The sequence below is a fragment of the Candidatus Pantoea bituminis genome (assembly GCF_018842675.1).
GTDB lineage: Bacteria > Pseudomonadota > Gammaproteobacteria > Enterobacterales > Enterobacteriaceae > Pantoea > Pantoea phytostimulans.
Genome location: NZ_JAGTWO010000004.1, coordinates 688,677 through 1,611,422, shown reverse-complemented (window position 1 = coordinate 1,611,422; position 922,746 = coordinate 688,677). Strand labels below are relative to the sequence as shown.

General features: G+C 51.6%; 702 protein-coding genes, 19 tRNA genes, 3 rRNA genes, 2 other RNA genes, 145 pseudogenes, 1 riboswitch and 2 other annotated features (2 of these 874 running past the window's edge). Of the genes and pseudogenes, 314 read left to right on the top strand and 557 right to left on the bottom strand.

Annotation, left to right across the window (positions count from 1 at the left end):
- Positions 1–331, bottom strand: a pseudogene (gene zwf, locus KQP84_RS11285) (glucose-6-phosphate dehydrogenase) (it extends 1,144 nt beyond the left edge of the window).
- A gap of 369 nt (positions 332–700) precedes the next feature.
- Between zwf and KQP84_RS11280 the strand changes: the two are divergent.
- The 3 genes from KQP84_RS11280 (at position 701) to KQP84_RS11270 (ending at position 4,448) form a co-directional block, all read left to right on the top strand.
- On the top strand, positions 701–1,570 hold the full coding sequence (locus KQP84_RS11280) for a MurR/RpiR family transcriptional regulator (protein ID WP_215846608.1): 870 nt from the start codon (positions 701–703) through the stop codon (positions 1,568–1,570).
- 116 nt (positions 1,571–1,686) lie between these two features.
- Complete coding sequence (gene pyk / locus KQP84_RS11275) at positions 1,687–3,129, top strand: pyruvate kinase (protein WP_215846607.1); 1,443 nt, start codon at positions 1,687–1,689, stop codon at positions 3,127–3,129.
- Between the two features lie 86 nt (positions 3,130–3,215).
- Positions 3,216–4,448 carry an MFS transporter gene (locus KQP84_RS11270; RefSeq protein WP_215846606.1) on the top strand — a complete coding sequence of 411 codons (1,233 nt, stop codon included), beginning with the start codon at positions 3,216–3,218 and terminating at the stop codon, positions 4,446–4,448.
- A 37-nt stretch (positions 4,449–4,485) separates the two neighbouring features.
- Here the strand turns inward: KQP84_RS11270 and lpxM are convergent, their stop codons facing one another.
- From lpxM to znuA, 3 genes and pseudogenes are all read right to left on the bottom strand, one after another.
- On the bottom strand, positions 4,486–5,445 hold the full coding sequence (gene lpxM / locus KQP84_RS11265; RefSeq protein WP_215848262.1) for a lauroyl-Kdo(2)-lipid IV(A) myristoyltransferase: 960 nt from the start codon (positions 5,443–5,445) through the stop codon (positions 4,486–4,488).
- Positions 5,446–5,594: 149 nt separating this feature from the next.
- Positions 5,595–6,926: a murein DD-endopeptidase MepM gene (gene mepM / locus KQP84_RS11260; RefSeq protein ID WP_215846605.1), complete on the bottom strand. Its 1,332-nt coding sequence runs from the start codon at positions 6,924–6,926 to the stop codon at positions 5,595–5,597.
- Between the two features lie 15 nt (positions 6,927–6,941).
- Positions 6,942–7,828 (bottom strand): annotated as a pseudogene (gene znuA / locus KQP84_RS11255) (zinc ABC transporter substrate-binding protein ZnuA).
- A 136-nt stretch (positions 7,829–7,964) separates the two neighbouring features.
- Here znuA and znuC point away from each other — a divergent pair.
- The gene (gene znuC, locus KQP84_RS11250; protein ID WP_215846604.1) at positions 7,965–8,720 is read left to right on the top strand and encodes a zinc ABC transporter ATP-binding protein ZnuC; all 756 of its coding nucleotides are present in this window, start codon (positions 7,965–7,967) and stop codon (positions 8,718–8,720) included.
- Positions 8,717–9,502, top strand: coding sequence for a zinc ABC transporter permease subunit ZnuB (znuB, locus tag KQP84_RS11245; RefSeq protein WP_215846603.1), 786 nt, complete (start codon positions 8,717–8,719; stop codon positions 9,500–9,502). The genes znuC and znuB overlap by 4 nt, the downstream gene beginning before the upstream one ends.
- Here the strand turns inward: znuB and KQP84_RS26185 are convergent, their stop codons facing one another.
- From KQP84_RS26185 to aspS, 7 genes and pseudogenes are all read right to left on the bottom strand, one after another.
- On the bottom strand, positions 9,503–10,009 hold the full coding sequence (locus tag KQP84_RS26185; protein WP_370661497.1) for a Holliday junction DNA helicase RuvB C-terminal domain-containing protein: 507 nt from the start codon (positions 10,007–10,009) through the stop codon (positions 9,503–9,505). It abuts the gene before it with no gap.
- 15 nt (positions 10,010–10,024) lie between these two features.
- Positions 10,025–10,386, bottom strand: a pseudogene (locus tag KQP84_RS26180) (AAA family ATPase); the annotation flags it as partial.
- A gap of 128 nt (positions 10,387–10,514) precedes the next feature.
- On the bottom strand, positions 10,515–11,129 hold the full coding sequence (ruvA, locus tag KQP84_RS11235; RefSeq protein ID WP_215846602.1) for a Holliday junction branch migration protein RuvA: 615 nt from the start codon (positions 11,127–11,129) through the stop codon (positions 10,515–10,517).
- A 97-nt stretch (positions 11,130–11,226) separates the two neighbouring features.
- The gene (ruvC, locus tag KQP84_RS11230; protein WP_215846601.1) at positions 11,227–11,754 is read right to left on the bottom strand and encodes a crossover junction endodeoxyribonuclease RuvC; all 528 of its coding nucleotides are present in this window, start codon (positions 11,752–11,754) and stop codon (positions 11,227–11,229) included.
- 37 nt (positions 11,755–11,791) lie between these two features.
- Positions 11,792–12,535 (bottom strand): YebC/PmpR family DNA-binding transcriptional regulator, encoded by a 744-nt coding sequence (locus KQP84_RS11225; protein WP_215846600.1) that lies wholly within the window; start codon positions 12,533–12,535, stop codon positions 11,792–11,794.
- A gap of 241 nt (positions 12,536–12,776) precedes the next feature.
- Positions 12,777–13,208, bottom strand: coding sequence for a dihydroneopterin triphosphate diphosphatase (nudB, locus tag KQP84_RS11220; RefSeq protein ID WP_215846599.1), 432 nt, complete (start codon positions 13,206–13,208; stop codon positions 12,777–12,779).
- Positions 13,208–14,986: an aspartate--tRNA ligase gene (gene aspS, locus KQP84_RS11215; RefSeq protein ID WP_215846598.1), complete on the bottom strand. Its 1,779-nt coding sequence runs from the start codon at positions 14,984–14,986 to the stop codon at positions 13,208–13,210. The genes nudB and aspS overlap by 1 nt, the downstream gene beginning before the upstream one ends.
- Before the next feature lie 220 nt (positions 14,987–15,206).
- Here aspS and KQP84_RS11210 point away from each other — a divergent pair, with 220 nt between their 5' ends.
- The 4 genes from KQP84_RS11210 to cmoB all read left to right on the top strand — a co-directional run bounded on the left by KQP84_RS11210 (position 15,207) and on the right by cmoB (position 18,268).
- On the top strand, positions 15,207–16,028 hold the full coding sequence (locus KQP84_RS11210) for a DUF72 domain-containing protein (RefSeq protein WP_215846597.1): 822 nt from the start codon (positions 15,207–15,209) through the stop codon (positions 16,026–16,028).
- A 68-nt stretch (positions 16,029–16,096) separates the two neighbouring features.
- Positions 16,097–16,492 (top strand): MAPEG family protein, encoded by a 396-nt coding sequence (locus KQP84_RS11205; protein ID WP_215846596.1) that lies wholly within the window; start codon positions 16,097–16,099, stop codon positions 16,490–16,492.
- Between the two features lie 82 nt (positions 16,493–16,574).
- A complete protein-coding gene (cmoA, locus tag KQP84_RS11200) occupies positions 16,575–17,303 on the top strand; it encodes a carboxy-S-adenosyl-L-methionine synthase CmoA (RefSeq protein WP_215846595.1) in 729 nt (242 codons plus the stop codon).
- Complete coding sequence (gene cmoB / locus KQP84_RS11195) at positions 17,300–18,268, top strand: tRNA 5-methoxyuridine(34)/uridine 5-oxyacetic acid(34) synthase CmoB (RefSeq protein WP_215846594.1); 969 nt, start codon at positions 17,300–17,302, stop codon at positions 18,266–18,268. The genes cmoA and cmoB overlap by 4 nt, the downstream gene beginning before the upstream one ends.
- Positions 18,269–18,286: 18 nt before the next feature.
- Here the strand turns inward: cmoB and KQP84_RS11190 are convergent, their stop codons facing one another.
- Complete coding sequence (locus KQP84_RS11190; RefSeq protein WP_215846593.1) at positions 18,287–18,910, bottom strand: LysE family translocator; 624 nt, start codon at positions 18,908–18,910, stop codon at positions 18,287–18,289.
- Between the two features lie 169 nt (positions 18,911–19,079).
- On the opposite strand from KQP84_RS11190, the gene KQP84_RS11185 reads away from it, so the two are divergent.
- The gene (locus KQP84_RS11185) at positions 19,080–20,177 is read left to right on the top strand and encodes a glycerol dehydrogenase (RefSeq protein ID WP_215846592.1); all 1,098 of its coding nucleotides are present in this window, start codon (positions 19,080–19,082) and stop codon (positions 20,175–20,177) included.
- Positions 20,178–20,204: 27 nt separating this feature from the next.
- Here the strand turns inward: KQP84_RS11185 and KQP84_RS11180 are convergent, their stop codons facing one another.
- Complete coding sequence (locus KQP84_RS11180) at positions 20,205–21,056, bottom strand: hypothetical protein (RefSeq protein WP_215846591.1); 852 nt, start codon at positions 21,054–21,056, stop codon at positions 20,205–20,207.
- A gap of 167 nt (positions 21,057–21,223) precedes the next feature.
- Positions 21,224–21,976, bottom strand: a complete 753-nt coding sequence (cutC, locus tag KQP84_RS11175) for a copper homeostasis protein CutC (RefSeq protein ID WP_215846590.1) — start codon at positions 21,974–21,976, stop codon at positions 21,224–21,226.
- Positions 21,977–22,062: 86 nt separating this feature from the next.
- Between cutC and KQP84_RS11170 the strand changes: the two genes are divergently transcribed.
- Complete coding sequence (locus tag KQP84_RS11170) at positions 22,063–23,208, top strand: MalY/PatB family protein (RefSeq protein WP_215846589.1); 1,146 nt, start codon at positions 22,063–22,065, stop codon at positions 23,206–23,208.
- Here the strand turns inward: KQP84_RS11170 and KQP84_RS11165 are convergent.
- Positions 23,205–23,765: a VOC family protein gene (locus KQP84_RS11165; protein WP_215846588.1), complete on the bottom strand. Its 561-nt coding sequence runs from the start codon at positions 23,763–23,765 to the stop codon at positions 23,205–23,207. The genes KQP84_RS11170 and KQP84_RS11165 overlap by 4 nt on opposite strands.
- 314 nt (positions 23,766–24,079) lie before the next feature.
- Here KQP84_RS11165 and KQP84_RS25775 point away from each other — a divergent pair, with 314 nt between their 5' ends.
- Both KQP84_RS25775 and argS read left to right on the top strand, forming a co-directional pair.
- Complete coding sequence (locus KQP84_RS25775; RefSeq protein ID WP_256449270.1) at positions 24,080–24,202, top strand: hypothetical protein; 123 nt, start codon at positions 24,080–24,082, stop codon at positions 24,200–24,202.
- A 186-nt stretch (positions 24,203–24,388) separates the two neighbouring features.
- Positions 24,389–26,119: an arginine--tRNA ligase gene (argS, locus tag KQP84_RS11160; RefSeq protein WP_215848261.1), complete on the top strand. Its 1,731-nt coding sequence runs from the start codon at positions 24,389–24,391 to the stop codon at positions 26,117–26,119.
- Between the two features lie 50 nt (positions 26,120–26,169).
- On the opposite strand, the gene flhE is transcribed toward argS, so the two are convergent.
- The 18 genes and pseudogenes from flhE to otsB all read right to left on the bottom strand — a co-directional run bounded on the left by flhE (position 26,170) and on the right by otsB (position 47,388).
- Positions 26,170–26,562 (bottom strand): flagellar protein FlhE, encoded by a 393-nt coding sequence (gene flhE / locus KQP84_RS11155; RefSeq protein WP_215846587.1) that lies wholly within the window; start codon positions 26,560–26,562, stop codon positions 26,170–26,172.
- A complete protein-coding gene (gene flhA, locus KQP84_RS11150) occupies positions 26,562–28,661 on the bottom strand; it encodes a flagellar biosynthesis protein FlhA (protein WP_215846586.1) in 2,100 nt (699 codons plus the stop codon). The genes flhE and flhA overlap by 1 nt, the downstream gene beginning before the upstream one ends.
- Positions 28,654–29,800 (bottom strand): annotated as a pseudogene (gene flhB, locus KQP84_RS11145) (flagellar biosynthesis protein FlhB). Before flhB ends, flhA begins: the two are co-directional and overlap by 8 nt.
- 212 nt (positions 29,801–30,012) lie before the next feature.
- Positions 30,013–30,654: a protein phosphatase CheZ gene (gene cheZ / locus KQP84_RS11140; RefSeq protein ID WP_215846585.1), complete on the bottom strand. Its 642-nt coding sequence runs from the start codon at positions 30,652–30,654 to the stop codon at positions 30,013–30,015.
- Between the two features lie 9 nt (positions 30,655–30,663).
- The gene (gene cheY, locus KQP84_RS11135; protein WP_215846584.1) at positions 30,664–31,053 is read right to left on the bottom strand and encodes a chemotaxis response regulator CheY; all 390 of its coding nucleotides are present in this window, start codon (positions 31,051–31,053) and stop codon (positions 30,664–30,666) included.
- Between the two features lie 39 nt (positions 31,054–31,092).
- The gene (locus tag KQP84_RS11130) at positions 31,093–32,142 is read right to left on the bottom strand and encodes a protein-glutamate methylesterase/protein-glutamine glutaminase (RefSeq protein WP_215848260.1); all 1,050 of its coding nucleotides are present in this window, start codon (positions 32,140–32,142) and stop codon (positions 31,093–31,095) included.
- Complete coding sequence (cheR, locus tag KQP84_RS11125; protein WP_215846583.1) at positions 32,142–33,014, bottom strand: protein-glutamate O-methyltransferase CheR; 873 nt, start codon at positions 33,012–33,014, stop codon at positions 32,142–32,144. Before cheR ends, KQP84_RS11130 begins: the two co-directional genes overlap by 1 nt.
- A gap of 82 nt (positions 33,015–33,096) precedes the next feature.
- Positions 33,097–34,773 carry a methyl-accepting chemotaxis protein gene (locus tag KQP84_RS11120; RefSeq protein WP_215846582.1) on the bottom strand — a complete coding sequence of 559 codons (1,677 nt, stop codon included), beginning with the start codon at positions 34,771–34,773 and terminating at the stop codon, positions 33,097–33,099.
- 108 nt (positions 34,774–34,881) lie between these two features.
- Complete coding sequence (locus KQP84_RS11115; RefSeq protein ID WP_215846581.1) at positions 34,882–36,444, bottom strand: methyl-accepting chemotaxis protein; 1,563 nt, start codon at positions 36,442–36,444, stop codon at positions 34,882–34,884.
- 366 nt (positions 36,445–36,810) lie between these two features.
- Positions 36,811–38,478 (bottom strand): methyl-accepting chemotaxis protein, encoded by a 1,668-nt coding sequence (locus KQP84_RS11110; protein ID WP_215846580.1) that lies wholly within the window; start codon positions 38,476–38,478, stop codon positions 36,811–36,813.
- Positions 38,479–38,762: 284 nt separating this feature from the next.
- A complete protein-coding gene (gene cheW, locus KQP84_RS11105; protein WP_215846579.1) occupies positions 38,763–39,257 on the bottom strand; it encodes a chemotaxis protein CheW in 495 nt (164 codons plus the stop codon).
- Positions 39,258–39,280: 23 nt separating this feature from the next.
- Positions 39,281–41,263: a chemotaxis protein CheA gene (cheA, locus tag KQP84_RS11100; RefSeq protein ID WP_215848259.1), complete on the bottom strand. Its 1,983-nt coding sequence runs from the start codon at positions 41,261–41,263 to the stop codon at positions 39,281–39,283.
- Positions 41,264–41,273: 10 nt separating this feature from the next.
- Complete coding sequence (gene motB, locus KQP84_RS11095; RefSeq protein WP_215846578.1) at positions 41,274–42,218, bottom strand: flagellar motor protein MotB; 945 nt, start codon at positions 42,216–42,218, stop codon at positions 41,274–41,276.
- Complete coding sequence (motA, locus tag KQP84_RS11090) at positions 42,215–43,102, bottom strand: flagellar motor stator protein MotA (RefSeq protein WP_215846577.1); 888 nt, start codon at positions 43,100–43,102, stop codon at positions 42,215–42,217. The genes motB and motA overlap by 4 nt, the downstream gene beginning before the upstream one ends.
- Positions 43,103–43,231: 129 nt before the next feature.
- Positions 43,232–43,810, bottom strand: a complete 579-nt coding sequence (flhC, locus tag KQP84_RS11085) for a flagellar transcriptional regulator FlhC (RefSeq protein ID WP_215846576.1) — start codon at positions 43,808–43,810, stop codon at positions 43,232–43,234.
- Positions 43,810–44,160, bottom strand: a complete 351-nt coding sequence (flhD, locus tag KQP84_RS11080) for a flagellar transcriptional regulator FlhD (RefSeq protein WP_215846575.1) — start codon at positions 44,158–44,160, stop codon at positions 43,810–43,812. Before flhD ends, flhC begins: the two co-directional genes overlap by 1 nt.
- Positions 44,161–45,167: 1,007 nt before the next feature.
- Positions 45,168–46,604, bottom strand: coding sequence for an alpha,alpha-trehalose-phosphate synthase (gene otsA, locus KQP84_RS11075; RefSeq protein ID WP_215846574.1), 1,437 nt, complete (start codon positions 46,602–46,604; stop codon positions 45,168–45,170).
- Positions 46,601–47,388: pseudogene (otsB, locus tag KQP84_RS11070) on the bottom strand (trehalose-phosphatase). Before otsB ends, otsA begins: the two are co-directional and overlap by 4 nt.
- Before the next feature lie 520 nt (positions 47,389–47,908).
- Between otsB and eptA the strand changes: the two are divergent.
- The 5 genes and pseudogenes from eptA to msrA all read left to right on the top strand — a co-directional run bounded on the left by eptA (position 47,909) and on the right by msrA (position 52,808).
- Positions 47,909–49,549 carry a phosphoethanolamine transferase EptA gene (gene eptA / locus KQP84_RS11065; protein ID WP_215846573.1) on the top strand — a complete coding sequence of 547 codons (1,641 nt, stop codon included), beginning with the start codon at positions 47,909–47,911 and terminating at the stop codon, positions 49,547–49,549.
- Positions 49,546–50,224 (top strand): annotated as a pseudogene (gene pmrA, locus KQP84_RS11060) (two-component system response regulator PmrA). The gene eptA and the pseudogene pmrA overlap by 4 nt, the downstream one beginning before the upstream one ends.
- Positions 50,221–51,312 carry a two-component system sensor histidine kinase PmrB gene (pmrB, locus tag KQP84_RS11055; protein WP_215846572.1) on the top strand — a complete coding sequence of 364 codons (1,092 nt, stop codon included), beginning with the start codon at positions 50,221–50,223 and terminating at the stop codon, positions 51,310–51,312. The pseudogene pmrA and the gene pmrB overlap by 4 nt, the downstream one beginning before the upstream one ends.
- A gap of 335 nt (positions 51,313–51,647) precedes the next feature.
- Positions 51,648–52,214: a flavin reductase family protein gene (locus tag KQP84_RS11050; RefSeq protein WP_215846571.1), complete on the top strand. Its 567-nt coding sequence runs from the start codon at positions 51,648–51,650 to the stop codon at positions 52,212–52,214.
- A gap of 60 nt (positions 52,215–52,274) precedes the next feature.
- Complete coding sequence (gene msrA / locus KQP84_RS11045; RefSeq protein ID WP_215846570.1) at positions 52,275–52,808, top strand: peptide-methionine (S)-S-oxide reductase MsrA; 534 nt, start codon at positions 52,275–52,277, stop codon at positions 52,806–52,808.
- Positions 52,809–52,954: 146 nt separating this feature from the next.
- Here msrA and phoA read toward each other — a convergent pair.
- Positions 52,955–54,360 (bottom strand): annotated as a pseudogene (gene phoA / locus KQP84_RS11040) (alkaline phosphatase).
- Between phoA and KQP84_RS11035 the strand changes: the two are divergent.
- Entirely contained in the window at positions 54,359–54,592 is a 234-nt protein-coding gene (locus KQP84_RS11035; protein WP_215846569.1) for a hypothetical protein, read from the top strand. The pseudogene phoA and the gene KQP84_RS11035 overlap by 2 nt on opposite strands.
- A gap of 11 nt (positions 54,593–54,603) precedes the next feature.
- Positions 54,604–54,691: transfer RNA gene (locus KQP84_RS11030), tRNA-Ser, on the top strand.
- A 137-nt stretch (positions 54,692–54,828) separates the two neighbouring features.
- On the opposite strand, the gene phoH is transcribed toward KQP84_RS11030, so the two are convergent.
- The 5 genes from phoH to putP form a co-directional block, all read right to left on the bottom strand.
- Positions 54,829–55,617: a phosphate starvation-inducible protein PhoH gene (gene phoH / locus KQP84_RS11025; protein ID WP_215846568.1), complete on the bottom strand. Its 789-nt coding sequence runs from the start codon at positions 55,615–55,617 to the stop codon at positions 54,829–54,831.
- Positions 55,618–56,193: 576 nt separating this feature from the next.
- Positions 56,194–57,468 carry an iron uptake transporter deferrochelatase/peroxidase subunit gene (gene efeB / locus KQP84_RS11020; RefSeq protein ID WP_215846567.1) on the bottom strand — a complete coding sequence of 425 codons (1,275 nt, stop codon included), beginning with the start codon at positions 57,466–57,468 and terminating at the stop codon, positions 56,194–56,196.
- Between the two features lie 2 nt (positions 57,469–57,470).
- Positions 57,471–58,589: an iron uptake system protein EfeO gene (gene efeO / locus KQP84_RS11015; protein ID WP_215846566.1), complete on the bottom strand. Its 1,119-nt coding sequence runs from the start codon at positions 58,587–58,589 to the stop codon at positions 57,471–57,473.
- Complete coding sequence (gene efeU / locus KQP84_RS11010) at positions 58,586–59,470, bottom strand: iron uptake transporter permease EfeU (RefSeq protein WP_215846565.1); 885 nt, start codon at positions 59,468–59,470, stop codon at positions 58,586–58,588. The genes efeO and efeU overlap by 4 nt, the downstream gene beginning before the upstream one ends.
- A 194-nt stretch (positions 59,471–59,664) precedes the next feature.
- A complete protein-coding gene (putP, locus tag KQP84_RS11005; protein WP_215846564.1) occupies positions 59,665–61,149 on the bottom strand; it encodes a sodium/proline symporter PutP in 1,485 nt (494 codons plus the stop codon).
- A gap of 449 nt (positions 61,150–61,598) precedes the next feature.
- Between putP and putA the strand changes: the two are divergent.
- A pseudogene (gene putA, locus KQP84_RS11000) lies at positions 61,599–65,544 on the top strand (trifunctional transcriptional regulator/proline dehydrogenase/L-glutamate gamma-semialdehyde dehydrogenase).
- Between the two features lie 1,017 nt (positions 65,545–66,561).
- Here putA and KQP84_RS10995 read toward each other — a convergent pair.
- The 12 genes and pseudogenes from KQP84_RS10995 to KQP84_RS26170 all read right to left on the bottom strand — a co-directional run.
- Positions 66,562–67,647 carry an acyltransferase family protein gene (locus KQP84_RS10995; RefSeq protein ID WP_215846563.1) on the bottom strand — a complete coding sequence of 362 codons (1,086 nt, stop codon included), beginning with the start codon at positions 67,645–67,647 and terminating at the stop codon, positions 66,562–66,564.
- A 441-nt stretch (positions 67,648–68,088) separates the two neighbouring features.
- Positions 68,089–69,178, bottom strand: a pseudogene (locus KQP84_RS10990) (acyltransferase family protein).
- Positions 69,179–69,406: 228 nt separating this feature from the next.
- Positions 69,407–70,159, bottom strand: a complete 753-nt coding sequence (tcyN, locus tag KQP84_RS10985) for an L-cystine ABC transporter ATP-binding protein TcyN (RefSeq protein WP_215846562.1) — start codon at positions 70,157–70,159, stop codon at positions 69,407–69,409.
- Positions 70,156–70,824 (bottom strand): cystine ABC transporter permease, encoded by a 669-nt coding sequence (gene tcyL / locus KQP84_RS10980; RefSeq protein WP_215846561.1) that lies wholly within the window; start codon positions 70,822–70,824, stop codon positions 70,156–70,158. Before tcyL ends, tcyN begins: the two co-directional genes overlap by 4 nt.
- Complete coding sequence (gene tcyJ / locus KQP84_RS10975; RefSeq protein WP_215846560.1) at positions 70,824–71,624, bottom strand: cystine ABC transporter substrate-binding protein; 801 nt, start codon at positions 71,622–71,624, stop codon at positions 70,824–70,826. Before tcyJ ends, tcyL begins: the two co-directional genes overlap by 1 nt.
- A gap of 104 nt (positions 71,625–71,728) precedes the next feature.
- Positions 71,729–72,715: a D-cysteine desulfhydrase gene (locus KQP84_RS10970; protein ID WP_215846559.1), complete on the bottom strand. Its 987-nt coding sequence runs from the start codon at positions 72,713–72,715 to the stop codon at positions 71,729–71,731.
- A 139-nt stretch (positions 72,716–72,854) separates the two neighbouring features.
- Positions 72,855–73,358 carry a flagella biosynthesis regulatory protein FliZ gene (fliZ, locus tag KQP84_RS10965; protein WP_215846558.1) on the bottom strand — a complete coding sequence of 168 codons (504 nt, stop codon included), beginning with the start codon at positions 73,356–73,358 and terminating at the stop codon, positions 72,855–72,857.
- Between the two features lie 50 nt (positions 73,359–73,408).
- Positions 73,409–74,131 (bottom strand): RNA polymerase sigma factor FliA, encoded by a 723-nt coding sequence (locus KQP84_RS10960; protein WP_215846557.1) that lies wholly within the window; start codon positions 74,129–74,131, stop codon positions 73,409–73,411.
- Between the two features lie 143 nt (positions 74,132–74,274).
- Entirely contained in the window at positions 74,275–75,243 is a 969-nt protein-coding gene (locus KQP84_RS10955; RefSeq protein WP_215846556.1) for an HNH endonuclease signature motif containing protein, read from the bottom strand.
- 197 nt (positions 75,244–75,440) lie between these two features.
- The gene (locus tag KQP84_RS10950) at positions 75,441–78,977 is read right to left on the bottom strand and encodes a glycosyltransferase (protein ID WP_309140148.1); all 3,537 of its coding nucleotides are present in this window, start codon (positions 78,975–78,977) and stop codon (positions 75,441–75,443) included.
- Between the two features lie 251 nt (positions 78,978–79,228).
- A pseudogene (locus KQP84_RS26175) lies at positions 79,229–79,507 on the bottom strand (flagellin); the annotation flags it as partial.
- Positions 79,508–79,927: 420 nt separating this feature from the next.
- Positions 79,928–80,514: pseudogene (locus KQP84_RS26170) on the bottom strand (flagellin N-terminal helical domain-containing protein); the annotation flags it as partial.
- Between the two features lie 337 nt (positions 80,515–80,851).
- Between KQP84_RS26170 and fliD the strand changes: the two are divergent.
- The 4 genes and pseudogenes from fliD to amyA all read left to right on the top strand — a co-directional run bounded on the left by fliD (position 80,852) and on the right by amyA (position 84,648).
- The gene (fliD, locus tag KQP84_RS10940) at positions 80,852–82,273 is read left to right on the top strand and encodes a flagellar filament capping protein FliD (RefSeq protein WP_215846555.1); all 1,422 of its coding nucleotides are present in this window, start codon (positions 80,852–80,854) and stop codon (positions 82,271–82,273) included.
- Positions 82,274–82,285: 12 nt separating this feature from the next.
- Positions 82,286–82,695, top strand: a pseudogene (fliS, locus tag KQP84_RS10935) (flagellar export chaperone FliS).
- Positions 82,695–83,060, top strand: a complete 366-nt coding sequence (gene fliT, locus KQP84_RS10930) for a flagella biosynthesis regulatory protein FliT (protein ID WP_215846554.1) — start codon at positions 82,695–82,697, stop codon at positions 83,058–83,060. The pseudogene fliS and the gene fliT overlap by 1 nt, the downstream one beginning before the upstream one ends.
- 104 nt (positions 83,061–83,164) lie before the next feature.
- Positions 83,165–84,648: pseudogene (amyA, locus tag KQP84_RS10925) on the top strand (alpha-amylase).
- A 628-nt stretch (positions 84,649–85,276) separates the two neighbouring features.
- Here the strand turns inward: amyA and yedD are convergent.
- The gene (yedD, locus tag KQP84_RS10920; RefSeq protein ID WP_215846553.1) at positions 85,277–85,747 is read right to left on the bottom strand and encodes a lipoprotein YedD; all 471 of its coding nucleotides are present in this window, start codon (positions 85,745–85,747) and stop codon (positions 85,277–85,279) included.
- A gap of 322 nt (positions 85,748–86,069) precedes the next feature.
- On the opposite strand from yedD, the pseudogene KQP84_RS10915 reads away from it, so the two are divergent.
- Positions 86,070–86,392 (top strand): annotated as a pseudogene (locus KQP84_RS10915) (DUF6388 family protein).
- A gap of 189 nt (positions 86,393–86,581) precedes the next feature.
- Here KQP84_RS10915 and iraP read toward each other — a convergent pair.
- Positions 86,582–86,881 carry an anti-adapter protein IraP gene (gene iraP / locus KQP84_RS10910; RefSeq protein ID WP_215846552.1) on the bottom strand — a complete coding sequence of 100 codons (300 nt, stop codon included), beginning with the start codon at positions 86,879–86,881 and terminating at the stop codon, positions 86,582–86,584.
- A 179-nt stretch (positions 86,882–87,060) separates the two neighbouring features.
- On the opposite strand from iraP, the gene KQP84_RS10905 reads away from it, so the two are divergent.
- On the top strand, positions 87,061–87,300 hold the full coding sequence (locus KQP84_RS10905) for a DinI-like family protein (protein ID WP_215846551.1): 240 nt from the start codon (positions 87,061–87,063) through the stop codon (positions 87,298–87,300).
- 36 nt (positions 87,301–87,336) lie between these two features.
- Here the strand turns inward: KQP84_RS10905 and KQP84_RS10900 are convergent, their stop codons facing one another.
- The 3 genes from KQP84_RS10900 to KQP84_RS10890 all read right to left on the bottom strand — a co-directional run bounded on the left by KQP84_RS10900 (position 87,337) and on the right by KQP84_RS10890 (position 88,425).
- Positions 87,337–87,603: a hypothetical protein gene (locus tag KQP84_RS10900; protein WP_215846550.1), complete on the bottom strand. Its 267-nt coding sequence runs from the start codon at positions 87,601–87,603 to the stop codon at positions 87,337–87,339.
- A gap of 113 nt (positions 87,604–87,716) precedes the next feature.
- Positions 87,717–88,058, bottom strand: coding sequence for a hypothetical protein (locus KQP84_RS10895; RefSeq protein ID WP_309140147.1), 342 nt, complete (start codon positions 88,056–88,058; stop codon positions 87,717–87,719).
- Positions 88,039–88,425, bottom strand: coding sequence for a hypothetical protein (locus tag KQP84_RS10890; RefSeq protein ID WP_215846549.1), 387 nt, complete (start codon positions 88,423–88,425; stop codon positions 88,039–88,041). The genes KQP84_RS10895 and KQP84_RS10890 overlap by 20 nt, the downstream gene beginning before the upstream one ends.
- Positions 88,426–88,561: 136 nt before the next feature.
- Between KQP84_RS10890 and KQP84_RS10885 the strand changes: the two genes are divergently transcribed.
- Positions 88,562–89,194 carry a helix-turn-helix domain-containing protein gene (locus KQP84_RS10885; protein WP_215846548.1) on the top strand — a complete coding sequence of 211 codons (633 nt, stop codon included), beginning with the start codon at positions 88,562–88,564 and terminating at the stop codon, positions 89,192–89,194.
- A gap of 64 nt (positions 89,195–89,258) precedes the next feature.
- Here KQP84_RS10885 and KQP84_RS10880 read toward each other — a convergent pair whose 3' ends face one another.
- The gene (locus KQP84_RS10880; protein WP_215846547.1) at positions 89,259–89,507 is read right to left on the bottom strand and encodes a hypothetical protein; all 249 of its coding nucleotides are present in this window, start codon (positions 89,505–89,507) and stop codon (positions 89,259–89,261) included.
- A 318-nt stretch (positions 89,508–89,825) separates the two neighbouring features.
- On the opposite strand from KQP84_RS10880, the gene KQP84_RS10875 reads away from it, so the two are divergent.
- Complete coding sequence (locus KQP84_RS10875) at positions 89,826–90,026, top strand: hypothetical protein (RefSeq protein WP_215846546.1); 201 nt, start codon at positions 89,826–89,828, stop codon at positions 90,024–90,026.
- Positions 90,027–90,058: 32 nt separating this feature from the next.
- On the opposite strand, the gene KQP84_RS10870 is transcribed toward KQP84_RS10875, so the two are convergent.
- The 3 genes from KQP84_RS10870 to fliE all read right to left on the bottom strand — a co-directional run bounded on the left by KQP84_RS10870 (position 90,059) and on the right by fliE (position 92,656).
- Entirely contained in the window at positions 90,059–90,277 is a 219-nt protein-coding gene (locus KQP84_RS10870; RefSeq protein WP_215846545.1) for a hypothetical protein, read from the bottom strand.
- 1,339 nt (positions 90,278–91,616) lie between these two features.
- Positions 91,617–91,778: a YnfU family zinc-binding protein gene (locus KQP84_RS10865; RefSeq protein ID WP_215846544.1), complete on the bottom strand. Its 162-nt coding sequence runs from the start codon at positions 91,776–91,778 to the stop codon at positions 91,617–91,619.
- Between the two features lie 566 nt (positions 91,779–92,344).
- Positions 92,345–92,656 carry a flagellar hook-basal body complex protein FliE gene (gene fliE, locus KQP84_RS10860; RefSeq protein ID WP_215846543.1) on the bottom strand — a complete coding sequence of 104 codons (312 nt, stop codon included), beginning with the start codon at positions 92,654–92,656 and terminating at the stop codon, positions 92,345–92,347.
- 232 nt (positions 92,657–92,888) lie between these two features.
- Between fliE and fliF the strand changes: the two are divergent.
- The 15 genes and pseudogenes from fliF (at position 92,889) to KQP84_RS10785 (ending at position 106,748) form a co-directional block, all read left to right on the top strand.
- Positions 92,889–94,618: pseudogene (fliF, locus tag KQP84_RS10855) on the top strand (flagellar basal-body MS-ring/collar protein FliF).
- Positions 94,615–95,607, top strand: coding sequence for a flagellar motor switch protein FliG (fliG, locus tag KQP84_RS10850; RefSeq protein WP_215846542.1), 993 nt, complete (start codon positions 94,615–94,617; stop codon positions 95,605–95,607). Before fliF ends, fliG begins: the two are co-directional and overlap by 4 nt.
- Entirely contained in the window at positions 95,600–96,292 is a 693-nt protein-coding gene (fliH, locus tag KQP84_RS10845) for a flagellar assembly protein FliH (RefSeq protein WP_215846541.1), read from the top strand. The genes fliG and fliH overlap by 8 nt, the downstream gene beginning before the upstream one ends.
- The gene (gene fliI, locus KQP84_RS10840; RefSeq protein ID WP_215846540.1) at positions 96,292–97,653 is read left to right on the top strand and encodes a flagellar protein export ATPase FliI; all 1,362 of its coding nucleotides are present in this window, start codon (positions 96,292–96,294) and stop codon (positions 97,651–97,653) included. The genes fliH and fliI overlap by 1 nt, the downstream gene beginning before the upstream one ends.
- 32 nt (positions 97,654–97,685) lie before the next feature.
- A complete protein-coding gene (fliJ, locus tag KQP84_RS10835) occupies positions 97,686–98,129 on the top strand; it encodes a flagellar export protein FliJ (RefSeq protein ID WP_215846539.1) in 444 nt (147 codons plus the stop codon).
- On the top strand, positions 98,126–99,385 hold the full coding sequence (locus KQP84_RS10830; protein ID WP_215846538.1) for a flagellar hook-length control protein FliK: 1,260 nt from the start codon (positions 98,126–98,128) through the stop codon (positions 99,383–99,385). The genes fliJ and KQP84_RS10830 overlap by 4 nt, the downstream gene beginning before the upstream one ends.
- Before the next feature lie 129 nt (positions 99,386–99,514).
- Positions 99,515–100,000 carry a flagellar basal body-associated protein FliL gene (gene fliL / locus KQP84_RS10825; RefSeq protein ID WP_215846537.1) on the top strand — a complete coding sequence of 162 codons (486 nt, stop codon included), beginning with the start codon at positions 99,515–99,517 and terminating at the stop codon, positions 99,998–100,000.
- Between the two features lie 4 nt (positions 100,001–100,004).
- On the top strand, positions 100,005–101,012 hold the full coding sequence (fliM, locus tag KQP84_RS10820; protein WP_215846536.1) for a flagellar motor switch protein FliM: 1,008 nt from the start codon (positions 100,005–100,007) through the stop codon (positions 101,010–101,012).
- A complete protein-coding gene (gene fliN, locus KQP84_RS10815) occupies positions 101,005–101,412 on the top strand; it encodes a flagellar motor switch protein FliN (protein ID WP_215846535.1) in 408 nt (135 codons plus the stop codon). The genes fliM and fliN overlap by 8 nt, the downstream gene beginning before the upstream one ends.
- Positions 101,413–101,414: 2 nt before the next feature.
- Entirely contained in the window at positions 101,415–101,813 is a 399-nt protein-coding gene (fliO, locus tag KQP84_RS10810; protein WP_215846534.1) for a flagellar biosynthetic protein FliO, read from the top strand.
- Positions 101,813–102,543 (top strand): annotated as a pseudogene (fliP, locus tag KQP84_RS10805) (flagellar type III secretion system pore protein FliP). The gene fliO and the pseudogene fliP overlap by 1 nt, the downstream one beginning before the upstream one ends.
- 26 nt (positions 102,544–102,569) lie before the next feature.
- Positions 102,570–102,839, top strand: coding sequence for a flagellar biosynthesis protein FliQ (fliQ, locus tag KQP84_RS10800; RefSeq protein ID WP_215846533.1), 270 nt, complete (start codon positions 102,570–102,572; stop codon positions 102,837–102,839).
- Positions 102,839–103,623 (top strand): annotated as a pseudogene (gene fliR, locus KQP84_RS10795) (flagellar biosynthetic protein FliR). Before fliQ ends, fliR begins: the two are co-directional and overlap by 1 nt.
- A 631-nt stretch (positions 103,624–104,254) precedes the next feature.
- A complete protein-coding gene (rcsA, locus tag KQP84_RS10790) occupies positions 104,255–104,890 on the top strand; it encodes a transcriptional regulator RcsA (protein ID WP_215846532.1) in 636 nt (211 codons plus the stop codon).
- A gap of 151 nt (positions 104,891–105,041) precedes the next feature.
- Complete coding sequence (locus tag KQP84_RS10785) at positions 105,042–106,748, top strand: methyl-accepting chemotaxis protein (RefSeq protein ID WP_215846531.1); 1,707 nt, start codon at positions 105,042–105,044, stop codon at positions 106,746–106,748.
- A gap of 77 nt (positions 106,749–106,825) precedes the next feature.
- On the opposite strand, the gene dsrB is transcribed toward KQP84_RS10785, so the two are convergent.
- Together dsrB and KQP84_RS10775 are read right to left on the bottom strand one after the other, a co-directional pair.
- Complete coding sequence (gene dsrB, locus KQP84_RS10780; RefSeq protein WP_215846530.1) at positions 106,826–107,020, bottom strand: protein DsrB; 195 nt, start codon at positions 107,018–107,020, stop codon at positions 106,826–106,828.
- A 63-nt stretch (positions 107,021–107,083) separates the two neighbouring features.
- Positions 107,084–107,242 (bottom strand): YqaE/Pmp3 family membrane protein, encoded by a 159-nt coding sequence (locus tag KQP84_RS10775; RefSeq protein WP_215846529.1) that lies wholly within the window; start codon positions 107,240–107,242, stop codon positions 107,084–107,086.
- Between the two features lie 315 nt (positions 107,243–107,557).
- On the opposite strand from KQP84_RS10775, the gene KQP84_RS10770 reads away from it, so the two are divergent.
- From KQP84_RS10770 to KQP84_RS10760, 3 genes are all read left to right on the top strand, one after another.
- Positions 107,558–107,794, top strand: coding sequence for a DUF2525 domain-containing protein (locus KQP84_RS10770; RefSeq protein WP_215846528.1), 237 nt, complete (start codon positions 107,558–107,560; stop codon positions 107,792–107,794).
- A 490-nt stretch (positions 107,795–108,284) separates the two neighbouring features.
- Positions 108,285–109,067, top strand: coding sequence for a mannosyl-3-phosphoglycerate phosphatase-related protein (locus KQP84_RS10765; protein WP_215846527.1), 783 nt, complete (start codon positions 108,285–108,287; stop codon positions 109,065–109,067).
- 42 nt (positions 109,068–109,109) lie between these two features.
- Entirely contained in the window at positions 109,110–110,330 is a 1,221-nt protein-coding gene (locus KQP84_RS10760) for a glycosyltransferase family protein (protein WP_215846526.1), read from the top strand.
- An 85-nt stretch (positions 110,331–110,415) separates the two neighbouring features.
- Here KQP84_RS10760 and KQP84_RS10755 read toward each other — a convergent pair whose 3' ends face one another.
- The 5 genes and pseudogenes from KQP84_RS10755 to KQP84_RS10740 form a co-directional block, all read right to left on the bottom strand.
- Positions 110,416–110,595: a YodC family protein gene (locus KQP84_RS10755; RefSeq protein WP_215846525.1), complete on the bottom strand. Its 180-nt coding sequence runs from the start codon at positions 110,593–110,595 to the stop codon at positions 110,416–110,418.
- Positions 110,596–110,774: 179 nt separating this feature from the next.
- Positions 110,775–110,906, bottom strand: a complete 132-nt coding sequence (locus KQP84_RS25770; RefSeq protein ID WP_256449269.1) for a hypothetical protein — start codon at positions 110,904–110,906, stop codon at positions 110,775–110,777.
- Between the two features lie 33 nt (positions 110,907–110,939).
- A pseudogene (locus tag KQP84_RS10750) lies at positions 110,940–111,850 on the bottom strand (DUF808 domain-containing protein).
- A 21-nt stretch (positions 111,851–111,871) separates the two neighbouring features.
- Positions 111,872–112,147, bottom strand: coding sequence for a hypothetical protein (locus tag KQP84_RS10745; RefSeq protein WP_215846524.1), 276 nt, complete (start codon positions 112,145–112,147; stop codon positions 111,872–111,874).
- 30 nt (positions 112,148–112,177) lie between these two features.
- The gene (locus tag KQP84_RS10740) at positions 112,178–112,690 is read right to left on the bottom strand and encodes a very short patch repair endonuclease (RefSeq protein ID WP_215846523.1); all 513 of its coding nucleotides are present in this window, start codon (positions 112,688–112,690) and stop codon (positions 112,178–112,180) included.
- Positions 112,691–113,074: 384 nt separating this feature from the next.
- Here KQP84_RS10740 and KQP84_RS10735 point away from each other — a divergent pair, with 384 nt between their 5' ends.
- Together KQP84_RS10735 and dcm are read left to right on the top strand one after the other, a co-directional pair.
- Entirely contained in the window at positions 113,075–114,952 is a 1,878-nt protein-coding gene (locus KQP84_RS10735; protein ID WP_215846522.1) for a putative phage tail protein, read from the top strand.
- Between the two features lie 82 nt (positions 114,953–115,034).
- A pseudogene (gene dcm / locus KQP84_RS10730) lies at positions 115,035–116,412 on the top strand (DNA (cytosine-5-)-methyltransferase).
- Between the two features lie 88 nt (positions 116,413–116,500).
- Here dcm and KQP84_RS10725 read toward each other — a convergent pair.
- Positions 116,501–116,752, bottom strand: coding sequence for a hypothetical protein (locus KQP84_RS10725; protein WP_215846521.1), 252 nt, complete (start codon positions 116,750–116,752; stop codon positions 116,501–116,503).
- 78 nt (positions 116,753–116,830) lie between these two features.
- Complete coding sequence (locus tag KQP84_RS10720; RefSeq protein WP_215846520.1) at positions 116,831–117,529, bottom strand: phosphohydrolase; 699 nt, start codon at positions 117,527–117,529, stop codon at positions 116,831–116,833.
- 606 nt (positions 117,530–118,135) lie between these two features.
- On the opposite strand from KQP84_RS10720, the gene KQP84_RS10715 reads away from it, so the two are divergent.
- The 3 genes from KQP84_RS10715 (at position 118,136) to KQP84_RS10705 (ending at position 119,939) form a co-directional block, all read left to right on the top strand.
- Positions 118,136–118,813, top strand: coding sequence for an ASCH domain-containing protein (locus KQP84_RS10715; RefSeq protein ID WP_215846519.1), 678 nt, complete (start codon positions 118,136–118,138; stop codon positions 118,811–118,813).
- Between the two features lie 170 nt (positions 118,814–118,983).
- Positions 118,984–119,760 (top strand): DgsA anti-repressor MtfA, encoded by a 777-nt coding sequence (gene mtfA, locus KQP84_RS10710; protein ID WP_215846518.1) that lies wholly within the window; start codon positions 118,984–118,986, stop codon positions 119,758–119,760.
- 103 nt (positions 119,761–119,863) lie between these two features.
- Positions 119,864–119,939: transfer RNA gene (locus tag KQP84_RS10705), tRNA-Asn, on the top strand.
- A gap of 290 nt (positions 119,940–120,229) precedes the next feature.
- On the opposite strand, the gene KQP84_RS10700 is transcribed toward KQP84_RS10705, so the two are convergent.
- From KQP84_RS10700 to KQP84_RS10635, 15 genes and pseudogenes are all read right to left on the bottom strand, one after another.
- Positions 120,230–120,391, bottom strand: coding sequence for a hypothetical protein (locus KQP84_RS10700; protein ID WP_215846517.1), 162 nt, complete (start codon positions 120,389–120,391; stop codon positions 120,230–120,232).
- A gap of 106 nt (positions 120,392–120,497) precedes the next feature.
- Positions 120,498–121,382 (bottom strand): ABC transporter permease, encoded by an 885-nt coding sequence (locus tag KQP84_RS10695; protein ID WP_215846516.1) that lies wholly within the window; start codon positions 121,380–121,382, stop codon positions 120,498–120,500.
- A 9-nt stretch (positions 121,383–121,391) separates the two neighbouring features.
- Complete coding sequence (locus tag KQP84_RS10690) at positions 121,392–122,342, bottom strand: ABC transporter permease (protein WP_215846514.1); 951 nt, start codon at positions 122,340–122,342, stop codon at positions 121,392–121,394.
- Positions 122,343–122,440: 98 nt separating this feature from the next.
- Entirely contained in the window at positions 122,441–124,114 is a 1,674-nt protein-coding gene (locus tag KQP84_RS10685) for a peptide ABC transporter substrate-binding protein (protein ID WP_215846513.1), read from the bottom strand.
- A gap of 50 nt (positions 124,115–124,164) precedes the next feature.
- Positions 124,165–125,496 carry an NAD(P)/FAD-dependent oxidoreductase gene (locus KQP84_RS10680; RefSeq protein ID WP_215846511.1) on the bottom strand — a complete coding sequence of 444 codons (1,332 nt, stop codon included), beginning with the start codon at positions 125,494–125,496 and terminating at the stop codon, positions 124,165–124,167.
- Positions 125,497–125,656: 160 nt separating this feature from the next.
- Positions 125,657–126,103 (bottom strand): MarR family winged helix-turn-helix transcriptional regulator, encoded by a 447-nt coding sequence (locus tag KQP84_RS10675; RefSeq protein ID WP_215846510.1) that lies wholly within the window; start codon positions 126,101–126,103, stop codon positions 125,657–125,659.
- Positions 126,104–126,240: 137 nt separating this feature from the next.
- The gene (locus KQP84_RS10670; protein ID WP_215846508.1) at positions 126,241–127,875 is read right to left on the bottom strand and encodes an ABC transporter ATP-binding protein; all 1,635 of its coding nucleotides are present in this window, start codon (positions 127,873–127,875) and stop codon (positions 126,241–126,243) included.
- A 270-nt stretch (positions 127,876–128,145) separates the two neighbouring features.
- On the bottom strand, positions 128,146–129,081 hold the full coding sequence (locus KQP84_RS10665) for a lactonase family protein (protein WP_252515262.1): 936 nt from the start codon (positions 129,079–129,081) through the stop codon (positions 128,146–128,148).
- A complete protein-coding gene (locus KQP84_RS26165) occupies positions 129,072–129,257 on the bottom strand; it encodes a lactonase family protein (RefSeq protein ID WP_252515261.1) in 186 nt (61 codons plus the stop codon). Before KQP84_RS26165 ends, KQP84_RS10665 begins: the two co-directional genes overlap by 10 nt.
- 191 nt (positions 129,258–129,448) lie before the next feature.
- Positions 129,449–130,858: an EmmdR/YeeO family multidrug/toxin efflux MATE transporter gene (locus KQP84_RS10660; RefSeq protein ID WP_215848256.1), complete on the bottom strand. Its 1,410-nt coding sequence runs from the start codon at positions 130,856–130,858 to the stop codon at positions 129,449–129,451.
- A 119-nt stretch (positions 130,859–130,977) separates the two neighbouring features.
- Positions 130,978–131,723: pseudogene (locus tag KQP84_RS10655) on the bottom strand (ABC transporter ATP-binding protein).
- A complete protein-coding gene (locus KQP84_RS10650) occupies positions 131,716–132,594 on the bottom strand; it encodes an ABC transporter ATP-binding protein (RefSeq protein WP_215846506.1) in 879 nt (292 codons plus the stop codon). The pseudogene KQP84_RS10655 and the gene KQP84_RS10650 overlap by 8 nt, the downstream one beginning before the upstream one ends.
- Positions 132,587–133,870 (bottom strand): high-affinity branched-chain amino acid ABC transporter permease LivM, encoded by a 1,284-nt coding sequence (gene livM / locus KQP84_RS10645; protein WP_215846504.1) that lies wholly within the window; start codon positions 133,868–133,870, stop codon positions 132,587–132,589. Before livM ends, KQP84_RS10650 begins: the two co-directional genes overlap by 8 nt.
- A 10-nt stretch (positions 133,871–133,880) precedes the next feature.
- Entirely contained in the window at positions 133,881–134,795 is a 915-nt protein-coding gene (locus tag KQP84_RS10640; RefSeq protein WP_215846502.1) for an ABC transporter permease subunit, read from the bottom strand.
- Between the two features lie 712 nt (positions 134,796–135,507).
- Positions 135,508–136,623, bottom strand: a complete 1,116-nt coding sequence (locus KQP84_RS10635) for a branched-chain amino acid ABC transporter substrate-binding protein (protein WP_215846500.1) — start codon at positions 136,621–136,623, stop codon at positions 135,508–135,510.
- Positions 136,624–136,976: 353 nt separating this feature from the next.
- Here KQP84_RS10635 and KQP84_RS10630 point away from each other — a divergent pair, with 353 nt between their 5' ends.
- Complete coding sequence (locus tag KQP84_RS10630; protein ID WP_215846499.1) at positions 136,977–138,431, top strand: AMP nucleosidase; 1,455 nt, start codon at positions 136,977–136,979, stop codon at positions 138,429–138,431.
- Positions 138,432–138,517: 86 nt separating this feature from the next.
- On the opposite strand, the gene KQP84_RS10625 is transcribed toward KQP84_RS10630, so the two are convergent.
- Together KQP84_RS10625 and KQP84_RS10620 are read right to left on the bottom strand one after the other, a co-directional pair.
- Complete coding sequence (locus tag KQP84_RS10625; protein ID WP_252515260.1) at positions 138,518–138,922, bottom strand: hypothetical protein; 405 nt, start codon at positions 138,920–138,922, stop codon at positions 138,518–138,520.
- A gap of 317 nt (positions 138,923–139,239) precedes the next feature.
- Positions 139,240–140,538 (bottom strand): NCS2 family permease, encoded by a 1,299-nt coding sequence (locus KQP84_RS10620; protein WP_215848254.1) that lies wholly within the window; start codon positions 140,536–140,538, stop codon positions 139,240–139,242.
- A 428-nt stretch (positions 140,539–140,966) separates the two neighbouring features.
- Between KQP84_RS10620 and KQP84_RS10615 the strand changes: the two genes are divergently transcribed.
- Positions 140,967–141,710: a response regulator gene (locus KQP84_RS10615; protein WP_215846498.1), complete on the top strand. Its 744-nt coding sequence runs from the start codon at positions 140,967–140,969 to the stop codon at positions 141,708–141,710.
- Here KQP84_RS10615 and KQP84_RS10610 read toward each other — a convergent pair.
- The 6 genes from KQP84_RS10610 to KQP84_RS10585 all read right to left on the bottom strand — a co-directional run bounded on the left by KQP84_RS10610 (position 141,647) and on the right by KQP84_RS10585 (position 148,501).
- The gene (locus KQP84_RS10610) at positions 141,647–142,699 is read right to left on the bottom strand and encodes a carbohydrate kinase family protein (protein WP_215846496.1); all 1,053 of its coding nucleotides are present in this window, start codon (positions 142,697–142,699) and stop codon (positions 141,647–141,649) included. The genes KQP84_RS10615 and KQP84_RS10610 overlap by 64 nt on opposite strands.
- A gap of 1 nt (position 142,700) precedes the next feature.
- Positions 142,701–143,561: a ketose 1,6-bisphosphate aldolase gene (locus tag KQP84_RS10605; RefSeq protein ID WP_215846494.1), complete on the bottom strand. Its 861-nt coding sequence runs from the start codon at positions 143,559–143,561 to the stop codon at positions 142,701–142,703.
- An 11-nt stretch (positions 143,562–143,572) separates the two neighbouring features.
- Positions 143,573–144,256 carry a D-lyxose/D-mannose isomerase gene (locus tag KQP84_RS10600; RefSeq protein WP_215846493.1) on the bottom strand — a complete coding sequence of 228 codons (684 nt, stop codon included), beginning with the start codon at positions 144,254–144,256 and terminating at the stop codon, positions 143,573–143,575.
- Positions 144,257–144,302: 46 nt separating this feature from the next.
- Positions 144,303–145,241, bottom strand: coding sequence for an ABC transporter substrate-binding protein (locus KQP84_RS10595; RefSeq protein WP_215846491.1), 939 nt, complete (start codon positions 145,239–145,241; stop codon positions 144,303–144,305).
- 751 nt (positions 145,242–145,992) lie between these two features.
- The gene (locus KQP84_RS10590) at positions 145,993–146,976 is read right to left on the bottom strand and encodes an ABC transporter permease subunit (protein WP_215846489.1); all 984 of its coding nucleotides are present in this window, start codon (positions 146,974–146,976) and stop codon (positions 145,993–145,995) included.
- 10 nt (positions 146,977–146,986) lie between these two features.
- A complete protein-coding gene (locus tag KQP84_RS10585; RefSeq protein ID WP_215846488.1) occupies positions 146,987–148,501 on the bottom strand; it encodes a sugar ABC transporter ATP-binding protein in 1,515 nt (504 codons plus the stop codon).
- A gap of 143 nt (positions 148,502–148,644) precedes the next feature.
- Here KQP84_RS10585 and KQP84_RS10580 point away from each other — a divergent pair, with 143 nt between their 5' ends.
- The gene (locus KQP84_RS10580; RefSeq protein ID WP_215846486.1) at positions 148,645–151,242 is read left to right on the top strand and encodes an ATP-binding protein; all 2,598 of its coding nucleotides are present in this window, start codon (positions 148,645–148,647) and stop codon (positions 151,240–151,242) included.
- Here KQP84_RS10580 and phnE (KQP84_RS10575) read toward each other — a convergent pair.
- The 14 genes and pseudogenes from phnE (KQP84_RS10575) to phnF form a co-directional block, all read right to left on the bottom strand.
- Positions 151,196–152,080 (bottom strand): phosphonate ABC transporter, permease protein PhnE, encoded by an 885-nt coding sequence (gene phnE, locus KQP84_RS10575; RefSeq protein ID WP_215846484.1) that lies wholly within the window; start codon positions 152,078–152,080, stop codon positions 151,196–151,198. The two genes, KQP84_RS10580 and phnE (KQP84_RS10575), sit on opposite strands and share 47 nt — an antisense overlap.
- A pseudogene (gene phnE, locus KQP84_RS10570) lies at positions 152,077–152,936 on the bottom strand (phosphonate ABC transporter, permease protein PhnE). The gene phnE (KQP84_RS10575) and the pseudogene phnE (KQP84_RS10570) overlap by 4 nt, the downstream one beginning before the upstream one ends.
- A 392-nt stretch (positions 152,937–153,328) precedes the next feature.
- Complete coding sequence (phnD, locus tag KQP84_RS10565; protein ID WP_215846483.1) at positions 153,329–154,258, bottom strand: phosphonate ABC transporter substrate-binding protein; 930 nt, start codon at positions 154,256–154,258, stop codon at positions 153,329–153,331.
- A 26-nt stretch (positions 154,259–154,284) separates the two neighbouring features.
- The gene (gene phnC / locus KQP84_RS10560) at positions 154,285–155,115 is read right to left on the bottom strand and encodes a phosphonate ABC transporter ATP-binding protein (protein WP_215846481.1); all 831 of its coding nucleotides are present in this window, start codon (positions 155,113–155,115) and stop codon (positions 154,285–154,287) included.
- Between the two features lie 80 nt (positions 155,116–155,195).
- A complete protein-coding gene (gene phnP, locus KQP84_RS10555; RefSeq protein WP_215846479.1) occupies positions 155,196–155,966 on the bottom strand; it encodes a phosphonate metabolism protein PhnP in 771 nt (256 codons plus the stop codon).
- Positions 155,963–156,514, bottom strand: a complete 552-nt coding sequence (gene phnN, locus KQP84_RS10550) for a ribose 1,5-bisphosphokinase (protein WP_215846477.1) — start codon at positions 156,512–156,514, stop codon at positions 155,963–155,965. Before phnN ends, phnP begins: the two co-directional genes overlap by 4 nt.
- 11 nt (positions 156,515–156,525) lie before the next feature.
- Positions 156,526–157,662, bottom strand: coding sequence for an alpha-D-ribose 1-methylphosphonate 5-triphosphate diphosphatase (gene phnM / locus KQP84_RS10545; RefSeq protein ID WP_215846476.1), 1,137 nt, complete (start codon positions 157,660–157,662; stop codon positions 156,526–156,528).
- Positions 157,659–158,362: pseudogene (phnL, locus tag KQP84_RS10540) on the bottom strand (phosphonate C-P lyase system protein PhnL). The gene phnM and the pseudogene phnL overlap by 4 nt, the downstream one beginning before the upstream one ends.
- Positions 158,363–158,372: 10 nt before the next feature.
- A pseudogene (phnK, locus tag KQP84_RS10535) lies at positions 158,373–159,133 on the bottom strand (phosphonate C-P lyase system protein PhnK).
- Positions 159,123–159,970: pseudogene (locus KQP84_RS10530) on the bottom strand (alpha-D-ribose 1-methylphosphonate 5-phosphate C-P-lyase PhnJ). Before KQP84_RS10530 ends, phnK begins: the two co-directional pseudogenes overlap by 11 nt.
- Positions 159,963–161,039, bottom strand: a complete 1,077-nt coding sequence (locus tag KQP84_RS10525) for a carbon-phosphorus lyase complex subunit (protein WP_215846475.1) — start codon at positions 161,037–161,039, stop codon at positions 159,963–159,965. Before KQP84_RS10525 ends, KQP84_RS10530 begins: the two are co-directional and overlap by 8 nt.
- Positions 161,039–161,614 (bottom strand): phosphonate C-P lyase system protein PhnH, encoded by a 576-nt coding sequence (phnH, locus tag KQP84_RS10520; RefSeq protein WP_215846474.1) that lies wholly within the window; start codon positions 161,612–161,614, stop codon positions 161,039–161,041. The genes KQP84_RS10525 and phnH overlap by 1 nt, the downstream gene beginning before the upstream one ends.
- Complete coding sequence (gene phnG / locus KQP84_RS10515) at positions 161,611–162,060, bottom strand: phosphonate C-P lyase system protein PhnG (RefSeq protein WP_215846473.1); 450 nt, start codon at positions 162,058–162,060, stop codon at positions 161,611–161,613. The genes phnH and phnG overlap by 4 nt, the downstream gene beginning before the upstream one ends.
- Positions 162,060–162,773, bottom strand: a complete 714-nt coding sequence (gene phnF, locus KQP84_RS10510; protein ID WP_215848253.1) for a phosphonate metabolism transcriptional regulator PhnF — start codon at positions 162,771–162,773, stop codon at positions 162,060–162,062. The genes phnG and phnF overlap by 1 nt, the downstream gene beginning before the upstream one ends.
- 299 nt (positions 162,774–163,072) lie before the next feature.
- Here phnF and KQP84_RS10505 point away from each other — a divergent pair.
- Positions 163,073–165,252, top strand: a pseudogene (locus tag KQP84_RS10505) (putative bifunctional diguanylate cyclase/phosphodiesterase).
- 462 nt (positions 165,253–165,714) lie between these two features.
- On the opposite strand, the gene biuH reads toward KQP84_RS10505, so the two are convergent.
- The 27 genes and pseudogenes from biuH to KQP84_RS10370 all read right to left on the bottom strand — a co-directional run bounded on the left by biuH (position 165,715) and on the right by KQP84_RS10370 (position 202,325).
- Complete coding sequence (gene biuH, locus KQP84_RS10500) at positions 165,715–166,404, bottom strand: biuret amidohydrolase (RefSeq protein WP_215846472.1); 690 nt, start codon at positions 166,402–166,404, stop codon at positions 165,715–165,717.
- The gene (locus KQP84_RS10495; RefSeq protein WP_215846471.1) at positions 166,397–167,707 is read right to left on the bottom strand and encodes a purine-cytosine permease family protein; all 1,311 of its coding nucleotides are present in this window, start codon (positions 167,705–167,707) and stop codon (positions 166,397–166,399) included. The genes biuH and KQP84_RS10495 overlap by 8 nt, the downstream gene beginning before the upstream one ends.
- Positions 167,707–169,149: an amidase gene (locus tag KQP84_RS10490; protein WP_215846470.1), complete on the bottom strand. Its 1,443-nt coding sequence runs from the start codon at positions 169,147–169,149 to the stop codon at positions 167,707–167,709. Before KQP84_RS10490 ends, KQP84_RS10495 begins: the two co-directional genes overlap by 1 nt.
- Positions 169,150–169,493: 344 nt before the next feature.
- Positions 169,494–170,336: an oxidoreductase gene (locus tag KQP84_RS10485; RefSeq protein WP_215846469.1), complete on the bottom strand. Its 843-nt coding sequence runs from the start codon at positions 170,334–170,336 to the stop codon at positions 169,494–169,496.
- Positions 170,337–170,453: 117 nt separating this feature from the next.
- A pseudogene (locus tag KQP84_RS10480) lies at positions 170,454–172,234 on the bottom strand (thiamine pyrophosphate-requiring protein).
- A 64-nt stretch (positions 172,235–172,298) separates the two neighbouring features.
- Complete coding sequence (locus KQP84_RS10475) at positions 172,299–174,260, bottom strand: hydantoinase B/oxoprolinase family protein (RefSeq protein WP_215846467.1); 1,962 nt, start codon at positions 174,258–174,260, stop codon at positions 172,299–172,301.
- Between the two features lies 1 nt (position 174,261).
- Positions 174,262–176,307, bottom strand: coding sequence for a hydantoinase/oxoprolinase family protein (locus KQP84_RS10470; RefSeq protein WP_215846465.1), 2,046 nt, complete (start codon positions 176,305–176,307; stop codon positions 174,262–174,264).
- A gap of 18 nt (positions 176,308–176,325) precedes the next feature.
- Positions 176,326–176,784, bottom strand: coding sequence for a GNAT family N-acetyltransferase (locus KQP84_RS10465; RefSeq protein ID WP_215846463.1), 459 nt, complete (start codon positions 176,782–176,784; stop codon positions 176,326–176,328).
- A gap of 203 nt (positions 176,785–176,987) precedes the next feature.
- A pseudogene (locus tag KQP84_RS10460) lies at positions 176,988–177,499 on the bottom strand (Lrp/AsnC family transcriptional regulator).
- A gap of 139 nt (positions 177,500–177,638) precedes the next feature.
- Positions 177,639–178,952: a 4-aminobutyrate--2-oxoglutarate transaminase gene (gene gabT / locus KQP84_RS10455; protein WP_215846462.1), complete on the bottom strand. Its 1,314-nt coding sequence runs from the start codon at positions 178,950–178,952 to the stop codon at positions 177,639–177,641.
- A 113-nt stretch (positions 178,953–179,065) separates the two neighbouring features.
- Positions 179,066–180,198, bottom strand: a pseudogene (locus KQP84_RS10450) (M20 aminoacylase family protein).
- A 19-nt stretch (positions 180,199–180,217) separates the two neighbouring features.
- Positions 180,218–181,143, bottom strand: a pseudogene (locus KQP84_RS10445) (2-hydroxyacid dehydrogenase).
- The gene (locus tag KQP84_RS10440) at positions 181,143–181,985 is read right to left on the bottom strand and encodes a GNAT family N-acetyltransferase (RefSeq protein ID WP_215846459.1); all 843 of its coding nucleotides are present in this window, start codon (positions 181,983–181,985) and stop codon (positions 181,143–181,145) included. The pseudogene KQP84_RS10445 and the gene KQP84_RS10440 overlap by 1 nt, the downstream one beginning before the upstream one ends.
- A gap of 10 nt (positions 181,986–181,995) precedes the next feature.
- Positions 181,996–183,327 (bottom strand): NAD(P)/FAD-dependent oxidoreductase, encoded by a 1,332-nt coding sequence (locus KQP84_RS10435; RefSeq protein WP_215846458.1) that lies wholly within the window; start codon positions 183,325–183,327, stop codon positions 181,996–181,998.
- Positions 183,328–183,618: 291 nt separating this feature from the next.
- Positions 183,619–185,283 carry an ABC transporter ATP-binding protein gene (locus KQP84_RS10430; protein ID WP_215846456.1) on the bottom strand — a complete coding sequence of 555 codons (1,665 nt, stop codon included), beginning with the start codon at positions 185,281–185,283 and terminating at the stop codon, positions 183,619–183,621.
- Complete coding sequence (locus KQP84_RS10425) at positions 185,280–186,131, bottom strand: ABC transporter permease (RefSeq protein ID WP_215846454.1); 852 nt, start codon at positions 186,129–186,131, stop codon at positions 185,280–185,282. The genes KQP84_RS10430 and KQP84_RS10425 overlap by 4 nt, the downstream gene beginning before the upstream one ends.
- A pseudogene (locus KQP84_RS10420) lies at positions 186,131–187,083 on the bottom strand (ABC transporter permease). Before KQP84_RS10420 ends, KQP84_RS10425 begins: the two are co-directional and overlap by 1 nt.
- 34 nt (positions 187,084–187,117) lie before the next feature.
- On the bottom strand, positions 187,118–188,722 hold the full coding sequence (locus KQP84_RS10415) for an ABC transporter substrate-binding protein (RefSeq protein ID WP_215846453.1): 1,605 nt from the start codon (positions 188,720–188,722) through the stop codon (positions 187,118–187,120).
- Between the two features lie 167 nt (positions 188,723–188,889).
- Positions 188,890–190,165: pseudogene (locus KQP84_RS10410) on the bottom strand (NAD(P)/FAD-dependent oxidoreductase).
- A gap of 10 nt (positions 190,166–190,175) precedes the next feature.
- Positions 190,176–190,844 carry a haloacid dehalogenase type II gene (locus KQP84_RS10405; RefSeq protein ID WP_215846451.1) on the bottom strand — a complete coding sequence of 223 codons (669 nt, stop codon included), beginning with the start codon at positions 190,842–190,844 and terminating at the stop codon, positions 190,176–190,178.
- Positions 190,845–190,875: 31 nt separating this feature from the next.
- Positions 190,876–192,345 carry an aldehyde dehydrogenase family protein gene (locus KQP84_RS10400; protein WP_215846449.1) on the bottom strand — a complete coding sequence of 490 codons (1,470 nt, stop codon included), beginning with the start codon at positions 192,343–192,345 and terminating at the stop codon, positions 190,876–190,878.
- Positions 192,346–193,240: 895 nt separating this feature from the next.
- Positions 193,241–194,697: pseudogene (locus tag KQP84_RS10395) on the bottom strand (NAD-dependent succinate-semialdehyde dehydrogenase).
- A 152-nt stretch (positions 194,698–194,849) separates the two neighbouring features.
- A complete protein-coding gene (gene cbl, locus KQP84_RS10390) occupies positions 194,850–195,809 on the bottom strand; it encodes an HTH-type transcriptional regulator Cbl (RefSeq protein ID WP_215846447.1) in 960 nt (319 codons plus the stop codon).
- Between the two features lie 1,322 nt (positions 195,810–197,131).
- The gene (gene nac, locus KQP84_RS10385) at positions 197,132–198,049 is read right to left on the bottom strand and encodes a nitrogen assimilation transcriptional regulator NAC (protein WP_215848252.1); all 918 of its coding nucleotides are present in this window, start codon (positions 198,047–198,049) and stop codon (positions 197,132–197,134) included.
- Positions 198,050–198,837: 788 nt separating this feature from the next.
- Positions 198,838–199,862: pseudogene (locus KQP84_RS10380) on the bottom strand (ABC transporter permease).
- 23 nt (positions 199,863–199,885) lie between these two features.
- Positions 199,886–201,369: pseudogene (locus tag KQP84_RS10375) on the bottom strand (sugar ABC transporter ATP-binding protein).
- A gap of 32 nt (positions 201,370–201,401) precedes the next feature.
- Complete coding sequence (locus KQP84_RS10370) at positions 201,402–202,325, bottom strand: sugar ABC transporter substrate-binding protein (RefSeq protein WP_215846445.1); 924 nt, start codon at positions 202,323–202,325, stop codon at positions 201,402–201,404.
- A gap of 506 nt (positions 202,326–202,831) precedes the next feature.
- On the opposite strand from KQP84_RS10370, the gene KQP84_RS10365 reads away from it, so the two are divergent.
- The 4 genes and pseudogenes from KQP84_RS10365 (at position 202,832) to KQP84_RS10350 (ending at position 206,042) form a co-directional block, all read left to right on the top strand.
- Positions 202,832–202,907: transfer RNA gene (locus KQP84_RS10365), tRNA-Asn, on the top strand.
- A gap of 191 nt (positions 202,908–203,098) precedes the next feature.
- Positions 203,099–203,736: pseudogene (locus KQP84_RS10360) on the top strand (TetR/AcrR family transcriptional regulator).
- A gap of 75 nt (positions 203,737–203,811) precedes the next feature.
- Positions 203,812–205,194: a D-arabinono-1,4-lactone oxidase gene (locus tag KQP84_RS10355; protein ID WP_215846443.1), complete on the top strand. Its 1,383-nt coding sequence runs from the start codon at positions 203,812–203,814 to the stop codon at positions 205,192–205,194.
- A 17-nt stretch (positions 205,195–205,211) separates the two neighbouring features.
- Positions 205,212–206,042: a glycosyltransferase family 8 protein gene (locus tag KQP84_RS10350; protein ID WP_215846441.1), complete on the top strand. Its 831-nt coding sequence runs from the start codon at positions 205,212–205,214 to the stop codon at positions 206,040–206,042.
- A gap of 53 nt (positions 206,043–206,095) precedes the next feature.
- On the opposite strand, the gene KQP84_RS10345 is transcribed toward KQP84_RS10350, so the two are convergent.
- Positions 206,096–207,217 carry a Gfo/Idh/MocA family protein gene (locus KQP84_RS10345; RefSeq protein ID WP_215846440.1) on the bottom strand — a complete coding sequence of 374 codons (1,122 nt, stop codon included), beginning with the start codon at positions 207,215–207,217 and terminating at the stop codon, positions 206,096–206,098.
- Positions 207,218–207,583: 366 nt separating this feature from the next.
- Here KQP84_RS10345 and KQP84_RS10340 point away from each other — a divergent pair.
- Positions 207,584–207,659, top strand: a tRNA-Asn gene (locus KQP84_RS10340).
- Positions 207,660–207,770: 111 nt separating this feature from the next.
- Here the strand turns inward: KQP84_RS10340 and KQP84_RS10335 are convergent.
- A complete protein-coding gene (locus tag KQP84_RS10335; RefSeq protein WP_215848250.1) occupies positions 207,771–208,784 on the bottom strand; it encodes an LLM class flavin-dependent oxidoreductase in 1,014 nt (337 codons plus the stop codon).
- Between the two features lie 222 nt (positions 208,785–209,006).
- On the opposite strand from KQP84_RS10335, the gene KQP84_RS10330 reads away from it, so the two are divergent.
- Positions 209,007–209,975: a fatty acid desaturase gene (locus KQP84_RS10330; RefSeq protein WP_215846438.1), complete on the top strand. Its 969-nt coding sequence runs from the start codon at positions 209,007–209,009 to the stop codon at positions 209,973–209,975.
- A complete protein-coding gene (locus tag KQP84_RS10325) occupies positions 209,968–210,747 on the top strand; it encodes a phosphate/phosphite/phosphonate ABC transporter substrate-binding protein (protein ID WP_215846436.1) in 780 nt (259 codons plus the stop codon). The genes KQP84_RS10330 and KQP84_RS10325 overlap by 8 nt, the downstream gene beginning before the upstream one ends.
- Positions 210,748–210,771: 24 nt before the next feature.
- Here KQP84_RS10325 and fusA read toward each other — a convergent pair.
- Positions 210,772–212,867 (bottom strand): annotated as a pseudogene (fusA, locus tag KQP84_RS10320) (elongation factor G).
- A 141-nt stretch (positions 212,868–213,008) separates the two neighbouring features.
- On the opposite strand from fusA, the gene KQP84_RS10315 reads away from it, so the two are divergent.
- The gene (locus KQP84_RS10315; protein ID WP_215846435.1) at positions 213,009–213,314 is read left to right on the top strand and encodes an ArsR/SmtB family transcription factor; all 306 of its coding nucleotides are present in this window, start codon (positions 213,009–213,011) and stop codon (positions 213,312–213,314) included.
- A gap of 68 nt (positions 213,315–213,382) precedes the next feature.
- Positions 213,383–214,309 carry a ketopantoate reductase family protein gene (locus KQP84_RS10310; protein ID WP_215846433.1) on the top strand — a complete coding sequence of 309 codons (927 nt, stop codon included), beginning with the start codon at positions 213,383–213,385 and terminating at the stop codon, positions 214,307–214,309.
- 18 nt (positions 214,310–214,327) lie between these two features.
- On the opposite strand, the gene KQP84_RS25340 is transcribed toward KQP84_RS10310, so the two are convergent.
- From KQP84_RS25340 to KQP84_RS25330, 3 genes are read right to left on the bottom strand one after another with little or no spacing between them, the layout of a single operon-like run.
- Positions 214,328–214,681 carry a hypothetical protein gene (locus tag KQP84_RS25340; RefSeq protein WP_252515257.1) on the bottom strand — a complete coding sequence of 118 codons (354 nt, stop codon included), beginning with the start codon at positions 214,679–214,681 and terminating at the stop codon, positions 214,328–214,330.
- Positions 214,672–214,923 carry an ElyC/SanA/YdcF family protein gene (locus KQP84_RS25335; RefSeq protein WP_252515256.1) on the bottom strand — a complete coding sequence of 84 codons (252 nt, stop codon included), beginning with the start codon at positions 214,921–214,923 and terminating at the stop codon, positions 214,672–214,674. Before KQP84_RS25335 ends, KQP84_RS25340 begins: the two co-directional genes overlap by 10 nt.
- 10 nt (positions 214,924–214,933) lie before the next feature.
- The gene (locus KQP84_RS25330; RefSeq protein WP_252515255.1) at positions 214,934–215,098 is read right to left on the bottom strand and encodes a hypothetical protein; all 165 of its coding nucleotides are present in this window, start codon (positions 215,096–215,098) and stop codon (positions 214,934–214,936) included.
- Positions 215,099–215,192: 94 nt separating this feature from the next.
- On the opposite strand from KQP84_RS25330, the gene KQP84_RS10300 reads away from it, so the two are divergent.
- On the top strand, positions 215,193–216,260 hold the full coding sequence (locus KQP84_RS10300; RefSeq protein WP_215846432.1) for a LacI family DNA-binding transcriptional regulator: 1,068 nt from the start codon (positions 215,193–215,195) through the stop codon (positions 216,258–216,260).
- Positions 216,261–216,313: 53 nt separating this feature from the next.
- Here KQP84_RS10300 and tmaR read toward each other — a convergent pair whose 3' ends face one another.
- Together tmaR and KQP84_RS10290 are read right to left on the bottom strand one after the other, a co-directional pair.
- Entirely contained in the window at positions 216,314–216,634 is a 321-nt protein-coding gene (tmaR, locus tag KQP84_RS10295; protein WP_215846430.1) for a PTS system regulator TmaR, read from the bottom strand.
- Between the two features lie 159 nt (positions 216,635–216,793).
- Positions 216,794–217,852, bottom strand: a complete 1,059-nt coding sequence (locus tag KQP84_RS10290) for an FUSC family protein (protein WP_215846428.1) — start codon at positions 217,850–217,852, stop codon at positions 216,794–216,796.
- A 252-nt stretch (positions 217,853–218,104) separates the two neighbouring features.
- Here KQP84_RS10290 and KQP84_RS10285 point away from each other — a divergent pair, with 252 nt between their 5' ends.
- From KQP84_RS10285 to KQP84_RS10275, 3 genes are read left to right on the top strand one after another with little or no spacing between them, the layout of a single operon-like run.
- Positions 218,105–218,806 (top strand): gluconate 2-dehydrogenase subunit 3 family protein, encoded by a 702-nt coding sequence (locus KQP84_RS10285; RefSeq protein WP_309140146.1) that lies wholly within the window; start codon positions 218,105–218,107, stop codon positions 218,804–218,806.
- Positions 218,807–220,561: a GMC family oxidoreductase gene (locus tag KQP84_RS10280; protein WP_215848248.1), complete on the top strand. Its 1,755-nt coding sequence runs from the start codon at positions 218,807–218,809 to the stop codon at positions 220,559–220,561.
- A 7-nt stretch (positions 220,562–220,568) separates the two neighbouring features.
- On the top strand, positions 220,569–221,783 hold the full coding sequence (locus KQP84_RS10275) for a cytochrome c (protein WP_215846427.1): 1,215 nt from the start codon (positions 220,569–220,571) through the stop codon (positions 221,781–221,783).
- A gap of 75 nt (positions 221,784–221,858) precedes the next feature.
- Here the strand turns inward: KQP84_RS10275 and KQP84_RS25325 are convergent, their stop codons facing one another.
- The 11 genes and pseudogenes from KQP84_RS25325 to KQP84_RS10225 form a co-directional block, all read right to left on the bottom strand.
- On the bottom strand, positions 221,859–222,029 hold the full coding sequence (locus KQP84_RS25325; protein WP_309140145.1) for a GyrI-like domain-containing protein: 171 nt from the start codon (positions 222,027–222,029) through the stop codon (positions 221,859–221,861).
- The gene (locus KQP84_RS25320; protein WP_252515253.1) at positions 222,026–222,319 is read right to left on the bottom strand and encodes a GyrI-like domain-containing protein; all 294 of its coding nucleotides are present in this window, start codon (positions 222,317–222,319) and stop codon (positions 222,026–222,028) included. The genes KQP84_RS25325 and KQP84_RS25320 overlap by 4 nt, the downstream gene beginning before the upstream one ends.
- Positions 222,320–222,404: 85 nt before the next feature.
- Positions 222,405–223,568 carry a serine-type D-Ala-D-Ala carboxypeptidase DacD gene (dacD, locus tag KQP84_RS10265; protein ID WP_215846425.1) on the bottom strand — a complete coding sequence of 388 codons (1,164 nt, stop codon included), beginning with the start codon at positions 223,566–223,568 and terminating at the stop codon, positions 222,405–222,407.
- Positions 223,569–224,064: 496 nt separating this feature from the next.
- The gene (locus tag KQP84_RS10260) at positions 224,065–224,823 is read right to left on the bottom strand and encodes a BRO-N domain-containing protein (protein ID WP_215846423.1); all 759 of its coding nucleotides are present in this window, start codon (positions 224,821–224,823) and stop codon (positions 224,065–224,067) included.
- A gap of 185 nt (positions 224,824–225,008) precedes the next feature.
- A complete protein-coding gene (locus tag KQP84_RS10255; RefSeq protein WP_215846422.1) occupies positions 225,009–225,218 on the bottom strand; it encodes a hypothetical protein in 210 nt (69 codons plus the stop codon).
- A gap of 80 nt (positions 225,219–225,298) precedes the next feature.
- A pseudogene (locus tag KQP84_RS10250) lies at positions 225,299–226,560 on the bottom strand (Y-family DNA polymerase).
- A gap of 2 nt (positions 226,561–226,562) precedes the next feature.
- Positions 226,563–226,985 carry a translesion error-prone DNA polymerase V autoproteolytic subunit gene (gene umuD / locus KQP84_RS10245; protein ID WP_215846420.1) on the bottom strand — a complete coding sequence of 141 codons (423 nt, stop codon included), beginning with the start codon at positions 226,983–226,985 and terminating at the stop codon, positions 226,563–226,565.
- Between the two features lie 354 nt (positions 226,986–227,339).
- Positions 227,340–227,546: a DUF2767 family protein gene (locus tag KQP84_RS10240; RefSeq protein WP_215846418.1), complete on the bottom strand. Its 207-nt coding sequence runs from the start codon at positions 227,544–227,546 to the stop codon at positions 227,340–227,342.
- 464 nt (positions 227,547–228,010) lie between these two features.
- The gene (locus KQP84_RS10235) at positions 228,011–228,196 is read right to left on the bottom strand and encodes a con-10 family general stress protein (RefSeq protein WP_215846416.1); all 186 of its coding nucleotides are present in this window, start codon (positions 228,194–228,196) and stop codon (positions 228,011–228,013) included.
- A gap of 146 nt (positions 228,197–228,342) precedes the next feature.
- On the bottom strand, positions 228,343–228,807 hold the full coding sequence (locus KQP84_RS10230; protein WP_215846415.1) for a tail fiber assembly protein: 465 nt from the start codon (positions 228,805–228,807) through the stop codon (positions 228,343–228,345).
- 11 nt (positions 228,808–228,818) lie between these two features.
- Complete coding sequence (locus KQP84_RS10225) at positions 228,819–230,027, bottom strand: pyocin knob domain-containing protein (RefSeq protein ID WP_215846412.1); 1,209 nt, start codon at positions 230,025–230,027, stop codon at positions 228,819–228,821.
- Positions 230,028–230,191: 164 nt separating this feature from the next.
- Here KQP84_RS10225 and cor point away from each other — a divergent pair, with 164 nt between their 5' ends.
- Positions 230,192–230,416: a phage exclusion lipoprotein Cor gene (gene cor / locus KQP84_RS10220; protein ID WP_215846410.1), complete on the top strand. Its 225-nt coding sequence runs from the start codon at positions 230,192–230,194 to the stop codon at positions 230,414–230,416.
- Here cor and KQP84_RS10215 read toward each other — a convergent pair.
- The 41 genes and pseudogenes from KQP84_RS10215 to KQP84_RS10015 all read right to left on the bottom strand — a co-directional run bounded on the left by KQP84_RS10215 (position 230,405) and on the right by KQP84_RS10015 (position 259,293).
- The gene (locus tag KQP84_RS10215) at positions 230,405–231,382 is read right to left on the bottom strand and encodes a hypothetical protein (protein WP_215846408.1); all 978 of its coding nucleotides are present in this window, start codon (positions 231,380–231,382) and stop codon (positions 230,405–230,407) included. The two genes, cor and KQP84_RS10215, sit on opposite strands and share 12 nt — an antisense overlap.
- On the bottom strand, positions 231,379–234,585 hold the full coding sequence (locus KQP84_RS10210; protein WP_215846407.1) for a TipJ family phage tail tip protein: 3,207 nt from the start codon (positions 234,583–234,585) through the stop codon (positions 231,379–231,381). Before KQP84_RS10210 ends, KQP84_RS10215 begins: the two co-directional genes overlap by 4 nt.
- A 59-nt stretch (positions 234,586–234,644) precedes the next feature.
- Complete coding sequence (locus KQP84_RS10205; RefSeq protein ID WP_215846405.1) at positions 234,645–235,250, bottom strand: tail assembly protein; 606 nt, start codon at positions 235,248–235,250, stop codon at positions 234,645–234,647.
- A gap of 37 nt (positions 235,251–235,287) precedes the next feature.
- Positions 235,288–235,716: a hypothetical protein gene (locus KQP84_RS10200; RefSeq protein ID WP_215846404.1), complete on the bottom strand. Its 429-nt coding sequence runs from the start codon at positions 235,714–235,716 to the stop codon at positions 235,288–235,290.
- Between the two features lie 392 nt (positions 235,717–236,108).
- The gene (locus KQP84_RS10195) at positions 236,109–236,819 is read right to left on the bottom strand and encodes a C40 family peptidase (RefSeq protein ID WP_215846402.1); all 711 of its coding nucleotides are present in this window, start codon (positions 236,817–236,819) and stop codon (positions 236,109–236,111) included.
- 2 nt (positions 236,820–236,821) lie between these two features.
- The gene (locus KQP84_RS10190; RefSeq protein ID WP_215846400.1) at positions 236,822–237,577 is read right to left on the bottom strand and encodes a phage minor tail protein L; all 756 of its coding nucleotides are present in this window, start codon (positions 237,575–237,577) and stop codon (positions 236,822–236,824) included.
- On the bottom strand, positions 237,574–237,912 hold the full coding sequence (locus KQP84_RS10185; protein WP_215846398.1) for a phage tail protein: 339 nt from the start codon (positions 237,910–237,912) through the stop codon (positions 237,574–237,576). The genes KQP84_RS10190 and KQP84_RS10185 overlap by 4 nt, the downstream gene beginning before the upstream one ends.
- 3 nt (positions 237,913–237,915) lie before the next feature.
- Positions 237,916–240,416, bottom strand: a pseudogene (locus KQP84_RS10180) (phage tail tape measure protein).
- An 18-nt stretch (positions 240,417–240,434) separates the two neighbouring features.
- Positions 240,435–240,605: a hypothetical protein gene (locus KQP84_RS10175; protein ID WP_215846397.1), complete on the bottom strand. Its 171-nt coding sequence runs from the start codon at positions 240,603–240,605 to the stop codon at positions 240,435–240,437.
- 5 nt (positions 240,606–240,610) lie between these two features.
- Positions 240,611–241,096, bottom strand: a complete 486-nt coding sequence (locus KQP84_RS10170; RefSeq protein ID WP_215846395.1) for a phage tail assembly chaperone family protein, TAC — start codon at positions 241,094–241,096, stop codon at positions 240,611–240,613.
- A gap of 42 nt (positions 241,097–241,138) precedes the next feature.
- Positions 241,139–241,642 (bottom strand): phage tail tube protein, encoded by a 504-nt coding sequence (locus tag KQP84_RS10165; protein ID WP_215846393.1) that lies wholly within the window; start codon positions 241,640–241,642, stop codon positions 241,139–241,141.
- 54 nt (positions 241,643–241,696) lie between these two features.
- Entirely contained in the window at positions 241,697–242,062 is a 366-nt protein-coding gene (gene gp17, locus KQP84_RS10160) for a tail completion protein gp17 (RefSeq protein WP_215846392.1), read from the bottom strand.
- Positions 242,059–242,543 (bottom strand): annotated as a pseudogene (locus tag KQP84_RS10155) (HK97-gp10 family putative phage morphogenesis protein). The gene gp17 and the pseudogene KQP84_RS10155 overlap by 4 nt, the downstream one beginning before the upstream one ends.
- Positions 242,536–242,868, bottom strand: coding sequence for a phage head closure protein (locus tag KQP84_RS10150; protein ID WP_215846390.1), 333 nt, complete (start codon positions 242,866–242,868; stop codon positions 242,536–242,538). The pseudogene KQP84_RS10155 and the gene KQP84_RS10150 overlap by 8 nt, the downstream one beginning before the upstream one ends.
- Positions 242,869–242,873: 5 nt before the next feature.
- Positions 242,874–243,095: a hypothetical protein gene (locus tag KQP84_RS10145; RefSeq protein ID WP_215848373.1), complete on the bottom strand. Its 222-nt coding sequence runs from the start codon at positions 243,093–243,095 to the stop codon at positions 242,874–242,876.
- Between the two features lie 60 nt (positions 243,096–243,155).
- Positions 243,156–243,269 carry a head-tail connector protein gene (locus tag KQP84_RS10140; protein ID WP_215846387.1) on the bottom strand — a complete coding sequence of 38 codons (114 nt, stop codon included), beginning with the start codon at positions 243,267–243,269 and terminating at the stop codon, positions 243,156–243,158.
- Positions 243,257–243,460 (bottom strand): head-tail connector protein, encoded by a 204-nt coding sequence (locus KQP84_RS10135; protein WP_252515391.1) that lies wholly within the window; start codon positions 243,458–243,460, stop codon positions 243,257–243,259. Before KQP84_RS10135 ends, KQP84_RS10140 begins: the two co-directional genes overlap by 13 nt.
- Positions 243,429–243,680, bottom strand: coding sequence for a hypothetical protein (locus KQP84_RS10130; protein WP_215848372.1), 252 nt, complete (start codon positions 243,678–243,680; stop codon positions 243,429–243,431). The genes KQP84_RS10135 and KQP84_RS10130 overlap by 32 nt, the downstream gene beginning before the upstream one ends.
- 19 nt (positions 243,681–243,699) lie before the next feature.
- Positions 243,700–244,866, bottom strand: a complete 1,167-nt coding sequence (locus tag KQP84_RS10125; protein WP_215846384.1) for a phage major capsid protein — start codon at positions 244,864–244,866, stop codon at positions 243,700–243,702.
- 11 nt (positions 244,867–244,877) lie between these two features.
- Positions 244,878–245,546 (bottom strand): HK97 family phage prohead protease, encoded by a 669-nt coding sequence (locus KQP84_RS10120; RefSeq protein ID WP_215846383.1) that lies wholly within the window; start codon positions 245,544–245,546, stop codon positions 244,878–244,880.
- 17 nt (positions 245,547–245,563) lie between these two features.
- Positions 245,564–246,840: pseudogene (locus KQP84_RS10115) on the bottom strand (phage portal protein).
- Between the two features lies 1 nt (position 246,841).
- On the bottom strand, positions 246,842–248,374 hold the full coding sequence (locus tag KQP84_RS10110) for a terminase large subunit (protein WP_215846381.1): 1,533 nt from the start codon (positions 248,372–248,374) through the stop codon (positions 246,842–246,844).
- A 12-nt stretch (positions 248,375–248,386) separates the two neighbouring features.
- Entirely contained in the window at positions 248,387–248,821 is a 435-nt protein-coding gene (locus KQP84_RS10105) for a hypothetical protein (RefSeq protein ID WP_215846379.1), read from the bottom strand.
- Between the two features lie 180 nt (positions 248,822–249,001).
- The gene (locus KQP84_RS10100) at positions 249,002–249,211 is read right to left on the bottom strand and encodes a serine acetyltransferase (RefSeq protein WP_215846378.1); all 210 of its coding nucleotides are present in this window, start codon (positions 249,209–249,211) and stop codon (positions 249,002–249,004) included.
- Positions 249,212–249,223: 12 nt separating this feature from the next.
- Complete coding sequence (locus tag KQP84_RS10095) at positions 249,224–249,514, bottom strand: HNH endonuclease (protein ID WP_215846376.1); 291 nt, start codon at positions 249,512–249,514, stop codon at positions 249,224–249,226.
- A gap of 145 nt (positions 249,515–249,659) precedes the next feature.
- Complete coding sequence (locus KQP84_RS10090) at positions 249,660–249,890, bottom strand: hypothetical protein (RefSeq protein WP_215846374.1); 231 nt, start codon at positions 249,888–249,890, stop codon at positions 249,660–249,662.
- A 63-nt stretch (positions 249,891–249,953) separates the two neighbouring features.
- On the bottom strand, positions 249,954–250,187 hold the full coding sequence (locus KQP84_RS10085) for a hypothetical protein (protein WP_215846372.1): 234 nt from the start codon (positions 250,185–250,187) through the stop codon (positions 249,954–249,956).
- Positions 250,188–250,439: 252 nt separating this feature from the next.
- Positions 250,440–250,676: an Acb2/Tad1 domain-containing protein gene (locus KQP84_RS10080; RefSeq protein ID WP_215846370.1), complete on the bottom strand. Its 237-nt coding sequence runs from the start codon at positions 250,674–250,676 to the stop codon at positions 250,440–250,442.
- A 12-nt stretch (positions 250,677–250,688) separates the two neighbouring features.
- Positions 250,689–251,159 (bottom strand): lysis protein, encoded by a 471-nt coding sequence (locus KQP84_RS10075; protein ID WP_215846369.1) that lies wholly within the window; start codon positions 251,157–251,159, stop codon positions 250,689–250,691.
- The gene (locus tag KQP84_RS10070) at positions 251,143–251,652 is read right to left on the bottom strand and encodes a lysozyme (protein WP_279233913.1); all 510 of its coding nucleotides are present in this window, start codon (positions 251,650–251,652) and stop codon (positions 251,143–251,145) included. Before KQP84_RS10070 ends, KQP84_RS10075 begins: the two co-directional genes overlap by 17 nt.
- 3 nt (positions 251,653–251,655) lie before the next feature.
- A complete protein-coding gene (locus tag KQP84_RS10065; protein ID WP_215846368.1) occupies positions 251,656–251,898 on the bottom strand; it encodes a phage holin in 243 nt (80 codons plus the stop codon).
- A gap of 573 nt (positions 251,899–252,471) precedes the next feature.
- Positions 252,472–252,888 (bottom strand): antiterminator Q family protein, encoded by a 417-nt coding sequence (locus tag KQP84_RS10060; protein WP_215846366.1) that lies wholly within the window; start codon positions 252,886–252,888, stop codon positions 252,472–252,474.
- A 21-nt stretch (positions 252,889–252,909) separates the two neighbouring features.
- Positions 252,910–253,926 (bottom strand): DUF968 domain-containing protein, encoded by a 1,017-nt coding sequence (locus KQP84_RS10055; protein ID WP_215846364.1) that lies wholly within the window; start codon positions 253,924–253,926, stop codon positions 252,910–252,912.
- The gene (locus KQP84_RS10050; protein ID WP_252515252.1) at positions 253,923–254,807 is read right to left on the bottom strand and encodes an ORF6N domain-containing protein; all 885 of its coding nucleotides are present in this window, start codon (positions 254,805–254,807) and stop codon (positions 253,923–253,925) included. The genes KQP84_RS10055 and KQP84_RS10050 overlap by 4 nt, the downstream gene beginning before the upstream one ends.
- 147 nt (positions 254,808–254,954) lie before the next feature.
- Positions 254,955–255,320: a RusA family crossover junction endodeoxyribonuclease gene (locus KQP84_RS10045; protein WP_215846363.1), complete on the bottom strand. Its 366-nt coding sequence runs from the start codon at positions 255,318–255,320 to the stop codon at positions 254,955–254,957.
- A complete protein-coding gene (locus KQP84_RS10040) occupies positions 255,317–256,630 on the bottom strand; it encodes a ParB/RepB/Spo0J family partition protein (protein WP_215846362.1) in 1,314 nt (437 codons plus the stop codon). The genes KQP84_RS10045 and KQP84_RS10040 overlap by 4 nt, the downstream gene beginning before the upstream one ends.
- 115 nt (positions 256,631–256,745) lie before the next feature.
- On the bottom strand, positions 256,746–257,177 hold the full coding sequence (locus KQP84_RS10035) for a PerC family transcriptional regulator (RefSeq protein WP_215846361.1): 432 nt from the start codon (positions 257,175–257,177) through the stop codon (positions 256,746–256,748).
- A gap of 11 nt (positions 257,178–257,188) precedes the next feature.
- Positions 257,189–258,070 (bottom strand): conserved phage C-terminal domain-containing protein, encoded by an 882-nt coding sequence (locus KQP84_RS10030; protein ID WP_215846360.1) that lies wholly within the window; start codon positions 258,068–258,070, stop codon positions 257,189–257,191.
- The gene (locus KQP84_RS10025) at positions 258,067–258,249 is read right to left on the bottom strand and encodes a DUF4222 domain-containing protein (protein ID WP_215846359.1); all 183 of its coding nucleotides are present in this window, start codon (positions 258,247–258,249) and stop codon (positions 258,067–258,069) included. The genes KQP84_RS10030 and KQP84_RS10025 overlap by 4 nt, the downstream gene beginning before the upstream one ends.
- A gap of 285 nt (positions 258,250–258,534) precedes the next feature.
- Entirely contained in the window at positions 258,535–259,071 is a 537-nt protein-coding gene (locus KQP84_RS10020; protein ID WP_215846358.1) for a YmfL family putative regulatory protein, read from the bottom strand.
- 24 nt (positions 259,072–259,095) lie between these two features.
- Positions 259,096–259,293, bottom strand: coding sequence for a Cro/CI family transcriptional regulator (locus KQP84_RS10015; RefSeq protein ID WP_215846356.1), 198 nt, complete (start codon positions 259,291–259,293; stop codon positions 259,096–259,098).
- 54 nt (positions 259,294–259,347) lie between these two features.
- Between KQP84_RS10015 and KQP84_RS10010 the strand changes: the two genes are divergently transcribed.
- The 9 genes from KQP84_RS10010 to KQP84_RS09970 all read left to right on the top strand — a co-directional run bounded on the left by KQP84_RS10010 (position 259,348) and on the right by KQP84_RS09970 (position 263,650).
- Positions 259,348–260,046 carry a LexA family protein gene (locus tag KQP84_RS10010; protein ID WP_252515251.1) on the top strand — a complete coding sequence of 233 codons (699 nt, stop codon included), beginning with the start codon at positions 259,348–259,350 and terminating at the stop codon, positions 260,044–260,046.
- Positions 260,047–260,764: 718 nt separating this feature from the next.
- Positions 260,765–260,929 carry a DUF1317 family protein gene (locus KQP84_RS10005; protein WP_215846353.1) on the top strand — a complete coding sequence of 55 codons (165 nt, stop codon included), beginning with the start codon at positions 260,765–260,767 and terminating at the stop codon, positions 260,927–260,929.
- A gap of 11 nt (positions 260,930–260,940) precedes the next feature.
- Entirely contained in the window at positions 260,941–261,747 is an 807-nt protein-coding gene (locus KQP84_RS10000) for a flagellin family protein (protein WP_252515250.1), read from the top strand.
- Entirely contained in the window at positions 261,747–262,049 is a 303-nt protein-coding gene (locus tag KQP84_RS09995) for a hypothetical protein (protein ID WP_252515249.1), read from the top strand. The genes KQP84_RS10000 and KQP84_RS09995 overlap by 1 nt, the downstream gene beginning before the upstream one ends.
- A 5-nt stretch (positions 262,050–262,054) precedes the next feature.
- Positions 262,055–262,258: a hypothetical protein gene (locus tag KQP84_RS09990; protein ID WP_215846351.1), complete on the top strand. Its 204-nt coding sequence runs from the start codon at positions 262,055–262,057 to the stop codon at positions 262,256–262,258.
- Positions 262,258–262,797 carry a hypothetical protein gene (locus KQP84_RS09985; RefSeq protein WP_215846349.1) on the top strand — a complete coding sequence of 180 codons (540 nt, stop codon included), beginning with the start codon at positions 262,258–262,260 and terminating at the stop codon, positions 262,795–262,797. Before KQP84_RS09990 ends, KQP84_RS09985 begins: the two co-directional genes overlap by 1 nt.
- Complete coding sequence (locus KQP84_RS09980; protein WP_215846347.1) at positions 262,794–263,066, top strand: phage protein NinX family protein; 273 nt, start codon at positions 262,794–262,796, stop codon at positions 263,064–263,066. Before KQP84_RS09985 ends, KQP84_RS09980 begins: the two co-directional genes overlap by 4 nt.
- On the top strand, positions 263,059–263,406 hold the full coding sequence (locus tag KQP84_RS09975) for a hypothetical protein (protein ID WP_215846345.1): 348 nt from the start codon (positions 263,059–263,061) through the stop codon (positions 263,404–263,406). Before KQP84_RS09980 ends, KQP84_RS09975 begins: the two co-directional genes overlap by 8 nt.
- A gap of 52 nt (positions 263,407–263,458) precedes the next feature.
- Complete coding sequence (locus KQP84_RS09970; RefSeq protein WP_215846343.1) at positions 263,459–263,650, top strand: helix-turn-helix transcriptional regulator; 192 nt, start codon at positions 263,459–263,461, stop codon at positions 263,648–263,650.
- Here KQP84_RS09970 and KQP84_RS09965 read toward each other — a convergent pair.
- Positions 263,631–264,811: pseudogene (locus KQP84_RS09965) on the bottom strand (tyrosine-type recombinase/integrase). The gene KQP84_RS09970 and the pseudogene KQP84_RS09965 overlap by 20 nt on opposite strands.
- Positions 264,812–264,991: 180 nt before the next feature.
- Between KQP84_RS09965 and sbcB the strand changes: the two are divergent.
- Positions 264,992–266,419, top strand: a complete 1,428-nt coding sequence (sbcB, locus tag KQP84_RS09960; RefSeq protein ID WP_215846342.1) for an exodeoxyribonuclease I — start codon at positions 264,992–264,994, stop codon at positions 266,417–266,419.
- Positions 266,420–266,532: 113 nt separating this feature from the next.
- On the opposite strand, the gene KQP84_RS09955 is transcribed toward sbcB, so the two are convergent.
- The 5 genes and pseudogenes from KQP84_RS09955 to ltnD form a co-directional block, all read right to left on the bottom strand.
- Positions 266,533–267,891 carry a GntP family transporter gene (locus KQP84_RS09955; protein WP_215846340.1) on the bottom strand — a complete coding sequence of 453 codons (1,359 nt, stop codon included), beginning with the start codon at positions 267,889–267,891 and terminating at the stop codon, positions 266,533–266,535.
- A 128-nt stretch (positions 267,892–268,019) separates the two neighbouring features.
- The gene (locus tag KQP84_RS09950) at positions 268,020–268,805 is read right to left on the bottom strand and encodes an HPr family phosphocarrier protein (protein WP_215846338.1); all 786 of its coding nucleotides are present in this window, start codon (positions 268,803–268,805) and stop codon (positions 268,020–268,022) included.
- A pseudogene (otnC, locus tag KQP84_RS09945) lies at positions 268,805–269,448 on the bottom strand (3-oxo-tetronate 4-phosphate decarboxylase). The gene KQP84_RS09950 and the pseudogene otnC overlap by 1 nt, the downstream one beginning before the upstream one ends.
- Entirely contained in the window at positions 269,441–270,706 is a 1,266-nt protein-coding gene (gene otnK / locus KQP84_RS09940; RefSeq protein WP_305798598.1) for a 3-oxo-tetronate kinase, read from the bottom strand. The pseudogene otnC and the gene otnK overlap by 8 nt, the downstream one beginning before the upstream one ends.
- Positions 270,706–271,611, bottom strand: coding sequence for an L-threonate dehydrogenase (gene ltnD, locus KQP84_RS09935; RefSeq protein WP_215846335.1), 906 nt, complete (start codon positions 271,609–271,611; stop codon positions 270,706–270,708). The genes otnK and ltnD overlap by 1 nt, the downstream gene beginning before the upstream one ends.
- A gap of 269 nt (positions 271,612–271,880) precedes the next feature.
- On the opposite strand from ltnD, the gene ygbI reads away from it, so the two are divergent.
- The gene (gene ygbI / locus KQP84_RS09930; RefSeq protein WP_215846333.1) at positions 271,881–272,642 is read left to right on the top strand and encodes a DNA-binding transcriptional repressor YgbI; all 762 of its coding nucleotides are present in this window, start codon (positions 271,881–271,883) and stop codon (positions 272,640–272,642) included.
- 261 nt (positions 272,643–272,903) lie between these two features.
- Here ygbI and KQP84_RS09925 read toward each other — a convergent pair whose 3' ends face one another.
- Positions 272,904–274,262, bottom strand: coding sequence for an APC family permease (locus KQP84_RS09925; protein WP_215846332.1), 1,359 nt, complete (start codon positions 274,260–274,262; stop codon positions 272,904–272,906).
- Positions 274,263–274,639: 377 nt separating this feature from the next.
- Positions 274,640–276,055, bottom strand: coding sequence for a glutamine synthetase family protein (locus KQP84_RS09920; RefSeq protein ID WP_252515248.1), 1,416 nt, complete (start codon positions 276,053–276,055; stop codon positions 274,640–274,642).
- A gap of 203 nt (positions 276,056–276,258) precedes the next feature.
- Between KQP84_RS09920 and puuD the strand changes: the two genes are divergently transcribed.
- The 3 genes from puuD to KQP84_RS09905 are packed head-to-tail and all read left to right on the top strand — an operon-like array spanning position 276,259 to position 278,879.
- The gene (gene puuD, locus KQP84_RS09915) at positions 276,259–277,020 is read left to right on the top strand and encodes a gamma-glutamyl-gamma-aminobutyrate hydrolase (protein WP_215846330.1); all 762 of its coding nucleotides are present in this window, start codon (positions 276,259–276,261) and stop codon (positions 277,018–277,020) included.
- Positions 277,017–277,574, top strand: coding sequence for an HTH-type transcriptional regulator PuuR (gene puuR, locus KQP84_RS09910; RefSeq protein WP_215846329.1), 558 nt, complete (start codon positions 277,017–277,019; stop codon positions 277,572–277,574). Before puuD ends, puuR begins: the two co-directional genes overlap by 4 nt.
- A gap of 27 nt (positions 277,575–277,601) precedes the next feature.
- Positions 277,602–278,879, top strand: a complete 1,278-nt coding sequence (locus KQP84_RS09905; RefSeq protein WP_215846327.1) for an NAD(P)/FAD-dependent oxidoreductase — start codon at positions 277,602–277,604, stop codon at positions 278,877–278,879.
- Here KQP84_RS09905 and KQP84_RS09900 read toward each other — a convergent pair.
- Complete coding sequence (locus KQP84_RS09900; RefSeq protein ID WP_215846325.1) at positions 278,868–279,083, bottom strand: hypothetical protein; 216 nt, start codon at positions 279,081–279,083, stop codon at positions 278,868–278,870. The two genes, KQP84_RS09905 and KQP84_RS09900, sit on opposite strands and share 12 nt — an antisense overlap.
- Positions 279,084–279,297: 214 nt before the next feature.
- On the opposite strand from KQP84_RS09900, the gene KQP84_RS09895 reads away from it, so the two are divergent.
- The 4 genes from KQP84_RS09895 to KQP84_RS09880 all read left to right on the top strand — a co-directional run bounded on the left by KQP84_RS09895 (position 279,298) and on the right by KQP84_RS09880 (position 282,541).
- Positions 279,298–279,657 (top strand): GtrA family protein, encoded by a 360-nt coding sequence (locus tag KQP84_RS09895; RefSeq protein WP_215846324.1) that lies wholly within the window; start codon positions 279,298–279,300, stop codon positions 279,655–279,657.
- Positions 279,654–280,589 carry a glycosyltransferase family 2 protein gene (locus KQP84_RS09890; protein WP_215846322.1) on the top strand — a complete coding sequence of 312 codons (936 nt, stop codon included), beginning with the start codon at positions 279,654–279,656 and terminating at the stop codon, positions 280,587–280,589. The genes KQP84_RS09895 and KQP84_RS09890 overlap by 4 nt, the downstream gene beginning before the upstream one ends.
- A gap of 57 nt (positions 280,590–280,646) precedes the next feature.
- Positions 280,647–280,940, top strand: coding sequence for a hypothetical protein (locus tag KQP84_RS09885; protein WP_215846321.1), 294 nt, complete (start codon positions 280,647–280,649; stop codon positions 280,938–280,940).
- A gap of 341 nt (positions 280,941–281,281) precedes the next feature.
- A complete protein-coding gene (locus KQP84_RS09880; RefSeq protein WP_215846319.1) occupies positions 281,282–282,541 on the top strand; it encodes a glucosyl transferase in 1,260 nt (419 codons plus the stop codon).
- 461 nt (positions 282,542–283,002) lie between these two features.
- On the opposite strand, the gene KQP84_RS09875 is transcribed toward KQP84_RS09880, so the two are convergent.
- Positions 283,003–283,338 carry a hypothetical protein gene (locus tag KQP84_RS09875; protein ID WP_215846317.1) on the bottom strand — a complete coding sequence of 112 codons (336 nt, stop codon included), beginning with the start codon at positions 283,336–283,338 and terminating at the stop codon, positions 283,003–283,005.
- Positions 283,339–283,346: 8 nt separating this feature from the next.
- Between KQP84_RS09875 and KQP84_RS09870 the strand changes: the two genes are divergently transcribed.
- Positions 283,347–283,628 (top strand): hypothetical protein, encoded by a 282-nt coding sequence (locus KQP84_RS09870; RefSeq protein ID WP_215846315.1) that lies wholly within the window; start codon positions 283,347–283,349, stop codon positions 283,626–283,628.
- A 42-nt stretch (positions 283,629–283,670) separates the two neighbouring features.
- A complete protein-coding gene (locus tag KQP84_RS09865) occupies positions 283,671–283,979 on the top strand; it encodes a hypothetical protein (RefSeq protein ID WP_215846314.1) in 309 nt (102 codons plus the stop codon).
- A 590-nt stretch (positions 283,980–284,569) separates the two neighbouring features.
- On the opposite strand, the gene KQP84_RS09860 is transcribed toward KQP84_RS09865, so the two are convergent.
- Positions 284,570–284,761 carry a hypothetical protein gene (locus KQP84_RS09860; RefSeq protein WP_215846312.1) on the bottom strand — a complete coding sequence of 64 codons (192 nt, stop codon included), beginning with the start codon at positions 284,759–284,761 and terminating at the stop codon, positions 284,570–284,572.
- Positions 284,762–284,899: 138 nt separating this feature from the next.
- Here KQP84_RS09860 and KQP84_RS25955 point away from each other — a divergent pair, with 138 nt between their 5' ends.
- From KQP84_RS25955 to KQP84_RS09825, 7 genes are all read left to right on the top strand, one after another.
- Positions 284,900–285,385, top strand: coding sequence for a GtrA family protein (locus KQP84_RS25955; RefSeq protein WP_309140175.1), 486 nt, complete (start codon positions 284,900–284,902; stop codon positions 285,383–285,385).
- Positions 285,386–285,469: 84 nt separating this feature from the next.
- Complete coding sequence (locus KQP84_RS09850) at positions 285,470–286,393, top strand: glycosyltransferase family 2 protein (protein WP_215848243.1); 924 nt, start codon at positions 285,470–285,472, stop codon at positions 286,391–286,393.
- A 430-nt stretch (positions 286,394–286,823) separates the two neighbouring features.
- The gene (locus KQP84_RS09845) at positions 286,824–287,477 is read left to right on the top strand and encodes a hypothetical protein (RefSeq protein ID WP_215846310.1); all 654 of its coding nucleotides are present in this window, start codon (positions 286,824–286,826) and stop codon (positions 287,475–287,477) included.
- A gap of 44 nt (positions 287,478–287,521) precedes the next feature.
- The gene (locus KQP84_RS09840) at positions 287,522–288,055 is read left to right on the top strand and encodes a hypothetical protein (protein WP_215846309.1); all 534 of its coding nucleotides are present in this window, start codon (positions 287,522–287,524) and stop codon (positions 288,053–288,055) included.
- A gap of 127 nt (positions 288,056–288,182) precedes the next feature.
- Positions 288,183–289,463, top strand: coding sequence for a polysaccharide pyruvyl transferase family protein (locus KQP84_RS09835; protein ID WP_215846307.1), 1,281 nt, complete (start codon positions 288,183–288,185; stop codon positions 289,461–289,463).
- Positions 289,464–289,479: 16 nt separating this feature from the next.
- Positions 289,480–290,712 carry a hypothetical protein gene (locus KQP84_RS09830; protein ID WP_215846306.1) on the top strand — a complete coding sequence of 411 codons (1,233 nt, stop codon included), beginning with the start codon at positions 289,480–289,482 and terminating at the stop codon, positions 290,710–290,712.
- Positions 290,713–290,811: 99 nt separating this feature from the next.
- The gene (locus KQP84_RS09825; protein WP_215846304.1) at positions 290,812–291,447 is read left to right on the top strand and encodes a glycosyltransferase family 2 protein; all 636 of its coding nucleotides are present in this window, start codon (positions 290,812–290,814) and stop codon (positions 291,445–291,447) included.
- Positions 291,448–291,678: 231 nt separating this feature from the next.
- Here KQP84_RS09825 and KQP84_RS09820 read toward each other — a convergent pair whose 3' ends face one another.
- A complete protein-coding gene (locus KQP84_RS09820; RefSeq protein ID WP_215846302.1) occupies positions 291,679–292,506 on the bottom strand; it encodes an SDR family oxidoreductase in 828 nt (275 codons plus the stop codon).
- Between the two features lie 193 nt (positions 292,507–292,699).
- On the opposite strand from KQP84_RS09820, the gene hisL reads away from it, so the two are divergent.
- The 13 genes from hisL (at position 292,700) to KQP84_RS09755 (ending at position 303,364) form a co-directional block, all read left to right on the top strand.
- Positions 292,700–292,747, top strand: coding sequence for a his operon leader peptide (gene hisL / locus KQP84_RS09815; RefSeq protein WP_100396937.1), 48 nt, complete (start codon positions 292,700–292,702; stop codon positions 292,745–292,747).
- Positions 292,723–292,842 (top strand) — a sequence feature (His leader region). Its footprint overlaps the gene before it by 25 nt.
- Positions 292,843–292,890: 48 nt before the next feature.
- Complete coding sequence (gene hisG, locus KQP84_RS09810; protein WP_215846300.1) at positions 292,891–293,790, top strand: ATP phosphoribosyltransferase; 900 nt, start codon at positions 292,891–292,893, stop codon at positions 293,788–293,790.
- 3 nt (positions 293,791–293,793) lie between these two features.
- Entirely contained in the window at positions 293,794–295,098 is a 1,305-nt protein-coding gene (gene hisD, locus KQP84_RS09805; RefSeq protein WP_215846298.1) for a histidinol dehydrogenase, read from the top strand.
- Complete coding sequence (hisC, locus tag KQP84_RS09800) at positions 295,095–296,171, top strand: histidinol-phosphate transaminase (protein ID WP_215846297.1); 1,077 nt, start codon at positions 295,095–295,097, stop codon at positions 296,169–296,171. The genes hisD and hisC overlap by 4 nt, the downstream gene beginning before the upstream one ends.
- Positions 296,168–297,235: a bifunctional histidinol-phosphatase/imidazoleglycerol-phosphate dehydratase HisB gene (hisB, locus tag KQP84_RS09795; RefSeq protein ID WP_215846295.1), complete on the top strand. Its 1,068-nt coding sequence runs from the start codon at positions 296,168–296,170 to the stop codon at positions 297,233–297,235. Before hisC ends, hisB begins: the two co-directional genes overlap by 4 nt.
- Positions 297,235–297,825 carry an imidazole glycerol phosphate synthase subunit HisH gene (hisH, locus tag KQP84_RS09790; RefSeq protein ID WP_215846293.1) on the top strand — a complete coding sequence of 197 codons (591 nt, stop codon included), beginning with the start codon at positions 297,235–297,237 and terminating at the stop codon, positions 297,823–297,825. Before hisB ends, hisH begins: the two co-directional genes overlap by 1 nt.
- Positions 297,825–298,562, top strand: coding sequence for a 1-(5-phosphoribosyl)-5-[(5-phosphoribosylamino)methylideneamino]imidazole-4-carboxamide isomerase (hisA, locus tag KQP84_RS09785; RefSeq protein ID WP_215846292.1), 738 nt, complete (start codon positions 297,825–297,827; stop codon positions 298,560–298,562). Before hisH ends, hisA begins: the two co-directional genes overlap by 1 nt.
- Positions 298,544–299,320: an imidazole glycerol phosphate synthase subunit HisF gene (gene hisF, locus KQP84_RS09780; RefSeq protein WP_215846291.1), complete on the top strand. Its 777-nt coding sequence runs from the start codon at positions 298,544–298,546 to the stop codon at positions 299,318–299,320. Before hisA ends, hisF begins: the two co-directional genes overlap by 19 nt.
- Positions 299,314–299,925, top strand: a complete 612-nt coding sequence (gene hisIE, locus KQP84_RS09775) for a bifunctional phosphoribosyl-AMP cyclohydrolase/phosphoribosyl-ATP diphosphatase HisIE (RefSeq protein ID WP_215846290.1) — start codon at positions 299,314–299,316, stop codon at positions 299,923–299,925. Before hisF ends, hisIE begins: the two co-directional genes overlap by 7 nt.
- A 368-nt stretch (positions 299,926–300,293) precedes the next feature.
- Positions 300,294–300,629, top strand: coding sequence for a helix-turn-helix domain-containing protein (locus KQP84_RS09770; RefSeq protein WP_215846289.1), 336 nt, complete (start codon positions 300,294–300,296; stop codon positions 300,627–300,629).
- A complete protein-coding gene (locus KQP84_RS09765) occupies positions 300,616–301,092 on the top strand; it encodes a YbaK/prolyl-tRNA synthetase associated domain-containing protein (protein WP_215846288.1) in 477 nt (158 codons plus the stop codon). The genes KQP84_RS09770 and KQP84_RS09765 overlap by 14 nt, the downstream gene beginning before the upstream one ends.
- A gap of 65 nt (positions 301,093–301,157) precedes the next feature.
- Complete coding sequence (locus KQP84_RS09760; RefSeq protein WP_215846287.1) at positions 301,158–301,955, top strand: ABC transporter substrate-binding protein; 798 nt, start codon at positions 301,158–301,160, stop codon at positions 301,953–301,955.
- A gap of 110 nt (positions 301,956–302,065) precedes the next feature.
- A complete protein-coding gene (locus KQP84_RS09755; protein ID WP_215846286.1) occupies positions 302,066–303,364 on the top strand; it encodes a succinylglutamate desuccinylase/aspartoacylase family protein in 1,299 nt (432 codons plus the stop codon).
- 30 nt (positions 303,365–303,394) lie between these two features.
- On the opposite strand, the gene gnd is transcribed toward KQP84_RS09755, so the two are convergent.
- The 27 genes and pseudogenes from gnd to wbaP form a co-directional block, all read right to left on the bottom strand.
- On the bottom strand, positions 303,395–304,801 hold the full coding sequence (gene gnd / locus KQP84_RS09750) for an NADP-dependent phosphogluconate dehydrogenase (RefSeq protein ID WP_215846285.1): 1,407 nt from the start codon (positions 304,799–304,801) through the stop codon (positions 303,395–303,397).
- Between the two features lie 141 nt (positions 304,802–304,942).
- Positions 304,943–305,725 carry an ABC transporter ATP-binding protein gene (locus KQP84_RS09745; RefSeq protein ID WP_215848242.1) on the bottom strand — a complete coding sequence of 261 codons (783 nt, stop codon included), beginning with the start codon at positions 305,723–305,725 and terminating at the stop codon, positions 304,943–304,945.
- Between the two features lie 8 nt (positions 305,726–305,733).
- The gene (locus KQP84_RS09740) at positions 305,734–306,576 is read right to left on the bottom strand and encodes an ABC transporter permease (protein ID WP_252515247.1); all 843 of its coding nucleotides are present in this window, start codon (positions 306,574–306,576) and stop codon (positions 305,734–305,736) included.
- Entirely contained in the window at positions 306,533–307,828 is a 1,296-nt protein-coding gene (locus tag KQP84_RS09735; protein ID WP_215846283.1) for a rhamnan synthesis F family protein, read from the bottom strand. The genes KQP84_RS09740 and KQP84_RS09735 overlap by 44 nt, the downstream gene beginning before the upstream one ends.
- A 191-nt stretch (positions 307,829–308,019) precedes the next feature.
- Complete coding sequence (locus KQP84_RS09730; protein WP_215846281.1) at positions 308,020–308,283, bottom strand: glycosyltransferase family protein; 264 nt, start codon at positions 308,281–308,283, stop codon at positions 308,020–308,022.
- 44 nt (positions 308,284–308,327) lie between these two features.
- Positions 308,328–308,744 (bottom strand): glycosyltransferase, encoded by a 417-nt coding sequence (locus tag KQP84_RS09725; protein ID WP_215846279.1) that lies wholly within the window; start codon positions 308,742–308,744, stop codon positions 308,328–308,330.
- Positions 308,745–308,853: 109 nt separating this feature from the next.
- Positions 308,854–309,402 (bottom strand): dTDP-4-dehydrorhamnose 3,5-epimerase, encoded by a 549-nt coding sequence (rfbC, locus tag KQP84_RS09720; protein WP_215846277.1) that lies wholly within the window; start codon positions 309,400–309,402, stop codon positions 308,854–308,856.
- Positions 309,402–310,283 carry a glucose-1-phosphate thymidylyltransferase RfbA gene (gene rfbA, locus KQP84_RS09715; RefSeq protein WP_215846275.1) on the bottom strand — a complete coding sequence of 294 codons (882 nt, stop codon included), beginning with the start codon at positions 310,281–310,283 and terminating at the stop codon, positions 309,402–309,404. Before rfbA ends, rfbC begins: the two co-directional genes overlap by 1 nt.
- A 52-nt stretch (positions 310,284–310,335) precedes the next feature.
- Positions 310,336–311,223 (bottom strand): dTDP-4-dehydrorhamnose reductase, encoded by an 888-nt coding sequence (gene rfbD / locus KQP84_RS09710; protein ID WP_215846274.1) that lies wholly within the window; start codon positions 311,221–311,223, stop codon positions 310,336–310,338.
- Complete coding sequence (gene rfbB, locus KQP84_RS09705; RefSeq protein WP_215846272.1) at positions 311,223–312,302, bottom strand: dTDP-glucose 4,6-dehydratase; 1,080 nt, start codon at positions 312,300–312,302, stop codon at positions 311,223–311,225. The genes rfbD and rfbB overlap by 1 nt, the downstream gene beginning before the upstream one ends.
- A gap of 437 nt (positions 312,303–312,739) precedes the next feature.
- Positions 312,740–313,753 (bottom strand): UDP-glucose 4-epimerase GalE, encoded by a 1,014-nt coding sequence (galE, locus tag KQP84_RS09700; RefSeq protein ID WP_215846271.1) that lies wholly within the window; start codon positions 313,751–313,753, stop codon positions 312,740–312,742.
- A 52-nt stretch (positions 313,754–313,805) separates the two neighbouring features.
- A complete protein-coding gene (gene galF, locus KQP84_RS09695) occupies positions 313,806–314,702 on the bottom strand; it encodes a UTP--glucose-1-phosphate uridylyltransferase GalF (protein WP_215846269.1) in 897 nt (298 codons plus the stop codon).
- 402 nt (positions 314,703–315,104) lie between these two features.
- A complete protein-coding gene (locus KQP84_RS09690) occupies positions 315,105–316,445 on the bottom strand; it encodes a lipopolysaccharide biosynthesis protein (RefSeq protein WP_215846267.1) in 1,341 nt (446 codons plus the stop codon).
- Entirely contained in the window at positions 316,442–317,665 is a 1,224-nt protein-coding gene (locus tag KQP84_RS09685) for a glycosyltransferase (protein WP_215846265.1), read from the bottom strand. Before KQP84_RS09685 ends, KQP84_RS09690 begins: the two co-directional genes overlap by 4 nt.
- Positions 317,666–317,669: 4 nt before the next feature.
- Positions 317,670–318,932 carry a colanic acid biosynthesis pyruvyl transferase WcaK gene (gene wcaK, locus KQP84_RS09680; protein ID WP_215846263.1) on the bottom strand — a complete coding sequence of 421 codons (1,263 nt, stop codon included), beginning with the start codon at positions 318,930–318,932 and terminating at the stop codon, positions 317,670–317,672.
- Positions 318,933–319,084: 152 nt separating this feature from the next.
- Positions 319,085–321,302: pseudogene (locus KQP84_RS09675) on the bottom strand (phage tailspike protein).
- 88 nt (positions 321,303–321,390) lie between these two features.
- Positions 321,391–322,433: pseudogene (locus KQP84_RS09670) on the bottom strand (glycosyltransferase family 4 protein).
- A 39-nt stretch (positions 322,434–322,472) separates the two neighbouring features.
- The gene (locus tag KQP84_RS09665; RefSeq protein WP_215846261.1) at positions 322,473–323,225 is read right to left on the bottom strand and encodes a glycosyltransferase family 2 protein; all 753 of its coding nucleotides are present in this window, start codon (positions 323,223–323,225) and stop codon (positions 322,473–322,475) included.
- A 77-nt stretch (positions 323,226–323,302) separates the two neighbouring features.
- The gene (locus KQP84_RS09660) at positions 323,303–324,220 is read right to left on the bottom strand and encodes a glycosyltransferase family 2 protein (protein WP_215846260.1); all 918 of its coding nucleotides are present in this window, start codon (positions 324,218–324,220) and stop codon (positions 323,303–323,305) included.
- A 75-nt stretch (positions 324,221–324,295) separates the two neighbouring features.
- Positions 324,296–325,474, bottom strand: a complete 1,179-nt coding sequence (locus KQP84_RS09655) for an acyltransferase family protein (RefSeq protein ID WP_215846258.1) — start codon at positions 325,472–325,474, stop codon at positions 324,296–324,298.
- Between the two features lie 33 nt (positions 325,475–325,507).
- Positions 325,508–325,819, bottom strand: a complete 312-nt coding sequence (locus KQP84_RS25315) for an SGNH/GDSL hydrolase family protein (RefSeq protein ID WP_252515246.1) — start codon at positions 325,817–325,819, stop codon at positions 325,508–325,510.
- Complete coding sequence (locus KQP84_RS25310; RefSeq protein ID WP_252515245.1) at positions 325,816–326,232, bottom strand: SGNH/GDSL hydrolase family protein; 417 nt, start codon at positions 326,230–326,232, stop codon at positions 325,816–325,818. The genes KQP84_RS25315 and KQP84_RS25310 overlap by 4 nt, the downstream gene beginning before the upstream one ends.
- A 15-nt stretch (positions 326,233–326,247) precedes the next feature.
- Positions 326,248–327,383: pseudogene (locus tag KQP84_RS09645) on the bottom strand (EpsG family protein).
- A 282-nt stretch (positions 327,384–327,665) separates the two neighbouring features.
- Positions 327,666–329,843, bottom strand: a complete 2,178-nt coding sequence (gene wzc, locus KQP84_RS09640) for a tyrosine-protein kinase Wzc (RefSeq protein WP_215846256.1) — start codon at positions 329,841–329,843, stop codon at positions 327,666–327,668.
- 12 nt (positions 329,844–329,855) lie between these two features.
- Positions 329,856–330,290 (bottom strand): arsenate reductase/protein-tyrosine-phosphatase family protein, encoded by a 435-nt coding sequence (locus KQP84_RS09635; RefSeq protein ID WP_215846254.1) that lies wholly within the window; start codon positions 330,288–330,290, stop codon positions 329,856–329,858.
- A gap of 8 nt (positions 330,291–330,298) precedes the next feature.
- Positions 330,299–331,438 (bottom strand): polysaccharide export protein, encoded by a 1,140-nt coding sequence (locus KQP84_RS09630; protein WP_215846252.1) that lies wholly within the window; start codon positions 331,436–331,438, stop codon positions 330,299–330,301.
- 285 nt (positions 331,439–331,723) lie between these two features.
- Positions 331,724–333,157, bottom strand: a complete 1,434-nt coding sequence (wbaP, locus tag KQP84_RS09625; RefSeq protein ID WP_215846251.1) for an undecaprenyl-phosphate galactose phosphotransferase WbaP — start codon at positions 333,155–333,157, stop codon at positions 331,724–331,726.
- Positions 333,158–333,946: 789 nt separating this feature from the next.
- Between wbaP and KQP84_RS09620 the strand changes: the two genes are divergently transcribed.
- Positions 333,947–335,521 (top strand): TerC family protein, encoded by a 1,575-nt coding sequence (locus tag KQP84_RS09620; protein ID WP_215846249.1) that lies wholly within the window; start codon positions 333,947–333,949, stop codon positions 335,519–335,521.
- 12 nt (positions 335,522–335,533) lie between these two features.
- Here the strand turns inward: KQP84_RS09620 and asmA are convergent, their stop codons facing one another.
- From asmA to udk, 3 genes and pseudogenes are all read right to left on the bottom strand, one after another.
- Positions 335,534–337,357 (bottom strand): outer membrane assembly protein AsmA, encoded by a 1,824-nt coding sequence (gene asmA / locus KQP84_RS09615; RefSeq protein ID WP_215846248.1) that lies wholly within the window; start codon positions 337,355–337,357, stop codon positions 335,534–335,536.
- A 16-nt stretch (positions 337,358–337,373) separates the two neighbouring features.
- Positions 337,374–337,954, bottom strand: a pseudogene (dcd, locus tag KQP84_RS09610) (dCTP deaminase).
- A gap of 77 nt (positions 337,955–338,031) precedes the next feature.
- A pseudogene (gene udk / locus KQP84_RS09605) lies at positions 338,032–338,672 on the bottom strand (uridine kinase).
- A 284-nt stretch (positions 338,673–338,956) separates the two neighbouring features.
- On the opposite strand from udk, the gene KQP84_RS09600 reads away from it, so the two are divergent.
- From KQP84_RS09600 to yegD, 3 genes and pseudogenes are all read left to right on the top strand, one after another.
- Positions 338,957–339,571, top strand: a complete 615-nt coding sequence (locus KQP84_RS09600; RefSeq protein ID WP_215846246.1) for a phosphatase PAP2 family protein — start codon at positions 338,957–338,959, stop codon at positions 339,569–339,571.
- Between the two features lie 165 nt (positions 339,572–339,736).
- Positions 339,737–343,074 (top strand): annotated as a pseudogene (locus KQP84_RS09595) (diguanylate cyclase).
- Between the two features lie 70 nt (positions 343,075–343,144).
- Entirely contained in the window at positions 343,145–344,497 is a 1,353-nt protein-coding gene (gene yegD / locus KQP84_RS09590; protein WP_215846244.1) for a molecular chaperone, read from the top strand.
- Between the two features lie 196 nt (positions 344,498–344,693).
- Here yegD and KQP84_RS09585 read toward each other — a convergent pair whose 3' ends face one another.
- Positions 344,694–346,037, bottom strand: a complete 1,344-nt coding sequence (locus tag KQP84_RS09585; RefSeq protein ID WP_215846242.1) for a carbohydrate porin — start codon at positions 346,035–346,037, stop codon at positions 344,694–344,696.
- 238 nt (positions 346,038–346,275) lie between these two features.
- Positions 346,276–347,238: an aldo/keto reductase gene (locus KQP84_RS09580; protein WP_215846240.1), complete on the bottom strand. Its 963-nt coding sequence runs from the start codon at positions 347,236–347,238 to the stop codon at positions 346,276–346,278.
- A 396-nt stretch (positions 347,239–347,634) separates the two neighbouring features.
- Between KQP84_RS09580 and KQP84_RS09575 the strand changes: the two are divergent.
- From KQP84_RS09575 to KQP84_RS09515, 13 genes and pseudogenes are all read left to right on the top strand, one after another.
- Positions 347,635–348,832, top strand: a pseudogene (locus tag KQP84_RS09575) (MdtA/MuxA family multidrug efflux RND transporter periplasmic adaptor subunit).
- Positions 348,832–351,953 (top strand): annotated as a pseudogene (locus tag KQP84_RS09570) (MdtB/MuxB family multidrug efflux RND transporter permease subunit). The pseudogenes KQP84_RS09575 and KQP84_RS09570 overlap by 1 nt, the downstream one beginning before the upstream one ends.
- Positions 351,950–355,027, top strand: a complete 3,078-nt coding sequence (gene mdtC, locus KQP84_RS09565) for a multidrug efflux RND transporter permease subunit MdtC (RefSeq protein WP_215846231.1) — start codon at positions 351,950–351,952, stop codon at positions 355,025–355,027. Before KQP84_RS09570 ends, mdtC begins: the two are co-directional and overlap by 4 nt.
- Positions 355,028–355,038: 11 nt before the next feature.
- Entirely contained in the window at positions 355,039–356,445 is a 1,407-nt protein-coding gene (locus KQP84_RS09560) for an MFS transporter (RefSeq protein WP_215846229.1), read from the top strand.
- Positions 356,442–357,830 (top strand): envelope stress sensor histidine kinase BaeS, encoded by a 1,389-nt coding sequence (baeS, locus tag KQP84_RS09555; protein ID WP_215846227.1) that lies wholly within the window; start codon positions 356,442–356,444, stop codon positions 357,828–357,830. The genes KQP84_RS09560 and baeS overlap by 4 nt, the downstream gene beginning before the upstream one ends.
- 6 nt (positions 357,831–357,836) lie before the next feature.
- Positions 357,837–358,543 (top strand): annotated as a pseudogene (gene baeR, locus KQP84_RS09550) (envelope stress response regulator BaeR).
- Positions 358,544–358,717: 174 nt separating this feature from the next.
- Positions 358,718–360,057: pseudogene (trhP, locus tag KQP84_RS09545) on the top strand (prephenate-dependent tRNA uridine(34) hydroxylase TrhP).
- A 216-nt stretch (positions 360,058–360,273) separates the two neighbouring features.
- Entirely contained in the window at positions 360,274–361,173 is a 900-nt protein-coding gene (gene yegS, locus KQP84_RS09540) for a lipid kinase YegS (protein ID WP_215846225.1), read from the top strand.
- Positions 361,174–361,334: 161 nt separating this feature from the next.
- Positions 361,335–362,549 carry a D-mannonate dehydratase ManD gene (manD, locus tag KQP84_RS09535; RefSeq protein WP_215846223.1) on the top strand — a complete coding sequence of 405 codons (1,215 nt, stop codon included), beginning with the start codon at positions 361,335–361,337 and terminating at the stop codon, positions 362,547–362,549.
- Between the two features lie 10 nt (positions 362,550–362,559).
- A complete protein-coding gene (locus KQP84_RS09530; protein ID WP_215846222.1) occupies positions 362,560–363,570 on the top strand; it encodes a Zn-dependent oxidoreductase in 1,011 nt (336 codons plus the stop codon).
- A gap of 80 nt (positions 363,571–363,650) precedes the next feature.
- Entirely contained in the window at positions 363,651–364,934 is a 1,284-nt protein-coding gene (locus KQP84_RS09525) for an MFS transporter (protein ID WP_215846220.1), read from the top strand.
- Positions 364,935–365,001: 67 nt separating this feature from the next.
- Positions 365,002–366,462 (top strand): mannitol dehydrogenase family protein, encoded by a 1,461-nt coding sequence (locus KQP84_RS09520; RefSeq protein WP_215846218.1) that lies wholly within the window; start codon positions 365,002–365,004, stop codon positions 366,460–366,462.
- A gap of 101 nt (positions 366,463–366,563) precedes the next feature.
- A pseudogene (locus KQP84_RS09515) lies at positions 366,564–367,249 on the top strand (GntR family transcriptional regulator).
- A gap of 600 nt (positions 367,250–367,849) precedes the next feature.
- Here KQP84_RS09515 and fbaB read toward each other — a convergent pair.
- The 4 genes and pseudogenes from fbaB to KQP84_RS09495 all read right to left on the bottom strand — a co-directional run bounded on the left by fbaB (position 367,850) and on the right by KQP84_RS09495 (position 371,135).
- On the bottom strand, positions 367,850–368,902 hold the full coding sequence (fbaB, locus tag KQP84_RS09510) for a class I fructose-bisphosphate aldolase (protein ID WP_215846217.1): 1,053 nt from the start codon (positions 368,900–368,902) through the stop codon (positions 367,850–367,852).
- A gap of 145 nt (positions 368,903–369,047) precedes the next feature.
- Positions 369,048–369,848 (bottom strand): bifunctional hydroxymethylpyrimidine kinase/phosphomethylpyrimidine kinase, encoded by an 801-nt coding sequence (gene thiD / locus KQP84_RS09505; protein WP_215846215.1) that lies wholly within the window; start codon positions 369,846–369,848, stop codon positions 369,048–369,050.
- Positions 369,845–370,632: pseudogene (gene thiM, locus KQP84_RS09500) on the bottom strand (hydroxyethylthiazole kinase). Before thiM ends, thiD begins: the two are co-directional and overlap by 4 nt.
- Before the next feature lie 34 nt (positions 370,633–370,666).
- Positions 370,667–370,757: riboswitch (TPP riboswitch) on the bottom strand.
- A 135-nt stretch (positions 370,758–370,892) separates the two neighbouring features.
- Positions 370,893–371,135, bottom strand: a complete 243-nt coding sequence (locus tag KQP84_RS09495) for a hypothetical protein (RefSeq protein ID WP_215846213.1) — start codon at positions 371,133–371,135, stop codon at positions 370,893–370,895.
- 602 nt (positions 371,136–371,737) lie between these two features.
- On the opposite strand from KQP84_RS09495, the gene KQP84_RS09490 reads away from it, so the two are divergent.
- Entirely contained in the window at positions 371,738–372,265 is a 528-nt protein-coding gene (locus tag KQP84_RS09490; RefSeq protein ID WP_215846211.1) for a DUF2778 domain-containing protein, read from the top strand.
- Between the two features lie 264 nt (positions 372,266–372,529).
- On the opposite strand, the gene KQP84_RS09485 is transcribed toward KQP84_RS09490, so the two are convergent.
- Positions 372,530–373,009 carry an Hcp family type VI secretion system effector gene (locus tag KQP84_RS09485; protein WP_215846209.1) on the bottom strand — a complete coding sequence of 160 codons (480 nt, stop codon included), beginning with the start codon at positions 373,007–373,009 and terminating at the stop codon, positions 372,530–372,532.
- A 362-nt stretch (positions 373,010–373,371) separates the two neighbouring features.
- Here KQP84_RS09485 and KQP84_RS09480 point away from each other — a divergent pair, with 362 nt between their 5' ends.
- Both KQP84_RS09480 and KQP84_RS09475 read left to right on the top strand, forming a co-directional pair.
- The gene (locus KQP84_RS09480) at positions 373,372–373,569 is read left to right on the top strand and encodes a hypothetical protein (protein WP_215848240.1); all 198 of its coding nucleotides are present in this window, start codon (positions 373,372–373,374) and stop codon (positions 373,567–373,569) included.
- A 182-nt stretch (positions 373,570–373,751) separates the two neighbouring features.
- Positions 373,752–374,647: pseudogene (locus tag KQP84_RS09475) on the top strand (AEC family transporter).
- 50 nt (positions 374,648–374,697) lie between these two features.
- Here the strand turns inward: KQP84_RS09475 and ahpF are convergent.
- Positions 374,698–376,266: an alkyl hydroperoxide reductase subunit F gene (ahpF, locus tag KQP84_RS09470; RefSeq protein ID WP_215846208.1), complete on the bottom strand. Its 1,569-nt coding sequence runs from the start codon at positions 376,264–376,266 to the stop codon at positions 374,698–374,700.
- 71 nt (positions 376,267–376,337) lie between these two features.
- Complete coding sequence (ahpC, locus tag KQP84_RS09465) at positions 376,338–376,901, bottom strand: alkyl hydroperoxide reductase subunit C (RefSeq protein WP_215846206.1); 564 nt, start codon at positions 376,899–376,901, stop codon at positions 376,338–376,340.
- Positions 376,902–377,238: 337 nt separating this feature from the next.
- On the opposite strand from ahpC, the pseudogene KQP84_RS09460 reads away from it, so the two are divergent.
- Positions 377,239–377,693: pseudogene (locus KQP84_RS09460) on the top strand (GNAT family N-acetyltransferase).
- On the opposite strand, the gene apbC reads toward KQP84_RS09460, so the two are convergent.
- Positions 377,690–378,802 carry an iron-sulfur cluster carrier protein ApbC gene (gene apbC, locus KQP84_RS09455; RefSeq protein ID WP_215846205.1) on the bottom strand — a complete coding sequence of 371 codons (1,113 nt, stop codon included), beginning with the start codon at positions 378,800–378,802 and terminating at the stop codon, positions 377,690–377,692. The pseudogene KQP84_RS09460 and the gene apbC sit on opposite strands and share 4 nt — an antisense overlap.
- 163 nt (positions 378,803–378,965) lie before the next feature.
- Here apbC and metG point away from each other — a divergent pair.
- The 6 genes and pseudogenes from metG to sanA all read left to right on the top strand — a co-directional run bounded on the left by metG (position 378,966) and on the right by sanA (position 386,089).
- A pseudogene (gene metG / locus KQP84_RS09450) lies at positions 378,966–380,997 on the top strand (methionine--tRNA ligase).
- A 160-nt stretch (positions 380,998–381,157) separates the two neighbouring features.
- Positions 381,158–381,547, top strand: coding sequence for a CidA/LrgA family protein (locus tag KQP84_RS09445; protein ID WP_215846204.1), 390 nt, complete (start codon positions 381,158–381,160; stop codon positions 381,545–381,547).
- Positions 381,540–382,232, top strand: a complete 693-nt coding sequence (locus KQP84_RS09440; RefSeq protein WP_215846203.1) for a CidB/LrgB family autolysis modulator — start codon at positions 381,540–381,542, stop codon at positions 382,230–382,232. Before KQP84_RS09445 ends, KQP84_RS09440 begins: the two co-directional genes overlap by 8 nt.
- A gap of 117 nt (positions 382,233–382,349) precedes the next feature.
- Complete coding sequence (gene cdd / locus KQP84_RS09435) at positions 382,350–383,240, top strand: cytidine deaminase (protein ID WP_215846202.1); 891 nt, start codon at positions 382,350–382,352, stop codon at positions 383,238–383,240.
- 290 nt (positions 383,241–383,530) lie between these two features.
- The gene (locus KQP84_RS09430; RefSeq protein ID WP_215846201.1) at positions 383,531–385,228 is read left to right on the top strand and encodes an NAD-dependent malic enzyme; all 1,698 of its coding nucleotides are present in this window, start codon (positions 383,531–383,533) and stop codon (positions 385,226–385,228) included.
- 135 nt (positions 385,229–385,363) lie between these two features.
- Positions 385,364–386,089 (top strand): outer membrane permeability protein SanA, encoded by a 726-nt coding sequence (gene sanA, locus KQP84_RS09425; RefSeq protein WP_215846200.1) that lies wholly within the window; start codon positions 385,364–385,366, stop codon positions 386,087–386,089.
- A gap of 39 nt (positions 386,090–386,128) precedes the next feature.
- On the opposite strand, the gene mglC is transcribed toward sanA, so the two are convergent.
- From mglC to KQP84_RS09390, 7 genes and pseudogenes are all read right to left on the bottom strand, one after another.
- Positions 386,129–387,139, bottom strand: coding sequence for a galactose/methyl galactoside ABC transporter permease MglC (gene mglC / locus KQP84_RS09420; protein ID WP_215846199.1), 1,011 nt, complete (start codon positions 387,137–387,139; stop codon positions 386,129–386,131).
- 19 nt (positions 387,140–387,158) lie between these two features.
- Positions 387,159–388,678 (bottom strand): annotated as a pseudogene (mglA, locus tag KQP84_RS09415) (galactose/methyl galactoside ABC transporter ATP-binding protein MglA).
- Positions 388,679–388,747: 69 nt separating this feature from the next.
- Positions 388,748–389,743 (bottom strand): galactose/glucose ABC transporter substrate-binding protein MglB, encoded by a 996-nt coding sequence (gene mglB, locus KQP84_RS09410; RefSeq protein WP_215846198.1) that lies wholly within the window; start codon positions 389,741–389,743, stop codon positions 388,748–388,750.
- A 313-nt stretch (positions 389,744–390,056) separates the two neighbouring features.
- On the bottom strand, positions 390,057–391,097 hold the full coding sequence (gene galS, locus KQP84_RS09405; protein ID WP_215846196.1) for an HTH-type transcriptional regulator GalS: 1,041 nt from the start codon (positions 391,095–391,097) through the stop codon (positions 390,057–390,059).
- Between the two features lie 147 nt (positions 391,098–391,244).
- Positions 391,245–392,405 carry a DUF418 domain-containing protein YeiB gene (gene yeiB, locus KQP84_RS09400; protein WP_215846195.1) on the bottom strand — a complete coding sequence of 387 codons (1,161 nt, stop codon included), beginning with the start codon at positions 392,403–392,405 and terminating at the stop codon, positions 391,245–391,247.
- A gap of 49 nt (positions 392,406–392,454) precedes the next feature.
- Complete coding sequence (gene folE / locus KQP84_RS09395; protein ID WP_215846194.1) at positions 392,455–393,120, bottom strand: GTP cyclohydrolase I FolE; 666 nt, start codon at positions 393,118–393,120, stop codon at positions 392,455–392,457.
- 125 nt (positions 393,121–393,245) lie between these two features.
- Positions 393,246–394,372 (bottom strand): annotated as a pseudogene (locus KQP84_RS09390) (YbfB/YjiJ family MFS transporter).
- A 105-nt stretch (positions 394,373–394,477) separates the two neighbouring features.
- Here KQP84_RS09390 and ptrR point away from each other — a divergent pair.
- The 3 genes and pseudogenes from ptrR to fghA all read left to right on the top strand — a co-directional run bounded on the left by ptrR (position 394,478) and on the right by fghA (position 397,452).
- Complete coding sequence (gene ptrR / locus KQP84_RS09385) at positions 394,478–395,389, top strand: putrescine utilization regulator PtrR (protein ID WP_215846193.1); 912 nt, start codon at positions 394,478–394,480, stop codon at positions 395,387–395,389.
- Between the two features lie 84 nt (positions 395,390–395,473).
- Positions 395,474–396,598: an S-(hydroxymethyl)glutathione dehydrogenase/class III alcohol dehydrogenase gene (locus tag KQP84_RS09380; protein WP_215846191.1), complete on the top strand. Its 1,125-nt coding sequence runs from the start codon at positions 395,474–395,476 to the stop codon at positions 396,596–396,598.
- Positions 396,599–396,610: 12 nt separating this feature from the next.
- Positions 396,611–397,452 (top strand): annotated as a pseudogene (fghA, locus tag KQP84_RS09375) (S-formylglutathione hydrolase).
- Positions 397,453–397,731: 279 nt separating this feature from the next.
- On the opposite strand, the gene KQP84_RS09370 reads toward fghA, so the two are convergent.
- From KQP84_RS09370 to KQP84_RS09350, 5 genes and pseudogenes are all read right to left on the bottom strand, one after another.
- Complete coding sequence (locus KQP84_RS09370) at positions 397,732–398,520, bottom strand: ABC transporter ATP-binding protein (protein ID WP_215846190.1); 789 nt, start codon at positions 398,518–398,520, stop codon at positions 397,732–397,734.
- Complete coding sequence (locus KQP84_RS09365; protein WP_215846189.1) at positions 398,517–399,590, bottom strand: FecCD family ABC transporter permease; 1,074 nt, start codon at positions 399,588–399,590, stop codon at positions 398,517–398,519. Before KQP84_RS09365 ends, KQP84_RS09370 begins: the two co-directional genes overlap by 4 nt.
- Before the next feature lie 188 nt (positions 399,591–399,778).
- Positions 399,779–401,245, bottom strand: a complete 1,467-nt coding sequence (locus KQP84_RS09360) for an amino acid permease (protein WP_215846188.1) — start codon at positions 401,243–401,245, stop codon at positions 399,779–399,781.
- Positions 401,246–401,454: 209 nt separating this feature from the next.
- Positions 401,455–402,320: pseudogene (gene yieE / locus KQP84_RS09355) on the bottom strand (DNA-binding transcriptional regulator YeiE).
- 9 nt (positions 402,321–402,329) lie between these two features.
- Positions 402,330–402,710 (bottom strand): YkvA family protein, encoded by a 381-nt coding sequence (locus KQP84_RS09350; protein WP_215846187.1) that lies wholly within the window; start codon positions 402,708–402,710, stop codon positions 402,330–402,332.
- 103 nt (positions 402,711–402,813) lie between these two features.
- Here KQP84_RS09350 and KQP84_RS09345 point away from each other — a divergent pair, with 103 nt between their 5' ends.
- Positions 402,814–403,869 carry a YeiH family putative sulfate export transporter gene (locus KQP84_RS09345; protein ID WP_215848239.1) on the top strand — a complete coding sequence of 352 codons (1,056 nt, stop codon included), beginning with the start codon at positions 402,814–402,816 and terminating at the stop codon, positions 403,867–403,869.
- 54 nt (positions 403,870–403,923) lie between these two features.
- Positions 403,924–404,769: a deoxyribonuclease IV gene (gene nfo / locus KQP84_RS09340; RefSeq protein ID WP_215846186.1), complete on the top strand. Its 846-nt coding sequence runs from the start codon at positions 403,924–403,926 to the stop codon at positions 404,767–404,769.
- A 58-nt stretch (positions 404,770–404,827) separates the two neighbouring features.
- On the opposite strand, the pseudogene fruA reads toward nfo, so the two are convergent.
- The 4 genes and pseudogenes from fruA to KQP84_RS09320 form a co-directional block, all read right to left on the bottom strand.
- Positions 404,828–406,524: pseudogene (gene fruA, locus KQP84_RS09335) on the bottom strand (PTS fructose transporter subunit IIBC).
- A 16-nt stretch (positions 406,525–406,540) separates the two neighbouring features.
- A complete protein-coding gene (gene fruK / locus KQP84_RS09330) occupies positions 406,541–407,479 on the bottom strand; it encodes a 1-phosphofructokinase (protein WP_215846185.1) in 939 nt (312 codons plus the stop codon).
- Positions 407,476–408,604, bottom strand: a pseudogene (gene fruB / locus KQP84_RS09325) (fused PTS fructose transporter subunit IIA/HPr protein). The gene fruK and the pseudogene fruB overlap by 4 nt, the downstream one beginning before the upstream one ends.
- A gap of 273 nt (positions 408,605–408,877) precedes the next feature.
- Positions 408,878–409,132, bottom strand: coding sequence for a YkgJ family cysteine cluster protein (locus KQP84_RS09320; protein WP_215846183.1), 255 nt, complete (start codon positions 409,130–409,132; stop codon positions 408,878–408,880).
- 163 nt (positions 409,133–409,295) lie between these two features.
- Here KQP84_RS09320 and yeiP point away from each other — a divergent pair, with 163 nt between their 5' ends.
- From yeiP to yejF, 9 genes and pseudogenes are all read left to right on the top strand, one after another.
- Positions 409,296–409,868 (top strand): elongation factor P-like protein YeiP, encoded by a 573-nt coding sequence (gene yeiP, locus KQP84_RS09315; protein ID WP_215846182.1) that lies wholly within the window; start codon positions 409,296–409,298, stop codon positions 409,866–409,868.
- An 81-nt stretch (positions 409,869–409,949) separates the two neighbouring features.
- Positions 409,950–410,927, top strand: a complete 978-nt coding sequence (locus KQP84_RS09310) for a CobW family GTP-binding protein (protein ID WP_215846180.1) — start codon at positions 409,950–409,952, stop codon at positions 410,925–410,927.
- A gap of 44 nt (positions 410,928–410,971) precedes the next feature.
- Complete coding sequence (locus tag KQP84_RS09305; protein WP_215846179.1) at positions 410,972–411,679, top strand: phosphatase PAP2 family protein; 708 nt, start codon at positions 410,972–410,974, stop codon at positions 411,677–411,679.
- Between the two features lie 516 nt (positions 411,680–412,195).
- A complete protein-coding gene (gene mepS, locus KQP84_RS09300; protein ID WP_215846177.1) occupies positions 412,196–412,771 on the top strand; it encodes a bifunctional murein DD-endopeptidase/murein LD-carboxypeptidase in 576 nt (191 codons plus the stop codon).
- A 222-nt stretch (positions 412,772–412,993) separates the two neighbouring features.
- On the top strand, positions 412,994–414,556 hold the full coding sequence (gene pdeN / locus KQP84_RS09295; RefSeq protein ID WP_215846175.1) for a cyclic di-3',5'-guanosine monophosphate phosphodiesterase PdeN: 1,563 nt from the start codon (positions 412,994–412,996) through the stop codon (positions 414,554–414,556).
- A gap of 65 nt (positions 414,557–414,621) precedes the next feature.
- Positions 414,622–416,427 carry an extracellular solute-binding protein gene (locus tag KQP84_RS09290; RefSeq protein WP_215848238.1) on the top strand — a complete coding sequence of 602 codons (1,806 nt, stop codon included), beginning with the start codon at positions 414,622–414,624 and terminating at the stop codon, positions 416,425–416,427.
- Between the two features lie 11 nt (positions 416,428–416,438).
- Complete coding sequence (locus tag KQP84_RS09285; RefSeq protein ID WP_215846173.1) at positions 416,439–417,530, top strand: microcin C ABC transporter permease YejB; 1,092 nt, start codon at positions 416,439–416,441, stop codon at positions 417,528–417,530.
- Positions 417,530–418,551: pseudogene (locus KQP84_RS09280) on the top strand (ABC transporter permease). Before KQP84_RS09285 ends, KQP84_RS09280 begins: the two are co-directional and overlap by 1 nt.
- Positions 418,552–420,156, top strand: a complete 1,605-nt coding sequence (yejF, locus tag KQP84_RS09275) for a microcin C ABC transporter ATP-binding protein YejF (protein WP_215846172.1) — start codon at positions 418,552–418,554, stop codon at positions 420,154–420,156. It abuts the pseudogene before it with no gap.
- Between the two features lie 13 nt (positions 420,157–420,169).
- Here the strand turns inward: yejF and KQP84_RS09270 are convergent, their stop codons facing one another.
- The 3 genes and pseudogenes from KQP84_RS09270 to rsuA all read right to left on the bottom strand — a co-directional run bounded on the left by KQP84_RS09270 (position 420,170) and on the right by rsuA (position 422,738).
- Positions 420,170–420,490: a YejG family protein gene (locus KQP84_RS09270; protein ID WP_215846171.1), complete on the bottom strand. Its 321-nt coding sequence runs from the start codon at positions 420,488–420,490 to the stop codon at positions 420,170–420,172.
- Between the two features lie 324 nt (positions 420,491–420,814).
- Positions 420,815–421,996: pseudogene (locus KQP84_RS09265) on the bottom strand (Bcr/CflA family multidrug efflux MFS transporter); the annotation flags it as partial.
- Between the two features lie 22 nt (positions 421,997–422,018).
- Positions 422,019–422,738, bottom strand: a complete 720-nt coding sequence (gene rsuA / locus KQP84_RS09260) for a 16S rRNA pseudouridine(516) synthase RsuA (RefSeq protein WP_215846169.1) — start codon at positions 422,736–422,738, stop codon at positions 422,019–422,021.
- A 155-nt stretch (positions 422,739–422,893) separates the two neighbouring features.
- Here rsuA and radD point away from each other — a divergent pair, with 155 nt between their 5' ends.
- Together radD and rplY are read left to right on the top strand one after the other, a co-directional pair.
- A complete protein-coding gene (radD, locus tag KQP84_RS09255; RefSeq protein WP_215846168.1) occupies positions 422,894–424,648 on the top strand; it encodes a DNA repair helicase RadD in 1,755 nt (584 codons plus the stop codon).
- Between the two features lie 122 nt (positions 424,649–424,770).
- The gene (gene rplY / locus KQP84_RS09250) at positions 424,771–425,055 is read left to right on the top strand and encodes a 50S ribosomal protein L25 (RefSeq protein WP_215846167.1); all 285 of its coding nucleotides are present in this window, start codon (positions 424,771–424,773) and stop codon (positions 425,053–425,055) included.
- Between the two features lie 85 nt (positions 425,056–425,140).
- On the opposite strand, the gene KQP84_RS09245 is transcribed toward rplY, so the two are convergent.
- Positions 425,141–426,229: a tartrate dehydrogenase gene (locus tag KQP84_RS09245; RefSeq protein WP_215846166.1), complete on the bottom strand. Its 1,089-nt coding sequence runs from the start codon at positions 426,227–426,229 to the stop codon at positions 425,141–425,143.
- Between the two features lie 18 nt (positions 426,230–426,247).
- Positions 426,248–427,509 (bottom strand): annotated as a pseudogene (locus tag KQP84_RS09240) (MFS transporter).
- 193 nt (positions 427,510–427,702) lie between these two features.
- Between KQP84_RS09240 and KQP84_RS09235 the strand changes: the two are divergent.
- Positions 427,703–428,611 carry a LysR family transcriptional regulator gene (locus KQP84_RS09235; RefSeq protein ID WP_215846165.1) on the top strand — a complete coding sequence of 303 codons (909 nt, stop codon included), beginning with the start codon at positions 427,703–427,705 and terminating at the stop codon, positions 428,609–428,611.
- A 115-nt stretch (positions 428,612–428,726) separates the two neighbouring features.
- Here the strand turns inward: KQP84_RS09235 and yejK are convergent, their stop codons facing one another.
- On the bottom strand, positions 428,727–429,731 hold the full coding sequence (gene yejK / locus KQP84_RS09230; RefSeq protein WP_215846163.1) for a nucleoid-associated protein YejK: 1,005 nt from the start codon (positions 429,729–429,731) through the stop codon (positions 428,727–428,729).
- A 158-nt stretch (positions 429,732–429,889) separates the two neighbouring features.
- Here yejK and KQP84_RS09225 point away from each other — a divergent pair, with 158 nt between their 5' ends.
- The 4 genes from KQP84_RS09225 (at position 429,890) to KQP84_RS25305 (ending at position 432,287) form a co-directional block, all read left to right on the top strand.
- A complete protein-coding gene (locus KQP84_RS09225; protein ID WP_215846161.1) occupies positions 429,890–430,117 on the top strand; it encodes a YejL family protein in 228 nt (75 codons plus the stop codon).
- A 14-nt stretch (positions 430,118–430,131) separates the two neighbouring features.
- Positions 430,132–431,886 carry an LPS biosynthesis-modulating metalloenzyme YejM gene (gene yejM / locus KQP84_RS09220; protein ID WP_215846159.1) on the top strand — a complete coding sequence of 585 codons (1,755 nt, stop codon included), beginning with the start codon at positions 430,132–430,134 and terminating at the stop codon, positions 431,884–431,886.
- Positions 431,887–431,959: 73 nt separating this feature from the next.
- A tRNA-Pro gene (locus tag KQP84_RS09215) sits at positions 431,960–432,036 on the top strand.
- Between the two features lie 173 nt (positions 432,037–432,209).
- The gene (locus KQP84_RS25305) at positions 432,210–432,287 is read left to right on the top strand and encodes a hypothetical protein (protein WP_243078471.1); all 78 of its coding nucleotides are present in this window, start codon (positions 432,210–432,212) and stop codon (positions 432,285–432,287) included.
- 41 nt (positions 432,288–432,328) lie between these two features.
- Here the strand turns inward: KQP84_RS25305 and KQP84_RS09210 are convergent, their stop codons facing one another.
- The gene (locus tag KQP84_RS09210; RefSeq protein ID WP_215846157.1) at positions 432,329–432,877 is read right to left on the bottom strand and encodes a GNAT family N-acetyltransferase; all 549 of its coding nucleotides are present in this window, start codon (positions 432,875–432,877) and stop codon (positions 432,329–432,331) included.
- 206 nt (positions 432,878–433,083) lie between these two features.
- Here KQP84_RS09210 and KQP84_RS09205 point away from each other — a divergent pair, with 206 nt between their 5' ends.
- Both KQP84_RS09205 and KQP84_RS09200 read left to right on the top strand, forming a co-directional pair.
- A complete protein-coding gene (locus KQP84_RS09205) occupies positions 433,084–433,287 on the top strand; it encodes a hypothetical protein (protein WP_215846155.1) in 204 nt (67 codons plus the stop codon).
- 71 nt (positions 433,288–433,358) lie between these two features.
- The gene (locus tag KQP84_RS09200) at positions 433,359–434,087 is read left to right on the top strand and encodes a 4'-phosphopantetheinyl transferase family protein (protein WP_215846154.1); all 729 of its coding nucleotides are present in this window, start codon (positions 433,359–433,361) and stop codon (positions 434,085–434,087) included.
- 141 nt (positions 434,088–434,228) lie between these two features.
- Here the strand turns inward: KQP84_RS09200 and KQP84_RS09195 are convergent, their stop codons facing one another.
- The 4 genes from KQP84_RS09195 to KQP84_RS09180 form a co-directional block, all read right to left on the bottom strand.
- Positions 434,229–435,881: a multidrug ABC transporter permease/ATP-binding protein gene (locus KQP84_RS09195; RefSeq protein ID WP_215846152.1), complete on the bottom strand. Its 1,653-nt coding sequence runs from the start codon at positions 435,879–435,881 to the stop codon at positions 434,229–434,231.
- Between the two features lie 92 nt (positions 435,882–435,973).
- Complete coding sequence (gene alkB / locus KQP84_RS09190; protein WP_215846150.1) at positions 435,974–436,615, bottom strand: DNA oxidative demethylase AlkB; 642 nt, start codon at positions 436,613–436,615, stop codon at positions 435,974–435,976.
- 17 nt (positions 436,616–436,632) lie between these two features.
- Positions 436,633–437,670 carry an FAD:protein FMN transferase ApbE gene (gene apbE, locus KQP84_RS09185; protein WP_215846149.1) on the bottom strand — a complete coding sequence of 346 codons (1,038 nt, stop codon included), beginning with the start codon at positions 437,668–437,670 and terminating at the stop codon, positions 436,633–436,635.
- On the bottom strand, positions 437,651–437,899 hold the full coding sequence (locus KQP84_RS09180) for a hypothetical protein (protein WP_215846147.1): 249 nt from the start codon (positions 437,897–437,899) through the stop codon (positions 437,651–437,653). The genes apbE and KQP84_RS09180 overlap by 20 nt, the downstream gene beginning before the upstream one ends.
- Before the next feature lie 177 nt (positions 437,900–438,076).
- Between KQP84_RS09180 and KQP84_RS09175 the strand changes: the two genes are divergently transcribed.
- Positions 438,077–438,220, top strand: a complete 144-nt coding sequence (locus KQP84_RS09175; RefSeq protein WP_215846145.1) for a hypothetical protein — start codon at positions 438,077–438,079, stop codon at positions 438,218–438,220.
- 64 nt (positions 438,221–438,284) lie between these two features.
- On the opposite strand, the gene ompC is transcribed toward KQP84_RS09175, so the two are convergent.
- The 7 genes from ompC to KQP84_RS09140 form a co-directional block, all read right to left on the bottom strand.
- Positions 438,285–439,406: a porin OmpC gene (ompC, locus tag KQP84_RS09170; RefSeq protein ID WP_215846143.1), complete on the bottom strand. Its 1,122-nt coding sequence runs from the start codon at positions 439,404–439,406 to the stop codon at positions 438,285–438,287.
- 597 nt (positions 439,407–440,003) lie between these two features.
- A complete protein-coding gene (locus KQP84_RS09165; RefSeq protein WP_215846142.1) occupies positions 440,004–441,173 on the bottom strand; it encodes a beta-barrel domain-containing protein in 1,170 nt (389 codons plus the stop codon).
- Positions 441,170–443,335, bottom strand: coding sequence for a type I secretion system permease/ATPase (locus KQP84_RS09160; RefSeq protein WP_215846140.1), 2,166 nt, complete (start codon positions 443,333–443,335; stop codon positions 441,170–441,172). Before KQP84_RS09160 ends, KQP84_RS09165 begins: the two co-directional genes overlap by 4 nt.
- A gap of 26 nt (positions 443,336–443,361) precedes the next feature.
- On the bottom strand, positions 443,362–444,717 hold the full coding sequence (locus KQP84_RS09155) for a TolC family outer membrane protein (protein ID WP_215846138.1): 1,356 nt from the start codon (positions 444,715–444,717) through the stop codon (positions 443,362–443,364).
- 309 nt (positions 444,718–445,026) lie between these two features.
- Entirely contained in the window at positions 445,027–446,943 is a 1,917-nt protein-coding gene (locus KQP84_RS09150; RefSeq protein WP_215846137.1) for an Ig-like domain-containing protein, read from the bottom strand.
- Between the two features lie 363 nt (positions 446,944–447,306).
- The gene (locus KQP84_RS09145; RefSeq protein WP_215846135.1) at positions 447,307–462,453 is read right to left on the bottom strand and encodes an Ig-like domain-containing protein; all 15,147 of its coding nucleotides are present in this window, start codon (positions 462,451–462,453) and stop codon (positions 447,307–447,309) included.
- A complete protein-coding gene (locus KQP84_RS09140) occupies positions 462,348–465,542 on the bottom strand; it encodes an Ig-like domain-containing protein (RefSeq protein WP_215846133.1) in 3,195 nt (1,064 codons plus the stop codon). The genes KQP84_RS09145 and KQP84_RS09140 overlap by 106 nt, the downstream gene beginning before the upstream one ends.
- Before the next feature lie 733 nt (positions 465,543–466,275).
- On the opposite strand from KQP84_RS09140, the gene KQP84_RS09135 reads away from it, so the two are divergent.
- The 3 genes and pseudogenes from KQP84_RS09135 (at position 466,276) to rcsB (ending at position 470,755) form a co-directional block, all read left to right on the top strand.
- Positions 466,276–467,430 (top strand): MFS transporter, encoded by a 1,155-nt coding sequence (locus KQP84_RS09135; RefSeq protein ID WP_215846131.1) that lies wholly within the window; start codon positions 466,276–466,278, stop codon positions 467,428–467,430.
- 19 nt (positions 467,431–467,449) lie between these two features.
- A pseudogene (gene rcsD / locus KQP84_RS09130) lies at positions 467,450–470,103 on the top strand (phosphotransferase RcsD).
- A 1-nt stretch (position 470,104) separates the two neighbouring features.
- Positions 470,105–470,755, top strand: a complete 651-nt coding sequence (rcsB, locus tag KQP84_RS09125) for a response regulator transcription factor RcsB (protein ID WP_215846130.1) — start codon at positions 470,105–470,107, stop codon at positions 470,753–470,755.
- Positions 470,756–470,817: 62 nt separating this feature from the next.
- On the opposite strand, the pseudogene rcsC reads toward rcsB, so the two are convergent.
- Together rcsC and gyrA are read right to left on the bottom strand one after the other, a co-directional pair.
- Positions 470,818–473,669: pseudogene (rcsC, locus tag KQP84_RS09120) on the bottom strand (two-component system sensor histidine kinase RcsC).
- A gap of 332 nt (positions 473,670–474,001) precedes the next feature.
- Positions 474,002–476,676 (bottom strand): annotated as a pseudogene (gene gyrA, locus KQP84_RS09115) (DNA topoisomerase (ATP-hydrolyzing) subunit A).
- Between the two features lie 177 nt (positions 476,677–476,853).
- Between gyrA and ubiG the strand changes: the two are divergent.
- The 4 genes from ubiG to yfaE all read left to right on the top strand — a co-directional run bounded on the left by ubiG (position 476,854) and on the right by yfaE (position 481,806).
- Complete coding sequence (gene ubiG, locus KQP84_RS09110) at positions 476,854–477,582, top strand: bifunctional 2-polyprenyl-6-hydroxyphenol methylase/3-demethylubiquinol 3-O-methyltransferase UbiG (RefSeq protein ID WP_215846129.1); 729 nt, start codon at positions 476,854–476,856, stop codon at positions 477,580–477,582.
- A 467-nt stretch (positions 477,583–478,049) separates the two neighbouring features.
- A complete protein-coding gene (gene nrdA / locus KQP84_RS09105) occupies positions 478,050–480,335 on the top strand; it encodes a class 1a ribonucleoside-diphosphate reductase subunit alpha (protein ID WP_215846128.1) in 2,286 nt (761 codons plus the stop codon).
- A 77-nt stretch (positions 480,336–480,412) separates the two neighbouring features.
- Positions 480,413–481,543 (top strand): class Ia ribonucleoside-diphosphate reductase subunit beta, encoded by a 1,131-nt coding sequence (nrdB, locus tag KQP84_RS09100; RefSeq protein WP_215846127.1) that lies wholly within the window; start codon positions 480,413–480,415, stop codon positions 481,541–481,543.
- A gap of 2 nt (positions 481,544–481,545) precedes the next feature.
- Entirely contained in the window at positions 481,546–481,806 is a 261-nt protein-coding gene (yfaE, locus tag KQP84_RS09095) for a class I ribonucleotide reductase maintenance protein YfaE (protein WP_215846126.1), read from the top strand.
- A 53-nt stretch (positions 481,807–481,859) separates the two neighbouring features.
- Here yfaE and KQP84_RS09090 read toward each other — a convergent pair.
- Together KQP84_RS09090 and elaB are read right to left on the bottom strand one after the other, a co-directional pair.
- Positions 481,860–483,055 (bottom strand): annotated as a pseudogene (locus KQP84_RS09090) (nicotinamide mononucleotide deamidase-related protein YfaY).
- A 252-nt stretch (positions 483,056–483,307) separates the two neighbouring features.
- On the bottom strand, positions 483,308–483,619 hold the full coding sequence (elaB, locus tag KQP84_RS09085) for a stress response protein ElaB (protein ID WP_215846125.1): 312 nt from the start codon (positions 483,617–483,619) through the stop codon (positions 483,308–483,310).
- A 335-nt stretch (positions 483,620–483,954) separates the two neighbouring features.
- Here elaB and KQP84_RS09080 point away from each other — a divergent pair, with 335 nt between their 5' ends.
- A complete protein-coding gene (locus KQP84_RS09080) occupies positions 483,955–485,613 on the top strand; it encodes a glucan biosynthesis protein D (protein WP_215846124.1) in 1,659 nt (552 codons plus the stop codon).
- Positions 485,614–485,670: 57 nt separating this feature from the next.
- Here KQP84_RS09080 and KQP84_RS09075 read toward each other — a convergent pair whose 3' ends face one another.
- The 16 genes and pseudogenes from KQP84_RS09075 to lrhA all read right to left on the bottom strand — a co-directional run bounded on the left by KQP84_RS09075 (position 485,671) and on the right by lrhA (position 504,362).
- The gene (locus KQP84_RS09075; protein ID WP_215846122.1) at positions 485,671–486,120 is read right to left on the bottom strand and encodes a GNAT family N-acetyltransferase; all 450 of its coding nucleotides are present in this window, start codon (positions 486,118–486,120) and stop codon (positions 485,671–485,673) included.
- A 34-nt stretch (positions 486,121–486,154) separates the two neighbouring features.
- The gene (locus KQP84_RS09070) at positions 486,155–487,501 is read right to left on the bottom strand and encodes an HdeD family acid-resistance protein (RefSeq protein WP_215846121.1); all 1,347 of its coding nucleotides are present in this window, start codon (positions 487,499–487,501) and stop codon (positions 486,155–486,157) included.
- Between the two features lie 120 nt (positions 487,502–487,621).
- Positions 487,622–489,079 (bottom strand): NADH-quinone oxidoreductase subunit NuoN, encoded by a 1,458-nt coding sequence (gene nuoN, locus KQP84_RS09065; protein ID WP_215846119.1) that lies wholly within the window; start codon positions 489,077–489,079, stop codon positions 487,622–487,624.
- Positions 489,080–489,085: 6 nt separating this feature from the next.
- Positions 489,086–490,606 carry an NADH-quinone oxidoreductase subunit M gene (gene nuoM / locus KQP84_RS09060; protein ID WP_215846117.1) on the bottom strand — a complete coding sequence of 507 codons (1,521 nt, stop codon included), beginning with the start codon at positions 490,604–490,606 and terminating at the stop codon, positions 489,086–489,088.
- 213 nt (positions 490,607–490,819) lie between these two features.
- On the bottom strand, positions 490,820–492,655 hold the full coding sequence (gene nuoL / locus KQP84_RS09055) for an NADH-quinone oxidoreductase subunit L (RefSeq protein ID WP_215846115.1): 1,836 nt from the start codon (positions 492,653–492,655) through the stop codon (positions 490,820–490,822).
- Positions 492,652–492,954: an NADH-quinone oxidoreductase subunit NuoK gene (nuoK, locus tag KQP84_RS09050; RefSeq protein ID WP_013509877.1), complete on the bottom strand. Its 303-nt coding sequence runs from the start codon at positions 492,952–492,954 to the stop codon at positions 492,652–492,654. Before nuoK ends, nuoL begins: the two co-directional genes overlap by 4 nt.
- Positions 492,951–493,502 (bottom strand): NADH-quinone oxidoreductase subunit J, encoded by a 552-nt coding sequence (nuoJ, locus tag KQP84_RS09045; protein ID WP_215846113.1) that lies wholly within the window; start codon positions 493,500–493,502, stop codon positions 492,951–492,953. The genes nuoK and nuoJ overlap by 4 nt, the downstream gene beginning before the upstream one ends.
- A 10-nt stretch (positions 493,503–493,512) precedes the next feature.
- The gene (gene nuoI, locus KQP84_RS09040; RefSeq protein ID WP_215846111.1) at positions 493,513–494,055 is read right to left on the bottom strand and encodes an NADH-quinone oxidoreductase subunit NuoI; all 543 of its coding nucleotides are present in this window, start codon (positions 494,053–494,055) and stop codon (positions 493,513–493,515) included.
- Between the two features lie 11 nt (positions 494,056–494,066).
- A complete protein-coding gene (nuoH, locus tag KQP84_RS09035; protein WP_215846110.1) occupies positions 494,067–495,044 on the bottom strand; it encodes an NADH-quinone oxidoreductase subunit NuoH in 978 nt (325 codons plus the stop codon).
- Positions 495,041–497,763 (bottom strand): annotated as a pseudogene (nuoG, locus tag KQP84_RS09030) (NADH-quinone oxidoreductase subunit NuoG). The gene nuoH and the pseudogene nuoG overlap by 4 nt, the downstream one beginning before the upstream one ends.
- A gap of 109 nt (positions 497,764–497,872) precedes the next feature.
- The gene (nuoF, locus tag KQP84_RS09025) at positions 497,873–499,213 is read right to left on the bottom strand and encodes an NADH-quinone oxidoreductase subunit NuoF (protein WP_215848237.1); all 1,341 of its coding nucleotides are present in this window, start codon (positions 499,211–499,213) and stop codon (positions 497,873–497,875) included.
- A gap of 2 nt (positions 499,214–499,215) precedes the next feature.
- A pseudogene (gene nuoE / locus KQP84_RS09020) lies at positions 499,216–499,730 on the bottom strand (NADH-quinone oxidoreductase subunit NuoE).
- A 2-nt stretch (positions 499,731–499,732) separates the two neighbouring features.
- Complete coding sequence (gene nuoC, locus KQP84_RS09015) at positions 499,733–501,532, bottom strand: NADH-quinone oxidoreductase subunit C/D (RefSeq protein ID WP_215846108.1); 1,800 nt, start codon at positions 501,530–501,532, stop codon at positions 499,733–499,735.
- A gap of 117 nt (positions 501,533–501,649) precedes the next feature.
- On the bottom strand, positions 501,650–502,327 hold the full coding sequence (locus KQP84_RS09010; protein ID WP_215846106.1) for a NuoB/complex I 20 kDa subunit family protein: 678 nt from the start codon (positions 502,325–502,327) through the stop codon (positions 501,650–501,652).
- Between the two features lie 15 nt (positions 502,328–502,342).
- Entirely contained in the window at positions 502,343–502,780 is a 438-nt protein-coding gene (locus KQP84_RS09005; RefSeq protein ID WP_215846104.1) for an NADH-quinone oxidoreductase subunit A, read from the bottom strand.
- 658 nt (positions 502,781–503,438) lie between these two features.
- Positions 503,439–504,362 carry a transcriptional regulator LrhA gene (lrhA, locus tag KQP84_RS09000; protein ID WP_215846102.1) on the bottom strand — a complete coding sequence of 308 codons (924 nt, stop codon included), beginning with the start codon at positions 504,360–504,362 and terminating at the stop codon, positions 503,439–503,441.
- A gap of 961 nt (positions 504,363–505,323) precedes the next feature.
- On the opposite strand from lrhA, the gene KQP84_RS08995 reads away from it, so the two are divergent.
- Both KQP84_RS08995 and yfbR read left to right on the top strand, forming a co-directional pair.
- Positions 505,324–506,541 (top strand): pyridoxal phosphate-dependent aminotransferase, encoded by a 1,218-nt coding sequence (locus tag KQP84_RS08995; RefSeq protein WP_215846100.1) that lies wholly within the window; start codon positions 505,324–505,326, stop codon positions 506,539–506,541.
- Positions 506,542–506,611: 70 nt separating this feature from the next.
- Positions 506,612–507,211, top strand: coding sequence for a 5'-deoxynucleotidase (yfbR, locus tag KQP84_RS08990; RefSeq protein ID WP_215846098.1), 600 nt, complete (start codon positions 506,612–506,614; stop codon positions 507,209–507,211).
- Positions 507,212–507,233: 22 nt separating this feature from the next.
- Here the strand turns inward: yfbR and KQP84_RS08985 are convergent, their stop codons facing one another.
- From KQP84_RS08985 to yfbV, 3 genes are all read right to left on the bottom strand, one after another.
- Positions 507,234–507,893 carry a sugar phosphatase gene (locus KQP84_RS08985; protein ID WP_215846097.1) on the bottom strand — a complete coding sequence of 220 codons (660 nt, stop codon included), beginning with the start codon at positions 507,891–507,893 and terminating at the stop codon, positions 507,234–507,236.
- Between the two features lie 13 nt (positions 507,894–507,906).
- A complete protein-coding gene (locus KQP84_RS08980) occupies positions 507,907–508,401 on the bottom strand; it encodes a YfbU family protein (RefSeq protein WP_215848236.1) in 495 nt (164 codons plus the stop codon).
- Positions 508,402–508,551: 150 nt separating this feature from the next.
- A complete protein-coding gene (gene yfbV / locus KQP84_RS08975) occupies positions 508,552–509,004 on the bottom strand; it encodes a terminus macrodomain insulation protein YfbV (protein WP_215846095.1) in 453 nt (150 codons plus the stop codon).
- Positions 509,005–509,338: 334 nt separating this feature from the next.
- On the opposite strand from yfbV, the gene ackA reads away from it, so the two are divergent.
- The 3 genes from ackA to KQP84_RS08960 all read left to right on the top strand — a co-directional run bounded on the left by ackA (position 509,339) and on the right by KQP84_RS08960 (position 514,431).
- Complete coding sequence (gene ackA / locus KQP84_RS08970; RefSeq protein ID WP_215846093.1) at positions 509,339–510,541, top strand: acetate kinase; 1,203 nt, start codon at positions 509,339–509,341, stop codon at positions 510,539–510,541.
- Between the two features lie 69 nt (positions 510,542–510,610).
- Positions 510,611–512,755 carry a phosphate acetyltransferase gene (pta, locus tag KQP84_RS08965; RefSeq protein ID WP_215846091.1) on the top strand — a complete coding sequence of 715 codons (2,145 nt, stop codon included), beginning with the start codon at positions 510,611–510,613 and terminating at the stop codon, positions 512,753–512,755.
- A 413-nt stretch (positions 512,756–513,168) separates the two neighbouring features.
- Positions 513,169–514,431: a 4-aminobutyrate--2-oxoglutarate transaminase gene (locus KQP84_RS08960; RefSeq protein ID WP_215846089.1), complete on the top strand. Its 1,263-nt coding sequence runs from the start codon at positions 513,169–513,171 to the stop codon at positions 514,429–514,431.
- A 127-nt stretch (positions 514,432–514,558) separates the two neighbouring features.
- On the opposite strand, the gene yfcD is transcribed toward KQP84_RS08960, so the two are convergent.
- Together yfcD and yfcF are read right to left on the bottom strand one after the other, a co-directional pair.
- Positions 514,559–515,074: an NUDIX hydrolase YfcD gene (gene yfcD / locus KQP84_RS08955; protein ID WP_215846088.1), complete on the bottom strand. Its 516-nt coding sequence runs from the start codon at positions 515,072–515,074 to the stop codon at positions 514,559–514,561.
- A gap of 112 nt (positions 515,075–515,186) precedes the next feature.
- The gene (yfcF, locus tag KQP84_RS08950; protein ID WP_215846086.1) at positions 515,187–515,828 is read right to left on the bottom strand and encodes a glutathione transferase; all 642 of its coding nucleotides are present in this window, start codon (positions 515,826–515,828) and stop codon (positions 515,187–515,189) included.
- A gap of 181 nt (positions 515,829–516,009) precedes the next feature.
- Between yfcF and KQP84_RS08945 the strand changes: the two genes are divergently transcribed.
- Complete coding sequence (locus KQP84_RS08945; protein WP_215846084.1) at positions 516,010–516,909, top strand: TIGR01777 family oxidoreductase; 900 nt, start codon at positions 516,010–516,012, stop codon at positions 516,907–516,909.
- Between the two features lie 30 nt (positions 516,910–516,939).
- Here the strand turns inward: KQP84_RS08945 and KQP84_RS25300 are convergent.
- The 16 genes and pseudogenes from KQP84_RS25300 to KQP84_RS08870 all read right to left on the bottom strand — a co-directional run.
- A pseudogene (locus KQP84_RS25300) lies at positions 516,940–517,143 on the bottom strand (cytochrome C biogenesis protein CcdA); the annotation flags it as partial.
- 32 nt (positions 517,144–517,175) lie between these two features.
- The gene (gene hisP / locus KQP84_RS08940) at positions 517,176–517,949 is read right to left on the bottom strand and encodes a histidine ABC transporter ATP-binding protein HisP (protein ID WP_215846083.1); all 774 of its coding nucleotides are present in this window, start codon (positions 517,947–517,949) and stop codon (positions 517,176–517,178) included.
- A 9-nt stretch (positions 517,950–517,958) separates the two neighbouring features.
- A pseudogene (locus KQP84_RS08935) lies at positions 517,959–518,674 on the bottom strand (ABC transporter permease).
- Positions 518,671–519,357 carry a histidine ABC transporter permease HisQ gene (locus KQP84_RS08930; protein WP_215846081.1) on the bottom strand — a complete coding sequence of 229 codons (687 nt, stop codon included), beginning with the start codon at positions 519,355–519,357 and terminating at the stop codon, positions 518,671–518,673. Before KQP84_RS08930 ends, KQP84_RS08935 begins: the two are co-directional and overlap by 4 nt.
- A gap of 181 nt (positions 519,358–519,538) precedes the next feature.
- Positions 519,539–520,320: pseudogene (gene argT / locus KQP84_RS08925) on the bottom strand (lysine/arginine/ornithine ABC transporter substrate-binding protein ArgT).
- 259 nt (positions 520,321–520,579) lie between these two features.
- A pseudogene (locus tag KQP84_RS08920) lies at positions 520,580–521,148 on the bottom strand (UbiX family flavin prenyltransferase).
- Between the two features lie 105 nt (positions 521,149–521,253).
- Complete coding sequence (purF, locus tag KQP84_RS08915) at positions 521,254–522,771, bottom strand: amidophosphoribosyltransferase (protein WP_215846080.1); 1,518 nt, start codon at positions 522,769–522,771, stop codon at positions 521,254–521,256.
- Positions 522,772–522,808: 37 nt separating this feature from the next.
- Positions 522,809–523,293 (bottom strand): annotated as a pseudogene (gene cvpA / locus KQP84_RS08910) (colicin V production protein).
- A 258-nt stretch (positions 523,294–523,551) separates the two neighbouring features.
- The gene (gene dedD / locus KQP84_RS08905) at positions 523,552–524,295 is read right to left on the bottom strand and encodes a cell division protein DedD (RefSeq protein WP_215846079.1); all 744 of its coding nucleotides are present in this window, start codon (positions 524,293–524,295) and stop codon (positions 523,552–523,554) included.
- The gene (gene folC, locus KQP84_RS08900; protein ID WP_215846077.1) at positions 524,285–525,556 is read right to left on the bottom strand and encodes a bifunctional tetrahydrofolate synthase/dihydrofolate synthase; all 1,272 of its coding nucleotides are present in this window, start codon (positions 525,554–525,556) and stop codon (positions 524,285–524,287) included. The genes dedD and folC overlap by 11 nt, the downstream gene beginning before the upstream one ends.
- 95 nt (positions 525,557–525,651) lie before the next feature.
- Entirely contained in the window at positions 525,652–526,563 is a 912-nt protein-coding gene (accD, locus tag KQP84_RS08895; protein ID WP_215846076.1) for an acetyl-CoA carboxylase, carboxyltransferase subunit beta, read from the bottom strand.
- A gap of 148 nt (positions 526,564–526,711) precedes the next feature.
- Positions 526,712–527,374, bottom strand: coding sequence for a DedA family protein (locus KQP84_RS08890; RefSeq protein ID WP_215846074.1), 663 nt, complete (start codon positions 527,372–527,374; stop codon positions 526,712–526,714).
- A 29-nt stretch (positions 527,375–527,403) separates the two neighbouring features.
- A pseudogene (truA, locus tag KQP84_RS08885) lies at positions 527,404–528,206 on the bottom strand (tRNA pseudouridine(38-40) synthase TruA).
- Positions 528,206–529,216 (bottom strand): aspartate-semialdehyde dehydrogenase, encoded by a 1,011-nt coding sequence (locus KQP84_RS08880; protein ID WP_215846073.1) that lies wholly within the window; start codon positions 529,214–529,216, stop codon positions 528,206–528,208. The pseudogene truA and the gene KQP84_RS08880 overlap by 1 nt, the downstream one beginning before the upstream one ends.
- A gap of 196 nt (positions 529,217–529,412) precedes the next feature.
- The gene (gene pdxB, locus KQP84_RS08875; RefSeq protein ID WP_215846072.1) at positions 529,413–530,546 is read right to left on the bottom strand and encodes a 4-phosphoerythronate dehydrogenase PdxB; all 1,134 of its coding nucleotides are present in this window, start codon (positions 530,544–530,546) and stop codon (positions 529,413–529,415) included.
- A gap of 55 nt (positions 530,547–530,601) precedes the next feature.
- Positions 530,602–531,380: pseudogene (locus tag KQP84_RS08870) on the bottom strand (AraC family ligand binding domain-containing protein).
- Positions 531,381–531,474: 94 nt separating this feature from the next.
- On the opposite strand from KQP84_RS08870, the gene KQP84_RS08865 reads away from it, so the two are divergent.
- Complete coding sequence (locus KQP84_RS08865; RefSeq protein ID WP_215846071.1) at positions 531,475–532,374, top strand: DMT family transporter; 900 nt, start codon at positions 531,475–531,477, stop codon at positions 532,372–532,374.
- On the opposite strand, the gene KQP84_RS08860 is transcribed toward KQP84_RS08865, so the two are convergent.
- Positions 532,361–533,743 (bottom strand): sensor histidine kinase, encoded by a 1,383-nt coding sequence (locus tag KQP84_RS08860; RefSeq protein WP_215846070.1) that lies wholly within the window; start codon positions 533,741–533,743, stop codon positions 532,361–532,363. The two genes, KQP84_RS08865 and KQP84_RS08860, sit on opposite strands and share 14 nt — an antisense overlap.
- Positions 533,734–534,405 carry a transcriptional regulator TctD gene (tctD, locus tag KQP84_RS08855; RefSeq protein ID WP_215846069.1) on the bottom strand — a complete coding sequence of 224 codons (672 nt, stop codon included), beginning with the start codon at positions 534,403–534,405 and terminating at the stop codon, positions 533,734–533,736. The genes KQP84_RS08860 and tctD overlap by 10 nt, the downstream gene beginning before the upstream one ends.
- A 119-nt stretch (positions 534,406–534,524) precedes the next feature.
- Here tctD and KQP84_RS08850 point away from each other — a divergent pair, with 119 nt between their 5' ends.
- The 4 genes and pseudogenes from KQP84_RS08850 (at position 534,525) to flk (ending at position 538,615) form a co-directional block, all read left to right on the top strand.
- A complete protein-coding gene (locus KQP84_RS08850) occupies positions 534,525–535,505 on the top strand; it encodes a Bug family tripartite tricarboxylate transporter substrate binding protein (RefSeq protein ID WP_215846068.1) in 981 nt (326 codons plus the stop codon).
- Positions 535,506–535,517: 12 nt separating this feature from the next.
- A pseudogene (locus tag KQP84_RS08845) lies at positions 535,518–535,948 on the top strand (tripartite tricarboxylate transporter TctB family protein).
- A gap of 10 nt (positions 535,949–535,958) precedes the next feature.
- Positions 535,959–537,464 (top strand): tripartite tricarboxylate transporter permease, encoded by a 1,506-nt coding sequence (locus tag KQP84_RS08840; protein WP_215846067.1) that lies wholly within the window; start codon positions 535,959–535,961, stop codon positions 537,462–537,464.
- Positions 537,465–537,574: 110 nt separating this feature from the next.
- On the top strand, positions 537,575–538,615 hold the full coding sequence (flk, locus tag KQP84_RS08835; protein ID WP_215846065.1) for a flagella biosynthesis regulator Flk: 1,041 nt from the start codon (positions 537,575–537,577) through the stop codon (positions 538,613–538,615).
- A 10-nt stretch (positions 538,616–538,625) separates the two neighbouring features.
- On the opposite strand, the gene KQP84_RS08830 is transcribed toward flk, so the two are convergent.
- On the bottom strand, positions 538,626–539,081 hold the full coding sequence (locus KQP84_RS08830; protein WP_215846063.1) for a rhodanese-like domain-containing protein: 456 nt from the start codon (positions 539,079–539,081) through the stop codon (positions 538,626–538,628).
- An 87-nt stretch (positions 539,082–539,168) separates the two neighbouring features.
- On the opposite strand from KQP84_RS08830, the pseudogene pdxR reads away from it, so the two are divergent.
- Positions 539,169–540,603, top strand: a pseudogene (gene pdxR / locus KQP84_RS08825) (MocR-like pyridoxine biosynthesis transcription factor PdxR).
- Here the strand turns inward: pdxR and KQP84_RS08820 are convergent.
- Positions 540,566–541,749 (bottom strand): annotated as a pseudogene (locus tag KQP84_RS08820) (MFS transporter). The pseudogenes pdxR and KQP84_RS08820 sit on opposite strands and share 38 nt — an antisense overlap.
- A gap of 235 nt (positions 541,750–541,984) precedes the next feature.
- Positions 541,985–543,205: a beta-ketoacyl-ACP synthase I gene (gene fabB / locus KQP84_RS08815; RefSeq protein ID WP_215846062.1), complete on the bottom strand. Its 1,221-nt coding sequence runs from the start codon at positions 543,203–543,205 to the stop codon at positions 541,985–541,987.
- A gap of 154 nt (positions 543,206–543,359) precedes the next feature.
- Here fabB and mnmC point away from each other — a divergent pair.
- Positions 543,360–545,367 (top strand): annotated as a pseudogene (gene mnmC, locus KQP84_RS08810) (bifunctional tRNA (5-methylaminomethyl-2-thiouridine)(34)-methyltransferase MnmC2/FAD-dependent 5-carboxymethylaminomethyl-2-thiouridine(34) oxidoreductase MnmC1).
- Between the two features lie 23 nt (positions 545,368–545,390).
- On the opposite strand, the gene KQP84_RS08805 reads toward mnmC, so the two are convergent.
- The 6 genes and pseudogenes from KQP84_RS08805 to prmB all read right to left on the bottom strand — a co-directional run bounded on the left by KQP84_RS08805 (position 545,391) and on the right by prmB (position 549,994).
- Positions 545,391–545,672 carry a YfcL family protein gene (locus KQP84_RS08805; protein WP_215846060.1) on the bottom strand — a complete coding sequence of 94 codons (282 nt, stop codon included), beginning with the start codon at positions 545,670–545,672 and terminating at the stop codon, positions 545,391–545,393.
- Positions 545,673–545,704: 32 nt separating this feature from the next.
- Positions 545,705–546,249 (bottom strand): annotated as a pseudogene (locus tag KQP84_RS08800) (elongation factor P hydroxylase).
- A gap of 43 nt (positions 546,250–546,292) precedes the next feature.
- Positions 546,293–547,096 carry a sulfite exporter TauE/SafE family protein gene (locus KQP84_RS08795; RefSeq protein WP_215846058.1) on the bottom strand — a complete coding sequence of 268 codons (804 nt, stop codon included), beginning with the start codon at positions 547,094–547,096 and terminating at the stop codon, positions 546,293–546,295.
- Positions 547,097–547,104: 8 nt separating this feature from the next.
- Complete coding sequence (mepA, locus tag KQP84_RS08790; RefSeq protein ID WP_215846056.1) at positions 547,105–547,926, bottom strand: penicillin-insensitive murein endopeptidase; 822 nt, start codon at positions 547,924–547,926, stop codon at positions 547,105–547,107.
- 4 nt (positions 547,927–547,930) lie between these two features.
- A complete protein-coding gene (gene aroC / locus KQP84_RS08785; protein ID WP_215846055.1) occupies positions 547,931–549,016 on the bottom strand; it encodes a chorismate synthase in 1,086 nt (361 codons plus the stop codon).
- A gap of 45 nt (positions 549,017–549,061) precedes the next feature.
- The gene (gene prmB / locus KQP84_RS08780) at positions 549,062–549,994 is read right to left on the bottom strand and encodes a 50S ribosomal protein L3 N(5)-glutamine methyltransferase (protein WP_215846053.1); all 933 of its coding nucleotides are present in this window, start codon (positions 549,992–549,994) and stop codon (positions 549,062–549,064) included.
- 159 nt (positions 549,995–550,153) lie between these two features.
- Here prmB and smrB point away from each other — a divergent pair, with 159 nt between their 5' ends.
- The gene (gene smrB / locus KQP84_RS08775) at positions 550,154–550,702 is read left to right on the top strand and encodes an endonuclease SmrB (protein WP_215846051.1); all 549 of its coding nucleotides are present in this window, start codon (positions 550,154–550,156) and stop codon (positions 550,700–550,702) included.
- 34 nt (positions 550,703–550,736) lie between these two features.
- Here the strand turns inward: smrB and sixA are convergent, their stop codons facing one another.
- The 4 genes from sixA to KQP84_RS08755 form a co-directional block, all read right to left on the bottom strand.
- Positions 550,737–551,219 (bottom strand): phosphohistidine phosphatase SixA, encoded by a 483-nt coding sequence (gene sixA, locus KQP84_RS08770; protein WP_215846050.1) that lies wholly within the window; start codon positions 551,217–551,219, stop codon positions 550,737–550,739.
- Between the two features lie 200 nt (positions 551,220–551,419).
- Positions 551,420–553,537, bottom strand: coding sequence for a fatty acid oxidation complex subunit alpha FadJ (gene fadJ / locus KQP84_RS08765; RefSeq protein WP_215846049.1), 2,118 nt, complete (start codon positions 553,535–553,537; stop codon positions 551,420–551,422).
- A complete protein-coding gene (gene fadI, locus KQP84_RS08760) occupies positions 553,537–554,847 on the bottom strand; it encodes an acetyl-CoA C-acyltransferase FadI (RefSeq protein ID WP_215846047.1) in 1,311 nt (436 codons plus the stop codon). Before fadI ends, fadJ begins: the two co-directional genes overlap by 1 nt.
- 164 nt (positions 554,848–555,011) lie before the next feature.
- Positions 555,012–555,308 carry a YfcZ/YiiS family protein gene (locus KQP84_RS08755; protein ID WP_215846045.1) on the bottom strand — a complete coding sequence of 99 codons (297 nt, stop codon included), beginning with the start codon at positions 555,306–555,308 and terminating at the stop codon, positions 555,012–555,014.
- Between the two features lie 358 nt (positions 555,309–555,666).
- Between KQP84_RS08755 and fadL the strand changes: the two genes are divergently transcribed.
- A complete protein-coding gene (gene fadL / locus KQP84_RS08750) occupies positions 555,667–556,950 on the top strand; it encodes a long-chain fatty acid transporter FadL (RefSeq protein ID WP_215846044.1) in 1,284 nt (427 codons plus the stop codon).
- Positions 556,951–557,051: 101 nt separating this feature from the next.
- On the opposite strand, the gene mlaA is transcribed toward fadL, so the two are convergent.
- From mlaA to ccmA, 10 genes and pseudogenes are all read right to left on the bottom strand, one after another.
- Positions 557,052–557,819, bottom strand: coding sequence for a phospholipid-binding lipoprotein MlaA (gene mlaA, locus KQP84_RS08745; RefSeq protein ID WP_215846041.1), 768 nt, complete (start codon positions 557,817–557,819; stop codon positions 557,052–557,054).
- A 35-nt stretch (positions 557,820–557,854) separates the two neighbouring features.
- On the bottom strand, positions 557,855–559,066 hold the full coding sequence (ccmI, locus tag KQP84_RS08740; RefSeq protein WP_215846040.1) for a c-type cytochrome biogenesis protein CcmI: 1,212 nt from the start codon (positions 559,064–559,066) through the stop codon (positions 557,855–557,857).
- On the bottom strand, positions 559,063–559,527 hold the full coding sequence (locus KQP84_RS08735) for a cytochrome c-type biogenesis protein (protein WP_215846039.1): 465 nt from the start codon (positions 559,525–559,527) through the stop codon (positions 559,063–559,065). Before KQP84_RS08735 ends, ccmI begins: the two co-directional genes overlap by 4 nt.
- Positions 559,524–560,081, bottom strand: a complete 558-nt coding sequence (locus tag KQP84_RS08730; protein ID WP_215846038.1) for a DsbE family thiol:disulfide interchange protein — start codon at positions 560,079–560,081, stop codon at positions 559,524–559,526. Before KQP84_RS08730 ends, KQP84_RS08735 begins: the two co-directional genes overlap by 4 nt.
- A complete protein-coding gene (locus KQP84_RS08725; RefSeq protein WP_215846036.1) occupies positions 560,078–562,036 on the bottom strand; it encodes a heme lyase CcmF/NrfE family subunit in 1,959 nt (652 codons plus the stop codon). The genes KQP84_RS08730 and KQP84_RS08725 overlap by 4 nt, the downstream gene beginning before the upstream one ends.
- Positions 562,033–562,518 carry a cytochrome c maturation protein CcmE gene (ccmE, locus tag KQP84_RS08720; RefSeq protein ID WP_215846035.1) on the bottom strand — a complete coding sequence of 162 codons (486 nt, stop codon included), beginning with the start codon at positions 562,516–562,518 and terminating at the stop codon, positions 562,033–562,035. Before ccmE ends, KQP84_RS08725 begins: the two co-directional genes overlap by 4 nt.
- Positions 562,515–562,747 (bottom strand): annotated as a pseudogene (gene ccmD, locus KQP84_RS08715) (heme exporter protein CcmD). The gene ccmE and the pseudogene ccmD overlap by 4 nt, the downstream one beginning before the upstream one ends.
- On the bottom strand, positions 562,744–563,511 hold the full coding sequence (locus KQP84_RS08710; RefSeq protein ID WP_489853572.1) for a heme ABC transporter permease: 768 nt from the start codon (positions 563,509–563,511) through the stop codon (positions 562,744–562,746). Before KQP84_RS08710 ends, ccmD begins: the two are co-directional and overlap by 4 nt.
- Before the next feature lie 31 nt (positions 563,512–563,542).
- Positions 563,543–564,201, bottom strand: a pseudogene (ccmB, locus tag KQP84_RS08705) (heme exporter protein CcmB).
- A 4-nt stretch (positions 564,202–564,205) separates the two neighbouring features.
- A complete protein-coding gene (gene ccmA, locus KQP84_RS08700) occupies positions 564,206–564,817 on the bottom strand; it encodes a cytochrome c biogenesis heme-transporting ATPase CcmA (RefSeq protein WP_215848235.1) in 612 nt (203 codons plus the stop codon).
- Positions 564,818–565,059: 242 nt separating this feature from the next.
- On the opposite strand from ccmA, the pseudogene KQP84_RS08695 reads away from it, so the two are divergent.
- The 3 genes and pseudogenes from KQP84_RS08695 to KQP84_RS25295 all read left to right on the top strand — a co-directional run.
- Positions 565,060–565,987 (top strand): annotated as a pseudogene (locus KQP84_RS08695) (formate/nitrite transporter family protein).
- Positions 565,988–566,060: 73 nt separating this feature from the next.
- Positions 566,061–566,135 (top strand) — tRNA-Arg (locus KQP84_RS08690).
- A 136-nt stretch (positions 566,136–566,271) separates the two neighbouring features.
- Positions 566,272–566,379 (top strand): annotated as a pseudogene (locus tag KQP84_RS25295) (hypothetical protein); the annotation flags it as partial.
- 35 nt (positions 566,380–566,414) lie between these two features.
- Here the strand turns inward: KQP84_RS25295 and KQP84_RS08685 are convergent.
- The 25 genes and pseudogenes from KQP84_RS08685 to KQP84_RS08570 all read right to left on the bottom strand — a co-directional run bounded on the left by KQP84_RS08685 (position 566,415) and on the right by KQP84_RS08570 (position 597,939).
- Positions 566,415–567,719: a VasL domain-containing protein gene (locus KQP84_RS08685; protein ID WP_373276622.1), complete on the bottom strand. Its 1,305-nt coding sequence runs from the start codon at positions 567,717–567,719 to the stop codon at positions 566,415–566,417.
- 135 nt (positions 567,720–567,854) lie between these two features.
- Positions 567,855–568,931 carry a GIY-YIG nuclease family protein gene (locus KQP84_RS08680; RefSeq protein ID WP_252515242.1) on the bottom strand — a complete coding sequence of 359 codons (1,077 nt, stop codon included), beginning with the start codon at positions 568,929–568,931 and terminating at the stop codon, positions 567,855–567,857.
- A 245-nt stretch (positions 568,932–569,176) separates the two neighbouring features.
- On the bottom strand, positions 569,177–569,575 hold the full coding sequence (locus KQP84_RS26155; RefSeq protein WP_215846029.1) for a YdcA family protein: 399 nt from the start codon (positions 569,573–569,575) through the stop codon (positions 569,177–569,179).
- 123 nt (positions 569,576–569,698) lie between these two features.
- Positions 569,699–570,170 (bottom strand): annotated as a pseudogene (locus KQP84_RS08670) (hypothetical protein).
- A gap of 14 nt (positions 570,171–570,184) precedes the next feature.
- A pseudogene (gene tssE, locus KQP84_RS08665) lies at positions 570,185–570,639 on the bottom strand (type VI secretion system baseplate subunit TssE).
- Complete coding sequence (gene tssJ, locus KQP84_RS08660) at positions 570,639–571,184, bottom strand: type VI secretion system lipoprotein TssJ (protein WP_215846026.1); 546 nt, start codon at positions 571,182–571,184, stop codon at positions 570,639–570,641. The pseudogene tssE and the gene tssJ overlap by 1 nt, the downstream one beginning before the upstream one ends.
- Entirely contained in the window at positions 571,162–572,247 is a 1,086-nt protein-coding gene (tssG, locus tag KQP84_RS08655; protein WP_215846024.1) for a type VI secretion system baseplate subunit TssG, read from the bottom strand. The genes tssJ and tssG overlap by 23 nt, the downstream gene beginning before the upstream one ends.
- Positions 572,211–573,964 (bottom strand): annotated as a pseudogene (gene tssF, locus KQP84_RS08650) (type VI secretion system baseplate subunit TssF). Before tssF ends, tssG begins: the two are co-directional and overlap by 37 nt.
- A 518-nt stretch (positions 573,965–574,482) precedes the next feature.
- On the bottom strand, positions 574,483–574,782 hold the full coding sequence (locus KQP84_RS25950; RefSeq protein WP_309140144.1) for a hypothetical protein: 300 nt from the start codon (positions 574,780–574,782) through the stop codon (positions 574,483–574,485).
- Positions 574,779–575,711, bottom strand: a complete 933-nt coding sequence (locus KQP84_RS08645; RefSeq protein ID WP_309140143.1) for a PAAR domain-containing protein — start codon at positions 575,709–575,711, stop codon at positions 574,779–574,781. The genes KQP84_RS25950 and KQP84_RS08645 overlap by 4 nt, the downstream gene beginning before the upstream one ends.
- A 31-nt stretch (positions 575,712–575,742) precedes the next feature.
- Positions 575,743–577,344 carry a type VI secretion system protein TssA gene (gene tssA / locus KQP84_RS08640; RefSeq protein WP_215846023.1) on the bottom strand — a complete coding sequence of 534 codons (1,602 nt, stop codon included), beginning with the start codon at positions 577,342–577,344 and terminating at the stop codon, positions 575,743–575,745.
- Positions 577,344–580,761 (bottom strand): annotated as a pseudogene (locus tag KQP84_RS08635) (ImcF-related family protein). Before KQP84_RS08635 ends, tssA begins: the two are co-directional and overlap by 1 nt.
- 208 nt (positions 580,762–580,969) lie before the next feature.
- Entirely contained in the window at positions 580,970–582,196 is a 1,227-nt protein-coding gene (locus KQP84_RS08630; protein ID WP_215846021.1) for a KPHS_23130 family T6SS system protein, read from the bottom strand.
- Positions 582,196–582,459 carry a PAAR domain-containing protein gene (locus KQP84_RS08625; protein ID WP_163850786.1) on the bottom strand — a complete coding sequence of 88 codons (264 nt, stop codon included), beginning with the start codon at positions 582,457–582,459 and terminating at the stop codon, positions 582,196–582,198. The genes KQP84_RS08630 and KQP84_RS08625 overlap by 1 nt, the downstream gene beginning before the upstream one ends.
- Entirely contained in the window at positions 582,460–582,681 is a 222-nt protein-coding gene (locus tag KQP84_RS25290; protein WP_252515241.1) for a hypothetical protein, read from the bottom strand.
- Positions 582,669–584,380 (bottom strand): annotated as a pseudogene (locus KQP84_RS25285) (T6SS effector phospholipase Tle3 domain-containing protein). The gene KQP84_RS25290 and the pseudogene KQP84_RS25285 overlap by 13 nt, the downstream one beginning before the upstream one ends.
- Positions 584,381–584,634: 254 nt before the next feature.
- A complete protein-coding gene (locus KQP84_RS08610; RefSeq protein ID WP_215846018.1) occupies positions 584,635–587,127 on the bottom strand; it encodes a type VI secretion system Vgr family protein in 2,493 nt (830 codons plus the stop codon).
- Positions 587,124–589,776, bottom strand: a pseudogene (gene tssH, locus KQP84_RS08605) (type VI secretion system ATPase TssH). Before tssH ends, KQP84_RS08610 begins: the two are co-directional and overlap by 4 nt.
- 301 nt (positions 589,777–590,077) lie before the next feature.
- Complete coding sequence (gene hcp / locus KQP84_RS08600; RefSeq protein WP_215846017.1) at positions 590,078–590,569, bottom strand: type VI secretion system effector Hcp; 492 nt, start codon at positions 590,567–590,569, stop codon at positions 590,078–590,080.
- A 15-nt stretch (positions 590,570–590,584) separates the two neighbouring features.
- Positions 590,585–592,284, bottom strand: a pseudogene (locus KQP84_RS08595) (OmpA family protein).
- On the bottom strand, positions 592,281–592,970 hold the full coding sequence (tssL, locus tag KQP84_RS08590) for a type VI secretion system protein TssL, short form (RefSeq protein ID WP_215846015.1): 690 nt from the start codon (positions 592,968–592,970) through the stop codon (positions 592,281–592,283). Before tssL ends, KQP84_RS08595 begins: the two are co-directional and overlap by 4 nt.
- Positions 592,967–594,305: pseudogene (gene tssK / locus KQP84_RS08585) on the bottom strand (type VI secretion system baseplate subunit TssK). The gene tssL and the pseudogene tssK overlap by 4 nt, the downstream one beginning before the upstream one ends.
- A gap of 17 nt (positions 594,306–594,322) precedes the next feature.
- On the bottom strand, positions 594,323–595,870 hold the full coding sequence (gene tssC, locus KQP84_RS08580) for a type VI secretion system contractile sheath large subunit (RefSeq protein ID WP_215846013.1): 1,548 nt from the start codon (positions 595,868–595,870) through the stop codon (positions 594,323–594,325).
- Between the two features lie 34 nt (positions 595,871–595,904).
- Positions 595,905–596,401 (bottom strand): annotated as a pseudogene (gene tssB, locus KQP84_RS08575) (type VI secretion system contractile sheath small subunit).
- A 662-nt stretch (positions 596,402–597,063) separates the two neighbouring features.
- Entirely contained in the window at positions 597,064–597,939 is an 876-nt protein-coding gene (locus KQP84_RS08570) for a helix-turn-helix domain-containing protein (RefSeq protein ID WP_215846011.1), read from the bottom strand.
- Positions 597,940–598,117: 178 nt separating this feature from the next.
- On the opposite strand from KQP84_RS08570, the gene KQP84_RS08565 reads away from it, so the two are divergent.
- Positions 598,118–599,017 (top strand): DMT family transporter, encoded by a 900-nt coding sequence (locus KQP84_RS08565; protein ID WP_215848233.1) that lies wholly within the window; start codon positions 598,118–598,120, stop codon positions 599,015–599,017.
- Between the two features lie 36 nt (positions 599,018–599,053).
- On the opposite strand, the gene KQP84_RS08560 is transcribed toward KQP84_RS08565, so the two are convergent.
- Positions 599,054–599,293, bottom strand: coding sequence for a hypothetical protein (locus tag KQP84_RS08560; protein ID WP_215846009.1), 240 nt, complete (start codon positions 599,291–599,293; stop codon positions 599,054–599,056).
- 268 nt (positions 599,294–599,561) lie between these two features.
- Between KQP84_RS08560 and KQP84_RS08555 the strand changes: the two genes are divergently transcribed.
- Entirely contained in the window at positions 599,562–600,782 is a 1,221-nt protein-coding gene (locus KQP84_RS08555) for an L-lactate MFS transporter (protein ID WP_215846008.1), read from the top strand.
- Between the two features lie 67 nt (positions 600,783–600,849).
- Here KQP84_RS08555 and KQP84_RS08550 read toward each other — a convergent pair whose 3' ends face one another.
- Positions 600,850–601,725 carry an SMP-30/gluconolactonase/LRE family protein gene (locus KQP84_RS08550; protein WP_215846005.1) on the bottom strand — a complete coding sequence of 292 codons (876 nt, stop codon included), beginning with the start codon at positions 601,723–601,725 and terminating at the stop codon, positions 600,850–600,852.
- A 263-nt stretch (positions 601,726–601,988) separates the two neighbouring features.
- On the opposite strand from KQP84_RS08550, the gene KQP84_RS08545 reads away from it, so the two are divergent.
- Positions 601,989–602,156 carry a hypothetical protein gene (locus KQP84_RS08545; protein WP_215846003.1) on the top strand — a complete coding sequence of 56 codons (168 nt, stop codon included), beginning with the start codon at positions 601,989–601,991 and terminating at the stop codon, positions 602,154–602,156.
- A gap of 71 nt (positions 602,157–602,227) precedes the next feature.
- Here the strand turns inward: KQP84_RS08545 and KQP84_RS08540 are convergent, their stop codons facing one another.
- The 4 genes and pseudogenes from KQP84_RS08540 to KQP84_RS08525 all read right to left on the bottom strand — a co-directional run bounded on the left by KQP84_RS08540 (position 602,228) and on the right by KQP84_RS08525 (position 604,817).
- On the bottom strand, positions 602,228–602,509 hold the full coding sequence (locus tag KQP84_RS08540; protein WP_215846001.1) for a putative periplasmic lipoprotein: 282 nt from the start codon (positions 602,507–602,509) through the stop codon (positions 602,228–602,230).
- A gap of 251 nt (positions 602,510–602,760) precedes the next feature.
- A complete protein-coding gene (locus KQP84_RS08535) occupies positions 602,761–603,564 on the bottom strand; it encodes a hypothetical protein (protein ID WP_215845999.1) in 804 nt (267 codons plus the stop codon).
- 9 nt (positions 603,565–603,573) lie between these two features.
- Complete coding sequence (locus KQP84_RS08530) at positions 603,574–604,026, bottom strand: universal stress protein (protein ID WP_215845998.1); 453 nt, start codon at positions 604,024–604,026, stop codon at positions 603,574–603,576.
- A gap of 7 nt (positions 604,027–604,033) precedes the next feature.
- Positions 604,034–604,817: pseudogene (locus tag KQP84_RS08525) on the bottom strand (IclR family transcriptional regulator).
- 151 nt (positions 604,818–604,968) lie between these two features.
- Here KQP84_RS08525 and KQP84_RS08520 point away from each other — a divergent pair.
- The 3 genes from KQP84_RS08520 to ypdK all read left to right on the top strand — a co-directional run bounded on the left by KQP84_RS08520 (position 604,969) and on the right by ypdK (position 607,879).
- Positions 604,969–606,570 (top strand): MFS transporter, encoded by a 1,602-nt coding sequence (locus KQP84_RS08520; protein ID WP_215845996.1) that lies wholly within the window; start codon positions 604,969–604,971, stop codon positions 606,568–606,570.
- Between the two features lie 6 nt (positions 606,571–606,576).
- Positions 606,577–607,605 (top strand): HlyD family secretion protein, encoded by a 1,029-nt coding sequence (locus KQP84_RS08515; RefSeq protein WP_215845994.1) that lies wholly within the window; start codon positions 606,577–606,579, stop codon positions 607,603–607,605.
- A gap of 202 nt (positions 607,606–607,807) precedes the next feature.
- Positions 607,808–607,879: a membrane protein YpdK gene (gene ypdK / locus KQP84_RS08510; protein WP_006120362.1), complete on the top strand. Its 72-nt coding sequence runs from the start codon at positions 607,808–607,810 to the stop codon at positions 607,877–607,879.
- A 39-nt stretch (positions 607,880–607,918) separates the two neighbouring features.
- On the opposite strand, the gene alaC is transcribed toward ypdK, so the two are convergent.
- Positions 607,919–609,154, bottom strand: a complete 1,236-nt coding sequence (gene alaC / locus KQP84_RS08505) for an alanine transaminase (protein ID WP_215845992.1) — start codon at positions 609,152–609,154, stop codon at positions 607,919–607,921.
- A gap of 115 nt (positions 609,155–609,269) precedes the next feature.
- A complete protein-coding gene (locus KQP84_RS08500) occupies positions 609,270–609,794 on the bottom strand; it encodes a GNAT family N-acetyltransferase (RefSeq protein WP_215845990.1) in 525 nt (174 codons plus the stop codon).
- Between the two features lie 278 nt (positions 609,795–610,072).
- Between KQP84_RS08500 and KQP84_RS08495 the strand changes: the two are divergent.
- Both KQP84_RS08495 and KQP84_RS08490 read left to right on the top strand, forming a co-directional pair.
- Positions 610,073–611,742: pseudogene (locus KQP84_RS08495) on the top strand (LytS/YhcK type 5TM receptor domain-containing protein).
- Positions 611,739–612,461: a LytR/AlgR family response regulator transcription factor gene (locus tag KQP84_RS08490; protein WP_215845988.1), complete on the top strand. Its 723-nt coding sequence runs from the start codon at positions 611,739–611,741 to the stop codon at positions 612,459–612,461. Before KQP84_RS08495 ends, KQP84_RS08490 begins: the two are co-directional and overlap by 4 nt.
- A 33-nt stretch (positions 612,462–612,494) precedes the next feature.
- Here the strand turns inward: KQP84_RS08490 and glk are convergent, their stop codons facing one another.
- Positions 612,495–613,460: a glucokinase gene (gene glk / locus KQP84_RS08485; protein WP_215845987.1), complete on the bottom strand. Its 966-nt coding sequence runs from the start codon at positions 613,458–613,460 to the stop codon at positions 612,495–612,497.
- 162 nt (positions 613,461–613,622) lie between these two features.
- Positions 613,623–615,271, bottom strand: a pseudogene (locus KQP84_RS08480) (thiamine pyrophosphate-binding protein).
- A gap of 218 nt (positions 615,272–615,489) precedes the next feature.
- Here KQP84_RS08480 and mgrA point away from each other — a divergent pair.
- Together mgrA and KQP84_RS08470 are read left to right on the top strand one after the other, a co-directional pair.
- Entirely contained in the window at positions 615,490–616,479 is a 990-nt protein-coding gene (mgrA, locus tag KQP84_RS08475; RefSeq protein ID WP_215845985.1) for an L-glyceraldehyde 3-phosphate reductase, read from the top strand.
- Between the two features lie 175 nt (positions 616,480–616,654).
- Positions 616,655–617,026, top strand: coding sequence for a DUF2502 domain-containing protein (locus tag KQP84_RS08470; protein WP_215845983.1), 372 nt, complete (start codon positions 616,655–616,657; stop codon positions 617,024–617,026).
- 52 nt (positions 617,027–617,078) lie between these two features.
- Here KQP84_RS08470 and KQP84_RS08465 read toward each other — a convergent pair whose 3' ends face one another.
- On the bottom strand, positions 617,079–618,320 hold the full coding sequence (locus KQP84_RS08465) for an Nramp family divalent metal transporter (protein ID WP_215845981.1): 1,242 nt from the start codon (positions 618,318–618,320) through the stop codon (positions 617,079–617,081).
- A gap of 368 nt (positions 618,321–618,688) precedes the next feature.
- On the opposite strand from KQP84_RS08465, the pseudogene KQP84_RS08460 reads away from it, so the two are divergent.
- The 5 genes and pseudogenes from KQP84_RS08460 to KQP84_RS08440 all read left to right on the top strand — a co-directional run bounded on the left by KQP84_RS08460 (position 618,689) and on the right by KQP84_RS08440 (position 624,343).
- Positions 618,689–619,881: pseudogene (locus tag KQP84_RS08460) on the top strand (NupC/NupG family nucleoside CNT transporter).
- 203 nt (positions 619,882–620,084) lie between these two features.
- Positions 620,085–621,170, top strand: coding sequence for an LLM class flavin-dependent oxidoreductase (locus KQP84_RS08455; RefSeq protein ID WP_215845980.1), 1,086 nt, complete (start codon positions 620,085–620,087; stop codon positions 621,168–621,170).
- A complete protein-coding gene (locus KQP84_RS08450) occupies positions 621,170–622,150 on the top strand; it encodes an ABC transporter substrate-binding protein (protein WP_215845979.1) in 981 nt (326 codons plus the stop codon). Before KQP84_RS08455 ends, KQP84_RS08450 begins: the two co-directional genes overlap by 1 nt.
- The gene (locus KQP84_RS08445) at positions 622,147–622,737 is read left to right on the top strand and encodes a cysteine dioxygenase family protein (protein ID WP_309140142.1); all 591 of its coding nucleotides are present in this window, start codon (positions 622,147–622,149) and stop codon (positions 622,735–622,737) included. Before KQP84_RS08450 ends, KQP84_RS08445 begins: the two co-directional genes overlap by 4 nt.
- Positions 622,730–624,343, top strand: coding sequence for a rhodanese homology domain-containing protein (locus tag KQP84_RS08440; protein WP_215845977.1), 1,614 nt, complete (start codon positions 622,730–622,732; stop codon positions 624,341–624,343). The genes KQP84_RS08445 and KQP84_RS08440 overlap by 8 nt, the downstream gene beginning before the upstream one ends.
- A gap of 101 nt (positions 624,344–624,444) precedes the next feature.
- On the opposite strand, the gene KQP84_RS08435 is transcribed toward KQP84_RS08440, so the two are convergent.
- Positions 624,445–624,520, bottom strand: a tRNA-Ala gene (locus KQP84_RS08435).
- Between the two features lie 46 nt (positions 624,521–624,566).
- Positions 624,567–624,642, bottom strand: a tRNA-Ala gene (locus tag KQP84_RS08430).
- A 371-nt stretch (positions 624,643–625,013) separates the two neighbouring features.
- On the opposite strand from KQP84_RS08430, the gene KQP84_RS08425 reads away from it, so the two are divergent.
- Both KQP84_RS08425 and KQP84_RS08420 read left to right on the top strand, forming a co-directional pair.
- A complete protein-coding gene (locus KQP84_RS08425) occupies positions 625,014–625,802 on the top strand; it encodes a formate/nitrite transporter family protein (protein ID WP_215845976.1) in 789 nt (262 codons plus the stop codon).
- Positions 625,803–625,912: 110 nt separating this feature from the next.
- Complete coding sequence (locus KQP84_RS08420) at positions 625,913–626,266, top strand: YfeC-like transcriptional regulator (protein ID WP_215845975.1); 354 nt, start codon at positions 625,913–625,915, stop codon at positions 626,264–626,266.
- A 35-nt stretch (positions 626,267–626,301) separates the two neighbouring features.
- On the opposite strand, the gene gltX is transcribed toward KQP84_RS08420, so the two are convergent.
- Positions 626,302–627,717 carry a glutamate--tRNA ligase gene (gltX, locus tag KQP84_RS08415; protein WP_215845974.1) on the bottom strand — a complete coding sequence of 472 codons (1,416 nt, stop codon included), beginning with the start codon at positions 627,715–627,717 and terminating at the stop codon, positions 626,302–626,304.
- Between the two features lie 271 nt (positions 627,718–627,988).
- Here gltX and KQP84_RS08410 point away from each other — a divergent pair.
- The 6 genes from KQP84_RS08410 (at position 627,989) to KQP84_RS08385 (ending at position 629,078) form a co-directional block, all read left to right on the top strand.
- A tRNA-Val gene (locus KQP84_RS08410) sits at positions 627,989–628,063 on the top strand.
- Between the two features lie 51 nt (positions 628,064–628,114).
- A tRNA-Val gene (locus KQP84_RS08405) sits at positions 628,115–628,189 on the top strand.
- 41 nt (positions 628,190–628,230) lie between these two features.
- A tRNA-Val gene (locus tag KQP84_RS08400) sits at positions 628,231–628,306 on the top strand.
- Positions 628,307–628,310: 4 nt separating this feature from the next.
- A tRNA-Lys gene (locus tag KQP84_RS08395) sits at positions 628,311–628,386 on the top strand.
- Between the two features lie 44 nt (positions 628,387–628,430).
- A non-coding RNA gene (locus tag KQP84_RS08390) (RtT sRNA) lies at positions 628,431–628,567 on the top strand.
- 166 nt (positions 628,568–628,733) lie between these two features.
- A complete protein-coding gene (locus tag KQP84_RS08385) occupies positions 628,734–629,078 on the top strand; it encodes a FlxA-like family protein (RefSeq protein WP_215845973.1) in 345 nt (114 codons plus the stop codon).
- Here the strand turns inward: KQP84_RS08385 and KQP84_RS08380 are convergent.
- A complete protein-coding gene (locus tag KQP84_RS08380) occupies positions 629,075–629,995 on the bottom strand; it encodes a LysR family transcriptional regulator (protein ID WP_215845972.1) in 921 nt (306 codons plus the stop codon). The genes KQP84_RS08385 and KQP84_RS08380 overlap by 4 nt on opposite strands.
- Before the next feature lie 95 nt (positions 629,996–630,090).
- Here KQP84_RS08380 and KQP84_RS08375 point away from each other — a divergent pair, with 95 nt between their 5' ends.
- A complete protein-coding gene (locus tag KQP84_RS08375) occupies positions 630,091–631,101 on the top strand; it encodes a bile acid:sodium symporter family protein (RefSeq protein WP_215845971.1) in 1,011 nt (336 codons plus the stop codon).
- A 35-nt stretch (positions 631,102–631,136) separates the two neighbouring features.
- On the opposite strand, the gene KQP84_RS08370 is transcribed toward KQP84_RS08375, so the two are convergent.
- The 3 genes from KQP84_RS08370 to zipA form a co-directional block, all read right to left on the bottom strand.
- Entirely contained in the window at positions 631,137–631,355 is a 219-nt protein-coding gene (locus tag KQP84_RS08370; protein ID WP_215845970.1) for a DUF3820 family protein, read from the bottom strand.
- Between the two features lies 1 nt (position 631,356).
- The gene (ligA, locus tag KQP84_RS08365) at positions 631,357–633,375 is read right to left on the bottom strand and encodes an NAD-dependent DNA ligase LigA (protein ID WP_215845968.1); all 2,019 of its coding nucleotides are present in this window, start codon (positions 633,373–633,375) and stop codon (positions 631,357–631,359) included.
- A 74-nt stretch (positions 633,376–633,449) separates the two neighbouring features.
- On the bottom strand, positions 633,450–634,436 hold the full coding sequence (gene zipA, locus KQP84_RS08360; RefSeq protein WP_215845966.1) for a cell division protein ZipA: 987 nt from the start codon (positions 634,434–634,436) through the stop codon (positions 633,450–633,452).
- 217 nt (positions 634,437–634,653) lie between these two features.
- Here zipA and cysZ point away from each other — a divergent pair.
- From cysZ to crr, 5 genes and pseudogenes are all read left to right on the top strand, one after another.
- Positions 634,654–635,420 (top strand): annotated as a pseudogene (gene cysZ, locus KQP84_RS08355) (sulfate transporter CysZ).
- 141 nt (positions 635,421–635,561) lie between these two features.
- Positions 635,562–636,532 (top strand): annotated as a pseudogene (cysK, locus tag KQP84_RS08350) (cysteine synthase A).
- A gap of 389 nt (positions 636,533–636,921) precedes the next feature.
- Entirely contained in the window at positions 636,922–637,179 is a 258-nt protein-coding gene (gene ptsH / locus KQP84_RS08345) for a phosphocarrier protein Hpr (RefSeq protein WP_003848868.1), read from the top strand.
- A 159-nt stretch (positions 637,180–637,338) separates the two neighbouring features.
- Positions 637,339–639,066 carry a phosphoenolpyruvate-protein phosphotransferase PtsI gene (gene ptsI / locus KQP84_RS08340; RefSeq protein WP_215845965.1) on the top strand — a complete coding sequence of 576 codons (1,728 nt, stop codon included), beginning with the start codon at positions 637,339–637,341 and terminating at the stop codon, positions 639,064–639,066.
- A gap of 42 nt (positions 639,067–639,108) precedes the next feature.
- Positions 639,109–639,609: a PTS glucose transporter subunit IIA gene (gene crr / locus KQP84_RS08335; RefSeq protein ID WP_215845963.1), complete on the top strand. Its 501-nt coding sequence runs from the start codon at positions 639,109–639,111 to the stop codon at positions 639,607–639,609.
- Between the two features lie 98 nt (positions 639,610–639,707).
- Here crr and KQP84_RS08330 read toward each other — a convergent pair whose 3' ends face one another.
- The 10 genes and pseudogenes from KQP84_RS08330 to KQP84_RS08285 form a co-directional block, all read right to left on the bottom strand.
- A complete protein-coding gene (locus KQP84_RS08330; RefSeq protein ID WP_215845962.1) occupies positions 639,708–641,054 on the bottom strand; it encodes an ATP-binding protein in 1,347 nt (448 codons plus the stop codon).
- Complete coding sequence (locus tag KQP84_RS08325) at positions 641,051–641,731, bottom strand: response regulator transcription factor (RefSeq protein ID WP_215845960.1); 681 nt, start codon at positions 641,729–641,731, stop codon at positions 641,051–641,053. Before KQP84_RS08325 ends, KQP84_RS08330 begins: the two co-directional genes overlap by 4 nt.
- Positions 641,732–641,901: 170 nt before the next feature.
- Entirely contained in the window at positions 641,902–642,783 is an 882-nt protein-coding gene (gene cysM / locus KQP84_RS08320) for a cysteine synthase CysM (RefSeq protein WP_215845959.1), read from the bottom strand.
- Between the two features lie 190 nt (positions 642,784–642,973).
- Positions 642,974–644,062 (bottom strand): sulfate/thiosulfate ABC transporter ATP-binding protein CysA, encoded by a 1,089-nt coding sequence (gene cysA, locus KQP84_RS08315; protein ID WP_215845957.1) that lies wholly within the window; start codon positions 644,060–644,062, stop codon positions 642,974–642,976.
- Positions 644,052–644,927, bottom strand: a complete 876-nt coding sequence (gene cysW / locus KQP84_RS08310) for a sulfate/thiosulfate ABC transporter permease CysW (RefSeq protein ID WP_215845955.1) — start codon at positions 644,925–644,927, stop codon at positions 644,052–644,054. Before cysW ends, cysA begins: the two co-directional genes overlap by 11 nt.
- Positions 644,927–645,760, bottom strand: a complete 834-nt coding sequence (gene cysT / locus KQP84_RS08305) for a sulfate/thiosulfate ABC transporter permease CysT (RefSeq protein WP_215845953.1) — start codon at positions 645,758–645,760, stop codon at positions 644,927–644,929. The genes cysW and cysT overlap by 1 nt, the downstream gene beginning before the upstream one ends.
- A pseudogene (locus KQP84_RS08300) lies at positions 645,760–646,774 on the bottom strand (sulfate ABC transporter substrate-binding protein). The gene cysT and the pseudogene KQP84_RS08300 overlap by 1 nt, the downstream one beginning before the upstream one ends.
- A 282-nt stretch (positions 646,775–647,056) precedes the next feature.
- Entirely contained in the window at positions 647,057–647,674 is a 618-nt protein-coding gene (locus KQP84_RS08295) for an RpoE-regulated lipoprotein (RefSeq protein ID WP_215845951.1), read from the bottom strand.
- Positions 647,675–647,754: 80 nt separating this feature from the next.
- Positions 647,755–648,212, bottom strand: a pseudogene (locus tag KQP84_RS08290) (DUF2919 family protein).
- Positions 648,208–648,632, bottom strand: a pseudogene (locus tag KQP84_RS08285) (GNAT family acetyltransferase). Before KQP84_RS08285 ends, KQP84_RS08290 begins: the two co-directional pseudogenes overlap by 5 nt.
- Before the next feature lie 223 nt (positions 648,633–648,855).
- On the opposite strand from KQP84_RS08285, the gene amiA reads away from it, so the two are divergent.
- A complete protein-coding gene (gene amiA / locus KQP84_RS08280) occupies positions 648,856–649,707 on the top strand; it encodes an N-acetylmuramoyl-L-alanine amidase AmiA (RefSeq protein ID WP_215845949.1) in 852 nt (283 codons plus the stop codon).
- Positions 649,708–649,746: 39 nt separating this feature from the next.
- The gene (hemF, locus tag KQP84_RS08275; RefSeq protein ID WP_215845947.1) at positions 649,747–650,667 is read left to right on the top strand and encodes an oxygen-dependent coproporphyrinogen oxidase; all 921 of its coding nucleotides are present in this window, start codon (positions 649,747–649,749) and stop codon (positions 650,665–650,667) included.
- Positions 650,668–650,832: 165 nt separating this feature from the next.
- Here the strand turns inward: hemF and maeB are convergent, their stop codons facing one another.
- Positions 650,833–653,112 (bottom strand): NADP-dependent oxaloacetate-decarboxylating malate dehydrogenase, encoded by a 2,280-nt coding sequence (gene maeB / locus KQP84_RS08270; RefSeq protein ID WP_215845945.1) that lies wholly within the window; start codon positions 653,110–653,112, stop codon positions 650,833–650,835.
- A 350-nt stretch (positions 653,113–653,462) separates the two neighbouring features.
- Here maeB and tal point away from each other — a divergent pair, with 350 nt between their 5' ends.
- The 3 genes from tal to ampH all read left to right on the top strand — a co-directional run bounded on the left by tal (position 653,463) and on the right by ampH (position 657,791).
- Positions 653,463–654,413 carry a transaldolase gene (gene tal, locus KQP84_RS08265; RefSeq protein WP_215845944.1) on the top strand — a complete coding sequence of 317 codons (951 nt, stop codon included), beginning with the start codon at positions 653,463–653,465 and terminating at the stop codon, positions 654,411–654,413.
- A gap of 63 nt (positions 654,414–654,476) precedes the next feature.
- The gene (gene tkt, locus KQP84_RS08260) at positions 654,477–656,477 is read left to right on the top strand and encodes a transketolase (protein ID WP_215845943.1); all 2,001 of its coding nucleotides are present in this window, start codon (positions 654,477–654,479) and stop codon (positions 656,475–656,477) included.
- A 150-nt stretch (positions 656,478–656,627) separates the two neighbouring features.
- Positions 656,628–657,791, top strand: coding sequence for a D-alanyl-D-alanine-carboxypeptidase/endopeptidase AmpH (ampH, locus tag KQP84_RS08255; protein WP_215845942.1), 1,164 nt, complete (start codon positions 656,628–656,630; stop codon positions 657,789–657,791).
- On the opposite strand, the gene KQP84_RS08250 is transcribed toward ampH, so the two are convergent.
- Complete coding sequence (locus tag KQP84_RS08250; protein ID WP_215845941.1) at positions 657,788–658,861, bottom strand: DUF1176 domain-containing protein; 1,074 nt, start codon at positions 658,859–658,861, stop codon at positions 657,788–657,790. The genes ampH and KQP84_RS08250 overlap by 4 nt on opposite strands.
- 491 nt (positions 658,862–659,352) lie before the next feature.
- On the opposite strand from KQP84_RS08250, the pseudogene KQP84_RS08245 reads away from it, so the two are divergent.
- From KQP84_RS08245 to KQP84_RS08210, 8 genes and pseudogenes are all read left to right on the top strand, one after another.
- Positions 659,353–660,181: pseudogene (locus KQP84_RS08245) on the top strand (DeoR/GlpR family DNA-binding transcription regulator).
- Positions 660,182–660,192: 11 nt separating this feature from the next.
- Positions 660,193–661,172: pseudogene (locus tag KQP84_RS08240) on the top strand (substrate-binding domain-containing protein).
- A gap of 2 nt (positions 661,173–661,174) precedes the next feature.
- Positions 661,175–662,683: a sugar ABC transporter ATP-binding protein gene (locus tag KQP84_RS08235; RefSeq protein ID WP_215845940.1), complete on the top strand. Its 1,509-nt coding sequence runs from the start codon at positions 661,175–661,177 to the stop codon at positions 662,681–662,683.
- Positions 662,676–663,664 (top strand): annotated as a pseudogene (locus KQP84_RS08230) (ABC transporter permease). Before KQP84_RS08235 ends, KQP84_RS08230 begins: the two are co-directional and overlap by 8 nt.
- Positions 663,665–663,678: 14 nt before the next feature.
- Positions 663,679–664,743 (top strand): ABC transporter permease, encoded by a 1,065-nt coding sequence (locus tag KQP84_RS08225; RefSeq protein ID WP_215845939.1) that lies wholly within the window; start codon positions 663,679–663,681, stop codon positions 664,741–664,743.
- Positions 664,743–665,434: pseudogene (gene alsE, locus KQP84_RS08220) on the top strand (D-allulose 6-phosphate 3-epimerase). The gene KQP84_RS08225 and the pseudogene alsE overlap by 1 nt, the downstream one beginning before the upstream one ends.
- Positions 665,431–666,327, top strand: a complete 897-nt coding sequence (gene alsK / locus KQP84_RS08215; RefSeq protein ID WP_215845937.1) for an allose kinase — start codon at positions 665,431–665,433, stop codon at positions 666,325–666,327. The pseudogene alsE and the gene alsK overlap by 4 nt, the downstream one beginning before the upstream one ends.
- Complete coding sequence (locus tag KQP84_RS08210) at positions 666,324–667,289, top strand: ribokinase (RefSeq protein WP_215845936.1); 966 nt, start codon at positions 666,324–666,326, stop codon at positions 667,287–667,289. The genes alsK and KQP84_RS08210 overlap by 4 nt, the downstream gene beginning before the upstream one ends.
- Here the strand turns inward: KQP84_RS08210 and nudK are convergent.
- From nudK to KQP84_RS08170, 8 genes are all read right to left on the bottom strand, one after another.
- Positions 667,279–667,857 (bottom strand): GDP-mannose pyrophosphatase NudK, encoded by a 579-nt coding sequence (gene nudK / locus KQP84_RS08205; RefSeq protein WP_215845934.1) that lies wholly within the window; start codon positions 667,855–667,857, stop codon positions 667,279–667,281. The genes KQP84_RS08210 and nudK overlap by 11 nt on opposite strands.
- A gap of 122 nt (positions 667,858–667,979) precedes the next feature.
- Positions 667,980–668,564, bottom strand: a complete 585-nt coding sequence (gene napC / locus KQP84_RS08200; RefSeq protein WP_215845933.1) for a cytochrome c-type protein NapC — start codon at positions 668,562–668,564, stop codon at positions 667,980–667,982.
- A gap of 7 nt (positions 668,565–668,571) precedes the next feature.
- Positions 668,572–669,003, bottom strand: a complete 432-nt coding sequence (gene napB / locus KQP84_RS08195; RefSeq protein WP_215845931.1) for a nitrate reductase cytochrome c-type subunit — start codon at positions 669,001–669,003, stop codon at positions 668,572–668,574.
- An 11-nt stretch (positions 669,004–669,014) separates the two neighbouring features.
- Positions 669,015–671,501, bottom strand: a complete 2,487-nt coding sequence (napA, locus tag KQP84_RS08190; protein WP_215845929.1) for a nitrate reductase catalytic subunit NapA — start codon at positions 671,499–671,501, stop codon at positions 669,015–669,017.
- Positions 671,498–671,776, bottom strand: coding sequence for a chaperone NapD (locus KQP84_RS08185; protein WP_215845928.1), 279 nt, complete (start codon positions 671,774–671,776; stop codon positions 671,498–671,500). Before KQP84_RS08185 ends, napA begins: the two co-directional genes overlap by 4 nt.
- Positions 671,769–672,239, bottom strand: a complete 471-nt coding sequence (gene napF / locus KQP84_RS08180; protein ID WP_215845927.1) for a ferredoxin-type protein NapF — start codon at positions 672,237–672,239, stop codon at positions 671,769–671,771. Before napF ends, KQP84_RS08185 begins: the two co-directional genes overlap by 8 nt.
- Positions 672,240–672,413: 174 nt before the next feature.
- A complete protein-coding gene (gene ansP / locus KQP84_RS08175; protein ID WP_215845925.1) occupies positions 672,414–673,919 on the bottom strand; it encodes an L-asparagine permease in 1,506 nt (501 codons plus the stop codon).
- A gap of 273 nt (positions 673,920–674,192) precedes the next feature.
- The gene (locus tag KQP84_RS08170) at positions 674,193–674,465 is read right to left on the bottom strand and encodes a YdgH/BhsA/McbA-like domain containing protein (protein ID WP_215845924.1); all 273 of its coding nucleotides are present in this window, start codon (positions 674,463–674,465) and stop codon (positions 674,193–674,195) included.
- Positions 674,466–674,712: 247 nt separating this feature from the next.
- Between KQP84_RS08170 and narQ the strand changes: the two genes are divergently transcribed.
- The 3 genes from narQ (at position 674,713) to acrD (ending at position 680,389) form a co-directional block, all read left to right on the top strand.
- The gene (gene narQ / locus KQP84_RS08165; protein ID WP_215845922.1) at positions 674,713–676,401 is read left to right on the top strand and encodes a nitrate/nitrite two-component system sensor histidine kinase NarQ; all 1,689 of its coding nucleotides are present in this window, start codon (positions 674,713–674,715) and stop codon (positions 676,399–676,401) included.
- Between the two features lie 68 nt (positions 676,402–676,469).
- Positions 676,470–677,090, top strand: a complete 621-nt coding sequence (locus KQP84_RS08160; protein WP_215845921.1) for a response regulator — start codon at positions 676,470–676,472, stop codon at positions 677,088–677,090.
- A gap of 182 nt (positions 677,091–677,272) precedes the next feature.
- Positions 677,273–680,389: a multidrug efflux RND transporter permease AcrD gene (acrD, locus tag KQP84_RS08155; protein WP_215845919.1), complete on the top strand. Its 3,117-nt coding sequence runs from the start codon at positions 677,273–677,275 to the stop codon at positions 680,387–680,389.
- Positions 680,390–680,568: 179 nt separating this feature from the next.
- Here the strand turns inward: acrD and ypfM are convergent, their stop codons facing one another.
- Positions 680,569–680,631 carry a protein YpfM gene (gene ypfM / locus KQP84_RS26150; protein WP_215848231.1) on the bottom strand — a complete coding sequence of 21 codons (63 nt, stop codon included), beginning with the start codon at positions 680,629–680,631 and terminating at the stop codon, positions 680,569–680,571.
- A 370-nt stretch (positions 680,632–681,001) separates the two neighbouring features.
- On the opposite strand from ypfM, the gene KQP84_RS08145 reads away from it, so the two are divergent.
- Genes KQP84_RS08145 through KQP84_RS08135 form a run of 3 tightly spaced genes read left to right on the top strand, consistent with a single transcriptional unit; the run spans position 681,002 to position 682,708 of the window.
- On the top strand, positions 681,002–681,370 hold the full coding sequence (locus tag KQP84_RS08145) for an ArsC family reductase (protein ID WP_215845917.1): 369 nt from the start codon (positions 681,002–681,004) through the stop codon (positions 681,368–681,370).
- A 1-nt stretch (position 681,371) separates the two neighbouring features.
- On the top strand, positions 681,372–682,499 hold the full coding sequence (dapE, locus tag KQP84_RS08140) for a succinyl-diaminopimelate desuccinylase (protein WP_215845915.1): 1,128 nt from the start codon (positions 681,372–681,374) through the stop codon (positions 682,497–682,499).
- 23 nt (positions 682,500–682,522) lie between these two features.
- Positions 682,523–682,708 carry a YpfN family protein gene (locus tag KQP84_RS08135; RefSeq protein ID WP_047715355.1) on the top strand — a complete coding sequence of 62 codons (186 nt, stop codon included), beginning with the start codon at positions 682,523–682,525 and terminating at the stop codon, positions 682,706–682,708.
- Between the two features lie 31 nt (positions 682,709–682,739).
- Here KQP84_RS08135 and ypfH read toward each other — a convergent pair.
- The 6 genes and pseudogenes from ypfH to dapA form a co-directional block, all read right to left on the bottom strand.
- Positions 682,740–683,419: pseudogene (gene ypfH, locus KQP84_RS08130) on the bottom strand (esterase).
- Between the two features lie 73 nt (positions 683,420–683,492).
- Complete coding sequence (locus KQP84_RS08125; RefSeq protein WP_215845913.1) at positions 683,493–685,469, bottom strand: tRNA(Met) cytidine acetyltransferase TmcA; 1,977 nt, start codon at positions 685,467–685,469, stop codon at positions 683,493–683,495.
- The gene (gene ypfJ / locus KQP84_RS08120) at positions 685,466–686,332 is read right to left on the bottom strand and encodes a KPN_02809 family neutral zinc metallopeptidase (protein WP_215845911.1); all 867 of its coding nucleotides are present in this window, start codon (positions 686,330–686,332) and stop codon (positions 685,466–685,468) included. Before ypfJ ends, KQP84_RS08125 begins: the two co-directional genes overlap by 4 nt.
- A 130-nt stretch (positions 686,333–686,462) precedes the next feature.
- The gene (gene purC / locus KQP84_RS08115; RefSeq protein WP_215845909.1) at positions 686,463–687,176 is read right to left on the bottom strand and encodes a phosphoribosylaminoimidazolesuccinocarboxamide synthase; all 714 of its coding nucleotides are present in this window, start codon (positions 687,174–687,176) and stop codon (positions 686,463–686,465) included.
- Between the two features lie 144 nt (positions 687,177–687,320).
- Entirely contained in the window at positions 687,321–688,352 is a 1,032-nt protein-coding gene (bamC, locus tag KQP84_RS08110; RefSeq protein ID WP_215845907.1) for an outer membrane protein assembly factor BamC, read from the bottom strand.
- A gap of 14 nt (positions 688,353–688,366) precedes the next feature.
- On the bottom strand, positions 688,367–689,245 hold the full coding sequence (gene dapA, locus KQP84_RS08105; protein ID WP_215845905.1) for a 4-hydroxy-tetrahydrodipicolinate synthase: 879 nt from the start codon (positions 689,243–689,245) through the stop codon (positions 688,367–688,369).
- A gap of 143 nt (positions 689,246–689,388) precedes the next feature.
- On the opposite strand from dapA, the gene KQP84_RS08100 reads away from it, so the two are divergent.
- Both KQP84_RS08100 and bcp read left to right on the top strand, forming a co-directional pair.
- Positions 689,389–689,970, top strand: coding sequence for a glycine cleavage system transcriptional repressor (locus tag KQP84_RS08100; RefSeq protein ID WP_215845903.1), 582 nt, complete (start codon positions 689,389–689,391; stop codon positions 689,968–689,970).
- Positions 689,971–690,126: 156 nt separating this feature from the next.
- Positions 690,127–690,594 carry a thioredoxin-dependent thiol peroxidase gene (gene bcp / locus KQP84_RS08095; protein WP_215845901.1) on the top strand — a complete coding sequence of 156 codons (468 nt, stop codon included), beginning with the start codon at positions 690,127–690,129 and terminating at the stop codon, positions 690,592–690,594.
- A 42-nt stretch (positions 690,595–690,636) separates the two neighbouring features.
- On the opposite strand, the gene KQP84_RS08090 is transcribed toward bcp, so the two are convergent.
- The 4 genes and pseudogenes from KQP84_RS08090 to KQP84_RS08075 all read right to left on the bottom strand — a co-directional run bounded on the left by KQP84_RS08090 (position 690,637) and on the right by KQP84_RS08075 (position 694,877).
- Positions 690,637–691,704 carry an AI-2E family transporter gene (locus tag KQP84_RS08090; RefSeq protein WP_215845899.1) on the bottom strand — a complete coding sequence of 356 codons (1,068 nt, stop codon included), beginning with the start codon at positions 691,702–691,704 and terminating at the stop codon, positions 690,637–690,639.
- A gap of 66 nt (positions 691,705–691,770) precedes the next feature.
- Positions 691,771–693,368 (bottom strand): annotated as a pseudogene (locus KQP84_RS08085) (sensor domain-containing diguanylate cyclase).
- A gap of 274 nt (positions 693,369–693,642) precedes the next feature.
- Positions 693,643–694,251, bottom strand: a complete 609-nt coding sequence (locus KQP84_RS08080; protein ID WP_215845898.1) for a DsrE family protein — start codon at positions 694,249–694,251, stop codon at positions 693,643–693,645.
- A 20-nt stretch (positions 694,252–694,271) separates the two neighbouring features.
- Complete coding sequence (locus tag KQP84_RS08075; protein WP_215845896.1) at positions 694,272–694,877, bottom strand: DsrE family protein; 606 nt, start codon at positions 694,875–694,877, stop codon at positions 694,272–694,274.
- Between the two features lie 753 nt (positions 694,878–695,630).
- Between KQP84_RS08075 and bepA the strand changes: the two genes are divergently transcribed.
- Positions 695,631–697,094, top strand: a complete 1,464-nt coding sequence (gene bepA, locus KQP84_RS08070; RefSeq protein ID WP_215845894.1) for a beta-barrel assembly-enhancing protease — start codon at positions 695,631–695,633, stop codon at positions 697,092–697,094.
- A 5-nt stretch (positions 697,095–697,099) separates the two neighbouring features.
- The gene (arsC, locus tag KQP84_RS08065; protein WP_215845892.1) at positions 697,100–697,447 is read left to right on the top strand and encodes an arsenate reductase (glutaredoxin); all 348 of its coding nucleotides are present in this window, start codon (positions 697,100–697,102) and stop codon (positions 697,445–697,447) included.
- A 10-nt stretch (positions 697,448–697,457) separates the two neighbouring features.
- On the opposite strand, the pseudogene hda reads toward arsC, so the two are convergent.
- The 3 genes and pseudogenes from hda to upp form a co-directional block, all read right to left on the bottom strand.
- Positions 697,458–698,158, bottom strand: a pseudogene (gene hda / locus KQP84_RS08060) (DnaA inactivator Hda).
- A gap of 93 nt (positions 698,159–698,251) precedes the next feature.
- A pseudogene (uraA, locus tag KQP84_RS08055) lies at positions 698,252–699,452 on the bottom strand (uracil permease).
- A gap of 270 nt (positions 699,453–699,722) precedes the next feature.
- Positions 699,723–700,349: a uracil phosphoribosyltransferase gene (upp, locus tag KQP84_RS08050; RefSeq protein WP_215845890.1), complete on the bottom strand. Its 627-nt coding sequence runs from the start codon at positions 700,347–700,349 to the stop codon at positions 699,723–699,725.
- Between the two features lie 227 nt (positions 700,350–700,576).
- Between upp and purM the strand changes: the two genes are divergently transcribed.
- On the top strand, positions 700,577–701,617 hold the full coding sequence (purM, locus tag KQP84_RS08045) for a phosphoribosylformylglycinamidine cyclo-ligase (RefSeq protein WP_215845889.1): 1,041 nt from the start codon (positions 700,577–700,579) through the stop codon (positions 701,615–701,617).
- Entirely contained in the window at positions 701,614–702,252 is a 639-nt protein-coding gene (gene purN, locus KQP84_RS08040; protein WP_215845887.1) for a phosphoribosylglycinamide formyltransferase, read from the top strand. Before purM ends, purN begins: the two co-directional genes overlap by 4 nt.
- A gap of 39 nt (positions 702,253–702,291) precedes the next feature.
- Here purN and pstB read toward each other — a convergent pair whose 3' ends face one another.
- The 3 genes and pseudogenes from pstB to KQP84_RS08025 form a co-directional block, all read right to left on the bottom strand.
- Entirely contained in the window at positions 702,292–703,059 is a 768-nt protein-coding gene (gene pstB / locus KQP84_RS08035) for a phosphate ABC transporter ATP-binding protein PstB (RefSeq protein WP_215845885.1), read from the bottom strand.
- Between the two features lie 12 nt (positions 703,060–703,071).
- A pseudogene (pstA, locus tag KQP84_RS08030) lies at positions 703,072–704,705 on the bottom strand (phosphate ABC transporter permease PstA).
- Positions 704,702–706,798, bottom strand: coding sequence for an ABC transporter permease subunit (locus KQP84_RS08025; RefSeq protein WP_215845883.1), 2,097 nt, complete (start codon positions 706,796–706,798; stop codon positions 704,702–704,704). Before KQP84_RS08025 ends, pstA begins: the two are co-directional and overlap by 4 nt.
- Before the next feature lie 150 nt (positions 706,799–706,948).
- Here KQP84_RS08025 and ppk1 point away from each other — a divergent pair.
- The 6 genes and pseudogenes from ppk1 to KQP84_RS08000 all read left to right on the top strand — a co-directional run bounded on the left by ppk1 (position 706,949) and on the right by KQP84_RS08000 (position 713,224).
- Positions 706,949–709,008, top strand: a pseudogene (gene ppk1 / locus KQP84_RS08020) (polyphosphate kinase 1).
- Positions 709,009–709,013: 5 nt separating this feature from the next.
- Entirely contained in the window at positions 709,014–710,537 is a 1,524-nt protein-coding gene (gene ppx / locus KQP84_RS08015) for an exopolyphosphatase (RefSeq protein ID WP_215845882.1), read from the top strand.
- 41 nt (positions 710,538–710,578) lie between these two features.
- Positions 710,579–711,178, top strand: a complete 600-nt coding sequence (gene tehB, locus KQP84_RS08010; protein WP_370661482.1) for a tellurite resistance methyltransferase TehB — start codon at positions 710,579–710,581, stop codon at positions 711,176–711,178.
- 97 nt (positions 711,179–711,275) lie between these two features.
- Positions 711,276–711,460 (top strand): annotated as a pseudogene (locus tag KQP84_RS25280) (YfgG family protein).
- A gap of 123 nt (positions 711,461–711,583) precedes the next feature.
- On the top strand, positions 711,584–713,017 hold the full coding sequence (gene mgtE / locus KQP84_RS08005) for a magnesium transporter (protein WP_215845880.1): 1,434 nt from the start codon (positions 711,584–711,586) through the stop codon (positions 713,015–713,017).
- 27 nt (positions 713,018–713,044) lie between these two features.
- Positions 713,045–713,224 carry a GDFGVC terminal motif YodC-like protein gene (locus KQP84_RS08000; protein WP_215848229.1) on the top strand — a complete coding sequence of 60 codons (180 nt, stop codon included), beginning with the start codon at positions 713,045–713,047 and terminating at the stop codon, positions 713,222–713,224.
- Between the two features lie 34 nt (positions 713,225–713,258).
- Here KQP84_RS08000 and KQP84_RS07995 read toward each other — a convergent pair.
- The 3 genes and pseudogenes from KQP84_RS07995 to guaB form a co-directional block, all read right to left on the bottom strand.
- Positions 713,259–714,031, bottom strand: a pseudogene (locus KQP84_RS07995) (DUF3750 domain-containing protein).
- A gap of 102 nt (positions 714,032–714,133) precedes the next feature.
- The gene (guaA, locus tag KQP84_RS07990; protein ID WP_215845878.1) at positions 714,134–715,714 is read right to left on the bottom strand and encodes a glutamine-hydrolyzing GMP synthase; all 1,581 of its coding nucleotides are present in this window, start codon (positions 715,712–715,714) and stop codon (positions 714,134–714,136) included.
- Positions 715,715–715,785: 71 nt separating this feature from the next.
- Positions 715,786–717,252 carry an IMP dehydrogenase gene (gene guaB, locus KQP84_RS07985; RefSeq protein WP_215845877.1) on the bottom strand — a complete coding sequence of 489 codons (1,467 nt, stop codon included), beginning with the start codon at positions 717,250–717,252 and terminating at the stop codon, positions 715,786–715,788.
- 168 nt (positions 717,253–717,420) lie between these two features.
- On the opposite strand from guaB, the gene xseA reads away from it, so the two are divergent.
- The 3 genes and pseudogenes from xseA to KQP84_RS07970 all read left to right on the top strand — a co-directional run bounded on the left by xseA (position 717,421) and on the right by KQP84_RS07970 (position 720,183).
- Positions 717,421–718,794: an exodeoxyribonuclease VII large subunit gene (xseA, locus tag KQP84_RS07980; protein ID WP_215845875.1), complete on the top strand. Its 1,374-nt coding sequence runs from the start codon at positions 717,421–717,423 to the stop codon at positions 718,792–718,794.
- 17 nt (positions 718,795–718,811) lie between these two features.
- Entirely contained in the window at positions 718,812–719,855 is a 1,044-nt protein-coding gene (locus KQP84_RS07975) for a M4 family metallopeptidase (RefSeq protein WP_215845873.1), read from the top strand.
- Positions 719,852–720,183, top strand: a pseudogene (locus tag KQP84_RS07970) (protealysin inhibitor emfourin). Before KQP84_RS07975 ends, KQP84_RS07970 begins: the two are co-directional and overlap by 4 nt.
- A 47-nt stretch (positions 720,184–720,230) precedes the next feature.
- On the opposite strand, the pseudogene KQP84_RS07965 reads toward KQP84_RS07970, so the two are convergent.
- From KQP84_RS07965 to KQP84_RS07905, 13 genes and pseudogenes are all read right to left on the bottom strand, one after another.
- Positions 720,231–722,239: pseudogene (locus KQP84_RS07965) on the bottom strand (membrane-bound PQQ-dependent dehydrogenase, glucose/quinate/shikimate family).
- Positions 722,240–723,030: 791 nt separating this feature from the next.
- The gene (locus tag KQP84_RS07960; protein WP_215845872.1) at positions 723,031–723,228 is read right to left on the bottom strand and encodes a zinc ribbon domain-containing protein; all 198 of its coding nucleotides are present in this window, start codon (positions 723,226–723,228) and stop codon (positions 723,031–723,033) included.
- A gap of 72 nt (positions 723,229–723,300) precedes the next feature.
- Positions 723,301–724,788: a ribosome biogenesis GTPase Der gene (der, locus tag KQP84_RS07955; RefSeq protein ID WP_215845870.1), complete on the bottom strand. Its 1,488-nt coding sequence runs from the start codon at positions 724,786–724,788 to the stop codon at positions 723,301–723,303.
- 172 nt (positions 724,789–724,960) lie between these two features.
- Complete coding sequence (gene bamB / locus KQP84_RS07950) at positions 724,961–726,142, bottom strand: outer membrane protein assembly factor BamB (protein ID WP_215845869.1); 1,182 nt, start codon at positions 726,140–726,142, stop codon at positions 724,961–724,963.
- 19 nt (positions 726,143–726,161) lie between these two features.
- Entirely contained in the window at positions 726,162–726,779 is a 618-nt protein-coding gene (locus KQP84_RS07945) for a YfgM family protein (protein ID WP_215845868.1), read from the bottom strand.
- A 39-nt stretch (positions 726,780–726,818) separates the two neighbouring features.
- Positions 726,819–728,093 (bottom strand): histidine--tRNA ligase, encoded by a 1,275-nt coding sequence (gene hisS / locus KQP84_RS07940; RefSeq protein ID WP_215845867.1) that lies wholly within the window; start codon positions 728,091–728,093, stop codon positions 726,819–726,821.
- A gap of 103 nt (positions 728,094–728,196) precedes the next feature.
- On the bottom strand, positions 728,197–729,318 hold the full coding sequence (gene ispG, locus KQP84_RS07935; protein WP_215845866.1) for a flavodoxin-dependent (E)-4-hydroxy-3-methylbut-2-enyl-diphosphate synthase: 1,122 nt from the start codon (positions 729,316–729,318) through the stop codon (positions 728,197–728,199).
- Positions 729,319–729,355: 37 nt separating this feature from the next.
- Complete coding sequence (gene rodZ, locus KQP84_RS07930) at positions 729,356–730,348, bottom strand: cytoskeleton protein RodZ (RefSeq protein WP_215845865.1); 993 nt, start codon at positions 730,346–730,348, stop codon at positions 729,356–729,358.
- Positions 730,338–731,084, bottom strand: coding sequence for a type IV pilus biogenesis/stability protein PilW (gene pilW / locus KQP84_RS07925; protein ID WP_215845864.1), 747 nt, complete (start codon positions 731,082–731,084; stop codon positions 730,338–730,340). Before pilW ends, rodZ begins: the two co-directional genes overlap by 11 nt.
- 81 nt (positions 731,085–731,165) lie before the next feature.
- Positions 731,166–732,335, bottom strand: coding sequence for a dual-specificity RNA methyltransferase RlmN (gene rlmN / locus KQP84_RS07920; protein WP_215845863.1), 1,170 nt, complete (start codon positions 732,333–732,335; stop codon positions 731,166–731,168).
- A 184-nt stretch (positions 732,336–732,519) separates the two neighbouring features.
- The gene (ndk, locus tag KQP84_RS07915) at positions 732,520–732,951 is read right to left on the bottom strand and encodes a nucleoside-diphosphate kinase (RefSeq protein WP_003848684.1); all 432 of its coding nucleotides are present in this window, start codon (positions 732,949–732,951) and stop codon (positions 732,520–732,522) included.
- Positions 732,952–733,128: 177 nt separating this feature from the next.
- Positions 733,129–735,450, bottom strand: a pseudogene (gene pbpC / locus KQP84_RS07910) (peptidoglycan glycosyltransferase PbpC).
- Between the two features lie 15 nt (positions 735,451–735,465).
- Positions 735,466–740,359: pseudogene (locus tag KQP84_RS07905) on the bottom strand (alpha-2-macroglobulin family protein).
- A 147-nt stretch (positions 740,360–740,506) separates the two neighbouring features.
- Here KQP84_RS07905 and sseA point away from each other — a divergent pair.
- A complete protein-coding gene (sseA, locus tag KQP84_RS07900) occupies positions 740,507–741,349 on the top strand; it encodes a 3-mercaptopyruvate sulfurtransferase (RefSeq protein ID WP_215845862.1) in 843 nt (280 codons plus the stop codon).
- Positions 741,350–741,403: 54 nt separating this feature from the next.
- On the opposite strand, the gene sseB is transcribed toward sseA, so the two are convergent.
- The 5 genes from sseB to trmJ form a co-directional block, all read right to left on the bottom strand.
- Entirely contained in the window at positions 741,404–742,168 is a 765-nt protein-coding gene (sseB, locus tag KQP84_RS07895) for an enhanced serine sensitivity protein SseB (RefSeq protein WP_215845861.1), read from the bottom strand.
- Between the two features lie 48 nt (positions 742,169–742,216).
- A complete protein-coding gene (pepB, locus tag KQP84_RS07890; protein WP_215845860.1) occupies positions 742,217–743,503 on the bottom strand; it encodes an aminopeptidase PepB in 1,287 nt (428 codons plus the stop codon).
- Positions 743,504–743,667: 164 nt separating this feature from the next.
- Complete coding sequence (locus KQP84_RS07885; protein ID WP_215845859.1) at positions 743,668–744,834, bottom strand: IscS subfamily cysteine desulfurase; 1,167 nt, start codon at positions 744,832–744,834, stop codon at positions 743,668–743,670.
- Between the two features lie 88 nt (positions 744,835–744,922).
- Positions 744,923–745,420: a Fe-S cluster assembly transcriptional regulator IscR gene (gene iscR, locus KQP84_RS07880; protein WP_215845858.1), complete on the bottom strand. Its 498-nt coding sequence runs from the start codon at positions 745,418–745,420 to the stop codon at positions 744,923–744,925.
- Between the two features lie 129 nt (positions 745,421–745,549).
- Entirely contained in the window at positions 745,550–746,302 is a 753-nt protein-coding gene (gene trmJ / locus KQP84_RS07875) for a tRNA (cytosine(32)/uridine(32)-2'-O)-methyltransferase TrmJ (RefSeq protein ID WP_215845857.1), read from the bottom strand.
- A 120-nt stretch (positions 746,303–746,422) separates the two neighbouring features.
- Between trmJ and suhB the strand changes: the two genes are divergently transcribed.
- Positions 746,423–747,226 (top strand): inositol-1-monophosphatase, encoded by an 804-nt coding sequence (suhB, locus tag KQP84_RS07870; protein WP_215845856.1) that lies wholly within the window; start codon positions 746,423–746,425, stop codon positions 747,224–747,226.
- Positions 747,227–747,314: 88 nt separating this feature from the next.
- Here the strand turns inward: suhB and KQP84_RS07865 are convergent, their stop codons facing one another.
- The 3 genes and pseudogenes from KQP84_RS07865 to KQP84_RS07855 all read right to left on the bottom strand — a co-directional run bounded on the left by KQP84_RS07865 (position 747,315) and on the right by KQP84_RS07855 (position 750,134).
- The gene (locus KQP84_RS07865) at positions 747,315–748,328 is read right to left on the bottom strand and encodes a TIGR04086 family membrane protein (protein ID WP_215845855.1); all 1,014 of its coding nucleotides are present in this window, start codon (positions 748,326–748,328) and stop codon (positions 747,315–747,317) included.
- Between the two features lie 210 nt (positions 748,329–748,538).
- Positions 748,539–749,519, bottom strand: coding sequence for a nickel/cobalt transporter (locus KQP84_RS07860; RefSeq protein ID WP_215845854.1), 981 nt, complete (start codon positions 749,517–749,519; stop codon positions 748,539–748,541).
- Positions 749,510–750,134 (bottom strand): annotated as a pseudogene (locus KQP84_RS07855) (DUF1007 family protein). Before KQP84_RS07855 ends, KQP84_RS07860 begins: the two are co-directional and overlap by 10 nt.
- 155 nt (positions 750,135–750,289) lie before the next feature.
- On the opposite strand from KQP84_RS07855, the pseudogene csiE reads away from it, so the two are divergent.
- Positions 750,290–751,557: pseudogene (gene csiE, locus KQP84_RS07850) on the top strand (stationary phase inducible protein CsiE).
- Here csiE and KQP84_RS07845 read toward each other — a convergent pair.
- Positions 751,539–752,687 (bottom strand): 3-phenylpropionate MFS transporter, encoded by a 1,149-nt coding sequence (locus KQP84_RS07845; protein ID WP_215845853.1) that lies wholly within the window; start codon positions 752,685–752,687, stop codon positions 751,539–751,541. The pseudogene csiE and the gene KQP84_RS07845 sit on opposite strands and share 19 nt — an antisense overlap.
- A 126-nt stretch (positions 752,688–752,813) precedes the next feature.
- Positions 752,814–754,067 (bottom strand): serine hydroxymethyltransferase, encoded by a 1,254-nt coding sequence (gene glyA / locus KQP84_RS07840; protein WP_215845852.1) that lies wholly within the window; start codon positions 754,065–754,067, stop codon positions 752,814–752,816.
- Between the two features lie 329 nt (positions 754,068–754,396).
- On the opposite strand from glyA, the gene hmpA reads away from it, so the two are divergent.
- Positions 754,397–755,581: an NO-inducible flavohemoprotein gene (hmpA, locus tag KQP84_RS07835; protein ID WP_215845851.1), complete on the top strand. Its 1,185-nt coding sequence runs from the start codon at positions 754,397–754,399 to the stop codon at positions 755,579–755,581.
- Positions 755,582–755,645: 64 nt separating this feature from the next.
- Here hmpA and glnB read toward each other — a convergent pair whose 3' ends face one another.
- The 5 genes and pseudogenes from glnB to purL all read right to left on the bottom strand — a co-directional run bounded on the left by glnB (position 755,646) and on the right by purL (position 763,977).
- Positions 755,646–755,984, bottom strand: a complete 339-nt coding sequence (glnB, locus tag KQP84_RS07830) for a nitrogen regulatory protein P-II (RefSeq protein WP_007886217.1) — start codon at positions 755,982–755,984, stop codon at positions 755,646–755,648.
- Positions 755,985–756,083: 99 nt separating this feature from the next.
- Positions 756,084–757,417, bottom strand: a pseudogene (gene glrR, locus KQP84_RS07825) (two-component system response regulator GlrR).
- Positions 757,417–758,085 carry a two-component system QseEF-associated lipoprotein QseG gene (qseG, locus tag KQP84_RS07820; RefSeq protein WP_215845850.1) on the bottom strand — a complete coding sequence of 223 codons (669 nt, stop codon included), beginning with the start codon at positions 758,083–758,085 and terminating at the stop codon, positions 757,417–757,419. The pseudogene glrR and the gene qseG overlap by 1 nt, the downstream one beginning before the upstream one ends.
- Positions 758,086–758,088: 3 nt before the next feature.
- Positions 758,089–758,897, bottom strand: a pseudogene (locus tag KQP84_RS26145) (sensor histidine kinase).
- 1,189 nt (positions 758,898–760,086) lie between these two features.
- A complete protein-coding gene (purL, locus tag KQP84_RS07810; protein ID WP_215845849.1) occupies positions 760,087–763,977 on the bottom strand; it encodes a phosphoribosylformylglycinamidine synthase in 3,891 nt (1,296 codons plus the stop codon).
- Between the two features lie 269 nt (positions 763,978–764,246).
- Here purL and mltF point away from each other — a divergent pair, with 269 nt between their 5' ends.
- Positions 764,247–765,704 carry a membrane-bound lytic murein transglycosylase MltF gene (gene mltF, locus KQP84_RS07805; protein ID WP_215845848.1) on the top strand — a complete coding sequence of 486 codons (1,458 nt, stop codon included), beginning with the start codon at positions 764,247–764,249 and terminating at the stop codon, positions 765,702–765,704.
- Here the strand turns inward: mltF and tadA are convergent.
- Together tadA and yfhb are read right to left on the bottom strand one after the other, a co-directional pair.
- Positions 765,701–766,193 (bottom strand): annotated as a pseudogene (tadA, locus tag KQP84_RS07800) (tRNA adenosine(34) deaminase TadA). The gene mltF and the pseudogene tadA overlap by 4 nt on opposite strands.
- A gap of 66 nt (positions 766,194–766,259) precedes the next feature.
- Positions 766,260–766,898, bottom strand: a complete 639-nt coding sequence (gene yfhb / locus KQP84_RS07795; protein WP_215845847.1) for a phosphatidylglycerophosphatase C — start codon at positions 766,896–766,898, stop codon at positions 766,260–766,262.
- A gap of 156 nt (positions 766,899–767,054) precedes the next feature.
- Here yfhb and KQP84_RS07790 point away from each other — a divergent pair, with 156 nt between their 5' ends.
- Positions 767,055–767,894, top strand: coding sequence for a MurR/RpiR family transcriptional regulator (locus tag KQP84_RS07790; RefSeq protein WP_215845846.1), 840 nt, complete (start codon positions 767,055–767,057; stop codon positions 767,892–767,894).
- Positions 767,895–767,948: 54 nt separating this feature from the next.
- On the top strand, positions 767,949–768,197 hold the full coding sequence (locus KQP84_RS07785) for a YfhL family 4Fe-4S dicluster ferredoxin (protein WP_215845845.1): 249 nt from the start codon (positions 767,949–767,951) through the stop codon (positions 768,195–768,197).
- Here the strand turns inward: KQP84_RS07785 and acpS are convergent.
- The 11 genes and pseudogenes from acpS to rpoE form a co-directional block, all read right to left on the bottom strand.
- Positions 768,194–768,574: a holo-ACP synthase gene (gene acpS, locus KQP84_RS07780; protein WP_215845844.1), complete on the bottom strand. Its 381-nt coding sequence runs from the start codon at positions 768,572–768,574 to the stop codon at positions 768,194–768,196. The two genes, KQP84_RS07785 and acpS, sit on opposite strands and share 4 nt — an antisense overlap.
- Positions 768,574–769,304: pseudogene (gene pdxJ, locus KQP84_RS07775) on the bottom strand (pyridoxine 5'-phosphate synthase). The gene acpS and the pseudogene pdxJ overlap by 1 nt, the downstream one beginning before the upstream one ends.
- A 72-nt stretch (positions 769,305–769,376) precedes the next feature.
- Positions 769,377–770,105, bottom strand: a complete 729-nt coding sequence (recO, locus tag KQP84_RS07770; RefSeq protein ID WP_215845843.1) for a DNA repair protein RecO — start codon at positions 770,103–770,105, stop codon at positions 769,377–769,379.
- Between the two features lie 4 nt (positions 770,106–770,109).
- Entirely contained in the window at positions 770,110–771,015 is a 906-nt protein-coding gene (gene era, locus KQP84_RS07765) for a GTPase Era (protein ID WP_215845842.1), read from the bottom strand.
- Positions 771,012–771,692 (bottom strand): ribonuclease III, encoded by a 681-nt coding sequence (gene rnc / locus KQP84_RS07760; protein WP_215845841.1) that lies wholly within the window; start codon positions 771,690–771,692, stop codon positions 771,012–771,014. The genes era and rnc overlap by 4 nt, the downstream gene beginning before the upstream one ends.
- A gap of 130 nt (positions 771,693–771,822) precedes the next feature.
- A complete protein-coding gene (gene lepB / locus KQP84_RS07755) occupies positions 771,823–772,797 on the bottom strand; it encodes a signal peptidase I (protein WP_215845840.1) in 975 nt (324 codons plus the stop codon).
- A 9-nt stretch (positions 772,798–772,806) separates the two neighbouring features.
- Positions 772,807–774,605, bottom strand: a pseudogene (lepA, locus tag KQP84_RS07750) (translation elongation factor 4).
- A gap of 218 nt (positions 774,606–774,823) precedes the next feature.
- On the bottom strand, positions 774,824–775,288 hold the full coding sequence (gene rseC, locus KQP84_RS07745) for a SoxR-reducing system protein RseC (protein ID WP_215845839.1): 465 nt from the start codon (positions 775,286–775,288) through the stop codon (positions 774,824–774,826).
- Positions 775,285–776,241, bottom strand: a complete 957-nt coding sequence (gene rseB / locus KQP84_RS07740) for a sigma-E factor regulatory protein RseB (RefSeq protein ID WP_215845838.1) — start codon at positions 776,239–776,241, stop codon at positions 775,285–775,287. The genes rseC and rseB overlap by 4 nt, the downstream gene beginning before the upstream one ends.
- Positions 776,241–776,893: pseudogene (rseA, locus tag KQP84_RS07735) on the bottom strand (anti-sigma-E factor RseA). The gene rseB and the pseudogene rseA overlap by 1 nt, the downstream one beginning before the upstream one ends.
- A gap of 27 nt (positions 776,894–776,920) precedes the next feature.
- A pseudogene (gene rpoE, locus KQP84_RS07730) lies at positions 776,921–777,498 on the bottom strand (RNA polymerase sigma factor RpoE).
- A gap of 376 nt (positions 777,499–777,874) precedes the next feature.
- On the opposite strand from rpoE, the gene nadB reads away from it, so the two are divergent.
- A complete protein-coding gene (nadB, locus tag KQP84_RS07725; protein WP_215845837.1) occupies positions 777,875–779,536 on the top strand; it encodes an L-aspartate oxidase in 1,662 nt (553 codons plus the stop codon).
- On the opposite strand, the pseudogene trmN reads toward nadB, so the two are convergent.
- Positions 779,521–780,269 (bottom strand): annotated as a pseudogene (gene trmN, locus KQP84_RS07720) (tRNA(1)(Val) (adenine(37)-N(6))-methyltransferase TrmN). The gene nadB and the pseudogene trmN sit on opposite strands and share 16 nt — an antisense overlap.
- Positions 780,270–780,432: 163 nt before the next feature.
- Between trmN and srmB the strand changes: the two are divergent.
- Positions 780,433–781,761, top strand: coding sequence for an ATP-dependent RNA helicase SrmB (gene srmB / locus KQP84_RS07715; RefSeq protein WP_215845836.1), 1,329 nt, complete (start codon positions 780,433–780,435; stop codon positions 781,759–781,761).
- 228 nt (positions 781,762–781,989) lie between these two features.
- On the opposite strand, the pseudogene grcA reads toward srmB, so the two are convergent.
- Positions 781,990–782,372, bottom strand: a pseudogene (gene grcA / locus KQP84_RS07710) (autonomous glycyl radical cofactor GrcA).
- Positions 782,373–782,631: 259 nt separating this feature from the next.
- On the opposite strand from grcA, the pseudogene ung reads away from it, so the two are divergent.
- Positions 782,632–783,311: pseudogene (ung, locus tag KQP84_RS07705) on the top strand (uracil-DNA glycosylase).
- Between the two features lie 57 nt (positions 783,312–783,368).
- Here ung and grpE read toward each other — a convergent pair.
- Positions 783,369–783,950 (bottom strand): nucleotide exchange factor GrpE, encoded by a 582-nt coding sequence (grpE, locus tag KQP84_RS07700; protein ID WP_215845835.1) that lies wholly within the window; start codon positions 783,948–783,950, stop codon positions 783,369–783,371.
- Positions 783,951–784,072: 122 nt separating this feature from the next.
- On the opposite strand from grpE, the gene nadK reads away from it, so the two are divergent.
- The 3 genes from nadK to bamE all read left to right on the top strand — a co-directional run bounded on the left by nadK (position 784,073) and on the right by bamE (position 787,231).
- Positions 784,073–784,951, top strand: a complete 879-nt coding sequence (nadK, locus tag KQP84_RS07695) for an NAD(+) kinase (protein WP_215845834.1) — start codon at positions 784,073–784,075, stop codon at positions 784,949–784,951.
- Between the two features lie 84 nt (positions 784,952–785,035).
- Positions 785,036–786,697: a DNA repair protein RecN gene (recN, locus tag KQP84_RS07690; RefSeq protein ID WP_215845833.1), complete on the top strand. Its 1,662-nt coding sequence runs from the start codon at positions 785,036–785,038 to the stop codon at positions 786,695–786,697.
- Positions 786,698–786,883: 186 nt separating this feature from the next.
- Positions 786,884–787,231, top strand: coding sequence for an outer membrane protein assembly factor BamE (gene bamE / locus KQP84_RS07685; RefSeq protein WP_215845832.1), 348 nt, complete (start codon positions 786,884–786,886; stop codon positions 787,229–787,231).
- 102 nt (positions 787,232–787,333) lie between these two features.
- On the opposite strand, the gene KQP84_RS07680 is transcribed toward bamE, so the two are convergent.
- Complete coding sequence (locus KQP84_RS07680) at positions 787,334–787,624, bottom strand: RnfH family protein (RefSeq protein WP_215845831.1); 291 nt, start codon at positions 787,622–787,624, stop codon at positions 787,334–787,336.
- Entirely contained in the window at positions 787,617–788,051 is a 435-nt protein-coding gene (locus KQP84_RS07675) for a type II toxin-antitoxin system RatA family toxin (protein WP_215845830.1), read from the bottom strand. Before KQP84_RS07675 ends, KQP84_RS07680 begins: the two co-directional genes overlap by 8 nt.
- 158 nt (positions 788,052–788,209) lie before the next feature.
- Here KQP84_RS07675 and smpB point away from each other — a divergent pair, with 158 nt between their 5' ends.
- From smpB to KQP84_RS07660, 3 genes and pseudogenes are all read left to right on the top strand, one after another.
- On the top strand, positions 788,210–788,692 hold the full coding sequence (smpB, locus tag KQP84_RS07670; protein ID WP_215845829.1) for an SsrA-binding protein SmpB: 483 nt from the start codon (positions 788,210–788,212) through the stop codon (positions 788,690–788,692).
- 43 nt (positions 788,693–788,735) lie between these two features.
- Positions 788,736–789,098: a transfer-messenger RNA gene (gene ssrA, locus KQP84_RS07665) on the top strand.
- A 193-nt stretch (positions 789,099–789,291) separates the two neighbouring features.
- Positions 789,292–790,479 (top strand): annotated as a pseudogene (locus KQP84_RS07660) (integrase domain-containing protein).
- Between the two features lie 38 nt (positions 790,480–790,517).
- Here the strand turns inward: KQP84_RS07660 and KQP84_RS07655 are convergent.
- The 5 genes from KQP84_RS07655 to KQP84_RS07635 form a co-directional block, all read right to left on the bottom strand.
- Entirely contained in the window at positions 790,518–791,225 is a 708-nt protein-coding gene (locus tag KQP84_RS07655; RefSeq protein WP_215845828.1) for a hypothetical protein, read from the bottom strand.
- A gap of 65 nt (positions 791,226–791,290) precedes the next feature.
- Positions 791,291–791,767: an AIPR family protein gene (locus KQP84_RS07650; RefSeq protein ID WP_256449285.1), complete on the bottom strand. Its 477-nt coding sequence runs from the start codon at positions 791,765–791,767 to the stop codon at positions 791,291–791,293.
- 197 nt (positions 791,768–791,964) lie between these two features.
- Positions 791,965–792,519 (bottom strand): hypothetical protein, encoded by a 555-nt coding sequence (locus KQP84_RS07645; protein ID WP_215845826.1) that lies wholly within the window; start codon positions 792,517–792,519, stop codon positions 791,965–791,967.
- A gap of 367 nt (positions 792,520–792,886) precedes the next feature.
- Positions 792,887–793,138 carry an ogr/Delta-like zinc finger family protein gene (locus tag KQP84_RS07640; protein ID WP_215845825.1) on the bottom strand — a complete coding sequence of 84 codons (252 nt, stop codon included), beginning with the start codon at positions 793,136–793,138 and terminating at the stop codon, positions 792,887–792,889.
- Positions 793,135–793,446: a hypothetical protein gene (locus tag KQP84_RS07635; protein ID WP_252515239.1), complete on the bottom strand. Its 312-nt coding sequence runs from the start codon at positions 793,444–793,446 to the stop codon at positions 793,135–793,137. The genes KQP84_RS07640 and KQP84_RS07635 overlap by 4 nt, the downstream gene beginning before the upstream one ends.
- Position 793,447: 1 nt before the next feature.
- Here KQP84_RS07635 and KQP84_RS07630 point away from each other — a divergent pair.
- The 3 genes and pseudogenes from KQP84_RS07630 to KQP84_RS07620 all read left to right on the top strand — a co-directional run.
- Positions 793,448–794,366 (top strand): annotated as a pseudogene (locus KQP84_RS07630) (DNA primase family protein); the annotation flags it as partial.
- Positions 794,367–794,676: 310 nt separating this feature from the next.
- Positions 794,677–795,783, top strand: coding sequence for an FRG domain-containing protein (locus tag KQP84_RS07625; protein WP_215845824.1), 1,107 nt, complete (start codon positions 794,677–794,679; stop codon positions 795,781–795,783).
- Positions 795,784–796,556: 773 nt separating this feature from the next.
- Complete coding sequence (locus tag KQP84_RS07620; RefSeq protein WP_215845823.1) at positions 796,557–797,411, top strand: PA4780 family RIO1-like protein kinase; 855 nt, start codon at positions 796,557–796,559, stop codon at positions 797,409–797,411.
- Between the two features lie 169 nt (positions 797,412–797,580).
- Here KQP84_RS07620 and KQP84_RS07615 read toward each other — a convergent pair whose 3' ends face one another.
- Together KQP84_RS07615 and KQP84_RS07610 are read right to left on the bottom strand one after the other, a co-directional pair.
- Entirely contained in the window at positions 797,581–798,222 is a 642-nt protein-coding gene (locus tag KQP84_RS07615; protein ID WP_252515238.1) for an aspartate/glutamate racemase family protein, read from the bottom strand.
- A gap of 395 nt (positions 798,223–798,617) precedes the next feature.
- Positions 798,618–800,207, bottom strand: a complete 1,590-nt coding sequence (locus KQP84_RS07610) for a glycosyltransferase family protein (RefSeq protein WP_252515237.1) — start codon at positions 800,205–800,207, stop codon at positions 798,618–798,620.
- Positions 800,208–800,714: 507 nt separating this feature from the next.
- Between KQP84_RS07610 and KQP84_RS07605 the strand changes: the two genes are divergently transcribed.
- From KQP84_RS07605 to speG, 7 genes are all read left to right on the top strand, one after another.
- Positions 800,715–802,283, top strand: a complete 1,569-nt coding sequence (locus KQP84_RS07605; RefSeq protein ID WP_215845822.1) for an ABC transporter substrate-binding protein — start codon at positions 800,715–800,717, stop codon at positions 802,281–802,283.
- Complete coding sequence (locus KQP84_RS07600; protein ID WP_215845821.1) at positions 802,283–803,335, top strand: ABC transporter permease; 1,053 nt, start codon at positions 802,283–802,285, stop codon at positions 803,333–803,335. Before KQP84_RS07605 ends, KQP84_RS07600 begins: the two co-directional genes overlap by 1 nt.
- A complete protein-coding gene (locus KQP84_RS07595; protein WP_215845820.1) occupies positions 803,332–804,189 on the top strand; it encodes an ABC transporter permease in 858 nt (285 codons plus the stop codon). Before KQP84_RS07600 ends, KQP84_RS07595 begins: the two co-directional genes overlap by 4 nt.
- Positions 804,179–805,012: an ABC transporter ATP-binding protein gene (locus KQP84_RS07590; protein ID WP_215845819.1), complete on the top strand. Its 834-nt coding sequence runs from the start codon at positions 804,179–804,181 to the stop codon at positions 805,010–805,012. The genes KQP84_RS07595 and KQP84_RS07590 overlap by 11 nt, the downstream gene beginning before the upstream one ends.
- Positions 805,005–805,682, top strand: coding sequence for an ABC transporter ATP-binding protein (locus KQP84_RS07585; protein WP_215845818.1), 678 nt, complete (start codon positions 805,005–805,007; stop codon positions 805,680–805,682). The genes KQP84_RS07590 and KQP84_RS07585 overlap by 8 nt, the downstream gene beginning before the upstream one ends.
- 65 nt (positions 805,683–805,747) lie before the next feature.
- Positions 805,748–806,200 (top strand): GNAT family N-acetyltransferase, encoded by a 453-nt coding sequence (locus KQP84_RS07580; protein ID WP_215845817.1) that lies wholly within the window; start codon positions 805,748–805,750, stop codon positions 806,198–806,200.
- Positions 806,201–806,333: 133 nt separating this feature from the next.
- A complete protein-coding gene (gene speG, locus KQP84_RS07575; RefSeq protein ID WP_215845816.1) occupies positions 806,334–806,879 on the top strand; it encodes a spermidine N1-acetyltransferase in 546 nt (181 codons plus the stop codon).
- Here speG and KQP84_RS07570 read toward each other — a convergent pair whose 3' ends face one another.
- From KQP84_RS07570 to KQP84_RS07555, 4 genes are all read right to left on the bottom strand, one after another.
- A complete protein-coding gene (locus tag KQP84_RS07570) occupies positions 806,880–807,299 on the bottom strand; it encodes a hypothetical protein (RefSeq protein WP_215845815.1) in 420 nt (139 codons plus the stop codon). It abuts the gene before it with no gap.
- A gap of 97 nt (positions 807,300–807,396) precedes the next feature.
- Positions 807,397–808,332 carry a homocysteine S-methyltransferase gene (mmuM, locus tag KQP84_RS07565; RefSeq protein WP_215845814.1) on the bottom strand — a complete coding sequence of 312 codons (936 nt, stop codon included), beginning with the start codon at positions 808,330–808,332 and terminating at the stop codon, positions 807,397–807,399.
- A complete protein-coding gene (gene mmuP, locus KQP84_RS07560; RefSeq protein ID WP_215845813.1) occupies positions 808,322–809,737 on the bottom strand; it encodes an S-methylmethionine permease in 1,416 nt (471 codons plus the stop codon). The genes mmuM and mmuP overlap by 11 nt, the downstream gene beginning before the upstream one ends.
- A 136-nt stretch (positions 809,738–809,873) precedes the next feature.
- Positions 809,874–810,209, bottom strand: a complete 336-nt coding sequence (locus KQP84_RS07555) for a DUF2002 family protein (protein ID WP_031376461.1) — start codon at positions 810,207–810,209, stop codon at positions 809,874–809,876.
- Positions 810,210–810,361: 152 nt separating this feature from the next.
- Between KQP84_RS07555 and KQP84_RS07550 the strand changes: the two genes are divergently transcribed.
- From KQP84_RS07550 to emrB, 12 genes are all read left to right on the top strand, one after another.
- Entirely contained in the window at positions 810,362–810,679 is a 318-nt protein-coding gene (locus tag KQP84_RS07550) for a DUF883 family protein (protein WP_215845812.1), read from the top strand.
- Between the two features lie 298 nt (positions 810,680–810,977).
- Positions 810,978–811,220, top strand: coding sequence for a redoxin NrdH (locus tag KQP84_RS07545; protein ID WP_215845811.1), 243 nt, complete (start codon positions 810,978–810,980; stop codon positions 811,218–811,220).
- 4 nt (positions 811,221–811,224) lie between these two features.
- The gene (gene nrdI, locus KQP84_RS07540) at positions 811,225–811,638 is read left to right on the top strand and encodes a class Ib ribonucleoside-diphosphate reductase assembly flavoprotein NrdI (RefSeq protein ID WP_215845810.1); all 414 of its coding nucleotides are present in this window, start codon (positions 811,225–811,227) and stop codon (positions 811,636–811,638) included.
- Positions 811,608–813,746, top strand: coding sequence for a class 1b ribonucleoside-diphosphate reductase subunit alpha (nrdE, locus tag KQP84_RS07535; RefSeq protein ID WP_215845809.1), 2,139 nt, complete (start codon positions 811,608–811,610; stop codon positions 813,744–813,746). Before nrdI ends, nrdE begins: the two co-directional genes overlap by 31 nt.
- A gap of 23 nt (positions 813,747–813,769) precedes the next feature.
- The gene (gene nrdF / locus KQP84_RS07530; RefSeq protein ID WP_215845808.1) at positions 813,770–814,729 is read left to right on the top strand and encodes a class 1b ribonucleoside-diphosphate reductase subunit beta; all 960 of its coding nucleotides are present in this window, start codon (positions 813,770–813,772) and stop codon (positions 814,727–814,729) included.
- A gap of 387 nt (positions 814,730–815,116) precedes the next feature.
- Positions 815,117–816,313, top strand: a complete 1,197-nt coding sequence (gene proV, locus KQP84_RS07525; RefSeq protein WP_215845807.1) for a glycine betaine/L-proline ABC transporter ATP-binding protein ProV — start codon at positions 815,117–815,119, stop codon at positions 816,311–816,313.
- On the top strand, positions 816,310–817,485 hold the full coding sequence (gene proW / locus KQP84_RS07520; RefSeq protein WP_215845806.1) for a glycine betaine/L-proline ABC transporter permease ProW: 1,176 nt from the start codon (positions 816,310–816,312) through the stop codon (positions 817,483–817,485). The genes proV and proW overlap by 4 nt, the downstream gene beginning before the upstream one ends.
- Positions 817,486–817,546: 61 nt before the next feature.
- Positions 817,547–818,545 carry a glycine betaine/L-proline ABC transporter substrate-binding protein ProX gene (gene proX, locus KQP84_RS07515; protein WP_215845805.1) on the top strand — a complete coding sequence of 333 codons (999 nt, stop codon included), beginning with the start codon at positions 817,547–817,549 and terminating at the stop codon, positions 818,543–818,545.
- A gap of 143 nt (positions 818,546–818,688) precedes the next feature.
- Complete coding sequence (locus KQP84_RS07510; RefSeq protein ID WP_215845804.1) at positions 818,689–819,867, top strand: MFS transporter; 1,179 nt, start codon at positions 818,689–818,691, stop codon at positions 819,865–819,867.
- Positions 819,868–820,177: 310 nt separating this feature from the next.
- Entirely contained in the window at positions 820,178–820,708 is a 531-nt protein-coding gene (mprA, locus tag KQP84_RS07505; RefSeq protein WP_215845803.1) for a transcriptional repressor MprA, read from the top strand.
- A 150-nt stretch (positions 820,709–820,858) separates the two neighbouring features.
- Positions 820,859–822,031 carry a multidrug efflux MFS transporter periplasmic adaptor subunit EmrA gene (emrA, locus tag KQP84_RS07500; protein ID WP_215845802.1) on the top strand — a complete coding sequence of 391 codons (1,173 nt, stop codon included), beginning with the start codon at positions 820,859–820,861 and terminating at the stop codon, positions 822,029–822,031.
- A 16-nt stretch (positions 822,032–822,047) separates the two neighbouring features.
- Positions 822,048–823,583 (top strand): multidrug efflux MFS transporter permease subunit EmrB, encoded by a 1,536-nt coding sequence (emrB, locus tag KQP84_RS07495; protein WP_215845801.1) that lies wholly within the window; start codon positions 822,048–822,050, stop codon positions 823,581–823,583.
- A 35-nt stretch (positions 823,584–823,618) separates the two neighbouring features.
- On the opposite strand, the gene KQP84_RS07490 is transcribed toward emrB, so the two are convergent.
- Positions 823,619–824,848, bottom strand: coding sequence for a tRNA/rRNA methyltransferase (locus KQP84_RS07490; RefSeq protein ID WP_215845800.1), 1,230 nt, complete (start codon positions 824,846–824,848; stop codon positions 823,619–823,621).
- A gap of 159 nt (positions 824,849–825,007) precedes the next feature.
- On the opposite strand from KQP84_RS07490, the gene trxC reads away from it, so the two are divergent.
- The 5 genes from trxC to KQP84_RS07460 all read left to right on the top strand — a co-directional run bounded on the left by trxC (position 825,008) and on the right by KQP84_RS07460 (position 830,757).
- Positions 825,008–825,427 carry a thioredoxin TrxC gene (gene trxC, locus KQP84_RS07485; RefSeq protein WP_215845799.1) on the top strand — a complete coding sequence of 140 codons (420 nt, stop codon included), beginning with the start codon at positions 825,008–825,010 and terminating at the stop codon, positions 825,425–825,427.
- Positions 825,428–825,508: 81 nt separating this feature from the next.
- The gene (locus KQP84_RS07480; RefSeq protein ID WP_215845798.1) at positions 825,509–826,195 is read left to right on the top strand and encodes a tRNA-uridine aminocarboxypropyltransferase; all 687 of its coding nucleotides are present in this window, start codon (positions 825,509–825,511) and stop codon (positions 826,193–826,195) included.
- Positions 826,196–826,282: 87 nt separating this feature from the next.
- Positions 826,283–828,940 (top strand): bifunctional acetate--CoA ligase family protein/GNAT family N-acetyltransferase, encoded by a 2,658-nt coding sequence (locus KQP84_RS07475; RefSeq protein ID WP_215845797.1) that lies wholly within the window; start codon positions 826,283–826,285, stop codon positions 828,938–828,940.
- 117 nt (positions 828,941–829,057) lie between these two features.
- Entirely contained in the window at positions 829,058–830,413 is a 1,356-nt protein-coding gene (gene pssA / locus KQP84_RS07465; protein WP_215848227.1) for a CDP-diacylglycerol--serine O-phosphatidyltransferase, read from the top strand.
- A 35-nt stretch (positions 830,414–830,448) separates the two neighbouring features.
- Positions 830,449–830,757: a YfiM family lipoprotein gene (locus tag KQP84_RS07460; protein WP_252515236.1), complete on the top strand. Its 309-nt coding sequence runs from the start codon at positions 830,449–830,451 to the stop codon at positions 830,755–830,757.
- Here the strand turns inward: KQP84_RS07460 and KQP84_RS07455 are convergent.
- The 9 genes from KQP84_RS07455 to rluD all read right to left on the bottom strand — a co-directional run bounded on the left by KQP84_RS07455 (position 830,754) and on the right by rluD (position 842,554).
- Positions 830,754–832,058, bottom strand: a complete 1,305-nt coding sequence (locus tag KQP84_RS07455; RefSeq protein ID WP_215845795.1) for an MFS family transporter — start codon at positions 832,056–832,058, stop codon at positions 830,754–830,756. The genes KQP84_RS07460 and KQP84_RS07455 overlap by 4 nt on opposite strands.
- A gap of 477 nt (positions 832,059–832,535) precedes the next feature.
- Positions 832,536–832,651: ribosomal RNA gene (rrf, locus tag KQP84_RS07450) — 5S ribosomal RNA — on the bottom strand.
- Positions 832,652–832,748: 97 nt separating this feature from the next.
- A 23S ribosomal RNA gene (locus KQP84_RS07445) occupies positions 832,749–835,654 on the bottom strand.
- Positions 835,655–835,861: 207 nt separating this feature from the next.
- A tRNA-Ala gene (locus KQP84_RS07440) sits at positions 835,862–835,937 on the bottom strand.
- A 46-nt stretch (positions 835,938–835,983) separates the two neighbouring features.
- Positions 835,984–836,060: transfer RNA gene (locus KQP84_RS07435), tRNA-Ile, on the bottom strand.
- Between the two features lie 74 nt (positions 836,061–836,134).
- Positions 836,135–837,675: ribosomal RNA gene (locus tag KQP84_RS07430) — 16S ribosomal RNA — on the bottom strand.
- The 16S, 23S and 5S rRNA genes sit together here with 2 tRNA genes alongside, the layout of an rRNA operon.
- Positions 837,676–838,149: 474 nt before the next feature.
- Positions 838,150–840,735, bottom strand: a complete 2,586-nt coding sequence (gene clpB, locus KQP84_RS07425; protein WP_215845794.1) for an ATP-dependent chaperone ClpB — start codon at positions 840,733–840,735, stop codon at positions 838,150–838,152.
- 113 nt (positions 840,736–840,848) lie between these two features.
- Positions 840,849–841,577 carry a purine nucleoside phosphorylase YfiH gene (gene yfiH / locus KQP84_RS07420; RefSeq protein ID WP_215845793.1) on the bottom strand — a complete coding sequence of 243 codons (729 nt, stop codon included), beginning with the start codon at positions 841,575–841,577 and terminating at the stop codon, positions 840,849–840,851.
- A complete protein-coding gene (rluD, locus tag KQP84_RS07415) occupies positions 841,574–842,554 on the bottom strand; it encodes a 23S rRNA pseudouridine(1911/1915/1917) synthase RluD (protein ID WP_215845792.1) in 981 nt (326 codons plus the stop codon). Before rluD ends, yfiH begins: the two co-directional genes overlap by 4 nt.
- Before the next feature lie 130 nt (positions 842,555–842,684).
- On the opposite strand from rluD, the gene bamD reads away from it, so the two are divergent.
- The 4 genes from bamD (at position 842,685) to pheA (ending at position 845,434) form a co-directional block, all read left to right on the top strand.
- Positions 842,685–843,419 (top strand): outer membrane protein assembly factor BamD, encoded by a 735-nt coding sequence (gene bamD, locus KQP84_RS07410; protein WP_215845791.1) that lies wholly within the window; start codon positions 842,685–842,687, stop codon positions 843,417–843,419.
- Positions 843,420–843,696: 277 nt separating this feature from the next.
- Positions 843,697–844,023 (top strand): ribosome-associated translation inhibitor RaiA, encoded by a 327-nt coding sequence (raiA, locus tag KQP84_RS07405; protein ID WP_215845790.1) that lies wholly within the window; start codon positions 843,697–843,699, stop codon positions 844,021–844,023.
- A 100-nt stretch (positions 844,024–844,123) separates the two neighbouring features.
- Positions 844,124–844,248: a sequence feature (Phe leader region), on the top strand.
- Positions 844,125–844,172 (top strand): hypothetical protein, encoded by a 48-nt coding sequence (locus KQP84_RS07400; protein WP_193323348.1) that lies wholly within the window; start codon positions 844,125–844,127, stop codon positions 844,170–844,172. It overlaps the preceding feature by 48 nt.
- 22 nt (positions 844,249–844,270) lie before the next feature.
- Complete coding sequence (gene pheA / locus KQP84_RS07395; protein ID WP_215845789.1) at positions 844,271–845,434, top strand: bifunctional chorismate mutase/prephenate dehydratase; 1,164 nt, start codon at positions 844,271–844,273, stop codon at positions 845,432–845,434.
- Between the two features lie 31 nt (positions 845,435–845,465).
- On the opposite strand, the gene tyrA is transcribed toward pheA, so the two are convergent.
- Entirely contained in the window at positions 845,466–846,587 is a 1,122-nt protein-coding gene (gene tyrA / locus KQP84_RS07390) for a bifunctional chorismate mutase/prephenate dehydrogenase (RefSeq protein ID WP_215845788.1), read from the bottom strand.
- A 6-nt stretch (positions 846,588–846,593) separates the two neighbouring features.
- Positions 846,594–847,672, bottom strand: a pseudogene (locus KQP84_RS07385) (3-deoxy-7-phosphoheptulonate synthase).
- A 287-nt stretch (positions 847,673–847,959) separates the two neighbouring features.
- Here KQP84_RS07385 and KQP84_RS07380 point away from each other — a divergent pair.
- Entirely contained in the window at positions 847,960–848,493 is a 534-nt protein-coding gene (locus KQP84_RS07380; protein WP_215845787.1) for a GNAT family N-acetyltransferase, read from the top strand.
- Positions 848,494–848,625: 132 nt separating this feature from the next.
- On the opposite strand, the gene rplS is transcribed toward KQP84_RS07380, so the two are convergent.
- The 5 genes from rplS to ffh form a co-directional block, all read right to left on the bottom strand.
- A complete protein-coding gene (gene rplS / locus KQP84_RS07375) occupies positions 848,626–848,973 on the bottom strand; it encodes a 50S ribosomal protein L19 (RefSeq protein ID WP_003849035.1) in 348 nt (115 codons plus the stop codon).
- 42 nt (positions 848,974–849,015) lie between these two features.
- Positions 849,016–849,780, bottom strand: coding sequence for a tRNA (guanosine(37)-N1)-methyltransferase TrmD (gene trmD / locus KQP84_RS07370; RefSeq protein ID WP_215845786.1), 765 nt, complete (start codon positions 849,778–849,780; stop codon positions 849,016–849,018).
- A 35-nt stretch (positions 849,781–849,815) separates the two neighbouring features.
- Positions 849,816–850,364, bottom strand: a complete 549-nt coding sequence (gene rimM / locus KQP84_RS07365; RefSeq protein WP_215845785.1) for a ribosome maturation factor RimM — start codon at positions 850,362–850,364, stop codon at positions 849,816–849,818.
- Positions 850,365–850,382: 18 nt separating this feature from the next.
- On the bottom strand, positions 850,383–850,631 hold the full coding sequence (rpsP, locus tag KQP84_RS07360) for a 30S ribosomal protein S16 (RefSeq protein ID WP_007893313.1): 249 nt from the start codon (positions 850,629–850,631) through the stop codon (positions 850,383–850,385).
- A gap of 140 nt (positions 850,632–850,771) precedes the next feature.
- Complete coding sequence (ffh, locus tag KQP84_RS07355; protein ID WP_215845784.1) at positions 850,772–852,133, bottom strand: signal recognition particle protein; 1,362 nt, start codon at positions 852,131–852,133, stop codon at positions 850,772–850,774.
- 166 nt (positions 852,134–852,299) lie between these two features.
- Here ffh and KQP84_RS07350 point away from each other — a divergent pair, with 166 nt between their 5' ends.
- Positions 852,300–853,100 (top strand): cytochrome C assembly family protein, encoded by an 801-nt coding sequence (locus KQP84_RS07350; RefSeq protein ID WP_215845783.1) that lies wholly within the window; start codon positions 852,300–852,302, stop codon positions 853,098–853,100.
- Between the two features lie 16 nt (positions 853,101–853,116).
- Positions 853,117–854,400, top strand: coding sequence for an HlyC/CorC family transporter (locus KQP84_RS07345; protein ID WP_215845782.1), 1,284 nt, complete (start codon positions 853,117–853,119; stop codon positions 854,398–854,400).
- A gap of 55 nt (positions 854,401–854,455) precedes the next feature.
- Here KQP84_RS07345 and luxS read toward each other — a convergent pair whose 3' ends face one another.
- The 15 genes and pseudogenes from luxS to tam all read right to left on the bottom strand — a co-directional run bounded on the left by luxS (position 854,456) and on the right by tam (position 865,341).
- On the bottom strand, positions 854,456–854,971 hold the full coding sequence (gene luxS, locus KQP84_RS07340; protein ID WP_215845781.1) for an S-ribosylhomocysteine lyase: 516 nt from the start codon (positions 854,969–854,971) through the stop codon (positions 854,456–854,458).
- Between the two features lie 151 nt (positions 854,972–855,122).
- Positions 855,123–856,727: a glutamate--cysteine ligase gene (gene gshA, locus KQP84_RS07335; RefSeq protein WP_215845780.1), complete on the bottom strand. Its 1,605-nt coding sequence runs from the start codon at positions 856,725–856,727 to the stop codon at positions 855,123–855,125.
- A gap of 31 nt (positions 856,728–856,758) precedes the next feature.
- Positions 856,759–857,187, bottom strand: coding sequence for a YqaA family protein (locus KQP84_RS07330; RefSeq protein ID WP_215845779.1), 429 nt, complete (start codon positions 857,185–857,187; stop codon positions 856,759–856,761).
- Positions 857,184–857,750, bottom strand: coding sequence for a fructose-1-phosphate/6-phosphogluconate phosphatase (gene yqaB / locus KQP84_RS07325; protein WP_215845778.1), 567 nt, complete (start codon positions 857,748–857,750; stop codon positions 857,184–857,186). The genes KQP84_RS07330 and yqaB overlap by 4 nt, the downstream gene beginning before the upstream one ends.
- A gap of 336 nt (positions 857,751–858,086) precedes the next feature.
- Positions 858,087–858,163: transfer RNA gene (locus KQP84_RS07320), tRNA-Arg, on the bottom strand.
- 59 nt (positions 858,164–858,222) lie between these two features.
- Positions 858,223–858,299: transfer RNA gene (locus KQP84_RS07315), tRNA-Arg, on the bottom strand.
- Positions 858,300–858,356: 57 nt separating this feature from the next.
- Positions 858,357–858,433: transfer RNA gene (locus KQP84_RS07310), tRNA-Arg, on the bottom strand.
- An 80-nt stretch (positions 858,434–858,513) separates the two neighbouring features.
- A tRNA-Arg gene (locus tag KQP84_RS07305) sits at positions 858,514–858,590 on the bottom strand.
- 8 nt (positions 858,591–858,598) lie between these two features.
- A tRNA-Ser gene (locus KQP84_RS07300) sits at positions 858,599–858,691 on the bottom strand.
- Positions 858,692–858,974: 283 nt separating this feature from the next.
- Entirely contained in the window at positions 858,975–859,160 is a 186-nt protein-coding gene (gene csrA, locus KQP84_RS07295) for a carbon storage regulator CsrA (protein ID WP_008927091.1), read from the bottom strand.
- 248 nt (positions 859,161–859,408) lie between these two features.
- Positions 859,409–862,034 (bottom strand): annotated as a pseudogene (gene alaS, locus KQP84_RS07290) (alanine--tRNA ligase).
- Positions 862,035–862,169: 135 nt separating this feature from the next.
- Positions 862,170–862,682, bottom strand: coding sequence for a regulatory protein RecX (locus tag KQP84_RS07285; RefSeq protein ID WP_215845777.1), 513 nt, complete (start codon positions 862,680–862,682; stop codon positions 862,170–862,172).
- Positions 862,683–862,801: 119 nt separating this feature from the next.
- Positions 862,802–863,872, bottom strand: a complete 1,071-nt coding sequence (recA, locus tag KQP84_RS07280; protein WP_215845776.1) for a recombinase RecA — start codon at positions 863,870–863,872, stop codon at positions 862,802–862,804.
- A 95-nt stretch (positions 863,873–863,967) separates the two neighbouring features.
- A complete protein-coding gene (pncC, locus tag KQP84_RS07275) occupies positions 863,968–864,462 on the bottom strand; it encodes a nicotinamide-nucleotide amidase (protein WP_215845775.1) in 495 nt (164 codons plus the stop codon).
- A gap of 102 nt (positions 864,463–864,564) precedes the next feature.
- Positions 864,565–865,341, bottom strand: a complete 777-nt coding sequence (tam, locus tag KQP84_RS07270) for a trans-aconitate 2-methyltransferase (protein WP_215845774.1) — start codon at positions 865,339–865,341, stop codon at positions 864,565–864,567.
- Between the two features lie 162 nt (positions 865,342–865,503).
- On the opposite strand from tam, the pseudogene KQP84_RS07265 reads away from it, so the two are divergent.
- Positions 865,504–866,389: pseudogene (locus KQP84_RS07265) on the top strand (dihydrodipicolinate synthase family protein).
- 35 nt (positions 866,390–866,424) lie between these two features.
- Here the strand turns inward: KQP84_RS07265 and KQP84_RS07260 are convergent.
- Both KQP84_RS07260 and mltB read right to left on the bottom strand, forming a co-directional pair.
- A complete protein-coding gene (locus KQP84_RS07260; protein WP_215845773.1) occupies positions 866,425–866,760 on the bottom strand; it encodes a zinc ribbon domain-containing protein YjdM in 336 nt (111 codons plus the stop codon).
- Between the two features lie 83 nt (positions 866,761–866,843).
- The gene (mltB, locus tag KQP84_RS07255) at positions 866,844–867,926 is read right to left on the bottom strand and encodes a lytic murein transglycosylase B (RefSeq protein WP_215845772.1); all 1,083 of its coding nucleotides are present in this window, start codon (positions 867,924–867,926) and stop codon (positions 866,844–866,846) included.
- A gap of 365 nt (positions 867,927–868,291) precedes the next feature.
- Between mltB and mutS the strand changes: the two genes are divergently transcribed.
- Positions 868,292–870,835: a DNA mismatch repair protein MutS gene (mutS, locus tag KQP84_RS07250; protein ID WP_215845771.1), complete on the top strand. Its 2,544-nt coding sequence runs from the start codon at positions 868,292–868,294 to the stop codon at positions 870,833–870,835.
- Positions 870,836–871,032: 197 nt separating this feature from the next.
- Here mutS and KQP84_RS07245 read toward each other — a convergent pair whose 3' ends face one another.
- The 14 genes and pseudogenes from KQP84_RS07245 to cysG form a co-directional block, all read right to left on the bottom strand.
- On the bottom strand, positions 871,033–871,248 hold the full coding sequence (locus KQP84_RS07245; protein ID WP_215845770.1) for an SDR family oxidoreductase: 216 nt from the start codon (positions 871,246–871,248) through the stop codon (positions 871,033–871,035).
- A 183-nt stretch (positions 871,249–871,431) separates the two neighbouring features.
- Positions 871,432–872,424: an RNA polymerase sigma factor RpoS gene (rpoS, locus tag KQP84_RS07240; protein ID WP_215845769.1), complete on the bottom strand. Its 993-nt coding sequence runs from the start codon at positions 872,422–872,424 to the stop codon at positions 871,432–871,434.
- Positions 872,425–872,475: 51 nt separating this feature from the next.
- A pseudogene (gene nlpD, locus KQP84_RS07235) lies at positions 872,476–873,575 on the bottom strand (murein hydrolase activator NlpD).
- 166 nt (positions 873,576–873,741) lie between these two features.
- The gene (locus tag KQP84_RS07230) at positions 873,742–874,368 is read right to left on the bottom strand and encodes a protein-L-isoaspartate(D-aspartate) O-methyltransferase (RefSeq protein ID WP_215845768.1); all 627 of its coding nucleotides are present in this window, start codon (positions 874,366–874,368) and stop codon (positions 873,742–873,744) included.
- A pseudogene (surE, locus tag KQP84_RS07225) lies at positions 874,362–875,122 on the bottom strand (5'/3'-nucleotidase SurE). The gene KQP84_RS07230 and the pseudogene surE overlap by 7 nt, the downstream one beginning before the upstream one ends.
- 287 nt (positions 875,123–875,409) lie before the next feature.
- Positions 875,410–876,450, bottom strand: coding sequence for a tRNA pseudouridine(13) synthase TruD (truD, locus tag KQP84_RS07220; protein WP_215845767.1), 1,041 nt, complete (start codon positions 876,448–876,450; stop codon positions 875,410–875,412).
- A complete protein-coding gene (ispF, locus tag KQP84_RS07215) occupies positions 876,447–876,929 on the bottom strand; it encodes a 2-C-methyl-D-erythritol 2,4-cyclodiphosphate synthase (RefSeq protein ID WP_305798597.1) in 483 nt (160 codons plus the stop codon). The genes truD and ispF overlap by 4 nt, the downstream gene beginning before the upstream one ends.
- Positions 876,929–877,645: a 2-C-methyl-D-erythritol 4-phosphate cytidylyltransferase gene (ispD, locus tag KQP84_RS07210; RefSeq protein ID WP_215845765.1), complete on the bottom strand. Its 717-nt coding sequence runs from the start codon at positions 877,643–877,645 to the stop codon at positions 876,929–876,931. The genes ispF and ispD overlap by 1 nt, the downstream gene beginning before the upstream one ends.
- A 3-nt stretch (positions 877,646–877,648) precedes the next feature.
- The gene (gene ftsB, locus KQP84_RS07205; RefSeq protein ID WP_215845764.1) at positions 877,649–877,963 is read right to left on the bottom strand and encodes a cell division protein FtsB; all 315 of its coding nucleotides are present in this window, start codon (positions 877,961–877,963) and stop codon (positions 877,649–877,651) included.
- A gap of 165 nt (positions 877,964–878,128) precedes the next feature.
- Positions 878,129–878,449: a DUF3561 family protein gene (locus KQP84_RS07200; protein ID WP_215845763.1), complete on the bottom strand. Its 321-nt coding sequence runs from the start codon at positions 878,447–878,449 to the stop codon at positions 878,129–878,131.
- A gap of 53 nt (positions 878,450–878,502) precedes the next feature.
- Positions 878,503–879,108 carry an adenylyl-sulfate kinase gene (gene cysC / locus KQP84_RS07195; protein WP_215845762.1) on the bottom strand — a complete coding sequence of 202 codons (606 nt, stop codon included), beginning with the start codon at positions 879,106–879,108 and terminating at the stop codon, positions 878,503–878,505.
- Positions 879,108–880,535, bottom strand: a complete 1,428-nt coding sequence (gene cysN / locus KQP84_RS07190; RefSeq protein ID WP_215845761.1) for a sulfate adenylyltransferase subunit CysN — start codon at positions 880,533–880,535, stop codon at positions 879,108–879,110. The genes cysC and cysN overlap by 1 nt, the downstream gene beginning before the upstream one ends.
- An 11-nt stretch (positions 880,536–880,546) precedes the next feature.
- A pseudogene (gene cysD, locus KQP84_RS07185) lies at positions 880,547–881,454 on the bottom strand (sulfate adenylyltransferase subunit CysD).
- Positions 881,455–881,465: 11 nt separating this feature from the next.
- Positions 881,466–882,881, bottom strand: a complete 1,416-nt coding sequence (gene cysG / locus KQP84_RS07180) for a siroheme synthase CysG (RefSeq protein ID WP_215845760.1) — start codon at positions 882,879–882,881, stop codon at positions 881,466–881,468.
- A 255-nt stretch (positions 882,882–883,136) separates the two neighbouring features.
- On the opposite strand from cysG, the gene KQP84_RS07175 reads away from it, so the two are divergent.
- Positions 883,137–884,156 (top strand): aminopeptidase, encoded by a 1,020-nt coding sequence (locus tag KQP84_RS07175; RefSeq protein WP_215845759.1) that lies wholly within the window; start codon positions 883,137–883,139, stop codon positions 884,154–884,156.
- A gap of 9 nt (positions 884,157–884,165) precedes the next feature.
- Positions 884,166–884,450, top strand: a complete 285-nt coding sequence (locus tag KQP84_RS07170) for a YciI family protein (protein ID WP_215845758.1) — start codon at positions 884,166–884,168, stop codon at positions 884,448–884,450.
- Between the two features lie 170 nt (positions 884,451–884,620).
- Here KQP84_RS07170 and cysH read toward each other — a convergent pair whose 3' ends face one another.
- From cysH to cysJ, 3 genes are read right to left on the bottom strand one after another with little or no spacing between them, the layout of a single operon-like run.
- Positions 884,621–885,355 (bottom strand): phosphoadenosine phosphosulfate reductase, encoded by a 735-nt coding sequence (gene cysH / locus KQP84_RS07165; protein ID WP_215845757.1) that lies wholly within the window; start codon positions 885,353–885,355, stop codon positions 884,621–884,623.
- Positions 885,352–887,076, bottom strand: a complete 1,725-nt coding sequence (cysI, locus tag KQP84_RS07160; RefSeq protein ID WP_215845756.1) for an assimilatory sulfite reductase (NADPH) hemoprotein subunit — start codon at positions 887,074–887,076, stop codon at positions 885,352–885,354. The genes cysH and cysI overlap by 4 nt, the downstream gene beginning before the upstream one ends.
- Positions 887,076–888,881, bottom strand: a complete 1,806-nt coding sequence (gene cysJ, locus KQP84_RS07155) for an NADPH-dependent assimilatory sulfite reductase flavoprotein subunit (protein WP_215845755.1) — start codon at positions 888,879–888,881, stop codon at positions 887,076–887,078. Before cysJ ends, cysI begins: the two co-directional genes overlap by 1 nt.
- A 298-nt stretch (positions 888,882–889,179) precedes the next feature.
- Between cysJ and queD the strand changes: the two genes are divergently transcribed.
- Both queD and KQP84_RS07145 read left to right on the top strand, forming a co-directional pair.
- Complete coding sequence (gene queD / locus KQP84_RS07150; RefSeq protein ID WP_215845754.1) at positions 889,180–889,539, top strand: 6-carboxytetrahydropterin synthase QueD; 360 nt, start codon at positions 889,180–889,182, stop codon at positions 889,537–889,539.
- A gap of 200 nt (positions 889,540–889,739) precedes the next feature.
- Positions 889,740–890,339 carry an inorganic diphosphatase gene (locus tag KQP84_RS07145; RefSeq protein ID WP_215845753.1) on the top strand — a complete coding sequence of 200 codons (600 nt, stop codon included), beginning with the start codon at positions 889,740–889,742 and terminating at the stop codon, positions 890,337–890,339.
- A gap of 33 nt (positions 890,340–890,372) precedes the next feature.
- Here KQP84_RS07145 and queE read toward each other — a convergent pair whose 3' ends face one another.
- Positions 890,373–891,044 carry a 7-carboxy-7-deazaguanine synthase QueE gene (gene queE, locus KQP84_RS07140; RefSeq protein WP_215845752.1) on the bottom strand — a complete coding sequence of 224 codons (672 nt, stop codon included), beginning with the start codon at positions 891,042–891,044 and terminating at the stop codon, positions 890,373–890,375.
- A 34-nt stretch (positions 891,045–891,078) separates the two neighbouring features.
- Here queE and KQP84_RS07135 point away from each other — a divergent pair, with 34 nt between their 5' ends.
- Positions 891,079–891,237 (top strand): hypothetical protein, encoded by a 159-nt coding sequence (locus KQP84_RS07135; protein ID WP_215845751.1) that lies wholly within the window; start codon positions 891,079–891,081, stop codon positions 891,235–891,237.
- Here KQP84_RS07135 and eno read toward each other — a convergent pair.
- The 5 genes from eno to rlmD form a co-directional block, all read right to left on the bottom strand.
- Complete coding sequence (gene eno, locus KQP84_RS07130; RefSeq protein ID WP_215845750.1) at positions 891,193–892,488, bottom strand: phosphopyruvate hydratase; 1,296 nt, start codon at positions 892,486–892,488, stop codon at positions 891,193–891,195. The two genes, KQP84_RS07135 and eno, sit on opposite strands and share 45 nt — an antisense overlap.
- A gap of 76 nt (positions 892,489–892,564) precedes the next feature.
- On the bottom strand, positions 892,565–894,202 hold the full coding sequence (gene pyrG / locus KQP84_RS07125) for a glutamine hydrolyzing CTP synthase (protein WP_215845749.1): 1,638 nt from the start codon (positions 894,200–894,202) through the stop codon (positions 892,565–892,567).
- Positions 894,203–894,397: 195 nt separating this feature from the next.
- Complete coding sequence (mazG, locus tag KQP84_RS07120; RefSeq protein WP_215845748.1) at positions 894,398–895,219, bottom strand: nucleoside triphosphate pyrophosphohydrolase; 822 nt, start codon at positions 895,217–895,219, stop codon at positions 894,398–894,400.
- 478 nt (positions 895,220–895,697) lie between these two features.
- Positions 895,698–897,929: a GTP diphosphokinase gene (relA, locus tag KQP84_RS07115; RefSeq protein WP_215845747.1), complete on the bottom strand. Its 2,232-nt coding sequence runs from the start codon at positions 897,927–897,929 to the stop codon at positions 895,698–895,700.
- Entirely contained in the window at positions 897,916–899,277 is a 1,362-nt protein-coding gene (gene rlmD / locus KQP84_RS07110) for a 23S rRNA (uracil(1939)-C(5))-methyltransferase RlmD (RefSeq protein ID WP_215845746.1), read from the bottom strand. Before rlmD ends, relA begins: the two co-directional genes overlap by 14 nt.
- An 89-nt stretch (positions 899,278–899,366) precedes the next feature.
- Between rlmD and barA the strand changes: the two genes are divergently transcribed.
- Positions 899,367–902,096 (top strand): two-component sensor histidine kinase BarA, encoded by a 2,730-nt coding sequence (gene barA, locus KQP84_RS07105; protein ID WP_215845745.1) that lies wholly within the window; start codon positions 899,367–899,369, stop codon positions 902,094–902,096.
- Between the two features lie 250 nt (positions 902,097–902,346).
- On the opposite strand, the pseudogene KQP84_RS07100 reads toward barA, so the two are convergent.
- From KQP84_RS07100 to KQP84_RS07075, 6 genes and pseudogenes are all read right to left on the bottom strand, one after another.
- Positions 902,347–903,485 (bottom strand): annotated as a pseudogene (locus tag KQP84_RS07100) (glycerate kinase).
- Positions 903,486–903,560: 75 nt separating this feature from the next.
- Entirely contained in the window at positions 903,561–904,445 is an 885-nt protein-coding gene (garR, locus tag KQP84_RS07095; RefSeq protein ID WP_215845744.1) for a 2-hydroxy-3-oxopropionate reductase, read from the bottom strand.
- 19 nt (positions 904,446–904,464) lie between these two features.
- The gene (gene garL / locus KQP84_RS07090) at positions 904,465–905,235 is read right to left on the bottom strand and encodes a 2-dehydro-3-deoxyglucarate aldolase (protein ID WP_215845743.1); all 771 of its coding nucleotides are present in this window, start codon (positions 905,233–905,235) and stop codon (positions 904,465–904,467) included.
- A 44-nt stretch (positions 905,236–905,279) separates the two neighbouring features.
- Positions 905,280–906,609 (bottom strand): annotated as a pseudogene (gudD, locus tag KQP84_RS07085) (glucarate dehydratase).
- A 10-nt stretch (positions 906,610–906,619) separates the two neighbouring features.
- A complete protein-coding gene (locus KQP84_RS07080) occupies positions 906,620–907,966 on the bottom strand; it encodes an enolase C-terminal domain-like protein (protein WP_215845742.1) in 1,347 nt (448 codons plus the stop codon).
- A gap of 9 nt (positions 907,967–907,975) precedes the next feature.
- Positions 907,976–909,322, bottom strand: coding sequence for an MFS transporter (locus KQP84_RS07075; protein WP_215845741.1), 1,347 nt, complete (start codon positions 909,320–909,322; stop codon positions 907,976–907,978).
- Positions 909,323–909,956: 634 nt separating this feature from the next.
- On the opposite strand from KQP84_RS07075, the gene garD reads away from it, so the two are divergent.
- On the top strand, positions 909,957–911,516 hold the full coding sequence (garD, locus tag KQP84_RS07070; protein ID WP_215845740.1) for a galactarate dehydratase: 1,560 nt from the start codon (positions 909,957–909,959) through the stop codon (positions 911,514–911,516).
- A 40-nt stretch (positions 911,517–911,556) separates the two neighbouring features.
- Here the strand turns inward: garD and KQP84_RS07065 are convergent, their stop codons facing one another.
- The 4 genes from KQP84_RS07065 to syd form a co-directional block, all read right to left on the bottom strand.
- A complete protein-coding gene (locus tag KQP84_RS07065; protein WP_215845739.1) occupies positions 911,557–912,003 on the bottom strand; it encodes a flavodoxin in 447 nt (148 codons plus the stop codon).
- 11 nt (positions 912,004–912,014) lie between these two features.
- Entirely contained in the window at positions 912,015–912,794 is a 780-nt protein-coding gene (gene truC / locus KQP84_RS07060) for a tRNA pseudouridine(65) synthase TruC (RefSeq protein WP_215845738.1), read from the bottom strand.
- Positions 912,794–913,123 carry a YqcC family protein gene (locus tag KQP84_RS07055; RefSeq protein WP_215845737.1) on the bottom strand — a complete coding sequence of 110 codons (330 nt, stop codon included), beginning with the start codon at positions 913,121–913,123 and terminating at the stop codon, positions 912,794–912,796. Before KQP84_RS07055 ends, truC begins: the two co-directional genes overlap by 1 nt.
- 589 nt (positions 913,124–913,712) lie before the next feature.
- Entirely contained in the window at positions 913,713–914,258 is a 546-nt protein-coding gene (syd, locus tag KQP84_RS07050; protein ID WP_215845736.1) for a SecY-interacting protein, read from the bottom strand.
- Positions 914,259–914,323: 65 nt separating this feature from the next.
- On the opposite strand from syd, the gene queF reads away from it, so the two are divergent.
- From queF to xni, 3 genes are all read left to right on the top strand, one after another.
- Positions 914,324–915,169 (top strand): NADPH-dependent 7-cyano-7-deazaguanine reductase QueF, encoded by an 846-nt coding sequence (gene queF, locus KQP84_RS07045; RefSeq protein ID WP_215845735.1) that lies wholly within the window; start codon positions 914,324–914,326, stop codon positions 915,167–915,169.
- Between the two features lie 294 nt (positions 915,170–915,463).
- A complete protein-coding gene (ppnN, locus tag KQP84_RS07040; RefSeq protein ID WP_215845734.1) occupies positions 915,464–916,828 on the top strand; it encodes a nucleotide 5'-monophosphate nucleosidase PpnN in 1,365 nt (454 codons plus the stop codon).
- Between the two features lie 34 nt (positions 916,829–916,862).
- Entirely contained in the window at positions 916,863–917,618 is a 756-nt protein-coding gene (xni, locus tag KQP84_RS07035) for a flap endonuclease Xni (RefSeq protein WP_215845733.1), read from the top strand.
- Between the two features lie 26 nt (positions 917,619–917,644).
- On the opposite strand, the pseudogene rlmM reads toward xni, so the two are convergent.
- The 4 genes and pseudogenes from rlmM to KQP84_RS07015 all read right to left on the bottom strand — a co-directional run bounded on the left by rlmM (position 917,645) and on the right by KQP84_RS07015 (position 920,699).
- Positions 917,645–918,742: pseudogene (gene rlmM, locus KQP84_RS07030) on the bottom strand (23S rRNA (cytidine(2498)-2'-O)-methyltransferase RlmM).
- The gene (locus KQP84_RS07025) at positions 918,735–919,130 is read right to left on the bottom strand and encodes a DUF423 domain-containing protein (protein ID WP_215845732.1); all 396 of its coding nucleotides are present in this window, start codon (positions 919,128–919,130) and stop codon (positions 918,735–918,737) included. Before KQP84_RS07025 ends, rlmM begins: the two are co-directional and overlap by 8 nt.
- A gap of 94 nt (positions 919,131–919,224) precedes the next feature.
- Positions 919,225–920,142 (bottom strand): transcriptional regulator GcvA, encoded by a 918-nt coding sequence (locus tag KQP84_RS07020; RefSeq protein WP_215845731.1) that lies wholly within the window; start codon positions 920,140–920,142, stop codon positions 919,225–919,227.
- Between the two features lie 332 nt (positions 920,143–920,474).
- Positions 920,475–920,699 carry a YgdI/YgdR family lipoprotein gene (locus KQP84_RS07015; RefSeq protein WP_215845730.1) on the bottom strand — a complete coding sequence of 75 codons (225 nt, stop codon included), beginning with the start codon at positions 920,697–920,699 and terminating at the stop codon, positions 920,475–920,477.
- Between the two features lie 222 nt (positions 920,700–920,921).
- On the opposite strand from KQP84_RS07015, the gene csdA reads away from it, so the two are divergent.
- Together csdA and csdE are read left to right on the top strand one after the other, a co-directional pair.
- On the top strand, positions 920,922–922,130 hold the full coding sequence (gene csdA / locus KQP84_RS07010; RefSeq protein ID WP_215845729.1) for a cysteine desulfurase CsdA: 1,209 nt from the start codon (positions 920,922–920,924) through the stop codon (positions 922,128–922,130).
- 1 nt (position 922,131) lies between these two features.
- The gene (gene csdE, locus KQP84_RS07005) at positions 922,132–922,581 is read left to right on the top strand and encodes a cysteine desulfurase sulfur acceptor subunit CsdE (RefSeq protein ID WP_215845728.1); all 450 of its coding nucleotides are present in this window, start codon (positions 922,132–922,134) and stop codon (positions 922,579–922,581) included.
- On the opposite strand, the gene tcdA is transcribed toward csdE, so the two are convergent.
- On the bottom strand, positions 922,578–922,746 hold the final stretch of the coding sequence (tcdA, locus tag KQP84_RS07000; protein ID WP_215845727.1) for a tRNA cyclic N6-threonylcarbamoyladenosine(37) synthase TcdA. 632 nt of this gene lie beyond the right edge of the window; the window shows 169 of its 801 coding nt (coding positions 633–801); the start codon falls outside the window, past its right edge; its stop codon occupies positions 922,578–922,580. The genes csdE and tcdA overlap by 4 nt on opposite strands.

The window sequence follows — 922,746 nt, the reverse complement described above, 5'->3', positions numbered from 1 at the left end:
CGATTTTTTGATCGAGCATTTTGCCCAGTTTTGGGAAATGCGTGGTGTCATTCACATCGAGATTACAGAAATCGAGACGGCCGCTAAGCTTATCCCACAGCGCTTCGTCAATCTTCTCTTTCATAAAAGTTTCGAGCGCTTCACGAACGACTTTGGTGTATTCCGCTTTATCCCACTCAGCACGGCCTACGCCGATAATGCGAGTTTCTTCATGAATCTGACCCGCTTTTTCCAGCTGATACAGTGAAGGCAACAGTTTACGGCGTGCAAGATCGCCTTTGGCACCGAAAATCACCAGATCGCATGCCTGGGCTGTTTGTGTTACCGCCATTTTCCTCTCCTCGTTGCAGGATAAACCCGGTGGCGATGCGTCCTCAGCAACCGGGTCCATGTTGTAATTCTCTTTCAGCACAATGTACTTTTTCCCCGAGCCAGGTAAACCGGATCGCTGGGGTCAACAGCGTTAACTCTGTACCGGATTGCGCCTGCGCGTGTGTTGTCACGTGCGCTTTACCTGATTTTTTCTGTATCTGATGTTGTCAGAGCAAAACCCAATCCGGGGTGAATTATGACAAAAAAATGCCTGCCGAACTTGTCCGACATTGCGTCGTTGCTATTGCTAACGCGCTATATTCCCTATTAATTGCTTTGAGCGACAGCAATAATTGAAATCGATAAAAGTGATAACGCTCATTGGGTTATGAATATGCTGGATAAAATCAGGGCGCAGCTGGCTGCGCTAAGCAAATCTGAACGCAAAGTAGCCGAACAAATTCTTGCTGCGCCACAGGATGCTATTCATTCCAGCATCGCCACGCTGGCGCGAGCCGCTGACGTCAGTGAACCCACGGTGAACCGTTTTTGTCATCGCTTGGGTACGCGCGGTTTTCCCGACTTTAAACTGCACCTGGCGCAAAGTCTGGCTAAAGGTCACAGCTGGGTGAGCCATGATGTCGAAGAGAACGACGATGTTGAAAGCTACAGCCATAAGATTTTTGACTCCGCCCTCGCGGGTTTGCAACGCGTGCGCAATCAGTTGGATATGGCCGCAATTCATCAGGCGGTGCTGCATCTGACTAAAGCGCATAAAGTGGCGTTCTTTGGTCTCGGCGCTTCTGCGGTGGTAGCCCATGACGCATTCAGTAAATTTCTGCGCTTTAATTTGCCCGTCATCTGGTCGGAAGATATTGTGATCCAGCGCATGAGTTGCATAAATAGTCGTGTGGACGAAGTGTTTGTTCTCATTTCACATACTGGACGCACAAAAAATATGGTAGAACTGGCTCGCCTGGCGCGTGTAAACGGTTCCACAGTGATTGCCATCACCTCTCCTGACTCACCTCTTGCCCAGCACGCTACGCTGGCGCTGGTGCTTGATGTACCGGAAGATACTGATGTTTATTTGCCGATGGTGTCACGCCTGGCGCAGTTAACCGTGATCGATGTTTTAGCCACCGGATTTACACTGGAGCGCGGTACGCCGTTCCGTGAAAATCTAAAAAGGGTAAAAGACGCTTTAAAAGAGTCGCGTTATGACAAGCCGCTTCGGCTGGATAAAGACGCCTCATAAAAAAATTAACATCACATTTACAATGTGAGTCGTATCACACCCTGTCGATCATATAGAATAAATGACCACACCGTGTCCAAACGAAGGGACATGCTAAATTGTTAACGGAGTCCTTCATGTCAAGACGTCTCAGAAGAACCAAGATCGTAACAACCCTCGGCCCAGCGACTGATCGCGATAATAACCTCGAAAAAATCATTGCTGCTGGCGCAAACGTTGTGCGACTCAACTTCTCCCACGGCACGCCAGAAGATCACCAAATGCGCGCCGATAAAGTGCGTGAAATTGCCGCCAAATTGGGTCGCCATGTGGCCATTCTGGGCGACCTGCAAGGCCCGAAAATTCGCGTATCTACCTTCAAAGAAGGCAAAGTTTTCCTGAACATTGGCGATCGCTTCTTGCTTGACGCTAATCTGAGCAAAGGCGAAGGCGATAAAGAGCGTGTTGGCATCGACTATAAAGGCTTGCCTGCCGACGTGGTGCCTGGCGATATCCTGCTGCTTGATGATGGTCGTGTGCAGTTGAAAGTCCTCGAAGTTCAGGACATGAAAGTGTTTACCGAAGTCACGGTTGGCGGCCCACTGTCCAACAATAAAGGCATTAATAAGCTGGGCGGCGGTCTGTCAGCAGAAGCGCTGACCGAGAAAGACAAAGCAGACATTATTACTGCAGCAAAAATTAACGTCGATTACCTCGCCGTGTCGTTCCCTCGCAGTGGCGAAGACATGAACTACGCGCGCCGTCTGGCACGCGATGCGGGCTGTGAAGCGAAGCTGGTGGCTAAAGTTGAGCGAGCTGAAGCCGTAGCAAGCCAGGAAGCGATGGATGATATCATTTTGGCGTCTGACGTCGTGATGGTTGCGCGTGGCGACCTCGGTGTGGAGATCGGCGATCCAGAACTGGTCGGTATTCAAAAAGCCTTGATTCGCCGTGCTCGTCAGCTGAACCGTACCATCATCACCGCAACTCAGATGATGGAATCGATGATCACTAATCCAATGCCGACTCGCGCAGAAGTTATGGACGTTGCCAATGCCGTATTGGATGGAACGGATGCAGTGATGCTTTCAGCAGAAACCGCGGCTGGGCAGTATCCAGCTGAAACCGTTTCTGCAATGGCAAAAGTCTGCTTAGGCGCAGAAAAAATCCCCAGCGTTAACGTTTCTAAACACCGTTTAGAAGTGCAGTTTGACAACATTGAAGAAGCGATTGCCATGTCTTCAATGTACGCAGCAAACCATTTGCAAGGTGTAACCGCTATTATCACCATGACCGAATCGGGCCGTACGCCATTAATGACATCACGTATAACTTCTGGCCTGCCGATCTTTGCCATGTCACGTCACGAGCGTACGTTGAATCTGACCGCGCTTTATCGCGGTGTCACGCCTGTGTTTTTCGACAGCAACAACGACGGCGTTGCTGCTGCGCATGATGCGGTAAACCTGCTGCGCGACAAGGGCTTCCTTGTTTCAGGCGATTTGGTGATTGTGACTCAAGGCGATGTGATGAGCACCACCGGCACCACCAATACCAGTCGTATTCTGCGCGTGGATTAATTTCACGCACCTGACAGCGGCTTTAGTATGATGGACAACGCGACTGCCTGGCAGTCGCGTTTTTATTTTTCTGACAAGGAGGCCAGATGGCCCGCTTTAAACCCATCAGCCAATTGAGCGGACGCATATTGCTGTTTCCGTTGGCGTTGGTTCTGTTTGAATTTGCCACCTATATTGCGCATGACATGATTCAGCCCGGCATGCTGATCGTGACAAACGAATTCAACGTCGGCCCAGAATGGGTGTCTACTTCATTAACAGCCTATTTAATGGGCGGCGTCGTGCTGCAATGGCTGCTGGGACCGCTGTCAGACAAGTTTGGCCGTCGTCCCGTCATGTTATTTGGCATTCTGTTTTTTGCTGCTGCCTGTATTTTAACTACTTGGGTCGACAATATTACGCAATTCGTTAGCCTGCGCTTTGTGCAGGGTATTAGCCTTTGCTTCATTGGCGCGGTGGGCTATGCCGCCATTCAGGAAGCATTTGATGAGGCGTTAGCGGTGCGCATGATGGCGCTGATGGCTAATGTCGCGCTGCTTGCGCCACTGGCGGGTCCTTTAGCCGGAGCCGCATGGTTAACGGTTGGCAGCTGGCGCAGCATGTTTTGGCTGTTTGCAGCCTGCAGCATTCTGGCTTTTGTGGTGTTGTGGCGTGTTATGCCAGAAACCGCAGGCGATCGCAGCCACTCCGTGGCGTTGCCTAATCTGGCCCGCAGCTATGCGCGGCTGGCGAAAGATCGTCAGGTGATGTATGGCTCGTTTGCTATTGGATTAGTGTTTATTCCGATCCTGACGTGGGTTGCCTTGTCGCCGGTGATTTTAATGCACGACGAAGGCTTATCGCGTATGCAATACGCATTGCTGCAACTGCCTGTTTTCCTGGCAATGATTGCGGGAAACCTGACGCTGAGCAAGCTGGCAGGACGAGTGCCTATCGAGCAACCGGTAAAATTTGCCGCCTGGCCGATTCTTATTGGATTGAGCATCGCTTTACTGGCAAGCCTGCTAAACAGCCACAGCTATTTGTTCCTGACCGCTGGTCTGAGCCTATATGCATTTGGTGCAGGCATGGTTAACGCGGGTTTGTATCGCTTAACGCTTTACGCCAGCAGCGAGGGCAAAGGCAGCGTGGCAGCAATGCTTGGAATGATCAGCATCATGACGCTGGCTATCGGCATTGAGCTGGCGAAAAGTGGCTATTTCAGCGGCGGCACGCCTTGGTTTAGCCTGATCAATTTTATTAGCGGTGTGCTGTGGTTTGGATTAGTCACGCTGTTTCTGCGAGAACGTAAAAAACGTGCTCAGGTGACTTCTCTATAAGCTTCTTGAGAGGAAGGCCGCAACAGCGGCCTTTTTGTTACTTTCGAGGATGACGAGGATAAAGCTCATCGCGCTGGTAAGGTTCAATATCGCCCTCTTTGCGCGTTTTAAGCAGCTTCAAAATCCACGTATATTGTTCTGGATGCGGTCGAACGAATACTTCGACTTCTTCATTCATCTGGCGCGCCAGATGGTAGTCATCTGCGTCGAGTAAATCATCCATTGGCGGGCGTACATAGATTTCCAGTTTATGGGTCTTTTCGTTATAAACCGGGAACAGCGGCACCACACGTGCCCGACACACTTTCATCAGGCGGCCAACGGCCGGTAACGTCGCTTTATAGGTGCCAAAAAAGTCGACAAACTCGCTGTGCTCAGCGCCGTGATCCTGATCGGGAAGATAATAGCCCCAATAACCCTGACGCACCGAACCGATAAAAGGTTTAATGCCGTCGTTGCGTGCATGCAGACGACCACCAAAGCGACGACGCACACTGTTCCAGACGTAATCCAGCAAAGGATCACTTTGATTGTGGAACATGGCTGCCATCGGTTGGCCTTCTGAAGCCAGCAGCATCGCAGGAATGTCCACCGCCCAACCGTGTGGTACGAGTAAAATCACATTCTGCTTTTCAGCCTGCATCTGGTCGATAATTTCACGACCATGCCATTCAACCCGCTGATGAACACGTCCCGGGCCACGTATGGCGAGCTCTGCCATCATGGCCATGGCTTGAGGCGCAGTGGCAAACATGCGATCAACAATTTCAGCGCGCTGTTCTTCACTCAATTCTGGAAAGCAGTAATAGAGATTGATCAAGGCACGGCGCCGCGCGCCTTTAGCAAGTTTACCCGTGAACCGCCCTAATTTACCCAGGATAGGATCGCGCACTTTGGCAGGTAACATCGCCATACCCGCTAAGGCACCAATCCCCAGCCAATTGCCCCAGTATTTAGGTTTGAGAAATGAACGTTCAAAAACGGGAATAAACTCGATGTTATTTTTTTACGGGTTTCCATGCACTCGCCTCAATCAATGACCGGCTAATGATAGTGGCGACGTGCAAATTTGCAATCATCCCGCACCAGATATGAAAAAACCGACGGAATAACCGTCGGTTTTTCGCATTCCTGCTCAAAAAACGCTTACTTAAGTCCCAACTGAGGCTGCCAGGATTTTACCTGAGCCATGTACTGGGTGCGCTCTTTGCCGGTCAATCCTTCCATACGCGGCAGTTTCGCCGTCAGAGGATTGACCGCCTGGTTGTTGATCCAGATTTCGAAATGCAGGTGTGGGCCGGTTGAGCGTCCCGTGTTACCTGACAAACCGATACGGTCGCCACGCTTCACTTTTTGCCCTGGTTTCACCAGCACTTTCTTCATGTGCATGTAGCGCGTCATATACTGACGACCATGGCGAATCGCCACATAGTTACCTGCTGCACCACCGTTCTTCGCGACAACAATTTCACCATCGCCTACCGCCAGCACTGGCGTACCGATTGGCAGAGCAAAATCGACGCCTTTATGCGGTGCGACGCGCCCCGTGACCGGATTCAAACGACGTGGGTTGAAGTTCGATGAAACGCGATACTGTTTAACGGTTGGAAAACGCATAAACCCACGAGCAAGGCCAGATGCATTACGATCATAAAACTTGCCGTCTTCTGCACGGAAAGCGTAATAATCTTTACCACCCGAGCGCAAACGCACGCCCAACAGCTGACTTTGCGCACTTTTGCCATCCAGCATTTCACGCGACATTAATACGCTGAACTGATCGCCTGCACGCAGTTTGCGGAAATCCATTTGCCATTGCAGTGCTTTAATTACGGCGCTGGTTTCGCTGCTGCTTAAGCCAGCACGCTGTGCGCTGGCGGCAAAGCTACCCCGCACTTCACCTTGCAATACGTTGTTTCGCCATTCGCCCTTCTGCATTTCAGACTGCATCTTAAAGCCACCTGTATCGGTAAGCTCATAGGTGCGGGTTTCACGACGAGAAATTTCCCAAGACAACGTTTTCAGGCTGCCATCATCGGCCAGCGTCCAGCTAAGTTGCTGGCCCACTTGTAAATTTCGCAGATCGCTATCGCTGCTCACCAATGCGTTGATATTACTAATATCGATTCCGTATTGATTAAGGGCACTACTCAATGTATCGCCAGAAGAAACGGTGTATTCGTGGACACCGCTGGTTTCAGGGACATCTTTATCGATGTCGTCCGCTGGCAATTCATCATCCGGTTCTGGTGTGCTTTGATCAATCGGCTCACTGGCTTCCGGTAACAACGTGCGAAGCTCGTTTTTGTCCAACTCAATGGTTCGAACAATCGGCATCACATCATCGGTAGGATGGTAGACATAAGGCCGCCACACGGCGACGGCCAATGTCACAACAGTTAATGAACCCAGCATTACGCGGTGGGGGCGCGGCAAATTATTAAATGCGAGGGCGACAGAGCGGGCTAACTGCTGCACTTTTTACCTTTTCCTCTAAGCTCCTTTCAGGCAGGTCTCATACTGGCTTGACAGCTGTAAGAGAAATTTCATATAGCTGTCTTTTGATAAGCTGATGTCTGTGCCTAATGGGTCGAGTGTGCCTTTACGCACCTGCGTTCCCCGGGCAACAGCATCGATGACTGCCGGCCTGAATTGTGGCTCAGCAAAGACGCAAACGGCCTTTTGCTCAACCAACTGTGTTCGTATTTGATGTAAACGCTGTGCGCCCGGTTGGATCTCAGGATTTACGGTAAAATGCCCAGTGGGCGAAAGTCCGTAGTGTTTCTCAAAGTAAGTGTAAGCGTCGTGAAAGACGTAATACCCTTGGTTCCTGACCGGTGCGAGTTGCGCGCCAATGCGTTTGTCCGTGTCCGCCAATTCTGTCTCAAACTGCTGCAGGTTGGCGTCAAGTTTGGCTTTATCTTGCGGCATAAGTTCCAATAATTTTCCATGGATTGCAACCGCGGTTTTCCTTGCTATCTCTGGGGACATCCACACGTGCATATTATATTGTCCGTGATCATGATGATGGTGAGACGAGTCTTGATCTTCAGATTTATTTTGTTCGTGGTGCTCATCTTCATCATCACCGCTAATCAATAACGCACTAACTCCTTGTATATCGACAATTTCGAGATTTTTTTAGCAGGTAATTCTGCCGCTGATTTGCTCATAAACGCTTCCATGTCAGGGCCGACCCAAACCACTAAGTCCGCGTTTTTTAAGCGTTTTGCATCAGAGGGGCGTAAAGCATAATCGTGTTCTGATGCGCCATCTGGCAGCAAAACATCAACGGGCGTCACACCTTCGGCAATGGCCGCAGCAATAAACCCCACAGGCTTGATTGAGGCAACGATATTAGCGTGGGCAGGAAGCGACATTGCAGCCGCTAAGGAGAAGGCAGAAAAGGCGAAGAAGCGACCCTTTTTTTATGTAACATAATGCGACTTTCCATCGTGAGTAAGTGATGGGATGTGATATTATAACATTCTAAATTGTGTGCAACCTGTAAATACTATGTCCTCACTCGTAACTCTTGAAAACGTATCGGTAAAATATGGTCAGCGCACGGTGTTATCTGGCGTTAGCCTTGACTTGCAGCCAGGCCGCATTCTTACTCTGCTCGGCCCAAATGGTGCGGGTAAATCCACGCTTGTACGCGTAGTTTTAGGGCTATTAGCGCCTGATTCCGGCAACGTCCAGCGAGCCGCGGGTTTGCGTATCGGTTATGTCCCGCAAAAATTGCATATTGATCCGACTTTGCCGGTCACCGTTGAACGCTTTATGCGTCTGTCTCGCGGCAGCACAGCTGCAGACATTCTGCCTGCATTAAAGCGTGTTCAGGCGGGCCATCTTTTGAAATCACCGCTGCAAAAGCTTTCGGGTGGTGAAACCCAGCGCGTTTTATTGGCACGCGCCCTACTTAATCAGCCGCAGATCTTGGTCCTTGACGAGCCTACCCAAGGTGTTGATGTAAACGGTCAGGTCGCGCTTTATGACTTAATCGATCAGTTACGCAAGGAACTCAACTGCGGCGTTTTGATGGTTTCTCATGACCTGCATTTAGTGATGGCTAAAACCGACGAAGTGCTGTGCCTGAATCATCACATTTGCTGTTCAGGCACACCTGAAGCGGTATCTCAGCATCCCGAGTTTATTGCCATGTTTGGCCCACGTGAGGCACAACAACTGGCGATTTATCGTCATCACCATAATCATCGTCACGATCTTCAAGGACGTATCGTTTTACGCAGAGGACAAGGTCCATCATGATTGAGTTGTTATTACCGGGCTGGTTAGGTGGCGTGATGTTAGCGCTGGCGGCCGGACCGCTGGGTTCTTTTGTTGTCTGGCGTAAGATGTCCTACTTCGGCGATACGCTGGCACACGCATCACTGCTCGGCGTAGCCTTTGGTTTATTGCTCAGCGTTAATCCTTATTATGCCGTGATAGTGGTCACCGTTTGCTTAGCGCTGGGTTTGGTCTGGCTGGAACGTCGTCCGCATCTTGCCATCGATACGCTGCTTGGGATTATGGCCCATAGCGCACTTTCTCTGGGTTTGGTCGTTGTCAGCTTGATGAAAAACGTACGCGTTGACTTAATGGCGTATCTTTTTGGTGACCTGTTGGCGGTAACGCCTGAAGATTTATGGACTATGGGCGCAGGCGTGGTGCTGGTGTTGGCCGTAATGGCGTGGCAATGGCGCTCGCTATTGTCGATGACTATTAGCCCAGAACTGGCACAAGTCGATGGGGTTAACATCCAGCGCACACGTCTGATACTGATGCTGGTGACTGCCCTAACCATTGGTGTGGCAATGAAATTTGTCGGCGCGCTGATTATTACGTCACTGCTGATCATTCCTGCTGCCACGGCGCGCCGCTTTGCGCGTTCGCCCGAACAAATGGCAGGTATTGCGGTGATCATCGGAATTATTGCGGTGACAGGCGGACTGACTTTCTCCGCCTTTTACGATACGCCAGCCGGCCCTTCTGTGGTGCTGTGCGCCGCCATCCTGTTCATCATCAGCATGGTGCGCAAGCCGGCGGTGTAATTAGCTTTCTCGCGTTATACCAAAGTGACGATAAGCATGCTGCGTGGCCATTCGGCCGCGTGGTGTGCGTTGAATAAAACCTTGCTGGATCAAGAACGGTTCAATCACATCTTCGATGGTTTCGCGCTCTTCACCAATCGCAGCCGCCAAATTATCCAGGCCAACCGGGCCGCCCGTGAATTTATCAATGATCGCCAGCAGAAGTTTACGGTCCATGTAATCAAATCCTTCGCTGTCGACATTTAACATGTCCAGCGCGCTACATGAGACTTCACCGCTTAAATCACCGTTGGCTCGCACTTCTGCGAAGTCACGAACACGTCGTAGTAATCGGTTTGCAATACGCGGTGTGCCACGCGAACGGCGTGCTATTTCCAACGCCCCTTCATCGCTCAACGCCAACCCTAAACAGGCTGCACTACGGCTGACAATGTGCTGCAAATCCTTAACTTGGTAAAACTCAAGACGCTGCACAATGCCGAAGCGATCGCGCAACGGCGAAGTCAATGAACCCGCTCGCGTCGTGGCGCCAATCAAGGTAAAGGGGGCAAATCGAGCTTGATAGAGCGTGCAGCCGGCCCTTCACCAATCATGATGTCTAACTGGTAATCTTCCATCGCCGGATAAAGCACTTCTTCCACAACCGGTGACAGACGATGGATTTCATCGATAAACAGAACATCGTGAGGCTCAAGGTTAGTGAGCATCGCCGCCAGATCGCCCGCTTTTTCTAATACGGGACCAGATGTTGTGCGTAGGTTCACGCCCATTTCATTAGCAACGATATTTGCCAGCGTGGTCTTACCTAAACCCGGCGGGCCAAAAATCAACAAATGATCAAGCGCATCGCCGCGCAATTGCGCCGCCTTGATGAAAATCTCCATCTGCTCTCGCACCTGCGGTTGGCCAACATATTCGGCCAGCAGCTTAGGGCGAATCGCGCGATCAATACTTTCATCTTCAATAACGCTGGCTCCAGAGACCAGGCGATCGGCTTCTATCATGAATTACCTCAAATGGCAGCGCGAAGCGCTTCGCGGATAAGTGTTTCGCAATCCGCATCAGGTTTGCCGAGTTTGCTGATCATGCGGCTCGCTTCCTGCGGTTTATAACCCAGCGCTACCAGCGCTGCAACCGCTTCGCCTTCTGCGTCATTGGTCGCCGGCGCGGTACTTGGCGTGGTCAGGGCAAAAGCTGAATCGCCGCCAAACAGGTCGCCATGCATGCCTTTGAAGCGATCCTTCATCTCAACAACCAAACGTTCGGCAGTTTTCTTGCCTACGCCTGGCAGTTTCACCAACGCAGCGATCTCTTCTTTTTCCACCGCGTTAACAAATTGCTGAGCCGACATACCCGAAAGAATCGCCAGCGCCAGTTTTGGCCCCACGCCATTGACTTTAATTAGCTCGCGGAACAAAGCGCGCTCTTGCTTGCTGTTGAAGCCAAACAGCAGCTGTGCGTCTTCACGCACCACGAAATGGGTAAAAATCACCGCTTCATGGTTGAGTTCAGGTAACTCATAAAAACAGGTCATTGGCATGTGTACTTCATAACCCACACCGTTGGTTTCAATCAGCACCAGCGGCGGCTGCTTTTCTAAAATATTGCCCCGTAGACGACCTATCACCTGAACACTTCCTTTATAAAGAGTATGTGGCGGATTTTATAACATAAAAAAGGCTGGATGAATATCCAGCCTGTATCGCTTGCGTGATCCCTCGCAATTAGGTCGTTCGCAAACGGCCGCGGGTCATTACCAGTTTGCTATCGCTCATTTTCACCGCATTTTGCGAGATATGACAATGGGTTATTGCAATTGCCAACGCATCCGCTGCATCCGCTTGTGGATTTGCAGGCAGTTTCAGTAAAGTACGCACCATGTGCTGTACCTGTGCTTTTTCTGCGCTTCCTTTTCCCACCACGGTTTGCTTCACCTGACGCGCCGCATATTCAAACACCGGCAAATCATGGTTTACCGCAGCGACAATCGCCGCGCCACGCGCCTGTCCCAGCTTCAACGCAGAATCAGCATTCTTTGCCATAAACACCTGTTCGATGGCGAAGTAGTCAGGCGAAAACTGAGTGATGATTTCGCTAACGCCTGCATAAATCAGCTTCAGGCGCGGAGGCAAATCTGTGGTGTTAGTGCGAATACAGCCGCTGCCTAAATAGGTAAGCTGGCGACCTGTTTGACGAATCACGCCATAACCGGTGATACGCGAACCGGGATCGATACCTAAGATGATCGCCATTACGCGCCTCCGGTTATGTGTTTATAGCCTGACGCCATTACAGCGTTTCCGCGACCTCGTCGGAGATCTCACCGTTGTGATAAACCTCCTGCACGTCATCGCAATCTTCCAACATGTCGATCAAACGCAGCAGTTTTGGCGCGGTTTCCGCATCCATTTCCGCTTTGGTTGAAGGGATCATCGCCACTTCTGCGGTATCCGCTTTGAAGCCAGCAGCGTCCAACGCATCGCGTACAGCGCCCATCTCTTCCCACGCGGTAAAGACATCAATGGTGCCGTCATCGTAGCTCACCACATCTTCAGCACCGGCTTCCAGCGCCGCTTCCATGACCTGATCTTCATCGCGGCCTGGCTCATAAGAAATCACGCCTTTCTTGCTGAACAGATACGCCACCGATCCATCAGTGCCGAGATTACCGCCGGTTTTGGTGAAGGCGTGACGCACTTCGCCAACGGTACGATTGCGATTATCGCTCAGGCATTCAATCATGATGGCTGAGCCGCCCGGGCCGTAACCTTCATAGATGATGGTTTCCATGTTGGCGTTATCATCGCCGCCCACACCACGTGCAATGGCGCGATCCATGGTGTCACGCGTCATATTGTTTGACAGCGCTTTGTCCATGGCGGCGCGCAGACGCGGGTTAGAGCCAGGATCACCACCGCCGAGCTTGGCTGAGGTCACCAGTTCACGAATGATTTTGGTGAAGATTTTGCCACGTTTAGCGTCTTGCGCCGCTTTACGGTGCTTGGTGTTTGCCCACTTACTGTGTCCTGCCATTTTACATTTTCTCCGAACTTGGCATGGTGCAGGCTATCTTGCTAACGATTTTGCTTTCCGGCAGTGCTCGCAATCCTCATGTACAGAAGTACGCTCCGGTTGCTCTGCGCTGGCGGTCAGCAACCTCGCTGCGCCGATTACGCCCGACTGTTTCATTCTGAGGTGCAGTTCAGTGAGCCTGCACCGGTAACATTAAAACCTTAACGAATTTGCCACCGAAAAAACGCGCGGCGGCAGACATTCAGGTAAATTCTTCAATTGCCTGGCGATTACTCCAGGACTTGGTCAGTACTGCTGCGTCTGCGGGTGCAATCCAGCGAAAAGCAAGATGCTCAGTCAGCGCAATATCGCGTTCATTTGGCAGTTGCAGCCGAAACCAGTGTTCGCGATTGTGCGTTGTTCCCGGCGCATAGCGATGGCGATAGTGCGGGAAGATCTCAAAATCAATCTGACGCTGACAATCTTCTACCGTTAATTGCTCAGCCAACACATCAATCCCTAGCTCTTCTTCCACTTCTCGCTGTGCAGCCTGAAGGGGGATCTCTCCCGCCTCAAGGCTACCCGTGACTGATTGCCAAAAATCGGGATCGTCACGCCGTTGCAGCATTAACACCCGGCCAGTATCTTGCGCATAAATAACCACCAGCACTGAAACCGGGTGTTTGTACACCATTATTTCGACTCTGGCTTTTCTTTCTTAACGACCTGAATACCTAATTCCAGCAACGAAGCGGGGTTGGCTTCGCTAGGGGCTTCAGTCATCAGACACGCCGCGGCAGTGGTTTTTGGGAACGCAATGACGTCGCGAATATTGTCGGTGCCGGTCAGCAGCATGGTCAGACGATCCAGACCAAACGCCAGACCTGCGTGCGGCGGCGTACCAAATTTCAGCGCATCCAGCAGGAAGCCAAACTTCTCACGCTGCTCATGCTCTTCGATACCCAAAATACTGAACACGGTTTGCTGCATTTTGCCGTGATGGATACGCACCGAACCGCCGCCCACTTCATAACCATTGATCACCATGTCATAGGCATTGGCTACTGCCAGCGTAGGATCTGCTGCCAGCTGCTCTGCGCTCATCTCTTTCGGCGCAGTGAATGGGTGGTGCATCGCTGCCAGGCCGCCCTCTTCATCTTCTTCAAACATCGGGAAGTCGATCACCCACAGCGGTGCCCAGGCTTTCTCATCAGTGACGTTCAGCTCACGCCCCACTTTCAGACGCAGCGCGCCCAGCGCATCAGCCACGACTTTGGCGCGATCAGCACCAAAGAAAATGATGTCGCCATCTTGTGCGCGGGTACGATTCAGAATCTCTTCAACGATTTCCGCATTCAGGAATTTCGCCACCGGGCTTTGAACGCCCTCAAGGCCACTCGCACGATCGTTGACCTTCATCCACGCCAAGCCTTTGGCGCCATAAATTTCCACAAACTTGCCGTATTCATCAATCTGCTTGCGGCTCAGCTGGGCACCGGTTGGCACACGCAGCGCGGCAACGCGACCTTTTGGATCGTTAGCCGGACCAGAGAACACCTGGAATTCGACGTTTTGCAGCAGGTCGCCCACGTCAATCAGTTCCATTGGGTTACGCAGGTCTGGCTTGTCTGAGCCGTAACGGCGCATCGCTTCCGCAAAGGTCATCTGCGGGAACGCACCCAGATCCACACCTTTCACATCTTGCCAAAGATTACGGATTAAACGTTCCATAATTTCACGCACTTGTGGCGCGCTCAGGAAAGAGGTTTCCACATCAATCTGGGTAAATTCTGGCTGGCGATCGGCACGTAAGTCTTCATCACGGAAGCACTTAACGATTTGATAATAGCGATCAAAACCCGACATCATCAGCAGCTGTTTGAACAGCTGAGGTGATTGCGGCAGCGCATAAAACTTGCCTTTATGCACGCGGCTTGGCACCAGATAGTCACGCGCACCTTCTGGCGTGGCTTTGGTCAGCATTGGGGTTTCAATATCGAGAAAGCCTTCATCATCCATAAAGCGACGCACGAAGCTGGTAATTTTCGCGCGGGTTTTCAAACGCTGAACCATTTCTGGACGACGCAGATCCAAGTAACGGTATTTCAGGCGCGCTTCTTCGCTGTTGTTCTGATTGGAGTCGAGTGGCAGCGGCTCGGAGCGGTTGATGATAGTCAGCGCTTCAGCAAACACCTCCACTTCGCCGGTTGCCATCTCGGCATTTTTATTTTTGTCGTCACGCGCACGCACGGTTCCGGTGATCTGGATACAGAATTCGTTGCGCAGTTCAGACGCCAGCTTGAAAGCATCCTGACGATCGGGATCGAAGAACACCTGCACGATGCCTTCACGGTCGCGCATATCGATAAATATCAGGCTTCCCAGATCGCGACGGCGGTTGACCCAGCCGCAAAGAGTGACTTGCTGACCTACATGAGACAGATTGAGCTGTCCGCAATATTCTGAACGCATAACACCATCCTTTAAACTTCACCGCTGCAGCTGACAGCATCAGGCCGCGTAACCATTTGAGATGCTGTCGCAAAAAAGGCGGTCATTATAATGGAAAAAGGCAAACAGGATAAGTAGAGCCGCGCCAAAGCGGGCATTTCATTACTGCATTTCGCCTGTTTGCACCTACTGGCTACTATAAAGGATAATTTGTCATCGACTTTGAGCCAGGAGAAATGGCGTGACGCTTCGTATCGGCCTGCCGCAATGGCAGCATTCGCACTGGAAACGTTGGGGAATTGAGAACCTGGCGGATTATGCACGCCTCTTTCACTGTGTTGAGGGTAACACCACGCTTTACGCGTTACCGAATGCTGAAACGGTATTGCGCTGGCGCGACATGACACATGATGAATTCCGCTTCTGCTTCAAATTCCCTGCCACCATTAGTCATCAGGCCGCGTTACAGCACAGCGATGATTTGCTCGAGGAATTTTTGCGTCTGCTCGATCCTCTTGCCGATCGCATCGGGCAATATTGGTTGCAGTTGCCCGCCCGCTTTTCACCGCAACAACTCGACCAACTGTGGCAGTTTCTGGACAGCTTGCCGCGCCGTTTCTCTTATGGCGTTGAGGTTCGACATCCTGAATTCTTTGCCAAAGGGGAAGCGGAACGCAGATTAAATAGCGGGCTGCTGGAACGTGGTGTTAATCGCGTCATCCTCGACAGCCGACCGGTGCATGCTTCAACCTCGCAACATCCCGCTGCACTGCATGCGCGCCAGCAAAAACCGCGCGTTCCGCCCCATGCACTGCGCACGGGATCACAGCCGATGGTGCGGTTTATCGGCAGCGACAGTGTGGAAGAGAGCGTACCGCTGTTTCAAATTTGGCTGAATAAACTGGCGGAATGGCAGCAAAACAGCGATCCCCTGCTCTTTCTACACACCCCCGATATGGGGGAGGTTTTTCCGCTGATACAAGCGCTTTGGCCGCAGTTACAGCAGTTAGATCCCAGCATCGGTAGCGGGCCCGACTGGCCGCAACAGGATTCACTGTTTTAAGTATTCAGCGGGACAGTGAACGCCTGGCTGGCTAGAATGGCTGCCTTAGCACGATTTCTGGAGTTTTAATGGTTAGCGCGTTGTATGTGGTGTTAGGTGCCTTGTTAGTGATGAAGTTTACGCTGGATGTGGTGCGCCACCGCCGGCAATATCGCGTGGCTTATGGTGATGGCGGCGTTTACGATTTGAAAATGGCGATACGCATTCATGGAAATGCCATCGAAACCATTCCGCTTGCATTGCTGCTGCTGATCGTCATGGAAATGAACGGCGCGGACATCTGGATGATTCATCTGACTGCACTGCTGTTTTTCATGGGTCGCTTACTTCACGCTTACGGTTTACGTCACAGCGTCATGAAAGGACGTAAATATGGCATGATGTTCACGCTTTTTGCCCTGTGTGGCATGACCATTTTCAACCTGATTTACCTGCCGTGGGAATTGGTGTTGACGCTACATTAAACGGTGCAGGCTTAACGGGTGCAGCCTGCGGCAGTTTCTGCCAGAATAGCGCCCTTTCCGTCCTCTCTTCGGATTTTTCGTTATGTCTGACCGCGATACGCTATTTTCCGCGCCCATCGATAAACTGGGCGACTGGACCTTTGACGAGCGCGTGGCTGAAGTCTTTCCCGACATGATTCAGCGCTCGGTGCCCGGCTACTCCAACATCATTTCGATGATTGGCATGCTGGCAGAACGCTTCGTTCAGCCCGATAGCCAGGTTTATGACCTTGGCTGTTCGTTAGGCGCGGCGACCTTATCGGTGCGCCGCAATATTCACGTGCCGGGCTGTACCATTATTGCCGTGGACAACTCGCCGGCAATGGTCGAGCGCTGCCGTCGCCATCTTGATGCGTTTCGCGCTGACACACCGGTCACGGTGCTGGAAGCCGATATCCGCGATATCGAGATTACCAACGCCTCAATGGTGGTGCTTAACTTCACGCTGCAATTCCTTGAACCGCCAGCGCGCTTAGCGCTGCTGAAGAAGATCTGGCAAGGTCTGAATCCGGGCGGTGCGTTAGTGGTCTCTGAGAAGTTCAGCTTTGAAGATGCGGAAGTGGGAGAACTGCTGTTCAACATGCATCACGATTTCAAACGCGCTAACGGCTACAGCGAGCTGGAGATCAGCCAAAAACGCAGCATGTTAGAAAACGTGATGCTGACTGACAGTGTGGAAGCACATAAAGCACGTCTGAAAGCGGCGGGCTTTTCGCATGCTGAGCTGTGGTTCCAGTGTTTTAATTTTGGTTCGTTGGTGGCGTTGAAATGATCGATTTTGGCCGTTTTTATCAGCAAATTGCCGTCGGCCCGCTCGCCCAATGGCTTGAAGTCTTGCCTGGGCAAATCAGCACCTGGCAACGTGAAAACCTGCATGGGCACTTCCGCGACTGGTATAAGTCACTGGAATACTTACCGCTGCTTGAGCCGCAACGTCTGGATTTATTGCACAGCGTGAGCGCGGATCGCGACGACATCAGCGATCGTCATCGTCAAGGCATTGAGAAATTGCTGCGCAACCTGATGCCGTGGCGCAAAGGCCCCTATTCGTTGTATGGCACTGAAATTAATACGGAATGGCGTTCTGACTGGAAATGGGAACGGGTGTTACCGCACATCTCCTCGTTAGCCGGTCGTACGGTTCTGGATGTGGGCTGCGGCAGCGGTTATCACATGTGGCGCATGATCGGTGCAGGCGCACATTTTGTGGTGGGCATCGATCCCATGCAGTTGTTTTTGTGCCAGTTCGAGGCGGTACGAAAACTGCTGAATGACGATCGGCGTGCACATCTGCTGCCCATCGGCATTGAACAACTGCCCGCTTTACAAGCCTTTGATACCGTATTTTCCATGGGCGTGCTCTATCATCGCCGTTCGCCGCTGGATCACCTGCTTCAGCTGAAAAATCAGCTGGTGAGCGGTGGTGAACTGGTGTTGGAAACGCTGGTGATCGAGGGCGACGTGAATCAGGTGCTGGTGCCAGGCGAACGTTATGCGCAGATGCGTAATGTGTTCTTTATTCCGTCTGCCGAAGCGTTGAAAAGCTGGCTAGAAAAAAGCGGCTTCGTTGATGTGCGTATCGTAGATTATGCGGTAACGTCCACCGATGAACAGCGCCGCACCGATTGGATGATCAGCGAATCGCTGGCCGAGTTCCTGGATCCCAACGATCCAGGCAAAACGGTTGAAGGTTATCCCGCTCCGCTGCGTGCCGTGTTAGTCGCCACCAAGCCGTAATCTTTACCGGCGAGGCTGTTACCGACGAGAAAAGGCCAGCTTCGCCGCAAATCCAATAAACACGCATCCCGTCAAACGATCCATTATTTTTAAGATGCGGGGCTGACGCAAGTGGCGGGCAAAATAGTGACTGCCCCCTATCAGCACCGCGTTCCACACCAAGCCCAACAGCATATGCGCCAGCGCCATCAACGTGCACCATAACGCCACCGACGCGCCAGCAGGAATAAATTGCGGCAAAAAGGTCACGTAGAAAACACCCACTTTGGGGTTGAGCAGATTACCGAGCAATCCACGGCTAAAGCAGGTGAGATAACGCTGCTGTGCGGAATCGCTGCTTTTAACGTCTTCAGGTTGGCTACGAGGGTTAAACAGCAGCTTCAATCCCAGATAGAGCAGATACGCTGCGCCCAGCCATTTCAGCAAATTGTAGGCTATTTCAGAGGCCAGCAGCAGCGCGCCCAATCCTAATCCCACCGCCACACCCCAAAGCAAACAGCCTAACGTCACGCCCAATGCCGTCACGCTGGCACGCTTCCATCCCTGCGCCGCAGCAGATCGCAGTACCAACGCGGTGTCGAATCCTGGTGTTAGCGTCAAAATCGTAATGGCGAACAGAAAAGAGATCAAAGTCGTGGTCATGTATAGCGTCCTGATTGATTCAGCACAACATAGCAAGATCGGTGGCTGGTGTAACCTTAACGTAATAAATGAGACGTATTTTCATTACCCCAGCTAGTACTGAAGCAGCGAACGCATTTTGTGCCAGGCTGTTATCGGCCTTCTATTTTCATATCAAGGAGTTGTGATCATGAGTAAATTTATCTTCTCTTCACCCCGTAAATATGTGCAAGGCGCTGGTGTGTTGGACGAACTGGGTCCTTACATCGCTGAGTTGGGCAATCATGCTTTTCTGGTCGCGGATGATATCGTCTGGAAATTGATTGGTGAGCGTGCACAACAGGCGCTGAAAACCGCCAATATTGACTTCGTCTGGCAACAGTTCAATGGCGAAGCCTCTAGCAACGAAATTAACCGCCTGAGCGAATTAGCCAAAGCGCAGGGCTGTAACGTGATTGTTGGCCTTGGCGGCGGTAAAACGCTGGATACGGTGAAAGCCATTGCTGACGAATTGAAGCAGCCGGTGGTGATTGTGCCGACGATCGCCTCAACCGATGCGCCTTGTAGCGCCCTTTCAGTGATCTATTCCGACAGCGGCGTGTTTGAAAGCTATCGCTTTTACAACAAAAACCCTGATTTGGTGTTGGTCGATACCGCCGTGTGCGCCAATGCGCCTGCGCGACTGTTTGCTTCAGGTATTGCCGATGGTTTGGCAACCTGGGTCGAAGCACAAGCCGTGGCCCGCTCACATGCGAAATCAATGGTCAACGGCGATCCCACCATTGCCGGTTTGGCGATTGCGCGTGCCTGTGAAGAAACGCTGCTGAAATGGGGTTTCAGTGCCTATACCGCCGTCAGTGAAAAACGTGTTACCCCTGCGGTGGAAGCGGTAGTGGAAGCTAACACGCTGCTTTCCGGTTTAGGATTTGAAAATGGTGGACTGGCGGGTGCCCATGCGATCCACAACGGCTTTACGGCCATCGACGGCGAGATTCATCACCTCACACACGGCGAGAAAGTCGCTTACGGCACGTTAACGCAAATGGTATTAGAACAGCGCCCGGATGAAGAGATTGCCCGCTATATTCGCTTCTATCGCTCCATCAATATGCCTACCACGTTGAAAGCGTTGCATCTGGAAAACGAGAGTTGGGAGAATTTAGTTAAAATCGGTGCGCTAGCCAACAGTGACGGCGACACGCTGAAAAACCTCAACCCTAATCTCTCGCCAGAAGATATCGCTAATGCGATTGTGGCGTTGGACGCGTTTAGTAAAACAGTTAACTAATCTGTTCAGGGCGATCGGTGGATCGCCCTATTCTTCTGACGCTGCCGGATTATCCCAATACTGATATTTGTATGCTGAGCTAAGGTGTCGCTCAATCGTGCCTTTATCGAAAATTTCGGTTTCGTGCAGGTAACTCAGTGTGCAGTTTCCCACTTCGTCCCACAATTGACACTCATCTACCGAACGGATTGTACTGACCGGTGTGCTGGCAGTGCCATTAAGGCGCAACTCACGGAATTGCTGATCGTAGGTATAGGTATCTTTGCTGCGCGATGAACTGGCGCTTACCACTAAACCTTGCGGATTCCAGCGATAATGGTTTTCACCGTTGGTCATTTCATCGGTGCCGCGCGCCACGCTTTTTTCCAGCCGATACTGTGCGTCGTAGCGATACGTGGTGTCAGTGAAACCGTTTTGTCCCATGCTGATGAATTTGTCTGAGGAGCTGACAATGTTACCGTTTTTGCCCATTTGCCAGTTGATGGTGCCCTGACGATTGTCGACCACCACTTCTTTGCCTTCCTTCAGCACCTTGACCAAATAGGCATACTCTGCAACCCAACCGCCTTGTACCCGAGCAATATGTTGCTCCATGCTGAGAATCACGTTGCGCTCATTCTTGTCATAGCTGACATCGGCAACCATCAAATCGCCGCAGGGATCAAACTGACCGAGCACGCGTTTTTGCGAGTTTACATCTTTGCCAAATTCTCCGGCGATGACCTGCCGCACTGCACCTTTCGCACTGCCGCCTAACATAATCCAGTTATTGCTGCTGGCAATGACGCCGCTTTGTGGTCCGCAATTGCTGGCCGCAAAAAGTGGACTGCTCAACGCAGCCGCTAACAAGGATACGGCAGAGATCAGGAAGCTTTTCATGATGTAAGTCCCAGACAACAGTACGTTAAGTGTAATCGCAACGGCGTTTATCGGCGGGAAAAAGCGTAAATAGCAGGCAAAAAATACCCCAGCAAGCGTGCTGGGGTTTGGTACTTGCAAACATCACGTCAATGATCGGCGTGCTGCGCGGCAAAATCTGGGGTGATTCAGGCGACCCGAACGCTGTTCATCTGCATCACACTTCTCATGGCTTCCACCACATCACTATCTACGCAATAGCGACTGAACTCATCGGTTTCGGCTTCAGAACACATTGAAACACCGGCTTTTCGGTAACGCATCGGCGATACCACAAGGTGGCTGGCCGAGCTGTGAACTTCACGAATGCCCATATCGAGAAACTTCTGTAGGTTACTCAGGCGAACGCCTGCACCTGCCATGATAATAGGACCTTCACTGAGATCATTTAGTTCCTTCAACAATGCAATTCCGTTTTCCGCGCTTTGCTGCTGGCCTGAAGTCAGAATGCGCGCGACGCCGAGATCGGTCAACTCCTTCAGTGCACGTTTAGGACTATGGCACAGGTCAAATGCACGATGGAATGTCACTGAAACGCCGTCGCACAGCGCCATGATTTGCCGCATTTGCGCATGGTTGATGTGGGCATCTTCATCCAGCATTCCCACCACCAGCCCCGGAAAGCCCAATTCACGGATCAACGCCACATCCGATTTCATTACTTCAAATTCGCGGGCGGTATAGCAAAAATCGCCACCGCGCGGCCTGACAATCGGATGAACCGGAATCGAAAGTTCGCGTCGGGCTGCTTCCAGCGTCCCAGCCGAGGGTGTTAATCCCCCTTCACGCGGCGCTGCGCACAGCTCAACGCGATCGGCTCCAGCCTGCTGCGCGGTCATTGCGCAATCCACGCCGTAACAACAAATTTCCAGTTTGGTCATTCTCTTCTCCTTTACATGACGTCTGGTTCGAACCAAGTTCATCGGTTAGTCTGACTGCTGGAATGATTTTACGCGGAAAGGTAACTATGGCATTCAATTTTGACCAACGGATAGACCGTCGTCACAGCGATAGCCTTAAATGGCACAAATATGCGGACCAGGACATTCTGCCATTGTGGGTAGCTGATACTGATTTCCGTTCGCCCGAGTGCATTATCGATGCGATCAAAGCCCGCGTTGAACATGGAATTTTTGGCTATGGCGATAAGCCAAACGGTTTGATTGATATTGCCGTTCAGCGCTTCGCCTCGCGCTATCAGTGGCACGTCGATCCGGCATGGATCGTTCCATTACCGGGCGTCGTCAGCGGGTTAAATATTTCGGTTCGCGCGTTTACCGCAGCCGATGAAATCACTGTTGCGCCAACGCCCATTTATCCGCCCTTTCGCGGTGCTGCCAAACTCGCTGAACGCGGCCAGCTGAATCTGCCGTTAGTGCTTAATGAGCATCGTTGGGTCATGGACATTGATGCCGCCAACCAGCAGATGAGTGGCAAAGAGAAATTACTGATGCTGTGTAACCCACAGAATCCTGGCGGAACGGTCTATCGTCGTGATGAACTGGAAGCGCAGCTTGCTTTTGCTCAGCAACATGATTTGATTGTTTGCACCGATGAAATTCACTGCGATTTATTGCTGGAACCGGGCGTGCAGCACATTCCTTTCGCCTCACTCAGTGAAGATGCCGCGCAGCGCAGCATTACGCTTATTTCCCCCTCAAAAACCTTCAACATCGCCGGATTGGGCGCTTCACTGGCGATCATTCCTAATGCTGAATTACGTGCCCGCTTCAATCGCGTGCGTCAGGGCATTGTCCCTTCCGTGGATATTCTGTCGCTGGTTGCTGCCGAAGCCGCGTGGCGGGACGGCGATGCGTGGTTAGAAGCACAACTCGTCTATTTACGGCGTAATCGCGACTGGCTGGTCGAGCAGGTCAATGCGCTGCCGGGCCTGACGATGACATCACCCGAAGCCACCTATTTGGGTTGGATCGATGCCAGCGCGCTCAACGTCGCCAGCCCGGCGCTCTATTTTGAAAAATATGGACTTGGCTTTTCACCAGGTCGTGACTTTGGCGATGATAAGTTTGTACGGCTGAATTTTGGCTGCACCCGTGCGCTGCTGGAAGAAGCGGTCGTGCGGCTGGGCAAAGCCGTCAACGCCCGCGTTTAATCTGCCTCGCTGGCGACAATCTCTTCCAGTCGCCACGGATGAAACTTTATTGTGGTTTGCCCATCTGTTACCGCTAAGGTCGGGTTGGGCAAACGCTCATTTTCTCCTTTCGGCGAACTGGTTTTAAATGAGATGCCCGGCTGCGTTAGCGCGTCATCTGATAACAGCGCCATCGCTCGCATGCCCAGCGTTTCAGGTTCGCCGCGCAGGACGATTTCAACATGTTCCCAACCTTCATGACGGTAGCGTTTTTCACCTGGCCAAGGCAGTTCAATCACGTCGAGTTGCCAGCCAGCGACCTCAATGGGCTGATGTAACTTAAACAGGCAAATCGGCCGGCCGTTGATCATCGCTTCAGAAAACTGGCAGCCAATTTGTAAAAAACCCTGCTTCCAGCGCTCTGCCGTTGCGTTTTGGTGACAACGAACAGCAATGTGATCAGATTCGAGATCGCCTAATGAGAGACCTAAGCGTTCAGAAAAACTCTCTAACGATTTCTCGAATCGCACTAAATCTGCCTTTAAATCGTCTAATTGTGGGGGAAAAGTGCTCTTCACTGCGTAAAATCTCCTTAAATAATGCAATATTTCTTATCAATATAACATGCTGTCAGCGCTGAGTTAGGAACACCAAAAGCGTAGGATTCATCCGATTTGACGCGTAAATTGCCGCAAAAGGATATAAACAGACCTTTTAATTCGGATTTATCCTCTCTTTAGGTCCAGCAGTTTCTGGATGAAAACACCTTAACTACATGTTTTGTATCAGCTTCTTTAATACAATGAGATAAGTCTTATTTGGGCAGAGAACAATTGCAGCCATGCGGTCTTTCTTATAAATTTGACCTAACACAACTCAAAGGAATAGCTCAATGACCATGCTAATTGTTGTCGCAGTCCTAATCGCACTGATGGGATTTGCTATTTCCCGCCATTGGAAGGTGCGTGAAGACAAAAGTGTTAAAAATCCTCGCCGCCATCTGCGCCGTCGTTAAATCAAGCGGGAAACATTTTAGGCTCTGTTTCCCTGCTTTATCCAACTGCTGACGCCCACAGACAATTCACGTATACTTTCCCCCTCATTTTTTTCCGTTTTGTCTGGGTCATTAACGCCAGGCAAGATGATGATGACGGCTCGTCATCGTTCAGACGAGCGTTTTTCAGCATATGAAGGTAACTCGGTGAATATTCAGGCACTTCTTTCCGCAAAAGTCAGTCAGGCAATGGTTTTAGCCGGCGCGCCCGCCGATTGCGAACCTCAGGTTCGTCAGTCAGCCAAGGTTCAGTTTGGTGATTATCAGGCAAACGGCATTATGGCCGTGGCGAAAAAACTGGGACAAGCGCCGCGACAATTAGCTGAGACCGTGTTGCAGAATCTTGATCTGACAGGCATCGCCAGCAAAGTTGAGATTGCCGGACCGGGCTTCATCAATATTTTCCTTGACCGTCAATGGCTGGCTGAAAACGCTAAGCAAGCGCTGCGTTTGCCTCGTTTAGGCGTGACGCTGGCTGAACCTCAAACTATCGTGATCGATTACTCTGCGCCCAATGTCGCGAAAGAGATGCACGTTGGTCACGTGCGCTCCACCATCATCGGTGATGCCGCCGTACGCACTCTGGAGTTTCTGGGACATAACGTGATTCGTGCTAATCACGTTGGCGACTGGGGAACGCAGTTCGGCATGCTGATCGCCTTTCTTGAGAAGCAGCAGAACGAAGATCATGCAGAAATGGCGCTGGCAGATCTGGAAGAGTTTTATCGTGAAGCGAAACGTACCTATGACGAAGATCCTGCGTTTGCCGAGCGCGCACGCGGTTACGTGGTAAAACTGCAAGGTGGCGACGCCTATTGCCGTGAGATGTGGAAGAAGCTGGTCGACATCACCATGAGTCAGAACCAGAAAATTTATGACCGTCTGAACGTGACGCTGAGCCGTAAAGATGTCATGGGTGAAAGCCTCTACAACGATATGCTGCCAGGCATCGTCAGCGATCTGAAAGACAAAGGCTTAGCCGTCGAAAGCGAAGGCGCAACCGTGGTGTTTCTGGACGAGTTCCAGAACAAAGAAGGCGATCCCATGGGCGTTATCATCCAGAAAAAGGATGGCGGATACCTTTACACCACTACCGATATTGCCTGTGCCAAATACCGTTATGAAACACTGCATGCCGATCGTGTGCTGTATTACATCGATTCTCGTCAGCATCAGCATCTGCTGCAAGCCTGGACTATCGTGCGTAAAGCGGGTTATGTCCCGGAGAATGTGCCGCTTGAGCACCATGCGTTTGGCATGATGTTAGGTAAAGATGGACGTCCTTTCAAAACGCGTAGCGGCGGCACCATTAAACTCGCCGATCTGCTGGATGAAGCTTATCAGCGTGCTTACACGCTGGTGCGTGAGAAAAATCCTGAGATGCGTGAAGAAGAGGTGAAACAGCTGGCGGAAATCGTCGGTATTGGCGCCGTGAAATACGCTGACCTGTCGAAAAGCCGTACCACGGATTACATCTTCGACTGGGATAACATGCTGGCCTTTGAAGGCAATACTGCCCCGTACTTGCTGTATGCCTACACTCGCGTGCTGTCGGTCTTCCGCAAAGCGGGTATCGATGCAGAAACGCTGGATGCCGATCTGTTTATCACTGAAGATCGCGAAGCGCTGCTGGCGACCCGCTTGTTGCAGTTCGAAGAAGTGATCACCCAAGTCGCGCGTGATGGTACGCCGCATGTGATGTGTGCTTATCTGTATGACCTCGCGGGTCTCTTCTCTGGCTTCTATGAGCATTGCCCCATTCTCAGCGCGGAAGAAGAACGTACCCGCCTGAGCCGTTTGCAGCTTGCGGCGCTTACTGCTAAAACCTTGCAGCAAGGTCTCGATACCTTGGGTATCCAAACCGTCGAACGTATGTAAACACAAAAAAACCCCGCTTCGGCGGGGTTTTTTATGCATTTCACCGCGTCTTAGCGGTAGTTCACCATCACTTCACTGCTCACCACGCGCAAGCCCGGCGGCAAACGTCCCGTACCGGCAAAACCAAATACCATATGCAAGGTTTCGTCTGCCGACAGATGCGCCAGGCCGCGAGTGCTGCCGCTGCCTCCGTCAAGCGAAGTGCAGCGCTGCGCTGCGCACAGCTTCACTTCCAGTCCCGCTGGCGCAGGTTTGCTGAGTTGATAACGCCAGTTCACAACGTCGATATAACCGTCTGTATTTTTCGGCGGCAGTAAGGGCTGCGAACGTTGCCAGCCGCCTCGATTCGCCAACAGCGGGCCATTAGCGCTCGCGTGCCATGCGCCGCCCGCAGCCTGGGAACAAAGCGGTAACATGCACAGCAGCCACAGCCAGCGTTTCATTATTTGCCTCCAATGGTCGCCGTCATGCGAATTTGGCGGTTGTCGCTCAGCTCCATGTTTGACAGCACCACCAGTTGCGGCAGATTGCGGCGCAGGAAGCGCGCCAGCAACGCACGTAGCGGATGATTCACCAACAATACTGGCGGCGCGCCCAGCATCTCCTGGCGTTGCAATGCATCTTGCGCCTGGCTTAACAGGCGATCGGCAAGGCCCGGTTCAAGTCCACCACCGCCTTGTAACGCCTGTAATAACAAGCGCTCTAACGTAGCGTCCAGACCAATAACCTGCACTTCATCATTACCCGGGAACCACTGTTGCGTAATCGCGCGGCCCAAGGCTACGCGTACGACACTGGTGAGTTCTTGTGGATCGTTCTGAATCGGCGCATGTTCCGCCAGCGTTTCAATAATGGTGCGCATATCGCGAATCGATACACGTTCTATCAGCAAGTTTTGCAGTACTTTGTGCATCGTGGTCAGGGAGATCACGCCTGGCACTAAATCTTCAGTGAGTTTCGGCATCTCTTGCGTCACGCGATCCAACAACTGCTGCGCTTCCTGACGACCAAAAAGCTCGCTGGCGTATTGACCAATCAGATGATTCAGATGCGTAGCGACCACGGTACTGGCTTCAACTACGGTAAAGCCCTGAATCTGCGCCTGCTCTTTCAGCGCACTGTCAATCCAGATTGCTGCCAGACCAAAGGCGGGATCCACCGTGGCTTCGCCCGGCAAAGTCCCTGCCGCCGTGCCTGGGTTAATCGCCATCCAACGTCCTGGATAAGCATCACCGCTGCCAATTTCCACACCTTTCATCAGAATACGGTAGCGCGCAGGCGGCAGTTCCATGTTGTCACGGATATGCACCACCGGCGGCAAGAAGCCAACATCCTGCGCCACTTTTTTACGAATACTGCGGATACGGCCTAACAGCTCGCCATTTTGCAGGTGATCGACCATCGGAATCAGGCGATAACCCACTTCCATGCCCAGCGTGTCCTCCAGTTGTACGTCAGTCCAGGACGCTTCCGCAGTCGCTGCGGTTGCCGGGGTATTCTGGGTTTTATTGATGCTGTTGGTCGCCTCGGCACTTTTCTTCGGCTGCATTTCACGTCCGCGTAACCACCACGCCAGACCTAACAGCGCAGCGGTAAACATCAGGAACACCAGATTTGGCATACCCGGCACCAGACCAAGCAGACCGATGACGCCGCCACTCAGCATTAATACCCGGGGATCCTTGAACAGTTGGCCAACCATCTGCTCGCCAACATCCTGATCGGTCGCTACACGCGTTACGATAACACCCGCTGCCGTTGAAATGACCAGTGCGGGGATCTGTGCAACCAGGCCGTCACCGATAGTTAACAGCGTGTACGTTTCACCCGCATGACCGACATCCATACCATGCTGCACCACACCCACCAACAGGCCGCCGATCACGTTAATCACCATGATCATGATGCCCGCGATAGCATCACCACGCACAAACTTACTGGCACCGTCCATCGAACCATAGAAGTCCGCTTCTTGCGTCACTTCCATACGACGGCGTTTGGCTTCCTCTTCACCAATCAAACCCGCGTTGAGGTCGGCATCAATCGCCATCTGCTTGCCGGGCATCCCGTCAAGCACGAAGCGCGCGCCCACTTCGGCGATACGGCCCGCACCTTTGGTGATAACCATAAAGTTAATGATCACCAAAATGATGAAGACCACGATACCGATGGCGAAGTTACCGCCCACCAGGAAGTGGCCAAACGCTTCCACCACCCGGCCCGCTGCCGCCCCGCCGGTATGCCCTTCCATCAGGATGATACGGGTTGAGGCGACGTTCAGCGCCAATCGCAGTAAGGTGGAGAACAGCAGAATGGTAGGGAACGCCGCGAACTCCAGCGTGCGCTGGGTAAACATCGCCACCAGCAGCACCATGATGGAGAGCGCGATATTAAAGGTAAACAACAGGTCGAGGATGAACGGTGGCAGAGGCAACACCATCATCGACAAAATCATCAGGATCAGCACCGGACCGGCTAATACCTGCCATTGCATATCTTTAAAGTTTCCCGGTAAACGCAATTTTGCGGCCAGATTAGCCATCGTTTCTGTTCTCTCCTGCAAAGTCCATATCTACCGGAACCGGCAGATCTTTTGGTTTGGTTGGGATGAGGCCGCCTTCGCGTTTCCAGCGACGCAACTGCCAAACCCACGCCAGCACTTCCGCCACCGCCGCATACAGCGCGCCGGGAATGTGTTGACCAATTTCAGTATGACGATACAACGCACGCGCCAGCGGCGGTGCCTCCAAAACCGGGATGCGATGTTCAGCCCCCAGTTCACGAATTCTCAAAGCAATTTCCCCTGCGCCTTTTGCGACGACTTTCGGCGCACTCATTTTTTCTCGTTATATTGCAGCGCCACAGAATAGTGCGTTGGGTTAGTCACGATGACGTCGGCTTTTGGCACATCAGCCATCATGCGACGGCGCGCAGCGGCGCGCATTTGCTGACGAATACGCCCTTTAACGTGCGGATCGCCCTCTTGTTGTTTGTGTTCATCGCGAATTTCCTGGCGAGACATACGCAGTTTTTTGTAATAGCTGTAGAGCTGCCAAAAAACGTCATAACCCACCATCGGCACCAGCCCAAGGATCACTAATGCACAGCACACCGCAATCATATCCATGCCGTGAATCAGCGCGCTGGTTGGCGACTCGCTGATTAAACGCAGCATTTCCGGCCAGTGTGACAAGATGTACCAAACGCCTACCGACCCCACCAGGATGGTTTTCAAAATCCCTTTAAACAGTTCAGTCCAGGCCTGCGCGGCAAACATGCGCTTAAAACCTGGCAACGGATTGAGCTTGGTGAAATCAACTTTGATCGACTTGCCGCTGAAGACGATACCGCCAAGCAGCATCGGAGAAGCAATCGCCACTAACACCAAACCCCCATTAAAGGCAGCAGCGCCAGAATCGCCTGGCCGATCAGGCTACTGATATGGGCAATGATGATTTTGTCATCCGTCACCATACCATGGTCAAAATGGAGACCCGCAGCCACCATGCCCGCTAATCGATGCGCCATCATGTTGCCGCCCATCCACAGGATCATGATGCCAGCCAGCAGCATTAACAGTGACGTCAGCTCGCGCGAACGCGGAATATCACCTTCCTCACGCGCTTTCTCAAGTCGGTGGGGCGAGGGCGATTCTGTTTTGTCCTCGTCGCTATCAGCCACGAAAAACCTCGGTGGAGTGGAATTCTGAGCATAGGATGCCAAATTTGAGTTTGGTTAAAGCGGGGATAAGACGCGCAAAAGCGCTGTTCTTTTGCGGATGGAAAAGAGATGTAATGAAAGTCCGCCGTTAAGCGGACCTTTCTAACTGCCGGTGTGACGTTAAGCCTGAACGACTTAACGCCACACTGGGAGGTAAAACACCATTAGCAAAATCAAAAGCCTAAGCTATCCAGTAAATCATCAACCTGATCCTGGTTCGCGACCACGCCCGGTGCATCGGAGTGAATCTGCGGACCGTTCAGCAGGCTGGTGCCTTCCTGACGCTTCTCGGCGCTGACTTCAGGCATGTTTTCCAGCAGCACCATTAATAACTGGCGCTCAATTTCCTGAATCACATCCATCATGCGCTTGATTACCTGACCGGTAAGGTCCTGGAAATCCTGCGCCATCATGATTTCGAGCAGCTGCTTGTTGGTAAAGGACGTGTGACCTGGCACGGCACCGAGGTATTCGCGCGTATCCGTCACCAACTCACGTGCATCGGCCAGTTCGATTGGGTTTTCAAACCATGCATCCCAACGCCCTTTCAGCTGGGTTGCGCCGGCTTCCATTTTGTCCTGATGCGGTTGTGCCGCTTCCACGCAGTTTAACGCACGGTCAGCGGCCTGCGCCGTCATTTGAACCACATAGTCCAGACGATCGCGGGCATCAGGAATTGCTTCGGCGGCTTCGGCAATGGCTTGATCAAGCCCCAGCTCGCGCAGACTTTCACGCAACATACGCGTGAGCGAGCCAATGCGGCTAATAATGTCGTGTGCCGAGGCATCCTCAGTTGATTTCGGAAGGTCGCTCATCACATCTCCTTACAGGCCCAGTTTTTCGAAAATCTTGCCCAATTTCTCTTCAAGCGTCGCCGCCGTGAACGGCTTAACGACATAGCCGCTGGCACCGGCCTGCGCGGCAGCAATGATGTTCTCTTTCTTCGCTTCCGCGGTGACCATCAAAACTGGCAGGCTGCTCATCGCTGCATCTGCACGGATAGTTTGCAACAGTTGCAGACCATCCATATTCGGCATGTTCCAGTCGGAGATGACAAAGTCAAAGCCACCTGCACGCAGTTTAGCCAGCGCATCAACGCCATCTTCTGCTTCTTCTACGTTATTAAAGCCCAGCTCTTTTAGCAGGTTACGCACAATACGACGCATCGTGTTGAAGTCGTCTACCACTAAAAAGCGCATGTTTTTATCAGCCATATCTACTCCTGTGTTATCTCGCCCGGCAGGACGGGCCTGTTAAATACGCAATGCCTGTCCGGCGCTAATTTTCGCCAGCATATGCTGACTGATGTTGCTTAAATCCACGACTTCGCTCACGCCGCCTGCGGCAATTGCCTCACGCGGCATGCCAAATACCACACAGCTGGCTTCGCTTTGGGCGATGGTCCAGGCGCCAGCACGATGCATTTCCAGCATCCCCGCCGCGCCGTCGTTGCCCATCCCGGTGAGAATCACGCCCACCGCGTTGCGTCCAGCGTTACTCGCCACCGATCTAAACAGCACATCTACTGACGGTTTGTGCCGATTAACCGGTGGCCCTTCATTGAGTTTCACCACATAGTTAGCGCCGCTACGGCCCAACTCCATGTGCATCGCGCCGGGCGCAATATAGGCGTGACCGGGAAGAATTCGCTCACCATCTTCGGCTTCTTTCACCGTGATCTGGCACAGCTTATTCAGGCGTTCAGCAAAAGAGCGGGTAAACCCGGGCGGCATATGCTGAGTAATCAGCAGCGCTGGGCTGGTGGCCGGCAGCGGTTGCAGCACGTGACGAATCGCTTCGGTACCGCCGGTTGACGATCCAATCGCAATCAGCTTTTCGCTGCTCAGCAGCGGCCCCGCTTTCAGCTTGACCGGCACCGGCGTTGAGGTACGCACATGCAATTGAGCTCGCGCCGCCGCACGTATTTTGTCGCCTATCATCTGGCTGTAAGCCAGCATGCCTTCACGGATACCCAACTGCGGTTTGGTGACAAAATCCACCGCGCCCAACTCCAGAGCTCGCAACGTGATTTCCGAGCCTTTACCGGTCAGCGAAGAAACCATCACCACCGGCATTGGACGTAAGCGCATCAACTTTTCCAGAAAGTCGAGCCCATCCATGCGCGGCATTTCTACGTCCAGCGTCAGTACCTGCGGGTTGAACTGCTTAATCAAATCGCGGGCAACTAAAGGATCGGGCGCGGTAGCAACCATCTCCATATCGGGATGACTGTTGATGATTTCCGTCATCAACTGACGCATCAGCGCAGAGTCATCCACGCACATCACGGTGATTTTGCTCATCATCTTTCCTTAGTCAGTCCATAGACGGTTTGCCCACGCAGCCAAAACTCTTTACTGATTTGACTAAAGTTCTCTGAGTGACCAGCAAACAGAATGCCGCCTGGCTTCAACAGCGGGACAAACCGACGCAGAATTTTTTCCTGCGTCTCTTTATCGAAATAGATCATCACGTTGCGGCAGAAAATCGCATCGAACGGCCCCGGCACCTTCCAGTCATTCGCCAGCAAATTAAGCTGGGCGTAGGTGATCGTACTGGCCAGTTCAGACCGTACCCGTACCATGCCTTCATGCGGACCAGTGCCGCGCAGGAAAAAGCGCTGCAACTGCGCCGGTGACAACGTGCGTAACTCTTCATGGCGATAAACACCTGCCACGGCTTTCTCTAAAACCTGCGTATCGATATCGCTGGCATGGACCTGAAATTTACCCGGCCCGCTACCCAGCGTTTCAGCCAGCGTCATGGCGATTGAGTAAGGTTCTTCGCCGGTAGACGCAGCGGTACTCCATACATTGAAACTGCCCTGCCGCTTACGTGCATGTTCAGCGAGGATAGGAAAATGGTGCGCCTCGCGGAAAAACGCCGTCAGGTTGGTGGTTAATGCATTAATAAATGCCTGCCATTCAGCGCTGTTAGGATCGTGTTCCAGCAACGCCAGATAACGACCAAAATCATCTATGTTCAGCGTGCGCAGGCGGCGAACCAAACGGTTGTAAACCATTTCGCGCTTGTGATCGGCCAGCACAATACCTGCTCGTTGATAAATCAACTGGCTGATACGACGAAAATGCGTATCTGAGAGCGGTAAACGCTGAACCATTTGCGACAGCAGCGTCGTCGCCTCACTTTGATCCAATAACGTCGATTTCTTCATTTCTGCACCTGGCACTGAACTAAACACATTAACGATCTGCTGCTATGCCCAACCCTGTTTCAGGGCTGGGCCATCCAGGCGATTAAAAGGTTTCCCAGTTATCGTCACTACGAGAACCAGACTGACGGGCAACCGCCAGCGGCGCATCCAATCGGAGAGTTTTTGGCGCCGTTGTCTTGTTAACGGCCTGGGCGACAAATTCTTTACCAATATTGAACACTGATACGGCTTGTTTTAAGTTGCTGGCCTGATCTTCCAGGGCTGCGGCCGCCGCTGCGGACTCTTCAACCAGCGAGGCGTTCTGCTGCGTGACGCGGTCCATTTCAGTCACGGCAAGGCCAACCTGGTCGATACCGCGGCTTTGTTCGTCAGATGCAGAGGCGATCTCGCCCATGATGTCGGTAACGCGCGTCACCGCGCTGACGATCTCGCTCATGGTGTCGCCAGCGCTTTCCACCAGCACCGAACCGGTATTAACGCGGCTCACGGAATCTTCAATCAACCCTTTGATCTCTTTTGCAGCCTGCGCACTACGCTGCGCCAGGCTGCGTACTTCACCGGCAACCACCGCAAAGCCACGACCCTGTTCACCGGCACGTGCGGCTTCCACAGCGGCGTTCAGGGCGAGGATGTTGGTCTGGAAGGCGATACCATCAATCACGCTGGTAATGTCCGCGATTTTCTTCGAGCTACCGGCGATTTCCTTCATCGTAGTGACCACGCCATCCACCACTTTGCCGCCCTGCTGCGCGGTTTCGGAGGCGTTAAGGGCCAGTTGCGAAGCCTGACGCGCATTTTCCGCGTTCTGCTTCACCGTCGCAGTCAGCTGCTCCATGCTGGCAGCGGTCTGCTCCAGCGAGGCCGCTTGTTGCTCGGTACGTGAAGAGAGATCGTTATTACCTACGGCGATTTCGCTGGCACCGGTATAGATCGCATCGGAACCATCACGCACCGTCCGTACAGTGCGCACCAGCTCTTGCTGCATATTTTGCAATGAGCTCAGTAATTCACCGATTTCGTTACGCACGGTAACGTCAATGGACTGAGTCAGATCACCACGCGCAATATGCTGAATATGTTCCATGCTCTGTTTCAGCGGGCGAATGAGTACGCTGCGCATCACATTCCACACCAGTACAATCACCAAAAGCGTGACGAACAATGTGCCAATCACGATAGAGATAGATCGTTGATAAGCGTCGTTATTGGCTTCCACACCGCGCTTGGCGAGCACCAGGTTGTAACGCATCCACGCGTCGTAATCTGTCTGGAATTTGTCCTGGTAACTTTGCGTAGGCTGGTCAATAAATCCTTTGAAGTTGCCGCTGTTCAAAAACACGATCAGCTCAGCCAGCGCATCGTGATACGCCTTGTAGTTAGCTTGCAGCGTCAACACGTTTTCTGCGGTTTTGCCTTTTTCTGACAGGTTGGCGTTGAAGGTATCGAAGCCCTGTTCTGCGCGTTTTAATTCGCTGCTGGCCAGCGCCACTAACTCTTTAACGCTGGCACCGGAACCGGACATTTGTGCATCTTGCAGATAGCGGATCCCGGCACGGTTCAGGGTGTTACGTGCCTGAACCAATGATACCCATGAGGTGCCCATCGCCTGCTGTAAGGTGCTCAGACGTTGGTTATAAGCGAAGTTCTCTTTGTCAGAACTTACCGTTTTGAAAAACATTCCCCCGGAAAACAGCTGTAGCAAGGCAAATAATGCCAGCACGCACAGCAGGCCGGAGACAACTCGTACTCGACTAAACATAAACACCTCATTGGTTGCGATTCACTTCTGTTTATCGGCGCGAGTGAAGGGAACTTTATGTGCGGCGGCACGGATTGGACCCGCCGCCGCCGAAAGGAGATACCGAGGTTATGTGCGAATCGTTTTAAACACCGAAACGGCCTGCGTTAATGCGCTGGCTTGCTGTTCAAGTGCCGCCGCCGCCGCCGCAGATTGTTCAACCAGCGAGGCGTTTTGCTGGGTCACGCGATCCATTTCAGTCACCGCCTGGCCCACCTGCTCAATGCCGCGACTCTGCTCGTCAGACGCAGAGGCGATTTCACCCATGATGTCGGTTACGCGAGTCACCGCGCCGACGATGTCACTCATGGTGCTCCCGGCGCTTTCCACCTGTAACGAACCGCTATTGACGCGGGAAACCGAGTCTTCGATCAAGCCTTTGATCTCTTTCGCTGCCTGGGCGCTGCGCTGCGCCAGACTGCGTACTTCACCGGCCACCACGGCAAAACCCCGGCCTTGCTCACCGGCGCGAGCCGCTTCTACTGCCGCGTTGAGTGCAAGGATGTTGGTCTGGAAAGCAATGCCATCAATCACGCTGATAATGTCGGCGATTTTCTTCGAACTGCCGGCAATCTCTTTCATGGTACTGACCACACCATCCACTACTTTGCCGCCCTGCTGTGCCGTTTCAGATGCCGTCAGTGCCAATTGCGAGGCCTGACGGGCGTTGTCAGCGTTCTGTTTTACCGTTGCGGTAAGCTGTTCCATGCTGGCAGCGGTCTGCTCCAGCGAGGCTGCTTGCTCTTCGGTGCGCGCAGAAAGGTCGTTATTTCCGGCGGCGATTTCGCTCGCGCCGGTAAAAATAGCGTCAGATCCGTCGCGCACATCACTGACGGTGTTCACCAGCGACTGCTGCATTTCCTGCAAACCTGCCGCCAGCTGGCTCATTTCATTGCGCCCTTCCACGCTAATCGGTTGGGTTAAATCGCCCGCAGCGATAGCGCGAATATGCTCCAGCACCCGATGCAGCGGCTGAATCAAAACCTGACGCAGACCAAACCAGCATGCAGCGATTACCGCAATCACCGAGGCCGCCACAATACCCAGCAACCACATCATCTGCGTGAAGGCTTTTTGGTTCTGTAATAAACCTTGCTCAGAAAGCTCAGTCTGTTTTGCACGCCATTCGCTGTAGCTGACTTTCATATCGTTCTGTTTCTGTTCGATGTTCTGTTTGAACATCCCTTCCAGATCGTTGGCCTGCAAACGTTCCAGCATCGCTTTTAAGCCATCATGGTAATTTGCGTAATCCGCCTCAAGGCGATCGCGTATAACGTTATCGAACCCTGGCGTACCCGGTAAGTTGTAATAAACCTGGAAAGAGCGATCGGCTACTGCCAGCTGTTGTTTTGCCTGATTAATCAGGTCATTTAGATTGCCGCCGTTGATTTTCGACGCCATGTTGGTTTGCAAACGCAACATCGCACGGTTGAGCACGGTACGCGTCTGGTTAAGTTCGATCCACGCATCGCTCATTGCTGTGACGTTGCGTGTTGAGATTTGTGACAGTGCGAATGCTTCTTTATCTTTGTTTAAAGCCGACCAAAACAGGCTGCCCGAAAGTAACTGTAAAGCGCCAAAAATCACCAAGACTGCGATCAGGCTGGTCACCACTTTTATTCGTTTCAACATCTTTTTCCCCGGAAAATTGGTTAAGGTGCAGCAGCTATATCGGCGCTGAAATGGGATTTGTTAGTGGGTTTTCCCTGTTTTACAAAACAACTGACTTTTGTAATTAATCTAAGTAGTCGTTTATTTTGTGTGGGTATTTGCGGCGGGATGGGTAATGCGTTCAGGGAAGGCGTGAGCTGACATGTTGAAAACAAACGGCACGTAGCGATTATGAAGATGGGAAGCTCGGTCGCGGCGTAAAGCGTCCGCCACAGGGCGCTGTTTATGCCATCGTTACGCAGTGGCCCGTGCTTTTCGTCTGAAAAGCACGGGATGTTGAATGCAATGCGAGTGTAAAATCCCGCATCACGGTACTAAAGAGAATGCTTAAAACGTTTCCCAGTTCGTATCATTAACCGGCGTAGTCAATGCTTTACGCGGTGTATTCAACGTAGGCGCAGCACTCGGGATCGGCTTAGTTAACGTCTGAACAGCCTGCTCGCGGCGAACTTTAAACACCGCAACCGATTGACTCAAACGGCTGGCCTGCTCTTCCAGGGAAGCCGCTGCAGCAGCCGATTCTTCTACCAGCGAGGCATTCTGCTGGGTCACGCGATCCATCTCTGTTACCGCCTGGCCTACCTGATCAATACCGCGACTCTGCTCATCTGACGCCGACGCGATTTCACCCATGATATCGGTGACGCGCGTTACCGCGCTGACGATATCACTCATGGTTTCGCCTGCGGTGCCCACTAAGGCAGAGCCGGTGTTAACACGATTCACAGAATCTTCGATCAGGCTTTTGATCTCTTTTGCGGCTTGCGCACTGCGCTGGGCCAAATTACGCACTTCACCGGCAACTACGGCAAAACCTCGTCCCTGCTCTCCAGCACGCGCAGCTTCTACGGCAGCGTTCAGTGCCAGAATATTAGTCTGGAAGGCGATGCCATCGATCACGCTGGTAATATCCGCAATTTTCTTGGAACTTCCGGCGATATCGCTCATGGTTTTCACCACGCCATCCACCACATTACCGCCTTTCTGCGCGGTTTCTGAGGCGCTCAGCGCCAGTTTGGATGCCTGACGTGCATTTTCAGCATTCTGCTTCACGGTCGCGGTGAGTTGCTCCATGCTGGCAGCGGTTTGCTCCAGCGAAGCGGCCTGTTCCTCTGTACGCGCAGAGAGATCGTTGTTACCGGCTGAGATTTCGCTCGCGCCCGTAAAAATGGCATCTGAACCGTCGCGCACGTTGCTCACAGTGCGCACCAGCGACTGCTGCATTTCATGCAGACTCGCGGCTAACTGACTCATTTCATTGCGCCCTTCCACCACAATAGATTGGGTCAAATCACCCTGAGCAATGTGTTGGATATGGGTGATATTGCTGTTTAGCGGATTGATCAGCACGCGGCGCATCCCGACCCAACACAACGCAATAATAATAATAACCAGCGCTGTGATGAGACCGAGGATCCCTAACATGCGATCGTAAGCATGGGCGTTTTCTTCGACACCCGCAGCGGTCAGACGGTTTTGATCGGTACGCCAGTCGGTATAAATTTTCAGGAAAGCGCTCTGGCTCGGTGCAACGGGCGCTTTAGCCGCACCGTCCATATCTTCAGCCATCAACGCTGAGTGCAGTTGACCTAACGCAGCAGCATACGCGGCGTAGGATTCATCCAGCTGATTATTGAGCTGGGCATTTTGTCCCGGCGTATCTGGCGTGGTTTTAAAGGTTTTATAGAAGCTAGCACCACGCTCCTGAAAACGTTGGCTGTCGCTAAACAATGCTTCAACATCGGCCTCTTTACCGGACAGTTTGCTGGTTGCCATACGAAGCTGAACGCGAGTCAATGCAACGCGACTCTGGTTAAGGTTCATATAAGCATCATTTAGCGCATCAGTGTTTTTGCTCGCTAACTGCGACACCGCGAAACTCTGCTTATCGTGGCTTAGCGCTTTATAAAAAATTGAGCCGGAAATGAGCTGCAACAAGCCGAACATCAGTAACACCAGCAGTAAACTGGTTACAACACGGATTTTTGATAACATGATTGACCCTGAAAAAATGTGTAATAAAAGACGAACGAATTATCGGCAAGCAGAGAGAAGAAATTAGAGAGAGGATAACTATTATTATTTGATTTATAAGTGAATGTTTCAGTAATGAACTATACCCTATATCATTCGAATCGCTGGAAGGCGGCAAACGAGTGACCCCCAATGAGCTGACCAAATTCAGTAATTTGGGTGAATAAGAGCAGCCAACGCATCAGCGACTTGAAGTAGGACGGGTATATCACGGACCGACCAAAGGCCGATCCGTGATTGCAGAATCAGGCGCGCAGCCCATCCACTAACGCCATCTCATCGCTGCTCAGCAACTTTTCGATGTCGACCAAAATCAGCATGCGATCGCCGAGTGCGCCAAGCCCTGTCAGGTATTCGGTAGACATGGTCACGGCAAATTCTGGTGAAGGACGAATTTGGTCTTGCGTTAATGACAGCACATCAGACACGCCGTCAACCACGATACCCACTACGCGGTTTTCCAGGTTCAACACGATCACTACCGTGTTGTCGTTGTACTCCACATCCGGTTGGGAAAACTTCACGCGCAGATCGATAATCGGCACGATTACGCCACGCAAGTTGGTAACGCCACGGATGAATTCTGGCGTATTCGCAATACGTGTTACCTGATCGTAACCACGAATTTCCTGAACCTTGAGGATATCAATGCCGTACTCTTCATCGCCCAGCGTGAAGACCAGGAACTCCTGGCCGACGGTTTCGCCAACGATTTTTGTCACGGTTGCCATTCCAGTCATGTTATTTACCCTTTCTTTATCAATCAGGCGGCAGCGCCAGCCACACGTTTTTCACGGTTGAGTGATTGCAGCGCAGAAACATCCACGATCAGCGCCACACTACCATCGCCAAGGATGGTGGCCGCAGAGATGCCCGGCACTTTACGATAGTTACTTTCCAGATTCTTCACGACGACCTGATGTTGACCAATCAGTTGATCCACCAGCAGCGCATAACGCTTGCCGGCGCTTTGCAGAATGACGACGATGCCTTGCGTCGCTTCGGTTTTCGCGCCCCGCACATCAAATACGTTCCACAATTCCACCAGCGGCAGATATTCACCGCGCACTTCCAGCACGCATTCGCCACCCGCCAACGGTTTCAGCTCTTCGGCACGCGGTTGGAGCGATTCCATTACCGCATTAAGCGGCAGAATGAACACTTCGTTAGCGACGCGAACGGACATGCCGTCGAGGATCGCCAGCGTCAACGGCAGCAAAATACGGATGGTGGTGCCTTTGCCCTGCTTCGACGCGATTTCAACGTGGCCACCCATTTCCTGGATATTACGTTTCACCACGTCCATGCCAACGCCGCGCCCGGACACATCGGTCACCTGCTCAGCGGTAGAGAAGCCGGGTGCAAAGATCAGCATGCCGACTTCTTCATCGCTCATGTTTTCGCTGACCGGCAGGCCAGAAGAGAGCGCTTTAGCGAGAATACGTTCACGGTTCAGACCGGCACCATCATCAGAGACTTCAATGCAGATATTGCCTCCCTGATGTTCCGCCGACAGTGTTAAATTACCGGTGGTCACTTTGCCTGCAGCCAGACGTTTTTCGGGTGTTTCAATACCGTGATCGAGGCTGTTACGCACTAAGTGGGTTAACGGATCGATAATGCGTTCGATCAGACTCTTATCGAGTTCAGTTGAACTTCCAAGCAGCGTTAGCTCGATTTCCTTGCCCAGCTTACTGGCAAGATCGCGCACCAGTCGCGGGAAGCGGCTGAATACATATTCCATCGGCATCATACGAATCGACATCACCGACTCTTGCAGGTCGCGGGCGTTACGCTCCAGCTGTCCCATGCTGTTCAGCAAATCGCCATGTGCGACAGGATCAAGTTCACCGGAACGCTGTGCCAGCATCGACTGGGTAATCACCAGTTCACCGACCAGGTTAATCAGCTGATCGACCTTTTCTACCGCAACACGAATGCTGCTGGATTCGCTGGCTTTGGCGGGCGCAGCAACGCGCTTGCTTTCGCGTTTAGCCGCAACCGGAATGTCTGTCACGGTCGCGGTTTCAACGGCTGTCACAACAGGTGCGGCAACGACCGGTGCGCTGGTTGGCGCTTCAGCCACTTGAGCCGCTTCAGGGAAACGAATTTGCGCTTCATCAATCACGAAACAGAGCACCGCAACGATGTCATCTTTGCCGACGCCGTCAATATTGACTTCCAGAGAGTTGCTGCCCTTCTGCACGTTACTTAACGTGCCGAGGTTGCCCATCTCTTCCAGCATCAAATCGACTTCGCGCTCTTTGAGATCGACTAACTGGACACGCAACCCACCGGTGCCTGGTGCAACCTCGACGGGCGCAGCAGCAGCGGGCACAGCGACGTTGGCCGGTAAACCTTTTGCCTCTAACGCCAGCTGGCGTAACGCTTCACAGATATATTTGAAGCTTTCCGCGTTTGGCTCTTGCGCGGTTTTATAGGCATCGAGCTGTTCTTGCATAATATCTTTGGTTTCCAAAAACAGGTTGATGATGTCGGTGCTGAGCTGCATCTCGCCGCGACGAGCACCATCCAGAATGTTTTCCAGGATATGAGTGGTTTCCTGTAATACCGTAAAGCCAAAAGTACCGGCTCCGCCTTTTATAGAATGGGCGGCGCGGAAGATGGCGTTAAGCTGTTCGGAGTCTGGTTCCTGGGGATCAAGTCCCAACAGGTGTTGTTCCATATCCGCTAACAGCTCATCGGCTTCATCAAAAAACGTCTGGTAAAAATCGCTGATGTCCATGCTCACGGGATCACCTCGGTTGTGACGGGGCTGCTGTATTCACCGCGCTGCCTTCTGGTGTTGGCGGTGCGGTAATCTGTTCAATTGCCGCCGGATCGCTGATCTGGACGGCATCACTTTCTGCGTTTTCTTTTTCTATTGCCGCTTCGGTGTCGTGGTTCAACACCAGTAAACTAATGCGGCGGTTAACAGCGTCATTGCCGCCACGGTTTTTCAATTTCATGGTGTCGGCCATGCCCAACACACGCAAGATTTTGCCGCTGTCGAGGCCGCCAGCCACTAATTCGCGACGGGAAGCGTTGGCACGATCGCCTGAAAGCTCCCAGTTGCTGTATCCCCGATCGCCGCCAGCATATTGAAAATCATCGGTATGCCCGGCCAGACTAATGCGGTTAGGAATGTCATTTAGCACCGGCGCGATGGCGCGCAAAATATCGCGCATGTAAGGTTCTACTTCGGCGCTGCCGGTTTTAAACATCGGTCGATTTTGGCTGTCGATGATCTGAATGCGCAGCCCTTCTTCCACCATGTTGATAATCAAATGCGGACGCAGCGCTTTAAGGCGCGGATCGGCCTCAATCAGCTGGTCGAGTTTTTCGCGCAGGCGATTCAGACGAATGTCATCCAGCTTGCGTTTCTCCCCATCCAGATTCGGTTCTTTTTTGACTTCACCGGTTTTCTGGGTGTAATCCTCACCGCCACCCGGAATCGGGCTAACGCTGTCGCTGCTACGTGGCCCGCCACTTAACGCCACTTTGAGGGGCGTTTTGAAGTAATCGGCAATCTGCACCAGCTCTTTTGGGCTAGCGATTGAAAGCAGCCACATCACCATAAAAAATGCCATCATCGCCGTCATAAAGTCGGCATAGGCAATTTTCCACGAGCCATGACTTCCTTCATGTTTGTGAGACTTGCGCTTTTTAACCAGCACAATTGGGCGATTGCCGTTATTCATGAGCTCTGATCCGAAGTCTGTTTCGCCGGGTTCTTCGCGTTACGCACGTGCTCTTCCAGTTCGCTGAAAGAGGGACGTTCAGCCGAGTACAAGGTTTTACGACCAAACTCCACGGCAATTTGCGGCGCATACCCGTTCAGGCTTGAGAGCAACGTCACTTTAATGCATTGCATCATCTTGGTTGATTCAGCACATTTCTGACGCAGCACCGAAGAAAGCGGTGAAATAAAGCCATACGCCAACAGAATCCCCAAGAAGGTGCCGACCATGGCGTGGGCTACTAACGCACCTAACTCGGCTGCCGGACGATCGGCTGAAGCCAATGCGTGCACCACTCCCATCACCGCGGCCACGATGCCGAATGCCGGTAAGCCATCCCCTATCGCCGCTATACTTTGAGCCGGTACGTCACACTCGTGTTCGTAGGTCTCAATTTCCTCATCCATCAGCGCTTCAATTTCAAACGCGTTCATGTTGCCGCTGACCATGAGACGTAAATAATCAGTAATAAAATCCACCAGCTGCTTATCGGCTAAAATGCGCGGATAATTAGCAAAAATTTCACTCTGACTGGGATCTTCAATATCACTTTCCAGCGATAACATGCCTTGCTGGCGAGATTTCGCCATCAGGCGGTACAGCAACGCCATTAAATCCATATAAATGGCTTTGTTATATTTAGAACCCCGCATTAATAGCGGCAGCGCTTTTAAGGTCTTCTTAATAGACTTGCCATTGTTACCGACCAAAAAGGCTCCTAACCCGGCTCCGCCGATCATTAATAATTCAGCGGGTTGATAAAGCGCGCCCAAGTGGCCGCCTACCAGCGCGTAGCCGCCCAACACGGACGCTAACACCACGATATAACCCAAAATTATCAGCACAAAAATTCCTTACGTCCGTAACGTGTTGGGGAAGTTAAGCCAGAAAGCCGCAATGGTTGTTAGCAAATCGGAAGCAAAAAAAGCAGCGGTATTAACCGCTGCTGGATGGCTTCCACAGTGCGAACAAACTTAAACGGCGTGTTTAACCGGTTCATCCAGCAGTTGTGGAAAGATATCGGCAGTATCTGCAGAAAGTTTACGTCTTTTTACGGCACGTGATGGCGGCTGGCAAAGGCTGCATACAAAGCTGCCAACAGGCTGATGCGCATGGTTAATAAAGCTACCATTGCAGCATTTGCAGTCTGTTAATTCCAGCATGCCACTTTCAACGAATCGTACCAAGGTCCAGGCGCGCGTGAGCGCCAACAGCGGGCCCTCGTCTGCTTGCGGACACTGTTCAAGATAAAGACGGTACGCTTTAATGACGGCATCAACGCCGCTGCACAAACCGGTTTTCAACAGGAACTTCCAGGCGTTACAGAACATCGACGCGTGAATATTTTGTTCCCAGGTCATGAACCAGTCGGTAGAAAAAGGCAGCATCCCTTTTGGCGGTGGGCTGCCGCGCAACTCTTTATATAATTTAATCAGGCGACCACGACTTAGCTGGGTTTCGCTCTCTAACATCTGCAAGCGAGCACCCAACGTGATCAGCTCCATCGCGAGCTGAATATCACGTGCTTCCTGAACAATACTTTTCTCAGACATTACATCGCCCTCTTCTTAGCAGGCGCGTCATCTTTAGACGCATTACGCAATAAACGGCTGGATAATAAAATACCCGTATGAATTTGTTGTAAATCATCCACACGAGATTCTTGCGTCAGGCGATTAATGTGCGTGCTGTCGGAAAAGCGAAACTGACAAATCAATTGGTTCGTTTCTGCTAATTTAACCATTTCTGGCAACGTTAATTCAGATAAAGCATTAGCCATCTTTTCATCAATACCAAGGCGAAACATTGCAGACGCTTTTTCCTGGTTTATTAAACGCTGCGCAAGCAGCAAATATGACAAGTTAAGATCGTAAATATGTTTTAGTAATTCAGATGTGCCCATTTTTTCCATCCTGAGAGATGCGACAAAACACTTCCGCAAATATATATCTGCGTATCGAGCTGCTGGTTGGTAAATCTAAAGATGGCAAAAATAAAATCATTTAAAGCATATGGTCATTGAAGTCTGTCTCGTTTCTTTGGAGAAACCGAACCAGTCTAAAGTCAAAACTCCAGGCCATTTTATTCTTGAGTTTGTAACCATCTTCCGTGACGTCTTCTTACATTTTTTAAGACTATTCTTAAAACAAGGCAAATCTATATCGTCTGATTTCTACATACAACGACACTCCCGTGAAATTTTAGATAAAGTGTGACGTAGATCACACTTTTAAGGCAAATTTCTTCAGTAACGCTTCACCATCACCAACCAGTTGATTACTTTTTGTACAAATTTCCCTTATAAACGCCTTAATTAGTCCTTTCAAAGGTTTTATTAAGACTTTTCGCACTCTATTTTGCAGAGGGAGAAGTTAAGGCGATCTTTTATCTGTGTTAATGGTTTTAATGCCCTATTTAAGACCAACGTAAACAGTGTAAGTAGAATAATATGCTAAATAACCCTCAAGTAATTTTCTTTTAAATTAATCACTTATAGGTAATGTTACGCAGTGTGAGTAATGGAAGCGTTAAGGCAAGGTGCGGGGTTTTCCTGCATTCAGGCAACGAAACGTTAACAGACGGGAATGAGTGTTTAGCGTAAGACAGCAGATGTAACAATGGGTTACATAAGCAGAGTGAATGAATCGTGGAATGTATACATTTGTGCGTAAGAACTATCGGCGCTGGTAGTAAAAACTTTAGGGATCGGGCAGAAAAAAGCGTATGAATGGCGATAAAGACGCGACAGAAGGCTATTTAGCTAAAGTGCAGCTAAATTATCTCGCTGCGCTTATTAATTGTTTAGTCACGTTAGTAGGCGTTAGAGAGGGAAAGTGAAGGATATGTAGCCGATTAACCCGGGCAAAGCGTGTCAGCATGCCGTCCCTGGCGTGCTGCTGTTGAGATCAATCAAGCAAGCTTAGGAAAAGCTGCCACTTTGTTCTCTGATGCCTGTTCATCATCGCGCGATGCGAGGCTTTCTAAATCTTTCAGGAAATGCTCACGCCATGCGGTAATGTCGTTTTTACGTAGCACCGCCATCATGTCGTTGTAGCGCGAAATCCTTTCAGTACGCGGCATCGTAATGGCTCTATCGAGTGCAGCCGCCACTTCATCACGATCGTAAGGGTTTACGATCAGGGCAGATGTCAGTTCGTTAGCGGCGCCAGCAAAACGCGACAACACCAGCACACCCGGGTCATCAGGGTCCTGCGCCGCTACGTACTCTTTTGCCACCAGGTTCATGCCATCACGCAGCGGCGTAACCAGACCGACATCCGTTAAACGGAAGATTTTCATTAACAGACGGCGATCAAAGTGCTGGTTAAGGTAATAGAGCGGCGTCCAGCCAAGCGTACCGTATTTACCGTTGATACGACCGGCTTCGGTTTCCAGCTGATGACGAATGTCCTGATACGCCTGCACGTCACCGCGTGAGGTGGGCGCAATTTGCGAATAACGAATCTTGCCGCGGTGTTCTGGGAAATTTTCCAGCAGCGCTTCGTAGGCCAGAAAACGCTCTGGCAAACCTTTGGAATAGTCGAGACGTTCACAGGCGATGATATTGCGTGCATCGCCTAATTCGCGCTTCATCGCCGCCATTTTTGGCGGTAGCGGCCCTTCTGCCATCTCTTTAATGCTGTCCGGCTCAATACCAATTGGGTATACCTCGGTCATAAAGGTGTTACCAAAGGCACGGTGCAAATTATTGCCTTTATTTTGCATCTGAGTGAGCTGACTCATGCTGTCGAGGAAAGCCACGCGATCTGATTCAGTCTGGAAACCTAACAGATCATACTCAGACAGCATTTCCAGCAATTCCTGATGCGGCGGCAGTGCATTAAAGATCTCTGGCGTAGGGAATGGAATATGTAAGAAGAAGCCGATGCGGTTTTTAATTCCCGCTTTGCGCAGAGCCGCCGCAAAAGGCAACAGATGATAATCGTGAATCCATAATATATCGTCTGGTTTAATCAGCGGTTTTAAACGCTGGGCAACTTCTTCATTAACCCGACAATATCCGTCCCAGGCTTCACGCTGAAATTGGACTAAATCCAGACGGTAGTGAAAAGCGGGCCAAATGACAGTATTAGAAAACTGGCAATAATAAAGATCATAGTCGTTCTGACTCAGTGGAAAAGAGGCGTAAGTAATGCCGTCGTGTTCCACTTGGGCAGTATCATCTTCTTCTTCACCAGAAAATTCGCTAATTTCACCGTTCCAACCGAACCACAGGCCGCCGGTGCTTTTCAACGCATCAAGAATACCGACAGCCAAGCCGCCTGCGCTGGATTTTGACCCATCAGGAATAGCTATACGGTTAGAAACAACCACTAAACGACTCATAACCTAAACTCCTTACCGACGTTGTCATGTTTTAATTGTAATAAACTGCGCTCCAGCCAGCCGTAGACGGCATCGACATCATTCAGTCGATAGCGCGCCTGGCTTGCGCCTTCGCCAACCTTAACGGAAATACCCTGCATGGCGTTTACCGTGAGAAATCCTTTCTCATCCGTCAGGTCATCACCAATAAATACCGGAATGCGTCCGGTAAAAGGGGTTTTTGCATAAAGTCGCGAATGGCCGCGCCTTTATCTATGCCTTGCGGTTTGATCTCGACGACGCATTTCCCTGGCTGAAGTGCCAGTCCTGGAAAGCGTTTCACCGATTGTTCAGCCAAACGCATCACATCCTGTTCATGCTGCATCGCCTGACGATAATGCAGTGCAAAGGCCATGCCTTTACTCTCAAGCTGCGTTCCTGGCCATTGCGCCATGGCGTGCTGTAACTCTTCTCGTAACGTTTGTTCCACTTCTACCGGCAACGTAATCCGATGAAATTCGCCTTGTGAGTCACGCCGTTCGGCACCATGTACGCCCGCTGCAGGCGTTTTTAACGGTGCGGATAAAGCATCAAGTTGCGCAATAGGTCGTCCTGATACCAGCGCTAATGCGCCGTTGCAGAGTGACGAGAGCTGCTGCAGCTGATCAATGACGTTAGCAGGGATGAACACAGATTCTGGCCGGGACTGAATCGCTGCCAGCGTGCCATCTACATCAAAAAAGAAGGCATACAGACCGCCGCTCAATGACGGTAACGTGGCAGAGTGATTTGCCGCTTGGGTCACGTGTCTTCTCCTTTGTTCCAATTTGCTTGTAAAAAATGGTTATCAACGCTAACCGCGTGATGACTTAAAAACCAGAGGATGTCTCTGAAAGAGGGGAAACCAGCAACAGGGGTGACACAAGGCCAATTCGGGGGCAAGGAGGGAGAACCAAAAACCACACCGTTATGATGAGTCACGCTCCTTAAACGCATACGTTTTTGCTGATAACGCCATCTTGTAAAAATACATCGTGACGTAAAGTGTAGACGCTAAGTCGGTTTTTGCCACAAATATGCATATGTTGTGCCAGCCGCTACGCTTATTTTTTGAATTTTTCGAAATGGAGAACGGTATCAATCTTTAACGGTAGCAGTGCCCCACTCTTTGCTTCAGGCAACGCTTTTTGAACGCGTGATATCCCCACCAAAAGTAAACCGTTCAGCAACCCCATGACGCTCTTTGCCAAAGCTTAAGCTTCTTAAGGTTTTCCTAATCTTAAATCGGCAACCTCTTGCACATTGTTGATTATTTGGTGCTTTCCATGTCCTTGCTGCCGTTGAAAAGGCCAGTGCTAAACCGCCTGACTTTTCTGATTCTGTTCTCTGTTTATATTTCAGTTTTCCTCAACATTGCTTATTACCGGCAGGTACTGGCGATATTGCCGCTGACAGATCTTCATGCGGTGCTGGTGTTTGTTTCCATGCCGCTGGTCGCTTTCAGTGTGATCAACATTGTTGTCACGCTGGCTTCCTTTCTATGGCTGGACCGCGTTGTCATTGCGCTGTTCATTTTGTTATCGGCTTCGGCGCAATATTTCATCCAGACCTACGGCATTATTGTTGACCGTTCGATGATCGTGAACATGCTGGACACCACCGTTTCTGAAAGCTATGCCCTGATAACGCCTCAATTGTTGTTTGCGTTGCTGCTGACGGGTGGCCTGATGGCGCTGTTGGCTTTTCTGGTACGCATTAAAAGACCGGCCGTTTACTGGAAAAGTTTGCTCTATCGCCTGATCAGTATTGCGCTCTCCACTGCGCTCATTCTGTTAGTCGCCCTGCTGTTCTATAAAGATTACGCCTCACTGTTTCGTAATCATCGCGAACTGGTTAAAGCGCTGAGCCCTTCCAACAGCATTGCCGCCTCACTCTCCTATTACCGGCACCATCAATTAGAGAATTTGCCGCTAGTCAGGATTGGTGAAGACGCCCACCAGCAACCGCAAATGATAGGCGGAAAAAAGAACCTGACAATTTTGATCGTAGGAGAAACATCGCGGGCTGATAACTTCTCTTTGTCCGGTTACGCTCGTCAAACTAATCCGCTGCTGGCAAAAGATCAGGTGATCTATTTCCCGCACACGGTTTCTTGCGGAACCGCAACCGCGGTGTCGGTACCCTGCATGTTTTCCAATATGCCGCGCGCGCATTATGACGAAACGCTGGCCAGCCATCAGGAAGGTTTACTGGATATTATTCAACGCGCCGGGATCAGCGTGCTGTGGAATGAAAACGATGGCGGCTGTAAAGGTGCCTGCGACCGTGTGCCGCATCAGGATATGACCAGCCTGAATCTACCCGGCATGTGCATTGAAGGTGAATGCTATGACGACGTGCTGTTTCATGGTTTGGAGCAGTACATTGATCAGCTCAAAGGCAACGGCATCATCGTGCTGCATACCATTGGCAGCCATGGCCCGACCTATAATCATCGCTATCCGCCGTCGTTTCGTCAGTTCACACCAACCTGTGAAACCAATCAGATTCAGGATTGTTCGCAGCAGCAGTTAGTGAATACCTATGACAACACCCTGCTGTATGTTGATCACGTGGTTGATAAGGCGATCGGACTGTTGCGTGCGCATCAATCGCAGTTCACTACCAGCCTGGTTTACCTTTCCGATCACGGGGAATCATTGGGTGAAAACGGCGCCTATCTGCACGGTTTGCCCTATGCGATTGCGCCATCAACACAAAAGCATATTCCGATGCTGCTGTGGTTATCGGATGATTATCAGCATCGTTATGGCGTGAATGCGTCTTGCCTGAGCAAACTGGCGGCGACAGATGATTTTTCGCAGGATAATCTGTTTTCTACCGTGCTGGGATTAACCGGCACCGCCACGCATGAATATAAGCCCGCGGATGACATTTTGACGATGTGTCGGAGTACACCGAAATGAAGATTCTGATCGTGGAAGATGATGCCCTGCTGTTGCAGGGTTTAATGTTAGCGCTGGAAGGCGAAGGTTACGTGTGTGATGGCGTTTCCACGGTACGTGACGCTGAAGCGCATTTCGCTAGCGGCATGTATAGCCTGCTGGTGCTGGATTTGGGCTTGCCCGATGAAGATGGTCTGCACTTTTACTGCGTCTGCGCCGACAGAAAAAAGAGTGCCGGTGCTGATTTTGACCGCCCGCGATAGCATCAGTGAGCGCATTGCAGGGCTGGATGCGGGCGCTGATGATTATCTGATCAAGCCCTTTTCTCTTGATGAGCTGTTAGCGCGCATTCGGGCACTGATCCGCCGTCATGTGAACCAGGGTGACAGCCAGGTTCAGGTCGGCAACTTAACGCTGGATATGACACACCGGCAAATCCATCTTGCCGAACAGCTGCTGGATTTGACGCCAAAAGAGTTCGCCATCCTGTCACGACTGATGCTTAAAGCGGGCAACCCGGTACACCGCGAGATCCTTTATCAGGATATCTATAACTTTGAGACCGAGCCTTCAACCAACACACTCGAAGTCCACATTCATAATTTGCGCGACAAAATCGGCAAAGGCGCCATCCGCACGGTACGAGGTTTCGGCTATGCGCTGGTGCAGCCGCTTAAACACAATGAGACCCAATGAGAAACGTTATTAAGCAGCACAACGGCAGTACGCTGCGTTTTCGGTTATTGCTGGCGATTGGATTAATTTTGCTGTTTTGCCAGTTGATTAGCGTTGCCTGGCTCTGGCATGAAAGCAAAGAGCAAATTCAGTTTTTGGTTGAAGCGACGTTGGAAAATCGCAACATGAATCGCCATGTTGAGAAAGAGGTTCATGAAGCCGTCGCCAGCCTGGCGGTGCCAAGCCTGGTGATGATCATCATGACGCTGCTGCTCTGTTATCAAGCGGTAAAATGGATTACCCGCCCGCTTTCAGAATTACAACGCCAGCTGGAACAGCGTAGCGAAGAAGATCTTGATCCGCTTCGCTCTGACAGTTCGGTACGCGAAATCAATGCCGTGACGCAGGCGATAAACCAGCTGGTTTCACGTCTGACCACCAGCCTCGAGCGAGAACGGCTTTTTACGGCAGATGTGGCGCATGAACTGCGTACTCCACTGGCGGGATTGCGACTGCATCTGGAGTTGATTGAACGCAAAAACCACATCAACGTGCAGCCGCTGTTACAGCGACTTGATCAGATGACCAACAGCGTGACGCAACTGCTGCAACTGGCGCGCGCCGGTCAATCTTTTACGTCGGGTACTTATCAAAACGTGGGGTTAATTGAGGATGTGGTCCTGCCGATGGAGAATGAACTCAGCACCATGCTGGCGGTTCATCAGCAGTCGCTAAAGCTGGTTGTCGCAGAGGAAGTGTTTGTTCGTGGCGATGCCACGCTATTGAAAATGCTGTTACGTAATTTAGTCGAAAATGCACATCGTTATAGCCCGCATGCCAGCACCATTACTCTGCAAGTGACCCACGCGCCGCATCCTTCATTGATTGTTGAAGATGAAGGTCCCGGCATCGATGAAAGTAAAAGTGGCGAACTCAGCAAAGCATTTATTCGGATGGACAGTCGTTATGGCGGCATTGGATTGGGATTGAGCATCGTCAGCCGCATCGTTCAGCTACACAAAAGTCAGTTTTTCCTGGAGAATCGCCGTCACACTTCAGGCTGCCGGGCATGGGTGAAGTTTAGTCTGCCACCCCAGGTTAAGCCGTAAACCAAATGTGAAGGAAAGCGATAATAACCAACAGGCTAAACAGCAGTGTCGCCATCTCGCTGGTGGAATTAATAATCTGTTTCATGGTTCTCTCCTTTATACAGTGAGGAGAGTATCCCAGCGGGAGATTAAGGAAACCTTAGGCCAGTAAAACAACGTTACGGCCCGACAACTGATAAACACAGCCCATTGAACTTATTCGTGCTGCGCCTCCTTAGTCTTGCGCCGGTCGCTCGTTCTGACGCGGGGTTAATCACATCTTAATCAGGCGGCTCAGCCGCCTTCTTTTTGGCTTCTACACTTAATGGCTAGGTTCTGATCAAAGAGGCGCAGCCATGAGTCAACGAATGCACAAATACACCTTCCCCGTGAGCAAAGCACGTAAATATCTTGAACCTGGACCGGTGCTGCTGCTGAGTTCGCAGTTCGAGGAGCAGAGCGACATCATGACGCTCGGCTGGCATACCGTTTTGGAGTTTTCTCCTTCGCTGGTGGGCTGCATGATATCCAGCATGAACTTTAGCCACGAACTGATCCGTAACAGTGGGCAATGCGTGTTGAATCTCCCTACGGCTGAACTCATCGATAAAGTTGTGGCTATCGGAAACAGCCATGGCGATAAACTCGATAAGTTTGATGCCTTTGGTTTAACAGCCGAACCGGCACACAGCGTAGGTGCGCCATTAATTGCAGAGTGTTTTGCCAGTTTTGAATGTCAGCTTTACGACGATTCCATGGTCGATAACTACAACCTGTTTATCTTTGAAATCGTTAAAGCGCACGTTGCGGAACAGCCCGAATTTCCCACGACGCTGCACTATACCGGTGAAGGCCGCTTCACCATCATGGGCGATAAGATGCTGGATAAGAGCAAGGATTTTAAGCCAGAGATGCTGATTTAGTTGAAATGCGCGCACCGCGCCCCCACCTGTTTCCTTTCGACCTGACAGGAGTAAAGCATTATGGCAATCGAATACGCAGTGATCGCAGGCGGCTGTTTTTGGTGTACCGAAGCGGTATTTAAGGATGTGATTGGCGTTGAGTCCGTTGAAAGTGGTTATACCGGCGGCGCACGTCCCAATCCCACCTACGAGCAAGTCTGCAGCGGCGCAACCGGTCATGCAGAGGCGATTCGTATCGGTTTCGATCCAGAGCAAGTGAGCTATGGTGACCTGCTGGATATTAGCTTTGTGACTCACGATCCGACCCAGCTTAATCGTCAGGGCAATGATATTGGCACACAGTATCGTTCAGCAATTTTCCCTGCTAATGCAGAACAGGAAGCGGAAGCGCGTGCTGCCATTGAGCGTGCTCAAGCGGATCATTCCGTGCCGGTGGTGACCACCATTGAACCGCTGAAAGAGTGGTATCCCGCCGAAGCGTATCATCAGGATTACTGGGAAGGAGCCGGTCAGCGCAATGGATATTGCATGGCGGTGATCCCACCTAAATTGCAGAAGCTGCGTAAAAGTTTTGCTAACCGCGTGAAAGCGTAGTTTTTCGACGCAGTGGTTTTTGATTGAGGCGCGCACTCTTTCGGGAGAGCGCGTTTTTTATGAGGTGTGCGCTGTCCCCACCTCGTTCCTCCCCCATAAAGGGGGAGGAAGACACTGCACTATGCTCATTGCGGTGCTGCCCGGCCTTACTTCAACGCCATCGCATCACGCAGCGTAAAGAACAGATCCGTCTGATCGGTTAAACCCACTACGTTTGCTGCATGTGGCCCATAAGCCGCAATACGCAATTGTGAACCGGTATGCTCCTGCGAATCTTCTTCCGAGTTGCCGTAGCTAATGGTCATAATCGCGCCATCCTTGGTATTAACGGCTTGGGTCAAGCCTGGTGCTTTAGTGCCATTTTCAACAATCTGACTGCTGTGTGCATGATCCGCTGTCACCACTACCAGCGTGTTGCCCTCTTCACGCGCAAACGCCAGCGCCTGCTGTACCGCTTCATCCAAATCAACGGTTTCACCAATCTGACCACAAGGATTCGCCGCGTGATCCTGCTTATCAATGGAAGCGCCTTCTACTTGCAGGAAGAAGCCATTCTCATTGGTTTTCAATAATTCAATGGCTTTCGAGGTCATCTGCGCCAGCGTAGGTGTTGCGACCGGACGATCCTTGTTCACTTCGCAGGTGACTACCGGCTTATCAATATTGCCGTGATAGCTGGCTTTTGGCCCTTGCCAGCGCACAGGCATGTTGCCCGCTGAAAACAACCCAAGCAGCGGTTTCTGCTGGTTGGCGGTAGTAATACGGGTCAACCCTTGCCAGTCATTGACCATTTGATAGCCTAGCGCCTGGGCCTGCTCATTCAGTGTTTTCCCCTGATAATCACCCGCCTTCGCCACCTCATTGAAACTCTTGCTGCCACCGCCTAAGGTGACATCCGGCCGCGTTTTCAACATCTGCTCGGTAATCGAGCCTTTACCGCCCTGTTCTAAGGCGTTAGTCGGGCAAAGCTCGCTGGTTTTTCCGGCCCGTAGCATTTACGGGACGTGACATGCGCCATCAGCGCGGCGGGTGTCGCGTCTTGCAACTCAGCGGTCGAAACGTTACCGGTCGCCTTGCCCGCTGCTTTCGCCAACTCCAACAGCGTGATCTGATCTTTGCCATTCACATCTACGCCAATTGCGCCGTTATAGCTTTTGGTGCCGGTTGCCCAGGCAGTGGCTGAGGCTGCTGAATCGGTAACGTAATTTGGTTTATGGGTTTTCTTATCCAGTGAATAGTGCGTGTATTGTCCGGTAAGCGGGAGTGCATCGATGCCTTTGAAAAAACCGCCCGCCCCTTCTGCTACGTTACGCGCAGCAGTGATTTCTGAATCACCCATGCCATCGCCAATCAGTAAAATCACGTTTTTCGCGGTGGTATTACGTAACGAGGCTTTCAACGCTTCAGTCTGATCGCCAGTTAAACGTCGGGCTCCGCCGTGCTGACTGAGATCCCCTTGTGCTGCGCGAGAATAGGTATTTGTTTCAGCAATGGCGGAGGTGGCGAGTAAGCTGGTGAGCAGAGAAACCGTCAATAAGCGAGCCTGAGTCATGTTGTCTTTCCTTATGAGCAATAATTACCAGAGATTTCAGGCGCTAAGTTTGCGACGGTTTGGTGATATTTTTGTGTCGGCAGGATGTCATTTTGATGACAAAATCAGCAAGCTGCGCAGCGCTACAGCGATTCGTTCAGAGCTTAAGCGAATAGAAGAAAAGAGAAAAATAGTGCTTGACCGTTTTATGCCTGATCCCTATAGTACCGCCCCGTTGACCCAGCGCGGTTAACAAAAAAATGTGGTGAGGTGTCCGAGTGGCTGAAGGAGCACGCCTGGAAAGTGTGTATACGGCAACGTATCGAGGGTTCGAACCCCTCTCTCACCGCCAACATTTCAAAGAAATGCCTGAACATCTGTTCAGGCATTTTTTTTGCGTTTTATTTTTATAATAAAGGCATAAAAAAACCCGGCCGAAGCCGGGTTTTGCGCTACATCAACTCAATCGAACTCTAGTACAATCAACGACTAACTGTAAGCATGCAGCGTACGCTGGCAGAGCGCCGAACGTACACAATCCCCTTTGCCGAAACGGACAATGCCAACCATCTCGTCCTCTTCGAAACGCGCTAACGCGTCTGCAAGACCGGAAGGCACCCCAGCGGGCAAGTCGCACTGGGTAATATCACCGTTAACGATTACCGTGACGTTTTCGCCAAGGCGTGTAAGAAACATTTTCATCTGCGCGGCGGTGACGTTTTGCGCCTCATCCAGAATAACGACCGCATTTTCAAAGGTACGTCCGCGCATATAAGCAAATGGCGCGATCTCTACCTTGGCGATTTCTGGACGCAGACAATATTGCATGAAGGATGCGCCAAGACGTTTAACCAGAATGTCATAAACCGGTCGGAAGTACGGGGCGAATTTCTCTGAGATATCTCCGGGGAGGAACCCCAGATCTTCATCCGCCTGTAGCACCGGGCGCGTGACGATTATCCTGTCGATATCCTTATGAATCAGGGCCTCAGCCGCTTTCGCGGCGCTGATCCAGGTTTTACCGCAACCTGCTTCACCAGTTGCAAAGATCAGCTGTTTCATTTCTATGGCGTTGAGATAGTGCGCCTGAGCTTCATTTCGAGCTTCAATTGGCCCCCGGTCACGCGCATCGCGTGCCATGCCAATTGAATCTAACCCACCCATTTGCACCAGCGAAGTGACCGATTCTTCTTCACGCTGACGATGACTGCGAGAGTCATTGCGAAGCACTCGTCTGGCTTCTCGACGCGCTTTGATCACTGCTTTCTGTCTTCCCATAGTGGCACCTTACAGTTGGTTTCATTTCCCGCTCCAGGCTGTTGGCCCTTTGCGATTACGTGAACGCTTTAGAGGTTTTGATTGGCTTCCTTGTAAGCCGTGATGACCATGAAGAAAGGTATGCAGCAGCGCAACAGCATTGCTGTACACCGGACAACGAAGAATTCGATTTGGAAAGAAAAGGTCAGAGAAGTGGAGTTCAAGGGGAAAATTAGCCCTCGCAAAAAATTGCGATGCGGTAATTACATTTAGCTGTCCATATAAGGTTCGACCCATGCGCGAACTCCAGTGTGATACATCAACACGTCTGATTACGCTTAAGGATTAAATTGCATCATCTTCACGTGGGTTTGCAACACTAATTTTACCTGACGGCAAAGAAATTGCGTAATTCGGGGTAAGAAATTTACGCATTTAAATTAAATTAATTATATTTAACAGAGAGTTACTATATTCATCTTTATTGGGAAAGTTTAGGAGAATCCGTAATTTTTTGTCTGAATAAACTCAGAAGGCAGTTGCAAGACGAGAAACCTCCTGCCGACGGCGCAGCAGAAGGTGATGGCTAAAATGCAATCAGGCTTCGAGTAGCGATTGCGCTAAATAATGATTCTCATCAGCAACGCCGGGCAAAACAAAAAAATATCCGCCACCAATCGGACGAATATATTCTTCCAGCGCTTCGCCATTCAGCCGGTTCTGTACCGTAATAAACCCTTTCTCTAAATCGTGCTGATAACAGACAAACAGTAGGCCCATTTCTAACTGACCAGAAGCAGAGATGCCGGCTGAATAGCTGTAACCGCGTCGCAGCATCAAACTGCTGTCAGTTTCAGGGGTACGTGGATTGGCCAAACGAATATGCGCATCCAATGCAATGACTTCACCGTCAGGATCGCGGCTGTAATCCGGCACATCGCGTTCGTGCTTCATGCCCAGCGGCGCCCCGCTCAGCTTCTCACGCCCAAAAATGGTCTCCTGCTCGCCCAGTGGCGTGCGGTCCCACATTTCCACATGGAAACTGACGATACGCACCGCCTGATAACTGCCGTTGCGCGCCCATGCGGGTTCATCCTGGTCATCAGTGACCCATAACATCTGCTTCATCAACGCAGCGTCATGACTATCGGGATTAGCGCTACCATCTTTAAAACCCAGCAGGTTGATCGGCGTCTCCTGGCCCAGGCTGCGTGCGGCGTGATCTGAGATAAAGCCTTCACGCCGCCAGCGCACGCCGAGCAGATCGGGCGTGTGTTTGATAATGTCGCGCAGCGCGTGAATCACCGTATCCTGAGTATTGGCGCAAATTTGCAGCAGCAGATCGCCATGGCATTGATTCGCGTCGAGCGAATCGTTAGGAAAGCGCGTCATGACCTGCAACTTTTTTGGTTTATGCGCAGCTAAACCAAAGCGTTCATCAAACAGCGACGTGCCTACCGAAACGGTGATGGTAAGGTTATCAGGCGCAATCTGCGCCCCTAAAATGCCTGAATCCATTGGCGGTAGTTGCGGGTTTGTGACGACTGGCGCGGGCCCGCCCGTAGTCAGGAAGGCGATACGCTGCGTGAGCAATCTGAACAAGCGTTGCAGATCGGCTTTGTCACTGGCCAACAGGTCAAACGCCACCAGCATCATTGATGCCTGCTGTGGCGTAATGATGCCCGCCTGATGCTGACCATAAAACGGTTGCACCTGCTGGCGCGCATTGGGTGTCACCGTGCCGGGAGAAAAGCTTTCGGCGGCAGCATGAAACGGGCAACCGCCGCCTAACGCCGCCGCGCCGCCCAGCAAGCCTAACCCTTTTAATAAACGACGACGCGCAGGTTGCGCGTCATCCTGCTGATTGCTCATGCTTAATTCAGACCCAAGGTTCCACGCAATAAAGAGAGATCTTCTGCCAGTGCGGTAATCGGGCCTTTCAGCGCGTTACGGTCAGCGGTAGTGAGCTTCTCATAAGATTCGAAGCCCTCTTTAGTGCGGTATTTGCTGAGAATGGTATCGACTTTTTTGAAGTTACCCTCCACTTTCGCCAATAACTGTGGATTGGCTTTCTCTACCATAGGTCGCAGCAGTTCAACGATCTTCTGTGCGCCATCAACGTTGGCCTGGAAGTCCCACAAATCGGTGCGGCTGTAGCGATCCTCTTCACCGGAAATCTTGCTGGAAGCGACCTCTTCAATCAATCCGGCGGCACCACCCACAACTTTTGCTGGCGGGAAAGCCAACTCACTGATGCGCGTTTGCAGATCCAATACATCTTTGTTTAGCTGATCAGCATAACCTTCCATACCTTTGGTGTTGTTGTCCGCAAACAGCGCTTTTTCCAGACGGTGGAAACCAGTGAACTTAGGATCTTCCGCTTTCTTTTCATAATCATCTTCGCGGGCATCAATGCTGCCGTCGAGATCGGAGAACAGTTCTGCAATCGGTTCAATGCGCTCGTAATGTTGACGAGTCGGGGCAAACAGCGCTTTGGCTTTTTCTGTATCGCCCGCTTTCACCGCATCGGTAAAGGCTTGCGTGCCGCTAACCAACTGTGCGACTTCACCGGTAACGTAAGCTTTATATTCGCTAATCGGGCCAACCAACTGCATCACATCGCCGCCCTTCTTCGCTGTTGCTGTACCGCTGGCTTCGACAATCAGCTTACCTTTCGGATTACTCAGCAGCCCGCAGGTCATGTCATATTCGCCAGCCTCCAGCGTGGCCGTCATTTTCTGGCTGAAGCCCGGTGCAATGTTTTCGCGCTCTTCGACCACCATCACACCTTTCAGGATTTCCCATTCCAGCGCTTTCTGGCTGTTGTTCTTGATCAGGAATTGGGTTTTACCCGCCTTTACCGTCAGTGACATCGGCTCACACTGTTTGTCATTCACGCTAACGGTAACCTGCGGAACGGCTGCGGCTGCGGCTGAACCAGAGATAGCCAGCAGCGAAGCCAGCAGTGCCTTGCGGCGGAAACGCGTCATCATAATTCTGTCCCTTTAATGATTATGGCGAGCGCGAGGTGCGCGCTCAGTAATGGCTTAGCGCACGGCAGCTGATGTGGTCGGTCGCGTTGGCGTGAAAAAAGCAGTAAAAACGGTATCAGATAGCAGAAATAGACCGTGACTTCGCTGATGCTTGGCGCCTCCTGATAACCCAATATGCCCTCCAGCAAGGTGCCGAACAGCGAATGCGTAGATAAGGTGCCACTGAGATCAAAGGCCACATCCTGAAAATGGTTCCAGAGGCCCGCCTCATGAAAAGCGCGTATCGCACCCGCCGCCAGACCCGCCGCGACAAATAAAATAAACACGCTGGTCCAGCGAAAGAAATGCGCCATGTTCAGCCGAATACCGCCCCAATAGAGCAGCATGCCGAGTATCACCGCCGTGGCCAGGCCTAGCACCGCACCGATCGGTGGCGCGTATCCAACATCTTGCGTAAAGGCGGCCAGCAGGAAAAATACCGATTCCAGCCCTTCCCGCGCCACCGCAAGAAACACCATCAACACGAGCGCTAGCCCGCCGCCGCCCTTTTTTGTCAGCGCCTGATCGACCGCTTGCTCCAGCTCGCCTTTGATGTTGCGCGCCACTTTACGCATCCAAAACACCATTGAGGTCAGAATCACCACCGCAATGACGGCCACGATGCCCTCAAACAGCTCTTGCTGCTTTTGCGGAAATTCGCCGGTGGTTTCGTTGATGAAGATACCTAGCGCAAGGCAGAGCGCAGCGGCAATAAATACGCCAGCCCACAGGGCAGGAAACCATTGAGTACGCTGGGTGCGCTTCAAATAGCTGGCGATCAGGCTGACAATCAATGCGGCTTCTAAGCCTTCACGCAGCATGATGAGAAACGGAACAAACATCGCCAACCTCTTGAATGTTAAGCAGCGTCAATGACAAGTAAATTTTCGTAAATCTAAACGAGTTCGATTATCATTATCGCTGAGTAAAAAACAAGTTGCTGAGTGAGATTATTTCGCTTTTGTCGCAAGAAGCTTTGTAACAAGCCATAAAAAAGCCCGCCTTGTCAGAAGGCAGGCTTCGGTAGGAAAGCAGGTTATTTCGTCTGGAACTCCGCTTCTGCCGCATCAAAACGTTTCATGGCTTCGGCTGACGGCGCACGGCCCATCAGGCTGAAAACCACAATTGCGATGCTGGCAAAAATGAAGCCTGGGATGATTTCATACAGATCCAGCCAGCCATACTGTTTCCATACCAACACCGTAACGGCACCGATAATCATACCGGCCAGCGCGCCATTGCGGTTCATGCGCTTCCAGCAAACGCCGAACAGCACAACCGGACCAAAGGCAGCACCAAAACCTGCCCAGGCATAGCTCACCAGACCCAGTACGCGGTTTTCTGGATTCGAAGCCAGCGCAATGGCGATTATCGCAATCAACAGCACCATTAAGCGCCCTACCCAAACCAGCTCTTTCTGGCTGGCGTTTTTGCGAAACAGCCCTTTATAGAGATCTTCCGTCAAGGCGCTGGAGCAGACCAACAGTTGGCAGCTCAGCGTTGACATCACTGCTGCCAAAATGGCGGAAAGCAGGATACCGGCGATCCATGGGTTAAACAGAATGCGCGTCAGTTCGATAAAGATGCGTTCGCCATTTTCACTCACGCCTGCTGCCTGTGATGGATTGTTCTGGAAATAAGCGATGCCGAAGAAGCCGACCGCCACGGCACCTGCCAGGCACAAAATCATCCAGGCCATGCTAATGCGGCGTGCGGTACGAATGGAGCGGTGCGAATCCGCTGCCATAAAGCGCGCCAGGATATGCGGTTGCCCAAAGTAGCCCAAGCCCCAGCCCAACAACGAAATCACCGCAACAAAATTCAGCCCTTTCAGCATGTCGATATTTTCGAGGCTTTTGGCTTCAATCACTGCCAGTGAATCTGAGAAGCCGCCGACCGAGATAATCACAATGACAGGCGTCAGAATCAGCGCAAAAAACATCAAGCTGGCCTGCACGGTATCGGTCCAGCTGACCGCCAGGAATCCGCCCACCAACGTATAGAGGATGGTAGCTGCGGCGCCAGCCCACAATGCGGTTTCGTAACTCATGCCAAAGGTGCTTTCAAACAGGCGCGCCCCGGCCACCACGCCCGAGGCGCAATAGATAGTGAAGAAAACCAGGATAACGATCGCGGAGATGACACGCAGAATTTTACTGTGATCTTCAAAACGGCTGGAGAAGAAGTCTGGCAGCGTCAGGGCATTGTTGTGGTGCTCCGTTTGAACACGCAGGCGACCCGCTACAATTTTCCAGTTTAGCCATGCGCCAATAATCAGGCCGATAGCGATCCAACTCTCGGAGATACCAGAAATGAAAATGGCACCTGGCAACCCCATTAACAGCCAGCCGCTCATATCAGATGCCCCTGCGGACAAGGCTGTAACTACGCTACCGAGGCTACGACCACCCAGAATATAATCATCAAAATTCTTGGTTGAACGGTAGGCAATAAAGCCAATCAGTATCATCCCGAGAATATAAATCAAAAAGGTCACCAACATTGGTGTGCTTATACTCATCTGTCTCTCCATTTATTATTTAATTTCCCCAGAGAAATCGCTTGCTGGTGGTTGCCGGAACGGGGTAACCAGGCAGCGTATCCTCATCAGGGCATGAGCCATTTCCCCGAGGCGCAGTATCCTGCCGGAAAGGCGTGACGCGCACAATGGATTTAACACAGGCGCTACAGCGATTTCACTAACCGTTTGCGAAAAATTGCTCAGAGGTTGCACTCGCTCACAGATCTGGAGTTGCACCCAAGAACGTTCTTATAAAACCCGCAGTTTCTCTGGCCTGCCACGTTGGCCAGATTCTTGCAGCAAGATCTGTGCCGCATTTTGAAATTTAACATTCGACGACGTGGAAACCTTGCTATCTGGCTCACGATTAACATGGTTGCACAAAGTTGCAACATGAGTGATAGTGCTGGCCACGCCGTACCGAACCACTTTTAAGGAGCACTGGAGTCATGGGTACAACCACCATGGGTGTAAAACTGGATGATGCGACTCGCGAGCGCATTAAACTGGCCGCACAACGCATCGATCGCACGCCGCACTGGCTGATCAAGCAAGCGATTTTTAACTATCTTGGCCAGCTTGAAACGGGCATTTCACTGCCGGAAATTCCGCTGTCGGCATTGGCCGCGGCAGAAGGTGATGAAGCCGCGCCAGACGAGTCCCATCAACCGTTCCTTGACTTCGCTGAGCAGATTCTGCCGCAGTCGGTTACGCGTTCTACGGTGACTGCCGCCTGGCGTCGCCCCGAAACGGATGCGGTACCGATGATGTTGGAACAGGCGCGTCTTCCTGCTCCGCTGGCAGAAAAAACCCATCAGTTAGCCTACAAGCTGGCTGACAAGCTCCGGCACCAAAAAGGGGCAACTGGGCGCGCTGGGATGGTGCAAAGCCTGTTGCAGGAGTTCTCTCTCTTCTCAGGAAGGTGTTGCGCTAATGTGTTTAGCGGAAGCGCTGTTGCGTATTCCTGACAAGCCTACCCGCGATGCGTTAATCCGCGACAAAATCAGCAACGGCAATTGGCAATCGCATCTTGGCCGCAGCCCTTCCCTGTTCGTCAACGCGGCAACCTGGGGTTTATTGTTTACCGGTCGTTTGGTCTCTACCCATAACGAAGCGAATCTTTCGCATTCGCTTAACCGTATTATCGGGAAAAGTGGCGAACCGCTGATTCGTAAAGGCGTAGACATGGCGATGCGCTTGATGGGAGAGCAATTCGTTACGGGCGAAACCATTGCTGAAGCGTTGGCAAATGCCCGCAAGCTGGAAGAGAAGGGTTTCCGCTACTCCTACGACATGCTGGGTGAAGCCGCGCTGACCGCCAGCGACGCCAAAGCCTATTTGGTCTCTTATCAACAGGCGATTCACGCGATTGGCAAAGCCTCAAACGGGCGCGGCATCTATGAAGGCCCTGGCATTTCGATCAAGCTTTCTGCGCTGCATCCACGCTATAGCCGCGCGCAATATGAACGCGTAATGGAAGAGCTTTATCCGATTCTGAAATCGCTGACGCTGCTGGCGCGCTCTTATGACATCGGTATTAACATTGACGCAGAAGAAGCCGATCGTCTGGAGCTGTCGCTGGATCTGCTGGAAAAACTCTGCTTCGAGCCGGAACTGGAAGGCTGGAACGGTATCGGCTTTGTGATTCAGGCTTACATGAAGCGCTGCCCGTTTGTGATTGATGAATTGATCGATCTGGCGCAACGCAGCCGCCGTCGCCTAATGATCCGCCTGGTAAAAGGCGCCTATTGGGACAGCGAAATCAAACGTGCCCAAATGGAAGGCCTGGAAGGTTATCCGGTTTATACCCGCAAGGTGTATACCGACATCTCTTATCTGGCCTGCGCCCGCAAATTATTGTCGGTGCCGAACCTGATTTATCCGCAGTTTGCGACCCACAATGCGCATACGTTGGCGGCCATTTACCAGCTGGCGGGCAATAACTATTATCCAGGTCAGTATGAATTCCAGTGCCTGCACGGGATGGGTGAACCGCTCTACGAGCAGGTGGTGGGCAAAGTTGCGGATGGCAAACTGAATCGACCTTGCCGCATTTATGCGCCGGTAGGTACGCATGAAACACTGTTGGCTTACCTGGTGCGTCGTCTGTTGGAAAACGGCGCCAATACCTCATTCGTTAACCGCATCGCTGACACGTCGTTACCAATTGATGAGCTGGTGGCCGATCCGGTTAGCGCAGTGGAAAAAATGGGTGCCAGCGAAGGGGCTATTGGCCTACCGCATCCGAAGATTCCATTGCCACGTGAGCTTTATGGCAAATACCGTGTTAACTCTGCCGGTTTGGATATGGCCAACGAGCATCGCCTTGCGTCGTTGTCCAGCGCCCTGCTCAGCAGCGCGGCACATCCCACTGTGGCACAGCCGATTATTGATGGCGAACTGATCGCGGGTGAAACCCGTGCCGTCATTAACCCTGCCATGCCAAATGATGTTGTGGGCCACGTACGTGAAGCCAGCGAGCAGGAAGTGTCGCAAGCGCTGGATGCCTCCGTGAATGCGGGTCCGATCTGGTTCGCAACGCCACCGGAAGAGCGTGCCGCCATTTTGGAACGCGCTGCAGAGATCATGGAAAGCCAGATGCAACAGCTGCTCGGCATCCTGGTGCGTGAAGCGGGTAAAACCTACAACAACGCCATTGCAGAAGTGCGCGAAGCGGTCGATTTCCTCTATTACTATGCGGGCATGGTGCGCGATGATTTCGACAACGAAACGCATCGTCCATTAGGCCCGGTGGTCTGTATTAGCCCGTGGAACTTCCCATTAGCGATTTTTACCGGCCAGATTGCTGCTGCGTTAGCGGCGGGTAACAGCGTGCTGGCTAAACCGGCTGAGCAAACGCCATTAATTGCCGCACAGGCGGTGCAGATTCTGCTGGATGCAGGCGTTCCAGCTGGCGTGTTGCAGCTTTTGCCCGGCCAGGGTGAAACTGTTGGCGCACAGCTGACCGGCGATGAGCGCGTACGTGGCGTGATGTTTACCGGTTCAACCGCTGTTGCCACGCTGCTGCAGCGTAATCTGGCGGGTCGCCTTGATCCTCAAGGCCGTCCTACCCCACTGATTGCAGAAACCGGCGGCATGAATGCAATGATCGTCGACTCCTCGGCGCTGACTGAACAAGTGGTGACGGATATCGTGGCATCGGCCTTTGACAGCGCCGGTCAACGCTGTTCTGCCTTGCGTTTACTCTGTATCCAGGCCGATGTTGCCGATCACACCCTCAAAATGTTGCGCGGTGCGATGGCAGAATGTCGTATGGGTAATCCTGAGCGTCTCTCAACCGATATCGGTCCGGTGATTGATGCCGAAGCGAAAGAGAACATTGAGCGTCACATTCAGGCGATGCGCAATAAAGGCTTCACCGTGTATCAGGCCGTGCAGGAAAACCCGCAGGACAGCAAAGAGTGGGCAACCGGCACCTTTATCAAACCAACGCTGATTGAACTGGATCAGGTCAGTGATCTGGATAAAGAAGTTTTTGGTCCGGTGCTGCATGTGGTGCGCTTCACACGCAACGATTTACCTAAACTGGTCGATCACATTAACGCTTCTGGTTACGGGCTGACGCTAGGCGTCCACACGCGCATCGATGAAACCATCGCGCAGGTGACGGCCAATGCCAAAGTCGGCAACCTTTACGTTAACCGCAACATGGTGGGTGCGGTGGTGGGCGTGCAGCCCTTTGGCGGCGAAGGCTTGTCTGGAACCGGCCCGAAAGCGGGTGGCCCGCTTTACCTCTATCGCTTGCTCTCTCACCGCCCGGATGGCGCGCTGCGTCTGACCTTTGATCGTCAGGATGCTGAACGCCCAGCAGACAGCACGCTGCGTCAGGCGCTGCTGGAACCGCATAAGGCGCTGAGCGAGTGGGCAAAAGAGAAGCCGGAGTTGGCGATGCTGTGTCAACAGTATGCCGATCTGGCGCAGGCCGGAACGGTACGTCTGCTGCCTGGCCCAACCGGCGAGCGCAACACCTTCTCACTGTTACCGCGCGACAGCGTGTTGTGTCTGGCCGATAACCAGCAGGATGCGTTAACTCAGCTGGCTGCGGTAACCAGCGTCGGTAGCACAGCGGTGTGGCCGGATGACGAATTACATCGCACCTTGCTGGCAAGCCTGCCTGCCGCAGTGAAAGCCCGCGTTAGCCTGGCGAAAGATCCGCTGGCTGAAGCGTTTGATGCGGTGATTTATCATGGAGATGCCGATCAGCTCCGCACGCTCTGCGAACAGATTGCTGCGCGCAACGGCGCGATTGTTTCGGTACAGGGCTTTGCGCGTGGTGAAACTAATTTGCTGCTGGAGCGGTTGCTGATTGAGCGCTCACTGAGTGTGAATACTGCTGCCGCAGGTGGGAATGCCAGTCTGATGACCATCGGGTAAGGATGGAGGTTCGGGGCGCGAACCGGGCGCTTGGGTTCGGGGCGCGAACCGGCGCTTGAGTCCGGGGCGCCGAACCGGGCGCGGTGGCTGTTTCGTTCGCCCGCCAGCCGGGCAGTTTCATTTCCTCCCTGCGGGCGACCGACAAGGGTTGCTGAGCGGCAACCCTTGACCCGCGCTTCCGGCCAGCCCCCTCGCCGCTTCGCGGTTCCCTCGTTTTTTCACGATTTCTGACGGACCGGACGGATTCGCCATCCCTGGCTCACCCCGTCCTCATCGCGGCATCCCTGCCGCTCGTCCTGAAATCCCTCACTCTCTCGGCGAGTGAAATGGCCTCTGGCAGACCCCGCTGCAACAGCGGCACCTTTTCTTGTATGTTTAGCGCTGCTGTGAATCTCATAAACCCATTCCGCCTTCTCGCGTCTTCGATTACTGAATTACTACAGACTTGTCTGTGGGCTTTAAATTTATGAACTGAGTTTTGAGTTTTGAGTTTTGAGTTTTGAGTTTTGAGTTTTGAGTTTTGAGTTTTGAGTTTTGAGTTTTGAGTTTTGAGTTTTGAGTTTTGAGTTTTGAGTTTTGAAATTATTTTTGGCGCATCGGAGTTTCAGACGAGGATGTATGTAAGAAAGAAAAGAAAGTGGCAGGCGGTGGGGTGCCGGAGGCATACGCAGCGCTGAGGAAAGAACGGAGGCCAGGGCGAGCGGCAGGGATGCCGCGAAGAGGCTGGGTCGAGCCAGGACGGCGAGTCCAGCCGGTCCGTCAGGCCGGGTGAGTGACGAAGGAACCGCGCGAAGCGTGGCGCGGAGTCTGCCGGACGCCGGGATTGTTAAGGGGCTGGCGTGAGCCCCTTAACACGTCCGCCTGCCCGGAGCAGATGAAACTGCCCAGCGCCTGGCGGGCGGAATCTTCACGGAGTGAGTCACCTGCACAGCCCGCTGCAAGCGAAATCCGCACTCCGTGCACTGACCTTAGCCCGCTGCAAGCGTGAAAGTGCCCACATTGGGCACCCTCCCTCCGCTACACCGACGGACTGCGGTTCCGCTTCATCCCAATCAACGTTGGGAAAATAAACAGCGATTGCCCCAATCCACGGTTGGTGAGCGACCACACAGCAACCGAACAGAGTGAACAAAGGGCCACGATAGCCAACGGGTAGAAGCACGCCCATATAAACGAAAACCAGGCCTGTTCAAACAGATGGTGACGTTGGGCAAACAAAATCGCCGACATGCCAAAGAACTCAATGAAGATGCGATGTATCACATAAATTTGTAGCGTGTTGCGTCCAATCCAGTTCATGTAAGACATACTGAAATGCTGGTTTAGCCAGCGACAGGCGGCCACACTAAACAACACCGCGATAATGCAGGTAAACAGACTTTTATCGAGTCCAAAAATCACATGGATACCGGCCAGCGCCGCCAAGATTGCCCAAGGCATGAAGTTCTCACGACGCCATTCGCTGAGACGCAACATGGTGCTGCTGCAAAAAGCGCCCAATAAAAAGAACAGAAAATATTGCGCAACGCTTTGCGGTCCCCAATACGGAATGATTTTCTCGACAGCAAGATAGTTAAGGACCACCGCCGCGATAAACAGCGCCAACTTATATTGGCGAAACATCTTCGCACACAGGAAATATATCGCCAATCCGTACAAATACCAGGAAGTACTCATGGCCATAAAGGTTAATTTTAGAAATTCAAATAAAGAACCTGCATAAGCAGCGTTTAAGTTTTGAGAAATACGTTGACCGGTAATTTCAGTGGATATGCCAACAATCGACCACCATTGAATGAATCCCCATAATATATAAAGGTAGAATAGATTAGTAATTCGGCTGGTGAATACCTGTTTCCATGGCCGCTTCATAATTCCATTCGTCGCCAATAAACCAGAAACAAAGAAAAAAGCTGGCATTCGTAACGGCGACAAAACAGTATTAAACTGCACCCATATTTCAGCAGGAATCCATCCCGCAGAGAGATATTTCAGCGTGCTTTCAAACCCAGGCAATACTGTGTGATACAGCACGACCAACAGAATACAGGCGCCTTTTAGGGTATTCACCCACAATATTTCATCTGACTTGGTGTTGTTCATTTATTGACTCCTGCTGTGTGGTACAGAATGCTGAATAAACAATGCGAGGTATTGCACTAGGTTTTTAGAATTATTAGGTGATTATTCGCCAATGAAGGATGGGTGAATGTAGCGAAACTCTTAAAAGTCTTGGAGTGGCCCTGTTACAAACAGTTATTTACGCTATCTCATGTTTCTTTACATTAGCTGCGCATAAATAATCCTGCTTAATTTTAAACACTAAGAAGTGAAAATGAATTTGGCTATTATCGCCTGCAGCATATTTAAATGAGAGAAACCTAAGGGCAATTAAACCAGAATAAAGTGGGCGAGTAGAAAAGATTTGTCAGATGCGTCAAAATGTTTAACGAGAATATAAAACATATGCTATGCAGAATTAAATGGGTAGGATTACGTGTAGGAATGAAATAAAAAAGGCCAGAATATCTGGCCTTATCGGGATTAACGTTCGCCAGGCACCTCTTCAGGTTTAACGGGCTGTCGCAGTAAACGCGGATACACAAACAGCATGCGTCCCGGACCACGATTAAGTATTGACCATACCGCTAAAGAGATCAGCACGCATAGCGTGACACCGCACACTGGCATCACTAACGCCCACGTCCAACTGAAGGCTGCCGTGCCAAACCAACCATAATGTAATGCCAGCGTCAGCGCGCTCAGGCCCAGCAGTTCAATGAAGATACGGTGCAAAACATAGATTTGCAGCGTGTTGCGGCCAATCCAGTTCAGCCATGCCATGTTAAAGCGCTCATTGAGGAAGCGGCACAGCACAATGCCAAATACGATGGTCAGTAAGCTATAGAACGGATTTTTATAATGGCCGACTGCATGATGTGCAATGCCGACTACCGCGATCGCGGCTAACCACACCCAGTGGCGGCCTTCCAGCTTGCTTAACTCAACCAGCGCCTGGCTAAAGAAAACGCCGAGCAGAAAATAGAGATAGTTCTGCGCCACGCTGGCCGGGCCCCATCCGGGGATGAGATTGAATTGGGCCGCATAGTTCGCCACTAATGCCAACACCACCAGGGCGATCTTTTGTTTGTGGAACAGCTTGGTAGCAAGGAAAAAACCTGCCAGCGCGTAGAGATACCATAAGCTGGTCATTGACAGCATCAGCAGCTTCACAAACTCCAGCGGCGTATCGGCGTAAGCCGCATTCTTGGTACCCGAAAGCTTTTCACCCAGATGTGTCGCGATGTAGTGAATAGAGAGCCACTGAATCACGCCCCATAACAGGTAAAGATAAACGATATTGCTGAATTTTTTTGTAAAAACGTCCTGCCAGCTTTTTTGACGATGGAGCTGCAGGCCAGTAAACCAGAAACGAAGAAAAAGGCTGGCATTCGTAAAGGTGAGAGATACTTATTAAAGGCGACCCACCATTCAGCTGGCGCAATGCCTGCAGTCAGATAATGCAGTGAGGGCGCAAAGGTCGTGATGATGGTGTGGTGTAACACCACCAGCAAAATACACCCCCTTTCAAGGTGTTAATCCAAAGAACTTCTTTCTTCGCTGGCGTACTCATTGTGATGTCCTGATGCCATGTATTTGTAAAGAATTATTTAGATTTATAAAAAAAGTCACAATGAGGTGGAATCCCAAAAGGAAAATTTCAGGGTTTAAGCGGGCAAGGTTTGTCCGAATTAAGGTCTAATTCAGGAAGTTACACTCATATCTTTGCGTTATTTTCAGATAATACCTGGATGAAATAGTTAACAGCAGTAATGCGCCTTCCTGGCGGAAGGCGAGATAATTACTGATTCAGGAACTTTTCGAGGAATTGGCGGGTACGTAATTGCTGCGGATTGCTAAACAACGCCTTCGCGTCACCTTGTTCAACGATGCGGCCCTGGTCCATGAAGATAGCGCGATCGGCTACGTCGCGGGCAAAGCTCATTTCATGTGTGACGATCACCATGGTGCGCTTCTCTTCTGCCAGCGCCCGTATAGTGTTCAACACCTCGCCTACCAGCTCGGGATCCAACGCAGAGGTCGGTTCATCAAACAAGATAACTTCCGGGCGCATCGCGAGCGCACGGGCGATTGCCACACGCTGCTGCTGCCCGCCCGAAAGACGACGAGGAAAACTCTCCTCTTTGCCCTGCAATCCCACTTTTTCCAGCAGTGAACGCGCTCGGGCTATCGCTTCTGCTTTCGGTTCACCTTTTACGATCACCGGACCTTCGATGATGTTTTCCAGTACCGAACGGTGAGGAAAAAGGTTGAAGCTTTGAAAGACAAAGCCCACCTGCTGACGTAAACGACGAACCTGCTCTTTCTGTTTACTCTGCGCCAGCGCGGCTTCAATGGTGATGTCACCCACTTTGATGCGACCGCTGTCTGGAACTTCTAACAGGTTTATGCTGCGAAGTAAGGTAGTTTTTCCTGAGCCACTCGGCCCAATAATCGCCACTACTTCACCGGAGGCAACGTCAAGATCAATGCCGTGCAGCACCGTTTGGCCGTTGAAGGTTTTGACCAGTTTACGCACTTCAATGGCACTCATTTCGACTCCCGATCCTGACGGTTAACGTGATCTTCCAGACGGTTTTGCAACATAGACAACAGCGTCGCCATCACCCAATAGATCAATGATGCTGCCAGATACATGGTGAACACTTCCAACGTCCGCGAGGTGATCAACTGCGCCTGACGGAACAGTTCCGGCACCTGAATGGTTGCCGCCAGCGACGTGTCTTTTACCAGGCTGATAAAACTGTTACCTAACGGCGGCAATGCCGTACGCGCAGCCTGAGGCAGAATAACGCGACGCAGCGTTTGCCAACGCGTCATACCGATACTGGCGGCCGCTTCCCATTGGCCACGTTCAATCGCAGAGATTGCGCCACGCAATGATTCTGACGCATACGCCGCCGTATTAAGCGACAAACCAATCATCGCCGACGGGATCGGATCCAGCTCAATGCCGAACTGCGGCAAACCGTAATAAATCATAAACAGTTGCGCGATCAGCGGCGTGCCACGGAAGATCGACACATAGATGCGGGAGAGCCAGCTTATCGGCCACAAGTGCGACAGGCGCATCAGCGCAAGGATGAAACCCAGCACCAGGCCGAAAAACATCCCGCCAATGCTGAGTTGCAGCGTGAACAGCGCGCCCTTTAACAAAAAGGGTGCTGAATCCAGCACCAGTTGTAAGCTTTCCTGCATTATTTAGTCACGTCCGCGCCGAACCATTTTTCGGACAGCTTGCTGAGTGAGCCATCTTTCTGCATATCGGCAATCGCCTGATTAATCGCTTTCAGCAGATCATCATCGCCTTTACGCAGCGCTACACCCGATTCCAGACGTGAAAACGCATTCCCCGCCACGGCCATGGTGTTGCCGGTCTTTTTCACCAGATCCAACGCAGCCAGACGATCAACCAAGATCGCATCAAGACGGCCTGAGCGCAGATCCTGATATTTGGTTGGGTCATCATCGTAGGTACGAATATCCACGTTTTTAACGTTATCTCGCAGCCACTGCTCGTAGTTAGAACCTAAGCCGACACCCACTTTCTTACCGGACAAATCTTCAGGCTTAGTGATGGTGCCCGCTTTGGCTTTCATGGTCAGCGCCTGGACACCAGAAACAGTGTAAGGCGTGGAGAAGTCATACTTCTTCTTACGGTCATCAGAGATGGTGACCTGATTGATGACCACGTCGATACGCTTAGAATCCAGCGAAGCCAACATGCCGTCCCATTTGGTCGGTTTCAGGCTGGCCTTCACGCCAAGGTGCTGCGCCAGCTGCTCGGCGAACTCCACTTCAAAACCGGTCAGCTTGCCGCTTTCATCCTGGAAGCTGAACGGCGGATACGTTCCTTCAAGGCCAACCAGTAACGTGCCGCGATCTTTCACTTTATTCAGCAAATTTTCTGCCGCGAAAGTATTGACGTTAACGCCGGCGACCAGCGCCATCGCCATAACGCCCAGCGCCAGTTGGCGACGTACACGAGAAAAAACCATATTCACCCCAATTTATTAGTATGTGATGTGTGTTGTGCGGCAGCGTTTGCTGCCGAGCCTTACTGAGTAAGTTTTAGATTATAAACTGGATTTTTCCTGCTGTATCAGACTGAAGGGTGATAAGCAAATAACGCCGGTGCGCCGCCCGTATGAATAAACAGCAGCGGGCCTTCGCGGCGGAAGCGATTTTGACTGATGCCATCCAGCAATCCCGCCATTGCTTTGCCGGTGTAAACCGGATCGAGCAGGATACCTTCAAGGCGCGCCAGCAGTTTTACCGCTGCCATGCCCTCTTCGTTCGGCTCGCCGTAGCGGGGTGCAAAGTAATCATCCCAGAGCGTGATGGGCGCGTTGGCGGTTAGCGCTAATTGTGTTGCCAGCGGCTGACGAATGCGCTCGACCACTGGCAGCTGCGCTTCTACTGTGCGTGAAACCGTTATGCCAACCAACTCAGTTTCTGGCAGCAAGTGCTCCAGACCCACAGCTAAACCCGCGTGGGTTCCAGCGCTGCCTGATGCCACCACCACAGCGGCGAAATCCACCACACCTTCGCTTTGGTGCGCAATCTCCTGTGCGCATTCAACATAACCCAACGCGCCAAGCGTATTCGAGCCGCCCACCGGCACCACATACGGACGGAAACCCTGCGCTTCAAGCCGCGTGGCGTGTTCAGCGAGTTGTTCATGAGGATTATGCAAGGCATCAACCATGACGATTTCGGCATCCATCAGGTCGAGCAGCAAGCGGTTCCCGTTGCTGAGGTAGTTTTCTGAGGCAGTACCAATCGGATTTTCAAGCAGGGCAACGCATTTCAAACCCAGCCGAGCGGCGACGGCCGCGGTTTGCCGCACATGGTTGGACTGGATTGCGCCCGCAGTCAGCAGCACGTCGGCTCCTTCACGCAGCGCATCAGCGGCCAGGAATTCGAGTTTACGCAGTTTGTTGCCGCCCATCGCTACTGGCGTGACATCGTCACGTTTTATAAAGATATCGCGGGCAAGATAGTCGGAAAGACGGGGTAAATGCTCAAGCGGCGTGGGTGCGCCCAGCAGTTCCAGACGAGGAAATTGATGAATAAGATGTAAAGACAAGGCTGCCTCCAAGGCATTGCGCAATGATCTTTACAGTGTTGCAGAAGATGAGGAAAGGATCATCCGTAAATCTGCGAGGCGCTGCACGCGAGCAACTATTCATTGCTCGCGTGCTATCCATTCAGCCGCGAATGGCCCCTCAGTTTTGCTGCCAACCCAAAAATTGGTCGTACTTACGCAACGCAATGCGGTAATTGTTATTACCCGCATCCGGTAAATCACGTTCCAGACACTCATGCCAGCTATTACCTTGCAGTCTGTCGGCAGGGAAATTTTTGGCTTTCAACATGTCGTCCAGCCGACGTAGCCGCACCACGTATTCACGTATGGTGCTGGGGCTCATTTCAGTCTGTTCGAACAAATATTGCTTAAACGCCATAATGTCGAAATAGTTTGGATGGGTATTACAAAAAATGTCGCTGCAAAAACGACATAACGCGGTCAGTTCAGGCTGAAGTTTCAGCCACAGTGGTTCATCAATCATTTGGTCCATCCGAGCGATGGCCTCTTTATTGATGATCTGACCGCGAAAAACGAGCGCCATACGATCTAATACCTTGCCACAATGCGAACAATGACTTTGGCTGTGTTTATAGTCTTTAAGATAACGACTTAACGGTCTGGCTTTGGTTTTGGCTCCCATTGCTGAGTCCCCGGTTTCTTATATTTTTGAATCGCCAGGAACTGATACTGCTAGCGCGCTCCCGTAAGTCGGGCACGCAGGCGTTTGATCGCCTGACTGTGCAGTTGGCTGACTCGGGATTCCCCTACATCAAGCACCGCGCCAATCTCTTTCAGGTTCAGTTCTTCCTGGTAGTACAGTGTCAGCACCATCTTTTCGCGATCGGGTAACGCTTCGATCGCTTCAATGACGCGCTCACGCAGACTCCCTTCTAACAACTGATGAAGCGGATTAGCCTCTTCGTGGCCTTCCGTCACCAGCTCCGCACTGTCGCCGTGTTCTTCTCGATACTCGTCGTAGGAAAAGAGTTGGCTGTTGTTGGTGTCCAGCAAAATCTGCCGGTACTCCTCCATCGAAACATTCAACTGTTGAGCCACTTCCTGCTCGGTAGCAGCACGCCCCAACGTCTGTTCTACCTGATGCATGGCACCGGCTACCTCGCGTGCGTTACGACGAACGCTACGTGGTGCCCAGTCCCGACTGCGAAGCTCGTCCAGCATTGAGCCACGAATGCGCTGCACTGCATAAGTGGTAAAGGCGGTGCCCTGCAGCGCGTCATAGCGCTCCACGGCATTCAACAGACCAATGCCACCTGCTTGCAGCAGATCGTCAAGCTCAACGCTGGCTGGCAGACGCACCTGAAGGCGCAGCGCTTCGTGCCGCACCAGAGGAACGTAACGCTGCCAGAGCGAATGCTTATCCATCACGCCATCGGCGGTATAGAGATTGTTCACGTTGACTACCCTGCGTTAATGAAGTTATCGGCATGATTATCCAATTCTGTAGGGTTTTTGATTGGGTGAATAGGCGGGGTAAATCGAGGTTATTTCAAATTTGTTATATCAGGAGGCGACGATTACGCCCCCTGTGAAATAGATTAGCGCAGCGCGAGCAGGCGCTGCCGCGTGCCCGACGGCACAGCATCCCATAATGCACAGGTCTGCCCTTCCAGCGCCTGATAAAACGGGCTTATACTTTCAAGCGCTTCTTCACCCGGATGAAAATAAATCCGTCCCGATTCACCATCAATATTAATCAATCGGTTAATGAATAAACGCTGCAAATCACTGCGTAAAAACAAGCCGTTATCCACGCTGTTGTCGGCTAAAAAGCCCTCTTCGTTTTCACGCGTATCGATATAACAGGCTTCAACCCACGGCCAGTTATGACGATCGGTAAGACGCGTGCCGGTGATCACGCAGGCACCATAGCGCGCTTTAACTGCGGCGGTGAATTCTGTCTGACTGGCGCGTTGCAGCACTTTGGCTTTGACGCGCCGCCCCACTTCTGTGCCAGGCATTACCGCTGTAGGCACTTTATGTTGCGGCGTGCTGAGGACCACAATGAACTGAATGCGTCGCGACTGCGGGAAACAGGGATTGGCCTGCGGATTAAACAGCTGCCAGTACTCCTCTTCTTCATCCTGGCGCATCAGCACCAACTTATAGCCGCGACTGGTCAGCAGATTCTGCGCCACCGCGGAGTGCGGATCGATCATCGCGTAAACCCGACTCTCTCCCATCACCTGCCAAAGATTCTCTTTTTTGCCCTGCTCGCTGCGGCGGAAATAGAGAAACGGCAGTTGCTGCTTTAAATAGTGCTCAAAACGGCGCAGATAGTTTTTGCGCTCATTGTCGTTAGAAATGAACAGCAAATCTTCTTGTGGACTGTTGCTCTCTTCATGGGCAAACACCGCGCGAATTTTCAGCGTGCGGAAGCTGGTGCTGGGACTGAGTAAAGCGCGTGCCGTTAACTCTTTATCATCAGGGTATTGCTGGGAGTAGCGTAAGGCGATCTCTTCGAAGGTCAGCAGCTCACCCGGTAACAAGTCATAATTGAAGCGCATAGACACTCCAGAAGTCGGAAAAAAGGATCAAACGTTGTGTTGTTGTAAAAGGAGTTATCGGCAGACACGGCGGGATCTGTAACGGGGTGTTAACGTTTGCTGGCTTTAGCATGATGTCATGCTTAACGGGGCAAAATTTGCTTAAAAAAGCCCGCCAAAAGCTGTATTTATTTGACGGGCTTCATTGTTTTAGTTGTTTAAGGAGTCCAGGCTTTTACCCAATCCTGCAAATTTTCTCCGGTCAACATCCAGTCACGACGCAAAATTTTCTGTAGTTCCAAGCCATTTTTTTCACTGTAATCCAGATCATTCAAATGGAAACGTATTGCATCGCACCAGTCTTTGAAACGGTTTTTTACCCGTGTTACTGGCAATGGTGTGTCACGGTAGCATTCAACATCGCTACAGATAACTGGAATACCACATGCGCCATATTCCATAAGACGCAGATTACTCTTACAGATGTTGAATATATTGTCTTCCACTGGCGCTAACGCGAGGTCGAGGTTGAGCGAGGCTAGCTTCTCAGGATATAAACTAATATCAACGCCAATGTGCAACTCATGAATATAAGGGCGTAGCTTCATAGGACACATGCCAAAAAATACCCACTCAACCTCATTAGCAAATTCTTTAACCACGTCAACGATCATTTCCAGATCGCCAGTATGACTCGCACCGCCCGCCCAACCTACTCGAGGTTTGCGTCCTTGGTTACGTAAACTTTGTAGGTTACCCCACCACTCAACAGGCAAACGGTTTGGCATCACTCGAATATCACTGTGCATACTGCTTAATGCTTCTGCGAGTGGCGCAGTCGAAACCACAAAACGATCGAAAAAGCTGAGACTTTTTCGCAACTGGGCAGTAATTTCCTGCGTGAAATCGCGGCGGCGATAATGCTTCATTGGCACATTTAAAATGTAATCATCTAACTCAAACACTTTAAAAACGTCGCTCATTTTTCCTACGCGCTCAATCCATTGATGGAAAGCGGGAGAGTATCGACGCTGAATAATCAGTGAGTCCGGTTTGTACTGATTTAGTTCGCTGTGCGTCAGCAGAGAAATACTCACCTTTCCGTCAGCCAGACCTTCGCGCTGCATCGCTTCAAAAGGCGTAATAACGCGATAATAGCCGCAGCCAGCCACATCGGCGTTATGCGCCATAATTACAGGCACATTCGGTCGTTGAGCAGGTCGCCAACAAAGTGAACTCTCTTTGTTGAGTTCAAAATGACGGCTGCGTAAAGATAAATTGCTGTTATAAGCTGGATCACGAGAAACTACAGGCATCCATCGCGCATAAATTTTATCTTCTTCGAGCTGTTTTAATCGGTTTGAATTGTGCACTGTTTCGCCTACAAACTGGCTTTGGCGTGCGGCCGGACGCAAAATGCGCGCATAAGGCGTCCAGACGGTTAAATATCCCAGCTGTCGAGCCCTTAAGCAAAAATCAACGTCATCAAAAAGTGCCAGTTCGACATCAAATCCTTTTAACTCATCATAAATAGCTTTACGCACCAGCATGAAATCGCCGGAAACCGCCGTATAGTTCTGGTCTAATTGCAATCGACCTAAATAGCTTGGCTGACTATCTTCCTGTCCTCGAAAGCACTCCCCTGCAACACCATTGACGCCTAAAACGTAACCCGCATGGCGAATTTTATTATTGGAAGCAAGCTGCTTGCCTCCCACAACGGCCACTTCAGCTCGCTGCCCATGATTGAGCAAATTATCAAGCCACTCGCCGTCAGTGACAGCCAGTTCGCAATGCATAAACATCAAATAGTCACCACGAGCGTGACTGGCGCCTAAATTCGCCATCGCAGCATGGTGGAAAACCGCATCAAATTTCACAACGCGAATGCGCGTCTCATCCACCGCGCTGATCCCTTCTAACCAGCTCTCGCGTTCAGGGCTGCTGTGATTATCAGCAACGATGATCAGCTCATAATTGAGATAGGTAGTTTTTTCTAGCAGCGAAGTGACACAACTGATCAGCGAAGGTAAATGCCAGTTAACGAGGACAACAAATGACACCGTTGGCGTGGTCGGATGCTGATAGCGCAAACGATAATTGTAAAAGCTGTCGAGCGCGATTTGCGCATTGGGATAACCACGATTATTCAAATGACGCGTAATAATTGCTGCATCTTCTGTCAACTCACGACTTTTCAAACGGCCCGTCAGCAAAGGTTCTGAGAGATGACCGACAACATTGAAACCTTGTGACTCTATTAACTTAAGAATTAAATCGAACTCAGCCGCGGCAGGATATTGGGTGTCAAAACCTTCTGCTGCCTGAAGCAGTTCACGGCGGTAGAGCCAATGTTGCGCCATGGTTTTTGGCGAGCTTAACAACAGATCCAGATTGAAGTCAGGACGGAAAGCTATGCCAGTGGGTTGTCCGTCAATGTGGAAAAACTCATCAGCGTATAGGGCTAAGAGGCCTTCTGCCTGTGGCAAATTTGCGGACAACGCAATAAGACCTGAAGCATTAAACTCATCTCCCGCATCAATAAAGATAAACCACGCATGATCGTGCTCATTAATGATGTGATTCAGGGTGCTCAGACGTTGTTCAGCTGTTGATGGATAGCACAGCAAGTCAGTATGATTATCGAAACCTTCACCGACTAAAATCGGCTGGAGGCTTAATATTGGCAACGTTTGTTTTTCTAATGACGCGAGCGTTAAAGTGAGATGTGCCGCTTTTTCCTGGTCAACATTAATCACCACAGCAATGCGTGTTGCCTGGTCAGGATTGACGGCGGACGCAATTAGGTATTCTGTTTGAAAATTTTTAAGCGTTCGCTCATCCAGCCAGCAATGAAAACTATTCAAGTTTAAATTTTTATGCTGTAACGCATTGAGATTCTGGCGGCGGAAATTGATTGGATCAGATAAAAGCGCAACTCGCACGCTATTCGCCGGACCACTCTGCTCCTGATACCAAGCTTTATTGCGTATATGGTTAAATACCGCTTCACGTTTTTTGATGATGTGTTCCCTGCCCTCATGCTGCTGTGGCTGGGTATAAACATCAGAAACGCGAATAGAACAGAGCGGTTTTGTAAAATAAACCAGATGTCCTTTGGTAAGCAGTTTACTGTAGACAACCAGCGCTTCCGCTCCTTCCATTCTTTCGCTATCACAATTTAATAAAGGCTGCTCCTGGGATATTAAGGCCAAGAGATCTTCTCGGCGCAGAAGCGCAGCGGTTAATTCACCAATTAAATTAAAATGCAGAGTGGTTTGATAACGCAGGAAATCCAGGCCGTTGACCACGCTGTCATCCGTTAAGAAAGCCGCAGTCGCCACGATATCTGGCATGACTTTGCCTTTTGCATCAATACGCGTACGTTTTGCGGCGGCGACAACACAATCAAACTGAGATTCCATACCGGCAGTCAGTGTACTGACACAATTCACAGCCAACAATTCCGCGTCAGTCATGAACTTAATGTATTCACCTTCAGCGGCGGAAATTGAATCCTCATGGATGCGTTCATGATCCGTGGCGTACTCAAGGTGACGAACAGGATGACCCGGCTGATTCAAATAAGGTTGCAACATCTGCGTGATAAATTTATCACCACTGTAGTCTGCAACTAAAATCTCACAACGGGAATAATCTTGAGCTAAGGCGCTTAGTAACGCTTTTTCAAACCAAGTAGGAATTTGAGCAGTAATAATAATACTGACCAACGGTGTATGAGGCATTTGAGTCATTCTCCCAGACTGCCTGAGCGCCTGTGGAATCAGGGTGCAGGACAGAAATATTTTCCCTCATCATATTCAGCTAAATGAAATTCAATCGTTCAAGTAGGTGATAAAACCATCGTCAATATGCGCTATTAACGTGCCCATTTTGTCAGACCCATAAATTAAAAAAACCCTGCCAGCATAATGCTGACAGGGTTGTGTTTTTAGACGTTAATCTCTGTCTAACAAGACTAACGTTTATTGCTTTGCCGGGCTTATTAGCCCTGCAGCAGAGACAGAACCTGCTGTGGAACCTGGTTAGCTTTAGCCAACACTGAGTTACCCGCCTGCTGAACGATCTGCGCTTTAGACATGTTTGAAACTTCAACTGCGTAGTCAGCATCCTGAATACGAGACTGTGCTTCAGACAGGTTAGTCGTAGTGTTGTTCAGGTTGGTGATAGCAGAATCCAGACGGTTTTGCACCGCACCCAGGCTTGAACGGAAGGTATCAACAGAAGCGATAGCCTTGTCCAACAGAGCCAGTGGATCGTTAGTTGAAGCACCAGTGTAAAGTTTTGCGTTGCCAGTAGCAGAAATATCGCCCACGTCGCTGCTGGTTGCATCGTTAGCCGTGTCGCCGCCGTTGTCCAGAGTACCGGTATCAGCGCTGTAGTTTTTGCCCTGAACGCTAACGAAGCCTACCGCGTTGCCGCTGGCATCTGCGCCAACTTTAACTGCAACACCGGTCATCACGCCGCTTGCAACACCGTTTTCGGTATCAGTGTAATCAACTTCAGTGGTGTTCAGAGTGACGGCGCCGCCTGAACCTACAGATACAGCGTAGTTGTCATCACCTGAAGAAACAACGTAGGTAGATGTAGCAGCACCGCCAGAAGTCTGTACGTTATGCAGTGACAGGCCGCTTGCATCCACACCCAGAGAGGACGCTACTGCGCTCAGGTCAACATCAGCCATCGCACCAGAAGAGGCATCACCCACTTTAGTGATGGTATCGCTCAGTTTCAGGCTGTTGCCATCTACAGAGAAGCCTTTCAGACCCAGAGTAGAAGAGTCGATTTTTTCAGGTCGATAGAGATAGTTTCGCCATCGTTAGAGCCAACCTGAATTTTCATGGTGCCGTCTTTAGCCAGTACGTTCACGCCGTTGAACTGAGTCTGACCAGAAACGCGGTCAATTTCGTCCAGACGTGATTTGATTTCGTCCTGGATTGAAGACAGGTCAGAATCAGAGTTGGTGCCGTTCTGTGCCTGTACGGTCAGTTCACGTACACGCTGTAAGTTGTTGTTGATTTCTGACAGTGCGCCTTCAGTAGTCTGCGCAGCAGAGATACCGTCGTTGGCGTTACGAGCAGCCTGAGTCAGGCCGTTGATGTTAGAGGTGAAACGGTTGGCAATTGCCTGACCAGCAGCGTCATCTTTAGCGCTGTTGATACGTAAACCTGAAGACAGACGCTCGATAGAAGTAGACAGAGCAGACTGGTTCTTGTTGATGTTGTTCTGAGTGATCAGCGAGAGGCTATTGGTATTAATGACTTGGGCCATGATAAATTTTCCTGTTAATCAAGTCTTTCGGTTAAGGTGTGGGCTTCAACCCGCCGGCTTCAACGCCGTCAATGTTGTTATCGTCTGCCCTTGAACAACCTTTAGAATTTTTTAGGACCAGGCCAACTTTTTCTGCTGGTTCCTGTCACGCTAATGTTTATCGCCCACCCTCAGAACTTCTTTAGCGTTAATTGAACATTTTTCTAGTCGCCGAAATACCCTTCTCTATATGTCCTATTCGGTTTATTAGCGATGCGTAAATAACCTTAAACTTTACTTAATAAAAGCCGATAACACCGGTATTCAAACTCCGTGTCGACCATATAAAGGAAACAACATGGCTAGTATTTCTACCTTAGGTATCGGTTCAGGCCTCGATTTAAGTACTATTCTGGATAGTCTGACCACTGCAGAGAAAGCGTCATTGACGCCGATTACCACGCAACAGTCCGCGTATACCTCTAAGTTGAGTGCTTACGGCACGCTGAAAAGTGCATTAACGACGTTTCAAACCGCCAACACCAAACTGAATGATGCCGATCTGTTTACCGCCACTACGGCAACCAGCAGCTCCAGCGCATTTAGCGCCACCACATCAGGTAGCACCGTGGCCGGTAAGTACACCGTCAGCGTAACGCAGCTGGCGCAGGCGCAAACCCTGACGTCAGCGGTGCAAACCAGCAACACCACTGCATTGGGTGACAGCGCTGCCAGCCGCACAATGGCTATCACGCTGACCGATGGCACCAGTAAAAACATCACGCTAACCGCCGAACAAACCTCACTGACCGGCATGCGCGATGCGATCAACAGTGCCGATGCAGGCGTCACCGCCACGATTATCAAAGTGGGTGACGGAAGTTATCGTTTATCAATGACCTCCAGCGAAACCGGCAGCGACAACGCCGTCAGCAAAATTGAAGTCACCGGCGACGATACGTTACAAGCCGTTGTGGGTTATGACGCTTCAACCACCACCAATGCGATGACCGAAAGTGTGACGGCGCAAAACGCCAAGCTCACCGTGAACAACGTGGCGATTGAAAGCAGCAGCAATGAAATCAGCGATGCCCTGGAAGGCATCACGCTGAATCTCAATGACACCACAACCGGTAACCAGACGCTGACGATCACCAAAGACACGTCAAAAGCGAACAGCGCCATTACCAGCTGGGTCGATGCTTACAATACCTTGCTGGATCAATTCACTACGTTAACTAAATACACTGCAGTTGATGTCGGCGCTGATGCGCAAGACTCCAGCAACGGTGCGTTACTGGGCGACAGTACGCTGCGTACCATCCAGACCCAGTTAAAAACCATGCTGACCAATGCGCAAAGCTCATCGACCTATAAAACTATGGCGCAGATTGGCATCACCACCGATCCTACCAGCGGCCAGTTAGAACTCGACTCTGACAAACTGGACACCGCACTGAGTACAGATCCGGACGGTGTGAAAGAGATGATCGTTGGTGACGGCAAAACCACCGGTATCACCACCACCATCGCGACGAATTTGACCGGCTGGCTCTCATCAACCGGCATTATTCAGGCGGCGACTGACGGCGTCAGTAAAACTCTGAATAACCTGACCGATCAGTACAACACCATGAGCACGCGTATCGATAATCTGGTGGCGCGCTATAAAGCGCAGTTTACCCAGTTAGACGTGCTCATGAGTTCGCTGAACACCACCAGCGACTACTTAACTCAGCAGTTTGCGACTTCCACAAGCTCCAGCAGCAGCTCATCGTAATAAGGAGTAAACATGTACAGCGCAAATGGCACGAAAGCCTATGCAAAAATCGGCGTCGAAAGCGCCGTGATGAGCGCCAGCCAGCATCAGCTGGTTGTGATGCTTTTCGACGGTGCGCTTAGCGCGCTGGTGCGTGCCCGCCTGTTCTTACAGGACGGCAACATTGAGGAAAAGGTCTTTCCCTCTCAAAAGCGATCAATATTATTGAAAGCGGACTGAAACAAGGCCTCGACGATCACAGCGGTGATGAACTTGCAGATAACCTGCTGGGTCTTTACACCTACATGGTACGTCGTCTGTTACAAGCCAATCTACACAATGACGTAGAAGCCATCGAAGAAGTCGAAAGCCTGCTACGCAATATTGCCGACGCCTGGAAAGAAGTTGCGCAACCTCAAACCCTGATTCAGGACGCCGTTTAATGACTCTTGCACCGCATCTGATTACGACTTACCAACAGTTACTGACGCTAAGCCAGGGGATGCTGCGCCTTGCAACCGACGGCGAATGGGAAGCGTTGATTAGCAAAGAGATGGATTATGTCAGCGCGGTGCAGAAATTAGCGCGTTCAACAGAGGACGCCGCGCCTTCTGTTCAGGTTCTGGAGCAGCTGCGCCCCGTCTTACGTCATATCCTTGATAATGAAGCTGAAGTGAAGCGTCTGTTGCAGATACGTATGGATGAGCTGGCCTCGCTGGTCGGTCAATCTTCACGTCAGAAATCCGTGCTTTCCGCTTACGGTAAGCAAGGCGGTATTGTGATGGTGCCGCGCGAAACCCAATCCTAGTTTCCTGCCTTTAACGTGTCGCGCAGATATATTTTTCAGCGCGACGCGCCTTTTTTCCCGCTTACTCCATACTTGATTTTCATCATCCCTCATGGAGTGCAGCGATGCAAAACCCAACCTTATTGCAGTTTTTCCATTGGTATTACCCGAAAGGCGGCAAACTGTGGCCAGAAGTTGCAGAGAAAGCGGCTTGGTTGAGTGAAATCGGAATTACGATGGCGTGGCTTCCACCCAGCTACAAAGGGGGATCGGGTGCAGATTCTGAAGGTTACGATACCTATGATCTGTTTGACCTGGGTGAATTTGACCAAAAGGCAGCATTGCCACCAAATATGGTGACAAGCAGCAGTTATTAGCCGCTGTTGATACGCTGCGCAGCCACAACGTTGGCGTGGTCATGGATGTGGTGCTGAATCATAAAATTGGCGCTGATGAAAAGGAGAAAATAAAGGTTAACCGCGTCAATCCTGATAACCGAGAAGAGATTGATGATGAAGTACTCGAGTGTGAAGCCTGGACGCGCTTCACCTTTCCGGCGCGCGCGGGCAAATATTCAAAATTCATCTGGGATTACAAATGCTTTAGCGGCGTGGATCATATCGAAAATCCCGACGAAAACGGCGTGTTCAAAATCATCAATGATTACACGGTCGAAGGTTGGAACGACCAGGTTGATAATGAACTCGGCAATTTTGATTATCTGATGGGTGCCAACATTGACTTCCGTAACAACGCGGTGAGTGAAGAATTAAAGTATTGGGCGCGTTGGATTATGGAACAACTGCCCTGCACCGGATTTCGTCTGGATGCAGTGAAGCACATTCCTGCCTGGTTTTATAAAGAATGGATTGATCACATTCAGGATGTCGCCAACGAACCGATGTTTATCGTGGCCGAATACTGGGCGCATGAACTTGATAAATTGCAGCAATATATCGAGCAGGTTGACGGCAAAACCATGCTGTTTGATGCGCCGCTGCACTTGAACTTCCATCAGGCTTCTCTGCAAGGAAGTGAATATGACCTCAGCCAGATATTTGCAAATTCACTGGTGGTCGCCGATCCCTGGCATGCCGTGACCATCGTTGCTAATCACGATACACAGCCGTTGCAATCACTGGAAGCGCCCGTTGAGTCATGGTTTAAACCGCTGGCATATGCGCTGATTTTGCTGCGCGAACAAGGCGTGCCGACAATTTTCTACCCTGACCTGTTTGGGGCCAACTATGAAGATGAAGGTGATGATGGCGAGATGTATAACATTCAGATACCGGTGATAGCTGAACTGGAAAACTTGATTCGTGCCCGCCAGATTTACGGCTGGGGCGCGCAAACCGACTATTTTGATCATCCGAACTGCGTGGCGTTTAGTCGCAGCGGCACGGAAGAACATCCCGGCTGTGTGGTTATCATGTCAAACGGTGATGAGGGTGAGAAAACGGTGGCGATGGGCGCAGGTTATGCTGGCAAATCCTGGAGCGATTATTTAGGTCATCGCCTGGAAACAGTCACTACCGATGAAGAAGGTAACGCAGTTTTTCTGTGTAACGGCGGCAGCGTGAGCGTCTGGGTGGTGGATAAGAAGTAGTTTGGCGTCGTTTGCCCCCACCTTAATCCTCTCAGGTGCGAGGTCGTTTGTCCTCCACCTCGCTCCCCATAAGTGCGAGGTCGTTTGTCCCCCACCTCAATCCTCCCCCATACATGGGGGAGGAAGATGCTGCCATATGCGAGTATTGAAGCTGCATGCGGCAGCGTCTCCTTCCCCGCTTCGCGGGGAAGGCCGGGATGGGGGACAGCGTACTCCACTTCAACATCTTAAGTGCGAGGTCGTTTATCCCCCACCTCGGTCCTCCCCCATACATGGGGGAGGAAGATGCTGCCATATGCCAACTCTGTAGCTGCATGTGGCAGCGTCTCCTTCCCCGCTTTGCGGGGGAAGGTCGGGATGGGGGCCAGCGTACTCCACTTCAACATCTTAAGTGCGAGGTCGTTTGTCCCCCACCTCAATCCTCCCCCACAAGTGGGGGAGGAAGATGCTGCCATATGCGAGTATTGAAGCTGCATGCGGCAGCGTCTCCTTCCCCGCTTCGCGGGGAAGGTCGGGATGGGGGCCAGCGCGCAGAGGAATAATCCAAACAGCGCGCAGAGGAATAATCCAAACAGCGCGCAGAGGAGTAATCCAAACAGCGCAGCTACCCTAGCATTACACTCGGAACTTACTTCTCGTTATTCTGTGTAATCGTTGTGCGCAGCAGTTCTGGTTCGATATTCTGAATCACCGCTGCGTCAGGCTGTTTGGCCACTTCATCCAGCGCTTTTTGGCAATCTACCGTTGGACGATCCACTCTACGCAGCGTCAAACCGTCATATTTCAGTTCGCCGTTTTCCACCACCAGCGGCATAACGCGCAGTTGACGATTTACGTTGACGTAATCACCGCTCAGCAAGGTTAATTTCCCCGGCTTGGCGATAATGCGCTGCCATTGGCGACAATCCAGCGTGCTGCCATCAGAATCAATGATCAAACTGGCAATGGCTTGATCGCTAATCAAACCGCCTTGCGGCTCAACGGTTTGCCAGTTGCCTTGCAAACTGGCGGGCGCTGGCGTTTTCACCGCGCTTTTATAGTTATCGATTTGGGCACAGCCGCCCAGCGCCAGTACTGCAATCAGCATCCACTTTTTCATCTTTAATCCCTAAGCTCGCATCAATGGCGGCTACGTTATAATTTTTCCACTAAGCTACGCAAGATATCTGCGCATCCGCAACCGCTTTCTATCCCGCTTTCTTCTCTCTTTCGCTGTTTTACGGCTCATCAACATGCAGCAAAGCGTGACAGCGCCTGGAGATAATTCGAACGTTTGCGCAATCTGCCGCCATAATATGAAAGCGAGTCTAGAAGTTTCAACAGAATGCCCCTTCATCTACTTAGCGGCGTATCGGATTCCTGACAATACGATTGCAACAGGCTACACTGGCGCGCTGCAACAGACTTTCAGGAACGTAATGATGAAAACGCCAGAAGCCTATTATGCCCAGGCGCGCGACATGTTTTTCGCCGCCCACGCCGATTTCCAGCAAGCCCTTGATGAACTTACCGAAAGCGATGCGCGCGCCGCAAACTTATCACTGCGACAGTTGCGCGAATGGCATGCCGAACGCATCTACGCTGCGTTTTTACGTCAAAAAATCTCGATGGGATGATCTTTTCTATTCAGCTGGCTGAACCAGATAAAGCGGTAGCGGCGGACGCGATCGAGACTTATCTCAAATCACATGCCGAATCGTTGGGTATGACGTGGGAAGAGTTTTGCATCAAGAATGAGCTATAAGGCAATCGGGTTAAAGGTGCACTTTAAAAACACCTCCAACCAGTCGAAATCGGCATAAATAAATTGTACAACAAGACAAATCTTGTATAAGTTTATCCCACGACTTCGGTCGCGATTGTCCTTGAACGAATAGTGCTTTTGCACTGCCTCTGGAGGTGTTGCTGGATTTCCACCTCCAGAGGCTAATTTTTACTCCCCTTCTGTTTCTGCCTTGCCATTCACTTCGACGTATTTCGCCACTGCCAGCAAACGATTAATGTGCGTCAACAGCAAATCTACATCAGATTGCAAAAACTCAGTTGAAGAGCGTGAAGCCGTGACGATCGCATCTTGCACCGTTTCGGTGATGGTGAGCGAATTGTCTTGTTTTGCCTGAATCAGCAATGCGGCGATTAACAAAGTTTGCGCCTCGGTCTGCGCTGTCAATTCTTTGGCGTCGACATCCATCTTTGCCATTTTAAGCAGAATATCTATAACCAGCTGTCGCATTGCACTTCTCCTGAAGTCAGTAATTCCAATATGTCGTTTTGACCCGTCCACATTACTCCAGACCAGCATAAATTACTAAACGACATAAAATATTTTGTCTCTGTCGCTCGCGACATCTTGCTACTGTTTTTATTTACAGTATTATGTGCGGGCGATTTTGCCCTCTACGGATTGCCATTATGTTTGTGGAATTGATTTACGATAAGCGTAACGTTGCGGGTTTACCTGGCGCTCGCGAAATGATTTTGCAAGAGCTGGAAAAGCGCGTGCATCGAGTGTTTCCTGATCTTGAAGTTAAGGTCAAGCCGATGGAACGTAACGCTATAGATACCGATTTAAGTAAGAATGATAAAGCTACCATTGCCCGCATCGTCGAAGAGATGTTTGACGAAGCGGAAATGTGGCTGGTGGCCGAGTAACTCCTTCTCAGCCACCGCGACAGTCAGCGGGAGATATTAACTCTCCTGCTCGCTGTGATTGATCTCAATTTCAATATCCTGGATCGCCGCATCCAAATCTTCCAACAGCTTTCCCTGTTTGTTCAGCAGCGCGTCAACGCGGTCCGCATTAACCTTATCTTTGTATTCACCGGCGTCAAATGCTAACCAATGGCTGGAGAGTGTTTCGGTGTTGGTTTGCGCATAGTGACGCATCTCTTTTAACTGAGAAGTCACATCGCGCAGATAATCTGTCTTGCTTTTAGTTTCAACTGAATCACTCATGCTATGTTTCCTTTTGGTTAGTTATTCAATGGCTTTTTACCCAATAAAATGTTGCCTGGAGATTTAAAGATAGTCGAAAATAGCGAAGCCGCATTAGGAATAATCGGAAGCTGCTATTTCCTCTCCGATGAGATCATATTCGCCTCATCGGACTTCACCACTTCCTTCACTCTATCTGCTGTCTTACTGGCCGTACGATCGGGCAATAAATCGAGTTTGCGCTGCAAGTTGTTAACCTGCGTACTTAACTGTTCAACCTGCGCATCTCGTCGATCAGCCACTTCGCGATAATCCGCCCGAATCTGATTAACCCGCTGATTAGCCGCATGACTTACATACAAAAACATAATGGTCATGATGATACAGATCATCGATAACCCCAGAAACAGCCCGCCGAGAATAACTTTGCGCTTGTTATTAGTAGGGCCAAAATTGTTATCTATTTGAACCATCATTGCGATCCTCCAGAGTCGTAATAAGCCGATCGACTTCATTACGAAACTTATCGTTATGGTCGGCTTCCGTCATCGCCAGCAAAATGCCAAGCGCGTTTTTGATGATGCGTAGATCTGATTCAAGCAAGGAAATTCGACGAAGATTTTTATCGTGCCGCTCACGCAATTCATCGTTCTCCTCGCGCAGCAATAAATTACCTTCCTTTAACAACATCACCTGCTCTTTGTAACTGGTAATGATTTCGCCACCTGCGCGATTGCTGGTCACAATTGAGGCGATCCCTGCCAGCAGCGGCTTCCAAAATAGTGCCGCTGCGCCCCCACCGAGAACTAAGGCTCCTACACTGGTAATTAAACTACTTTCCATGCTCCACCTCTCTTGCTGGTAAGGTGTCTGGAGCAAAACAACCGGGTCGCACAGACACACTGCGCCATGGATTTAAGTTTACTTAAGTACCATGGTTAAGTAAACTTAAGCCTCTCTTATGCAAAAAGTCAAGCTAATGAAAAACGAAACGACAGGTAACCGCATCTTATTGCGTCGCAAAACACAGGAGCTGACTCAGAAACAGCTCGCTGTTCAGGTTAAGGTTTCCCACGTTGCGATATCGCAGTGGGAAAAAGATGAGACATTGCCAAGGGGTGAAAACTTACTTCGGCTGGCAGAAGCGCTGGAATGCGCACCCGCTTATTTGATTGATGGCGAAGGCCCGATCTTTGATCGCTCGCCAACTGAGACAGGCTTCAGCGCCATTCCGCTGATCGCGCTAGCGGATATCCAGCAATGGACACAGGGAAAATATGCTCACCTTGAACCTGTTTTATCCAGCGAAAGGGGATTATCGAAGGGCACGTTTGCCGTGCGTATTGAAGACCATGCTATGGCGCCGGCTTATCTGCCGGGAGATGTAGTGATTATTGATCCGCAGCTGGTGCCGCTGCCCGGTGATACGGTTCTGGTCTTTCAGTCTGATAACGCCCTGCTACGCACCTATCGCCCGCGTGGGAAAATTGATGATGTACCGCAATTCGAATTGGCACCGGCAAACATCGATTACCCGGTATTGCATTCACATCAGGAAAATTTACAACTGGCGGGAACAATTATTGAGTTGCGGCGCTATCGACAGCGTTAAACAAAAAAACCGCCATAGCGCGGTTTTTTGCTTAAGGATTGGGTCATTAACGTTTAGGGTAAACTTACAGTACGTCGGTCAAGTGATCGACCACCACTTTGCCCTGTAGATCGGTCTGCATAATACGATAGCTGACCCGATACGAGCGGCGATTGCTGAGTTTATCAAACAACGCCACCACACCTTTTTCTTCACCGCTGTGGTTTACAATGGTCCATTCGGTGACATCTTCCTGCCCACGATTGTTGGTCCGCAAAGTGCCCTTCTCAACTAATTTGTCTTCAGCATCAATCTTTAAATAATCACGTAACATATTGTCGACCTCCCAGTAACGCAGGTTACTATATGCTTTTTATCAATCCTTTCAATCGAATTTATTAATCGATATTCAAGATGCCGCTTAGAGGCAATTTATGGCTGATTTGTCCATTCCCCCTTAATATCTCGGGTATAGCATGGGCCGGCTAAACGCGCACAGCGAATGCGCTTAGTAAAACGATCGAGAGATAAAAATTACTTTAGCCCGCCCGGTGCGGGCTTTTTATGCATTTTTGCAGCTACATGACAACTTCGTTACGCCGGATCAGGCAGCCTCGTCTAGACTTTATGCACTGGACAAAAGGAGCGAGCAATGCATAAACATCAGACAAATGAAGAGCGTAAACGCGAAGGTGATGTCAGCAAAAGTTTACCGGAGGCCGCACCAAACGCAGGTAATGCCTATGAAGAGGACGATCATCCGGCAACAGATGCGCCGAAAGATCACGGCGAAGTGCCGCGTAAAAATGATGACAGCGAGGATGATAAAAAGGATCCTTACACAGCTAAATAATCAAATACGCCCCTGTTGAGGGGCGTATTTGTTTACAGCGACTGCTGATAGTTTTCAGGAAAGGGAACGCCCGACTCTTCTAATCGTGACAATTTTTGCAGAATATCGTTGTGTACCGTTTCATCGCCTTCTCGCCAGTAAGGTCTTACTACGTCTAAAACCCGCTGCGCTGTATCAGCATCGTAATTTTCCGGTTCGTTACCTTTCAGCGTCTGGTGAATTTTTTCGTTCATCTCTCTCAGATCAATCATCTCTTTCTCCGTTCAGGGGTAAATAGTTAACCTGTCTCGAGAAAAGTATAGTTCACCCCATTCACCCGATGTCACGGGGATGTGTCTGGTCATGATTGAGCAAAGTGATTAAGTAAGCAAAAACGGATGGCAAGCTATCCCTTTGTCATGACTGTTTAGCCGATCAACAGCCGGCAAATCCGGTGCATACATCATGAATGCCCTTTTATGTGATACAAAACCGGTCAGGAAATTTAATTCGTACTTTTAAAGGATTAAATAGCTACTCTGCATATTCATAAAACCACCGAGTACAGGAAATATTGTGGGTTGAGTTCCATCACATGCCTGTTAAAAATCATTAAATTCACACTGCCAGCGGTAAGTTATGAATCCGTAACACCCTGTAAAGTACAACAATGATAAAAATAACCTTCTTATTTCTCTCGACTAATCTTTTACTACCATCACAATATTCGTTCCTGTCGAAAAGATTAACTCCAATATCTTTGGTATCAATATTTATAGCATTACTCTAGCCTACAGATGAAAACAATAAGGTGTTGCAGTAGAGAGAATAGTTTGAAATTTTTTACGCCCGCTTCTTGCGGGTTTTTTTATCACGACAACCCAAGAAAATCTTCTTAAACCAACAGGCTCATCCCACACCATGCTTATTTTAAGCCCTTGATAATGAATAAATAAATCACAATAACACCCCATAAAGAAGCGTTATTCCCCACTTATCCTTACCGTTCCCACTAAAAAACAACTGTCTATTAAACTAAAGATAAAAATCAGTAATTAATCTTCTAACAAATTATTATCGGCGCATATATTCTTGATAATTCTTAATCTATCGTCCTTTCGCGACTAATATATCTATTCGTGTTTTAATTCAATGCGCGCCCAACACGCGATGACTTAGTGAGTAGCTTTCACACCCGCCCTACGCGGGTTTTTTCAGTTTTGCAATGCAAGCACGCTAAAAGCCAGGCTCATATTTGTCATTACATCAGAAATATAAAGTAAGGATCCTCTTCTGGCGGTCGATACCTGAAAATTTAATAGACCGCGTTAATTTATCGTAAAAGTGCCTGCTCAAATGTGGGCTTTTTTTACCCTATTACGTGTGCAATGGGCGAGACAGTGACGTTTGATGTTCCTAAAGTAAGCCTGGGTTTATCACTGTCTTCACGACGTCAAAAACTAAGGGCCATGCTGCCTGATTAGCAGACATTCGATACTTGCTCAGGGCTTATTGTCTGTCATTCGCAACGCTTCACAGCAAGACTACCGTATCCCTTATCGGAGGATGCAATAAAAAACCGCCCTCAGGCGGCTTAGTGTGTTGGATGTTTTATCCATGGATAACGAAGAGAGATTTACAGTGCGGACAGAGTAAAGCCTGCTCTTTCGAAACTTTTGTAACGGACTGCTTAGACGTTTTCCCGCATGTTGGGCACTTGGCGTCAGTATTGATTCTGGCGATACGGTCCATTACCTGAGTGAAGTAGGACATGGTATTCGGCCTTTTTTATGAATGAGACTAATCGTAACACCGATGATTGTTTTTTAATCAACGCATGATGATTAATCTTACGTTAGATCATAATCTCTGCTTATTTTGCAAAACTGTAATATCTTCAAAAACCCCAAAAGATGTATTTGTATTACTACTTATTGCCTTGAGTGTGATAAGTTAGTAATCCTTGACTATCACTTCGTCAACAAATGGATTCCTGCCAGGAAACGCTCACGGATGAGCCCCATCGCCTACGCCTTTGCTTTCGATTTGATACCTTCGCTAAAATGAATCGTGCTGACAATAAAAAAACCGCCCGTAGGCGGTTAGATAATAAATTCAATTGATTACGCTGCTTTACTTCTAGCCCAATGAGACGCCTTTCAGCAAGCTCAAGAGGTTCAGATTCAACTTAAGTGACCACAGATAAGGCTCTCAAGTACCCGCAAAATTTGCCAGTCTCAAGATGCATGATGAATGAAAAACTGAATGAATGAGTCCTGTCAGTGTCCCACACAGCAGCGATCTAAGCGAATTTCCCTTTATATTATCCAGTTAATTCGCTACACCTGCATATTCATGATGTCGGAATAAGCTGACACCAGTTTGTTCCTGACCTGAATTCCCATCTGCATTGAAATCGACGATTTCTGCAGATCGACCATCACATCATTCAGCGCAATACCCGGTTTACCCATCTCAAAATCTTGCGCCTGCGAGCGGGCGGTGGTTTGGGTTTCGCTGATCTTATCCAGCGCTGCTTTCATCGTTGCGCCGAAATCAATCTGATGAGTGGCTTCGCTGCTTTTATTGCTCGCCTGCAGCGAAGTCATTTGCAGCTGCTGCAGAACGCCGTCGATTGCCTGAATGGTCATTGCCGATACCTTATTGAAGACAGTGGGATTTTTTCTACGCTGGAAAAGTTATCACATTGTCAATGAGACAAACCCTCTAAATGACTGCAAAAACCCAGCTTATCCAGCCATCAAATTTTGCGATTCATCAAATAATGCCCGGCATTGAAGTGGAAATTTTATTTACGCAGGTCAGGGAGTCTGTTTTGCCATCACAACTAACCCGGTCAATTACGTCAGGCAGGAATCGGTCATGAATGCGAGTGCAGCCGCCACACAGGATCAAGAAAAGAAAGGCTTAAGTGACCTTTTTGCCCGCCTGCGCGCTAACCCGCGTATTCCGTTAATTATCGCCGCCGCAGCTACCATCGCGGTGGTTTTTGCATTGGTGTTATGGGCGAAAGCGCCGAGCTACAGCGTGCTGTACAACAACCTGTCCGATGAAGACGGCGGCGCGATTGTTACTCAGCTTACCCAGATGAACATTCCTTATCGCTTCGCCGAAAGCGGTGGCGCATTAATGGTACCGGACGAGAAGGTGCATGAACTGCGTCTGCGTCTGGCTCAGCAAGGCTTGCCGAAAGGCGGATCCGTTGGCTTTGAACTGTTAGATAAAGAAAAGTTTGGTATCAGCCAGTTCAGTGAACAGGTGAACTATCAACGTGCGCTGGAAGGTGAACTGGCCCGCACTATCGAAACGCTCGGTCCCGTTAAAGCCGTCCGGGTGCATTTGGCGATGCCAAAACCAACTTTGTTCGTCCGTGAGCAGAAAGCCCCTTCCGCGTCCGTCACCTTAACGTTGCAACCTGGCCGTGCGCTGGATGAAGGCCAGATTCAGGCCATCGTGCATATGGTATCGAGCAGCGTAGCGGGTTTACCGCCGGGCAATGTGACAGTTGTCGATCAGGCTGGACGTCTGCTGACCCGCTCTGATGCCGCCGGACGTGACCTGAATGACGCGCAGCTGAAATATGCCGCTGAAGTCGAAGCCCGTTTCCAGCAGCGTATTGAAGCGATCCTGAATCCTATTTTAGGTCAGGGAATGTGCATGCTCAGGTTACGGCGCAAATCAACTTTAATACCAGCGAGCAGACAGACGAGAAGTATCAGCCAAACGCCCAACCCGACAGCACAGCGATTCGCTCACGCCAAACCAGCACCAGCGATCAATCGGGCAGTCCTTATCCAGGCGGCGTGCCGGGTGCGTTATCGAACCAACCTGCGCCAGCCAATACTGCGCCGGTCAATGCGCCGAACACTAATGCAAACGCAGCCAATGGTCAGAACGCTAACGGGCAAAATGCGAACGCGCAAAACAACGGCAGCACCACCAGCACCGCTGCCAGCGCCGGTCCAACCAATTCGCGTCGTGACGATACCGTTAACTACGAGTTAGATCGCACCATCCGCCATACCAAAATGAACGTTGGCGACGTGCAGCGCCTTTCTGTCGCTGTGGTAGTGAATTACCGCGAAGACGACAAAGGCAAATCGGTTGCGCTGAACGAGCAGCAGCTGAAGCAGATTGAAGACTTAACCCGTGAAGCGATGGGTTATTCGCAAACGCGTGGCGACAGCATCAACGTGGTGAACTCGCAGTTCAATACTACCGAGCCAACCGTGGGTGATCTGCCGTTCTGGCAGCAGCAAGCCTTCTTTGATCAGCTGATGAGCGCCGGTAAGTGGCTGCTGATTGCGCTGGTCGCCTTCATCCTCTATCGCAAACTGGTGCGTCCGCATCTGGTGCGTAAGAAAGAAGAAGAGAAAGCTGCCGCTGAAGCTGTTGCAGCACGCGCTGCCGCTGCACCGCAAGATGAAGAAGCCTTCAACGTTCAGCTCAGCAAAGATGAGCTGGATCAGGAACGTAAATCAAACAACCGCATGAGCGCTGAAGTCTTGAGCCAGCGTATCCGCGACATGTCTGAAAACGATCCGCGCGTCGTCGCGCTGGTCATTCGCGAATGGATGAGTAAAGAACTATGAGTCTGACCGGTACTGAAAAAAGCGCCATTCTGATGATGACCATTGGCGAAGAGCGCGCTGCGGAAGTTTTCAAGCACCTGAATCAGCGTGAGGTCCAACACCTCAGCGCGGCAATGGCCAATATGCGTCAGGTTTCACACAAACAGCTGACCGAGGTGTTGCGTGAGTTTGAAGCCGACGCCGAGCAGTTTGCAGCGCTGAGCCTCAACTCCAACGAATACTTGCGTTCGGTGTTGGTCAAAGCGCTGGGCGAAGAGCGTGCTTCCAGCTTGCTGGAGGACATTCTCGAAACGCGCGAAACCACCAGCGGTATGGAAACGCTGAACTTTATGGAACCGCAGGCCGCCGCCGACCTTATTCGCGACGAGCACCCGCAAATCATCGCCACCATCCTGGTCCACCTCAAACGGGGTCAGGCGGCAGATATTGTGGCGCTGTTCGACGAGCGTTTACGTCACGACGTCATGCTGCGTATTGCCACCTTCGGCGGCGTTCAACCTGCAGCGTTGGCGGAGCTGACCGAAGTGCTCAACGGCTTGCTGGATGGCACCAACCTCAAGCGTGCGAAGATGGGCGGCGTGAGAACCGCAGCAGAAATTATCAACCTGATGAAAACCCAGCAGGAAGAAGCGGTTATCGAAGCGGTTCGCGATTTCGATGGCGAGCTGGCCCAGAAGATCATCGACGAGATGTTCCTGTTCGAAAACCTGGTCGAAGTGGACGATCGCAGCATCCAGCGCCTGTTGCAGGAAGTGGAATCCGAGCAGTTGCTGATCGCCCTGAAAGGTGCCGAGCAGCCGCTGCGCGAGAAGTTCCTCAAGAACATGTCGGCACGTGCTGCCGATATCCTGCGCGACGATCTGGCCAACCGCGGTCCGGTACGTATGTCTGCCGTCGAGAACGAACAGAAAGCGATCCTGTTGGTGGTACGCCGCCTGGCAGAATCTGGCGAAATGGTAGTGGGCAGCAGCGAGGAAACGTATGTCTGATGCATTTTCCGCGCGCCCGTGGCAGTTGTGGCAGCCCAACGATTTAGGTCGTAGTGATGCGCCCGAGCCAGAACCGCTGCCAGAGATCGAATCGTTTGAAAATGAAGTAGACGAGCAACAGCAACTGCTCGAACGCATGCAGCAGCAAATGCGCAAAGAGGCGCAAGGCCAGGGTTATAACGAAGGTCATCAGCAAGGGTTTGCGGAAGGTCAGAAAACCGGTTACGACGCCGGTTTTGCCCAGGGTTTAGCCGATGCCCAGCAGCAGCATGCTCCGCTTCAGGCGCGTATGCAGCAGTTGGTGACTGAATTCCAGAACACGCTTGAATCGCTGGACAGCGTCATCGCGGCGCGTCTGATGCAGCTGGCGCTGGAAGCGGCGCGCTCTGTGATTGGCCAGGCCACCACGGTGGATGGCAGCGCCCTGCTGCGTCAAATTCAAGGCTTGCTGCAACAGGAACCGATGTTCAGCGGCAAACCGCAGCTGCGGGTGCATCCTGACGATCTGCAACGTATTGAGCAGACGCTGGGGCCAACGCTGGATCTGCACGGCTGGCGTTTGCTGGCCGATAACACGCTGCATCCGGGCGGCTGTAAACTCAGCGCGGAAGATGGCGATCTCGACGCCAGCGTGGCCACGCGCTGGCAGGAACTGTGCCGCCTTGCTGCGCCAGGAGAGTTGTAATGACCACGCGTCTTAATCGCTGGCTTGGCGCGCTCGACGCGTTTGAAGGCCGCATTGCACAAGTTCAGCCGGTTCGCCGCTATGGCCGTTTAACCCGCGCGACCGGTCTGGTACTGGAAGCGACCGGTTTGCAGCTGCCGCTCGGTGCGACCTGCGTGATTGAACGTAACGATGGCAAGAAGATCACCGAAGTTGAAAGTGAAGTGGTGGGCTTTAACGGTCAGAAACTGTTTTTAATGCCGCTGGAAGAAGTGGATGGCATTTTGCCCGGCGCACGCGTGTATGCACGCCAGACCAGTGAAAACCCACAGGCAGGTAAACAATTACTGCTGGGCCCGCAGCTATTAGGCCGCGTGCTGGACGGCAGCGGGCGTCCGCTCGACGGTTTGCCGTCACCCGACACCGGCTACCGCGCACCGCTGATCACTCCACCGTTTAACCCGTTGCAACGTACCCCAATCACTGACGTGCTGGATACCGGCGTACGCGCCATCAACTCGCTGCTTACAGTGGGACGCGGTCAACGTATGGGGCTGTTTGCCGGTTCCGGCGTGGGTAAAAGTGTATTGCTCGGCATGATGGCGCGCTACACCGAAGCTGATGTCATTGTCGTGGGTCTGATCGGTGAGCGTGGACGAGAAGTTAAAGACTTTATCGAGAACATTCTGGGTGCGGAAGGTCGTGCCCGTTCAGTGGTGATTGCCGCTCCCGCCGACGTTTCTCCTTTATTACGTATGCAAGGTGCCGCTTACGCCACGCGTATCGCCGAAGATTTTCGCGATCGCGGCAAGCATGTGCTGTTGATCATGGATTCCCTGACGCGCTACGCCATGGCGCAGCGTGAGATCGCGCTGGCGATCGGCGAACCACCGGCCACCAAAGGCTATCCACCTTCCGTGTTTGCCAAGCTCCCTGCTCTGGTAGAACGCGCCGGTAACGGCATTGATGGCGGCGGTTCAATTACTGCGTTTTATACCGTACTGACCGAAGGCGACGATCAGCAAGACCCGATCGCGGACTCCGCACGTGCGATCCTGGATGGTCACATCGTGTTGTCTCGCCGTCTGGCGGAAGCGGGTCACTATCCCGCGATAGATATCGAAGCTTCAATCAGCCGTGCCATGACCTCGCTGATTGATGAAAACCATTACGCGCGGGTACGCCAGTTCAAGCAGTTGCTCTCCAGCTTCCAGCGCAACCGCGACCTGGTCAGTGTCGGTGCCTATGCTGCGGGTAGCGACCCGATGCTGGATAAAGCCATCAAACTCTATCCGCAAATGGAAGCTTTCCTGCAACAAGGCATTTTTGAACGCAGCGATTACGACGACGCCTGTCTGCATCTTCATGCTTTGTTTGGTTAAGACACGTTCGGTTAATCAGTGAGGTAACAGCAATGAAAACTGCAAATGCCATCGACACACTGCGTGATCTTGCGGAGCAGGATCTGGAAAAAGCGGTGATTTTTTTAGGCGACATGCGTCGTGGTCAGCAAGCCGCTGATCAGCAACTCACCATGCTGCTCGATTATCAGGATGAATACCGCAATAAGCTCAACGACAACATGTCGACCGGTATCGCCAATAACCGCTGGACCAACTATCACCAGTTTATCCAAACGCTGGAAAAAGCCATTGAGCAGCACCGCAACCAATTACAGCACTGGAATCAGCGCCTTGAGCAGGCGCTGGTGAACTGGCGTGAGAAACAACAGCGGCTTAACGCCTATCAAACGTTGATCACGCGCGCGGCTGAAACCGCCTTACAACAAGAAAACCGTCTCGATCAGAAACGGATGGATGAATTTGCCCAACGGGCCGCCTTTAGGAGAGCCGAATGATTACGCTGCCAACACTTAGCACGCAGACCGTGGCTACCGGTGATGCTGATACTTCAATGTCCACAGACATTTTATCGGGTGCCGATGCGATGCCGCAGGACTTCCTGACGGCGCTGGGTAATCAATTATTAACGCTGGCCAAACAGCCTGGGAAAGTCACGCAATTAACTGATCAAGTTGAAGAAAGCGAAGCGGATACCAAGCCGACCAGCGCGCTCAATGCGCTGCTGGCAGCGCTGGAAAATCCCGATGCAGTGAATGCGTTGCTGAAGCCGGAAAATATTAAAGCCGCCACGAAATCAGCCGATGATAAAGATAAGCAAGACGCCAGTACATTAAGCGCCAGTGAGATGCAAAACGTGCAGGCACTGTTTGCCATGTTACCGGCAGCCGCCGCTAACAATGCAACGCCCGCCGTTGCCAGCAGCGAGTTGACACAAAGCGATGTGCGCCGCAATACGCTGTCATCGCTGTCGCAAGCCGTGAACAGCGCGCTGACCAGCAAAGATGAGGCGCCTGAAGGTAAAAGCAGCAAAGCCAGTGACAACAGCGCGCTGATGGGTAAAACCCCTGTGGCAGCCAGCAACACGGCGGCGGTAAGCAGTAATAACAACAGCAATGCGCTGAATCTCGACAGCAGCTTTCAACAGGTGTTGAGCAGCTTGAGCAAGCAGGATGATCAGTCCGCGCCTAAAAACAGCACCAGCGATAATTTGCTGGTGAACAGCGCACCGATCTCCAGTGCCAGCTCGCTGACCGCACCGCTGAATGCCTCAGCGACGACCAATACGCCATCAACCCCGATGCTGAATGCGCAGCTCGGCAGCAACGAATGGCAGCAGGCGCTGAGCCAGCAAATTGTGATGTTCAGCCGTAACGGCCAGCAGAACGCAGAGTTGCGTTTGCATCCTGAAGACCTTGGCGCCATCCAGATCAGCCTGAAACTGGATAACGACACGGCACAGTTAAATATGGTTTCCAGCCACAGCCACGTAAGGGCGGCGCTGGAAGCTGCCCTCCCGCAGCTGCGTCATGCACTGGCAGAGAGCGGCATTAACCTGGGTGAGAGTCAGGTAAGCAGTGACAGTTCCGCGCAAGGCCAGAGCTTCCAGCAGCAGCAGGAGGCGCGCCGCGATGGACAACATGGCCGCTTCTCCCTCTCCCAGGACAGTGATAATGACATCACGCCGATTGCTGTGCCCGCCGCCCTCCAGGCGCGTGTAGCAGGCAACGGCGCCGTCGACACCTTTGCCTGACAGCGACAAACGCTGAAGGTAAGCGTAAAACTCGCGTCTTTTCTTCCCATTGTTTGACTTAAGACGCGGGATAATCTGTTCAGGTGAGCCGAGAGGCTTGCCCATAATTCACAGGAAGTAACTGCAAAAATGTCTGAAAACGCGAAAGCTAAAGGCCGCAAACGTTCAATCTTAATTCCGGTGTTACTGGTGGTAACGCTGGCCGCTTGTAGCGTGGCAGGCTATGCAGTCTGGCGAATGATGAATAAACACGAGGGCGATAAGCCGGAAGTCGCGAAAGTCGAACCACCTGCCGCCCCGGTATTTTTTGCACTTGATACATTTACGGTTAACCTGGTCAATCCCGACAACGATCCTGACCGCGTGCTGTACGTAGGCTTTACCCTGCGTCTGCCGGATGAGGACACCCGTCGTCGGATGAATGACTATCTGCCTGAGGTACGCAGCCGTCTGCTGCTACTGCTCTCACGTCAGAGCGCGAATGCGCTAGCGTCAGAGCAAGGAAAGCAAGCGCTTGTTGAGCAAATCAAACAGGCACTGTCTCCACCACTGGTAAAAGGTCAACCTCCGCAGGCCGTGAACGACGTGCTGTTTACTGCCTTCATTTTGAGGTGAATCAATGGGCGATAGCATTCTCTCCCAAGCTGAAATTGACGCGCTACTCAACGGCGACAGTGACAGCAAGGAAGATGAAAAGATTCAGAAAGGGCCGGAAGGCGACATTCGTCCTTACGACCCGAATACACAGCGCCGTGTAGTACGCGAACGTCTGCAGGCGCTGGAAATTATTAATGAGCGTTTTGCTCGTCAGTTCCGTATGGCGCTGTTTAACCTGCTGCGCCGTAGCCCTGATATTTCTGTGGGTGCGATCAAGATTCAGCCGTATCACGAGTTTGCCCGCAACCTGCCGGTGCCAACCAACCTGAACCTGATCCACCTGAAGCCGCTACGCGGCACTGCGCTGGTGGTGTTTTCACCCAGCCTGGTGTTTATCGCGGTTGATAACCTGTTTGGTGGTGATGGTCGCTTCCCGACTAAAGTGGAAGGCCGTGAGTTTACCCACACTGAGCAGCGCGTTATCCGCCGTATGCTGAAGCTGGCGCTGGATGGTTACAGCGATGCATGGAAAGCCATTTACCCGCTGGACGTAGAGTATGTACGTTCAGAGATGCAGGTAAAATTCACCAACATCACCACTTCACCGAACGACATCGTGGTTAACACGCCGTTCCAGGTGGAGATTGGTAACCTGGTCGGTGAATTTAATATCTGTATTCCGTTTTCGATGATTGAGCCGCTGCGCGAGCTGCTGGTGAACCCGCCGCTGGAAAACTCCCGTCAGGAAGATAATCACTGGCGCGATAACCTGGTGAAGCAGGTTCAGCACTCTGAGCTGGAGCTGATTGCGCACTTTGCTGAGACTTCACTGCGTCTGTCACGCATTTTGCAGCTGAAGCCAGGCGATGTACTGCCGATTGAGAAGCCCGAGCGCATCATCGCCCATGTGGATGGCGTGCCGGTATTAACCAGCCAATATGGCACGATCAACGGCCAATATGCCCTGCGTGTCGAACATCTGATTAACCCGATTTTGAATTCGCTGAACGAGGAACAGCCCAATGAGTGACAGCAAGAAACCGTCCGATGACAACATCTCTGCGGACGATCTGTGGGCTGAGGCAATGAACGAACAAGCTGGCACCAGCGCGCCACAGAGCGACGATGTGTTTAAAACATTCGAGAGCAGCAATATCTCTGGCTCGCTGCAGGATATCGATCTGATTATGGATATCCCGGTGAAACTCACCGTGGAACTGGGCCGTACCAAAATGACCATCAAAGAGCTGCTGCGCCTGACGCAAGGTTCAGTGGTGTCACTGGATGGTCTGGCGGGTGAACCTTTAGATATCCTGATCAACGGTTACCTGATTGCTCAAGGTGAAGTTGTGGTGGTGAACGACAAATATGGCGTGCGCATCACCGATATCATCACCCCTTCTGAACGTATGCGTCGCCTGAGTCGTTAATAATGAATAACCAGTCTCAAACACTGCATCCCGCCGCGCCGCAAACGCAGGCGATTTCTACCGGTTCTGTAGTGACGCAAGTCAGCAGTGTGTTAGCCGGGATTGTATTGTTGATACTGGCTTTTGCCTGGCTGGCGCGCCGCCTCGGTTTCGCACCGAAGAAGGTCAGCAGCCAGGAACTCAAAATGACCGCCAGTGTTCAGGTCGGTCAGCGTGAACGCGTTGTGATTGTTGATACTGCCGATGCGCGCCTGGTCCTTGGCGTCACCGCTCAGCACATCACCCATTTGCACACGTTGCCGCCTGCTGCGCCGGAAGAAAATGCGCCATCAGGCGCTGCGCCACAAGATTTTCGCCAACTGCTACAGAATCTGGTTAAACGTCCCGGAAAACACCCATGATGCGTCGACTGCTTTCTCTTCTGCCGCTGCTGTTGCTGGCACCGGTTGCCCATGCCCAACTGCCGGGTTTGGTGAGTCATCCGTTAGCCAATGGCGGTCAAAGCTGGTCACTGCCGGTGCAGACGCTGGTGTTTATCACCGCGCTGACGTTTATCCCCGCGGTATTGCTGATGATGACCAGCTTTACCCGCATCATTATCGTTTTTGGCCTGCTGCGTAACGCCCTGGGCACGCCTTCTGCACCGCCTAATCAGGTTTTGCTGGGCCTGTCGCTGTTTCTGACCTTCTTTATTATGGCGCCGACCTTCGACAAGATTTATCAGGATGCTTATCTGCCCTTCAGCCAGGACAAGATCACCATGGACGTGGCGATTGAAAAAGGGCGCAGCCGCTGCGCGACTTTATGCTGCGCCAGACGCGAGAAGCAGATTTAGCGCTGTTTGCCCGCCTGGCTAATACACCACCTATTGCTGGCCCTGAAGCCGTACCGATGCGTATCCTGCTGCCTGCTTACGTGACCAGCGAACTGAAAACGGCGTTCCAGATTGGCTTTACCGTCTTCATTCCCTTCCTGATTATCGATTTGGTGGTCGCCAGCGTGTTAATGGCGCTGGGGATGATGATGGTTCCGCCTGCCACCATTTCACTGCCGTTTAAGTTGATGCTGTTTGTATTAGTGGATGGCTGGCAATTGCTGGTCGGTTCGCTGGCGCAAAGCTTCTATTCCTGATTCCCCTTTTCTGACTGGAGCATGACATGACACCCGAATCGGTAATGGTGATGGGGCAAGAAGCGATGCGCGTTGCGCTGATGCTGGCTGCACCGCTGCTGCTGGCTGCGCTGGTCAGCGGTTTATTTATCAGCCTGCTGCAAGCCGCAACCCAGATTAACGAACAGACACTGTCGTTTATTCCAAAAATTCTTGCGGTCGCTGCTACTGGCATTATTGCGGGCCCGTGGATGCTGAACCTGGTGCTGGATTACATTCGCACCGTCTTTACCAATCTGCCTTACATCATCGGCTGATGATTACTCTCGACAGTAGCCAACTTGTTCACTGGGTGAGTCAGTTTTACTGGCCGCTGGTGCGTTTGCTGGCGCTGTTTGCAACCGCCCCCTTCTCAGTGAACGTTCCATTAGTAATCGGGTCAAAATTGGTCTGGCCGTGATGATCACCTGGTTATTGATGCCCATGCTGCCGCCCGTTGAGGTCAAGCTGTTTTCTCCTGCCGGATTCTGGATTCTGATCCAACAAATTCTGATTGGTGCCGCGCTGGGTTTCACCATGCAGTTTGCTTTTGCAGCAGTACGAACGGCGGGTGAAGTGATTGGTTTGCAGATGGGATTGTCGTTCGCGACCTTTTTTGATCCGGGCAGTCGCCTGAACATGCCAGTGCTTGCGCGTTTTCTCGACATGCTGGCGATGTTATTGTTCCTGACCTTCAATGGTCACCTGTGGCTAATCTCGTTATTGGCGGACAGTTTTCATACACTGCCCATCAGCGGAACCACGATAAATGCCAACGCCTTTATGGCATTGGTAAAATCGGCGGGCTTAATTTTCCTTAATGGCATGATGTTAGCGTTACCCTTAATCGTTTTGCTCCTCATGCTAAACTTGGTACTAGGTTTGTTAAACCGCGTTTCACCACAGTTATCAATCTTCGCAATTGGCTTCCCGATTACCTTAACAGTGGGTATTCTCACTATTAGCCTGTTAATGCCACTACTTGCCCCGTTCTGCGAGCATTTATTCAGTGAAGTATTTGATTTACTCGCACTGTTTCTCACCGAACTATCCCGTCCCTAAACATTAAGTATCTAACTACTGCCCCTCTGCGATACTTAAGTAATTTGATACCATCAGTGCATTTTCTGAACCAATTTTCTCAGAAATCAACTAAGGAAATTCTGATAAATGTGCCGTCAGTCTGAAAATAATTCTTATTAAACCCTGCTTCGCGTATTTTAGTTTGGCGGTTCACAGAAAGCATAACTCTGTGGAATTGTTGATAAATCCGGCAATACGTTGAAATTGCACAAAAAAATCTTTCGATAATTTTTCTTGTCAGGAAATGTTTTTTCCGGCATTGTCAACACGCGCTGATACGTCACACTTTCGTGAAGTAAATGTTTTTAAGATTTGTCCTATCAGATAACTCCGGATTTTCGGCGATAGTGACAACGCTCCCAAAACAGGTTTTACCCGTACTTCGGTACTCCCCAGCAATTCCCACTATTGCTGGAGAGATGGGTGACGTCACAGCAGCACGTAAAAAAATATTTTGCAGAACGGGTCAGGGAAGAAGACTTTTACAGGCGTTTGCCTGTTGCCACACTGCATGAGCAGAATAAAAAAGTGTCTTAGAAATCTCTCTCGTACCGCAACGCGTAATTCATCGTTGATTTAAACGGATAACAAATTGGTGAGGGTCGCTAACATGCCAACGATTATTATGGATTCCTGCAACTACACACGCTTGGGATTATCAGATTATATGTCCTCTAAAGGTGTTAAGAGGAAAAATATTACTTCAGCCTCTGACATTGAACAATTACAGCAACGTTGTGAACAATTACAACCTGGCGTCGTTTTTATTAATGAAGATTGCTTCATTCATGAGCCTGATTCCAGCGAACGTATTCGCAGTATTATTATGCAGCACCCTGAAACTCTGTTTTTTATATTTATGGCCATCAGTAATATCCATTTTGAGGAATACCTCTACGTTCGTAAGAACCTGATTATTACGTCAAAATCGATAAAGACATCCACACTGGATTCCTTACTGAGTACTTATTTGCAGAAGAAACTCAATCAATCTCCGCGTATTTCCTCTGGGTTGGATATTCATCCATTAACGCTGAGCCAGACTGAGTCGAATATGTTGAAAATGTGGATGTCAGGCCATGACACCATTCAAATTTCCGACAAGATGCAAATTAAAGCTAAAACAGTTTCATCACACAAAGGTAATATTAAGCGCAAGATCAAAACCCACAACAAACAAGTAATTTATCATGTGGTGCGATTGACCGATAATGTCACCTCGGGTATTTATGTCAATGTGAGATAATAACCCTTCTGAAAGAACCGACCTTTTAAGGTCGGTTTTTTTTGCCCCTTCTTTGCTTTAAAGTGGGAGCCAGATCTCACTTAATCTCCTAATCCTTTTCTCTGAATTGCCGATGTTAGCTTCATAACAACAATCTCAAGAGAGCAAGGATATGAACACAGCACAGGTTATTGATGGGCAATACAAGCCGAGCATCTGGCAAAATCTTCGACTCGTTCCCCTGTTTAGTATGATTTTCGGCGGCATTCTGCTGCTGTTCGCACTCTGTATTGGACTCGCCAGCTACTTTCTTATTCAAAGCAATCAGTCACTTCAAAATGCCACTGAAGAAATCCAGGTGCGCATGGGTATTTCTAATAGTTCAAACCATCTGCGTACCGCTCGTCTAACCATTATTCAGGCTGGTGCTGCCGCACGTATCGGTGAAATGGATGTGTTTCGCGCTAACGTTGCCGCTACTGAGAAACGCATCCAGCAGGCGAAAGATGGCTTCAAAGTTTACATAAACCGCAAAGTAAAATCGGCAGCCGATATGGACCTGGATGCCGCGTTAACCACGCGCTTCAATGAGTACGTTGATAAAGGCCTGGTGCCGATGATCAATGCCGGTAAGCAAGGCAGCTTTGAAGGCATTATCGCGCAGGAAACTGACGTCACACAAAAGCTGGATGCCGCCTATAACGACGTCCTGTTGAAGGCGATCAAAATTCGTACCGACCGCGCGCAGTCGATTAACGTGGAAGCGGAGCACCAATCGCGTATTGGCTTTATTGCCATGGCCGTTGCGTTTGCTGCCGCGCTGATATTAGTGCTTCTGACCTTTGTATTTTTGCGTCGTGTGATCATTAATCCGCTGCGCCAGTCAGTTTCACGTATTGAACGCATCGCCCAAGGTGATTTAACCGCCCCTTCCCTGCCGCATGGCCGCAGCGAGATTGGATCGCTGATCCATAATTTGCAGCTTATGCAGCAATCCCTGGTGAAGACCGTTGGCACTGTTCGTGAAGGCGCAGTAGCCATCTATCAAGGCTCCAGCGAAATTTCAGCCGGTAACACCGATCTCTCTTCTCGTACCGAGCAGCAGGCTGCTGCACTGGAACAAACCGCTGCCAGCATGGAGCAGTTGACCGCCACGGTGAAACAGAATGCCGAGAACGCGCATCACGCCAGCCAGTTGGCAGCGGATGCGTCCGGTAAAGCACGCAGCGGCGGCAATTTGGTCAGTGGCGTCGTGAAGACCATGACTAACATTTCAGGCAGCTCGAAGAAGATTGCTGAGATTACCAATGTCATTAACAGCATTGCGTTCCAGACCAATATCCTGGCGCTAAATGCTGCGGTAGAAGCGGCACGCGCCGGTGAGCAAGGCCGTGGTTTTGCCGTGGTTGCCAGCGAAGTACGTAATCTGGCTCAGCGCAGTGCACAAGCAGCGAAAGAGATTGAAACCCTGATTGCCGAATCAGTGACATTGATTAATGACGGCTCTCATCAGGTTGGTGAAGCCGGTTCGACGATGAGTGAAATTGTCGAAGCGGTGCGCCGCGTGACAGACATTATGGCGGAGATCGCTGCGGCATCGGATGAACAGAGCCGAGGTATTCAGCAGGTGAGTCTTGCTGTAACTGAAATGGATAATGTGACGCAGCAAAATGCTTCACTGGTGGAAGAGGCTTCTGCCGCCGCCTCCTCGCTGGAGGATCAGGCAGGTAAATTGACGCAGGCGGTTTCCGCTTTCCGTTTGCATGACTCGCCAGCGCAGACGCTTGCAACGCGCGCGCCCTCACCCGCACAAAAATCACCTGTGCTCGCATCCCGCCCGGCATTAGCCTCGGGAAATGACAACTGGGAAACCTTCTGATTACTGTTGTCGTTAGCAGGTTGAAGCCATAAAAAAGGTGCGCCATGGCGCACCTTTTCTCTTTGCAAACGCGGTTATCAGGCCGATTCATAAGGTTCAACGAAGATTCCGTCAGCCTGTTCAGTTTCATTAAAAAACCATATCCCCAGCGGATAATCTTCTAATGCCACCAGGAACATGGTGCCTTCGTTAAACGGCTCCACGGCCAAAATGGTTCCAACCCTGCGCGGGCCGCCATCCGTTTTTACCGTGACACGGTCATTCACCTTCATTCTCATTTCTCCTGATTATTTCCTGAGTCACAGTTTAAACGAACAATGGCTTCCATGTAGCGTTTAGCGGCGAGCAATCACCCAGACGGCGTGAATGATACCGGGTATGTAGCCACACAGCGTTAACAGGATGTTTAGCCAAAATGCTCCGCCAAAACCGACCTGCATAAAGACGCCCAGCGGGGGTAACAAAATAGCAATAATAATGCGGATAATATCCATGGTCGCTCCTTGAGGTGTTGATTAAAAACAGCTTTGTCGTTAAATATAGCTGTTTCTCCTGCTTTTAAGCAAAAAAGCAGGTAAAGATGAGTAAGATTAGGAAATTTCACTTCCTTAACGTTTCACGACAAGATTTCTAACGCGAAAACCTTTTACACTTCTTAGCACTGCACCAACCCCAATAGGCGCAGTCAACCTAAAAGTAACAAGGATTTTTGCCCGCGCAGCGCGGGCTTTTTTTGCCTGTCATTCCACATTCCGCTTTCCCCGCCGCCGTCTATACTCAAATATCATCTCGCCTTCAGGAGGCAGATTATGGCAACGGCAAAAGAGTCTAGCGATGACGCACAGCGGGCTTTGAATGTGGACGTGGATGCGCTATTAGAAGCAATCCAGGTGAAAACTTCGGGTGATGTTCGCGATTATATGGATTTTGATCCATCCCATCGTGGAATAAAGCTGGATAGCAGGCATTTTGAGGCTTACACCGAAATCGCTGAAGCATTTGAACTCGATATTCACGACTGCACCAGCAGTGAAATGAATCGTTGAAATCGTTTCCAAAAAATACCCGGCGGGATGGCCGGGTAAAAAATTCAATTCGTTACACCAGGGAATTCTTAACACCTCTGCAGACTACGCCTCTCGTGACTTAAGACAAGTCTTAACCCTGCACAATCCTGCCACACAAACCGCCATTTTGATGTCACTGTTACCGAAAACACCTTGTGTACCAAGCGCTAGAGCGCGCAAGAAACGTGCAACATACCCGTAAACGCCGTTACGTTTTAGGATTATTCCTGGATATTCCTAAGATGAGTGTTCGGCAAAAGAGCAACTAAGATTCAACTATAATATTGAAAAATCGTTGCTTTATACCCTGAATAATTTGCGTTGCAGCGAGGCGGCAAACGAATGACACGGTAGGCGAAATCGGTTTGACCTGCATTTCGCTGACGCACAGACGTGTCGAGTAATGTAGATAACGCACCTGCAGCGTAAAAAGTGACGGGGCGTTGAATGTGATGAAAGGAGCCTTACGATGCCTACGCTTCAACAACCATTGATGATTGTGACCGATCTCGACGGTTCCCTGCTCGACCATCACAGCTATAGCTGGGATCCCGCTGAAGAATGGCTTGAGCAGTTGCAACAACACCAAATTCCTTTGGTGATCTGCTCCAGTAAAACCGCGGCGGAAATTCTGCCGTTGCAAAAGAAACTCGGTATTACGGGCGCACCGTTCATTGCTGAAAACGGTGCGCTGATCCAACTTGATCCTTCAGAACGGATTCGCTTGCCCGCTGACAGCGCAGACTATGAAACGCTGTGCCACCATTTATCGCTGCTACAAAGTCGTTATCGCTTCACCGGATTTCACAATTTTACCGATCGGGAAGTCTCGGCGATGACAGGACTCAGCGAGGCTGACGCCGCACTATCGCGCCAGCGCGACGCGTCAGAGGTGCTGGTCTGGCGTGACAGCGAAGAAGCTTTTGCTTCCTTTCACAGCGAACTCACGCAACACAATCTGACATTAACGCAGGGCGGTCGCTTTTGGCACGTGATGCCGGCGGGCAGCGGGAAAGGTGAAGCGCTACGCTGGTTACTTAGCCAGCTGTCAGGTGAACCTCGAGTCACTATTGGGTTGGGTGATGGCCCAAACGATGCACCCATGCTGGATGCCGTCGACTACGCGGTGGTGATCAAAGGCTACAGTAAAACGCCAGTGCGCCTGACCCGACAAGATCTCAAACATATCTATCACACCGCGCACTATGGCCCCGAAGGCTGGTGCGAAGGTCTGGACTATTTTCTTACTTAGCCTCAATTTGCGGCAGCCGCTGCATACCATAAGGATAATGCGATGAGTGATTTTTATCAGAATGGCGTCGTCACTAACTTCCATAACCTCACCCACCGCAGCGTGGAGTCGCTTGAAAAAGAGATGGTACGCTTTGCCCGTAAGCGCAAAATGGGCTTAATTCTGCCGTCACTGTTTTCTGAGCTGGAAGGCCCGGCACTGAGCAATATTGTTGATGAACTAGCCCAGGTACCTTATCTCAATGAGATCGTCATCGGTCTTGATCGCGCTGACCGCGAGCAGTTTTTACATGCCCGGGAATTCTTCTCGCGTTTGCCACAGCGCCATCGAATTTTATGGAACGATGGCCCGCGTTTGAAAGCGATAGATGCAGAATTAGACAAAGAGGGCTTGTCGCCCAGCCAGCCCGGCAAAGGCCGCAATGTCTGGTTTTGTACCGGCTATACGCTGGCTTCTGACCGCACCAGCTGTGTGGCGCTCCATGACTGCGATATCGTCACCTATGAACGCGGCATGCTGGCGCGCCTGCTTTATCCGCTGGCGAACCCGTCGTTCCAGTATGAGTTTTGCAAAGGTTTCTATGCGCGCGTGGCAGATGGCAAACTAAATGGTCGTGTTGGGCGTTTACTGGTTGGCCCACTGCTGCGTTCGCTGCAAAAAGTGTACGGCCATTCTGACTATCTCGATTACCTTTCCAGTTTTCGTTACCCATTATCGGGTGAGTTTGCCATGCGTACACACGTGCTGAACGGCATAAAAATTCCGGGTGACTGGGGTCTGGAAATTGGCGTGCTGTCGGAAATATTTCGTAATTACACCACGCGACAAACGTGTCAGGTCGAAATAGCCGACAACTACGATCACAAACACCAGCCGCTGGCGGAAGAAGATGGCACGGGCGGACTGAAACGAATGAGCAGCGATATCGTACAGTCGCTGCTACGTAAACTCGCCACCATGGGCGTGCCGCTTACCAGTGATTCTTTCCGCGTGCTGAAAGCCACCTATTACCGTAACGCACTCGATATGATGGAAATCTACAATCACGAAGCGACGATGAATGGTCTGAAGTTTGAACAGCATGTAGAAGAAGCGGCCGTTGAGATGTTTACACAGTCGATTCTTGAAGCGGGACAGGCCTTCATAGAACGCCCTAATGACAAGCCGTTTATTCCAAGCTGGAGTCGTGTGCAGTCTGCATTCCCTGACATCCTACAGCGTATTTATCAGGCCGTGGAAGAGGATAACGAAGGTAACGTGTGATGGGGCTAGAGGGTGAAGTCTAAAACGGGATGAGATTGTTAAGGCTAAGACACCCGCCGCAGGGAAGCGGCGGATAAAAAACGCATCAACTTGCCAACTGTTGTGACGGTGTTGAATGACTCAGCTCATCAGAACGGAAAGCTTCTCTTCTCACCGCGTAGCCGTCATACCAACGACACTCGACCATACCGCTGGCATAACCGGTGACAACCATCGTTTGCCCGCCTTCCTTATGCTGAACTTCTTCACTGATTGCAAAAACCATGTTGCGCCCTCCGTTTGACTTTTTAATGAACAGTTTTCTTTATAGCAGGCGAAAAGGGTTCTTGCCTGTTAAGGCAAACATAAAAATGGCGAATTCAGAATTAAGCAGATGGATATGTTGAAAATAAAAAAAGCGGATAACATTTGTTATCCGCTTTTAAAGAAACTCTTTAACAAGAATTAGATTTTGCAGCCTTCGCAATCTGCTTCATCGCCGAGATCGTCAGGCACTTCGTTGGCCTTCTTCTCTGCTTTCGCTTCAGCCTGCTCAAGCTGTGCATCAATATCAAATTCAAACATGTCATCGCTCATTTTTTTGCTCCCGTTATGCAATTTCAGCGCGCTTTATACCGATTTCCCACGCATTTTTGCAATCAGATTTACGCCTAACAGCACGATCGACCCAATGATAAAACCGAGTACCAGATTGGCACCGTTGCTTAATAAGCTTGAAATCAGGCCGCCAAATCCAGCAGTGGCTTCTTCAATAAAATGATGCAGCGGCGTGATGCCATGTACCACAATGCCGCCGCCCACTAAAAACATGGCGATAGTGCCAACGACCGATAAAATCTTCATTAACCAGGGCGCGGTCGCCAGCAAAAAGCTGCCAATTCCCTGCGCCATGCGCGAAGGCTTTTCTCGCAGCCAGAAACCTAAATCATCGATTTTCACGATAGCCGCGACGATGCCATACACCCCAACAGTAACGAGAATGGCGATGCCGGCCAGGATGATGACCTGATTCATTAATGGTGCTTCGGAGACAATGCCCAACGTGATAGCGACAATTTCCGCAGACAAAATAAAATCCGTGCGTATCGCCCCTTTTATTTTCTTTTTTCAAACGCTTGCGGATCCTGCTTGGTCAGTTTGTCCAAACGCTCCTGTCGCGCTTCCGGTGACTTTTGCTGTTTATCATGTTGCAAACTGTGCATAACCTTTTCTACGCCTTCGTAGCAAAGGTAGGCACCGCCAATCATCAAAAGTGGCGTAATCAGCCAAGGGGCAAACGCTGAGATCACCAGCGCCAGCGGCACTAAAATCAACTTATTAAGAAATGATCCTTTGGCAACGCCCCACACAACCGGCAGCTCACGATTGGCTTTAACCCCCGTCACTTGCTGGGCGTTAAGCGATAAATCATCACCTAAAACGCCTGCCGTTTTTTTGGCCGCCACTTTTCCCATGACGGAAATATCATCCAGAAGTGTTGCAATATCATCTAATAAAGTCAGTAAACTCGTTCCTGCCAAAATGCGATCCTTATGCCGGTTCTATTCCGGTTCGTTATGCTGACAACATGGGCAGCGCTCAATTTCGGCAACTGACATCTCGGCGATGCCCTCACAATCCCATTCCACACGCACCGCTTCTCCCGCTTTCGTCTGTGCATGCAGATACTTACTTACTGGACTCTCAGTTAACCCTGTCACTTCCTCCGTGGCGATAAGCGTATCGCCCACATAAATTCGCGCTGTCGCTTTGGTGTTTACCATGCGCTCATCACGGATCTGATAAAGGCGTTTAACGGTCAGTTTAATGCTGCTCATTACAGGATCCTTCACGGAGAAAGCGGAGATCTAACCAATTATGTTGCTGATTGGCAAGGCTGCAAGTTCAGGGGCGCGGTAATGGTGAATTCCCTGATGATCAATCTCAGCGCTCTCCTTCATCACCAGCAGCCACTCTTCCAGCCTTTCCTGCAAATCTTCATCGCTGAGACGCAGCTTTCCGCGCAGTGCACATTCCCAGATAATCAGAACCTTCCAGCCATTTTCCTGCAGTTGCTTAACATAGCGCTGGTCACGCTCTACGTTGCTGTTGATCTTACCGATCCAGAATTCGGTGCGGGTGGCCGGAATTTTAAACAGATAGCAATGATGACGATGCCAAAAACAGCCATGGACGAAGATGATCGCCTGCTGCTCCAGCAGAACGAAATCGGGGCGTCCCGGTAAGTTTTTGTCCTGTACGCGGTAAGTAAACCCCCGATCTTTGAGTAAGAGCGCAATGCGCTGCTCAATCGCGGTGTCCTGCTGGCGGATAGCCCGCATGTTTTTGCTGCGTATCTCGCTAGAGTGAACGTCGGCCATGGCGTCTCCTTTTTGACTGGTCTTTCAACTTTAGCCTGAGCCACGAAAATCGACAGTGTTAGCGTCAATCCGGCGACGCTATTAATAAGCCACTGACAAGGGTTCTCAACCTGACAATGCTGCCATGCTGCACAACCTCCTGTCTGTAAATCCTTTTTGGCCCTATTTTCGGTCCAACGATGCATAAAAGAGTGCTGCGAATAATCTGTAAAGCGTAAATCTTCCGCTTCGCTTATCGCCACAATTCAATCCGTTACCGCTGATTAAAAATAAGACTACATATTTTACTCCGGTTAACGGCGGCACGCGCATAAATATTAATTTTCAAGGACTTATACTAAAAAAGACTTTAACTCTTCTTGACCATTTATTAAGGAAAGCACCATGACGAATAAATCAGATGACGTCACCGTTAGCGCTGATAACAGTAACTCGCTCACCGTTTTAGATAAAAGCGGTAAAAGCATTGATTTCGGCAAAATTATAGTGGAGTTGGCGAGCCTAAATAGCAGTAATGGGGCGGGCATTACGCAATTAAAAAACATCGCTGAGTTACGCAGCACCGAGCCGACTCAGCCGGGAGAACTTGCCTCAGTATTGGAATACAACACCGACACAAACAGGGGCGGTGGCCTTTTTGTTTACGATGCTGCAGATAAAACCACTGCAGAAGATTTTGGCCTGAACATCGTCACGCCGGAAAAAGCGCGCTGGAAGCGAGTCGTTCTGGATTATAACAACGTGACGGTTATCGATTTTGGTGCCGTCCCAGACGGTAAAGTCGATTGTCTTGAAGCGGTAACACGTATGTTTGACTGGTCGCAGAAAAATAATCCTGCAACCGGCATTCGTTTTACCGCTGGCGTATTTTTGCTGTCGAAGTTTGATATTTCCTCGAAAGAGATTGCCCGATTTAAAATCTCTGGCGCACCGGTTAACTTTGGCTTTTTTGCCTCAACAACGCTGCTTTCCGATCAGAAAAATAACGAAGTGATGTTCTCAGTAAAAGCGCGCTATGTGGAGATATCAGGCTTCGTTGTAAAAGGCCAAAGCAAGGGTGACGGCAGTACGGTTGCCAATACCAAAGGCTTCTTTAAAAATATTATTCCCGGTGGCCAGTTTTTACGTTTGAGCTGCGTAGAATTCCGCTACCTCGGCGGACGTGCACTGGATATTATCGATACCCTTGACTGCAAATTCGATCAATTTTATGGCCGCTATTGTCAAAATTCCATTGTCTATGCACGCTGGTCAGGTCAAGCGCAAGGCGTATGGGATCATTCAACGGCGATTGAACTGGCCAACTTTAATATCCAGCACAACACATTGTTCCCTGCTTTAGATATTCCGCGCTGTACACAATCCATTATTCGTAACGGCTGGATCGAACACACAGAATTTCCCGGCGATCTCTCGAACGGTCAGTGGATCATTGAGACCTTCAATCTGGAGGATTGTGCCAACCCGTTAAAACTCGCTTACGCCCGTATTATCATGACGCAGAAAAATCTACAAAGCGGAAGTAAAGTCGATTTCACACCGGAGGGCGAACGCTGGCTGTCGGAATATGAAGAGGGCAACGTGGAGATGGCGAACTGGGGGATGATCCTGAATGGTTCGCTAAATTATGACTACGTTACCTCCCAACATCGCATGGATAACCGTACCGATAAAGACGTCTGGTTTTATTTGGGCGAGGTCGCTTTCCCCACCGAATCTAATCAGCTCAATATTAAAATTGTGGGCTCCGGTGGATACAGTACCGTCGGAGAGACACAAATTGATTATTCGCAGAGAACCGCGCAGGGCGCAGCATATATTGCGATTCAGGCCACCAGCGGCGGACCTTACGCCACCTGGCACAGCGAAGGCTCTTCCCCGGTTGTTCAGGTACACATTGAAGGTAAAAGCTCCGCCTGCAAAATCTATGTGAAGATCGGCCAATATACCGGCCAAAGCATCGCGTTATTAGAAACCAACGGCGTGGATCGTTATCAAGCCGGCGTGCATTTTCTGTTCCGCAAAAGCTTCACGAAATGTGAGCCGGAAAAAAGTGCTGAGTTGGATGCCACGCCAGTGATCTGCTTTGAACAACACTGGACCGGCAATAAAAGCGTCGGCTTTGGCTATAACAATAACAAAGAGCTGATTATTCACGGCACCAGTGGCAAAGTGGCTGAGTTTGATGAAGCGACCAGCTGCCTTAAAGTACGCATCAACGGGCAGATTTTTGGTATCGAAATGAGAAAGTTAAAGGCCTGATCTCACTGGCGGGCACGTCCCGCCAATTTCTTCGGCGCGTAAGGAGTGTTAGCATAGGCGCTTCACTGTTAAGGATAAACGCATGCACGCCGCCGCGACCGCTGAACCACGTCTCTCCCCGCTTCGCCATCTGATGAAATGACCCTGTTAACCCACGTGCTGGCGATCTATTCGGTACGCGATATTGTCATGCGCCTGCATGATGCGGGTTATCAAGACTGGACACCTCAACTGCTTAATCGCATTCGTCAGGGCAAAACGGCGCTGCCAACGCTCTCTGCGCAGGAAGTATTATTACTGCAAAATCTGTTGCCCACGCGTCCGGCACATTATGATGCGCCAGAGTTTCGTTTCGTCGATTTGTTTGCCGGCATTGGCGGCATTCGTCGTGGATTTGAAGCGATTGGCGGCAAATGTGTTTTCACCAGCGAATGGAATAAAGAAGCGGTTCGTACTTACAAAGCCAATCATTACAGCGATCCGCAAGAGCACACCTTTAACAGCGATATTCGTCAGGTTACGCAACCTGCCGATGTGTCAGGTGATGAGGCGATTTATCAGCATATCGACGCGACAATCCCTGATCATCAGGTTCTACTCGCGGGTTTTCCTTGTCAGCCTTTTTCACTGGCAGGCGTCAGCAAGAAAAATGCGTTGGGTCGCGCGCATGGCTTTGAGTGTCAGGTTCAGGGCACGCTTTTTTCGATGTAGCGCGCATTCTGGCTGCTAAAAAAACGCCGTTTTTCGTACTGGAAAACGTCAAAAACCTGAAAAGTCACGATAAAGGCCGCACTTTCGCCATCATTATGGAGACGCTGGATGAGCTGGGTTACGACGTAGCCGATGCAGACGCCAATGCGCCTGATGCCAAAATCATTGATGCGCGTCACTTCCTGCCACAGCATCGTGAACGTATCGTTCTGGTGGGTATTCGTCGTGATATTGCCGGCAGCCGCGCCTTTACGTTGCGTGATATTCGTCAGCATTTTCCAGCTGAAGTACCCAGCCTGCAAAGCCTGCTGGAGAGCGAACCAGAAGAGAAATATACCCTTTCTCCACATCTCTGGCGTTATCTCTATAACTACGCAAAAAAGCATAAAGCCAAAGGCAACGGTTTTGGTTTTGGCCTCAACGACCCGCGTAATATTCACTGCTGCGTGCGAACGCTGTCGGCGCGCTATTACAAGGATGGATCTGAAATTCTTATCGATCGCGGCTGGGATAGCGTGGTCGGGGAAGCGGATTTTCAAAATGTTGCGAACATGGCGCGTCGTCCGCGTCGTTTGTCGCCACGTGAATGCGCACGCCTGATGGGTTTTGACGTACCTGGAAGCGAACCCTTCCGTATTCCCGTCTCTGATACCCAGGCTTACAAGCAGTTTGGCAATTCGGTAGTGGTTCCGGTTTTTGCCGCCGTCGCCCAGTTGTTGTTACCGCATATCCGCAGTCTAAAACGCTAAACGCGCCTCTCCCTTTTCGCGGGTGAGCTCGCAGCTTGATGAAGGACAAAAAAACCCGTCAATCGACGGGTTTTTCGTTATGGCTTTTTCACTTCTTCTTCTTGGTCTGCTTTTTCAACAGAGTACGAAGTTGTTTGACCTCCGCTGATGTCAGCGGGCTGGGAACATCTTCAACAAGATCCTGATTATCCACCGCAGGATGCTGCTGAGTTTGCAGGCTGGTCTGAAGTCGCTGAACAATCTCCTGACTCATTGAGATTTGATTTTCAAGCGCCAGCTGTTTGAGGTGTTCTTTTAGCGCAGGATCGATTTTTATCGTTAAATTAACAGTTTCGGTCATCGTGGTACTCCTTATTGTTCTGGCTATCACGCTACCGGATGACCGTTTCGATTAACAGACTGTCACAAAAATTTAATATTACGCGCGCAAAGGCGTGAAATCGCGTAATACGGACTCATCCATGCTGACTAAATTGCCCTGTAATTCCGCACACAGCTTGGCCATGTAGCGCACCAGGAAATCGGCGTTATGCTCCGCCATTGCCCTACCCGTCGCGGTGTGCATAGTTTCCGGCAGGCGCAGCAGTTTTTTCTGGAAGTGATCAAGCGTCCAGTGCACATCATTTAGCTCACGCTCTTTTCCCAGCGGATCCTCGCTGTCAAACAACGGACGGTTAAGGGCACCGGCGGTATAAAACACGCGCGCTAGCCCAATAGCGCCTAATGATTCCAGTCGGTCAGCATCCTGCACAATTTTTGCTTCAAGTGTCTCCGGCATAATGGCCGCGCTAAAGCTGTGCGCTTTTACCGCGTGTGCCACGGCATCGATCAACTCAGCAGGAAAATCGATAAATTCCTGCTGTAAAATCCGCTGCGTTTCGCTCGCTGCATAGGTGGAAGCCAGATGCCGCTCAGGATGGTTTTTAGCCAGATTCACCACATCATGGAAATAACAGGCGGTCAATACCACCAGCGGATTGGCTTCGCTGTCCGCCATGATCCGTTGCGCACTCATCCATACGCGGCGTAAATGCGCAATATCGTGAGCCTTATCGTCATGAACCCAATTAAGTTGAAACCAGCTTTCAAAGCGGGATTGCCAAAGAGTGAGTGACATAATCCATCTCCCTGTAGTGTTTTATGCGCGACCCCGGAAAGAAGAGGCGTCGCGAACGGCAGGCCATCATAACGACTGGCTAATGACACTTTTTTTACAGTGCTGTGGAAAAGAGCGGCGCTGCCGGAGATTTCAGGCAGGAAAGTGGGATCTCGATCATTTATATAGCATTTCTCGCCGTTAATAACCGCAAATCATCCTCTTTTAAGCATTTCCTTAAGTGATTGTAGTTAAATGAATCAGTTTAAGATCGGTAATGGTTTACAACATTAATGCTTTTTTCTGCCAGATTCAGGCTGGCGCTCGTCGCTGCGCGCTATCACGGAAACAGGCTATTCGGACAGGTTAACAAATCTGAAAAGGTTCCCATTTTTGCCGTTATAACGTACTGTATCTGGGCAATTAGCCGCCTAACACAAATTATTCTGGCGGGTTTGGTTCGAATTTTGCATTTTGCTCTTTTTTAAGACCAAAATACGCAGCAGCCGCCAGATAATAAGGCGACAAATTATTAAGCAAAATGATATATACGCTCTATGCTAGAGCGCATTCAGCGAAAAATGCTTACCGCAGTAACCGGGTTCTACTAATAAAAAGAGGTACTCAATGAAAGAACGGCCGATTCTTTTTTCCGAGCAGCGTGTTCGAGCCTTGTTGGTTGGTCAGCAGACGCAAACCCGGCGCATTATGAAAACGCAGGCGTTCGGTCCTGGACAAGATAACCATGAAGGTGTACACGCCTTTGATGTCAGTGCAAACCATTTGCATGGTTACAAAATGATGGCGATGACAGACATCAGCTATCAATGCCCTTATGGCAAACCGGGTGATATTTTATGGGTGCGAGAGACCTGGCGTGGGCCGATTGTGCCTGAAAGCGCCCTGGCGGAGTATGAGCGCGATCCTACGCCGTTCCGCCTGCCCGAATTTTGCCAGTATCGTGCCGACAGCAATGAATTAGGCCATCATTCGATGAACGACACTGAAGGCGAGCAGTTTGGCTGGCAAACCGCCATTCACATGCCGCGTTGGGCGAGCCGTATCAATCTGCAGATCACGGGCGTACGTGCCGAAAAGATCCAGGATATTAGTGAAGATGACATCATGGCGGAAGGGGTGCAGACCGATTCCCACTTTCTCAATAACTTCTTCACCATGAATATGAATTCAGAATCACCCAAAGAAGCCTACCGTAAAGCGTGGCAAAAGCAGTACGGCGCCACCAGTTGGGAAGTGAATCCGTGGGTGTGGGTGGTGGAATTTCAACGCGTTGAAAGAGGCTAATTCATCGCGCTTTGCGGGTTGAATCACAGACATTTTGAGTCCGACCCGTTTGAATAGGTGCCTTGTCCCTGTCACCAAACAAACCTTGCCAGCATGATGTTTCGATGCTGGCATTTTTATGTCTGGCACGTCAGGATAGCGTGGTCATCTGATTCTGAGCGAGTGCTGTGATGTTTACCTGGCCCTGGAAAACGCATGTTGATTCGGCTTTGGCCGAGCTGCCGTGGCAGCAAGGTTTGGCGCAACCGATCTTTACTCTTCTAACCGATGACGAACAGCAAGCGTTGGTGCTGTTAGCGCAGCGTTTTCTCTCTCAGAAAAAACTGGTTCTGCTGGATGGCGTGCAGCTCGACGCGTTACGCAGCGTGCGCATCGCCCTGCTGTTCTGTTTGCCCGTTTTGACGTTAGGCCTGGACTGGCTGGATGGTTTTCACGACGTGCTGATCTATCCCGAACCCTTTTCCGTGCATGACAACTGGCAGGATGAAGCGGGACTGGTACACAGTGCTCCTGCGGTGCATGCCGGACAAAGCTGGACGCAAGGTCCGGTGGTGCTGAACTGGCAGGATATTCAGGATTCGTTTGATCTCTCCGGCTACAACCTGGTGATTCACGAAGTCGCGCACAAACTGGATGCCCGTGGAAGCGGCTACACCAGCGGTATTCCGCTGATGCCACTGCGCGAAGTCGCGCTGTGGGAAAGGGATTTACGTGCGGCAATGGAAGAGATCGAAAGCGAAGTTGAGCTGGTCGGCGAACAGGCGGCAAGTATCGATCCCTACGCCGCCAGCGATCCTGCTGAATGCTTTGCGGTGCTATCCGAATATTTCTTCACCGCACCCGATCTGTTAGCTGAACGTTTTCCAGCGATGTATCAGCACTTACGCCAGTTTTATCAACAAGATCCCTTAAGCCGCCTGACGGCAAACGCATCAGAATCTGCTTAAATCGCGATCGCTTTGTGCTAAAGCTAGCCAGTTGAATGATAATGTATTTTTTGCTGTTGACACCCTCAGACGTCGCCGTTAATATTCGCCTCGTTCCAACGATTCCTCTGTAGTTCAGTCGGTAGAACGGCGGACTGTTAATCCGTATGTCACTGGTTCGAGTCCAGTCAGAGGAGCCAAATTCGAGAAAACAGACATCCCCGGATGTCTGTTTTTTTGTGCCTAAAACAGCCTGATGAAAAGGTGCTGCCACAAAGCAGCCCTCTTACCGCAGCCGCTGCACACCCCTCCTGCTCTACCTGATGCAACGTCTTAAACGTCCATCCAGCCACGCAATACATTGTGATAAAGGTTAAGCAGCGGTGTTGAAAGAGTACGTGGCAACGCAGCAGCAAAATAGACAAAAAAAGGCCCGCGGGTCTAAGCGGGCCTTTACATGGTTAAGTAAGAGGTTAAGCAGCAACAGCGGCTATTTTTCATGATAGCGGTGAATGGAGGGATAATACTCCAGCCCATAAAGTTGGCTGATGGGGAACAGAAGCTCACTATCCAGGGTCGATTCACTGGCGTCTGCGTTGGTTGAGCGATCGGCTGCCAGCCAGGCCTCAAACCATGCTTTTAGGTGTTTCATTTTGTCGTCTCCTCAACGGTTGATGGTTTGAGTTAACCGGTTTTCAACGCAGATCAGAACCACCAATTTCTGCGCTGCTTTACCAAAAATCAACTAAGCCGCGCCACTAAGATTTATCACTGCGGCTGTCGAGCGCATCGCGTAATCCGTCGCCAATGAAGTTGAAGCAGGTCACTGCAAGCGTGATGGCAATGCCAGGAATCAAAGCGAGCCACGGTGCACGCAGCAAATATTGCTGTGCCCCGTTGAGCATATTGCCCCAGCTTGGCAACGGCGGTTGAATGCCATAACCGAGAAAACTGATGTACGCCTCCAGCAGAATGGCGCGTGCCACCGTCAATGTGGCAGCGACGATAATCGGCCCCACGACATTGGGTAACAGCTCGCGAAACATAATCCATCGCCCAGATAAGCCAAGCATTCTGGCTGCTAAAATATATTCCCTTTCACGCAGCGAGCGGACTTCTGCCTCAACAATACGCGCCACCTCCATCCAGCTGGTTACGGCGATAATCACGGTGATCATCGCCGGGCTGGGTTTGATAAACGCAGCCAGCGCCAGCAGCAAAAAGACACTTGGGAAAGCGAGAAAAGCATCTACGATGCGCATTAACAGCGCACCCATCCGCCCGCCGTAATAGCCCGCCACAATGCCGACAACGGTGCCCAGCATAATGCTAAGTACCATAGCGAAAAACCCAACCAGCAGTGAAATACGTCCCGCCATTAATAAGCGAGCCAACACGTCACGGCCTAACGGATCGGTGCCCAACCAGTGATAACCGGTCATCGGTGGCGCAAAGCGCGCGCGCAGATCAATAAACAGATCGTCAAACGGCAGCAGCAGCGGGCCGAAGGCGCAGGCCAGCGCCATGAGAATGATGATGATCAGGCTGGCACAAGCCAGTCGATGCTGCATAAAACGCTGCAGCGTCCGGTTGTGCCACCAGCGCACTCTGATCACCGGCGGTGCTAATACTGAAGAAGCCATATATTCACCTCAGGTTGGACGAATGCGCGGATCGACCAGCGCAGTTATTACGTCAGCCAGTAAATTGCCCACTAACACCAACAAGGCTGAACACATCAGCAGCCCCATCACCACCGGATAATCGCTGTACCCCAAACTGTCCAGGAACAGCCGTCCCATGCCAGGCCAGGTGAATACCGTTTCTGCCACTAACGCACCGCCCAGCACCGTAGGAAGCTGCATGCCCGCCAGCGTGATCATCGGTAAAAGTGCGTTACCGACCACATGCTTCATCAGCACCCGACGCGGCGGCACACCTTTGGCGCGAGCTGTTTTGACGAAGTCCTGATGAATCACTTCCAGCGTGGCGGTACGCATGTAGCGGCTCCAGATCGCCACATCCACGAAGGTCAGCACCAAAACCGGCAGGATCAAGTGACGCAACACATCCAGCACCGACCCATCGCCCACCGTGTACATATTGCCAGCGGGCAACCATTGCAGCTTTAGCGAGAAGAAATAGATCGCGACCAGACCGAACCAGAAAGTGGGAATTGACAGCGCGATCATTGAGGAGAGTGTGGAAACCTGATCGAACAGGCTGTTGCGCTGGGTTGCGCTCTTGATTCCCGCCCAGGCCCCGATGGTAATCGACAGCACCATTGAACTCACCATTAACAACAGCGTGGCAGGCAGATGCGAGAAGATAATGCGCAACACCGGTTCACCGTCGCGGTAAGAACGCCCCCAGTCGCCGCGCACCAGATGGCTTAACCAGTCAAAATATTGCACCGGCAAAGGACGATTGAGTCCCATCTGTTCAGCAATACGCTGCATCGCTTCCTGCGTCATACCCGGCGTTAAGGCAAATTGCGAGAGTGGGCCACCCGGTGCCAAATTCAGTGCCGTAAAGCCAATGATCGAAACCAAAAACAGCAGAATGAGGCTCTGCCCCACGCGTCTCAACAGAAAAGCTGCCATACGCATTCTCCTCAGAGCGATGTACCACTGGTTTGCGCCGCCCTTAAGCCTCTTAAGCGGAAAAAGAGGCTTAAGGTGAAGCAAAACGCGCTAACCCATCAGGCTTTCCAGCCCCAGCTGTTCACGTTCCAACTGTCGATACGCACGTTAATATTTGGCGTAATATTCTCTGCGCCCTGCTTGTAGCCGCGCACGTTAGCGAAGGTAAACAGCGTTAACACCGGCATATCCTTACGCACCAGCGCCTGGATTTTCAGGTAGGTTGCCTTACGTTTTTCTGGCGAAAACTCTGCTGCACCCTGAACCAGCAAGGTATCCACTTCTGGATTTTTATACTGGAACACGTTCTGCCCTGCTCCGCCCTGCACGGGAATGGACGTTGAATGCATGTAATTAGCGGTATCGGGATCGGAACCGGTGAGATAGTTCAGTCCGACAATCGCACTGTCATATTTTGACAGCATCCAGAAATCGCCCCACATCACTGCCGGTGGCAGGTTAGCAATTTTCATCTCCACGCCAATTTCCTGAAAACTTTGCTGGATAAATTGCTGCATCTGTTCGCGCAGATGATTGCCCGCAGTGGTGGAATTACTGAACGACAGCCGTACGCCATTCTTTTCGCGAATACCGCCCGCGCCCGGTTTCCAGCCCGCATCATCGAGCAGCTTTTTGGCTTTATCGAGATTGTATTCATGCTTCGGCAGGTCGGGATTGAAATAAAATGACTGCATCGGCATGTAGGTTTCGGTCGGCTTCGGCAAACCGTAATAGAGCGCGTCGATAATCGTCTGTTTGTCGATGGCGTAATACAGCGCCTCGCGCACGGCAAGCTCCTGAAACTGCGGCTTGCCAAGGTTGAACGCAAAGTTCTCAATGGTGGCGCTTTGAAACACATCCACCACTTTATTGGGCAGCTTCTTCGCTTCGTCATAGTGATCGGCGGTAATCCACTGCAAGCCCACCACATCGATATCACCGGAGGCGAACTGGGTATACATCACATTGAGATCGGGGATGTATTTATAAATCAGCCGTTCCAGCATCGGCCCATCGAGGAAATAGCTTTTGTTTGCCACCAGCTCAATGTGATCGCCCGGCACGCGCTGCTGCCACTTAAAAGGACCGGTACCAATGGGTGCCGTGTTAAAAGGAGCGGTGTTTTTATCGGCTACGCCGTCGAAAGCATGCTTAGGCACAATAAAAGTGGCGGCCAGAATAGAGGTATAAGGCGAGTACGGTTTCTCCATCCGCCAGGTAATTTCGGTTGGTGATACCACCTTAATGTCGCGTACCAGTTCATGCCCGGTACGCGTCCAACTGCGGAAGTTGGCATCTACCAGCAGCTCCAACGTGAATTTAACGTCCTCCGCGGTGAAAGGTTTACCGTCGTGCCATTTCACGTTATCCCGCAGTTTGAGATGGAAATTCAGGCCATCCGCGCTAATACCACCGTTTTCCAGCGTCGGCACTTCTGTCGCCAGTTTAGGAAACAAATTGCCTTTGTCATCTACACCAATCAGCTGATCGAACAGGCTAAAATGCAGACCATCATCCACCTCAATATGCGGCATTAAAGGGTTAAACACTGTCGGCTCCTGCGAAAAGCCCACGACCATTTGCCCACCCTTACCTGCGCCGGGCATCGCCGCACGCGCCATGTTACCGCCAAACAGCGAAGGCATCGCCAGCGCCGCCGTACCCGATGCCAGATAAATCAATGCCTGCCGACGCGAAATAGGGGGCAGGTGATCCGCAAACTTATCGCTCATCTTTTTCCTCAGGTCAGGGAACGCAACGTCGGGCAGTCTCGCCCGACAAGTCAAAAGCCGGTGATAATTTCAATTTTTGAGCCGTCACTAAAACGCGAAAAGCGGAATGCACGGGGATCCACCACCGGTTGGCGACCCAACACCAGATCAGCCATCAGGCGTCCCGCCGCCGGGCCAATTCCAAAACCGTGGCCGGAAAAGCCGGTCGCCATATACAAACCGGGATAACGTTCAACCGGAGAAATCACCGGAATCGCGTCGGGCAGTACGTCAATGCAGCCCGCCCAACGCTGGGCGACTTTGAGATTAGCGAAGGCGGGAAGTTGCTGACGCAGCTGATCCAACACCTTGTCGGTTAAGGTTTTCGACGGCGGTAGATCGAGTACCCGGCAATATTCAAACGGGCTGGGTTCATCCATCTCCCAGCGATCGGGAATGCGCAGTTCATCAAAGAAGCGTCCACCCACGCGCAAACGCAGCGAACCCCATTCATGGCGTAGCGCAGGGATGAAATCACGGGCGAAGCGGAAGGTTTTCGGCACGATATCAACCTGACTTTCATGCCCGGACGCGATGGTGTAACCGCCATCCAGACGTTTGCGCACCGCAAAATCCCGCGCCCATACAGCCGTCTCGGGGCCACCCGCGAGCGGTTCGGTCCGCACTACGCTGTTCAATACCTTTAACTGCGGTAAACGCAAATCGAGGCGACCTGCAAACAAGCTTGACCAGGCACCACCTGCCAACACCACTTGCTGACAGGCGATGTACCCCCGCTCGGTAAATACGCCACAGACGCGTCCGGCGGCAGTATCAATGCCGCGCACTGCACACTCCGTCAGAATCGATGCGCCCTGCTTGCGTGCGGCTTCAGCTATCGCCGGGGCCGCTTTTTGCGGTTCGGCGCGTCCATCATCTGGGGTATATAACGCCCCAACACCGGCTAAGCGTTGCCCCGGAAACAGACGTTCAAAGCCAGCACGATCAACCATTTCAGCGTTGAATTCTGAGCCTTCCAGATGACGCGTCCAGCGTTGATGCTGCTGAAAAGCCTCATCGTCGGCACAGTGAAAGACAATGCCCGCGCGCCGATAGCCCGTTTCTGCACCGACGCGCTGATTCAGGGTTTGCCAAATACGTAATGATGCTGCCATCAGCGGCACTTCACGCGGATCGCGACGCGAAAGCCGCACCCAGCCCCAGTTTCGGCTCGATTGCTCTTGCCCAATGCCCCCTTTTTCACACAGCGCCACGCTAATGCCCTGCTCAGCAATTTCCAGTGCGGTGGAGCAGCCAATAATGCCGCCGCCAATGACCACAACATCCACCTTTGTCGGGCATTCCACATCCCCATGAACGGGTACAACAAATGGACCTGGCATATAAATACTCGCGGTTGCCCTACGTTATTTCGCCCAATTTCTCAGGTGAACCCAAAATAAAGACAAAAGCTGGCGCTACCACGCAGAATTAAACCTTCCACGTAGCGAGAGATATTCAGTGATAAAGCGGAAAGTCAGGGAGAATAACGCATGATTTTCTTCAGCAGTTTAATCGTTGACTTTTTTCCTGTGCCGTTAAATGGCGGAAAAAGCGATCTTCCTGCTGCTGAGTTAATTGGCGAACACGTTGTGCTAATGCGGCGCCTCGTGGCGTGAGAAACAGCGCCTGGGAGCGCTGATCCTGTTCACCCGTTTGGCGTGTGAGCAGTTGCTGCTGCTCCATTTGGTCAATCAAACGCGCCATTGCGGAACGGTCGCGCTGTATGACCTCAGCAATCAGCGAAGGGCGAATGCCGGGATGATGATCGATAATCAGTAACGTGCTGATTTTTCCCGTACCGCGAGCAACCTCCAGCCCTGATAGCTGCTCATCGAGGTCACGCGAAACGGCAATATTCACGCTGCGCACCCAGTAACTCAGCATGGTGCCAAGCACCCCGAGATTAACGTCTTGCGGATGAACCGGAACTGCTGTTGCTGCCATCATGCCGACCTCCACGTTGGTTAAAAAACCATCAAGAAGAATGCGTTAGCGACGTTTTCATACAACTGCAACCTGTTTGCAGTATTGGCGACTTAGTGGACGATCACAACCTGTTTCGTCATAGCTTTTTCTGATTCCACTTAAGGTGCGATGGCCGAGGCTTCGCCTGGAATCGACGCCACCAGCTGTGCGGTATAAGCGTGTTTCGGCTGCTGGAAAACCGCCTGTGGCGTGCCCTGTTCGACAATTTCACCTTTGTACAGCACCGCAATTTCGTCACACACCTGGCTGGCAACGCGCAGATCGTGGGTAATAAAAATCATCGCGACCTGGGTTTTTTCCTGCACTTCTTTTAGCAACGCCAGCACCTGCGCCTGAATTGAGACATCCAACGCGGAAACCGACTCATCTGCCACCAGCAACACCGGGTCAAACATCAGCGCACGGGCAATGCCAACACGCTGGCGTTGACCACCGGAAAACTCATGCGGGTAACGTTCCCAGGCGCTGGGTTCCAGCCCCACCAGGCTCAACAGCTGCTGCGCTTTACGCTTAACTTCTGTCTGGCTCATGCCACCCAACGCCAGCGGGCCAGCCGAGAGAATGGTGCCAATGGTATGGCGGGGATTGAGTGAGGCAAATGGGTCCTGAAACACCATTTGTATCCAGCGACGCAGTGGACGAAAAGCGCTTTCGCTCATTGGTAAAATGTCACGTCCATCAAAGATCACTTCACCACTGTCGGCTGGCAACAGCTTGAGCAGCACGCGCCCCAGCGAAGATTTTCCCGAACCCGATTCGCCGACGATACCTAAGGTTTCGCCTTTTTTCAGGCTGAAACTGACCTTGTTCAGTGCAGTGACTTCCCGGCTACGGCTAAACCAACCGCTGTCGCTACGATAAGTTTTGCACAGCGCTTTGACTTCAAGCACCTGCGGAGAAAGCGCATTACGTGCCCGCGCCTGCTGCTGTAAGCGCGGCACCGCCGCAATCAGTTTGCGCGAATAGGGATGCTGCGGATGGCGTAAAACGCGCTGTGCCGGGCCTGATTCCACCATCTTGCCCTTCTCCATCACAATCACCCGATCGGCAATCTCTTCGACCACGCCAAAATCGTGAGTGATAAACATCACGCTCATCGCTTTACGCTGTTGTAACTCGCGGATCAGCTTAAGGATTTGCGCTTGCGTGGTGACATCCAGCGCGGTAGTCGGTTCATCAGCAATCAACACATCAGGATCCAGCGTCAATGCCATAGCGATCATCACACGTTGACGTTGCCCACCCGACAAACGAAACGGATATTGATGCTGCATGCGTTCAGGTTCGGGTAATCCCACTTCGTCTAACAGCGACAACATTTTCTGTCGTCGCGACGGCGCATCGCCCACATTATGTGACTCCATCACTTCTATAATTTGCGCCCCGATAGTCATCAGTGGATTCAAGGCGGACAGCGGATCCTGAAAGATAATGGCAATCGTGCGGCCCTGTAACTGACGCAGGGTTTCAGGTGTTTGCGTCAGTAAATTCTGGCCGCGCAGTACAATCTCGCCCTTGGTGATCTGCAACGCGCGCGGTAGCAATCCCATCGCCGCATGGGCAGTGACTGATTTGCCAGAGCCGGATTCGCCGATAATGCACAGGATTTCACCGGCTGCGAGGTCGAAACTGAGGTTTTCCACCGCAAACTGACGATCCATTCCCGCCGGAAGCGCCACAGAAAGCTGCCGTACGCTAAACAGCGGCGAGCCGTTATCGAAGCTTTTTTCCATATCGTTCTTTCTCCTGGCTAAATAACTGTTGAGTAAACAGGAAAGCGAGAATAAATATCACCGAACGGAAACGCTATTTAAGTCAGAGTCGCAACGAGATGAAGAGAGTTATTTAATTGACGATGTCCATTAAAAAATGACACAGATCAACCCGCGGGAAATAATAGCTTTTACTTATTTCCAACCGGTCGGCGGAATGATTAAGAAAAAGCCGATGCACTTAGCACCGGCGAATAAACGTAAAGCCAACAAACCGGATGTGAAAACAACTCAGTGTGAAATCAGTGTCACCCAATTTGAGCCCTTGCCACTTGGCGCTTCAGCGACCCGCTGCAACGCGCCACTTTGAGGATGAATGGCATAACTGCCAATCACGGCGCTTTTTTCACCGCTGGCAATCAGCCATTGGCTTTGTGCATCAATAGCGATGCTGCGTGGCTGTTTTTCTACGCGCCAACTGCCGATCAAGCTTAATGCACCGGATGATGGGTCAACCCGATAACCACTGACGGTGCTGGAGGTGCGTTCAGTAACGTAGAGGAAATGACCATTGGGGGTGATTTGAATGTCAGCAGCCCAGATGCGCGGTGTGGGATCGCTGTAACCTGCCGGGCGTTGTACACCGTGCTGCAAGCCATACTTCTCGGCGACCGCATTCGGCCAACGCTGCACTTCTTTCAGAGCGCCATCTGCCGCGCGTGAATATTGCGTCACGGTGCCGCTCATCTCCGCCAGGTTGTAAACAAAGCGGTTATCGGGCGACATCACCGAATGGCGCGCGCCACTGTTTTTCTCGCCCGCTACGTACCCTTTACCCAGTGGCGTGATGCCGCCCTGATCGCTCAGTGTGAGTTGCAGCAGCCGATCTGCGCCGAGATTACCGACGTAAAGCGAATGGTTGCTGGCATCGGGTATGACTGAATGGGCATGCGGCCCAGTATGAAATCGTCCCGTCACGTTAGCGGTGACAATACCTTGAGGATCGATGCGGTTACTGGTCACGATATCGCTATCGTAAGAGGCGGCAAGCAGATAACGGCCTGTTTTATCAGTGGTGATAAAGGGGAAACTGGCGTCAACCGGCGTCACCGCCTGCTTATCCAGAGCACCGTTTTGCCGATTCACCCGCCAGCTCACAATCGAATAGGGTGGACTGCGCAACGCACCGTATAAGTGTTTGCCATCGGGACTGGCGGCTAACGGCATGATTTTTTGCCTGCAGGCGTATCACCCAGCCACTTAAGCGCGCCCAAGTGTTGATTGAGTTGATAACGCGAAACGGTGCCGGAGTCGGCATTTGAGACATAAACGAAGGTGCTTGCCCACAACGGGGCGCTGCACAGCAGTGGCAGCAAAGCCAGCAGCGGTTTAATACCTGCCATATATTCACCTGTTCATTGCGTAGGATACGATTTTTATTGTCTCCGTCAATGCGGAGCGCTGTTAACGCTAGACAGGGAATCGCCGCGCTGCACTGTGCAACTGACTGAAATTTTACGAATAAAATTGGCATTGTGAGGGGTGAGCGCCAAGGTGTTTTTCCTCTCCTACTGACGCAAGAGAGGGAAAAAGATTACCCGTTTTTCGCCACCATCTTGCGGTAGTTATTCAGCCATTTTCCGCTGTTCAGTCGCCACCAGAAGAAAATGCCGCGCACCGCCCAATCGAGGAACATACCAAGCCAAACGCCCACTACGCCCATACCAAGGACGATTCCCAGCAGATAACCGGCCACCACGCGGGCGCACCACATGCTGAACATCGAAACATACATGGTGTAACGTGCGTCGCGTGCGCCTTTCAGCCCGGCTGGCAGTACCCACGATGCCGCCCAAATCGGCATGAACAAGGCGTTGAGCCAAATCAAATGCTGCGTCACATTAATCACTTCTGGATCGCTGGTGTAGAAGCGCGCCAGAATCCCTGCCAGCGGCACGGTTAGCATCGCCATCCCGGTAAGGCAGATTGTTGCCAGCCAGAACACATGCCTGACCTGCCGCTCCGCCTGGAACACCTGATTTTTTCCGAGCCGGGTACCGGTAATAATCGTTGAGGAGGAACCGAGTGCATTGCCCGGCAGGTTGATCAAGGAAGCGATTGAGAAGGCGATAAAGTTACCGGCGATTTCGCTGGTTCCCATGCCAGCGACAAACACTTGCGTCAACAATTTACCGCCATTGAACAGCACCGATTCGATACTGGCGGGTACGCCGATGCTCAATACCTCAAACAAAATATTGCTGTTCCAGCGGCGGAAATAGCTTTTCAGCGAGATTTTCAGCGAGGCGTTAAAGCCGATCATCAACACGTAAATCACTGCGATAGCACCAATGTAACGGGTGATCGTCAAGCCCAATCCCGCGCCGACAAAGCCCAGCCCGTCCCAGGAAAAACAGCCGTAAATCAGCACGCTACTGATGACAATATTCAGGATATTCATGCCGCCGTTAATCAGCATCGGAATTTTGGTATTGCCTGCCCCGCGCAGCGCTCCGCTGCCGATTAACGTAATAGCCGCAGCAGGATAGCTCCACGCCGAGATCTGCAAATAACTCAGCGCCAAGGCTTTCACCTTGGGATCGGCCGCACCGGCAATGAGATCGATAATCAGATGTCCCCAGAACTCAATAGCGATCACCAGCACAAACGCCAGCATGGTCATCATCGCTAAAGATTGGCGCGTCGCGTCTCGGGCGCGTTTACCGTTACGCTTCGCCAGGCTGAAGGCCACCACCACCGTGGTGCCTAAATCGATAGCGGCAAAAAAGGAGATGATCACCATGTTGAAGCTGTCAGCCAGACCAACGCCCGCCATCGCCTCTTTGCCCAGCCAGCTGACCAGGAAGGTGCTCAATACGCCCATCAATAAGACGCAGAGGTTTTCGATAAAGATAGGCACTGCTAATGGCGAGATCTCACGCCAATAAAGCGTGCGATAAGCGCGACGTTTGGGATACCACGCAGTACGCTTGATCGCCTGCATCACTGCTACGCCAGGATTTTGCAAGGGAATACCAAATCAGAAGAGATTGGACAGGAGATCTTATGATGATAGGGGGCGAGAATTTATGCAAAGTGTTTCCTCGCCCAATTTAGACATTATTACAATATTTTAACTTCCCCCGCGGCATGATCTGTTCCGCCGCCGAGATAAGCGCTGCGGACCTCTTCATTATTCAGCAATTCTGCTCCACTGCCGCTCAATCGAATCTCGCCATTGACCATCACGTAACCGCGATCGGCGAGCTTCAACGCATGACGTGCATTCTGTTCCACCAGAAACAGCGTCATGCCCTGCGCGGTCAATTCACGCAAAATAGTAAAGATTTGCTTAACCACAATCGGTGCCAAACCCAGACTTGGTTCATCCAGCAGCAGCAAGCTTGGACGACTCATCAAGGCACGCGCAATCGCCAGCATCTGTTGTTCACCGCCAGAAAGCGTCATTGCCCGCTGCTTGCGGCGCTCCAGCAAGCGTGGAAACAGCGCGTACATCCGTTCCAAATCCTCTTTCTGATGACGGTTGCCGATGGCGATGGTGCCCATCTGCATATTTTCTTCCACCGTCATGTCGGCAAAAATGCGCCGCCCTTCTGGGGCCTGCGCAATGCCGTTTGCCGCGATGAAATGGGTCGATTTATGACTGATCGGTTCACCGCGATAGCGAATCTCACCGCTGGCAATACGCGGCTGACCGAAAATCGACATCAACAAGGTTGATTTCCCGGCGCCATTTGCGCCAATCAACGCCACGGTTTCCCCTTCCGCAACCGTCAGTGACACGTTTTTAACGCCTGCAGCGGGCCGTAGAACACATTTACCGACTCAAATGCTAATACGTCAGCCATGCGCATCCTCCTCATCATCCACGCCCAGATAGGCGGCGATTACCCGTGGATCGTGCCGAATATGTTGCGGTGTGCCTTGGGCGATAACATCACCGTGATCGAGCACCACGATGTGATCGGAGATGCTCATCACCATTGGCATGTCATGTTCAATCAGCAGCACGCTGATACGGTGATCGGCACGCAGCCGGTGCAAAATAGCGCTAAGCGCATCAGTTTCGACGGGATTCAGCCCTGCCGCCGGCTCGTCCAGGCAGATCAGTTCCGGTTGCGTACACATGGCGCGGGCAATCTCCAGACGCCGCTGCTGACCGTAGGAGAGCGTGCCCGCCAGCCGGTTGACGGTTGGCACCAAATCCACCATCTCCAGCCAGTAAAAGGCGCGATCCAGCGCCAGGTTCTCTGCCGCACGATAGCCGCGCGTATTAAACACGCCCGCCAGTAAGTTGCGGTTCACCAGCATGTGCTGCGCCACTAACAGATTTTCAATCACTGACATTTCCCGGAACAGGCGAATGTTTTGAAAGGTGCGCGCCAGCCCGGCGCGGTTCACCAAATGCGCCCCGCCAAACATTTTGTACCAGACGCGCGATCCAAGTTGCGTCGGGTTAATCCAGTCGCTGGGATGGATTTTCTCCCCCAGTACCTGAATCACATCGGTGGAGCGCTGATTCGCATTTAGCTGTATCCGCCCACCGCTGGCACGGTAAAAACCGGTTAAACAGTTGAACACGGTGGTTTTCCCGGCACCATTGGGGCCAATCAATGACGTGACGGAACCACGCTCAACTTTCAAACTGACATCGTTTAACGCCTTGATGCCACCGAAGCGCATCATCAAATTATCCACCTGCAAAATCGCATCAGTCATGGCGAACCCCTTTGCGCAGCGGCACGCCAACGCGGCTGGTGCGCACCAGACCACGCGGACGCCAAATCATCATCAACACCATCAACATGCCAAACAGCAGCACACGATACTCGGCGAAACTGCGCAATAGCTCTGGCGCAACGGTCAGCACAAAGGCTGCCAGCACCACGCCCAGCGTTGATCCCATCCCGCCCAACACCACAATCGCCAGAATCAACGCGGATTCGAAAAAGGTAAACGAGGTGGGATTGACAAAACCCTGATAGCTGGCAAAAAACACCCCAGCAATGCCGGCGGTTGAGGCGCCCAGCATGAAGGCGGAGAGTTTAACCAACACGTGATTCAGCCCCATCGCGCGGCAGGCGATTTCATCTTCGCGCAGCGCTTCCCAGGCGCGGCCGATGGGCATACGCGTCAGGCGATGCTTAATAAACAGCACCAGTAACACCACCAGAACCAGCACCGCATAGATAAAGATAAACTTCATATTCGGGTTGTAGCTGAGATGGAAAAACTCATGAAACGGCACGCCGCCTTCACGAGCGCGACGGCCAAATTCCAGCCCGAGAAAGGTCGGCGACGGCACGGAAACGCCATTGGGGCCGCCGGTAAATGCGAGCCAGTTGTTTAACACCAATCGAATGATTTCACCGAACCCCAGCGTGACAATCGCCAGGTAATCACCGTGCATACGCAACACCGGAAAGCCCAACAACGCGCCAGCACAGGCCGCCATCAATGCGGCCAACGGCAACATGCTCCAGAATCCCAGGCCGAGATATTGATAACCCAGCGCCAGGCCATATGCCCCAATGGCATAAAACGCCACATAACCGAGATCGAGCAGCCCAGCAAGGCCGACCACAATGTTCAGCCCCAGCCCGAGCAGCACATAAATCAGCCCGAGAATAGCCACGGTTAACAGATACTTGCTGGAGAAGGCCGGGAAAACACAGGCGGCGATCAGCAGCAGCGGGATAATCCAGCGCAAACGTGAGCGGTAGCCTGGCTCACGCACGTAAACGCCATCATCCACATCTGCAAATTTTCGCAGCAGTTTTTTACCTTGAGTGGTTTGCATAAACAGGCTAAACAGCAAACGTCCCGCCATCACAATGGCAACCAGCAGCGCCACACGCAGCGGCTCAAGTTGAAACTGATAACCGTCTAACACGATGCCGACAATCGGCCCAAATACGATCAACGCAATAAATCCTGCCAGCACCGTTTCCCGCAGCGTATGGCGAAGATTGATTCCCTGAATGGTTTCACTCATGCCTGCTTCCTCACACTTTCGCTACCAGCGGTCGCTCCAGTAATCCCTGCGGCCGGAAGATCAAAATCACCACCAGCAGGGCAAAAGAGAACACATCTTTGTAGTCAGAATTCACCAATCCGGCGAACTGCGCCTCCGCCACGCCCAGCAGCAGGCCGCCTAACATCGCGCCGGGCAACGAGCCGATGCCGCCGAGCACTGCGGCGGTAAACGCTTTGATGCCGATGATGAACCCGGCGTAAAAATCAAACGTGCCGTAGTTCATGGTGACCAGCACGCCCGCCAGCCCCGCCATTGATGCACCAATGACAAACACCAGTGAGATGATCCGATCGGTGTTAATGCCGAGAATGGCAGCCATGCGCCGATCTTGCTGCACGGCACGACAGATGCGGCCCAACCGCGTGTACTGGATGATCCAGGTCAGTAGCGCCATGCCGCACGCCGCGGCGATCAGGATAAAGACTTTGGTCCAGGTGATCTGCACCACGCCGCCATCAAACTCCATGCGCAGTACACCGGTTAACAGCGTCGGCACGCCTTGCTGATTCGGCCCCTGGCTCAGCTGCACGTAGTTTTGCAATATCAGCGACATGCCAATCGCCGAAATCAGCGGCGCTAAGCGGGTGGAGTTACGCAGCGGACGATAAGCAATGCGCTCAATCGTCCAGCCATAAACGGCAGTAATCACGATGGTGAAGAGCAATGTGCCGAAGATCAGCAGCGGAAAGGAGTGAATACCGAAAGAGGAGAGCAGCGCCAGACCAATGGCGCACAAGTAGGCTGAGAGCATGTAAACCTCACCATGGGCGAAGTTAATCATGCCGATAATGCCGTAAACCATGGTGTAGCCGATGGCGATCAGGCCGTAAACCGCGCCCAGCGTCAGGCCATTAATCATTTGCTGCAGGAAAAAAGCGTCCATAGCGAAGTCTCACCGCAAAGAGCCAAACCGCTGGCTCATTGGAAATTCGCCCCGCCCGCAAGCGAGGCGCGATCTCATTACCCTAAATTATTCACGTCGCAGGAAGGCGGTAAGTGCACGCATCCCCGGGAGCCGACACCCGTCAGTGACCGGGGTAAACAAGCGCAGCCAACGCATCCGCAACATGAACAATCACGATTAATTTTTAATCTCAACTGTTCGCGTTACGGGAAGGCGGCGAGCTTGAGAACTCCCGGGGCTGTCAATCGTCAGTAACCGGGTGAGCAATTGAAGCCAACGCGCCCATGGCGTGAACAATCACGATTAATTTTTAATCTAAACTGTTCGCGTTACGGGAAGGTGGCGAGCTTGAGAATCCCCGAGAGCTGACAATCGTCAGTGACCGGGGTGAGCAAGTGAAGCCAACGCGCCCGTAACATGAACAATCACGATTAATTTTTAATCTAAATTATTCGCGTTACGGGAAGGCGGGAGCTTGAGAATCCCCGGGAGCTGACAATCGTCAGTGACCGGGGTGAGCAAGTGAAGCCAACGCATCCGCAACATGAACAATCACGATTAATTTTTAATCTAAATTATTCGCGTTACGGGAAGGCGGCGAGCTTGGGAATCCCCGGGAGCTGACAATTGTCAGTGACCGGGGTGAGCAAGTGAAGCCAACGCGCCCGTAACGTGAAGAATGACGATTAAATTAGAGTTGGTGGTATTTGCCTTTATCATCCCACTGATAAATGACGTAGTCGGAAACTTTCAGGTCGCCTTTACCATCCCAGGATTTCTGTCCCATGACGGTATCGACTGGATTGGCTTTCAACCACTCGCTGGCTTTTTCGTTGTCTTTGCCTGCGCCTTTGTACGCAGCGGCAATCGCCTGAATCGAGGCATAGGCGTACAAGGTGTATCCTTCCGGTTCGAAACCACCGGCACGGAATTTCTCAATCACCGCTTTGCCTGCGGGGATTTGACGCGGATCGTTACCAAAGGTCATGTACACGCCTTTGGTGTATTGCGGCCCACCTGCGGCGGTGACCATCTCTTCGGTTACGATACAGTCGCCTGAGAAGAAGTTCGCTTTCACGCCCTGCTCACGCATCTGACGCACCAGCGGCCCGGCTTCTGGATGACATCCCCCGAAATAGACCACATCAGGATTGACCTGGGCAATCTTAGTTACCAGCGCGTTAAAGTCTTTCTCGCCCCGCGACAAGCCTTCATACAGCACCTCTTTCACACCGCGTTTTTCCAATGCGGCTTTGGTCGCATCCGCTAAGCCTTGTCCGTAAGTATCTTTGTCGTGGATCACCGCGACTTTCTTGGCTTTAAGCGTATCGATCATGTAATTGGCGGCAATCGCGCCTTGCTGGTCGTCACGCCCACACATGCGAAACATCGATTTCATGCCGCGCTCGGTGATTTTGGGGTTGGTTGAACCTGGCGTAATCGTGAGTACACCCGCTTCGTCATACACTTCTGACGCTGGCATGGTTGATGAGGAGCAGAAGTGGCCGACCACCGCCATCACTTTATCCTGATCGACCAAGCGGTTAGCCACAGAAACAGCCTGCTTGGGTTCGCAGGCATCATCGCCCTGCACCAGCACAATCTTTTCGCCGTTCACGCCGCCTGCGGCGTTGATGTCTTCGGCTGCTTGCGTGGCGCCTTTCCAGTATTGCGCGCCATAGGTGGCATTAGGGCCAGAAAACGGGCCGGCCACGCCAATCTTGATATCGGCCTGTGCATAAAACGCGGTGGTTAAACACCCTGCAAGTACGAGTTTCATCGGTAACTTGATCAATTTCACAGACATGCTGTCATCCTCAACACGGTTAGGCGCGAATGCCAAATAGGGAGAAATCAACTTCTGAATACACTGACTGGGGAGCACTTTGAGAACATTCTGCAGCCGGGAGTGGCCACGGTTAATTCGTAAGCAATAATCTCGCCAAAAGTCACCATTTGTGACGAAATCTTACGTTGAAGGGTGAATTTGGGGGCGTTGAGCGCCTTTCACTTCCACTTGATCACTAACGATAGAGTGCTTTGGCTAACTCACCAGCACCACGTTGGTGCAAAATGCGGTTGATCACAGATTATTAACCAAAGCCAGCGTCAAACCCGCTAAGCTGAGGATAATTCGCTGTAAACACCCAAGGAGAAGCTATGCCTACACAACGGAAAAATTTGACCAGCCAACAGGCGCTTGATGAGCTTGAGCGTTTATATGATGAATCGGTAAACGCCCTGCGTACTGCCATCAAAGCCTTCACCGAAGATGGCACGCTGCCTGACTATGCGGCACGCGCACAAGGTCTGTTTGTTTACCCTGAGCTGCGCATCAGCTGGCACGGCGATGGGCCGCAACAAAACCGCACCCGCGCGTGGGGACGCTTTACGCACACTGGCCGTTACAGCACCTCCATTACGCGTCCAGCCCTGCTGCGCCATTACATCGCCGAGCAGTTAGCGATGCTGGAAAAAGAGTATGAAGTGGATATTGAAGTCGGCCCATCAGCGCAAGAGATCCCTTATCCTTACGTGATTGATGGTTCAGATTTGTCACTGGATCGCTCGATGAGCGCCGGTATTGCGCGCCATTTCCCCACCACTGAACTGTCACAGATTGGCGATGAAACGGCTGATGGCTTGTTCAACGTCGATGCGCGCTTCCCGCTGTCTCACTTTGACGCACTGCGCACTGACTTTTCGCTGGCGCGCCTGCGCCATTACACCGGCACGTCAGTAGAACATTTCCAGCCGTTTGTGCTGTTCACCAATTACACGCGCTATGTTGATGAGTTTGTGCGCTGGGCTATTGAACAGGTGCGCGATCCCAACACAGCTTACGACAGCCTGGTCTGTGCCGGTGATGTGGTGCTCACCGCCGATACCGCGGACAGTGACGCCATGCTTTCTGATTTAGCATGGAAGAAACACCAAATGCCTGCCTGGCATCTCACTTCCCCTCATCGTCGCGGCATCACCTTGATCAACATTGGCGTTGGCCCGTCGAATGCCAAAACCATTTGCGATCACCTTGCCGTTATCCGCCCACACGCCTGGTTGATGATTGGCCACTGTGGCGGACTGCGTGAAAGTCAGCGCATTGGCGATTATGTACTGGCTCACGCTTACCTGCGTGACGATCACGTGCTCGACAGCGTATTGCCGCCAGATATCCCGATCCCAAGCATCGCCGAAGTGCAGCGCGCGCTTTATGATGCCACTAAATCGGTCAGCGGCATGCCAGGTGAAGAAGTGAAAGAGCGCCTGCGTACCGGAACCGTGGTTACCACCGATGACCGCAACTGGGAACTGCGCTACTCCGCTTCTGCATTGCGCTTCAACCTGAGCCGTGCGGTGGCAGTGGATATGGAAAGCGCCACCATCGCCGCGCAGGGTTATCGCTTTCGCGTGCCTTACGGTACGTTGCTGTGCGTTTCTGACAAACCGCTGCACGGAGAAATCAAACTGCCGGGTCAGGCAAACCGTTTTTACGAAGGCGCAATCTCGGAGCATTTACAGATCGGTATTCAAGCGGTAGAACTGCTGCGCGCCGAAGGGGATAAATTGCATTCACGGAAACTGCGAACCTTTAACGAACCGCCGTTCAGATAAGGTTTTGTTCGCTTTCAGGCTTGTCACGAGAGCAATCAATGCGGGCATGTCCCGCATTGATGATTAGCCATATTGACACCCGAGAACTAAACGTGAAGCACCGCGGTTTTAATGAACCACCCCACCACAAACAGCGTTAAAGGAACCATCATTGTCCAGATAATTCGGTTATTAAGGGCATCGAATTTCTTGTCTATGGCGTCGAACTTCTTATCTATGGTGTCGAACTTCTTGTCTATGGCGTCGAATCTTTGAATCACTTCTTTTTTGAATGCACCATGCTCACTTCGAATCACTTCAAGATCAGCCTTCGTCGCAAATGTTTGCGAACGCTCGGTCAACACCGCTATATCAATTTTGACCTGATGCAAATCCTGCTCGACTCGCTCTATGCGTTTTTCCAGTTTTTCCATGTTATTGCCTCCACGGCAGCGAGCGCCATTAAACGTAAACGGTTCCCACTGCTCAAACCTTCCATAAAAATAATCCATTATTTTCCCCTGCAACGCCGACACGTCTGAATGTGTCTCCCGCGTCGTATCCGTTCACGCCGGAATCTGTCGCACAGAGAGTGAAACAGATTGCCGCAGTTTAATCATTCCACGTTTCGGTAAAACCGCAGCAATTTAGATTTCTGTCAACAACCTCAGACACGACAAAACTATCGCTTAATCGCAGAAGAAACAGGGGATTTATTATGCTCTGGAAGCGGCTGCGCAAAAATAATCACTCAGCCAGTAAGAGAAGGCGAAATGGCAGTAAAGGGCGAACCCGCCGCTGCGAAATAAACAGCGGCGGAGAGGAGTTATCAGGCGCTCAGCCACCCCAGTTTAATCACAAACAGGATCGACAGAACGATCAGTGCGACATTGACCTCTTTGGTACGGCCGCTCAGCAGTTTCACCACGGTCCAGGTAATAAAACCAAAAGCGATACCGTTAGCAATCGAGTAGGTTAACGGCATGGTTAACGCCGTTACCGTTACCGGTGCAGCGGTGGTGATGTCTTTCCAGTCAATCTCAGACAGGCCCGAAGCCATTAATACCGCGACAAACAGCAGCGCAGGCGCGGTGGCAAATACCGGTACGCTGGAGGCCAGCGGTGAGAAGAACAGGCTGAGTAAAAACAGAATCGCGACCACAATTGCGGTTAAGCCGGTACGGCCCCCGGCGCTGACGCCCGCCGCTGATTCTACGTAACTGGTGGTGGTTGACGTGCCCAGCAGCGAACCAAACAGCGCAGCTGCGCTGTCGGCAATCAGCGCACGGCCCATTTTCGGTACGTTGCCCTTCTCATCGGCTAAGCCTGCACGTTTAGTCACGCCCAGCAGCGTGCCGGTGTTATCAAACACGTCAACGAACAGGAAAGCGAAGATCACGCTGATCAGGCCGACGTTAAACGCACCGGCAATGTCCAGCTGCAAAAAGGTGGGTGCGATGGATGGCGGCGCAGAAAACACCCCGGCAAACGGCGACAAACCGATGCCCATTGAGATAAATGTCACCACCAAAATGCCAATCAGCACCGCACCGGTCACGCGGCGCGCTTCCAACACTACGATGATGATAAAGCCCAACACTGCCAGCAGCGGCCCCGGTTTGGTTAAATCGCCAATGCCCACCAGCGTGGCGGGGTTATCCACCACAATACCGGCACCTTCCAGCGCAATGATCGCCAGAAACAAGCCAATCCCAGCCGCGATGCCCGCACGCAGTGGCAGCGGAATACTGGCGATGATCCATTCGCGGATTTTGAACAGTGATAATGCGAAGAAAATCACCGCCGACAAGAACACAGCGCCCAACGCGATTTGCCAGGTGTAACCCATGTGCAACACCACGGTGTAGGTAAAGAAAGCGTTCAGTCCCATGCCCGGTGCCAGCGCAATCGGGTAATTGGCAATCAGGCCCATCAGCAGCGAACCGATCGCCGCCGCGAGGCAGGTCGCCACGAACACCGAACCTTTATCCATGCCGGTTGCGCTGAGAATACTGGGGTTAACAAACAAGATGTAAGCCATCGCGAGGAAAGTCGTTATCCCGGCGATGATCTCAGTGCGGACCGTAGTGTTGTGAGCTTTGAGCTTGAATAATTTATCTAACATCATCATCTCTCGTTAGCGGAGACGCCATTTTCATGGGTGCTCCCTTGCCAATGTGGTTTGCATGCGCGTTGTTTTATGTAAAAGGCAGTGACGGTTGCACGCTCTTCCGTCTCGAACTTTTGTCCTTGCTTCAGGACATCACATCAGGACATAGCAATTGCTATGCCATAAGTTGCGCAGCGTAAAAAAGCGTTGCGCAACAACTCTTAAGATTATTCTGAACCAAAACAAGGCGCGATTATGGTGCAACGCACCAATGCTGCGCAATCGTTTTCCTGCACGCCGCTTTTTCCACAAGAAATTTCTGAGCTGACGCACGATTCAGCGCTTTGGCAGGCGATATCGGTCACGTTTCAGCTTGCTGAATCAGCGCTGTTTTTACGGCTGTGTACACTCCTGACTTACCCCTTTCGTAACATTGAGGCCGCGCAATGAAGCCAGCGATATTGGTGGTGGATGACGATCGTGCCGTCTGCGAAGTGTTGCAGGACGTGCTGAGTGAACATGTGTTCAATGTTTATAGCTGCCATCAGGGCAAAGAGGCGCTGACCATGCTGGCGCAACACCCTGAGATCTCACTGGTGATGCTGGATATGATGCTGCCCGATACCAACGGCTTGTTGGTGCTACAACAGCTCCAGCGACAGCGTCCCGATGTCCTGGTCATCATGTTGACCGGCATGGGATCGGAAGCGGAAATGGTGATTGGTCTGGAGATGGGTGCCGACGACTACATTGCCAAGCCGTTCAATCCGCGCGTGGTCGTGGCGCGTGCCAAAGCGGCGCTGCGGCGCGGTACTCGCCTGGTTTGTCAGGATTCAGATTATGATGGCTGGCGCTTTAATGGCTGGCAGTTAGATGAAGCGCGCTGTCAGTTACTTAATCCTCAGCGAGAATCGGTACCGCTTACGCAGGGCGAATACACGCTGCTGCGGGCGCTGGTGAAACATGCCCGCAAAGTGCTGACACGCGATCAGCTGTTGGAGTTAACCCACAGCGAAAGCCTTGATGTGTTCGATCGCACCATTGATGTGCTGATCATGCGTTTGCGCCGAAAAATCGAAACTAATCCACACCAACCTAATTTAATTCGTACTATTCGCGGTCTGGGTTACGTTTTTTCTGCGGATGTGGTGAAACCAGAAACGGCGCGGCTCTCCACGCAGATCGCCTGATCCATCCAGCGCTGCATCTCATCAAGTGGACGAATGCCGTCAATGGCATTGGCGGCGTGCAGATTAAAACAGGCGCAGGTGTGCGCCAGTCGCAGCGTCGTCAACATATCAAAGCCTTGATGTGTGGCGTACAACACGCCTGCGCAAAAGGCATCGCCTGCGCCCACGCTTCCCACAATCTCTTCCGCGCTAAGCTGCCATGAAGATTGCCAAACACCCGCGCCGTTGACCTCGCGTCCCCACGCCCCTTCAGGCGCATGAATAATCACCCGTTGCCGCACGCCTTGCTCCATCAGCCACTGGGCGGCAGCGGCGAATGCGTCAGGCGGCTGGATGCCTTCACTGCCTCGCAACGTAATACCCGTTAGCGCCTCCGCTTCCAGTTCATTAATGATCAGATAATCCAGCCAGCGCAGCGACGGCAGAATCAGCGGACGATTATCGCCAGCGCGAGAGACCAAATCTAAAGAGGTGTAATAACCACGCTGCTGCATCATTGCCAGTAATCGTGCACTGCGTGTACCAAACGTTTCATCAGCGTGGTCGAGGCTTTCCAGCAGCAGCAAATAACCCAAATGAAATATGCGATAGCGATCGTTTAGCGCGTCAAAATGAGGAATATCCAGCTGGCGATTGGCGCCTGGCGCGTAGAAAAAGGTGCGCTGACCATCGGGCGCGGTCATTACCTGGCTGGTAGACGTCGCTAGCGTTTGCGAACGCTGTACCGCACGCCGATCAATCTGCGCCTCATCCATCACCTGCATCAGGTAATCGCCGTCGGCATCTTCGCCTAGCAAGCCAATCGCCGCCAGCGGCAATTGGCACTGCATACGTGACAGTGTCACCAGAACATTAAGCGGCGCACCGCCTGCCGCTTTTTCACTGTGGCTGACTTCGGCCAGCCAGCCTTGTTGAGGCCAGAGATTGATGCGGTGAACGTAGTCCACCAGCATGATACCGGCGGCCAGGATGCCGCTGCGCCCCGCCATCTCACGCCTTCCCGCTGCTGCCGAAAATCTGCATCTGTTGCATGACAATCTCGCTGATCGCCGTTTCCACTGCCATCAACATTTCAGCAAACTCGTCGTAGCGCGTGTTACGCGAAGACATACACTGATCGATCGCGCCCAGCGCCGCCTGCGACATGCCGGTATAAAAGTTGATTTTATGAATGCCCAGTTCAATAGCGCGACGGAAATCGGCGTCGCTGATCCCTGATCCACCGTGTAACACCAGCGGCACGCCCGCCTGCTGACGTATCGCTGCCAGCCGCTCAAAGTCGAGTTTCGGCTCGCCTTTGTATTTGCCATGCGCATTGCCAATCGCCACCGCTAAAGTGTCGATACCGGTTTCTCGCACAAATTCGGCCGCGAGGTTCGGGTCGGTAAATTTTGCGCTGTCCGCTTCGCCAAACAGTGCGCCGCCTTCATCGCCGCCCACTGCACCCAACTCCGCTTCCACCGACACGCCTACCGCATGCGCAATCTTCACTACTTCTCGTGTCTGACGTAGGTTCTCTTCATAACTCAGCGTTGAACCATCAAACATTACCGAGGTAAAGCCCAGGCGAATCGCCTGCATCACCGCCTCAAAATGCAGGCCGTGATCGAGATTCAGCACCACCGGAATAGCATGTTTCGCCGCTTCAAAACGCACCGCTTCCACCAGATGATCAAGGGTGATGTATTTGAAATGCACCTCCGCGATATTGATGATAAACGGCGAACGCTGCTGCTCGGCTGCCTTGAACAGCGCACGCAGAAAATGGGTGTCGATAACATTAAATGCACCCAGCGCATAACCGTGTTGCTGCGCGTGGGCCAAACCCTGCGCTAAAGAGATCAATGCCATGCTTTACTCCTTCAGGTTAGCCAGCGGTCATATTCGTTACAGAGCAGCCAGCGCGGTTGTTCATCCTCATCAATCGGATTGAAGCGTGCCAGCGGCGTAAGAAACACGTTGTCATGGTCGTCGTCATTGGGCATTGAAACTTCGCCTACCAGCACATCACCTAATCCCTCTTCGCCCCAGAAGCTGTGCCAGATGCCCGGCACCAGCGTAACGCTTTCGCCTGGCGATAAACGCAGCTGTGAACCGGCGGCATGCGTTTGGCTGAGGCCATCCAGCGTGACGTTGACGGGTGTGTTCGCCAGGCCATCACCGTCGCGGTTGTGCAGCGTGACGATAAGATTGCCGCCACCACGATTGATAATGTCTTCCATCTTTTGCGGGTGATAATGCATCGGCGTCACCTGAGCTTCACGCACGTGCATGATCTTTTCGGCGTAGGGTTTGTGCCAGGGTTTTCCGCCCGGCGATCCGTTGCGCAGGGTGAACAGCGTCAGGCCGGTTTGCTGGAAATCATCTTCGCCAAAGCTGGTCACATCCCAGCCGAGATGCAGCGCCAGCAATTCTGATGCTGAAGCGCGATCAAGCGCACGCCACTGGCTGAGGCCGTAATCTGCCCATGGCGGCAAATGAACGTCCTGACGCATAAAGAACTCACGCGTCAGTTGCAAGATGGTGTTGACTTCGGAACGTTGCATGGTCGAACCTCCGAAACAGGCGGCATCATGACATGCCGCATGCGGGTTATTTCACCGTCCAGCCTTTGTAGCCGCCGATGTTGTTGCGATCGATCATGCTGACCGGAATCAACACCGGTTTATCCGGCGCCGGTTTGCCTTGCAGAATGTCGTAGCCAATTTCCACCGCTTTCGCCGCCATCACTTGTGGATCCTGCGCGGGCGTTGCGACAAACAGGGAATTTTTACGCTTCAGCGCCTCTTCGCCATCCGGTGATCCATCGACACCAACAATAAAGAATTCGCTGCGCTGGGCCTGTTTCGCCGCCAGATCGGCACCGATCGCGGTGGGATCGTTAATGGCAAAAACTGCATCAATTTTTGGATTAGCTGAGAGCAAACCGGTCATCACTTCCAAGCCGCCTTCACGGCTGCCTTTGGCGTTTTGGTTATAGGAAAGCAGCTTGATGTTGGGATGACGTTTAAATTCGGTCATGCAGCCTTCCACGCGGTTTTGCACTGCAGAGACCGGTGGGCCGTTGATGATCACCACGCTGCCGGTCTCTTTCAGGCGCTGGGAAATATATTTACAGGCCATTTCTCCGGCTTGGGTGTTATCGGACGTAATAGTGGCATTGGCGCCATCAGCGGCAACGTCGACGGCAACCACCACAATGCCAGCATCACGCGCACGTTTTACCGCCGGTGCAATGCCTTTGGAATCGGCGGCGTTGAGGATAATCATGTCCACTTTCGCGGCGATAAAGTTATCGATCTGGCCAACCTGCTGCCCCAGATCGTAGCCGCTGGAGACCAGCGTGACGTTGACTTTGTCACCCGCCAGTTCACGCGCTTTCATCTCCGCGCCTTTGGTGATCTGTACGAAGAACGGGTTAGCGAGATCGCCCACCGTCACGCCGATAGATTTCAGTTCTTTCGCCTGAGCCACGCCAGCACTGAACAGCGTCGCCGCCAGCAGCCCGGTTACGATCGGATTAAAACGCATTGTGCTTCTCCTGCTGTTTTGCCCGTCATATTCCATGCTACAGATGTGTTGGCTTCACTTATCCAAGTGAATCACTGACATCCGTCAGCTCATCGAGATGGATTCGTTTGCCGCCTTGCTGCAACCTGAAATATTTTGGGTAGTTATGATTGCCAACCGCTGAATGGCGTAGGGTAAAAATTTTTATCGGGAGTCGTTTGCCAACTCGGTCCCCATAAGTGCGAGGTCGTTTGTCCCCCACCTCGGTCCTCCCCCATGCATGGGGGAGGAAGATGCTGCAAAATGCCCACTCTGTACCTGCATGTGGCAGCGTCTCCTTCCCCGCTTCGCGGGGGATGGCTGGGATGGGGGACAGCGCGCAGATGACGTCGTTTGCCCCCCACCTCGGTCCCCATAAGTGCGAGGTCGTTTGTCCCCCACCTCGCTCCTCCCCCATACATGGGGGAGGAAGATGCTGCCATATGCCAGTATTGAAGCTGCATGTGGCAGCGTCTCCTTCCCCGCTTCGCGGGGAAGGCTGGGATGGGGGACAGCGCGCAGATGACGTCGTTTGCCCCCAACTCGGTCCCCATAAGTGCGAGGTCGTTTGTCCCCCACCTCGGTCCTCCCCCATACATGGGGGAGGAAGATGCTGCAAAATGCCCACTCTGTACCCGCATGTGGCAGCGTCTCCTTCCCCGCTTCGCGGGGGAAGGCCGGGATGGGGGACAGCGCGCACCTCACCAGGGACAGCGCGCACCTCATCCATCGTTCAACTCACGTGATGACGTGTACGATATTTATCGATCAATACCGCGATAATGATCACCGCGCCCTTGATCACCAACTGCCAGAAATAGGAAACCCCCATCAGCGTCATGCCGTTGTTCAGCGTCGCGATAATCAGCGCGCCAATCAGCGTGCCGGTGATGGTGCCAATACCGCCGACAAAACTGGTGCCGCCGAGGATCACCGCTGCAATCGCATCCAGCTCATAGCCCACGCCTAAGTTGCCGTTGGCGCTATACAGCCGTGACGCGCTCATCAATCCGCCCAAACCTGATAGCAAGCCGCTCATGCCATAAACAAACGCCAATACCACGCCGACTTTAATCCCGGTTAACCGCGCGGCTTGCATGTTGCCGCCAACCGCGTAGATGTGAACGCCCAGCGTGGTGCGGCGCAAAATAAACCAACACAGCGCAATCACCGCAAAAGCGATCACAATCAGCCACGGCACCGGGCCGAGATAACCGTTGCCTATCCATTCAAAATTAATATCGGAGTTGATGACCGTGGTGCCATCCGCCAGCAAATAGGCGGCACCACGCAATGCGGTGTAAGTACCGAGCGTGACAATAAACGGTGGCAGTCCGGCCCATGCCACTAAAATGCCGTTGAATAGCCCCATTATCAGCCCGGCGCCGAGCGCCATGGGAATCGTCAACGAGGCCAGCATCGGATCCAACGACGCCACCAGCGCCACCACCGCAGTGGTGCCGAGCATCGATCCCACTGACAGATCAATCCCGCCGGTCAGAATCACAAAGGTCATTCCCGCCGCCAGCACGATATTGATGGAGGCCTGACGCGTAATGTTCAGCAGGTTTGCTTCAGTAAAAAAGTTAGGTGCCACAAAACCAAAAATCGCGACGATCAGGATCAAGATCGGCAAGATACCGATGGTTTGCAGCAAATCGCCCATCAGGGCGCGTTTCAGTGTCGGCGCTTTGGCGCGTGCGGTTGGTGCTGTCATGGTTTTCTCCTCACACTTCAAGCGGGGATGCGCTGTGCGCACCGGTTGCCAGCGTCATAATGTTTTCCTGACTGATGTTGTCGCCTTCCAGCTCACCAGCGATGCTGCCTTCGCGCATCACGTAAACGCGGTCGCTCATACCCACCACCTCCGGCAGCTCGCTGGAGATCATTAATATCGCCACGCCCTGGCGCGCCATCTCCTGCATCATGCGATAAATTTCACTTTTGGCTCCGACGTCAACGCCGCGCGTCGGTTCGTCGAGAATCAAGATACGTGGGCCAATTGAGACCCAGCGCGAAATCAACAGCTTCTGCTGATTACCGCCAGACAAACCGCCGGCCCGCACTTGCGCATGCGGCACACGAATGTTGAGGTTGGCAATGGCATCATTAGCGATTTTTTGCCCTTTGCGACGATCAAGCAGGCCATAATTGGCATCGCGTTCTAGCGTGGCCATCACAATGTTCTCCATCGCCGCCATCTCCAGAAACAGACCTTGTTCCTTGCGGTTCTCGGTAAGAAAACCGATGCCGCGCGCAATCGCATCACGGGGCGAATGAATCGTGACTTTTTGACCATCCACCCAGATTTCGCCCTCTTTCGGCTTATGCACGCCAAAGATCAGCTGCGCCAGCTCACTGCGTCCGGCACCGACCAGCCCGGCTAACCCCACGATTTCGCCCGCGCGCACGGCCAGGCTGCTGGGATGCACTTTGCCTCCATCGCCAAGGTGATTCACCGCCAGGCGAATATCACCCATCGCAATGTTGCGGTCTTTATTGAACAGATCGCTGAGCGGCCTGCCGACCATCATGCGCACCAGCTCACTGGCGTTGAGATTCTCCCGCGTCAGGCTGCCAACATATTCGCCATCGCGCAGCACGCTGACGCGATCCGACAGCTCATAAACTTCCGCCATGCGATGACTGATATAGATGATCGCCATGCCTTCACCGCGCAGGCGCTTGATCAGCGCAAACAGCTGCTCGGTTTCGCGGTTAGAGAGTGCAGCGGTAGGCTCATCCATCACCAAAATGCGGCTGTTGCGATGCAGCGCTCGGGCGATTTCCACCTGCTGTTGTTCAGCAATACTGAGGCGGTTAACAAGGTCGTTGGCGCTGAACTGCGCGCCCAGTCGATCAATCACCTGCTGCGCCTCATCGGCCATTTGGCGCCGCTTCACCATGCCGCCTCGGGTGATTTCACTGCCAAGAAAGATGTTTTCCGCCACCGTGAGATTCGGTGCCAGATTGATTTCCTGATAAATCAGGGTGATGCCTGCCGCTAACGCCTCTTTGGGCCCTTTAAGCGTGTAGGCTTTGCCGTCAATTAAAATTTCCCCGCTGCTGGCGCTATAGGCTCCTGCCAGGATTTTCATCAAGGTGCTTTTTCCGGCTCCGTTCTCCCCCATCAGCGCGTGAACTTCACCAGGATAAACCGTGAGATCAACACCTTTCAAGGCGTAGAAATTGCCGAAGCGGCGGGTGATTTTCCGCATTTCCAGTATTGGTGTGGCTGTCATCTGCCCGCTCCTGCTGACTATGAATGCCAGCAGTAAAGCAACGCCAGATAAATGGAAAATGTCAGCACCCATTCATATTTGTCATATTTGCCCGCGGCCCCGCTCTTATACTCGCCCCATTAGCGCGGTAAGGGAGACGATGTATGCAGCGCGATTATCCATGGCAGGCCGGGGCCCGAGGCCGCCTGCTGCTGTTCAACTTGCTGGTGGTCTGCGTCACGCTCATGGTGAGCGCGGTCGCGATTCTCGGGTTTCGCCACGCCGGGGCGATTCAGGAGCAGGCGCAGGCGCAAACGCTGGCGGACATGAACGGCAGCCTGGCGCTGGCGCGTGATACCGCCAATGTCGCCACCGCGGCGGTACGGTTGTCACAGGTGGTGGGCGCGCTGGAATACCAAAGTGAATCGTTGCGCCTGCAGCAAAATCAGCAGGCGCTGCAACAGTCGCTCTCCTTACTGGCGAATGCCCCGATGGCGTCACGCCAGCCAGAGCGGGTAGCGCGTATTCGCGCGCGCAGCCTGATGCTGGAGCAAACCATTACTCAGCTATTGCGCACCGGGCATCAGCGCCATCTGCAACGTAACCTGATGCTCAGCGGCCTGTGGCAATCCCAACTGCTGCTCAGTCATATTAATCAGATCGCCTTAAAAAATGCGGCGCTTGCCCCGAATGCCGCGCTGCGTCAACAGACTGAGCGACTGCTTACCGTGGCGATTCGCACGCCTTCACCGGTCGCCGCCATCGATCAATTAGGTGAAGTGATGATGGCGTGGCGCAGCGCGCCTGCTCACGGCGTGCTGGCAGATCACGTGCAACGCTTATTAACGGCCCAGCAGCAACTGGTGCCGCTGGCGACGGATCTGGAGCAGAGTGATTTAGCCATTGCCTACGCGACCTATCGCATCAAAGCGCTGGTGGCGATGCTCAATGAAGACATCACCGCCTATGTGCAGCAAGTGGCGCAGCAGAGCGAAACGCGCACTTTGGCCACCCATCAGGAGCTTGATTCAATCATCGGGTTTATCGCGCTGTTTGTGCTGCTGGCGCTGGCGATTACCTGCTACGCCGGTTATTACATTTATCGCAATTTAGGTTCCAGCCTGACGGCGATTGCCGGGGCGATGACGCGATTAGCGCAAGGCGAACAGAATGTCAGCGTGCCCGGGCTGCAACGTCGCGATGAGCTGGGCGATTTGGCCCGCGCCTTTAACGTATTTGCGCGTAACACCGCGTCGCTGGCCCACACTTCACGCCTGTTGAAAGAGAAAAGTAATCAGCTTGAATCGACCTTTCTGGCGATGCGCGATGGCTTTGCGCTGTTTGATAACAGCGGGCGATTAGTGGTGTGGAATGCGCAATACGCCGAGCTGTTGGGCATTGCGCCGCGTGATCTGCATCGTGGGCTGCATTACCAACTGCTGTTACAGCGGCTGGAGATTCATCTGCACGGATTGGGTGAGCCGCAGGAGATCCGGCTGGCTGACGGCCGCACGCTGGAGTTGCGTTTCAGCCCGGTACCACGGCGCGGCATGGTGAATACCGTGCTGGAGCGCAGCGCGCGTAAAGCGTTGGAAGAAGCGCTGGTGCACAGTCAAAAAATGAAAGCGGTCGGTCAGCTGACCGGTGGCATTGCCCATGATTTTAACAATCTGCTGGCGGTGATCATCGGCAGCCTGGCGTTAACCCAAGGCCAACTGCCGCCGGGGCCACTTGCCAGCCGCATTGATCGTGCCCGTCAGGCCGCCGATCGGGCTGCGCTGCTGACCCAGCGCCTGTTGGCTTTTTCTCGTAAACAGGCGCTGCATCCCAATGCGGTGTCGGTGGTAACGCTGGTGGATAACCTGCAAGGCCTGTTGCAGCATTCGCTGTTGCCCGGACAACAGCTGGTGATTGATGCCCAGCGTCCTGGCTGGCCCGCGTGGATCGACGCCAGTCAGTTAGAGAATGCGTTGATGAATTTGGTGGTCAACGCGCGCGATGCGATGGCACAGCAAAGCGGTGAGATTCGCCTGCGTATCTGGAATCAGCGGCGTCTGGAACAGGGCGAGAAGCGCGACAGGGTGACAATTGAGGTGATTGATCACGGCAGCGGTATGTCATCGGAGGTGCGCGAACAGGTGTTTGAGCCGTTCTTCACCACCAAAGCTACCGGCAGTGGCAGCGGATTGGGTTTGTCGATGGTGTACGGTTTTGTTCGCCAATCGGGCGGACAAATTGAACTGGAAACTGCGCCGGGGCAAGGCACAACTGTTCGCCTGCTATTGCCACGCGCACCTGAAACCGCCGCCACCGCCGCCGTTGTCGCGCCACCGCAACCCGACGCGGCGGGCGATCGGCTGGTGTTAGTCGTAGATGATGAACCGGCGGTGCGGCAAACCTTATGCGAACATCTGCATCAGCTGGGCTATTTGACACTGGAGTGCGGCGATGGCGAAAGCGCGTTGAATCTGCTGCGCCAGACGCCGGATATCGATCTGCTGATCAGTGATTTGATGCTACCGGGTGAAATCAACGGGGCGGAGGTGATTCGCCAGGCGCAGCAGAACTGGCCGCAGTTGGCGACGCTGTTAATCAGCGGTCAGGATCTGCGCCACCAGCCCGTGACGCTACCGCTGTGTGAACGGTTGGCGAAACCCTGGCAGGAGGCGCAATTAGTGCAGGCGTTACAGCGCGCATGGCAGCGCAGCGAGCGGCTTAGTCGTGCGCAGCAGGCTGCCACAGCGGCACCGTTTTCCCAATAATGTAGCGTTTGCGTAGGCGGCTGGAGATCGCATCCATCACCATCACTATCACCACCAAAATCAGGGTAATAAACATCACTACGTCCCAATTCCACAGACGCATGTTTTCGGCGTAAACCAGCCCCACGCCGCCCGCGCCGACAAAACCCAACACCGCCGCCGATCGGGTATTGGATTCAATCTGATAGAGGCTCAGCGCCAGGAAACTGGGGAAGGATTGGGTAAAGATGCCGAAGCGATGTTTTTGCAAACTGTTTGCGCCCAATGCGCCCAGGCCACGACTTGGTGAGCGCTCTACCGCTTCGTGCCCTTCGGAATAAAGTTTGCCGAGCAGCCCCACATCTTGCATCACAATCGCCAACACGCCTGCCAGCGGCCCCATGCCTACCGCACGCACAAAGATCAGCCCCCAAATTGCCATATCCACGCCGCGCAGCAGGTCAAACATTCGACGAACCAACAGCGCAATCGGCCAGCTGATGCGCGTGTGCATCACGTTGCGTGCCGCCAGAAACGACAGCGGCAAGGCGATGATCGAGGCGGTAATCGTGCCAGCAAACACAATCGCCAGCGTAATCCCTATCTGGGACAGATAATAACCAAACGGCCAGTTAGCGAAATCCTGCCAGACAAACATGCGCAGAAAATAGCGGCCTAACTGTTGAACGCCGTTTTCCAGCCGGCTCCACTCAATGCCGAAAACAGAAAAAAAGAACAGGTAATAAAGCAGCACCGCCAGGGCAATCAGGCCAATGCGGCGCAGATAACGGTTTTGTAGGGCAAACAACGCGCTGTGTTGCTGCTTGAGTTTCGCGACATCGGGTGCAAGCGCAATCATGATTTACCCTCTACTACGCGGCGACGCAGGCGACCAGAAACGGTATCCAGCAGCGAAACCACGGCGATAATCAGCAGTAATGTGATGCTGACCTGATCGAAGCGGTCAAGTTTGATATTGGTCATCAGCTCTTGTCCGATGCCGCCTGCGCCAACTAAACCGAGAATGGTTGAGGAGCGGAAGTTGACCTCTAAACGCATAAAGCTGTAGGAGAGGAATACCGGTTTGACCTGCGGCCAGAAGGCGAAGCGTATGCGTTGCAACTTGCTGGCACCACAGGCTGCGAGGCCGCGCACCGGTTTATCGGAAGCGGATTCTATCGCTTCGTAAAACAGCTTGGTCAGGCTGCCGATGGCGTGCAGCGCCAGCGCCATAAAGCCCGGAATAGCGCCGATGCCAAAGGCCATGACAAACATCACCGCCCACGCCAGTTCTGGCATGGTGCGCAAAAAGGCTACCCCAGAACGGATAGCAAACCGTACGCTTACGGGCATTTGCGTGTTGTCGGCGGCAAAAAAGGCCAGCACCGTGGCAACGCAGACGGCAATTATTGTGGAAGCCAGCGCCAGTTGCAGCGTTTCCCAAATCAGCGGCAACTGGATATGCAGGCGATAACCCCAATACGCGAGCGAACCTTCCGTTTTTCCATCGGCGAACAGCAGCGGCAGATGCAGCACCGGAACGATTTCGCGGATGTAATCAAAAAGTTAGGCAGCGATTGCCAGACGTTAATCAGATTAAATTCCGCCACGTTGCCCGCAGCCAGATAGAGCGCCACCAGTAACAAAGACCAGAGCAGCGAGTCGCGTTTCTGTTGGCTGCGGATGCGTTGGTAATAACGTTCGAAGTCAGTCAAAAGCTTTTCTCGCATAAGTTGAAGTCTGTGCGCGCGGTCCCCATAAGTGCGGGGTCGTTTGTCCCCCACCTCGGTCCTCCCCCATGCATGGGGGAGGAAGATGCTGCAAAATGCCTACTCTGTACCCGCATGTGGCAGCGTCTCCTTCCTCCGCTTCGCGGGGGAAGGCTGGGATGGGGGACAGCGCGCAGATGAGTTGTTTGTCCCCCACCTGGCTCCCTATAAGTGCGAGGTCGTTTGTCCCCCACCTCGGTCCTCCCCATGCATGGGGGAGGAAGATGCTGCTACATGCGAGTATTGAAGCTGCATGGGGCAGCGTCTCCTTCCCCGCTTCGCGGGGAAGGCTGGGATGGGGGACAGCGCGCACCGATTCAGCGCGCTAAGGCGCTAAATTAACCGCGGCTGCCCTTCATCAGGTCACGCTTCATATCAATCACATTCTGATAATCCGCTAGCGTTGCTTCACCAATATGCTGCTCTCCGCCCACCGCTTTCACGAAACAGGCGTGATCTTCTTTATCCAGCTTTTTGATCGCCGCCACTACTTTGGCTTTGAACTCTGCCGGCAGCTTATTGCTGACCAGCACCGGGCCGTTAGGAATCAGCGGCGACTGCCAGATAATGCGGATTTTGTTCATTAAATCGGGCTGATCCATACGCATCATTCGGGTAAAGGCACCCGAGGTATAACCGGTGCTGCGATCGCCCACCAGCGACGTCCAGGTCACTGCACCGGCAAACTGATCGTTTAACACACCGAGAATGTCCTGCTCGTGGCCGCCAGAAAAGGTGACGCTGGAGAAGAAATTGTTGTATTTGTCATCGACGCTGCCGCCAAACTCTTTCTTAAATGCCTGGTTCGGCATCAGGAAGCCCGACGTCGAATCGGGATCCGCCATCCCAAAAGCTTTGCCTTTCAAATCTTCCAACTTTTTGTACGGGCTGTCGGCTTTCACCACCACCACCGAGTGATAACCGCGGGACTGATCTTTGTCATCCACCACAATGCCCACGACATCTACCGCTTTTGGATCTTGCAGATAAACTGAGGCAAACGACGCGGGCGACATGCTCAGTACCATATCAATCTTGCCGCCCAGCAGCCCCTGAATCACGCCCGAATAGTCTGACGCGTTACGCATCTGCGTATCCACGTTCAGCTCTTTATCAAAAAAGCTTTTTACACACTGATTATCGCCAATCTGCTGGGTGGCGTTTTGACCGCCTAAAATGCCCAGATTCAGCTGTTTCGGTGCATCCGCTGCGTTAACGCCAAAGGTCATCAAAGCGCCAGTCACTAAAGCTAATGAAGTCAGTTTCATTCGAAGTTTTTCTCTTGCCGTGGAAGTTAGTGGAGCTGATTAATTTCATCACCGTACAGCTGGTGCAGCAGGCCGTCGGTGAGTTGGGAAGGATGTCCGTCGAACAGCACCACGCCGCGCTGAATGCCAATCACACGGGTGCAATAACTTTTCACCAGTTCGATGGAGTGCAGGTTGACCATCACGCTGATGCCCTGCTCGCTGACCTGACGCAACACATCCATGATGCGCTTGGTGTTTTTCGGATCCAGAGAAGCCACCGGCTCATCAGCCAGCAAGATTTTTGGGTTCTGCATCAACGCTCGACAAATCGCCACGCGCTGCATCTGACCGCCCGACAAATTCTCGGCGCGTTGCAGCGCCTGCGGCAGCATGTTCATCCACTGTAAAAGTTCGATGGCGTGTGCGCGGTCAGCGTCAGAAAAGACTTTAAAGAACGATTTCAGGGTGGAGGTCTGGCTCAGGCGGCCCAGCAGCACGTTGGTCAGCACGTCGAGACGTGGCACCAGACAGAAATCTTGAAAAATCATGCCGCATTCGCTGCGCCATTCGCGCATCTGGCGGCTGTTTAGCGTCACTACATCGCGATCGGCCTGGCCGTGGCGCAGGCTGACAATCGCGCCGTCAGTGGCCTCAATGGTGCCGTTCAACATGTGCAGCAGCGTCGATTTTCCTGCGCCTGAACGCCCCACCACGGCGACCAGTTCGCCCGCATGTAGATCGAAACTGACGTTATCCAGCACCCGGTTTTCACCGTAGGCTTTGCATAACCCCTGCACCGATAACACTTTTTGCCCGGTCTGGCTGGCCAGTGGCAGATCGTTGTCCACCACCGTTTTCAGAAGCGCCTGTGCCATGATCTTCTCCGTAATTGCGGTCTGTAAGGTCTGCGCTTATTAAGGCGATACGGGATGAATGCTGAATGACAGTTAAGTGATCAAACTGTGACAGGCTGCTCGGCACCCAAACAGAGTGTCAAACCGTCGCGTGCCGGTTGAACATGTTCAGGTAACGAATGGTTGGCTAACCAGTTATCCATTTCATGACTGAGGTGCGTGAGCCACGCTTGACGTGGCTGAAGATCATCAATAATCGCCAGCGCAAGTTGGACATCGTTGTGATTGCGCGCGTCACTGCGCGGCGGATCGTTGCAGTCCAGCACCAGCTGGTCCAGCGGTTGCCCAATGAGGTAATCACGCGTTTCCGGCGGCAGGCCGCAGGTATCGCACAGCCACGCCAGCCGCATGCCGTGCCAGTCAAACAGATAGCCGTGTGTGAGCCGTGAATGCTGCAACGGCAGTGGCGTGACGAATAGATTGCCAAACTGATGCGGCACGAACGGCGTAAGTGAGGGGCGGAAATCCAGCAGGCCGGGGTGTTTAAACAGGTCATCGCTGCCCTTCTCATCGGGCGGGCCCCACACCGGAATCGGCGTGCCGACACCCCAGCGCAGCGCAAATAAACCCTGCACATGATCCATGTGATAGTGCGTCAGCAGAATGCGCGTCAGTTCTCCGGGCTGGAAACGTTCATGCAACAGCGGTAAACCGCCATCCAGCAAAATACGTTCGCTGCCCGCTTCAATCAGCGCACTGCAGGGTGCGCGTTTGCGTTTTTCATCGCGCCTGGCGCGGTGACAAGCTTGGCAGTCGCAGCCAAACAGCGGTGCGGCAGTCACACCACCAGTGCCGAGAAAGGTCAGTTTCATCGGTATGCCTCGAGTAATTGACGCAGCTGCTGCACCGTCTGGCTCAGCGCGCCATCGTTATTGAGCAGTAAGCATCCATCCGGTTGCGGCTGTGTGGCGCGATCCAGTCGCCGCACAATTTCCGCTTCACTCTCCCTGCCGCGCTGGCGTAAGCGTGCTGCCAGCACGGGCGGCGAGACTTCAAGACAGAGCGGCATCAGTTGTTCACCGTAACGTTGCATGACCTGCGCCAAATGCAGCCGCGAGCCGTTCACCAGTACGTTTTGACCGCGCGCCAGCCAAAGATCAATCTCGCTGCCGATGCCGTAATGAAAGCCATGCGCCTGCCAGCGAATCGCGAAAAAGCCCAGCGCGGCGCGGCGGGTAAACTCCTGTTCGGTGAGGGCAACGTGGTTTTCACCGCCAGCATCGGCGGCGCGAGTGATATAGCGATGGGCAATCATCAACCCTGCTGGCGGCGCTTCTCGCAAAGCATTCAGCAGGCTATCCTTACCCGATCCCGACGGCCCAATTAGCCAAATCAGCTTAGCCTTCTGCGGTGATGACATTGGCGCGGCCATCAATAAACCTGCCGCCCTTTGGCCCAGACGTGGCGGATATGCGGATGACCATGTTCGGTGTGCGCCAGCACTAAATCGGCGCGGCGGCCTTCAGCAATCACGCCACGATCATCCAGTCCGATCGCCCGGGCGGGATTACACGTCACCAGCGCAATCGCCTGCGGCAACTTCAGGCTATTGCGATCGTCAGCCGCCAGAAGAAACGCGGCGTCCAGCAGGCTGGCGGGATAGTAGTCTGACGAGAGAATATCCAGCATACCCTGTGAAGCCAGCTCCCAGGCGGCGACGTTGCCGGAGTGCGAGCCGCCGCGCACAATGTTCGGCGCACCCATCAATACCTGCATACCGCGATGGCGTGAAGCGCGCGCCGCTTCCAGCTGAGTCGGAAATTCAGCGATGGCGCTGCCAACGGCAAACGACTCTTCAACATGCGCCACGGTGGCATCATCATGACTGGCGAGCGTAATCTGTTGCTCACGGCACCGTGCAGCAATCGCCAGACGGTTGGGCTGTGACCAGGCTTCCGCCAGCGTTAACTGCTCGCGCTCAAATTCATCCATCTGCCGATCGTTGAGATGATATTTCCCTTGGAAATATTGCCGATACTTTTCCAGCGAAACGTATTGCCGCTGGCCGGGCGAATGATCCATCAATGACACCAGCGCCAGCTCCGGCGTGCTCATCAAGGCTTCAAACAGCGGCAGCGTGCTGGCATGCGGTAATTCACAGCGCAGATGCAGCAAGTGCTCCGCGCGATTCACCCCTTTGCGGTTGCTGTCGCGGATGGCATCAATCATTTTGCTAAGATTATCCAGCCGATGGCCACCATCACGGACATCGCCGACGCCAATCGCGTCCAGCACGGTGGTGATACCGCTGGCGATCATCAGCGCGTCGTGGCTGCTCATCGCGGAATGCGCTGGCCAGTCAACTTTCGGGCGCGGGGTAAAAAATTTATCGAGGTTGTCAGTATGCAGCTCAACTAAACCGGGCAGCAGAAACGCGCCTTCGCCATCCAGCGCGCCCGGCTGTTGGCTGCGGGTTTCGCTAAAGCTGGCGATAAAGCCATCACGCATCTCCAGCGATCCGGCGATCACCTCTTTTTCCAGTACCAGTTTGACGTTATTGATGATCATGCATCCGCTCCCGAGCTAACCGGCTGCATAACGTGCAGGCGATCCGCCACCCGCTCGCGCACCGCCTGATCGTGAAAGATACCGACAATCGCCGCACCGCGTGTGCGTGCCTGTTCAATCAAACTCACCACCGCCGCGCTGTTGGCGCTGTCGAGTGACGCGGTGGGTTCATCCAGCAGCAGCACCGGATAATCAGCGATAAAGCCGCGGGCAATATTGACGCGTTGCTGTTCGCCGCCAGAAAAGGTTGACGGTGCCAGCGCCCACAGACGTTCTGGCACGTTGAGGCGCGTCAGCAGCTCTTTGGCGCGCTGTTCGCAAAAGGCGCGCTCAACACCCCGTTCTAGCAGTGGCTGCATGACAATTTCCAGCGTTGGCACGCGCGGGATCACCCGCAAAAACTGGCTTACCCAGCCGATCGTATCGCGGCGAATCGCAATAATCTGGCGCGCCGGGGCCTGCGCCATATCCATCCATTCGCCCCTGTGTTGCAGCCAGATATGACCGCTGTTGGCCTGATAATTGCCATAAAGCGCGCGCAACAGCGTGGATTTTCCGCTGCCCGAATGACCATGCAGCACTACGCATTCCCCTGATTCACTTCAAGGCTGGCGTCCTGTAACACCGGCAGCGCCACGCTGTTTTGGTTGTGCAGCACAAACGTTTTGCACAGCTGCTCGACGCGAAGTTGTGTGTTCATGTTCATCACCTTAATTAAGCACCGAGGAGACCAGCAGTTGGGTATAAGGATGATGTGGATCGTCCAACACCCGATCGGTCAAGCCGCTTTCTACCACCCGGCCTTGTTTCATCACCAGCAGGCGATGCGCCAGCAACCGCGCCACGCCGAGATCGTGGGTGACAATGATCACCGCCAGATTGAGTTCACGCACCAGCGTGCGCAGCATATCCAGCAAGCGCGCCTGTACCGACACATCCAGCCCACCGGTAGGCTCATCCATAAACACCAGTTTCGGCTGCGTCACCAGGTTGCGGGCAATCTGCAAACGCTGCTGCATACCCCGGAGAAGGTGGTGGGTAAATCATCAATGCGGTTCGCTGCAATCTCGACTTCCTGCAACCAGTGGCTGGCTTCAGCGCGGATCTCACCATAATGACGATGCCCCACCGCCATTAATCGTTCACCGATATTGCCGCCTGCGGTGACCTGCGCACGTAATCCGTCCAGCGGATGCTGATGCACCACGCCCCATTCGGTACGCAGCAAGCGGCGGCGGTCGCTTTCGCTCATTTGATACAGGTCATGTTCACCGTATAAAATCGTGCCCTGTTGCGGCGTTAAGCGTGCTGAAAGGCTGCGCAACAACGTGGTTTTGCCCGAACCCGATTCCCCGACAATGCCCAGCACTTCACCGGGATAGAGATCAAAACTCACCGCTTCAAAACCTTTGCCCGGCGCGTAAAGGTGGGTGAGATTATTTACCGCAAGCAGCGGCTGTTCACTGTGCATGATGTTGTTCCTGCTGCTGATGGCAAAAATCGGTGTCCGAGCACACAAACATGCGTGTGCCCTGATCATCCATGACCACTTCATCAAGGTAGCTGTGACGCGAGCCGCACAGCGCGCAAGGCGCTTCCCACTGCTGCACGCTAAAGGGGTGATCGTCAAAATCCAGGCTTTCTACTTTGGTGTAGGGCGGCAACGCATAGATGCGTTTTTCGCGTCCGGCACCAAACAGTTGCAGCGCCGGCATCATATTCATTTTCGGGTTGTCGAATTTAGGAATGGGCGAAGGATCCATGACGTAGCGATTATTCACTTTCACCGGATAGGCATACGTGGTGGCGATATGGCCGTAACGCGCGATGTCTTCATAGAGTTTCACCTGCATGATGCCGTACTCTTCCAAAGCGTGCAGGGTGCGGGTTTCAGTCTCACGCGGTTCGATAAAGCGCAGCGGCTCCGGGATCGGCACCTGATAGATCAGGATCTGATCCTCCTCCAGCGGCGTTTCCGGGATACGGTGGCGCGTCTGAATCAGCGTTGCATCCACCGTGCGCTCTGTCACTGCCGCACCGCTGACGCGTTGGAAAAAGCGGCGTATCGACACCGCATTGGTGGTGTCATCTGCGCCCTGGTCAATCACCTTCAGCACATCCTGATCGCCAATGATGCTGGCGGTGACCTGAATACCCCCGTGCCCCAGCCATAAGGCATTGGCATTTCACGTCCGGCAAACGGCACCTGATAACCGGGGATCGCCACCGCTTTTAGAATGGCGCGGCGAAGGGTGCGCTTGGTTTGCTCATCCAGATAGCCGTTGTTGTAGCCGCTTAACTCAGCCATGGTTACGCTCCTGATGATCCTGACGCAGCTGCTTCAGCAGTTCCAGCTCCGCCTGGAAATCGACGTAGTGCGGCAGTTTTAAGTGGGAAACGAAGCCCGCTGCTTCAACGTTGTCGGCGTGCGACAGCACAAACTCTTCGTCTTGCGCCGGGCTGGTGATACGTTCGCCGTATTCGCGGGTTTGCAACGCGCGATCCACTAACGCCATCGCCATCGCTTTGCGTTCGGCGCGACCAAATACCAGGCCGTAGCCGCGGGTAAACTGCGGTGCCTGTTCGCCGTTATGGGTGAAACCATTGACCATTTCGCATTCGGTCAACAGCAGTTCGCCGATCTCTAGCTCAAAACCGAGCTCTTCCGGGCAGATGCTGACGCTGAGATAGCCGGTGCGAATTTCGCCGGCGAAAGGATGGGTGCGACCGTAACCGCGCTGCGTGGAGTAGCCCAACGCCAGCAGAAAACCTTCGTCGCCGCGCACCAGTTGTTGCAAACGGGCGGCACGCGAAGCGGGAAAATCGATCGGCTCGCGAGTAATATCGGTGGGTTCGCTGCCATCATCCTTTTCACTGGCCGCTAACCCTTCTTCACTCATCATGCTGAACATGTGCGGGCAACGCTGCGGCAGCGCCTGATCGTCTCGCGGTGCGGCGGGTGTTTCACCGTTTGCCAACAATGTGAAGTCGAGCAGTCGATGGCTGTAATCGTAGGTGGGGCCTAATACCTGGCCACCAGGCAAATCTTTGTAGACCGCTGAAATCCGCCGCTCGATGCGCATGTGCCGGGTTGCCAGCGGCGTGCTTTCCGCCAGACGTGGCAAGGTGGTGCGATAGGCGCGCAGCAGGAAAATCGCCTCGACTAAGTCGCCGCTGGCTTGTTTGATCGCCAGCGCTGCCAGCTCAGGATCGTAAATACCGCCTTCGGTCATCACCCGATCCACCGCTAAACCCAATTGTTGGGCGACCTGATCACAGCCTAGCTCGGCGACGTCTCGGCTACCGCGACGCAAATCAGCCTGTAACTGATGGGCATTGGCAATCGCCTTTTCGCCCCCTTTCACCGCAACATACATCAGCAGACCTCCACGTCGGTAGAGCGCGGCAGCGCCATCATCGCTTCGCCACAGGTGAAGATCAGATCAACACCCTGTGGAAACGGATGTGGTCGGGTGCGCAGATATTCCAGCACGCTCTCCGGCAACTGAGGCGCAATGGCGCGTGTTTCACGCAGGCCCGGCCCCGACAAGCGCAGCGTCAGTCCGCCATTCAGTGAAGGCACTTCAATGATTAGCGTGGTGCTTTTCTCCGGCGACAGGTTATCGCCTGCCGCAAAATCGGCGGGATTGGGTTGCGAAGTGGCGTGGCTTAAGGCAAACGACGCACCACAGCTGTCGCTAATCGGTACGCCGGTATGAAAACGCAGGTTGCTGCGAAGCTGTTCATTATCTATTTTCGCATCGATCCACAGCGGGCTTTCCTGATCCACCAATGTCAGTAACACCGCAGTGGCAGCGGGCGATAACGCACCCCAACCCTGTTGCAGCGGCAGCGACACCATCACGCCTGGCTCGCTCATCGCTTTGAGGATGCGGCGAAAGGCGCGCTGCGAATCGGCCACCGGATGGTTAAAACTTGCCAGTAAAGTCATTCATTATCTCCGCGTACCAGCGTAAAGAAGTCCACTTTGCTGCTGGCTATTTCGCGTGCGCGCAGCTGTCGCTGCTCATCACGTAAGGCCGCCAGCGGCGTAATCACTTTTTCCTGTAACAGCACGCGAAATTCCGGCTGCTGCATCAATGCATCGATCAGGGCACAGCGCTCAGCCTGGGCTTTATCTCGCCCCAACAGATAGCTGTAACCCAAGGTGCCATCTTCCAACTGCACCACGGCGCGCGTGACGGTAGCATCGCCCATCACGAAGCGTTTGCCGCTGGCACCCATTCGCGCTTGCAAGCGCGTCAGGCCAATTTCTGCCGGACGGATCAGGGTGAAAGCAGGATGAAGATTGAGTGCCTGCCAGTGCGCCTTGAGATTGGCTGCACTGCTGTGTGCCAGCACCGAAAGCCAGTGCTGGCGGGCGGTTTGCTGTTCCATTAATGCTCCAGAGTGAGTTCAATCATGTCGCCGCGCGTTACGCTGACGGAGTATTCCGCCATGGCGCCATCGGTGGTTTTATTCAAGGTGCGCACGCACAGCAGAGGCGATTGCAGTGCAATCTCCAGCTGTTTGCACTCTTTGGCCTGCGCGCGGCGGGTGCTGATTCGCGTCTGCGTGCGGACCAGATGTTTACCGGTGTGTTGAGCAAGATAATCGTGCAGCGATCCGCTGTTGAAACGCTGAAGTAGCGTCCACCAACTGAGATCGGGCAGGAAATGATTGATCACGCAGACCGGCACGCCATTAACCCGGCGCAGCGTCCGCAAATGGATGACGTTATCGCCTTCGGCAACAGCCAACGCGCTGGCGACCTCGTTGCTGGCGGGACGCAATACCGCTAACAGCCGCTCGCTGGTGGGATGGCTACCCTGCTCCAACAGGTTTTGACTGAAGCGCGCCTGGGCATGCAGCGGATAGTTATAGGGTCGCATTAGCACCAAAATGCCCACGCCGTGACGACGCTGCAGCAACCCTTTGTGCACGAGTTCATCCACCGCACGGCGCAGCGTATGGCGATTCACTGCGTAGTGATCGGCCAGTTGCTGCTCAGAAGGCAGATAATCACCACAGCGGTAACGTTGCTGCAGCGCCTGTTCCAGTTGGGCGGCAACAGCCTGATACACAGTGGTCGGATGTCTGGATAACTCCATCACGATCAAATCCTCACGCGTTAATGAGAAATAAAGGCAGCTGAAAAGGGCGCTGCGTGATGGCATTACCATGAAGTTTTTAGATGACAGAACGGTGACTGATGAATGACGCCACGATGAATTTGCTTTAAGACAGCATGATCACAGCTCAACGGACCCGCTTCTGATAAAAATCACTTAACTGTTAAGTTTGCGAGGCGTTACGCAAATTTTGGTGGCAATTCAACAACAAGCTGCTGGGTACGTTAACGTGCAGGTTAGCAGGATTCTGCTAGTTTTTAACCTGAACCCTCTCTGTTATGCGAACTCTTAAAATGATTAACAGCATCAAACTTTCTGGTGATTTTCGCCGCACTTTCGTTCGACAGGTATTACTGCCGCTGATTGCCATTCTGCTTCTTACCTTCATTGGCGCAGGCATGGCGCTGTTTCTTGGCACCTCCTTAACCAATAGTGAAGCAAAACAGCAGCAGCAGCGCATGATAGAAGCCTCTTTTTCGCAGAGCCTGAATGAGCATTTGCGGCAGTTGCGCAGCCTGTCACGCTGGTCGCCGTTTGAACAGCACCTGGCGCAGGCGCAGACTGACCCGCGCTGGCTGGATGAAAACGTCGGCAGCTGGCTCTATGAAATGTTTGATCATCAGGTGGTGATGGTGCTGGATGCGCAAAACCGTGTTTCTCGGATCTGGCGTGACGGACAGGCAGTGACGATCGAGAGCGAAGATCGTTTAGTGCAAGATGTGTTGCAAAGCCCACTGATCCACAATTCTCAGCATCAGGATGGGGTTGATTATGCACAGATTGGCGGGCGGGCCGCCGCTTTGGCCGTCGGAGATATCAAGCGTGACAGTCAGCCTGGCGCGAACTTTCGCCTGATCAGCCTGAAATTTTTAGATGATGGTTACCTGGCAGGACTGGCGGAACGCAATCAGTTAGCGGGCCTGCATTTCTCTGACGGTACGCCGAAACCCGGCACCCTGGCGCGCTATTTGATCGTTTCACAAGCCGGTGAAGCGGTCGGCTATATCAATTGGATCCCTGCCCGCCCCGGCGCGCAAATGCTGCGGGCGGTTGGCCCCACCACCGGCATTGCGGTGTTGGTTATTACCCTGCTCTGTATTTACATGGTGCGCAGATTGTGGATCTCATCGCTTAACCTGTCGCAATCGATGCTGAAGCTGGGAGCCAGCGAGGCGCAGGCACAGCATTTAGCGTTTCATGACGTATTAACTGGCCTACCGAATCGTGCACTGGTGGAAGATCGTCTGACCCAGGCGTTGGCGCTTGCAGCGCGGCAGGAGCAGCGCGTTGCTCTGCTGTTGATTGATCTTGATCGCTTTAAAACCATCAACGATACCCATGGTCATCACGCCGGAGATGAACTGATCATCGCAGTGGCGCATCGTCTGAATGCATTAGTCCGCGCCAGCGATACCGTGGGGCGCATCGGCGGCGATGAGTTTATTGTGGTGATGCCGGATGTCGATAACATCGGGCAAGTTCAGGCACTGGCGCAGCGCATCATTGATGAATTAAGCCAACCTTTTACCCTCTTTGGCAGCGAAATCTGGAGCGGTGCCAGTATTGGACTGACGCTGGCACCCAAAGATGGTTTAGATCGGCTAGAACTCATGCGCAAAGCGGATATCGCGTTGTATGAAGCCAAAAGCAGCGGACGCGGCAAGTATCGTCAGTTTGAGCGTGCCATGGATGAGTCGGTGCAAACCCGGCAAACCATCGCGGCAGATTTGCGTGCCGCCCTGCAAAACTACCAAGGGCTGGAAGTGTGGTATCAGCCGTTAATGGACATTAGCGGTCAGCAGGTAGTGACCATCGAAGCGTTACTTCGCTGGAAACATGCTGAACGGGGCGAGATCTCCCCGGCGAATTTATTGCGATTGCTGAAGAGACGGGATTGATTATTCCGCTCGGCGAATGGGTATTACGCGAGGCGTGTAAAACCCAGCAGCGGTTTAACGGTTTAATTGTGGCGGTAAACGTTTCACCGGTTCAGTTCCGTACCACCGGTTTTGTACAGCGGATCATGGATGTTGTGCAGCAAGCAGGTGGTGATCCTCAGTTTATTGAGCTGGAAATCACTGAAGGGGTGTTGATTGAGGATGAGCACGAGGCGCGGGCGATTATCGTGGCTTTGCGTGAAGCCGGTTTCCGTATTGCCCTAGACGATTTTGGCACCGGCTACTCCAGCCTGAATTACCTCAGCACTTTTCCGGTCGATAAAATCAAAATTGACCGCTCGTTTACGCAATCGCTGGGCGTGGCGGAGAATTCTGTGGCGATTATCGAGTCGGTGGTGAAACTGGGGCATGCCATGGGATTAACGGTAACGGCTGAAGGCGTTGAGACGCAGGGGCAAATGTCTGCACTGGCCGATGCCGGATGTAATCAACTTCAGGGCTACCTGTTCAGTAAGGCGGTGCCGGTAGAGGAAATTGTGAGCATGGTACGTCCGGGTTGATGTTTATGCTTTTATTTCAGCGAGCTGATGGTTGGCAACGGTTGTCTGCGCTGCCTTTATCCTCTGCGCGCTGTCCCCCATCCCAACCTTCCCCGCACGCGGAGGAAGGGGCAGATAAGCAGACGCTGGTGGGATGGGAGCGCATTACGCTGAATGCAACCCATCCCACCTTCCCCGCACGCGGAGGAAGGGGCAGATAAGCAGATGCTGGTGAGATGGGAGCGCTGAATGCAACCCATCCCAACCTTCCCCGCACGTGGAGGAAGGGGCAGATAAGCAAACGCTGGTGGGATGGGAGCGCTGAATGCAACCCATCCCAACCTTCCCCTGCACGCGGAGGAAGGGGCAGATAAGCAAACGCTGGTGGGATGGGAGCGCATTACGCTGAATACAACCCATCCCAACCTTCCCCGTATGCGGAGGAAGGGGCAGATAAGCAGACGCTGGTGGGATGGCAGCGCATTATGCGGAATGCAACCCATCCAGCAACGCGGCTGAACTGGCCACCGCACCAAAAATCCCGCCTTGCATATGAATCATGCTTAATGCCGCTTCGTGGTGCTTCACTTCAGTCGCCGCACAACAATCGGCTAACACCAGACACTCAAAACCGCGATCGTTGGCTTCACGCAGCGTGGTGTGGACGCAGACATCGGTTGTGATGCCAGTAAGAATCAAATTACGGATTCCACGACTGCGCAGCACTAATTCCAGATCGGTGGCGTAAAACGATCCTTTGCCGGGCTTATCAATAATCACCTCGCCCGGTAGCGGCGCCAGTTCAGGAATGATTTCCCAGCCCGGTTCACCGCGCGTCAATATCCGCCCGCACGGCCCTGCGCCACCGATCTCGGCATTCATGCGCTTCGAACGCCAGTGCTTATTCGCTGGTAGATCGCTGAGATCGGGTCGGTGCCCTTCTCGCGTATGAATGATGGGAAAATCCAACGCACGCATCCGCGCCAGCACCGCTTTAATCGGTTCGATTGGCGCGCGCGTTAACGCAATGTCATAACCCATGCTATCGACATAACCGCCTACTCCACAGAAATCGGTCTGCATATCAATAATCACCAGCGCGGTATTGGCTGGGCTAAAGCCGCCATCAAACGGCCAGGCGTAAGGCGTGGAATTAACACTGAACTCAGGCATTCTTTTTCTCCATTATCGGTTGTGGCGCTTTGCCCCGCAGCTTAATAATCAGGCTGTAACTCAGCGCGGCCGTTACCAGGCCAATCACCGCTTCGCCAAACTGAGGAAACTCAACGTGTGCAATCACCGCACACAAGCTGCCGATTGCCCAAGCGGCGAAGGCGCTGCCCCTGAAACGCTGCGCTTTACGCTGTTCGCTGAATTTGGCCATAAAAATCAAATCAACAATCATTACTGCACCAAACGGCGGCACCACAATGCCCAGTAAGCTCAGCCATTCAAGGAAGTAAGACCAGACACCCGCCAGCGCCAACACGCCGCCGATTGCGCCCAGAATCAACGTCCATAAGCGCATTTTGCTACTGAACAGATGGCTGAAACCCACCGCACCGTTATAAAGACAATGGGTGCAGACCGAACCAAGATTGATAAACACGAACAAGCAGGCGATGGTGGAAAGGATTGCGCTGTGGCCCATTAACATCGGCAGAAAGTTGCCACCGTTGTTCAGCGGATCGACCGCTGCGCCTACCGCGACAATCACCACGCCAAACAGGTAAGAGATGACATTTGCCACCGGAAACGCTGAAAATGCTGCAACTACCGCCGAGCGTCCATTTTTGGACCAGCGAGTAAAATCGGCGGTCATGGTGCCGGAATCAGCAAATCCCGCCACCACCATGGTGACTGCGGTGCCCATGCTCATTGCGCCCGCCACGCTGGCGCTGCCCTGAAAAGCGGTGATGGTGCTAAAGTCGTGATCTTCTCCAATAAAATAGAGCGCCACTACGCCTAGCACCACAAACAGCGGCGCGGCAATCATGCCTAATACCGAGAGCGCCCGCACACCAAGGAAGGTGACGCCGGTATAAAGCACCATTGCGAATGCCGTAACCGCCAGCGCGTTCCAGCCAAAGGTTTGATTAATTACCGTGCCAGTCAGGCCAGTCTGGAAGGCGTACCAGCCGATCACCACCGTGGAGAGAAAGCCAGAAACCAAAATGTAGCCTTTGCTGCCAAAGGTGCGTTTAGCCTGCAACGCGAAGTTCATTCCGGTATTGCCCGCCAGCCAACTCAGCGCGCCGACATAGGCAAACAGCACCAAATTCCCCAGCAGAATGGCAATCAGCGCCGGCCAAAAACCGAGATGCCAGGTGATCATGCCACCAAACAATGCGTTGGTGAGGATCATCGGGAAGCCAAACCACACCGCAGAGACGGAACCCGTAGAATGACGGTGCGTCACGGGCACCGGCTCATGTTCAAATTCCTGCTCTAACGCAGGGGATGATTGATTTTTCATTAGGCGATTCCTGTGAAAGCGGGTTGATGATGATTCCACGGTTGAATACGTTCAAACGCGGCGCTGGCCGCCAGCACTAAGGCGTCATCAAGATGGCGTCCCACAATTTGCAGGCCGATCGGCAGGCCGCTGGCAGTCATTCCGGCGGGCACTGATGCAGCTGGCTGGCCGGTAAAATTGAACGGAAAGCAGAAAGACAACCAGTGATCGCTGCGCACCATGCGGCCATCAATGATTTCCGGGCCTTGCATGTTGAGCGGGAACGGTGGCGTGGCTAAGGTTGGGGTAATCAGCAGATCGTAGCGCTGCATAAAACGCCATAAGCTGTTGCTTACCGCTTTACGGGTAGCGATGGCATCGGTAAAGGTTTCAGCGCGCCATTCGCGTTGCAGCATCGCGACCAGATGCGGCGACATGTTTTCACCCTGTTCACTCATCATCTTGCGCATGCCGGTTAAGTCACTCTCCAGCGCCACCAGCGCCCCAAACGCGGCACCTGGATCGCTGAAGCCGGGATCGGCGAGTTCCAACTCACAGCCCAGCTCGCGGGCAAAGCGCTCTGCGGCGGCGCTGACGACTTTCCGCACCTCAGGATCGACCGCGACATAGCCAAAGTCAGCGCTAAAGGCGATACGCAATTTCCTCAGCGGCATTTCCGGTGCCGCTAACCAGTCAACATCGCTACAGGGAATGGAGTGGCGATCGCGCATGTCTGGCCCGGCCATTAGCGACATCATTAAAGCCGCATCGCGCACCGTGCGTGTCATCGGGCCAATGTGCTCCAGCGACTCCCAACTAGAGACGCCGGGATAGCGTTCATCACGGCAGCCCGGCCACAGCGGGACGCGGCCCATTGAGGCTTTAAATCCATAGACACCACAATGCGCAGCAGGGATACGTACCGAACCGCCGCCGTCGCTGCCCAATGCCAGCGGGCACATTCGCGCAGCCAGTGCTGCACCGGAACCGGCGCTGGAACCGCCGGGCGTCATGTTGAGATCCCACGGATTACGCGGTGACGGAAACAGCGGATTATGACCCACCCCGCTGTAACCAAATTCAGGGGCTGTGGTTTTGCCCAGCATCACGGCATCGGCAGCCAGCAAACGCTCAACGGTAATGTCGTCATCTTCAGGAATAAAATCTTTATAAGCCACCGATCCTGACGTGGTTTTAACGCCTGCGGTGCAGATCAGATCTTTGACGGCAAAAGGCACGCCTGCCAAGGCGCCCAACGTGTCGCCACGGGCGCGTTTAGCATCCACAGATTTCGCCTGCGCCAGCGCAATATCGGGTGTCGGCGTGCAAAACGCGTGAATGTGCGGCTCACGCTGATCCATGCGTTCCAGCGTCGCCTGAGTGATTTCTCGTGCAGAGACTTCGCCATCGCGGATCAGCTTCGCCAGCGTGGTCGCATCTTCATCTAATAAAGGGTCGAACATGGTTCACCTCGCCAAAATGATTACGCAAGGTGAGTTGCATTAAGCGTGCCATAAAGCGAGCAGGACTGGGTAGCACGCGTGGATCTCAGGCGGGATACGCTCTTGGATACAAGATCGAATTCTTATAATAACTTTCGGTTGCGCGATTCGAGGTTGGATTGACGGATGGGCACGCTAATGGCGCAGCGATGCGCTATTTGGGGAGCGTTGATGGCAATAAAAAAACCTCGCTGAATTAGCGAGGTTTATTCACAGGTGCGCATTTTGATGAGCAGGCAGAGTCACATTCTGTTTAGCCAGGGATTTTAGCAAAGCGTCTGGATAGCCCTTTCATTCTTTGAAAACTACTCAGGAAAATCTGTCTCCACCGAAGTCTGTTTCCAGGCCTCGATCTGAGCCAGCCGCTCTTTCAGTTTTTCCGTTACCGCTTCATATCCCCACGCGCCCAATACCAAGTGGCGCGGCGGATTATCATGTTCGGTAATTGCGATCATCGCTTTCGCCGCGCGGGCCGGGTCGCCTTTTTGGGTGCCGCTGTATTCTGACGTGGACTTCATGCGCGCCGCCGCCGTTTCAGCATAGTCGGGCAATTTACTCGGCGTTTGATGCAGCGAGCGTCCCGCCCAATCGGTACGGAATGGGCCAGGCTCAATGCAGGTGACGTTGATACCCAACGGGCCCGCTTCCTGTGCCAGTGAATCGGACCAGCCTTCCACCGCATGTTTGCTGGCTGAGTAATAGCCTGAGCTGGCAAAACCGATGAAACCAGCCACCGAAGTGATGTTGATTACATGGCCGCTGCGCGCTTTACGCATAGCGGGTAACACCGCACGCGTCAGGGCAAACAGGCCAAACACGTTGGCATCGAACTGGTCGCGAATCGCTTGCTCTTCGCCCTCTTCAACCGAACTTTGATAACCATAACCGGCGTTGTTGACCAGCACATCTACGGTGCCAAATTTTTCCAGCGCCGCGCTGACGGCTTTGTCGATGCTGGCTTGTTGCGTGACGTCCAGCGCCAGCGCTAATGCATTGTCGTGCCCCTCGACCAGATCCGCAACTTTAGCGGGATCGCGAGCCGTCACCACCACGTTGAATCCACGCGCAATGGTTTGTTGTGCCAGCTCGCGACCAAAACCGGTCGAGCATCCTGAAATAAACCATACCGGGCTTTTGTTTGCAGCCATGATGGGAACTCCCTGTTTTTTCTAACGATTTATTTTGAACCCGGATGCGGACGCATCCGGGGAAGAGACAATTAAAAGTAGCGGCACGCTTTAGCGCCTATTTAACCTTCCATGCTGTTATGACTTTTTATGAAACAGTTGGCTGGCCGTATCGCTGATGATCTGTGCGGCACCGCGATCGCCCTTCGCCATTGACGCCATAAAGGCTTTGGCCTGTTTGAAGGTAATATGCGGCGGCAGCGGCGCGACTTCAGGGTCGGTTTTCACTTCTAAAACCACCGGACGATCTGAACTCAGCGCTTGCTGCCAGGCGCTGGCCAACGCATCGGGATTATCGACAAAGATCCCACGTAGGCCGAGTGTTTCCGCGAACTCAGCATATTTCACATCTGGTAACTGCTGCGTAGCGTCAAAGCGCGGATTGCCTTCCATTACGCGTTGCTCCCAGGTCACCTGATTAAGATCCTGGTTGTTGAATACGCAAACAATCAAACGGGGATCGGCCCATTGTTGCCAGTATTTCTGGATGGTGATCAGCTCAGCCATATTGTTCATCTGCATGGCGCCATCACCCACCAGCGCCACCACCGGTTTTTCCGGGTGAGCAAACTTAGCGGCAATCGCATACGGCACCGCAGCACCCATGCAGGCGAGGCCACCCGACAAGCTGGCGCGCTGACCTTGTTTGACGCGATAGTCACGAGCAAACCAGTTAGCGCAGGAACCGGAATCGGAGGTTACAATGGTGTTTTCCGGCAGCTGCGGCGACATCTCCCATACCACGCGCTGCGGATTAACCGGATTCGCCGGGGCATGCGCCCGATCTTCCATCTGCTTCCACCAGGTTTGCACCTGCACCGCAATCTCTTCCTGCCAGCTGCGATCGTCTTTATGTTCCAACAGCGGCAACAGCGCACGCAGCGTTTCGGCGGCATCACCGTGAAGGTTAACTTCATTCGGATAACGCAGACCTAACATAGCGGGATCGATATCGATTTGAACCGAACGCGCCTGGCCCTCTTTGGGCAAAAATTCCGTCCACGGGAAGCCGCTGCCTATCATCAGCAGCGTGTCGCAATCCTGCATTAGCTTCCACGAAGGCTCCGTTCCCAACAGGCCAATCGAGCCGGTGACAAACGGCGCGTCATCCGGCAGCACATCTTTGCCGAGCAGCGCCTTCGCAACACCTGCACCCAGCACATTCGCCGCCTGCACCACTTCCACCGCCGCGTTTCTTGCGCCCGCGCCGATTAAAATCGCCACTTTTTTCCCGCGTTTAATACCTCAGCGGCGCGCTGTAAATCGGCTTCATAAGGCACGACTTTAGGCCGCTGATAACCAGGCCCGGAATGGGTGAAGCCGTGCAGATGTTGCGGTGCTTGCCACTCTTCATCCTGAATATCTTTGGGAATGATCAGCACCGCAACGCCGTTTTGCGCAATGGCGATGCGCACGCCGCGATCAATCAAATGGCGCACCTGTGCGGGCGACGCCGCTTCTTGCACGAAATTAGCGACGTCAGAGAAAACGCGATCGAGGTTCATTTCTTGCTGATAACTGGCCCCACGAGCGGTCACTTCCGCTTGCCCGGCAATGGCTAACACCGGCGCGTGGTCCATTTTGGCATCGTACAGGCCGGTGAGAAGATGGGTTGCGCCTGGGCCGCCAGTGGACAAACAGACGCCCAATTCTCCGGTAAATTTCGCGTGTCCGGCGGCCATAAAGGCGGCCATCTCTTCATGACGCACCTGAATAAATTCGATGCCATCGCCGTTTTTATTGGCACGTTGGATCGCGCCCAGTACACCATTAATGCCGTCGCCCGGATAACCGTAAATACGCGTCACGCCCCACTCTTTCAGGCGCTTGACAAAAAAATCACTGGTTTTGCTGCTCATCGTCGCGTTCTCCCTTTAGTGTCTGTTGCAGACTTAAAGCGTAGACGACAATGCGCAGCCTCAGTTATTTACTCGACATGGCCGGATAGCGTTGGCGTAACGCGCTGAATATTTGCGTCATATCCGCCGTTTCGCCTACTTTCTCCACCGCCTGGAATACCTGCGTTTTCAGGAAGTGACGCCAGCTGATGGGCGCATCCGCCAAAAAAGCGGTCAGCAATTGATAACGCGCAGGCGTCCAGAGCGTTTCAAAGGCGCTGCGGGCCGCACCGTGATCGAAATGCTGCGTAACGCTTTGCGGCAGGTTCACCCGTAAATCTGCCGTCGCGGCCACATCGATTTCATCATTCCTTATCACCACACCATATTGGCTACGTGCCGCGTCCAGGCTGAGAAACCCGCAGCGTACATCCGTTAACACCGCCTGCGGATCGCGCTGTGCAGCCAAGCCGTAACCGCCCGCGCCGGGACCACGCACCTCAACCACATCGCCTGGCTGGCATTTGATCACATCGGTGTTGCCATGCTCAATCACCTTGCCGTCACGCAGCGTGCGGAAATGGGATAGTGCACCCGCCTGGCCGCCCACCGCACCTGCTGACGCAAATACTGAGCGATTGCGATTACGGGCGGTGATGGTTGTGTCTGGCGAGAAGAGTTCAAACGCCATTTCGGTTGCCAGCCCGCCACGGTATTTTCCCGCGCCCGCGCTGTTCTGCGCCAATCCATAACGGATAAAACGGATGGGTACTTCGGCTTCGTTGATTTCGATCGGCGTATTTTTCAGGAAGGCGGATAAGCCGCCGGAACCTTCTGGACCATCGTGGCGCGGCGTGCCGCCAGCACCGCCGCCAACGGGTCCCAACGAGGCCACCACGCTGCGGTTTTGCGCATCACTGGTGCGAATGTTCATAATGGAGTTACCGCCGGGCGAATTGGCGGGTATGCGATCCGGCATTGCCAGAGAAAATACGCCGACAGTGGCGATTTGCGACAGCGCACAGGTTAGTGAGCGCATACCAACTGCCGCTGGCGCTTCGCAATTCATTATCGTGCCAGGCGGTAAAATTGCGCGTGTTGGACGCAGCGTTCCGGCGTTCAATAGCAGGTTGCGATCCAGCGTTGAAAGCACATACGTCACGCCGACCAGCGCCAGCGGATGACGCTCGCGCCCGCCGGTGGGCATATTCAGCGACGAAGTGAGTTGCGGATCGCTGCCGGTGTAATCCAACTCCAGCGTCTCGCCGTGCACGCGCAAGGTGATCGCCACGCGACACGGATAACCGCCCTCGCCATCTTCATCGGCGTAATCAGCATAGAAATATTCACCATCCGGGATGGTGGCGATAATGGTGCGCGCCTGGCGTTCGGCGTAATCGAGAATGCCTTCAATGCCCTGTAAAAAATCATCGATACCAAAACGGGCAATAATGTCGTGGATTTTGCGCTCGCCGACGTTCACCGAGGCGAGTTGCGCTTTAAAATCACCCCAGTTTTGATCGGGTACCCGCACGTTAAGGCGCATGATGCGCGCCACGTCTTCGTTTAAAACGCCGTTGCGCATGATTTTCAGCGGCGGAATACGAATGCCTTCCTGCACGATGTCGGTCAACGAGCGCGACAGTGAAGCAGGCACCGCACCGCCCACGTCGGTGTTATGAATGTGACCGACCACAAAGCAGACGATTTCACCGTGGTGAAACACTGGCTTCCAGATGTGTATATCGGGCGAATGCGTCGCCACATTGCCTGCGTAGGAATCATTGGTGATGCAGATGTCCCCTTCGGCATAATCGTCAATCAGCGCCAGTACCGGCGCGTAATCAATACCGCTGTACCAGGGCGCGCCAAAGCTGCGCGGTGAAGCGAAAGCTAATCCCTCGCGGCTAACAATTTGGCAGGAGAAATCTTCGGTCTCTTTCACGAAGGTGGAGTGCGCGGTGCGCATCAGGGTAAACGCCATCGCATCGGCGGCGGCGGCGCAGTAGTTCGCGAGAATCTGTAAGTTACGTCCATCAATAGCCATGTTATGCCTCCAGCGCCGTGATCAGCAGGTTGCCAAATTCATCCACCTTCACCGTCATCCCCGGCGGCACGCAGGTGGTGCAATCATCCTGAGCGACAATCACCGGGCCGTTAAATTGATGACCCGCGAGCAGCGTATTGCGTAACACCACATCAACCTGATGAAACGCACCATCAATCCACGCCTGAACCTGCTTCACCGCGTTGACCGGTTCACTGGCGAGGGGTAAACGATTTAACGCCGGTTTAGGCGTTGGCGAGCTGATCACCAAACGCAGGTTGATCAGTTGAACCGGCGCATCGGCATCACAATGACCAAACATCTGCTGATGCTGCCGATCAAAAGCCGCATGAAGCGCGTTGACGTCTGCCTGTGCCAGCCATGCCTGCTCAAGCGGCACGTCGATTTCAAACGACTGACCGCGATAACGCATGTCGGCGCTGAACTGCAGGCTATAAGGCATTTCAGCGCCGTGCTCCTGCGTTAGCCAATGGCGTGCACGTTGGCTGAGCGTCTCCGCTTCGGTCGCCAGTTTGTCGGCCAGTTGACGATTGAGATCGCTGTAGAGCGTGCGAATAAAATCGTTGCGAATATCTGCCACTAAACCGCCGAGCGCGGAAAGCACGCCAGGCGTCGGCGGCACGATCACCCCTTTCATGTTGAGTTCTCGCGCCAGGAAACAGCCCATCATTGGGCCTGCACCACCGAACGCCAGGAACCAGAACTCACGCGGATCGAGGCCAAAGCGCGACAGCAAGCCGCTGGTGTCGCTGTACATGCTGGAAACGGCAAGCTGAATGCCCGTTTCGGCGGTCTCTTCAATGGAGATATTCAGCGCTTCGGCCAGCGGTTGCCACGCGGTGCGAGCCGCAGCAATATCGACTTTTACTGCGTTATAGCCAAGATCGCCATGGCCGATCATGCCGCAGGCGGCAAAGGCATCGGTGGCGGTAGGCTGCGTGCCGCCGCGCTGAAAACAGACCGGTCCCGGCAGCGAACCGGCGCTGTCCGGTCCCATTTGCAGCACGCCTTGCCCGTCAATCCACGCCAGCGAGCCGCCGCCTTGCCCTACCGAGGTTACTGCTACAGAAGGAATGTAGATCGGGAAATCACCAATGATTTCGCCGTTGCCCTGCGCGACTTCACCCTTAATGATCACCGCCACATCTGCGCTGGTGCCCCCGATATCCAGGCTGAGAATATTATCGAACCCGCAGGCGCTGGCGAGATAGCTGGCCCCAATCACGCCCGACGCGGTGCCAGATAACACCATTTGCACGCATTCACGTTTCGCCTGCTCCACACCCATTACGCCACCGTTGGATTTGGTGATGCGCGGCGGTGGCGTCACGCCCATGGTGCGCAACGCATTTTCAAACGATTCGAGATAATTGATCACCATCGGCTGTACGTAGGCGTTGATGGTTGCAGTAATAGTGCGTTCGTACTCGCGAATGATCGGCCAGATATCAGCGGAACAGGACGTGAGTAACTCGGGTGCGACCTCAGTAATGATCGCCTTTACCGCAGCTTCATTATGGCGATTGCGGTAGCTGTGAAGCAGCGAGACCACAATGCCCTGACAACTTGCGGCGCGCGCTTCTTCAATCGCGTCGAGCACGCTTTGACGATCAACCTGCTGAAGCACATTGCCGTCACGATCGGTGCGTTCGCGGATGGCGAAAACCCGATCGCGGGAAATCAGCGGCGCCGGACGGCGTGAAAACAGATCGTGAATATGGGGGATTTTCAGGCGCGCCAGCTCCAGCACATCGCAAAATCCATCAGTAGCGAACAGCGCCAGCCGCACACCTTTACGCTGAATAACAGCGTTAATGCCGACGGTGGTGCCATGGGTAAAGTAGCTGATTTCGCTGGGTTGAATGTTGTCGCGCTGCTGAAACTGCGCCAGACCGGTGAGAATTTCACTGCCCGGCTGATCCGGGCGCGACAGCACTTTCAGGGTATGAATCTGGTTAGTGTGCTGATCCAACACGGCAAAATCGGTAAACGATCCGCCAATATCCACGCCAACGCGGTAACGCATGTTGAGTTAACTCCAGAGTCAGGAGAGAGGAAATTCCATTAGCTTGTGTGGCTCTTGCACCACTCGCCAACCGAGTCGCTGATAAACCTGATGGGCATCGTTGGTTGAAAGCATCCAGCGATGCACCGTTTGCAATTCTTTGTGCTCACGCACGCAGGTCGCGAGCCAGCTTCCCAGCCCGTGGCCGCGCCAGTTCTCATCAATCATCACATCGCACAGCCAGCCGAAACGGGTGTAATCGGTGATTAACCGACCAAAGCCGATTTGCGTAGTCTGGTGTGAAGCGTGGTGATAAAGGCCAAACGGCAGCGAGCCCGCAATGGCCCGCATGGTTTTCTCGCGCGGCTGACCTTTCGCCCAGTACGAGCGTTCGGATAACTGCATGTGAATCCAGTCGAGATCGAGCCGCTGCCGTTCGGTAGAAAGGGTGAAGTCATCGCGCTGCCACTGTTGATCAGCAATGTGTAAGAGGGTCATGACAACTCCTTGTATCGGTTGGGATCAGTGTAAAAGCGTTGGTCTGCACAGCCAGGCTGAAGCGGCCGCGTTAACCATTAAGATAAAGGGAATTTTGGGCAGGAAAGAAATTTTATGCTGCGTGAAGTTTTATCGGGAAACGGTGCAATTTTCTCCTTACCCAGCCTTTCGCTCAGAGGGAAAGGGCTGGGCAAGAGAAAAGCTTATGCACCAAACTCTATTGGATTGTGTTTGGCGATCAGCGACCGCAACGGCACGCTGCTTTTCATGATCGGGGATTTAATCACGATATAGCTGAAGTACTTATCGATGCCGATTTGCGCATCCAGCATCTTTTCAATCACTTCCTGGTAATGTTCAATGCTGCGGGTAATAAAGCGCAGCAAATAGTCGTAGCCGCCGGTAATTAAATGGCATTCCATCAGCTCATCCACATCACGCATCGCGCTTTCAAATTTCATGAAATCTTCGCGGCGATGACCCGACAGCGTAACTTCGGTAAAAACCGTCACGGAATCGGTGATTTTGGTCAGATTGATGTGGGCTTCGTAGCCCGTGATGAATCCCGCCTGTTCCAGCCGTTTAACCCGTTGCAGGCAAGGGCTGGGCGAGAGGCCGACGGCATCGGCGAGATTAACATTGCTGATACGGCCATCTTTTGCAGTTGCACCAGGATGTTGATGTCGATGCGGTCTAATTTCATTAAGCCGTTCATAGCACCTCATTGTTAACCATTTAGGTTTAACCTCCCGAAGATATACCACGCTTTAAGGTCAATGCGCCAGCCTCACGCAGTGGTCTTACCATCGGGAAGTTTTCAAATTATTTCAATAATATCAATGAGGAAGCAAATGTTAGCCCAAGCGTCCGGTGGCACGTGCCAAGGCGATATCGAAAATATGTAACGCCTCTTCCAACTGTGAATCAGTTGTGACCAGCGGAGCAAGGAAACGCACCACGTTGCGATGCAGGCCGCATTTAATCAGCAGCAATCCTTCCTGGCAGGCGCAATCCAGAATCTTCTGCGTCAATGCCGCGTCAGGACGACCGGTTTCATAATCCAGAATTTCCACCGCCTGCATAAAGCCAACCCCACGCGCATCCGCGATACAGGCATACTTCTCTGCCAGCTGGCGCAGGCGCGCATTCAGCTGTACGCCAAGCTGATTTGAACGCTCAAGCAGGTTGTCATTTTCCAGCAGATCCAGCACCGCCAGCGCCGCTGCACAAGCGAGCGCGTTACCGCCGTAAGTACCGCCTAAACCGCCCGGCGTTGGTGCATCCATGATCGCTGCTTTACCCACGACGCCAGAGATGGGTAAGCCGCCGCCGAGGCTTTTTGCCACGGTGACCAGATCCGGCTTGATACCCAAATGCTCGAAGGCAAACATCTTACCGGTACGACCAAAGCCGGTTTGCACTTCATCGCAAATCAACAGAATGCCGTGTTGCTCAGTAATACGACGCAGTGCCTGCATGAAAGCGGGACCGGCTGGCAGAAAACCGCCGTCGCCCTGCACCGGCTCAATGATGATTGCCGCTACGCGTTCAGGCAGAATTTGCGCCGCAAACAGCTGATCCAGCGCTTTCAGGCAATCGACTTCCGACACGCCATGCAGCGGGTTTGGGAAGGGTAAGCGATAGATTTCGCCAGGGAATGGGCCAAAGTTTTGTTTATAGGGCGCGCTCATGCCGGTGAGTGTGACACCGAGCAGCGTACGACCGTGAAACGCGCCGTCAAAGGCGATAATGCCTGGACGTTGAGTGTGAGCGCGGGCAATTTTTACCGCATTTTCTACCGCTTCTGCACCGCTGGTGAAGAACACGCTTTTATAGGCTTCATCGCCGCCTACCAGTTTATTCAGGCGCTGCGCCAGTTCGATGTAACCCGGATACGCTACCACCTGAAAACAGGCGTGCGACACCAAACCAAGCTGACGCGTCACCGCATTCACCACCGCCGGATGATTATGACCGACGTTAAGCACACCAATGCCACCGACGAAATCCAGATAGCGATTGCCTTCAACGTCCCAGACTTCGCTGCCTTTGGCGCGTTCAATGACCAGCGGATGCGCGGTGACGACGCCACGCGGCACATTCTGCTCACGCGCATCCAGTAACACAGCGTTATCCGAATATGTTTGCTGTTCCATAACATTCTGCATTTTCAACCCCTATCCACGTAACGTTCGATTGGCTCAAGTATCGCAAGCGGTTGGATTCGCACGCTGCTGTAATAACCTGAGCAGCGGCATTTCCTGTCAAAATCCTGCGTCAATCAGCAGGGAAATTTCTCACTCAGCGCCTGACGAACCAGCGCGACAAACGCATTGATGCCGTAAGGGATCAATGCGTCATTAAAGTCGTAAGCAGAATGGTGCAGCGGCTTGCTCGGCGCGCTGCCCAGCCAGAGATAAGCGCCGGGTTTGGCCTGCAACATAAACGCGAAATCTTCTGAGGTCAGCGCGGGTTGTCGTGCGGTTTCGGCAGTAAAACCCGCCTGTTTAACCGCGTTCAAGGCAAAATTCGCTTCAGTTTCGCTGTTGACCGTGGCCGGGTAATAACGCAGATAGTTGACCTCGGCATTGAGCCCATGCGCTGCCGTGACGTGTTCTGCCATCTGGCGCAGCCGCGTTTCGATAACATCCTGCGCCGCCGGGCTAAAGGTGCGAACGGTGCCCGTGATGCTGGCTTCCGCCGGGATCATGTTGTGCGAGAATCCGCCCTGCATCCGCGTCACCGTCAACAGTGCCGGTTCGCAAGGATCCAGCGCACGCGCCACCAGGGTATTTAATTGCACCACCAGTTCGCTGGTCGCCAGCAAGGTGTCGCGGGTGAGATGCGGCTGTGCAGCATGACCGCCGCCCCCTTTACCGTGATGTCGAAACGATCTGCCGCCGCCATGATGGCGCCGGGCCGGGTGTGGATTTCACCCAGCGGCAGTTCAGGCCAGTTGTGAATCGCATACACCGCTTCGCACGGGAAGCGCGTGAACAGGCCATCGTCAATCATCGCTTTGGCTCCCGCCTGCCCTTCTTCGGCAGGCTGGAAGATAAAGCAGACGCTGCCGTCAAAATCACTGTGCCGCGCCAGCTGCTCGGCGGCACCTAATAACATCACCGTATGACCATCGTGACCGCAGGCGTGACAAACACCAGCATGGGTGCTTTTCCACGGCGCATCGCCGTTGTCCTGCATCGGCAAAGCGTCCATGTCGGCGCGCAGGCCAATCATGCGGCTGCTTTGCCCTTTTCTCAGCACGCCTACCACGCCGGTTTTGCCGAGTCCGCGATAGACCTCAATGCCCAATGTCTGAAGGAAGTTCGCCACGATATCGCTGGTGCGTTGCTCCTGATAGCCCAGCTCAGGATGCGCATGCAGATCGCGGCGCAGCGCAACTAAGGGTTCAATAGCGATCTCAAGATTCATTTCAGTAGCCTCGCGAGCGATCAATTAAACCAATCATCGGTTCACCACGCTGATAACGGCGCAAATTCTGCAACAGTGCCGCAATGGCGCTGTCGGTTTGCGTTTGGCTGGCGATATGTGGCGTTAACCAAATCGCAGGATGTGACCAGAAAGGATGTTCCGTAGGCAGCGGCTCGGGATCGGTAACGTCTATCACTGCGGCGCGCAGTTGACCGCTTGCCAGCGCCGCCAGCAGATCGTTTTCATTAAGCTGGGGCCCGCGTCCGGCCTGCACCAACCCCGCACCGTAAGGTAACTGGCGGAACAGCTCAGCATTGAGCAAGCCTCGGGTGGTGGAGGTCAGCGGCAACAGGCAAACCAGGATGTCGCTGTGGGCAAGGAAATCCGCCAGCTGATCGTCGCCATGCCAGCAGCGCACCCCTCAATTTCGCGTGGTGTGCGGCTCCAGCCGGCACAATCAAACCCCAGGGAAACCAGCTGTTTCAATGCAGCCTGGCCGAGTTCGCCTAATCCCATGATGCCAACACGGCGTTGTGACGCAGGAATGGCGTTATGCGCCAGCCATTGCTGATTGCGCTGCTGCTGGAAATAGCGCGGCATGTCGCGATGCAGGCCAATTACCGAAAAGGTGATGTATTCAACCATGCCTTGCGTCAGGCCCGGCTCAATCATCCGCACAACCGGAAGATCGGGCGGCAGTGCAGAGAGATCAAACTGATCCGCGCCCGCCCCCACCGAAAACAGCACTTTCAGGTTGGGAAAGGTGGCAAGAATATTAGCCGGCGGCTGCCACGCCACCAGGATTTCAACCTGATCCGCCTCGCCGATGTCGGGCCACAGATGCAGCTGAATATCTGGCGCGTGCTGCGCTAGCCAGGCCTGCCAAAGCAGACCGCGTTCAGGTTCCGATTTATAAACGATATGCATCAGGCCATCGCCTGGGTCATTAACCCAAACGCCTGCATGCCTTGTGGCGTCCAGGGCGTTCCCCGCACCATGATGGTGGGCGCATCCACCTGTTCCAGTCCGAGCGTAGTCAGCCACTCCGCCAGCGGCAGCGCGCCATCGGTATCAATGCGAATGAATTCACCGCCCAGGCCCTGCATCAGCGCAGTAATTAACGCCTGAGCAACCGGTAATTCTTTCGCGATCACTGGGCCAATCGCCCAGCCATGACCGAAACGGCGCAGGCTGGCGAAGCCCTGAATCTGCTGTTGGGCATTTTCCAGCACGATGGTCTGATTATCAGCAATCAGGTGCTGGTATAACGCAGGGCGCAGCATGCCGTGCGCCTGCTGATCTAACGCTACCAGCGTGGCATGATCGGCTTCGACCGCGCTGCGCAGTTGCAATCCGGTAGGAATGACAACGTTTGGTACCGCAGCCAGCGCCCGCGTTTGATGCTGACGGATGCTGCCGCAGGTGACAAACCCGAGCTTCTCATACAGCCCTTTACCCATTTCGGTGGCGTGCAGCCTGACGTTATAGCCCGGTACTTTTTCCAGCAGCGCCAGCATCAGCTGCTTGCCCAAACCGCGCCCTTGCTGCTGGTTATCTACAATCACTAATCCGATGGTGGCGGCTTTGTCGCCCCAGCGCCAGAGAATCGCGCTGCCGATCAGTTTGCCCTGTTCTTCAATCACCACGCCTTCACCCAACCGCTGCGCCAGCTGCCAGTCTTCGCGGCGATGCGGCCATTTCAACGCTTGCGTCAGGGTAAAACAGGTGTCGACATCGCCCGCTGTCATATTGCGTACGGTCATATTCATTGCTGTCTCCTTACATCATGCCCGGGGTTTCTAAGCCGCTGCCATCAACCAGACGGCTGTAACGATAGGGTGTGGGATCAACAATCGGCGTGGACTCGGTGGCAAGATCGGCGGCAAGACGACCCGCGCCCGGCCCAATGCCAAATCCGTGGGCGCTGTAGCCTGCCGATAACACCAGTCCCGGCAGTTTTGCCACGGTTGAAATCACCGGAATCGCGTCTGGCGTGCTGTCGATCATGCCGCCCCACGCCTGTGCCAGTTTGAGGTTGGCCAGCGCCGGATACTCTTTGCGCATCGCATTCAACCCTTCCTGCACAATGTTCGCGTCGGCGGCAGGATCAAGAATGCGCATTCGCTCAAACGGCGATTGCGCATCAAATTCCCAGCGCCCCATCGCTTCCGGACCGTCAAAGAACGGCTTAAAGCCGAGGTTGAGTTTGAGATTCTTGCGGCGACTTTTGAAGGTGGGATAGAACTGACGCGCATAGCGCAGCCCCTGTGCACCCGGCTCTAAACGCCCGCGTCCCGATACCGAAACCGTGTAGCTGCCATCCAGCTGTGGACGACAGGCGAAACCTGGCGTGTAAAGCGGCATGCCGATGGCTTGCTCAATCGGTTGGGTGCGGAACGCGGTGCCGATCACATTGCCCAGCGGCAGGTCGATGCCGTGACGACGGCAGAACATGGAAGTCCAGGCACCCGCTGCGCAGATGACCCGATTGGTTTTGATCAAGCCGCGTTCGGTCCAGACGCCGCTGACACGCCCGGCGGAGATGTCCAGCCCGCGCACCGCGCATTGCTGAAACACCATTGCCCCGAGACGCTGCGCACCGATGACCAATCCCGGCGCGGCCAGCCGCGGTTCGGCGTGTCCGTCGGTGGGTGACGAAACGCCGCCAAGCCAGGCAGTGGTGCTGCCGGGCGTCATCGCTTTGGCCTGTTCAGCGCTGAGCATGTCACTGCGCACGCCGTAGTTTTTGGCCATCTGGCCCCACTTTTCCCATGCGGCGATGTCTGTTTCGATGCGCGTGGCGTAAACCAGCCCGCTGCGGCGGAAACCCAGCTCTTCACCCGTTTCCTGGTTAAGTTCGCCCCAGCGCTGGAGCGAATGGATGATCAGCGGTAATTCGCGTTCGTCGCGGTTTTGTTGGCGACACCAGCCCCAGTTACGGCTGGATTGCTCCGCCCCAACCAAACCTTTTTCGATTAACACCACTTTTAAACCCTGTTTCGCCAGTTCCCACGTGGCAGCTGAACCGGCAATACCGGCGCCGATGACGACCACATCTGCGGCGTCTGGGAAATTTGCACTGTCCTGTACATATCGAATCGGTGCAGGCATAGCGTTGCTACCTCTTTTTTGCTTATTGGATGGGTGTAGTCACCCTGAATAAATTGTGCTGGCTGTCTTAGTTTGTGCTGGCTGCCTTCGTTTGTGCTGGCTGCCTTCGTTTGTGCTGGCTGTCCCCCATCCCGGCCTTCCCCGCTGGCGGGGAAGGAGACGCTGCCGCATGCGGGTGTTGAGCGGGCATAAAGCAGCATCTTCCTCCCCCATTAATGGGGAGGACCGAGGTGGGGGACAGCCAGCACCCTCTAAAGGCAGCGCGCACCCGCCAGTGAAAGCACCCTTCCGTTATTCCGCCTTCAAAATCTCTTCGTGCTCATCCAACCAACCTTGCCTTAACTCCGGCACGGCGCGTTTCAGGCGCTCGAAATAGAGCTCGCTGGTTGGCTTGTCATAATCATTACGCGACAGCTGCGTCACGATGCGGCCGCTTTTCATCACCACAATCTCATCACATACCGCGCGTACTGCGTGCATATCGTGGCTGATAAACAGTACCGACAAGCCCAGCTCGCGGCGCAGCTCGCTGATCAAATCCAGCACGGCAGCAGCGACCACGGTATCCAGCGCTGAGGTCACTTCATCACACAGAATCAAATCGGGTTCTGCAGCCAGCGCACGCGCCAGGTTAACGCGTTGCTTTTGACCGCCCGACAGCGCCCAAGGGCGACGCCACAACACGCTGCGCGGCAGCTTCACCAGATCCAGCAGTTGATATAAACGCTGTTGGCGCGCCGCACCGCTCAAGCCATGAAACAGCGTCAGCGGGCGCGAAAGAATACGTTCAACACTGTGCGACGGGTTCAACGCGGTATCCGCCATCTGGAACACATACTGAATGCGGCGCAGCTCGTTATCGGGACGCTTATGCATATCGCCCGAAATATAGTGCCCGTTAAACAGAATGTGGCCGTGACTCGGCGCGTTTAGCCCGGCAATTGCGTGGGCCAGCGTGGTTTTCCCGGAGCCCGATTCGCCGATGATGCCAATCGCCTGGCCTTTCCATAGCTTGAGATTGATCTCTTCAAGAATGCGGGTTTTCGGATAACCATCGCTACCCCGCGGGCCGTAACCCGCCGACAGATCGCGCACTTCCATCAGTGGCTGGATATCGGCTTCTACCGGACACCAGTTGCTTGGGCGCTCTTTCTGCTGAGCAGCATCCATCAACAGGCGGGTGTATTCCGCCTGCGGTGCGCCAATCAGCTGTGCGGTGCTGCCATATTCGGCAATTTGTCCACGCAGCAGCACCAGAATGCGATCCGCCATTTGCGCGACCACCGCCAAATCGTGGCTGACATAAATTGCCGTCACGCCACGCTGTGCCACTACGCGGCGAAACGCTTTCAGTACTTCAACTTGCGTAGTGACGTCTAATGCGGTGGTGGGTTCATCAAGGATCACCACGTCAGGATCGCCAATCAGCGCCATTGCCGTCATTAAACGTTGCAGCTGTCCGCCAGAAACCTGATGCGGAAAACGGTCGCCGATGGTTTCAGGGTTCGGCAACGCCAGCTCGCGAAACAGCCCAATCGCTTTGGCTTTGGCGTCTTTGCGCGTCATGGTGCCGTGAATCACCACGGGCTCAATCACCTGATCAAGAATCTTCATGCCGGGATTGAACGAGGCCGCCGCACTTTGCGCAATGTAAGAGACTTTGTTGCCGCGAAACGCGCGCAGCTGCGCGGGCGTCAGGCTGTTCACATCGGTCCCGGCCACGTGAATATTGCCCTCGGCGATACGGCAACCGCTGCGAGCGTAGCCCATTAACGCCATTGCGATGGTGGTTTTACCCGAGCCAGACTCGCCAATCAGCGCCAGCACTTCGCCCTTTTGCACCGTGAAGCGAATGTCTGAAACCAGATCGATCTCTTCACCCCTGTCGGTCTGCGCCGTCACGCGCAGTTTATCGACTGAAATCACCGGCATTGCCGTATGTGGCATCACGTTCATGCTCCCTCCTTCGCGAATGTCATGGGGCGCATCGCTTGTAAGCTGTCGATGAACAGGTTGGCACCAATGGTCAGGCTGGCAATCGCTAACGCAGGCATTAACACCGCAGGAGAACCATCAAACAGGCCCTGAATATTTTCGCGTACCAAGGTGCCCCAGTCGGCGTACGGTGGTTGCACACCAAGGCCGAGGAAGCTCAAACCACTCAGCAGCAATACGATGTAGACAAAGCGCAAACCAAAGTCGGTCAACATCGGATGCAGCATATTGGGCAGAATGTCGTGGATCGCGACATACCAGCGGCTTTCGCCACGCAGCCGTGAAGCACGTACGTAATCCATGCTGCGCAAGCTGCTGGCCATGGCAAACGCGATGCGGAATGCGCCCGGCCAGTACGTGAATACCGCTGTAAGGATCAGCATCGGCAGCGAGGAACCAAACACGGCGACGATCATCAGCGACAGTACTTTGCCCGGCAGCACCAGCAGTGCATCGTTGACGCGACCCAGCACCTCTTCCAGCCAGCGTCCCGCCATCGCGGCCAGCAGCGCCAGCAACGTGCCGATCACGCTCGCCAGCAATGCGGCGCTCAGCGCCAGGCCGATGGAGAATTTTGCGCCATACAAAATGCGGCTCAACATGTCACGGCCCAAATAATCGGTGCCCAACACGTTATCAGCGGTTACGCCGCCCATTAACGGGCCGCCACCGATATCATCAATGTTGTGCGGTGCCAGTTGATTACCGAATACCGCCATCAGCAGCCAAAACAGGGACATCAACAAACCCAGTCGGCCTGAAATCGACAACGACTGAAAGAAACGCCAGGGAAGCAGCAGCGTATTCATTAGCTTCTCCATTTCGGATTAAAGGCGATGGTGAGAATGTCTGCCGCCAGCAGCAGCACCAGATACGAGGCGGCGAACAACATCACGCAGAGTTGCACCACCGGCAGATCGCGGTTGCTGACCGCATCCACCAGTTGGCTGGCGAGACCGGGATAGCTAAAAATGGTCTCGATGATAATGACGCCACCAAACAGGTAGGAGAGACTCAGCGATATGGCGTTGGCAATTGGGCCAACTGCATTGGGCAGCGCATGACGCAGCACTGCACGCAGCGGTGAGACGCCTTTCAACAGCGCCATTTCCAGATAGGGGCTGTCGAGCTGGTTGATAATGGCGGCTCGCGTCATGCGGGCCATCTGCGCCACCAGCACGCAGCACAGCGTGAGCACCGGCAGCGCGTAGGATTTCAGATAACTGATTAAATCCATATCCGGGCTGCCAAACGACATCGCAGAGACCCAATGCAGTTTCACCGCAAAGATCAGCACCGCCACGGTCGCGACTAAAAACTCGGGCACCGCAACCGTTGCCATGGTGCCAATCACCAGAGCACGGTCCAGCCTTGAACCCCGATTCATTGCCGCCACAATGCCGATAATCAACGCCAGCGGCACGCAGATCAGCGTGGTGATCCCCGCCAGTTCAAAGGTGGCGGGAATGCGCTGCGCCACTAATTGTGAAACCGGCAGATGGCTGGCAAATGAGGTGCCAAAATCGCCCTGCATCATGCCACCCAACCAACTGAAATAACGCATCAGCAGCGGCTGATCCAAGCCCAACTGCTGACGCAACGCCGCCACCGTTTCCGTGGTAGCGTTTTGCCCAAGGATCATCTGCGCCGCATCACCCGGCAGCATACTGGTGATAAAAACACCACCGCCGAGACGATCAGTAAGGTCAGGATGCCCGCGCCAACACGCCGGGCAATCAGGAACATCATGTATCGGTTCATCGGCGTACTCCTTTTCACGGTAGCGGATAACAGGTTAAGCGGAGAGCCAGGCGAATTCGTGGAAGCGATAGCCCATCATCATGCCCGACGGCCAGGCTTCTACACCTTTCACTTTCTTGCTGTAACCATCAGTGGAGCTGATAAACGTTGGGATGATGGTGCCGCAGTGGTCATAAATCAGTTTCTGCATATCGCCATACATCTGTTTGCGTTTGGCCTGATCGCGCTCGCCGCGTGCAGTCACCACCAGCTGATCGAACTGATCATTCTTCCAGCCCGATTCATTGTTGGGCGCACTCGACATGTAGAACTGCGAAAACAGCATATCCAGCGTGGGCCGTGGGTTGATGGAACCGTAGCCCACCGGATCTTTGGTCCAATGGGTTGACCAGTAACCGTCGTAAGGCACGCGGCGCACTTTGAAATTGATGCCGGTGTTACGCGATATCTGCTGAATCAGCTGACCGCCTTCGTTCGAGCCTTCGATATTTGGCGTGGTGATAATCTCAACCGTCGCGCCGGTCATGCCCGCTTTCTGGATATGGAATTTGGCTTTTTCTGGGTCAAGTGGACGCGGTTTGAGATCGGCGTTGTAGAGCGGATGCCAAGGCGGAACCGGCGTATCGTTACTGACATCGCCATAACCTTGCAGCACGGTTTTCACCAGCATTTCGCGGGGTTGCAGATACTTCATCGCCAACACGAAATCTTCGTTGCTGCCTGGCTTCACATCCGTGCGCACAATCAGGTTGGTGTACATGCCGGATTTACTCTCCAGCACGCCAAAATCGCTGGTGGCTTTGATGCGTTTACAATCGGCGGCACTTAACGTTGAAACGATGTGCAAATCGCCCGACATCATGCCGTTGACGCGTGCGGCCTGATCGGTCACGCCCAGCAGTTCAACTTCATCCAGATGCGGCAAGCCGGGTTTGAAATAATTGGGGTTGCGCGTTCCCACCGAACGGGTGCCCGGCGAGAACTCTTTACAGACATACGGGCCAGTACCGATGCCTTTGGTAAAATCTTTGGTGCCATCCTGAACGATCAGGAACGGCGGCGTAGCCAGCATGTAGGGCACGTCGAAGTTGGCGCTGCTTAACACCAGTTGCACTTCATTATCATTGACTGCCGTGAAGGTTTTGAACTGATCGGCCAGCTTAAAGGCATTTGATGCGACGGCGGGATCTTTGTGGCGGCTCAACGAATAAATAACATCTTTGGCGGTGAGCGGCTTGCCGTCGTGGAAAGTGACGCCTTTGCGCAGTTTGATCTGCCAGGTAATGCCATCCGTTGATTCAATCGATTCTGCCAGCGCCGGTTTGGCGGCAAGGTTTTTATCCAGCTCAGTCAGGCCGTTATAGAACATATATTGACGCGTGTAGTCACCGCTGTTGTTGCTTTTTGCTGGGTCCAGCGTGTCGGTGGCGGAGGCGTTTGACATCGCCGCGCGCAACTTGCCGCCCTTCACAGGGTTCTCAGCAGCAAAGCCCACTTGTGGAAAACCCATCAGACCACTGCTCATTGCGGCGCCTGCCGACAACAACTTCATTAAACTGCGGCGGGACAGTGATCCTTCCGTGATCATCCGCGTCAGTGCCGGATTTACTGCGCCAGAATCTTTATCAAATTTACCCATCTGTAGACCCTCAATAAGCATTCAATAAGCGTTCAATAATCGATCCCCTCACGGTTCCTGGTTACAGGAAGGCGGCAATCAGGCACATCCCAATACGCTTACTGAAATAAGTGATTCGGATGAGCACATGCAGCCAACGCCCCTGCAGCCTGAAACAGGACGGGAAATCAGGAGAGCCGGTCCTTGGCCTTGTAATACAGCCCGGCGAGCGGCAAAACCATGGCTTGCCGTGATAACCAGGCAAGGCAGGCCACGTCTCGCGTTGCCAGGGATTCTGATTGGTTTTTTCAGCCAGCAAGTCGGCCATTACGCGCCCCATCCACACTGACATCTGCGTGCCGTGACCGCTGTAACCGAGTGAATAAAACAGGCCATCCTGTTCACCGGCGCGTGGCAGGCGATCGGCGGTCATGTCCACCATGCCGCCCCAGCAATACGCCACGCGAGCCTTGCTCAACGGCGGAAACAGCGTGGCGAACGCATTACGCAGGATCTCTCCACTGCGTGAATCGGAGGTAGGGTTACTGACAGCAAAGCGTGCCCGGCCACCAAACACCAAGCGACGGTCGGCGGTGGTGCGGAAATAGTTACCGAGGTTCATTGAGGTGACATACGTGCGATCCTGCGGCAAGACCTGACGCAGCAGTTCGTCGCCTAATACTTCCGTTACCACGATGAAACTGCCCACCGGCACGATGCGGCGCTGGAACCAGGGAAATGGCCCTTCCGTTGAGCAGCCGGTTGCCATCAACACTTTGTCGGCAACGATTTCACCCTGAGCGGTTTGCACGCGATGGCGATAGCCGTCGAGGCGCTCCAGCCCGGTCACTGCATGATGCGGATAAATTTTTGCGCCGTGGCGTGCAGCCGCATTCGCCAACCCCACACCAAACTTGCCCATGTGCATCTGTCCGCCGCGCTTTTGCAACAAGCCGCCGTGGAAATCGTTGCTGCCCACTTCGCGATGAATCTCCTCTTTGCCGAGCAGTTCAATCTCTGGATCAACGGTGCGGCGCATCAATTCCCAGGCTTCGCGTAGACCGGCGAAATGGGACGCTTTACTCGCCAGTTTGATTTTGCCGCACAAGCGAAAATCGCAATCGATCTGTTCTTCATGCGTGAGCTGCTCGACATAGCTCACCGCTTCGTCGTAAGCACGATAGAAGCGGCTGGCCTGTTCTACGCCCTGGCTCGCCACCAGCGAAGCGAAATTCTGCGCTACGCCAGTATTACAGTGCCCACCGTTACGCCCTGAGGCTTGGCTCATTACCTCGCCGCTTTCCAGCACCACCACGCTGACGCCGCTGCGTGCCAGATTGAGCGCCGCCGAGATGCCGGTAAACCCGCCGCCGATTACCACGACATCAGCCTGTGAAGGCAGTGATTCTTTGGCCGCGCCGGTAAAAGCGGGGCGGTGGCTTGCCAGAACGATTCGAGTTTCATTACGTGGTCCTTAGAGTCCGACGACGCCAGGCAGGCCGCCAATGTCTTTGATTTCGGTGTAGCCGTAAGCCGGATTGGCGGGCTCATGCCCACGGTCCACCCAGACTTTGTTGGTAATGCCGAGATCGTGCGCGGTCATCAGGTCATATCGCAGGCTGGAAGAGACGTGCAAAATTTCGTCTGGTCGGCAATCGAGCTTCTCCAGCATGTATTCGAAGCCTTTCATCTGTGGCTTGTAAGCGCCCACTTCTTCTGCGGTGATGGTCATGTGAATTGGCGCACCGAGACGCGGAACATGATGCGGAATCAGGTCATTCATGGAGTTGGTCAGCAGCACCAGCGGGAACTCTTTTGCCACTTTAGCCAGCCCGGCGGGCACATCTGGATGCGGGCCCCAGGTGGCGCAATCGGTATAGATGAAGTCGCTGTCAGCTTTATCCCAGCGCACGCCCCATTTTTTGCAGGTGCGCTGCAGAGCGTTGCTCACTACGTCGTAATAAGGCTTCCACGCGCCTAGCACTTCATCCATGCGATAACGGGCGAAATCGGTGGTAAATGCGCTCATCGCTTCTGGCGCTACGCGCTCAGAGAAACAGCGTTCTGCGGCACCGGCCATATCAAAGAAGATCAGCGTGCCGTAACAGTCAAAAGTGATGTATTTAGGTTTAAACAGTGCCATGAAACAACCTCGTCATTGTCAGATGTTCAGTTTAAAAATCGATGAGTACGCTTTTCTGGCGTTGGCAGGCCTGAAACGCCTGACGGCCTAAATCTTTGCCGATGCCCGATCCGATAAACCCGCCGGTTGGAATAATGAAGTCGCCAGAACGGCCGTAGCGATTGATCCACACGGTGCCCGCTTCAATGGCGCGCATCGCACGCAGCGCGCGCGGTAAACTCATGGTGTGAACCCCAGCGCACAGACCATAAATCTCATGCGCTGCCAGTGCTAAACCTTGCTCTTCGTCGTCAAAGGTTTGCACCGTCAACACCGGGCCAAAAATTTCCTGCTGCACGGCGGGATTATCCTGCGCCACGCCGCTAAGCAAGGTGGGCTGCCAAAACCAGCCGCCGTCTGTGTTAGCAAAACGTTCACCGCCCACCAACACTTCTGCGCCCTGCGCTTTTGCTGCCTCGATAACCGAACAGACTTTGTTGCCTTGGCGTTCGTCGATCAGTGGCGCATAGCGGCTTTGATCGTTCCAGGTTACGCCAGGCTGAACTTCGCGGCACAGCGCGGCTAAACGTTCAACCAGCGGATCGGCAATGCCTCGCTGTACAATCAAGCGGGTGCCCGCGACGCAGGCTTGTCCGCCGTTAGCGGTGAAGCCCCGAAGAATACGTTGCGCCAGCTGATCAATATCGCCCGCATCATCAAACACCAGCTGCGGGCTTTTACCGCCCAACTCCAGCGTGACCGGCTTCATGCCAAACTGCGCAGCATCACTCATGATGCGGGCGCCGGTTAACGTTGAACCGGTGAACGAAACTTTGCGCACCAGCGGATGTTTTACCAAGGCACTGCCAGTCACCGCGCCGCTGCCCTGCACAATGTTCAGCACGCCAGCGGGTAATCCTGCTTGCACTGCCAGCTCAGCCATGCGCACGGTTGAAAATGGCGTCAGTTCTGAAGGCTTCAGCACCACAGCATTTCCTGCTGCCAGCGCCGGGCCGCATTTCCATGACGCCATCGACAATGGGAAATTCCATGGCGTAATGGCACCAATCACGCCATAAGGTTCAGGGATCAGCATGCCGAGGCTGCTTTCACGGGTAGGAAACAGGTCACCGCTGTATTTGTCTGCACATTCGGCGTAGAAACGAATGGCTTCTGCAGTGAACGGAATTTCGTGCTGCACCACATCACTGATTGGACGGGTTGAACCCAGCGATTCAAGTTGCGCTAATAAGCTGTCTTGCTCGATGAGATCGGCCCAGCGACGTAATACGCGACCACGTTCACGCGGTGAACAGCTCGACCAGCCGCTGGTTTTCAGTGCCTGGTGCGCACTATTCACTGCGCGATCAACATCATCCGGCTGGGCTTCATTGATCGTGGCAAAGACTTTGCCATCGGAAGGCCGCTTGACCGCAAACGGCGCGCCTTGTGTCTGAGCATGTTGGCCATCAATATAATGACCAACAGGAAGAGAGACTTTTTCAGGGTCGAAACTTAACATGGAAGAATCCTTATTTGTTACACCCATCACTCGCTGATTAATTAGCTTTTCATCGCGACTTATATTCAGTGTTAATAAGCTAATGCAGAAAGTATGCCAGCCACGAAAAAAATAAAAATGCGTTTAAAACAGCGCAAAAAAATTTTCTGCCGTATTACAGCAGCAAAATTTGCGGAATTGCCGAACATTTAAACAGATGATTTACTTCACAAAATATTTGCATCGCTTTGGTGCGCCATGCACGAAACTTGCACTAAAAGGGAGAGGACGCGTAAAACTGGATGCAGCTCACAACATAAAAATGCCCATATTATTAATTGCAGGCGCTTTTTAATTAGTTACTTGCTAATACTAATTTTTAAATTATGTGAATACCTTCACGTATTCCCTAAATAATTCAGGTCGAAGAAAGGTGTGTAACCAACGCACCGGCTGTTTTAATTAGGAAATTAACGCTGTGTATCCCCTAAATAATTCAGTTCGAAGACAGGCAGGCAACCATTGCACCGGCAGTTTTAAGTATAAGAATAACGCTACATCCTCTACATAACTGAGGTCGAAGATAGGCATGCAACCAACGCACCGGCAGTTTTAATTAGGAAATTAACGCTGTGTATCCCCTAAATAATTCAGTTCGAAGACAGGCATGCAACCATTGCACCGGCAGCTTTAAGTATAAGAATAACGCTACATCCTCTACATAACTGAGGTCGAAGATAGGCATGCAACCAACGCACCGGCAGTTTTAATTAGAAAATTAACGCTGTGTATCCCCTAAATAATTCAGGTTGCAGGAAGGCGGCAAGCGCGTAAGTCCCCGGGAGCATACATAAGTATGTGACCGGGGCGAACGCGTGCAGCCAACGCACCTGCAGCCTGAAGTATGAAGGGGATATCAGAGGCTACCGATATGGAAGGTCTTCTGTTCCAGATACTCATCTATTCCGTAGCGTGAACCTTCGCGGCCTATTCCTGATAATTTCACCCCGCCAAAGGGCGCAACCTCTAATGAAATAGCACCGGTGTTGAATCCGACCATACCAAATTCCAGTGACTCGGCGACACGCCAGGCGCGACGAATATTTTCCGTGAAGAAATAGGCGCCAAGGCCATATGGCGTATCGTTCGCCATGGCAATCGCCTGTTCTTCATCATCAAAAATAAACAGCGGTGCCACTGGGCCGAAGGTTTCTTCATGAGCTATACGCATTTTGTTCGTGACATCACCTAATACCGTCGGCTGGACATAGGTTCCGTTGCCCTTGCTGATTCCGCCTGTGAGCAATGTCGCGCCCTGACTGAGGGCATCGTCGATATGGCTGTTAACTTTTTCAACCGCACGCTCGTTGATCAGCGGCCCGATGGTGCTGCCTGGCGTGAAACCGTCGCCCACTTTTAAGGTTGCTACCGCTTCCAACAGACGCGCTGAGAAATGTTCATAGATGCCACGTTGCACCAGGATGCGGTTAGCACAGACGCAGGTTTGCCCCGCATTGCGGAATTTACTCACCATGACGCCTGCTACGGCGATGTCGATATCGGCGTCATCAAACACAATCAATGGCGCATTACCGCCTAATTCCAGGCTAAGGCGTTTGATGCTGTCGGCGCTTTGCTGCATCAATAACTGACCCACGCGGGTGGAACCGGTAAAGGAGATTTTGCGTACAGTGCGACTTTCGGTTAACGCCGCACCAATCTCGGTGGGCAAACCAGTGACAACTTGCAATACGCCGGAGGGAAAGCCTGCGCGCTCTGCCAGAACCGCCAAGGCCAGCGCAGAAAGCGGTGTCAGCTCTGAAGGTTTCACAATAATTGGGCAGCCCGCCGCCAGAGCCGGAGCGACTTTGCGGGTGATCATGGCGATAGGGAAATTCCACGGCGTGATGGCGGCTGCCACCCCAACCGGCTGTTTCAATACCAGAATGCGGCGATCGTCGCTGGGAGAAGGAATCGTATCGCCATAAATGCGGCGCGCCTCTTCGGCAAACCATTTCACGAAGCTGGCACCATACAGTACTTCGCCTTTGGCTTCCGCCAGCGGTTTGCCCTGCTCAGCGGTCATGATGATTGCCAGGTCATCCGCGTTATCAACAATCAGCTGATGCCATTTTTCCAGCAGCGCTGCGCGAGCAGCATTGGGCGTTTTTCCCAGCTGATGCGTACTGCATCGGCATGGGCAATAGCTTGTTCGGTTTCTTCCCGGCCTAACGCCGGTATGGTGGCAATGGTTTCACCGGTGGCTGGATCAATGACCGGCAGCGTTTCGCCCTGATGTGCGTCTTGCCAGCGTCCGCCAAACAGCGCCTGCTGGCGCAGCAGATCGCCATCTTTAAGTTGTATCCGCGACATAACATCCCCTCGTGATGGTTTTATTTCACTTTATCGCGTCGCGTCAGCGCAGGATGTTTTTCTACGGGATGAGAAAGGAAGTTCAGGGAGTTTTCACTGCGGAAAAAAATTTTATGCCGTGGAACGCGCCCAGCCTTGCCGGGCGCTTTTGCTTAAATTTGGAAATCGAGTACCGGTTCTTCATCGCTGGTGTAAGAGAGCGCTTGACGCTTGATCTCTTCCAGCGACAGATTGGCATTACACAACTCCAGGAACTGCCAGACGTAATTGCGCTGGAGCTGGCCGCGCTTCAGACCGAGCCACACGGTGCTGGCTTCAAACAGATGCGTTGCATCCAGACGTACCAGATCTTCACCCTCATCCAGCTCACAGGCTTGATCAGCGAGAATACCGACGCCAAGACCGAGTTTTACATAGGTTTTTACTACGTCGGAGTCCTGCGCACTCAGCACGATATCAGGCCGTAAGCCCGCGCCCTGGAATGCGCGGTCAACCCGCGAACGGCCTGTTATGCCCTGACGATAGGTGATCAGTGGATACTGGCTGAGTTTACTGAGTGAAACCGGCTGCTGCTGCACCAGTTCGTGTTCTTTCGGCACCAACAAGGCGTGATGCCAGCTGAACCATGGAAAGGCGGCCAGGCTAGAATTATTCACCAGCTGTTCACTGGCGATACCGATATCCGCTTCGCCTGCCAGCAACATGGTGACGATCTCCTGCGGCGAACCTTGGTTTAACTCCAGGCGCACGTTGGGATAGAGCTGACGGAACGCCTTGATCACACGCGGCAGGCTGTAACGCGCCTGAGTATGGGTAGTGGCGATGGTGAGAATACCGCTGGTTTCGTTGGTAAAGACATCGGCGAGACGCCGCACTTTGCCCGCCTCATCAAGAATGCGTTCGGCAATGGTGAGCAGCGCTTTGCCCGGCTCAGTCATCCCCAACAGACGCTTACCGCGACGGATGAAAATTTCTACACCGAGCTCATCTTCCAGATCGCGTATATGGCGACTCACTCCCGACTGGGAAGTAAACAGCGTATTCGCAACTTCCGTTAAGTTAAACTCACAGCGGGCCGCTTCACGAATGATTTTAAGTTGCTGGAAATTCACGATATTTACCTCCCTTTACGAAACCTGTTCTTCAGATGGTAAGAACTATTATTGATAACAACAAATAATAAAAAAGATTCTTATATGACTTTAGGGAATAAGTGGAGGGGTTGGGGTGCGAACCGGGCGCGATGGTTTAAAGGTTCGGGGCGCGAACCGGCGCCTGAGTTCAAAGCGCCGAACCGGGCGACTGGGTTGGGGGCGCGAACCGGGCACGGAGGCTTTTTCGTTCGCCCGCCAGCCGGCAGTTTCATTTCCTCTCTGCGGGCGACCGACAAGGGTTGCTGAGCGGCAACCCTTGACCCGCGCTTCCGGCCAGCCCCCTCGCCGCTTCGCGGTTCCCTCGTTTTTTCACGATTTCTGACGGACCGGACGGATTCGCCATCCCTGGCTCACCCCGTCCTCTTCGCGGCATCCCTGCCGCTCGTCCTGAAATCCCTCATTCTCTCGGCGAGTGAAATGGCCTCTGGCAAACCCCGCGGCAACAGCGGCACCTTTTCTTTTATGTTTTGCACTGCTGTGAATCTCATAAACCCATTCCGCGTTCTCGCGTCTTCGATGACTGAATTTCATTTCTGACGGACCGGACGGATTCGCCATCCTGGCTCACCCCGTCCTCATCGCGGCATCCCTGCCGCTCGCCCTGAAATCCCTCATTCTCTCGGCGAGTGAAATGGCCTCTGGCAAACCCCGCGGCAACAGCGGCACCTTTTCTTTTATGTTTTGCACTGCTGTGAATCTCATAAACCCATTCCGCGTTCTCGCGTCTTCGATGACTGAATTTCTGCCGTCCTGCTTTGGGCTTTAAATTTATGAACTGAGTTTTGAGTTTTGAGATTTGAGATTTGAGATTTGAGATTTGAGATTTGAGTTTATTTTTGGCGCATCGGAGTTTCAGACGAAGATTTATGTAAGAAAGAAAAAGGAAGTGGCAGGCGGTGGTGTGCCGGAGGCATACGGTGCGCTGAGGAAAGAACGGAGGCCAGGGCGAGCGGCAGGGATGCCGCGAAGAGGCTGGGTCGAGCCAGGACGGCGAGTCCAGCCGGTCCGTCAGGCCGGGTGAGTGACGAGGGAACCGCGCGAAGCGTGGCGCGGAGTCTGCCGGACGCCGGGATTGTTAAGGGGCTGGCGTAAGCCCCTTAACACGTCCGCCTGCCCGGAGCAGATGAAACTCCCCAGCGCCTGGCGGGCGGAATTTTCTCAGTGCAAATCCGCTGCAAGCAAAATCCGCACTCCGTGCACTGACCTTGGCCCGCTGCAAGCGTGACATACCCACACTGGGCATTCACCACCAGCGGCTGGTCGGTCCGCAAACCGACAAATCAGCTCACTAGCATCAGCTCGCGCTCTTCTGTCAGCGGCTTATTCAATAACGACAATAGAATATTTTTTACTGCTTGCGCCGAAGGAGACAGCGGCAAACGTGCGGAGACGTTTAGCGACAGCGGCAGATTCAGCGATGGGCTGTTGATGCGCGCCATCCAGGCATTGGTTGAACCCACTAGCGAACGCGCGGCGGATTCGGGTAACACGGTAACGCCCATGCCGCTGGCCACGGCGGCAGTCAGTGTGGAAATAGATTCAATCTCACCGATAATGCGCGCGCTCAGACGACGCAGTGAGAACGCTTCGTCAACGCGTTTGCGCACTGCACTGTAATCACGTGGCAAAAACAGGCTCATCTGCGCGACATCCGCCAGATCCACGGTGCTGCCAGGACAATCAGTCGCACCCACCAGATAAAGCTCTTCTTTCATTAATGGGATGCTGTTAATACCGGCCGTCGGCGCACGATCGTACAACACTGCCATATCGAGCTGACCGTTCATCACTTTTTCATTGAGTGAACTGCCGCTGTTTTCGTGCAGATACACCAGCACATCTGGAAATTGTTCGCGAACCGTTTGCAGCAATGGCATGGTCAGCGTAGAGGCCGCTGTGCCGGGCGCAAGGCCAATCGAGACTTGGCCATTCAACGCTTGTCCGGCGTTGATCACGGCTGTTTGTGCCTGCTCACACTGACGCAGAATAGTGCGTGCGTGAGCATAGAGAATTTTACCGGCTTCGGTTGGCGTTACGCCGCGCTTAGTACGGATCAGCAATTGTTGATCCAGTTCATTCTCCAGCGTAGCGACCTGCTGGCTGAGCGCAGGCTGTGCAATATGCAGCACTTCTGCTGCCTGAGTCAGACTGCCGATATCGACGATTTTAACAAAGTACTTCAGTCGTCTTAAATTCATCATGCCTCCGTCACCTTCCCCGAATAGTTAGCTGGTCGAGCCAGCCACTTTGTAGTGAAGGAAATTGCAATATGCAGGCCAGGTTGCAACATAAGGTGTCTTAGAAAAGCCAGAGTTATCCTAACGGCCCGGAAAATAAGCGTTTCTAATTACCTCTTACGGGTTAATAAGCACAAAGCATGAGTGATGGCATCAAATAACTTAGGGGCGCGCACTGATATGGTGCAGAAGTTGCGAGTCAGATGTGCAAAAAAGTGATGGCTGGTCGTACACTTTTAGTGCAGTTCGATCCAAGAGGGCGCATCAAAGAGGCGTAGAGACTGCCTTAACAGATATCCAGAAGTTAATATGATGTAAACGTTATCAGTGGTTAATCTTATGATCGCGAGGTTAGGCGTCGTTTGTCCCCCACCTCAGTCCTCCCCCATACATGGGGGAGGAAGACGCTGCAATATGCCCGCTCTGTACCTGCATGTGGCAGCGTCTCCTTCCCCGCGTTGCGGGGAAGGCCGGGATGGGGGACATCGCGCAGAGGAGGTCGTTTGTCCCCCACCTCAATCCTCCCCCATAAATGGGGGAGGAAGACGCTGCAATATGCCCGCTCTGTACCAGCATGTGGCAGCGTCTCCTTCCCCGCGTCGCGGGGGAAGGCCGGGATGGGGGACAGCGCGCAGAGGAAGTCGTTTGTCCCCGCCTCAATCCTCCCCCATAAATGGGGGAGGAAGACGCTGCAATATGCCCGCTCATTAACCGCATGTGGCAGCTATTTACCCGCATGCGGCAGCGTATCAGCGTTTTTTACGGTTACGATGCATATCTATGGAGACAGCCGCGACGATGATGATGCCTTTGATGATGTCCTGAATATAAGCATCCACGCCAATGAAGGTGAATCCGCTTTTTATCAACCCGAGGATCACCGCGCCAATCAGCGTACCGGTAATGCGGCCGACGCCGCCCATTAAGCTGCTGCCGCCGATGACCGCTGCCGCAATCGCATCCAGTTCGTAGGCCATGCCCATGCTTGACTGTCCGCTGCTGACGCGAGCCGCCAGCACCACGCCTGCCAGGCCAGAAAGTGCGCCCGCGATGGTATAAACGATGATCAAATATTTGTTCACGTTGATACCGGAGACTTTCGCCGAGGTCATGTTACCGCCGATGGCATAAACATATTTTCCGTAGCGCGTATGCTTAAGTGCGATATGGAACAGGAAAGCCACCACCAAAAAGATAATCACCGGCATTGCGCCCTGACCGATTGAAGTAAAGCTGTCGGAGAGGAAACTGATCGGATTACCCTGCGTGTAATACTGCGCCAAGCCGCGCGCGGAAACCATCATGCCCAGCGTGGCAATGAACGGTGGGATGCCGGTGCGGGTAATCAATACGCCGTTGACCAGGCCGCACAGTAATCCGACCCCAATCCCGGCACCAATCGGTATTGCCGCAGGCATATTCACCAGCGACGGGAACATCGGTGAAAGACTATCAGACGTTTGCGCAAGACTCGCTGCCACCACGGCTGTCAGGGCAATGACCGAGCCGGAGGACAAGTCGATGCCGGTGGTAATAATAACTTGTGTCACGCCAACCGCGATAATGCCGATGATCGCAACCTGCAGCAGAATCAAAATCAAACGGTTAGTGTTCATCAGGAACGATTGGTCGCGTACGTACCAACCGGCCATTTCAAAAATTAATGCGATACCGACCATGACGATAAAGATGCCGGTATCTCTGGGCAGCTTGTGCCGCAGATTGGTGAAAAAGAGGGTTGCTGCTGGGATGCCGGATTGGCAGTCACTTTCATATTGCTCATAGTTTTCTCACGCCTCACTCAGATGCCAACGACAGAATGGTTTCCTGGTCGGCGTCTTCTTTATCGAGGATGCCGGTTATACGTCCGCCGTGCATAACCATCACGCGGTCGCTCATGCCGAGGATTTCCGGCAGTTCAGACGACACCATGATGATTGCCACGCCACGATTCGCCAGTTCACTGATCAAGCGATAGATTTCAGCTTTCGCCCCGACGTCAATACCGCGCGTCGGTTCGTCCAGAATCAAAATCTTGGGTTGAGCCAGCAGCCAGCGCGCAATCAACACTTTCTGCTGATTACCGCCGCTGAGGTTATTGATGATCTGATCCATGGTTGGCGTTTTGATGTTAAGACGACGAATCTGCTCCATGCAGTCCTGCGCCATCTTCACGTGACTGACAAAGCCGCTTTTGCCGCTGTATTCCGGGATGTTGACGATGCTCATGTTCTCCATCACCGACAACACCAGAAACAGCCCGGACTTTTTACGATCCTCTGTCAGAAACGCCATGCCTTTCTCAATCGCTGTCGAGGGTGAATCGATATTCACCGGCACGCCATCAATCAGCACTTCGCCGCTGTCAAAACTCTCCATACCAAACAGACTTTCCATCACCTCGCTGCGCCCTGCGCCAACCAGTCCCGCAACACCGAGGATTTCCCTTTACGCAGCGTAAAATTGATGTCGGTGAAGCGATCTTTGCAGGTGAGATTACGCACCGTCAGCACATCTTCGCCGATGGCATTGTTGAATTTCGGGAAGAGCTGGGTCAGTTCACGCCCTACCATTTGGGTGATCAGCGACTGACGTGTAAACGCCGAGGTTTGGTTGCTGCCAATCCAGCTGCCATCACGGAAAATACTGACTTCGTCAGTAATCGCGAATATCTCATCCATCTTATGGCTGATATAGATGATGGCTTTGCCCTGCTCACGCAGGTCGCGAATAATGGTAAACAGATGGGCAACTTCGGTTTCCGTCAGCGCGGAGGTGGGTTCGTCCATGATCACGACGTCTGAATTCCATGACACCGCTTTGGCAATTTCGACCATTTGCTGCGACGCAATACTGAGATCGCCTACCATCCGATCGGCTTTCAACCGAATATTCAGTCTGTTTAACAGCTCTTGAGTTATCTGGTTAAGCTTGCCGTGATCGACGAAGCCAAGCCTCATCGGCTCACGTCCCAGCCAGATGTTCTCAGCGACTGTCATGTACGGCACCAGATTCAACTCTTGGTGAATCATCGAAATGCCGGAACGCAACGCGTCCATCGTGTCCTGAAACTGCACCGGCTCCCCTTTAATGCGGATGGTACCCATATCGGGACGGTACATCCCGATAAGGCACTTCATTAAAGTGGATTTGCCCGCGCCATTTTCGCCCATCAAGGCATGCACCGTTCCCGAACGCACGCGCAGCGAGACGTTGTCGAGTGCTTTGACTCCCGGGAAAAATTTGCTGATACCTTCGGCTTCAAGCGCAAAAGCGGTCATACATCACCTCCGTACGGCTAAGTCGGGAACGACTATTTCTGGTTCATGCTGGTGTATTTGGTGTAGTTCTCTTTGGTGATCAGCTGGAACGGGATATCGACCACTTTCTGCACTTTCTCGCCATTAACCAGTTTTATCGCCGTTTGCACCGCGCCTTCACCCTGACCTTTGGCATCCTGGAATACGCTGGCGACCATTTTGCCGTTCTTGATCATCTGCAACGCATCTGGCGTACCATCTACGCCCGCCACTAAAATGTGATTGTCGTTTTTGCCCAGCGCCTGTAGCGCACCGATCGCCATTTCATCGTTATTGGCGGCAATGGCCTGAATGTCATCACCTGCTGTCATCCAGTTGCTGACAACGTCAACCGCATCATTGCGGGTAAACTTCGCCGTCTGTTTTTGGATGATTTTGATGCCGGGATATTTCGCCACTACCGCTTCAACCCCTTTGGTACGTTCACGGGTTGACTCATTGGCTAAATCGCCCAATAAAATGGCAATATTGCCTTTCCCGTTCATGGATTTAGCCAATGCTTCCATCTGCAAACGCCCGGCCAGCTCAGAATCGGAACCAACATAGGCCATCTTGTCTGTGAGATCAGCCTGAGGACGACGGTTAACAAACACCAGCGCCACGCCTGCTTTTTTGGCCTGATCCAGAATCGGTTTTACCGCATTGGTATCCACCGGGTTCACGATGATGGCGTCGACGCCTTGACCGATAAAGTTCTGCACCTGCTGAAGTTGCTGCGCCACATCGCCTTTGGCATCTTCGATCTGACCTTTTACGCCATCTTTCTGCATCTCTTTCTGAATTGAGGTGCGCACAATGGTCAGAAAGTTGTCATCGAACAGCGCCATAGAGACGCCAACTTGAATATCTTTTGCCATTGCGGCGGCGGGCAACATGCAGGCTAACAGTGAAGCAACGATCGTTTTTTTAATGTTCATAGGAACCCTTCTTTATTGTTAACTTGCTCAGTGAGTTGACACCGCGAATGAAAAATATCTTTTACATTCATTCAACACTGCTGGCGTTTTTTATCAGTTTGTTAAGGTAAGACTTTCGGTTTAACGCTTTTTTGTGACCGATAACTCCTTTTCACAATCTCTTGATCTCAAAACATTTAATTTCAAAATCGCGTTTCACTTTTTTCACTTAATTTCCTCCGTGACCGTAAGCAGTTCGTTTGTTCCATATATTGGCGTTTTGAAATTTTTATCATAAAAGCACTGAAATGATTGTTTTAACATCGTCAAATAACAAAACTTTGACACGCCTCTAACATCTACAGAGAAATGCGCTTAAAGTGAGATCTCGTTGGCAGATTGAAAAGCAGGCGAATGCCATAAAAATGCGGCAATCCGCTGCTTTTACGAGCACTTGAACGCAATAAGACAAAGAGGGCTTTGACAACCCGCAGCAGCGTCGTTAATATTCGCCCCGTTCAAACGATTCCTCTGTAGTTCAGTCGGTAGAACGGCGGACTGTTAATCCGTATGTCACTGGTTCGAGTCCAGTCAGAGGAGCCAAATTTGAAAAGCCCGCTCAGGGAAACCTGAGCGGGCTTTTTGCTTTCCATCGCACGGTGTTTTCGCGGTTTCGACGCGAGCAAACGGGCATCGGGTTCCCGGCAGAATTACCGCAGTCGCCTCTGCTGCCAAAAGCATCAAGCCGCGGCTGTGTTAAAGTATCCCTTTCATTACTCCTGTTACTGAGCCCCATGTCGGATATTACAAAACGAAAAAATGACCCGGAAGGGCTAAAAAACGCATTGTCGCAGGTGCATTAAAAACCTTTGCTGAGTTCGGTATGCAGGGTGCGCGCATGGAGCAGATCGCTGAGAACGCGCAAACCACCAAACGCATGGTGGTGTATCACTTTGGCACTAAAGAGCAGCTTTATATTGAGGTGCTTGAGCAGGTTTATCAGGCAATTCGCCAGCATGAAACGGGCCTGAATCTGGCCGTCATGTCACCCGAAATCGCGATGACTAAACTGGTCGAAGCCAGCTTTGATTACCATGTTTCGCATCCCGATTTTATGCGTTTAGTCTGTACCGAAAACCTGCTGCGTGGCCGCTACATCAGCCAATCCGCACGCATTAAAGAACTTAATCGCAGTGCGCTGGATCTGCTGGATGACATCCTGACGCGCGGTCAGCAGCAAGGCCTGTTCATTAAAGAGGTGCAAACCATCGATGTGCATCGCCTGATCAGCAGTATTTGCGTCCACCACGTATCAAATCGCTATACCTTTAATGCGTTGTTCAGCCCGGACAACAACGAAGAGGAGAGCATCCAACGAAATCGTCACCTCGCGGTGACCGCAACGTTGCGATACATCCGCAAGCACGATTAGCAAAGCCAGCCCGCGTGGGTAATGGTCTACGCTTGATAGACGAACCCGCAAATACCTTAAAACAGGAATGCAGTTGTGAGCAGAGACGCCCGCCTTTATCCGCTTCGCCAAACTCATGTTGAACCACAAGATGACGCACTGTGGAACTGGGCACAAAACGCTCAGGTTGGCAGCCGTCAGCAGGTAAAACGTCCGGCAAACGAAGCGGAACTTCAGCAATTACTTCGCCAGTCACAATGCCAGGTACGCGTGGTTGGCAGCAAACTTTCGCCTGGCCGAATGCTACATGTGGGCGAGAACGATTTACTGCTGGATCTCAGTGCCCTTTCCGGCCTGATCGCCAGCGATGAAAACAGTGTTACTTTTGGCGCGTCTACGCCGCTGCAACAGGTTTATCGCACACTGACGGAAATGGATCGGATGCTGGGATCGTCACCTGGCGTCATTGCAGTGCAGACGCTGGCGGGTGCGATGGCTACCGGCACGCACGGTCAGGGATTACAGCAAAGTTCATTGGCGGATGAAGCGCTGCGCATTCGCATGGTGCTCGCCGATGGCTCGCTGCGTGAATTTGACCGTGGCGATGATGATTTTGCCGCCGCACAGGTCACGCTGGGTGCACTGGGCATTATCACCGCCGTGACGTTGCGCACTGAGCCGTTCCGCATTTTTACCTGCCATAAATTTGCCGTTAGCGCCGATAACCTTGAACAAGATTTACCGCGTTGGAACGACGAATATCCGCTGAGCAAAGCCTGGTGGTTTGTCGATGACAACTTGATGCATGTCTGGAATGCTCACGAAGCCAGTGACGCTGAATGTCAGCGCTATGAGCAGAACCATCGTCAGGTTGTAGAGCACGCGAATACCGGTGACGACAGCCTGAATGACACCATCGACCAAACCCTGGCACACATGCATCGCGATACGCAGATTCACGGTAAAGGCGGTAAGCAGTTCCGCACCGTGACCCGTTTCCGTGACTTTACCGATGTGACGGGCGACATCTATCAGTTATTTTGCCGTGGCATTGCGGTGCCGCAAATCAATGTGGAAATTGGCGTCCCGCTGGAAAACACGCCCGCGATCATCAGCAAGATCAAAAGCTGGTATGCAGAAAATCGTCCGCACATGCATTATCCCATTATTTTGCGCTGTACCGGCGCGTCATCCGCCTGGCTAAGCCCTTCTTACCAGCGCCCTACCTGCTATTTTGGCTTTGTGGTTTATTACGCCGATGATGGTTCACTTTCGCAGGATGGGCTGCATTTTTTGACAGAAATAGAAAAACTGCTGGTCGAAGAAGGCGGCCGTCCGCATTGGGGTAAATACTACGATGACCAGCGCTACACGTGGCGAGAAATCTACCCTAAATGGGATGAGTTCCGTGCCTTGCGCCGTCAGCTCGATCCACAGCTTCGCTTCAGTAACGACTACATCAATACACTTTTTGATTGAATTAAACGGGGAAAATCATGTTTGCTTGGGTAACGTTGTTGACTCAACCCGATTATTTAGTCGGCGTGAAAGCGCTGCACCGCTCGCTGAAACAGAGCGAAACACGCTGGCCGCTGGTGGTGATGACCACCGATGCGATCCCCTTGGCCGATCGCGAAGATTTGCAGGCCCAGGGCTGCGTTATTCACCATGTTGACCCGCTCTATCCGCGTGATGACCTGGATCAGCACTACGCATCCGCCCAGTTTGGTGAAGTCTGGACCAAACTGCGTGCCTGGCAGCTCACCGAGTGTGAGCGCGTGGTGTTTTTAGACGCCGACATGCTGGTACTGCAAAACATGGATGAGCTGTTTACGCTGGATCTCGGTGATAATCAGCTGGCGGCGTGTCACGCTTGCCGCTGTAATCCCAATAAAATTGCCTCTTACCCCGCCAGCTGGCAGCCGGAAGCGTGTCATTATACCTGGCAGGATCGCGGTGAGCCGGCACCCGCCGAGCTCGACAATTATCTCAACGGCGGTTTTCTGGTACTTAAGCCTGATAACGCGGTGTTTGAAGCGCTGGAGCAGCGCATCGCCGCTATCGATGATTTGAGTGCTTACGCCTTCTCTGAGCAAGATTTGTTGAATGAGGTGTTTGAAGGACGTTGGCTGGTGCTGCCTTATATCTACAACGCACTGAAAACACTGCCGTTTCAGCACAGCCAAATGTGGCAAGGTGATGAAGTGAAGAATCTGCACTACATTCTGGCTAAGCCGTGGAACCGCGATTTGGATCAGCCGGAAATCGAGCGTGACCGGTATTACGCGCTGGATAAACTCTGGTGGGAAAAAAGCGCCGAACGTTAATGTGCAGCCTGCCTTCCCTTGTGGAGGCAGGCTATTTACTCTCTACCTAAATCTCACACCGGCATCCATTTACGTTCCATAGCAGAGACCGCAATCGCTTCCAATACTTTCTGCACCTGTAAGCCTTCAGCGAAATCAGGCCACATTTTGTCGCCCGCCGCGATACCGTTGATTAAGTCGCGGATCTCTACCGTCTTCTGATCGTTAAAACCGATGCCGTGGCCCGCCGAAATACAAAAATTGGCATAATCGGGATGCGCCGGGCCGGTTAAAATCGTCTTAAATCCCTGACGTCCCGCGGGATCATCGTGAAGATAAAGCTCAATTTCGGCCATGCGTTCCTGGGTATAACGCAGCGTTCCCTTGGTACCGGTGACTACATAAGTTAGCCCCATTTTGCTGCCGCAGGCGATGCGTGAGGTTTCAATTACGCCGTGCGCACCATTGTTAAATCGCAGCAGTGCACTGGCCTGATCTTCATTTTCAACCGCCACATGCTGGCTGAGATCTTTAGGATTAGGGCGCGATTTAATCACCGTCATCATATCGCCGCTCACTTCAGCAATATCGCCCACCAAATAGTGCGCCATGTTGACGATGTGCGCCGCCAGATCGCCCAGCGCGCCTAATCCTGCCAGCGCTTTTTGGCAATGCCAGTCGAGTGGGGTTTCTGGTTTAGCCAGATAATCTTCGTTGTGCGTACCGTAAAAATGCACCACTTCACCGATTTCGCCGCGCGCAATAATCTCTTTCGCCAGCTGGCTGGTGGGGTTTTTCATGTAGTTGAAGCCCACCAGCGTTTTCACGCCCGCCGCGTTGGCCGCCGCCACCATCTCTTCAGCATCCGCAACCGTCAGGGAGAGCGGCTTTTCTGAGTAAACATGTTTGCCGTGACGAATCGCTTCCAGCGCCATCTCTTTATGCAGGAAGTTTGGTGCGCAGATATCGACAACATCAATGTTGGGATCGCGTACCAGCTCGCGCCAGTCGCCAGTGGAGCGGCTAAAGCCAAAGGTGGCAGCCTGTTTTGCGGCTAAATCTGCGTTCACTTCTGCCAGCATTTCACGCACAATTTCGCCTTTAAGGGCAAAAACCGTGGGTGCTTGCGCGTAGGCAATAGCGTGACAACGCCCAATATAGCCACTGCCAATCATGCCGATTCTGACTTTATTCATTTTTTACTCCGCCGGTTCAATATGAGATTAAAGCGGAATGTAAATTTCATTTAGAAGCTTTTCAAAGTAGAAATGAAATAAATGTGATGATGATAAAAAACTATCGGTGAGAACCACTTAAACTGCATGCTGACAAGCATTAAGTCTCTTCTTAACACCTCACAATCACCTCATAAAATACGGCTAAAATGGAAGTGTTCCAGAAATTTCATTTCACAGGCAGGCATTTTTTAGACGATGCAGATCAGGCCGATTTTTACTGGCAAAAGGCGTGATTGGCGTATATTTCAGCAGTCAGACAATTTTGTGAAAAAGAGCTTTGACAAGAACATGGGGTGCCGTTAACATGCGCCCCGTTCAAGCGATTCCTCTGTAGTTCAGTCGGTAGAACGGCGGACTGTTAATCCGTATGTCACTGGTTCGAGTCCAGTCAGAGGAGCCAAATTCGAAAAGCCCGGTCTTTGCAAAAAGACCGGGCTTTTTATTGCTTGTTTTTCATGACGCACTTTTGATTGACGGTGCGTCAGCCGCGGCCAAGCCGCGGCAACGGGTGTTAACGCCAGCCGAGTTCCGGCGCAACGTATTTCAAAATAGCTTCAATCACGTGTGCGTTATACGCCACGCCAAGCTGGTTCGGCACGGTAAGCAACAGCGTATCGGCTTCGGCAATCGCTTCATCCTGTGCCAGCTGCTTGATCAGCGCTTCCGGCTCTGCCGCGTAGCTGCGACCAAAGATGGCGCGCGTTTTCTCGTCAAGGAAACCCACGGAATCCTGTTCCTGTCCGCTGCGACCAAAATAGGCGCGGTCCATGTCATTCACCAAAGCAAAGATGCTGCGGCTAACGGAAACACGTGGCTCATGCTGATGCCCTGCAGCTTTCCAGGCTGCACGATAGGCGCGAATCTGTTTTGCCTGCTGAATATGGAACGGTTCACCGGTTTCATCATCTTTCAGCGTCGAGCTTTGCAGGTTCATGCCCATTTTCGCCGCCCATTCTGCGGTGGCGTTGGAGCCTGAACCCCACCAGATACGATCGCGCAATCCTTCCGACAGCGGTTCAAGACGCAGCAAGCCCGGCGGATTCGCAAACATCGGTTGTGGGTTCGGTTTAGCGAACCCTTCGCCACGCAGTACTTCCAAAAACTCTTCGGTGTGACGACGTCCCATATCGGCATCCGTTTCGCCCGCTTTCGGTTCGAAACCAAAGTAGCGCCAGCCATCAATCACCTGCTCTGGCGAACCACGACTCAGGCCCAGTTGCAGGCGGCCGTTGGAAATCAGGTCAGCGGCACTGGCATCCTCCACCATATAGAGTGGATTTTCATAGCGCATATCAATGACGCCAGTCCCGATTTCAATTTTGCTGGTGCGTGCACCGACAGCCGCTAACAGCGGGAAAGGCGAGCTGAGCTGGCGAGCAAAATGGTGCACACGGAAATAAGCGCCATCAGCACCTAATTCTTCTGCCGCTACGGCTAAATCGATCGATTGTAGCAACACGTCTTGCGCTGAGCGCGTCGCCGACTGTGAAGACGGCGTCCAGTGACCAAAGGATAAAAAACCAATTTTTTCATGTGTGACTTCTCCAGGTGGGCCATTTTCGCCCTCGCGTCATAAGACAATTCTTGATGCAGAAAGGTTACGCCAGCCGGGCCGCCACTGATAGTCAATTTCTTTCAACCCCACATTCGAGAAATTCGACATAGCTAAGAAAATTAAGGTCTTTGTCTTTCTCGCGCCTTTCTTACATCGTCTGTGAATCATGCAACGTTTCTCAGGCAGAACAGGTTGAAAACATCTCCCGGCTACATCAATGCTCAGCAGCGCCAGCTGCTTCACCAACTCGCCCGCAGCTGGCTATGGCGCAGCGAACTGCCAACCTGGCTGCTGATTATCACCGTGTATGGCGGCTGGTTCGCCACGCTGATCCACTGGCAAACGCTTGGTTTACTGCCTGCAACCTTGCTGCTGATTTGGTTCACCGCTTGGTATATGTCGCTACAGCATGAGTTGATTCATGGCCATCCGACTCGCTGGCCACGCGTTAATCAGCTGTTTGGCATGCTGCCGCTGGCGGTTTGGTATCCGTTTGGTTTGTACCGCGATTCGCATCTGGCGCATCACCGTAACCACACCTTGACCGAGCCGGATGACGATCCTGAAACCTATTACTTTTCGCCGACGCGCTGGGCACAACTGCCGCGCTGGCAGCAACAGGTTATTCACCTGCGCAATACCTTTTTTGGTCGCCTGCTCATCGCCCCGCTGTTGGATGTGCTAGGCACGTTTAAGGCGGTGTGGCTGGCGCTATACACTTTCAACCTGCCCGCGCTAGTGATGTGGGTGCTGCATTGGGCGATGCTGGTAGCGCTGTTTAGCTGGATGGCGCAACAAGGATTTTCGCCGCTGTGGTTCATGGCGGCGGTGAGTTATCCGGCGCTGGCGCTGACCAAAGTGCGCTCTTTCCTTGAGCATCAAGCGGCGGAAGAACCGCTGGCGCGCTCGGTGAACAACGAAGCGGCGCTGGTCTGGCGAATTCTGTTTCTCAACCTGAACTATCATTCAGTGCATCACGATCTGCCAGGCGTGCCCTGGTATGGCCTGCGCCACCTGTATCTGCTTTACCGTGAAAGCTATCACCAGCGCAATCACGGTTTTCGCGTGGGCGGATACGCGGTGTGGTTGCGCCAGTTTTGGGCGAAACCGGTGGCTGTGAATGCTCATCCAGGACGACGTAGCGAGAAAAAGCATGACTGAACAGCTTTCATTGCCGATGTACGACATTGACCACGCCGCAACCCGGCAGTTGACGCAGGCGATTGCCGATTTGCTGGCACAGCGCGGCCTTGAAACGCAGATTATCTGGCCGGACAATCTGCTAGCACATTGGCAGGATGCGCGGCTGTTATTGAGCCAAACCTGTGGTTATCCGCTGGTTAGCAGCCTGCCCGACGTCAAGTTAGTGGGCGTATTCCACTCCATGGCAGCGGGGTGTGATGGCGCATGCTATCGCAGCTTTTTAGTGGCGCGTGCTCAAGACAAAACCAAAACGCTGGCAGATTTTCACGGGCGCCGCGCAGTCTGTAACAGCGCAGATTCTCACTCCGGCTATAACGCATTGCGCTATGTCGTGGCGCAGCAATCTATCGCCTTTAAGCAGGTTATTTTCAGCGGCGGTCATCGCCTGTCGCTGGCGGCGCTGCGTAAGGGAGCAGCCGATCTTGCTGCCATCGATTGCGTAACCTGGGCCTTGCTGCAACGCTATGCACCGGAAGAGCAGCAAGGGCTGGCGATTATCGGTGAAACGCCCTTGTCGCCCGCGCTGCCGTTGATCACCTCGGCTGCCACCTCGGACGCCACGCTGGCAGAGTTGCGCAGTGCGTTGGCAGCGTTAGTCAAAGATGAGAGGTATCGGGCGGTGTGTGCGGCTAATTTGATAAGTCACTTCAGTGAGGTCGATCGGCATTTTTATCACCCCGTGCAGGAATGGGAACAGGCCGCCGCCAGGCTTGGCGTTGCACAGCTATAACGCGGCTTCCCTGCCGCATTATGCTTATTTACGTGAGGCGATGATCGCGTCGGCAACCTGTCGTGGTGCCTGCGCGTAGTGATGGAATTCCATGCTGTAAGTTGCCCGGCCTTGCGTCAGCGAACGCACATTGGTCGAGTAGCCAAACATCTCAGACAGCGGCACTTCAGCGCGAATAATGCGCCCGCCAAAATGCTCATCCATACCCTGTACTGCCCCACGACGAGAGGAGAGATCGCCCATAATGCCGCCCGCGTACTCTTCCGGTGTTTCCACCTCAACCTTCATGATCGGTTCAAGGATCACCGGATCGGCCAGTTTTGCCCCGGCGCGGAAGCCCAAAATTGCGGCCATGCGGAACGCCATCTCAGACGAATCGACATCGTGGTAAGAACCAAACGTTAATGTCGCTTTGATATCCACAATCGGATAACCCGCCAGCACACCGCTGTTCAGCGCTTCGCGAATCCCCTTCTCAACGGAAGGAATGTATTCACGTGGCACCACACCGCCTTTGGTGGCATCGACAAAAGCAAAGCCGTTGCCCGCTGGTTGTGGTTCCAGGCTCAGCACCACGTGTCCATATTGCCCTTTACCGCCAGACTGACGCACAAATTTGCCTTCAATGTCGTGTACCGCTTTGCGCAAGGTTTCACGGTAAGTGACCTGCGGACGGCCAATATTGGCTTCAACACCAAATTCGCGTTTCAGACGGTCAACGATGATTTCCAGATGCAGTTCGCCCATGCCAGAGATAATCGCCTGGCCCGACTCTTCATCAGTATGCAGGTGGAACGAAGGATCTTCTGCCGCCAGACGTTGCAGCGCGAGGCCCATTTTCTCCTGATCGACCTTGGTTTTTGGCTCGATCGACAGCGAAATCACCGGTTCCGGGAATTCCATCTGCTCAAGCGTAATGATCGCGTTGGGATCGCACAGCGTTTCGCCCGTGGTCGCCTCTTTCAATCCCACACACGCCGCAATATCACCAGCGCGAATCTCATCGATTTCGTGTCGGGCATTCGCATGCATCTGGACAATGCGACCGATGCGCTCCTTCTTGCCTTTTACCGCGTTATACACGCTGTCGCCTTTGCGCAGCACGCCCGAATAGACGCGCACAAAAGTCAGCTGCCCCACAAAAGGATCGCTCATTAATTTAAACGCCAGCGCTGAGAACGGTTCGTCATCGTCAGTGTGACGCTCAACGATCTTGCCATGTTCATCTACACCTTGTACCGACGGAATATCGGCGGGCGACGGCATCAGCTCAATTACCGCATCCAGCATGCGCTGAACACCTTTGTTTTTGAACGCGCTGCCGCACAGCATCGGCTGAATCTCGCCAAGCAACGTGCGCTGACGAAGCCCTTCAATGACCTCCGTTTCACTGAGATCGCCCTTTTCCAGCCAGATTTCGGTCAGCGTTTCGTTGGCTTCCGCCGCAGCCGACACCATTTTCTCGCGCCAGACTTGCGCCTGTTCGCGCAACGATTCCGGGACGTCACCGTAGCTAAACGTCATGCCTTGCGTGGCATCATCCCAGTAAATCGCCTGCATTTTATTCAGGTCAACCACGCCGACAAAATGCTCTTCGCTGCCAATCGGAATCACAATCGGCACTGGATGCGCCTTAAGGCGATCCTGCATCATCTGCACAACGCGGAAAAAGTCTGCGCCCTGGCGATCCATTTTGTTAACGAAGGCCAAACGCGGTACGCGGTATTTATTGGCCTGACGCCAAACGGTTTCTGATTGCGGCTGTACGCCGCCTACCGCGTCGTAAACCATTACCGCGCCATCCAAAACGCGCATCGACCGTTCAACTTCGATGGTGAAATCAACGTGTCCAGGCGTGTCGATAATGTTGATGCGGTGCGGCTCAAAGCTGCCGTTCATGCCAGGCCAGAAACAACTCACCGCAGCGGATGTTATGGTGATGCCGCGCTCTTGCTCCTGCGCCATCCAGTCGGTTGTTGCAGCGCCATCGTGCACTTCCCCAGCTTATGGCTCATTCCGGTATAAAACAAAATGCGCTCGGTGGTGGTGGTTTTACCGGCATCGATGTGCGCGGAGATGCCGATGTTGCGGTAACGTGCGAGTGGAAGGGGTCGGGGCATGATGCGTCCTTAGTCATTTTGACCATTAATGCGATGAGCACCATTTGCTCACCTGCGTCAGCAAGCTTAGACCAATGGTACGTATATATACGAACAGTTTGAGCTATAATTCATCAAATTTAGATCACTACACAGGAATTTATGATTGCGAATCACCCGGAAGCGGAGCAAATCCGCCTCGAGAATGTTTTGTTTGCATTAGGAAATCCGCTGCGACTGGAGATTGTGCAGACGCTGGCACGACAAGGTGAACAGCCTTGTGGCGCGTTGCGCGGCGAGGTAGCAAAATCGACCATGACGCATCATTGGCGCGTGCTGCGCGACAGCGGCGTGATCTGGCAACGGCCAATGGGCCGGGAAAATCTGATTTCGTTACGACAGGACGATCTTGACCAGCGCTTTCCCGGCTTGCTCCAAACCTTGTTGACCGCCATCGCACATAATTAAGCATTTGATGGCTGGCAACCCTATGCATCAGGTTTTAAGGTAAAGGTTTTCAAGCAAGGGAAAATAGCATGCGCATTCTGATTGTTGGGGCCGGCGCAACCGGCGGGTATTTTGGCGCACGACTGGCGCAAGCGGGACAAGACGTGACGTTTCTGGTGCGTGAGCGCCGCTTGACTCAGCTGCGGGAGACCGGGCTGATTTTACAGACGCCGCAAGGCACTGAAACACTGCAACCGCAACTGGTGCAGGCCAGCTCTCTGGACGGATATTACGATCTAATCGTGATCACGGTGAAGAGTTTTGCTCTTGAGCAGGCGTTGGAGGATATCGCGCCAGCCGTTGGGCCTGACACGTTGATCATGCCGATTCTCAACGGAATGCGCCACATTGATACGCTGTGCGAGCACTTTGGCGCAGACAAGGTGATTGGCGGTTTATGCAAAATCAACGCGACGCTAGGCAAAAATGGCGAAGTGGTACAGATGACGCCGCTTCACCAAATTTACTACGGCGCACTGGATGGCAACAATGATGCACGGTTGCAGCGAATTGATGACGCCCTGCGAGAGAGCGTGGTGGAGACCTTTTTCACCGACAACATCATCAGCGAGCTGTGGGAAAAATGGCTGCTGTTGAGTACGCTTGGTGCGGTGTGCGCGCTGGCACGCGGCAACACGCAACAGGTTTTGCAATCTCAGGGCGGCGAAGCGCTGCTGCAGAGCATTTTTAGTGAGATTCTTGCGGTGATCAGCGCGGAAGGTTATCAACCGCGTCCGGCTATCACAGCGAAGATTTTTGAAGTATTGAGTAATCCTGCCACGCCAATGACCTCTTCAATGTACCGCGATTTGACACAAGGTTTTGACATCGAAGCGGATCAAATCATTGGCGACCTGCTGTTACGCGCCAAACGCAACGGCATTAATGCGCCGTTGCTGAATGCGGTAAACGTCAATTTGCAGGTCTATTTACAGACTAAGCATCACGCAAATTAACCGGTAAATTGTTAGCCTTTAACGGCTGATGCGTCCCTGAATATTAGGCAGATGCATCAGCCTTTGCCACGCGGCATCCACCTCATCTGGCATTTCAACCTCGCCGAAAAAGCCTTTGCCTCGCGGCCCATAACCTTGTTCGTCATTGCGTAAACGCTGCACTTCGCCCATCAGCAGCGAAAGAAAACGCTCCAGCGACCACAATCCCTGCGGTGGTGCGCCAATAATGCGCGTCATGCCCGCGTCAAGAATCAGCTGTGGCGTAAATACCGGCCAGTTGATGAACTGCGGCGCATCTGCACGATCGCGCCATTGCCAGCGGAATGTCGCATCCGTACGACGCTGCAACAGCGGATCCTGAATCAACACCACATGCTGCGGCTGAATATTTTTTCATCCAGCAAACGCTGGCTGAATGCCGCGTTCTCGCCGCAGTTGCGCGAGGCATCTTCTAACAGCAACTGTTGATCCGTTAGTGCCGCGAAGGTGCGGGCAATGGCTGCCAGCATCTGCGCTTCGCCCATGTCCTGGGTATCAATTTGACGGTAAAACGGATGCGTTGCCATCGCTTCGGCTAATACCGGCGTGGCATGCCCTTTTCCTCCGCTGATCAAGAGAGGCAGATCAAATTTTTCGCCAGCGCCACCGCACCTTCGATATTGGGTAACACCGAATGGCCGGCAAGAATAGCCAGATCAGCGCTGATTTCCCCTGATGCGGCATGTCATCAAGCGCCAGCCAGGCAGCAATCACGTTGATATCCTGAATTTCGTTGTCGCTGAGTTGCATATTTTTTCTCCTGTGCAGCGCGCAGTGTACCGCTCTCCCGGCATGCTGGCTGGAAAATTTGCTACACTCGCCGCTCTATCTTCAGGAGAGTTCAATGACTTCCCGCTCCGTAACCCTTGATGACGTGGCCCAACTGGCTGGCGTCTCCTATCAAACCGTTTCTCGCGTGCTTAATCGCTCTGAACAAGTTTCACCGCGCACGCGTGAAAAAGTCGAAGCGGCGATGCAGCAGCTTAATTATGTGCCGAACCGCGTGGCGCAACAGCTGGCGGGAAAAGCCACCCGCACGCTGGGGCTTGCCACCAGCGACTTAGCGTTAATGGCACCGGCACAGATTGCGTCTGCGATCCAGCAGCGTGCCGCAGCCGCCGGGTATCATTTGGTGATTGCCATGGACAGCGGCAATCAGGCGGAAGCCACGATAAATGAACTGCTGGCGCAGCGCGTTGATGGCTTGCTGATCAACCTGCCGCTTAGCGCGCCACAGGCAGAGCAGATTCAAACGTTGTGCGGCGCAAAGCCGACGCTGTTTTTAGATGTTGAGCCGCAGGCGGCAGTGGCACAGTGTCAGTATCCCAATGCTGCAGGTGCGCAAGCGGCAGTTGAATATTTAGTATCACTGGGACACCAGAAAATAGGTTTGCTGAACGGGCCGGAACAGTCGGTGTCGGCACGCCAGCGTGAAGCAGCGTGGATCGCCTCGCTGGCGACGCATCAGCTAACGCCACACTGCATACTGCGCGGTGACTGGAGCGCGCAATCGGGTTATCGGGCGTTGCTGACTCAACTTCCCCACGATTTACCGCAAGCCTTGCTGGTGGCAAACGATCAAATGGCGCTGGGTGCGATGCGCGCGCTGCATCAGCATGGCGTCGCTGTGCCTGGTGAAATATCCGTCATGGGCTACGACGATACAGTGGAAAGCGCGTGGTATCAGCCACCGCTGAGCACGGTACGTCAGGATTTACAGCGGCTGGGTGAAGTCAGCGTGGATCGATTGTTAGCGCAGTTGCGCGGAGAAGCACTGCCGATGGCAGAACTGAAAACCGCGTTGGTATTGCGGGAATCCACGGCTGCGCCAGGTAACGGCAAGCAGGATTTACCGGAAATGGCGCAGCAGTTGCAGCAGATTGCGCGACGTCTGGCTGAGCACAAGGCATAAAAAAGTGCCCGCTTGGGCACTTTTCAAGTCTGTAGGTGTTACATCGGCTAAATTTACTGCGCTTTCGGTTCGCCCATGCTTTTAATCTTTTTCGACAAATCACGACGTTCTTTCGACAGATCGGCGTTTTTAATGATGTATTCGTCAACGCGATCTTCATAGTCAACGCGCATGCTGGCGATGATTTCCTGAATCGCCTCAATGCTCATGCCGGGTTTAATGTATTCACTCAGGTTGTCCAACAGCAGCACACGCTTCTGGTTGTCACGAATTTTCTTTTCGTTGTCGTGAATTTCACGCTGCAGTTTGTTCTTGCGGCGGAACATACGTACGAACTCCAGTACGTCCTGAAATGATTGCTTGGCATTTTCCATGATGGCACCTTTCTTTGAGCCTGCTGTCGCAGGAGAGAGTCAAAACGATCAGCTTAGCGGCTAGCCAGCCTTGTAAGCAATTTTCACAGCTAAATTCAGACTGGCTCTTATCTTAGCGCAAAGAAAGCGGGTTTCACATTAAGTCATTGTCTGAGGTGATTATTTGCGCAGCGCCAAACGCAGTAAATCATTCATCCTTTCCAGCTGTTTCGCCAGCTCCAGACTGATCCAGACGTAGCCGTAAATCGGCGTCTCCTCAACTCTTTCACTGCCTGCATCGGCAATTAACTGCTTCAATTCACGCGTAATCTCTGCCAGCTCATGACTGGTGGCGATCACCTCTTCGGTTTCACCGCATACCGCCAGGCGCGACAGCGCGCGCAACGCGTTTTCCGTCATCTGCTGGGTGCGGCGTAACGTCGGTGCGTTCAGTAAGATCAGATGGCTTTCACGCGATGCCCACCACGCATTGATCTGCATTTCAACGGTGTACACCATATTACGGTTGATGGTTTGAATCGCTTCAAACACCGATTTGGGTATCCGCGTCTCTTTACTGGAAGGCTCCAGCAAGGCACGCATCTTGATAATCGTGGTGAGTAATTTTCCAAGCGGCTTATTCAGGCGTGGTTTCTCCACCAGATTAGGCGAGAAGCCAGCATGATAAATAGTGGCGATCTTCTCCAGCGAATCTGACAGCTGAATGCGCCAGTGCATGTAGGCGCGCTGTGCCCAGATAGCGCTGAACAGCAGCGCCAGCAGCGACCCGAGAATCACATCGCCCCCGCGCCACAGCGCCACAGTGAAGTCACCCGCTGGAGCCCCTACCACCACGCTAAGCGTAATACCAATTAGCAACGCCATGTAAGGATGTTTACCCAGCGTGAGATAGCCGCAGACAAACATCACAACGCCGCACCAGACCAGCATCACCGGCAGTGAAACCAGCTCCAGCTTTAGCGCAATCAAACCCGATATTGACCCGGCAAAGGTGCCGCAGATGCGTTGTATGGCACGCGGGAAAACGTTGCCCCACGTCGAGATAGGCCCCATCACCACCACTAAGGTGATCAGCGGCCAGGTTCCTTCAGGAATACCGGTCATGCGTACAAACAGAAAAGTCAGTAAAAAAGCGATAGCGATGCGCACGCCATGCACGCTGCGGTAATGGCGGTAGAACCAAAATTCGAGTTTCGATATGGGCTTATCAGGGCGCAAAACGGCTTTCCAGCTGTTGGATCATTTCGTGCCTTATTCTAACCCTTAGATTTGCTAAGGCTTAGCGACACTTCTACATTTCAAAACAGTTTTGACGTTTACTTACAATAATCAACAAACAGATTACATACACAAACCAACCATAAAACAAACGAGTAACTGTTTATTTGAGTTTCGCTTTTTATTTAACATTGCTAAAGGAAGCATCATGAAAAAAGAGCCAAAACCCTGCCGGGAGTCACGCGACGGCAAGTGTTGACGTGGTCTGCGCTAGGCGTTGCCGCCAGCGTGAGCCAGGCCGCCGATGCCGTGTCGTTGAAAGGATCGCCCGGCTGGACGCCGTTTAGTGACAACCCGCCTGAAACCTTTGATCAACAAGGATGGCTGTTTTTCACCGATGAAGAAGCCCGCACGGTAGAAGCGCTGGTAGACCGCTTGATCCCCAACGATGAACTGAGCATTGGCGGTAAAGAAGCAGGTTGTGCCGTGTTTATTGATCGCCAGCTCAAGGGGTATTACGGCACGTTCGAGCGCCTTTACATGGAAGGCCCTTTCCAGAAAGGCACTAGCGAACAGGGCGACCAATCCGCTTTGGTGCCGCAGCAGCGTTATCGTCAAGGTTTAGCCGCACTCAATCGCTATGTGCAAACCACCTCGCAGAAAAACTTCGTTGACCTAACGCCAGAACAGCAAGACGCGCTGCTGCACGATATGGAAGCAGGTAAAGTGCATTTTGATGGGTTCGATGCCCAATCGCTGTTCCTGGAAGTGTTGAATAACACCATGGAAGGCTTTTTTGCCGACCCGATTTATGGCGGTAACAAAGAGATGGTGTCGTGGAAAATGCTGGGATTCCCAGGCGCGCGTTATGACTATCGCGACTATATCGAGCGACATAACGAAGACTTGCACCTTGAACCGATCAGCATTGCGCAATGGAAAGCGAAAGGATAAATCATGAAAAAATTGCCTAAAACAGACGTCGTGGTGATTGGACTCGGCTGGGCGGGTTCGATCATTGCCAATGAACTGGCGGATGAAGGACTGGACGTGATCGGTATTGAACGCGGGCCGTGGCGCGATACCGCACGCGATTTTAACATCGGCACCGTCACGGATGAGTTGCGCTATGTGATGCGCGAAGAGTTAATGCTGCGCACCAAACAAAATACCTGCACCATGCGCAATAATCCGTCACAAACGGCCTTACCGATGCGCACCTGGGGATCGTTTCACCCCGGCAACGGCACGGGCGGCGCGGGTAACCACTGGGCTGGGATTACCTTCCGCTTTCAGCCCCACGAGTTCCATCTTAAATCTTACCTGACCGATCGTTACGGCGCTGCCGCGATGCCTGATGAGCTGGTGCTGCAAGACTGGGGGACAACCTGGGAAGAGATGGAGCCGCATTATATGCAGTTCGAGCGTGTGGCGGGCACCTCAGGACGCGCAGGCAATATTAATGGCGACGTGCGCGAAGGCGGGAATCCGTTTGAAGGGCCGAGGTCAGGTGAATACCCTACGCCTCCGCTGCGCCAGCCTTATGGCCCAACGCTGTTTGCAGATGCCGCCAAAAATCTTGGCTATAAGCCTTTTCCGGTGCCCTCTTCGCTGGTTTCCGAAGCTTATACCAATCCCTATGGCGTCACGATGGGCCCATGCACCTTCTGCGGCTTTTGTACCAACTACGGCTGCGCTAACTATTCAAAAGCCAGCGCCATTACCACGATATTGCCAGCACTGATGCGTAAACCGAATTTCACCGCCTACACCAGCTGCGAAGTGTTGGAAGTGCTGACCGATTCCAGCGGTAAAAAAGCCACCGGCGTGACCTATATCGACTCTTCTGGCGATAAATGGGAGCAGCCTGCTGACATTGTCATTGTCGCGGCCTTTACCTTTGAAAATGTGCGACTGATGCTGCTTTCTGGCATTGGCGAAGCCTACGATCCGGTCACTAATAAAGGCACTACCGGGCGCAACTACGCTTACCAAACTGCCAATGGCGTAACGCTGTTTTTTGATAACAAGAACTTCAACCCCTTTATCGGGGCGGGTGCGGTTGGCATGGGCATCGACGAGTTCAATAACGATAACTTCGATCACAGCGGCCTTGGCTTCTTTGGCGGCGGCAGTATTCGCGTCACGCCGATTGGTGCCGCGCCGATTGGTAACCGCCCTTTACCGCCCAACACACCGAAGTGGGGATCGAAGTGGAAGCAGACGCTGAAAGATAACTACCTCAGCACCATGTCGATTGGCTGTGAAGCCAGCAGCTACACCACGCGCACCAACTATTTGTCGCTGGATCCCAACTACAAAGATCCGCATGGTCGCCCGCTGCTGCGCATCACCTTCGACTTTGCGCAAAACGACCTGAAGATGGCGCAGTACTGCACCAACAAGGTAGCGGAGATTGCTAAGTCGATGAACCCGCGTGAAATGATCGTCAAGCCGATGACCGGACACTGGAGCAGCGTGCCGTATCAATCTTCCCACGTAGTAGGTGGATTCATCATGGGTGCCGATCCGCGCACCAGCTCGGTGAACAAACATCTGCAAGTGTGGGATGTCCCGAATCTGTTTGTGGTGGGCGCCTCGGCTTTTCCGCAGAATCCCGGTTACAACCCCACAGGCACCGTCGGCGCGCTGGCTTTCAAAGCGGCCCACGATATTCGTCAGTACTATTTAAAACGTCCGGGGAGATGATCAGCGCATGAAAACATCACCGCTTCTCTCCGCCGCTGCCTTGCTGATGGCGCTGAGCTTTAATACCCAGGCGCAGCCGGAGTATGATCAAATCGCCCGTGGCAATTACATCGCCACGTTAGGAGATTGTACGGCGTGCCACACCAGCAATGAACAACAGCCTTTTGCCGGTGGCGTAAAGTTACAAACGCCGTTTGGTGTGCTGGTGGGCGCTAACATCACACCAGACCGCGAAACCGGCATTGGTAACTGGAGCTACGATGATTTTCGTCGCGCCATGAATGAAGGTGTAGGCCACAACGGTAAACGCTTGTATGGCGCAATGCCGTTTACTGCCTACACCAAAATGTCGGAAAAGGATTTGCAAGATTTGTGGGCATGGATGCAAACGCTGCAACCGATCGATCATCCGGTTGAAACCAATCAATTGCCCTTTCCGTTCAACATCCGCACCAGTTTGCTGTTCTGGAACTGGATCAACTTTACCCAAGGTGAGTTCAAGCCCGATCCGAACAAGTCAGCGGAATGGAATCGCGGCGCGTATCTGGTGGAAGGGCTGGGCCATTGCGGCACCTGTCATACGTCGAAAAATCTGTTAGGTGGAGACAAAAGTGATCTGCTCGGCGGCGAAGTGGTTGAAGGCTGGTATGCGCCCAATCTTACCGCTAGCGATCACCGCGGTTTAGGTAAGTGGACACAGCAGGATATTGTCAGTTATTTGCGTACCGGCGTGAATCGTTTTGATATTGCTTCCGGGCCGATGGCCGATGCGGTGCGCCACTCTACGCAACACTGGCATGAAGACGATCTCAATGCGGTTGCGGTTTACCTGAAAGAAGGTGAAAAAAGCGACGAGGAGAAACCTGAGCCGCTGGCGGCAAGTGATGCACGCATGAAAATGGGTGCCACTATTTACGAAGCCAAATGTTCAGCCTGTCACAGCCCTGGCGGGCGTGGTGAGAAAAATATCTTCCCGCAACTTGCAGATAATCCACTGCTTAATCAAGCAGATGCTACCTCACTGATGCGCGTGGTGCTTGCAGGAAGCCGTGGCGTAGAGACCGATGTCCGTCCAACTGCACCTGCAATGCCCGCGTTTGCCGGAACCTTAAGCGATGAGAATATCGCAGCGGTGCTGACTTACATCCGCAACAGCTGGGGTAATGCTGCGTCGCCGGTCGAGGCCGGAGACGTTAAAAAGATGAAGGAGAGCTTGCAATAACCGCCAGTAATAACCTGAAAGCGCAATATAAGAAGGGCAGCCGTTTGGCTGCCCTTTTACATTATCTTCACTCAATTATTTTTTAACCGGAATGTAGAGATCAACGTCCCAGACGCCGCTTTGCGAACCATCGTTAAGATAGTGATCAAAACAAGGACGATCATCTACCTGCCAGCCGCTGGTCGGCAACCATTGCTCAAACAATGTCAGCCAGTGTTTAGCAAAGTCGCCGTCTTCCACAATCACGCGCGCCACCGCATATTTGCCCCCGCCAGCACGCCTTTGTGCGGTCCATTTTCAGCGGCTGGCAAATCGTAATCAGCCTCTACACCAATCACGGTATCGATTTCCAACTGCGATGCCGCAACTTTATTGGGATTACCGTGGTAAATCCCCATCCATTCGCCGCTGATCCCTTGCTGCCCGGCCCATGCCGTTAAGCGTGTAAATCCTTCTGGCGCGGTCTCTTCAAAAGGCCCAACCAGGTGAAAACCGACCCAAGGCGTTGCGGTACGTTCTACAATTTTAACGTCCATCTCCTCTCCTCTGTTTGTGGCTTTAGATGCGCCCACTCTGCCACAGCAGCCTGCGGCGCACCTTGCGTTATGCCACAAACGCGGTTCAGAGCTTCTGTTTCAGATAATCTTTGATGCGCGTAATGATGCCAGCTTCATCAACTGCTTTTAGCGTAACCAGCGGATAACTCGCCAGTTGTTTATCTTTATCCATCACCTGAATCTCGCCGACCACTTCATTGGCTTTGAGCGGCGCATCGAGCTCATTGCGATTGAGAACGTATTTTGCTTTCACATTCTTAATTTCGCTGCGCGGTAATGAGAGGTAAACGTCATTCGCAGTGCCGACATCAACCTGATGCGGATTGCCATACCAGACGTTTTCACTGCCAATTTTCTTACCCGCATGGAACAGTTGTACGGTATCAAACGTATTTTGGCCCCAAACCAGCAGCTTACGCGCCTGCTCTTCGCGCCCTTTTGGGCTTTTGCCGCCCATGACGACCGCGATCAACCGATGTTTTCCCACCACGTTGGAAGCGATAATATTAAAACCCGCCGTTTCAGTGTGACCGGTTTTCAGACCATCAACATGCAGGTTGTTATCCCACAACAGGCCGTTACGATTATTTTGCGTAATGCCGTTAAAGGAGAGCGTTTTCTCGCTGTACATGGCATAAAAATCGGGTTCACCATCGATAATGGCCCGTGAAAGCTTTGCCATATCCAGCGCGCTAGAGAACTGACCTGGCGCATCCAAACCGTGCACCGTTTCAAAATGCGTATTCTGTAAACCGAGCTTGTCGACATAGTGATTCATCATCTTGACGAAGCTCTCTTCGCTGCCCGCCACGTAATCGGCCAGCGCCACGCAGGCGTCGTTCCCAGAATCGATGATGACGCCGCGACTTAAATCCCGCACGCTTACCTTGTCGCCAGGCTTAAGGAACATCAGTGATGAACCTTTGAAGACCGGATTGCCCGCCGCCCATGCGTCTTTACCGACGGTTACGATGTCATCACGCGTAATTTTCTTTTGATCGATAGCGCGATCGACGACGTAGCCGGTCATGAGTTTGGTCAGGCTGGCAGGATTGCGGCGCTCGTCAGGATTTCCGGCGGTCAATACCTGTCCCGTGGTGGCATCCATTAAGACCCATGAAGCCGCATCAACGGCAGGCGGCGTCAGAGGAAACGGCATGTCGTCGGCGTGTGCCAGCGATGCCCAAAAAACAGTAGCAGTTACAGTGATCAACAGACGCCTTTTCAACACTTCATCCTTAATTGCATAAATGGGTTACGAAACAGAACAGCCGCACGTTTTACGGCAAAAGCATTGAGAAGGTTTAATTAAATTGAAAAAAAGTATGATCGCAGCGACCTGCCTCGCATCGCACAGCGACGCAGTTGTGCTGACGGACGCAGGAGACTATCCTGAGCACTGGTTTTTCCTCTATACAGGACAACGATGTGCCCTCGGATTTAACTTTTCTGTTTCACGATTATAGGAAATTGCAGCTAAGCATCTGTATTAAATATAAATAAAAATACTTATTTTATTTTATGTACTTACATTTGTACTTAAACTTGGTCTGCTTTTCATCATACGAAAGATGATGTGACGTCTGTGAATCTTCAACTGATTACTGAAGAACAAAAATAAACAATTTTTGAATATCTCTATATATTAAAAAGGTAAAAAAGGAGCCTGTTAAGCTCCTTTTTTACTTTTTATGTACATATTTTATTTATAACTTACTAGCATTTTACTTAGCTCGATCCGCCAAATTTTGCTGATAAGTGTTTATCGCTTCATCCACTAAGGAAATTGGATAGTGAGCGTTCAAAGGTATGTTTGAAGGGCATTTTATTTTTTCTAATCCTCTTTCACATCTGAGCTTTTCACACCAATGCCAAAGTTCATCAACTGATAGCCCTTCAAGTTCTAATTCCAGCAGCCTTTGCGATACAGTTCTAAACTTAGATAAATCTCTAAGGCTAGCAATTGAATTCACCTTAAGTTCTACTTCTTCAACCCTAGATTCAAGAGCCTCTCTTCTTTCCACTTCCATAGCAAAAAGGGTAACAGCTTGCTGTAGACTATTAGCAAGCGTGCTAATTTCTGACCGTCCCTTTACTATCGGTGGCGGGTAAATGCCAAACTCTCGAATCGATGGTAAGACCTTATGAAAGAGCCATCTTTGAAATTTCTTACCAGCAGGCGTAATGTCTTGTGCAAGCACACGGTAAAGACCAGGTTCCGCTAAGAATGTTTCTGAGATAGTGGCGCCTTCAACAACAAGGGGTAGGTTCTTAAATTCATCATCATCCAAGGTGGCTACAACAGCTTGAAGCAAAGTAGCCATGCGAGCCGTGGGCCTTCCATCCATTTTTCTATTTTCAGCAGAAAGCGTTCTTATTACATCAGAAAGCGACACATAAAGTTGACCATTGTCATTTATGCTTCGAATGTAACTATCTCCGCAATCGCCCTCATAACAAAGCTGCATTAAATTTTTATCCATAACTCCCCCTTTGTTTTTTGGATTATACCCAGGGCACGTTCATTGTCATGGAGTGATAAAGAAATAGCGAAGATAAACTTCTCTTTCAACACGTAGCTCAAAGAAAACAGTTTAATCGGCCGTATTGACGGTTACAGGTAGGTTGAAGCAAAGTAAGAATCATATTCAAGCTAATTCAAAATTCATTATATAATCGGCCAATATTCATTCTGCACGCACAGAATTTCGAACGTAACCCTTCCTAAAATTGTTACCTCTTCAAGTGACTCACCTTCAATTGCCTCACCATCCTCTGTGATGATTGCATAATCAAAGTATTTACCGATCCCTTTCATGCCAAGGAAGCTATAAGCAACCTTGTCACCTACTCGAAAGGTAGCGTTACGATTAATCATTACATAGCCATCAGCACAGTCGGTGATGTAGCAGCCCTCATTTTGTTGGACGATCTTATCCAGAGGCTGCTTGAGAAAAGTCACCTCGCAACGGGAAGGTCCGAGAACCTTGTTGTGTATGCTGGCGATAACATCTCGCGTTTCATTGCCCACGATTTCTGAATGCCCTGACCTGCAAACCATAGTTTCGCCTTCCCGCTTTGATTGAGACCGTCAACAACACGCATCAGCGCTTCGCTGTTGGCCTGTGGTTTGTATTCATCAAACAGATTGAGCTGAGCCACACCCTGGCTAAAGAAGTCGCCCAGCATCACTCCAGCCTTCATGTAGCGATGTCCGTCCAGCCATATGCGGTCAAGCATTTCCATGGCAACCCGGACAATGTCACGCGTATCGTTGGATGGCGTGAGCAGCTTACCTATCGCCTGATTACCATAAAATGTTTCATTAACCGCATGAGGACTGGTACGTACAAATACCCCAATCTGACGGCAATATTGTCTTTCCTGACGCAGCTTCTCCGCTGCTCGTTCTGCATATGCACATATGGCCTGGCGCATTTCAATGTAATCACTGATGCGGTTACCAAATGATCGGGAACAAACGATTTGCTGTTTTACTGGCGCAAACTCTTCCAGTTCCAGACAAGGTTCGCCGCGCAATTCCCGCACGGTTCGCTCCAGTACGACGTTAAAATGCTTACGGATAATCCAGGTACTTTGCTCAGCCAAATCTTTAGCTGTAATGATGCCCATCGCGTTAAGCTTTTTACTTATCCGTCTCCCTACCCCCATACGTCCTCAACCGGAACCAGCGCCATTAATTTTTTCTGGCGATCAATGTTCGACAAATCGACAACGCCGCCTGTCTTGCTCCACTTTTTCGCAGCATGATTTGCCAGCTTTGCCAGTGTCTTGGTCTGTGCGATGCCGACTCCAACGGTGAGGTGCGTGTCCCGAAGTACCCGCGCTCTTACCTGTCGCCCGAAATCTTCGAGAACCATGCAGTTCCTAACGCCGGTCAGGTCCATAAATGCCTCGTCAATTGAATAAATTTCTACGGACGGAGCCATTTCCTCAAGCGTTGTCATAACGCGGTTCGACATGTCTGCATAAAGCGCATAGTTCGAACTGAACACCTGAACCTTATGCTTACGTAATTCGTCTTTAAGCTTAAAAAAGGGATCGCCCATTTTGATGCCGACTTTCTTTGCCTCTGCACTGCGGGCTATCACGCAGCCGTCATTGTTGGAGAGTACAACAACAGGCAACCCCTTCAGGTCAGGTCTGAACGCTGTTTCGCAAGATGCATAAAAGCTGTTCACATCCACCAGCGCGAACATGATCAGTGCGTCGGTTTAATTACAAACGTGACGACACCAAATACCTCAAGAGCATCTTCAGTCTTGATGGCAATAGGTTTAAACCGGGTGTTCATGGGGACAAGCTGAATAGAGGGATGAAGCTGGAGGCGCTTAACGGTGAATTCCCCGCCAACGCTGGCAACAATAATATCGCCATGGCTCGCTGTAATTGAGCTGTCAACGACGAGCATATCGCCGTCACTGATACCAGCATCAATCATAGAATCCCCGCTGACCTTAAGGAAGTAGGTTGCGCTAGGGCGGTTGACTATCAGTTCATTTAAATCGAGTTTGTGGTCTACGTAGTCTTCTGCCGGAGACGGGAAACCGCATGGCACACGCTCAATATAAAGTGGCAAGTGCATCATGGAGCTGATTTCGGCGGGTCTAAAAGTTTCATACATACCTCCCTATAAAATAACTGTATATAAATACAGTAATATTAAGTGGTATGTTTTATCAAGCGAGACGGGGATTTTTTTAATCGAAGGGGTTAATCTGGAGATAGAGGCAGCGAGTGATAAAGCTTTGATCACTCAACCCGTAAGCCTGCTCAGACAGGAACGGTATAATCATTGCACAGTCGTCGGGGCTTTTGATGCCCCACCAACCGCTAAATCACTCACATCACATAATCCATACAAAGAGATTTTCTTATCAAAATCTGGCGATTAGTATCATCCAGTAACGCACAGCAAGTGTTGCGAACGATAAGACAAAGACACCTCTTAGCCCGCCATGTGCGGGCTTTTTTGTGACTAACGATCCAGCACCCGCACCGCAGATTCAATTGCTTTTACCATCAACTCTGTTCTTTCCTCTCCCTTATGCGCCAGCGCGGTTCTCAGCGCATCGGCTATTACCGTTTGCTTAGAATCAACACCAAAATCATGCAGTGTGAACACCATATCGCCTACTACGCGGCACATTTCATCGTAGAGTTCGTCTGCTTCGTTTGAGTACATAACCCACCCCGCTCGCTTTTCGACCAAATCACGATATCACGTTCTGTTATGGCGGGTTTCTTGTGGCCTCATAAAACTCTGCATAATTCTGACTTTCATTTCTCTAACAAAATATAAAGCGAAGTCGGGAAGGTTTAGTGTTTAGCTGTGCAGGTTATGTGTGTGTTTTCATCTAAATAGATGACCCGGTGTCCATACCGGGCTTTTTTATTTCTTCGGGCTGCCTCTCTGGTTTACGTGAGCTTGATATTTAATTACTCACCCCGTAAGCCTGCTCAGACAAAAGCAAAACTCTCACTGCCCGGTCGCCATGCATTTTCATGGCTAATAATTGACCATGTACTTTACTGGGGTCACGGATGAAATTTGTTGGTGAACATTGCCACACCCGCCTACGCGGGTTTTTTATATCCGCGGTTTCAGACGGCTAATATGTACGGAATTCAAAGTTAATCCGGACCCTCTTATTGGTCTGGTTGCTCTACTTTGCCCCTCCGGCTTATTGCTCCACCTTTACGACCGGCTTCAGCCGCACGCCTGGTGTCATTCTTAAAATTTCCACCGCTGACTTTACCGCCTTTACTACCCGCTTCTTTAGCTCGCTCAGGATTTTCCGCAAAGTTACCAGTTCCACCACGATGTGCAGTCATTGTTTCTCCCGTCTCGGTTAGATAAATCCCTATAAGCATAGAATCATTTCTTACCCTTAGCGTTTATGTATGTGTATTAAGATTTTTGCCACGTGCGTGTGGAATGGCAGAGATGTAACGGTAATAACCGAGCCACTGATGCTTCTCTAATTTGAAGGCTTTGCAGGCCACTGCACATCAGGCGCATCACTTAAGTCAGTGTCATTAAGCACGTCGATATAATCCATCCATGCATTGAGTGATGCAGACTCTTTATCGCTAAGCTTACGGCCCATGAGCAACTTAGTTTGCCAGACGGTAATCGCCTGCGTAGCCTGATCAACAAGAGCTTGCTTATCGTTCTCAGCCAGAGCCTTATAATCCGGTTCTGGTATTTTCTCCAGCCGCGGTCCCGACTCATCGAATACGCCATAAAAACCATCAGGAGGATTGAAATATTCTTTGTAATTCTCTGCGCTAATATTCTGAAGGTCGTCAGGTAATAAGCCAGCTAATTCGTATATATCGAGATTCTCTACAGGATAGAAACCTTTTGTTTTTATGCTGTATTTATAATCCGTATATTGGACTGGCTCATAGCCTTTGCTTTCTAATTCAGGTGTATCTGTCATTTTTCTAAACCTTAAGCTGAAAGGAAGCCTGTCGCTATCCAGTTAATCCTGGTCGCGCCTGTCTGCACACTGCCGTCCATTTTTCTGCATCGGACATCGAAGCTTGTAGTTTCAAGTCGTCGGGTAGTAACTGACCCCGTGAAGGCGTCAAAATCACCGCTACATGCCATCACGGCACCTAATGCAGTAAAGGCCAACGGATAACTGATAGTGGCGTCTCCGTTTGAATTCGCAGTAATTACCGTTGTGTACATCTGGATAATGAAAAATCCTCCCGCTACGGGTATTTGCACACGGTTTCCTGAAGCTGCTGTAAACCCCATAGCAGCAGCGGATGCTTTAGCCGCAGTAGCACTGACCCACGATATGATATTGGCGCTGTTTATGTTTTTACCATTCATATCTAATGATGCGCCTGTGCCCATGTATATAGGCGCAACCAGATCAATACCCCCGTTAGCGGTTAGTTTACCCGTTAGTGCGCCCCCAGAAATAGGCAAAGCCCCTACATCAACAGCGGAGGGTTTATTGTTCTGGCCATATGATCCCGCCCACCCTGTCCATGGACCGTCAGAACCATTCCAGGTGCCACTCAAATATCTTGTATAAATAGTCCCGTTATTATGAAAAGCGGATTGCTGAGTGCCATTTGGCCCCCACATAACTAATATCGTCCCAATAAATCCATTAACTGGATATCCTTTTGCAGTCGTTGCCGCAGAAGCACCACTCACTCCGTAATGGCCTAAATCTCTGAGCGAGTTCGGAGAATCACTCGAAGATAAATTATTCTTAATTTGGTATGCGGAAGCTATGTCCGCAGTAAGCTTCGATAAACTACTTATTGTTACACTCGTGCCATCTGGCGCGGTCAGCGTCACATTTCCGGCTCCGGTCATAATCTGCTGCCAGCCATCCATCTGTGACTGGTAATAGCTCAACTGAGCAGCCAGGCGTCGCGCAAAGTCAGGAACTGAGTCGGTATAGAAAGACAGGATGGCGTAAGCCTGCCCCGCAGCAATCGTCCCGGGTGACGTCTTGAGCGTCAGCTTAGTTGCGCTGGTTACACTCGCAATCTCATATATCTTAACCGTGCCAGAACCGGGAATAAGCAGAGCCTGACCTGCACCAATCGACTGTTTGTTATCCAGCCAGTTTGTACCTGTGCCTGTTACTGTCGTTCCTGATACGGCAATCGTGCCGGTGGTATACCATGCCATTTACTTTTCTCCGGGCAATAAAAAACCCGGCACAATGGCCGGGCTGGATTATTTATATTTCAATTCAAATGAATATACAGATCGTTATGATCTAAATCATTCATTTAAATACAAATGAATTAGGTGTTCTTATATGAGCCAGACTAGATTAACAGAAAGCGAATATGAAAAAGATTATTACACTTGCTGTAATTACTCTGGCTTTAGCCGGGTGTGCATCAGGCACGCCGCCTGTTTGTTATAACAAGGCCAATATTGCAAATCACGCTTATGACATACCCGTGTTTAAAACAGAGAACGGAAGATATCTTGCCGGTTATCCTTTCCACACATGGACAAATAAATCTGAGTTTGTCGATACCGCTGAGTGCGACAGGTTAAACCCCTAACGCCTGCCGGTAATAGGCATCGTAATAATTGCACTCAGTGTAACCTATCGTTCCGGCCACCCATGTTGGTGGCCTTGAAGTCCCGTTATAAGTCGTTTGCTGGTACCTGTCATTTGCTGTGGCCGCGTAATTACCTGCTGAGTTCATGCCCCCACTGGCACATTCAAACCATTGAGTTCCGACAGAAGGAAAGCTCGGGTCGCTAGGCTGAAATAAGCAGCTTGTAACTCCATTAGTTGAAGCAAGAGGCACAGAGGAAGTAATCGTTCCACCGTTCAGGATACTCATCCGCAGGGGCAGGCAGTTACTGTGCCATACCATTTTGTCCGCGCCGCCGTTGTAAAGAAAGAATCCCCAGTTAGGTATATTCACCAGCATCTTTGCAAATAAATAAATTCTGCACGGCTGCATGGGAAATAAGCCCGTATTACCCCTGAACTGTAATGCCCAGTATCCGTTCTGATTTATTTCATTCCACCACACATGATCGTAACTATTATTCGTTGCGCGATGAAAAGCAATCATCGGGACCGAAGCCGGAATACTGGTTTGCAGAACCTGATTGTACGCCGGGGTCAGGTCGATTACCTGAACCAGATTATAGGGCGTAAAGTCAGGAGCCAGCTTCAGTGTTCTCGGGTTCGTACTGTTATCATAAAGAGTAAAGCCAAAATATTTGGAACTGTCTGAACCGGGTGCCGGTGTGGCCGTAACCATAATTTTGCAGGCATTCGCCACGTTCCATGAGACGGTCTGGCCGCTGACGGAAACGTTATAGCTTCGGGCATCAGTGCCTACAGCCGAGAACGTATTCATCAACGCCGCGCTAATTACAAAGTTCGGATACAGATAGGTTTTACTTCCGGCACCTGAAATAGTTGTGATATCAACCACGAAGTTGAATGACATTGAAGCAAGGACATCAAATGATGTCCCCTTGATGAAAGTCTGAAGTCCAAAACTCATAGTCTTCTACCCATGACGGCAGCGGGATTATTATTTTCGTCGTAAGATACGATACGTATATTCGTCTGAACCATCCTCCCCTCACCGGCCACAGAGCCGTTATTTTCAAACGTTCCATTTTTATCAAGCCGCCATCCTGTGGTGCTGGCTACATAGTTAGTAGACTGAATGTAGTTCCCGATCATGGCGTTTGTTATCCAGCCCTCACCTATGAAAGCCTGACTAATAAACACCTGGCCGTTCTGTACGGTAAACGGGGAGTAAAAATTCTGCCCGGCAGCGGACATTATTGAAAAGCGGTCAGCAAGAAAGAGAACCTGCGATTGCATTCCCTCTGGCGTGCTCTCAACACCGATGCCCATTCCCGCAGCGTACTGCCTGCCGTTCTGATCGACGGCGACCTTAATTGAATACTGGGCTGAAAGCTTACCGTCGAGAGTCGCCATAGCTGAAGACGTTTCCTGAACAATAGCCGAGTTGTCATCAACGCTTGCCTGTACCTGGCTGAACTTCTCCGCATAAGCCATATCATTGGTCACAATGGTTTTATTGGTCTCAATGATTTCGGCTTTGCGGTTCCCGTCCTGCGCGCGCCAGCGCTGGATATCGGCATCGTTGGCAAGGGAGTTTTCAATATCAGCCCAGTACATGGCTTCTATCGCGTCGATACTGGTATCAACTTTTGATATCAGCTGCTTCCCGGCATCCGACTCAAGAACTTTATCAACGATATCACCCAGAATATCGTCAACGTCTACGCTGGACATTCCACGAACCCAGTCGGTAAACCCGCTTTCGTTACCGGTCTTATCTACCAGCTGTGCCCGGTACCAGAAAATTTGCCCTGCTTTAAGGCCCATTTGCTGATATTTACGAGACGGATAAGGAACGTCAGCCAGCAACATTGGTGAAGCACCATCTGCCGTCAGGCTGTACTGAATTTCGGTTTTCAATGTGTCCCCGGTGTTGGCCGGGAATCCCCAGTTGAGTTCAATACCAAAGATCACATTTTCCGATGCAGTGAAGCCAACCGGCTTTGGCGGATTGCCGACTTTACCTGTCAGTGTTTTTTCTGTTGAGTAACCCCATCCAGAAGAAATTTCAGCCGCATTAATTGCCCGCACCCGCACCAGATAGCGACCGGCATAAATGCTCGGGACCTCAAACGAGGCGGTTGATGAACGCGCAACATTGATCCAGTTGCCATCATTACGACGCCACTGCGCTTCATAAGCAATGGCATTGGCTACCGCATCCCATTGCGCTCGCATCGTTTCGATACTGATGCCCTGCTGAACGACTGAGTATGAGTCGATGATGATATTAGATGGCGGAGCCTGATTACCGGGAGGGATAACACTTACAGGCCGCTCATCAATAACTGCACCGGTATCTATACGTGCGTACTTATCAGGGTCATGTGCCGCACCGGTGATTGTGAATGTTCCGTCATCGTTTTCAGTAACCGTTGTAACCCTGTATTGCTGTGCATAAAGCTCACTGGATTCCACTACCCATACGCATTCAGCTTCAGGCGTCTCTGAAAAAGCTGTCGTGACTGCCACAACCTCACCAGAAACCGACTGGATTGTACGGCCCTGCGCCGCACCGCTGGGCAGGTTGACCATAAGCCGGTCTCCTGCAACAGCATCAGGAACTCTGTCCATTGTCAGAGAACGCCCATTCACTGAACGGATACGGCCTCCTGCCACTCTTCCTGATAAGTTTTGGTCTGCAACCGCAATGATATGGCCCGGCTGAGGTATGTCACCATCAAGCCCTACGCTGAAAGAAACAACGCGGTCTTTATTGTCGGTGAGAATACCCCAGCGCCCTTTTCGGTTTGCCTCTGACTGACGTGTGCAGCCAATAGCCGTAACTTCAAGCTGGTTGAAAACCTTATAGCGGCTGACAAGGTCCTTCTCGAATACTGGTTCCATTGCGTCTGCATAGCCGTTATCAGGGTCGGAATAGGAGACCAGTGCAGATGTGTAGCGTGTCTTGGTTGTGCTGCTCTGATAGGCAAATTCGCCGTCAACGACGTTGGCATTCGTAAAGCTGTAATCAACATCTCGTGGCATGTCAGCCAGAGCTACTATCTGATCACCACCCCAGTAGGTCATGCCACGGAAAATGGCCGCAAAATCTCGCATAACTGTATAGGCATCATTTCGGGTCTGTACATAAACATCGCACTTGTAACGAGGCTCTGTTCCGCTACCTCCCTTTCCATCAGGAACCATTTGATCGCAATACTGTGCAACCTGATACAGCGACCATTTATCGATATTTGCGGCAGTTAGCCGGTCACCTAAGCCAAACCGGTCTGAAACAACAATGTCATAGAAAATCCATGCAGGATTGTCTGTCCAGGCCCATCTGAACGAGCCAAGCCAGGTACCGGAATAAGAACGGCTAGATGGATCGTAATTATCCGGCACACGAATAATACGGCCTTTAGGTTCACAGGTGATTTGCGGGATACTGCCGTTGAATTGACTTGAATCGAATTCTATATAAAGAAGTGCGGTATTAGGGTATCTGAGCTTGGCGTCAATGACCTCGGTGTAGCTCTGGATCGACATCGTATCGCCAATTTTGGCGCTGTTTGCATCAGCAGTAATTTTACGCACACGCACGGTCCATGTGCTGCCTGCATGCGGTAAATCAATACGGTGACTACGTTCGTAACCAGTTGTAGTCTTACCGGTAACTGCGGTACTGATAACAGTAACCCAAGAGCCGCCATCAGTCTGAAGGTCCACTGCGTAACTGATAGAGTTACCAACCAGATCGCCGTCATCTTCCTGCTTGAAAATCGAAGGCCATTTGAGTCGCAGACGAATAGCTGAAAGCTGAGTGTTAGTGAATGTATGTACCCACGCTGTCGAGCTGGATACCTCTGTTCCGACAGATATTTCGTTTTCGGTACCAGGTATACCCTGAATATAATTTTGGGCCTGAGTTCCGGCTCTAAACTCCCATGTTACCCCACTGAAATTCTGAGAGCCGTCTTCGTTTTCTATAGCAGTGCCATCAAGGTAAATTTGTTTACCAGTAAGACCGCCGTAAAACTCACCTTCACCAAGCGCAAGAAGGATTTTGGCTTTCGCTACAGACTGGAGGTCGTCTGGCTGTTCGGTAGGCGTTCGTGATTCTGATGAGCCGCCCTTGCGGCCTTTGATAGCGTTAGCTTTAGCCATATTCTGCTCATAAAAAAGCCCGCCGAAGCGAGCCTTAAAGATTGTTAGGGTTCAGGTATTTACTGCTGGTCTTCTACGTAAATGCCCGCAGAGATAATCGCACCACCGATGCGACGCTGACCGTAAAGAAGAGGAACAGGATAACCTTGTGCAGCAGTATTTGTCGGGCTACCAAAAGCGTAAGAAGCCCTGTTATCCACATCCTGTTTACTTGCCAATCCTGCGGTTTGTGGAGACAAGAGCTGTATAACACCACCAGCCATCATCGAAACGCCTAAACTAGTAATGGCACCACCAACACCAACACCAGCAATTGTCCAGCTTGTAAATGCGCTAATCACTACGCCTACCACGACCAACACAGCACCTAATATGGTTTGTAGAGCACCTGCACGCTTGCTGCCGATTACGACGGGGACTATTTTGATAACCTCTTTCGTTACCGGGAAACCAAGATCATCTTCCCCTAGATTCTGCTTCCCACGGAAAACCGCATATGTTATTCCGCGTTTTTTACTTGTTCTCATAAAGGCACCAAATCCATCAACCGTTGCGGATAGTGCTATGGTCGCTTCATGAACTTTACTGATTAGCCTGTTATGAACTCTTCCAAATGTTTTACCCAAAACACCGAAAAGATGTATTTCAGTCATTTGTTCTTTCATTCTTCACCCAATAAAAAACCCGCCTAAGCGGGTAAATTCAAATTGATGATGTGGGTCTTATGTCTAGACCAGTATTAGTATTACCTGTAATCCTGAAGTATTGAGTTTCACCATCTTTTATTTCTATAGATGATTCTTTGAATGGCTTATCTGAGCCAACAGAACACAATCCATTACCGTACTTATCACCTTTAAACCCTAGTATGTGGCGACCTTCTGGAACTTGGATTGTGATTGTTTCAGAGGTATCCATTCTTGCTATATCTTTTCCGTCAATAATAGTCATGACGTAGCATCCACCCCCGGCCATCCACCCACTATCACGCGTTATGGTGATTTTCGATGTTCCGGTTTCGTTATAGAAGACTCTGTCTTTAGGGACTTGCTTTGCTTCCTGAGAGCTTACCTGTGATGTAGAGCATGCTGAAAGGGTCATTACAGCAATAGCTAAAAATATTTTTTTCATAATGACATCCTTAATTTACTGATAATTCCTTGGCGCGGCTATAAGCATATTCATAAACCACATCTGAGATACACAAGCAAATCACTTCAACACCAGTTTCAACCTCATTCAAAACTTCAATTATGTTATCATCAAATTCTTTTTTGAGCGAGCAATACTAAAATGCACCACGTCAGCCTCCAGTTCATTATTAGGTACATGATCTGGGGACTTTCCTTTAACTACACATAGATAGAATTCAATAGCATTATGGTGAGCCTTTACTCTTAGATTCTTACCGTTCTTGTGCTTATCCATTACCTATCCTTCACATCAGATTTTGATTATTGTCTTAAATACTTTTAAAGGTAAATAATTTCAAGAAATATCTATGATGTTAAAGTATTTATTAACTAAAATTGTGTGATATGCCGGACAGCTTTCATAGTACGTTCCTGCCAGTAGCCTCCGTAGGGAATACGGCTACTAACGCGCCCATAGAGGTGGTGAAGCATCATATTACCTTCCAGCAAGATGCCTGCATGATTCCACTTATTAGACTGAACCTGCATGATCATCATGTCACCGGCCTGTGTTTCTCCAGTGAATTCACGAAACCCGCAATCGTACCAGTTTTCCTGATAAAAATTTTCGCTGTACTGATCCTCCCACCACGGATAATCAACCCGGTAATCCGCTAATTCAATGCCATAAGTCTGCCTGAAATAGCTCATTACTAAACCCCAGCAGTCTGAATGTCCAAGCACGAAAGGACGGCCTATAAGAGGCAACTCTTCACGTGGCTGTATGGTGCGAAGGTCTCCTTCCGGCCAGCTGATGATATGCCAGGGAACACCGTGCGCGTCGCACTGCGCTTCATCCAGCAGGCTGGGACGTGTTGTTGCATCAGGATGGCTGTGAACAATTGCGGTAATAGTTCCCCAGTCTTCTGCCAGCGAATAATCTTCCGGGGAAAGGTTAAACTGTTCTTTGGGTTCAGGTGCCAGATTTCGGCAGGGGAAATAACGCTCGACCCGGCTTTTCTGCGCCACCACACCACAGCACTCACGAGGGTACTCAGCAGCGGCGTGCGCCATAATGGCACTGATTGTTTTTTGTCGCATGGCTAGCTCCTGATAAGCGACGTTCCTGGAAAACCACCGAATGACAATTCCTCATTCTCGCCAAAGCGCAGCTTGCAGCCGGTCAATGTGCCGCTGCATTCGTCGAGTGAGGGATCGTCTACGGGATTATTGAATTTGTCGAAGTAACGCGTTCCGGCGTAATCGCAGCCGTCACCTGTCCGGTACTTTCCACGAATGCACCAGGTGCACAGGGAATGAAGCTGACGCGTGGGGATCATCAGCCCCTGCAGGTCTATCGGACTGCTGAGCGTAAATTCAACCTGATTTTTTGTCTCGGCGCTTTTGCTGTCGATGTAAAACACCTTCAGCTTTTCCTGCGTAGCATCCGCAGTCGCATTCCCTGCCGGGAAGTTTTTGGCATCGAGATATTTTGCCAGCGTGTCATGGATGGACACCTTTGCCTGAAGCATATCGTCATAGGCAAGACACAGTGCGGTGATTGAACCATCAAGGTTTGCCACCGTCAGTTTGGGCTGCGCACTGCTGCCGGTTGTGGATGTTTCCATGCCGTCAATTTTGCACGGCCACGCTTTGTATTCCTGCCCCTGCCACCAGACAGATTTCGCGGGAAGTTTTGATTCATCCCCATTAGCCGCCAATATTTCAGCTTCGGTATGAGGAATGTTGCATGCATGAAAACGCAGCACATCATCTACGCCGAACGCGGAGCCATCAACCTCAAAGAGGCGTACCGCGTTGCCGGGTTCAAGCTTCTGATAGTCGCTGTTAATGCTCATGGTTTGAATGCCTGTTCAAACGTTGCAGTCAGGTTGAATAAGCCCGCACCGAGCGCCGTGGGCGTGTAAGTGTCACAGCGGTAAAGCCCGGTAGGTTCAAGTGGTGGCTTCCACTGAAATGCGCGAACGCCGCCATGACTGTCGAGAAAAGTTTTGATAGCAGAGATGAATGATTCTGTTCCGGTAAACGTCAGGTCCCAGCTCTGGGTGCGTGGGTTTAGTCCGTTCCCGGATACCTGCGCATAACCGTCACCGAACTGAACCTTTCTCGTACTGAATTTCGTCTCACCTGCTGCATTGATGCGCGGGCACCATGTGAAGATTTCGATTGCCATGTGTTACCTGCTTTTCATTGCATTCCAGATATCACCGCCAGGACGAATGTCCCGCATTTTGAGTTGCTGATACCGCTGATCGACAAACCTGCCAATTTCGGCCCCAAACTCTTCCATGCCCGACGAAGATTGCGTGGATGAATTACCGTTACCGTCGATAGTGATGTAAACCTGCGGTGCTCCATTGCCTGATGGCATGCCGTTGTTACTACCAAGAGCACGCACACCCAGAGAGCCATCTGCTGCACGGGTTAACGGCATGATGGCTTCAGGCCCTGCTTCGCCCATAAGCCCGGCCCCCTTGGCAAAAGCAAAGAGTGTTGGAGAGCTTACGATTGAGTTGCTGTGCTGACTGAGATCGTGAGAGGCGTAGACGCCCCTTTAGCATTCAGGCTGAGGTTGCTGTAAGCGCCGGATGAAAAGGAGCTTGAGGCCGATGCGCCCGCCGATGCGCCACCACCGAAATAACCGGCAATACCGGATGCCACCGTTCCCAGAATGCCTGAAGAAGATGATACGGATTTCATCGCGCTGACAACGGCCATTTGCAGAGCCACTTTTTCGATGATTTGCAGAACCGAAATGCCCCACGATTTCCAGCTGACCTTGTTGCCTTCCAGCATTGAAGTGACGTTGCTGAATACGCCATCAAGCGATGACTTTACTCCATCAGATACCGCGCCTGAAACATTCTCAATTTCGTCAAACCAGTTTGCAAAACCGTCTTTAGCGCCTGCTACCCAGTCGGCCTGAAGCGCATCGACCTGACTGTAATAGTCGGCCTGAATCCTGAGCCTTTCTGCCTGTGCATCGCGAAGGGCCTGAGTTTCCCTGTCATAAACCGACTTTGTAATTTCACCACCCTGGTACTGTTTCTGAAGCTCTCGCTGCTGATCGAGAAAGCTGCGCTCAATGCTCAGCCGCTCTTTCAGCCGATCGCGCTCTTTGTCACCCAATCCAGCGCCCTGCACGTCTACATTAAGTGAGGACTGAGCGTTGTCATTCTGCGCCTGAAGGTTCGCCACGTAGGCGGCGACCTTGGCATTTTCTTCATTGGCCTTTTTCAGGGCATTAAGCCGGTCAATTTCCTGTGCCAGTTGCATCAGGCGGGTTTGCTGAGAAGAATTCAGGCCGAAAAGTTTACCCTGAGCAAGATCAAACTGAAGCTTCTGCTGCTCTGTAACCACCGCCGTTTTTTTGCCCGTCGTGTCAATCAGGGCAATCTGTCGCAGATAGGATTGTTCAGTAGCCTTAAACGCGCTCTCAAGCTTCTTGACTCCGGCATCGGGTGTTACTTTCCCGTTAGTTTCACCTTCACCAAGTCTGAACTGCGAAGCATCTACTACCGTAGCCTGAGCTACAGGGAGGGTGGCGACTGGCTTTTTCAGAAGCTTATCGCGGATTTCAAGAAGGCCCTGAAGCTCCTGATTCAGCGCCTTCACGCTGTCGTCTTTGCCGGTGACCCAACCTATGAAAGACTGATCCTGATCGTAAAAACCTGAGCGTTGCGCTAAGTAACCATTGATAATCTTAATTCTTTCCTGTACCTGTGCGAGATCATCATCGTTGATATTCCCGCCCAGAGCAGACATCCGCGTGCCTGATTTGGCTGCAAGTTCTCCCGCCGCGGCTGCGGATTTAACTAACCATCCAGCCAGTTGGGCCACCTGACTGACCATTGAAACCAGACCTTTGAGCACTTCAGGGTCTGTCAGAATTTTATGAACGTCCTGCAGAGACGTGCTTAGTGGGCTGAGGTCAACCTTAGCCAGGCCCGCGGCTATCTCCATTTTCAGGCCCTTTACCTGAGTTTCCATATTGATGAAAAGATCATTAACCTTCACCAGATCATCAATAGAGTCAGGATCAGGGGCCACACCGTAATCCTTGGCAAGGCTGATAAATTTTTGCAGCTTTTCGTTGTTGTTATCAAAGAGCGGCAGAAATTTAGACAGATCATTGCCCAGGCTTTCTAAAACCGTGACCTTTTCTGAGTTCGAATTAATTTTGGTCAGCGCGCTACCGATCGCCAGAATTTGCTGGTCTGGTGAGGTTTTTGACAGCTTTTCTGCTGACAGTCCTAAGGCATTCAGCGCGTCAACGGCATCGCCGGATTTGTTAAGCGTGGCATCACCGATTTTATCGCTGACGTCTTTGAAGATATCAGCCATGTTATCACCGGACACGCCCGCCCTTTCTGCGGCGAACTGCCAGGCTAATAACTCCTGAGTGGATACCTTTAGCGACTTCGCCCACTGGTCGGTAGCGGCCACCTGCTCGGCAGTTGTCTTCAGAAGTGCAAAACCGGCTGTGCCGACTGCAACGCCTATACCAGCCGCCGCCGTTGCAATTCCCGCCAGCGCAACCGTTGTTACTTTTGCGTCTTCCTGAACCCGCCTGCGCAAACCCTCAGAAGCCCGCTCGGCGCGGTTCATACCTGAGACGAAACCACCCACTTGCGCAATGAGATCGAGTGTCAGGGTGCCCAGTGATTTGGATGCCATAATTTCTCCGTCAGGCGGTTAAGCCCACCTGTGCATCGCCTCCTCAAGAGAGATTGGCTCATTGGCGGCGGTAACTTTGGTGAAGTGCGTGGTGAAGTCTGTGACGTTGTACGGTGGATTTTTAGGATCGCGGTTTACGTTCGCAATCGTGCTGGCCACCACACCGGAACCCCACTCGGTGCGCATCATCGGATTCAGGCTTCCGTAGCGGTCGCGGTATCTGACCCAGAGCTGGAATTCTTTGAAGCTGAGCGTTTCCCGCGCTTCGGCGATGGTGCTGCCACCGATGCCGTTGAGGACGAGTTCGCACCAGATTTCATCTTCTGCACTGAGTTCGAAGTCTTTCCCAGATCATTGACCTCCTGAATCGCCACCAGCAGTGCGATGGTCAGCGCGCCATCCAGCGAGCCGCGCTCGGGGTCGGCCTCACCGGTAATGTCAGCGGGGGTGAAGACGGGCTTGCCGTGCTCGTCACATACGGATGCCGCGATGCGTGCGGCCACGCCGTCAACCTTGCCGCCATAGGCCAGCACATCCTGTGTCGCAGTGTGATAACCCATCGGACGGATAAAGACGGTCGCTGTGATTTCTTCATCACCCTGCTTCCAGGTGATCTCTTTTTCCACCGGACGCCCGGTGAAGGCTCCCGCGCTTTTAAGCGCGTCGAGTGTTAGTTTCATGAATTATTCCGTTATCGAATCAGGGGCAAAGCGCCCCTGTTATCAGGCAGCAACAACCGCTTTCGGCACCCAGACGGCAGAGCCGGAGCGCTGAATGGAGGCAGAAGAAGACACAACCGTGTTGGCAGCAAAATCAAAAGGAAAGTCAGAAACGTAGCCTTTGAATACGAACCATGTACGGCTGTCCGGCAGCGTCAGGCCGTCAACCGCGTCAGCAGCGCCGTCTGCTGCTGCAGTTGGTGATGCCGTCCCGTCCGCCCAGCCGATAGCAAAGGTCAGGTCCTGATCGTCTTCGTCATCCGAAATCGACAGGTTATACAGCATGATGTGACTGGTGTTTTTCGGATCGGCATTCAGCGTCAGGGATGCCGCGCCCGGTGTGCGAAGACCGCGCTTGTAGGTGCGGTCAAACCGCTCAGACAGGCAGGTGTCTTCAATCTGATCGGCAGGGTTACTGCCGGGTGAAAATGCAGTGATACATTCAATTTCGCTCACCGCGCCTTTTGCGAGCACAAAGAGCTGTGTGCCTTGCGTCAGTACAGACATTGTTATCTCCGGTCATAAAAAAACCGGCACAGGGCCGGTGGGTGAATAATTCGGTTATCGCGTGACTGTCCAGTCAACATCGAAGGAATAGCGGTAGCGCTTCGTTTCTGCGTCCTGTTCCTGGTTGCCCCATCGCGTAATGTTGGCGCGGGTCTCAATGGCGTCGCGTAATGCCTGCGCCACAGACACCACCTCATCGGGCGAATCAGCGTAAACGTCAACCTGCAAAGTGAACGTGTCGGCATCGGGCCGCTGATTCAGGTAGTTCTCCGGCCCGCCGCCGATGTTCTGCCAGACGGCATACGGATAAATAACCGCATCGTCCTGCATACCAAACGGGTAAAGCCGGGTTGGTGAGCTACCAAGAAGGGAAATCACGTCAGGACTGGCGGCGCAGACAGAAAAGATGGGTGCGATCATGCCGTTCCCCCTCGCCGTGCTGCGCGCTTTATGGCCCTGTCCAGCGCCTTCTCATACTCATCAATAAACGTGGCGGTGACTTCGTCAATGCTGTTTTCCAGTGCCGGGCGCATGATGGGCTGAGCACGCATTTTCTCTGTACCAAACTCAAATAAGCGCCAGTGCGGCGTCGGCGCATTCTCCCCTTGTCAGGGTTGTTTTTCAGAACGGCACCGTGCACCACACCGATTCGAAACCCAAGGTTACCCGTTTGTTTAAACAGCCGCCCGTTCCAGCGCAAGGCAATGTTGTCAGCAATGCTTCGCCCGGTTGCCGCATCATCAATACGCCGGGCATTCGCTTTCGCTTTATTTACGACCACGTTACCCGCCTTACGAAGCGCGGCGCGGCCACCTTTACGCCGCAGGTCGTCGCTGACTGAATCAAGCTTCCCCAGCAGCGAATCAAGACCGGTAAGGCTGAATTCAACGCCGTCAGCCATCGTTAACCCCCTGAGAGCAGGGCAGCGTGAGATATTCCCGCCCGCTTTTGTCGTCCGCCAGCGCGCCGTGGATGTTGTAAACCCGGCCCCTGAAAAGGATACGGTGTTTACTGGTCACGTCATCACGGTGCCGGACGGTAATGCGGGTGGTGATTTCACTCTGCGCCGCCTGAGCTGCTATGAATTCCCGCGCTGACAGGTCCACCACATCTGCCCAGAGCACTGCCACATCTTCCCAGGTATTAATAACAGCGCCGGTTGAAGGACTCTGGGTTTTAACAGGCTTCTGAAGCGTGATGCGGTGGCGTAGTTTTCCTGCCTGCATGGTCGCTACCCCTTTGGTTTGCCGCTCAGATAGGTTGGCTGCGGCATGTCCGGATCGCTTTCTTCAGCCACCAGCGACTGATAAATTACGGCAGCGAGGGATTCGTTGGACTCAGCCAGGCGTTTTACTGCCTCCGTCTGCGCTTTCATCCCCTCCGCTACCTGATGGAAGCTTTCCGCCAGCTTCTCCAGCGTGGTTGCCAGCAGGCTTACCTGTAGCTCTTTCATATGCAATCGCCATCCATTTTTTAAACCAGTCGCGGCGCTTCTGGCATCCTGAGCACGCCATCAGTGCCACTTGCGGTGTCGGAACAACAGCGCCTCTACCCCGAAAGGAATTTCTGTCTGATTCGGCGCTGATGCTTCACGATTGGCGTAGTACTGGCCGATCAGCAGAAGCATTGCCTGCCAGATGCCGGGAGAAAAAGAACCTCGCGGGGAGGCTCTTCGTCTTCTGCTGAGGTCGTAAGCTGCGCCACCAGAGTGCCGTCACAATAATGCTCAATGAAATCGACTGATGCCTGCGCATAGCCTGCAATCAGGTCGTCTTCATCATCGTGATCAACTCTCAGATGCTTCTTTACCAGCACCATCTGTTGCGGGCTTATTTCCACCTTTGCCCCCTTTCTTTTCGGGTCTGGAAGGCGAATCGTCATTAGATTCTTCTTCCACAGCTTCAGCCAGGTTCAGCCCGACCAGAGCCTCACCGATTTCTTTTTTAACCACCTTCACTTCACCCTGCGAGACCGTGCCAAGGTGGAAATGAGAGAACATGCGAAGTGCTTTAATTTTCATGTCTGTAAACGCGGCCATTGCTGACCGCGCCCTTCAGTTACGCGCCGCCAGCGGCAACGGTGATATCGCCGGTCACGATCGCGGCAGGACGGTAGTGCGCCAGCGCCAGACGCTCTTCACACAGGATGGTCAGCATGTTTTTCACGAAGTTATCGCGATCCTGATTGCTGATTTCGACAGTGGCATCCATGCGGTCCCACACCTGAGAAGCCAGACCGAACGCACCTACGGTGAAGGTGCCCGCAGCCTGAGCCGTGGTTGACACAACCGGCAGGCCCCAAAGAACTTTTGAGGCATATGCCTGCGGACCACCAAGGATGTAGTTGCCGTTGGCGTCTTTCAGCAGCGCGATGCGGTGCCAGTCAGCCGGGTTAAGCACGATGCCGTCCGCTTCAAACTCGCTCAGCGAAACCTGATAGATAGCGTGCGCCAGCACGTCAGCCCCGGTGTCACCGGTCGCATTCAGTGCCGTTTCGTAGTCGTTTGCGACCACGTTCAGCCCCTGAAGGTTGTCACCGGTGCCGTCACCGTTCAGCATCTGGTTTTCTTCCACCAACGCCAGACCGTACATCATGCGGGAGTTGATGTAGGACTGAAGCGCTGGCGCATCATCCATAATCTGGCGTGATGCCTGAATCCAGTGCGCGATAGTCTTCACGTTCGCCGTTTCTTTGGTGAAGGTGATGTTGCTTTCAGGCTTCAGCGTGCCCTCAGCAACCGGGGCGGCGGCGTTGGTAAACACATTTTCACGCACGTATTCCAGCGCATTACTGGAGATGCGGCCCTGTGACAGCAGGTCACGAACCGTCAGGCGACGCAGACCCGGCATCAGGATGCCCGCATTCTGCTGCGGCAGAACGAGACCACCGGCAGAGGCAGAGCCAGAACCAATCGCCTTATCAAAGCTGGTCACTTTCGCTTTCGTGCGGGAGCCATCCCAGCCTTTGATCAGGTCTTCGGATACGCGCTCGGCAAACGATTTCTGTGCGGTTTGATCCGGGGAGTTCCCGGCCAGCTTCTGCTCCAGATCGAACAGGCGCGTGCCGGTAGTTTTCAGCTCGTCCTGCGCCTTGTTCAGGTCCTGCTGAAGCTTCTGATTCATTTCACCATTTTCGGTGATGGATTTGCGCTGAGCCTCAATCAGTTCTTTCACTTCTTTCTGAGAGGTCTCGATCGCTTTTTCAAGTACAGTTAATTCAGACATGTATTGCTCCGTTAAGCATTCCGCAGGTTAGCGGCAAAGGAAGTTATGCGCTGTGCAAGCGCGTCAATGTCGCCGCTACCGGACTCGCTCCGACCTGCGGACTTAACACTGGCGAGAAACGCCTGTGCTTCTGCGCGTGAAAGCCCTGCTGAATCCCTCAGGAAAGCCTCCGCGTCGCGAATAGTTTTGATGGTTTCGATGCTTTTCATGGCGGATACGCCAGCAAGCTCGTTGGCCGGGAACGTGCAGACGCTGATTTCCCGCAGGTAGGAGATGTTTTTGAAAATCATCCCGGTAGTACCGATGCTGTAATCATCTTTCGTCACCGAAAAACCTACAGACATTCCCTCAACGGTGCCGTGCTGCATGGCCGCTTTGAGGTCAGATGAAGCGCTAAGCCCCGGCGTCAGCTGACCTTTGACGTAAAGCCCTTTATCGTCTTCTTCCAGCGCTTCCCACTTACCCACCGGCACCTCAAAGGTGCGGTGGTTGAAGAACATCGCGACCTTGCGACTTTGCGTAGCCAGCGTGTTTTTAAACGCGCCGGGGAGGATGATGTCGCCGTCAGAATCGGTGTTGTTGAACACGGAGGCATAGCCTTCAAAAATTCCCTGACTGCCATCCCCTGCAAACTTAATTTCTGCCTGGTTAAAGGACAGTGTTTTCTGAATGTCCGGCATTGAAGCCCCCATAAAAATTAAGCCCCGTCAGTGCGGGGCTCTTTGTTGGTGCCGAGTTCGGTAATAGGTATGTTCTGGGACTGCCGGGTAGCGACATCACCACCGGGTAGCGGTGGCAGATTGTCGAGCCTGCGCACTTCGTTGATGGTGCGAATGCCTGTATTGACCATGACCTGCATAAACGCGGCACGGCTTGCAGAATCACCCCGCAGCAGACCGTCAAGGTTGTGCTCAGCGTGAATCCTGCCCTGATCCGAATCCTTCACCAGCCAGCGCTCAATGCTGTATTCCCAGCGATCCAGATAAGGCTTCAGGGTGTACTGAAGGAATCCGAGGTTCTGCTGCTCAATGCCGCTACCCCATGATGTGGTTTTCTCGACATCACCTACCAGATGTGGTGGAACACCATAGAACCGCGCCAGCTCAGCAACCTGAAACTTTCTCGCCTCCAGCATCTGCGCATCCTGCGGGGAAATACCGATGGACTGTGTGGTAAAACCGCTTTCCAGAATCCAGAGGCGTTTTTTGACGGGCCCACCCGCAATCTCTTTGAAGTTTTCTTCAAGCTGACCGCGCTGCTCTTTAGTCAGCACCCTTCCGTCAGTCATGAGTATCTGAGGTGATTTAGCGCCGTTAGCAAAAAATTCCCGCTGATTGTCTTCCATTGCAATAGCAACGCCTGCTGACTTCGCGCTGAAGGCTAACGGAGAAAGCCCGACCAGCCCGCTAAAGCCGAATCCTTTGAGGTGGAAGATTTCTTTTGGTTTGAAATCTGCGTATTCCGTGTCGCGCTTGTAGCGGTAAATAACCTCTTTACCGTTATCGCTGAGCCGGACATCCATGTTGGCGCTCATCAGCGGCACTATGCTGATAACATCTCCCACACTGTTACGTTCAACGTGAGCGTAAGCGTTGCCGTAGGCGCAAAGCTGCATCGTCATGGCTTCGCGGAACTCAAGCGCGGTCATAAAGTTGTTGGGCCGGAACCGAAGAAGTTTTGCCAGCGGGTTACTCTTGTCTACCTTCTTGCGCTGGTCGTTAACGGTTTCGTATACGTCAAGCGGCAGCGAAGCTGTCACGGTCGAGATAAGCCGGATGCAGGCCCAGACCGTACTGATTTGCATGTTGCGCTCATCAGTAACAACGGACTCGCCCACGGTGCCGTGAGCCGATGTGCCTGCCATCTGTGAACCACTGTCAGGGAGACCAGTCGGCCACCGGTCAGGATGGAAGCCATACGCGCCCAGAAAGGCGACCGCGTTCGCAGGTCAATGCTGTAATCGGTATCTGCCATTTTAAACGCTCAAAAAGTTGTAAATGAAGTCGTCAACGTCGCCCTGCTCTTCCACCTCGTCACTGTTCTGCGCGCCAATGGACATCGCCAGCGCAACCATGCCGTCGATCCTGCCGCTGGATTTACCCTTCACAAACTTGCGGTTGCCTGCGGGATCGGTAATGACCGTTGCGTTTTTGGCGCACATTTCCAGAATCGGATGATTACCGTGCTTCAACTGAGCGCCAAGAAGTTTTGTTTCCAGCTCGCGGAGTGCCGGGGACATAGAAACAAAGCCCTGCCCGAACTCCACGAAGCGTTCCAGCTCTGCTTCGGTAAACCCGGCATCAATCAGGTGCGGACGAAGGAAACGCATGTTGTATCTGTCAAAGGCGATTGCCCTGACGTTGCAGTTATCAAAAAGTTTTCTCAGCTCTTTTGCGATAAAGGCATACTCAATAGCTTTACCCGGCGTGGTGTTTAGATAGCCCTGTTTTGCCCAGATATCATAAGGCACGCGGTCATTACGGGCCTTGTCAGCCAGCCCTTCAGCAGGCAACCAGAACTTACTGTGCACATCGCCTTTAGCTGACGTCAGAATCAGAGCCGTAAGGTCAGACACGCTTGACAGGTCAAGACCTCCCCATACGGTTTTACCGGTCAGATCGTCCGGCTCTTCCTTGTTCATGTGCCAGACCGTCTGGCTGACAAACGGGCTTTTTGCTTCAACGCGGCGGTTAAGGACGAGGTTTTCAAACTCTGCCTGACGTGATGGCAGGCGTTTGGCGCTCGCAGCCATGTCCAGCACTTCCTGCTGATTCATGAACACGTCAAACGCCGGGTTGGCTAAGCGGATGGCCTCAACCGAAAACGGATCAATATCTTCCGGCGCGGTATCTATCCTGACCACCGTTCGCGGGTCAGCGCCGGTCAGACCGTCATCAATCAGCAGGCTGAGCAGGTCGCTTGCATCAGGTGCCTGCGTACTGATGATGATGGAAATCGGGTTTTCCTGCGCGGCGGTAGCCGTTTCCAGTGCCTCATAAAGAGGATCGCGTGGGCCACGTACCTGACCCAGCTCATCATGAGCAACAAACCGGGGAGAAAAACCGTAGGCCGTGGTGGCTTCAGCACTCAGTGCGCGGTAGTAAGACCCCAGATCAGGGCAGTGAATCTCTTTTGCCGAATCCTTGATAGCCACGTACTGCATGAGCGTTGGGTTCATGCGGCACATTTTCGAAGCCAGATTAAACAGGATTGCGGCCTGATCGCGGGAGCGAGCTGCGGAATAAAGCTGGGAGTTGTGCGCGGCCTCCGGCCCTACTAGATAGAGCAGCATCAGCATGGCGGTTTCAACCGTTTTGGCGTTCTTGCGCCCCCGCGTTATGATCCCGCGACGCGTGCCGTGCACGTTGTCAAAGATTGCCCTGAAGTCATCCTTCATAAAGGGCGCCATCTTCAGCGGCTGACCGACAAACTTTCCTTCCGGGATCAGGATGTGCTTTTCACACCAGGCAATATTTCTTTCGGCTCTTGTCAGAATTTTTTTAACCATCAGCTAAAAGCCTCAATCAATCTCCCAGGGCTTTTTATCTCGCGCAAGATTGTTGTTTGCACGGCCCACCGTTTTAGGATCGGCGGTTGCCTGCCGGGTAATTCTCAGACGCGTTGCCAGAGAAGATGCCGAACGCACTTCCCGCTCACGCATCGTCAGCAATTTGTCATAGCGCTTAAGTCCGTCTTCCCGTGACAGCCACTCCATTTCAAAATCTTCGATTTGAGTGGTGAGCAAACGGGACTGCACCACATGGCGACAGTACATCTCCATCATGTCGCGATGCGTTTCAGTGAATGAGTTTGCCGGGTTGTCATTAACGAGCCGGACCCAGACATTTATTTCCGGGTCGCTGAGATGAACGGACGGCTGCAACCTGCTTTCAGCCAGTGCCGGTAGCGAGACAGCAGAGGTCGCAGCCAGAGACTTTCTGCCTCGCTGTGCCATTACTTTTTCCTTTTTTTCTGGACGTTTTTAAAAAAAGACTGAGGGCGCGGTCTTGGTGGTTTTGGGCCTGAAGTTTTTGCCCTCCCCCCATACCGCGCAAATTTTAAATGATAATATTTCTCATTTACATCAAGATGCACCAAAATGGTGAGCCAACCCCAACGCAAATGCTAACCAATCTCATTTCTCGATGAATTGCAGGTTTTCACGAGACAGGCTGGCAGGGACCAGCGTTTTCCCGACCCCAAGCGGGAGTGACATGCTGACTGATGGCAGTGACTCGCCAACTTCATGGCTGAACCCGATTGCTGTTACTGAATTGAACTGTATGCCATCAATGCTGAACTCAATCAGCTTACCGTCGCGGTATTCAATCTTAAGGTTTTTCATTCGATGCTCCTGTTACCAGATAACACGGCCTTCATCGTCGAACTCCGTCACTGTTCCACCCTTCTCCATGCGTTGCTTCACTGAGTCGTGGCAGCGCTTGCATAAGCTCTGGAGGTTGTCGGGATCATGAAACAGTGCGTCATCACCCTTGTGAGGTTTGACGTGGTCAACGATGGATGCGGATATCACCTGATTACGTCTGAGGTGAAACTCGCATAGTGGCTGCTTCTGAAGCTGGTGATAGCGCAGGCGATACCAGCGCTTCGTGTTATAGAGGTTGTGCCAGGGTGAATTGCTAGCCATTCAGCATTTCCTGCTGGTCAGATGAATTTCATCCTCGGCAATGGTGAGACCACCAGCCGATGATTCATTGTGTTTATGCTGAAAAGTGAACTCAGTGAATGCAGTTTTCAGAACAAAATAAAACCACCTCGAAAGGCGGCCTGTGTTAATCGCTACTGCAACTGCCGCCACTGTCGGACGAACTGCCTGAGTCATAGCTGCCACTGCATGAATCGGAGCTGCCTGAGCTGCTGTAGTCGTTACCGACGTAAATAGGGCTGATTGGGTTTAGCGGGTTCATAAGGTCGCTGCTTGAGCCAGTGTTGCTTTGATGACGGCGACGGCGTTCTTCTTCCTCACGCTGGCGCTTACGTTGCTGTTCGGTTTGATATGTCATATTCACTCCAATAAAAAACCGCCCGGAGGCGGTTAGTCTGACATCACATTCATTTTGTGAACTTTATGAATGCCATTCTTGATCTTTGTTCCGACGAATGGTTATTAAAACTTTGTCTAAATGAGCATCGACAGTTTCAATGTGGTCATACGAATAAAGCGCGTTATTTTTAGCTGTATGTATAAGCCTTTCGACTTCTTCTGTGTTACGGGCGTAGCCCATAATATCTTTGCAATTTCCTGGCATATCATTTGAATCATAGGCAAGCACCATAAAGCACGGCTTAGGATCTAACATAAACCACCTCTTTTTTATTGAGGTGCGATTATACCAGCTTCGCGACGCTTCAAAGCGTGGCTAACCGTTATCCCTTGTCGGAGCATTCTTAATCGCATAAAAAAGCAACCGCTTACGCTTGTTGTCGCCTGAGCGTTAGCTAATTTATTTTATGTAAAACCTAAAAACAGAATGAACTCCTACCATGTCTTGGTCCAGGGATGGGCCACTTTTTTCATCATCAGGCACACTCGTAAATGCGCCTTGGGATGATTAGCAATCGTCATCTGGCTGAGCCACTGCTCGACAGGCGAACATGCAAGCTCTCTGCATCTCCGTTTTAGCCATGGCAATCCAGCGCGGGTCTGCACCAGTTTCTTTTGATGTGTCCAGCAGATTCAGAAAGTGGCGGCTCACATCTTTCAGTCGGTTCATCACTTCAATATCGCCAGGCGTTAATGTTCGATAACCCTTTACGGTACTGCCATCCTGCGGCTTTGCTTCGCTCATACCTTCCTCTGCTTAATTTAGACATTGCTCATTGATATATTCTTGCAACCCGGCTATCTGCTTTCCGGCTGTTTCGATACGCTCTCTAAGGGTGAAATAATCCCGTTGAGCGGAGTCAGTAAGTCGGGGGCTGGCTGCATCATCCAGGCTGGCGGAGCCGGTGGAGGATTGTTCCGGGCAGGTTGCGTTGAGCTGCAACCGACGCTTGCCAGCAATAACGTCGTCATGAAGCAGATCGATAGTCGCTTTAGCATCCGCTAGTTCCTGTGTGTATTTCGCATCTAACGCAGCAACATTTCGCTGGCGTGTCTGCATGTCACTGATAGTGGCGTTCGCCAGCTCCAGCGCGTCTTTGGATTTATCTCGCTGAGCTTTGTAATCAATGGCGTTGCCACGGTAATAAAGAGCTACTGACGTGGCTGTCACGATTGCTATAACAGCCACCAGAGCGGGAAATATTGAAGTCTTAGCCTTTAAGGTCATCTTTGCTTTCCGCCAGACACATTGAACGCTCCATGTCGCGACGGTTCATCAGGCCGCGCCATTTCTGTCCGCCAGCGTAAATCCAGCGGCGAAGCTCTTCACACGCACCATCAACATCACCAGCGTTAAGCTTTTTCAGGAGCGTTGATTTTGAGAAAGCACTTGAACCAACGTTGTAAGTGAAGCTATAGAGTGCTGCCCGTTGATACTCGCCCAAAGGAATCCTGACCATGCTGTCTACAGACTTCTTAACCGGCTGAAGGTCATTCCATAACAGTCGATCACATTCTCGGTCGGTGTACTTCTTGCCCTTGATGATGTCGGTTCCGGTATGACCATCACAGACTGTCCAGACACCAACTATATCTTTGTAAGGCTCATAAACCCGACCCTCTACTCCATCTTTACCACCAAGAAATACTGTGGCGATAAGCATGGAGCCGCCGCCCGCAGCAGCTATTAGCGTGTTGCGCAGGCTGTTTGACATCCCCATAGTTTATTCCTCAGTCAGGTCTGGTGCGGTAGGCCAGCGTTGAAGCGCCTGAATCTGCGCGAGTGTTGCTTTGCGTTTGTAATACCAGTTGATACCGAGCGTCAGTAGCGCGACCAGAATACCGGCCAGAACGCCAACAGCACTCCATTCATCGGGGCTCAGCCTGGTCAAAAGACCGTTGGCAATCGTCCCGGCTGATGCGCCGTAAGCCGCGCCTGATGCCAGTTTGCTCATATCGATACTCATATACACCTCCGTGATAACGGTCGGTGCTGTTTGTAGTCTTAGAAAAGATGCGCAACGCCACGGCGTCAAAAGTGTGTGTGGAGACTGTTTGGCGTGCGCAAAAACGAAAAAAGGCCGCTCTGATGGCGACCTCTTTGTATTGGACCCTGACGCTATAGCGGTAACTACCTTGCCCGTCGGCAACAGGGTTGATTTGCTATCTCAGGTGTTTCTGTTCCCAGTTGAGACTGAATAGCTTTTAAAGCAGCCACACCGTAAATTCGCTATAAAGCAGAGAATGTAGAGGGTGTGGCTGAGTTAAAGCTACTGCTCCGGGTGCCTCCCAGTAAGCCATTGAACGGTCAAACCGACTTGCGCTCGATTACCCACAGCTTTAGCCATGAAGACCGTTTGCGCCCCACCGCTTAGGAGGATTAGCAGCAACTAAACAACAGTAACATTTATGTGACAGGCCTTAATCTGATAATCCTGATTCTGCTAATGGCGCATAAAAAAACCCCGCCGGTTGGCGAGGTTTAGAATGTTATGTGTCAGTGCGTAGTGACAACTCATAGCAGATTAAAGCTGGTTTTGTCATGACACAACCCTTTTCATCACTGGTGTGACGATATTTTCTTTTTTGCACTCACGATCCATTTCAAGGGTGATATTCAGCGCACTGAGACAACCATCAATAAAGCTTTCTGCTTTCTGAATACGCAGGGAAACCGTGTTGTAAGAGACCCCGCATTTCTTTTCCAGCGCCCGTAACGGCAGTCTGTCGATGTAGTACCACTCAACCAGTGCACAAAGGTGCTCATCACTCTTAAATAGCCGTATCATGGCCTCGTTGATGAACATACCGTCATCATCGCAGCAGGAAGGCTTACCGGCCCGGCTGGCTGGAAGTAACCGTGAAAGCCCTGCTGCAATACGTGGATAGCCGACATTCGTCTTGCCGCTTGCTGCCCATACACCCCAACGCTCTAATACCTGTGACATGTCACGCATAGTTAATCCTCTCCACACACTTTATTTTTTGTCTGTCCCAATCACACCGACTGCAATCGCGTGATCGAGGAACCTGAACAGCAGTTCAATCTGACTGCCAAATTTTTCTTCAAACGCTTTCATATCCCGGTGCAGTTCATCGTGATGCGCTCTGCATAGCGGTATCACAAATAAATCATGCGCCTTGGTGCCCATTCCTCCCTGCCCGTGTCCGATGATGTGATGCGGGTCGTCTGCCTGCGTGCCGCAGCATGCACACTTCTGTGACTTAACCCACCGCGTATACGTCGTACTTTCCCAGCGCTTACGCTTGGGGCGTTTCATGAATGATTCCGGCGACTCAGGATCGGCGTGAAGGCTGATAATCTTTTTGACCACCAGCGCGGCATCCTGAATTACTTCGGTTGCAAGTCGCTCTGGTGCGATGAAAGACTCTTTTAGCGTGCCTGTGCCTGCTTTGTCCTTTGGCATGCGGAGAACGCGCCTTGCCGGTGCCTCCGATATCAGGTCAATTACGTCATTCAGGGATGCCCACCAGCACAGTTCAGGCAGCGTTAAATGATGCTCACCCGTCAGGCCCAGTTCATAACTGGCAGTTCTGATGATCCATAGCGCCATATTGCTTTTAGCTATGTTTTCAACTGACAGCGGAATGCCGTTTTCCCGGAGTTCATTATCATGGCTATAACACAATGACACCAGGCCGATTTCGGTCTCAAGCAGCGTATATTCGTGGTGATGCCACGTTTTCGCATCATGCAGCTGGCAACACTCAAAGGTACGGACGAAAGCCGCCAGTGCATTCATCCCACCAGCAGCTTTGATTACGCGTTCATGGCTAAAGAATGGCTCTAACGATGTTTCGTCCAGTAATGGCTGTGTGCCGTCATTGATGCGGCCAGATGGCAGGTCTTCCATGTCCGGTGTCGGTGTGCAGACCAGAACGCGGTTACGGAACAGGTGAAGCAAGTCTGAGCCAGGCTTAAGCAGCACAATCCCTGTGCGCGGTGCGATTTCAGGTGTAAGTAGTGCCCTCATGCGTTACCTGCCAGCTCTTTGTCGTGGGTATACTCCCCATTCCATGACTTTTTCATTGGCATCTGGCCTTTGAGGTACTTCCGGTAAAGCCAGACAGCACCATCACGAAGCAGTACCGGCTGGTGAGTAGTGAAGCTTGCCGCTGACGTTGGGTTAATCTTGCTGCTTTTCTCGGTCAGATATTTATCACGGGCCTGAGAACGAACACGCCACTGCGCATGGTTGCCATTAGGGTTATCGTCATAGAGCCAGTTTGCATCCTGAAGCCAGGCGCTTATCTTGCTGGTATTGACACCGTTCAGGCGTTTGCAGAACTGAACGGGTGACAGGCCATCACTGAACAGGTTCTCAAGGTGATCGATATACTGTGCCTGTCGGTGAGTCAGCACTTCAGCCTGTTGTTTGGCTTCCATTGCATCAGCCCATGCACGAGCCAGCTTAATCGGGTCAGAGATATCAGGCAGCATCACGCCATGGACTTCACGCAGGCTGAAGTAGCTTTCCTCAAGCTTTTCGTAGAATGACCATGCTTCGTCCGTATCGACGATCTTTGACATTCGGGCTGCGCCCTTCTCGGTCCAGAGAATCAGCTGGCTTGTGCGTTTATCAACCACACCACTAACAGTGGGTAGGTTCTTAAAGTCACGGAGCTGGTCGCCCTTAAGCATGAAATAGTGACGCCCCTCTTCGAAGCGAGTGCCATTTCTCATGAGGTTCATGTGAATACTTTTTGAATCGGCACCATAACCTTTAGCGAGAAGGTCAGTTGTGATCACCCGCTGCTCTCGGTACATGATGACAGGCACGCTTAATGAGGTGCTTGATGAAAGGATTACTGAGTTTGATGCAGGCGTAGCTACGCCCATTACCTGATTTGGCATGTTCTCTTCTCCACACACTGTTTTTAACCGGTCCCGCCCCATCATCTGCAAATGAACGGGACCAACCTTTGCCTGTGGCGACTGCAATTCGCCAGTAAGCCCTTTTACTATAACCACTTTTACTGTTCATGTAACCAGGTGCGGCCCTCATGCCGCCACTGCTACAAATGGCTTGATGGTTACCTCAGCCTTGCCCTTTTTGGTCTGCTCGCCCCACTCTACAGTGAATCGCTTTATCTGCCGGTCATCACCCCATACACGAGCATGCGTCAGGCTGTCGAACAGGGCTTTGAGGTAGTTATCAAGGTCACGAGGACGCTTGTCAGGTGGGAACAGCAGCACGTTAACTTCAACGTTCACTGTAATGGGCTGAGGTAGGCGCTTTAACTGTTCCATAACGGCGGCAAAGGCATTGATGCGAAAAGAGCGCCCGGAGGCGCTAATTTTCATACCTGTACTCGTTGCCCGCCAGTAGCCGTTTACGCTTGGAGGGAACGGCAGGGTTAACTTCATGCAGCCTCCCCTTCATCTGGAATGGTCATCTGCCCGGCTACCTCACGAACTGCCTGACGCAGCATGCGAATGTTTGACCAGCATTCACGATCCGTTTGCTTCACCAGCGCGGTGAATTCCTGAACCGTGCACGGCTTATCCAGGCGGGTTTCAATCAGTACCGATGAGAAACGTTGAAAATGGGTACCCTCACTGTCTGGCTCTTCAAACTGGTCAGCAATCCAGAGCTTCAGCTCAAGGTTATCCTCATGCTCTTTAATGAGGCGTAGAGCCTTTGTAATGGTATCGGCTGGTACAACCATCATCTCTGGCGCTTCGACTGAATCTGAGGCCCATGCGTGCGCGTATTTCGACTCTGTGAAACTGTATTCGGGTTTGAGTCCGAAGCAGGCAATGGCACAGGCCCATGTTTCAACGCCACTCTGCTCAAGGATGTCCTGACGGGTCAGCGGTAGTTCATCGCCGCAATCCTGCTGCGGCTGCTCTGCTTCTTTGAACGCCTGCGGCATCCCTTCGCGGTACTCATTGATGATTGCCAAAACTTCTTCGCGGCGATCTTTTCCGACATAGAGAGCAAACGCACCATCCTCTACGTTATCCATATCGGACACACTGAGCAGTTCTAACAGGCGGCGTGCTTTGGCTGCGCTGAACTGTGGCATAGCGTCTGCTTTAGTCAGCTTCTTCTTGCCTGCGGCTTTGGCCTTCTGCATCTGCTCCTGGGCAACAGTTGATGCTTTCACGCCGTGTTCACGCTGCATGGCAATAGCTGTGGTTGCGGCCACTTCTCCAGCCTTCACCATTTCAATCAGCGGTTCGCCAACGGTCAGTAGTTGCAGGTGTTGCTCAACGTCGGTGATCGAACGCTTAACCTTAGTGGCGATTTCGGATGGCTCTAACCCCTGATTAATCAGGCGCTGATATGCGGCTGCACGTTCAAGCGGCAACAAAGCGCGACCCTGACTACTGGTGACCATGAACGCCACGCTGTCAGCTTCACTACCCACGAAGTCCTTGCACTCAAGGCGCAGTTCATACCCTGCTGCCTGAGCCAGCTTCGCGCCGTAGTAGCGGTGATGGCCGTCGATAATCTTGATGCCCTTCTCCGTGACCTTAACAGCCAGCGGAGGCACGTGCTCACCAGCGATAAAAGCGTCGCGGAATTCCTCGACGTGGGTCTGGTCAATCTCCCGGATGTTGTAATTATTTTCGACGTAAAGTTCATCAACGCCCAGCAAATAAGTTTTGCGGGTAGTGATGTTGGTATCAGTATTCTTCTTGTCGTCGTAAATCTTTGCCAGTGTGCTCATGCTGTTTTCAGCTCCCATGCCAGGACAATAATCAGCGCGGTAATCATTAGTGCCGCAGTGCGAATGCTTTGGTAAAAAACAACGTTCAGTTCGTAGTGGTGCATCAACCGGTTATTCATCTGATAACCTCGCGAAGATTGCTCTCACTGACCCGTCCGCTGTTTATTCCGGCGTAGCGTTCGCAGCGTACCGAACCCATCACGATGCAGTGCGTACGGCGCAGAACGGCCTTTTGACGCAGCCCCTCTTTGCGGGTTGAATCCATTGCACGCAGCCAGACTTCCGCAGCACGACGCCAGAGCTTCTTTTCTTCAAGGCGATAAGCCTTATTGCTCAGTAATGAAAAGCTGTCATCACCTTCACTGGCTGGCTCAGACACAAAGTAACGGCACTGGTTATCGCGGAAGACATCGCCGATAAGTGTCAGGATGCCAATAGACTTGCTCACCTGAATACGACGGACATCGGTAGACTTAGCCAGCTGCGCCGTTGTCTGCCCCGGGTTGGCTAACAGGTGCGTCACAATCATTGCTTCAATATTCATCATGTTTACTCCTGTTATGCTCCACGAAAACCATGAGGCGTTTCTTTATCGACTTCGGATACAGCCATTACATCGCGCTGCCATTTGCCGTTCACGCATGGTGGTCGGCCTGACTTATCCCATTTGGTCGCTGACAGGAGATAGCCAGGGAAGTTTTTGGGAATGAACAATGTTGCCGGGCGAAGGTATTGAGCCTGCTCTGTGTTGCGCCAGTGCTCATGCTTGTAATCAACCACCAGCATCAGCTCGGCAGGTTTGTAGCCTTCCGCCAGTCGGCCCCGAATATTTTCCAGTGATGAACGGCTAAATTGGAATTTAATCCCGGTTGTTTGGTTCAGGTGGGTTAGAACCTTTTTAGCAGAGTCATTGATCACAACTTCCCGGTCGGGTTGCGACGCAACCTGACAAGAAGGGGTTGATGTAATCTCTGTAGTACTCTCTGTTGTATTCTCTGTAAGAACAGGGCAACTTGCCCTCATGGATGGGTGCAGACTGCCCTTTTCGATGGGTGCAGGTTGCTCTTCTCGATTGGTGCAAGTTGCACCCTTCGATGAGGGCAAATTGCCCTCATCGGATAACAAAGGGTTTGCGTGGTTAATTGAGTAAAAATTAGTGCGGTCATGCTGCTTTTTATTGAGCTGTTTCACATCAATAAGTCCGCGCTTTTTCAGTGAAGTCAGAGAGCGCTTAACCGTGTCTGTAGACCAGAAGGGAAACTGCTCAGTCCACTCGTCGATAGTGTTGTAAACCCACCGCTTACCTTCATGATCAACACCGGAATTGGTGTCTTCCAGCCAGTAGCAAATCTGCTGTAGGACAATGGCCTCATTCAGGCCAATTCGCTCCGCCAGCATTGGGCTTATAACCAGAGGCTTAACCTTGAGTAACAGGCTCATGACGCCACCTTCCTGAACTTCTGATTAAACAAAGCACGAGGCTGCATGCACTGATGGGGATAGTTCGGGCGCATATAGATGACCCGGTGGTTAACGACATCAACACCAACTGTCTCAACCATCACGCCACGAGGATCGGTATAGCGCTCCACCCATGGTTTAATGATTTCGTTTTCCATCAGAGCACCCCTGAGTCAGCCGGGCGGCTATAGAAAGCTTTCCAAGCGGCTTCTACTACCATTCGGCTCGCTGACTGGTAGTTGTTCGGTCCACCAGCCGTGGGTATGATTTGCTCATAGACAGGGACGCCAGAGATAAGACGGCAACGGAATTGCCCAACTGGTTTTATTTCGCTTACAATGGACATGCGATTGATTCTCCACACACGTTGATTTAGTCGCGACCGACGCTCAGGGCTGCAATCCCTGGGCGTCACTTTTTTGGGGCTTAAAACACTTTTCATTTCAAATATCCTGCGCTTCGATCTGCACGCCTGATGCATCAATCTTTCTGGCGTTCGTCACGAACATATCTACTGAGTGTTCAGCAACACCTACGCCATACAGCGCCATGAAGCCAAGAAACCCATGTATTTGATGACGCATTTTCTTATTGAATAAAGCGGACAGAGTTTTACGCTCATGGCAGTCAATGACACCGTCTGAGGCGGCGGCAATTTTGGCGATAGCTAACTCACCAGCTGCTGCGCTTGCTTTTAATTCGATGTCGTACAAATCGACCTTATCCACCTCCTTAACAGCAGAAACATCCACCAGAAGCTTTCCGTGACGTGTCGCGAAATACTCTGCCAGGCATGCGGTACCGGATAAATCTTCCATTTTCTGAAGTTCATCCAGGGTGAAGAAACGACTGCCACACTTGCGGTACATGTGGTTGTGAAACTGATCGATGGTCATACCTAAATCGTCGGCCATACCTAAACGCCCAGCTTTATGTGCTTTGCACATCAGTCGAATTGCTGTGTTAATTGTGTCTACCATTTGAATCTCCGTTGGTAGTTACTATTAGGCCCGTGAGCCTGTATCTTTCTGGTACAACGACGCATCAAAGCGAAGTTTTCCTTTGGTGAGTTTTTCGATCTGGTATGCACGACCCTCTGGAATTACTTCCGGCCACTCAGAAACTGACGGATGTTTAATTCCTAAAAATGCTGCGGTTTTACATACCCCTCCAAAGAATTTAATTACGTCCTGCTTCCTCATGAGAGCAATTCCTTTAATGGGTTGGCGTGATGCACAATGTAGGATATCAAACATATGAATGTCAAGATTCTTACCTACGATTTTGGTAGGATTGCCTACATGATGAATATGGGTGAACGCATCCGCCAAAAGCGGAAAGAATTAAATCTCACGCAACAAGCACTGGCAGAAAAGGCCGGTGTAAATCGCGTGACTGTCACTGGCTGGGAGAAGGATGATTACCAGCCTAACGGGGCTAACCTTCAGGCATTAGCGGATGCACTTAAATGTGACCCAAACTGGTTGGTTAGTGGGAAAGGAGATTCAGTAGCAAGCCCTGTCATCCAACCCGTTTTAGTGAGTGTTAAAGAAGTACCTCTTATTTCATGGGTACAGGCTGGAACTTGGACAGCTACCGATCCGGGGCTAACACGTGATGAAGCCATAACATGGCTATATACCACTGCTTCTGTATCGGATAAGGCTTTTGCCCTTCGCGTTCGCGGGGACTCAATGACTAATCCTCATGGGAATCCGACCATACCGGAAGATTCAATCGTAATTGTTGATCCGGTAATCCATGACATCGCTTCAATAAATAACAAAATAGTTGTCGCTCATATCGATGGCGGATCAGAGGCAACTTTGAAAAAGTTTGTGGAAGATTGGCCGAACAGATACCTTGTGCCCCTCAATCCCAATTACAAATCGATTGCGTGTGATGGAAACTGCCGCATCGTTGGGGTTGTTAAACAAGTAATAATGGAGTTTTAATCTCCCTTTCCAATCAAGCCGGATATCATGTCCGGTTTTTTTCGCCCTTTATGTAGGGTTTCCTACAAAGTCACTTGACACCCCATTGTTGGTTATCCTACATTAAACCCAACAAAGAGGTTGTCGGTTTTCATCGCCTCTTAAGCGGGGTTACTCAAATACATTTGAGGCGCAATGAAAATAATTAAAAACATGTCCAACACGAACTTCTGGGATTTGCTCACGTTCCTTTATCTCTTCCCAGATGCCGAGTTGGTTTGTGATGGTGATATCGGTGTTGTGAGTATGCAGTGCAGCGGTGAAGGTCTGGCTTACGGACCTGTGTTTTAGGGTAGAGAGATTGCTGTGTTGGCGGTTACTCCGGGAGTTTGGTTTAACCGCCCTTTTTCACAACGATAAGGACATTTGCAAAGCGGGTGTTTTCGAACGCTTTAGAGACGTGGAGTAAGTGTCCTTCTCGTTGTGGTGAATGCGGCTAGCGCACGCGGAAGACTGTCAAACAGCGCATGCTAAAAGTCTAAGAGTTTCCGCTCTGGAGTTTGTCAGTCTGACCAGAGCACCGGGAGGCACCCGGCACCGCAGCAACCTTTCATGTGTGGAGTAATCAGGCTGTGGGTTATTGCAGTAGCCCACCAGCCAACTTAAACGAATCCAATAAGTTTTTATTGCCGTCAATGGCAAGGGATTCATGCAAATAAAAATCGTGTGTGGAGAATTTATGCAAAAGCCGAACGACAACATAACGGTAGGAATCATCACCCTGCCCTATAGCCACATCCTCAGCGGCTGGATCATGCCTGATGGCTCGGTAATCAGTAACCCTATCAAGGCGCAGAACGAAGCAGAGCGCCTTAATAAAACCATCAACATCACTGTTCACTGAAGGCCACCAGCATGAAAAACGAAACTACTAATAAAGAACTGGTGGCCGCAGGACACGAACTTGCAAAAGCACTTGGTTCAGCAAGCCCTCTATTAAATATGGCAAAACTGGTAAGCGATTTATCTACTCGTTTGGACTGTGCGATCGCCCGTGGTGATGCGCTGGCGGCTGAGAATGTGGCGCTGAAGTCAGAGCGCGCACAGGTGGTTGAGATTGGCGAGCTTATCCGCACCCAAGACAACCGCATTACAGATCAACCATTCTTTGCGGTGATGACAAAGCGGGAAATAGTTGGCTCGGAAGACCATGATTATGACCGCATTTGCTGGGTAGAAAATCAGAGCGGTGATTATGTTGAGGCCACTGAAACACAACACCGTAGGCTGGAGGCTATTTATCAAGGGAAGTATGAAGTAAGAGAGGGCTGGGACCGTTATGCGATGAAGGAAATTGACGTGTTCGTTACAGGATGCTTTACCGAAAAGGGATGCAAAGACTACATCAGAAGAAACTCACATAACCTCAACAAGCCTTTTATCTATGCATTTGGTAGCTATCGCAATAATGAATACCAGGCGGTGCGCAAGTTTATTAAGGATATGCCAGAAACCCCAGCTACTGACTCCTATCTCAACTCTGTGCGGGCTGAGGCAGTCCAGTCGCTTTGGAATGATTCACTGAGTGATGTTGGCCATGTGTTGGAGGAAATTGGCGCATATCAGGATGCATCAGAGGCGGCAGGTATTGTTCATGATGAAATCAAAGAGCGCGTTGAGGATTTCGCCAACCAACTCCGCGCCGGTAAGGATGGTGAGTGATGGCTATCGTTTGCGATAAGCACCTGACCGATGATGTCATTGCAAAGGCGTTTGAGAACACCAATTTTGGGCGCGATGACTTCCGCACCATCCTGGCAGAAACGGTGATGAAGCGTGCTGCTGGGTATCACGCGGGTTGGACAGCAACATCCATCTGTATGCGGTTAGGTCTGCTCAGCGAAAAGAATCAGGCTGCAACTAAGTTGGGTCTGACCATGGCTTTTCACCACTACTACAGGCAGGTAGTTCGCGATGCAATCAACGCCACCAAACTCCGCGCCGGTCTCCAGATTGAGGGTTAAGGAGAATGGAAAAACTGAATGAATTTGAAAGAGGCGTTTTCTATGCGGCATACCTCATCTGCGAACTACACGATCAGCCGGTTATCGCAGCTGATGTAATCCGCGAAGCCAATCTTGATTGCTCCGACATTCGCAGCCTTGATGTTACTGAACGCAAAGTTCTTATGAAGCTCAGCAAAACTGACCGGCTTTCGCTAAGGAATCGCTAATGGAAAAGCTGAATGAACTAGAAGCTTTGGCTAAACAATGCACATCGATGAAGGTTGATGTTAACACTGACGCTGCTTACGCTAATTTTATTACCCAAATTGAACCAGAACATATCATCGATATTGCCGAGCACGTGCGGGAACTGGAGCAGCGCGCAGAAGCATCAGAGGCGAAGCTGGCCGAGCTGGATAAGCAGGAAGCAATTTTCCAAGTGGAGGTGTCTGGTAATCACTGGCTAAATGCTGGGCCAGTTGACGACAGTGATTTCACTGGACTCCCAGATGGCGTAAATCTGTTATATGCCCGCCCCGTGCCAGCCGTTAACCTTGCGGATTTAGTGCCGGATGGCTGGAAGCTGGTGCCGATTGAGCCGACTAAACGCATGATCATTGATGGGTTCGAATCCGAGCCTTCTGAGTTCTGGAACACCCCGGAGGAATGGGAATCATACCAGGCTATGAGCGGTTGTGGGCAGGCAGCGCATAAGACGCGGCTTTGCTGGGCAGCCATGCTGGCAGCAGCGCCGGAGGTGAAATGATGCAAAACTACAGCGAGATGCTCGACTTTGAAATCAACTTCTGGGTATCAGAAGTGACGGGCAAGACCGCTGACTATTGTAATTCATGGGCCGATGCTGGCCCTGTTATCCAGCAGGCTTCGATTGCTGTCTGTTGCTTCAAAGATTCTTTGGCCGATGCCTTTCCTACAGCTGAAGGTTTGATGAGCAATAAATTCGTGTCACACCTTAACCCGCTTCGGGCAGCAATGATTGTTTTCCTTATGATGGAGGAGAAAGGCATTGGGTAAGTCCGCAGCAGAACGCAAAGCCGAGCAGCGGAAACGTCAGGCCGCTGCCGGTAATCACAAGATTGAACTGATACTGGATGATCAGGAGCTGGTAATGCTCGACCATGATTGCGCCGCTCGTCGTCCGGGTCGTGATCCATATGACCGTTCAGAACTGATAGCACTGATGATTCGCAAATATCATGGCGAGCTGAAGAAGCAATTAGAAGCGTTGGCTGAAAGCCAGTGTGAGAAATGTCATGAAAGCTTGCCGGTTAATGATTGCCCATGTAAGGGCGATGCAAAATGCTGGACCACCAGCGGCTGGCACAAAGTGAAATTAACTATCGATACGCCGTGACATGTCACGGCTATAGCAACCCTGATGCAGCAGGAATGTGTGGAGAGAATTTATGGCTAACACCGAAATGATTTCAGAAAAAGAAGCGATGGATAAACTCAAGGTTTCATCCAGAATGACTATCTATAACTACATAAAAAAGTTTGGGTTCCCTAAACCGATAAGAACCCACCCTAAGCAGTACCTGGAAGAAGAAGTGAATAACTGGATTTTAAACGGCGGGATCAATCAGAGAGTTTCTTGACGTGCCAGAATATCTTTTCTGCGTATAGCTCATATGCAGCACGTTGTTCAGCTATCCAGTCATGCTTGTTATATACCGCCAGCACACCGCCTAAATCATGCCCCAGCATTTTCTCAACAACATGCGGGGCAACTCCTTCTTCTGACAATCTGGTGGCTAACGTCCTGCGGAAATCATGTGCAGTAAATTCACCTATTCCAACAGACTTCTCAATTCTTCCCAGATAACGATTTGCGCCAGAGATAGACATAGACGTTTTCAGGTCAGGTCCGGGAAATAAAACATCACCATAAGTCATCGTGGCTTTATCCAGGAAGGGTTCTATCTGGCTGAAGATAGGCCGACGAATGACCTTTTTCATTTTGCTTTTTTCTGCCGGTACCGTCCAAAGCCCCTCTTCGCGATCAAATTCTTTTTAACGGATAACCTCAGCTCGCTGTTACGCGCGCCGTACAGCATCAGCATTTGATGCAGAAGCTTGTTAGACGTTGATGCCCTGCTGCGTTCTATAGCCAGCCATATCTTAGCCAGCTGGTTATATGAAAGGGTTACTTCACCAACAGCAGCTTTGGAGCCTACATCCTTTGGGTTGATCTTCATCAGACTACAATCGTTGATGAACTGCCTTCTGATGCACCAGCCTATTGCTGACCTCATCTGAACAAGCAACTCTCGCGCACGCCGTGGGTTAATCTTTTCTTCATCCGTAAATCGTTCAACCCATGCCCGGACAGGAATATCCTCGATGGGGATGCCTGAGAAAGCATCTGTCATGTGCTTAATGATTGTCGAATTGTATAAAGCCTTTGTCTTTTCACGGAGGTTTACGTCAACGTAAGTTTCCTGCCAGTAAGTAAGGCAATCCTTAACGGTTGGTTTAGAGGTTGTGCGGTGAAAAACATCGGAATGGCGAGGGTCAATCCCACGATCTAAAACTTCTTTGAGGTCACCGACTTTGATTCTTGCGTCCTTCAACGTTACTGCCGGATACTTCCCTATCCCCAACCGGTGCTGCTTACCATTGAAACGATACCTATACTGAAAGTTGATGATGCCTCGTGGAGTAACGCGTATTCCAAGGCCGTCAGAATCAGTTATTTCAGATGGGCCGTCATATGGTTTACCATAGATAGAACGAAGTTTAGTGTCGCTGATAGCCATTATAGTTTTTTGTACTCACTGATTTTCGGTTTATGTACTCATCCTGTACTCAATGTGTCATGGACGAACATAAACATCAATAATCAGAAATGGACAAACAGTAGCACAAAGCACCTTTTCAACTGATTTAAAGCATATTTTTCATGTATTTAAGTCATCAATATTGAGCAAAGGCATCCAGTGCAAGACAAGCCAATACAGCACACATTCCTCTTTCACGATTATGAGACCTTTGGCACCAGTCCTTCGCTGGATCGCCCGGCCCAGTTCGCTGGCTTGCGCACCGACAGTGAATTCAACCCGATTGGCGAACCGCAGGTATTCTATTGCCGCCCGCCGGATGATTATCTGCCTCAGCCGGAAGCGGTCATGATCACCGGTATCACACCGCAAATCGCCATGGCGCGTGGTGTAAGCGAAGTTGAGTTTGCCGAACGTATTCATACGCTGTTTACCGAGCCGCAAACCTGTGTGGTGGGCTATAACAACGTGCGCTTTGACGACGAAGTGACGCGCAATATTTTTTACCGCAATTTCTTTGATCCCTACGGCTGGAGTTGGCAAAACGGCAATTCGCGCTGGGATCTGCTTGATGTCATGCGCGCCTGCTATGCGCTGCGCCCTGACGGCATCAATTGGCCAGAAAATGAAGATGGCTTTCCCAGTTTCCGCCTGGAACACCTGACGAAGGCCAACGACGTCGCGCATGAAAATGCCCACGATGCGATGTCTGACGTCTACGCCACGCTGGCGATGGCGAAGCTGGTAAAAGAGAAGCAGCCCAAACTGTTTGAATTTTTGTTTACGCATCGCAACAAAAACAAACTCATGACATTAATTGACATCCCGCAAATGAAACCACTGGTGCACGTTTCCGGCATGTTCGGTGCTGCACGCGGCAATACCAGCTGGATTGTGCCGCTCGCCTGGCATCCCGATAATCGTAATGCCCTGATCGTGGTTGATCTGGCGGGTGACATGACGCCGCTGCTTGAGTTGGATGCCGACACGCTACGCGAGCGTTTGTATATGCGTAAAAGCGACTTGGGTGAGTTAGCCTCGGTGCCCATTAAGCTGGTGCATATTAATAAATGCCCGGTGCTGGCCCCGGCGAATACCTTGCGTCCTGAAGATGCAGACCGTTTGGGGATTGATCGCGATCGCTGTCTGGCTAATCTTGCGCTGCTGCGCCAGCAACCTGATGTGCGAGAGAAAGCAGTCACTTTGTTTGCCGAAGCGGAGCCGTTTACGCCCTCAGAGGATGTCGACGCGCAGCTCTATGACGGTTTCTTTAGCGACGCGGATCGAGCGGGTATGAATATTATTCGCCAGACTACACCGCAGAACTTGCCGGCAATGGATCTGACCTTTGAAAGCGCGCGCGTATTGAAATTACTGTTCCGCTATCGTGCCCGCAACTTTCCCGGCACGCTGGATGATGCCGAGCAACAGCGCTGGTTACAGCATCGTCGTGAAGTGCTGAATCCTGAGAAAGTGCAGGCGTTTTTACTGGAGCTGGAGTCGCTGGCGAGTTTGCATGAGGCGGATCAGGAAAAAATGGGGCAATTGAAAGCGCTCTATTTATATGCGCAAGAACTGGTTTCTTAAAGTCAGTGCGACTGATGTTGAGTTGAGTGCTGATTGAGTGCGAGGCGCGCAGTCCTCATTCCAACCTTCCCCGCAAAGCGGGGAAGGAGACGCTTTGATATACAGCGACTAATCTAGATAAATGCCCACACTAACCAGGTCAGGGCAAAACCACATAATCCCATCAACGTGGTTAGCACTGTCCAGGTCCTCAAACCGTCCGCTACCGACAAACCTAAATAACGCGTCACCACCCAGAATCCAGAGTCGTTGACGTGAGATAAACCTAAGGCGCCGAAGCAGGCTGACAGCGCCACCAGCACCAGCTGCATATCGCCTAACCCCGTCACGGCAGTGCTTAATAATCCACACGTGGTTACGATTGCTACTGTGGCTGATCCCTGTGAAGCACGCAGTGCCAACGACAAAATAAAGGCAGCAGGGATCAAGGGAAGATGAATGGTTTGCAGTGAACCGGCCAGCGCCTTACCTACCCCAGATTCCACCAGCACTTTACCAAACGCACCTCCCGCGCCCGACACTAAAATGACACCGGCTGCAGTTGAAATCGCCTTGTTCGACAGTGTTTCTAGCTTTTCTGTGGTCCAGCCACGACGCAAGCCGAGCAGCCAGGATGCCAGCAACAACGTAATCAGCAACGCTATACCTGGCGACCCTATTAAGGTCAGGACTTTTAACGGCAAACTGCCTGGTGTCAGGTGTGGAGGCAGTAATGTTCCCAACATGATCAACAAAATGGGCAGAACAATTAAACTGGCGATCAACATGGCGCCCGGCACGTTTTTATCACGTGTCGATGAAGCGTGATCGGCCGATTCCGTCAGTTGCAGCTGTTCAAGAACCTGTACTGAAAGATGATATTTTTTGCGGTTTAACGCTTTTGCCGCGAAATAACCGACGACGCCCACCGGCACTGAAATCGCGATACCCAACATCATCAACCAGCCCAAATCAGCATTCAGTAATCCCGCCGCCGCCGCCGGGCCTGGATGTGTTGGCACCGTAACATGGACCATCAACATCATTCCCGCCATCGGTAAACCAAACTTCAGCGGTGAAACGCGCATCACTTTGGTAAAACCATAAATCAGTGGCACGACAATGATAAAACCGACATCGAAAAATACGGGTAAGCCCAGAATGAAGGCGACAATGGTTAATGCTGCCACCATACGTTGCGGCCCACATAGCCTGGCGAAACGGTTTGCCAGTGCATCAGCGCCGCCTGAAGCTTCGATAATCGCCCCCAGAATCGCCCCTAAAACGATGATTACCGCAATGCTTCCCAGCAAACTCCCCATGCCGCCGAGTATCACTTTCATGATGTTTTCAGCAGGGATGCCCGTGGTGATCGCCACAAATAAGCTTGCGATCAATAAAGCAATAAAGGGGTGAACTTTGGCTTTAATCACCAGAAGTAACAGCAATATCACGCTGACTAGCGCGATGGACAACAAGAAGGTAGTGGACATCGGCAGACCTCTAATTATTTATATTTTTCATCAAGTTAAGTATTTTGAAAATTTCTAACTGGTGGATTTTAGGTACAAAGCGACGCACATCGATTGCAAATTAACCGATGTGGTCTTTTTAAAAGGGTTTAGCGGCGGGTACGCCAGTCTTTAAACCAACCCAAGCCTTCTTGCGTATTGCCGCGCGGAATATATTCGCAGCCGATCCAGCCGTCGTAACCGACCTCATCCAGCAATGCATACAGATAGGGATAATTGATTTCACCTTCATCCGGCTCGTGACGATCGGGTGCCGAGGCGATCTGCACGTGGCGATAACGGCCTGCGTGGTGGCGAATTAAGTGGCTGAGATTGCCGTCCACCAGCTGAGCATGGAACAGGTCGAGCTGGGTGAAGACATTAGGCCGATCAATCAGCTTAACCATTTCCAGCGTTTGATACTGGCTGGAATAGAGATAATTCGGTTTGGTTTTCGGGTTCAGCGCTTCAATCAGCAAAGTGATGTTGTGCGGTGCAAACTGTTCGGAGGCGTAACGCATATTGCTGATAAAGGTATCAACATATGCCTGACGATCTGCGCCTTCTGGCACGGTCGCAGACATGATGTGCACCTGTGGGCACGCCAGCGCCAGCGCGTACTCCAGCGCACGGTCGATGTCCGCCTTGGCCTCAACTTCGCGGCCAGGAATGCCAGAAACACCCCATTCACTCGCCGCTACGTTACCGGCAGCGGTGTTAAACAGCACCAATTTGAGCTGGTTCTCATCCAACAGCTGTTTCAACTGCGCAGCGGGATAATCGTAGGGAAACAGAAATTCCACCGCCTCAAATCCGGCTTCGGCGGCGGCAGCAAAGCGCGCTAAAAACGGGACTTCGTTAAATTGAGTAGATAAATTAGCAGCAAACTTTGGCATTATCGGCTCCTTAATTCCGCCACTTCGCTATCTGTCAGATAACGTATGGCACGGTCACCCAGCGTGAACATCAGCCGTGCGGTCTCTTCCAGTTCTTCGGTGTTGTCTGCTGCTTCACGCAGCGATTTACCGACCACCACCGGCCCGTGATTTGCCAGCAGGAAGGCGCGATATTTTCCCGCCAGTTGCGCCAAATCGTCCGCCAGACGCTGATCGCCCGGCTTGTAATAGGGCACTACCGGCACATCGCCAACCCGCATCACCACATAAGGCGTGAACGGTCGAATACAGTTTTCGCTATCCAATCCTTGCAGACAGGAGAGCGCCGTCAGGTAATGGCTGTGCAGATGCACCACCGCTTTGCAGTCGGGATTATTCAGATAGAGCGCGCGGTGAAACGCGATCTCTTTTGAAGGCTTGTCGCCCGAAATCCATTCGCCTTCCAGCGTCACTTTTGATAAGCGTTCACCATCCAGTTCACCTAAGCAAGAACCGGTCGGTGTAGCGAGCAGATTGCCATCCTCCAGCAACAGCGACAGATTACCGGCAGATCCTGTCGCGTAACCGCGCTGAAAAAGGAGGCACCCAACTTCACCATCTCAAGACGGGCTTGCTGTTCGCTCGAAGAAAATTGCTCAGACATGGGAAAACTCCGTTTGTGCGCGGCGGAAGAACTGCTCATCACCAAAATTACCGGACTTCAGCGCCAGTGAAAGCGGCTGCTGGATGTCGCGTACCCATGGCACGCCAGGCGAAATAGTTGGGCCGATGTGAAAAGCGGTCACGCCCAGGCTTTGCGCTACCACGCCAGATGTTTCACCACCCGCAACAATAAAACGCTGCCAGCCACGTGCTTTTAATTCTCGCGTTACCGCGGCAAACAGTGATTCCACCGCTTCACTGCTGCGTTGTGCTCCGTATTGCTGCTGAATAGCTTGCAGCTGTTGCGCATCTGCGGTGGCGAATAACAGCGGCGCTAACGATTGATGGCTGTTTGCATCAACCCAGTCACACAGCTGTTGCGCGTAGCTTTCTGCATCGTCAAGACAGCGTTCAACTAACACTTCCTGGGCTGGCGCTTGTTGGCGATAAGTCGCGACCTGCCAGTTGGTCATCTGCGAACAGGAACCGGAAATCACCACGGCACGGCTGCCTTGCGGACGCCCCGCCTCTTCTGCTTCGCGGCGATCGCTGCCTGCTTGCGCCCATTGACGCGCCAGGCCGATCGCTAAACCTGAACCACCGGTAACCAAACGCATATCGCGCAGCGCTTCACCTTGGGTGAGCAGATGCTGCTCATTTAAGGTATCGATCACCACATAGTTAATGCCTTGCTGACGCAGTTCATCAAGCTTGCTGCGCACCGCCGCTGCGCCTTGGTCGAGGATGGGTGCGGCAATCAGCCCTGCTTTGCCTTTTGCCTGACGCGCCATTAATCGCAACAAATTGCTGTCGGTCATCGGTGTGACCGGATGGTGACGCATACCCGATTCGGACAACAATTGCTCGCCAACGAACAGATGCCCTTGATAAACCGTGCGGCCATTAATCGGCAGCGCCGGGCAGATCACCGTTTGCGTTTCATCCAACGCCGCTAACAGTGCATCGGTCACCGGGCCGATATTGCCCTGTGCTGTGCTGTCGAACGTGGAGCAATATTTAAAGTAGAAACGTTCGCAGCCTTGCTGTTGCAGCCATTTCAAAGCAGCCAGCGACTGATCAATGGCTTGCTCAACCGGGCAAGAACGTGACTTCAGGCTAATCACAATTGCCTGCGCGTCCAGCGCATCGCTGTTATCCGGCACGCCGTTAAACTGAATAGTAGCAAGACCGTTTTGCACCAGAAAGCTGGCGATATCGGTCGCACCGGTGAAGTCGTCAGCTATCACACCCAAACGCATCATGCTTTCTCCTGCGCCTGTGGCAGCGTAATGCCGCTGAAAATCTTGATCACCGCACTGTCATCTTCACGGCCATAGCCTGCGTTGCTGGCTTCGGTAAACATATTCAGTGCGGTTGAGGCTAAAGGCAGCGGAAAATGCAATGATTTGGCGGTATCAGCGACCAGGTTGAGATCTTTTACAAAGATATCGACAGCCGATTTAGGGCTGTAATCGCCATCCACGACGTGACGCATACGGTTCTCAAACATCCAGGAGTTTCCGGCGGCGTTAGTCACCACGTCATACATGGTATCGAGTGGAATGCCCGCGCGCGCGGCCAGCGCCATCGCTTCTGCGCCCACCGCAATGTGCACGCCAGCCAGCAGCTGGTGAATAATTTTAACGGTGGAGCCAAGGCCGATTTCATTGCCCACGCGATAGACTTTCGCCGCGACTGCATCCAGCACGGGCTGCAGTTGTGCAAACACCGCTTCGCTGCCCGATGCCATTACCGTCATGTCGCCGGTGGCAGCTTTGGCTGCGCCACCGGATACCGGCGCGTCCAGCATCAGTAACTGGTGTTCCGCCAGTTTTTGCTCAAACTGCTGCGCGTCTTGTGCCGAGATAGTAGAAGAGATCATTACCAGCGTGCCGGGCTTTAACTTTGCTGCCAGACCGTTTTCACCAAACAGAATAGCGTTGACTTGTTTGGCATTGACCACCAGCAGCAACACTGCGTCGAGCTGATCAACAAAGCTGTCAGCGGAGGTTTGTGCGTCACGTGCGCCAGCCTGACGCAGTGTTTCCAGTGCAGCGGGATTGAGATCCACGCCCCATGTGTTTAAACCTGCACGGATACACGATTGCGCTGCACCCATCCCCATTGAACCTAAACCGATAACACAGATATTTGAGACTGGCACCGTAGGCCTCCGCTGTTAAATTAAGTGATTATTTGTTTGTTGATGTTAATCCTGACAGGTTGTCGGGCGAAAAAATGCGCGCCAACTCACAAAAAATAACTTCATACCGCGAAAACAACAAATATTCACAAAGCAGAACATTCTCACTCAAGCCTTGCTGCAAGCGGATATATAGCCATTACCGCCCCTGTCAGGCTAAGAAATTTCTATTCGCGTTAAAGAGTAAAACCCTTACAATGTGAAAAAATGATAACTTTCAAGGAGCCGATGTGATTCCCGTCGAACGACATCAACAAATTTTGGCGCTGGTTGGCGAGCGTGGCGTGGTGAGTATTGCCGAACTGACCGATCGACTCGGTGTTTCACATATGACAATTCGTCGTGATGTGCAAAAGTTGGAAGAGCAAGGTGCAGTGCTGTCGGTGTCGGGCGGCGTACGTTCAGCCGATCGGCTGGCGGCGGAACCTTCGCATCTAACGAAAACGGCCCTGTTTAACGATGAAAAAAATGCGATTGGTCGATTAGCCGCGCAACATATTCCGCGTAACAGCTGTATCTATCTGGATGCTGGCACCACCACGTTGGCGCTGGCACGTGAGGTGGTGGATCGTGATGACTTGCTGGTGGTAACCAATGATTTCATGGTGGCGAATTTGTTGATGGAGGCCAGTAGCTGTCGGGTAATTCACACAGGCGGCACAGTTTGCCGGGAAAATCGTTCTTGCGTGGGAGAAGCGGCCGCGCGCAGTTTGCGTCATTTGGCGATCGATATCGCGTTTATTTCCTCGTCATCCTGGGGACCACGCGGGTTGTTCACGCCAGATGAAGACAAAGTGACGGTGAAGCAGACTGTCAGTGAAGTGAGCAGCAAGCGCGTGTTACTGAGCGACAGCTCGAAGTACAACAAAATCGCAACGTTTTTAGCTCTGCCGCTGGCGCAGTTCGACACCATTATTACGGATAAACAGCTAAGTGGTGCGGCGCGGGAATCGCTAAATAAAGGAGAATGGGAACTGATGATTGCGGGGTAAGGAGACGCTGCAACATGCAGGTACAGAGTGGGCATTTTGCAGCATCTTCCTCCCCCATGTATGGGGGAGGATTGAGGTGGGGGCAAACGACGTCATCTGCGCGCTGTCCCCCATCCCGCCCTTCCCCTGCTAAGCGGGGAAGGAGACGCTGCCGGATGCAGCTTCAATACTCGCATAGTGCAGGTCTTCCTCCCCCATGTATGGGGGAGGACCGAGGTGGGGGACAAACGACCTCGCACTTAAAAGAATAGAGCGGTTTACTTAAATCTCTTCGCTGAACTGCGGCACCGGATTACGGAAGCTGCGAGTCACAAACGCCAGATACAGAATACCGATAGTCGCCCAAATCAGGCCCAGCACCATCGAACTCTCTTCCAGGTTGATCCACAGTGCACCGACTGTCATTGCACCGAGCAGCGGCAGTACCAGGAACTGGAAGTGATCTTTCAGCGTGCGGTTACGCTTCTCACGGATCCAGAACTGCGCAATCACCGATAGGTTCACAAAGGTAAACGCTACTAACGCGCCGAAGTTAATCAGCGCTGTTGCCGTGACCAGGTCGAAATTAATCGCCATCAAGGCAACCGCACCCACCAGCAGCACATTCAGAGACGGTGTACGCCACTTCGGATGGATGTAACCAAAGAAGCGCTCTGGGAACACACCATCACGACCCATGACATACATCAGACGTGAAACGCCTGCATGTGCCGCCATACCTGAAGCCAGCACCGTGACCACCGAGAAGATCAGGATACCGACCTGCAACGCTTTACCGGCAACGAACAGCATAATTTCTGGCTGTGACGAATCCGGGTCCTGGAAGCGGGTAATGTCCGGGAAATAAAGCTGCAAAAAGTACGAGGCAATGATAAAGATTACGCCACCAATCAACGCCGTCAGGAAGATCGCGCGTGGAATGGTGCGTTCTGCATCTTTGGTCTCTTCCGACAGGGAACTGATTCCATCAAAGCCAAGGAAGGAGAAGCAGAGTATCGTCGCGCCGGTAATCATGGGCACGACATGGGCATTTTCTGACCAGAAAGGTTTGCTGCTGGTCAAGGTGCCCGCGCCTTCGCCGTTTGCTACGCCGTAAATCACCATCACAGTGATACCGACCATAACCACAACCTGCAGCACCACAATAATGCTGTTGAAGTTGGCAACGGTTTTGATGCCTTTGAGATTCGAGAGCGTCATGAAGCCCACCAGCATCACGACAAAAATCCACGAAGGAATGCCGGGCACCAGTGTTTCAAAATAGTTTTTTGCCAGCAGGATGTTGATCATCGGCATGAACAAATAGTCCAGCAAAGATGACCAGCCCACCATAAACCCGACGTGCGGACTGATAGCCTTTTGCGCGTAAGTATAAGCGGAGCCCGCAGAGGGGAAGCGGCGTACCAGCTTACCGTAGCTCACGGCGGTAAACAGAATCGCAATCAGTGCAAACGCATAAGCGGTGGCAACGTGACCATCGGTCAACCCAGAGACGATACCAAACGTATCAAAAAGGGTCATAGGCTGCATGTAGGCTAGGCCCATCATGACGACCGGAAGTAAGGTCAGCGATTTTTTCAGATGCGCACGCTGAGGTGCTGCAGAGGTATTAAGCGACATGCTTCATTGCCTCCTGTGCGACAACCTGGCCAGGTTGAGTCACGGGGCAACTGCGCAAGATGCGACAGGGAGTAAGGTGTGTAGAACGCGTGGCGCCGTAGTCATCACGAAAACGCGTACCAGCATAGGCTGGCAGTGTGGAAAACATCCCCATCTTTGAATCCTCAATCTCACGCTTAAGCGTGTTTTCAGTGTTTATCTATCCGGGTGCGTGCCCGGCCTCGGTTAAGTCAGCGAAAACCTGTCAGTAAAAACAATGTGCAAAAAAATAACCGGCGCGGTAAGCGTCGGTTATATGTCATTTTTGCAGCGCGCATATTCTGCCTCAAACAATTGGCTCAGCACAAGATGTTGCGGCACCAAATGCAAAATATTACTCAGGCATTTTTAAGCATCCAGTCAATTTCGGTGGCAGTGATCAACCGCTCGAACTGCATCAGCTCATAATTCTTGCAGCTGTACCATACTTTGGCAAAGCGCTCGCCTAATAATTTTTGCAGCGGATAGCTCTGCTCGAACTCATATAAAGCATCGCTTTGACGTATAGGAATCGCCAAACCTTCTGCTTCATGACCGTTGCCAGTCACCGGATGCGGTAGCGGCAGTTGCGTATCCAATCCATGCAGCATGCCGGCTAAAATCGCCGAAACCACTAAATAGGGATTGGCATCCGCGCCAGCAACCCGGTATTCGATGCGATGATTCTCGACATCGCCACAGGGAATGCGCAGCGCCACGGTACGATTGTTATGGCCCCACGATGCCTGCAACGGCACATAGGCTTCCGGTACAAACCGCCGAAAAGCGTTAACGTTAGGTGCCAGCAGCGCCATTGATGCGGGCATGAGATCAATCATTCCCGCCAGCGCGCGTTTGAGCAGCGGCGAATCGCTGCCGTCATCACAGGCAAAAGCGTTGTGATTGGCGGCGTCCAGCATGCTGATATGTACGTGCATACCGCTGCCCGCATACTCTTCATAAGGTTTAGCCATAAAGGTTGCGGTCATACCGTGGTTTTCGGCCACCTGACGTATCAGGCGTTTTAGCTGTATAGCGTGATCGCAGGCTTGCAGCACATCGCGAGTGTGATGCAGGTTGATTTCGAACTGGCCTGGCGACGCTTCTGCCAGCGCGCCATCGGCAGGAATGCCCTGCAGTTTGGCTATCTCATCAATGTCACGCAGGACATCGGCAAAGTGGTCGAGATTATCTACTGAGTAAACCTGGCTCTGCATGTTGCGCTCATCGCTGCCGGGCGAGCAAGGCGGCTGAATAAAGCCTTCCGCATCACGCTTTTTGTCCACCAGATAGAACTCCAACTCTACCGCTACCACCGGAAACAAGCCTCGATTGCGTAGCTGCTGCCACAGTTGATTGAGGACATTTCGGGGTTCAACGTCAAAGGGAGTGCCATCTTGGTTGCGCATGGTTAACAGCAGTTGCGCAATGTGTTCAGGATCGGAAGCGGAAGGAACTAACGTATTGAGAACAGGAAGGCACAGATTATCAGGTTCACCGAGGGATTGTCCGAGACCGGCCTCTTCTACTGTGTTGCCGAGAATATCCATGGCAAACACCGATGCCGGAAAGTAACAGCCTTTTTCAAGTTTAAGCAGCGCGGAAACCGGAATGCGTTTACCGCGAAAGACTCCATTTAAATCGTTTAATAAGATGTCGACATACTGCGTTTCAGGATGGCGCTCCAGCCAGGCTTTCACCTCAAGCTGGAACGCGCTGGTTCGTCTCTCTTCGCTATGACGCGTAAAGTCTTCTACTTCTACCAGGTTTGTCATGATCTCACCCGCCCCGTAAATGGTTTGCGCAATGCTCAAAATAACAGCCACCCTTCTAACATAGCGCCAACACAAAAAGTGTGCAAATGTAACAAATCTGTTTGAAGAACCCGCAACAGATTGCTAGATTGACAAAATATTGCACACTTAAGCACCAATCGCGCTTTTTCGGTTGATATTTCGAACAGCAAGTGAGGGGAAAAATGGGCATTATTTTTGACAAACCCTTGATTGGCGTAACGATGTGCCAGATCGATAAAGGCGGTCATCCCACGCAAACGGTGCATAACAAATATCTTGACGCCGTGTTGGCCTCGGGCGGTGTCCCGCTTGCCCTGCCTCATCATTTAATGCACGCCCCTCATCTATTAGAAAACGCTATGACGATTTTGGATGGCGTATTGCTCACCGGTAGCCCCAGCAATATCGAACCCTGGCAATATGGTGAAGAAGGCAAAGAGTTGCATAGCGATCCTGGCCGCGATCGGCTGGCTTTTAGTTTGATCACGCATGCCATGGGTAAAAAGATGCCGCTGTTCGGCATTTGTCGCGGCATGCAAGAACTTGTGGTTGCCAATGGTGGCGCACTGTATCGCCAGATTAGCCAGCATCGCCAGTTTCAGCGTCATCATGAAGATGATTCTCAGCCGCTTGATCAGCAATATGCGTCAGCGCATGCCGTCACGGTTGAGCCGGATGGCTTGCTCAGCAACCTGCTCGATAGCACCACGCTGACAGTAAACTCACTGCATCAACAAGGGATCCGCGAGCTGGGTCCACAATTACGCATCGAAGCGCGCGCGCCCGACGGGCTGATTGAAGCGGTCAGCCTGCATCATCATCCCTTTGCCCTGGCGGTGCAGTGGCACCCTGAATGGCAAGCGGAAAGCTCGGCAACGTCACGTCAGTTGTTCGATGGATTTATTCAGGCCGCAATCCGTTACCACAAGGAAAAGAGAACATGAATGATGCCACTCTGGCCCCCGGAAGGCGTTTATCGCAAATCCGGCAAGAGTTGGGATTGTCTCAGCGCCGCGTCGCTGAACTTGCAGGTTTAACACACAGCGCAATTAGCACCATAGAGCAGGATAAAGTCAGCCCGGCGGTAAGCACCTTACAGAAATTATTAAAAGTATATGGCTTATCGCTGTCGGAGTTCTTCTCTGAAGCCAAAGCGGATTCAACGCCAAAAATCATCGTTCGCCCGGACGATTTACTGGAGATAGGCAGCCAGGGCGTGTCGCTCAAGCTCATTCATAACGGGCAGAGCCGCCGCACACTGGGCATGCTGCTGGAAACCTATCAGCCCGGTGCCAGCACGGGTGAGAAATTGCGTCATCCCGGCGAAGAGACCGGCACGCTGCTGGAAGGTGAAATCACCTTAGTGGTGAACGGGCAAAGTTTTCATTTATATGCGGGTGAAAGTTACGTTATTGACACCGGTTTGCCGCACAGCTTTACCAATACCACCGATCACATATGTCGCATTATCAGTGCCCATACGCCCGCCAATTTTTAATAAAAATTGCGTTTTGAGGAGGTTGTGATGAATTACGTGGAGAGTTATTACGCTGCAACAGCCAATCCTCATGAACCGTGGCCGCTATTGCAAGAGAGTATTCAGTGTGACGTTTGCATTATCGGCGGCGGTTTTACCGGTTTATCCGCTGCCCTCTACCTGACCGAAGCGGGTTATGACGTGGTAGTGCTGGAGGCGGCCCGCGTCGGATATGGCGCCAGCGGTCGCAACGGCGGCCAGGTGGTGAACTCTTACAGCCGTGACGTCGATGTGATTGAACAGCGTTACGGGAAAGAGAGCGCGCGCATGCTCGGCAGCATGATGTTTGAAGGTGCCGAGATCATCCGCGATCGTATTGATCGTTATGCGATCGCCTGTGATTATCGCCCCGGCGGCATTTTTGCGGCATTAAATGCGCGTCAAATGGGCCACCTGCGTAATCAGAAAAAGTTGTGGGCGCAATATGGTAATCACGATCTTGAACTTTTAGATGAACGCGGCATTCGCCGGGAAGTCGCGACCGAGCGCTATATTGGTGGCCTGCTGGATAAGCGTGGCGGGCATTTACATCCGCTCAATTTGGCTCTGGGCGAAGCAGAAGCCATTCGCCGCCACGGCGGCCGCATCTATGAGCAATCTGCCGCGTTGAACGTGGTTTATGGCTCGCCGAATCGAGTGAAAACAGCGCAGGGAGAAGTCACAGCAAAATTTGTGATTTTTGCCGGTAACGCTTACCTGCCGACCAAAGTCGAACCACGCCTTAGCAGCAAAAGCATGCCGTGCGGCTCACAAATTGTCGCAACCGAGCCGTTGAGTCGCGATCAGGCGCTGTCGCTGTTACCCAACAATTACTGCGTGGAAGATTGTAACTACCTACTGGATTACTTCCGCCTTACCGCCGATAACCGCTTGTTATACGGCGGCGGCGTGGTTTACGGTGCGCGCGATCCACGAGATATTGAAGCACTTATTCGTCCAAAACTTCTTCGTACCTTTCCTCAGTTGCAGAATGTGAAACTGGCGTTTGGCTGGAGCGGGAATTTCCTATTGACCTTGTCGCGCATGCCGCAGTTTGGCCGCCTGGAGAATAACGTCTATTTTATGCAGGGCGACAGTGGACACGGCGTCACCTGCACGCATCTCTCTGGCAAGTTAATCAGCGAAGTCCTGCGCGGCGATGCAGAGCGCTTTGATGCCTTTGCCAATTTACCTCACCTACCCTTCCCCGGCGGACGACGATTTAAAGTACCGTTAACCGCGATGGGCGCGGTGTGGTATGCGATACGGGATCGATTAGGGGTGTAATTCAGCGGGCGTTTCATCCTTGCGCTTTAATGCAGAAGCAAAAGCTCCCTTTGCGCCTTCACATAGATGATCCAAGGAAGGATTATGTGAGCTTCTCAGCACAGCAATATTTTCAGGCTGCTGAGTTGCTTTAAAAAAATCAGCCGGCGTAGCTTCAATAAAGCTTTCAATCAGTACGGGTAATTCCTGCTGTTTTCCTTTCAAGATAAATGCCCTCAAATGAGATTTTCCTTACAATCCAATAAGATTCAAAATTCACTCATACTAAGAAAAAGTTCAGGTTTATTAGCGAATTTTCAACACCACCGCTTTGAATCTAAGCTTTAACTTTACAGTTGCTAACGTTCTCTTTACCAAAACTTGCTATCCTGCGGGCGTGATGACAAGATCGGCCTCTTTTCGATTTTGGATAGTAAAAATGATCAGGTTGTTCGCTAAGTACGCCTCAGTGGGGGTGATCAATACTCTGCTGCATTGGGCTGTTTTCGCGGGTATGTATGCCCTCGGTTATCAGCAGTCCATCTCCAACCTTGTCGCTTTTTGCATAGCAGTCACCTTTTCTTTTTTCGCAAACGCTAAGTGGACCTTCAACGCTGAAGCCACTACCTCGCGGTATTTCCTGTATCTCGCGTTTATGGGAGCAATGGCCGCTGCCGTTGGATGGATTGCAGATCGCTTACATGTACACCCTATCGTGACGCTGGTGCTGTTTTCAGGGATCAGCTTGGTATGTGGTTTCGTCTACTCAAAGTTTTTCATCTTCAGGGAGAGTAAATGAAGATATCTCTAATTGTGCCGGTTCTTAACGAAGAAGAAGCCATTCCGCTTTTTTATGATGCCGTTCGAGAATTCGAGCCTTTCAAAGAGTATAAGATTGAGATTGTATTCATTAATGACGGCAGCACTGATCGCACTGAATCAGTATTAAGCCAGATAGAATCTAGCGATCCTCTCGTAAAACATATCTCATTTACCCGAAACTTTGGTAAAGAGCCTGCATTATTTGCGGGGCTTGAAGCCGCCACCGGCGAAGCAATCATTCCAATTGATGTTGATTTACAAGATCCCATTAATGTCATTCCTGAAATGATTAATAAGTGGTTAAAGGGTGCTGATGTTGTTTTGGCTAAACGTATTGATCGCAGTACAGATTCCCACTTAAAACGTAAAACAGCAGAATGGTTCTATAAACTTCATAATAGAATTAGCTCGCCAAAAATTGAAGAAAACGTAGGCGACTTTCGTCTTATGTCCCGCGACATTGTTGAAAATATAAAGTTGTTGCGGGAAAGGAATCTCTTTATGAAAGGCATTCTTAGTTGGGTTGGTGGTAAAACCGAAGTGGTTGAATATATTAGAGCCGACCGAGTTGCCGGAACAACGAAATTCAATGGCTGGAAACTTTGGAATTTAGCGCTAGAAGGAATCACCTCTTTTTCAACATTCCCTCTGCGTATGTGGACATATATTGGTCTACTTGTGGCCATGCTTTCTTTTATTTATGGCGTCTGGATGGTTATTGATACTATCGTTTGGGGTAATCCAGTTAAGGGATATCCTTCAATAATGGTTTCTATGTTATTCCTTGGCGGGATTCAACTCATTGGGATTGGTGTATTAGGTGAATATATTGGTAGGATTTATATTGAAGCAAAAGGCAGGCCACGTTATATAATTTCTAAAAAAAGTGATAATGCCAAACTAACTTAAGCATAAAAAATCAATTTTAATACTATAACCCCCAAAGCTGACATTTAGGATATTGAGATGAATTTAATAAGAGATGATAAGGAAGAAAATAGTAAATATCTTAGCTTACCTCTATTATTTGGTTTCATGTTAATAGCATTTATTCTGTTTGCATTACGCAGGCCAGATATTATTATGCATGCTCAGCCATGGGCTGAAGATGGTAGGGTATGGATGGCTGGGATCTATAATAATGGGTTTTGGGCATTTCTTATACTGCCCCAAAATGGCTATTATCAGACTATCTCACGCTTAACGTATGGAATTTCAATTTTTTTTGGCTTTCTTATGCAGCCTTGTCTGCAAATGTAATTGCTGTACTCCTTCGATGCTTTTTAATAGGATTCATTCTTTCAAAGAGAATGAATTTCATTGAGATAAAATATCGATTCGCATTAGCATTAGCATTAGCATTTTATATTATCTTGATGCCTAACGTTGCGGAGGGGTTTGTAAACATTATTAGTTCACATTGGAGTAACTTTAAGAGCGAGTTATTGTGCGCAATTTCAGGTAACAGGCAGAGCATTGCCGCAATGTGATCCGTCCAGTTAGCTAAGAGCGGGAGATATTGCGGCAATTTTTTTTGCCCCACGCATGCCCCATACAGTTTAATTCTTTAAATTTTCGGATGTTACAACCCAGGAAGACACATGATTGATTCTAGTGCAAAGAGTTCGAGGGAACTTTATACTACAGTGGCAGTATTCATAATTTCCTTAATTATCATGGTATTGCGCAGACCAGACATAATCAATCATGCCCAGCCTTGGGCTGAGGATGGTAAAATTTGGCTTGCTGGAATTTATAATAATGGCTTCTGGTCATCTTTGATACTTCCACAGAATGGGTATTATCAAACAATATCTCGCCTGACTTATGGAGTATCCATACTGTTTGGTGTTAGCAACGCTGCATTAGTTTCCAACATCATTGCAATATCAATCCGCTGCTTTCTCATCTGCTTCTTAATTTCAAAAAGAATGTCTTTCATTGATATAAAGTTTCGCATTGCTGCTGCACTTTATCTTATATTGATGCCTAATATATCAGAGGGGTTTGTTAACATAACAAACATTCACTGGTATCTGTCAATGTATTTAATGACTATAGTTTTGGCAAACAACCCAAATAACACCTCTTCAAAAATTCATGATTTCGTTATTTTAATTATAAGCGGCTTGAGTGGACCTTTCGTTGTGTTTATTGCTCCTTGTCTTCTACTTAAGAGGTTGCATGAGCGTGGAAATGTCTTTGAAGCCGTAAAAAAAATAAATTTTTTTGATGCAATAATGGCGACATGCTGCATTATTCAGGTAGTAGCTATACTTGGAGCTCCAGATACAGCGCGATCATCCGCGCCACTTGGTGCATCTTTAGGCGTGTTGATTAAAATTATTTCTTATAGAATAATTGGCGGAACCTTTACAAAAAACGACATAGTGTCTTTCATGCCAGAAGATAAACATCTTTGCGCTTTACTATTCGTTATTTTTTCCATTCCTTTTCTCTATTTCCTAATTAGAGGAGGTTGGCGCTTCAGGGCGGCTGCAATATTTCCTGTTATGATGTTTGGGTTCGCATTAGCAAAGCCAATGATGAGTATAACCGACCCGCAGTGGCCTGTGTTCTTCGGCCCAGGGAATGGGGAAAGGTATTTTTTCGTGACTAACTTCGCTTTCTTCTGCTTCATTCTATTCATTGTTAGCAAAATAACGAAGGGACAAGACATTGTTTTTAGTGCATTGTTAGCAATAGCTTTGATAGGTTCTTCACAGGATTTCAGGATGAATAAACTACCAGATGTAGGATATCAGGACGATTTGAAGAAGTTGCAATCAGCTGAGGTGGGCGATCACGTCACCCTTAGAATTAACCCGCCTGGCTGGACGATGATGTTGATTAAGAAATAAAGAATTGGCCATCACTTGATGGCCTATATTCTCTATTCGCCAGACAACTCAAACTGGCAGGAGAAGACATTTATGTTAGGTCCAGAAACATTCCTGATATAAAACTTAGCGGATGTTGCAGTGCTTCCACTAGAGGCATATGAAAGTAAATAGTCCGCGCTGACATTTATCGGTGTAGCTCTTCCCCATGCTGGCGCTTCCGCAAAGACATCGGCGGGAATTGTAACAGTAAAAGATCCATTCGGTTCCGCCACCGTCGACACCGTCACTGCTGTTCTGAATCTTCCCTGCTTTACGAACGCACCTGATGGGGTGGTGTAGGAAGAGTCGGTTGCAGCTCCTCGATGAATGTTGCCTTGATATTGCGATAATGGGAAATAGCTTAAATCACTAAATCTGGTAGTCATATCTCTCAAAGTATTGCCAGTGAACACCCAGTAAGAAATTGTAGTTCCTGACCCCTAGATAAATGAGCCAAATCCGCTCGCGTTATTTCCTATCACCATCCCCTCAATTCCTGAAGTCACGATAATGCATGCCTTTGTGCTTATTCCAGTACTAAGCATGTTACCGTAAAATGAGTTGCCATTAATCTGAGGGTTGTCACCTGTGACTGTTAATGCATTCCCGGCCACGCTTAACCAGTTGTTTGACAACACAAGGTTATCAATTACGGCTGTGATAGCTACTCCTGTCCCAAGAATAATATCAATAACACTATTTGTGATAGTTGCTAGCAAGCCAGCAGCAAGGTTGGCCGCCGCTGTACAAGCGATAATCACATTGGTATCTTTCAATGTATTTATTGACTATTGTTATTGCAAAGGAAGCGGAAACAACCTCACAAAAGATACATGATTTCATTCTTCTGATAGTAAGCGGTTTAAGTGGCCCATTTGTTGTTTTTATCGCACCATGCTTGCTTATAAAAAGAATTTCTAATCGAGGCGGTATTGTTGACGCGATTCGCCAAATTAATTTATTTGACTTGACAATGGCTGTATATTGCATTTTTCAGGTAGTTGCTATTCTTACAACCTCAGAAGCCACAAGTCCTAATTCATCTTTGGGATATCACTTTGGTTAATTAGCGGACATAATATCCTGTCGTATTATTCATGGTTCTTTTATGCCATTTGAAATGGCAAGAATTATGGCATCTCACGGAAATATTAACGTTGTTATTTTTTATAATTGTTTGCATTATTTTGATTTTTTTAAGTACGGCTGTAGGATAAAAACGCTAGTCTTATTTCCAGTTTTAATGATCGGCTTTGCTCTTGCTCGTCCAGTAAATGTAATGGATCAACCTCAATGGCCTCTTATATTCAATACAGAGAGTGGAGGAAAGTATTTCCATGTCACAAATATTGCTTTAGCATGTTTAGCTATTTCTTTGATTTCTGTTTTACCAAAATATAAAAATTTTACTCTTTAGGCTGGTTTTATTATTTTCTTGTTGCTAACACCAAAATATTTTCGCCTTCCTAACCTTCCAGAAGTAGGGTATATAAATGATATACAAAGATTTGAGAAGGTTGCCATAGGACAAAAGATGGACATTAAAATATTACCTCTTGGCTGGACTATGACGCTTCAAAAGAAAGAGTAATTAAGCCACCTAGAGTGGATTAAGTACTGTTCTATTATTCAATACGCTTGGATTAGTTATAACAACTAATATTTTTATATATAATTTTGGTGAGTGATTAAATGCTATTTAACTCAACACCTTTCATTTTTGCATTCCTTCCACGCTCACTAATAATTTATTTTTCGCTCAATCAGTTTAATTTTTATAGAGTCGGAAAGTTGTGGCTCTGTATTGCAAGTTTTTTCTATGGCTACTGGGATATTTCATATTTACCGCTCCTTATCTTCTCCATAATAATAAATTTCATGCTTGGTAATTTTGCTTCACCCTATAGAAAAATAAGCAGCAGTAAAAAACAATACTCTCCACTGGAATAGCATTAAATCTGCTAGCACTTGTTTATTATAAATACACGATTTTTTATTGCTCATATGTCATTTGCCAACTATGGTGACATATTCCAGAGAGTCTCCCTCTGTTGCCTCACCCTCTTCAATGATGATGGCCTGATTCATAAATCTGCCGATCCCCGCTTCACCCAAAAAGTTATACGCGACCTTATCACCTACTTTGACCGATAGCGCCCGATAAACGAGCACGAAGCCTTCATCGCTTTCGATCAGCAACGTAGCCGTCGGATAATCACTAACAGCTGGTTAAGGTCGAGCCAAGACTCATTTTAGTCCTGTGCAGGTGATACAAATCCCATATCTACCTCACATAGTACATGTTGCGTAACGGGAAGGATTTAAGTGAAGCGGTTGATGTGGAAGGAAATTTATCTGAATGAAGCCGCAGCGAGTATCTACGTTTTAATCACTCACCCCGTAAGTCTGCTGAGACAGAAGTGGAACACTACTTTCCCCTTCGCCGGCGCTTTTTTCCATTCCAAAATGATGTCTTATCAATTTTCCTGCACTATCTTGATCGGCTTCCAACTAGATGTCAGAATTATCTCACCTCACTTATCGGTAAAAAATATGGTTAAGCTTTTTACAAGGCACGTTAGCACTGGAATGGTTAACCAATTGATTAATTTGATTATTTATCCAAACCTTGTTGAAAACAGACAATCTCAGCCGCTTTCAAACTCCATGGCTCTATATGTAGCTGTAATGTTCTCTTTTTTTGCAAATGCACACTGGACATTCAGTAGTCAAGTAATAACCATTTTATATATGATGTATGTATGCTTCATAGGTACAGTTGCTGTCATGCCTGGCTCCTACGCTGACTGTCTTAAATTTTAACCTGTAACTCTTGTTGTCTTTTCAACAAGCGGTCTGGTTTGCGGCTTCCTTTATTCTAAGTATATAATTTTAAGTGTAAGAAAAATGAAGATATCTTTGATTGTCCCTGTCTTCAATGAGGAAGACACGGTGCCCATTTTTTATCAAACGGTACGGCATGAGCTGGCCGAATACGAAGTCGAAATATTATTTATTAATGATGGTAGCAAAGACGCGACAGAAGCAATCATTAACGCTCTATCATTAAATGATCCACTCGTAAAACAACTATCATTCACGCGTAACTTTGGCAAGGAGCCGGCCCTTTTTGCTGGTCTTGAACACGCTTCTGGTGAGGCCATCATCCCGATTGATGTTGACCTTCAAGACCCAATTGAAGTTATTTCCAAACTTATCGACCGATGGCAGAAAGGGGCGGATGTAGTCCTAGCTAAAAGAATTGACCGAGGAACTGATGGTCATTTGAAGCGTAAATCGGCGGAGTGGTTTTACAGGTTGCATAATAAAATTAGCTCACCGAAAATTGAAGAGAATGTTGGTGATTTTAGGCTAATGTCTCGCAATATAGTTGAAAAAATTAAGCTAATGCCCGAGAAAAATCTTTTCATGAAAGGCATATTGTCTTGGGTTGGAGGGAAGATAGATGTCGTTGAATATACGCGCGCGCAAAGAGTAGCAGGTCATACGAAATTTAATGGATGGAAGCTATGGAATCTTGCGCTTGAAGGCATCACATCCTTTTCTACGTTTCCTCTTCGTGTTTGGACATATATTGGATTCTTTACAGCTGCATCATCCTTCTTATATGGCTCATGGATGATTATTAATAAAATAATTTTTGGCAATTCTGTTGCTGGTTATTCATCCATACTTGCTTCGATTCTTTTTTTAGGTGGAGTGCAATTAATTGGCATAGGAGTATTGGGTGAGTATATTGGCAGAATTTACTTAGAAACTAAAAAAAGGCCTCGCTATATTTTGAAAAATAATAGGAACAAAAATGTTTGAAATCTTAAAAAGGCGAGCATTGATGATTATGCTTTTGGGAAGCCTCATGGTTTCGTACTTAATGCATGCCTCATGGAATCATTTAAATGCTTTTAATGAAAAAAATACGATATAAAGAATGACTCGACTATGAAATTTTTCATCGATGAATGTACCTTTAATGACAACAAGATTTTTGTTCGTGGATGGGTATTTAACAATACATACCCTGTAAAAGGACATCTAATTATAAATGTAAAAATAAATAATAAAGAGTATGTCATCCCTTCGAAGACAACCACTCGTCCGGATGTAAGTACTGCTTTCAAGTTAAACAATGAACGCGCAAGATATGGTTTTTATGGCGCCTTATCTTTATCAGACACTAGCATAAAAAAACCCACTATAACGCTAAATATCATAAACAAAGATGTTATTTCGAAGGATGAATATGTTTGCCACTAAAAATAAAAACATATCGACAGATATGTATCTAATAGCATTTATTATTTCATTATTAATCTTAGTTTCTCTAGGGTTAACTATGAGACCAGATCAAGATGATCAATACTTTAAACATGCCTTGGATAATAAATCATTTTTTGAATTTTTCAGCTTTAGATACCTAAAATGGTCTGGTAGATATGCTATTGAAGCATTGCTATTATTAACAATAAATTACGATTGGTTCTGGAAATTAATGATCCCTATGTGCATATTATTATGCGCTTATTCAATATGGTCACTTACGCTTAGAAAAAGCATTAGCTCTATTAAAGGCATTTCATTAGCCTTAGGTCTCATCATGATCATGTCACCATCAGTAGCCAATGACTCTATGTGGTGGATTACTGGAGCATATAACTATCTACTACCCGTATCAATGGGATTATACGCAGTTGACATACTACTCAGACAAAAACAAACAGGACTTTACCAAAAGACTTTATCTTTAATAGCATTATTTATAGCTTGCAGCACTGAACAACCTGCATTATGTATTGTTATAGCTTCAATTCTATTCATAATCTCTACTAGAACTTATACAACTTTCAGCTTTATCTTTTTTCTTTCTCGCTATTTTTTTCTGCCATCTTATTTCTAAGCCCTGGCAACCATATCCGTTACATTATTGAAGCGTATCACTACATGCCTGAAATTCAAGGTTATAGTTTTTTTCAAAAGGTTAGCTTAGGCATGGATAGAGTGCAGGCTCACATCAAAGATAGAACGAACTTCTTATTGTTTTCTGCATCATTTACGTGTTTATTTAAAGCAATTATGCACAAAAAACCATTTGGCTTTCAAGACATTATAGCTTTTAGCACACTTTGCCTTTTTAACGCATTCTTTTTAGTGACGAATAACCCAAGCGACGTATTCCATAAATACTTTTCTGCTATATTCACTATAGAACCTAATAACTGGAATGAAATTTCAATATATACATCTTATTTTTTCTCATTAGCATCTATTGCCTCCATGCTTTGGTTTTGTTTAGAGAAAAACATTGAGAGCTACATTGGCTTTGTTTTTTTATCGTTATCTTTATTAGTAACAGTAGCTGTAGGGGTTTCTCCGACAGTCTATGCTTCAGAACAAAGAATATTATTTCTTTTTGATATAAGTCTTGTAGCATTCACATGCAGCATGCTAAGAAACTCTTTAACCTTGAAATATTAAATCTAGCCCGCTCTATGCGGGCTCGTCTAATACAAGAACCATCAAAAAAATTTGATAGTTCTTGTTTGACACCATGTCAATAAACTACAATTCAGTTACATAATTTCACTTTCCCACAGGATTTGCAATGCAAAGTCTCGAACACGACCGTTTTATTGAAACTTTAAAAACCCTTGAGGGTAAACATGTGGCTTTTTTTCCAAAATCAGGTAATGCTGGCGATGGATTTATAGCATATGCAACTTACACCTTATTCGAAAAATATAACATCTCATACACATCATACTCTCAGGATGAAAAGGTTGATGATAAAATTGTTATCATTGGTGGAGGTGGAAATCTCATTGAAGGTAAATATGAAGACGTTGCAAAAATCATTTGGCGGCACAGAAAAAACGAAAGAATAATTTTGCTTCCACACACAGTAGTTGGTTACAAAGAAATAATTGCAGAAACGCATAATAATCTAGAAATTTTCTGCCGTGAGCCTGTTTCCTATGAATTGATTTTACTAAACGGAGCTAACGAAAATAAAACTCATTTATCGCATGATGTAACATTTTACCTCGATGATGAACATTTTTCTGAGCTTTTCGAGAAAGGCGAAGGCGTTCTCTTTGCGTTAAGAACCGATGGTGAATCATCTAAAAATATTGCAATTAGCGATGAAAATATTGACTTATCTTTGTCCTGGAACGGAGATTACTGGAAGAACCCTAAATTCTGTTATTATGCTACTCTTAGCATGGCATCTTATATACAGTCATATGAAAGTGTTTTAACTGACAGGCTCCATATATCTATTCTTTCCGCTTTTCTTAAAAAGAATGTCATAATGATGCCAAATGACTATTATAAAAACCAGGCAATATATGAACATTCAATGAAAGCTAGATTTTTAAATTTGAAGTTCATTAACTCTTCATCAAGCTTAGCAAATGATACTAATTCCTTTAAGCACTCTTTGAAAGAGTGTGGCGAAGATTCTCAGACAATAAAAAATCAGCAAGAAGAGATTGATCGCCTAACTGAAGTTCTGAAAGACTCGCAAGCTAGCTTGGCTGAGCAAATGGCACTGCGTGAAAACTCTGAACGCAAGCTTCAAATAAAACTTAATGACTGGGAAGAACAGTTCGAAGCAGCTGAGATAAATCACTCAGCCAATGAAGCAAGAATCAGAGCAGAGTTAGGCGGTCAACTCGTTCACAAAACAAACCTAGGACAAATTTTACAAAACACCCCGAATGAACTTGAAATAAACAACTTGAGAAAAGAGCTTGAAATATCAAACGGAAGACTGTCCGAAATATTCGGTTCAACAACATGGAAGTTAATGACAAAAATTAATATTATTGCGTCCAAATTGCCTAAGTTTGTTCGGAAAACATTTCGCAAAACCTTTAAATAACTTAGGTATAACTTATATGAATCAGAAAATCACATTAAATTCAACGTCAAGCAACAATTCTTCTAATGATGAAGAGTCGATAGCGGTTAAGAGAATATCCAAATTAAGAATTTTTTCTGAGCAGCTATATAAAAATATGCACCCTGATGTTGCTGCAGCTAACATCAGCCCGAGCTGGCATGCAGTAAATTTTGGTGCTATTGAGGGCCGGACTTTATTTAAAAGAGAGCAGATAGCACGCGTACTGGGAATCCTTTCTAACCTTGATGAAAAAGCACTCGATCATCCCGAGCTTGTTTTAAACTCAAGCGAGCATGCCCAAGCTTTTACAGATTTTTCAAAAAAATACCCTAAGGCTGACATATTTGTTAGCTCGTTAGGCAACATTTTTATGCAGGAACTTGCTCTAGATTTAGCAGTTGTTCTCAAAAGAGCTGGGGTAGATGTTCAAGTAAGGGACGAAAATTATGAAGTCCAGCTTAGAAGTCAACTTTCTATATTTGTTGCTCCCCATGAATTTTTTGCTTTAGGTCGCGGTGTGATATGGATGACTGAAGATGTTTTAAGGACATCTTACGTTTGGAATACTGAACAAATGCAAACTCAATGGTTTGCTAAAAGCATATCATCTATTCTTTCCGCTAAAGGTGTTTTTGATATTTCCCCTCAAGCTGCACAACTTTTTAATAACGCTGAAATACCAAGCATGCATCTTGAGCCAGGCGCGGAAATCAGAAATAACTGGTTGATTGAGAAAGATATTTTTCACCCTCTTGTTAGAATTCTTCCCCCTGAAGCTAAATCACTTAATTTTCAGGTTGATAGCTGGGATAATAGGCCTATTGATATTTCTTTCTTTGGCAGCGAGAGCCCAAGAAGAGAAACTTTCTTTAGCAAAAATGCATCATTTTTTGCCCAATACCCTTCTTTCATCTATTACCGCAGAGGTCGCTATGGGCCGATCCGGGCGCGATTCGACGATCAATCTTTGACACGTATTGCCGGCCATCTCTCAGGGGTTTCCAAAATATCGCTTAATGTGCACAGGGACGAGTTTTCTTATTTTGAGTGGCACAGGATGGTTAGACAGGGAATGAGTTCTGGAGCTCTAGTTGTATCAGATCACTGCCTACCTCACCCGCACTTAAAGCCAAATGTGCATTTTTTCCATGATGAACTAAAGCATCTTCCTAATCTGATAGATTGGTTATTGAAAGCAGAAGATGGCAAAGAAATGGCAAAAAAGTAATTGGCCAAGCTACAGATATGCTGACCAATCCAAGCAGTGATTCCTACAGAACAGCACAAATTGTAAAATTCATAACAACGGTAGAAAGCGGAGATTATCATGAATAAAATCAATTCTCGGCTTGTAAACTTCGATGTTATATATGAAAAAATCAATAGAAAGCATGCTCACGTTGAAGGCATTACTGTGGCTGTAAGCTTATTTAATTATGAAAAGTTTGTTGCTGAATGTTTAGATTCAATACATGCACAAATTCATAAGTATATTGAAATTATTGTTATTGACGATTGTTCAACTAAAGATGACTCTGTTGGTGCCGTCAAAAAATGGATGGAAATACATAACAACAGATTTGCTCGCGCATCACTAATTAAGCATTCAAGAAACCAAGGGTTGGCTGAAGCAAGAAATACAGCGTTTGATTACTCTCGCACAGATCTTGTTTTCGTGATAGATGCAGATAATATGATCTATCCTCGCGCACTCGGGCGGCTTTATGACGTCATGAGAAATAGAGAATTTGATGCGGCTTACACTCAGCATGAACACTTCGGGGATGTTACTAGATTAGGTCACTCTGAAGTATGGAATAAAAGACATTTTGTACATGGTAACTATGTTGATGCCATGGCACTCATATCCAAACGTTCCTGGGCGCAGGTTCAGGGATATACTCATATGGAGGGGGATGGGAAGATTATGATTTCTGGTGCAAGTTCGTTGACGCTGGTATGACTGCGGCTTATGTTCCAGAAATATTATGTCGCTATAGGGTTCATGGTATCTCTATGCTTAGACAAGATACCGCACCAGCGACTAAAAGGCTTATGATAGAAATGATAATGCGTCACCCTTGGTTAAAGCTGGATACAGACTTTTAAATAAGCCTATATAGTAGATAAATGTCATTTTGTTTGTAAATTAGCCCTCGCCTGAGGGCTAAAGCTAAATTTTAATTATCGTCTATCACTCCAAAGGCATTTTAACCGGATCATCATAAATATATTCAAAACCCAGCTCGCTACAGATGCGCGTGCCATCAATGAGTTTGCCGCTGTCTTGGCCTTCAGTCGGCAAGAACTGGGGTGGCTCAAGTCCTAGCTGCTTTGAAACGCTGGGGTAAAATTCTGCGCGGGTAGGATGTTTTGGCGCGGAAAGGTTAAACACTCGGCCACCTTTTGGGGTTTGCAACAGCAGCATAATGGCCTCTACTACATCGTCCAGATGGACCAAATTCACGCCTTGTGAACCATTTGGGACATCTTTTTTACCGGCCAGGAAACGGCCAGGATGGCGTTTAGGTCCAACTAGTCCTGACAACCGTAAGATGTCCACGCTGGTGCCCGGCAAGTTATGCAGCCAGTTTTCCAATTCCACCAGCGTTTTTCCTGCCACCGTTTCTGGCTGAAGTGGGCTGTTTTCGCGCATCACGCCGGAAGCATTGCCATAGACCGATGTAGAGCTGGTGAAGATAATGCGTGGGACGTTATACACCAGTGCGCTGTCCACCACGTTTTGTACCGCCTGCAGATATTTCTCGCCACCTTCGGCAGTTCGGCTGGCGGGCAAAGTCACCACCAGCGCATCCACATTTAACAGCGGCTCAAGATCTTCAGCCTCACAGATCATTTCTGGCGTGAGCTCAAGTTGAAAAGCTTCAATGCCGCAGCGCCGTGCCGCGTCGATGCCATCCGGTGTGGTTTTGCTGCCAGTCACTTGCCAGCCGCGTGCCGTTAACGCCATCGCCAGCGGCATGCCTAGCCATCCCAAACCTATTATTGCGACCTTCTTCATATCTGACTCCTGGCTTTGCGCATCAAGATGTTATTCATACTAGTGCTGAGGCGCATTGCAAACCAGCCCAAATGAGTTTCGGTGCTTTCTGAAATGAATCTGAAGGTAACGCTAAAAAAGGGTTGCCAATCGAGTTCATCCTGGTTAGGTTAATTAGCACATAAATGAATACTCATTCATCAACGGAATTTATATGACACGCGTTCAGTTTAACCACCATCATCACCATCATCCTGACTAGTCTTTCAGGCGATGTGTGCTGGGAGACTGTTAAGATCTTCCAGTGGTGTGAACGCAAGAGAACCCCGGAAGATCGTCTTCCGGGGGTTTTTTATGGGCTGACGCAACCGAAACATTCAGGACAGGATTAAGAGGACAGGAACCATGTTAGATAACACCCGTTTACGCATAGCTATGCAGAAATCTGGCCGTTTGAGTGATGATTCACGCGAACTGCTGGCGCGCTGTGGCATTAAAATCAACCTTCAGCAGCAGCGCCTGATTGCGTTTGCGGAGAATATGCCTATCGACATTCTGCGCGTGCGCGATGACGATATTCCTGGCCTGGTGATGGATGGCGTGGTCGACCTCGGTATTATTGGCGAAAACGTGCTGGAAGAAGAACTGCTGACCCGCCGCGCGCAAGGCGAAGATCCACGCTACTTTACACTGCGTCGCCTGGATTTTGGCGGTTGTCGCCTGTCACTGGCGATGTCGGTAGATGATGAATATACCGGCCCGCAATGCTTGCACAACTCGCGTATCGCCACCTCTTATCCTCACCTGCTAAAAAAATACCTCGATCAAAAAAATGTGAGTTTTAAGACCTGCATGCTGAATGGTTCCGTTGAAGTTGCGCCTCGCGCTGGCCTGGCGGACGCCATTTGTGATTTGGTTTCAACCGGTGCCACGTTAGAAGCCAACGGCCTGCGTGAAGTCGAAGTGATCTATCGTTCGAAAGCCGTCCTGATTCAGCGTGACGGCGAGATGCCAGGTGCGAAACAGGAACTGATCGACAAGCTGATGACGCGTATTCAGGGCGTCATTAAAGCGCGTGAGTCGAAATACATCATGATGCACGCACCCAGCGATCGTCTGGAAGAAGTGATCAAACTGCTGCCTGGTGCCGAGCGTCCTACCGTTCTGCCCTTAGCCGGCGATCAATCTCGCGTGGCGATGCACATGGTCAGCAGCGAAACCCTGTTCTGGGAAACCATGGAAAAATTGAAAGCGTTGGGTGCCAGCTCAATTTTAGTGCTGCCGATTGAGAAGATGATGGAGTAAGCCATGGCCTTTGCAACCCCAATCAACTGGCAGCAATGTAACGCGGAGCAGCAGCAGGCGCTGCTGATGCGTCCGGCAATCGCCGCCTCAGAAAGCATCACTCAAACCGTTCGCGACGTGCTTGATCAGGTTAAAACCAACGGTGATGAAGCGTTGCGCACTTTTAGCGCGCGCTTCGATAAGGCGCAGGTTGAAAACTTGCGCGTCACGCCGCAGCAAATTGAAGAGGCCAGCGCCAGATTAAGCGACACGCTGAAACAGGCGATGGCTGTTGCGGTGAACAATATTGAAACCTTTCACAATGCGCAGATCCTCGCGCCAGTCGATATTGAAACGCAGCCCGGCGTGCGCTGCCAGCAAATTACGCGTCCGGTAAAATCGGTTGGTTTGTATATTCCCGGTGGTTCCGCGCCGTTGTTCTCCACCGTGCTGATGTTGGCAACGCCAGCGCGTATTGCGGGTTGTGGTCGTGTGGTGCTTTGCTCCCCACCGCCAATTGCTGATGAGATCCTCTATGCTGCGAAGCTGTGTGGCGTAGAAGAGGTGTTCCAGGTTGGCGGTTCACAAGCCATTGCTGCCCTCGCCTTTGGCACTGAAACCGTGCCGCGCGTCGACAAAATTTTTGGGCCCGGCAACGCTTACGTTACCGAAGCCAAACGTCAAGTGAGCCAGCGTTTAGATGGCGCGGCAATTGATATGCCTGCCGGCCCATCGGAAGTGCTGGTGATTGCTGATGAAGGCGCAACGCCAGCGTTTGTCGCCTCTGATCTGTTGTCACAAGCGGAACACGGACCCGATTCACAGGTCATTTTGTTGACGCCTTCTTTAGCCCTGGCTGAAGGTGTCGCCGAGGCAGTAGAACAACAACTGGCGCAACTGCCGCGTGCGGCGACTGCTCGCCAGGCATTGGAAAGCAGCCGTTTGATTGTGGCGCGTGATATCGCGCAATGCGTGGAAATCTCCAATGCCTATGGCCCTGAGCATCTGATCATTCAAACGCGCCAGCCGCGTGAACTTGTGGATTCCATTACCAGTGCAGGTTCGGTTTTCCTCGGTGACTGGTCGCCAGAGTCTGCAGGTGATTACGCTTCAGGCACCAATCACGTTTTGCCAACCTATGGTTATACCGCGACCTGTTCCAGCCTGGGACTGGCGGATTTTCAGAAACGTATGACGGTACAAGAGCTGACGCCACAAGGTTTCATGAACCTTGCCGCTACCATCGAAACCCTGGCCGCTGCTGAACAGTTAGATGCCCATAAAAATGCCGTTACCCTGCGCGTTGCCGCACTGAAGGAGCAAGCATGAGCATGAATATTGAAGATTTGGCGCGCGAAAACGTACGTGCTTTGACGCCCTATCAGTCGGCGCGTCGCTTGGGTGGTCAGGGCGATGTGTGGCTCAACGCCAACGAGTTTCCGCTGCCGGTGCCGTTTGAGCTTTCGCAGCAGACACTGAATCGTTATCCAGAATGCCAGCCAAAATTAGTGATTGAACGCTACGCAGCCTATGCCGGATTGCAGCCTGAGAATGTGTTGGCAAGCCGTGGTGCAGATGAAGGCATTGAACTGCTGATGCGCGCCTTTTGCGAACCCGGTAAAGACGCAATTCTGTTTTGTCCTCCCACCTATGGCATGTACAGCGTCAGCGCCGAAACCATCGGCATTGAGTATCGCACCGTTCCGGCGCTGGATAACTGGCAACTGAATTTACCCGCGATTGCCGACAAGTTGGAAGGCGTGAAGGTTGTCTATCTTTGTAGTCCGAACAATCCTACCGGCAACCTGATCAACCCGGATGATATTCGCCAGCTGCTGGATATGACCGCCGGTAAAGCGCTATTGGTAGCAGATGAAGCCTATATTGAGTTCTGCCCGGAAGCGACGCTGACCGGTTGGCTGAAAGATTATCCACATTTAGTTGTGCTGCGCACTCTGTCGAAAGCCTTTGCGCTAGCGGGTTTACGCTGCGGCTTTACGCTGGCAAACAAGCCGGTTATCGATCTGCTGTTGAAAGTGATTGCGCCCTATCCACTGGCCACGCCGGTGGCAGATGTAGCGGCTCAGGCATTGAGCGAGCAAGGCATTACATTGATGCGCGAACACGTTGCCCAGTTAAACGACAACCGCAGCTGGCTGCTAACGCAGCTCGCTCAGTGCGCCTGCGTCGAGCAAACTTTTGCCAGTGACACCAACTACGTGCTGGCGCGCTTCACTGATTCGCCAACGGTATTCAAAACGCTGTGGGATCAGGGCATTATCTTGCGTGACCAAAACAAAAATCCGGGCCTGTCGGGATGCCTGCGCATTTCCATCGGCACGCGTGAAGAGTGCGAGCGAGTGATCGCCGCGCTGCAAGCTTTATCTGTGGAGCAAGCATGAGCCAGAAGACCCTTTTTATTGACCGCGACGGCACCATTATTTCTGAACCGCCTGCCGATTTTCAGGTGGATCGCATGGACAAGTTGGCATTTGAACCCAACGTGATCCCCACTTTGCTGGCGCTGCAAACCGCCGGTTATCGTCTGGTGATGATCACCAATCAGGATGGTTTAGGCACGTCGAGTTTCCCGCAGGCGGATTTCGATGGCCCGCACAATCTGATGATGCAAATCCTGACATCGCAAGGCATTCAATTTGATGATGTGCTGATCTGCCCGCACATGCCGGATGACAACTGCGATTGCCGCAAGCCAAAAACCAAAATGGTTGATGCGTGGCTGGCTGAAGGCGCCATTGATGTAGCCAACAGCTATGTGATTGGCGATCGCCTGACTGATGTTCAGCTCGCGGAGAACATGGGTATTGAGGCAATCCGCTATGGCGCCGAAGGTGAAGACTGGCGCGCCATTGAGCAGCGTTTGACTAAGCGTGACCGCTACGCGTTGGTGAACCGCAACACCAAAGAAACCCAAGTCAAAGTAGAAGTCTGGTTAGACCGCGAAGGCAGCAGCAAGATCAACACTGGCGTCGGTTTCTTCGACCACATGTTGGATCAGATTGCGGTGCATGGTGGCTTCCGCATGAATATCGAAGTGAAAGGCGACCTCTACATTGACGATCACCACACGGTTGAAGATACCGGCCTGGCGCTAGGCGAAGCGCTGTTAAAAGCGTTGGGCGACAAGCGTGGCATTGGCCGTTTCGGCTTTGTTTTGCCGATGGATGAATGCCTGGCGCGCTGTGCATTAGACATCTCTGGCCGCCCACACATTGAGTTCAAAGCTGAATTCAATTATCAACGAGTTGGCGATCTCAGCACCGAAATGGTTGAGCACTTCTTCAGCTCGCTTTCTTACAGCATGATGAGCACGCTGCACCTGAAAACCAAAGGTAAAAACGATCATCATCGCGTTGAAAGTCTGTTTAAAGCCTTTGGCCGCACGCTGCGCCAGGCGATTCGCGTGGATGGCAACACCCTTCCGAGTTCCAAAGGAGTGCTGTGATGAATGTGGTGATCCTTGATACCGGCTGCGCCAATCTTTCTTCGGTGAAATGGGCGGTTGAACGCCTGGGTTATACGCCGATTGTTAGCCGCGATTCTGACGTGGTACTGCGTGCCGACAAGTTGTTTTTACCGGGCGTTGGCACCGCCAAAGCGGCAATGGGTCAGCTTGAAGAGCGTGACCTTATCGAGCTAATCAAAGCCTGTACTCAACCGGTGCTGGGCATTTGTCTCGGCATGCAGTTGCTGGGGCGCGGCAGTGATGAGAACGGCGGGGTTCCAACGCTGGGCATTGTTGACGAACCGGTTTCGCTGATGGATACGCAAGGTTTGCCGCTGCCGCACATGGGCTGGAACCAGATCACCGCGCAAGCGGGTAATCATCTGTTCCGTGGCATTGACGAAGGCAGCTACTTCTACTTTGTCCATAGCTATGCCATGCCGGTTAACGCCAGCACCATCGCGCAATGCCATTACGGTTTACCGTTCACGGCGGCGCTGCAAAAAGATAACTTCTTCGGCGTGCAGTTCCACCCAGAACGCTCTGGCAAAGCGGGCGCGCAGTTGCTGAAAAACTTCCTGGAGATGTGATGATTATCCCCGCGTTAGATTTAATTGACGGCAAAGTGGTTCGCCTGCATCAGGGTGATTATGGTCAGCAGCGTGATTACGGCAGCGATCCGCTCCCGCGTTTGCAGGAATACGCTAGCCAAGGCGCAGCGGTGTTGCATTTAGTGGATTTAACCGGTGCAAAAGATCCGGCAAAACGCCAGATTCCCCTGCTGAAAACCTTGTTGAATGGCGTTGATGCCATCGTGCAGGTCGGTGGTGGTATTCGCACCCGCGAAGATGTCAAAGCCCTGCTGGATGCGGGTGCAAGCCGTGTGGTAGTCGGTTCCACGGCGGTGAGAGAGCCAGCAGAAGTGAAACAGTGGTTTAAAGAGTTTGGCGCTGAGGCCATTGTGTTGGCATTAGACGTGCGCATTGACACGAATAATCGCAAAGAAGTGGCGATCAGCGGATGGCAAGAAGCCGCCGGCGTGACGCTGGAAGATGTCATTGAACAATTCCAGCCCGTTGGCCTGAAGCATGTATTGTGTACCGATATTTCGCGTGACGGCACGCTAACCGGCTCCAACGTGGCGCTTTATCAGGAAGTGACTGCGCGCTATCCAGAGATTGCATTTCAATCATCTGGCGGCATCGGCGAACTGAGCGACATCGCCGCGCTCCGCGGCAGCGGTGTGCAGGGCGTGATCGTTGGACGCGCATTGTTGGAAGGCAAATTCACAGTTTCGGAGGCAATCTCATGCTGGCAAAACGGATAATTCCTTGTCTCGATGTACGTGACGGTCAGGTCGTCAAAGGCGTTCAGTTCCGTAATCACGAAATCATTGGTGATATCGTGCCGCTGGCGCAGCGTTACGCTGAAGAAGGCGCAGACGAACTGGTGTTTTACGATATTACAGCATCATCCGATGGTCGTGTGGTGGATAAAAGCTGGGTATCACGCGTTGCTGAAGTGATCGATATTCCGTTCTGCGTGGCGGGCGGTATCAAATCTGCCGAAGATGCGGCGCGCATTCTGGAATTCGGCGCTGACAAGATTTCCATTAACTCGCCCGCGCTGGCCGATCCTTCCTTAATCACCCGCCTTGCTGACCGCTTTGGTGTGCAGTGTATTGTGGTGGGCATTGATACCTGGTTTGATGAAAGCACCGGTAAATATCACGTCAATCAATATACCGGCGACGAATCCCGCACCCGTGTTACCACATGGGAAACGCTGGATTGGGTGCAGGAAGTGCAGAAACTCGGCGCGGGCGAAATCGTGTTAAACATGATGAACCAGGATGGCGTGCGTAACGGCTATGATCTGGTGCAGCTGAAAAAAGTGCGTGAAGTTTGTAAAGTACCAATGATCGCTTCTGGCGGCGCGGGCACTATGCAGCATTTCCTTGAGGCCTTTGAACAGGCCAACGTCGATGGCGCACTGGCCGCGTCGGTGTTTCACAAACAGATTATCAATATTGGTGAGCTGAAAAGCTTTCTGATCGACAACGGTGTGGAGATTCGCGCGTGTTAACTGTTCAACAACTGGCCCAACTTGATTGGGACAAAACGCAAGGCATGATGCCGGTAATCGTACAGCACAGCGTATCAGGCGAAGTGCTGATGCACGGTTATATGAATAAAGAAGCGCTGGCAAAAACGCTGCAAGAAGGCAACGTCACCTTTTTCTCGCGCACCAAAAATCGCTTGTGGACCAAAGGCGAAACCTCCGGCAACTTCCTGAAAACCGTGAGTATCACACCTGACTGCGATAACGATACGCTGCTGGTCTTAGCGAATCCCATTGGCCCAACCTGCCATCTCGGCACGTCAAGCTGCTTTTCACCCGCTGCGCCAGACTGGACTTTCTTGTATCAGCTGGAGCAGTTGCTGGCTTCACGTAAAAATGGTGATCCAGAAAGCTCCTACACCGCAAAACTCTACGCCAGCGGCACCAAACGCATCGCGCAAAAAGTGGGTGAAGAAGGCGTTGAAACCGCGCTGGCGGCCACCGTCAACGATCGCCATGAGCTGACCAACGAAGCGTCGGATTTGATCTATCACCTGCTGGTGTTATTGCAGGATCAGGATCTGGACTTCAGCACCATCATCGCTAACCTGCGATCTCGTCATAAGTAAATCGTGCAATATGCTGCTCAAAATTGTGGTCATATGATAATTTTGAGCAGTATTTTTCTCAAAAAATAAACCTAAAAACACTAATATTGAGCAATATACTGCTCAACAGAGGCGCGGCATGTTAACCCTGCAATTGTTTGTCGATAATCAATGGCACGATATTGCGTTTCTGGACGTCAAAGAGCCACGCAAAGGCCGTGAAAGCGCCGCCGCCCTCGCCTTCTAATTCAACTATGTCATTGACCCTATAGATCGCAACAATTATGCAAGCTACAACCTGAAATATGCGCAGCAAATGGGTGCTCAATTTTGAATTTGCCGGCTATTGGTTTTGATTATTTAGACCAACGCATCGAAGGATGGCGACTATGAAGATAACGATATCGCCTTTTCAGCGTGAAGCCATGTTACTTGAACTGCTTCAGCAGGTTATTGAGGATAAGCTGTCGCAAGGCGAGTTATTAATGCAACTACGTAAAAAGGTGTTGGGATTCTCGCAAGAGCGCTATGCCGCGCTGGTGGGCATCAGCCGTCGAACGTTATCTGATATCGAGCAGGATAAAGAGAACACCACGCTAAGCACCTTAAATCGAGCATGTAAACCTTTAGGGCTTAAGTTAGGCGTATTACCTCGCCAACCGCATATGCTGAAAACATTATTAATCCAGCTTGCTGATCATGGAGAGTCCAATGACCACACATGAAAAACTGATCGCCCTGCTTAATCAGCATCAAGCGCGTTATCGGCTGATGAACCATGAAGCCACCGGCAAATGCGAAGCGGTGGCTGCTGTTCGCGGTACTGAAGTGGGACAAGGCGCCAAAGCGCTGGTGTGTCATGTGAAAGGCAACGGCATTAAACAGCATGTGCTGGCGGTGTTACCCGCCGATCAACAAGCGGATTTAACAAAAGTGGCGGATGCTGTTGGCGGACGCCGTGCATCGCTGGCCAGCCCAGCCGAAGTGGATTCGCTGACGGGCTGCGTGTTTGGCGCGATTCCGCCGTTTAGTTTTCATCCGGCATTAAAACTGGTTGTTGATCCGTTGCTGTTTGAACGGTATAGCGAGATTGCCTTCAACGCCGGTTTGCTGGACTACTCGGTAATAATGAATACAGAGGATTACCGCACATTCAGTAATGCTAACGTAGTGAAAATAATCCAGTAATTGCCATCACCAGAGGTGAAAGGTAATCTTCATTGTTCAACATCACGAATAAAGAAGACCTTACAATGGCAAATTTTTTCACTAAAACACGTCTGCGTCAGACGCTGGTTATGGCGATGATGGCAGGCTGTGCATTCGGCGCGCAGGCAAAAATTGAACAGGTACGCTTCGCTGTCGATCCCACCTATCCTCCTTTTGAATCCAAAACGCCGCAGGGCAAACTGGTTGGTTTTGATATCGACTTGGGTAATGCCTTGTGTGAGCAAATGCAGGCTAAATGCGTCTGGGTAGAAAGCCAGTTCGACGGCATGATCCCTGCGCTTAAGGCGCGTAAATTTGATGCCATCCTTTCAGACATGGGCATCACCGAAGAACGAATGAAGCAAATTGACTTTACCGTGCCGCTGTATGACACCCACACCCAGCTGATTGCCCGCAAAGGTTCGGGTATTTTGCCCACGGCTGAAGCGCTGAAAGGCAAAACGGTTGGCGTTGAGCAAGGTACCGTGCAGGAGCGTTATGCGCTGGCAAAATGGCAGCCGCACGGCGTAAACGTGGTTCCGTATGGCGATCAGGCGCAGGTGGAAAGCGATTTGATTTCAGGTCGATTGGATGCGGTCTTCACCGATGCTGCTCAGGCCGCTATTGGCTTTCTGAAGCATCCACAAGGTAAAGATTTCGAGCTGGCTGGCCCAATTGTGCAAGATCCGATTATTGGTCCCGGTACAGCAATCGGCTTACGTAAAGGCGATGCCGAGCTGAAAACCGCGCTTGATAACGCCTTCGCGGAAATCAAGAAAAACGGCACCTTCGATAAGATTCAGAAATCCTATTTCGCGACTGATATCTCAATTCAGCAGTAATATCACAGGCGGCATTTGTGCCGCCTGTTGTTATTCAGCACTATACTTTTCTTTTTATGCTCATTTAGAGGGCGTTACATTTCTCGCCCGCAGCCGATTACAGGACCGATATGCATCAACAACATCATCCTCTGCTAAGCGCATCGTTAGGCACTCAACGCGAAATTATTAGTTTCCACTTCGGCGAAGACAATAAACGACAGGTCTATATTCAGGCGGCTTTACACGGCGATGAACTGCCCGGCATGGCGGTTGCGTGGTTTTTAAAGAAGCGTTTACAAGCTCTGGAATGTGCTGGCCAGTTAAAAGCAGCCTTTACGCTGGTACCCGTCGCGAACCCTTTGGCGTTAAGCCAGCATTGGCATGGCACACATTTAGGCCGATTCCATACACTTTCTGGTCAGGACTTTAATCGCAAGTTTCCGTCTTTAGGTGAGGCGCTAGCGGAGAAGCTTTCAGGTTCGTTTACGCAAAGTGAGTATGATAATAAAAGACTGATTCGTAACGCCATCGACCTTCACTACCGCGACACCATTCCTAAAACCGAACTGGATGCGCAGCGCTTTACCTTGATGCGTATGGCAAGCCAGGCCGATTTAATGATTGATCTGCATTGTGACTGGGAAGCCGTGCCGCATTTATACACCACGCCACATGCCTGGCCAGATATTGAGCCGCTGGCGCGTTGGCTGGGCAGCGAAGTCCAGTTGCTGGCACAGATTTCGGGTGGTGAACCCTTTGATGAAGCTTGCTGCGAGCCTTGGTTAACACTGGCAGACATTTTCGGTAAAGAATACCCGATGCCGCGAGGCTTGTTACCGGTGACGCTGGAATTACGTGGTGTGCGTGATGTTTGCCCGGAGCAGGCTGAGAAAGATGCGGATGCGATTATTTCTGCTTTGCAAGAAGGTGGCTATATTGGCGGTAGCGAACCTACGGTTTCCGTTGAAGTCGCCGCGCCTGTCATTGGTGGCGACGAATTAGTGTCGGTGAGCTCTGGCGGCGAAGATGTGAGTGTTAACGCTGAAAATGGTGTTGGTTTAAGCGCACCGAACGTGATTGAAGCGACCGATGAGTCGAGCATGATCAAAGAGCGCTATAGCGAAGGCACTGCTATCGCTTCCCCTGCCCTGAAAAACCCGCCTACGCCGTTGTCGGGTTGCGAGTATATCCATTCACCTGTATCGGGATTAATCCTGCATCGTAAACCATTAGGCGCGCATATCCGATCGGGCGAAGTCGTCGCGGAGATTATCGATCCGGTGACTGATCAAGTAACGCCGCTTGTGGCAGAGTTTGGTGGAATTTTGTATGCACGACATTGGGTACGCTTTGCTACGGCGGGGATGCTGGTAGTGAGGTTGGCGGGCGAGAATGAGGTTAGGAGTGGTGAGTTATTGGTGGGGTGAAAAAGGCTTCCCGAAGGAAGCCTTTTTAAATTAATCCAGCCATTCCGTGTGGAATACACCTTCTTTATCCGTACGCTTATAAGTATGCGCACCGAAATAATCACGCTGGGCCTGAATCAGGTTAGCCGGCAGAACTTCTGAGCGATAGCTGTCATAGTATGCAATCGCAGCTGAGAAGGTCGGCGTTGGAATACCATTTTGAACAGCATAAGCAACCACATCACGCAGCGCCTGCTGGTATTCATCAGCGATGTTCTTGAAGTAAGGTGCTAACAGCAGATTTGCAATGCTCGCGTCGTCTGCATAAGCATCGGTGATCTTCTGCAGGAACTGGGCGCGAATGATACAACCCGCGCGGAAGATCTTAGCAATGTCACCGTAATGCAGATCCCAGCTATATTGATCTGACGCTGCTTTCAGCTGTGAGAAGCCTTGAGCGTAAGAAACGATTTTACCCAAATACAGAGCACGACGCACTTTCTCGGTGAATTCAGCTTTGTCACCGGTGAAGGCTTTTGCTTCTGGGCCGCTTAAAACTTTAGACGCTGCAACGCGCTGAGTTTTCAGTGAAGACAAGTAACGTGCGAACACCGATTCAGTGATCAGCGACAGTGGCTCGCCAAGATCCAGTGAGCTTTGGCTAGTCCATTTACCAGTGCCTTTGTTCGCGGCTTCATCCAGAATTACATCAACCAGATATTTTCCGTCTTCATCTTTCTTAGTGAAGATATCTTTGGTGATGTCGATCAGGTAGCTGCTTAGCTCGCCGTCGTTCCACTCACTAAAGGTTTTAGCCAGTTCTTCGTTGCTAAGATTCAGTGCGCCTTTCAGCAGTGAATAAGCTTCAGCAATCAGCTGCATGTCGCCATATTCAATACCGTTGTGCACCATCTTCACATAGTGACCAGCGCCATCTGGACCGATATAGGTTACGCAGGCTTCGCCTTCAGCACGGGCAGCAATCTTCTCGAGGATGGGTGCAACCAGTTCATAAGCTTCTTTCTGACCGCCAGGCATGATGGATGGACCTTTCAGGGCACCCTCTTCACCACCGGAAACGCCGGTTCCGATGAAGTTGAAGCCTTGCTCAGAAAGCTCTTTATTACGACGGATGGTGTCTTTGTAGAAAGTGTTGCCGCCATCGATAAGGATGTCGCCTTTATCCAAATGCGGAGTCAGTGAAGCGATAGTTTTGTCAGTAGCTTCTCCCGCCTGCACCATCAGCAGGATACGACGTGGTTTCTCCAGTGAATCAACAAACTCCTCAATGGAGTAGTAAGGTGAGAGTTTTTTGCCTTCGTTCTCAGCGATGACTTCATCAGTCTTTTCGCGTGAGCGGTTGAAGATAGAAACAGTGTAACCGCGGCTCTCAATGTTAAGAGCCAAGTTGCGGCCCATTACTGCCATACCTACAACGCCGATCTGTTGCTTTGACATTATCTACTCCTGTCTGAAGGTCACTCGTTAAATCGCCAAGATTCAACGAACAAATGTGGCAAACATGTTAACTCATGATTGAAACGGAAAGGTAGTTTTTGGTGCGATAGTTAAATACATTATTTACAGCTAAAATCACATTTATTGTGGGGGCTCTGAGACTAATAAATCACCACGCTTCATATTGGACTTGAAATAAAGCGGCAAAATTTCTTCTGGCGTGCCATCCATTTTTACTGTGCCATGCTCTAGCCAGAGAATACGCGTGCACGTCTTTCTTAATAATTCGTTACTATGGCTAGCAAGAATAAGAATTTTCGTAGAATTAATGATGTTAGTCAGTCTTTCCTCTGCTTTCTCTTTGAAGCCTTCATCCCCGACGGAAAGCCACTCATCCATTAGCAGTATTTCAGGCGTAAAAATTGTACTAACGCTAAATCCAAGACGCATTTGCATGCCTGAAGAATAAGTCCTTACCGGCATATCAATAAAATCGCCTAAGTCAGTAAAGGAAATAATCTCTTCAATTTTGCTATCAATCTCCTTTTTGCGCAAACCAAGTAAAGCGCCTCTTATATAAATATTTTCTCTGCCCGTAAATTCCGGGTTAATACCTAAAGAGATAGAAATAAGTGAACCAATATCACCATCAATCGTTGCTTTACCCGTAGTGGGATGATAAACCTTACTAAACATACGGAGTAAGGTTGTTTTACCCGCACCATTATGTCCAATCAAACCTACACGTTCACCATCCTGAATTTCAAAATTCAGATTGTTCAGTGCGGAAACCACAACTTTGCCGTTATGACTGCCAACTTTTCCACCAGTAGCAAAATTAATGAAATTCTTTTTTATAGAACGGGCCTGTGCATTAAATATAGGAAAATCAATACCAACGTTCTCAAATCTTATCAGAGCCATTTCTTTACCTATACCCAATATGGAACGCGATATTTATATTTGCTGGTCATGGCAATTGATGCGGTCAGTCCTACAACAGCCATTACAATCGCCACAATGTAACTACTTACCATTGGCATAGTGCCTAACAAAGGGCTTCTTACCAAATCAATAAGATGATACAGAGGATTCAAATTAAGTAATAATTCGCCAGCACGATGTGAAAGAAGTTTGGGCATCCAAATTACTGGCGTGAGGTAGAATATTACCTGCATAATACTTAATACAATCTGTGTCATATCACGAAAACGCGCACAGATCATTGAAAGGATCATTAATAGCCATGTTAAATTGAGGATTAAAAGCAGGAAACCTGGCACTGCTAATAAAGCAGTCCAACTCAGCCCTTTCCCCACAGCTAATAATACAAAGGGAAGAATTACAATATTGTGCAAGAAAATAATTAAATTTTTCCAAATTACACGCATAACATGCACATGTAATGGAACGGGGAGTTGCTTGATAATACCCTCAGAAGAAATTAAAGCATCACATCCTTCTGAAATTGAACTTAGAATAAAGCTCCATGTAATTAGCCCTAATGTTAAATAAGGGAGAAACTCTTTAACATCTGTTTTGAATAAGTTACCGAAAACTAATCCCATGGTTGCTATCATTACGGCCATGCTTATAGTAATCCAAAATGGCCCCATCTTAGATCGCTTATAGCGCATTCTGATATCTTGTCCGCCCATCACGCGAACAACATGGAAGTTTTTCAGTGCTGATGAGAAGTCATCAAGTCCTACGGATTTTTTAGAAACGACATTATAAAATTCCAAATTGATAAGCAAGGCGATTAATACCCACAAGGAATTTATCCCCACACAACCTTGATAACATCAGCGTCATAAATTCTTCTTGCTGCGACTCGTCCAATTGGTCACGCAATTTTATGATGTCATTTATATTACAGACACATCGAAAAATAAGATCTAATTTGATGATGGGTAATCCGCAATGATGTAAGGCAAGGCAATTGATATGAATTTGAGAGCCAAGCGTAAACTCGTTTAAATAAATACCTATTAAACGTTGACGAAACTGCAGGGCATATCGAGAACTAGTATCATTATTGGATTTTAAAAATTCAACCACCGTCAAATAATCTAATGTATCAACTTCCTTTTTCTTTGAACCGTCGTTACGCAAGAATGTATTTGTTTCAACGGAGCTGGCCAACAGCGCTCGCGGCTCCATCTCTTTTTCGGTAACATAAGCGTTGTAATAGGATAATAAAACCTCATCCTTCTCAACAATTGAAGTCACTGATTTATTATGCCATGAGCTTTCGCCTTCGCGTCGGTAATAGTAGTAATCAGCAAGGAAATCATGATCGGTACTCAGTTTCTTTTCCATAAAAGAAACGTTATATAATGATTTAAAGTGCTGTTCTGAACTTGTCAGTGACTTTAAAACTTTACTCAACCCGAACTCCCCACGCTTAATGACTAAAGGGCGAACGTTTGAGAGTTTGTAATCTTGCCAGAAAGCTTTAAACTTATCTTCTCGAGTTATTTTCCCGGCAACAGAAATGCAAAATGAACCTAAATGGTGTGAGTGTTGGCTATTTTCAGTTGAACCTAACACTTCAATTTCAGAATTAAACAGTGAATGAATGAATTCATCTAACCCAAGTTTAGAAAAGAATACACTATCATTGATAATTAATAATCTTTCACAAGTTGCATCCATTTTTTTATCAATGAAGTAACTCATTCCCGACTTATAACTTCCAAAGTCTCTACCGTAGTTATCTCTTTCAATATAGACATCCACAAGATCACTTGGGTAATTAACCTGCTCTAACTTCAATGTATTCACTGCAATTACAAAAACATTTTCTTTTCTTGCCGCTTTTAGAAGCTCGAGCGTATCGTTTCTCAATTGCTTCTTTTCATATAAAGCGAGAAGCATTACTTTCCCACCATTATACTCTTTCTGTATTTTAATATTATTATATTTTTTTGTCTTTATGCTATCACGCAGTGATAATAACCCATAATATGTATATATAATTATTTTTAACACCAAACGGGCAAGAACCATAAAAATTCTTTTCATTAGAATACCTGTTTAAACTAATTTTTTGAATATTGTCATTATCATGAAAACGGCCGTTTCCAAACTACTTTGGCGATATACCTTTGCATTTAAAAAACCAGACAGACGATAAACTAACCCACGCCTGCCATCCTTATAAAAGTTAACAAGGATTTTTTTATTTTCAGATGACATACTTTCGAAGATTGAATTCAATGCCTTTTCATTAACCAAGGCCCATACTTTGAATTCCCCTGAAAAAGTTTTTTCAGGCGGTTTAACTTAGACATCACCCCTTGATTACTTCCAACCAAATTATTGTGATGCTGGCGATAAAGTATCTTTGGAACTTCATCATAAACGACATGCCCATTCAATGCAGAGCATAAAATATAGAGAATCCAATCATGTGACACTATTTTCAGATCATCTGGCATATTTTCAAATATACTTTTAAGGTGATGATTAAAGACCATCGTATTGCCACCAGCATAACTCTGTAAAAGCGCGTTTCTGAACCCTATGCTTTTTTAAACAGAGGCGACAATCCTATAACCTGTTCATCAGCGTCAACTAATGTTGTACGACTCCCATACAATAAATAGGTATAAGATTCCGATACATTGGCTAATGTATTTACAGCAGTCATTAATTTATCTTCAAGCCATATGTCATCTTGATCCGCAAACGCATAATAAGAAGATTTTATATTTTTGTTTCTCAACATACTCAGGAAATTTTCTGCAAAACCCTTTCCAGGGCCTCTCAGTAAAATTACTTTTCCAGAAGGTAGTTTAGTTGAAAAGTTTTCAATGATAGATAGAGTAGTATCTGTCGAACCATCATCTGAAATATATAAAACCCAATTTTGGTAGCTTTGCTTGAGTATCGAATCTAATTGTTTCTCAATGAATTCTTCGCCGTTATATGACGCCATTAAAATACTTATCTGACCACATTCATTCATTTTTTTGCGTCAATTTAGATTAATTTCAACTTCCGAAGATCAAAATTTGAAAGCCAGGATTAATTTCTGGCTTAATGTGTTATTCAAAATAGGCTGCTTTCTCGAAACTCAGGCCTTCTTTGTCTTTACCAGATAACTGAGGCTGCAGGCCGCCAGCGATAGGCCATTCTATTCCGACAGTTTCATCATTCCACAATAATGAATGTTCGGCATTTGGATTATAGTAATTTGTACATTTATATACGAATTCTGCACTGTCGGAAGTGACGAGGAATCCATGTGCAAAACCTTCAGGGACCCAGAGTTGACGCTTGTTATCCGCTGACAGATACACGCCGATCCATTGACCAAATGTGGGAGACGATTTACGCATATCAACGGCTACATCAAATACTTCACCTGAAACTACGCGTACTAATTTTCCCTGCGTATTTTCGGTTTGATAATGCAGCCCTCTAAGTATACCTTTCGAGGATTTAGAGTGGTTATCCTGAACAAACTGACGTGGGCAAACCAGTTCTTCAAACTTCTTCTGCTGCCAGGTTTCCATGAAGAAACCTCGCTCATCCCCAAATACCGAAGGCTCAATGATTTTCACATCAGGAATTTTAGTTTCGATAACTTTCATTACAGGCGACCTTCATAAAGCGACATCAAATATTTACCGTATTCGTTTTTCATTAATGGCTTCGCTAATTCCTTTAGCTTTTCGCGATCAATAAAGCCCATTCTATAAGCGATCTCTTCTGGGCAGGCAACTTTCAGTCCCTGACGCGTTTCAATCGTTTGAATGAAGTTGTTCGCTTCGATCAGGCTCTGATGGGTACCGGTATCTAACCAGGCATGACCACGGCCCATAATCGATACCGAAAGTTCGCCCTTCTCAAGATAAAGGTTGTTGATGTCGGTAATTTCATACTCACCACGCGGCGAAGGCTTGAGATTCTTTGCAAGTTCAACCACGCTATTATCGTAGAAATAAAGTCCGGTAACAGCGTAATTACTTTTCGGCACTTCAGGTTTTTCGACAAGTGAAATGGCTTTGCCATCTTGGTCAAACTCAACGACACCGTATCTTTCAGGATCGTGGACATGGTAAGCAAATACGGTTGCGCCCTGATCTTTTTTACTGGCTTCTTCAAGTTGTTTGTGAAGATCGTGTCCGTAAAAAATATTGTCGCCTAAGATAAGTGCACAAGGATCGTTACCAATGAATTCTTCACCCAATACAAATGCCTGAGCTAAGCCATCTGGGCTTTCCTGCACTTTATATTGAATGTTAATTCCCCATTGAGAACCATCACCTAACAGACTTTCAAAACGAGGTGTATCTTGCGGAGTGCTTATAATCAAAATATCGCGAATGCCTGCCAGCATTAATGTGCTGAGCGGATAATAAATCATCGGCTTATCATAAATAGGTAGCAGCTGCTTGCTAACGGCCATGGTCACCGGATACAGGCGCGTGCCTGAGCCACCCGCCAATATAATACCTTTGCTATTCTTCACGACATTCACCCTTTAAGCCCTTTAATTGATTGATCTTCCATCAAAATATGTATTATTCGTATAGCTCGTCGATGAGACGAGTCACGCCAACTTCCCATTCAGGTAACACTAATCCAAAAGTTTCTCTGAATTTAGTCGTGTTTAAACGTGAATTATTCGGGCGTTTTGCGGGAGTAGGAAATGCTGCGGTTTCTACAGGATTAATAGTTTGAACCTGCAATTCTACGCCCTTAGCGCGAGCCTGGGCGATAACCATACCCGCATACTCAAACCACGTTGTGGTTCCAGAAGCAATGAGATGATACAACCCACTGACTTCCGGCTTGACCAACGCGACTCGGATTGCATGAGCGGTGCTATCCGCTAACAAATCAGCACCAGTTGGCGCGCCGAACTGATCGTTGATGACTGAAAGTGTTTCACGATCTTTAGCTAGTCGAATCATTGTCTTAGCAAAATTGTTGCCGCGGGCGGCATATACCCAACTGGTGCGAAAAATCAGGTATTTACTCATATTGCGTGCAATAGCCTGCTCACCTTGCCGTTTGGTCTCACCATAGACATTCATCGGCTCAGTGGCATCGTCTTCATTCCATGGTTTATCACCAGAGCCATTGAAAACGTAGTCTGTTGAGTAGTGCACTAGCAGCGCCCCACACTCTTCTGCTGCTTTAGCTAAGAATTCAACTGCCGTTGCGTTTACCAGCTGCGCTTTCTCTTTATCCGATTCAGCTTTATCAACCGCCGTATAAGCTGTCGCATTAACGATAACCGTCGGTTTCAACTTACGTACGGTTTCCGCTATGCCCTGAGGATTTTCGAAATCGCCGCAATAGTCAGCGGAATGACGGTCTAGCGCAATAAGGTTGCCCAAGGGAGCCAACGCTCGTTGTAGCTCCCAGCCTACCTGACCATTTTTACCAAATAAAAGAATATCCATTAGCTGCGTTTCTCGTAATTTTCTTTGATCCAGTTCTGATACGCACCACTTTGAACATGCTCAACCCATTGTGCATTGTTGAGATACCACTCCACCGTCTTTTTCAAACCTGTTTCAAAAGTCTCTTGTGGTTTCCAGCCTAAATCTTTTTCGATTTTGCTCGCATCAATAGCATAACGGCGGTCATGGCCAGGACGATCTTGGACATAGGTAATCTGATCGCGATAAGGCGTGGTTTTCGGACGAAGTTCATCTAACAATTCACATACTTTCAATACAACATCGATATTTTTCTTTTCATTATGTCCGCCGATATTGTAAGTGCTACCGGGTTGAGCCTGCTTAACGACGGTATAAAGCGCGCGGGCATGATCTTCCACATATAACCAATCACGAATCTGATCCCCTTTACCATAAATAGGTAATGGTTTACCGGCGAGTGCATTGCTGATGATCAGTGGGATAAGCTTCTCAGGAAAGTGATAAGGGCCATAGTTATTCGAACAGTTGGTAACAATGACTGGCAATTTGTAGGTGCGGCCCCATGCGCGGACCAAATGATCGCTGGCTGCTTTGGTAGAAGAATAGGGGCTGCTTGGCGCGTAGGAGCTTTCTTCCGTAAACAGCGGTAATTCACCTTCCATTTCATCAGGATGTGGCAAGTCGCCATAAACTTCATCAGTTGAGATGTGATGAAAGCGGAATGCACTTTTACGTTCTTCAGGTAGCGCTGACCAATATTGACGGCAGGCCTCTAGCAGCGTGTAGGTTCCCACGACATTGGTCTGCACAAATTCAGCCGGGCCGGTAATTGAGCGGTCAACATGGCTTTCAGCAGCAAGATGCATAATGGCATCAGGTTGATAATCATTAAGAACCTGGGTGATTGCCTGGCCATCACAAATATCAACATGTTGAAAGTGGTAGCGAGAGCTTTGACTCACGTCTTTAAGAGACTCAAGATTACCCGCGTAGGTTAATTTGTCGACATTAATGACTTCATCATCCGTCTGATCAATGACGTGCCGCACCACCGCCGAACCAATAAAACCTGCACCACCAGTAATTAAAATCTTCATAACGTTTTGTTATTCCTGACAAGCTATCGTAGGCATTGCTGCCTGCATGTAAGCAGATAAGTAAAAGCAATCTTTAGGCACGCTACCGCCCTTGGGTTACAGCTCCCACGATGCTGATGATCTTTGGCTAGAGTAGAACGCTGTAATCACGACTTTGCGTATTTTCAGTATTCCGTTGATAGATATCGCTTTATTACTGAAATAATTTAAGCTGAGTAATCATTTAACAAGGGCAAATTCTATCACTCGGGTTTCAGAATGACGAACGAAATGAGTTCAAATATCGGGTGTTAGTTCAAGTAATAACCGCCTATAAGGCGTAGATGATGGTTGCTGATGCGTCAACAAGCTGCAATCAGAATTCTGTGAATTTCAAGATGGGATTTCAAATCGTAGAAAATAAGGCGAACGTTTGTTCGCCTTTTAAAGCTTAACGGTTATTTAAAACCATTTGGATTCTTGCTCTGCCAGTTCCAGGTATCACGCATCATCTCATCGATGCCGCGCGTCACACGCCAGTCCAGCTCATCATTGGCCAGCGACGCATCAGCCCAGAACGCTGGCAGGTCACCGTCGCGGCGCGGTTTGATCTCAAATGGAATCTTCTTACCAGAAGCATTCTCAAATGAATTAATCATCTCCAGCACTGAGAAACCTTTGCCGCCGCCAAGGTTATAGGCTTTATACCCTTCCACCTTGCTTAAGTGATCCAGCGCTTTTAGGTGCCCTTCTGCCAGGTCAACCACGTGAATGTAATCACGCAGGCAGGTGCCATCTGGCGTATCGTAATCACCACCGAACACGCCCAGCTTTTCTAAACGTCCAATCGCAACCTGCGCAATGTAAGGCAGCAAATTGTTTGGAATACCTGTTGGGTCTTCACCAATTTCGCCTGATTCATGTGCGCCAACTGGGTTGAAATAACGCAGCGCAATCGCTTTGAAGTTTGAATCGGCTTTGGCGAAGTCACGCAGGATAAATTCAGTCATCAGCTTCGAGGTGCCATACGGGCTTGTCGTTCCACCAATCGGCGTGGTTTCTACGTACGGAACCGGCGCATCTGCGCCATAGACGGTGGCAGAAGAGCTGAAAATAAAGTTCCAGACACCTGCGCTGCGCATCTCTTCCAGCAACACCACGGTGCCCGCTACGTTGTTCTCATAGTATTCAAGCGGCATACGCGTTGATTCGCCTACCGCTTTCAACGCGGCGAAGTGAATCACGGCAGAGATATCATTAGATGCGAACAGATCGCGCAAGCAGGCGCGATCGCGAATGTCGCCTTCAACAAAGGTGGCTTTCTTGCCAGATAACTTCTCTACGCGACTGATGGCTTCGCGCGAGGCATTGCACAGGTTATCCAGCACAACAACGTCGTCGCCACGCTGCAACAATGCCAGCACCGTATGGGAGCCGATATAGCCTGCGCCGCCCGTTACTAAAATAGCCATGTGAACTCCTTTCAGTCTGCCGCGTAAACACGCGGCACGTGAATGTTGAAGGTTACTTCGCCAGGATCTTTTGAATAGCTTCGCGGAAATCGCGACCTTGTGCGTTGTTACGCAGGCCGTATGAAACGAATGCCTGCATGTAACCCAGCTTACGACCACAGTCGAAGCTTTTACCCGTTAACAGCGAAACATCTACCGTTTTCTGCTTGCTCAGGCTGGCGATAGCATCGGTCAGCTGAATACGACCCCACGCGCCTGGCTCGGTACGCTCCAGTTCTGCCCAGATATCAGCAGAAAGAACATAGCGACCTACCGCAGCCAGATCGGAATTCAGTTCAGCCGGGTTTTCTGGCTTCTCAACAAAATTGGTGATGCTGCTAACATCGCCTGGGTTGTCGATAGGTTCTTCAGTGGTAATCACCGAGTATTCAGAGAGATCAGAGTTTGGCATGTGTTTCGCCAGCACCTGGCTGTGACCGGTTTCTTCGAAGCGTGCAACCATCGCTGCCAGGTTATAACGCAGGTGGTCAGCGGTGGAATCATCCAGCAGCACGTCTGGCAGTACCACGACGAACGGATTATCACCAATCATTGGGCGGGCACACAAAATGGAGTGACCAAGACCTAATGGTTGTGCCTGACGCACGTTCATGATGGTAACGCCCGGAGGACAGATTGATTGTACTTCGCTCAGCAATTGACGCTTAACGCGCGCTTCAAGCAATGCTTCCAGCTCGTAAGTCGTATCAAAGTGGTTTTCCACCGCATTTTTGGAAGCATGGGTGACCAGCACAATCTCTTTGATGCCCGCTGCAACACATTCATCCACGATGTATTGAATCATCGGTTTGTCGACAACAGGCAGCATTTCTTTCGGAATGGCTTTAGTCGCAGGGAGCATATGCATACCGAGACCCGCAACCGGGATTACTGCTTTAAGCTTGGTCATGTTTATTCCGTTTAATGAAGTGAAGATGTGGATCGATTATGCAGGATCGGCCAGAGCTGCAAGTATAATCTTTATCTGAAAATCCTACACTAACTGACTGTCAAATCATGGAAATTCGGCTTTTTACCTAGGGACAGAGCGTGCAGAATATGAGGAAAGACAATCAGTAATCGCCAAATGAAATTCGATCCGGTTGGACACAAATCCGATCCGTCATGAAATAAGAAAACGCCCTGAGGCCAGCCAAAAAAGAAACGGGCGACACCGTGTCACCCGTATAATTTGACGTTATATACCCTGAACTTACATCGCCGGAGCTTAGCCAGGCTTGCCAGGTATTGCTCCGTTCGTCCCCTTGTTAAGCTGCGTTTCTACACACGGACTCTTCGGGGGAACAGGGCATTACAACCAGCGCTCAAACCACTCCGGCATTACAAACAAATTGAAGTGATTAATCAGCATCATTAGCCCAACGAACACCACTGAAACTGACATCCACTGACGCGCATAGGGCATAAAGCGAATACCAATCACCGGCTTGATAAAGAAAGGATGTGCCAGCGCGGATATCAATACCTGAGAGATAGAGAGCGTTAATGCAACGTAGAGGACATTTGGCCAGATGAAGGTCGTGGCTAATACTCCTAATACCACCAGGCTCGCGACAATGTTCCAGTAGAATTCCACGTTAGTGCGACCGTTCGCTTGCGAAATCGCCCCGGTCAAACCACCCATTGGACGCAGCATACCGAATAACAACATCAGCGGGATCAGATGATAAACCTGCTCATGGGATGTGCCATACAGCACACGCACGATAACCGGAGAGAAGACGCCGATAACAAAATACATGGCGCTGCTGAACAACATAATCGCCAGCGTTCCCTTCAGGAACAGTTTCTTAAGCTGTTCAGGATCCTGCTGTTTCTCTGCAAAACGCGGTAGCGCTAAACGGTTAATCACCGGTGTAACCAGCTTCAGCGGTTGTAATACCAGCTCTTTCGCCAGTGAGTAAACCCCCAGCATCTCCGCGCCCATCACTTTACCCACCACGAGCGCATCGGCTTGGGTACGTAACTGATTGATCGTCTGCGATCCCAACTGATAGCTACCGTAACGCACCGCGCCAATAAAGGTCGCTTTATCAAATTCCCACGTGGGACGCCATGATTTCTCGCCCAGCACAATCATGCAAATGATGCGGGTAAAGGCGTTAATGAATAGACCGAGTATGGCCGCGGCCACCGTAAGCGAGGTGTATTGCAGCATCGCCACTACGCACAGAAAGGCGAACAGCTTGGTGCCCATCTCAATTTTTGCCAGCGAGACCATCCGCTTGGTTTTGATGTAGTGCGCCTGGTATTGCGACAAATGCCCCAACACCAGAAAGTTCAGGCTGGTCAACATGATCAGACCTACCAGCTCTGGCAGGTGATAGAACCAGGCAACCGGAAAGGCAATCGCTAGCATGATCAAGCCAGTACATAAACTGAGTGAGACGTTCACCCAGTAAATGGTGCTCTGCTCGCGGCGAGTAATGTTCTGACGGTGCACGAGATAGCTGCTCATGCCCATATCCTGAAGTACACCCGCTACGGCCAGAATGGCGTTAATAATGGCTAAAAGCCCCAGTTCATGGGTTTCCAGCTTACGGGCGAGAAGGCTAAGTTGTGCAACCTGCAGCACCGCCGAAAAACAGGTGCTGCCAAACAACCAAATCGCCTGTGACTTAAATCCACTCACACCAATCGCTCCAGAATCTGTGCCAGCTCGCCATAAGCGATATGCTGATTAAATTCGGTCTCAACTTTGTGTCGAGCCGCTGCCACTACCGGCGCGACATCCACTTCTCCCTGTGAGAGTTTCAGCAAGGTATCCGCCAGCGCTTCCGGGTCATCTTCTTCAACTAACCAGCCGGAAACATTGTTTTCAATCAGTTCAGGGATGCCGCTATGAAAGGTAGAAACCACCGGCAAACCGACCGCCATGGCTTCCATCAGTGCCACGGGAATGCCTTCCATGTCACCATCGGCAGCCGTTTTAGACGGCAGCAGGAAGATATCAGCCTCGCTTAATGCTTTGCGGATCTCGTTCTGCGGCTTGAAGCCTGGCATCGTCACACAATCTTCCATGCCCTCTTCGGCAATAAAGCCGCGCATCATCTCATCCTGATCACCATTACCAATAATGGTGTACTGGAACTGGCCACCGCGCTGTTTCAAAATTGCGCTCGCTTTCACCGCGACATCCAGTCCTTTCTTCTCAGTGAGACGTGCAACCGAGACAATCCGCAAAGGTTTATGAAATCCCTGACGCGGCTGAAAATTAAATTTCTCAGGCTCAATTCCCATGCGGGTAACATGAATTTTTTCTGGCGGGCAACCCATCTCAATCAGCTTGTTCTCCCATAAATGGCTGATCGGCAACATCAGTTCGCTCTGCTCAAACAGATTGATGTAATCGTGTTTGTGCTCCTCCAGAATGTGTCGACGTGAAATGTCAGCACCGTGAAACACGGTGGCCTGTTTGCCCTTCAGCACGCCTAACTCGCGTAACTTATTGGCGAGCGCACCTGCATAACCAAAATGCACCAGAAACACATCAGCAGTGAAAATCTGGGACGCATTTGCCACAATCGATGGCAACAACAGTTTGCTGGATTGTGCGCCATAGCGGCGCACATTGAGCGAACGAAGCAGCGAAGATTTGGTTATCTTCGGCAAGACCAGCTTGAGGCGCTGGATCAGCTTATCCACCAGCGAGACTTTCTCTTCCGGCAACAGATAATGTGTCTTAGCCGCCAGCCCATACTCATCAAAGGCAGCGTGCCGATTCACCAAATCACCGGGAAATACCGAAATAATCTCCACATCGTAACCGGCATCAATAAAATGGGTTACCTGATTCAAAACAAAGGTTTCGGAGGCAACCGGGAAACGCATGGTGAAAAAAGTCAGCTTCATCTGATTACCCTAATACTTTGAGAATCTCTTCAGTGATCCGATTGCCAATTTCCCTTTCATTCGCAACGGCCGTGTCGACCTTGTGCTTGATGTTGTCGTAATCAGCAAGAACGGTCTTAACCTTGTCGATCAGCGAACCATCCATCAGGCTTTTGACATCCGTTGCCATCTGCGGCAAACCAAGCTGATTCATCACACCCATCGACTTGTGCTCGTAGTTGATCGCAACGGCTGGCGTGCCGAAGTTCATGGAAATAATGGCGGAATGCAGGCGAGTGCCGATCGTCAAATGACAGTGGCTTAAAAGGATTCCCAATTCAAGGTCATTGAATTCGTCCATGATGACATGGTAATGCTCAGGCTGTGCAACGTGATCGCGTAACGTTAACGCCACCATGCGGTCATCTTTCGCGTAGCTGTCGATGCCGGTACAGGTTGAGAAAGCCACAACCTGATAGCCTTCGGCAATCATCGCGTTAATGACGCGCCCAAAAGCCTCTTCATACTCTTTCTGGGTCACACCCAGACGCTTGTCAAACGGCGCCAGTTCACGCACGGTAATGGCGATCGTTTTGCGCGCGCTGATAATAGATTGCCAGTGACGCAAGTTATGACTTGGATTTTCAACTTCACGCGCTTTAACCAAAAACGCGGTATCAACGCCGGCAGCAACTTTAGAGCTGGTCACACCATCGCGCTTCATCAGATCAAGACTGACAGATTCACGCAATACCAGGCTGTTTACGCGGTCAAACACAAAGTTCGCCAGGGCGTTAACGCGAGGATTCTGGAACGGGCCGACTGAGTGACCAATCATGTAAATCGGCTTCTTCGCCATCAAGGCACACAGCGCATGGTCAAACTGGGTAACGCCATACAGATCGACGAAGAATGAACCGCCAACCTGAATAATTGCATCGTACTGTTTCAGGCTTTCAGTAAAGGCTTTGAGGTGCGCTGGTACAGAAAAGGATTTATACAAGCCGCCTTTGCCCAAGTGCGCCATCATGATGTCAGGCATCAGACGGTTCGCGACTTTACGCTTTACTGAACCGACCAATCCTTTACCTGACTTGCTGTTATGCAAAAACAGCGAGTCTTGCTGAATGTGCTGTTGAAGCAAATAACCAGAGCTGGTTGGATAACGGCTAATGACATCGATATCAAGATCACTACGCGCGGACTGCATCGAATCAATCAGTCCACGAAGAATCGCGCCATCCCCACGATTCCCACAGGTATGGTTACCCACCAATAAAATTTTCATAAAAACTCCAAATAAATTTTTTTAATTCTGCAAGCCGCCATCTTCCAAACTGGCTAAGTGAACTCTGTTAAAGCACTGCAATAAGGCAAATAAACCCAAAAAACCGCTCCTGAAACTGCTGGCCGCCTCCATTGTGGCGGCCCGTTTAAATGCTATGACTTGATGGCAAAATAAGGCATCGCGACCTGCTTGCCATTAATGACTACCGAGACAAATCCTGCAGGCTTACTGGTATCAACCTGATCGTCAGAAAGCGGACGCGAGGCAATAAGCAGATCGCCCTCTTCGTTCGCGCCAATGCCCGCTTTCCCGTTGTGCAGGCTGAAACGCTGAGGCGCTTTTTTGCTTTCCTCGCCGCCCGGCGGATTGGCGAGGCACCATTTTGGCGTTAACGCGGGCGCAGCGGCCGGTATCAAAGCGCGTTTTGCCGGTGCTTTTCACCAATACCACTGCGGCAGGCGTCCAGCCTGCCAGCTTGACGAAAACACGCACATCGGTGTCGTGCTGCGCAACGTAGCGCACCTCAACCACCGGGCAGCTTCCTTCGGCAGACCAGCTGGCTTCCGACTTGCCCTTCTTGCGTTGAACATGGATCACCGCACGGCCACCGGTTGTTTTGTCATTCACGACATTCATTAACGGCTGCGAGTCAGTACCGTTATTGAATTGCGACTGGCCAAAAATTTCGATTTCCCATGAATCACCGACATCAGGGGAATAGAGGCTGCCCAGCTCAAACCAGGTTTGTTGGTTTGAGTTATTTTCCAACCGCCAGCGCGATGTGATGTAGTTGTAATTAAGGCTGCCATCAATGGCGACACCGTAAGATTCAACGCGCGTCGAACCCATCTCCCAAACACTGAGCCAGCGATCGCCCTGCGAAGAGTTATCAATCCAACTGCCTGATTGCAGGCTGGTTTGACGCATGTTCAAGCGCGAGTTGTGCGCTATCAGCGGGTTTTTACAATCTTCCAGGCTGAGTGCATCAACGATCCATTGCCCGTTAGAGATGTCTCCGGGATAGTCGCAGTGCTCGATCCAGCCATTATGAATGATGGACTGAGCGCAGCGCGGCAGATTCAATACCTTGCCGCCACGACAGTTTTGGGCGTTGAAATTCGACAGCTCAATCGCCGTACTGTGATCCCAGTTGCCTTTTTTCTGGCCAGACCAACCGGCTTTGATGACATCACCGGTACAGCGTGACGCGTACCATTGGTCGATTTTGCAATCCAGCGTATCCAGCAGGCTCAATGCCGTGCCACCCACATGCGTGAAGCGTAAACATGAGCCGCGGAAGAATTGTCCTCCCGGACAGCTGTTGCTAAACAAGCCTTGCTGGTTGGGATGGGTATCCGTGTTGCCGTTGAAAATCAGGTTGGAGATTTCCACCCAGCGAGCATTAACTTTGAAGATAAAATCGGATTTACCGTCGGACACCAAAGTGGTCGCAGGAAAATAACCGAAGTTCACCATCGCGCCCGAAATACGGAAGAAGCGCATATTATCTGGGCCAAAATCACAGGCCGTAACAAAGAAGGTACCTGCCGGGAACTGCACGCAAATCTGCAGATCAGCGGCTAGCGACCATTGATACATCGCTTTAATCGCAGGCGCGGTATCTGTTTTGCCATCTGCAATCGCGCCAAAATCAAACAGCGTCAGGCGGTTGTAATCTTCAATAACGCGACGCCAGTGAAAACCCTGCCCTGCAAAATTAACGCCGTCATCATCTTTCGCATCCTGGAAACTGCCGACGAACTCACCGCCGCCAACTTCAAGGCCCGCGTGCCAGCTTTTCAGCTTGATTTTTGCTCCTTCAAACAGCGGACGCGTTTTACGCAGCTCTTCCACCGAAGGAATTTCGCCAATCAGCTGATAACCCGTGGGCTGTGCCAGCCGTTGGCTAAAATCCGCCTGCCCTGGACGGCTCACATCAGCAATGTTAAACAGCGTTTGACCGTTGCTGTCCTCGACGGCCATGGAATGCGACGGATCGGCGATCAACGCGGCATTGTCATGAATGAATTGAGCAAAGTTGCCTTTGTTCAGCGAAATGGGCTGGCTGATCTCAGAGACTTTACCGTTGGCATCACGCAGAAAAACAGGAATTTGGTTACCTGCTTTACTGGCATCGCTGCCCGCTTTGCCAATCCATAATTTACCTTCAAAACCTTGCCAGAACTGAGGTGGCATGGCATAGACATTTTCTGGCGTTAAGATCGGTACGTCGCTTTTGGGTACAGCGGTGGCATCAACCGGCTTAAGCGCAATACCATTACTTTTTGCTGCGTAGCTGGAAAAGGTGCTCACAGAGAGGGCACCAACAATGGCTGAGGCTGCGCTTTGCAACACTTCTCTTCTTTTCATGCAACATATCCCGTGGTTAATGAGGCCGTGTTATCGGCCAAGGCTTAGTCCCTTGAGGCATTTTGCAATTGGGTAGGATTTACCCGAGTTAAACCAACGCCAGCCAGCTTTGCTTGATTTGATTACCGTCGAATTTCAGCGCGGTTTCTTTTGTTTTTTCACTCATGGCATAGAACAGCGCATCATCACTGGCCAGCTGGTTCATGCGTGCCAGAAAGTCCGCTTTGTCGTTCATGGGAACCAGAAATCCATCTTCACCGTGATTAATGATCTCTTGTGGCCCAGTTGGGCAGTCATAGGCCACCACCGGCAGCGACCATGCTTTCGCCTCGAGTAACACCAGCGGTAAGCCTTCATAGCGTGACGTCATCAGCGCCATATCGCTGTCGCGGTAGTAATCATTGATATTGCTGACTTTGCCGACAAAATTAACACTGTCTGTGATACCCAATACCGCGGCCTGATCGTGCAACTGCTGACGCAGTTCACCATCACCGGCAATCACCAGCGTCCAGTCAGGATGGGTTTTGGCGAAGTCGCGCCAGATATCCAGCAACAGATCAAATCCCTTTTGATGATCTAAACGGCCCACAGCTAATGCCTGACGGTTACGCGTCTGGCGCTGAAAGGCTTTAAACACCACAGGATTAGGGATTTGTTTGCTAGGAATGTGCCAACGATTGAAAACCTGATGATCTTTATCGGTCAGCACAATTACGCGATCGTAGTAGCGCAGCAGCAGATACTTGAGGAATTTGATGGGCTTACTGAAGGAATTAATTGCAATGTGTTCACACGCGTAGGCTTTGCCGCGTTTTTCTTCATCGACATCAGGTTCCAGAAAGCGAACATCACACTCAGGCGACCCATGCTGATCAGGAAAACGGTATCAAAATCTTCCTCATGGATACGGCTGACGGCGCTTTTAATTGGATTACTGTGTCCCTCAAAGCTAACGATCTCTTTCACATGCTCAAAGGGATAGAAGGTTTTTCCGCTGCCTTCCAACGAGTAAACGGTGACATCGTGTGTTTCGCCAAGACACTCTGACATGAAGTTACAGATGTTCTCGGTGCCCGCATACGAGTAGGCATCTTTGATCACCAGGACAATTTTTTCATGTAACGCAATCCACCTCAAAATGAGTAAAAGACAATCCTGCCGATCGGCTTAACGATGCTTCAAGGTAAACAGCACACCATTCACCATATACCAGCCGTAATAGTAATAGATTTTTAACGGATTGTTTTTATAGATAATTCTTAATAATTCAAGGTGCCACTTCGCCGCTTTGTTCTTATTGCGCGAAAGTGAATCACCTAATTCGTAATAATTGACAAGAATTGTCTGAATAACGCGTGCTTGCTTGTAGCGAGTGAACAATTCGTAGAGAAACAGGAAATCTTCGTGGCCTTTGCGCTGGAAAAAAATACCCTGCGGCGGACGGCGGAAACAGACCGATGAAAAACAGACGCGGTACTGCTTCTTCACGAAATTTTCTTGTTGGAGGTAGGGTTTTGAGTAGGTAATGTCGTGGTCAGCTTTTTGGGTTTTGTAGTGATACTCGGTGATCACAAAATCATCCCCGGCGGCAATCGCTGCGACTTGCTGCGCCAACTTGTCAGCATGCCATTCGTCATCGCTGTCGAGGAAAGCAATGATCTCCTCTTTAGCCGCACGCAGCCCAACATTGCGGGTCTCGGCGGCGCCCATATTAACGGCGTTATCCAAAATGGTGATGCGTGCATCCTGACAATTTTCGCGCACGAACGCCAGCGAGTCATCGGTTGATTTATCGTTTATCAGGTAAAGGTGCCAGTCTGTGTGACCCTGATTGATAACCGATTGCACGGCGCGTAATACCGTCTGACGTGCATTGTACATAGGCATAACAATGCCGACGGTTCCAACTTGATTATTCATCTTCATACCTGAATAAAAGAAAAAGTGTATCCAAAGGGTTGCTCCTGAGTTCAGGAGCAATGATGAGCAAAACTGCATCAGGAAAGCGCTTTTTCTCCGCCAAAGCGCGCTCTCACCTTGTCTTTCAGGCGATTCATAAAGTAAGCGCGGTTGTCTTTATTGGTGAGGAAGAAATAGCGCGCAAAGCTCAGGCTCGCCATCAGCGAATTGCCGTCCATTTTGTAGCGCAGCGGCAGTTTAAAGGCTTTATAGGTGTGAATGTCACGCGAGGTAAGGTGCGGTTTCATCGTATCCAGCCAGAAAATCGAATACTTCACTGACTCGCCTTTGTGCTTGGAACCAAATTTGGTCACCAGATGATAATTAGCTAAAGGCGCAGCGATCATAACGAAGTCGTAGCCCATGCGATCGGCGCGAATACAGAAGTCATAATCCTGATGGCGGATATAGCGCGTATCAAACTGGATTTTGGCCGCATCTTCACGCTTCAACACGATAGTGCTGGTCTGAATAAAGCCGTAACAGCCGAACAGATACTCAGCGACCGTTTCATCTTTACCTGGCGGCTGCATCGGCATCACTTTCAGAAAAGAGCCATCCTGATAAATATTTACCTGGCTAAAGATGATGAAGTTCTGCTTGCCCTGCGCGTCCAGCTGAGCAATTTTCTCGCTGACATGAAGCAGTTTATCTGCATGCCATTCATCATCGGCATCCAGAAAGCTGACGTAATCGCCGGTAGCTAACTCGATGCCTTTGTTACGTGCACCGGCACCGTTGAGCTTGACCTCAGAGAGCACCAGATTAATGTCCAAATCCTGATAACGCTCGCTGCGAACCACCTCTGCCAGCGCGGCAGCATCAATGGATTTGTCATCCACAATGATCACTTCGAAATTGCGATAGCTTTGCGCCTTGACGCAATCCAGCGTCGTCACAATCGATTCTGACGCATTATAAGCGGGAATTACGATGGAGAAGCGAATATCCTTCATTACCAGCACCTCATTAAAAACAGTTCCAAATTCAAAGATATAACGTATGGATGACCAAGGGTAACCGGTGATGTCCTAATTTGTTGGCGACGCTTTGATCGCCACTTTTTTCTTCTTATTACTGCCGATAAACGGCTTTTCCACGTAGAGATAAGTCAGCTTGGCTACATAGAAAGAAGCGACAAAAAAGCCGGTCGACAGCAAGGTGTAAACCAGGATTGAGTGAGGAATCAGCGTCAGCGGAATCTGCTTAATGAAATACAGCACCACACCATGAATGAGATACAGGCTGTAGCTAACCTCGCCAATGGACATCAGGGTCTTGTTTTCCAGAATGCCAAACACGGCGTTACCGCTGCTGACGATGAAAAATATCACCGTGAGGCAGCAAAGGAAAATCAGGTAAAAGAAGGTGTTGCTGGTAAATGCGAGCGAAAACAGGGTGAGTAAAATCACCGCTAAGGCTGCCAGGCTTGAGTGCTTATAGTGAACAAACAGCTCACGGTGTTTGTAGGCCATGTACCCCATCGCGAAGCCCAGAACGGGACGTGGATCGGTGTAGGTTTTACCCCACAGGCGCAAGCCCACAGCCACACAGAAAATCACCCCAATTGAGCCGAGGATCAGCAACGTTTTGTATTTGCCGTTAGTGGCACGATTGATGACATAGATCAGCGGAATGGAGAGATAAAGCAGCCATTCCAGACGAAGCGTCCATTCGACACCTGCGTTGACGTCAGCCGTTGCATAATCGCCAATGTGATAACTGCCAATAAACAGTAACCACAGTACCGCATCTTTCACCGCTGTAGCACCGACGATCAGATCACCTTTTACCAGCCCAATCACGATGATGACGAATGCGGAGAACCAGAACATCGGGACGATACGGCGAATACGCGATTTCAAGAGCTTATAGGTGAGCTGGCCGGGCGTCATGGTGTCATTGTCTAACCAGCGATAAAACAGAAACGCCGAGATCATGAAAAACAGCAACACGCCGAATTTTCCGGAGTTAACAAAGAAGTTACCTTCCGAGAACCAGGCAAAGTAGTCTTTATCGAATATCCACTTTCCATCAAGCGAATAAATGTAATGCGCAAAGTGGGAGAACGCCACGATGCTTGCTAAAAGGGCACGTAAGCCAGAGATACTTTTGATGCCACTTTCGTTATAGACCCCTTTATGAAAGGAGAATACACGTAAAATAATAAGCGCCAGACAAAATGACAGCACCATGATTAATACATACATGTCAGCTCCTAAAGCAACATAGTCTGGGTTGGGTTAGCTGCTGTGTTTAGATAAAGCGCTATCGAAAGTGGCGCTTAATACATCGAAGGTTCTTTGTGCTTTTTGTTTATAAAGCATCTCGGAAGGATGAATGCAATCCGGTGACATCTCAGATTGCCAGTCTCGATTTTCCTTTATAAGACTGAACTGTTTCACAATAGGAACTTGCTGCTCTTTGGCCACTTCATTTAATTGATAAACGTAAGGCCAGACATTCCAGCGTTCGGCGCGCCCACAGATGGGATTAGGCTCTTGCAGCACTACCAATTTGTTATTGGCTTTGGCTACCTTGACCAGTTCCGTCATGATGCGCTTGTACTCTTCCGGGCTTTCCTGATGGGCTTTCTTATCTTTAAAAAGTAAATACGTGCATCGTTAATGCCATAGTTGAGCAGAATCATATTGGCATCAGACTTCGCCATACGTTCTGCCCAGTCGAGATGGGGTTTGTTATCCTGGCTGTAAACCAATTCAGCCGCCTGTGCGCCGGGAGAACCGTGGTTTTTTAACTGGATGCCCTCACCATATTTGTCTTTCAACATCTGATGAAGATAATTCATCTCGTTGTTTTTAGTAATGATATTACGACCACCAGATGAAATAACGCCGGCGGTCGTTGAGTCACCATAAGCCGCAATAACAAATGCGGCTTTATCATCGGCAGCCTGCGCCAGCATAGGCGCAGCCACCAACAGAACTGCCATCAACTTCTTGCTCATATTTCCTCTCATCAATTAATGAAACAATTTGAATTCACGAGCAACTTCATAGCCTACAACGGCCTGCTTAAGTGAAATCGTGTTGTAATAGAGGTAATAAACAAGGAAGAAAGCAAACATCGCAAACATCGCCGGCTTGAGTATTTTCTTCGACTGATAAATAAGCGACGTTAAAATAATCGGCTCAACCTGCAACAAATAGTTCGATAAGCGTGCGCCGGATGAATAGTTATAAAAGAAGATCCTGACACCGCCGCCGATCGCAAAGCTCAAAATCAGCAAATAATTAAGGCGGTACTGCGCGTAATTGTCTCGTTTTAACTGATTGCTCAGCATGAAATAGACAAAGATAAATACCAGCATGATGTTCTTGAGGTTAGAAACCGATACCACGCTGCCATCACCCGCATTGGATGCTTCATTACTGTATCCAGCCGCCCTTTCCCCCATCGATCCTAAATGTCCGGCAATCAGTGCAATGAAGCCGGTACCCCTACGACGGAAAGCGGAATACTCGCAACGATAATGAGCACCGGCCACCAGCGGGAATCTCGAATAAACAGAAACGGCACAATTGTTACGACCATGACCGCCGTGTTGTGGCTTAAGAATGAGAGGACAAAAAAGGCAAACGCCCACCAATACTGTTTCAGGTAGATTGTCCACAACACCCCAAGGAAGAGTGCGGAACTTAAGCCAAAGCGGATCTGGTTAACGTCTTTATTGATAAAAATGTGTGCTGAGTAGAGCACCAGTGCCAGCACTGGATAAGGCGACATTTTTTTAAAGAAAATAGCGTTGGTCGATACTGCCAGAATGCTGAAAACAAACAGAAACGCACTGGCATTGTGTGAAAACAGACTGGTCAGCCAGGCGATAGCAAAAATCAGCGGTTCGTAACGGAAAAAAGCAACCGTATTCGCAAAACCATTGACTTCAATGCGTCGAACGAAATCGACAAAGAAGCTGCGGTATTGGTAATCATCCATCCCGGTGCCAAGCCCACGAATACCACCAAAAACAATCAGTGTGATAGTAGCAATGCAAAGCAGGTAGGTAAGAATATGCGTGGTACGTTCATCTTTTTTAAGCAGGATTTCGACCAGCGAAAGCAACAACAAAAACCCTGCTATATACCAATATGGAGCCATGGTGTGATTCCTTAATTCCACAAGTTGTCACGCTAACAGTGACTTACGCTGTTTGCCTTCCCGGCTACATTCTCAGCGTGTCGCGCCATTAATCATCATGGATGCGTGGGCGGACGTCAGTTCTGTTGCTGATGCATTCTGTGATTGACGCTTGTTATGCGACGTCACGTCTGTCGCGTTTTACGCGTTAAATACAGAATCACCTGTGTAAATCGTTGCGTGTCGTCGTTCAAACAGTGCGATAAAAAGGGCGGTCAAACCGCCCCTTTATTCACTCAATAATTAACTTTTGGTTGGTTTGCCATACTCGTAATCGTAATAGTCATAACCGTAACCATAAGCATTGGCCGCTTTACGGACCACGGCGTTAAGGATCACGCCTTTAATTTCAATGCCGTTTTGTGCGAAGCGCTTGAAGCTGACATCCACTTCTTTGGTGGTATTGGTTTCAAAACGCGCCACCATCAGCGAGGTTCCTGCCAACTTACCGATGATTGAGGCATCGGTGACGGCCAGAATCGGTGGTGTATCGATCAGAACCAAATCGTAGTTCTTGCTCGCCCAATCCAGCAGCTCACCCATGCGACGGTGCATCAGCAGCTCAGATGGATTAGGTGGCACCTGACCGCGTGGCATGAAGTCAAAGCCGTAAATGCCTTTCTGAATCATTGCTGGATTGAATTCAGTTTTGCCAGAAAGAATATTGGATAAGCCAGACTTGTTCTCTGCACCCAGCAGCTCATGGGTATAGCCGCGGCGCATGTCACCATCGATGAACAGGACACGCTGGCCCGCTTTTGCAACCAGCGTTGCCAGGTTGGCACAGATAAAGGTTTTACCAATACCCGGGCTCGCACCGGTAATCATCAGGATGTTGTTCTTGGCTTCCATCATGGCGAAATGCAGGCTGGTACGCAGGCTACGAATCGCTTCAATAGAGAGGTCAGTTGGATTCCCTAATGCCAGCAGCGTGTCGTGCGGATCGGTTTTCACCTTATTGCCACGGCGCGCCAGCGCTTCGGTATCTTTCTTACGCTGCCATTCGGAAAGCGGGACGCTGGCATAGACGTTCATGCCCAACTCTTCCAGCTGGTCCGGGTTTTCAATACCGTGATGCAGCAAGGCTTTCAGCAGCACCAGGCCAACCGAAACAAACAGACCAAAGATCAAGCTTGCAGCGATAATCAAGGCTTTCTTCGGTGCAACAGGCGAGTTAGCCGTTTCGGCGCCATCGATGATACGAACATCACCCACGGTGCTGGCTTTGCTGATGCCTAACTCTTGTTGGCGATTCAGCAACTGCATGTAGATTTCCTGACCTGACTGCACATCACGCGTCAGACGTAAGATCTCTTGCTGCGTCTGCGGCATGCCTGAAATTTTCTTGTTCAGCTGCGCCTGCTCACCTTCCAACGTTTTGCGTTTTTCCAGCAATGCGCGGTAGGTTGGGTGATCTTTAGTGAACAACTGAGAAACTTCCGCTTCGCGGAACGTCAGTTCATTCAATTGACTCTGCACGCTAACAGATGAATCTAAGGCAGATTTCGCTTCCAGTGACAGGTCAACCGAGTCGTTCTGACGACGGAAGGTGTTCAGCTTGTCTTCAGCAACATCCAGTTTAGAGCGGACTTCCGGTAACTGTTTACGCAGGAACTCAAGGCTCTTCTCTGCTTGTTCAGACTTACGTTCAACGTTCTGTAACAGGTAGTTGTTAACGATTTGATTCAGGACTTTGCTGATTTTCTCCGGATCTTCACCCAGATATTCCAGACCTAACACGCCGGTGTCTTTGCCCTTGTCCGCAACGGACAAGTTAGTTAACACAGAGTTAATCGCCTGCAATTCGTTCAGCTTAGTGACATTAAAGCTCGTGCCTTCATCAGCATTAATGCCGCTCACCAGCATGGTGACATCGCCATGCGTTTCCAGCTGGCCAACTTTACCTTTGAACAGCTCATCACCATCTTTAGAAACGGTATAAGAGTCTGGTCCAGTTACTTCCAGTTCTACGGTACGTTTATCGATGGTGCGTGGAATTTCCAGACGCGAAATAGCCAAATCAGACGGCTTATTGCCCATCAGACGCGACAAACCTTTACCGATAACCGGGAAGTAGTTCTGCTCAACAACAGTATCTAATCCCAAATCAGCCACGGTTTTACCGATAACCATACGAGACTCAAGGATTTGAATCTCAGTATCGGATGCTGGCGTAGCCGGCATGAGGCTGTCTAGATCGTTCAGTACCGAGCTGGCATTTTTCTGCTCAACCTGAACTAAAGCGTCAGCGCTATAAATCGGTGTAGCGAACAGTGTGTAGAGCGTTGCCACCAGCATAAAGAAGGCGGTAACCGCAACAATGATCCAGCGGTGATCAATAAGCTGTCCCACAAGATGCGCCAGATCCCATCCATTCGAATCCTCTCTCGGCGCGGTCATAACCTTGTTTTTTATATTCATGGATAATCCCAACTATCGGCTTAATACGTTGACCCATTTCTGGGTAGCGTTTTCCAGTAACCCGTAAACCTCTTCAAAGGCCTCACGGCTTTTTCTGTACGGATCCGCAATTTCTCGTTGATTGAGCCAGTGCCCAAGCAACATGGTTTTGCCACGTGCGGCCGGGTCGATGCGATTGACCTGCTCCACATGACGCTTCTCCATCACCAGAATCAGGTCATAGTCACGGCACATCTCTGCCGTTAACTGCTGAGCCTCATGACCTTCAAGCGACAGCCCATGAATGGCGGCCACATCGCTGGCGGTCGGATCTGCCGGATAACCTTTTAGGGCACCTAGCCCTGCAGAGGCTACCCGAGTCTGAGGAAGCGCACGTTTGAGCAAGCGCTCCCCGGTGGGAGAGCGACATATATTGCCAACGCACACGACTAACACGGACGTAATCATGGTTGAACCTAGTTAGACCAGTTGCGGAAACGCAGTGCGGCCTCGCTCGCATCGTTGATGCCCGCGATGGTTGGCAGCAATTGCGAAATTACGCGGTTCCAACGCGTGAGCGGCGTGGAGGTGACATAAACGATGTCATAAGGTTCCAGTTGGAATTCAGTACCCATCACCATCGATGCCGCATCTCGGGTATTCAACTGATAGATGTTGGCGATCTTAGTGCGATTGGTGCCGCGGATCGGACGGATAACAAACACGCCGGTTGCATCAGACGTGGTCTGATCTACGCCCTGTGCGTTACCCAATGCTTCTGCCAGCGTCATGCCGCTGCGATCCATTTTGAGGGTAGTTTGCTGTCTGACTTCGCCCATGACGAAGACTTTGAGATCATCGTTACGAGGTACGTACAGAATGTCGCCTGGATAGAGCAGATGGTTCTGGCTCAGATCACCGTTTTGCATCAACGCCTGCAGGGAAACACGTTGCTCGCTACCGTTGTGCGTAAGCACAACGTTACGCCAGTCTGCATCTGCAGTCAGACCGCCAGCGGCATTGACAGCATCAAGGATGGTCAATGGCACGTTGGTAATCGGTTGCTGACCTGATGTCGTTACCGAACCGGTTACGTAGGTTTTCTGTGATTTGAACGAGGCGATGCTGACATCAACCTGCGGGCTTTCGATGTACTGTGCAAGTCGGCGTGCAACTTCATTACGTACATCACCCACAGTGCGGCCCGCTACGCGAACTCGACCTATGTATGGGTAGAAAATCGTACCATCGGAATGTACCCAGTTGCCGGTATCGCTGGCGCTGCGGTATTGACCTGCTGGCGTGGTTAACTCAGGGTGATCCCACACGGTGACAGTCAGAACATCGCCGACACCGATACGATACTCATAGCTCTGAATTTCATTCTGCAACGCTGGGTTGGCTTGGGCAACCAGCGGCTTAGGACGCATCTGCTCGACCAGACGCGGTGTTAATGGAAAAACGTTGACGTATTTATCGATGTCAAAGTTGCTATCCTGTTGCTCAATGACATCTTTTCCCGATGTGGAAAGGTGCTGACCTGGTTGGATCGTACACCCTGAGAGAAAAGTGGCGGATACCAGTAAAGGTATCAATTTCATTTTGATTGTAATCATTTAGATCTTCGCTATCAGTTATTGATTGATAGAGGCGAATACGCCGCTGTGTAAGCGTCCAACAAAAAGTAAAAACTACCTAATTAAGCACTGAACTTGTCGTTCATTATCCTTGCTCCTGTCTTTTTTGTAGCCGCCGGTCAACAAGGCGAAATAAGGCGAACCCATCATTACCCGTTATAAATGACGACTTAACGCGTCCTTGAATAGGGCAGCTAACGACACACCTAACAACGGCATTAAATAAGAGAGCGCCCGTTTTACGCTCTCCTTCTCGCCCTCTGATCAATACGCGCCATCCCGCTTCAGTACGACACCCACTGTTTTAAAAAGAATGGCGATATCATTCCACAGAGACCAGTTTTTAACATACCACGAGTCGAAGTACACACGTGTTTCATAATCAACGTCATTACGGCCGCTGACCTGCCACAATCCCGTCATGCCTGGCTTTGCCATCAGGTAATAATCAACATCACCGGCATAACGACAGAGTTCATCTTCAATTACTGGGCGCGGTCCTACCAGGCTCATATCGCCACGCACAACGTTCCAGAGCTGCGGCAATTCATCAAGGCTGGTTTTGCGAATAAAGTGACCGACCTTGGTGATACGTGGATCGTTCTTCAATTTGAAGTCTTTGTCCCACTCCGCACGTGCGATAGGATCGGTACGCAGGACTTCTTCTAAAACTTCTTTCGAATTAATCACCATCGAACGGAATTTAAGACATTTGAATTTACGTCCACCCAAACCTACACGTTCATGCCCATAAATTGGCGGACCACCGTCACGGCCCACCAGGAAGCCAAGTACCAGTAGTGCAGGCAGCAGCATCAAAATGATTGAGAGCGCACCGACGATATCGAAAGCCCGTTTCAGGAAACGCGATGTCCGTTTTGCAAGGTTATTCTGCACACGAAGAATCATCACTTCATGGCTGAAGATATAAGCCATATCCGTACCGTAAAGCGGCACGCCACGCAGGGTTGGAATAACAGAGACTGAACGGCAATTATGCATTGCCAGCGATTTCAGCCACATATCGCGGTACTGGCTCTGTTCGAACTCAACCGCCACGATAAACTGCGTTTCGCTATTCGTCAGATTCCACAGCTCTTGCTCATCACGCAGCACCGGCACGCCAGACATGCTGCCATGAGGGCCGCTACCGTCGACGTCATAGAAGGCGATGACATCAAAGCCCATCACTTCTTCGCTTTGCAGCGCTTGCCAGGCTTCATGGGCATTTTTGTTGCTGCCGATGATGATGGTTTGCTTTTTCCACAAGCCATATTTATTTAAAAGGCGCTTTGAAAGTGCGCGACAGCTTGGAATTAAAATCAGCGCTAATATCCAAGTTAATATCCAAAGGAAGCGCGAAGTTTGCCATTGAGACAATGCCGTGATCGACAGATCAATAACAGAAAATATAAGAATGGTACGAAAAATTTCTTTTAATTCGAACCAGAAAGGTTTGCGGTAAGTATAATGACGCAACCTTACCCAGAACCAACCCACGCTAATAATTGATAAGCAAATGTGCGTGGCTATTTTTAAATTGAGTTCTTTTTCAGAAATATCTGCCAAAGGTGAATCAGACATCATATTAATAAGCGCCATCGCAATAAATAAAGCTGCGTTGAAACAAATTAAATCTGAACAAGCTAACAATAATTTGGTGATAAGACTTTTAAACGTAAATTCTGTATCGCGCATATTTAACTCTTTATTTTATTTCCTTAAACCCGTAACGCTCCAACCTTGTGTATTAAATGAGCAGTGATGAATGTTCAGGTTGAATCGTTTCTTAGGGAGCTCCTGCGGCGTTTACGCCAATGCTCTTACCAATAAAAACAAGAAAATTGTTATAAATACCAACAGATTAGTCCGACTTTTTCCTGCGCGGTAATCGTCTGTTTAATAAACGAGAAAAGCAATTCAGGCACGCTACCGCCCTTGGCTGTCGCTGCCAATACCGCTGTTCGTCATATTTCCTTGCCGGTTATCCACTAAAATGAGATGCAAAGCGCCACTTTTAGAGGACGAGATCACAATTCATGACATTAAACGCCGAATCACTGCACGAATTGTCTCATTAGCGCAGACATTTACTAACCCGTTGCTATACTAGTTATTACTGGCTTGTTTACAAGTAGGCCCCGCCTTCCCTGCACTATTTTAGGAAAAAGACTACCAGCCATTAGTATTGATATCAGTCACGGCGTGCAATCTTTTCTCTAATTTTCAGATTTTTTCCATATCCCTACCCCCACCAAATCGTATAAGAATTACAGAGAAATAAGATCCTCATGAATTTTATTTACTCGTCTACGCGTCCTTGTATTGTTTGCCAATTTAATACAACGTGATTAGCTCGATACGTTACAAGACAAGAACAATCTCAGGTCACTTAAGAGCATGCTAAGCCAGGCGCTATTTGTAGCTTGCTTTAAGCTCCACTATCATCAGATAAAACTCATTTTTATACATTCAGGTGAATAAGGCATGTTGGAGGGAATAACCGATCCTTCGCTTTGGGCAGGATTAGTCACGCTTATCGTTCTTGAGTTAGTGCTGGGGATTGATAACTTAGTTTTTATTGCGATTCTGGTTGAGAAGCTGCCAGGAAAGCTCCGTGATCGCGCTCGCGTGATAGGTTTGTTACTTGCGCTGGTGTGTCGGTTACTCCTGCTCGCCTCGCTCTCTTGGCTGGTTACGCTAACTCAGCCGCTGGTCACCCTCTGGAACCACGCTTTTAGCGCACGTGACCTTATGTTGCTGTTTGGTGGCGTTTTTCTGTTATTTAAGGCCACAACAGAGCTGAATGAGCGCCTTGAAGGCAGCGATAACGATGATGGTCAACAAAAAGGCGGTGCTAAATTCTGGCCAGTTGTGGCTCAAATTGTGGTTCTGGATGCCATCTTCTCGCTGGATGCTGTAATAACCGCCGTCGGCATGGTTAACGATTTGCCTGTCATGATGACCGCAGTCACTATTGCAATTCTGCTAATGCTTCTTGCCAGCAAGCCTCTCACCCGCTTCGTCAACAGCCATCCAACAATTGTCATTCTCTGTCTGAGCTTCTTACTGATGATTGGGTTCAGTCTGGTTGCTGAAGGTTTCGGCTTTGCGATCCCCAAAGGCTATCTATACGCCGCTATAGGTTTCTCAGTATTGATTGAAGCCCTCAATCAATTAGCGCAATTTAACCGTCGTCGCGTTTTGTCTGCCGGTCGTCCTTTAAGGCAGCGTACCGCTGAAGCCGTACTGCATTTATTACGGGGTGAATCTGAACGCGCCGATCTGGATGCTAAAACGTCATCGTTGATCGCTGACAGCGAATCTCATGTGCTGTTTAACCGTCAGGAACGCGTCATGATTGCGCGCGTGATGGGCTTAGGTCAGCGACATGTAAACAGCATCATGACCTCACGTCATGATGTGGAACATATCGATCTGAATGACGACCCGGCTGAGATTATGGCGCGACTCGACCGCAACCAACATACTCGCCTGTTAATCACGGATAACGCCAACGAGCCGCTGGGCGTTGTACATGTTATTGACCTACTTCATCAATCGCTGCATCAGAATTCTTTAGATTTACGCGCCCTGATACGCCAGCCGTTAATCTTTCCAGAGCGCTTAACGTTGCTGCTGGCGCTTGAACAATTCCGCCAGGCGCATACGCACTTCGCTTTTGTTGTGGATGAATTTGGTTCTGTGGAAGGCGTGGTGACATTGAGTGATGTGATGGAAACCATCGCGGGTAATTTACCCAATGAAGCGGGGGAAATTGATGCGCGTTATGACATTCAGCAAAATGGCGAAGGCATCTGGATTGCTAACGGACACATGCCACTGGAAGATCTCGCGATGTATGTAAAATTGCCGCTGGATGATAAGCGCAGCTACCACACGCTGGCGGGTTTATTAATGGATAGCCTGCAACATATTCCCAAAGAGGGTGAAGAGTTACAGGTAGGCAATTACCTGCTGCGTACCTTGCAGGTGGAAAACCATCGCGTGCAAAAGGTTGAGATCGTTGAACAGAAAACAGAGGCGGATTACGAAGTGTAATAAGCGCGCCCATTAAGGGCGCAATAAACTTTTAATATTCCGCTTGTCGTCATTATCTTGCTGCTGATCAATCCACTCATTCAACCGCGACTTCGCTTCATTTTGTAGCCGATTCCGAATGACATCATCAACAGGCAATGAATATTGCACATTGTCCCAGTGACCAAACATGCGCAGTGGAATGGTCTGCTCTGAGAGCGCAGTGACCAGTTTATCATCACCCGTCCAGCCGCTGAGTTTCAAGCCGAGTGTAATATCCAGCAGTTGTTGCTGAAGATTCACCTGCCCTTTGCCTTGCAGCGCAAGATGCGGGCCGCTGCCCGTTAGCTCGCTAAAGTCCAATTCGCCGCGATTAAGTACAACCTGACCCGCAATCTGTTTAATGCCCTGCCCATCCTTGTCTTCACTGCTTACACGATTACTGATACGTGCCACAGCGCGGCGTACCATTTGTTGCAGATTGATTTGTGCCAGGGTGAGATCGTTGGCGCTGATTGCCGCCCTGCCCTGCCAGTTTCTTTTCGCGGCCTCAACGGTCAGATCTTCACCCGAAAGTTGCCCGGACAAGCTCACCGTCCCTTGCAGCGATTCGGGTAATTCCAGCGCTTTAAGCAGCGGCTGAATGGCAACCTGCTGTAACTCTGGCTGCAGACTGACACGCGTTTCAGGCTGACGAATATCAACGGTTCCCGGCAGAGAGAAACTGCCCGACCCAAGCGCCCCTTTCAAGGTACTCACCGTCATCAGACCTTGCTGATTACTGGCATCAAGCTGTAAATCACTGAGCGCCAGACCACGCCAAACCGCACTCTTAGCCTGAAGCTTCAGTGCCAGATCCAAGGTGTTAAGCGGTGAATCGGCATTGTTTCTTTCTCGCGGCTCGGCAATCACAGGCGCGCGTGCAACCGTGGCGTGCTGAGCACCTTCAGCCTCATTCACGGGGGCATTCGCCATCAAATTATCTAAATTCAGAGAGGTAGCCTGAAGATTAAGCGCTAAACGCTGTGGCAGCGCCAGGCTGCCTTCGGCATTGCCGGTGAGTGCGCTGTCATTAGCTGTCAGCTGTAAATTAGCGACTGAAAATTGTTGGTTATCACCATTCCAGCTGCCTTCAAAGCTCAGCGAACCCTTTATTCCCTGTGGCGGGATATTGGCACCGGCAAGCGCGTAATCGAGCTGATCAACTTTTCCGCTCAGGCGATGTGGATATTGCGACGCATCCAGCTCACCTTTTAGGTTTACCGTTGCGCTGCGCTGATTACGCGTCACGCTGGTATTCAACGCAATCGTGGCCTGTTTATTGTCGTCTTGATCAAGGTTGAGATTAAAATTACGGAAGTTAAATTCGTCGCCGCCCGCTTGCTGCCAAATGAGCAGGCTATCGGCGATTTGCAATTGACCGATATTAAATGACCAACCGTTAGATGAAGTGGAAGTCTGCGCATTCCGCGGCCCTTGCGGCGCGTTTTGCGGCGCTTTTGCAGCGCTATCGGGCGTTACGCGTACCACGGCGTTTTTGAGCATCACCTGACTCACGCTCAGTTGATGCGACAGCAGAGGCCAGAGCTCCACGTCGAGCCGCATGTTTTCTGCTGAAACCACCGGCTGCGCCGCGCCAGGCGCGGTTAAACTCATGCGGCCGGCCAGAATGCTCATCTTCGGCCAGACGTGCCAACGCAAATCGCCTTGCAGTTCAAGGTGATAACCACTGCGTTGCTCAACCTGTTGCACCATATAGGCACGGAAGTCGTTGGGATTCACCAGTAATACTAATGCGGTCATTCCCGCTACGACCACCACTAACAAGATGGCCAGCGTGGTTATCACTCTTCTCATGACATCCTCAGTGAAATCAATCTTTGTCGATACGGCTGGCGTCAGCACCCTGCTGGCCACGGTATTTAGCATCTTCGCGGCGGTTATAAGGTCGCGCAGCGGGGCCGGAGAGCGGCTCGAAACTCAGTGCGCCAATCAGCATGCCGGGACGTAGCGCCAGCGGCAATTTACCGGAGTTATAAAACTCAAGCACGATGCGACCTTGCCAGCCAGGATCGATACGGTGTGCGGTCACGTGCACCATTAATCCGAGACGCGCCAGCGAGGAGCGGCCATCCAGCCAACCGACTAAATCGTCTGGAATAGTGACTGATTCCAGCGTGACCGCCAGCGCCAGTTCGCCGGGATGCAAGAAAAAGGCTTCCCTTCCGGCAGCACAATTTCGTCGCTCATGACGCGATCCAGCGCCGCGCTAACTTCCTGCTTTGGCCCACTCAGGTCAATAAATGCCGCCGTGTGACCGCTAAAAGTACGGAACTGGTTGCCCAAACGCACGTCGACCGTGGCGCCATTAATACGCTCGACCGGTGGGCGCGGCGTAATCGCCAGCTTACCGTTATCAAGCCAGGCTTCGATGTCGCGGTCGCATAATCTCATTGACGTAACTCCATGACGTAAGTGTAGCGAACGGTTACTACAGCGCACCGTTCGCGTCACGTCCAGTTGGACGTGGGTTATTCGAAAAACTGATTGATTTTGGCTTTAAGGATATCAATCGCAATACGGTTTTTCCGCCGCGCGGCACGATAATATCGGCATACTGTTTGGACGGCTCAATGAATTGCAAAAACATTGGACGCACCGTTTTCTGGTATTGGCTCATTACTGAATCCATCGATCGACCTCGTTCATTGACGTCACGTTTCATGCGGCGCATCAAACAGATATCGAGAGGTGTGTCGACAAAAATTGAGAAGTTAAGTTCCTGACGCAGACGCGAATCGGTCAGCAGCAAAATACCTTCCAGGATAATGACTTTTTTGGGTTTGAGATGAATAGATTCCTGGGTACGCGTGTGCTCAACGTAGCTGTAAACCGGCAGATGAATATCTTCTCCGGCTTTAACTGCACGCAAATGCTGCAGCAACAAATCATGGTCCATCGCACTCGGATGGTCATAATTTGTTTTAACCCTCTCTTCCATGGTGAGGTGACTTTGATCTTTGTAATAAGCATCTTCAGGAATGACCCCGATGTGCTCGTCACCAACCTGATCACGGATTTCACGATAGAGCGTGCTGGCAATTAAACTTTTACCGGATGCGGAAGCACCGGCAATGCCAACAATCACGCACTGATGAGACTTGTCAGTCATACTTTTAAAGACCTGATAACTGGAGCCAATGACTGTACACGGAATGCGCGCCCAGCCAGCGGGCCTAAATGGAGAGGGTGAGTTCGCGCTAAGTATAGGGATTTCGGCGTTTTGATGCCAGAGAAATGGCGCCAGAAGCTTTTCAGAATTTCCCCTTTGGAAGCTAATCATTTCATCGATAAACTAGCTACCCTCTCGATTTGAATTTAGCGGCGTTGGCGAAACGCTTTTTTCGCCGAATGATTGCGGAAATCATCGTGCCTGACTAATTCACAAGGAGTCGTATGCTCTGGAAGACCTTGACCTATTTTGGCGACAGTATGTTGCTGATCCCGACGGCGGTGATCATCGCACTGATTCTGCCCTGGAAAAGTGACAATCGCCGCACGGTGCTCTATTGGATCGTGGCGTTTGGTTTGGCTGGCTTGTTTGTTAGCCTGTCAAAAATTCTGTTTCTCGGCTTTGGTATTGGCAGTGCTCATTATAATTTCACCGGTTTCAGTGGTCATAGCGCCATGTCCGCCACCTTATGGCCCGTGATGTTGTGGCTGATTTCTGGCCGCTGGTCGAGTTTATGGCGTGGGTTTGCTCTCGGTGTGGGCTACCTGATTCCGCTGATGGTGGGGTTCTCGCGGCTGGTTATCCATGCACACTCAAAAAGCGAAGTCGTTACTGGTTTACTGCTGGGCTTTACCTTAAGCACGGCTTTCCTGATATCTCAGCGCCGCACTGCCTTAAAAGGCTTTAGCTGGCCGCAGGTCAGCGTTGTGTTATTGGTCCCCTTGTTGCTGCTGGGACAGGGTCGCGTCGCCACAACGCAGCAGTTCCTTGAACGCTTTTCTGCGAATCTGGCAGGCTTAGAAAAACCGTTTTCCCGCGCCGATCTTTTCCGCCAATAATCAATGTGATGGCCTTTTTTTGATAAAAGGCCAGTCAATCCGCCGAATAACGCACAAAAGTGATTTCGCGACAGTATTCTTTGCTGAATGTGCTAGCATGCCCGAAAGAGAATAACAGGTGCATATTTCGCCACTGCGAAGCGGTGCACGCAGCTGGGTTTATGCATGACCATTGATATTTTGTCCTCGCAAAACAAAACACCAAACAGCGTCTTAAACGGATTGATGCTGGGCATCACCGCTTTTTTCTCACGCTATTTTGCCTTGAGCTGATCATGGTGAGCGGCAAAATCTCCCCACTGTGGTTCTCTACCGCATTAATGACGGTGGTGGTTTTTCGCTGTCCATCGCGTCAGGTTCCTTTATTATTGCTGTGTTGTGTCATTGGCACAGCTTTCGCTAACGCCTTGATTATTGGCCCCGCGTTTTCCAATTTGAAATTTGCTTTACTCAACTCAGTGCAAGCAGTGCTGGGTGGGATATTACTGCGTCTGCTGCTTGATCGCCGGGCACCGCTTAACACCTTGATTGACTGGGCACGGTTTATTTTTTCCGTTGGCATTGTTACACCGCTCATTGGCGGCGTATTAGCCATGTGGATGTTGCAGGTCAGTGGTAAGGCCTCGGTTCCCTTCTTTTATACTTGGGTCATTTCTGAAGTTATTGGCATGTTGGCACTTGGACCAGTATTGCTGCTGTTTCCCTGGCCCCTAAAGCGCCGTAGCTTTCAAGAACACCACTCAGTTGAATTGCTGATCACCTTGTTAGTGACGCTTACCGCCAGCTATCTGGCGCTGCGTTTCCTGCCGTGGCCGTTCACCTTTATTGTGGTGATCCTGTTCTGGTGTGCGGTACGTTTATCGAAACTTGAAGCCTTCGTGCTGTTTTTCCTCAACGCCTGTTTTATCTCAATGCTGCTGGCATTTGACCTCGTTACGGTGGGCCGCGGTAGCAGCCAGCTCGATCAAATCAGCAGCTGGCTGCCGTTCTTGCTGGTGTTGATTCCTGGCCATGTCATGTCGCTGGTGATGGATGCGTTTCGTCGTGAAAAGAACCATATCAGTGAAAGCGAAACCCGCTTCCGTCATGCCATGGAATATTCCGCTATCGGCATGGCGTTGGTCTCACCGCAGGGTGTCTGGTTGCAGGTGAACCATTCGCTGTGCCAGACGTTGGGCTTTCCTGAAGATGAACTAAAACGCCTGACGTTCCAGCAAATGACGCATCCCGACGATCTCAGTAACGATCTCATCCAGCTCGACAAACTGTTAAAAGGTGAGATCTATTCCTACACCCTGGAAAAACGCTATTTCCGCAAGGACAATGAAATTGTGTGGGCGCGCCTGACGGTTTCGCTGGTGCGTGATGCCGCCTATCAGCCGCTCTACTTCATTGCACAGATCATTGATATTTCTGAGCTCAAGCAGAGTGAACAAGTTAATCGTCGCCTGATGGAACGTATCACGTTGGCCAATGAAGCCGGCGGCATCGGCGTTTGGGAATGGAACTTACTGACCGGTGAAATGTTGTGGGACAAGCGGATGTACGCGCTGTTTGGCCTCGCACCTCACGAATCGCCGAGCTACGATTTATGGCTGCACTTGATGAACCCGGCCGATCGTGAACATGCTGCGCTAACTATCCAACAGGCCATTGAGAAACGCAGTGCATTCCAAATGGAATATCGCATCACTTTGCCTGACGGCGAACGCTGGCTGCGTACGCAAGCCAATCGCATCCTGAGCCAGGAAGGCCGCATTGAACGTATGCTGGGCATTTGTCAGGACATCACTTCGCTGCGCAATCTTAACGAAGCGCTGTTCCAGGAAAAAGAGCGTATGGCGATCACGCTGGATTCCATCGGCGAAGCGGTAATCAGCACCGATGAAGAGATGCGCGTTACCTTTATGAACCCGATTGCTGAGCAGATTAGTGGTTGGTCGCAAGAGGATGCCGCAGGCAAACCGCTGAGTGAACTGTTGCACATCACGCAGGGACGCCACGGTCCACAAATTGAAAATCTGCTGCTGTGCCATTTGCCAACTGAAAAAACCACACCCGATTTAGTGGAAGATTTGGTATTGCATACGCCAGCAGGTGAAAAAATGGATATCCATTACAGCATCACGCCGCTTAAATCTGAGGCAGGCGCAGAAATGGGCGCCGTGATGGTTATTCAGGATGTCAGTGAATCACGCAAAGTCATGAAACGTCTGAGTTACAGCGCCTTACACGACACCTTGACGCGTTTGCCCAATCGCGCCAGTTTCGAGCACCAGCTCAAACTCTTACTGATGGATGCGGCTGAGCATCAGCACCAGCATGTTCTGGTCTTTATCGATCTCGATAAGTTCAAAGCGGTCAATGACACCGCCGGACACGCCGCCGGTGATGCCCTGTTGCGTGAGCTTTCAGAGTTAATGCAGCATCGTCTGCGCAGCAGTGATTTCCTTGCACGCCTTGGCGGCGATGAGTTTGCTCTGCTAATGCCAGAATGCCAGGTCGATCAGGCACGCGAAGTGGTGCAGCGTATCGTCAGCGCGGTGAATGACTACCGCTTTCAGTGGCTTGGTCGGGTTTATCAGGTCGGTGCCAGCGCCGGGTTAACGCAAATTTCCGCTGAAAACTGCCACAGCAGCGAAGTGTTATCGCAAGCGGATATTGCCTGTTACAACGCCAAGCGCAGCGGCCGTGGGCGCTATGTTGTCTATGAACAACATCAGTTGCCGTTAGCGGGCAGCAATCAGCGACTCGATGCCACAACGCTCAACGACTTGCAGGTTGAGCTCTCTGCCTGGGCAATTGCCCCGCCGCAAACGCCTAAACTCACCTCATTCTGGCTACTGGACGTTCAGCTGTTCACTGCTGACGGCACGCTTATCGACGAATCGCTGTTACGCAATAATTTGCCGGATGAAGCGCTGCAGCGTCTGCTCGATAACAATATTGTTGAAGCCTTTTTCCGCCACGATATTAACGCACTGAATGACAACAACATCTCCGTGATTTTGCCGCTGAATACCAACGCGCTGCATGATGTTGAGTTCGTACAACGTCTCTGCAAACGTTTTAACGAAGCGGGTTTGTCATCCAGCCGCAGCGGTTTCGCGCTTAACGCGGCAAACGTAATAAACGGCAGCGATCGCCTTCAGGCTTCCCTACTCCAGTTACAGCAAAGCGGCTGTTGCATCATGCTTGAGCATTTTGGACGTAACCTTGACGCCTTCAATCAACTCACGGGCGACATGATCGATTGTTTGCTGCTGGCGCCTGAACTGGTGGCTAACGTGCATACCAATTTGATGGACGAAATGCTGGTGTCGATTATTCAAAGCCAGGCCGAACAACGAAATATTGCGCTTTTGGCCGGTCCAGTTACCGTGCCTGCGGTATTAAATACCTTGGCCAGCCTGGATGTTCATGGCGTCTGGGGCAGCGCCATCGCCGAGCGTCAGCCATTGAGCAGCCTGGCGGCCAGCGTGGTTTTATCCCAGGACGATTGATCAGACAGTGTCTTGCCAGCTTCTTAAAGCTGCGCTAAAGTCGCCCCCTTTTTCCGGCATGGGGGCGAAAATGTTCATAGGATTTGATTACGGCACGGCTAACTGTTCTATTGCGGTAAGCGAAAACGGCGCGCCGCGTCTGTTGACGCTGGAAAATGGTCAGCGCCTGCTGCCTTCAATGATCTGTGCACCAACGCGCGAATCCATTAGCGAATGGTTGTATCGCCATCATCAAGTCGCTACCCCTGACAGTGAAACCACCGCGTTATTGCAGCGTGCGCTGCGTTATAACCGCGAAGAGGACATCGATGTCCTGCCCGGCAGCGTGCAGTTTGGTCTGACCGCGCTGCAACACTATATGGTTGATCCTGAAGATGTGTGGTTCGTTAAATCGCCTAAATCATTTCTGGGTGCCAGCGGCCTGAAGCCACAGCAGATCGCGCTGTTTGAAGATCTGGTTTGCGCCATGATGCTGCATATTCGCCAGCAAGGTGAGAGCCAACTCGATCAGTCGATCGATCAAGCCGTCATTGGCCGTCCAATTAACTTTCAGGGCTTGGGCAGTGAAGACGCGAACCAACAGGCAGAAGGTATCTTGCTGCGTGCAGCGAAGCGCGCCGGTTTCCGTGATGTGGAATTTCAGTTCGAACCGGTAGCGGCAGGACTTGATTTTGAAGCAACGCTGGAAAAAGAGACACGCGTGCTGGTCGTTGATATCGGTGGTGGTACGACAGACTGCTCAATGCTGCTGATGGGGCCACAATGGCGCAATCAATCCGATCGCCGTGAAAGCTTGCTTGGTCACAGCGGTTGCCGCGTTGGCGGTAACGATCTCGATATTACTCTCGCGTTTAAAACCCTGATGCCGTTGCTCGGGCTCGGCGGTAATACCCAAAAAGGCACCGCCCTGCCCGCTTTGCCTTGGTGGAATGCAGTTGCGATCAATGACGTTCCCGCTCAGAGTGAGTTTTACTCGGCAGCCTGCGGTAAGTTGCTGCGCGATCTCGTCCGTGATGCCGAAAATGGCGATGTTGTCGCACGCCTGCTGAAAGTGTGGCAACAGAAACTCAGTTATCGTCTGGTGCGTGCCGCAGAAGAGAGCAAAATTGCGCTGTCAGATCGCATCGAAACTGACGCAGCGCTCGACTTTATTGCGCCTTCTTTGCAGGCGGCAATCAGCGTAGAGATGCTGCGCGACGCAATCAACCAGCCGCTAGAGAAAATTCTTGAGCAGGTTCATCTGGCGCTTGCTACCAGCAGCATTAAACCCGATGTTATCTATCTCACCGGCGGTAGCGCCCGTTCTCCTCTGCTGCGCGCCGCGTTGCAGCAAGCTTTACCGGATACGCCAATCGCTGGCGGCGATGATTTCGCCTCGGTTACAGCAGGATTAGCGAGATGGGCTGAAGTGATGTTTGCTTAGCATTTGCATACTCTACATAGCGAAGCGGCCCATTCAAGGGCCGCTTTTTTTACTTTGGCTTGAGAGAGAAGCCAAAGTTAGCGCATCTGCTTGCGAAGCGAGCTCACCTCCCTGTGGAACCGCCCCGCTAACTTAACTGAAGCGCTCTGTTGCTCTCTTTATGCGTGACAGCACTGCTCGCCTTTATGCTATCCAATCAGAACGCGATATTCGCGCTAATCCCACCAATAAACGCATCCTTCACTTCGCTCACTGCACCCGGCGCGGTGACATATTGCAGGTTAGGACGCAGCGACATCCAGTTAGTGACTTTCGCGTTGTAATAGACTTCATAGTTGTATTCAGAACCCTCCTGAACCGGCAGATAGGTTGGGCTATCAAAATCAGTTTCGCCGTTAGCGCCATTCTGCTGACGCAGCGAGCGGGTGTAATCGCTGTTCACATGAATGCGTGCGGCACCGATACCAATCTCATCCTTAGGACGCGCATCAAACGGCCCCTTCCAGGTAAAAGCGATAGATTGATAGTTGTCGGTTTTTGAAGTTTTGTGGTCGTTCATTACCGCCTGAACGCGTACACCTATACCGCGATTAACGTCGCCATCCTGCGCCGTCAACTGTTGTTGCAACAACAGATAGCCGCCATAGGCGTGGTCTTTATCCTGATACGCGCCGTTGCGCCAGCTGCCATACACATCACCGTTGGCTGATGAGTAATAACCGCCAAGACGATAGTTACCTGGCAATTTTTGCGGGCCAAAGGTTGGCGTCCAGCCTAATTCTGCCGGCACCATATTGCCTTCAGAATTGCTGGTATCAAGGCGGAAACCATCACCGCGATCGTAGTTCGCTGCGTTCTGGTTATAGAAACCGACCTGGAAGAAGACCTCTGGCGTAATATTCAGCTTGATGCGGCCGCCCCATTGCGAAACCGGCCAGTTGAACCAGCGATCGCCACGCCAGTTCCCTGCCTGACCGCTGCCGAGCGCCAGGTTCTGGAACAGATTGCCATCAAAGTTATCGAAATCTTCGCCCACAGTGACGCGACCCGCTTTGATATCCACCACATTATCGAACAAGCCTTTGCGCAGCCAGAATTGCGTCAGACGCCAGGTTTGGCCACGTCCATAGACCTCCTGCACGGAGGACAACATACCGGTGCGCTTGTCAGCAACCTGCTCTGACAGGTTTTGTCCGTCACGATTAGTGACTGTCATCTGGAATTCCGCATCCTGCCAGTTAAGCAGTTTTTCCAGGTCGAAATTGGTGCCAAACGACCATTGGTCGCTGTAGCGCATGGTGGTGTTGGTGTCAGCGCCGCCCGCTAAGTTTGCCGCGCTTTCCATGGTGTAATTAACATCGAATTTAATGCCATCGTTTTGCAGCTGCGTTCGGTAACCGCCCCAATCACCAAACATCCACTCTGAGTCAGAACTCAGCGCGTCGGCTGCCATCGCCGATCCGCTTAACATCGCGAACATTAAGGTGCCGGTCGCGACGCGACGCAGCGGAAAGCGTTGCACTGCTTTTTTACTTTTCATGAGAATTATTCTTATGTGAGTTACTGGGAAGGACTCACGGAGGATAGTGCTAAGAAAAGTTCAATAATTATAAAAAAGTGCGCACGATTCAGCAAAATAGCAGTGCGTTAGCACATTTGTGAATGAGATCGCTTATTGGTCATTCTATGCAGACATTTCGCATTTTTTATCACACGCGATGTTGATAAAAAGAATCGGGATGATGACGAATAAAAAGGGGCGCATCCGCCCCTGTTGCTCATTTTTGGCTGGCTGCTGCCAGTTGTTCAATTTCTGACTGCGTTAACTTCAGTTGCGTGGCACCCACCAAGTCATCCAGTTGCTTAAGCGATGTTGCACTCACAATCGGTGCTGTTATGCTCGGACGGGCAATTTGCCAGGCAAGCGCAACCTGAGTGGGCGAAACGTGATGCGCGCTGCTGATCTCATCCAGCGCCGCAAGAATTTTTAATCCACGAGGATTAAGGTATTTTTCTATCACGCTTTGTCCGCGCGCGCTTTTAGAGGCATCTGCGGCAATACGATATTTACCGCTCAGAAAGCCGCTGGCGAGTGAGTAATAGTTGATGACGCCTAAACCGTGCTCCGTCACTACTTTTTCCAGCTCTGCTTCATAACCTGCACGATCATAAAGGTTGTACTCGGGTTGCAACGTTTCATAGCGGGCTAACCCTTCGCGTTCACTGATCTGTAATGCTTCCTGCAATCGCGCTGCACCATAGTTTGAAGCGCCAATGGCGCGTACTTTTCCTTCTTTGATCAATGAATCAAAGGCGGTCAGCGTCTCCGCTAACGGTGTCTCTTCATCATCCCGATGCGCCTGGTAAAGATCGATGTAATCGGTTTGCAGGCGACGTAACGACTCTTCCACGGCCTGGCGAATGTATTGCGGTTTCAGCCCTTTTTTATCAGGTGAAAGCTCCATGCCCACTTTGGTCGCCAGCACAATGCTGTCACGCTTGCCGCTTTTCTTCAGCCAGTTGCCAATAATCGTTTCCGATTCACCGCCTTTGTTGCCAGGCACCCAACGTGAATAAACGTCGGCAGTATCAATAAACCCTAATCCTTTCTCCACCAGCGCATCCAACAACGAAAATGAGGTGTTCTGGTCAACGGTCCAGCCAAAGACATTGCCACCAAACGTTAATAACGGAACCTCGATGCCGCTATTACCTAACTGCCGGGTTTCAACGTGACTCATGAGTTTCTCCTGTAAGCGAATCGAGACGGTATGTAATCAGCCTGTACCCTGGTTAATTCAAGTTGCAGGAAGGCGGCAAACGTGTGAATCCTCGCGAACTGACTTAAGTCAGTGTCCGGGGCAACGCGTGCCGTTAACGTTCATGCAGCTTGAAGTCTGAAGGGTATCGCAAAGAGAAATGAATCGTTAATGCCAATTCCAGATGGAATAGTGTCAGAAAATGAATACTTACCCTGACCTGACAGTTATCCTTATTTCCTTCAACTTCTGCCTGGCAGAGGCGATTACAATGAGGTCGTTTGCAGGTTGCCCTTTTTTCACCTGCCTGATGGGACTACGACACCGCTGGAGAGCAATTAAAACGATGAGCACCCGAAATCCTTTTACTAAAAAAGCCTGATTGTGCTGGTGGTAATTGCCGCAGCAGCAGGCGCTTATTACTGGTGGCAACACCCAACGCAACCGAATACCGACACCCAGGCTGATGCGCAGCCGCAGCGTGGTAAAGGCGGAGCCAACGCTCGCCGTCCACTTGCACCGGTACAAGCCGCAAGCGCGACGACGCAGAGCGTGCCGCAATTTATCAGCGGATTAGGGACAGTCACCGCAGCAAACACCGTTACGGTACGCAGTCGAGTGAATGGTGATTTAGTGGCTATTCATTTCACCGAAGGAGAGCAAATCAAAGCGGGCCAACTGCTTGCGGAAATTGATCCGCGGCCTTATCAGGTCGCCTTAACGCAGGCGCAAGGCCAGCTGGCGAAAGATCAGGCAACGCTCGCCAACGCCCGTCGCGATTTAGCGCGTTTTGAAAAGCTGGCGAAAACGTCGTTGGTTTCGCAGCAAGAACTCGATACACAGCGTTCGCTGGTGAATGAAACGTTGGGCACGCTGAAAGCCGACGAAGGCAGCGTGGCCAGCGCTCAACTTGACCTTACTTACAGCCGCATTACTTCACCCATTGACGGACGCGTTGGCTTGAAACAGGTCGATGTCGGCAACTATATCACCAGCGGTGATACCACTGGCATTGTCATCATTACGCAAACGCATCCGATTGATGTGGTCTTCAGCGTGGCGGAAAACAACATTAGCCAAATAGTAAACGCGCAAAAAAGCGGCGAGCCCTTGCTGGTTGAAGCCTGGGATCGCAGTAATCAAAACCTGATCACTACCGGTACGTTGTTGAGTCTGGACAACCAGATCGATGTCACCACCGGCACCATAAAAATCAAAGCGCGTTTTGATAACCAAGACGATCTGCTGTTTCCAAACCAATTCGTTAACGCACGCTTGAAGGTCAACACGTTACAAGATGCGATTGTGATCCCCACCGCTGCCCTGCAAATGGGCAACGAAGGTCATTTTGTCTGGGTAGTTAACAGTGAGAACAAGGTCAGCAAAAAGTGTGACCGCAGGATTACAGGACAGCCAGAAAGTGGTGATCACCGCTGGGCTAGATGCCGGTGAAAAAGTCGTCACCGACGGATTAGATCGCCTGACTGAAGGTGCGAAGGTAGAAGTCATTGCGCCGCAAAGCACCGCCGCGCGCAATAGCCGCGCAACCTTGCCGTCAAAAGGAGAGCGTGATTAATGCAGGTGCAGCCTCCTGAGTCCAGCGGTGGGCCGTCACGCCAGTTTATTCTGCGCCCGGTCGCCACCACGCTGTTGATGATTGCCCTATTACTGGCGGGCGTGCTCGGCTACCGTTTTTGCCGGTGTCGGCGCTGCCCGAAGTCGATTACCCGACAATTCAGGTAGTCACGCTTTATCCGGGTGCCAGCCCTGATGTGGTGACCTCTTCTATCACCGCTCCGCTCGAACGTCAGTTTGGTCAGATGTCCGGTCTGAAGCAGATGGCCTCGCAAAGCTCCGGCGGCGCATCGGTGGTTACGCTACAGTTTCAGCTTACGCTGCCGCTTGATGTGGCTGAGCAAGAAGTTCAGGCCGCGATTAACTCGGCGACCAATCTGTTGCCGAATGATCTGCCAAATCCACCGGTTTACAGCAAGGTCAATCCTGCCGATCCGCCGATTATGACGCTTGCCGTCACCACCAGCAGTATGCCGCTGACGCAAGTTCAGGACATGGTGGAAACGCGCATCGCGCAGAAAATTTCACAGGTTTCCGGCGTTGGCCTGGTCACGCTTTCGGGCGGACAGCGCCCGGCGGTGCGCGTAAAAATGAACGCACAGGCATTAGCGGCGCTGGGATTAACCAGCGAAACGGTGCGTAGCGCCATCAGCAACGCCAACGTCAACTCAGCCAAAGGCAGCCTCGACGGCCCGACTCGCTCAATCACGCTTTCTGCTAACGATCAGATGAAATCAGCAGAAGATTATCGCCAGTTGATTATCAGCTATATCAATGGTGCGCCAGTTCGATTGGGCGATGTCGCGACCATCGAACAAGGAGCAGAAAACAGCTGGCTGGGCGCGTGGGCAAATCGCGATCCGGCAATTGTGCTAAATGTGCAGCGTCAGCCGGGCGCGAATATCATCGCCACCGCCGACAACATTAACGCTATGCTGCCAGCGCTTACCGCCACCTTGCCCAAATCGGTTAGCGTCAAAGTACTGACCGATCGCACCACCAATATTCGCGCCTCGGTCAGCGATACGCAGCATGAGTTAATGCTGGCAATGGCGCTGGTCGTCATGATCATCTACCTGTTTCTGCGCAACATTCCTGCCACTATTATTCCTGCGGTGGCGGTGCCGCTGTCGCTGATTGGTACCTTTGCCGCGATGTATTTCCTCGACTTCTCGATCAACAACCTGACGCTGATGGCGCTAACCATCGCCACCGGTTTTGTGGTGGACGATGCGATTGTGGTGATCGAAAACATCTCGCGCTACATCGAAAAAGGGGAGAAACCGCTAACCGCCGCGCTTAAAGGCGCGGGGGAAATTGGTTTTACCATTATCTCACTGACCTTATCGCTGATTGCAGTGTTGATCCCGCTGCTGTTTATGGGCGATGTGATTGGGCGTCTGTTTCGGGAGTTTGCGGTTACGCTGGCGATAGCGATTTTGATATCAGGGATTGTGTCACTGACGCTCACGCCGATGATGTGCGCACGCATGCTTAGCGCCGAATCGCTGCGTAAGCAGAACCGTTTTTCCCGCGCCAGCGAAGCGATGTTTGACCGCATCATTGCCGTTTATGGCCGGGGTCTGACGCGCGTGTTAAATCATCCCTGGCTGACGTTATCTGTTGCGCTCGGCACGCTGGCTTTAACCGTTTTGCTCTGGATTGCGATTCCAAAAGGTTTCTTCCCACAGCAGGACAACAGCATTATTCAGGGCACGTTGCAGGCGCCACAATCTGTCTCCTACGCCAATATGGCGGAACGCACTCGCGATGTGGCGTCCGTTATCATGAAAGATCCGGCGGTGCAGAGCCTGACCTCCTTTGTGGGCGTTGACGGCACCAATGCAGCGTTGAATAGCGCGCGTTTGCAGATCAACCTCAAACCGCTCAATCAGCGCGAAGATCGTATTCCCGAAGTACAACAGCGCCTTCAGCAGCAGGTGAGTCAGATTCCTGGCGTGCAGCTGTGGTTGCAAGCGGTGCAAGATTTAACCATTGAGACGCAGGCCAGCCGCACGCCTTATCAGTTCACGCTGCAATCGGGATCGCTGGAATCGTTAAGTACTTGGGTGCCCGCGCTGTTAGCTGAACTGAATACATTGCCGCAGCTGCGAGATGTCAGCAGCAACTGGCAGGATCAAGGACTGGAAGCCTACGTCAATGTCGACCGCGCCAGCGCCAGCCGGTTAGGCATCAGCATGGCCGATGTGGATAACGCGCTGTACAACGCCTTTGGTCAGCGGCTGATTTCAACCATCTATACGCAGGCCAATCAGTATCGTGTGGTGCTGGAGCAGGACAATCACGCCACGCCAGGACTGCAAAGTCTGGATGCGATTCGTCTGGCCAGCAGTGAAGGCGGCAGCGTGCCGCTGAGCGCGATTGCCACGGTTGAGCAGCGTCATACGCCGCTTAGCATCAGCCATCTCGACCAGTTTCCCTCTGCCACCTTCTCGTTCAACGTTGGCGAGGGTTATTCTCTGGAAGATGCCGTCAACGCCGTCACCCAAGCCGAAGCGCAGCTTGGTATGCCTTCAGACGTAATGACACAATTTCAGGGCAGCACGCTGGCCTTTGAAGCGGCGCTGAGCAGCACTGTTTGGCTGATCGTCGCCGCTATTGTCGCGATGTATATCGTGCTGGGCGTGTTGTACGAAAGCTTTATCCATCCGATTACCATTCTTTCAACGCTGCCAACCGCAGGCGTTGGCGCGTTGCTGGCGCTGATGTTGAGTGGCAACGAGCTGGATGTTGTCGGCATTATCGGCATCATCCTGCTGATCGGGATAGTGAAGAAAAACGCCATCATGATGATCGACTTTGCGCTGGCCGCTGAACGAGAACAAGGCATGGCGCCTTATGACGCCATTTATCAGGCTTGTTTACTGCGCTTCCGCCCGATTTTAATGACCACGCTGGCAGCCTTGTTGGGCGCGTTGCCGCTGATGCTCAGTACCGGCGTTGGTGCTGAATTGCGTCATCCGCTTGGCATTGCGATGGTTGGCGGCTTGATCCTCAGCCAGATTCTGACGTTGTTTACCACGCCGGTAATCTATCTGCTGTTTGATCGTCTGGCTCATGCTACGCGCCGCCGTTTTCATCATTCGGAGGCGCAAGGGTGAAATTCTTTGCGTTGTTTATCCATCGGCCTGTCGCCACCACTTTATTGACGCTGGCGATTGCGCTGGCGGGCATCCTCGGCTTTCGCTTACTGCCGGTTGCCTCACTCCCACAGGTTGATTTTCCGGTCATTGTCGTTTCCGCCTCGCTGCCAGGCGCGGCGCCGGAAACCATGGCGTCATCCGTTGCAACGCCGCTGGAGCGTTCACTGGGGCGTATTGCAGGCGTCAGCGAAATGACGTCCACCAGTTCACTGGGCAGCACGCGCATCATTTTGGTGTTTGATTTTGATCGTGACATCAACGGCGCGGCGCGCGATGTGCAGGCCGCCATTAATGCTGCGCAAAGCCTGTTGCCAACCGGCATGCCAAGCCGTCCAACTTATCGCAAAGCCAACCCTTCTGATGCGCCGATCATGATCCTGACGCTGACCTCAGATACCTATAATCCGGGCCAGCTCTATGATTACGCTTCAACGCAGCTGGCACAAAAGCTGGCGCAAATTGAAGGCGTCGGCGATGTCACCGTCGGCGGCAGTTCACTCCCGGCGGTACGCGTGGCGCTGAATCCACAAGCGCTGTTTAATCAGGGCGTCTCGCTGGATGCAGTACGTGAAGCGATCTCGAATGCCAACCAGCGCCGCCCGCAAGGTGCATTGGACGACCGCGAACAGCGTTGGCAGCTGCGTACCAATGACAAACTGCAAACAGCCAGTGAATATCAGCCGTTGGTGGTGCATTACAACAAGGGCGCAGCGGTAAAATTGTCGGATGTCGCCACCGTCGAAGACTCGGTGCAGGACGTGCGCAACGCCGGGATGTCGCGCGGTAAACCTGCGGTGCTGCTGGTGGTGCGAAAAACGCCCGAAGCCAACGTAATTGATACCGTGGATCACATCCGTGCGGAGCTGCCAGAACTGCATGAAGTGATCCCTGCCGCCATTGATTTGCAGGTGGCGCAGGATCGCTCGCCAACCATTCGTGCGTCGCTGCATGAAGTTGAGCAATCGCTGGTGATTGCAGTGGTGCTGGTGATTTTGGTGGTGTTTGTTTTCTTGCGCTCAGGTCGCGCCACGCTGATCCCTGCGGCGGCGGTGCCGGTTTCGCTGATCGGCACCTTTGCGGCGATGTATCTGTGCGGCTTCAGTCTGAATAACCTGTCGCTGATGGCGCTGACCATCGCTACTGGGTTTGTCGTGGATGACGCGATAGTGGTGCTGGAAAACATTTCGCGCCATGTTGAAGCTGGCATGAAGCCGCTGGCGGCGGCGCTGAAAGGCGTGCGGGAAGTGGGATTTACCGTGCTATCGATGAGCTTATCGCTGGTTGCCGTGTTCCTGCCATTGCTGATGATCGGCGGCCTGATTGGTCGCTTTTTTGCTGAATTCGCGATTACGCTTTCCGTGGCGATTGTCATTTCGTTATTCATCTCCGTCACCCTAACGCCAATGATGTGCGCCTATTTGCTCAAACCCCACGCGCCGCGTAGCCAACCGCGCCAGCGCGGTTTTGGTCGCATCTTGATGGCGATCCAGCAAGGTTATGGACGTTCTCTAAATCTGGTGCTCAATCATGCCCGTTGGGTGCTACTGCTCTTTTTGGGCACCATCGCGCTAACGGTTTGGCTGTTTATCAGCATTCCCAAAACCTTTATGCCCGAGCAGGATACCGGCCGCCTTTCTGGCTTTATTTCTGCCGACCAGAGTATTTCGTTTCAGGCGATGCGCAGCAAGCTGCAAGACTTTATGACCATCGTAGGGGCCGATCCGGCGGTGGAAAGCGTGGTCGGTTTTACTGGCGGTATGCGTACCAACAGCGGCTCAATGTTTATTTCGTTGAAGCCGCTGTCGGAGCGCAGCGAAAGCGCGCAGGAAGTAATTGCACGGCTGAGAATCAAACTGGCGAAAGAACCTGGCGCAAACCTCTATCTCAATGCGGTGCAGGATCTTCGGGTTGGTGGGCGTGAATCCAATGCCAGCTATCAATATTCGCTGCTGTCAGACGATCTCAACGACCTGCGAACCTGGGAACCGAAGATTCGCCAAGCCTTTGCCGCCCTGCCCGAGTTAGCTGACGTGAACTCCGATCAGCAAGACAAAGGCAGCGAAATGGCGCTGACTTATGATCGCGAAAGCATGGCGCGTTTGGGAATAAACGTTACCGATGCCAATAGCTTGTTGAATAACGCCTTTGGTCAACGACAGATTTCCACTATTTATCAGCCGCTCAACCAGTACAAAGTGGTGATGGAAGTGGATCCGCGCTACACCCAAGACATCAGCGCCCTGGACCAGATGTTCGTGATTAACAGCGAAGGCAAAGCGATTCCGCTGTCGTGGTTCGCCAAGTGGCAGCCGGCTAACGCACCGCTGTCGGTAAACCATGAAGGGTTATCGGCGGCATCCACCATTTCATTCAACCTGCCGGAAGGCATTTCGCTGTCGCAGGCGTCAGAAGCGATTGATCGTACTATGACGGCGATCAGCGTACCCAGCAGCGTGCGCGGCAGTTTTGCCGGCACCGCGCAAATCTTCCAACAGTCACAAAGCAGCCAGGTTTGGTTGATGCTGGCGGCGATTGCGGCGGTGTATATCGTGCTGGGCATTCTGTACGAAAGCTATGTCCATCCGCTGACGATCTTATCGACTTTGCCTTCGGCAGGCGTGGGCGCATTGCTGGCGCTAAAGTTGTTCGATACGCCATTCAGTTTGATTGCGCTGATCGGAATTTTACTGCTGATTGGCATCGTCAAAAAGAATGCCATCATGATGGTGGACTTTGCCCTGGATGCGGAACGCAACGGCAATCTCAGCGCGCGTGACGCGATTTTCCAGGCGTGTCTGCTGCGTTTTCGCCCGATTCTGATGACCACACTGGCAGCGCTGTTTGGCGCGCTGCCGTTGATGTTAACCAGCGGCGACGGCGCGGAGCTACGCCAACCGCTTGGCATCACTATTGCGGGCGGCCTGGTCATGAGCCAGCTGTTAACGCTTTACACCACGCCGGTGGTCTATTTAATGATGGATAAGTTGCGCCGTAAAAAACGACATCACGCCGTTAACGCTACACAAAATTAGGAGACGCCTTAATGAGTACGCAGAACGCGACAGTTCGCTGGCAGCTGTGGATTGTCGCTTTCGGATTCTTTATGCAGACGCTGGACACCACCATCGTCAATACTGCGATTCCGTCGATGGCGCACGATCTTGGCGTCAGCCCGCTGCATATGCACTCGGTTATTGTCTCTTATCTGTTAACGGTGGCGGTGATGTTGCCCGTCAGCGGCTGGCTGGCCGACCGCTTCGGTGTCCGTAATATCTTTTTTACCGCTATCGTTCTTTTCAGCCTCGGATCGCTACTGTGCGCGTTTTCTGCCACGCTAGATCAACTGGTGATGGCGCGGGTGGTACAAGGCATTGGCGGTGCCATGATGGTACCGGTTGGGCGCTTAACGGTGATGAAAATCGTCCCGCGTGAACAATATATGTCGGCGATGACGTTTGTCACGCTGCCAGGACAAATCGGCCCGCTACTTGGCCCGGCGCTGGGCGGCGTGCTGGTGCAATACGCCAGCTGGCATTGGATCTTCTTAATCAATATTCCGGTCGGCATCATTGGCGCTATTGCGACTATCATGCTGATGCCGAACTATTCTATGCCGACGCGACGCTTCGATTTCCTCGGCTTTGTGCTGCTGGCCGCCGGGATGGCCACGCTGACGCTGGCGCTTGATGGTCAACGCAGCAGCGGCGGTTCAGCGTTGCTGCTCGGCGCAATGATCCTGATTGGCTTCTTCTCGCTGATTTTTTATTTGATGCATGCACGCGGCAACGAACGCGCCTTGTTTAGCCTGAAACTGTTCGACAATCGCGTCTATTCCATTGGCTTGCTCGGCAGCTTCACTGGCCGCATCGGCAGCGGCATGTTGCCGTTTATGACACCCATTTTCTTGCAGATCGGCATGGGATACAGCCCGTTTCATGCGGGATTGATGATGATCCCGATGGTGCTTGGTAACATGGGCATGAAACGCATCGTGGTGCGCATCGTCAACGTGTTTGGCTACCGCAACGTGCTGGTCGGCTCCACCATTGGACTCGCGCTGGTGGTGTTGCTGTTTCCGCTGGTGGCAATAATGGGCTGGATTTGGCTACTGCCGCTGGTGTTATTCCTGCAAGGCATGGTCAACGCGATTCGCTTCTCCTCCATGAACACCCTGACGTTGAAAGAGCTGCCCGATGAGCTCGCCTCCAGCGGCAACAGCTTGCTGTCGATGATCATGCAGCTTTCCATGAGTATTGGCGTCACCATCGCCGGTTTGTTATTGGGCGCATTGGGTCAGGATGCGGCGAGCGACAGCGCAGCCAGCCACCAGATGTTTGTCTATGCCTACTTGTGTATGGCGCTGATCATTATCCTGCCCGCGCTGGTGTTCTGGCGTGTACCCAAAGATCTCAGTAAAAACGTCGATATGCGACGTCGGAGAAGTGAATGAAACCGACCTTGCGCCTCGGGATTGGCGCCAAACTTTTTATGGCGATTTTCGCCACCTGCATGCTGGTTTTGATCACCATGCATTGGGGCGTGCGCCTCAGTTTTGAACATGGCTTTGTCGATTACATCAAGCGTGGCAATGAGCAACGTTTGAACATGCTCAGTGATGCGTTGGCAGACCAATATGAGCAGCATGGTAATTGGGATTTCGTGCGCAATAACGATCGGCTGGTGTTTAATATTCTGCGCTCGCTGGAGCAAAACCCCGACAGCAACAACCAGCTGCCGCCGCACGGCTGGCGCACGCAGTTTTGGGTTATCGATCAGCAATATAAAGTGCTGGTTGGCCCGCGATCGCCGGTTCCACAAGAGGGATCGCGCCGCAATATCACGCTGACCAATGGCAAGATTGTCGGTTGGGTGATCGGGTCGCCACCGGAGCGCCTGACGCGCAGTACCGATATCAACTTTGATCAGCAACAGCGGCGAACCAGCTGGTATATCGTGGGATTGTCAGCGCTGCTGGCCGCGCTGGTGACATGGATCATCGCTCGCGGATTGCTGGCACCCGTGAAACGCCTTGTCGATGGTACTCATCATCTGGCGGCAGGCAATTTTGCCAGCCGGGTTGAAGTCAGCAGCCATGACGAGTTGGGTCAGTTGGCGCATGACTTCAATCGTCTCGCCAGCTCTCTGGAGAAGAACGAAAGCATGCGTCGCGCCTTTATGGCCGACATCTCGCATGAGCTGCGCACGCCGCTGGCTATTCTGCGTGGTGAACTGGAAGCGATGCAGGATGGCGTGCGTAAGCTGACGCCCGAAGCGCTCGGCTCGCTGCAAAGTGAAGTGGTGGTACTCACCAAACTGGTGGACGATCTTCATCAACTCTCGCTTTCAGATGAAGGTGCCCTCGCCTATCGTAAACAGGCCACCGATTTAGTGCAGCTGCTGGAAGTCACGGCGGGCAGCTTCGCCGAACGCTATCGTTCACATGGCTTAACATTGAATTTGTTTCTGCCAGCACAAGCGCCGTTCTTTGGCGATCCCGATCGGCTGATGCAGCTGTTTACCAATTTGCTGGAAAACAGCCTGCGTTATACCGATTCGGGCGGCAGCGTGCAGGTGCGCATTGCTTATGAAGCACCTTACTGGACGCTGACCTTTGACGACAGCGCACCCGGCGTTGATGGCGATCATCAGACGCAAATCTTTGAGCGCTTCTTCCGTACCGAAGGCTCACGTAATCGTGCCAGCGGCGGCTCCGGTTTGGGACTGGCGATTTGTAAAAATATCGCCGAAGCACACGGCGGCAATATTTCTGCAGAGCACTCTGATTTAGGTGGCCTGAAAATCACGCTACAATTGCGCTATGTTCCTCATGCGTAGCAGATTATGAGCCAGGAAAAACAAGACCCGCTAATTCTTATCGTGGAAGATGAGCCAAAATTGGCCCAGTTAATGATTGATTATCTTCAGGCTTCCAATTACCGCACGCACCATATCGCGCACGGCAACGAGGTGCTGGATTACGTTCAGCACTCGCCGCCTGATTTACTGCTGCTGGATTTGATGCTACCCGGCACCGATGGCTTAACGTTGTGTCGGGAAATCCGCCGCTTCTCTGAATTGCCAATCATCATGGTGACAGCGCGAACCGAAGAGATTGATCGCCTGCTGGGGCTGGAAATCGGTGCCGACGATTACGTGTGCAAGCCGTTCAGCCCGCGTGAAGTGGTGGCGCGAGTTAAAACTATTCTGCGTCGGGTAAAACGTTCGCCGGAAGAGGCGCAGAAATCGTCGCTACTGAAAGTTGACGAAGGCCGTTTCCAGGCAAGCTGGCGCGAGCAACCGCTGGATTTAACCCCGCCGAGTTTCGCTTGTTGAAAACCCTGGCGCTGGAGCCGGGCAAAGTGTTTTCACGCGAACAACTGCTAAATCATCTCTATGACGATTATCGCGTCGTTACCGATCGTACCATCGACAGCCACATCAAAAACCTGCGTCGCAAGCTGGAGAATCTCGACAGCGAGCAACCCTTTATCCGTGCGGTGTATGGCATGGGATACCGCTGGGAAGCCGATCTCTGTCATTTGATCTAGATTGATTTGGATCAATTTACCTACGGCTGCTCACAGCCTACAATTCCGCACCTTTTATAGGGCCGTTATCCACGGCCCTATACGTGCCACCGTCGTCGGCGGCATGCTGACCTGACATCAGTGAGAAAACCTTTGAAACCAGAACTTCTTTCTCCAGCGGGAACGCTGAAGAACATGCGCTATGCCTTTGCTTATGGTGCTGACGCGGTTTACGCTGGCCAGCCACGCTACAGTCTGCGGGTGCGCAACAATGAATTCACCCACGAAATCCTCGCTCAAGGGATCAACGAAGCACACGCGCTGGGTAAAAAATTCTATGTGGTGGTGAACATCGCACCGCATAACGCCAAGCTTAAAACCTTTATACGTGACTTAACGCCAGTGATAGAGATGCAGCCGGACGCGTTGATCATGTCCGATCCAGGCTTGATCATGCTGGTCAGAGAGGCGTTTCCCCAGATGCCAATCCATCTTTCCGTGCAGGCTAACGCCGTGAATTGGGCGACGGTGAAATTCTGGCAGCAAATGGGATTAACGCGCGTCATCCTTTCTCGCGAGCTGTCGCTGGAAGAGATCGCCGAGATCCGTCAGCAGGTGCCAGAAATGGAGCTGGAAGTGTTTGTACATGGCGCGCTGTGCATGGCCTATTCCGGCCGCTGCCTGCTTTCTGGCTACATGAATAAACGCGACCCCAATCAGGGAACCTGCACCAATGCCTGCCGCTGGGAGTATAAAGTGGAAGAAGGCAAGCAGGATGAGGTGGGTAATATTGTTGAAATTTATCAGCCGGTTGAGGTGCAAAATATCACACCGACCTTGGGTAAAGGTCAGCCCACCGACAAGGTTTTCTTGCTGGAAGAGAAGATGAAGCCGGGCGAAGTAATGAGTGCCTTTGAAGATGAACACGGCACGTACATTATGAACTCCAAAGATCTGCGCGCTGTGGCGCACGTTGAGCGGTTGAGTCAAATGGGCGTGCATTCGTTGAAAATTGAAGGCCGCACCAAATCATTCTATTACTGCGCGCGCACCGCTCAGGTTTATCGTCGCGCCATTGACGATGCAGCCAGCGGTAAACCCTTTGATCCTGAACTGCTGATGACACTGGAAGGCCTGGCGCATCGCGGCTATACCGAAGGTTTTTACGGCGCCACACGCATGACAGCTATCAAAATTATCAGCAAGGTTATTCGATCTCCGAGCGACAGCAATTTGTTGGCGAGTTTACCGGCGAACGCCGTGGCGATTGGGCAGAAGTAGCGGTGAAAAATAAGTTTATGCTGCATGACAGTCTGGAAATTATGACCCCTTCAGGCAATCTGATCTGTACGCTGGATGCCCTGCAAAATGCGCGCGGCGAAGCGATCGATGTTGCGCCCGGTGACGGACATCGCGTCTGGATGCAAGTGCCAGAAACGGTTGATTTGTCATTTAGTTTACTGCTGAGAAATTTCACCGAAGGTCTAAGCACGCGTGATCCCCATGGCAAAACGTTAACTATTGGAAACATTTAGACGAAGTTAGAGTAGGATCACAGACCGCCGCTTCGCCCTGTTTTATAGTCGCGCCTGCTTCGAACGAGTAACAATAAAGCAAGTATTACCAGGAACCACCTCATTCACCCGCCCGGCTCCCCCGCGCGGGTTTTCTTTTTCTCCCATTCGCCAATCTTTTTACAGCCTCAGCTGTGCTATAACCTTTGCTCTGAGCTGATCTTCCAGGAAAAAATAATGGACAAAAATTCGCTAACGCTACTGATCCTCAATGGCAAAGGCGCAGGTAACGAAGATCTGCGCGCAGCTATCAATACACTGCGTGATGAAGGCTTTAATATTGCTGTGCGCGTCACCTGGGAGAAAGGTGATGGACAGCGCTATTTAGATGAAGCCATTACGCTGGAAGCTGAAACCGTAGTTGCAGGCGGCGGTGATGGCACCATCAATGAAATTGCAACTGCTCTGGCCGCTATCGAGGCTTCAGCACGCCCTGTTTTAGGTATCCTGCCGCTGGGCACCGCCAATGATTTCGCCACCAGCGTCGGCATTCCCGCCGAGATGGAACCGGCGTTGCGCCTGGCGATTCAGGGCAAAGCCAGCATGATCGATTTGGCTCGCGTGAATCAGGATCGTTATTTTATCAACATGGCAACCGGCGGCTTTGGTACGCGTATTACCACTGAAACGCCAGAGAAGTTAAAGTCTGCACTCGGCGGCGTCTCTTACTTTATTCATGGCCTGATGCGCATGGATACCCTGAAAGCCGACAGTTGCGAAATCAGCGGGCCAGATTTTCACTGGCAAGGCGATGCGCTGGTGATCGGCATCGGCAATGGGCGTCAGGCAGGCGGCGGACAACGCTTATGTCCTTCGGCGTTGATCAACGATGGGCAACTCGATATCAGCATTGTTACCGCACAGGAGCTGTTGCCCACATTGATGCACTCATTGACCGGCGACGATGACAATCCAGGCATTGTCAGAAAGAAGCTGCAATCGCTGCATATTCTTTCGCCGCATGAAATGACCTTCAACCTTGATGGCGAGCCGCTGTCGGGCCGTGAGTTTCATATCGATGTTCTGCCCGGCGCGCTGAGTTGTCGCTTACCACCACAGTGTCCGCTATTAGCCTGATGCTGGCTCAAGGGGCGGTGCGCCGCCCTTTTCTCTTTGAAACTTCCCCTTACCTGTTAAGCACAGTGTGATTCTGTTCACAACTTCGCTACATCAACTTGTATGGTAGTATTAATGCGCGTATTTTTTCATCATTGAACGCTGGATAAAGGCTTACATCGATGAAAATTGTTAACGCGGAAGTGTTTGTAACCTGCGCAGGCAGAAACTTTGTCACCCTTAAGATCACCACCGATGAAGGCTTAACTGGCATTGGCGACGCGACGCTGAATGGCCGTGAATTACCTGTTGCCTCCTATCTGAAAGATCACGTTTGCCCGCAGTTGATTGGCCGCGATGCGCATCAAATCGAAGACATCTGGCAATACTTTTACAAAGGTGCGTACTGGCGTCGTGGCCCTGTCACCATGTCTGCGATTTCTGCCGTGGATATGGCACTGTGGGACATCAAAGGCAAAGCCGCCAACATGCCGCTTTATCAGTTGCTTGGTGGCGCATCGCGCACCGGCGTGATGGTCTATTGCCACACCACCGGGCATTCTATTGATGAAGTGATGGACGATTACGCCAAACATAAAGAGCTGGGCTTTAAAGCGATTCGCGCCCAATGCGGCGTACCCGGAATGAAAACCACTTACGGCATGGCAAAAGGCAAAGGTCTGGCTTATGAGCCTGCTACCAAAGGTAACTGGCCAGAAGAGCAATTATGGTCAACCGAAAAATACCTCGATTTTACGCCAAAGCTGTTTGAAGCGATCCGCGATAAGTTTGGCTTTGACGAGCATCTGTTGCATGACATGCATCATCGCCTGACGCCAATTGAAGCCGCGCGCTTCGGAAAAAGCGTGGAAGATTACCGCCTGTTCTGGATGGAGGATCCGACCCCTGCTGAAAACCAAGCGTGTTTCCGTCTGATCCGTCAGCATACCGTCACGCCAATTGCGGTAGGCGAAGTGTTCAACAGCATCTGGGATTGTAAACAGCTGATTGAAGAGCAGCTGATTGATTATATCCGCACCACCATTACCCACGCAGGCGGCATCACCGGTATGCGCCGTATTGCCGATTTTGCTTCGCTGTATCAGGTTCGCACCGGCTCGCACGGCCCTTCGGATCTCTCGCCGGTTTGCATGGCTGCTGCGCTGCACTTTGACCTGTGGGTACCCAATTTCGGCGTTCAGGAATATATGGGCTTCTCCGAGCAGATGATGGAACTGTTCGACGCCAACTGGACGTTCGAAGATGGTTACATGCATCCGGGCAACAAACCGGGTTTAGGTATCGACTTCAATGAAAAACTTGCGTCGAAATATCCCTATGAACCTGCCTATTTACCCGTAGCCCGCCTCGAAGATGGCACGCTGTGGAACTGGTAAGGAGAACACAATGAAAAGTGTCGTTATTGAGCAACCTGGCGAGCTGGTGCTGGCCGAACGTCCAATGCCGCAACCCGCTGCGGGTGAAGTGCGGGTTAAGGTGCAGTTTGCCAGTATTTGTGGATCTGACGTGCATATCTGGCATGGTCATAATCCGTTTGCCAAATATCCCCGCGTCATTGGCCATGAGTTTTTTGGCGTGATTGATGCTTTAGGCGAAGGCGTTGATGCTGTGCGCCTCGGTGAACGTGTGGCGGTCGACCCAGTGGTGAGCTGTGGCGCTTGCTATCCGTGTTCAGTAGGCCGGCCAAATGTGTGCAAGGAATTACAGGTCATTGGCGTGCATCGTGACGGCGGCTTCAGTGAATATGCGGTGGCTCCGGCGAAAAATGCGTATCGTCTGCCCGCCTCAATTCCCGACAAACTGGCCAGTTTGGTTGAGCCTTTCACCATTGCGGCAAACATCACTGCGTTTCTCAAGCCGCAGCAGCAAGATGTTGCGTTAATTTACGGCGCAGGCCCGATGGGTTTAACCGCTATTCAGGTGCTGAAAGGCGTCTATAACGTGGATCAGGTATTGGTGGTAGATCGTCTACCTGAGCGGCTGGAATTAGCGTTGCAGAACGGTGCGGATCGCGTCTTTAACAACGCTGACGTGCCGCTGGCGGCGCAGTTAGAAGGGTTACAGCCAACATTGATTATTGATGCTGCCTGCCACCCTACGATTTTGGCTGAAGCGGCCGCCCTCGCCTCACCGGCTGCGCGCATCGGTTTACTCGGTTTTTCCGGCGAGCCGTGCAGCATTACTCAGCAAAGTTTAACCAGCAAGGAGCTGTCGCTGTTTACCTCGCGTTTGAACAGCCATCGCTTTCCGCAGGTCATTGAATGGATGGAAAAAGGGTTAATCCAGCCGGAGAAGCTGGTCACACACTATTTCCCTTTGCACGACATCGAACGTGCGATGACGCTGTTCGAAAAAGATCCACGTACCTGCTGCAAGGTGATTCTTCAAATGCGTTAACCTAGCCTGAACACCAGGTGTCCTCTGCCGGTACGTACCCGCCGGCCTATTACAAGTAGAAAACAGATCACGGAGTTTCTATGTTCAAGAATCTGCGCTGGACCCTCGTATTGCTGCTGTTCCTTGTCTACATGATCAACTACCTCGATCGCGTAGCGCTGTCGTTGACTGTTCCAATGGTGGAAAAAGATCTGGCGATTAATGCTGAGCAGTTCGGCATGATTTTCGGTAGCTTCTTCTTCGGCTATGCGTTGTTTAACTTTGTTGGTGGCCTGGCGACCGACAAATTTGGCCCAAAAATCGTGCTCGCCGTGGCTGTTGGCGCTTGGTCAATTTTTTGCGGCATGACCGCATTGGCCACCGGTTTCTGGTCACTGTTGATTCTGCGCGTGTTGTTCGGCATGGCGGAAGGCCCAATTTGCGCCTCGGCGAACAAAGCTATTAACGGCTGGTTCCCGAAAAAACAGGCAGCAACCGCCATGGGTTTGCTGAGCGCCGGTTCACCGCTGGGCGGCGCGGTTGCCGGTCCAATCATCGGTTATCTGGCACTTGCTTACGGTTGGCGTCCAGCGTTTGTTATCGTCTGCTGCATCGGGTTGGTTTGGATGACCATCTGGCTGTTCTTTGCGGCGGATAACCCGGCAAAAAGCAAGCTGGTGACTGAAAAAGAGCGTGCGCTGATTGATCATATGAAGGCTGAAAACCCGAATGATGAAGCTGACCTTTCGCAAACTGCTCATCCCTTTGGCTATTATCTGCGTCAGCCCATTATCCTGGTCACCGCATTTGCCTTCTTCTGTTACAACTACATTCTGTTCTTCTTCCTGAGCTGGTTCCCGGCCTATCTGGTGCAGGCGCATGGCCTGGATATCAAGGCCATGAGCATCACGACGATGATCCCGTGGATTGTTGGCTTTGTCGGCCTGGCACTCGGCGGCTTGATCTCCGATAAAATCTTCAACATCACTGGCAAGTTGCTGTTGTCACGTAAAATTGTGTTAGTGGTCTCACTGTTTGCTGCCGCCATTTGTGTCGCACTGGCGGGTACGATAAAAGATGTGGTGCCTGCCGTGATGATGATGTCGATATCGATCTTCTTCCTCTACATCACCGGCGCGATTTACTGGGCGATTATTCAGGATGTCGTGCACAAAAGCCGCGTCGGCAGCATCAGTGGATTTATTCATCTGGTGGGCAGTTTGTCGGGCATCATCGGTCCCATCGTGACCGGCTTCATTGTGCAGCACACCGGCAAGTTCGACAGCGCCTTTATCCTGGCGGGATGTGTCGCCGCCGTGGGTGCATTCCTGGTGCTGTTTGTGATTCGCAGTCCGAAAACCATCGACAAACCGGTTTCGGTTTAAGCAGGACGCGGTTAATGCATTACTGATTACGGGGCGCATGGCGCCCCGTTTGCCATAAGGACAGACTATGTTAGATATCGATCGCCTTCCCGCTGACGTTCAGCGCCCGCGCTACGACCGTAGCAAACTTAAAACGCGTATGGTGCATATTGGCTTTGGCGCCTTCCACCGCGCCCATCAGGCGCTGTGCAGCGACAAGCTGGCTGAGCAAGGTTCAGATTGGGGCTATTGCGAAGTGAATCTCAACAGCGGCGCACTTATTCAGGCGCTGCGTGAACAGGATTTGCTCTACACCGTGACAGAGATGGCCGACGACTCGCTGAATACCCGCGTAATTGGCGTGATCACTGCTGCGCTGCACGGCAAAGGCGACGGAATCGAGGCGGTGATTGACGCCATGAGCCAGCCAGACGTCGCCATTGTTTCGATGACCGTAACGGAAAAGGGTTATTGCCATTTACCTGCCAGCGGTGATCTCAATCCAGATCACCCTGATATCGTGCATGACCTTGCCCAGCCAGACGCGCCACGCTCTTTGCCTGGCCTGATACTGGCGGCAATCCGCCGCCGTCGCGACGCCGGGTTAGCGCCGTTTAGCGTGATGTCTTGTGACAATATGCCGGAAAATGGCCATGTCACGCGCAATGTGATTGTGCAACTGGCGCAGCGTCAGGATGACGATTTAGCCGACTACATTCAGCACCACATCACTTTCCCTTCCACGATGGTTGATCGCATTGTACCTGCCATGACTGAAAGCGCTTTCGAGCAGCTCACCGCGCGTCTGGGTTCGGAGGATCCGGTGGCCGTAGAAGCAGAGCCGTTTTTTCAGTGGGTGGTTGAAGATAACTTTGTCAGCGGCCGCCCAGCGTGGGAAAAAGCCGGTGCCGAACTGGTAAACGATGTACTGCCTTTTGAAGAGATGAAGCTGCGGATGCTGAATGGTAGCCATTCATTCCTCGCCTATTTGGGTTTTTTGGCGGGCTACGAACACATCAGCGATTGCATGAATGACAGCCACTTCCGGGCCGCCGCTCGCGCATTAATGGTGGATGAGCAAGCGCCAACCTTGCGCACTCAAGGGGTAGATTTGCAAGCCTACGCCGACTCGTTAATCGCCCGCTATGAAAACCGCGCGATTAAACATCGTACTTATCAGATCGCTACCGATGGCACCCAAAAGTTGCCGCAACGGATATTGGATAGTCTGCGCTGGCATCTGCGTAACGGCAGCCGCTGCGACCTGCTGCTGCTTGGCGTTGCCGCCTGGATGCGTTATGTCGGCGGTGTAGATGAACAAGGCCAGCCGATTGAGATACGAGATCCTCTGAAAAATGCGCTGGCCGAGTGTGTGAAAAACAGCGAAGACGGTGAAGCTCGCGTGCGGGCTTTGTTGGGGATGAACGCGGTGTTTGGCGAAGATTTGGCACAAAATGGTGACTTTGTTGCCCGATTAACGCATTTTTATCAGCAACTGGTGCAGCAAGGCGCCCGCGCTACCGTACATCAAATAATGAACGCGGCATGATTGTTCGGTAGCAAAAGCACTGGCGCAGATGCAGCGTGCTGATTAGACTGATTCTTTCTCTACGGGCTGGCTTATGTCAGCCGTAATATGGACATTGCCGCATGACGATCGCTTATACCATTACCACCAGCGAGCCAGTGAACCAGCAGATTTACCGTTATCTGCGCAAAGATATCGTCACCTGTGTGATTCAACCCGGTTCGTTGCTCTCTGAGAAAGAAGTTTCTGCTCGCTTCAATGTTTCACGTCAGCCGGTACGTGAAGCTTTTATTAAGCTGGCAGAAGCCGGATTGGTACAGGTGCTGCCACAACGTGGCACCTTCGTGCGTAAGATTTCCGCTAAACGCGTAGCCGATGGGCGTTTCATCCGCGAAGCAGTGGAGATTGCGGTGGTTCGCCGTGCCGCAGTGGAGATCGCGTCGCCGGCTTTGATGGCGCTGGAACACAATTTGCAGTTGCAAAAAATGGCTGCTGAGCGGCATGACAGCCAGGCATTTCTTAGCCTGGATGATGAGTTTCACCGTTTAATTGCTGAGAGCATCAACTGCACGCTGGCGTGGGAAACGGTGGAAAATATCAAGGCGGCGATGGATCGGGTGCGCTTTTTAACCTTGAGTGAAGTTTCTCCCCGGAAAGTCTGATTGAGCAGCATCAGGAAATTTTCGCAGCGCTACAAGCTCATGATGCCGATGCCGCAGAAGCAGCGATGCGCCGCCATCTACAAGAGATGATTTTCTCGATAACGCCCATTGCCGAACGCAACAGTGAATGGTTTGAAGGGCCTTGAGTCGTTTGTCCCCTTATTCTTTTAAAGTGCGAGGCCGTTTGTCCCCCACCTCAATCCTCTGAAGTGCGAGGCCGTTTGTCCCCCACCTCGGTCCTCCCCATAAATGGGGGAGGAAGATGCTGCTTTATGTTAGTGATGAGACGGCATGTGGCAGCGTCTCCTTCCCGCTTCGCGGGGAAGGCCGGGATGGGGGACAGCGCGCAGAGATCGTTTGCCACCACCTCAATCCTCTGAAGTGCGAGGCCGTTTGTCCCCCACCTCAATCCTCCCCCATAAATGGGGGAGGAAGACGCTGCTTTATGTTAGTGATGAGACGGCATGTGGCAGCGTCTCCTTCCCCGCTTCGCGGGGGAAGGCCGGGATGGGGGGCAGCGCGCAGAGATCGTTTGCCACCACCTCAATCCTCTGAAGTGCGAGGCCGTTTGTCCCCCACCTCAATCCTCTGAAGTGCGAGGTCGTTTGCCCCCACCTCGGTCCTCCCCCATAAAATGGGGGAGGAAGATGCTGCTTTATGTTAGTGATGAGACGACATGTGGCAGCGTCTCCTTCCCGCTTCGCGGGGAAGGCCGGGATGGGGGCAGCGCGCAGAGGACTCACCTCTTACGCAATCGTCACCTCTTTTGACAGATAAACATCCTGCACTGCATTTATCAGCGCGACGCCATCCTTCAACGATTTCTTAAACGCCTTACGTCCCAGAATCAATCCCATGCCACCGGCACGTTTGTTAATAACGGCGGTACGCACTGATTCGGCAATATCTGTTTCACCCGCTGACGCGCCACCCGAATTGATCAACCCGGCGCGGCCCATATAGCAGTTTGCTAACTGATAACGCACCAAATCGATGGGATTTTCAGTAGTCAGCTTGGTGTAAACGCGCTCATCGGTATGACCAAATTTCACCGCGTTATAGCCGCCGTTGTTTTCCGCCATTTTCTGCTTAACGATGTCGGCACCAATCGTCGCCGCCAAATGGTTCGCCTGACCCGTTAAATCCGCACTGGAGTGATAATCCACACCATCCTTTTTGAAATCGTTATTGCGCAGGTAAGCCCACAATACTGTGACCAGGCCCAATTCATGTGCGCGCTCAAAAGCCGCAGAAATTTCTTCAATTTGGCGGCGTGATTGCTCTGAACCGAAGTAAATAGTCGCGCCAACCGCTACCGCGCCCATGTTGAACGCCTGATCGACGCTGGCATACAGCGTTTGATCGTATTGCGCCGGATAACTCAGCGTTTCGTTGTGGTTAAGCTTCATTAAAAATGGAATGCGGTGCGCATAACGACGCGATACGGAAGCCAATACACCGTAGGTTGATGCTACGCAATTACAGCCCGCTTCGATCGCCAGTTCAACAATGTTTTTGGGATCGAAATAGTGCGGATTAGCGGCAAACGAGGCGCCAGCTGAATGCTCCACACCCTGATCGACCGGCAGAATAGAGAGATAACCGGTTCCCGCCAGGCGACCGGTGTTATACAGCGTTTGCATATTGCGCAGTACCGCAGGAGAACGGTTGTTGTCGATCATTACCCGATCAACGAAATCCGCGCCTGGTAAATACAGGCTTTCCGCTGGAAGGGTCATGCAGCGATGTTGAAGAAGGGAATCCGCTTCTTTGCCCAATAACTGTACGATGTCCGTCATGTCAACTCCTGTTAGCTGTCGAGGGTGAACCGGCACCCGCCGATTCGACCCCCACAGCCTGGACCTTATTCACGCTATGACGCAAATTGCTGACTCCATTTTTCAGACGGATCCCCAGGAAAAAGCCCCGTTTTAGTCTCTCTCCTTACCACCATTGATGGAAGTGATGCACCGGCCCAATGCCTTTGCCCACTTCCAGTGAATCAGCGTGTAACAAGGCTTGCTGCAACCAGGCTTTGGCTTCCGTTAATGTCTCCTGCCAGTTTTGATGGCGCGGACGCAGCGCCGCTAGCGCCGCCGAAAGCGTACAACCGGTGCCATGTGTGTGACGCGTATTCACACGAGGTGCGGTAAAACGTTGCTGAGCTGAGCGCGTAATCAGCCAGTCCGGGCTTTCCTCATCGCTCAGGTGTCCCCCTTTCATCAGCACCGCCTGACAACCCAACGCCAGCAGCGCTTCACCCTGCGTCAGCATTTCATCTTCGTTGTGCGCAATTGCACAATTCAACAGCGCGGCGGCTTCTGGCAAATTCGGGGTAATCAGTGAAACCTGTGGCAATAACAGTTCACGCACGCTGGCAATCGCATCCGGTGAAAGCAGTGCATCGCCGCTCTTGGCCACCATCACCGTATCCAGCACGACAAAGGGTAAACTGGCTCGTTTCAGGCGCTGAGCCACGCGCTCCACAATCGCGGTTTCCGCTAACATGCCGATTTTCGCGCTATCGATGCGCACATCATCCAGCACTGAATCCAACTGCGCCGTGACAAAGTCAGGATCCACGCGGTAAACCGATTGCACGCCGCAGGTATTTTGCGCCACCAGCGCAGTAATAACGCTAGTGCCATAAGCGCCTAACGCAGAGAAAGCTTTGAGATCGGCCTGGATCCCGGCTCCGCCACTGGGATCGGTGCCGGCGATGGTTAAGGCGTTAATGCGCTTCATGCTGCCACCTCCAGCATCCATAACGCATCAAGGAACGCGGCGACAAAGGTGCCCGGCCCTTGCGCTTGCGCCGCCGCTTTTTCCCTGCCAGCGCCATCACCCGACATGCACAGGCAACGTTGAGCAAGCCATCGCCCGGCAGGCTGCTGAAAGCGGCAACTACCGCCGATAACGCGCAGCCCGTGCCGACTACGCGTGTCATCAGTGGACTACCGCCGGAAATGGTTAAGGTGCGTAAGCCATCAGTGGCGTAATCAACTTCGCCGGTGACGATCACAAGGGTGTGATAATCGTGAGCAAGCTGCTGAGCGGCTGCCACTGCGGCATCGGCCTGATGCAGACTATCAACGCCTCGCCCGCCCGCAGCTTGCTGTGCTAGCGCTAAAATTTCAGAGGCATTACCGCGAATAGCGGCGGGTTTTTGACTCAGCAATTGCTGGCAGAATGCGCTGCGTAACGTGAGCGCGCCCACCGCAACCGGATCAAGTGTCCATGGCGTGCCAGCTTGATTGGCGGCGGTAACGGCGGCTTGCATAGCGAGTTGACGATCCTGCGTTAAGGTGCCCACATTAATCAGCAACGCGTCGGCAAAACCGCTGAATTGCGCAGCTTCTTCAGGATCGATAACCATGGCAGGCGACGCGTTGAGCGCCAGCAGTACATTGGCCGTGAAGGTTTGCACGACATCATTGGTCATGCAATGAACCAGCGGCGCGTGTTGGCGAAATTGATGCAGGATACGCGCGACGTGCGCGTCAGAAAGGTGTTCAGGTTGATGTGTCATCATAACTCCCAACCGGCGAACAAGAAGGCAAATGCGGTCAGGCATCAGACTTCCCTACGCTGGCATTAATCCAGATCAGGTTCAAAGGGTATATCTCAGCCCAAAAGGCACCCCTAGTCATTGATAGATAAGCATATTTTGATAATGATTGCTCAATCACTCAGTGCAATCATAGGTGAGTTGATCCCAGCTTGTAAACCGCTTTGACCGCTTTGATAACGCGCAGAAGCCCTATACAAAAAATCCTCGCAGTGCGAGGATCAATCATTAAGGCGTTTTACTCTATTTTCTAACTGGCGAGTTAATCGCCGTACCAAACTCCGGTAAGGCTTCTCTTCACCATCAATAAATGTTTTGCAGGTTCTTAAGGCTACAAGTTGCGGAGTTATTTTGTAATGTGCTGCTAATCGGCTGATATTAATCAAGCTAACCAACATTCTGTCGTTGATTTTGTCGATGATAAGGCTATTGCCTTCGTCATCTTGAATATTAATCTTCGCCATTATGTTAGAAGTGGGTCTGTGATTTTAATTACGTCAACTGCAATGCCAGGAATTGTGAATGTTTGAACATTGGGTAAGATTTCACGTCTCTGTGTAATGATATTTCCTTCATCAAGTGGACTAACATATTGGAATGCACTTTTCATCGACGTATGAAAACGTAACTTGCTGTATGCATCAGAACCTGCAAAAACAATCCCACGGCGAAGGTTGCTATAGCGTCCTTTAGTTCCGTCGTTAACCTGCGATAAGAAACCATCAAATACCTCTAGAACGTCGATTGATGAATCTGTCAGGAGTTGGGGCTGAGGCCCCAGCTAATTTATGTATTAAAAAGACGATCCTAAATTTTATCTCAGCAAATGTAATTTATTTCCCTTGCCTCCCTACCTACCCCCTATCAGGCAATACTCACCAAACGCGTTGTGATGAGGTTAACCAAGTACTCTTTAGGGAGCGTGACTGAGCCTCTGGCAGAGCCTACCACCGTGCTAAAAGCTTTTGAAATTGTAATTAATACATTGTTAATTCTGATGATTTCTTTAAATCAGCAATAAAAACCTTATAATAAGATTGGTTTACTAATAAGGGATTAAAGCCAAATGGCAATCAACGGAAAGTTCATTCTTACAGGCGCACAATTCTCTCCCCTCATACTACCAGGTATAGGGCACTTTATGGCGTTTTCTGGCAATGATCAGTATCGCAACAATGCCGCATGTGCCGCTGTACCTTTTAAAGGGCCGATCCCGCTTGGTCGCTATCACATCGTGAAACGTCCTGTTAATGGGTTTAAGTCCATGCTGTACACAATGAGCCGTGAGGCTTGGACATGGCCAACGGATACCCCCGTAATTCACGCGGAATGGTTTGGACTATTTAGACAAGATTCATACGTTGATGACAAAACATTCATTGATGGCGTAGAAAGGGGGAATTTTAGATTGCATCCAATTGGTCCGGCAGGGATTTCTCAGGGATGTATAACATTACAGCACCGTAGTGACTTCATTAAAATAAGGCAGGCGCTAATGACTTATACATATGGAAATACAAACATCCCCGGAACACAATTGTATTCGTATGGAACAATTGAAGTAATCGACGGAGGAGTTTCCGGTGTGTGCTAAATCATCAGTGATTCCGAAGAAGACGCTATCCTTCGCCTTGATGTTTTTTTTATTTATGTGGTTGAACTATAGAATATTTATACCAGTAATTAAATCTAACACCTCGTGGTTTATTGATTTTACATCTGAATTAGGCTTTCACGATGCTGAAGGAGCATTTGGTCAAATGTTGGTGGCAATGTCTCTCATCGAAACAATACTAACTATGATTATATCTCTGTTTTTATTTAAGAAATATAAGAACCGGGCTTAGCCCAGTTTATTTTATCTTTCATTCCATGCATCAGAGTGCTGGATATTGCCATCAGTGTAACGCCAGGTCACTTTTTCATACATCATTGCAACCGATTCAACGTGATTAGTTTGCCCGCTGCTAGCTTTGATGTTTGCCATCCCCGGCAAAACAGAAACGATCTTCACGCCTTCGAAGAGCATATTGAAATATTCAACCTCTTGGCCTGCATCGCTAATGCGATACCATTTGATTTCGGCAGATTTGAGTGTTTGTCCCGTTGTCACAGCCTTGAAAAGATACGGGCTTGATGCATCGAATTCCTTCTCAAAACTGACAGGCATATGTGAACGAGTGGCGGTGATTTTGCCAGTGGTCGGGTCAACAGGAAGAGTTACACCGTGTGCAAAACCCTGCACTTCGATGCTGTTTTCACGTCCATGAACGTCAACAGAGCCTTTGATCAATGCGCCGCCATCGTCTTTAAGCCATAGGTAAGCTGGAATTGGCATATGTTACTTCGTCCTTTTATTGTTAGCCCTTTCCTGGTAGAAAGCGGCACCCCGAGTCATTGTTACGGCTTGCAGCATAAGGAAGCGTGAAAACTAAAGCAAGGTAGATAAATGTTATCTTGAAGCGTATCGCATGATCTCGATCAACCCTTTCCCCCTTAAAAACAGGCTTAATGCAGCGGGTTTAAAAACAAACGGAAATAATTTAATCAGAAATAGCTCATAACGGTAATTTAATTAAATCCCATTGCTATCTGAATTATAAATAATAAAGAACCTGCGCAAAACACAGAGCAAAAAGCACTTATTTCATGGAGTTAAGAACATAATAAAGACGGAACTTTATACTTTCAGGAAGTATGATGCGATTCTTAGCGTTTATTCCCCATCGGCACCGCTGGCACCAGATTAATATTACCCGTCAGGGTGCAGTTTCGCCTAATGGCCGAACTTATCTTTCTACTTATATTACTGCCAGCTGCAAAAGTTGCGGTGAGATGATCCATCGGATTTATTACCGCGATATCAGCGATGAACAAGCACGTCGCTGGTTGGGTTAGTTTTACCGTTCAAGGATAACGTGCCGACGCGTTACCTACCTTAAGCCATTCAGCAGGTTACACCTTCAGCGACAACCTGTTAGTCTTAAAACTATTGAGACACTTACCTTCAGTCGCCTATGTCTACCTTGTTGGATACGCTAAGTCATCAGATCTATTTGTCAGCCCCGCTGTTTGTACTCATTTTTATCGGTTTTTGTCTGACCCGCTTTGGTAAATGGCCTGCCAGCATCAGCGAGGGCATGAACCGCTTTGTGTTCAACGTCGCCCTGCCCTGCATGTTATTTCGCGTCATGAGCGATTTTTATAAAAGCCCACCGGTGGACTTTCGCCTGTTGCTGGCTTTTTCGGTAGCTGCTTGCTGGTGTTTATCGTTGGGCGTGCTCTCGCGACACGCTTATTTAAGCTAGATGGGGTTGCCGGTTCGGTGTTTGCACTCGGCGGCATTTTCTCAAATAACGTGATGCTGGGTATTCCCGTAGCAACGGCGCTGTTGGGAGCCGAAGCGCTGCCTTCGGTGGCGCTGGTATTGGTGTTTAACAGCCTGATTCTCTGGACGCTGCTCACCCTTTCTGTGGAATGGGCTAAGCACGGCAATTTATCCTTAAAAGGTTTAGGCCTTACCTTGATTAGCGTGCTGAAAAATCCGTTGATCATCGGCATTTTAAGCGGCACGATTTGGAGTTTTTTACAGCGCCCCCTGCCGTTAATTGCGGCGGAACCGCTACGCATGCTGGCCTCCATCGCCGCACCGCTCTCGCTGATCACGCTGGGCATGAGCCTGGCGCATTACCGGGTGCGTGAAGGATTAAAAGAGAGTTATACCATTTGTCTGCTGAAGCTGATTCTGCAACCGATGACGGTGTGGGCTATTGCGTGGTTAACTGATTTACCGCCGCTGGAGAGCAAAGTAGTGGTGTTGTTGGGTTCAATGGCGGTGGGTGTGAATGTTTATTTGATGTCGCAGAAGTTCAATGTCATTACCGGCCCGGCAGCGGCCAGCATGCTGTTTTCCACGATATTTGCAGCCATAACCACGCCGGTGTGGATGATGCTCATGTCGTTAGCGGGATACTAAAAAAACCCCAGAACAGAGGTTCCGGGGTTATTGCGTAGCGAGTGTGTTAATTACTCAGCTGATTGCGTACGAATTAAATAATCAAAAGCGCTGAGTGAGGCTTTGGCGCCTTCACCGCTGGCGATGATGATTTGCTTGTACGGTACGGTGGTGCAGTCACCCGCAGCAAACACGCCTTTCAGAGTGGTTTCGCATTTTGCGTCGATGATGATCTCGCCCATCTTGTTACGCTCAACCGCGCCTTCCAGCCATGGTGTGTTTGGCAGCAAACCAATCTGAACAAAGATACCGGACAGCGGCAGCTCATGCGTGGTCTGGTTGGTGCGGTCAATATATTGTAAACCGGTCACTTTACTGCCATCGCCTTTCACTTCCGTGGTCTGTGCATTCAGAATCACGTCAACATTTTTCAAGCTGCGCAGTTTATCCTGCAGCACCTGATCGGCGCGCATTTCACCAGCAAACTCCAACAGGGTGACGTGCTCAACAATACCTGCCAGATCAATTGCCGCTTCAACACCAGAGTTACCGCCGCCAATCACAGCTGTGCGTTTGCCTTTGAACAGTGGACCATCGCAGTGTGGGCAGTAAGTCACGCCTTTAGTGCGATATTCTTCTTCGCCCGGCACACCCATATTGCGCCAGCGTGCGCCGGTCGCCAGGATAATGCTGCGAGATTTCAGCACTGCACCAGACGCGGTTTCAATCGCATGCAAACCGCCTTCGACCGCAGCCGGGATCAGTTTGATGGCGCTCTGACTTTCAATCACATCAACGTTGTAATCATCAACGTGTGCGCGCAGTGAGCCCGCCAGTTTTGCACCTTCCGTTTTTGGTACGGAGATGTAGTTTTCGATATCAACGGTGTCGAGCACCTGACCACCAAAACGTTCACCCATCAAACCGGTGCGGATGCCTTTACGTGCGGAGTAAATCGCTGCCGCTGCGCCCGCTGGGCCGCTGCCGACGATCAGCACTTCGTAGGCTTCACGTTTGTTTAACTCTTCTGCCGCACGCTTATCCGCGTTGGTGTCTACTTTGCTGACAATCTCCGCCAGGCTCAAACGGCCCTGACCAAATTCTTTACCGTTCAGGTAAACCGCTGGCACGCCCATGATGTTGCGTTCCTGAATCTCGTTCTGGAACAGGCCACCGTCAATCGCGGTGTGGCTGATGCGCGGATTCAACACGGCCATCAGGTTCAGCGCCTGAACGACGTCAGGGCAGTTGTGGCAAGACAGCGAATAGTAAGTTTCGAAATGGAAGTCGCCATCCAGCTCAGTAACCTGATCTAACAGGCTCTGCGCTTCTTTGGATGGATGTCCACCGGTCTGCAGCAATGCCAGCACCAGTGAAGTAAATTCGTGGCCTAACGGCGAACCCGCAAAACGTGGACCGTGATTTGCGCCTGGATTAGTAATTAAAAATGAGGGTTTACGAACCTGACGATCGTTCTCTTCACGGAAGCTGACTTTCTCAGAAAGTCCCGCGATATCGACCAACAGATCACGAATCTCTGCTGATTTCGCGCCATCATCCAGTGTGGCAATCAACTCAACAGGCTTGGTTAATTTCTCAAGATAGGCCTTGAGTTGGGTTTTCAAATTTGTGTCGAGCATAGTGAGTTCCTGGTCAAAAAATCGGGTGCCGTAGCACCCGATGAGAGAAAGATCGAAGGGCTAAAGCGGGATTAGATTTTGCCAACCAGATCCAGAGATGGAGCCAGCGTTGCTTCGCCTTCTTTCCACTTAGCTGGGCACACTTCACCTGGGTGAGAAGCCACATACTGAGCCGCTTTAACTTTGCGAATCAGGTCAGATGCGTCACGGCCAATGCCTTCAGCAGTGATTTCGATTGCCTGAATGATGCCTTCTGGGTCAACGATGAAGGTACCACGATCGGCCAGACCTTCTGCTTCACGCATGATTTCGAAGTTGCGGGTCAGCGCGCCAGTTGGGTCGCCGATCATCGCATACTTGATTTTTGCGATGGTGTCAGAAGAACCGTGCCAGGCTTTGTGGGTAAAGTGGGTGTCGGTAGAAACAGAATAGATATCTACGCCCAGTTTCTGGAATTCTTCGTGATGATCAGCAACATCACCCAGTTCAGTTGGGCAAACGAAGGTGAAGTCAGCTGGATAGAAGAAGAAAACACTCCATTTACCTTCAACGTCTTTCTCGGTTACGTCGATGAATTCGCCGTTTTTGAATGCTGCGTTTTTAAACGGCTTAATTTTGGTATTGATAATAGACATGATGGCCTCCGTTAAAAGATGTGATGCACGTTACAGAATTTTTGGGCCAACATCTAATATGCAGTCGTTATCAATCAAATAAACGAAAGCTATCAAACGCCGATCTTATCAATCTTTACTCTACCTAATCCGCGTTGCAAAAGGCGGCAAGCGCGCGAACCTTAGGATTTGGCTCAAAGGGGATGCGTGCGAACAGCCAGCAGATCTGCAACGGGAAGTAAGACGAGTAAATGGCACCGCTGCGCAGTTTACACGTAATCTCGCTGTATTAACGCGGTTTATCATTTCTCAACTTAGCTGCTAGCTTTGTAGAAAAGATGTTTTTAGGAGCTGACTTGTGCACATTCGATTGTTTACTGAATCCGATCGCCCTTTCCTACGCACCCTCTTTTTAGCTTCACGCCGTGAAAACTGGCACTGGATTGATGGCAGCCATTGGAAGCTTGAGGATTTCGATGCAGTGATTATTGGCGAAACGATATTGGTCGCTGAGTTAGAGGGACATCGTGTGGGTTTTGCAGGATTGCTAGAGAACGATAACTTTCTGCACAGCCTGTATGTTGATCCCGATTATCAAGGACGTGGCGTCGGCAGCGCCTTACTGGAAGCGGTGCAAGCGCGCTTTACCTCAACGGGTGCATTGAAATGCTTGCAAATGAATAAAGCGGCGCAGGCATTTTACCTGCAACACGGCTGGCAAATGATTGCGCAGGGTGAAGGCGATCAGGGAAATATGTCTTGATGCATTATCCGCTGGCGTCAGCGTTCGCCAGCGGATCGGGCGTGGGTTAAATCGCGCGGAAGGCGATGTCGTCAGGAATGACGTCGCCTTGCCAGTAAAGCTGAGCGGCAACCCGCCCGGCTAACTGGCGATAGAGCGCAGTAAACTCACTCTCAGGGCGACGAATAACCGTGGGTTCACCGTCGTCCAAATCTTCACGCAGATTAATATGCAGCGGCAGCTGCGCCAGTAATCGCGTACCGTAATCTTCTGCCAGTTTTTCAGCGCCGCCGGTACCGAAAATCGGTTCGTGAAAGCCACAGTTACTGCAAATGTGAATGCTCATGTTTTCCACAATACCCAGCACCGGCACATTCACTTTTTCAAACATGACCAAGCCTTTGCGTGCGTCAATCAGCGCAATGTCTTGCGGCGTGGTCACTACCAGCGCACCCGTTACCGGAACATTTTGTGCCAGCGTGAGCTGAATATCACCGGTTCCTGGCGGCATATCCAGCACCAGGTAATCGAGTTCGGGCCACAACGTTTCGTTCAGCAGCTGCATCAGTGCCTTACTGGCCATCGGCCCGCGCCACACCATCGCGTTATCATCGGTGACCAGATAACCGATAGAGTTGGTGGCCAGGCCATGCGCCATAATCGGTGCCATGTGCGTGCCATCCGGCGAGGTTGGACGTTCATTTTCAGTGCCAAGCATGGTGGGCACGGAAGGACCATAAATATCAGCATCCAGAATACCCACGCGTGCGCCTTCTGCCGCGAGAGCCAGCGCCATATTGACAGCGGTACTGGATTTACCGACGCCGCCCTTGCCAGAACTGACGGCAACGATATTTTTTACCCCTTTTACACCCGCCTGACCTTTCACGCGCTTCAGAGTGGCAATATCGTGGTTGAGCCGCCAGTCAATGGCGCGCGTACCGGTTAAACGCAGCAGCTCAGAGCTGGTTTGCGCTTTCAGCTCCTCAAAGGCACTGGTCCAGGCAAAGGGCATAATCAGCTCGATATGCAGTTTGCCATCCAGCTGAGCAACATAGTGCAGCGCCTTGATCGCGGTAAGGTTGCGTTTGAGGGTTGGATGTTCAAAGCTGTTCAGCACGCCGACAACAACGGCGCGCAGAGCTTCAGGTGTATGCGGTTCTCGGGATTGTGATGTCATCCCCACTCCTTTTTCATTTTTCTAACGCTGTATTTCAGCGGTGTATTGTCAATACTATCAGAAGCCCACGATGATGAAGCGTACGCCGCTTGTGTTTACGCCGGAGTAGGCTTCGGTTAACATCTAAGCCCGTTTTTTCAATCAACAGAAAGCTACGCAAACTATGACTCAAGTCGCTAAAAAATTCTGGTAACGTGCGCACTGCCTTACGCGAACGGTTCAATCCATCTCGGCCACATGCTCGAGCATATCCAGGCAGACATTTGGGTGCGTTACCAACGAATGCGTGGCAATCAGGTTTATTTCATCTGCGCTGATGATGCGCACGGCACGCCAATTATGCTTAAAGCGCAGCAGCTTGGCATTGAGCCGGAGCAGATGATTGCTGAAATGAAACAAGAGCATGAAGCGGATTTCGCGGGTTTCAATGTCAGCTATGACAATTATCACTCGACGCATGGCGATGAAAACCGTCAGCTGTCAGAACTGATTTATGGCCGCCTGAAAGAGAACGGTTTCATTAAAAACCGCGTCATTTCTCAGCTTTACGATCCTGAAAAAGGCATGTTCCTGCCCGATCGCTTTGTAAAAGGCACCTGCCCGAATTGTAAGTCACCCGATCAGTATGGCGATAACTGCGAAGTTTGTGGCGCAACTTACAGCCCAACTGAGCTGATTGAGCCTAAATCGGTGGTTTCTGGTGCGACACCGGAAATGCGTGACTCTGAACATTTCTTTTTTGATCTGCCTTCGTTCAGCGAAATGCTGCAAGCCTGGACACGTTCCGGCGCGCTGCAAGAGCAGGTCGCTAATAAAATGCAGGAGTGGTTTGAGTCGGGCCTGCAACAGTGGGATATCTCCCGCGATGCGCCGTATTTCGGCTTTGAAATTCCCGATGCGCCGGGCAAATATTTCTACGTCTGGCTGGATGCGCCAATTGGTTACATGGGCTCATTCAAAAATCTGTGCGACAAGCGCGGCGACATCGACTTTGATGAGTTCTGGAAAAAGATTCCACCACTGAGCTCTATCACTTTATCGGTAAAGATATCGTTTACTTCCACAGCCTGTTCTGGCCAGCGATGCTGGAAGGCAGCAACTTCCGCAAGCCAAACAACCTGTTCGTTCACGGCTATGTGACCGTAAACGGTGCGAAGATGTCCAAATCACGCGGCACCTTCATCAAGGCCAGCACCTGGTTGCAACACCTTGATGCCGACAGCCTGCGTTATTACTACGCAGCGAAGCTCTCTTCCCGCATCGATGATATCGACCTGAATCTGGAAGATTTCGTTCAGCGCGTGAATGCTGACATCGTGAATAAAGTGGTGAATCTGGCTTCACGTAACGCGGGCTTTATCACCAAGCGTTTCGACGGCAAGCTCGCCAGCGAACTGGCCGATCCGGCGCTGTATCAAACTTTCCTGGATGCCTCAGAGAAAATTGGTGAAGCCTGGGCGAACCGCGAATTCAGCCGTGCTATCCGTGAGATTATGGCGCTGGCCGATATCGCCAACCGTTACGTTGACGAGCAGGCTCCTTGGGTGGTGGCTAAGCAGGAAGGCCGCGATGCTGACCTGCAGGCGATCTGTTCTATGGGCATCAACATGTTCCGCGTATTGATGACCTGGCTGAAGCCCGTGCTGCCATCGCTGAGCGAACGCACCGAAGCGTTCCTAAACTCAGCGCTAAGCTGGGATGCCATTCAGCAACCGCTGCTGGATCATCAGGTGGCACCGTTTAAAGCACTTTATAGCCGCATTGAAATGACCAAAGTAAATGGTCTGATTGAAGCGTCAAAAGAAGATGCTGCAGTCGCGAACAAACCTGCGGCCACCGGCCCGCTGGCCGATGCACCGATTGGTGATGCCATTACCATTGATGACTTCGCTAAAGTTGATATGCGTGTTGCGCTGATCGAGAAAGCTGAGCTGGTCGAAGGCTCTGACAAACTGCTGCGTCTGGAGTTGGATGTGGGCGGCGAGAAGCGTCAGATTTTCTCTGGCATTCGCGCAGCCTATCCCGATCCTTCGGTATTGGTCGGCAAAATGACCATCATCGTTGCCAACCTGGCACCGCGTAAAATGCGCTTTGGCATCTCAGAAGGCATGGTGCTTTCTGCGGGTCCTGGCGGCAAAGATCTGTTCGTGCTCTCTGTGGACAGCGGTGCAGTGCCAGGCATGCCGGTTAAGTAAGCTTTTTCACTCTCTCCCTCAGCGGGAGAGAGTGTTCTTCAAACCCGTCTTTCTCCTTTTATTCCAGTCAGTAACGCAACGTTTCCCCGCGTAAATGTGACCGCTAGCACGCTAAGCAGTTAATGCGTATGATGAAGTTCAGTAAAAACAGGAGCCTGTCATGCCCACCGTGCTGTCTGTCATCTGGCGCTACCTGCGCGCCTTCATCATCATTTATCTCTGTTTATATGCGGGAAATGGCATCGCGCTGTTACTGCCTATCACTATTCCCGGTAGCATCATTGGTATGCTGATCTTATTCGCCCTGCTGGCTTGTCGAATTTTGCCGGTAAAGTGGGTTAAACCCGGGTGTCATCTCATCATTCGTTATATGGCGCTGCTGTTTGTGCCGATCAGCGTAGGCGTAATGAGCTATACCGATATTTTGACCGAGCAGTTTGGGCCAATCGTGGTCTCCTGCGTCGTCAGCACTTTTCTGGTGTTAACGGTGGTGGGATTGAGCACACACAAACTGCATACGCGTCCTGTAAAGGAGCCGCGCGATGATTGATATTTGGTGGTCGCTGCCGCTGACCATCGCGGCCTTTTACATTGCACGTCGACTGGCTAAGCGATTGAAAATCTCATTGATCAATCCGCTGCTGGTCGCCATGGCGATTATCATCCCGATTCTGCTGCTGCTGCACATTCCTTACACCCGCTATTTTGCTGGCAGCCAGATCCTTAATCAGCTGTTGCAGCCTGCTGTTGTTGCGCTCGCGCTACCGCTGTATGAGCAAATGCATCAGATTCGTGCTCGCTGGAAATCAATTATCAGCGTCTGCTTTATCGGCAGCGTGACTGCCATGGTTTCCGGCACCGCAATTGCCTTATGGATGGGTGCAACACCTGAGATTGCCGCCACCATCATGCCTAAATCTGTCACCACGCCGATTGCGATGGCGGTTTCTGGCTCGCTGCAGGGTATTCCCGCCATCAGCGCTATCTGCGTGCTTATTGCCGGCGTTTTAGGGGCGGTGTTTGGCCACATGCTGCTTAACCTGCTGGGGGTTAAAACCAAGGCGGCGCGGGGGCTAGCGATTGGCAATGCTTCGCACGCGCTGGGTACTGCACGCAGCGCCGAGGTTGATTTTCAGGAAGGTGCTTTCAGTTCGTTGGCGCTGGTGATCTGCGGCATTATTACTTCGCTGCTTGCGCCCTTTCTCTTTCCGCTGATGATGCACTGGTTTGGCTAAAACTTTGCGAGAGATCTCGCAAAGTTGAAACAAGCAAACCAGGTTGCATTGTCAGAGCGACGAGGATCACATATAACCGTTATCCGGCACCTTTTCCTGATGATTTAAGAGGCTTTCATGCACCCACGTTTCCTCGCTGCTTTCGACGCGTTGCCGTCAACGCTGCAAACTGCGCTTCGCCCGATTTTGGATGATCCTGATTTTCACGCTGTGCTGACAGCCACACAGGTCGCCAATCTGCAACAGCAAACGCAACTGGATACCGATAACCTGGCGCTTGCGTTGTTACCGCTGGCGGCTGCCTGCGCGGTAGCCACAGTTTCGCATTTCAATGTCGGGGCTATTGCGCGCGGTATCAGCGGCAACTGGTATTTCGGTGCCAATATGGAGTTCGTCGGTGCGCCACTGCAACAAACCGTTCACGCTGAGCAGAGCGCAATCACCCATGCCTGGCTGCGCGGTGAGCGTCGGCTGGAAACCATCACCGTAAATTACACGCCATGTGGTCATTGCCGTCAGTTTATGAACGAATTGAACAGCGGCACCGCGATTCGTATCAGCCTGCCTCAACGCGCAATCAGCACGCTGGCCGATTACCTCCCCGATGCCTTTGGCCCACGCGATCTGGCGATCACAGAATTACTGATGGATGAAGTGGATCACGGCTACCGCGCAGAAGGTGATGCCTTGGTACAAGCTGCCGTTGCTGCTGCTAACGCCAGCCATGCGCCTTATAGCCAGTCTCACAGCGGTGTTGCGCTGATCACCGCATCAGGGCGAACCATTACTGGCCGTTATGCTGAAAATGCGGCGTTCAATCCAAGTCTGCCGCCGTTACAGGCCGCGTTGATCCTGCTGAACATGCACGGTGAAGCCTGCGATCAAGTAAAAAGCGCCGTTTTAGCGGAAGTGAAAGATGCCACGCTGAGTCAGTTTGCCGCGACACAAGCAACGCTTCAGGCGCTGGGCTGCAACGAACTGTTGCAGGTTGAATTGCACAAAGCATAACCTTTTGTCATACCGCCAGCAGTTTTGTGACCTTTTATTAACAAGTGCTGTACTTCTGCGGGAAAATTACTAGGATCTGGCGCCAGAATTCACGTTATAACAATTACCCAGATTGATTTGCGCTGCATTGCAGTACTGCCAAACGCGTCTGCCCTTGATAGTTTGCTTTGGTTATTCATTGAGATAAATAAGCGCGGCCAATGCATCAGCAGCCTGAATCAGGATGGGAAAAAACTGGCGTTACCTTTCCGGCGTCACGCCAGACACTACCGCAACCGGAGCATCATTGCATGGAACTCGACTACGAAAGTAAACGTCCGCTTTACATCCCTTACGCAGGCCCGATTTTACTGGAATTTCCCCTTCTGAATAAAGGCAGCGCCTTCTCTCTCGAAGAACGTAATGAATTTAACCTCAGAGGTTTGCTGCCTGAAGCGGTAGAAAGTATTGAAGAGCAAGCGCAGCGCGCCTGGCGTCAGTTCCAGGACTTCAAAAATAATAACGATAAGCACGTCTATCTGCGCAATATCCAGGACACCAACGAAACGCTGTTCTACCGCCTGCTGGATAATCATCTTGAAGAGATGATGCCGATCATCTATACCCCAACCGTCGGCGCCGCGTGCGAACACTTCTCAGAGATTTATCGTCGCGCGCGTGGCGTGTTCATCTCTTACCCGAACCGCGATCACATCGAAGACATGCTGCAAAACGCCACTAAACAGAACGTGAAAGTGATCGTGGTCACTGATGGCGAGCGCATTCTTGGCTTGGGCGATCAGGGTATCGGCGGCATGGGTATTCCAATTGGTAAGCTTTCGCTCTACACCGCTTGTGGCGGTATCTCTCCCGCTTACACCTTGCCGGTGGTGCTGGATGTCGGCACCAATAACCAGCAGTTGCTGAACGATCCGCTCTATATGGGCTGGCGTCATCCGCGCATTACCGGTGAAGAGTACGATGCGTTTGTGAATGACTTTATTCAGGCCGTTAAGCGCCGCTGGCCGAAAGTGCTGTTGCAGTTTGAAGATTTTGCGCAGAAGAACGCTATGCCGCTGCTGGAGCGTTATCGCGATGAAGTCTGCTGCTTCAACGATGACATTCAGGGCACCGCCGCCGTTACCGTCGGGACATTAATTGCCGCCAGCCGTGCTGCAGGCAGCCGTTTGTGCGAGCAAAAAGTGGTATTCCTGGGCGCAGGTTCAGCCGGTTGTGGTATCGCCGAGCAGATTATCGCTCAGATGAAATCAGAAGGATTAAGCGACGACGAAGCACGCGGCCGCGTCATGATGGTTGATCGCTTTGGTTTGTTAACGGATAAACTGCCTAACCTGCTCAACTTCCAGAGCAAGCTGGTGCAAAAGAGTGAAAACCTCAAAGGGTGGGACGTTACCAACGATGCTATTTCGCTGCTGGATGTGGTGCGCAATGCGCAGCCAGACATTCTGATTGGTGTTTCGGGTCAACCTGGCCTGTTTACCGAAGAAATTATTCGCGAGATGCACAAACATTGCGCGCGTCCTATCGTCATGCCGCTCTCCAACCCAACGTCACGCGTTGAAGCGACGCCTGCGGATATTATCGCCTGGACTGACGGGGCCGCGCTGGTCGCCACCGGTAGCCCGTTTTCACCGGTAAGCTGGAACGGCAAAACCTATCCGATTGCACAGTGTAATAACTCCTATATCTTCCCAGGTATCGGTTTAGGTGTGATTGCGTCAGGTGCCAGCCGCGTTACCGACACCATGTTGATGACCGCCAGCCGCGCCCTTGCAGATTGCTCACCGCTGGTGAATGACGGCGAAGGGCCGGTGCTGCCAGAAATCAAAGATATTCAGGGTGTGTCGAAAATCATCGCGATGGAAGTAGGCAAGGCCGCACAGCTCGCGGGCGTTGCTGTCGTCACGTCAGAAGATGTGCTGTCACTGGCTATTTCGAATAACTTTTGGCTGCCGCAGTATCGTCATTATCGTCGTACCTCAATTTAACGGCTTTAGTGCCGGGTCGAATCAGATCCGGCACTGCCTAATTTTGCATCAGCCAACCGGCGCAAACTTGCTTCCCCGATGTACCTCAAGTAGCCTTGACCCATCAAATTATCCTGACGTTGAGTGCCCACGCGCATGTTGAAACGCGTTTTCATTGGTCTGCTTTTCATCATCTTATTCATGGTGGGGACTGCTATTGGCCTCGATCGCTGGATTAGCTGGAAAACTGCTCCCTACATTTATGAGAATGTTTCGGCATTGCCGCATCGTCAGGTTGGTGTGGTATTAGGCACAGCCAAATATTATCGAACCGGCGTCATTAATCAGTATTACCTTTATCGCATGCAGGGTGCGCTCAATGCGTATAACAGCGGCAAAGTGAATTATCTGCTGCTGAGCGGGGATAACGCTTTACAGAGCTACAACGAGCCAATGACAATGCGCCGTGACTTAATCAAAGCGGGCGTCGATCCCGCTGACATCGTGCTGGATTATGCCGGTTTTCGTACTCTGGATTCGATTGTCCGTACTCGTAAAGTGTTTGATACCAATGACTTTATTATTATTACTCAACGCTTTCACTGTGAACGCGCACTGTTTATTGCGCTGCACTTAGGGATTCAGGCGCAATGTTATGCCGTGCCCTCGCCTAAAAATATGCTGAGCGTTCGCGCACGTGAGGTTGCGGCGCGGTTAGGCGCGTTAAGCGATCTGTTTATCATGAAGCGTGAACCGCGTTTCTTAGGCCCACTGGTGCCGATTCCGGCGGTGCGTGAAATACCTGAAGATGCGCAAAGCTATCCTGCCGTGACGCCGGAACAGCTGCTGGAACAAGAGCAAAAGCAGAAGCCAGCCAAATAAAAAAGCGACCCGAAGGTCGCTTTTTTATTACTGCGGAAATTACTTTTTGCGCGAGTATTTCAATGAATCCAGCGCGACGGCAAAGATAATAATGCCGCCCTTGATGATGTACTGCCAATACGGGTTCACGCCGATATAGGTCAAACCGTAGTTGATGACGGTAAAGATCAGCACACCGGTAACTACGCCCGCTACGGTGCCGACACCGCCGGCAAAGGAGACGCCGCCTACCACGCACGCTGCGATAGCATCAAGTTCGTACATAAAGCCAAGGTTGTTGGTCGCCGAGCCGATACGTCCCGCTTCCAGCATACCGCCGAAGGCATAGAATACCCCTGACAGCGCATAGATCATGATCAGGTTTAATGGCACGTTCACGCCGGAAACTCTTGCGGCTTCAGGATTACCGCCGATAGCAAAGATGTTTTTGCCGAAACGGGTTTTATTCCACAGGATCCAGACAAACACGATGGCAATCACGGCATAAAACGTAATAAACGAAAGCTTAAAGTCGCCAAAGCGCAGGAACCCTTGCGCAAATTTAGAGAAGCCTGCATCAAAACCGGCAATTGGCGATGCGCCAACATAGTCGTAATAAAGCGAGTTGATGCCGTAAACGATAATCATGGTGCCTAACGTGGTGATAAATGGCGTCACTTTCAGGTACGCAATAATCACGCCGTTCACCAGACCAATAACGCCACCGATAATACACACGGTTACAATAACCAAGGGAATCGGTACGGTATCCATGTTAGGAAAAACTTTATTGGCGTTGTCCATCGCCTGCAGCAAAGTCGCTGCCACAACAGCCGCTAAACCCACCTGACGACCCGCTGACAGGTCGGTACCCTGCGTAACAATTAAACCCGCTACACCCAGCGCGATAATAATACGCACCGAGGATTGGGTCAGAATATTACTCAGGTTCATTAAACTTAAAAATGTCGGATCCTGGAAAATAATAATGGCCAATAAAACCAGCAGCACAACGTAAATGCCGCCCTCTTTCAACCAGGTTAGCGCATTCTTTTTTGTAGTCGCTTTCATGTTAACAGCCCTTGCTTCATTAAAGGTGTAATGACGCTAAACGCAATATTTCGTTCTGCGTGGTCGTTTTAGTTTCAACAATGCCTGCTACCATGCCGTTACTCATTACCAAAATACGATCGGTAATGCCTAATAGCTCGGGCATTTCGGAAGAGATAATAATGATGCCTTTCTCTTTTTTCGCCAGCTCTGCAATTAACTGGTAAATTTCGAACTTCGCGCCAACATCAATGCCGCGTGTAGGTTCATCAAGCATCAGGATTTCAGGCTGGGTCAATAACCAGCGACCAATAATAACTTTTTGTTGATTACCCCCGGAAAGGGAACCAATTTGCGTATGGTGACCTGGCGTTTTAACACGCATGGCATCGATAACCCATTGGGTATCGCTTTTCATGCGTTTATTATCCAGCAGCCCCATACTGTTTTTATATTTTTTGATATTGGAGATAAGCGAGTTAAAGCCAATATCTAAATACGCATAAATACCGGTTGAGCGACGCTCTTCCGTCACCAGTGCAAAACCGTGGTTAATGGCTTCGTTGGCGCTGTGGTTATTGATCGCTTTACCGTGCAGCTTAATAGTGCCGCCCGACTTTTCACGAATACCAAACAGTGTCTCGACAATATCGGTCCTTTTAGCGCCCACCAGACCGGCAATACCGAGAATCTCCCCTTTACGCAAATCAAATGAAATATCGCGAATCGAAGGCTGACGCAAGGAGGTCAAATGACGCACCTCAAGAATGGTCTCGCCAGGTACATTACTTTTATCGGGGAAGCGCTGATTCAATGAACGCCCAACCATCATAGCGATGATCTTGTCCATATCCAGCCCTTCCAGTGGCTGAGAGGCGATCCACTGACCGTCGCGCAAGATAGTAATTTCATCACACAGTTGGAATATCTCTTCCATCTTGTGAGAAATATAAACAATGCCACAGCCGCGATCTTTCAGTTTACGAATAATGGTGAACAGGTGATTCACCTCTTTCTCGGTTAACGAGGAAGTCGGCTCATCCATAATCACAATTTTTGCGTCGTAAGAGAACGCTTTGGCAATTTCAATCATCTGCATTTGCGAGACGGAAAGATTAGCCACTTTGTCGCGCGGATCAATATCGATATCAAGCTCATCAAATATCGCTTTGGTATCGCGATACATTTTGTCCTGATCGACAAAAAAGCCTTTGCGTGGATAACGTCCGAGCCACATGTTATCCATTACGGTGCGTTGAAGAACCAGGTTTAATTCCTGATGCACCATTGAAACGCCATTTTCCAGCGCCTCTTTAGAACTCTTATAATCTATTTCCTTACCCTGAAATAGGATACTTCCCGTGTCTTTCTTATAAATACCAAACAGGCATTTTAATAATGTTGATTTACCGGCGCCGTTTTCACCCATCAATGCATGAACGGAGTGAGGCCGCACTTTTAAATTCACATTATCTAAAGCTTTTACCCCGGAAATGATTTACTGACATCAGTCATTTCCAGCAGATATTCACGCTGCGCGGTCGTATTATCACTGGCCATAATTTACCTGGCTTAAAAAACGGTGGTCACGTGAAAAAGGCGCGGTATTCACCGCGCCCGGATTCAAATTTATTTCTGGAATTGCGACAGGTTTTCTTTATCAACCGGTACGTAAGGTACGCGGACGATTTTATCAACCATCTTGAAGTTAGTGCCTTCAAGTGCTTGCTTGCCATCAGCCAGGTTTTTAGCGATATCCAGCGTGGCTTTTGCCTGGTTTTCTGCATCATTCAACACAGTACCGGCCAGCGCGCCCGATTTAACCAGCGCTAACGCTTCTGGCAATGCATCCACACCGAATACCGGTACAGAAGTCATGTTGTGCGCTTTCAGCGCTTCAACAGCACCCATTGCCATCGCATCGTTGTTAGCGATAACCACTTCGATTTTTTTGGCGTTAGGACCCGATAACCAAGCATCCATCTTGTCTTTAGCCTGTGCGGTATCCCACATTGCCGTATCCATCGCTAACTGCTGGGTTTTCAGGCCGTCTTTGTTCAGCGTGTCGATCACGTATTTGGTACGTGCTTCGGCATCTGGATGGCCCGGTTCACCTTTCAGCAGCACGAACTGAATCTGACCATCTTTGTTCAGATCCCATGCTGGCGTGGCTTTCCAGTGCTTCTCAATCAGCTGACCCTGGATGATGCCCGATTCTTTAGAGTCGGTGCCGACGTAGTAAGCTTTGTCGTAACCAGCCAAAACTTTGGCGTTAGGTTCTTTGTTGAAGAACACAATCGGTACGTCGTTGCTGCGCGCTTTATCCACGACTACGGCGGCAGCTGCTGGGTCAACCAGGTTGATAGCCAGCGCTTTCACGCCTTTCGCCATCAAAACGTCGATTTGGTCATTCTGTTTAGATTGGTCGTTCTGCGAGTCGTTCATCAGCAGCTGCACGCCGCCCACCGTTTTCGCTTCTTTCTCAATATCCTTGCGCACCATTGACATGAAGTTGTCATCGTATTTGTAAATGGTAACGCCGATACGGGTGTCAGCTGCGTGAGCAGTTGCACCAAACATCATGCTGGCAACCAGTGCTGTGAGCGTGAAAACCTTCTTATTCATGGTATCTCCGGTTTTTTATGCAGGGTCTTTTTAGCTCTACCGCGCCAGAGCGACGGGAGAACAATCGGTAAAATAATTTGGCAAGGCGGGATACGCTAAAACGTTATGCTAAGCCGCTGGATTGCCATCCAAACCTGACTTCCCTGTGCGCTAACGCTTCCTGAAAAATGTTGTGAACCCTTTTAATCGGCTGCTGAAACCACGCCCTTCGACGTTGCGGTGGCGTTACATAATGTTTCAGTCCGGTAAGACGCTGCCATCATAGTGAGGGCCATGTTAATTAACTGTGAATACAATCACAGATTGAAAACGGTTACATGGCTGAATCGCCTGAATTAGTGACGGAGTCCACATTTTGCTTTTGCGCCACTGAGTGACGACGCACTAACGTCGGCATGAAAATGTGCGTCGCACTTTCATCCAGTAAATCTGCAGCGCCTTGCAATGCCAACTCTGTCGCCAATTTAGCCATAGAAACAATGGGATAACGTACAGTGGTTAATTGAGGATCGGTGTAACGCGAGATAGGAATGTCATCAAAGCCAATGACAGAAAAATGCTGTGGCACCTGAATACCGTTGTCTTTGAGTGCAGTGAGCGCACCTGCTGCCATGCTGTCGTTATAGGCAAACACCGCACTCAAATTAAGATTGCGGCCTAAAAGCTCTACCATTGCTGCTTCGCCGCCCTGCATATCAGGCTCCGCGCTGGCAATCCAGCTCTCCTGCGGGCGTATGCCTTGCTCGCTCATCGCCTGCATCCAGCCTTCACGGCGCTGGCTTACGTCCTCAATAGGATGACTTGAGCAGAGATAGCCAATGCGCGTATGCCCTTGTTGCAAAAGCGTTCTGGAGGCCATTAATGCGCCGGTGACATTATCCAGACTGACACAGCGTGATTCAAAACCCGGCACAATGCGGTTGATAACCACCATGCCGGGAACCTGCTGCATGAAATTTGCCAGTTCATGGTCTGAAAGCGTTTTCGCATGTACCACCAGTGCGTTGCAGCGCTGACGTATCAACACCTCAATGGCGTTGCGCTCTCTCTCCTCCTGATGCCAGGAATTGCTGATCAAGACATGCTTGTGTACGCGCTGCGCCACGGTATCCACCGCTTTAACCAGCGCGCCAAAAAAGGGATCCGAGACGTCCATGACCACGACACCAATGGTATCGCTGATCTGTGTTGCCAGGGCTTGAGCATTGGCGTTAGGGCGATAACCCAGCGCATCAACCGCTTGTAACACGGCATCACGGGTTTCAGAGGTGACCGCGCTGCTATTATTTAGTACGCGCGAGACGGTCGCCACCGACACGCCAGCCTGACGGGCAACATCACGAATCGTTATCATGCAGCAGTTCCACAGAGGAAGAGAAAGGCATCACGCCGGTAAGAACACCGGCGCTATTTTGTCAGGGGCGAAGACGCTACAGCGTGAATTGCGTCACATCAATGAAAACGGTTACATACAATTCTGCAACCTTTGTGACCTCTGTCATTATCTGTTGGGAAGTTGCGCGGAGGGTTTACCCGCAGCCAGCCGGGTAAGGAAACGCCAAATCCACTCACAAGGACCTTGCGGGAAGAAGCGTAACCAGATGACAGAAAACAGAATATTAACCAGCCAAATAGCCGGAACCAGCATCAGCAAGCCGAGCCGATCAAAATGCATGAATAACTCAAAACGATAAAACAGCGTGGTGCAGATCACCGTTTGCAGCAAATAGTTGCTCAATGCCATACGGCCAACGCATTGAATCATGTAACTGATGCGCCAACGGGAAATCTGTGTCCAGAAACCGAGGCACAGCGCAGCATATCCCAGGCTAATAAACGGGCTGGCGAGATCGCGTGGTGCTTGCAGGTAAAAAGCGGTCCAGCGAAATTCCCAGTGCAGCAGCCATTGCGCCAGCACGCCGGGAATCGCAATGGTAAAGCTAATGCCCAGCATTATCGCTGCGGTACGGCGATAATGCTGCGGAGAATACTCCCCTTTCCACCAGCCGCTGCGCATCAGCGCGGCACCGATCATCATTAATCCCGCCAGCTGCCAGCCATACTGCGAGGCCAGCGCCATTAAACCGGATGAAAGATGATCAAGGCGATTTTGTACCGCTTCCCATCCACCCTGCAATTTCCAAAACTGCTCATATTGTAAGTCTGAGGCGCCAGGCAGCCATGAACGCGTGGGTTCAGGATCGGAAATTGAACCAAATACCAGCAACACCGCGCAGCCAATCAAATAAAGCAGCACGCCCGTATGAAACAAGGCACGCGTCGCGGGGACGTCGCGTAGCATTCGCCACACCACCAAACCAATAATGCCGTAATCCAGCAAGATATCGCCTTCCCAGAAGAAGACGCCATGAATAAAACCCAGCAAAACCAACAGGGATAAGCGTGCCGTCAGCCAGCGGCTTCCGCGCGGCAACTGCATTTGCAGGCCAGCACCAAACAGCAATGCAAATAAGGTCAGGAATTTGAGCTGGGCGAAAGCATCAAGCAGCGCCCACGTCCAGATATCTGGCGTGCTGAGGTTGTTGTGCCAGGCAGGATTAAGATAGGCGGCGGCGGGTAAGCCAAAGCCGACGATATTAAGCAGCAGGATGCCAAGAATGGCACATCCACGAATGAAATCCAGCGCGAGGTAGCGTTGCATGTGGCATCCAGAAATTAGGGGCGGATGAAGAACTCATCCGCCTTCAGACTCAGCTATGACGTACCGCGCGCAGGAACTCCTGACGGGTGTTTTGACTGGATTTGAACAGACCGCCAAGCGAGGTTGTGGTGGTTGCGCTGGTGGCATCTTTTACGCCACGCGCTTTCACGCAGTAATGCACTGCGTCAATCGACACTGCCACATTATTGGTGCCCAGCAGCGTTTGCAGCGCCACGAGCACTTGTTGTGTTAAACGCTCTTGCACCTGTGGGCGCTGTGCAAAAAACTGCACGATGCGGTTGATTTTTGACAGGCCAATCACTTTATCTTTGGGAATATACGCCACGGTGGCTTTGCCATCGATGATCACGAAATGGTGTTCGCAAGTGCTGGTCAATGTGATGTCGCGCACTGTCACCATCTCATCTACCTTCATTTTGTTTTCAATGACGGTGATTTTTGGGAAATTGGCGTAATCGAGGCCGGAAAAAACTTCATCCACATACATTTTAGCGATGCGATGCGGGGTCTCCATCAGGCTGTCATCTTCCAGGTCCAGATTCAGCAGCTGCATGATTTCAGTCATGTGGCCAGCGATCAGGCTTTTGCGGGTTTCGTCATCCATTTCACGCGTTGGCGCACGTAATGGCGTTTCCAGGCCTCGCGCCAGCAGCGTTTCGTGAACCAGGGCGGCTTCCTGACTTAAGGTACTCATCTTACTCTTCTCCGGCAGGTGATGCGCCCGCTGGTGTTTCCCCGCGGGCCGAATTTCTGAGCGCGTATTGTGAAACTTTCCGCAGCGGTAATCCAGCAATCAATAAGATTGGTGATGAAAGCTTTTCACGCTGATCGTCGCCAAACCAACAGTCCCGCCACCAGCAATCCCGCCCCCGCCACCCACAAGGCTGGCTCGAGGCGATGTAACCACGCGGTCGAAAGCGAAGACAAAATTGGCCCCACTAACTGCCCCAGCGCATAACCGGTGGTGAGCATGCCTGCCATATAGCGCATGTGCTGTGGCGCTAATTCGCGTGCATAAAGCAGCGACAGTTGCACCACGGCCAGGAAGCCGCCCCCACTAATAACGCGCCAATCAGCAAACCGCTAAATCCCGGCAGCGCAGCAGCAGCGAGCACGCCCAACGCCTGCGCCCACAATGCCAGCGCCAGGCGCGTATTGCTGCGACCCCAGCCACGCGTCAAGATAGCGATAGCAATGCCAATCACCGATGCCCCGCCATAGATTGGCCAGACAAACTGAGCAAAAACGCTGTCAGGAAAGCGCGCTGCGGCCATTTGCGATAAAAACGTCGCGGGCAGAATGTAACCAAATCCCGCCAGGCTATAACTCCAGACCAGGCGTTTAAGCTTGCCGTTCATAACTAACGGCTCAGGCATTTGATCGGGCCGATGTAACTCTCCACGGCGCGGTAAATAACGGGCAATCAACGCCACTAATATCAAGGCCAACGCGCCATAAGCCGCCCACGCCAGCGACGCGCTGACCTGAAAGCTGTGTAACAACACCGCAAGCAAACCGCTGACAAAAATGCCGCATCCTGGTCCGGCAAAGACCGCGGCGGATAAGCCTGGACGACCATGATGATGCAACTGTTCGTTGCTCCAGGCCGCGACCAATACCATTGCCCAACCGCTGGCGCAGCCAATCACGAAACGGAGTAAACCATGCAGCCATGGACCGCTGGCGCAGGCAGAAAGCAGCGTTAAAATCACCGCTCCCCAGATGCCCATTTGCAAGCGAAGTTCAACGCGTCGATGCGCGCGCATAGCATCAAACGATCCACATAAATAACCGAGGTAGTTCAGCGCGGCCACCAGACTGGCGCTGGTTAGCGTCAGCTGATTCGCCTGAATCATCAAGGGAACCTGCGGTGTAAAGGCGAAACGTCCGATGCCCATCGCCACAAACAAAGTAATAAACGCGCTAAGCGCGACACGGAACGCCATTTCCCAGCTCCTGATGTTTTATTCTGACTTGCTTATACCATGCGCGATGTTTAAACTCACGGAAAGTGAATAATATTAACCAAGTTGTTTACGAGAAGAGAAGATATGGATTTAGTTCAGTTACGTATGTTCTGTTCCGTTGCCGAAAGCGGTTCGCTGGCGCGCGCGGCAGAACAACTGCATCGCGTGCCCTCTAATCTCACCACGCGTCTGCGTCAGTTGGAAGAAGAGTTGGGCGTAGATCTGTTTATTCGTGAGAAACAGCGCATCCGCTTATCGCCCATGGGCCACAACTTCCTTAATTATGCGCAGCGCATTCTGGCGTTGAGTGATGAAGCGATGAGCATGGCGCGTACTGGTGAACCTGCCGGTAATTTTTCGCTCGGCTCGATGGAAAGCACCGCTGCAACCCGCCTGCCCGGCTTACTGGCGGCTTACCACCAGCGCTTTCCCAGCGTGGCACTCTCATTAATCACCGGCACGTCGGGTGAAATCATTGAGCGAGTCCGTGAAGGTACGCTGGCGGCCGCGCTGGTGGATGGCCCGGTTCAACACGACGATCTCAACGGCTGCATCGCTTTTCGCGAAGAGATGACATTGATCACCAGTCTTGATCATGCGCCGATCACCAATGCGCGCGATGCACAAGCCGACACGCTGTTCGCCTTTCGCAACAGCTGCTCTTACCGCGTCAAGCTAGAAGCCTGGTATCGCGACAGCCACACCGCGCCCAACAGCGTGATGGAAATTCAGTCTTATCATGCGATGCTGGCCTGTGTGGCAGGCGGCGCAGGCGTCGCGATGATTCCCTCTTCGGTGCTGAAACAAATGCCCGATCGCGGCCGGGTTCAAGCGCACAGCTTGCCGCCGGCATACCGTGATACCGCCACTTGGTTGATGTGGCGACGTGACGCTTTCACCCCCAACGTTGAAGCGCTGAAATATTTAATCATTGAACAATTTAAGGATCGTCCGCTTAACGATGAGCTGATGCATCCATTGAAAGCGGCGGAATAACGCTTCCGCCACTATTTTTAAACCATCACGACCATCCGTACGCGATCATTTCTGGCGCGTTACATTGATTGAAGAGGGATTTGCATGAACATGATTAAAACCCGTGCCGCTGTTGCCTGGGCTGCTGGCGAACCACTGAAAATTGAAGAAGTGGATTTGATGCCACCACAAAAAGGTGAAGTGCTGGTACGTATCGTTGCGACTGGCGTATGCCATACCGATGCTTACACCTTATCGGGCACAGATCCTGAAGGCGTGTTCCCGGCCATTCTCGGTCACGAAGGCGGCGGCATTGTCGAAGCCGTGGGCGAAGGCGTCACCAGCGTCGAAGTCGGCGACCATGTTATCCCGCTCTACACACCCGAGTGCGGCAAGTGTAAATTCTGTCTTTCTGGCAAAACCAACCTGTGTCAGGCGATTCGCACCACACAGGGTAAAGGTTTGATGCCAGATGGCACCACCCGCTTCTACAAAGACGGCAAGCCTATTTTTCACTACATGGGCACGTCTACCTTCTCTGAATACACCGTGATCCCAGAAATTTCGCTGGCAAAAATCAGCAAAGAAGCGCCACTGGAAGAAGTTTGCCTACTCGGCTGTGGCGTAACCACCGGCATGGGCGCGGTAATGAACACCGCTAAAGTGAAAGAAGGCGACACCGTTGCAATCTTCGGTCTGGGCGGCATCGGTTTGTCGGCAATTATTGGTGCGAAAATGGCGAAAGCCGGTCGCATCATCGGCATTGACCTGAATACCAGTAAGTTTGATCTGGCGCGCAAACTGGGTGCCACCGATCTGATCAATCCGAAAGATTACGAAAAACCCATTCAGGATGTGATTGTTGAACTGACCGATGGCGGTGTGGATTTCTCGTTTGAGTGTATCGGCAACGTCAACGTGATGCGTTCAGCGCTGGAATGCTGCCACAAAGGCTGGGGCGAATCGGTGATTATCGGCGTGGCGGGTGCAGGTGAAGAGATTGCTACCCGTCCCTTCCAGTTGGTAACCGGTCGCGTATGGCGCGGTTCCGCCTTTGGTGGTGTGAAAGGCCGTAGCCAGCTGCCAGGCATTGTGCAGGATTACCTCGACGGCAAATTTGCCCTGAATGATTTCATCACGCATACCATGCCGCTGGAAGAGATCAACGACGCTTTTGATTTAATGCACGAAGGTAAATCAATCCGTTCTGTGGTGCATTTTAAAAAGTAATCAGGAGGCGTTATGGCATCTACACTGGAGCTTTTGGAAGAGCACCGCATCTTTGGCGGCTGGCAGCAGCGCTGGCGTCATCAATCGGGCGTGTTAAATTGCCCGATGACGTTCAGCATTTATCTGCCGAGCCCCAAAGGCGACGCGCCACCGCCTGCGGTTTGGTTCCTTGCCGGGCTGACCTGCAATGATGAAAACTTCACCACCAAAGCGGGTGCGCAGCGCGTAGCATCGGAACTGGGATTGATGTTGATCATGCCGGATACCAGTCCGCGCGGTGATCAGGTGGCAAACGACGAAGGATACGATTTGGGTCAGGGCGCAGGATTTTATCTCAACGCCACCCAACATCCCTGGTCGAGCCATTTCCGCATGTTCGATTACCTGAGTAAAGAGTTGCCTGCGCTGATCGCTGACAATTTCAAGGTCAGTGAACGCCAGTCAATTATGGGCCATTCGATGGGGGACACGGCGCACTGATGCTGGCGCTGCGTCTTGGCGGTCGCTTTGCTTCCGCTTCTGCGTTCGCACCCATTGTTAATCCAAGTGATGTGCCTTGGGGACAAAAGGCGTTTCAGGCTTATTTAGGTGAAGATCGTGATGCGTGGCGTGAATATGACAGTTGTCATCTGATGCGTGAAGTGCAGCACCGCTTGCCTATCCTGATCGATCAGGGCGATAGCGATCAGTTTCTTGCCGATCAGCTGCAGCCGGAACGTTTAGAAACGATCGCGCAGGAGATGGATTTTCCGCTGACGCTGCGGATCCAGCCGGGTTACGATCACAGCTACTTCTTTATCGCCAGTTTTGTTGAGGATCATCTGCGCTTCCATGCGCAGCATCTGCTCGTGTAAGTGCGCATACTTTTGGATGCTGGCACTTAGGGTTAGGTGCTGGCACTTAGGGTTAGGTACTGGCACTTAGGGTTAAGTACTGGCACTTAAGGTTAGGTACTCGCTGTCCCCCACCTCGGTCCTCCCCCACTCGTGGGGAGGAAGACGCTGCCACATGCTGTCACCGAGTTTACATGTGGCAGCATCTCCTTCCCCGCGTTGCGGGGAAGGCCGGGATGGGGGACAAACAACCTCGTATTCAAGAAGAGCAAGATGGGGGACAAACGACTTTTCGCTAACTCAAACCAGCGCTTCGCGCACTAATCCATCAATCATCACCTGTGGCATGCCGCGTGAGCAGTGCTCAATCCGCCCTTCTACACCATAAACTTGCGCCAGCGTTTCCGGCGTAATCACTTTGTCTGGCTGACCTTCAGCAATCAACCTGCCCTCTTTCAGCATCAAAGCATGCTGCGCGTGCCGTAATGCGATATTGATGTCATGCACTACCACCACGGTGACGATATTGCGCTGAGTGGTTTCGCGTCGGACCAGATCCATCACGTGAAACTGGTAATTCAGATCCAATGCGCTAAGCGGCTCATCCAACAGCAGCAATTCCGGACGCCGAATCAGCGATTGCGCCAACCCTACCAGCTGTTTTTGGCCGCCGGAAAGTTGATCAAGATAACGCATCGCCAGATGCGCAATACCCAACTGCTCCAGCAGATGCAAAATTTCCGCTTCGCTGGCGGCACTGTGTAAACCGCCTGAAGCACGCTGTGCAACAATAATCGATTCCAGCACATGCAGGTGCACGCCTGCGGGCAGCGACTGCGGCAGATAAACCACGCGTTGTGCGCGACGGGCAAACGGCTGCGTCATTAACTCTTCGTCGTCGAGCCACATCTCGCCACGGCCCTTATTCAGCCCGGCGAGCGCGCGCAGCAACGTCGATTTACCGCAGCCGTTGGGGCCTAACAGCACGGTAATTTCACCACGCGGCAAAGGCGCCACGTCAAGATTCTCAATCACTTTGCGTTTAGGGTAGCCGGTGCTAAAGCCGCGTAATGTCAGACCTGCCATCATACATTCCCCCGATGACGCAAAATAATACTGAGGAAAAATGGCACGCCGACCAGCGAAGTCACAATGCCAACCGGAATGATAACGCCGGGAATCAGGTTTTTGGACGCAACGGAGGCCATCGATAACACCAGCGCGCCGGTTAATGCGCTGGCGGGCAGGTAAAAGCGGTGATCTTCGCCAAACATCATGCGAGCAATGTGCGGCGCAACCAGGCCAATAAAGCCAATTGGCCCAACAAATGCCACCGCCAGCGCGGAAAGAATACTGATGCGCAGCAAGGTCGCGAGACGCAAACGGCGTACGTCGATACCAAAGCTCACTGCACGATCTTCCCCCAGACGCAGTGCGGTCAGCTTCCAGCTGCTTAACAGGGAGAACGGCACCAACAGGCCGAAAGCGAGGCTTAACACACCCAGTTTTTCCCATGATGCGCGGGCCAAACTGCCCATGGTCCAAAACACTAAACCTTGTAACGTATCTTCGCTGGCGATGAACTGCATCATTGAGACCAGCGCGTTAAAGGTAAAAACCAAGGCGATTCCGAATAGCACCACGCCCGAAGAGGAAACTCGGGTCCAACGTGTTACACCATCCAGCATCAGCGCGGCAAACAGCGCGAATACAAACGCATTGGCGGAGATAAACCATTGTGCGGGAATACCGGGAATGCCAATTCCCATCACAATCGCCAGCGCCGCGCCGAAGGCCGCCGCTGAAGAGACGCCCAGCGTGAACGGACTCGCCAGCGGGTTATTGAGGATGGTTTGCATCTCAGCACCGGCAAGGCCGAGTGAAAAGCCGACAACAATCGCCATCAGCGCATAGGGCAAGCGAATATCCCAGACGATGACGCGCGTACCGGCATCCACGCCAGCGGGATGCAGCAGTGCGTTCCACAATGTAGGTAATGAAAGTCCGGCGGGTCCCAACGTGAAGTCGAGAATCAGCGAAGCCAAAATGGCTAAAAGCAGTACGCCAATCCACAACATGCGGCGACGCAGCGTCTGCCGATAACGGCTTATGGTGCTGTGAGAATCCCTTTGCGTAATCAGTGAAGATTCCGTTGTCATGATTAACCCTGTTGTTCTTACCAATGGTGAATAATTCCGAACGGAGCGAAATAGTGCCAGGCCGGACAGAAAACGCAGCCACAATAGTGCAGATGATAATAATTATCAATTTGACAGGCTAATCTGGTGCAAATAAAGCAAAAAAAACGCGGTGCCTAAACACCGCGCTTTTTATTTTGCATCATCAATTAGTCTTTATGCGTCGGAAATTCCATTTCGTTGTATTTCACAAACCGGCTGCCGCGTGTCAACTTGTAGCCAAACCAGATAATCAGGAACAGCGGAATACCAATGTAGGTGGCCGCCACGCCATACCAGTCAATGCTGTCGTTAAGAAATGCCTGATAGTTTTGGCCTAGCGTGATAATCAGGCAGAGCACGAAGGCGAAAATCGGTCCCAACGGGAAGAAACCTGAACGATAAGGCAACGCGTTGAGATCGCGTCCTTGCGCCACATAGCCACGACGGAAGCGGTAATGACTGATCGCAATACCCAACCAGGCGATGAAACCTGTCATTCCTGAGGTATTCAGCAGCCACAGATAGACCTCTTGATTACCAAACTTCGACGTCAGGAAACAGAGGCCCGCGACTACGGTTGTGGCCCACAATGCATTACGCGGCACACCGCCTTTCGACAGTTTGGCGAAGATGCGCGGCGCTTTGCCTTCGCTCGCCAGGTTGTAAAGCATGCGTGTTGAGGCGTACATGCCCGAGTTACCTGCTGATAACACTGCAGTCAGAATCACCGCATTCATTACCGCTGCCGCTGAAAGCAAACCGGCATTCTGGAACACCAAGGTAAACGGACTGACGCTGATATCTTTGATGTCGTTGTGCAGCAATTGTGGATCGGTATACGGCAGAATCAGGCTGATAATCAGAATGGCAAACACATAAAACAGCAGGATACGCCAAAACACCTGACGCACCGCACGCGGAATGTTTTTCCCCGGATCTTCTGATTCACCCGCCGCAATCCCGATTAGCTCGGTGCCCTGAAAGGAGAAGCCGACAATCATCGCCACGCCTATCATTGCAGCAAATCCACCGGCAAACGGCGCATCGCCTACCTGCCAGTTATGCCAACCCGCGTTTTCTGCACCGCGCATAATGCCCGTAATCATCAGTACGCCAACCACGATGAAGATGACGACGGTAACAACTTTGATCAGTGAGAACCAATATTCTGCTTCACCAAATCCTTTTACAGAAATGTAGTTCATCAGGAACATCAGGCAGAGGAACAGCGCGCTCCAGATCCAGCCTGGCGTGTCGGGAAACCAGTAATTCATCACTAACTGCGAAGCGACCAGATCAACAGCGATGGTGACGGCCCAGTTGTACCAGTAGTTCCAGCCAAGGGCGAAACCAAAGCCTTCTTCAACATATTTTGCGCCATAGGTCGCAAAAGAACCGGAAACCGGCATGAAGGCTGCCAGTTCGCCAAGGCTGGTCATCAGGAAATAGACCATCAAGCCAATCAGCGCGTAGGAGAGCAGCGCACCGCCCGGCCCCGCCTGAGAAATGGTGGCACCCGAAGCGACAAACAGGCCGGTTCCTATCGAACCCCCAATGGCGATCATCGTCAGATGACGCGCTTTCAACGCACGTCTTAACGCAGGCTGTTGTGTTGTATTTGAGTCGTTATGCATGTGTAAACGCTACGTCAGATAAAAATGAGGCGCGATTGTAGCAGCTAAGCCTGCTCTGTATAGCAAAGGTGCGCTGTTATAAGTTACCTTCATGATAGACGCGAAATTATTAGCACCCACTCTTTTTACCGGCAATATTCAGGCTTAAGGCCAGTGTTAAGCCAGAAGGTGGAGCCTCACGCATGAGGCTTACAGGTTGCTTGAACGCGTTATTCGCGGCAATAGGAGAGGAAACGCGTCAACGCTTTTGAGATATGTTTTTGACGATGATGAATACGATAAAGGGTGCGCGTCAGGCGCGGCAGCGGAATTTTCAGCTCCACCAGCGTTCCTGCATCGAGCAAATCACTGATCACCCGACGCGATAAACAGCTAATACCCATGCCATGACGTACTGCGTGTTTGATCGCTTCTGAATTGCCAAGCTCCATGCCCAGTTGGAAAGAGGGCAAATGCGATAACAGCAGATAATCGACAATTTCACGCGTGCCGGAGCCACGTTCGCGCAAGATCCATGGCGCCGCACCCAATGACTCCAGCGTAACTGGCTGCTGCAAAATCTCTGCATCTGGCGCGGCGAACACCACCAGTTCATCTTCCAGCCAGGCCTCACTGACCAAGTCCGTCATGTGGCACGGCCCTTCGATCAGCCCAACGTCGACCCTAAAATCTGACACTGCATTGATCACGTCCTGACTGTTGCCGACGCTTAGCTCCAGCGGCAAACCGGGAAGTCACGGCGATAGCCGGCAATCATGCCCGGCAGTAAATAGTTGCCAATGGTGCTGCTGGCGTAGATACGAATAGCGCCGTTGTCTTCTTTAAACAGCTGCTCAATTTCTCCCGCCTGTTCCAGCAAACCCACAGCGCGCGGATAGAGCAGCCGACCATGTTCATTCAACACCAGTCGTTTACCGACACGGTCAAACAACTGTACACCCAGCTGTCCTTCCAAATCGGCCAGCGCGGCACTGACCGCAGACTGCGATAACGCCAGCACTTGCGAAGCCTGCGTTGTCGAGCCGCTTTTTAATACCTCGGTAAACACTTCAACCTGACGCAGCGTAATATGCATGCGTTTCCCCTACATTGCGTAATGGTTTACAAGATAAACCAATACGCCGAGCCAAATCAGCAACATCAGGATCAATCCGAACCCGCTGACCACTTTTTTGCCACGCGCACGTTGAACTTCGGCACTTTCGATACTGCTGATACGTATTTCACGCGGCAGCAACTTCAGCAAGATCATCACGCCGAGCGGGATAATAATCGCATCATCCAGCAGACCAACGATGGGGATGAAGTCGGGGATCAAATCAATCGGGCTGAGCGCGTACGCGACCAATCCCACCGAAATTAATTTGAACCACCATGGCGTACGCGGATCGCGACAGGCAAACCACAAGGTTAAAACATCTCGTTTAATCAAGGCGGCCCAGCGGCGAAGTCTTCCAAACAGCATATTCCCTGCCTTATTACTTATACCGGTTAATATTAAATATATTATCAATTTCACTTTTAAGCTAGTGAGCCGCATGATCGAACTTCAAACAGGAGCAACGATGATGACCGAACTCACTTTCAACAAAACGCAGCTACCTTTTCAGCATTGGCTTCCCGGTTTACTGCTGACCGCGTCGATTGCCGCAGCGGCAGCCTGGCTGGCGAATCAACCCTGGCTTAGCGGCATTGGCCTCGGCGCGTTAACGTTGGCGATCATGCTGGGCATTGTCGTGGGCAACAGCATTTATTCTCCGCTGGCAACGCATTGCGATGCTGGCGTGGCGCTGGCCAAGCAAAAACTCTTGCGCCTTGGCATTATCCTGTTTGGCTTCCGTATTACCCTGCAGCAAATCACCGATGTAGGTGTGAGCGGCATTGTGATTGATGCGCTGACCTTAAGCAGCACCTTTTTTATAACCTGCCTGCTCGGTAGACGTTTGTTGAAACTGGACCGCGACACGGTGTGGTTGATTGGCGCAGGCAGCAGTATTTGTGGTGCCGCTGCGGTATTAGCCACAGAACCGGTGATAAAAGCAGCACCGTCTAAAGTCGCGGTGGCCGTCGCTACTGTGGTGCTGTTCGGTACGCTGGCTATTTTTATCTATCCTCTACTGTGGCCGCTGGCGCACGCCCTTTTTCCAACTCTCAGCCTGATGCAGTTTGGTATTTTTACCGGCTCGACCATTCATGAAGTGGCGCAGGTTGTCGCGGCGGGTCACGCGCTTGGCCCGGATGCAGAAAACAGCGCAGTGATTGCGAAAATGTTGCGCGTGATGATGCTGGCACCGTTTCTGTTATGCCTTGGCGGCGTATTACGTCGCCAGCAGCGCGGTACGCAGACGCAGGGACCCGTGACGTTCCCGTGGTTTGCTCTGTTGTTTGTGCTGGTCGCGGTGTTCAACTCATTGCATATATTGCCCGCCAACGCTGTCACCGCGCTTAATCAACTGGCAAATTTATTGCTGGCCATGGCGATGGCCGCGCTGGGATTAACCACGCGCTTCAGCGCACTGCGCAATGCCGGTATCAAACCGCTGCTGTTGGGGGCGATGGTGTTTAGCTGGCTGATCGTGGGCGGCGGTGGTATCAATCTGCTGGCGCAACATTTCATGGGCTAAGCGCATCGGGTATCATGCCGGTTCATCTGTGCATAGCCACTTCAGGAGAACGGCATGAAATATATCGGCGCACACGTCAGCGCGTCTGGCGGTGTGGACCAGGCAGTGATTCGCGCTCATGAGCTTGAAGCCACCGCCTTCGCTCTGTTTACCAAGAATCAGCGTCAGTGGAAAGCGGCTCCCCTTTCCACTGAGGTGATCGATGCTTTTCGCGCCGCCTGTGAAAAATACAATTACGGCCCGCAGCAAATCCTGCCTCACGACAGCTTCCTGATTAACCTGGGGCATCCAGTGATGGATGCGTTGGAAAAGTCACGCGACGCGTTTTTGGATGAGATGCAGCGAGCAGATCAGTTAGGACTGACCTTACTTAATTTCCATCCGGGCAGCCATTTGCAGCAGATTGAAGAGGAAGCCTGCCTGAAGCGCATCGCGGAATCGGTCAATATTGCGCTGGATAAAAGCCAAAACGTGACAGCGGTGATTGAAAATACCGCAGGGCAAGGTAGCAATTTGGGCTTCCGCTTTGAGCATTTGGCCACCATCATCGAGCATGTTGAAGACAAATCGCGTGTTGGCGTTTGTATTGATACCTGTCACGCCTTTGCGGGTGGCTACGATTTGCGCACTGAAGAGGACTGCGTTGCCACCTTCGCTGAATTTGAGCGCATCGTTGGCTTTAAGTATCTGCGCGGCATGCACCTGAACGATGCGAAAAGTGCTTTCGGCAGCCGGGTAGACCGTCACAACAGCCTTGGCGAAGGCAACATCGGTAAAACCGTGTTTAGCTGGTTAATGAAAGATTCGCGTTTCGATGGCATTCCACTGATTCTGGAAACCATCAATCCTGATATCTGGAAAGATGAAATTGCCTGGCTGAAGGCGCAGCAGCAAGCTTGAATAAAAAAGGGAGCCAACCGGCTCCCTTTCATTTTTGCTGATGCATTTCCGCAGAAAATTAGGCTTTCACCAACTCTTCTTCTGAACGTTTCAATACTGCATAACTCAGGCCCGCGATTGCCGTACCAATCACAATCGCCAGCAGATAACCCAACACCGGGGTAATCGCGCCAGGAATCAACAGCACGAACAGGCCACCGTGCGGTGCCATCAGTTTGGCGCCAATTGCCATGGAGATAGCACCGGTCACCGCGCCGCCGACAATGCAGCATGGCAGGACGCGCATGGGATCACGTGCCGCAAACGGGATCGCACCTTCAGAGATAAAGCACAATCCAAGAACCAGCGCCGCTTTGCCGCCTTCCTGCTGACCTTTGTTGAACTTGCGTCGTGCAACCAGCGTGGCTAAACCCATCGCCAGCGGTGGAACCATACCGGCTGCCATAATGGCGGCCATTGGCGCATAGGTTTGTGAACTCAACAAACCCACACCAAAGGCATACGCCACTTTGTTCACCGGGCCGCCCATATCGGTACACATCATGCCGCCAAGGATCGCGCCCAACAGGACCGCATTCGCAGTGCCCATATTTGCTAACCAGGTTGTCAAGCCGCTCATAATACCAGCAACCGGTTTACCGACCACATAGATCATCAGCAGGCCGGTAATCAAGCTCGCAAACAGCGGGATGATCAATATTGGTTTCAACGCTTCCATACTTTGTGGCAGCTTGACTTTGCTGCTGATCAGTTTGGCAGCATAACCGGCAATAAAGCCCGCGATGATTCCGCCAAGGAAACCGGCGTTGATGCTGGTCGCCAGCATGCCGCCAATCAAGCCTGGCGTCAGACCCGGACGGTCAGCGATAGAGAAGGCGATGAAACCTGCCAACACCGGCACCATTAAGGCGAAGGCGCTACCGCCGCCAATCTGCATCAAGGCCGCCGCCAGCGTGCCCTGCTCTTTAAACGCGGTGATACCAAAGGCGAAAGAGAGCGCAATGCTCAAACCGCCCGCGACCACCATCGGCAGCATGTAGGAAACGCCGGTTAACAGGTGACGATACGCGCCTGCGCCACCCTCTTTTTGTCTTCCTGACTGTTACTACCCTGCGCACCAGAAGGTTTATACGGTTTCGCTTCGACTTCTGCTTTATCCAGCTCTTGTGCCGTTTTCTTTAACGCTAAACCGGTTGATGTGCGGTACATCGGCTTACCGGCAAATTTCGCCAGATCGACTTCAATATCAGCGGCGACGATCACCAGATCGGCTGCGGCCACTTCTTCTGGCGTGATGGCGTTGCCCGCACCCACTGAACCGCGGGTTTCAACTTTTACCCACCAGCCGCGTTTAGTGGCTTCAGACTGGATTGCTTCGGCTGCCATAAAGGTATGCGCGACGCCCGTCGGACAAGCGGTTACCGCTACGATACGTTTTTGACCGCCAGCCTGCGCAGTGGTAGCAGGTGCCGCCACTTCCGCTGTCGCCTGCCAACTTTTGGCTTCGGCTTTTGCCCGGCTAAGGAATTGTTCTGGCTCACGTACAGCTTGCTGCACATCGCCCAGCCAGACAGATTTGCCGTTCAGCGCCGCGTCATTCGGAATTTCATGACCGATGACGATCGCCAGTTCAGCCTCTGCCGGGTTTTCAGTGATTGTCAGACCCGCCTGCGCCGCCGCGGCGGTAAGGCGCTGTTTTGCCATGTAAGCGGAAGCCAGACCCAGTGAAGGATCTTTTATCAGCAGCGTTTTCATTATCGCTCTCCTGCTGTTAGTTAACGGGTTTTAAGTCGACGCGCGCCATCATTGCGGCCAACTGAGTACGATCGGTTATGCCTACGTTACTCTGGCTGACGGCCATTGCCGCCACAGCTGTCGCAAGACGCAGTGTGTGTTCACTGGATTCACGCATCAGCAAACCATAAATCAAGCCGCCGACCATGGAATCGCCTGCGCCTACCGTGCTGACAACGTCACACACTGGCGGTTTAGCCAGCCATTCACCTGAAGCATTGACCCACAGTGCACCTTCAGCCCCCAGAGAAATGACGACATGCGCAATGCCCTGCTCGCGCAGTTCGTGTGCAGCACCAATCACATCCTGCAGCGTAGGCAGTTTGCGACCCGCCCAAATTTCCAGCTCGCGACGGTTTGGTTTGACCAACCATGGCGCCGCTTTCAAGCCTGCTACCAGCGCTTCACGGCTGCTGTCGAAAATGATGCACGGACAAAGGGTACGTAAGTCACTCATCCATTGGGTAAACGCTGCGGGATCAACGCCTTCTGGCAGGCTGCCGCTAACGCAGACCATATCAAACTGACCGAGCCAGGTTAGCGAGTCGCTGGTGAAGCGATCCCAGTCCTGTGAAGTCACGTTAAATCCTGAAAAGTTCAGGTCAGTTACATCACCGGTTTGCTCAGTGAGTTTCACGTTGATGCGCGTTCGGCCTGGCACGACCTGAAAGCGGTTAGCGATGCCCAACTCGCTGAATAACTGCTGGAAACCATCCTGATTTTCTTTACCCAGAAAGCCACCGACGGTCACATCAATGCCGAGATCTTTCAGTACTTTCGCGACGTTGATGCCTTTACCCGCCGCGTGCAAACCGGTGGTTTTTACCAGGTTGACTTCACCGCGTTCGATCTCTGGTGTATAGCCGACTAAATCGTAAGCGGGATTTAGCGTAATGGTTGCTACGCGTCTGCTCATGCTGCCCCCTCGCCTAAACCGCTGGTGATCGCTTCTTCAATGGCGGTTAGCGCTTGTTGTGCATCTTCGCCGCTGGCAGTAAAGCGCAGGCGGTGGCCTTTTTCACGCCAAGTGCCACAACCTTCATCAGACTACGGCCATTAGCTGGCTTACCGCTGCCATCAAGGTTAGTCACGGTAATGTCGCTATTAAATTGTTTGATCACGCTAACCAGCGCGGTGCCCGGACGCGCGTGCAGACCATGTTCGTTACGGATAGTAAATTCGGCGGTTAAGACTTCTGCCTGCTCATCGACTTCACTGGTCAGCAACGCGTAAACGCCAGCGGCATCTGCTTTGATTAAACGATCGGCTTTGTTGTTCAGCAGCAGCGTGCTGAGATAGCCCAGCACCTCCAGCGGACGATCGTCAGTGGCTGCCACACTCACCAGCATGGCAACCTGCTCGCCCTGATGGTCAAACGGCGTTGCCGCACGGCTTACTGCTACACCGCTGCGCACATTACCGCTGGCGCTGTCGCTCAGCCAGATGCCTTGACCAAGGCTTAACGGCGCAGCAGAAATTACGTTGGCAACGTAGCTCGCATCCACCACACCCGCAGCCTGTAAACGTCCGGCGTTAAGCGCCTGCAACGTGATTAAATCTTTTGCTGCCACATCGATGCTGATTAATGAGGTGTCAAAACTGAATTCAGCAGCTTGTTTCTCCCCATTAACAGCGCACGCAACTCTTCAGCCGAGGCGGTTTTTAGCTGATCGGCAATGCTGTCATCGCTTAATACATGGGTGAGTTGACGCAGCAGCGCCAGGTGTTCGTCAGACTTCGCAGCGATACCAATAGCGACATAGGCGGTTTGATCTTCGCCCCAGGCGATACCCTGCGGAAACTGAAATACCTGCACGCCCGTTTTTAACACTAAGTCACGCGTGTCGGTGGTGCCGTGTGGTATGGCGATGCCATTACCGAGAAAAGTAGAGGTTTGCTGTTCACGCGCCAGCATGCCGTTAACGTAGCCCTCTGCGACGTTTCCGGCAGCGGTCAGCGCCGCAGCAACCTGACGAATAGCGTCTTCTTTGTTTTGCGCGCTGGCCCCGGTGTGGATAGCCTGCAATTCGAGCTGGAACATAATTCTCCTCGCTTGCTGAAATTGAATCGTTTCAGCTTGATGGCAAAAATAGACGCTGCCCACTACGAAGATGGTTTCGCAGACAACGCTGAAACGTTTCAAGGATTCTGGTACAGCGCATTCAAGCAGGCAAGAAAATGCGCAAACGGCGTAGCATATTTTTGAAGCCACGCACATTTCACAGTCTAATGAGGATTTTATTGAGGGTGTAGCTGACGCCCTGCTGTAAACGCAACGCGTTTAATCTTTGAAGAATCAGCAAACTTCAGCAAATTAGGGCGCGGTGTCGGTTTCCAGTTGCACCAGATAAAGCATCGCTTCGTGGCGCGAATTGCCGCACATTTCGCGATCGGGCTGTAAACCCGCGCACACTGCTGGGCGTAAAGGCGAACCAAAAAGCTTGCAGCGCAAATCGTCATCAAGCTGAACACAGGGCGTGTTCGCGGGTTTGCCATTGGGCATGCCGGGAATAGGTGAAGAGATGGAGGGCGCCGTACAACAGGCACCGCACTGACTACGGCATTGCATGATGCACTCCAGCAGAGAATTTCGCCGCGACAATAGCAGCCCAGTTCGCTTTTTGCCATCCTTCTCTCAGCGTCCATAAAAATACCTGCGCGGCATATTGCCTGTTTTCACCGGCGCGAGTAACGTGTCGCGCAATTCAATCTCAGAGAAAGCGAGAACTGCAATGCCAAAAGCCAATGAAATCAAAAAAGGGATGGCGGTGACCCATAATGGAAAGCTGCTGCTGGTTAAAGATATTGATGTTCAAAGCCCAAGCGCGCGCGGTGCGGCCACGCTGTATAAAATGCGTTTCACCGATGTTCGTACCGGAATGAAAGTGGAAGAGCGCTTTAAAGGTGACGATCTGATTGAAGCGATTTCACTTAGCCGCCGTAGCGTGACCTTCTCTTATATAGACGGCGATGAGTATGTCTTTATGGATGACGAAGATTACACGCCTTATACCTTTAAAAAAGAGCAAATCGAAGAGGAGCTGCTGTTTATTCCAGAAGGCGGCATTCCTGGCATTCATGTGCTGACAATGGAGGGTCAGTTGCTGGCATTAGAGTTGCCACAAACCGTTGACATGGAAATTGTTGATACATCGCCGGGCATTAAAGGAGCCTCTGCCAGTGCACGCACCAAACCGGCAGGAATGAGCACCGGTCTGGCGATTCAGGTGCCGGAATACCTCAGCAATGGCGACCGTATCCGCATTCATATCGCTGAACGCCGTTACATGGGGCGTGCTGACTAAATCACGCCACGATTCTCGCCAGGTGACAATGTTATAAGATAACATCTTTAGCCTGGCGATTTTGTTATCGGAGCTTTTAGCATGACACGCGTTAACCTCCTTACCGGCTTTTTAGGCAGCGGCAAAACCACCACTTTGCTGCATTTGCTGGCCAATAAACCTGAAAATGAAAATTGGGCGGTGCTGGTTAATGAATTCGGTGAGATTGGCATTGATGGCGCGCTGTTAGCTAATCGTGGTGCGACGCTGAAGGAGATTCCTGGCGGCTGCATGTGTTGCGTAAACGGCTTGCCAATGCAGGTTGGCCTCAACATGTTATTAAAGCAGAACAAGCCGGATCGCTTACTGATAGAACCCACCGGTTTAGGCCATCCTCGCCAGCTGTTATCCATGCTGAGCGCAGAGGTTTATCAACCCTGGCTGCAACTTAACGCCACAATTACCCTGCTTGATGCGCGTCAACTTGGGGATGCGCGAGTGGTTGCAAACGAGAATTTTCGCGATCAGCTGGTGGCTGCCGATATTATTGTGGGAAACAAAAGCGACCGTTGGCATGAGAGCGATCGCCTGGCATTGCAACGCTGGCAGGAACAATTTCTTCAAGGTCGCCCGTTTGTGACGACGCAATTCGGTCAAATACCCCTCACATTATTAGACACGCCTCGCGGTTCACCTCGCCCTATTCCTCAACCAGAACATCACCATCACGCCCCGGCTCCCGCCAGCGGTATCGCTGCGCTGCGCCTGGAGGGCCAGTCACGCTGGCGTCGCGCCCTTAATGAAGGCCAAGGCTACGCTGCCTGCGGCTGGATTTTTGATAGCGAAACGGTTTTCGATACCATTCCGCTGCTGGAATGGGCACGTTTAGCGCCGATTGATCGGGTTAAAGGTGTGCTGCGAATTGCCGATGGTACGGTGAGCATTAACCGGCAAGGCGAAGATCTGCATATCGAAACGTATGCTTCCGCGCCTGTTGATAGCCGGGTGGAAATGATCCATTCACAGTCATCTAACTGGAATGAACTACAATCCGCATTGTTGAAGTGTCGTTTACGCTAACCAGGTTAGGTTCTGCGGTTATTTTTTAAATCATGAGTTGGACTATGCACGCTACTCGTCTTGTTACGATCCTTTTGCTTAACGCACTGGGTGTTGTGTTGTTTTTGTCGTGGTATTTACCGCCTGAACATGGTTTTTGGTTCGGCGTGGATAAAACGATATTTTTTACTTTTAACGATCAGATGGTTGCGCATCCTGGATTTGCCTTACTGGTGGCAATCACCAATTTTCGTGGCTTTGATCTTGTGTCGTTACTGGCGATGGGATTGCTCTATCTGTCGTTCTGGCGTCGCGAGACACCGCAAGGTCGCCGCAAGCTATTGGCAATTGGCATCACCATGCTACTCACAGCGGTTATCCTGAATCAGCTTGGTCATTTAATACCGGTGCAACATGCCAGCCCAACGCTGTTTTTTGACAATGTACATCGCGTCAGTGAGTTGACGGGCATTCCAGCTAAAGATGCATCGAAAAATAGTTTCCCTGGCGACCACGGCATGATGCTCATTATCTTTGCCTGCTTCATGTGGCGTTATTTTGGTTCGCGCGCCTTTCTCATCGCCGCAGCTATCGTGATTATATTTTCATTGCCACGCGTGATGGCCGGTGCACATTGGTTTACCGATGTGGCGGTGGGCTCACTTTCGGTGGTATTGGTCGGGCTGAGCTGGTGGTTATTAACGCCGGCCAGTGATGCAGTAGTGAATTGGTTTTATCGAAAACTACCGGGCAAATATAAGCCACAGGTGTAATTGATTAGCGCGGGCGATAAACGGCAATTATTTGTACCGCCCGCGCTTATTAAAAACTTAAATATATTATTAGCAAGCTAACCAAAAAAGAGTAAAACAAAAAAGTTATGTCCTTTTTAGTGGCTAAATCTTCTGTCAATTCCCCTGTCCAGCGTAAAAACTCTTAAAATCCCAGCTAGACCGCGAATTAGCGCCAGTTTAACGCGCTGTTCCCTCCATTATTTCCTGATAATTGCTGATAAAGTAGGCACTCTGTTACAGATTGATTCATATCAAAAAAACCTATAAGAATTTGATTAAAAGCACTCGCCACGGCCTCTGTAATCGGTTAACCTCAGTCGCAGTGAGGCAACAGCAGCAGAAAATTCGGCCTTTTTTTACTGTGAAATTGTGGTCATTAACACAATTTAGTAATTAAGGAATTGTCTTAGGCTGATTCGCTTATTAATCTCATTCCGTTTTGTCATCTGGCTAGCGACAATCTTGTCGTAAGGACATCGAAGGAAAACCCGAATAATGGTCAAGTCTCAACCAATTCTGAGATATATTTGGCGGATCGTGCCCGCAATGGCGCTGGCAACTCTGCTCTCAGCTTGTAGTAGTACGTATGATGGACATAACGCGAATAACGAGAATCATGAAGTTAACAACCAGAATGGTTTTTTACTTCAAGCGTCTCAGGATGAATTTGAAGAAATGGTGCGCAACGTCGATGTTAAGACGCGCATCATGGATCAATATGCCGTCTGGAAAGGTGTGCGTTACCGTCTTGGTGGTGATACCAAACGGGGTATTGATTGCTCCGCCTTTGTTCAGCGCACCTTCCGCGAACAGTTTGGCTTAGATTTACCGCGCTCAACTTCAGAGCAGCAAGATACCGGCAGAGAGATTTCTCGCACCAAGTTGCGTCCAGGCGATCTTGTCCTGTTCCGCGCAGGTTCTACGGGTCGTCATGTGGGTATCTATCTCGGTAACGACAATTTCGTTCATGCTTCCACCAGCAGTGGTGTGATGATCTCAAATCTGAACGATAATTACTGGAAGAAGCGCTACCGCGAAGGCCGTCGAGTATTAAGTCGTAACCCTACTTAACGCCTCGCTTCGAACACCTTCTCAGCCAGAGAAAATCTAACGCTGCTTTGCAGCGTTTTTTTCGTCTTTAAATGCTAAATCCTCCCTGTAAATGTAAAAAAAGTGATTGTTTATCAGAAGAATAACAAGACTTTGTCCGTCATCTCGTTATATTCTCATTCGCTTACATCAGAGCAGCTGTGTGCAGTTAAATAATAAAAACAGAATCAGAGGAAGCACCTCATGCCACTGTCAGCGGCGCTGATGCGCCATGCCACTTTTCCTCGTCGTATCGCCTGGAGTAGCGCGATTATCGGCGTTGTCTTCTTTGTTTTATTTACCTCAATATTATTAAATTTGACCTGGCATCATCGCGAAAAGCAGCACCACCAGTTATTAGTGAATAGCCGAGATGCACTGCAACATTCGTTGACGACCTTGATCGATAACACCCTCAATCCCCTTCTGCCTTTTAGTCATGCTAACTGCCACGCGATTAATCGTGAGTTAACATCGCGCGCAGCTTTTGCCGGTAATCTTCGCGCTATCTTGCTGGTCAAAGACGGCAATGCCTTTTGCTCATCTGCCACCGGCAGCTTTTTTCTGCCGCTGAATATTATCTCTGCACAGACCGATCCCGCGCGCGACACTGATTTGCAGTTATTAAGCGGCACACCATTGCAACCGTCCAAACCGGCTGTGGCTATCTGGCTGAAAAATCCCGGCAGCACGCAGTCAGGCGTGTTTGCCACGCTCAATTTAAGTTTGGAACCGTATCAGCTGCTGGCTTCGTATCATCCTGAGATTTCAGGCATGGCGCTGGAAGCACAAAACAGTGCCATCACCAGTTGGCAGCAGGTAGTCACTAAAAATGATGATTTGCCGCCTTCGCTGATGCAGCTTCAGTTATCCGGTTTTCCGCTGCAATTTGTTTTGTATGGCTCAACCTTGTCACGCAGCGATTACCAGATCATCTTTCTGAGTGGAACGCTGCTTTCGCTGCTGGTGGGCGGCGTCTGCTGGTTGCTGTTTTCGCTGTGTAAACAGCCGGGAAAAGAGATTCTGCAAGGGATTAAACGGGGTGAGTTCCATGTGGAATATCAGCCACTGATCACTTCCTATAACGGTCAGCCTTATGGCGCAGAAGCGTTGCTCCGCTGGACGCATCCTACCGAGGGCGCCATTCCGCCTGATGTGTTTATTAATTATGCTGAAACGCAAAATCTGATCATTCCGCTGACACGTCACCTGTTCCAGCTCGTTGCACGTGATGCACATCTGCTGAGCCGCCACGTTCCCGCCGGCACCATTATGGGACTGAATATTTCTCCGCTGCATCTGGCTTCCGAGACATTTCGCGATGACGTTCTGTGCTGGATGAAAGCCATGCCGGTCGATCATTTCAGCTACGTATTTGAAATTACTGAGCGCACCATTGTGCGTGATAAAAGCGCCGGTGAACTGTTTAGTTGGCTGCATCGTCAGGGCATCAAAATCGCCATAGATGATTTCGGCACCGGCCACAGCGCGCTGATCTATCTGGAAAGATATGCCTTCGATTATTTGAAAATTGATCGCGGTTTTGTGCAAAGCATCGGGACGGAAACCGTGACATCGCCTGTTTTGGACACCGTGTTGCAGTTGGCAAAGCAGCTGAAGATGAAAACGGTCGCAGAAGGGGTAGAAACCGGCGATCAGGCCGCCTGGCTGATCAATCGCGGCGTTACCCATCTGCAAGGCTACATCTTCAGCAGACCCTTGCGGCCTGAACCGTTAATCGACTACTTTGAGCTTCACAGCGCCTGACCTGCCGTTGGGATTAGGATACTGCTACGCTTTGTTGCTATCACCGACAAGAGAGCGCCATGCTTATACTGCTTCGCTTTTTAACCTTGCTGCTTTGCACTTTTATTGCCCCGCTATACGCGGCAACGATTCAGGAAAGTTATGCCATCGCCGATCTCGGTGAGCCAAAGTATGCCGTTAATTTCACGCATTACGATTACGTCAATTCCGCTGCGCCCAAAGGCGGTAAAATCACCATGGCGGTGGTAGGAACTTACGATAACTTCAATCGCTTCGCCTCGCGTGGCAATCCCGGCGTCAATACCGACACACTTTATGATCGCTTGTTCACCAACTCTGATGATGAACCCGGCAGCTATTATCCGCTGATTGCTGAATCCGCTCGCTATCCCAGCGATTTTAGCTGGATGGAAATCACCCTCAATCCACGCGCGCAATTCCAGGATGGTACGCCCATCACTGCCAATGATGTGGCTTTCACTTTTGGAAAGTTCATGAGCGAAGGCGTGCCGCAATTTCGTGTGGTTTACAGAGGCGTTAACGTGAAGGCGCTCAATCCTTTGACGGTGCGCATTGACCTGCCAAAACCAGACAGAGATTTATTGCTTGGCCTGATGACATTGCCCGTGATTTCACAAAAATTTTGGCAAGATAAAAAGTTTAACGAACCGCTGAGTCGCCCGCCGTTATCGAGCGGCCCTTACCGTGTCAGTAAGTGGAAATTGGGCCAATTTATTGAATACAGCCGGGTAAAAAATTACTGGGCAGCCAATCTGCCGGTGAATCGCGGACGCTTTAACTTTGATCAGATACGTTACGACTATTATCTCGACGATAACGTGGCCTTCGAGGCATTTAAAGCCGGTGCGTTTGATCTGCGCGAAGAGTCATCAGCCAAAAAGTGGGCTACGCAATATCGCGGGCGCAACTTCAGTAATCACCATATCGTCAAAGAGACCACGCCAAATACTGCCTCAACCGACACGCGCTGGCTGGCCTTCAACAATGAAAAGCCGCTGTTTAGCGATCGCCGGGTGCGACAGGCGCTGGGCTTAGCGTTTGATTTTGAATGGATGAACAAAGCACTGTTTTATGGCGCTTATCAGCGTGCCAGCAGCTATTTCCAGAATACGGAATATGCTGCCAGCGGTCTCCCCGATGCCGACCAACTGGCGCTGTTGGCGCCTTATAAAGCGCAATTGCCGCCTGAGTTGTTTACACAAAAATATGCCCCGCCCCATTCCGATGGCAGTGGTTACGATCGTGGTAATTTGTTGAAAGCGCTGAAGCTATTGAAAGAGGCGGGCTGGAGCATTAAAAACCAGCGCCTGATAAACGATAAAACGGGCCAACCCTTTACGGTTGAGTTGCTGCTGCGCGGCGGCACCAACAATGAGTGGGCGTTGCCGTTTCAGCACAGCTTGTCCCGCTTAGGGATCAGCTTGACGCTGCGTCAGATCGACAACTCGCAATATCTGCGTCGCTGGCGTGAAGGCGACTACGATATGATTTCTACCGCCTATTTAGCCATGCCAACGCCCTCCTCCAGCCTGCAAACCAGCTGGCAATCGGAATACATCGCCTCATCGTGGAATACCGCACGCGTAAAAGATCCCATTGTTGATCACTTCGTGAAAACGATTATGGCGCATCAGGGCGATGCCAAAGCGTTGTTACCGCTGGGCCAAGCGTTAGATCGCATTTTATTGTGGAATGCCTATATGATTCCGATGTGGTTCAATGCTGAACAGCGGCTAGCCTACTGGGATAAATATTCTCATCCTGCCATCAAACCCGCTTACAGCAACGGGCTCGATACGTGGTGGTATGACGTGAACAAAGCCGCACGTTTACCGGCTGATCAACGCTAAGGAGAACGCAGTTGGCGGCCTATTTCCTACGCAGGTTTTTACTGATCATTCCAACATTGTGGGCAATTATCACCCTCAATTTTTTTATTGTGCAGATAGCGCCCGGCGGTCCTGTTGATCAGGCGCTGGCAAATATTCAGTTTGGACAAACCACCGGATTACCAGGCGGCGGCGCAGATAACAGCGGCGCACGCGCCAGCCTCAATCATGTTAATCCTGGCGACAATCAATACCGTGGAGCACGCGGGCTTGACCCGGAAGTGATTGCTGAGATCAAACAGCGTTACGGCTTCGATAAGCCCTTATGGCAGCGCTACGTCGAGATGCTGTGGAACTATGTCCGCTTCGACTTTGGCGACAGCCTATTTCGCAGCGCATCGGTGCTGCATCTGATCAAAGAGAGTTTACCGGTCTCCATTAGCCTGGGATTATGGAGCACGTTGATTATCTATCTGGTTTCCATTCCGTTGGGCATCAAAAAAGCAGTACGCAACGGCAGCGCCTTTGATATCTGGAGCAGCACCTTTATCATCATCGGCTACTCCATTCCCGCTTTTCTGTTTGGCATCATGTTGATTGTGTTATTCGCTGGCGGCAGTTATCTCGACTGGTTTCCGTTGCGTGGATTAACCTCGCCGCAGTTTGATAGCTTACCGTGGTACAGCAAAGTGCTGGATTACCTTTGGCACATCAGCTTGCCGGTATTGGCGACGGTTATCGGTGGGTTTGCGACCTTAACCATGCTGACCAAAAACGCCTTTCTTGATGAGATTCGCAAGCAATATGTGGTCACGGCGCGCGCCAAAGGCGTGCCGGAACGGCGCATTCTTTACCATCACGTTTTTCGTAATGCGATGCTGCTGGTGATCGCCAGTTTCCCCGCCACCTTTATCAGTATGTTCTTCACCAGCTCGGTATTGATTGAAGTGATGTTCTCGCTGAACGGGCTGGGTTTACTGGGTTACGATGCCACCATTCAACGCGATTATCCGGTGATGTTTGGCACGCTATACATCTTTACTTTGATTGGCTTGCTGATGAATATTCTCAGTGATTTAACCTACACATTGGTCGATCCGCGTATCGATTTCGAGGGCCGCTGATGACATTATCTCCTATCAATCAGCAGCGCTGGCAGCGCTTTCGTGATAACCGGCGTGGCTATTGGTCACTGTGGGTTTTTCTCATCCTTTTTTGCTTTCACTCTGCGCCGAGCTGATCGCCAATGACAAACCTTTGGTCGTTCACTACCAGCATCGCTGGTATGCGCCGCTGTTTTTCAACTACAGCGAAACCGATTATGGTGGGGAGCTGGCCACCGCCGCCGATTATCAGGATCCCTGGCTACAGCAGCGCATTGCGCAGCAAGGTTGGGCAATATGGGCGCCGATACGTTTTAACGACAGCACCATTAATTATTCCAGCCAGGTTCCGTTTCCTTCTCCGCCATCCGGGCAAAACTGGCTTGGCACCGACGCCAACGGTGGCGATGTGCTGGCACGCTTATTATACGGCACGCGAATTTCGTTACTTTTTGGCTTGATGCTGACGCTGTTCTCCAGCGTGATCGGCATCGTGATTGGCGCAATACAAGGCTACTTTGGTGGCAAAATCGATCTGGTTGGGCAGCGCCTGATTGAAGTCTGGTCTGGCATGCCGTCGCTGTTCCTGCTGATTTTGCTTTCCAGCGTGATCCAGCCTGGCTTCTGGTGGCTGCTTTTGGTGACGGTGATTTTTGGTTGGATGAGCCTGGTCAGCGTGGTGCGGGCCGAATTCTTGCGAACGCGTAATTTCGATTATATCCGCGCGGCGCAAGCGCTGGGCGTTAGCGATGGACGCATTATGCTGCGCCACATTCTGCCCAATGCGATGGTGGCTACGCTGACTTTCCTGCCGTTTATTCTTTGCGGATCAATTACCACCCTGACTTCACTCGACTTTCTGGGTTTTGGGCTGCCAATCGGTTCACCCTCGCTGGGTGAGCTTTTGCTGCAAGGTAAAAATAACCTGCAAGCGCCATGGCTTGGCTTGTCGGGCTTTTTCTCGCTGGCGATCTTGTTGTCGCTACTGATTTTTATCGGCGAAGCGGTGCGCGACGCCTTTGATCCCAGCAAAGGAATCTAAATGACTTCGCCGCTGCTTGCTATTAATCATCTGTCTGTGGCATTCCGCCGGGGCGAAACGCTTCGTCCGGTGGTCAATGATGTTTCACTGCAAATCCACGCCGGTGAAACGCTGGCGCTGGTGGGGGAATCGGGTTCGGGTAAAAGCGTGACCGCGTTGTCGGTGATGCGCCTGCTGCACACCTCATCGGTTGCCTATCCCAGCGGAGAGATTTTGTTCGAAGGAAACGATCTGCTGCATGCCGAGGAACGTGTGCTGCGCGGTATTCGCGGTAATCAAATAGCGATGATTTTTCAGGAACCGATGGTGTCGCTTAACCCTTTGCACCACGTTGAAAAACAGCTGTATGAAGTGCTTTCGCTGCATCGCGGCATGCGGCGGGAAGCAGCACGAGCAGAAATTATCACCTGTCTCGATCGCGTTGGCATCCGTCAGCCCGCTTCGCGGCTTAATGATTTTCCGCATCAGCTTTCCGGCGGTGAGCGCCAGCGCGTCATGATTGCCATGGCTTTACTCACCCAGCCAAAACTGTTGATTGCCGATGAGCCCACCACAGCGCTGGATGTGACGGTGCAGGCGCAAATCCTTAATTTACTGCGTGAATTACAGCGCGAACTCAACATGGGCATGTTGTTCATTACCCATAACCTGCACATTGTGCGTCAACTGGCAGACAACGTCAGCGTGATGCGTCACGGCAGTGTGGTTGAGCACAATGGCTGCCAAACGCTGCTTAATCAGCCCCAACATCCCTACACACAACAGCTGTTGGCCGCCGAACCGGAAGGCCGTGCCCTGCCCCTTGCCAGCGACGCGCCCGTGATTTTGAAAGTGGAAAATCTGCGCGTGGCTTTCCCGCTGCGCCGCGGATTACTCAAGCGTCAGGTCGGTGAAAAGGTGGCATTACATAACCTCAGCTTTAGCCTGAAACGGGGTGAAAGTCTGGGGTTGGTTGGCGAATCGGGTTCCGGGAAAAGCACTACCGGGCTGGCGCTGTTGCGGCTGATTCAGGCACAAGGCGAAATTTGGTTCGATGGACACCCGCTGCATCATATGCCGCGCAAGCAGCTGTTGCCGCTGCGTCGGCGCATTCAGGTGGTGTTTCAGGATCCCAACTCTTCACTCAATCCCCGCATGTCGGTGCAGCAAATTATCGCTGAAGGATTAGCGGTGCATCATCCTGATCTCAGCGCTGTACAGCAGGAATCGCAGGTTATCGCAGTAATGGAAGAAGTTGGTTTGGAGGCCGAAAGCCGCCATCGTTATCCGGTTGAGTTTTCCGGTGGGCAGCGGCAACGCATTGCCATTGCGCGTGCGCTGGTGTTAGAACCGGATCTGATGGTGCTGGATGAACCCACATCCTCACTCGATCGCTCCGTGCAAAAGCAGATCCTGACGCTGCTGCGTCGTTTGCAGCAGCAACGTCAGTTGAGTTATCTGTTTATTAGTCATGATTTAGATGTGGTGCGCACGCTCTGCCATCAGCTGATTGTGCTGCGCCAGGGCGAGGTGATTGAACAGGGAGAATGCGAAAAACTGTTTGCTGCGCCGGGTGAAGCCTACACGCGTGAGCTGCTGGCTTCTGCACAGCTGAGTGCCGGTTAGCTTTACCTGTAAATTAGCGCCCGTGAAAGGTCTCAGCAATCGCAACACCCTGATTTTTTAAGCAACAGTTGGTGGCGCTTTCGTCGCTGCGTTGGATGAATAAACAAGGTTGCCCTTCGCACTCAGCGACTTTGCCATCGACCTGAATTGCGGCCAGTATCTCTTTTAGCTGATGCAAAATTTCCCAGGCAGGATGCCCATCGTGGCTGATTAGGCGTAGCGCAATAATATCCTGTTCATCTGTCACCCCATCATCAGCTTCGATGGCACTGTGATGATCGCTAACCCAGCGAAAACGCTGTGGCAGGCGATGCACAATCGAAAGTTGCAGCATAATTAGTTATGTCCCCCAGAGATCGACTCTCAATTCACGACGAATAGCGAGTAGCGCAGTGAATCCCTTTTCCCGGTCAAAACAGAATACGGACGTCAAGGCTTGTCTTCTCGTTTCAAAACACTGCATGTCGGAAATTTTATTTTTTGCGAGTGATCTCGCAATTTAGGCTATATGTACCGCGTTCAGCAGCACTTAACAATCATTTTAGACGCAATGCTATTACTTTTTTGGTTATATTTTTTCACATAAAAGAAACATCACACCCGATTCTGGGTGTGATGACGAAAGGGTTTGGTGCAGAACGAAACGGCTGTGCCTGGATCAGGCAGCAGCGCGTGGGCGGGAAGCGTAGAGAAACAGCAGAATAGAAATCGTAGAACACAATGCAATGGTGCCGACCATGGGCCAGGCGCTGGTAAAGCTCACCAGTGAAAGCAATGCACCCACTAACGCACCCACGCCAAAACGCAGCGTTCCCGCCAGCGAAGATGCCGTGCCAGCCATGTGCGGAAACTCATCCAAAATCACCGCCATGGCGTTTGATGAGACCATCGATACACAACCAATAAACATCGCTATGCCGAAAACCAGCGGTAAAAATCCCAGATTCAACGCGCTGGCGACCAGCAGCCAAACACCCATGCAGAACTGAATCAACAGCCCTAAACGAAACATCGCGACTGGACCGAAACGGCGCACGGCGCGGCTGTTAATCAGCGTCATCACAAACAGGAAAATCACGTTGAGGCCAAAATAGTAACCAAAGTTTTGCGGCGAGACGTGGTTAAGCTCGATATAAACAAAAGGCCCGGCATTAAGAAAAGTAAACAAGCCGGCAAATGAGAAGCCGCTCGACAACATATAACTGAACGCGCGTTTATGGCGAAACAACGTGACAAAATTGCCGAGCGTGGTGCGCAGGTTAAAGCGCTGCCGCTGTTCCGGTTTTAACGTTTCACGTATCTGGGTGGCCACCAGGACGGCGGTAATCACACCGGCGAAAGAAAGTGCCCAGAAAATGGCGTGCCAGTTCCAAATCAGCAGCAACCAACCGCCAACAATCGGAGCCACTAGCGGTGCGATGGTGGTGATCAACATGACAAACGACATCATGCGCGAAAAGTCCTCTTTCGAGTAACTGTCACGCATCAAGGCGTTAATCACCACACTGGCGGCGGCGGCAGATAAACCATGGAGAAAGCGCATGGCAATCAGCTGATCGATAGATTGCGACAGCGCACAGGCTGCCGCAGCGCAGGAAAAAATCAAGGTGCCCAAGGTGATCACCGGCTTGCGGCCAAAACTGTCGGCCAGCGGCCCGTACACCAGCTGCCCAATGGCAAAGCCGAGAATGTACAGATTCAGCGTCATTTGCACGCTACCCGCCGACACCGCAAATTCACGGGCGATCTGCGGCATTGCAGGCAGATACATATCAATCGATAACGGCATTAACATTGCCAATAAACCGAGGATAACCACTAATCCCACCGGTGAATTTTTTCCTTGCGCACAAAAACTCCCGCTATTTTTGTTTTAGTTCATCGGGCAAGCCGACGCTGGCAATCTCTTCTTCGGTCAGTGGACGGTATTCACCCGGCGCTAAATCCTCGCCCAGCGCTATCTCGCCAATCCGCTCACGATGTAATCCCACTACACGATTGCCGACTGCGGCAAACATGCGTTTGACCTGGTGATAACGTCCTTCACTGATGGTTAGCAGCACTTCAGTGGGAGTAATAATTTCTAACTGTGCAGGTTGCGTCAGATTCTTTTCACCATGCAGCTGTACGCCCGCCGTGAACTGCGCTTCCGTCTCATCGCTGATCGGTGCCTCCAGCGTTACGCGGTAAGTCTTATCACAATGGTGACGCGGTGAAGTGATACGGTGTGACCATTGTCCATCATCCGTCAATAACACTAAACCGGTGGTATCAATGTCCAGGCGGCCAGCTGCATGCAGCTTGAACGACATCGGTTCTTCAATGAAATAGAGAATGGTTGGATGATCGGGATCGTCGTTGGCGCAGACGTAGCCTTGCGGTTTATTCAGCATGAAATAGCGCGGGCCAGTCTGCATCTGCAGCACATTGCCGTCGAACTCTACCGCGTGATCGGGCAGCAGTTTGAACGCGGTGTCACGCACCACTTCACCGTTGACGGTCACTTTATGATTACGGATTTCACGTGCAGCGATGGCACGGCTGACTTCCAGTTGCTGAGAGATGAATTTATCGAGTCGCATGAATTCGTTTTGCCTGTTACTGCGGAGGGAAACTGAAACGGTGTTTTTAACCGTTGAAATTGTGCGGGAAGTATAGCCTGAACCGACGCTGCCTGACAGAGCGTTTGCTGCGCTTTCATGGCATAATTACGGCTGTTTTTATAAAAGTGATGAGCATGTCTTTTACCTTACGCCCTTATCAACAGGATGCGGTTAATGCCACCGTGGCGTATTTCCGTCGTCATAATCAACCCGCGGTGATTGTGTTACCTACCGGCGCGGGAAAAAGTCTGGTGATTGCGGAACTGGCGCGGCTGGCGCGTGGCCGGGTGTTAGTTCTGGCCCACGTTAAAGAGCTGGTGGCGCAGAACCATGCCAAATATCAGGCGTACGGCCTGGAAGCCGATATCTTCGCGGCGGGCCTGCAACGCAAAGAGAGTCAGCGCAAAGTGGTGTTTGGCAGCGTGCAATCGGTGGCACGTAACCTTGCTCAGTTCGACAGCGCCTTCTCGTTGGTCATTGTCGATGAGTGTCATCGCATTGGTGATGACAGCGGCAGCCAATATCAGCAAATTTTCACGCATCTGCGCCAACACAATCCCCAGCTGCGCCTGCTCGGCTTGACCGCCACGCCCTTCCGTCTTGGCAAAGGCTGGATTTATCATTTCCACTATCACGGCATGGTACGCGGCGATGAAAAAGCGCTGTTTCGTGACTGCATCTACGAATTACCGCTGCGTTACATGATCAAGCACCAGTTTTTAGTGCCGCCAGAGCGACTCGATATGCCGGTGGTGCAATACGACTTTAGCCGCCTGACTGCACAAGCCAATGGGTTATTCAGCGAGGCCGATCTGAATCGCGAATTGAAACAGCAACAGCGTGTGACCCCGCATATTATTCGTCAGATCGTCGAATTTGCTGAAGATCGCCTTGGCGTGATGATTTTCGCCTCAACCGTTGAGCACGCACGTGAGATCTTGCGTTTGCTGCCCGATAACAGCGCCTTAGTGTCGGCAGAAACACCGGCTAAAGAGCGTGATGCGCTAATCCTGGCGTTTAAAGCGCAGCAGCTGAAGTTTCTGGTGAACGTCGCAGTATTGACCACCGGTTTTGATGCACCGCATGTCGATTTGATTGCCATTCTGCGCCCGACCGAATCGGTGAGTCTATATCAGCAGATCGTCGGGCGCGGCTTGCGCCTGTCGCCGGGCAAAACCGACTGTTTGATTCTGGACTACGCTGGCAATCCCCACGATCTGTTTACGCCAGAAGTGGGCGCGCCCAAAGGGGCAAGCGATAATCAGCCGGTGCAGGTTTTCTGTCCGGCCTGCGGTTTTGCCAATACGTTTTGGGGTAAAACCACCGCTGATGGCATGATCATTGAACACTTTGGTCGCCGTTGTCAGGGCGTGCTGGAAGATGATGAGGGCGAACGTGAACAGTGCGATTATCGGTTTCGCTTTAAAAGTTGTCCTGACTGCGGAGCGGAAAATGACATTGCCGCACGTCGCTGCCATCAGTGCGACAAAATTCTGGTCGACCCTGACGACATGTTAAAAGCGGCGCTGAAGCTCAAGGATGCCTTGGTATTGCGCTGCGGCGGCATGACACTGGAACAAGGCCGCGATGACAAAGGCGAATGGCTGAAAGCCACCTATTTTGATGAAGACGGCACCAGCGTTAGCGAACGTTTTCGGCTGCAAAGCCCTGCGCAACGTAAAGCGTTTGAGCAGCTGTTTATGCGCCCGCATCAACGTGCGCCCGGCGTGCCGTTGGGTTGGCAAACCGCTGCGGATGTATTGGCTTTACAACCGCTGCTGCGTCATCCCGACTTCGTGGTGGCGCGCGCCAAAGGTCGTTTTTGGCAGATTCGTGAGAAGGTGTTTGATTATCAAGGCCGCTTTCGCCGCGCAAATGAACTGGGATAATCATTTGCCCGCCTTTGGCATAAGGGCTATAATGCCGCCCGCTTTTGCATGTGCATCAGCGATTTTGAATAACCCTCCTGTTGCTGGGTCGCCTGTAGCAGGAATCATAAAGAGAAATATCAATGTTCACTATCAATGCAGTAGAACGTAAAGAGCAGGGTAAGGGTGCGAGCCGCCGCCTGCGTACAGCGAACCGCTTCCCAGCTATCATTTATGGTGGTAATGAAGCCGCTGTTGCTATCGACCTGGATCACGATTCCGTAATGAACCAGCAGACCAAGCCTGGCTTCTACGACGAAGTCATCACTCTGGTTGTTGATGGTAAAGAAGTTAAAGTTAAAGTGCAGGCTGTTCAGCGTCACCCGTTCAAGCCAAAACTGCACCACATCGACTTCGTTCGCGCTTAATCGCCGAATGGGTTGAAAGTAGAGGGGCCGGTTGAGAAACCGGCCCTTTTATTTTGCCTGCAATCTTGCCGGGTTCGGTTAACGCTTACGCGATTTCTGCTACCTGCACCTTCGATTCAATAAATGCCACTACCGCCCGCGTCACATCCGCTGTTTTCGCCGTGCCGCCCACATCTGGCGTCAATATCCCTTTTGCACACACATTTTCGATCGCTTCCATAACCAGCGCTGCCGCATCATGTTCACCGAGATGCTGGAGCATCTGCACCGCAGTCCAGAAACTGGCAACCGGATTCGCCACGCCTTTGCCGGTGATATCAAAAGCTGAGCCGTGAATCGGTTCAAACATAGAAGGAAAACGTCGTTCAGGATCGATGTTCGCTGTTGGCGCGACGCCAAGGCTGCCCGCCAGCGCACCGGCCAGGTCAGAGAGAATGTCGGCGTGCAGATTGGTCGCGACAATGGTATCCAGGCTTTGCGGATGTAGCGTCATGCGGTGCGTCATCGCATCCACCAGCATTTTGTCCCACTTCACGTCAGGAAATTCCAGCGCCACTTCAGCCGCAATTTCATCCCACATCACCATGCCGTGTCGCTGCGCATTCGATTTGGTGACGACCGTCAGCAACTTGCGCGGACGCGACTGAGCCAGTTTAAAGGCATACCGCATAATACGGGTAACGCCAACGCGGGTAAAAATCGCGACTTCTGTTCCCACTTCCTCCGGCAAGCCTTTATGTGTCCGACCACCGTTACCCGAATATTCCCCTTCCGAGTTTTCACGCACAATCACCCAGTCGAGATCGCCAGGTCCGCAATGACGCAGCGGTGGCGTAATCCCCGGCAGAATTTTGGTTGGGCGCACGTTGGCATATTGATCAAAGCCCTGGCAAATCGGCAAACGCAGGCCCCATAACGTGATGTGATCGGGAACGTCTGGTGCGCCCACCGCACCAAAGTAAATGGCGTCAAATTTCTTCAGCGTTTGCAGCCCCTGTTCCGGCATCATCACGCCGTGCTGTTTATAGTAATCCGAACCCCAATCAAAGGTTTCAACGGCAAATTTCAAACCGCTGTTTTGACGCTCCAGAGCGCGCAGCACCTCAACGCCCGCAGAGATCACTTCAGGGCCGATACCGTCAGCAGGAATAGCAGCAATAGAATAAGTACGCATAGGATTCTCCAGAATCAATTAATGGGTTTTAGCATGAGGAGTTTTAGGATGAGCCAGCTCAGCCGCCTGCGGAGTTTTGCTATTGGCAGACAGCAGGAAAACGATCACAGCAGAGAGCGCCAGCAGACCGGCGACGAAATAGAGCCCCCACGTGTAGGCGCCAGTTTGCTGGCGAATAACGCCAATCATCATCGGTCCTACGAAGCCGCCCAGATTGCCGATGGAATTAATAGTGGCGATGCCTGCCGCCGCAGCCGGGCCTGAAAGAAACAGCGTTGGCATGCTCCACAGCGGCGGTTTTGAGCAACTGATCCCTACCGTGACCAGCGTTAAGGCCAGGATCACTGCCAGCAGCGAACTGACATTACCGGCGTAGATTAGCCCCGCCGCAGCCAGCAAACAGGCCCCTATCACGTGCCAACTGCGTTCACCGGTACGATCGGAGTGACGCGCCCAGAGGATCATCGCGATTACGCCGATCACCGCTGGAAACGCATTGAGAAAACCAATGTTCATCGACGACGCGCCGAAGGAGTGAATGATCTGAGGCGACCAAATGCCCAGCGTGTAAAGCCCGGCTGAAGTGCCGAAATAGACCAGCGCCAGCGCGAATACACGACGATCGGCCAGGCCGCGCCAAACGCTGCTGTGGCCCTGTTTTACTGCCCTCGCCTGCTCTTCAGCCTGCATAGTGTTCTGCAACCATGCGCGCTCTTCGTCAGTCAACCATTTGGCTTTCGCCGGACGATCGGTCAGAAAAAACAGCACCACAACGCCAAAGATCACCGCAGGAACGGCTTCCAACATGAACATCCACTGCCAGCCGGCATAACCCAGCAAGCCGTGCATTTCCAACAGCGCCGCCGAAAGCGGGGAACCCAAGGCCGTTGAGAGGGGAGCTGCCGCCATAAAAATGGCCGTGACCTGCGCACGGCGCGCTGCCGGAAACCAGAAACTAAGGTAAAGAATGATGCCGGGAAAAATCCAGCTTCGGCCACGCCCAGTAAAAAGCGCAAGATATAAAAACTGGTCGTGCCTTGCACAAAAGCCATGCAGGCCGAAACCAATCCCCATGTGATCATCACGCGGGCAATCCAAATACGTGCCCCGACTTTATGCAAAATAAGATTGGACGGTACTTCAAACAAAAAATAACCCAGAAAAAAGATACCTGCGCCCAAACCAAATACCGTTGGCGAAAAACCTAAATCCTGATTCATGGTTAACGCAGCAAAGCCAATATTTACGCGGTCAAGAAAAGCGATGAAATAAAGCAGCATAATGAAGGGCACAATGCGTAGAGTTACTTTACGCATCACCCTTTTTTCGAGGTGAGAGTTCATATTAAAGTGCTCCAGGTTTGTGTAGGGAATGTTATTTTTTTGTGTTCGAGCTCAGTATGCCGATTTGCTGAGCGTTATCATTGGCGCGGGTTTATATAAATTATTTGAATAATGAGCGAGCGGAAAATTTATGGATATAAATCAATTGCGATGCTTCATTGCGGTAGGCCAGGATCTCCATTTTGGCCGCGCAGCACAAAGAATGGAAATGATGCCTGCGTCACTAAGTCGCTTTATTCGCTTGCTGGAAGAGGACCTTGGCGTGCGGTTGTTAAACCGTTCAACCCGCAACGTGGCATTAACCCAAGAAGGCGTAGAATTTTTTGATGAAGCGGTAAAGTTGGTGACGCAATTTGATGAGCTTGCGCTGAGATTTAGAGCAGCAAATAAACGTGGCAGGAAAGTATTGCGTATTGGCGCCATTGATAGCGCAGCACAGGGTTTAATTCCCCACCTGTTAAATCACTTTATGCAAATTTACCCAGATACGGATATTCATTTAAGCGAAGACAAAACGGTTAACCTTATTCCCCGTTTAAAATCGGGTTGGCTGGATATGATTTTTATTCGGCCACCGGAAAGTCTCGACGCCCGCCTTGATATGCGCTTAATTACCCGCGAAACCTGCGTGCTTGCCGTGCCGGTGAATCACACCCTGGCGAACAGAGACGTGGTTAGCGTAATGGACTTTAAAGAGGAGTCGATGATTGTGCCGGAGCGCAGGACCCGACCGCATAGCCACGATTTGACCATGAATATCTTTAAATCCGCTGGACTTACGCCCCATATTGCGCAATTTGCTGAAGAGAAGCAGACCATTTTAAGCTTTGTCTCTGCCGGGCTGGGATTAGCGATCGTTCCCACGTCGTTTCGCAACATTAACAGCGAAGGCGTGACCTATATTTCACTCAGCATTGATGAAAAAGTAAAAAAACTGCCGCTGAGTGTCGCTTGGCTAAAAGGCAACGATGAACCCAACGTCATGGCCTTACTGCAGATTTTATCAGAGAACAAAGCGATGTTGGTTCAGCCACTCTGAGGGCAATGCTGATTTCAAATCATCTTTAATTTGTTTGAGATACTTCAAAAAAGTAGGTGAAAAGAAAATGTCCTGTTTCAAAGTAAACCGGGCGAGGATGTGCCCGGCTTTTCAGTTATTTGCTGCTGGTACGACGCTGTAGCTGATCGCGCAAATTCGGTGGCGTTCCTTTAATGGTCAGCGTGTCGGTGGCCGGATCCCAAAAGATTCGCTCGCCGAGCAGCATGGCATCAAAATTCAACGTTAATCCTCCACCGCTGCCTGCAAACTTGGTTAACTGACGCAACGTGCTGCGGTCTGCGGGGAAGTGTTCCTCCAGCTCGTAACCCTGCTCTTGGGTAAACGCCTGAAAGGTTTTTTCGCCTAATGGCGGCAGTTCGCTTGAAAGATCTTCCAAAGCAATTTCTTCGCCCGCCTGCAGTTGATCGTTGCAGTAGGTGTAAACCTGCTGACGGTAATTCTGACGTTCGTTTTTATCCAGGTTCGATTCGTCGCAATAATCGTCTACCGCCTGCAGCAAGCCACGGTTTTGCGCTTTGGTATCTAAACCGACTTCTGCGCCGAGGAAGTCCATGAAGAAATCAGACACTTTACGCCCAACCCGACCACGCAGGAAGGTCAGATAGCGAGTCGATTCTGGATTGGTTTCCCATTCGGTTAAATCAATGCGTGCCACAATATCGGCATGATTAATATCCAGATAATGGGTGCTGCTGATATCCATCTGCTCATTAACACGCATGCTGGACTGGCTGTTCAGCACCGTTACCAGCAAATATTCCACCGCCAGATAGCGATACTGGATAAACAGCACCACGCCACCTTCGGCAAACGGATATTTTGCCAGCTCATCGCGCAGACGGCCGGTAGCTGCACGGCTGAAGGCGAGAAAATCATCGTTGCCTTTGCGGCAGTTGCGTAGCGCTTCCGCCAGTTCGCTGTCGGTATTAAACAGGCCGTAAGCTTTACTTTTGACGCTGTAAACGCGGTGCAACTCTTCCACCATCGACTCAACTGTTTTCGTCGCGGGCAGCAAGGAATCGCGCAGCAGCAGCTCTAACTGATTCTCATCACGTTTGATTAACTGATGCAGGGCAATCTGGTCGATATCCAGACTCATGGTAGACTCTCCTTTAAGCTCAGGCGCGTATTCAATCACCGCCTGCAATGGCTTTCAACTCCATGCGTAAAACCAACGGTGCGCTTTCGATAAAAGTGCGGAAAAAACCGCGTTGTTACGGTAATATATCGCCTTTTGAAACGAGATTAGACGACGATATGCCACAATCATCCCGTTATAGTGACGAACGCGTAGAACAACTCCTCGCGAAAATGGTGCAGGTTCTGGAAAAAGACCAGGCGCCAACCGACCTTTCCCTGATGGTGTTGGGGAACATGGTCACCAATTTGATCAACAACGATGTGGCCCCGGCTCAACGCCGTTCACTGGCCCGATCTTTCGCTGAAGCTTTGCAGTCTTCAGTCCGTGACGATAACGCTCATTAATTTGATCTCATAATATGGTAACCAACCGGCAGCGCTACCGCGAAAAAGTCTCCCAGATGATCAGCTGGGGGCATTGGTTTGCGTTGTTTAATATTTTATTCGCGCTGATTTTAGGCAGTCGCTACCTGTTGGTCGCCGACTGGCCCTCTTCGCTGACTGGGCGTATTTACGCCTATAGCAGCTGGATTGGCCACTTCAGCTTTATCGTCTTTGCGGCTTATCTGCTGATTATCTTCCCACTCACCTTTGTGGTGATGTCGCAGCGCCTGTTAAGGGTGTTATCGGCGGTGGTGGCCACTGCCGGATTAACATTGGTGATGGTGGACAGCGCGGTGTTTAGCCGCTTTCACTTGCACCTCAATCCCGTGGTCTGGGAACTGGTCATTAACCCCGACCAAAGCGAAATGGCGCGTGACTGGCAACTGATGTTTATCAGCGTGCCGCTGATCTTCCTGGTGCAAATGCTGTTCGCTACCTGGAGCTGGCAGAAGCTGCGCAGCCTTAATCGCCGCTCCTTTGGCAAGCCGCTGGCGGCGCTGTTTATCAGCGCCTTTTTCGCCAGCCACCTGATGTATATCTGGGCGGATGCTAACTTCTATCGTCCGATTACCATGCAGCGCGCCAACCTACCGCTCTCTTATCCGATGACGGCACGCCGTTTTCTTGAACGTCATGGCTTGCTGGATGCGCAGGAGTATCAGCGTCGACTGGTGCAGCAAGGCGATCCTGAAGCGCTGTCAGTGCAATATCCACTCAGTGATATCACTTTCCGCGACGCGGGTACGCGCAACAATCTGCTGGTGATTACGGTCGATGGCCTGAACAGCGCCAGCATGGCAAAAGCGTTGCCTGAACTGAACCAGTTCGCCAATGACAATGTGCGGTTTACGCAGCACTTTAGTGCAGGCGATACGCCTGAAAAAGGGCTGTTTGGCCTGTTTTATGGCATCTCCTCAAGCTATATGAATGGCGTGCTGGCGTCGCGTACGCCATCGGTGCTGCTCGGCGCGTTGAGCAGCCAGGGTTATCAGCTTGGTTTGTTCTCGTCTGACGGCTTTAATCTGCCGCTTTATCGCCAGGCATTGCTGACCGACTATTCGTTGCCCGCCAGCAACAGTCAGCCAAACAGCGCCACCGTGACGCAATGGCAAAACTGGTTAAATCAGCAGAAAGGCGAAGGTAATCCGTGGTTCTCATGGGTCGCACTGAATGGCGTCAATCTCAGCAGTGATAATGCCAAGGCGCGCCAGCGTAGCTATCTTCGTCAGAGCACCGCGATCGACGATCAGATTCATAATGTGCTGACCACGCTAGAGCAGCGAGATTTGCTGAAAAACACCGTCGTGGTGATAACCGCCCAGCGCGGACTGGCGTTGGAGGGTAATGTCGACAGCTCGGGTAATCGCGCAAATCTGCAGGTTCCGTTAGTCATACACTGGCCAGACACTCCAGCTCAGACGGTTAGCCGCCTGACTGATCATCAAGACGTGATGGCTACGTTGATGCAACGTCTGCTGCATGTGCGCACCAATCCAGTCAATTATTCTCAGGGCGAAGATCTTTTTGCTGTGCAACGCCGTCATGACTGGGTCGCCAGCAGCGAAGAGAATAAGTTAGTTATCACGACACCGCAGGTGACGCTGGTGCTGAATAACAACGGCAGCTATCGCGCCTATGATGCACAAGGAAATGCCCTCAAAGATCATAAACCGCAGTTAGCGCTGCTGTTGCAAGTTCTCACGGAAGAGAAGCGCTTTATTGCAAACTGATTAATTATGAGGCAGTTAGTCTGTTGAGAACTTGCATTCACAGCAATTTTCAGTAGACTCATTTCCCACAGTTCGGCACGTAGCGCAGCCTGGTAGCGCACGGTCATGGGGTGTCCGGGGTCGGAGGTTCAAATCCTCTCGTGCCGACCAAATTCCCTAAAAGCAGCCTTTATGGCTGCTTTTTTATGCCTGAAAACGGTGAGACAAAAAAATCATTATTTTTTCAATACTTTCATCTGCTTGTCACATTTATCGTTGAAATCCCTTTTAACTGAGCATTCCTGTCTATACTCAAGGTTGTGTGGGTAACGAGAGGAGAGATTATGCATTTAGTCGAAAAAGACGATCCATCCGAAGCACCAGAGTCTGGCGATAAGAGTCCACAGCCAGACAAGAAGTAACCCACTATAAGGCCGCCAACTGTTGCGCGGCCTTTTTCATTTTATTCGCCATGGCGGCGAAACCACTCTTCGCGATTGATTTCCCAGATTTCCGCATCCATTTCGCCCGCGACATACGCTTTACGTCCCGACCAAACCAACCGCATACCGCTGCTTTCGGAAATTCGACGTGAAGCCAAATTATCGGCGGCTTTCGGCACCCGCAGGCACGTTTGCTGGAGATCGCGGAACCAGAAATCGGTAACGCGCTGACACGCCTCACTCATCAAGCCCTGCCCTTGCCACTCCGGGATCAACCAAAACCCGCGATTGTCCTCTTCACCCAGCCGCAGCGAAATCACACCAATCAGTTTTTCCGGTTGAGTGCGTGGCCGAATGCTCCAGTGCCAGGCAACCCCTTTTTGCATATCAGGCAAGGCCGAGCCGCAAACAAACTGCTGCGCGCCATCTTCGGGATAGGGCCAGGGAACCAGGTGGGTGAGATAACGCACCAGCTCCCAGCGAGGAAAAACCTGTTGAATCTGCACCGCATCCTCTCTGACCAGAGGACGTAATAACAAGCGAGATGTGTCCAGTTGCGGTATTTCCATATCCTCTCCTTTGTTGCTGAACTCACTTTCAGAAAAGTGCCACAGGTTGCGTCCATTCATTAATACATTCAAAGAGATAGTTTCGGCAAGCAACCGTGTTCAAGATCATATAACAGACACAATGTGACAGCATTTCATTAAAGTGAAACAAAACCGTCACATAACTACCCTACTCTAAAGTCCCCTGATTTTTGACGGAAAATTTTATGGTCATCAAAGCGAAAAGCCTAAAAGATGCAGAAGAGATGTTGCATTCAGGCATTAGCAAAGTTGAGTTGGCTTACGACATGGGTAGCGACGATTTCTTTCGTTTCGCGTCACACTGGTGCGATCGCGGTGCGCGCATTAGTAAAGGCCATCACCACTTTGTCGTTTCACTGAAAAGTTTTGCCATCCCGCCCAACGACTGACTTTTCCAGGCAACTTGCCCTTGCGGCAGCAGACTGATTAAATGCCGCTTTCGCCTTAATCGTGATGCCGCATGCGTTACCCTAAAATTCCCCTGCCGCTTCCTGCAAGCGGCTTTGTGCTTTCTCAACACATGAACGACAGCGATCCGCTGCTGGCGATCGGTCGCTTTGACGTTGCCCACTATCAGGATGCACTCTGCGGAGAATGGCAGCTTCCTTTGCCGCTGCGCATCCAAAGTGCGGTTAAAAAGCGCCGAGCGGAATATCTTGCCAGCCGGATGCTGACTCGTGAAGTCTTCACGCGATTAGGCCAACCTGACTTTATCTTAAGTAATGCAGCAGATCGCTCTCCACTTTGGCCAGCCGGTGTGCAGGCATCGCTGTCGCACAGCACAGGAATTGTGGTATTGGCTGCGACAAAGCAACCGTTGTGTATAGGTGTGGATGTGGAGCAGCAGATGTCAGCAACGACCGCAGAGGAAACGACGGAAATGTTAATGGGTTCAGCAGAGCGCAGCTGTTTACAGCGCTTACCGTTGGATTTTCCGCTGGCCGCTACGCTGCTGTTTTCGCTGAAAGAGAGTGTTTATAAGGCTTTGTGGCCGCAACTCTATCAACCGATGGACTTTCATCACGCTGAGCTGGTTGACGTTGATTTAGCGGCACAGCGCGCTACGCTGCGATTAACCCATCGTTTTAATGACGTGTTTAACAAAGGGACCGAGTTAAGCGCGGAGTTTCACTTGCAACATCGTGAGGTCATCACTCTGCTTGCCCATGAAATTAAAAAACCGGCTTAGCAAGTAGGCTAAGCCGGTATAAACACAGACGACAGAGGAATTCCAGGATAGCAGAAAAACAGACTTCCGCTGGCCTTAACCCTAACGCACTTGGCTGTCGCCTGACCAATATCTGTTTTCGCTAAGCTTTGCCATCTGGCGTTAAAGCCCGGTATCCGTACGTTTTACCGCATCCAGCGTGGCTATATCACGCTCATTACCGGTGAGTTCACTTAGCTGCCCGTCACGCATTTCCAGTAGGCGATCGGCATGCGTGAAGTAATGATCGTCATGACTGATAGCAAACACGGTTTTGCCCGATTCTTGTAACCATGGCAGCAACTCACGGTAGAAAATACGTCGGAAATGCGGGTCCTGATCGGCCGCCCATTCATCCAGCAACAGCACATCACGCTCTTCTGCCGCCGCCAGTAGCAGCGCCAAACGCTTGCTCTGCCCTTTCGACAACTGCAGATTCAGCACTTTATTGCCTTCAATCTTCAGCTTGTCCTGCATCTTCAGCTTCTCCAGCCACTGCTGCACCAACGCCGGGTTTGCTGGCACACCTTCGCGACTGATTAACTGATCAAACAGATGCACATCGGTAAATACTGCCGAAAAGTGCTTGCGCCAGTTATCGAGATCGCTCGCCTCTATCGCCCTTCCATCGAGCAGCAGTTGCCCAGATTGTGGCTGATAGAGGCCCGTCAGTAACATCGCCAGCGTCGATTTTCCGCTGCCGTTGCCACCAATCAGAAAAACTAATTCCCCACGGCGCAGCGTCAGGTTAATCGGTCCCACCTTAAAGCCGTTTTCGCCGTAATGAAAACGCACATCGCGCAGTTCCAACGTTTGCCAGTCAGAAAGCGCGGGCAACGTGTGAAAGTCGGGTTCAAAGGGCGCTAAGTCGAAGGCGTTTAATTTACGGAAGGCGACCTGTGCGCTGAGTAAGGTCGGCAATGCGCCCACGGCAGAAAGCAGCGGCGTGCGCAGGAACAATAGCGTTAGCGAGAACGTTGCCGCCACGGCGGTGTTGGCCCAACCCAGGCTGTTGGCCATAAAAAATACCATGCCGATAGCACCCAACGTCATGATATTCGACCAGTTCACTGCGCTGAGGTGATAGGTATCGGCACGCACAATGTGGTGACGATAGGTATTGGCGTCTTCCTGATAAACCGTTTCGTAAACCAGCCTGGCGCGTTCGCGGTTGAGCTGAAGTTCTTTACGTCCTTCAATCACCGTTTGGTAATCGCGATAAAGGTTATCTTCCACTTCACGCAATTTGGCCATGTGCTGATAAACCCGCGACACCAGTAACCACCCGCCGATCAGCGTAATAGCCAACCATACGCTGGTGACCAGCAACATTTTGGGTGAGAGCCATGCGAGATAAAACGCAGAACCCAGCGTAATGATAATGCCTTGAATCAGCTCCGGCAGACGCACAAAGGCGATGGTAATGGCGCGCACATCGCTGGTTAATCCTGCCAGCAACTGCGCGTTGCCAATCTGCTCAATGCGCTCAACGTGGGTGTCCAAAATACGTTTAATAAACTGGCCCCGCATGCGCCAGACAAACTGATGTCCAAGCAGGGTCAGCGCCAACTGCGAGGCCAGCGTCACGGCCATCAGCAGCAATAGCTGAAACAGGAACTGTGGCAACACGCTGAAAGAGGTATTAATGGCGACGATCATTTCACGGTTGATAAAGGCGATCATGCCAATACCCAACACCGCGCTCAACAAGGTGAGAAAAATAACCCCGATAAATGGCCAGCGAAACTGGCGAAAAACAACGTTTAGCAACGTCATAAAAAGATCCAGCAGACAAAAACAGCCTGCAGTTTAAAGCGATGCGGAATGATAGCAATAGTTATTCGCAGCCCGCCCGCATGCGCCAAAGATCAATGGGCGCGGCGGAAAGTCAGGTTATAACGGAAGGCACCCACCAGCGGATGCACGCCCGGTTTCAGCGGTAAAATTCCATGATAACGCAGCCGCGATGGGCCGCCCCACACCACGACGTCGCCATGCTCCAACAACACGCGCTGCGTGCTGTCGCCGCGTTCAAAACCCCCAAACTGAAACACAGCCGGTAAACCCAACGACACAGAAACAATCGGCTGACGCAGATCCTTCTCATCTTTATCCTGATGCAGCGTCAATTTAGCGCCAGGTTCATAACGATTGATCAAACACGCGTCAGGGTTAAACTGCGAAAAACCCGCTTCCTGCGCCGCTTCCTGAGCCAAACTGCGAAACAATGTCGGCATTGGCGGCCATTTCTGACCATTTTGGTTATCCTGCTCGCTGTATTGATAACCGCGTGAATCGGTAGACCAACCGAAATCCCCGCAGTTAGTCATGGCAACTGACATACGATGGCCGCCTGGCGTAATGCGATGAGCAAAAGGATTTTGCGCTTCGATCGCCAAAATGTCCTGATACAACACGCCCGCGATTTCGCGGGCGCGACGGCGCAAAATCACCGCGCCTTCTGCCAGCGGCTCTTGCCAGGGTTCATCTTCACTAAAGAGATCGAGCATCTTGGTTCTCCAACATATTATTCAGGCTTAATCAGGAAAGCAGCAAACTGCGGTGACATCCAGCTGACAAACTGATCTCCCTGCTTGCTGATCAAATAGACCGCGAGCTGCTCTTTTATCGCCAGCGCTTTGGCTTTTTCGCTGCCCAATACCATCAACCCGGTGTCCCAGCCATCGGCTTCCAGCGCAGTGGTCGCAATAACCGTAGCGGAGACCAGTTTATGTTCGATCGGGCGTCCGGTCAGCGGATCGATCACGTGGGAAATACGTTTGCCATCCAGTTCATAATAGTTGCGGTAGCTGCCGGACGTGCTGATGCCGTGACCTTGCAGCGCGACACGCGCCTGTACTGCATTTTCACGATCGGTGGGTTTCTGGATCGCCACGCGCCACGGTTGGCCGCTGGCATTGTTGCCGCGACTCAAAACCGCACCGCCGACTGACACCAGATAATTATTGATGCCCTGCTGTTCCATCAGGCGCGCCAGATGATCGGTAGCAAATCCTTCACCTACCGTCGATAAATCCACAGACAAACCCGGCAGATCTTTTTGCAGCCATTGCCCGTCAACACCCTGGATTACCCGCAAATGTTGTAAACCGGTCTGCGCTCTGGCTGCAACAATTTGTGCTTCAGTGGGCGTCTGTGTCGGCTGTTTGTCAGGCCCAAATCCCCACAGATTCACCAATGGCCCCACGGTGATATCCATCGCGCCAGCGGTTTTATTACCGATACGCAATGATTCCGTAACGATATCCGCCATGTTGCTGCTTACCGGCTGCGGCGCGCTGCTGCTGTTTTGATTAAAACGAGACAGCGTTGAGTCCGGTTTCCAGGTTGAAAGCTCGGCGTCATCGGCATCAAGCTGGTGCTGAATTGCCTGCTGCAGCGCGGCTTTACGTCCTGCATCGATGCCTGCCATGCTTACCCGCCAGACGGTTCCCATGGTTTTACCTTCTAACACCATGGCCGGCGATGTAGAAGCTTGCTCACAACTCACTGCTAAAAAAGTTGCCAACAGCACCAATAGCAGATTAATCTGAATACGCATCATTCCTCACCTGTAAAACTATATTCCAATCTAATACAAAGCATAAATATCTTGTAAAGCCGTGAAAATCATCTTGATCCTTTGGCAACCTCTTGCCAGCATGGAGGCTTCCGCTCGCAGCTGGGCGCTGAATCCAAAGAGGAAAAATATGATTTATATGATTCTCATAGTGGCTCTTGGCTTGTTCGCTTTTAGTAGCTACAAAATTTGGCAGCAAAAGCGCAACAGGCATATGGCTCCATCTCAACCGCGCCAGCATTAAGCATACCCGCACCAAAAAAGGGCATTTACGCGCCTTAAACGCGGGCAAAGTCTATCAGAATCCTCACCGAAGCCGTGGCATTGAGAGCCTTCAAGCTGGCATGAATTCTGCACTGTTGAATCAGGGTTTATCTCTGAGAGGTGTGGAATGGAAAAATCATTATCGAAGCGTACAGGCTGGCAGCAATGGCTGAGTTTTTCAGCGTTCACACTGGCAGGTGCAGCATTTGAAGGAAGCGTTCCGCCGGTCAATACCGCGCCGAAGCCGAAAAAGTGGCGGGCCGAGGAATAGAATTTGAGTGATAGCGTAAGTCTATGAACGGGGAGCGCGGCTTGCCGCCACGCTCCCTGACAGCTTAGAACTGGTAAACCAGACCCAGCGCCACCACGTCGTCGGTATTGATACCGGCTTGGTCGGTGAAGTTGTTGTCATCCAACAGGTTGATTTGATAATCCACATAGGTGGACATGTTTTTGTTGAAGTAGTAAGTCGCGCCTACATCAATGTATTTCTTCAGGTTCTGTTTGCCCTGACCTTCAATATCGGTACCGCGAGACGTCACGTAAGCCAGTGATGGACGCAGACCAAAGTCGAACTGATACTGCGCAACCAATTCCCAGTTCTCAGCTTTATCGGCATAACCGTAAAGTGCAGAATCGCTGGAACCGAAGCGGGTTGCGTTGTAGGACTTGGTATACATCGCGGCCAGGTAGATGTTATTGGCGTCATATTTCAGACCGCCGGTGTAAGCTTCTGCTTTATCACCGCGACCCAGAACATCGGCATAAGTTGCGCTCTGACCATTTTGATCGTTAGTACGATCAGACTGGAATACAGACGCACCGATACCAAAACCAGAGCCCAGATCATAGGTCGTGCTCAGACCCCAACCATCGCCGTTCTGACCCAGAACGTCACGGCCATTAGGTGATTCATCACCGTCGCCGTTTTTGCCTTGATACTGCACAGCAAAGTTCCAGCCTTCAACCAGGCCGAAGAAGTTAGTATTGCGGTAAGTCGCCATACCATTGCCACGCTGGAACATGAAGTTGTCCGCGCCATAGGTATCGCCACCAAACTCTGGCAGCACGTCAGTCCATGCGCCAATGTCATACGCCACGCCGTAATTACGGCCATAATCGAATGAACCCGCATCGCCGAATTTCACACCCGCGAAACCAACACGCGTGAAGCTGTTAGCGGTGCCTTCAGACTCTGCGGTGTTCAGCGCAGCCTGATATTCCCACTGACCATAACCGGTGACTTGATCGCTGACTTCCGTTTCGCCTTTGAAGCCAAAGCGCAGATAAGACTGATCGCCATCTGAGCCGTCGTTATCAGAAAAATAGTGCAGACCGTCAACTTTACCGAACAGGTCTAATTTGTTGCCGTCTTTATTGTAGATTTCAGCTGCGTTTGCTGAACCTGCGGCGACCAGCAACGCAGGGATCATCAGGGAGAGAACGCGACGTTTCATTTTATTACCCTCTGTAATGTGCCTTTATAATTTGCCACTGCTAACTGAACGATTAAAAATTCAGCCGGCAAGCCATTGTTCTTTTATAACGGGTAATAATCCATCACGAAAATGCTACTAAATTTCCGAAACTGTTTCAGAATGCGAAACAGTTATTTCCAAGTGTAAATTTTGGGGAACTAATAACCAGCACATATCGGTAAAAAATATAGCACAAAATGACAACCCAATTTTATAGCGTTTGATATCAACGATTTAATTAACAAGCCATCTGAGCACTGAATGATAAAACTTATGAGCCATCAGGGAATACAATAGATCCCGCTATCATCATTTATTTCATTATTACCTTCATTCACCCCGAATGATATGTTTACCCTTATTACCCGCCGGACATTGTTTGTCCGGCATTTTTTTGCCTGAAATTCACTCAAGCCGTATAAAACGTAAACTTAATTAAGTGGGTTAAAATAATGCCGCTTGTTTTTCGCATGAAAAGTTAAATTCAGCACCCATTATTAAGTGAATTAGCAAATAATCGCCAACTTAATTTATCACCGTAATAAAGCATGCTGAATTAAACGCTGGATCGATATATCACCGCTCGCGCATTGATTCTTTTACCTTGTTCAGTGGCTTAAGCAGATAATCCATCACCGATTTCTGACCGGTTTTAATTTCCACATTTGCCACCATGCCCGGCACAATAGGAAATTTGCGTCCCGCTCGGTTGGTTAATTCCGCTTTTTGCGTGCGAACGTAAACGCGATAGTAATATTGGTCACGTTTTACCTCATCTTGCAGGGTATCTGGCGAGACAATTTCGACCTCTCCGGGTAGATCACCGTATATGGACGAATCATAGGCGGTGATCTTAACCACTGCGGCTAAACCGGGACGAATGTAGGCGATGTCACGCGGGTTGATGCGTGTTTCAATGAGCAACTGATCTTCCAGTGGCACAATCTCCATTAACTTGCCGCCTGGCTCCAGCACGCCGCCTACCGTAGTGACCTGAATATCTTTAACGATCCCGCGTACCGGCGAATAGAGCGTAGCGCGGGTCAGCTGATCTTCTTTACCCGCCGCCACCTGCAATTGCGCATCCAGTTCCGCATTATTTTTGACCTGCTCTTCATGCGCTCGCACCAGATAATCGTTGCGCGCTTCATCAATTTTGCCGCGCAAATCACTCACCTGACGTCGTAGACGGATCACTTCAACCTGCCCCGCAGCGCCTTTGGCGACCAACGGTTCCGTCAGACGCAACTCATCCTGCACCAGCCGCATTGACTGCTGTAGATTGCTAATGGTTTCGGTCAGGTTACGGCGGCGAGATTCATACAGCTGTGTTTCACGCGCGACCAGTTGCGGCTCTTGCAGGGTTTCCGAGCCGAACTTCAAGGGTGTACCAGAAAGTTCGGCATCAAGGCGTTCAGACGAAGCGCGAAGCGTGCGCACCTTAGCCTGCGCTTCGCCAAAATTAGACTGAAAGCGAGTGGGATCAAGTTTTGCTAAAACCTGCCCTTTTTCAACGATATCGCCTTCGTGCACGTTAAGCTGTTCAACGATGCCGCCATCCAGACTATCAATGACCTGTCCACGGCTCGACGGCGTTACTTTGCCTGTTCCCACCGTGACTTCATCCAGAATCGCAAAGTGGGCCCAAATCAGAAACAGCGCCAGCGCAGCGGTGCAGAGCCAGATAATGGCCGAAGTCCGGCGTTCGTGGCGCGCAAGGTCTTTATCAATCATTACCAGACTCATGCGGCATCTCCTTTGGTGGGATCGGGCGTGGGATTCGATGCCGCTGCTGGTGCAGTGGCACGACGTAAAATTTCATCGCGTGGTCCATCAGCGATAATGCGCCCGTTGTCCATGACCACAATGCGATCGACCATTTTCAACAGCGCCGGGCGATGCGTCACCAGCACCAGCGTGCGGCCACTGATCCAACCCTGCATCTGGCGAATGACATGCTCTTCCAGCTGTTCATCCATCGCGGCGGTGGGTTCGTCCAGCAACACCACTTGCGGCTGACGCAAGATCAGCCGGCTGAGCATCACCATTTGTCGTTGACCCCCTGATAATCCGCGCCCGCCTTCATTAATAATGCGATCAAGGCTGGCAGCGTCCTGCTGTACCAGCGACAGCGCACCGCTGATCCGTAACGCCTGGAGCATTTCCTGTTCACTGGCATGGGGATTTCCCAGCATCAGGTTCTGGCGCAGTGTGCCGAAGAACAACCGCGAATCATTTGAAAGCCAACCGAGCTGGCGGCGTAAATCGATGGGATCGATGCGTTCAATATCGACACCATCGACAATCACTTTGCCCTGCGTAGCCAGCGCCTGGCCGGCCAGAATCTTCAGCAAGGTTGACTTACCTGCCCCGACCTTGCCGAGAATGGCAATTTTCTCGCCCGGTTTGATAGAGAATTGCTGCACGCTGAGGACATTTTTCTCGTTCTCTTCGTCATAGCTGTATTGCACGTTACGCAGATCGTATTGTCCGGTAAGCGTCGGACAATGGGCCAGCGTGGCGGCATCGGGCTGGTCGATCGGTTTCTTGAGTAATTCATCCAATCCTTTCATCGCCGTTTTGGCATGCTGCCAGCGCGAGAACACCATGGTTAACTGCATCAGCGGTGCGATGGTGCGTGATGAAAGCAGGCTACAGGCCACCAGCGTACCGGTGGTGATTTGCGAATCGAGGATCAAATAGACGCCAAACACCAACATGCCCGCGTAGGTCAGCTGCTGCACGGTTGCTGCCCAGCCGGTTAGACGTGCGCCCCATAACCGCTGCTGATTACTGATTGCCGCGCTGACTTCGTGCGTCTGTTCCCACTGGCGCTGGAAATAGGGTTCAGCCTGCAGCGCTTTGATATCTTCGATACCTTCAATGGTTTCCACCAGCACCGCATTACGCAATGCCCCTTCACGCAACCCCTCTTTCGCCAGCCGCGCCATTGGAATCTGCACCAACAGGCCTGGAATGACGATCAGCGGAATAGCCGCCAGCGGGATTAACACCAGCCAGCCGCCAATAAATGACATGATAAACAGAAACATAATCACAAACGGCAAATCTGCCGCCGCGCCGACGGTGGTGGAGGTCAGCAGTTCGCGCACCTGATCGATCTCGCGTAATTGCGAGATAAAAGAGCCGGTGGATTTAGGCCGTGATTCGTTGCGAATACTCATTGCCCTGGCAAACAGCATGGCTGACACTTTCAGGTCAATCCGTTTTCCCATCAAATCGGAGACCTGAGTGCGCATCAGACGAATCAGATATTCGATGGCTGCCGCAATTAATACGCCAGCAAACAGCACCCATAACGTCGCTTGCGATTGCGCCGGGATTACGCGGTCATACACTTGCATCGAAAACAGAATGCCCGCCAGCGCCAGCACGTTACTGATGACCGAAGCCAGTGAGATCTCGGTGATGCGCCGTCCCATACCGCGAAAGTTCTTCCAGAACCAGTGTTCCTCATACGGCTGAACGAACTCATCGATGCGTGCATCACGTCCGCGTGCAGCAACGCCCACCACACCGACGTCGCCTTGCGCACGTGCTAGCAGCTGCGCCAGCTCGCCTTCACGCACCACATCGCCGCCTTCGCTCAGCCAGTAACGTGCGCTGCCTTCAGCATCAATGCCTTCCAGCACCGCCACGCTGCCATTCTCCAACACCAGCACTACTGGCGTGATCTCCTGACGCCAGCGCAGTTTGTTCTGCGGCACCATGGTGAGATGCAGACCAAGCAGGCCAGAAAGCCGCTCTAACTGCTGTGCGACGGGAAGATGTTCAAACCAACGCATCTGCTGACGCAGCGTTTTGCCATCGGCGGGCTTACCGAAACGCGCCGCAACACGCAGCATGGCGGCAATCCAGTTATCGGTATTCAAATTTTGTGCACTCATAGTTAACGCCTTTAAACGGGAACGCGCTATTGCAGCGAAGGAAGAAGATCGCCGCTGCTCTTCTGACGATCGATACCCATGATATCGAGCAGATTATCCACGGCAGCGGCATAGCGGACGGTGGCATCCCAACCATCGTAAAGCGCGGTAATGCGCGAGCTGTCTGCCTGAAACACATCCTGCTCGACGCTGAGCAGATCGTTCAGGCTTCGTTTACTGAGGCGGTATTCATCCGCATAGACGTTGCGGGTGTGATCGGCACTTTCCAGCTGTACTTCGCCTGCCTGCTGGCGTTGTTGGGCGCCAATCATGTCGGCATAGGCGGTTGAGGCATTCTGATTAATGGTGAGTTTGGCTTGTTGGATAGCGGCTTGTGCAGCTTCACGTTCGCCTTCAGCTGACTGCGTTTTGGCGTTGACCGCACCGCCCTGGTATAGCGGTGCCTCAACTTGCAGTTGGACTTCATCATCCCAATAGGATTGCCGATCATTCTCGTAACGGGTGCGTCCGGCCTGCACTTTGATGGTGGGATAATGACCCGATTGCGCCTGACGTACCCGCTCGCGTGCCGCTTCCTGCTTAGATTGCGCGCTGCGCACCGCAGCGCTGTTTTCATAGGCAATTTTATCAAGCGTGATTTGTTGAGTCAGCAGTGCCTGCGGCAGCTCGGGCAAATTCTCCGGTACTACGCCGGTCAACACGGTGAGCTGTGCTTTAGCAGAACGCAGTTGGGCGCGATATTGCTCCAGCGTGGCGTGCATCGCCGCAATACGCGTTTGCGCTTGCAGTACATCAGATTGGGAGTTGAGTCCCGCATCGGCGCGCAGTTTGGCAATATCACGTACCCGCTCCAGCGAGGCGATATTGGTTTGCGCGGTGACGGAGAGCGTCTGATAACGTTTTACTTCGAGGTAAGCTTGCAGCGTATCTTCCGCAACGGTGGTCATGGAATCAAACAGGCTATAACGATAAGCATCAGACAGCGCATGCTGCTCGTCAATGGCGCCGCCGGTGCGTCCGAAATCATATAAAAGCTGGCTCAGCGTAATACCGCCGGAACCGTTATTGTTCAGGCTACCGGCTGAGTCAGTTTGATGTGAACGTCCCGCCGCACCTTGCAGTGAGATTTGTGGATACCATGCACTTTTTGCGGCATCTAAATCGCCTTCACCGACATGGATTTGCGCCGCCGCTTCCGATATTTTTGGATTGCGGGCAAAAGCACGAAGAATGGCATCCCGCAGCGTTAAGGTGGCAATTTGTTCTTCAGTCGGCGCAGCACGCCAGTTAAATTCCGCTTTAGGTAACGGTGCGGCTACGGCCGCGGTTAACACTACGCCGTTTAGGGCGCATAAAAACAAGGTCATTCGCGCTTTGTTCATTATTAACACCAACAGGTTTTCTTATCGTCATTGTGTTTTCCCGGTGATTTAAGCGTACGAAAAGAACCCGCCGCGTACGGCGTAGTACTTGATTGAATACCTTTATTTTTTATGGTTCGAAAGCCAAACGCTAAGCGACCTTTAACATTAATAGATCAGAATACGCGCTTAGTCCTGCTAAAAATGGCTGAAATTGTTAATATTTTTGTTTTTAGCGCGATTTTTGAGCGATGTCTTTTCCATTAATCTATGCAGACAGGCTTACCAAACCTGTCTGCATAGTGGCGTTTACTTTATATAACAGCAGGTTCAGGCCATTATCTGCGCTGCACTGTGCTGCCATAAGTGATCGGCCAGGGTATAAGGCGAATCGGCAACCAAATTGCTGTCGATTGCTGTATGTGAGGCGGCTGCGGTGGCGGGTTCTGCGGTGGAGGTTGCGGCGGTTGACGTCACCGCCGCAGAGGTGCCAAATGCATCGATCACGTCATCCATCTTCAGCGTACTGAGCGTCGTTGCCGACGCGTCATGCGTATCCACCGTAACGTTCTGACTGGCACTGGCCACATTTCCCGCACTGTCTTTCGCCGTCACCTTCATCTCATATTGACCTTCATCCAACGGCGCCAGCTGACCTGCAAGAATAGTCAAAGCCCAGTTGCCGTCCGCCTTGACCGCCGCACTGTAACTTTGATCGCCCAGCGTTACCGTGACGATGCTGCCCTGATCAAGATGGCTGGAACTGCCTTGAATCAGATGCCAGGTATTCACATCAGCGGCATCAATGACGTTGTCATCAAACGGCGTGTTGAGCGTGAGCGTGGGTAAGTCATGTACCGCAACCTTGAAGAACTGATCCAGCGTTTGTGTATCGCTGTTGCCATAATCATCCCACCGATGAGCCGTTGCGGTGACGTCGCCATCCAACAACGCCATCAAATCATCCTTGGGAAGGGTGATCATCCCCTGCTCCGGCAAGTAGGTTTTGCCGTTTATTTCGAGTTCCTTAACACCTTCGATATAGAAAGTCAGGCCATGCTGCGCTTCTTCATAGTTCAGCGTCATATCACCGCCAATATTCATCTCGTAATAGATCGGCGTTAAAACAGTATGAATATTAAGGTTAAGTATGTCGTCGGTGTAATTGTTCGCCGCATCAATGGCATAAACGCGAACTTCGCCGCTTGAGATAAATTTGTCGACATCTGCCGCAGCAACCAGCACCTGCCAATGGCCATCTGCGCCGATCGTCGCGTGATGTTCAACGCCATCACCGCCTTTCAATACCAACGCCTGGCCCGCTGCCACCGTTGAAAGCGTGCCGCTGATCAACAGATCCTGTTTTGACTCAGCCAGGTTAATCACGTTGTCATCAGTGACTTTATCGAAATGGATTTTCGGCACGCTGCTCAAGTGAGTCAGCAGCGTTAAGTCGTGAGTCACCGTGCTGGATTTGCCGTTGGCATCAACAGCCGTGACTTTCAGACTGTAAACGCCATCCTGTAACGCTTGCAGATCGTCAGAGCTGAAGTGGCCGATCCATTGCCCGTTACTGCCCACCGCGCCGGTCACGGTTTTATCGCCTAGCGTCAGCTTGATGATTGAATTCGTCGCCATATGCGTGGCACTGCCGGTGATATCCACGCCGTAAACACCTTCTGTTATGCTTACCGCGTCATCACCGCTTATGGTGTCAACCGTGACCGTTGGCTTAATGGTTTTATCCACATAAAGTCCGAAGTCCACCGTGCTTTCGGTGCTGTTACCGGCTTTATCGGTGATAGTCAGCTTTAGGCTGTAGTTGCCATCTGGCAATCCTTTCAACGCTTCAGCCGGCATTGAGGCATTCCAGTAGCCCCATTTATTCACCGTGCTCTGCCAGCTTTGATCGTTAAACGTGAGGGTCACGGTTGATCCCGCTTCGCCCACCGCCTGACCGCGTAAATGCACCCGATTGTTGGCTTCCCAACCCGCAATGACGCCATCCATCGCGATCGGTTCGTAGGGACGCAGCGCGGCCGGTGCCTGCGTGTCTGCCGCGCTGACCGCCAGCGTATTCAGGCTAACCGCTGATGTTTGCCCCTCTGAATCTGAACTGGCGACCACACTGCTGGCACGCGCCACAGAAGTGGATGTTGGTGCGACATCAGGCAGGGCAAAATCGCTGACGGCAGCCTGAAAGATCGACTCTAGCCGAACAGCACGATAATCATCACGTTGGGACATAGGTAACCTCGATTCAAAAGAACATTAGCCGCAAGCCATCAGAGATATTGATATTTACTCGCGGACAGGATTAGGTTCAGGCCAGACGCATCGGCCCGTTTCCGCTGGTCGGAACGGGTTACCCGTAGGTAACAAGGATTAATGAATAAGTCTCAGCAGAAGAGAAAAGTAAAATACCAACGTCCGGTTTTATGCATCGCACAGCCTTGCACTGTGCAGTTGCACCTACCCTAATCTTTCATTCAATTGATGGATAGTGGCGAAAATCTGGAAAATTGATTATCACGAACCGCAAATAAAAAAATCAGCGAGCGCTCACACACTCGCTGATTCATCAGTACACCTTACCGTTACAACGCGGGCTTACACCACATGTACCTGCAAGTTGTGTTGCACTAACACATCGCCCAAGGTGTTATCGCTGCTCAGCGCCGAGTTGTGATAAACCTCGAAGGTTTGTCCCTCCACGGTGCGCTGTCCAGTGACTTCCCACACGCCGCCATTGGTATTTGCCAACATCACCTGACTGCCATCAGCCCCTTTGATCACCAAATCATCACTCTGCTTATCGGTAATATTAAGTGCTTCATTGAGATCGAGTTTCACCGCGTTGGTGCCGGTTGTACCCAAATCCAGCACTTCAATGTGCTCTACTTTCAGGCCCAACGAGGTAAGATCCAATGTCATATGATCGCCGTTGAGCACCAGGGTATCGGTGCCCGCACCGCCATCAATATGGGTGAAGTTCAGGGTGCTGACGTTAACCGTGTCATCACCTGCGCTACCCGTTACCGATGCGCCCTCTGCCGTGGTGCCGTCCGCCAGCGTGATCACCACACCACCGATGGTGTAACTGTGATCATCAGCAACCGCTGCCACGCCTGCGGTTGCCGTGGCATCCTGGGTTTCAGTGCTGCTGGTGGTCGAGGTATCGCTGGCAGTGTCCGCTTCCGTGACCAGGCTGGAAGCCGCCACTGCAGCCACTTTGGCGTTTGTCGTCGCTTCCGTGCTGGTTGACGCAGTTGAGTTGTGATCGGCAACGGCAGCAGCTGTCGCGGTGTCATCCACAGAAAGCGTGCTGAAAGCTGTTGTCGCAGCAGGCACCGCCAGCAACGATCCCAGCAGCAGCGTGACATTTGACGCTGAGGTATTGCCTGCCGCATCGGTGATTTTTATTTGCGCCGCAGTCAGCGCAGAAAGAACCAACCCACTTAACGACAATAACTGCCCGGAAGTGAACCTGGCGCTGTAGCGACCCAGTGCATCGGTGGTGGTGGTAACACTGACATTAGAAAGCCCGCCGGATGAATTGAGCAGCGTGACCTTCACGACTGAGCCCTGCGCTGCATATAACGATCCTCCGTTCACCGTAAATCCGGTTAGCAGCGAGGTCACTATGTTGAGCACCGGATCGGCTCCCACCAGCGGCGCATTATGCGACAAGGCATTAAAGGCGCTGTTAGTGGTGACGGTGTTGCCACCAATATCCCGTACGGTAACAACCATGTTCTGGCTGCCATCGGGAATCGCTTTCAAGATTTCTGACGGGACGCTGATGTTCCAGACACCGTTAGCCCCTATCGTGCCGGTTAACGTTGTGCTACCCAGCGTGACGCTCACTTGCCCACCCACCGCATTCGTGCTGGTGCCGCTAATGGTTTCCGCGACATTGGACTCAGCGATATTGAGGTAGCCATCCGTACCGAAGTAGCTGTTAAGCCCAACCGTTGGGGTGCTATGGCTGGCTACGCCCAATGTTGCTGTTCCACTGCCGCTGCTGCCCACGCTGTTGGTCACGCTGGCTGACACCGTGTAGGTTCCATCTGCAATCGCCGCAAGGTTAGCCGGCGATACCGACAAGCTCCAGGCACCACTGCCGTTAACTGTGGTGCTATACGTTTGTGATCCCACCGTAACGCGAATCACCGAGCCTTCCGCATTGGTGGCGGTACCACTGATGGTTTGCGTTGTTTTCACATCGACAACACTGAGCGCGTTATCACCAAACAGCGAGGTGATGGCAACGGTTGGGGCGACATGGCTAATCACGCTGAGATTGCCGCTGCCGTTTGCCACGTTGCCGTAAGCATCCGTGGCGGTGACGGCCACTGTTTTAGTGCCATCAGCGATCGCGGCAAGATCGGCTTTTGGCACGCTGATGCTCCAGCTACCACCACTGACCACTTTGGTGGTGTAGGTTACGCCGTTCAGCGTTGCGCTCACGGTTGAACCCGCAGCCAGATTGCTACTGGAGCCGCTGATGGTTTGGTTAGAGGCCAAATCGCCTGCACTCAACACGCCATCGCCAAACACCGTATTAAGGGTTAATGTCGGCTGGTTGCCTATTGCCAGCTGAACACCGGCAAGGGTGGTGGTGGTGTTACCTACGACATCAGTCACCGAGGCGCTGACGGTAAAGCTGCCGCCTAACAGTGTACTAAGCAGGTCTGGCGTTAACTGCGTCGAGAAGGTGCCATCATTGTTGACTGTTGCGGTAGCGCTAATACTGCCAATCGCCAGTCGTACCGTGCTACCACCCGCCACGCCCGTGACCGTACCACTCACGGTTTGTGTGACCAATGACTCCACAAGGTTGAGTACACCATCGCCAAACAGCGGATTCAGTACCACTTTCGGTAGGTTATGAATGCCTACAAGCGCGCCTGCCGTGGTGCTGGTGGTGTTGCCTGCGGTATCGGTGACGCTCACGCCCACCGTCAGGTTGCCATCCGCAATGCCTTGTAACAGTGTTGGCGAGAGCGAAACGCTAAAGTTACCGCTGGCATCGGTTAGTGTTGCATATTGCTGACCGCCGATGGAAACCACCACGCGCGATCCCGCTTCCGCCCCGCCAACAACGCCGCCAATCACCTGGCTCACCAGTGCATCTGCCACATTTAACAAACCATCGCCAAACAGCGGATTGACCGAGATGGTGGGCAAAATCGTATCAACGCGAATACCTGCGCTGGTTGAGGCAGTGTTGCCTGCCGCATCCGTCACGCTGGCCCCCACGGTGAGATTGCCTTGCGCCAGAGTAGAAAGAATGTCTGGCGTGACCGTCGCGCTAAAGGCTCCGCCGGTGCCGACTAGCGCCGTAACCTGGCTGTTGCCCACGTTCAGCGTCACCGTTGATCCGGCAGCGACGTTGTTTACCACACCGCTTATGGTCTGATTGGTCGCAATATCAACCAGATTCAGGATGCCATCACCAAACAGCGACGTCAGGCTGATGGACGGCTGCTGGGTAAAGATGCCGATGGTTGCGCTGCTGGACGCCACGTTACCCGCGACATCTGTCACGCTCACACCCAGTGACAAATCACCATTCAACAAGGAGGTCAGATCGCCCGTCGGCAGCGTGACGCTCCAGTTGCCGCCAGCCTGCACCGTCGTGGTATAACTGCGACTGCCGAAAGTCACGGTGACCTGCGAACCTTCCGCAGCGTTTTCAATGACGCCACCGATTAATTGGCCCGCCGCAGCTTCCGCAATATTCAGCAGGTTATCGCCACCAAACAGCCCGACGAGATTCCCCACCACGGGTACCGCATCAACAATGGCGGTGACCGTTTCACCTACGGTGCGACTGTTGCCAGCGGCATCGGTCAAGGTAACATCCAACGCTAACTGGCCATCAGTGAGCAGATCCAGCACGTTTGGCGGGACCACGATGGCCCATTTGCCATCCTGACCCACCGATGCAGTGAGCGAAGTGCCGCCCACGACCACGGAGACGATCGCTCCAACGCCAGCCGATTCTGCAGTACCGCTGATGATCTGTGCGACAGTGGTATCGACGGCACTCAAGGTTCCGTCGCCAAACACCGAGTCGACCACCAGATTCAGCGCTGCGTTGACCACTTTGTTAACGGTCAATGTGGCATCCGTTTGGTTGCCAGCGTCATCAGTGACACGCACGCCAAACACCAGCGCGCCTTCCGTCAGGCTGCCCAGCACCTGTGGCGAGAGATCCAGACTAAACGTGCCATCAGCAGCCACCACCGCCGAGGCAAGGGGCGCGCTGTCGCCAGCATAGAGATAAACGGTTTCGCCTTCTGCGCCAGGTGCTCTGCCGGTTAACACCTGCGTTGCCAGAATATCGGCGGCGTTGATCAGGTTGTCACCCAGGAACGCGTCCAGCTCAATCAGCGGTGCTGAGGTATCTACAGTGATAGCTTCGTTGGCATTGGTAACGTTACCTGCCGCATCGCTGAGCTGAGCGGTGATAGTTTGCGAACCGTCAGCCAGCGCCTGCATATCCGCTGCGGGAACATTGGTAGACCAGCTACCGTCACCCTGCACAATGGCGTTGTAGGTTTTGCCATTGAGCGTGACCACCACGGTGCGCCCCACTTCCGAAGTGGAAGCCGTCCCGCTGATGGATTGACGTACCTCGCTTTCATTGGCGTTGACCACGTTGTCAGTGGCGAAGTTGTTAATCGTCAACGTTGGCGGCGTAAGATCAACCACCACATTGCCGCCGGTAGTGACAGAACCGTTAGCGCCGCTGGCATTGACCGTTACCGCTACGTTTCCATCGCTATCGCCAAAAGCGGTGGCCGGCACGGAAGTGCTCCAGTTACCGCTGCCATCAATGGTTGTGGTGTAGGTTGTTGTGCCAATCACCACCTCAACCACGCCGCCCGCGCCCAGGTTTGCGGAGGTGCCAGTGATGGCTACCGATCCCTGCGCCTGATCAACCGTGCTGACAATGTTATCGCCAGAAACTGCACCCAGCGTTACCAATGGTCCCGGTGGCGGTGTGAGATCCACTGCATAGGTGACAGTTTCCGTCGCGGGGTTACCCGCCAGATCGCTAACGGTAAAGGTGACGGTGTTAGAACCTGAAGTGAAGGTTGCCAACTGCGCTGGCGTTAAAGTCAGGCTCCATGTGCCATCACTTCCTACCGTTGCCGTACCCAACGCCGTGCCGTTTAAGCTCACGGTTAGCACTGAACCCGTTTGCGCGCCCGTTGCCGAGCCACTCAGAACTTGTGGCTGGATACTTTCGGCATAATTCAGCGCATTGTCGCCAGCAAATGCATTAACGGTGATCGTCGGTGGCGTGGTATCGACCACCAAGGTATTGCTGATCGTCGCCGTATTGCCGTTAACGTCCGTTGCTGTCACCGAAACGGGATAACTGCCATCTGCAAAACCGGCCAGCTCTTCAGACGTGATGAGCACCGTCCAGCCGCCGTTTTCATCGACCGTTGCCGCATAGCTTTCATCGCCCATGGTGACAGTCACGGTCTGACCTGCTCCCGCTTTACCGGTGGTACCGCTCAGCGTGAAGTCTTCTGCGGCTTGAGCCGCATTAATGAAGCCATCATCAAACTGTGCGTCAACCGTTGGGCGCAGCGGGGTGAGATCGGAAGTAAAGGTAAACGGCGACGTCACGCTGTTACCTGCGGCATCAACTACCGTCACGTTCAGCGTATGGCTGCCATTGCCCAGCGAACTCAGCGCACCTGCCGGTATATTGACGTTCCACTCACCTTGCTCGCTCACGGTACCGGTATAACGCGTGCCGTTAACATCGACCGTGATACTCACTGCCTGATTGGCCCCGGTACTACCTGTGGTACCGGTTAGTGCCAGGCCATTGGCGGCCTCGCTGATGTTGAGCACGTTATCATCGCCAAACTGATTCGGCGCGAAGGTCGGTGCTGGAGCAGTGACAGCGGTAATTACATCCAGTGATGTCGTGTCGCTGTTGCCCGCAATGTCTGTCGCCGTAACGCTGATGGTGTGCGTGCCATTCGCCAGGGTTGCCAAATCGGCGGGGCTTAACGTCAATGTCCATGAGCCATCTTCAAGCACGGTGGCGTTGAATGGCTGGTCGTTATTCAGGCCCTCAATGGTCACGCCGACCGCCTGACCTGCGCCCGTGATACCCGTTGTTCCACTCAGCGTTTGCGCGGTTGCAGCTTCCGTCGCATCCAGCGCACCGTTACCAAAGGGCAGGTTCAGGGTCACGTCTGGCAAGGTGTTCACCACCACCTGCACCGAGCCGTCGATTGAGGCGGTATTCCCGACATTGTCGGTAACCGTTACCGTGACTGGCCAGGTGCCATCGGGCAGCGTTTGCAGCAACTCTGTGGGCAATTCCAGTGACCAGGTACCGTCACCATTAATCGTGGCGGGGTAAACTGTTCCGTTCAGGCTGACACTCACTGATGCTGCATTATCAATGTTGAGATTGCCGGTAAGGCTTCCATCTGCCGCGGCTTCGTCAGCGTTGATGCGTCCATCGCCAAACGGTGTATCGAGCGTGGGTTGAGCTATGGCGGTGATGGCCGAGGTAAAGTCTTGTGTTGCCTCGGACGTGTTGCCGGCACGGTCGGTAGTGACCACGGTGAGGGTGTGCGTTCCGTTACCCAGGCTGGCGATCAGCGTTGGCGGCAAGCTGGCTGTCCAGTTACCGTTAGCATCAACGGTGACTGTGAGTGGATTGCCATCCACATTCACCGTCACGGTTTGCCCATCACTGGCGTCGATGGTGCCGGTAATCAACTGTACCGTTCCCGCTTCCGTGCTGTTAATCACGTTATCGCCAAACTGTGTCTCGCCAATTGTTGGCAGCGCTGGCGGCGTCTGAAGAACTTCTACACTGGCAGACGCTTGTGCTGGGTTACCCGCTGCATCATTGGCCGTTACGGTAAGCTGAGTAATGCCATCAGCGACAGCGGTCAACGTATTGGCTGGCAGCGTCAGACTCCAGTTGCCATCTGCGCCAACCTGCGTGGTGAAACTGAGTTCGCCAATATCTACGGTGATTACCGTATTTTCAGCGAGTTCGCTGGAAGTGCCGCTCAGCGTTTGTTCAATACCCACATCGGCTTGACTGAGCAAGGCATCGCCAAACGGCAGCTCCAGCGTCAGTGTAGGCAGCGTATTAAAGGCCACGTTAAGATCAGCGGTATCGGTGGCGGTGTTGCCATCGGCATCCGTTACCGCAATGTTCAGGGTGGTTCCGCCATCCGCTAACTGTTGCAGATCGGCCGCAGGAATCGACAAACTCCAGCTGCCATTCTCTGCGGCTGTGGTGGTGTAAGTGATGCCATTGAGCGTCACTGAAACCGGAAGATTGGCTTCAGTGGTGCCGCTGACCACCAAATCCTGCAGCGACTCGGCAAGATTTAAGGTGTCACCTGCGCTGAGTGAAATACCACTCAAGGCGGGCAGATCGCTGTTCACCGTAACATCGTGGCTGATGTTTGCCGGGTTGCCCGCTTCATCATTCGCCGTAACCGTCAGGGTTAATGCCCCTTGCGGTAGATCAGCGACAACGTCAGCCGGCACTGAAATGCTCCAGTTTCCGTTTGCATCAATGGTGGTGCTGTAATCGATATCATTCAACGTGACAGTCACTTCCGTGCCTTGCAGCAGTAACGTACTGCCGCCGCTCAACACCAAGGTTTCTCCCGCCTCGCTGGCGTTGATCACATCATCACCTGCTACCACATTGACGCTGAGCGTGGGCTGAACAGCCTCGCTGGCAACCACCACAAAACTGCTGCTGCTGCTGGCTGGATTACCTGAACTGTCTGCGGCAGTCACCACGATAACCTGCTCACCATCCGCCAGCGCGCCAACATCTGCAGCGGGCACTGTCGCCGTCCAGTTACCATTCGCCTCGACTGTCCCGCTGTAGCTCTGACCATTCAGCGTGACAGTGACAAGTTGCCCTTCAGCCAGATTGGTGCTGGTGCCACTGATCGTCAGCGCCTCACCTGCCTCAACGCGATTGACGTAGTTATCATCACTGATCGCACCCACCGATAAGGTAGGAAGATCAACGGCATCGGCATCACGCGTCACGGTCTGGCTGATGTTGGTGGTGTTACCCGCCGCATCGGTCAGCGAGATCCCCACCGGGTAATCGCCATCCGTTAAGCCCTGTATTGCACTGGCCGGTAAATTCACGCTCCAGGTGCCATCTGAAAGCACCAGCGTTTGATAAGCCTGACCATTAAATGTCACGGTCACGGTTTGTCCGACATCCGCTAACGACGCGGTGCCGCTGATTGGAATTTCCTGCAAAACTTCAATCGAGTTAATGACGTTATCATCCGCGATGTCATTAACGGTCAGCGTTGGCGCAACGAAATCAACCGTCACGCTGCTTTCCAGGCTGCCTGTATTGCCGGCGGCATCCGCAACGTTAACCACAAGCGTCGTGATACCTTGATCAAGCCCTTGCAGCACGCTGCTCTCTAAGGTCAGCGTCCAGTTACCATTGGCATCCACTTCAGCAGGATAATCCGTTCCTCCGAGCGTTACCGTAACGGTTTGTCCTTCACCGGTAACGCCCGTCGTGCCGCTCAGCGTTTGGTTTTGCCCCGCCTCAGCCTGACTCAGATAACCCTCCGTAAACGGCGGTTCGATGCTGATCGCCAGCTCGCCAGTGGCAACATTGATCTCGCGCGTTTCAGTGAAACTGTTGCCTGCCGCATCGCTGACCGTGGCGGTCAACGTGTATGCACCAGCAGGCACACCCGCCAGCACACCGGCGGGCAGATCCAGGCTCCAGTTGCCATCGTTACCCACGGTGGTGGTCCAGACCTGATTATTCAAGGTAATGGTCACCGTTTGGCCCGTTGCATCGCTGTTACCGGTCAGGGTAATGACCTCAGCGCTTTCAGCCACATTGACGACGTTATCTCCCGCCACCGCGCCCAGGGTAAGGGTGGGTGGTGTGAGATCAATATCGACGCTGCCGTTTACCGCGCTGGTGTTCCCTGCTGCATCACTTACCGTGACAACATAATCCGTGGTGCCTTCGTCCAGTGCATCCAGCGCCTCAGCAGGAAGCGTGATGCTCCAGTTGCCGTTGCCATCGACCGTACCGCTGTAGTCAGAGCCGTTTAATGTCACGCTGACCGCTTGACCATCGCCCGTCACGCCAGTTGAGCCGCTCAGGGTTTGCGCAGAGCCGACATCCGTGGCATTCAGCGTACCGCCACCCAATTGCGTGGTTATGGCTGCATCAGGCAAGTTATTGATGATCACATTCAGCGTGGCGGTGCTGCTGAGGGTTGCGCCCGTTGAGTCTGCTGCTGTCACCGTCAGGGTCTGTGGTCCATCCGGCAGGTTTGCCAGCGCCTCGGCAGGCACAATAATATTCCAGGTTCCTGTCGCAGAGACCACGCCACTGTAGCCCACGTTGTTCAGCAACAGCGTGACGATGCCGCCTTCACCGACGTTGGCCGAGGTGCCCGTCACAATCAACGGATCCGCGCTTTCATTCAGATTCAGATAGTTATCACCGCTTAGCGCATCCAGCGACAGGCCAGATGCCGTGCTGTTAGCGGTAATCGTCACATTACCCGATGCCACGTTGCCCGCCACATCACTGACGGCCACTGTATAAGTTGCCGTGCCATCGGCTAACGCCGTCAGCACACCGGAAGGGACAGTCAGGCTCCAGTCGCCACTCGCTTGCACAACGCCAGTAAAGGGTTGACCGCCAATCGTCAACGTCACGATCTGGCCCGCCTCTACGTTCGTGGTGGTTCCTGAAAGGATTTGATCGGTTTGTCGTTCTGCGCCATCCACCGTGTTGTCACCGGCAAACGGATTCAGGGCCAACGTCGGTAGGCTGGCAGCATCGGCTTTCACCGTTAAGCTGCTGACTTCAGTGGTGACATTACCTGCCGCATTGCTGGCCGTGACGGTCAGCGGATAGCTACCGTTGACTACTCCGGCAAACGCTTCTGCCGGTACAGGCAGTGTCCAGTTGCCGTCTGCATCGGCGTTAACGCTGTAAGTGGTGCCATTGAAGGTGGCTGAAATCAGCGCATTGCCTTCACTGGTGCCGGTGAGATTCAGCGGCTGCGTGACTTCAGTGGCATTGAGGATGCCGTCGCCCGCTGGCTCATTCAGGGTTAACGCTGGCGGCAGCGTATTGACTTCAAAAGTGCCTTGGGCGCTACTGCTGTTGCCAGCAATATCGGTCACGGTGACGCTGTATGGCGTGCTGCCATTGGGCAGCGCTGCCAACACTTCGGCCGGGATCGAAACCTGCCAGGCGCCTGTTGCGTCAGCCAGCCCACTGTAATCCACGCCATTCAGGGAAATAGTCACTACCTGGCCCGGATTGCCGACGCCGGTTGTGCCGCTGATCGCCCCGTTAGCAGCGGCTTCATCTGCATTGAGAATGCCATCGCCAAACGCCACACCTGCGGTAGCTGGTGGCGTGGTGGTTAGAACGTTCAGCGTGTCAGTTTGTGAGGCCAATGTCAGGCCGTTAGCATCGGTGACGGTGGTGGTCACAGTCAGCGCACCCTCCGCAACGTCGCTGAAGGTGCCCGCAGGCAGTGTCAGTGTCCAGTTTCCCTCTGCGCCGACCGTGGTGGAATAATCCGCCCCGTTTACGTTCACCGTAACGATGCTGCCCGCCGCAATGTTGCTGGTGCTACCGCCAAAGGTAACCTCACCGCCAACTTCAGCGGCATTGAGATAGTTATCGCCGCTCACCGGTGCCAAAGCCACGCCACCCACGCTGCTATCAACAGTGAATGTCGCTTCACCGCTGCTGGTATTGCCCACGGCGTTGATCACATTCACTGTCAGTGTTTGGCTACCGTCAGCCAGCGTTGCCAACGCCGCCGGAGGTAGAATAATGCTCCATTCACCGTTTGCGCCCACTACGCCGGTGTAGGTTGTACCCTCCAGCGTGACGGAAACCTGCTGGCCTTGTTCAACATTGGTGGTTGAACCACTCAGCGTTTGCGGTTGCTGCTGTTCTGCGGCGTTTAAGATGCCATCACCGGCGAAGCCTGCGCTATCAACCGTAATGGTCGGCAGCACCAGTGGATCGGTCGCCACATTCAGGTCGCTGGTGACCGTTGTTTGGTTGCCCTGTGCATCCGTAAGGGTAATCATCAGGGGATTCGTACCCGGCGGCAGTGCTTGTAGATCGGTGGGTGCAATTTGCAACGACCACAATCCATTCACACCCACCTGCGTACGGTAAAACTTACCGTTCAGGTTCACACTCACCTGATCGCCGTTTTGACCCGATCCGCTGATAGTCAGCGGTTGCGTCAGATCGTTGGTGTTAAGGTTGTAATCGCCGCTAACCGGGTTGACGACCAATGGCGGAGCGCTGGTATCAACCGTCAGATTACGGGTCTCGCTCGCGGTATTGCCCGCAGCATCGCTGACGATCACCGTAATGGGATAGTTACCATTAGTGAGGCCCGCCAGGTTGCTGGCAGGAATATCCAGCGCCCACTGACCGTTTTCATCTACCGTGCCGGTATACGTCACATTATCCAGCGTCAGACTGACGTTATCGCCGGCGCTGCCGCTGCCGGTGAAGGTGACACCATTTGCCTGTTCGCTGGCGTTAAGAACGCCATCGCCAGCTGGCGAATTAAAGACGAAAGTCGGCGCAGTGGTATCAATAGTCAGTGCGGAAGAGGTGGTGCCGCTATTGCCGTTCGCTGTCGTCACCGTGACGTTCAGATCGTAGCGACCCTCCGCCAGCGCTTGCAGATCGGCGGCTGGCAAGGTGGCCACCCAACTGCCATCCTGCGCCACCGTGGCGGCGTAAGTTTCGCCGTTCAGTTCCACACTGACGCTGCTGCCAGGTGCGGCACTGCCGCGCACCAGCACATCATTTTCTGCTTCAGCCGCATTAATGATGCCGTCTCCAGCAACAGGGTTGATGGTTGCTGTTGGCGTACCGGTGTCAACCGTGATCGGCACGGTGGTGCTGGTGGCATTGCCAGCCGCATCACTGACCGTAACGATAATCGTGTTAGCACCTTGTCCCAGCCCCTGTAACGCGCTCGGTGGGATGTTAACGCTCCAGTTCCCCTGCGGGTCCACCGTGGTGGGATAGCTATTATCCCCCACCGTGACGGTGACGGTTTGCCCTGCCGCTGCGGTGCCGCTCAGGGTTTGAGGGACATTCACTTCGTTGCTGTTTAACACGCCGTCATCAAACGGCGTTTCAACAACGGGTGCGGCTAATGGCGTGGTCGCAATCAGCACGGTTTGCGTCACCTCTACGCCGCCCGCGGTGACTGTAATAGTCTGATTGCCCTGATCCAACTCACTGGCAATCGCCGCCGGTACGGTGATCGACCAGCCGCCGCTTTCATCCAGCGCACTGGAATAGCTCACGCCGCCGACATTAACGGTGACGATAGTCTCTGCGGGCAGATTCGCCGAACTGCCGCTGATGATCAGATCGCTGGCCGATTCGGCGGCATTGTAGGCGTTGTCTTCACTGATGGGCGCAATCGCCAGCACCGGATCGGCGGTGGTAACGACTGAAAGTTCGCCATTGCCAGTGGCCTGATTGCCTGCTGCATCAGTAATGGTAACGGTATAAGCTTTGGTACCAACGCCGCCCAGCGAACCGGCTGGCAGCGTGACGCTCCAGCTTCCGCCAGGCTGAACGACGCCATCATAAGTTTGCCCGTTAATTGAGAGCAGTACCGGCTGTCCCGCGGGTACGTTTGTTGTACCCGTAATCAATACATCGCTGAGTTGCTCGGCGCGATCGATAACATCATCACCCGTTACCGGCGCAATGGTTAAGGTACGTGCGGTTTCTGCTACTACGGTGACATCCGAGACCACGGTGGTGCTGTTGCCATATTGATCATCGATGGTGACGGTCACGGGATAGATACCATCACCCAACTGGCTGACAGCTTCTGCCGGTACGGTCACCGACCAGTTACCATCATTGCCAACGGTGGTGGTGTAGGTGTCACCGTTAAACACCACCGAGACATTATTGCCTGGCGTGCCGCCTGCGCCATTCAGTTCTAAATCTTGGGTGTGTTCACCAATATTGATGTAGCCATCGCTGGCAGGCTGCGTCACTGTGGCTGGCGGTGGCGTAGTCGCAAACTCCAGCGTATCAGTAACCGTTGTGGTGTTGCCGTTGGCATCGGTTGCCGTGACGGCAACCGATTGTGGCCCGTTAGGCACTTGCGCCACATCCGCCGCAGGCACACTGACGCTCCAGCTGCCGTTATCGCCCACAACCGTGCTATAGGTTTGACCGTTCAGACTCACGGTAATGGTGTCGCCGCTGCTACCGACGCCGGTCACGATTAACGGCTGCTGAGCCTCTCCCGCATTGATGACACCATCACCGCCCAAATCACCCACCGTCAGCGGTGGTGGCGTCGTCGCCACGTTCAATGTGGTGTCTTGCGTGGTGCTATTCCCCACGGCATTCGTAATTGTCACGCTAACCGGATAAGAAGGATCGGTGAGCGCGGCAAGATCGGCTGTGGGTACAGAGGTGTTCCACTGACCATTATCCGCGACAATCGCGGTATAACTTTGGCCATTGAGCGTAACGGTCACGCTGTCGCCCGGTGAACCGGTGCCGCTGAGAATCAGCGGCTCTGACAAATCATTGGCACCCAGAATGCCGTCCCCGCCAGGCGCATTGATGCTGCCTGCTGGGGCGAGCGTATCCACGGTCAGCGTTTGTGACTGGCTGATTACGTTACCAATGGCATCGCTTACGGTAACGGTCAGGGTATAACTGCTGCCGTCTGACAGCGTTTGCAACGCTTCAGCCGGCACGTTTACCGTCCAGTTGCCATCGTTGCCTACCACCGCGCTATAGTTTGCGCCGTTAAGCGACACCGTCACCACGTCACCCGGCGCAGAGCCTGAACCGGTAAGCGGCAGGCCGCTGGCTATTTCCTCACTGTTTAATACCCCATCATCACCCGCGACAGGGCCAAGATTTAGCACCGGTAACAGGCTGTCCACAGTGAAATTGATGATTTCGCTGTTGCTGTTGTTCGCGGCATCCGTAACAGTAACCGTCAGGCTATTAGGGCCCTGAGCCAGCAAAGCGAGATCGGTTGCAGGCAGCGAAAGGCTCCAGGAACCGTCCGCATTCACTACGCTGCTGTAAATTTTTCCATTGAGTTCGACTTCAACCCGCTGTCCTGCACTGGGCAAACCCGTCGTGCCGCTAAGAATTTGATCGCTACCGACTTCGGCATCGCTTAGCACACCGTCACTGAAGGCGGTTTCATCCAGATTAACTTGCGGTTGAGCAGTAACGGCAACCGTTAATCCAGCCTGATCGCTGACCACTGCGCCGTTAGCATCCGTCACGCTGGCGATAACCTGCTGCAGCCCATCAGCAATATTTGCAAAGGCGGTAGACGGCACGGTAATGGACCAACTTCCGTTAGCCGCTACGCTGCCGCTGTAGTTCACATTATTGAAGCTCACCGTTACCAGCTGGCCTTCCGCCACGCCAACAGCCGTTCCGGTGATGATCAGATCTTGCGTGGCGTCGTCAGCGTTCAGATAGCCATCGCTGCTTAAGGGTTCGCTGATGGTGATGATGCCCGGCAGACCTTCAGCTGGGGCAACACTAAAGTCGTGGCTGCTGGTGGCGGTTGCGCCAGCAACGTTGGTGACGCTCACATCAACCGTTGCCGTGCCCGCGGCCAGTGCAATTAAGTCAGCCGTTGGCACGCTGGTGCTCCAGTTACCTTCAGCATCAACCTGTGCGCTGTAAGTTTGTCCGTTGAGCGTAAGCGTAACTACCTGTCCTTCTTCGACATTGGTGGTCGATCCAGAGAGCGTTTGGTCGGTGGCTTTTTCGCTGTTATCCAGCAGATCATCGTTAGCAAAGATGTTAACGCTGATAGTCGGTTCAGCTGGCGTGCCCGGACCGGTATCGACGGTAAAGTTCAGGGTTTCAACATTGGTGTTATTGGCTGCGTCGCGGGCAGTAATGGTGACGGTGCTCGCGCCCTGTGGCAGCGCCTGCAAATCTGCTGCTGGCAGCGTTAGCGTCCAGCTTCCATCTTCACTCACGGTAGCGGAGTAATCGGTACCGCCTACATTCACCGTTACCGTCTGGCCTGCGCCGGTTGCGCCAGTACTGCCGCTGAGATTGAGGTCGCTGGCAGCATCCGTGGCGTCCAGCGTGCCATCGGTCAGTACTGATGTGCCTACGCTGACATCTGGAATGTTCTCTACGACAACATTGAGCGTTGCACTGCTGCTGGCTGGATTACCGTTGCTGTCCGTTGCGCTGATTTGCAGGGTTTGGATGCCATCTTGCAAGCCGGTCAGCGCGTCAGCAGGGACGGTGACACTCCAGTTACCTTGCGCGTCAACCGTACCGCTGTAATCCGTACCGTTGAAATTAACCGTGATAACGGCGCCTTCTGCCACATTCTCTGCCTGCCCGGTAATTTGCAGCGGGCTGGCGGTTTCTTCCGCATTCAAATAGCCGTCATCACTGATCGGATTCACCGTTAATACGCCATCCGGCGCTTCGACAGTGAAAGTCCGTGACGCGGTTGCAGTGCCCTGAGCACTGGCTACAGAAACGCCAAGTGTGGCACTGCCTGCTGCCAGCGAGGCGAGCGCCTCAGCCGGAATGCTCACGCTCCAACTGCCATTGCCAGAGACCGTGGCGCTCCAGCTTTGGCCGTCCAGGCTAACGGTGACAACTGCACCTTGCTCAACGTTTTCAGTGGTACCGGACAACGTCTGGCTGCTGCTTTTTCGCCCACATCCAGCACATCATCACCGGCGAAGGCGTTCACTGTAATGGTTGGTTCGGCTGTGACTGGCAGCGTAACGGTGAAGTTGTAATCACTGGAGGCCGTCTCACCTGCCACATTGGTGACACTGACCGAAGCGGTGTTAGTGCCTTCCGCTAACGTGCCAAGGGTAGCGGCTGGCAGAGTCACGCGCCAACTGCCATCTGCGGCAACGGTGCTGGTGAACGATTCACCGCCCAGCGTGACCGTAACGATTTGACCCGCTTCAATGTTGGTGGTGTTGCCGCTCAGAGTTTGATCGCTGCCCTGCTCGATGCCGTCCAGCACGCCGTCGTCAGTAAAAGCATTCACGCTAAGGGTCGGCAACGGGGCATTTACAGTGACGTCATGGGTAACTGTGGCAACATCTCCTGCCGCGTTGCTCACGCTGACAGCGAAACTCGCAGTGCCGGTTGCCAATGCAGTCAGCGCAGAAGAAGGAACGTTAATGCTCCATGCGCCGTCACTTTCCACCGTGCCGCTGTAGCTTTGCCCGTTGAGCGTCAGCGTGACCACTTGCCCGGCTTCGACGTCAGTGGTAGTACCGCTTACGGTTTGATCGCTGCCCTTTTCGCTGTTATCCAGCACATCATCGCCGGTGAAAGCATCAACGCTAATAACCGGATCGCCTGGCTGTGGCTCAGGCGCAGCAACCGTGTAATTAATTTGTTGCGTGGCTTCGGTGCCAGAATTATTGGTGACGATGACCACCAGCGATGCAGCGCCCGGCGCTACATCGGCCAAGACACCATCAGGCAGCGCAATGCTCCAACTGCCATCCGGCCCAACGATGCCCGTGTAATTATTGCCGTTGAACGTCACTGACACGGTATTTCCCGCTTCTACGCCCGTGGTTGTCCCACTCAACGTCAGCGGGCCAGCCGCTTCAGTGGCATCAAGCACACCATCGCCAGCAAACACTGCCGCCGCAATCGTCGGCGGTCCCGCTTCTACTGTGACGTCCACCGTTCCGGTGGCGGTGCCGCCAGACGCATTCGAGACACTCACGGCCAGCGTCAACTCTCCCGCTGCCAGCGACTGCAACAGCGCAGGCGGTAACGTAATACTCCAGTTACCCTCCGCGCCAACGGCAGCGCTATAAACCTGGCCGTTCAACGTTAAGGTGACAAACTGACCTTCCTCAACATTGGTGGTCGTACCGCTGAGAACTTGCCCAAGACCTTTTTCCGTTTCATCGAGAACGTTGTCACCGGCGAAGTTATCCAGTGTGATGGTCGGTTCCGTTACGGCTGGCGTGCCGACCAGGAAGTTGTAATCTTCGCTAACCACGGTTCCGTTCGCGGTGGTCACGCTGATAGTCAGCGTGGCATTACCCGCAGCCAGCGCAGCCAATGCGTCAGCCGGAAGCACCACGCTCCAGCTGCCGTCTTCAGCCACCAAGGCGGTATAATTTGTGCCATTGAGCGTAACGGTAACTGTCTGACCCGCTTCGATATTGGTGGTAGAACCGCTCAGTGTTTGTGCAATCTCTTTTTCACCCGGATCGAGTACGCCATCGCCAAAAGGTGTGGTGAGTGTAACGCCAGGCTCCGCAGGGATTCCTGGCGCTTCCACAGAAACTTCGCGCGTTTCTGTCACTACAATCCCTGCGGCGTTGCTTACCGTCGCGGTGATCGTGACTGAACCTGCAGCCAGTGCTGACAAAACCTCAGGCGGGATAGTGACACTCCAACTACCATTGGCGTTAACCGTGGCGGAGAAGGTTTGCTCGCCAAGGGTGATCGTCACCACTCGACCCGCTTCAACATCGCTGGTTGTGCCAGAAAGTGTTTGCGCTGTGCCCTTCTCGCTGTTGTCCAGGATATCGTCGCCCGCAAACAGAGCAATGTTAATCACCGGTGAATCAGGCTCACTGTCCACACCATTCACTGTGATATTGAGACTGCTCTCAGCTGGCGTACCGGCTGCATTATTAACCGTAACGCTAATCACATTCGCGCCGTTTGCCAGCGCTGCCAGCGCCGTAGCGGGAACGCCTACGCTCCAGCTGCCATTTGCGCCCACCGTCGCGCTGTAACTTTGTCCGCCCAACGTGATAGTCACCAGCTGGCCCGCCTCCACGTTAGAGGTGGTGCCGCTAATGGTTTGTGTTGCCGTCTTTTCAGCGTTATCCAGCACGTTGTCACCCGCAAATGGATTGATGCTGATGACTGGCGTGCCGGGTTCGGTCACAGGCGGCGCTTCCACTGTGATCGCCAGATCGCTGGTTGCTACGGTGCCCGCCGCGTTGTTAACGGAAACGCTGATGCTGGTGTTACCCGCGGCTAATGCAGCTAACGCATCGGCAGGTACGTTGATGCTCCAGCTGCCATCCGCACCGACCGTGGCGCTGTAGTTCTGACCGCCCAGCGTGATGGTGACCAGCTGGCCCGCCTCCACGTTAGTGGTGTTACCGCTGAGGGTTTGCGTCGCGGTTTTTTCCGCGTTATCCAGCACATTGTCACCGGCAAAGGGATTGATGCTGATAGTCGGGGTGCCTGGCGCAGGGTTGTCTGTGCCGCCGTCATTGCCACCACCGCCGCCACCGCCACCACCACCGCCCGCTGCGCCGATGGCGATACCCGCCAGACCCAGCACACCTAAACCGCCGGCGGTTAAGACACCCGCTGAGATATTGGCATTTTCAGCCAGCAGCAGCGGATCCACGCTGTTGAGAGATTCATAGGTAGGTGTAACTGACGCAGCGGCCAGGTCTGTGCCTTCCGCTGTGGTGGGAAACAGCGCGTGTTCCGGGGGATTTACGCCATCATCAAAAACCAGTTCGCTGTGTTCGCCTTCGACATCGTCAAAGAAAAATTTCTGATAGCGTACGGTGCTGCCGTCGCGCATATGCAGAATAAGATCGTCACCCTGACGTTCGTATTGAACCACCATGGCGCGCGTGCCGTTGATGCGCACTATGCTGGGTTCTGCGAGGTTAATTGTTTGAGTTAAACCGCCGTTGGACTGAGAGATCAGTGTGCCGTTTTCACGAGAAATGATATCGACTCGGCCTTGAGTGAGTTCTGCCATGTTGTAACCCCTACTCCACCAGATTAGCTAATATACTGAATTCAAAATCATAAATTAGATTTATGCTTTTAAGATCCACGCATTACCTCACTTTCTGCGATGCAGAAAGCGTCTTGCCTGGTGAATGTAAAGGCCTTATGGCCAATTATTTTCAGCGACCGGCTATGAGCCTTGCTGATTGAGTGAATTTTTAATTTAAGTTATTTTGTTATACATAAATTTTCGGATTTCTACCTGATCAATCTTTGACGGAACGAACAGAAAAATCAACTTCAATGTACAGATTTTGTTATGTTTTAATTTAGTTATCATTAACAAAATTCGCGTTATAAAGTTGAATGGGTGCGCTTTATCTTTGTTTTCTCATATCAATTTGTTGCCAGCTGTTTCCTATAACTGCTTAAAGAGGTTGAAAAAGAGTGATTAAAAAGGTGGCAAGCGGCTAATAAAATTTGTTTCACTGGGTGATGCGGCACACATTTTTGATCTCGGTTTACTTTTTTTAATAAAGTAACGTACTGAAATTGCGCGAAGAAATTTGGGTTAAGTCCACCTTGTGGATGACGGTGATGCCAGGAAAGTTCTGGAAAAGAATCGCGACGCGAAAAAGTCGGTAAACTCCCTTTTTGCCGACAGTTCGCTATTGAAAATCGCCTAATAAAAGCGAATGGCGAGCAGATAAAAGCGGCTTCGATGTTACACTTGGCCGCTTTGCTACTAATGAATTTTACCTATGACCGCACTGGACGCCGCACAGCAAAATAAACAGAACAGCCGCCTTTATTGGGGCACGCGCATCATCTTTCTGATCAACGGATTAGGCATGTCTGCATGGGCGCCGCTGGTGCCTTTTGCACGCGATCGCTTGCAGTTAAGCGGTGCCTCATTGGGCGCGTTATTGCTCTGTTTAGGCATTGGTTCGCTGGCAGCGATGCCGGTTACCGGTACGCTGGTCGGTCGTTTCGGCTGTCGTCGCGTCATGCTGCTTTCAACACTTGTTGTGTTGTCAGTTATGCCTTTATTAGCCACGGCAGATTCATTGGCCTTAATGGCAGCGTCGCTGATGGTGTTTGGTGCGGGTTTGGGTACGCTGGATGTGGCAATGAACTACCAAGCCGTTGAGGTAGAGAAAGCGTCAGGTCGGGCAATGATGTCTGGCTTTCATGGCTTTTTTAGCCTGGGCGGCATTTTGGGCGCAGGTACGGTGAGCTTACTGTTAAGCGCCGCGCTTACGCCGCTGACCTCCGTACTGATTGTCATGGTGGTCATGCTGCTGTTACTGGTTTGGCGCCTGCCAAATTTTATGAATGAACGTTTGCATCAGCCCGAACAACCTTGGTTAGTGATCCCGCGTGGCTGGGTCGCCTTTCTCGGTGCGCTTTGCTTTATTCTGTTTCTGGCAGAAGGCGCGGTGCTCGACTGGGGTGCGCTGCTGCTGCTGCAAAGCCCGGAGATGGCACCCGCTCACGCAGGTCTCGGCTATGCGCTGTTTTCGGTTGCGATGACGCTGGGACGTTTCAGCGGTGACAAAATCATTAACCGCTTTGGTCGCTATCCCGTGATGCTGACGGGCGCTTTGGCGGCGGCGGCAGGCATGACATTAGCGGTATTGTTACCCTGGCCTGAAATGGCGCTGTTCGCCTTTCTGCTGGTGGGTTTTGGCTTAGCAAACACGGTGCCTATGCTCTTCAATGCGGTAGGGAAACAACAAGATATGCCGGCAAATCTGGCGATATCCGCCATGACAACACTGGGATATGCGGGTATTCTCTCAGGTCCGGCCTTAATCGGATTCATTTCCCAATGGATCAGCCTCAGCGGCGCGTTTTTGCTGATTGCGCTGTTACTGTTAGCTGTGGCCGCCAGTGCGCGACTGGTTGCGCGATAATTCAGGTATCTGAGACGCTATGTTCTACAAGTTTCCCCTGACATCCGGCAATGTCACCCGCTTCTTTTTAGTGTTTAATCTGGTGCTGCTATTAGCGCTGGGCTTTGTTATCCACAACTCGGTTAATGCCTGGCTTACTGAGAAACGCTATGCCATGACTGATGTGGCGCGCGCAATGCAAAAGCGTATTGATGCGTATCGTTTTGCCACCTGGCAGATATACGAGAACCTCGCCACCAGCGCGGCAGGAACGGCGCCAAGCAGCAGCTTGCAAGAGACGCGTCTGCGCCCCGATGTCTATTATCTCGAAAAACCCGTCGTAAAACGGAAGCGCTGATCTTTGGCTCTCATGACAGCAGCACGCTTGATATGACCATGCGCATGTCAAACTACCTTGATACGTTATGGGGCGCAGAAAATCCGACCTGGTCGATGTATTTCCTGAATGGTCAGGATAACAGCTTGATCATGATCTCTACGCTGCCGCTGAAAGATATGGCGACGCGCTATAAAGAGAGCGCGATTAGCTCGCTGGTGGATGGCCGCCGTGCCGAGATGCTTCAGCAGGCGAATGCGCTGGATGAGCGCGAAAGCTTCTCGCCGTTGCGCCATCTGGCGTTTCAAAACGATCACTACTTTACGGTGCGCACCACCTTTAATCAGCCGGGACATCTGGCAACGGTGGTGGCGTTTGATCTGCCGATTAACGATCTGATTCCGCAAAATATGCCGCTGGAAAATTTCCAGCTGCGTCAGGATACAGCGCTGACCAATAGCAGCGATGAAGAAACAGCAGAAAGCACGCAAATCACGTTAGCGAACCCCAATCTTGAAATTGCTGCCACCTTGCCCAGCACCTCGCTGCAGCTGATTTACCACGTCCCTGTTACCCGGTTATTTGTTGATACATTGCACAACCTATTGTGGCCGTTGCTGATTAATCTGCTGCTGTTCCTGCTCTCCCTTGCCGGGATGGCGCTGCTGCGTCAGCAATCACTGCGCCCCAGTGAGAATCAGACTGCAGAGCTTGATTCTCTGCGGGTGTTAAATGAAGAGATCGTCGCCAGTTTGCCGGTCGGTTTACTGGTTTATGACTTCGCCAGCAACCGCACCATTTTGAGTAATAAGATCGCAGAACATCTTTTGCCGCATCTTAATCTGCAAAAAATCATTAATATGTCCGATCAGCATCAGGGCGTTTTGCAGGCAACCATTAACAACGAAGTGTATGAGATTCGCCACGCGCGCAGCATGCTGTCGCCGCATACCCAACTGTTTATGATGCGCGATCAGGATCGGGAATTACTGGTTAATAAGAAGCTGCAAAAAGCGCAGCAAGTTCTGGATCGTAACCATCAGATGCGTCAGCAATTGCTGCAGAATCTGGGTCACGCGCTCAACCTGCCGCTGGAAAAAATGGTGACGCAACTGGTACAGCTGAGCCAGCGCGATGAAGACGAAACCGTGCTTGACGTGCTGGATGAGAGCCAGGGATTATCGCGCCTTGTCGATGATATTGTGCTGCTGAATCGCCTTGAAGCGCATGACTGGTCGCCAGATGCCACGGTATTTAATCTGCAAGATCTGCTGGATGAGATCGCGCTGGAAAGCTTGCCACTGATGCGCCGTAAAGGGCTTTCGCTGGTGATGAATAATCATCAGCCCAACGATGAGATGCGTTTCGGCGATCGTCGCGCATTGCGTAAGGTTTTGACCACGCTGATGCATTACGCCTTAACGACCACGCGCTGGGGCAAGATTTCACTGGATGTCAAAGCGCTGGAGCAGCGTGCCGATCGTCTGACTATCGAACTGGTTGATACCGGCGCTGGATTAACGGTTGATGAACTGGCAAACGTTGATTTCCCGTTCCTTGGCGACACCAGCCAGGATCGTTATGGACAAGCTTCCGGCATGGCATTTTTCCTGTGCAAACAGCTGTGCAAGCAGATGGGTGGCAGTCTGGAAATTGTGGCAAAAGCTGACATCGGCACACGCTACAATATGCAGTTGCCGCTGGCGCTGGAGCAAAAAAGCGTTGAGGAAGAAGAGAAAATTCTCGACGGCGTGACCGCACTGGTAGAAATTGCCGTGGAGGATGTGCACAAAATCGTATGTCGCCATTTAGAGAGCTGGGGCGCACGTTGTCTCACGCCAGATGAGCGTATTTCAGGACAAGATCATGACGTATTAGTGACTGACGATCCGGCGAAACTCAGCGGCTGGGCTTTGTTGCTGGCTGAGGATGAGTTAGGTTATCACGCACTGAACGAACAGCAATATCGGGTTAATTTCAATCTCAGCAGCGCGTTACTGGATGCGTTGCTGGCGCTGATTGAGAAGCAATTGTCCCATGATGTTATGGAGGATGACGCCGAAGAAGAGGCTGCTACACCGCTTATGAGCGGGGGCTATTTCCAGCTGTTTACTGAGACAGTACCGGATGATGTAAAGAGACTGTATACTGAGTCGGCGGAAAAGGACTACGCCTCGCTTGCTCAGACAGCGCATCGCCTAAAAGGCGTGTTTGCCATGCTCAATTTGACGCCAGGTAAACAGCTTTGTGAAGAGTTAGAACAACACATTAAAGCGTGTGACGATTCAAACATTACAAATACCACCAGTGATATTGACGCTTATGTCAAACAACTGCTGCAGCAAGGTAACCAATAAGATGAATAACTTAAACGTAATTATTGCCGATGACCATCCAATTGTTCTTTTCGGTATCCGAAAATCTCTGGAACAAATTGAATGGGTTAACGTTGTAGGTGAGTTCGAAGACTCAACAGCGCTGATTAACAACTTGTCCAAACTGGATGCTAACGTTCTGATCACCGATCTTTCAATGCCCGGTGAAAAGTATGGTGATGGCATTACACTGATTAAATACATTAAACGTCACTATCCAGACCTGTCGATTATCGTTCTGACCATGAACAATAACCCGGCAATTCTGAGTTCAGTATTGGATCTTGATATTGAAGGAATTGTGCTGAAGCAAGGTGCACCAACTGACCTGCCGAAAGCACTGGCTGCACTGCAGAAAGGCAAGAAATATACGCCAGAAAGCGTGGCAAAACTGCTGGAGAAAATCAGTGCCGGTGGTTATGGCGACAAGCGTTTGTCACCAAAAGAGAGTGAAGTACTGCGTCTGTTTGCGGAAGGTTTCCTGGTGACTGAAATTGCTAAGAAACTGAATCGCAGTATTAAAACCATCAGTAGCCAGAAAAAGTCGGCGATGATGAAGCTGGGCGTGGAAAATGATATTGCCCTGCTGAACTACTTATCTTCTGTTAGCGCGACGCAAGTCGAAAGAGATTAAGCTGTTCCTGAAGGCGGTGCACTCAGCACCGCCTTTTCATTCTGCCCTATCGTTCTACCGCTCTACCCTTCCCGCGTTTTCCGTACCCGATCCGCATAAATCGCTAACGTAACCTTCAGTACATCTAACGTCACCGGTTTCGACAGACAATTGTCCATGCCCGCATCCATACAGCGCTGCTTCTCTTCCGCTAAGGCGTTGGCCGTGACGCCCACTACCGGGAACACATGGCCCAACTGGCGTAAGCGCTGCGTCAGGCGATAGCCATCCATATTAGGCATGTTGACGTCGGTCAGAACGATATCGATCTCATTGCGGCTCAATACATTAAGCGCATCCACACCATCCTGAGCCGTTTTGACCTGATAACCTAATGTGCCAAGTTGTTCAGAGAGCAACATGCGGTTTATGGGATGATCGTCGACGATCAGGACCATAATGTCGTCGTTGTTTACCTTCTCCTCCACGGCACCGGCTAACAACAACGCATCTGCGGCTTCGTTTTCTACTGGAATGCGGTAGATACGCGCCAGCAGCGTCGGCAACTCATGCAGCGTGGCGGTGCTGTGAACCCAACGTCCCGACTGACGTTCGCGCGGCATATCAGCATGCCCGCCGTCAAAGGTGATAACCGCACGCAATGGCGCATCCATTTCCAACTCATAATCGGCCAGCAGCACGTCGTCATTGCCCACTTTGCCCAGATATTCCGCCACGCGAAGGCCCTGCTGCTGCAACTGCCGCGTGATAAATTCGGCTAAGTACTCATTGCGCATCGCCAGCCAAATGGTTTTGTCCTGCATACCCTCCAGCAGTGGCGGCGAGGGTTGCTGACCTTGGTAGATCGGAATACGCACAATGAACTGGCTGCCCATGCCGGGTTCAGAATCGACCTCGATATCACCATCCATCATGTTGATCAGTTTTTCACAAATTGCCAGGCCTAATCCGGTCCCCTGAAATTACGCTGCACGCCATTACCCACCTGGAAGAAAGGATCGAACAGCCGTGGCATCTCTTTCGCGGGAATGCCCACGCCGGTGTCGCGCACGCGGAACGCCAGATAACCGTCCAATACATAGGCATGCAGAATAATGCAGCCGGTATGGGTAAATTTGATGGCGTTGTTAAGAAGGTTAGAGATGACTTGTTGCAGGCGCAACGGATCGCCATCCAGCGCCTGCGGCACGTCGTGTTCGATGAAGCAATAAAGCGTCAGGCGTTTTTTCACCACCAGCGATAAGTAGTTGCCGACAATATGGGTGATCACTTCACGTGGCGCAAATGGGCGCGGTTCAATCTTCAACTGTTCCGATTCAATTTTCGAGAAGTCGAGAATGTCGCTGATGATCTTAAGCAGCAGGCTGGAAGAGTTATTCATTGCCGTGACCAGCGCATCGACACTGCTTGGCAATTTCTTAGTTTGTAGCAGATCGAGGTTGCCGATAATGCCATACAGCGGCGTACGCAATTCATGGCTGACCGTGGCGAGAAACATCGATTTGGACTGGCTGGCCTGCTCTGCCGCGTGCGCCATTTCCTGCAATGACTGCTCCATGCGAACACGCGCGGAGACATCCACCAACACGCAAATCGCGACGTTCTCATTGCGATAGCGAGAGTGAACAAAGCTGATTTGCAAGTTGGTATTGCTGCCGGTAAGCACATCGACAAAATTGACCTGTTGGCCGCCAATGATTTCGTTGAGTCGCTGGCGATCTTCTTGCGTCAGTAAGGTCAGATAGTTATGAGCCAGTTCATTGCTGAGGATGTTGGTGCCATCGCTGGTACGCAAAATACAGATGCCCACAGGCGCCGACGCGACAATTTTACGGTTGAACTGTTCATGTTCTTCCAGCCGATGCGCGTTCTCTTCAGCAGGCAGGAACATGCGGCGCTCAAACAGCCAGGCTAAGGTAAATAACAGCACCGCGCTAAAAATATTGAGCAGCAGTGCGTTGATCATCATCAGCTTTAATTGATCAACCAGCACATGGGTGGAGACCGACCACACCACATTTAAGTCTGATGGCGGCAGCGGCTTTTTCAGGACTAACTGGCGATAACCGTCGAGATAACCAAACCAGGTTTTATCATCCGGCAGGTCATCCATTGAGAAACCCACGCCACCACGCCGTGAAGAGATTAACGGTCGATTATTCTCATCGAGAATAGTGGCCACAACAGGTAAATTGCCGGGCTGAATGAATTCATCGAGGCGAATATTTTGTTCAACACCCAACAATGCCTGCAGTTTATTCGCCACATAAACCGGCACCACCATATAGAAGTTGCCCACGCCCGGTTGGGTACTGTTATTAATCCAGTACATCGGATTACGTCGCTCTTCTTCATTGCTGTTGCGATAGCGCAGTACGTGTTCACGCAATGACTTTAGGCTGCGCTCACGATCAATATTGCTGCTGCCAATGGTGAAATCAGCAAGACACTGATTTTCACCACCGATAAAGAACACCCGATTGAGTTCATAAGAAGAGGCGAAATTACTCTTCCAGTAATTAATGTAATAACTCAAAGAATCCAACGAATTGCGCCAGGTATTACTCATTGAGGTGCAATCGCCATCGGAAAACAGCGGTGTGAATTGAGGCTGCGTTGATTTGCCGGGCATCATACCGGTTAAGACATCCAGCCCGTTGCTGGCATTGGTTAAGCGGTTTTCGGTGATGAATTTCAGCTCACGCATCATGTCTGCTGAGTGGCGAATATACCACTCTGTCAGGCCGTAATTACTGGCGAATTCCTGACGCACCTGACTCTCTTTATCGTGCAGTACACTGATGATGTAAAACGAGGTCAGTACCGCGCCTAACAACCAGATCAGAAGCGCCAGCGCTCTGAACAGGTAGCGCGAAATGCGAAGTGTAGTGCGAAATGAGACAGGATATTTCAAAGGAAACTCGCAGTTGGCAAGATTAATCGCATGATGAATTTGGAATGCCCATACACTAGCTTTATCACGCGAAAAAAGCCAGCCGGGTGCGGGTTTGCCGGGCTATTTGGGAATCTTTGAATGTGCTTTTAGACGATTTGCCCGTCGGGAAAAAATGAGGGGCAGCCGATCCGTTTGGATGTGGAGTTCCTTAGCAATGGGATACGCTTCTCCGCTGGATTTATTCGGATATAAAGTGACCCTCATTACGCTGAAAAATAAAGCAAAAAAACGGCAGGCCGGGTTTCCCTGACCTGCCGTTGTTATGACGAACCTAACTTGCTGCGGAAAGATTACTCTTCTTCGTCAGCAGCCGGTGCGTCATCTTCGTCTTCAAGATCGGCTTCGTCGATATCGGCATTATCGATATCCGCTTCCGGTGCGATGTCTTCATCACCTTCCGCGACGCTACCGTCGATTGAATCCAGCTCTTCTTCTTCAACCGGCTCGGCAACGCGCTGCAATCCAACCACGTTCTCATCTTCTGCGGTACGAATCAGTATCACACCTTGGGTGTTACGGCCCACGACGCTGACTTCTGAAACGCGCGTACGTACCAGCGTACCTGCATCGGTGATCATCATGATTTGATCGCTATCGACGACCTGTAACGCACCAATGACCGGACCATTACGTTCGGTAACTTTGATCGAAATAACGCCCTGCGTCGCACGCGACTTGGTTGGGTATTCCGAGTTAGCGGTACGTTTACCGTAACCATTCTGCGTCACGGTCAGAATCGCGCCATCTTCACGTGGCACAATCAGCGATACAACGCGATCGCCTTCTGCCAGCTTGATGCCGCGAACACCCGATGCAGTACGACCCATTGCACGCACAGCGGTTTCTGCGAAGCGCACCACTTTACCTGCGGCGGAGAACAGCATGGTTTCATCGCTGCCGTTGGTCAACGCTACGCCAATCAGTTCATCATCTTCACGCAGATTGACGGCAATAATACCGGCGCTACGTGGACGGCTGAACTCTTTCAACGCGGTTTTCTTCACGGTACCGCTGGCGGTAGCCATAAAGATGTTGAAGCCTTCAGTGTACTCACGCACCGGTAGAATTGCGGTGATGCGCTCGTTGGCTTCCAGCGGCAGCAGGTTGACGATTGGACGGCCACGTGCGCCACGGCTGGCTTCAGGCAGTTGATAAACCTTCATCCAGTAGAGACGACCACGGCTTGAGAAGCACAGAATGGTGTCGTGGGTGTTAGCCACCAACAGACGATCAATGAAGTCTTCTTCTTTGATTCGCGCCGCAGATTTACCTTTACCGCCACGACGCTGCGCTTCGTAATCCGTTAATGGCTGATACTTCACATAACCCTGATGCGACAGCGTGACCACAACGTCTTCCTGATTGATCAGGTCTTCGATGTTGATATCCGCGCTGTTTGCAGTGATTTCAGTACGACGCTCGTCACCGAACTGATCGCGCATCAGCTCCAGCTCTTCGCGGATCACTTCCATCAAGCGTTCTGCGTTTTGCAGGATATGCAGTAACTCAGCAATCTGGTCAAGCAGCGCTTTGTATTCGTCGAGCAATTTTTCATGCTCAAGTCCGGTCAGTTTCTGCAGACGTAAATCAAGGATCGCCTGCGCTTGCTGTTCGGTCAGGTAATATTGACCTTCACGAATACCATACTGCTCGTCAAGCCATTCTGGACGTGCTGCATCATCACCTGCACGCTCCAGCATGGCTGAAACGTTGCCTAACGCCCATGACTGCGAGATCAGGCCGCTTTTCGCTTCCGCCGGGTTTGGCGCACGGCGAATCAGCTCGATGATAGGATCGATGTTAGCCAGCGCAATCGCCAGGCCTTCAAGGATATGCGCACGGTCGCGCGCTTTACGCAGTTCAAAAATGGTACGACGCGTAACCACTTCACGACGATGGCGAACAAAGGCTTCCAGAATCTCCTTCAGCGCCATAATCTTAGGCTGGCCCTGATGCAGCGCCACCATATTAATGCCGAACGAGGTTTGCAGCTGCGTCAGTGAATAAAGGTTATTCAGCACCACTTCACCCACCGCATCGCGTTTGATTTCGATGACGATGCGCATGCCGTCTTTATCAGACTCGTCACGCAGTGCACTGATGCCTTCAACGCGCTTCTCTTTCACCAGCTCCGCAATCTTCTCAATCAGGCGCGCTTTGTTCACCTGATAAGGAAGTTCATGAATGATGATGGTTTCACGGCCCGTTTTTGCATCTGCTTCAACTTCACCGCGAGCACGGATATAAATTTTGCCGCGACCGGTGCGGTAAGCTTCTTCAATGCCACGACGTCCGTTGATGATAGCGGCAGTCGGGAAATCAGGCCCCGGAATGTGCTCCATCAGCCCTTCAATGCTGATGTCTTCATCTTCGATATACGCCAGGCAACCGTTGATCACTTCGCGCAAGTTATGCGGCGGAATGTTGGTCGCCATACCTACCGCGATACCGGACGAACCGTTCACCAGCAGGTTAGGAATTTTTGTCGGCAGAACTTCAGGAATTTGTTCAGTCCCGTCGTAGTTCGGTACGAAATCGACGGTCTCTTTTTCCAGGTCAGCTAACAGATCGTGGGCGATTTTGGACATGCGTACTTCGGTATAACGCATCGCAGCAGCGGAGTCGCCGTCGATGGAGCCGAAGTTGCCTTGACCGTCCACCAGCATGTAACGCAGGGAGAAAGGCTGGGCCATACGTACGATGGTGTCGTAAACGGCGGAATCACCGTGTGGGTGATATTTACCGATGACGTCACCGACAACGCGGGCAGATTTTTTATAGGGTTTATTCCAGTCGTTACCCAGTTCGCTCATCGCGAAGAGTACGCGGCGATGCACCGGCTTCAGGCCGTCACGCACATCGGGTAAGGCTCGGCCAACGATGACCGACATGGCGTAATCGAGGTAAGAATTTTTAACTCTTCTTCGATATTGACCGGTGTAATTTCTCTCGCAAGGTCGCTCATGGAGCCGCTATCCCTCTACTTAATCCCGGATTTTAAAGGTGCGAAAGTATATCACACTGCATTCAGCTGGTGAACGTTAACCACCTATTTCACCCGCTTTTCCTTATGTCTGAGAGGTGCGCCGCAACGGCTTAAGCGTTTATACTCAGTCAACATTTTGTCAGGAGTTACGATTCAATGAATGCACAGCCGCAGAATCATCAGCAGAACGTCGATGCGCAGGAAATTGCCAAGTTTGAGGCCGTTGCCTCACGCTGGTGGGATCTCGAGGGTGAATTTAAACCTTTGCACCGCATAAATCCGCTGCGCCTTGGTTATATTGCGCAACACAGCAACGGCTTATTTGGTAAAACCGTGCTGGATGTCGGTTGCGGTGGCGGCATTTTAGCCGAGAGCATGGCGCGCGAAGGTGCCGTGGTTACCGGGCTGGATATGGGCGCAGAACCGCTGGAAGTGGCACGTATGCACGCGTTGGAAACGGGCGTGAAGCTCGATTACATTCAGCAAACCGTGGAAGATCACGCGGAAACCCACGCCGGAAAATATGATGTGGTGACCTGCATGGAGATGCTGGAGCACGTTCCCGATCCGCGCTCGGTGGTTCATGCCTGCGCGCGTCTGGTGAAACCGGGCGGCGAAGTCTTCTTCTCCACCATCAACCGCAACCCCAAAGCCTGGCTGATGGCGGTATTTGGTGCGGAATATGTGCTGCGTATGGTGCCGCGCGGCACGCACGATGTGAAAAAGTTTATCCGCCCTTCAGAGTTACTGGGTTGGGTAGATGAAACCCCGCTGCGCGAGCAGAACATCATCGGCTTGCACTACAACCCGATGACCAATAAGTTTCGTCTGGGCCGCGGCGTGGATGTGAACTACATGATCCACACGCGTCACAGCAAAAACTAATCTGTGTGGCGCGCAACCCGTTTGCGCGCCCGCTGTCATTTATTCTCCTCCCCTTTGCTTAGCGAATCCTTTACCCACCGTTTAAATGCATAACCCGCGCTGATTAACGATACGTTTTTCGATCCATTGAGTGAGCCGCTAGTCCATAGATTGGAAAAACGTCAGTAATGAATGAAAAATCAGCGGTCGCTCAAGAAAGGGAATTTTTTATCAAACCGGTTGACACGATGGCGAGCCTTACAACACGCGGCCTAGGAAATTTCGCAAAAAAACAAGCCCAGAATCATCATTTTTTCCTCTTGTTAAGCTGCAGCAAATTACTAGAATATGCCCCCATATTGTTATGAATTTCCCCCTGAACCCCTAGATGTAGTGTTTATCCACAACATTATTCACAATGAATATGCTGTGTATAAACCGGGATTTCTTTTAATTTTTGGATACTCACGCAAAGGTAAAAACGCGACATGAACCAAAGTCTGCTCGTTACTAAACGCGATGGCCGCCAGGAGCGCATTGACCTCGACAAGATTCACCGTGTGCTGGACTGGGCAGCTGAAGGGCTGAACAACGTCTCCGTTTCACAGGTTGAACTGCGTTCCCACATTCAGTTTTATGATGGCATCAGAACCTCTGACATTCATGAAACCATTATCAAGGCCGCTGCAGACCTGATCTCTCGCGATGCCCCGGATTATCAGTACCTCGCTGCTCGTTTAGCGATTTTCCACCTGCGTAAAAAAGCGTACGGCCAGTTTGAACCACCAAAACTGTATGACCAGGTGGTCAGCATGGTTGATAAGGGCAAATACGATAGCCATCTGCTGGAAGACTACAGCGTTGAAGAGTTCGAGCAGATGGACGCGTTTATCGACCATTGGCGTGATATGAACTTTTCCTACGCGGCGGTTAAGCAGCTGGAAGGTAAATATCTGGTGCAGAACCGCGTTTCGGGCGAAATCTACGAAAGTGCGCAGTTCCTGTATATCCTGGTTGCAGCGTGTCTGTTCTCCGGTTATCCGCGTGATACCCGCATGGATTACATCAAGCGTTTCTACGATGCGATTTCAACTTTCAAGATCTCACTGCCGACGCCAATTATGTCTGGTGTGCGTACGCCAACGCGTCAGTTCAGCTCCTGCGTATTGATCGAGTGTGGTGACAGCCTCGACTCTATCAACGCCACCTCCAGCGCCATTGTGAAATACGTTTCGCAGCGTGCCGGTATCGGTATCAATGCAGGCCGTATTCGTGCACTGGGCAGCCCAATTCGTGGTGGCGAAGCGTTCCACACCGGTTGTATCCCGTTCTATAAGCACTTCCAGACGGCAGTTAAATCCTGCTCTCAGGGCGGTGTTCGCGGCGGCGCAGCGACTTTGTTCTATCCAATGTGGCATCTGGAAGTTGAAAGCCTGCTGGTGTTGAAAAACAACCGTGGCGTTGAAGGCAACCGCGTACGTCACATGGACTACGGCGTGCAGCTGAACAAGCTGATGTATCAGCGCCTGTTGAAAGGTGAAGATATTACCCTGTTCAGCCCGTCAGACACGCCGGGCCTCTATGATGCGTTCTTCGCCGATCAAGATGAATTCGAACGTCTTTACACCAAATATGAAAAAGACAACAGCATCCGTAAACAGCGCGTTAAAGCGGTGGATCTGTTCTCCTTAATGATGCAGGAACGTGCTTCAACCGGCCGTATCTACATTCAGAACGTCGATCACTGCAACACACACAGCCCATTTGATGCCAGCATCGCGCCGGTTCGCCAGTCCAACCTGTGTCTGGAAATCGCGCTGCCGACCAAGCCGCTGAACGATGTTAACGACGAGAACGGTGAAATCGCGCTGTGTACGCTGTCAGCGTTTAACTTGGGTGCAATTGAAAGCCTGGACGATTTGGAAGAGCTGGCAACGCTGGCAGTTCGTGCGCTGGATGCCCTGCTCGACTATCAAGATTACCCGATCCCAGCCGCACAGCGTGGCGCAATGGGCCGCCGTACCTTGGGTATAGGTGTAATCAACTACGCTTATTATCTAGCGAAAAATGGCGTGCGCTACTCTGATGGCAGTGCCAATGGCCTGACGCATAAAACTTTCGAAGCGATTCAGTTCTACCTGCTGAAAGCCTCGAATGAGTTGGCGAAAGAGCAAGGTGCCTGCCCGTGGTTCAATGAAACCACCTATGCGCAAGGCATTATGCCGATCGACACCTATAAGAAAGATCTCGATACCATCTGCAACGAGCCGCTGCATCTGGACTGGGATGGCCTGCGTGAGCAGATCAAAACCCATGGCCTGCGTAACTCAACGCTCTCTGCGCTGATGCCGTCTGAGACCTCTTCGCAGATCTCCAATGCCACCAACGGCATTGAACCGCCACGCGGTCATATCAGTATCAAAGCTTCTAAAGACGGGATTTTGCGTCAGGTGGTACCCGAGTATGAGCGCCTGAAAGATCAGTATGAACTGCTGTGGGAAATGCCAAACAACGACGGTTATCTGCAACTGGTTGGCGTGATGCAGAAGTTCATCGACCAGGCAATTTCGTCGAACACTAACTACGATCCCTCGCGTTTTGCCAACGGCAAAGTGCCAATGAAGCAGTTGCTGAAAGATCTGCTGACGGCGTATAAGTTCGGCGTGAAAACGCTTTACTACCAAAACACCCGTGACGGGGCTGAAGATGCGCAGGATGACATGGCACCTTCAATCCAGGATGACGGCTGCGAAAGCGGCGCATGTAAAATCTAACGGTCAGGCGGGAGCTTATCCCGCCTTAGTCATTTCACGGGACTCTTGCGCGTCCCGTCTACTTTTGGACAGTTTTTATGGCCTACTCCACCTTTTCACAAAACAAAAATGACCAGCTGAAAGAGCCGATGTTTTTCGGTCAGTCGGTTAACGTGGCGCGCTTTGACCAGCAAAAATATGACATTTTTGAAAAACTGATCGAGAAGCAACTTTCCTTTTTCTGGCGTCCAGAAGAAATCGATGTTTCACGCGATCGTATCGATTATCAGGCGTTGCCCGAGCATGAAAAACACATTTTTATCAGCAACCTGAAATATCAAACGCTGCTGGATTCGATTCAGGGTCGTAGCCCGAACGTCGCGTTGCTGCCGCTGATTTCGATCCCAGAGCTGGAAACCTGGATTGAAACCTGGGCGTTCTCCGAGACGATTCACTCGCGCTCTTACACCCATATCATCCGTAACATCGTTAACGATCCCGCGGTGGTGTTTGATGACATCGTGACCAACGAGCAGATCCTGGCCCGTGCGGAAGATATTTCCGGCTACTACGATGACCTGATCGAGATGACCAGCCATTGGCACTTGTTCGGTGAAGGTACGCATGAGATCAACGGCAAAACGGTTGTCGTTAGCCTGCGTGCGTTGAAGAAACAGCTCTACATCTGCCTGATGAGCGTCAATGCGCTGGAAGCCATTCGCTTTTACGTTAGTTTCGCCTGCTCCTTTGCTTTTGCCGAGCGCGAGCTGATGGAAGGCAACGCCAAAATCATTCGTTTGATCGCCCGTGATGAAGCGCTGCACCTGACCGGCACTCAGCACATGCTGAACCTGCTGCGCACCGGTGAAGACGATCCTGAAATGAAAGAGATTGCGGCTGAATGTCGTGAAGAGTGTTTTGAGCTGTTCAAGAAAGCGGCGCTGCAAGAAAAAGAGTGGGCGGAATATCTGTTCAGTGGCGGCTCAATGATCGGCCTGAATAAAGACATTTTGTGCCAGTACATTGAGTACATCACCAATATTCGTATGCAGGCGGTCGGCCTTGATTTACCGTTCCAGACGCGCTCTAACCCTATTCCATGGATTAACTCATGGCTGGTGTCTGATAACGTTCAGGTTGCACCGCAGGAAGTAGAAGTCAGCTCCTATCTGGTCGGCCAAATCGACTCTGAAGTGGGTGAAAACGACTTCGACGACTTCCAGCTGTAAGCATGAGTCGCTCCATCGTTATTCTGCGCACTTCCGGCACCCGGCTGGAGTGCGCAGACGATCATCCCAATCTGCTGGCAATGCTTGAAGCACAAAATATTTGTGTGGAATTTCAGTGTCGGGAAGGTTATTGCGGATCGTGCCGTACGCGCTTGCTCAAAGGCGAAGTGTATTACGCCGAAACGCCGCTGGCGTTTGTGGAACAGGGCGAGATTCTTCCCTGTTGTTGCCGAGCCAAAGGTGAGATTGAGATCGCGCTATAAACACAACGGGCGCCTTACGTAGGCGCCCGTTGTGCTTTAGTTTACCGGGTTGTTTAACGCTTCACCGTTTCAAGAATATCAATCCAGCCGTGACCGGTGCTGACTTCGCTGCCGTGCAGCCAGCGGCGCAGCATGTTCATTGCCATCATCGCCACCACTTTCTGCCGCGTCTCCTGATTATGCCGTCCGTGTGTAAACTTCACTCGCTGTCCCCACGTCGCTTCAGGCGTATGCAGTGCGATAGCGACTTCCCTTCTTCTAATGCGCCCACAGACAACGCCAGCGGCGTCTGCTGCCGTGCTGCCACGCTTGCTGTGCGTGTTACCTGATCTTCCAGGGTTTCAGCCTGCTGCGGCAGAACTTCTGCGGCACTGAGCGGCACCTCAGCTGAGGCTAGCTGCCAGTTCAGCAGACCCGCCGTGAACTGTTCACTGATCGCCAACTGCAGATCCCGATCTTTTAATTCACGCGCCAGCAAGGCGGGAAATCCTTCGGTGCCTTCAAAGATGGTGCATTCAGCCAGTTGCAGCCGAACCTGTTGCCAAACCTGCTCCATCGCGATGCGCTGACTGGCCGGCCCGGTAAGTTTGATTTCTATGATCGGCATGGAAGAGCGATAACCCATCACCACACCTTCTGGCAGGGCCAGCGGTTCCAGCTCCGCTGCCAGATCGCTTTCGCCGCGACCAAAGGTGGTCAGGCGCAGGCAAAGCGGCGGTTCAGGCAGTTCAAACTTACTTTTCAAACGCGGAATGATTTGCTGCTCAACCATAGTTTTGAATTCAGAGGGTACGCCAGGCGTAAAGAACATCCAGCAGCGATTGAGCTGTAGCGCAAAACCGCAGGCAGTGCCGACGGGATTATCCAACATCTCAGCATTGGCCGGTATTTCCGCCTGCTTGCGATTGCTCGGTGCCATGATGCGGCCTCGACTGGCAAACCAGGCTTCCATGTTTTCCAGCCACTCTTGCTGCATTTTGAGTTCTACACCGCAGGCTTTTGCTGCAGCTTGCGCGCTGAGATCGTCGCTGGTGGGGCCAAGTCCGCCATTAACAATCAATACGTCGGCTTCGTGACTGCGTGCCAGCAAAGTCTCAACCAGTGAATCCATGGCGTCGCCTACCGTGCTTCGACTGGTCATGGGTAAACCTTGTTGGAACAGCACATCGGCCAGCCAGGCCGCATTGGTATCGACGATTTGGCCATGCAGTACCTCATCACCGGTTGACAGCATCTCTACTCTAATCACGTATCGTTCTCCTTTTGCCGAGGGTTCCACTTTAGAAAGCCTGCCGACGAAACACAATCGATCGCATGCGAATAGGCGGTTTTAGTGTATAGCGGCAGAGTTGTGCCACATTGGCGGACAAAACAGCAGTCAAATCGTGAGGGGAATCTTTCGGGGTAAACATCATGATACCGACGCTGTGCGTGGGTCAAAGTGACAGGCAACATAGAGCAACGGCGGGAAAACCCGCCGTTTTATAACGTCTGACGCAGCTTAGCGACGCGCCAGCAGCAGCCCAAGCACCAGCCCGGCGGTGGCGCCGATACCGATGCCTTTCCAGGGCTGCTCATGTACATAATCATCAGCGCGGTAAGCGGCTTGTTTGGCGCGATAATAATAGCTATCTGACGCCTGGCTGACGCGTGATTTAACATCATGCAGCGCCTGCTCCGCTTTAGTTTTGAGCTCAATGTATTTCTGGTCGGCCGGATCGCCCGATGACTTCAACACTTCTTCCAGCGTTTCTGTCAGCAGCGCTAAATCATCATCCAGGCCAGTCTCAAACGGTTCAGTCTCTTTTACCATTGTTTCCTCCGTGTACATTGCAAAGCAGTTCCTTAACTATAGCCACTAATTTGCGCTCTGCCGCTTTCACTTACCAGGAATCACCCGAGTTTTCATTTGTTAACGTGATTTTTCTTTTCACGCTACGCTTTTATCGATGCAAAGAAGTGTAAGCCAGGCGCGTCAGCCGACAATTTCCCTTCGCTTCTTTGATTAATCTGATAAATTTTGTTCGGACTGAATTTTTCAACTACCCGGCTGTCGTACCCTCCTGTTGCCTGCGATTATCAGGCCATGAAAGTGCATTTCGCACGACAGTCACGACAAACTCGAACAGCTAAGGAAAGATCTCTGGCATGAATCGAAGAATGTTTATGAAAGCGTCAATGGCCTTCTCCGCTGTTAGCGGTATGACTGGCCTGTCAACGCTGTTTGCGCAATCCGCCTGGGCAGAAGATGGCATTGCTGACGGAACCGCAGTACGCTTCGATTTCGACGTATTGAAGAAGCAAGCGGCCAGTTTGGCGAAGCAACCTTGGGGTGGCGCGCCGGGTGCGTTGCCTGAAACACTGGCTACGTTAACGCCGCAGGCCTACAACGAAATTCAGTACGATGCGAATCACTCCTTGTGGAACACCATTCCTGACCGCGAACTGGATGTGCAATTCTTTCACGTTGGCATGGGCTTTAAGCGCCGCATCCGTATGTTCTCGGTGGATGGCGATAGCCGCCAGGCCCGCGAAATTCACTTTCGCCCGGAGTTGTTCAACTACAACAATGCCAAAGTCGATACCAAACAGCTTGAAGGCAAAAATGACCTCGGCTTCGCCGGATTCCGTGCATTTAAAAAGCCTGAACTGGCACGCCGTGACATCGTTTCATTTTTAGGTGCCAGTTACTTCCGCGCCGTTGATGACACTTTCCAGTATGGTTTGTCGGCGCGTGGTGTAGCGGTAAATACCTTCAGCAACGGCCAGGAAGAATTCCCTGACTTCACCGCGTTTTGGTTTGAAACGCCGGATGCAGATGACACCACCTTCACCTGCTACGCCCTGTTGGATGGTGCCAGCCTGACTGGCGCATACAAGTTCATCATCCATTGCGAAGAGAAGCGCGTGGTGATGGAGGTTGAAAACCACCTGTTCGCGCGCAAAGAGATTCGTCAGCTTGGCATTTCGCCAATGACCAGCATGTTTAGCTGCGGCACCAATGAACGCCGCATGTGCAATACCTATCATCCGCAGATCCATGACTCCGATCGCCTGGCGATGTGGACCGGAAAAGGCGAATGGATTGCCCGCCCCTTGAATAATCCGCAGCGGCTGCAGTTCAACGCTTATGAAGATGAAAACCCACGCGGTTTTGGTTTGCTGCAGCTGAACCATGACTTCAAGGATTATCAGGATGTGATTGGCTGGTATGACAAACGTCCAAGCCTGTGGGTTGAACCGGTGGGAAAATGGGGTAAAGGTGCCATCAATTTGATGGAAATCCCTACTACCGGAGAAACGCTGGATAACATTGTCTGCTTCTGGCAACCCACCGAACCGGTAAAAGCTGGTAGCGAATTCAGCTTCTCTTACAAGTTGTACTGGAGTGGCTTACCACCGGTTCGCAGTGGGCTGGCGCGCGTTGATGCTACGCGTACCGGTATTGGCGGCTTCCCAGAAGGCTGGGCTCCGGGCGAACATTTCCCTGATACCTGGTGCCGCCGTTTTGCTATCGACTTCGTCGGTGGCGATTTGAAAGCTGCTGCGCCGAAAGGGATTGAACCGGTAATTACCGTTTCTTCTGGTACGTTTAAGCAGGTTGAGATTCTTTATGTCGAGCCGATCAATGGTTATCGCATTCTGTTTGACTGGTATCCTAACAGCGACTCAACCAAGCCGGTCGAAATGCGTCTGTTCCTGCGTACCAAGGATGAGACGTTGAGTGAAACCTGGCTTTATCAATATTTCCCGCCGCCGCCAGATCAACGTAAACACGTTGATGATCGGCAGATGACGCCGGGCTAAACAGAACGGCGAGGAACATTCCTCGCCGTTTTTTTATCTCTTATTTTTGTCTACCGATTATTTCTGCATATCAATGTGCGGAATATCATCTTCGAGGTACTCCTCACTGACCGGGAGGAAACCGTGTCGTCCGTAAAATTTTTGCAGATGCGCCTGGGCAGAGAGAAACAGCGGGGAGTCTGGCCACTGTTTTTTACAGCTCACCAGCACCTGCTCCATCAGACGATTCCCCAGATTGATGCGACGAGCCTGATCCGAAACAATCACCCGGCCAATTTTCACTGGGCTGATCTCATCTAACGGTGAAAGAATTCGTGCATAAGCCACCAGCTCATCGCCACGCATTCCTAACAAATGCCGATTTTCAGCCATTAAATCCTGACCATCAACGTCGAGATAGGGACACATTTGCTCAACCACAAACACTTCACAGCGTAACGCCAACAGCGCATAAAGCTGCTGTACGGTTAAATCGCGATGATGAAGATCCAGCCAGGTAATTTCCATCTGTTTTCCTTATTGACGGTGTTCGCTTTGAACGTCATTTGATAATACTGCGCGACGGCACCCTTTTCTGCTGCCACAGCACATATCGCAACCGTAAACTTTGCCACAAGCGAATCGGCCACAACTGGCTTGACTGAGGTTCAATGACCCTTTTCAGCAAACTGACATAATCCAATACCAAACCCGGCGTCCACGTCATCTCTTCAGCACGGCCACGTACCACGCCCAATAACCAAAAGTTGGGATCGCTTAACAGACGAAATCCAGCATACGGCTGCCTGGCTAAAATGCCTTCCAGAGCCACGTCCAGCGCCTGAACTACGGTGGATGAGCAATTACGCGCCGTAAGGTTATAGGTGCTGTCGGCGCTATAGCGCTGCCAGTAATGCTGTAATGCAATTAAGTTGTAGTGCGGAAAAATAACCTGTTTGTCAGGCCGACACCAGCCAGCGACTTCCTCTGCCAGCGAAGGCAGAAAACGTCCAGCAACATCATTGTGTTCTCCGGCACGCAGCACGGCGCGAAAATTACCGCTGTCGCGATCGATTTCGTCACGCGGATAGTGGCTGACATAGAGATTATCGCCCGCTTCTAGCGCCGCGTGGCCAGTAGAAATTACCCCATTGTGATCCACCGCAGCGATATAACGGTCAATAATACGATAACGCTCGCGTACCACACTGGAACCCACCGGTGTCCAGACATAGACCGTTAACGTTTGCGACGGCGGCAAATCGGGAAAGCTGGGATGATCGTAGCGGCTGCCGTGCCAGCGCCGTAATCCTGCAGCCTGAAACAGCGGCAGTACGGTGACTGAACTTTCCTCGGTAAGCAAACGCGCCTGACGCGCCATTAACAATAAACTGGTCGCAATGCTTAACAGCAGCAGCGCAAAGCAAAGTGGTACCGCAATATGATGATGGAATGGCCAGTCGCTGATGATCACTACGCTGAGCAGCAATTCTATGGCACCCGTAAAACAGTGCTTTTGCCAACGTACGCCGCGCAGTACCAGCGCAGCCGCGATGCGAAAACAGCCGTCGAGAAAGAAAGCGATGCCAAACAGCAACGCTGAAACATCATTGTTATCTTCCGGGATATCGAAGATCAGAAAGGCGATAAATAAAAACCCCACGCCTTTGAGCAGGGTTAGCCAGTCGATGAGCATCTCCTTGGTCATGGCTAAGACCATCTGCACCACGCCTTCGATGATGAACAAAATCGCCAGCGTGTCTAACGGCACTGATAACAAGCCATCGCTGCCAATGTCGTAAAGGATCAACAAGGCAAAGGCCAACAGAATGACGCCGCCAATCGCCAGCCAATACCAACGCCTGCGCAGCACCTGTGCACCGGTTAATAGAAAGATCAGCTTGATCACAAAACCTCTGCGCGGCGAATTCAACACTGATTAAAAATTAGCAACGACAGGCAGGATTGTCAGATTACAGGCAAAAAAATCAGGCCCAAAGGGCCTGATTCGGCTATTTCACGGCTTTGCTTACATCAGCGGCTGAGCCATCTGCACCAGATTAATCAGCGGCTGCGGATAAATACCTAACAGCAGTACCAATATCGCGGAGATCAGTACCACAACACCGCCAGCGGTAAACGCCCAGTTAGCCGGTGTATCACGGGTGTGCAGTTCCGGCGGGCTAAGATACAAGCTTACCGTAACGCGCAGGTAGTAATAGAGGCCAATGGCACTACCGGCGACGACCGCGCCGGTCAACCACCACAGATTCGCGCTGACGCCAGAGGCGATAACGTAGAACTTACCGATAAAGCCTAAGGTCATTGGTATACCTGCCAGTGACAACATCATCACTGTCATCACCGCTGACAAAATCGGACGATGCCAGAACAGACCGCGATAAGAGTAAAGCGAATCTGCGTCCGGGCCACGATAAGGGCTGGACATCAAGCTAACCACACCAAACGCGCCAAGACTGCTGAACAGATAACCGGCCAGATAAACACCGGCGGTTTCCAGCGACAGCTGATGTGATTTCACCGCGATCAACGCGACCAGCAGATAACCGAGGTGCGCAATGGAGGAGTAGCCCAGCAGGCGCTTGATGTTGCTCTGCGAGATCGCCATCAAGTTACCGAACAGAATCGACACAAAGGCGATGATGCCCAGCACCGTGCGAACTGCTTCACTATCAGTGACGGGTGCGTACATAAACAGACGCATGATCACGCCAAAAATGGCAATTTTACTGGCGGTGGCCAGGAAAGTAGAAACCGGCGCTGGCGCACCCTGATAAACGTCTGGCGTCCAAAGATGGAACGGCACCAGCGACAGTTTAAAGCCAAGACCGATGATCATCATGCCCAGGCCCACCAACAGCAGCGGCTCCTGAATCATGGTGTCATTCAGGCTCTTGCCCAGCTCAACGAAACTCAGGCTGCCTGAATCAGCGTAGACCAGTGCAATACCAAACAGCAGGAACGATGATGCTGCTGCCGACAGAATGGTGTATTTCAGTGCCGCTTCCAGCGAGCGTTTCTGTCGGAAAGCGTAACCAATTAAGCCAAACAGCGGCAGCGACAGCAGTTCAATACCGATGAACAACGAAGCAAGATGGTTGGCACTCGCCAGCACGACACCGCCCAGTGCAGCAATCAGCACCAGCAGGTAGAACTCATCCTTGTTGTCTGGGAACCCGACCAACCAGGGATAGGCGAAGGTACAGGTTGCCAGACTCGCCAGCATCACCAGCGCGGTATAGAACATGGCATAGCCATCCACGCGCATCAGCGGCGTGACGTCCATCGGGCCAACCTGGCCAACAAAGTAAAGCGAGAACAGCGCGAGATTGAGGCCAATCACCGTTAGCGTGGCGTTAACAAAATGGTTGCGTCGCCAGGCAATGGACAGCATCACAACCACCACCGTCAATCCGACGATCAACAGCGGCAGCAACGCGATCAATTGTTGAGGAGTTATTGTCATGGCGAATTACGGCCTTGTAGTTGAAATTGAAGCGGTAAACCACTGCTGAATATTGCTCATTGCAGCGTGCGAGGTGTCCAGAATCGGTTGTGGATAGATACCCAACAACACCAACAGCACCACTAACACACCAATCGTCCCGAACTCGCGTGGGGACATGCCCGGCAGCGGCTCTTTTGACTTCGCTTCGCCGTAATAGGCGCGCTGCATCATGATCAATGAATAAACAGAAGCAAATACCAGACCGAAGGTCGCAATCACGATAATAACCGGCACAACCTGGAAACTGCCGGTGAGGATCATGAATTCACCGACAAAGTTACCGGTGCCCGGCATACCCAAATTAGCGACCGCAAAGAACAGTGACAGACCAGGAATCCATTTAATGCGCGACCATAAACCGCCCATCTCACGCATGTCTCGCGTGTGTAAGCGCTCATACAACTGACCACACAAGATGAACAGCGCAGCGGCGGACAGGCCGTGTGCAATCATCTGAATCACTGCACCCTGGAACGCCAACTGGCTTCCGGTATAGATCGCAATCAGTACAAAGCCCATATGCGAAATTGAGGTGTAAGCAATCAGGCGTTTGATATCGGTTTGTGCAAAGGCCATCCATGCACCGTAGAAAATGCCGAGAATACCCAGCCACATAGCGATAGGTGCAAACTCTGCCGACGCATTAGGAAACAGCGGTAGACTGAAGCGCAACAAACCGTAAGCGGCGGTTTTCAGCAAAATGCCGGCGAGGTCAACCGAACCTGCAGTAGGTGCCTGGCTGTGTGCATCCGGTAACCAGCCGTGTAACGGCACCACCGGCATTTTTACCGCAAAGGCAATGAAGAAGCCCAGCATCAGCAGATATTCAACGGTTTTTGACATCGGCGTGTTCAGCAGCAGTTCGTAATTAAACGTCCAGACGCCAGTCGCGCTGTAATGCACAAATACCAAGCCGAGAATCGCTATCAACATCACCAGACCGGAAGCCTGGGTATAGATGAAGAATTTGGTTGCTGCGGTAATGCGGGTTTTGCCGTCGGAGGCTTTATGACCCCAGAGTGCGATGAGGAAGTACATCGGCACCAGCATCATTTCCCAGAAGAAGAAGAACAGGAACATATCGATGGAGAGGAACACACCGATGACCCCACCCAAAATCCACATCAGGTTAAGGTGGAAAAAGCCCTGATACTTATTGATTTCGTTCCAGGAACAGAGCACCGCCATCAGGCCGAGCAAACCTGTCAGCACCACCATGAGCAGTGACAGGCCATCAATAGCCAGATGGAAGCTAATGCCGAAGCGAGGGATCCACGGCACTGAGAAACTCGATTGCCACTGCGGAATACCCGCTGCCTGCGTGAGTGAATAGCCTCCCTGCAACCACAATTGCAGCGAAAGCGCCAATGTCAGCCCCATGGTGATCAGGGCGATCCAGCGTGGCACCTTCGCGCCGAGGCGCTCGGTTAGCCAGCAGAGCAAGCCACCGACGAAGGGGATTATGATTAGCCAAGGTAGTAACACGGCGTTTTGTTCCCTTTTATGATCCTAAGCGGGCTATCTTGCTCGCCACTTTAGTTCCCGGCAGTGCCCGCATTCCTCACGTACGTTAGTACGCTCCGGTTGCTGTGCGCTGGCGTTAAGTAAACTGGCTTCGCCGATGACGCCCTAATATCTCAGGTAATTTTACAATCTCGTTCTGGGATGAGATTGAGACCTCATCCCACGCATTAACCTTTAAATCACCAACATCAGCGCCAGCACCACCACGGCACCCACGCTCATTGATGCGACATACCAGCGCAGGTAACCATTTTCACTCACCACCAATCCTTTATTGGCGATACGTGAAAGCAGCGCAGGCAAGTTCATCAAACCATTGAGCGGATCACGCTTCAGCAGCCACGCAATGCCCAGATAAGGTTTAACGAACACTTTGTCGTAGAGCCAGTCAAAGCCCCAGGCAGCAAACCACCATGTGCCGAAGAAACGACCCGGCGCACTGTTGGCGATGCTGGTCACCAGCTGGCGTTTGCCCAGCCACAGCGCAGCGGCGATCAGAATACCGACAACCGCAACCACGCCAGAGGCGATTTCCAGACCTACCTTGCCCTCTTCACCAAACTCATTGGCGGGTAACACACCCGCTAATGGCGGCGTAATTAACGCGCCAATAAAGGTCGACAGCACCAGCAACACAATCAATGGCAGATGATGGGTAATGCCTTTGCCGGCATGCGCATGAATTTTCTCTTCGCCGTGGAAAACGATGAAGATCATGCGGAAGGTATAAATAGAGGTCAGGAACGCGCCGACCAAACCGGCAACCATGAGGTTGATATGGCCGTTGGCTAATGCACCAAACAAGATCTCATCTTTACTGTAGAAGCCTGCGGTAATCAGCGGCAGCGCAGCCAAAGCGGCACCGCCAACGAGGAAGCAGGTATATACCAGCGGAATACTTTTACGCAGACCGCCCATTTTGAAGATGTTCTGTTCATGGTGACAGGCCAAAATAACGGAGCCTGAAGAGAGGAACAGCAACGCTTTAAAGAAAGCATGCGTCATCAGATGGAAAATAGCTGCATCCCACGCCTGCACGCCCAACGCCAGGAACATGTAACCAATCTGGCTCATGGTGGAGTAGGCGAGAACGCGTTTGATGTCGGTTTGCACCAGAGCAGCAAAACCTGCCAGCACCAGCGTGATAGCACCAATAATGCCAACCAGATGCAGAACTTCCGGCGTTAACAGGAACAAGCCGTGGCTGCGGGCAATCAGGTAAACACCGGCCGTGACCATGGTAGCGGCGTGGATCAGTGCCGAAACCGGTGTTGGACCTGCCATCGCATCGGCTAACCATGTCTGCAATGGCAGCTGAGCAGATTTACCCACCGCGCCACCTAACAGCATCAAGGTTGCCCATTGCAGCATATGGTTATCGGCGGCGAAGTGTGCCGGCGCTAACTCCACCATCTCGCGGAAGTTCAGCGTGCCCAACTCGTTGTAGAGAATGAACAGCGCAAACGCGAGAAAGACGTCACCGACGCGCGTGATGATAAAAGCTTTCATCGCCGCTTTGCCGTTTTCTGGATTGCTGTAATAGAAACCAATCAGCAAGTAAGAGCAGAGACCTACGCCTTCCCAACCGAGATACATCAGCATCAGGTTATCGGCCAGTACCAAAACAACCATGCTGGCGATAAACAGGTTGGTATAAGCGAAGAAGCGAGAATAACCCTCTTCTCCGCGCATATACCAGGATGCAAACATATGGATGAAGAAACCCACGCCGGTTACTACCGACAGCATGGTCAGCGACAGGCCATCCAGCGTTAAATTCACTTTGATATCAAAGTTGCCAACCTGCATCCATGTCCACAGTGGCTGGGTGAAAATCTGCTGGCCGTTGGCAAAGAAATCAAAGCCCGCATACACCGTTACCAGCGCTGCCAGTCCAACCGATCCCATGCCAACCGCTGCCGACAAGTTCTCTGACCAGCGACCGCGAGAAAACGCTAACAGCAAAAAGCCAATTAACGGAAACAGTACAGTTAAATAGAGAAGATTCATCCGCGCATCTCGCTCACAGTATCAATGTTCAGCGTCTGACGACGACGATAAAGCTGGAGCAGCAGCGCCAGGCCAATACTGGCTTCGGCTGCAGCAAGGCTGATTGCCAGGATATACATTACCTGACCGTCGGCTTGTCCCCAGTAACTGCCCGCCACCACTAACGCCAGCGCTGCAGCATTGATCATGATCTCAAGACCAATCAGCATGAACAGCAGGTTGCGACGCAGTACCAGTGAAGTCAGTCCGAGGACAAACAGCACGGCGGCGAGAATCAATCCGTGTTGTAGAGGGATCATGCTTGCTCCTTATTCGCTTGCTGTGCATCTACTGAGCGATTACTCAGCACTTCGCCCTGACGCTCTTCGCGACCAATATGGAACGCGACGACCAGACCAGCCAACAGCAGCATTGATGCCAACTCAACGGCTAAAACGTAAGGACCGAACAGGCTAATGCCGACCGCTTTCGCATCGATAATTTTGCCGTCAATGCCTTGATCGTTTGCCGTCAGAATGGCATAGACCATTACCGCTAACAGCAGTAGCGACACGATGCCTGGGCCAATCCAAAGCGAAGGCTTCAGCCATTCACGTTCCTGGCTCTCGGTGGCTTTGCCCAAGTTCAGCATCATCACCACGAACACGAACAGCACCATGATGGCACCCGCGTAGACAATGATTTCCAGCGCACCCGCAAAGTAGGCGCCCATCGAGAAGAACACACCCGCAATCGCCAACAGTGAAATGATCAGGTACAGCAACGCATGTACCGGATTAGTGTGAGTAATAACGCGCAATGTCGTTAGCACCGCCACCAGTCCGCAAAGATAAAACGCAAATTCCATGCCTCGCTCCTTAAGGTAATAAGCCTTTGACGTCGATAGGCTTAGCTTCATTTTCAGCTTCACCTTTATCTTTACCGTCAATCGCCATACCCGCCATGCGGTAGAAGTTGTACTCCGGATATTTACCCGGCCCAGAGATCAGCAGATCGTTTTTCTCGTACACCAGATCCTGACGTTTAAACTCGCCGAGTTCGAAATCCGGCGTCAGCTGAATCGCTGTTGTCGGACAAGCTTCTTCACACAGGCCACAAAAAATGCAGCGTGAGAAGTTGATGCGGAAAAACTCTGGATACCAACGACCGTCTTTGGTTTCCGCTTTCTGTAATGAAATACAGCCTACCGGACAGGCTACTGCACACAGGTTACAGGCAACGCAACGCTCTTCACCGTCTGGATCGCGCGTTAACACGATACGACCGCGATAACGGGGTGGCAGATAAACCGGCTCTTCCGGGTACATTTGCGTTTCGCGTTTGGCGAAGGCATGCATGCCTATCATCCAGATACTGCGAACTGTCGTGCCGAAGCCAACGACAATATCTTTTAAAGTCATTTGTTAACCCCTTACTGCGCTGTGTAGAGAATCACTGCGGCGGTCGCCAGCAGGTTCAACAGCGTCAACGGCAGACACACTTTCCAGCCGAACGACAGCACCTGGTCATAGCGTGGACGCGGAAGCGCAGCACGTATCAGGATGAACATCATCATGAAGAACGCCGTTTTCAAGGCGAACCAGATGAACGGCGGCAGGAAAGGTCCATGCCATCCACCAAAGAACAGCGTAACGATCAGCGCCGATACCGTGGTAATCGCAACGTATTCGCCGACGAAGAACAGACCAAACTTCATCCCGGCGTATTCAATGTGATAACCATCGGCCAGCTCTTGCTCTGCTTCGGGTTGGTCAAATGGATGACGGTGACATACCGCAACGCCCGCAATACAAAAGGTCAGGAAGCCGAAGAACTGTGGAATGATGTTCCAGAGATGGGTTTGGCTATTAACGATGTCATTCATGTTGAATGAACCCGCTTGCGCAACCACGCCCATCAGCGACAGGCCAAGGAACACTTCGTAACTCAGCGTTTGCGCAGAGGCACGCATGGCACCAAGCAATGAGTATTTGTTGTTACTCGACCAACCTGCGAACAGCACGGCGTAAACCGCAAGTCCCGCCATCATCAGGAAAAACAGCAGACCAATATTCAGGTCTGTCACCATCCAGGTCGGCGAAACCGGCACAATCGCAAACGCTAACAACAGCGAAACGAAGGCGATAACCGGTGCCAGAGTAAAGATGAAGCGATCGGTAAACGGCGGGACCCAGTCCTCTTTAAAGAACATTTTGATCATGTCCGCCACCAGCTGGAGCGAGCCGCCCCAGCCGACACGGTTAGGTCCGTAACGGTTCTGGAACAAGCCGAGCAAACGACGCTCGGCAAAACTCATAAACGCGCCACAGGCCACCACCACCAGCAAAATCACTACGGCTTTCACGATGGCCAGCAGAATGTCGATAACGTCCGGTGTTAACCAGCTCATTGCGCCGCCTCCTGCAGTTTGTCAATTTGGCCGTTTGCCAGGAATGGCGGAACGCCCGGCATACCCAGCGGCAGACCCACCTGCCCTGCTTGCAGCGCGGTTGAAAAACGTACCGGCAGACGCAGTGTTTCGCCGAAACAGGTGAACTCAACGGCTGCGCCATTGTTCACGCCCAGTTTCGCTGCATCGTCCGGGTTAATCACCAGCATCGGCTGTGACATCCGCTTCTGGAAGGTTGGCGAACGCTGTGACATCTCTTCGCTACCGAACAGTTGATAGTAAGGCGCAACACGCCATCCATCATTGCTTACGAAGGAAGCAGGCACCGTACTGAACCACGGCAATTGCGCTTCGCTGGCTTCAAACAGACGTACACCTGGATCGCCATTACGCAATTTGCCCCCACTTCAGCCTGGAACTTGTTCCACGCCTGCGGTGAGTTCCAACCCGGCGCCCAGGCAAAGGGAATCTGCGAGCGTGCGGCTGATGGCTGGTTATTCCCTTCCATAGAGAAGGCAAACATAGAGTCTTTGTCTTGCGGCTGACGTGGTTCATGCACGTTAATATTGGCGCGTGCAGCAGTACGTCCACTTGAGCGGTGCGGAGAACGAGCCAGTTTCTGACCACGAATACGGAAGCTCGCATCAGGTGCCGCATCTTTAATGCCTTTCAGCTGCGGCAGCTTGGCCACTACTGCATCAATGACGTGATCTAATTGGGTCCAGTCAACGCGGCGGCTTTCCAGTGTGCTATGCAGCGAGTGCAGCCAGCGCCAGCTTTCCAGCATCACGATGCTATTGTCGTAGTAGGCCGGATCGTAAACCTGGAAGAAGCGTTGAGCGCGACCTTCATGGTTGATCGAGGTGCCATCACTTTCAGCAAAGCTCGCGGTAGAGAAAACTAAACCCGCTTTTTCCAGCGTTGCTGTACGTTGATGATCGACCACGATGACGTTGGTTGCGTTGGACAAAGCATTATCCACCAGCGCTTTAGGCGCATGGCGATAGAGATCGTTTTCCAGCACGACCAGCGTATCAGCTTCACCATTACGCAGCTGTTCCAGCGCACTGTCCAGCGTCTGACCGCCCATCAAGCCCAGTCCCATGCTGTTCGCATGTCCAGCCAGCAAGGTAATGCCAACATCGGCGCCGCGCGCTTTCAACGCTTTAGCGACGTTGGCAGCGGCTTCAATCATTGCGGTGCTGCCTGAATGGGTGCCCGAAATAATCAGCGGTTTTTTCGCGCCAGCCAATGCCTGCACGACAACATCCAGTTTACCGTTCAGGCTCTTGTCAAAATCGCTGACCACTGGCGCGGTTTCATCCAGCGCATTGGCAATTGCGAAGCCTAAACGCGCCTGATCTTCAACCGGCGCGCGATAACTCCACGCCGCAATATCATCAAGGCGAGTTTCGTCAACGTTAGTCACGAACAGCGGATGCTTAGCGTGTTGACCGATATTCAAAATGGCGGCGATTTGCCAATCAGCAACTTTCTGTGCTGCGGCCATATCACGCGCTTTGCCTTTTACCGCCTGACGCACAGAAAGCGCAACGCGAGCACCGACTTGGGTCAGATCTTCACCCAACACCAGCACGGCATCATAGCTTTCTATTTCGCGCAGCGCTGGCGTGTAGATTCCGCCTTCACGCAATACTTTCAGCATCAGTTCAAGACGTTCTTGCTCACCTGCTGGCATGCCGGTAGAGAAGTTTTCAGCACCCACCAGTTCGCGCAGCGCAAAGTTGCTTTCGACGCTTGCGCGTGGTGAACCGATGCCGATCACTTTCTTCGCCTGGCGTAATACGTCAGCACCCGCGTTGACCGCTTGCTCAGCATTGAGCGTGACCCAATCATTGCCACGTAACAGGACAGGATGACGTGGGCGATCTTTGAGATTGACGTAGCCATAACCAAAACGGCCACGGTCACACAGGAAGTAGTGGTTTACCGTACCGTTATAGCGGTTTTCAATACGACGTAATTCACCGTAACGCTCGCCAGGGCTGGTGTTACAGCCGACGCTGCATTGTTGGCAGATGCTAGGCGCGAACTGCATGTCCCATTTACGGTTATAGCGTTCTGAATGCGTTTTATCGGTGAACACGCCGGTCGGACAGATCTCGACCAGGTTACCGGAGAATTCGCTTTCCAGCGTGCCATCTTCCGGGCGACCGAAATAGACATTGTCATGTGCGCCGTACACACCGAGGTCGGTGCCATCCGCATAATCTTTGTAGTAACGCACGCAGCGATAACAGGCAATACAGCGGTTCATCTCATGAGAAATGAAGGGGCCGAGATCCTGATTGCGATGGGTACGTTTGGTGAAGCGGTAGCGACGGAAGCTATGGCCGGTCATCACGGTCATGTCCTGAAGGTGGCAGTTACCGCCCTCTTCACATACCGGACAATCGTGCGGGTGGTTGGTCATCAACCACTCAACCACGCTTTCACGGAATTCTTTGGCTTCGCCATCGTCGATAGAAATAAAGGTGCCGTCAGAAGCCGGTGTCATGCAGGACATGACAAGGCGGCCGCGGGTATCTTCGGCATTCTGGAATTGCTTCACCGCACATTGGCGGCAGGCGCCCACGCTTCCCAGCGCCGGGTGCCAGCAAAAATAAGGAATATCAAGGCCCAGAGAGAGACAAGCCTGCAACAGGTTGTCCGCTCCGTTCACATCATACTCTTTACCGTCTACATGGATTGTAGCCATAGTGAACATGCTTCCGTAAGGCTCGTCAGAAACGAGCGTTAATCATATTCTTGTTCCTGAACGCGTCAGGAACAGCGGCGCAAGGCCTGGTTCCGTGTGCTGCGGCGAATTACCAGCGTGCTTTCAGCAGGTTTGGCTGGATACCACCGATTGAACGGGTATTGCCAAACACCTGCGGCGCAATGCCGGCTTCAAACTCTTCACGGAAATATTTAATCGCGCTTTGCAGCGGCTCAACGGCACCCGGCGCGTGTGCGCAGAAGGTTTTGCCTGGGCCCAACTGACGGCAAAGCTGCAGTAAGGTTTCGATATCCCCCGGCTGGCCTTGCTTTTCCTCCAGCGCACGCAGGATTTTCACGCTCCACGGCAGACCGTCGCGGCAAGGCGTACACCAACCGCACGATTCACGCGAAAAGAACTCTTCCAGGTTGCGTACCAGCGAAACCATGTTGATTTCGTGATCGACCGCCATCGCCAGCGCCGTTCCTAAACGACTGCCCGCTTTACCGATACTGGCAAACTCCATCGGCAGATCGAGATGCTCATCGGTCAGGAAGTCAGTGCCCGCACCGCCTGGCTGCCAGGCTTTGAAACGCAAACCATCGCGCATGCCGCCAGCATAATCTTCGAGAATTTCACGAGCGGTAATGCCAAACGGCAGTTCCCAAACGCCTGGATTTTTCACGCGACCGGAGAAACCCATCATCTTGGTGCCAGCATCGTCACTTTTCGAAATGCCTTTGTACCACTCTACGCCGTTGGCGAGGATGGCTGGCACGTTCGACAGCGTTTCAACGTTGTTAACACACGTCGGTTTACCCCATGCACCCGCGCTGGCAGGGAAAGGTGGCTTAGAACGCGGGTTAGCACGACGACCTTCCAGCGAGTTGATCAGCGCCGTTTCTTCGCCACAGATGTAACGTCCTGCGCCGGTGTGAACAATTAACTCAAAATCAAAACCGGTGCCGAGAATATTTTTACCAAGGAAACCAGCTTCGGTGGCCTCCGCAATGGCACGGCGCAGATTCACTGCGGCTTCAATATATTCACCGCGCAGGAAGATGTAGCCACGGTAGGCTTTAAGCGCGAAAGCACTGATCAGCATGCCTTCCACCAACTGATGTGGCATCTGTTCCATCAACAGGCGATCTTTGTACGTGCCGGGTTCCATTTCATCGGCGTTACACAGCAGGTAACGGATGTTCATGGACTCATCTTTCGGCATCAAGCTCCATTTCAAGCCGGTAGAGAAGCCTGCACCGCCGCGTCCTTTCAGACCAGAATCTTTGACTTGCGCCACAATTTCGTCAGGCGCCATGCTATTTAGCGCTTTCTCTGCGCCAGCGTAGCCATTTTTGCTGCGATATTCTTCAAGCCATACCGGCTGCTTATCCTCGCGCATGCGCCAGGTCAGCGGATGCGTTTCGGCAGTACGAATGATCTGTTTGATTGTCATTGATACTGCTCCAGTAATGAGGCGATAGCTTCCGGCGTTAAGTGAACGTGGGTATCTTCATCCACCATCATGGTCGGCCCTTTATCGCAATTGCCGAGACAACAGGTTGGCAGCAATGTAAAGCGGCCATCTGCGGTAGTTTGTCCCGGTTTGATACTCAGGTTCTGTTCCAGCGCAGCCTGAATACCTTGATAACCGGTGATATGGCAGACCACGCTGTCGCAATAACGAATCACATGGCGGCCCACCGGCTGGCGAAAGATTTGGCTGTAAAAGTCGCCACGCCTTCCACGTCACTGGCCGGAATTCCCAGCACCTTAGCAATGGCGTGAATCGCACCATCCGGCACCCAACCGCGCTGCTTTTGCACGATTTTCAGCGCTTCGATGGACGCGGCGCGCGCATCTTCATAATGATGTTTCTCGTGCTCGATGGCGTGATGCTCTTCCGCGCTCAGCACGAAGACCTCGTTTGGGTCGATCGTTTTAACGGCAATGTGTTGATCGTGCATAATTAGCGGTCCACGTCTGACATAACAAAATCGATACTACCGAGGTACACGATCAAGTCGGATACCAGGCTGCCGCGGATCACGGAAGGGATCTGCTGCAGATGCGGGAAGCTCGGCGTACGCACGCGGGTGCGGTAGCTCATGGTGCTGCCATCGCTGGTCAGGTAGTAACTGTTGATTCCTTTGGTCGCCTCAATCATCTGGAAGGATTCATTGGCTGGCATAACCGGGCCCCAGGAAACCTGCAGGAAGTGGGTGATCAGGGTTTCAATGTGCTGCAGCGTGCGCTCTTTCGGTGGCGGCGTAGTCAGCGGATGATCCGCTTTGAACGGGCCTGCCGGCATGTTTTTCAGGCATTGCTCCAGAATACGCAGCGACTGCCACATCTCTTCCATTTTCAGCATCACGCGCGTGTAAGCATCGCTGATGCCTGCGCCCACAGGAATTTCGAAGTCGAAATTTTCATAACCTGAATAAGGGCGCCATTTACGCACGTCAAAATCCAGTCCGGTGGCACGTAAACCTGCACCGGTTGTGCCCCATGCCAGCGCTTCTTCCATATTGTAAGCGGCAACACCTTGTGAGCGGCCCATCAACACGGAGTTACGTAATGCTGCTTTGTCATACTCTTTCAGACGCTTCGGCATCCAGTCGAGGAAATCACGCAGCAAACGTTCCCAGCCTTTCGGCAGATCGTGCGCAACACCACCAATGCGGAACCACGCCGGATGCATACGGAAACCGGTGATTGCTTCCACCACATCGTAAATTTTTTGACGATCGGTAAAGGCGAAGAACACGGGCGTCATTGCGCCAACGTCCTGTATGAAGGTGGAGATGTAAAGCAGATGACTGTTAATGCGGAACAGCTCGGAAAGCATAACGCGAATCACATTCACGCGATCCGGCACGACGATGCCAGCCAGTTTCTCAACTGCGAGCACGTAAGGCATTTCGTTAACGCAACCACCGAGATATTCAATGCGATCGGTGTAAGGAATGTAGCTATGCCATGACTGACGTTCACCCATTTTCTCTGCGCCGCGATGGTGATAACCCACATCTGGAACGCAGTCGACGATCTCTTCACCATCCAGCTGCAATATGATGCGGAAAGCACCGTGCGCTGAAGGATGGTTTGGACCGAGGTTAAGGAACATAAAGTCTTCGTTGGCGGTACTGCGCTTCATACCCCACTCTTCTGGCTTGAAAGTCAGTGCTTCCATTTCCAAATCTTCTTTCTGCTTAGTCAGCTCGAAAGGATCGAATTCGGTTGCACGAGCAGGATAATCCTTGCGCAGCGGATGACCTTCCCACGTTGGCGGCATCATGATGCGCGTCAGGTGCGGATGACCATCAAAGGTAATGCCAAACATTTCCCACGTTTCGCGCTCATACCAGTTGGCATTCGGGAAAAGTTTGGTGAGGGTTGGCACGTGCATGTCGTTTTCTGATAAAGCGACTTTGAGCATGATGTCGCGGTTACGCTCAATCGACAGCAGATGATAGAAAACGGAAAAATCCGCAGCAGGTAAGCCTGCGCGGTGGGTACGTAAACGCTCATCCATGCCATGCAGGTCATACAGCATGACGTAAGGTTTAGCTAATTTACGAAGAAATTCGGTGATTTCCAGTAACTGTTCACGCTTCACCCAAACAACCGGAATGCCGGTGCGGGTGGCCTGAACGGTAAAGGCATCCGGCCCAAAACGGTTACGCAACTCGCCGATCACCGGATCATCCAGGTGATCCCGGGTTTGCCATGCTGGCTGAGCGAGATCTTGCGTGGTCAAATCTGTCATACGTTACTCACCATTCCGGCCTGTAATCAGGCGCTCAAATGAAGGCGTCAGGATGGGGCCGTGCATTAAATTTTAATATTATGCTGCGGGCGCTAAATCCATCCGTGTACGGTTAGCTTAAACTTCGTCTGGAGTACGCAGGTTGGTAACCGCGATACGCTCGCCACGCTTTCTTTCGCGCTCTGGCTGCATATTGGCGCGATACACGCCCTGATCACCTACCACCCATGAAAGTGGACGGCGTTCTTTACCAATCGACTCTTGCAGCAGCAGCAACGCCTGCATATAAGCTTCTGGACGCGGTGGACAACCTGGAATGTACACATCTACCGGCAGGAATTTATCCACACCCTGAACCACTGAATAGATATCGTACATGCCACCAGAGTTGGCACAGGCCCCCATCGAGATCACCCATTTCGGCTCCAGCATTTGGTCATACAAACGCTGAATTACCGGGGCCATTTTGGTAAATGGCGTACCGGCGATCACCATGAAGTCAGCCTGGCGCGGAGATGCACGCATAACTTCTGCTCCAAAACGCGCAACGTCATGCACTGCGGTAAAGGAGGTGGTCATTTCAACGTAGCAACAGGAAAGACCAAAGTTGTACGGCCAAAGGGAGTTTTTGCGTCCCCAGTTCACCATATCGTGCAGGGCATTTTCGAGTTTGCCCATGTAGACGCTGCGATGAACATGCTGCTCCAGCGGATCGCTGACGATTTCCTGCTTTTGCAGAGGATAACGGTCGTTGTCACCACCGTTCGGGTCTATGCGGGTGAGCGTATAGTCCATCTTATTGCCTCTCTTTTACTGCTTGTGAGGATTGGTGTGACTGATCGTGGTGGTCTTAACCACGATGCGGCGACGTGCAGGAGCCCAATCCAACGCACCAATGCGCACCAGATAGACCAAGCCCGCCAGGAGCACCAAAATGAAAATTGCGGCTTCCACAAAGCCGACCCAGCCGCTTTCACGGATTGAAGTCGCCCATGCGTATAAAAAGAGGGCTTCGACGTCGAAAATTACGAAGAACATCGCAACCAGATAGAATTTCGCCGAAAGGCGGAGATGTGTATCACCAACGGATTCGATACCAGATTCAAAAGGCGTGTCTTTGTAGCGGGCGCGTGCTCTGCCACCTAACAGCCATCCTCCGGTCAACATAAAAGCGCAAAGGCCAAATGCAATGACGATAAATACGATAAACGCCCAATGCTGAGCGATGATTTCGGTGGTTGTTGACATACTCTTTGCTTACTCATCAAAAGTGGCGCTGGCATCCTGCACGGGTTCTGGCAGCAAACTCACCACATCGATTCAAGGGAAGGATGAAAAACCTTATAAACTTTGCCGTCATTATCAAATAAGCAGCAATTTTATGGGGTTTTTTACTCCTTTCTATAACCTTTTGTCAACTTTGACAAAAGTATCCAAACATTATTTTACAGCTGCATCATATTATTAACAAATGATGCCCCTCATGCCAGCTAAATCGCTTCAGTCTGTAGGGTTAATTTTAGTGTAGCGGGTATTCACATGCATGGATCGTGCATTTAACAAACATATTTTGACAGGATTCGCGTCGTTTTCCTTCCCCTTAGCAGGGGTATTTTCTTGATCCAGGACACACTTCTGGCCTTTACGCACTAAAAACCAACAATCAGTACGGCGTTTTGGAATGTTTTTTCCGTTTTTTCGGATTGAAGGTTTCAACAAGCAGTAAAAATGAAAATAATTTCATTTGAGGATTATTACGGGGCGTTAAAAGGGGACAAATCACGGATACGATGAGGAGAAAGGGATATAAAAAAAGCCTCTCATTCTGATAAAAGAACAAGAGGCTTATTTTGATCGCTTTTAACAATTGCTCTAAACGGAACCAGAACCAGTATTAGCAGCGAATTTACTCTTCGTCATCCAGTAATAAAGTACCGTCTGGATTAGCGCTGAGATTGTAGGGATCATTGGTTGACTGCATTGCGTTGAAGATAGCCAATGCGAGTTCATTATCGCTGTTAGGATTACGACACAGCAGATATTGTGTATCTGGCAACACTGGTAAACCTTCGGCAGCGCCCATAACGCGCAGTTCTGGACTCATCATTTCTACCGGACGCGCTGTTACACCCAATCCCGCTTTAACAGCCGCACGTACTGCTGCCAATGTGGAAGCCACATACGAAATACGCCATGGAATGCCCGCCTCGTTGAGATGATCAATAGCCATATCACGGTACGGACTTGGTTCGTCAAGCAGAACCAATGGGATAGCTTCACCTCGCTGGAAAATGTAATCCGCTGCGCAATACCACAACGTTGGCGATGTACGCAGAACCTGATAGGTAAAGTTACCTGGACTGGAGGTGGTCACCACCAAATCCACTTCACCTTGATTCAGCATTTCCATCATGAATGGATTGCGTTTAACACGGACATCAATAGCGAGTTTTGGATAAACCGATGTCACGCGGTTCAACAAAAACGGCAGAATGGTGTCGGATGTATCATCAGATGCGCCAATGGTCAGGACACCCTGAATATTGCTATACATCAAAGAAGTACAGGCTTCATCATTGAAGCGGAGAATCTTTCTGGCGTAACCTAAGAGCTGAATTCCGTGTTCTGTTAACAGTTTGTTACGTCCATGTCTGGCAAACAGCTCTTTACCTACCAATTGCTCCAGACGTTGCATCTGCTGACTGACCGCTGACTGGGTTCGGCAGACCGCTGCAGCTGCAGCCGCAAACGTATTCAAATCCGCAACAGCCACAAAAGTTCTCAGCAGATCGAGGTCGAGATTGAGTATCGGACGATTTGCATTAGTCATGTTTTTTCTTCACTTATTAGATTTTTACGAACTACTACCCTGGTGTTATTACACATCTCATCAAAGTGATAAGCGGTAATGGTGCTTAATGGCAGTCCTGTGTGAAGACTGCCACAAAAAGTGGTCGAACGAATATTAACGAAAGCTCAAACCCGCATAATTGGGCAAAGCAGTATCGTTTAGACAGATACAACTTCTGAGCCGAAGGCGCTGGGTGCGCAAATGCAGTAAGCTGCGTAGTTGTCTAAATCCCGCCGAAACAGCGATTGCGGGACAAAAAAGAACGGCGTACTTTTATGATGCTCGGTAAATAGTGGCATCAAATAATAAATTATACTTAATCATTTTTGACGTCAAAATGGAAATGTTTTTGTGAAAAGCGCTGTAAATTTTGTTGTAACCCCTTTCTCACCTATCCTGCCACACTACTGGCTATTTTTTAACCTTTTCATTTCTGAAAAAACAAACAAAGTGAGAAGACATGCCTAAAGTCTTCCTTGCTACGCCCGCGCTGGACCTTACGACAGCGTACAATTCTGGTTATTCACTGCATGAATGACAATAATTACCAGCTGTAAATCACATTACATAAGTGCACCAATTCACCACTGCTCACAAAACAACCATCAATGCAATATCGCTTAACTATTTCAATTGGCATCTATCTTACTCAAGCCTTTTTTAAAAATTGAAAATGGCAAATTCACTATTAAAAATCTGGATTAATGACTTTACAGCCCCTTTTTACTACTTGGTTAAAAATGCCAAATAAAACAATATTATTAGTTCATTTGACTAAATTAAACGACTGAGAATATTTTTTGCGCCACGGCTCGCATGAAAAGATGCTTAACGCGCCAAAACCGGTTAGCACCCTTCTTTTGTGTTCAGCAGGAGAGTACATTGTGCTGGTTTGATTTCAGTGGCAGGTAAAAGGATTCTGCCCATAAAGGCGGTAATAATGACTTTTCAAATTGATAAATCCGGAAAGCTGGAAAATGTTTGCTATGACATTCGCGGTCCGGTCTTAAAAGAAGCTAAGCGTCTCGAAGAAGAAGGTAACAAAGTCCTTAAGCTGAACATTGGTAACCCAGCACCGTTCGGCTTTGAGGCACCTGACGAAATTCTGGTCGATGTCATCCGCAACTTGCCTAGCTCACAAGGCTATTGTGATTCCAAAGGTCTCTATTCAGCGCGTAAAGCCATCATGCAGCATTATCAAGCGCGTGATATGCGAGACGTTACGGTTGAGGATATTTACATCGGCAATGGCGTTTCTGAACTGATTGTTCAGGCCATGCAAGCGCTGCTAAACAGTGGCGATGAAATGCTGGTGCCTGCACCCGATTATCCGTTATGGACAGCGGCTGTGTCGCTATCCAGCGGAAAAGCAGTGCATTATCTTTGTGATGAGTCAGCTGGCTGGTTTCCTGATCTGGACGATATTCGCAGCAAAATCACGCCGCGTACTCGCGGTATTGTGATTATTAACCCGAATAACCCTACCGGTGCGGTATACAGCAAAGAGTTGCTGCTGGAAGTGGTTGAAATCGCGCGTCAGCATAACCTGATTATTTTCGCTGATGAGATCTACGACAAGATTCTCTACGACGACGCGCAACACCACTCAATCGCTGCGCTGGCACCCGATCTCCTGACCGTAACTTTTAACGGACTCTCTAAAACCTATCGCGTTGCCGGTTTCCGCCAAGGCTGGATGGTATTAAACGGTCCGAAAAAGCATGCTAAAGGCTATATCGAAGGGCTGGAGATGCTTGCGTCTATGCGCCTGTGTGCCAACGTTCCGGCACAACATGCCATTCAGACTGCATTAGGCGGTTACCAAAGCATCAGCGAATTTATTGTACCGGGCGGACGTTTATATGAGCAGCGCCAGCGTGCCTGGGAACTCATTAATGATATTCCCGGCGTCAGCTGTGTGAAGCCGCAAGGTGCGCTTTACATGTTCCCGCGTATTGATGCAAAAAAATTCAATATCTTTGACGACCAAAAAATGGTTTTGGATTTTTTACTGCAAGAAAAGGTGTTGTTAGTACAAGGCTCCGCCTTTAACTGGCCTTGGCCAGATCATCTTCGTATCGTGACGCTGCCACGCGTTGACGATCTAGAGATGGCGATCAATAAATTTGGCCGATTCCTGCAAGGCTACCGTCAGTAATCACGCCCGCGTATACTGTTTCTATTTCGGGGAAAGCTGGTCTTTCCCCTGCCTGCAAACAGGATCATTCATGACTCAAAGCCATTTTTTCGCTCATCTTTCCCGACTCAAACTCATCAATCGCTGGCCGTTAATGCGCAATGTGCGCACGGAAAATGTCTCCGAGCATAGCTTGCAGGTAGCCATGGTGGCGCATGCTTTGGCTGTCATTAAAAATAAAAAATTTAATGGCAATCTCAACGCAGATCGCATTGCAATGCTGGCGCTTTATCACGATGCGAGTGAAGTATTAACTGGCGACTTGCCCACGCCAGTAAAGTATTACAATGCGCAGATTGCCCATGAATATAAAAAAATTGAGAAAATTGCACAGCAAAAACTGATTGAAATGCTGCCGGCAGAGTTCCAGGACATTTACCGCCCGCTGATTGATGAACATCTGCATGGCGCTGAAGAACAAGCGGTAGTAAAGCAGGCGGACGCACTTTGCGCCTATGTAAAATGCCTGGAGGAGTTATCTGCAGGTAACAATGAGTTTTTACTGGCGAAAGCACGGCTGGAAAAAACGTTAGCGCAGCGCCGTTCGCCAGAAATGGATTATTTTGTAGAGGTGTTCATTCCTAGCTTCAGCCTGTCGCTGGATGAAATTTCACAGGACACGCCGCTGTAATAAAGGCGGCCTTAGCCGCCCCTTAGTTCTGTGTACTCAATGTAAATTGACCGTCAGCCAATTTCGTCACGACTAATGATTCCAGTGATGTCAGCTGAATTGTCACTTCATTAAGACGTGGCGTATCCGCTGGTGCATTAGCTGCAATCACGGCGCATCCCGCATTAAGACCTGATAAAACGCCGGCTGGTGCATCTTCAACGACGACGCATACGTCAGGCGATAAGCCTAATTTCTTTGCACCTAAAAGGTAAGGATCGGGCTCTGGCTTGCCTTTCACGACTTGTTCAGCGGTGATGAAAACGGCAGGCTGCGGTAATCCAGCCGCTTTATGGCGTGCGTGGGCGACCGGAACGGAACCTGACGTCACAATTGCCCAAGGAATTTGCAATTCATTCAGCGTAGACAGTAGCGCCTTAGCGCCAGATAATGCCTGTACGCCATCCGTGTCTTTCGCTTCGGTTTGTTCTAACGCCAAAAACTCAGCCTGAATAGCCTCCTCAGACTGACCAGCCATAAAATGACGTAACGACGTAATTGCCTGTTTGCCATGAATGAACGCCAGAACGTCGTCTGCCGCGATACCCTGCCGCGCTGCCCAGTTGCTCCACGCGCGCTCTACTGCAGGCAATGAGTCCACTAAAGTGCCATCTAAATCAAACAAAAAACCGCTGTACGTCACACGTCACTCCTCATCAGGCATTGATTACTTGCGCAATTTCATTCGCGCTCAAATGGTATTGACGAGGACAAGTCTGCCACAAAGCTAGCATGCGTTGATACTTTTCCCACATTGGCGTTTGTGCATTGAAGCCGTGCGTGCCTGAATCAAACTGGGTGTATCGTCCTTCGGTATTGACCATAAAACGGACATAACCGAGATAACGTGCTTCGGTGGCTGCATCAAAGCCGAGAAAGGCCAGGCGGCGCTCTTCAAGCTGCTCTTTTTCCTTGAGGTTTGACCAGGAAACATGCAGCGCGTGGTGCAACTCCATGATATCAATGAGGGTGCGGCAGGTTTCTTCAGTGAGCTCACCGAAATCTTTATCCAGCTCACGCATCTGTAAGCCGTAACCTCGTTCGATGATAGTTTGATAGCGACGGAAGCGTTCGGCGTTTTCAGGTTCCAGCATCGCCATAATTTTATATTGATTGGTCAGGATTAATCGCTGTGCATGGGTCATTTCCATCATTTACTCCGAGGCCTAAAAGGCGCTTAAGTTTTATACGATAGAGAAATGATTACACAGGGTTAGCAATACAGGTATGACAGCATCACTTTTCTTTGATTTAGACGCGGGTTCCAGGCGAATTCTTACCTGCGAAGAACCCATGTCCAATCAAAGATCGTCGAGAAAGGTGCGATCCAGCTGTTTAAAGGCGCGTTTTAAAACATCAGCTAATGCCTGATACGTTGGCTTGCCCTCGACCGGCGCAATTGCCTGCCCCGCCTCCTCCAGCCTGGCGCGAACTTCATGAAACCAGTTCAGTAGCGTGGGCGGCAAAGGTGTAACAGATCGCTTACCCAGCCACCACAAGCCTTGCATGGGTAGCGTGCAGGCAAACAGCGCAGTTGCAACAGCGGGCCCAAGCTGGCCGCCTAACGCAATTTGCCAGGTCAAGGTGAACACCGCAAGGGGCGGCATAAAACGAATGGCGAAGCGGGTTGCCGTCGACACGCGATTTTCAGGAAATATTGGCGCAAGGCGTTTGTCACTTGGCCAGGTCTTCATATAGTGCTGGCCGCGTTGAAAAATACGGAACCAGCTGGTACTGCCAGATTCATTCGCCATAGCGGACCTCAACTATTACTGCAAACTTTAAAAGATAGTTATAACCACACAACTTTACGTAACATCCTTCAAATGTTTTTGTCTTTAAACAGGACTCCAGCTATTCTGACGCCGTTTCGATACGGTTTTGGAAGCGGCTAGCACCACCGGGAAATGGCCTGAGTCCTGTTTCGACAAATAGACTTCAAATTTTTGCGTAAAATTACCGAAATTTTTTGCGTAAAGTCATCGTTTGACTAGCGCATGATGTTTATCATTAATCTACCAGCTTTCATGGGCTACGCTGATAGTCTGACTGCGTTTTTTTAGCCACTTTTAACAAATAGGTACTTCCATGTCGAGTAAGCTAGTACTGGTCCTGAACTGCGGCAGTTCTTCTCTGAAGTTTGCCATCCTAAATCCTGCCAGCGGTGACGAGTTCCTTTCTGGCCTTGCAGAATGCTTCCATTTACCTGAGGCACGTATTAAATGGAAACTGGATGGTCAAAAACAGGAAGCACCATTAGGTGCTGGCGCGGCGCATAGTGAAGCACTCAATTACATTGTTAAAACCATTCTGGCACAAAAACCAGAGCTTTCGGCACAAATCGCTGCAATTGGTCATCGCATAGTTCACGGCGGCGAGAAACTGACCCAATCCGTCATTATTACTGAAGATGTGGTTCAGGGCATCAAAGATGCTTCTTCTTTCGCTCCATTGCATAATCCCGCGCACCTTATCGGTATTGATGAAGCGATGAAAAACTTCCCGCACCTGTCCGATAAGAATGTCGCGGTATTTGATACAGCTTTCCATCAGACAATGCCGGAAGAGTCATATCTTTATGCTCTTCCCTACAAACTTTATAAAGAACATGGCGTCCGTCGCTATGGTGCGCACGGCACTAGCCACTTCTATGTCAGCCATGAAGCAGCAAAAATGCTTAATAAACCGCTGGAAGAACTCAACGTTATCACCTGCCATTTGGGTAACGGCGGTTCTGTGTCAGCTATCCGCAATGGCGTGTGCGTTGATACCTCAATGGGTTTGACCCCGCTTGAAGGTCTGGTCATGGGAACACGTAGCGGCGACATCGATCCCGCTATCATCTTCTTCCTGCATGACACGCTGGGCATGAGCGTAGATGCCATCAATAAATTGCTGACCAAAGAATCTGGCCTGCTGGGCCTGACCGAAGTCACCAGCGATTGCCGTTATGTTGAAGATAATTACGAAACCAAAGAAGATGCTAAGCGCGCGATGGACGTTTTCTGTCATCGTCTTGCCAAATATATCGGCAGCTACACCGCCTTGATGGAAGGCCGTTTGGACGCAGTGGTATTCACCGGTGGAATTGGTGAAAACGCCGCCATGGTGCGTGAACTGTCATTGAAAAAACTGGGTCTGCTCGGTTTTGAGGTTGATCACGAACGCAACCTGGCGGCACGGTTTGGTAAGTCAGGTTACATTAATAAAGAAGGTACGCGTCCCGCACTGGTGATTCCGACCAACGAAGAGTTGGTCATTGCCCAAGACGCTGCGCGTCTGACCGCTTAACTCTTTTCTCCGTCAGCTCATGCTGGCGGAGTTGTTTTTGACACCCTGCAATACCTGAGAGGTTCAATCGTGTCACGTACAATTATGCTCATTCCGACCGGCACCAGTGTCGGCCTGACCAGCGTCAGCCTTGGCGTTATTCGTGCGATGGAGCGCAAAGGCGTTCGCCTCAGCGTCTTCAAACCTATTGCTCAGCCGCGTACCGGCGGTGATACGCCCGATCAAACCACCACTATCATTCGCAAAAATTCCTCTATCCCAGCGGCTGAACCTTTACAGATGTCGCGCGTGGAATCGCTGCTCGGTTCTAACCAGCAAGATGTGTTGATGGAAGAGATCATCGCCCGCTACCATGCTAATTCGCAGGATGCGGAGGTGGTGCTGGTTGAAGGTTTAGTGCCGACGCGTAAACATCAGTTTGCTACCGCACTCAACTATGAAATCGCTAAAACGCTAAACGCAGAAATCGTCTTTGTTATGGCGTTGGGTAACGACTCAACCGAACAGTTAAAAGAGCGTATTGAGTTAACCCAAAGCAGCTTTGGCGGCAAAAAGAACAAAAACATCACCGGCGTTATTATTAATAAACTCAACGCACCGGTTGATGAGCAAGGCCGCACTCGTCCTGATCTGTCCGAAATTTTTGATGACTCCTCTAAAGCCAGCATCGCGAATATTGATCCTAAGCAGCTGTTTTCCGACAGCCCGCTGCCGGTGCTGGGTTGCGTACCCTGGAGCTTCGAGCTCATTGCGACACGCGCTATCGATATGTGCCGCCATCTGAATGCGCGCGTTATCAACGAAGGTGACATCCAGACTCGCCGCGTTAAGTCGGTGACGTTCTGTGCACGAAGCCTGCCGCACATGCTGGAACATTTCCGCCCAGGTTCACTGCTGGTGACTTCAGCCGATCGCCCAGACGTGCTGGTTGCTGCCTGCCTGGCCGCTATGAATGGCGTCGAAATTGGTGCCATTCTGCTGACAGGTAACTATGAAATTGACCCGCGTATCGCTAAATTGTGCGAACGTGCTTTCCAGACGGGATTGCCAATGTTCATGGTGAAAACTAACACCTGGCAAACCTCCCTCAGCCTGCAAAGCTTCAATCTGGAAGTGCCCGCTGACGATACTCAACGCATCGAAAAAGTGCAGGAATACGTTGCCAACTTCATTAATGCCGACTGGATTGAGTCACTGACGGCGACTTCTGAGCGCAGCCGCCGCCTGTCACCGCCAGCCTTCCGTTATCAACTGACCGAACTGGCGCGTAAAGCCGGTAAACGCATCGTATTGCCAGAAGGCGATGAGCCGCGCACCGTTAAAGCTGCTTCGATTTGTGCCGAACGCGGTATCGCAACCTGTGTATTATTGGGAAATCCAGACGAGATCCAGCGTGTTGCTGCTGCACAAGGCGTTGAATTAGGCAGTGGCATTGTCATTGTCGATCCAGAAGTGGTACGTGAAAACTACGTACCGCGCTTGGTGGAACTGCGTAAGAGCAAAGGCATGACCGAAGTTGTTGCACAGGAGCAGTTAGAAGATAACGTGGTGCTGGGCACCATGATGTTGGAAAGCGGCGAAGTCGACGGCTTAGTTTCTGGCGCGGTTCACACCACTGCCAACACCATTCGTCCACCGCTGCAGCTGATCAAAACTGCGCCAAACAGCTCCCTGGTTTCATCGGTGTTCTTCATGCTGCTGCCAGAGCAGGTTCTGGTTTATGGCGACTGCGCCATCAACCCAGACCCAACGTCTGAACAGCTGGCAGAGATTGCAATTCAATCAGCTGATTCAGCAAAAGCCTTTGGTATCGATCCGCGTGTAGCGATGATCTCTTACTCAACCGGCAATTCTGGTGCCGGTAGCGATGTTGAAAAAGTACGCGAAGCCACGCGTATTGCGCAGGAAAAACGTCCTGATCTGGTGATTGATGGCCCGCTGCAATATGACGCGGCTATTATGGAAGATGTGGCGAAATCTAAAGCGCCAAACTCAGCGGTTGCGGGTCGCGCCACCGTGTTTATCTTCCCGGATCTCAACACGGGTAATACCACTTACAAAGCGGTACAGCGTTCAGCCGACCTGATTTCCATCGGGCCAATGCTGCAAGGTATGCGCAAGCCGGTCAACGACCTTTCTCGTGGCGCACTGGTGGATGATATTGTCTACACCATCGCGTTAACCGCAATTCAGTCTCAGCAAGCTGAAGGCTAAAAATGTGATGAGAGCATGCAGCAATGCATGCTCTTTTTATTTAGATGACGCAAGTAAGTGATACGCCATTCAACCACGATCGCCAAAGCTTCCACCCTGCATAATTAATTTACGCAGACATCATCCCCATCCCACTTTGCACTTCAGAATTTCACACCGTTCCCGCTCCGCGCTTTAAGCAACATTACTCACCCCTTTTCGGCAGACCAGAAAACAAATGCAGCCCCATTTCTGTGATGTGCTATTCATTCAGAACCGCGTGAGTCGCTGACGATTTGCATCAGCAAGGCAGGCGGCTGTATATCTGCCGTAGGCGATATAAAATTTGTTCAGCGTGCCGTTGGCAAGGGCTTCTTTTACCCTGGCGCCAGCAGATCGCCCAGTAAGCTTTGCAACCACAACGAGGTCAACTTATGAGCAACAGTGAAGTGCACGCACGTCGTCTCAAAGCCACACCGCGCGGCGTCGGCGTCATGTGTGATTTCTATGCAGTGAAGGCCGAAAATGCCACGCTGTGGGATCATCAAGGCCGAGAATATACCGATTTCAGTGCCGGTATCGCAGTCCTTAACACCGGGCATCGCCATCCAAAAGTGATCGCCGCAGTAAAAGAGCAGCTCGATTGCTTCACCCATACCGCTTTTCAGATCGTGCCTTACGAAAACTACATTAAGCTGGCAGAGCAACTGAATCAGCGCGTGCCGATTGACGGTCCGGCGAAAACCACCTTCTTTTCTACCGGCGCTGAAGCGGTTGAAAACGCCGTGAAGATTGCTCGTGCAGCAACCGGCCGGCCGGGCATTATTGCTTTCACCGGCGCATTTCATGGTCGCACTTACATGACAATGTCGCTGACAGGCAAAGTGATACCTTATAAAACCGGTTTTGGTCCCTTCGCGGGTTCTGTATTTCATGCCCGCTATCCGAACGCGCTTTACGATTGCAGCGTTGAAGACGCACTGGAAAGCTTGCACGCTATTTTCCGTTGCGATATCAGCCCGCAACACGTCGCCGCCATTATTTATGAACCGATTCAGGGCGAAGGCGGCTTCAATGTTGCCCCCGCTGATTTTGTTACGGCGTTGCGTCAGCTATGCGATGAGCACAACATCCTGTTAATTGCCGATGAAATCCAATGTGGCTTCGCCCGTACCGGTAAACTGTTCGCCAGTGAATATTACCCTGACGTAAAACCCGATTTGATCACGATGGCGAAGAGTCTGGCCGGCGGTATGCCGCTCTCTGCAGTATCGGGTCGTGCTGAAGTCATGGACGCACCCTCACCGGGCGGTTTGGGCGGGACTTATGCCGGTAGCCCACCCGCAATCGCGGCTGCGCTGGCAGTGCTGGATGTCATTGCTGAAGAGAATTTATGCGAGCGGGCCGATCAACTCGGCAGTGAACTGATTGAAACGTTGCATAGTGCAGGCTGTAAAGCGCTGGTTGAGGTACGAGGACGCGGCTCAATGATTGCAGCTGAATTTCACAATGATAACGGGAAACCCTGTGCTGAGACGGCAAGAGCAATCCAGCAACAGGCATTGTCGCAGGGTTTATTGTTGCTGACGTGCGGCGTTCACGGCAACGTGATCCGCTTTCTTTATCCGCTTACCATTCCCGATACTCAGTTCCGCGCCGCCCTCACGCTGCTTAAAAATATTCTGCATGAATACTAATACTGAGCCACGCATTTGATGAGAGAGATTAAGGAGAAAGAAGCGTCCACCGCAGAACAGCGGCGGACGCAGTTGGGTTTATATCGTACTGGCGAAAATGCCTTTCACTGCGAGAAGAGTAAGCGAATTATTTTTCGCCGTTGCGGCTCATCCACAATGAAAGCGCCTTCAACGAATCATCGGTAAATTCGTCACAACGCGCAGTGATTTCATCAGGCGTCATCCAGTAAATCTCATCAACTTCGGCTTCTTGCATGGCAAAAGGGCCGTGAGAAACGCAACTGAACAACCCGCCCCACACGCGGCAGTGCTGATCTTCGAAGTAGAATTTGCCATGCTCCGCGAATGGGACATCAGCAATGCCTAACTCCTCTTCCGCTTCACGGCGTGCGGATTCCAACAGGTCTTCACCGCTCTGCACCACGCCGCCTGCCGTAGCATCCAGCATGCCAGGCATAAAATCTTTTGTCTCGGTACGGCGCTGTACCAGAATCTTACCCATGCCATCGTGTACCACGATGTAGGTGGCGCGGTGGCGCAGGCACTGTGCACGCATTTGCGCACGCGTTGCCTGTGCTACGACCTCATTCTCTTCGCTAACGATATCGACCCACTCAATGTCGCCACCCTTTTGATCCACCATCCGTAACCCTTTCCTGTTTGGCATGCCCTGTTGCACGCACTGTTATTGCCACGTCTTTATAATAGTGTGGCGTAAGGTAATCACTTCCGTTAGCTTGAGCAAGCCTCGATCTTTACCGTTTTTTGCCGCTTTCAGCCAACCACAACTGTACAGAGGCGCGTTGCCACTGAAATTCAGCGTAATGCTGTAGTTTTATCGGCAGGTTATCGCCATGCAGCGCCAGTCTGTTCAACATCACCGCTAAATCGGTATCTGCAATAGACCATTCGCCAAACATGTTCTGTTGCCCTTCCGGTAACAAGCGTTCGCCAGCAGCAATCAGTTTTTCAGCCGCCTGTTGCGCTGCGGGCGTCAATGGCGCAAAGCGTTCGCCAGCAAATAATACTTCAGTGGGACGCTCCTGACGGATCGGCATAAAATCACTGCGCAGCCACGCCTGAACTTCGCGTGCTCGCGCACGATTTTCACGATTTTTTGGGTAAAGACGTTCAAATTCGGGCGCAGGAAACCGCTCTTCAAGGTACTCGCTGATAGCGGAGGATTCGCTCAGCACCAGATCATCGATTTGTAATGCAGGCACGCGACAGGTTAATGACAGCGCACGGTAATCGGCTGAGTATTGTTGGTCTTGAGACAAGTCGACACGCTTAAGGCTGAAGGGAACGCCTTTTTCCGTTAATGCAACGTAAACCGACATGGCGTAAGGACTAAAAAACGATGAATCAGACCACAGGGTGATGGACGGGTAATTCATCTGCTACCTCAAATAGCTATCAGGGTTGCATCATGTTTACCGATTTTTATTTACAAAGGCAACGCCCGGCTGGTCCGATGTTTGCCTGTTCCGCATGAAACCTCGAAGCGGCTCACGCTACTCCTCTCGCACTCTTCTATGCTGATTACAGCGGAAAACAAAAAGTATAAGGAGTCGCAACATGCATATTCTCATTACGGGTGGTACTGGATTGATTGGTCGACACCTCATTCCTCGTTTACAACTGCTGGGTCATCACATCAGCGTTGTCACGCGTGACGTCGTCAGCGCACGCGAAAAGTTGGGGGATAACGTCGCGTTTTGGTCTGGATTGGCGCAACAGCAAAACCTTGATGGCGTCGATGCCGTGATCAATCTCGCTGGCGAACCGATTGCCGATAAGCGCTGGACAGAAATTCATAAACAGCAATTGTGTGAAAGCCGTTGGCAAATCACCGAGCGAATTACCTCACTGATTAATGCCAGCACCACGCCACCAAAGGTATTGATTTCAGGTTCAGCCACCGGTTTTTACGGTAACACCGGTGAGTTGGTATTAACGGAAGAGGATCCGGGCCACGAAGAGTTCCAGCACACTTTATGCGCCCGCTGGGAGCAGTTGGCGCTTAGCGCACAAAGCGATCGCACCCGTGTTTGCCTGCTACGAACCGGCGTCGTTTTAGCCAAGGAAGGTGGCGCATTAAGTAAAATGAAGTTGCCGTTCAAACTGGGTATTGGCGGCCCTATCGGCAGCGGAAAACAATATATGCCGTGGATCCATATCGACGACATGGTGAATGGCATTCTCTGGCTGTTAGATAATGAGGCGTTGAGCGGCCCGTTTAACATGGTTGCTCCTTACGCGGTTCGAAATGAACAGTTTGCTGCCACGCTTGGCCATGTTATGCATCGCCCCGCTTTTATGCGTACGCCAGCCAGCGCCATCAAGCTGATGATGGGTGAATCATCTGTATTGGTATTAGGTGGACAACATGTTTTGCCGAAAAGGCTGGAGTCGTCGGGCTTCGGCTTCCGCTGGTATGATCTGCAAGAAGCCCTGCAGGATGTCGTAAAAACGTAACTCATCGGGAGCCTGACGCTCCCGTTATTTTTACTGCAATGCCAGCGGTGAAATTACTGACTCGCGCAATTTACCGTGATTCGGCTGCGGTACGTGGTGAATAAACGTCAATAAGCCAGCAAACACTCATAGACTGGTGTAAGCCTACACCGCACCAACGATGTCGAAAAACGGCAACATAACCGCTGGAATTAGCGCCATCCAAAAGTTGTGTCCGGCATACATTGGCAGGTAACGATCCCGCGCCCGAAGACGCGGGAAAACGTTTATTTCAGTGAACCTTTGAGGAATTGCTGCAAGCGTGGGCTTTTCGGGTTGCCAAACAGTTCGGCTGGCGGCCCTTGCTCTTCGATCTTGCCCTGATGCAGAAAGATAACGTGGCTGGAAACGTGACGGGCAAATTCCATTTCATGCGTCACCACCACCATGGTTTTGCCCTCTTCAGCCAGCTTTTGCATGATACGTAGCACCTCACCGACTAATTCCGGATCGAGTGCCGAGGTGGGTTCATCAAACAGCAGTACTTCCGGCTCCATCGCCAACGCGCGCGCAATCGAAACACGTTGCTGCTGTCCACCAGAAAGGTGTACCGGATATTTAGCGCAGGCTCGCGCATCAATACCGACTTTATCGAGATATTTAATGGCGCGTTCGCGCGCCTCTGCTTTGCTCAGGCCCAACACCTGGATCGGCGCTTCCATCACGTTTTCCAGCACTGTCATGTGGCTCCAGAGATTGAAGTGCTGGAACACCATGGTCAGGCGAGTACGCAGGGAACGCAGCTGCTCTTTGTTAGAGACTTTTAGCTGTCCATCGGTGTCGCGCACCAGCGCGATCTGCTCATTGTTAACCACAATGGTGCCTTCACTCGGCTTTTCGAGGAAGTTGATGCAGCGTAAAAAGGTACTTTTCCCTGAACCGGATGACCCAATGATGCTGATCACGTCGCCAGCATCGGCCTGCAATGAGACCCCTTTCAGCACTTCATGTTCACCGTAACGTTTGTGCAATTCGGTGACGCTTAATTTATTTTCAGCCATATGTCTTACTCAATGCGATGAAGAGGGTTTCACGTGCGCCAGCCAGCGACGCTCCGCGAGGCGGAACAAGCTGATCAACACGTAAGAGATAATCAGATAAAGCACGGCGGCAATACCAAATGCGGTAAAGGGTTGATAGGTGGCGGAGTTGATATCACGCGCCACTTTCAACAAATCGGGAACCGTGGCGGTAAACGCCAGCGCCGTGGAGTGCAGCATCAAAATCACTTCATTGCTGTAGGCCGGTAAAGCGGTGCGCAGCGCAGAAGGCAGAATGATGCAGCGATACAATTTGAAATTTGAAAAGCCGTAAGCACGCGCGGCCTCAATTTCACCATGCGGCACGGAACGAATAGCCCCGGCAAAAATTTCGGTGGTGTAAGCGCAGGTATTCAGCGTGAAAGCCAGTAACGTACAGTTCAGCCCGCTACGAAAAAAGCGTTTAGCAGCTCAGTTCCTTTCACAATCTCCAGCGTATACATGCCGGAATAAAATACCAGCAGCTGCACATAAAGCGGTGTGCCGCGGAAGATATACGTGAACAGCCACACCGGCGTACTTACCCAACGGTTTGGCGAGACGCGCGCAATGGCTAACAACACGGCCAGGCAACCGCCAATCACGACCGAAAGGATCAACAGCCACAGCGTGATCGCCACGCCGGTGAAACGATAACCATCAGTCCAGAGCAGCGCTTTCCAGTATTCCTGAATAATATCAATCATAACTCTGCCCTTTTAACACCCACCGTGTAGCGGCGATTCAGCCACCACAACACACCATTCGACAGTGTGGTAAACACTAAATAAATCACCCCAGCGACAATCGCAAAATAGAACGGTTGCCAGGTGCTTTTGCCCGCTAGCTGTGTAGCCTTAACCACGTCTTCCAGTCCGAGCAGCGACACCAGCGCCGTCGCTTTCAAAATCACCTGCCAGTTATTGCCAATGCCAGGCAGCGCATAGCGCATCATCGCCGGGAACAAAATGCGGCGGAAAACCTGCGAACCGGTAAAACCGAATGCCGTTGCCGCTTCTATTTGCCCTTTTGGCACCGCTAAAAATGCGCCACGGAAGGTTTCGGTAAAGTAAGCGCCGTAGATAAAGCCGAGCGTAATAATACCGGCCACCATCGGATCGATATCAAACTGGCTTAGTCCGAGTGCATCGGTGAGTTGGTTAAGAGCGATCTGCAAACCGTAGAAGATCAGCAGCATTAAAACGAGGTCTGGAACACCACGAATCAAGGTCGTGTAGCCATTAGCGATCATCGCTAATGGACGATTGCGAGAGACTTTAGCGCCTGCGCCTAGCAGTCCAAGGACAACCGCGAGCACCACTGAACTAAGCGCCAGCTCCAGCGTGACTAAGGTGCCTCTAAGAATTACGTCAGAATAGCCATACAGCATGAAAATGATCCTGTCATGGGGTGAAAACGGATAGCTGCCCGCCATTCATTGCGGGCAGCTTTATCCCGGTAATCAGTATCACAGACGGTTGGTGCGCTTAGCCTCGTGGATCATGAGAGGATGGAGCACAGCCAATTCGTCGGTGTCACAAAGAACCAGGGATAAAGTAGACAGGTTTTACTCAGTCACCGTATACATTGAAATCAAAGTACTTTTTAGCAATTTTGTCGTAAGTCCCATCTTTGCGCATCTCATCGACAGCTTTGTCGATGGCGGTTTTCAGCTCGGCATCATCTTTGCGCAAGCCCATACCGGTGCCTACACCAAAGATTTTGTCATCTTTCACTGCTGGACCCGCAAAGGTGTAATTCTTACCAACCGGTTGTTTCAGGAAACCTTCGCTCGCCTGCACTTCGTCCTGGAAAGCGGCATCGATGCGGCCTGCATTCAGATCCTGATAAACCAGATCCTGATTAGCATAAGGCGTTACGGTAACGCCTTTCGCACGCCAGTTTTCATTGGCGTAGGTTTCCTGCGTGGTGCCTTGCAGCAGACCAATGTTTTTGCCTTTCAGCGAATCAATAGTCGGCTGAATAGTTGACCCTTTCGGCGCGACTAAACGCGCGTTAGCGGCATACAACTTTTCAGAAAAGGCGATTTCTTCCTGGCGTTTAGCTGTGATGGAAAGTGAAGAGATAATGGCATCAATTTTTTCGCTTTCAGCGATGGGATCAGCGCATCAAAATCGCTTTCAACGTAGGTGCACTTGGTGTTGATACGTTTACAGATTTCGTTGGCGAGATCGATATCAAAGCCGACTAACTGTCCTTGCGCGTTTTTCGACTCAAACGGCGGGTAAGTTGGATCAGTTCCAATACGGATTGAACCCGGCACCGCGGCGAACACGCTGGCGGCGCTGGTCAAGCCCAGCATCAGAGAAAGAGCCAGAACACGCTTTTTCATAGATTACCCTCAAGTGAAGTGCTTTTTGTTATGTGCTACGTGATGTGTTTGCGCAAATTAATCTGCATGTTTCATGCCAGTTCTGCAAGTTATCCGCGCACTAAACGTTACGCTACATAGGCGAAATCGCTAGGCGTGTAGGAGGAATATATCAGTGATGTCATCCAGAAAAAGCGACGCTGTTAACTTTTGGTGCATCAAATGCACGAACAGTGATCTCCGGCGCGCTTACGCACCATAAAAGTGCAATTAATTAATCTTATGCACCTTGCCAGCGCGTGAAGAGATCGTGCGGTAATTCGATGTCAAACTGGTCAATAACACGGTTAACTGTTTGATCTACGAGCTGATCAATCGTAACGGGGCGATGATAAAAGCGGGAACCGGCGGCATGATGATCGCACCAAGTTCAGCGGCGGTGGTCATCATGCGTAAATGACCGACATGCAGCGGCGTTTCGCGTACGCATAACACCAGCTTGCGCTGCTCTTTGAGTACGACATCGGCAGCGCGCGTTAGCAAGGAGTCGCTGTAGCTGTGAACAATGCCAGATAAGGTTTTCATTGAGCATGGCAGAATGACCATGCCAAGCGTTTTAAACGATCCTGAAGAGATGTTTGCCGCAATATCGCGCACGTCATGCACCACATTAGCCAGCGCTTGTACTTCGCGTACGTTGTAATCGGTTTCCAAACCCAGCGTTTGGCGCGCCGCATTGCTCATCACTAAATGCGTTTCCACCTCAGCGACCTGCTGCAAAACCTGCAACATGCGCACGCCATAAATCACGCCGCTTGCACCCGAGATGCCAATGATGAGTCGTTTCATAGTTCAGCCTTGCTATTTTTTGAGTGCGCCATCATAACGCGGCTTAAGGAATAAATAAAAAAGGCGAGATTTCTCTCGCCTTCTCTTTTGCATCAACGCCAGAGATTACCCTTCGTTATGCAGTTCCAGATTCTCCACTTCGTTTTGACGTGCAATTGCTTTTGCATCGTCATTACGCAGCGACTGGAGATATTCCAGATACTGTTGATCAACATCTTTCGTCACGTAGATGCCGTTGAACACCGAGCATTCAAACTGCGTGATGTCTGGGTTCTCTTCACGTACCGCTTCGATCAAATCATCGAGATCCTGGAAAATCAGCGCATCCGCTTTGATCAACTGGCAGATTTCATCCACTTCACGGCCATGAGCAATCAACTCAGTTGCGCTCGGCATATCAATGCCATACACGTTCGGGAAACGGATTTCCGGGGCGGCGGAAGCCAGATAAACACGTTTTGCACCCGCTTCACGCGCCATCTCAATGATCTGTTCTGAGGTGGTACCACGCACAATGGAATCATCGACCAACAAGACGTTCTTATCACGGAACTCGGCGCGGTTAGCGTTCAGCTTGCGGCGAACCGCGCTGCGACGTAACTGCTGGCCTGGCATAATAAAGGTACGGCCAACGTAGCGGTTTTTCACAAAACCCTGGCGATACGGTTTATCCAGAATACGCGCAATTTCCAGCGCGATATCGGTTGACGTTTCCGGGATCGGAATCACCACATCGATATCCAGATCTTCCCATTCACGTGCAATCTTTTCGCCCAGCTTGGTGCCCATGCGAACACGTGCGCTGTAGACAGAAATTTTGTCGAGGAAAGAGTCTGGGCGAGCGAAGTAAACATACTCAAACAAGCATGGATTGCTCTTTGGGTTTTCAGCGCATTGACGCGTTGAAAGCTGCCCTTGCTCAGTAACGTAGACGGCTTCACCCGGCGCAACGTCACGGATAAATTCAAAGCCTAGCGTATCAAGCGCGACGCTTTCAGAAGCGACCATGTATTCGGTGCGGCCATCTGCGATAACGCGTTTGCCCAATACCAGCGGGCGAATGCCGTTTGGATCGCGGAAGGCAACCATGCCGTGACCGATAATCATCGAAACCACAGCATAGGCGCCGCGCACCTGCTGGTGCACCGCAGCCACAGCGGCAAAAATATTGTCAGCTTCCAGCGGATCATGCGGGAAGCGATCCAGTTCTGCCGCAAAAATGTTCAGCAGAATTTCAGAATCTGAGGTGGTGTTAACGTGACGACGGCCCTTTTCAAACAGGCGTGCGCGCAGTTCATGCGCGTTGGTCAGGTTACCGTTATGTGCCAGAGTAATGCCGTACGGCGAGTTTACGTAGAATGGCTGTGCTTCAGAGGCACTGGAGCTGCCCGCCGTTGGGTAACGTGCGTGACCGATGCCCATATTGCCCTGCAAACGCTGCATGTGGCGTGCTTCGAAAACGTCGCTGACCAGACCGTTTGCCTTACGCAGGCGGAAGCAATTCAGCGCATCGATAGTACAAATGCCTGCGGCATCCTGCCCGCGGTGCTGGAGCACCGTTAACGCGTCATAGATCGACTGGTTTACCGGCATGAAACCGGTGATACCGACAATACCGCACATGTTGTCATTTCCTCATTAAGCCGCACTCCCGATGGCGTCACCGGGGTAAAAAACTCGACGTGCTTTTCAGGTAATCAAAAAACCACCTGATTATATAACTGAACTGGGGAACGAGTTGAGACTGTTGCCAGTCGGGGCTTTTTGAAAACCCCGTGAATGTATCGAGAAAGAAAAGCATAGCGGCTACGATCAGCACACCACGCAACGCCCCGAAACAGACGCCCAATACTCGGTCGGTTCCCGACAAGCCGGTTTTTCTACCAGCGTGCCGATAACGTAGTTCACGATCGCGCCCACTATTAGGGTAGCAACGAACAGCACACCGATGGCGATACCGTTACGAACCAGTTCGTCGTCAAAACCTGTAAACCAGACTGCAAGAAAGGCGTAATAATGACTGGCGACAAAAAACGCACATCCCCAGGTAACGAGAGATAAGGCCTCCCGGACAAACCCGCGAACCAGGCTGACCAGAGCCGAAAAACCAACTACCGCAATAATGACGTAATCAATCCAGATCATGAATACTTCCAGCGCAATTGCGCCCCTGCATCCAGTTCGGGGCGCATTCTAACAGAAAAAGAAAACGTTTGCGTAGCGGTTTTCCAGTTCTGTTTCCATAAAAAAGGCGATGAAAAAATCTTCACTCGCCCGATGGACTTTCAATTTATTAACCCGTTGAAAATCAAATCATTTCACTTGATTTCCACTCTTTAACCGTAAATGCTATCCCTAAAAAGATGCTGCCTATTGTTGTTATAAGCAGCATCAATAACCCTTTTAGTGTGCACTGTATGGCTTAACCACACCGCCTAAACCGGAGATACTTTTGAGCTCAGAAACCGCCGCTTGCATCTTAGTTTTTGACGCATCTGGGCCGACATAGATACGGGTAATTTGTCCCTGCACCGGCGAAGACGGAACGGTAAAGGCGCGATAACCCGACAAACGCAGCTGTGCGACAATTTCGTTTACTTTGCTGGCATTTTTCAACGCACCGAGCTGCACCACATAAGCCTGACCCGTTGGCGCACTGCTTTCCGTGGTTTTAGGCTGCTCTGCCGCCTTGGGTTGCTCAACCGGTTTCGGTTTTGGCTGCTCCACAGGTTTTGGCTTCGGCTGTTCCACAGGTTTAGGTTTTGGCGGCTCAATCGGCTTCGGTTTAGGTTGGCTGACCGGCTGGGACGGCGCAGTCTGATGCACCGGTGGTGGTGTCACCACACTCGGCTGGCTGTCATCGCCAGGTTTGATACTGCCATGCTCAGCCACGCTATTATTGGATTTACCACCGTTGTTATCAACGGCGGCACCCGCGCCTTCTGGCGGTTGTGCAGGCAGTGACTGCGTTACCGGCGGCACCATTTCGCTGTCCTGCTGATCGTCTGCTTTAGGCACCAACGGGATCGCGGCAAACTCTTCTTTATAATGCTTCTTCTGTCCATCCAGCAGCCCCGGCAGCACAATCACGCCAACCGCGACCAGAATAATGGTACCGACCAGACGGTTTTGAAACTTACTCGCCACGCCCTTTCTCCGTTTCCATCGATTCCATGACCTGTGCCACGGTGTGGAACGATCCACACACCAGTACGATGTCCTGTGGCTTCGCCTGCTCGCGTGCGTGCTGCCAGGCGTGCTCTACGTCAGCAAAGGCCTGCGCCTGCTGCGGTAAATGCGACATCAGCTGTTGGGCCGTTGCACCACGTGGGCCATCCAGTGGCGCGCAATACCAGTGATTAACCTGAGGCGCTAAAGCGGCCAGCGTGCCGGCAATATCTTTATCATGCAGCATGCCAACCACCGCATGCACCGCACCTTTATTCGCTAACGTCGCAAGGCGAGATGCAAGGTAAGCTGCCGCATGAGGATTGTGCGCCACATCCAGGATAACGCGCGGCGATTCGCTTACTGTTTGAAAGCGACCAGGCAAAATAGCCAGCGGTAAATTAGCGCGAATTTGGTCTTCACTGACGTTTAAACCGGAAGCACGCAGCGCCACGATAGCGCTGGCGGCATTCGGCAACGGCACTTGCGGCAGCGGTAAATCATTCAGCTCGCCCCACGCATCTCGCAGCGACCAGCTTTCTGCCTGTTGACGATAAGACCAGTCACGATCGCGCTGGATCAGCTGTGCGCCCTTCTCATTGGCGACCGCAGCGATGCTAAGCGGCATATCCGGCTCACCAACAATAGCGGGCTTGCCTGCGCGAAACACACCTGCTTTTTCACGGCCAATGCTTTCACGATCCGGCCCCAGCCAGTCAAGGTGATCGAGCGCAATGCTGGTGATGACCGAAACATCAGCATCAACAATATTGGTGGCATCCAGACGACCGCCAAGGCCCACTTCTAGGATCACCACATCGAGCTGCGCTTGTTGGAACAGCTTCAGCGCCGATAACGTGCCGTATTCGAAATACGTCAGCGAGATATCGCCACGCCCGGCTTCAATTTCAGCAAAGCTGGCGGTGTGCAGCGCTTCAGTCAGCTCTTGTCCTTGCACGCGTACGCGCTCGGTATAACGCACCAGATGCGGCGAGCTATAGACGCCCACCCGATAACCCGCCGCCATCAGCAGTGTTTCAAGAGTGCGACATGTAGTGCCTTTTCCGTTGGTGCCGGCGACAGTGAAAATAAAAGAGGCAGGTTTCAACAGGTCCAGACGTTGCGCCACTTGGCGAATACGATCCAGCCCCATGTCGATAGCTTGAGAATGAAGGTGCTCAAGATAATAAAGCCACGTGGCCAAAGGCGACGTGGCTTGAGGAAGGTGAAGATTGTCCATATGTCCCGTTTTGCTCAATTATACCTGGCTGAATCAGCGCTGAGGTATGCGGTGCATTGGTAAAAGGCGCGACAGGCGCGCCTTTCTATCTCCTGTCAGGCGTCGTTGCTTTCTGGCTCAGTCGTTGATGCAGACTGGTCGCCATCGAGCAGCGGTGCCGGCAGATTCATCATTTTGGCCAGCAGGCTTGCCAGTTTGTAACGCATTTCCGGGCGGCGAATGATCATATCAATCGCACCCTTTTCAATCAGGAACTCACTGCGCTGGAAACCTGGCGGCAGTTTTTCACGTACGGTTTGCTCGATAACGCGAGGGCCGGCAAAGCCGATCAGCGCTTTCGGTTCCGCGATGTTGAGATCGCCCAACATCGCGAAGCTGGCAGAAACCCCACCCATGGTTGGGTCGGTCAGCACAGAGATGTACGGAAGACCACGCTCCTGCATTTTTGCCAGCGCTGCACTGGTTTTCGCCATTTGCATCAGCGACATCAGCGCTTCTTGCATACGCGCACCGCCACTGGCAGAGAAGCAGATCAGCGGACAGTTATCTTCCAGCGCCTGCTCAACTGCACGCACAAAGCGTGCGCCAACCACAGACCCCATTGAGCCACCCATGAAGGTGAATTCAAATGCTGCCGCAACCACTGGCATGCTGTGCAACTGGCCTTTCATTACGATAAGTGCGTCTTTCTCGTCGGTGGCTTTTTGTGCGGCTACCAAACGATCTTTATACTTTTTCGAGTCACGGAACTTCAGGAGATCCTTCGGTTCCAGCTCGCTGCCCAACTCCACCAGCGTTCCCTGATCGAGAAAAGTGGTGAGACGTTCGCGTGCGCGCATGCGCATATGGTGGTCACACTTCGGGCAGACCTCAAGATTACGCTCCAGTTCGGCACGATAAAGTACCTGTCCACAGCTATCGCATTTGGTCCAAACCCCTTCCGGGATACTGGCGCGGCTAGCAGGCGTAATATTGCTTTTGTTAAGAATGCGTTCAATCCAGCTCATTGATGACCTTTCTGTTGAAACTGACCTGGTCCAGTCGTCTTGATGCTGCTGAAAACGGCTTCAGCAGACGGGAAATTTCGCTCATTAAACCACAACCCGTTCAGACTGTGGATAAAAATCTGGTCTTACCCCTGAGCAACCTTGCCGCTTACGGCTGTTTTTGCTGCTTCGCCTGGCGGCGATGACGCCAGACTTCAATCACGCCCGGCAAAATTGAGACCACGATAATCCCGACGATCAAGAGTTTGAGGTTTTCCTGTACCACCGGCAGATCGCCAAACAGGTAACCCGCATAGGAAAAGAGTAATACCCATAACAACGCGCCGCTGATGTTAAACAACGCGAAGTGGCGATATGACATATGCCCCATCCCGGCGACAAATGGCGCAAAAGTACGCACGATAGGCACAAAGCGCGCCAGAATAATGGTTTTACCGCCGTGACGTGCATAGAACGCGTGGGTTTTATCCAGATAGCTGCGACGGAAAATTTTGGAATTCGGGTTGCTAAACAACCGCTCGCCAAACAGTCGACCTATGGTGTAGTTAACCGCATCGCCGAGAATTGCCGCAATCACCAGCAGTGTCACCATCAGATGCACATTGAGATCGTTACCCGGCAATGCCGCCAGCGCACCGGCCACAAACAGCAGTGAGTCGCCTGGTAAAAAAGGCGTCACCACTAAACCGGTTTCGCAGAACAAAATCAGAAACAGAATGGCGTAAATCCAAATGCCGTACTGCGCTACCAATTCAGCCAAATGCACATCAATGTGCAAAATAAAATCGACCACAAAATGGATAAACTCCATAACGCTCTCTTCCTGTCCTAAATTTTTGGTTAATCCGCGAGGAACAACGGTCCCATCGACGGCTGTGGTAACGCAAAGTGGGATGGATAATCCACCGCCACCAGATAAAGCCCTTCAGCTTTGGCTGTCGCCGCCGCCAGCGTGCGATCTTTGGCTGCCAGCAGCGTAGCCATCCACGATTCTGGCTGATTGCCGCAGCCAATTTCCATCAGGCTGCCAACAATGTTACGCACCATATGATGCACAAAGGCGTTGGCCTTGATATCCACGATGACATACGGCCCTTGACGCGTCACGTTAAGGTGCAACATGTTGCGCCATGGCGTACGAGACTGACACTGCACCGCGCGGAATGAGGTGAAGTCATTCTCCCCAGTAAACATTGCCCTGCACGCTGCATTTTTTCAGCATCCAGCGGATGATAAAAATGTGTCACGCCGCGGCTCAGCACGGCCGGACGCAAGCGCTGGTTGTATATCAGATAGCGATAGCGACGGGCGGTTGCACTAAACCGCGCATGAAACTCATCCGGCACCGATTTTACCCAACGCACCGCGATGTCTGCAGGTAAATTGGCGTTAACGCCCAACGTCCATGCGCTGTCAGCACGTTGCGATGTGGTTTCAAAATGCACGACCTGACCGGTTCCGTGCACGCCAGCATCGGTGCGTCCGGCGCAGAAAACAGTGACCGGATGATCGGCCACTTTTGACAGCGCACGTTCTAACTTTTCCTGCACGCTGCGCACTTCTTGCTGACGCTGCCAGCCGTAATAGCGGCTGCCGTCATACTCAATGCCGAGCGCCAGTTTTTGTGTCTGACTGTCGGACATTAGTACATATACTCCTGCACCAGCTTTTCCGCCGTTTTCACCGCCATTAACGCACCGCCAAAACGGACGTTATCGGCGACTGACCAAAACTGCAGCAGTTCAGGAATACCGTAATCGTTACGCACGCCGCCAATGCTTAATTCATTGTTGCCTGATGCATCGGTGACAGGCGTTGGCACCTGATCTTCTTCGCTCAGGATGATATCAGCGGTGAGCGCCAGTTCAGCACGCGCTTCTTCCGCAGAGAGCGGACGCAGATTCTCAACATGAACGATTTGCGCGTTGCCATAAAACACCGGCGCCTGAATGCTGGTGACCGCAATCGGTAAGCCTTCGTCTTGCAGTACTTTACGTACCTGATCGATCAGACGACGTTCGCTCTCCACGCTGCCTTCGGCATCGGCCTGTTGTGGCAGCAAGTTAAAGGCCAGCTGGCGGCCATAAAAATGGTTATCTGCCGGGACGCCATTTAGCAAACGCGCGCTTTCACCCGCTAATGCATCCACTGCCGCTTTGCCGTGGTTGGAAACCGAAATCAAATTTGTTACCTGCAAGCGGCCTAAACCGGCGGCGTCAGTCAGCGGTTTGAGCGCGGTAAGCAACTGGCTGACCAGGCTATCGGCCACGCAGATAATGTTGCGATTGCGGTAATCCGCCAAAACGTGCGCATTCACATCTGGCACTACCAGCGGAATGTCTGGTGACAACGCAAACAGTTCGCTGCTGTCGATAACCAAACAACCCGCGTTAGCGGCTTCATCTGCATAGCGCGAAGAGGCTTCACGACCGGCTACAAAAAACGCCAACTGCGCTTGTGACCAGTCAAAACCTGCCGCGTCCTGAACCAGAACAGAACGGCCTTCATAACGTTTAGTTTCACCTGCGCCGTTTTCACTCGCCAGCAAATACAATTCTCCAACCGGGAACTGGCGTTCAGCCAGCAGCTCCAGTAAAGCGTTCCCTACTGCGCCTGTTGCGCCTAATAGCGCAATATTCCAGCCGTCAGACATGTTGGTTTACTCCAGACAATGACATAAAAACAGAAGGCGGTGATATTCACCGCCCAAGGATTCGGATTTTTCCCGGTCATATTTCGTATTGCAGATACGTTGGCTACTCGCGCTTACCCTGTCCACTTACTGTGGTAAGTGCCTGGCGTTCACTCATTTGCCGCCTTTCTGCAACGGAAATTACAAGGAAATGAGATTAGCTCTCCTGCAAATGCGCATCAAAACCCAGCTTCGCCAGCATCTCGGCAGCGTCGCGATCGTTGCAGATCACCTGCAACGAAGACCATTCGCGGCGCTCTTCATACTGCTTGCGCAGGCGATCAAATTCACCGGGTTGCGCCGCCACTTTACGTAAAGGCGCGTCGTCGCGGCGCACATCATACACCAGATGCACCAGCCGTTTCAGCGTTGGCTGATCAAGCGCGCCCTGCAGCGTAATGCTGCTGAACTCCGGTGTCGGTAATAACTCGCTCAGTGGCACCTGCTGCGGTTGCCCGATAAACGCGCTCCAGGCTTCAAACACTTGCGTGGTACCTCGCGCTTTACCTTCCAGCGTGTAGCCCGCGATATGGGCGGTGGCGATATCAACTTTATCGAGCAGCGCCAGTGAAAGATCCGGTTCCGGTTCCCATACATCCAGTATCACGCTGAGATCCGATCGCATGTTCAATACTTCCAGCAGCGCGACGTTATCGACCACCGGGCCGCGGCAGGCATTAATGAGAATGGTATTGGGTTTAAGAGCCATCAACAGTGCTAAATCAGCCAGATGCCAGCTTTTATACGGTCCGTCTTTAAAGAGTGGCGTGTGGAAAGTCAGGATATCAGCCTGTTTAACCACCTCATCCAGCGACAAAAAATCGCCGTCGTCACCACGATCGGCGCGCGGCGGATCGCACAGCACGGTTTTCACGCCCCAGGCTTCAAGACGTTTCTGTAAACGTCCGCCGACATTGCCAACGCCGACAATGCCGACTGTGCGATCGCGCAGTTGAAAACCATCGCGTTCCGCCAGTAACAGCAGCGACGAAAAGACATATTCCACCACGGCAATGGCGTTACAACCCGGCGCGGCAGAGAAAGCGATCCCCGCCTGTTGCAGCCACACTTCGTCGATGTGATCGGTGCCCGCCGTAGCGGTACCAACAAATTTCACCGGTTTACCCGCCAGCAAGGCTTCATTCACCTTGGTAACTGAACGCACCATCAAGCCATCGGCATCTGCCAGTTCGGCTTCCGGTAAAGGACGACCCGGCACCGCCAGCACGTTTCCGGTGCGGCTGAACAGTTCACGGGCATAAGGCATATTTTCATCGACGAGAATCTTCACCACGGCTTTCCTGTCTGTTGTCTTTAAGGGCGTTATTCTGGCACAAAGCCACGCGTTAGCCTAACCGCGTGCGGTAGCGATCGGGCGTGGTGCCCGCTTGATGTTGAAACATGACAATCAGCGCAGAAGCGGAGCTATATCCGAGATCGTGAGCAATAGATTGCACGCTGTTGCCCTGCTCCAGCAGCGCAATCGCCCGCAAAAACGCAGCCGCTGACGCCATTCGCTGAATGACATATTGAGCTGCTGATGACAGCGGCGCGCCAGCGTGCGTTCTGTGGTAAAAACGCGGGCCGCCCACGCTGCTAGCGTCGTGTTATCACCGGGGTTGGCTTCCAGCGCGTGCAGCACTGGCGCCAAAAATTTATCTTCCGACGTAGGCAAATAGCTTTCCTGAACGGCTGCGAGACGCAAGCGGTCGCGCAGTACATTACACAGCCGTAACTGCTCGTCGCTGACAGGCAGCACAATTTCCTCTCGGGCGAATTCATCCATAATGGCGTGCACGATCGGATCGACAATCAGCAAGCACGCTTTGATCGGCAACCCTTCACACAGATCGGCGGCCAGGTTAAAGGTGCGAAATTGGGCCTGCCGATGATTATAGCTGCTGTGTACCAGCCCCGGCGGGATCCAGATAGGGATGTCGGCAGGCGTGAGCAGCCGTTCACCTTCTACCCGCATCTCCAGCACATAACTTTTCACAAAGATCACCTGGCCCCAGCTATGCGCGTGCGGCAAATATTCGGTTTGCGCATTGGCCTGCTCAAAACGAAAGAAGTAGCGCAGCGCATTGGCATCAACTGGCGCCTGGTAAATGATTTGTGAAGTCATTATGTCCGGTCATTAAAGATTTTTGTCCGATATTAACTATCTGAATAAAACCGGACAAGCGTACACTGCGCCCATTCTGTATCGGGAGAGCGTTATGAGTTTCTTGTTTCCGCTGATTGCGGTGATGATCTGGTCGATCAATTCGATCGTAAGTAAGTTGTCGGCGGATGCCATTGATCCCGCCGCCATCTCTTTTTATCGCTGGCTGTTAGCGCTGCTGGTGTTAACGCCGTTTATTTTGCCTGGCGTATGGCGTCAGCGGCGACAGATTAAACCGCATTTGGGGCAATTGCTGCTGCTTGGGCTGCTGGGCATGGTGTTGTATCAAAGCCTGGCTTATTACGCCGCGCACAGCGTAAGTGCACTGTTTATGGGGATCATCGGCGCATTAATTCCGCTGCTTACCGTGCTGTTAAGCGTGGTGATCCTGCGCATTGCCCCGACGGTGGGGATTCTTTTTGGCAGCATCATCTCATTTGCCGGTTTAGTTTGGCTGGTCAGCGAGGGAAATTTACCGCTGTTGCTGAGTCATGGATTAGGCAAAGGTGAGTTAATGATGCTGGCGGCTTCCGCCTCTTATGCGCTTTATGGTGTGCTGACCAAGCGCTGGGCAATACCGCTGCCGATCTGGCAAAGCTTATACATGCAGATCGTGTTTGGCGTTCTGCTGCTGTTGCCCGGTTTTTTATTTGCACCGGACGTAACACTGAATCTGCATAATATCCCGTTGGTGGCGTTCGCGGGCCTGTTTGCTTCAATCATTGCGCCTTTCTTGTGGATTCATGGCGTACAGCGTTTAGGTGCCAGCACCACCACTATATTTATGAATCTGATTCCGATATTTACTGCGCTGATTGCCGTGCTGTTCCTGCATGAGCAGTTGCACAGTTATCACTGGATTGGCGGAGGTTTGACACTGTTTGGCGTGATTTTGGCACAGCGTTTGAAAACACCGCTGTCAGGTCGTAAACCGAGCCGTATCACTCGGATTTAAACGCGATAGTGACGCGCAGTCCGCCCAGTAGCGGACTGCGATCCATGACAATCAACGCTCCATGCCATGCACAAATATCCTGCACCAACGCCAATCCTATTCCTGCGCCAGGCTGCAAGCTGCCATGATCAAGTCGGGAAAAGGGCTGTAAGGCTTTTTCCTGTTCCGCACTGTCGATGCCCGGCCCGCTGTCTTCTATTTCTAATGTTTTCCCCTGTAGCCTTGCCGTAATTACCCCGTTCAGCGGCGTGTATTTGATGGCATTGTCCAGCAGATTGGCGCATAACTCGCCCAGCAGCAGGCGATCCCCTTTGACTTCGCTGTTCTCATCACCTTCGTAACCTAAATCGATCTGCTTGTTCCGGGCCGCCGTGTAACCGCTGAAACAGGCATCCCGCAGGATCTCCGCTAAATCGACGCGCGGCAGCTGTTTCTCCTCGCCGTGACGCGCTTTTATTTGCGCCAGTTGCAGTAATCGATCGGTAAGCAAAATAGTGTCATCCAGCGTGTGTCGCATTCCTTGTAAACTCTCTCGCCACTGCTCGGGGCAATTGCTGCTCATCGCGACACCCACCTGAGTTTTGAGGATTGCTAGCGGCGTACGCAGTTGATGTGCTGCGTCAGCGCTAAAACGATCCTGACGCGCCATCATTCCACGCAACCGCTCAAGATAGCGATTAAAAGCAATAATCAACGGCTGTAATTCTGACCAAGGCAACGATGGAAGCGGCGTTAACTCGCTAACATCGCGGCGTAAAACAATGCGCGATAGACGTCGTAATGGACGCAGTACGCGTCGCAGCATCAATCCCGCCAGTAACAGCGTCATCAGCACCAACACGCTTTGACTCAGCAGCGCCGTACGCATTAATCCTTGGGCAAACTCCTGACGCGAATTCAGTGTTTCAGCCACGATGATTAGCGCCATACCTTCTGCCCCCGCCTCGCTGATGGGTTGCCAAAGTGCAGCAATGCGAATCGGTTGCTGTCGATAGCGGCCATCATAAAAATGCACCAGCGCGGGCCAGTCGTTTGAAAGTGCGTGATGGGGTGGAATCGGCGGCAGGTCGTCATAACCTGACAGCGTTTTACCTTGCGGCGAAATCACTTGGTAAAACAGCTGATCGTTCATGTTGCGCTCAAAGCTGTCGAGCACGACCCAAGGCACATCCACTTCAAGATGACGATTACGCACCACCAAGCGTTCAGCAACGGTGCGCGCCGAGGCCAGCAATGAGCGATCATAGGCCTGATTGGCTGCAGCCAGCCCGCTTTGATAATGGGTATAAACCGACAAACCCCACAACAACGTGAGCGGCAAGCCCAACCACGCCAGTAATTCGCCGCGCAGTGAACGGATTAGCCGCATGGCACCGTTTCCAGGCTGTATCCCAGACCGCGTAGCGTCACAATCGCGACATCGCTACCGGCCAGTTTTTTACGTACCCGGTGTACGTAAAGCTCAATGCTTTCCAGGCTGACATCATCAGCCAGGGTAAACGTTTGTTCATAAAGATGCTGGCGTGAAACCGGGCGCCCTCCTCGCTGCATCAAGGTTGTAAGTATGCTGGCTTCGCGCGGGGTCAACGCCAGCGGCTTGTCCGCCAGCAAAAAATAGCCTTCAGGATCGCGTGTCAACTGGCCTAGCGCCTGGTTTTGCGCAGAATGCGTTTGGCTTCGCCGCAACAGTGCCCGTAACCGCGCTTCCAGTTCATCCAGCTCAAAGGGTTTAGTGAGGTAATCATCGGCTCCCTGATTCAGCCCGCGCACCCTATCGTCGAGCGCGCTGCGCGCAGTCAGTAATAAAACCGGCACATTTTTTCCGCGCCGACGCAGCCGCGTTAGCACCTCAATACCATCCATACGCGGCAGCGAAACATCCAGTACCACCAGAACATATTCCTCGCTGTGCAGCATGTGATCCGCCGCTACACCATCCGCAACCCAATCCACGGCAAATCCTTTTTGCGTTAGCGCTTTCTGCAACCAGCGCGCCAGCTCAACCGTATCTTCAACCAGTAAGAGACGCATATCACATCCTGTCATTATTTCTGGGCAGTGAAAGGTAAATGAAAGGTAACTGTTTTAACAATTCAGCAACGCCGAATATTCGGCAGCAATCACACTCTGGAAGAACAAGGGAGCGAAAGATGAAAAAAATAATCCGCACCACCTTAGCCTCAACCCTACTGGCATTACTGGTTCCCGCTACTTTTGCCGCCGATGCGCCCAAACGTACTGAATGTATTGCGCCTGCCAAGCCTGGCGGCGGCTTTGACCTGACCTGCAAACTCCTGCAAGTGTCATTGCAGGAGACAAAACAGATCGATTCACCGATGCGCGTCACTTATATGCCCGGCGGCGTGGGTGCGGTTGCCTACAACGCCATTATTGCGCAGCGCCCCGCCGAAGCGGGCACGGTGGTCGCCTTCTCCGGCGGCTCGCTGCTTAACCTTTCTCAAGGCAAATTTGGTCGCTATTCAGTAGACGACGTGAAGTGGCTGGCAGCAGTCGGCACCGATTACGGCATGATCGCAGTGCGTGAAGATGCCCCATGGAAAACGCTTGGTGAGCTGATGGAGGCGATGAAGAAAGATCCCACCAAAGTGGTGGTTGGCGCGGGCGCATCTATTGGCAGTCAGGACTGGATGAAAACCGCGCTGCTGGCGCGTGAAGCAGGCATTGATCCGCGCAAGATGCGTTACGTCGCGTTTGAAGGTGGCGGCGAGCCGGTTACTGCGCTGTTGGGTAATCATATTCAGGTGGTTTCTGGCGACATGAGCGAAATGGTGCCGCATCTGCAAGGTGGAAAAATGCGCGTGCTGGCTGTGATGGCGGATAAACGTTTGCCTGGCCTGCTGGCGAATGTGCCGACCGCTAAAGAACAGGGCTTTAACATCGAATGGCCGATTATTCGCGGCTTCTATTTGGGTCCAAAAGTCAGCGATGCCGAGTATCAATGGTGGCAAGACGCCTTTAAAAAGATGGTGAATACGCCGGAATTTCAAAAACAGCGCGATCTGCGCGGTCTGTTTGAATTCAACCTGTTTGGTGCAGAACTCGACAGCTATGTCAAAAATCAGGTCGCCTCTTATCGCGATCAGGCGAAATCTTTCGGCCTGGCTAAATAACCGGAGCACATGATGAGCGATCGTATTTTTGCGGCTATTTGGCTTGCACTTTGCCTCGGCGGCATGGTGATAGCCTGGCAAATTCAGAGCGAATACAGCTACGAACCGGTTGGCCCGCGCCCTTTTCCCTGACGATTTTGGGTTTGATGGCGATCTGCGCCCTGCTGATGCTGTTTCGTAAACCAGACACCATTCAATGGCCTACTCAGGGCACATTAAAGCGTTTAGTCGCACTGGCGCTGATGCTGATGCTGTATGGCTGGCTGTTTGAAACACTGGGTTTCGCGCTCTGCACCACGTTGTTGACGTTTGGCATCGGCATGCTGTTTGGTGCACGTTGGTGGGCGGCAGCGCTTTCCGGCGTGATCATGGGGTTGACGCTGTTTTACGCCTTTGACCGCTTGCTGGACGTGACGCTGCCCATGGGCAGCTGGCTGAGTTAAGGAGAATATCATGGATACCTGGTCTTTTTTGATGCAGGGTTTCGCCGTCGCCATGACGCCCGAAAACCTGATAATCGCCTTGATCGGCTGTTTTATTGGCACCATTGTGGGATTGTTGCCGGGTCTCGGCCCGATCAATGGCGTCGCTATTTTAATGCCGCTGGCTTACGCGCTGCATTTGCCGGCGGAATCGGCGCTGATCTTGCTGGCAACGGTCTATATCGGTTGTGAATATGGGGGTCGCATCTCATCCATTTTGCTGAATGTGCCAGGCGATGCCGGTGCCATTATGACGGCGCTGGATGGCTATCCGATGGCGCAGCAAGGCAAAGCGGGCGTAGCGTTGTCGATTTCTGCGGTGAGTTCCTTTGTCGGCTCTACCATTGCCATTCTCGGCATTATTTTATTCGCCCCGCTCCTGGCAAACTGGTCACTGGCATTTGGTCCGGCTGAATATTTTGCGCTGATGGTTTTCGCGATTGCCTGCCTCGGCAGCATGATGAGTCAAAATCCGTTGAAATCTTTTCTGGCCGCATTAATCGGTCTCGGCATGGCGACCGTGGGCGTTGATGCGAATACCGGCGTTTACCGCTTTACCTTCGACAGTGTGCATCTTTCTGATGGCATTCAGTTTGTGGTGGTGGTAATTGGTCTGTTCTCGGTGAGTGAAATCTTGTTGATGCTGGAATCCACCCATTCTGGGCAGAAAGCGGTGCGCGCCAGCGGTCGCATGATGTTCAACATGAAAGAGGCCGCGATGACGGCCGGTGCCACGCTGCGATCGTCGTTTATCGGTTTCTTCGTCGGTGTGTTACCCGGCGCAGGTGCCACCATCGCCAGCGCCATTGCTTACATGACTGAAAAGAAAATCAGCGGCAGCGACCAGTTTGGTAAAGGTGATATTCGCGGCGTGGCAGCGCCAGAAGCGGCAAACAACGCATCGGCTTGCGGATCCTTTATTCCAATGCTCACGCTGGGCATTCCCGGCTCAGGCACCACCGCAGTCATGGTGGGTGCGTTAACGCTCTACAACATCACGCCCGGCCCTGCGATGTTTATTGAACAGCCAGACATCGTGTGGGGATTGATCGCCGCACTGTTGATTGGCAACATCATGCTGTTGATCATGAACATTCCCATGATCAACGTGTTTGCCCGCATGCTGACGATTCCGCTGTGGTTTTTGGTCCCCACCATTGCGGCCATCTCCGCCGTGGGCGTCTATGCGGTTCACAGCACCACGTTTGATCTGCTGTTAATGGTTGGCTTGGGTGTCTTTGGTTATATTCTGCGTAAAATGGATTTCCCCATGTCTCCGCTGATCCTGGGTTTTGTCTTAGGTGAAATGCTGGAACAGAATCTGCGGCGCGCGCTCTCAATCAGTAACGGTAATTTGCCGATCCTGTGGGAAAGTCTGATTTGCAAAGTGCTGCTGATCTTAGCGGTTGCCGTCTTGGTGGTGCCTTTTGCCTGGAAGCGCTGGCGCCGTATGCGCCTGAAGCTCATCCCTGAGTAATTCCACCGAAACGCGAGCGCCCCCGTGGGATTTCCCGGGGCTTTTGTTATCATGGCGCATTCTCATTCCGGCGCACCCCACGCTGTTCTGTTTTCCCCAAGGAATCCGCCATGCAACCTGTTAGCGGCCCCGGTGTGCCGGTCGGCGATCGTTCATCTGTAAATCCGCAAACGGGCGCACCTCGTCCCGGTTCTGCGCCTGGAGAACAGCCACTCTCTCCTGCGCAACGCACCACGCTGGAACGCCTGATTGTGCGCATTTTGTCGCTGAGCAATCTTAAAGCGCCTGAGCTTTGGTCTGGTATACGCCGTGAAGTGAATGTGAAGAGTGACGCCGAGTTGCAGTCACGTCATTTTCCTGCTGCCGAGCAATACCTCACGGTGCGCCTGACGCAAGCACAAACCGGCCACGCGACGCGCCAGTTGATGACCCAGCTAACCGATTTACTGCCGCAGGGCAACAATCGTCAGGCGGTGAGCGACTTTATTCGGCAGCAGTTTGGTCAAACCGTTTTAAGTGCCTTGAGTCAGGATCAGCTACGTCAGGTACTGACCATGCTGCAAAATGGCCAAATGGCGATTCCGCAGCCGCAGCAAACGCGCTCCAGCGATCGCAGCCTGTTACCGGCTGAGCATCACACCCTGAACCAACAGATCATTCGTTTGGCCGCCGCAACGGGCGAATCCAGCGGCAAATTGTGGGCCTCAGCGTTGAAACTGGTGAACCTTACCAGCGGCGATCCGATCCCATCACGCCATTTCCCGCTGCTGACGCAATATTTACAGGTGCGTCAAACCCTGAGTCAGCACAGCGCGCCAACGCTGCAACTGCTAGAAGCCTCGCTGAAGCAGCCGCTGGCGCAGACCGAACAGCGCATGATGGAGGATTACAGCCAGCAGCGATTCCAGGCGACACCGCAAACGGTGCTTACGCCTACCCAAACGCAGGATCTGCTGAACTTTTTGTTCTCACGTCGGGCTGAAAGAATGTCTGAGCAGCCTTTGGCCGCCAGTGAAATCAAACCTCAGCCAATCTGGGCACCCGTTGCGGCCTCCTTGCCGCCGTCACTCCAACCGCTGGCGCAGCGGCCGTTGCTGGTTATCTTCATCGCCTTGCTGGTGATTGCATTTTTATTGTGGATCGTCCTTTAAAGACGCTGCATTAGCAGCCGCATGATGCGGCATCGCCTGTAGTTGAAATTGCGCCTGGCCATTCGCCTGGCGCATTACCCCACGCCATCGGATGGCCATCGCGCTTCCAGAAATCCAGGCCGCCAATCAACTCTTTCACCTGAAAACCCAAGGTGGCGAGCTTATACGCCGCTTTCGTTGAGCCATTGCAGCCAATGCCATCGCAGTAAGTGACATAGAGTTTACTGCGATCTAACTGTGCTGTTGATGCTTCATCCATAATGCGATGAGGAAAGCTGATGGCGCCGCAAATGTGCCCAGCGCGATAGATCTCCGCTGATCGTGCATCGATCACCACAATTTCACTCACCTGCTGCGCCAAATCTTCGGCGAGATCCCAGGCATCCGTGTAATAAGCCAATTTGGTTTCCAGGTACGCCAGACTTTGCTGCGAAGAAACGGGCGGAAAACGTAATACAGATGACATGGTGATTCTCCTGTTGTGAAGTGCAGCCAGTTTACGGCAAAGTGGACTGATCATTGATACCCATTTATCTCTCACAATAAGACCAATATGAGCACACCGCTGCTGCAACTTTTCCATCATCAAGCGTCGGGTGGACTGCGTGAACGTTTGTGCGCCACGCTGCGTCTGGCGATAGCGAATCACCATTTGTCCGTGGATCAAAAGCTGCCCTCGACGCGACAAATGGCATCGGATTTAAACCTGTCGCGTGTGACGGTGGAAGCGGCTTACGCGCAGTTGGAAAGCGAAGGATATTTACGACGTGAAATCGGGCGCGGCAGTTTTGTGGCTATCACCATGCCCAATAAAGCGCGCAGCACGGCGTTAACGCAACTGCCCCACTTCTCCCTGCGCGGTAACCGTGTATTAGCAACCGGGGTTGCCAGGATCCGCTCTTTCCACAGGCTTTTGCCGCCGGTTCGCCAGAACTTCGCGCCTTTCCTCAGCAAATCTGGCGGCGAATCAGCGCCACTGTGCAGCGTTCGCTTGGCAGCGCGGTGATGGGTTACGGCGATCCGCTGGGTTATCAGCCTTTACGCCATGCGGTGGCAGATTATCTGGCCTTGTCGCGTGGCATACATTGCCAACCCGAACAGGTGATCATTCTCACCAGTTCACAGCAGGCGCTACAGCTGCTGGCGCTGATGTTTCTCGATCCGGGTGATGAAGTCTGGCTGGAGGAACCGGGCTATCCCGGCGCGCGTAATGCTTTTCTCGCGGCAGGTGCAAACTGTCGCGGCATTGCGCTGGATCAGGAAGGCGCGAAACTTCAGGCCGGGGCAGCAAAGTTGATGTATCTGACGCCTGCGCATCATTATCCAACGGGTGTGACCATGAGTTTAGCGCGCCGTTTAGCCTGGCTTGATTGGGCGCGACGTCATCGCAGCTGGCTAATTGAGGATGATTACGACAGTGAATTTCACTATGACGAACGCCCAACGCCAGCGCTGCAAGGACTGGATTCGCATAGTCGCGTCATCACGCTAGGGACGTTTTCAAAATCACTGTTTCCTTCACTGAGGCTGGCCTGGATGGTGGTACCCCTGAACTGGTGATACCTCTCGGTCAGGCGCGCAGCGTCATGGATGGACACAGCGCCCTGTTGCCGCAAGCGATTACCGCCGAGTTTATGCAGCAAGGTCACTTCACCAGCCATTTGCGTTTGATGCGGCAGCTTTATCGCAGTCGCCGCGACCTGCTAATAGAGCAAATTGAGCAGCGCCTTGCGCCGTGGATCACGCCAATGGCCCGCACAGGCGGCTTGCAAATGGCGGTATCACTGAAGCAGGGAGATGAAGCGAGGCTGACCAACCTCGCCGCGCAAGCAGGATTGCAACTGCCGAGGCTAAGCCCGTTATATACCAGTGATATTCGACAGCCAGGTTGGCTACTGGGCTTTTCTGCTCTCACACCCGGCGAAATCGTTGCCGGATGTGACAAGCTGGCTAAGCTGTTTGCGGCTGACGCGCAAAGCGCCAGGTAACTAAAATCCCGAGTACCGCGCAGCACGCACCTGCCAAATAGACAGAACCGTAACCCAGCGCGGTCGCCAGCAATCCGGTGAGCGGCCCGCTGGCTCCGTAAGCGACATCCTGGAATGCAGAAAAGCCCCCAAGCGCGGTGCCGCGCACCTGCGGAGAAACGCGTTTAATCACTTCTACGCCCAGCGCCGGAAAGATCAGTGAGCAACCGCAGCCGGTCAAAGCAGCCCCCATTAATGCCATCCAACTTTGCGTTGCCAGTCCCAGCAATAGCAATCCGCAGGCTTCCACCAGCAGCGAAATCATCGCCACTTTTACGCCACCCAACCGATCCGGCAAGCCACCAAAAAGGAGACGCACCAGCACAAACGCCAGGCCAAATGCGGTAAGGGTAAAGCCCGCATTGCCCCAGTGTTGTGCAACAAAATAGAGCGAGGTAAAAGTACCGATCACCGCAAAACCGGCACCTTGCAGCGCGAGCGCGAGCCCCGGCTGAAAAATGCTGCGTACCACGCTGAACAGCGAAGGCCGCTCGCCGCCGACAACCGGCACGGCTTTGATCCAATTATTCAACCCCAGCGCAATCAGCGGCAGCACGACGGCAACCGCGCCCAACAGCGCAAAACCCCTTGCTGATGCAGCAATAAGCCGAGTGGCGCGCCCGCTGCCAGCGATCCATAAATCGCCATGCCGTTCCATGACATCACCAAACCAGAACGTTTTGGCCCAACTAAACCCATGCCCCATGTCAGATTCCCGGTCAGCAGCAAGCTTTCGCCAAAGCCGAGCAGCAAACGACCTATCGACAGCAAGCCGAACTTCGCCTCTATTGGCACCGGCAGCAGCGCAGCAGCGAGGTAAGCCAGCCCCACTAAGGCTATCGCTAACATGCCGTGTTGCGTGGTGAGTTTTGCGCCATGCTGATCGGCTCGACGTCCGGCAAAACCCCGCGTGAGCAAAGTGGCAAAGAACTGAATGCCAACCGCGATGCCCACCATCACGTTGTTCATTCCTAACTCTTGATGCACATAGAGCGGGATAACCGGCAAAGCCAGGCCCGCAGTGAGATAAGTCAGGAATACGGCCAGCGAGGTGCAAGCCAAAGGAAAGGTCGACTGAACTTGCGATTCAGCGGCTGAAGAGGACATTAACGTAACTCCTTGTTCTGAGACGTGCCATGACGGCAAAAACCAACGACGCGCGCGCCTTCTGTCGTAACAGAAGATTTATGCGTTGGTTAACGTGAACGCTTACGTAACGAGAATGGTCGTTAAGGCAGGACTACACCACAGTCGAGCGAAAGGGAATTCTGGCAAGGGGTTAGAATTATGTCAAAGAAAAGGGCCGGCAAGCCGACCCTTGAGGTAAAGATGAGGTGAAACCTTAAGCCTGATACTTACGCATCGTCAGAGTCGCGTTGGTGCCACCGAAACCGAAGCTGTTAGACATAACGGTTTTCAGCGCTTTTTCAGTCGGCTTAGTCACGATATTCATGCCTTCTGCCGCTGCATCCAGCGAGTCGATGTTAATGCTTGGCGCAATAAAGCCGTGCTCCAGCATCAGCAGGGTATAAATCGCTTCCTGCACGCCCGCTGCACCCAATGAGTGACCGGTCATGGCTTTGGTTGCAGAAATGTAAGGCGTGTTATCACCGAACACTTCACGGATTGCACCCAGCTCTTTCACATCGCCCACTGGCGTTGAAGTACCGTGGCTGTTCAGATAATCGATCGGGGTATCAACGCCCTGCATCGCCATCTTCATGCAGCGCACTGCGCCTTCGCCTGATGGTGCAACCATGTCTGCGCCGTCGGATGTTGCGCCGTAGCCTACGATTTCAGCGTAGATGTGCGCGCCACGTGCCAGCGCGTGCTCCAGCTCTTCGACCACAACCATGCCGCCGCCGCCTGCGATAACAAAGCCATCGCGGTCGTTGTCATAGGTACGAGAAGCTTTTTCAGGCGTTTCATTATATTTGGTAGAAAGCGCGCCCATGGCGTCGAATTCGCAGGACATTTCCCAGCACAACTCTTCACCGCCGCCAGCAAACACGATGTCTTGTTTGCCCAGCTGAATTTGCTCAACCGCATTACCGATACAGTGTGAAGAGGTCGCACAGGCAGAGCTGATTGAGTAGTTCACACCGTGAATTTTGAAAGGTGTAGCCAGACAGGCTGAAACGCCTGACGCCATCGCTTTAGTCACGACATACGGACCTACTGCTTTCAGGCCACGCGGGCTACGCATTGCGTCTGCGCCGAACACCTGATAACGCGGAGAACCGCCACCTGAACCGGCAATCAGACCCACACGTGGGTTGTTCTGATAGGCTTCGTTGGTCAGGCCAGAATCTTTAATCGCTTCTTCCATGGAAAGATAAGCATAGATGGACGCATCACTCATAAAACGCACGATTTTGCGATCGATGAGGCCGGTGGTATCTAACTTAACGTTACCCCAGACGTGACTACGCATGCCGGAATCTTTCATCTCTTGAGAAAATGTGATGCCAGAACGGCCTTCACGCAGAGATGCCAGCACCTCTTGCTGATTATTACCAATACTGGAAACGATCCCCAAGCCAGTAATCACCGCACGTTTCATTCAATAGTCCTCTTCCACATCTTTTGGATTGACGTGCACTCTAGCTTACACTTGTACGCCGAACAAGTCCGATCAGCCATTTCCTTTTGTAAATTTGCGTCATGTCACGCTGGTCGCTAAAATCGCGCCACTGCCTGAAAAATGAGCCTTTGCCGTGAAATCAACGCCGGTCGAACACGCCGAACTAAGCTGGAATGAACAGGGTACACCTGTTTCCCGAGCCTTTGAAGATGTCTATTTCTCTAACGATAACGGCCTTGAAGAGACGCGTTACGTCTTCCTTGGTGGCAACCAATTTCCACAGCGTTTCGCCCATCATGAGCGAGATTTATTGATCGTTGCTGAGAGTGGATTCGGTACCGGGCTCAATTTTCTTACGCTTTGGCAAGCCTTTGAGGCATTTCGCATTGAGCAACCCAATGCCAGATTGCAGCGTCTGCATTTCATTAGCTTTGAGAAATTTCCTTTAACGCAGAATGATTTAATCGCGGCACTGCGGCATTGGCCTGAACTCGCCCCGTGGGCAGAACAATTGCAACAGCAATGGCCGATCGCTCTGCCCGGCTGTCAGCGCCTGCTTTTTGATGGCGGACGCATTACCCTTGACCTGTGGTTAGGCGATATTAATGCATTAATTCATAGCCTCGATGACAGCCTTTATCGTCAGGTTGATGCGTGGTTTCTGGATGGCTTTGCCCCTCGAAAAACCCCGATATGTGGACGCCAGCGCTGTTTAACGCCATGGCAACATTGCTACGGCATGGCGGCACGTTTGCCACGTTTACCGCCGCTGGTTTTGTCCGTCGTGGATTACAAGACGCCGGTTTCGCCGTCACGCGACGCAAAGGTTTTGGACCTAAACGCGAAATGCTAAGCGGTCAACTCGCGGCCGCACCCGCGCTACCTGTGCGCCAACCCTGGTATTCTCGACCCGCCGCGCGACAGCGAGAGATCGCATTAATCGGTGGCGGCGTAGCCAGCGCGACGCTGGCGCTGGCTTTGCTGCGACGAGGCTGGCGCGTAACGCTTTACTGCGCCGATGACGCGCCCGCGCTGGGCGCGTCAGGCAACCGTCAGGGCGCGCTTTATCCGTTGCTCAATCAACACGATCCCGCACTTGCGACCTTTTTCCCTGCCGCTTTCAGTTTCGCACGTCGTTTATACGATCAATTACCGGTTCAATATGAGCACAGCTGGAGCGGCGTGTTGCAACTGGGATGGGATGAAAAAAGCGCGGCGAAAATTGACCAGATGCTGAAGATGGCCTTGCCCGATGCGTTAGCGCATGGCGTGGATCAACAGCAGGCTGAAGCGTTGGCCAATCTACCGTTGGGCTGCGGCGGGATTTTTATCCGCAAGGCGGCTGGCTTTCCCCTGCAGAGTTGACTGCCGCGATGCTGGCTCGCGGTGAAGAACAAGGCTTGCGGATTCACTGGCTGCATCGTGTGACTGATATGTCTTATCAGGAAGAAAGCTGGACGTTACAGTTTGCTGATTCTGCTGCAGTGCAGCATCACACTGTGGTGCTGGCGAGTGGACACGCCTTAACGGACTTTTCGTTAACCGAGCAGCTTCCGGTTTACGCGGTGGCGGGCCAGGTGAGTCATGTGCCTTCTACGCCGGGACTGGATGCGCTGCAAACAGTACTCTGTTACGACGGCTATTTAACGCCGATCAGCCCGCAATTTGGCACGCACTGCATCGGTGCCAGCTACCGTCGTGGTGAAACCGAATCTGATTATCGCGAAGCCGATCAGCAGGAAAACCGTACGCGTTTACTTCATTGCCTGCCTGAAAGCCCCTGGGCTAAGCAGGTTGATGTCAGCGCCGGGGAAGCGCGTATCGGCGTGCGTTGCGCAACCCGCGATCACTTACCGATGGTCGGTAGTGCGCCAGACTATGCCGCCACGCTGGCGCAATATCAGGATTTACCGGCACAGCGTGCGCAAAATGGCGATATCGCTGATGCGCCACATTATCCACAACTTTACCTGTTTGGTGCGCTGGGTTCGCGCGGTTTGTGCAGCGCGCCTTTGGCCGCAGAAGTGCTGGCGGCGCAACTGGCAGGTGAACCGCAGCCGTTAGATGCCGCTACGTTAGCAGCGCTTAATCCGAATCGTTATTGGGTGAGAAAACTGCTGAAAGGTAAAAAAGTGGGTTGAGGGCGGCATGCCGCCCTGCATATTCAGGCCGATTTGCGCGCCTGCAAAAACAGATTGTCCCACATGCCTACCACCAGCGCTTGATCGCGCGGTGATAACTCGCCTGCGGCAATCGCATTCTGCAGACTGCGTGTAACGTGAATCTGTAATGCTTCAGGCGTGTGCTCATCCAGTCGTTCGATTTCGGCGACAGCCAGCGTGAGGTGGCCGCTTAAATAACCGCTGGCAAACAGCTCATCGTCGCTGGCGTGTTCAACCATGTCGTCAATAAGGGCCAGAATACGCGCTTCAAATTCTGCGATCATCTCAATTCCTCTTTTTGATGTGCCTTCACAGGTCACAGATCTTCCGGCCAGGGAAACTGTGAGGCCGTCAACGAAGGCCTGCCATAAAATTTAGCTAATGCTGCAATAAAACGCGCGGGTCGTGCGGGTATACCCTGCTCCAAATAAGACATGACCTGAGCATGAACCTTACGTTGGAAAGCAATGCGATCCGGCTCACAATCTCCCTCGAGATTGTCACAACTCACGTTGAAGGAAAGCCTGCCGCAACACAAAACATCCATTCCAGCGCCTGCGGCTTCACTTCTACCGCTTCAAACTGACTTTGCGTCAACGCGTCGCGGCCATCCGGGCAATACCAATAACCAAAATCAACCAGTTTGCGGCGTGCTTCACCGGCAATACACCAATGTGAGATTTCATGCAGCGCGCTGGCGTAGAAACCGTGAGCAAAAACCACGCGGTTCCACGGCGATTCGGCATCTGCCGGAAGATAGATCGGTTCGTCATCGCCTTTAATTAGACGGGTCTGAAAGTCGTCGCTGAAGCAGCGATCAAACAGCGTAACCAGCTGCTCATAGTGATGTGTTGTGTTCATGCTGTCATTTTGAGAGGAAATAGGCGCCATTTGGCATCATCCATTACAAGTGCAGCGTGGCGAACCACGCCATAAAGCTGCTACCGTGGCTGTCCCACAATAGTTTGATACTCATTACCGCTGAGACAATCACCACCATCGGACGAATTAGCTTCTGACCACGCGTCAGCACCAATCTTGCGCCGAGACGCGCGCCGCAGAATGCGCCGAGCATCATAATCACGCCGGTTCCCCACACCACTTTGCCGCCAAACATAAAAAACAGCAGGCTGCCAAAGTTGGAGGTGAAGTTAAGAATTTTGGCGTGGGCGGTGGCTTTAGCGAGGTTGTAGCCGCACAGCGTTACGAAAGCCAGCGCGTAAAAGGAACCGGCACCGGGGCCGAAGAAGCCGTCGTAAAAACCGATAGTTCCGCCGCCTATCAACGCATACGGCAAACCGTACAGGCGACGCGCGCGATCCTCTTCACCAATACGCGGCATTAACAGGAACCACAACCCAATCGCAATCAGCAAGATCGGCAAAACCTGACGTAACATATCAGCCTGAAGCCGCTGTATCAGCACGGCACCGATCACCGACCCGACAAAGGTCATGGCGATGTTGAGCCATTGTTCGTTTAATTTGACCGCGCCACGACGAATAAAATAGAGGCTGGCAGAGAACGAACCGCCGACTGATTGCAGCTTGTTGGTCGCCAACGCCTGCGCGGGAGAAAGGCCCGCCGCCAGCAATGAAGGCACCGTTAACAAGCCACCGCCACCCGCAATAGAATCAATAAAGCCCGCCAGCATGGCAACAAAGAACAGCAGCCCAACCAGCAGCGGGCTGACGACGAACCAATCCATGACATCCCTTACAGTAAATGTTTATCCAGTAATGCCTGACAAGCCGCTGGCAGCGGCGGCGGTTCGCGTTTTACAGGCGCTGAACCAGGTTGTTTGGGTAAGAACCAGCTCTGTAGCTCTGCGCCACAACCATCGCCCGGCGGTGGCGGAGCTTGATCGAGACATTCACTGCTACCTTGCGGACAACGCAGACGCACATGCATGTGAGCGCGATGCGCAAACCAGGGACGAACTTTATGCAGCCATTCACGATCGTTCCCTGCATCCGCACAAAGCTGCTTTTTAATCGCTGGATTGACGAAGATACGTGATACTTCTTCATCTTTCGCCGCCAGTTTGATCAAGCTGTCAATTTCTGGACGCCAATGGCGCGCGACGACGTTTTTATCGCCGGGCGCAACCAAATCCAGCGGTTGCGGCTTCAACAACTGCTGCGATGTCCAGCGCGTTTTGGGGAGCTGCAACCAAATATCCACATCCAATCCTGATTGATGACTGGCGTGTCCGCTGCTGAAACGTCCGCCCGCTGCCATGCCCATATCACCGATCAGCACATTGCCCAATTGCAAATTATGCGTCTGAGTACTTAAGCGCTGAATGAACTGAATCAAATCAGGATGTCCAAAATAGCGTCGCTGATCCTGACGCATCACCTGATAATTTGGCGCATTAAGCGGCAAAGCCTGCGCACCCACAATACAGCCATTAGCAAAGCCGCCGACTGATTGCGGCGCACCTGCAATCGGCTGCTGAATGCGCTGCCAAGGCGTTGCCGCCAGGCTGGATGCGCTAATCACCAGCGCGGAAAGCGTGAGCAGAAGACGTTTCATTGAATTACCAGCGCGGCACAGTGGAATTGACATCAGCGCACTGCGCACGCTGACGCAGCAGATGATCCATCAACACGATCGCCATCATCGCTTCAGCGATCGGCACCGCGCGAATCCCTACGCAGGGATCGTGGCGACCTTTGGTGATCATCTCCACTTCTTCACCCTCGCGGGTAATGGTTTTGCCGGGCACAGTAATGCTGGACGTCGGTTTCATCGCCAGGTTAGCGCTGATCACCTGACCGCTACTGATGCCGCCAAGAATGCCGCCCGCATGATTGCTCTGGAAACCGTTGGCACGAATCTCATCACGATGTTCACTGCCACGCTGATTAACGACGGCAAAGCCATCACCAATTTCAACACCTTTTACGGCATTAATGCTCATAAGTGCATGGGCTAAATCAGCATCAAGACGATCAAACACCGGCTCGCCAAGACCTGGTGGAACGTTTTCAGCCATCACCGTGACTTTGGCGCCGATTGAGTCGCCCTCTTTTTTCAGACCGCGCATCAATTCGTCCAGCGCTTCCAGCTTGTCAGCATCCGGACAGAAAAACGGATTTTCTTCCACGATGCTCCAATCTTTTAGCTCGCATGCGACATCGCCAATCTGTGCCAGATAGCCGCGCACCACTACGCCGTGCTTCATGTGCAGATATTTTTTGGCAATGGCGCCTGCCGCTACGCGCATTGCGGTTTCGCGAGCGGAAGATCGTCCGCCGCCGCGGTAATCGCGCTGGCCATATTTCTGTTCGTAGGTGTAATCAGCATGGCCGGGACGGAACAGATCTTTGATCGCACTGTAATCCTGCGAGCGCTGATCGGTGTTTTCAATTAACAAGCCAATCGAAGCGCCGGTGGTGATGCCTTCGAACACACCAGACAAAATTTTCACCTGATCGGGCTCACGGCGCTGCGTGGTGTAGCGTGACGTACCCGGACGACGACGATCGAGATCGTGCTGAATATCGGCTTCGGTGAGCGGAATGCCCGGCGGCACACCATCAACAATACAACCCAGCGCAATACCGTGGGACTCACCAAAGGTGGTTACTCGAAAAAATTGTCCGATGCTGTTTCCGGCCATTTTGATTCCTTGTTACGGTTCTCAGAGCGAGCACTCGCCCCGCTTTCAGTCTTTGAAAAAAGAAAAATGATGTTGTGCGTCGACAATCTGCTGGCGCGTCAGCATGAACACGCCGTCGCCGCCATTATCAAATTCCAGCCAGGTGAACGGCACATCAGGATATTGTTCGATCATGTGCACCATGCTGTTGCCCACTTCGCAAATCAACACGCCCTGCTCGCTCAGGTAATTTGGCGCGCAGGCAAGAATGCGGCGTACCAGTTTCAAACCGTCGCTGCCCGCAGCCAAACCAAGTTCCGGTTCGTGGCGATATTCGTTTGGCAGATCGTCCATATCTTCCGCATCCACATACGGCGGATTGGTAACAATCAGGTCATATTTTAATTCAGGCAGGCCACGAAACAGGTCAGCGCGGATCGGCGTGACGTGATGAATTAAGCCATGCTCTTCAATGTTTTGTTCGGCGACAGCCAGCGCATCGGTAGAGATATCTACCGCATCCACTTCGGCTTCTGGGAAGGCATAAGCGCAGGCAATGGCGATACAGCCGCTGCCAGTACACATATCCAGAATGTGATGTGGCGTTTCACTGATTAAACCGGCAAAACGGTTATCAATCAGTTCACCAATCGGTGAACGCGGCACTAAGACGCGCTCATCAACGTAAAATTCGTGACCACAGAACCAGGCTTTGTTGGTCAAATAAGCAACCGGAATACGTTCGTTAACGCGACGAATTACACGCTCAACGATGCGGTGACGCTCGCTGGCGGTCAGACGCGCGTTACGCATATCTTCAGGGATGTCGAGCGGTAGCCAGAGGGACGGCAGGACTAACTGAACGGCTTCGTCCCAAGGATTGTCTGTGCCATGTCCGTACCAAATTCCGGCAGCGGAAAAGCGGCTAACCGCCCAGCGCAGCATGTCCTGAATGGTGTGCAGTTCGTTCACTGCCTCATCGACGAAAATTTTGTCCACGTAGCCCTCCGCAGGCCTTTTGCTAAATCGGCAGATAGTGTGCCATGAAGCCGGAGAGAATTCAGCGCGGTGAGGTGAAAAAGCTGACATTTAATGACACTTAACGGTAAGGTAACGCCATCCGCTGAAAACAGCCTTTTCTGACATAATTTACCCGCCATGAGTAAAAAAACGCCCCTTAGCCAGGACGATAAATCGCTGTTTCGCCAATTGATGACCGGCACGCGTAAGCTGAAACAAGACACGATCGTGCACAAACCGGTGGTGAAAACCCGCCAGGTGCCCACGAAACGCCTGCTTTCCGAGCAGGCAGATAATAGTCATTATTTCTCTGATGAATTCCAGCCGCTGCTGTCGACAGAAGGCGCAACGCGCTATGTACGTGCCGATGTCAGCCATTTTGAACTGAAAAAATTGCGGCGTGGCGACTATACGCCAGAGATATTTCTCGATCTGCATGGTTTAACGCAGCAGCAGGCTAAGCAGGAATTAGGCGCATTGATTGCAGCCTGTCGACGAGAACATCTGTTTTGCGCCAGTGTGATGACCGGCCACGGTAAGCATATTTTGAAACAGCAAACGCCGTTATGGCTGGCTCAGCATCCGTTTGTCATGGCTTTTCATCAGGCACCCAAGATGTTCGGCGGCGATGCTGCGCTGCTGGTATTGATTGAAATTGAAGAGTGGCAACCGCCCGAGCTACCTTGAGAAGGGATTGGGCCGATCATTCGGCCCATGGGCATTAAATAGCTTTCGCCAGTTTTGACGGACTGACCTGCCACTTTAATTTGCCTTCGCTCTGGCTGGCATCAAAATCCACACAGGCAATAGCAGAAGTGGCGAACATCGGCGGCGCTTCCTGCGGGCAGAGTTCAGAAACCAGATAACCCACCAACGGCAAGTGCGAAATCACCAATGCTGATTTCACGCCTTCATTTGCCAGCGTCTGTAAGTAGCACGCCACCAAACCCGGATCGCCGCCAGGCGTCAACTCAGGTAACACGTCCTCTTCGACAGGCAGAGACAACGCTTCACGAACTGTTGAGAGCGTTTGCCCCGCGCGCAAATAAGGGCTTACTAAAACACGTTCAATGTCTGGCGCTTGACTGTTGAGCCAGCTCGCCATTTGGCGTGATTCATTACATCCACAAAGCGTTAAAGGCCTGACTGAATCGCTTGCTGCTTCCAGAGCTGCATCGCCGTGACGCATGATAAAAACTTGCATAAAGCACCGCTGTAGTTTGTCGACATCGCCCGACGCTGAGCGTCTGACTCTTCATTCTGCGAATGAACGCTGTGTTGTACCTTAATGGCTTCAGTATAGTCAACCGGTTGTTTATTAAATAAGCACATCTCAGAACCGTGCGGTGCCGCAGACTTTTGCGGCACCGGTCTAACCCGCTGAATCGGTGCGGTTATTCCATTTTATAGAGAAATGTAAAATTTCTGCTGCTGCTGCGCTGCCTTTTCCAGCGCTTCACACGGGGTAAATCGCTCGCCATATTGTTGCTTAAGGCGGTTTAATGTGTTCAGGACGTGGGCTGCGCCAAGCTGGTCGAGATAGCGAAACGGCCCTCCCAAAAACGGTGGAAATCCAATGCCAAATACCGCACCAATATCGCCATCGCGTGGCAGGCGAATCACCTGTTCATCCAGACAACGCACCGCTTCGTTCAGCATCATCATTACGCAGCGTTCAGCGATCTGTGCTTCATCGAGTTTTGCCACCGCTTTTACCTTCAACAAGGTATAGATCGACGTGTCGGGCTTTTTCTGTCTGCGATCCGTGCCGTATAAATAGAAACCTTTGCCGTTTTTGCGCCCTTTTCGCCCCTCTTTTAACACAACGTCAAAAGCGTCGGGTGCCGCAAAACGCTCGCCATAAGCCTGCTGCAAAATCGGGATGATTTTACTGCCAACATCGATGCCTACTTCATCCAGTAGCTGGATCGGCCCAACGGGGAAACCGAATTTCACCAACGCACGATCAATATGATCAATCGGCTCACCTTCAAGCAGACAACGCATCGCTTCATTTATATAGGGCGCTAAAATACGGTTAACGTAAAAACCCGGTTTATCGGCCACCACAATGGCAGTTTTGCCTTGCTTGCGCGCCAGCGCCACGGTGCTGGCCAGCGTGTGTTCAGACGTTGCTGCGTGCGGAATCACTTCAACCAACGGCATTTTGTCCACCGGGCTGAAATAGTGCAGGCCGATAACGTTCTCGGGACGCTGCGCGTTAGCCGCAATATGAGCAATTGGTAATGATGACGTGTTTGACGCAAAAATAGTGTGCGGCAGACAATGCTCTTCAACTTCACTGACCATTTGCTGTTTTAAAGCCAGATCTTCGAAAACCGCTTCGATCACCAAATCACGCTGCGAAAAGCCCTGATAATCGGTACCGCCGGTAATACGCGCCATCTGCTGATCGCGCTGCGCTGCGCTGAGATGGCGGCGTTTTACCTTGTTGCTCAGCAGCTCCCAACTGGTTTGCAGAGCATGATTAACGCCAGCAAGATTGATATCTTTGATGCGCACCGGCAACCCCGCGTTGATAGCGCTGACGCTGGCAATGCCGCCGCCCATCAAGCCGCCACCTAATACACCAACACGCTGAATGACCCGCGCTTCAGCCTCTCCGCCACGCTCTTTTTTCAACGCTGTCGACGCGAAAAACAGGCTACGCAGAGCCGCAGATTGGGGACTCATTGCCAGTTCGCCAAAAGCCTGTGCTTCAGCATCATGACCGGCGCGGCTGCCCTGTTCCAGCCCGATTCGCACGACATCGATAATCCGTTTTGCCGCGGGATAGTTGCCATGCGTTTTGCTTTCGGTTTGGCGTTTTGCTAGCGCAAACAGCGCCTGGCGGGCAAGCGGCCCTTGTAACAAACGATCGCGCATCGGCAAAATGCGCTGTTTGCTCTTGCCTTGCTTCACACGTGCAATCGCGGTTTCGAGCAGGATCGCCTGCGGCACAACGTCATCAACCACGCCAAGCTTACGCGCTTGCTTAGCGCGCAACGTTTTACCGGTCAGCATCAGCGGCAGCGCCTGTTGAACGCCGATCAAACGCGGCAGACGCTGTGTTCCGCCTGAGCCGGGAAGTAAACCCAGCTGCACTTCTGGCAGCCCCAGCCGGGTTTTATCATCCAGTGAACAGATGCGCGCATCGCAGGCCAACGCCAGTTCAAGACCGCCGCCCAGGCACGCGCCATGAATCGCCGCCACCACAGGAAAAGGCAGCGCCGCGATGGATGCCATCACTTCCTGGCCTTGTCGCGCCAGCGCTTCGGCTTCCTGCGCCGTCTGGCAGCGATCAATCATGCTAATGTCTGCACCAGCAATAAAGTTGTCTGACTTACCCGAGATCAGCACCAAGCCTGCCAATTGTTTATTGCGGCGTGCCTCACCAATAATGGCCGCTATCTGCGCAGCGAATTCTGCCTTTAGGGTATTCATCTTTTCGCCAGGCACATCGATAGTGATAATGCCAACGTGGTCGAGGCGCATCTGCAAATGAAAAGCGTTCTGTTCCATTATTCGACCTCCAAAACCATAGCCGCACCTAATCCGCCCGCAGCACAGGCGGTCACTAAGCCTAAGCCGCCACCGCGTCGCCGTAATTCCTGCAAGGTTTGGGTGATCATGCGTGCGCCGGTGGCAGCGAAAGGATGCCCATACGCGATAGAACCCCCGAGCACGTTGAAACGTTCTTCATTGACCTCGCCTAAGGCGTGAGGACGATTAAGTACGTCACGGGCGAAACGCTCATCGCGGAACATCTGCAAATTACTTAAGGTTTGTGCGGCAAAGGCTTCGTGCATATCTATCAAGGTCAAATCATTCAGAGTAATACCGGCGCGATCCAGCGCCAGCGGTGAAGCGTAAGCTGGGCCAAGTAACATATCTTGCCAGACATCAATGGCAGTAAACGCGTAGCTGCGCAGATAGCCCAGCGGTTTAAGCGAGAGCTCACGCGCACGCCCTTCTCGCATCAAAACCACCGCAGCAGCGCCATCGGTAAGCGGCGTACTGTTGGCCGCAGTTACTGTGCCATGCTGACGATCAAAGACGGGACGCAAACGTGCATAATCTTCTGCTTTGGCATCCATCCGCACCGTGTTGTCTTGATCAATCGGCGCTTTCCACGGCGGCACAAAAGCGGCCATCACTTCTTGATTCAGCACGCCTGATTGCCAGGCTTTTGCAGCGCGCTGATGCGATCGCAGTGCTAGCGCATCTTGTGCTTCACGCGTAATGCCATGGCTTTTTGCCATTTGCTCTGCTGTGTCACCCATGCGTAGCCCAGTTGAAAATTCCGCTACCGCAGGCGGTACTGGCAGTAAATCACGCGGACGCAAGCGACGCAGAATCTGCAATTTTTGCGAGAAGCTGCGCGCTTTGTTCATATCCACCAGCGCCCGCGCCAGGGTTTTACTCACGCCAATTGGCAACACTGACGAGGAATCTGCGCCGCCAGCAATGCCTGCCGAAATCGTGCCCGCCAGCAAACTTTCCGTAACGTTAGCGACTGCCTGAAAACTGGTCGCGCAAGCACGGCTGACACTGTAAGCATCGGTATGAACACTTAAGCCGCTGCTGAGAACGATTTCACGGGCGATGTTAGGCGCCTCCGGCATTTGTACCACTTGGCCAAACACCAGTTGCTCAATCACTTCAACCGGCAATTCGCTACGCGCCATCAGTTCGCTTATCAGCATGCGGCCTAATTCTACAGCGGGAATGCCATGAAAGCCGCTGGCCTGGCGTAAGAAAGGCGTGCGTAATCCGTGGGTTATGGCGATGCGCTCACCATCACGCGTCAGCAATGACTGCGCTTTACTCATTGTTTTCACCTGTGAATCGGGACCGAGGCATCATTGCCAAAAGAGGTCTGACCTGCTCATCAGTGTTAACCACAAGCGGTTCTGCCGCCAATACGGAAAGGATAAATTTGCGAAGGGAAACACGAAAATGAAAAACGCCGCACAGGTTGCGGCGTTGGAGAGGATTAGCGCAAACCGAGTTGAAAAATCATGGTTTCAGCCTGGCAGGAGAAAGTAAAATCAATATCAAGTTTTATGCCGCCTGCTTCTTCTGTGAAACGGGCATTAATGTCACAAGGTTCTGATTCAATTTGACGTGCTTTATCGCTGAGATATTGTAATTTTTTGTCAGCATCAGCCCGTTGCGAAAACCATTCTGACCAGGTTGCGGTGCAATCACTGTTATCCATGACGGTGCCGACATCGACACAACAGCAGGCTGCGGTTTCGGTTGCGCTACATTTTTTAATGGCATCAGTCATCGTTTTCTCCTGACGATTAATTCGTCGAGTTGCGTAATTTTACGCCCAAAATTTTACGCCTTCGGTATACTTTGCGCCATGACAGTCTCGCTAAGTGACGAATATCACAATAAAATTTGATCCAAAACAAATTTGAGAGATTATGCTGCGTCTGTTATTTCTGGTTTTGTTAAGTAGATCGAAATTCCATCGATCAATTTGGAAATATTTCAAAAACAATATTGCAACATACACACAGGTCAGACCTATACTTGCCGCACTGGTCTGATAAGTGCGTTTTATGTCAGACCCTGGAATCCGCCGACCCTTGTTACGCGAATTTACAGCGTTAAATAATAATTCACATGAGGTTGTGGTCATGAACCATAAAAACCTGTTTGCAAAGTCAGCCGTGGCGGCTGCAGTAGCACTCGTCTCTTCACACGTTTACGCAGCTGGATTTCAATTAAATGAGTTTTCTTCTATTGGTTTAGGACGCGCATATTCTGGCGAAGGCGCAATGGGTGATACCGCCGCATCAGCCAGCCGTAATCCGGCCACTATGGCACTTATGGATCGCCCCGCTTTTTCAATTGGCGCAGTCTATATAGCACCTGATGTAAACATCAGCGGTACCAGTCAAAGCGGACGCAGCCTGGATGCGAATAATATTGCCCCTAATCAATGGGTGCCGAATATTCATTACGTACAACCCATTAACGATCAATGGTGGATTGGCGCATCCGCAACCTCTAATTATGGATTGGCGACCGAATTCAATGACGGATACACCGCAGGCGCTTACGGCGGTAAAACGGACTTGTTGACCGGCAATTTCAACCTCAGTACAGCGTATCGTTTAAATGAACATTTCAGCTTCGGCGTGGGTTTTGATGCGGTTTATGCCAAAGCAAAAATTGAACGCTATGCCGGTGAATCTGGCCCGGCGCTGGGCGTGCCGGCAAATACGCAAATTGCTCATCTGAAAGGTGATGAATGGGGTTACGGCTGGAATGCCGGTATTTTGTATGAATTGGATCAAAATAACCGCTTTGGCTTTACCTACCGTTCAGAAGTTAAAATCGACTTTGATGGCGATTACAAAAGTGACTTGCCAACCTACGTTAACGCTGTGAATCAGGCGCGTAATTTAGGTCTGCCTTACGCAACAGGCGGCTCTACGATTCCGGGTGCGTTAACCTTGAATTTGCCTGAAATGTGGGAGCTTTCGGGCTGGCATAAAGTGGCGCCACAGTGGGCGGTGCATTACAGCCTGGCGTATACCAGCTGGAGTCAATTCCAGGAGTTGAAAGCCACTGGCTCTAACGGTCAAACACTCTTTTATAAAGATGAGAGCTTCCGCGATGCCTACCGCCTGGCTTTAGGTACAACCTATACCTACGATGAGAACTGGACGTTCCGTACCGGTATCGCCTTTGATGACAGCCCGGTTCCGGCTGATAAGCGTTCTATCTCCATTCCCGATCAGGATCGCCTGTGGCTGAGCGCGGGTACTTCTTACGCGTTTAATGAAGATGCCTCGGTTGACGTCGGTATTTCCTACATGCACGGCCAACACGTCACGGTAAAAGAAGGGCCGTATACCTTTAATTCTTCAGGTAAAGCCTGGCTGTATGGTGCGAACTTTAACTATAAGTTCTGATACCTTTCTTCATCCAAAAGAAGCGATCAAAAAAGGCGACTCAATGAAGTCGCCTTTTTATTTAATACCGTTTACGGTCAATTCATCGCGTGCGAATAAACCTATTGCGAATCAATGTCACCTAAATCGTCTTGAATCGCTGCTGCATTTGGGTTCTCTTGCGGTTTCAGCTTGCCACCGTTTGCCAGGAAATCATGGCGCTGGAAATAAGCGTTACGAATAAAGGCATAAGGATCATTTTGCTGCTTGAGAATTGCATCGGAATCCAGCAACTGCGCGCGCGTCTCAATACCTTCCAGCGTCCACTTACCGATCGACATTGGCCAGGTTAGCCAACCCAGCAGCGGATAAAGCGTATCAACATAGTCACCACCATCCTGACGGATAGTGAAGCTGCCGTAAGCGGGTAACTCAACATACGGGCCATAACCTACGCCGTAACGACCCAATGTCGTCCCGAAACGGTGCGGCTCTTCACGCGCCAACGCCGGGTTCGCCTTGCCCGCTACGTCAATGAATCCACCCAAACCTAACACGCTGTTCAGAAAGAAGCGGGTAAAGTGAATGCCTGCATCGCGCGGTTCGCCGACCAAAATGGCGTTGACCATACTAGCCGGTTCTTCCAGGTTACCAAGGAAATTACTTAATCCAGTACGCGCAGGCACTGGCACATAATCACGCCAGGCAACCGCAACAGGGCGTAAGACGTAAGGATCCAGCACGTTGTAATTAAAGTTAAACATCGTGCGGTTAAAGCCTTCAAACGGATCGCTGCGCTGCGCAGGCTCATCGTTGTTATCCGGCTTTGAACTGGCACAACCCACCAGAAGTACACTGGCCAAAACCAAACTGGTCAGGCGGTAAACCATTTTTATCTCCCTGTGCGGATGAAAAATGTATCGCTTCAGGGCTGCTGCTGATTAATCTCCACAGCCATGTTCTGATGACCGTCCCAAGGTGTTTTCTCGCTCAGACCAAACCAATCACCTGACTGCGGATTGGCACTGCCATCGCGGGAAATACGCACTCGAACTTGCACCTGATGCTGCGCCGAAAGCAGGCGATCTGGCATCATAGCGTTGCTGTCATCCAGCGTCAGCGATAACGGGAAGTGGCTTAGCGGCATACGCTTAACGGCCACAGGCACCGGTGAAACACCGTCAGAAACAGAAATATACATGACTCCGCCCTGCGGTAACATTTTTTCTGCCTGCGGAGAGAGAGTAACTGTCAGTGCCAGTTGGATATTTTGCTGTCCTGCGTCCGTTTTTGCTTGTTCAATGCTGCGTTCGATCATGGTACGACGATGATCGTCAGCCGGTATCAATTTCAGCATAGTTTGCCAGGCACCAATCGCCTGAACATATTGCTGCTGCTCAAACGCATTAAACGCCAGCAGGCTTAACGTACGCACATTACTGTGATCGTCTTTAAGCAGATCGCGCAGAATTAAACCCGCCTGACGGTTATCCTGTGGATCGCTGGAGCGGGTTAATACCTCAGCATAGTCTTGTTTCAAATCGATATTATTAGGCGCGAGCTGTAAAGCATGCTCAAAAGCCTGGCTGGCGGTAGTGGCATTATTCAGCACCATGCCGAGACGGCCCAGCATGGCCCAATCATTCATATTATTAGGTTCAGATTGCAACGCACTGCGCAGCCCTAGTTGCAGTTGCGCCAGCTCCTCCATGCTAAGCGGCTGAGCTTGCGGATCCATGACGCGTGCGCGCAGTGCGGGATACGCTTGCTTTACCTGCATCCATCCACTTGTCTGCGCCAGCCCACCCGTTTTCAGATAAGTGCCCAGCGACACGGCAATCAGCACTATCACGCCCGGTAAAAGTACCCAGCGGCTGCTGCTGTGAGCCTGTGCGGCATCGTTATCTGGAATATCGGTCAACAGCGTTTGTTGCAGCTCGCGCTCCATTACTGGCCGCTCGGCCACCACACCTTGGGCTTCATCCTGAGCCAACTCATCCAATCGCTGCTGGTAAAAATCTTTGTTCAGCTGATTGCGTTCGCCATCACTGGCCAGACGTTGTCGCCAACCGGCACCGATAAACAGCGCGCACGCCGCCAGCAATAACAGTAAAAGGGTGATCCAAAATGCACTCATTGCGGCTTCCTGTCTGACTTCAAAATCGCGTCAAGACGCTGCTGTTCGCTTTCGTCCAGTTCGCTTTCGCTGCGCGAATTGCGCTGGCGACTGCGCAGAATAATCATTAATCCGCCCAGCACCACAAACAGTGCGGGCCCCACCCACAGAATAAGGGTTGAAGGCGTGACCGGCGGCTCATAGGTCACAAAGTTGCCGTAACGCGCCACCATGTAATCAATAATCTGCTGACGGCTTTGTCCCTGCTTCATCAGCTCATACACCTTCAAACGCATGTCTGCAGCAATCATCGCGTTTGAATCGCCAATGCTGTTGTTCTGACATTTTGGGCAGCGTAGCGAGGCGGTTAAATCACGGTATTGCTCTTCCTGCGCCACAGAATCAAATTTGTAGGTATCAATAGCCGCCCACAAGCTGATGCTAAATAACATTCCGCAGATCAGTAATACGAGACGTTTCATACTCCCGCCTCCTTGCTGTATTTGATCCACAGCGGCTTCACTTCTTGCAGCCAGACGCGATCGTTCATATCACCCGCGTGGCGATAGCGAATGATCCCTTTGCCGTCAATAAGAAAGGTTTCAGGCGCGCCATACACCCCAAGATCGAGACCGAGCATACCGTTGCCATCATACAAACTCAGCGCGTAGGGATTGCCCAACGTGTTGAGCCAGGTTACCGCTTTGTTGCGATCATCTTTGTAGTTCAGGCCAACAACGCGGATGCCCTGCTCCGCCAGCGTATTCAAATATTGATGCTCAGCGCGACAGGTTGGGCACCATGTTGCCCAGACGTTGAGCAGAATCGGCTTGCCATCCGTTAGCACGCGCTGGTCATACATCTTGCCTGGCTGGTCGAGCGCTTCGAGTTTGAACAGCGGCACCGGCTTGCCAATCAAAGCTGATTCCAGCCGAGTAGGATCGTCGCCCTCTGCGTTTTTCGACAGCTGCCACAACAGCGCAGCCGCCAGCAGCAGAAATAATACTAAGGGAATAAACAGGATTTTCTTGTTCATGCCAGCTCCTCGCGTTTGGCTTTTTTACGCGAGCGATAGCGCGGATCAAACAAGCAGAACAGGCCGCCCACCGCCATAAACACGCCGCCGTACCAAATCCAACGCACGAAGGGTTTGTAATAGATGCGCAGCGCCCAGGAACCGTCATCTAACTGTTCGCCTAACGCGGCATAAAGATCGCGACTCATGCCGCCGTCAATGCCAGCTTCAGTCATCATGTTACGTGAAGCGGTGTAAAAACGTTTTTCTGCCTGCAGCATCGCTTCCGGCTTGCCGTTACGCGTAACCTCGATGGTTCCGACGCCGCCGCTGTAGTTTGGCCCTTCAAGATTCTGTACGCCACGGAAGATAAAGTGATAACTGTGGATGTCCACGCTGTCGCCAGCATTCATACGCACGTCGCGCTCGACGCTGTATTGGGTGCTAAAGGCAATGCCGATGACCGTGACGCCTACGCCTAAATGGCCCAGTACCATGCCCCAATGACTGCGCGTTAGATGGCGCAACCCAGCAAAGAAGCGGTGACGATGCGTAGCACGTTCATGCAGTTCCATCAGCGTCAGAACAATAATCCATACTGACATCAGCAGACCCACAACAGTCATCGCTTCAATACGATCTTGTAATAACCACGGCATGAAGATTGAAAAAGCCAGCGTCACGATCAGCGCCAGTGCCAGTCGCTTCGCCAGTTTCTGTGGCTCATCACGACGCCAGCGCACCAGCGGCCCGATGCCCAGCATCAGCGCTAAAGGTGCCATCAACCAAGTGAACATTGTGTTGAAGAAGGGTTCACCGATTGAGATGCTGCCAAGGCCAAGCTGCTTGTGAACTAGCGGTAACAGCGTGCCCAGCAATACCACCAGCATCGCTGCAATCAATAATACGTTGTTCCCCAACAAGAAGGATTCGCGGGACCAGGCTTCGTTTTGGACCCGGCTGCGCACCTGGCCACCTTTGATTGCGTAGAGCAGCAGTGAACTGCCGATCACGATCACCAAAAATGCGAGAATAAACATGCCACGCGCGGGATCGGACGCAAACGAGTGAACCGATACCAGTACGCCCGAACGCACCAAAAACGTGCCCAGTAGGCTAAGAGAAAAAGCCGTGATTGCCAGCAATACCGTCCAGGCTTTAAAGGTGCCACGCTTCTCCGTCACCGCCAGCGAGTGCATCAATGCCGTGCCCGCCAGCCATGGCATAAACGAGGCATTTTCAACCGGATCCCAGAACCACCAACCGCCCCAGCCAAGTTCGTAATAGGCCCACGCAGAACCGAGTACGATACCAATAGTCAGAAACACCCACGCTGCAGTGGTCCATGGACGTGACCAGCGCGCCCATGCGGTATCGAGTCTGCCTGCCATCAGTGAAGCAATGGCGAAAGCAAAGGCCACCGAGAAACCGACATACCCCATATAGAGCAGCGGCGGATGGAAGATCAGTCCGATATCCTGCAGCATCGGATTAAGATCGCGCCCATCAATCGGAAAGTCTGGCAGCGTGCGGGTAAACGGATTTGAAGTCAGGATGATAAACAGCAGGAAGCCAAGATTAATCATGCCCATCACCGCCAGTACACGCGCCAGCGCGTCCTGTGGCATGCCACGACTGAACAGCGCAACCGCTAATGTCCAGGTGCTGAGCAGTAAAACCCACAACAGCAGCGAACCTTCATGTGCGCCCCAGGTGGCGGCGATGCGGTAGTAGACCGGCAGCAGCGTATTGGAGTTGGTTGCCACGTAGCCGACGGTGAAGTCGTTAACAATAAAGGCGTAAACCAGCACCATAAACGCCGCTGCGATAGCGGCAAAAAGTCCGTAAGAGAGCGGACGCGCCATGGCCATCAGCCGGGCATCCTGACGCAATGCACCCCATAAAGGATAAACGCTCAGCAGCAGAGAAAGGCCTAAAGCCAGACAGAGCAGGAAACTTCCAATCTCTGGCATCATGACTGTTTACCCGGCTGTTGATACATTGACTGCGGGCCGTTGTGATTCTTTTTCATTGCGTCTTCGATTTCTGGCGGCGTGTATTTCTCATCATGCTTAGCCAACACCTCTTTGGCATTCACGAGGTTGCCTTCCTCCAGCACACCCTGGGCCACCACGCCCTGCCCTTCGCGGAACAGGTCAGGCAGAATACCCTCAAAGCTGACGCTGACCACGCCATTGGCATCGTAAAGCTTAAACGAAACGGCAAGTGATTTTGGATCACGCTTCACGCTGCCCGGCATCACCATGCCACCCACGCGCAAACGCTGCCCCGTTTCTGGCTTTTGGCGAGCTTCGCCTTTGCCATACAGGATTTCGCTTGGGGTATAAAACAGGTCGATATTGGAACGCAGCGCGTACATTACCAGCGTGGTGGCGAGGCCAAGTCCGACCAAAATCGCCACCACAACATAGAGGCGATTACGACGACGGATATTCACATTTTTTCTCCTGCCGCTTCAGTGACGGCTTTTTCGTTTTCGCCGCACGGATACGGCGCTCCCTGGATTCACGCTGGCGAATTTCCGTCAGCAAACGGCGGCGAAGCAATAGCGTGTGTAACACCAGGCCCGTTAAAGGAATAACGGTGAAGACCACAGCCAGCCAGACATAAAAGGCGTAGCCGCCCATGGCAAAGAACGCTTGCCAGGAATTGAATGCGGGCATCATGCTTTGCGTCCTCCCTTAGCGATATCAGCGACCCAAGGACGATGACGTTCCGTTAACAGAATCAGGTTACGCAAACGCATTAACGTTAAAGAGGCGAACACCAGCAGATACCCAATGATTGACCAGCGCAGCGGTGTGCGCATTTCAGGCGCGATTGCCTGCTGCATCATGCCCGATGAGCCTTGGTGCAGGGTATTCCACCACTGGACAGAGAAATGAATAACAGGAAGATTGACCACGCCAACCAAAATCAGGATCCCAGCTGCACGTCCGGCAGTACGACGATCGTCAAAGGCGTGATAGAGCGCAATCACACCCATATAAAGGAAAAGCAAAACCAGTTCGGAAGTGAGGCGTGCATCCCAAATCCACCAGGTTCCCCACATTGGCTTGCCCCAGGCGGAACCGGTGACCAGCGCAATAAAGGTGAATACCGCACCTACCGGTGCCATTGCCGCCGACACTAAATCGGCCATTTTCATCTGCCAGACCAAACCGATAAAAGCGGCAATCGCCATGGAAGCATAAACACCCATCGACCACATGGCTGCGGGAACGTGAATGTACATGATGCGGAAACTGTCACCCTGCTGATAATCCGCAGGCGCATAACCGAATCCCCACACCCAACCGAATAGCAGCGTGGCGATTGCCGCCACTGCGAACCACGGCACTAAGCGACCGCAGAACTGATAAAGCCGCTCAGGCTTCGCCAGTTGATGTAACCATTTCCACATGATGAATTGCTCACAGTAAAGATAAATTCGTTATCGACACGTCTAAGGCGTGCGCGATTTAATGCAGCGTAATGCGCAGCGCTGCGGCGGTAGCAAAAGGGGCCAGGGTGGCGCTCGCCACCAGCATTGCGCCAAGAATCGCCAGATAACCGCTGATGGGTAATCCCTGCCCTGCCGCATCAATCGCTGCGCTGGCAAAAATTAAAACGGGAATCGCCAGCGGTAATACCAGCAGGCTAAGCAACACGCCGCCGCGACGCAGTCCTACCGTTAATCCGACGCCAATCGCACCCAAAAACTCAGGGTTGGCGTTCCCAGCAACAGGGTCAGCGCCATTGCGCTCCAGCCGCGAAAATCCAGCGATAACAGCAGCGCCGCCAGCGGTGATAACACAATCAGCGGCAAGCCAGTGACCAGCCAGTGGGCAATGACTTTGCCAACCACGGTCAGCGGCAACGGCGTGGGCAACAGCAATAACTGTTCCAGCGAACCATCCATAAAGTCATCGCGGAACAAGCGCTCCAGCGCCAGCAGCGAGGCCAGCAAGGCAGCCACCCAAGCGACACCCGGCGCGATGCGCGCTAACTGTTGCGGATCGGGCCCAATGCCCAGCGGGAACAGCGTAATCACAATCAGGAAAAACCACAGCGGGTTAATCACTTCTGCGCCGCTGCGAAAGGCAATACGCAGCTCGCGCTGGATAACACGGATTAGCATCACGTCACTCCGCGCCGCTCAGGCGAATCTTACGCACGCGTGCAAGGCTGTCTGGCAGATCCTGATGCGTGGTCAGAATGACCGCGCCTCCGTTATCGGCATGTTGAGCAAATTTCGCCATTAATTTTTCTACACCCGCTTTGTCGATGGCGGTTAACGGTTCATCTAAAATCCACAGCGAAGCGTGACTTAACCATAATCTGGCCAGGGCCACACGACGCTGTTGTCCTGCGGAAAGTTGCGCCACCGGCACCTCTTCGTAACCCAGCAATTCAACGCTTTCCAGTGCATCAAAAATTAGCTCGTCATCGCAATCGCGATGGTAAAAACGCAGATTTTCCAGCGGCGACAATACCGCTTTTACGCCAGGATGATGGCCGAGATAAAGCATCGCCTGATGCCATATTTCGCGCTGTTGGCGAATAGGCTGAGATTGCCACATTACGTCGCCCTGCTCAGCGCGGCTTAATCCCGCCAGCAGACGCAACAAAGAAGTTTTACCCGCGCCATTCGGCCCTTCAATTTGCACGATATCGCCTGCCGCCACGGAAAACGTCAGCCCATGAAAAAGAGCACGCTCGTCGCGGACGCAAGAAAGATTAATGACTTCCAACATGAAGGGGGAATCGCACCAGATAAATGAGGCGCGAATAATACCACAATGATGCTGTGGGCCGAAGTCTGAGCGGCCACCGCGTCCTACCTCAAAGGGCGTATTCGTGCGCATCAGATCAATAACTGCCCAAAAATCCAGCAACGTTAAAACCTTGTTACCCTTATTCGCGAATGCAGTTACATTTTTGATTGGCAAAAAACGTCTACGCTTATTACGCGTTGGCATTGTCACCAGGAGAAAATATGAAGGGTTCATCAGGTATAGATCACGGCCATAACGATGTTGATAGCGATGAAAAAGAAGAAGGCACCGATATTGAAGTAGATGAAGAAGCACTCCTTCCCGCGCCGCCGCCATTCACGAAGAGATACGTCAGGATGGCGAGAAAGAGCTAGAACGCGACGGTATGGCCTTGTTGTGGTCAGCGATTGCCGCCGGTTTATCAATGGGTGCATCACTGATGGCCAAAGGGATTTTTCAGGTCCATCTCGACGGCGTACCGGGTGCATTTTTGCTCGAGAATCTGGGTTATACCTTCGGTTTTGTGATTGTCATTATGGCGCGGCAGCAGCTTTTTACTGAAAACACCGTTACCGCTGTTCTGCCTGTGATGCACAAACCCACGATGAGCAATGTTGGTCTGCTGCTGCGTTTGTGGGGCATCGTGTTGCTCGGTAATCTGATTGGCACAGCATTAGGTGCGTTAGCCTTTACCGAAATGCCCATTTTTGATGATGCAACGCGTCAGGCATTTACCGTCATTAGTCAAAAAGTGATGGAAAGTACGCCGGGTGAAATGTTTGCCAATGCCGTTATTTCCGGTTGGATCATCGCCACCATGGTATGGATGTTTCCCTATGCAGGTGCGGCTAAGTTGTTTGTGATTGTCATGATGACGTGGCTAGTGGCGCTCGGCGACCTGGCACACATTGTGGTAGGTTCGGTTGAAGTGCTTTATTTAGTGTTTAGCGGCGCTATTGAGTGGCAAGCGTTCTTTTGGCCTTTTGCTTTACCTACCCTGCTGGGCAATATTACCGGCGGCACATTGATTTTCGCCCTGATCAGTCATGCTCAGATTCGTAATGATATGAGCGAAACAGCCAAAGCTAAGATGCGAGCAGAAAAGAAAAAGAGGAGAAGCGTCGCCAGAAACAGCAGTCTGAAGGCTAATTGTCGATGGAATGAGCAAACGCACCTCGGCGTGGTTAATTTGGCGCATAACTGCGCTATACTGCCCGCCGACGTCTCCTTAGTTAAATGGATATAACAAGCCCCTCCTAAGGGCTAGTTGCAGGTTCGATCCCTGCAGGGGACGCCATACCACGGTTCGCCACCTTCCGAAGTCGTTTGCCAACTCCTACTCACAAAGCACTCCCCAATAAATAGCAGTTCGCCATAGTTCGTTGACAGCCTGTCTATTGCCTGGGTAAATCCTGGGTAAGAAATTTTACCCATTGCTCACCATTAAACAGACAGACGCGGCTAAGTCGAAAGATAAGCCCTACAGGGTTTCAGACGGTAATGGCCTGTACCTGTATTTGTCTGCATCAGGCAAAAAAATAACGAACTGAATCACTGATAATTCTTAGCACCGTTTTTATTCCGATAAGTTCTGTTTTATCTCAGCATAACGGGCAGTCAATTGTTTCAGATGCATCTCCAGTTGAGCCTTGGCAGCAGCAGGTAAAGGTACTCCAGCAGGGTTTTCTGACAATACCCGCAGTTGCTCCTCAGCCGGTATGGCCTGATTAAACGACTGCATAGTTGAAAATACTACTGACTTCAGTTCACTGACCGTCATGTATTTACCCTTCTGCTCATCAAGCCCGTTTAGCCTGTCACTCAGTTTCTGTAGCATTGTCATTCCCTGATACCAGCCATTCAGCTGCTCTGTTGGCAATGCGACAGCACTAAGCTGTTGTTGCCAATGCTGTATCAGGGGTTTAGCCTGTTCCGGCCACAGAGTCTGAGCCTGTTCTACAAGTTGTCGACTGTAGTCAATATTCCAGTCAGGAGGAAGCTGGTCCAGCAGGGCAAGCTTCTGCTGTGTTTGTGCTATTACTGTTTGTGGAAGCGGCGATTGATGACGTATCACATCCAACTGTGCAGGCGTGAGTGTTGCGGGTAACGGAGCCAGTGAAGCAGCAAACTGAGTCTGTAGCGGGTCTGACCGGTGAAGATACTGCCAGCTCCACACTGCGACTATGCTTATCACCAGCATGGAACACATCCCGGCAGTGAAAGATTTCCACTTTTTTACCGGTGCAGGTATTGCCGAGAGTACCTCCACATTTAGCTGTTGTTCCGGCTCCGCCACATACACCCACTTCACCGCATTGTTCGGCACGTTTTTCTCTGCATCTGGAATGCCTGGCAGTGTATCAACGGATGTTCCTGGGCTATTTATACCCGTTGTGGGGAGTACAACCCCGGGCTGAATAACTGCACCAGTACTGGATGCACCGGCACTGTTGTTTTCCAGCCGGACAGTACTGTTATGTATCAGAGTACGCAGCGTGTCGAGCTGGCTCAGGTGCTTAAGCTCCAGGCGCTGCAGCACCTTCCCCAGACTGGTAAGCAGTTGCTCCACCCGATACAACTGGCTGAGGTCGCTGTAATTTAGCGGGAGCGAGCGCATCAGTTGCTGTAGACGCTGACTCAGACTGCTGAGGATTTCCATGCGGGCATGTACTGGCTGCGGCCACAGCGTCCTCCACTGATGGCTTATCAGCGCCTCCAGTATCGCCAGACCTTCGTTCAGACCGAGCAGACCGGCTTGTTGCGTACGGGCCAGCGTGTACCAGGCCGCTGTCTGTAACTCCACACCATTTTGTTCAAACAGCGAAAGACAAAGTTTTTCGGCATAACGCCAGTTCACATCCGGGCGCGCCGGATGCGTCAGTTTACTCAGTTCTTCGCGCAGGGCGGTATAATCCGGCAGCGTACGTGGGTCGCCACCGGTTTTTATTTTACGTGGGGGATGTCATTCATGACCCGTTGTCCATTTGTCGTACCAGGAGCTATTGAAGGTTATCGTTTATGCAGCTTCGCTTTCAGCATATTCGAGACTCTGCAGATACTGCAGTGCCATTGGGTCAGCAATGTAGTCAACCCGCCCGTGGTGACGTTCCACCTCGTTAATGATTTTGCTGAGCTCTACGCGGAAAAACTCTTTACGTAAGTTAATCCTGTTGATGCGGTAACGTTCCAGATGGTCGTGCAGCGTTTTCTCCAGAGCTGGCGCATCGTCACAGGAAATCATGGCGTGGACATCAAAATCGAAAGGTACGGCGGCTCCACTCAGTTCTTTCACCCGCTCCATCGGCTCCAGTCGCCGGGTCATACCGATTTTGAAGACACCTTCACCAAAGGAGCCAATATTTGAAATCACATACACATGTCCCTGCTTCGTGAGCTGGGCCATGGATTTGGCACGTTCATATTGCTGATGTACGTCCTGAATTTTTTGTTCCAGTTCCTGACGCTGCCTCTCCAGCTCTTCTCTGTACGTCCCTTCGGCAGCCAGTAGCGCTTCTTCAAGGATTTTTTGCTGTTCAGCAAGGCGGTGCTCTTCTTCTTCCGCTTCACGCTGTTGCCTGTCCAGCTCATCCTGGCGCTGCTTTTCTTCCCGCATCTGACGTTTAAGTTCGGCCTGATATTCTTTTTCTTCCTGGGCTTTTTCCAGAAACGCGACCTTATCCAGGAACTGCTGTTTTACACTGTCCCAGTCGGCTTTATCTTCAAGTTTCAGAAAGGTGATTTTCTCACTGATGACGTTATAAGCATCCCTTTCTTTGCGGAGCTGATCGTATTTACTCTGCCAGTTATTCACTGTGGTGCCAGCAAGTAACGTCTTAACTTTGAATTGATAGGCTGAATCCACTATGCGCTGCAGCGCCCGGGACGCTTTATTTCTGGCATGGTGAAATTCATCCCACTGACCGGAAAGCTGTTTCTTTTCCTGATACAGGCCACGAGCCACTTCAGTACTGACGGTTTCATCAAAGGCTTTCTCTTTCTGTGCCAGGTCCGACACGGCCAGTTCGAGCTCCGCTGTTTTCTTCCTGAAGCCCCGGTAAATGAAAACTCGTATCATCAGCGTAATGGCAATCAATAAACCAAAGAACAGACCGATTATTCCTGCCGGATTCGACACAGATTCAATAAACCGCTCATTAAGATTAATTAATGCTCTTGCCGCGACATAAACACCCCAGGCAATTACGCCAAGAATAACCAGAATAATACCCGCGGCATTGTCATCTTTTTTCTTCGTGCCATGTTTTATTTCTTTCCTTTTTTCCTGCAAACCTGATTATTTAATCCTTACAACGGGAATGGAATTTTTGCCATATCCGATTAATACTGATTCCCTGAGCAAATCGGTAAATGGGTGTATCCGGGCTTGCTGGCCATATAGAGTGGAGCGCATGTGGGCTGTCGGGGTTGCGTACTGACCGGTTCGTCGTTTTCTGCAACACGTTGCGGTTCCTGCTTTTTCGCAGTTGTCACTTTTTTCGTCTGCGCTTTGCGAGTGGAAGTAGGCGGTTTTACCGGATTGCTGGTTTCTGAGGAACCATATCCGGAGCAGAATCGCTTCGACTGACTTAGGCTCCCGTCATTACAAACAAAACGTCCATCCGATGTGCAGTGTGCAATGCCACCCTTTGAACCGGAACAGGGCTGCCTTCCACGCGCAGCATCGGCTTGTGCCGTAAAAAGAATTCCTGAGACCAGAAGGAAGATTAATTTTCTCATTTCCATATCCGTTATTTATTTCGTTACTTTGGGGCTAAGTAATCCGAAAGCTATTAACCGTTTCGTCAGGAAAACTTGCAATGATTCAAAGCAAAAAAATAATGATTCATTTTTCAGCACCCGCTATGGCAGAAGCGCAAAAATCAGGTTAAAGAAAGTGGTTTCATCAAAACACTGCCCAGGCCGGGATAAAGCACCAAGCGGAGTAAAGGTCCAGTTGTTCACTGGACCTGACCGAATAAATAATCGCCCCAGAGGCGTCACGAATCCTCCATTATGGAATGGCCGCCTCCACACACCCGGCCACACCCTGACCATACAGGAATACCGGCATAAATTTTACAGCCCGGTCGTCGACACGCAGGAGGATAGCTGCAATCTCAAAAGCCCCGCTATCAACTAGCAGGTCCGTAACGGATGTACTGAGCGTCTCCACATTCAGTCCGGTACCCACCAGCCACGCGTCCATCTGCTCCTGAAGTTGCGTCATTCGCAGGCAAAACTCTGCAATATCATCCTGAGTCTTGCTGACAGATGAAGCCGGAGCGGGCTGTCTGGCCTGCAATTTTTCGAGAAACTGTAATTTTACTGACATGGTGTTATCTGGCCTTACAGACGGGTTGTCGTGTCGAGATACTGCTGTTGCTTCAGATGCCTCAGCATCACTCGTCCCTCGGGCATAAACTCGGTGCCGTAACACACAAGGCCAATGCCCTTCAGCTCGGCATCAATGGCATAGCGCAGTTCACCGGGAACGTTCTGCTCCAGCAGGACAACCGTTATTTTTTCAGGCGTGGCTCATATTTGAGCAGAACAGTAGATAGGGTGCCCATCAGCTCATGGGCAGTACCCGGCATGCCCTGCAGGATTTTAGTCATATCGGGCAGTCCATAGTCCGGCAGATGTGCCAGCGTGCCGGCACGGCAGTTAAGGATACGCTGCATATTGTCCAGCACGGACAGAATGACCTGATTTTCTTCGCTGACCTGATGGAGATCCAGGCCGCCAGTGAAGTTCCCGGTCAGTATTTCATACAGTGAAGGTGTGTTGTGTCCCTGGGGCATCAGTCGTCCTTGAGCGGTTGCAGTGTCAGATGATTGTTACCGGCTTCCAGAATACGCGGCTTATCCGGGTCAAGGTCTTCGCGCCCTATCACCAGCTTCCAGGTGTTGTCGACCATATCCGGGTGACGGAACAGACCCACCACCGCCACAAACTGTGCATCGGCCTCCATCGGCATATTCAGGTTCGCATCACCGCCCGGCTTCATCACCACATCACGGCTCGCCAGCAGGTCAGCTTTCAGAATGGCCTCCCCGTCTTTCAGCAACTGCTGGTAGACCGTTTTGTCGAAGGTTTTGCGGTCTTTCAGCTGATAGACACGAATAACCACCGGCTCAGACAGCGAGTTACTCTCGCGGGAATCGGTGTTCAGCGCTTCACGGGCGGTGAAATCCAGGTGCAGTACCTTAATCTTTTTATAGAACACGGCGTTAAATGCTGATTTGCTGCCATCTGCGACGCCCTGCGTCACGCCACAGCCTGTCAGGCTGAAAGCCAGCACCGGCAGCAGCCAGCATGTGATTTTAATCAAACTTGTACGTAACACGTCGGTTTCCTTGTTGTGGTGTTGCGGGGTGCAGGCCGGTGTAATAGCCCAGTTCCGTCGTAAAGGTCTGCGGAATATCATCAGAAAGCGCTTCTTCCTCCGCGCCCAGTACCCCATTCATGCCGAGCCAGAAAGGTCTCTCGCCCAGTAGAGGGACCGCCAGCAGGCAGGTCTGGGTGGTCAGGGTAATTTTTGCCTTAAAGCGCCACCCGAGATAAACCCGCAGCATCACCAGAAAGTCCTGATACAGCAGACCGTCCGGCTTCCAGCCCTGCGCTTCCTGTTCGTTATCTGTTGTGAGCGCAATCAGCAGTTGGCTGCCAGCATCCATCGCTTCGTCACCCAGCGGTGTATTGCCATCAAGCAGGAAATCTTCATCGTCGTAAAAGCCCAGAGGCCGACTGACCTCCACCGGCCGCAGGCAGTACGGGCTGACCTTCACCGTGGTGTCAGACGCCAGCAGGCTCACCATTGCCTGCATCCCCTCCTGGGTTTTGCCCGGTTGCTGCAGCACACCCAGCAGCGCCAGAAATCGGGATACCGGGGTGGCAATATGGTTTGCCGTACCGGGAATACCCAGTCCCACCAGGCCCAGCAACGACTGCGAGATTCTGTCGGTCCCGCCGGTCTCGAATGTGGCCGGGTAGGAGTATTTCCTCCAGATACGGTAAAACTGCGTCAGGATGCGATGACTGAAGATATCCAGAAAACCCTGAAGCGCCTCATGCCCTTCCCGGCGCTGGGTGATATCGTCGAGATAGGCGGTCGGCAGCGGCGAATCAACGCCGTACATCCCCATAAACGTGGCGCGGATGAGCGGTGGTTTACTGTCATCCTCTTCGTCATACTCAACGGCTTTGAGTTCGCTCGCCGGAAAGCCCATCCCGGGATGCGGCACAAAGCGCACCGGGTCGTCACCGGGATGGCTGGTTGAGCCCATCAGCGGCCGGTCCAGATTCAGTTTCTCCAGCAGCTGGCAGAAACGGTAAAAGTTGATGCGGTGAAGGTCGGCTTCCAGTCGCGGGGTCAGCCGGGAATGCGGCGGTTTTGCTTCTCTTCCCATTCCAGGCGCTCTCCGGTCGGTTGCAGGATGATAATCAGGCGGTTAAACAGATAGATATCGGTGTAGAGCGCGAAGAAGCGGCTCAGCATCTCGCCAAACAGGCAGATGTCGCCACGCCCGGCAAAGCCGTAACTGTCCAGCGTCACCTCAATCTGCACGCCGCGCACCAGATAGCCCTGCTCAAAACGCTCGGTTTCACTGTGCTTCACCTCGATAATGGCCTCCAGGCGACGACGATTCATCTCGCTGTCCGTCCACTCATACAACGCCAGGGTGCCGCGCAGCACGTCGGCGTTGTCCATCATCGACAGAAAACCGCTGCCGAGGTGACTCAGCACGCGCCAGTGAAAACGGTCCTGCGCGGGCGGATAACAGGGCAGCGTCGGGGCGCAAAGGTTACGCACGGCAATACTGGCTGAGGTGGTTTTCATCACCGTATCGAGAACGGTACTTTGCAGCGCGCGCCGTGGAAGCTGACCATTGGTGCCGGTGAGCGTCAGCGACAGGCTTTCATCTTCCGGGACGGTGTGATTATCAAAGGCTTCTCCTCCGAGTATCAGCCAGGTGTTATGCAGCCCGGACGGGCCACGGCGCACGCGGGTGTGGTAGTAATACTCCGGGGCTTCATGACGCATCATCCCGCCTTTGTGGCGGAAGCTTGAGAATGGCACGTAAGTATGCTGGCTTGATGACATTACCGAGTCCACGGCATAAATCTCGGTATGGCCATCCTGTACCCGCATCGGACGCAGCACATACTCGGTCTGCAGCGAGTTGAGCGTTAGCGGGTCGGACTCTAACGGGAACAGGTTAATCACCGGCACGCAGTTCAGGCGCAGATGTTTCCCGGTAAAACTGAAGTCATGCTCCCAGCGTTCCGCCAGGACCACGTCGATTTCAAACCAGGGAGCTCAGCCGGAAAGGTCACGGTCTCCAGCCCACGCAACCCCGTGAACATGAATTTCTCACGGAAGGTGAAGTACTCCAGCAGCAGCTGATAGCCGCTAAAGCTGCTGCTTCCCTTCGGCCACAGGTCATCGTCATCACCAAAGCCCAGCGCAGTGAAATATCCGTCCAGCGGTCTTCTGTCCATGTCACCCGGCATCCGCAGCAAGAGACGCGCAGTGTTCATGGTAAAGGCTTCATGCATCGCACAGGCCAGCGGTGCATCGGCAGTGAAATAAAACGGAATATGGCTGAGATCGATACGGCTCCAGTCCGCAAGCTTGCTGCAGTTAAAGCGCAGGCTGATAACCGAACGCCCGTCAGGGTCAGTCGACAGGCGGGCGTGCTCCAGCGACAACGGCTGCAAGGTAATCTCTTTAGTGGTGGTGTACCGGCAGCGCGTGCCTTTCTCACCGATCGGCCGCGAGTTCACCTCGAAACCTTTGACGATGCGCATCTGCTCTTTCATCTCACGCCAGTCGGGTGTGAACTCCACCACCGACATTGACGGAATTGTACGCAGGTAATGCGGCCACAGCAGGCTGACCAGCCCTTCGGTCAGTTCAGGCAGGTCGTCATCGAGCTTTTCACGCAGCCGCCCCATCAGGAAGGCAAAGCCCTCGAACAGGCGCTCCACGTACGGGTCGCGTGCGCCCGCTTTGTCGAGATTGAGCATTGCCGCCTGCTCCGGGTGAGCGCGGGCAAACTCTTCGCCGGCTTCCAGCAGATAGCGCATTTCAGCGTCATAATAACGCAGGGTTAAATCATCCATATTTATTTCTGCTTAGTAAATTGCTGCGTGTTAAACACTGAAGCAGACTCCGGGAGTCTGGCACGGGTAATCATAGAGAAAAGAGAACCATCAATGCTGAGTACAAAGGGACGGTTCTATGGCATATTTTTTGCCATGCCAGGCATCCAACCCGAAGGGATCCCTGGCATTCTGTGTAACCTTTATGCATTAAAGATGTTGTGTATTTTTCTGAAAAGATGAACATTCCCAAGACAGTTAACCCTAAGATGATAAACGTGGTTTTCAGTAATTTTTTACCTGATGCAATGGTTATCTGCTTCCCGGTAAAAACAACAGGAAAAATCATCGCCAATAACGGTGAGAAAAAAATAAAAATGCGGCAGCAAAAGTTACCCAAAAAGAGAAGTTAACGACATCGGGGTATGAAAGGTATTCACGCAACTTAAAAATACCGAGATATGAAATCCCGACGGAAATAGCCAGGAAGAATATCACTCCGAAAAATGCAATTACACGTTGTTTAAGAGGATACATTATCAATAATCCATTGGAATAATTTCTTGTAGCGTTTCACGCAGGTATTTCCTGGTTTCTGCAATCACGAACTCTCTCCCTGTCCGTAGCATCCCATCCAGATACATAGCTCCAAGATCCCAGAATCCGTCCTCGATCTCGCGAGCTTTATCAACAAATTCCTGCTGTGCATTCTCAATCAATTCAACGAGCTTATCAGTGACTTTAAAGTGCTCGTCAAGTACGTTCAATGCGATGCTTGCCCCGAGACCAACAAGTACGACAGCCACGATCGGACCAATAACAAATGGAGTCATTGTCAATAAGGCTCCGGCCCCCAACTGACAGCAGACGCTATACCGATTTTTACGACATCTGTTGCCAGCGAGCCTATAAATTCAGCCAGACTGGTATCATCATTCATTATGAAATCAATAGTACGATACGCGAGAGCGAAATAAAATGTTATAACAGTGCCTTCAACAATGGCATTCTTAACACCAAACTTCCCAATTCCCAGGCTGACGACCTTGGGATTTTTAAGAGCATATACAGGCGCGTTTAATATTTTTCGTATTCCTGCATATCCAGTAAGTTTTATGAGCTCAGTTCCATTTTTATTTACGTACACCGTAGATTTAATATCATACAGTTTCAAATCGGCAATAAGCATGGTTGTTGTAATGGCATCTTTAATACCCAGGCCATAATTTACTGCAATCTGTCCCGGCTGACTTTGTGTCAGATCCACCCAACCATTTTTGTAAAACCCCCATGACGACAGTATTTCATATACTTCGCCGAGGGTAAGTAGCATAACTTCCTGGCTGTTGGCCTGCAGCATGGCTCTTAACTTACTATCCGGGAATGTCGGCTTTTGCTCACCGGTCAGATAACCAGGTAGCTCAGGAGAGGTCTGCGTCGGAGCGGCTGTAAAGCCTGCTGCGGGTTCTCCAGCGGAAGCTCCGCTGCTCTTCTCGTACGTATCATCCATCATCGACGGAATAAACTTCGCCTTACAGGGGCAGGTACTGTAGCTGTCGAGGGTTCCGGCCATTCGCCTGTCGTGAATGGTATCGTTGTCGATGCCACCGGCTATCTTGAAAAGCCCGGCATGTTTACCGCAGGTCACACTGTCCTGCTCCCGGGCAACTGGTTTATCAAACAGCGTGTGATCCTCTGCACCGGTTGTAATTTTTCCGCCGCAGTTCGTTTTGTCGCCCTGCACCAGATAATAGCCTTCAGCTCCCATACGTTTCCCTTTTCGCTAAATTCAGTCCTGGTTACCCGCAAAGCACTGCACTGCTGGCCGGATCGAGCGCAATCAGACCCGCCAGAAGCTGGTCCATCTCTGGCTGTAACCGTGATTTATCAGTTTCACTGCGTGTGGCTTTCATACGCAGCAGTCTGAGGCGGCGCGATTTCACTTCAAACAACAGTGCTGGTGTCCACTGCGTGAGGGTGATTGACTGTGCGGCACTATCGAGCTCACCCAGCAGATGCAGGGCCAGTTCATTCTTGCCCTTCTGCTCGGCCACACGGGCCATCAGCAGACGCAGCAGCCATTTGTCTTTTGTGGTGTCAGTGCCCGGGCGGGTCTGGAGCCAGTGAAGTGTGGCATCCAGACCGTCAGTGTCCGCTTTCTCCAGCGCTTCAGGCTCGAGGGCCAGGATATCGTTATCCGTCTCACCGACGGCACTGATCGGCTCATCCCTCCAGCCTGACATATCGTCCAGCACGCTCTGATTTATCCAGTTCAGCGTGACCTCATCGGCAAACGGCGTACCGTCATTAAAGGCCAGGGTTTCAAGCCCGGTAAGGCGGCACAGCAGCCCTTTCAGGTCGGCGGCGATGATATCAGCCAGCACATCCTGCCCCGATTTCATCAAGGCCTGGTGGATATACCACTGCAAATCCAGCCAGAGGTGGTTGGCACCACGCGAAAAGGCGCTGTCTGCCTGCTCCATAATTTCGGACCAGCTCTGCTGCAGATACAGGCGTTTAAGCATCGCCCGCTGGTCTGTACGGGGCGGTTCGATTCGGGTTTTCCCCTGTGCATCCGGGGCAGGAATACTGTGCAACGTGTCATGACGCAGGCTTTTCATCAGCCGGTGAGCGGCAAGCCAGCCATCGGGCTGCTCACGCAGATATTCCGTCAGTGTACGGGCCTGGGCCAGCAAATCCTGACCGGAGGTAATGCGGCTCAGGACCGGCGCGTCAGACTCGGGAGTATGCGTGGGGGTCTGTGTCTGTGCCTTGTTTCCGGCGTTCTGCGGTACCACAGCATCCACACCACCCGCCTTCATCAGGCGAGATTCCAGCGCGCTGTACAGGGCATTCAGTTCTGGGCGTGACGCTTCCGGCTCGGCCTCCAGACTGTCGCGAATAAGCAGCAGCGCACCGGCAGTGCGCAGTGCATCGTCGCGTACCACTTCCGGCCAGAGTGACAGGCTGTCCAGCACACGGGAGCCTGCGAGCCACTCCAGCGCCGGTTTACGGCTCCGCTCGCGCTGAGGATGAAGCTGTATTCCATAGCGCTGTACCAATCCCGCCAGCAGTTCAAGCCCTTCAGCAAAGCCGACTTCCCCGTCCCGGTGCAGACGCGCCCAGCAGTAATAGGTGGCAACCCGGATATCTTTGGCTGTGGTGGTCAGCAGTTTTTCGGCAAGCGTGCAAATCAGCCCGGTATCGATGCCAGAAAGCTTATTGACCTCCTCCCGAATACGCTGAAAATCATCGTCATAGCCGGGATCTTCTCCGGTCGGACTGACGTCACTTACCGGTGCAAGCCAGGGCAGCCAGTTTTCCGTGCGTGTCTGCGCCTGTTGCCGCAGCTGCGTGTCATCATCATGACAGGCCACGACCAGATTCTGCAGTGTGCTCATTATTCGACTCCATCCATGTCACTGTTTCCGGTGCTGGCCATCAGCGCCTGAGCCGTGGCTGCGCTGTCGACACTGAATATCTGATCCGGCAGCGTGAAGCCGCGCAGGTCCAGCAGAGCCAGCGGTCCTTTTCCGAGTTGTGAACGCAGGACCCACTGCATAGTACGACCATCAGGCGCGGTGAAGCTCATCATCCACTGGCTGCGGTCAAGCTGCTGGCGTTTGCCCTGGTCCAGCCAGCGAATAAAGCCCCAGGAGCCGCTGTAATCCCCGAACAGGCGCGCCCCGGCGTTGACGGTGGTCCAGGTCAGCATGGTACCCGGTTTGTAAGTCTCTCCCGGCCAGCGGAAGCTCTGCCAGTCGGCCATCTGATTGAAATAGCGCAGCTGCTGGCCATCGATGGTCAGCTGAGTTTCCACCACCTGCGGTACAGGCCGCGCCTGCAGCTCAAAGCTGATGCCCTGGCCGCCATCGGTGAACAGAATGTCCGACAGCTGGCTCAGCTGGTTTATCGCCCGCAGGAAGGTCGGGTTAAAGCTCAGCCCCTGGCTGTTGACCTTATCCGGTACCCACTGGCTGCCCTCTTTGTGCAGCACACCGCTGAGCTCTGTCGTCAGGAAGCGCTCAATACGTCCGCTGTCCTTGCGCACGAACTCGGCCAGCATTGGTAGAGAAGCATCGCTTTTACTGGTCGCAAACGGGAAGCGCCCGTCAAAGGCGGTGTGCCAGTTCGCAACCACGGAGCGGCTCCATTTATCATTCAGGCTGGCTGCCGACGGCTGAAGCACGGTCTCCCAGGCCTGGGTCAGCGGCTGCACAAACATCGTGCTGCCAAAACCGCTCCACTCTTCGCCAAGGCTTGCCGAAATGAGGCTGCCATACTGTTGGGTGTCGGTGAGGTCTACGCTTTTGCCCTGGAATACGGTCTGTGCCAGGGTCTGCATCATCTCCTGCGGATCAGAGGCACTGGCCACCTGCTGCAGACGCAGACGCACGCGGGTAATGCGGGTCAGATACGTCTGCAGGCTCAGTGAAGTGTCAGCCGACATGACGTTGCTGCCATTGTTTTTCCCCATCGGCGCCAGCAGCGGGCCAAAGGTTTCATCGAGCGGCCCCTGCGGCCCTGACGCAGACTGGTCAATAGCAGGTTTATCTTTTCCGCCTACGAGGTCTTTAGCCGATTTGATGATGGAATCCGAAAGGCCTTCGCTTTGCTGGCCGGTCTGCCCCTGCCAGGCGATGGTGTTCATCAGGGCAATCAGTGGCGACTGACGGACATCACTCATCAGCGTCAGCTGGTCGGTCACATCTGCAATGTTGTTTGCCGGATTCCAGTGCAGGCTGTTGAGGAAGCTCAGCCAGCTGCCGGCAAAGTCGGTGAAGTAACGTTGCGTCAGACGTGCTTTCAGTGCTTCCGGCGACAGGTCTGAGGAAACGGCTTTTCGGCTGTCACTCAGCACCCAGTCAATTTCATCCCGGCGGGAATTTGCGGCCTTTTCGATAGCCTGTTGAATACCCCCTTCCCACGCCTGGCGGGTAAACATGCCCGGCACCACTTCCCCGGTGGTGAACAGTCGCCGCGCATCGGTACCGCTGGTCATGTCTTCCAGAGACACATCGGCAAAGTTACGACGCACGGATTTGAGCATGTTCTCATACAGGGTGCTTTCGGCGTTACGCCGTCCAATTTGCTGCAACAGCAGCTGGCGACTCTGGCTCACCAGCTGCGCATCCGGCGTGATTTTCCACTGTGGTTGCTCAGGCAGTTCGGTGATGTAGAAGGCCCACAAATCCGGCGTCAGGCTTTGCCACAGGCCGGTTGAAATGCCCATCCGCGTCGGCTGCACGGCTTTCATGGTCTGGGCGTAATACGCGCCGTCGGCTTTATCCGGACGGGCCATCATCAGCCAGGCCTTCAGCTGGTCATAACCGGGTTTCGCAAGCGCTGCGCGCTGGTCACCATTAGGGGCTGAGTTCGCCAGCGCGCTGAGCTTCTGCGTAAGCGCTTCATTTGCCGGATCACGAATCAGGCGGTTGTTCGCCACACCGTACCAGGGCAGCATCGCGTCGAGCAGCTGCTGGTTATGGTCCAGGCCGAAGCGCTGATACCAGGGCGCGCCTTCCTGAATACGGTGCTGCAGGCGGCCGGCGTCATTACGCAGCGTATGCAGAGCCGTCAGCTGGTCATCCGATACGGAAGGATGCTTCACCAGAGCATGCGCCTGCTCCGACACAGAGACAATCTGCAGGCGGTTGACTGCAAACGACAGCAGCGTCCCCGCCCCCAGACACCGATAATAGCCATCAGCGTCCAGGCAAGCGTCTGTTCCCACGCCATACCGACACGGCGGCCACGCACGCGGGTACAGTCATCAACGATTCCCTGCCAGGTCACCGGCAGGGTCAGCGCATGGCGTTGTGGTTCGGGGATATATTTCTCAGCGTCGGCAGGTGCAGCACCGGCTGTTTCTCCTGCGATAGCGGCGGGTTGATTCTCCGGCAGGCTGAACATCAGGCCTCGCAGCGGAACGCGTTGCTGTGAGACAGACAGCCATGGTACCAGTTGCTGCGTCCAGCGGGCGATACCGCCATCTTTCAGGTGCTGGCCCAGGCGCAGTAGAAAGTCGTGACTGTTGTTTTCCGCGATCTGACTCACCCCTGCGTCCGCAGGGTCGGCAGCATCAGTTCTAGCTGGCGGATAACATCATCTTCTTTTGCGCGCAGTGGAAAGCTTGCGCCCACGGTTTGCTCAGGGCGCTTTGCCTGCGACCAGTCGCTGTCGCACAGTTGCCACAGCCACACCGGTGCGGAATAACGGAGCTGTTCGCTAATTTTTTCGAGTCCGCGTAAATCGTTATCACTAATCTGAGGTGTGAGGTTAAGTGACTGTGGCATGACACGGACAATCCCGTCGAGTGGACGTCCACGACGCAGTTTACGCAGGGCGGCGTATTTTCCACGGTCAGGCTCTGCATTCAAGTTGCCGCCGTAGATAAGTATGGTACGGTTTCCTTCAAGCCACTGCTGCTGTTGCAGACCAGGAACCAGCTGTTCGATCGCCGCATCTTCACCGCTGACCAGCAACAACTGCACCTTACGTCGCCAGAACAGAGAGTAACGTCTTCTGAGATATTTATTAAGCGCTGAAAAATCATATGGATCCGTCGTTTGCTCTTCATTTTTGTTGATCTCGTCGTCAGGCGTGATAGGAGATGGATTTTTTTGTCGGGACAACGTAAAGAAGATAAGGGTGCACAACAGCGCTGTCAGGGCTACAAAGAATGCCACCACGTACCAGAACATATTTTCATCGCCTCCGGATGGTGACTGCGTTGTCTGTGCCAGAGCAAAGAGCACCAGAAGCAGAACGAGCAGGATCAGGAGTCCCACCCCTAGGAGATTTGAGGACTTTTTCATGCCGGTTATTCCTTTCCGGACTGTCGTGCAGCCCTAATAAATAAGGGGCGCTGGAGACGGGCTGTAACACGTCGCAGCAAAAAGGCGATCCCGGGTAATGTTACAACCAGTGACAACAACAAGAGAGTGATCCCCGACCAAGAAAATGCCATTGAAGGGAAATAGCGACTTATCTGGCTGTACAGTCCGATATTAAGCAGCAATGCCATCAGAATAGAGCCCCCGGAAAAGGGGGCGGGATAACGAAATGATCTTGCCCAACCACGGGAGCGGCATTTCCAAGCGTAACAGCCCATGCATCATGTTCGTCTTCCAGCAACAACCACTGGCAGGCGGGTCCATATTCGGCCATTTCAGCAGCAGCCCCCACCATGGCCCAACTGGCAAGACAGCCATAGCGGGCGCATGCAGTGTCATAATCAATGACGCCACCAGTGCCAATACCGTCATAAAGTGAGATCGAAAGGTCGTTTAGTACTCTGTTCATTGACTGCCGCGGTGCATCTGACAACCCGCTGTACCAGACAAGATGTTTTTTACCTGCAGGAAGGTCAGCCATATCGCGCAACTCACAGAGTTCAGCTGTGAGCGCACTGGTATTCAGCGGCATTGCCCGGAATAACCGTAAGGTACTTTTTTGTTCACCAGGATTCAGCATTGACGGGGGAATCAAAAATAACGCAGTGGCAAATTCCTGCAGAACATCGTCGGGCTGGCGGTAGTGCATCGCTAGAACTAGTATTGCTCTCTTTGAGGACCCGACAAATTTATTCCATTCATCAAAGGATGAGTCTGCGTCCTGAAAATGAATCTCGACTTTCCAGGGGTGGGATCCTGCTGTCCAGATACGATGGAAAGACTGAGATTCACGATCTTTGTCGCTGCCATTGGTCTGAACAATAATCTGGAGCAGGCCAGAAGGATATCGCCGCCGAATCGAAGGTGTTATCTGAGCAATAAGATGACGAAGTATCTGCTCAAAACGTGAAATGCCGGGCGTGATGGCGGCATCCGGCAACAACGTTAAAGGCGGCGTGTCCACGCTATCTCCTCCCTGTGTATGTGCAAGGCGAGACAACAAGCCCGTATCGGCAGCGATAAAAACATGGCTAAGAATGACGTGATGTTGGTGCGCACGTAAGCGCCACTTCAGACGTGTGTTACGGCACCATTCATTCCAGTTCCAGACACCAATTGCCAGCGTTTCCCACCAGAAGCTGTAGATAGCAATAGCTGCAAAAATGCCTGCAAATGTCCTAGCCGTCAGTGGTAACCAGTACCCGCTGCTCAACAAAGGTAACCCTGTTGATGGTGATTTCAACACTGCTACAAGCAACCCAATGAAAAGACCCAGGATAATAATCAGCAGACAAACCCACGGCGACCAGACCGGTGCCTGTTCTTTTTCAGTCACCTCCGGCAGAGACCATCCCATCAGCCAACCTCCATATCCTGCATGCTTGCGATAACGCTCGCCCCGCACTGTGTTTTACAGTTATGCAAAACGATCCCTCGGCCATTTTCTTCATACGCAGAAACATCGCACTCAATAATTTTATTTGTGCCGTGCTCAGGGCAAGATACTGTATCGTTTAAAAGAGCAGCATTCTTCCCTGAAATATCGAAACTGGATGAGGCTGATGTGACTTTACCGCCATGTGTAGTGGCATCCCCTAAAACAACGACGTATCTACCCATTTAATAACCGTACTCCTTTGCCTTTTCCCGAATCATTTCCTCGATGCCCGTTTCCCGGCTTATCATTGAAGGCTCACTAATACTTTCAACAATTCCTGTATTCATATATGGATCAGAACCAGTAGTCCAATCTGCAAGATATCGAAGTTTAGAAAGGAACTCTTTATCCCATGTAGCATCGCAGTAGCCTATTGGTAAATCATAAGCTACTACTCTGGACATAAACTTTTCGCTTCCCGGTAGTGTACTGTGATCTGTTGGTTGCGAAACATAAGTCCGCAATCTCTTATTTTTTCGTCGAAAGTTTCCTTCCTTGTTATCTCTTGCACATAACCACTTGGAAGCTCTTTATAGCCGATTACAACATCTTGATTTGGATATAAATTGATATAATTATCATATGTATTGTCATTTTTCTCGCCAGTGTTAGGGTTCACTTCACCCCATCCATCCTGTTGTTTTGAGCCATGCTCTTTACCTACCCGGGATTGGTCAAATCCGGCCAACTCATCGGAATTAATAGGTGCAGGAACTCTTTCTGCATTTACAAACACAGTTTGCCATTTGGGAGGGTTAGGATATGTATTGCTACTACTTTGATATTTATCACCTTCATCATCCCAAAATGGTTTCCCATCAGGCAATGAACCAAATGGTGTATGCTTATCAGGATCAGACCCACATGGTGTATTTCTAGCCAACATTCTTTGGTATAAATTATTTTTGAATTTCAGAATTAATGGATGTGGGTTTCCATTTTTATCATTCGGCAGTCCTTGCCAACCTATTGAGCGAAGCGGTAATGACCCCATAACTCGGTCATGAGGGCAGAAGTAAATATACATTCTACCATGATTATCACGCTCCTGTATTTTTCCACCTTCTATTACATTCTCACCTTCAGGCTTCCAATTCGATTTATCTGTAAATTTACCTACACACAACCCTTCATAACCGCCAGCGGAAAGATGCGAAGTTTGCTTTGAAATTTTTTCAATTATTGATGACAAAGTACTCTCGCGCCCGTTAGGAGAAATTCTCTCTTGCTGAGGAATTGAAAACTCATTAAGTTGGCTATTATGCATTGCGTAAGGGGAGTTTAATATAAAAAGAGCATCTGGTCCTTTTTTTGCTAATGTTACCGCGGCTAGTGAAATCATTGTCCCTTGGCTGTGAGAGATAATGCTAACTGTATCATTAGGGTATTTATCTCGGAGAATATCTAAAAGATCTGCTAGTCGCTTAGCAGCATGTGAATAGTATTTTCTTGGCGGGGAATTTGTTAGAAGTCTATCTTTATCTTCATTAAGATACTGAAGTTTCGCTCCCGGAATCCCTGCTAAGTTCTCATCGAATCCATAGTTACTCCAAAGCGAATGTAAGTTATTTGTACCATTTTGAAATGGCCCTCCCCCCATATATATGGACCTTTTCTCCGAATCTCATCTGCTTTTACACCTATTTTTTTCATTTGGTGATAGTCTTCACCATCCACATTCGCTAACGGAATAACATATTTATCCTCTTCACCTTCTACAGAAGAATATCCCCAATAGAATCGAATGATTGGAGACCGCTCATCATTTTCAATAAGTTCTCTGCGAGTTAAAGGTGATGGTGATGAATTGCCTTCCCCAACAGAATCAGTACTATATTTGTTCGGCTTCAACTCGAATGGAGTACCCTTGAGCCCTAACCTAACATTTAATCCGCCGCAGAGGGATTCTTCCGCATTTTGATACCACTCCCCCGTTGAGTTAACACCATGAACAAGTATTATTAAGCCTGGGAGATGAGGAGGCAAATCGCATCCTCCGCGGACTTTTATATTTTTATGTGAAGGGCTTGAACGCCATGAAGGTCGGCCATTATCATCATACTTCAGTTCTAAAGCCCTTGTTGTATCTGTTTCTTTATTCATTAGTAGCATCCTTTTCGTTATCTATTAGATCAACCGTCTTTATCTTATTATTGGGACACCATTTGATTGGAGGATATATATAATGACATATGAGAAGATTACACACATAAACCACTTACCTGTTTTTTTCCATCCTCCGTCAGTAGATTTGTGCAGAAACCAAACCAATAGATACAAGATGCTTCCAGCCGCAAGGGAATATAAAAACATTATAAAGAGCACCAATCCTAACATATGCACATCCTCAAAATTACTTAACGGCCAGTAAGTGTTATTATCATGTCATCTATTAAATCTGAAGAGTTAAGTGATGTCGCCCCCAAGGCGTCAGTTATACCAGTTACAACTGTCCCGTTAGGCATAGTTATTTTATAGGCTTTTCCTGGCAGCGGTTCTTGGGTTAATGCATTTCTGATTATGAATTTTTCATCAAAACTTTCAGGTTCAAATGATTTCATCGCACTTTGCATACTGCCGGAGCCAGCCTTCTTGATACCAGTATTTTTAATAAGCAGTTTGCCAGGCCCGCCAATCTCGACATTTCCACCCTTGATTTTGATATAACTTCCACCGCATATTAGCGTCAGCTCATCCTGTGCCGTAACAACCAGTTTCTTTCCGCTCGAAATATGCGTGTCCTGCGTGGACCAAGTGGTGATATTCCCGCCCTGTGCCTGAATATCAATATCGTTGTTCGAGCTGAATAGTTTTGCACCCTCACGGCTGTATAGACTGAGTTGTTTACCAGCAGCCAGAGTGAAATCCTTCTGGGCCCCGATATCCAGTTGCTTACCCGCTGTCAGCATCAGATTCTCACTGGCCGATAGCTGCATATCTTCACCACTCACCAGCACCATCCCTTTCGGCGCACTGCCCAAGATGACCTCTTCATGCAGCTGTTCGATTTTCTGCTTGAGGAGTTTTTGCTGACGGCTGACATCGGCAGCCAGTACTTGGGCTTGTTGTGCACTTGCTGCCAGTGATTCCATCTCCACTAATGCCGCTGACAGCCGCGCAAGTGCTGGCTCCATCTCCAGCACCTGGCCCTGTGCTTTTGCCTGACCATCCGCAGTGATAAACATCCCTTTCTGGGCGCGGATGGCACCCCAACTGTCAGTTCTGAGCTCAAAACCTTCGCCTCGCTGCTTTCTCTCACTGTCCACAATATGACCGAGCGAGATCTGACTCTTGCCGCCGTACTCGGTCGAAATCTTAATATGCTCCTGATTTTCCGAGTCATCGAGGCGGATTTTGTTGTTCGCCGGGGTGCGCAGGACGTTACGTTTGTAGTTTCGGATCGTGACATGGTCACCGTGCGCCGAGTCGTGCAGCACGCCGGAGATATACGGTCTGTCCGGGTTACCGTCCTCAAAGCCAATCGCCACTTCGGTGCCCGTCAGCAGCGGCAGGTGCAGACCGTAGGTATCGCCGGCATACGGGCGGGACTGCCGGACCCACAGGCTCTCAAACCCGGTCTCCCAGTTATCGCGGTCAAACAACATGTTGACGCGATAGCGGCCGTCTTTATCGATGTGGCCGTATGTGTCGTTCTCGGTGGTGCTCGTGACGCGGGCCGGTAATGTGCCGGCCATCACCGGGCGTGAGCCAGGCTCAGGACGGAAACTAAAATCAGTGCTGTCCGGGATCCCGTCGAAGTTGACGCCAAAATCTTCATCCCGCCGCGCATGGCTGTGCATCGCCGTGATGACCACGCCTTGAGCAAACACGTCTGCCACTTCGTACCCACCGGTGACTTTGAGCACCTGCCCCGGAGAGAGGGTCGGACAGCTGGTGATGGCATGGGTCTGCGTCTGGCCATTCAGGTAGCGCTCATGACGAATGCGGGCATAAAACGCCCCGGACTCCGGGACCGGATTGTGGTCATAGGTACTGCCCGGTGTCAGATAGTTATCAGCATAGTGATAGGCATCACCGTAGGTGGTGGCATCCCCGCGAGTCGCATCGACCTGGGTGTTCATGTCATCCGTGGCCTGGCGGTAGTTGTAATCACGGGTGCTGACCTGCTTCTGCACCACGTTATGACGGCTCTCCATGCCCCAGACCGAGTCCACACCCTGCGAATGCTGCCCTGATGGCGGCACCGATGGCAGCGTCAGGCCTTTTTCATAGCCCTGCTGACCGTCGTAGAACTCCACGACATCGATGTTCAGGCGCGTGTCGGTGGTAAAGCGGAACCAGATACCCACCTCACCCAACAGGCGGGTAATAAAGTGCAGGTCGTCCTCGCCGTACTGCATTACCTGCTCACGACGCGGGTACTCTTTTGAGAGCGAGAACAGAAAATCCTGACCGCGCATGTTGTGGCGCTCGCGCAGGATTTTTTCCACAATCTGTGGAACGGACATATCCTGATAAATGGCGTTCTGGTGCGAACGGTCGAGCAGCGCCAGGCGTGGCTCGACCGTCAGGGCATAATGGGTTTCATCTTTTGAGGTGTTGAGACGTTCAAAGCCACTCACTACTCCCTGAAGGGTTCGCACGGCCTGCTGCATTTTGATGCCGTAACCCTGGTCAACCGGGGCCTGCAGCGTCAGGGAAGCCGCTTTCATCAGCATCATTTCTTTGCTGATGGCATGGTCAGAGCTTGTGAATTCAATACGGTAGCTGAACGGTGTACTCAGAGCTTCATCGCCTTCAAACGCCAGTACATCGAGGGCGGACTCAAAGCCTTTGACCACCAGCAGGTGGTGGTTGTGGCTGAACAATATCGGCAGGCTCATGCTCATGCGCGCCCTCCTTCAGACTGTTCAAATTCCAGCGCAATCCCTTCTTCATCACTCCATCCCAGCGTCAGCGATTTTGGTTTTGCTTCGCGGCCATATGAGTAAGTAACTGCTGGCTCAGCACCGGCAAAACTTGCTGGTTTAGCAGGCTGTCGACATTACGCGCACCGGTATCCGGCAGCAGACAGGCAGCCGTCAGGGCGTCGAACAGGCTCTCGTCGATATGCGTGGTCAGACCGTAATGGCGATGTAAGCGCTTGCTGACCTGGCCCAGTTTCATTTCCACGATGGTACGCATTGCCGGCTCGCTCAGCGGGCGGTAAATCACCGTCTGAAAACGTGCCAGCAGCGCGGGCTGGAAGTGGTCGCGCAGGATCGGGCGCAGCAGTTCGTGCAAATCCCCTTCCGTCGCCTCCGGCTGCTCGTCCAGCAGCTGCATCAGATGGTCGCTGCCGAGATTCGAGGTCATCAGAATAACGGTGTTACGGAAGTCGATTTCACGCCCTTCGCCGTCGCGCATGAAGCCGCGGTCGAACACCTGGTAGAACAGGTTCATCACGTCGCGGTGTGCTTTTTCCACTTCATCAAGCAACACCACGCTGTACGGGCGCTTGCGTACCGCTTCAGTCAGTATGCCGCCCTGACCGTAGCCGACGTAGCCCGGCGGCGACCCTTTCAGCTGGCTGACGGTATGCGGCTCCTGGTACTCCGACAGGTTGATGGTGATAAGGGACTTTTCGCCGCCGTACAGCACATTCGCCAGCGTGAGCGCGGTTTCGGTTTTACCGGTGCCGCTCGGCCCGACCAGCAGGAACACGCCCTGCGGGCCGTTCTCTGAGGTGAGTCCGGTTTTCGCGGCGCGCAGCCGCTGCGCAATGGCGTTCAGCGCCACATCCTGCCCTACCACGCGTTTGCCAATTTCATGCTCCAGACTCAGCAGTTCAGTCTGCTCATCCTTCATTAATGAGGAGAGCGGCACGCCGGTCCAGTCGGCAATCACGTTGGCGACTGTACGCGTATCCACATCCACCTGAACCAGCGCATTATCCTGCTGTAGCGTTTCCAGCCGTTGCTGCAGGTCGTGGATATCGGCCTGACGGCTGATGTCCTGACGGCAGACCATCAGCTGTTCTGCCAGCGCTTTTTCTTGCACGAAACGCTGTTCCTGTGTAGCGATATCCGTACTCAATACCAGACGCAATTTTTTAATGGTATCCAGCCGCTCACCCTGGGAATGACCGCCGACAGCGATATCTTCCAGCAGCGCCTGCTCTTCCAGCGTGAGCGCGGTCATCTGCGCGTTTAGATGAGTGATGGCTTCCGGCACGGTATCCAAACTCATGCGCACCCGGGCGCTCGCGGTGTCGAGCAGGTCAACGGCTTTGTCCGGCAACTGGCGACCGGTCAGGTAGCGTCGGGACAGCGTGACGGCAGCGCGTACCGCATCGTCAGTGATGTACACACCATGGTGTTCGGCGTAGCGGGATTTTAGGCCCCTGAGCATCAGGCAGGCGATCTCGTCGTCCGGCTCGTCGACTTTCACCCTCTGGAAGCGGCGTTCCAGCGCGGCATCGCGTTCGAAGTACTGTTTGTACTCAGACCAAGTGGTGGCCGCGATGGTGCGCAGTTCGCCACGCGCCAGAGCCGGCTTTAGCAGGTTGGCCGCATCTGCCCCGCCCGCCTGATTGCCCGCACCGATAATGGTGTGCGCTTCGTCGATAAACAGCAGAATGGGGGTAGGTGACTGCTGCACCGCATCGATGACGTTTTTCAGGCGCTGTTCAAACTCCCCTTCACCCCCGCGCCCGCCTGCAGCAGGCCAAGGTCAAGGGTACGCAGGCTGACGGTTTTCAGCGATTCAGGCACATTGCCCTCGGCAATGCGCAGCGCCAGACCTTCCACCAGGGCCGTTTTACCGACACCCGGTTCGCCGACCAGAATGGGGTTGTTCTTACGACGTCTTGAGAGAATATCCACCATCTGACGAATTTCCGTGTCACGACCAAACACCGGGTCAATCTTGCCCTCTTTCGCTTTGGCGGTAACGTCGAGGGTGAATTTATCCAGTGCGCTTTGCAGCGCCGGGTTCAGTTCACCCTCTTTGACGTCAGCGCCCACCGGGCGGCCAACGAATTCGATCTCGCCGACGTGCCTCTGCGCCAGCTCTGCTGCCTGCTGAACCTCCGGTCGCTCGTCCGACTGTGCATCAAGCAGCGGTCGCAGAGACTCCAGCTGGCTCTGCCCCAGCGTCAGCAGCGGCCACAGACCGTCGCAGCGTGCCAGTTTTGGTTTACCGATAAGCGCCATCAGCAGATGGACACTGCGCATTTGCGCTTCTCCGTTAAGTGACGCAATCAGCCAGGCTTGCTGCATCAGCGTCTGAATATTGTCAGACAGCTGCGGTCGCCCGCGCACCGAGCGTGGCAGTGTATCCAGCCAGCCGAGCAAATCCTGCCACAGCGCGTCCATATCCCATTCGTAGCGACGCGCCAGCACCGTGAGGTCGCCCTCGCCCTGTTCCAGCAGTTTCAGCAGCCAGTGCTCCGGCAGGATTTCCGCATGGGCGCGGGTCTGGCAAAGGGAGGCCGCCCCTTCCATGGCGCGGGCGCAGTAAGGGTTCAGACGTCGCAACAGAATGGCTGGGTTTTCCATAACTCTCTCTCTTTATTAACTGCCGGACACGCTACCGCCCCTCGCTGTTTCCCGTGCAGGGGGACCAAAGCGCATGCGGTCAGGCTGGCAGTTTGTGGGTTTCTTTGCTCAACGTCCGTCACGCAGGCGCTCAGCAAAGAAAAAGGCGGGCAGAACGGACTGCCCGTCTAAGTGGTTACTCTAAATAGTTCGTGCGGTAACAAGGCGGCAAGTTCGCGAATCCCCGGGAGCTTACAGCGGTAAGTGACCGGGGTAAGCGAACGCAGCCAACGCCGTTACCGCACGAAATATGACGAGTAACTTAGGCGGTGGCGCGTTCGTTCCACGAGTCGGAATGAATGATGTTGCCGTCTTTGTAGGTCCAGGTGATCTTCTCGTAACGCAGTTCGATCGCTTCGAGGTGGTTATGCTTCTCGTAGCCCGGGTCTTTGATGTCGTGCATTTTCGGCGCGACTTTCACCAGTTTCACGTTCTCAAGCTTGGTGTTGAAGTACTCTACTTCCTGGCCTGCGTCGTTGATTTTGTACCACTTAAACTCAGCGGATTTCAGCGTCTGGCCTGTCGTTACCGCTTTGTACAAATACGGGCTGGACGAGTCGATTTCTTTGGTGAACAGGAACGGGGTGTGAATGCGGGTTCCGGTCAGCTTGCCGGTGTTGTTATCGGTCGGGATGTACAGAGTGTGTTCCTGTGCCACCACTTCGATGCTGCCTTCGCGGTCCTTAACGTCTACGGACCCTTTAATGTCCGCACCGCCATCGTCTTTGAGCCAAAGATAAACAGGAATTGCCATGGTTTACTTCTCCATTTATTGAGTTAAAACGTCACGTTCATCCGGTGACGCTGGTGTTGTATCGGGCATCTGGCAGGCATCTGCCTGCGGTACCAGACTGATTTCGACACGCCGGTTAAGCGCACGGCCTTCCGGGGTATCATTGGTTGCAACAGGCCGGCTCTCGCCATAGCCCTGCACCGCAAAACAACTTTCCGGCACGTCGCCGGTATCGCGCATCCAGTTACGCACCGCTTCGGCGCGTTTCTGCGAGAGTGTCTGATTGAGGGGGATTGCCGGTGTTGTCGGTATGTCCGCTGACAACAATCAACCAGCCCGGCCTGGCCTTGATACCCACCAGGGAGTTCACCAGCAGTTTGGTGGACCCCGTCTTCAGATCCGCTTTGCCGGAGTCAAACAGCGACAGGTTGTCGAGGCGAACCGTTTTTGGTAACGGTTTGGTTTTCGGCTGCGGTTTAGGCGGCGGTGGTGGAGGCACATAGGAACGGATCGCATCCAGCACAGGCATTCGCAGACGCTCACCCTGATACAGACCGAGGCCCATCCGCGCCGGTACGCCATTTCGCACCTGGTCATCCAGCTCTGCCGCATCGTCACGCAGGACAGCAACGGCGTCGGCTTTTGGTCCGAAATCATGCATCGGGATAGGGTCATAGCGGGCAATATCGAAGCTCACACGCTGCAGCAGCTGGCGATTGTTCCAGCCACTACTGAGCAGCGCAGCAATGGCCGCCAGCGTGAAAATCCCGAGCGCACAACGGCAGGTACGCCCACGCGGCGTCAGGCCACGCCCTTCAGGCAGCAGCGGCAGGACAAAATCCGGGAAGGGGATATAACCGTACTGTCCGTTCCCACCGGCTGCCAGCCCGCTACCTGCTGCATCGCAGTGTGACGGGAAAGCCACGCTGTCCAGGCTGATGTGGTCAGACTTCCGGCAAGGATCGGTCCTATTCCCCACAGCATCGCGGTAGGTGCAATGACAGGAACGTCGGGGTTCTCATCCATAAATACAGCTTTGACGTGCTGATGACACCAGTTCATCAGGCTGTTCATCAGCACCTGTTGCTGCATCGCAGGCGACCCACCGGTGGTGACCCATGCAGCGATTGAACTCGGCGCTGAAGACTCACGCCAGACCCTCACCCCTTCCCCGGGATAGCCGCCTGCCAGAGCAGGTCATTCGTCATCGCGCTGCCAACCTGACCATTCAGAACCAGTGGCACAGAATGACCCGTTTCTTTACGCAGCTGGCTGATTTTCCAGCGCAGGGCCAGCAGACGACTGGCAAGCGCTTCGCTGTCGGCGTGTTTCTGTGGACAGACGCTGACCATCACCGACAGCTGGCGACCCCAGTCAGGTCGCAACCACAGTATCTGGCGGGCTGCCTGCTCCAGATCCTGATGCTCCTCCACGCTGATCCAGCATCCCTGTGTGATCGTAAGCACCGGTGACTGCTGCATACTTGCCAGCGGCAGATCGCCACAGACCAGCACTACGGGCTGACGGTAAGTGGCTTCCGGGAGGTCATCCAGACGCAGGGTGACGTCATGCTCCGCACGACGACTGGCGACAGTCCAGAACGCCAGGATAAGCCCCAGAACGGTAAGCAGAAGAAGCACAGAAACCAGTCGGGATACCGGCAGGAAACCCAGGCAGACCACTGCACTCAGCAGGGCGGCCCACAGCGCAAGCCCGCGCTGTTGTGCAGGACTCATTTCACGGCTCCCGGCAGGAGGGTATGCAGCGTCTGATCCAGCCAGTGGCTCAGTCCCCACCAGAGTGCGACCACCACCACCACGCTCAGGCCAATACACACGGGCCATGACGCCAGCCAGCCGCCCACTCCCCGTCCGGCAAGGCTTTCCGCCAGCACCGAATGGGTTTGTGGATAGCTGAACGGCGTGACATGTTCACTGAGTGCGTTGACGAGCTTCTGGCGCTCCGGGTCGTTCAGAGAGCGGAAACTGCCGAGGAACCCCAGCATCATGACCCGCTGGAAGCAGATCACGACAGCATGGTCAGGCGCCGGCTCACGCAACACATCGCGCATCCGATCGCACAGCGTATCACCGGCATCCATGGTGCCGAGGAAGTGTCCCTGCAGGGGGATGTCATACCACTGCACACAGGCATCATCCTCCACTCCGCGACCTTTGACCGCTTCATCAAGCAGTGCACACTGTGCAGTGAGAATATGCTGACAGCTGGCTTCATCGAGTTCGCTCGCTTTCAGCTCACGCTGCACACGCTCAACATCAGCAATGCAGCGCTCCCACAACGTGCGCCCTTCTCCATCCTGAAACTTCGGACCGTGACGCAGGCTGATCACCTGCAGCCAGGTGTCCTGCAGCAGGGCATCAATATCAATGGACGCGGCCGCGCCGCGTTTGCGCTCACTCATGTTCTCAGCACCGCAAAGAGTTCAAGATCAGGCTCGCCGAGCATGCCCGGAACGTAAAACATACAGGTGCCCCCTGAAGCATTTCGGTGGCCAGAGGATGAGAGACATCAAGGCTGAAATACTGGTTTTCCAGACGCAGTGGAATGGCGGCCGGCACATGACGCAGCGGCGTCAGAGGCACACCCACCCGTGAAGAATTGACGATACTCCTGACATGATCAGGGCTGCCAACCTTGCACTGGCGCGGGAACTGCTCCTGCAACTGGGCCACCGGCATCGGTGAACGCACGGAGAGGTAGTAATCCGCCCCTTCACGCAGACGTGGGTCATGCAGACGGGCCTGCCAGAAGTGAAGCCGGGCATCATGCTCAAGTTCAATCGCTACCACCCGCGACGGCAGGCTGGCTTCCAGCAGGTCGCCCAGCAAGTCAAACAGCGGCGGGAAGACATTATTCAGTTGCTCATGCTGCCAGACAGGAATAGCACTCACCTGGTGTTCCAGCGAGAAGGTCAGCAGACTGCCCGCAAGGCGGGTCAGTTCCGGGTACAGACGTTCCGGTGGACTTTGCGGGTGGCGCTGAAACTGTCCGAGCACGGGTTCTGCGCTGTTCAGGGCATTGAGCAACCAGAACAGAGACACGTCGGCCACGGCAAAATCCGCCATGCGCTCGTTACTTTCACGACGCATGGCCATCAGGCGACTCAGACGGGCACGCAGTTGCGTCATCAGCTGTTCCAGCTGGGTCACCAGCCAGCGACTGCCCTGGATGGTAAGGAGCGGGGGAGAAACGTCTCATCCAGTAACCACGCCCCCTGCGAATCCTGCTGCAGGCGGGCGACCGGGCAGGTCAGGTAATCGCTGTTGTTCTGATGGGCGAAACGCATCGTCAGCTCTGGCTGCATCACCGCAATCTGGCGGGTATCTTCCCCGAAGGTATTGCGGACATTCCGCCAGCGCTGGCGATAGCGAACAGGGCGATCGGCCACCTCATCAGATTTAAGACAGTTGCCGCCATTCGCTCGAAGCAGCGGAAGGGCCAGAACCACCACCACTTCCTGTGATTCGCCCTCAAGCGCCAGCACCGGCGGCAGGTCGTCAGCATTATCCGTATCGATAAGCGTGCTATCGGGGAAACGGATGTGCAGATGACGGGCCTGCAGACGACCCAGTTTCAGTGCATCCGGTTCGAAAGTGGCCTCAATCATTCCCCAGGGATGGGAGAGACCCAGTCGGGCGATGCATTCCGCAGACCAGGCCGCATACGCGGCCTGTTGCTGAAAGTGCTGGGGAGAGACCATAACGCCCCTGCCCCATAACGGTTGTTCCGTTTTCATTGGCTTCCTGCCTTAGCTTATGATTTCGCCTTCGGCATCTGGGAAACCAGCGACAGGTTGACGTCCATGCCTTCAACCTGGAAGTGCGGGATCGCATACAGTTTCACGCGGAAGAAGCCCGGATTATCTTCAATATCCTCCACGGTCACTTTCGCATCGCGCAGCGGGTGTGACGCCTGAAGTGAATCGCCCGGATCGGTCATTTCAGTCACCAGCGTGCGTACCCAGGTGTTTAGTTCCAGCTCCAGCAGACGACGGTCTTTCGTCGTGCCGATATTTTCACGCTGAATAAGCTTCAGGTAGTGCGCAATACGCGACAGCAGGAAGATGTACGGCAAACGGGAATTAATACGGCTGTTAGCCGTCGCATCCGCCGTGTCATACAGCGTCGGCTTTTGCGCGGAGTTAGCCGAGAAGAAGCAGGCGTAGTCGCGGTTTTTGTAGTACGACAGCGGGATAAAGCCGAGGTTGGCGAATTCAAATTCGCGGGTTTCCGGGATCATCACTTCAGACGGGATCTTCACCTGATTGCCGGTGCCCAGGTCATACAGGTGGATCGGCAGGTCCTGCACCGCACCGCCGGCCTGCGGGCCGCGAATCTGCACGCACCAACCGTTGCTGATGAAGCTTTTCACCATATTGGCCGCAAAGGCAAAGGAGGCGTTGGTCCACAGGTATTTATCGTGGTCAGGGCCTTTCACCTCTTCGACGTAGTTGAAGCTGCGCACCGGCACAGTGTCCGGGCCGTACGGCAGGCGGCCCAGCACACGCGGCATCACCAGACCGATGTAGCGGGAATCGTCCGTCTCGCGGAAGGATTTCCACTTGATGTATTCGGCGCGGTCGAAGTAGTTACCAATGTCCTTGATAGCCGCGACCTCTTCCATTTTGTCCTTAAGGAAAAATTTCGGACCCGCAGAACCGATGAACGGCATATGGGCGGCAGCGGACACTTTGGAGATATTACGCAGCAGCGCCATGTCCTGCGCAGAGGCATCAAACTCGTAGGCAGAAATCAGCGCGGCAATCGGCTCTCCGCCCGGAGAATCGTATTCTGCGGTATATGTGTGCTGGTATAATCCGCTCTGAATAATCTCCGGCGCGTCTTCAAAATCCTGACGCAGGTCATCTTTCGACACGTCCAGCAGTTCGATTTTGACGTTCTGACGGAAGTCAGTTTTGTCGACCAGGGACTTCACCCCGCGCCACAAAGACTCAACCTTTTGAAATTCCTGATGATGCATGACTGCATCCAACTGGCGGCTAATCTGAAAATCCAGCTCGGCGATATGGTGGTCAATCAGGGTTTTGTCCAGCTTTTCAACTTTTGAACCCGCTTTGCTCAGGCACTCCAGAAACACCTGCATGCCGGCGGTCAGACGCTCATCGGCCGTCGCATCCGACATTGCCTGGTTGTCCTGCCAGATATCAAGCGCACTCAGCTCTGACACCGGGTTCAGGTTGATTTTTTCAAACAGGGTGGCATACACACCACCTGCTTCCAGGCGATCCGGCACGATACTTTCCCCGCCGGCAGCATTTTCATTTTTCACAAACATCAGCATTTTCTCTTCGTTAATCCGTTAAACATCACGACCGTCAGGATTGTTTTGGTGCCAGGGCAGACAGCTCACTGCGCAGTTCTGCGCTAAGCGTTGGGTCAAGCAGGATTTTTTCCAGCTCTTTGCGGAAGGTCGCGTTGTCCAGCAGGTTAGCCTTCAGGTCGCGCAGCAGATTACGCATGGCAAGCATCGCCTTGAGCTGCGGGATTTGACGAGCTACCTGCTCCGGCTCGAAGTCTTTCATCTGAGCGAAGGAGAGGCTGACGTTTTCTTCACTGCCGTCACCGGCCAGGGTGTTTTCTACAGAAAGATTGACGGAGGGGAGAATTCGGCGAGCACGCTGTCGAAGTTGTTTTTATTGACGTCGACTTTTTCACGCTCAGACGCCGGACGTTGCTCGGCACCGTTGCTGTAATCGCCCATCACCATCAGTTTGAGAGGTAATTCGACTTTCTTCTGCGCACCGCCGGTATGCACACTCAGTTGGATATTAACGCGAGCCTTTGGGATCTCGGATTGATAGGAATTAGACATGGCTGTCCCTGTTCTATGGAGTAATAGAAACGGTCAATACCAGTGAGAAATTAATAAGAACGGCTTACCATGCCAGCACAACCCCTCTGTTCACATCATCCGACGTGAATCAAAAAACAGGCGTCAAAAGCAAGCACATTCCATTCACTAGCATGCTGACACTGTGTTTTTTGGGTATTTATCTGAAAAGAAAAAATTCGGATAATCCCCTATGGACGGAGTTTAGAAACGTTAGTTATGTGATTGGAAGTAAAATTATGTAACCTAATATTTCAAATAATGCATGTGGCAAAAAGAGATCATCTTTCTGATTTATAAGAAATTTCTTACGACGCCTCTGCAAGGCCCATGGAATAAGGGTGTACGGCAAATGATCAATTTGACTTAAGTTTAAAAATTGTGCAGAAAACCCAAATATCATGAGGGATCTGATTTTTTAGTTTTTTATTAAAAATGAGATCTCATCCGTTACCGGGTAAACGGAAGATAGCGTGTGACCTAAGAAACAATATTTTTTATTTTTTTCTTAAATTAGGCTTATTGATATTCGCCGGGGAAAACAGAAAGGTTGTCGATGTGGCTCGCTCATATCTCTTCCCGCAGTGAGAGATATGAGTCCGATAGACACGGCGCAGACGCCTGAAGTGCACCGTTATTTCTTATCAGCTTCGGCCCATCCCTTGGCGATAAACAGAGGGTGAAACACCGTGAACCTGGCGGAAGCGATTACTGAAGTGACTGGAAGAGTAGAACCCACAGCGTAATGCAATATCAGTAAGTGAAAGCTGCGGCTGTGCCAACAATTGCTGTGCGCGCTGCATGCGGCGACGCATAATAAATTGATGAGGTGCCTCGCCAACGGCGTGACGGAACATGCGGGCAAAGTGAAACTCACTTAAGGCTGCTTCCTGCGCCAGCTCTGCGAGCGTTAAAGGTTGCTCGAGATTCGCGTCAATAAACTCCATCACCCGACGCTGTACCGCTGGTGCCAGCCCGCCACGCACCTGCGGTAATTGCCATTGAACGTCACTGTACTGCTGCAACAGATGTGTCAGAAGCAGCGTTGAGGCGCTGCTCAGCATGAGCTGGTTAGCGGGCTGTTGCCAGTCGCAGCTCAGCAAAAAATGGCGATAGAGTTGGGTGATACGATCGTCATCGGCGAACACTTTTTGATCGAGCGTGAGCCGCGCAGGACTGCGATCCCACGTCTGTTCCGCCAGCTGGCGCATCTGCGTTTCGGTACAGTAAAGGTGTACAAACGACAAGTTTGCTCGCACATCCCAGGTGGATTCGGTTCCTGCGGGCATTAAACAAAAGCGATCGGGGCCGCCGCCGTTATGCCAGCCGTGCGGCGTTTTATGCCATGTGTCATAACCGTCGGCAACGTAGAGACTGAGCGTGTGATGATCGCTGAGATTGGTCACCCGCACGCCACGGTTAAACCACGCCGCCAGCTGAACACCGCTATTTAAATGCACCGTATCGCGTAACTGCGCATTGGCGCGTTGCAGAATATCAAACGTCTGGTAGGTGCTCATCGTCGCATCGGTCCCTTAAAAACATGCGGTGAGTTTACGGCGGAAGGCTGACAGAAAACAGGTCACATCGGGACGATGGCGAAAAATGCGCAAGAATTTGCAAGTTCAGCGCAGCCCGGTGCAAGCCAGCCTGCCAGAGGCGGCATACACTGCGCCCATTCTGGTGTGGAGAATCGCAATGAACCTGTTTTTATACCTTTCCGTCGTTATCATTTGGGGCACCACCTGGATCGCCATTTACGCACAACAGGCCGCGGGCGGCAGTGCTGTCACCGTGGCGGTGTTCTGGCGATTTCTACTGGCTGCTGGGGTGATGTTGGTGGCGCTACGTCTGTTCAAACGCCTGCAGAGCTTAACGCTGCGCGATCACCTGTTTTGCCTGTTACAAGGCTGCTGTGTTTTCGGCTTCAATTTTGTCTGTTTTTATCATGCAGCCGCGTGGATCAGCAGTGGGCTGGAGTCGGTGATCTTTTCGATGGCGGTGCTGTATAACGCCCTCAACAGTTGGATCTTCTTTCGTCAACGTCCTTCAGCACGCCTCTTCCCCGCCGCCTTGCTGGGTATTGGCGGTATCGTCGCCCTGTTTTGGCATGACCTGCGTGACACCCAAGCTTCAGCCGAGTTGCTGTGGGGCATTGGATTAAGCGCACTCGGTACGCTGGGCTTTTCGTTTGGCAATATGATCAGTAATCGCCATCAGCGCGTGAAACGCGATGTGTTGACCACCAACAGTTACGGCATGCTCTATGGCGCGTTAGTGATGGCGGCGTTATCGCTGGTGCAAGGTGAATCGCTGCAACCTACCTGGAACGTGCAATGGTTGGGGGCATTAAGCTATCTGGCAATATTTGGCTCGGTGATTGGCTTTGCTGCGTATTTTACGTTGGTAGGCCGTATTGGATCGAGTCAGGCCGCCTATTGCACGCTGCTGTTCCCGCTGGTCGCATTGGCATTATCAACCCGCTATGAAGGGTATGTTTGGCACGCAAGCGCCATCCTTGGCCTTGTCATGATCTTGCTGGGCAATTTAGTGATGTTTGCCCGCTGGCCGACGATCCGTCGCCGCGCTATTGCTTGACTGGATTGCGGGTTTCGGCCCGCATTCTGTTGAGTGTCAGGCCCATTGTTGTTGGTTTATATTAAGTTTCTGTGGTTGATTGATGGCTTTACGCGCAATCCAGTAAAGCAACACACGCTCATCGTCACTATCACGATCGGCCATCGACAACAGCTTCAACGCCAGAGTCGACTTTGTTACCGGCTGTTGTTCTACGCTCAGTTCAATCACAGCCTGACCGATAATGCAGCACACTTCATTCTCGCTGGTAACGGATTCATATGTACGGTCTTTCATATTTCCTCCTGATAAGTGAACCCTTAGCCTGGCAAAAAAACTACAAACCTGCTTTCGCAACGCGCTGATTGAAACATTATCTTACGGCTAATTACCGTTACTTATTACTTTGCCGCTTCGGTTACATCTGGCGGGACAAACCGTTCATACCCGCTTAGTGGCATTTCATTCCGTTTACCGTTCCGTTCATTCCGTTGTTTCTCCTGCGCGCGAAAGCCTGAAGTAACCTGAATGCAGTTTCCAGATTCCCAGGCGGGAGAGATAAGTCATGAATCAGACTCAACAAGCGTCTTACCAGCGTACGCGCTGGCTTACCCTGATCGGCACCGTGATTACGCAGTTTGCACTGGGTTCGGTTTACACCTGGAGTTTATTCAACGGGCAGTTATCACAAAAACTGGATGCCTCAGTCAGTCAGGTGGCGTTCTCGTTTGGGCTGCTCAGCCTGGGTTTGGCTGTCGCGTCGTCGTTGGCGGGTAAATTGCAGGAACTGTTTGGCGTACGTAACGTGACGATTGGCGCGGGCATTTTAATGGCGCTGGGCTTTTGGCTGACAGCCCATGCGGACAACCTGATGATGCTCTATCTCAGCGCCGGCATTTTAGTGGGTCTGGCGGATGGCGCGGGTTATCTGATGACATTATCGAACTGCGTTAAGTGGTTTCCTGAGCGGAAAGGCATGATTTCAGCCTGTGCGATTGGTGCATATGGTTTGGGAAGCCTGGGTTTCAAATTTATCTGTGGCGCGCTGCTCACACGCTTTGGTCTGGAGCAGACCTTCATTATTTGGGGTCTGCTGGCAATGTCGATGATTATCATCGGTGCCTTGATGATGCGTGAAGCACCACAACAAAGCGCAGCGAATGCCATTCGCGAACGGACACGTGATTACACACTGGCGCAATCGGTACGTTTACCGCAGTACTGGATGTTGGCGTTGATGTTCCTGACTGCCTGCATGAGCGGTTTGTACGTTATCGGGGTGGCGAAAGATATTGGTGAAGGCTTGGTGCATTTGACAACACAAACTGCTGCAAACGCGGTAACGGTGATTGCGATTGCTAACCTCAGCGGCCGTTTAATCCTCGGCGTGTTGTCAGATAAGATGGCGCGTATTCGCGTTATTTCACTGGCGCAGATTGTGTCACTGACCGGTATGAGCGTATTGCTCTTCACCCAGATGAATGAAACCACCTTCTTCTTATCAGTCGCCTGTGTCGCCTTTAGTTTCGGCGGCACGATTACCGTGTTTCCGTCATTGGTCAGTGATTTCTTTGGCCTGAATAATTTGACCAAAAACTATGGATTAATTTATCTCGGCTTTGGTATTGGTAGCGTGATGGGATCGCTGGTGGCTTCACTGTTCGGTGGATTCACTGTCACCTTCAGCTTGATTATGACGTTATTAGTGATCTCACTGTTTTTGTCATTGACCGTTCGTCTACCGCAGCGTGATGCCCCAGGCAAGCAGCTGTTACAGCGCAACTGATCCGCACATACCCTGCGGCACAATAGCGCTGAAAAAAGGGCTGCATGCGTTGCAGCCCTTTTTCGTTTTAGCCGCGAAACAGCGGCTCAGCAAGACCTGCAATATCAAGCTCCACCGAAAAAATGTCGCCTGATTGCGGGTAGCGTGCCAGCTCTTCCTCGGTACGATCTTCACGTGAACTGGTGATATAGAGCGTCTTCAAATCCGCGCCTCCGAACGCCACCATGGTGGGCCATTTCACTGGCAGGGCGATTTCATCAACAATCTCTGCGCTGTTGGGATCGATACGCACTACGCGCCCGCCATCAAATTGCGCAGACCAATAAAAGCCTTCACTGTCGACCGCGGCGCCATCGGGCAAACCGCCTTTTGCATCAAAACGGCGGAAGAGTTCGCGTTCGCCCGGTTCGCCGCTCTCATTCAACGGATAGCGATATAACACCTCGTTCGGCGTATCGCTGTGATACATCCAGCGGCGATCGGCGGAAAAAGCCAGGCCGTTTGAGATTTTTATGTCGCGCGCTTTTACGTCCAGTTCCAACGCTGAATTGACTCGGCACAGCAGGCCACCGTTTTTGTCTTGTGGTTCCCAAAGACTGCCGCACCAAAAGTTGCCCCAGGGATCGACGCGTCCGTCGTTGAAACGGCTTTTCGCCGCAACGCCCGGATTGTCTGCCACTTTGCGCTGTGGCTTGCCTTGCGCATCCAGCAACCACACACCGCTACGAAGCGCTGCAATCAAGCCGCCCTCTTCCCGTAAGCCAATGCATCCCACTTCTTCAACCTGCGGAAAGGTCTTCACTTCACCACTGCGTGGATCAAAGCAGTGGATAGCGGGTGCCAGAATGTCAACACACCATAAAACCTGCTCCTTGACTGACCACAACGGGCATTCGCCTAATTCAGCTTGTAAAGCTAACGCTGTTTTAACTGTATGTGGCATTGCTCTCTCCCAATCAGATAACCTGATAATAATGTAGCGGCAATTTCGCCCGGAATGAGAATTATTTTCTCTTGATTTTAGGACTATTCTCGCCGATAGTATTTTCTATTCAGTGAATTCTGATTGGATTATATTTTCTTGCTGCAAAAAACCGCACTTTGTAATACTCCGAAATATCTCTCTAAATAACTCTACATTTCGTGCATCTTCACTCCATTTTTCCGGTGTAATGTCGTAGTCATCGGAAAAGAGGAGAACTTTCCATGAAAAATATTATTAAAGTCGCTTCGGTGTTTGCGCTAATTACTTTACTTAGCGGCTGTATCATTGGACCGCGACACGGCGGCGGATATCATGGAGGCGGAGGTTATCATGGAGGGCATCACGGCGGTTATCATGGCAATAACCATGGCGGGTATCATCGCCGCTAACGGGCAAAGATTTCACACAGCATAAAATAAAAATAAGATCAGGGCGGGACAATGTATCCCGCCCTTTTTTATTAACTCTTCACCGCATAATTACATTGATACCAAGCCTTCTTCAGACCTGGAATATGGCTATCCTGCGCCGGTAAAGATTCAACTTTATCAAATCCTTTCTTATTGCAATATTCCGCCAGATCAATGTCCAGCGCGTCTTTATTAACTTTCTCTGGATCAAAACGATATTGCACTGTATTTGAACGGGTATCTTCATCAATGCGTTCAAATGCTCCCGGTTTGTTGGCAGTACAACCGCTCAACAGAATAAGTGCCAGTGCGCCGGTTAATAATTTATTCATTTTTCATGTCCTCACATTGCCGCGCAGTGTAAGCCGCTACAGCAGACGCATCCATAGGATTAATGCGCGAATTCTTTCAATATCACGAGATTTCACCGATTAAATCAATAAGATTAAACGGCTATATCTATCATTAACGGCGTGACAAGATGCATTCAGACAAAACGAAGTCTGTACCACACCAGGTAAAATCCAGAAGAAAAACTCATCTTGACCTTTCTAGCCCGCGCTGAGCGGGCTTTTTTTGCCTGCTAGCCGGAAAGTGCAATCATTCTACGAAGCAAATTGGCCGCTTGCTTGTCAGGTAATGCGAGAATCGCGCTATAAAGATCGATCGACATCACGCACATTGATGAACGATCTACAGCGGTATCGGCTGGCATGTTCAATTGCTGCAGCTTATCTCCCCATTTTTTATAGAGATGTGCCACGATATTTTGCAGATCACGCTGGGCTGTGACTTTATCCATTGGCTGTTCCGCGCCAGTGCTGGCCAGCAACAGCTGTTCCATCGCCTGCGCGTCCAGTTTATTCAACTCGGCAGAAAGGGTTTTCTCAACATTCACACCGCCGCTAACTTGCGGATAAAGATAGCGAAAGCAGAGCTGCGGATCGCGCTGGTTCAGCGCCTGCATCTCCTGCACTGAAACACCGATATAATTTACGACGGCTTTATCTGATGCGCGCATCAAACGCTGATTAATGACGTCCGCCAGCCAACCACGCAGTTCGCCAATCGCCTGCTGCGGTGATTCACCCGCACGGGTTTTGTGCAGGAACTCCTGTACCAGCAATTGCCACAGCGCAGGTTCCTGCTGTTGTAAAACGCGATAACCGGGCGTTTGTGACAGCAGCAGCACCGCTTTTTCGCGCTGCTGCACTTGCTGCTGCTTGGGTTGTACCCAACTGAACCAGAGTAAATTCGCCAGGAGCAGCGGAAAAACAAAAATAAGTACGCCTTGCCAGGCTCGCAGTCGCGTCGTTTTTATCAGCACGATGATGATCAACGCCAGCAGCGCAAAAGCCACCAGCGTAGTGATGAACAGAGAGGTCATGCGGAAAAGTTAGTCCTTACGAACGTCAATTAAAACCGGGCAATGGGCTCGTTCAATCACAGAAGCACTCACCGATCCTTTCAGTAAGCGATTAAAGGATGAAAGATGGCGACGACCCATAATAATCATGCTGGTTTGAAGCTGTTCCGACTGGGCTATGATGGTATCAGCCGCTTCGCCCGCCAGGATCATTCCGCGCGCATTTACGCCAGCACGTAACAGTAATGCCAATGCACGGCGCACCACCATCTCGGCACTGTTTTGCTCATCTTGCGCGGCAAGGAAATCAGCGGGATCTTCACCTGCATCAATCTCAATCGGTTGGTTGCAAGAGGAATAAGATGGATCAATGCAGCACAGCACCACAACCTGCGCGTTATGCGCCAGCGCTTCATCAGTGGCCAACGAAATAACTTTTTCAGAGACCGGCGAATTATCAATGGCCATTAACAAGGTTTTCATCAAAGGGTTATCCTTCTACAGCGGCGATTTTGCCAATTTCGCGCACCAGCGCGTCTTTGCACTTGAGTATTTCTTCACGATAGCGAGCTTCGTGCTTAAGAAATCGTGCAGTCGGTACCAGTAAAGAGACAGAGAAACGGCCAAACAGCGTGTCTAGCGCCACCGCCATGGTGGAGATGCCTTCCAGCGTTTCACCCCGATCATAGGAGATGCCGGTTTCACGTACTTCCGCGATTCGTTCAAGCAGTTGAGGCAGGGTTTTCACCGTCATTTCAGTGAGTTCACGGTAAGCTTCACCCACCATAACCCGCACATCTTCATCGCTTTCTAACGCCAGCAATGCCCGACCACCAGACGTACTGTAAAGCGGAAGATTCAACCCTATACGTGGCACTACGCGCAATTCACGCGTTGCCACCACATAATGCACGATAGCCAATTGCGTGCCGCTGGCGCGCGCCAGTGAAACGGTTTCATTGATATCGGCACACAATTTTTCCAGCAGCGGCTTTGCTAAATCCACCACATCGGTGTGCACGCTTGAAATAAGTTTGAGCAGCGCCGGGCCAAGTCGCAAACCCCTGCGCCGGTACTGCGTACCAATTGCGCACTGTCGAGCGCCGCAACAATGCGTTGTACCGTTGAGCGGGGTAAATCAACCGCCTGCGCGATTTCTCCCAAGCTCATGCCGCCTGGGTGTTCTCCCAGGGCGTTTAAGATTTTGCTGCGCGAGCGATAACCTGAATACCGCCGGTTTTTTCATCCTCGCGGCTGGATGGAAGTTGAGCCATAGCGTCGTCCTGTTTGAGCTGCCCTACTGTAACGCGAAAAAAACACTTTTTACAGCCTGTACCACATTGCAATACAGCATATCGGGATGTAAGATTACGACCTGTATCACATCGCAATACACTGCATCATAAAAACAAGAGATCACCTGCTATGACCGTCAAGCCAGCCCCCGCGCCGGCGCTTCATCCTTTTACTCTGCGCCTTGCGCTGGGTTTGATCGGCGTATTAATTGCTGCACTGACCTCGGGATTAAACGATCGCGTTACCGATATCGCTTTAGCTGATATTCGTGCGGCTACCGGCATCAGTTACGATCAAAGTAGCTGGATAATTTCTGCTTATCAGGCCGCCGAAGTGGCGGCGATGATGATCGCGCCTTGGTTTGCCGTTACCTTCTCGCTACGCCGCTTCACATTAACGGTGGCGGCGGGTTTTATGCTGACCGGCATTCTGCTGCCATTGATGCCAACCCCGGCAATGTTTATCGGTTTACGCGTATTACAGGGTTTATTTGGCGGTGCGCTGCCGCCGATGCTGATGACTGTTGCGCTGCGCTTTCTGCCGCCACCGCTAAAACTGTATGGTCTTGGCGCTTATGCCTTAACCGCGACGTTTGGCCCTAATATGGCCGCATCGTTGGCGGCGTTCTGGACCGATGATGTCAGCTGGATGTTTGTGTTCTGGCAAGTCGTGCCCGCGATGCTTATCGCAATGGTATTGATTGGCTACGGATTGCCACAGGATCCCCTGCGTATTGAACGTTTTAAGCAGATTGATCTGTTTGGCATGCTCACCGGCTGCAGCGCCATGTCACTGCTGATCCTGGTGCTCACTCAAGGTGAACGCCTCGACTGGCTCGATTCGCCGTTAATTGCCGGCATGCTGCTGGCCGCGCTGCCGCTGTTTGTGGTGTTCCTGATTAACGAATGGTTTCATCCGCTGCCCCTGTTTAAGTTACAGATGCTGCAACGCCGTAATCTGACACATGGATTACTGGCGCTGGCAGGCGTATTGATCGTTTCACTTTCAGGATCTGCCCTGCCTTCCGCTTACTTTGCTCAGGTTGAAGGTTTCCGTACTGTGCAGTTTGCACCGCTGGCGTTAACCATCGGCCTGCCGCAGTTGCTCATCGCCCCACTGATTGCGGCGTTGCTCAATATTCGCTGGATTGACTGTCGCTGGATGCTGGCGGCGGGACTGGGATGTTTAGTGACTTCCTCTCTTTTGGGGATGCAGATCACCAGCGACTGGGCGCGAGAAAACTTTTGGCTGATTCAAATCCTGCAAGCTTTCGGACAGCCGATGGTGATCTTGCCGATATTGATGACCGCGACCAGCGTGGTCGCACCGCCGGAGGGGCCTTTTGCCTCAGCAATGTTTAATACCGTGCGTGGTTTTTCCAGCATTGCGGCATCAACGTTAGTGAGCTGGTTTGTTAGCCACCGTGAGCAGTTTCACTCCAATATTTTGATCAACAACGCGGCCAACCGTTCGTGGTTAATGACCGCATCAGAGAGTAGCCAGGCTAACAGTAGCCATCCGCTGTTGCCTGACGGCAGCGTTAGCGCGACCGAAAATCTCAGTGGTTTTGCAACATTAATAAAGCATCAGGCGCTGGTATTGAGTCTTAGCGATACCTGGCTGCTGCTGATTGGCTTTGCCGCCTTCCTGCTTTTATTGACAGCCATTGTGCCGAAGCGCGTCTGGCCACCACAAACTTTGATTCAACCCGTATCACCGACGTCGAGATAATTGAATATGCGTGCTTTAGTAATGAGAAAAACTGTGCTGCTGAGCCTGCTATTGCTGGTTTTACTGGTCATGGCCTTTTTTGTCTGGTCTGCGATGACCGGCAACGATCACCGCACCAATGATGCTTACGTCAATGCCGACTACACGTTAGTTGCGCCAAAAGTGTCAGGCTATATCGCCAGTGTAAATGTGCAGGATAACCAGCAGGTAAAAGCGGGCGACGTGTTGGCAACGCTGGACGATCGAGATTATCGCGTGGCACTGGAAAGTGCCGCAGCAGATTTGCAAGTGAGCCAGGCCAAACTGCTCAGCAGCCAGGCGCAGCTAGAACAGCAGCAATCCGTGATTGATCAGCAAAAAGCCAGCGTTGCGGCCAGCCAGGCATCTGCGCAATACGCCGGACAAAGTGCCGATCGCTACAATCGCCTGTATAAAAGCGGCACCGTGGCGGCTGATGATCAGCAAAAAGCCAGTTCGACCCAGCGCTCAGCACAGGCGGCGGTGCGCCAAAGTCAGGCGGCATTAGCCTCAGCAATGAAAGAGGTGGGCGTGTTGCAGGCAGCAGTGAGTTCGGCAGAAGCCGATGTCGCAGCGGCTAAAGCCAGCGTTGATCAGGCGCGACTTAATCTCTCTTACACGCGCATCACTGCGCCTGTGTCGGGTATGGTGGGTCAACGATCCGTGCGTTTGGGTGCCTACGTTTCTGCCGGCACTCGCCTGCTGGCGGTCGTCCCGCTGCAGCAAACTTACATCACCGCCAACTATCTTGAGACGCAATTAGCGGATGTCCGGCCAGGTCAGCGCGTTAACGTGACGGTGGATGCGCTACCCGGTAAAACCTTTGTAGGCCGCGTTGACAGCATTGCTCCCGCTACCGGCGCAACCTTTTCTGCCATCTCTCCCGACAACGCAACAGGTAACTACACTAAAGTGGTTCAACGCCTGCCTGTGAAAATCGTGCTGGATAGCGAGCAGCAAAATCTGGCGCAATTACGGGTAGGCATGTCCGCGATCCCTGAAATTCAGGTGCGTTAAATTTTGTGAGTAATATCTCAGTATCACCCTATTTCATTTACGACTGAATCCGCGTAAATTAGCGCCCGATCCTGTTCTGAGTTGCTCAGATCGACCCGAGAAAAAGCGTTTCGTGGTAGTAAGCGGAGACCTTGTTCTCAATCTGTTCGCGTTGCGCTGGCCGGGGATCGCCATCATCGTAACCGCTCAGAGGAGTTGTTTTGTGAAATATGCCTTGATGGGAATTTCGTTTTTCGTGTTGCTGTGGGTTGGCACTTTTGTGCTGATGCTGTAACGCCGCAGGGGGCGACATCGCTGTCGCCCCAGTTGGCTTTTACGCCTCTTCTTCCAGACTTTTTACGCTGCCCGGCAGAATGCCATCGGCGCGAAACATCGCTTTAATTCCCCGCACCGCCTGTCGAATACGATCGCTGTTCTCAATCAGAGCAAATCGCACATGGGTATCGCCGTAATCACCAAAACCGATGCCCGGCGAGACGCAAACTTTCGCTTCTTGCAGCAGATGTTTAGCAAACTCCAGCGAACCCAGATGCGCATAGTGATCGGGAATCTTGGCCCAAACGTACATTGAAGCTTTTGGATTATCGACCATCCAGCCCGCCTCGTGCAGCCCTTTTACCAGCACATCACGCCGACGTTTATACTGCTCGGCAATATCGCGCACGCATTGCTGATCGCCTTCCAGCGCCGCAATGGCAGCAACCTGTAGCGGCGTGAAGGTACCGTAATCGTGGTAACTTTTTATCCGCGCCAGCGCTGAAACCAGCTCTTTGTTGCCAACCATGAAACCGATTCGCCAGCCCGCCATATTGTAGCTTTTTGACAAGGTAAAGAACTCTACCGCCACGTCGCGGGCGCCGGGCACCTGCATAATCGACGGCGCTTTCCAACCGTCATAGACGATGTCAGCGTAGGCAAGATCGTGAATCACCAGCACGTTGTACTGTTTAGCCAGCGCAATGACGCGCTCGAAGAAATCGAGTTCCACGCACTGTGCGGTGGGATTGGACGGGAAGCCCAGCACCATCATCTTGGGTTTGGGATAGCTTTCACGGATGGCGCGTTCCAGTTCGTTGAAGAAATCAACGCCCGCCACCAGTGGAACAGAACGCACCTGCGCACCCGCAATCACCGCACCATAGATATGAATCGGATAGCTGGGATTTGGCACCAGCACGGTATCGCCGTGATCGAGGGTAGCCAGCATCAGATGCGCCAGACCTTCCTTCGAACCGATGGTGACAATGGCCTCCGATTCTGGATCGATTTCAACCTCATAACGCTCGGCGTACCAGCGCGAAATGGCGCGACGCAGGCGTGGTATGCCTTTGGACGTTGAATAGCCATGCGTGTCGTCTCGCTGGGCAACCTGACACAGCTTTTCCACGATATGGGGCGGCGTTGGGCCGTCAGGATTTCCCATCGAAAAGTCGATAATATCTTCGCCGCGTCGACGCGCAGCCATCTTCAGTTCGGCAGTGATGTTGAAAACATACGGAGGTAAACGTTCGATACGCGAGAAACGACGGGGTGTGCTGTTATCAGCCATGGAGTCCTCTGGATTACGTTAGCGCCCGGACCGTCCGAGCGACGCTGGTCACGGTGACCTGAACAAGAACATAACGTGGCGATAACAAGTTTGTCGAGAGCCGCAGAAAATTATTTTATTTTTCCTGATTCAGCCGACCCAGCACCCAATCGTTTACCCAACGACCGTTTAGCAGATAATTATCCCGCAGAGTACCTTCAAGCTGAAAACCGTTTTTTTCCAGAATCCGCCGCGACGGCCAGTTGCCCTCAATCACCATCGCCTTGAGTTTGTGAAAATCAGCTCTGAGCAAAAACTCACACAGCGCCGCCAGCGCTTCACTGCCAAAACCCTGGCCGCAATGACGGCTTAACAGCATGTAGCCCACTTCCGCCTGACGATAAGGCGCCCATTCCGGGCTACAGCCAAACAGGCCAATAGCTTCACCGTTATCGCGCCGCCGCGCGACCAGACACAACATGTGAAAACTGGTGGTTTGCCATGGTGCGAGGCGCTCGTGAAAACGCTGGCGCAGGTCGGCCTCATCAGGAATTTCACTCACCCACGTCATGGTGGTGTGGTCTTCATGTACGGCGCGAAACAGCTGCCAGTCTTCAGACTTCAACGTACTTAAAATTAATCTGGATGTGGTTAAGTGCATTACTCTGCTCCCGTTCGCGGCGAGTTAGTGGTTACTGGCACGCTTTGTCCTGGCAACATAGCAAACCGGTTGATTGACAACCAGCGTCTCGCACATGAAAAACAGATCCCCTTTTTATCACTCAACCTTTCCTCTTTTGTGATTTTTAAGCAGATAAATTGATCTGGCGAAGAAACATCGCGCTTAACGTTGATCGCTGCTAGCGGATCGCGATCACATTTTTTATCATGGCTATCACCTTTTCCTACCAAGAGTCGCCTGTGTCTTCCCACTTCACGATGTTGCTGGCGGTGTTTGATCGTGCCGCATTGATGTTGATCTGCCTGTTTTTTCTGACGCGCACTCGCCTTTTTCGCCAATTGCTGCAAAAAGATGAACACACGCCGCTGGAGAAAGTAGCAGTCACCGGCATCTTTTCACTGTTTGCGCTATTCAGCACCTGGTCAGCCGTTGAGGTAGACGGTTCACTGCTCAATGTCCGCGTGATAGCGGTGATGGCCGGCGGCATTCTGTTTGGTCCTTGGGTCGGCATCGCCACCGGTATTATCGCGGGTTTGCATCGCTTCCTGATCGATATCCACGGCGTGACCTCGGTGCCTTGCCTCATTACCAGCATCATTGCCGGAGTTGTGGCTGGCGGCATTAATCATCGGGTGTTAAAAGAGCATCGCTGGCGCGTCGGTATTCTTGGCGGCATGCTGTGCGAAAGCCTGACGATGCTTTTGATCGTGCTGTGGGCGCGCCCCACATCTGTTGGTTTAGCGATTGTATCTGAAATCGCGCTACCGATGATTTTAGGTGCCTCCAGCATTGGCTTGATCGTGTTGCTGGTGCAAAGCGTCGAAGGTGAAAAAGAGGCAATCGCCGCACGGCAGGCCAAGCTGGCGCTGGATATCGCCAATAAAACCTTGCCGCTGTTTCGTCAGGTAAACAGCGAATCATTGCGTAAAGTTTGCGATATTATTCGACGTGATATCAAAGCAGATGCGGTGGCAATGACCAACAAACAGCAGATTCTGGCCTATGTCGGTTATGGCGAAAAAACTATCAGCACGGCGACGATGACATCAGCCCCACCACTGCACAGGCCATTGCCAGCGGAAAAATAATCATCAGAAACAACGATGAAGCGCATCGAACCAAAGACATTCATTCGATGATTGTGATCCCACTGTGGGAGAAGGGCAAAGTCACCGGCACGCTGAAAATCTACTATCGCCGCGCTCACCGCATTACGGGATCGTTAAAAGAGATGGCGATTGGCCTGTCGCAAATCATCTCTACGCAATTAGAAGTGTCACGCGCCGAACAGCTACGTGAGATGGCCAATAAAGCGGAACTGCGTGCTTTGCAGAGTAAAATAAATCCCCATTTTCTGTTTAACGCACTGAACGCAATCTCCTCTTCCATTCGCTTAAATCCCGATACGGCGCGCCAGTTGGTGATCAACCTTTCGCGCTATTTGCGTTACAACCTTGAGCTTAATGACGACGAAATCATCGATATTAAAAAAGAGTTGTGGCAGGTCAAAGATTACATTGCGATAGAGCAGGCACGCTTTGGTGACAAGCTCACCATGATTTATGACGTCGATGAGGATTTGCACTTTTCGCTGCCGAGCCTGCTGATTCAGCCGCTGGTGGAAAATGCCATCGTACACGGTATTCAGCCCTGTAAAGGCAAAGGTGTGGTCACGCTAAGCGTCAGGGATTTAGGCGATCGGGTACGTATTTCAGTGCGCGATACCGGACAAGGAATCAGTGACGATGTGATAGCGCGAGTGGCACGTGATGAGATGCCTGGAAATAAGATTGGCCTGCTTAATGTGCATCACCGCGTAAAGCTGTTATCCGGTCAGGGATTAACCCTTGTGCGCCACCAACCCGGCACAGAAATTTCTTTCACCTTGAGTAAAAACGGCCAGTTACTGGTGGGGAGCCTTGCGTGAAAGCGATCATCGTTGAAGATGAATTTTTGGCCCAGCAAGAGTTAAGCTGGATGATTCAGCAACACAGCCAAATTCACATTGAAGCCTGTTTTGATGATGGACTGGATGTCCTGAAATACCTGCAACAACATCGCGTTGATGTGATCTTTCTCGACATCAATATCCCGTCGCTGGACGGTATGTTGCTGGCGAAGAATATTAATCAATTCGCCCATAAACCGTTGATTGTTTTTATTACTGCCTGGAAAGAACATGCTGTGGAGGCGTTCGAACTTGAGGCTTTTGACTACATTCTTAAGCCCTATCACGAATCACGCATTGTCACTATGCTCAGCAAGCTGGAGGCGACCTGGCAACAGCAGCATACGCAAACGCCTGCCGCCCATGTCTCGCAGACCGTAAATTTGCAAAAGGATGAGCGCATCATCGTTACTGACGTCAATGATATTTATTACGTCGAAGCGCATGAAAAATTGACGTTTGTTTATACCCGACGCGAAGCCTATGTGATGTCGATGAACATCAGTGAATTTTGTTCCCGCCTGCCCGAGCAACAGTTTTTCCGCTGCCACCGCTCTTACTGTGTGAATCTCAATAAGATTCGTGAGATTGAGCCGTGGTTCAACAATACCTATCTGCTGAAACTGCGCGATCTTGAATTTCAGGTGCCGGTGAGCCGCAGCAAGGTGAAAACCTTCCGCCAACTGATGCGTTTATAGCGAAAAAAACGGCCCGCAGGCCGTTTTAAAACGTTAAAGCTCGCGTCCCAGCGTCTGACGCAAATGCGCGCCTGCGCCTAACAAGCCCGGCTGATCGTGGGTGATCATGTAGACGGGGATATCCGCAACGTAATCGCGGAAGCGACCCTTGTCTTCAAACGCGGCGCGGAAGCCAGACGCTTTGAAAAATTCAAGGAAGCGCGGCACGATGCCACCAGCGATATACACGCCACCGAAAGTGCCAAGGTTCAATGCCAGGTTACCGCCAAAACGGCCCATGATGACGCAGAACAGCGACAATGCACGACGGCAATCAATGCAGCTGTCGGCCAGGGCACGTTCGCTGACATCTTTCGGTTTCAGGTTTTCCGGTACGCGATGATCCGCTTTCACGATAGCGCGATAAAGATTCACCAGGCCAGCGCCCGAGAGCACGCGCTCGGCTGAAACGTGGCCCAACTCTTCACGCAGCACTTCCAGAATTTGATCTTCTTCTTCACTGTTTGCCGCGAAATCGACGTGGCCGCCCTCGCCCGGCAGGCTAACCCAACGTTTATCCACGTGGACTAAATGGCTGACACCTAAACCGGTGCCTGCGCCATAAATCGCAATCGGCTTATCTTTGATCGGTTCTTTGCCGCCAAACTGAATCATGTTTTCAGCGCTTAACATCGGGATCGCCATCGATACCGCGGTAAAGTCGTTAATGATCTCAAGGTGTTCGAAACCGATGTTCTCTTTTAACGTGCGCGTTGAGAACGCCCAGTCGTGGTTGGTCATTTCAACCCAGTCATCGGTAATGGGGCAGGCAATGGCAATACAGCCATCTTTAATATCCTGCTTTTGTTCATCAAGATAATGGCGGATGACGGCTTCGAGGCTGTCGTATTCTGATGTTGAGAATGTTTTGGCCTGGGAGATGCTGCCGCTTTCCACCTCACACAAGGCGAGACGGGCATTTGTGCCGCCGACATCGCCGACCAAGGCATAGGTTGTCATTCTTCTGTTGCTCCGCTTGGGGTCTTTAAGAGTTGGAGGACACTATAAAATCCTGCCCATAAAACAACAACGCTCACCGGTGGGAAAGGTGAGCGTCTAACTCAAGGTGATGCACAGCCTAACCGCGATAGCACGCAGTGCACAGCGGCAACTTTCTGAATCTTATCCGCTGTTACGTTGATTCAGGCACGCCGTGACTTTACGCAGCAGGGGCGGCAGGTCATCTTTCTGCATAACGACTTCCACCAATGTCAACCGCTGCGGCTCGGCAAGTCGCGCCATCACTGCTTGTAACTGTACGGTTTCACTGATGCGCCAACTCTGCGCCTGGCCGTGCAGGCTAAGGGCTTGCGGCAGCGCCGTCCAGTTCCACTGGGCGATATCATTGTAACGTTGTGTTGCGCCATGAATTGCACGCTCAACGGTATAACCTTCATTGTTCAGTAGAAAAATGATCGGCTGCTGATTATCACGCAGCATCGAACCGAGTTCCTGAATGGTTAACTGCGCCGAACCATCACCAATAATCAAGATAACGCGCTGATCAGGTTTGGCGGTTTGTGCGCCAAAAGCTGCCGGTAAAGTATAGCCGATTGAACCCCACAATGGCTGCACCAGCAATTGCGCCTGTGAAGGTAAACGCAACGCAGCCGCACCAAAAGCAGCGGTGCCTTGATCAGCAAGGATAATGTCGCCCGGCTGGATAAATGTTTGCATCGCACGCCAGAACGCGTTTTGGCTGATGTAAGCCGCATCTTCAACGGGTATGCAGGGTAAAGCCGCTGGCGCAAGTGACCAGCGTGATGCATAACGCTGAAACAGCGTGAGCAGTACTTCAAGCGCTTCATCCATGCCGATCGCGAAGTGTTGTCCCGCCACACTGGCGCTTTCAAGTTGCAAATCAATCAGCTTTTCAGCGGTGAACTGCTGGGTAAAACCTGCTGTCAGGGTATCGGTAAAACGCACGCCAACGCAGATCGTGACATCAACCTGCTCAATTAATGCGCTGATGTTGCCTTCGCTGGCTTTGCCTGCGTAGGTTCCGACATAACCGGACTGTTGTTCATCCAGCACCCCTTTACCCATCAACAAACTGGCGCAAGGAATGGCGCGTTCAGCGCGCAGATCAGCCAGTGCAGCTTGTTGCTGGCAGCGCAACGCCAAAAAATCGGCTAACAATGAGACGCGCTGAGCTGAAGATAACAACGTTTCCGCAGCTGACTGGAAATCAACGCGTGCTTGCGGTGAGGATTGAAGAGTAAAATTCAGCGGCTGGGTTGGCGGTTCAACGTCGATTTGTGCCACATCCACCGACAACATCAAATATCCCGGCCGCTTTGCCTGCATCGCGCTAATAATGACCCGATCAATTTCTGCCGTGGCGTTTTCTGCACTGAGCTGCGCGGTGGCAACGCAGACTTCCTGCGCCATACGAATGAAATGGCCAAAGTCGCCATCACCCAACGAATGGTGAACGCAGTCACCCTGCTGCTGTGCCTTGCTGGAAGGTGCGCCAACAATGTGGATCACCGGCAGGTATTCTGCGTAGCTCCCCGCAATGCCATTAATAGCGCTGAGTTCACCGACACCAAAAGTCGTCAGTAACGCCGCAGCGCCGTTGCAACGTGCGTAACCATCGGCGGCATAGGCCGCATTAAGTTCATTGGCGCAGCCAACCCAGGCTATTTCAGGGTGGCTGATGACGCGATCAAGGAATTGCAGGTTGTAGTCGCCTGGCACGCCAAAAGATGGTTTACACCCATCTCCTGCAGGCGTTTCAGTAAATAATCACCAACGGTAAAAGAGGTCATGATCAGGGCGTCCTTTAGGAGATTGTCCTTTTGAGTATCCAACATGACGCTGATTCAGCGAGAAATTCGACGCGCATCGCCGGGGATTAGTTGGCAAGCTAACGTTACGATGGCAGATAATTCCGTAAATGTGAGATCCATGACGCGTTGCGACTAAGTGTAAACGTATACACTGCTATGCTTTCGGCTCATTATCTCGTTTGAGACAGGAACGCTGTATGACCTCTTTCCCGCATCCCGATCGTTATCAACAGATGGAATACCGCCGCAGCGGCCGTAGCGGCCTCAAATTGCCAGCCATTTCGCTGGGGTTATGGCATAACTTTGGCGACAGTACGCGCGTCGATAATAGCCGTGCGCTGCTGCGCCATGCTTTTGATCGTGGCATCACCCATTTTGACCTGGCTAATAATTACGGCCCACCACCGGGTTCGGCGGAAGAGAACTTTGGCCGTATCCTGCGCGAAGATTTTCGACCTTATCGTGATGAATTAATTATCTCGACCAAGGCGGGCTATACCATGTGGGATGGCCCTTACGGCGATTGGGGATCACGCAAATATCTGGTTTCTAGTCTTGATCAAAGCCTGAAGCGCATGGGGCTGGAATATGTCGATATCTTTTATCACCACCGTCCTGACCCGGAAACGCCACTGGAAGAAACGATGCGCGCACTGGATCATGTAGTGCGTCAAGGCAAAGCGCTGTATGCCGCAATTTCGAATTACCCCGCCGATCGCGCGGCTGAAGCCATTGCAATTTTGCGCGATCTCGGCACGCCATGCCTGATTCACCAGCCGCGCTATTCGATGTTCGAACGTACGCCGGAACAAGGTTTACTGCACACGCTGAAAGATAACGGTGTTGGCTGTATCGCCTTTTCACCGCTGGCGGGCGGTGTGTTAACCGATCGCTATTTGCAAGGCATCCCGGAAGATTCACGCGTTGCCAGCGGCAGTAAATTCCTGCAGGAAAACCAGCTGACCGATGAGAAAATGGAAAAAGTGCGCAAGCTGAATGTGGTGGCGCAGCAGCGTGATCAAAAGCTGGCACAGATGGCGTTGGCTTGGGTACTGCGTGATGAAAGCGTGACGTCAGTGTTGATTGGCGCCAGTAAAACTGCGCAAATTGACGATGCCGTTGAGATGTTAGCGCAACGTCAGTTCAGCGAAGCAGAGCTGGCGGCGATTGAAGCTGCTTTAGCGTAATAAATCTTGTGTAACCGCTTTCTCGCCCGGTTTTCACCGGGCATATTCCCCGCCAGAAAATTCTCAATTAAGATTATCCCTACAACATTCAGACAAAATCTAAACGATACGCTGGCAGTAAAATGGCAGAATAGCGCCACGGTAGCGGTCACAAGCTACTGATTAGGAGATAATTATGAAACGTGCAATTCTGTTTGCCGCTTTGCTGGCAAGCCTGTCGCCGCTGGCGATTCACACAGCTCAAGCAACAAGTGCTTCAATCGACCTGGCGCCTGGCGTCACGCTGCATCTTGGCGATCGCGATCGTCGCGGTTACTTTTGGGACGGTGGTCGCTGGCGCGAACCGCGCTGGTGGAACGATCGTTACTCCTATAATGATCGCCGCTGGTGGCGACATGAAGAGTGGCGTCGCCATCAAGAAAGGGAGCGCGAACGCCACTGGCAAGCAAAAGAGCGTGAGCGCCGCTGGAAACATGAGCATCGTCGTGATCATCACGACCGCCACGATCGTCATAACCATCACGATCATTGGGACCATCGTCATTAATAAAAAAAGCCCGGTTAGCAATAACCGGGCTTTTTTTGTTTTGGCGGAAGGGCTACAGACCTAACACTTCACCGACCAAAAGATAGATATTCAACGCCACCACCAGCAGTACGATTAAACGTCCGGCGTTCTGCATCAAACGTGAATTCACCATCTCATCGCCCATAATTTCGCGATTACCGGTAAATGACAGCAGCGGAATCAGCGCCAGCGCGATACCAAAACTCAGCAGCACCTGGCTGAATACCAGAATGCGCGTGGGATCCCAGCCCGCCCAAATCACAATAAATGAGGGTAACATCGTCACGGTACGACGCACCCACAGCGGAATGTGGAAGCGGATAAAGCCTTGCATCACCACCTGCCCCGCCAGTGTTCCCACCACGGTTGATGAAAGACCGGCAGCCACCAGACTCAAACCAAAAACGGTGGCTGCGGCATGGCCCAATAACGGTTGCAGCGTGAGATAAGCCTGATCGAGATCGGCGATTCCGCTGTGGCCGCTGAAGTGAAATGCCGCCGCGGCCGTCGCCATCATGGCCAGATTCACAAAGCCGGCAATCGTCATGGCAATCGCCACATCTAACTTAGTTGAGGAATATCGCTCGCCTTTAGTGCCGCGCGTGTCACCTTGGGTTAAGGCTGAATGCAGATAGATAACGTGCGGCATGATGGTTGCGCCTAATACGCCAGCCGCAAGGAATACCGCATCAGAAGTCGGTAATGATGGCAGCGCCATCCCCATTACCAGTTCGCTGACTTTGGGCTGCGAGAAGAACAGCTCAACGATATAGGCCGCTGCAACAAACAGCAGCAAGCCACCAATCACCAGCTCAAGCGGTTTTTGCCCACGGCTTTGTAGCATCAATATCAGGAAGGTGGCGATACCGGTGAGCACCGCGCCTTGCATCAGCGAGATGCCTAATAATAATTTGAAGCCGAGTGCTGCCCCGATAAATTCAGCCAGATCGGTGGCCATGGCGATGATTTCCGCCTGCACCCAATAAAACCAGACTGCAGGCCGGGGAAAGCGATCTCGGATGTGCTCCGCCAGGTTTTTACCTGTGGCGATGCCCAGCTTGGCTGACATTAACTGGATCAACATCGCCATGATGTTGGCCCAGACCACCACCCACAGCAATTTGTAGCCATAGGCAGCACCAGCCTGAATATTGGTCGCAAAGTTACCCGGATCGATATAGCCAATAGCGGCGATAAAAGCGGGCCCTAACAATGCAAGTTTTACTTTTCTTGCTCCGCGAGCGGCTCGCTCGGCGGCACGGCTTTCAAACATAATTTCTATCCTGTCTGAACGTAAGTTCACCCGTGCAGTTTACGGGTCCGCCTTTACCATTAAAATTTGGTTATGATTATTGTTCTAATAGATAGTGCTATAAAGTATAGCCTTTGCTATACCTTGAGGCAAAGAAAGTGCCTGATAAAATGTGAACAACCGTTTCACTCTACTCGCGGTTCAAATTATAGACAATAAGTTTGTGGATATTCGCTGTGTACTTTTTGTAAACAAGACGTGAACGGTGAGAGTTTTCTGAGAAATAGCGTGATAGCGAATACTTATATTGTGGTACAGATCTCGTTTTTAAGTAACGCGTTACATAGAATACGCAGCAAAATACAACTCTCCTCAAATTTGGAGCAAACATGTCCCCTGTTTTGCATTTTCTTTTAGCACTAGTGGTAGTCGGCGTGTTGGCCTTGTTGGTCAGCCACGATCGTAAAAGTATTCGCATTCGTTACATCGTTCAGCTTCTGGTTATTGAAGTCTTGCTGGCGTGGTTCTTCCTTAACTCCGAAGCAGGTCTTGGATTTGTGCAAGGTTTTGCCGGGATATTTGACCATCTGTTGAAATACGCCGCAGAAGGGACGAACTTCGTTTTTGGCAACATGAGTGAGAAAGGCCTCGCCTTCTTCTTCCTTAATGTGTTGTGCCCGATTGTCTTTATCTCTGCGCTGATCGGTATTCTTCAGCACTTCCGCATTCTGCCGTGGGTTATTCGTGGCATCGGTACCGTGCTGTCAAAGGTTAATGGTATGGGTAAGCTGGAATCCTTTAACGCCGTTAGCTCTCTGATTTTGGGACAGTCAGAAAACTTCATCGCCTATAAGGATATTCTCGGCAAGATGTCACAACGCCGCATGTACACCATGGCAGCAACAGCCATGTCTACTGTGTCGATGTCAATCGTCGGCGCGTACATGACGATGCTGCAGCCAAAATATGTGGTGGCCGCGCTGGTGCTTAACATGTTCAGCACCTTTATCGTGCTGTCGCTGATTAACCCGTACCGCATAGACAGCGAAGAAGATCTGCAATTACAGGATTTACATAAAGGCCAGAGCTTCTTCGAAATGTTGGGCGAATATATCCTCGCCGGTTTCCGCGTTGCGATTATCGTCGCGGCGATGCTGATCGGTTTTATCGCCCTGATTTCCGGCCTGAATGCATTGTTTGATCTTATCTTCGGCATTAGCTTCCAGGGTGTGTTGGGTTACGTCTTCTTCCCGTTTGCCTGGATGATGGGTGTGCCTTCGGGGAAGCGCTGCAAGTGGGCAGCATCATGGCAACCAAACTGGTTTCCAATGAGTTTGTGGCAATGATGGATCTGCAGAAAGTGGCGGGTCAGCTGTCGCCGCACTCAGAAGGTATTCTTTCAGTGTTCCTGGTTTCCTTCGCTAACTTCTCCTCTATCGGGATTGTAGCCGGTGCCATTAAGGGTCTGAACGAAGAGCAAGGTAATGTGGTTTCACGCTTCGGCCTGAAGCTGCTGTACGGCTCAACACTGGTCAGCGTGTTGTCTGCCGCCATTGCCGGTTTGGTATTGGCTTGGTCATAAAATTCGATTCATAAAGACAAAGGGCGAGCCTGACTCGCCCTTTCTTCTGAGTTATTCCCATCGGTTATAACCGCTGTAAACGTTCTCCCGCCGCCGCACGCCGCCTTTCGCCAGATAACGCAAATCCTTTGCACAATAACGAATTTCCATCCTGTGCCGCTCAGCCCGTAATTTTTCTTCATGACTTAACATCAGGAGAAAAAATGAGCATTCAGTTTCTCGGTATGATTGGCCATCGCCTGGCTTCCGAAATCATTCCTGCCAGCGGACCGCTGTTCGATAAAAACTATATCGCCGATTTTGCCCGCGCTCATGAGCAGGCTGGATTCGATCGTATCCTGGTTGGATATTGGTCTGATCAACCCGATGGTTTCCTCGTCACCGCTCATGCGGCAGCTAATACGTCACGCATTAAATTTTTGCTCGCGCATCGCCCCGGCTTTGTCTCGCCCACGCTGGCAGCACGCAAGTTGGCAACGCTTGATCATCTGACTGATGGACGACTGGCGGTGCATATCATTAGCGGTGGCAGCGACAGTGAACAGCGTCGTGACGGTGATTACCTCAACAAAGCCGAACGCTATGCACGCACTGACGAATTTCTCAGTGTCCTGAAACAGAGCCTGACATCTGGTGAAGCTTACGATCACGACGGCCATTTCTATCAGGCTGAAAAGGCGTTTTCAGCCATCAAACCGGTGCAGAATCATCTTCCGGTTTACTTTGGTGGGTCCTCTGATGAAGCGATTGATGTCGCTTCACGCCATGCAGACGTCTTTGCTTTATGGGGCGAACCGCTGGCGGGTGCAGCCGAAACGGTTCGCAGCGTGCGCGCTGCTGCTGCAAAACATCATCGCGAGATTAAATTTAACATCTCGTTTCGACCGATACTGGGCAGCACGGAAAAAGAAGCCTGGGAGCGCGCCGAACATATCCATGAAACCGCGCGTCTGCAGCTGGCAGAAAGCGGCTATACCTTTGGCTTGCCGAAACCACAAAGCGTTGGCGCACAGCGTTTGCTGAATGCCGCTAATCAGGGCGATCGTCACGATAAAGTGTTGTGGACCGGCATCGCAAAACTGGTAAGCGGTGGCTACAACTCCACGGCGCTGGTCGGCACGCCAGATCAGGTTTCCGATGCTTTGCTGGATTACTATCGCCTTGGCATCGACAGCGTCTTAATTCGCGGCTTCGATCCGCTGAATGACGCATTGGAATATGGTCGTGAACTGATTCCGCTAACCCGCGAAAAAGTTGCCGCGTTGGGCAGCGAAAGAAGGAGCGCCTGATGCGACGGGCGACCCTTTTTGCTGGTTTAACGCTGGCACTGAGTCTGAATCCCCTGTTTGCAGCGGAAAAAGTGGCATTACGCTTAGGCGATGTAAAAGGCGATCGCTTCGCCGCGCTTAAAGCCTCTGGCGAGCTGGATAATCTTCCTTATGAATTGAAACTCACCGCCTTTGATTCTGGGGCGCCGGTGCAGGAAGCGCTGAATGCTGGCGCACTGGATGTTGGCTTTACCGGCGATTTACCGTTTTTGTTTGTTTATGCTGCGGGCGCGCCGGTAAAAGCGGTCGGCGCCTGGCAGAATAATCCCGACAGCATTGCGCTGCTGACCCGTCCTGATGCGGGTATCAAAAGCTTGCAGGATCTCAAAGGCAAGCAGATTGCGGTAAACCGTGGCGGATGGGGGCACTACTTGATCCTTGGTTTGCTGGAGCGCGCCGGACTTAAACCTTCGGACGTTACGCTGCGCTTTTTGAGCCCGGTTGACGGTCGTGCCGCGCTGACCTCCGGTGCAGTTTCGGCATGGGCGCCTTGGGAGCCCTATATTGCCACTTCAACCCAGGTTGATGGCACCGTTCGCGTACCCAATGGCGGCGGTAAAGGCGTGATGTCTGGCTATTCCTATGCGCTGGCGCGCAAAGAGGCGCTGAGCAATCCTGAAAAACGCCAGGCGATTGCGGACTTACTCACACGCCTGGCGAAAGCGCAGGTCTGGGCAGAAAAGCATCCGCAACAGTTTGCCATTGTGCTGGGCAAAACCTTGAATATGCCGACCCGCATCACGCAGAGTTGGATTGCCGATGCGCGCATTCGACCGCTGGTTTTTGATCAATCACTCATTCCTACGCTGCAAAAATCTGCTGATTTCTTCCATCGCTACGACGTGTTGCCACACGTGGTTAATGTCAGCGATGCGTTTGACTTCAGCCTGTCAGCGGGAGCCAATCAAATTGCCAAACACGCTGCAGGAGACAAATCGTGAGTGAATTACAACATCACCGCTTACGCGACTTTGTCGCACAGCTTGCTGCCCTGCTGGATAGCCAGCCGCAGGAGGCAGAAATTCTGGAAAAAGGCAGCGAGCTGTTGCGTCCGCTGCTGCAACAGGATGACTGGCTGGATGAAACCTTTACTCAACCCCATTCTGAACATTATCAGCAATATTTGCTGCATGCAGATGCGCAGCAGCGATTTTCAGTAGTGAGCTTTGTCTGGGGGCCAGGCCAGCAAACGCCGATTCACGATCATCGCGTTTGGGGCTTGATTGGCATGCTGCGTGGCGCAGAAGTTTCACAATCCTTTTGCCTTACGCCGCATGGTTTGGCGGAAGAAGGCGTACCGGTGAGACTTGAACCAGGCCAGGTTGAAGCCGTATCACCTCGCGTGGGTGACATTCATCGCGTGAGCAATGCATTCGACGATCGCGTTTCTATCAGCATTCACGTTTATGGCGCAAACATTGGTGCCGTGAAGCGAGCGGTCTATCGCGAAGATGGCAGCGAAAAAACGTTTATCTCCGGCTACAGCAACCGTTACTTACCTAATATTTGGGACCTTTCACATGGCTGAACAGACTTTTCCCCTGCGCGATGCCGCAGACATTATCCAGGCACTGCGCCAACAGCAGGAAATTGCGTTAGTCGATGTGCGTGATGAAGCGCTTTATGCCACAGGTCATCCACTGTTTGCCGTCAATCTGCCGCTATCCAAACTGGAACTGGAATGGCTCGATCGGATCCCTCGTCGTGATACAGCCATCACACTTTATGACAATGGCGAAGGCTTAGCCCAGGCGGCGGCAGAACGTGTCACACGTTGGGGCTACAGCAATATTACGTTGCTAAAAGACGATCTTGACGGCTGGGAAGCTGCTGGTGGCGAGCTGTTTATTGATGTCAATTCACCGAGTAAAGCGTTTGGTGAGTTAGTTGAGCATCACAACCAGACGCCTTCGCTGGCGGCTGAAGATGTCAATGCGCTGCTGCGCGAAAAGGCTGATGTGGTGGTGCTGGATGCTCGCCGCTATGACGAATATCACACCATGAGTATTCCAGACGGTGTAAGCGTGCCGGGCGGGGAATTAGTGCTGCGCGTGCGAGATTTAGCCCCTTCACCCGCTACCACGGTGATTGTGAATTGCGCTGGCCGAACGCGCAGCATTATTGGAACGCAATCACTGGTGAATGCCGGGATTCGTAATCCGGTATTTGCGTTACGTAATGGCACCATTGGCTGGAAGCTTGCAGGATTATCGTTGGATCACGCTCAAACACGACGTTATGGCGCCACCAGCGATACTGCGCAACGTCAAGCAGCAGCTCAGGCGCGACGAGTAGCCGATCAGGCAGGCGTTTTACGTCTTGATAAATCCGCGCTGGCGCGCTGGCAGCAGGAGGCAACCACCTATCTGTTTGACGTGCGTGATGGCGAGGAGTTTTCTGCTGGTCACCTGCCCGGCAGTCGTTCAGTGCCTGGTGGGCAGCTAATTCAGGAGACCGATCATTACGCTAGCGTACGGGGCGCGCGGATTGTTCTGCTTGATGATGAAGGTGTTCGCGCCAATATGACGGCATCGTGGCTAGCGCAACTGGGCTGGCAAGTGGCCGTGCTGGATGGATTAACCGCACAAGACTTTAGCCAACAAGGCGGCTGGCAACCCCAGGTTCCATCCGCACCAGCGGCAGAATTTATCTCGCCTACGCAGCTTTCCGAATGGTTAGCGCAGAACAATACGCAGGTACTGGATTTCACTACCCGCGCTAATCACGTGAAAAGCCATATTCCTGGCGCCGCCTGGTTGCTTCGCTCGACGCTTCAGCAACAGGGAAACAGCGCACTGCCCGCTGCTGATCGTTATGTTTTAACCTGCGGCAGTAGCCTGCTAGCAGGATACGCAGTAGATCACGTCGCAGCGCTCACCGGTAAACCTGTTTATGTACTGGAAGGCGGAAACGCGGCATGGCGCAACGCCAATTTACCTACCGAAACGGGTGAGCAAAACCTGTTATCACCGGCAATTGATCGCTATCGTCGTCCTTATGAAGGCACCGATATCGAACCCGCCGTCATGCAGGCTTATTTAGACTGGGAATATGGTTTGGTTGCGCAGTTAGATCGTGATGGAACACACGGATTCCGCGTATTGAAAGTTCAGCAGGAAGGTGTGCCAGCGTAACGATATGGCGCAAAAAAGAGATATCACAACAGGGGCGGCAGCAATGTCGCCTTTTTTAAAGATATTTTTTGAAATGCCTGAGAAATCAGGGCTTAAATGTTTGGTGGAGATAAGCGGGATCGAACCGCTGACCTCTTGCATGCCATGCAAGCGCTCTCCCAGCTGAGCTATACCCCCACATCTGAACATCGTTTTTACCGCGCCAAACTCTTGGGAAGAAGTTTGGTGGAGATAAGCGGGATCGAACCGCTGACCTCTTGCATGCCATGCAAGCGCTCTCCCAGCTGAGCTATACCCCCGAGCCGTAAAAACTGTCGCGTGAAGCGACGGACGGCATAATATGAAACCCCTTCGGAGTGTCAACGGCAAAATCACTTTCTGTGTTCGATCGCTGAAAAAGGCGGCAATCATCCCGCAATGGCGCGCTACCGCTGCAGTAAGCGCCTCACTCCACTCAATTTTCTGCTTACATAACTGCAAATAAAGACAGAATATTCCAGCTACCTCAAGTTAAATAGCCGTTAAATATGTTATGGGAATTTTCTTGTTTTCACCGAAATGACATGTGAAACTTAGCGTGCTAATTAAGCGGCTGCGGGGAAATCTTCCTGTGCACCGCGCTTCTACCAGGCGTTTGACGCTCCACTATTCAAAAAACGATTGAGATAATATGTCGCTGCATACACCAAAAGAGATCGCTCAACTGGCGATTCAAGCCGGCGTGGTTAAAAGCCGTGCATCCTTCAGTACCTTAATGCTTTTAGGTTTCATGGCTGGGGCCTTCATCGCCACCGGTTTTCTACTTGATCTGCATGTTATTAACTCTTTACCCGCAGATTGGGGTTCGTTCGGCGGCTTTTTAGGCGCAGCCGTCTTCCCGGTAGGATTGATTCTGACGGTGTTGGCGGGCGGAGAACTGTTAACCGGCAACATGATGCTGCTGCCAATGGCGTGGTTCGCTCGCCGTATTAGCTTAGCCAGCGTACTGCGTAACTGGTTGTGGGTGACGCTGGCCAATTTCCTTGGCAGCGTTGCGGTTGCCTGGTTCTTTGGTCACATGCTTGGCATGACTGAGGGCGACTATTTAAAGAAAACCGTCGCCATCGCCACAGCGAAGGCCAATGCTGATTTTCTGCACGCCTTTATTTCTGGTATCGGTTGTAACTGGCTGGTGTGTCTTGCTGTCTGGTTGGCTTTTGCCAGCAAAGATGTTGTGGGCAAAATCTTTGGCATGTGGTTTCCGGTCATGGCATTTGTCGCCATCGGTTTCCAACACGTTGTCGCCAACATGTTTATCATTCCTGCGGCTATCTTTGCAGGACAGATGAGCTGGGCTGAATATTTCCCTAACTTTATTGCCGTGTTTTTGGGTAATGGCGTAGGGGGTGCAATTTTCGTTGGCCTCACTTATTTCCTTGCTTTCCGCCCTGCTAGCGAGCAAGCCAGCGCTGCTCAATAAATATTCCTGCCTTTTGTCGACAGGCAAAAGGCAATTTCCTCTTGAGTTACTTTCACACGTTACGATTTGCTGTAATATGTAGAGCTAATGTATTGAACAGGGACAGCATCGTGAAAAAGGAATGGCTAACCCCCGAAGAGCTTGCAGTTGAAACGGGTTACAGTCGGCAGACGGTGAATAAATGGATCAAGCGTGAGAACTGGACCACTACACCAAAGCCGGGTGTACAAGGCGGTAAGGCGCGATTGATTCATATTGATGAACGCGTTAAAAGCTTTATCCAGTCAACACGTAACCTGAATGAGCCCGCCGCCATTTATGGTGCTCAACCTAATTCATTACCTGCGTTATTAATAAGTTCTGTCCAGCAAATGACGTCAATTGAACAAGATATGTTAGCTGCATTGATTTTGCGGGAAGGAATAAAAGGCGTTTTGCAGCGTCTTGGAATTAGCGAAGAGTGAAAGAAGCCGGAAGCATGATGCTTCCGGCTTTATTTTTAGGCTTGTGCCTCGCGCTCACGAATAAAGGCCAGTGCTTTTTCGATACGCTCTACGCTACGACTACGACCAATCGCTTCTACGGTCACATCAAGACCCGGTGATTGGCCCACGCCAGTAACAGCGACACGCAGCGGCATACCTACTTTGCCCATACCTACTTCCAGTTCATCAGCGGCATCCTGAATCGCCTGATGGACATTCTCAGCATTCCAGTCGCTAATAGCAGCCAGTTTATCGCGAACCACTTCCAGCGGCTGACGCGCTACCGGACGCAGGTGTTTTTTGGCAGCATCAGCATCAAACTCAGCGAAATCTTCATAGAAATAACGGCAAGTGGCCGCCATCTCTTTTAGCGTCTTGCAACGCTCACCCAGCAGCGTCACCAGTTTCGCCAGTTCAGGGCCGGTACGCGTATCAATTTTCTGCTCTTCAATATGCCATTGCAGATGTGTCGCCACATATTCTGGCGCCAGCGTATTAATATAATGGTGATTCAGCCACTGGAGCTTTTCCGTATTGAAAGCGCTCGCTGATTTGCTAACAGCATCCAGAGTAAACAGCTCTTTCATCTCTGGAATGCTGAAAATTTCCTGATCGCCATGTGACCATCCCAGGCGCACCAGATAGTTGAGCAGCGCTTCAGGCAGATAGCCATCATCGCGGTATTGCATAACACCCACAGCACCGTGACGTTTTGACAGTTTTTTACCGTCGTCGCCCAGGATCATTGATACGTGCGCATAAACAGGTACTTCTGCGCCAATCGCTTTCAGAATATTGATTTGGCGTGGCGTATTGTTGATATGATCTTCACCGCGAATAACGTGCGTGATCCCCATATCCCAATCATCTACCACCACACAGAAGTTATAAGTCGGTGATCCGTCAGTACGACGAATGATCAGGTCGTCCAGCTCCTGATTACTGAACTCAATCGGTCCACGAATCTGATCGTCAAAGATCACTGAGCCGTCTTGTGGATTGCGGAAACGCACTACGCAAGGTTCATCCGCAGCGTGATGATCATGACTGTCGCGGCAGCGGCCGTCGTAACGCGGTTTTTCACCGTTCGCCATTTGCGTTTCACGCAGCGCTTCCAGACGCTCTTTCGAGCAGTAACATTTATAGGCCGTGCCCGCTTCCAGCATTTCATCAATTACCGCGTTGTAGCGGTCAAAACGTTTGGTCTGATAATAGGGGCCTTCATTCCAGTCGAGGCTCAGCCAGTTCATACCATCCATAATAGCTTCGATGGCTTCCGGCGTTGAACGCTCAAGATCGGTATCTTCGATACGCAGAACAAACTCGCCTTGGTTATGACGAGCAAAAAGCCAGGAATAGAGTGCGGTACGAGCGCCGCCCACATGTAAATAGCCGGTCGGGCTTGGCGCGAAGCGAGTTTTGATTTTCATTGAGTATTGCCTTAAATGCGCGGGTTCTCTGTCTGAATGACAAAAAACGGGTTAGACGCGAAAAACAGTGCGCACATTCTAGCATCTGGTGGTGAATCCTCAATGCATGCGAGCTAACTGGGCCTGATGAAAGGGTTCCTTTCTGCTAATAAAACCAGCACATTGGCTAAAAGCGCTCCAGGATGTTTAAATTTAAACCGAACGAACATTTAAGTTTTAAAAACCGTTGACTCAAAATCAACTATCCCTATAATGCGACTCCACACAGCGGGGGTGATTAGCTCAGTTGGTAGAGCATCTCCCTTACAAGGAGGGGTCGGCGGTTCGAACCCGTCATCACCCACCACTCTTTAATTAACGTTTAGAGTTGGCCCGCAGTGAACAAGAGATAAGATATGGGTGATTAGCTCAGTTGGTAGAGCATCTCCCTTACAAGGAGGGGTCGGCGGTTCGAACCCGTCATCACCCACCATATCTTAGTCAGATGACGCTCTTGTTAAGCAGTACCGAAGTGGGTGATTAGCTCAGTTGGTAGAGCATCTCCCTTACAAGGAGGGGGTCGGCGGTTCGAACCCGTCATCACCCACCACTTCGGGTCGTTAGCTCAGTTGGTAGAGCAGTTGACTTTTAATCAATTGGTCGCAGGTTCGAATCCTGCACGACCCACCAATTCAGAGAAAAGCGCCTTTCAGGCGCTTTTTTCGTTTCTGCTGCACAGGTTTCAAACGTGCAGGATGAGAACCTGTAGCAGGTTCGACTGAATCGCCGGGAGCGATTCAGGCTGATGCGTCAGCATCACCCGCAGGGCGAGGCCCCGGATGGGCCGAGGCCTATCCTGCACGACCCACCAATTCAGAGAAAAGCGCCTTTCAGGCGCTTTTTCGTTTCTGCTGTACAGGTTGTGCAGGTTCGACTGAATCGCCCTTCCCCACCTTTTCCAAATCTTAACACTCCAGGCACTCAAGCCATGATCGCCCTCGCCGATAACGATAATGTCTATTTGCAAGGAGAAAACCATGTCCTCAATATCTGGCATTTTAAGCAGTGCCGTTAGTACCGGCAGCAGTGGTGGTGGAAGTGTCACCTCTCAAATCTCAGCGTTGAACAAACAAATCCAAAGCGTCACCAAACAGATAAAAGAGTTATCTGACAATCAGGATCTTACTGACGAACAAAAATCTGAAATGGAGCAGATGTATGAGTCGCAAATTGCCATGTTGGAAGCGCAAATTGCACAGCTTGAGCAAAAACAGGCTGAACAAGCGCAGCAGCAAACCGACAGTGCAAAGCAAAGCAGTGAAATAAAGGCGGACGGTGTAAATCGCCCGACAAGCAGTAATCAGATAGATGTCTACATTTAAAACGCCGGCTTAAGCGCGCGTTGTTGCGTCAGCAGCGTGGCCTGCTGACGCACTTCTTGCCATATCGCTTCCGCCGCAGGTGTTAACGAACGGTTTTTACGTTTAATGAGCGTCAGGCTGCGATTAATCTCGGGATATAAGCGTCGTACCGTTAATGCACGTCCTGCGGGTAAAGGCAAAGCAAGTGCAGGCAAAATGCTAATGCCAATGCCTGCTTCTACCATGGGGAAAAGTGTCGCGGGATGGCCAATCTCCTGTACTACCTCGACATCAACACCTTGTGTACGCAGCGCTGCATCAATTAACACACGACTTCCCGAGGCATAATCCTGCAATACCATTACGCGCTGATTGAGCATCGCCCACTGCGCTTGTTCAACACTCGCAAGTGGATCGTCATTGCGGCACAGTAATAAGAAAGGTTCATCAAGAATCGCCAGACAGCTAAAATCCGCATCGTTAAGCGGACCAATAACAATACCGAAATCAACTTCTGCATTACGAACACTTTGTAAAACCCATTGTTGCACGCGGTCATGAAGGATCACTTTGATGTCAGGAAAGTTTTCCTGACTCGATGCCAGGCATTGCGGCATCAAATGCGCGGAGATAGTTTGGCTAGCGGCTATGCGTACAGTTCCACTACGTTGCTCGCCATAACTGCGAATATCTAACAGCGTCGTATTCATCTCTTCCAGCAAGCGCTCCATGCGTGAAGCCAGTTGGTGTCCCGCCTCAGTCAACTTAACCTCACGCGTGGTACGGTCCAGCAAACGCACACCAATTTCTGCTTCTAATTCCTTAATGCTGTGGCTCACTGCAGACTGGCTCAGTCCGATCGCCTGTCCCGCCTGACTAAATCCGCCGTGATGGGCAACAGCGACGAAGGTGCGAAGTTGACGTAATGTGTAATTCATCGAAATTACTCATAGATTGATGCAATAAATCAATTTTATTTCTAAACCCAGTTATCGCACAATCGGTTCATTGTAATTTTAACCGAGTTTTAACAATGGGATTTTTACGCATCGACCCGATGATGATCAAACTCATCATCACCGTGCTGCTCGCCTCTTTCTTACCGGCAAAAGGAGGCTTTGTTGATTTCTTTGAATACCTGACCACCGCCGCAATCGCCCTGTTGTTCTTTATGCACGGCGCGAAACTCTCACGTGAAAAAATTATTGCGGGTAGCAGCCACTGGCAGCTTCACCTGTGGATCATGTGTAGCACTTTTGTGTTATTTCCTGTTCTCGGTTTACTGCTGGTGTGGTGGCATCCGGTCAATGTCGGTCCAGAAATTTATACCGGCTTCTTATATTTATGTATTCTGCCGGCAACAGTGCAGTCGGCCATCGCCTTTACTTCCATGGCGGGCGGCAACGTGGCTGCAGCGGTTTGCAGCGCATCAGCGTCCAGTTTACTGGGTGTCTTTATCTCCCCGCTGTTGGTGAATTTGGTGATGGATGTTCACAGCAGCGCGCCAACCGACGGTCTGGAACAGATTGGCAAAATCATGTTGCAGCTGCTGGTACCGTTCGTGTTAGGTCATCTGTCGCGTCGCTGGATTGCGGGTTGGGTCGAAAAACATCGTAGTTTGATTGGAAAAACTGACCAGACATCCATCTTGTTGGTCGTCTACTCCGCCTTCAGTGAAGCGGTTGTAAACGGCATTTGGCATCGCGTGGGTATTGATACGCTGCTGTGGATCCTTGCAGGTTGTGTGCTGCTGCTGTTCTTTGCACTGCTGATCAACTACTTAGCGTCACGCCTGTTTGGCTTCAGCCGTGCCGACGAAATTGTAGTGTTGTTCTGTGGTTCGAAAAAGAGCCTGGCGAACGGTGTGCCAATGGCCAATATTCTGTTCCCGGCCAGCGCAATAGGAATGATTGTGCTGCCGCTGATGATCTTCCATCAGGTGCAGTTAATGGTCTGCTCGTTTATCGCCGGACGTTATAAGAAAACCAATGAAAAGCAGCTGGCGCAGCAGGTTAAAGCGACGGTTGTTGAATCTCAGAAATAATGGCACCAATAAAAAGCCCGCAGAAGCGGGCTTTTTTATTCACTGCGTTTTAACGGCATCACCAGCCCTTCTAAACCTTCAATCTTAATCGCTAGCGTGAACTGCATCATTTCACCCAAGCGACCTGAAGGAAAGTCACCGCAGCGGGCAAACCACAGCAGATAAGGTTCGGGCAGATCGATCAGCATCCGGCCTTTATACTTGCCGAACGGCATGGCGGTATTGGCAATCTCAACCAGTTGCTGTTTGTCCAATTTATACTCCTAGCAGGCGAATCATTTCAGCTTCGTCAATGATCTCAATGCCCAGCTCTTGCGCTTTAGCCAGCTTAGAACCCGCGGCTTCGCCAGCAATCAGCAAGTCGGTTTTCTTCGATACGCTGCCGCTTACTTTGGCACCTAACGCAATTAAACGCTCTTTTGCATCATCACGGTTCATCTGTGAGAGCGAGCCGGTTAAAACCACCGTTTTTCCGGCAAACGGGCTGTCGATCTCTTCAGCGTTGACCACTTCAACTTGCGGCCAGTGAATGCCAATATCATCAGTTAGCTGGCGAATAACCTCCCGGTTACTCTCCTCTTCCATGAAATTGCGCACATGTGCTGCCACCACTTTACCGACATCCTGCACGGCAATCAGTGCATCCAGATCGGCATCCATGACTTTCTGCAGATCGCCAAAATGGCCTGCCAGGTTCGCCGCTGTGGCTTCACCGACTTCACGAATCCCTAAGGCATACAGGAAACGCGCCAGCGTAGTGGATTTGGCTTTTTCCAACGCATCAACCACGTTCTGTGCCGATTTTGGCCCCATACGATCAAGGCCAGTTAATTTACCGGCGGTAAGGCGGAACAGATCGGCGGGCGTTTTGACGTACTCTTTTTCCACCAGTTGATCGATGATCTTGTCACCCATTCCATCAACGTCCATGGCACGTCGGGACACGAAATGCTTAAGCGCCTCTTTGCGCTGCGCCCCACAAATCAGGCCGCCGGTACAGCGGGCCACTGCTTCCCCTTCAACACGTTCTACGTCGGAGCCGCACACCGGACAGTGGGTTGGGAACGTCACCTCACGCGCATCATCAGGACGCTCGGTTGTCACGACATTCACGACTTGCGGAATAACATCACCCGCGCGGCGAATCACCACTTTGTCGCCAATGCGTAAACCGAGGCGCTCAATCTCATCGGCATTATGCAAGGTAGCGTTGCTGACCATCACGCCCGCTACCTGGACCGGCTCAAGGCGCGCAACCGGCGTGATTGCGCCAGTGCGACCCACCTGGAATTCCACGTCACGCACAAAGGTCATCTGCTCTTGCGCCGGGAATTTAAAGGCGATCGCCCAACGCGGCGCACGCGCCACAAAACCTAAACGCTCTTGCAACGCCTGTGAATCTACCTTGATGACGACGCCATCAATATCAAAACCCAGCGACGGACGCTGCTGCTCGACTTCGCGGTAAAATGCCAGTGCTTCTTCAGCATTACGTGCAAGGCGAATGCGATCGCTGACCGGCAAGCCCCAGGCTTTAAATTGTTGTAGCCGCTCCATGTGGCTGTGCGGCATTTCCCCACCCTCTAACAAGCCAAAACCGTAGCAGAAGAAGGTAAGCGGGCGTTTAGCCGTAATGCGCGGATCAAGCTGACGTAACGAGCCCGCAGCTGCATTGCGCGGGTTGGCAAACACTTTGCCATCGGTGCGGCGCGCTTCGTTATTCAACTTCTCAAAACCGCGCTGCGTCATGAAAACTTCGCCACGCACTTCAAGACGTGCCGGGATGTTATCGCCTTTGAGACGTAACGGAATGGCGTGGATGGTGCGCACGTTAGCCGTGATATTCTCACCAGTGGTGCCGTCACCGCGCGTTGCCGCCTGGATCAACAAACCGTTTTCGTACAACAAACTCACTGCCAAACCATCCAGCTTTAGTTCGCAGCAGTAAGTAATATCATCGCTACTTTTTAAGCGATCCTGCACGCGTTTGTTGAACGCGAGGAAACTGGTTTCATCGAAAGCGTTATCCAGCGACAGCATGGGAACTTCATGACGCACTTGCTCAAATACGGTCAAGGGTGCAGCACCAACGCGTTGCGTGGGCGAATCAGGTGTAATCAGGTCGGGATGCTGCTCTTCAAGCGCTCGCAACTCACGCATTATGCGATCGTATTCAGCGTCTGGCACTTCCGGCGCATCCATAACGTGATAAAGATATTCGTGATGGCGCAGCGTAGTGCGCAGCTCGGTGATGTGATCCTGAACAGATTTCATAAAGCCCCATCAGATAAAAAACCCCCGACAAGCGGGGGTTTGCTAAAAACGTGTGTTAATTGTGCGCGTCGAACCTAAACGTCTACCACTTCGCGAATGCGAGCTTTGTAAGTTTCCAGCTTTTGCGGTGTCATCATGCGACGTTCATCATCCAGAACCACACCACCAACATCGTCTGCGATGCGCTGTGCTGACTGCAGCATCAGCTTAAAGTTCTGATGTGCGTCGCCATAGGACGGCACCATCATAAAGATGGAGATGCCTGGCGTGGAGAAGTCAGTCATGCCATCGGGATTGAATGAACCCGGTTTCACCATATTCGCCAGGCTAAACAGCACAGGGCCGCTTCCCGCTGGACTCAAATGACGATGGAAAATGTTCATTTCACCAAACTGGAAGCCCGCCTGCAAAATACCCTGCAACAGCGCTTCGCCGTTTAACTCACCACCAGAATGTGCCGCTACGTGCAGCACTAAAACTGCTTCTTTCGGTTTGTTCGCCGGCGCTTTCGCCGGTTCAGGCGCAGCAATCACTTCTGGCTCTGGCTCCGGCTCCGCCTGATAGGCAGGTTCAGGTTGTGCAGCTTCAAGTGGATCTAAATCCAACAGCGGATCGGCCTGAATAGATTGCGGAATGAACGGCGACTCAGCAGGTTGCTGAGGAACCGGTTCAGGACGCGGCTGCGGTTTTGGCTGCGGCGCGGGTGCCAGAAGCGGATCGCTTTCAGGCTGAGGCGCAACAGGGCGTGCCGCAGGTTGGCGCACAGGCTGCGTTGGCGCTGGCTTTTGCGGCGCCTCCGGCTGTGGCTCACGAATAGTGTCAAAACGCGGTTCCTGATGGCTTGGGCGCTCGTTGCGCACACGCACTTCGCCGACGCCTTCTTCATCGTCGTCGCTCAGGTTCTCATCATCATGTTCGTCACGTTGTTTTAGACGTTTGTGCGGGCGATCGCGGAACACTGACGAGCGCTCTTTACGGCTGGTCCACAGCCCATGAAGAAGGAGCGCTATAATGGCGATCGCGCCAACAACGATTAATATCAGACGCAAATCCTGCATCATTGTATTCTCTGTTGTTCCAATACCTTGCCACCGCGGCAAACTTTATCCTCTAACTGTATTTGCCCTGCTACACAAGTGCAAGTCTGTGCAGTATTTTCTGACAAATAAGTAGGACGCCCACGCTTTTTCGCTGTTTTTTTACCCAAACGGCATCTTACCATGAGAAAAAGCCAGGTTATTATGCTCGTGCCTTAACATCTTCAGGAGAATTGCCTTTATGGATCGTGAGAATTCTGTCTCATCGTTTAACGGCGTGCATTACTTTAGTCGCGGTTGGAAGCTGGTGCGTATGCCAGGCATCCGCCGTTTTGTGGTTATCCCTTTACTCGTCAATATCGTGATATTAGGGGCGCCTTTACATGGCTGTTCTATCGCCTCGGTAACTGGATCCCCGCGCTGATGGCACAGATTCCTGACTGGTTACAGTGGTTAAGTTACCTGCTTTGGCCGTTGTCTGTTATTTCCATTGTGCTGGTGTTTAGCTACTTTTTCTCGACCATTGCAAACTTGATTGCTGCCCCCTTTTGCGGCTTGCTGGCCGAACAGTTAGAAGGTCGTTTAACCGGTAAACCGCTGCCGGACAGCGGTTGGCTCGGCATGATGAAAGATATTCCACGCATTATGAAACGCGAACTGCAAAAGCTAGGTTATTACCTGCCGCGAGCTTTGGGATTACTGCTGCTGTACTTTATTCCAGGCTTCGGTCAAACCGTTGCGCCGCTGCTGTGGTTTTTGTTCAGCGCGTGGATGCTATCGATACAATATTGTGATTACCCGTTCGATAACCATAAAGTCAGCTTCCCGCGAATGCGTAGTGCGCTACGCCAGCACAAAACGGCCAATATGCAGTTTGGCGCCTTGGTCAGCCTGTTTACTATGATCCCCATTATTAACCTTGTCATTATGCCGGTTGCCGTCTGTGGCGCCACGGCGATGTGGGTCGATCGCTACCGCGCTGACCTGGTTCGCGCTGACCTGCGTTAAACTTATCAGCCTGCCTTATGCATTTTTCTTCAGGGCTTATTGCCACCTGACATATAGATATGCGATTTCTTTCCTTCCGCAGGGGAGCAGAAAAGGTATGCTCTGAGGGTTCCCAATAATTCATACAGTTAAGGGCAGGCTATGAGTAAGATCTATGAAGACAACTCTTTGACAATTGGTCATACGCCATTGGTTCGACTGAACCGCATCGGTAACGGCCGCATCCTGGCGAAGGTAGAATCCCGTAACCCGAGCTTCAGCGTAAAATGCCGTATCGGTGCCAATATGATTTGGGACGCAGAGAAACGCGGTATTTTAAAACCGGGTGTTGAACTGGTTGAACCCACCAGCGGCAACACGGGTATTGCGCTGGCTTACGTGGCTGCCGCTCGTGGCTATAAGCTGACACTGACCATGCCTGAAACCATGTCCGTTGAGCGCCGCAAGCTGCTTAAAGCGCTGGGCGCAACGCTGGTGCTGACCGAAGGCGCCAAGGGTATGAAAGGTGCAATTGGTAAAGCGGAAGAAATCGTAGCCACCGATCCCGATAAATATGTGCTGCTGCAGCAGTTCAGCAACCCCGCCAACCCAGAAATCCATGAAAAAACGACCGGTCCAGAAATCTGGGAAGATACCGATGGCGAAGTTGATGTGTTCATCGCCGGCGTGGGTACAGGCGGTACATTGACCGGCGTAAGTCGTTACATCAAAAACACCAAAGGCAAGAAAGAGCTCATTACTGTTGCTGTAGAGCCAACCGATTCACCGGTTATCGCTCAAGCGCTGGCAGGCGAAGAGATCAAACCAGGTCCGCATAAAATTCAGGGTATTGGCGCGGGCTTTATCCCAGGAAACCTTGATTTGGATTTGGTTGATCGCGTGGTTGCCATTTCTAACGAAGAGGCGATCAGTACGGCGCGTAAGCTGATGGAAGAAGAAGGCATTCTGGCAGGTATCTCTTCGGGTGCCGCGGTTGCTGCAGCACTAAAACTGCAAGAAGACGAAGCCTTCGCCAACAAAAATATTGTTGTCATTCTCCCTCTTCCGGCGAGCGCTATCTTAGCACCGCATTGTTTGCCGATCTCTTCACTGAAAAAGAGCTTCAGCAGTAAGGCTGATAGTCTGAAATTGCCGAAAAAAGCACCCAAATGGGTGCTTTTTTGTGGTGTAGATCTCACTTTCACTACCCTGCAGATTGATTTCAATGATGCGGCTCTGGTATTTAGACAGCCAATTATTTCGATGCCTGAAATTAATCCATTGTTGAAATGGATCAAGCTGAATCGATTTACGGATTTGGCGAAACGGCGAATCACGGCATAATTAAAAACAGAAAAGCCCTCGACTTGTTTTGTGATGCTTTTCTGGAATGAATAACTCATTCATGCGCATTAATTGGTCAGCTTGACGCTATACCAGCGCACCTACACAGGCTAAAGTGTTGGCTCCAGGCTAGACTTTAGATTCATAACACCAATCCTGATAACGTTGGGGAAATAGAATGTTTCAGCAAGAAGTTACCATTACCGCGCCAAACGGTCTGCATACTCGCCCAGCTGCGCAATTTGTTAAAGAAGCCAAAGCTTTTCAGTCAGAAATCACCGTGACCTCTAACGGTAAATCAGCGAGCGCAAAAAGCCTGTTCAAACTTCAGACTCTGGGTTTGACTCAAGGCACCGTTGTTACTCTTTCCGCGGAAGGTGAAGACGAGCAGAAAGCAGTTGAGCATCTGGTTAAATTGATGGCAGAACTGGAGTAATCTCCTTTTCGCTTTCAGAAAACTGACTCCTCTGCGCCATTGAGTGCAAACATCTTGATCGCGGACAACTTGTCCGCGATATTGCTTCCGTAGAGTACGTGTCCCGTGACAATGGCACCGCAAAGAGTCAATCAGCCATCGTGATTAAAAGGTAGGGTTATGATTTCAGGCATTTTAGCATCACCAGGTATCGCTTTCGGCAAAGCTCTGCTGCTGAAAGAAGACGAGATCGTCATCAACCGCAAAAAGATTTCTGATGACCAGGTTGAGCAGGAAGTTCAGCGCTTCCTCGAAGGACGCGGCAAAGCGGCCATTCAACTGGAAGCTATTCGAGTCAAAGCGGGTGAGTCCCTCGGTGAAGAGAAAGCTGCCATCTTCGAAGGCCACATCATGTTGCTGGAAGACGAAGAGCTGGAGCAGGAAATCATTGACCTCATCAAGAAAGAGCACGCCAGCGCAGATGCTGCGGCTTATTCGGTGATTGATGGCCAGGCGAAAGCGTTAGAAGAGCTGGATGACGAATACCTGAAAGAGCGTGCCGCTGATGTACGCGACATTGGTAAGCGTTTACTGCAAAACATCTTAGGTCTGCACATTGTTGATCTGAGTGCTATTCAAGACGAATCCATTCTGGTGGCTAAAGATTTGACCCCATCAGAAACCGCGCAGCTAAACCTGAAAAAGGTGCTGGGCTTTATCACCGATCTGGGTGGTCGTACTTCACATACCTCAATCATGGCGCGTTCTCTTGAGATCCCAGCGATTGTGGGTACTGGTAATGTTACTACTTCAGTCAAAAACGGCGATTTCCTGATCATTGATGGCGTAAATAACACCATTTATGTCAATCCAGATGAAGCAAAACTGGATGAGCTGAAAGCCGTTCAAACACAATATCTCTCTGAAAAACATGAATTAGCCAAACTGAAAGATCTGCCTGCTATCACGCTGGATGGACATCAGGTTGAAGTTTGCGCCAACATCGGTACGGTACGCGATATCGCCGGTGCCGAGCGTAACGGTGCTGAAGGCGTAGGCCTGTATCGTACTGAATTCTTGTTTATGGACCGCGATTCACTGCCAACCGAAGAAGAGCAATTCCAAGCGTATAAAGCTGTCGCTGAAGGCATGGGTTCGCAAGCGGTAATTGTGCGTACCATGGATATCGGCGGTGACAAAGATCTGCCTTACATGAACCTGCCGAAAGAAGAAAACCCCTTCCTCGGCTGGCGCGCCATTCGTATTGCTATGGATCGCAAAGAGATTCTGCATGCGCAGCTGCGCGCTATTTTACGTGCATCCTCTTTTGGTAAGCTGCGTATCATGTTCCCGATGATCATTTCGGTTGAAGAAGTTCGCAGCCTGAAAGCGGAACTGGAGCTGCTGAAAGCGCAATTGCGTGAAGAAGGCAAAGCATTTGATGAGACCATTGAAGTCGGCATTATGGTCGAAACACCCGCTTCTGCGGTCATTGCGCGTCATCTGGCGAAGGAAGTCGATTTCTTCAGTATTGGGACAAACGATCTGACGCAGTATACTCTGGCGGTTGATCGTGGTAATGATTTGATATCGCACCTGTATAACCCAATGACGCCGTCCGTGCTGAACTTAATCAAGCAAGTCATTGATGCTTCTCATGCTGAAGGCAAGTGGACTGGCATGTGTGGTGAGCTGGCAGGTGACGAACGTGCTACACTACTGTTACTGGGAATGGGGCTGGACGAATTCAGCATGAGTGCCATTTCTATCCCAAGCATCAAGAAAATTATTCGTAATACGAATTTTGAAGATGCGAAGGAGTTGGCGGAGCAGGCTCTGGCTCAACCTACAGCGGAAGATTTAATGAACCTGGTTAACAAGTTCATCAAAGAAAAAACACTCTGCTGATCCGCTAGATGCTGGCCCCAAATTACTGCTTAGGAGAAGATCATGGGTTTGTTTTCTAAACTTTTTGGCGATAAAACAGATAGCGCTGGGACAATTGACATCGTAGCGCCTCTGTCAGGCGAAATCGTGAACATTGAAGACGTACCAGATGTGGTGTTTGCTGAAAAAATTGTAGGCGATGGAATCGCAATCAAACCGAGCGGCAACAAAATGGTTGCACCGGTTGATGGCAAAATCGGCAAGATTTTTGAAACTAACCACGCTTTTTCAATCGAGTCTGAAAATGGTATCGAGCTGTTTGTTCACTTCGGCATCGACACGGTTGAACTGAAAGGTGAAGGCTTCAAACGTATCGCTGAAGAAGGCCAGCTGGTCAAAAAAGGCGATGTGATTATTGAGTTCGATTTACCGTTGCTGGAAGAGAAAGCAAAATCAACCCTTACACCTGTTGTCATCTCCAACATGGATGAGATCAAGGAAATGATCAAGCTGACTGGCCAGGTCACCGTAGGCGAAACGCCGGTGATTCGCATTAAGAAGTAAGCGACATCAGAATTGAAAAACGGCACCTTCGGGTGCCGTTTTTGTTCATAATAAAGCGTGACTACGCTTTGTGCCTGGTTAACGCAGCAAAGAGAATTTTAGAGCTGCCAACGCGGTAGGCGAATCGTTAATTCCAACCCGCCCTCTGGGCGATTCAGCGCTTTGATTTCACCATGATGCGCCAGAACGACTTTGCGGACGATCGCCAGTCCTAAACCATATCCTTTGCCCATCAGCGGTGAATTTACCCGAACAAAGGGATCGAAGATGCTAGAGAGTTTCTCTTCATCAACGCCCGGCCCTTGATCGCAGACGCGAATCGCCAACCATTGGTTTTCGGCCTGCAAACGCACCTCAATATGTTGTCCCTTCATTGAAAAGCGCAGCGCGTTTCGTAACACGTTCTCCACCCCGCGCCGAACCAACTCAGCATTGCCGCGCACGGTATAATCTGCATTTTCATCGACAAAAAAATCAACTTTCACGCCAGGAATCTGCGCTTCATAACGCACATCCGTCACCACGGCATGCAGCAGTCCGGTCAGATCAAAGTACTGCTCATCCGGCATGCTTTCATGCTCAGCGCGCGAGAGCGTAAGCAGCTCGCCGATCATTTTATCCAGCCGCCGCGCCTCTTCATCAATGCGATCCAGCGATGCGTTAACGCTTTCAGGCGTTTGTCGCGCCAAGCCGGTTGCCAACTGCAAGCGCGCCAGCGGTGAACGCAACTCATGCGAAATATCATGCAGCAACTCTTCGCGGGTACGCACCAGCGTATCAAGCCGCTCTACCATCGCGTCAAACGCCTGCGCCACGCTTGAAAGTTCGTCATGGCGCTTACGCATTATCGGATAGAGTCGCACGCTTAAATCGCCGTCTGCGACGCGGGAGAATCCTTCCCGCAGTTGACGCATTGGCCGTGTCAGGTTCCACGCCAACAGCAAACTGAACAGCAACCCTACCGCGCCGGCGAAAATAAACATCGGTGTAGGGATATTCAGAATACTGTGCGGCATATCCATTCGGCTATCTTCGCGCATGCCTTTGACGTCGTAGCGCAGCTCATACTGTTTACCGTCTGCGCCTTTTACCCAGCGCACAATCACATCAGGAATATGCCCTTCAAAGGGTGGGTTAAATCCTTCCGGCAACATTTCACCTTGTACCGGTTTGTCATGCTGAAGGATTTTAAAGAACTGGCGATCGTTGGGTTCCCAATCCGCCATCATGTCATTCAACGAGCTTGGACCACCGCGCTCAAGCACTGAAACTACCGAGGCCATCTGCAAATTCACAATACGACGAATAGCGATGACTTCTGGCGGTTCATGATGATTACCCGAAATGGAAAACCCAAGCCATATCAACTGACTAATAATAACGAACACCACCCAGAAGCCGATGAGGATCTTCCAGAACATGCGTCCGCGATAGCTGTATTTCATCGAATGCGATAACCAATGCTGCGAACGGTTTCAATATTGACGCTATCTGCGGTTAACGCGCTGAGCTTCTGACGGATATTGCTGATATGCACATCAACGCTGCGATCATAAGCTTCACGCGGACGCCCTAATCCCTTCTCTGATAACTCATCTTTTGACACCACACGATCGGGCGCACGCAACAGCAGATCGAGCAGATTAAATTCTGAGGCCGTGAGATCGAAGGCATTGCCCTGCCATTCGGTCATACGCGTAGCCGGATTCAGCGTCAACTCGCCCCAGCGCAGCAGCTCCTTTTTATCCGGCAAGGGTGCCTGCTCTTCAAAGCGACGCAGCACGGCGCGCAGTCGCGCAACCAGCTCGCGCGGATAGCATGGCTTGGGTACATAATCGTCAGCGCCCATTTCCAGGCCAATAACGCGATCAATATTATCGCCCTTGGCGGTTAGCATGATCACTGGCATGCGGCTGTTCTGGCGGATCTGGCGTAACACATCTATGCCGCTCATGTCTGGCAGCATGATATCGAGAATAATGGCGGTATATTGCCCAGAAAGCGCGCCTTCAACACCCGCACTTCCGGTTAAAACCAGATGTGCATCAAAGCCTTCCGTAATCAGATATTGGCTCAACATGGTGCCCAGTTCTAAATCGTCATCAACAAGCAGAATTTTCATTTTTATCTCTCGTACAAAATTGCGGCTATTCTGTCCTGAACTAGCTTCGGACGCAGCTGGTTTTACGCGATCCTTACGGATTTAGCGCCAGAAGATTCTCAAGCTGACTATAGACAAAAAAGGCTTGTTGGCCCTAATTGAGCCAACAAGCCTTTTTAGAAAGCGGGAAATTAGCGATAAATGCCGGTTGAAAGGTAACGATCGCCACGATCGCAAATAATCGCGACCACGACGCTGCCAGGATGCGCAGCGGCAATGCGTAAGGCGCCGGCTACTGCGCCACCTGAGCTTACGCCACAGAAAATGCCTTCTTTTCTTGCCAGCGCACGCATGGTTTCTTCGGCTTCCTGCTGCGACATGTCCATCACATCATCCACTAAATCGGGACGATAAATACCAGGCAGATACGCTAAAGGCCAACGGCGGATACCGGGAATACTGCTGCCCTCGCTTGGCTGCAGACCAATCACTTGCACACCGGTTTTATGTTCTTTGAGGTAACGTCCCACACCGGTAATAGTACCCGTGGTGCCCATGCTGGAAACAAAATGGGTCATGCGTTGGTGTGATTGTTGCCACAACTCCGGGCCGGTAGTTTGGTAATGACCCAGCGGATTATCAGGATTGTTGAACTGATCGAGCACCCTACCCTCGCCGCGTGCAGCCATTTCCTGCGCTAAATCACGCGCCCCCTCCATGCCCTGCTCGCGGCTAACTAATATTAACTCCGCACCGTAAGCACGCATCGCATCTTGCCGTTCCTGACTCATGTTTTCGGGCATCAGCAGACGCAGCGCATAACCTTTCATGGCGGCAATCATCGCTAAAGCGATACCGGTATTACCGCTGGTGGCTTCTATCAAGCGATCGCCTGGTTTAATATCCCCACGCAATTCGGCCTGATTAATCATCGACCAAGCGGCGCGGTCTTTCACCGAGCCAGCGGGATTATTGCCTTCCAGTTTAAGCCAAACTTCGCTGCCGTTGGCGGGTGTGAGGCGCTGCAATTTAATCAACGGCGTGTTGCCGATGGTATTTTCGAGAGTTGTCACGGTGCATTTCCCGGAAAAAAACCTTTTATATCCAAGTCACAAACGCGTTTTTTGCCCATGCTGATTCCAGCCAGTGGCTTCCGTCAGCTAACTCGCTTGCCGCCTTCCTGCGACTTGAATGGTTTAGGTTTTAAAGAAGAAAAGTAAAAAAGGGCGGGATTCGCTCCCGCCCTATGTTGAAAAGAAAATATCAGGCGCTCTGAGCAAAGGCAACAGCGCGCAGCGGCGTTTTGTCTTGATAGAGACGCGCCTGTTGTAATCCGACAAACAGGCGTTCGCCACGGATTGGCGCCGTTTGGTCACCTTCAAACACCAGCGCGAAAGGCTCACTCTGCCAGCCGCTCGGCTGCACCACCAGCTGCCAGAAATGGCCGCGTGGGCTGACTTCTAAAATTTGTACCGGTAGCGGCGTTTCAAGGCTGCTCTGACGAGAAACGTCAATTTCCCATGGACGCAGGAACAGATCGACCTTGCCTTGATGCGCTGGCGTGTAGCCCAGCGGCCAGTGATGCGCACCCACATGGAACTGCGAGCCGTGGATTTCGCCATCAAAGCGGTTCACTTCGCCCAGGAATTCCAGCACAAAACGGGTCGATGGATCGCGCCATACGTCGTCTGGCGTACCCACCTGTTCGATGTTGCCTTGGCTCATCACCACGACACGATCGGCCACTTCCATCGCCTCTTCCTGATCGTGAGTCACGAACACGCTGGTAAATTTCAATTCTTCATGCAACTGACGCAGCCAGCGACGCAACTCTTTGCGCACCTGCGCATCCAGCGCGCCGAAAGGTTCGTCGAGCAGCAGGATTTGTGGTTCAACTGCCAGCGCACGCGCCAACGCCACTCGCTGCTTCTGACCACCCGACAGCTGAGCCGGAAAACGGTTTGCCAGATGAGCCAGTTGCACCATCTCCAGCAAACGCGTCACACGCTGTTTAATCTCTGCTGCAGAAGGACGCTCGCGGCGCGGCAGCACCGTCAGGCCAAAAGCGATATTGTCGAACACCGTCATGTGGCGGAACAGCGCATAGTGTTGGAACACGAATCCCACTTGACGATCGCGCGCATGCAGCGTGCTCACATCTTTGTTATGGAACCGAATTTGTCCGCTGTTTTGATGTTCTAACCCGGCAATAATACGCAGCAGCGTCGTTTTGCCTGAACCGGACGGCCCCAGCAGCGCCATCATCTCGCCAGAAAGAATATCCAAAGAGATATCGTTCAGCACCGATGTGCGACCGAATGATTTATTGATCTGTTTAATCTCAATGCTCATGATTTTCCTCCTGTTGCGAGCGGTTGTGCTGATGCTCTAAGCGCCATTGCACAATGCTTTTCAGAAACAGCGTCACTATCGCCATCAGGGTCAACAGCGCAGCAGCCGTAAATGCGCCTACCGTGTTGTAATCCTGATGCAGTAATTCAACCTGAAGCGGCAAAGTATAGGTTTCGCCACGAATCGATCCCGAAACCACCGAGACCGCACCAAATTCTCCAATTGCGCGTGCGTTGGTCAGCACCACGCCGTACAGCATTGCCCAGCGAATATTGGGCAGCGTTACGCGGCGAAACATCTGCCAACCGGACGCGCCCAGTAACACCGCCGCTTCATCTTCGTGGCTGCCCTGGCTCAGCATCACCGGCACCAGTTCACGCACCACAAACGGACAGGTGACAAAGATTGTCGCCAGCACCATGCCAGGCCAGGAGAACATGACCTGGATATTATGCGCATCCAGCCAGCCGCCCGCCGGGCCGTTAACGCCCCAGAACAGCAAATACATCAGCCCCGCCACCACCGGCGAAACTGCAAACGGAATATCGAACATCGTCAGTAACAGCTGGCGACCCGGAAAGGTAAAACGCGTTACCAGCCAGGCCAGCAGCGTGCCGAAGACCAAATTAACCGGCACGGTAATCAGCGCTACCAGCACCGTTAACCAGATGGCATGCAGCATGTCGCCATCCATCAAGTTGCTGAAAGTCAGGCCCAATCCTTTATGGAGCGCTTCGTAGAAGATTGAAGCCATCGGCACCACTAACAGCAAAATGGAGATCAGCGCACCTGTGCCAATCAAAAACCATTTGCCCCAATTCACCGGCTGACGGTCGGCTCGATTGATTTGCGTAATCTCTGCCATTACTGACCTCCCAGACGGCGACCAAAGCGGCTCTGCAAGGTATTAATACCAAACAGCAGCAGCAGCGACGCAGCAAGAATCACCGAGGCGATAGCGCTGGCCGCAGGATAATCAAACTCCTGTAAACGCACAAAAATCATCAGCGAGGTCACTTCGGTTTTCCACGCGATGTTACCGGCGATGAAAATCACGGCGCCAAACTCGCCGAGGCTACGGGTAAACGACAGCGCGGTGCCGGCCAGCAATGCGGGCGCCACTTCGGGTAGCACGACGCGGCGAAAGCTCTGCCACGGTGTTGCGCCTAAAGTTTCTGCCGCTTCTTCATATTCCGGGCCTAACTCTTCCAGCACCGGTTGTACTGTACGAACGACGAACGGGATGCTGGTAAACGCCATGGCGATGGCAATACCAATCCAGGTGTAAGAAATTTTGATATCAAACTGAGCAAACCATTGACCGTACCAGCCGTTGACCGAGAAGAGACCAGCCAGGGTTAAACCCGCCACCGCTGTTGGCAGCGCAAAGGGTAAATCCATCAAGCCATCAAGAATGGTGCGTCCTGGAAAACGGTAGCGCGTTAAAATCCACGCCATCAACATGCCAAACACGGCGTTAAACAGTGATGCCACACCGGCTGCAATTAACGTGACTTTATACGCCGCGATCAGCTGCGGATTAGTAATCACATCCCAATATTGCTGCAGCGTCATGTGCGATAGTTGCATGATCACTGCACTGATCGGCAGCAGTAGAATTAAACAGGTGAACAGCAGGCTGGTGCCGAGGCTGAGTCCGAAGCCGGGCAGAACCCGTTTTTGGCTAGCTGCAAACATTATCCACGCCCCGCCGCTAACAGTTTGTCCAGTTCGCCACCGCTGACGAAGTGGGTTTTCATTACGTTATCCCAACTGCCGAACGCATCCTCAACCCGGAACAGATCGGTTTGCGGAAAGCGGTCTTTCTGTTCAGCCATCAGCTGTGGATTGCTCACGCGATAGTAATAATGCGTGATGATTTTTTGCGCTTCCGGCGTGTACAGGAAGTTCAGATAAGCTTTAGCGGCCTCTGCGGTGTTGTTGTGCTCGACATTTTTATCGACCCACGCCACCGGAAACTCCGCCAGAATATTGGTTTTTGGCACCACGACTTCGTAGTCATCTTTGCCATATTGATTGCGAATGTTGTTCACTTCAGATTCGAAACTGATCAATACATCACCCAAGCCTCGCTCAGCAAAGGTGGTTGTCGCCCCGCGTCCGCCGGTATCGAACACTTCTACATTCTTCAAAAACTGGGTCATAAATGCTTCAGTTTTGGCTTTATCACCGCCGTCCACTTTATTCGCTACGCCCCACGCGGCCAAATAGGTGTAACGCCCGTTGCCTGAGGTTTTAGGATTAGGAAAGATCAGCTTTACGTCTTTACGGGTTAAATCGGACCAGTCATGGATTTGCTTTGGATTTCCTTACGGACCAGAAACGCCATGGTGGAATAAAACGGAGAACTGTTATTTGGCAGACGGGTTTTCCAGTCGGCTGGGATCAGATTGCCCTTGTCATGTAACACCTGCACGTCAGTGACCTGATTGTAAGTCACGACATCAGCGCGCAGACCTTGCAGAATAGCCAACGCCTGTTTGGATGAACCCGCATGTGACATCTTGATCGACAACTTATCGTTGGGGTGAGTGGCATCCCACTGTGTGGCAAACGGCGCATTCAGGGCAACAAACAGCTCACGTGAAACATCGTAAGAGCTGTTAAGCAATTCAGTTGCGTTAGCTGCGCCTGCCAGGCTCAGTGACAACGCGATACCGCTAACGATTTTTTCATCGCTTTAAGAGTCATTTGGCACCCTGAAAAAGTTTGATGCGGATCTCGCCCGCTGAGGCACCAGTTTATTTATAACTCAGTGAAAACCTGTAACGGTTTTATATATCGTTTGATGATTTCAAAGTCGAAAAAAGCATAAGACACTGGCAAAGTTTATGTGGGATTCAGTAATGCCTGGCGGGGAGTGAGGCTTTGCGCTTTTAATGCGGCGATATTGCAGACAGCGGCGATGTTAGTTCAGTGATTCAGCCCTTTCTGCACTGAATCACTGTTGAACAGTTTTAGTTGATTAAAGCATCAGCGCTGCCAAATGATTTTGCTCAGCTTCCAGTTTTTCAGCGTGTCGTCTGACGGCATCAAGCCTTCTGGACCGTGCCCTTCACCGCTATAAACATAGCGTAAATGCTGGCTGGCCGGTGCGCGACACTCAACATCCCGACTATCCAGACCGGAAGCCAGCGCACAGTTGTTGAAGGCTTTGCTGTATTTATCGCTGAAAGCATCACCGATTTTGCTGCCATCGCTGCTGACGATATTGGCGTCCATGACTTCAACGCGCTCAACACGACTCTGGCCGTAAATCACCAGCTTAACCTGGCCTTCATCCAGCGCCTGCCAAAAGGAGACAACCTCACCATTCTGACCGCGCATGCCCTGACGCAAGTCGTAATTGCCGTTCAGCCCCTCTTTAATGGCGCTTTCGGTCATGGGTGTCGCGGCATTAAGGCTGCCGACGCCTTGTTCGGTAGCGGTTAGCGATGCGCCAAACCAGTTCCACGGCAACGCCGATGACCAATGATAACTCAGCGGATTCCACCAACTTACCTGCTGGCTGCTGTTAGCGCCGGAGCCGGAACTGGCGCAGCCGCTCAGCATAACGGCGACAATCAGTAGCGTGGAACGAACAGCTTTCATGCAAACTCCTGTTAATGAAATACTCAGTAAATGAAATGCTCAGTGGCGGAACTGATTGGAGTCGTAAAGCGGCAAAAAGTTTATTCGAGATGATGTTCAGGTGAAAAGCAGTCGCGCAGCCGGGTATTGAACTGGAGCCAGAGCAGCGCCAGCAGATCAAACAGCGTTAACAGCAGCGGCAGCGGAGAACTCAGTAGATCGCCCTGTGTGAACTGAACACCTTGCCACAGCAAATTAACCCACAGTGATAACAGCAGCACGTTGCGCCAGTATTGCCACAGGCGCGGCCAGCGGGTGCGATAACCGGTCAGTAGCATACCGAGCAGCGCTGGTGTGCCTAACGCCAACCCGATCCAAAAAGCCTGTCGATCGGGATAAAATAGCGCCAGGAGATCGTTACCTTGTTGTCGTGAAGCGCCCGCCATCACCAGCAGCAGCCAGGTTCGCGCCAGCAACAGCATAATCGGCCAAAAAGAAACGGCAGCCGCAGCTGCCCTTTGCCGTCATATTCATCCGGCAGATATTTCAGCACATTAATACTCACGATCTTCTATCAATCGTTTGCCCAGCAGCATCACGTCAACCGGTTCGTAATCCAGCTTCTCGTAAAACGCCACCACCTGATCATTCTCTTCGCGCACCATCAGATGGATTTTCGGACAGCCGCGCGCAATCAGTTTTTTTCCAGGCGATTCATCAACGCATTGGCAAAGCCACGTCCCTGATAATCGGGATGCACGGCCAGGTAATAAGCAGCACCACGATGACCATCGTAACCGCCCATCAGCGTGCCAACCACTTCCCCACCCACTTCGGCCACAAGGAAAAGTTCGGGGTCGTGATTCATCTTACGTTCGATGTCCATTTCAGGATCGTTCCACGGACGTAACAAATCGCAACGTTCCCAGAGCGTGATCACTTCTTCAAAATCTTCCTGGCGGAAGGCGCGGATTTCCATCGTCTTTACCTGCAATTAAGCACAATTTGCTGATTATCACGCATTCTTTGCGCTGCGCAACCCTGGAAAAGCCGAGCGCGGAGAAAAACAACGGTTTTTTCTGTTCGCGAGCTGAAATACAAAGTAAAGCCCTGAAATAGTTCCGTGCTCGCGAGTGGCATAACGTTACGATATAACACTGGGCACTATTTTCGCTGTTCTCGCTACGCTAATGGATTTGCACATGAAATTGCTCAAGCATTTGACCAACCGCCGCCAACTGTTGCTTTCCGGCATCGCGTTGGCCATTTTGTCGCCGCGCGGCGTAATGGCGAAAGAACAAGAGACGACGCTGCGCGCCTCATCGCGTCACTCGCAGCCGGCTCCATCCGCTAAAAACGGCAAGCGTATCGTGATGATCGATCCGGGCCACGGCGGCATCGATTCCGGGGCGGTCGGCGGTGAAGGATCTGAAGAAAAACATATCGTGCTCGAAATTGCTAACAATGTGCGCCGCCAGTTGCAGGATCATCCGCGCATCGAAGTACGTCTGACGCGCGACAGCGATCACTTTATTCCGCTTTATCAGCGCGTGGAAATTGCCCATCAACACGGTGCCAATCTGTTTATGTCGATTCATGCCGATGGCTTTACCAGCCCAGATGCCAACGGCGCGTCGGTTTTCGCGCTCTCGAATCGCGGGGCCAGCAGCACCATGGCGCGCTATCTGTCAAAAAGAGAAAACGACGCTGATAAAATTGGCGGCGCGCAAGTGCAGCAGCAGGATCACTATTTGCAGCAAATTCTGTTCGATTTGGTGCAAACCGACACCATAAAAAATAGCCTGACGCTGGGTAAACACGTACTCGATCAGATTCGCCCTGTGCATCATCTGCACAGTCAGCATACCGAGCAGGCGGCTTTTGCGGTGCTGAAATCGCCTTCTATTCCCTCGGTGCTGGTCGAAACGTCTTTTATTACTAATCCACGCGAAGAGCAGTTACTCGGCACCAGCGCGTTTCGGCAAAAAATTGCCAGTGCCATCGCCAATGGCATCGTCAACTACTTTGATGAGTACGATCGTCGCCCGGCTTAGGTATAATCACGCCAAATTTTTTAACAGTAAGCGATATGCATGTCTGATATTTCCCGCGTAAAAGCCTTTCTGCTGCAGCTGCAGGAGGATATTTGTCACCGCCTCGCCGCCGAAGATGGCAGTGCCAAATTTGTCGAAGATAGCTGGCAACGCCCAGGCGGCGGCGGCGGACGTAGCCGTGTGCTGCGTAATGGCGCGGTATTTGAGCAGGCGGGCGTCAACTTTTCCCATGTGCATGGCGACCAAATGCCCTCTTCGGCAACCGCACACCGCCCTGAACTGGCGGGACGCAGTTTTGAAGCGATGGGCGTTTCGTTAGTGGTCCACCCTAACAATCCCTATGTTCCTACCAGCCACGCCAATGTGCGCTTTTTTATTGCCGAAAAACCGGGTGCCGAACCGGTGTGGTGGTTTGGCGGCGGCTTTGATCTCACGCCCTTTTACGGTTTCGAAGAGGATGCGCTGCACTGGCACCAAACTGCCTTTAATCTGTGCCAGCCGTTTGGTGATGAAGTCTATCCACGCTACAAAAAATGGTGCGATGACTATTTTTACATCAAGCACCGTGACGAGCAGCGCGGCATTGGCGGGCTGTTTTTTGATGACCTGAATGCGCCTGATTTTGAACACTGTTTCAACTTCATGCAGGCGGTTGGCAACGGTTTTCTTGACGCCTATCAACCGATTGTGGCACGTCGTAAAGATCATCCGTGGGGCGATCACGAGCGCCAGTTCCAACTGTACCGCCGCGGACGTTATGTCGAGTTCAATCTGGTGTGGGATCGCGGCACGCTGTTTGGTTTGCAGACTGGCGGTCGCACCGAATCGATCCTGATGTCAATGCCACCGCTGGTACGGTGGGAATATGATTACCAACCTGAAGCGAATTCGCCAGAAGCGGCGCTGTACCGTGATTTCTTACCCGTTCGCGACTGGCTTTCGCTTAATCCGCGAAAGTAACGGCATCCAGCTTGCCATTGCGCGATTCGCTTGCGCTCAGCCTGCCAAAATAATGGGCGCTGTATCAAGGCGGCAAAAGCAATCATTCCGATGCGCTTACTGATGTCAGCGATTCGGATGATTGCTTGCAGCCAATGCAGAGACAGCGCCAAGTATGAAGGCAGGTTATAAAGGTTGGGTCTGTGCTTCTACCACCGCCAACGCCACCATATTGACAATCCGCCGCACCGAGGCGATGCGCGTCAATATATGCACCGGCTTGGTAATGCCCATCAACACCGGCCCGACCGTGACGCCTTCCGAACAGGATACGCGCAGTAGGTTGTAACTAATACGCGCCGCTTCGACGTTCGGCATGATCAACAGGTTCGCCGTCCCTTTCAGCGGGCTATCCGGCATTACGTCGCGGCGGATGCTTTCAATTAACGCCGCATCGCCGTGCATTTCACCGTCAATTTCTAGCTCTGGCGCGCGCTGTTTAATCAGCGCCAGCGCGTCACGCATTTTACGTGCGCCTGGCGCATTGGAGGTCCCATAGCTGGAATGCGACAGCAGTGCAATCCGCGGTTCAATACCAAATCGCCGCACGGTTTCAGCGGCCATCAAGGTGATATCTGCGAGCTGGTCTGGCGTTGGATCTTCATTGACGTAGGTATCAGCGATAAACGTATTGCCGCTGGGCAGCAGCAATGCGTTCATGGCACTCGCCACCTTCACGTCATCACGAAAACCAAATACATTTTCAATCACCTCATAATGCTTACGATAATCGCCGATAGTGCCGCAGATTAACGCGTCGGCTTCACCACGATGCACCATGATGGCCCCAATCAGTGTGGGATTGCCGATTACCGCGCGCTGCGCCTCTTCCGGTGAAACCCCACGCCGCTTCATGATCTGGTAATACTCATTCCAGTATTCTTTGAAGCGCGGATCGGATTCATTGTTCACCACCTCAAAATCTTTACCCGCCTCAATTTTCAGGCCCTGCTTTTGTAGGCGCATCGCAATGACGTTAGGACGCCCAATGAGAATCGGCTTTGCCATGCCAAGCGACACCAGCTCTTGTGTTGCATGCAGCACACGAATTTCCTCTCCTTCCGCTAACACCACGCGTTTTGGCGCTTTGCGTGCCTGGGAAAAAATCGGCTTCATGAACAGGTTGGTTTTATAAACAAACTCAGTAAGCTGTTCGCGATAGGCATCAAAGTCTTGAATGGGCCGTGTCGCAACCCCAGACTCCATCGCCGCTTTAGCCACGGCGGGCGCGATTTTCACGATTAAGCGCGGATCAAACGGTTTGGGGATCAAATATTCCGGGCCAAAGCTCAGATCCTGATCGTCATACGCCGACGCGACCACATCGCTCTGCTCAGCCTGCGCCAGCGCCGCAATGGCATGCACCGCCGCCAGCTTCATCTCTTCGTTGATGGCCGTGGCTCCGACATCAAGCGCCCCACGAAAGATAAAGGGAAAGCACAGCACATTGTTGACCTGATTAGGGAAGTCAGAGCGACCGGTACAGATAATCGCGTCAGGCCGCACCGCTTTTGCCAGCGGTGGCATGATTTCGGGTTCCGGGTTTGCCAGCGCCAATATCAGCGGATCTTTGGCCATTTTTTCCACCATCTCTGGCGTCAGTGCTTTTGGTCCTGAACAGCCAAGGAAGATGTCTGCATGAGTAATCACCTCTTCCAGCTTACGCTTGCCGTTGTCCTTGATGGCGTACTCCGCTTTGGTCTGCGCCATGTTCTCTTCACGACCTTGATAAATCACCCCTTTTGAATCGCAGACCACAATGTTGTGCTTCTGCAATCCCAGCGCCACCAGCAAATTCAGGCAGGCGATAGCAGAAGCGCCCGCACCGGAGACCACCAGTCGTACATCAGAAATGGCTTTATTGACGATGGTTAAGCCATTGATCACCGCGGCGGTACAGATAATTGCAGTGCCGTGTTGATCGTCGTGGAACACCGGAATCTTCATCCGTTTACGCAGCTGCTGTTCAATATAAAAACATTCGGGCGCTTTGATATCTTCAAGGTTAATGCCGCCAAATGTCGGCTCCAGTGCGGCAATCACTTCAATCAGCTTGTCAGGATCCAGCTCATCAATTTCGAGGTCGAACACGTCGATGCCCGCGAATTTCTTGAACAAGACGCCTTTACCTTCCATCACGGGTTTACCCGCCAGCGCGCCGATGTTACCCAAACCCAGCACTGCGGTACCATTGGAGATCACCGCCACCAGATTGCCACGTGCGGTGTATTTGTGCGCCGCCAGCGGATCTTTAGCGATTTCCAAACAGGGTGCTGCCACGCCTGGCGAGTAGGCCAGCGCCAGATCGCGCTGCGTCGCTAACGGTTTAGTGGGTGAAACCTGAATCTTGCCGGGGGTAGGAAATTGATGAAAATCGAGCGCGCTTTGCTTCAGTTGATCATCCATTTGGCATCCTTAGTCGCCAGGGAAAGTCGCACCAGTATAGGAATCATTACGCAGCAAGACGGTGAAGGCGCTCAAAGAAGCTCATTGTTAAACGGCACAGATTGTCACAGCTCCCCCAGCGTCATTTGCTTCGGCTGCTATGCTTATAGGTGGAATAAGGCGCACCCCACGGTTTAACACCGCATGACGGCAATTTCGCTCCATTCCCCTGGCAACAATCAGAGAAACCGCATTTTCATACGAAAGTGTCTGTTGCAAGGTTATGAGCCTGTGTTACCGGAAACAGAACGGCTGCGAGGCCAAAGGTGTCCCCTTTTCGCTTTAATGATTTCTTTTCAAGGAGTTTAGAGATGAACCAGCTAGAAGCCCTAAAACAGTTCACCACCGTCGTGGCGGACAGTGGCGATATCGAGTCGATTCGCAACTACCACCCTGAAGACGCTACGACCAATCCTTCCCTCATCCTTAAAGCTTCCGGTCTCGACGCCTATAAACATTTGATTGATGACGCTATCGACTACGCCAAAAAGCAAGGCGGCAGCAAAGAGACGCAGATCATCAATGCCAGCGACAAAGTGGCCATTAACCTGGGTATGGAAATCCTGAAAAGCATACCAGGCCGTGTTTCGACCGAAGTGGATGCGCGCCTCTCCTTCGATCGTGGCATGTGTGTCACCAAAGCAGAAAAACTGGTTCGCCTGTACGAAGAGTATGGCATTGATCGCTCTCGTATCTTGATCAAGCTGGCGTCAACCTGGGAAGGTATTCGTGCCGCGGAAGAGCTGGAGAAAAACGGCATCAAATGTAACCTGACGCTGCTGTTCTCTTTTGCTCAAGCGCGTGCCTGTGCCGAAGCTGGCGTGTTCCTGATTTCACCGTTCGTGGGACGTATTTATGACTGGTACAACAGCCGTAAACCGCTGGACCCGTATGTAGCCGATGAAGATCCCGGCGTGAAATCTGTGCGTCGTATCTACGACTACTACAAAAAGCATCGTTATAGCACCATCATCATGGGCGCGAGCTTCCGTAAAGTAGAACAGATCATCGCACTGGCAGGTTGTGACCGCCTGACCCTTTCACCCAACCTGTTGGAAGAGCTGCAAAACAGCGATGCGCCGTTAGAACGTAAACTTGAACCTTCTACTGAAGGCTTCCACCAGCCGGCGTCGCTCTCTGAAGCGGAATTCCGTTGGGAACATAATCAGGATCCTATGGCAGTAGAAAAACTGTCTGAAGGCATCCGCCAGTTTGCTGTCGATCAGCAGAAACTTGAAGATGTGTTGGCTGCTCGTCTGTAGTTTTCATCACATTATTCGTGGGCGAGACCTTTCTCGCCCGCAGGTATAACAAGGGAGAACCCTATGTCATCACGCAGAGAGTTGGCGAACGCGATACGTGCATTAAGTATGGATGCGGTACAGAAAGCAAACTCAGGCCATCCCGGCGCACCCATGGGCATGGCGGACATCGCGGAAGTGTTATGGCGCGATTTCCTGAAACATAATCCAACCAATCCCGCTTTTCTTGATCGTGACCGTTTTATTCTCTCCAACGGTCACGGCTCAATGCTGCTTTATAGCCTGTTGCACCTGAGCGGCTACGATTTACCGATTGAAGAGCTGAAAAACTTCCGCCAGCTGCATTCAAAAACGCCGGGCCACCCAGAAATTGGTTATACACCGGGCGTAGAAACTACCACGGGCCCGCTGGGTCAAGGTCTGGCCAATGCCGTAGGCCTGGCGATTGCCGAGCGCACCTTAGCCGCCCAGTTTAACCGTCCCGATCATGAGATCGTTGACCACTTCACTTATGTGTTCATGGGCGACGGCTGTTTGATGGAAGGTATCTCACACGAAGTGTGTTCACTGGCCGGCACCTTGGGTCTGGGCAAATTGATTGGCTTCTACGATCACAACGGCATCTCCATTGACGGTGAAACAGAAGGCTGGTTTACCGACGATACCCATAAGCGCTTCGAAGCCTATAACTGGCATGTGATCGGTGATATTGATGGGCACGATTCCGAAGCCATCAGCAAGGCGATTAAAGAAGCGCAGAGCGTTACCGATAAGCCATCGCTGATTATTTGCCGCACCGTTATCGGTTTCGGTTCACCGAACAAGGCAGGTAAAGAAGAGGCGCATGGCGCGGCGCTGGGCGAAGAAGAAGTCGCGCTGACACGTAAAAAGCTCGGCTGGAACTATCCGCCGTTCGAAATCCCACAAGATATTTATCAGCAATGGGATGCGAAAACAGCCGGTGCAGAGCACGAAAAAGCGTGGGATGCCAAGCTGGACGCCTACAAGCAAGCCCACCCGGAGTTGGCGCAGGAATTTCTCCGCCGCATGAATGGCGAAATGCCATCGACCTGGGAAGCGGATACCGCGAAATTTATTGCTGACCTGCAGGCAAATCCGCAAAAAATCGCCAGCCGTAAAGCGTCACAAAACTCGCTGGAAGTTTACGGCAAGCTGCTGCCAGAATTCCTTGGCGGTTCCGCGGATCTCGCGCCAAGTAACCTCACCATTTGGTCAGGTTCCAAATCGATTAAAGAGGATCACGCCGGTAACTACATTCACTACGGCGTACGTGAATTTGGTATGACCGCGATTGCCAATGGTATCGCCCATCACGGCGGTTTTGTGCCGTACACCGCCACCTTCCTGATGTTTGTGGAGTACGCACGTAACGCGGCCCGTATGGCAGCGTTGATGAAAGCGCGTCATATCATGGTTTATACCCATGACTCGATTGGCTTGGGTGAAGATGGCCCAACGCACCAGCCGGTTGAGCAGCTCGCCAGCCTGCGTTTGACGCCTAATATGAGCGTCTGGCGTCCTTGCGACCAGGTTGAAACGGCTGTGGCGTGGAAAGCCGCCGTTGAGCGTCATCATGGTCCAACCGCGTTAATTCTGTCGCGTCAAAACCTGGCGCAACCGGAGCGTACGCAAACGCAGATCGACAACATTGCGCGCGGCGGTTATGTGCTGAAAGATTGTGACGGTACGCCGGAAGTGATCCTGATCGCAACAGGTTCCGAGATGGAAATCACGCTGGGCGCTGCGGAGAAGCTGACAACGGGCGGCCACAAAGTTCGCGTGGTGTCGCTACCGTCAACCGATCTGTTTGATGCCCAGGACAGCGCCTATCGTGAATCTGTGCTGCCATCAACGGTGAGAGCGCGTGTTGCCGTGGAAGCCGGAATTGCCGATTACTGGTTCAAATACGTGGGTATTGATGGTGCCATCGTCGGCATGACCACGTTTGGTGAGTCTGCGCCTGCCAGCAAGCTGTTCACGGAGTTTGGCTTCACGATTGAAAATATCGTTAGCCATGCCGAAGCATTACTCAAGCCGGTTTAATGCTTTCGCCCTTCCCGCTTAATCGGGAAGGGCCATTTCAGTTCATAGCCTGAAACATAAAAAAATCTTTTCTCCCCTCTTCCTGTCTCGCCCAAACTGATTACTATAGATTTCCATCCGATTCTTATAGCGAACTCTCGTCTGTTGAAAATGCGCACATCTTATTTACTGGCCTTAATGGTTTCTCTGCTTCCATTAAAAAGCATGGCGCAGGTCGCGCCCGATCCATTACTGGCTTCGCAGATCGTTGATCGCTATGCCGAACACATCTTTTACGGCAGCGGCGCAACCGGTATGGCGCTGGTGGCCATTGACGGTAATCAGCGCGTATTCACTAGCTTTGGTGATACCCGTCCGGGTAATAACGTTCGCCCACAAAAAGATTCCCTGATCCGTATCGCCTCGCTGAGCAAACTGATGACCAGCGAAGTGATGGTTAAAATGGCGGAGCGCGGTCAAATTCGCCTTGATGATCCGCTGAGTAAATATGCACCGCCCGGCACGCGCGTACCCAGCTACAACGGTCAACCTATTCGTCTGATCAACTTATCGACTCACACCAGCGGACTGCCGCGTGAGCAGCCAGGCGGGAAACCTCATCGTCCCGTATTCGTCTGGCCTACGCGCAGCGAACGCTGGAACTGGTTGCCACAGGCAAACCTGAAAGCGGTACCGGGTACCGATGCAGCCTACTCCAATCTCGGTTACGATTTACTGGGCGATGCGTTGTCACGCGCCGCAGGCATGCCCTATCCCGCGCTGTTTCAGCAATTGATTACTCGCCCGCTGGGCATGAAGGACACAACGTTTACGCCTTCACCAGAGCAGTGCGGACGTTTAATGGTGGCTGAGAAAGGTGCCAGCCCCTGTAATAATACGCTGGCGGCAATTGGCAGCGGCGGCGTTTACTCCACACCCGATGATATGGGGCGCTGGATGCAGCAGTTCCTGAATTCAGCCGTCAGCCGACGTACGCCGCAGGTTGATCGTATGCAGACGCTGATTTATCAGCGCAGTCAGCTGCAGAAAGTGCAAGGCATGGATGTGCCGGGCAAAGCCGACGCGTTGGGCATGGGTTGGGTTTATATGGGGCCAAAAGAGGGTCGTCCGGGTATTATTCAAAAAACCGGCGGCGGTGGTGGCTTCATTACCTATATGGCGATGGTGCCGCAGCATAACATCGGCGTGTTTGTCGTGGTTACGCGTTCTCCGCTGACCCGCTTTACACCCATGAGTGATGGCGTAAATAACATGCTGGCTGAACTGGTCGGCAACCAAATCGGTTCACCCATGATGGTTCAAGCCATTCCTTAACGCTGCTGAGGAGTGGAACGCGACTGGCTCACCCACAACGTGGGCCAGTCATCGCTGCTGTGCCACGCGTCGCACGTTGATTCCTCAGCATATTCCGCCAGCACGAAACTGTTGCCATCGAACTGCCAGCGCGATGCTGAACCGCAATCGCCCAAACCGCGACCTTTTCCGAAGGTATAAAGCTGTCCAGTTGCCGCATCGTATTCGGCATTGATCAATTCAAGTTGACGTTCATTAATGGTTGGCGGTGTAAACGGCAGCGTCAGGCTAATTCCCCGCGCCACATAAGGCTGCTCGCGCGTCACTTCGAAAGCTAAATCAATCACGTTATATGCCCCCATTTCACAGCTCACCAACAGCAATGCCTTGGTATCAGTGAGCGGCGACACGCTGACTTCACGCCGCATCGGATCAAGCGAACAGGAATCGGTGTTAACGCGCCAGGTGCCGTAATCGATTAAACCGCTGGTTTCTTCTCGCGTCAGCGCCGCAGGTTGCGGTAGCGCCTCTGGCAGCGCAGGCACTTTAGGCTGCGGCGGCACATCCCAGATTGCGCGATCGCCGCGCTTTATCCAGGCGCTCATGCCGTTAACGCGCCCTTGCACATCATCCATCAGCAGCAGCGCCGCCTTCATGCCGCGCAGGGAGATAAGGGCTTTGGGATCAAACGTGAGTTGCAGGCTTTTGGCTTCCATGACCAGATCAAGAAATTCGTCGATCGCGATGGCGTTGCTGGTAGCGAGATGATGGGACTCGACCGTCCAGTGTTTCAGGTCGGGTTTCAGGCGGCGTTGATCAATCAGCAGGTTGTCTTTCAGATCACCGCCAGGCAGCTCACCGCTGTAGGCGCTGCCGTAGTCGATACGCAGCAACGGGCGATCGTTCACCCCGGCGTGGCGCGAAATCGTCATGACTAATCCATTGTCGCCCGGAATATTGCGTGCCACGCAAAATGCCGCATTGTTGCAGGTCATCTGCCAGTCAGAAAATGACTTTTGCAGTGGATCGGCCCGCACGCTGGCAACAAAAAGAAAAGACAACACTAACAGCGATTTAATCCAATGCAACATTAAGAAAACCGGTCCCCAAATCTTTAAAGTGGAGATGATAACGCAACGGCGAACCCAAAGAAGACCGGAATCTGTGACCGCGCCCAGAAAGCGTTATTAACTGGCTAAAAAGCGTTCATCATCGTGATAAGCCGTAAAGAGTGAAGCTTAGGAAAACATCATCGTTTTTGCAGCGCTTTCGCTCAATCAGATTCATCGGACAATTTGCTCTGTTCTCGAATCGGTCAAATACACAGAAACGGTCAAATACGGTCATGCTATAGTCATTGCCCCTTTCTCGCTTATAACGTGAGTCGATCATGGACATCGCCGTTAATACCGCCTTTTTCGTGATATCAATCACATTTTATTTGTACGCCCCCTCCAAATTTTCATAAAAACTTAATAAACATCACTTTGCTCTCGCACAGCAAATATTGCCCTGTGGAGTCGTGTCCAGGACACATTTTTGCCGTGCGCCATCCAGTACTTTATTGTCATCGGAGGCCAGCATGTTGCCGATTGAACGCCAGCAGCGAATTATTGATGAATTAACAATTAATGGTCGGGTTATCGTCACCGAATTAGTTTCACTGTGTCATGTTTCGCAGGAAACCATTCGTCGAGATTTAAACCAATTAGAAAAACGCGGCCTGTTACAACGTAGCCATGGCGGTGCAGTACTGCCTAAAGGCAAGCAGCCAATATCCAGGGAAATATTCGAGCCATAAATGAATATGAATTATCTTTTCGCCAAAGAATAAATGAACACGTCGATGCCAAAATGGCGATTGCCAAACGTGCGCTCGATTTTATCAGCGTGGGAGATTGTTTATTACTCGATAGCAGTACCACCTGTTTTTATTTGGCGCGGCAATTACCCGATATTGAATTAACGGTATTAACCAATTCATTACGTATTGTGCAGACGCTGGCAGCACGCGGCAGTATTCGCACCATTTGCTTAGGCGGGGAATATTCTGACCGCTATGAAGATTTCCACGGCATTGTTGCCGAACAGCCGTTAAAAGAGTTTCAAATAAACAAGATCTTTTTTCCTGTAGCAGTTTAGGTAACGACGGTTATTTACGTGAAGGCAATGAACATAACGCGCATTTAAAACAGCAAATGATTCTGGCAGCAGAAAGAAAACATCTGTTGATGGACAGCAGTAAATTTTTACGACCCTCATTCGCGCGTATTTGTCATTATCGCGATGTGGATTTTCTCATTACTGACCAATTAAAAGATAAAGAGCTGGAACAAGAACTGGCGTGGAACGGCGTGAATATTATTGATTGTTCACAACGCTCGCAGTCAATGCAGCTAATAAAAAATTAAACGGAGTCTTTATGAAAAAACATCTTATCGCCTGTTCTCTCATCGCCTTGTTTGCTGTTCAGGCCCAAGCTGCGGACAAATTACGCATGGGCATCGTCGTGAAAATTGGTGGTATTCCCTGGTTTAACGCCATGGAAGCGGGCATTAAAAGCCAGGCGGAAAAAGTGGCATCGATGCCTGGATGGTTGGCCCAACGGCGGCTGACCCAGCATTGCAGGTACGTGCAATTGAAGATTTGATTGCGCAGAAAGTCGACATTATTGGTGTGGTACCCAACGATCCGAAAGTACTGGAGCCGGTGCTGCAACGTGCCCGTGACGCCGGAATAAAAGTGATCACGCACGAATCACCGGGTCAGAAATATGCCAACTGGGATTTCGAGTTGGTTGACGCACCCACGCATGGCATCAACCACATGAAAGCGCTGGCACAGTGTATGCACGAAGAGGGCAAATACGCCATGTACGTCGGCAGCCTGACCGTGCCATTGCATCAGGAATGGACTGACGCTGCGCTGAATTACCAAAAAGAACACTATCCAAAAATGCAGATGGTGACCGACAAGTTTGGTGTGGGCGAATCGCTGGATGACTCAATTCGCACCACCAACGAGCTGATGTCTAAATATCCCGATCTGAAAGGCATCATGGCCTTCGGCTCACAAGGCCCAATTGGTGCCGGTCGGGCCGTGATGAACCGCAATAAAATCAATCAAGTTTGCGTTATTGGTGCGTTTAGTCCGGGGCAAGGCGCGCAGTTGGTGAATCGCGGTGCGATCAAAGGTGGCTATATCTGGAACCCGGAAACGGCTGGCGAAGTGTTTGTACGGGTCGCCGAAATGATGCAGAAAAACCAGCCGATTAAACAGGGTATGACTATCGAAGGTTTGGGCAACGTCAACGTGGATGAAGCTAATCACACCATCATCGGTAACAACACCGAAAGCCTGGACAAAGCCAACCTGCCGAAACTGATCAAACTGGGGCTGTAACCATGGAACGTGTCGAACCACAGACGCTCATCGTCCTCGACAATCTGTCAAAGACGTTTGGCGGTAACCGCGCACTGAGCGATATTTCGCTAACACTACTGGAAGGCGAAGTGCACTGCCTTGCCGGAACCAACGGCTGTGGCAAGAGTACGTTAATCAAAGTCATTTCCGGGGTGCATGCCCCGGACAGTGGCAGCCAGATCCGCCTTGGCAACAGCAGCCAGGGTTTTTCCAGGCTGACATCGCGTCAGGCGCGTGACTTTGGTATCCAGGTGATTTATCAGGATCTGTCACTGTTTCCGAACCTAAGCGTCGCCGAAAACATCGGTTTCGAACACAATCTGCGTGGTCTGTTTGGCTGGCATCGCGCAGGAAAACTGCGTGCCAGCGCACAGCGTATTGTTGAAGAGCTAAATTTCGACCTGAATTTAGATCTAAAAGTGGCGGAGCTTTCCATCGCTCAGCGTCAGCAGGTGGCGATTTGCCGCGCGCTGGTCGCAGATGCCCGATTGGTGATTATGGATGAACCCACCGCGTCGCTGACGCGCACCGAAGTCAACCAGCTGCTGCGCACCGTGCGCTATCTGAAAGAGAAGAACATTTGCGTGGTGTTTGTCAGCCATCGACTCGATGAAGTGCTGGAAATATCCGACCGCGTGACGGTTATCCGAGATGGTCGCAAAATGGGCTGTTGGTCAGCGCGTGATATGACTCCGCACCATCTGACCGAACTCATGACCGGCCTAAAGCTGGATTACTCGTTGAAATCCCCTTCTCACAATCCTGACCGCGTGATGCTCGAAGTCGAGCGGCTAAGCCGCGCCGGGCAATATCACGATGTGAGTTTTCGTCTGTTCGAAGGCGAAGTGTTGGGGTTATGCGGCCTGCTTGGCTCCGGGCGCACTGAACTGGCGCTGTCACTGTTTGGTATGACCAAACCGGACAGCGGTAAAATCTGGCTCGACAGCAAACCGGTACGTTTTCGTGGGCATGAAGATGCCATCAAAGCCGGAATCGGTTACGTATCCGAAGATCGGCTGACACTGGGTTTAGTGCAGCAGCAATCGGTGGCCGACAACATGGTGCTGCCGATCCTCGACAAGCTGCAAAACCGTTTTCACATTATTGACGAATACCGCAAGAACAAGCTGATCTTACAGTGGATCCAGCAGCTCGGCGTACGCGTGACCGATCCCAACCTGGCCATTTCCACCCTTTCTGGCGGTAATCAGCAGAAAATCGTGTTGGCAAAATGGGTGCTGACGCAACCCCGTATTCTGATCCTCGACTCGCCAACCGTTGGCGTAGATGTCGGTGCAAAAGCCAGCATCTATCAATTAATCCACGAACTGGCGCGTGAAGGATTGTCGATCATCCTGATTTCCGACGAAGTACCGGAAGTTTGGTACAACTGCGACCGTATTCTGCACTTTCGCGACGGCACCATTCATGCCGAATATCAACCCGATACCGTTGAACAACAACAGCTGGCGGAGGTGATCAATGCCTGACTTCTCTCGTTTACGCCCACATTCCAGTCAGGGTTGGCTCACTTGGGTGATGCTGGCATTTATTGTTTTTTCTCAGTGGCCAGCGACCAGTTTCTCAGCGTGCAAAATTTGTTAGACCTGGCGGAAAGCTACGCCGTAACCGGCATTTTCGCCCTCGGATTGTTTGTTGTCTTGGTCACTGGCGGCATCGATATCTCCTTTGCTGCGGTGGCTTCGGTGGTGCAGTACCTGATCGCCTCGCTGTTTGTGCACTACCAGTTTGATAATGCCCTTTTGAGCATTGTGCTGGCGATTGTCTGCGGCACGCTGTTTGGTGTGCTCAACGCCTGGTTGATTACCACGCTGCGAGTGGTGTCGATCATCATCACCATCAGTATGCAATCGCTGCTGTTTGGCCTGCTGATGTGGATGACGGGCGGACGCAGCCTGTATGCGCTGCCGGATTGGTGGATCACCTTGCGTAACGTGCTGCCGTTTGAATGGCAGGGCCAAACTTTCCAGGTCGGTTTGCCGCTGATCACCATGCTGATTATTGCCGCACTCACCGCCGTGATGCTGAACAAAACCCATTTAGGCCGTCAGCTCTATGCGGTGGGCGGTGATGCCGAATCAGCGCGGCGCGTGGGTATCCGGGTTGGCTTGATTCACCTGTTCGCTTACGGCTGGCTGGGTGCAATGGCGGCGATTGGCGGATTAGTACAGGTCTATCGCATGGGTGAAGTGGTACCGAATGCGTTGGTTGGTGGTGAGCTGGATGTACTGGCAGCAACGGTGCTGGGCGGCGCGAGCCTGATGGGCGGCAAAGGCACGGTTAGCGGCACACTGATGGGCGTGTTCCTGATCGCCATCCTAAAAAATGGCCTCAACCTGATTGGCGTCTCTAACTACTTCATGAACATTGTGGTCGGCAGCGTAATCATGGTGGCGATTGCTGTCACTCACTACAAAAAACGCAAAGAAACTGACGTTAGTTTTGTCTGACGGAAGGAGGCGCTATGAAAAGATTTTCTGCATCGTTATCGGCATTGAAACCGGACGGCACCAATATTGGACTGATGTTACTGATCGCGTTTGCACTGGCGCTGTTCAGTATCTTGCTGCCGGGCCGTTTTCTCACTGACTCGACCTTCCTCAGCATGGCGTTTCAGCTGCCGGAGCTGGGCTTGCTGACGCTGGCCATGTTCATCGCCATTTTAAGTGGTGGCCTGAATCTGGCGATTATTACCACCGCCAACCTGACCAGCTTATTTATTGCGTGGGTGCTGTTGAGCATGCTGCCAGACGGTGCCAGCACAGGTCAGCAACTGTTATGGCTGGCGCTGGCGGTGATTGGCGCGATGATCATCGCCCTTGTGATTGGTGTGATAACTGGCGTGATGGTAACGCGTATTGGCGCTCATCCGATTCTGGTTACGCTCGCCACCATGATGACCATCAACGGCATTGGTATTTGGCTGACCAAAGGTGCAGCGGTAAGCGGTATGCCCGCCGTAGTGCGCGCCTTGGGTTCCAACACCTTGCTGGGCGTGCCGTTGCCGCTGTGGGTATTCCTGATTGCCGCCGCGCTGCTGGCTCTGTTCCTTGGTAAAACCCGTGCAGGTAAATGCATTTACATGGGTGGCAGCAATATCAACGCCACCTGGTTTAGTGGCGTGAATACGCATCGCATGGTGGTGCTGGTGTACGTCATTTCTAGCCTGCTGTGCGTGCTGGCGGGGCTGATCATGATGGCACGCTTCAATTCGGCGCGAATGGGTTACGGCGACGCCTACTTATTGCTGACCGTGCTGGCCATCATCCTCGGCGGCACCGATCCCAACGGCGGATTCGGACGCGTCACCGGCGTGGTGCTGGCATTGGTTGCGCTGCAAATCCTCTCTACCGGCTTCAACTTAATGAACATCAGCCAGCACGTCAGCCTCGCCATGTGGGGAGCGGTGTTAATCGTGGTGCTGGCCTTTAAACAGGGTAAAGCCCGACTCAATGAAAGCCGTGCCGTTAAGCGCAGCAAACTGCTGAGCACGGCGTTAAATCCTCTGACTCACAAAAAGGAAGTATGATGCGTATTCAAATCTCTCCGTCATTGATGTGCATGAATTTAATGGAGATCAAGCAGCAATTGTCTGTGTTGAACTCGCGAGCAGACTTCCTGCACGTTGATATTATGGATGGTCACTACGTAAAAAATATTACGCTGTCGCCGTTTTTCATTGAGCAGATTCGCCCCCATACGCCAGTAGCCATTGATGTGCATTTAATGGTGGAGCATCCCAACGATTTTATCGAAGCCGTGGCCAAAGCCGGGGCAGATTATATTTGCCCACACGCTGAGACCATCAACCGCGACGCGTTTCGGGTGATTAATCACATCCGTAGCCTGGGAAAAAAGTGGGTATCGTACTGAACCCGGCCACACCGGTTTCGTTTATTCATCACTACATTCATCTGCTCGACAAGATCACCGTGATGACCGTCGATCCGGGCTACGCCGGGCAGCCTTTCATTCCAGAAATGGTGCAAAAAATTCAGGAGCTAAAAGCGCTGAAGCTGGCGCATGGCCATCGCTATTTAATTGAAATTGATGGCTCCTGTAATCAACGCACCTATAGCACTTTGCTGGACGCAGGTGCAGAAGTGCTCATTGTCGGCACATCCGGCCTGTTTACTATTCATGACGATCTCGCTACCGCCTGGACCATGATGCGTGACAGTATCGATACGGCGCAGGGCTTGCAGCAGGAGTCGGCATGAAATCACGCTGGCTTGGCATTGACATTGGCGGCACCAGTACACGCTTGCAGCTGATGGAAGAAGGTCGGGCATGGTCCGGCTTTCGTAAAGTGTCCACCGCCAGCTGGGCGCAACAACCGGATGCGCTCGCCGCGCTGGGCAATGTCATCAGTGAAACCTTAGAACAGCAGCCGGTTAGCGGTGTGATGCTCGGTTTACCCGGCATTCTCAGTCGCGACCGGCAGCAGGTTATTTCACTGCCCTTTATTCAGGCGCTGGATAACCAGCCGGTTGCCGCCATGCTCAGTCGCAGGCTCAAGGTTCCAGTGGCAATGGATAAAGACGTTAACCACCTGATGCTATGGGATTTAATGCAGCTCGATCCCGTGCCAAACTGCGCGGTAGGTTTGTATCCCGGTACGGGCATGGGTAACAGCTTGTGGCTGGAAGGTCGGTTTTATCACGGTCATCATGGTGGCGCAGGAGAATTGGGGCATGTGCCGTTGTCCGGTAATTCCCTGCCCTGCCCTTGCGGTAACATGGGATGCGCGGAAACCTTAACCTCCGGGCATTGGCTAAGTCGCTGGGCCGCTAAATATGCGGCTGAAACCGACATGTCGCAACTGTTCACCCTACAGGGCGCTCACCCGGATTTGCAGGCGTTTGTGCAACGCTTAGCGGAACTCATTGCTACAGAGATGAATATTCTCGATCCAGAATATTTGATTCTTGGCGGTGGCGTGCTGTCGATGACAGATTTCCCGCTGGCTAGCTTGCGCAGCCGTATTCAGCAACATCTGCGTCCACCGGTAACGCGCGAGGGTCTGAAGATTATTTTCAGCCATGCTACCGATCATACCGGTTGTCGTGGCGCCTGCCTCGCAGCCGAACGGCGCTTCAGGAGTGAAGAATGAAAGGCAAAGTCTGTGTTTTTGGATCGTTCAACCTTGATGTTGTCGCCGGTATGACGCGCTTTCCGCTGCCGGGTGAATCACTGATTGCGCAACACAGCATGATGGGCCCCGGCGGTAAAGGCGCAAATCAGGCCACCGCCGCGTTGCGGGCAGGCGCTCGGGTGCATTACATCGGTAAAGTCGGCAATGATGATTTTGGCACGTTTGCCCGACGCCATCTGGAAAAGACCGGCTTTGATGCGATTACGCTGTTTACGTGTAAAGAAAAACCCACCGGCAATGCGTTGATTTATGTCGCCGGTAACGATGCGGAAAATATGATTTCGGTTTATCCGGGCGCGAATTTAACCGTCTCCGCCGCCGAAGTGACGCGCTGCCAGCCAACGGTAGCCGCGGCAGATATTCTCCTGGTGCAGCTGGAGAATAATCTTAGTGCAATAACCCGCATGATTGATAACGCCCGTGCAGCGAACACGTTCGTCATTCTGAATCCAGCACCGTTTCAGAAGATCAGCGACAGGCTGCTCGCCAAGGTTGATTTACTTACGCCCAACAGCACGGAAGCGACGCTGTTAACAGGCGTGACGATAACCGATATCTCCTGCGCGCAACGCGCCGCGGAAAGATTGCATCGCAAAGGTGCGCGTCAGGTGATCATTACTTTGGGTACCGCCGGCGCGCTGCTTTCTACGGAAAACCAGCAGTTACGTATTCCCCTGTTTCCCGCCACGCCACAGGACACTACCGGTGCAGGCGATGCATTTAACGGTGCGCTTGCTGCACGTTTGGCGGCGGGCGAATCGCTGGAACAGGCGGCTTTATTTGCGGCGGCGTTTGCTTCGGTGTGTGTAGAGCGTGCAGGCGCGGCACATTCTATGCCGTCCTACGCGGAAGCCTTATCGCGTCTGCACGCGCATCCGGAATGCCAACCTAATCTGCTGGCCGAAGATGTTAAGGCTTAAGCCAGCCCGCAATCTGGGCGTGCTGCAATAGCATGATGGTTTTGCCGTCGCGGATGCGCCCATCTTTCACCATCGCGAGTGCATCAGGGAATGTCATTTCCAGCACATCAATATCTTCATCTTCTACGCCGCCGCCCGCGTTGTCGCGCAGCGAATCATTATATTCAGCGGCAAAGAAATGAATCAGTTCCGTTACGCCGCCCGGCGACATATAGCAGGCATAGAGTTTTTCTACCTGGCCCACCGCGTAACCGGTTTCTTCTATCGCCTCTTTACGAATGCAATCTTCCGGCGAATCGTCATCGAGTAATCCTGCGCAGGCTTCAATCAGCATGCCGCTTTCATTACCGTTGATGTAGGTCGCGATGCGAAACTGGCGCGTCAGCACCACACTGTTTTTATCACGGTTGTAGAGCAGAATTGTAGCGCCGTTGCCTCGGTCGTAAACTTCGCGTTTGTGGCGCAGCACTTCACCTTTTTTATCGGTGAGTTCATAGGTGAAGTTGCGCAGAACAAACCAGTTCTCAGACAGCAACTTATCTTTGATAATATTGATCTTTAACGACATAAGGTCTCCGCTACGTCTTTAAGGGGAGCCTGACATCATAGGACGGTGCCGTTCAGAAAACTATCTGAAACTGGTGCTGAAAGAGAATTTAGCGCACCGCGAGCGGCGGTGCGCTAATGAGGTTAAAAGCCGTTTGGCTGATCTTTCATATCTGGCAAGTGGTGCGCGATGCCTTTGTGGCAGTCGATACAGGTTTGCCCGGTTTCTACCGCTTTAGCATGCATTTTCGACGCAACGGTTTTCTGCTGGGTGAAATCCATGTAATCGAAGTTGTGGCAGTTTCGACACTCCTGCGAGTTGTTGTTCTTCATCCTGCGCCATTCGTTCTGCGCCAACTTGATACGGTGATCCTCAAACTTCTGTGGGGTATCAATCAGGCCAAAAATCTTGGCATAAACCTCTTTGCTCGCCTGAATTTTACGGATCATTTTCGGACCCCATTCATGCGGCACGTGGCAATCCGGGCAGGTTGCGCGTACACCGCTGCGGTTGTTGTAATGTACCGTTTGCATATATTCCTGATAAACGTTGTTGCGCATCTCATGACAGCCGATACAGAACTGCTCGCGGTTGGTCAACTCCATGCCGGTATTAAAGCCGCCCCAGAAGAGGATGCCTGCGCCAAAGCCAATCAGCAGTAAAGTGCCAAGCGCAAGACGACTTGGACGTCGCCACCAGCGCCACAGGCGTAAAAGTCGCTGTTTCATCCTCGCCTCACCGGCCAAAACCGGCGGCAGGCCGGAAGCTGTTTTCGACAATCGGCTTGGCATCGGTTTGCGGTACATGACACTGCAAACAGAAGTAGCGGCGCGGCGATACACTGCTGCTTACGCTGCCGTCGCGATCGGTGAAGTGCGTTGGGCTGACACGCGGCGCACCGGTGGTGAGATAACTTTGTGTACCGTGACATTGCAGGCAACGGTTCACATTCTTCGTGACCTGATAACCCTCCACGCTGTGCGGGATCACCGGCGGTTGGTTGACATAGTTTAGTGGCATTCTGCCCTGCTGCTTCGGCTGAAAAATCGCGCCACGGTGCCCAGCGTTAACTTCCGGCGAGGCGGAGAGATCGGCGCTTTCGTTAGCCCAGACTGCGCCGCCCAGTATCAGGGCGGCAAGAGTGATAAAGGTAATGATCGTTTTCATTGCGTCCTGCCTTAAATTTTAACCAGCTTAACGGCGCATTTTTTATAATCGTTCTGTTTTGAGAGCGGATCGGTCGCGTCCAGCGTAATGTTGTTCGCCATCACACCCGCATCAAAAAACGGCATGAAAACCAGCCCTTGCGGCGGTTGGTTACGACCCCGCGTTTCCACATGAGCGAAAGTTTCCCCGCGACGTGAAACCACACGCACCTGCTCGCCACGGCGTAAACCGCGCGATTTCGCATCCAGCGGATGAATGTAAAGCAGCGCTTCCGGCACAGCGCGATGCAACTCCGGCACGCGGCGCGTCATGGTGCCGGTGTGCCAGTGCTCCAGCACGCGACCGGTACAGAACCATAAGTTGTATTCCTCATCCGGCATTTCCGCTGGTGGCTCGTACGGCAGCGCAAAAATCACCGCTTTGCCGTCTGGCTGGCCATAAAAACGCACGCTTTCACCGGTTTTCACGTAGCTGTCGTAACCTTCGCGGTAGCGCCAGCGGGTCTCTTTTCCCTCCACCACGGGCCAGCGCAAGCCACGTGCTTCGTGATAAGCATCGAACGGCGCAAGGTCGTGACCATGACCGCGACCAAAGCTGGCGTACTCTTCAAACAAGCCTTTTTGCAGATAGAAGCCAAACGCACGTGCTTCATCATTCAGGCGATCGTCTGCCACTTCACTCAGCGGAAACCGGTCAACCTGACCATTTGCGTAAAGCACGTCATAAAGTGTTTTGCCACGCAGACTGGGATCCTGCGCCAGCAGTTCTTCCGGCCACACCTCTTCTAACCTGAAGCGTTTAGAGAAATTCACGATCTGCCAGAGATCAGATTTTGCTTCGCCCGGCGCTTTGACCTGCTGATGCCAAAACTGCGTGCGGCGCTCGGCGTTGCCATACGCGCCCTCTTTTTCTACCCACATTGCGGTAGGCAAAATGAGGTCCGCAGATAAGGCGCTGACGGTGGGATAAGGATCGGAGACCACTACGAAGTTTTGCGGATCGCGCCAACCTGGCATGCGATCTTCGGTGAGATTTGGCCCGGCCTGCATGTTGTTGTTACACATTGACCAATAGGCGTTGAGCTTGCCATCTTTCAGTGCGCGATCTTGCGCCACTGCATGTAAACCGATTTTGGCGGGAATGGTGCCGCTCGGCAGCTTCCACAGCTTTTCAGCCAGCGCCCGGTGCTTATCATTGTTCACCACCATATCAGCGGGCAGACGATGGGAAAACGTACCCACTTCACGCGCCGTACCGCAGGCGGAAGGCTGGCCGGTCAGCGAGAACGGGCCGGTGCCGGGACGCGAGATTTTACCGGTCAGCAAATGCAGGTTGTAGCAGAGGTTATTTGCCCAGACACCGCGCGTGTGCTGGTTGAAACCCATGGTCCAGTATGAAACCACTTTCACGTTTGGATCGGCATAAAGTTCAGCCAATGCCAGCAGTTGATCCTGCTCTACGCCGCTCATCTGGCTGGCTTTCTCAACGGTATATTCGGAGACGTGTCGGGCAAATTGTTCAAAGTTGATCGGCGTTGAATCACCGCTGTCCGGGTTTTTCGCCGTGCTTTGACGTGGATCGCCAGGACGCAAACCGTAGCCAATATCCGTTGCGCCTTTACGTAAGGTGACGTGACGTGCCAGGAAATCTTTGTCGACCCGATTGGTTTGAATGATGTAGTTGGCGATGAAATTCATGATCACCAGATCGGTCTGCGGCGTAAAGACCATCGCATTGTCGGCTAATTCAAAGCTGCGGTGACGGTAAGTTGAAAGCACCGCCACTTTGACGTTTTCATTGCTGAGGCGGCGCGCTGTCAAGCGTGACCAGAGAATCGGATGCATCTCGGCCATGTTTGAGCCCCACAGCACAAAGGCGTCGGCCTGTTCGATATCATCGTAGCAGCCCATTGGCTCATCCATGCCGAAGGTACGCATAAAACCCACCACCGCCGATGCCATGCAGTGACGCGCGTTAGGATCAAGGTTATTGGTACGAAAACCGGCTTTCATCAATTTAGAGGCGGCATAACCTTCCCATACCGTCCACTGACCTGAGCCGAACATGCCTACCGATTCTGGCCCCTTGGCTTTCAGCGCTGCTTTGAATTTTTCCTCCATGATGTCGAATGCTTGATCCCAGGAAACCGGGGAAAACTCGCCGTTCTTGTCATAACGTCCGTCGATCATGCGCAGCAAAGGCTGTGTCAGACGATCTTTTCCATACATGATCTTGGGCAGGAAATAGCCTTTGATACAGTTCAGACCGCGGTTCACTTCTGCTTGTGGATCGCCTTGCGAGGCCACCACACGCCCATTCTGCGTTCCTACCAGCACGCCGCAGCCGGTGCCACAAAAGCGGCACGGCGCTTTTTCCCAACGAATCGGTTCACCCATGCCAGGCGTGGCTTGCGTCACCGTCGGGATGGTTAAACCGGCGGCCATCGCGGCCGCAGCCGCCGCGTTAGCTTTCATAAAATCACGACGACTTACGCTCATGATGCTTCCTTACTCTGTTCCAGCTCTTCATCCTGCTGGTGATAGACCAGCGAAACGGCTAACACGCCGGGAATCTCTCGCGTTGACTCAATATTTCTCAGCAGGCTGGCGGCATCGGGTGCGCCCAACGTCACGGCCAGCGAGCCTTTCTCTTCTGATGCCGCCGCGATTGCCGCGTCATCCATTGCCAGTAACGCTGACTGCACTGCGGCGATATCCGCCGCGCGCGCCTGAATTACCAGGCCGCAAACATGCCAGCTATTTTCATTACGCATGCGCTAATCCTGTTGCAGAGACCGGGCAAAGCGCGATGCAGGCGCCGCATCCGGTACAGTTTTCGGGGTGAACTTCCGGTTGCGCTACGCCCAACCTGTTGAAGTGGAATGTTATGGCTTGCTGCTCACAACTCTCCTGACAGCTGCGACAGTTCACGCCCTGAAAAGCGATACAGCGCTCATCAATTTTTATTCTGAGTGGCCAAGGCTGAGTATCACGTAAGGTGAATAACGGCTGTGGGCAAGCATCCGCGCAGTCACCGCAAAAGGTGCATTCACCTTGTGAAAAATCTATCTGCGGCTCGCTGCCAGAAAGCAGAACAATAATTTGCGTGTCGCATGCGTCAACACAGCGTGCGCAGCCATCACAGCCGGGGTGATGACGCCACCAAGGCAACGTGAAACCGTTCGGCGTATTCGTGCGTCGTTGCCCGGTTAAAAATCCCCTGCGTGACAGCGCCATTGCGCCCTCGTCGAATGAATAGTGTGTTGGCGCGTAAAATAGCCTGAGGGTTTACAGGGGTATATCACTCGAAGGGAGTAATTCCTGAAGGTGGATCAAAGGAAGGGGAAGCAGTATGAGGCGAGATCAAAAAAGCCAGCCCGAAGGCTGGCTTTAACGGATGATCAACGCAATTTAGTGCGAGGCTTCATCGACCAGTTTGCTGGGTTTAACATCATCATCATGGCTGTGCAGATGATCATGTTCGGTCTGAGCGATGGCATTAACGCGCTTGCGCACGCCAAACCAACCAAGCACCAGCACCACAGCAATCAACGGAATTGAGGCGATGGTGTAGGTACCGTTTGGATAATCGAATGCCATTAACACCAGGACGCTGAACAGGAACAGCAGCGTCAGCCACGAGGTAAACGGCGCGCCTGGCAGCTTAAAGCTAACATCATCCGCTTTGCCCTCTTTGATCGCTTTACGCAGGCGCAACTGACACACCACGATAAACGCCCATGAAGAGATGATGCCCAGCGAAGCGATGTTCAGGACAATCTCAAACACCTGCGACGGCACATAATAGTTCAGCACCACGCCAATGATGTAAACGCCAATGGTGACCAAAATGCCGGCGTAAGGGACTTGCTGTCCACTCATCTTTGACATGAATTTTGGCGCCGAGCCGCCCATCGACATAGAGCGCAGAATACGGCCCGTTGAATAGAGGCCCGAGTTCAGACTCGACAGCGCGGCACTCAGCACGACGATATTCATGATGCTACCAATGTAAGGCATACCGAGTTTCGAGAAGAAAGTAACGAACGGGCTTTGACCCGCCTGATACGCATTCCACGGCAGTAACAACACCAGTAAAACAACCGAGCCAACGTAGAACAGGCCAATACGCCAAATCACGCTGTTGATCGCCTTAGGCAGCATGGTCTGTGGATCTTTACATTCGCCAGCGGCCGTTCCGACTAACTCGATAGAAGCGAAGGCAAAAACGACACCCTGAATCAAGACCAATGCAGGCAGCAAGCCGTGCGGGAACATACCGCCATTATCGGTGATCAAATGGAAGCCAGTGGTATTGCCATCCAACGGTTTGCCGGTGCCCAAAAACACCACACCAACCACCAGAAAAATCACAATCGCCAGCACTTTGATCAGCGCAAACCAGAACTCCATTTCAGCGAACCATTTCACACCAATCATATTCATGGTGCCAACAATGGCCAGCGCGCCAAGGGCAAATACCCATTGCGGCACATCACCAAACGCGCCCCAATAATGCATATAAAGCGCCACGGCGGTGATGTCCACGATACCGGTCATTGCCCAGTTAACGAAGTACATCCAGCCAGCCACATATGACGCTTTCTCACCGAGAAATTCGCGTGCATAAGAGACAAAATTGCCGCTGCTTGGACGGTGTAAAACCAGTTCGCCCAAAGCACGTAAGATAAAGAAAGAGAAGATACCGCAGACTAAGTAGATGATGGCTAACGCCGGGCCAGCCGCTTGTAAACGCGCACCAGCACCGAGAAACAAGCCGGTACCGATGGCACCACCAATCGCAATCATTTGAACGTGACGGTTGCCCATCGCTTTTTGGTAGCCGGTGTCATGAGAGTTCAGCCAGCGTCTTTTCGCAGCGCGCATCTCGGCTGCAGATTTTTTCGTAGATTTCATAGCTTTCCTGTTTGTCCTGACCATCAATCCACGGCAAACCAATCGTTTGCGTTAAACCGTGCGAAATGGGGTATTTTCCTCTGTGCGCCAGCCTGTGAGTGAGAAGAAAGCGGCGCGGGAATTTACGGCGATGAATCCTACCCGTTCTGCGTGAACGAAGCAAAATATACCGCTGGGATGCACAGGTTGAATTGTAAGAAGGGTTTTTAACGCACAAAAAAACCGGCCATTGGCGGGCCGGTAAAAGCTACAGGGATGGAAAGTGGATCGAGATTAACGATAAATTTCTGCGGTGCCGGTCCACAAGCTGGAATCGCCTGGATTATCAACACCTATAACACGGTAATGGCTTGCGCCCATCTCTTCGGCTTTTTGTGAAAGTTGTTCTGTGGCGTCATCCATAGAACCTCTTACACTGGAGACAGAAACGCTACCTAAACTTTGCATGCCTTGCGCCTGCTCTCGATCAATAGGCGCGGCCGCCAGGGCTGTAAATGAAGCAGAAGCCAGCAGGGCACCGGCCAGAACTGCAGTCAGTTTTTTCATGGGATGCTCCTAAGCAAGATGATTTCGGTTATTACGGTATGAATTATTAGCGCCATAATGAAAGCCAACATGGTCACACTGTAAACTTGTTTAATCTTTAACCACCACCAGGTTTTTAATCCTGGATACTGTCAGTTTAGGTTGTTTTTTGTACAACCTGTAACAGTCTGTCTGAATATTGCGGGGCGTTGCTTGGCGCGGTACGCCGACTCTTTTATAATCCCGCGCTCAAACCAGGGATATTAAGGTGATTGTGAAACGTTCTGTTACTCGCAGTATTGCCCAAGCGCTTACCGCTATCGTTCTGCTATCACTGTTGAGCACTGGCTTGGCCCTGATCACGCTTTCCAGCAGCCTGCGCGACGCGGAAGCCATCAATCTGGCCGGTTCTTTACGTATGCAGAGCTATCGTTTGGCGTGGGACGCCACGCGTGAACCGCAACAGCTCGCGCATCATTTAACTCTTTACCAGCAGACGCTGGACGCACCGGCATTACACAATCTTGATCGCCCTTGGGTACCGCAAGAAGTAATTAATCGCTATCACCGACTGCGCAGCGCCTGGCCGCAGCTGCAACAAAATCTGCAACAGGGTGATGCCAACCTCTACCAACAGCAGGTCGCAATTTACGTCAACGAAATTGATCGTTTCGTGCTGGGATTGCAGCATTACGCTGAAGTGAAGATGCATTTGGTCGCTGTCAGTAGCCTGGTGGGCTTGATCGCCATTGTGGCGCTGGCGTTGATGACGATTCGTTTTACCCGCCAGCAAGTGGTTGGCCCGTTGAACGCACTGGTTACTGCCAGTCGCTACATTGAGAGCGGTAATTTCGCTTTTCCTCCACTGAATGTCGTGCAGGAAAATGAACTCAAGGTGCTGTCGCAAACCTTTAGCGGCATGGCATCACGGTTGCAAACGCATTATCAGCTGCTGCAAAGCACGGTACGGACGAAAACAAGCGATCTAACCGAAGCTAATCGCACCCTTTCGCTGCTGTACAACAGCTCGCAGATGTTGACCGCCAGCCCGCTGCATCCCGCGCTATTTGAAAGTGTGCTAGCGAACGTGCTGGCGAATGAAAAGGTAGAGGCAATTCGGCTGGAAAGTGACAAGTTTTTGTTTTGTGCGGGAGTGAGTCGCAGCGAAAAAGCGTGGCAGCGCGTGCCATTGCAGCAGGACGAGCAGCAAATTGGCGAACTGTGCTGGCAAGCGTCTGATAGCGAACCACCTGAAGCGTTAATGCGCAGCCTGGCGGCCATGTTGGGGCGCGCCATCTGGATTTGGCAAACTCAAAAGCAATATCAACAGATGCTGCTGATTGAGGAGCGCGCCACTATTGCACGCGAACTGCATGATTCGCTGGCGCAGGGGCTTTCATTTTTACGTATCCAACTTACGCTGTTACGCCGCACCGTGGATAAATCTGATCAGGCCGCACATACAATCATCGCAGACTTTGATCGTGCGCTGGCCGATGTTTATCGTCAGCTGCGAGAATTACTGGCGACCTTTCGTCTGACTATCGAACAAGCCGATTTAGTCGCAGCAATGCAGGCGATGATTTTGCCGCTGCAAGAACAGGTTGATGCGCATATCAGTTTTGATTATCAGCCGGGATTACAAAGCCTTGATGCACAGCAGCAGGTGCACGTGTTGCAGATTGCGCGCGAAGCAGTCGTGAACGCCATTCGTCATGCTAACGCGAGCAAAATTGCGGTGGAGTATCAGCGAACCGACGAGGGCGAGCATCTGCTGACCATCACCGATGATGGCGTCGGCATTGCCAGCATCGATGAACCGCCGGGACATTACGGCTTAACCACAATGGCAGAACGGGCTGCACGACTATCGGGCAGCTTAAGCATCAGTGCGCAAGCGCAGGGAACACAGGTGGCGTTGCGCTTCTCGCCGCGTCCGCCTCATCCGCTTGAATAGCGAGATAAAAAGCGTAACCGCAAACAGACTGTTCAAGGCACGATAGCGTCTTTTTACTAGGAGTAAACATGCTGACCTTAATGATTGTGGATGATCATCCGCTCATGCGCCGTGGCATCCGCCAACTGCTGACGCTTGAGCCTCGGCTGGAAGTGGTAGCCGAAGCAAATAACGGCACCGAAGCGCTGGCCGAAGCGCGTCGCCTGACACCCGATGTCATCCTGCTCGACCTGAACATGAAAGGCATGTCGGGGCTGGATACCTTAAAAGCGCTGCGCCATGAAGGGATTTCATCACGTATTTTGGTGCTCACCGTTTCGGATGCCCGTAGCGATATTTACGCCATGGTGGATGCGGGTGCTGATGGTTATCTGCTGAAGGACAGCGATCCCGACATGTTGCTCAGTCAGATTATGCAGGCGGCGCAGGGGCAAAAAGTTTTCAGTGAAGCGGTTGAAAACTATCTCGCTACGCGTCAATACAGTGCCAATCCGTTTCGCCAGCTGACAGAACGTGAACTTGATGTGTTGCAGGAAGTGGCGCGCGGATTATCAAACAAAGAAATCGCTACCACCCTGCATATTTCTGAAGAAACAGTGAAAGTACATATCCGCAATATGCTGCGCAAACTTGATGTGCGCTCACGCGTTGCGGCTACTGTGATGTGGCTGGAGAGCAGAAATAATTAACCTACCGGGCTGTTTTACACTTTCTCCACAATTTCTCCACGATTTACCATAATGTCGCACGTAGAGTAGGTTACGGCAGGAAATCGTGGATGATAGCGTTCCCCTCCCCTGCTTCGCGTCCTTTTCATTAAGGAACCGTTTTTTATAATAATGACGATACGCTGCTAAGGAGTGTCGATTCGATGTCGAATTTTTTCATCGACCGTCCCATTTTTGCCTGGGTTCTGGCGATTTTGTTGTGTCTTTGTGGCACGTTGTCCATCATTTCACTTCCTATTGAGCAATACCCCGATCTGGCTCCTCCTAACGTTCGTATCACGGCTAACTATCCCGGCGCATCTGCAGAAACGCTGGAAAACACCGTGACGCAGGTGATTGAGCAAAACATGACAGGCATCGATAACCTGATGTACATGTCATCCAACAGCAGCAACACCGGCCAGGCACAAATCACGCTGACGTTTACCGCCGGGACCGATCCTGATGAAGCCCGCCAGCAGGTGCAAAACCAGCTGCAATCTGCGTTACGTAAACTGCCGCAAGCCGTTCAATCGCAGGGCGTTACCGTCAATAAAACCGGTGACAGCAATATATTGATGGTCGCTTTCGTCTCAACCGATGGCAGCATGGACAAGCAGGATATTGCAGATTATGTCGCCAGTAACATTCAGGACCCGCTGAGTCGTATTGACGGTGTGGGTCAGGTAGATGCTTACGGCTCACAATATGCGATGCGCATTTGGCTTGATCCCAATAAATTAATTGCCTATTCCCTGACGACAGATGATGTTGTTAGCGCCATCGAATCGCAGAATGCCCAAGTTGCCGTGGGCCAGGTCGGCGGTTTACCGGCGGTAGATAAACAAGCCCTGAACGCCACGGTGAATGCGCAATCAATGCTGCAAACGCCCGCGCAATTCAAAGCGATCACGTTGAAGAATAATCCTGATGGTTCAGTCGTCACGCTGGGCGATGTTGCAAGCGTCGCGTTGGGCGCGGAGAAGTACGATTACCTCAGCCGTTACAACGGCCAACAAGCTTCTGGCCTGGGCGTTAAGCTCGCTTCCGGTGCCAATGAGATGAATACCGACAAGCTGGTGCGCGCGCGTATTGAAGAACTGTCGCACTATTTTCCTCATGGGCTTGAAGCCAAGATCGCTTATGAAACTACCCCGTTTGTCAAAGCCTCGATCACAGACGTAGTAAAAACGCTGCTTGAAGCGATCGTGCTGGTTTTCGCGGTGATGTACCTGTTTATGCAGAATTTTCGTGCCACCTTGATTCCCACCATCGCCGTGCCGGTGGTGCTGTTTGGCACATTCAGCGTGTTATACATCTGTGGGTTCAGTATCAACACATTAACCATGTTTGCCATGGTGCTGGCGATTGGTCTGTTAGTGGATGATGCCATCGTCGTCGTGGAAAACGTTGAGCGCATCATGAGCGAGGAAGGCTTATCGCCGCGGGCCGCCACGCGAAAATCGATGGGGCAAATACAGGGCGCGCTGGTCGGTATTGCTCTGGTGCTGTCGGCGGTGTTTGTGCCGATGGCTTTCTTTGGCGGCACCGTAGGCGCGATCTATCGTCAGTTCTCGATCACTATCGTGTCGGCGATGGTGCTGTCGGTTTTGGTGGCAATTATCCTCACACCGGCACTCTGTGCCACGTTACTGAAGCCAATAGCGCAAGGCGAAACCCATGAACGCCGTGGCTTCTTCGGCTGGTTCAATCGTCACTTCAACACCAATGCTGAGCGTTACGAACGTGGCGTGGCACGCATCCTGATGAAAGGCGGCCGCTGGTTAGTGTTATATCTGGGCATTATTGGCGTGATGGCGTTTCTGTTTATTAAATTACCGACCTCGTTTTTACCGCTGGAAGATCGCGGCGTCTTCCTGACGCAGGTGCAATTACCCGCGGGTTCGACTTTGCAGCAAACCGCTAACGTGGTCGCCCAGGTTGAGAACTACTACATGACGCAAGAAAAAGAGAATGTGTTGTCGGTGTTTTCAACCATCGGTGCAGGTCCCGGCGGAAATGGTCAAAACGTTGCGCGTCTGTTTGTCCGTCTAAAAGATTGGGAAGCGCGTCCGGGCGCCGATCGCACCTCATTCGCTATCATTGAGCGCGCCACTGCCGCATTCCAGAAAATCAAGGAAGGTCGCGTGATAGCCAGTAGCCCTCCAGCGATTACCGGTATGGGCAGCTCATCAGGCTTTGACATGCAGTTGCAAGATCATGCAGGTGCCGGACATAGCCAGTTAATGGCCATGCGCGATAAATTGCTGGAGATGGCGGGTAGCGACAAATTGCTTTCGCGCGTACGTCACAATGGTTTGGATGACAGCCCGCAGCTGCAAATTGATGTAGACGAGCGTAAAGCTCAGGCGCTGGGTGTTTCAATCGATACGATTAATGACACGCTGACCACCGCGTGGGGTTCAACCTATGTTAATGACTTCCTTGATCGCGGTCGCGTTAAGAAAGTCTATGTGCAGGCCGCACCTGAATTCCGCATGCTGCCCGGTGATATTAACAAATGGTATGTACGCAATAGCAGCGGGCGCATGGTGCCCTTCTCTGCTTTTGCCACCAGCCGCTGGGAAACCGGCTCACCGCGACTTGAACGCTACAACGGCTATTCCTCGCTGGAGATAGTCGGCGAAGCGGCTTCTGGCGTCAGCAGCGGTGCGGCAATGGACCAGATGGAAAAGCTGGTGAATGCGCTGCCGCTGGGCGTTGGCTTTCAGTGGACTGGCGCATCCTATCAGGAACGCTTGTCCGGTTCGCAAGCGCCAGCGCTGTATGCCATTTCTCTGTTGGTGGTGTTCTTGTGTCTGGCGGCGCTGTATGAAAGCTGGTCGATACCTTTCTCGGTCATGCTGGTGGTGCCGCTTGGTGTGGTGGGTGCGTTAATCGCGACCTGGATGCGCGGGTTGGAGAATGACGTTTACTTCCAGGTCGGATTATTAACTGTGATTGGCTTATCGGCCAAGAATGCCATTCTGATTATTGAGTTCGCTAATGAGATGAACAGCAAAGGCCGAGAGCTGATTGAAGCGACGCTGGAAGCCTCGCGGCAGCGCCTGCGTCCTATTTTGATGACCTCGCTGGCGTTTATTTTTGGCGTGCTGCCAATGGCAATCAGTTCAGGTGCGGGTTCCGGTAGTCAGCACGCGGTCGGCACAGGCGTGATGGGCGGGATGATCTCAGCCACAGTGCTAGCGATATTTTTTGTCCCGCTGTTTTTTGTTGTGGTGCGTCGCCGTTTTCCGGCGCGTGATAAACCGCATGATTAACGTCTGGCCAGCGTAAAGCGGCATCGTGAAGTAAATTCGAGACAGAACTCAGCGAGCAAGATCAATGTGACCTGAGTTGTGTCATGAAAAAACAAAGGCAGCCATTATCATGGCTGCCTTTTTATGTGTGTAGTCAGAATTTCAGCAAGGGGGAAATACCCTGCTTTTTTCATCACGTGTTACTTGTGGCGTAACATCGCTTCGATAAATTCTTTCCAGTTCCCCATTTCTGTATCAATCATAAAAACCTCTCTTATTGTGCTGATAATTTTACGCCTGTTTTTTCTTCAAGTGAATACGTTTACACCTGTTATCACTATCGGCAGAGGCGAATAAAAGCTTTACTTTGCTGGATATGATTGCTGACGCACATTTCAGCAACTTATTAAGGCGACAGGATTTATTTATTTTTAACCCAGCGGTAGCATAAATTTTGTACATGAGGAAATTCTTAGAATGATAATGATGAGGTAAGTAACAATTTAGGACGATATTGAAACCGCTTTCGCAGGGTTAGTTAAGCTTTGTTTTCCCTTCTCTAACAGAGGTCAGATGCCGCATAGGATCACACTATGTTAAACTCGCGCTTTACTTTTATGACAGGAATCAGCGATGACAGCGCATTGGACGATGTTTGGAATAAAAAATTGCGACACGATTAAAAAAGCCCGCCGCTTTTTAGAGGCTGCCAGCATCGACTATCGTTTTCATGATTACCGCGCAGATGGCCTGAACGATGAGCAGTTACAGCAGTTTATTGACACGCTGGGGTATCAAGAGCTCCTGAACACGCGCGGCACGACCTGGCGTAAGTTACCGGAAGCCGAACGTGAAGCGATCACGGATGCTGATAGCGCCAAAGCGTTGATGCTGGCGCAACCCGCCATTATCAAGCGTCCATTGTTACGCGCGCCAGAGGGTTCGCTACTGCTTGGCTTTAACGAAACTACTTACCAGAACTTTATCCAGGAGAAGTCATAATATGTTTTGTCCGGTCATTGAGCTGACACAGCAGCTTATCCGTCGTCCTTCTCTCAGCCCAGATGATGCCGGATGTCAGGCGCTGCTGATTGCGCGCCTGGAAGCGATTGGTTTTCATATCGAAACCATGAACATTGATGACACCCTGAACTTTTGGGCGACGCGTGGACAAGGCGAAACGCTGGCGTTTGCCGGCCACACCGATATCGTTCCGCCGGGTGATGCGAACCGTTGGATTAATCCTCCTTTTGAACCGACTATTCGTGACGGCATGCTGTTTGGACGCGGCGCAGCAGACATGAAAGGCTCGCTGGCCGCAATGGTGGTGGCGGCTGAACGTTTCGTCGCCGCGCATCCGCAGCATAAAGGGCGTCTGGCGTTTCTGATTACTTCCGATGAAGAAGCCAGCGCGGCCAACGGCACGGTGAAAGTGGTTGAACGCTTGATGGCACGTAACGAACGCCTGGATTATTGTCTGGTTGGCGAGCCGTCCAGCACTGAAGTCGTGGGTGATGTGGTTAAAAATGGTCGTCGCGGTTCGATTACCGCCAACCTCACCGTTCACGGTGTTCAAGGCCATGTGGCGTATCCGCACCTGGCGGATAACCCGGTACATCGTGCCCTGCCTGCACTCGCTGAACTGACGGCCGTGGAATGGGATCGCGGTAACGAATTTTTCCCGCCAACCAGCATGCAGATTGCCAATGTGCAGGCCGGAACCGGCAGTAACAATGTGATCCCTGGCGAGTTGTTTGTGCAGTTTAACTTCCGCTTCAGCACAGAATCGACCGATGTGACGATTCGCCAGCGCGTCGCCGAACTGCTGGATCGCCATCAGTTGCGTTACACCATTGAGTGGAAATTATCAGGCCAACCGTTTCTGACCTCACGCGGCAAACTGGTCGATGCCGTGGTCAACGCAATAGCGCACTATAATGAGATTAAGCCGCAACTGTTAACCACCGGTGGAACCTCGGATGGTCGTTTCATCGCCCGCATGGGCGCGCAGGTGGTTGAGCTGGGCCCGGTAAATGCCACAATTCATAAAATTAACGAGTGCGTGAAGGCGTCCGACCTACAAATGTTGAGCCGAATGTACCAGCGCATCATGGAACAATTGATCGCCTGATCGCGATCGTAAGGAGTGGGGAAATGGAGTTTATTAAAGATTACTGGTGGATCTTAGTGATCCTGCTGATGGTTGGCGTGCTGATGAACGTTTATAAAGATCTGAAGCGCATTGATCATAAGAAATTTATGGATAACAAACCGGACCTGCCGCCGCATCGTGATTTCAACGATAAATGGGACGACGACGACTGGCCCAAGAAAAAGTGATTCAACAGCCCTCGCCAACGCGAGGGCTGTTTCACATCATCATGATGACATCATCATCACCCGGTTTCGCCCCACTTAACGCTTCATCAAAATAGCGCTTCGGTACGGTATAACGCAGATGATTTAATGCCAGCTGCATACTGCGATCGTCAATGGCATGCGCCAAATCCTCCACAATATCCAGAGTGACATCGCCACCCAACGCGGTTAGAGACTGCGCCGCTTTTTCAGCATGTTGCACTGGAATGACGTCGTCATCTTCTCCATGAATCAAATGAATCGTGGTGCGGGTGCTGGCCTTTTCCGGCAGGCTCGTAAAACGCCCACTGAAGATAACCGCGCGCCCCGCTAAATCGGTATGGGCTTTCACGCCTTCCAGCACCATGCTGCCGCCCTGCGAAAAACCGATCAGCGCCGTTGCTTCCGCGCGTACGCCGCTTTCCTGCTGCCAATGACGAACCGAATCCACAAATTGCGGCAGTGCGGCATTCACTCGCTGCTGCTCGCTTTGATCGTGGGTTGGCGTTTCAGCGAACCATTGACGGCTCAAGCCTGGCGAGCCTACCGATACGACCAAGGCTTCCGGGAACGTTCGGGCAAACCAGTTGCCGATTTCACCCATCGCATCAGGATTGTCGCCAACGCCGTGATACAGCAAAAGAGTTGTGCAGCCTTAACCGGCTGCTGAACGATAACGTATTGCAATGCCATATTGACCTCCTTCATTTACTTTACGCCGCGGCGCAGTAAATGATATTGGGAATATTTGAACGAGTCTGTGGAATTATTGCCATTGCTGACGCAGAGCCTCCGCGCTTTTTGCATCTAACGCTTCAAGCGCATCGGCTGCCTGTTGGCGTAACGCCGAGACAATCGCTTTGCGTCCGCTTAATCCAGCTTGCTTTGCCAGTGCGCTTAGCGCATCAGGCGTCTCAACGGCAGCCCGAAGCAGTGAAACCGGCCGATCCGTCGCGCTGATTAAACGCTGCAATACCGGCAAACTGGCTTCGAAGGGACGCAGCGCCCATGCAAAACCGGCGACCAGCGGTAAATCTTGAGCAGTAAACCTTTGCTCTATGGGCACCAACGCGAGCTTGATATTGATATGGCGCTGTAAAACGGGCCAGTCGCGCGCAAGCTGCAACGCTGCAGCATCTTGCAAATTTTGCCCCGCGGGTGTGATGGCACGAATCGCCATCGCCGCATAGCAGCCGCTACTGGCCTCGCGCTGGCTACCGATACGCACCAAGGTAAAACCGCAGGCGCGCCAAAAAGCCCAGAGAGATTCAGTGTAGCCGAAGCTGACCGAAAGGTAATCGTAGCCCAGTTCGGCAGCGCGCGCTGCCTCGACCAAGGCCAGCCCGATCTTTTGACGGCGACATTCTGCCGCGACGGCGATACGGCTAATGCGTAATGAATGCAGCGTGGCAGCCTCGACAAATCCGCTGTGGGCAGCCAATGATTGTGCGATCAAGTTGCCGCGTGGTCGCCGTCGCCCCGCCCAAACAGCGCGCGCAAGATCGACAGATAAACCGCCCTCCTCCACCAGCCATAATGCGCCGGTTAAACCTGGCGCGTCACCGGCTAGCCACAAATGCATGCCGGGAGCATCAAGCAGTCGCCGTAAATCTACTGGCGAAGTGCGATAGTGCGCGCTGGTCAGCAAGCGGTAAGCCGTCTCAAGCAGCGTTTGGTTTTCGGGCCAGCTCGCCATGTTGAGCCGTTGAATGGATGCATCACGGTTTACTGGCGCCGGTAACGCATCTTCAAACATCAGCGCCTGATTAAGCCATTTTTCGAGCGGATCGGCACGCGACCAGCGCAACGGCTCATCCAGCGTGAAATAGGTAACTTGCGCCAGTTCGGCACAAAATTTCAGTATAAAACCCCGACCTGTGCCTTCGTAGCCTTGCACCGTGGTCGTCAGCAATACCCGCGGAAAACGCGCCAGCAGCGCATGCAGCAGCGGCGCAGGAATAGCAGCGGCCTCATCGACAATCAGCCAGTCAGCGTCTGGCGTTGTCGCCTGTTCGAGAATGGCGTCAGGTGCCATGAAGTGGTAATGCTCGCCAGCAAAACGCGCCAGCACCTCGGTGGACGCTTTTGCCGGCGCGGTGATTAAACAGCGGGTATTTTGCTGTGCCAGCATGCCTGCTAAGGCAGATTTACCGCGTCCGCGTGCTGCAGTGATAACCGCGACGCCACTGGATTGATTAATAAGCTGCGCGAGAATGGCTTGCTGTTGCTGCGGTGCCTGACATTGCCAGTTGGCTAGCATCGGCAAGGGGGTAATCTGCACGTTATGTTCTTGACGATGCAGTACAATATGCTCGTTTACGTCGATAAGCTGCTGCAGGCGATGAATGAAATTTGGCGTCGCAATCGGTTCTGCTACATCGCCCCAGCGCACGCTGTCATTGTCAGTGTGCCCGGGCCAATCGCGCCAGGCGGGCGCCAGCAGTAACAGCCAGCTTCCTGCTTTCAGCGTACCGACGAGTGCAGCAAAGGCTTCAGCATGAAATCCCTGACGGGCATCAAACACAGCGTGAAGAAATTCGCGACCCAGCAAGGTACGTAGTGCGCCGGGCGCGCAGTGTAGCGTGGAAAACAGCGGCGACGCGCTGATACACAGCCAGTCACCGGTTAATCTGTTGAGCCAGTTTTGTGCCGTAGATAAACACCAATCCGCTTCGCCGCTGATAACGCAAAGCCGCCGAATGCCTGCTTGCTGCATCTGGCGGCTGATTTCCTCAAGCGTCATTTATTGTTCGCGAAGGTATTACACTGGCCGGGATTGCCGCTGTCATAGCCATTTTTAAACCAGGTGTAACGTTGCTGTGACGTACCGTGCGTAAAGCTGTCTGGCACCACGCGGCCCTGGCTTTGCTGCTGTAAACGATCGTCGCCAATCGCTTCGGCTGCATTCAACGCTTCTTGCAGATCGCCCACTTCGAGGATTCTTTCCTGCTCCATGTAATGACCCCAAACACCGGCAAAACAGTCAGCCTGCAGTTCCATTTTCACTGACAGCTGATTAACCTGCGCCTGACTGGCATTTTGCTGCATTTCGCGCACTTTGGGTTCAATGCCAAGCAGTTTCTGCACATGGTGGCCGACTTCGTGCGCAATGACATACCCTTGCGCAAAGTCACCGCCCGCGCCGAGTTTGCTTTTCATCTCATCGTAGAAAGAGAGATCGATATAAACCGTTTGATCAGCGGGGCAATAAAAGGGGCCCATCACAGATTGGCCCGTGCCGCAGCCGGTACGGGTGGCACCGCGATACATCACCAGTTTAGGCGGTGCATATTGCTTGTTCATCTGCTTGAACAGCTTGCCCCACGTGTCTTCTGTGGTCGCCAGGATCACTGAAGTAAATTTTGCCGCCTCATCCTGATTGCTGTTGATGCTGCGCTGCTGTTGCTGACTGGATGGCGCAACTTGCTCACCCGTTAACAACGCTGTCAGGTCATAACCATAATATCCTGCCACTGCGACCACAATCAGCAGCACGATACCGCCTTTGCCGCGCGGGATTCGAATTTGGCGTCCTGTTCCATAACCCGACGACTGATTACGTCGATCTTCTACATTGTCACTTTCGCGACGCCCTTGCCAGCGCATGCTTCACTCCATTTCGCGTTTTGCTTAGATGGCATGATTTTAGTTGCACGCCGGAGCAATCACCAGCTTTGCTGCAAAATGAAAAAGAGGAGCCGAAGCGCCTCTTTTTACCGCATCAGATCAACGTCACTCAGTCGAGTTTCACGCCCAGACGCTGTGCAACTGCTTCATAGGCTTCAATCACGCCGCCAAGGCTCTGACGGAAACGGTCTTTGTCCATTTTATCCAGGGTCTCTTTGTCCCACAGACGCGCGCCGTCTGGCGAGAACTCATCGCCCAGCGTCACTTCGCCGTTGAACAGACCGAACTCCAGTTTGAAGTCGACCAGAATCAGGCCAGCATCATCAAACAGTTTGCTCAGGACGTCGTTGGCTTTGAAGGTCAGTTCCTGCATGCGAGCCAGATTCTCTTTGCTCACCCAGCCAAAGGTTTCGCAGTAAGATTCATTGACCATTGGGTCGTGCTTGGCGTCATCCTTAAGGAAAAGATCGAACAGTGGCGGATTGAGTACCATGCCCTCTTCCACGCCCAGACGCTTAACCAGTGAACCTGCCGCACGGTTACGCACTACGCACTCAACCGGCACCATTTCCAGCTTTTTCACCAGCGCTTCGTTGTCAGAAAGCAGCGCTTCCATCTGGGTTGGAATGCCCGCTTCCTGCAGCTTGGTCATAATAAAATGGTTAAATTTGTTGTTTACCATTCCTTTACGATCGAACTGCTCGATTCGAGCCCCGTCACCTGCTGACGTATCGTTGCGGAATTCGAGTATCAGCAGATCCGGATTGTCGGTGCTGTATACGGTTTTCGCTTTACCGCGATACAACTCAGCTCGCTTTTGCATTTTGTTAACTCCAAACATGAAATAACCGGTGTTCAACGGCTTGAGCCGCTGCGGCGATTGCGTCTACGCAATCGTTTACTTCGCCGCGCGCTATTATGCCAAAAACAAAATAAAAAGGCCGGAGAATCTCCGGCCTAAAGCAATTTATTTGTTTAGCGCGCCTTGGAACACCGCGACCAACGCATCGTTTTGCGACTGGGTTAGCACGTGCCCTTTTGGATCGATAAACTGCAGGCTGCTGCGGTTGTCGAGATCGCCGACCTGCACTTTGTAATCACCGTTTGGCAGTTCAGGATCTTTGGCACCTACTTCATCCCACGTACTGCTGCCCGGCGCTTTGTAAGTCACGTTCAAGCTGCCTTGTGAGCGATTGCTGTCGGTGACCTCCATGCCGACGCGTTTCATCGCATCTGGCAGACGCTGCCAGGCTACGTTGAATGGCGTGCGCAGAACCAGCATGGGTAAACCGGTGTCATCGGCGCCGCTTTGCACATCGATGGCACCATTGACACGACCTGCGGCAGCATTGGCACTGGCGGTGTCAATTTTGTCCAACCCGGTGCTGATGTCATTTAACATCTGCGCGGTATAACGCTGGACTTGTACTGGCGAAGTGATGGTTTTGCCGTTCTGCTGCAGTTCGAGCAGACGCACGGTCAACACTTGCTGATAGCTTTGTGACTGAACGCTGATCTGGTAACGGCCACGATATTGTTCGTCTTCGTCGGCACGATTCCACTGTACCCAATCAGTGCTCAGCTCCTGACCCGCATCGTTACGTGAGGCAATCGGGAATTTGTAAGACTGCACCACGTTAACCACTTGCGGCCAGACCGAGCCACGGCTGTTTTCAATCATTAATGCGCCGGTATTGCTGCTGAACTGGGCACGCGTGCCGTTCATCAACGCCAAAGGCTGTGCCGGTGGACGAATATCAAGCTGTTTACCAACAGCCGCATTGCTGGTGGTGCGTGGAACGTCGTAGTCACCACGCTGAACCGGCAAAATCATCCCGGCTGGCGCTTTAAGTTCGTGCAATTCGCTGGCCTGCAGATAGGATTCATCCCCACTGACCTGACGCTTATAACGCTGATCGCTCGAACATGCCGACAACAGCATCAGGGTGGAAAGCCCCACCACTGTGGCAACTGTTGACCGCTTAACTGAGTAATTCATTCATTCTCCCTAAATTATCGCAAACCCGCTTTAACCAGCGCCTGCTCCACCTTCGGCTGGCCTGCTGCTGTCAGTGGCGTCATCGGCAGACGCAGCGTGTCGTTAGCGATTAATCCCAGCTGTTTTGCAGCCCATTTCACCGCAATCGGATTGGGTTCACAGAAAAGCGTCTGATGCAGGTGCATCAGACGTTGATTCAAATGGCGTGCTTCAGCAAAGTTGCCTTGCTGCGCCAGGGTGCAAAGTTCAACCATTTCACGCGCAGCGATGTTCGCCGTCACGGAAATAACGCCTTTGCCGCCCAGTTGCATGAAGTCCAGTGCAGACGCATCGTCACCGCTGACCAGGATGAATTCATCATCAACCAGCTCTTGGATCTGACTAACACGCGATAAGTTCCCGGTCGCCTCTTTGATTCCGATAATATTTTTAATTTCAGCGAGGCGCGCAACGGTTTCCGGCAGCATGTCGCAGCCCGTTCGCGCAGGGACGTTATACAACATCTGCGGCAGGCTGGTGCTTTCGGCGATAGCTTTAAAGTGTTGATACAACCCTTCCTGCGTAGGACGGTTGTAATAAGGCGTGACGGTCAGGCAACCGACAACGCCGGAATTTTCGAAGCGTTTGGTGAGAGAGATACCTTCTGCGGTGGCATTTGCCCCGGTTCCGGCAATCACCGGGATACGTCCATCAGCCAGGTCAAGCGTCTGCAGAACCACGTCTCCATGTTCGTCATGACTTAACGTGGCGGATTCACCGGTGGTGCCTACAGAAACAATCGCCGCAGTTCCGCTGGCGACATGATAATCAATCAGTTTTTTCAGACTCGCACGGCAGACATTACCTTTGTCATCCATCGGCGTGATGAGTGCAACAATACTTCCCGTAAACATTGGCGATCCCCTCGACAAACAAGTGCTTCATGGTACGTTTTACGCTTAGTGAAAAGCAAGCAAGCCACGCCATTCCGGCGCTTGTCAGCAGTTTTTTTTATGTTTACCTTATAGTTATTAGCGAATGCATAGGAAAACCCATTTTGCCGCAATCTCAGCCCCACCATTTGGTCATCACTGCGTTGGGTGTTGACCGCCCGGGAATCGTCAATACGATTACCCGCCATGTCAGCAGCTGCGGTTGCAACATCGAAGACAGCCGTCTTGCCATGCTTGGGGATGAATTCACTTTTATCATGCTGCTTTCGGGCAGTTGGAACGCCATCACGCTGATTGAATCGACTTTGCCGCTTAAAGGCGCGGAGCTGGAATTGCTGATTGTGATGAAACGCACGAACGCAAAGGTGCGTCCGCCGATGCCGGATACTGCGCTGGTACAGGTTGAAGTGCCCGACTCGCCACATATCATCGAGCGCTTTACCGATTTGATCGATAAACACCAGATGAATATTGCTGAATTGGTTTCGCGCATTACACCCGCTCAACACAATCAGCCGCCAACGCTCTATATTCAAATGACTGCCCACAGCCCAACGCGAACCGAAGGTGCGCCATTTGAACAGGCGTTTAACGCGCTTTGTCAGGAGCTGAATGCCCAAGGCACGCTGCGACTTTACAGTATGTCGGATGTAGAAAGTGTCGAGCAGGTGACGTCCACGCGCTAAGCTGTGCACGTGCTAAACCGGAGCTATTTCTCCGCATTGCTGTCGCTTAGCGGCCTAAAGCTATGTGGTGAAATACCCCTGATGGTAATTTCCATTTGGCAGTTTCTCGTCAGATGGTGTATTACCCACAGCATGATTAAAAAATGGAGAGATGTGATGAATCCACTGAAAGCCGGTGATACTGCACCGAAATTTAGCTTGTCCGATCAGGACGGCGAACAAGTAAATTTGACCGACTTCCAGGGACAGCGCGTTCTGGTCTACTTCTACCCGAAGGCAATGACGCCAGGTTGTACCGTTCAGGCCTGCGGTCTGCGCGACAACATGGATAAGTTGAAAATGGCGGGTGTGGAAGTGTTGGGTATCAGCACCGACAAACCGGAAAAGCTGTCACGCTTTATCGAGAAAGAGTTGCTGAACTTCACGCTGCTCTCTGATGAAGATCACCAGGTAAGTGAGCAATTTGGCATTTGGGGTGAGAAAACCTTCATGGGCAAAACCTATGATGGCATTCATCGCATCAGCTTTCTGGTTGATGCGAATGGCAAAATCGAAAAAGTGTTCGACGACTTCAAAACGTCAAATCACCACGACATCGTACTGGATTACATTCAGTCTGCCTGATGTACTGCGGGCGCGGCGATCATCGCTGCCGCGCCCTGTTTCTTACCGTTTATGCTCCTCCAGTAAATCATCGGGCCAGGCATGCACCACCGCCTTCACTAACGTCGCGAGTGGGATAGCAAAAAACACGCCCCAGAAACCCCACATTCCACCGAAAATCACTACCGAAAGAATAATCACCAGCGGATGCAGATTAACCGCCTCCGAGAACAGAACCGGCACCAAAATATTGCCATCCAGCGCCTGAATCACTAAATAAACAATGAACATGGTCCAGAAATCGCTGCCGAGTCCCCACTGAAACAGCCCCACGCCAATCACCGGAATGGTCACTAACATTGCGCCGATATAGGGAATTAATACTGATATTCCCACCAATACCGCCAGCAACAAGGCGTAATTGAGGCCGAGAAACAAAAATGCCAGCCAGCTGACAATACCCACCACCACCATTTCCAGCACTTTGCCGCGAATATAATTGGTAATCTGCTGGTTCATCTCTTGCCATACCACACCGGCTAAACCGCGATTACGTGGCAGCACGCGTCGCACCGCATTCAGCATCTGATCTTTGTCTTTCAACAGGAAAAACACCATCAGTGGCACCAGCACCAAATAAATCATCAGCGTCATCAAGCCAACCAATGAGGCCAGGGAATACTTGACCAGCGAATCGCCAACGCCGCTTAAGCGGCTACGCAAATTCTCTACGATCAGATCGATAATGCCTGCGTCCACCAATGCAGGAAAACGCTTCGGTAAGCCCGCCGCAAACACATAAAGTTTGTTGAGCATATTGGGCAGATCACGCGTCAGGTTGATGCCCTGTTGCCAGGCGACCGGGGCAACAATCAAGACCAGCACCAGCAAGATACCGGCAAACAGTACCAGCACAATCGTCGTGGCCCAGCTGCGAGTGCAGCCAACACGTTGTAAACGCGCGGTTGGCCACTCCAGCAAGTAAGCCAACACCAGCGCGACCAGCAGTGGCGCGAGTAATCCGCTGAGAAAGAAAAGGATGCAGAAACCGGCCAGCAGGATCACCAACAGGGCAATAGCCTGCGGATCGCTGAAACGGCGTTTGTACCATTGAATCAATAAAGCCAGCATACCTTTCTATCCATGACGTCATAAAGGACGACGATTGTACCGGATATTACTGGCCTGAAAAGGTGCTTAGTGCGGCGTCTGGCTTAACAGCGATACGCTTTTTCCTGATACGCACACGCAGTTACGGCCCGCTTGTTTTGCCTGATAGAGCGCAGCATCGGCTTGCTTAAGCGTGACCTCAAGCGCAACGTCCTCCCCGCACCACGCCGCTACGCCAATGGAAAGGGTAATGTTACCCACTTCTTCTATGCAGGCATTGGCTATGCTTTTACGCACGCGTTCCGCCATGACGCTGGCTTCATCGGCGGCGCTGCCGGGCAGTAGCATCAAAAATTCTTCGCCGCCGTTGCGGCACACTACATCCGTTTGCCGGGCGCTGGCAGTTAATGTGCGGGCGACCTGTTGTATCACGTTGTCGCCAACATCGTGACCCCACGTATCGTTAACCCGTTTGAAATGATCGATATCCAATGCCAGCACCGCAAAAGGTTGGCGCATCGTTTGGTAATAATCTAATACCGCATTGAGTCCGCGGCGATTAAACAGTTGGGTAAGGGGATCGGTTTGCGCTTCCGAGTTAAGCCGCCCGATCTTCTCCTGCACCAGGCCAATGCCGGTTAACAGTGCGCGTTTTACCTGCGCCGCTTCAAAATACCAGGCGCGAATAACGCTGATTTCTGTGGATACGCTTTGCGCATCCATCTTGCTGGCTTTGCGAGCAAGCTGCCACAGCGGCAGCGCAATCAGCCGCGCCAATATTACCGCCACCAGCAGCGTTAACAGCGCAAAGGGTACGGAATGCTTGAGCACCTTCATTAATAAGCCGGAAAGCGGTTCCAATGTGACATCCATTGGTTTGAACGTCACAACCATCCAACCGGTGGTGGGCACAATGGCATATCCCGCTAACCGCGTTTTTTCGTCACGGCTGGAAATCTGCAGCGAGCCGTTGGGTTTCTCTTCTCGTTCGTGCTCGCTAATAATGGCTGGCAGCACTTTGCCAATCAGCTGGCTGTTCTGGTGATAAAGCACCTGATTATTGCTGTCGATGACATAAACGCTGGAGCCATCGCGATAAAATTGCTGGCCCAACAGCGCGTTCAGAATGCTTTTCTTTTTGAGATAAATGGTGCCGCCAATATAGCCAAGATAGCGCCCTTCCCCATCCCATATCGGCCAGGAGACAAAAACGATCAGATTGTTGGCGGCTGAAAGGGTCGGTTTACTGATAACAGGCTGGCGCACAGCCAGCGCTTCTTTGAGGCATCGCTGGTGAGATGCATACCTTTCAACGTTAGCGATTCGGGAGAGATGGCTTTAACAACGCCATTTGCGTCTACCACCGCCACCGAGTTGAAGCTGCTGGTTTGCTCACGCAGCCGGTCGACCTCAGTTGTGAGCAATTTAACATCATCGAAATCATTGCCGAGCTGTTTCGCACTATAATGCAGCTGTGACTGCGCCAGTTGGAAAAAGATTTCAGTCGTCGACGCCAGCTTTGCCGCATAAGCGCGATTCGCCTCCAGCGTGCTGTCGATCAACACCATACGCTGCACGCGCCACGTGGCGTACATGGCATTGGTCAAAGTCACCACAATGCTGGCGATAACCAATACCGCGATCAGCGTGCGCAGGTCCGTTTTTGGACGTAGTCGCATTAGCATGGCGTTGCCGCCACAGTGAAATCATTCATTATTGGTCTGCCCGACTCTGTTATTTTTGTTAGTGTTTACAGCGTGCCCTGGTCATTTACGGTGTCAGTGTACACCTTGAAACCCAATAAGAGCACGTCTAAGCCGGACGACGCAGCCCGAAAGCAAGGATTTTACTGGTGCTAATTGCCTGAAGCTCTTTTAGGGCAAAACATCAGAAGCGGGAAAATAAGGCGAGGAAAGCGTGAAAGGATGACAGCGGCAGTGACGCCGCTGTAGAGGAAAATTACAACATCAAGAAAGCGTAACCACTGTTTTGCAGGGTCGCAACGGTAGTCCCGCTGGAAATTGTATGCGTCACCATGGGGTCAATCCAGTCGCGCTGATAGTTGTGGAAAGCCACAGATTGATCGCAAATTGATACCTGAACACCGGCTTTTTTCAGTTCGCTGATCAGTTTGAGGTTTGGGTTATCTACGCCGTAGGTTTTGCGGAATTGATCATTGCTCAACGCCGCAGGAACCGCATCGCTGTTGATTGAGACGACAAATTTCAGTTGATCGAGCGGCACGCCCGCTGCGTAATAAAGATTGGTGACGCGCGCTACGCGTTCCAGACCGAGATTAGGCTGACGAATATCGCCTTCGCTGCGGTTGATCTGGAAAACAATTTTATTACTCAGGCCATCTACTGACCCAGGTTTAAAAGCTGGCGTGTCAACATAATGTATTTTTCCAAACCCCTCAATTGCCGGTGTGCTCCAAAAATCGGCAGGCTCAGATTTATTATCTGCAAATTTCCCGCTGACCTTATCCACTAATTCCGGTAATTGTAAAACATTGCCACCAATAAATCCGGCTACCGCTGCCACCACAATATACGCTGCTGGACGCATCGCTTACTCTCCTGTTTACTTTACATTTGTAGCCATGCATAACCCTGATTTTGCAGAGTCGACACCGTGGTTGGGCTGGAAAGTGCATGGACGACTGATTTATCAATCCAGTCATTAGGGTAATGGTGGAATGCCACCGATTGATCACAGACGGAAACCTTCACGCCAACTTTATTAAGTTCATTGATCAGTTTGATATTCGGATTATCAATGCCGTAAAACTGTTTGAAATGCGCGTTATCCAACATGGCAGGCGTTGCGTCGCCCGTTACTGATACCACAAACTTCAACTGGTCCGCGGGCACACCCGAGGCGATATAAAGATTAACGACGCGTGCGACGCGCTCCAGACCTAAATTAGGGTCGGTCATTGCGCCATCGCTACGCGTAATTTGGAATACGATTTTATTACTCAATCCTGCGACCGGTTTAAAGGCTGCATCCGCTTCGTAATGTATTTTACCGTAACCTTCTACCGCTGGCGTACTCCAGAAACCTTCAGGGTCGCTGGGTTGCGCCGTGAAATGCCGCATGACCTTTTCATAAATTACGCCACTTTGCGTAACGCCCGCGCCAATAGCACCACCAATAATGGCAATCAGCGCGTAAGATACAGCTGAACGCATAGATATCCTCTCATGCAAATAACGCGTTGCAGATTCATTTTTTGAATAGGGCTTATCTATATCACAGCACAATGAAAGTGAGCGCCCTCACGAAATGCGCAAAATCAAATTATAGTTTCCACTAAATATTATTATCAGCGACAATTAAACAAATTCCTGGATGGTACATCAACCCTTGCTTGTCTTATTCATGGCCCTTAATTTCCCACGCAAGCAAAGATAAACTGACCATCAATTAGCTTTTATACGACCAATTATTATTCCTGATAATTTCAAAAGTTGACGTTCACGATAAAAAACAGCAATACAACCTCAGTTAATTCTTTATCTTTTTGCGCTGTTTTTTCAGAGTAAACCTGGAAAAAAACATGCCACATTCAATTTTTTTGAGTAAATTTACATAACTTTAATTCGAAGCAATTTCGAAGCTGACGCTGTTACTTGGGCAAGAACGCATATTTAAACTTTTTTGTTAATTAGCGATAAGAATACACCGCAATAATTCTCTGTATTCCTGAATAGCGTTGCACAATATGGCAAGTGTTTAACTTTCGTTGACGTTAGCAAGACATTCAATTTTTTGCTGCAACTTAGCCCATTAGGTTAGCAAGGAGCGCGTGCTTTGGCAGAAAACCACATTTCTTTCTTACCGGGCTGTGGTTAAGATAGGCGCGAAGCGTGATTACCCCTTAAAAAAAGAACATTACCGCTGCGCACCTGTCCAATCTCAGGGCTTCTCTACAGGATTACATCATGTTGAACCGGTTAAAGAAAACGCTGCTCGCCGCGCTCATTCCCACTTTGATGCTGACCAGCCTGGCACCTGCCAGCGCCGATGTCAGTGATTCGTTGCCCGATATAGGCACGACTGCCGGATCGACCCTTTCCATTAATCAAGAATTACAGATGGGCGACTTCTACGTGCGCCAGCTTCGAGCCAGTGCACCGCTGATCAATGATCCTTTGCTTAACCAATATATTAATCAGCTCGGTCAGCGGCTGGTCGCACATGCAGATTCGGTAAAAACGCCGTTTCACTTTTTCCTGATTCAAAATGATGAACTCAACGCCTTCGCCTTTTTCGGCGGTAACGTGGTGCTGCATTCAGCGCTGTTTCGCTATACCGACAACGAGAGCCAGCTGGCTTCGGTGGTCGCGCATGAAATATCCCACGTCACCCAGCGCCATCTGGCGCGAGCTATGGAAGATCAAAAACGCAATGCGCCGCTAACCTGGGTTGGTGCGCTGGGATCGATTCTGTTAGCAATGGCGAACCCGCAAGCCGGAATGGCGGCGCTGACCGGTACGCTAGCAGGCACGCAACAAGGGATTATCAGTTTTACTCAGGGCAATGAGCAGGAAGCCGATCGCATTGGTATTCAGGTTTTACAACGCGCCGGATTCGATCCCCAGGCGATGCCTAATTTTCTGCAAAAGCTCGCCGATCAGACGCGTTTCTCCTCCAAACCGCCCGAAATTTTATTGACACACCCGCTGCCCGATAGCCGTCTCGCCGATGCACGCAACCGAGCTAATCAGATGCGTCCGGTCGTCGTGCAATCTACCGAAGACTTTTATATGGCCAAGGTACGTGCGCTGGGAATGTATGCCACGGGGCGCAATCAGCTGACCGACGAACTGCTCAGCCAATATGCTAATGGCAACGCACGCGAACAAATGGCCTCGCAATATGGGAAAGCGGTACAATTTTTACAGGCTAAAAGTTATGGCGATGCGAAAAAGATCATCGCGCCCTTGCTGGCGAAGCAGCCGAATAACGTCTGGTTTCTCGATATCATGTCAGATATCGAGATTGGGCTGAATCAGCCGCAGCAGGCGATAGCCTTACTCAACGGGGCCAGCGGCGCGAAAAACAGTCCGGTGGTACAGCTCAACCTTGCCAATGCCTACGTCGAAGCCAAACAACCCGCCAATGCCAGCCGCATCCTGAATCGCTATACCTGGGCGAATAAAGATGATCCCAATGGCTGGGATTTGCTGGCGCAGGCCTCTGCACAACAGGGTTTGAATGATGAAGAACTTTCGGCGCGTGCGGAAAGTCTGGCGCTTAACGGCCAGCTCGATCAAGCCATTTCTGCGTTGAGCCGTGCCAGCACCCAGGTTCCACTCGGTAGTCTGCAGCAAGCGCGTTATGATGCGCGCATTGACCAGTTACGTCAGCTGCAACAACGCTTTAAGCAGTATCAAAAAGGATAACGATAATGGTGACCATTTATCACAACCCGCGCTGTAGTAAGAGCCGCGAAACGCTGGCACTGCTCACAGCACGCGGCATTGAACCGGAAGTGGTACTTTATCTGGAGACCCCACCGGATCGTGAAATGCTGCAAATTTTGTTGAAAAAGCTCGGTATGACCAGCGCACGGCAGCTCATGCGCAATAAAGAAGATCTCTATAAAGCGCTGGCGCTCGGTGAGGCTGACAAAAGTGAAAGTGAGTTAATTAACGCGCTGGTGGCGAATCCCAGGCTTCTTGAGCGGCCAATTGTGATCAACGGCGAGCAGGCGCGGCTGGGTCGACCACCGGAAGCGGTGCTCGACATTCTTTAAAAACGGAGTGTTAAAGGCCGAGCGTCTCTTTAACGAAAGGAATGGTCAGCTTACGCTGTGCGCTGATGGAGGCGCGATCAAGCCGATCCAGCGTTTCAAACAGCGTTCGCATTTCACGATCGAGACGCTTGAGCAGGAAGCGTCCCACATCTTCCGGCAGTTCGAATCCACGCAGACCGGCGCGCAATTGCAGCGCTTGCAGCTTGTCTTCATCAGAAAGCGGCTGTAAACGGTAGATTTGTCCCCAATCGAGGCGCGAAGCCAGATCGGGTAAATGTAGATTGAGTTGTCGCGGTGGGCGATCGCCGGTGATCAATAAACGCGTATTACCGGTTTCAAGAATGCGGTTATAGAGATCAAAGATCGCCATTTCCCATTCAGCTTCACCTGCAATGCATTCGATATTATCGATACAGACCAGCGCCAGCTGTTCCATGCCGTCTAAGACTTCCGGTACAAACCAGGTGCGTTTATCCAGCGGAACGTAGCCAACCGCTTCACCACGCGCAGACATTTCAGCGCACGCGGCGTGCAGCAAATGACTGCGTCCTCCGCCTTCGCGTGACCAGAAATAGAGATAGCTGCCATGATGTTGAGTGAGAGCACCCTTTAACGCAGCAATCAGCGACGGGTTTTCCCTGGCCAGAAGCTGGCAAAGGTTTCGTCGTCAGGTAAATAAAGTGGCAATGATAATTGTGCCGGCGTGTTCAGAAGCACCTCAGCAAGCGAACAAGCTAAAAACCGGGGAAGTCTACCACAGTTTTTAAAAAGAGATGAATGAGGCTTCCCTGCCTCGCTTTGGTCTTAATGGCCGCTTTTTTCTTCGGCGTCCAGCACCACTTCTTCCGGTCGCAGTAGTGAGATGACGCGGAAAATCAACGCCAGCCCAACACCAACCAGCGTCGCTAATGCCATGCCTTTCAACTCAGCCGCGCCGATGTGCACTTTCGCGCCGCTCACGCCAATGATCAGAATCACCGAGGTGAGGATCAAGTTTTGCGCTTTGTTGTAATCCACTTTGGATTCGATCAACACGCGGATACCTGAAGCACCGATAACACCATAAAGCAGTAACGACACACCGCCCATTACCGGTACTGGCACTGCCTGAATCGCTGCCGCCAGTTTGCCAACGCATGAGAGCAAGATGGCAAAAATAGCTGCGCCGCCAATGACCCATGTGCTGTAAACACGCGTAATCGCCATCACGCCGATGTTTTCGCCATAAGTAGTGTTAGGCGTTGAACCAAAGAAGCCGGAAATCATGGTCGATAAACCGTTGGCGAACATTGAACGGTGTAAACCGGGATCGCGGATCAAATCCTTTTTCACGATATTCGCTGTCACTACCAAATGCCCAACGTGCTCAGCAATGACCACCAGCGCAGCCGGTAGAATTGTCAGCATCGCTACCCATTCGAATCGTGGGGTATAAAAGGTCGGCAACGCAAACCATGGCGCGTTGTAAACGCTGGTCCAGTCGACAATGCCCATAAAAGGAGAGCGCGTAGCCCACCAGCACACCCACCAGAATCGGGATAATGGCGAGAAAACCGCGAAACAGCACCGAACCAAAAACCGTGACGGCCAGCGTGACCAAGGAGATGATTACCGTCTTGCTGTCTGGCGAACTGCCTTCAGCAGGTAACAACCCCGCCATATTCGCCGCTACGCCCGCCAGCTCAAGGCCGATGACCGCAACAATAGCGCCCATGGCTGCGGGCGGAAACATCACATCGAGCCAGCCGGTTCCTGCTTTTTTGACGATCAACGCCACCAGGCAGAATAACAGGCCACACAGGATAAAACCGCCAAGCGCCACTTCATAACCCAACGGTAACAGCAGCAGCACCGGTGATATAAAAGCAAAGCTCGATCCTAAATAGGCGGGGATTTTACCTTTACAGATGAACAGATAAATCAGCGTGCCAATACCATTGAACAGCAACACCGTAGCCGGGTTGATGTGAAACAAAATAGGCACCAAAACCGTTGCGCCAAACATGGCGAACAGATGTTGCAGGCTGAGTGGAATAGTTTGCAGTAGCGGCGGTCGTTCGCTAACGCCAATGGCGCGACGTGTCATCAGTAATCCCCTGTCTCCTGTATACCGCGCATTGCCGTTGCGTTGGCTGCTCTCGCTCACCCGACCCACTTACTTAAGTAAGCTCATCGGTTTAAGATCGTTTGCCGCCTTGCTGCAGCGCGAGATATTTGGAGATGATGTTGTTTTATTTTTGCCAAAAAAAGCCGACTCTCTCGCCGGCTGCTTTCTTTATTTGGTTCCGAAAATCTTGTCTCCGGCATCGCCGAGTCCAGGAATGATGTATCCCTTTTCGTTTAATCCCTGATCGATAGACGCGGTGTACAGCTCAACATCAGGATGCGCTTTTTCCAGTGCGGCAATCCCTTCTGGTGCGGCGACTAAGACCAACACCTTGATGCTGCTACAGCCCGCTTTCTTTAACAGGTCGATGGTGGCAATCATCGAACCGCCGGTGGCGAGCATGGGATCAACCACCAGTGCCAGACGCTCTTCAATATTAGAAACCAGCTTCTGGAAATACGGCACTGGCTCCAGCGTCTCTTCATCACGGTAGACACCCACTACGCTGATACGCGCGCTTGGAACATGCTCCAGCACGCCTTCCATCATGCCGAGGCCGGCACGCAGAATTGGCACTACGGTAATTTTTTTACCTTTGATTTGATCGACTTGCACCGGGCCATTCCAGCCCTCAATGGTCACGCTTTCGGTTTCCAAATCTGCGGTGGCTTCGTAGGTCAGCAAGCTGCCTACTTCCGAGGCCAATTCGCGGAAACGCTTCGTGCTGATATCGTGCTCACGCATCAAGCCCAGTTTATGTTTGACCAGCGGGTGTTTGACTTCCACGATCTTCATTGGTGTTCTCCCGGAATGAGTTGAGCTAAAAAAATCGCGGGATTATACCGCCTTTTCTTGTTTGCGCCATATGCCCTTGCGCAAAGAGGAAAGTTTTACCGCAATAAAATAAGGATTGATTAAAATCGCATGGCGCGCAATCTGAGACTCGCAAACGTTTGCCTGCGCTGTTAGAATTGCCGCGCTTTATTTTAACCACCAACCGCAACTCGCGTGGGGACCTCGCAGTGACCGACAAGACCTCTCTCAGCTATAAAGACGCCGGTGTTGATATTGATGCTGGTAACGCTCTGGTTGACCGTATTAAAGGCGTAGTGAAAAAGACTCGTCGCCCGGAAGTAATGGGTGGATTGGGCGGTTTCGGTGCGCTTTGTGCGCTGCCGCAAAAATACCGTGAACCCGTGCTGGTCTCCGGCACCGATGGCGTAGGTACCAAGCTGCGTCTGGCGATGGATCTCAAGCGCCACGATGCTATCGGCATTGATCTGGTTGCAATGTGCGTTAATGATCTGATTGTGCAAGGCGCTGAGCCGCTGTTCTTCCTGGATTACTACGCGACCGGCAAGCTGGATGTGGAAACCGCATCTGCCGTGATCACCGGTATCGCTGAAGGCTGTCTGCAATCGGGTTGTGCGCTGGTTGGCGGTGAAACCGCTGAAATGCCAGGCATGTATCATGGAGAAGACTACGACGTTGCGGGTTTCTGCGTCGGCGTGGTTGAGAAGTCAGAAATTATTGACGGTAGCAAAGTGCAAGATGGCGATGTGCTGGTTGCGCTGGGCTCTAGCGGTCCGCACTCCAATGGTTACTCGCTGGTGCGCAAGATTCTTGAAGTCAGCAACACCGATCCGCTGGTTGAACAGCTGGATGGCAAACCGCTGGCTGACCACCTGCTCGAACCGACCCGCATCTACGTGAAAAATATCCTCAGCCTGATCGAGCAGATTGACGTGCATGCTATCTGTCACCTGACCGGTGGCGGCTTCTGGGAAAACATTCCTCGCGTGTTGCCTGACAATACGCAAGCGGTGATTGACGAGAAGAGCTGGCAGTGGCCTTCTGTGTTCACCTGGATGCAGCAAGCGGGTAACGTTAGCCGTCACGAAATGTACCGCACCTTTAACTGCGGTGTGGGCATGCTGATTGCGCTGAGCCCAGCTGATGCTGACAAAGCGGTTGAACTGATGAGCGCAGCCGGTGAGAAAGCGTGGAAAATCGGTGTGATTAACGCCTCTGACTCTGAAGAGCGTGTGGTTATTAACGCATGAAAAAACTGGTTGTGCTGATTTCCGGTAACGGAAGTAATCTTCAGTCCCTCCTTGACGCCTGCGCAAGCGGGCGTGTTCACGGCAGTGTCGCTGCCGTGTTCAGTAATAAAGCCTCTGCCTTTGGTTTAGTACGGGCTAAAGAAGCCGGCGTGCCGACACATGCGTTAGCCGCCAGCGACTTCGCCGATCGTGAAGCTTTTGATCGCCAGCTGATGACAGAGATCGATGCTTACGCACCCGATCTGGTGGTGTTAGCCGGCTACATGCGTATTTTAAGCAGCGCTTTTGTGGCGCGTTATCACGATCGCCTGCTGAACATTCACCCTTCCCTTCTGCCGAAATATCCCGGCCTGCATACGCATCGTCAGGCGCTGGAAAATGGTGATGCCGAGCACGGTACGTCAGTGCATTTCGTTACTGATGAACTGGATGGCGGCCCGGTTATTTTGCAAGCCAAAGTGCCAGTGTTTGCTGAAGACAGTGAGCAAGAGATTACGCAACGCGTTCAGCATCAGGAACACGCCATTTATCCGCTGGTGATTAACTGGTTTATCGAAGGACGATTGACGATGCGCGACGGAAAAGCCTGGCTGGATGGCGAACAGCTTCCGCCACAAGGGCACGCCCACGAATGATTTTCCAAGGAGAAGCCCAGGCTTCTCCTTTTGGTTTCCTCAACCGTAGCGCCCGGTAATGTAATCTTCCGTGCGACGCTCTTTCGGCGTAGTGAAAATCCGATCGGTTTCATCAAACTCTACTAATGCGCCGTTGTGCATAAAGGCTGTGTAATCAGATACGCGCGAAGCCTGCTGCATGTTGTGTGTCACCAGAACCAGCGTGAAGTGCTGCTTTAGCGTGGTCATCAGCTCTTCAATCACCAACGTGGAGATCGGGTCCAGCGCGGAAGTCGGTTCATCCAGCAACAACACTTCTGGCTCGATAGCAATCGCCCGGGCAATCACCAATCGCTGCTGCTGGCCGGTAGAAAGCTTTAGCGCATTTTGGCCCAGCTGATCTTTCACTTCACTCCACAGTGCCGCCGCTCGCAGCGCGCGTTCGCAGGCTTCATTCAACACGCGCTTATCGCGCACGCCCTGCAAGCGCAAGCCATACACCACGTTTTCATAGATCGATTTAGGGAAAGGATTAGGCCGCTGAAACACCATGCCGACCCGCCGGCGCAAGGCAGAAAGATCCTGGTTAGCATTCATAATCGCCCATTGGTCGAGCAAGATTTCGCCCTCAATTCGGCAGTTATCGATCACATCATTCATGCGGTTGAAGCAGCGCAGCAGCGTTGATTTACCGCAGCCAGAGGGACCAATCAGCGCGGTGATGCGATTTTTAGGTACTTGCAGCGAGATATCTTGCAGCGCCTGGCGCTCGCCGTACCACAGCGAAAGATGGTTTACACGCAGCGCAATGTCAGTTTCGGGCGTCATAGTTATAGCCTGTTATTGAGTCATAAGGCGATAGCGCTCACGCAGACGGTGACGCAGGCCCATTGCCAGCAGATTGAGCGACAGAATGATCAGCACCAGCAGCAGTGCGGTAGCAAACACTACTGGCCGATCGGCTTCAATGTTTGGACTTTGAAACGCTAAATCGTAAATCTGAAAACCGAGGTGCATGAACTTGCGGTCAAGATGCAGATAGGGGAAAACAGCATCTACCGGCAGTTCAGGCACCATTTTTACGACGCCCACCAGCATCAGCGGTGCCGTTTCACCGGCAGCGCGCGCCACCGCTAAAATCAAACCGGTGAGCATTGCCGGAATCGCCATCGGCAAGACCACATGCCACAAGGTTTCGGCCTGCGAGGCACCCAATGCCAGCGAACCTTGGCGCAGGCTGTTTGGAATGCGCGACAAGCCCTCTTCGGTCGCGACGATCACCACCGGCAATGTCAGCAGCGCCAGCGTTAATGCTGCCCACAACAAACCTGGCGTACCAAAGGTTGGATTGGGTAATGCGTTACTGTAAAACAGCTGATCGAGCGTGCCGCCAACGCCCCAGACAAAGAAGCCGAGGCCGAATACGCCATAGACAATTGACGGCACACCCGCGAGATTCACCACCGCAATACGCACCAGACGCGTCAGCGCATTACGTCCGGCATATTCATGCAGCCAGACGGCAGCAACCACCCCGAACGGCATCACCACCACTGACATCAACAGCACCATTAATACCGTGCCAAAAATAGCGGGAAATGCGCCGGTTTCACTTTCGCCGTCTGCGGCTGAATCGCTGACAAAATGCCAGAGCTGTTGCACAAAATGCAGCAGCTTTTCATTAAGGTTGAGGGCATTGGGTGTCCATACGTCAACAATCTGCGTCAACGGAATCACATGATTATTGCCTTCCACATCACGCAGGATCAGCACATCGCGCTGACTTTCATGCTGCAATCTCCCCAGCGTCGCGCTGAGGTGGTCAAAGCGCCGCTGTAATGCCGCCTGATTAGCCTGGTATTCTGACTGCACCTGCATATCAAACTGATTAGCCTGTCGCTGGCGCTCAGCTTGTTCATCCAACATGTCTAATTGCTTGTTGAGCCGCGCCATATCGATGCGCCGAATCTGGTTTATCTCACGAATCATGGTATGAACCTGAGCCAAACGCTGACGCAGCAGCGCATGGATGTTCTGCGCAGTAAGCACTTCATTATCTTCACGCAGGCCAACTAACCAGCCGTAAGCATTGCCGTGGCTGCGGCGTTGCAATACCAAAATATCTTTAGGTCTGCTCACCTCAGCCGGTTCGCGGCTGTAGGCAACGCGAAAATCGGGCGCATCCCAATCGCGGTTACCGGTTTTTATCAGATAACGATTCACATGGCCTGCGCTATTGCCCTGCTCATCCGCGGGGGCCGGAAACTGCTTTTGATGTTCCACGGTTTCGCCCAGTAAGCGGCTTTCGCTGCCATCAGGCTGAGTGAAGGTGTAAAGATCCACAGGCTGCGGCCAAAAACGCGTGCGCCCTGCCATGCCAGCAAGGCAATCAGGAGCGCGAACGCCAACAGGCAAACCGTGACAGCGCCTGCGGTTAGCCAGCGCCAGCGGTTATTTTGTCTTATCGCCCTCATGCTTGTTCCTCATGCTGGCTGTAACGCTGACGCAAACGCTGGCGGATCAGCTCGGCGATGGTGTTAATCACTAAGGTAAAAATCAATAGCATCAACGCACTTAAAAACAGAATACGATAATGCGCGCTGCCCACCGCCGCTTCAGGCATTTCAATAGCAATATTGGCGGATAAGGCGCGCAGGCCGCTGAATAAGCCACCCTCGCTTTGCGGCGTATTACCCGTTGCCATCAGCAGAATCATGGTTTCGCCAACCGCACGCCCAAAGCCGATCATCAGCGCGGCAAAAATACCGGCTGAGGCACCCGGTAAGACCACGCGGGTTAAGGTTTGCCATGGCGTTGCGCCTAACGCTAGCGAGCCCTGCCCGAGCTGAGCGGGCACGCTGAACAACGCATCTTCGGCGAGTGTGAAGATCAGCGGCACCAGCGCAAAACCCATGGCTAATGCGGCGACCAGCAAATTGCGCTGCTCGTAATGCGGCATCCACTCGCCTGCATCACGCATCACCAGGGTCGGCAGCCACAGCGTCAGCAAGGTGACAAGCAGCAACAACGGCAGCAGCAGCAAGACTTCACGTCCCGGTTGACGCCAGCGCGCGGGTAGACGCGCGCTGAGCACGCCACACAGCAGCAGGCTGGCTGCTAAGGTAAGCGGCAGCAACAGTACGCCAATCAGCGCCTGGCTGATATGCGGAGCCAGCCATAAACCGGCAATCAACCCAATCACCACGCTTGGCAGCGCGCCCATCATCTCAATGGCGGGTTTAACCCAGCGGCGTAGACCCGGTGCCATAAACCAGGCGGTGTACATCGCAGCGGCTAAGGCCAGCGGTGTGGCAAACACCAACGCCAGGCTGGCTGCTTTTAAAGTACCAACTACCATCGGCATTATGCTGAACTTGGCTTGATAACTGTCGCCTGCGGCGGTGGATTGCCATACCCAATCAGCTTTCGGATAGTTTTCGTACCAAATTTTCTGCCAGAAACTCCGCCAGGTGACATCGGGCCAGGGATTATCCAGCTTAACGGTCTGCCAACTGCCTTTGCGTTCTATCAGTAAACTGTTGCCACTCGGCGAGAATTGCGCGTGCAGAATTCCGGGTTCAAGCTGACGCTGCAAAATGGGGCCATTCTGCTTGCTGGCAAACAGCTTCACCCTGCCCGTTTCTGAGTAGGTGGCGAATACACGGCGCTGAGATTCGGTAATGATCAGCGTGTTGCCTGCGCTGTGCTCAAAGGTGCGAATTTGATGCAGACGCGGGCCTTGTTCCCCCGCAATTGCAAACCATTGAGTAATTCCCGTTTCATCCTGAATCAGCAATGTTTTTCCGCCGGTTAATATGTGCAGGCTCTGCGGCACCTGCGACAGCGTTTGGGTTTCACGCAGCAGCGCTTGCTGATTATCCAGTTGCCAGACGCGCAGGACATTGCCTTCGCTGGTGTACAGCAGATCGCCTTGCGGCGAGAGAATAAATTGATCGACATGGGACAGCGGCAAATTGATGGCATTTGCCTGACGATCGGTGCCTAGCGTCAGGATGCTCAGCCCATTTTCGGTCAGGGCCGCAATACGCCATTGGCCTTGATTCAGCGACGCCAGCGACATTTTCTTTACCGCGCCCTGCGGCAGATGAAAGGGTTTATCACCCAGCGGGAAACGCCATTGCGCCTCGCCGCTTTGCATTGTCGGTTGCAGCAGCAATAAATCACCCTGCAGGTTGAGCAACAGTGTTTGCCGATCGGCGCTGGATACCACGTCACGCGGCGCAGGCGTCAATGTCAAAGCATGATCGGCGGGTTGCCCATTGAGCGGAATAAAACGGGCGGTGCCTGAAGTACTGATACGCCAACCATTGCTGCCATCATTACCTATCGCCAACGCAGGCGCACGATCCCATAACTGTTGCGTATTAGCCGGTTGCATGCTGGGCGCGCTGAACAGCGGCGTCACCACCCAAATCAGCCAAAAGAACAGCAGCAACATCAGCAACAGGATTGCGATGCCACAAGACGTGACCAGTCGCCGCGTTAAACGGTCGATCGCACGACGTCGGCGGTCGCTAAACTGGACGGGAATGTGGTTTACGCTCATGCGGTCCTAAATGCAGCGGAAAATAAGCCGCTATGTTGCCCGTAGCTGGTTGATAAGACAACTATTGACGTTGGACAAGCTTGCCATACTCTCGCCATAATGATGTTGGATACTGGATCTTCAGTCCTGCAACCGCGATACGGAGTAAGAATGGGTCAGGTAAAGCTATATATTGAAAAAGAATTAAGCTGGTTATCCTTCAATGAACGTGTCTTGCAGGAAGCAGCGGACAAAAGCAATCCACTGATCGAACGCATGCGGTTTTTGGGCATTTACTCCAACAATCTTGATGAATTCTATAAAGTGCGTTTCGCCGATCTCAAGCGCCGCATTCTTATTGGTGAAGAGCAAGGTTCCGCCAGCACGCCGCGTCATTTATTCAAAAAATCCAACAGCGAGTGCTTAAATCTGACCAAGAGTTTGATACGCTTTATAACGATCTGCTGCTGGAAATGGCACGTAATCAAATATTCCTGATCAATGAACGTCAGCTTTCACCGAATCAACAAGTCTGGCTGCGCCACTACTTCAAACACGAACTTCGCCAGCACATTTCCCCGATTTTAATTACCCATGAAACTGATCTGACCGAATTCCTTAAAGACGATTACACCTATTTGGCGGTTGAAATTATTCGTGGCGAAAACATTCGCTATGCGCTGTTAGAAATTCCATCAGATAAAGTACCGCGCTTCGTTAACTTGCCTGCTGAATCACCGCGCCGACGCAAGCCCATGATTCTTTTAGATAACATCCTGCGTTATTGCCTGGATGATATTTTCAAAGGCTTTTATGACTACGATGCGCTCAACGCCTATTCGATGAAGATGACGCGTGATGCGGAATATGATCTGGTGACAGAGATGGAATCCAGCTTGCTGGAACTGATGTCTTCAAGCCTGAAACAGCGTTTAACAGCAGAACCGGTGCGTTTCGTTTACCAGCGCGACATGCCCGATACCATGGTAGAACTGCTGTGTCATAAACTGTCGATTACCAACTTTGACTCCGTGCTACCGGGCGGTCGCTATCACAATTTCAAAGACTTCATCAGTTTCCCCAATGTCGGTAAAAACAATTTAGTCAACCGACCGTTGCCGCAAATTCGCCATATTGGCTTTGATGGATTCCGCAACGGCTTTGATGCGATTCGTAACCGCGATGTCCTGCTCTATTATCCGTATCACACCTTTGAGCATGTCCTGGAATTGCTGCGTCAGGCTTCGTTTGATCCCAGCGTGCTGGCGATAAAAATCAATATCTATCGCGTCGCAAAACACTCACGCATTATGGATGCGATGATTCACGCCGCTTATAACGGTAAAAAAGTCACGGTGGTGGTTGAGCTGCAGGCGCGTTTTGATGAAGAAGCCAACATCTACTGGGCAAAGCGCCTGACTGAAGCGGGTGTACATGTGATCTTCTCAGCGCCGGGCCTGAAAATCCACGCCAAGCTCTTCTTGATCTCGCGCCGTGAGGGTGAAGATATTGTGCGTTATGCGCACATCGGCACCGGCAACTTTAATGAGAAAACAGCCCGTCTTTATACTGATTATTCATTACTGACGGCAGATGCGCGCATCACGAATGAAGTGCGTCGCGTGTTTAACTTTATTGAGAATCCCTATCGTCCGGTGACGTTTGAGCATTTGATGGTTTCCCCGCAAAACTCACGTCGGATGTTGTATCAGTTGATCGATGAAGAGATCGCTAACGCGCAGCAAAAATTGCCGTCCGGCATTACTCTGAAAATTAATAATCTGGTGGACAAAGGACTGGTTGACCGGCTTTATACAGCGTCCAGCGTTGGGGTTAAAGTCAACTTGCTGGTGCGCGGAATGTGCTCGCTGATCCCTGATCTGCCCGGCATCAGCGAAAATATTCGCGTCACCAGTATTGTTGATCGTTACCTGGAACACGATCGCGTTTATATTTTTGAGAACAACGGCGATAAGAAAGTGTTTCTCTCTTCTGCGGACTGGATGACGCGTAACATCGATTACCGAATTGAAGTGGCGGTGGCGATTCTCGACCCGCAAATTAAGCAGCGCATCCTCGATATCATTGCTCTTCAGTTAAGTGATACGGTGAAAGCGCGCATTATTGATAAAGAATTAAGTAACCAATACGTTTCGCGCGGCAACCGTCGTAAAGTGCGCTCGCAGCTGGCGATCTATGATTACATCAAGAAACTGGAACAACCTGAATAAATCCTATGCCAATTTCCCAGAAGAGTACGCCTAAACCTCAAGAGTTTGCGGCGATTGACCTCGGTTCGAACAGTTTCCACATGGTTATTGCCCGTGTGGTTGATGGCGCTATGCAGGTGCTGGGCCGCCTGAAGCAGCGCGTGCATCTGGCTGACGGGCTTGACGCGAATAATCGTCTGAGCGAAGAGGCAATGGAGCGCGGCCTGAGCTGTCTGGCGCTGTTTGCTGAGCGTTTACAGGGCTTCAGAGCCAGCAATGTCACTATTGTCGGCACCCACACGCTGCGTCAGGCCGTCAATGCGGAAACCTTCTTGCAGCGCGCTGCGGACGTGATCCCTTATCCGATTGAAGTGATTTCCGGCCACGAAGAGGCGCGTCTGATTTTCATGGGCGTGGAACATACCCAGCCGGAAAAAGGCCGCAAGCTGGTGATAGACATCGGTGGTGGTTCAACAGAACTGGTGATCGGTGAAGATTTCGAACCGCAGTTAGTGGAAAGCCGCCGCATGGGTTGCGTCAGTTTTTCTCAACTCTATTTCCCTAAAGGGGAGATCAATCGCGACAATTTCCGCCGTGCGCGTTTAGCCGCGGCACAAAAGCTTGAAACGCTGGCGTGGCAATATCGCTTGCACGGTTGGCAGTATGCGCTGGGCGCATCTGGCACCATAAAAGCTGCCTGTGAAGTGCTGCAAGAGATGGGCGAGAAAGAGAAATTGATTACGCCTGAACGCCTTGAAATGCTTTATGACGAAGTCATGAAGCATAAATCTTTTGCAGCCTTGAGCCTGCCCGGTTTATCCGAAGAGCGTAAAAGCGTTTTCGTGCCGGGATTGGCGATTATTTGTGGTGTGTTTGATGCGCTGGCGATCCGCGAATTGCGCCTTTCTGATGGTGCGCTGCGTGAAGGCGTACTGTATGAAATGGAAGGACGCTTCCGTCACCAGGATATTCGCAGCCGCACAGCGCAAAGTCTGGCTAATCACTATGCAATAGATAGCGATCAAGCCCGTCGCGTACTGGAAACCACCGAGCAGCTTTATCTGCAATGGCGCGATCAGCATCCCAAGCTGGCTAATCCACAATTAGCTGCGCTGCTGAAATGGGCGGCAATGCTGCATGAAGTCGGGTTAACCATCAACCACAGCGGCTTACAGCGCCATTCGGCCTACATTCTGCAAAACACCAATATGCCGGGTTTTAATCAGGATCAACAAATGCTGCTTGCGGCGCTGGTAAGGTTTCATCGCAAAGCCGTCAAGGTGGATGAACTGCCACGGGTGACGCTGTTTAAGAAAAAGCAGTTTGTTCCGCTTATCTTTCTGCTGCGCCTGGGCACGCTGCTGAACAATCAGCGCCAGGCGACAACCCGCCCAGATTCACTCAAACTACGCTGTGATGACGGACACTGGACCTTAACCTTCCCGACGGGCTTCCTTAGCCAAAATAATCTGGTACAGCTCGATTTAGAGCGCGAACAGATTTACTGGAATGATGTAACCGGCTGGAAGCTGATTCTCGAAGAAGCCTGATGATGTGGGCGTTTAGCGCCCACAACACTGAAATAATGACTATGACGACATTAAAACAGAACATTTTTACTGAAAAATATGGCCTGACGCCAACCCACTCCGAAGTGCTGGAAGCCTTTCCTCAGCTCAAGGTGGGTAAAGCGTTGGATCTTGGCTGTGGCAATGGCCGCAACACGCTGTTTCTCAATCAGCAAGGCTTTGATGTCACCGCCTGGGATCATAATCCGCAGAGTCTGGCGCGCCTGAATAGCATCATCGCGGAAGAGGGTTTACAGGGGATTCATACCGAACAGCGCGATCTCAACAACACGCGTTTTAATGGCGGCTACGACTTTGTGCTGTCTACGGTGGTGATGATGTTTCTTCAACCAGAAACCATTCCGCAGTTGATCGCGGACATGCAGGCCAGCACGGTAAAATATGGCTTCAATCTGATTGTGGCAGCCATGAATACTGATGATACGCCCTGCCCGGCTGATTTTTCCTTTGCCTTTAAATCGGGTGAACTCAGCAATTATTACCGCAACTGGCACATTCTGAAGTACAACGAAAACCTCGGACAGTTGCATCGTACTGATGAAAATGGCAATCGCATTAACTGCCGTTTCGCTACGCTGCTGGCACAAAAAGCCAGCTACTGATTATTTTCGCTGTTTTTTTAGACAGCGATTGATTTCATCCGGCGACTGTGACTAAATATTGCAATCGCCCATTTGGGTCATTACAGGAACCACCCGCGTGAACAGCGCTTTATCCCCTCGAAGACGTCAGAAAACCGGTACCATGACCCGGATTGTTCTGTTGATCAGTTTTATCATCCTTGTTAGTCGCCTGATTTTTCTCCTGCCTGCTGCTTTCGAACATCATCAGCAAAAAAATCCATGCATGAACCGGTAAGCCTTAGCGTCAACACTTCCCGTTAGCTAAATGTGTTTTTCACATGAATAAGTAAAACGCTGTCCAAATGACAGTGTGATTTTTTGCATCCCTTTTGCAAACGAAACGCTACACTTCGTGCTGGTGCTTTCAGACAAAAGGGACTCAATGTGTCTGCCTCTCACTCTCAACTTTTAAGTGAAATACGTCATCGTATTCTGACGCTGCTGCTCAATGAGCACGATCTGGTTGATGCGCTGCTGGAGAAATCCACCGACTTCAGCCCTGAACAGCAACGTGAAAATTCGATTCAACGCGAAAAGCTCGAACAGGATATTATCCAACTGCATGCCGCAGATTTGGCCGATATTCTTGAAGCGTTACCCGAAGAAGAACGCCAGGCGTTGTGGCGTTTAGTGCCGAATGAACGACGCGGTCATGTATTAGTTGAAGCCTCTGAAACGGTCTGGGCCAGCCTGACCGAAGAGATGAGCGATCGCGATATTCTGCGCGCCATTGAGCCGCTGGATATTGATGATCAAGTCTGGCTGGCACGCTATCTGCCGCGCGATCTCACTGGACGCCTGCTCACCAAGCTGGAACCCGGATTGCGTGCTCGCATGCTCAACGTGGTGCAGTTTGACCGCGATCGCGTCGGGCGAGTCATGGATTTCAATATCCTGACGGTACGTGCCGATGTCACTTTAGCCACCGTGCAGCGTTTCTTACGTCATCGTAAGAGCATGCCGACCGGTACCGATAAACTGTTTATCACGACCAAAGAAAATCAGTTACTAGGCGAGTTGCCACTAACTGATATTCTGCTTAATCAACCGCAAAAACGTGTTTTTGAAGTGATGAACACGCGCCCCACGACCTTTCAACTCAATGACAAAGCCGAAGACGCTGCCAGCGCCTTTGAACGCTATAATTTAATATCCGCAGCGGTCATCGATGCCAAAGGCAAGCTTATTGGCCGCGTCACCATCGAAGACGTTATCGATTTGGTGAACGAAGAGAACGAAAGCAATATCCGTAAAATGGGCGGTATCAGCCAGGAAGAAGACGTTTTCGCGCCGGTGCGTAAATCTGTTCGCAATCGCTGGGCGTGGCTGGCACTTAATCTGTGTACCGCCTTTGTCGCCTCACGCGTTATCGGCTTGTTTGAGTCAACTATTTCACAACTGGTTGCGTTGGCAACGTTGATGCCAATTGTTGCCGGCATTGGCGGCAATACCGGTAATCAGACCATTACCATGATTGTTCGCGCCCTTGCTCTGCACCAGGTTGAGCCTGGTAACTTCTCTTTTCTGATTGTCCGTGAATTGGGCGTTGCCTTGATTAACGGTCTTTTCTGGGGTGGCATCATGGGCCTGGTAACGTGGCTGATGTATGACAATGTTGCGCTGGGTGGCGTGATGATGCTGGCGATGGTGCTTAACCTGCTGCTTGCAGCATTAATGGGCGTGCTGGTGCCCTTGGTGATGACCAAAATGAAGCGCGATCCGGCGATTGGTTCCAGCGTGTTGATTACCGCTATCACCGATACAGGCGGCTTCTTTATCTTCCTTGGCCTGGCAACCGTTTTCTTAATAAACCATTGATTCACATAACAACAGGATGGAGAAATGATGTTTAATATTGATGATTTTGTACAAGCAAAAACCGGTGGACCAAAGATGTTAGTTCTGCGAGTGGAAGGCGATACGTTATGGTGCGCACGCGTAGACGACGCGACAAAAAAGGAAATTGAAGTAAAGGCCGACAGCGTGAATGTGTATCACGAAGACGGTGATTTCGGCGTCTGTTAATCAAAAAAGCCCCGCTTTTACGGGGCTTTTTGCATTACGGATTATCTTGCTGAAGGTTGTCATTACCTATCCCGCCAATGAACGGTAAACGCAGACGAAATGGCGTAAAATCCAGCCCCATATTCAAGCCTAAAATGTTAAGTTCAAAGCCCTCTTCCGCACCAAGCGTAATGCCCGCCACGCCCAAAACAGAGACTTGCACACCTCTGCCAGACGGCGGCAAGCCAATCGGGCGCCACAGCGGACGGTAATCTTTTCCCAACGCATTAGCGGGCAGATCCAGTTTTAGCGCAGGAACGTCGCGGCCAATGTGCGCCAGAAAAGTGTTGCTGTTGGGCCCAGGCCACGCATGATATGTCTGCGGCCAGGGATACGATTTAATGGCTGCTTCAATCTGAGGAATCATCGCTTCAGCCTCAGGTCCGCGATGATTTACCAGCAAGCGCGGTTTCGCACCGTACCAATATCCATCGGCGATATTGGTGTTGCGTCGTACTTTATCCCCGCTGCCCCAACTGATCACCTCGTAGCGGTTGTATTGCGTTTCCCGGCACGTTTAAAGATAATCCATGGATGCACCGCCACCGCGCCCTTCCAGCCATAGGTCGGCGCAGCATAAACCTGCACAATCGCTAAGTTGGCGTAAGCACGTGGATCGGGCGCAATCCCGGCAGAATCACGTCGTGCAGACCACCAGCCGCCCTGACTTGGCGCGTCACTATGCCGTGTCGCCTGCGCAATACTTGCACCCAGTGATAGCAGCAATACAGCAAGAAAACAGAGACTGAACACTTTTAGTGGAAGCATGAGGTATCCCGGTAAGTAAAGGCAGAGAAAGAAAATCGCCAGTCAATCTGGCGATTGAACTGGCGATTTAATCATCAACACATCTCAGGATAAGTCAGAAACTTATTCCCATTCAATGGTCGCCGGTGGTTTGCCGCTAATATCGTAAACGACGCGGGAAATACCGTTAACTTCATTGATAATGCGGTTGGAAACGCGGCCAAGGAACTCATAAGGCAGGTGCGCCCAATGTGCGGTCATGAAGTCGATGGTTTCAACAGCACGCAGCGAAACAACCCAGTCATATTTACGGCCATCGCCCATCACACCCACTGAACGTACCGGCAGGAACACGGTAAATGCCTGGCTGACTTTGTTGTAGAGATCGGCTTTGTGCAGCTCTTCGATGAAGATCGCATCGGCACGACGCAGCAGATCACAATACTCTTTCTTCACTTCGCCCAGCACGCGCACGCCCAAACCTGGACCCGGGAACGGATGGCGGTAAAGCATGTCGTAAGGCAGGCCCAACTCCAGACCAATTTTGCGCACTTCGTCTTTGAACAGCTCTTTCAGCGGCTCAACCAGACCCAGCTTCATCTCTTTCGGCAGGCCACCCACATTATGGTGTGATTTAATCACATGGGCTTTACCGGTAGCGGAAGCAGCAGACTCGATAACATCAGGATAAATGGTACCCTGCGCCAACCATTTCACTTCAGTCAGCTTGGTCGCTTCTTCGTCAAACACTTCAACGAACACGCGGCCAATGGTTTTGCGTTTAGCTTCTGGCTCGTCAATACCTGCCAGCGCGTCAAGGAAGCGCATCTCAGCCGGTACGTGAATGATGTTCAGACCGAAGTGGTCACCAAACATATCCATTACCTGCTCTGCTTCATTGAGGCGCAGCAAACCGTTGTCGACAAATACGCAGGTCAGGCGCTCGCCAATGGCGCGGTGCAGCAGCATAGCGGTAACGGAAGAATCCACGCCACCTGATAAGCCAAGAATGACTTTATCGTCACCAATCTGCACACGCAGACGTTCAACAGCGTCTTCGATGATTTTTGCCGGTGTCCACAGCGCTTCACATGCACAGATATCGATGATGAAACGCTCAAGCATACGCAGACCCTGACGCGTGTGCGTCACTTCTGGATGGAACTGCACGCCGTAAAAACGTTTCTCTTCATTGGCCATGATGGCAAACGGACAGGTTTCAGTGCTGGCAACGGTCACGAAGTCAGCGGGGATTGCCGTGACTTTGTCACCGTGGCTCATCCACACATCCAACAGCGGCTTGCCTGTGGCGCTGATCGCATCTTCGATGTCGCGAACCAAGGCACTTTTGGTGGTCACTTCAACCTGAGCATAACCAAATTCACGCTCGTTAGATCCTTCAACTTTGCCACCCAGCTGAATCGCCATGGTCTGCATGCCGTAGCAAACGCCCAGCACCGGTACGCCAGCAGTGAAGACATATTCAGGTGCGCGTGGGCTGTTGAGTTCGGTAGTGCTTTCCGGGCCGCCGGAAAGGATGATGCCGCTGGGATTGAACTGGCGGATCTGCTCTTCGGTGACATCCCATGCCCAGAGTTCGCAATACACACCCAGTTCACGTACGCGGCGTGCAACCAGTTGAGTATATTGAGAACCAAAATCGAGAATCAGAATGCGATGCTTATGGATATTTTCCGTCGTCATTGAGGTGTTTCCAGAACGGTGACTTGATAATAAAAGCGCCCGGATTGAGCCGGGCGGGAAATCTTACGGGATTATGAACCCATGCGGTAGTTCGGTGACTCTTTGGTGATGGTCACATCATGTACGTGGCTTTCATTGATGCCCGCGCCGCTGATGCGAACAAATTCAGCTTTGGTACGCAGATCGTCAATGGTTGGGCAACCGGTCAAACCCATGCAAGAGCGCAAGCCGCCCATCTGCTGGTGAACGATCTCTTTCAGACGACCTTTATAAGCTACGCGACCTTCGATGCCTTCCGGCACCAGTTTGTCTGCGGCGTTGTCAGTCTGGAAGTAACGGTCAGATGAGCCTTTAGACATCGCACCCAGTGAACCCATACCACGATAAGATTTGAATGAACGGCCTTGATACAGCTCGATTTCACCAGGTGATTCTTCAGTACCCGCCAGCATGGAGCCGACCATCACACACGATGCGCCCGCTGCGATAGCTTTCGCAATGTCGCCTGAGAAGCGAATGCCGCCATCAGCAATAACAGGAATGCCGGTCCCTTCCAGGGCTTCTACCGCGTCGGAAACTGCAGTGATCTGAGGAACACCCACACCGGTAACGATACGCGTAGTACAGATTGAGCCAGGGCCGATACCGACTTTTACTGCGCTCACACCTGCTTCTACCAGCGCTAATGCGCCCGCTCCGGTTGCCACGTTACCGCCAAGGATTTCGAGATCGGGGTATTTTGCGCGGGTTTCGCGAATACGCTGAAGTACCCCTTCAGAGTGTCCATGGGAGGAGTCGATAAGCAGCACGTCAACACCTGCCGCCACCAGCGCATCAACACGCTCTTCGTTGCCAGCACCGGCACCAACAGCAGCACCCACACGCAGACGGCCTTGAGCGTCTTTACAGGCGTTTGGTTTACGTTCTGCTTTCTGGAAGTCTTTTACAGTGATCATGCCCAGCAGGTGGAAGCTATCATCCACCACCAGCGCTTTCTCAACACGTTTTTCATGCATTTTTTGCAGAACCACGTCACGCGCTTCGCCCTCTTTCACCGTCACTAAACGCTCTTTTGGCGTCATGACCGCAGAAACAGGCTGCGTTAAATCAGTCACAAAGCGAACGTCACGACCGGTAATAATACCAACCAGTTCATTGCGGGTGTTTACAACCGGGTAGCCTGCAAAGCCATTGCGCTCAGTCAACGCCTTCACGTCTGCCAGCGGGGTAGTTGGCAGCACGGTTTGTGGTTCGGTTACTACGCCGCTTTCATGTTTTTTAACTTTGCGAACTTCATCCGCCTGGCGTTCAATCGACATATTTTTGTGAATGAAGCCCAGGCCACCTTCCTGCGCCAGCGCGATGGCCAAGCCCGCTTCAGTCACGGTATCCATGGCAGCGGAAAGCATAGGAATGTTTAAACGGATATTTTTGGTCAGCTGAGTGCTGAGGTCAGCCGTATTTGGCAAGACGGTGGAGTGTGCAGGAACGAGCAAAACGTCGTCGAAAGTGAGTGCTTCTTTAGCGATTCTTAACATGGCAATACTCCACCTCGGGTGAATGAGAATAGATAAAATATTGCCGCGGCATTATACAGGCCGTAATCGATTGCCTCCAGCTTTATTTAAGAAAAAGTCTTGATCCGCTGTATCAGCCCTGTAGTATCGACTAATTAACCTGCTGATTTGGAATTTGATCTTCGTCACATGTCGCTACCTCCAACTGCCAATATTTTTACTGTCAGCCGCCTCAATACCACGGTGCGTCAGCTACTGGAAAAAGAGATGGGCCTGGTTTGGCTGAGCGCGGAGATCTCAAACTTCACTCAACCCGCTTCGGGTCACTGGTACTTCACGCTTAAAGATGACGGCGCCCAAGTACGCTGCGCCATGTTCCGTAACAGTAATCGTCGCGTTACCTTTCGTCCGCAACACGGACAGCAGGTTTTAGTCCGCGCCAATATTACGCTGTATGAACCACGCGGCGACTATCAGCTCATTATCGAAAGCATGCATCCCGCAGGTGAAGGTTTGTTGCAGCAGCAATTTGAGCTGCTGAAAACCAAGCTAGCGAGTGAAGGCCTGTTTGAGCCACAGCATAAACAAGCCTTGCCGGACCCGGCGAAACAGGTTGGCGTGATTACCTCTTCCACCGGCGCAGCGCTGCATGATGTGCTGCGTGTGTTGCATCGCCGCGATCCTTCCTTGCCCATTGTGATTTATCCGACCGTCGTTCAGGGTGTAGATGCCCCCGCCGCGATTGTTCGTGCGATTAAAATAGCAAACCTGCGCAACGAATGTGATGTCTTGATCGTGGGCCGCGGCGGTGGCTCACTGGAAGATTTATGGAGCTTCAACGATGAGCGTGTCGCACGCGCTATTTTTGCCAGCCGCATTCCTATCGTCAGTGCGGTAGGCCATGAAACTGACGTGACCATTGCCGATTTTGTTGCCGATCTGCGAGCACCAACGCCTTCTGCTGCCGCAGAAATTGTCAGCCGTAATCAGATTGAACTGCTGCGTCAGTTGCAGGCTCAGCAGCAGCGGATGGAAATGGCCATGGATTATTATCTGGCTCGTCAGCAGCGCCTGTTTAGTCGGCTGGATCATCGCTTGCAGCAACAACATCCACAGTTGCGTCTGGCGCGTCAGCAAACGGCCCTGTATCGCCTCCAGCAGCGTTTGGATGATGCCATTGACACACGTCTGCGTACGGCGACGCGCCAGCAAGATCGCTTAATGCAGCGGTTAAATGCGCAGCAACCTCAGCAGCGTCTGTTTCAGGCGCAGCAATCACTGCAAAACTGGCATTATCGTTTGCAACAAAGCATGGAAAAATTGTTGAACCACGATAAACAGCGCTTCGGCACCTTAGCCGCTCAGCTTGAAGGCGTTAGCCCTTTGGCCACGCTGGCACGTGGTTTTAGCGTCACCACCGATACCGCCGGCCAGGTAGTAAAAAACCGTGGTCAGCTTCATGAAGGCGATTTGCTTCGCACCCGACTCGATGATGGTTGGGTAGAAAGCCAGGTCACAAAGCTTCTGCCCGAAAAACCGCGTCGCCGCAAAACAACTTCCTGAGGTCGTTACTATACTTTTTGGCACATTCATCGTGCCAAGGAGTTGGAAATGGCTTTCAGTGTTATTCCCCTTACATCTTAAGCAAAATCATTGCGCACGGTTCTGGCCATCAGCAGGAAGAAGCGCGCCGTACATTAACCCATGTCCAACATTTGATGGCTGAACCCTGGCATAAACCCACTGGGGTAAAAACCGCTGTAGGCGGTCAGGTCGAACGTGAAATTTACGACGCGCAAAATGAGCAAACGCTGCCAGGCAAACTGATTCGTCAGGAAGGTCAGTCGTCAAATGGTGACATTGCGGCTGAAGAAGCCTGGAATTATCTTGGCACCACCTATGATTTTTTCTGGCAGGTTTATAAGCGTAACTCCCTCGATAACCAAGGGCTTAAGCTGCCAGGCACCATTCATTACGGCAAAAATTATCAGAACGCCTTCTGGAATGGTCAGCAAATGGTGTTTGGTGATGGCGACGGTGAGATTTTTAATCGTTTTACTATCGCTATTGATGTGGTCGCCCATGAACTCGCGCACGGCGTGACTGAAAATGAAGCCGGGTTAATCTATTTTGAGCAGGCTGGCGCATTGAATGAGTCACTTTCAGACGTGTTCGGCTCACTGGTCAAACAGTTCAGCAAGAAGCAGAGCGCCGATCAGGCTGACTGGATTATCGGTGAAGGCTTGTTGGCAGAGGGCATCAATGGTCGTGGATTACGTTCCATGTCAGAACCCGGCACGGCTTATGACGATCCGATGCTTGGCAAAGACCCGCAACCCGCACATATGAATGATTACATTCAGACCCGCGATGATAATGGCGGCGTGCATCTCAATTCTGGTATCCCTAATCGCGCTTTTTATCTCGCGGCAAAAGCGCTGGGTGGTTATGCATGGGAACTGGCTGGTCAGGCCTGGTACGACACCTTGTGCGATAAAGAGCTGCCACAGGATGCCGATTTTAAAACCTTTGCTCAATTTACTGTGAAGCACGCTGAAAAGCGTTTCAATCGTTCAGTTGGCAGCGCAATTGAGAATGCATGGAAAGAGGTTGGCATATTATGAGTGATCTTCCCCCACTCACCGACGATGCGGTCATTGTCGTGGCACGTGAAGGCGGCATCGCTTTTTCCCGGGTCTACGCGGTGAGCGACGTTTCACGCTAGGCCAGCTTCCTGATCCGCAAAAGCAGCGCGTGTGTCATGTGCTTGAACAGGCAATGCCATTGGGCGAGCCGGAGGAGAAAGCCGCTCAGGTTGGGCGCGGGGATCAGCGCTATTTTCGTATTCAAATTCACTATGCCACGCATCAAGAGGTCGGTACCCTGGTCCTTTTGATACCGGAACAGGTTGCGCCACCCGAACTCGAATCGCTCTGGCGTGACGGCGAATAGCCATAAAAAAAGGCCGACATTGCTGTCGGCCTTTTCATTACTTCACATTACTTGTTATCAGGTAATGCGTAAGCAATTACGTAATCACCACGATCTGGCGACTGGCGTGCGCCACCGGCCGAGATGAGGATGTACTGCTTACCGGTTTTCGGTGAAACGTAGCTCATTGGGCCGCCTTGGCTGCCCACTGGCAGACGTGCTTTCCATACTTCTTTACCGGTTGAGCTGTCGAAAGCGCGCAGATAGTAATCCTGCGTACCGGCGATAAACACCAGCCCGCCCTGCGTCGCCAGCGTACCACCCAGCGTTGGCATACCGACTGGCATTTTCACGCGCATTTTGATGCCAAATGGACCGGTATCCTGCACGGTACCCACTGGCACCTGCCAAACAATTTTCTGCGTTTTCATGTCAATCGCAGAGAGCGTACCGAATGGCGGAGCCTGGCAAGGAATGCCCAGCGGTGACATAAAGCGGTTTTTGTTAACCGCATATGGCGTGCCTTTCAGCGGAACCGCGCCCATACCCGTATTGATGGCTTCACCGCCGTTGCTACCGCGTGAAATCTTACTGGTATCAGCTGGGATCATCTGCACCCACAGGCCCAGACGCATATCGTTAACGAACAACAGATTGTTATTCGGATCGGTCGACATGCTGCCCCAGTTCATCCCACCCAGTGAACCTGGGAAGCTCAGGGATTTATCCGTATCCGGTACAGTAAACAGCCCGTTATAACGCATTGATTTAAAGCCGATACGGCACACCAGCTGATCAAACGGCGTTGCACCCCACATGTCAGACTCTTTCAGCGTCTGGTTGCCAATCTGTGGCATACCGGTCGAATGAGGCTGAGTTTTGGTGTATTGCTCGTTCGGGATGTGGCCCTGCGGCATTGGCAGCTCTTCAACCTTGGTCAACGGCTTACCTGTCATGCGATCCAGCACAAAAATCATGCCAGTCTTACCACCGATAACCACAGCAGGTTTCGTGCTACCGTCCTTCATCGGGAAATCGATCAGGCTAGGCTGCATCGGTAAGTCAAAGTCCCACAGATCGTTATGAACGGTCTGATAAACCCACTTCTCTTTACCGGTAGTCGCATCCAGTGCCAGCACAGAGGCGCCATATTTGTGGTCAAGCTCGTTACGGTTAGCCCCCACAAATCCACTGACGAACTGCCCATTGGGATAAACACGGTGTTCATAGCCGGATCATAGGACATAGGTGCCCAAGAGTTCGGCGTGCTGCGTGCAAAATCTTTACCTGGCATCAGGATCGCATTCGGATCCACATTACCTGGATCGAACGCCCAACGCATTTTACCGGTGATAACGTCAAATCCACGCAGTACGCCACCAGGCATATCGGTTTGAACGTTATCCGCCACGCGACCACCAACGACAACGGTGGTGCCCGCAAGCGTCGGGGCAGAAGTCAGCTGATATTGTGGATCAGGCGCCTGGCCCAGACCCGCTTTCAGATCGACCTGACCGTTGTTGCCAAAGCCCTGGCACAATTCGCCGTTGTCAGCATTGATAGCAATCAGGCGCGCATCGATCGTATTCATCAGGATACGGCGCTGACAGGTATCGCCGGCTGGCAAATTCACCGCAGTCACTGGCGTTGAGTCCGGTTTTGACGGCTGGGTCAAAGGTTTGGTCGCATCAAAGTACGCCAGACCGCGGCAGCGAGGCCATACTTCAGCCTGTGCATTGATCTCACGTTTCCAAATCTGCTTACCGCTGTCTGCTTCTACTGCAATGACGTTGTTATGCGGAGTACAGATATAGACCGTGTTTCCTACCTGCAACGGCGTTTCCTGATCTTCTGCACCGTTACCGGTTGGGCTGTCTGGAATATCACCCGTGCGGAAAGTCCAGGCAACCTGAAGGTCTTTTACGTTGTCGCGGGTGATCTGATCCAATGCAACAAAGCGGCTGCCTTCCGGCGTATTGCCATAATTATCCCAGTCTTTCTGTTGTTTCGCTTTATCAACAGGGATAAGCGGCAACTGCTCGCCAGTGGCGGCGACAGTCGGATGAGGCTGGAACATTTGAACAAATGTCACCACCATACCCACAGCTAACACGGCAGACAGCACATAAGAAATCTTAGCCAGCGAGGCTTTGCCTTCGCGCTTACGCAGTGCAGGCCACGTTAAGAAGGCTAAGATCATCAGCCCTGTTGGTACCATTAGACGCGAAACCAGCGGCCAGAACACCAAACCAGCGTCAAAAAGCGACCAAATCAAGGTGCCGACAAACATCAGCAGAAACAGCGTCACTGCGGAAGATTTACGGCGGAAGAACTGAATCGCCGACAAAATCGTGACGATACCCGCAATTAAGAAGTACCAGCTTCCGCCAAGACCGACGAGTTTACCGCCGCCGATAGCGAAGAACAGACCGATGGCAAGCAGCACCAGTCCGAGCAGTACAGACCATATTCCCAATCCTTTGCCGGAGCGGGACGATGTTTCAGCCATAACACTAACTCTCCTGAAAAAATAAAGCACCCGCGCCTCAGTAAACGAATGAAGACGTAACTGAGGCTAATGCATTGGATATCACTTTATTTTAAATCGAATTTGAACGGACTCGCGTCCGTGATGCAGGCTATGTGAGCCAGTAGACATAAAGAATCGTCTGGCTCTGCCTCACAAAGCGGCAGGATTGTACCACTTGGTACATTAAGAGGTGAACATCTATAACGCGGTAGTTACGATGCAATAGCATTTTTGCTACAAAGATGAGGTTAAGTGTTTAAAATTACACGCTTCCCGCCAACGGCGGCGTTTTGTTTATAGAAGTAAAAAAATGTGTCACGCGCTAAGGGGTATAAATTTCACTCTTTTTTGGAAATTAACCCATGACCCTGAGGGCAAAAGTAATCCACTGCACCGCACGCTTTTAGTACGTTCAGTGGCTGGAGACAATCTGGACAGACCGCTTGTGCCGGCAAATGGAAGTCGCATGCTTCACAAATAAACGCACCTTCACTCAGCGTTAGCGTCTGCTGACATTTTTCACACGTTACATTCATAACCGCACCTCGCCTTATGAGTTGGCTGCTCAAACCAAAAAAGAGGGCCAATTGGCCCTCTTTTATTAACGCTTATTTTTTATTTTTCTTGAGGTGCGCCATCAAACGTTTACGTTTACGCATCTGCGTTGGATTAAGCAGGTTACGTTTACCTTCGTACGGGTTATCACCCTCTTTGAACTGAATACGAATCGGCGTTCCCATCACATTCAGAGAACGACGGAAGTAGTTCATCAGGTAGCGCTTGTAAGAGTCTGCCAGGTCTTTCACCTGATTACCGTGGATCACGACGATTGGCGGATTATAACCACCAGCATGCGCATACTTGAGCTTCACGCGACGACCACGTACTAACGGCGGCTGATGATCTTCAGCAGCCATGTTCATGATACGCGTCAGCAACGAGGTGTTAACACGTTTAGTCGAACAGTCGTAAGCTTCGGTAATCGATTCAAACAGATTACCCACGCCGCTGCCATGCAGCGCAGAAATAAAGTGGATGCGAGCGAAATCGATGAAGCCCAAACGGAAATCGAGCGTCTCTTTCACTTCGTCACGCACTTCCTGTGACAGGCCATCCCATTTATTGACTACGATCACCAATGAGCGCCCACTGTTCAGAATGAAGCCCAGCAGGGAGAGATCCTGATCAGAAATACCGGTACGCGCATCGATCACCAACATCACCACGTTAGCGTCTTCAATCGCTTGCAGCGTTTTAATGACTGAAAATTTCTCTACGGTATCGGAGATTCTGGCGCGCTTACGCACACCTGCAGTATCGATGAGTACGTATTCGCGCCCATCACGCTCCATTGGGATATAAATGCTGTCTCGCGTCGTGCCCGGCATATCGTATACCACCACGCGATCTTCGCCGAGGATACGGTTAGTCAGGGTAGATTTACCGACGTTAGGACGCCCTACAATAGCCAGCTTGATTGGCAAACCGGTTGGGTCGAATTCTTCCTCTTCCTCTTCCGCCAGCTCATCGCTCTCTTTCGCCGCCAATGCTGCCCAGTAAGCTTCGTTTTCTTCCTCTTCCGTGACTTCAACTGGCTCAACCTGCTCCATCCACGGCAACAGCGCGGTTTCTAACAGGCTGGTGACACCGCGGCCATGGGAAGCAGCGATAGCGTGAATCTCACCCAAACCCATCGAGTAGAAATCGACAACGGCTGAATCAGGATCGAGTCCGTCAGTTTTGTTCGCGACCACGAAAGTGGCTTTGCGACGTGAACGCAGATGATTTGCGATCTGTTGATCAGCTGGCATCATGCCTGCACGTGCATCCACCATAAAAAATACGACGTCAGCTTCTTCAATCGCGAGCAATGATTGCCCCGCCATACGCACTTCGACACCATCTTCAGTACCGTCAATACCGCCGGTATCGATGACAATAAATTCGCGCCCTTCCACTTCGGCGCGACCATATTTGCGATCGCGAGTCAGTCCAGGAAAATCCGCTACCAGCGCATCACGTGTGCGGGTTAAGCGGTTAAATAGCGTAGATTTTCCCACATTGGGACGCCCAACTAGCGCGACCACAGGTACCATAACAATGCCTCAATAAATAATTAATCGCCTGAATGGCGTGATTATAACGGTTCTTGCCGCTAAGTTCAGGCTTAAGGCGCAAAGAATACCATGCCTGACTAAAAACGAAACGGCCCCTGATCAGTCAGGAGCCGTTTTCATGGAAGGATTTCACCTACCTGACGCTTACCCTTTAGCGGGTAATCGCATAAACCTCACCATCTTTTGCCTGGATCAGTAACTTGTCGCTGGCCACCACGGGTTCTGTCTGGAAGCCAGAGCTGTCCAGCTTCTGCTGGGCAACAAAGCGGCCATCCGTGGTGTTCATCCAGTGCAGATAACCTTCGCTGTCACCCACAACGATGTAGCCGTTGTACAATACTGGCGACGTTAGGTTACGGTGCAGCAGATCGCTTTGACGCCAAATCGCTACGCCACCATCTGTGTTCAACGCAATAACGCGGTCATCCTGATCAACCAGGTAAATGCGCCCCGCATCAACAATCAGATCTTTCACACCGCCGATTTCACGTTTCCACAAAATCTGACCTGAACGCAGATCTAACGCCGTTAAATCACCGTTGTAAGCCAGGGCGTAAACCACACCGTTAGCGACAACAGGCGTAGTATCAACATCGTTGAGACGATCAATTTCAGTTGCGCCACTTGGCTGCGAAATACGTTGCTGCCAAATCAACTGCCCCTGATTCAAGATCACCGCGCTGACGCGGCCGTTATCGCCGCCAACAATCGCACCGCCGAACGCCACGGCTGGCGCAGATTCACCACGCAGAGAGAGTGCAGGCATATCAAGGTTGACGCTCCACTTGATTGCGCCGCTGCTCTGATCCAGACCCTGCAACATGCCGTTGCTGGTATGAACCAGCACTAAACCATCGCTGACAACCGGACGTGATAGCGCTTCGCCAGCCACTTTAGTTTGCCAGGCAACCGCGCCGTCGCTGCTGTTTAATGCATAAACCTGTCCGCGCTCGCTGCCAACATAAACGCGATCGCCATTCGCTGTCAGGCCGCCGGAGAGCAAGGCTGAGCGATTACTGGAAAAGAAGCCGGTTTTCTCAGAAAGATCGATTTTCCATTTTTCTTTCCCGTTTGCTGCATCTAACGCTTTCACGATACCGAAGCGGTCGGCAGCATAAACGGTGCCATCCAGCCAGGCAGGATGCAGATTGGAATAGAAATCACCAATGCCATCGCCAACCGATGTGCTCCACGCTTCTTGTGGTGTGAATTGGTTTTCGACCTTAGGCAACGGGGCCATTTTTACTACATCTTCTTCGCCGCTAAACAGCGAACAACCGCTGAGCAAAGTGACTGAAATCAGCCCCGGCAGCAGGTATTTACGTAATTCCATGCGCTCTCTCTCGACTGGCTTAGCTTAAGTTATTCATCTTCATCTGCATCATTTGCTTCAATGCCGGAGAGGCGTCAGATTCTACCCCTTTACTCCATGCATCGCGCGCGCCCTGCTTGTCGCCTTTGCTCAGCAGCGCTTCGCCGCGAATGTCGGCGACAATGGCTGTCCAGCCATCACCCTTTACACCGTCAAGGGTTTTAAGCGCCGCATCAGCTTGATTCTGTTGCAGTTGAATGCGAGCCAGGCGCAGGTTAATGACTGCCTGCAGGTTGGCATCTTTAGTATCTTTCAGGCCGTTCTGTAACTGCGTTGCCGCTTTATCGAGCTGGTTGCTGTCAACATACTGTTTTGCCACATCCATAGAAGCCAGCGCACCGTAAGTGTTGCTGTTTTCATTGGCAAAGTTGCTGACAGCTTCCAGCGTCTGAGGCTTATCTGCCTGCATAGCGCTGGTAAGCTGCTGATACTGTGCCGAAACGGCTTTGGCCGAGCTTTCTTGCTGACTCGCCCAATAGCGCCAGCCACCCAACGCGGCAATGCCGATCACTACGCCAACGGCTAACGCCTTGCCATTGTTGGCAAAAAAGCGGCGAAGCGCATCAACCTGTTCGTTATCATTGCTATAAACTTCCACGCAATCCTTCTCCTTTCAATGGTCGTTGCTGTGACACGCTTACTGTAACAGCGTGCGCAATTCAGCAGCAGCCTCTGCCTGCGCCAGCGTTTGCTGATCGCCACTGCGCAGATCTTTAATCACCACCTGGCCAGCTTTCACTTCGTCTTCGCCCACGACCAGCGCGACGCGTGCGCCCCACTTATCAGCGCGTGCAAATTGCTTTTTGAAGTTGCCGCCACCGAAGTTGGTCATCAACTTCAGTTCTGGCACTTCATCACGCAGTTTTTCTGCCAGCTGCATCGCTGCTGACTGCACGCCCTGACCCGAAGCGATAACATAGACATCGACAACGCGAGTCGGTTCAAATTCAGGATTAACCGCCTGAACCAGTAACACCAGACGCTCCATGCCCATGGCAAAACCTACGGCTGGCGTAGCACGACCACCGAGCTGTTCAACCAGGCCATCATAGCGACCACCGCCACATACCGTGCCTTGCGAACCCAGGCTATCAGTAACCCATTCAATCACGGTGCGGTTGTAGTAATCGAGACCGCGTACCAGACGCTGGTTAACGGTATAAGCAATGCCTGCATCATCCAACAGCGCACAAAGACCATCAAAATGCGCTCGCGACTCGTCGTCGAGATAGTCGCCCAGTTTTGGCGCATCATTCAGTAATTGCTGGATATCAGGGTTTTTGCTATCTAATACGCGCATGGGATTGGTGTACATGCGGCGTTTGCAATCTTCGTCCAGCGTCTCTTTATGCTGTTCAAGGAACGCGACTAACGCATCACGATAATTGGCACGCGCTTCAAGTGAACCGATGGAGTTGAGTTCCAGGCGAACGTGATCGGCAATGCCCAACGCTTTCCACCAACGGGCATTAAGCATGATCAATTCAGCATCGATATCCGGTCCTTGCAGACCAAACACTTCGACGCCCATCTGGTGAAACTGGCGATAACGGCCTTTTTGCGGGCGCTCATAGCGGAACATCGGTCCCATGTACCACAAGCGCTGCTCTTGATTGTAAAGCAAACCGTGTTCGATGCCGGCACGCACGCAACCTGCGGTGCCTTCCGGGCGCAGCGTCAGACTTTCACCGTTGCGGTCGTCAAAGGAATACATCTCTTTTTCAACCACATCGGTGACTTCACCGATAGCGCGTTTAAATAACGGCGTTTGTTCAACGATCGGCATGCGAATTTCGCTGTAGCCATAGCTCGCCAGAACCTGTTTCAGAACGCCTTCAATCCGTTGCCAGATGGCTGTATCCGCAGGCAGATAATCGTTCATCCCGCGAATAGCTTGAATATTCTTCGCCACGTTAGAATCTCTTAATGCAAAAAACCTGTGCGGCATCATACCTTATGAGGATGAAACCGCACAGGTTCAGTCAAAAAGTCACGCGCGCAGTCTGCGCACGCCATTATTTTTCCAGGTGCTGTACGTCAATGCGACGGCTTTCGTCGAGCATTGAGGCTTTAGCGCGAATGCGCGCTTCCAGCTGATCGATCATATCGTCATTGTCGAGACGAACGCGCTGACGCACGCCATCTTCGTAAAAACCACTCTTCTTGCTGCCACCGGTTACGCCAAGCGTAGAAATAGTTGCTTCGCCTGGACCGTTGACGACACAGCCGATAATCGAAACGTCCATCGGCGTGATCAGGTCTTCAAGGCGTTGCTCCAGCGCGTTCACCGTGCCGATAACGTCAAATTCCTGACGCGAGCAGGTTGGGCAAGCGATGAAGTTGATCCCACGTGAACGAATACGCAGCGACTTCAAAATATCGAATCCGACTTTTACTTCTTCTACAGGATCGGCAGCCAGCGAAATACGCAGCGTGTCACCGATACCTTCTGAAAGCAGCAAGCCTAAGCCAATCGCTGATTTCACTGCACCTGCGCGTGCGCCGCCTGCTTCGGTAATACCGAGATGCAACGGTTGTTCAATTTGTTTTGCCAGCAGGCGATAAGATTCAACAGCCAGGAAAACGTCAGACGCTTTCACGCTGACTTTGAACTGATCGAAATTCAGGCGATCAAGGTGATCAACGTGACGCATGGCGGATTCGAGCAGCGCCTGCGGCGTCGGCTCGCCATATTTTTCCTGCAGATCTTTTTCCAGCGAACCGGCATTTACACCGATACGAATGGGAATGTTGTGGTCACGCGCGCAATCAACAACCATACGAATACGTTCGTTGTTGCCAATGTTACCTGGATTGATACGCAGACAATCGACGCCATATTCAGCGACTTTTAGTGCAATGCGATAATCAAAATGGATATCGGCGACCAGCGGAACGTCGACTTGCTGTTTAATCAGCTTGAACGCTTCGGCGGCATCCATTGTCGGCACGGAGATGCGAACAATGTCCACGCCTACGCGCTGAAGGGCTTTAATTTGATTAACTGTTGCAGCCACGTCGGTGGTGCGGGTATTGGTCATCGACTGAACGGCAATAGGCGCACCGTCGCCGATAGGCACCTTGCCGACGTAAATACGTTTAGATTTACGACGGATAATGGGTGCTTCGTTATGCATATTTCTTCTCCACAATTGCCCGGTACGCAATACGCTGTTATTGCGCACCTAATGTCAGGCGAGCAACCTGGTTAGTACGGATAAAACGACTCAAATCAACAGGCTGGTTCTGGTATTGCACCTGAACTGCTGATGGCGCGCCAATTTTCAGGCGATACGGCGCAGTTCCGGCAAGGCTAAGTTTACCGCCGCTGCGTTGCAATCCGCTGAACAATTTTTTACCGGTCGCGTCTGTGACTTCTAACCAGCAATCCGCGTTAAACGTCATAACAACGGCATTAGGATCGGTTGCTGGTTCACTTACTGCAGCGGCACCCACCGGCATTTGTGGTGCGGTTGGTGCTGCTGATGTGTTTACCGGCGGCTGGCTAGGTGAAACCACAGCATTATCTTGTGGCGACGGTACCGTGTTATTCGCGTTAGTCGCAGGTGCAGGCGTATTAGCAACGCTGTTTTCTGTTGCGGCAGGCGCGGTATTGCTTTCGTCTGGTGCGGCAGGCGCAGCGGTGTCATCCGCTCCGCCGTCGCCCGCGTTTTCACCCAACGGGATGGATTGACTGTTGTCACCGTTGCTGCTGCCGTTCTGATCGGCCATCGTGACCAGTTCATCTTGCGACGCTTTGTGGTTTTGCCACCACCAGGCGCCCGTCAGACCCACGACCACAAACAACACCAGCCAGGTGAAGATCATCAACCAACCGTCGCGCTTTTTGCGGCGCTTGCCCAAGGAGAAACTTTGCATCGGTTCGATTTTTGCTGCACGCACCGGCGTTTGTTTCGCCATCATTGGCAACAATTCCTCTTCAGGAATATGCACCAGACGTGCGTAAGAGCGAATGTATCCGCGCAAAAACGTTGAGGCTAAATCAGCAGGCGATTTATCTTCCTCAATGTCTCGTACGGTAGAAAGTTTCAGACACAGGCGTTCAGCAACGTTCTGCTGCGTCAGTCCCATCTGCTCACGGGCCAGACGCAGGCGTTCGCCTGTAGAATGTACTGCAGAGTTCTCTTGAGTGGCTTCAGTATTCATTAGCTAAATAACGCTGGTACTGTATCGATTGTGGAAAACGTCGCGCTAACTGGTCGCCATAACGAGTAATGTCTGCGGCATTTTCCTGTTGCGCGGCGAAACGTATGTATAACGCCAGACTGCGTGCCGTTTCTGGCAAACGTTGCTGGTAAATCTCTAACAATAACGGTGTGTTAACCGATTGGTGAGTCTCCACCAGCCTTTCAGCTTCGGCCAACATGGACTCTCCTTTGCCCCGATCCGCATCCAGCGCGTGCAGTATGGCTGAACGTGCTGACTCATCGTCCCCTGCCTGCAGATAACAATATCCCGACAGTTCGAAAGCATCGATGCGGGCGTCTCCTTCCTGCGCATCCATTGCCCGTTTAAACTGTTGATGCGCTTCGTCATACTGCCCTAAAGCGCAAAGAAACGCACCGTAATTGTTAGCAACGTATCCATTCTTTGGTGCCAGCCGCTGAGCCACAAGAAACTGTTCGGTCGCGGCAGCAGAATTTCCCTGTAGCCGTGCTAGTCGAGCCAGCGCCAAAGGCACCCGATAATCACGAGGCGCAGCAGCCTGAGCGCGCAGAAAGTTGCGCTGTGCTGCGGCATAATCTTCTACTGCTAAATAATGCATACCTAACTGTAGACGGACTTCTGCCGCACCAGGTTGTGGTGTATTGCTGACACAACCGCTTACAACAAACAGCGCCACTAATTTTGCTAACACACCTGTCGGTAATCCTTTACGCATTTTACTTCCCTCATGTCGCTTGATTAGCTGGCAGCAGCCTGCCACGAGCGACACCAACGGGGAATATTATGCGTCAGGGTTTCAGAGCGCCTTCACAGAGATCAGTTCGCCTGCCATTTTTTTCTTCAGGGTACGTTTGGTACGGTCAATGACTTCACCCGCCAGCTGACCACAAGCAGCATCGATATCATCGCCACGAGTTTTACGCACAATAGTGGTAAACCCGTAATCCATCAGGACTTTTGAGAAGCGGTCAATGCGGCTGTTTGAGCTGCGCCCATAAGGTGCACCCGGGAAGGGGTTCCATGGAATCAGGTTGATTTTACATGGCGTCTCTTTCAGCAGTGCGGCAAGTTCGTGCGCATCATCAGTGCTGTCATTAACGTGATCGAGTAAGACGTACTCGATGGTGACACGCCCCTGGTTAGCATTGGATTTTGCGATGTAGCGTTTTACCGCTGCCAGGAACATTTCAATGTTATATTTTTTATTGATTGGCACGATATCGTCGCGCAGTTTGTCGTTTGCGGCATGCAGCGAGATCGCCAACGCAACGTCAATCATATCGCCGAGTTTGTCGAGCGCAGGCACCACGCCAGAGGTGGAAAGCGTCACACGGCGTTTAGACAATCCAAAACCGAAGTCATCCAGCATGATTTCCATCGCCGGAACCACGTTGTTCAGGTTAAGCAGCGGTTCGCCCATGCCCATCATCACAACATTGGTGATCGGACGCTGGCCGGTCAATTTTGCGGCACCGACAATTTTTGCCGCGCGCCATACCTGACCGATAATTTCGGACACGCGCAGGTTGCGGTTGAAACCCTGTTGGGCAGTTGAACAGAATTTACACTCCAGCGCGCAACCTACTTGTGATGATACGCACAGTGTGGCGCGATCGCCTTCCGGGATGTACACGGTTTCCACCAGCTGATCGCCCACGCGGATCGCCCACTTAATGGTGCCATCGGCGGAGCGCCACTCTTCTGCCACTTCCGGCGCGCGGATCTCGGTCAGCTCCATCAACTTAGTGCGCAGCTTTTTGTTGATGTCAGTCATCTGCTCGAAATCATCGCAGCAGTAGTGATACATCCACTTCATAACCTGATCGGCACGGAAAGGCTTTTCGCCAAGCGAAAGGAAAAATTCGCGCATCTGCGGACGACTCAGATCCAGCAAATTAATTTTTTGGCTTTTTGGGGAAACAACAATGGGGGATGCGGACGATGGCGTCACAATCTGTTCGGACATAATGTTCTCTGGCCTCGTTGTTACACGTTATGGCTCTGGTTAAGAATAGGTAAAAAATTGCGCCCTCACTAAGAAAGCTTAATGAGGGCGCAATATTGTACAACATCTGCTGCCTGATGCCAGGCGGGATCGAAATCCTTACGCAGATTTTTGTAAAGCCAGCTATCCGTTTATCGCGAAGCGATTAACGAGTGCGTGGGCAAATTTCGTTTTCGCCGAAGAAGTAAGCGATTTCACGTGCTGCGGATTCTGCTGAATCTGAACCGTGAGTCGCGTTCTCAGTGAAGCTGTCAGCGTAGTCTGCACGCAGCGTGCCCGCCAGCGCGTTCGCTGGGTTGGTTGCGCCCATCAGATCGCGGTGACGCTGAACGGCATTTTCGCCTTCCAGCACTGAAACCACTACTGGACCAGAAGTCATGAACTCAACCAGACCGTCAAAGAAAGGTTTGCCCTGGTGCTCAGCATAAAAACCTTCAGCCTGCTCTTTGCTCAGCTGCAGCATTTTCGCGCCAACGATTTTGAAGCCTGCGCTTTCAAAACGGTTGTAGATTGCACCGATCACGTTTTTAGCGACGGCGTTTGGCTTGATGATAGAAAAAGTACGTTCGATTGCCATGATGACCTCTGTCTTGATGTCCTGAAGAAACCGGGAAGCGCACGCCCCGGCTAAGAAACGGCGCCGATTATAGGGGTTGAGTCAGGCATTGCCTATCAGAGATCCCATAATTTGTTGAAAAATATTGATCTCTGTCGAAGTAATGGCTCAGTAAGTGTGCAATCAGCCGGTTTGCCCTCATTGAACGGTAAAGTTCACCGAGGCGAGTTGACCGGTTTCATCCATCACCACCAATTGATATTCACCCGTGCTGTTCAGGGCCAGCGACTGCGTATTGGTTGGGCTCTCCTCTGCCAATGGCTCACCATTAAGAAACCACCAGCGTTGGTTTCCCTGACCGCCTTGCACCGTAACCGGTAAAACCAATGATGTTTTCCCGGGCAGTGGCTGCACGACCTGCCCCTCAATCACCCCGGTTAAAATCAGCGGCAGCACATTTCCCTGCTGTAGCGGTGGGCATTGCAGATCAATAGGCGGCAACCTTTGGCTGCGACGCTCAGCTTTTGCCAACCATGGCTCCAACGGCAGCGGCCACATAATTTGCTCGTGAGGTGTGGCTTGCGGACAATCCGCAGCAACACGTAACCCTTTGACATTTTGCCAGTAGCGCAGCCGCAAACCGCTAAATCCCTCCTGGCCAGGCGCAAGCAGCGTGGGTGGCAGCGTATTATCCAGCACCCAGCTTTGTCGCCGTTGTCGGCAGTTTGAGTCACCCGCCGGTAAAGGTTGTCCGCCAGGCCAGCAAATGCTCGCGCTGCTGACGGAAGCAGGACGCGGATCGCCCGGTGCGCGGTTGCCCGATAAGCGGCTCATCAGCACGCTATTCACCTGATTCAGTATCGGAATGGCGGTGGCAACGCCATATTGCCCTGCAACCGGGGTTGCATCGGGCCGTCCAACCCAGATTCCGATTAAATAACGTGGATTAATGCCTATCGCCCATGCATCACGATAGCCATAACTGGTACCGGTTTTCCACGCCAGCGGCACCACATCCGTCACAGTGCCATTTCCCGCGGGTTGTGCTTCACCGGCCAAAATGCGCCTTACAATCCATGCCGCGCCCGGCGAGAGCAAGGGACGCTCATGCAAAGGCTGATCCGCCAGCCAGCGCAAATTTGCCGCATTGCCATGACGAGCGAAAGCGCTGTAAGCCGCCAGCAGTTCATCCATGCGCGTGCCAGTGCCGCCAAGGATCAGCGAAAGATTGGGTTCTGCGGCGGGCGGAAAGCGCAAATTCAATCCTACGTTGCGCAAACGCGCAGTGACATTTTTGGCCCTAGCGCTTCCAACAGTTGCACTGCTGGCAGATTGAGCGAGCGTTCCAGCGCGTCACTGGCGCTGACCGGCCCATGAAACCCGCTATCAAAATTGCCGGGGCGATAGTTACCAAAACGGCGAGGAACATCCTGCAACAGTGATTCCGCATGGATCAATCCGTCATCCAATGCCATGCCATATATAAAGGGTTTGAGCACCGATCCTGGCGAACGCGCGCTGGAAATCATATCCACATGGCCAAAGCGGCTGTCATCGTTGAAATCGACTGAGCCAACGTAGCCACGCACCTTCATCGACGTATGATCCACCACGAGCATCGCTAACGAGCTCCGGGGCGGCAGTTGCGCTTTCAGGTTTTCTGCCACCCTCTCCAGTTCACGCTGCAATGCGGGATCGAGGGTTGAGACGATTTTGTTTTCGTGGGTTTGCGATAGCAAACGTCGCGCCAGCAGCGGCGCCATTTGTGGCATTTGGCGTGGCGGCAGCCAAACCGCTTCCTGCCTGATTTCTGCCACCTCTTTTGGGGTCCAAACGTGGTATTCAGCCAAACGATCCAGCACTTTGTTACGCGCTTTTTCTGCACGTTGCGGCCAGCGATCGGGACGTAAACGGCTGGGTGCCTGCGGTAATACCGTCAACAATGCCGCTTCGCCTTTGGTCAACTGTGAAGGCGGCTTACCCAACCAGCTCCAGCTTGCCGCACCCACACCTTCTAAGGTGCCGCCGAAAGGTGCTCGATTGAGATAAAGGGTTAAAATTTCCTGTTTAGAGAGATGCCATTCAAGCTGCACGGCACGCCACGCTTGAATGATTTTGCCACGCAGGGTACGCGGTTGAGGATCGACCAATCGCGCTACTTGCATCGTTAAGGTACTGCCACCCGAGATGATTTCACCGCTGGAGAGATCTTGCCAGGCGGCACGTATTAACGCGAATGGATTGATACCCGGATGGTGCCAGAACCAGCGATCTTCATAAGTCAGTAGGGCTTCTACGTAAGCGGGCGCGACATCTTCCGGCGTGACGGGATAACGCCAGATGCCCTGCCGATCGGCAAAGCGCCACAGCGGCGTGCCATCTTCCGCCACGACGACACGTGCAGGTTGCGCCTGATGCAAGGGAAGAGGGAATAACCGATCCAACGCCAAAGGAAGCGCGAATAATGTCAGAAAAAAGCGGCAGCCCGAGCCACCGCTTGTTGAAGTGCACGCGCTTCACCCGCACGCATCCTGCTTAACGCACATGAAGCATCTCTGCCGTATTGCCCACCGCGCGCCATTCCGGCACATACATTGACTCCACCTGCGGCGGCGGCATTTTATAGCGGCCTGGCGTAACGGCACGTGCCAGATAGATCAGCGTGGCAGGCCGATAGGTATCCACAGCCAACGCCGCCACGAAGCGATCGTCACGAAACTCAATGTGTTTGATGTCTACCTGCTGCATATCCATCATGCTCTCCTTGAGAGCATCGGCGCTGTCGCCGAGGCTGGCACTGCTGTTAGCAAGGTTCTGATTCTCCAGTTCCAGACCCGCAGGCAACATATCGACCACCAGCGCATCGTTAACGCTTTTTTCGCCGACACGGTTAAACGCACCATGATTAATTCACCGCTGCTCAAATTGGCGAGATTGGCGGCTTTGCCGTTGAGTGTGAAATACTCGCGCTTGATACCCAGCACGTTACTCATCGGTGCAGGCGATGAAGCGGGATACCCCACCACGTTGAGACTGGCATACAGCGGCGAACGACTTTCATTGCTAACCTCCACGCCACGCATCAGCTGCGTTTCATCCAGTGCGGTGTTCAGCAATCCGTCACTGCTCAGCGGTTCCCGATGACCGTTCAGTGTCGCCTGCCATTGGTCACCTTTACTGTTTTGCAGCGTTCGTGCCGCCAGGAACAACGCATTATTTTCTTGTGTAGAGAACCAGCGCTTGCCATGAACCGCTTTGGTCAGCGCCAGAAGCAGCGTGTTTTGTAAATCCGGTTGAAGATTATTTTCCGCCAGCAAAGCGATCATTAATGCGCGGTCGCGAACGTCACTGCCGTAATCACCAAATCCATCATTGTCTGGACGATTCATCGCAGCGCCCTGCCCAATGGCCAGCTGCGCACGCTGTTCATCGCCCATCAGTTTTAACGCAATACCCAATTGCATGAGCGCCAGCCCTGATTTCGCCTTGTCGCGTTTTTCATATAGCGCACGCAACGCCCCTAACGGCGCTTTCTGCTGCCGTGCCAACACCAGTCCCGCGTATGCCTGAACGCTAAAACGCAGCGCCTCAACGTCATTGCTCCAGCCTTTGTCAATTTGCGACGGATCTTGCAGATAGCGCAGCAGACGCTCATCGGCGCGGGCGATGACACCTTCTGGCAGCGCATACCCCGCTTCGTTGGCACGCAATAAAAAGTCAGTGACATACGCTGTCAGCCAAAACTCCTCTTCGCTTTGTTTGCTCCACAAGCCGAAGCTGCCGTTGGGCCGCTGCATCCCCGCCATGCGAGCAATACCGGTATCAATGGCGGCACGACGCGCATCGTCGCTGCTGCTTTTGATGCCCATTGCCATAAGTTGCGCATGGCGGGTAAATACCGACGGCCAGATTCCGCTGGCGGTTTGTTCCAGGCAGCCATAAGGATAAGCGTACAGCTCGCTGATGTAGCTGGCGATGTTCAGCGGTGGACGATTGCTGAGCGACAATCTGCCGCTTAAGGTCTCTTTCTCCATTCCGCTGAACGCAGTTGCCATCACTTGCCACGGCTGATTGGCCGGAATCACTGCATCGAAATTCAGTGTTTCCGCTGGATAAGCGGGCCGCACGCCTATTTTCCACTGCTGCTTGCTGAACTTGAGATTTTCACCCGGCAGATTCAGGCCAGACACTTCAACGTCTACGCTGCCATCACCAAAGCCGTTCAGCGCTTTAACCGGCACTTTCAGCGTGGTTCGCGCGCCTTTCGCCAGCGTCACGTTTTGTGTCACCGCGCCATTCAGTGCAACCAATCCGTTGGCAGAGAAATTCACTTTTAACGTTTGCGGGAGATCGGTGAGATTAGTGATATCCAGCGCCAGGTTCGCTTGGTCGCCGCCCGCCAGGAAGCGCGGTGTGGCGAGTTCGGTAATAAGCGGTGCAGCGACTACCAGCTTGCGCTCTGCTGCGCCAAAACTCTCCTCACTCCAGCCTTGGGCCATCAGGCGCAGCTCACCGTTAAAGGTTGGAATCGGCAGCTCCAGCGTGCCTTCCCCTTTTCATCCAGCGTGACCGCCTGTAATTGCTGCGCCACAATATTGACCTGTGTAACCGGCTTTTTGCCGCCGCGCCGCATGGCATCTTCGCTGGCATCGCCGCCGAAGCGTAATGCCGCCAGCCGCCCTCCGCCTTCAATCAGCTGGCCAAATACATCATATTGATCGGCGTTGTAACGTTTACGGCCAAAGAAGGCGTCCCACGGGTTCGGGGTTGAATAATCCGTGATGCTGAGTACGCCGCTATCCACGGCCGACAGCAGCAGATGAATCTGCTGCGGTAGTGCGCCACCTTCCCGGCTGGCTTTTATGTTGATTTTCACCGTTTGATCGGGACGAACCTTGTCAGGTGCGTCGAGTGCCAGCGTTAAACGCCGCGCTTCTGTTGCCATGGGTAAATGCAGTAAACCCACCGCGCGTTTTGGCGTAGCACCGCTGACTTTATCCCCTTCACGCACCACGATGGCGCTGAGATAGAGATCGTGGCGCTGCCAGCTTTTATCGATGGGCACAGCGAGGGTGGTACCGCCAGCGGGAACATCCAGTGCCTGCCACCAAAGCGTGCCACTGCTCGATTCAACCAACAGATAACCTTTGCCCGCTGCGGGCGATTCCACCTGTATCTGTGCAGTATCACCCGGTTGATAAGCCGCTTTATCGAGCTTCAACTTGACCTGATCCGGGCGTAATGCGCCAGTGCCGTTGGTGTTATCCTGCCAGCTGTAACCGGCCTGGAATCGCACGCTACTAACAATTTTCTCACCGGCCTGCACTTCCAGACGATAGGCGCCCCACTCCACCGGGAAACTGACTTTGCTGCTGCCGCCAGCAGGAATCGTGATGCGCTGTTCATCTTCCTGCAGATCTTTTTGATCGAAGCGTGATTGCCAACCTTCGCTGTCGGAAAAGCTCCAGTAATAGTCGTGGCGTTCACGAATGAGTCTGACATCCAGATTGTTCACGGCGAGCTTTTCACCCTTGCTGTTGGCATACAGGATATCAAACTCAGCCTGGCTATTTTCTGGCACCGTGGGTTCGTCATGGTAGCTGTCGTTGCGGTAGTCATAGACGGCTTTGCTGCTGAACAGCGGGCGAATACCCGGCAGCGCATCGGCTGGCCAAATCGCCTGGGTTACACGACGCGTGACCGGACGACCACCGGTTTCAAGCAGGCTGGCTTGTAGAATCAGATTGAGCGGCGAATGACTTTCTGCCCACTGACTTTCAACCGCCAGTTGCGCCTGACCTTTTGCATCCAGCTTGAGGTCGACGTCACCCAGGCTGCGCGTTAATTCCTCTTCGGTGATATCACCAAACTGATAACCTGGCAGCGCAGCAACTGCTTCACGTGCCGGACGAAGATAAAGCTGGCCTTGCAGCTGATTTCCCGCGGCGGGTGCGCCATAAAGATAACGCCCAGCAATATCAAAAGTAATGTCAGCATCAGCGTGTTGCGGCTTATCGCTGTTTTTCAGAGTAAGCGCCATGCGCTCTGGCAAAAAGTCCTCTACCTGAAATTTCCACTGTCGCGGCAAATTGTCACCGGTATTCAGGCGCAATGACCATTCGCCGGTCATCGCAGAGGCTGGTAACGTCAGACGCTGTTGGTAAAAACCCTTTTCCATCTGCCAGACAAAGCTGCGCGACACTTCACCATCCGGTTGCAGCAGCTCAGCTTTGATGGGCTGCGCGGGCAACGGATTGCCATCAACATCACGCAGCAGAGCGTTAACTATCACCGTTTCGCCTGGACGATACAGATCGCGTGGTCCAAATACGAACAGCTGTTTTTCGTAACCTTGCGGCCCGGCGACAGGAAATTCAGCCAGATCGAGCGCCGGGCGAGTGAGATCAATTAATGAAGTCTGTTCACCCAGGGTGGCGAGCAGTAGCTTGCCTTTGGGTTGAGCTTTGAAGCGTAAATGCCCGTTATTATCGCTCTCGCTTTTTTCCAGTTGCTGCCCTTTCTCATCCAGCAACTGCACGCTGACGCCTGAAAGCGGTGCGCCAGTTTCCAGGCTTTGGGTAAAGAGATCATATTGCGTAGGGAAGCGATGCAGCGACAGACCAATATCGCTGAGCGTAAACAACGTTGCGGGCGTGCTGTAGTGATAACTGCCAGCCTGTTTCATCACCGCCAGATAAACACCCGGCTGCTTGAGAGCATCCACGTTGCTCAGCGGTAGCTGCAATTTTTCACGTGTATTGCGTGCTGGATTGAGATCAAAGCGGCCGGTATAGACCAAATCTGCGTTTTTCAATAAATCGTCAGATTGCCAACTCGACAAGTTGCTGCCGTAATTCCACTGAGCCAAAAAATCTGCCAGCGTGGCGTTTTTAACCCGGAAAAAATCCACATCAACGCGCGCAATATTTAGCGCAAGAACCGGCAAGCCTTGCGTCAAACGCAGCGGCAACAATGAACCCCGGCTGGCAAATCCCACCATCGGTTGAATATCGCGGGTGGTAAGCTTTTGCGAGAAAGGCGCGTTAAGGCTTTCGCCGCTGGCGGCACGCAGCGCGGCATCGACCTTCAGTGACAACTTACGGGAGGGTTCAGGATGACGAAAACGCAGCGCTTTACGGTTGTTTGAAAGCTCCCAACCGCCGTCAACTTTTCCGCGTTCATCATCGGTCAGTGTGACCAGGCGAGAGAAATCCTGCTTTTCATCGAGCGGAGCATTGAAGGTCAGCACTAACGTCGCTGCGCCGTCCAGCTGTAATTCAGAGAGATCGCTCACCTGAAGCGGCCTGGCTAGCGATGTTGCCGTCACCGACTCAGCGGCAACAACTGAAAAAGAAGTAAGCGCTGCGGTACTCAGCAGCACACTGCTCAACAGCATGCTGAGCAGCAGCCGGTTAATGCGTTTGTTCATGGTAAATCCTTCACCCAGACCCAGAAGAGGTTGTAAATAACGCTGCGCAATTTCACATCAACGCCGCCATTTAATCAACGCTTTCCCTTGAGATAGCGCGCCCATTACCGGAAACTGGCTCTTCCTGAATCTTGAGAAGAGGTTGCTATGACAGCTCCCCTGTTTGTATCCGCTGACTGGTTGAATGAACATTACACCGACGAAGACCTGCAAGTGCTGGATGCGCGAATGCTGCCGCCAGGCATGGAGGCGGTGCGGGATATTCAAGCCGAATATCTGGCAGGCCATTTACCTGATGCGCCTTTTTTCAATATTGAAGCGCTCTCCGATCACACCAGCCCCTATCCGCACATGATGCCGCGCGCCGAAGGTTTTTCAGTGGCGATGCGCGAACTGGGCGTCAGCAGCGATAAACATTTAGTGGTGTACGATGAAGGCAACCTGTTCTCGGCACCCCGCGCGTGGTGGATGCTGCGCGCTTTTGGCGTACAGCAGGTTTCTATTTTAGCGGGCGGTTTGCAAGGCTGGAAAGCGGCAGGCTTCTCGGTGGAAACCGGCCCGGTTACGCTGCCAGAAGGCGAGTTTGAAGCTACCTACGATGAAAGCCAGGTTAAGCGTTTGAATGATGTGTTGCTGATCAGCCATGAAGGCGGTGCGCAGATCGTTGATGCGCGAGCCGCGAATCGCTTCAATGCAGAAGTGGATGAGCCGCGTCCCGGCCTGCATCGTGGTCATATCCCGCGTAGCCTGAATGTACCGTGGAACAATCTGGTGGCGAACGGCGAGTTGAAGCCGGTAGCAGAGCTGCGCGACCTGTTTGTTAAAGCGGGTGTGGATATTGAAAAACCGGTGGTTGCCAGCTGTGGATCGGGTGTGACTGCGGTGGTGGTGATTCTGGCGCTGACTGCGCTGGGTGCGCGTAATGTCGCGCTGTATGACGGTTCGTGGGGCGAATGGGGCAGCCGCGACGACTTACCCATTGAGAAATAAACGTATTAATTGAAAAAGTGCGGCCTGTTTAACGATAAACAGTGCCGCACTTTTTTAGATAATACGCTGGCTGCCCTTGAAGTCGCGCAGGAAACTGCCCCAGCGACGTTCATAAAATGGCGTAATGTGGGCGGTAAAAAAGTGGCTGATGCCGCGATCGTCCAGCGTCACTTCACAAATATCGATGGGCGCATCATCCGGTAAGGTATCAGTCGCTACGCTGCCTGCAGCCTGAATGATGGCGTCAATATCGCTTTCCGCCTCGATGCCAATCAGCAGATTTGGCTCTTCTTCCGCACTTTCACGAATGCTGGCGACAAAGGCGCGTCGCACCTGTTTGTACTTGCTGAACAGCTGGGTCAGAGAATCGATCATCTGCGCAGGCGGCTCCGCCACTTCTGATAACAGCAGCGCATGCCCGCCTTCCAACACTGTTTGCTGGCTCAGCGCATCGCCCTGCTCGCCCAGCAAATGGCTGATCTCAGCCGCAGAAAATTCTTTACCGCTCGGCAATTTTGGGTTCAGAAACAGCGCTTCGCCACGTGTCATTTCGAACAGCGTGCGAACCGGCAAACGCAGATAAGCTTGTTCAGCACTGATGGCTTCACTCATCGCGTGTTCAGAGGTGAAAAACGGAATGACGCTGCTGCCATCTTCTTTTTCCCAGTGCTGCAAATCGACCGGTGTATTGGCATCCAGCTGCTGTGCAGTGCTTTCACCTGGCACCCAGGCATCTGCTTCCAGCAATAACTGGAAAAACTCGGGACGATGCGCAGGCTCGGTTGCCGCCAGCTTCAGCACTTCTTCAAGACGATTCATAATCTACTCTCAAAAAAGCGGCGGCCTGTTTGCCGCCGCTGGGATCGTTTACTTCAGTAACAGGTTTGCCAGCGTACGTACGCCAAGACCGGTTGCACCCGCAGACCACTGATCCACTGCGGCTTTGCGATAGGTGGCGGAGCAGTCAATGTGCAGCCAACCTTGCTGATAATCGCTGACAAAATGCGACAGAAAAGCAGCCGCGCTGCTGGCACCCGCAGCATGTGCTGGGCTGGCAATATTGTTCAGATCGGCAAAGTTTGATGGCAAATGGCTACGATGGAATTCTGCCAACGGCAAGCGCCAGAACGGCTCGTTCTCACTGACTGCGCTGCCCATCAGTGACTGCGCCATGACATCATCAAAAGTAAACAGGGCGTGATAATCGTTGCCGAGCGCCGTCTTTGCCGCACCGGTCAGCGTTGCCGCATCAATCAGTAAAGTCGGCTTTTGCTCGCTGGCATCAATCAGGCCATCGGCCAGGACCAAACGCCCTTCCGCATCGGTATTCATGACCTCAACGGATTTGCCGTTACGATAGCGAATGATATCGCCCAGTTTGAAGGCATTGCTGCTGACCATGTTATCCGCGCAGCAAAGATAGAGTTTTACGCGCTTATTAAGACCGCGTGAAATGGCCATCGCCAGCGCGCCAGTCACCGTTGCCGCACCGCCCATATCGGATTTCATTGAGTCCATGAAGCTGCTCTGCTTCATGCTGTAACCGCCAGTATCAAAGGTGATACCTTTGCCGACCAGACAAGCGTAAACCGGTGCTTTGTCGTCGCCGGTTGGGTTGAAATCCAGAGCGAGAAAAGCGGGTGGGCGATTTGAACCGCGTCCAACCGTATGCAAGCCCATGTAACCTTGCTCGCGCAGATCCTCACCTTTGGTAATGCGATAGCTCACAGCATCGCCGCCCACTTCACTGATCAAATCCACTGCGCTGTGCGCTAAATCTTCTGGTCCCAACTCTTCCGCTGGCAGGTTAATGGTGTCACGTACCCAATCAACGATTTTCAGGCGGCGCGCAAACTCAGCTTGCTCATGCTCACCCAGTGTCGGCCAGTCAACCTGACGTTTGCCTTTTGGTCCACGATAGCCTTGCCAGAAAGCCCAGCACTGTTCGAGGTGCCAGCCCTCACCGACCAGCGCGACATGGCGAACGCCCTGACCATCAATTTTGCGTGCGCCGCGTTGAATCGTCATCAGCGCATCCGCGCCGGTAATATGCAGCGTCATACCGCTGTCGTTGCTGGTCAGAATGGCTTTTTCGCCCCAGCGCGCATCGGCGGGCTGGTTGCTAAGAGTGATGTTCATCGGTTGCGTGGTCATCGCGAAGCTCCGTATACGTTATAAGTGTCATCCAGGCAAAGTGTAGGTACGGCCTGTGAAGGTGTTACATGGAATGTGCAGACAATCCTGATAACAGATTATTTCAGGCGATGCCAGCGCATCCCGGACAATAGCGCCCTTTCCAGAATCATGCGGCTTAACGATTAGCGTGCAGCAGAATTCAAGGCGCGCAGACGTGTGACCGATTTTTGCACCAATGCGATGGCGTAATCGATCTCTTCTTCAGTGGTAAAACGGCCAAGCGAAAAGCGCAGCGAACTGTGTGCAAGTTCGTCGCTCAGGCCCAAGGCTCGCAGCACGTAAGAAGGTTCAAGACTGGCAGAAGTACAGGCTGAACCCGAGGAGAGCGCCAAATCTTTTAGGGCCATGATCAACGATTCGCCATCAACATTGGCAAAGCTGACATTAAGGATATTGGCAGAACTTTGCTGCAGATCGCCGTTGAGGTAGACATTATCGAGCACGCTAAGCCCTTGCCATAAACGATCGCGCAGTTGCTGCAAACGCGCCATCTCTTGTTCACGCTCTTCATGGGCGATGCGGTACGCCTCACCCATGCCGACAATCTGGTGCACCGGCAACGTTCCCGAACGCATACCGCGCTCATGACCGCCGCCATGGATCTGGGCCGCAATTTGAATACGCGGTTTACGCCGCACGTAGAGCGCGCCAATGCCTTTCGGGCCGTAGATTTTATGCGCTGAAAAGGACATCAAATCGACGTTTAGTTTGCTGAGATCAATGGGCAATTTGCCGACGCTTTGTGTGGCATCAACATGAAAGAGAATATCGCGCTCACGACACAACTCGCCCATGGCAGCGATATTCTGAATGACACCAATTTCATTATTGACGTGCATGATTGACACCAACACGGTGTCATCACGCAGCGCAGCGCGCAGCGCATCCAACGTGATGATGCCATTAGCGGCAGGCGTTAAATAGGTCACGTCAAAGCCTTCGCGCTCAAGTTGTTCACAACTGTCGAGCACCGCTTTGTGTTCCGTTTTACTCGTGATGATGTGTTTGCCGCGCGCCTGATGAAAATGGGCAGCGCCTTTTATGGCGAGGTTATCTGATTCAGTCGCGCCGGAGGTGAAAACAATTTCACGTGGATCGGCATTAACCAGTTCCGCCACTTGATTGCGCGCAACGTCGACCGCTTCTTCAGATTGCCAACCAAAACGGTGAGAACGCGAGGCCGGATTACCAAAGGTGCCGTCCAGCGTCAAAAATTGCATCATTTTGCTGGCCACACGCGGATCGGCCGGCGTGGTTGCGGCGTAATCCAGGTAAATCGGTAATTTCATTGCGCTACAGCTCCGTATAAAAATTCATACGTATTTATAGCAGAAACGGCCCTGACCGCGTTAGCAGTAAGGGCCGAAGAGGCAGGGATTAAGAGGCGCGCAGGTTAACGTTAATTTCCTGAGCACGCGGCTTCTGGAAGCGACGGTTGTCATTCGCATTTTGACGATCGGCAACATCAAGGATTTCCTGATTGTTGACCAATTCAGCCAGCGTAATGTTGTTCAGGAACTCACTAATGCGCACGCTCAGATCGCGCCACAGAACGTGAGTCAGGCAACGCTCGCCGCCCTGACAACCTTCTTTGCCCTGACATTTAGTGGCATCGACAGATTCGTCAACCGCCGTGATCACTTCGCCTACCGCGATGGCATTCGACTCTTTACCAAGCAGATAACCGCCACCCGGGCCGCGAACACTGGCCACTAAGCCATTTTTACGTAAACGCGAGAATAACTGCTCCAAATACGACAGCGAAATGCCCTGACGCTCAGAAATATCAGCTAGCGGAACCGGGCCTTCATGGGAATGAAGGGCAACGTCCAGCATAGCAGTAACGGCATAACGTCCTTTGGATGTCAGTCTCATAGCGTACGACCTCAATAGCGTCCGGTTATCGGAGGATTAGCGAAAGATGTCCGAAGTCTGACATTCCCGAGTAAATTGGTCAACTATTTAACCGAGTATTTTAGTCAAGTATTTAACCAAGTAATTTACTCAACTATTATCGTCGCCATCCTTGCTGTTTTTACGCTTCTCAAATGAAGAAAGCATGCCGCGCAAAATATTGAGCTCATCACGTTCTGGACGCGCACGGGTATAAAGGCGACGCAATTTGCTCATTACCTGGCCCGGATTGGCTTCACGAATAAAGCCGCTGCGCAGCATCATCTGTTCCATGTGCTGATAAAAGCGCTCAAGATCGTCGACCAGCGGATAAGGTGACGCTTGATACTCTGGTTTTGGATCGGCTTTTTCTTGCGCCTGCAGCCATGCCATGCGCACTTCATAGGCAATGATCTGTACCGCCATCGCCAGGTTCAGTGAGCTGTACTCTGGATTAGCCTGAATCGCGACGTGATAATGGCATTTCTGCAATTCGTCGTTAGTTAGCCCCACGCGCTCACGACCAAACACCAGCGCGACCGGCGCTTGCTGGCCCTCTTCCACACTTTTGATGCCGCATTCGCGCGCGTCGAGCATTGGCCACGGCAGCGAACGTGAGCGTGCGCTGGTGCCAACAACAAGGCTACATCCGGCGATCGCCTCGTCGAGCGAGTCAACGATTTTGGCTTCGCCAATAACATCGCTGGCGCCTGCGGCCAGGGATATAGCTTGGGAATCCGGCTTCACCAGCGGATTGACCAGATAAAGATTCGTTAAACCCATGGTTTTCATGGCGCGCGCAACGGAGCCCATGTTGCCGGTGTGGGAGGTTTCCACCAGCACAATTCGAATATTTTGCAGCATAATTGGGATTGGTCAGAAAATGATGGCGCTCAGCCTAACATAAAAACAGGACATTTACCGAACACGCTGATATACTCCGCGCCGTTTTCCCCGTTCTTTAACATCCAGTGAGAGATACCGATGCATCCGATGCTCAACATCGCCGTGCGCGCAGCGCGCAAGGCCGGAAATTTAATTGCCAAGAATTATGAAACCCCGGACGCCGTCGAGGCTAGCCAGAAAGGCAGCAACGACTTCGTTACCAATGTTGACCGCGACGCAGAACGCCTGATTATCGAAGTTATTCGTAAATCATATCCGCAGCACACCATTATCACCGAAGAAAGCGGTGAACTGGCGGGCGAAGATCAGGACATTCAATGGGTAATCGATCCGCTGGATGGCACCACCAATTTCATCAAACGTCTGCCCCATTTCTCTGTTTCTATCGCTGTGCGCATCAAAGGCCGCACCGAAGTTGCCGTGGTTTACGATCCAATGCGCAATGAGCTGTTCAGCGCAGTACGTGGTCAAGGCACACAGCTTAATGGATATCGTCTGCGCGGAAGCATCGCTCGCGATCTGGATGGCACTATTCTGGCAACCGGCTTCCCGTTCAAACTGAAGCAGCACGCGCCAACTTACATGAACATCGTTACCAAACTCTTTACTCAGTGTGCCGATTTCCGTCGCACCGGTTCAGCTGCGTTGGATTTAGCGTATGTTGCAGCAGGTCGCGTTGATGGTTATTTCGAGATCGGCCTTAAGCCGTGGGATTTCGCAGCAGGCGATTTGCTGGTGCGTGAAGCAGGCGGTTTGGTCACGGATTTCACGGGTAATCACGGCTATCTGCACTCAGGTAACCTCGTAGCGGGTAATCCTCGTGTCGTAAAAGCGATGCTTTCTTCTATGCGTGAAGAACTGAGTGAAGCGCTGAAGCGCTAAAAGCAGAGATGTATCGCGCGACAGCGTGAACGAAAAAGGCGGCATTCCTATGCCGCCTTTTTTATTGCCTTTCAGTGACTAAAGAAGATTAACGACGTTCGTGGCTCAGAACCTGATGCGGCTGAGTACGACGGCCAATCATTCCCATCACACCGGCCAGGATAGCTTCAATAATTAACATGAAGAAAGCGTACCAGCTGGCTTTTGCCGTAGCAGCGGCAGCCTGCTCAGCCGCTTCACGCGCTTTTTGCTCAGCCTGCTGTTTGAGTTCCTGATATTTCTGCATCGCCTGTTGGTAGCTCTGTTCAGTCTGGGCCACAATCTGATCGACTTCCTGATCGCTTTTCCCAGTACGCGCTTTAATGATATTTTTCAAAGCGTCACGATCGGCTGCTTGTAATGTATCTGAGTGACGATCCATGATTCCGCGCAGCCAGTTTGTTAAGTCAGTATCAGCATTTTGTGGCTGCTTAGCTGTATCCGCCGCTTGGTTCTCTGCATTTTGCGCTTCTTTATTTGCATCCTGCTGTAAGTTCTCTGGCTGTAATTCCGGCTTGCCCGTTTGGCGCAGCGTGGTTTCCAGCTCATTTTGCAGATCGCCTAAATTAATATTATTTTCTTGTAGCTTATCTTTTGCCATTTGCGTAACCGACGGCGCGGCGGCGGAAATACCACTACCCAATGCCTGAAATCCTGAACCCACAATATTCATTGCACCGCCTAATACGCTGCTGGCGAGTGAAACTGCGAGCCAAATGGTAAATAATGTGCTCAGGCCGAACATTAACAAACCATGCATTGCACCTTCACGCTGCGCTAAACGTCCGGCAACGTAACTACCTGCAGCCATAGCCAGCAGCATATTAATGGCGGTCCACACCAACGCACCTGTGCCGAGATGCTGCAGTGGATTCTTTTCTTCCATAGGATCGATGGTGGTTGCGCCAATTGCGGTTCCAAGCAGGGCTAATAAAATGTGCACGATCAAAGCACATATAACCCCTGCGAAAACAGCGCTCCAGGAAATACGTTTCAATGGTAAGCCGGCAGGCGTTGTTGCCACCGTTTGCGTAGTACCATTACTAATCCGAGTTTCAGCCATAATGTATTCTCCTTGCGACAGACGTAAGTAAAAACTTTTAATTATCTAACCGAGTGAGTTAATACCCTTTGGTTGTTATTCAGCGTAGACAGAGAAAACTCATTTCACCAGCAAAGCGTGAAGAGATAAAAATATTACCGAGGCGTGAAAAAATAACTAGCGAGGAGAATAGCGCGTGGAAATATAAATTCCGCTGCGCTTTTTTAATAATTAGAAAGGGCGAATTCCGCCGGTTAATGCGGGTTGTACTGATTGCCATAATAGTGCTCCGGCAAATATTAATAGCAGGCTACACAACAGCGCCAGCAGGGGCATCAAAAAGCGTGCACTTTTCGCTACACCGCTGACGCGTGCCAACCGCTGGGCTAAAGCACGCGATCGCTGCACGAACAAGCCAATGGCGGAGATAGTCAGCGCGGTGCCCACGGCCATTACTGCTGCCGATGCCACGCCCCAGAGATAGACGCCGATGACCTTAGCGAACAGCAGCATCATGATGGCACCCGAGCAAGGGCGTAAACCCATCGACATCACCACCAGTAATTGCGTCTTGCCATTCACCGCCTCAGAAATTTGCTGCGCGCTGGGCAGATGCGCGTGACCGCAGCCGCAATGTGCATCGTGTTGATGATCAGACCGTAAAGTATAGATTTTTAGTGCCGAACGCTGCTGCCGTTGCTGCCAAAGTGACTGTAGCGCGCGATAACCTATCCAAATGCCTAATCCAATCACCAGCAAATAGCTGCCCTTTTCAAGCCAAAAACTGCCGAGATGAAGCTGACGTGACGACGTTTGCAAAATAACCAGCATGAGCGTCACTAACACGATGGCAACTGTACCTTGCAGCAGCGATGCCAGCAGCGTGAGTTTCAAGCTGGTTTTTAGCTTTGCCGGATGGGTTGCCAAAAAAGTGGTGATGACGACTTTGCCATGTCCCGGGCCCAGCGCATGCAGCACGCCATAGAGCAGGCTGAATAACAGCAGTGAAAGGCCAGCCTGATGAGGTTGATCAGCTACCTGCTGCAACAACTGGGTCATTTCGCGGTGCAGCGTTTTCTGCCACAACACGCTCTGCAACAGAATCTGCGACCAGTGCAGCCAAAGGGTCACGCCCAGCACCATCAATAATGCAGCCAGTAACCAAAGCGGCCAGCTGCGCATCACGCGTGGCGACAAAGACGTCAATGACATGTCAATATCACCGTTTGGGCAAATTGCCGTCCTAAATCGACTTCTTCCGGCGGCGCGTCTGCTTTGTCCAGGGACAAGGCATATTGCTTCAGTGAATCGTTTGGTTTGGGCGTGTTAAGGTCAAATGCACAGCGCGACTGCAAACTGGCTGGCAAGCTCAACGCGCCTGCATTGTCATAAAACATATCGACAAAATAGGTGGGATCGAATGTCAGGATTTCGAAGCGCTGGCCGCTGAGTATGGGGGTTCTGCCAGCGGCAGGATGAATTCCAGCACCGCTTTGTGACCGTTACGTGAGAGCTGATACTCTTTTGGTAAATTCAAAAATTTCACCCGCTGTTTATTGTGCCAGATTTCAGAAAAATAGTGCTGGCCCAATACATTAGCCATGACGCCTGCCGCCAGTTTTTCCAGATCACCGAACCCGGTTTCGCGTCACCCGCGTCATATAACAGATCAGCGGAGGTGATCTCATCCATCGTCCAGGTCATTTTCAGGCCGGTAAAATGATCACCATCAACGACTAATTCAGTTTTCATATCGATAAAGCTGTGCGGATGCGCTAAAGCCGTCGAACTCATCAGTATCAGCAAAGCAAAAAGTGTGCGTTTCATAATGTTATAAAGTAACGTTCCTGATGAAAAGAATCCATAAGTAACAAAATTTTGTGACCCGCTTTAAACCTCTGAGCAAAAAACCGGACAATTTACGCGGTGTCGCAGGCGGTTGACTATTCTTAGCTCAAAATTACCCGCTGGAATTTTGATTGATGAGTTCTGCTACATCTTCAGCACCACTCTTCACCCGTTCCCAGCGCCGTTGCCATCTCTTGCTGCTGTTGTTTCTGCCGACTCCCGCATTAACGCTAGAAAAAATTTGCCAGCTTAATGGCGTAGATCCTGCGGTTGCCCGACAGGATATCGCGGATGTCGGTGACGAGATACAGCGCTACCACCAACTTGAACTGCATCAAATGGTGGACGGCAGCTTGCGCATCCATGGCACGGAGTTGGACCGACGTATCTGTTTGCTGCATAACCTGCGGCGTAGCTTGCGCTTGTCGGAAGATTTTGTTCGTGATCATTTCGCTGCGCCGCTGCGTCAACGCTTGAAAGTCATGAAAATTGAGAAAGTACTCTACGATGAGATCAATTTGCAGGCGCTTATCCAACATTGTAGCCAGCGGCTGGCGCGTGATTTTACGCCACGCGATCGTCTTTTTTACAGATTTTAATGAAATATGGGCTATGCCAGCGCCAGCCCGCACTTTTCAATGAACAGCAATGTGCATGGCTACTCAATAAAGCTGAACGGGACGTTGCAATGGATGTGATTCATCATTGGCAAAAGCGTTGCCACCTTGCACCGCATCCCTCCGAAGCTGAATTTTGGACGCTGCTGTTTAGCCTGATCCATGCGCCCAATGCAGAATCGTTGAAGCATCCTAGTGAATACCGTTTGATGATCTCCACTGACAGACTGATCGATGATTTTGAGCGCTGCGCCGAAGTCACCTTCGCTGATCGCAGCGAATTGCGGCAGCAGCTTTACACCCATTTAGCTCAGGCGCTGGATCGCCTCCATTTCACGATTGGCATTGATAACAGCGTGGCGCTTGACGTTGCTCACCTCTATCCACGCCTGCTGCGGACCACGCAACAAGCGTTAACTGCGTTTGAGACAGATTATGAAGTGGCGTTTAACCCGGAAGAGATCAGCCTGATTACGGTGATTTTCGGCGCGTGGCTGATGCAGGAAAACGCGTTGCAGGAGAAGCAGGTGCTGCTGCTAACCGGCGAAAATCCTCAGCTTGAGCAAGAGGTCGAGCAGCAAATTCGTGAGATCACTTTGTTGCCAATTAATATCAAATATCAGGCAATACGTGATTTCCAGCGCGATGGCGCACCGCGCGAGATCGATATGGTGATCTCGCCCTATGCAACCTCGCTACCACTGTTTTCACCGCCGCTGATCCATGCTGAACTGCCGCTGACCGCACATCATCAGCAGCGGATTCGTTATTTACTGGAGTCGTAACGCGGACGTAAAAACAGAGCAGGCAGCGCTACCAGCGCCATGACCCAAAACAGATGTCCCTGCAAATGCGTAAACAGGACACCGCAAATCATGGTCATTACCGCAATACCGCCGCCCATCGCCAACGCAGAGTAAAGCGACTGCAGGCGGATCACTTCCGCACCTTTGCGTGCGGCAATAAAACGCATCGCGGCCAGATGACACACCGTGAAACTGCCACAATGAAGAATTTGCGCCACAATGAGCAACGGTAGCGCGGTGCTGGCACCTAATAAGCTCCAGCGAATCAAGGCGCAAATACCCGACAACAACAATAAATCGCGTGCGCTCCAGCGGTGGAATAATCGATTACTCGAAGCAAACACGATGATTTCTGCCACAACGCCCAGTGACCATAAATAGCCCACCACCGAGGCAGAATAACCGCTTTCTTGCCACCAGATAGCACTGAAGCCGTAGTAAGCGGCGTGCGCGCCCTGCAACAGCGTGACGCATAACATAAAGCGCCAGACTGCATTTTCACGTAATAAAGATCGCCAGGCTTGCCAGCCGCCGTCTGCGGCACCTTGTCTTTCGCTGCCCTGCGGTCGTGTAGCGGGTGACAGCATCAAGCCCGCCAACATACAAATCCCGCCAAGTGATAACAACGCTAAGATTGCCTGTGATGAGTACGCGCTGACCAGCAGGCCCGTTAATGCCGAGCTAATGACAAAGGCCAGCGACCCCCAAAGTCTTACAGGGCCGTACGCCAGACCAATTTGCTGCGTCCAGGTTGCGGCAAGCGCATCGCTAAGCGGCACCAGCGGCGAGAAAAACAGATTGAAACCTACCATCACCATCAGCAGCCACAGCCATTGCTCTCCCACCCAAAAACCTACCGCAAACAGACAGGTCATTAATGCCAGCAGACGCAGCGCGGTGATGAGTTGAGCGGGATTTCGTACTTGTGAAGCAATCAGCAAGCTGCCGACAAAACGCGCCACCATGCCACAGCCGAGCAGCAGACCAATTTTCTCAGCATCAAGGCCTGTGCCTTTTAACCACACGCCCCAGAAAGGCAGGTAAATGCCATAACAAAAGAAGTAAGTGAAGTAGCTCAATCCGAGCCATTTGGCGGAGCCGATTGCCATATTCCCTCCAGCAAAGATGCTGCGACGCAGCAAGAATGGCCGCTACTTTGGCAGAGCACTGTAGTTGCGGCAATAAAAAGGATGGCTTTCGCCATCCTTTTTCTGCTAACCCTGCCGACTAAACGCTTACGCGTAAACCGGCAAACGGCTGCAAATTTCCAAGACTTTCTGCTTGATGCGTTCGATAGTTGCTTCGTCGTTGATGTTATCCAACACATCAGCAATCCAGCCAGCCAGCTCACGCACGTCCGCTTCTTTGAAGCCACGACGCGTTACAGCTGGGGTACCGATACGCACGCCTGAAGTCACAAATGGACTCTTAGGATCGTTTGGTACGCTGTTTTTGTTCACGGTGATGTTCGCGCGACCCAATGCAGCATCGGCTTCTTTACCGGTCAGGTTTTTGCTTACCAGATCGATCAGGAACAGATGGTTATAGGTGCCGCCAGAAACAATGTTGTAACCGCGTTCAATCAGCACTTCTACCATCGCTTTCGCGTTTTTCGCAACTTGCTGCTGGTACGTTTTGAACTCAGGCTCCATCGCTTCTTTGAAAGCAACGGCTTTACCTGCAATGACGTGCATCAACGGGCCGCCCTGGCCACCCGGAAACACCGCAGAGTTCAGCTTTTTGTACAGCTCTTCGTCGCCGCCTTTTGCAAGGATCAAACCACCACGAGGACCCGCAAGGGTTTTGTGAGTGGTTGAAGTGACGATGTGAGCATGCGGAATTGGCGTTGGATAAACGTCAGCTGCGATCAGACCCGCAACGTGCGCCATATCCACGAACAGATAAGCGCCTACGCTGTCTGCGATTTCACGCATTTTTGCCCAGTCGCAGATACCTGAATACGCAGAGAAACCACCAACGATCATTTTAGGCTGATGGGTTTTCGCCAGCTCAGCCAATTCGTTGTAATCAATTTTACCGGTTTCATCGATGCCGTAAGGCACCACGTTGTAGAGCTTACCGGACAGGTTTACCGGTGAACCGTGCGTCAGGTGACCACCGTGTGCCAGGTTCATACCCAGAATGGTGTCGCCCGGCTTCAGCAGCGCGGTATAAACAGCGAAGTTAGCCTGGGAACCAGAATGGGGTTGCACGTTAGCGTAGTCTGCACCAAACAGCGCTTTTGCACGGTCAATCGCCAGTTGCTCAACGATATCAACGTATTCGCAGCCGCCATAGTAACGTTTGCCCGGATAGCCTTCCGCGTATTTGTTGGTGAGCTGAGAACCTTGCGCCTGCATAACACGCGGGCTGGTGTAGTTTTCAGAAGCAATCAGTTCAATGTGCTCTTCTTGACGCACTTTTTCTTGCTCCATCGCCTGCCACAACTCGGCATCATAATCGGCAATGTTCATATCACGCTTTAGCATCCGCATCTCCTGACTCAGCTATCTTTTTAACGGCAATTTAAGCCCCGCTAGGCGCGAAGGCCCACAGTGTAAACCGTTTTAACTAGTGACGGTAGCGCGAATCCCCTCTTTTTACGCAAACGTTTGGCCCCGCACTGGCAAAGGTTTTTTACGCCGTTTTACACGCCTTAAGCCTCACTATTTTTCCTCACGTTGTGAGGGAAGTTCTCTAACGATGCAACGAAAAGTTGCCAAATTTGTCACTGTAAAAAAGTAGGGGTAATTTACAGTTAAACCAAGCGGCTATAAGATGCATTTAATATACAACTTAACAAACCAAGGGATTCCTTATGCTTGATGCACAAACCATCGCTACCGTGAAATCAACCCTTCCTGCCGTTGCGGCCTGTGGCCCAAAACTTACCGCCCACTTTTATGACCGCATGTTGTCGCATCACCCTGAACTGAAAAACGTGTTCAACATGAATAACCAGCGCAACGGCGCGCAGCGCGAAGCGCTGTTTAATGCTATTTGCGCCTACGGTGCAAATTTAGAAAACCTTGCGGTGCTGTTGCCCGCCGTGGAAAAAATTGCGCAGAAACATACCAGCCTCAATATTCAGCCTGAGCAATATGCCATTGTCGGCGAGCATCTGTTAGCAACCATTAAAGAGCTGTTGAATCCAGGCGAAGAGGTATTGGCGGCTTGGGGACGTGCGTATGGTGTGCTTGCGCAGGTGTTTATCCAGCGTGAAGAGGCAATCTATCAAGAGTCTGAGCAGCAGGTGGGCGGTTGGCGAGGCACGCGTGCTTTCCGTATCAGCGCTATTGAGCAACAAAGCGCCGTGATCAAAAGCATCACCTTGACCCCGATTGATGGCGGTGCGGTAGCGACCTTCCAGCCGGGACAATATGTGACGGTACATTTGCATCCTGCGGCGTTTGAGCATCAGCAAATTCGTCAGTATTCCCTGACCCACAGCAGCAACGGCAAAGATTATCGCATTGCGGTGAAACGTGAAGCGCAAGGCACGGTTTCTGGCTATTTGCATCAGCACGCTAAAGTAGGTGATGAGGTTCAACTGGCCGCCCCACACGGCGATTTCTTTATGCAGATTGATCCTGCCACGCCGGTTGCGCTGATTTCCGCCGGCGTCGGCCAAACGCCAATGCTGGCGATGCTGCATACCCTAGCCGACCAACATCACGCCGCGCCTGTAAGCTGGCTGCATGCCACTGAAAACGGTGAACAGCACGCGTTCAGTGAGGAAGTTACCACGACGGGCAAACGCCTGAAGGATTTCGTTCAGCAGATTTGGTATCGCGAGCCAACTGAACAGGATGCGGATCGTTTTAATGCACAAGGCTTGATGGATGTGACGTTGATGTCAGCACGCTTACAGGACAAGAATACGCATTACTATCTTTGCGGTCCTGTGGGCTTTATGCAATTTGTCGGCACTCAACTGCGTGACGCGGGTGTAGAGGTCGATCGCATTCATTATGAAGTCTTTGGCCCGCACAAAGTTTTGTAGTGAATGCATTAAAAATAAAAAAGCCCGCAGCGTTGACCGTTGCGGGCTTTTTGTTGAACCTGGCTTAAATCGCTTCTTCGTCTTCTTCGCCGGTACGGATACGCACTACGCGCGCAACGTCGAATACAAAGATTTTACCGTCACCAATCTTGCCGGTTTGCGCGGTTTTCATAATGGTTTCGACGCAGGTATCGACGATATCATCCCCCACCACCATTTCAATTTTCACTTTTGGCAGAAAATCGACCATGTATTCCGCACCACGATAAAGTTCGGTATGACCTTTCTGACGACCAAAACCTTTGACTTCACTTACGGTCATCCCGGTGATGCCGACTTCAGCTAAGGCTTCACGTACATCATCGAGTTTGAATGGTTTGATAATTGCATCAATCTTTTTCATATCGGACCCTTTTCTCTCTCCTCCGTGGTCGGAAGGGTTTCTCAAGTATAAATGTTCCTGGCGGTGCCGCGGGCTTATCGTGCCTTTTGCGGCAGAAAACTACTCTTTAAAATCACTGGCGTCCAGTTCATGGCGCGACAGCAGCTTATAAAATTCGGTGCGGTTGCGTCCAGCGAGACGAGCCGCATTCGTCACGTTGCCTTTGGTCATCTGCAACAGTTTACGCAGGTAGTTCAGCTCAAACTGATTTCGCGCTTCGACAAAGGTGGGTAGCGCGCTGTTTTCGCCGGTCAGCGCTTGCTCAACTAACGCATCACTAATCACGGGCGAAGAGCTAAGCGCCACGCATTGCTCTATTACGTTCACCAGTTGACGCACGTTTCCCGGCCAGCTTGCCGAGATTAATCGTTTCATGGCGTCCACTGAAAAGCTGCGAATCTGCGGTTTATGCCGTTCCGCGGCCTGACGTAACAGGTGATTAGCTAACAAAGGAATATCTTCCGTGCGCTGGTGCAGCGTAGGAATCTTTAAATTCACGACATTCAGACGATAGAAAAGATCTTCGCGAAATTCTTTCTTCTCCATCTCTTTCGGCAGATCGCGATGCGTCGCGGAGATGATGCGTACATTGATGGCAATATCATGGTTGCTGCCCAGCGGACGCACTTTGCGCTCCTGCAATACGCGCAGCAGTTTTACCTGCAGCGCCTGCGGCATATCGCCAATTTCATCAAGAAACAGCGTGCCACCTTCCGCAGCCTGGAACAACCCTTCACGTGCACTGACCGCGCCAGTAAAGGCCCCTTTGGCGTGACCAAACAGCTCTGATTCCAGCAACTGTTCCGGGAGCGCGCCGCAGTTAATGGCGATAAACGGTTGCGTCGCGCGCGGACTCGCCGCGTGAATCGCCTGCGCCAGAATCTCTTTTCCGGTTCCGCTTTGACCATTAATCAATATGCTGACATCGGATTGCGCCACCATGTGCGCCTGTTCAAGCAAGTGCAGCATTTGTGGATTGCGCGTAACAATCGCTTCGCTCCAGCGGTTGTCGTTGAGCGGTGCCCGCTGCGCCAGCGCGTCGTCGATAGCCTTGTATAAAGCATCGCGATCCACCGGCTTAGTCAGAAAACTGAATACACCTTGCTGAGTAGCAGATACTGCATCTGGGATTGATCCATGCGCGGTAAGAATGATCACCGGCAAACCGGTATGACGTTTCTGGATCTCGCCAAATAGTGCCAGGCCGTCCATCTCATCCATACGCAGATCGCTGATCACCAGCTCGATCTTCTCTTTTGCAGCAGACGTAACGCTTCTGGCCCGCTGGCAGCGGTGGTGACTTGATAACCTTCGCTGCTCAGACGCATCCCTAACAGTTTCAATAAGCTGGGATCGTCATCCACCAGCAACAGGCGCGCCGGTTGTTTTACCATTACTGATCCTCTTCTTGCGGCAAGGCTGTGCCGTGGGTGCTGTCGGAAACGTCCGGTGCTTTACGCGATGAGAGCTGGCGTTCGATGTCGGTCAGTCGCTCCAGCTTGTGCTGGGTGTCGGCTAATTGTTGACGCATTTGCAATTGTTGCTGTCGCAGATGATCCATCTGCACGTCACTCGATTGTTGCAGGTGAGAATAGCGTGTACGCGTCTCGCTCAGATCAAGTTGCCCCGCCTGATTGCTGCGCCAGAGCTGAATAAGGGGACGAACCGCCGCTGGAAAGGTATTACTGAAGGCATCAAGCGTCACGACATAATCGCGTCGTTCTAACGGCGTGACGTTACCGTTAGCCAGTAATACGCCCTGTTTAAAGGCGCGCGACCAGTTTTCAGCTGGCCAGCGATGAGCTTCTGCTCGTGCTTGCGCAGGCGACAAACGTTCAGCGCAATCAATAGCACGCAGCCAGTAAAGTGGATTGCTCATGGCTGCGTCCGTTTCAATCTGCCAGACATTGTCGCAATCTGTAGCAAGGTAATCGGCTAATTTCACATCAGGCTCTGCAACCGGCTGTGTCGAAGCGTGCGAAGGTGAAGCGGGAGCAGTCTGGCATCCGCTGAGCAACAGGCCGCTTAACATGCTTAGCAACAAAGGTGTAAAGAGTTTCATCGATCAGACGTTCCCGGCTGTGGTGTTCAGTTCAATGCGAAAACAAACGTCGGCGTCTGGGCTATCGACCAATGTAAGATCGCCAAACATGCGACGAACACAATCTTTGGCGATGCTCAGTCCCAGTCCGCTGCCTTTGATCGGCCCTTGACGCTGTTGGCTACCTTGAAAAAAGGTTCGAAAATCATTTTTTGCTCTTCTGCGGGGATCGGCGTACCGGTATTTGCGACCTCAATCCAAATTCTGTCGCCCTGCTGCTGGCTGCGCAGCCAGATGTTACCGGATTCGCTGCCGTAGTTCACGGCGTTGGAATAGAGATTATCAATAACGCGCATTAGCAGCATCGGCTCCGCCAGACAACGCGTCACCTTAAGCGCGATTTCGGTGTGCATCAGTTTAGTTCGGGCGGGCAAAGCATGTGCGCTGACGACCATATCGATAATCTCATCCAACGCTACCGTTTCAAGCGGCGTTGGGCTGTCGGCCAACTTACGATTGTAGTCGAGCAATTGTTCAATCAGTTGCTGCAAATGACGGCTGCTGCCATCCAATATCGCAACAACCTCTTTTTGATCGGTATTGAGCGAGCCGACGACTTCGTCAGCCAACAGTTCGGCACCTTCGCGCAGGCTGGCTAACGGCGTTTTCAGTTCGTGGGAAAGATGGCGTAAAAATTCGTGGCGTTGGGTTTCTAGCCATGCCAGCCGTTCGCTTAGCCAGACAATACGTTGACCGAGTGAGCGCAGCTCACGCGGCCCACGAAAAACCACGCTGTTGCCCAGTTCTCGCCCTTCGCCGAGTCGATTGATCATGCGTTCAACGCTTTTCACTGGGCCGATAATCATACCGGTAAACAACAGCATCAACGCCAGGCTGATGATGAATAAAATCAGCGCCTGCCAGCCGAAAAACTGTCCACGATCGGCAATTTCACGCTGCAGTTGTAAACCCCGCGAGAATACAACCTGTCGCGTGTCCTGCACTAACTGCGCATTAGTGGCTGAAAAGCGATCCAACGCTTGCGATGCAATCGCAACGGGATTTCCATTGTCGCATTGCAGCTGGGTCAGCTGCGGCATGATAGCCTGCACCGTTTGGAAAGCGGGAAGTTCCGGCAGGCTATTCGCGTGCGAGCTGAGCATTTGGTTATAGCGGGTGAGCTGGGTTTGATAAAGACGTGACAAGGTGGCGTCGTCTAAAACGCAATATTGTCGATAGCTGCGCTCTAACTCCACCGCGGTGCGCGCCATCGCCTCACTACGACGCACATCGGTAAACGTGTTGCGATTGGTATTAGCCGCCTGCTCGCTCAGGGCTGAAAGGCTTTCCCATGCTTGCCATGCCAGCACCAACAGCGGTAAAAGCACCAGCAAAAATGCCATCAACACCAGTTGACGCAGTGAACGGGGAAATAAACGCCATTTTTTCACGCAATCGCTTCCTCTAAAAAACGCTTATCGGATGCTAGCGGACTCTGCTAAGGGAAGGAAGGGAAACAAATGAAAACGGCAGGCGCTAAGGCCTGCCGTTAACGCGACGCCGGGACATCGCGGTAAGAATAGGTGGAGCCTAACTCAACGTTGCGTCCGATGCTTGATAACGTTGCTAAGCAAACGATTATCGGTGGGGTGGACGACAGGCTCCGTTTGGTGCGTCATTCGATTTTTATGAGCTCTGGGCCGTGAAGCCTGGCAATCATAAACAGGTGAATGAGCCGCACGTAAACATAAGCAATTTGCGTGCCAATATAATTAATCACTTTATTATCAGATAATTACTACAAGCTGGTTCGCGTCGCATCGCGAAGTGTTCCATTTGGTCTGAAAAAGTGTCGCCAATAGCCAACACTGAAAACTAATAATGAATTTAACATTTAAAATCAAAAGGATATGTGTCGCTGTTTGGAGACGCAACAAGTTGCCGTTTGTCGCCTTTTTCCTACCATTGCGATATTAAAAAAAGGAGGCATCGCTGCCTCCTTGTTTTATAACACTTTTATAATCAGCCCAACTGCTTACGCGCGTTGCGGAAAATGCGCATCCATGGGCTGTCTTCGCCCCACTCTGCCGGATGCCATGAATTGCTTACCGTACGGAATACACGTTCCGGGTGTGGCATCATGATCGTAACGCGGCCACTTTCGTTGGTCACGGCGGTGATGCCGTTTGGCGAGCCATTCGGGTTAGCCGGATAGGTTTCTGTGACTTTGCCGAAGTTATCGACAAAACGCAACGCAACCAGACCTTTCGCTTCCAGCGCCGCGAGGTGCGTGCCATCACGCACTTCAACAAAACCTTCACCGTGCGAAACGGCGATGGGCATATGAGAACCGACCATGCCATTCAGCAACAGCGATGGACTTGCTGCAACTTCAACCAGACTAAAGCGTGCTTCAAAACGCTCTGACTGGTTACGTACAAAGCGTGGCCACAGCTCACTGCCTGGAATCAATTCACGCAGATTGGACATCATCTGGCAACCGTTACACACGCCCAGCGCTAAGGTTTGCGGGCGATGGAAGAAGTTTTCGAATTCATCACGCACGCGGGTGTTGAAGAGGATTGACTTCGCCCAGCCTTCGCCTGCGCCCAGTACGTCACCGTAAGAGAAGCCGCCACAGGCAACTAAAGCCTGGAATTCTTCCAGACCGCGTCGACCTGCCAGCAAATCGCTCATGTGCACGTCAACTGCCGTGAAACCTGCGCGATCAAAAGCGGCTGCCATCTCAACGTGTGAGTTAACGCCTTGCTCACGTAATACGGCAACACGCGGACGCGCTCCGGTAGCGATCATTGGCGCAGCAATATCCTCTTCCGGTTTGAAGGTCAGATGGACGTTCAGGCCCGGATCGTTGTCATCTTTCTTGGCTTCATGCTCTTGATCGGCACAAACCGGGTTGTCACGCAGGCGCTGCATCTGCCAGGTGGTTTCTGCCCACCAGGTACGTAACGTCGTGCGGCTTTCGCTGTATACGGCGCTGTCACCCGCGCGGATAACAAAGCGATCGCCCTGCTGTGCGCTACCCAATACATGGCTGCAAGCGGCTAATCCGTGATCGGCAAGAATCTTCTCTACCGCAGCACGATCGGCAGCATTAATTTGAATCACCGCGCCCAACTCTTCAGTAAACAAGGCCGCCAGCGCATCGCTGCCCAGTGCAGCAATATCAACATCCACGCCGCAATGCCCTGCAAACGCCATCTCTGCCAGCGTTACCAGCAAGCCACCATCGGAACGATCGTGATAAGCCAGCAGTTTCTGCTCAGCCACCAGCGCCTGAATAGCATTAAAGAAGCCCGCTAGCTGCTGCGCATCACGCACATCTGCGGGTTTGTCACCTAACTGACGATAAACCTGCGACAGCGCCGTTGCGCCCAATGTGTTCGCGCCATTACCCAGATCGATAAGCAACAGCAGGTTATCCTGCTCTACCTGCAGTTCTGGCGTTACAGTGCGGCGTACATCATCAATGCGCGCAAAAGCGGTGATCACCAGCGACAGCGGTGACGTCATTTCACGCTGCTCGGTACCTTCTTGCCAGCGGGTTTTCATCGACATTGAGTCTTTACCCACTGGAATAGTGATGCCCAGCGCCGGACAGAGCTCTTCGCCCACCGCTTTAACCGCTTCGTACAAACCGGCATCTTCACCCGGATGGCCCGCTGCAGACATCCAGTTTGCTGAAAGCTTAACGCGCTTCAGTGAACCAATCTGCGTGGCTGCAATGTTAGTCAGTGCTTCACCTACCGCCAGACGGCCAGACGCGGCGAAGTCTAGCAAGGCAACCGGCGCACGTTCGCCAAGGGCGAAAGCTTCACCGTGATAGCTGTCGAGGCTTGCAGTGGTGACCGCGCAGTTCGCAACAGGGATCTGCCAAGGGCCGACCATCTGATCGCGCGCGACCATGCCGGTAACGCTGCGGTCGCCGATCGTGATAAGAAAGGTTTTTTCAGCCACGGTAGGCAAATGCAGTACGCGATTGACCGCATCAGTCAATGTGATGCCATCGCGCTGTAATGCAGTGCCTTGCGCCTGCTGCTTAACCACATCGCGGGTCATTTTAGGCGTTTTGCCCAGCAGCACATCCAGTGGCATATCGATTGGCGTGTTATCGAAATGGCTGTCGGCCAGACTCAAATGCAGTTCTTCGGTGGCTTCACCGATCACCGCATAAGGAGCGCGTTCGCGCTGGCAAATAGCAGCAAACTCAGCCAGTTTTTCTGGCGAAACCGCCATGACGTAACGCTCTTGTGATTCGTTACACCACACTTCCAGCGGGCTCATACCTGGCTCATCGCTGAGAATGTCGCGCAAATCAAAACGCCCACCGCGACCACCATCGCTAACCAGTTCAGGCATGGCGTTCGATAATCCGCCCGCGCCGACGTCGTGGATAAACAGAATCGGGTTGTCATCGCCCAGCTGCCAGCAGCGGTCGATCACTTCCTGACAGCGACGTTCCATTTCTGGGTTGTCACGCTGTACAGAGGCAAAATCGAGATCGGCGTCAGACTGACCCGATGCCATCGAAGACGCTGCGCCACCGCCCAAACCAATATTCATCGCCGGTCCGCCCAGCACAATCAGTTTGGCACCCACGGTGATCTCACCTTTCTGTACATGATCGGCACGGATGTTACCGATGCCGCCTGCCAGCATGATCGGCTTGTGATAACCGCGCAGCTCAGTACCGTTATGGCTATTAACTTGCTCTTCGTAGGTACGGAAGTAGCCATTTAACGCCGGACGACCAAATTCGTTGTTAAAGGCTGCGCCACCCAGCGGGCCATCGGTCATGATGTCCAGCGCGCTTACGATGCGCTCTGGCTTACCAAAATCCTCTTCCCATGGCTGTTCAAAGCCGGGAATACGTAAGTTCGATACCGAAAAACCAACCAAACCGGCTTTAGGTTTGGAACCTCGTCCCGTTGCGCCTTCGTCACGGATTTCACCACCGGAGCCGGTTGCTGCACCCGGCCACGGAGAAATTGCGGTTGGGTGGTTGTGGGTTTCAACTTTCATCAGGATGTGTGCTGCTTCCTGATGATAGGCATATTCGCCTTTATCCGCGTCTGCGAAGAAACGGCCCACTTCGGAGCCTTCCATCACAGCGGCGTTATCTTTATAAGCAGAAAGGACATAATCAGGCGTCTGCTCAAAGGTATTTTTAATCATCTTAAACAGCGATTTTGGCTGTTTCTCGCCGTCGATAATCCAGTCAGCGTTGAAGATTTTATGACGGCAGTGCTCAGAGTTGGCCTGCGCGAACATGTACAGTTCGATGTCGTTTGGGTTGCGACCCAATTTTGTAAAGGCGTCGAGCAGGTAATCAATCTCATCTTCTGCTAACGCCAGGCCCAGATTAATGTTCGCCTCAACCAGCGCCTGACGACCCTCACCCAGCATATCCACGCTTTTTACGGGCTGTGGCTCATGATGCACGAACAGCTGCTCGGCTTGCGCCAAGTCACTGTAGACGGTTTCCATCATGCGATCGTGTAGCAGTGAGGCCAGTGTTTGCCACTGCGCTTCGGTTAATTGCGGTGCTTGCACATAAAAGGCCATACCGCGCTCAAGACGACGCACCTGCGGTAAATCACAGTTATGGGCAATATCGGTCGCTTTAGATGACCACGGCGAAATAGTACCTGGGCGCGGCGTGACCAGCAGCAGACGCCCTTGCGGCGCATGTTCAGCGAGAGAAGGACCGTATTTAAGCAGGCGCTGCAAGCGGGCTTTTTCATCGGCACTTAGCGGCGCGCTGACATCGGCAAAATGGACGTACTCAGCGTAAATATCACTCACCGGCAGATGAGCGTCCTGAAAGCGGGTCAGCAATTTGTTTACACGAAAAGCCGACAGGGCGGGCGAACCACGCAGAATTTCCATCATTAAAGATCTCTCGTCTTCGAAGCGCCGGGCGACGCTTCATTGGGCGCAACAGGGAAAACGGGGCACATTATAGAGAAACAGCTCTCTCGACGAAACCGTTTGCGCAAAATTAATAGCCCACCGGATTTGCCTGAATTTTGCACAAAAGCTGCTTTATGAGTTGCTCTGCTTCGCTTTGTTGCGCAAAATGCCCCTCGCTCGGGGAGATCAAAAAAGATCAATACTGCCTATAAAAGACAGAGGCCTTAGAGCCATCGAGAGATAACTATTTGAAACGCCTAAAATTTAATTATCTGTTTATCGGTCTGGTTGCTGTGTTGTTAGCAATGGCTTTGTGGCCATCCATACCCTGGTATGGCGGTGGACAAGACACGATTTCACAGATTAAATCACGGGGAGTACTGCGTATTAGTACCATTAACTCCCCGCTGACTTACTACACCATCAATAAATCTCCGGCCGGAATGGATTACGAGCTGGCAAAACGCTTCGCCGACTATTTGGGCGTGAAACTGAAAGTCACTGTACGTCCTAATCTCAGTGACCTGTTTGACGACCTTGATGATGGCAAAGCGGATTTGCTCGCGGCGGGTCTGAACTACAACAGCGAACGTCTGGCTCGTTATCAAACCGGGCCAAGCTACTACAACGTTTCGCAGCAGCTGGTGTATCGCGTGGACAAACCGCGCCCTAAAAACCTCGGTGATTTGAAGGGGCGACTAACGGTTGCTTCGGGTTCAGCCTATTTATCGACATTGAAGAACGCTAAATCCAATCAATTTCCCGATCTCGACTGGGCAATCGCCACCGATCAGAGCCCGAAAGCACTGCTTGAAGCAGTGGCTGACGGTAAACTCGATTACACCGTAGGGGATTCTGTCACTATCGCTTTGCTGCAGCGGATCCATCCTCAGCTGGCAGTGGCCTTTGATGTAACCGATGAAGAGCCGGTAACCTGGTATGTGCCACACAGCGATGACGATAGCCTGAATGCCGCCCTACTCGACTTCTTTAACGGCATGGGCGAAGAAGGTGCGATGGCGCGGCTGGAAGAGAAATATCTCGGCCACGTTGGCACGTTTGATTACGTTGATACGCGCACCTTTCTACGCGCCATCGACAGCACCTTACCAGACATCAAACCGCTGTTTGAAAAGTATGCAACCACTATCGACTGGCGTTTACTGGCAGCCATCTCTTATCAAGAGTCGCACTGGAATCCGCAGGCCACCTCGCCCACCGGCGTGCGCGGTATGATGATGCTCACACGTAACACTGCCGACAGCCTGAATGTGGATGACCGTACTGATGCTGAACAAAGTATTCGCGGTGGCAGCCAATATTTACAAAATATGATGGAAAAAGTGCCGCCGACAATTCCTTCAGATGAGCGCATTTGGTTTGCGTTGGCCGCTTATAATATGGGCTATGCGCATATGCTTGATGTGCGGAAACTCACCGCCAAACAAGGCGGTAATCCAGACAGCTGGGCGGATGTGAAGCTGCGATTACCCATGTTGAGCCAAAAACGCTATTACGCCCAGACCACTTATGGCTATGCACGCGGTCACGAAGCGTATAACTACGTTGAAAATATCCGTAAATATCAGATCAGTTTGGTGGGGTATTTGCAGGAACAAGACCGACGCATTGCCCAGCAAGCGGCATTGGAAGCAGAGCTGGGCAAAGGTTATCCGGCCGTCGAGCCGAAAATAGCGATGAACTAAACCTCGCGCTGCGCCAGTCGCAGCGCTTTTTTGCTCACGCCGCATGCGGAAGAAATCACTGAGCATGCCAGCACATTCATCAGCCAGCACGCCGTTGACCATTTCGATTTGATGATTCATTCCCGGATGGCCCAGCACATTGATTAATGATCCTGCTGCACCGGTTTTCTCATCGCGAGCGCCAAACACCAAGCGAGTAATGCGGCTATGTATCATTGCACCCGCACACATTACGCAGGGTTCAAGCGTGACGTAGAGCGTGGTATCAAGCAGTCGATAGTTTTCCAACACTTTCCCGCCCTGACGCAGAGCCATGATTTCAGCATGCGCAGTAGGATCCTGTTGTCCGATGGGTCGGTTCCAGCCTTCGCCGATAACCCGATCGCCTTGCACCAGTACTGCACCAACCGGAACCTCGCCTTGCTCCCAGGCTAAACGCGCCAGCCCCAGCGCATGCCGCATCCAGTATTCATCTTGTTGTTGGTTCACGCTGGTCACTCCCGGCTGCAGAAAAGCGGCGCATTATAGCGATCTCTTCACCAGATTCGAAGCAGCTTATTCGAGTTGCTGCAACTCACCGCCTGGCGTCACGCGCCAGCGATGTTGGCAGAAAAACAGCAGTGGGTTATCTTGCTTGCTGTCGCTGTAACCGCTGTAAAGTTGTAGCGGTGTGCCAATCTTTTCTTCCAGTTGTGCCACTTTTTCATGGCCGAGACAGCGCATCGCGAGCACGCGACCACCCAATCCACGCTGCATTTGGCTGGCGATGAGTTTAACCCGTGGCAAGAAAGCAGAGTCGAAGTAGACCTGCTCGACCAGCGATTGTGGCGAGCCGGTAATTAACCACACGTCTGCATCATCGCTGCTGAGATAGTCAGTCAGCCGCTGCTGTACCACCGGAAAAGCTTTTACCCGCAGACGAAACCATTGCGCAAACTCTGCTTCCAGACGTAATAAGGTGTTTTCAGAGCGACCAAATGTAATTGACCATAGCAGCAGGCTCATCGGCCAGCGCGCTGCCCGCCCTTTAAAAAGCAAGCCCAGTCCTACCACCGGCAGCAATGGCACCACCAACAATACATTTAGCGGCTTACGCCGCAGCAAATAACGCATAAAGGTGCCGAACATGTCCTGTTGATGCAGAGTGCCATCCAGGTCAAAAAACACCACGCGACGTTGTGTACCTTTGGTCAAACAACTCTCCTTTTCGCTGATTTTGCGTTAACAGCCTTTATTGTAGCTATCATCAGGCGACGCGGCGATGACTGTCATTTTTAATTCCAATGACTACAATCCCCGATGAATAGTTTATTCTTCTCAGAATAATTCCTAATACCTTGAGGATCGGGCATGAGTTCATTGCTGCGTATACGCCAGCTCTATCCACGCCTGGCGCTGAACGAGCGCCGACTGGCAGATTTTTTGTTATCGCAACCGGATCGGGCTCGACATCTCAGTTCACAAAAACTGGCTGAAGAGTCGGGTGTCAGCCAGTCAAGCGTGGTGAAGTTTGCCCAGAAACTGGGCTACAAAGGCTTTCCGGCGTTGAAGTTAGCGTTAAGCGAATCGCTGGCAGACAAGGATGCGATTACCGTGCATAACCATATTTTAAGTGACGATCCGCTGAAAACCGTCGGCGAGAAATTATTGGCTGAAAAGCTTTCTGCGATCCGCGCCACGCTGGATATTAATAGCGAAGAGAAGCTTCGTGACGTCTTGCTGTTACTTAAAAATGCCCGGCGTACTTTATTAGTGGGTATTGGCGCGTCAGGTTTAGTGGCAAAAGACTTTTCGTGGAAACTGATGAAGATTGGGATTAACGCAGTCGCTGAGCAGGATATGCACGCATTGCTGGCAAGCGTTCAGGCGATGGGGCCCGGCGACGTTTTATTAGCAATCTCCTATACCGGCGAACGCCGTGAGATTAATTTGGCCGCACAGGAAGCCGCAAGCATAGGGGCAAGCGTGCTCGCTTTTACTGGCTTCACACCCAACACCTTACAACAGTGCGCAACGCATTGCCTTTATACCGTGGCAGAAGAACAAAGCACGCGTAGCGCGGCTATCTCTTCAACGACTGCACAGTTAGCACTCACCGACCTGCTGTTCATGGCGCTGGTACAAAACGATCCAGAACGTGCCTCCAGCCATATTCGTCACAGTGAAGCCTTAGTGAAAAAGCTGGTCTGATCAGACTCAACACGTATAATACCCGCGCTTTTTCTGTTGTTATCAGGTGAGATTATGGCGCTGTTGATCACGGCCAAATGCATTAACTGCGATATGTGCGAACCGGAATGCCCGAATCAGGCCATTTCGTTGGGTGATATGATTTATGAAATTGATGTCAGCCGCTGTACAGAATGCGTTGGACATTATGATGTACCCACTTGCCAGAGCGTCTGCCCTATCGATAACACAATTATTATCGATCCACAGCACACCGAATCACGCGATGCGCTGTGGGAAAAGTTTGTCGAGCTGCACGGCTAACTTTCGATGATTACCGTGGCGCAAGCATAATGACGCTCATCTGCCAGCGTGACATGCACAGCGTTTACGCCCAGCCGCTGAGCCACTTCGGCAGCATGCTGAAAAAAGCGTAAACCTGGCTTGCCCAGGTTATCGTTGTACACTTCAAACTGGTTGAAGGCTAAACCACCGCGAATACCGGTGCCAAAAGCCTTCGCTGCCGCTTCTTTCACCGCAAACCGCTTTGCCAAAAAGCGTACAGGCTGCTGATGCGCCTGATACTGCTGCCATTCTGCTTCACTCAACACGCGACGCGCTAAACGATCGCCAGAGCGTTCAATCACTCCCGCGATACGCTCAATTTCTACGATATCGGTGCCCAGCCCGAGAATAGCCATTAGCGACGCGCTTCTCTCAGCAACTGCTTCATCTCTTTTACTGCGTCTGGCAGACCGCTCATGACAGCGCGTCCAATGATCGCATGACCAATGTTCAGCTCGTGCATTTCCGGCAGCGCAGCAATCGGCAGTACGTTGTGATAAGTCAGACCATGACCGGCGTTTACTTTCAAACCGAGGCTGGCGGCAAAAGTCGCGGCCTTGCGAATACGTGCGAGTTCAGCCTCACGCGCTAAACCTTCTGGCGCTTCGGCGTAGGCACCGGTGTGAATCTCAATATAAGGTGCGCCGCTGGTCACGGCTGCTTCGATTTGACGATGATCGGCATCGATAAACAGTGAAACCAGAATACCGGCTTCGCTCAATAGCTTAACTGCCGCATTGAGTTTGTCTTGCTGGCCAGCCACATCCAGCCCCCTTCCGTCGTCACTTCCTGACGTTTTTCTGGAACGAGGCAGCAGAATTGCGGTTTGATTTCGCAGGCAATACCGATCATTTCATCCGTGACGGCCATTTCCAGATTCATGCGCGTCTGAATAGTATCACGCAGAATACGGACGTCGCGATCGGTGATATGACGGCGATCTTCGCGCAGATGCACAGTAATTCCATCCGCACCCGCTTGCTCGGCAATAAACGCTGCCTGCACCGGATCGGGGTAATGAGTGCCACGCGCGTTACGTACCGTGGCGATATGATCAATGTTGACCCCTAATAGCAACTCAGCCATGACAATCCTCAGTTCTTTAACGTCGAAATTATGAGTGTAACGTGTTGCAAGCCACAAGCGGTATGACCAGCGCTATTCACTCGCCGCGTCGGGTTTCTTTTTCGGCACAAACTGGCGAAACAGTTCCTGACTTTTTAATGGCTTGCCCCCTAAATAGGGTTTCAGCGCCATGCGAGTAAAACGTTTAGCGGCACGTAAGCACGCCGCGTCGGGGAACTCACGCTCACACAATGCTCGCAGTTCTCGCCCGGTAAAGCTGCGTTGATTCACCACCAAACTGGCGATAAATCCCCTCTCTTCGCGATAACTGTAGGTCATTGCATCAGCAACAGGTTCGCCGCTACCGGCACAATGCAGGAAGTCCACGCCATAACCAAGATGGCCCAACATCGCCAATTCAAAGCGACGTAACGCCGGCTCCGGCGAGCCGCTGCTAGCAGCCAGTTCCTGAAGACAATTGAGATAATCGAAAAAGAGTTCCGAGAAGGGAATTTCCTGCTCCAGCACGCGAGACAACAGCTCGTTGACGTACAGGCCGCAGTAGAGCGTGGTGCCGTTTAACGGTAAAGCCAGCGACACGGCTTCTGCATTGCGCAGCGTTTTGACCTCGCCACGCCCACTCCAGCGAACTAACAGCGGTGTAAACGGCTGCAACGCACCTTTAAGCTGTGAACGCCGGGAGCGTGCGCCTTTGGCAAGGACACGCACCCGGCCCTGACTCTCGCTAAACAGATCGAGCAGCAGGCTGGTCTCGCTGAAAGGGCGACTATGCAGCACAAAGGCGCGTTGCCAGCCTTCCATCGGATTAGAGATCGTCTACATAACCCAGGCTACGCAGCGCACGTTCGTCGTCTGCCCAACCCGATTTCACCTTCACCCACAGTTCGAGATGCACTTTTGATTCAAACATGTCTTCCATGTCTTTGCGTGCTTCGATACCAATGGTTTTGATTTTGGCGCCTTTGTTGCCGATCACCATCTTCTTCTGCCCTTCACGTTCGACCAGAATCAGACCATTGATGTCATAACCGCCACGTTCATTAGAGACGAAGCGTTCAATCTCAACGGTGACCGAATAAGGCAGCTCAGCACCCAAGAAACGCATCAGCTTTTCACGAATGATCTCAGATGCCATAAAGCGCTGTGAGCGATCGGTGATGTAATCTTCCGGGAAATGATGCTCAGCGGGCTTGAGGTGCTTGCGGCAAATTGCGGCAATGGTATCGACATTTTTACCGCTTTCTGCAGAGATCGGTACGATATCCATGAAGTTCATCTGTTCGCTAAGGAACTTCAGATGCGGCAGCAGAATGCTTTTATCCTGAACGTTGTCGACCTTGTTTATAGCAAGCAGTACCGGCACTTTGCCGTCGCGCAGCTTGTTCAACACCATTTCATCATCTGGTGTCCAGCGCGTGCCTTCTACAACAAATATCACCAGCTCAACATCGCCGATTGAGCTGCTGGCTGCACGGTTCATCAGGCGGTTAATCGCGCGCTTCTCTTCCATGTGCAAGCCCGGCGTATCGACGTAAATCGCCTGATAAGCGCCTTCGGTATGAATACCCATAATGCGGTGGCGCGTGGTCTGCGGCTTACGCGAGGTGATCGACACCTTCTGCCCCAGCAACTGGTTCAGTAAAGTGGATTTACCGACGTTGGGTCGGCCTACAATTGCGACGAAGCCGCAATAGGTAACGTGTTCGCTCATTCGAGTCCTAACTTAATCAGCGCTTGTTCAGCGGCTGCTTGTTCTGCTTTACGGCGGCTGGAGCCTACGCCCACTACCGGTTCGGCCATGCCACTCACCTGACAGTGAATGGTGAATTCCTGATCGTGGGCTTCGCCACGCACCTGCACCACTAAATAACTTGGTAGCGGCAGATGACGACCTTGCAAATACTCTTGCAGGCGCGTTTTAGGGTCTTTTTGTTTGTCGCCAGGGCTGATTTCGTCCAGGCGCGTCTGATACCAGTCAAGGATCAGTTGTTCCACCGTCTGAATACTACTGTCGAGGAAGATACCGCCAATCAGCGCTTCCACCGTATCCGCGAGGATGGATTCGCGACGGAAACCGCCGCTTTTCAGTTCACCCGGGCCCAAACGCAGGCATTCGCCAAGATCGAACTCTCGTGCCATCTCAGCCAGCGTATTACCGCGTACCAACGTGGCACGCATGCGACTCATGTCACCTTCATCTACCCGCGGGAAGCGGTGATAAAGTGCATTTGCAATTACATAGCTGAGAATAGAATCGCCAAGAAACTCAAGACGCTCGTTATGTTTACTGCTTGCGCTACGGTGTGTGAGCGCTTGCTGTAACAATTCCGGATGAATAAAAGTGTAGCCCAGTTTGCGCTGAAGCTTGTTAATCAAGATGGGGTTCATGCGATTCCAGTTCTTTTTGCGTCTGTGACTCTGCATACCAAACAGGGCTGAGATTCCAACACATTCTGTTTGGTGTGCAGTGGCCTCCCGCTGGAGGCCACTTGATTGCCTGAGGATCAGGCGATTACTGTCAGTGAATGCCGCCAATTCGACTGAGTCGAACACCGGTTGGCCACTGACCTTCTTGTTTATCAAAACTCATCCAGATAGCGACCGCTTTACCGACCAGATTGCGTTCTGGGACAAAGCCCCAGTAGCGGCTGTCGGCGCTGTTATCACGGTTATCGCCCATCATGAAATATTGCCCTTGCGGCACCACCCAACTTGACTGTGGATGGCCTGGCTGCTGGTAATACATCCCCGCCTGACTTTGTGCTTCGTTCACCAGCAGAATGTCATGAGTAACATTACCCAGCGTCTCTTTACGTGTACCCAAGCGCAAACCGCCGCGCATGTTCTCACCCTGAGGGACTTGGTAGAAACCATTACCGGCTTCGTTACCATCAAACCCGCTGAAGGTCTGAATAAAGCTGCTTGGTGCCACATCGGTATAAGTCACCGGCAACGCAGTCGTACAAGCTTTATCCTGGTTGCAGTTCGGATTCACCGTCAGCGTTTTACTGTAGGGATCGTAAGTGACTTTATCGCCAGGCAAGCCAATAACACGTTTGATATAGTCCAGGCTTGGATCTTTCGGGTATTTGAATACCGCAATGTCACCACGCTTTGGCTGACCAGTGGGAATGAGTGTGGTTTGCGTAATGGGATCTTTAATGCCATATGCGAACTTCTCAACCACAATAAAATCACCAATCAACAGTGTTGGCATCATTGATCCAGACGGAATCTGGAACGGTTCGTAGATAAACGAACGCACAATGAACACCACAGCAAGAACGGGGAAAACGGACGCTGCCGTTTCAATCCAACCGGGCTGCGGTGACACTTTTGCCAGCGTTTTGCTGTCCAGCGTGTTACCTGTCTGTGCTTGCGCTGCGGCTTGTTGGGCACGACGTGCAGGCGCCCATTTGAACCGATCGATACACCAGATAATGCCTGTAATCAGTGTTGCTATCGCCAGAATCAGGGCGAACATATTAGCCATTGTAAGTCCTTATTTGCTGTCCTTACCGACATGCAGAATGGCAAGGAACGCTTCCTGCGGCAGCTCAACGTTACCGACCTGCTTCATTCGCTTCTTACCGTCTTTCTGCTTCTGCAACAGTTTCTTCTTACGGCTAACGTCACCGCCATAACACTTGGCGAGAACGTTTTTACGCAGCTGTTTGACTGTTGAGCGAGCAATGATGTGGTTGCCAATCGCCGCCTGAATTGCAATATCGAACTGCTGACGTGGGATGAGTTCTTTCATTTTCTCAACCAGTTCACGTCCACGATACGGTGCATTTTCATTATGGGTGATGAGCGCAAGCGCATCTACACGTTCAGAGTTGATCAGAACGTCGACGCGCACCATGTTAGAGGCTTGAAAACGTTTAAAGTTATAATCCAACGAGGCATAGCCGCGTGACGTCGATTTCAATCGGTCAAAGAAGTCGAGAACCACTTCAGCCATTGGAATGTCATACGTCAGCGCAACCTGATTGCCATGGTAAACCATGTTGGTTTGCACGCCACGCTTCTCGATGCATAGCGTAATGACGTTGCCCAGATATTCCTGAGGCAGCAGCATATGACACTCTGCAATCGGTTCACGCAGTTCTTGAATATTGTTCAGTGGCGGCAGCTTGGATGGGCTGTCGACATAGATCACTTCACCACCGGTGGTTTCGACTTCATACACCACTGTCGGTGCGGTGGTGATCAGATCGAGATCGTATTCGCGCTCCAGACGTTCCTGGATGATTTCCATGTGCAGCAAACCGAGGAAGCCACAGCGGAAACCGAAGCCTAGCGCGGTAGAGCTTTCTGGCTCATAAAACAGAGAAGCATCGTTCAGGCTGAGTTTACCCAACGCGTCACGGAAAGCTTCGTAATCATCAGAGCTGATTGGGAATAAACCCGCGTAGACCTGCGGCTTCACTTTTTGAAGCCTGGCAATGCTTTATCGGCTGGGTTACGTGCGCCAGTTAAAGTATCGCCTACGGGTGCGCCAAGAATGTCTTTAATCGCACAGACTAACCAGCCTACTTCACCGCAGTTTAACTGCGTGCGATCAACCTGTTTCGGCGTAAAGATGCCAAGGCGATCGGCATTGTAAACCTGCCCCGTACTCAGAACTTTGATCTTGTCGCCTTTGCGCATGGTGCCGTTCTTAACACGCACCAGTGACACTACGCCAAGATAGTTGTCGAACCAGGAATCGATGATCAACGCCTGAAGCGGCGCATCAGGATCACCTTCCGGTGCTGGAATATCACGTACCAGTCGCTCAAGCACTTCGGGGACGCCAACGCCGGTTTTAGCCGAGCAGCGAACCGCATCAGTGGCATCGATACCGATAATATCTTCGATTTCTTGCGCCGCACGATCGGGGTCGGCCGCTGGCAAGTCAATTTTGTTTAGGACCGGCACCACTTCCAGATCCATCTCAATCGCTGTGTAACAGTTAGCCAGGGTTTGCGCTTCTACACCCTGCCCGGCGTCCACCACCAGCAATGCCCCTTCACAGGCAGCCAATGAGCGAGAAACTTCATAAGAGAAGTCAACGTGTCCCGGAGTATCGATGAAATTGAGCTGGTAAGTTTCGCCGTCTAACGCTTTATAATCGAGGGTTACGCTTTGCGCTTTGATAGTAATACCGCGCTCGCGTTCCAGGTCCATGGAATCCAGAACCTGCGCAGCCATTTCGCGATCGGTTAAGCCACCACAAATTTGAATCAGGCGGTCAGAGAGCGTCGATTTGCCGTGGTCAATGTGCGCGATGATGGAGAAATTTCGGATGTGCTTCATTTATATGAATATCTTCACGTAGAAAATCAGTTGAAAACCTGAGCACAGACACATTCAGGAAGATCGCTCTTTACCCACAATCCTGTCAGCCTCATTAATGACGACGCATATTACACTGTTAAGGCCGCGCATAAAAGAATGGAACGTGATGGAATCACAACAGATTGTGGCGAGAGGGGACATGACGAAGGCCGCGAGCTATGCGGCCTGGATGAGGATCACGCTTCGCTTTCAACGCGCAGCGCATCGGGCGGTAAAGCGATATTGAGTATTACAGGCTGGAAGGCTTCGCGGTCACCAAATTTCATCGACACACCTTTTGCCACGATAAAACCGCCAATGCCGCCTAATAAGGCCCCACTCGCTGCCGCAAGATCACTATTAAATAGCGCCTGAAATAGGCCAGCAAGAAGGAAAAGGCCAAACAGCGGTGTCATATATACCAGTAACGCTGAACCGAGCAGACTGCTTTCTTTTATACCCAATTCAATGCGTTGGCCCGGTTCCAGCGGTTTGCTGCTGGCGATCTGCATGACATGAGCATTCTTTGGGCCAAGCTTGTTAAGCATATGGCTGCCGCAACCTTTACGCGCTGAGCAGCTACTACAGGAGGTTTTCGCCTCAGTATGCAACGTTGCGATACCATCCTGCCATGCCACCACGGTGGCCCATTCTCTCATCATTTTTGTGACCCTAAATCGATGCTGTCCGCAATGCGTTTTGCCGTCGTAGGCGGTAACTCGCCGACGACCGTTATCTCACTATTATTACGCAAAACGGTTTGTACGGTACGACGTCCAGTGCGCAATGTCTGGGTCGTGCTGCTTTTATCGGCTGAGGTAACGTTAATGGCAAAACTGAACAGGCCGTCACTGTAAAGCCGTGATTCGACACTTTTGTTCATTGCCGGGATGTCACGACGATTTTGGGACACAAGCGCCATGCCCGCTGGAATCCAAGAAGGCTGCCACGTCAGCGTCGCTTTATCGCCTTTCGGCACGGAGAGTGATGGCGGTAAATTCGCTTTCTCCAGCCCTTGCATCAGATTACGTACGCCTTCATCAACAGCAAAACTGATTACCCTGAATTGCTCAAGCGTTTCGCCATCACGGTCCAGTAAATCAATTCGCAACGGCAACTTAGTATCCACATCCAGCCAGACTACATAGCTGTAGCGCGTGCCGTCGCGCGAAACAATGCGCAGTACATCGCACATTTGATCGGCGATACGAGAACGGCCAACAGTAATGAAATCGTAAGCGCTGCTGAGTTTTGAGAAGTCGGCGAAAATCAGTGACGGTAACGCATCAATGATGTGATTACCTGGCAGAGAGAAAGGATCAAGGCCGGGCTCAAAATAGCTAATATCGTTACCGCGCTGAATAATTTCGCGGCGCGGTCCATCCATCTGCAATAGCTGAGCGAAAACACGGTTATCAATCACGGCATGACGATAACGCAGCGATTCAATACCGATGCGAGAAACGTTGATATAGGCGAATTCGTAATTGAGGTTCTGGCTTGCCTGCTCCATCTGTTGTAACAACGCCCCAGACGCAGAGGTTTGCGCTGGGGCGGTAGATGACCAAAGCAGACTGCCTGCCAGCAGGCTAACGGCACACCAAAGCTGCTTCATTACTGCTGCTGAATTCCTAAGGATTGAGTTCCGGGAACATTGGTTTGCGCTTGTTTAGGCGCGTCAGTTTCAAACTGCAGTTGATCTGCGTGCAAACGACGCTGCAATTCATAATCCTGCAGCATGGCATTAACGCGACGACGTTGATCCTGAACCTGTTGATTAGCGCTGTTGGTATCAAATGCATCAGACGGCACACCTAAACTGACGGGTGATGCCTTGCCCATCATAGGCAGCGTATTGAATACCGGCGAATCTGAAGATTCAACGCTGCTGCTTCCAGGCTGATTGTAATGCTGAACACCCACAATCACAGCCAGAGAAACACAAGCTGCAACGCCGACCTGCGTTAACTGTGCAGCCCACGGACGCATCTTGTGCCAGAACGGCATTTTTTCCCAGCGAGACGGTTCTGGCTGCGCTTCAGGAATCAACGTAGTGATTTTACGCAGCGGCTCTTTTTCGATGGCAGCAGCTACGCGTGCAGAGATATCAAAATGCAGGACATCGCCAACATCGCCACGCATTGTGTCGCGAATCAGATGGTAGCTTTCCCAGCTTTTCTGTAGCTCAGCATCCTTTGATAACGCCGAAAAAGTTCGTTATCAAGGGTTTCACCATCCATTAAAGCGGAAAGTTTTTCTTTCTGCATGCCTAAGTACCCTTCCAGTAGCCGTTATCACTGACGTTGGATAAGCGGTTGAACCTTATTATCAATAGCCTCTCGTGCACGGAAGATACGCGAACGTACGGTACCTACCGGACAATCCATGATGGCGGCAATTTCTTCATAACTTAGCCCATCCAGTTCCCTGAGAGTGATTGCCATACGCAAATCCTCAGGAAGCGCCTCAATGGTACGAAAGACAATTTGTTTCAGTTCTTCTGACAACATTAAGTTCTCAGGGTTCGAAATTTCTTTCAGTGCACCTGCACTTTCAAAGTTTTCCGCATCAATTGCATCCACATCACTAGAAGGTGGACGACGCCCCTGAGCAACTAAGTAATTTTTAGCGGTATTGACCGCAATTCGATACAGCCAAGTATAAAAGCACTATCGCCACGGAACGAGTCCAGTGCGCGGTAAGCTTTAATGAAAGACTCCTGAACTACGTCAGGCACGTCCCCTGAGGGAACATAGCGTGAAACCAGGCTCGCCACTTTATGCTGGTAACGAATAACCAGTAAGTTGAAAGCCTTTTGATCTCCCTTCTGAACCCGCTCAACGAGAACCTGATCCGTTAACTGCTCGCTCATCCGAGGTAATGTCTCCCCAAATTCATTTCTAATGCGTAAAGGAACTGCCAGCACATCTCATTGTTCTGAGCAAGCATGCGCTTAGAGTCATGATATGGCGTAAAGTTCACTTATCGCCCTGATTATTACCGCTCCGCTGCAGATCATGCAGCTTGTTGTTTATCGTTCAATGTAAGGAGCGCAAATCGCTGGCAGAGTAACCCATGACAACGGCTTTTTCATCTTTAAATCCTTACCCACATCTATGTTTGGTATAAAAAACACTTTTTAAACCATGCGTGTACTAACTCGCTGATAAGAAACTATATATTTTAAAAACGGGATTTTAGAGTCGATAATTTGTTCAAAATACTTCACAGAAATCGACATAAAGCTTATGCTCGGCCCATCCTTGTTTAGTAAATTAAACACTATGAAAACTCACTCACTTCCAGATTATCAGTGCGATGTCATGATTGTAGGCAGTGGCGCTGCAGGCTTATCCCTGGCGCTGCGTTTAGCTCAGCAGTACAACGTCACCGTATTGAGCAAAGCGCAGGTGAATGAAGGGTCTACGCTGTATGCTCAGGGCGGCATTGCCGCAGTCTTTGATGAAAATGACAGTATCGATTCTCATATTGAAGATACATTAATTGCTGGCGCAGGATTATGTGACCGCAACGCTGTCTCGTTTATCGCCAACAATGCCCGTCATTGTGTGCAATGGCTGATTGATAATGGCGTTGCCTTTGATCTCGATCCGCAGGCTGCCGGTGATATGCGTTATCACCTGACCCAAGAAGGCGGGCACAGCCACCGCCGCATTTTACATAGCGCTGATGCTACCGGACGTGAAGTCGAAACGACTTTAGTTAGCCAGGCGCTAAACCATCCTAATATTCGCATACTCGAACGTACCAATGCCGTTGACCTCATACTTTCCGATAAACTTGGCTTGCCAGGGCCACGTCGGGTCGTAGGTGCCTGGATTTGGAACCGTAATCGCGAACAAGTTGAAACCTGCTGCGCGCGAGCGGTGGTTCTGGCGACAGGTGGCGCAGCGAAAGTCTATCAATACACGACTAACCCAGATATTGCTTCTGGCGATGGCATTGCCATGGCCTGGCGCGCCGGTAGCCGCGTGGCTAATCTTGAATTCAATCAGTTTCACCCGACCTGCTTGTTTCATCCACAAGCGCAAAATTTTTTGCTCACAGAAGCGCTGCGCGGTGAAGGTGCTCGACTGGTTCGTGCAGATGGCACTCGTTTTATGCCTGACTTTGATCAGCGCGGAGAATTAGCGCCGCGTGATGTGGTGGCACGCGCAATCGATCATGAAATGAAGCGATTAGGCGTAGATTGTATGTATCTTGATATAAGCCATCAGCCTGAAGAATTTATCCGCGCTCATTTTCCCATGATTTATGAGAAGTTGCTGACTTTCGGTTTTGACTTAACTAAAGACCCCATACCGGTAGTACCGGCGGCGCATTACACATGCGGCGGCGTCATGGTTGACCAACAAGGTCGTACCGATGTAAACGGCTTATATGCTATCGGTGAAGTCAGTTATACCGGTTTACACGGCGCTAACCGCATGGCCTCAAACTCGTTGCTGGAATGTCTGGTTTATGGCTGGTCTGCAGCGGAAGATTTAATCCGTACGCTGCCTGAAATTAGCCTCGTGGATACGTTGCCAGCGTGGGATGAAAGTCGAGTGGACGACGCCGACGAGCGCGTTGTGATTCAACACAACTGGCATGAATTACGGTTATTTATGTGGGATTACATGGGGATTGTCCGTTCCACTAAACGGCTGGAGCGAGCGCTTCGCCGCATTAATTTGCTGCAGCAAGAAATTAATGAATATTATGCTCACTTCCGGCTCTCCAATAACTTATTAGAGTTACGTAATCTGGTGCAGGTCGCGGATCTCATGGTGCGCTGTGCGCTGGAGCGAAAAGAGAGCCGCGGCCTGCACTTCACTCTCGATTACCCTGATCTACTGCCGGAAGCCTTGCCAACGATACTGGTTCCCGATGCTTACATAAACAAATAGAAGTCACGCGTTAAGCCGCACCAATCTTCTGAGTAATGGGTGTCCTTAGCGCGGATAGCGAGGCGTTCAAGTAACGTTTCGCCTGGGCTGGGCGAAAAAGCGAGCAGTACACGATGTGGCGGACGTTCTGCGTATTCCGCCACGTCAAGGCGGAAACGTAAATGCCAGCCATCAGCCAGCGCTAACGCGCTAAAGTCTTGCCCCACCGTTTCTGGCAGCACTACACAAAAAAGCCATCTTCTTCGATGAGTAACGCTGCGCTACGCAATAATGTTTGATGATCGAGCGTCGCGGTCGAGCGCGCACTGTCACGTTCGGGACTTGAGCACGCAATGCCAGGCGCAAAATAAGGTGGATTACTGACGATTAATGAATAACGTTGATCGCTGTTTTCAGCCCACGAGGCAATATCTTGCGGGTGAACATGAATGCGTGTTGACCAGGGTGACTGTTGAATATTTTCGCGTGCTTGCTGTGCCGCCTGGCTATCCAGTTCAACCGCATCAATATGAACGGTTTCCGGCGTGCGTTGAGCCAGCATCAGCGCAATAAGTCCGCTTCCGCTACCGATATCTAAAATGCGTTTTACATTGGCAATGGGCGACCATGCACCTAATAAAATGCCATCAGTGCCCACTTTCATTGCGCAGCGATCGTGTGCAACAAAAAACTGTTTAAAGGTAAAACCATTCTTTTTTAACTGGGGCCGCCCAGGCGGTTTGTCCTGCATCATTCTCTGCTACCATTGATTTTTCTGCCGTACGACAGCGCATCAGTGTAACGTGACGTGTAGTGGAATTCACGTAACAGACGATGCCGGACGCAGAGGATGCGGATTAACAGATGAAGATTATGTTTGATCTGTCTATAATCAGCGCCCCAAACTGAGGTAGACCATGACAGTAACCACATTCTCCGAACTCGAACTTGACGAAAGCCTGCTAGAAGCACTGCAGGAAAAAGGCTACACGCGCCCAACAGTGATCCAGGCTGCTGCTATTCCGCCCGCTCTGGAGGGCCGCGACGTTCTGGGTTCGGCACCTACCGGGACCGGGAAAACCGCCGCATTTTTGCTACCGGCGTTGCAGCATCTGCTCGACTTTCCACGTAAAAAATCAGGCCCACCGCGCATTTTGATCCTCACGCCAACGCGTGAACTGGCCATGCAGGTTGCCGATCAAGCGCGTGAACTGGCTAAACATACTCATCTCGACATCGCGACCATTACCGGCGGCGTCGCCTACATGAACCATGCTGAAGTCTTCAGCGAGAATCAGGACGTCGTCGTTGCCACGACCGGACGCCTGTTGCAGTACATCAAAGAAGAGAACTTTGATTGCCGCGCCGTAGAAACGCTGATTCTTGACGAAGCCGACCGCATGCTGGACATGGGTTTTGCGCAGGATATCGAAACCATCGCCGCTGAAACGCGTTGGCGCAAACAGACGATGCTGTTTTCCGCAACGCTGGAAGGCGAGAACATCAAAGATTTTGCTGAGCGTCTGCTTAACGATCCGGTTGAGCTTGAAGCCGATCCAAGCCGTCGCGAGCGTAAAAAAATCCAGCAGTGGTATTACCGCGCTGATGATCTCGAGCATAAAACCAAGCTGCTTGTTCATCTGTTAAAGCAGCCAGAAGCTACGCGTACCATTGTGTTTGTTCGTAAGCGTGAACGTTTACACGAGCTGGTAAGCTGGTTACATGATGCAGGGATTCGTAGTAGCTATCTTGAAGGTGAGATGGTGCAGGCTAAGCGTACTGAAGCGCTGAAACGCTTGGTAGATGGCCGAATTAATGTGTTAGTCGCGACCGATGTGGCCGCGCGTGGTATCGATATTGATGACGTCAGTCACGTCATCAACTTTGATATGCCACGCACCGCCGATACCTATTTACACCGTATCGGCCGTACCGCCCGTGCGGGCCGTAAAGGTATCGCGATATCGTTAGTTGAAGCGCATGACCATATCTTGCTGGGTAAAATCACCCGCTATGTCAATGAGCCGATAAAGATTCGCACTATCGATGAGCTGCGCCCGACTACGCGAGCACCAAGTGCAAAAGCGACAGGTAAACCGTCGAAAAAGGTGCTTGCGAAGCGCTCTGAGAACAAAGATAAAGAAGTTGAAAAGCCACGTGTGAAGAAACGTCATCGTGACATGAAAAACGTCGGCAAACGCCGCAAGCCGAGCGGTGAAGCAGCAACCACCGGTAAAGCTGAATAAATCGACACCCAGACAAAAAATCGCCTCTTAAAAAGGCGATTTTTTTGTTTATATAACGATTAATAACGCGTTGGAGATGAAACTAAGCTCTGATGAGTATAAAGTTAATCTTCACTCATGCTGAAAGGTGTTAATTCTTCCTATCTTTATAATTATAAAAAGAAAAGATGCTGTGTGAGTCTTGCCTCTTTTTTCTACCGGTGATTTAAAATCGCTTGAACGCCGTTATTACAAACTTTCAGTAAAAGTGCGGGTAATCACGTCACGCTGCTGTTCAGGTGTCAGTGCATTAAAGCGTACCGCATAACCTGAAACACGAATGGTTAACTGCGGATAGTTCTCTGGGTGTTTAACTGCATCCTCCAGCGTTTCACGGCTTAGCACATTCACATTTAAGTGCTGCCCCCTTCCACGCGAACCTGCGGCTTCATTTCCAATGGCACTTCACGATACGCAATTTCACCCAGCTCTTTCACCGCTACAACCTGATCTTCTACATAATCCCCTTTCGCGCACAGGCAACGCGCTTCTGCTTTCTCATCGTCCAGCAGCCAGAAAGAGTTGAGAAGTTGTGGATTGTTAGCCTGAGTAATCTGGATACCAGTAATCATGATTGAGCCTCCAAGGCATTGCATTGACTATTGCCAATCTGGTGAAGAAATCAAATAGAGGCGTTGGTATAGCATTGTTGAAGTGATGAAGATTTGACCTGCATCAATCTCATCGGGGCAAAAAAATCGCTTTTATTATCTTATTGATTTATCTGAACAACATTGATCAACATTTGTTGTCTTTTTAAAATATTTTTACCCTTCTGCTCTTTAGCGAGAACAGCTAAGCTTAAGACATCGATTTTTGAAGGAGCTAAACATGGCTGAAAAGCTGAGCTGGCATGATGTGCTGGCAGAAGAGAAAGAGAAACCTTACTTCGTTGAAACCTTAAAACTTGTTGCCAATGAGCGTGCTGCAGGGATAACTGTTTATCCCCCCAAAAAGATGTTTTTAATGCGTTTCGCTTAACTGAGCTGGATGATATTAAGGTTGTTATTCTAGGACAGGATCCTTATCACGGCCCAAACCAGGCGCATGGTCTGGCTTTTTCAGTGTTGCCGGGCGTTCCTACCCCGCCTTCCCTACAGAATATGTATAAAGAGTTGCAGCAAGATATTGAGGGCTTCCAAAAACCCAATCACGGCTTTCTCGAAAGCTGGGCTAAACAAGGCGTGATGTTGCTGAATACGGTTTTAACCGTAGAAGCGGGAAAAGCGCATTCGCATGCGCGTTTCGGCTGGGAAACGTTTACGGATAATGTCATTGCAGCCATCAACCAACATCGGGAAGGTGTGATCTTTTTACTCTGGGGCTCTCACGCGCAGAAAAAAGGCAGCATTATCGATCGCGAGCGCCATCACGTTTTACAGGCTCCGCACCCTTCCCCGCTTTCAGCACATCGTGGTTTTTTTGGGTGTCAGCACTTTTCTAAAACCAACGCGATTCTGACTGAAGAAGGCAAAACGCCCATTAACTGGACACCTGTTCTGCCTGAATAAGCCAAATGCAAACGGCCGCGACAATGCGCGGCCGTCTAGCAATTTTCAGACGTAAACTCAGCCTTTGGCTTTTGCTACCGCAACCATTGCCGGACGTAACAGACGACCATTTAAGGTATAGCCGCGCTGCATCACTAACATGACGTGATTCGGTTCGAAATCTTCAGATTCCATCATTGACATAGCTTGATGCACTTCTGGATTAAACGGCACACCCGTTTCGCCAATGACTTCTACACCAAACTTACGTACTGCACCCAATAAGGATTTCAGCGTCAGTTCAATGCCTTCAATCATAGACGCCAGCTTCTCATCTTCTTTATTAGCCACTTCCATCGCACGTTCAAGGCTGTCGATAACAGGCAGCAGTTCGTTAGCAAATTTTTCTAACGCGAACTTGTGCGCCTTCTCTACATCCATCTCAGCACGACGACGAATATTCTCAATCTCTGCTTGCGCGCGCAGCTGCGCATCACGAACGCCGGTCTGAGATTGCGCTAATTCGGCTTCAAGTTGGGCGATACGCTCATCACGAGAATCCACCTCAACCGCTGTCTCCGCGTCCTGTGGTTGCTGCTGATCCTGCTCAATTTCGTCTGAGACTTGCTCGTTAGGGGTGTTATGTTCTTTACTACTCATGAATTTCTCCGCGTTTTGCACATTCATTTCGCTGGTTGGCTTATTATGGGGATCGGTTTGGCGGTTTCAAGGGAACCTATCACATTGCCTTGCCGTTTTAGCTTATAAGGAATACCCATTACATGAACAAACACTTTAACTGCATTGGTATCGTGGGTCATCCACGTCATCCTACAGCGCTAACCACCCACGAAATGCTTTGGCGCTGGCTAACAGCCAAAGGTTATCAAGTGCTCGTTGAGAAGCAGATCGCGCAGGAACTTTCCCTGCATGATGTGCAAACCGGTACGCTTGCAGAAATCGGTCAACAAGCCGATCTTGCGGTTGTTGTTGGCGGTGATGGAAACATGCTGGGCGCAGCGCGTGTACTGGCGCGTTATGACATTAAAGTGATTGGTATTAACCGCGGCAATTTAGGCTTTTTAACCGATCTAGATCCTGATAATGCTCAACAGCAATTAGATGAAGTGTTGCAGGGCAATTATTTTGTCGAAAGCCGCTTTTTGCTGGAAGCGCAGGTTTGCAGGCATGACTGTTCACCACGTATTGGTAGCGCGATAAATGAAGTCGTACTTCATCCTGGCAAAGTCGCACATATGATTGAATTTGAAGTCTACATTGACGAAGTGTTTGCCTTTTCGCAGCGTTCAGATGGCTTAATTATTTCTACGCCAACCGGCTCAACGGCCTATTCACTTTCTGCCGGCGGCCCAATATTGACTCCCTCTTTGGATGCCATTGTTTTAGTGCCTATGTTCCCGCATACCTTGTCCGCGCGTCCATTGGTGATTAACAGCAGCAGTACGATTCGATTACGTTTTTCATCACGGCGTAGTGACCTGGAAATCAGCTGTGACAGCCAAATTGCCTTGCCTATACAGGAAGGTGAAGATGTTCTGATCAGGCGTAGCGAGAATCACCTTAACCTAATACATCCAAAAAATTACAGCTATTTCAACACGCTAAGCTCCAAGCTCGGCTGGTCAAAAAAATTATTTTAAAAAATCGCGTGCCCTCTTTACTGGATAAAAAACCAGTTTATACTGTATGAAAAACCATATCTGTTTTTACATACAGGTGATTCTATGCTGGCACAACTGACCATCAGTAATTTCGCTATCGTTCGTGAGCTCGACATTGATTTTCAACGCGGTATGACAGCAATCACTGGTGAAACCGGTGCAGGTAAATCCATTGCCATTGATGCGCTGGGTTTATGCCTTGGCGGCCGTGCTGAAGCCGACATGGTACGTCAGGGTGCCAGCCGGGCCGATTTATGTGCCCGCTTCCAGTTAAAGTTATCACCTTCAGCCCAGCGCTGGCTGGAAGAGAATGATCTTGATGATGGCAACGAATGTCTGCTTCGCCGTATCATCAGCGCAGATGGCCGTTCACGTGGTTTCATTAATGGTACTGCTGTCCCGCTTTCTCAACTGCGTGATCTTGGCCAGTTGCTAATCCAAATTCATGGTCAACATGCTCACCAGCTGTTGCTCAAAGCCGATCATCAAAAACACCTTTTAGATGCTTATGCAGGTCATGACGATTTGCTACAGCGCATGCGCAGCCACTATCAAACCTGGCATCAGAGCTGTCGCACACTGGCACAGCATCAGCAACTGGCGTTTGAACGCGAAGCGCGTCGCGAACTACTGCAGTATCAGTTGAAAGAGCTGAATGAGTTTGCACCGCAAGCGGGTGAATATGAGCAGATTGATGAAGAGTACAAACGCCTGGCTAACAGCGGTCAACTTCTTTCAACCAGCCAGCAGGCCTTACAACTGTTGGCTGACAGTGATGACAGCAATCTGAACAGCCTGCTTTATAGCGCTCGTCAGATGTTGTCAGAACTGGTTACGCTCGACGATAAAGTCAGTGGCGTATTCAATTTGCTTGAAGAAGCAGCGATTCAGCTCAGCGAAGCCAGCGATGAATTGCGTCACTACTGCGACAGCCTGGATCTTGATCCAAACCGCTTGTACGAATTAGAGATGCGCATTTCTCGGCAGATCGCGTTAGCGCGTAAACATCATGTCACGCCTGAAGGTTTACCTGAATTTCATCAGCAGTTGTTAGCAGAAGCAGAGCTGCTTTCGCAGCAAGAGAGTGATCAAGAGAGCTTGCAAACTCTGGTAACTGAGCATTATCAAGCTGCATTGCACAGCGCTGAGCAATTGCATGAACAGCGTTTGAAGTTCGCAAATGAATTGCAGCAGTTGATCACCCAAAGCATGCATATGTTGTCGATGCCGCATGGCCGCTTCACTATTGAACTGATGTTTAATCCTGATCAGCTCACTGCTGATGGCGCCAGTCGCGTTGATTTCCAGGTTACGACTAACCCGGGTCAACCTTTGCAACCATTGGGTAAAGTTGCCTCAGGCGGTGAGCTTTCCCGTATCGCCTTGGCCATTCAGGTTATTACCGCGAAGAAAATGGAAACGCCGGCAATGATTTTCGATGAAGTTGATGTCGGTATCAGCGGACCTACGGCCGCGGTAGTGGGCAAGCTGCTGCGCCAGTTAGGCGAGTCTACTCAGGTCATGTGCGTGACGCATTTACCGCAGGTTGCGGGCTGTGGTCATCAACATTTCTTCGTTAGCAAAGAGACGGACGGTGAGATGACAGAAACGCATATGCAGCCGCTGGATAAGCGAGCCCGCCTACAAGAACTGGCGCGTTTACTGGGCGGCAGTGAAGTCACTCGCAACACGCTTGCTAACGCTAAAGAACTTTTAGCGGCCTAAGAAGGCACTTTTTAACACAGCGCGGTCATATGCATGCTCTGTAGAGGTTCCCAATAGCGAAAAGGTTTATTATCATCGGCACCTTATGTCGCCAAAGTAATAAAGCCTGCCGCAAGCAGAGTTCAGATTTTGATGGCAACAAAAAGCCTGTTGAAAGGCGTTTGGCCCCAGAAAAGGAATGTATAAATGCGCTGTAAAACGCTGACTGCCGCGGCAGTGGTAATGTTAATGATGACCGCCGGATGTTCCACTTTAGAGCGCGTGGTTTATCGTCCGGATATCAATCAGGGTAATTACCTGGTTGCTAATGATGTGGCCAAGATTCATACCGGCATGACTCAGCAACAAGTTGCTTACACGCTGGGTACTCCAATGATGAAAGATCCGTTTGGCAGCAATGTCTGGTATTACGTTTTCCGTCAGGAACCGGGTCATGAAAGCGTAAAGCAGCAGACGCTGACGCTTAACTTCGACGGTAATGGCGTACTCACTAACATTGATAACAAGCCGAACCTGACTCCAAAACGCGGTTAGTGTGGGATCAAGAATGATAAAAAAGGCGCATTTAGCGCCTTTTTCATTTCGCTGGCTCGAGCCTGTTGGGAGTCATGCGGTGAGCAAGAAGATGTTATAGAGTTACTTTTTGCTGCTTGCCCGCTCAGCACGTTGCCGACGCAACTCTTTGGGATCGGCAATCAGCGGGCGGTATATTTCAATACGATCACCTTCGTCCACGCTGTCACTTAGCTTTACAGGACGGCTAAAAATACCCACCTTATTACTACTAAGGTCAATCTCCTTGCGCAACTCCAGTAATCCTGACGCTTTGATGGCCTGTTCTACCGTGCTGCCCTGCTCTACTTTAACGTAACGCAGATACTGTTTTTCAGGCAGCGCATAAACCACCTCAACGGAGATATCAGGCACTGTAAACCTCTTTGGCCCGCTGAGTGAAAGCCTGAACCATGCTATTAGCCAACTCTTTGAAGATGCGTCCAAAGGCCATCTCTACCAGCATGTTGGTAAATTCAAACTCCAGGCTTAATTCCACTTTACAGGCATCATCACCTAATGAGACAAAACGCCAGCCGCCAGTTAATTTACGAAATGGCCCATCAACCAGCTGCATGTGTATGCTCTGGTTGTCTGTCAGCGTATTAAGCGTGGTGAACGTTTTGCTGATGCCCGCTTTCGAAACATCGACGGACGCTGTCATTTGATTCTCTGACGCATCCAATACGCGACTACCGGTACAACCCGGCAGGAATTGGGGATACGCATCCACATCATTTACTAATTGGTACATCTGCCCGGCACTGAAAGGCACCAGCGCCGAACGACTAATCTGAGCCATAATGGTTCCTGTTCGTCACAAAACCGCTAAATAATAGCATTTTCAGCGGTTAAACAAAAATTCCTCGGTGTTTGGGTGTGCTAGAATATCCTGTTTCCTGACGCCCCGCTGGACTGGGGATGCGATAACCGACCAAGTGATGTAAAGTACTCAGCACTATGACAAAGAAAAAATCACACAAATCCGGTTCTGCCACAATTGCCATGAACAAGCGTGCCCGCCACGAATACTTCATCGAAGAAGAGTTCGAAGCAGGTTTGTCGCTGCAAGGATGGGAAGTTAAATCACTCCGCGCAGGTAAAGCTAACATCAGCGAGAGCTATATCTTGCTGCGCGATGGCGAAGCTTTCTTGTTCGGCTCGACCTTTCAACCCTTAGCTGTCGCGTCAAGTCACGTTGTTTGTGATCCAACACGCACCCGCAAGTTACTGTTGAAACAGCGCGAACTTGATTCGCTGTTTGGCCGAGTAAATCGCGAAGGTTATACCATCGTAGCCTTGTCGCTATACTGGAAAAACGCGTGGTGTAAATTGAAAATTGGCGTAGCTCGCGGTAAAAAAGAGCACGATAAACGCTCGGATATTAAAGATCGTGAATGGCAAATGGATAAAGCGCGCATCATGAAGAACGCCCGCCGTTAAACGCTGGATTCTGATGCGCTTTTTTGCTAGTATTTGAAGTCTTGGGGCTGATTCTGGATTCGACGGGATTGTGAAGCCTTAGGAGCATGCCGAGGGGCGGTTTGCCTCGTTAAAAGCCGCAAAAAAATAGTCGCAAACGACGAAAACTACGCACTAGCAGCTTAATAACCTGCTTAGAGCCCTCTCTCCCTAGCCTCCGCTCTTAGGACGGGGATCAAGAGAGGTCAAACCCAAAAGAGATCGCGTGGACGCCCTGCCTGGGGTTGAAGCGTTAAATCCTATCAGGCTAGTTTGTCAGTGGCGTGTCCGTTCGCAGCTGACCGGCGAATGTAAAGACTGGACTAAGCATGTAGTGCCGACGGTGTAGTAATTTCGGACGCGGGTTCAACTCCCGCCAGCTCCACCAAAATTCTCCATCGGTGATTACCAGAGTCATCCGATGAAGTCCTAAGAGCCCGCACGGCGCAAGCCCTGCGGGCTTTTTTGTGTCTGTAATCTTCCGAGTGGATCCGCCTGAATCCGGTGATAATTGGTATACGTTTAGGTACACGCTGTAATGTGGGCCAAAAACGTGTACCAGTTATGGACGTAAATCAGTCATGGCGCGGAATACACGCCCCCTCACCAATAACGAAAACTTCAAAGCTAAGCCTCAAGAGAAAGACTTCACGCTGCATGATGGCGACGGCCTTTTCCTGCTCGTCAAAACATCAGGTAAGAACCTGTGGCGTTTTCGCTACCAGCGTCCAGCAAGTAGTAGCCGCACAAACCTCAGTCTTGGCTCGTACCCTGCCTTAACGCTAGCTGTCGCACGCCAAATGCGTGACCAATATCTGTCGCTGCTTGCGCAAGGCATCGATCCGCAGAAGCAGCAAGAGGAAGTATCGGAGCAACGGCAAATTGAGCTGGATAGCATTTTTTCAGTTGTGGCTGGAAGGTGGTTCCAGCTTAAGAGCAAAAACGTCACCGAGGATTATGAGAAGGATATTTGGCGATCGCTGGAGAAGGACATCTTCCCAACTATCGGAGAGGTTTCTGTTCAGGCGCTTAAGGCTAGAACGATTGTAGAGGCACTGGAGCCGATTAAAGCTCGCGGCGCACTTGAGACAGTTCGCCGGTTGGTGCAGCGCATCAACGAGATCATGATTTATGCGGTTAACACCGGTTTGATCGATGCAAACCCAGCTTCTGGTGTTGGTATGGCTTTCGAAAAGCCAAAAAAACAAAACATGCCAACATTACGGCCAGAGGAATTACCGAAATTGATGCAGTCATTGGTTATGTCCAATCTGTCAGTTCCGACTCGCTGCCTGATTGAATGGTAACTATTGACCCTTGTGCGCCCTTCTGAGGCTTCTGGTGCTCGATGGAACGAGATCGATCTTGAAAACAAACTTTGGACTATTCCAGCAGATCGAATGAAAGCTAAACGTGAGCACATTGTTCCTCTATCATCCCAAGCATTAGATATCCTAGAAGTTATGAAACCTATTAGTGCTCATCGTGAGCATATTTTTCCTAGTAGAAATGATCCTAAACAGCCAATGAATAGCCAAACCGCAAATGCTGCTTTAAAACGTATTGGTTATGTCGGAAAATTAGTTGCGCACGGTTTACGATCAATAGCAAGTACTGCCATGAATGAAGAAGCATTTAATGCTGATGTTATTGAGGCTGCTTTAGCTCACAGTGATAAAAATGAAGTTAGGCGAGCTTATAATAGGTCTATTTATTTAGATAAACGTATAGAATTAATGAATTGGTGGGGGAATAAAGTGCGGGGGTAAAGTTAAGTGGCCGTAGGATAATCGGCCACGTTAATGAATTAACTGTCTAGACTTGTACGTTCTTCATCAAAACCAACAATCTTCCCAGTTAGATCATATAAAACGCCATCTTTTTGTCTATAAACTCTACCTGACTGAATTAATAACTCCACAGCAATGGTATATTGTGCATTGCTACAATCTAGTTCTCTTATAATTTCACGGTGCATTCCAACTTTCCATGGTTGTGGAGGCAGTCGGGAAAATATAGCTTCTACTAACTCTTCGGTAACTTTGGTGTTTCTATAGGGGCGAGACATTCCAGATATAGAATCATAAACATTGTTATATCTCTCAACACATTCTATATTATCCAAATTAAAAACCGTCTGTATGTATAGCATTATATACATTACATTATTTCTGTTTAGTTTCTTACTATTGATGACTATAAAATCATCAGGTAGTTTGGATATTTGTTGCCAAGCATCAGGAATTTGTTTATTAAAAAGTGCATCTACATCTATAGATAAGAGATCCTTGGGTGTGAAGTCGAACTTCAAAAAATATAATGAAACTGAACAGAACGCCAATATTTGTCGCCATTTCTTTAGGAAACCCTCACCACCAGAATGGCCTCGAATAGAATACAGGTATTCATCTGTTCTTTTAAAAATCAAGGCTATTCTAGGCCAAATATTTATATCCAATCGTTCAGAGAAAATCGTGTTATAAGCTTCCTCATTTCTTAAAACTCTGGTTTTCATTCTGCTTGCGTTGTATGGCATTTTCAGAACCAAAGTTGTTAAGCCAGCAGCGATGTATAAGGGAGTTACAACAGAATCCCTAGGAACACCTTGATTTTTATAAAAATTCTTTCTTCTATCATAAAAAAACCATTTCTTAAAAGAATTTCCTCAACATCTTTTTGAATTCGTTCAGTAGCATGAAGTGAATATTGCTCAACTGCTGTTTGGTTATTGGTCGCCCGAATAATCTGATCGCGTACACTTTCATCACTCGAAACAATTACTTTAACCATTACCGCTCTTTCATGCTGATCAGAACCTCCATCGTCAAAATACCTGAATATAGACTCAGATGTTTGTAGACCATTTACAATTTGTATGTCCTCCATATAAATTGATTGCCCTATTAATTGAGCAGATGTTGACAGTATTGTAACTCCATTATTTAGCAACCAAAAATCCGGTGAATCTTGATCTGAAAGAGTTGACTTGATATCTTCATTTACTGCATTCAACCCCATAAAATCTCTTACGTTTGACTCAAATAAGTATCTTCGCAAAGTTTGATCTGCTTCGTTAGTCAAAAACTTATAGTAGTCACTCAGCCTAACAATCAAAATATAACGCTCGCCTCTAGACAAAGAATCTAGATACGGCAATTCTAATGAGAAATTTGGTGCTTGCCGGTAAAGATTAATAATTTCTTTTGAACCTAAAAAAGAAAAGCTAACATCACAGTGTCCGAACGATTCTTCTGTTATTTTTTTATTTGTTCAGCACGGCTATTAATAGATTCTCCCACCTCTGCTGAGTCGCCTCGAGAACCATAAATAAAATTAACATTAAATGTATTCATTCTAGCCGAGACTTTTTTATAAGAATATATTAACTCGTCTCTTTTCTTTTTAACTTCATCATTATACTGACCATTTAACTCTGAAGTAGCCACTCTAAAGTCAAATAATTCATTCACAGTAGAAATTAGACTTTCGAGAACAGCTTGTTTATACGTATCATGATGTTTACAGGTAATTACATAGACTGCTAAATCAGTGCCTTTCTTTGGCCATACAAAATCATTCACATCCTGCACTAAATGCCCATTGATTATTATATATAAACCATCAATCCCGCCATCATGCCCACCATCTACCCATCCGCTTTCAATTTCTTCAGATGAAAAATCATATTCCTTTAAAACTTGCTCTAGTACTAGATATTCAAAAACCTCTCCCTTATTTGCCGATGGGTTATTCTCCTGCATACGATCTTCGATTATCCCATCAAGTAAAACCGTGTCATTTCTTGCCATATTATTACCAAAATCAATCGTCAGAGGTTAAGGAATATACTACCTCACTTACATATGAGCATATATGGGCCTCCATAAAATTTTTGGTCCCAAACATTATTGCCCATCTAATTTTAACAGCCTGCGCGCAATGCTATCCCCGCCACGCCTGCCCGCTTTATGCATCGCTTTTCATGCAGGTGCATGATACGGGCCGTGCCGCGCTCGACATGGCCTGAGCAAGGGAGAGCGGCGCATGATTATGCATGCAAATCCATGCACGCTATGCATGCACTGCTCTTTCCAAAGCGGCTGGCCAGAAAAAGAGCTTCAGAAAATCATAGGACAGGCATAAAAAAGCCGCTGGTCTGGCAGCGGCTGTGCGGGATTAATGAACCTGGCGGAATGCAGAACCATAACGGCCCAGCGTCTGGCGTTCTCTTGCTGGTTCCGGTGATGGTACCTGTATTTTTTCCGGCTGTGGCGGTGCGGTGATCACCTTTGTGATGCTCTCATTCGTCTTGAAAGTACAGGAGCAGTCGAGGTTAGTGCACTGGTGATAACGCTCTTTTACCTGCTCTGACATATAGCGGCTCGATTTAGTATGTGCCGCGCTTTTGCAGTAGGGACAATGCATCATTTCTGGCTGCCCTCCTGAAGCTTTGCACGCTGCATCCGGATTGATTCAGCCAGCTTCTGGCGGCGCATAGGATGGCGGTAAAGCTCCATATCAATACCCGTTAACGGCGGGCGATACAGACCAATATTTTCCAGTAGCGGTGCCTCTTCCATTACATTGTCCGGCAGGGCCGCCGCTGCCCGCGTCAGTGCTTCACCAACCAGATAAGCCACGTCCTTAATTCTATCCCGATCGTCTCCGGCAAACGTCGGGGAAAGTTCTTCACGGCGGATACGCAGCTTAATGGCCCACAGCAGCGACGGACTCACGTTACGCAGGGCTGCCGGACACAATCACGACAAGCGGGAGCGCATCCTCGCGGCGTTATTTATGGTATTGGCAAACCGCTATGAATGGCAGATGTTCCTGGAGGTAACTGGTCCAGGTGGAAGCGGGAAAAGCGTCATGGCTTCGATCGCTACGCTGCTCGCTGGCCGCGATAACACCACGTCAGCTACCATCGACACGCTGGAATCATCGCGGGAGCGTGCCAGCGTGGTGGGATTCTCGCTGATTATTCTGCCCGATCAGGAGAAATGGAGCGACGACGGCGCGGGTATTAAGGCGATTACCGGCGGCGATGCAGTCGCCATTGATCCCAATTATCGCGACGCCTATTCAACTCATATCCCCGCGGTGATTCTAGCGGTGAACACGTTTCAGCGATCGCGGCGGCGGCGTGTCGCGTCGCCGGGTAATCCTGACCTTCCCGGAAGTAATACCGGCGAAAGAGCGCGATCCGCAGCTGCTGGAGAAGATTGCCGGTGAGCTGGCGGTTATCGTGCGCCACCTGATGCAGCGCTTCGCGTCACCTGACGAAGCGCGCGAGCTGTTGCAGGCGCAGCAATCCTCCGGCGAAGCGCTGGAGATAAAGCGACAGGCTGATCCACTGGTCGATTTCTGTGGCTACCTGATGCCGTTGAGCACGCCTAATGGGCTGTTTATCGGCAATGCAAACATTCGCCCGATAAATCCGAAGCGCTATCTCTATCATGCGTATCTGTCGTTTATGGAATCACGCGGCCATCAGCATCCGCTCAGCCTGACAGCTTTCGGCCAGGCTGTGCCACAGACGCTGAAAGAGTATGAACGCGTGCTGCTCAAACGCCGAACGAATAACGGCATACAAACTAATCTTACGCTGCACGAAGACAGCGAGGCAGATTGGTTGCCAACATGCAGTAAGTAGATTACTAATAACACCAACCGGCTTAGGCCGGTTTGTTATATGTGATAACGATTGAAATTGATTAAACTATTTATGGCAACCAAGGCAATCATTGGAAAAAGCGGGAGTTAAATCATACGGCGCTAGGCTAAAAAGTGGCGTAATGATGGTAAAAATATTCCTACCATGCTTCAACTACAGCATATTTATTCTTGATTGAATATTTTTATTAAGTAAATTTCTTTTTGGTCGATAACATGCTTGACCCCTTCTTAAAATTGACTTTTAGGTGAAATAATTGTTCAGAAAACCGTCTAAAAAAGGAATTATTATGCATAAGCACGAAGTTGCATGTGTCGGCGATCTATTAAAAATAGTCAACGAAGTTGCAAAAAGAAATAAAGACCGGCAATTATATTTCCGCGGTCAAGCAGATGCTAGTTGGGGGATAGCATCTTCTCTTTGCAGATTATTGAACACTAATAGTATTAAACCTCACCCAGTTGATAATATGCCCCCAACTCTCGCCTCAAAAATTTCGCACTCTCGATTGGCAACTGAATTATTTGATAGTTTCAAAGATAAGTTTGTGCTGTACTCGGAAGTTAATATAATTAAAGGTTACGAACTTAATGATATAGACCTGCACGTCATGGCTCAGCATTATCAGTTACCAACCCGTGTAGTAGATCTAACTAAAAACCCATTAATTTCACTATACTTCGCCACCGAAGAAAACAAGCCTAACACTGATGTCACTGTATTTATTTTAAAAGAAGGTTATTCCGAAACTTCTAGCAGCGTTTTCCAATCTAAATTAGATAAAGCACGAAATAAATATTATAACTTTTATCAATCGATCAGACCATACATGCGTAGCGGAGAAAATTCATCTTTAACAAACGCAGTTCAGTTTGTCAAAAACTACAAGTACGATTTTTTTGATTCAAAGCAGGATTTAATCCTATGCCAAGATGATATTCACCCAGATCACTGTGCTCTGCTCGGTTACTTGGGAGCGATTAAAGATGCTAGTATAGAAAAAATGTTAGATGTTATTGCACATGAGGATGGCTTTAACTTCAGACAGCCTCATAGTTCAATTAGTATATACAATTCTAATTTACAGGTTATAACTCCTCTTCCAATCAACCAGCGTATTAAAAATCAGCAGGGGTTATTGCTATTCTCTAATATTATAAACCAACCAATTTTTGAGGCAACGCACTTTACTGATGAAAATACTGTTTCTGATACAGATTTTGATTCACAAAACTTCACGAATGAAAGCTGTCTAAAAATCATTATCAAATACAAGCATGTAGCTGCTATTAGAAAAGAGCTGGAACGTTATGGCATTACTCGGGATTTCATATACCCTGAGTTACCAAATTATACTGTGTATATGAAAGAAAAAATTCTAGAACGTTACATCTAAAACTGAAATTTATGCAGTTGCAAAACGTTGTAAGAATATCCCAGCATAGTCGCTAAGACACTTTAATCAGCATGTAACGTTGATTATGCTCAATAACTCAAAATGAGCGTATGCTGCTCAAGCATTTAACAGGATTGGTTGCTACCTTGATTCGCCCTAACACCGGCTCAGGCCGGTTTTTTAATACTAGGGAAAAAGTGATCACTCTCAGTGCACACTAGTGCACATTTACCTTCAAACTACTCACCAACTAACTCCATGAATTTATTAAACAAAAAATAAAAGTGAACAGTGTGAACACTTTTCTCTAAAATCATTTTATTTTGGAATTAACGCCGGGCATTCGTTATCCTTGCCCTGCCGTTCCGGGGTATGAGATCCAATAATTGGTACACGATTAGGTACACAAATCAAAGTTGAACTGTCGAAAAACACTTATTTTCATGAGGTTGCGACACCTATTCAGATTCCGCCAGCCCAAAATCCCCCATCGTTGATCACCAGAGTCATCCGATGAAGTCCTAAGAGCCCGCACGGCGCAAGCCCTGCGGGCTTTTTTGTGTCTTAAATTAGCGCTGCGAAATCTGAATTTTCCTGAATAAATCCAAACTTTTTAGACACCTTGAGAAGTACCTCGTAAAATGTGATTGTTTTCGTGATGCCTAAACGACGAAAACCCAATGATAGCCACTGTCCAAACTCTGCCAATTTTTTCCAGTATCACCGTTTGTGTTATTGATACGAAAAGCGGCTGAAATAAGGTATAAAGCCGCATGAAAATCCCAAACAGAATCCAACCGCTGGTCGATGACGGCCTGATAGACGAAGTGCTCCAGCGTCTAAAAAGCGGCAAAGAAGCAGACGTGTACACTGTCTTATGTGGTGACAAAATCCAGTGCGCCAAAGTGTACAAAGAAGCAACGCAACGTAGCTTTAAGCAAGCCGTGCAGTACCAGGAAGGTCGTAAAGTCCGTAATTCGCGTAATAGCCGTGCAATGCAAAAAGGTTCCAAATTCGGACGCAAGCAGCAAGAAGAGTCCTGGCAAATGGCGGAGGTCGATGCGTTGTTCCGTCTGGCTAACGCGGGTGTGCGCGTACCACAGCCTTATATGTGTATCGACGGCGTGTTACTGATGGAGCTGGTCACGGATGTTGAAGGTATGGTCGCTCCTCGTCTTAGCGATGTGACCTTAACAGAAGAAAGTGCCATTGCTGATTTCGATACCATGATTCGCAATATTGTGCGCATGTTGTGTGTAGGCATCGTACATGGCGACTTATCAGAATTTAACGTGTTGCTCGATGCGAATGGCCCGGTAATTATCGACTTGCCGCAGGCGGTAGACGCCGCTGCTAACAACCATGCTCAATCAATGTTTGAACGCGATGTGAATAACATCACCGCTTATTATGGTCAGTTCGCACCGCAATTATTGCAAACGCGTTATGCGAAAGAGATTTGGCTGTTATATGAAGATGGAAAATTAACGCCAGAAACACCGCTAACCGGTCTCTTCGTCGAAGAGAATCACACAGTGGATATGGATTCGTTGATGGATGAAATCATTGCAGCGGAAGATGAGTTTTACGAGCGGCAGCGCGCAAATAAAGAGCGAGACGATGAATAAATGCCAGAACGATATGCGTCGCTGAGGTGCTTTAGCAGCAGAAAAGAATCGTGGAAAGAGAAGCAGCCAGACGCTGAATACACGCAATCTGCTCCAGTCGAATTAAGCTATCTCATTTAAAAAAGCCCGTGAAAGCGGGCTTTTTTGTCTTTGATACCCACAGTAACTTTTAGCCAAAGCAGCGTTGTAAACTGAGATGTGGGCTTGCTAATACACGAGCATCACCCGTAAAAGCTTTAATCGCTGGTGCCATAGAGACTTGTGCAAGGGCAACATTATCTGCTCCCTCATCTAATGCTTTTTTGATCGCTTCAGCTATTAACGCAAGATAGCTATCTCGATCGCCTGATTTAAAGATCTGCCATGCTTCCGATACCAGTCGTACTTCAGGCTGTAACCGTGTCGTATCTCCACAAAAAAGGGCTGTCGTGGTCGCTAATGTAGACGGTGCGGCATAAAGCACCACCGACTTTCCAGGACGATCACCTAATGCATCTGCCAACATTTGATCGGTTCGGTACACTGCGCATCTCTTTTCCAAACAAGGGAAATTTTCAGCTACTGCACCCAGCGTTGAACAGGTGATCAAAACTGCGTCAAAATGAGGCATTATCGACTGAATAAAAGAGACCAATTGCTGCTTTAGTTCCACCGTCAATCCGCCCGCCTGCTCAGCTTCAGCCAACCAGTGCGGCACGACTAGATGACTTAAATGAATAGCGGGAATGTTGAGTTTACAGGCTGCATCGTCAAAAATAGCGATATTACTCGCGGCGGTGTGTAAGCAGGCTACAGCCATTAGATTTCCCATTCATTGAGTACGTTACGCCAGTAAAGCATCAATGGACGATATTCAACTTCATCAAGAGTTGCAACAATATTAGCAGCGTAATTTTACGCTTTTTAATCAAGTGTAATATCAAAGCCTACCAACGATTGATTTAGAATATCAATTTCATTGACATTATTAACGCTTAAACTAACCCCTAATCTCTTAACGACTGGTAGATAATATCTGTAATTTTCTCGCCTACGGTTACATCATCTATTTGTAACTCTTCCTGTAAAACCTTTTCACGTTTTAACCGCATTGGATCGCGATGGTTGACAATATTTTCTACAAATCGTGCAATATCCTTTTCATTCCTTGCCACATCATAGGCATCATAAATAAAATCTGCGGTTTTATTCAGTCCGTAACACGTCTTATGGGTTAGATAAAGAATGGGCTTTTTCGAGGGAGGTATTCAAGTAAAAAGATCCCATATCAGCAATAAGCGCATCAGATTGGGAGAATGAAGATTTATAATCATGACTGAAGTCCCAGCTAACATTACTCCGGGTCTTTGAGATATCAACGAGCTTTTGGTAGTTATCCTGAGTCTTTTGACTTGCCACATTCAACCACTGTTTTAGCAAAGGATGAGGACGAATGATCACATGAACATCATCACGTTCAATCAGTTTTATGATTGCCGCATGATAAATATTAAATGTGCTGTACATCTTCCGGTTTCCCGGCAGGATAAAATGCGGTGTCCATAGAAACGTTTTAACCTTCCCCTTCGTTTTATTCTCTTCATCAAAACCATAACGGCGATCGTAATAATCAAATTTAGGATGCCCTGTGACATAGACATGCTTATTACCTGCATGGCATTGAGACGCGAACTCTTTTCTGTGTCTTTCGGAGCGAGAGAAAATCCATGTCGCTAAATTTTGACATAGCAAATTGTATTGATACACCATGGTTTCTTCACCGATGCCTGTATCGAGCGCATAAGGAATATAGGCAATTTTAACGCCACGCTGATACAGATATTCGCTGCGAAAAGCTTCTGGCCTCGCTTCGTCATAAGGATTCTGCAGGAAAACGACATCAGGCTGGCGTGAATCCAGCGAATAATCCTCGAAACCAATGTAATCGAGCGACCTCTCTTTGAGTATGCCGCGCTGGAGATCACCCCTTAGATCGGTGGCGTTGAAGTTCAGATAGGGCACAACAACAATACGACAATCAAAAGCGGGATTACTGCGCATAGCATCAATCACCGATTCAAAATTTGTCCATCCTGGCGGCCACTGGAAGTAAAAGTCCACTTTGATTGGGCCAGAGGGTGAAGGTGATAATTTTGCAGGAGAGACAATTTCGTGTAATGGCTTGTTAAACTGCGAGCGACAATCACTCTTTTCATTCATGCTTTTATCAGTAAAAGGGCTGCCGCTAGTGGGGAAAATGCCTAACCATAAATCCCGATGCATACCTGTGTGCCAGTTTACGTCCAAAGCATACTCTTGCTCACTTTTTCCCTGAAGCAAGGCTTGTAATCCACAGCGGTAATTGGTTAATAACGAGGTGTAATAATCTTTATTAACCACGTAGGCACAGGAAGAACTCGCGACATTAACGCGGACCAGATAATCAACCGTTTTAACCGGAGTGACTTTATAGTAATTTGCAGCGAAGAGCGCAACACTCCATTTTATCTTCGATAACGCATTGAGAAAGCGTTTTATATTTTCATAATTACTTTCACACTCATTAAAACAAAAATCATCCTCAATGATAAAAGCATTATGCCAACCCTGCGTTTGCGCCATCTCTACTGCATTAATATGTGATTGAGACCGATGACAAGCTGAAGATTCACCTGATGGCGTTTCAATACGAACAATTTTATCATCAGGTACCCCCAAAGAACGCAATTGGTCAGCGAGGAACGCCCAGCGGCCTTGATCTCCATCAAGTATTATTAATATGAATTTATCAATAACCTGCCAGTTTATCATCGTCATAATGCCATCATATCTTTTACAGTTAATAAATATCACCTGCGGGCAAGCCTGATACTGACTTACTCACTGAAATGACGTGCCTATTCACCTAAAGCGACAAAGCGGGTTAAAACTTAAACTCCCTATTAAAAAAGACAAATCCATTCAACCGTTTAAAAGAGTGGAACACGATTTTTTATTTTAACCACCCTTATTAAATATACGTTCACGCAAAGATCCGAAACTTTTCTATTTACTCAAACTGATTGAAAAAAGATCGATAAATCCCCTTAAAATAAAATCGTGCCACCGGATTAGGTTATTAATGCGCTAATAACCGCTAACAGAAGTATGCATTTTTTCTCGGCTCTATTACGCTTGTAGCGTTTGAACATAATGTCTGCCCACACGCTTATAACTGCATCGTCAGCCTTATACCTTTTTTGCATATCATTAGCCTATTTTCGACTATTCTTCGTCTCGGCCCTTTCGTACACTCGCGTTACTTTTTTTAGGCAAGGAAATTTCATGAAAACAATAATTCCATCACTGCTGGCAATGACGCTGGCTGCAGCCTTCACAGCCCATGCCGCCACGCCAAAAGATACGCTGGTGATTGCTCAATCAACTGATGATGCCGACAGTTTTGATCCGGCCAAAGGTTTTGAACTTACCACCGTGCAGGCTTTTACCAATATCTATCAACGTCTGGTGCAGTCTGATCCGCAAAATCCTATCGATCTGCAGCCGACATTAGCCACTTCCTGGCAAGCTGGCAGCGACAATCGCAGTATGACGTTTGAGCTGCGTAAAGATGCGAAATTTGCCAGCGGCAATCCGCTGCGTCCAGAAGATGTGATCTTCTCGTTGGGTCGCGTGGTCAAGCTGAACCTTGATCCTTCTTTTATTCTTACCCAGCTCGGCTGGAACAAAGACAACGTTGATACTTTCCTGAAGAAAGTCGATGACAATCATGTTCAGATTAGCTGGAGTGCTAACGTCAGCCCAACATACGTTCTGAGCCTGCTTTCTGCGCCGGTTTCATCCATTGTTGATGAAAAAACGGTGATGGCGAATGCAAAGAATGGTGACTTCGGTAATCAGTGGTTAGCAACGCATTCAGCAGGCAGCGGTCCTTACCAGATCCGCAAAGTCGTTCTGCATGAAGTGGTGTTGCTGAGCGCCAACCCAACCTCACCTGCAGGTGCGCCAAAGCTGAAAAACATTTTAATTAAAAACGTACCGGAACCCGCTGCTCGCCGTCTGTTGCTGGAGCAAGGTGATGCGGATATTGCCCGCAACCTGGGTGCTGACCAGATTGCTTCACTTAAAGGTAAAGCTGGCGTGAAGACCGAAGCCATTCCAATGGCGTCACTTTACTATATTCAGTTCAATATAGGCGCCAATGATACGCTGAAAAATCCGGCGTTTTGGGAAGCAGCGCGTTACCTGTGGGATTATAACGGCATCGCCAATGACTTGCTGAAAGGCCAGTTTGATGTGCATCAGACTTTCCTGCCGAAAGGTTTCCTCGGCGCGCTGAACGATACGCCCTACAGCTATGATCCTGAAAAAGCCAAAGCGATTCTGAAAAAAGCGGGTTTAAACAACGTCTCCTTTACGCTTTCTACCAGCAATCAACCGCCATACCTTGATATCGCGCAAGCGTTACAAGGCAGCTTCGCCAAAGGCGGCGTGAAAGTGGACGTGGTGCCGGGATTAAGCTCTGAAGTCTCAACTAAAGTAAAAGCGCATCAATACCAGGCTACGCTCAATGCATGGGGTTCCGACTATTTCGATCCGAACACCAACGCCGCTTCTTACGCTTATAACCCGGAAGATGGCAGCAAAACCCTGGCTTATCGATCAGACTGGCATATCCCGGAACTGAATAAGCAGGTATTAGCCGCAACCGCTGAAAGCGATCCAGCGAAGCGCGTTGCATTATATGAAGCTATGCAGCGCGAAGTGCTGAAGAACTCGCCGTATGTGATTGGTATGCAGGCGAAAAACCTGATTGCTCTGCGTGATAACCTCAAAGGCTATGTACAGGGCATCAACCCTGACATGGTTTACTACTCGCAGGTTACGAAGTAATGGCAAATTCTGCCCACTCTGCCGGGTTCGCCCGGCATTTTTGGCAGCGTGCCGGGCGCGTTTCCACCAGCTTGCTGTCGCTGCTGGTGACGTTGCTCGGCCTGCTCGCCTTCACCTTTATGTTGTCGCACCTTTCACCGATCGATCCGGTGCAGCAGATTGCGGGCGATCACGCCAGCGAAGCGACCTATGAGCAGGTACGCCACGAGCTGGGTCTGGATCAGCCAGTATTAATGCAGTTCTGGCACTACATTGAGCATCTGGCGCGGGGCGATCTGGGTGTGTCACGGTTGACTAACCAGCCGGTCAGCAATGATTTGATGCAGACTTTCCCGGCGACGATTGAACTGGCCAGCTGCGCAATGATCTTCGCGGTAGTGTTTGGTGTTAGCCTGGCGTTACTTGCGGCATGGAAGCCAGGCAGCATCATCGATAACATCGCTCGCTTTATTTCACTGTTGGGCTATTCAGTGCCAGTGTTCTGGCTCGGCCTGCTGGGCATGTTGCTCTTTTACGCCGTGCTGCATTGGTCAGCCGGACCGGGACGACTGGATGATATCTGGGTTTATACGCTGGAGCCAAAAACCGGTTTTGTGTTGATCGACAGCTGGCTGTCGGGCGAGCCGGAGATGTTCCGTAATGCGATTGCGCACTTATGGTTGCCGGTAGTGATTTTGGGCCTGCTGGCGATGGCAGGTATTACGCGCCTGTTGCGTGCTGCACTGCTGGAAGAGAGCAGTAAAGAGTATGTGACGCTGGCTCGCGCCAAAGGTGCCGGACGCGTTCGTATCCTGCTGCGTCATATCTTCCCTAACGTACTTGGCACGCTGGTCACGGTGATTGCCCTTTCCTACGCCACGCTGCTGGAAGGTTCAGTGCTAACCGAAACCGTGTTTGCCTGGCCTGGCGTCGGTCGCTACATGACCAATGCGCTGTTCTCCGGCGATGTGCCCGCAATCCTGGGTGCCACATTACTGATTGGCGGCTGCTTTATTTTAATTAATGCGCTGGCGGATGCCCTTACCTGGTTAACCGATCCGAGAACCCGATGACGCAACAACTCTCTGAACTTGAAACTGTGCGGCCTCGACGCCGCCAACGCCGCGTCACCTCATTAACGATTGGTCTGACGTTAGTGGCGATCCTGATCCTGATGGCGCTGCTGGCTCCGCTGCTTTCGCCTTACGATCCCAACCTGCAAACCATATCGAATCGCCTGCTGCCGCCTTCCGCGCTGCACTGGTTCGGCACTGACGGCTTTGGTCGCGATTTGCTGTCCCGCGTGATTTACGGTGCGCGCCCAACGCTACTGCTGGTGTCGTTGATTTTGATTCTAACCATCCCGGTTGGTCTGCTGATTGGCATTACCGCAGGTTACGTCGGTGGCTGGACGGAGCGTGTGCTGATGCGCATCACCGATATCTTCCTGTCGCTGCCGAATCTGGTGATTGCACTGGCGCTGGTGTCAATTATGGGGCCGGGGTTAATGAACGGCGCACTGGCGCTGGCGCTGACCAGTTGGCCACCGTTTGCGCGTCAGGCTCGTGCTGAAACGCTGGCGCTGCGCCGCAGTGATTACCTTGCCGCCGCACGTATGCAGGGTATTACCGGCTTCCGCCTGATGTTTGGTCATATTCTGCCACTTTGCATGCCGACAGCGGTGGTGCGAGCGGCCCTGAGTCTGGGCGGTATTATTCTTTCTGCTGCTGGCCTCGGCTTTCTTGGCATGGGCGTACAGCCGCCAACGGCTGAATGGGGTTCAATGGTCGCGGAAGGCAGTAAAGTCATTTTCGACCAATGGTGGGTTGCTGCCGCTCCGGGCGCCGCGATTCTGTTCGCCAGCCTCGCTTTTAATCTGACAGGCGACGGCCTGCGTGACCGACTGGATACCCGACATGCAAAATAATGTCTTACTTCATGCCGAGTCGCTCACTATTCGTAGCGATGATGCGCTGCTGGTAGATAACATCAGTTTTACCCTTGGTCGTGAGCGCGTGGCGCTAGTGGGCGAATCTGGCTCGGGTAAATCTCTGACTGCTCGCTCCTTGATGGGCCTACTCTCCCCTGCTCTGCATTTACAGGCAAAACAGCTGCAAATAGCCGGAGAAAACGCGCTGAAGTTACGTGAGCGAGACTGGAATACGCTGCGCGGCAACCGCGTTGCGATGGTGATGCAAGATCCGAAATATGCCCTCAATCCTACCCGCACAATCGGCTGGCAAGTTGAGGAGCCGCTGCTGCTGCATCGCCGCCTCAACCGCGCTGAGCGTAAAGAGAAAGTGTGCGAGATGCTCAATGCAGTGGGATTACCTGATCCACGTCGACTGATGCAAAACTATCCCCACCAGCTTTCTGGCGGCATGGGCCAGCGCGTGATGCTGGCGATCGCCTTGATCACCGATCCCGATTTCCTGATTGCTGATGAACCGACATCCGCACTGGATCATGCTATGCGCGATCAGGTGCTGGCGCTGATCCGTGGTTTAGTCGAAGCGCGCAATATGGGTTTGTTGCTGATCAGCCACGATCTTCAGCAGGTTTCAGAGCACTGCGAACGCGTGATGGTGATGTACAAAGGCCAACTGCTGGATACGCTGCCGGCTAATGAGCTGCCTAACGCCACCCATCCTTATACGCGCACCTTGTGGTCGTGCCGCCCGAGCAAAGCTACGCATGGCCAAACGCTGCCGGTGTTGGATCGTGCTGCGCTGGAGGTGAACCGTGATTAATTTGCAGAACCTGAGTGTGGCGCACAAGCAGGGTTACGAGCTGCGTACCGTGGTGCATGATGTCAATCTCCAGGTTGAAGCGGGTGCCTGCTTTGGTTTGGTTGGCCCATCCGGCTGCGGTAAATCGTCGCTGCTGTGGGTTATGGCCGGACTCAATCCGCACTGGCAAGGCAAGATGCAGCTGGCGGGTAAAGATGTTGCGCCTGGTAAACCGTTTACCGGTGAACTGCGTCGCGACGTACAGATGGTTTTTCAAGATCCCTACGCCTCGCTGCATCCGCGTCACCGCCTGCGTCGTACCCTTGCCGAGCCGTTAAAATTGCTGAAGCGCGACAACATTGACGATCGTATCAATCAAGGCTTTCGCCATGTTGGCCTGGATCCGGCACTAGCGGATCGCTATCCGCATCAGCTTTCAGGCGGTCAACGTCAGCGTGTAGCGATTGTACGTGCGCTGCTGCTTGAGCCGAAGATCCTACTGTTAGATGAGCCGACGTCGGCGCTCGATATGTCGGTACAGGCTGAGATCCTTAACTTGCTAAGCGATCTGAAACGCCAGGATGGCTTAACCATGGTGTTGGTGAGTCACGATCCTGATGTGATCGATCACATGTGCGACAGCGCGGTACGCATGGCGCAGGGCCGCATCGTTGAGCAGATCGGCGCGTAGTACTTGAAGCGTGGTCCAATTTCGTCGTAGGGTAAAATCCCCGTAAACGGAATGCTGAGGACCACGTGTTTTCGATTCAACAAGAACCCTTCTCACCCTGCGCTGCAGCGTTGATTGCCGCGTTAGATCACTGGCAAAACGCCCTTTACCCGCCCGAAAGTCAACATTGCACCGACCTCACGGCGCTCGCAGACGATGAGCTGATTCTGCTGATGGCGCGTGATACACAAGGCCGCGCAGTAGGATGTTTGTCGTTAATGATTCAGCCAAACGGTTTTGGTGAATTAAAACGTCTGTTTGTTGCACCCGAGATGCGTGGGCAAGGTGTGGCAGAACAGTTGATGGCCGACATTGAAATGCAGGCGCGTGACGTCGGTTTACAGCAACTCAGGCTGGAAACCGGTCTACATCATCACGCCGCGCTGCGATTTTACCAGCGTCTGGGCTATCAACGCTGTGCAGCCTTTGCGCCTTACGGCGACGACCCGCTCGGCGTCTATCTCAGCAAAACGCTGTAATACGCCATTCCGCCCCGCTTCTGTGTGCGATAGCCAGATTGAATGATGAGAAAGTCGCGGTTTAACGCCTCCATGCAAACGCGAAGCCGTAACGGCTATACTCGCGGCATTGATGACATAAAAGGAATGAAAAATGACGGTTAAATTACGCCCGCTGGAAAGGGAAGATCTGCACTTTGTTCATCAACTGGATAACAACGCCAGCGTAATGCGTTACTGGTTTGAAGAGCCTTATGAGGCGTTTGTTGAGCTTTACGATCTCTACAACAAGCACATTCACGATCAAACTGAACGTCGCTTTGTGGTTGAGCATGATGGGCAAAAAGCCGGGCTGGTGGAGTTGGTTGAGATCAATCATGTCCACCGCCGCGCAGAGTTTCAGATCATCATCGATCCTACGCATCAGGGCAAAGGTCTCGCCAGCCAGGCGGCTAAGCTGGCGATGGATTATGGTTTCTCCGTGCTTAATCTTTACAAGCTCTATCTGATTGTTGATCAAGAGAACGAGAAAGCGATCCACATCTACACCAAGCTGGGTTTTGAGATTGAAGGCGTGCTAAAGCACGAATTCTTTATCAACGGCGAATACCGCAACACCATCCGCATGTGTATTTTCCAGCACCAGTATCTGGAAAAGCATAAAACGCCAGGCGGCATGCTGCAACCTACCGCGCAGTGATTAACCGCGCGCGCCAACCGGGTTCATAAACGGACGTGGATGCTCTGGTTTAAGGTTGTACATGCCGCCATAGAAAGGATCGACCAGCAGCCAGCCAGGGAATCCGCCCAGCGGAATGTTACCTAACAGATACCAGAGGTTGGCGCGTGCCTCGATAGGCATCGTCACCGGCACATAACCAGGACTTTCCAGCATCAGCAGATAATGTTTTTTACCGAAGTAACGGCCGGTTGATTTTTCCAGCTCAACGGTTTGCGGCGTGAATCCCTGAGCAACCGCGCGGCCGTTCTCATCCTGCACCGTGAAGCGTGCGCCCTGCGGCAGGGAATCGATGCGTACCGATTGGGTTTCGTTGCCGACAATGGTGGCACAACCGCTAAGCAGTAGTGCAGCGGCCAAAGCCAGAATTCGCTGTTTCATGAAGGGATCCACTAAAAGGTCAGGAAGCACAGTCTAAACTGCCCTTCCCGCCTTTTCACGCGTCTCAATCGCGCTATCATCGCCCGATTCTGCTGCCTTATTGCGGTTGACAACGGTGCGCAATAGCCGCGATGTCTTTCGGCGAGGTGCGGCAGCAACCGCCAATGAGACGTGCGCCAGCGTGTTGCCATTCAGGCAATTTGTCATGCAAGGTGCAGCCCGAAGGCGCGGAGTGCCAGGTTTTGCTGCTGGCATCATATTGCTCGCCAGAATTGGGATAAACCACCAGCGGTTTGTCGGTTAATGCCTGAAGCTGTTTCAGCGCAGGCGTAACGCTTTCCAGTGCCACGCAGTTAATCCCCAACGCCACCACTTGCGGCTGTGCATCAAGACAGGCCACGACCTCGCTCAACGGGGTTCCATCGCTGATGTGTTCCGCATCCCGCAGCGTGAATGAAAACCAGGCCACGCTGTCAGGAAATTCCGTCAGCAATTTCACCAGCGCCTGAGCTTCAGCAAACGAAGGCAAGGTTTCACATGCCAGCAGATCCGCGCCCGCTTCCAGCAGCGCTTTCACGCGGGGCCGGTGAAACGCCATCATTTCCGCTTCTGGCAGTGCGTAATCACCACGATACTCTGAGCCATCAGCCAGATAAGCGCCGTAAGGCCCAACTGAACCAGCCACCAGCAGCGTCTGTTGCGCGCCTTGCTGCGCAAGATAATCCTGACGAGCTCGTTTCGCCAGCTCAACGCTTTGCGTAATCAGCGCCAGCGATTGTGTTTCATCCAGACCTCGCGCCGCGAATCCCTGCGGCGTCGCTTGATAGCTGGCGGTAATCGCACAGCGCGCCCCGGCGGCAAAATAGTCATAATGCACCTGATAAATCAGCTCAGGGTTTTCCATTAATACCTTGGCAGACCACAGCGCATCAGCCAGATTGCAGCCACGCGCTTCCAGTTCAGTGGCCAGCGCGCCATCAAGAATCAGCGATTCAGATTCCGTTAGCGCCTGCGCGACAGGATTAAGCGACATCGTTGGCCTCCTCAGCCTCAGGGAATTTTTTATTTTTGTGCGTCATATGGTATGCGCCATAGCAAAGCAGCACAAACGGAATGCCGCACCACAAGGCGATGCGTTGAGTGGGATCGAATGCCAGACCTATACAGGCCATCAGGCAAAGCAGAAAGCCAAGAATCGGCGTCAGCGGATACAACGGTGCACGGTAAGCCAACGCGTTAAGCGACTTGCCTTGTTGAAGATGATGACGGCGGAACATGAAATGTGATGCGCAAATACTCAGCCATACTGCAACCACCGCAAAACCGGAAATCGCTGACAACGCCACGAACACCGTGTCTGGCGCAATCACGCTGGAAAACAGCGCTAACAGCCCGCCAATCATACTCATCGTGATAGCGAACAGCGGCACACCGCGTTTATTTACACGGGCAAAGGCGCGTGGCAGCGTGTTCTCATTGGCCAGCGACCACAACATACGACCTGACGCGTAAAGTCCCGAATTGGCGGCTGACAGAATCGCCGTCAGGATCACAAAGTTGATGATATCCGCCGCCCAGGGAATACCGATTTTCTCAAAAACCAGCACAAAGGGGCTTTTCACAATGCCCGCCTGATCCATGGGAATCAGCGCCGCCAACACCAGCACCGTACCGATAAAGAAGATGATCAGGCGCGCCACGGTGGTGCGGATCGCCAGCGGCAAGACTTTCTGGGGATTCTGCGTTTCGCCCGCTGCAATACCGATTAGCTCAGTGCCGGAGAAAGCAAAGTTTACCGCAACCATGGTCATCAAAATGGGTAACACGCCATTTGGCAACCAGCCATGCGCGGTGAGGTTACTCAAACCCGGCGCGGCCGTGCCATCTTTCAGCGGGATAAAGCCGAACATCGCGCCCGCCCCAAGAATGATGAAAGCAATAATCGTGATCACTTTGATCAGTGAGAACCAGAACTCTCCTTCCGCAAAGAAGCGAGTTGAGATGACATTCAACAGATAAATGGCGATACAGAAGACTAAACACCAGATCCAGACTGGCACCTGCGGGAACCAATACTGCATGCAAAAACCCGCGGCCGTCAGGCTTGAACCCAGCGCCACCGTCCAGGTCAGCCAGTAAAGCCAGGCCACGGTATAGCCGGTTGCCGGGCTAAGATAACGCGCAGCGTAAACGTGAAATGCGCCTGTTTCGGGCATTGCCACCGACAGTTCGCCAAGGCACACCATCACCAGCCAAACTACGAAAGCGCCAATCAAATAGGCCAATAATGTGCCTGCTGCGCCCGTGGTTGAAATAATGTAGCCGGTGTTAAAAAACAACCCAGTACCGATTACACCGCCCAGCGATAGCATCACCAGGTGGCGCGCTTTCATGGTTCTTTTGAAGGGATCCTGTGAAGGATTATTTTGCTCGCTCATAACTTTATCCGTATGGACGTCTAAACATCTATATCGAACAGCGTTATACGCGTCACAGCCAGGAATTGCAACGTGATGAAAGGTAAGGATTTGACAGCAGGCGGGTCAGAGCCCCGTCGCGGCGGGGCCTGATGCGTTAGCCAAAAACACTTTGCAGGTAGCGTTCAAGCGCCATGCGTGAACTGAAACCATGAGGAATACCATAATGTTCCTGCGAATCACCCGCCAGATAAAGCGGAAATTGGGTGTAATGATCACAGGTTTTCATTTCTGATGCCGGTTCAGCAAAAGGTTGGCTTTTCTCTTTTAGCGTCGGATGAATGACCAGCGCCGTGCGCCCCATTCGCGCTTCGCGATTAACATAAACGTAGTTGTCACCACGACGATATCCGTACGCGCGTGGCGTGATTTCATCCACTTCGAAACCCGCTTTTTCCAGTACGCGCGCTACCTCATCTGGTCGTAAATACATGCTTAATTCTCTCCTCTTCAAAAGCCTCGCAACCTTACAACAGCATGACAGACCTGGCGTTCGGAATTTTCCCTAAAGGCCACTCTCGCGTCTCGTTTAGCAAAAGGTCGTCTACACTCAGTATTACGTTTTAAATCAAAGGGAGCCAAAAAATGTTTAATCGAACCAGCAAAAACGATGACATTGATATTAATCAGGATGTGAACGAGCTCGCAGATTCACTCGAAGCATTGCTGAAATCTTACGGCAGCGATGCAAAAGATGAAGTGACCAACGCCCGCAGCCAGGCAGAGACGCTGCTTAAGCAAACGCGCGCTAAACTCAATGGCAGCGGAAATCGCGTATCCCAGGTCGCACGCGACGCAGGCTATCAGGTTGACGCTTACGTGCATGACAAACCGTGGCATGGCGTGGGTATCGGTGCAGCAGTAGGTATCGTGCTGGGTGCGCTGCTGGTTTCTCGCCGCTAACACCTAAAGTATTAACTAAGCCTCGCATTTTGCGGGGCTTTTTTATGCCTGTTTTTTGACCTCCCTCTTTACAAAATAATTTTTCAAATGCGGAAGGCGCATGGCAACTGGCGTTAGCCGCTTTCTGGCAGTACAAATCTCAAATCCCTATATATAGTGCGCTTGATCTCCACAAACACTACATCTAGTATTTAACTCATCAGCACGGCACAAGATGTCAGCAAGGACGAAGCCCACAGCAAACGGTATTTGCTTCGTATCTCGCGACCTGACCCCTTTACAGAGAGGAATACGAATCATGCGCATTATTATTTACACCAAAAACAATTGTGTCCAGTGTAATGCCACTAAAAATGCCATGGATCGTAACGGCATCGATTATCAGTTGATCAATCTCGATAGCCAACCCGAGGCTATCGATAACCTAAAATCGCTGGGTTATCGCCAGGTTCCAGTGGTTATGGCGGATGACGATCACTGGAGCGGTTTCCGTCCCGATAAAATCGCCAGCCTCCGTCAGCTTGCCGCTGTCGGCGGATAACGTCATGTTCCCACTGGTCTATTTTTCCAGCCAGTCGGAAAACACCCATCGATTCGTGACCCGACTGGGCTTGCCCGCCCGCCGCATTCCGCTTAACGCGAAACAACAGCTGCACATCGACCAGCCTTATATTCTGGTGGTGCCCAGCTATGGCGGCGGGAGCAGCCGTGGCGCTGTACCCAGGCAGGTCATTCAGTTTCTCAATGATGAAGCTAACCGACGCGGTATTCGCGGCGTCATTGCTGCCGGTAACCGCAACTTCGGCGAAGGATACTGCCTTGCGGGCGACATCATTGCGAAGAAATGCCAGGTTCCCCGTCTCTACCGATTTGAATTGATGGGAACCCCCGAAGATATCGCTAATGTAAAAGCGGGAGTAACCCAATTTTGGCAACAACAGACACCCTCAATAATCTGACGCTGGATTATCATTCGCTCAATGCCATGCTGAACTTGTACGATGCCGATGGCCGTATCCAGTTCGACAAAGATCATGAAGCGACGCGCCAGTTTTTCCTGCAGCACGTTCAACCCAACACGCTCGCCTTTGATTCGGCCGCTGAGCGTTTGCGCTACCTGGTGGCGGAAGGTTACTACGAAGCAGATGTGCTTAATCAATACGATTTCACTTTCTTGTGTGCTATCCACGACGAAGCCGATGCCTGGGGTTTTGAGTTCAAAACTTTTCTCGGCGCCTGGAAGTATTACACCAGCTACACGCTGAAAAGCTTCGATGGCAAACGCTATCTGGAAACCTTTGAACAGCGTGCTTGCATGGTGGCGCTGACACTGGCGCAGGGTGATGAAGTGCTGGCGCGTGCGCTGCTGGAAGAGATCCTCAGCGGCCGTTTCCAACCTGCAACACCGACGTTTCTAAACTGTGGCAAACAACAGCGCGGCGAACTGGTTTCCTGTTTCCTGCTGCGTATTGAAGACAATATGGAGTCGATTGGCCGGGCGGTGAACTCTGCGCTGCAACTTTCGAAGCGCGGCGGCGGCGTGGCTTTTCTGTTGTCCAACCTGCGTGAAGCGGGTGCCCCAATCAAGCGTATTGAAAACCAATCTTCCGGCGTGATTCCGGTGATGAAAATGCTTGAAGATGCGTTTTCTTATGCTAACCAGCTGGGTGCGCGTCAGGGCGCAGGCGCAGTTTGGCTCAACGCGCACCATCCCGACATTTTCCGTTTCCTTGATACAAAACGTGAAAATGCCGATGAAAAGATCCGCATTAAAACCTTGTCGCTTGGTGTCGTTATCCCCGACATCACTTTCCAACTGGCGAAAGAAAACCGCCCGATGGCACTGTTTTCACCGTATGACGTTGAGCGCATTTATGGCCAGGCATTTGGTGATATCAGCATCAGTGAGAAGTATGACGAAATGTTGGCGGACGATCGCATCCGTAAAACCTATATTCAACCCCGCGACTTCTTCCAGACGCTGGCTGAAATCCAGTTTGAATCGGGTTATCCCTACATCATGTTTGAAGACAGCGTAAACCGCAGCAACCCGATTGCCGGTCGCATCAACATGAGCAATCTCTGTTCTGAGATTTTGCAGGTCAACAGCGCCAGCGAATTCAATGACGATCTCGGTTATCGCCGCATCGGTAAAGATATCTCCTGCAATCTCGGTTCATTGAACATTGCGCATGCGATGGATTCCCACGATTTGGCACGCACAGTGGATGTCGCCGTGCGCGCGCTGACGTCGGTGTCAATGATGAGCCAGATCGATTCGGTGCCTTCGGTCGCCGAAGGGAATCGTCGATCACATGCCATTGGTTTAGGGCAGATGAATCTGCACGGTTACCTGGCGCGTGAAGGCATCGCCTACGGTTCACCTGAAGCGTTGGATTTCACCAATCTCTACTTCTATTGCGTAACCTATTATGCGCTGCGTACCTCGAACCGTTTGGCGGAAGAGCATCAGCAAACGTTTGAGGGTTTTACCGCGTCGAAATACGCCGATGGCAGCTACTTTGATAAATATTTGCAGCGCGAATGGTTGCCGCGTACCGAACGCGTGACACAGCTGTTTGCAGAGGCTGGCTTGACGTTACCGACGCATGCCGATTGGCTGGCGCTACGTGACGCAGTTATGAAACACGGTTTGTACAATCAAAACCTGCAGGCGATTCCGCCAACCGGTTCGATTTCATACATCAACCATGCGACCTCCAGCATTCACCCTATCGTGTCGCGCATCGAGATTCGTAAAGAGGGCAAAACGGGCCGTGTTTATTACCCCGCGCCGTTTATGACCAATGACAATCTCGACCTGTATCAGGACGCTTATCAGATTGGCCCGGAAGCGATTATCGATACTTACGCTGAAGCGACGCAACATGTTGACCAAGGCTTGTCACTGACGCTGTTTTTCCGCGATGACGTTACCACACGCGACATCAATAAAGCCCAGATCTATGCGTGGAAGAAAGGCATCAAGACGCTGTATTACATACGACTTCGTCAAATGGCGCTTCAAGGCACAGAGGTTCAAGGCTGCGTTTCTTGCGCGTTGTGATGAAAACTATTGAACTGAAAACTATGAAACTAAAACAAATTCAAGCAATTAACTGGAACCGCATTCAGGACGATAAAGATCTTGAGGTGTGGAACCGCCTGACCAGTAACTTTTGGCTGCCAGAAAAAGTGCCACTGTCCAACGACCTGCCCGCCTGGCAGTCGCTGGATAAGCAGCAGCAGCAGCTGACGATCCGGGTGTTTACTGGCCTGACGCTACTCGACACCATTCAAAACGTGATAGGTGCGCCGGGGCTAATGGATGATGCGATAACGCCGCATGAAGAGGCGGTACTGTCGAACATCAGCTTTATGGAAGCGGTACATGCACGCTCCTACAGCTCCATTTTTTCGACGTTATGCAATACCAATGATGTGGATGCCGCTTACGCGTGGAGCGAACAAAATGAACCGCTGCAAAACAAGGCGCGTATCATCCTTGAGCATTATCGTGCCGATGATCCGCTAAAGAAGAAAATCGCCAGCGTGTTTCTGGAATCATTTCTTTTCTACTCCGGTTTCTGGCTGCCAATGTATTGGTCGAGCCGCGGCAAACTCACCAATACCGCCGATTTGATTCGCCTGATCATTCGCGATGAAGCCGTACACGGTTATTACATCGGTTATAAGTTCCAAAAAGCTTTAGAAAAGGTCGATGAAGGCCGCCGCGAAGAGCTGCAACAGTTTGCTTACGATCTGCTGCTGGCGTTGTATGAAAATGAGGTAGCTTACACCGACGCGCTGTATGCCGATGTGGGCTGGGCTGATGAAGTCAAAACCTTCCTGCATTACAACGCCAACAAGGCGTTGATGAACCTTGGCTATGAAGCGTTATTCCCGGCGGAGTTGACCACGGTTAACCCAGCAATTCTTTCTGCACTTTCACCTAACGCAGACGAAAACCACGACTTTTTCTCGGGTTCAGGTTCTTCGTACGTAATGGGAAAAGCGGTAGAAACCGAAGACGAAGACTGGAACTTCTAATTTCCCCAATCGGGCCACTTTAGGCCCGAATAATTCTGCATTACACCCCGCATTCATTCGCATAATCCCACTCTATTTTTTTTAATATATCCGTTCAATTAAATCATCATTTCACCGTCCATTCTGCTGCAATACGGCCTCTCTTTTAGCCGCTTTCACAACCAAACAGGCTGAAACAGGATTAAATTCGCTTTGCGATTTCAAAAAAATAATTTAGCCGCATCCCTTACAGGCACTAGGAATATTCGCCATTGACACGCTTTCAGGGCGCGCCAATATCTGACTCAGGGTTGTCAGATAATCTGAGTATGCTACGGTATGGCCTGCTTAAATTTCATCGGGAAAGCAGTTTGATATTAAAAAATTTAACCAGGATTGTATTACTGCATGGCAATTAAACTCGAAGTAAAAAATCTCTATAAGATATTTGGCGACAATCCAGAACGCGCCTTTAAATACATAGAAAAGGGAGAAGGAAAGGACGTTATTCTCGAGAAAACCGGTTTATCTCTCGGGGTTAAAAATGCCAGTCTGGCCATTGAAGAAGGCGAGATATTCGTCATCATGGGGTTATCCGGCTCAGGAAAATCGACCATGGTTCGCCTTCTCAATCGTCTGATAGAGCCCACTCGCGGCCAGGTCATCATTGATGGTGTCGATATTGCCAAAATATCGGACAGCGAACTGCGTGAAGTGCGCAGAAATAAGATCAGCATGGTATTCCAGTCATTCGCGCTCATGCCACATATGAACGTGCTAAATAATACGGCTTTTGGCATGGAATTAGCGGGTGTTGATGTTGTTGAACGTCAGGAAAAAGCGTTAGATGCGTTACGTCAGGTTGGCCTGGAAAATTATGCCCATGCTTACCCCGATGAACTTTCTGGTGGTATGCGTCAACGCGTTGGATTAGCCCGCGCATTAGCCATTAATCCTGACATATTATTAATGGATGAAGCCTTCTCTGCACTTGATCCGCTTATTCGCACCGAGATGCAGGATGAGCTGGTAAAATTACAGGCTAAACATCAGCGTACCATTGTATTTATTTCCCACGATCTTGATGAAGCGATGCGTATTGGCGATCGCATTGCCATTATGCAAGGCGGTGAAGTGGTTCAGGTGGGAACGCCGGATGAAATCCTCAATAATCCGGCCAATGATTATGTGCGCACCTTCTTCCGCGGCGTGGATATTAGCCATGTTTTCAGCGCCAAAGATATTGCTCGTCGCAGCGCTGGCGCGTTAATTCGTAAAGCGGCTGGTTTTGGTCCTCGTTCCGCCATTAAATTGCTGCAGGATGAAGATCGTGAATATGGCTACGTGCTGGAAAAACAGAAATTTGTCGGCGTTGTTTCAACCGATTCACTTAAAGCGGCTTTAGCGGCGGGAGAAGGCCTCGACAGCGCCCTGCTCTCGCTTCCTGCTGCGGTTCCTGCGGATACCTCGCTGAATGATTTGCTCTCGCATGTGGCTCAGGCGCCTTGCGCCGTGCCGGTTATCGGAGAAGAGAATCAGTACGTCGGTATCATTTCAAAGAGCATGCTATTACGCGCTTTAGATCGTGAAGGAGCCCAGCAATGAGTAAAGATGCAAGCAATCCGTGGGACGCTGCCAGCACACCCGCACAAACACCCCCACCAGCAGCCGATCAAAGCAGCGATCCCTGGTCAAGTCCAAGCAATGCAACTTCGCCTGCCGACAGCAGCAATGCTGCAACACCAAGCGATGGAGGCGGCGCTGATGCATGGGGTGCTTCAGGCAGCAGCGGTGGGCATGATGCCGCAGCCAGCAGCAGCGACTGGTTAAACAGCGCGCCTGCGCCGCAGCCCGAGCATTTCAACCTGATGGACCCGTTTCATAAAACATGGATTCCGCTCGATCATTGGGTAACTGAAGGGATTGATTGGGTAGTGACCCATTTCCGTCCGCTGTTCCAAGGCATTCGCGTACCGATTGATTACATTCTTAGCGCGTTCCAGCAGATGCTGATGGGTATGCCTGCGCCTGTCGCGATTGTGCTGTTTGCACTCATCGCCTGGCAAATTGCCACGCCGGCAATGGGAATCGCCACGCTGATTTCACTGATTTTGATTGGTGCGATTGGTGCATGGTCACAAGCGATGGTGACGTTGGCGCTGGTATTAACCGCGCTGCTGTTCTGTATCCTTATTGGATTGCCGTTGGGGATTTGGTTAGCGCGCAGTGAACGTGCGGGACGTATTGTGCGTCCGCTGCTGGATGCGATGCAAACCACACCCGCCTTCGTTTATCTGGTGCCGATTGTGATGTTATTCGGTATCGGTAACGTGCCTGGCGTCGTGGTGACCATTATTTTTGCTTTGCCGCCCATTGTGCGCCTGACCATTCTTGGCATTAAACAGGTGCCTGCCGATCTGATCGAAGCGAGCGAATCTTTTGGTGCCAGCCCGCGTCAAATGTTGTTCAAAGTACAGTTACCGCTGGCGATGCCAACCATCATGGCGGGTGTCAACCAGACACTGATGCTGGCGCTGTCAATGGTGGTTATCGCGTCGATGATCGCCGTGGGCGGCTTGGGACAGATGGTATTACGCGGTATTGGTCGTCTTGATATGGGCCTCGCCACTGTTGGCGGCGTGGGCATCGTGATCCTCGCCATTATTCTTGACCGACTCACGCAATCAATGGGCCGCGATAGCCGCAGCCGTGGCAATCGCCACTGGTATTACTCTGGCCCGATTGGCCTGCTTTTATCCCCTTTCCGCAAAAAATGATTTTTCGGGCGGCACGCTGTGCCGCCAGCCTTGAAGCGACACCTAAAAATAAGGAATGACTATGCGCAAGACAGCTCCTCTGCTCGCCGCCGTGTTAACGACTTTCGCCGTTTCACACGTCTCCGCTGCCGACCTGCCAGGCAAAGGCATTACAGTTAAACCGGTTCAAAGCACCATTTCTGAAGAGACTTTTCAGACACTGCTGGTTAGCCGTGCGTTAGAAAAACTGGGTTACACCGTCGAAAAACCGAGTGAAGTCGATTACAACGTTGGCTATACCACCATTGCTGCGGGCGATGCCACATTCATCGCGACCAACTGGAAACCGCTGCATGATGATATGTATAAAGCGGCTGGCGGCGATGCAAAATTTTATCGGGCAGGAACCTATGTTACAGGTGCCGCGCAAGGCTACCTGATTGACAAGAAAACAGCTGAACAGCACCACATTACAAATATTGAGCAGTTGAAAGATCCGAAGATTGCCAAGCTTTTCGATACCAATGGTGACGGCAAAGCCGATATGACAGGCTGCACACCGGGCTGGGGCTGCGAAGCGGTCATCAATCATCAGATCAATGCCTTCGGCCTGAGCAATACGGTGGAGCACAACCAAGGTAATTACTCTGCGATGATTGCCGACACCATCACGCGCTTCAAGCAGGGTAAACCGGTTCTCTATTATACCTGGACACCGTATTGGGTCAGCGATGTATTAAAACCAGGCCGTGATGTGGTGTGGTTACAGGTGCCTTTTTCATCCATGCCGGGTGAACAGAAAAATGTCGATACCAAGTTACCGAATGGCTCAAACTACGGCTTCCCGGTGAACACCATGCATATCGTGGCAAACAAAGCCTGGGCTGAGAAAAACCCAGCCGCCGCGAAACTGTTCTCCGAAATGAAACTGCCGCTGGCCGATATCAACGCAGAAAATGCCGCCATGCACGATGGACAATCTTCTGAAGATGCTATCAATGGTCACGTTGATGGTTGGATCAAAGGCCATCAGGCTGAATTTGATAAATGGGTAACCGATGCCCAGGCTGCTGCTAAATAAAAAGCCACAAAACGATCAAGGGCGGAACTTTCCGCCCTTTTTTGATCTTTTTCCACTGGTATGTCCTGTTAATTAACACAACATTGAAATAGTTTTTTGAGTTACTATTAACTCATTATGATTATTACCCACCGTTCCCCTCAATGAATGCTTCCCGCCAGCGCTTAACGCCTGCATTAGTCCTGCTAATGTCGGTCGCTACAGGTTTGTCGGTTGCTAGCAATTATTATGTGCAGCCTCTGCTTCATACCATTGCTCAACAGTTTGATCTCTCAGTCAATCTAGCGGGATTTATCGTGACAGTCGCACAACTCGGCTATGCCTGCGGATTACTGCTGCTGGTTCCGCTGGGCGACATGCTGGAGCGGCGCGGACTGATCGTTGTCATGAGTTTGCTGGCCGCAGGCGGCATGGTGATCACGGCCCTCTCCTCTTCGTTTGCCTTGTTACTGCTCGGTACGTTGATTACTGGCCTGTTTTCGGTGGTCGCACAAATTCTGGTGCCACTGGCCGCCACGTTGGCCGATCCAGATCGGCGCGGGAAAATTGTCGGCACGGTAATGAGCGGCCTGTTGTTAGGCATTTTGCTGGCGCGAACTGTTGCAGGTTTATTAACGCAGTTTGGCGGATGGCGTACCGTTTACTGGACCGCCAGCCTCTTAATGGCGCTGATGGCCGTGGCCTTGTGGCGCTTTTTGCCATCGGCCAGGCAATCGGTTTCGCTGAATTATCCTCAACTGTTACGGTCCATTTTCCGTTTATATGCTGAAAATCGGGTGATTCGCACCCGCGCTTATACCGGTTGCCTCTCTTTCGCGAACTTCAGTGTAATGTGGACTTCGATGGCATTTCTGCTCTCTTCGCCACCTTACAATTTTTCGGAAAGCCAGATAGGTCTGCTGGGTTTGGTTGGCGCGGCAGGTGCACTGGCGGCACGTCAGGCCGGTGCGTTAGCCGATAAAGGCAAAGCAAAACTCACGACCAGCGCTGGCCTACTGATCATGCTGGCATCGTGGGCCGCTATTGCGTTGGGAGCACATTATCTTACTGCGCTGATTATCGGCATTTTGCTGCTCGATCTGGCTGTGCAAGCCGTTCACATCACCAATCAAAGCGTAATTTATGCGCAAAAGCCGGAGGCACGTAATCGCCTCAACGCCGGTTACATGACCAGCTATTTTATCGGTGGTGCCTTCGGTTCACTCTTGTCAGCCAATGCTTACCATCTTGCGGGTTGGTATGGCGTCTGTGCTGCAGGTGCCTTAATGACATTAGTGAACCTTTTGATTTGGTGGCGTGGGCACCGTTTTGAGAATGTTTAGGAAACGTAAAAGCGCCACCAAACTTTTGGTTGTGTCTGGTCACATTTGATTGGCTTTGTTATTGTTAGGCATAAAGCTATTCACTAAAGTTATTTTTTCTCGCGAAATTATTTGCTTTCGCACCGTTTTGATAGCGCATGCTGCCGCTGTTTGGCGCAGCGGGCGCGGGTTTCGCGCCCAAGGTCAGGGATAGACCTGGAATCACCCGATGTTGACAGTGTGATCGTTCCCAATCACCAGCGGAAAATATGACCCCGATTATTCTGTCACCATAGTTATTATACTAGTTGCAATTAGTGAGGTTTTTTAAATGGAAAGTTCGTTTACTCCCATTGAACAGATGCTAAACATCCGTGCTAACCGCCATAAAGATTTCCCGTTGCAGGAGATCATTCTGACGCGCCTGTGTATGCACATGCAGGGAAAGCTGTTAGACAACCGCAACAAAATGCTCAAGGCGCAGGGAATTAACGAAACCTTGTTTATGGCGCTGATTACGCTGGATGCGCAAGAAAACCAGAGCATCCAACCCTCAGAACTCAGCTCAGCGCTGGGCTCGTCGCGCACCAATGCTACGCGCATTGCCGATGAGCTGGAAAAGCGCGGCTGGATTGAACGTCGTGAAAGCGAACACGATCGCCGTTGCCTGCACCTGCATCTGACCGAAAAAGGCAATGACTTCCTGCGACAGGTTCTGCCGCCACAGCATCAAAGCCTGCAATATTTGTGGTCTTCTTTGTCGGTAGATGAGAAGTCACAACTGGAAGGGATTACCCGTAAGTTGCTTAACCGCTTAGATAAAATGGACGAAGATCAGCTTATCGCCTCGCTGTCGCGCTAATAGCAAGAAGTGCGACACAATCACCCTTCGAAACCGTTATTTTAATCCCCTTTTTATCAGGCCAGCGCTCAGTCGCTGGCTTTTTTCGACTCGGGCGTCTGCGAGAAGGGATCCCCGCACCCCGGTTAAATGGAAAACGTGGAGAACGACATGAGTGCAACGGCAGAAGCACAAAGCCCGCAACAGCCTGGAAATAAAAAGAAAAAGCGCAAAGTTGTGCTAACAGGGCTGGCGATCATCTTTGTGCTGATCGGTATTGCGTGGCTGGTTTATTGGTTTTTGGTGCTGCGTCACTATCAGGAAACAGATGACGCTTATGTTGCCGGTAACCAGGTGCAGGTGATGGCACAGGTTTCAGGTAGCGTGAATAAAGTGTGGTTCGACGACACTGATTTCGTCAAAAAAGGAGATGTGCTGGTTTCGCTGGATAAAACTGATGCCGAACAGGCATTTGAAAAAGCGCAAACGGCGTTAGCCACCAGCGTACGTCAAACGCATCAGCTGATGATTAACGGCAAACAATACCAAGCCAGCATCAAGCTACAGCAAACTGCTTTGCAGCAAGCCGAAGCCGATCTGAAGCGCCGCGAACCGCTAGGCGCTTCTAACCTGATTGGTCGTGAAGAGCTGCAACACTCGCGTGATGCAGTAGCCACAGCCAAAGCACAGCTCGATGTCGCTGAACAGCAATACAACGCGAATCAGGCGATGATTCTCCAGACCTCGCTGGAAAACCAGCCAGCGGTAAAACAGAGCGCCGCAGAGCTACGTGATGCCTGGTTGGCGTTGCAGCGTACCGATATTCGTAGCCCAATGGATGGATATGTTTCGCGTCGTAGCGTGCAAGTTGGTTCACAGATCAGCACCAGCACGCCGTTAATGGCAGTGGTGCCTGCCACCAATTTGTGGGTGGATGCCAACTTTAAAGAGACTCAGCTGGCAGGCGTGCGTATCGGCCAGCCCGCCACCGTGGTCGCTGATATTTATGGCGATGAAGTGGTTTATCACGGCAAAGTTGTGGGGCTTGATATGGGCACCGGCAGCGCCTTTTCGCTGTTGCCCGCGCAGAACGCAACCGGGAACTGGATCAAAGTGGTTCAGCGTCTGCCGGTACGTATCGAGCTGAATCAGCAAGATATTGCTCAACATCCGCTGCGTATTGGCCTTTCAACTTTGGTGAAAGTGGATACCAGCGTGACGGGCGGCAGTGCGCTGGCCACCAGCGTACGCCAACAAGCGGCTTACAGCAGTAATGCGCTGGCGATTGACCTCATGCCGGTTAATCAGCTGATCACCGATATCGTCCGCGCCAACGCCGGATGATGATGCGGAGGCTGTAATGGCACAAAAACCGCTTGAAGGGATGCCGCTGGTCTTAATGACCATCGCGTTGTCGCTGGCGACGTTCATGCAGGTACTGGACTCGACCATTGCTAACGTGGCTATTCCTACTATCGCCGGTAATCTCGGCGCCTCGAACTCTCAAGGCACATGGGTTATTACCTCGTTCGGGGTGGCAAACGCTATCTCGATCCCGATTACCGGCTGGCTGGCAAAACGCATTGGTGAAGTGAAGCTGTTCACCTGGGCAACCATCCTGTTTGCTATCGCCTCTTGGGCGTGCGGCATGTCAGAAAGCCTGGAAATGCTGATTTTCTTCCGCGTGATTCAAGGCATTGTTGCTGGCCCGCTGATTCCGCTGTCGCAAAGTTTGCTACTGAGTAATTACCCTCCGGCGAAGCGCAGTATCGCGCTGTCGCTGTGGGCGATGACGGTGATCGTGGCCCCTATTTGTGGCCCGATTCTCGGTGGCTGGATCAGTGACAATTATCATTGGGGTTGGATCTTCTTCATTAACGTGCCGATTGGGGCGGTAGTGGTGATGTTAACGCTGCAAACCTTGCGTGGCCGCGAAACCAAAACCGAAATCCGTCCTATTGATATGGTCGGGTTAGTGTTGTTAGTAGTCGGCATTGGTTGTTTGCAGGTGATGCTGGATCGCGGCAAAGAGCTCGACTGGTTTAGCTCAACGGAGATCATTGTGCTAGCCGTTGTGGCGGTGATTGCCTTAGCGGTGCTACTGGTTTGGGAGCTGACTGACGACCATCCAATAGTCGATTTGTCCTTGTTTAAATCACGTAATTTCACTATCGGCTGTTTGTCGATTAGCCTGGCTTACATGCTCTACTTCGGCTCGATTGTTTTGCTGCCGCAGCTATTGCAGGAGGTATATGGCTACACGGCAACCTGGGCAGGACTGGCGTCAGCGCCGGTCGGGATTATCCCGGTTATCCTGTCGCCAATTATTGGCCGCTTTGCCCATAAGCTGGATATGCGTCGTCTGGTGACCTTTAGCTTTATTATGTATGCCGTCTGTTTTTACTGGCGTGCATACACGTTCGAACCAGGCATGGATTTTGGCGCATCGGCATGGCCGCAGTTTATTCAGGGCTTTGCGGTAGCGTGCTTCTTTATGCCGCTGACGACGATTACTTTGTCGGGTTTAACGCCGGATCGACTGGCGGCAGCCTCAAGTCTGTCGAACTTTGTCCGAACGCTAGCGGGCTCGATTGGCACGTCGATTACCACTACCCTGTGGACCGATCGCGAATCCATGCATCACAGCTATTTGTCGGAATCTGTAACGCCATATAATGTTAATTCGCAGCAGATGTACGATAAGTTGGAAAGTATGGGCATGACACATCAGCAAGCGTCAGCTTATATCGCGCAGCAAATTACCAATCAGGGATTGATCATCTCGGCAAACGAGATTTTCTGGGCATCGGCGGGCGTATTTTTGATTCTGCTGGTGCTGATTTGGTTTGCGCGTCCACCTTTTGGTGCGGGTGGCGGTGGCGGCGGTGCGCACTAACGCTAAAAGCAAAACGGGCCTTTCGGCCCGTTTTTTTATGCGTTTTGACGCCACCATTCGGCGAGCAATACGCCGGTCGCAACCGAGACGTTGAGGCTTTCAACGTTACCGGTTCCGCCGATTGACACACTCATGTCGCCCTGCTGGAAAGCACTGTCCGACAAGCCTTCGCGCTCCTGGCCCAATACCAACACCATTTTGGCCGGCAATTTAGCCTTCGCCAATGGCGTACCTTCATGACTTGACGTCGTGACAATGGTGTAACCGGCTTTACGGAACGCTTCAAGTCCTTCGTTGAAGGAATAAGCACTGATGGATTGCACGTGCTCTGCTCCGCCTTCCGCGGTGCGAACAGCCGCACCCGATTCCAGCAGCGAAGCATCATTCACCAGCACACCTTTCACACCGAAGTGCGCGCAGCTTCGCATAATGCCGCCGAGGTTGTGTGGGTTGCTGACATCTTCCAACGCTAAGATGCAATCTTTTTCATCGGCTTTGCTCAACCACTCTGATACCGCCATGCCCATGCGTTTTTTAATCAGGAAACAAACGCCGCCATGATGTTCAGTGCCTGAAGCTTTGGTGATCTCAGCATCTTCTACTACATGGTAGGCTTTGCGATTTGCCGCTAACCAGCGCAGCGCTTCACGGAAACGCGGCGTCACTTCCTGAACAAACCAGGCGCGTACAATCGCTTCCGGGCGGCTCTGGAACAGCGCCTGACAAGCGTTTTCACCATAAACACGCGTCTCTTCTAAACGCTGACGGCGAATCTGTTCTGGATCGACAAAACTTTTACCGCTGATGCCGCCGTGATCGGGTTTGTCATCTGCTGCTTCAGTTGAAGCAGACGGCGGACGGGAAATGGTACGCCAAGGTGAATCTTCGCCGCCACCGCGTGGTTTACGGCTGTCGTCGAAACGGTCATTGCGTGCACCTGAAGAGCGACCTTCGTTGCGGTCGTTGCGCGGGCCTGAAGAGCGGCCTTCATTACGGTCACTGCGAGGGCCAGAAGGACGCGCTTCGCTGCGGTCACCATATGGACCGGAAGAACGGCCTTCATTACGGTCATTGCGTGGACCTGAAGAGCGGCCTTCATTACGTTCAGTGCGGGGACCAGAAGAACGACGAGTATCTTCCTGGCGGGCAGCGGGACGGCCACCTTTGCCTGTACGAGGATTGGGTGCACGTGCACTTTTATCGTCCTCGCCACGCACATACATCACTTTGACCTTACCACTTTTGCCTTTAAATTCGTCGTTCATTTGTTCCTCCTGCATTGAGAGCGCGAAGATTACCTGATGTGCTGGCGCTTAGCTATCAACTATTGAACCTATTGGGAAATCCAAATTGAGCGGTTCTGTTACCCCTTTCATAATGGACAATAAATACCAGACTGACACGTTCCAACCTCAGAGGTTCCTATGAATACGGTATGTGCTTCCTGCCAGGCAACCAATCGCGTTCCGCAAGAACGACTTGCCGATGGAGCAACATGTGGTCGCTGCGGCACCGCGTTATTTAATGGCGAAGTGATTAGCGCTACTGCTGCCACGCTAGACAAGTATCTGCAAGATGATTTGCCGGTTGTCGTCGATTTTTGGGCCCCCTGGTGCGGGCCTTGCGTGAACTTTGCGCCGGTATTCAAAGATGTTGCCGGTGAACGAAGCGGACAAGTGCGCTTTATTAAAGTTAACACCGAAGCCGAACCTGCGCTTAGCGCGCGTTTCCGCATTCGCAGCATTCCTACTATTATGCTGTTTAAGAAAGGCGAAATGGTTGACATGCTTAACGGTGCAATGCCAAAAGCGCCGTTTAATGAATGGCTCGACGAATCGCTTTAATCCTCAAAGGCCAGCCACGCTGGCCTTTTCCTTTTCTGTTGCGCTTCGATTACACTGACGTTTTTCCTGTCCCGAATAATCATGTCTGATAACGCCGTTTTACGCCTGCGTACTCAACGCCTGGCGCGCGCCACGCGCCCTTTTCTCGCTCGCGGTAACCGCGTGTTGCGCTGTCAGGGTTGCCTGTTGCCAGAAAAACTCTGCCTCTGCTCCTCAATCCAGCCACAAACGGCACGCAGCCGCTTTTGTCTGGTGATGTTTGATACGGAACCGATGAAACCAAGTAATACCGGGCGTTTGATTGCCGATATTCTGCCGGAAACGCAGGCTTTTGGTTGGTCGCGCATCGAACCGGATCCGTTATTACTGCAAGCCGTGGCTAATCCCATGTATCAACCGCTGGTGGTTTTTCCTGCTGCCTATGCTGATCCTGACCGCGAAGTGTTAACTGCCCCGCCGCTGAGCGGTAAACCGCCACTGTTTATTATGCTGGATGGTACCTGGAGCGAAGCGCGTAAAATGTTCCGCAAAAGTCCGTGGCTGGATACGTTGCCGGTGATGTCGCTCAATGTCAGCACGCCGTCGCGTTATACCCTGCGTGAAGCGCACGGCGAGGGGCAACACTGTACCGCCGAAGTGGCGGCAGCGCTGCTTGAACAAGCAGGAGATCGATTCGCAGCCGATGCACTACTTAACCATTTCGAGCAATTCCGCGCCGCCTACTTAGCCGGTAAACCGCATCATCCTGGCCAGGCAACAGAAATCTGAAGAAGATCTGTAGCTTGCGATCTGCCGGGCGGCAGGGTCGCTAAAAAGCGTTTACAATCATGCAAATCCTGAGCTCTGGAGAGCGAGATGAGCCAACGCGGACTGGAAGCGCTGTTACGACCTAAATCGATTGCGGTGATTGGTGCTTCAGTAAAGCCCGGGCGTGCCGGGTATTTTATGATGCGCAATCTGTTGGCGGGCGGCTTTAGCGGCCCGGTTCTGCCGGTCACGCCAAAATACAAAGCGGTCAGCGGCGTACTCGCCTGGCCCACCATCGACAGTTTACCTTTCGCACCCGATCTTGCAGTGATCTGCACTCACGCCCGACGCAATTTTGAACTACTGCAACAGCTCGGCGAAAAAGGCTGCAAAGCCTGCATTATTCTCTCCGCTCCTGCCAGCCAGTTAGAAGAGCTTAAAGCCTGTGCCAGCCGATGGCAGATCCGTTTGCTCGGCCCCAACAGTTTAGGCTTGCTCGCGCCGTGGCAAGGTTTAAATGCCAGCTTTTCGCCAGTACCGATTGAAAAAGGCCGTATCGCGTTTATTTCGCAATCCGCTGCCGTTTCCAACACTATTCTGGACTGGGCGCAGCAGCGTAATTTGGGATTTTCATGGTTTATCGCTTTAGGCGATAGTTTAGATACTGATGTTGACGATCTGCTCGACTTCCTCGCTCGCGACGGCAAAACCAGCGCCATCCTGCTCTATCTTGAACACCTAAGTGATGCGCGACGTTTTGTCTCTGCTTCGCGCAGTGCATCGCGTAACAAACCCATTTTAGTGATAAAAAGTGGCCGCAGCCGGCAGGCACAAGCGCTACTCGGCACCCACAGCGGGCTGGATGCCGCCTGGGATGCCGCAATTCAACGCGCCGGATTGCTGCGAGTGCAGGACACACATGAACTCTTCACAGCCGTGGAATCATTGAGTCATATGCGTCCACTGCGCGGCGAGCGTTTAATGATTGTCAGCAACGGCGCTGCGCCGGCCGCGCTGGCGCTTGATGAACTTTATGCGCGTAACGGCAAGTTAGCGACGCTGAATGCAGAGACACTACAGCAGCTCGCCGGCGTATTACCAGAAGGGACCGGCTACGGTAATCCACTGGATTTAAAAGACGATGCTACGCCAGAGCGCTACGTTGCCTGCATCAATATTCTGCTGAATAGCCATGATCTTGATGCATTGATGATAATCCATGCACCTAGCGCCGTTGCGCCTGCTACGGAATCAGCAGAGCAGTTGATCAACGCGATTTCTCAGCATCCACGTGGCAAGCTGGTTACGCTGCTGACCAACTGGAGCGGTGAGTTTTCATCGCAGGCTGCACGGCGTGCTTTTACCCAAGCAGGGATCCCAACCTGGCGTACGCCTGAAGGTACGGTGACGGCATTTATGCATCAGGTGGAATATCGCCGTAATCAAAAGCAGTTACGTGAAACGCCAGCCCTGCCCACCAGCCTGACGCAAGATAGCGCGCAGGCACATCAGTTACTGTCTCAAGCGTTGGAAAAAGGCATTACCTCGCTTGATACGCATGAAGTTCAACCCGTCTTAGACGCATACGGTTTAGCGACATTACCTACATGGATCGCCAGCGACAGCGCGGCGGCGGTGGCCATTGCAGAGCAGATTGGTTATCCAGTAGCGCTTAAGCTGCGCTCGCCAGATATCGCGCATAAATCAGATGTACAAGGCGTGATGCTTTATTTGCGTAACGCTGCAGAGGTGCAAGGTGCGGCAGACGCGATTTTTGATCGCGTTAAACACACTTTGCCCCAGGCACGTATCGAAGGTTTATTAGTGCAAAGCATGGCGAATCGCGCGGGAGCACAAGAACTGCGTGTGGTTGTTGAGCATGACGCCCTGTTTGGCCCCATTATCATGTTGGGAGAAGGTGGCGTTGAGTGGCAAGCCGATAAACAAGCTGCCGTTGCGCTGCCACCGCTGAACATGACGCTGGCGCGTTACCTGGTGATTCAGGCGATTAAAAGTGGCAAAATTCGCAGCCGTAGCGCGTTGAACCCGCTTGATATTGCTGGCTTGAGTCAATTGCTGGTTCAGGTATCTAACCTTGTCGTAGATTGCCCGGAGATTCAGCGGCTCGACATCCATCCGCTGCTGGTGTCTGGCAATGACTTTACCCTGCTCGACGTGACGCTGAACCTTGCCCCTTTCAGCGGTGACAATGAAGCGCGCTTGGCCATTCGTCCTTATCCTCAGCATCTTGAAGAACAGGTTGAATTAAAAGATGGTCAATATTGCCTGTTCCGGCCTATTTTGCCTGAGGATGAGCCGCTGCTACGCGATTTTATTGGACAGGTCACTAAAGAAGATCTCTATTATCGCTATTTTAGTGAGATCAATGAATTTACTCATGACGATCTCGCCAATATGACGCAGATTGATTATGACCGTGAAATGGCGATTATTGCCCTCCGACAGCATCAGGGGCAGCCAGAAATTATTGGCGTGACGCGGGCCATTTCTGATGCGGATAATGTCGATGCGGAGTTTTCGGTGCTCGTGCGCTCTGATTTGAAAGGCCTTGGCATGGGACGACGTTTACTGGAAAAGATGATTCGCTATACCCGCGATCACGGTCTGCAACAATTGAACGGTATCACCATGCCCCATAATCGCGGCATGATTACTTTGGCGCGAAAACTCAACTTTCATGTTGATATTCAATTGGATGACGGTATTGTCAGTCTTAAATTGTCGCTGCAGGATGATATCAACTAACCTTGTAGAGAAAGGTAAAAATCGCCCCGATCGGCGTCGTTGATGTTATTATTTATCGTTATGACCCTGATTTGATGGCAAAAGGCCATGCAATGAACAGAGAAGAAGTGCACTGTGATGTTGTCTAAATTTAAACGTAATAAACACCAACAACACCTCGCACAGCTGCCGAAACTGTCACAATCCGTTGCGGATGTGTCGACACTTTACTCGCCTGCCGAATTTCGTCAGACGCTGCTGGAGAAGATCGCGGCAGCGCAATCCCGCATTTGCATCGTTGCGCTTTACCTGGAAAATGATGATGGCGGTCGCGCTATCATGAATGCACTCTATGCGGCGAAACAAGCGCGCCCGCATTTGGATATCAGCATTCTGGTTGACTGGCATCGTGCGCAGCGTGGACGTATTGGCGCCGCTCGCGGCCTGACCAACGCTGACTGGTATTGCGAGATGGCGACGCAGCATGCGGATATCGCTATTCCCGTTTACGGCATTCCGGTAAATACGCGTGAAGCGCTCGGTGTACTGCATCTTAAGGGTTTCATCATTGATGATACGCTGCTTTATAGCGGTGCCAGCCTGAACGACGTCTATCTGCATCAGCATGATAAATACCGTTATGACCGCTATCAGATAATCCGAAATCCAGTGCTGGCTGATACCATGTTTGAATGGATGAATATCAACCTAAAGCAGGCAGAAGCAGTAAATCGGCTGGATTTTGCTGAACGCCCTTCAAGCCCGGAAATTAAAAATGAAACTCGCCAGTTCCGTCAGGATCTGCGCGGTTTTAATTATCAGTTTGAAGGTAACGGACATAATGAAGAGCTGACGGTAACGCCGCTAGTGGGATTGGGCAAACGCAGCTTACTGAACAAGACCATCTTTCATTTGATGCCTTGCGCGGAGCAAAAACTGGTAATTTGCACGCCTTACTTTAATATGCCCGCGATTTTGGTCAGAAATATCATCCACTTACTGCGCCAGGGTAAGAAGGTTGAGATTATTGTTGGCGATAAAACTGCTAATGATTTCTATATTCCTGAAGATCAGCCGTTTAAAATTATCGGCGCTCTGCCTTATCTCTATGAAATTAATCTTCGCCGCTTCCTGAGTCGCTTACAGTATTATGTGGATAACGATCAGCTAGTTGCGCGATTGTGGAAAGATGGCGAAAACAGCTATCACCTGAAAGGGATATGGGTCGACGATGAATGGCAGCTGATTACCGGTAATAACCTTAATCCGCGTGCATGGCGACTCGATCTTGAAAATGCAGTATTGATTCACGATCCGCTGCAACAGCTTACGGAGCAACGTGAAAAAGAGTTAACGTTGATTCGTCAGCATACGACTGTGGTGAAACATTATCGCGAGCTGGAAAGTATTGCCGATTACCCTGCAAAGGTTCGCAAACTTATCCGCCGCCTGCGTCGTATCCGTATCGACCGTTTGATCAGTCGCATTCTATAATCGGCGTGGGCTTTTCAGGAAAACCCACCCGTATTTTGCTATTTGCTGCTGTGCTCTGTAGCGGTTGTGCTCACGTTGCGGAAGATCGCTGGACAGGCAAGGATAAAGCAGAGCATTTCTTTGCTTCAGTGGCTTTGGCAGCGGCTGGCAGCGAATATGGCGATCATCAGCACCTATCCACGCGTCAAAGCAGCACGATAGGAATGATGTTTTCTCTGAGTTTTGGCGTCGGGAAAGAGTGGTTTGACAGCCGCCACGATGGCAGCGGCTGGAGTTGGAAAGATTTAGCCTGGGATGTTGCCGGAGCGTCTAGCGGCATCGCTTTGTGGAATTTGAGCCATTAAAGCTTGATGCCCTTGCCACGTTTGTGCAGCATGAGTGAGACTAAAAATGCCAGCGCGCCCATTGCCGAAACGTACCAGAAGAAGGTCGTTTCAATTCCCTGTTGCTTCATCAACAAGGCAATGTATTCTGCCGATCCTCCAAAAATTGCATTCGCAACCGCGTAAGATAAACCCACACCTAATGCTCGCACCTGCGGCGGAAACATCTCAGCCTTCAAGATGCCACTGATCGCGGTATAAAAGCTGGTGATGAGTAAGGCAAGCATAATCAGTAGAAAAGCAATCCATGGACTTTGTACATTTTGCAGCAGAGTCAGGATTGGAACAGTACAGATCGCTGCACCCGCCCCGAAGATCATCATCGATCCACGTCGACCAATCTTATCTGACAATGCCCCAATGGCGGGTTGCAACAACATGAAGAACAGCAATGCGCCAGTCATCAATCCGCTCGCTGTTTTAGCATCCATACCTGCTGTATTAACTAAATACTTCTGCATATAGGTTGTGAAGGTATAAAAGCTGAGTGAACCGCCGGCTGTAAAACCTAAAACCATTAAAAAAGCACGCGTATGATTACGCAGCAATCCACGAACGCTGCCTGCATCTTCATGTTCACGGCTTTTCTTGTCCGAGGTTTCTTCCAGAGATCGACGCAGCCATAACGCCACAATAGCCAGTGCTGCACCAAGGAAAAACGGGATACGCCATCCCCAGTTACGCAGTTCCTCGTCGCTGAGGGTGAACTGCAATATAACCACCGTTAACACTGCCGTTAATTGGCCACCAATCAGGGTGACATATTGAAAAGAAGCGTAGAATCCTTTACGTCCTTCAAGCGCGACTTCACTCATATAGGTTGCGCTAGTACCGTATTCGCCTCCCACTGATAAGCCCTGAAACATACGTGCCAGTAACAAAATAATGGGTGCAGCAACCCCGATGCTTTCATAGCCAGGCAAACATGCAATGACCAGTGATCCAAAACACATCATGCATACGGAGATCAGCATTGATTTCTTTCGGCCATGGCGATCTCCAATATAACCAAATAACCATCCCCCAATGGGTCGCATTAAAAAACCAGCGGCAAATACGCCGGCTGTTTGCAGCAACTGCGTTGTGGTATCGCCTGCCGGAAAGAAAATATGTGCGAAGTAGAGTGAGAAAAATGAATATACATAGAAATCAAACCACTCAACTAAGTTGCCCGATGACGCACCTACGATGGCCCAAATGCGTTTTTTTGTTGAATCAGGATGCGAGCTTTCGTCGCTTTGGTTTTTGATGATATCTGTCATGCCTTGCCTCTTTTCCTTGCTGATAAGCAGCGTTAAAGGATTGAGTAAAGCATTTGTTAAGGGCTAACGGGAAGTGGATCAACTCTGATATTGCGATTTGTGACTGGACCGATTATTTGCTTGTAACACATGCAATTTTTACAGGGAATACCTGTATAAATTGTTGTTGAGAGCTGGCTATATTGAGTGATTTAAAAACAAATAGGTACCAGAAATCACTTTATGGCGGGAGGGTACTGAGGAAAGCGCTGAGGCCTTAACCGGCGGGCACGTTATTGCCGTGGCCGGCGATGCCTGCCCGGCGCTTCACGTCCCCGTTCTGAACATCAGCCGGCCTGACCGGGTGGCTGACTTTATCGCCGGCTGGCTTGCCGGCCGCTGAGCCGCCGGTATTTACCGCTTGCCGCTGCCGTCTGCCCGGATGCAGGACGTAAAAAAGCCCTTTGCGGATGCAAAGGGCTTTTTTACTTAATTGATGCCTGGCAGTTCCCTACTCTCGCATGGGGAGACCCCACACTACCATCGGCGCTACGGCGTTTCACTTCTGAGTTCGGCATGGGGTCAGGTGGGACCACCGCGCTACAGCCGCCAGGCAAATTCTGTTGTCCCGCGCCGCTTCCGCCGCGCAGGGTTATCCGTCGAACAAGCTGAAAATCTCTGTCTCTACAACCAAAACGCCTCTGGCGTTGTAAGGTTAAGCCTCACGGGTCATTAGTACCGGTTAGCTCAACGCATCGCTGCGCTTACACACCCGGCCTATCAACGTCGTAGTCTTCAACGTCCCTTCAGGACCCTCAAGGGGTCAGGGAAAACTCATCTCGGGGCAAGTTTCGTGCTTAGATGCTTTCAGCACTTATCTTTTCCGCACTTAGCTACCGGGCAGTGCCACTGGCGTGACAACCCGAACACCAGCGGTGCGTTCACTCCGGTCCTCTCGTACTAGGAGCAACCCCCTCAGTTTTCCAGCGCCCACGGCAGATAGGGACCGAACTGTCTCACGACGTTCTAAACCCAGCTCGCGTACCACTTTAAACGGCGAACAGCCGTACCCTTGGGACCTACTTCAGCCCCAGGATGTGATGAGCCGACATCGAGGTGCCAAACACCGCCGTCGATATGAACTCTTGGGCGGTATCAGCCTGTTATCCCCGGAGTACCTTTTATCCGTTGAGCGATGGCCCTTCCATTCAGAACCACCGGATCACTATGACCTGCTTTCGCACCTGCTCGAGCCGTCACTCTCGCAGTCAAGCCAGCTTATGCCATTGCACTAACCTCACGATGTCCGACCGTGATTAGCTGACCTTCGTGCTCCTCCGTTACTCTTTAGGAGGAGACCGCCCCAGTCAAACTACCCACCAGACACTGTCCGCAGCCCGGATTACGGGCCTACGTTAGAACATCAAGCATTAAAGGGTGGTATTTCAAGGTTGGCTCCACGCGGACTGGCGTCCGCGCTTCAAAGCCTCCCACCTATCCTACACATCAAGGCTCAAGGTTCAGTGTCAAGCTGTAGTAAAGGTTCACGGGGTCTTTCCGTCTTGCCGCGGGTACACTGCATCTTCACAGCGAGTTCAATTTCACTGAGTCTCGGGTGGAGACAGCCTGGCCATCATTACGCCATTCGTGCAGGTCGGAACTTACCCGACAAGGAATTTCGCTACCTTAGGACCGTTATAGTTACGGCCGCCGTTTACCGGGGCTTCGATCAAGAGCTTCTCCTTGCGGATAACCCCATCAATTAACCTTCCGGCACCGGGCAGGCGTCACACCGTATACGTCCACTTTCGTGTTTGCACAGTGCTGTGTTTTTAATAAACAGTTGCAGCCAGCTGGTATCTTCGACTGGCTTCAGCTCCGGGAGCAAGTCCCTTCACCTACGCGCCAGCGTGCCTTCTCCCGAAGTTACGGCACCATTTTGCCTAGTTCCTTCACCCGAGTTCTCTCAAGCGCCTTGGTATTCTCTACCTGACCACCTGTGTCGGTTTGGGGTACGATTTTGTGTTACCTGATGCTTAGAGGCTTTTCCTGGAAGCAGGGTATCAGTTACTTCAGCACCGTAGTGCCTCGTCATCACGCCTCAGCCTTGAGGCCGTCCGGATTTACCTGGACTGCCAGCCTACACGCTTAAACCGGGACAACCGTCGCCCGGCTAACCTAACCTTCTCCGTCCCCCCTTCGCAGTAACACCAAGTACAGGAATATTAACCTGTTTCCCATCGACTACGCCTTTCGGCCTCGCCTTAGGGGTCGACTCACCCTGCTCCGATTAACGTTGAACAGGAACCCTTGGTCTTCCGGCGAGCGGGCTTTTCACCCGCTTTATCGTTACTTATGTCAGCATTCGCACTTCTGATACCTCCAGCAGACCTCACAGTCCACCTTCGACGGCTTACAGAACGCTCCCCTACCCAACAGCGCTTACGCGCCGCTGCCGCAGCTTCGGTGCATGGTTTAGCCCCGTTACATCTTCCGCGCAGGCCGACTCGACCAGTGAGCTATTACGCTTTCTTTAAATGATGGCTGCTTCTAAGCCAACATCCTGGCTGTCTGTGCCTTCCCACATCGTTTCCCACTTAACCATGACTTTGGGACCTTAGCTGGCGGTCTGGGTTGTTTCCCTCTTCACGACGGACGTTAGCACCCGCCGTGTGTCTCCCGTGATAACATTCTCCGGTATTCGTAGTTTGCATCGGGTTGGTAAGCCGGGATGGCCCCCTAGCCGAAACAGTGCTCTACCCCCGGAGATGAGTTCACGAGGCGCTACCTAAATAGCTTTCGGGGAGAACCAGCTATCTCCCGGTTTGATTGGCCTTTCACCCCCAGCCACAAGTCATCCGCTAATTTTTCAACATTAGTCGGTTCGGTCCTCCAGTTAGTGTTACCCAACCTTCAACCTGCCCATGGCTAGATCACCGGGTTTCGGGTCTATACCCTGCAACTTAACGCCCAGTTAAGACTCGGTTTCCCTGCGGCTCCCCTATACGGTTAACCTTGCTACAGAATATAAGTCGCTGACCCATTATACAAAAGGTACGCAGTCACCCCATAAAAGAGGCTCCCACTGCTTGTACGTACACGGTTTCAGGTTCTGTTTCACTCCCCTCGCCGGGGTTCTTTTCGCCTTTCCCTCACGGTACTGGTTCACTATCGGTCAGTCAGGAGTATTTAGCCTTGGAGGATGGTCCCCCCATATTCAGACAGGATACCACGTGTCCCGCCTTACTCATCGAGCTCACAGCTTGTGCACTTTTGTGTACGGGACTATCACCCTGTACCGTCGGACTTTCCAGACCGTTCCACTAATGCACAAGCTGATTCAGGCTCTGGGCTGCTCCCCGTTCGCTCGCCGCTACTGGGGGAATCTCGGTTGATTTCTTTTCCTCTGGGTACTTAGATGTTTCAGTTCCCCAGGTTCGCCTCGCAACACTATGTATTCATGTTGCGATGATGCACTGAGTGCACCGGGTTTCCCCATTCGGACATCGACGGCTGTAGCGGTTCATATCACCTTACCGTCGCTTTACGCAGATTAGCACGTCCTTCATCGCCTCTGACTGCCAGGGCATCCACCGTGTACGCTTAGTCGCTTAACCTCACAACCCACAGGCGTTTTGCAACGCTGCGTGCTGCAAGCATTTGAGAGACTCGAACGCGTCGCCTGTGCACCCCTTATTACGGAGGAGTGCGGCGCGCGTCGTTTCAATTTTCAGCTTGTTCCGGATTGTTAAAGAGCAGTAAAACTTCGCAATGCACTCGAAAATGCATTCTGAAGTTTTGTTTGGGTATCAACGGGGAGTTGATGGTGGAGCTAAGCGGGATCGAACCGCTGACCTCCTGCGTGCAAGGCAGGCGCTCTCCCAGCTGAGCTATAGCCCCAAAAGTCTGGTAAAACCCGTCGACCAGTGATCCTGAAAACAGGATTTGGTAGGCCTGAGTGGACTTGAACCACCGACCTCACCCTTATCAGGGGTGCGCTCTAACCACCTGAGCTACAAGCCTGCCGGGGTTTTACTGCTTCTTTACTTTTCTATCAGACAATCTGTGTGAGCACTTCGCGGGAAGGTATCTTCAGGTAAGGAGGTGATCCAACCGCAGGTTCCCCTACGGTTACCTTGTTACGACTTCACCCCAGTCATGAATCACAAAGTGGTAAGCGCCCTCCCGGAGGTTAAGCTACCTACTTCTTTTGCAACCCACTCCCATGGTGTGACGGGCGGTGTGTACAAGGCCCGGGAACGTATTCACCGTGGCATTCTGATCCACGATTACTAGCGATTCCGACTTCACGGAGTCGAGTTGCAGACTCCGATCCGGACTACGACGCACTTTGTGAGGTCCGCTTGCTCTCGCGAGGTCGCTTCTCTTTGTATGCGCCATTGTAGCACGTGTGTAGCCCTACTCGTAAGGGCCATGATGACTTGACGTCATCCCCACCTTCCTCCGGTTTATCACCGGCAGTCTCCTTTGAGTTCCCGACCGAATCGCTGGCAACAAAGGATAAGGGTTGCGCTCGTTGCGGGACTTAACCCAACATTTCACAACACGAGCTGACGACAGCCATGCAGCACCTGTCTCAGAGTTCCCGAAGGCACCAAAGCATCTCTGCTAAGTTCTCTGGATGTCAAGAGTAGGTAAGGTTCTTCGCGTTGCATCGAATTAAACCACATGCTCCACCGCTTGTGCGGGCCCCCGTCAATTCATTTGAGTTTTAACCTTGCGGCCGTACTCCCCAGGCGGTCGACTTAACGCGTTAGCTCCGGAAGCCACGCCTCAAGGGCACAACCTCCAAGTCGACATCGTTTACGGCGTGGACTACCAGGGTATCTAATCCTGTTTGCTCCCCACGCTTTCGCACCTGAGCGTCAGTCTTCGTCCAGGGGGCCGCCTTCGCCACCGGTATTCCTCCAGATCTCTACGCATTTCACCGCTACACCTGGAATTCTACCCCCTCTACGAGACTCAAGCCTGCCAGTTTCAAATGCAGTTCCCGGGTTGAGCCCGGGGATTTCACATCTGACTTAACAGACCGCCTGCGTGCGCTTTACGCCCAGTAATTCCGATTAACGCTTGCACCCTCCGTATTACCGCGGCTGCTGGCACGGAGTTAGCCGGTGCTTCTTCTGCGGGTAACGTCAATCGACGCGGTTATTAACCGCATCGCCTTCCTCCCCGCTGAAAGTACTTTACAACCCGAAGGCCTTCTTCATACACGCGGCATGGCTGCATCAGGCTTGCGCCCATTGTGCAATATTCCCCACTGCTGCCTCCCGTAGGAGTCTGGACCGTGTCTCAGTTCCAGTGTGGCTGGTCATCCTCTCAGACCAGCTAGGGATCGTCGCCTAGGTGGGCCATTACCCCGCCTACTAGCTAATCCCATCTGGGCACATCCGATGGTGTGAGGCCCGAAGGTCCCCCACTTTGGTCTTGCGACGTTATGCGGTATTAGCTACCGTTTCCAGTAGTTATCCCCCTCCATCGGGCAGTTTCCCAGACATTACTCACCCGTCCGCCACTCGTCACCCAAAGAGCAAGCTCTCCTGTGCTACCGTCCGACTTGCATGTGTTAGGCCTGCCGCCAGCGTTCAATCTGAGCCATGATCAAACTCTTCAATTTAAGTTTGATTTGCTTAAACAAGTTAAGCGGTGCTCATCTGTAAAACGTCATAATGAATTTCATTATGTGTTCACTCGTGAGGCTTGATATTTTTTACGTCCGGAGACGCTGATATCCATCCTGCGAGTGCCCACACAGATTGTCTGATAAATTGTTAAAGAGCAGTGCGAACAGCGGCTTAGCCGGTCTGTCGCGAGGGGCGTATAATACGCTTTCCCTCCTCAGAGTCAACCTCTTTTTCAGAAGCTTTTCTCCGGCGACGCAGTTTCCTGTGTCTCCTGAACCGTCATCCCGTTGCCGGTTTGCCGTGTCAGTGGAGGCGCATTATAGGGAGTTCTTCCGGGCTGACAAGTGCTAATCTCAAGTTTTTATTCAACCGCTCAATATTTAAACCACCTGCTTATTTTATGAACCAATTATCGCTTTTTACCCATAAAAAACGGGCCAAAAGGCCCGTTTTTTATTTGAGGAGTGTTATTGATGAGCTGTTATTACACTGTCTTTAACATCCATTTCGATAGTTTTGCCCGGAACCAATACACCGGAAAGTATTTGCTGAGCCAGCGGATTTTCAATCTGCTGCTGAATAGCTCGTTTAAGTGGACGCGCGCCATAAACCGGATCGTAGCCATTCTCACCAAGCAATTTAATCGCTTCACTGGAAATGTGCAGTTTATAACCGCGATCTTCCAGACGCTTATACAAACGCTGCAACTGAATATGCGCGATTGAAGCGATATGTTTCTCAGCTAATGGATGGAACACAACCACTTCATCAATACGGTTAACAAACTCAGGGCGGAAATGCTGCCCTACTACTCCCATGACGATATCTTTCATTTCGCCATAATTGAGATTGCCGAAACGCTCCTGAATCAAATCCGATCCCAAATTCGATGTCATGATGACAACTGAATTGCGGAAATCCACAGTTCGTCCTTGTCCATCGGTTAAGCGCCCATCATCGAGAACTTGCAACAGGATGTTGAACACATCTGGATGTGCTTTCTCTACTTCATCCAGAAGAATGACTGAATAAGGACGACGACGAACCGCTTCTGTTAAATAGCCGCCCTCTTCATAGCCAACATAACCAGGAGGCGCACCGACCAGTCGCGACACAGAATGTTTTTCCATGAATTCAGACATGTCGATACGTACCATCGCGTCATCGCTATCAAACAAGAAGTTCGCCAATGCCTTGCACAGCTCAGTTTTACCTACCCCTGTCGGCCCAAGGAATAAGAAAGAACCGATCGGGCGATTAGGATCCGACAATCCCGCGCGGCTACGGCGAATAGCATTCGATACAGCTTCAACCGCTTCGTCCTGGCCGATGACACGTGCGTGCAGTTCTTGCTCCATACGTAAAAGCTTATCGCGCTCGCCTTCCATCATGCGCGCCACAGGAATGCCGGTCCATCGCGCTAACACATCGGCAATTTCAACGTCGGTAACTCGATTACGCAGCAGCTTCATCATCTTGCCTTCAGCCTGAGTCGCTGCAGCCAGTTGTTTCTCAAGCGCTGGAATCTTGCCGTACTGCAACTCGGACATTTGGCCGAGGTCGCCTAAGCGGCGAGCCTGCTCAAGTGTAAGGCGCGCTTGCTCAAGTTCAGCCTTGATGTTCTGCGTACCGGATAAAGATGCTTTTTCCGCTTTCCACTCATCTTCAAGTTCAGCGTACTCACGCTCTTTTTGATTCAGCTCACTCTCTAACATCTCAAGACGTTTGATGCTGGCGTCATCCGCTTCTTTCTTAAGTGCCTGCTGCTCCAGTTTCAGCTGAATAATCCGGCGTTCAAGACGGTCAAGCGATTCAGGCTTAGAGTCCATCTGCATGCGGATGCTTGAGGCCGCCTCATCAATCAAGTCAATCGCCTTGTCGGGTAGCTGGCGATCAGCAATGTAGCGATGCGATAAGGTTGCGGCCGCGACGATAGCCGGATCGGTAATTTGAACGTGGTGATGCAATTCATAACGCTCTTTCAGCCCACGCAGAATAGCGATGGTGTCTTCAACGCTTGGCTCAGCGACGTAGACTTTCTGAAAACGACGTTCTAACGCAGCATCTTTCTCTATATATTGACGATACTCATCCAGCGTCGTCGCGCCCACACAGTGCAACTCACCACGCGCCAATGCAGGTTTAAGCATATTACCAGCGTCCATCGCGCCGTCAGCTTTACCCGCGCCAACCATAGTATGCAGCTCATCAATAAACAGGATGACATTTCCCTCCTGTTTAGAAAGATCGTTCAATACACCTTTTAAGCGCTCTTCAAACTCACCACGGTATTTTGCGCCCGCCACCAGCGCGCCCATATCCAACGCCAGTACGCGGCGGCCTTTTAAACCCTCCGGTACTTCACCATTAATGATGCGCTGAGCCAGTCCTTCAGCAATAGCCGTTTTACCCACGCCAGGTTCACCAATAAGCACGGGATTGTTTTTGGTGCGCCGTTGCAATACCTGAATAGTCCGGCGAATCTCTTCATCACGACCGATTACTGGATCGAGTTTGCCTAATTCAGCACGCTCGGTTAGATCGATGGTGTATTTTTTCAATGCCTGCCGCTGATCTTCAGCCCCTTGATCACTCACGTTTTCTCCTCCACGCATCTGGTCAATGGCCTTGGTTAGCTTTTCATTGGTTGCGCCAGCAGATTTAAGGATATCTGCCAAAGAACCACGTGAATCGAGGGCCGCCAGAACAAATAATTCAGATGAAATAAAATTGTCGCTGCGCTTCTGCGCCAGCTTGTCACATAAATTGAGCACACGGACTAAATCAGATGAAGGCTGAACATCACCTTCAGTCCCTTCCACTTGAGGCAGACGATCGACCGCCTGCTCTACCTGCGTGCGTAAGGTTGCAACGTCCGCACCTGCAGACGTTAATAATGGACGTACCGTTCCGCCTTCTTGATTAAGCAACGCGCTCATCAAGTGCAGAGGTTCGATAAATTGATTGTCATGTCCCAGAGCGAGGGACTGCGCATCGGCGAGAGCCAGTTGGAATTTGTTGGTAAGACGATCCAGACGCATGATTCCTCCCATTACAGGTCAAAATGCTACTGGAGATTAAATGAGGTCATCCCTCAAAATTTCAAGGTTAATGACCTGAGATGAGAGTAAAAAACATACTAACCGGATCGTCTTATGGCGTAAGGTTATATCAGCCAGATCAAAGTTGCCATACGACCGGTAACACCATCACGGCGAAAGGAGAAGAAATTGTCTGGTTCGCTGAAGGTGCAACGCTTCACAGCGCTAACAGATTGCACGCCTGCCGCCTGCAGACGCTGATGCGCTAATAACACTATATCGGCATAAAATTTATTGCCAACTGGACGGAATGCCGCTGCCGCCTGAGGAGCTTTAGCCATGAAGGCACTACGTACCTCTGCGCCGACTTCAAATGCATTCGGACCAATTGCTGGTCCAAGCCATGCATGAATCTGATTAGGAGATGAACGAAACTGCGCCAGCGTGTTTTCTAATACGCCATCGCAAAGCCCACGCCACCCCGCATGTGCAGCGGCGACTTCCGTTCCATCCGCCGAGCAGAACAACACCGGTAAACAATCTGCTGTCATTACTGCACACACTACGCCTGCTTGATTAGTAATACATGCATCTGCACGCGGTATCTCATGTACGGAATGTGGCAGCCGGACAATATCGGTTGTGTGAACTTGATCCAGCCATTGTGGCATTGCGGGCAAGCCCGCTAGCTCCACCAGTCGTTGGCGATTGCTTTCGACATGTGATGACGAATCCCCGACATGGCTACCCAGATTCAGCGATTTCCAAGGTGCTGTACTCGTGCCGCCATAGCGTACAGTGGAACACGCTCGCACGCGGGACGGTACGGGCCAATCGGGGATAATCAAACTCATAACCAGTCCATTTGATCCTTGAACTCTTCAGTATCCGCTTTCAAAGCGTTAACTAAATCGATCATGTCTTGCGGGATTGGTGCATGAAATTCCATTTCAATACCGGTGATAGGGTGATACAGACGCAGCATGGTTGCATGCAGTGCCTGGCGATCGAAGCCACGTAATGTGGAGATGAACGCTTCAGATGCACCTTTTGGCGGACGTGGACGACCACCATAAAGCGGATCGCCTACCAGCGGATGGTTAATATGCGCCATGTGGACACGAATCTGGTGGGTACGCCCCGTTTCCAGACGCAGGCGTAAACGCGTGTGTGCACGGAAATGCTCCATGATTCGATAGTGAGTAACCGCAGGTTTGCCCATCGGATGCACAGCCATATGCGTGCGCTTGGTTGAGTGACGGCTGATTGGCTCATCAACGGTACCGCCCGCTGTCATCGTACCGATTGCTACCGCTTCGTATTCACGCGTGATTTCACGCAGCTGCAGCGTTTCGACCAAGTGCGTTTGTGCAGGAACGGTTTTAGCTACCACCATTAATCCAGTGGTATCTTTATCAAGGCGATGGACGATGCCTGCGCGCGGAACATCCATTATGGCGGGGTAATGATGCAGCAATGCATTCAGCACCGTACCATCAGGATTTCCCGCGCCCGGATGCACCACAAAACCACGCGGCTTGTTAATCACCAGGATATCATCGTCTTCATAAACGATGTCGAGCGGCAGATTTTGCGGCTCCCAGCGTTGCGCTTCTTCGATCTCAGCGTCAATGGCGACACGTTCGCCACCTAACACTTTCTCTTTTGGTTTGTCGACAATCGTGTCGTTAACACTAACGCGACGGTTAAGGATCCATTCTTTTATACGAGAACGCGAATAATCAGGGAACAATTCTGCCAAAGTCTGATCTAAGCGTTGTCCGAGTTGTGATTCGGATACCGTTGCGGTGAGTTGAACTTGTTGTGCCATATACAGCTTCTTCGTTAACGTTGGGTTTTCACGGCGATGCCGTTTAATATAATGTGCTATCGTACCTGGTCATTACCGGGAGCTATACGGACAGCTTCCGCCATAACATTTTGAGGATAATCATTTCGTCATGACGCGTATGAAACATCTGGTGGCTGCTGCCACACTGAGCCTGGCCCTTGTGGGTTGTTCCGGCTCTAATGACGCGGTACCGGACAGCCCGCCTTCTGAAATCTATGCCACAGCGCAGCAAAAGCTGCAGGACGGTAACTTTAAAGCGGCGATTAAGCAACTGGAAGCGCTGGATAATCGTTATCCGTTCGGTCCTTATTCACAGCAGGTTCAGCTGGATTTGATCTACGCGTATTATAAAAATGCCGATCTGCCATTAGCACAGGCGGCTATTGCTCGCTTCATGCGTTTGAATCCTACTCATCCAAACATCGACTATGTCATCTATATGAAAGGCCTGACGGATATGGCGTTAGATGATTCGGCGCTGCAAGGCTTCTTCGGCATTGATCGTTCTGATCGTGATCCGACCCATGCCCGTGATGCATTCCGTGACTTCTCGCAGCTGCTGCGCAGTTATCCGAACAGCCAATATTCAGCTGACGCGCAAAAACGTCTGGTCTACTTGAAAGATCGTTTAGCGAAATATGAACTGTCCGTGGCGCAATTCTATACTAAGCGCGAGGCTTATGTCGCGGTCGTTAACCGTGTGGAAGGTATGATGCGCGATTATCCCGATACGCAGGCCACGCACGATGCGCTGTCGCTGATGGAAAATGCCTACCGTCATCTTCAACTAAACGCAGAAGCAGATAAAGTGGCAAAGATTATTGCTGCTAATCAAGTCAGCTAATTTTCATTACGCTTGAAACTAAAAAAGCAGCCTTCAATGGCTGCTTTTTTTATGCTCGGAAAAACATTAAAACTAGTGTTTTCCCGTTGAGCTAACCCATCAACAATGCGCTTTTAACGGCTACGCTTCAAGCCTTTTAACCCGCTTTCTTAGCCTTTCTCACAAATAACTGGCCTTGACAAAAAGTGACATTTTTTCGTGATCTAAATCACACATTTTGTCTGTTTTCGCGTTATGCTGAACTTACCAAGACGGAAATGACAGAGAGGTAAGAAATATGATTCTCAACATTACCAGTAAACAAATGGAAATCACTGCGGCTATCCGCAACCATGTCGAAGACCGTCTCGCCAAGCTAGAAAAGTGGCAAACTGACCTGATTAATCCCCATATTGTCTTGTCCAAAGAACCAAAAGAATTCGTGGCTGATGCCACTATAAATACGCCAAACGGCACTTTGGTGGCCAGCGCCAAACACGACGATATGTATACCGCAATAAATGATTTGATTGCTAAGCTCGAACGACAGCTCAATAAAGTTCAGCATAAAGCCGAAGCTCGCCGCGCAACGACCAGCGTAAAAGATTTCACACCGGCCAGCTAATCACTTCAACGACAAGTTTAACGCGCCTACGGGCGCGTTTTTTATTGACAGCTTCAAATCAGTACGGTTACTCTCAGTTCACTATTTTTGTGGAATTAATCATGAAACAACCTCTGTTTTTCTTCGCTTTCTTTTTTACCTTCCCCTAATTGGGAGGCAATTCGTCGTGTGAAAACGAAAGCGAAGACGAACAACAAAGCCTCCCAACTGGGAGGCTTTTTTATTGGACAGCTTACAGGTGATCCCTATGAATCCCGATAATCCATTACTGGCGTTGCGCGACAGAATCAGCGCGGTCGATGAAAAACTACTGACTCTTTTAGCAGAACGCCGTTCGCTGGCCGTTGAGGTTGCACAGGCTAAACTTGAAACCCATCGCCCTATTCGTGATGTAGAACGCGAACGCGCTTTGCTGGAGCATTTGATCGTACTGGGCAAGAAACACCATTTGGATGCACACTACATCACACGGCTTTTCCAGTTAGTGATTGAGGATTCTGTATTAACTCAACAGGCGCTCCTGCAAAAGAATCTGAACCATCCTCATGCGCAGGCTGCCCGCATTGCTTTTTTAGGTCCAAAAGGTTCCTATTCTCACCTTGCTGCACGTAAATACGCAGCGCGCCATTTTGACAATATGGTTGAAAGCGGCTGTCTTAAGTTTCATGACATTATTAAACACGTTGAAAATGGCTTAGCCGATTACGCGGTATTGCCGATAGAAAATACCAGTTCGGGTTCGATCAATGATGTTTACGATTTGCTTCAGCAAACAAGTTTGTCGATTGTGGGCGAACTGACTTTGCCCATCGATCATTGCGTGTTGATCAATGGCACCACCGATCTTCAGCAGATTGAAACGGTCTATAGTCATCCCCAGCCTTTCCAGCAATGTAGCCAGTTTATTAATCGTTTTCCACATTGGAAAATTGAGTACACCGAAAGTACCGCAGCAGCGATGGAGAAAGTCGCCGCACTCAATTCACCTAAAGTTGCAGCCTTAGGCAGTGAGGCTGGCGGAGAGCTTTATCAGTTACAGGTTCTTGAACGAAATCTGGCGAATCAGCAACAAAACCAGACGCGTTTCATTGTTCTGGCTCGTAAACCGATCGACGTTTCTGATCAGGTTCCCGCGAAAACCACACTCATCATGGCAACAGGACAGCAAGCAGGTGCGCTGGTTGATGCCCTGTTAGTCTTGCGACAACACAACCTGATCATGAGTAAACTTGAGTCACGTCCTATCAATGGAAATCCGTGGGAAGAGATGTTTTACATTGATGTGCAGGCAAATTTGCAGTCGGAAAAAATGCAGCAGGCATTACAAGAATTGAAAACGATGACGCGATCGCTGAAGGTATTGGGATGTTATCCAGGCGAAAATATCGTGCCGGTTGAACCTGGCGAATAAAAGAAAGGCATCCAACGGGATGCCTTTTTATTTACTGCCGGCTGTCGTTCGCCGAACGTAATAAGCTGCGGCTTTCCACCAGGAAGCGTTTGGCATGGTCGCCAAACCAGTGCTCGACCCGATTAAAGCTGTCAATGAAGGCTTGCTTATCACCCTGCTCCAGCAAGGTAATCGCTTCGCCAAAGCGTTGATAATAACGTTTTATCAGTGCCAGGTTATTTTCTGAAGACATAATAATGTCAGCATACAACTGCGGATCTTGGGCAAACAAGCGTCCAACCATCGCTAATTCCAACCGGTAGATTGGCGACGACAGCGCCAATAACTGATCGAGATTAACGTTTTCTTCAGCTAAATGCAGACCATAAGCAAAGGTCGCGAAATGCCGAAGCGCCTGTATGAACGCCATGTTTTGATCATGCTCTACAGCGCTAATACGATGTAAGCGAGCACCCCACACCTGCATTTGTTCCAAAAACCATTGATACGCTTCAGGTTGACGGCCATCACACCAAACCACAACCTGTTTCGCAAGGCTACCGCTGTCAGGCCCAAACATCGGATGCAACCCCAGCACCGGTCCTCCATGCGCGGCCAGCATCGCCTGAAGCGGGCGATTTTTCACTGAAGCTAAATCAACCAAAATGCAGTCATCAGGCAGCTGCGGCAGCTGCGCTATGACTTGTTCAGTTAAATGAATCGGAACACTGATAATCACCATGCCGGCATCGCTTAGCAGCGATTCAGCCTGCTCCCAATCCGCTTTATCGAGTATTTTTACGGTATAACCTGACAGGGTCAGCATCTTTTCAAATAGCCTGCCCATCTGGCCATTTCCGCCAACGATCACCACTGGACGCAATTCAGGACAAAGCGTTTTGAAACCTTTGTCATTTTCGCTGGTGTAGGATTCACGCATTACGCGGCGCAGCACATCTTCGATAAGATCAGGCGGCACACCCAACGCTTCCGCTTCCTTACGGCGCGACGCCAGCATTGAAGCTTCACGTTCTGGCACATAAATAGGCAAGCCATAACGGCTTTTGACTTCGCCTACCTCAGCGACCAGTTCAAGCCGCTTTGCCAGCAGATCGAGCAGCGCCTTGTCTACATTATCTATTTGATCGCGTAACGCGGTCAGTTCAGCAACCATTGCTCATTACACCTCGTGTGACAGACGCGCCGACAGCACTCCTTGCAGATCCTGATGCATATCACGTAGCAAAACTTCAGTGACTTCCCAATTGATGCAGGCATCAGTGACGGAAACGCCATATTTCATTTCACTGCGTGGTTGCTCAGAAGATTGGCTCCCTTCATTGATATGGCTCTCCAACATCAAACCAATAATCGAACGGTTACCATCTTTGATCTGGGCGACAGCTGACTCAGCTACCCCAGGCTGGCGACGGAAGTCTTTATTAGAATTACCATGGCTGCAATCTATCATTAAGGCTGGACGCAGTCCCGCCTTGAGCATCTCTTTTTCGCATTGTGCAACATCTTCTGGCCCGTAATTTGGCGTTTTTCCACCACGGAGAATGACGTGACCGTCTGGATTGCCTTGAGTTTGCAGCAAGCAAACTTGACCAGACTGATTGATACCGACAAAACGATGTGGCATTGCAGCTGCGCGCATTGCATTGATGGCCGTGCCAAGACTACCATCTGTTCCGTTTTTAAAACCAACCGGCATTGAAAGACCTGATGCCATTTCACGGTGAGTTTGCGATTCAGTCGTACGAGCACCAATCGCCGACCAGCTGAACAAATCGCCTAAATATTGTGGACTGTTAGGATCTAGGGCTTCAGTGGCCAATGGCAGACCCATTTCCACTAAATTCACTAACAGCTTACGTGCAATGTGTAAGCCCCTTCCATATCAAACGAATTGTCCATATAAGGATCGTTGATCAAACCTTTCCAACCTACGGTCGTACGAGGTTTTTCAAAATAGACGCGCATAACGAGGTACAGCTGATCCTTCAACTGTTCAGAAAGGGTTTGCAGACGGCGAGCGTAATCAAGTGCAGCTTCTGTATCGTGAATTGAACATGGGCCACACACCACCAAAAGACGCGGATCGCGGCCTGCGATAATGTCAGAAATCGTCTGGCGAGATGCAGCAACCTGCTCTTGTTGCTGGGCATTCAGTGGGAATTTCGCCTTTAACTCTTCTGGCGTGATCAATATTTGTTCATCTGCGATATGCACATTATTCAGCGCGTCTTTTTGCATGATTACGATCCTTTTCTCGTTTATGCGGTCAAGGGATCCTCTAAGAGGATGTCGCACACTGTATCATAAAGAGTACGCCTTGCAATTAGTCTGTACATTTTTAATTACTATCAATAAAAATAACGCTTAATAAATAATTTAATTACTTTAAAATGAACAACTTATATTTACATTGCGCTTAACCCGCACCTTCAATGCTGTAAAGTTATCATTACAATGCTGAACATGGGCACTTAAGTGACCTGTGTTAATCTGACGTCACTTTCTGCTTAATTCAGTAATTTCATATGACCGCTCATTTCGCTTCTATTACATTACGTCCATTCACCCTAGAGGATATTTCTGCCTTCACTGCCGCAGTCAATAACTCGCTCGACACTTTGCTTCCATGGATGGTCTGGGCACATGAAAATTATGAGGAAAAAGAAGCAGCCAGCTGGATCAACTTTACTCACTTGCAAAGAGCAACAGGTGAAGCGCATGAATTTGCCATTGTAGATGAGCAAGATCGGCTATTAGGTGGCGCAGGTATTCGCTTTTCACGTTTTCAAGGTGACTTTAGTGCATTGGGATATTGGGTTCGCAGCGATGTTCAAGGAAAAGGCATTGCCAGCCAGGCGGTAAACCAACTGCTTAAGTTTGGATTTGAACGTCCTGCTATTAAAACGATTGAGATCCTGGCAGCAGAGGCCAATACAGCAAGCAGGAGAGTGGCAGAAAAATGCGGAGGGCGTTTTGTTGATTACCGCTACGGGTTGATCATTTTAGACAGCGGTCCGGTTAATACCGCGATTTATCATTTTCATCGGCCACAGAAATAAGCTCACAGAGATTCTGGCGTGATGATGACATTGTGTCCGCAGGTATATTTCCCTCATTATAATAAAAAAGGGGCTGGCATTTCGCCAACCCCTTGTTTGCTATTAACTTTTAGATGTCGCGCTAGCGATACCTTAGTTAAGACGCTCTTTGATACGAGCAGACTTACCAGTACGCTCACGCAGGTAGTACAGTTTGGCTTTACGCACAGCGCCACGACGTTTAACAGCGATGCTGTCAATTACTGGTGAGTGAGTTTGGAAAACACGCTCAACGCCTTCGCCGTTAGAAATTTTGCGAACAGTGAATGCAGAGTGCAGACCGCGGTTACGAATAGCGATAACCACGCCCTCGAATGCCTGCAGACGTTTCTTAGAACCTTCAACGACCCATACTTTCACTTCCACGGAATCACCCGGACGGAAAGAAGGTACGTCCTGTTTCATCTGCTCTTGTTCAATTTGCTTAATAATGTTGCTCATAATTAAATCTCTTATCCTGGGTAAACTGATAGTCGGGGAAGATCACTCTTCCACATCATCGTTTTGCTGCTGCTGAAATTCACGTTTGAATTCCTTTAGCAACCTTGCTTGCTCTTCAGTCAGAGCCAGGTTTTCCAGAAGTTCAGGTCTTCTTAGCCAGGTACGGCCTAGCGACTGTTTGAGGCGCCAACGGCGAATATCGGCATGGTTGCCTGACAGTAAAACTGCCGGAACATCCTTGCCTTCTAACACTTCAGGTCGGGTGTAGTGTGGACAATCCAGCAAACCATCCGAGAACGAATCCTCATCGGCTGACGCTTGCTTACCCAGCACACCAGGAATAAACCGGGCAACTGAGTCAATCAACGTCATGGCTGGTAATTCTCCGCCACTGAGTACGTAATCGCCGATTGACCATTCTTCATCAATTTCGGTTTGGATTACGCGCTCATCAATCCCTTCATAACGACCACAGACCAGAATTAACTTGTTCTGCGTCGCTAACTCACAAACGCCCTGTTGGTCGAGTTTGCGCCCCTGAGGTGAAAGATATATCACCTTAGCCCCGTCTCCCGCCGCTGCTTTCGCTGCGGAGATGGCATCCCGTAAAGGTTGTACCATCATTAACATTCCCGGTCCGCCGCCATAAGGACGATCATCCACGGTGCGGTGCCGGTCAAGCGCGAAGTCACGCGGACTCCAGCTTTGAATACTAAGCAGGCCATTTTTTACTGCCCGGCCAGTTACCCCGTAATCGGTAATAGCGCGAAACATTTCTGGAAACAGGCTAATAACACCAATCCACATTGTATTCGCCGTTACGTTACCCTGTGATTCGGAGATCAAAAACCAGGATCCCAATCTACTTCGATGAGGCCAGTAGTGAGATCGACTTTCTTGATAACCTGTTCATCAAGAAACGGAATCAACCGCTCCTGAGCACCGAACGCATCTTTCAGGTTTGCCTTAACAACGAGTACGTCGTTCGAGCCGGTTTCCATCAAATCAATGACTTTGCCCAACTCGTAGCCTTCAAGGTTAACAACCTGGCAACCCATAAGGTCTTTCCAGTAATAGTCACCGTTATCCAGCGCTGGCAACTGCGTCGAATCAACCTTGATTTCGCAATTGGTTAATTGAGCCGCCGCATCCCGATCATCGAAGCCTTTGACTTTGATAATCAGGTCCTGATTGTGGTGCTTCCAACCCTCTAGCTCAACCTGATGCCATTTACCGGCACGCTGGATAAACCAAGGTTGGTAGTCGAAGATGCTTTCAGCGTCTTCAGTGGAGGAAAACACTTTGAGCCAACCGCGGATGCCGTATGCGGCCCCCATTTTACCCAAAACAATGGGATTAACGGGAGGCTGTGCGGCAAGTTGTTTGCTCATGCTCACCACCGTGACAGATTAAGCTGCTTTCTTTGCTTCTTTGATCAGCGCGTTAACGCGATCAGAAAGCGTAGCGCCCTGGCCAACCCAGTGCTCGATGCGATCCAGGTCCAGACGCAGACCTTCAGCCTGACCAGAAGCGATCGGGTTGAAGAAACCTACGCGCTCGATGAAGCGACCGTTGCGTGCATTACGGCTGTCAGTAACGACGACCTGATAGAACGGACGCTTTTTAGCGCCGTGACGTGCCAAACGAATTGTTACCATAACATCCTCTTCAGTTAATAAAACACCCGGCTCCATCGGGGAATGGAGTCCGGGTGCTGTATAAAAAGCCCGAAAATTTTACTCATTTTGGCGAAAAAAGCAACCTAATAGCGTTTCTTTCGGGCTTTTTTGTGGAACGATTAACGTCCCGGGAAACCTGGCGGCATCATGCCTTTCATACCGCGCATCATTTTTGCCATGCCACCTTTCTTCATTTTCTTCATCATGCGCTGCATATCATCAAACTGCTTAAGTAAGCGGTTAACGTCCTGCACCTGCATGCCTGAACCGGTCGCAATACGACGTTTACGCGACCCTTTAATGAGTTCCGGCTTTTCGCGCTCTTTGCGCGTCATTGAATTAATGATGGCTTCCATGCGCACCAGCACTTTGTCGTCCATTTGCGATTTAACGTTATCTGGCAGTTGGCCCATGCCTGGCAGTTTGCCCATCAGACTAGCCATGCCGCCCATGTTGCGCATCTGCTTCAACTGCTCAAGAAAATCGTTTAAATCGAAACCGTCACCGGTTTTTAATTTTTTCGCCAGCTTTTCAGCTTGCTCGCGGTCAACTTTACTCTCGATATCTTCAATCAGCGACAGCACGTCGCCCATGCCGAGAATACGTGATGCGATACGTTCTGGATAAAAAGGCTCCAGTGCCTCGGTCTTCTCACCGACACCCATGAACTTAATCGGTTTGCCGGTAATATGACGAATTGACAGCGCAGCACCGCCGCGAGCATCACCATCCACTTTGGTCAGAATAACGCCTGTCAGCGGCAATGCTTCGTTAAATGCTTTAGCCGTGTTAGCCGCATCCTGGCCGGTCATGGCATCAACCACAAACAGTGTTTCAACCGGATTAATCGCGGCATGAACCTGTTTGATTTCGTCCATCATCGCTTCATCAACGTGCAAACGACCGGCAGTATCCACCAGCAACACGTCGTAAAACTTCAGTTTGGCTTCTTTCAACGCATTGTTAACAATGTCGACGGGTTTCTGACTCACGTCGGATGGGCAGAAATCAACCCCAACCTGTTGAGCCAAAGTCTCAAGCTGTTTAATCGCTGCAGGACGATAAACGTCAGCAGAAACAACCAGGACTTTCTTTTTATGCTTTTCACGCAGGAACTTACCCAGTTTCCCGACGCTGGTCGTTTTACCCGCACCTTGTAAACCGGCCATCAGCACAACAGCAGGTGGCTGCGCAGCTAAATCAAGCGCATTATTCTCTGCCCCCATTGCTGCAACCAGTTCGTTGCGGACGATTTTGATGAACTCTTGGCCTGGCGTCAGGCTTTTATTGACGTCATGGCCTACTGCACTCTCTTTTACGCGACTGATAAAGTCACGTACAACTGGCAGTGCAACGTCAGCTTCGAGCAACGCCATGCGAACTTCACGCAGCGTGTCTTTAATGTTGTCTTCGGTCAGCCTTCCGCGGCCACTGATATTACGCAGGCTTTGCGATAAACGATCGGTTAAATTATCAAACATTTTCTCTCACTTAAAAAATCGCGAGGCGCCTGATCGGCAGAATGCGGCGGATTATAACACGAAGCATCAGCGATCTCTGCAATTGACCCTCAGATCGTTTGGAGCATACTGCTGCTGGCGCTATACTGCTTTTTTCCTTATATCTGACTGATACCCGAAAGGATCTATGTCCGTTTTCTCGATTGTGGCGCTGTTCGCCTACTCCCTAAGCCTTGCACTGATCATTCCCAGCTTGTTAAAACGTAACGGTGGCTGGCGGCGGATGGCGGTGCTTTCTGCCTGTGTGGCGCTGATTACCCACGCGGTGGCTCTGCAGCAACGCATTTTTGCCGTCGATGGCGGACAAAACTTAAGCCTGTTGAACATTGGATCGCTAGTCAGCTTACTGATCTGCGCCATCATGACGATTGTCGCCTCACGCAATCGTGGCTGGCTGTTGTTACCGATTGTTTACAGTTTTGCGCTGATCAACCTGGCTTTTGCTACCTTCGTTCCCAACGCGTTCATTACTCATCTTGAAACCACGCCGGGCATGATGATTCACATCGGCCTGTCGCTGTTTGCCTACGCCACACTCATTATCGCGGCCCTCTACGCGCTGCAGCTGGCTTGGATTGACTATCAGTTAAAAAATAAAAAATTGGCGTTTACCCAAGATATGCCGCCGCTGCTTACCATTGAGCGCAAGATGTTTCATATTACCCAAGTGGGCGTTGTGCTGCTGACACTGGTGCTTTGTACCGGTTTGTTTTATATGCATAACCTGTTCAGTGCCGAGAATGTTGATAAAGCAGTACTTTCCATCATTGCATGGTTCGTCTATATCGTTCTGCTTTGGGGACACTATCATGAGGGTTGGCGCGGTCGTCGCGTAGTCTGGTTCAACTGCGGCGGCGCGTTGCTGTTAACCATGGCTTATTTCGGCAGCCGTGTTTTACAGCACCTACTCACTTCCGCCTCACATTAATTAAGGAAGTCCTGCGTTGGAACATGTTTCGACCACCACGCTGATCGTAACGCTAATCATTATGGTACTGGTTTCGGCTTATTTTTCAGGTTCAGAAACTGGCATGATGACGCTTAACCGCTACAAGCTGCGTCATCAAGCTAAAAGCGGGCATCGCGGAGCGCGTCGCGTTGAAAAGTTACTGCGACGCCCCGATCGCCTGATTAGCCTGGTGCTGATTGGCAATAACCTGGTTAATATCCTCGCGTCGGCCTTAGCGACCATAGTTGGAATGCGCCTGTATGGCGATGCCGGTGTCGCTATCGCTACCGGTGTGCTCACGTTTGTCGTTTTGGTATTTTCCGAAGTCCTCCCTAAAACCATCGCCGCACTTTATCCAGAAAAAGTGGCCTATCCTAGCAGCGTACTGCTTGGGCCATTGCAATATGTCATGCTGCCCTTGGTCTGGCTGTTAAACACCATAACGCGTATTTTGATGCGTATGGTGGGGATGAAAACCGATGGTTCTATCAACTCCGCACTAAGCAAAGAAGAGCTACGCACTATCGTTTATGAGTCACGTAATTTGATATCACGCCGTAACCAGGACATGCTTCTTTCGGTGCTTGATTTGGAAAAAGTCAGCGTTGACGACATCATGGTGCCGCGTAATGAGATTGTTGGCATTAATATCAACGATGACTGGAAATCCGTGGCCCGCCAGCTCAGCCATTCGCCACACGGACGCATCGTATTGTTTCGTGATTCGCTCGATGATTGTGTAGGCATGCTGCGTGTACGCGAAGCCTGGCGCATGATGACAGAAAAAGAGTTCAACAAAGAGACGCTGCTACGCGCTGCTGATGAAATCTATTATGTACCGGAAGGCACACCATTGAATGTGCAGCTGGTTAAATTTCAGCGCAACAAGAAGAAAGCCGGTTTGGTGGTTGATGAATATGGTGACATCAAAGGTTTGGTGACTATCGAAGATATTCTTGAAGAGATCGTTGGCGATTTCACTACCTCTATGTCACCTTCACTTGCAGAAGAAGTGATGCCACAAAACGATGGTTCAGTCTTGATTGAAGGAAGCGCCAATGTGCGCGAAATCAACAAAGCCTTTAACTGGAACCTACCTGAAGAAGAAGCACGTACCATTAATGGGATGTTGCTTGAGGCGCTGGAAGAGATTCCACAAATGAAGACGCGCATTCAAATTGGTCACTACGACATTGATATTCTGGATGTGCAGGACAATATGGTGAAGCAGGTCAAAATCACACCAAAGACGCCATTGAAATCTTCCGTCGGCTCCTAAATTGCCTATAAAAAACGCCGCTAAATGCGGCGTTTTTTGGCAGGTAATCGCAAAACTAGATGTGCAGTTCCTGCAATTTCTCTTTTGGTAGTTTCAGATCTTCGTTGTGATTAACGCCGATATCATGTGCCAGAACGTTGCGGGCAATTTGCTGCGCTTCATCTAATGAATGCAGTTTGTAGCTACCACACTGATATTCGTTGAGTTCAGGGATCTGATTCTGATCTTTTACCTTCAGAACATCTTCCATCGCCTCTTTCCACGCTTTCGCTACGCGTTGCTCATCTGGCGTCCCGATCAGACTCATATAGAAACCAGTACGGCAACCCATCGGTGAGATATCAACGATTTCGACACCGTCACCATTCAGGTGATCGCGCATGAATCCTGCAAAAAGATGCTCAAGCGTATGAATACCGCGCTCAGTCAGGATCTCAATGTTAGGTCGGCAGAAACGCAGGTCGAAAACAGTAATTGTATCGCCGTTTGGCGTCTTCATGGTTTTCGCTACACGCACTGCAGGCGCAGCCATGATGGTGTGATCAACAGTAAAACTATCCAGTAATGGCATTACGTCGCCTCCTGTTCTGAGAATTTTTTTAAAACAATGAAACTTTTCTGTTCGCCCAACGTCTGAATATATGAAAGACGCGCATTTGTTATCATCATCCCTGACAACAGAGATGTTAATTTGGCCACATTGATGTGGCCTTTTTCTTTTTCTACCCTTCCCGGCTCGCCAGATACGTTTCCAGATCCAACGTATCATTCGCTTCAAGCTGCTGCTGTTTAGACACAGACTCTTGCGCCTGACGCGTGAAGTCTTCTTCGCTTAACACTTCCAAAGATTCTTCACACAGCAAATGACGATATTGTTCTGCCAATGCTATACCGGTTCCGGTCAAACCATTATCCTTCATCGCGTGAAGGATGCGCGCTGAATAGGTTAGCTCAGGATCATCAAACGATGCCACCAGTTGATCGCAAACTTGTTGATATTGCGTGCTGCCCTGATTGCTGTCTAACACCTCAGCGACACGACGCAGATCTGCAAACAATGTTTTGCCCACTTCTTGCAGCGAATGCTCCGCTTCACCACATCCTACCGCAATTTTTTGGCCCGGCTTACGCCCTTCCAATACAACACGATTCCAGTTTTGACGAGTGCACTGCAGCTCTTCAGCGCTCATTTCAGGCGCATCTGCCAGCGTGCACCAAATCAGGAACAGATCAAGGAAGCGTACCTGATTTTCATCGACGCCAATTGCAGAGAAGGGATTGATATCAAGTGAACGGACTTCAATGTATTCAATGCCGCCACGCAGCAGCGCATCAGATGGCGCTTCGCCAGAGCGCGTAACACGCTTAGGACGAATAGGTGCATAGAGCTCGTTCTCAATTTGCAGGACATTGGTATTAAGCTGAAGCCAGTTACCCTCTGCATCTTTGGTGCCCATCTCTGCAAACTCTTCTGATGGCGTTTTAATCGCCTTCTTGAGTGCCGAAACATAACCGTCCAAAGAATTGAACGTGATACCCAACGAACTTTGAGATTTGTTGGTATACCCAAGATCGCTCAGACGAAGCGACGTTGCATAGGGCAGCCACAACATACCTTCATCATTGGTTTCAAATGGCAGCGCGCTTTCACGCCCTTGTAAAAAGCTGGAGCTGACAGCGGGTGATGCACCAAACAGGTAAGGAATCACCCATCCGAAGCGATAGTAATTTCGAATCAGGCGCAGATAACCAGCAGAAATGGTTTCTTTACCGCTTTCCACATCCTTCACATCGGCCCATTCCTGCCAGAAAGACAGCGGCAGTGAAAAGTTGTAATGAATGCCGGAGATGGTTTGCATCAGCGCGCCGTAGCGATTTTTCAGCCCTTCACGGTAGAGCGTTTTCATCCGGCCAATGTTGGAATTACCGTATTGCGCCAGCTCAATTTTATCTGCATCTTCAATCACGCAAGGCATACTGAACGGCCACATGCGCTCCTCGCCCAACTCACGCGCAACATGGCGGTGAATATCGCGTAGAAAAGCCAACATGTGGTCGATGCTGTGATCAACCGGCGTGATAAATTCGAGCAGAGTTTCTGCGAAATCGGTGGTAATCCAGTCATGCTTAAGCGCAGACCCCAGAGATTCCGGGTGACCGCTCTCAGCAAGATGACCATTTGGCATTGATCGTAATGTTTCACGTTCGATACCACGTCCAATGCCTTTTAAAGCATTAGGGTGCGCTTCCAGCCAGGACAGCGCTTTAGATACGTCCGGGATCACATTAACCTCCCGCTGTGAGAATAATTTATTTTTGTTCAGCATAATGTTAACCGTAGCCTCGAATCTGTGCGAATCAATGCCACCATTGCATGCCCTGTAATGTGGCGGTCGCGATAACGATATAACGCAGCGTTTTACCGACGGCGAGAAACAGCATTGCCGGGAGCCAGGCGAAACGTAACCAGCCTGCGAGAACGCAGAGCAGATCACCTACCACCGGCAACCAACTGAATAGCAGTGCTGCAGGCCCTAATCGGTGTAACCACGTCATTGCTGTGTCATGCCATCGCCCCTGACGTTTTAGCGGCAGTAAGCGACCAAGAAGAATGTTGGTTAAGCCGCCCAAGGTGTTTCCCAACGATGCGGCCACAATCAACCCATAAACTGATGCTTTTTTAGCAATCAGTAAAGCAATCAGCAGTGCTTCAGAGCTTCCCGGTAAAAGCGTCGCGCTTAAAAAACTGCTGCCAAACAAAGAGGCGTAAACAAGGATTTCACTCACAGTAAGCGAACATCTACCACGTCCATACCTGCAGCTTTCGCTGCCTGCACGCCAAAATCAGCGTCTTCGAAAACAATACAACGTTCCGGCGCTACGCCCATGAGTTCTGCGCATCGTAAAAAAGTATCCGGTTCTGGTTTGTGGCGCTGCACGTCATCTGCACCAACCACTGCTGTAAACAACTCGCGTACACCCAGTTGGTTTAGCAAAGCCTCTGCCATGCTGTGCTCACTGCCCGTTCCAACTGCCATGGGACGACGGCCATAATAAGCCTTGACGACGTCCATTAAAGGAAGTGGATGCACGTTTTCCAACAGCATGGCTTTTACGGCAGCTGTTTTTTCAGCAGCGAGAAGAAGAGGATCATGAGTTGACTGATTTGTTTCAATAATAAACTGCGCCAGTTGCCAGGTCGGCGCACCATTGAAACTCACCATGCGTGCTTCATCCAGCGTCAATCCGTAGCGCGCCAGTACCTGATGCCACGCTTTTCGATGTGTCGGCTCGGTGTCAAGAATGGTGCCGTCCATATCGAAAATCAGGGCGTCATATTGATCGTACATTGTCACTCCGGACATTCAATAAATGAGCCATTACTTTAGCTTAATGTGTGCAGGTTGTCGCCAGGTGGGATGAACAGCAAATGCTTTGAAAGCATTAGGTATTTTTCTTTTCAGAAAAAGGTGATCCGGCTGGACGGCGTATAACCGTGTGGAATCACTGTAGATTTTTTAACAATTTGAGGAGGGTATAACATCATGGGAAATATTTTGGGTGCGTTATGGAATAACTCAACGCTGTTGGTTTTACTGAAATGCAGAAGGGTTAAGGCAGTGATTTTTGCTTTAAGCTGTGTTGACGGGTGTGGCAGCGTGTTATGGAGGTAGAGATTAAGAATATGGTGCATCCGGGAGGATTCGAACCTCCGACCGCTCGGTTCGTAGCCGAGTACTCTATCCAGCTGAGCTACGGATGCATAGGTAAAAATAGGTATAACAGAAAGGAGATAATTATTGGGTATAACGAAAAAGCGAATGGTGCATCCAGGAGGATTCGAACCTCCGACCGCTCGGTTCGTAGCCGAGTACTCTATCCAGCTGAGCTATGGATGCATGGGTAATTCGTTTTTATTGGACTTTCAGAAATCAACCTGGGAATGTTACGAAGAATGGTGCATCCAGGAGGATTCGAACCTCCGACCGCTCGGTTCGTAGCCGAGTACTCTATCCAGCTGAGCTATGGATGCATTTACTAAATTCTTGTACAACGCAGGGTGCTAACTACTCACCAAGAAAGGAACTGCTAATTCACTTTTAAAATTTCCGATGGTGCATCCAGGAGGATTCGAACCTCCGACCGCTCGGTTCGTAGCCGAGTACTCTATCCAGCTGAGCTATGGATGCATCGGAAATGGCGGTGAGGGAGGGATTCGAACCCTCGATGCAGCTTTTGACCGCATACTCCCTTAGCAGGGGAGCGCCTTCAGCCTCTCGGCCACCTCACCAAACGCGTTCTTCCGAACTGTGCTTCTGAACTTTACAACTGCTCATCGGCACTGCGTGGCGCACATATTACTTCCTGGGACTTATAAGTCAAACAAATTTTTCCCACTGCTTGTTTGATTGAACAAATGACAGGCAATTGGCGCAAAATGACGGCAAAAAGAGTGAATAATCAACAAAGAAAGCATGCTGAAGTTAAAAAAGAGGGGAATATTGGGATAAAGAAAAAGGTAGGGATTGGGGTGAAATCGGTAGCGCCTCGCAAAATGCGAGACGCTGAATCCGTTAAACGCTCGTTTGCTGAGTTTTTTCGGCCTGGATACGCTGATAGATCTCTTCGCGATGCACAGACACTTCTTTCGGTGCATTAACACCGATACGAACCTGGTTACCTTTAACACCCAGCACCGTTACGGTCACCTCATCACCAATCATGAGGGTTTCACCAACTCGACGAGTTAGAATAAGCATTCTTTGCTCCTTGAAAGATTAAAAGAGTCGGGCCTGTTCGGACTCCCGGCATTATCCATCATTAAACGCTGAACATAGACTATGACAATTACACCAATGTAGATCGATGCGCCAATACATTCTGCTGATAGTTAGTTTAGCCGAAATACACTACATCAACCTGACTTTGTCATTACCTACTGTACATCGCATGAAAAAGCGCCGGAACAACCGTTCTGACGCTTGCTGCGATGCATTGTTTTATTTCATTACAAACGGCTGGAAACCCATGCTTCAACGCCTGCCAACGCACCATTCAGTGCTGCGGCATCAGTACCCCAGCTTGCGCCATATCGGGTCGACCGCCACCTTTACCACCTACCTGCTGCGCTAACTCTGCGACAAGTTCGCCAGCCTTTACACGATCGGTTAAGTCTTTGGTAACACCGGCAATAAGAGATACTTTCCCTTCGACTACTGTAGCCAACACAATCACCGCTGACCCCAGTTGATTCTTCAGGTCATCAACCATTGTGCGCAGCATTTTTGGCTCTACGTTGCTGAGTTCACTTACTAATAGCTTCGTCCCTTTAACGCTTATCGCATTGCTGCTCAGTGAAGCACTTTCCTGAGCCGCCTGCTGATCGCGTAATTGCTGCAACTCTTTTTCCAGTGCGCGGACATGATCAACCAAACCGCGGACTTTTTCATTCAGGTTGCTGCTATTCGCTTTTACCAGCTGTGCAATGTCGTGCAACTGGGTACTTTGAGCATTGACCTGAGCCAATGCGCCCTCGCCCGTTATCGCCTCAATACGACGAATACCTGCAGCTGTTCCGGATTCAGCCTGAATACGGAACAGGCCGATATCTCCGGTGCGTGCTGCGTGCGTGCCACCACAAAGCTCAACAGAGAAATCACCCATCGTCAGTACACGAACGCGCTGGTCATACTTCTCACCAAAAAGCGCCATTGCGCCTTTAGTTTTCGCAGCATCAAGATCCATGACTTCAGTTTCGACTGGCAGGTTACGTCGAATCTGGGTGTTTACGATATCTTCTACCTGACGAATTTCATCCGGTTTCATCGCTTCAAAATGTGAAAAATCGAAACGAAGATATTTGTCATTTACCAGCGAACCTTTCTGAGCAACATGGTCGCCCAATACCTGACGTAGTGCTGCATGTAACAGGTGCGTCGCGGAGTGATTCAGACGAATTCGCGCACGGCGCGCTGCATCCACTTCGGCATGAAGACGATCGCCTACGCGTAACTGACCTGAAGCCAGCTTACCGATATGACCAATAGCCTGACCATACTTTTGTGTATCGTGAACATTAAATTCAGCATTATTCCCTGTCAGCTTTCCGGTATCACCTACCTGGCCGCCAGACTCACCATAGAAAGGTGTTTCGTCCAAAACCACAACGGCATCTTGCCCAGCGCTAACTTCTTCAACCGCTTCGCCAGCGACATAAAGCGCTTTGACAGTCGCGGCTAAGTCGAGATGGTCGTAACCCTTAAAAGAGGACGCAGCGTCAATACGAATCACATTACTGTAATCCGAGCCAAACCCGCTCGCTTCACGAGCGCGTTGGCGCTGCTGTTCCATCGCCTTTTCGAAGCCGGCTTCATCAATTTTTAGATTGCGTTCACGGCAGACGTCAGCGGTAAGATCAGCCGGAAAGCCAAAGGTGTCATACAGGCGGAAAACTGTTTCACCATCAAGCGTATCACCTTGCAGTTTTGCCAACTCTTCATCCAACAGCGTTAATCCACGCTCAAGCGTCTTAGCAAACTGCTCTTCTTCGCTTTTAAGAATGTTTTCAACCTGTGTCTGCTGACGAGCCAGCTCTTCCCCGCCGTGCCCATCACTTCAATCAATGGTGCGACAAGCTGGTAGAAGAATGCATCTTTGGCACCCAGCATGTTTCCATGACGTACGGCACGACGAATGATACGGCGCAATACATAGCCACGGTTTTCATTAGACGGGATGACGCCATCGGCGATCAGGAAAGCACAAGAACGGATATGGTCAGCAATTACACGCAAAGATTTATTATTAAGATCGGTTGCGCCGGTGACTTTTGCTACTGCTTGAATCAATTTCTGGAACAGATCGATTTCATAGTTGGAATTAACATGCTGAAGAACCGCCGAGATGCGCTCCAGTCCCATACCCGTATCAACGGAGGGTTTCGGCAGCGGCAACATGGTGCCGTCAGCCTGCCGATTGAATTGCATAAAGACGATGTTCCAGATTTCAATGTAGCGATCGCCATCTTCTTCGGCACTTCCTGGCGGCCCGCCCCAGATATGATCACCGTGATCATAAAAAATCTCGCTGCATGGGCCGCAAGGACCGGTATCACCCATTTGCCAGAAGTTATCTGATGCGTAAGCGCTACCTTTATTATCGCCAATACGGATTATACGCTCATGAGGAACGCCGATATCATTGGCCCAAATACTGTAAGCCTCATCATCGGTCTCATAAATGGTTACCCATAAACGCTCTTTCGGCAGTTTGAACCACTGCTCGCTCGTTAACAGTTCCCAGGCAAACGCAATCGCTTCTTTTTTGAAATAGTCACCAAAACTAAAGTTACCCAGCATCTCAAAGAAGGTGTGATGGCGCGCAGTGTAGCCCACGTTTTCAAGGTCATTATGTTTACCACCCGCACGCACGCAGCGCTGCGACGTCGTTGCACGTGAGTAATCACGTTTATCCTGACCGAGGAAAACATCTTTAAACTGGTTCATCCCAGCGTTCGTGAACAGCAACGTTGGGTCGTTATTCGGTACGAGGGAGCTGCTGTCTACAACCTGATGTCCCTTGCTATTAAAAAAGTCGAGAAACGCTTGACGGATCTCAGCAGTGCTCTTGCTCATAAATATCCTGAATCACGCTAACGAACGTTCCGCCTCTTCAGGCAAGCCGTAACCGTACGGCTTACATGTTCAGAGGAACAAAAAAGTGGGAATAAGATAAATTTTCTTCAGTGGGAAGTAAAATTACATCGGCTTTTAGCCATCAATATTTCTAAAAATGGATTGAATATCTTCTGATAAAAAGCCTTTCGACTGTAGAAAGCGCTGAACTTTCGCCTTCTCTTTCCATTCTTTCGGTAAGGGGAGGCCAAATTTACGCTCAGCCAGTTGCGCAGCACACTCAGCCCAATCGATATTTGTTTCCTCCATTGCTATATCAATGGCATCACGATCGATTCCTTTTTGCGTCAACTCCATGCGTATGCGTTGCGGGCCATAACCTTTGCGACTGCGACTTTGGATAAAGCGCTCAGTAAAGCGCTCATCATTTAGCCAGCCATTCTCTTGACACCAATCCAGCACCTTCTCCATTTGCTCTTCAGTGATGGTTTCGGGCGCTTTTTGCTGCATATAGGCTGTTCGCTGTACTGACTGCTGCAGCTTGCGTTTTAGCTCTTCACGGCTGTGATCGCGCATGCCAAGTACGCGCATCGCACGATCGAGGAGACGAGGAAAAGAGATGATTTGTGGTTGAGGTTGTTCAGACATACTGCTCACCTTATACAAACGGAGTGAAATTATGGCGGCAGAGCAAAGCAGATGGAAGATAAAGAAAAGAAGGGCAGGAAAAACAAACGGGAGTGAATTTCTTCACTCCCGTAAACGCATTAGAAATCTTCGTTAGCTTCGCTCGCAACGTTTTCAGCGTCATCAACAGACTCAGTTGCTGGCGCAGATTCACCGCTATTATTAAGCAGCATATCACGCAGTTTCTGATCGATTTCGTTTGCGATTGCTGGATTCTCTTTCAAGAAGTTACCCGCATTCGCTTTACCTTGACCAATCTTATCGCCGTTATAGCTGTACCACGCACCCGCTTTTTCAATCAGCTTATGCTTCACGCCCAAATCGACCAGTTCGCCAAAGATGTTAATGCCTTCGCCATACATGATCTGGAATTCGGCCTGTTTAAATGGCGCAGCGATTTTGTTTTTAACCACTTTAACGCGCGTCTCACTACCGACGACGTTGTCGCCATCTTTAATCGCACCAATACGGCGGATGTCCAGACGAACAGAAGCATAAAATTTCAGTGCGTTACCACCGGTAGTGGTTTCCGGGTTACCGAACATCACACCAATTTTCATACGGATCTGGTTGATGAAAATCAGCAGAGTGTTGGACTGCTTAAGGTTACCAGCAAGCTTACGCATCGCCTGGCTCATCATACGTGCTGCAAGGCCCATATGTGAGTCACCGATTTCACCTTCGATTTCCGCTTTTGGTGTCAGTGCAGCAACGGAGTCAACAATGATAACGTCAACAGCACCTGAACGTGCTAACGCATCACAGATCTCTAACGCTTGCTCACCTGTATCTGGCTGAGAACACAGCAGGTTATCAATATCGACACCAAGCTTTTTAGCGTAAACAGGATCCAGTGCATGCTCTGCATCGATAAAGGCACAGGTTTTACCTTTACGCTGTGCTGAGGCAATAACCTGCAATGTCAGCGTCGTTTTACCTGATGACTCTGGTCCGTAGATTTCCACCATACGTCCCATCGGTAAACCGCCTGCGCCCAATGCGATATCCAGAGAAAGCGAACCGGTAGAGATGGTTTCCACGTCCATTGAGCGGTCTTCACCCAGGCGCATGATAGTGCCTTTACCAAATTGCTTCTCAATCTGGCCCAGCGCGGCAGCTAAAGCCTTCTGTTTGTTTTCGTCAATTGCCATTTCTACTCCTAATCATGCCGGGTAAACACGCACTCTGGGTGCCTGCTCTCTTTCTGTTGCCGATAATTATACTGTATAGTCATACAGTATCAAGTTTAATTTACCAGAAATTCGCTATACAACGTTTGCAGCGCCCAAGCCACTGATTGGCGTCTTACGGCTTCACGATCGCCAGAGAAATGCTGACAAAAAGCCTTCACTTTTCCTTGCGGCGCCGCAAAACCAAACCAGACAGTACCGACCGGTTTTTCATTACTGCCGCCGTCCGGGCCAGCAATACCGCTAACCGAAACCGCAAACTCCGCCTGTGCTTCACGTTGCGCGCCCAAAGCCATTTCAGTTACTACAGCTTCACTTACCGCCCCATGCTGCGCCAATGAATCTGCCTTAACGCCAACAAGTTGCTGTTTCGCATCATTACTGTAGGTAACAAACCCACGCTCAAACCACGCTGAACTACCGCTGATGTCTGTTAATACTTTGGCAATCCACCCGCCAGTGCATGATTCCGCACAGGTTACTGTTGCTCCAATTTGCTTTAATCGTTCCCCAACTTGCGTACTCAGTATTAGCAGTTGTTGATCATTCATCGCTTATCTCCGTTTAGCTGTTAGCAAAATGGTGGAATGCGCCCTTTTTTCAAGCGCAGCGGCTCAAGGAATAAACAATTTGCGCACTGCTCCCCATAATGTTTAACGTATTTTCATCGCTACGATAAAAAGTCGTGGAAAGGCCAGCAAAACTTGGCCATTAGCGCGCTTAGGATAAGCCCGGCTCAATTGCTCATGATAATCTTTAAGAAACGCGTCCCGCTGAGTCTCATTAAGCGGTTGCAGAAAGGGGCGCAATCCCGTCGCTTGTAGCCATGTGATAATAGCTTGAGCATCCGACATAACGTGATAATAAGTAGTGCGCCAAATGTTGACCTCACATCCTGCCTTGGTCAGCAAATCATAATAATCATCGCTGGTAAGCAACTGCTTACGCTCTGCAGCGTGCGCACTCATTAAGGAATTCCAGGGCGCTTTTTCGGCAACTTTTCGCATCAATTGATGCGAAGGTTCATTAAGATTGTCTGGCATCTGAATCGCCAAAGTACCACCAGCGGCAAGCTGTTTAACCAAATGCGGTAATAAGGTTGAGTGTTCGCTTAACCATTGCAGTGATGCATTAGCATAGATAACGTTCTGCGGCACATCAGGCTGCCAGGTCTCAATATCAGCATTGAAAAACTCACATTGCGGTAAACGTATACGCGCTTGAGCGAGCATCGCCTCAGAAGTATCGATGCCCGTAACCAAAGCCAAAGGCCAAGAATCGACAAGTAGTTCAGTGCTGTTTCCGGGGCCGCAACCTAAATCGGTAACCTGTGAAACCTCATCTGCGTTGATTTGTGCCAGTAACTCTCTGGCAGGACGGGTTCTTTCTACTTCAAACTTGCGATATAGCTCTGGGTTCCAATCGTGCACGGCTCACCTCTCTCTTATCAGCTGATGCGCGCAAAAACGAGATGCTTAAAAAATGAAAAGTGCGATACATACTCCATTTTTGCATTGAGCGCTGGCAGGAAATTTTTTACTTCATTAAATTAAAACATCGTTTCATTTATAACCCTGATTCAGGAGTAGATCGTGACTACACCTTCAGAATTTGCTGGCGTCTGGTGCCCTTCCGTAACCCCTTTTGATGAAAAAGGCGCTGTAGACATTGAGGCGTTAGGCCGCCATTTTTCACGCCTGAATGCCTCAGGAATCGATACTCTATTATTGATGGGAAGTATTGGAGAATTTGCCTCATTAACACAGCAAGAAAGGCTTTTTTGATTCGTGAAGCTCGCCAACTTTCTCCGCTAAAAATGGTGGCCAATGTTTCCAGCACTTGCATGGCCGATATTGTTGAGTTGGCTGATGCAGCCTGGAAAAGCGGATTTGATGCGGTAATGGTCTTACCGCCCTACTATTATGGGCAAACGCAGAATCAGCTATTGCACTACTTTGAAGCGCTTGATCAGCAGTTAGGAGGAAAATGGTTTGCTTATAACTTCCCTGCCCGCACAGGCTGCGATCTTACACCAGCATTGGTCAGCGAGCTGGCATCAAAGTTACCCAATTTTGTAGGTATAAAGGATACAGTGGACTGTTTGTCGCACAACCGAGCCTTGATAGAGGAAACAAAAAAGGTGCGTGGCGATTTTGCTGTGCTTTCTGGCTATGACGAATATTTGTTACCGAATCTACTGGCGGGGGTTCCGGCGTCATTTCTGGATTAAATAACATTGTGCCAGAACTTTTTGCCAGCGCTAAACAGGCTTGGCGTAGCGGTGATCTTGCCGAACTGGTACGTATCCAACAACGTATTGGCAAACTCATGGCGATTTATACGGTTGGGGATGATTTTGTGACAACCATTAAAACAGCGGTTTCACGCCGTTTCGATTCGATGACAAGTCACTCACGTAACTATGGTGGTGCGCTGAGTATTGAGCAATGCGCTGCGATTGATCGTCTGTTTGAATGACTATCTGAACGGGCGCATAACTGCGCCCACTCAATTTAGTTCTTTTTAACAAACTCTGATTTCAGTTTCATTGGTCCGAACCCGTCGATTTTACAATCGATGTTATGGTCGCCTTCAACCAACCGAATTCCTTTCACTTTGGTGCCGATTTTAAGCGGCGCAGAGCTGCCTTTTACTTTTAAATCCTTGATCACAGTAACGCTATCACCATCAGCAAGAAGATTTCCGTTGGCATCTCGCACCACTAATTCATCATTACTGCTTTGGTCTTCAGTTTGACTCCATACGTGTCCGCACGAAGGGCAGTTGAGATTATCACCGTCCTGCCAAGTGTAATCGGCGTGACAAAGGGGGCAAGCGGGTAAAGACATAACAACTCCTGAAAACATTAAGGCAATAAAGATGAAATTAATGGCGCGCCATCATATAACCTTACGGTTACTAAGGACAGCCTTTACAACATCGAACCCTGCCGTGCTTTACTTACCGCTTCACCTAATTGCCATACTGCCATTGCATAATGTGTGCTGTGGTTATAACGCGTGATGACGTAAAAATTAGGCAAACCATACCAATATTGATAGCTTGTCCCTAAGTCAAGTCGCAGCAAGCTAACCTGATTATTGCCATTCAGTGATCCCTGCGGGGAAAGGCCGGATGCGGCGAGCATGCTCACGCTGTAACTGGTTTTGAAACCATCCTGAAGTAAAGGTGCCTGACCACTTGCCGGAACAGCAATGTTTTCGCCACTCCGCCAGCCATGCTGCTGGAAGTAATGCGCCACGCTACCAATCGCATCAACCGGATCCCAGAGATTGGCATGCCCATCGCCATTAAAATCAACCGCATATTGCTTATAAGATGATGGCATGAACTGACCATATCCCATTGCACCGGCAAAAGATCCGCGTAAATCCAACGGATCATCTTGTTCATTACGCGCCATCAGTAAAAAGGTCTCAAGCTCGCTGCTGAAGTAAGCTGCTCGACGCGGATAATTAAATGACAGCGTTGCTAAGGCATCCAAAATGCGCGTTTTTCCCATCACCCGGCCCCAGCGTGTCTCTACGCCAATAATACCGACAATGATCTCTGGGGGCACACCATAAACCTGCTGCGCCCGCTGTAACGCATCTTGATATTGATCCCAAAACGCGACGCCATTTTGAACGTTATCCGGCGTTATGAATTTATTCCGATAACGAATCCATGCGCCGTTTGGTCCACTCGGTGGCGTATAGGAAGGGGCTTGACGATCCATAAGGCGCAAAACATAGTCCAGTCGCTTAGCCTGACCAATTACCGCATGAAGCTGTTGGCGGTCAAAACCATGTTTATCCACCATTTGGTTGATGAACTGCTCTGCTGCAGGATTGCCGGCAAAGTCACCAAACATGGGTTGAACCGCATGGGAAGGCTCAAGTAAAAATCCGCCTTTAGGCGCTTTTTCAACGGCCATTTCCTGTGGTGTTTGGGGCTTACTGCTACAGGCAGCAAGCAGAGCGATAAGCGGTAGATAAGCAACCTTAAAACGCATTCGACATCCATAAGCAGACTCAAAAGGAACCGTCATGGTAATCGTTAGAACCAGCGACATACAGGCCAAATCGCTAAAAAAGCGGATTTTCTATCATCTTTACGTATCACATGACGCTTTTGTGAGACATCTCGGCACGTTGTATATCTATATCAAAAAAGCGTTTTCCCACGTAACGCCCTTTGTTAAGTTCTTCGCTGAAAAGGGATGTCAGATGAAGCGCTGGCGTGAATAGTGGTAACATTCACAATTTGCACTCGACCAACCGGTTGTTGCACACATCCCCATAGAAACACTTTTTCAAGCGTGGCGGGAAAGAGGAAGAGGCAACTTTGAGTAAAAATGAGATGAAAGGAGCAGAGCAAATGGACTTCAGCACCCATACGCCAATGATGCAGCAATATCTACGCCTCAAGGCTGAGCATCCCGACATCCTGCTGTTTTATCGCATGGGCGATTTCTATGAGCTGTTTTTCGACGATGCAAAACGCGCTTCGCAACTGCTGGAAATCTCATTAACCAAACGTGGCGCTTCAGCAGGTGAACCCATTCCTATGGCTGGCGTGCCCTACCATGCCGTAGAAAACTATCTTGCAAAATTGGTGCAATTGGGTGAGTCAGTCGCTATTTGTGAACAGATTGGCGATCCCGCTTTAAGTAAAGGACCCGTTGAACGCAAAGTAGTCCGTATTGTGACGCCGGGTACGATCAGTGACGAAGCGCTATTACAGGAGCGTCACGATAATTTATTGGCCGCTATTGTGCAGAGCGCGCGAGGCTATGGTTTCGCTACGCTGGACATCAGTTCAGGTCGTTTTCGCCTGAGCGAACCCGCTGACCTGGAAACGATGGCTGCGGAGTTACAACGCACAAATCCGGCTGAACTGCTCTACCCTGAAGATTTCCAGGCAATGTCTTTGATTGAGCAACGTCGTGGCTTGCGTCGTCGCCCATTATGGGAATTTGAAATTGATACCGCCCGTCAGCAGCTCAATATGCAATTCGGTACGCGCGATCTCAGCGGTTTCGGTGTTGAGCAGGCCCATTTAGGTTTACGCGCTGCCGGATGCTTGTTGCAGTATGTCAAAGATACACAGCGTACCACCCTGCCTCATATTCGTTCGCTTAGCATGGAACGACAACAAGATAGCGTCATCATGGATGCTGCTACGCGTCGCAATTTAGAAATTACGCAGAATCTAGCGGGTGGCACAGAAAACACCTTGGCTGCGGTGTTAGACAAAACCGTTACGCCAATGGGTAGCCGCATGCTAAAGCGCTGGCTACATATGCCACTACGCGATGCTCGGATTATTAATCAACGTCAGGAATCTATCGCTGAATTGCAGGATCTCTGTGAATCCCTGCAGCCGGTATTACGTCAGGTTGGCGATCTGGAGCGTATTTTAGCCCGTCTGGCTTTGCGCACAGCACGCCCACGCGACTTGGCACGTATGCGCCATGCATTTCAACAACTGCCTGAACTTAACATTCTGTTAGGTAGCGTAGAAACTACGCAGTTAAACACGCTACGTGAGCAAATGGGTGAATTTACCGCGCTACGAGAATTGCTCGAGCAAGCGGTCATTGAATCACCACCGGTGTTGATTAGAGACGGTGGCGTCATTGCACCAGGTTATAACGCTGAGCTCGACGAGTGGCGAGCACTGGCTGATGGCGCTACCGACTATCTCGACAAGCTAGAGATTCGTGAGCGAGAAAAGCTTGGGCTGGACACATTGAAAGTAGGATTCAATGCCGTTCACGGTTATTACATTCAGGTCAGTCGCGGGCAAAGCCACCAGGTGCCAATGCACTACGTACGCCGCCAAACGCTCAAAAATGCTGAGCGCTACATTATTCCTGAACTGAAAGAGTACGAAGACAAAGTCCTCACGTCAAAAGGCAAAGCGCTGGCATTGGAAAAAGGGCTATATGAAGCTTTGTTTGACCAGTTACTGCCCCACCTTGAAGCGCTGCAGCTCAGTGCTTCCGCATTAGCCGAACTGGATGTGCTCAGTAATCTGGCCGAACGCGCATGGACGCTGAATTACTGTCGTCCAACGTTACAAGATAAGCCGGGAATTAAAATCACAGGCGGACGACATCCAGTGGTTGAGCAGGTGTTGAAAGAACCTTTTATCGCTAACCCACTCTCTTTAGCACCGCAGCGCCGTATGCTGATCATTACCGGACCCAATATGGGTGGTAAAAGTACCTATATGCGCCAGGCTGCACTTATTGCGTTGATGGCATGGATTGGTAGCTTCGTACCCGCTGAAGAGACTGTAATCGGTCCGTTAGATCGTATTTTTACGCGCGTAGGTGCAGCAGATGATCTCGCCTCGGGCCGATCAACCTTCATGGTGGAAATGACCGAAACGGCTAATATCTTGCACAATGCCACCGAACACAGTTTGGTTCTGATGGATGAAATCGGGCGAGGTACTTCAACCTATGATGGCCTATCACTTGCATGGGCTTGTGCCGAAAATCTGGCAAACAGAATCAAAGCTATGACGCTGTTTGCAACCCATTATTTCGAGCTAACAACGTTGCCAGAAAAAATGGAAGGCGTCGTCAATGTACACCTTGATGCAGTGGAACACGGCGATACGATTGCATTTATGCACAGTGTTCAGGAAGGCGCGGCAAGCAAGAGTTACGGCCTTGCTGTGGCTGCGCTGGCAGGCGTTCCTAAAGAAGTGATTAAGCGTGCAAGAAACAAACTAAAAGAGTTAGAAACGACATCGACACTAACGGCATCATCAACAGTTGATGGCTCTCAGCTCCCATTATTAGTTGAGGAAACCTCCCCAGCGGTAGAAGCACTTGAAGCACTTGATCCTGATACGCTGACACCGCGTCAGGCACTTGACTGGATATATCGCCTGAAATCGTTGGTTTAATTTTTCCCGCACACGAGCATTATCGTGTGCGGGTACTCGTTATTCCGGGTTCTTTCTCTGGTGGATTTACTGCTTTTCTCAAATTCTGTCGTGACACTATTAACACGCATTAAACGACGCTTTATCCACCATCAACGACTCAATTTTGCTCAATGATGTGTCTGCTTCCGAACTGCGGGGATATAAAACCGCGCTGACTATTTGTTCAGGTAAAGCAAAACGATGTGCGGGATTTTTATCTTCATTTGCTCGGCACGCCAGTAACGCTGACTACGTTCCGTTTCAATGTTTTTTGGCGAAATCGCATGGGCGGTAATATCGAACGGCCCAAGTTCAGTAGCTATTTCACGTATGAAAAAACTCATCCCCGCCTTATTGGTGTAATAAGCCTTATGTTCGCTCAAAGCAATCATGCTCGCCTGAGGGACAATGTAACGATTCTACCGAAACCGCATGCTTTCAGCTTACTGACGCGACGCTGTACAAGGAAAAAACAGGTAGGTTTTATGCTGCCATGTGAAATATGAGCATAAAAAAAGCGGTGATTAACATCACCGCTTTTCGCATTAAAACAGTACTAATTATTCATGAAACCGTTATTCACGAAAAAGTGCTTCAATGTTGAGGCCCTGCGCCTGCAGGATTTCACGCAGACGGCGTAAACCTTCAACCTGAATCTGACGTACACGCTCACGGGTTAAGCCGATCTCACGGCCTACATCCTCAAGCGTTGCCGCTTCATAGCCCAACAGGCCGAAACGACGCGCCAACACTTCACGCTGCTTGGCGTTCAGTTCGAACAACCATTTGACGATGCTTTGCTTCATATCGTCATCTTGCGTGGTATCTTCTGGACCGTTGTCTTTTTCATCGGCCAGAATGTCCAGCAGCGCTTTTTCAGAATCTCCGCCCAGTGGCGTATCAACTGATGTAATGCGTTCATTGAGACGCAACATACGGCTTACGTCATCAACAGGTTTATCCAGTTGCTCCGCAATTTCTTCCGCACTTGGCTCATGATCAAGCTTGTGGGAAAGTTCACGCGCGGTGCGCAGGTAAACATTCAGTTCTTTAACAATGTGAATCGGCAGACGAATCGTACGGGTTTGGTTCATGATTGCCCGTTCAATGGTCTGACGAATCCACCAGGTGGCGTATGTTGAGAAACGGAACCCACGTTCTGGGTCAAACTTCTCTACGGCACGAATCAGGCCAAGATTACCCTCTTCAATCAGGTCCAGCAAAGCCAGTCCACGATTGCTATAACGGCGGGCAATCTTTACCACCAGGCGCAAGTTACTTTCGATCATGCGGCGACGAGAAGCAATGTCACCTCGTAATGCACGGCGGGCGAAGAAAACTTCCTCCTCAGCCGTTAACAAAGGAGAATAGCCAATCTCCCCGAGATAGAGCTGCGTCGCATCTAAAACGCGCTGCGTCGCACCTTGTGACAATAACTCTTCTTCCGCTACGTCATTATCACTAGGTTCGTTTTCAACGAGAGCTTTCTCATCAAAAACCTCAGCTCCGTTCTCCTCGAATTCCGCATTCTCATGTAACTCGTTTACTTTCAGCGTATTCTGGCTCATAAGCGGCTCCTACCCGTGATTCCAAGGCAGAACACCATAGGTTCTGCCGGATTATCGCTGCGGTAAATAACGCAACGGGTTTACGGATTTCCCCTTGTAACGAATTTCAAAATGTAATCTTACTGAACTGGTACCGGTGCTACCCATGGTAGCGATCTTTTGCCCCGCCTTAACTTCCTGTTGTTCCCGGACCAGCATTGTATCGTTGTGGGCGTAGGCACTCAGGTAATCATCATTGTGTTTGATGATGATTAAATTACCGTAACCCCGGAGAGCGTTACCTGCGTAAACCACCCTTCCCGATGCGGTGGCGACAACAGATTGTCCGCGCGATCCAGCGATATCGATACCTTTATTGCCACCTTCCGCAGCAGAGAAGTTATCGATAATCTTCCCATCAGTCGGCCAACGCCAGCTTCCCACCGGCGTTGAACTGTTGGTCGTACTACTGACCGTGGGTGGTGCGGTAACGGCAGGAGCTGTTGTCGTTGCAACATTTGCTCCTTTCGATGGCAGAAGTTTACTACCGCTCGAATTACCCGAATCATCAGAATACGTAATAACAGGTTGCTGTGCAACAGCGGCAGATTTAATTTGTGGCGATGTTGGGACGCCCCCTGCGTTGCATCGGCGACGGTAATGGCATTGCCACCCGTGATCGGCTGACCAGAGGCATCACCGATCTGCAAAGTCTGCCCTACATTCAGGCCATACGGGGCAGAAACGTTGTTACGTTGGGCTAAATCGCGGAAATCGTTACCGGTAATCCAGGCAATGTAAAACAGTGTATCACCGCGTTTAACGGTGTAAGTTTCACCTGAATAGCTACCTTTCGGAATGTTCTGATAACTGCGGTTGTAAACAATTCGCCCATTTTGCGTCTGTACAGCGTTATCTGCGCTAATCATTCCACTATTGCTTTGTTGGGAAGCTGTATTATTGCTTAACATTCCTCCCTGACTTGGCATTGCGGGTACACCGCCAGAAGGGGTGTTTGTCTGATCAGAAGCCGTGTTCATACCGCCGCCATCACCAATTTGGCTAATGGGTGCTTGTGAGTTATCGCCTGAGCTACAGCCCGCCAGCCAAAAACCTACCAGTGAAAGCGCCGCCAAACGGCGTAATTGAAAAATAGTGCTTCCCGTGCTCATTGATCCCCCGTGATGGCAACCCTGCTGTACCTGTCCTACTCTACTCGCCAGCACAATACTCTGTGCGGCGCGTTAAAATCTGATTTTTCATTGATGAAAAGGGATAGTAACAAGATCAAGTACGTGGTGCTATGAAACAGTTGTGAAGAAATACGTAGCAGAGGCCTTAAGCTAAATCGCCCTGAACTAAAGGAACAAACCGGACCGGTTCAATTATCTCTTCAACAAATTCCTCTCCCTTACGACGCAGGCGTTTTAGCACTTGCTGATCCTCGCCGACCGGGAGCACCATAATGCCGCCATCTGCTAATTGCGCCATCAGCGCAATCGGAATTTCGGGTGGGGCAGCCGTCACTATGATGGCGTCATAGGGGCCACGTGATGGCCAGCCTTGCCAACCATCGCCGTGACGTGTGGAGACGTTGTGCAGATCAAGTTGCTTTAAGCGGCGTTTGGCCTGCCATTGCAGACCTTTAATGCGTTCGACCGAATAAACATGATCGACGAGATGCGCAAGAATTGCAGTTTGATAGCCAGAGCCAGTGCCAATTTCCAGCACGCGAGAGTGCGGCTGTAGCTCAAGCAGCGCAGTCATGCGTGCTACCATGTAAGGCTGAGAAATGGTTTGTCCTGAGCCAATCGGCAGTGCCACGTTATCCCAGGCTTTGTGTTCAAACGCTTCGTCGATGAATCGCTCACGCGGCACATCAGCAATGGCTTTGAGCAGGCATTCATCATCAATGCCCTGCTGACGAAGTTGTGTCAACAACGTTTCGATGCGCCGGTTCACCATGCCAGATTTACCTCAGCGTTAACCAGCCAGTCAGAAAGAATATCCTGAGCCGCGTGTGCGGTAAGATCAACATGTAATGCAGTGACAGAGACGTAACCTTGATCCACCGCCGCGAAATCCGTATCTGGGCCTGCATCTAATTTTTCCCCGGCGGTCCAATCCAGTAGAGCGTATTACCCCGCGGATCTTGCTGAGGAATAACCTGATCGGCCGGATGACGACTGCCACAACGCGTCACACGAATACCTTTGATCTGATCAAGCGGTAAATCGGGTACGTTGATATTGAGGATGCGGCCGGTCCGCAGCGGCTCACGCGTTAATGCTTTGAGCAGCGCGCAGGTTACCGCAGCGGCAGTGTCATAATGCTGATGACCATCCAGTGAAACCGCCAATGCTGGCAGTCCCAAATGTCGCCCTTCCATTGCCGCCGCGACAGTGCCGGAATAAATCACATCATCACCGAGATTAGGACCCGCATTAATACCCGAAACTACAATCTCAGGACGCGGTTGCATTAATGCGTTTACGCCAAGAAATACGCAATCCGTTGGCGTTCCCATTTGCACCGCAATATCCCCATTTTCATGGGTAAAGGTGCGCAGCGGCGTTTCCAGCGTCAGGGAGTTTGATGCACCACTGCGATTACGATCGGGTGCGACGACCTGAACGTCGGCAAATTCCCGTAATGCCCTGGCAAGCGTTTGAATGCCCGGCGCATGAATTCCGTCATCGTTGCTGAGGAGTATCCGCATTTCACCCTGACCTTTTTTGATTCAATCCAACCTCGCGGGCAGACAAGCAGAGATGCCTGTCAGCGAAAAAAGCCCATGTGGGGGTCTTTGCATTCTAGCGGCGGGAGAGGGGAAGTGGTAGACGTAAATAGTCCCATAACAGCGCTTTGCCGCAACATTACCCGATGAACGAACAATGTTACGGCAATCACCAAAGACGTTTAGCAGGACTTATGCGGCAAGCTGGCAACATAAAAACACCCAACACAATGCGGTAGGTCGCTCTTACGTTCAGCAATCGGCTAACTTTATTCGTCCAGGTTGGTGTTGTCAGCCGTATTGTTCAACAGCTCGCGTACCACGCTGGTGGCAAAGCTTCCGGCAGGAAGCCAGAACTGCATTTCCAGCGTTACGTCATCCCACCACGCCCAGCGCAGGTCGCGTGGCACCACTAACATTGCGCGACGGCCCGCATCAACGCGTTCACGATCGAGCAGAGAAATCAGCGTCGATGAGTCAGCCAACGCTTGCTGCTCAAAGGCTAACGCTTCTGCTTGCGGACCCGGTTCACCGCGTCCTGGCATTGGCGCGGTAACGCGCAATTCATGCTGATCAACGCGCGCCTGCAATGCTTCAAGTTCGTCTGCCTGGGCGACAAACCAACTGCCGCGCCCGGCTAGCTGCAGTGCGTCGCCAGCCAATACATGGCTCAATCCGCCCTGCTGTTGCATGCGGGCGCTAGTGACCTGATTGAACAGCGCACTGCGAGCAGCAGAAAGAATCAGGCTGCGCTTATTACGATCGCGTAAGCGGATTTCATCGCGCGCCCATTGCTGCGCTATCGTCAGGTTATTACCGTTGTGACCAAAGCGCTGTTCGCCAAAATAGTTAGGCACGCCGGCATCGCGGATTAAAGCCAGCCGATGTTCAACCGCTTCGCGCTGGCTGACCTGACGGATCACAAGACGAAATGCATTACCCGCCAGCGCACCAATACGCAGTTTGCGCTTATGGCGCACAACCTGAAGAATTTCAACGCCTTCAAGCTCAAAGCCACGCAAGTCGGGCATGGCATTACCTGGCAGGCGGAAACAGAGCGTTTGTTCGGTAACAGCATGGCGATCTTTCATGCCCGCATAGCTCAGATCGCGCAGATGAATGCCGAGATATTTCGCCAGAGCCTCGGCAACAAAGCGGGTATTCGCGCCTGTTTTACGAATACGCACCAGCAGATGCTCACCTTCACCGTCTGGGCTATAACCGAGATCTTCCACCACCACAAAATCTTCTGGGTTGGCTTTAATCACACCGGTTGCGGTTGGCGTGCCGTGTAAATAGTGCAGCGTCATGCGGGCTCCGCTTTCAGCAGCAGCGCCACCGCTTCACACGCGATGCCTTCACCGCGTCCAGTAAAACCCAGTTTTTCAGTGGTGGTGGCTTTTACGTTAACCTGATCCATATGACACCCCAGATCTTCGGCAATATTCACCCGCATCTGCGGCACGTGCGGTAGCATTTTCGGCGCCTGGGCGATGATAGTGACGTCAACATTGCCTATCTGATAACCCTTGGCCGCAATGCGACGCCAGGCCTCACGTAGCAAACCGCGACTGTCAGCGCCTTTGAATGCTGGATCGGTGTCAGGGAATAGCTTACCAATATCACCCATTGCTACTGCGCCTAACAGCGCGTCGGTTAAAGCATGCAGCGCCACGTCGCCATCGGAATGGGCAATAAAACCGTGCTCAAACGGAATTCGCACGCCGCCAATCACCAGCGGACCTTCTCCACCAAAAGCGTGAACGTCAAAACCGTGACCGATACGCATCATGCGCTCTCCTTTAATTGAATCTGACTGAGATAAAAAGCTGCCAGCGCCAGATCTTCTGGCCGGGTAACTTTGATGTTATCACTGCGTCCACTGACCAATACCGGATGATAGCCGCAATATTCCAGCGCCGAGGCTTCATCAGTAATGTTGGCATTTTCATTCAAAGCCCGCGTCAGGCAAGCGGTCAGCAGCGCGTGAGGAAAGTATTGTGGGGTTAATGCATGCCAGAGGTCTTCGCGTTCCACGGTATGAGCAATGGCTACTTTACCGGGTTCGCCGCGCTTCATGGTGTCGCGCACCGGTGCGGCCAGAATGCCGCCAACACGGCTTTGCTCACGAATTTGCAGCAGACGCGAAAGGTCATCCAGGTGCAAACATGGACGTGCCGCATCGTGCACCAGCACCCAACTCGCGCCCTGCGCAGCCTCTAATCCTGCCAGCACCGACTCAGCACGTGTCTCTCCGCCCACCACGCGAATAACGCGCGGATCACTTGCCAGCGGCAGCGAAGCAAAGTGTTGGTCATCCGGGCTTACTGCAATGATGACCTGCTTGATAGCAGGATGCGAAAACAGGCGTGCAATGCTGTGTTCCAGAAGGGTGTGCTGACCAATCGTCAGATACTGCTTAGGACAAGTCGCCTGCATGCGGCTGCCGATACCGGCCGCCGGCACCACGGCAATCACATCCGCAAAAGAGGACACAGTGTTCATGTTTTATCGTTGTTGGTTTTGCGCAGCTTGCGCGTTACGTTTGTTCTGATCAGGAACCAGACGAAAGAAGGTTTCACCGGGTTTAATCATGCCCAACTCATTACGTGCGCGTTCTTCGATCGCTTCGGAGCCACCATTGAGATCGTCAATTTCGGCGAACAGCTGATCGTTACGCGACTTAAGTTTGGCGTTATTCGCCTGTTGAACCGCGACGTCATCATCAACGCGCGTATAATCATGGACACCGTTTTTCCCCAGCCACAATGAGTATTGCAGCCAGCCTAACAGCACCAATAGCAGTAACGTCAGTTTTCCCATCCCGCCCCTAAAAACGGCCCAATCATCCCATAACTTTGCGCAGGACTCCACAACAGCAACGAAAATGGTCCGCTTTGCTGCATGTGTGTACAAAAGTGACGTCAAAGAAGTGAAATTAGCGGGTAAAGTTTTGTAACCAGCCGATGCGTTTGCACATCAACGTAATCACCAGCCGGAGAGGAAAGTGAACAATAGCCAGAACAGGCAGATAACAGAAATGACGGTAGCAAGTAAGGTCCACAGCAATTGACCCCGTAGCAACATGCTATACACGATCCCCATAATCACCGATACCGGCAGCAGCGCGAGAAAGAATGGCCAAGTATAGAGAAAGAAGAATAGCGTGTTGGAACCGTAGAGCAGGAAAGGGATTGCCAGCGCGCACCAGTAAGAAAGGAAGCCGATAATACCGCCTGGCAGTGACGAGCGAGGCTCATCATCAGGGCGTTCATCTTTGCGAGCCAACATAGGGGTAATATTCTGCATAAAAATCCTGATGACCGAATGCGGCAAATCACAGGCGATTTGCCGCTCTCTTTTCAGGATCTGATGATATCGCGGTCACGCAGCAGGTCTAACAATTGGGCGGCGAGTTTTGTAACCAATTGTTCGCCATCAAGCTGAATTTCTGGCTGTTCTGGCGCTTCATATACGCTATCAATGCCAGTGAAGTTACGTAACTCACCGGCACGCGCTTTTTTGTACAATCCTTTCGGATCGCGCGATTCGCATACTGACAAAGGCGTATCAACAAACACTTCAACAAACTGACCTTTATCTAACAGATCGCGCACCATTTTCCGCTCCGCACGGTGGGGTGAAATAAAGGCAGTTAACACCACTAAACCCGCATCGACCATCAGCTTCGCCACTTCGCCAACCCGACGAATATTCTCTTTGCGGTCGTCATCACTAAAACCGAGATCGCGACACAAGCCGTGACGCACATTATCGCCATCGAGCAGATAAGTGCTGACACCAATACGATGCAGCGCCTGCTCAAGCGCCCCTGCCACAGTGGATTTACCCGAGCCCGAAAGCCCGGTAAACCACAGCACCACGCCTTGATGGCCGTGCTGCTGCTCTCGCGATTCACGCGTTACCGGATGATCGTGCCACACCACGTTATCATCGTGTTGCGCCATTATTGACCACCCAACAGATCGCGGGCGTTCCAGTGTGGGAAATGACGGCGCACCAGCGCGTTCAGTTCCAGCTCAAACGCACTGAACTCGCCAGTCGCGCGTGGCGCATCGACCTGCGGTTCATGGATCATGCCTGCGCCCACAGTGACGTTGCTGAGGCGATCGATAAAGATCATACCGCCTGTCACCGGATTCTGCTGATACTTATCCAGTACCATCGGCTCATCAAACGTCATCTCAACTAAACCAATACCGTTCAGCGGCAGGCTGTCGACGTCGCGTTTTTCCAACGAGTTGATCTCAACTTGATGAATCACTTTTTCTACGCGACCGCGCGCTTTCTTACCGGCGATTTTAATGTCGTAACTTTGGCCAGCCTGCAGCGGCTGTTCAGCCATCCACACCACGTCAATAGTGGCGGCTTGCACTACATTTAGCTCAGCGCTGGCATCCACCAGCAGATCGCCACGGCTGATATCAATTTCATTTTCCAGCACCAACGTGATCGCTTCGCCCGCGCCCGCTTCTTGCAGATCGCCATCAAAAGTCACAATGCGCGAGATGTTCGACTCAACGCCAGACGGCAGCACTTTTACACGCTGACCCACTTTCACCACACCAGACGCCAGCGTACCGGCGTAGCCGCGGAAATCCAGGTTAGGGCGATTAACATACTGCACCGGGAAACGCATCGGTTGATGATCGACCACGCGATTGAGCTCAACCGTTTCCAGCACGTCCAGCAGCGTGGGCCCGCTGTACCACGGCATGGTTTGGCTCGGTGACGCAACGTTGTCCCCTTCCAGCGCCGACATCGGTACAAAACGGATATCCAAATCTTCCGGCAGCTGCGCGGCAAAATCGAGGTAATCCTGTTTGATCTGCTCGAATACCTCTTGCTTGTATTCCACCAAATCCATTTTATTGATCGCCACTACCAGATGTTTAATCCCCAGCAGCGTAGAAATAAAGCTGTGACGGCGGGTTTGATCCAGCACGCCTTTACGCGCATCGATCAACAAAATTGCCAAATCACAGGTTGAGGCGCCGGTTGCCATATTACGCGTGTACTGTTCGTGTCCAGGCGTGTCGGCAATGATGAACTTGCGCTTTTCCGTAGAGAAATAGCGATAGGCTACGTCAATGGTGATGCCTTGCTCACGCTCAGCTTGCAGGCCATCCACTAGCAGCGCAAGGTCGAGTTTTTCGCCTTGGGTGCCGTGACGTTTGCTGTCATTGTGCAGCGATGAAAGCTGATCTTCGTAAATCTGTCGCGTGTCATGCAGCAGGCGGCCAATCAGCGTACTTTTACCGTCATCAACGCTGCCGCAGGTCAGAAAACGCAGCAGGCTTTTATGTTGTTGTGTGGTCAGCCAGGCTTCAACGCCGCCCTGGTCGGCAATTTGTTGTGCAATTACAGTATTCATCTGGCGTCTCCTTAGAAATAACCCTGACGTTTTTTCAGTTCCATCGAACCGGATTGATCGCGGTCAATCATGCGGCCCTGACGCTCGCTGGTAGTAGAAACCAACATCTCTTCGATGATCTCCGGCAGCGTTTGCGCTTGCGATTCAACAGCACCGGTCAGCGGCCAGCAACCAAGAGTACGGAAACGCACCATGCGCTGCTTGATCACTTCGCCAGGTTGCAGGTCAATACGATCGTCATCCACCATCATCAACATACCGTCGCGTTCCAACACCGGACGCGGCGCGGCCAAATACAACGGAACAATGTCGATGTTTTCCAGAAAGATGTACTGCCAGATATCCAGCTCGGTCCAGTTCGACAGGGGAAGACTCGAATGCTTTCGCCTTTGTTGATCTGGCCGTTGTAGTTGTGCCACAGCTCAGGACGCTGATTTTTCGGGTCCCAGCGATGGAAGCGGTCGCGGAAGGAGTAGATACGCTCTTTAGCACGCGACTTCTCTTCGTCACGACGAGCGCCACCGAAGGCCGCATCAAAGCCGTACTTATTCAGCGCCTGTTTTAAGCCTTCGGTTTTCATGATATCGGTATGCTTTGCGCTGCCGTGAACAAAGGGGTTGATGCCCATTGCCACGCCTTCCGGGTTACGGTGAACCAGCAATTCAGCACCCATCGCTTTCACGGTACGATCGCGGAACGCGTACATTTCCTGGAATTTCCAGCCGGTATCCACGTGCAACAGCGGGAACGGCAGCGTGCCCGGAAAGAACGCTTTGCGTGCCAGATGCAGCATCACTGAAGAGTCTTTACCGATGGAATACATCATCACCGGATTGCCGAACTCCGCCGCAACTTCGCGAATGATATGGATACTCTCTGCCTCTAACTGACGCAGATGAGTGAGTCGTTTTTGGTCCATCGTTTTTCCTCTCAAGCCAGATTGACAACGGCGGACTCGCGAGTCCCCTGCTGTGCTGAATGTTGAAACCAGGCGAGCTGCCCGTGCAAATTGACCACTTCTCCAATCACTAACAGTGCCGGAGTGGGCGCAGATGCAGCCAGCGCCTCAAGCTGTTCTAAGGTACCGGTCAGCACCTGTTGATCTTGTCGCGTGCCGCGGCTGATGACCGCGACCGGCGTAGACGCGGCGCGCCCATGCTGAATCAACCCTTCGCTGATTTCAGCAGCCTTCACCGTGCCCATATAAATTGCCAATGTCTGACGCGCACGCGCCAAAGATGGCCAGTCGATGCCATCACCATCGGGACGGCAATGCCCGGTGATAAACAGCACGCTCTGCGCATAATCACGGTGCGTTAACGGAATGCCTGCATAGGCTGTCGCGCCTGCCGCCGCAGTAATGCCAGGCACCACCTGAAATGGAATGCCTGCCTGCTGCGCCGCCTGTAACTCTTCGCCGCCCCGACCAAAAATAAACGGGTCGCCGCCTTTCAGGCGCACCACGCGCTTGCCTTGCAGCGCCAGTTTGACCAGCATCTGATTGGTCTCTTCCTGCGGCACCGAATGCGCACCCGCGCGCTTGCCAACACAGATACGATCGGCATCACGGCGAACCAGTTCCAGCACTTCATCGCTGACCAAGTGGTCATAAAGCACGACATCTGCCAACTGCATCACCTGCAAGCCGCGTAAGGTCAAAAGACCGCTGTCGCCAGGCCCCGCGCCGACCAAAATAATTTCGCCCTGCTGATTCGGCTCGTCGTTGAGTTCACGATCAAGCGTCAGCTTCGCTTCATTCACATTGCCTGCTGCCATTTGGCTGGCGAACAAACCGTTAAAAGCGCGCTCCCAGAAACGACGGCGATCGGACATCCGCGTAAAGCGCTGTTTCACTTTATCCCGCCACTGTCCCGCAACCTCTGCCATTTGGCCTAAGTTAGCGGGCAATAATGCTTCGAGTTTTTCACGGAGCATACGCGCCAGCACTGGCGCGGTGCCGCTGGACGAGATCGCTACCACCAGCGGTGAGCGATCAACGATAGAAGGAAAAATAAAGCTGCACTTCGGTTGGTCATCGACCACATTGACCAGTTTTTGCCGTGCATTAGCCGTTTCGAATACCTGTGCATTTAGCGCATTGTCGTCAGTTGCCGCGATCACCAGAAACACGCCATCGAGCTGGGCGGGATCAAAATGCGTCGCCAGCCATTCCAGCTGTTGCATTTCCAACAGTTCATGAAGCTCGGGGCAAAGTTCGCGAGCAGCAATCTGCACGCGCGCACCCGCGCGACGAAGCAGTTCAATTTTCCGCGCCGCGATATCTCCACCGCCGACAACCAAAACCGGGCGGCCTTTGAGATCGGCAAAAAGAGGCAAATAATCCACGTTAACCTTAGTGTTGTAACTTTGCGTTAACGCGACTATACGTCCCGGTGTTAATCCAGATGAAATTACGAATTGGAATGAGTAGTTACTGAATGGAATAACGAATGCGAAAAGCTCAGAACAAAATGTGCTTAGCAAATGATCTTACTGGGCTTTCAGAGCGATTGAAATTGTGTAATCGGGGTCACAGTTTCATACTAAGCACAGAAAATTTTCGCTAATTTCTGTCATGAGATGAATTACAAGGAACGCCGTATGTTTGCCTCTTTCCGCCTGACCGCGCTCACTGCGCTGCTCTGTTGCGGTTTTATTTTTTCTGCCCAGGCTGCGACTGACGCGCCGGGTCAATTTGCTGAACAGCAAGTCCGTCATATCGCCACCTATTTCCCCGGTCGCATGAGCGGCAGTCCGGCCGAATTAATGGCCGCCGATTATTTAAAACAGCAGTTCACCTCGCTGGGTTTTCAGACTAATACTCGTCAGTTCAATACGGGTTACGACTGGCACGACGCTGACGGGAAAGCGCGTTGGCATAAACTCACCGCAACCTCGGTGATTGCGGCCCGTACAGGCAGCGAGCCGCAGGAAATTTTAATCGTCGCCCACCTTGATACATGGACACCACAAAACAGCAGCCAGGCGAATCAAAATATGGGCGGCCTGCGCCTGCAAGGTGTAGACGACAACGCTTCAGGTTTAGGCGTCATGCTGGAACTGGCGGAAAAGCTAAGCAAAAAACCCCTGCATTATGGTGTGCGTTTTGTGGCGCTTAGCGCTGGTGAAGTGGGTCTGCACGGCATGGATGATTACGTTGCGCGCATGAGCAATAAAGAGAAGAAAAATACGCTGCTGGTTATCGACCTTAATAGCCTGATAACCGGTGATCACCTTTATTTCAACAGCGGCCTGAATACACCACGCGCGGTGCGCAAGCAAACCAGCGAGCGAGCACTTTATCTGGCGCGTGAATTTGGTATTTCGGCAGCGAGTCATCAGTTAAACCGTAAGGATTACCCCGGCATCAATGCATTCGATAAAGCGGGCTTTCCGCTAATGGATGTTACCGCCAGCAACTGGGCATTAGGGGCTAAAGATGGTACTCAGCAGCGTAGCCGCACACACCACTTCCCAGACGGCACCACACGCCATCAGACCGAGCGTGATAATCTGGCTTACCTGGATCGCTGGTTACCGGGCCGCATTACTCTGCGCACCCGAGACAGCGTAAAAGTACTGCTGCCGCTGCTCAGCGAACTCACCAATCCCAAAGTATGAGGATCTGATATGTACGTGGTTTATCTGACCTATTTTCGCCCGGTAGAAGAAGTAGAAGCGTTGCTGGAACCGCATATTCAGTGGCTGGATCGCTATTTTGATGCTGACGTGTTCATTGCAGCCGGAAGAAAAGATCCGCGTACCGGTGGCATGGTACTCGTTAAGGATATCGATCGTGCCCGACTGGATACTATCCTGGCGGAAGATCCGTTTGTCGCGGTGGCGAATTATGACGTCACAAAGATCAATGTAACGCGCGCAGCAGAGGCATTTGCTGCGTTAAACGGGATTTAAGTTAAGGCGCTGGCTGTGGATTTTTGGATCTGTGCTGGCTTTCCCCCATCCATGCTGTCCCCCTGCTTGCGGGGAAGGAGACGCTGCCACATGCCGCTTCATCACTAACATATGGCAGCTTCGTCCTCCGCCATTTATGGGGGAGGAGCGAGGTGGGAGGCAAATGACAATTAGCCTTCGTGCAATCCGCACTCACGCTTTAAACCAAAGAAACGCGTCTCTTCTTCAGCCATGCCAGGTTCCCACTTGCGCGTGGTATGCGTATCGCCAACCGAAAGATAACCCTGATCCCACAGCGGATGATATTTAAGATTATTATCCTGCAAATATTGATGAATCTGTCGGTTATCCCAGTCGATGATCGGCAGCACTTTGAACACGCCGCGCTGCACGCCCAGCACGGGAAGATTCGCTCGGCTGCCTGACTGATCGCGACGCAGACCTGCAAACCAGGTTTGCGCGCCCAGCGTATCCAGACCGCGATTCATCGGCTCAACTTTGTTGATCTCGTTGTATTTCTCAATTCCTTCAACACCCTGCTCCCACAGCTTGCCGTAACGCGCTTCCTGCCAGGCAGGTGAAGTCTCTGCGCGAAACACTTTCAGGTTCAGGTTGAGCTGGTCAGCCAGCTCATCAATAAAACGATACGTTTCCGGGAACAGATAGCCGGTGTCGGTCAGGATAACCGGTATATCCGGCTGTTGACGCGTAACTAAGTGCAGCGACACCGCCGCCTGAATACCGAAGCTGGATGAGAGCACGTAAGCGCCCGGTAAATTCTCCAGCGCCCAACTCACGCGCTCTTCAGCAGAAGATTTTTCCAGCTGAGCGTTGGTCGCGGCCAGCGCCATTGAGCGCTGTACCTTGGACATCTCATTCAGTGCTGCGAGGTCTAACTGACTCATTTTGCCTCCTGATCCCAAAAATCACGTGCTGGGTCCACTACCGGCGTCACAATCCCGGCGCGGATAACGAAGTCGCCAAAACCTTCTTCGCCCTGACGCTCTTTCGCCCAGCGTCCAACCAGCTCATCGATACTGCCAAGGATTTCGCCCTCAGTAATATTTTCGCGATACATACGCGGGATGCGCGTACCTATGCGATTACCGCCGATGTGCAGGTTATAACGGCCTGGCGCTTTGCCCACTAAGCCGATTTCAGCCAGCATGGCACGGCCACAACCGTTGGGACAACCGGTAACGCGTAACACTATGTGCTCTTGGCCAACACCGTGTCCGTGCATGATCTCTTCGACTTTAGTGACGAAAGAAGGCAGGAAACGTTCAGCCTCAGCCATCGCCAGCGGACAGGTCGGGAAAGCCACGCAGGCCATGGAGTTTTCACGCTGTGGCGTGACGTTTTCCATTAAGCCATGTGCACGGGCAATCGCTTCGATCGCTGCTTTTTCGCTTTCCGGCACACCTGCCACAATCAGGTTTTGGTTCGCGGTCAAACGGAAATCGCCCACGTGTACTTTGGCAATTTCGGCGATGCCACTTTTCAGCGGACGGCCTGGATAATCGAGCAGACGGCCGTTTTCAATAAACAGCGTTAGATGCCATTTGTTGTCGATGCCTTTGATCCAGCCAATACGATCGCCGCGTGTAGTGAATTCGTAAGGACGAATCGGTTCGAAAGTTAAACCGGCACGCTTTTCCACTTCCGCTTTAAAAGTCTCAACACCAACGCGTTCCAGGGTGTATTTGGTTTTCGCATTTTTGCGATCGGTACGATTACCCCAGTCACGCTGGGTCGTTACCACCGCTTCCGCCACGTCGAGAATCTTCTCAACCGGCAGATAACCAAACTCACTGGCGGTGCGCGCGTAAGTGGCTTTGTTACCGTGCTCAATCGACAAACCGCCGCCGACCAGCAGGTTGAAACCAATCAGTTTGCCTTTCTCTGCCACAGCAACAAAGTTCAGATCGTTGGCATGCAGATCCACATCGTTATTCGGCGGGATCACCACAGTGGTTTTGAATTTACGCGGCAAGTAAGTTTCACCAAGGATCGGCTCTTCGTCGGTGGTCGCCACTTTTTCCTGATCCCACCAGATCTCCGCATAAGCGCGGGTACGTGGCAGCAAATGCTCAGAAAGTTTCTTCGCCCATTCGTACGCTTCCTGATGCAGCTCCGATTCAACCGGGTTTGAGGTGCAAAGCACGTTACGGTTCACATCGTTAGCGGTTGCCAGCGCATCAAGACCCACTTCATGCAGCATCTGATGCGTCGGCTTAACATTTTTCTTCAGGATGCCGTGAAACTGAAAAGTCTGACGGTTGGTTAAACGGATGCTGCCGTAAAGGGTTTTATCGGTGGCAAACTTATCGATAGCCAGCCACTGCGACGGCGTAATGATGCCGCCAGGCAAACGGCAGCGCAGCATCATAGCGTGACGCGCTTCCAGCTTTTGCTCAGCACGTTCAGCACGTATATCGCGGTCATCCTGCTGGTACATGCCGTGAAAACGGATCAGCAGAAAGTTGTCGCCAGTAAAACCGCCGGTCAGGCCATTGTCGAGATCGTCGAGGATGGTGCCACGCAGATAATTACTCTGCTTTTTCAGACGCTCGGCGTCCGCTAATTTGCCTTCGACAACCAGCGGTCCAGGGTGTTTTTCGCTCATTAGTAAACGTCTCGCTGATAACGGCGCTCAATGCGCAGCTCACTTAAAAATTCGTCGGCCGTTTCACGATCCATTCCACCGTGTTCGACCACCACATCCAGCAATGCCTGCTCGACGTCTTTTGCCATTCGGTTAGCGTCGCCGCAGACATAAAGGTGCGCGCCCTCTTCAATCCAGCGCCACACTTCCGCCCCTTTGGCGCGGATTTTATCTTGTACGTAAATCTTTTCCGCCTGATCGCGTGACCATGCCAGATCGATATTGGTCAGCAGGCCATCTTTCACATATTTCTGCCATTCAACCTGATACAGGAAGTCTTCGGTAAAATGGGGATTACCAAAGAACAGCCAGTTCTTACCCGAAGCATCTTCATTCTCACGCTGCTGCATAAAGGCGCGGAACGGTGCAATACCGGTACCTGGCCCAATCATGATCACTGGCGCATCCGGGTTGGCTGGCAGACGGAAGTTATCGTTGTGTTCGATAAAGACGCGAATCTCGCCATCTTCTTCAATGCGATCGGCAAGCCAGGTTGAAGCTCCGCCGCCACGCTGGCGCTCTTCGATATCGAAACGCACCGCACTGACGGTGATATGCACTTCCGTCTCTGTTTCAGCCTGTGAAGAGGCAATTGAGTAAAGGCGCGGCGTCAGCGGACGCAGCAGCGTAGTTAACTGCTCGGCACTCAGCTCAGCCGGTGCCAAACGAATCATGTCGACAATCGGATAACACTGCGCGTATTTCTGCAGTTTAGCTTTGTCATCCACCAGCGACAGCAGCTCTTCGTTACGCGACAGCGCCGCGTACTGCGCCACAATCTGCGCGGTATTCACCGTCAGTTCGAAATGTTTTTGTAATGCTTCTGCCAATGGCAAAGATTTCCCGTTAACGTCAACCGGTTCATCGCCTTTCAGCCACACCAGCTCAAGCAGTTCCTTAACCAATTCCGCATCGTTTTCAAACCATACGCCAAGCGCATCGCCAGGCTGATAGCGCAAGCCAGAATCACCCAGATCAATTTCGATGTGGCGCACGTCTTTATCAGAATCACGGCCCGTGATTTTCTGGTTTACCGCAAAGCTGGCGGTAAGCGGCGCTTCTTTAGTATAGGGACTGCTGGAAACTTCATTTACGCTGCCTGCGGCTGTGGCAGCAGCTTGCGCTGGCGACTCAGTAGGGACACGTTTTTTCAGAATTTCTGTCAACGCGCTGCGCCAGGCCGTGGCCTGATCTGCGTATTCAACATCAGCATCTACGCGATCCAGCAGCCGCTCCGCACCCAGCTCCGCCAGGCGGCTATCAAAATCTTTACCGGCCTGGCTAAAGAATTCGTAAGAGGTATCACCCAGACCAAACACCGCAAATACGGTGCCGTCCATTTTCGGGGCTTTTTTCGACATCAGGAATTTATGCAACGCCACCGCTTCTTCTGGCGGCTCGCCTTCGCCTTGAGTCGACGTCACGACCACTAACAGTTTTTCCTGACCGATTTGCTTGAATTTATAATCGCCCGCGTTCACAAGGTTGACGTTCAGTTTGGCAGCCAGCAAGTCGTCACGCAGTTGCTCCGCCAGTCGGCGTGCATTACCGGTTTGCGAGGCTGAAAGCAGTGTAATAGCTGGAATTTCAGCCTGCACAGGCGCCGCGCTGACGGCTACGCTGCCAGGCGTTTGATTGACCATTCCCCAGAAATAACCTGAGAGCCATGCCATTTGGGTAGTGGAAAAATCCGTCGTCGCCGCTTGTAAGCGAGCGAGTTGCTCCGGCGAGAGTGGGAGCATTGAACCTGGTGCCTGAGTCGTCATCGCGTTAAAAATTCCAGTATCAGAAGTCCGAACCGTAAAATGGCGGAAGAGTGGGTAGGTTACCGGGCCGTATATTAACGATTAAATACGCCTTCGACATAATAAATAACCAAAATGACTAAGTGGTTTTTCAGGTAAAGATAATCGGCAAAAGTGGTAAAAAAAGTGCTTATTTATCAGTCTATTAAACAAGCAGATGCAGAGAGAATTAAGCGAAAAAAGCGGCTTTGCGCTTTGCGGGTGCGAAAAATCTGCCTTTCAGGTAGAATTCAGCGGTTTTTAAAGTCTGAGAACCCTTATGTCTACCACGCTATTTAAAGAATTCCAGTTCGAAGCTGCACATCACTTACCGAATGTGCCTGAAGGACACAAATGCGGCCGTTTACATGGTCATTCCTTCCTGGTTCGTCTGGAAATTACCGGTGAAGTGGATGCGCATACCGGCTGGGTAATGGATTTTGCCGAACTTAAAGCGGCGTTTAAGCCGATCTACGATCGCCTTGATCACTACAATCTCAATGATATTCCCGGTCTGGAAAATCCTACCAGTGAAGTGCTGGCAAAATGGATTTGGGATCAAATGAAGCCGCGCTTGCCGCTGCTGAGTGCGGTGATGATCAAAGAGACCTGTACCGCAGGCTGCGTCTACCGCGGCTGATAAACGCTTTGCCTTTCACACTGCAGGTGCGCTAACCGCATTAATCGCGAGTTCGATAGGTTCTACTCGATTTACCGCCCGGTTGCCGCTTTCCTGCAGTTTGAAACGTCTGATTTCTGATTAAATGACTGCCTTCATCTTACTGTCATCTTTGCTCTCTACGTTGTGGTCTCTTTCATTAAAGATCAAGAGAATCAACGATGAATCTGGTAAAACGCCTTTCAGTTATTGCTCTGCTTGTTTCAACCTCTGCCGCCGTCCAGGCGGAAAACGTGCTTCATTTCCCGCAGCCTGACAATGTACCGGAAGAGTTTTTCGCGGTAACCGAAATCCCGGCGGGTGGAGTAATCAAATATGAAACCGATGCGAAAACCGGTTTTATCGTTGCCGATCGTTTTCAGTCGATGCCTGTTGCCTATCCCGCCAATTACGGTTCGCTGACGCAATCATTGGGCGGCGATAACGATCCACTGGATGTGATCTTTTACACTCGCGCGCCCTTGCAGCCAGGCACGTTGATCAAACTGCGTCCGATTGGTGTGTTGAAGATGATCGACGGTGGCGAAGAAGACGATAAAATCGTTGCGGTACCTGCCAGCAAAATCGATCCCACTTATGATGAGATCCAATCGCTAAGCGATCTGCCGAAGGTTGAAGTGCAGCGTTTAGAAGCGTTTTTCCGCGTCTATAAGCAGTTGCCGGATGGCCGCAAGAAAGTGGAGTTAAATGGTTTTCAAGATGCCGCAGCGGCGAAAACCGAGATTAAGAAAGCGTATGACGCCTGGAAGGCAAAACAGTAACGATCAGGGCGGCGCATTGCCGCCCTATCCACATCAGGCAATATTCAGATATTTGTGCGTTTGCATCGACAAGCGCCAGTTGCGCGCTATGCACGTTTCGATACAGAGCCTGGTCGCTTCGTCTTTGCGGCTAATAGGCTGCAACGCAATGATGCGCGTCTTGCTGTCTTGCAGCCCCGCCAGCAATTCATCTAATGCTTCCACATCGCGCTCACGTGCCACAGGATGTTTGATCTCATCGGCTCGGCTCAGCGCCTGCGCCAATACATCATAGCCACCCCGCATGTTCACCTTCGGTGAAACGGTCACCCAGGTTTTTTCAGAGCACTGAATCTCATGCGTGCCGCTGGTTTCAATCTGACAATTAAAACCGGCTGATTCCAGCGCTTCAGTTAAGGGTCGCAGATCGAAAATTGCCGGTTCGCCGCCGGTAATCACCACGTGGCGGGCCGTCCAACCTTGCTGCTCAATGGCATTTAACAAAGTAGCCGCGTCAGCGTCGCCCCAGGCATCGCTTTCCACGGTTTTCACTAAAATATCGCCCAACGACGTTTCCCGATCTGCCCGCTTTTCCCAGGTATGCTTGGTATCACACCAACTGCAGCCCACTGGACATCCTTGTAAACGGATGAAGATGGCTGGCACACCGGTGTAATAGCCTTCGCCCTGCAGCGTCTGGAACATTTCGTTAATCGGGTAGAACATTTTTTACTCGCTCGGAAAAATCAGGGCGCTTATTATGGCAGATTTGCGCCTCACAACAACAGCTGCTGATGCTAAAAAACAAAAGCCCCGCTCGCTGGCGGGGCTTTATCATCAGGCGTTGCCGCTTTTATGCGGCATCAGCAGCCGATTACTGACCTTTAACTTCTTTCAGGCCATTGAACGGTGCTTTTGAACCCAGCGCTTCTTCGATACGAATCAGCTGGTTGTACTTAGCAACGCGGTCAGAACGGCTCATTGAACCGGTTTTGATCTGGCCCGCTGCAGTACCTACCGCCAGGTCAGCGATGGTTGCATCTTCGGTTTCACCTGAACGGTGTGAAATCACCGCGGTGTAGCCTGCGTCTTTTGCCATTTTGATTGCAGCCAGGGTTTCGGTCAGAGAACCGATCTGGTTGAATTTGATCAGAATGGAGTTCGCGATGCCTTTATCGATACCTTCTTTCAGGATTTTGGTGTTAGTAACGAACAAGTCGTCGCCCACCAACTGAATTTTGTCGCCCAGCACTTTGGTCTGGTAAGCGAAGCCTGCCCAGTCAGATTCGTCCAGGCCATCTTCGATTGAAACAATCGGATATTGCTTGGTCAGATCTTCCAGGAAGTGGGTGAATTCTTCAGAGGTGTAAGCTTTGCCGCCTTCACCTTCCAGCACATATTTGCCGTCTTTGTAGAATTCTGATGCTGCGCAGTCCATCGCCAGAGTGATATCTTCACCCAGTTTGTAACCTGCTGCTGCTACCGCTTCAGCGATAACTGCCAGCGCTTCGGCGTTAGAACCCAGGTTTGGCGCGTAGCCACCTTCGTCACCTACCGCAGTGCTCATGCCTTTGCTTTTCAGCACTTTTGCCAGATGATGGAAAACTTCAGAACCCATACGGATGGCTTCTTTCAGCGTTTTCGCGCCAACCGGCTGGATCATGAACTCTTGAATATCAACGTTGTTATCTGCGTGCTCACCACCGTTGATGATGTTCATCATTGGCAGCGGCATAGAGAATTTGCCTGGCGTGCCGTTCAGTTCAGCGATGTGCTCATACAGCGGCTGACCTTTAGAGGCAGCAGCAGCTTTAGCAGCAGCCAGTGAAACAGCCAGAATGGCGTTTGCACCGAAGTTGGATTTGTTCTCAGTACCGTCCAGGTCGATCATGATTTTATCGATGTTCGCCTGATCTTTCGCGTCTTTGCCTTTTACCGCTTCAGCAATCGGACCGTTTACCGCAGCAACAGCTTTGGTTACGCCTTTGCCCAGGAAACGAGATTTGTCACCGTCACGCAGTTCCAGCGCTTCGCGTGAACCGGTAGAAGCCCCTGATGGCGCTGCTGCCAGACCTACGAAACCGCCTTCCAGATGCACTTCTGCTTCAACAGTCGGGTTACCACGTGAGTCGATAATTTCGCGACCGATGACTTTTACGATTTTGGACATTACGATTTTCCTCAGTACAAGTTAGTCAATCCTAAGACAAGCAACGCGCGAAAAGTTCGCGCGTTGCTCGTGAAACTTACTTCGCTAAACGCTTCTGGTACTCATGCGCGGCTTTTACAAAGCCAGCAAACAGCGGGTGACCATCACGTGGGGTCGACGTGAATTCCGGGTGGAACTGACAAGCTACAAACCATGGGTGATTCGGGATCTCAATGATCTCCACCAGTTGGTCGTCGCCAGAACGTCCCGCAATACGCAGACCTGCAGCTTCAATCGGCTTCAACAACATATTGTTGACTTCATAGCGATGGCGATGGCGCTCAACAATGGTGTCAGTACCGTACAGCTGACGTACTTTGCTGTCTGGCGTTAACTGACAAGGCTGGCTGCCAAGGCGCATGGTGCCGCCGAGATCGCTCTGCTCAGTACGGACTTCAACGTTACCGTTTTCATCACGCCATTCGGTAATTAACGCAACCACCGGATATTTACAGTCTGGCACAAATTCCGTGGAGTTGGCGCCTTCGAGGCCAGCAACGTTACGGGCAAACTCCATCAGCGCAACCTGCATGCCAAGACAAATACCTAAATACGGTACGTTGTTTTCGCGCGCATATTGCGCGGTCATCAACTTGCCTTCGACGCCACGGTAACCAAAGCCACCCGGGATCAGAATCGCATCTAAATCTTTCAGAATTTCGACACCGCGTGATTCAACATCCTGCGAGTCGATCAATTTGATGTTTACAGTGACGCGATTTTTGAGGCCACCGTGTTTCAACGCTTCAATAACAGATTTATACGCATCCGGCAGTTCAACGTACTTGCCAACCATACCAATGTTGACTTCGCCGCCTGGATTCGCTTCTTCATAAATTACCTGCTCCCACTCAGCCAGATTGGCTTCCGGTGCGTTCAGGTTGAAGCGCTTACAGATGTAATCATCCAGGCCCTGCGATTTCAGCATGCCCGGAATCTTGTAAATGGAGTCAACATCTTTCAGCGAGATAACGGCTTTTTCCGGCACGTTACAGAACAGCGCAATTTTAGCGCGTTCGTTGGCAGGTACAGCGCGGTCGGAACGACAGATCAACACGTCCGGCTGAATACCAATGGAAAGCAATTCTTTTACTGAGTGCTGCGTCGGTTTGGTTTTCACTTCACCGGCTGCTGCCATGTAAGGTACCAGCGTCAGGTGCATGTACATGGTGTGTTCACGGCCCACATCAACTGCCATCTGACGAATGGCTTCAAGGAATGGCAATGATTCGATGTCACCGACGGTACCGCCGATTTCAACCAGAACCACGTCATGGCCTTCGCCGCCTTCAATAATGCGTTCTTTGATGGCGTTAGTGATGTGCGGAATGACCTGAATCGTCGCACCCAGATAGTCGCCACGGCGCTCTTTGCGCAAGACTTCTGAGTAGATTCGGCCTGTAGTGAAGTTGTTGCGACGCGACATGTGCGTGCGAATAAAACGCTCGTAGTGACCCAAATCCAGATCGGTTTCGGCCCCATCGTCGGTAACGAAGACTTCACCGTGCTGCGTTGGGCTCATGGTACCCGGATCCACGTTGATGTACGGGTCCAGTTTCATGATGGTCACGTTCAGACCACGTGCTTCGAGAATGGCTGCGAGGGAGGCTGCGGCAATGCCTTTACCCAGAGAGGATACAACCCCGCCGGTCACAAAAATATAATTCGTTGTCATGCTGAACCTGAGAGTTTAGGTTTAAAGACGGTGGAATAACCAGGACGGGAAAACAGTATACTGGAAACCGCTATCAGCCACAATTGATGAATCACTGCCATCCTCCAACGCAATGCTGCGGCTAACATAACGGATAGCAGTAAATGAAAGTTTGATGTATGTCACAAAGTTACTGTGACGCTGAATCGTGTAAGCTTAATTGGCTATTTTATGCGCAGAGGTGGAATAATCAGCTTTCTCTCGCGTTTTAACCTGTTGCCAGGCTTCTTCCATTTGTTCCAGCGTTGCACCCGGCATGCTCAGACCTTGCTCAGCAATGATTGATTCAACCTGACGAAAACGACGTTCGAATTTATCATTGGCTTTTTGCAGGGCGGTTTCTGCTTTACTGCCCAAATGCCGTGAAAGATTCACCGTAGCAAACAGCAGGTCACCAATCTCCTCTTCCAGCTTTTGCTCATCAATCACCGATTGCTGCGCTTCATGCATCACTTCGTCGATCTCTTCATGCACTTTATCGACGACCGGGCCTAATGTCGTCCAGTCGAACCCAACGTTGTGACAACGCTTCTGAATTTTGTGCGCGCGCATTAACGCCGGCAGCGCTTTGGGAATGTCGTCGAGCGCGGAGTGCTGCGCTTTTTCTGCACGCTCGGCGGTTTTGATGGCTTCCCAGTTTTTCAAAACTTCAGCGCTGTTATCCGCTTTGACATCAGCAAAAATATGCGGGTGGCGACGCTCCAGTTTATCGCTGATGGCGTGGCAGATATCGTCAAAGTTAAAGCGATCTTGCTCGTTGGCCATTTGCGCGTAGAACACAACCTGAAACAGCAGATCGCCCAACTCGCCACGCAGATCATCAAAATCTTCACGCTGGATGGCATCGACGACTTCGTACGTCTCTTCTAATGTGTAAGGCGCAATGCTGGCAAAGGTCTGTTCGCGATCCCACGGACAGCCGTGTTGCGGATCGCGCAGGGTTTTCATAATGCCCAGCAGGCGATCAATTGAATTCATGGGGAAGATCCTTTGGGGAATGATTTTGAGTTGGATTCTATGCGTTTTATTACGCTGTCTGTATTTTGAAGTGCGAGGTTGTTTGTCCCCCACCTCGGTCCTCTGAAGTGCGAGGTTGTTTGTCCCCCACCTCAATCCTCCCCCATAAATGGGGGAGGAAGATGCTGCAATATGCCCGCTCTGTACCTGCATGTGGCAGCGTCTCCTTCCCCGCTACGCGGGGGAAGGTCGGGATGGGGGCAGCACGCAGATGAGGTTGTTTGTCCCCCACCTCGGTCCTCTGAAGTGCGAGGTTGTTTGTCCCCCACCTCAATCCTCCCCCATAAATGGGGGAGGAAGATGCTGCAATATGCCCGCTCTGTACCTGTATGTGGCAGCGTCTCCTTCCCCGCTGCGCGGGGAAGGCCGGGATGGGGGACAGCCAGCACGCTCTTTCCTGACAGCTCACTCTTTCTGACAGCAAACTAAACGCGCATCATCAATGCAAACGGCGAGCATCAATGATATCGGAGACCTGATTCAGGCGCGCCAACACGCGACCCAGCACCTGCTGGTTATAAATCTCAATATCCATATCAATCGTTGCCAGCTGCTTCTTAGTATCGCTGCGGCTGGAGACGCCCAACACATTCACTTTTTCATTGGCGAGAATGGTGGTGATGTCACGCAGCAACCCGCTGCGATCGTTGGCCGTCACGCGCACCACCAGCGAGTAGCCGCTGGAATAGCTTTCTCCCCACACAGCATCAACGATGCGCTCTGGTGCATGGGAAATCAGCTCAGCAAGCTGATCGCAGTCGGCGCGATGAATCGAAATACCGCGTCCGTGGGTAATAAAGCCCACAATATCATCGCCAGGAATCGGCTGGCAGCAGCGTGCAATGTGATGCATTAAATTGCCGACGCCTTCCACCACCACGCGTCCGCTCTCTTTACGCGACGGCGCCGAGTAGGATTTTTGCGTCAGCTGGCGCAGCGCTTCACGATCCTGCTCTTCAGCACTCGGCTTGTTGAGCTTGGCCTGCAGGAAGTTTGCCATCTGATTAAGTCGAATATCGCCCCCGCCAATCGCGGCGAGCAGTTCTTCAAGCGAGGTGACGTTATAGCGCGGCAGCAGCAGTTTTTCGGCTTCTTTCAGGCTGATATCCATCTGGCTCAGTTCGTTGTCCAGAATCTGCCGTCCGGCAAGAATATTCTTGTCGCGATCCTGCTTGCGGAACCAGTTATGAATCTTAGAGCGACCGCGGCTGGTGGTGATAAAACCCAGATTAGGGTTGAGCCAGTCGCGGCTTGGATTCGGCTGTTTCTGGGTGATGACTTCAACCTGATCACCCATTTGCAATTGATACGTAAACGGCACAATACGACCGCCAATCTTCGCGCCAATGCAGCGATGACCGATATCACTGTGTATGTGATAAGCGAAGTCCAACGGCGTTGAACCCGCTGGCAGATCAACCACGTCGCCTTTGGGTGTAAAGACATAAACGCGATCGTCAAAGACCTGGCTGCGCACCTCTTCCAACAGCTCGCCAGAGTCAGCCATCTCTTCCTGCCAGCCGATCAGTTTACGCAGCCATGCAATGCGTTCTTCGTGGCCCGCTGAGCCGCGCGCATTGCTGGAAGAAGGCCCTTCTTTATATTTCCAGTGCGCAGCAACGCCCAGTTCGGCATCTTCATGCATCTGGCGGGTACGTATCTGAATTTCAACCGTTTTGCCTTTCGGGCCCAGCACCACGGTGTGAATGGATTGATAGCCGTTGGGCTTTGGATTGGCGACGTAATCATCGAACTCGCTGGGCAGATGGCGATAAAGCGTATGCACCGTGCCTAATGCGCCATAACAGTCTTGCAGACGCTCAGCCACAATACGCACTGCACGCACATCAAACAGTTCATCAAACGCCAGCGACTTTTTCTGCATCTTACGCCAGATACTGTAGATATGTTTTGGGCGCCCGTACACTTCAGCGCGTACGCCCTCTTTTGCCATCTCTTTACGCAGATTATCGACGAAATTTTCGATGTACTGTTCGCGGTCAATGCGGCGTTCATGCAACAGTTTGGCGATGCGCTTGTATTCATCAGGATGCAGATAGCGGAAGCAATAATCCTCCAGCTCCCACTTCAGTTGACCAATGCCGAGTCGGTTGGCCAACGGCGCATAAATATTGGTGCTCTCTTTTGCTGCCAGCACGCGCTCATCTTCCGGCGCGTCTTTCATTTCGCGCAGGTTCATGATGCGTTCGGCTAATTTCAACACCACGCAGCGGAAATCTTCTACCATCGCCAGCAACATGCGGCGAACATTATCCACCTGCTCGGAGGCCATTGAATCATTATGAATGGCTTTGAGCTGGCGTATCGCATCCATGTCGCGTACGCCGTGTACCAGCGAGACAATGCCTTTGCCGACCGCTTGCTCAAGTTCCTCTTCACTCACCACTTCATCATTTGCGAGTGGGAAAATGAGCGCGGCGCACAGACTGTCGATATCCATACTGAGCATCGAGAGGATTTCGACCATCTCAATACCACGCCACAGCAGCAGAGATTGATCCGGATGGTTGTGCGTTTGGGCTTCACAATAGCGCCAGGTTTCGGCAAGTCGTTGACATGATTGCGGGTTGATCATGCCAAGACTGGCGATCCACTGGTCGAGGGCAAACTCCCCCGCCGTATTTAAATGCGCACTTCTAACCGCAACCATATCCTCTCCTGCACACCGATCTTAATGATCGCTTATGTTTTTTGAACAGCACCATGGATTCGAGATGACGGGTATGTGGGAACATATCTAGCATCGCGACCCTTTCCAATTGGTAGCCCGCCAACAGCAATGTCTGGCTGTCGCGAGCGAGTGTCGTGGGATTACACGAAACATAGACCACACGTTGTGGTGCAAGTTTAACCACATGCGTCATCACGCCTGCGGCACCGGCACGCGCCGGATCGAGTAATACCTTGTTAAATCCTTGCGCCGCCCACGGCTGGCGCGAAACATCTTCCTCCAGGTTATGCTGGAAAAAGCTGACATTTTTAAGACTATTCAGGTCCGCATTATACGCTGCCTGCCGTACTAATGCTGCAACGCCCTCCACACCAACCGCATTTTGTACGACTTTTCCTATCGGAAGTGTGAAGTTTCCCATGCCGCAAAACAGATCTAATACGCGATCGTCTGGTTGCAGATCCAGCCAGTCAATTGCCCGGGCTACCATCTGTTGATTGACCGCATCGTTTACCTGAATAAAATCTTGCGGACTGAAGGTTAACTTAAGTTTGTGTGATTGATAGAACGGTTGGTTATTACTTAGAGCCGTTAAGTTTTCGCTGCCGTCATCCAAAAACATCATCAACTGATGCTTATGCGAAAAGCGTTCCAGTTTTTCTCTGTCGTCGACATGGAGCGCATCAAGATGACGTAAAACCATCAGCGGGCCATTATCTGCCTGTACCAGCTCAACATGTCCCAGCCTTTTAACCGCTTTTAACTCACGCAGACACTGGCGTAACGGCGTGATCAACGCCTCAAGTTCGGGCGTCAAAATGGGGCATTGCTGAATATCGACCAGATCGTTGCTGGCTTCCTGACGAAACCCCATTCGCAGCTGTTGGCTTTTGTTTTGCCATTGCAATCCCAGCCGTGCTCGGCGGCGATAGCCCCAAGGTTCTCCGGCAATAACTTCATCCACGGCCACTACGCGTTGCGCTTCTTTACTTAACATGCGGCTTAGCGCTTGCGCTTTACTCTGCTGCTGTAAAACAACATCAACATGCTGCTGTTGGCAGCCACCACAGGTATTAAAATGTGGGCAGCGCGGTGTAACGCGTGCCGGGCTACTGCTTAACAAGCGCGTGACTTTCGCTCGGGCAAATTGGCGCTTATCCTCAGTTAAGGTAATTTCTGCCTGTTCGCCTGGCAACGCACCGCTGACAAATATCGTTTTGCCTTGGTGCCGTGCGACACCTTGTCCAAATGGATCAAGGTCTTCGATGGTGACGGTAATCCGTTGTTTGGTCGTCACGCGCTGTTTTGCGGTGTAAAATTGCGCCATAGTGTTGTTAATTCTCTTTCTCAAAAATCGGCGTGCATGGGTTTACCGACGGGATGCACAAGGATGTAAATGCCGGAGTCAGCCGTATTATGACGAAATACAGCCTGCGGGCGCGAATGATGATTTTAATATTGGCCCCAACCTTAATGGTGGGCCTGTTGCTCAGCTCTTTCTTTGTCGTGCACCGCTATAACGAACTGCAGCGACAAGTCATGGATGCTGGCGCGAATATCATTGAACCCCTGGCAATTTCCAGCGAATACAGCATGACGTGGCACAACCGCGACACGATGCGCGAGCTGGTTAGCCTGCTGCATCGGCGTCATTCCAATATTGTCCGTGCGATTTCGGTTTTCGACAATAATAACCAGCTCTATGTCAGCTCTAATAACAAACAAAACCTCAGCCTGTTGCAGAAAGAAGATATCAACGCCCTGCCAGATGATGTCTCAATGGAACGGCACGGCAACGTCTTAATTTTACGCACACCCATAACGTCTGAACGTTATGCGGTAGATGAAATCCCCAGCGAAGATGCAAAACCTTCTGGCAATCCACTGGGATATGTCGCGATAGCGCTCGATCTGCAATCAGTGCGCTTGCAGCAATACAAAGAAGTCTTTGTTGCCACGCTGATGTTGCTGTTCTGTTTATGCATCGCCATGCTGTTTGCTTATCGTCTAATGCGTGACGTAACCGGCCCGATTCGCAATATGGTCAGCACCGTTGACCGCATTCGCCGCGGCCAACTCGACAGCCGCGTTGAAGGCTACATGCTGGGTGAGTTAAGCATTCTCAAAAATGGCATCAACGCGATGGCGATGTCGCTGACTGCTTACCACGAAGAGATGCAGCACAATATCGATCAGGCTACCTACGATCTGCGTGAAACGCTGGAACAATTAGAGATTCAGAACGTTGAGCTGGATCTTGCGAAGAAGCGTGCGCAGGAAGCGGCACGCATCAAATCTGAATTCCTTGCCAATATGTCGCACGAGCTACGAACGCCGTTAAATGGCGTGTTGGGTTTTACCCGCCAGATGCTGAAAACCCCGCTGCGCACTACGCAACGCGACTACATGCAAACCATTGAGCGCTCTGCCAACAATTTGCTAAGCATCATCAACGACGTGCTCGATTTTTCAAAACTGGAAGCGGGCAAACTGGTACTGGAGTCTATTCCGTTCCCCCTTCGCGCCACGCTGGATGAAACGCTGGTGTTACTGGCACCTTCTGCGCATGACAAAGGGCTGGAATTAACGGTAGTGTGCGACAGCAGTGTGCCAGACAACGTGATTGGTGATGCGCTGCGCCTGCAGCAGATCCTGATTAACCTGATTGGCAATGCGATCAAATTCACCGAAAAAGGCACCATCGATCTCAAAGTAGCGCAACGCGCTATTACCCCTTCACGTATCGAACTGGAAATTCAGGTACAGGATACGGGCATTGGTATTTCCGAGCAGCAGCAAATGCAGCTGTTTCAGGCGTTTCGTCAGGCTGACGCCAGCATTTCACGTCGTCATGGCGGCACTGGCTTGGGTTTGGTCATTACGCAAAAGTTGGTGAATGAGATGGGTGGTGAAATCACCTTCCACAGCCAACCGGATCAAGGTTCCACCTTCCGAGTGCGAGTGCAGCTTGATCTCAATCCCAATGCCCCGAGCATGCCTCGCGTGTTAGACGCCTTGTCTCATTCGCGCATTGCTTATGTAGAAGCCAATACCCGTGTGGCGAAAACCGTGTTGAAGATGCTGAGCATGACGCCGTTGCAAATCGATTACAGCGAAACACTGGAAGGGCTGAGTGAAGATCACTACCCGCTGCTATTAATGGCGATGCCAGTGAATGTTAGTCAACATCAGTTGCTGGCCGATGAGCTGATTAATGCGCTGCTGGATCGCGCTGACAACGTACTGCTGGCGCTGCCAAGCCCAATGATGCTGCTGGCCGACGAGCTAAAAGTACGCGGTATTGATGGCTGTATAGCCAAACCGATCTCGCAGACGCGCCTGCTGCCAATGCTACTGGATTTGCATACCCGCCAGTTAAACGAACTGCCCGCCTCACCGCGTTTGCCGCTGGCAGTAATGGCCGTGGATGATAATCCTGCCAACCTCAAATTGATCGGTGCACTGCTGGAAGAGCAGGTGCAAAAGATCTTGTTGTGTAACAGCGCAGAACAAGCGATTCATCAGGCGCGTTTACAGCCGTTAGATGTCATCTTGATGGATATTCAAATGCCGGATATTGATGGCATCCGCGCCAGTGAAATTATTCGTACCCTGCCTCAGCATGCGCATACACCGATTGTTGCCGTAACTGCGCATGCGATTGATGGCGAGCGTGAACAGCTTATCAAAGCGGGAATGAATGATTACCTTGCCAAGCCGATTGATGAGAACAAGCTCAGTCAGCTGCTGGCGCGTTACACGCCAACGCCAACCGTGCAGACGCCAGAGCTGCCGCAAATTCTGCCCACGCTGGATTGGGCATTAGCGTTACGCCAGGCCGCCAATAAGCCCGATTTAGCCCGAGATATGCTGCGTATGCTGCTGGAGTTTTTACCGGAAGTGCACGAGAAGATTGCGCTGTTTATCGCTGCTAACGATGTGACTGGGTTGCGTGAAATTATTCATAAACTGCACGGTAGTGCCAGTTATAGCGGTGTGCCGCGCATGAAGCAGTTGTGTCATCAACTGGAAAAGGAGCTGCTGCAGGCCAGTGATATTGACGCGCTTGAGCCGGAGCTGCTGGAGTTGCAGGATGAGATGGAGAATGTTGCAAAAGAAGCGCGGCGAGTTCTGCATCTGGCGTAAAATAAGCGCGATTTCTTAAGCTTTGTCAGGTGCTGTTGATTTCGCTTCTCGGTCCGTTGAGTCTGAGGTCGTTTATCCCCGATCCCGGCTTTCCCCGCGAAGCGGAGGAAGGCGACACTGCCGCATGCAGGCATAAAATTGACAGGTTCAGCACAGGTACAAGTAAGTGCAGAGGTGACTTAGGGCAGCGTCCTCCTCCCCACGGGCAGGGGAGGATTAAAATTGGGGAGAGCGCACACCAGCAAAATACTTATTTAAACCCACCAATCTTCAACGTCGCCGCAACATTACGCGCTGTCAGGTGAACATTTTTTCAGCATTCGCCAGCGCATCGTCCAGTGAACAAATGCTGTAAAGCACGCTAAACACCGCGTCTAGTCCGTGTTCATGCACCACACCCACGTCAGCCGTTAAACTGCCTGCAATGCCTATCACTGGCTTGCCAAAGCGTTTGGCTACACTCGCTACGCCAATGGGTACTTTACCGTTGATGCTTTGACTATCAATACGCCCTTCGCCGGTAATGACTAAATCAGCGTCTTTAACCTGCTCTGCCAGCCCCAACGCCTCTGTGACAATCTCAATGCCGCGTCGCAAATCAGCCTGACAAAATGCATGCAGTGCCGCACCCATACCGCCCGCCGCGCCGCCGCCGGGAATGTGCAGTACATCAATATCTAAATCCCGCAGAATGATCTGCGCGTAATGCGCCAGTGACTGATCGAGCTGTTTAACCAGTTCCGGCGTTGCCCCTTTCTGCGGACCAAAAATCGCGGATGCACCCGCATCACCGGTTAAGGGATTGGTGACATCGCAAGCCACTTCAAATCGGCACTGCTTGATTCGCGCATCTAATGCTTCAATATCAATGCTGGCTAATTCTGGCAGCGCTCCGCCGCCATAACCGATCTCTTTGCCTTGCTGATCCAGCAAGCGTGCACCCAGCGCCTGCATCATGCCGGAGCCACCGTCATTGGTAGCACTGCCGCCAATACCGATAATAATGTGCTCCACGCCCTTATCGAGCGCGTTTTTAATCAATTCGCCAGTACCAAATGAGGTCGTGGTCAGCGGATCGCGCTGCGCCGCAGGCACCAGCTCCAATCCGCTTGCCGCCGCCATCTCGATATACGCGGTACGCTCGTCACCAGAAAGGCCATAGAAAGCCTCAACCTGTTTGCCAAGCGGACCTGTAACCTTCAACCTGACGATTTTCCCTTCCGTCGCCGCCACCATCGCTTCAACCGTGCCTTCACCACCGTCGGCGACCGGTATTTTGACGTAATGCGCATCAGGAAAGATCTCACGGAAACCCGCTTCAATCGCTGATGCCACATCCAGGGCGGATAAACTCTCTTTATATGAATCCGGTGCGATAACGATTTTCATAGGCAATCCGAGCGCTGTTGATGGTCTGAAATGATTTCATAGCCAGCCCGGTATCCGCAGATACCGGAACCCCCTTTAGCGGGAAATCTCAACCTTCGCTAACTTCTCATAATAGCAGGCGAGCGCGCTGTGGTCGGAGGAGCCCTGTCCATCGTTGCGCAGCGCCTGCATCATTTCCATCACGGCGGCCGTCAGCGGCAAGTGCGCGCCAATGCCGTGCGACGTATCGAGTGCATTGGCGAGATCTTTGATATGCAGATCGATACGGAAGCCCGGTTTGAAATTACGATCCATCACCATCGGTGCTTTAGCATCCAGCACCGTGCTGCCCGCCAACCCACCGCGAATGGCCTGATAAACCAGATCCGGGTTTACCCCCGCTTTGGTTGCCAGAGACAACGCTTCAGACATCGCCGCAATATTCAGGGCAACAATCACCTGATTCGCCAGCTTGGTTACATTACCCGCGCCAATATCGCCGGTATGCACCACCGAGCCCGCCATCGCTTTCATGATGTCGTAGCACTGATCAAACACCGCCTTGTCGCCCCCAACCATCACAGACAACGTGCCTTCAATGGCTTTGGGTTCCCCGCCGCTGACTGGCGCATCCAGCATTTTGATCTGCTTTTCTGCCAGCGCATCGTGAATCTCTCGGCTCGCCAGCGGTGCAATTGAGCTCATGTCGATCACAATCAAGCCAGGTTTGGCGCCATGAATAATGCCGTTTTCGCCAAGGCAGGCTTCTTTTACCTGCGGCGAGTTCGGCACCATGGTAATCACCACATCCACTTGTTCGGCGACCTCTTTTGGTGATTTCGCCACTGTCGCACCTAACTCAACCAGTTCAGCTTCATTTTCTGGATGGTGATCGCGTACCACCAGCGAATAGCCCGCTTTCGCCAGGTTTTTACTCATTGGCTTGCCCATGATACCCAGGCCGATAAATCCAATTTTCATTATGTTGCCTCTTGGTTGATTACTTCTTAAATTTGTCGCACAGCGCCTGCGTTGCGTTGCGGAAAACACCTAAATCACTGCCGACCGCCACAAAGCTGGCGCCCCACTCCAGATAGCGTCGGGCATCGGCTTCAACCGGTGCCAGAATACCGCTGGGTTTGCCCGCTGCTTTAGCGCGCTCGAAAACGTGCTTAATCACTTTCAGCACATCTGGATGCGCTGGCTGGCCGAGATAGCCCAGCGCCGCAGAAAGATCGCCAGGCCCAACAAAAATACCGTCCACGCCATCAACCGCCGCGATAGCATCAATATTGTCTACTGCTTGCTGCGTTTCGATTTGTACCAGCACCGTGATGTTGTCATTGATGGTGCTGTTGTACTCCGGCAAGGTTCCGTACATGTTGCTGCGGTGCGATACCGATACGCCGCGAATACCCGCGGGTGGATAACGCGTAGAGGCGACAGCGCGGATCGCTTCTTCTTCGGTCTCAACAAACGGCACAAGGAAGTTATAAAAACCGATATCCAGCAGACGTTTGATGATCACCGGTTCATTACAGGGCGGACGCACGACGGGCGCGCTGTGGCTGCCTTTCAGCGCCATCAGTTGCGGCACAAAAGTGGTGATGTCGTTGGGCGCATGTTCCCCATCCAGCACCAGCCAGTCGAATCCGGCCAGTCCTAACACTTCGGTGCTTAATGGATTCGCCAGTGCACACCAACTGCCAATCAGGGTTTCACCTGCCAGCAAACGACGACGAAAGCTGTTCGGCCAGGCTGCATTACTCATGGTTTTACTCCTGTTGCATCGGCTCCCCTGCGGAAGCCAAAAGGTTAGCGCACAAGGCACGGACGTTTATTGTCAAAGGTCCAGCCTGGCACCAGGAACTGCATTGCTTGCGCATCGTCGCGCGCGCCGAGACCGTGTTTTTGATACAACGCATTAGCCTGCATCACCTGATCCATATCCAGCTCAACGCCCAATCCCGGTTTTTGCGGCACCTGTACCATGCCGCCTTTGATCTGGAACGGTTCTTTTGTCAGGCGCTGATTACCTTCCTGCCAGATCCAGTGCGTATCAATGGCGGTAATTGCGCCGGGCGCTGCCGCAGCAACGTGGGTGAACATCGCTAATGAGATATCGAAGTGGTTGTTGGAGTGCGAACCCCATGTCAGGCCAAAATCGTGGCACATTTGCGCCACGCGCACGGAACCTTGCATGGTCCAGAAATGCGGATCGGCCAGCGGAATATCCACTGATTGCAGCGAAATGGTGTGGCCCATCTGTCGCCAATCGGTGGCAATCATGTTGGTTGCGGTTTGCATGCCGGTTGCGCGGCGGAACTCCGCCATGACTTCGCGTCCTGAATAGCCTTGCTCTGCGCCGCACGGATCTTCTGCATAGGCCAGCACATCTTTCAGCTGCTTACCCAGCAAAATAGCTTCATTGAGTGACCACGCGCCGTTGGGATCGAGCGTTATGCGCGCTTCGGGAAACGCTTCGCCAGCGCGGTCACGGCTTCAGCTTCTTCGCCACCGCGCAGTACGCCGCCTTTCAGTTTGAAATCATTGAAGCCATATTTTTCATATGCGGCTTCAGCTAAACGCACCACGGTATCGGGCGTCAGCGCTTCTTCATGACGCAGGCGATACCAGTCGCACTTGTCGTTTTCCTGGCTTTGATAGGACAACGACGTTTTATTGCGATCGCCAATGTAGAACAGATAACCCAGCATTTCGACGCGATCGCGCTGCTGACCATCCCCTAACAAAGAGGCGACATTGACACCCAAATGCTGGCCCAGCAGATCCAGCAGTGAAGCTTCGATGCCGGTTACCACATGAATGGTGGTGCGCAAATCAAAGGTTTGGTTTCCGCGACCGCCTGAATCACGGTCAGCAAAGGTGCTGCGCACCAAATTAAGAATATTTTTGTATTCGCCCACCGTTTTGCCGATCACCAAAGAAGCGGCATCTTCCAGCGTTTGACGGATCTTTTCACCGCCGGGAATTTCTCCCACCCCGGTATGGCCGGCGTTGTCTTTAATGATAACGATATTGCGGGTGAAAAAAGGGAATGCGCCCCGCTCAGGTTAAGCAACATGCTGTCGTGACCGGCAACCGGGATGACCTGCATGGATGTGACTTTAGGGGTAGAACTCATCTGCTGCTCCTTAAGCTGTCGCACGGCCAAATGCCGGGCGTTTGCGGTCGAATGTCCAACCAGGAATCAGATACTGCATCGCCGTGGCATCGTTGCGCGCCCCGGCGGGCAGTGATTTATACAGTTCGTTGGCTTTGCGCAGTTGATCCCAGTCCAGCTCAATGCCCAGCCCAGGCGCATCCGGCACGGCGATTTTACCGTTGCGGATTTGCAGAGGATTTTTGGTCAGGCGCTGATCGCCCTCCTGCCAAATCCAGTGGGTATCAATTGCGGTAGGTTTACCCGGCACCGCCGCGCCAACGTGGGTAAACATGGCCAGTGAAATATCGAAATGGTTATTAGAGTGACAGCCCCACGTCAGGCCCCACTCGTCACAGAGTTGCGCCACGCGAACGGCCCCACTCAGCGTCCAGAAATGCGGATCGGCCAGCGGAATGTCTACCGCATTGAGCATCACGGCGTGGTTCATCTCACGCCAGTTGGTGGCAATCATGTTAGTGGCGACCGGTAAACCGGTGGCGCGACGGAACTCCGCCATCACTTCACGACCTGAATAACCTTGCTCTGCACCGCACGGATCTTCAGCGTAAGTCAGCACATCCTGCATGCCTTTACACAACCCGATGGCTTCGTCCAACAGCCAGGCACCGTTGGGATCGACGGTAATACGCGCATCCGGGAAGCGCTTTTTCAGTGCGGTTGCGGTTTCAATCTCCTGCTCGCCTGGCAGCACGCCGCCTTTGAGTTTGAAATCTTTGAAACCATATTTATCCTGCGCGGCTTCGGCTAAACGCACCACCGCGGCGCTGTCGAGCGCCTCCTGATGACGCAGGTGATACCAATCATGGCTGGCATTTTCGCCCGTCAGATAAGGCAAATCGGTTTTGCGTCGGTCGCCGAGGTAAAACAGATAACCGAGCACGGTAACTTCATCGCGCTGCTTGCCCGGTCCAAGTAATTCCGCGACCGGCACGCCAAGGCATTGCCCCAGCAGATCGAGTAGTGCGGCTTCCAGTGCAGCCACTGCATTGACGCGCAACTCGAAAGTCCATGCGCCTTTGCCGAAGGTATCGAAATCTGCCGACTGATTGCCTTTGTGCACCTGCTGTACCAGCCGATTCATACGGGCAACCTGCTGGCCTTTGACCTGCGGAATGGCTTCTACCAGCGTCTGATAAATGGTTTCACCGCCCGGCGCTTCCCCTACGCCGGTATGTCCGGCGTTGTCGGTCAGCACCACGATGTTGCGGGTAAAGCAGGCGTTATGCGCACCACCAATGTTCAACAGCATGCTGTCGTAACCCGCGACCGGAATCACCTGCATATCAGTGATAATCGGCGAACTTTGCGTAGTCATGTTCCGTCCTTATGGCCTGGTTTTCAGTTCAACGCGTTTGATATCGCCTGCAATCACCAGGAAGCTAAATGCGGCGACAAAGGCATGGATACCGACATAAATCAGCGCGCCTTCGAAGGAACCGCTGGTGGCAATGATGTAACCGATGGCGATAGGCGTCACGATGCCGGAGAAGTTACCGAACATATTGAATAAACCACCGCTCAGGCCGCTGATCTCTTTTGGTGCGGTATCTGCCATCACCGCCCAGCCCAGCGCACCGATGCCTTTACCGAAGAATGCCAGCGCCATGAAGAACACCACGACCCATTCGGTGTCGGTGTAGTTACACATCACCATCGAAATAGACAGCAGCATGCCGAGCACAATGGGCGTTTTACGCGCAATATTCAGTGAACCGGTTTTACGCATCAGCCAGTCCGAAATCACGCCACCTAACACCCCACCAAGGAAGCCGCAAATTGCCGGGATTGAGGCGATAAAACCGGCTTTCAAAATCGACATACCACGCGCCTGAACCAGATACACCGGGAACCAGGTAATAAAGAAGTAAGTTAAGGCGTTAACGCAATATTGGCCGAGATAAATCCCCAACATCATGCGCGAAGTCAGCAGTTGTTTGATTTGAAACCACTTCTCGTCCCAGCTCACTTTGTGCTCGGACTTTTTGGCATCCATGTTGATCAATGCACCACCCTGCTCCATATACTCCAGCTCGGCTTTATTCACGCCCGGATGATCGGTGGGATCGTGGATCACTTTCAGCCAGATAAAGCTGAGGATGATGCCCAATCCACCCATGAACCAGAACACGTGTGCCCAACCAACCTCAGAGACCAGCCAACCCATGATAGGTGCGAAGATCACTGTGGCGAAATATTGCGCTGAGTTGAAGATAGCCACTGCCGTACCGCGCTCCTGTGCAGGGAACCAGGCGGCGACAATGCGGCTGTTGCCAGGGAAGGATGGCGCTTCAGCCAAGCCGACCAGGAATCGCAACATAAACAGCGAAACGATGATGCCAAAGCCGCTGAACACATCGACGAAACCCTGTAGCAAGGTAAACAACGACCAGGTAAAGATGCTCCAGAAGTAGACGCGTTTTGAGCCGAAGCGGTCGAGCAGCCAACCGCCAGGAATCTGGCCAATGACATAAGCCCATGAGAACGCAGAGAAGATGTAGCCCAGTCCGACCGAATCCAGACCGATATCTTTGGACATCGCCGAACCGGCAATCGAAATGGTGGCGCGGTCCCCGTAGTTGAATGAGGTGACAATAAATAACATCACCACAATCCAGTAACGCGCATGGGTACGTTTTTGTACCGACTCCGCGGTCTGGCTATAACTATTCATGATGCACTCCTGAATTGCATACCCTTAATAATTCGAGTCGCAGGAAGACGGCAAGCTCGTGAAACCCTGGAAACTTACTTGGTAAGTGCCCGGGGTGAGCAAGCGCAGGCAACACACCAGCGGCTCGAAGTGTGACGGGTATAGCGTTCACGACTTTCGCTCTGACTGCATACACATCGCGTTGGGTATCAGAGAGAAGTTGGGTTAAACACGGCGATTTTTTTATTGGCAAATCGAAAGTACGTCGTGACAAATAACCTAACGTTGGATAACGGAAATCAGTATATGAACAGGATTTAGCGCTGACACTGGATAAACGCCTGAGAATAACGCGGCGTTAATATCAATTATCTGGCGTTTGCACATATGGCTGCGGCACGGCTCACGGAACCCGGAAATAACCTCCCGATTTGGTGCAAAACAGCGTTCAAAGAATGGGCTTTGTGAGATTCTTCACTTGCTTTTGGTTGTTCACACTAAATCAGCGTTTGAAAACGCCTCAAAGCCAGACAGTTGCACAATGCGTGGCCAGCAGCGTCTCCTTATACTGAAGTCGGCAAATACTGAGCGTGTGACAAGTAACATCATTACACCGCGCCGCAAAAGTACGGCGCGAATGACTGGAAGGTGAGCGATGACCCTGAACCCGACTGAACAACCGCTCTACATCAAAGTACATGAAGCGGACAACGTCGCCATTGTGGTGAACAATCAAGGTTTACCGGCAGGCACGACTTTTGCCGATGGCCTGACACTGACCGAGCATGTCCCGCAAGGTCACAAGGTGGCGCTGAGCGCGATTGCTAAAGATGGCGAGATCCTGCGCTACGGCGAGGTGATTGGCTATGCGCTGCGAGACATTGCACAAGGGAGCTGGATTGATGAATCGCTGGTGGCGTTACCCGAAGCGCCACCGCTGGCCAGCTTGCCGCTAGCCAATAATATTCCCCCCGTTCTTCCTGCACTCGAAGGTTATACCTTTGAAGGCTACCGCAACGCAGATGGCAGCGTCGGTACGCGCAATCTTTTGGGCATTACCACTAGCGTGCATTGTGTCGCGGGCGTGGTGGACTTTGTCGTGCAGCTGATAGAGCGCGATCTGTTGCCTAAATATCCCAATGTTGATGGCGTGGTGGCGTTGAATCACCTTTATGGTTGTGGCGTGGCGATCAACGCACCCGCTGCGGTGGTGCCGATCCGCACCATCCATAATCTGGCGTTAAACGCTAACTTCGGTGGCGAAGTAATGATTGTGAGTTTGGGCTGTGAGAAGTTGCAGCCGGAGCGCCTGCTGACCGGCACGCCTGATGTGCAGGCTATTTCATTAGATGACAATGACATTGTGCGTCTGCAAGATGAAAAGCTGGTGGGATTTGGTGCGATGGTCGATGAGATTTTGCAGGTCGCGGAACGCCATTTAAAACGTCTGAATCAGCGTCAGCGCGAAACGTGTCCCGCTTCTGAACTTGTTGTGGGTATGCAATGTGGCGGTAGCGATGCCTTTTCCGGCGTGACGGCTAATCCCGCCGTTGGATTTGCTTCTGATTTGCTGGTGCGCTGCGGTGCAACGGTGATGTTTTCTGAAGTGACTGAAGTGCGTGATGCCATTCATCTACTGACGCCACGCGTAATAAATGAAGAAGTTGGTAAGCGTCTGCTAGAAGAGATGGCCTGGTATGACAATTACCTCGATCAGGGACAAACCGATCGCAGCGCCAATCCTTCGCCAGGTAATAAAAAAGGCGGTCTGGCGAACGTGGTGGAGAAAGCGCTGGGGTCAATTGCTAAATCGGGTCGCAGCCCTATTGTTGAAGTGTTGTCAGCGGGTCAACGCCCGACGCGTCGGGGATTAATCTATGCGGCAACACCCGCCAGCGATTTCGTTTGCGGCACGCAACAATTGGCATCTGGCATTACGCTGCAAGTCTTTACCACCGGACGTGGAACGCCTTACGGTTTGGCGGCGATTCCGGTGATCAAAATGGCGACGCGTAATGCGCTGGCTGAGCGCTGGCACGATCTGATGGATATCAATGCTGGCACTATTGCGACCGGCGAAGAGTCCATTGAACAGGTTGGCTGGCGGTTATTCACGTTGATTCTGGAGATTGCCAGCGGCAGGAAACAGACATGGTCAGATCGTTGGGGAATTCTTAATCAGCTGGCGGTATTCAATCCTGCTCCGATAACCTGATGATAAAAGCGCGCTTTCCAAGGTGAAAGCGCGCATCTCATTACAGCAGTTTGCCCCAGCTTTCGACCCACGGTGATGTCACTGTCTCAGGCTCAGGATTCTCTGTGGCATCTACCAATAAAATCTCACCCACGCGTTGTGCACTTTGCTCTTGCAACAGTGCATCGAAGGTTTTACCTGCTCCACAGAAATGATCGTAGCTGCTGTCACCCAACGCAATCACGCCATAACGCAGCGTTGGCTGATAACCTAACTTCTCTTTCACCCCGTTGACCAGCTCGGCAATGCTGTCTGGAAAATCGCCCTGGCCTGTGGTGGAAGTAATCACCAACACCACATCATTGCTGTAATCATTCCACTCTGCCAGCGTTGGGTCCTCAAACACGTTTACGTTGTGGCCTTGCTCTTGCAAAATCGGTTCTGCTTCTTCTGCGACCAGCAGCGAATTACCGTAAACCGTGCCTACAAAAATGCCTATCTTTGCCATGAGCGCTCTCCTTATTCTGAACTGATATCCTGGCGTGGCTGCGGCTCAAACTCAACCCTCGGAACCTCAGGGATGAGATTCTGCCAGCCAAAGTGATTCATCAGGTTTTGCCACACTGAATCCAGTCCGGCGCGGATCATCAGCGGTTCACCCGTGATGGGATGTGTTAGCGATAAACTGCTGGCGTGCAGCATTAATCGGTTTGCACCAAAATGCGCAGCCGCACCGCGATTCTGCTTTAAATCTCCGTGCGCGCTGTCGCCGATGATCGGATGGCGCAGGTGCGACATATGGCGTCTTAGCTGATGTTTGCGCCCGGTTTTCGGCGATAACTCGACCAGGCTGTAACGTGCGGTGGGGTAACGCCCTACCGGCAGCGGCATTTCTACTGTTGCTAACGCCCTGTAATCGGTGACGGCTGGCTGCGCGATACGCTCTTCATTGGCAAACTTATCGGCGATTTTGTCCCGCTCTTCCATCAGCGGATAATCCAGCGTGTCGCTGCTTTCCAGCCAACCTCGCAGTACCGCGTGATAGGTTTTTTGTATCTGATGATGTTCAAATTGCAGCGAAAGCAACCGCCCTACCTCGCTGGACAACCCCATCAGAAGCACACCGGAAGTAGGTCGATCAAGACGGTGAACAGTAAAGACGTGCTGGCCGATTTGATCGCGTACCGTCTGCATCACAAAGACTTTTTCATTGCGATCGAGCCAACTGCGGTGTACCAGCCAGCCAGCGGGTTTGTTAACCGCCACCAGCCACTCATCTTGATAAAGAATTTCTAACATCAGACGGCATCGTCCATAAACAACGCGTCGAGCTGACGCAGCGTAAGTAATAACAGCGGGCGGCCCGCCTGCGCAGGCGCTAACGCCATCTCAAAATAAGGGGCGATAGCGAAGTTCTTCGGCAGTGGTTGCTGTGCGGCGATTAAAGCGTGCATGTGGGGAATAAGCACCCATTGCAGCCATTCCAGTGGTTCCAGGGTGTCGAGACAAAAAGGTTCACGACTCTCGAAAGCGCTGGCCTGGGGCGACGTCGTTTGCCAGAGATCGTGCTCATGCATTATCGCCTCAACCTGCTCCAGCCGTTGCGTAATCAATTGTTCCGGCGTCATGCGCCACCTCCAGCGAGCAGTAAAAAAGGGGCGGCAAGCATATCACTTGTTAACGTAGGCACAAAAAAGGGAGCACTGTATAAACAGTGCTCCCGGTTCGTTTGCAGCTTTCCTGCTACGTTTATGCTCCCTGCTCTTCCATGACAACTGGTCCACGTGCATTCCTGCCGCCCATCTTCTTGATGAATCCTTAGCATCCTGGCCCGCCACCTATTCTAAGAGGCTCTCATTCTCCATCCTGGAGGTGTCCCTGTCTCAATCCTGAGTGTCCTGCTTCATCCGGTGAAGCCTTCCTTGTGCCGTAAACTCCGTTACGTTCCCGCCTCATGGCTTAACATCATCCTGACGATATCTTTTGTCCTTAGCGTCCTGCTAGTGCGAAACATTCTGACAGAATGCTTCGCGTAAACAAGCTACTAAAAAACGTAACGCTATTAACTTATTGCTACTATTTCGGACTAATGCCATTAAGTCGATGATTCACAATATTTTTACATTGGAGACATCTAGAAGTCTTATGCATTTTAAGATGATCTCTCACAGCGCCTGTAAGAGATATCTCACAAACAAAGCGGGCAATCTCTGCATCTCATAGACTAAACGGTTGTAAATGCTTAAGAAATATCTCAATATTTTCTGAAAGAATGCGATGATTTTTACGGCCAGGCTGTTCAAGAATAATTTCGCCGCTCAGATTACTCAGCGAGATGATTTCCTCTTCCGATTCTGTCGTGGCAATAAACAGCGTGGGCGGTAATTTCAGTCGGCGTTTCATAACCAAATGCCCGATCAAATTTTCCTGCAAACGCAGGAAGTCTTCTTCACTCCAGACCTGTAACAGGGTCAACTGTTGCTGTTCGAAACGCGCTTGCATATCTCCGGCAAACTGACTGGTGTAAAAGGCCGTGATGGCGGGCTGCAACTCAATATCCAACGCTCTTTCCACTGCATCAAGCGAAGGTGGCAGGCTGAATGGCTGAGGTTGCCACAGTACGCGATCGTTGCGTTTTTCAATAACGCACGGCGACGGAACACCAGTAAGCTCAGCACTGGCAGGAGCATGACCATAAAGTTGTTGCCAAACCTGGCAATATCGGGTGGTAAAGTCGTGTAGCGCTTCAGCAGTTTGCTGCATCGTTCATATTCTCACTTCTGATGGGTTACACTTACCCACTTTGTTTAATTTTGATGGAAACCGTTATGTCTTCTCACGAACAGGATCAGGCGTTAAGCAACCTGACGCTGGGCAAACCCACAGCCTATCACGATCGCTATGACAACAGCTTGTTGCAGGCGGTGCCGCGTAGCCTGAACCGTGAACCGCTAGGCCTTTTTCCCGATAGCCTGCCGTTTTCTGGCTCAGACATCTGGACGCTGTATGAGCTGTCGTGGCTCAACAACAAAGGCCTACCGCAGGTTGCTGTCGGTGAAGTGGTGCTCAGTGCAAGCAGTCGCAATCTTATCGAGTCGAAAAGCTTCAAGCTTTATCTTAACAGCTTTAATCAGACCAAATTCGCCGACTGGGGCAAAGTCCGTCAAACGCTAGAGCGCGATCTGCGTGCCTGCGCAGAAGGTGACGTAACGGTCGCGCTGTTTCGACTCAGCGAAGTTGAGGGTCAGCCCATCGGTCATTTCGAGGGTTACTGCATTGATGAACAAGATATCGAAATCGACGATTATCGTTTCAATGCTGATTATTTGGCCGATGCAACCGGCAGCGAAGTGGTTGAAGAGACGCTGGTAAGCCATTTACTGAAATCCAACTGTTTGATCACCAACCAGCCTGATTGGGGTTCGGTGATGATTCACTATAAAGGCCCGCGCCTCGAACGTGAAAAGCTGTTGCGCTATCTGATCTCTTTCCGCCAGCACAACGAATTTCATGAACAATGCGTTGAACGCATTTTTAATGACATTCTGCGCTTCTGTCATCCAGAACAACTGACGGTCTATGCACGCTATACGCGACGCGGTGGATTAGATATCAATCCGTGGCGCAGCAATGTGCCTTTCTCTCCAGGTTATTCACGCCTGGTTCGTCAATAGATTGCGAGATCACTCGCAGGCTGTGCTTAGCGCATACGGATCCGCTTGAGCTGTTCCTGCTGACAAGGCTACTCTGAACACGGCGGCGAACGTTGGGTTCGTCGTCCAGAGAGTTTTAATCAAAATAATTCGGGTTGCAGGGCGACAGCAAACGGGCACATCGCAGACGCTGAATCAAATCGGCAAATGGGAAAACAAGTAATGCTAACGCCGCTGTAGCTTGAAGCGTGAAGGGTATTTCGTCACTGCATTTGCAGTGCCACCAATCACCCAGGCGGGTGTAAAGGAGTTTACATGATCACTCATATCAGCCCACTTGGCTCCATGGACCTGCTCTCTCAGTTAGAAGTCGACATGCTGAAACGCACGGCCAGCAGCGATCTTTACCAGCTGTTCCGTAACTGTTCTCTCGCCGTGCTCAACTCCGGTAGCCAGACTGACAGTAGCCATGAACTGCTTTCCCGCTTTGAAAACTTTGACATCAATGTGTTGCGCCGTGAGCGCGGCGTAAAACTTGAGCTGATCAACCCGCCGGAAGAGGCGTTTGTGGATGGGCGTATCATTCGGTCATTACAGGCCAACCTGTTTGCCGTATTGCGCGATATTTTGTTTGTGAGTGGCCAGCTTTCGGGTTCGGGACGCTTTCAAAATCTCGATGCGGATGACTCAGCCAATATCACCAACACGGTCTTTTCAATTCTGCGTAATGCGCGTGCGCTGCATATCGGTGAATATCCCAACACTGTGGTGTGCTGGGGCGGCCACTCGATTAACGCGGTCGAATATCAGTATTGCCGTAATGTCGGTACGCAACTCGGCTTGCGCGAACTGAATATTTGCACCGGCTGCGGTCCTGGCGTCATGGAAGCGCCGATGAAAGGCGCGGCGGTGGGCCACGCGCAGCAACGCTATCGTGACAGCCGTTTTATTGGGTTAACTGAACCCTCTATTATTGCCGCCGAACCGCCGAATCCGCTGGTGAACGAATTAATCATCATGCCGGACATTGAAAAACGCCTTGAAGCGTTTGTGCGAATGGCACATGGCATCATTATCTTTCCAGGTGGTGTGGGCACAGCGGAAGAACTGCTTTATCTGTTGGGTATCATGATGAATCCACAGAACAGCGATCAGGTGTTACCGCTGATTCTGACGGGACCGAAAGAGAGTGCTGACTACTTCCGTGTACTGGATGATTTCATTGTCAGCACCTTAGGCGAGCAGGCACGTAAGTATTATCAAATCATCATTGAAGACGCCCACGAAGTTGCGCGCCTGATGAAAAAAGCGATGCCAGAAGTGAAAGAATATCGCCGCGAAACCGGCGATGCCTATAGCTTCAACTGGTCCATTCGCATTGCGCAAGATTTACAGGTTCCGTTTATGCCGACGCATGAAAACATGGCCAATCTGAATCTTTACACTCATCAGCCGCCGGAAAAACTGGCTGCAGATTTGCGTCGCGCCTTCTCAGGCATTGTAGCCGGTAACGTCAAAGAGATGGGCATTCGTGAAATCCGTGAAAAAGGTCCCTACAAGCTTCATGGTGATGCGGATATCATGCACCGCATGGACGAGCTGCTACAGGGATTTGTCGCTCAGCAACGCATGAAACTGCCGGGCACCGCTTACATTCCTTGCTACGAAATCATCAAATAAATCAGGAGGCAGCTTTCGGGCTGCCCATATTCTCATGCCTCTTCATCTTCTCATTATTGATGCACTAAACCTTATCCGCCGTTTACATGCAGTACAGGGTTCGCCTTGTGTTGATGGCTGCGTAGCTGCATTACGACAGCTGCTCGGTCATACGCAACCTACCCATGTTGTTGCGGTTTTTGACGGAGAAACCCGACATCAAGGCTGGCGTCACGATTTATTACCGGACTACAAAAGTGGACGTCCGCCGATGCCGGAAGACTTACAGGCAGAAATGCCTGCACTGCAGGAGGCCTTTCGCGCTGCGGGAGTGAGCTGCTGGATTGCTGATCAGGACGAAGCTGACGATCTAGCCGCCACGCTGGCAGTAAAAATGGCTGAAGCTGGCCATCAGGCCACCATCGTTTCTACAGACAAAGGATATTGTCAGCTGCTGGCCCCGGCAATACGCATTCGTGACTACTTCCAAAAACGCTGGCTGGATGTGCCTTTTATCGCAGCAGAATTTGGCGTTGCGCCACAGCTTTTGCCTGATTATTGGGGGTTGTGTGGAATCAGCAGCAGCAAAATTCCGGGCATTGCCGGTATTGGGCCCAAAAGTGCCAAAGAATTGTTACAGCAGTTTGGAACGCTGGAAGGAATTTATCAGCAACTGGATCAAGTCCCCACAAAGTGGCGCAAAAAATTGCAGGCAGAACAGCAAATGGCGCAAATCAGCCGGCAAGTTGCCACGCTCAAGCAGGATTTAGTACTACAAGGGAATTTAAAAACGCTGCGTTATGAAGGCTGAGTGCCGCAGCACTCAGCCTCATTAAATTACCGCTCGTCGCGACGCCCACCAACCGCAGCCCAGATGCGACGAATATGCACCGTCACTTCTTCGCGATCGTGATAGAGGTGACGTGCACGAATCTGCGCATTAATACCGTTCTCTTGAAAACGCTCTTCGATCATCGCCAGAATTTGCGTAACCTCTTCGTAACGCTTTTTCATTGGCAACTTCAGATTGAAGATCGCTTCGCGGCACCAGCCGTTTACCAGCCATTCTGTCATCAGGTTTGCCACGCGCACCGGTTTTTCGACCATATCGCAAACCAGCCAAGTGATATTGGTACGCGGCGGCCGGAACTTAAAGCCGTCTGCTCGCTCATGCATTACCTGTCCGGTATCCATCAGGCTTGGTGCCATTGGACCGTTATCAACCGCATAAACCATCATGCTGCGTTGTACCAGTTGATAGGTCCAGCCCCCGGACAAGCACCGAGATCAACGGCGTACATGCCGCCTGTTAAACGTTCATCCCATTCATCAGCAGGGATAAAGACATGAAAAGCCTCTTCCAGCTTCAGCGTTGAACGGCTCGGCGCATCAGAAGGGAACTTAAGCCGCGGAATGCCCATATAAAGCGGAGAATTGTTGTTCGGATAGGAATAGCCTACATAACAGGTGCCCGGAGCGATGAAAAAAACATGCACCACAGGACGCTTAGGACTTTCATAACCTAACAAAATTCCGTTTTCGCGCAGACTGGCCCGCAGCGGCACGGTAAATTTGCGACAGAACTTAGTCAGCTCTTTAGCTTCGTTGGTGTCTGGCACTTCTACACGCAGTTCACCCCTTTCTCAACCACACCCGTCAGCATGCCGACTACCGGAGAAATACGATCTTCTTGCGGCAGGTTACGCAATAGCTCACCGACAACTAACATCTGACGCGCGAAGATAAGCTCCTCAAAGGGAGTTCCTTTATCAGGCGATCGGCATCTTCATACTGGTAGCACTCGAACAGCACATAACCTGAATCTTCTTTAACGCGAGGAAATCCATAGATTTCGCGTTCCGCTGCTTTAGCGGCAATTTCAGCCGCACACTCTTTTTCAAAACCGGAACGGCAATACAGCAATACTTTATTCATGGCGATCTGCCTTTCGTTTAAGACGCAGCGCGCCAATCAACATCAAAAACCAACCGGCCAGGAAACAAAGCCCGCCAACTGGGGTGACAAAAACCCAAAACTTCAAATGCGACAGCGCCAGACAATAAAGGCTTCCGCTAAACAACACGATGCCAAGTGCCATCAATGCGCTGCTCCAGTAAAACCAGATATTGGCGCGACGCAACATCGCAGCGCCAAGGCCAATCACCGCTAAGGTGTGATAAGCCTGATATTCAAGACCGGTATGAATCCACGCCATCTCGGCTGGCCCGAGTGAACCGCTTAAAACATGGGCGCCGAAAGCACCAAAAGCCACCAGCAAAAACCCACTGATAGCAGCAAAAATCAACATGGCACGACTGGACATTAAACAATCCTCAAGGTGCATCTGCATTCATTCTGAATCAATCGCTTGTGCAGAAATCAATTATGTAGAAATCAAACTTTGCAGAATCAAAACGTTACTGGTCATAGCGGAAGCGGAATTTTTCTTGTTCTGTTGCTGCTTTGGCCAGAATCCACTGTCGAAAGGCGGCTATTTTACCCAGTTCTGCCTGACTGTCATGACAAACCAGATAAAAAGCGTTTTTACTGACTAATACATCGTTAAAAGGACAAACCAATCGGCCTGCTTCAATTTCACTTTGCGCCATCACATTGTTGGCTAATGCCACACCCTGACCATGAATCGCGGCTTGTAAAACCATTGCGCTATGACTAAAAATCGGCCCTTGCTGGACGTTAATGTGCTGCACACCTAACTGACGAATGTAGGATTGCCAGTCACGACGCGAAGCATCATGTAGCAAGGTAAAGCGCGACAAATCCATTGGCGTTTTAAGCGGATTATCGCCCGTCATTAATGCAGGTGAGCAAACAGGCAGCAGATATTCAGCGTACAATTTTTCGACTCGAAGGCCCGGCCAGTTGCCGCGCCCATAGAAAATAGCCACATCAACATCATCAGCTAACTTCTCTTCATCACGGTCTACGGCCTGAATACGCACATCGATTCCCGGATAAGCCATATTAAAGCTAGAAAGACGCGGAACCAGCCATTGAATGGCAAAACTGGGTAGCAAACTGACCGTTAAAGCGCCCTTGGCGCTGCGTGCCTGTAATTTGCGTGTCGCTTCGTTAATCGCAGAGAAAATCTCTTTGATGTCTAAATAGTAGCTTTGCCCTTCTTCTGTCAGTAAAAGCGAACGATTTCTCCGGCGAAATAGCTTTAAGCCAAGGAAATCTTCCAGAGATTTTATCTGATGGCTTACAGCTGCCTGGGTGACGAAAAGCTCTTCAGCGGCTTTGGTAAAGCTTAAATGGCGTGCAGCGGCGTCAAAAACCCGCAGCGCATTAAGAGGAGGAAGACGTTTTGACATGGTTTTCCGTATCCGGATCGGCAACAAATACCAAAGCTTATACAAAGCCTTTACGTATTAGAAATTTTAATCCGAGACATTATAATTTGTCCGTTGAGGAAGCTCCAGCAAATACCTATAGTTGCCGCACTTCCTGAGCCGGAACGAAAAGTTTTAGGATTTGTGAGTGAGTTCGCAGATTTTCCGAAAGCTTTTGGCTTGTGGTCGTGATGTTGTGTTTGCATTTTTGATCTGACCTTTGCAGATCAAGCTTTTAATTCCTGTAGATTTACCCTGTCTGTCCATAGAAATTTTTAAACAGCACCGCAAATTGCGGTGCTTTTTTTGCCTGCTTACTGGCCCATCTCAACCATTTCTTTCACATCAGTACGGTTGATCTGCTGTTCGTTGCCATTGGCATCTTTATAGCTGATCATACCGGTTTCATCATCTACCTTGGGTTTACCATCAGCGACGATGGTGCGACCATCATTAGTGTGCATAACGTAGTTGCTTGAACAAGCAGTCAGGGTAAAAGCCATGGTACAAACGGCCAGCACTGCGGTGAGTTTATTCATCTTCTATCTCCTTGCAGATTGATTGCATTAAACCACCCGCGTTACGCTGACCAGAAGCAGCAGATAAGTGAGATCAACTAAATTAGGTCGCATCGTTATGCGGGTTTGGTTCAAACCTTGCAATATTCAGCATAACGCGCTTTTTCAGCTTTGCCAGGCGGAACCCTTTCTTTCGGTTTGGTCCTATTTATTATCATCATGAGTCATTATCAAGAGACGCGCATGACCGCATTTAATCCCAGTGCTTTTCGCCAACAGTTTCCTGCGCTAGACGACGCTGGCGTCTATCTCGATAGCGCAGCAACTACGCTGAAGCCGCAAGTCGTCATTGATACCACACAGCAGTTCTACAGCCTGAGCGCAGGCACCGTTCATCGCAGTCAGTTTGCAGCCGCACGCCAGCTTACCGAACGTTACGAGCAGGCCCGCAATCAGGTTGCTCATTGGTTGCACGCGGCCGATCCTCGGCAGATTATCTGGACACGCGGCACCACCGAAGCCATCAATTTAGTGGCCAACAGTTGGTTGCTGCCACGTTTACAGGCTGGTGACGAAATCGTGGTCAGTGAAGCCGAACACCACGCGAATCTGGTCCCGTGGTTAATGGTGGCGCAAGCGCGTGGCGCAAAAGTGGTGAAATGGCCGATTGGGGCTGATCGCCTGCCCGATATTTCGCTACTGCCTGCTTTGCTTAACAACCGCACGCGCTTGCTGGCAATTGGACAAATGTCGAATGTTACGGGCGGCTGTCCCGATTTGGCGCAGGCGATTCAGCTAGCACATGCGTTCGGCGCGAAAGTGATGGTTGATGGCGCGCAAGGCGTGGTGCATTGCCCGCCGGACATGCAGGCGCTGGATATCGACTTCTATGCATTTTCAGGACACAAGCTTTACGGCCCGATGGGCATTGGTGTGCTGTACGGTAAAGCTGAACTGCTGGAAGCGATGAGTCCCTGGCAAGGTGGCGGCAAAATGCTGACACAGGTTGACTTCAGTGGCTTTACGCCTCAACCGGTGCCGTGGCGTTTTGAAGCAGGAACGCCGAACGTGGCAGGCGTGGTGGGGTTAAGTGCAGCATTAACCTGGCTCAGTCAGCACGACCAAAGCAAAGCGGAGATGTGGAGCCAGCAGCTTGCCAGTCTCGCAGAAGAACAACTCGCCGAATTGCCCGGCTTTCGCAGTTTCCGCTGTGGTAACGCCAGTCTGCTGGCTTTTGACTTTGAAGGCATTCATCACAGCGACATCGTTACGCTGCTGGCGGAGCACGGCATTGCGCTGCGAGCCGGCCAACATTGTGCTCAACCGTTGCTGGCAGCGCTGGGTGTCAGCGGCACGCTGCGTGTTTCGTTTGCGCCCTATAATAATCTGCAAGATGTTGATGCGCTGTTACGCGCCATGCGTAGCGCCATCGCGTTGTTATCGGAGCCTTGATATGAGTTCATCAATGTTAGCGCCACACCCGTTTGGCGATCTGATCACCATTGAAAGTTTGAAAGATAAATTTGCGCATTTTCATCAGTGGGAAGATCGCTATCGTCAGCTGATTCAGCTCAGCCGCCAACTTCCCGCGTTAGAGGAAGCGTTGAAAACACCGGAGATTGAATTAAGCGGCTGTGAAAATCGCGTCTGGCTAAGCAGTCAGATGCGCCATGACGGCACTTTGCACTTTTACGGTGATAGCGAAGGCCGCATTGTGCGCGGCCTGCTGGCGGTTTTGCTGACCGCCGTTGAAGGTAAAACGCCACAAATGCTGGTAGATGAAGATCCTTTGCAGCTGTTTGATGATTTAGGCTTACGCGCTCAGCTTAGCGCTTCACGCAGTAGCGGGTTACAGGCGCTAGCCGATGCGGTTAAGCATCAGGCACACGAAGCGTTGCGTTAAGCCTGACGTGCCGCACGCGCCATGAATTTCTTCAGCGCATGTGAAACAGCCACAAAACCAAAGCTCGCGGTCACCATCGTGGCCGCACCAAATCCTGAGGCGCAATCCATACGTTTAGGGCCTTCCGCCGTACTGCGAGAGGCGCATACGCTGCCGTCCGGCTGC

What these genes read in the sequence shown, in the direction of transcription:
- KQP84_RS11280 (WP_215846608.1), top strand. Translation starts at nt 701, where the DNA reads ATGAATATGCTGGATAAAATCAGGGCGCAGCTGGCTGCGCTAAGCAAA.
- pyk (WP_215846607.1), top strand. Translation starts at nt 1,687, where the DNA reads ATGTCAAGACGTCTCAGAAGAACCAAGATCGTAACAACCCTCGGCCCA.
- KQP84_RS11270 (WP_215846606.1), top strand. Translation starts at nt 3,216, where the DNA reads ATGGCCCGCTTTAAACCCATCAGCCAATTGAGCGGACGCATATTGCTG.
- znuC (WP_215846604.1), top strand. Translation starts at nt 7,965, where the DNA reads ATGTCCTCACTCGTAACTCTTGAAAACGTATCGGTAAAATATGGTCAG.
- znuB (WP_215846603.1), top strand. Translation starts at nt 8,717, where the DNA reads ATGATTGAGTTGTTATTACCGGGCTGGTTAGGTGGCGTGATGTTAGCG.
- ruvC (WP_215846601.1), bottom strand. Translation starts at nt 11,754, where the DNA reads ATGGCGATCATCTTAGGTATCGATCCCGGTTCGCGTATCACCGGTTAT.
- KQP84_RS11225 (WP_215846600.1), bottom strand. Translation starts at nt 12,535, where the DNA reads ATGGCAGGACACAGTAAGTGGGCAAACACCAAGCACCGTAAAGCGGCG.
- nudB (WP_215846599.1), bottom strand. Translation starts at nt 13,208, where the DNA reads ATGGTGTACAAACACCCGGTTTCAGTGCTGGTGGTTATTTATGCGCAA.
- aspS (WP_215846598.1), bottom strand. Translation starts at nt 14,986, where the DNA reads ATGCGTTCAGAATATTGCGGACAGCTCAATCTGTCTCATGTAGGTCAG.
- KQP84_RS11205 (WP_215846596.1), top strand. Translation starts at nt 16,097, where the DNA reads ATGGTTAGCGCGTTGTATGTGGTGTTAGGTGCCTTGTTAGTGATGAAG.
- cmoA (WP_215846595.1), top strand. Translation starts at nt 16,575, where the DNA reads ATGTCTGACCGCGATACGCTATTTTCCGCGCCCATCGATAAACTGGGC.
- cmoB (WP_215846594.1), top strand. Translation starts at nt 17,300, where the DNA reads ATGATCGATTTTGGCCGTTTTTATCAGCAAATTGCCGTCGGCCCGCTC.
- KQP84_RS11190 (WP_215846593.1), bottom strand. Translation starts at nt 18,910, where the DNA reads ATGACCACGACTTTGATCTCTTTTCTGTTCGCCATTACGATTTTGACG.
- KQP84_RS11185 (WP_215846592.1), top strand. Translation starts at nt 19,080, where the DNA reads ATGAGTAAATTTATCTTCTCTTCACCCCGTAAATATGTGCAAGGCGCT.
- KQP84_RS11180 (WP_215846591.1), bottom strand. Translation starts at nt 21,056, where the DNA reads ATGAAAAGCTTCCTGATCTCTGCCGTATCCTTGTTAGCGGCTGCGTTG.
- cutC (WP_215846590.1), bottom strand. Translation starts at nt 21,976, where the DNA reads ATGACCAAACTGGAAATTTGTTGTTACGGCGTGGATTGCGCAATGACC.
- KQP84_RS11170 (WP_215846589.1), top strand. Translation starts at nt 22,063, where the DNA reads ATGGCATTCAATTTTGACCAACGGATAGACCGTCGTCACAGCGATAGC.
- KQP84_RS25775 (WP_256449270.1), top strand. Translation starts at nt 24,080, where the DNA reads ATGACCATGCTAATTGTTGTCGCAGTCCTAATCGCACTGATGGGATTT.
- flhE (WP_215846587.1), bottom strand. Translation starts at nt 26,562, where the DNA reads ATGAAACGCTGGCTGTGGCTGCTGTGCATGTTACCGCTTTGTTCCCAG.
- flhA (WP_215846586.1), bottom strand. Translation starts at nt 28,661, where the DNA reads ATGGCTAATCTGGCCGCAAAATTGCGTTTACCGGGAAACTTTAAAGAT.
- cheZ (WP_215846585.1), bottom strand. Translation starts at nt 30,654, where the DNA reads ATGAGCGACCTTCCGAAATCAACTGAGGATGCCTCGGCACACGACATT.
- cheY (WP_215846584.1), bottom strand. Translation starts at nt 31,053, where the DNA reads ATGGCTGATAAAAACATGCGCTTTTTAGTGGTAGACGACTTCAACACG.
- KQP84_RS11130 (WP_215848260.1), bottom strand. Translation starts at nt 32,142, where the DNA reads ATGAGCAAAATCACCGTGATGTGCGTGGATGACTCTGCGCTGATGCGT.
- cheR (WP_215846583.1), bottom strand. Translation starts at nt 33,014, where the DNA reads ATGAAGAAATCGACGTTATTGGATCAAAGTGAGGCGACGACGCTGCTG.
- KQP84_RS11120 (WP_215846582.1), bottom strand. Translation starts at nt 34,773, where the DNA reads ATGTTTAGTCGAGTACGAGTTGTCTCCGGCCTGCTGTGCGTGCTGGCA.
- KQP84_RS11115 (WP_215846581.1), bottom strand. Translation starts at nt 36,444, where the DNA reads ATGTTGAAACGAATAAAAGTGGTGACCAGCCTGATCGCAGTCTTGGTG.
- KQP84_RS11110 (WP_215846580.1), bottom strand. Translation starts at nt 38,478, where the DNA reads ATGTTATCAAAAATCCGTGTTGTAACCAGTTTACTGCTGGTGTTACTG.
- cheW (WP_215846579.1), bottom strand. Translation starts at nt 39,257, where the DNA reads ATGACTGGAATGGCAACCGTGACAAAAATCGTTGGCGAAACCGTCGGC.
- cheA (WP_215848259.1), bottom strand. Translation starts at nt 41,263, where the DNA reads ATGGACATCAGCGATTTTTACCAGACGTTTTTTGATGAAGCCGATGAG.
- motB (WP_215846578.1), bottom strand. Translation starts at nt 42,218, where the DNA reads ATGAATAACGGCAATCGCCCAATTGTGCTGGTTAAAAAGCGCAAGTCT.
- flhC (WP_215846576.1), bottom strand. Translation starts at nt 43,810, where the DNA reads ATGTCTGAGAAAAGTATTGTTCAGGAAGCACGTGATATTCAGCTCGCG.
- flhD (WP_215846575.1), bottom strand. Translation starts at nt 44,160, where the DNA reads ATGGGCACATCTGAATTACTAAAACATATTTACGATCTTAACTTGTCA.
- otsA (WP_215846574.1), bottom strand. Translation starts at nt 46,604, where the DNA reads ATGAGTCGTTTAGTGGTTGTTTCTAACCGTATAGCTATTCCTGATGGG.
- eptA (WP_215846573.1), top strand. Translation starts at nt 47,909, where the DNA reads ATGTCCTTGCTGCCGTTGAAAAGGCCAGTGCTAAACCGCCTGACTTTT.
- pmrB (WP_215846572.1), top strand. Translation starts at nt 50,221, where the DNA reads ATGAGAAACGTTATTAAGCAGCACAACGGCAGTACGCTGCGTTTTCGG.
- KQP84_RS11050 (WP_215846571.1), top strand. Translation starts at nt 51,648, where the DNA reads ATGAGTCAACGAATGCACAAATACACCTTCCCCGTGAGCAAAGCACGT.
- msrA (WP_215846570.1), top strand. Translation starts at nt 52,275, where the DNA reads ATGGCAATCGAATACGCAGTGATCGCAGGCGGCTGTTTTTGGTGTACC.
- KQP84_RS11035 (WP_215846569.1), top strand. Translation starts at nt 54,359, where the DNA reads ATGTTGTCTTTCCTTATGAGCAATAATTACCAGAGATTTCAGGCGCTA.
- phoH (WP_215846568.1), bottom strand. Translation starts at nt 55,617, where the DNA reads ATGGGAAGACAGAAAGCAGTGATCAAAGCGCGTCGAGAAGCCAGACGA.
- efeB (WP_215846567.1), bottom strand. Translation starts at nt 57,468, where the DNA reads ATGAGCAATCAGCAGGATGACGCGCAACCTGCGCGTCGTCGTTTATTA.
- efeO (WP_215846566.1), bottom strand. Translation starts at nt 58,589, where the DNA reads ATGATGACGCGTTTCCGCCGCAAGGCACTGCTGGCTTCGCTGCTGGCT.
- efeU (WP_215846565.1), bottom strand. Translation starts at nt 59,470, where the DNA reads ATGTTTGTTCCGTTTCTCATCATGCTGCGTGAAGGCTTAGAAGCCGCA.
- putP (WP_215846564.1), bottom strand. Translation starts at nt 61,149, where the DNA reads ATGAGTATAAGCACACCAATGTTGGTGACCTTTTTGATTTATATTCTC.
- KQP84_RS10995 (WP_215846563.1), bottom strand. Translation starts at nt 67,647, where the DNA reads ATGAACAACACCAAGTCAGATGAAATATTGTGGGTGAATACCCTAAAA.
- tcyN (WP_215846562.1), bottom strand. Translation starts at nt 70,159, where the DNA reads ATGAGTGCCATTGAAGTGCGTAAACTGGTCAAAACCTTCAACGGCCAA.
- tcyL (WP_215846561.1), bottom strand. Translation starts at nt 70,824, where the DNA reads ATGCAGGAAAGCTTACAACTGGTGCTGGATTCAGCACCCTTTTTGTTA.
- tcyJ (WP_215846560.1), bottom strand. Translation starts at nt 71,624, where the DNA reads ATGGTTTTTTCTCGTGTACGTCGCCAACTGGCGCTGGGCGTTATGGCG.
- fliZ (WP_215846558.1), bottom strand. Translation starts at nt 73,358, where the DNA reads ATGGGAGCCAAAACCAAAGCCAGACCGTTAAGTCGTTATCTTAAAGAC.
- KQP84_RS10955 (WP_215846556.1), bottom strand. Translation starts at nt 75,243, where the DNA reads ATGCGCTTCAATTATGACTTGTTACCGGGTGAGCTGCTGACCTTCGAA.
- KQP84_RS10950 (WP_309140148.1), bottom strand. Translation starts at nt 78,977, where the DNA reads ATGACTCAAATGCCTCATACACCGTTGGTCAGTATTATTATTACTGCT.
- fliD (WP_215846555.1), top strand. Translation starts at nt 80,852, where the DNA reads ATGGCTAGTATTTCTACCTTAGGTATCGGTTCAGGCCTCGATTTAAGT.
- fliT (WP_215846554.1), top strand. Translation starts at nt 82,695, where the DNA reads ATGACTCTTGCACCGCATCTGATTACGACTTACCAACAGTTACTGACG.
- yedD (WP_215846553.1), bottom strand. Translation starts at nt 85,747, where the DNA reads ATGAAAAAGTGGATGCTGATTGCAGTACTGGCGCTGGGCGGCTGTGCC.
- iraP (WP_215846552.1), bottom strand. Translation starts at nt 86,881, where the DNA reads ATGCGACAGCTGGTTATAGATATTCTGCTTAAAATGGCAAAGATGGAT.
- KQP84_RS10905 (WP_215846551.1), top strand. Translation starts at nt 87,061, where the DNA reads ATGTTTGTGGAATTGATTTACGATAAGCGTAACGTTGCGGGTTTACCT.
- KQP84_RS10900 (WP_215846550.1), bottom strand. Translation starts at nt 87,603, where the DNA reads ATGAGTGATTCAGTTGAAACTAAAAGCAAGACAGATTATCTGCGCGAT.
- KQP84_RS10895 (WP_309140147.1), bottom strand. Translation starts at nt 88,058, where the DNA reads ATGATGGTTCAAATAGATAACAATTTTGGCCCTACTAATAACAAGCGC.
- KQP84_RS10890 (WP_215846549.1), bottom strand. Translation starts at nt 88,425, where the DNA reads ATGGAAAGTAGTTTAATTACCAGTGTAGGAGCCTTAGTTCTCGGTGGG.
- KQP84_RS10885 (WP_215846548.1), top strand. Translation starts at nt 88,562, where the DNA reads ATGAAAAACGAAACGACAGGTAACCGCATCTTATTGCGTCGCAAAACA.
- KQP84_RS10880 (WP_215846547.1), bottom strand. Translation starts at nt 89,507, where the DNA reads ATGTTACGTGATTATTTAAAGATTGATGCTGAAGACAAATTAGTTGAG.
- KQP84_RS10875 (WP_215846546.1), top strand. Translation starts at nt 89,826, where the DNA reads ATGCATAAACATCAGACAAATGAAGAGCGTAAACGCGAAGGTGATGTC.
- KQP84_RS10870 (WP_215846545.1), bottom strand. Translation starts at nt 90,277, where the DNA reads ATGATTGATCTGAGAGAGATGAACGAAAAAATTCACCAGACGCTGAAA.
- KQP84_RS10865 (WP_215846544.1), bottom strand. Translation starts at nt 91,778, where the DNA reads ATGTCCTACTTCACTCAGGTAATGGACCGTATCGCCAGAATCAATACT.
- fliE (WP_215846543.1), bottom strand. Translation starts at nt 92,656, where the DNA reads ATGACCATTCAGGCAATCGACGGCGTTCTGCAGCAGCTGCAAATGACT.
- fliG (WP_215846542.1), top strand. Translation starts at nt 94,615, where the DNA reads ATGAGTCTGACCGGTACTGAAAAAAGCGCCATTCTGATGATGACCATT.
- fliH (WP_215846541.1), top strand. Translation starts at nt 95,600, where the DNA reads ATGTCTGATGCATTTTCCGCGCGCCCGTGGCAGTTGTGGCAGCCCAAC.
- fliI (WP_215846540.1), top strand. Translation starts at nt 96,292, where the DNA reads ATGACCACGCGTCTTAATCGCTGGCTTGGCGCGCTCGACGCGTTTGAA.
- fliJ (WP_215846539.1), top strand. Translation starts at nt 97,686, where the DNA reads ATGAAAACTGCAAATGCCATCGACACACTGCGTGATCTTGCGGAGCAG.
- KQP84_RS10830 (WP_215846538.1), top strand. Translation starts at nt 98,126, where the DNA reads ATGATTACGCTGCCAACACTTAGCACGCAGACCGTGGCTACCGGTGAT.
- fliL (WP_215846537.1), top strand. Translation starts at nt 99,515, where the DNA reads ATGTCTGAAAACGCGAAAGCTAAAGGCCGCAAACGTTCAATCTTAATT.
- fliM (WP_215846536.1), top strand. Translation starts at nt 100,005, where the DNA reads ATGGGCGATAGCATTCTCTCCCAAGCTGAAATTGACGCGCTACTCAAC.
- fliN (WP_215846535.1), top strand. Translation starts at nt 101,005, where the DNA reads ATGAGTGACAGCAAGAAACCGTCCGATGACAACATCTCTGCGGACGAT.
- fliO (WP_215846534.1), top strand. Translation starts at nt 101,415, where the DNA reads ATGAATAACCAGTCTCAAACACTGCATCCCGCCGCGCCGCAAACGCAG.
- fliQ (WP_215846533.1), top strand. Translation starts at nt 102,570, where the DNA reads ATGACACCCGAATCGGTAATGGTGATGGGGCAAGAAGCGATGCGCGTT.
- rcsA (WP_215846532.1), top strand. Translation starts at nt 104,255, where the DNA reads ATGCCAACGATTATTATGGATTCCTGCAACTACACACGCTTGGGATTA.
- KQP84_RS10785 (WP_215846531.1), top strand. Translation starts at nt 105,042, where the DNA reads ATGAACACAGCACAGGTTATTGATGGGCAATACAAGCCGAGCATCTGG.
- dsrB (WP_215846530.1), bottom strand. Translation starts at nt 107,020, where the DNA reads ATGAAGGTGAATGACCGTGTCACGGTAAAAACGGATGGCGGCCCGCGC.
- KQP84_RS10775 (WP_215846529.1), bottom strand. Translation starts at nt 107,242, where the DNA reads ATGGATATTATCCGCATTATTATTGCTATTTTGTTACCCCCGCTGGGC.
- KQP84_RS10770 (WP_215846528.1), top strand. Translation starts at nt 107,558, where the DNA reads ATGGCAACGGCAAAAGAGTCTAGCGATGACGCACAGCGGGCTTTGAAT.
- KQP84_RS10765 (WP_215846527.1), top strand. Translation starts at nt 108,285, where the DNA reads ATGCCTACGCTTCAACAACCATTGATGATTGTGACCGATCTCGACGGT.
- KQP84_RS10760 (WP_215846526.1), top strand. Translation starts at nt 109,110, where the DNA reads ATGAGTGATTTTTATCAGAATGGCGTCGTCACTAACTTCCATAACCTC.
- KQP84_RS10755 (WP_215846525.1), bottom strand. Translation starts at nt 110,595, where the DNA reads ATGGTTTTTGCAATCAGTGAAGAAGTTCAGCATAAGGAAGGCGGGCAA.
- KQP84_RS25770 (WP_256449269.1), bottom strand. Translation starts at nt 110,906, where the DNA reads ATGAGCGATGACATGTTTGAATTTGATATTGATGCACAGCTTGAGCAG.
- KQP84_RS10745 (WP_215846524.1), bottom strand. Translation starts at nt 112,147, where the DNA reads ATGAGCAGCATTAAACTGACCGTTAAACGCCTTTATCAGATCCGTGAT.
- KQP84_RS10740 (WP_215846523.1), bottom strand. Translation starts at nt 112,690, where the DNA reads ATGGCCGACGTTCACTCTAGCGAGATACGCAGCAAAAACATGCGGGCT.
- KQP84_RS10735 (WP_215846522.1), top strand. Translation starts at nt 113,075, where the DNA reads ATGACGAATAAATCAGATGACGTCACCGTTAGCGCTGATAACAGTAAC.
- KQP84_RS10725 (WP_215846521.1), bottom strand. Translation starts at nt 116,752, where the DNA reads ATGACCGAAACTGTTAATTTAACGATAAAAATCGATCCTGCGCTAAAA.
- KQP84_RS10720 (WP_215846520.1), bottom strand. Translation starts at nt 117,529, where the DNA reads ATGTCACTCACTCTTTGGCAATCCCGCTTTGAAAGCTGGTTTCAACTT.
- KQP84_RS10715 (WP_215846519.1), top strand. Translation starts at nt 118,136, where the DNA reads ATGAAAGAACGGCCGATTCTTTTTTCCGAGCAGCGTGTTCGAGCCTTG.
- mtfA (WP_215846518.1), top strand. Translation starts at nt 118,984, where the DNA reads ATGTTTACCTGGCCCTGGAAAACGCATGTTGATTCGGCTTTGGCCGAG.
- KQP84_RS10700 (WP_215846517.1), bottom strand. Translation starts at nt 120,391, where the DNA reads ATGAAACACCTAAAAGCATGGTTTGAGGCCTGGCTGGCAGCCGATCGC.
- KQP84_RS10695 (WP_215846516.1), bottom strand. Translation starts at nt 121,382, where the DNA reads ATGGCTTCTTCAGTATTAGCACCGCCGGTGATCAGAGTGCGCTGGTGG.
- KQP84_RS10690 (WP_215846514.1), bottom strand. Translation starts at nt 122,342, where the DNA reads ATGGCAGCTTTTCTGTTGAGACGCGTGGGGCAGAGCCTCATTCTGCTG.
- KQP84_RS10685 (WP_215846513.1), bottom strand. Translation starts at nt 124,114, where the DNA reads ATGAGCGATAAGTTTGCGGATCACCTGCCCCCTATTTCGCGTCGGCAG.
- KQP84_RS10680 (WP_215846511.1), bottom strand. Translation starts at nt 125,496, where the DNA reads ATGCCAGGTCCATTTGTTGTACCCGTTCATGGGGATGTGGAATGCCCG.
- KQP84_RS10675 (WP_215846510.1), bottom strand. Translation starts at nt 126,103, where the DNA reads ATGATGGCAGCAACAGCAGTTCCGGTTCATCCGCAAGACGTTAATCTC.
- KQP84_RS10670 (WP_215846508.1), bottom strand. Translation starts at nt 127,875, where the DNA reads ATGGAAAAAAGCTTCGATAACGGCTCGCCGCTGTTTAGCGTACGGCAG.
- KQP84_RS10665 (WP_252515262.1), bottom strand. Translation starts at nt 129,081, where the DNA reads ATGCCGTTAGCCGCCAGTCCCGATGGCAAACACTTATACGGTGCGTTG.
- KQP84_RS26165 (WP_252515261.1), bottom strand. Translation starts at nt 129,257, where the DNA reads ATGGCAGGTATTAAACCGCTGCTGGCTTTGCTGCCACTGCTGTGCAGC.
- KQP84_RS10660 (WP_215848256.1), bottom strand. Translation starts at nt 130,858, where the DNA reads ATGCAGGCGATCAAGCGTACTGCGTGGTATCCCAAACGTCGCGCTTAT.
- KQP84_RS10650 (WP_215846506.1), bottom strand. Translation starts at nt 132,594, where the DNA reads ATGACTGATGCGATTTTGCAGGTGGATAATTTGATGATGCGCTTCGGT.
- livM (WP_215846504.1), bottom strand. Translation starts at nt 133,870, where the DNA reads ATGAGTGAAACCATTCAGGGAATCAATCTTCGCCATACGCTGCGGGAA.
- KQP84_RS10640 (WP_215846502.1), bottom strand. Translation starts at nt 134,795, where the DNA reads ATGGACGCTTTTTTCCTGCAGCAAATGATTAATGGCCTGACGCTGGGC.
- KQP84_RS10635 (WP_215846500.1), bottom strand. Translation starts at nt 136,623, where the DNA reads ATGTCTGTGAAATTGATCAAGTTACCGATGAAACTCGTACTTGCAGGG.
- KQP84_RS10630 (WP_215846499.1), top strand. Translation starts at nt 136,977, where the DNA reads ATGCCTACACAACGGAAAAATTTGACCAGCCAACAGGCGCTTGATGAG.
- KQP84_RS10625 (WP_252515260.1), bottom strand. Translation starts at nt 138,922, where the DNA reads ATGGATTATTTTTATGGAAGGTTTGAGCAGTGGGAACCGTTTACGTTT.
- KQP84_RS10620 (WP_215848254.1), bottom strand. Translation starts at nt 140,538, where the DNA reads ATGATGTTAGATAAATTATTCAAGCTCAAAGCTCACAACACTACGGTC.
- KQP84_RS10615 (WP_215846498.1), top strand. Translation starts at nt 140,967, where the DNA reads ATGAAGCCAGCGATATTGGTGGTGGATGACGATCGTGCCGTCTGCGAA.
- KQP84_RS10610 (WP_215846496.1), bottom strand. Translation starts at nt 142,699, where the DNA reads ATGGCGGGGCGCAGCGGCATCCTGGCCGCCGGTATCATGCTGGTGGAC.
- KQP84_RS10605 (WP_215846494.1), bottom strand. Translation starts at nt 143,561, where the DNA reads ATGGCATTGATCTCTTTAGCGCAGGGTTTGGCCCACGCGCAGCAACAC.
- KQP84_RS10600 (WP_215846493.1), bottom strand. Translation starts at nt 144,256, where the DNA reads ATGCAACGTTCCGAAGTCAACACCATCTTGCAACTGACGCGTGAGTTC.
- KQP84_RS10595 (WP_215846491.1), bottom strand. Translation starts at nt 145,241, where the DNA reads ATGCGTTTTAATCCGATCGTAACCGGGCTGCTGGCGGCGACGCTGTTC.
- KQP84_RS10590 (WP_215846489.1), bottom strand. Translation starts at nt 146,976, where the DNA reads ATGACAGCACCAACCGCACGCGCCAAAGCGCCGACACTGAAACGCGCC.
- KQP84_RS10585 (WP_215846488.1), bottom strand. Translation starts at nt 148,501, where the DNA reads ATGACAGCCACACCAATACTGGAAATGCGGAAAATCACCCGCCGCTTC.
- KQP84_RS10580 (WP_215846486.1), top strand. Translation starts at nt 148,645, where the DNA reads ATGCAGCGCGATTATCCATGGCAGGCCGGGGCCCGAGGCCGCCTGCTG.
- phnE (WP_215846484.1), bottom strand. Translation starts at nt 152,080, where the DNA reads ATGATTGCGCTTGCACCCGATGTCGCGAAACTCAAGCAGCAACACAGC.
- phnD (WP_215846483.1), bottom strand. Translation starts at nt 154,258, where the DNA reads ATGAAACTGACTTCATTAGCTTTAGTGACTGGCGCTTTGATGACCTTT.
- phnC (WP_215846481.1), bottom strand. Translation starts at nt 155,115, where the DNA reads ATGGCACAGGCGCTTCTGAAAACGGTGGTGGACAACGATCTGCCACTG.
- phnP (WP_215846479.1), bottom strand. Translation starts at nt 155,966, where the DNA reads ATGAAACTGACCTTTCTCGGCACTGGTGGTGTGACTGCCGCACCGCTG.
- phnN (WP_215846477.1), bottom strand. Translation starts at nt 156,514, where the DNA reads ATGTCATCACCGCAGAAGGCTAAGCTGATTTGGCTAATTGGGCCGTCG.
- phnM (WP_215846476.1), bottom strand. Translation starts at nt 157,662, where the DNA reads ATGATCATCAATAACGTCAAACTGGTACTGGAAAAAGAGGTGATCGCC.
- KQP84_RS10525 (WP_215846475.1), bottom strand. Translation starts at nt 161,039, where the DNA reads ATGTATGTTGCGGTGAAAGGGGGCGAAAAGGCGATTGCCAATGCCCAT.
- phnH (WP_215846474.1), bottom strand. Translation starts at nt 161,614, where the DNA reads ATGACTTTACTGGCAAGTTTTAACCATCCGGTGGCCGATTCGCAGCGC.
- phnG (WP_215846473.1), bottom strand. Translation starts at nt 162,060, where the DNA reads ATGGAACAGCAAACCGCCCGCCAGCACTGGCTTTCGGTGCTGGCACAC.
- phnF (WP_215848253.1), bottom strand. Translation starts at nt 162,773, where the DNA reads ATGGAGTTATCCAGACATCCGACCACTGTGTATCAGGCTGTTGCCGCC.
- biuH (WP_215846472.1), bottom strand. Translation starts at nt 166,404, where the DNA reads ATGCCTGAGTTCAGTGTTAATTCCACGCCTTACGCCTGGCCGTTTGAT.
- KQP84_RS10495 (WP_215846471.1), bottom strand. Translation starts at nt 167,707, where the DNA reads ATGAAAAATCAATCATCCCCTGCGTTAGAGCAGGAATTTGAACATGAG.
- KQP84_RS10490 (WP_215846470.1), bottom strand. Translation starts at nt 169,149, where the DNA reads ATGTTCGACCCTTTATTAGATGAAGATGCGACCACGCTGGCGAAGCTG.
- KQP84_RS10485 (WP_215846469.1), bottom strand. Translation starts at nt 170,336, where the DNA reads ATGGCTGCAAACAAAAGCCCGGTATGGTTTATTTCAGGATGCTCGACC.
- KQP84_RS10475 (WP_215846467.1), bottom strand. Translation starts at nt 174,260, where the DNA reads ATGGCTATTGATGGACGTAACTTACAGATTCTCGCGAACTACTGCGCC.
- KQP84_RS10470 (WP_215846465.1), bottom strand. Translation starts at nt 176,307, where the DNA reads ATGCGTTACCGCGTTGGCGTGGATATTGGCGGATCGTTTACCGATTTT.
- KQP84_RS10465 (WP_215846463.1), bottom strand. Translation starts at nt 176,784, where the DNA reads ATGACCCTCTTACACATTGCTGATCAACAGTGGCAGCGCGATGACTTC.
- gabT (WP_215846462.1), bottom strand. Translation starts at nt 178,952, where the DNA reads ATGCAGAATGTTATGGAACAGCAAACATATTCGGATAACGCTGTGTTA.
- KQP84_RS10440 (WP_215846459.1), bottom strand. Translation starts at nt 181,985, where the DNA reads ATGAATATGACCGTACGCAATATGACAGCGGGCGATGTCGACACCTGT.
- KQP84_RS10435 (WP_215846458.1), bottom strand. Translation starts at nt 183,327, where the DNA reads ATGCCTGCACCGATTCGATATGTACAGGACAGTGCAAATTTCCCAGAC.
- KQP84_RS10430 (WP_215846456.1), bottom strand. Translation starts at nt 185,283, where the DNA reads ATGAACGTGATGCCACATACGGCAATGCCGGTGATTTCAGTCGATAAA.
- KQP84_RS10425 (WP_215846454.1), bottom strand. Translation starts at nt 186,131, where the DNA reads ATGAATACGCTGCTGCTTCCCTGGCGTTTCTTTCAGTCGTTGTCGATT.
- KQP84_RS10415 (WP_215846453.1), bottom strand. Translation starts at nt 188,722, where the DNA reads ATGGGTAAATTTGATAAAGATTCTGGCGCAGTAAATCCGGCACTGACG.
- KQP84_RS10405 (WP_215846451.1), bottom strand. Translation starts at nt 190,844, where the DNA reads ATGGCACTGTTTAAACCTAAATACATCACTTTTGACTGTTACGGCACG.
- KQP84_RS10400 (WP_215846449.1), bottom strand. Translation starts at nt 192,345, where the DNA reads ATGTTAAGTTTCGACCCTGAAAAAGTCTCTCTTCCTGTTGGTCATTAT.
- nac (WP_215848252.1), bottom strand. Translation starts at nt 198,049, where the DNA reads ATGAATTTAAGACGACTGAAGTACTTTGTTAAAATCGTCGATATCGGC.
- KQP84_RS10370 (WP_215846445.1), bottom strand. Translation starts at nt 202,325, where the DNA reads ATGAACATTAAAAAAACGATCGTTGCTTCACTGTTAGCCTGCATGTTG.
- KQP84_RS10350 (WP_215846441.1), top strand. Translation starts at nt 205,212, where the DNA reads ATGTTTGCTTGGGTAACGTTGTTGACTCAACCCGATTATTTAGTCGGC.
- KQP84_RS10345 (WP_215846440.1), bottom strand. Translation starts at nt 207,217, where the DNA reads ATGAATAAAGTCAGAATCGGCATGATTGGCAGTGGCTATATTGGGCGT.
- KQP84_RS10325 (WP_215846436.1), top strand. Translation starts at nt 209,968, where the DNA reads ATGACTGAACAGCTTTCATTGCCGATGTACGACATTGACCACGCCGCA.
- KQP84_RS10315 (WP_215846435.1), top strand. Translation starts at nt 213,009, where the DNA reads ATGATTGCGAATCACCCGGAAGCGGAGCAAATCCGCCTCGAGAATGTT.
- KQP84_RS10310 (WP_215846433.1), top strand. Translation starts at nt 213,383, where the DNA reads ATGCGCATTCTGATTGTTGGGGCCGGCGCAACCGGCGGGTATTTTGGC.
- KQP84_RS25330 (WP_252515255.1), bottom strand. Translation starts at nt 215,098, where the DNA reads ATGCAACTCAGCGACAACGAAATTCAGGATATCAACGTGATTGCTGCC.
- KQP84_RS10300 (WP_215846432.1), top strand. Translation starts at nt 215,193, where the DNA reads ATGACTTCCCGCTCCGTAACCCTTGATGACGTGGCCCAACTGGCTGGC.
- tmaR (WP_215846430.1), bottom strand. Translation starts at nt 216,634, where the DNA reads ATGGAAAATGCCAAGCAATCATTTCAGGACGTACTGGAGTTCGTACGT.
- KQP84_RS10275 (WP_215846427.1), top strand. Translation starts at nt 220,569, where the DNA reads ATGAAAACATCACCGCTTCTCTCCGCCGCTGCCTTGCTGATGGCGCTG.
- KQP84_RS25320 (WP_252515253.1), bottom strand. Translation starts at nt 222,319, where the DNA reads ATGGACGTTAAAATTGTAGAACGTACCGCAACGCCTTGGGTCGGTTTT.
- KQP84_RS10260 (WP_215846423.1), bottom strand. Translation starts at nt 224,823, where the DNA reads ATGGATAAAAATTTAATGCAGCTTTGTTATGAGGGCGATTGCGGAGAT.
- KQP84_RS10255 (WP_215846422.1), bottom strand. Translation starts at nt 225,218, where the DNA reads ATGATTAATCGTAACGCTACCTTTCGAGTAGGTGACAAGGTTGCTTAT.
- umuD (WP_215846420.1), bottom strand. Translation starts at nt 226,985, where the DNA reads ATGTATGAAACTTTTAGACCCGCCGAAATCAGCTCCATGATGCACTTG.
- KQP84_RS10240 (WP_215846418.1), bottom strand. Translation starts at nt 227,546, where the DNA reads ATGTACTCAAACGAAGCAGACGAACTCTACGATGAAATGTGCCGCGTA.
- KQP84_RS10235 (WP_215846416.1), bottom strand. Translation starts at nt 228,196, where the DNA reads ATGACTGCACATCGTGGTGGAACTGGTAACTTTGCGGAAAATCCTGAG.
- KQP84_RS10230 (WP_215846415.1), bottom strand. Translation starts at nt 228,807, where the DNA reads ATGACAGATACACCTGAATTAGAAAGCAAAGGCTATGAGCCAGTCCAA.
- KQP84_RS10225 (WP_215846412.1), bottom strand. Translation starts at nt 230,027, where the DNA reads ATGGCATGGTATACCACCGGCACGATTGCCGTATCAGGAACGACAGTA.
- cor (WP_215846410.1), top strand. Translation starts at nt 230,192, where the DNA reads ATGAAAAAGATTATTACACTTGCTGTAATTACTCTGGCTTTAGCCGGG.
- KQP84_RS10215 (WP_215846408.1), bottom strand. Translation starts at nt 231,382, where the DNA reads ATGAGTTTTGGACTTCAGACTTTCATCAAGGGGACATCATTTGATGTC.
- KQP84_RS10210 (WP_215846407.1), bottom strand. Translation starts at nt 234,585, where the DNA reads ATGGCTAAAGCTAACGCTATCAAAGGCCGCAAGGGCGGCTCATCAGAA.
- KQP84_RS10205 (WP_215846405.1), bottom strand. Translation starts at nt 235,250, where the DNA reads ATGAAAGAACAAATGACTGAAATACATCTTTTCGGTGTTTTGGGTAAA.
- KQP84_RS10200 (WP_215846404.1), bottom strand. Translation starts at nt 235,716, where the DNA reads ATGAAAAAAATATTTTTAGCTATTGCTGTAATGACCCTTTCAGCATGC.
- KQP84_RS10195 (WP_215846402.1), bottom strand. Translation starts at nt 236,819, where the DNA reads ATGCGACAAAAAACAATCAGTGCCATTATGGCGCACGCCGCTGCTGAG.
- KQP84_RS10190 (WP_215846400.1), bottom strand. Translation starts at nt 237,577, where the DNA reads ATGAGCATTAACAGCGACTATCAGAAGCTTGAACCCGGCAACGCGGTA.
- KQP84_RS10185 (WP_215846398.1), bottom strand. Translation starts at nt 237,912, where the DNA reads ATGGCAATCGAAATCTTCACATGGTGCCCGCGCATCAATGCAGCAGGT.
- KQP84_RS10175 (WP_215846397.1), bottom strand. Translation starts at nt 240,605, where the DNA reads ATGATGCGCACCGAGTGGGGTTCCGGTGTGGTGGCCAGCACGATTGCG.
- KQP84_RS10170 (WP_215846395.1), bottom strand. Translation starts at nt 241,096, where the DNA reads ATGAAACTAACACTCGACGCGCTTAAAAGCGCGGGAGCCTTCACCGGG.
- KQP84_RS10165 (WP_215846393.1), bottom strand. Translation starts at nt 241,642, where the DNA reads ATGTCTGTACTGACGCAAGGCACACAGCTCTTTGTGCTCGCAAAAGGC.
- gp17 (WP_215846392.1), bottom strand. Translation starts at nt 242,062, where the DNA reads ATGATCGCACCCATCTTTTCTGTCTGCGCCGCCAGTCCTGACGTGATT.
- KQP84_RS10150 (WP_215846390.1), bottom strand. Translation starts at nt 242,868, where the DNA reads ATGCAGGCAGGAAAACTACGCCACCGCATCACGCTTCAGAAGCCTGTT.
- KQP84_RS10145 (WP_215848373.1), bottom strand. Translation starts at nt 243,095, where the DNA reads ATGAAAGAGCTACAGGTAAGCCTGCTGGCAACCACGCTGGAGAAGCTG.
- KQP84_RS10140 (WP_215846387.1), bottom strand. Translation starts at nt 243,269, where the DNA reads ATGCTTCTGCTGATCGGCCAGTACTACGCCAATCGTGAAGCATCAGCG.
- KQP84_RS10135 (WP_252515391.1), bottom strand. Translation starts at nt 243,460, where the DNA reads ATGGTGCTGGTAAAGAAGCATCTGAGAGTTGATCACGATGATGAAGAC.
- KQP84_RS10130 (WP_215848372.1), bottom strand. Translation starts at nt 243,680, where the DNA reads ATGGCCGCGTTTACAGACATGAAAATTAAAGCACTTCGCATGTTCTCT.
- KQP84_RS10125 (WP_215846384.1), bottom strand. Translation starts at nt 244,866, where the DNA reads ATGTCTGAATTAACTGTACTTGAAAAAGCGATCGAGACCTCTCAGAAA.
- KQP84_RS10120 (WP_215846383.1), bottom strand. Translation starts at nt 245,546, where the DNA reads ATGCCGGACATTCAGAAAACACTGTCCTTTAACCAGGCAGAAATTAAG.
- KQP84_RS10110 (WP_215846381.1), bottom strand. Translation starts at nt 248,374, where the DNA reads ATGGTTAAAAAAATTCTGACAAGAGCCGAAAGAAATATTGCCTGGTGT.
- KQP84_RS10105 (WP_215846379.1), bottom strand. Translation starts at nt 248,821, where the DNA reads ATGGCACAGCGAGGCAGAAAGTCTCTGGCTGCGACCTCTGCTGTCTCG.
- KQP84_RS10100 (WP_215846378.1), bottom strand. Translation starts at nt 249,211, where the DNA reads ATGAAAAACCTTAAGATTGAATACCGCGACGGTAAGCTGATTGAGTTC.
- KQP84_RS10095 (WP_215846376.1), bottom strand. Translation starts at nt 249,514, where the DNA reads ATGGCTAGCAATTCACCCTGGCACAACCTCTATAACACGAAGCGCTGG.
- KQP84_RS10090 (WP_215846374.1), bottom strand. Translation starts at nt 249,890, where the DNA reads ATGACATATCAAACCGAACAGCAACGTAAGCGCCAGCGTGAGGAAGAA.
- KQP84_RS10085 (WP_215846372.1), bottom strand. Translation starts at nt 250,187, where the DNA reads ATGTTAGATCCTAAGCCGTGCTTTATGGTGCTTGCCTATGATTCAAAT.
- KQP84_RS10080 (WP_215846370.1), bottom strand. Translation starts at nt 250,676, where the DNA reads ATGAGCGAAGCAAAGCCGCAGGATGGCAGTACCGTAAAGGGTTATCGA.
- KQP84_RS10075 (WP_215846369.1), bottom strand. Translation starts at nt 251,159, where the DNA reads ATGACCTTAAAGGCTAAGACTTCAATATTTCCCGCTCTGGTGGCTGTT.
- KQP84_RS10070 (WP_279233913.1), bottom strand. Translation starts at nt 251,652, where the DNA reads ATGGGGATGTCAAACAGCCTGCGCAACACGCTAATAGCTGCTGCGGGC.
- KQP84_RS10065 (WP_215846368.1), bottom strand. Translation starts at nt 251,898, where the DNA reads ATGAGTATCGATATGAGCAAACTGGCATCAGGCGCGGCTTACGGCGCA.
- KQP84_RS10060 (WP_215846366.1), bottom strand. Translation starts at nt 252,888, where the DNA reads ATGCGTGACATGTCACAGGTATTAGAGCGTTGGGGTGTATGGGCAGCA.
- KQP84_RS10055 (WP_215846364.1), bottom strand. Translation starts at nt 253,926, where the DNA reads ATGAGGGCACTACTTACACCTGAAATCGCACCGCGCACAGGGATTGTG.
- KQP84_RS10050 (WP_252515252.1), bottom strand. Translation starts at nt 254,807, where the DNA reads ATGCCAAATCAGGTAATGGGCGTAGCTACGCCTGCATCAAACTCAGTA.
- KQP84_RS10045 (WP_215846363.1), bottom strand. Translation starts at nt 255,320, where the DNA reads ATGAAGTTAACCCTGCCGTTCCCTCCAAGCGTAAACGGCTACTGGCGG.
- KQP84_RS10040 (WP_215846362.1), bottom strand. Translation starts at nt 256,630, where the DNA reads ATGAGCACACTGGCAAAGATTTACGACGACAAGAAGAATACTGATACC.
- KQP84_RS10035 (WP_215846361.1), bottom strand. Translation starts at nt 257,177, where the DNA reads ATGATGAATATTGAAGCAATGATTGTGACGCACCTGTTAGCCAACCCG.
- KQP84_RS10030 (WP_215846360.1), bottom strand. Translation starts at nt 258,070, where the DNA reads ATGAGCCTGTTACTCAAGGTTAAGCCTCTGGTTATAAGCCCAATGCTG.
- KQP84_RS10025 (WP_215846359.1), bottom strand. Translation starts at nt 258,249, where the DNA reads ATGGAAAACGAAATCATTAAACCATGGGTGGAGCGCTATACCGATCCT.
- KQP84_RS10020 (WP_215846358.1), bottom strand. Translation starts at nt 259,071, where the DNA reads ATGGTAGACACAATTAACACAGCAATTCGACTGATGTGCAAAGCACAT.
- KQP84_RS10015 (WP_215846356.1), bottom strand. Translation starts at nt 259,293, where the DNA reads ATGAGGAAGCAGGACGTAATTAAATTCTTTGGAGGGGTATGTAAAACC.
- KQP84_RS10010 (WP_252515251.1), top strand. Translation starts at nt 259,348, where the DNA reads ATGAATGTCAAGATTCTTACCTACGATTTTGGTAGGATTGCCTACATG.
- KQP84_RS10005 (WP_215846353.1), top strand. Translation starts at nt 260,765, where the DNA reads ATGCAAAAGCCGAACGACAACATAACGGTAGGAATCATCACCCTGCCC.
- KQP84_RS10000 (WP_252515250.1), top strand. Translation starts at nt 260,941, where the DNA reads ATGAAAAACGAAACTACTAATAAAGAACTGGTGGCCGCAGGACACGAA.
- KQP84_RS09995 (WP_252515249.1), top strand. Translation starts at nt 261,747, where the DNA reads ATGGCTATCGTTTGCGATAAGCACCTGACCGATGATGTCATTGCAAAG.
- KQP84_RS09990 (WP_215846351.1), top strand. Translation starts at nt 262,055, where the DNA reads ATGGAAAAACTGAATGAATTTGAAAGAGGCGTTTTCTATGCGGCATAC.
- KQP84_RS09985 (WP_215846349.1), top strand. Translation starts at nt 262,258, where the DNA reads ATGGAAAAGCTGAATGAACTAGAAGCTTTGGCTAAACAATGCACATCG.
- KQP84_RS09980 (WP_215846347.1), top strand. Translation starts at nt 262,794, where the DNA reads ATGATGCAAAACTACAGCGAGATGCTCGACTTTGAAATCAACTTCTGG.
- KQP84_RS09970 (WP_215846343.1), top strand. Translation starts at nt 263,459, where the DNA reads ATGGCTAACACCGAAATGATTTCAGAAAAAGAAGCGATGGATAAACTC.
- KQP84_RS09955 (WP_215846340.1), bottom strand. Translation starts at nt 267,891, where the DNA reads ATGTCCACTACCTTCTTGTTGTCCATCGCGCTAGTCAGCGTGATATTG.
- KQP84_RS09950 (WP_215846338.1), bottom strand. Translation starts at nt 268,805, where the DNA reads ATGCCAAAGTTTGCTGCTAATTTATCTACTCAATTTAACGAAGTCCCG.
- otnK (WP_305798598.1), bottom strand. Translation starts at nt 270,706, where the DNA reads ATGCGTTTGGGTGTGATAGCTGACGACTTCACCGGTGCGACCGATATC.
- KQP84_RS09925 (WP_215846332.1), bottom strand. Translation starts at nt 274,262, where the DNA reads ATGTCGCTTAATACCTCTGCAGCACCTCAGCGTGCGCATCTGAAAAAA.
- KQP84_RS09920 (WP_252515248.1), bottom strand. Translation starts at nt 276,055, where the DNA reads ATGACAAACCTGGTAGAAGTAGAAGACTTTACGCGTCATAGCGAAGAG.
- puuD (WP_215846330.1), top strand. Translation starts at nt 276,259, where the DNA reads ATGGGCATTATTTTTGACAAACCCTTGATTGGCGTAACGATGTGCCAG.
- puuR (WP_215846329.1), top strand. Translation starts at nt 277,017, where the DNA reads ATGAATGATGCCACTCTGGCCCCCGGAAGGCGTTTATCGCAAATCCGG.
- KQP84_RS09905 (WP_215846327.1), top strand. Translation starts at nt 277,602, where the DNA reads ATGAATTACGTGGAGAGTTATTACGCTGCAACAGCCAATCCTCATGAA.
- KQP84_RS09895 (WP_215846324.1), top strand. Translation starts at nt 279,298, where the DNA reads ATGATCAGGTTGTTCGCTAAGTACGCCTCAGTGGGGGTGATCAATACT.
- KQP84_RS09890 (WP_215846322.1), top strand. Translation starts at nt 279,654, where the DNA reads ATGAAGATATCTCTAATTGTGCCGGTTCTTAACGAAGAAGAAGCCATT.
- KQP84_RS09885 (WP_215846321.1), top strand. Translation starts at nt 280,647, where the DNA reads ATGAATTTAATAAGAGATGATAAGGAAGAAAATAGTAAATATCTTAGC.
- KQP84_RS09880 (WP_215846319.1), top strand. Translation starts at nt 281,282, where the DNA reads ATGATTGATTCTAGTGCAAAGAGTTCGAGGGAACTTTATACTACAGTG.
- KQP84_RS09865 (WP_215846314.1), top strand. Translation starts at nt 283,671, where the DNA reads ATGCCATTTGAAATGGCAAGAATTATGGCATCTCACGGAAATATTAAC.
- KQP84_RS25955 (WP_309140175.1), top strand. Translation starts at nt 284,900, where the DNA reads ATGTGGAAGGAAATTTATCTGAATGAAGCCGCAGCGAGTATCTACGTT.
- KQP84_RS09850 (WP_215848243.1), top strand. Translation starts at nt 285,470, where the DNA reads ATGAAGATATCTTTGATTGTCCCTGTCTTCAATGAGGAAGACACGGTG.
- KQP84_RS09845 (WP_215846310.1), top strand. Translation starts at nt 286,824, where the DNA reads ATGTTTGCCACTAAAAATAAAAACATATCGACAGATATGTATCTAATA.
- KQP84_RS09840 (WP_215846309.1), top strand. Translation starts at nt 287,522, where the DNA reads ATGCCTGAAATTCAAGGTTATAGTTTTTTTCAAAAGGTTAGCTTAGGC.
- KQP84_RS09835 (WP_215846307.1), top strand. Translation starts at nt 288,183, where the DNA reads ATGCAAAGTCTCGAACACGACCGTTTTATTGAAACTTTAAAAACCCTT.
- KQP84_RS09830 (WP_215846306.1), top strand. Translation starts at nt 289,480, where the DNA reads ATGAATCAGAAAATCACATTAAATTCAACGTCAAGCAACAATTCTTCT.
- KQP84_RS09825 (WP_215846304.1), top strand. Translation starts at nt 290,812, where the DNA reads ATGAATAAAATCAATTCTCGGCTTGTAAACTTCGATGTTATATATGAA.
- KQP84_RS09820 (WP_215846302.1), bottom strand. Translation starts at nt 292,506, where the DNA reads ATGAAGAAGGTCGCAATAATAGGTTTGGGATGGCTAGGCATGCCGCTG.
- hisG (WP_215846300.1), top strand. Translation starts at nt 292,891, where the DNA reads ATGTTAGATAACACCCGTTTACGCATAGCTATGCAGAAATCTGGCCGT.
- hisD (WP_215846298.1), top strand. Translation starts at nt 293,794, where the DNA reads ATGGCCTTTGCAACCCCAATCAACTGGCAGCAATGTAACGCGGAGCAG.
- hisC (WP_215846297.1), top strand. Translation starts at nt 295,095, where the DNA reads ATGAGCATGAATATTGAAGATTTGGCGCGCGAAAACGTACGTGCTTTG.
- hisB (WP_215846295.1), top strand. Translation starts at nt 296,168, where the DNA reads ATGAGCCAGAAGACCCTTTTTATTGACCGCGACGGCACCATTATTTCT.
- hisH (WP_215846293.1), top strand. Translation starts at nt 297,235, where the DNA reads ATGAATGTGGTGATCCTTGATACCGGCTGCGCCAATCTTTCTTCGGTG.
- hisA (WP_215846292.1), top strand. Translation starts at nt 297,825, where the DNA reads ATGATTATCCCCGCGTTAGATTTAATTGACGGCAAAGTGGTTCGCCTG.
- hisF (WP_215846291.1), top strand. Translation starts at nt 298,544, where the DNA reads ATGCTGGCAAAACGGATAATTCCTTGTCTCGATGTACGTGACGGTCAG.
- KQP84_RS09770 (WP_215846289.1), top strand. Translation starts at nt 300,294, where the DNA reads ATGAAGATAACGATATCGCCTTTTCAGCGTGAAGCCATGTTACTTGAA.
- KQP84_RS09765 (WP_215846288.1), top strand. Translation starts at nt 300,616, where the DNA reads ATGACCACACATGAAAAACTGATCGCCCTGCTTAATCAGCATCAAGCG.
- KQP84_RS09760 (WP_215846287.1), top strand. Translation starts at nt 301,158, where the DNA reads ATGGCAAATTTTTTCACTAAAACACGTCTGCGTCAGACGCTGGTTATG.
- KQP84_RS09755 (WP_215846286.1), top strand. Translation starts at nt 302,066, where the DNA reads ATGCATCAACAACATCATCCTCTGCTAAGCGCATCGTTAGGCACTCAA.
- gnd (WP_215846285.1), bottom strand. Translation starts at nt 304,801, where the DNA reads ATGTCAAAGCAACAGATCGGCGTTGTAGGTATGGCAGTAATGGGCCGC.
- KQP84_RS09745 (WP_215848242.1), bottom strand. Translation starts at nt 305,725, where the DNA reads ATGGCTCTGATAAGATTTGAGAACGTTGGTATTGATTTTCCTATATTT.
- KQP84_RS09735 (WP_215846283.1), bottom strand. Translation starts at nt 307,828, where the DNA reads ATGAAAAGAATTTTTATGGTTCTTGCCCGTTTGGTGTTAAAAATAATT.
- KQP84_RS09730 (WP_215846281.1), bottom strand. Translation starts at nt 308,283, where the DNA reads ATGGTCTTTAATCATCACCTTAAAAGTATATTTGAAAATATGCCAGAT.
- KQP84_RS09725 (WP_215846279.1), bottom strand. Translation starts at nt 308,744, where the DNA reads ATGGCGTCATATAACGGCGAAGAATTCATTGAGAAACAATTAGATTCG.
- rfbC (WP_215846277.1), bottom strand. Translation starts at nt 309,402, where the DNA reads ATGAAAGTTATCGAAACTAAAATTCCTGATGTGAAAATCATTGAGCCT.
- rfbD (WP_215846274.1), bottom strand. Translation starts at nt 311,223, where the DNA reads ATGGATATTCTTTTATTTGGTAAAAATGGTCAGGTAGGCTGGGAGCTA.
- rfbB (WP_215846272.1), bottom strand. Translation starts at nt 312,302, where the DNA reads ATGAAGATTTTAATTACTGGTGGTGCAGGTTTTATTGGTTCGGCGGTG.
- galE (WP_215846271.1), bottom strand. Translation starts at nt 313,753, where the DNA reads ATGGCTATTTTAGTAACGGGCGGCGCAGGCTATATCGGCTCCCATACG.
- galF (WP_215846269.1), bottom strand. Translation starts at nt 314,702, where the DNA reads ATGACCAAGCTTAAAGCAGTAATCCCGGTTGCGGGTCTCGGTATGCAT.
- KQP84_RS09685 (WP_215846265.1), bottom strand. Translation starts at nt 317,665, where the DNA reads ATGAAGCTGACTTTTTTCACCATGCGTTTCCCGGTTGCCTCCGAAACC.
- wcaK (WP_215846263.1), bottom strand. Translation starts at nt 318,932, where the DNA reads ATGAAAATTTTATTGGTGGGTAACCATACCTGTGGGAATCGTGGGGAT.
- KQP84_RS09665 (WP_215846261.1), bottom strand. Translation starts at nt 323,225, where the DNA reads ATGAATAATCAAGTTGGAACCGTCGGCATTGTTATGCCTATGTACAAT.
- KQP84_RS09660 (WP_215846260.1), bottom strand. Translation starts at nt 324,220, where the DNA reads ATGAAGGATATTCGCTTCTCCATCGTAATTCCCGCTTATAATGCGTCA.
- KQP84_RS09655 (WP_215846258.1), bottom strand. Translation starts at nt 325,474, where the DNA reads ATGTATGTATTAATCATGGTGCTGTCATTTTGTCTGGCGCTTATTATT.
- KQP84_RS25315 (WP_252515246.1), bottom strand. Translation starts at nt 325,819, where the DNA reads ATGACGGAACTGGTCAAGGTAGCCAAAGCCAATAACAAATTGGTAGTG.
- KQP84_RS25310 (WP_252515245.1), bottom strand. Translation starts at nt 326,232, where the DNA reads ATGAGCAAGAAGTTGATGGCAGTTCTGTTGGTGGCTGCGCCTATGCTG.
- wzc (WP_215846256.1), bottom strand. Translation starts at nt 329,843, where the DNA reads ATGAATATAAAAAACAAGGTTATGACCGCGCCGAGAGAGGATTCGAAT.
- KQP84_RS09635 (WP_215846254.1), bottom strand. Translation starts at nt 330,290, where the DNA reads ATGATTACGTCCGTGTTAGTCGTGTGCGTTGGCAATATATGTCGCTCT.
- KQP84_RS09630 (WP_215846252.1), bottom strand. Translation starts at nt 331,438, where the DNA reads ATGATTACAATCAAAATGAAATTGATACCTTTACTGGTATCCGCCACT.
- wbaP (WP_215846251.1), bottom strand. Translation starts at nt 333,157, where the DNA reads ATGCGCGATACAGAATTTACGTTTAAAAGTCTTATCACCAAATTATTG.
- KQP84_RS09620 (WP_215846249.1), top strand. Translation starts at nt 333,947, where the DNA reads ATGTTGGAGGGAATAACCGATCCTTCGCTTTGGGCAGGATTAGTCACG.
- asmA (WP_215846248.1), bottom strand. Translation starts at nt 337,357, where the DNA reads ATGAGAAGAGTGATAACCACGCTGGCCATCTTGTTAGTGGTGGTCGTA.
- KQP84_RS09600 (WP_215846246.1), top strand. Translation starts at nt 338,957, where the DNA reads ATGCTCTGGAAGACCTTGACCTATTTTGGCGACAGTATGTTGCTGATC.
- yegD (WP_215846244.1), top strand. Translation starts at nt 343,145, where the DNA reads ATGTTCATAGGATTTGATTACGGCACGGCTAACTGTTCTATTGCGGTA.
- KQP84_RS09585 (WP_215846242.1), bottom strand. Translation starts at nt 346,037, where the DNA reads ATGAAAAGTAAAAAAGCAGTGCAACGCTTTCCGCTGCGTCGCGTCGCG.
- KQP84_RS09580 (WP_215846240.1), bottom strand. Translation starts at nt 347,238, where the DNA reads ATGAGTCACGTTGAAACCCGGCAGTTAGGTAATAGCGGCATCGAGGTT.
- KQP84_RS09560 (WP_215846229.1), top strand. Translation starts at nt 355,039, where the DNA reads ATGAGTACGCAGAACGCGACAGTTCGCTGGCAGCTGTGGATTGTCGCT.
- baeS (WP_215846227.1), top strand. Translation starts at nt 356,442, where the DNA reads ATGAAACCGACCTTGCGCCTCGGGATTGGCGCCAAACTTTTTATGGCG.
- yegS (WP_215846225.1), top strand. Translation starts at nt 360,274, where the DNA reads ATGGACAAAAATTCGCTAACGCTACTGATCCTCAATGGCAAAGGCGCA.
- manD (WP_215846223.1), top strand. Translation starts at nt 361,335, where the DNA reads ATGAAAATTGTTAACGCGGAAGTGTTTGTAACCTGCGCAGGCAGAAAC.
- KQP84_RS09530 (WP_215846222.1), top strand. Translation starts at nt 362,560, where the DNA reads ATGAAAAGTGTCGTTATTGAGCAACCTGGCGAGCTGGTGCTGGCCGAA.
- KQP84_RS09525 (WP_215846220.1), top strand. Translation starts at nt 363,651, where the DNA reads ATGTTCAAGAATCTGCGCTGGACCCTCGTATTGCTGCTGTTCCTTGTC.
- KQP84_RS09520 (WP_215846218.1), top strand. Translation starts at nt 365,002, where the DNA reads ATGTTAGATATCGATCGCCTTCCCGCTGACGTTCAGCGCCCGCGCTAC.
- fbaB (WP_215846217.1), bottom strand. Translation starts at nt 368,902, where the DNA reads ATGACGGACATCGTACAGTTATTGGGCAAAGAAGCGGATTCCCTTCTT.
- thiD (WP_215846215.1), bottom strand. Translation starts at nt 369,848, where the DNA reads ATGAAGCGCATTAACGCCTTAACCATCGCCGGCACCGATCCCAGTGGC.
- KQP84_RS09495 (WP_215846213.1), bottom strand. Translation starts at nt 371,135, where the DNA reads ATGGCGAAGATTAATATTCAAGATGACGAAGGCAATAGCCTTATCATC.
- KQP84_RS09490 (WP_215846211.1), top strand. Translation starts at nt 371,738, where the DNA reads ATGGCAATCAACGGAAAGTTCATTCTTACAGGCGCACAATTCTCTCCC.
- KQP84_RS09485 (WP_215846209.1), bottom strand. Translation starts at nt 373,009, where the DNA reads ATGCCAATTCCAGCTTACCTATGGCTTAAAGACGATGGCGGCGCATTG.
- KQP84_RS09480 (WP_215848240.1), top strand. Translation starts at nt 373,372, where the DNA reads ATGCGATTCTTAGCGTTTATTCCCCATCGGCACCGCTGGCACCAGATT.
- ahpF (WP_215846208.1), bottom strand. Translation starts at nt 376,266, where the DNA reads ATGCTCGACACAAATTTGAAAACCCAACTCAAGGCCTATCTTGAGAAA.
- ahpC (WP_215846206.1), bottom strand. Translation starts at nt 376,901, where the DNA reads ATGTCTATTATCAATACCAAAATTAAGCCGTTTAAAAACGCAGCATTC.
- apbC (WP_215846205.1), bottom strand. Translation starts at nt 378,802, where the DNA reads ATGACATCACAATCCCGAGAACCGCATACACCTGAAGCTCTGCGCGCC.
- KQP84_RS09445 (WP_215846204.1), top strand. Translation starts at nt 381,158, where the DNA reads ATGCCCACCGTGCTGTCTGTCATCTGGCGCTACCTGCGCGCCTTCATC.
- KQP84_RS09440 (WP_215846203.1), top strand. Translation starts at nt 381,540, where the DNA reads ATGATTGATATTTGGTGGTCGCTGCCGCTGACCATCGCGGCCTTTTAC.
- cdd (WP_215846202.1), top strand. Translation starts at nt 382,350, where the DNA reads ATGCACCCACGTTTCCTCGCTGCTTTCGACGCGTTGCCGTCAACGCTG.
- KQP84_RS09430 (WP_215846201.1), top strand. Translation starts at nt 383,531, where the DNA reads ATGGAACTCGACTACGAAAGTAAACGTCCGCTTTACATCCCTTACGCA.
- sanA (WP_215846200.1), top strand. Translation starts at nt 385,364, where the DNA reads ATGTTGAAACGCGTTTTCATTGGTCTGCTTTTCATCATCTTATTCATG.
- mglC (WP_215846199.1), bottom strand. Translation starts at nt 387,139, where the DNA reads ATGAAAGCGACTACAAAAAAGAATGCGCTAACCTGGTTGAAAGAGGGC.
- mglB (WP_215846198.1), bottom strand. Translation starts at nt 389,743, where the DNA reads ATGAATAAGAAGGTTTTCACGCTCACAGCACTGGTTGCCAGCATGATG.
- galS (WP_215846196.1), bottom strand. Translation starts at nt 391,097, where the DNA reads ATGATAACGATTCGTGATGTTGCCCGTCAGGCTGGCGTGTCGGTGGCG.
- yeiB (WP_215846195.1), bottom strand. Translation starts at nt 392,405, where the DNA reads ATGCAACGCTACCTCGCGCTGGATTTCATTCGTGGATGTGCCATTCTT.
- folE (WP_215846194.1), bottom strand. Translation starts at nt 393,120, where the DNA reads ATGAGTACCTTAAGTCAGGAAGCCGCCCTGGTTCACGAAACGCTGCTG.
- ptrR (WP_215846193.1), top strand. Translation starts at nt 394,478, where the DNA reads ATGGATTTAGTTCAGTTACGTATGTTCTGTTCCGTTGCCGAAAGCGGT.
- KQP84_RS09380 (WP_215846191.1), top strand. Translation starts at nt 395,474, where the DNA reads ATGAACATGATTAAAACCCGTGCCGCTGTTGCCTGGGCTGCTGGCGAA.
- KQP84_RS09370 (WP_215846190.1), bottom strand. Translation starts at nt 398,520, where the DNA reads ATGATGGCAGGTCTGACATTACGCGGCTTTAGCACCGGCTACCCTAAA.
- KQP84_RS09365 (WP_215846189.1), bottom strand. Translation starts at nt 399,590, where the DNA reads ATGACAACGGAATCTTCACTGATTACGCAAAGGGATTCTCACAGCACC.
- KQP84_RS09360 (WP_215846188.1), bottom strand. Translation starts at nt 401,245, where the DNA reads ATGCATAACGACTCAAATACAACACAACAGCCTGCGTTAAGACGTGCG.
- KQP84_RS09350 (WP_215846187.1), bottom strand. Translation starts at nt 402,710, where the DNA reads ATGCTGTTTGGAAGACTTCGCCGCTGGGCCGCCTTGATTAAACGAGAT.
- KQP84_RS09345 (WP_215848239.1), top strand. Translation starts at nt 402,814, where the DNA reads ATGACCGAACTCACTTTCAACAAAACGCAGCTACCTTTTCAGCATTGG.
- nfo (WP_215846186.1), top strand. Translation starts at nt 403,924, where the DNA reads ATGAAATATATCGGCGCACACGTCAGCGCGTCTGGCGGTGTGGACCAG.
- fruK (WP_215846185.1), bottom strand. Translation starts at nt 407,479, where the DNA reads ATGAGCAGACGCGTAGCAACCATTACGCTAAATCCCGCTTACGATTTA.
- KQP84_RS09320 (WP_215846183.1), bottom strand. Translation starts at nt 409,132, where the DNA reads ATGCAATGCCGTAGTCAGTGCGGTGCCTGTTGTACGGCGCCCTCCATC.
- yeiP (WP_215846182.1), top strand. Translation starts at nt 409,296, where the DNA reads ATGCCAAAAGCCAATGAAATCAAAAAAGGGATGGCGGTGACCCATAAT.
- KQP84_RS09310 (WP_215846180.1), top strand. Translation starts at nt 409,950, where the DNA reads ATGACACGCGTTAACCTCCTTACCGGCTTTTTAGGCAGCGGCAAAACC.
- KQP84_RS09305 (WP_215846179.1), top strand. Translation starts at nt 410,972, where the DNA reads ATGCACGCTACTCGTCTTGTTACGATCCTTTTGCTTAACGCACTGGGT.
- mepS (WP_215846177.1), top strand. Translation starts at nt 412,196, where the DNA reads ATGGTCAAGTCTCAACCAATTCTGAGATATATTTGGCGGATCGTGCCC.
- pdeN (WP_215846175.1), top strand. Translation starts at nt 412,994, where the DNA reads ATGCCACTGTCAGCGGCGCTGATGCGCCATGCCACTTTTCCTCGTCGT.
- yejF (WP_215846172.1), top strand. Translation starts at nt 418,552, where the DNA reads ATGACTTCGCCGCTGCTTGCTATTAATCATCTGTCTGTGGCATTCCGC.
- KQP84_RS09270 (WP_215846171.1), bottom strand. Translation starts at nt 420,490, where the DNA reads ATGCTGCAACTTTCGATTGTGCATCGCCTGCCACAGCGTTTTCGCTGG.
- rsuA (WP_215846169.1), bottom strand. Translation starts at nt 422,738, where the DNA reads ATGCGACTCGATAAATTCATCTCTCAGCAACTGGAAGTCAGCCGTGCC.
- radD (WP_215846168.1), top strand. Translation starts at nt 422,894, where the DNA reads ATGTCTTTTACCTTACGCCCTTATCAACAGGATGCGGTTAATGCCACC.
- rplY (WP_215846167.1), top strand. Translation starts at nt 424,771, where the DNA reads ATGTTCACTATCAATGCAGTAGAACGTAAAGAGCAGGGTAAGGGTGCG.
- KQP84_RS09245 (WP_215846166.1), bottom strand. Translation starts at nt 426,229, where the DNA reads ATGCGTACTTATTCTATTGCTGCTATTCCTGCTGACGGTATCGGCCCT.
- KQP84_RS09235 (WP_215846165.1), top strand. Translation starts at nt 427,703, where the DNA reads ATGGATATAAATCAATTGCGATGCTTCATTGCGGTAGGCCAGGATCTC.
- yejK (WP_215846163.1), bottom strand. Translation starts at nt 429,731, where the DNA reads ATGAGTCTGGATATCGACCAGATTGCCCTGCATCAGTTAATCAAACGT.
- KQP84_RS09225 (WP_215846161.1), top strand. Translation starts at nt 429,890, where the DNA reads ATGCCACAATCATCCCGTTATAGTGACGAACGCGTAGAACAACTCCTC.
- yejM (WP_215846159.1), top strand. Translation starts at nt 430,132, where the DNA reads ATGGTAACCAACCGGCAGCGCTACCGCGAAAAAGTCTCCCAGATGATC.
- KQP84_RS25305 (WP_243078471.1), top strand. Translation starts at nt 432,210, where the DNA reads ATGCATTTAGTCGAAAAAGACGATCCATCCGAAGCACCAGAGTCTGGC.
- KQP84_RS09210 (WP_215846157.1), bottom strand. Translation starts at nt 432,877, where the DNA reads ATGGAAATACCGCAACTGGACACATCTCGCTTGTTATTACGTCCTCTG.
- KQP84_RS09205 (WP_215846155.1), top strand. Translation starts at nt 433,084, where the DNA reads ATGGTCATCAAAGCGAAAAGCCTAAAAGATGCAGAAGAGATGTTGCAT.
- KQP84_RS09200 (WP_215846154.1), top strand. Translation starts at nt 433,359, where the DNA reads ATGCGTTACCCTAAAATTCCCCTGCCGCTTCCTGCAAGCGGCTTTGTG.
- KQP84_RS09195 (WP_215846152.1), bottom strand. Translation starts at nt 435,881, where the DNA reads ATGACGTTGCTAAACGTTGTTTTTCGCCAGTTTCGCTGGCCATTTATC.
- alkB (WP_215846150.1), bottom strand. Translation starts at nt 436,615, where the DNA reads ATGCTCGATCTCTTTAGTGAAGATGAACCCTGGCAAGAGCCGCTGGCA.
- apbE (WP_215846149.1), bottom strand. Translation starts at nt 437,670, where the DNA reads ATGATGCGTATTCAGATTAATCTGCTATTGGTGCTGTTGGCAACTTTT.
- KQP84_RS09180 (WP_215846147.1), bottom strand. Translation starts at nt 437,899, where the DNA reads ATGCCTGTTGCGCTTTTGCTGCCAAATTTTGTAGCTACTAAAAGCGAA.
- KQP84_RS09175 (WP_215846145.1), top strand. Translation starts at nt 438,077, where the DNA reads ATGGAAAAATCATTATCGAAGCGTACAGGCTGGCAGCAATGGCTGAGT.
- ompC (WP_215846143.1), bottom strand. Translation starts at nt 439,406, where the DNA reads ATGAAACGTCGCGTTCTCTCCCTGATGATCCCTGCGTTGCTGGTCGCC.
- KQP84_RS09165 (WP_215846142.1), bottom strand. Translation starts at nt 441,173, where the DNA reads ATGAGTCTGGTAATGATTGATAAAGACCTTGCGCGCCACGAACGCCGG.
- KQP84_RS09160 (WP_215846140.1), bottom strand. Translation starts at nt 443,335, where the DNA reads ATGAGTGCACAAAATTTGAATACCGATAACTGGATTGCCGCCATGCTG.
- KQP84_RS09155 (WP_215846138.1), bottom strand. Translation starts at nt 444,717, where the DNA reads ATGAACAAAGCGCGAATGACCTTGTTTTTATGCGCCCTAAACGGCGTA.
- KQP84_RS09150 (WP_215846137.1), bottom strand. Translation starts at nt 446,943, where the DNA reads ATGTCCCAACGTGATGATTATCGTGCTGTTCGGCTAGAGTCGATCTTT.
- KQP84_RS09140 (WP_215846133.1), bottom strand. Translation starts at nt 465,542, where the DNA reads ATGGCAGAACTCACTCAAGGCCGAGTCGATATCATTTCTCGTGAAAAC.
- KQP84_RS09135 (WP_215846131.1), top strand. Translation starts at nt 466,276, where the DNA reads ATGACCGCACTGGACGCCGCACAGCAAAATAAACAGAACAGCCGCCTT.
- rcsB (WP_215846130.1), top strand. Translation starts at nt 470,105, where the DNA reads ATGAATAACTTAAACGTAATTATTGCCGATGACCATCCAATTGTTCTT.
- ubiG (WP_215846129.1), top strand. Translation starts at nt 476,854, where the DNA reads ATGAATGCACAGCCGCAGAATCATCAGCAGAACGTCGATGCGCAGGAA.
- nrdA (WP_215846128.1), top strand. Translation starts at nt 478,050, where the DNA reads ATGAACCAAAGTCTGCTCGTTACTAAACGCGATGGCCGCCAGGAGCGC.
- nrdB (WP_215846127.1), top strand. Translation starts at nt 480,413, where the DNA reads ATGGCCTACTCCACCTTTTCACAAAACAAAAATGACCAGCTGAAAGAG.
- yfaE (WP_215846126.1), top strand. Translation starts at nt 481,546, where the DNA reads ATGAGTCGCTCCATCGTTATTCTGCGCACTTCCGGCACCCGGCTGGAG.
- elaB (WP_215846125.1), bottom strand. Translation starts at nt 483,619, where the DNA reads ATGGTAAAAGAGACTGAACCGTTTGAGACTGGCCTGGATGATGATTTA.
- KQP84_RS09080 (WP_215846124.1), top strand. Translation starts at nt 483,955, where the DNA reads ATGAATCGAAGAATGTTTATGAAAGCGTCAATGGCCTTCTCCGCTGTT.
- KQP84_RS09075 (WP_215846122.1), bottom strand. Translation starts at nt 486,120, where the DNA reads ATGGAAATTACCTGGCTGGATCTTCATCATCGCGATTTAACCGTACAG.
- nuoN (WP_215846119.1), bottom strand. Translation starts at nt 489,079, where the DNA reads ATGACAATAACTCCTCAACAATTGATCGCGTTGCTGCCGCTGTTGATC.
- nuoL (WP_215846115.1), bottom strand. Translation starts at nt 492,655, where the DNA reads ATGAATCTTCTCTATTTAACTGTACTGTTTCCGTTAATTGGCTTTTTG.
- nuoK (WP_013509877.1), bottom strand. Translation starts at nt 492,954, where the DNA reads ATGATCCCTCTACAACACGGATTGATTCTCGCCGCCGTGCTGTTTGTC.
- nuoJ (WP_215846113.1), bottom strand. Translation starts at nt 493,502, where the DNA reads ATGGAATTTGCGTTTTATCTTTGCGGACTGGTGGCGGTGCTAACGACA.
- nuoI (WP_215846111.1), bottom strand. Translation starts at nt 494,055, where the DNA reads ATGACTTTAAAAGATATTGTCGTTGGCTTCGGCACGACAGTTCGCAGT.
- nuoH (WP_215846110.1), bottom strand. Translation starts at nt 495,044, where the DNA reads ATGAGCTGGTTAACACCGGACGTTATCGACATTCTGCTGGCCATCGTG.
- nuoC (WP_215846108.1), bottom strand. Translation starts at nt 501,532, where the DNA reads ATGACAGATTTGACCACGCAAGATCTCGCTCAGCCAGCATGGCAAACC.
- KQP84_RS09010 (WP_215846106.1), bottom strand. Translation starts at nt 502,327, where the DNA reads ATGGACTATACGCTCACCCGCATAGACCCGAACGGTGGTGACAACGAC.
- KQP84_RS09005 (WP_215846104.1), bottom strand. Translation starts at nt 502,780, where the DNA reads ATGTCAACAACCACCGAAATCATCGCTCAGCATTGGGCGTTTATCGTA.
- lrhA (WP_215846102.1), bottom strand. Translation starts at nt 504,362, where the DNA reads ATGACTAATGCAAATCGTCCGATACTCAATCTCGACCTCGATCTGCTG.
- KQP84_RS08995 (WP_215846100.1), top strand. Translation starts at nt 505,324, where the DNA reads ATGACTTTTCAAATTGATAAATCCGGAAAGCTGGAAAATGTTTGCTAT.
- yfbR (WP_215846098.1), top strand. Translation starts at nt 506,612, where the DNA reads ATGACTCAAAGCCATTTTTTCGCTCATCTTTCCCGACTCAAACTCATC.
- KQP84_RS08980 (WP_215848236.1), bottom strand. Translation starts at nt 508,401, where the DNA reads ATGGAAATGACCCATGCACAGCGATTAATCCTGACCAATCAATATAAA.
- yfbV (WP_215846095.1), bottom strand. Translation starts at nt 509,004, where the DNA reads ATGGCGAATGAATCTGGCAGTACCAGCTGGTTCCGTATTTTTCAACGC.
- ackA (WP_215846093.1), top strand. Translation starts at nt 509,339, where the DNA reads ATGTCGAGTAAGCTAGTACTGGTCCTGAACTGCGGCAGTTCTTCTCTG.
- KQP84_RS08960 (WP_215846089.1), top strand. Translation starts at nt 513,169, where the DNA reads ATGAGCAACAGTGAAGTGCACGCACGTCGTCTCAAAGCCACACCGCGC.
- yfcD (WP_215846088.1), bottom strand. Translation starts at nt 515,074, where the DNA reads ATGGTGGATCAAAAGGGTGGCGACATTGAGTGGGTCGATATCGTTAGC.
- yfcF (WP_215846086.1), bottom strand. Translation starts at nt 515,828, where the DNA reads ATGAATTACCCGTCCATCACCCTGTGGTCTGATTCATCGTTTTTTAGT.
- KQP84_RS08945 (WP_215846084.1), top strand. Translation starts at nt 516,010, where the DNA reads ATGCATATTCTCATTACGGGTGGTACTGGATTGATTGGTCGACACCTC.
- hisP (WP_215846083.1), bottom strand. Translation starts at nt 517,949, where the DNA reads ATGGCTGAAAATAAATTAAGCGTCACCGAATTGCACAAACGTTACGGT.
- KQP84_RS08930 (WP_215846081.1), bottom strand. Translation starts at nt 519,357, where the DNA reads ATGCTGTATGGCTATTCTGACGTAATTCTTAGAGGCACCTTAGTCACG.
- purF (WP_215846080.1), bottom strand. Translation starts at nt 522,771, where the DNA reads ATGTGCGGTATTGTCGGTATCACCGGTTTCATGCCGGTAAACCAGTCG.
- folC (WP_215846077.1), bottom strand. Translation starts at nt 525,556, where the DNA reads ATGGACAATCTTCACCTTCCTCAAGCCACGTCGCCTTTGGCCACGTGG.
- accD (WP_215846076.1), bottom strand. Translation starts at nt 526,563, where the DNA reads ATGAGCTGGATTGAACGCATTCTTAACAAAAGCAATATTACGCCTGCT.
- KQP84_RS08890 (WP_215846074.1), bottom strand. Translation starts at nt 527,374, where the DNA reads ATGGAGTTTATCCATTTTGTGGTCGATTTTATTTTGCACATTGATGTG.
- KQP84_RS08880 (WP_215846073.1), bottom strand. Translation starts at nt 529,216, where the DNA reads ATGTCTGACGGCTGGAATATTGCGCTATTAGGCGCAACAGGCGCAGTA.
- KQP84_RS08865 (WP_215846071.1), top strand. Translation starts at nt 531,475, where the DNA reads ATGAGTTTCTTGTTTCCGCTGATTGCGGTGATGATCTGGTCGATCAAT.
- KQP84_RS08860 (WP_215846070.1), bottom strand. Translation starts at nt 533,743, where the DNA reads ATGCGGCTAATCCGTTCACTGCGCGGCGAATTACTGGCGTGGTTGGGC.
- tctD (WP_215846069.1), bottom strand. Translation starts at nt 534,405, where the DNA reads ATGCGTCTCTTACTGGTTGAAGATACGGTTGAGCTGGCGCGCTGGTTG.
- KQP84_RS08850 (WP_215846068.1), top strand. Translation starts at nt 534,525, where the DNA reads ATGAAAAAAATAATCCGCACCACCTTAGCCTCAACCCTACTGGCATTA.
- KQP84_RS08840 (WP_215846067.1), top strand. Translation starts at nt 535,959, where the DNA reads ATGGATACCTGGTCTTTTTTGATGCAGGGTTTCGCCGTCGCCATGACG.
- flk (WP_215846065.1), top strand. Translation starts at nt 537,575, where the DNA reads ATGCAACCTGTTAGCGGCCCCGGTGTGCCGGTCGGCGATCGTTCATCT.
- KQP84_RS08830 (WP_215846063.1), bottom strand. Translation starts at nt 539,081, where the DNA reads ATGTCATCTGTATTACGTTTTCCGCCCGTTTCTTCGCAGCAAAGTCTG.
- fabB (WP_215846062.1), bottom strand. Translation starts at nt 543,205, where the DNA reads ATGAAACGTGCGGTGATTACTGGCTTGGGGATCGTTTCCAGTATTGGT.
- KQP84_RS08805 (WP_215846060.1), bottom strand. Translation starts at nt 545,672, where the DNA reads ATGATCGCAGAATTTGAAGCGCGTATTCTGGCCCTTATTGACGACATG.
- KQP84_RS08795 (WP_215846058.1), bottom strand. Translation starts at nt 547,096, where the DNA reads ATGGATTGGTTCGTCGTCAGCCCGCTGCTGGTTGGGCTGCTGTTCTTT.
- mepA (WP_215846056.1), bottom strand. Translation starts at nt 547,926, where the DNA reads ATGAAACGTCTTCTGCTCACGCTTTCCGCGCTGGTGATTAGCGCATCC.
- aroC (WP_215846055.1), bottom strand. Translation starts at nt 549,016, where the DNA reads ATGGCCGGAAACAGCATCGGACAATTTTTTCGAGTAACCACCTTTGGT.
- smrB (WP_215846051.1), top strand. Translation starts at nt 550,154, where the DNA reads ATGAGTAAAAAAACGCCCCTTAGCCAGGACGATAAATCGCTGTTTCGC.
- sixA (WP_215846050.1), bottom strand. Translation starts at nt 551,219, where the DNA reads ATGCAAGTTTTTATCATGCGTCACGGCGATGCAGCTCTGGAAGCAGCA.
- fadJ (WP_215846049.1), bottom strand. Translation starts at nt 553,537, where the DNA reads ATGGAACAGAACGCTTTTCATTTGCAGATGCGCCTCGACCACGTTGGC.
- fadI (WP_215846047.1), bottom strand. Translation starts at nt 554,847, where the DNA reads ATGAGTAAAGCGCAGTCATTGCTGACGCGTGATGGTGAGCGCATCGCC.
- KQP84_RS08755 (WP_215846045.1), bottom strand. Translation starts at nt 555,308, where the DNA reads ATGACTGATGCCATTAAAAAATGTAGCGCAACCGAAACCGCAGCCTGC.
- fadL (WP_215846044.1), top strand. Translation starts at nt 555,667, where the DNA reads ATGAACCATAAAAACCTGTTTGCAAAGTCAGCCGTGGCGGCTGCAGTA.
- mlaA (WP_215846041.1), bottom strand. Translation starts at nt 557,819, where the DNA reads ATGGTTTACCGCCTGACCAGTTTGGTTTTGGCCAGTGTACTTCTGGTG.
- ccmI (WP_215846040.1), bottom strand. Translation starts at nt 559,066, where the DNA reads ATGAGTGCATTTTGGATCACCCTTTTACTGTTATTGCTGGCGGCGTGC.
- KQP84_RS08735 (WP_215846039.1), bottom strand. Translation starts at nt 559,527, where the DNA reads ATGAAACGTCTCGTATTACTGATCTGCGGAATGTTATTTAGCATCAGC.
- KQP84_RS08730 (WP_215846038.1), bottom strand. Translation starts at nt 560,081, where the DNA reads ATGAACAAGAAAATCCTGTTTATTCCCTTAGTATTATTTCTGCTGCTG.
- KQP84_RS08725 (WP_215846036.1), bottom strand. Translation starts at nt 562,036, where the DNA reads ATGATGCCAGAGATTGGAAGTTTCCTGCTCTGTCTGGCTTTAGGCCTT.
- ccmA (WP_215848235.1), bottom strand. Translation starts at nt 564,817, where the DNA reads ATGTTGGAAGTCATTAATCTTTCTTGCGTCCGCGACGAGCGTGCTCTT.
- KQP84_RS26155 (WP_215846029.1), bottom strand. Translation starts at nt 569,575, where the DNA reads ATGAGAAAATTAATCTTCCTTCTGGTCTCAGGAATTCTTTTTACGGCA.
- tssG (WP_215846024.1), bottom strand. Translation starts at nt 572,247, where the DNA reads ATGGGAAGAGAAGCAAAACCGCCGCATTCCCGGCTGACCCCGCGACTG.
- KQP84_RS08645 (WP_309140143.1), bottom strand. Translation starts at nt 575,711, where the DNA reads ATGGGAGCTGAAGGCTATTATCTGGTGCAGGGCGACAAAACGAACTGC.
- tssA (WP_215846023.1), bottom strand. Translation starts at nt 577,344, where the DNA reads ATGAGCACACTGCAGAATCTGGTCGTGGCCTGTCATGATGATGACACG.
- KQP84_RS08630 (WP_215846021.1), bottom strand. Translation starts at nt 582,196, where the DNA reads ATGGGATGGTCTCTGCCGGAGGTGACTGAAAAAGAACAGGCACCGGTC.
- KQP84_RS08625 (WP_163850786.1), bottom strand. Translation starts at nt 582,459, where the DNA reads ATGGGTAGATACGTCGTTGTTTTAGGGGATGCCACTACACATGGCGGT.
- KQP84_RS25290 (WP_252515241.1), bottom strand. Translation starts at nt 582,681, where the DNA reads ATGTCCAGAGTAGTAGCTTATGATTTACCAATAGGCTACTGCGATGCT.
- KQP84_RS08610 (WP_215846018.1), bottom strand. Translation starts at nt 587,127, where the DNA reads ATGAGCATGAGCCTGCCGATATTGTTCAGCCACAACCACCACCTGCTG.
- hcp (WP_215846017.1), bottom strand. Translation starts at nt 590,569, where the DNA reads ATGGCAATTCCTGTTTATCTTTGGCTCAAAGACGATGGCGGTGCGGAC.
- tssL (WP_215846015.1), bottom strand. Translation starts at nt 592,970, where the DNA reads ATGAGTGAGCGCAAACGCGGCGCGGCCGCGTCCATTGATATTGATGCC.
- tssC (WP_215846013.1), bottom strand. Translation starts at nt 595,870, where the DNA reads ATGCTGATGTTTGTGAAAAATGAAAATGCTGCCGGCGGGGAAAGTATC.
- KQP84_RS08570 (WP_215846011.1), bottom strand. Translation starts at nt 597,939, where the DNA reads ATGAGCACCTACCAGACGTTTGATATTCTGCAACGCGCCAATGCGCAG.
- KQP84_RS08565 (WP_215848233.1), top strand. Translation starts at nt 598,118, where the DNA reads ATGAACCTGTTTTTATACCTTTCCGTCGTTATCATTTGGGGCACCACC.
- KQP84_RS08560 (WP_215846009.1), bottom strand. Translation starts at nt 599,293, where the DNA reads ATGAAAGACCGTACATATGAATCCGTTACCAGCGAGAATGAAGTGTGC.
- KQP84_RS08555 (WP_215846008.1), top strand. Translation starts at nt 599,562, where the DNA reads ATGAATCAGACTCAACAAGCGTCTTACCAGCGTACGCGCTGGCTTACC.
- KQP84_RS08550 (WP_215846005.1), bottom strand. Translation starts at nt 601,725, where the DNA reads ATGCCACATACAGTTAAAACAGCGTTAGCTTTACAAGCTGAATTAGGC.
- KQP84_RS08545 (WP_215846003.1), top strand. Translation starts at nt 601,989, where the DNA reads ATGAAAAATATTATTAAAGTCGCTTCGGTGTTTGCGCTAATTACTTTA.
- KQP84_RS08540 (WP_215846001.1), bottom strand. Translation starts at nt 602,509, where the DNA reads ATGAATAAATTATTAACCGGCGCACTGGCACTTATTCTGTTGAGCGGT.
- KQP84_RS08535 (WP_215845999.1), bottom strand. Translation starts at nt 603,564, where the DNA reads ATGACCTCTCTGTTCATCACTACGCTGGTGGCTTTTGCGCTGCTGGCG.
- KQP84_RS08530 (WP_215845998.1), bottom strand. Translation starts at nt 604,026, where the DNA reads ATGAAAACCTTGTTAATGGCCATTGATAATTCGCCGGTCTCTGAAAAA.
- KQP84_RS08520 (WP_215845996.1), top strand. Translation starts at nt 604,969, where the DNA reads ATGACCGTCAAGCCAGCCCCCGCGCCGGCGCTTCATCCTTTTACTCTG.
- KQP84_RS08515 (WP_215845994.1), top strand. Translation starts at nt 606,577, where the DNA reads ATGCGTGCTTTAGTAATGAGAAAAACTGTGCTGCTGAGCCTGCTATTG.
- alaC (WP_215845992.1), bottom strand. Translation starts at nt 609,154, where the DNA reads ATGGCTGATAACAGCACACCCCGTCGTTTCTCGCGTATCGAACGTTTA.
- KQP84_RS08500 (WP_215845990.1), bottom strand. Translation starts at nt 609,794, where the DNA reads ATGCACTTAACCACATCCAGATTAATTTTAAGTACGTTGAAGTCTGAA.
- glk (WP_215845987.1), bottom strand. Translation starts at nt 613,460, where the DNA reads ATGACAACCTATGCCTTGGTCGGCGATGTCGGCGGCACAAATGCCCGT.
- mgrA (WP_215845985.1), top strand. Translation starts at nt 615,490, where the DNA reads ATGACCTCTTTCCCGCATCCCGATCGTTATCAACAGATGGAATACCGC.
- KQP84_RS08470 (WP_215845983.1), top strand. Translation starts at nt 616,655, where the DNA reads ATGAAACGTGCAATTCTGTTTGCCGCTTTGCTGGCAAGCCTGTCGCCG.
- KQP84_RS08465 (WP_215845981.1), bottom strand. Translation starts at nt 618,320, where the DNA reads ATGTTTGAAAGCCGTGCCGCCGAGCGAGCCGCTCGCGGAGCAAGAAAA.
- KQP84_RS08455 (WP_215845980.1), top strand. Translation starts at nt 620,085, where the DNA reads ATGAGCATTCAGTTTCTCGGTATGATTGGCCATCGCCTGGCTTCCGAA.
- KQP84_RS08450 (WP_215845979.1), top strand. Translation starts at nt 621,170, where the DNA reads ATGCGACGGGCGACCCTTTTTGCTGGTTTAACGCTGGCACTGAGTCTG.
- KQP84_RS08440 (WP_215845977.1), top strand. Translation starts at nt 622,730, where the DNA reads ATGGCTGAACAGACTTTTCCCCTGCGCGATGCCGCAGACATTATCCAG.
- KQP84_RS08425 (WP_215845976.1), top strand. Translation starts at nt 625,014, where the DNA reads ATGTCGCTGCATACACCAAAAGAGATCGCTCAACTGGCGATTCAAGCC.
- gltX (WP_215845974.1), bottom strand. Translation starts at nt 627,717, where the DNA reads ATGAAAATCAAAACTCGCTTCGCGCCAAGCCCGACCGGCTATTTACAT.
- KQP84_RS08385 (WP_215845973.1), top strand. Translation starts at nt 628,734, where the DNA reads ATGTCCTCAATATCTGGCATTTTAAGCAGTGCCGTTAGTACCGGCAGC.
- KQP84_RS08380 (WP_215845972.1), bottom strand. Translation starts at nt 629,995, where the DNA reads ATGAATTACACATTACGTCAACTTCGCACCTTCGTCGCTGTTGCCCAT.
- KQP84_RS08375 (WP_215845971.1), top strand. Translation starts at nt 630,091, where the DNA reads ATGGGATTTTTACGCATCGACCCGATGATGATCAAACTCATCATCACC.
- ligA (WP_215845968.1), bottom strand. Translation starts at nt 633,375, where the DNA reads ATGAAATCTGTTCAGGATCACATCACCGAGCTGCGCACTACGCTGCGC.
- zipA (WP_215845966.1), bottom strand. Translation starts at nt 634,436, where the DNA reads ATGATGCAGGATTTGCGTCTGATATTAATCGTTGTTGGCGCGATCGCC.
- ptsH (WP_003848868.1), top strand. Translation starts at nt 636,922, where the DNA reads ATGTTTCAGCAAGAAGTTACCATTACCGCGCCAAACGGTCTGCATACT.
- ptsI (WP_215845965.1), top strand. Translation starts at nt 637,339, where the DNA reads ATGATTTCAGGCATTTTAGCATCACCAGGTATCGCTTTCGGCAAAGCT.
- crr (WP_215845963.1), top strand. Translation starts at nt 639,109, where the DNA reads ATGGGTTTGTTTTCTAAACTTTTTGGCGATAAAACAGATAGCGCTGGG.
- KQP84_RS08330 (WP_215845962.1), bottom strand. Translation starts at nt 641,054, where the DNA reads ATGAAATACAGCTATCGCGGACGCATGTTCTGGAAGATCCTCATCGGC.
- KQP84_RS08325 (WP_215845960.1), bottom strand. Translation starts at nt 641,731, where the DNA reads ATGAAAATTCTGCTTGTTGATGACGATTTAGAACTGGGCACCATGTTG.
- cysA (WP_215845957.1), bottom strand. Translation starts at nt 644,062, where the DNA reads ATGAGCATTGAGATTAAACAGATCAATAAATCATTCGGTCGCACATCG.
- cysW (WP_215845955.1), bottom strand. Translation starts at nt 644,927, where the DNA reads ATGGCAGAGATTACGCAAATCAATCGAGCCGACCGTCAGCCGGTGAAT.
- cysT (WP_215845953.1), bottom strand. Translation starts at nt 645,760, where the DNA reads ATGTTTGCAGCTAGCCAAAAACGGGTTCTGCCCGGCTTCGGACTCAGC.
- KQP84_RS08295 (WP_215845951.1), bottom strand. Translation starts at nt 647,674, where the DNA reads ATGAAAGCTGTTCGTTCCACGCTACTGATTGTCGCCGTTATGCTGAGC.
- amiA (WP_215845949.1), top strand. Translation starts at nt 648,856, where the DNA reads ATGAAATTGCTCAAGCATTTGACCAACCGCCGCCAACTGTTGCTTTCC.
- hemF (WP_215845947.1), top strand. Translation starts at nt 649,747, where the DNA reads ATGTCTGATATTTCCCGCGTAAAAGCCTTTCTGCTGCAGCTGCAGGAG.
- maeB (WP_215845945.1), bottom strand. Translation starts at nt 653,112, where the DNA reads ATGGATGATCAACTGAAGCAAAGCGCGCTCGATTTTCATCAATTTCCT.
- tal (WP_215845944.1), top strand. Translation starts at nt 653,463, where the DNA reads ATGAACCAGCTAGAAGCCCTAAAACAGTTCACCACCGTCGTGGCGGAC.
- tkt (WP_215845943.1), top strand. Translation starts at nt 654,477, where the DNA reads ATGTCATCACGCAGAGAGTTGGCGAACGCGATACGTGCATTAAGTATG.
- ampH (WP_215845942.1), top strand. Translation starts at nt 656,628, where the DNA reads ATGCGCACATCTTATTTACTGGCCTTAATGGTTTCTCTGCTTCCATTA.
- KQP84_RS08250 (WP_215845941.1), bottom strand. Translation starts at nt 658,861, where the DNA reads ATGTTGCATTGGATTAAATCGCTGTTAGTGTTGTCTTTTCTTTTTGTT.
- KQP84_RS08235 (WP_215845940.1), top strand. Translation starts at nt 661,175, where the DNA reads ATGGAACGTGTCGAACCACAGACGCTCATCGTCCTCGACAATCTGTCA.
- KQP84_RS08225 (WP_215845939.1), top strand. Translation starts at nt 663,679, where the DNA reads ATGAAAAGATTTTCTGCATCGTTATCGGCATTGAAACCGGACGGCACC.
- alsK (WP_215845937.1), top strand. Translation starts at nt 665,431, where the DNA reads ATGAAATCACGCTGGCTTGGCATTGACATTGGCGGCACCAGTACACGC.
- KQP84_RS08210 (WP_215845936.1), top strand. Translation starts at nt 666,324, where the DNA reads ATGAAAGGCAAAGTCTGTGTTTTTGGATCGTTCAACCTTGATGTTGTC.
- nudK (WP_215845934.1), bottom strand. Translation starts at nt 667,857, where the DNA reads ATGTCGTTAAAGATCAATATTATCAAAGATAAGTTGCTGTCTGAGAAC.
- napC (WP_215845933.1), bottom strand. Translation starts at nt 668,564, where the DNA reads ATGAAACAGCGACTTTTACGCCTGTGGCGCTGGTGGCGACGTCCAAGT.
- napB (WP_215845931.1), bottom strand. Translation starts at nt 669,003, where the DNA reads ATGAAAACGATCATTACCTTTATCACTCTTGCCGCCCTGATACTGGGC.
- napA (WP_215845929.1), bottom strand. Translation starts at nt 671,501, where the DNA reads ATGAGCGTAAGTCGTCGTGATTTTATGAAAGCTAACGCGGCGGCTGCG.
- KQP84_RS08185 (WP_215845928.1), bottom strand. Translation starts at nt 671,776, where the DNA reads ATGCGTAATGAAAATAGCTGGCATGTTTGCGGCCTGGTAATTCAGGCG.
- napF (WP_215845927.1), bottom strand. Translation starts at nt 672,239, where the DNA reads ATGGCGCTGTCACGCAGGGGATTTTTAACCGGGCAACGACGCACGAAT.
- ansP (WP_215845925.1), bottom strand. Translation starts at nt 673,919, where the DNA reads ATGAAATCTACGAAAAAATCTGCAGCCGAGATGCGCGCTGCGAAAAGA.
- KQP84_RS08170 (WP_215845924.1), bottom strand. Translation starts at nt 674,465, where the DNA reads ATGAAAAAACTGACTGCAGTTCTGGCCGGTGCCCTGCTGGCTTCTGCT.
- KQP84_RS08160 (WP_215845921.1), top strand. Translation starts at nt 676,470, where the DNA reads ATGCTGACCTTAATGATTGTGGATGATCATCCGCTCATGCGCCGTGGC.
- acrD (WP_215845919.1), top strand. Translation starts at nt 677,273, where the DNA reads ATGTCGAATTTTTTCATCGACCGTCCCATTTTTGCCTGGGTTCTGGCG.
- KQP84_RS08145 (WP_215845917.1), top strand. Translation starts at nt 681,002, where the DNA reads ATGACAGCGCATTGGACGATGTTTGGAATAAAAAATTGCGACACGATT.
- dapE (WP_215845915.1), top strand. Translation starts at nt 681,372, where the DNA reads ATGTTTTGTCCGGTCATTGAGCTGACACAGCAGCTTATCCGTCGTCCT.
- KQP84_RS08135 (WP_047715355.1), top strand. Translation starts at nt 682,523, where the DNA reads ATGGAGTTTATTAAAGATTACTGGTGGATCTTAGTGATCCTGCTGATG.
- KQP84_RS08125 (WP_215845913.1), bottom strand. Translation starts at nt 685,469, where the DNA reads ATGACGCTTGAGGAAATCAGCCGCCAGATGCAGCAAGCAGGCATTCGG.
- ypfJ (WP_215845911.1), bottom strand. Translation starts at nt 686,332, where the DNA reads ATGCGCTGGCAAGGGCGTCGCGAAAGTGACAATGTAGAAGATCGACGT.
- purC (WP_215845909.1), bottom strand. Translation starts at nt 687,176, where the DNA reads ATGCAAAAGCGAGCTGAGTTGTATCGCGGTAAAGCGAAAACCGTATAC.
- bamC (WP_215845907.1), bottom strand. Translation starts at nt 688,352, where the DNA reads ATGAATTACTCAGTTAAGCGGTCAACAGTTGCCACAGTGGTGGGGCTT.
- dapA (WP_215845905.1), bottom strand. Translation starts at nt 689,245, where the DNA reads ATGTTTACGGGAAGTATTGTTGCACTCATCACGCCGATGGATGACAAA.
- bcp (WP_215845901.1), top strand. Translation starts at nt 690,127, where the DNA reads ATGAATCCACTGAAAGCCGGTGATACTGCACCGAAATTTAGCTTGTCC.
- KQP84_RS08090 (WP_215845899.1), bottom strand. Translation starts at nt 691,704, where the DNA reads ATGCTGGCTTTATTGATTCAATGGTACAAACGCCGTTTCAGCGATCCG.
- KQP84_RS08080 (WP_215845898.1), bottom strand. Translation starts at nt 694,251, where the DNA reads ATGCGTCCAGCAGCGTATATTGTGGTGGCAGCGGTAGCCGGATTTATT.
- KQP84_RS08075 (WP_215845896.1), bottom strand. Translation starts at nt 694,877, where the DNA reads ATGCGTTCAGCTGTATCTTACGCGCTGATTGCCATTATTGGTGGTGCT.
- bepA (WP_215845894.1), top strand. Translation starts at nt 695,631, where the DNA reads ATGTTGAACCGGTTAAAGAAAACGCTGCTCGCCGCGCTCATTCCCACT.
- arsC (WP_215845892.1), top strand. Translation starts at nt 697,100, where the DNA reads ATGGTGACCATTTATCACAACCCGCGCTGTAGTAAGAGCCGCGAAACG.
- upp (WP_215845890.1), bottom strand. Translation starts at nt 700,349, where the DNA reads ATGAAGATCGTGGAAGTCAAACACCCGCTGGTCAAACATAAACTGGGC.
- purN (WP_215845887.1), top strand. Translation starts at nt 701,614, where the DNA reads ATGAAAAAACTGGTTGTGCTGATTTCCGGTAACGGAAGTAATCTTCAG.
- pstB (WP_215845885.1), bottom strand. Translation starts at nt 703,059, where the DNA reads ATGACGCCCGAAACTGACATTGCGCTGCGTGTAAACCATCTTTCGCTG.
- KQP84_RS08025 (WP_215845883.1), bottom strand. Translation starts at nt 706,798, where the DNA reads ATGAGCGTAAACCACATTCCCGTCCAGTTTAGCGACCGCCGACGTCGT.
- ppx (WP_215845882.1), top strand. Translation starts at nt 709,014, where the DNA reads ATGCCAATTTCCCAGAAGAGTACGCCTAAACCTCAAGAGTTTGCGGCG.
- tehB (WP_370661482.1), top strand. Translation starts at nt 710,579, where the DNA reads ATGACGACATTAAAACAGAACATTTTTACTGAAAAATATGGCCTGACG.
- KQP84_RS08000 (WP_215848229.1), top strand. Translation starts at nt 713,045, where the DNA reads ATGTTTAATATTGATGATTTTGTACAAGCAAAAACCGGTGGACCAAAG.
- guaA (WP_215845878.1), bottom strand. Translation starts at nt 715,714, where the DNA reads ATGACGACGGAAAATATCCATAAGCATCGCATTCTGATTCTCGATTTT.
- guaB (WP_215845877.1), bottom strand. Translation starts at nt 717,252, where the DNA reads ATGTTAAGAATCGCTAAAGAAGCACTCACTTTCGACGACGTTTTGCTC.
- xseA (WP_215845875.1), top strand. Translation starts at nt 717,421, where the DNA reads ATGTCGCTACCTCCAACTGCCAATATTTTTACTGTCAGCCGCCTCAAT.
- KQP84_RS07960 (WP_215845872.1), bottom strand. Translation starts at nt 723,228, where the DNA reads ATGAATGTAACGTGTGAAAAATGTCAGCAGACGCTAACGCTGAGTGAA.
- der (WP_215845870.1), bottom strand. Translation starts at nt 724,788, where the DNA reads ATGGTACCTGTGGTCGCGCTAGTTGGGCGTCCCAATGTGGGAAAATCT.
- bamB (WP_215845869.1), bottom strand. Translation starts at nt 726,142, where the DNA reads ATGGAATTACGTAAATACCTGCTGCCGGGGCTGATTTCAGTCACTTTG.
- ispG (WP_215845866.1), bottom strand. Translation starts at nt 729,318, where the DNA reads ATGCATAACGAAGCACCCATTATCCGTCGTAAATCTAAACGTATTTAC.
- rodZ (WP_215845865.1), bottom strand. Translation starts at nt 730,348, where the DNA reads ATGAATACTGAAGCCACTCAAGAGAACTCTGCAGTACATTCTACAGGC.
- pilW (WP_215845864.1), bottom strand. Translation starts at nt 731,084, where the DNA reads ATGCGTAAAGGATTACCGACAGGTGTGTTAGCAAAATTAGTGGCGCTG.
- rlmN (WP_215845863.1), bottom strand. Translation starts at nt 732,335, where the DNA reads ATGTCCGAACAGATTGTGACGCCATCGTCCGCATCCCCCATTGTTGTT.
- ndk (WP_003848684.1), bottom strand. Translation starts at nt 732,951, where the DNA reads ATGGCAATCGAACGTACTTTTTCTATCATCAAGCCAAACGCCGTCGCT.
- sseA (WP_215845862.1), top strand. Translation starts at nt 740,507, where the DNA reads ATGACAGCTCCCCTGTTTGTATCCGCTGACTGGTTGAATGAACATTAC.
- sseB (WP_215845861.1), bottom strand. Translation starts at nt 742,168, where the DNA reads ATGAATCGTCTTGAAGAAGTGCTGAAGCTGGCGGCAACCGAGCCTGCG.
- pepB (WP_215845860.1), bottom strand. Translation starts at nt 743,503, where the DNA reads ATGACCACGCAACCGATGAACATCACTCTTAGCAACCAGCCCGCCGAT.
- KQP84_RS07885 (WP_215845859.1), bottom strand. Translation starts at nt 744,834, where the DNA reads ATGAAATTACCGATTTACCTGGATTACGCCGCAACCACGCCGGCCGAT.
- iscR (WP_215845858.1), bottom strand. Translation starts at nt 745,420, where the DNA reads ATGAGACTGACATCCAAAGGACGTTATGCCGTTACTGCTATGCTGGAC.
- trmJ (WP_215845857.1), bottom strand. Translation starts at nt 746,302, where the DNA reads ATGCTGCAAAATATTCGAATTGTGCTGGTGGAAACCTCCCACACCGGC.
- suhB (WP_215845856.1), top strand. Translation starts at nt 746,423, where the DNA reads ATGCATCCGATGCTCAACATCGCCGTGCGCGCAGCGCGCAAGGCCGGA.
- KQP84_RS07865 (WP_215845855.1), bottom strand. Translation starts at nt 748,328, where the DNA reads ATGGCTGAAACTCGGATTAGTAATGGTACTACGCAAACGGTGGCAACA.
- KQP84_RS07860 (WP_215845854.1), bottom strand. Translation starts at nt 749,519, where the DNA reads ATGTCATTGACGTCTTTGTCGCCACGCGTGATGCGCAGCTGGCCGCTT.
- KQP84_RS07845 (WP_215845853.1), bottom strand. Translation starts at nt 752,687, where the DNA reads ATGGCAATCGGCTCCGCCAAATGGCTCGGATTGAGCTACTTCACTTAC.
- glyA (WP_215845852.1), bottom strand. Translation starts at nt 754,067, where the DNA reads ATGCTAAAGCGTGATATGAACATTGCCGATTATGATGCCGAGTTGTGG.
- hmpA (WP_215845851.1), top strand. Translation starts at nt 754,397, where the DNA reads ATGCTTGATGCACAAACCATCGCTACCGTGAAATCAACCCTTCCTGCC.
- glnB (WP_007886217.1), bottom strand. Translation starts at nt 755,984, where the DNA reads ATGAAAAAGATTGATGCAATTATCAAACCATTCAAACTCGATGATGTA.
- qseG (WP_215845850.1), bottom strand. Translation starts at nt 758,085, where the DNA reads ATGAAACTCTTTACACCTTTGTTGCTAAGCATGTTAAGCGGCCTGTTG.
- purL (WP_215845849.1), bottom strand. Translation starts at nt 763,977, where the DNA reads ATGATGGAAATTCTGCGTGGTTCGCCCGCCCTGTCGGCTTTTCGTGTA.
- KQP84_RS07790 (WP_215845846.1), top strand. Translation starts at nt 767,055, where the DNA reads ATGAGTTCATTGCTGCGTATACGCCAGCTCTATCCACGCCTGGCGCTG.
- KQP84_RS07785 (WP_215845845.1), top strand. Translation starts at nt 767,949, where the DNA reads ATGGCGCTGTTGATCACGGCCAAATGCATTAACTGCGATATGTGCGAA.
- acpS (WP_215845844.1), bottom strand. Translation starts at nt 768,574, where the DNA reads ATGGCTATTCTCGGGCTGGGCACCGATATCGTAGAAATTGAGCGTATC.
- recO (WP_215845843.1), bottom strand. Translation starts at nt 770,105, where the DNA reads ATGGAAGGCTGGCAACGCGCCTTTGTGCTGCATAGTCGCCCTTTCAGC.
- era (WP_215845842.1), bottom strand. Translation starts at nt 771,015, where the DNA reads ATGAGCGAACACGTTACCTATTGCGGCTTCGTCGCAATTGTAGGCCGA.
- rnc (WP_215845841.1), bottom strand. Translation starts at nt 771,692, where the DNA reads ATGAACCCCATCTTGATTAACAAGCTTCAGCGCAAACTGGGCTACACT.
- lepB (WP_215845840.1), bottom strand. Translation starts at nt 772,797, where the DNA reads ATGGCTAATATGTTCGCCCTGATTCTGGCGATAGCAACACTGATTACA.
- rseC (WP_215845839.1), bottom strand. Translation starts at nt 775,288, where the DNA reads ATGATGAGAGAATGGGCCACCGTGGTGGCATGGCAGGATGGTATCGCA.
- rseB (WP_215845838.1), bottom strand. Translation starts at nt 776,241, where the DNA reads ATGAAGCAGCTTTGGTGTGCCGTTAGCCTGCTGGCAGGCAGTCTGCTT.
- nadB (WP_215845837.1), top strand. Translation starts at nt 777,875, where the DNA reads ATGCTCGGCCCATCCTTGTTTAGTAAATTAAACACTATGAAAACTCAC.
- srmB (WP_215845836.1), top strand. Translation starts at nt 780,433, where the DNA reads ATGACAGTAACCACATTCTCCGAACTCGAACTTGACGAAAGCCTGCTA.
- grpE (WP_215845835.1), bottom strand. Translation starts at nt 783,950, where the DNA reads ATGAGTAGTAAAGAACATAACACCCCTAACGAGCAAGTCTCAGACGAA.
- nadK (WP_215845834.1), top strand. Translation starts at nt 784,073, where the DNA reads ATGAACAAACACTTTAACTGCATTGGTATCGTGGGTCATCCACGTCAT.
- recN (WP_215845833.1), top strand. Translation starts at nt 785,036, where the DNA reads ATGCTGGCACAACTGACCATCAGTAATTTCGCTATCGTTCGTGAGCTC.
- bamE (WP_215845832.1), top strand. Translation starts at nt 786,884, where the DNA reads ATGCGCTGTAAAACGCTGACTGCCGCGGCAGTGGTAATGTTAATGATG.
- KQP84_RS07675 (WP_215845830.1), bottom strand. Translation starts at nt 788,051, where the DNA reads ATGGCTCAGATTAGTCGTTCGGCGCTGGTGCCTTTCAGTGCCGGGCAG.
- smpB (WP_215845829.1), top strand. Translation starts at nt 788,210, where the DNA reads ATGACAAAGAAAAAATCACACAAATCCGGTTCTGCCACAATTGCCATG.
- KQP84_RS07655 (WP_215845828.1), bottom strand. Translation starts at nt 791,225, where the DNA reads ATGAAAACCAGAGTTTTAAGAAATGAGGAAGCTTATAACACGATTTTC.
- KQP84_RS07645 (WP_215845826.1), bottom strand. Translation starts at nt 792,519, where the DNA reads ATGGCAAGAAATGACACGGTTTTACTTGATGGGATAATCGAAGATCGT.
- KQP84_RS07640 (WP_215845825.1), bottom strand. Translation starts at nt 793,138, where the DNA reads ATGATGCATTGTCCCTACTGCAAAAGCGCGGCACATACTAAATCGAGC.
- KQP84_RS07625 (WP_215845824.1), top strand. Translation starts at nt 794,677, where the DNA reads ATGCATAAGCACGAAGTTGCATGTGTCGGCGATCTATTAAAAATAGTC.
- KQP84_RS07620 (WP_215845823.1), top strand. Translation starts at nt 796,557, where the DNA reads ATGAAAATCCCAAACAGAATCCAACCGCTGGTCGATGACGGCCTGATA.
- KQP84_RS07615 (WP_252515238.1), bottom strand. Translation starts at nt 798,222, where the DNA reads ATGGGAAATCTAATGGCTGTAGCCTGCTTACACACCGCCGCGAGTAAT.
- KQP84_RS07610 (WP_252515237.1), bottom strand. Translation starts at nt 800,207, where the DNA reads ATGACGATGATAAACTGGCAGGTTATTGATAAATTCATATTAATAATA.
- KQP84_RS07605 (WP_215845822.1), top strand. Translation starts at nt 800,715, where the DNA reads ATGAAAACAATAATTCCATCACTGCTGGCAATGACGCTGGCTGCAGCC.
- KQP84_RS07600 (WP_215845821.1), top strand. Translation starts at nt 802,283, where the DNA reads ATGGCAAATTCTGCCCACTCTGCCGGGTTCGCCCGGCATTTTTGGCAG.
- KQP84_RS07595 (WP_215845820.1), top strand. Translation starts at nt 803,332, where the DNA reads ATGACGCAACAACTCTCTGAACTTGAAACTGTGCGGCCTCGACGCCGC.
- KQP84_RS07590 (WP_215845819.1), top strand. Translation starts at nt 804,179, where the DNA reads ATGCAAAATAATGTCTTACTTCATGCCGAGTCGCTCACTATTCGTAGC.
- speG (WP_215845816.1), top strand. Translation starts at nt 806,334, where the DNA reads ATGACGGTTAAATTACGCCCGCTGGAAAGGGAAGATCTGCACTTTGTT.
- KQP84_RS07570 (WP_215845815.1), bottom strand. Translation starts at nt 807,299, where the DNA reads ATGAAACAGCGAATTCTGGCTTTGGCCGCTGCACTACTGCTTAGCGGT.
- mmuM (WP_215845814.1), bottom strand. Translation starts at nt 808,332, where the DNA reads ATGTCGCTTAATCCTGTCGCGCAGGCGCTAACGGAATCTGAATCGCTG.
- mmuP (WP_215845813.1), bottom strand. Translation starts at nt 809,737, where the DNA reads ATGAGCGAGCAAAATAATCCTTCACAGGATCCCTTCAAAAGAACCATG.
- KQP84_RS07555 (WP_031376461.1), bottom strand. Translation starts at nt 810,209, where the DNA reads ATGTATTTACGACCAGATGAGGTAGCGCGCGTACTGGAAAAAGCGGGT.
- KQP84_RS07550 (WP_215845812.1), top strand. Translation starts at nt 810,362, where the DNA reads ATGTTTAATCGAACCAGCAAAAACGATGACATTGATATTAATCAGGAT.
- KQP84_RS07545 (WP_215845811.1), top strand. Translation starts at nt 810,978, where the DNA reads ATGCGCATTATTATTTACACCAAAAACAATTGTGTCCAGTGTAATGCC.
- nrdI (WP_215845810.1), top strand. Translation starts at nt 811,225, where the DNA reads ATGTTCCCACTGGTCTATTTTTCCAGCCAGTCGGAAAACACCCATCGA.
- nrdF (WP_215845808.1), top strand. Translation starts at nt 813,770, where the DNA reads ATGAAACTAAAACAAATTCAAGCAATTAACTGGAACCGCATTCAGGAC.
- proV (WP_215845807.1), top strand. Translation starts at nt 815,117, where the DNA reads ATGGCAATTAAACTCGAAGTAAAAAATCTCTATAAGATATTTGGCGAC.
- proW (WP_215845806.1), top strand. Translation starts at nt 816,310, where the DNA reads ATGAGTAAAGATGCAAGCAATCCGTGGGACGCTGCCAGCACACCCGCA.
- proX (WP_215845805.1), top strand. Translation starts at nt 817,547, where the DNA reads ATGCGCAAGACAGCTCCTCTGCTCGCCGCCGTGTTAACGACTTTCGCC.
- KQP84_RS07510 (WP_215845804.1), top strand. Translation starts at nt 818,689, where the DNA reads ATGAATGCTTCCCGCCAGCGCTTAACGCCTGCATTAGTCCTGCTAATG.
- mprA (WP_215845803.1), top strand. Translation starts at nt 820,178, where the DNA reads ATGGAAAGTTCGTTTACTCCCATTGAACAGATGCTAAACATCCGTGCT.
- emrA (WP_215845802.1), top strand. Translation starts at nt 820,859, where the DNA reads ATGAGTGCAACGGCAGAAGCACAAAGCCCGCAACAGCCTGGAAATAAA.
- emrB (WP_215845801.1), top strand. Translation starts at nt 822,048, where the DNA reads ATGGCACAAAAACCGCTTGAAGGGATGCCGCTGGTCTTAATGACCATC.
- KQP84_RS07490 (WP_215845800.1), bottom strand. Translation starts at nt 824,848, where the DNA reads ATGAACGACGAATTTAAAGGCAAAAGTGGTAAGGTCAAAGTGATGTAT.
- trxC (WP_215845799.1), top strand. Translation starts at nt 825,008, where the DNA reads ATGAATACGGTATGTGCTTCCTGCCAGGCAACCAATCGCGTTCCGCAA.
- KQP84_RS07480 (WP_215845798.1), top strand. Translation starts at nt 825,509, where the DNA reads ATGTCTGATAACGCCGTTTTACGCCTGCGTACTCAACGCCTGGCGCGC.
- KQP84_RS07475 (WP_215845797.1), top strand. Translation starts at nt 826,283, where the DNA reads ATGAGCCAACGCGGACTGGAAGCGCTGTTACGACCTAAATCGATTGCG.
- pssA (WP_215848227.1), top strand. Translation starts at nt 829,058, where the DNA reads ATGTTGTCTAAATTTAAACGTAATAAACACCAACAACACCTCGCACAG.
- KQP84_RS07455 (WP_215845795.1), bottom strand. Translation starts at nt 832,058, where the DNA reads ATGACAGATATCATCAAAAACCAAAGCGACGAAAGCTCGCATCCTGAT.
- clpB (WP_215845794.1), bottom strand. Translation starts at nt 840,735, where the DNA reads ATGGGAGGAATCATGCGTCTGGATCGTCTTACCAACAAATTCCAACTG.
- yfiH (WP_215845793.1), bottom strand. Translation starts at nt 841,577, where the DNA reads ATGAGTTTGATTATCCCCGATTGGCCCGTACCGTCCCGCGTGCGAGCG.
- rluD (WP_215845792.1), bottom strand. Translation starts at nt 842,554, where the DNA reads ATGGCACAACAAGTTCAACTCACCGCAACGGTATCCGAATCACAACTC.
- bamD (WP_215845791.1), top strand. Translation starts at nt 842,685, where the DNA reads ATGACGCGTATGAAACATCTGGTGGCTGCTGCCACACTGAGCCTGGCC.
- raiA (WP_215845790.1), top strand. Translation starts at nt 843,697, where the DNA reads ATGATTCTCAACATTACCAGTAAACAAATGGAAATCACTGCGGCTATC.
- pheA (WP_215845789.1), top strand. Translation starts at nt 844,271, where the DNA reads ATGAATCCCGATAATCCATTACTGGCGTTGCGCGACAGAATCAGCGCG.
- tyrA (WP_215845788.1), bottom strand. Translation starts at nt 846,587, where the DNA reads ATGGTTGCTGAACTGACCGCGTTACGCGATCAAATAGATAATGTAGAC.
- KQP84_RS07380 (WP_215845787.1), top strand. Translation starts at nt 847,960, where the DNA reads ATGACCGCTCATTTCGCTTCTATTACATTACGTCCATTCACCCTAGAG.
- rplS (WP_003849035.1), bottom strand. Translation starts at nt 848,973, where the DNA reads ATGAGCAACATTATTAAGCAAATTGAACAAGAGCAGATGAAACAGGAC.
- trmD (WP_215845786.1), bottom strand. Translation starts at nt 849,780, where the DNA reads ATGTGGATTGGTGTTATTAGCCTGTTTCCAGAAATGTTTCGCGCTATT.
- rimM (WP_215845785.1), bottom strand. Translation starts at nt 850,364, where the DNA reads ATGAGCAAACAACTTGCCGCACAGCCTCCCGTTAATCCCATTGTTTTG.
- rpsP (WP_007893313.1), bottom strand. Translation starts at nt 850,631, where the DNA reads ATGGTAACAATTCGTTTGGCACGTCACGGCGCTAAAAAGCGTCCGTTC.
- ffh (WP_215845784.1), bottom strand. Translation starts at nt 852,133, where the DNA reads ATGTTTGATAATTTAACCGATCGTTTATCGCAAAGCCTGCGTAATATC.
- KQP84_RS07350 (WP_215845783.1), top strand. Translation starts at nt 852,300, where the DNA reads ATGTCCGTTTTCTCGATTGTGGCGCTGTTCGCCTACTCCCTAAGCCTT.
- luxS (WP_215845781.1), bottom strand. Translation starts at nt 854,971, where the DNA reads ATGCCATTACTGGATAGTTTTACTGTTGATCACACCATCATGGCTGCG.
- gshA (WP_215845780.1), bottom strand. Translation starts at nt 856,727, where the DNA reads ATGCTGAACAAAAATAAATTATTCTCACAGCGGGAGGTTAATGTGATC.
- yqaB (WP_215845778.1), bottom strand. Translation starts at nt 857,750, where the DNA reads ATGTACGATCAATATGACGCCCTGATTTTCGATATGGACGGCACCATT.
- csrA (WP_008927091.1), bottom strand. Translation starts at nt 859,160, where the DNA reads ATGCTTATTCTAACTCGTCGAGTTGGTGAAACCCTCATGATTGGTGAT.
- KQP84_RS07285 (WP_215845777.1), bottom strand. Translation starts at nt 862,682, where the DNA reads ATGTCTGAACAACCTCAACCACAAATCATCTCTTTTCCTCGTCTCCTC.
- recA (WP_215845776.1), bottom strand. Translation starts at nt 863,872, where the DNA reads ATGGCAATTGACGAAAACAAACAGAAGGCTTTAGCTGCCGCGCTGGGC.
- pncC (WP_215845775.1), bottom strand. Translation starts at nt 864,462, where the DNA reads ATGAATGATCAACAACTGCTAATACTGAGTACGCAAGTTGGGGAACGA.
- KQP84_RS07260 (WP_215845773.1), bottom strand. Translation starts at nt 866,760, where the DNA reads ATGTCTTTACCCGCTTGCCCCCTTTGTCACGCCGATTACACTTGGCAG.
- mltB (WP_215845772.1), bottom strand. Translation starts at nt 867,926, where the DNA reads ATGCGTTTTAAGGTTGCTTATCTACCGCTTATCGCTCTGCTTGCTGCC.
- mutS (WP_215845771.1), top strand. Translation starts at nt 868,292, where the DNA reads ATGGACTTCAGCACCCATACGCCAATGATGCAGCAATATCTACGCCTC.
- KQP84_RS07245 (WP_215845770.1), bottom strand. Translation starts at nt 871,248, where the DNA reads ATGATTGCTTTGAGCGAACATAAGGCTTATTACACCAATAAGGCGGGG.
- rpoS (WP_215845769.1), bottom strand. Translation starts at nt 872,424, where the DNA reads ATGAGCCAGAATACGCTGAAAGTAAACGAGTTACATGAGAATGCGGAA.
- KQP84_RS07230 (WP_215845768.1), bottom strand. Translation starts at nt 874,368, where the DNA reads ATGGTGAACCGGCGCATCGAAACGTTGTTGACACAACTTCGTCAGCAG.
- truD (WP_215845767.1), bottom strand. Translation starts at nt 876,450, where the DNA reads ATGACGCTGCACTATTTACACGGCACGCCAACCGCAACCGGTGTGATT.
- ispF (WP_305798597.1), bottom strand. Translation starts at nt 876,929, where the DNA reads ATGCGTATCGGTCACGGTTTTGACGTTCACGCTTTTGGTGGAGAAGGT.
- ispD (WP_215845765.1), bottom strand. Translation starts at nt 877,645, where the DNA reads ATGAACACTGTGTCCTCTTTTGCGGATGTGATTGCCGTGGTGCCGGCG.
- ftsB (WP_215845764.1), bottom strand. Translation starts at nt 877,963, where the DNA reads ATGGGAAAACTGACGTTACTGCTATTGGTGCTGTTAGGCTGGCTGCAA.
- KQP84_RS07200 (WP_215845763.1), bottom strand. Translation starts at nt 878,449, where the DNA reads ATGCAGAATATTACCCCTATGTTGGCTCGCAAAGATGAACGCCCTGAT.
- cysC (WP_215845762.1), bottom strand. Translation starts at nt 879,108, where the DNA reads ATGGCGCAACACGATGATAACGTGGTGTGGCACGATCATCCGGTAACG.
- cysN (WP_215845761.1), bottom strand. Translation starts at nt 880,535, where the DNA reads ATGAATACTGTAATTGCACAACAAATTGCCGACCAGGGCGGCGTTGAA.
- KQP84_RS07175 (WP_215845759.1), top strand. Translation starts at nt 883,137, where the DNA reads ATGTTTGCCTCTTTCCGCCTGACCGCGCTCACTGCGCTGCTCTGTTGC.
- KQP84_RS07170 (WP_215845758.1), top strand. Translation starts at nt 884,166, where the DNA reads ATGTACGTGGTTTATCTGACCTATTTTCGCCCGGTAGAAGAAGTAGAA.
- cysH (WP_215845757.1), bottom strand. Translation starts at nt 885,355, where the DNA reads ATGAGTCAGTTAGACCTCGCAGCACTGAATGAGATGTCCAAGGTACAG.
- cysI (WP_215845756.1), bottom strand. Translation starts at nt 887,076, where the DNA reads ATGAGCGAAAAACACCCTGGACCGCTGGTTGTCGAAGGCAAATTAGCG.
- cysJ (WP_215845755.1), bottom strand. Translation starts at nt 888,881, where the DNA reads ATGACGACTCAGGCACCAGGTTCAATGCTCCCACTCTCGCCGGAGCAA.
- queD (WP_215845754.1), top strand. Translation starts at nt 889,180, where the DNA reads ATGTCTACCACGCTATTTAAAGAATTCCAGTTCGAAGCTGCACATCAC.
- KQP84_RS07145 (WP_215845753.1), top strand. Translation starts at nt 889,740, where the DNA reads ATGAATCTGGTAAAACGCCTTTCAGTTATTGCTCTGCTTGTTTCAACC.
- queE (WP_215845752.1), bottom strand. Translation starts at nt 891,044, where the DNA reads ATGTTCTACCCGATTAACGAAATGTTCCAGACGCTGCAGGGCGAAGGC.
- KQP84_RS07135 (WP_215845751.1), top strand. Translation starts at nt 891,079, where the DNA reads ATGGCAGATTTGCGCCTCACAACAACAGCTGCTGATGCTAAAAAACAA.
- eno (WP_215845750.1), bottom strand. Translation starts at nt 892,488, where the DNA reads ATGTCCAAAATCGTAAAAGTCATCGGTCGCGAAATTATCGACTCACGT.
- pyrG (WP_215845749.1), bottom strand. Translation starts at nt 894,202, where the DNA reads ATGACAACGAATTATATTTTTGTGACCGGCGGGGTTGTATCCTCTCTG.
- mazG (WP_215845748.1), bottom strand. Translation starts at nt 895,219, where the DNA reads ATGAATTCAATTGATCGCCTGCTGGGCATTATGAAAACCCTGCGCGAT.
- relA (WP_215845747.1), bottom strand. Translation starts at nt 897,929, where the DNA reads ATGGTTGCGGTTAGAAGTGCGCATTTAAATACGGCGGGGGAGTTTGCC.
- rlmD (WP_215845746.1), bottom strand. Translation starts at nt 899,277, where the DNA reads ATGGCGCAATTTTACACCGCAAAACAGCGCGTGACGACCAAACAACGG.
- barA (WP_215845745.1), top strand. Translation starts at nt 899,367, where the DNA reads ATGACGAAATACAGCCTGCGGGCGCGAATGATGATTTTAATATTGGCC.
- garR (WP_215845744.1), bottom strand. Translation starts at nt 904,445, where the DNA reads ATGAAAATTGGATTTATCGGCCTGGGTATCATGGGCAAGCCAATGAGT.
- garL (WP_215845743.1), bottom strand. Translation starts at nt 905,235, where the DNA reads ATGAGTAATGCAGCCTGGCCGAACAGCTTTCGTCGTCGTTTGCTGGCA.
- KQP84_RS07080 (WP_215845742.1), bottom strand. Translation starts at nt 907,966, where the DNA reads ATGACTACGCAAAGTTCGCCGATTATCACTGATATGCAGGTGATTCCG.
- KQP84_RS07075 (WP_215845741.1), bottom strand. Translation starts at nt 909,322, where the DNA reads ATGAATAGTTATAGCCAGACCGCGGAGTCGGTACAAAAACGTACCCAT.
- garD (WP_215845740.1), top strand. Translation starts at nt 909,957, where the DNA reads ATGACCCTGAACCCGACTGAACAACCGCTCTACATCAAAGTACATGAA.
- KQP84_RS07065 (WP_215845739.1), bottom strand. Translation starts at nt 912,003, where the DNA reads ATGGCAAAGATAGGCATTTTTGTAGGCACGGTTTACGGTAATTCGCTG.
- truC (WP_215845738.1), bottom strand. Translation starts at nt 912,794, where the DNA reads ATGTTAGAAATTCTTTATCAAGATGAGTGGCTGGTGGCGGTTAACAAA.
- KQP84_RS07055 (WP_215845737.1), bottom strand. Translation starts at nt 913,123, where the DNA reads ATGACGCCGGAACAATTGATTACGCAACGGCTGGAGCAGGTTGAGGCG.
- syd (WP_215845736.1), bottom strand. Translation starts at nt 914,258, where the DNA reads ATGCAGCAAACTGCTGAAGCGCTACACGACTTTACCACCCGATATTGC.
- queF (WP_215845735.1), top strand. Translation starts at nt 914,324, where the DNA reads ATGTCTTCTCACGAACAGGATCAGGCGTTAAGCAACCTGACGCTGGGC.
- ppnN (WP_215845734.1), top strand. Translation starts at nt 915,464, where the DNA reads ATGATCACTCATATCAGCCCACTTGGCTCCATGGACCTGCTCTCTCAG.
- xni (WP_215845733.1), top strand. Translation starts at nt 916,863, where the DNA reads ATGCCTCTTCATCTTCTCATTATTGATGCACTAAACCTTATCCGCCGT.
- KQP84_RS07025 (WP_215845732.1), bottom strand. Translation starts at nt 919,130, where the DNA reads ATGTCCAGTCGTGCCATGTTGATTTTTGCTGCTATCAGTGGGTTTTTG.
- KQP84_RS07020 (WP_215845731.1), bottom strand. Translation starts at nt 920,142, where the DNA reads ATGTCAAAACGTCTTCCTCCTCTTAATGCGCTGCGGGTTTTTGACGCC.
- KQP84_RS07015 (WP_215845730.1), bottom strand. Translation starts at nt 920,699, where the DNA reads ATGAATAAACTCACCGCAGTGCTGGCCGTTTGTACCATGGCTTTTACC.
- csdA (WP_215845729.1), top strand. Translation starts at nt 920,922, where the DNA reads ATGACCGCATTTAATCCCAGTGCTTTTCGCCAACAGTTTCCTGCGCTA.
- csdE (WP_215845728.1), top strand. Translation starts at nt 922,132, where the DNA reads ATGAGTTCATCAATGTTAGCGCCACACCCGTTTGGCGATCTGATCACC.